The following is a 922,746-nucleotide window of genomic DNA, read 5'->3' on the forward strand; positions in this document are numbered from 1 at the left end:
CAAGACCGTGTACCTGTGGCTGCTGAACACGTCGGGGATGACGGGCTTCATCGCATGGCTCGGCATCGCGGTCAGCCACTACCGGTTCCGCAAGGGCTACGTGAAGCAGGGGTATTCGCTCGACCAGTTGCCGTACCAGTCGAAGTGGTTCCCGTTCGGCCCGCTGTTCGCGTTCGTACTGTGTCTCGTGATCGCGCTCGGCCAGGACTATCAGGCGTTCCTCGCGAACCGGATCGACTGGGCCGGCGTGGTCGCGACCTATGTCGGCATTCCGCTGTTCGTCGTCGTGTGGCTCGGCTTCCGGTTCCTGAAGAAGAGCCGGTTCGTGCGCTACGAAGACATGGAGATCGCGCCGTGGATCGCCGCGAGCCGCGGCGCGCAGCGGCAGCCGGTGGCGAACCGCGAAACCGCGGGCTGACGCCGGCGCGGCAGCGGCCGCGCGACGGTACGACGAAACGGGAAGCCTTGTGCTTCCCGTTTTTTTTGCCCGGCTTTTGCCTGCACGGGGTCAAAGCCGGTTATATTGCCCGACCCTACCGGGCCGTGGTCCGGCCGGCGCGACAGGCGCAGCGCGGATCGGCATCCGGCGCGCGCGGCGCGCGGCGGCCGGCGAGCGGCCCGGCGTTTTCATCGTTCCATCCGGGCCGGCACGGCCCGCGGAGCGCGCAATCCAGAGGAATCCATGAGCGCATCACCCGCCGAGCGGAAGGCCGGACCCGTTTCCATCGTGCGAATCGAAGCCGCGATCAACGCGTGGCGCGAAGTGTACCCGCCGGCGCCGGACGGCGAGGACGGCTACGCGCTCGACGCCGGCAGCAACTGCCTGGCCGAGCTGTACGGCACGATGATCTGCTATCAGTTGCCCGACGTGCCGCTCGACTCGCTGAGCCACGAGCAACGCGACGCGCTGTACGCGACCGAGGTGTGATGCGCGGTCGCGCCGCCGCCGCGAGGCGGCGATGAAACGACGGGAAGCTCGCGGGCTTCCCGTTTTGCTTTGGGCGGCGCCGTGATGGCGTGAAGCGGCGCACGTGGCGGTCGCCCCCGCCTGCGGTATCGTGACGACATCATCCGGCCGGAGTGGGGCGCCGGATCGCTCGCCGGGAGGCATCGAACATGGAGTTGAGACATCTCCGCTACTTCGTCGCGGTAGCCGAAGAGCGGAATTTCACGCGGGCGGCGGAACGGCTGCATATCGCGCAACCGCCGCTGAGCCGGCAGATCCAGCAGCTCGAGGAAGCGCTCGGCGTGCCGCTGTTCGAGCGCAACGCGCGGCCGCTGAAGCTGACCGATGCCGGGCGCTTCTTCTATTCGCACGCGGTGCAGCTGCTCGCGCAGACGACCGAGCTCGAATCGATGACGAAGCGGGTCGGCAAGATCGAGCGCAGCATGTCGGTCGGTTTCGTCGGCTCGACGCTGTACGGCATGCTGCCGAAGATCATCCGGCGCTTTCGCAGCGAATATCCGGCCGTCGAACTGAGCCTGCACGAGATGTCGACGATGGACCAGATCAAGGCGCTGAAGGAAGGGCGCATCGACGTCGGGTTCGGGCGCATCCGCCACGAGGATCCGAGCGTGCGGCGCGTCGTGCTGCGCGAGGAGCGGATGATCGTCGCGCTGCCGCTCGGCCACGTGCTCGAGAACGCGAAACCGGTGCTGTCGCTGCACGATCTCGTCAACGACACGCTGATCATCTTTCCGAAGGCGCCGCGCCCGAGCTACGCGGACCAGGTGCTCGCGGCCTTCCACGATCGCGCGCTGCAACCGCGCAGGATCTACGAGACGCGCGAGTTGCAGATCGCGCTCGGCCTTGTCGCGATGGGCGAGGGCGTGTCGGTCGTGCCGCACAGCGTGTACGGGCTGAAGCGCGACGACATCAGCTACAAGCCGCTCGACGATCCGAACCTCGTCTCGCCGATCATCATGAGCATGCGCGCGCTCGACGAATCCGAGGACATCCGCGCGATGCAGGCGCTGATCTACCGGCTGTACGACGAAGCGCAGATGGAGTATCTGCCGCCGCAGCCCGAATGAGCGCGCGGGCGGTAAGGGCATGCTTGACGCTGCGCGCGCCGGCGGGCCACCATGTCCCGATTCGATGCGGCCGCCGACGCGCGGCCGCTTTCATGCAGACGACCGACACATGACCGATATCGTGACCGAGGAGACAATCATCGAGACGCCGCAAGGGCGTCTCTTTGCGAAACGCTGGCGTGCGGGGCCGGCGCGGCACGCGGCCGCGCCGATCGTGCTGCTCCACGATTCGCTCGGCTGCGTCGACCTGTGGCGCGACTTTCCCGCGCAGCTCGCACGCGCGACGCAACGCGACGTGATCGCCTACGACCGCCTCGGTTTCGGCCGCTCGGACCGTCATCCGGGCACGCTCGGTACGACGTTCGTGCGCGACGAGGCCGACCATGCGTTCGCGGCGGTACTGGAACGGCTCGGCGTCGATGCGTTCGTCGCATTCGGGCACAGCGTCGGCGGCGGGATGGCGGTCGGCTGTGCGGCCGTGCATCCGGCGCGGTGCCGCGCGCTCGTGACGGTCGCCGCGCAGGCGTTCGTCGAGGAGCGCACGCTGGCCGGCATTCGCGACGCGGGGCGGCAGTTCGACGAACCGGGGCAGCTCGACCGGCTCGCGCGCTATCACGGCGACAAGGCCGAATGGGTGCTGCGCGCGTGGGTCGACACGTGGCTGTCGCCGGCGTTTCGCGACTGGAATCTCGACGACGATTTGCCGCGCGTGCAGTGTGCGACGCTCGCGATTCACGGCGAAGACGACGAATACGGGTCGGACGTGCATCCGAAGCGGATCGCCGCGCGCGTCGCCGGGCCGTCGTCGTTCCTGTTGCTCGCCCGCTGCGGACACATGCCGCACCGCGAGCGGACGGACGACGTGCTGGCCGCCGTCGCGAAGTTCCTGCGCGACGCGCTCGCCTGAGCGCGCCACTGCCATTGCCAGCGGGCGCGTGCCCGCCGGCCGTCAGAACGCAAGCTGGATCGCGAGATCGATCGCCAGCAGCGCGATCGAGCAGCCGATGCCGAGAATCACGTTCGGCAAGCGATGCTCGAAATCGCGATGATCCTTGCGCATCGCGGCGCCGAGCAGGAAGATCGCCTCGACGACGATCTGCAGCCCGACGAACAGCAGCATCAGCAGATACTCGTAGCCCATCTGCTTGAACGCGACGAATTGCATCCCGTGATCGCGGATCCACTGGCCGACGCGCAGCAGTTCGTAGACGAACAGCAACGCGGGGAACAGGTAACTGATGATGTAGGTCGGCGCGGTGGCGTGCCGTAGTTCGAGATGGAAGTGCTGATGCGTGGTGGCCATCACAACCCTCCTTGCAACGCATGATTGCGGTCGCGACGGCGGCGCGATCGCGTGCAAACGTCGGGGTTACCCGATGCCCAGTGCGCAGCCGTACGACATCAGCATACTGCTGCGCGGGGAATTTGGCATGCGATGCGTGCGATCGTCGTAAAAATGCCGATGCGGGGCGCGACGGGTTCACCGTGGCGTACTCGCCGGATGCGGTGCGCGATCGGGTTGCGCGATGCCTGATGCGCTCGGCCGCAACCATTCCGGATGCTGCTCCATTTCATCGGCCAACGCGCGCAGCGCGCGCGACGTGCGCGCGAATTGTGTCAGCGTACGGCGGACGTTCGATGTACCCGCACCCTTTTCCCCGAGCATGGCCTGCGCGACCATGAACGCCTGTCGCGCGGTGCCCAGCGCGCCATGGGCCTGCGGCGCGAGTTCGGTATCGAGGCGGGCGAACAGCGCGTCGGTGTTCGCGAGCGCGACGTTCAGGTCCGCGCCCATCCGGTCGAGCGGCAATCGGGAAAATGTGCCGGCGATATCGGCAATCTGATCGCGCAGCACGTCGAGCGTACCGGGCACGGTCGGCAATGCAATCGGCTCGCGAGTCGTATCGACCGACGCGTGCGGCGCGTGCGGAAACATGTCGAGCGCGACATACGAGCGGTTGGCGATCGGATTGCCGATGCGCAACTGGCCGCGCAAGCCGCGCGCGACGAGCGTATGCAACAGCGCCTTGCCGGCAGCGGAATCGCCGTTGCCGAGGACGTCGCGGTAGCGCTGCCCGAGGCGATCGGGGTAGAGAGTCATCGTCACGCGCATCGTGACGTCGCCGCGTGCCGCGTCGTATTCGGTGCCGACGGCCGTCACGTTGCCGAGCTCGATCCCGCGGAAATCCACCGGCGCGCCGACCTCGAGCCCGCGCAGCGAGCGGTCGAAACGCATCACCACCGGCGCGGCCGGTGCATTCGGCGTGCGCATCGCGTCGAGTTCGTCGTCGGCCACGCGAAAGCGCGCGCCATCGGGTGCCGCGGCGATCGACGTGCGTCCCGGCGGCGACGCGAATGCGAGCGCGCCGGCGAGCAGCGCGGCGATCGACGGCGTGCCGAGCTTCATGCCGCCCGCGTCGAGCTGCACGCCGAGGCCGCCGGCCTGCCACCAGCGCGCATCGGCATCGACGTATCGATCGAACGGCGCGGCGACGAACACGTCGATCGATACGCCGTGCCCGTCGGCGTCCAGCGCATAACCGACGACCTGGCCGACGCGCGCGCGCCGGTGATAGACCGGCGAGCCGATCGCGACGGAGCCGAGCGAGGTTGCGCGCAACGTGTAGTGACGACCGCCGCCTTCGGCGACCGGCGGTGCGTCGAGCCCGGCGAACGCGGTGCGCGGATTGTGCGAATGGCCGACGGCCGCCGCGATGTACGCGCCCGACCGCATCGAATCGAGACCGGATACGCCGTCGGGCCCGAGGCGCGGCCGCACGATCCAGAAGCGTGTGTCGGCCACGGCCAATGCGCGTGCGTCGGTGTCCAGCCGCACGTCGATCGTCACGCCCGGTTGCCCGCGCCGTGTACGAACACGCGTGACGCGGCCGATTTCGACATTGCGCAGCCGCAGCGCCGATCGCCCGGCTTCCAGTCCGTCGGCGGTCGCGAACGCAATCGTGAGCGTCGGCCCGCGGCTGCCGAACAACGACACGCCCCACGCGAGACAGCACGCAGCGGCCGCGAGCGGCACGATCCAGACGATCGCCGCACGCGGCCAGCGGGCACGCCACGGTGCAATACGCGCCGACGTGCGCCCGCGGCGTTCAGTCGAATTGCGCGACGAGCGCATCGGCACCCTTGTCGATTCCGGTTTTTGCCGCGCCGAGCGCACCGAAACTCGCGCCGATGTTCATCGCGTTCGGATACTGCTTCGTCACGTACGCGCTGATCAGCCGGTTCGTCGACGCATCGCGGATCTCCACCGCGTAGATGACCGAGCCCGTGAACGCCCCTTCGCGACCGCGGATCGCCTGCACGCCGTTGTAGACGTTCCCCGCGAGATCGAAATGCGCGAACGCACCGGCGAACGTCGTCGTCGTCACGGCGCCCGTCAGCGTCAGTTTCACGCGCAGCGTGTCGGGGCCCGGCGTGCCCGTCAGCTCGAAGCGCTTGCCGAGCTTCTTCGCGAACGTGTCGCCCATGTACGCGGCAAGCGTCGACTTGTCCTGCTCGGTCAGGTCGCCGAACTGATGATCGGCGCCGCGATAGACGGCCACCGGATCGAGGATCAGCTTCCGGTACGTGTGCCAGTCCGCCGGCAGCGCGTAGCGGTAGGGCATGCGCCCGGACTTGTCCTGCGGATCGCTGCGCAGATACGGCGACGATTCGATACCGCTGTAGCGGGCGGGCTGAACGCCGGCGCATCCGGCGAGCGCGACGCACAGCGCGGCGTTGAGCAGGTGGCTGGGCTTGATCGATCGGTTCATCTGATTCTCCGGGGTCGGGATTCGCGCCGGCGGGGCCGACACGAAAGGTGGTGCAACAGGGGCGGCAACGCCGCTCGGATTTGCAAAAAAAACCAACTAGGCGGTTTGTTTTTAGGGCGTAATACGGGCAATGAATCGCGGGAGCGGCAGGCCGTCCGATAAAGGTGAGCGGCCGGAAAGCCGCGCCCTGCGGGCCTCCCGTCGCGTCACGTGATGTGAGACGCGGCCCGTCATTCGGCCAGGGTCGATGCGGGAGCCGATCGTAGCACCGCCATTTTCATATGTAAACCGACCAGGCGGTTTGTTTGTGATAAACTCCGCGCACTGTCTTCATGCGGCTCGGCCGCGTGGCCTCATTCCATACCGGGAAAACTTCATGGACAACCCGACGCGTTCCGAGCGAACGCGCACTGCCGCGATCCAGGCGGCGCTCGCGATCCTCGAGCGCGACGGCCCGGGCAAGCTCACGTTCGATGCGATTTCGCGCGAAAGCGGCATCAGCAAGGGCGGGCTGATGCATCAGTTCCGCACGAAAGGCGATGTGCTGAATGCATTGATGGAACATCAGCAGGACACCTACCAACGTTTCCAGCGCGACTATCTGGCCGCGCGCGACCCGGGCGAAGCGCAGCCGACGCTGGCCGCGCAGATCGCGACGATGCGTGAAGTGATCGACCAGCAGCCGTCGGCGGCGCTGGCGATCATGGCGGCGCTGGTCGAGGATCCCGCGCCGCTGCAGAAGGTGCGCGAGACCGATGCCGAGAACGTGAAGCGGATCACGGCCGAATCCGGCGATCCCGAGCTCGCGCTGCTGCGATGGAAAGCGGCGTGGGGGCTCGCGTTATCGGCGATGTTCGGGCTGTGTCCGCTGTCGGCCGACGAGCGCGCGAGGCTATTCGACCGGCTGCTCGACGAGACGCAATGGCCGTCGGGCGGCGGCGATGCCGCGCCACGCGGTGCGCCGGCGGTGAAAGCGCCGCGGAAAAAATGAAGCGCGCGTTCGTCGTATGCGGCGTGGCGGTCGCCCGTTTCGGGCGCTCGCTGCTCGCGGTCGTGCTCGGGCGCTTGTAAAAGCGTGACGCACACGCACGCTCGCATGCGTGCGTCAGCGTTTGGCTTCCGCGCCTTCGACAAACAGCTTCGCGACCGACTGAAACTCCCGTTTCAGCGACAGCCCCGGCACGGTCAGCCAGCGCAGCATCGCCGCGAGATACAGGTGATGGAACCAGGTTGCGAGCTGATCGGCCCGCAGCGTGCGGTTCAGCTCGCCAGCCTGCTGCCCGGCGGCGATCAGTTGCTGCCACACCCATGCGATATCGCTGCCGTTCTCTCCCGCACGCCCCGGTTCGGCAGCGCCGATGCTCAGGAAGCGGTGCCGCAGGTAGGCGAGCAGGTACGCCGGATGGTGTTCGCACCAGGCGGCCGACGCATCGAGCACGCAGCCGATGCGCGACGCGAAGGTCTTGCGCCGCGCGACGTCGCGCTGCAAATGCGCGAGATCGCGCGCGAGTTCGCCTTCGAGCCAGTGCGCGAGCACGGCTTCCTTCGTCGGAAAGTGGTTGTACAGCGTGCGTTTCGCGACATCGGCCTGCGCGGCGATCTGCTCCATCGTGACGGCATCGTAGCCGTGCGCATCGAACAGGCGCGCGCCGGTCTCGGCGAGATGCGCGAGCATCTGGATGCGCTTGCGCGCGCGGCGGCCCGGATCGTCGGTCGAAATCGTCATGGCAGGGGATTGACTGAAAGTGTACGGATTGCATTAGTATACGACGTGCAATTTTACGAATCCAACCTTTATGCCGTGTACGAGGAGCCCCGCATGAAACTCGTCATCGTCACCTACGGCACCGAAGGCGACACGCGTCCGCTCGCGGCGCTGGGCCGCGCGCTGCTGGATGCCGGTCACGACGTCCGGCTGCTGGCGGATGCGGCGACGCTCGGCTCGGCCGCCGCGCTCGGCGTGCCGTCGGCGCCGCTGTCCGGCGATATCCGTCGCGCGATTGCGCCGGAAGGCGCGTTGGCCGACGCGGTGCGCGGGCGCGGCGGCTTCGGCGATACATCGAAGGCGCTCGCGGCGATCGCGAACGCGAACACGGCCGCATGGATGCGCGAAGTGGCGGACGCATCGGCCGGGTGCGACGCGCTTCTCGTGTCGGGGCTCGCGTCGTTCGTCGGGTTGTCGGTCGCCGAGTATCGCGGTATACCGGCGATCGGCGCGGGCATGATCCCGATCACGCCGACCGCCGAATTCGCGTCGCCGTTCCTGCCGCCGGGAAAGGTGCCGCGCTGGCTGAATCGCGCGAGCCATCGGCTCGTGAATGCGCTGCTATGGCAGGCGTTCAGGAAGTCGACCAATGCCGCGCGCGCCAGCGTATGCGGATTGCCGCCGCGCAAGCACGTGTGGACCGATCATCCGATGCTGTATGGCGTGTCGCCGGCGCTGCTGTCCGGCCCGGCCGACTGGCCGGCGAACGTGCAGGCATGCGGCCAGTGGCGGATCGAGGCGCGTGCCTGGGCGCCGCCGCCGGAACTGTCGGCGTTTCTCGACGCGGGCGAGCCGCCCGTGTACATCGGTTTCGGCAGCATGGCCGGCTTCGATCGTGCGGCGATGGCCATGGCGCTGACGCAGGCGCTGGCCGGCCGGCGCGCGCTGTTCTATCCGGGCTGGAGCGGCATCGATGCATCGCTGCTGCCGGCGCACGTTCACGTAATCGGCGACACGCCGCACGACTGGCTGTTCCCGCGCGTCGCGATGGCGATTCATCACGGCGGCTCGGGCACCACGCATTCGGCTGCGCGGGCCGGCATTGCGTCGGTGGTCGTGCCGTTCGCGGGCGATCAGTTCTTCTGGGCGAACCGGCTGCAACGGCTCGGTGTCGCGGATGCGCCGGTCGCGGGGCGGCGCGTGGACGCTGCCGCGCTGGCGCGGGCGATCGCGTTTGCCGAACGAGGCGAGACGAAGGCGCGTGCGATGCAACTCGGTGCGCGCCTCGCGCAGGAAGACGGGTTGAAGCGGGCCGTCAGTGCGATCGAACGCTGGGGACAACCGCGCGAGAGGTGAGCCCGCGCAGCGGCATCAGAAATGCCCGGTGAACCGGTAACGGCTGCCCGGGTGCCACAGATTCGCGACCGACGCGACCATCCCCTGCGACCACGTGCGCCGATGCAGCAGCAGGCACGGCTCGCGATCCTCCATCGTCAGGTGGCGGCGTGTTTCCGCGTCGGGCATCGCGGCCTCGATCCGGTATTCGACGCGCTGCAGCGGTGCGACGCGCGTCAGGTACTGGTTCGGCGTCGTCGTCGTGAAGTCCTGCAGCGCGTATTCGGGCGCGCAGGCCGGGTTGACCCAGCGTTCCTCGAGTTGCACGGGCGTGTCGTTCTCGAAATGCAGCACGCGCGAATGAAAGATCGGGCTGCCGGTGTCGAGCCGCAGTTCGTCGGCGAGCTTCGCGTCGGCGATGGCCGCGCCGACCTGCAGCACCTGCGCGCGATAGCCGTGGCCGCGCGCGGCGACTTCATCGGAGATGCTGCGGATCGCGACGAGCGTCGATTCGTATTTCGGCGACGCGACATAAGTGCCGGAGCCGCGCGTGCGCGTGAGCACCTGTTCGGCCGTCAGCTCGCGCAGCGCGCGGTTGACGGTCATTCGCGCGACGTTGAATTCGCGCGCGAGCTCGTTCTCCGACGGCACCTGGTCGCCTTCCGCCCATTCGCCGGCATGAATGCGCGCGAGGATGAAGTCCTTGATTTCCTGATAGATCGGTGTGGTCATGGGATCACGATTCGAGAGTCGGCAGCGGCCCGCCGCCGAATGTCGATCCGGCGCGCGCCCGGCGCCGAGTGTACCGGTTTCGCGAGCGCACGGGCCCGGATTCCCGGAATCATCCCTGTTCGGCCGGCGCGCGTCCATGCGGCGTCGCGGCCCGCCATCTGCTGACGGAACGGCAGTCCGGCTGCCGGCTTGTCGGACGCGAAACGGTTGCCGGCTGCCAACGTCACCGCCAAAAGCAGTCTAGACAAATCTGCGGCGTCCACCGTTGGGATGCGTACGCGTCGAGAAAGCCGTATTTCAGCTGGATGTAATCATTAATTAATTGAAAACTAAGGAAATTTCCGGCCCACGATATCAATCCGCCGACAATTAGTGATAAACACGGATTGCTGGCGATGCCCTGGAAAAGGCAAAGTTGTATGTACAACTTGGGGCGCCGTCGCGGGGATGGCGTGCCGGTTGGAAGGGTTCCCGGCGGGAGCCCGTTGCCCAGCTTGCCTCAGACAGGAACGTCATGAAGAAACTCGCGCTCAGTATTGCCCTAGCCTGCATCGCGGTCGGTGCCCATGCGAAGGATTGGTCGACGATCCGGTTCGGCGTCGACGCCAGCTATCCGCCGTTCGAATCGAAGGACGCAAGCGGCAAGGTGGTCGGCTTCGACGTCGATCTCGGCAACGAGATCTGCGCGCGCCTGAAGGCGAAATGCGTGTGGATCGAGAACGACTTCGACGGGATGATTCCGGCGCTGAAGGCGAAGAAGTTCGACGGTGTGCTGTCGTCGATGTCGATGACGCCGGCGCGCGCCGAGCAGATCGCGTTCTCCGACAAGCTGTTCAACACGCCGACGCGCCTCGTCGCGAAGAAGGGCGCGAACCTGCAGCCGACGGCCGAATCGCTGAAGGGCAAGTCGGTCGGCGTCGAGCAGGGCACCATCCAGGAAACCTACGCGAAGGCGTACTGGGCGCCGAAGGGCGTGCAGGTCGTGCCTTACCAGAACCAGGACGGCGTGTACCAGGACCTGATGTCGGGCCGCCTCGACGCGGCGCTGCAGGACGCGGTGCAGGCCGACATCGGCTTCCTGAAGACGCCGCGCGGCGCGAACTTCCAGTTCGCCGGCGGCGACATCGACGATCCGAAGACGCTCGGCAACGGCGCGGGCATCGGCCTGCGCAAGGACGACGCCGACCTGAAGGCGAAGCTCGACCACGCGATCGCCGACATCATCAAGGACGGCACGTACAAGAAGCTCGAGAAGAAGTACTTCGCGTTCGACGTCTACGGCGGCTGACGCTTTTGCGGCGCACGCGGCTCCGGTCGCGCTGCGCCGCTCGTTTTTCCGGATCGGGATACGCTGACATGATTTTCCAGGGATTTGGCCCGCTGCTGTGGGCCGGCACGGTCGAGACCGTGAAGCTCGCGGTGCTGTCGCTCGCCGCGTCGCTCGTGCTGGGGCTCGCTGGCGCGGCCGCAAAACTGTCGACCAACCGCATGCTCAAGGCGGTCGGCACCTTCTATACGACGCTGATCCGCGCGGTGCCGGATCTCGTGCTGATGCTGCTGCTGTTCTACGGGATCCAGATCCTGCTGAACAACGTGACCGACCTGCTCGGCTGGGACCAGATCGACATCGACCCGTTCGTGGCGGGCGTCGTGACGCTCGGCTTCATCTACGGCGCGTATTTCACCGAGACGTTTCGCGGCGCGTTCCTCGCGGTGCCGCGCGGCCAGCTCGAAGCGGGCTTCGCGTACGGGATGGGCGGCTGGCGCGTGTTCCGCCGCATCCTGTTCCCGCAGATGATGCGCTTCGCGCTGCCCGGCATCGGCAACAACTGGCAGGTGCTCGTGAAAGCCACCGCGCTCGTGTCGATCATCGGCCTCGCCGACATCGTCAAGGCGTCGCAGGACGCGGGCAAGAGCACGCTCGATTTCTTCTTCTTCACGCTGGCCGCGGGCGCGATCTACCTCGCGATCACGACGGTGTCCAACCTCGTGCTGCATCGTCTGGAGAAGCGTTATTCCGTCGGCGTCCGGAGGCTCGCACTGTGATCGAACTCGTCAGCCAGTACTGGCAAAGCTATCTGTACACCGACGGCTACCGCTTCAGCGGCCTCGCGATCACGCTGTGGCTGCTGGTCGTGTCGATCGTGCTCGGTTTCGCGCTGGCCGTGCCGCTCGCGATCGCGCGCGCATCGTCGAATCGCTGGATCTCGGGCCCCGTGTGGCTCTATACGTACGTGTTCCGCGGCACGCCGCTCTACGTGCAACTGCTGATGTGCTACACGGGCATCTACAGCCTGCAGGTGGTGCACAACCACGTGCTGCTCGACACGTTCTTCCGCAACGCGATGAACTGCACGCTGCTCGCGTTCGTGCTGAACGAATGCGCGTATGCGACGGAGATCTTCGCGGGCGCGATCAAGGCGACGTCGGCCGGCGAGGTCGAGGCCGGAATGGCCTATGGGATGTCGCGCTTCAAGCTGTATACGCGGATCATCCTGCCGTCCGCGCTGCGCCGCTCGCTGCCGAGCTACAGCAACGAAGTGATCCTGATGCTGCATGCGACCACGCTCGCGTTCACCGCGACCGTGCCCGACATCCTGAAGGTCACGCGCGACGTCAATTCGGCGACGTACATGTCGTTCCAGGCCTACGGCATCGCAGCCGTGCTGTACGCCGCCGTCGTGTTCACGCTCATCTGGGCGTTCCGCAAGCTGGAGACGCGCTGGCTCGCGTACCTCTCGCCGCGCGGCCATTAACGCATTCGCAAGATCAGCAAGGAAGGACCAAGCATGTACAAGCTCACCGTTGACAACCTGCACAAGAAATTCGGCGACAACGAGGTGTTGAAGGGCGTGTCGATGAAGGCGAAGGCCGGCGACGTGATCAGCATCATCGGCTCGAGCGGCTCCGGCAAGAGCACGTTCCTGCGCTGCATCAACTTCCTCGAGCAGCCATGCTCGGGGCAGATCACGATCGGCAGCGAGCCGATCCAGACCACGCGCGACCGCAACGGCTCGCTGCGCGTGGCCGACCAGAAGCAGCTGCAGCGGATGCGCACGAAGCTGTCGATGGTGTTCCAGCACTTCAACCTGTGGGCGCACATGACGGTGCTCGAGAACGTGATCGAGGCGCCGATGGCCGTGCTCGGCGTCGGCAAGGACGAGGCGATCGCGCGGGCGCGCAAGTATCTGGAGAAGGTCGGCCTTGCGCCGCGCGTCGAGGGCATGTATCCGTCGCACCTGTCGGGCGGCCAGCAGCAGCGCGTCGCGATTGCGCGCGCACTCGCGATGGAGCCGGAAGTGATGCTGTTCGACGAACCGACGTCGGCGCTCGATCCGGAACTCGTGGGCGAAGTGCTGAAGGTGATGCAGAAGCTCGCCGAGGAAGGCCGCACGATGGTGGTCGTCACGCACGAGATGGGCTTCGCGCGCAACGTGTCGAATCATGTGATCTTCCTGCATCAGGGGAAGATCGAGGAAGAAGGCGATCCGCAACAGATTCTCGTGAATCCGAAGAGCGAGCGGCTCGGGCAGTTTCTGTCGGGGCGGTTGAAGTAAACCCGCGTGCGGGCGGGGCGATGCATTAGCGCCCGTGACGCAGTTGCGGCTTCACGGGCGTTGATGCAGGTCATGCCTACTGTTGCGCGAGCGCGTCCGTCAACGGCCGCTGCGCGACCCGCACGAGATTGTCGCGGCTCGCACTCGGGCTCGACCATTGCAGGTGCATGCTGGCCGGCCCGCTCGCGTGCACGTACTCGACGCGGATCGGCACGTTCCGCTTCTGCGACAAGTGGATGCGGCCCTTCGCGGTCGCGAGCCCCGGCTGTTCCTTGTCGATCACCTTGCGGCCGTCGATCCACACGCGCGCGACGTTGTCGCTCGTCACGCTGAACGTGTAGTTGTCGGCCTTCGGAACGTCGAGCGCGCCGGTCCAGCGAATCGCATAGTTCGTCGCATTCATTCCCTTCGACGCATCGGGCGAATCGGTGCCGCGCTCGGTGTTCAGGTCGAAATCGACCAGCGGCGTGATCGACGAGAACACCGGCGTGGTGAACGTCGTGTCGTTGTAGTACGTCGCGTTCAGCACGCGCAGCCGTGAGCTGAACGCGCTCGCGAGCGCCTGCACCTCGGCCGTGCTCCACGGGTGGCCGTCGGGGTAGAGCGTTCCCTGGAACGGCGTCGCCGGCTCGACGGTTGCCGGCGCGGATGCCGTTTGCCCCCAGTGGAAGCGGGTGTTCGTGCGGCCGATCATCAGTTCCCACACGAGGAAGCCCGTCTTGCCGCCGTAGGTGGACGCGATGCCGGCCATCGTCTGGCCCGCCTGGCCGCCCGGCCAGCCGCGCTGCAGCGTTTCCGAGTTCAGGCTGTCGAGCAGGCTCGGCGGCAGCGAGTAGTCGGGCGTCGTCGCATTGATCGCGTACGGGTGGAACGCATGGAAGTCGGAGAAGTAATCGCCTTCCGGCTCCTGCACGTTCGGCGAATTGATCGGCTGCGTCGCGCCCGCGTTCAGGATCGCGATGCGCGCGTCGTTCATCATCAACGCGCGCGTCGGTTGCAGCGCGCCGTTGCCGCTGCAGCCGGGCTCGTTCATCGGCTCCCAGTACAGGATGCGCGGGTCGTTGCGGTGCGCGGACACGAAATCGGCGATGTAGTGCTGCAGGTCCTGCTTGTACGTGGTCGACGTGCCCGCCGCGATCGGCTGCAGGTACTGCTGCTCGACCGACTGCCCGGGCGACTGCACCCAGCGGCTGTTGTGCACGCCGAAGATCGGCGCGGGCTGCGGGCCGTACGCGGGATCGACGTGCCAGCAATCGTCGTAGAAGATCGGCGCGACCTTCAGCCCGTGGCGCGCGGCGATCTCGAGCAGGCTGTCGAACTTCGCGAGGAACGCGTCGCGGTCGTTGACCCAGTTCAGGTAGTGCAGGTACACGGTGATCGTGTTCATCCCGTAGGTCTGCGCGTAGTCGAGCTCGCGGTCGACGATCGCCGGATCGTAGTTCTGCCAGAAATCGATCGCGTTGACGGCATTCCACGGGTTGTACACGGCGCCCACCACGCGCGAGAAATCGTACGTTTTCGGCGCGACGTCCGGATAGCGGCTCACGGTCACGTTGCTGAACGCGACGCTCGCGCCGAAGCGGCGCAGCCCGAACGCGCCCGCGCGCAGCGCGGTCGTCAGGCCGCTCGTCGCGTCGTTGATGCTGATCACCTGCGTGCCGTCGACGAACACGTCGATCGCGTTGTTGCGCGTGACGACCTTCAGGTGGTGTGTGCTGACCGGCACGACCGCGGGCGCCGGGTAGTCGACGAAATCGGTCCAGTTGTTCTGCTCGCGGCCGACCTGCACCACGTGGCGCACCGCGTCGAGCCCGATGTAGTAGCCCGTCAGCGCATCGGTGCCGACCGACGGGTTCGTCACGTGGACGATGAAGCCCGCATTCGCGGTCGTCGCGCCCGGCGCCGGGGCGCCGATCGTCACGTCCGCTTCGTACGACGCGTGACCGTACGCCGGATGCTGCGCGTTGGTGACGAGCTTCGCGCCATCCGTGCTCGTGCCGTCGATCCGGATCGTGTTCGTGCCGCCGCTCGTCCAGGCCGGGCCGTACGTATCGAAATCGGCGAGCGTCAGCGTTTGCGTGTCGGTCGCGACGGGCGGCGCCGGCGGCGCATAAGGCGGCACGCCGCGCGACGACACGCGCAGCGCGGGCGTCGGCCCCGGCAGGCCGAGCGTGACGAGCTGGTTCGGGAAATGCGACGGGCCGCCGTGCCCCATGTTCATGAAATCGCCGGACGCGGCGGCGTTGACCGTGGCGGCACTGTCGCTGGATGCAGCATCGACGGACGCACGCGCGGCGAGTGCGGATGCCGACGGGGCGGACGAATCATCGCCGCCGCACGAGGCGAGCAATACGACGACCGCGAGCGCGGCGGGCTTGAGACGAGACGTGATAGTCATTCTGGACTCCGGATGAATGAGGAGAAGCGGACGACTGGTGACTCGATGCGGATGAAGCGGTGCCCCGACGGCAAGCGTCGCGGCACGGTGCGCGTGTGATGTGCGGACGGCACGGAGCGGGCAGCGCGGCGGGTTCGCGCGCAGTCGCTTCCGGTCACCGTCTCGTCGTGTTGCTGTGTGGTGGCACCGGGTTCTGCCCGATGCCGACGCAAGTATAGAAATGCTTTGAAATTATTACTAATAATTTAGTGATGGTGTTTACCCTGAAGCATGGCGCGATGGAGGGTAAGCAGCGGGCGAGCGCCGACCCGCGCGGGCGGCGCATGCGCCGCATCGCGTCGTGTGGGGTTTGGAAGGAGGCTGGGGCGTGCTTACGCGCTCGCCGATTGCGCGGCCGTCTCGACGGTCCGCACCGACCCGCGCTCGACCAGCGGCCCGTCGAGCTTGATCGCGCGGCGGCGCACGGGCATCCCGACCGCGCGGTTCTGTTCTTCCTGCAGCAGGATCTCGACCGCCCAGCGGCCCAGTTCGTAGTTCGGCAATACGATCGTCGACAGCGGCGGGTGCGTGTGTCGCGCGATTTCCTGGTCGTCGTAGCCGAGCACCGAAACGTCGTCGGGCACGCGCATCCCGAGATGCTTGACGGCCTCGATCGCGCCGATCGCCATCAGGTCGTTCGCGCAGAAGATCGCGGTGGGCGGGTGCGGCTCGCGCAGCAACGACAGCGTCTGCTCGAAGCCGGTGTCCGAGCCCCAGTCGCCGTCGCGCACGAGTTCCGGCGCGAACGGGATGTCGGCCGTGGCGAGCGCGGTGCGATAGCCTTTCAGGCGATCCTTCGCGGCGTCCTGCCACGGTTCGCCGTTGACGTAGCCGATGCGCCGGTGGCCCGCGCGCAGCAGGTATTCGGTCGCCGCATGGCCGCCCGCGACTTCGGCCGGCACGATCGACGACAGCCCGCTGTCCGTCGTATAGCAGTTGAGCAGCACGGCCGGCACGCGCAGCAGCTCGGCCGGCAGCGCGACCTTGCGCGTGTAGACGGTCGCATAGACGACGCCGAGCAGGTTCGGCATCGCGAGCACCGACTCGAGCACCTGACGCTCGATGTCGACGTTGCCGTGGGTCGAGTACACGGCGAGCAGCTTGCCGTTCGCGTAGGCCGCGTCGCGCGCGCCGTCGATATTGACGACCGGGTGCGGGCTCGTCGAGATTTCGTCGGCGAGATAGACGATCAGGTCGCGCTCGCCGCTGTGCGTCATCGTCACTTCGCGCGGCAGGAAGCGGTAGCCGAGTTCGTGCGCGATCTTCAGCACTTTTTCGCGCGTGGCGTCCGAGAACTTCGTGCCCGCCGCGTTGTTCAGCACGAGGGAGACGGTGGATTGCGACACGCCGGCAAGCTTGGCGATGTCGGTCATCGTGGGGCGACGTTGAGTAGAGCGTTTCACGGTAGGAGCGCGGTCCGGCCTCGGCAGGATAGGCAAATAAAATCGTTGATGAACAGCGGGTCGGATCAATCTGACCCGACGGTAACATCGGCCATTCGGGCCGGCAATCAAGCTTTACGCGTGCTGCGCCGGATACATGGATGTCGAGATAATAATATCAACAAATATTATTGACCACGCGGGCGGCGCCGTGCCATCCTTGGCCGCACATGCCCGCGGCCGGATGCTGCACGCCGGCCGGCGGGATCGTCAGCTTCATCCCGGGATGATCGATGCCGATGGGAATGCCCCGCCACACCGACCTGATCGAACTCGCCAGCGGGTCGACCCGCGTACGCGTCGCGCCGCGGGCCGGCGGATCGATCGCCGCGTACTACGACGACGCGCCGGACGGCCCGCAGCACTGGTTCCGCCCGACCTCCGACGCGGCGCTCGCGAGCGGCGATCCGCTGCGCTTCGCGAGCTTTCCGCTGTTTCCTTACTGCAACCGCATCCGCGACGCGAAGTTCGAATTCGACGGCCGCACGATCGACCTGTCCGGCCCGGACGATGCGTATCGCCATGCGCTGCACGGGCACGGCTGGCTGCGTCCGTGGCAGGTCGAGCGGCGCGACGACACGCAGGTCGACCTGCGCTTCGAACATCGCCCCGATACGGGCCGCGCTGGCGACTGGCCGTTCCATTACGAGGCGCGCCAGTCGATCCGGCTGGACGGCCCGGTGCTGTCGATCACGCTGTCCGCGCGCAACCTCGGCGCATCGCCGATGCCGTTCGGCATGGGCCATCACCCGTATTACCTGCGCACGCCGCACACCGTCGTGAAGGCGCACGTCGACGCGATGTGGCACGCCGACGCCGATGTGCTGCCCACCCACGTCGGCGATCATCCGGCCGTCGCCGCGCTGCGCGACGGGATGCCGGTCGATGCATTCGAGCTCGACAACAATTTCGTCGGCTGGACCCGCGAAGCCGCGGTGATCTGGCCGGAGCGCGGCCGGCGGATCGTGCTGCAGGCCGAGCAGCCGTTCGATCAGCTCGTCGTGTACGCCCCGTCGGGCGCCGACGCGCTGTGCGTCGAGCCCGTCACCAACACGACCGACAGCTTCAATGCGGCGGAGCCCGCGTCGCTCGTCGGCGGCTGCGTGCTGGCGCCGGGTGAGTCACTGCAGGCGACGTTGCGGTGGACGCCGGGCCCCGCCTGACGGGTTCGGCGGTACGGGATTATCCTGAGTCGGGCAGGCGATAATATCGAGTAATAATATTAATTCGTGACGCCGTCGCCGCGGGTGTGCCATGGGGCGCGGGCCGATCACGACATCACAACACTTGGAGACGATGATGCCGAGCCGTGCAAAGCTGCAACGTATCGTGGTGACGATGGGTGTGACGCTCGGATGCGTCGCGATCGCGCATGCGCAGGACAACGCGCAGAAGGTCGGCGCCAGTTCCGCGCAGACCTGCACGAATCCGAAGCCGGGCAGCGTGAAGCTGACCGATCTCGTGGTCGGTTTCTCGCAATCGGAGAACGAACAGAACCCGTTCCGCGCGACCGAAACCGCGTCGGTGCGCGCCGCGGCGAAGGCGGCGGGCGTCAAGCGGCTGCTGTATACGAATGCGAACGCGAACCAGGCGAAGCAGGTCGCCGATATCGAAAGCATGATCAACCAGGGCGCGCAGGCGCTGATCGTCGCGCCGAACGATTCGACCGGCCTGCAGCCCGCGCTCGCACAGGCGCGCGCGAAGGGCATTCCGGTCGTGACGATCGACCGCCAGACGGCCGGCACGCCGTGCCAGGATTTCATCACGTTCCTCGGTTCAGACTTCTTCCGGCAAGGGCAGCGTGCCGCGCAGGCGCTCGCCGATGCGACGGGCGGCAAGGCCACGATCGCCGAGATCCAGGGCGGCTACGGCAATACCGTCGAAAGTCAGCGCACCGACGGCTTCGCCGACGGCCTGAAGAAATTCCCGAACATGAAGATCGTCGCGTCGCAGACCGCGAACTGGTCGGCCACCGAAGCGCAGAAGGTGATGGAGCAGGTGCTGCTCGCGCATCCGGACGTGAACGCCGTCTATGCGCAGGCCGACACGATGGCGCTCGGTGCGATGACGGCGCTGCGGCAGGCCGGCAAGCAGCGCGGCGTGACGGTCGTGTCGATCGACGGCACCAAGGATTTCGTCACCGCGATCGCGAACGGCTCGGCCGCGGCGAGCGTCGAGACGAACCCGCGCTTCGGCCCGCTCGCGTTCAAGTCGCTCGAAGCGTGGTTCGCCGGCAAGCCGGTCGCGCAGAAGCAGATCATGGAAGACGCGCTGTACGACAAGGCGAACGCGAAGCATTCGCTCGAAGCGAACCTCGTCTACTGATCGGCCGGCACCGGCCGCCAACGGCTCAACCGCTCAACCGCGAACGCGAGGCGCGCGATGGACGCAACGCTTCCCGCCGGACCCGACGCCGACGGCGCCGACGGCAAACCGGTCGTGCTCGAGACGCACGGCGTCGGCAAGACGTTTGGCGTCGTGCGCGCGCTGACCGGCGTGTCGTTGTCGCTGCGTGCGGGCGAGGTACACGGACTGATGGGCGAGAACGGCGCCGGCAAGTCGACGCTGATCAAGATCCTCACCGGCTTTCACCAGCCGGATGCGGGCGAGATCCGCGTCGACGGCGTGCCCGTGTCGTTCGACAGCCCGCGTGCCGCGCAGCGCGCGGGCATCTGCGCGGTCTACCAGGAAATCAACCTGATTCCGGAACGCAGCGTGGCCGAGAACATCTTCCTCGGCCACGAGCCGCGCCGCTTCGGCCCGTGGATCGATCGCCGCGAGATGCGGGCACGCACCCGCGAGATCGTCGAGCGTTACGGGCTCGACGTCGACCCGGCCGACAAGGTCGGCTCGCTCGGGCTCGGCCAGCAGCAGATGGTGTCGATCGCGCGCGGCGTGTCGCTCGGCGCGCGCGTGCTGATTCTCGACGAGCCGACCTCCGCATTGAGCGGGGCGGAAGTCGAGGTGTTGTTCGGCGTCGTCGAGCAGTTGCGCGCGACGGGCATCGCGATCGTGCTCGTGAGCCATCGTCTGTCCGAGTGCTACCGCATGTGCGACCGGCTCACCGTGCTGCGCGACGGCGCGGTCGTACGCAGCGATACGCCCGACCGGCTGCCGCGCATGGCGCTGATTTCGGCGATGCTCGGCCGCGAAGTCGGCGCGCACGGCCCGCGCGAACAGGCGGAGGCGGCCGCCGCCGACACGACGCACGAGCCGGCGCTCGCCGTCGACCGGCTGCGCTGGGGCACGCGCCTGCGCGACGTGTCGTTCCGCGTCGCGCCGAAGGAGATCGTCGGGCTCGCGGGTTTGCTCGGCGCGGGCCGCACCGAGACGTTCAAGGCCGTGTTCGGCGCGCAGCAGCCGGATGGCGGTGCGGTGCGCGTCGGCGGCCACGCGCTCGACGGCGCGGACCCGGCGCGGGCGATTCGCGCGGGGCTCGCGTTCCTGTCCGAGGATCGCCGTTCGGAAGGTATTTTCTCGAAGCTGTCGGTGCGCGAGAACATCGTCGTGTGCGTGCTGCCGCGCATCGCACGCTTCGGCTTCATTTCCGTACGCAAGCAGGAGGCGCTCGTCGAGCGCTATATCCGCGAGCTGGGCATCAAGACGTCGCATGCGGGCGCGCCAATCTCCACGCTGTCCGGCGGCAACCAGCAGAAGGCGCTGATCGCGCGGTGCCTGTCGACCGAGCCGTCGGTGCTGCTGCTCGACGATCCGACGCGCGGCATCGACGTCGGCGCGAAGGCGGAGGTGCACGATCTCGTCAAACGGCTCGCCGACGAAGGGCTGGCGGTCGTCGCGACGTCGTCGGAGATGGAGGAACTGCTCGAGCTGGCCGACCGGCTCGTGATCCTGCATGAAGGCGCGACGAGCGGCGAATTGTCCACGCGCGGCGCGAGCCCCGACGACGTGACCGCCTTGCTCGCGAACCAGACGTGACGCGCCCGACATCGACCCGAGAATGAGGAAAGCGTGAATCTTGCCAACCTGATGAGCGAACCGGACCGAGCCCGCCGCACGTCGCGCCGCTCGCTGTTCGCGCATGCGCGCGACCACAGCGTGTATCTCGCGTTCGTCGCGCTCGCCGTCTTCAACCTGATCGTCACGCCCGGTTTCTCGAATCCGCTCGCCGCGCGCAGTCTGCTGTTCCAGGCCGCGCCGATCGTGCTGATCGCACTCGGGCAGAACCTCGCGATCGCCACGCGCGGGATCGACCTGTCGGTCGGCTCGGTGATGGCGCTGTCGAGCGCGATCATCGCCGTATGCTTGCCGTACGGCACCGGCGCGGCGTTCGCGGCGGCGATTGCAATCGGCCTCGCGGTCGGCCTGTTCAACGGCGGGCTCGTCGCGCGGCTCGGCATCGATCCGCTGATTTCCGGGCTGGCGTTGCTGGTCGCCGCGCGCGGGCTGGCGCAGGCGTTGCTCGGCGGCTCGCGTGTGAGCCTGCCACCGTCCGATGCGTTCGATTTCGTCGGCATCGGCACGTGCTTCGGGCTGCCGGTCGTGATGCTGATCGCGCTCGCGTGCGCGGCCATCGTGTTCTTCGTCGTGCGCAACACGACCTTCGGGCGCTACACGATTCTCGTCGGCGCGAGCCGCGATGCCGCGCATCTCGCCGGCGTGCCCGTGCGACGCACGCTGCTGGCGGTCTATGCGGCGAGCGGTGCATTGGCCGGGCTGGCCGGCCTGTTCGCCACCGCGCGGCTCGGCGCGGGCGATCCGAACTACGTCGGCGTGAACTTCGAACTCGATGCGATCGCCGCATCGGTGATCGGCGGCACGCCGCTGTCCGGCGGGCGCGTGTCGATCGTCGGCACCGTGTTCGGCGTGCTGCTGCTGCAACTGCTCGATGCCAGTTTCATCATGAACAACATCAGCTACACGTATGCGCAGATCCTGAAGGCCGCGTTCATCCTCGGCGCGCTGTACCTGCAACGCTCGGGAGCCTGACATGTCGACCGCGCCGATCTCTCCGCACACCGCGCAAGATGCAGGCCGCGCGCGTCGCGCGCAGTTCGTCCGGCTCGTGCAGGCGCGCGGTGCGATCGCGATCCTCGTGCTCGTGTGCCTGATCGCCGGCCGCGTGTTTCCGCATTTCCTGAGCGCACCGAACCTGCTCGATATCGTCGCGGCCGCCGCATTCGTCGCGCTGATCACGATCGGGCAGAGCTTCGTGATCATCCTCGGCGGGTTCGACCTGTCGGTCGGCTCGCTCGTCGGGCTCGGCACCGTGATCGCCGCGTATGCGGCGCCGTACGGTTGGGGCGCCGCGCTGGCCGCGCCCGTTTGCGTCGGGCTGATCGTCGGGCTCATGAACGGCTGGTTGATCGCATGCGCGCGGATGGCGCCGTTCATCGTCACGCTCGCCGCGCTGCTCGGGTTGAAAGGGCTGTCGCTCGTGCTCGCGAGCCAGGACATGCTGATCGCGAACCCCGGCTTCTTTGCGACGATCGCGAACGGCTCGCTGTTCGGCGTCCCCAATCTCGTATGGATCGTGCTCGTCGCGTATCTCGTCGCCGCGTTCGTGCTGAATCACACGCGCTACGGCGCGGGCGTGTTCGCGATCGGCGGCAACGAGGAGGCGGCGCGCATGCTCGGCGTGAACGTCGAAGGGCTCAAGGTCGTCACGTACGGGTTGAGCGGGGCGCTGGCGGGACTGGCCGGTGCGCTGCTGGCGTCGCGGCTCGATTCGGGGTTGCCGGGCGCCGGCAACAGCTACGAGCTGCAATCGATCGCGGCCGCGGTGATCGGCGGCGTGCTGCTGACGGGCGGCGTCGGCACGCTGTTCGGTCCGCTCGCGGGCGTGCTGCTGCTCGGCGTGATCGAGAACGTGATCAACCAGGTCGGCACGTTGAGCCCGTACTATCAGAATCTCGCGAGCGGGGCGTTCCTGCTGCTCGCGGTGATCGCGCAGACGCTGCTGACCGGCAAGCGGCGCAAGCGGTGACGTGCGCGATGCCGGTGCCGCCGCCGACGCTATGGGGCGGGGCCGGTGCATAGCGTGCCTCGTTAATGTATGTTTTCGACGAACCGCCTTCATTCAGGCGGTTTTTTATTGCTCTGCTGAATTCGCGACCTGCTTTCCGATGCGACGCGTTGCTTCGGATTTCAAGCGGTCGCGAAGCTGAAGAACCGGAAAGAAAAGAAAGACGTTCGTCAGCTTCGACCGTCGATTAACGATGCGATGTCAAAGATCGTCAATTGCGCGTGGGCGCGGTGCACGGTTCGTCGACACCCGGCGTTAAGGAGGTACCAGCCGGATCACCGGCTGACCTATCCGGGAGAGTTTCACCATGAACCGCATCGCGAAGATCCTGACGGCAACCGCACTGGCTTGCGCCGTGCTCGTGCCGGCACTGGCCGAAGCGCATTCGCACCGCGTGTGCCATTTCGATCATCACCACCACCGCGCGTGCCGCTGGGTGCGGTAATCGTGGTTTTCCCCGGGATGTCCCGGACGTTTTCATCATTCAGGCAAATCAGGAGAGGACCATGAAAAAGACGATGTTGATCGCCGCGCTGGTCGCCGGCATGGGTATGTCGATCGGTGCGTTCGCGCAGGTTCCGGCCAGCGCGCCGGCCGGCACGACCGGCCTGTGCAAGGACGGTTCGTTCTACTCGGGCGCATCGAAGAAGGGCGCTTGCGCCGGTCATAAAGGCGTGAAGACGTGGTACGGCGCATCGGCTGCAGCCGCGGCAAGCGCACCGGCCGCGGCGCCGGCAACGGCCGCTTCCGCTGCCCCGGCATCGGGCACCGCCCCCGCGAAGAGCGCGGCGGCGACCACGGCCGCAGCGCCGGGCGGCGGCGCGGGCAAGGTGTGGGCGAACGACACCACGAAGGTCTATCACTGCTCGACCGACAAGTACTACGGCAAGACGAAGCACGGCAGCTACATGTCGGAAGCCGACGCGAAGGCGAAGGGCTACCACGCATCGCACGGCAAGGCCTGCTCGTAAGCGGTTCGCGCGCGGTCGTCTCGCGCGCTGCCCGGGAACGATCGGGTTCACGCCCCGCCATTTCGGCGGGGCGTTTTAGTTTGTGCGGCCAGTGCGCAAGCGCGCGACGCTTTCAATTGCACGACCTGCGCGCGCATCGAAATGAATACCGCGATGTACCCACGCAATCCGCAAACGTTTTACCTTGATTTCGGTTAAGAACGAGGACGAATTCCCTAAAGGATGTTGCGCCCCCTGACGTAAACGAGTCACGGGGACGACTCGCGATCGCACGCTTCAGACAGGCGACGCGCAGTCCGCAATAACCAGCGCAGCAGGGGAACCGACTTGAATCGTCAGCAATCGTGGACGCGTACCGCGGCGCCCGGAGAAGTCATTTACTCGGAGGGCTTCGCGGGCGAGCCCGTCATCTTCCTGATCACCGACGGCAAGGTCGAGCTGTCCACGCGCTGCGACGACAAGCGCGTGATCGTCGCGACGCTCGGCCGCGGCGAGTTCTTCGGCGAATCGGCGCTGCTCGCGGCCGAACCGCGCGCGCATACCGCGAAGGCGCTTTCGTTCTGTCAGCTCACGGTCGTGCCGGCCGGCATGCTCGATGAAGAGATCGAGCGCGTGTCCGCGCTGCTGCGCCATATCGTGCGGACGATGATCCGCCGCGTGAAGCGCAAGGACGACCAGCTTGCGACCTATACCCATGCGGATTTCATGCCGGGCGTGCTGTCGTATGCGCACGTGCTGTCGCTGATGGCCGGCACCGATGCGCGCGAAACGGGCGACACGTGGGCGCGCCGGCCGATGCAGGCGCATGCGGCCGAAACCTCGGTGCCGCTCGCCGAAGTGATCCGCAAATGCCGCGCGATTGCCGGCCATTCGCGGCCGCACGTGCTCGCGATGCTGCGGCGCATGGAGAAGCTCAACCTCGTCACGATCGAAGCCGCGCAGGGCGACGTTGCCGGCGGCGCAACCGACTATGCGGCTTCGTCGGATGCGCGCCAGGTCGTCACGTTCGATGCCGCACGCGTGATCGACCGCGCGCAGCAGGTCGCCGATCACGATCTCGACCTGTCGATCAACAGCGAACTCGAACTCATCGAACTGGCCGATCTCGAATCGCTGATCGGCGTCGACAAGACGCTGCTGCTCAACAAGCTGTCGAACGGCGAGATCGCGGAAGAAGTGTTTGCGTTCCGCAAATCGAAGGTACTCAGCTACGTCGAACAAAAGGGCGTCGCATACTTTTCGCGCCGCAACGCGCGCCGCGGCGGCGACGTGCGCGCGCTCGAGGATCTCGTGTGGATCGACCAGCGCACGCTGTTCGACGTGGTCAGCGCGTTCGATACCTACGATCTCGCGAAGCTGATCGCGAACCTCGACGATCGCGCGGTGGCCGACAAGCTGTTTTCCGTGATGACCGAGGCGCGACGCAACGAGGTGTCGTGGGTGATGCGCCGCGAACTCAAGCTCGATCCGGTCGAGATCGAGGAGATCGAGCAGCGCGTGCTGGAGGCTGTACGTGCGGCGAAGGCGCCTGCGGCCGGTGCGACGTCCGTCGCGTCGACTTCATCGTCGGATGCGTGATACGGGGAGGCGTATGGATCTGTTGACCCTGGTCGGTGTGGTGCTGGGCGGCGCGGCGATCGTGTTCGGCTTCGCGCTGGAAGGCGGGCATTTCTCGATGCTGTTCCAGTTCGAGGCGCTCGTGATCGTGCTCGGCGGCACGCTCGGCGCGGTGATGATCCAGAACACGTGGGCGCGCTTCTTCGACGCGGTGAAGCAGTTGCGCCTCGCGTTCGTGCGGGCGCGCGAGGTCGATCGCAAGAACCTGTCCGATCTGCTCGAATGGGGCGACCGCGCGAAGCTCGACGGGTTGCTCGCGTTCGAATCGATGGACGTGAGCGGCATTCATCCGTTCGCGCGACGCGGGCTCGAACTGCTGGCGAACGGCGTGTCGACCGCGGTGCTCGAGGATGCGTTGCAGCGCGAACTCGATGCGTACGAACGCAGCCGCCTCGCTGCCGTGCGCGTGTGGCAGCAGGCCGGCGGCTATGCGCCGACCTTCGGCATTCTCGGCTCGGTGCTCGGGCTCGTGCAGGTGACGAGCCATATTCTCGAACCGGCGCAGCTCGGGCCGGGCATCGCGGTGGCGTTCGTCGCGACGCTGTACGGGCTCGCGTTTGCGAACCTCGTGTTCCTGCCGCTGTACGGCAAGCTGCGTGCGCAGATCGATAGCGAGATGCGGTTCCGCAAGCTGTATCTCGACGGCTTGCTCGCGATCTCGCGCAAGGAGTCGCCGCATACGATCGAGACGCGGTTGACCGGCGATGTGCGCGGGCGGGCGACGGAATCGCTCGCGTAAGGTCCGTGCGCTCGTATCCGTCGTGCTTCTACTGTATGACGAACCCGGATTCCCGACAGCATGACTGCTCGAACTGACGGCGCATCCGCTGCCGATCGCGACGATGACGAACTCGAAGGCGCGCAGTCCGGACGCTGGCTGATTTCGTACGCGGATCTCATCACGACGCTGATGGTGCTGTTTCTCGCGCTGTATGTGCTTCAGCTCGCGAAATACAACGTGCTCGATGCGCGGTATCAGACGCTTGCGCGGCAGGCCGGGGGTGTTGCGACTAACGCTGGCGATGCCGCCAAGTCCGATCCTGCGCCGCCGTGGCTCGCGTTGCTCGATTCGTTGAAGTCGAATGGACGCATTTCGCTGGTGAAGGCGCCGCACGGCGTCGAGATCGGTATCGACGCGAAGATTCTGTTCAACGTCGGCGATGCGCGTTTGCTGCCCGATTCGTCGCCGGTGCTGAACCAGATTGCGCAGGCGCTGAGCGAGCATGCGATGGGCGACATCCTCGTCGAAGGTCACACGGATAACGTGCCGATCGCGAACGCGAAGTACGAATCGAACTGGGAGCTTTCGTCGGCGCGTGCGGGAAGTGTGGTGCGCTATCTGACCGAGCGCGGTGTCGCGCCGCATCGGCTGGCGGCGATCGGGCGGGCGGATACGCAGCCGCTTGTCGCGGGAGACGATGCGGCTTCAAGGGCGCGCAATCGGCGCGTCACGATCTTCGTTGCTTACTGATCAGCGCTTTGTATTTGCGTTGTTCCTCGTGCATATGGGCGGATGCATATGCCGGCTCTTTAACAACATAACGAATCTCGAATGATCGCTATCTGAAATCAGCGATGCGATTCTGCTCCCGCCTGCCGATAACCCAATCTGGCTCAGACCGAGCGGTTATCGAGGGTTCCCCATGCATTTCTGGCGCAAGCTTTCCATTCAGAACAAGCTGATTCTCAGCATGACGAGTTGCCTGCTCGTGTTCGTCGCGATTTCGAGCGGGCTCAGCGTCCGTCTGATCGGCAACGCGGTGCGGGAGCGCGTCGTCCGCGAAGAGTTGCCGACCGCCGTCAACGGCATTCGCGCCGACGTGCAGCGCCAGATGGCCGGCCCGATCGCCGCGTCGCGCATTCTCGCGCGCGATGCGTTCCTGCTGCAATGGGAAGCCGAGGGCGAGCCCGACGCCGGCACGCGCAACTGGATTCAGCTTGCCAAGAACGTGAAGGACGAGCAGAAGGCCGCGTCCGTGCAGTGGGTGTCGGTGAAGAGCGGCAACTACTACAACGAAGCCGGCCTGCAGCGAAAGGTGACCGACAAGGATCAGTGGCTGACCACCTTCCTGTCGTCGGGCAAGGCGTACGACGTGAACATGGATCGCGAGGTGATCGTCGGCGGCTACATGATGTTCATCAACAGCCGCGTGGAACTCGACGGCGTGCCGATCGGCGCGGCGAGCATGAGCCTGTCCGTCGATGCGCTCGCGAAGGGCATCTCGGCTTACCGGATCGGCGAGACCGGGTTTGCGTACCTCGTGCGTCCCGACGGCGCGATCATGATGCATCGCGATACGTCGCTGATCGACGGCAAGCATTTTCTGAAGGATGAGCCGGGGCTGCCGGGCGATGCGTCGTCGACGTTGCTTGCGGGCAAGCCGTATGCGTACCTCAGTTACGAGGGTGATGGTGGTGCGGGTTTCGTCGCGACGTCGTTTATTCCGGAGCTGAACGCGTATGTGGTCGTTCAGGTGCCGCAGGCCGAACTGCTCGGGCCGGTGACGCGTGCGATTCGGAGCGCGGCATTGGTCGCGGCGGTGGTGGGGCTTGGGGTCGCGTTGCTCGTGATCTGGCTGGTGGGGCGCGCCATTGCCGCGCCGATTCGTCGGGCAGCGACGCTGCTGTCGGAGATCGCGAGCGGTCAGGGTGATTTGACGCGCCGGATGACGGTAGAGAGCGAGGACGAGATCGGGCAGCTGTCGGATGCGTTCAATCGGTTCGTGTCGTCGTTATCGACGCTCGTTCATCGGATTCGTGCGGCTTCGGCTTCCATTGCGACTGGGTCCGCGCAGATTGCTTCGGGGAATGCGGATTTGAGCGAGCGCACCGAAGGGCAGTCGAGCAACCTCGAGCGGACGGCTTCGTCGATGGAAGAAATCACGGCCGTGGTGCGTAACAACACCGAGACGGCGACTACCGCGGCGAAGATGATCAATGGCGCGGCGGATACGGCGGCGCGGGGTGGGCAGGTTGTGGGAGAAGTCGTGACGACGATGGAGCAGATCAGCGACGCATCGCAGCGGATCTCCGAGATCATCGTGATGATCGACAGTATCTCGTTTCAGACGAATATTCTGGCGCTGAATGCTGCGGTGGAGGCGGCGCGGGCGGGAGAGCAGGGGCGGGGGTTTGCTGTTGTCGCTTCGGAAGTGCGGAATCTGGCGCAGCGTAGTGCGCAGGCGGCGAAGGAGATTAAATCGCTGATCGGGCATAGCGCGGGGACGGTTGGTGCCGGGTCGCGGCTCGTTAGCGAGGCGGGGAAGGTGATGAGTGATGTTGTTGCGCAGGTTCAAGGTGTTAGCGCGATGATGAGCGAGATCGCCGAGGCTAGCCTGGAGCAGAGTGCCGGGATCGATCAGATCGGGGATGCGGTGCAGTCGCTCGATCAGATGACGCAGCAGAATGCGGCTTTGGTCGAGGAAAGCGCGGCGGCGGCGGAGAGTTTGAAGCAGCAGGCGGCGGAATTGACCAAGCTGGTTTCGGCTTTTAAGGTGGATGGGTAAAGTCTGATTCGCGATTTATAATAGGGCGTTTCTGAGGGACGGCTGTCGTGGATTCACGGCAGCCGTTTTTGCATGGTTGCGCGGGATTGCATAACGCTTATAAAAACGAAACGCATTTCCAAGTGGAAGATCGAGGGGCCGTGGTGCTCGTCGCGGTGGCGGCGAAGGTGATTGCGTCGCCTACCAATTCTTATCTTGCCGATCGGAAGAAAGCCGTCGATACGATTACAGCGGCGCGGATGGAAGATCAGGCGGATCTGAACAAGAATACGCGGCTGGGGTGAATGCGCGGCTGGTTAAGCTTGTCGGGACGATCAGGGCGAAAGGGTGTTCAGCAAAAGCGGGGAGTGCCGTGGATACCCCGACATCGACAACGGGATGACACCCGGGCCGGATGGAGTCGAAAGACGGGAGGATTGACGACGGTTCCGCTTTTGAAGGCCTGGGTGGCGACACTGCGGAGTTTCGGTTTGCGGAATTGCCGGTGAAGAGAAGGGCGGCTGATGCGGTTGTGAAAGCATTGCTGCTGGGTGACAGCCAGGACGGGATGCCGGATGGGCCGAATACGTTGATGGTGTAGATCAAGCCGGGCGCACGGGCTTATATCCTGTGGAGGGACGCGACGTTGCCGACGATTGTCGCTTGCAGTGCGGAGCACTTGGCGGAGGAGCATCGGCCAGCCTGTTTCGCGCAGCGATTGCCCAAACAGAGGCGCTATTCACAGTTTGTGTCCGAAGCGCAAGCGATGGTCGATACGGTTGTTCAATAAGGTGTAGTCCACAGAGTTCTCGGGTTATACGGAAAATTCAATAAACTGTTGCCGTAAGTATGTTAGTTACGCGATTCTTTTCCTTGCGTGAATGTGAAGCCTCGATGACCGGATTCGTCAATTATCGTCGCTCGTGACTTGTGCTGTCGCGTCATTCGGGTATCAGTCTTGTTCAGATTTCGGTCATCTGCGTTCGGTGCGTGTTAATTGTTTCGCGAGAAATGATGTTCATCTCGTGATGCTCTCTGGTTAAATGAATGAGTTGTATTGATTGCGTATCTCTGCTTGCTATAATGGCGGATTGGTTGTAAAAATTAATGTTTATTGGTGGGGGTATTTGTATTTTGAGTCTGGTTATTGCGGCTTGTATGTTGGCTGATAATTAAAGGAATTTCGATGAAGAAGATGAAGAATATTAAGTCGGTTCTTTGTGTTGTGGCGGCGAGTTCGGAGTTTTCGGCTACAAATAAGTATTTAGCTGAAGAGTTCGGCGTTGGGAAAAAAATAAATATAGATGGATTGGGTGATTTCGCGATCGAGTTCATTGATTCTGAGACGTCTACAAAATGGCAGCTTGCGGGATTTTCGTATCAGGGGCAAGTGGAGTCGGCGGTGGCTTCTTCAAATTTAGTTCGAGCGCTAAAACCTTCCGTTACATTTATGATTGGAATGTGCATGGGGATGCCCTCTAGGAAATATCCGGCGGGCACGGTCATAGTACCTAATGAAGTTGTTAGTTTTGATCATACAAGGGTGACTGAAAAGGGAGTTCAGATTCGCCCCCATGGTAATAGGGTTGTCAATGGAATTTATAGGCTTGCGAGAATTTTGAGTGAAACGAGTGAGCTTGACTACAAGGTGGTTGTTGATAAAGGCTTGGCGAGTGCGAATTCTAAAAATGAAAATCCGACCAGTCAGCTCGTTAAGTTTATCGAAAAGACCTTTCCGGATGCTGCTGCATATGATATGGAAGGTTTCGGATTTTATTCGGCGCTCGATGGTGAGCAGTGTCTTTGGATTAAGGCGGTCGCTGATTCGGGAGAGCCGCAAGCTACAGACGCAAGGGCACAAGAGGTTAAGCACTCCGAGCAGAAGTCTGCTACTCGGAATGCGGTCGCATTCGCAATTCAAGTTGTGCGCGCCTATGTTGAAGTTCAAAACAACGGAGAAAAATCAGGGAAGGATGGTGATTTAAAACCTAAAAAGAAGGTATCTGAAAATAAAAAAATAAGCCTAGATAATTCTAATCAGTTTGTTTTTGAGGTTGGGGAGGAGGTTGTTACATATGATGAGAAAATGCGAAGTTTGACTATGGATGTCGTAAAAGTCAATGCGCATACTCATCGGATTGGTGTTCGGGCTGAGTACGAATGGATTCGGCATAACTACGGTGAATTCACCTTAATTCGTCAATCTCTGACAACTTTGGATCGCTTGAATGGGGCGGAATATGATTCGTCGAAAATTCATTTCGATTGTTTGCTGGTTAAGCTTGACGACGATGGTGGGAGGGAGAAGGAGATATATTTCGATATTAGCGATTTCTTCTTTGGTGGTGGGGCGTCTATGTTTGATAGGGATGGTTTTGTTGCAAAAAAACTGAATGATTTGTACAAGAAATAAAATTAATTATTTAATTTCCTGTTGACTTTGATGATTCCGTTTATCTTGATGTCAATTGCAATCTCCCAATGGTCATCATCACGTCCGACCACAGTGAGCTGGACTGGAGAGGGCGGTTCCACGGTTGGACCAGCATAAACAATGAGGGCCGCGTCGTGCGGCCCTCATTGCTACATTCGCGCGAACGCGACTGCGAAGCGGGTGTCGTTGCGTAACCGGACGAACTCGTAACATCCGTCTTGTGTTCAGAATACCCTATGCCTAACGGCCAATCCCCCTCATTTCATCATTTCTGAGATGCCAGCCCGACTACACTGGTCATGAAGCCTTGCTTCTCGCCATCGGAAGTTGACCGCAGTCCGGGCCTGTCAGGAATTTTGTGTTTAAGGCATAACATGCTCCCAAGGAGAGTGTATGCCTCGCAAACCGAAAGCCCAGCCGGCAGTTCTGCCGGCGATTCCGGCCGAGCTGCTTGAACAGTTCGGCAACGGTCCGATGACGGCTGAAGCCATCAATGCCGCGACGCTGGCGCTCAAGAAGGCGCTGATCGAGCGTGCGTTGGGCGGCGAGATGAACCATCATCTCGGCTACCCTGCCGGAGCTGCCAAGCCGGCCAACGTCACGAATCAGCGCAACGGCAAAGGGGCCAAGACGGTTCTGACCGAAGACGGGCCGATCCGCATCGAGGTGCCGCGTGACCGCGACGGCAGCTTCGAACCCATCCTGATTCCCAAGCACGAACGGCGCTTCACCGGCTTCGACGACAAGATCGTCGCCATGTATGCCCGAGGCATGACCGTACGCGAGATCCAGGGCTTTCTGCTGGAACAGTACGGTACCGAGGTCTCGCCCGACTTCATCAGCTCCGTGACCGACGAGGTCATGGCCGAAGTGACGGCCTGGCAGGCCCGACCGCTCGAGCCGATGTATCCGGTCGTGTTTTTCGACGCACTGCGGGTCAAGATTCGTGAAGACGCCGTCGTACGCAACAAGGCGGTGTACCTGGCGCTGGGCGTGCTGCCCGACGGCACCCGGGAGATCCTGGGCCTGTGGATCGAGAATACCGAGGGTGCCAAATTCTGGATGAAGGTGTTCAACGATCTGAAGACGCGCGGCGTTCACGACATCCTGATCGCGGTCACTGATGGTCTTAAGGGCATGCCCGAAGCGCTGGCGGTAGTGTTTCCGGCCACGACGCTGCAAACCTGCATCGTCCATCTAATCCGCAACAGCCTCGATTACGCCAGTTGGAAAGACCGCCGCGGATTGGCCGCCGCGATCAAACCGATCTACGCCGCTCCCAGCGCGGAAGCCGCTCAGGCCGAACTCGATGCGTTTGCGGATGGTCCGTGGGGTCAGAAATTCCCGACCGTCAGTAGCGCGTGGCGCAACGCCTGGGATCGCGTGATCCCGTTCTTTGCGTTTCCGCCGGGTGTGCGCAAGATCATCTACACGACATCTACACGACAAACGCGATTGAAAATATCAACTCGCAACTGCGCAAGATCATCAAGACCCGTGGTCACTTCCCGACCGACGAGGCCGCCACCAAACTCATCTGGCTGGCCTTGCGCAACATCACCGCGAATTGGGGAAGCGCTGCTCATGACTGGAAGACGGCCATGAACCAATTCGCTATCCTTTACGCAGATCGATTCGTTCGGCCTTCCGTGTAATTACTCCACCCGCCTTGAACACGGAAATCCTGACACCCCCCGCAGTCCCCTCCGCCCGATGGTCGAAAGAAAGCCGTCTTGCCCAACAAGACCCAGCGAAGAGGGGAGAAAGAAGGGGAAACCCGAGGCAACAAAAAAGCGCGGGCCGCATGGGCGGCAACCCATACGACCCGCTGACCACCACCAACTCAGATGAGGAGTCGGAAATGGCTGACACCAATACTAAGCCACGTCGCAGAAAGAACAAACCCGTCAACATGCAGAAGACGTTTGAGCTGGTCCTGCGCAACTACCCGGACCTTCCCAAGCGAGGCTGGCCGTACCTGCCGTGGATGAAGGCGATCGATATCAATTTCAAGATCTTCGGATTCAAGCCGGGCGACCGTGTGTACCTCAATGTCTGCGACGCCAAACGGACGATCACGATCACGCCTGACTACGGCCAGTTGGCGCTGCGAGAGCAGCCGTACCACGATCCTGACGGTGGACCGTCGCCGCTATAACACCTGCAAGGGCCGCTTGATGCGGCTCTAGCGAGTGGAATGCAGGCGTTGTCCGAACACGACCGACTAGCCGGGGCGACACCGCCCCGGCCATTGCTGCAAACGCCGCGACTCGCACCCAAAGCGACTTTCAACAACTGTCACGACCGCAAGGCCCGTGAGGCCGCACCGCGCGTGCAGAAATAGCCGGATGGCGTCAATCAACGCCCGCCAGCACGCCGCTTCACAATCGCTCCCCGCTGCAACACATACTCGACCTTCGCCCCTTCATCGGCCACGACCCCGATATCCTCGAGCGGATTGCCATCCAGCACGACGAGATCGGCGATCGCCCCCACGGCAACCACCCCAAGCTGCCCCGTCATATTGACGATCTCCGCTGCCACCGTCGTTGCCGCTCTGAGCGCTTCCAGATTCCCGAGCACCTCAGCCCGAATCCGAAACTCACCGGACTGAAACGCGTGCATTTCCCCGAGCAGATCCGAACCGAACCCCATCCTTACGCCGGCTCTCGCATAGATCTCCAGCGACTCGCGTCCTTTCTGCTGCACGGAAGCCACCTTCGCGATGGAGTCCGCCGGCATCCCGAATTCCGCGCCATGTTTGGCCAGCGCGTCATACGTCACGAGCGTTGGCACCACGAACGCCCCTCGCTCGTGCATGAGTGTCGCGGCCGCTTCATCCACGAGATTCCCGTGCTCGATCGTCCGCACGCCGCATCGCACGGCCCGCGCAATTGCCCGTCCCGTATACGCATGCGCCATCACATAAGTATTCGCGGCCTCGGCCTCGTCGACGATCGCCCGAATCTCGTCCTCCGAATACTGCGTGTTCGCAATCGGATCGGTCGGCGAAGCCACGCCGCCTGAAGCCATGATCTTGATCTGCGTCGCGCCTTTCTGAATTTCTTCACGCACCGCGAGCCGCACGCCTTCAACCCCGTCAACCACCCGAGCAATCGCCCCCGTTCGAAAGCAGCACGAACAAGGCTCCAGCAAATCCCCCCGAGGCCGAAAATCCCCATGCCCGCCGGTCTGCGACAGCGCTTTCCCCGACGGGAAAATCCGCGGCCCCGAAACCAGCCCCGTCTCGACCGCCTGCATCAGACTCCAATCCGCGCCCCCGGCATCCCGCACGCTGGTAAACCCGCGCGACAACATCGCATCGAGAATCGGCAGCGACCGAATCGCCGCGAGAATATTCGGCTGCGTCGCATTCGCGCCAAGGTTCGCATTCGACGCCAGCACATGCACATGGCAATCGATGAACCCGGGCATCACGGTCTTGCCGCGCACGTCGATCACCTGCGCATTCGGCAAATCCACCGGCCGATCGGTGACTTCGACGATCCGCTCGCCTTCGATCACGACATGATGATGTTCGAGCAACATGCCTCGTTCAAGGTCGAGCACGTTGCCGCCTTGAAGCACGGTAATGGTCATGGGGAAAAATCCTTATCGAGTCGTGGAGGCCGCACGCTTCGCATCCTTCACGAAGCGCGTGCCGACGAAGCTGACGGCCGCCGCGAGCATCACGTAGAACGCCGGCGCCATGTTGCTGCCGGTGCGGGCGATGAGCCACGTGATCAGGAACGGCGCGAACCCGCCGAAGATCGTCACCGCGAAGTTGTACGCAACGGATAACCCGGTCGACAGCACCTTGGTCGGAAACAGCTCCGCGAACGCCGCGAGGATCGGCCCCGTATAGGTCGCGATCAGCACGCCGAACACGGCCTGGAACACGATCATCGACGCGAACCCGGGCGCATGGTTGACCCACGAGAACATCGGCCACGCCAGCACGAGGATCGCGAGCGCCGAGCCGGACAGGAACACGCGCCGTCCCCACACATCGGCGAGTCGCCCGACGATCGGCGAGCAGCACATGATCATCAGCCCGCCGACCATGCCGGCCGCGAAGCCGGTCGATTGCGGCAGATGCAGCGTGCGCACGGAATAGGTCGGCATGTAGAACAGCAACACGTAGGTGCAGACGGTCCACAGGATGACCATCGAGAAACTCGCGAACGTCTCGCGCGGATACGTGTGCAGCACTTCCTTCAGCGGCGAGCTTTCCTTCGCCTGCGATTCGACGGCGCTGAACGCAGGCGTCTCGTCGATATGGCTGCGAATGTAGTAACCGACCGGCCCGACGATGATCCCGAGCAGGAACGGCAGCCGCCAGCCCCAGCTATGCAGCGCCTGCGTGTCGAGCGACGTCGTGACGAACGTACCCGTCGCCGCACCCAGCAGCACCGCGAAGCCGATGCTCGACTGGATCCAGCTCGAGTAATACGCGCGCTTCTCCGGCGGCGCGTATTCGGTGAGGAACGCGGTGGCGCCGCCCATCTCGCCGCCGGCCGAGAAGCCTTGCAGCAGCCGCGCGACGACGATCAACAGCGGCGCGGCGATGCCGGCCTGTTCGTAGGTCGGCGCGATCCCGATCAGCGCGGTGCCGGCCGCCATCAGCAGGATCGTGAGCGACAGCGCGGCTTTGCGACCGACCTTGTCGGCATAGACGCCGAGCACGATGCCGCCCACCGGCCGCATGAAGAAGCCCACGCCGAACGTCGCGACGGTGAGCAGCACGGACGTCAGTTCGTTGCCGGTCGGGAAGAACAGCTTCGCGATGATCACCGCGAAAAAACTGTAGACGGTGAAGTCGAACCATTCGAGGCCGTTGCCGATCACGGTCGCGACGATGGCGCGGCGGCGCTGTTGCACTGCCGCATCGACGGAAGGCGCGGCGCGCGGGGAAAGCGTTCCTTGCATGGTCTCTTCCTTTTGTCAGAAGACGGGACGGCTGCCCCGCGTGAATCCCATGCTAAGGAGCGCTGCATTTTTTTCTGAAACGAAAGATTCGCATGCAGGCATGCGCTGCGCGCATGCGTCGCGCTCGGGGCATTCAGGATTCGGTCTGTTGCTCCGCCTGTTCGAACAGCCAGCGGGTGAACAGGCGGGCGGCCTGGTTCTGCGCGCGGTCGTTCGGCGAGATCACGTAATAGCCGCCGCCGTGGCTCGCCGACGCTTCCGTCACGCGCACGAGCAGGCCGGCTTCGATGCATGCGTCGATCATGTAACGCCAGCCGAGCGACACGCCTTGACCGAGAATCGTCATCTGCACGATCTGCGGATAGGAATTGATCGTGATGTCCTGCGGTTGTGCCTTCTGCCGGTCGACGTCGTTCATGTCGAACCATTCGGACCACGACATCCATTGGCGCTGGCCGTCCTCGAGGCGCAGCAGCGTTTCGTTCGCGAGATCGGCCGCGTCGAGCGTGCGGCCGGCCAGATAGCCGGGCGCGCAGACGGGGAACACTTCTTCGTCGAACAGGCGGCGTGCGGTGTATTCGGCCGGCGCCTGCTGGCGCACGTAGTAGACGCCGACGTCGAATTCCGCGGGCGACATCGATGCAAGGCTGTCGCGCACGATCAGGCGCAGCTTGATGTTGGGATACGTGGCGCGAAAGTCCGGTAGCCGTGGCGTGAGCCACAGCAGCGCGACACCGGACGAGCACGCGATCGTCAGTTCGAGATCGCCGTACGGTTTCATCACGTCGTGCGTGGCTTGCGCGCATTGCGTGAGCAGATGGTGGACTTGTGCCGCGTACTGCTCGCCGGCGATCGTCAGCCGCAGCGAACGGTGTTCGCGAACGAACAGCGAGCGGCCGAGGAATTCCTCGAGCTGCTGGATCTGGCGGCTGATCGCGCTTTGGGTCAGGTGCAGTTCGGCGGCGGCTTTCGTGAAACTCGCGTGCCGCACGGCGGCTTCGAACGCGATGAGGCACTGAAGAGGCGGCAGGGGCGTGATGCGCATGGCGGGGAGGGAGTCGAGGGCGCTGCCTCCATGATACGGGCGCACCCGACGAAAATCGCAGCCTGTGAAGGGCGCTGTGGATTCGCCCTATTCGTGCGAAGATTGAGCGAAACAACACCGACACGTGCCCGAGAACGACGTGACCCTATCAAATTCCGAGAGCAAACTGAAAGCTGCCCACCCACCCTGGATGCCCGTCGCGCTGGCCGAACTCGGCATCCGCCGCCATCCGCCGGGCAGCATCAACCCGCGCATCGTCGAATACAACAACCAGACGAACCTGGTTGGCTACGACGACAAAATTTCCTGGTGCTCATCGTTCGTAAACTGGTGCATGGCGCATGCCGGATTTCGCGGCACCGGTTCCGCGCTGGCGCGCTCGTGGCTCGAATGGGGCAAACCGCTGGAGCGCCCGGTCTACGGTTGCATTGCGATCCTGACGCGTGACGACCCGACGAGCTGGAAAGGGCACGTCGGTTTCTACCTGAGTCACGACGACGAACACGTGCACCTGTTCGGCGGCAATCAATTGGAAGAAGTGCGCGAACTTGCGTACCCGTTGAACGAAGTAATCGGCTACCGCTGGCCGGCCACCGAATGACCACGCGGCAGCGGCGCACACGAAACATCGAACAACACCTGTGCCGCCGCTGCTAATCTGTCGAACACGCCGCATTGATCCACCCGGAGCCTGTCGACGCGCGAACCCGCGGTCGCTGACTTCCGTACCCACAAGGAGCCAGCAGTGCAAACCGGTAATCTCCGTCTCTACGTCGATGCGCAATACACGAGCCCTTACGCGATGTCGGTCTTCGTCGCGCTCGAGGAAAAATCGCTACCGTACGAACTGGTGACCGTCGATCTCGGCAACCGCGCCCATTTCGCGCCGGACTATGCGGCGACGTCGCTGACGCAACGCGTCCCGACGCTCGTGCACGACGATTTCGCGCTGTCGGAATCGTCGGCGATTACCGAGTATCTCGACGAGACATTTCCGGGCACGCGAATCTATCCGGCCGAGCCGCGTCAGCGTGCGCGGGCGCGTCAGGTGCAGGCGTGGCTGCGCAGCGACCTGATGCCGATTCGCACGGAGCGGTCGACCGAAGTGTTGTTCTACGGGCCGTCGAGCGAGCCGCTGTCGAGTCTCGCGCAGGCCGCCGCGCAGAAGCTGTTCGCGGCTGCCGACAAGCTGCTCGCGCCGGGCGCGGCGAACCTGTTCGGCGAGTGGAGCATTGCCGACGTCGATCTGGCGGTGATGCTGAACCGTCTGGTGCTGAATGGGGATCCGGTGCCGCAGCGCCTCGCCGACTATGCGCGTGCGCAGTGGGAGCGGGCGTCGGTGCAGCGCTGGGTGAAGCTGAAGCGGCCGCCGCAGTAATCGGGTCTGGTTGGGGCGTGTCGGCGATTCGATAGAGTGCGCCGCACGCCGGCACATACTGGAAATCGGCATGCTAGAGTAGGCCGGCCTCCCTCTTTCACCTCGAAATCACCCGAACCGCCATGAGCTATCTTCCCCAACTCGCCGCAGTCGGCGGCGTGATGTTGCTGGCGTGCGTCAGCCCCGGCCCCGACCTGATCGCCGTTTCATCCCATGCGCTCGGCAGTCGCCGCGCGGGCCTGCTGGCCGCGTTGGGCATTGCATCGTCGCATGCGGTCTGGGCGGCGATGGCGATTTTCGGGCTCGGGCTGATCGTCGCGAAGCTGGCATGGCTATATGAGGCGATCCGCATTGCCGGTGCCGCGTATCTGATTTACCTCGGTATCAAGACGCTCTCAGGCTTGCGACAGTCCGCGCAGCAAGCGGAATCCCCGAGCCAGTCGGCCGTCCGCGGCGGCGTGTACGCGTATCGGAAAGGGCTGCTCGTCGGATTGACCAATCCGAAGGGCGCGGCATTCTTCGGCAGTCTGTTCGTCACGCTGTTGCCCGCACACGCGCCGGCATGGGTGCATGGCGCGACGCTGGCCGTGGTCGTCGCTGTCTCACTGACGTGGTTCTGCACGGTCGCCGTGCTGTTCTCGACGAACCGTGTGCAGACGGGTTACGCGAAGCTGCGCAAGCCGATCGACGCGGTGATGGGGACGATCCTTTTAGGGCTCGGCGCGAAGCTGGCGCTGGACCGGTAACGCAGCGATGAATCGATCCTCATCGTGCTCCTGCTGGCGGCAGGCGTGTTCGTTGCGACCCGATTCTGGCGCATGCTCATCACGCGGATCATCACCGTTATCGTGGGGCTGGCTATTGCGGTGATCGTGGATTACTCGATTGCGTTGATGACGGTCCAGTGTCTCGGATCGTGCGGCTGAATAGCGGGGCCGGCAAGTATCGAGGCCGGCGCTGCATCGCGACTCTCCTAGTTTTTCGCCACAGCCTGAGTTTCCGGCTGCGTCCCACCCGCCCCATCATTCCTGCTCCACCCACCCCCCAGCGACCGATACAACGCAACCGCCGCCAGCGCATGTTCGCGCTTGACCTGATTGAGCGAATCCGAATCGCGCAAATAAACCTCCTGCGCCGAAAGCACGTCGAGAAAATCCGTCGCGCCGCCCTTATAGAGCTGATTCGCCAACCCAAGCGCCTTATCGGAAGCCGCCAATGCACTACCCAGCCTCCGCGCCGCCTCGTCGGAACTGACGAGATTCGCCCGCGCATCCTCGACTTCCCTCAACGCTTGCAGCATCGTCTGCCGTAGCCCGAGTTCCGACTCGCGCATCCGGCTTTCGCTCTGCGAGATATCGGCGGTAATCCGCCCCGCGTTGAAGATCGGGCTCGTCGCGCTCAGCGCCGCGCTGAACAGATTGTCGGTCAACGTCGGCAACCCGAGATAGGATGCCGCCAGAATCCCGTCCGTCAGGTTCAACGAAAACTTCGGATAGCGCTCGGCCTTCGCCACGCCGACTTGCGCTGCACGCCGCTCGACCTGAGCGTAGGCCGTCAGCACATCCGGCCGCCGCAACAACGCCTGCGACGGCAACGTCCCCGGCGCACCAACCGGCGGCGCCGGAATCTCCCCGGCCTGCGCCAACACGAGCCGATCGACCGATTCCGGCGTCCGCCCCGAATACACGGCGATCAGATTGAGCTGATGCGATATCTGCGCCTGCGTCGGCGGAATCCGCGCTTCGAGCGCATCGAGCTGGTTCTGCGCGCGGGTCACGTCGAGTTCGGTCGACAGCCCGAATGCTTGCCGCTTGCGCGTGAGTTCGAGCGCATGCTGCCGGATCCTCGCGTTGTCCTGCAGGATCTTCAATTCCTGCTGCGCCCAGCGCAGATCGACATACGCGGATGCCGCATCGGCAGCAAGCGCGAGCCGCATCGCATCTTCCGCATGCTTCTGCCCGACCAGCTCGGCCTTTGCGGCCAGCAGATCGAGTCGCTCGCCGCCGAACACGTCGGGCGACCAGCTCAGCGCGAGCCCCGCACCCGCCTGCCGCACATAGCCGAGCGGCGGCGGCGTGTTCTGCCGTGCGTCGGCCGCATGGGCGGTCGCGTCGAGTTCGGGCAGCAGCACCGCGCGTTTCTGTACGGTCAGCGCCTGCGCCTGCTTCACTCGCTCGGCGGCGGCTTGCAGATCGAGGTTGCCGTCGAGCACGGTCGCGATCAGCCGGTCCAGCACCGGGTCGTGGAATTGCGCCCACCATGCGGCGGCGTCGATGTCCGCACGCGGCACGTCCGCATCCCATGCGGTGGGCGCAAGCGTCCGAACGGATTCGTTCAATGCCGGATGCTGCGCAGGCTGCACCGCACACCCTGCGGCGAACACGCTGACGGCCAGCGCGACGAGTAGCTTCTTCATGATGATCCCTTGGCCTCAGTGCGCGTCCGGCGGCGGCGCGTTCAATGTAATGGGTTTGGAAAACACGACGGCAAGCAGCGCGACGACGAAGCACAGCGACAGCGCGTAGTACGCATCCGCATAGGTGAGCGTCAGCGCTTCGCGATAGATCAGCCGATGCAGGTTCGCGAGGCCGGCCTGGGCGGTATTCAACGTATTGCCGGCCACCGATCCCCAGTACGCGGCCTGGCGATCGAGCAGCGAGGCGACCTGCGGTTCGCCGGCGCTCACGTGCTCGTTCAGCCGCAGATAGTGAAAATTCAGCCGGTCGTTGAGCATCGTCGCGCTCACCGCGATACCGATCGCGCCGCCGAGGTTACGCATCAGGTTGAACAACCCGCTCGCCGATTTCAGCCGCGACTGCGGCAGCGAGCCGAGCGCCATCGTCACGATCGGCGGCACGCTGAACTGCTGGCCGATGCCGCGCAGCGCCTGCGGCAGCAGCAGTTCCCGCCAGCCCCAGTCGTGCGTGATCGGCGTGTACAGGTAGCAGCCGAGGCCGAAGCAGATCAACCCGAACACGAGCAGCGCACGCATGCTGACGTAGCGCGCGGCGAACGCATACGCGCACAGCGCGACCAACTGGAACGCGCCGACCGACAGCAGCGCGATGCCGATCTGCAGCGAGCTGAACGCGCGCACCTGCGCGAGGAACAGCGGCGTCAGGAACACGGTCACGAAGATCCCGATGCCGGTCACGAACGACAGCAGGCTGCCGATTCCGAAGTTGCGCACGGCGAGCGCGCGCAGGTCGACGATCGGATCGTCGGCGGTCAATGCGTGCACGATGAACAGGAAGCCGCAGATGCCGGAAATCCATGCGCAGATGACGATCGCGTCGTCGCCGAACCAGTTCTTGCGCGGGCCTTCCTCGAGCACGTATTCGAGGCAGCCGAGGAAGCCCGACATCAGCACGATGCCGAGATAGTCGCCGCGCTTGATGAGGCTGAGATCGGGCGCGTCGATGTGCACGTAGCGCGGCACGAGCGCGGCCACCGCGATGCCCGGCACGAGGTTCAGGTAGAACAGCCAGTGCCACGACCACTGGTCGGTGATCCAGCCGCCGATCACGGGGCCGATCGCCGGCGCGAGCGACGCGAGCGCGCCGATGGTCGTCGACGCGATCAGCCGCTGCTTGCCTGGGAACAGCACGAACGCGGTGGTGAACACGGTCGGGATCATCGCGGCGCCGAGCGCGCCCTGCATCCCGCGGAACAGGATCATCGAGTTGATGTCCCACGCGAGTCCGCACAGCATGCTGGTGATCGTGAAACCGATGGCCGATGCGACGAACAGCCAGCGCGTCGACATCACCTTCGACAGCCAGCCCGACATCGGGATCACGATGATCTCGGCGATCAGGTAGGCGGTCTGCACCCACGACAATTCGTCCTGGCTCGCGGACAGCCCGCCGCCGATGTCGCGCAGCGACGACGCGACGATCTGGATGTCGAGCGTCGCCATGAAGAAGCCGACGCACATCAGCGCGAACGCGAACACGCGCTGCCTGGTCGGTTGCGACGCCGGGTCGCCGGAAAACGCGGTGGTCATCGTCGGCTCCCGCTCAGTGCTTGCGGTCGGTATGCACGGTCACGACCGCGGACAGGCCGGGGCGCAGCACCTGCTCGATGCCGGGCTGCGGATCGAGATGCACGCGTACGGGCACGCGCTGGACGATCTTCGTGAAGTTGCCGGTCGCGTTCTCGGGCGGCAGGACGCTGAAGGTCGCGCCGGTCGCGGGGGCAAGGCTGTCGACGCGGCCATGCAGGCGCGTGCTCGACGCATCGAGCGCGACGTCGACGCGATCGCCCGCGCGCATCTTGCGCAACTGGTCTTCCTTGAAGTTCGCGTCGACCCACAGGCCGGCGGCCGGCACGACCGTCAGCAACGGCACGCCGACGTTCGCGAGCATCCCGACGCGGCCGGTGCGGTTGCCGACGTAACCGTCGACCGGCGAGCGGATCGTCGTGTATTCGACGTTGAGCGCCGCGACGCGCTGCGCGGCGAGCGCGGTGTTCACGCGGGCCCGCGCATCGGCGAGCTGGGCGCCGAGCACGTCGAGCTGCCGCTTCGAGGCGAGCAGCGCGGCGTCGCTGCGTTCGACGGCCGCGCCGGCCTTCGAATAATCGGCGTCCGCGCGCTCGACGATCTGGTTCGATACGGCGTCCGACTTCACGAGCTCGCGGTAGCGCGCGCGGTCCGATGCCGCGCGCGTCAGCTCGGCCGACGACGCGTTCTTGTCCGCCGCGTGCTGGCCGATCACCGCGAATTGCAGTTGCTGCTTCGCCTCGAGTTCGGTCACGGCGGCGCGTGCGCTGTCGACTTCGGCGCCGGCCTGCGCGAGCTTCGCGTCGTAGTCGCGCGCATCGAGCTGCACGAGCACGTCGCCGGCCTTCACGCGCTGGTTGTCGGTCACGAGAATCTTGTCGACGAAGCCGTTGACCTTCGGCGCGAGCACCGTCACGTCGCCGCCGACATACGCATCGTCGGTGCTTTCCTGGAAGCGCAACACGAACAGCCAGTCGATCGCGGCGGCCGCAACCACGACGACGACGGCGCCCACCGCGATGCGCATCCACGGCACGCGGCGTTGCTGTTTCGCGGGCCGCTCGGTCGTGGCTGCTTCACGTGACGAGGCAGCGGCTTGGGTCGTATCCATCGATTCACCTATGTATATGCACTATTCAAACCGATCGACGGCACGGCGTCGATCGGGGAAGGGGCTAGCGTTCCGGCAGGTTGTGCGTGATCCGGAACAATTCGTCTCTCAGTCGGGCCGCCTGCGTCGACCCGAAGCACCGCTCGAACGCCTCCTGCGCGGCGAGCCAGTGCACATGCGCGTCGGCGATCTTCGTTTCGCCGTGCGCGGTCAGCGCGAACGTCTGGCCGCGGCAGGGCGGCTCGATGCGCTCCGTCACCAGTGCCGCGCCGACGAGCGGCTTGAGCGCGCGCAGCAGCGCGGTGCGTTCGAGCACCAGCACGTTCGACAGTGTCGCCATCGTCAGGCCGGGCCGGTCGCGCAGCAGCGCGAGGATGCTGTACTGCGACGGCGTGACGCCCGCCCGCGACAGGTAACGCTCGTAGAACTGCGAGATCCGCCGGGCGGCTTGCCGGACCGCGAAGCAATCGTCGTCGTTGAGCGTGGTCTTGTGCATGTGCACATGTTAGGTGGCGAGACGACGCGAAGCGAGCGGCGCGGTAGGATCAGATTGGTGTCGTGGCTGTACCAATCGGCGTCGGAACGGCGCGTTCGCGCGCGGGATCAAGCCGCCGCCGGAACGCTCCAGCCTTCGCGGTCGCAATACGCGGCCGTGTAGTCGATGAACGCCTTCACCTTCGCGGGCAGCAGCGCGCGGTTTGCGTATGCGAGCTTGATTTCGACGAACGCATCGACGAGATCGGCGCCTTCCAGCAACTGCACGAGCGCGCCTGACGCGAGTTCGGCCTCGACGAGCGTTTTCGGGACGATGCCGATGCCGAAGTCGTGCATCACCATTTCGCGGTTGAACACGGGGCTGTTCGACGAGATGTCGAAGCGGTACGGCACGGTGAGCGTGTCGCCGTCGACCCGGAACGACAGCGCCGGGCGGCGCAGCGACGGCGAGATCGGCACGAACGGATGATCGGCGAGGTCGGCCGGCGTCTCGGGGCGCGCATGCGTGTGCAGATACGCGGGCGTCGCGACGATCACGACCGGAATGCGCTCGACCAGCCGCACGACGGTCGATTCGCTCGTCAGCATGTACGGCACGACGATGCCGATGTCGTAGCCTTCGCCGACCAGGTCGACCGGGCGCTCGGTCAGCGTGACGTCGAGGCGCACGTTCGGATGCGCGCGCTTGAAGCCGGCGATCAGCGGCACGAGCCGGTTCAGCGCGGCCGTCGTGTGCGCGACGAGGCGCAGCAGGCCCTCGGGCTCGCGCGTGTGCGTCTGCGCTTGCACTTCGAGTGCGTCGAGCTCGTCGAGTACGGCCGCGCAACGCTCGTAGATGCGCTCGGCCGTTTCGGTCAGCGACACCTGGCGCGTGGTCCGATGCAGCAGCCGGCTGCCGAAGCGCGCCTCCAGATCCGCGACCGCGCGCGATACGACCGGCCGCGCGAGGCCGTGCATGTCGGCGGCGCGCGTGAAGCTGCGCATCTCCACCACCGACCGGAAGATGCGCAGCTTGTCGATGTAGTCCATGTCCGTCTCCTTGACGCGATGGCCGGCCGCCGGCCCAGTTACGGCGGAGTGTACATTGACTTTATGCATATGCACATATAGATTGCCGAACATGAACGACACCTCGATTGTCCACGCGTGCAACTGTCTCGCGCTGCGTCAGGCGGCGCGCTTCGTCACGCAACTGTACGAACGCCATCTGGCCCCGGTCGGCATCACGCCCGCCCAGTTCTCGATCATGGCGAATCTCACGCGCCAACCCGGCCTCCTGATGAGCGAACTGGCCGATATGCTCGTGATGGATCGCACGACCTTGCTGCGTGCGCTTAAACCGATGCAGCGCGACGGGTTTGTCTCGACGGCCGTGTCCGAGCACGATGCGCGCGCGCATGCGCTGCACCTCACGAAGCTTGGCGAGCGCACGTTCGCGCAGGCGAAAGTCGCGTGGCAGGCCGCACAGGACGAATTCGACACGCAGTTCGGCCGCGATCGCGCGAAGGCGTTGCGCGACGAGCTGTTCAGTTTGACGGCGGAACGCTAGGCGAGGCTGGCGGTTCGGCGCGGCGATCAACTGGTGCGAAATTCAAGCCACCGGGTGTTGTCGAAGCATTTGTTCACGGGAATTGGTTTTGTTAATACCCGGTTTGACTGTAATCTGGACAGTTTTTATTTCCAGTTGTAAAGTCTGCTGACGGATTTCACGGGCCGGCGCCGCCGGCACGCGTCAGAGGAGCAACCGATGCTGCAGTTGAGTGACCGCGACGACGCGATGTTGCGCGGGGATTTCGGCGACGGCGTCGCCCGTGCGATGCGGATCGTCGCGCGCACGGCGCACGTGATGTCCGCGCCGCACCTGATCGACATTACGTCGGCCCATATCGACGGCTGTCTTTACCACGGCCAGACCAGTCTGGATTTCGTCGACTATTTCGTCGAGACGGCCGCGAAGGTCGCGGTGCCGACCACGCTGAACGTCGGGTCGCTCGACCTGATCCATCCCGAGCTGTACCACGGCGACCGCACGATCCAGCGCGATGCGCAGCGCCTGATGGACGCGCATTTGCTGCTCGGCTGCGAATCGAGTTTCACGTGCGCGCCGTATCAACTGAAGAATCGTCCCGCGATGGGCGAGCAGATCGCATGGGCCGAATCGAACGCGATCGTGTTCGCGAACTCGGTGCTCGGCGCGCGCACGAGCCGCTACGGCGATTTTCTCGATCTGGCCGCCGCGATCACCGGGCGTGCGCCATATGCGGGGCTGCATGTCGACGCGAACCGCGCCGCGCGGATCGTGTTCAATGCGCCGGATTTCACCGGCCTGCCGTCGCGCGACATCTATTTCGCCGCGCTCGGTTTGGCGGTTGGCAAGATCGCGGGCGCGGTCGTGCCGGCGATCGTCGGGCTGCCGCCGGATACCACCGAGGACGAACTCAAGGCGCTCGGCGCGGCCGCCGCGTCGAGCGGCGCCGTCGCGCTGTTCCATGCGGTCGGGGTGACGCCCGAGGCGCCGACACTCGACGCCGCATTGCACGGGCACGCGGCGCAACGCACGGTCGATATCACGATGGCCGATCTCGACGAGATTCGCCGCACGCTGAATCACGGCGCGGCCGGCGACGCGCTCGTCGCGGTCGCGCTCGGCACGCCGCATTTTTCGCTGGCCGAATTCCGCACGCTCGACACGTTGCTCGACGCATTCGACGGCAAGCCGGCCTGCGATTTCTACGTGAACACGAGCCGTTTCATTCTGTGGGAGCTGGAGCAAGCCGGCCTCGCGGAAAAATTCGCCGCGCGCGGCATTCAGATCGTCGTCGATACCTGCACGTACATCACGCCGGTGATGAAGCAGTTGTCGGGGCTGGTGATGACCAACTCGGGGAAATGGGCGTCGTATGCGCCCGCGAACATCGGCGTGACGGTCGCCTACGGCAGCATGCGCGAATGCGTGCGGTCCGCGTACGAAGGCAAGGTGCGATTCGATGACTGAAGCGACGGGCAACTTCTTGACGGGCGACACGCTCGTACCGGGCAGCGCGTGCGCGCGCCCGTTCATCCTCGACAAGCCGCTCAGCTTCTGGGGCGGCTACGACTCGGGCGCGGGCCGGATCGTCGATCGCGGGCATCCGCAGGCCGGCGCGAGCCTCGCCGGCACGGTGATGGTGATGCCGCACGCGAAGGGTTCGAGTTCGAGCAGCAGCGTGCTCGCGGAAGCGGTGCGCAACGGCACGGGGCCGGTCGGGATCGTGCTGAAGGAGCGCGACCTGATCATCTCGATCGGCGCGATCGTCGCCGCCGAGCTGTATGCGATCGCGGTGCCTGTGGTGTGCGTGAGCGATGACGTGTACGACGCGATCGTCGCCGCCACGGGCAGCGTGCGGATCGAAGCGGGCGAGGGCGACGGCGGCGCGCGGATTTATCTGGGCGACGATGCGCGTTCCGGCGGTTCCGGTTCGACCTGATCGAGCGGCGCGCGTCGACGGCGAGTCGGGCGATGGCCGCGGCGATGCGATTCCGGGCGTGCGGCGTCGTTCGGCCGCGCAGTGGCCGCGCGCGGCCCGATCAGATGAAGCGCACGTGCCGGGTTTCGTCCTGCGTGAACGAGAGTGCCTGCGTTGCCGCGTTCATTTCGCGTTTGCCGCCCGGCTGCGCCAGTCTTCTGATTTCGGGCCACAGGATCACGCCGAACAGGATGCGCAGGATCGCACTGAGCACGCACAAACCGATCGCACTCGCGCTGATCAGCGCGAACACGTCGAACGTCGACTCCGTGCTGAGCGTCACCGCGGATACGATCCCGCTCATCACGGCGGCGGCGACCACGCAACCGAACATGACGACGAGATCGGTCCGGGCGCTGGCGACCTTGGCGGGGCGCAGCAGATAAGTCGAACCGTCGGTCATGTTGCGGATGCCGTAGACGATCGGGTGATCCTGGCCGTCGGCATAGGCGACGTTCAATCGATCGCCGGCGGCGATGAACAGGCGCGTCGTCCGGTTGGTCCTGAACACGAGCGGGGACGCGAGCGAATCGAGCTGGAGCGTGATTTCCTCGATACTTTGGGTGGTCGCGCCCAGGTTGTTGCTCCAGACCTTCGTCTCGATCGATTGCTGGCTGATTGCCGTCACGCGGCCGGATGCGGTCTGCATCGCGTGGTTCGTCATGGGCTGCTCCGCCTCCCGTCGAAACCGGACGGTTCGCATGACCAGCTATCCTGGGCTTCGCGTCGCTGCGGCTGGAAGATCAGGTCGGACAAGCCGCCGACGGCGAGCAGGCTGCCCGTCAGACTGACGATGGCCGCGACGGTGGACAGTGCCGAGACGAACGCCCAACCGGAATGAAGTGCCGCGGCAGCGATACCCAGGCTCAGCACGAGCAGGCACGACGCCCAGGCAAGAAGCGTCAGGTTCCGCCGTTTTTGCGCGACCACGTCGTACGGCGCGATGGCAAGGTTGCCGCTCCTGATCCAGGCGATCCGGCGACGGCCGCGATGCTCGAACGTGCAGGCACGCACCGACATGCCGGGCCTCAGTTGTCCGATCTGCTTGAACGCTTCCGGGTCGAGGTCGTTGGCCGTGACGAAGTAGCAGACGTTCTGCATCGTCAGACGGTATGACGGGGTTTTCCTGACATCGGCCTTGACTCGGACGAGGTTGGTATCGACGCGGTCGATCGTGGCCTCGATCAGGTTGGTGCGATTGGGCATGGGTCGGGGAGGGCGCCGATTCGTGCGGTGTCGTTTTGATGTGGCGCCCATCATACGCCAACGGCTTCGCCGCCCCTCCGGTATTGCGTGCGACGGGTTGCGCGGCGTCCGACGCTGAAGTCCGCGCGTAGCCGCAGCCGCCCCCTTTCGTCGACGACCCGGCGTTATTCGCGCACCCATGCTCCGGTTGCCGCCGACACGACTACGCCGGCCGCCGCTTCCCGATACGCGCTCGGCGTCTGCCCGGCCCAGCGCCGGAACGCGCGCGTGAAATTCGCCGGGTCGGTGAATTGCAGCCGTTCGGCGATCGTCTTCAGATCGAGATCCGACGCGGCGAGCAACTGCTTTGCATCCCGAAACCGCGCTTCGTCGAGCAAGCGCCGATAGCTCGATCCGGCTTCCTCCAGCCGGCGCCGCAGCGTGCGCGTCGACACGAGCAGTGCGTCGGCGAGCGTGTCCGGCCCCGGATAATCGCCGGCCGCGCGCGCCAGTTCCGCCCGCACGCGCTCGACCAGATCGCCTTCTTCCTGACGCACCTGCGCATATTCGTGCTCGACCTGCACGAGCGCCTGCCGGTGCGCGACTTCGTCGGCGAGCGGCAGCGGCCAGTCGAGCGCGTCGCGTGCGATCCACAGCGCATTCGCCGCGCAGCCGAATGCCACGGGCGGCAACTGGTGGCGATACCGCGCGAAATAAGCCGGCTCCGGCCACGCGAACCGCAGTTCGATCGGCGGCGCGTCGCGGCCGGACCATTGCGAGATGTTCTGCGCGAGCCCCGTCAGCACGAATTCGAACATCACGTGGTGCTGCAGCACGGGGTTCGCCTGCACGCCGTGCAGTTCGAGCGTCGCGCCGCGTTCGTCTTCCGCATAGGTCAGCCGGTATTGGCGATTGCGCATCCGGAAGTAGCGCTGCGTGACCGACAGCGCTGCGCGGATGTCCCGCGCGGTCAGCGTCGCGTAGCCGAGAAAGCCGTGCACGGTCGGCTTCAGCAGCAGCCCGAACGCGAGCCCGATGCCCGGATCGCCGCCGATTTCGATCGCGTTCAGCACGAGCCGCCCCCATTGCGACGGCGCGACGCGTGCGTCCGGTTCGGCCAGCACCGCGTCGCGCAGGCCCGTGCCGGCACGCACGGCGGCCAGATCGACGCCGCGTGCGGCCAGCGCCTGCAGCAGCAGGCGCGTATAGGCGACCGGAATCGTCGGCCGGCGCAGCCCGAGGTGATCCTTGCGAGACGGGGAAGTCATGTCGATTTGGCCGGAAATGACAAGCATTATGGCTGTTTGCCCCCTCACGTTCAAGGCGGCGCGCGCCTACGATGGCAGGCATCGCTTATTGGCCGACATCATGACGACTCCCTTTCCCCACCTGCTCGCACCGCTCGATCTCGGCTTCACGACGCTGAAGAATCGCGTGCTGATGGGCTCGATGCATACGGGCCTCGAGGACAGCCGCAAGACGCTGCCGCGCCTCGCCGAATATTTCGCCGAGCGTGCGCGCGGCGGCGTCGGCCTGATCGTGACGGGCGGCTTCGCGCCGAACGTGGCCGGCTGGACCAAGCCGTTCGGCGGCACGCTGATGACGTCGGCCGCCGCGCGCCGGCATCGCGAGATCACCGGCGCCGTGCATGCGGAGGACGGCAAGATCGCGCTGCAGATCCTGCATACGGGCCGCTACGGTTATCACCCGTTCGCGGTCGCGCCGTCGAAGATCAAATCGCCGATCTCGCCGTTCGCGCCGCACGAACTGAGCGCGCGCGGCGTCGAGCGGCAGATCCGCGCGTTCGTGCGCTGCGCGAAGCTGGCACGCGAAGCCGGTTACGACGGCGTCGAGATCATGGGCTCCGAGGGCTACCTGATCAACCAGTTCATCTCGATGCACACGAACAAGCGCGCCGACCAGTGGGGCGGTTCGTACGAGAACCGCATTCGCTTGCCGATCGAGATCGTCGAGCGCACGCGCGAAGCGGTCGGCCGCGATTTCATCCTGATCTACCGGCTGTCGATGCTCGACCTGATTCCGGACGGCAGCGACTGGCGCGAAACCGTGCAGCTCGCAAAGGCGGTCGAGCGTGCGGGCGCGACCCTCATCAACACGGGGATCGGCTGGCATGAGGCGCGCGTGCCGACGATCGCGACGTCGGTGCCGCGCGGCGCGTTCGCGTGGGTGACGAAGAAGATGAAGGGCGAGGTCGGTATCCCGCTCGTGACGACCAACCGGATCAACCGGCCCGAAGTGGCCGAGCAGATTCTCGCGGACGGCTGCGCGGACATGGTGTCGATGGCGCGTCCGCTGCTCGCGGATGCCGAGTTCGTCGTCAAGGCCGCACAGGGCCGTGCCGACGAGATCAACACCTGCATCGGCTGCAACCAGGCGTGCCTCGATCACGCGTTCAAGAACCGAATCGCGTCGTGCCTGCTGAACCCGCGTGCATGCCACGAGACGGAGCTGAATTACACGCCCGCATCGCAGCCGAAGCGGATCGCGGTGGTCGGCGCGGGGCCGGCCGGGCTTGCATGCTCGACGGTGCTCGCGCAGCGCGGCCATCAGGTCGACTTGTTCGACGGCGCCGCCGAGATCGGCGGCCAGTTCAACATGGCGAAGCGGATTCCGGGCAAGGAGGAGTTTCACGAAGCACTGAGCTACTTCGGCAGGCAGGTCGAGCTGACCGGCGTGAAGCTGCACCTGAACCGCCGCGTCGACGCGAGCGACCTGATCGCGGGCGGCTACGACGAGATCGTGCTCGCGACCGGCGTCGCGCCGCGCGACCCGAAGATTCCGGGGCATGACGGGCCGAACGTGCTCAGCTACATCGACGTGCTCGCGGGCAGGCAGCCGGTGGGCCGGCGCGTCGCGGTGGTAGGTGCGGGCGGGATCGGCTTCGACGTCGCCGAATATCTGGTGCAGGACGGCGAATCGCCGGCGCTCGATCTCGAAGCATGGAAAGCGGAGTGGGGCGTGACCGACCCGGCCGCGACGCGCGGCGGCGTGACGCGTGCCCAGGTGTCGGCGCCGGCGCGTGAAGTGACGCTGCTGCAGCGCAAGGCCGCCCCGCTCGGCAAGGGGCTCGGCAAGACGACCGGCTGGATTCACCGCGCGACGCTGAAGATGAAGCAGGTGAAGATGATCGGCGGCGTGAACTACGAGCTGATCGATGCGCGCGGGCTGCATGTGTCGTACGGCGAGCAGCGCACCGATCACGAACTGATCGAAGCCGACACGATCGTGCTCTGCACGGGGCAGGAGCCGCAACGTGCGTTGCTCGCGCCGTTGCAGGCCGCCGGGCGCTCGGTGCACCTGATCGGCGGCGCGGAACTGGCCGCCGAACTCGATGCGAAGCGCGCGATCGATCAGGGCTCACGGCTCGCCGCGCGGCTCTGACGGAGCGGATGCCCGATGATGCGGCGGCGCGTGGCCGCGATGGCGTGTGCTGCCCCGGGAATCGGCGTTTGCACCGGCGTGGCCCTGACCGGAAGGGAAGGCCGCGCCGGCCGTCGTTACTCCATCTCGACGCGTTGCGTTTCGGTCTCTTCCGCTTCGAGCATTGCCTTGACGATCAGATAGACGGCCGGCAGATCGTCGTCGTCGCGTTTCCAGTCGACGGCTTCCTCGATGTCCGCCGCGACCATCCGGCTGTCGCGCAGCCGGATGAACGCGTCGACGACGGTCGGATCGTTGCGGTTCAGGAAACCGGCGTTCGAGAACGCCAGCTCCTCGACATTCAAGAGCGCCTGCCAGCTCATCGTGCGGACCGCCGCCGGATGGCTGCGCCGCCGCAGGCCGAGCGCCCGCTGTGCGGGCGCGCCGACGACGCGCTGAAGATCGACGACCGCCTGCCGCGCGGCGCGCTCGAAGTGGCTCGGGTTGAAGCCGGGTTGCTCGGGATCGAATGCGGATGACTGAAACATGGTCGCCTCACAAAAGTCCGTCCGTCGATGGGTGACGGAATTCGGGTCAAATGGTTCAAAAGCACTGTAAATATATACAGTGTTCGAGGCGGTTTCAAGTCCCCGATGAAGAATCGCATCGAAGGGCGACGCGGTCGTGACGAAGCCGATCGACGCCGGCAGTCGGGCGCCGTCCGGCATGCCCGTTCCTTGCCGCGCCGGATCCGGCCGCCGGATTCGATCTACACCGCCGCCGCGATGGTTTCGCGCAGCCATCGATGCGCCGGATCGCGATGCACGCGCTCGTGCCACAGCATCGACATTTCGTAGCCGGGCACCTCGACCGGTGCGTCCACCACGCGCAGCGCGGGCACGTCGCGCACCAGCCGCTCGGGCAGCATCGCGACGAGGTCGGTGCTCGCGACGGCCGACATCACGAACAGGAAGTGCGGCACCGACAGCACGACGCGCCGCGCGGCACCGACCTTCGCGAGCGCTTCGTCCGTCACGCCGAGGAAGCCGCCGCCGTCCGGCGACACGATCACGTGCTCGAGCGCGCCGAACTGCGCGAGCGTGGGGCGCCGCTTCAGCTTCGGGTGACCGGCACGGCCGATCAGCACGTAACGCTCGACGAACAGCGGCAGGCGCCGCATGCCGGGCGGCGACGCTTCGGTCATATGGAACGCGAGGTCGATGCCATTTCGTTCGGTGTCCTGCTCGATGCGCGGCGGCACGAGCTCGATGACGGCCAACCGCGTGCCGGGCGCGGTCGAACGCAGCGTGTGCAGCGCGGGCAGGACGATCGTCGATTCGCCGTAGTCGGTCGCGGCCACGCGCCACGTGTTCGTCGCGGTCGCGGGATCGAACGGCGCGGCCGGGAGCACCGTGCGCTCGACCGCTTCGAGCACGTCGCGCAACGGCTCGCGCAGCGCTTCCGCACGTGCGGTCGGCCGCATCCCGCGCGGCCCCGGCAGCAGCAGCGGATCGCCGAACACGTCGCGCAGTTTCTGCAACTGCACGCTGACCGATGGCTGCGACATGTTCAGCTTCTCGGCCGCGCGCGTGACGTTGTGCTCGGCGAGCAGCACGTCGAGCGTGACGAGCAGGTTCAGATCGAGCCTTCTGAGATTATTCATGGCTATACCTGGAATATCGGAAATTCATTTCCAATATACCTGCGGCAACGGCATCCTGCAGTCATTCAATTCAATCCACGGAGTACCGAACATGAATGTGCTGATCGTCTATGCCCATCCGGAGCCGCGTTCGCTGAACGGCGCGCTGCGCGACTTCGCCGTCGGCCATCTCGAAGCGGCCGGCCACGCGGTGCAGGTGACCGACCTGTATGCGATGAACTGGAAGGCGGCATTCGATGCGAACGACGTGACCGATCGTGCGCCCGACACACGCTTCGATCCGGCGCTCGATTCGAAGCGTGCGTTCGCGGCGGGCACGCAGAGCGAAGACATCGCGCGCGAGCAGGACAAGCTGAAGTGGGCCGACGCGGTGATCCTGCAGTTTCCGCTGTGGTGGTTCTCGATGCCGGCGATCATGAAGGGCTGGTTCGAGCGCGTGTACGCGTACGGCTTTGCCTACGGCGTCGGCGAACATTCCGATACGCACTGGGGCGACCGCTACGGCGAAGGCTCGCTGGCCGGCAAGCGGGCGATGGTGGTCGTCACGACGGGCGGGTGGGAGTCGCACTACAGCTCGCGCGGCATCAACGGACCGATCGACGACGTGCTGTTCCCGATCCAGCACGGGATGCTGTACTACCCGGGGTTCGACGTGCTGCCGCCGTTCGTGATCTATCAGACGGGCAAGATGAATGCCGCGCGCTTCGACGAAACGCGCATGGCGCTCGGCCGGCGTCTCGACGATCTGTGGACCACGCCGCCGATTCCGTTCCGCCGGCAGAACGCGGGTGATTACGAGATTCCGGCGTTGACGCTGAAAGAGGAGATCGCGCCGGGGAAGGTGGGGTTCGCGGTGCATTCGGCCGCCTGATGGTGACTGCGCACCGCTGATGCGGGGTGGCGCGGATAACCGCCGCCGAATGCAAAACGCCAAGCGCAAAACGCAAAAGACCCGGGCGGCCTGCGTGACATCGCCGGCCGCCCGGGTCGTGCATCTCATGGCATCGCGCAGCCGTGGGTCGCGGCCGCGATTCGTCGTTGCTTACCGATCGTCTTCCCGCACCGACGAAGGATGCCGGCACAGCGCCCGCACCTCCATCTCCATATACGGAAACAGCGGCAGCTGACTCAGCACGTCATGCAGCTGCTGCACGCTTTCGACGTCGAAGATACTGACGTTGGCATACTGCCCGGCGATCCGCCACAGATGACGCCAGGTCCCGTCGTTCATCAGCCGCTGGCACATCGCCTTTTCTTCCGCCTTCAGCGTGGCGGCCTTGACCGGATCCATGTCCGCCGGCAGGCGAACGGTCATTTCCACATGAAACAGCATCCTGCACTCCTTGCGTTGTCGATTCGTCGAACGGGACGGGCGCTCACGCCTGCGCGCGGGGCCGCTCCACTTCGCTCCCCGGCACGTCCTGCTTTTCCTTGAGCAGCGAGAAATCGAAGTCGATCAGCGCGAACTGGCCGTCGACGCCGTACGGCTTGCCTTCCGCGCCTTCCGCCTGCCTGACCGGCGGGATCAGCCCGTCGCGCGTCGCGAACGCGAAGTCGTCCCACAGATGCGGATCGCCGTCGATGTTGATCTGCGTCGTCAGCTTACGATAACCGTCCGCGGAAACGAAGAAGTGAATGTGCGCCGGACGATGGCCGTGGCGGCCGAGCTGATCGAGCAGTTGCTCGGTCTTGCTGCCCGGCGGCACGCTGTAGCCGACCGGCAGCACGCTGCGGAAGCTGTAGCGGCCTTCGGCATCGGTGCGGATCGAGCGGCGCAGGTTGAACGCGGGCTGCGACGGGTCGAAGTACGAGTAATTGCCCAGGTGGTTCGCATGCCACACCTCGACCAGCGCGTTCGCGAGCGGCGCGCCGTCCTGGCCGAGCACCCGGCCGCGCATGATCAGCGTCTGGCCCGGATCGGTGCCGTCGTCGAGACGCGCGTGGCCCACCGATTCCGGCGCGCCGGCGACGTACAGCGGCCCTTCGATCGTGCGCGGCGTGCCGCCCTGGATGCCGGCCTTTTCCTCGGCTTCGTCCATCCGCACGTCGAGGAAGCGCTCGAGGCCGAGGCCCGCGGCGATCAGCCCGAATTCGCGGCCGGCTTCGTTCAGGTAGTTCAGGGCCGTCCAGAATTCGCTCGGCTGCACGTCGAAGTCCTCGATCGTGTAGCAGAGGTCCTTCACGATCCGGTTGACGATCGCGCGTACGCGCGGGTTGCCGGGCTTCTCGGCGGCGTCGTCGAAGGTCTTCAGCAGTGCGTCGATGGCTTGCTTGTTCATCTGTGTCTCCGGTTTCGGTTGTCGTGTGGGGATCAGCGGGCGTCGCGTCGCATCCGTTCGATGCGGGCCCAGTCGAAGGTGAGGCCGAGGCCGGGCGTCGCCGGCAGATGCAGCTTGAAATCCTGGTAGCGCAGCGGCTCGACGAGGATCTCCTCGGTGAGCAGCAGCGGGCCGAACAGTTCGGTGCCCCATTTCAGCGAGTCGAACGTGCTGAACAGTTGCGCGGACGCCATCGTGCCGGCCGCGCCTTCGAGCATCGTGCCGCCGTACAGTTCGATACCGGCCGCCGCGGCGATCGACGCGACGCTCGCCGCGCCCTGCAGGCCGCCCGATTGCGCGATCTTCACCGCGAACACGTCGGCCGCGCGATCCTGCGCGAGCGCGAACGCGTCGACGGGGCCGTGCAGCGCCTCGTCGGCCATGATCGGCACCTGCGCGAGCTGAGTGAGGCGTCTCAGCCCCGCGCGGTTGGTCGCGGCGATCGGCTGCTCGACGAGGCTCACGCCGGCGTCGGCGAGCCGCGCGCCGGCCCAGATCGCATCGGTTTCGCTCCATGCCTGGTTCACGTCGACCCGCACGTCGCCGCGCTCGCCGAGCGCGCGCTTGATCGCGACCACGTGGACCACGTCGTCGGCGACCGCGTTCGAGCCGATCTTCAACTTGAACGCGCGATGGCGGCGGGCTTCGAGCATCGCTTCGGCTTCCGCGATGTCGCGCTGCGTGTCGCCGCTCGCGAGCGTCCATGCGACGTCGACCGCATCGGTCCGGCGCCCGCCGAACAGTTCGGACAGCGGTACGCCGAGACGCTGCGCCTGCGCGTCGAACAGCGCGGTCTCGATCGCGCACTTCGCGAAGCGGTTGCCCTGGAACAATTTGCGCGCACGCGCCATGGCGGCGCCCGGGCGGGTCGCGTCCATGCCTTGCAGCAGCGGCGCGAAGTAGGTGTCGAGGTTGACCTTGATGCTTTCGGGGCTCTCCTCGCCATAGGCGAGACCGCCGATGGTCGTCGCCTCGCCGACGCCTTCGATACCGTCCGTGCATCGAATTCGGACCAGCACGAGCGTCTGGCAATTCATCGTGGCGACCGACAGTTTGTGGGGCCTGATCGTCGGCACGTCGACCAATAATGTCTCGATGCGTTCGATGGTGGCGGCAGTTGCTATCATGCGATTCCTCCTGTTGGTGCACATGGTAGGAATTCCCGCCCCGCGTCGTCCAACACTCTTTCCGACTACTTCCATACCTTTGAGGCATGAAATGGAATTACGTCAGCTCCGTTACTTCATCGCCGTCGCCGAGGAAATGAACATCACGCGGGCAGCGGAGCGGCTGCACATGACGCAGCCGCCGCTGAGCCGTCAGATCCAGGCGATCGAGGACGAGATCGGGTTGCCGCTGTTCGAGCGCGGCGCGCGGCCGCTGAAACTGACCGATGCCGGGCGCGTGTTCCATGCCCAGGCGAAACGTCTGGTCGACCAGGCCGACGAACTCGGGCCGCTGACGCGGCGGCTTGCGCAACTGTCGGAGCGGATCGTGATCGGTTTCGTGCCGTCGACGCTGTACGGCGCGCTGCCGGACGTGATCCGCGCGTTTCGCGAGGCGCAGCCGGACGTCGAGCTGTCGCTGATCGAAATGTTCACGCTGGAACAGCTGGGCGCGCTGAAGGGCGGGCGGATCGACGTGGGGTTCGGCCGCTTGCGCTTCGACGACGACCAACTGGTGCGCGAGGCGCTGATCGAGGAGAAGCTGATCGCGGCGCTGCCGGTCGGGCATCGGCTCGCCGATCCGGCCCGGCCGCTGACGCTCGCGGATCTCGCGAACGAGACGATGATCGTCTACCCGAGCACGCCGCGGCCGAGCTTCGCCGATCAGCAGTTGTCGGCGCTGCGCGACGGCGCGGTCGTGCCGGCGGCCGTGCACGAGGTGCGCGAACTGCAGACGGCGCTCGGGCTCGTCGCCGCGCAGGTGGGCGTGTCGCTGGTGCCGGAGAGCGTGGAGGGCGTGCGCGTGAAGGGCGTCGTCTATCGGCGGCTGCCGGAGCCGGGCGCGACGTCGCCGATCATCATGAGCCGCCGGCGGCACGGCGAAAGCGCCGCCACCGCGGCGTTCTGCGCGATTGCGCGGGAGATGATCGTGCCGGCGGCATAGCGGGACGTCGCTTCGGCCTTGCGGTGCAACTAACGGTCTAGCTGCGCTACGTCCGCGGATGGAAATTCGGCATGTCGCCGCAGCCTCGTGTCGTCGACCGAATGATGCCAGCTCCATTAATGAGATAGATTATTAGTGAGAAAAAGGCGGTCTCTAATATATAGAGAGATTTGTTAATGAGATATCGATCGCCAAAAAGCGCGGTGGATATTCGAATTCTTGCCATTTTCGATTTTGATTATTTCGGATCGAGATACCTAAATCGGCTCGTTTTCCTTCCGTAAACCCCGGTCATGGAACGGCGCTTGCCATTCCTCATCGACCTGACAAGCCGGAGGAGCGTGAAAATGAGTCGATTTACCAAAAGCATAAAATTCAGGATTTTTATCACCCTTGCGTCGTGCGTCGCATTAATGATCGCGATCGGCGTGTTCGGCGTATTCGGTTTGTCCCGGCTGAATTCGAATCTGCATCGCGCTTATCAGGGCAATACATTGCCGATCTGTGAATTGACCGAAATTCGCGCCATCTCGCTCGGGATTCAGCTTCGGATGCGCCGGATCCAGGCGGAGCGCGACCCGGTACGCACGCGAAGCGGCGTCGACGAGATGCGTGCCGAGCAAAGCCGCCTCGATACGCTCTGGAACCGCTATTACACGGAATCGATCACGAGCGACAAGGAGCGCGCGATCGCCGAGCGCATCCACGCCGTGCTGCCGCGCTTCAGGGCAGGCGTCAATGACGTCGTCGCGGCGATGAGCGGCTCGGCCCCCGATGCGATCAACGCGGCGATCGACCGGCTGCTGCCGGCCGCGGGCGAACTCAGGCAGGTGCTCGAAGACGACATCGCGCTGAACGCCGAGCAGGCGAAGTCGTTCGTCGACGACAGCGAGTCGACGTTCAGGACCATTCTGTGGATCGCGATCGGCTTGATCGGCGCCGGCGTGCTGATCGCGGCGTGGGCGTCCGTGCACCTGCTGCGACACATTTCGACGCCGCTCGGCCAGGCCGTACGCGTGGCCGATGAAATCGCGGGCGGCACGCTGGACAACCGGATCGACATCGATTTGCACGACGAATTCGGCCAATTGCTCGGCGCGCTGGCGACGATGGACCGGCAGCTCGGCACGACGGTGCGCGGCATCAAGCGCAGCGCGGAGTCGGTCGCGATCGCGTCGCACCAGATCGCGAGCGGCAATGCGGATCTGTCGGCTCGCACGGAGGAGCAGGCCGCGTCGCTCGAGGAGACCGCATCGAGCATGACGCAACTGACGGAGACCGTGAAGCAGAACGCCGACAACGCGCAGCAGGCAAATACGCTCGCGACGCGTGCGACGGGCATCGCGGATGCGGGCCACGACGCCGTGCAGCACATGGTCGCGACGATCGAGCAGATCAGCGACCGCTCGAGCCAGGTGTCCGATATCACGGGCGTCATCGAGGGGATCGCGTTCCAGACCAACATTCTCGCGCTCAATGCGGCCGTGGAGGCGGCGCGCGCGGGCGAGCAAGGGCGCGGCTTCGCGGTAGTCGCGAGCGAAGTGCGCAACCTCGCGCAGCGTTCGGCGGCGGCGGCGAAGGAAATCAAGGAGCTGATCGGCGCGTCGGTGTCGATGATCCACGACAGCGCGCAGCAGGCTACGGACGTGGGCGCGACGATGGGCCAGGTGAAGCAGGCGATCAAGCAGGTGTCCGACATCGTCGCCGAAATCGCGGCCGCGTCGCGCGAGCAGAGCCAGGGGATCGAGCAGGTCAACGTGGCGATCGGGCAGATGGAGGGCGTGACGCAGCAGAATGCGGCGCTCGTCGAGCAGGCCGCCGCCGCCGCGCATTCGCTCGAAGAGCAGGCCGGCCATCTGCAGGCGGCGATGTCGGCGTTCAGGCTGGCGGGTGCCTTCCCGGACGCGTCCGCCGCGCCGGCGGTTGCGTGGCCGCCCGCGGCAGTGCGGCCGCCGAGCGTGCCGGCAGCTGTGGCTCCAGTGGGTGGGTCCGCCGAATGGCATGCGCTTTGAACGCGACGCGGTCCGCCCCTGTGGCGACGTGCATGCCGGTGCGCCAGACACGCCGGCGCGCGCGTTCGCCGTTCACGTTCACGATCCGTCCGCCGCGATGCGGGCGGTGGATCTGCCGATGACACCCATGACGAACCTGACTCAGGCAGTACTGACGCTCGACGCGCTCGTCGACATGTGCGCGCGTTTCGATCCGTCGGACGCGGATCAGCGGCTGATCGTGCGTACGATGGTCGTGCCGATGCTGGCGCGGCGGCTGAAATGGCTGGAACTGCTGCTACGCGCGTGCCCGCATAGTCCGGCCACGCGGGCGATGTTCGAACAGGTCGAACGCGCGCTGGCCTGCGCGTCGTCGCGACTGGATGGTCCGGGATTGCCGTCCGCGGGCGCTGCGGAAGCGGCGCAAACGGCGCAAACGGCACAGCCGACGCGAGCGGCACCGGCGTAAGCACAACCGGCGCAAACTGCTCACGCCGCTCACGCTGCTCGGGCCATCGCAACAACCCGTGCCGGGGGCGGCCCCGGCCACAGCAGCGGTCAGCAGCCGTGCTGTACCGCAGTGATCGTCGGCCCCGCCGGTCGTCGTGCGCGCCTGCCACGTAACGGGCAATTGCCTGCGCAGCCGCGGGCGAGTCCGCCCGGAAACGCACGGGCGTGCGCTCAACGCTTCGCGTCGAGCGTCTCCGACGGCGATTCGCCGAACCTTTCCCGATAAGCGATCGCGAACCGCCCGAGATGGGTAAACCCGCAGTCGAGCGCGATATCGGCGATCCGCCGATCGGATGCCGCGCCGCGCAGCAGTTCGCGCGCGTGCGCGAGCCGCGTCGCGCGCAGGTATTGCATCGGGCTCATCCCGCGAAATTGCAGGAACGCGTCGCGCAGCGTCCGTTCGGGCACGTTGGCGGCCTGGACGATATCGGCGAGCTGCAGCGGCTGTGCGTAGTGCGCATCGACGAAATCCTGTGCGCGCCGTACGAAGCCCGGCGCCGGGTCGCGATGCGACGCCTGCAGCACGGACGGCGGATGGCCTTCGATCAGCAGGTCAATCAGCAGATGCTCGAGCTGCGACGCGACCCGCGGGTTCGCGTTCGCGCGTTCGAGCAGCTCGGGCGACCGCGCGACGAGCATCAGTTGCTGGTGCCACGCGGCGAGCGCGGCGTCGCTGATGTGCAGTACGGGGTCGAGCGTCGCGCGCGGATCGCCGGTCAGCGAGCCGACGGTCGCCGCGTCGATGCGCAGCACGAACTGCTCGCAATCGGCCGACAGCACCGCGTCGAAGCGCTCGCCGGGCGCGCATAGCACGCCGGTCTGCCCGTCGACGCCGAGCTGCCGCCCCATCGCGCGCACTTCCGCCTGGCCCGACAGGCAAAACATCAGCAAGTAGTAGCCGTCGACCGCATCGACCTGCACGCGCATCGCGTCGCCGAACGCGATCGTGCCGATCCCGAGGCCGCCCAGCTTGACGAAATCCATGTGCGACGCACCGTGCACGCGGCCGTTCGGCAGCAGCGCGTGCGGCTGCATCACGCGCGAGATTCGCTCGCGCGTCTCGTCGAGATCGCGGGATTCGAACAGCCGGTGCGCGCGTAGCGCGAGCGGCTCGAACGACGTTGGGGACATGGGCCTCAGCCTTGGTATGAACGACGTGCGCTTCGATCGGACGAATGGGTCGCGATCGTGCGCCGGGTCGCGTGTGCCGTCATGCTAGCGCAGAAATCCGCCGAAAGTGGATATTGCGCCGCCGCAATCGCACTTTCCGGATAGACGCCGAATATTAGCTTTTCAAAAATCGGCTCCATGCATTCAACGCAACGGATCGACAAGGAGTCCGACATGGAGCAGACAGAATCGCCCGTCGTTTTCGCCGCACGCGGCGACGCATCCGACGTGACCTTCCCGCACGACGACGGCTCGCGCGTGCCGTACAAGGTGTTCAGCTCGCAGGCGGTCTACGATCGCGAGCAGGAGCGCATCTTCCGCGGGCCGACGTGGAATTTCGTCGCACTCGAAGCGGAAATCCCGAACGCCGGCGACTTCAAGAGTACGTTCGTCGGCGACACGCCGGTGGTCGTCACGCGCACCGAGGACGGCGCGCTGTCCGCATGGGTGAACCGCTGCGCACACCGCGGCGCACAGGTGTGCCGCAAGTCGCGCGGCAACGCGAGCTCGCACACGTGCGTCTATCACCAGTGGAGCTTCGACAACCAGGGCAACCTGCTCGGCGTGCCGTTCCGGCGCGGCCAGAAGGGGATGACCGGGATGCCGGCCGATTTCGATCCGAAACAGCACGGGTTGCGCAAGCTGCGCGTCGACAGCTATCGCGGGCTCGTGTTCGCGACCTTCAGCGACGACGTGATGCCGCTGCCCGACTATCTCGGCGAGCAGATGCGCCCGTGGATCGACCGGATCTTCCACAAGCCGATCGAGTATCTCGGCTGCACGCGCCAGTATTCGAAGTCGAACTGGAAGCTGTACATGGAGAACGTGAAGGACCCGTATCACGCGAGCATGCTGCACCTGTTCCATACGACCTTCAACATCTTCCGCGTCGGGATGAAGGCGCGCTCGATTCCGGACGCGAACCACGGGCTGCACAGCATCATCACGGTGACGAAGACGGGCGACGATACGTCGGCCGCGTACAAGCAGCAGAACATCCGTTCGTTCGACGAGGGTTTTCATCTGGAAGACGAATCGATCCTCGATCTCGTGTCGGAATACGACGAGGACTGCACGAACCATATCCAGCCGATCTTCCCGCAGCTCGTGATCCAGCAGATCCACAACACGCTGGTCGCGCGCCAGATCCTGCCGAAGGGGCCGGACAACTTCGAGCTGATCTTCCACTTCTTCGGTTATGCGGACGACACGCCCGAGCTGCGCGCGCTGCGCATCAAGCAGGCGAACCTCGTCGGGCCGGCCGGCTATATCTCGATGGAGGACACGGAAGCGACCGAGCTCGTGCAGCGCGGCACGGTGCGCGATGCCGACGCGACGTCGGTGATCGAGATGTCGCGCGGCAATCCGGACCAGCAGGACACGGTGATCACCGAGAGCCTGATCCGCAAGTTCTGGGTCGGCTACCAGAAGCTGATGGGCTATTGAGGCAGGAGCAAAAAATGACGGAAGACATGAAGACGTGGTTCGAGATTTACATGCTCCAGAACCGCTACATCGGGCATCTCGACAACGACCGGCTCGAACACTGGCCGGAAATGTTCACCGAGGACTGCACGTACGAAATCGTGCCGAAGGAGAACGCCGATCTCGGGCTGCCGGTCGGGATCGTTCACTGCACGAACCAGCGGATGCTGCGCGATCGCGTGGTGTCGTTGCGGCACGCGAACATCTACGAAGAGCATACGTACCGGCACATGACGTCGGGCCTGACGATCGTCGCCGAACGCGACGGCGAAATCGACACCGAGAGCAACTACGTGGTCGTGCAGACCCGCAGCAACGGCGAATCGAACGTGTACCAGGCCGGGAAGTACTACGACACGGTCGTGCGCACGCCCGACGGGCTGCGCTACAAGACCAAGCGCGTGATCTACGACACGTCGCGCGTGCAGACGCTGCTCGCGACGCCGATCTGACCGATCTGACGAAGCAAGGAATCGACATGACAGAAGCAACGCTGGCCGAGTGGCATCCGCTCGGCGCTTTCGACGAATTCTCCGAGGACGAACCGGCCGCGCGCGTCGCCGGCCAGAAGCCGATCGCCGTGTTCCGGATCGGCGACGAACTGTTCGCGATGCACGACCTCTGCACGCACGGGCATGCGCGGCTGTCAGAAGGCTATGTGGAGGACGGCTGCGTCGAGTGCCCGCTGCACCAGGGGCTGATCGACATTCGCACCGGTGCGCCGAAATGCGCGCCGATCACCGAGCCGGTACGGACCTATCCGATCCGGATCGTCGACGGGCAGGTGGAAGTCAATGTCGGCTGATCCGTTCGTGATCGTCGGCGCCGGCCACGCGGCGCGGCGCACGGCCGAGGCGCTGCGCGAACGCGACGCGGCCGCGCGCATCGTGATGATCGGCGCGGAGCGCGAGTTGCCGTACGACCGGCCGGCGCTGTCGAAGGATGCGCTGCTGAGCGATGGCGGCGAGCAGCGTGCGTTCATCCGCGATGCCGCGTGGTATGACGCGCAGCGCATCGAACTGCGGCTCGGCACGCGTGTCGATGCGATCGAGCGCGATGCACGGCGTGTGCGGCTCGACGGCGGTGCGACGTTGCCGTACGCGAAGCTCGTGCTTGCCACGGGCTCGCGCGTGCGGACGTTCGGCGGTCCGGTCGACGAAGGTATCGTTCCGCATTACGTGCGTACCGTTGCGGATGCGCGTGCGTTGCGTGCACAACTTGTGCCCGGGCGCCGCGTGGCGGTGCTCGGCGGCGGCTTCATCGGCCTCGAGGTCGCGGCGGCCGCACGCCAGCTCGGCTGCGACGTGACGGTGATCGACCCGGCGGCGCGCTTGCTGCAGCGTGCGTTGCCGGAAGTCGTCGGCGCGTATGCGCGGCAATTGCACGACGCGCGCGGTGTGGTTTTTCAGATGGCGACGCTGCCGCGCGCGATCCGTCGTGCGCCGGCCGGTGGAGCGATCGTCGAGACCGACCGTGGCGACGTGCAGGCGGACATCGTCGTGGTCGGTATCGGTGTGATGCCCAACGTCGAGCTGGCGCAGGCGGCCGGGCTCGACGTCGACAACGGGATACGCGTCGATGCAGGTTGCCGCACGGCCGATGCCGCGATCTTCGCGGCGGGCGAGGTGACGATGCATTTCAATCCGCTGCTCGGGCGTCATGTGCGGATCGAATCGTGGCAGGTGGCCGAAAACCAGCCGGCCGTCGCGGCCGCGAACGTGCTCGGCGCCGACGAGACCTATGCCGAGCTGCCCTGGCTGTGGTCGGATCAGTACGACTGCAACCTGCAGATGCTCGGGCTGTTCGGCAGCGAACGCACGATCGTCGTGCGCGGCGATCCGGCGAGCGGGCCGTTCACGGTGTTCGGGCTCGGCGACGACGGCAGGATCGTCGCGGTGGCCGCGGCGAACCTCGGGCGCGACATCGGCGCGTCGCGGCGGTTGATCGCGGCAGGCGCGGTGCCCGATCCGGTGAGGCTGGCCGATCCGGCGGTCAGTCTGAAGACGTTCATGTAGCGGCGGGACGCACGGCGCGTGTGCGCCGCGCGTGCCGACGCCGGCGGCGGGTTTGTCGGTTGCGGCGAAATCGGGGATATTAACGACATCGCCGATCCGCCCGTCCTCCATGACGCCAGACAAAGCCCTCGAACTGAAACGAAGCAAGCGCCGCGCGCTGTGGCTGCTGCTGGCCGCGGTCGCGGTGTTCGTCACGACCATCCTGCTGCCGCGCGGCCCGTGGGTCGACGGCTTCAAGGCGGTGGCCGAAGCCGCGATGGTCGGCGCGCTCGCCGACTGGTTCGCGGTCGTCGCGCTGTTTCGCCGCGTGCCGATCCCGTTCGTGTCGCGCCACACCGAGATCATTCCGAAGAACAAGGACAAGATCGCCGACAACCTCGCGGTGTTCGTGCGCGAGAAATTCCTCGGCCCCGACGCGCTCGCCGCGCAGATCCGCCAGCACGATCTCGCCCGCAAGCTCGGCGCGTGGCTCGGCGAGCCGGCGAACACCGACGCGCTCGGCGGCTACGTGACGAAGCTGATGAGCTTCGCGCTCGACATGACCGACGACGCGCGGATCCAGTCGTTCGTCCACGATGCGTTCCGTGCAGTGATCGACCGGGTCGACCTGTCGCAATCGGCCGGGGCGATCCTCGACACGCTGACGAAGGACGGCCGCCACCAGGCGCTGCTCGACGACGCGATCGACCAGGTGGTCGACGTGCTCGACAAGGAAGAGAACCGCGAGGTGATCGCAGGCTTCATCGTCGAATGGCTGAAGACGCAATACCCGAAGGTCGAGAAGATCATGCCGACGCAGTGGTTCGGCGAGAACGGCGCGCGGATGCTCGCGAGCGCCGTGAGCCGCGTGCTGGAGGGTGTGGCGGCCGACCCCGAGCACGAGCTGCGGCAACGCTTCGACCGCACGGTCGTGCGGCTGACCGAGCGGCTGAAGCACGACCCCGCGTTCATCGCGAAGGGCGAGGAGATCAAGCGCTATATTCGCGACGGCGATGCGTTCAACGAGTATGTGCGCGACTTGTGGGACCAGTTGCGCGCGTGGCTGAAGGCCGATCTCGCGCGCCCCGATTCGGCGCTGCACCGGCAGGCCGCGACGCTCGGCGGCTGGCTCGGCGCCCGGCTCGCCGAGAGCCCGGCGCTGCGTGCGTCGCTGAGCGAGCACGTCGAGAAGGCCGTGCACGAAATGGCGCCCGATTTCGCCGATTTCCTGATGCGTCATATTCGCGACACGGTGCGCAACTGGGACGCGCGCGAGATGTCGCGGCAGATCGAACTGAACATCGGCAAGGATCTGCAGTACATCCGCATCAACGGCACGCTGGTCGGCGGCCTGATCGGGCTTGGGTTGTATCTGGTGTCGCTCGCGCCGCGCTGGGCGGCCGGGTGGCTGCACTGACGCGGCGACGCGAACGAACGGCGGACCGCGTGCCTACGCGTGCGTGCGCTCGCGCGGTTCGACCTTGCGGTCGATCTCGCTGCGCGTCGGCAGCGTCTTGAGGTCGTACGCGGCTTGCAGGTTCAGCCAGAATTCCGGCGACGTATCGAAGTAGCGCGCGAGCCGATAGGCCGTATCGGCCGTGATGCCGCGCCGTTCCTTGACGATTTCGTGCAACCGCGTTGCCGGCACGTTCAACGCGAGCGCCAGCGCATTGACGCTCAGTTCCAGCGGAACGAGGAATTCTTCTCGCAGGATTTCGCCTGGATGAATCGGGCGCATTCCATTCTCGAGCATGCGAAGCTCCAGTCAGTGATAGTCGACGATCTCGACCTGGGCGGGGCCATCGTCGCACCATTCGAAACAAATCCGCCATCGCTCGTTGATGCGGATGCTGTGCCGGGCGGTGGCTGCACTGACGCGGCCGCCGGCATCGCAAAGGGCGCGATGCCGTGCGCCCGCACGTCACGCGTGCGCTTTCGCGCCGTGCAGTTGCAGGCCGAGCGCCTTGATGACCTTCAGGATCGTGCCGAAGCTCGGGTTGCCGTCGTGCGACAGCGCCTTGTACAGCCCTTCGCGCGACAGGCCCGTGTCGCGCGCGACCTGCGACATGCCGTGCGCGCGCGCGATGACGCCGAGCGCGTGCGCGATGAAGGCCGGATCGTCGCCGGCTTCCTGCAGACATGCTTCGAAGTAATCGGCCATGTCGTCCGCGGTTTTCAGGTGTTCGGCCGAATCCCACGGCCGGGTTCTGATCTTGTCCATCGATTACTCCATGTCGAGATGCGCGAGCATCGCATGCGCGGCGCGTATGTCGGCCTGTTGCGTCGATTTATCGCCGCCGCAGAGCAGGATGACCCAGATCGTTCCGCGCCGGACGTAGTAGACGCGATAGCCGGGGCCATGGTCGATACGCATTTCGACGACCGGCGAGCCGGCGGACTTCCAGTCGCCCGGATTGCCCATCGAGAGACGGTCGATGCGTGCCTGGATGCGGCGCTTTGCGACGCGATCCGGCAGGCCGGCAAACCATGCGTCGAAGACGTCGGTGGTTCGGATACTGAATGCTGGAGCACTGTATGTCATCGATAGCGGTTTGTCAACCATGGTTCACAGTCGTCGGGCGGTTTCCATGGCGCTCACCATAAGGCCGCGCGCGTCATTTGTCGGCTCAATGGCCGTCAGGCCGATGCATGTCCGGCGCGCGAGAGTCTCGCGGTCGATGAAAGTCGGTATTTCCCGAATCCGTCTACAATCAAAAACGTCTTTGCCGCCCGTGTGTGCCCCCGCATGCGGGCGGATCCGTTCGTCCTCCCGTATCGGGAGGCGGCACCGTGCATCGCGCGGTGAGCAGTGCCGTGGTCTGTGTCCAGTAGGTAAGGCGTCCGCGTGCCGTAGGCCGGCGCGCGTCCTGAACGCCGCGTGTCCGTAGGCCGGGCAGGCGGCATAACCGAGAGTCCCCATGAAAGCATCGGATCTGTTCGTGAAGGCCCTGGAAGCCGAAGGCGTCGAGTACGTGTTCGGCATTCCAGGCGAAGAAAACCTCGATCTGCTCGAATCGCTGCGGCGCTCGAAGATCAAGCTCGTGCTGACCCGGCACGAGCAGGCGGCCGGGTTCATGGCCGCCACCTACGGCCGCCTCACGGGCCGCACCGGCGTGTGTCTCGCGACGCTCGGGCCCGGCGCGACCAATTTCGTGACGGCCGCCGCGTATGCGCAGCTCGGCGGGATGCCGATGCTGATGATCACCGGGCAGAAGCCGATCAAGTCCAGCAAGCAGGGCCACTTCCAGATCGTCGACGTGGTCGACATGATGCAGCCGCTCACGAAGTTCACGCGGCAAATCGTGTCGATCGGCAACATCCCGTCGGCCGTGCGCGAAGCGTTCCGCCGCGCGGAGGAGGAGCGCCCGGGCGCCGCGCACCTCGAACTGCCCGAAGACATCGCGCACGAGGAGGGCGACGGCAAGCCGATCCCGCGCAGCTACAGCCGGCGGCCGGTCGCGGAGGAGAAGGCGGTCGCGCACGCGGTCGACGCGATCCAGGCCGCGCGCCATCCGCTCCTGATGATCGGCGCGGGCGGCAACCGCAAGACCACCTGCAAGATGCTGCTCGAATTCGTCGACAAGACGGGTATCCCGTTCTTCACGACGCAGATGGGCAAGGGCGTGATCGACGAGACGCACCCGCTGTGGCTCGGCAACGCGACGCTGTCCGACGGCGACTTCGTGCATCGCGCGATCGAGCATGCGGATTGCATCATCAACGTCGGTCACGACGTGATCGAGAAGCCGCCGTTCTTCATGCGCACCGACGACAAGACCGTGATCCACGTGAACTTCCTCGGCGCGCAGGTCGACCCCGTCTATTTCCCGCAGATCGAGGTGGTCGGCGACATCGCGAACGCGGTGTGGCAGATGAAGGAGGCCATGTCGCCGCAGCCGCACTGGGATTTCACGCGCTTCACGATGATCAAGTCGCATTTCGACGCGCATCTGGAAAAGGGCCAGCACGATCCGCGCTTCCCGATGTATCCGGTGCGGATCGTGAACGATCTGTACAACGCGCTGCCCCTCGACGGCATCGTCTGTCTCGACAACGGGATGTACAAGATCTGGTTCGCGCGTTACTGGCGTGCGCACGAGCCGAATTCCCTGCTGCTCGACAACGCGCTCGCGTCGATGGGCGCGGGCCTGCCGTCGGCGATCGCGACGAAGATCGTGCATCCGCAGCGCAAGGTGATCGCCGTGTGCGGCGACGGCGGCTTCATGATGAATTCGCAGGAGCTCGAAACGGCCGTGCGGCTGAAGCTCGACATCGTCGTGATGATCCTGCGCGACGATGCGTTCGGGATGATCCGCTGGAAGCAGGAGAACATGAATTTCCCCGATTTCGCGATGACGCTGCAGAACCCCGATTTCGTGTCGTACGCGCAAAGCTACGGCGCGCACGGGCATCGCGTCGAGTCGGCCGACGATCTCGAGCCGTTGCTGCGCGAGTGCTTCTCGTCGCCGGGCGTGCACGTGATCGACGTGCCGATCGACTACTCGGACAACGAGCGCGTGCTGAACCGCGAGATCAAGCGCCTGTCGGCGCAACTCTGAAATCCCCGTTCACAGGAAGGAGTCGTTCCATGTTGAAGGAAACCTATCCGTACTACCTCGCCAATGAAGCCGTCTACGCGAACACCGATCTGGAGGTGACCGACAAGTTCAGCGGCAAGGTCGCCACGCGCGTCGCGCTGGCCGATGCGAAGGCGATCGATGCGGCGATCGCCGCGGCAGTCGACGCCGCGAAGCCGATGCGCGAGATGCCGGCCTACAAGCGGCAGGCCGTGCTCGATCATTGCGTCGCGCGGTTTCGCGAACGTTTCGACGAGCTGGCCGAGGCGCTGTGCATCGAGGCCGGCAAGCCGATCAACGATTCGAAGGGCGAAGTCACGCGGCTGATCGATACGTTCCGCGTCGCATCCGAGGAATCGGTGCGCATCGACGGCGAGATCGTCAACCTCGAGATCTCCGCGCGTGCGCAGGGCTATACGGGCTACACGAAGCGCGTGCCGGTCGGCCCGTGCTCGTTCATCTCCCCGTTCAACTTTCCGTTGAACCTCGCCGCGCACAAGGTCGCGCCCGCGCTCGCGGCCGGTTGTCCGTTCGTGCTGAAGCCGGCGAGCCGCACGCCGATTGGCGCGCTGATCATCGGCGAGGTGCTCGCGGAAACCGACCTGCCGAAGGGCGCGTTCTCGGTGCTGCCCGCGCATCGCGACGGCGCCGACCTGTTCACGACCGACGAGCGCTTCAAGCTGCTGTCGTTCACCGGTTCGCCCGCCGTCGGCTGGGCGCTGAAGGAGAAGGCCGGCAAGAAGAAAGTCGTGCTGGAGCTCGGCGGCAACGCGGCCGCGATCGTCGATGCCGACCAGCGCGACCGGCTCGATTACGTGGTCGAGCGGCTCGCGTTCGGCGCGTACTACCAGTCGGGCCAGAGCTGCATCGGCGTGCAGCGGATCCTCGTGCATGCCGATCTTTACGACGCGCTGCGCGAGAAGCTGATCGCGAAGACGCGTTCGCTGAAGATGGGCGATCCGAAGGATTCGTCGACGTTCGTCGGCCCGATGATCTCCGAATCCGAGTCGCGCCGGCTGTCGGGCTGGATGGACGCGGCCGTCGCGGCGGGGGCGAAGATCGTCGCGGGCGGCAAGGTCGACGGCGCGATGTTCGAGGCGACGCTGCTGGAAAACGTCGGGCGCGAGCAGGACCTGTACCGGAAGGAGGCGTTCGGCCCGGTCGCGATCCTCGAGAAGTTCGACCGCTTCGACGACGCGCTCGCGCGCGTGAACGACAGCGACTTCGGGCTGCAGGCCGGCGTGTTCACCGATTCGCTCACGCATGCGCAGCGCGCGTGGGACGAGCTGGAGGTCGGCGGCGTCGTGATCAACGACGTGCCGTCGTTCCGCGTCGACAACATGCCGTACGGCGGCGTGAAGGATTCGGGCCTCGGCCGCGAAGGCGTCCGCTACGCGATCGAGGACATGACCGAGCCGCGGCTGATGGTGGTGCGGCGTCGGTAACGCGCGACGGGCGGTGCGGTGCGGTGCCGCGACGGCACGCGGGCGGGCGATCGGGCCGGCCCGCGTGCCGTTTTTTCATGGTGGCGCAGAGCGGCACGGCACCACACCGCACGCGTCCTGCGCAGCCGCCCGGAAACAGGCTCGACTATGGGCCTCGCCTCGTGATGTAATCGCGCGAAACTGCCGACCGGGGTACGACGCCGGAAAGCGCGAATTCATTCTCCACGAGGTCGATTCATGTCCCCCGTCTCGGCATTCAAGCTGGTTCTGTTGTCATTCCTCGCGATCGTCGCGCTCGAATACATCGCCAAGCGGCTGCGGCTGCCGCCCGCGGCCGCGCTGCTGATCGGCGGCATCGGCATCGCGTTCATCCCCGGTCTGCCGCCGGTCAACCTCGATCCCGAGCTGGTGCTGCTGGTATTCCTGCCGCCGCTGTTGATGGACGGTGCGTACTTCTCCGTGTGGGAAGAATTCAAGCGCAACGTCGGCGGCATTCTGATGCTGGCGATCGGCGCGGTCGTGTTCACGACGTTCGCGGTCGGCTTCGCCGTGCACTGGGTCGTGCCGGCGCTGCCGTGGGCCGCGTGCTTCGCGCTCGGCGCGATCGTGTCGCCGCCCGATGCGGTCGCCGCGAAGGCCGTGCTCGAACGCGTCGCGCTGCCGCGCCGGCTGATGGTGCTGCTCGAAGGCGAGAGCCTGCTGAACGACGCGGCCGGCCTCGTGCTGTTCCGCTTCGCGGTCGCGGCCGCGCTCACTGGTGCGTTCAGCCTCGAGCACGCGGTCGTGCGCTTCGCGGAGCTCGGGCTCGGCGGCGTGGTGGTCGGCTTCGTGGTCGGCAAGCTCGTCGTGTGGTTCCTGAAGCTGCTCGACGACGACTACCTCGTGATCACCGTCGCGGTGATTGCCGGATGGATCGCGTACATCGCGGGCGAAATGGTCGAGGTGTCGGGCGTGATCGCGACGGTCACGGCCGGCATGATCGTCGGCTGGCATCAGCACGAGGTATTCTCGGCGGCCGTGCGCACGCGGGGCACCGCGTTCTGGCAGGTCATCGTGTTCCTGCTCGAGGCGATGGTGTTCGTGCTGATCGGGCTGTCGCTGCGCGGCGCGATCCACCGGCTCGGCGGCTTCGAGCAAGTGCTCGGCACGATGGTGCCGCCCGTGCTCGCGGTGCTGGCGGCGGTGATCGTGTCGCGCTTCGTGTGGATCTACGCCGTCGAGGCGCTGAAGTGGCCGGTGCGCGGCCTCGCGCGGCGCGGGCCGGCGCCCGACTGGAAGGCCGCGACGATCATGAGCTGGGCCGGCATGCGCGGCGTGGTGACGCTGGCGATCGCGTTGTCGCTGCCCGAGGCGCTGCCCGGCCGCGACGTGATCCTGGTCGCGTCGTTCGCGGTGATTCTCGTCACCGTGCTGCTGCAGGGTACGACGATCGGGCCGCTGATCCGGCTGCTGCGCCTGCCGCAGCGCGAGGAGCGCGCCGCGCACCACCTGACCGAGCCGCAGACGTGGGCGTACGTCGAGGCCGCGCAGCTCGCCGCGATCCAGCCGCTCGTGCACGACGAGAACGGCGTCGTGATCCATCCGCGCCTGCTCGAGCAATACACGTATCGCGCCCAGTTGACCGAACGGACGAAGAACGAGCCCGCGTATCCGGCGGAAGTGCGCGTCGCGCACTACGACGTGGTGCTGGCCGCGATCCGGGCCGGGCGCGCCGAACTGTTGCGCCTGCACCGGTCCGGGCGCATCCACGACGAGATGCTGCATACGCTCGAACGCGACCTCGACCTGCAGGAAGTATCCGCGCAGCACGCGCGCGGCTAGCAGGCTGTCGAAAAGCGCCTCGTTTCGACAGGCGGGCGGTGTTCGAGAGGATTTCGTCTGCGATTGGCCGCCGAGGGGCAGATGTATCGTGCCGGATGCCCGGATGCCCGGATGCCCGGATGCCCGGATGCCCGGATGCCCGGATGCCCGGATGCCCGGATGCCCGGATGCCCCGCTGGCGCGCTGGCGGGCCGGCGCGTTGCCACGTGACGATTGCGCTCGGCGTCATCGCGCCGCTGCGTGCAGCACTGCTGCCGGTATTCGGCCTTTCGAGTCGGATGGTTCGCAAGCGTCGTCGGCTCGATGTGCGGGTCGACCTGTCGGGCATCCGAATCCGGCCCCAATAAGACACTGGACGCCAGCCTTGCAGCGCATGCAAACCTCATCGCGGCGGTCCCGCAAACGTTATCGTCTTTCGAATCCGGAAATGATCTGATTTATCTGTTTCCGTCTCTTTCCGCATATTCGGCAAAACTAAACCGGAAGGAGATAGATGCTGTGTTCTAATTTCATTTAGAATCAGCCGGTTATGTTTATTGAGAGAAAGAATGCGGAGGTAATGCGGTCGTCGACGGGGAAACAAGCGGCGTCCGAAGCCCTGCAAGGCAGTGCCGACAGGCCAAATCGGCGAAATCAGGCGGGTTTTACAACTGCCAATATAAGATAGTGTCCAAGTCGGATAAACAACTCCTATGAAAGAATCGATTGGAGATTCGGCGTTTGAAACTGTATTTATGAAAGAATCGAGCAGTGATAATGCCTCGGATTGCCTCGAACCGGGGTTATCGGTCCTCCTCGTCGACGACCAGCCGTTCGTCGGCGAGGTGATCCGCCGCGCGTTGCGCAGCGAGCACGACATCGACCTGCACGTGTGCACCGACGCGCATCGGGCGATGGCGGTCGCGCGCGACGTGAAGCCGACGGTCATCCTGCAGGATCTCGTGATGCCGGAGATCGACGGCCTCGATCTCGTGCGCGCGTGGCGCGCCGACGCCGGCACCGCACGCGTGCCGATCATCGTGCTGTCCGCGAAGGAGGAGCCGATCGTCAAGCGCGAGGCGTTCATCGCCGGCGCGAACGACTATCTGGTGAAGCTTCCCGACGCGATGGAGCTGACCGCGCGCATCCGCTATCACTCGAATTCGTACCTGATGTCGCGGCAGCGCGACGAGGCGCTCGATTTCCTGTCGCACGACATGCGCTCGCCGCAGACGTCGATCCTCGCGCTGCTCGACGTCTACCGGACCGAACACGGCGACATGCCGGCGATCATGGAGCGCATCGCCGGCCATGCGCGGCGCGCGCTCGCGCTCGCCGACGGCTTCATCCACCTGACCCGCGCGCAGTCCGAGCGCCGCGCGCACGAGGTCCTGAGTCTCAACGAGATCGTGCTCGACGCCGTCGACCAGCTGTGGGAGAAGGCGGCCGGGCTCGGCTGCCGGGTGATCGCGCACGTGCCCGATACCGAGTGCGTGACGATGGGCGACCGCATGATGCTGACACGCGCGGTCGCGAACCTGATCGACAACGGGCTGAAGTACGGCCCGGCCGGGATGGACGTACATTGCACGCTGAGCGGCGACGACGGCGCCTGGCTGATCGGCGTCGAGGATGCCGGCGCCGGCATCGCGCCGGAACAGCGCGCGGCCGCGACCGAGTCGTTCGTGCAGCTCGAATCCGCGCACGGCGCGGCGCGCGGCGGTTTCGGCCTCGGCCTGGCGTTCGTCCGCGCGACGGCGGCGCGGCATCGCGGCAAGATCCTGATGCGCAATACGGCGCGCGGCTTCATGGTCGCGCTTCGGCTGCCGGCGCAAGCGGAGCAGTGATGTCGCGGCGCGGCCTGCCGGCGCCGCGCCGCCCGCGAGACCCCGATGCGCTCGTGGCGCGCCCCCCGGCGCGCACGCGGGCGCGGATTTTTTCAACGCTGAATCTAGAAAGCCCATAACGAACATGGCCACCGTGACGCCCCGCGCGACCAATGAAAGCCTGCATCCGACGATCGGCGCTGCCCGGCTGACGCTCGGCAATCGCATCCTGCTCAGCTTCGGCGTGCTGTTCGTGCTGATGCTGGTGACAGCCGGCGTGTCGTACGAGCGACTGCGCGCGATCAACGCCGAAGCCGTCAGCATCGAGCGCGACTCGTTGCCCGGCGTCTATCTCGCGTCGTCGCTGCGCGGCTCGGTCAACGAATCGTTCATGCTGCTGCAGCAGGCGACCTTCGTCGACACCGGGCCCGAAGCCGTGCAGCGCGATCTCGCGAAGATCGCCGACGCGCTGAAGGAAACCGAATCGCTGTCGGTGGACTACCAGAACACGACGTTCCGCGACGACGACCGGCAGCGCTTCATGGCGTTCCGCGGCGCCTACGATCACTACGTGCCGTTGCTCAACGACGCGATGCAGAAGAGCCGCGCATCGCACGACGAGGCAGTCGCCGCGTACGCGAAAGCGCTGCCCGCATGGACCGAGGTCGTGCGCAACGCGAACGTGCTGGTGCAGGAGAACCGCAAGTTCGCGGAGCAGTCCGCGAAGCTGATCCGCGAATCCGTGCAGGACACCGAGATCGTGCTGGCGACCGCGCTGGCGTTCATGCTGCTGTCCGCGCTGGGGCTCGGCTACATGCTGTACCGCTCGGTCACCGTGCCGATGGCGCGGCTCGTCGAGGTGCACGACGTGATGCGCACCGGCAACCTGACGCGTCGCCTCGACCTGCGCCGCCGCGACGAATTCGGCACGCTCGAGACGGGCTTCAACCGGATGGCCGACGAACTGACGGAGCTGGTCTCGCGCGCGCAGCAGTCGTCGCTGCAGGTGACGACGTCGGTGGCCGAGATCGCGGCGACGTCGCGCGAGCAGCAGGCCACCGCGAACGAGACCGCGGCGACGACGACCGAGATCGGCGCGACCTCGCGCGAGATCTTCGCCACGTCGCGCGACCTGCTGCGCACGATGAACGAGGTGGCCGGCGTGGCCGAGCAGTCGGCGACGCTCGCGGGCGTGAGCCAGAGCGGGCTCACGCGGATGGGCGAGACGATGCGCAGCGTGATGGACGCGGCCGGCTCGGTGAACGCGAAGCTCGCGATCCTCAACGAGAAGGCGCTGAACATCAACCAGGTGGTGGCGACGATCACGAAGGTGGCCGACCAGACCAACCTGTTGTCGCTGAACGCGGCGATCGAGGCCGAGAAGGCCGGCGAGTACGGCCGCGGCTTCGCGGTCGTCGCGACCGAGATCCGCCGCCTGGCCGACCAGACGGCCGTCGCGACCTACGACATCGAGCAGACGGTGAAGGAAATCCAGTCGGCCGTGTCGGCGGGCGTGATGGGAATGGACAAGTTCTCCGAGGAAGTGCGCCGCGGGATGCTCGACGTGCAGCAGGTCGGCGGGCAGTTGTCGCAGATCATCTCCGAGGTGCAGACGCTCTCGCCGCGCTTCCAGATGGTCAACGAGGGCATGCAGACGCAGGCGAACGGCGCCGAGCAGATCACGCAGGCGTTGTCGCAGCTGTCGGAGGCCGCGCAGCAGACGGCCGAGTCGCTGCGCCAGTCGTCGCAGGCCATCGACGACCTGACGCTCGTCGCGAACCAGTTGCGCACCAGCGTGTCACGCTTCAAGGTCGACGCGTGACGCGCGCCGACACGCAGAACGGCGCTCACGCGCTGTTCCTGATGTTCGAGCTCGACGGCGAGCGTTACGCGCTCGACGCGGCCGGCATCGAAGAGGTGCTGCCGCTCGCCGTCACGAAGGCGGTGCCCGGCGCGCCCGACTGGATCGCCGGGCTGCTGATGCGCGGCGGCGAGCCGGTGCCGGTGATCGACGTGCCGATGCTGGCGCTCGGGCGGCGCGCGCAGGCGCTGCGCTCGACGCGGCTCGTGATGGTCCGCTATCGCTCCGGTCACACCGGGGGCGAGCGCACGCTCGGCCTGATCGTCGAGCGCGCGACGCAGACGATGCGCATCGACCGCGCGGCGTTCCGCGCCAGCGGCGTCTCGACCGCGCGCACGCGCTGGCTCGGGCAGGTCGCGAACACGCCCGACGGTGTCGTGCAGCAGATGTCCGTGTCCGACCTGATCGACGACGTTGCACGCCTGTATCTGTTCGACGGCCTGTCGGGCCACGGGGGGGAATCCGCATGAACGTGTCCGAATCGCGATTTCGCGGCTGGCTGCTGCGCGAGACCGGCATCGACCCCGATTCGCTCGGCAACGATTTCCTGATGCGGGCGCTGACGGATCGCGTGCATGCGTTGCAGGGGGACGGCGAGCGCGTGCCGTCGGCCGCGCGGCTGCCCGTGACGCCGGAAGCGCTCGACGCGTACTGGCAGCAGCTCAACGCGTCGGCCGACGAACGGCGCGCGCTGATCGAGCTGTTCGTCGTCCCGGAGACGTGGTTCTTCCGCGACCGCGAAGCCTTCGCCACGCTCGCGCGGGAGGCCGCCGAACGGCTCGCCGCGATGCCCGGCCGCGTGATTCGCGTGCTGAGCGCGCCGTGCTCGACGGGCGAGGAGCCGTATTCGGCGGCGATGGCGTTGCTGGATGCGGGGCTCGAGCCGGCCAGCTTCGCGATCGACGCGATCGACCTCAGCGCGCGCGCGATCGAGCAGGCGCGGCTCGGCTGTTACGGACGCAATGCGTTCCGCGGGACGGCGACGGAGTTTCGTACGCGGTACTTCACGCCGACCCGCGACGGCTGGCTGCTCGACGAGCGCGTGCGCGCGTGCGTGCAGTTCGGTCACGCGAACCTCGTCGAACCGGTCGCCGATAACGGCATTCGCTACGATTTCGTGTTCTGCCGCAACGTGCTGATCTATTTCGACCGCGATGCGCAGGATCGCGTGATCCGCTCGCTCGACGCGCGTCTCGCCGACGACGGCATGCTGTTCGTCGGGCCGGCGGAGACGGGTGTCGCGATGCGGCAGGGGATGCGCTCGGCGCGCGTGCCGCTGGCGTTCGCGTTTCATCGCGAGTCGGCCGGTGCTGCGGCGGCCGATGCATGCGCGGCCCGGCCGGTCGCGCCGTTGCCCGCGGCGGCCGCGCCCCGGCGCGCGGAGCGCTTCACGGTCGCACCGCTCACCGCGCCGCGCCCGGCGGTGGCCGTCGAGCCGTCGGCCTGGCTCGGCGACGTGCGTCAGCCGTTCGCGGCGGCGCCGGCCGTGCGGACGGCCGCAATCGACGCACGGGCCGCGCTGGCGGTGGCAACCGCCGTGGCGGCCGCGCCGGCCTACGACGGCATCGCGCCGGCGATCGACGATGCCCCGACGCTGGAGGATGCACAGGCTCTGGCGAACGCGGGCGCGTTCGACGAGGCCGAGCGCGTGCTCGCGCAGTTCTCGGCGCGCGTCGGCCCGCATGCCGATGCGTTCTACCTGAACGGACTGATCGCGGATGCGCGCGGGCGCGCCTCGGAAGCGGGCGACTTCTACCGGAAGGCGCTGTACCTGCGCCCAACGCATCATGAGGCGCTGACGCATCTCGCGACGCTGCTCGACGTCGGCGGCGATCGTGCGGGCGCGCAATGGCTGCTCGAACGCGCCCGGCGTTCGGCCGGCTGACACGACGGGAATGGGACCGACACCGCGATGACCAGAGAAACTCATGAACCGCGCCGCCGCTGCCACTGACGACGCGACGCTCGACGTCGACGATTGCTGGAACCGGATCGGCACGCGCGGCGACCGCTCGTGCGAGCGGCTGAACGACTGCCTGCGCTGCCTGAACTGCCCGGTCTACGCCCGTCACGCGGCGAAGCTGCTCGAGCGTCCGCTTGACGTCGCCGAAATGGCGGACGTCACGCGCCGGATGAGCGCGTTCGGCACCGCGCATGCGCGCGACGACGACGGCGATACGCGCCATGCGGCGCTCGCGTTCCGGGTGGCCGACGAATGGCTCGCGCTGCCGATCGGCGTGCTGCGCGAGATCGCCGGCACGCGCCCGATCCATTCCCTACCGCATCGCCGCCATTCGGCCGTGCGCGGGGTGGTCAACATCCGCGGCACGCTGCGCATCGCGATCTCGATCGGCGCGCTGCTCGGCCTCGATGCCGGCACGACCGGCAACACCGGCAGCGGCAGCGGCGACGGCCGTTTCACGCGGCTGCTGGTGGCCGCGCACCAGGGCGAACCGATCGTGTTTCCGGTCGACGAAGTCGAGGGCGTGCTGCGCTTCGGTGCCTCCGACTGGGTGCCGGTGCCTGCCACGGTCGGGCGCGCGAGCGCGGGCCTGTCGCGCGGCGTGCTGTCGTGGCGCGGCAAGTCGGTGGGGCTGCTCGACGACGATCGTCTGTTCGACGCCGTGACACGGAGCATGCGATGAGCGGCGATGACGACCTGAGCCACCTGTCGCTGCTCGAGCTGTATCGCGAGGAGACGCGCACGCAGACCCAGGCGCTGTCGGAGCGGCTGCTCGCGCTCGAGTCGGGCGAGCCCGATTCCGTCGCGCTCGAGGCGTGCATGCGCGCCGCGCATTCGCTGAAGGGCGCCGCGCGCATCGTCGGCGTGCCGCTCGGCGTCGAGATCGCCGGGCGGATGGAGGAATGCTTCGTCGCCGCGCAGGCCGGCACGATCGCGCTGACGGCCACGCACGTCGACGTGCTGCTGGCCGGCGTCGATTTGCTGGTGCGCGTCGGCGATCCGCAGGGGCAGCCCGTGTCGCAGACCGAGATCGACGTGTTCGCCGCGGCGCTGACGGGCGCCGACGGCGCGCGGACGATGCAGGCGCCGGCCGCCGTGCCGCCGCCGGTGCCGCCGTCGTTCGTGCCGTATCGCGAACACGACGGCGCCGCCAACGAGCCGGTCGGCGCGAGTGCCGCGGTGCCGCCGCTCGCCGTATCGGGCACGGTGCCCGATCCGGCCCAGGCCGGCCGCATGGCGGGCGCCGGTGCGATGCGCCGCGTGCGCGCCGACACGCTGAACCGGCTGTTGAGCCTGTCCGGCGAATCGCTGGTCGAATCGCGCTGGCTCAAGCCGTTCGCCGAATCGATGCTGCGCGTGAAGCGCGCGCAGCGCGACGCGGCCCGTTCGCTCGACCTGATGTACGAGCAGTTCGCCGACGATCTCGACGCCGGCATGCTCGCGTCGATGAACGAAGTGCGGCACATGCTCAACGACCTGCAGCGCTCGCTTGCCGAGCGCATGGACGAATTCGACCGCTTCGAGCGGCGCAGCACGCATATCGCCGAGCAACTGTACGACGAGGCGCTGCAATGCCGGATGCGGCCGTTCGGCGACGCGACGCGCGCGTATCCGCGCATCGTCCGCGATCTCGCGCGCTCGCTCGGCAAGCAGGTGCGTTTCTCGATCGTCGGTGAAGGCACGCAGGTCGATCGCGACATCCTCGACCTGCTCGACGCGCCGCTCGGCCATCTGCTGCGCAATGCGATCGACCACGGCGTCGATTCGCCCGACGCGCGCCACGCGCGCGGCAAGCCGGCCGAGGCGAGTGTCACGCTCGAGGCGCGCCACAGCGCCGGCTCGCTGCTCGTCAGCGTGATCGACGACGGGCCGGGCGTCGACATGGATGCGCTGCGCGCGGCCGTCGTGCGCCAGCGCCTGACCGACGACGAGACGGCCGCGCGGTTGTCCGATCCCGAACTGCTCGAATTCCTGCTGCTGCCGGGCTTCTCGATGCGCGATGCGGTGACCGACGTATCGGGGCGCGGCGTCGGCCTCGACGCGGTGCAGGAGATGGTGCGCGGCGTGCGCGGCGCGGTGCGGATCTTCAACGAGCCGGGCGCGGGCATGCGCTTCGTGCTGCAGTTGCCGCTCACGCTGTCGGTGATTCGCAGCCTGCTCGTCGAGGTCGGCGGCGAACCGTATGCGTTCCCGCTCGCGCATGTGCGCCGCACGCTCGAACTCGCGCACGACGACATCGACGTGCTCGAAGGGCAGCCGCATTTTCCGTTCGACGGCCGGCGCGCGGGCCTCGTCGCCGCGCATCAGCTGCTCGACGCGGGCGAGCCCGATGCCGCGCGCGCCACCACCGCGGTCGTGGTCGTCGGCGGCGAACCCGAGCTGTACGGCGTCGCGGTCGACCGCTTCCTCGGCGAACGGATGCTGGTCGTGCAGCCGCTCGACAGCCGTCTGCACAAGATCCAGAACATCGCGGCCGGCGCGTTGCTCGAGAATGGCGACCCGGTGCTGATCGTCGACGTCGAGGATCTGATCCGCTCGGTCGACAAGCTCGTGCGCGGCGGGCAACTCGCGCGGCTCACGCGCGATCCGCAACTCGCGCTCGCCGACCGGCGCCGCCGCGTGCTCGTCGTCGACGATTCGCTGACGGTGCGCGAGCTCGAACGCAAGCTGCTCGAAAAGCGCGGCTACGACGTGACGGTCGCGGTCGACGGGATGGAAGGGTGGAACGCGGTGCGCAGCGATGCGTTCGATCTCGTCGTGACCGACGTCGACATGCCGCGCATGGACGGCATCGAACTCGTCACGCTGATCAAGAGCGACCCGATGCTCAAGCGCGTGCCGGTGATGATCGTGTCGTACAAGGATCGCGACGAGGATCGCCGTCGCGGGCTCGACGCCGGCGCCGATTACTACCTCGCGAAGAGCAGCTTCCACGACGAGGCGCTGCTCGATGCCGTGCACGATCTGATCGGAGACGCGCGCAGATGAACATCGGCATCGTCAACGACCTGCCGCTGGCCGTGGAGGCGCTGCGCCGCGTGATCGCGCTGCGCGCGGACCATCGCGTGCTGTGGGTGGCGACCGATGGCGACGAGGCCGTGGATTTCTGCGTCGCGCATCCGCCCGACGTCGTCCTGATGGATCTCGTGATGCCGAAGGTCGACGGCGTCGCCGCGACGCGCCGGATCATGGCGCGCGCGCCATGCGCGATCCTGATCGTGACGGCGAGCGTCAGCGCGAACACGTCGTCGGTGTACGAAGCGATGGGCGCCGGCGCGCTCGACGCGGTCGACACGCCGACGCTCGCTCTCGGACTGTCGACCGATGCGCCGCCGCAGGCGCTGCTCGCGAAGATCGACCAGATCGGCCGGCTGCTCGAAAGCCGCACCGCGGCGCTCGTGCCGCCGGGGCCGGCGCCCACGCGCGGACAGCCGACGCTCGTCGCGATCGGTGCGTCGGCGGGCGGGCCGACCGCGCTCACCGCACTGCTGCGCGCGCTGCCGGCCGATTTTCCGGCCGCGATCGTGATCGTCCAGCACGTCGACCAGGCATTCGCGTACGGCATGGCCGAATGGCTCGACGGCTATACGCGGCTGCCGGTGCGCGTCGCCCGGCAGGGCAGCGTGCCGGAAGCGGGCGAGGTGCTGCTCGCGGCGACCAACGACCATCTGACGCTGTCGCCGCGCGGCGTGCTCGGCTATACGCGGCATCCGGCCGAAACGCCGTACCGGCCGTCGATCGACGTGTTTTTCAACAGCGTCGCGGACGGCTGGCAGGGCGATGCGCTCGGCGTGCTGCTGACGGGCATGGGACGCGACGGCGCGCTCGGCCTGAAGGCCATGCGTGCGAAGGGCTGCTATACGATCGCGCAGGACGAAGCGACCAGCGCCGTGTACGGGATGCCGAAGGCGGCCGCGGCGGTCGGCGCGGCGTCGGCGATCCTGCCGCTCGAACAGATCGCGCCCCGGTTGATCGCGCGAATCGCGCTCGCGCCGCGCGACTGACGGCGGCGCATCGGGCAGGCGCCGTCGTTTCGTGGCGCGCCGGCGTCCGCATTGCGTGCGTGGCGCGGCGTCGCGTACAATCGCGGCCTGCGGAGATGGCATGCCTCCCTGTGGTCGTTCGCGGCGCATGACGCGCGCGGTGCGGCCCTCAACCGCCGGTTCGCCCGGCTGATGATGCCTGCGTGTTCCTGGGTCGTCAGGAGGTCGCAGGCCGTCCATCCGGTATTCTGCCGCCCAGGTTTTGATGTTCCGTCGAATCTGGAAATCATGTTCTTCACGACTTCTGCCGATCTTTTCGCGACCGTGCGCTACGTGTGCCGCTGGCTCGCGCTTTCAGCGCTGCTCGGCGCGCTGGCCGGTACGGCTTCCGCATTGTTCCTGATCGCGCTCGACTGGGCGACCGGTACGCGCGTCGCGCATCCGTGGCTGCTGTGGGGGCTGCCGGCCGCCGGTTTCGCCACCGGCTGGGTCTACCATCGCTTCGGCCAGTCGGTCGCGCGCGGCAACAACCTGCTGATCGACGAGATTCACGACCCGAAGGCGCTCGTGCCGAAGCGGATGGCGCCGCTCGTGCTCGTCGCGACCGTCGTCACGCACCTGTTCGGCGGGTCGGCCGGCCGCGAGGGCACGGCCGTGCAGATGGGCGGCGCGCTCGCCGATCGCGTCACGCACCTGTTTCGTCTCGATCGCGAGCATCGCCGCGTGCTGCTGATGGGCGGCATCGCGGCCGGCTTCGCGTCGGTGTTCGGCACGCCGCTCGCGGGCGCCGTGTTCGGGCTCGAGGTGCTCGCGATCGGACGGGTGCGATACGACGCGCTGCTGACCTGCGTCGCGTCGGCGATCGTCGCGGACGTCGTGTGCCGCGCGTGGGGCGTCCATCACACGGCCTATGCGATTTCGTTCGTGCCGGCCGTATCGGCGACGGGGCTGGCCGTGACGATCGTCGCGGGCATCGCGTTCGGCGTGGTCGGGCGGCTGTTCGCGTTTGCGACGCATGCGCTGACCGCGTGGTTTCGCCGCGTGATCCGCCATGCGCCGCTGCAGCCGGTGCTCGGCGGCCTGGTGGTCGCCGTGGCCGCGACCGTGCTGAACGTGCCGCAGTATCTCGGCCTCGGCATCCCGACGATCGAGGCCGCGTTTCACGGCCCGCTGCCGCTTTACGATTTCGCGGGCAAGTTCGCGTTCACCGTCGTCACGCTCGCGTCGGGATTCAAGGGCGGCGAAGTGACGCCGCTGTTCTACATCGGCGCGACGCTCGGCAACGCGCTCGGCCAGGTGCTGGCGCTGCCGGTGCCCGTGCTCGCGGGGCTCGGCTTCGTCGCGGTGTTCGCGGGCGCGGCCAACACGCCGATCGCGTCGACGATCATGGCGATCGAACTGTTCGGCGCGGATATCGGCGTGTATGCGATCGTCGCCTGTGTCGTCGCGTATCTGTTCTCCGGACACGCGGGGATTTATCGCGCGCAGCGCGTGGCGGTGGGGAAGGGGGCGCGGGTGGAGGCGGAGTGAGGGTGCGGCCACGCTTGACGTCGTTCGATCGCAGCGGCGCGATACGATACCCGGGACGCTCGAACAGGAGAGGCATCCAATGACACTGGACGACTTTCTGACCGAAGCGAAGCGCCTCGCCAGGCCATGCCGTGCGTACCGCTTCGCGGCCGACGGCGAAGCCGTCACCGGCTACTGGCATGGGATCGACGCCGGCGCGTTGTGCATCTCCGTCGAGCGCGACGGCATCTGGCTGAACGTGTATCTCGACGAAAGCGGTACGGGCGGCCGCGTGGAGACTGCCACGCAACCTGTTCGTTCGGATCGCCCGCTGTGCCGATCCGATGCAACGTCGCTTCCGCCGGTCGACGCGGTGTTCCGCTTCGGCTCCGCCGCGATCGACGCCTACCTCGACGCATGCGGCTGGCAGCGCGACTGGGGGTTCAACGACAACTTCAAGGGCACTGCCGCGCACGACTACGCGCGCGCGTGGATGGCGCAATGCCCGCTCTACACGGGCGGGGTGGTGGCCGTCGCGGGCGGATGGAACATGGCGTGGCCCGACGACGGCGATGAGCCGATCGATCTCGATCTCGTCCTCTGGACGTTCGAGGAATCGGAGCCGTGGATCGAGGTGTTTTCCGACGGCACCCGGTACTCGGTGATCCAGCGGATCACCTAGCACGCGGGTAATTCCCCTTTACTGCTTCGGCAGCCGCGCGACGTTGCGCGCCAGCAATTCCTCGATATCGATGCCTTTTTCCGCCAGCAGCGCGGTGACGACGCCGTTCAACTCGCCGAGCGTTTCCTTGACCGCTTCCCGGATCGTATCCACGACGACCTGCGTGCTGCGCTCGATCTCGATGTTGACCTTGTCGTTGACGCCCTTCGCATCGAACGTGGTCGCGCGGCGCGTTTCGGGAATCAGCCAGACGTCGAACCAGCCTTCGTCGCGATTGACGTCCGAAACCGTGAGGCTGCAGCCGTTGATCGCGATGTAGCCCTTCGCGAACACATAGCGCTTGAACTCGGCAGGCACGCCGATGCGGATCATCCGGTTGTGCTCGGACGACGCGATGTGCAGGATGGTCCCCGGGAAGTCGACATGGCCGGACAGCGGATGCCCGCCGATTTCCGCGCCGTCCTTCGCGGCCCGCTCCACGTTGATCCGAGAGCCGATCGCCAGGTCGGCCAGCGTGGTGATTTTCAGGCTCGGCAACATCACGTCGAAGTCGATCAGCTCCGGCGAATGGATGGTCGTCACCGTCAGGCACACGCCATCGACCGACACGCTCGCGCCGATCTCGATATCGTCGGTGAACCGCTCGGGGAATGCGATGCTGAAGGTCCTCAGCTCGCCGTGATCCTTGATGGCGTCGATGGTGCCGATGCCCTGAACAATGCCTGTAAACATGGTCTGCCTTTCGTCGCGAATTGCCTGGCCGACATGATAAGTGATCCCGGCGGCGGACACGCGGCGGCGCGCGGTTCGGCGCCGCCGAACCCGTGCCGCGCACACGAAAAAGGCCGTGCGCGGGGCACGGTCTCGATCCGGAACCGATTGCCGCCGACATGGCCCAGCGGCGATGACCGCGCCGCCGGGCCATGTCGCGACGCGCCCGCGTCAGACCTCCGCCGGCTCTCCCAGCGGCCCGGCATCGCGATCCGCCATGTGCCGCGGCGAATCGGCGAGCCCCTTCGCCAGCTCCAGCGCCTGCCGCTCGAACAGCCGGCGGTAGATGCCGCCGTCGATGCGGATCAGCGCGTCGTGGTTGCCTTCCTCGATCACCTTGCCGCGATCGAGCACCAGCAGCCGGTCGAGCGCGCGCACGGTCGACAGCCGGTGCGCGACGACGAGCGTCGTGCGGCCGACCATCAGCCGCTCCATCGCCTGCTGGATCAGCAGCTCGCTTTCGCTGTCGAGGCTCGACGTCGCTTCGTCGAGGATCAGGATCGGCGCATCCGCAAGGAACGCGCGCGCGATCGCGACGCGCTGGCGCTCGCCGCCCGACAGCTTGATCCCGCGTTCGCCGACGAGCGTGTCGTAGCCGTCCGGCAGCGCGACGATGAAGTCGTGCGCGCTGGCGAGACGCGCGGCGCGCTCGATGTCGGCGCGGCTCGCGTCGGGGCGTGCATACGCGATGTTCTCCGCGAGCGTGCGGTGGAACAGCACGGGCTCCTGCTGGACGATCGCGATCTGGCTGCGCAGCGACTCCTGCCGCACCTGCGCGATGTCCTGGCCGTCGATCGTGATGCGGCCGCCCGACACGTCGTACAGGCGCTGGATCAGCTTGATGAACGTCGTCTTGCCCGACCCCGAATGGCCGACGAGCCCGACGCGTTCGCCGGGCGCGATCCGCATCGAGAAATCGTCGTACAGCGGCACCGGATGGTTGCCGTAGCGGAACGTCACGTGCTCGAAGCGGATTTCGCCTTGCCCGATCCGGATGGCCGGCGCGCCGGGGCGATCGTCGATGCCGAGCGGCTGGCGTTCGAGCGCGACGAGCTCTTCCATGTCGTTTACCGAGCGCTGCAGGTTGCGGATGTGCATGCCGACGTCGCGCAAGTAGCCCTGCAGCATGAAGAACATCGTCAGCGCGAACGCGATGTCGCCGACGCTCGCTTCGTCGTTCGCCCACAGCCGCAGCGCGACGCCGATCATCGCGGCCTGCATCGCGACGAGCATCGCGCCCTGCAGCCCGCCGTTGAACGTGCCGCGCACCCACGTGCGGCGCGTACGCTGCCGCCATTTGCCGATCACGCGCGCGAGCCGCGCTTCCTCGCGCGTTTCCGCGCCGAACGCCTTGACGACCGCGTTGCAGCTCACGGCATCGGCGAGCGCGCCGCCCAAGCGCGTGTCCCACAGGTTGCCGAGCCGGGCGGCCGGCGCGACGATGCCGAGCGACACCGCGACCGTCACCGCGATGTACAGCAGCGAACCCGCGCCCACGACGAGCCCCATCACGGGCCAGTGCGCGCCGAGCAGCACGGTCGCGCCCACCAGCATCGCGACCGACGGCAGCAGCGCGATCAGCACGGTGTCGTTGAGCAGGTCGAGCGCCCAGATCCCGCGCGTGATCTTGCGCACGGTCGAGCCCGCGAAGCTGTTCGCGTGCCAGTCGGTCGAGAAGCGCTGCACGCGGTGGAACGACGCGGCGGCGATCTCGCTCATCATCTTCAGCGTGAGCGTGATGATGTTCAGGTAGACGCCCTGGCGCAGCACCGTCGCGCCGATGCCGAGCGCGGCGAGCGTGCCGAACGCGACGAGGGCCGAATGCCACGCGGCCGCGCGGTCGGTCAGGCCGGTCGACAGCGCGTCGACGAGGCGGCCGGCGAACAGCGGCGTGAGGACGTCGGCGAGCGCGGCGAGCAGCGCGAGGCTCGCGACGGTTGCGATGCGCGCCGGCTGCTTGCGCCAGTAACGGACGGTGAAGCCGAAGACGGCCCGGAACGCGTGGCCGCCCAGATGGGAGGTTTTTCTGGTCATGTATCGTTGCCCGTCGCATCGCGCGACGGGACTTTCCGGTTCGGAGAACGTCGAAAACGCAACAGCCGGGCCGCGCGAAACACGCGGGCGGAACGAAACGGGCTGTCGGGAAAGCGCGGCTGACGGGTCAGCGGAAAACTCGGGAGCCGGCGCGGACGGCGGGCTGGATCAGCTGGGCCGTGGGACCACGTTCGGGAAGGCTGCTGGCATTCGGAACATCTGCACCTCCCCTGAAGTGAACGGTTGAAAGGACGCCGAAAAGACGTGCAATGATTTTATCAGGAGTGTCGCGCGCGCCGCAATGTCTGACGAATGCGACGTTGCGGCGTCGATACGGTTAGTATTCGAGGTTTTGGCCCCTTTTCGCGTACGTTCCGCGATGGCGGGCACGGGCCGGCGGGCGCATCGATTACACTTCGGCGTCCGCGGCGCGCGACGATGCGCGCCCGCCCGGATTCATTCCGAACCATTCCCGAGGAAACGATGAGCGACGTTCAGCAAGGCATCCTGGCTCCGATCGATACGGCAGCCCGATACCTCACTTTCACGATGTCGAATGACGGCAATATCGCCGCGGCGCTAGCCGCGCTGCGCGAGATCGCCGACGGACGCGACACGGTCGTCGGCTTCGGGCACGCGCTGGCTGCCTATCTCGGGCATCCGGTGCCGGGTCTGACCGACTATCCGGCGTTCGCGGTGAACGACCGCACGCTGCCGGCGACGCCGGCCGACGTGTGGGTCTGGCTTCGCTCGGACGACCGCGGCGAGATCGTGCTGCGCGCGCGGGCGATCGAACGCGCGCTCGCGCCGGCGTTCGCGCTGCAGGAAGCCGTCGACGGCTTTCGCTATTCGAACGATCGCGACCTGTCCGGCTACGAGGACGGCACCGAGAACCCGGAAGGCGACGACGCGGTGGCCGCGGCGATCGTGACGGGGCAGGGCGCGGGGCTCGACGGTTCGAGCTTCGTCGCGGTGCAGCAGTGGGTGCACGACTTCGACCAGATGGAGCGTATTGCGTCGGGCGACATGGACCACATCGTCGGGCGTCGCCGTTCGGACAACGAGGAACTCGACGACGCGCCCGACTTCGCGCACGTGAAGCGCACCGCGCAGGAGAGCTTCGAGCCCGAGGCGTTCATGCTGCGCCGTTCGTCGCCGTGGTCGGACACGCGCCGCGCGGGCCTCTATTTCGTCGCGTTCGGCTGCTCGTTCCGCGCGTTCGACGTGCAGATGCGCCGCATGAGCGGCGCGGACGACGGGATCGTCGACGGCCTGTTCCGCTTCACGCGGCCGCTGACGGGCGCGTACTTCTGGTGCCCGCCGATGAAGGACGGCAAGCTGGACCTGTCCGCGCTCGGACTGTAAGCGCCGAACCCCATCCGCAAACGGGCGGGCCGCGCATCGTGCGCGGCCCGCCCGTTTTGCTTGTTGCGTGCCGATGCGTGCGGACCGGCACGGCCGGCGCGCCAGGCACGCCGGGCACGCGGCGTGTCAGGTCAGCGTCGTTTCGATGCGCGTGCCGCGCTTGATGAACAGCGTCACCGGCGTCTTCTCGCAGATCTCCGCGAGGCGCTGGCGCTGCGCGTCGTCGAGCGGGCCGTCGAGCGTCACGATGCGGCGCACGTATTGCTGGCCGTCGCGATCGGCATGCAGCTCGGTGTGCACGTCGATGCGCACGGCCGGCCACGTCTTGCGCTGCATGTACATGCGCAGCGTCGCGGCCGTGCACTGCGCGAGGCCGGCGAGCACGAGCTCGAACGGCGCCGGCCCGAGGCCCTGGCCGCCTTCGCGCAGCGCTTCGTCGCCGGTCAGCGCGTGCGTGCCGGCCTGCAGCTGGACGACGTAGTTCGGCGCGTCGGCGGCGAGGGTGGCGGCAGCGTGGATGAGCGGCATGGCGAATCTCCGGTAAGCGGGAAAGAGGGGCCGCGTCGACGCGCGGCATGTCGACCGTCAGCATACCGTCTTGCCGGAAAGCGCGGGCGCAGCGCGTTGCGACGACGTTCGACGCGATCAGTCGGCCCTGACGCCGGCACTCCGGCGCACGAGGGCCGCGACGCGTTCGCGCACCCACTGGTGCGCACGGTCGGTTTCGCGCGATTCGTGCCAGTACGCGAGCAGCGGAAACGGCTTCAGCCGCAGCGGCAGCGGCTGCACGGCGATCGGCAGCATCGCGGCCATGCGCAGTGCATACGTGCGCGGCAGCGTCAGCAGCAGATTGCCCGCCGCGGCGATCTGACATGCGGCGAAATAGTGCTGGCAGACGAGCTGGATATGACGCAAGCGTCCGTCGTTGCCGAGCAGCACGTCGAGCGATTGCGGTTCGCCGTGCGACGACACCGCGACGTGCCGGGCGGCGAAATAGTCGCCGCGCCGCAGCGGGCCGCTCGTCAGCGGATGATCGTGCCGCATCGCGACGACCAGCGAATCGTCGAGCAGGTGTTCGGTCGCGATGCGCGGGCCGGTCTGCACGCGGCGATCGACCGCGAGATCGAGGTTGCCCGATGCAAGTTCGCGCTCGATGTCGTGCACCGCGACGCGGCGGCTTACGAAGCGCAGGCCCGGCGCTTCGTCCGCGAACGCGGCGACGATCTGCGGCAGCGCGATCGATTCGAGCACGTCGCGGATGCCGACCGCGATGCTCAGGTCGAGCGTCGCCGGCTCGAACGCCGCCGGGTCGCGCGCGGTGCGTTGCAGGCCGGCGAGGTGGAGCTGCACGTCCGCGATGATCGCGCGCGTGCGCTCGGTCGGCACGATGCGGTTGCCCTGGCGCACGAACAGCGGATCGTCGAAGTGCGCGCGCAACCGATTGAGCGCATGCGTGACGGCCGGCTGCGTCAGGTGCAGCGCGCGGGCGGCCGCACCTATGCCGCCGTGCACGTAGACGGCGTCGAACACGCGGAACAGGTTCAGGTCGAGACGGTGATCGGCGGGCACGGAGCGCGGGCGGCGTGGTGAAGGACGGATCGATTCTAAAGGATGCGCGGGCAACGGATGCGCGGGTTGGCATGCGCGGCGCTCGCTCCTATTCGATGGATGTCGATGCGTGTCGATGCCGTTCGCGCCGATACGCGAGCATCCGCTTGACCGCTGCGCAACGCCATCGAACACGCACGTCATTAAGCATGACGGCCGCAATAATCTACCGCATCGCATACGCGATTCCATGTCGGCATACCGGCGGCGCGCGGCAGCCTGTAGTAATCCGCCATCATGCTGTCCCCGTCGGCCATTTCGCGCCAAAGGCACTACCCGTTCGGCTAAGATGCCGTCGCTTCATATTTCGGGATAGCCGTCCTGTCGCACGCATTCAAACCAAATATAAGCCTGACAGTTCGACGGTATTAGAAGAAGTCGAACAAGTCGGGGGCTTGGCCAGTGAATGCAGCAGATCAGCGGTGGGTCGTTATCTATTTGAGTACGGGGTTTTCGTTGGCCCAGGCCGCGCGTCTTGGCGAGGCCTTCAATCTGGCGAATCGCCTGCATGGATACGGCGTGGATTACCAGCTTAAGTACGTGTCCGAAAGCGGGGGGCTGTTGCAGTCGTCGTCCGGCGTGAGAATCGCGGCCGATCCGCTCGGCGACGAACACAGCCGCCGTGCGCTCGCGTTCTTTCATCTTCATGGCGACCGCGCGGCCGTCAACTGGGACGACGCATTGCAGCGACGCCTGGCCGACATTCGTCAGCATGCGCGCTGGATCGTCGACGCGATGGATCTGCCCGCGCTCGCCGCCACGCGGCGGCCGTCGTCGTCGATCGACGTGCGGCCGGGCAGGGCCGGGCGCGCCGCCGCCACGACGATCGAATCGCGGCCCGGCGAGACCGACGTGTTCGCCGCCGCGCTCGACATGTTCCGCGCCGACCTCGGCGACGGCGCCGCGCAGGAGATCGCCAGCAACATGATGCGGCCGGTCGAGCAGCGCTACGTGCAGTCGATGTGGGCGTTCCGCGAGCTGAGCGCGAGCCCGTCGATCCGGATGTCCGCGCAGCGGCTGCGCGCGCAGAGCGTGAACCGCATCTCGATCGCGAACGCCGCGCACGCGGCCGCGATGAGCGAGCGCAATTTCCTGCGGCGCTTCAAGAAGGAAATCGGCGTGACGCCGACCGAGTTCGTCCAGCACGTGCGGCTCGAACGTGCGTGCCACATGCTGATCCATACGACGCTGCCGGCCGACAAGGTCGCGCGGCGTACCGGGCTCGGCAGCGGCGAGCGGCTCGCGAAGCTGTTTCGCCAGCGCCTGTTGATGTCGCCTACCGAATTTCGCGTCGCCGAACGGGAAAAAATCCTCGCGCACGGCGCGGCGTCGCCCGATTCGGATGACGGGCGCGCCGCCGCGTGTTGCGACGCGTGCGTGACCGGGCGCGGAAAAACGGGCCGGATACCCGTAGAATCGTCGTGTCGCGATCTCGATTCCCGGTTTCCATGCCCTTCCTCCCCACCACCGCCACCGCCCCTTTCTGCCCGTCGGAAGTAAAGGGCAGCATCACGATCGACGCCGCCGCGCCGCGCTGGCTGAAGCTCAGGCGTTTTTTCGGCCCCGGCCTGCTGGTCGCGATCGGCTACATGGATCCCGGCAACTGGGCGACCGATATCCAGGCCGGCTCGCAGTTCGGCTATTCGTTGCTGTGGGTCGTCGCGTTCTCGAGCCTCGCGGCGATCTTCCTGCAGATGCTCGCGGCGCGGCTCGGCCTTGTCGCGGGCAAGGATCTCGCGCAAGCCAGCTACGACCGTTACGGCCGCCTCGGCCGCGTCGTGCAGTGGATCACCGCCGAAGTGTCGATCATCGCGTGCGACATCGCGGAAGTGCTCGGCTGCGCGCTCGCGTTCAAGCTGCTGCTCGGCGTGCCGCTCGCGTGGGGCGTCGTGTTGACCGCGCTCGACACGGTGATCGTGCTCGGCCTGCAGGGCAAGGGGGTCCGGCAGATCGAGGCGATCGTGCTCGGGCTGATCGCGACGATGGCGTTCTGCTTCGTCGCGCAGGTGGCGATCACGCCGCCCGACTGGCATGCGGTGGTGGGCGGGCTCGTGCCGGGCGATCCCGGTCACGACCGCAAGGATGCGATCGTGCTCGCGCTCGGCATCGTCGGCGCGACGATCATGCCGCACAACCTGTACCTGCATTCGTCGGTCGTGCAGACGCGGCACGTGGTCGGCGGCGCGCGCGGCGTGATCCGCGACACGCTCGCAATCGTGCGCATCGATACCATCGTGTCGCTGTTCGTCGCGATGCTCGTCAATGCGGCGATCCTCGTCGTCGCGGGCGCGGCATTCCATGCGACCGGCCAGCACAACGTGACCGACATCGAGCAGGCGTACCGGCTGATCACGCCGATCGCGGGCGGCGCGGCCGCGCTGTTGTTCGGCATCGCGCTGCTCGCGTCGGGGCAGAGCTCGACGCTGACCGGCACGATCGCCGGCCAGGTCATCATGGACGGCTTCCTGCATACGAAGATCCCGTGCTACCAGCGTCGGCTGATCACGCGCGGGCTCGCGCTCGTGCCGGCGCTGATCGGCGTGCTGTGGCTCGGCGACGGCTCGGTCGGGCAACTGCTCGTGTGGAGCCAGGTGCTGCTGAGCCTGCAGTTGCCGTTCGCGATGTGGCCGCTGATCCGCTCGGTCAGCGACCGCGGCACGATGGGCGAACACGCGATCGGGCGCGGGATGCAGGTGGCCGCCTGGGCGCTGTTCGCCGTGATCACCGGCACGAACCTGCTGTTGATTACCGGTGTCGCGGGCTGATACAGCCTGTCACAGGCTGACACAGGTGCGCCGCGCGCATGCGGTAAACTGCGGCCTTTCGATCGTTCCCGAAGTCCGTCATGTGGAGTGAAATCAGCAACATCGGCGATGCCGCGCTGACCTTGCCGATCGCGCTGACCTGCGCGGCATGGCTCGCGCTGACCGACTGGCGCCTCGCCGCCCGCTGGGGCGTGCTGCTGGCCGCCGCCATGGGCATCGTCGGCGCCACGAAGATCCTGTATGCCGGATGCGGCATCGAGCTGCCGCAATTCGATTTCCGCGTGATCAGCGGCCATACGATGCTGTCGACGTCCGTGTGGACGGTCGCGCTGTCGATGCTGTGGCAGGCGTTCCGGCCGGGCAAGGCGCCCGGTATCGCGGCCGGGCTGGCCGTCGGCGCGATCACGGCCGTCGCGCGCGTGTTCGATCATTCGCACACCGTGCCGGAAGTCGTCGTCGGCTGGATGCTCGGCGCGCTGGTCGCGCTGGTGTTCCTGCGCGGCTACGACGGCGCGCGGCAGCGCGCGTTCTCGCCGCGCGTCGCGGCCGTCTGCCTGCTGCTCGTGTCGGGTATCGCGTACGGGCACCGTGCGCCGTTCCAGCAGATGATCGACACGCATTCGCCGCAGCTCTGCGCATTCGTGCGCGCGCCGTCGGGCGACGGATTCTGACGGTCGTCGAGGGCGGGCGCTCCGGCGCCGCCTGCCTGGCGCCTTCTTGCCCCCGGCGTTCGTCCGGCGTTTTCCGGCAGGTTGCACGATTCCACGCCGGATCAGCTTCCCGATTGCGTTCTCCTCCGTGCGCAACGCAACGCACGTTCTCCCGATGATCGACTATTACTCGACGCAGCCCATCCGACCGGCCGCGCCGAGCGGTTTGCGCATGGGCGCCGGTACGTGCAAGTCATGAACGACGCCTATGACCGGGCATAACGAATATTCATTTCATCGATTGGCGGCATTCGCGTACGCTGGCTGTCGTTTCACCGCGGGCAAGCCGCCCGGCCGGTTCGGCGTGCGTCCAGGTTATCTCGATATACTCGCGGGAACCGTGCGTTGCGTCGCCATGTCGGCACACCCGCGACCGGCACATGTCGGCTGGAAGATGCACGGCAACCCCGTCGCGGCAGCGTTCCGCGACGACGATTCACGACAGGAGGAGGTCACATGACAATCGTTTCTCCGCGCCTCGCCGGCAAGTGCGCCTACATCACGGGCGCCGCGGGCGGCCTCGGCCGTGCGATCGCGCGCCGGATGGTCGAGCAGGGCGCGCGCGTGTTCCTGACCGACATCGCGGAAGCGGCGGTGCTCGACGCGTTCGCGCAGGAACTCAACGCGGGCCATGCGACGCCGGTCGCGTTCGCCGCAACCCAGGACGTGCGCGACGAAGCGCGCTGGCAGGCGCTGCTCGCGCAGGCGACCGATGCGATGGGCGGGCTGTCGGTGCTGGTCAACAACGCGGGCGTCGGCTCGGTCGGCTCGCCCGCGCAAATCGAGCTGGACGAGTGGCGGCGCGTGATGGCGGTCAACGTCGAGAGCATCATGCTCGGCTGCAAGCATGCGCTGTCGTATCTGGCCGAGAGCCATCCCGCGTCGATCATCAACATTTCGTCGGTCGCGGCGTTCAAGGTCGAACCGGACTTCACCGCGTACAACACGTCGAAGGCGGCGGTCGCGTCGCTGACGAAGTCGGTCGCGATCGACTGCGCGCGCCGCGAGATCGACGTGCGCTGCAATTCGATTCACCCGGCGTTCATCCGCACGGGGATCGTCGAGCCGCTGTTCCAGTCGCTCGGCGAACGCGACGCGACGCGCAAGCTCGCGCGCGGCATTCCGCTGCGCCGGCTCGGCGAGCCGGACGACGTCGCGCACGCGGCCGTGTATCTGGCGTCCGACGAGAGCCGCTTCGTGACGGCCGCCGAACTCGTGATCGACGGCGGCATGTGCGCGGTCTGACGCGTATCCCGAACCACAACGATTGGAGGAGAACATCATGTCGACACCCGTGAATCGCCAGTTGCTGCTGAAGACGCGCCCGGAAGGGCGGGTCGGCCGCGAACACTTCTCGCTCGTCGAGACGCCGGTGCCGGCGCTCGCCGACGGCGAGGTGCTCGTGCGCGTGCTGTATCTGTCGATGGACCCGACCAACCGCGTATGGATGAGCGACGTGCCGCAGTACCTGCCGCCCGTCGCGATCGGCGAGGTGATGCGCGCGCTCGGTATCGGCCGCGTGGTCGCGTCGCGCCATGCGGGTTTCGCGGAAGGCGATCTCGTGCAGGGGCTCGTCGGCTGGCAGGACTATGCGGTCGTGCCGGCCGAGCAGGCCGCGCAGCTCGTGAAGCTGCCCGCGCAGTCGGGCCTGCCGCTGCCGACGCTGCTCGGCGCATGCGGGATGAGCGGGCTGACCGCGTACTACGGGCTGACCGACATCGCGCCGGTGCAGCCGGGCGAAACGCTCGTCGTGTCGGCGGCGGCCGGCTCGGTCGGCTCGATCGCCGGGCAGATCGGCAAGATCCACGGCGCACGGGTGGTCGGCATCGCGGGCGGCGCGGACAAGTGCCGCTACCTGACCGAGACGCTCGGGTTCGACGCGGCCGTCGACTACAAGGCCGACGATTTCCGCCAGCAACTGAAGGCGGCGACGCCGGACGGCGTGCACGTGAACTTCGAGAACGTCGGCGGCGAGGTGATGCGCGCGGTGCTGTCGCGGATGGTGATCGGCGGGCGCGTCGCGCTGTGCGGCGTGATCTCGAACTACAACAGCGGCCGCGCGGCCGACGACGTCGGCGTGCTGATCTCGAAGCGGCTGACGATGCGCGGCTTCCTGATCCTCGACTACCGCAAGAGCCGCGAAGCCGTGCAGACGCTCGCGGGCTGGCTGCGCGACGGCCGCCTCAAGGCCGAGGAAACCGTGGCCGACGGTCTCGAAAACGCGCCCGACGTGCTGAACCGGCTGTTCGACGGCGACCATCGCGGCAAGCTCGTGCTGCGCGTCGATCCGGACGCGTGACGGGCATGCGACATCGGTCGCATCGGGCCGCGGGCCCGTGTCGACCGCGCTGAGTTCAATCCATCCGGCTGCAGTTTAGGACTTGTCCCATATATTGTCCGGGCCGCTCTCCCTACAGTGATTGCCAGTACACAGGCGGCGTGACCGACGCGTCACGCCGCCTGTTTTTCCGGTAACGCGGCAGAGGAGAGGGAACATGCGCGACAACGCGAAGCGATCGGCAACGGCAGTGGGCGCCGCAGTCGTACGGAGGATGGTGTTCGGGCTCGGTGTCGTACTCGCGATGTCGAATGCAATGCCGAACGCGATGGCGGCTGGACAGCCCACGCCGGATGGCGTCGTGCGGTTCACCGGTTCGCTCGTCGATCTCTACGACGTGACGCTCGATGCGCCGGCGGGCGTGCAGATCGACGCGCGGGAGGCGGCCGATGGCGCGGCAACGGCCACGCTCCGGTTCGATGCGCATGGCCGGCATCTGGCCGGTGTGCAGGTGGCGCTGGTCGGGCCCGACGGCGCGCCGTTCGCGTCGGACGGCGGCGCGGCGGTGCGTGTGACGTGGCGCGATGCGCGCGACGAACGAAGCGTGCGGCTGGCGCCGGGCCACGTTCATCGCGTCGGGCCGTACGGCGGCGTGATGACGGTCGCGGCGGATGAAGCAACGGGCGCCGCGGCGCCCGTCGTGATCCATATCCGTCATCCTTGACCGGCGCTTTCCGCATGCGTGCGGATCGCCGGCGGCCGGCCGCGCGTCATTCGCCCTGTTCGGCGCGCGCGTAGATGTCCCAGCTCGCCATGAACAGCGCGGCGACGAGCGGCCCGATCACGAAGCCGTTGATGCCGAACAAGGCCATCCCGCCGAGCGTCGAGATCAGCACGACCCAGTCGGGCATCTTCGTGTCCTTGCCGACGAGGATCGGGCGCAGCAGGTTGTCGACGAGGCCGATCACGCCGACGCAGAACACGACGAGGATCACGCATTTCCAGACCGCGCCGATCATCAGCAGGTAGAGCGCGGCCGGCACCCACACGAGGCCCGCGCCGATCGCGGGCAGCAGCGACAGGAACGCCATCAACGCCCCCCACAGCACGACGCCCTCGATCCCGAGGATCCAGAAGATCAGGCCGCCGAGCGCACCCTGCACGAGCGCGACCGCGATGTTGCCCTTCACGGTCGCGCGCACGACCGTCGTGAATTTCGCGAGCAGCAGGTTCTTGTGCTCGTCGTCGAGCGGCAGCGCGCGGCGCACGCGGCGGCCGATCTCGCCGCCGTCGCGCAGCAGGAAGAACACCATGTACAGCATCACGCCGAAGCTCACGATGAACTGGAACGTGTTCTGGCCGATGCTGAGCGCCTGGGTGGCCGCGAACTGGCTGATCTGCGCGGCGCCGTCGGTCAGCTTCTTCTGGATGCCCGGGATGTTGGTCAGCCCGTATTTCTGCAGCAGATGCTGGATCGACGACGGCAGTGCGTGAATGATGTCCTGGAAGTACTGCGAATAGTTCGGCTGCGCGGTCTTGATTTCCTGGTACACGTACGCGATTTCCTGCACGAGCGTCCCGGCGACGAACACGAGCGGCAGGATCACGATCAGGATGATCAACGACAACGTGACGAGCGCGGCCAGGTTGCGCCGCTTGCCGAAGCGCGCGGCCAGCCAGCGCTGCACGGGCTGGAACAGGATCGCGAGAATGGTGCCCCAGAACACGGCGCCGAAGAACGGTGCGAGGATCCAGCAGAGTCCGACTGTGACCGCGAACAGCAGGAAATATAAAAATTTTTGGTGGTCTTGTCCGCTATCCATGGGAGACATTCGCGCAGATTGATGCGTGGTTTGATTGAATCGCGTTGCCCTGTGTGCGATCGGTTCGCGAACCTCACGGGTTCGCGGCGAAATGCGCGGCGGGGCGGCCCTTGCGGAGTATGCCCGCAAAGGTGCCGCCATCATAGCCGCTGCGTGAGACACATGCGAAAACGCCGCGGCCGGGGCCGCGGCGCTGCCGGGAAGCGAATGCGGCGCGAGGCCGCGTGCCGCGTCGTCAGATGTGGAGCTTGGTGACCTTCGTGCCGTTCACCGACAGGTCGCCCATCAGGCCCGCGTTGGTCAGGACCAGCACTTCCACCGGTGCGGTGGCCGTGGTGGTGTCGACCGCGCCGTTCGCGCCGACCTTCACGACCGCGACCGACGCGTCGGCGCCGGCCGACCAGCCTTCCGACTTGCGGAACGAGTCGAGCGCATCCTGCGTCATGAACAGGAACACGACCGCCTTCGACTGCGCGCCGGCCTGCAGCCCGACCGACAGCGACGACGTGTTGTAGTAGCCGACGGTACTGCCGCCGACGCGCAGCGCGCCGTTGCCGGACTGGGCGCCGACGATGAAGCCGGCCTGCAGCACGTTCGGGAACACGAGGACGCCGCGTGCCTTCGAGACCAGATCGCGCGAGCCCGGCACCGTCGAATACAGGCGCGACAGCGTTGCATTCACGCTGGCGTCGATCGACTGGCGTTTCGACGCACTGGCCGCGGCGCTATCGGGTTTGTCGGACGTGGTCGTGCAACCGGCGAGGGCGAGGCTGCCGAGCATCACGGCAGCGGCGGCTTTCATGGCGAGGGATTTCTGCATGGCGGTTTCTCCTTCGTTGTCTGATTGAGGACGGACGGTGCGGGCAGCGGGGCGGGCGGCGGTGCCGGTCGCCCCGTTCAACGGCGGGAAAGGAGCAGCCCTGCGACGAACGCGAGGCCAGCGACGACGCCGGCGGTCTGCCACGGATTCTCGTGCACGACCTGCGACATGCGTTCGGCCGAATCGCGCAGCCGGGCGGCCGCGCTGCCCGATGCGTAGTCGAGCGCGCCGCGCGCTTCGTCGATCCGGGATTGGATGCGCTTGCGCAACGCGGCGATATCGCCATCGCCATCGTTTTTCAGCAAATCTTCCAATTCATCGACCAGCCCGCGCAGATCGTCGCTCACGTCGGCTTGCAGATCGCGGGCGGCGGAGCGGGTCGTACGGCCAACGCGTCGGCCGGTGCGGCGGATGTCGGACAAGCCGCGGTCGAGCTTGTGTTCGATCGAGTCGGTAAGCGCCATGGTGTTTATCCTCCTTTGATTCCAGGCTAATTTGAAGATAAGACGAATCCCAGCAACTAGTGTGATTCACTTGATCCGCCCGAGTTTCGAGACAAATTTTCAATTCGTCGGCGGGATCGCCGGAAAGCCCCGTCACGCGGGGCGGGGCGGTGGTTGAAAAAATTTCGCGTCTCGGACGAGGCAGCATGTCGAGCAGCGGATCGCAGTGAAGGCCCGGTAAATATGGCGTTGCCGGCCCATCAGGTAAATAGTGCCGTTGCAGGTCGCGTACTGATGCAATTGCACTAATCCACACCGGATCGAGGCGCACGATTCGTGCCCGGCGCCGATTGCACCCCGCTGCCGTCCAGCGCGACGTCGATGACGACCGGATCGTGGTCCGACGAGCGGTAGGCGTCGGGCGCGTAATAAGCCGACCGTCGCGCGGACGTTTTGTAATCGGGCACGGGTTGCAGGACGAGCGGTTCATCCGCGTTGATGTGCCAGATCTGCACGGCCTTCACGCGCGCGGCGAGCGGCGGCGTGGCAAGCGCATGGTCGAGACTGCCGGCTTCGCCGCGAAATACGTAGCTGTACGCAGCATCGCCGACGAAGCGCGCAACCAGGTTCGCGTAGCCGCGCGCTTCCAGCGTGCGCACGGGGTCTTCCTTCGCATAACTGTTCAGGTCGCCGATCAGCAGCACGCCATCGGCCGCGACGCCCGTCGGCGAGGTGGCGAGCCAGTCGGCGACGCGCGCGGCCGCCTCGGTACGCGCCGCATTCCAGCAGCCCTGGCCGTCGGACTGGTCGAGATCGGCGCCGCTCGCATGCGGGCAGTTCTTCGACTTCAGGTGATTGACCGCGACCGTGAACGCGCGCGTGCCGCCGATGCGCCGGAACGTCCGCGCGAGCGGCGGGCGGTGCCGGCCGCCGAGTGCGACGGTGGCGGCGCGCCCGACCGGCTCGACCGTGCGGCTGTCGTACAGCAGCGCGACCGCGATCGCATCGCGGCCCAGCCGCGCGGTGCCGGGATCGACCGCGCGCCAGCCGTCGCCGAGTTGCGCGGCGAGACGCCTCGCGGCGCTCGCGTCGCCGTGGCCGTTGTTCGCGATTTCCATCAGTCCGATCACGTCGGCGCGCAGCGCGCGCAACGCCGCGACGATCTTCGCTTCCTGCCGCGCGAACGCGGCAGGCGTTTTCGCGCCGCGGTCGGCCGGCGCGCCGAATCCGCCGCCACGGCCGTCGCCGTTGAAATAATTGAAGACATTGAACGATACGACGCGCACGTCGGCATCGGGATGCCGGGCCGGTGCCGCGGTACGCGGGTTCGCGGCGGCGTCGAATACCGGTGGCGTGCCGGCCACCGGTTGCAGCCGCCATGCGCCGTAGCGCAACTCGAGCACGCCTTCGACGCCGCGTACCGTGTAGCCCGCGCGCAGCGTGTTGGCGGCGCTCAGCGCGGGCGGCGGATAGCGGACGGTCGCCGGGTCGCGGCGGCTCGAACCGTCGTCGAGCACGATGCGGTTCAGCGCGTTGGCTGCCGCCTGCGCGGCAGCGTCGGCCGGCAGTGCGACCTGGGTCGGTACGCGCAGCCGGCCGTTGCTCAGCACGATGCTGCCGTAGCGGCCGAGTTCGTGGGTATCGCTGACCGTCAGCGTTTGCGGCAGGCGTACGCGCATGGCTTCGTGCGCGGCCAGGACGGCGGGCGACGCGACCGGCAGCGCGAGCACCGCCGGCGTGACCGTCTGCCCGCGCGCGCAGACGGTCACGCGGCCAGACAGCGTGAACTGCGTGCGGCCGTATTGCTCGTCGACCCTGCCCGTCAGATGCACGAGATCGCCGGGTTCGGCGCGCGCGCTCGGCGCGTGGACGAACAGGCCTTCCGAAACGCCCGGCCGGCGTTGCCGCTGCGCGTCGGCCTGCTGGACGAAGAAGCCGCCCAGGCCGTCGGCGCCGCCGAACGCCGCGGTGACGACCGCTTCGATCGACGTCGTTTGCCCGGCGAGCGGCGACGGCCGGCCGGCGCGGCGGATCTCGGCAATCGCCGTGGCCGCGCCGCCGCAGCCGCTGCTGAGCGGCGGCGCGGCGGCCAGCCGGGCGAAGAGGGGCGCGCAGAGCACGACGGACAACGCCACGAGCAGCGCAGCGGCAAACAGGGGGAGCGGGCGTGACATGAGACGGTCCACGGGATGAGAATCCGACAGTTCGGGACCGCATCTTGAAGGCAAAATGTCAGGCTGCGGCCGAAATGGCCGTCCGGCCAGTGCCGGTTGGCCAACGATGCGGCAAGCCGCCCCGCGGCTGTTACGCTTTCGCATCGAGCGTCGCATGCCGCTCACCCGGCGCATGCCGCAGCACCCCGTCCCCACAGGAGAAATCCATGTCTTACATGCTGTTGATTGTCGAACCGACCGAACAGCGCGCCGAGCGCACGCTCGACGAAGGTCAGGCGCTCTACGCGCGGATGGTCGATTTCGCCGAGTCGCTGAAGGCGCGCGGCGTGCTGCGCGGCGTCGAGTCGCTGGAGCGGTCCGAGCGCGGCACGCGCGTGCAGGTGCGCGACGGCGAGACGCGCCTGCTCGACGGCCCGTTCGCGGAGGCGAAGGAGATGATCGGAGGCTTCTTCCTCGTCGACGTCGACACGCGCGAAGAAGCGATCGAGATCGCGCGCCAGTGCCCGGCCGCGCAATGGTGCACGGTCGAGGTGCGCGCGGTCGGCCCGTGCTTCCTGTGAGCGTCACGACTCGGTATTTACCCTGATTCGTCGTGGCGCGTGTCGATCCGGCCGTCTTCCGCCCGTCGTCCGGGTAAGGCGCCGCGGAACGGGCGCCGCCATCCACCGACGACAAGGAGTGAACGATGCGATTCATGATCATGATCCGGGCGAACGCCGTCAGCGAATCCGACGCGTTGCCGGACAACCGGCTGGTCGAGGCCATGACGGTCTATCACGAGGAACTGGCGAAGGCCGGCGTGCTGCTCGACGCCAACGGCCTGAGGCCGAGCGCCCATGGCTGGCGCGTGCGCTACACGGGCGGCAAGGGCACGGTGATCGACGGCCCGTTCGCCGAAACGAAGGAACTGATCGCCGGCTATACGCTGATCCAGGTGCGTTCGCGCGACGAAGCGCTCGAATGGACGCGCCGGTTCCCCGCGCCGTTCGGCGCCGAGCTCGATTGCGAGATCGAGGTGCGGCCGCTGTTCGAGCTCGACGACCTCACGCCGAGCGAGGCGGTCGAGCGGTTCCGCGATCTCCACGTCGGCCGTAGCCACGCCTGAATCCACCCTCACCGGGAGCACCCGTCATGCACAAGATGGTTTTCATCAATCTGCCGGTAGCCGACTTGCCGCGCGCGAAGACGTTCTATCAGGCGCTCGGCTTCGAGATCGTGCCGGCCTATACCAACGATCAGGCCGCCTGCATCCGGATCAGCGAGACGATTTTCGCGATGCTCCTCGTGCGGCCGTTTTTCCAGACCTTCACCGACAAGACCATCATCGATCCGGCGACGCACATCCAGGTGTTGTCGTGCCTGTCGTGCGACAACCGCGCCGAAGTCGACGCGATCGTCGCGAAGGCGCTGGCGGCCGGCGGGACCGCGCCGCAGGCGCCGCGCGAGTATCCGAACATGTACGGCCACGGGTTCACCGATCCGGACGGCCATACGTGGGAACTGATGGCCATGCCGCTGGATGCGTCCGCCCAGGGGCAGGCGTCGTGACGCATGAGGCGACTCATCGTGCGATCGAAGCGGTCTGGCGAATCGAGGCGCCGAAGATCATCGCGCGCGCCGCGCGCGTGGTGCGCGACGTCGGCGTGGCCGAGGAACTGGCGCAGGACACGCTCGTCGCCGCGCTCGAGCACTGGCCCGTCGACGGCGTGCCCGACAATCCGGCCGCCTGGCTGATGACGGCCGTGAAGCGTCGCGCGCTCGACCGGGTCCGGCAGGAGTCGCTTCATGCGGCGAAGCGCGACCAGCTTGGTCACGAGATGGACGCGCTCGACGCGCATGTCGTCCCCGATATCGCGGACGCACTCGCCGACGCGCGCGACGACGACATCGGCGACGACCTGCTGCGGCTGATCTTCACGTCGTGCCACCCGGTGCTGTCGACCGACGCACGCGTCGCGCTGACGCTGCGGCTGCTCGGCGGGCTGACGACGGGCGAGATCGCCCGGGCGTTCCTGACGCCCGAGCCGACGATCGCGCAGCGGATCGTGCGCGCGAAGCGCACGCTCGCGGCGGCGCACGTGCCGTTCGAGGTGCCGGCCGCCGATGCGCGGCCCGCGCGGCTCGCCTCGGTGCTCGAAGTGATCTACCTCGTGTTCAACGAAGGCCATGCGGCGACGGCGGGCGACGACTGGATGCGTCCGTCGCTATGCGACGAGGCGTTGCGGCTCGGCCGCGTGCTGGCCGGGCTCGCGCCGGACGAAAGCGAGGTGCTCGGGCTCGTCGCGCTGATGGAGCTGCAGGCGTCGCGCATGCATGCACGCATCGACGCGCAGGGCCGGCCCGTGCTGCTGCTCGACCAGGACCGCAGCCGCTGGGATCCGTTGCTGATCAGGCGCGGCCTCGCGGCGCTGGAGCGGGCGACGAAGCTCGGCGGCGTGCGCGGGCCGTATGCGCTGCAGGCCGCGCTCGCCGCGTGCCACGCGCGGGCGCGGCACGCTTCGGACACGGACTGGGCGCAGATCGTCGCACTGTATGACGCGCTCGCCGAAGTCGCGCCGTCGCCGGTCGTCGAGCTGAATCGCGCGGTCGCGGTGGGGATGGCGTTCGGGCCGGCCGCGGCGCTCGAACTCGTCGACGTGCTGCGCGACGATCCGGCGCTTGCGCGCTATCACTGGCTGCCGAGCGTGCGCGGCGATCTGCTCGCGAAGCTCGGCCGCGCCGACGAGGCCAAGCTGGAGTTCCGCCGCGCGGCGGAACTGACGCGCAACGAGCGTGAGCGCGAACTGCTGCTCAGGCGCGCGATGGATGCGTGATGCCTCGCGCATGACGATCGCGGTGCCCGCGGCGCCCGTCTTCCGGCCATTCGCCGCGTTGCGCCCCGACACTATCGTCCGCATTGAAAAAGCCTATTGGGGGATGCGAGCGCGAGCGCCTAGATTGAAGAGCACGATGCGCACCCGGCACACGCATCGTTCCCCACATATCTGATCGGCCCGGCGTCATACGCGGCCGCGCCGACTCGAACGGAGGCGCAAATGGCTCAACTCAAGGGCAGCAAAACCGAAGAGAACCTGAAGGCCGCATTCGCGGGCGAATCGCAGGCGAATCGGCGCTATCTGTATTTCGCTTCGAAGGCCGACGTCGAGGGGCAGAACGACGTCGCCGCGCTGTTCCGCTCGACCGCCGAAGGCGAAACCGGCCATGCGCACGGCCATCTCGAATACCTGGAAGCCGTCGGCGATCCGGCCACGGGTTTGCCGTTCGGTTCGTCGCGGCTGAATCTCGAATCGGCGATCGCCGGTGAAACGCACGAATACACCGACATGTATCCGGGCATGGCGAAGACCGCGCGCGACGAAGGTTTCGACGAAATCGCGAACTGGTTCGAGACGCTCGCGAAGGCCGAACGCAGCCACGCGAACCGCTACACGAAGGCGCTGGACAGTCTCGTCGACTGACGGGGCCGCCGCCGGCCGCACGGCAGCGCCGCGCGACCGGCACGCGGCCGGCTGTTCGTTCATCGCCGCCCGCACCGCGCGGGCGGTGCGCTTGCGCACATGCGCGCCACGCGGGAGCGCCCCATGCCCCACAAGGAAGGCAGTCTCGAAGCCCCGACCCGGCATCCGCTCGACTGGCAGTCCGAAGCGTTCTACGACCAGGGCGCGATCGATGCGGAAATGACGCGCGTCTTCGACATCTGCGCCGGATGCCGGCGCTGCGTGTCGCTGTGCGGCGCGTTTCCGGCGCTGTTCGACCTGGTCGACGACACGCCGACGGGCGACATCGAGGAAGTGCCGAAGGCCGCGTTCGGCAAGGTCGTCGACCAGTGTTATCTGTGCGACCTCTGCTACATGACGAAATGCCCGTACGTGCCGCCGCACGCATGGAACGTCGACTTCCCGCACCTGATGCTGCGCGGCAAGGCCGCGCGTTACAAGCGCGGCGAAGCGACGCTGCGCGACAAGGTGCTGTCCAATACCGATGCGCTCGGCCATTTCGCGGGCATCCCGGTCGTCACGCAGACGGTCAATGCGGTGAACCGCACGCCGCCCGCGCGCCACGCGCTCGAAGCGGCGCTCGGCGTCGATCGCCATGCATGGCTGCCGGAATTCGCGCCGCGCACGTTCCGGCGCGCCGCCCGGCGCTCGGACGATTCGCCCGTGCGCGACGGCGAACGCACGCCCGGCAAGGTCGCGGTCTACGCGACGTGCTACGTGAATTTCAACGAGCCCGGCATCGGCCACGACCTGCTCGCGATTCTCGCGCACAACGAGATCCCGTACGAACTCGTCACGCGCGAAGCGTGCTGCGGGATGCCGCTGCTCGAGCAGGGCAATCTCGAGGGCGTCGCGGCGAAGCAGGCCGTCAACATCCCGGTGCTCGAACGCTACGCGCGTGAAGGCTATGCGCTGATCGGCGCGATCCCGAGCTGCGTGCTGATGTACAAGAGCGAGCTGCCGCTGATGTTCCCCGGCGACGCAGCCGTGCGCGCGGTGGCCGATGCGTTCTGGGATCCGTTCGAATACGTGATCGCGCGGCATCGCGACGGGCTGCTGAAGACCGATTTCAAAACCGGCCTCGGCACCGTGTCGTATCACGTGCCGTGCCATGCGCGCGTGCAGAACATCGGCCGCAAGACGGCCGATGCGCTGTCGCTCGTGCCCGATACGCGCGTGAACGTCGTCGAGCGCTGCTCGGGCCACGCGGGCACGTTCGGCGTAAAGAAGGCATTCCATGCGGACGCGATGCGGATCGGCGCGCCCGTGTTCAAGGCGATGGCCGAGCCGCAGCCGGATGTCGTGTCGTCCGACTGCGCACTCGCCGGCCATCACATCGTGCAGGGCATCGGCGAGAAGGGGCTGCCGCAAGCGCCGCTCGCGCATCCGCTGACGCTGCTGCGCCGCGCGTACGGCATCTGAGCCGCCGCGGCCGACTCACGAGGACATCCCATGACGCTGACCCGCGACTCCCTGCTGACGCTCGAAGCGTACGCGAAGATCCGCAAGGCCGAACACGCGCGGCTCGTCGCGTACAAGCGCCGCCGCGCGGTGGCGCTCGGCAATCACCTGCGTTTCCTGTTCGAGGACGAGACGACGATCCGCTACCAGATCCACGAGATGCTGCACATCGAGAAGATCTTCGACGAAGCCGGCATCGAAGGGGAGCTCGACGCGTATCTGCCGCTGGTGCCCGACGGCACCAACCTGAAGGCGACGATGCAGATCGAGTACGAGCACGAGATCGAACGGCGCGCGGCGCTCGCGCGGCTGATCGGTGTCGAGGATCGCGTGTACCTGCAGGTCGACGGGCACGCGAGCGTCTATGCGATCGCCGACGAGGATCTCGAGCGCGACAACGCCGAGAAAACGTCGGCCGTGCACTTCGTCCGCTTCGAGTTCGATGCGCCGATGCGCGCCGCGCTCAAGGGCGGGGCGGCGCTGTCGATCGGCTGCGATCATCCGGCCTATACGATGCCGCCGCAGCGCGTCGACGCGGACGTCGCCGCGTCGCTGGCCGGCGATCTGAGCTGAGGCGGCGCACGCTTCGCCTGGCGGCTCCGGCTTTTCCGTTCCGACCCGAAACCGGCGCGCCGCACACGCCGCGGCGCGGCCGTACGTCTATTGCACCGAAAATGTAACAAGCGTGACGGATTTGCATGCGGGGACACATTGGGCGCAATGCGTCAGTGTGTTTTCATTACTCGCAGAGAAACAATAAAAAGATTGTGCATGGAGATAATTCGATTCACTGCGAATCGAATGATTTACCGATTCGTGAATATCTTGTTACGAATTTTTCCCTGATTTACCGATTCCGGGAAACCATGCCGGCGATTGTTGCCGGCAGGGGTCGGAGCAAGCCACAACGGCCTGTTTACAGGCATTCTTCAGACGCTGCGGAGCCCCGCCGGACGGGCCTTTGCAGCCGTCGGCATAAAGATCTCGCAAAAAAATTCAAGCGTAAATGGATTGCCCGCCCATGGCAGGTTGTTTCAGTGCGTAACATTAAGTCATTGTCATATTGAGATAAACCCTGAGGATGGTATGCTTCGTGCACAAAAATTCCCACATTGGAGTGAGACCGCGATTTGTGCGCCATTGCCGGGAATCGCGGCACCGTGAAAGTGCGGTGTCGCCCGGTATGCACAACGCCGGATAACCATAATGTGCAACCTGGCCGCCCTGCGACGCGATGTGTCGCGACGGCGCCGCCAATCGCAGCCCCGGCCTGGCTGCGTGGAGAGATCGACTATGTTCTTCGATGAGCTTAACGATGAAGAGTGGTTTCGCCTTTCAGCGCTGATCGCCGATGAACCCATCCGGCTGAACCGTCGTGGGCGTCCACGCGCCGAACCGCGCGTCGTCGCCAACGCGGTGCTGTGGATCCTGACGACCGGGGAAGCCTGGTCAAAGCTGCCCGGTCGCTATCCGTCCGGGCCGACGTGCCGCCGCCGCTACGAGGAGTGGCTCGCGAATGGCACGCTGCTGAAGATGATCGACGTGCTGACGCAGTTCAGCGGGCGCACGTTCGCGTATATTCCGCCGCCGCCGGTGGCGGTCGTGCCGGCCCGTCGCGCGGAGCCCGTGCCCGACAACGACCGTCTGCGCGGCGTGTTCTGGCAGAACCCCGAGTCGTGGCAATTGCCTGTTGCGCAGGCAAACGTTTGGGCGGGCGAGGGTGCGTCGCTGAGCACGATGCCGGACGACCGGATGGACGGCCGCTCCGACGTGTCGTTCACGGTGCCCGGCGCGCCGGGCACGGAGCCGCGCCATGTGCGGGCGTCGTCGGCGAGCTTCGCCGCGGCCGAGCCGCAGGTCGACGAGTATCGCGGCTATACGATCAGCGGCATCGCGCAGCCCGTGCAGAACCTGATGTATCGCGCGTGGGCCGAGATCTCGCAGGACGACCGCCGCGTCGAACGCTCGGGCCTGATCGGCCCGCGCTTCACCGATGCCGAGGAAGCCGAGCAGTACGCGCTCGACTGGGCGCGCCAGTGGATCGATCGCCACGGTGCGAGCGACGCGCCGGCGCGCGAGCCGCAAGGCGAAGTGCTGGCCGGCCTGTCGGCGCTGGCGCGCGCGGAATCGGACATCAAGCGCTTCATCGCCGAGCGTCGCGCGGGCGCGTTGTCGGAAAGCCGCAACGATCCCGTGCAGTCGGAGCGTCGCGAATACGAGTACCGCGTGGGCTGATCGCCGTTCCCGTGCAACGCGCGGGCCGTCGTATGCCACGACGCCCGCGCGCAAGTCCAGTGTCTCCATGTCTGCCTCGCCCGGGCGCCGCTGTCGAAGCGGCGCCCTGTGGTGCATGACGGTATGACGCGTTACTGTCTGCCGTAGGTATCGTCGAAGCGGACGATGTCGTCCTCGCCGAGATACGCGCCCGACTGCACTTCGATCAGCTCGAGCGGCATCTTGCCCGGGTTCTCCAGGCGATGCGACACACCGAGCGGGATGTACGTCGATTCGTTTTCGGACAACAGGAACGTTTCGTCGCCGCGCGTGATGCGCGCGGTGCCGCGCACGACGATCCAGTGCTCGGCGCGGTGGTGGTGCATCTGCAGCGACAGTTGCGCGCCCGGCTTCACGACGATGCGTTTCACCTGGAAGCGCTCGCCCATGTCGACCGAGTCGTAGTGGCCCCACGGACGATGCACCTTGCGGTGGTCGGTCGCTTCGGAGCCTTGCCGCGCCTTGATGCGCCCGACGATTTTCTTCACGTCCTGCACGCGCGATTTATCCGCGACGAGCACGGCGTCGGGCGTTTCGACGACGACCAGGTTCTGCGTGCCGACGCAGGCGACGAGCCGGCTTTCCGAATGCGCGAACGTCGATTCGGCGCCTTCGAACAGCACGTGGCCGCGGCCGACGTTGCCGGTATCGTCCTTCGGCGAGATCTGCCAGATCGCATCCCACGAACCGACGTCCGACCAGCCCGCGTCGAGCGGCACGACGACGCTCTCGCACAGTTCCGGCAGGCTCGCGAGCGGTTCCATCACCGCGTAGTCGATCGAGTTCGACGGCGACGCGGCGAATGCGTCGCGGTCGACGCGGAAGAAATCGCCGTCTTCCTTGCCCTGCGCGACGGCCTGTTCGCAGGCCGCGTAGATCTCGGGTTCGAGTTGCCGGATCGCCTTCAGCCAGACCGACGCGCGCACGATGAAGATCCCGCTGTTCCACCAGTATTCGCCCGACGCGACGTACTGCTGCGCGAGTTCGAGGTGCGGCTTCTCGACGAAACGGTCGAGGCGGCGTACGTCGAGGGAGCCGGTTCCGGCGTCGCCGAGCGGCGCGCCGACGCGGATGTAGCCGTAGCCGGTTTCCGCGTGCTTCGGCACGATGCCCATCGTCGCGATCTTGCCTTGCGCGGCGCAGTGCACGCCGGCCGCGACGGCCGCGTGAAAGCGCGGCACGTCCGCGACCGCATGGTCGGCGGGCATCACGGTCATCACCGCGTCGTTGCCGCCGGCGACGAGCCGCAGCGCGGCGAGCGTCAGCGCGGGCGCGGTGTCGCGACCGAGCGGCTCGAGCATGATCGTCGCGTTCTTGGCCGTCAGGCGCAGTTGTTCGGCGGTCGTGAAGCGGTGATCCTCCCCGCAGACGATCAGCACGTCGTCGTTGAGCGGGTGATCGGCCGTCAGGCCGTCGAGGCGCAGCGCGGTGGACTGCAGCAGCGAGTGATCGCCGAGCAGGCCGATCAGCTGTTTCGGAAAGCGCTCGCGCGACATCGGCCACAGGCGCGTGCCGGAACCGCCGGCGAGAATCACGGGCTGTACGGCGAGACGCATACCGGCGCCGGGCGTGCCGGCGGCGGGTGCGGCGGAAGAAGAATGGCGCGTTTCGGCGGCCACTGCCGGAGCATTCATGATGACACTCTCCACGGTTGAAGTCAGTGCCTGTCGTTGTAGCATGAAGTAAATCGACAATAAAACCGGACCCAATGCCGAATATCCGCCAGGCATTGATCCGGGAGAATTTTCCGCGATAGCACCGGCCGCAAATAAAAAAATAAAAAATAATTCCGGGCGCTGGCCGGACATGGCCGCCCGCAAAGGGCGCCCGGCAAGCGTAACGATTCCGAAAAAATCCCCTTTCATGACTGATTCGGGAAAACCTGCCGATTTAATTAAAAAAGATCGCGGCAAGAATTTCCGATTATTTTTCGAAATACTTGTGCGCTTGAGGAGGAATTTTCTTGTCGCTTCAATAGCGTCATGCAACGTTTGAATCGAACGTGCGGCACGGGCTGCACAAGGCGCTGTTCGCCTGTTCAAAGAAGAGGAAACAGACATGTTGAGCGTGCTGGCGAGAGTCATCGATATCGCGATGGTCGTGACGGGCGCGCTGATCGCGGCCGTATTGCACGACGGCAGCATCGGGCTCGGCGACCTGCAGCGCACGACGGTGCTGTTCGACTGCCTGCTGGTCGTCGTGTTCTTTCCGGCCGTCGGCATCTACCAGTCGTGGCGCGGCAAGCGTCTCGTCGGGCTGGTGGTCCGCGTTGCGTTCGCGTGGCTCGCGGTCGAGCTCGCGGGCATCCTGATGAGTTTCAGCTTTCACCAGTCGGGCGACCTGTCGCGGCTGTGGCTGGGTTACTGGGCGCTCACGACGACGGCGCTGCTCGCCGGCTCGAAAGCCTGCGTGCACGTGGTGCTGCGGCAATTGCGCCGCGGCGGCTACAACCTGAAGGCGGTCGCGATCGTCGGCGGCACGCCGGCGGCGCGGCGGCTGATCGCGCAGATGCGGGCGCGGCCGGAAGCCGGTTTCAACCCGGTGTGCGTGTACGACGAAAGCGAGGCGCCGGGCGAAGTCGCGCTCGACGACGTGCGTATCGAGCGGCAGTTCGAATCGCTGGTGTGGCTGGTGCGCAGCCGCGCGATCAGCGAGCTGTGGCTCACGCTGCCGATCACGGAGGAGCGCCGGATTCACCAGATCGTGACGGTGTTCCGCCACGACTTCGTGAACATCCGCTTCATTCCGGACGTGCGCACGCTGTCGTTCTTCAACCAGGAAGTGGTCGAGGTGCTCGGCGTGCCGGCGATCAACCTCGCGGCGTCGCCGATCACCGACGTGCGGATCCTGCCGAAGTTCGTGTTCGACCGGCTGTTCGCGCTGGCGGCGCTTACGGCGCTCGCGCCGGTGATGGTGCTGATCGCGGCCCTGATCAAGCTGACCTCGCGCGGGCCGGTGTTCTTTCGGCAGAAGCGCAAGGGCATCGACGGGCACGAGTTCGAGATCTACAAGTTTCGCTCGATGAAGGTGCACGAGGAAGTGGCCGGGCAGGTCACGCAGGCAACGAAGAACGACTCGCGCGTGACGCCGGTCGGCCGGTTCCTGCGGCGAACGAGCCTCGACGAGCTGCCGCAGTTCATCAACGTGCTGAAGGGCGAGATGTCGGTGGTGGGCCCGCGCCCGCATGCGCTCGCGCACGACGACATCTACAAGGATCTGGTCAAGGGCTACATGTTCCGCTACCGGATCAAGCCCGGCATCACCGGGTGGGCGCAGATCAACGGCTTTCGCGGCGAGACCGACCAGATCGAGAAGATGATGGGCCGCGTGAAGCTCGACCTGTACTACATGCAGAACTGGTCTTTCTGGCTCGACATCAAGATCGTCGTGCTGACGCTGTGGAAAGGCTTCACCGGCAGCAACGCGTACTGACACCGACGCACCGCGTCACGCAGGCATTCCGGTTTTTCCGAATTTCGAATCATTGGTCAAGGGGTCCGACACATCATGAATCTGACTATCATCGGCAGCGGTTACGTAGGGCTTGTCACCGGCGCCTGTCTCGCCGACATCGGGCACGACGTGTTCTGTCTCGACGTCGACCAGGCGAAGATCGACATCCTGAACAACGGCGGCGTGCCGATCCACGAGCCGGGCCTGAAGGAAGTCATCGCGCGCAACCGCTCGGCCGGCCGCCTGCGCTTCTCGACCGACATCGAGGCCGCGGTCGCGCACGGCGACGTGCAGTTCATCGCGGTCGGCACGCCGCCCGACGAGGACGGCTCGGCCGACCTCCAATACGTGCTCGCGGCGGCGCGCAATATCGGCCGCTACATGACCGGCTTCAAGGTGATCGTCGACAAGTCGACGGTGCCGGTCGGCACGGCCGAGCGCGTGCGCGCGGCGGTCGCCGAGGAGCTCGCGAAGCGCGGCGGCGAGCAGATGTTCTCGGTCGTGTCGAATCCGGAATTCCTGAAGGAAGGCGCGGCCGTCGACGATTTCACGCGGCCGGACCGCATCGTGATCGGCTGCGACGACGACGTGCCGGGCGAGCGCGCCCGCGAGCTGATGAAGAAACTCTACGCGCCGTTCAACCGCAATCACGAGCGCACGCTATACATGGACGTACGTTCGGCCGAGTTCACGAAATACGCGGCGAACGCGATGCTCGCGACGCGCATCTCGTTCATGAACGAACTGGCGAACCTCGCCGACCGCTTCGGCGCGGACATCGAGGCCGTGCGCCGCGGGATCGGCTCCGATCCGCGCATCGGCTACCACTTCCTGTACGCCGGCTGCGGCTACGGCGGCTCGTGCTTCCCGAAGGACGTCGAGGCGCTGATCCGCACGGCCGACGAGCACGGCCAGTCGCTGCAGATCCTGAAGGCGGTGTCGTCGGTCAACGCGACGCAAAAGCGCGTGCTCGCCGACAAGATCGTCGCGCGTTTCGGCGAGGACCTGAGCGGCCGCACGTTCGCGCTGTGGGGCCTCGCGTTCAAGCCGAACACCGACGACATGCGCGAGGCGCCGAGCCGAGAGCTGATCGCCGAGCTGCTGTCGCGCGGCGCGCGCGTCGCGGCCTACGACCCGGTCGCGCAGCAGGAAGCGCGCCGCGTGATCGCGCTCGATCTCGCCGATCACCCGAGCTGGCTCGAACGTCTCACCTTCGTCGACGACGAGGCGCAGGCCGCGCGAGACGCCGACGCGCTCGTGATCGTCACCGAATGGAAGGCGTTCAAGAGCCCGGACTTCGTCGCGCTCGGCCGCCTGTGGAAGACGCCCGTGATCTTCGACGGCCGCAACCTGTACGAGCCGGAGACGATGAGCGAGCAGGGCATCGAGTATCACCCGATCGGCCGGCCGGGCTCGCGCCAGGCCGTCGCCGCCCGCGTGCCGGGCGCCGCGCGCGCCAGCGCGTAACCCGTTTTCCGTCACTCGTTACGAGACGCCATGTTCCGGAACATCCTGATCGTCTGCCATGCGAACGTCTGCCGCAGCCCGGCGGCGGAAATGCTGTTCAAGTCGCATGCCGCGTCGCGCGGCGGCCCGCGCCCGACGTTTCATTCGGCCGGCGTGTACGCGAACGACGGCGACGGCATCGATCCGGTGATGCGGCAACTGCTCGCCGAGCGGGGCGTCGATGCGACGACCCATCGCTCGCGGCGGCTGTCGCGCCGGATCGTGCGCGACGCCGACCTGATTCTCGTGAGCGAGCGCGATCAGATCAAGGCCGTCGAAACGGTCGATCCGTTCGCGCGCGGCAAGGTCCACCTGCTGGGCAAGTGGGAGGACGCCGAGATCACGGATCCGCATGGCGGCCCCGAGGCCGACTATCGCGAGAGCTACTCATTGATCGAACGTCTGGTTCAAGGATGGCTGCAAAAACTATGCTGAAACGTCCCATGCGCCCGCTGGCGCTCGCCGTCGCGCTGACGACATTCCTGTCGGCCTGCGCAACCGCGCCCGGCAACTACCTCGACTCGTCGAACCTGAAGGACGAAGGCCGGCAGGAAGCGGCCGAAACCTATCCGGTTCATTACATCGACGCCAAAGTGGTGATGGATCAGCTGCAGAAAGCGCAGGTCGACCATCCGCTGCCGCCCGGGCGCTATACCGATCCGTCGCAGTACACGTATCGCGTCGGCCCGCAGGACATTCTCGGCGTCACCGTGTGGGATCACCCGGAGCTGACGACGCCGCAGGGCCAGTCGTTCTCGAGCGGCGGCAACACGACGCAATCGGTCGCGGGCGCGCTGCAGCAGCCGTATACGACCGCGCTGCCGGGTCAGGCCGATCCGTACGGCCAGACCGTGTCCTCCGACGGCACGATCTTCTTCCCGTTCGTCGGCCGCATTCGCGTGGCGGGCAAGACGGTCGCGCAGATCCGCGACCAGATGGCGTCGAGCCTGTCGCGCTACGTGAAGAATCCGCAACTCGACGTGCGCGTGCTGTCGTTCCGCAGCCAGAAGGTGCAGGTGACGGGCGAGGTGAAGCAGCCGGGGCCGCTCGCGGTGAGCGACGTGCCGCTCACGCTCGTCGACGCGATCTCGCGTTCGGGCGGCTCGACCGCCGAGGCCGACCTGCAGCGCGTGCGGCTCACGCGCGACGGCAAGCTGTACACGCTCGATGCGAACGGCGTGCTCGATCGCGGCGAGGTGAAGCAGAACGTGATGCTGCAGCCGGGCGACATCGTCAACGTGCCGGACCGCAGCGACAGCCGCGTGTTCATCATGGGCGAGGTCAAGACGCCTGTCACGGTGCCGATGCTCAAGGGCCGGCTGACCATCGCCGATGCGCTGACCGCGGGCGGCGGGATTCTCGACACCGACGCGAACCCGCGCAAGATCTACGTGATGCGCGGGATGCGCGACAACCCGACGAAGCCCGAAGTGTTCCGTCTCGACATGACGCAGCCCGATGCGCTGATGCTGTCGAGCCGCTTCCCGCTTCAACCGCTCGACGTCGTCTACGTCAGCACGGCCGGCTCGGTGCAGTTCAACCGTGTGCTGCAGCAGGTGCTGCCGACGATCCAGACGATCTTCTACATGCGGCAAATCACGCGCTGATAGCCCGCCGGGGCGGCGTCCGCCCCCCGGCACCACTCAAGCGGGAACGAATGGTGAACACGCAAGCGAAACACTCCTACGCGGATCTGACCGCGAAAACCGAGGAAGAGGACGTCGTTCTCGGCCAGTTGCTCCAGGTCATCATGGACGACATCTGGCTGCTGCTCGGCATCGCGGTGACGGTCGTCGCGCTCGCCGGCCTCTATTGCTTCATCGCGAAGCCGGTCTACCAGGCGGACGTGCACGTGCGGGTCGAGGGCAACGACAACACGTCGCAGGCGCTCACGCAGACGCAGACGGGCGCGTCGATCAACAGCGGCCCGCAGCAGGCGCCGACCGATGCGGAAATCGAGATCATCAAGAGCCGCGGCGTCGTCGCGCCGGTCATCGAGCAGTTCAAGCTGAACTTCTCGGTCACGCCGAAGACGCTGCCGGTGATCGGCAGCCTCGCCGCGCGCCTCGCGACGCCCGGCGAGCCGTCGCGGCCGTGGCTCGGTCTGAAGTCGTATGCGTGGGGCGGCGAACTCGCCGACGTCGACTCGATCAGCGTCACGCCGGCGCTCGAAGGCAAGAAGCTGACGCTGACGGCCGGCCCGAACGGCACCTATTCGCTGGTCGACGAGAACGGCACGCGGCTGCTGGCCGGCCGGGTCGGCGAATCGGCGCAGGGCGGCGGCGTGACGCTGCTCGTGCAGAAGCTCGTCGCGCGCCCCGGCACGCAATTCACGGTGGTTCGCTACAACGATCTCGACGCGATCAGCGGCTTCCAGGCCGGCATCCAGGTGACCGAGCAGGGCAAGCAGACGGGCGTCGTGCAGATTTCGCTCGAAGGCAAGGATCCGGACCAGACCGCCGCGATCGCGAACGCGCTCGCGCAGTCGTACCTGAACCAGCACGTGGTCGCGAAGCAGGCGGAAGCGACCAAGATGCTCGACTTCCTGAAGGGCGAGGAGCCGCGCCTGAAGGCCGACCTCGAACGCGCGGAAGCCGCGCTGACGCAGTACCAGCGCACCTCGGGCTCGATCAACGCGAGCGACGAGGCGAAGGTCTACCTCGAAGGCAGCGTGCAGTACGAACAGCAGATCGCCGCGCAGCGCCTGCAGCTCGCGTCGCTCGCGCAGCGCTTCACCGATTCGCACCCGATGGTGATCGCCGCGAAGCAGCAGCTCGGGGAACTGCAGGCCGAGAAGGACAAGTTCAGCAACCGCTTCCGCAGCCTGCCGGCGACCGAAGTGAAGGCGGTCCAGCTCCAGCGCGACGCGAAGGTCGCCGAGGACATCTACGTGCTGCTGCTGAACCGCGTGCAGGAGCTGTCGGTGCAGAAGGCCGGCACGGGCGGCAACATCCACCTGATCGATTCGGCGCTGCGTCCGGGCGCGCCGGTCAAGCCGAAGAAGGTGCTGATCCTGTCGGCCGCCGTGTTCCTCGGCCTGATCCTCGGCACGGGCGTCGTGTTCCTGCGTCGCAACCTGTTCCAGGGCATCGAGGATCCGGACCGCATCGAGCGCACGTTCAACCTGCCGCTGTACGGGCTGGTGCCGCAAAGCGCCGAACAGGTGAAGCTCGACGCGGCGGCGGAGAAGGGCGGCGGCCGCGCGCGGCCGATCCTCGCGAGCCTGCGTCCGAAGGACCTGAGCGTCGAAAGCCTGCGCAGCCTGCGCACCGCGATGCAGTTCGCGATGATGGACGCGAAGAATCGCGTGATCGTGCTGACCGGCCCGACGCCGGGCATCGGCAAGAGCTTCCTGACGGTCAACCTCGCGGTGCTGCTCGCGCATTCGGGCAAGCGCGTGCTGCTGATCGACGCCGACATGCGTCGCGGGATGCTCGACCGCTACTTCGGCCTGACCGTGCAGCCGGGCCTGTCCGAGCTGCTGAGCGATCAATCGCCGCTCGAGGAAGCGATCCGCGAGACGCCGGTGCAGGGTCTGTCGTTCATCGCGGCCGGCACGCGCCCGCCGAACCCGTCGGAGCTGCTGATGTCGACGCGCCTGCCGCAATACCTCGAAGGGCTCGGCAAGCGCTACGATGTCGTGCTGATCGATTCGCCGCCGGTGCTGGCGGTGACCGACGCGACCATCATCGGCCGCATGGCCGGCTCGACGTTCCTCGTGCTGCGCTCGGGCATGCATACCGAAGGCGAGATCGCGGACGCGATCAAGCGCCTGCGCACCGCGGGCGTCGATCTGGACGGCGGGATCTTCAATGGCATGCCGCCGAAGGCGCGCGGCTATGGCCGCGGCTATGCGGCCGTGCACGAATACCTGAGCGCTTGATCGCATTGCACGAAACCGGGCCGGCGCGAGCCGCATCGGCCCGGCCGAATGGAGAACCCTCGATGAAAATTTCCGTGCTCGTTCCGACCTACCGGCGTCCCGCCGACCTCGCGCGCTGCCTGCTGGCGCTGCAGCGCCAGCAGCGGCTGCCCGACGAGGTGATCGTCGTCGCGCGCCCGGAGGACGACGCCACGCACGAACGGCTCGCCGATCCGGCGGTCGGCGGCGCGCTGCCGCTGCGCATCGTGCCGGTCGACGTGGCCGGGCAGGTCGCCGCGCTGAACAAGGGGCTCGACTCGGCGAACGGCGACATCGTCGCGATCACCGACGACGATGCGGCGCCGCACCCCGACTGGCTCGCGCGCATCGAAGCCGCGTTCCTGTCCGACCCGCGCGTGGGCGCGGTCGGCGGCCGCGACTGGGTGCACGAGAAGGGCCGCCTGCTCGACGAATCGCGAGAGCAGGTCGGCCAGCTCACGCTGTCGGGCAAGATCATCGGCAATCATCACCTCGGCGTCGGCGGCGCGCGTGAAGTCGACATGCTGAAAGGCGCGAACATGAGCTACCGCCGTGCGGCGATCGAACGGCTGCGCTTCGACACACGGCTGCGCGGCGCCGGCGCGCAGGTGCACAACGACATGGCGTTCAGCATGGAAGTGCAGCGCGCGGGCTGGACGCTGCTGTACGACCCGGCGATCGCCGTCGATCATTTCCCGGCCGAGCGCTTCGACGACGACCGGCGCGATGCGGCATCGCTGAACGCGATCAGCAACGGCGCGTACAACCTGCAACTGACGCTGCGCGAGCATCTGCCGCCGGTACGGCGCGAGATCGCGTGGTGGTGGTGGGCGCTGATCGGCACGCGCGTCTATCCGGGCCTCGCGCACGTGCTGCTGTCGCTGCCGAGCGCGCGGCGCGCCCGCGTGCTCGCGCACTGGCGCGCGGTGCGCCGCGGCGCGCGCGACGCGCGCCGCACGAACCTCGCCCCCCACCGTGCGGCCATGCCGCCGGTGACGTCTTGAACGGCCTGCGCGCATTGCGCGCGGCCACGCCCGGAGGGCTCGCATGACTGCATCGAAAGCTGCAACCAAAGTCCACGTCCATCTGTTCTACGGCGCCGATCCGCGTACCTACCGGAAAGGCGACGACATCGGCTGCCTGTACGGCTATCACCACGCCGAATCCGACGAATTCCGGCTGACCTATTCGCAGGACGGCGGCGAGAACCGCGTCGTAAGCCTCGCGCGCCGTGCGCTGAAGGCCGCGCTCGGCTTCGACGTCGTGCATGCGTGGCGCAACCGCGCGGCGCTGCTCGCTACCGACGTGATCTGGACACACACCGAGCAGGAGCATCTGGCCGCCGCGCTGATCCTGAAGCTCGCCGGCGAGCAGGGCAAGCGCCAGCTGTTGCTCGCGCAGAGCGTGTGGCTGTTCGACAAATGGGACGGCTTCGGCGGCCCGCGCCGCTGGCTGTACCGCAAGCTGCTCGCGCGCGCCGACGCGCTGACCACGCTGGCTCGCGACAACGCCGAGCTGTGCCGCCGCTACCTCGGGCGCGAAGCCGAGTTCGTCTATTACGGGCTGAACACGCAGGACTTCCCGCCGGTCGAGCCGCAGCAATGGCAACCGAACCGGCCGCTGCGGATCGCGGCGATCGGCAACGACCGCGACCGCGACTGGCGCACGTTCCTCGCCGCGTTCGGCGGCGATGCGCGCTACGACGTGCGGCTCGCGACGCGCCGCCGCGTGCCGCGCGAATTGCACGCGCCGAACGTGAAGATCGGCCCGGCGTCGGGGCTCGCGAAGCAGCACGAGCTGTACGCGTGGGCCGACGTGATCGTCGTGCCGCTGCGGCCGAATTTCCACGCGTCGGGCATCACGGTGATGCTCGAGGCGGCGGCCGTCGGCAAACCGATGATCGTGTCCGACGTGGGCGGCCTGAGCGATTACTTTCCGCACGATACGGCCGCCTATGTGCCGGCGTTCGACGCGCAGGCGATGCGCGAGGCCGCCGATCGCTTCGTCGCCGACCCGGTAGCGGCGCTCGAGTGCGCGCGGGCGGCCGCCGCGTGCCTGCGCGAACGCGACCTGACGACGCAGGCGTTCGCCGAGCAGCACGTGCGCATCACGCGCGACATGCTGCGCCGGCGCCGCACACCCGCGGCGGCCGGCGTGGCGATGCCGCTCGCCGATTCGCGTCCTTCGTCGCAGTGAGCGCGGATCGATGAGTACGATTGCCGCCGAACGCGCGCCGTCGCGCGCCCGCAGCTGGTTCGCCGAGCCGAAGCACTGGGCCGGGCAGGCCGGGCTGTGGACGTTTACCGCCGCGCTGATCGCCATCCACCAGGGCAAGGTGCTGACGCTCGCGTTCCCGGTGCTGGCCATCGGGGTCGGCATCTGGCTGTATTTCAAGAGCCCGGCGCGCTATGTCGGCTTCATGTGGTGGGTGTGGTTCCTGAGCCCGGAAGTGCGGCGCCTGGCCGACTGGTCGAAGGGCGCGTTCACGCCGACGAGCTTGATCCAGGTCGCGCCGCTCGCGGTGACGATGATCGCCGGCTTCGGGCTGCTCAGGCATTACCGCGTGCTCGCGCAACGGCGCGGCATCCCGGTGCTGCTGATCCTGTTCGGGCTCGTGTATGCGTATCTCGTCGGGATCGTGTCGAGCGGCGTGATGGCCGCGACCTACGACCTCGCGAACTGGCTGTACCCGATCCTGATCGGCTTTCACATCATGGTGAACGCGCGCAACTATCCGGAGTACCGCGACGTGCTGCTGTCCACCTTCATGTGGGGCATGCTCGTGATGGGCGTGTACGGCGTCGTGCAGTATTTCGTGATGCCGCAGTGGGACGTGCTATGGATGGTCGGCTCGCAGATGGGCTCGCAGGGCGAGCCGGTGCCGTACGGCGTGCGCGTGTTCAGCACGATGAATTCGTCCGGACCGTTCGCTTTCGCGATGATGGGCGCGCTGGTGTTCGTGCTGGTCGCGCCGCAGAAAATCCGCTGGTTCGCCGGGGCGGCCGGCTTCGTGTCGTTCGCGCTGTGTCTCGTGCGCTCGACCTGGGGCGGCTGGGTGATCGCGCTCGCGATCCAGCTCGTGCAATCGAGCAACCGCGTGCGGATGCGGATCCTGATCAGCGGCGTCGTGCTGGTCGGGCTGTGCGTGCCGCTCCTGACCGTCGGGCCGGTGGCCGACCGGCTCGGCCAGCGTCTGCAATCGATCACGAACCTGAAGGACGATCGCAGCTACGACGACCGCAACAAGTTCTACGCGACCTTCGCGCAGACGGCGTTCACCGACGTCGCCGGCGAAGGGATGGGCGCGACCGGCGCGTCCACGAAGCTGTCGAGCGACAGCGGCGAGCTCGGCAAGTACGGCAGCTTCGACAGCGGCGTGATGAACGTGCCGTTCGTGCTGGGCTGGCCCGGCACGCTGCTGTATCTCGCGGGCGTCGTGATGCTGTTCGGCCGCACGCTGCGCGCGGCGTTCAAGCTGCGCAAGGACAAGTTCGTCGGCGCGTGCCTGAGCCTGTGCCTGTCGACCTTCGCGATGCTCGTGTTCACGAACTCGCTGATCGGCACCGGCGGCCTGCTGATGTTCACAGCCATTTTTTCGATACTTGCCGCGGCGCACTGGCAGAAGGCGCAACGCCTGCTGGCCGCCGCGCGTTCACGGGGAGGCGACCATTGAGAATCGCGATCGTCACGCACGTCGTGCGACATAACGACGGGCAGGGCCGCGTCAATTACGAAATCGCGCGCGCGGCGCTGGCCGAGAACTACGAAGTCACGCTGGTCGCGTCGCACGTCGCGCCCGAGCTGCTGGCCGACCCGCGCGTGCGCTGGGTGCCGGTGAAGGTCGGCGGCTTCTGGCCGTCGAATCTCGTCAAGCAGCAGGTGTTCGCGCTGAAAAGCGCGGCATGGCTGCGCGCGCACCGCGGCGAATACGACGTGCTGCACGTGAACGGCTTCATTTCGTGGATCAAGGCCGACGTGAATACCGCGCACTTCGTGCACGGCGGCTGGTTCAAGAGCCCGTACTATCCGTTCGGGCTCACCAAGGGGCTGTGGTCGGCTTACCAGTACGTCTATACGCGCGTGAATACCGTGCTCGAGCGCTGGGCCTACCGGCGCTCGCGCGCGATCACCGCCGTGTCGCAGAAGGTGGCCGACGAGATCGCCGGGCTCGGCATCGACAGCCGCAAGATCAGCGTGATCTACAACGGCGTCGACGGCAGCGCGTTCGCCGGCGCCCAGGCCGACCGCGCGGCGTTCAAGCTGCCGGACGACGCGTTCCTGCTGCTGTTCGTCGGCGACCTGCGCACGCCGCGCAAGAATCTCGGCACCGTGCTGAAGGCGCTGACGAAGCTGCCCGCGAACGTTCATCTGGCGGTAGCCGGCTACTTGCCTGGCAGCCCGTATCCCGACGAAGCGCGCGCGCTCGGCATCGATTCGCGCGTGCATTTCCTCGGTCTCGTGAAGAACATGCCGACGCTGATGCGCTCGGTCGACGCGTATGTCTTTCCGTCGCGCTACGAAGCGATGAGCCTGTCGCTGCTGGAGGCGATGGCGGCCGGGCTGCCGGTCGTCACCGCGCGCACGGCGGGCGGCGCGGAAATCATCACGCGCGAATGCGGGATCGTGCTGGAGGATCCGGACGATCCGGCCGCGCTCGCGCAGGCGATCGGCTCGCTCGCGGCATCGCGCGACACCTGTCGCGCGATGGGCGACGCGGCCCGCGAACTGATGACCCGTTTCGGCTGGGCGCACATGGGTGCCCAGTACGTCGCGCTTTACCGGCGCATCGGCCAACCCCCGCAGCCGTCCGCCTTCGAGCGGGTCGAGCATGCGGTCACGCAGGAGCAACCGTGATGTCCCAATCTTCCCGGCCGATCAAATCGTTGCAGATCGGCATGCACTGGTTCCCCGAACGCGCGGGCGGCCTCGACCGGATGTACTACTCGCTCGTCGGCGCGCTGCCCGGCGCGGGCGTCGAGGTGCGCGGGCTCGTCGCCGGCTCGCCGAAGGTCGCCGACGACACGGGCGGGGCGATCCAGGGCTTCGGGCCCGCGTCGCAGCCGCTCGCGCGCCGGATGCTCGCCGCGCGGCGCGCGCTGCGCGAGGAGGTCCGCAGCGACCGGCCGGACGTGATTTCGTCGCACTTCGCGCTGTACACGTTCCCGGGCCTCGACGTGACGCGCGGGATTCCGCAGGTGTCGCACTTCCAGGGGCCGTGGGCCGACGAAAGCCAGGTCGAGGGCGCCGCGTCGCTCGGGCAGCGCGCGAAGCGCTATCTCGAACAGGCCGTCTATACGCGCTCGTCGCGGCTGATCGTGCTGTCTCAGGCGTTCGGCCAGATCCTGACGCACCGCTACGGGATCGATCCGTCGCGCGTGCGCGTGATTCCCGGCTGCGTCGATACCGCGCAGTTCGACACGCCGCTCACGCCCTCCGAGGCGCGGCACAAGCTGCAACTGCCGCAGGACCGGCCGATCGTGCTGGCCGTGCGCCGGCTCGTGCGGCGCATGGGGCTGGAGGATCTGATCGACGCGATCGGCCTTGTCAAGCGCCGTCACCCGGACGTCCTGCTGCTGATCGCCGGCAAGGGCAAGATCGGCGAGGAGCTGCAGCAGCGCATCGATGCGGCAGGACTGCAGGACAACGTGAAGCTGCTCGGCTTCGTGCCCGACCATCATCTCGCGGCGCTGTACCGCGCGGCGACGGTCAGCGTCGTGCCGACGGTCGCGCTGGAGGGCTTCGGCCTGATCACCGTCGAATCGCTGGCGTCCGGCACGCCGGTGCTGGTCACGCCGGTCGGCGGGTTGCCGGAGGCGGTTGCCGGGCTGTCGAACGATCTCGTGCTGCCGTCGACGGGCGCGGATGCGATCGCCGAAGGGCTGGGCGGTGCGCTGTCGGGCGCGATCGCGCTGCCCGACGAGGCCGCGTGCAAGCGCTATGCGCGCGATCATTTCGACAACGCGGTGATCGCGCGGCGCGTGGCCGGCGTCTACGAAGAGGCGATCCAGGCGGCAGGCTGAACGCCCGCGGCGCGCACCGCGCGCGCCGCATCGACACCCCGACCGGCGCGCATGCGTGGCCGGTTCGCGTGCCGGCCGCCCGTCGAGGGCGAGCCGGCTTTTCCCGTTCGATCCGCATGGCCGGCGCGCATCACGCACGCCGCAGCGTCGCGGCCCACGCGCCGAGCGCGGCCACGCTCACCCCCGCGCCGAGCACGCAGACGCCCGTCCATCCGGCGCGCGCATACGTCATCGTCGCCGCGATCGCACCGAGCCCGCTGCCGGCCGAATAGAACAGCATGTAGCAGCCGACGAGGCGTGCATGCGCGTCGGGCCGCGCGCCGAGAATCATGCTCTGATTGACGACGTGCACGGCCTGTCCACCGACGTCGAGCAGCACGATGCCGACGATCAGCAACGCAATCGACGTATTGCCGAACGCGAGCGGCAGCCACGAGCAGGCGAGCAGCGCGAGGGCGGCGCCGGTCGTCGCCTCGCCGCGCCCGCGATCCGCGAGCCGGCCCGCACGGGCGGCGGCTGCCGCGCCCAGTGCGCCGACGAGGCCGAATGCGCCGATCTGCGTGTGCGACATCGCATGCGGCGGCGCGCTCAGCGGCAGCACGAGCGCGCTCCAGAAGATGCTGAACGCGGCGAACATCAGCAGCGCGATCGCGCCGCGCACGCGCAGCACGCGTTCTTCGCGCAGCAGCGACACCATCGAGCACAGCAGCGCCGCGTAGCCGATGCGTTCGCGCGGTTCGTGCCCGTCGGGCAGCAGCCGCGACAGCACGACCAGCATCGCGATCGCGAGCACGCCCGACACGAGATAGACCGCCCGCCACCCCGCGATGTCGGTGACGACGCCCGCCAGCGAGCGCGCGGCCAGCAGCCCGACCACGACACCGCCCTGCGCGGCGCCCACGACGCGCCCGCGTTCGCCCGCGCCGGCGAGGGCGGCCGAGCATGCGATCAGCCCTTGCGTCATCGCGGTGCCGAGCAGCCCGACCGCGACCATCCCGGCCAGCAGCGCGACGCGTGTCGACGCCGCGGCCACGCCGATGCAGGCCGCGCTCAGCAGCAGAAGCTGCACGGCGATCAGGCGCTTGCGGTTCAGCAAGTCGCCGAGCGGCACGACGAACAGCAGCGCGAGCGCGCAGCCGAGCTGCGTCGCGGTGATGACGCCGCCGACGGCGGCCTGCGACACGCCGAAATCCCGCGCGATCGAATCGAGCAGCGGCTGCGCGTAGTAGACGTTCGCGACGCTCGCCGCGCAGCAGACGGCCAGCAGCGCGACGCGCGCCGACGACAGGCGGCCGCCGTCGGCCGGTTGGATCGCACCGGTTGGCGCGTTCGATGCAACGGTGTCGGAATGGCAGGACGACTCCATGGTTTCCTCGCGCAATGTAGTTGCAATTTAAAACTAGTTTGAAGTGTAGGGAAACTGGTTTTAAAATGCAACCTGTTATGCGGTGGGCCAGGGGCCCGTGCACGAATGGTCGGCATGCCCGCGAAGGCGGCCGGAACGATTGCGGAGAGGAAGATGGCCAGGCAGAAAAGTCTTGCGAATTCGCCGTGCCCGGTGGCGCGCGCGACCGATATCGTCGGCGATCGGTGGGCGCTGCTGATCGTGCGCGATGCGTTCGACGGCGTGCGCCGTTTCGGAGATTTCCGCGCGAGCCTCGGCGTCGCGAGCAATATCCTGTCCGACCGGCTGAAGATGCTGGTGGACGCGGGCGTGTTCGACGTCGTGCCGGCCTCCGACGGCACCGCGTATCAGGAGTACGTGCTGACCCGAAAGGGCGAGGGGCTGTTTCCGGTCATCGTGATGCTGCGGCAGTGGGGCGAGGCCAACCTGTTCGCGCGCGGCGAACCGCATTCCGTGCTGGTCGACCGCGGCACCGGGCGCGCGATTCGCAAGCTCGCGCTGCGGCACGACGACGGCCGCCCCTTGAAAGCGGCCGAGACTGTCGTGAAGAAGATCGGCGACGAAGCGGGCACGACGCGTCGCTGAGCGTCATGCGCGAGGGTTGTGCCGTCGGATGGCATTCGGCATGGACGCACGAGCGCGGCCCGGCGTGGCCGGCTACGCGAGTCGATTCACGACGACCTTCGTTCGTTGGCGTTGCCTGATCCAGCCTCACCCCCGGCGACGCATGACCGCACGCGCACGATCGGCTGACGGCGTCGCCCGAGTGGCCGGCGCCGTGCCGCGACGCGTATCGGCCCGCACACGGGTCGCGAGCAGCGCGGCCGCGACCAGCAGCACGACCGACACGACGGTTTCGATCCGCAGCCCGCTGACGACCTGCGATGCACCGCCGCCGCCGGCCAGCGCACCGAACGCCGCGACGCCCATCGCGCCGCCGGCCTGCCGCGCGGTATTCAGCACCGCCGACGCGATGCCGGCCCGGTCGGGCGAGACCGATGCGAGCACGGCCGTCGTCATCGCGGGCACCGCGAACCCCATGCCCGACGGAATCAGCAGGAACGGCACCAGCAGCACGCCGAGCGGCGTCGCCGCGTCGACGAAATGCAGCGACCCGTAGCCGAGCGCCGCGACGAGCGCGCCGGCCAGCATCGGCATGCGCGGGCCGTGGCGGGCGACGACCCGTTCGCTCGCGAGATTCGACAGCAGGAACCCGCCCGTGAGCGGCAGGAACGCGAGCCCCGCCTGCAGCGCCGACTCGCCGCGTGTGCGTTGCAGGTACAGCGCGAGCACGAACACGGTGCCGTAGTATGTGAGGTTCACGCAGATCCCGAACAGCACGGCCGCGCTGAACGTGCGGTGGCGGAACAGCGCGAGCGGCAGCATCGGCGTGGCCGTGCGCGATTCGACCGCGACGAACGCGAGCGCGGCCAGCGCCGCCAGCGCGAAGCCGCCGGCCACGACCGGATGCGTGAAGCCGAGCGGCCGCCATTCGATCACGGCGCCGGTCAGCGCGGTCAGCATCGCGATTGCGATGAACTGGCCGCGCAGATCGAGCGAGCGCGTCGGTGCGGCCCGTTCGCGGCGTACAGGCACCCACGCGAATGCAGCCGCGAGCCCCGCCGCGCACAGCGGCAGGTTCACGAGGAAGATGCCGCGCCAGCCCCATGCCGCGATCAGCAGGCCGCCGACGACCGGCCCCGCCGCGATCGAGATCGACCCGGCCGCCGTCCACCCGCCGACCGCGCGGGCACGCAGGCGCGGGTCGTGCCGGCACGCGTCGTTGAGCAGTGCGAGCGAATTGGGCAGCATGGCCGCGGCGCCGACGCCTTGCAGCGCGCGGGCCGCGATCAGCATCGCGGGCGCGACGGCGGCGCCGCACGCAAGCGACGCGAGCGCGAACAGCAGGAGGCCCGCGACGTACAGGCGCCGTGCGCCGAAGCGGTCGCCGAGCGCACCGCCGGACAGCATCAGCACCGCGAACGCGAGCGTGTACGCATCGACGACCCATTGCAGGCCGGCGACCGGCAGGCGCAGGTCGGCGGCGAGATGCGCGAGTGCGATATTGACGATCGTCACGTCGAGCTGCGTGACGACGAAACCGATGCTGACGGTGGCGACGACGCGCGCGAGCGCGGGCGGGAAAGCGGGGGACGGTGTGGTCGTATCCATGCGTCCATCGTAGGCGGCGACGGACATGCGATGTTTCAGCGGGACGTGAAGCGTCGATGCGGATGCGGACTCGTACTGCTGGCTACGTGCGCCGATGCGGATTCGGCGAGGCCAAGGTGCTCAATGCCGTTCACCGCGCCAGCGTCCCGGCGCTACGCCGAAGCGCTTCGTGAACGCATGCGTGAACGTGCTCTGGTCCGCGAAGCCGACGCTGCCCGCGATGTCGACGAGCGAATGCCGGCGCTCGGCGAGCAGCACGATCGCGGCGTCGAGCCGCAGCCGCTGCAGGTAGCGATGCGGCGTTTCGCCGAACGCGTCGACGAACAGTTGATGGAACCGACGCATCCCGTAGCCGCAGTGCGCGGCGAGATCGGCGATGCGCAGCGGCTCGGCGAGCCGCGCGCGCAGCCAGCGGTCGATACGCGCGAAATCGAGGCCCGACGCGGGCGCGGCGATGCCCGCATCGTCGAGCAGCGCGTCGCACAGGCGCGCGGCGGCCTGCCACTGAAAGCGGTGCGCGGCGGCCTGCCGTGCGTCGCCGGCCGGCGCATCGTGTTGCGCGGCGGCCGCCGCGACCTGCGCGACGAGCGACGTGAGCGTCGGGTTTATCGACACGGCGCGGGCATGGTCGAACAGCCGCTGCGGTACCGCGAGCGACGCGGCGGGCAGGTCGATCACGAGCTGGCGATTGTCGCCGAGGCCCGCGTAGTCGTGGCGCGCGCCGGCCGGAATCAGCCAGGCCGCGTGCCGGTCGATGCGCCGGCCGATTCCGTCCACCGCCATCACCATCGCGCCGTCGACGCCGAGCACGACCTGGTGGAAGTCGTGCACGTCCGACGCTTCGCACGGGGCGTAGCGGCGCAGCGCGATGGCGGGGGAGGCGATGCGTTCCATCGGAAGGAAACGGCCGGATGCGGGGTCAGACGTCGAGCAGTTCGACTTCGAACACGAGCGTCGCGTTCGGCGGAATCACGCCGCCTGCGCCGCGCACGCCGTAGCCGAGTTGCGGCGGGATCGTCAGGCGACGCACGCCGCCGACCTTCATGCCCTGCACGCCTTCGTCCCAGCCCTTGATGACCATGCCGCCGCCGAGCACGAACGCGAACGGGTCGTTGCGATCCTTGCTCGAATCGAATTTCTGACCGTCGGTCAGCCAGCCCGTGTAGTGGACGCTGACGGTCTTGCCGGCTTGCGCTTCCGCGCCGGTGCCTTCGGTCAGGTCTTCGTACTTGAGGCCCGATTCGGTCGTGATGACGGACATGATTTCTCCTGAAAGAGAGTTGCGTGAAACCGCTATTGTAGGCGAGCGCGCAGCGGGCCGGCGCGCGTGGAATTCATGCTGTCGTACGCGTGGTAGCCCGCGTGGCGGGGCGCCGCGCGCAGGATCGGCCGACACGCAATTGGAACGCGCGTTTGAATTTTTCGCGAGCGGCGGGGCCGAGGTTGCACCACGGCAGTGCGCCCCGCGTATGAATCGACGCGATCCGCACGCGTTGCCGCCTGCCGGGCGACCGTCGCCGGATGCGGCGAAATGCCCGGCCCACGGGGCTTGCGGGCCGATGGCGGGGCGCCGCGCCGCATCCGACATCCTGCCCATCCACGCGCCCGCGCGTTCGAATCGCAACGTGGCCGGGCGTCGTTCGAGCGCCGTTTTTTCCGTCTTCCCGACCATGCCCTGTTTGGAAGCGCGCATCTACCGCACGGCTTGCGTGCGTCGACGCGCGGGGCCTATCTTTACATCTGTCGATGTCAGGATTTTGGCGGCGCGCGACGCGTCGCCCGGGCTTGCGCCGGCCGCGTCCGACGACGCGCCGGGCCGCTCCGCAACAGGAGAACGATGAACATGAAGTCAGCCGCTTCCGTCACCGCAGCCGGGATCATGCCGGTGCGCCGCGACCTGCGCTTCGATCTGCCGGTCGAACGCGCGAAGGACTGGCATGGCCTCGGGTCGCACGTAACCCATTTCTTCAACGCGCTGTCGCTGCTGTTTCCGGCCGGCGAGCGCTTCTTCATGGATTCGGTGCGCAACTACCGCGACCGGATCGACGATCCCGTACTGAAGCAGCAGGTGCTGGGCTTCATCGGCCAGGAGGCGATGCACACGCGCGAGCACGTCGAATACAACGAACTGATGCAGGCGAACCGGTTGCCCGCGCGCAAGCTCGACCGGCGCGTGTGGGCGGTGCTCGGCTACATCAAGCGCAAGCTGCCGCATTCGGTGCAGCTCGCGCACACGGTGGCGGCCGAACATTACACGGCGATGCTCGCCGACTGGCTGCTGCGCGACCCGACGCGCCTCGGCGGGTCGGTCGAAGGCTACCGGCAGATGTGGATCTGGCACGCGCTGGAGGAAACCGAGCACAAGGCCGTGTCGTTCGACGTGTGGAATGCCGCGATGAAGCCGGGGCTGCGTCGCTACCTGATCCGCGTCGGCGTGTATCTGCTGACGACGCTGACGTTCTGGCCGACCGTGTTCGTCATGCATGCGACGCTGCTGTGGCGCGATCGCGGCGCCGGGCATCACGCGCGCGGCATGCTGCGAATGATCGCGTTCCTGTACGGGCCGCGCCGCGGGCTGTTCCCTCGCATCGCCGGCGAATGGCTGAGCTTTTTCCGGCCGGGCTTCCACCCGTGGGATCACGACAATCACCACCACCTCGCGCGGATCGACGCACTGGCCGCCACCTACGGCGAACACGGCGGCACGCCGGCCGGCCGCGGCCGCGCGCACACGCCGGCGCCGCTCGCGTCCGGACGCTGACCCACTGCTGACCCGCCGCTGACCCGGCCACCCCGCCGCACGGCGGGGTGCCGCGCATGTTGCGTTCGTGCATCGGCCGGCTTGTTCCGACGATTGACGAAAATCAACCGAAACCGGTTGCACGGGCGTCCGCATGCCCGGCAGACCGGTTGCGCGCACATGCACCGGCGCGCCGCTCGGGCGTGCGCCGCCTCCCGCACGATCGCCTCGCGCCAGCACCGGCGTGGCTTTGCGCGCGCGGCGCCGGTTCTTTCCGGTCGCGCGCGGCGTCCGCCCCCGGGATAACACCCATTTAGCCGCAAGCCTGCCGCATCGATATACCGTTCATGACGACGTCGACCTCCGGCGCGATTCATGCACAGGGGGATTTTATTCGGACGGAAATACGCCCAATATGTCGGTTCGATCATGTCCGTCGTACGCGGCGGCAAGCCGGCGCGCGATACCAACGCCAAGCGGGGAACAACGATGGTTGCAAGGTCACCCGACGCAAACGGGCAGGCGGCGCCCGAGATGGCGGACGTGTCCGTCACCGCTCCCGAGGCGGGACGCAAGCTGTTCGTGATCATGCGCACGCCCGACGAGCCGTTGCTGGCGCAACTGCGCGGGCTCGGCTGGGAGATCGCGGTCGCGAAGACGGCCGGCGCCGCGCAGAACATCGCGTCCGGCGTGAGCGTGGCCGCCGGGCTGGTCGATTTCACCGGGTTCACGTCGCGCGACTATCCCGCACTGAAGATGTGCCTGAGCCAGCCGGCGATCGGCTGGATTTCCATCGCGCAGGCCGGCGTCACGATTAGCCCTGCCGTGCGCGAACTGATTCGCAGCTATTGTTTCGATTACGTGACGCTGCCGCTGCCGTACGAATGGATTTCGCACGTGCTCGGCCATGCGCGCGGGATGGCCGCGCTCGATCGCGTCGACGGGGCCGCCTATGCGGCGTCGATTGGCGAACACGGGATGATCGGCAACTGCGAGGCGATGCAGCAGCTGTTCAGCACGATCCGCAAGGTCGCGAAGACCGACGCGAGCGTGTTCATCTCGGGCGAGTCGGGCACCGGCAAGGAGCTGACGGCGCTCGCGATTCACGAGCGCTCCGTTCGCGGCAAGGGGCCGTTCGTCGCGATCAATTGCGGCGCGATTCCGCATCACCTGCTGCAGTCGGAGCTGTTCGGCTATGAACGCGGCGCGTTCACCGGCGCGAACCAGCGGCGCGCGGGCCGGATCGAATCCGCGAACGGCGGCACGCTGTTTCTCGACGAAATCGGCGACATGCCGGTCGAAAGCCAGGCGAGCCTGCTGCGCTTTCTGCAGGAAGGGAAGATCGAGCGGCTCGGCGGGCAGGAATCGATCGCGGTCGACGTGCGGATCATCTCGGCCACGCACGTCGATCTCGACGGCGCGGTCGAGGCCGGGCGCTTCCGCGCGGATCTCTATCACCGGCTGTGCGTGCTGCGCATCCACGAGCCGCCGCTGCGCGCACGCGGCAAGGACATCGACATCCTCGCGCACTACGTGCTGCAGAAATTCAAGGCCGACAGCGGTCGCAAGATCAGCGGCTTCACGTCGGCCGCGCTCGACGCGATGCGGCGCTACGAGTGGCCCGGCAATGTGCGGGAGCTGATCAACCGCGTGCGGCGCGCGATCGTGATGGCCGAGAGCCGGCTGCTGACGCCGCACGATCTCGGGCTCGACACGCCCGGCGAAACCGAACCCGTGACGCTCGAACAGGCGCGGGCGCTGGCCGAACGCACCGCGATCGAGAATGCGCTGCTGCGCAACGACCACCGGATCAACAAGGCCGCCGCCGAACTCGGCATTTCACGCGTGACACTCTACCGGATGATGATCGAGCACGGGCTGAACGATCGCGATCACCACGGCGGCAACGACGGCGGTAACGATGGCGCGCCGTCGGACGACGCGGGGCATCGGCGGGTCGGTTGAGCGGCGCGAGTCCAGGCCCGACACGCCGAAGCGGATCGGCCTGGCGCGCTCGGCGGATCGTCGTGGGCGGTCGCTCGGGTAGCGTGAGGTCGCGGAGGTCGCGTGAAGCGATGTCGCAGTGTCGCGTTGCGATCGGCCGCCGCGTTCAGCATCCAGCCACGACGTGCGGTGCGCGTTGCCGCCGGCGGCATGTAAAGCGCATGAAACATTTCGCGTCGGCCGGCGGGCGAATTTCCGCCGCGAACCGCGCCGATCGGCCGATCCGTCGCCGGTAAGAATTCCGTGCTCCATTGTTCAGCCTTATTCCGCAAGGCCCCGCCGTGACACGGCCGGCCGCGTGTCGCGGCCCCGATGTTTCAGTTTCGTAACTTCCGGCATCCCGCACCCGTTCCGGCCGCGAGCCGGCCCGATCACCGCCTTGTCCGGCCGGGCTCGCGCAGCGCTGGCCCGGTCCTTGCGAAGAAGGGCGAGCGAGAGTCGACGACGCGAGGTCCGTCCGGTCAGGCAGCAAAAGCCGTCAGTACCGGCCAGGACGCAGTCCGCGGGGATGCGGCGGCCGAGCGCGGTGCAGCGGCCGCGTCACGGCGAGCACGGAGCGTCGTCGCCTGATCGCCGGGGCATCGGCATCGTCCGGTTGCCGGAACAAACATCAGACAGCAAACGGGGTAGAAAAATGATCGATCGTCACACGCCGCAGTCCGCAGGCCGCGATCGCCGTGATTCGGGACATCGCCGCTCGACCGTCGCGCTTGCGGCCGGCAGGCATGCCTCGACAGGCCATCTCTCCGCGCCCGGTGCGAGGCGGATCCGGCTGGTTGCCGGTCATCCGCGCCGGGTCGGCACTTTCTTGCACGCGAATCCGGTCCGCATGGGCATGTGTACACGGGCGCCGGTACCGCGACGCCCGATCTTCGCCTATTGACTCGAGCAGAGCAGCACGACGTCCGCTCGCGTTGCCCGACGTTGCCCCGAACGATTGATCGGTAATCCGAACGATCGCCGCAGCGTCGTGCCGCGGGCTGCATACGACGCAACACGACAAGCATTCGATGCAACGGCGAACCGCTCGATGCCGTTGCCGTCCGGTTGAAGGGGAGGGGCGGTCGGACGCGCGCGACGGAAGCAGTCATCCGTACGCGCGCGACGCCGTTTTTCAGCCGCCGTAGATGTCGAAGTCGAAGTACTTCGATGCGAGCCGCTTGTAGGTGCCGTCCTTGACCATGTCGACGATCGCGCGGTCGATCTTCGCCTTCAGGTCGGCGTCCTCCTGGCGCAAGCCGATGCCGGCGCCGATGCCGAGCACCTTTTCGTCGACGAGTTCCGGTCCGACGAACGTATAGTTCGCGCCGCGCGGCGATTTCAGGAACCCGATCGCGGCCTGCACTTCATCCTGCAGCGCCGCGTCGAGGCGACCGGCGATCAGGTCGGCATACACGCCGTCCTGGTTCTGGTACGACACGACGTTCGCACCTTGCTTGCCCCAGTACGTCTTCGCATACGTCTCCTGCGTCGTACCCTGCTCGACGCCGATCGATTTGCCCTTCAGCGATTCGGCGGTCGGCAGCAGCGACGAGTCTTTCTTCACGACGAGCCGCGTCGGCTGGTTGTAGATCTTCGTCGTGAAGCCGATCTGCTGCGCGCGCTGCGGCGTGATCGACATCGACGACAGCACCGCGTCGAACTTCTTCGCCTTCAGCGCCGGAATCATCCCGTCGAAATCGTTCTCGAGCCACACGCATTTCGCCTTCAGGCGCGCGCAGATCTCGTTGCCTAGGTCGATGTCGAAGCCGACGAGCTTGCCGTCGGGCGCCTTCGACTCGAACGGCGCATAGCTGGCGTCGGTGCCGAAGCGGATCGTGGTCCAGTCCTTCGCGACGGCGGGGCCTGCGGATACTGCGAGCAGGGCGATCGAAACAACGGCAATGAGTCTCTTCATGGTGCGTTCCTTGGCGTGGTGCATCCGGTTTCTGTACGACACGGTCTCCACGGACACGACTCGCGCCGTGACGCGGTGTCCGCCCGGCCATTAACGCAGAAAATAAAATTTGAGTCCAGAATGGACAAAAAATATCGATTCGTAGGAGGCCCATGCGCGATCGGTGGGTGCGACCCTTGCAAAAATACGAGAATGGACTAATCTTGTTAGTAAATTCGTTTCGAGACTAACGATCATGTCACAGCCTGCGTACGATTCGCATTCCGCCGTGCCGCACGCTTCGGTCGCGCAGATGTCGGCGGCCGGCCTGCGTGCGTTTTTCAACATCGCGCGCGACTGGGAGCTGACGATCGACGAGCAGATCGTGCTGCTCGGGTCGCCAGGCCGCTCGACGTTCTTCAAGTGGAAGGCCGCGCCGGAATCGGCGCGCCTGCCGCGCGATACGCTCGAGCGGCTATCGCTGCTACTCGGCATCTACAAGGGGCTGCAGATCCTGCTGCCGCAACCCGCCGCGGCCGACGCGTGGGTCAAGCGGCCGAACGATGCGGCGCCGTTCGGCGGCAAGCGCGCACTCGACCGGATGCTGGCCGGCAACGTCGGCGATCTGGTGGCCGTCCGGCAATATCTCGACGCGATGCGGGGTGGCTGGGCGTGACGACACCGATCGAAGTCAGCCGGTGGCCCACGACCACCGTCGACTGGGCGCCAGCCTATCGCGTGATTCCTACCCGTTTTCCGGCCATCAACCTGTTCGACCGCGTCGCGTCGGCGGACGACTTCGACGCGCTCTACGCGCTCGAATCGCTGACCAACGACCGCATCCGCAACGAAGTCGGCACGCTCGACCTCGTGCCGCGCGCCGAGCGCCGCTACGGGCAGGGCTGGGGGCCGATCATGGCCGCGTTCACGCACCTGAATCCGCTGGGCAGCCGCTTTTCGGACGGCAGCTACGGCGTGTTCTACTGCACGCGCGCGCGCGACACGGCGATCGCCGAAACGCGCTATCACAGCGGGCTGTTCCTCGCCGCGACGAAGGAGCCGCCGATGCGCCAGCAGATGCGGCTCTATACCGTGTTCGCGCACGGCGAGGTCGCCGACGTGCGCACGTGGCCGCAGCGCGATCCCGCGTTGCTGGATCCGGTCGACTACGGCGCGGGGCAGGCATTCGGCCGCGCGGTGCGTCATGCGGGCGGCGCGGGGATCGTCTATCCGTCGGTGCGCGATCCGCACGGCGAGTGTCTCGCCGCGTTCCGCACGACGCTGCTGCGCGACTGCCAGCATGCGGCCTATCTCGAATACAACTGGAACGGCTCGGCCGTCGATGCGGTGTTCGAACTGAATCAGGTCGGCTAGCGTTCGCCTGGCCGGCGCGGTGGGCCGGTGCGTTGTGCGGCGCGGGCGCCGGCCGGCGCGTCAGGGCAGCGGCCAGTCGTGCGCATGGCGTTCGCGCGCTTCGGCCTGCGTCATCGACCATGTGCGGCCGGTGCGCGGCTCGGCGAGCGTGAGCCGGCCGGCCGGCGCGAACGCACCCGTATCGATGAACCATTGCGCGCCGATCCGCTGCGGCGCACGCACCGGCGTGTGGCCCGTGCAGGTCAGCGACAGTCCGGCCTGCCGCGTCGGATCCGCCAGCCCCTGGACGAGATCGCGGCCCCACATCAGCCGCTCGCGCACGTCGTGCGGATAGTTGCCCGTATCGAGATCCGCGTCCGAGCCGAAGAATTCCGCATGCAGCACGTTGAAGCGGGCCGGGCCGTCGCCGATCACGCGCACGAGCGGCAGTGCGTCGACCCGCGCCGCATGCGCGCGCAGCCGGTCCGGCGGCAGGTCGGCGCCCCAGTCGCCGCCGATGCCGCGCCACGCGTCGGGCGGCAGCTTGCCGCGCGCGACGAGGCTCAGCACTTCCTCGTGATTGCCGCGCACGACGTGGCACCACGGCCGGTCGAGCAGATCGAGCGCGGTGTCGGAGGCCGGGCCGCGGTCGACGAGATCGCCGACCGAGAACAGCCGGTCGCGGGCCGGATCGAAGCGGACGTCGTGCAGCAGCGCGCGCAGTACGTCGACGCAGCCGTGCAGGTCGCCGACGACGAAGTCGCGGCCGGCCGTGTTCGCGGGGTGGCGGCAGAGCAGGGGGGGGGCAGTCATCCCCTTATCTTAGGCGCTCGCGCCCATCGCCACGCAACGATGGAATGGCGATAATCGGGGCGCGTTACCCGTCGGTGCGGTGCACCGGCCGAACCCTTTCCATTTGCTTTCGGAATCACGCGATGACGTTTTATCCGCAGGTATTACGCAACCGGCCGCGCATGGTCGCGGCTTTCGTCGCCGGCGTGCTGTGCGCGGTGCTGCTGCCGTTTCAGCTGCGCCCCACAGCGCGGGCGCTGATCGGCTGGGATTGCGCGGTCTGGTTGTACCTGGTGCTGATGTGGGTGCGCATGGTCACCGCGCATCATCACAAGGTGCGCGAAGTCGCGATACGCGAGGATGAAAACGCGACGACCGTGCTGACCGTCGTGTGCCTCGCGACCGTCGCGAGCGTGGCGGCAATCGCGATCGAACTCGCGACCGTGAAGAGCGTCGGCTTCAGCGCGGGACTCAGCCACTACGCGATCACGGGCGCGACGCTGTTCGGCGCGTGGTTCCTGATTCCGACGATCTTCACGCTGCACTATGCGCGGCTCTATTACGGCTCGCCGAGCAGCGATCGCGCGCTCCGTTTCCCGGACCGCAACCCGGAGCCCGACTACTGGGATTTCCTGTATTTCGCGTTCACGCTCGCGGTCGCGTCGCAGACGGCCGACGTGTCGCTCGCGAATCGCTCCGCGCGGCGCTCGGTGCTCGCGCAGTCGGTCCTGTCGTTCTACTTCAACATGGCCGTGCTCGGCTTGTCGATCAACGTCGCGGCGGGGTTGCTGAACTGACGCCGGTTACTCGGGAGGGGCGTGCCGGCGGTCGCGTTCCAGCGCCCGCCCGTAGGCCGGCCGGGCATCGATCGCGGCGAGAGCGCGCGCGATCGGCCGCGAGAAGAACGGCATCGGCGCGTGCCTGAATGGCGTTGCGCGCCGCATCGACCCGTCATGCGCGCCGCACCGCGATCCACGCACCCCAGAACAGGCTCGCGAAAAAACGCAGCGGCGCATCGAAGCCCGCCTCGCGCAGCAGCGCGAACACGGCTTCCTCGGACGCGGGCGGATCGGCGCCCTGCAGGATCTTCCCGAGTTGCGCGCGCACGGCGTCGGGCGTGGCGCCTTTCATGCGCCAGCGCTGCTGCCAGGCGTCGAGCAGGCGAGGGTGGTCCGCGTAGCGGCGATGGTTGCCGGCGAGCACGAGCGGCGCGCCGGGCTTCAGGCGTCGTGCGATCGCGTGCAGCAGCGCGGCTTTCGCGTCGTCGCCCGGCACGTGATGCAGCACGCCGATCAGCGTCGCGCCGTCGAACGCGGGCGCGTCGGGCAACGCGTCGACGCCGGCCTCGACGAACGTCGTACGCGCGCCGAACCCCGCGGCTTCGACGTTCGAGCGCGCGAGCGCGAGCATCGGCGCGGATGGGTCGACGGCCGTGAATCGCCAGCCCGGTTCGAGCGCGGCCGCGACGCAGATTTCCTGTCCCGTGCCGCCCGCGCCCGCGACGAGCATCCGTGCATCGGGCACGCCGACTGCCGACGCGAGCATGCATGCGGTGAGTTCGTGACAGGCATCGTAGCCGGCGAGCGCGATGCGCGATTGCTCGGCGTATTCGTGTGCGCGCGACGGATCGAATTTCGCGGCGCTGGCGGGAAGCGACATGGCGGAGTTCCTCGGGTCGGGGAGCGGACGACGTGTCCGCGGGGCATGACGCAGAGCGTAGGGGCACGCGGCCGGCGCAACAAGGCGAGCGGTCATTCCGGTATGCCGACTACCCGACTCGTCGGCGTGCGTCGGCCGGTTTCCAAGGGGGCGCTTTGCCGGGGTCGATTCGCATTTAAAAATGTCTGACCACGATGCATCGCGATGGCGAATCCAGCGCATACTCGTTTCTCTCCCCCAGCCTGGCTTCGCATGCCGGGCCCCGATGCGCTGCGCCATCGGCGCGGCCATGCCGCTCGGTACGCACGAGGAGCGCATGATGTCAGATTGTCCGCACGATCCGTACGCGCAGCACTACATCCATTGTTTGCCGTTTGGCGCGCAGCCCTGCGGCGCGCTCTGCACGACACCGCGCACGCATTTCCGCGTGTGGGCGCCCGGCAGCGCACACGTTCAGCTCGAACTCGATACCGGCTACGGCCCGACGCTCGTCCCGATGTCGAGCGCCGGCCCGAACTGGTTCGAAGTCTTCGTCGACTGCGGCGCGGGCGCGCGTTACCGCTATCGCCTCGACGACACCGTGTCGATTCCCGATCCCGCATCGCGCTCGCAACCCGAGGGGCTCAACGGCCCGAGCGAGGTCGTCGATCCGCGCGCGTTCACGTGGCGCAATACGTTCTGGCACGGGCGCGCGTGGGAAGACATCGCGCTCTATGCGATCCGTCCGCACGCGGTGGGCGGCTTCGACGGCGTGCGCCGCCGCCTGCCGCAGCTCGCGCGGCTCGGCGTGACCGCGCTGGAGTTGCTCGCGTCGCCGCACGACAGCCTGCCGTTCGCGCCGCTCGCGGCCGAAGGCGGCCCCGATGCGCTGAAGGCGCTGATCGACGATGCGCACGGCTACGGTCTCGCGGTGCTGCTGGAGCTCGACTACGCGCGCTTCGGCAGCGGCACCGATGCGCTGCGTCACTACGCGGGGCCGTTCTTCCATACGCGCGACGATCCGCTGCAGGCCGCGCCGCTCGCGCTCGATCATCCGGAAGTCTGCGATTTCTTCTGCGACAACGCGCTGTACTGGATCGACGAATACCGCTGCGACGGGCTGCGCCTGCGCGAAGCCGACCGGATCGGCGTGTCGTGGCTGCGCGAGATCGCGGATCGCGTGCGCGCCGCCGTGCCGGCCGACCGGCTGATCCATCTCGTACTCGGCAGCGAGCGGCATCCGGCCCATCTCGCCGATACCCATTTCGATGCCCAGTGGAACGGCTGCGGCGAACGCGCGCTGCACCGGCTCACGGGGCGCGACACGTCGGCGCATGAAGGCATTTCCACGCACCAGTCGATTCACACGCTCGCCCGCGCGCTGACGGCGGCCGGCGCGGCGTACCAGCCGGCCGCGTCGGCGGACGGGATGGGCGTCGACGGCGGCCTGTCGCTGACGTCGCTCGTATTGTCCGACGGCGCATGGCGCGACAGCGGCCCGGGCGATCACGGGCAGGCGGCCGGTCTGGCCGGGCTTGCGCTGTCGCTGCTCACGCCGCAGATCCCGCTGATCTTCGACGAAACCGCGCGCGACATCGACCGCGCGCATTTCGTGCAGTCGGCGCTCGCGGTGCGCGCGAAGCTGATCGCGCCGAGGCTGTCCGATTGCCGGCCGCAGGACGCCCGTGCGCTGAAAGCGGACGGCGACGGCGATGCCGACGCGCTGTGCGCATCATGGCGGCTCGCCGACGACGAAACGTTGACGATCGCGTTGAACCTGTCGCCCGATGCGGTGCCGTTCGACGCGCCGCGAGGGCGGGTGGTATTCGAGACGCCGGCGCGCGCGCGCGACCGGGTCGATGATGGGGAGTTGCCGCCGTATTCGCTCGTCGCGTGGCTGACGGGCGACGTCAATCGCTACGCGCTGACGCACGATGTGCGTCGCGTCGACGACGGTTCGTGGCGCGGGATGCGTCCGAACCTGAACGCCTGACGCGATGAACGCGTGAAGCACCGAAGCCGGGCGGTCCTGCCCGGCCGCGCTGCCGGAAGGCACCGAATTACCAGAACCCGCGAATGCCCGCGATGCCGTACGCGCCATGACGGCGCGCGTCGTCGAGATGCGCGCGCGTCATGCCGCCGAGCGCGAACACGGGCATCGCGGCCTGTGCGGCCAGCGTGCCGAATTGCGCCCAGCCGAGCGTCGGCGCACCGGGGTGGCTGAGCGTCGGCAGCACCGGCGACAGCGTGACGAAATCCGCGCCCGCGTGCGCGGCCAGCAGCAGGTCGTCGTGCGAGTGGCACGCGGCGGACACCCGGCGCCCGGCCGGCAGCGGCCGTTGCGCGACGGCGCGCAATGCGGTGCCGTCGAGATGCCAGCCGGCGCCGTCGAGCCGCATCACGCCGGCTGCATCGATCGGGCCGTTCAGCATCAGATACGCGCCGGCTGCGTCGCAGCGCGCGAGCGCCGCGGCGGCCAGGGACGCGAACGCGGCCGCGTCGAGCGATTTCACGCGCAGTTGCACGAGCGTTTCGCCGCGCGCGAGCACGGCCGACAGCCGGTCGAGAAACGCGGCCCGATCGGCCGCCGACGCGGACGCCGGTTCCGGCGTGATCACGCAGCAGCGCGGCAGCGGCCCGTTCATCGCGCGACGCGACGCGCGGCCGTCATTCGTCGGCCTCTTTCGCGACCCTCGGGTAGACGCGCACGAGCACGATGCGCGGCCCGTTCATCTTCTTCACGACGACGTCGAAGCGATCGAACGCCACGCGCTGCCCTTCGGTCGGCAGGTCGCTGAGCGCCTGGATCACGAGGCCGCCGACCGATTCCGCACGGCCTTCGTCGATGTCGATGCCGAGCGCCTGTTCGAGCGACACGACGGGCAGGCTGCCCTTGCCCATCAGCGTGCCGTCGTCGAGGCGGCTCCAGTCGGCATCGCCCTGGCGGAACTCGTCGTGGATCTGGCCGACCAGCGCGCCGAGCAGGTTGTCGAGCGTCAGGAAGCCGATCGGCTTCTCGCCCTTGTTGCCGACCAGCGCGAAGTGCGGGGCGCCCTTGCGGAAGCGGCGGAACAGCTCGAGCGCCGGCGTGTCGGGCTTCACGTACTGGACCGGGCGCACGTAGTCGGACAGGTCCTCGAGCGCGGCGCCCGCGTGACGCGCGAGCAACAGGTCCTTCAGGTGGATCAGCCCGCTCACCTGTTCGCGCGACGCATCCTCGAACAGCGGATAGCGGCTGAAGCGGTGCCGCGCGACGATCTCCATGTTGTCGGGCAGCGGCAGGTCGCGCCGCAGGCCGATCATTTCATGGGCCGGCCGCATCAGGTCCGACACGGTCATCGACGAAAAATCGAGCGAGTGCGCGAGCGTGTTCCACTCGTCGTTGGTGTACGTGCCGCGCGCCGGCTGGGCCGCATTGCCGGCCGCGCTGCGGCGGCTGCGCAGGATCAGCTTCAGCTCGTCGGTCGAATAGTGCGCGTCGCCGCCGTGGTCGGCCGACAGCCCCGCGAGCCGCAGGACCGCGTTGGCGCTGGTATTGAGCACCCAGATCGCCGGATACATCGCCCAGTAGAACGCGTAGAGCGGCAGCGCGACCCACAGGCCGACCTTCTCCGGCTGGCGGATCGCCATCGATTTCGGCGCGAGTTCGCCGACGACGATGTGCAGGAACGAGATCAGCGAGAACGCGAACACGAGCGAGATCAGGTGCACGACGCGTTCGGAGTGGACGCCGATCACGTCGAGCAGCGGGCCGATCAGTTGCGCGAACGCCGGTTCGCCGACCCAGCCGAGGCCGAGCGACGCGAGCGTGATGCCGAGCTGGCACGCGGAAAGATACGCGTCGAGCCGGCCATGCACGATGCTGAGGATGCGCCCGCGCAGGCCGTGCTTGCGGGCGAGGGTCTTGACGCGCGTCGCGCGGAGTTTGACGAGGCCGAATTCGGCCGCAACGAAGAACCCGTTCAGGGCCACCAGGAACAACGCGCCGATGAGCGCGAAGATCTGTAACAAAGAATCGCTCCGGTTATGACAGGCCCATCAGTATAGAGCCGGAAAGGAATTTGTAATGTGTTGGCCGCCGCGTGCTTACACCGGCGCCTCGCAGGGAATCGAGAACGTGAGGGTGGTGGCGGCGCCGTCGGCGAACATGTCGTGCGCGAACGTGCCGCCGTGCGCGAGTGCGACGCGCTGGCACAGCGCGAGCGTCCACGCGCTGCGTTTCGCGTCGCGCTCGCGCAGCATTTCACGCCGGGCGAACGATTCGAGCGCGTGCGGCTGCGCGGGATCGACGAGCACGCCGGCGTCCACGGTGCAGGTGGCGCGCGCGGTGAACTGCGCGCCGTCGCGCGTGCATGCGAACGCGACGCGGCTGCCCGCGGCGCTGGCCTCGACGGCCGTCGTCAGCATGGTCCAGAGCGCCTGCGCGACACGTTCGCGATCGACGGTGAGCGACGGCTCGCCGTCCGGCAGCGTCGTGTCGAGCGCGACCTGCCGTGCGTCGGCGAGCGCGAACCGCACGAGCGCGATCGTCTCGTCGAGCAGCGCGCGCAGCGCGAACGGCCGCGGCGCGAGCGCGAGCATGCGCGTTTCCGCGCGCGGTGCGTCGAGCACGTCGTCGATCAGGGCGACCTGCTGGTCGATGCCCGTGCGGATGCCCGCGAGCGCGCGCTGCAGGTTCGGATCGGCATTGGCGAGCTGGCGCTCGAGCACGTAGGCCCAGCTGTGCATCGCATTCAGCGGGCTGCGCAGGTCGTGCGACGCGGTGGAGAGCGCCTGGTCGCGCAGGAACAGCGCCGCCTGGGCGGCGTAGTGCGCTGCGCGTTCGCGCAGCAGGTCGGCGGCGGGATCGACGGAAGTGGACGTCACGGAGCAGGCCTGTCGGAAGCGGTTGGCGTGGAAGTCACGCGAATCGCCATTATAGGGACGGTGGGCGTCACGCCGGCAGCGCGTCCTCGTCCTTTTTCCGTGCGTCGCCGTTCGGCAGCAACTGGCACGCGAGCAAGCCGGCCAGCATCAGCGCGCAGCCGACGAGCGCGCGCAGCGTCAGCGTTTCGCCGAGCGCGGCCCAGCCGGCGATCGCCGCGAACACGCCTTCCATGCTGAAGATCACGGCCGCGTGTGCGGGCGCCGCGTCGCGTTGCGCGACGACCTGCAGCGTATAGCCGACGCCGACCGACAGCAGCCCGCCGTACAGCAGCGTCGGCAGCGCGCCGCGCAGCATCGCGACGCTGACCGGTTCGACCGCCAGGCCGACCGCGAGACATGCCATGCCGCACACGACGAACTGCAGGAACGCGAGCACGAGCGGATCGTGGCGTTTCGCGAGATGGCCGACCGCCATCACGTGCCCGGCGATGATGACGGCGCCCGCGAGCTGGAACCAGTCGCCGTAGAGCACCGAGAAGTGCTCGTCGATGCTGAGGAAATACAGGCCGATCGCGGCCAGCAACGCGCCGAACCACGTGCCCGCGCCGATCCGGTGGCGCGCGAACACGCCCATCAGCGGCACGATCACGACATACAGCGAACTGATGAAGCCGGCGTTGGCGATCCGCGTGTATTGCAGGCCGAACTGCTGCAGGGAGATCGACACGGCGAGCAGCGCGCCGAGCGCGAGACCCGGCAGCAGCAGGGCCGGTTCGCGCCGGATTGCCGCGAGCTGCGCGCGCGACGCCGGATTCACCATCAGCAGCGGCACCAGCGCGAGCGCGCCGAGCAGGAAGCGCAGCCCGGTGAACAGGAACGGCCCGATCACGTCGAGGCTCAGGCGTTGCGCGACGAAAGCGGAGCCCCAGATCGCGGCGGCGGCGAGCATCAGCAGATTGGCGCGGAGGTGCTTGCGGGCGTCGGGCTTCATCAGTTGCTCCGAGAAACCCCGTCCTTCAGGACGGGGAGGAAAGGCGTGCTGTTGACAGACAGCTTCTTCCACGGGTTAGGATCACCTGCATGATTCTTGTCTATCGCTACCGGGTGAAATCGCTCAACGGACTGCTTAACAAGCAGAGCCGCGCGGTGAACTACGTCTGGAACTTCTGCAATGACACGCAGAAGCACGCGCTCAAGTGGGGCAAGAAGTGGCCTACAGGATTCGACCTGAACGTGCTGACGACGGGGAGCAGCAAGGAACTCGACATCCACTCCGGCACGATCAACGCGACGTGCGAGCAATATGCGAAGTCGCGCAGTCAGCACCGTCGGCCCTACCTGCGCTATCGCGGCAGGAAATCGCTCGGCTGGGTGCCGCTGAAGGGACGTGACCTGAAGCGCGAGGGCGACGCGTTCCGTTTCGCCGGCAACACCTTTCGCGTGTTTAACAGCCGACCGCTTCCCGAAGGCAAGATCAAGGACGGGACCAACTTCGCGCGGGATGCGCGCGGCAACTGGTTCCTGAATATCGTGATCGAGATGCCCGATGTGCAGGCCCGCTCGATCCGCTCCGGTGTCGGCATCGATCTCGGCCTGAAAGACTTCGCCACACTTTCGACCGGCGAGAAACTGCCCAATGACCAGTTCGGTCGACGAGCGGCGGAAAAGCTGGCGAAAGCGCAGCGAGCACGAAAGCACAAGCGACATATCGCGAAGCTGCACGCCAAGGTCGCGAATGCGCGTGCCGATTTCCAACACAAGCTCGCGCTCGATCTGGTGCGGCGCTTCGATTACATCGCGGTCGGCAACGTGTCGGCCGCAAAACTCGCCAGAACCAGGATGGCGAAGAGCGTCTACGACGCATCCTGGTCGTCCTTCCGAAACAAGCTCCGCTATAAAGCGATCGCGCACGGGGCCACGTTCGAAGAAGTGGACGAAAGCGGTTCGACCCAGTCCTGTTCGGCGTGCGGATCGAAAGACAGCCCGACGCGGCCGAAAGGTATCGCGGGACTGAGAATGAGAGAGTGGGCCTGCGATGGCTGTGGTGTCGTGCATGATCGTGATATCAACGCTGCGCTGAACATTCTCCGATGCGGACGTGCATCGCCAGGTGTGGGAATCCTTTCCCTTTAGGGAGAGGAGGACGTCAACGGAATTCGTCTGGAGATTGTGGCGGCGCCCGCTAGTTTACGCCGAGATTGCAAGACTGTCGGCAAACCTGCGCAGCGCGGCGGCGGCCCGGGCGTCGCGTACGCGCGAATACAGCACGACCTGCGATGGCGGCAGCGGCGGCAGCCCGAATTTCGCGCCGACGTCGACCAGCGTGCGCGGGGCGACGCGCCGCGCGAGCGGGCAGACGGCAAGCCCCGCCGCGGCGGCCGCCGTGACCGCCGCGACCCCGCCGCCCGTGAAGCGCTCGCGCCATGGCAGCCCCGCGCGGTCGAGCGCGCGCAGCGCGGCGGCCCGCACGCCGCACGGGCCGGCCAGCACCGCGAGCGGCAGCGGCTCGCCGGCGCGCGGCGCCCAGTCGGGCGCGGCGAGCCAGGCCAGCGGCTCGGTGAACAGCGGCGTGCCGTCTTCGCGCGGCGGATCTTCGCCGGGCTCGTGCCGGACGATCACCGCGTCGAGCCGCCGTTCGTCGTATTGCGGGAGCAGGCCCGTCGACGCCCCGAGATGCATTTCCAGCGACAACCCCGGATCCTGCCGGTGCAGGCTCGTGAGCACGGCCGGCAGGTCGGGCACCGCGACGTGCTCGCTGACGCCGAGCGACAGGCGAACCGTGCCGTTCGAGATCGCGCCGAGCGCATGCTCGTGCGCGTCGAGCAGCGCGCGGGCGGCCGGCAGGAAATTCTCGCCGTCGGCGGCCAGCTTGACGACGCGCGGCGTGCGCGCCAGCAGCGGCTTGCCGAGATGGGTTTCCAGCCGTTTCAGCTTCAGGCTGACGGCCGATTGCGTGGTGCCGAGCGCTTCGGCGGCGCGCGTGAAGCTGGCGAGATCGGCGACCAGCACGAACGCGCGGACGGCATCGAGATCGAGGACTTTCATTTCAAATGAAAATAAATGAAATATTGATCAATGACTGTTCATTATAGATCGGCGCGCCTAACCTGACGCTGTGTTTTCGTTCTTCAACGCTACTCACCGACAGGAGCAGGACCATGCCATTCACCCGTATCGCCGTACGCGAAGGCAAGCCGGCCGCCTACCGCAGGGCCCTCGTCGACGGCGTGCACCGCGCGCTGATGCAGACGTTCAACGTCCCCGAGGACGACATCTTCATGGTCGTGACCGAGCACGCGGCCGAGAACTTCGTGTTCGGCCGTCACTACTACGATATCGAGCGCAGCGACGATCTCGTGATGATCCAGATCACCGCGAACAACACGCGCACGCTCGAGCAGAAGCGGGCGCTGTACCGGACGATCGTCGAGAACCTCGCGCAGGAGCCCGGCGTACGGCAGCAGGACGTATTCATCGGTCTCGTCGAGGTGCTGAAGGAGAACTGGTCGTTCGGCAACGGCATCGCGCAATACGCCGTATGACGTGCCGGCTTGACCTGCCGCAGGGCGACGGGGCCGGATCGACACCTGCGCGTTTTGGCGGCGTGTACTATGGAAGCTGCTTCACGAGCGACGCCGGCGCGGTCGATGCGCCGGCGATCCTTCATGTGCAGGAGCCTCCATGTCGCGTGTGCTGGAAATCGTGTTGTCGTTGTCGCTGGAAGGGTGGCCGGTCAAGGGCGCAAGCCGCGCCCGGGGCGCGCAGCGCGACTTCGGCGCCGAACTCGTGCGTGCGTGGCGGATCTGCCCGCAGGTCCGGATGCGGCGCGGCCACGAGCGCGTGACGATCGAGCCATGCCAGATCGAGGAGGCCGAGCGGAGCCCCGGCGCGAACTGGTGGACCTGGGTCGAATCGAACGCGCATGGCACGCGGGTCGTCGCATCGCGCACCGGGACGTTCGCCCCCGGTGTCACACAGCGCGAGCTGTTCGACGCGGAGCACGCGGGTATCGTCGTCGCGACGCCGCGGCCGGTGCTCGCGACCGCTGCAGCGAACGCAGCCGATGCCGACGCGCCGGCTGCCGAAGTGAACGGCGTCGCGCCGAACGCCGCCGCGCACGCCGCCGATGCGCAGCCTGAAGCGTCGGCGCTGCGCCTCGTCAGCGAACGGCGGCGCGGGCGCTGGGCCGACGACAGCGGCGTCGTGGTCGAAATGACGCTCGACGACATCACGCTGCACGGCGGCGGCGGCGAGCCGCCGCGCCGCTACGTCGAGCTGCGCCTGGCCGCGCCCGACTGGGAGACCGTGGCCGCGCGCACGGCCGCGCTGCACGCGTTGTTTGCCGCGGCGCGCGAACTGAGCGGCGCGTGGCCCGCCTTCGTGCAACTGACGAGCGTGATCGACCGCGCCTGTTCGGGCGGGCCGGTGGCTGCCGCGCTGGTCAAGGCGCAGTCCGTCGACCTGACCGGCATCCGTACCCAGCGCGCCGCGCTGTTCGCACTGGCCGGCGACATCACCGCGCAGTGGCTCGGCAACGAATGCGGCGTGCTCGATCGCGACGATCCCGAATTCGTGCACCAGATGCGTGTCGCGCTGCGCCGACTGCGTACGCTGATGCGCTTCTTCCCGCGCTTCACCGACCGTCAATGGAAGGACACGCTCGGCGTCGACCTGCGCTGGCTCGCCGCGCTGCTCGGCACGGTGCGCGACTGGGACGTGTTCGCGACCGAGAGTCTGCCCGCGCTGATCGAGGCCGACGGCGGCGGCGGCGACTGGGACGGCACGCTCGACGCCGCCCGCGCGCAGTCGACGGCCGCGCGCGTCGAGCTGCGGCAGGCGCTGCATTCGGCCCGCTATGCGCGGCTCACGCTCGGCTGGCTCGAATGGCTGAGCGCGCTCGCGCTGCCGGCGGCCGACGGCGACGCCGCGCCGTCGCTGCGGCGTCACGCGACCAAGCGCGTGCGGCGGCTGTTCGGCCATCTCTACGGATCGCCGTCGCTCACGTCGCTCGACACCGCGGCACGCCATCAGGTGCGGATCGACGCGAAGCGGCTGCGCTACGCCCTCGAATTCTTCGCGTCGCTGGCGTCGCGCCGCACGCGCAACGAGACGATCAAGACGCTGGCGCGCGTGCAGAGCGTGCTCGGCGAGGCGAACGACGCGATGGTCGCGCTGCATCATCTCGAGCAACTGGCGGCGCCGCCGTACCAGCTCGGTTTCGTTCGCGGCTACGGCGCCGCGCTCGAACAGCGGGCGGCGCGCGACGCCGAGACGCTACTGGCCAGCCTGCGGGCGCCGAAGCTCGGCGGCAAGCCGGGCTGAGCGCCGCGCGCCGCCCCTATAATGGCCGCCCGTTTCCCGCACGCATGCCGATGATGACCGACGCACCGCATTCTTCCTCGTCTGCCGGACCGCTCGAACTGGGCGGCGAGCTGTGGCTGCGCGCCGGCGAACAGACGCTCGGCGGCGCGACGCGCATCGCACTGCTCGCGGCGATCGGCGACACCGGTTCGATCACGCGCGCGGCGAAGGCCGTCGGCCTCAGCTACAAGGCCGCGTGGGACGCGGTCGACACGATGAACAATCTCGCCGGCGAACCGCTCGTCGCGCGTTCGACCGGCGGCAAGGGCGGCGGCGGCACGACGCTGACGCCGCGCGCGACGTCGCTGATCGCCGCATTCAGCACGATCGAGCGCGAGCATCGCCGCTTCATCGAGGCCGCGAGCGCGGCCGTTGCCGGCTTCGACGTCGACTGGGCGCTGATCGGCCGGATCGGGATGAAGACGAGCGCGCGTAACCAGTTGTTCGGCAAGGTCGCGGCGATCGTGCGCGGCACCGTCAACGACGAGGTGACGCTTGCGTTGCCTGGCGGGCAATCCGTCGTCGCCGTGCTGACGCACGAAAGCGCCGAGGCGCTCGGGCTGCGGGAAGGCGCGAGCGCGTGCGCGCTGGTGAAGGCGTCGTGGGTCGTGCTCGCGGTCGACGATGGCGGGCCCGACCTGAAGGTGTCGGCGCGGAACCAGCTGTGCGGCAGCGTCGAAGCCGTCGCGGCGGGTGCGCTGAACAGCGAGGTGACGCTGGCGCTCGACGGCGGCGGGACATTGACGGCCGTCGTGACCAACGACAGCGTCGACGCGTTGCAGCTCGATGCGGGCCGGCGCGCGATCGCGCTGTTCAAGGCGTCGAGCGTGATTCTGGCGGTGACGGGCTGACCCGGCGGGCAGCGCGGCTCGCCGCGGGGCGGGGCGAAGCCGGTGCCGCACCCGTCTGCATCGCACCGGCTTCGTTTCCGCTTTCAGCATGTGCCGCAACGCGGCGTCTCTCAGGCTTCAACGTGGCGGCCAGCGCCACGGTCACGACCACGGCGTCGCGCGCTCAGGTGACGCGCGTCGGCCACTCGGCGTGCGGCGCGCTCGCCCGCACGCGTCCTTCGCTCAACTGCACGACCTGATCGCCGAAGGCGGCGACGTCGTCGGGATCGTGCGAGATCAGCACCATCGGGATGTCGAGCCGCGCCTGCAGTTCGGCGAGCTCATGACGCATGCGCTGGCGCATCGCGCCGTCGAGCGCTGCGAACGGTTCGTCGAGCAGCAGGATGCGCGGCTGCGCGACCAGCGCGCGCGCCAGCGCCACGCGCTGCTTCTGCCCGCCCGACAACTGCGACGGATATTGCCCCGCGAGCGATTCGAGGTCGAACGCGCGCAGCCAGTACGCGACCTCCGGCGGCGCCGTCTTCGCGCGCGGGTTGCGCAGCCCGGACGTGAGCCCGAACGCGATGTTCTGCCGCACGTTCAGATGCGGAAACAGCGCGTAGTCCTGGAACAGGTACGCGACACGGCGTTCGCGGGTCGGCACGTCGATGCGGCGCGCGGCGTCGAACAGCGGCTCGCCGTTCAGCGCGATCGTGCCTTCGTCGGGCGTCAGCAGTCCGGCGATCGCCTGCAGCGTCATGCTCTTGCCAGCGCCCGACGGTCCGAACAGCACGACGCGCTGCGTCGTCGCCGTGAACGACATGTCGAGCGTGAAGCGGCGCTCGGCGTTCGCATAGGTCTTGCGGATATCGACGACGAGGCTCATTCGACCCTCCGCCGAAGCAAGCCGGCCGCCTGGCGACGCCGGCGATACGGACGGGACGGGCGCTTCATGTCAGCTGGCTTCGCCGGGCGCGTGACGGCACGAGCCAGCCGGTCGCGAGCAGCACGAGCACGCAGGTGATCGACGTCACCAGCACGAGGAAGTTGGCCGTGCCGTCGTCGCCGGCCTGCACGGCCGCGTAGATCGCGACCGACAGCGTCTGCGTGCGGCCGGGCAGATTGCCGGCGATCATGAGCGTCGCGCCGAATTCGCCGAGCGCGCGCGCGAACGCGAGCAGCGCCCCCGCGAGGATCCCACGCGCGGCGAGCGGCAGCGTCACGCGGAAAAACACCGCGACTTCGCCGAGCCCGAGCGTGCGCGCGGCGCGCTCCAGATGCGGATCGACGCCCTCGAACGCCGCGCGCGCCGATTTCAGGATCAGCGGAAACGCGACGACCATCGACGCGATCACCGCACCCTGCCACGTGAACACCAGCTCGATGCCGAGCTTGTCGAGCCATGCGCCGAATACGCCGCGCCGGCCGAGCAGCACGAGCAGGTAATAGCCGAGCACCGTCGGCGGCAGCACGAGCGGCAGCGTCAGCACGGAATCGACGACGTCGCGCAGCGGCGAGCGCCACCGCGCGAGCACGAACGCGGCCGCGACGCCGAGCACGATGTCGAGCGCGGTCGCCCAGCCGGCAACCTTCAGCGACAGCAGCAGCGGGACCCAGGCGTCTTGCATCGCGATACGCTCACTTGGCGGGCTTGAAGCCGAACGTCGACAGCACGGCCTGGCCCTGCGGCGACGCGACGAAATCGATGAACGACTGCGCCTGCGCGGCGTGGCGGCTGTCCTTGACCACGGCGATCGGGTAGGTGATGGCCGTCTGGGTCGGCACCGTCAGCGCGACTTTCACGCGGCCCGGCATGATCGCGGCGTCGGTGCCGAACACGAAGCCCGCGTCGACCTCGCCGCGCGCGACGTAGTCGAGGCTCTGGCGCACGTTGGCGGCCAGCACGCCCTTCGCGCTGACGGCGTCCCACACGCCGGCCGCGCGTAGCGCGCCTTCGGTGTAACGCCCGACCGGCACCGAGGCCGGGTCGCCGTACGCGATGCGCTTCACGCCGGGCGCGGTCAGGTCGTTCAGCGACGTCGGCGCGGCCGCGTGGCTGTCCGCCGGCACGATCAGCACGAGCGAGTTCGCGGCGAAATCGCGGCGCGTGCCGGGCACGATCACCTTCTCGCTCACCGCGCGATCCATCGCCTTCTGGTCGGCCGACGCGAACACGTCGGCCGGCGCGCCCTTGGCGATCTGCTGCATCAGCACGTCCGATGCGCCGAAGTTGAACAGCACCTTGGTGTCGGGATGCTGCTTCTCGTACGCGTCGCCGACCGCCTTGAATGCATTCGTCAGGCTGGCGGCCGCCGACACGACCAGTTCGTCAGCGGCGGAAGCAGGCGCGCTGAACGCGACCCCGGCGGCAAGCGTGGCGATCGGCAGCAGGCGAAGCAGGGCGCGGCGAAGCGGACGGACGGTTGAGCGCATGGCGAATTCGTTTTGAATGGGTGGAAACCGTAATCGTAATATAGGGCGGGTTATAACGCTCGACATACTGCTCATGCGACGGTGCGCATGAAATGGTCAGACGTAAAAAGGGGTAGCCGTCACGCGTGAAGCGTATGCGGTGCCGATTCAGTGCGCTGCAGCGACGACGGTTGCGATGCGGGGTGGTAGTTCGGGTTGGCCTTCCAGCGCGCGCGGACGAACGGGCGCTCGTGGCCCGACAGTTGCAGCGCGACCTGGGTGACCCAACGGTGCGACGGCACCGTGAGGCCGTGCAGCGCCACGGTGACAAGCGCGAGGCTCGCGACGACCGCCGGTACCGACCAGCGGTGCGGCGTCGCGCGCCACGAGCCGGCGATAAACGCGAGCGCGGCGATCGCGCCGACGATGCAGCCGGTGACCGATTCGGACGGCGAATGCGCGTCGAGCGCGACCCGCGACACGCCGACCGCGACGCCGGCCGCGAGCCCGAGCGCGATGCCGGCGATCCGCACCGGCGTGCGCGTGCGGATCAGCGCGAGGAAAATCGCGACCGGATAGACCGACGTCGACAGCATCGCATGCCCGCTGAACCCGGTGAAATCCCATGCGCGGATGCCGATGCCCCAGCCGAGGAACGCGATCTTCGTGAGCGCCACCACGCCGATAGCGGCCGCGAGCACGCCGAGCCACGCGGCCGCGCGCTGCCACGAGTAGCCGAGCGCGAGCCAGACGGCGATCGTGATCGCGAGCGGCAAGGTCAGGCCGGCGCCGCCGAACGCGGTGATCATGATCCACAGGTGAACGGGCAAGTCGAACATCGGGAAGGGGCGAACGAAGGCGGGGAGAATGCTTAAATCAACGCGCGAGCCGGGCAGAACGACTACAACGGATACAAGCGACCAAGCCCTCAGTATAGCGCCGCGTCCGCATGAGGCCCGTTTTTGCATCGCCGGCGGGAACGATCGGCGTGCAGGAAAAATCCTGGAAACAATGTTATGGTGCATTGCACAAAGTCGAACGATGCATCCGTTATAGCGCTCTGATGGCGCCCCTATTTTTCCTGACTGCGAGCCCGATCGATGACCAAAAGTCTGACCAAGGTGTGGCTGGGCGGCGTGAAACGCATGCTGTCTCCGGCCGCCAAGCGAGCGGCGCGCGATGCGCAGCGCATCACCCGCGACGCACTCGAGGCTGCGGCCTCGCCAGCCGTGTCCGATCCGTCCCCGCCACGCGAATCGCGCGTACGGCCGCGCGCGGCGGCATGGGCGGCGGGCGAGTGGACGCGCGGCGAACATCCGATGGCGCCCGCGCTCGGCCGCCTCGTCCAGAATCTCGCGTATGGGCTTTACGTGCCGCCCGGCCGCCGGCGTGGCGCGATGCCGCTCGTCGTGATGCTGCACGGCTGTCAGCAGTCCGTCGATGAATTCGCGCAGGGCACGCGGATGAACCTGCTGGCCGACAAGCACGGCTTCGCGGTGCTGTATCCCGAGCAGTCGCTGCGCGCGCATGCGCATGGTTGCTGGCACTGGTACGAGGACACCGATCGTGCGGGGCGGGGCGAGGCGGACGCGGTGGCGTCACTGGTCGACGCGCTGGTCGATGAGCACGGCTTCGACGCATCGCGCGTCTACGTCGCGGGGCTGTCGGCCGGCGCGGGCCTCGCATCGCTTCTTGCGCTGCACCATCCGGAGCGCTTCGCGGCGGTCGCGTTGCACTCCGGTCCCGCGCTCGGCGAGGCGAATTCCGGCATCGCCGCGATGGACGTGATGCGGCGCGGCCTGCGGGAGAATCCGGCCGCGGCGGTCGATGCACTGGTCGAAGCCGGCGCGTATCCGGGCATGCCCGCGCTGATCGTCCAGGGCGACGGCGATCGGGTCGTCGCGCCGAAGAATGCCGATCAACTGACCGTGCAGTTCATGCGCCTGAACGGCCTCGCCGACAGCCGGGGCGCGTTGCGCGGCGGCGAGCGGGTCGAGACGCGCGAAACCGGCGCCCAGATTACCGACGTGTGCCGCGACGGCGAGCCGGTGGTGCGGCTTTGCCACGTGAAAGGGCTCGATCACGCGTGGGCCGGCGGCGACGAAGCCGTGCCGTTTCACGCGGCAGTCGGCCCCGACGCAAGTGCGATGATCTGGGCCTTTTTTGCCGCCAATCAGCGCACTGTGGCGGCCGAACGACGCATCGTTTGATTGACGCTGGCCAAAGACTAGGGTTTTCCCTATAATTCGGGAAAACCCTAGTCATAGAACCTTTGCGAGATCGAACATGTACCTGCTGAGCCACCTCTTCCTGATGCTGACCAAGAATGCTGAAAAGGCCGCGAAAGAGCGCGCCGACGCGTACCTGGCCGAAGCCACCGATATTTACGACCTCGAATTCCGCATGCGCAAGATCGATCGCGACGCGGCGCTGAACCGCCCGTATTCGATCGGCGCGCGCTAAGCGGCGCACGCGGGCCTGCCGGCCCGCCATTTCGACGATTCGCGCAAAAAAAGGGCGCGTGCGGCACCATGCCGCACGCGCCCTTTTTGCATTTTGCCGAACCTGCGTCGCGTCAGACGACCGTCAGGCGCACCGGTACGTTGTTGCGCGTGGCGTTCGAATACGGGCACACGTGGTGCGCCTTGTCGACCAGCGCCTGCGCGTCGGCCTTGTCGAACCCCGGCAGCGATACGCGCAGCTCGATGTCGAGCCCGAAGCCGCCTGCATCGTTCGGGCCGATGCCCACTTCCGCCGTGACTTGCGTATCGGCCGGCAGCGCCTGCTTGTTCTGGCCCGCGACGAATTTCATCGCACTCAGGAAACAGGCCGAGTAACCTGCGGCAAACAGTTGCTCCGGATTCGTGCCTTCCGCACCCGTGCCGCCGAGTTCGCGGGGCGCGGCCAGCTTCACTTCCAGCTTGTGGTCGGCGGATACCGCGCGGCCGTCGCGGCCGCCCGTGCTCGTGGCGCTGGTCTTGTACAGAATGTTCATCGTGCAGCTCCTGTCGGGAAGAGGGGAAAAAGCGGGCCGGTGAGACGGGGTGTCGCCGGCCACGAGTAAAATATAGAACACAAATTATTAGTGTGCAAATGAAATTTGCAAGAAAAACCCGGCGGCGCCGGGCGAGTCGGTCGGCGCTCGAGTGTCAGCGGTCGTTGGCCACCGACAGCGCGTCGCGCAACTGCTGCAGATCGGCGCGCAGCCTGATCAGGAATTCGGGCGTTTGCTGCATCGCGCAAAAGAGGTCGGCGGGCACCGAGCGCGCGCGATCCTTCAGCGCACGGCCTTCCGGCGTCACGCGCACGTTGACGACGCGCTCGTCAGTCGCGCTGCGCACGCGCTCCACGTAACCGAGCGCTTCCAGCCGCTTGAGCAGCGGCGTAACCGTGGCCGGATCGAGGTCGAGCCGCGCGGCGACGTCCTTCACGGCCATGTCGTCGCGTTCCCACAGCACGAGCATCGCGAGATATTGGGGGTAGGTTAGCGACAGCTTGTCGAGCAGCGGCTTGTACGCCTTCGTCATCGCGTGCGAAGTCGAGTAAAGCGCGAAGCACAGTTGCTCGTCGAGCGTCTGGGGCAGCGGAGGCAGGCGATCCATGATTCGGGGAAGCGCGATGGTTGCGCGAACGATTTGTACGCAAATTATTTTGCGCGCAAAAGATCGCGTTGAACAGGGGCGACCAGAGGCGACCAGGGGCGACCAGGGGCGATCAGGGGCGACCAAGGGCGACCAGAGGCGACCAGAGGCGACCAGAGGCGACCAGAGGCGGCCAGAGGCGGCCAGAGGCGGCCAGAGGCGGCCGATACCGAAAAAGGGGGAAGAGCAAACGCGCGCTGGGCGACGGCCCGACGCGAGAAACGGCATGACGGCCGGCGACGCGCGCCGGCCGGGAGAGGCTCAGCGGCCCGACATCGTCGTGGTCGCGCCCGGTTCCTGCACGCCGAAGCAGCCGCGATAGGTCGCGTAGAACGAGCAGTACAGCATCGTGACGATGATGATCGTCACCGGCATCATGATCGTCAGCGCATACGCACCGGCGCCGAGCGCCTGCAGCAGCAGCGACAGCGCGAGCGACGTGCCGAGCGCGACGCTGAACCACAGCACGCCGTACACCATGAACGCGCCGCGATTGCGCCAGCAACTGACCACGCTGAAGAACAGCGCCTTCGCGGGAGGGACGTCATGCCACGCGACCAGCACCGGCGCGAACCAGAACAGCATGGCGACCGGCAGATAGAGCAGCGTCGCGAAGAACAGCGCGCCGAGCGTGCCTTGGGCAGCCAGCGTCTCGGGCGTCGTGTTTGCCTCGTCGGCCGCGCCCATCATCACGTGGAACAGCGCGCCGCCGTCCACGAACGACGAAGCGGCGAACACCAGCACCATCGACGCGACGTAGATCACGCCGAGCGCGAGCAGCCGCTGGGTCGCGACGGCGCCGTACGAGCGAAAGCCGTCGACGAGGATCGTCGGCATCACCGTCTTGCCGGCCACCGTGTCGCGGCACGCGGCCATGAAACCGACCGCGATGCCGGGAATGAACACCAGCGGCAGCGCCGCGCCGATCACGGGCACCAGCGACACCAGCGTAATGGCGAGCAGGTACGTGAAGAACAGCGTGATGAACGCGAGCGGATTCCGGCGGAACAGCCAGATGCCTTGACGGAACCAGACATAGCCCGTTTTGGCGGGCACTTCGATCAGTTGCATGCGGTTTGGATCTCGGGAAGCGCGGGCGTATGCGCGATACGCTCCCGCAGAATGCGTTCGAAATGACCGGGGTCGTGCGGCTTGAGCATCTCGGCCGCGCGCGGCAGGTAGAAGTCGTACAGGCGCGACACCCAGAAGCGGTACGCACCGGCGCGCAGCATGTCGCTCCAGTGGCGGCGCTCCTCGGCCGTGAACGGCCGGACCGTCTGGTATGCGCGCAGCAGCGCGTCGGCGCGCGCGACGTCGAGCACGCCGGTCGCGAGATCGACGCACCAGTCGTTGACGGTCACCGCCACGTCGAACAGCCACTTGTCGCAGCCCGCGAAGTAGAAGTCGAAGAAGCCGCCGAGCCGTACGTCGTGGCCGGTGCCGGGCGCCGCGTGGGCGAACAGCACGTTGTCGCGGAACAGGTCGCAATGGCACGGCCCGGCCGGCAGCGCCGCATAGTCGTCCGACGCGAAGAAGCCGGCCTGGTGCGCGAGCTCGCCTTCGAGCAGCGTGCGTTGCGCGTCAGTGACGAATGGCACGATGGCCGGCACGTTCTCCTGCCACCACGGCAGGCTGCGCAGATTCGGCTGGCTGCGCGGATAGTCGCGCCCCGCGAGGTGCAGGCGCGCGAGCATCTGCCCGACCTCGATGCAGTGTTCGATCCGGGGCGCGAGTTCGGCTGCGCCGTCGAGCTTCGTGACGATCGCGGCCGGCTTGCCGTGCAGATCGCCGAACAACGCGCCGTCGTCGCGCGCGACCGGGTCCGGCACCGGCACGCCGTGGGCGGCCAGATGGCGCATCAGGTCGAGGTAGAACGGCAGCTGCTGCGCCGTGAGCTTTTCGAAGATCGTGAGGACGTATTCGCCGCGCGTCGTCGTCAGGAAGAAATTGCTGTTTTCGATACCGGACGGAATGCCGCGGAACGCAAGCACGTCGCCCAGTTCATAGTGGCGCATCCATTGCGCGAGATCGGAGTCGGAAACAGCGGTGAAAACGGCCATGCGGGATGCGTGAGGTCAGGGTGTCGGCACGCGGGCGGCGTGCATCGCGACAGCAGGTGAAGGGGCGGCGCGGCGCGATCGGCGCGCGGCGCCACGGGATCAGTAGCGCAGGTTCAGCGACGGCAGGCGCGTGATCGGGACGCCCGCGTCGTGCGGCTTCGGCGACGTGTCGGGCGTCGAGCTCATCTGGTAGCGCGTGCCGAAGTTCGACTTCACGTCGATCTCGACCGGCTTGCCGCGGTCGCGGTACTCGGTGACTTCGGTGCCGTTCTTGCTTTTTTCGTGGAAGCTCGGCGTGCGGCGGATGTCGGCGAAGTCCACTTTCGACGTGACTTCGGCGCCCGGCCGGTTGATCTTGCGGAGATCGGGCAGGCCGGCGGCTTCGTTGGCCTCGGCCCGGGCCTGCGCGTCGGCGTCAGGCGTGCCGCCGGCGGCGTGAGCGACGCTGGCGGCGGCAAACGCGACGGCAGCGGCGACGAAAATGAGCGGCTTCATGATGAGTCTCCAGTGAACCTACCGATTTTAGCAAATACTGCGCGCCGTCCGGCCCCTGCGTGCGCAGGGGCAGCCATAAAGGCGCCCGGGTTCCGTGGTAATGTCGTCAGATCTGACGAGGTGATGAAAATGAAGAACGATTTGAGCCGCCGGCACCATGTGCTGACGCCCGAAAGCCCGTCGGTCGAGGCTTTCGACGATCCGATCGCCGCCGTCGCGCGGCTGTCCGCCATTTACGACACGAATACGGGCTTCCTGCGCGATGCGTTTGCGCGCTATCGCCGCCACGAAGCGATCACCGAGCACGTTCGCGCGTGCTACCCGTTCGTGCGGATCCGCACCGACGTCAACACGCACGTCGATTCGCGCCGCTCATACGGTTTCGTCGCGGGCCCCGGCGTATTCGAGACGACGGTCACGCGCCCCGATCTCTTCGCGAACTACTACCGCGAGCAACTGCGCCTGCTGTCGAAGAACCACCATGTGAAGATCGAGATCGGCGTGTCGTCGCAGCCGATTCCGATCCATTTCGCGTTTCCGGAAGGCATTCATCTCGAGGGCGAACTCGATCGCGACCGCCTGCTCGCGATGCGCGACATCTTCGACACGCCAGACCTGTCGTATCTCGACGACCGCATCGTCAACGGCACGTTCGAGCCGGCGCCGGGCGAGCCGCATCCGCTCGCGCTGTTCACGGCCGCACGCGTCGACTTCTCGCTGCACCGGCTGCGCCACTACACGGCGACGTCGCCCACGCACTTCCAGAACTACGTGCTCTACACGAACTACCAGTTCTACATCGACGAGTTCGTGAAGCTCGGCCGCGCGATGATGACGGAGAGCGACGATCCCGAGGTGCGCGCGTACCGCAGCGAGTACAGCGCGTTCGTCGAGCCGGGCGACGTCGTCACGTACAACGCGAACCTCGGCGGCGAACCGGCCGAGGGCACCGCGCCGCCGCGCCTGCCGCAGATGCCCGCGTATCACCTCAAGCGCGCGGACGGCAGCGGGATCACGATGGTCAACATCGGCGTCGGCCCGTCGAACGCGAAGACGATCACCGATCACATCGCGGTGCTGCGTCCGCACGCGTGGGTGATGCTCGGTCACTGCGCGGGGCTGCGCAACACGCAGCGTCTCGGCGACTACGTGCTCGCGCACGGTTACGTGCGGGAAGATCACGTGCTCGACGCCGACCTGCCGCTGTGGGTGCCGATCCCTGCGCTGGCCGAAGTGCAGCTCGCGCTCGAGCGCGGCGTGGCCGAGGTCACGCGGCTGGAGGGCGCGGAACTGAAGCGCGTGATGCGCACCGGCACGGTCGCGAGCGTCGACAACCGCAACTGGGAACTGCGCGACCATCGCGAGCCCGTGCAGCGGCTGTCGCAGAGCCGCGCGATTGCGCTCGACATGGAAAGCGCGACGATCGCCGCGAACGGCTTCCGCTTCCGGGTGCCGTACGGCACGCTGCTGTGCGTCTCGGACAAGCCGCTGCACGGCGAGCTGAAGCTACCGGGCATGGCCGACACGTTCTATCGCGGGCAGGTCGACCAGCATCTGCAGATCGGCGTGAAAGCGATGGAGGTCCTGCGCACGAACGGGCTCGACAAGCTGCATAGCCGCAAGCTGAGAAGCTTCGCGGAAGTGGCGTTCCAGTAACGACACGGCGCAACGGCGTCCATCACGACAAAGGCCGCACGCGAACTCGCGTTCGCGTGCGGCCTCGTTCTTTTCGTGTCGGTGCGAAGGCCGGATGGCCCCGTGCTTGGGCGCTCAGCACTCGCCCTTTTTCGCGTGCCCCGGCGGGCAGTGATAGCCGCCATGGCCGCGATAACGTTGATGATCTTCCCACTCGCGGCGTTCCCAGTAGCGGCGGCCGTCCCAGTATCGGTCGCCGTGCCAGCCGACGATGACCGCCGGCGCCGGAGCGACCACGACGGGCGCGGGCGCGACGACGACCGGCGCGGGCGTGCCGATGTTGACGTCGACGTTGACGGCATGAGCGAGGCCGGACAGCGAAAGGCCGAGGCCGGCGAAAGCGAGGGCGATCAGCGAGCGTTGCATGTTCTTTTCCGTGGTGTCGTGATGAAGGAGCCGACGCGACGCGATGGAAGCGAGGGGGACCGTTCCACCGGGGGAACGCCGCGCCGACACGATGCAGTGTGCTGCCGTGCGATGGAAAACGCGAGTCGTGATTATTACGGAGGATTGGCGGCGCGCAGACGCGCGACGGGCCATCCATTTGACAGTGGCGGCCGCCGGTATGGCTGATTCCGCCACATCGCGCAGCGCCGACCGCGGGGATTTGACATTCGACCGCGCGCGGCGGCGAACGGGCATTAACGGCGCGTTACAAACTCCCGCCCGGCGGCCCGCCGGATCGCGAGGTCCGTTGCGTGAAAAGCACGACGCCGGCCGTTGGGCCGGCTGTCGTCACTGACCGGTTACAGATAGAACATCCGGTCTTCTTCCGGGCGCGGCGGATGATCTTCCTCGTCCGAACCTTCTTCCTCGCCGCTGTCCTCGTAGAACGCGAGCACCGCGTCGAGCACCTGGTCGGGATCGTCGATCACCTGCATCAGATCCATGTCTTCCGGATTGATCAGGCCCATCGGAATCAGCTGATCGCGGAACCATTGCAGCAGCCCCTGCCAGAAGTCGCTGCCGACGAGGATGATCGGCACGAGGCGCGACTTCTTCGTCTGGATCAGCGTGAGCACTTCGGACAGTTCGTCGAGCGTGCCGAAGCCGCCCGGCATCACGATCACCGCATCCGAGTTCTTCACGAACGTGACCTTGCGCGTGAAGAAGTGGCGGAAGCGCAGCGAGATGTCCTGATAGTGGTTGCCGGCCTGCTCGTGCGGCAGCTCGATATTCAGGCCGACCGACGGCGCCTTGCCGGCGTGCGCACCCTTGTTCGCGGCTTCCATGATGCCGGGGCCGCCGCCGGAGATCACGGCGAAGCCGGCGTCCGACAGCTTGCGCGCGATCTGCGCGGCGAGCTTGTAGTGCGGCGTGTCGGGTTTGAGGCGGGCAGAACCGTAGATGCTGACGGCCGGGCGGATCTCCGACAGGTACTCGGTCGCCTCGATAAACTCTGCCATAATCGTGAACATCTGCCACGATGCGCGCGCCTTCTTGGCCGTCGCGCGTTCTTGATCTGCGAGCGAACGCAGACTCGGAATCACTTTTCTCTTGTTCATAATGCCTGAAGAACGAAATCTGGAAGGTAAGACCCTGCTATTGGTTGACGGTTCGAGCTATCTGTATCGGGCTTACCATGCGATGCCTGATTTGCGTGGCCCTGGCGGGGAGCCGACCGGAGCGCTCTACGGAATCATCAACATGCTGCGCCGTATGCGCAAGGAAGTCAGTGCAGAGTATAGCGCTTGCGTGTTCGATGCAAAGGGCAAGACGTTCCGCGACGACCTTTATGCCGACTATAAGGCAAACCGTCCGTCGATGCCGCCCGATCTCGCGTTGCAGGTCGAGCCGATCCACGGCGCCGTGCGCGCGCTCGGCTGGCCGCTGCTGATGGTCGAAGGCGTCGAGGCCGACGACGTGATCGGCACGCTCGCGCGCGAGGCCGAACGGCACGGGATGAACGTGATCGTGTCGACCGGCGACAAGGATCTCGCGCAGCTCGTGACCGACCGCGTCACGCTCGTCAACACGATGACCAACGAGACGCTCGACCGCGGCGGCGTGATCGCGAAGTTCGGCGTGCCGCCGGAGCGGATCATCGACTACCTCGCGCTGATCGGCGACACCGTCGACAACGTGCCGGGCGTTGAGAAATGCGGGCCGAAGACGGCCGTGAAATGGCTGTCGCAATACGACAGCCTCGACGGCGTGATCGAACACGCGGCGGACATCAAGGGCGTGGTCGGCGACAACCTGCGCCGCGCGCTCGATTTCCTGCCGCTCGGCCGCCAGCTCGTGACGGTCGAGACGGCCTGCGATCTCGCACCGCATCTCGAATCGATCGAAGCATCGCTGAAGAGCGACGGCGAGGCGCGCGACCTGTTGCGCGACATCTTCGCGCGCTACGGCTTCAAGACCTGGCTGCGCGAAGTCGATAGCGCCCCTGCGGAAGGCGGCGGCGCCGATGCGCCGGAAGGCGAGCCGGCCCCGGTGATCCCGGCCGACGTCGTGCGCGAATACGACACGATCCAGACCTGGGAACAGTTCGACGCATGGTTCGCGAAGATCGACGCGGCCGCGCTGACCGCGTTCGACACCGAGACCACCGCGCTCGATCCGATGCTCGCGCGGCTCGTCGGCCTGTCGTTCTCGGTCGAGCCGGGCAAGGCAGCCTACCTGCCGGTCGCGCACCGCGGCCCCGACATGCCCGAGCAGCTTCCGCTCGACGACGTGCTCGCGCGCCTGAAGCCGTGGCTCGAATCGGCCGATCGCAAGAAGGTCGGCCAGCACCTGAAGTACGACGCACAGGTGCTCGCGAACTACGACATCGCGCTGAACGGCATCGAGCACGACACGCTGCTCGAATCGTACGTGGTCGAATCGCACCGCACGCACGACATGGACAGCCTCGCGCTGCGTCATCTGGGCGTCAAGACGATCAAGTACGAGGACGTGGCCGGCAAGGGCGCGAAGCAGATCGGGTTCGACGACGTGGCGCTCGCGCAGGCCGCCGAATACGCGGCCGAAGACGCCGACATCACGCTGCAGCTGCATCACGTGCTGTATCCGCAGGTCGCGCGCGAGCCGGGCCTCGAGCGCGTGTATCGCGAGATCGAGATGCCGGTGTCGCTCGTGCTGCGCAAGATGGAGCGCACGGGCGTGCTGATCGACGATGCGCGCCTGCAGGCGCAGAGCACCGAAATCGCGACGCGTCTGATCGAGCTCGAAGGGCAGGCGTACGAACTGGCGGGCGGCGAATTCAATCTCGGCTCGCCGAAGCAGATCGGGCAGATCTTCTTCGAGAAGCTGCAGTTGCCGGTCGTGAAGAAAACGCCGAGCGGCGCGCCTTCGACCGACGAGGAAGTGCTGCAGAAGCTGGCCGAGGATTACCCGCTGCCGAAGCTGCTGCTCGAGCATCGCGGGCTGTCGAAGCTGAAGTCGACCTATACCGACAAGCTGCCGCGCATGGTGAACCCCACCACCGGCCGCGTGCACACGAACTATGCGCAAGCGGTCGCGGTGACGGGCCGACTTGCGTCGAACGATCCCAATCTTCAGAACATTCCGGTGCGCACGGCCGAAGGCCGGCGCATCCGCGAGGCGTTCATCGCATCGCCGGGCCACCGGATCGTGTCGGCCGACTATTCGCAGATCGAATTGCGGATCATGGCCCATATCTCGGGCGACGCGTCGCTGCTGCGCGCGTTCGCGCAGGGCGAGGACATCCACCGCGCGACGGCCGCCGAAGTGTTCGGCGTGACGCCGCTGGAGGTCAATTCCGACCAGCGCCGGATCGCGAAGGTGATCAACTTCGGGCTCATCTACGGGATGAGCGCGTTCGGGCTCGCGTCGAACCTTGGCATCACGCGCGACGCGGCGAAGCTCTATATCGACCGCTATTTCACCCGCTATCCGGGCGTCGCGCAGTACATGGAAGACACGCGCGCGACGGCGAAGGAGAAGGGCTACGTCGAAACCGTTTTCGGTCGCCGCCTGTGGCTGCCCGAGATCAACGGCGGCAACGGCCCGCGCCGCCAGGCGGCCGAGCGCGCGGCCATCAATGCACCGATGCAGGGCACGGCGGCCGACCTGATCAAGCTGTCGATGATCGCGGTGGACGACTGGCTCACGCGCGACGGGCTTGCATCGCGGATGATCATGCAGGTGCACGATGAACTGGTGCTCGAGGTGCCCGAAAGCGAGCTGTCGCTCGTGCGCGAGAAATTGCCGGAAATGATGTGCGGCGTCGCGAAGCTGAAGGTGCCGCTGGTCGCCGAAGTAGGTGCCGGCGCGAACTGGGAAGAGGCACACTGACGCACCCCCGAGCGGTTCCCGTTTCCCGCGGCATATTGTTGCAGGGATGCTGAATATCGAGATGGTTTGCTTGTGGTCAACGCGCAAGCTCCCGGACAATGCATGTCAGTCATGTCATTGACGCGAGGCGGCGCGCCCCGCGTTCCGGATCGGCCGCATCGAAGTGCTTCGAACTGCACATCGATGATGTCCGAACCGGTTAATCCACCGGGCGGCGCGAGTGCATCGCGTTTGCTTCATCCGGCGGCAGCAGTTTCGAATCGCAAAGGGGGAATCAGATGCATCGGATCATCATCGTAGGCGGCGGCGCGGGCGGCCTGGAACTGGCGACGCGGCTCGGCGATCGTTACGGCGCGCGCGGCAATCGTCCCGCGCGTGCGCTTGTCACGCTCGTCGACCGCAATCCGACGCACATCTGGAAACCGCTGCTGCACGAGGTCGCGGCCGGCAGCATGGACCCGTTCACGCAGGAACTCGAATATGCGGCGCAGGCGCGCTGGCACGGCTTCGAGTTCCAGCAGGGCGAGCTGACCGGGCTCGACCGCGCGGCGAAGCGTCTCACGCTGTCGGCCCTCAACGACAGCGACGGCGCGGAACTGTTGCCGGCACGCGAGCTGGAATACGACACGCTCGTGATCGCGATCGGCAGCACGACCCACTTCTTCGGCGTGCAGGGCGCCCCGGAAAACGCGATCGCACTCGACACGGTCGGGGAGGCGGAGCGCTTCCGCAAGCGGCTGATCGCGGCATGCATGCGCGCCGAGCACCAGGCGCCGGCACCGACCGCGCCGGGCGAGTCGGCCGAGCCGCGCATCCAGGTCGTGATCGTCGGCGGCGGCGCGACGGGCGTCGAGTTGTCCGCGGAACTGCGCAACACCGCGCAGGTGCTGTCGGTGTACGGGCTGCACAAGCTCGATCCGCGCCACGACGTCGGCATCGTGCTGATCGAATCGGGGCCGCGGATTCTGCCGGCACTGCAGGAGCGCGTGTCGGGGGCGACGGCCGAACTGCTGGAGAAGCTCGGCGTGCGGTTGATGCTCGGCGAGCGCGTGACCGAGGTGGCGCCCGGGTTCGTGCATACCGCGAGCGGCAAGGCGGTGCGTGCGGACCTGACGGTCTGGGCCGCCGGCATCAAGGCGCCGTCCGTGCTCTCGCATCTCGACGGCCTCCAGGTCAACAAGCTCGGGCAGCTCGACGTGCGCCGCACGCTGCAGACCTTCACCGACGACAACGTGTTCGCGCTCGGCGATTGTGCGGCCTGCGCATGGCCCGGCAACGAACGCAACGTGCCGCCGCGCGCGCAGGCGGCGCACCAGCAGGCGAGTTTCCTGCTGAAGGCGATCGGCTGCCGGCTCGAAGGGCGTCCGCTGCCCGAATTCACGTATCGCGATTTCGGTTCGCTCGTGTCGCTCGGTCACTTCAGCGCGGTCGGCAACCTGATGGGCGGGCTGATCGGCGGCAACATGCTGATCGAAGGACTGTTCGCGCGCTTCATGTACATGTCGCTGTACCGGCTGCACGTCGCGGCGTTGCACGGTTATCCGCGGATGATCCTCGATACGGTCGCGCACTGGCTGCGGCGCACGACGTTGCCGCGCGTCAAGCTGCACTGATCGCGTACTCGCGTGTGGGGCGGGTGGAGAATGCGCATGTCGTGCGGGTTCGCCGCCCATTTTTTTTTGATTCGCAAGGATTGGGTCGCGCGATGTACGTCGATATGCGCAGCCACGCGGTGATTCGGCAGGCCGCCGGCAGGCTGCCGCGCCATGTCGATCCGATCGCCGCCACGCGTCGTAATCGAGTCTTACACATCTGACAGTTGACGCGACAACGGATTATTGGGCATCTTGTCCGGGTTTTCGTTCGCGGCGGCGTGCCAACCGCCGCGACATCCGCGCCGCGCGCCGGTGCGATGCCCCGTCATGCCGTATCCGCGATCGTGACGGCGGCGCCCAATCGAGGAGTGCATTCATGTTGAAACCCGAAGTCGACAGCCTGGTCCCCCATGTCCCGTTCTCGCGCCGCAAGTTCATGCAGGCCGCGCTGGGCGGCACCTTCGCGGCGGCCGTGCTGCCCGTGTCGGCGCAGACGGTCACGACCGACAGCACCGGGCTGGACGTCGACACCATCGAGATCCGCTCGGGCGATGCGAGCGTGCCGGCTTATCGCGCCCAGCCGGTCGACAAGACGAACCTGCCGGTCGTCATCGTGATTCACGAGATCTTCGGCGTGCACGCGCATATCGCCGACGTGTGCCGGCGCTTCGCGAAGCTCGGCTATCTCGCGATCGCGCCGGACCTGTTCGCCCGGCAGGGCAACGCGGCGAAGTATCCGACGATGAAGGAGCTTTACGACCACATCATCAGCAAGGTGCCGGACCGGCAGGTCACCGAGGATCTCGATGCGACCGTCGCGTGGGCCGGCAAGAACGGCGGCGACCTGACGCGTCTCGGCGTGACCGGCTTCTGCTGGGGCGGCCGCCAGGCGTGGCTCTATGCGGAACACAATCCGCACGTGCGGGCCGCCGTGGCGTGGTACGGGTTCGTCGAAGGCAAGACCGACGAGATGACGCCGTTCAACCCGGTCGACCACGCGTCGTTGCTGAAGGTGCCCGTGCTCGGGCTATACGGCGAGAAGGATCAGAACATCACGCAGGCGTCGCTCGCGGACATGCGCAAGGCGATTCAGACGAGCGATTCGAAGCTCGCGCGCGAATCGGAGATCGTCGTGTATCCGGATGCCGGTCACGCGTTCTTCGCCGATTACCGGCCGAGTTACGTGAAAGGCGATGCCGAGGACGGCTGGAAGCGCGCGATCGAGTGGTTCCACAAGTACGGCGTGATGTAAACGACAAGCGGCGGCAACTGCCGCCGCGGCATCGGCCGCCGCATCGTCATCGTCGCGCCGCGCGGGTGCTCAAGGATTCGGGCCGGTCGCGATCGGCCGCGACGGATCGGCGCTCCATTCGCTCCACGAGCCCGGATACAGCGACGCGCCGTGCAGGCCCGCCACTTCCAGTGCCAGCGCGTTGTGGCATGCGGTGACGCCGGAGCCGCATTGCAGGATCACGCGGTTCGGCTCGGTGCCGGCCAGCACGGCGGCGAATGCCTCGCGCAATTCATGGCCGGTCTTGAAGCGGCCGTCGGCGGCCAGGTTGTCCTTGAAGAAGCGGTTGCGCGCACCGGGAATGTGGCCGCCCACCCGATCGATCGTTTCATTTTCGCCGCGATAGCGATCCGGTGCGCGTGCATCGATCACGACGCGCGCGGGCGACGATACGTTCGCGAGCACGGTCGCGGCGTCGACCGTCGATTCGAGCGGCGTGGCCGAACGGAAGTCGCCGGCGGCCGGTTGCGGCACGTCGGTCGTCAGCGGCTGGCCGGCCGCTTCCCAGGCCTGCAGGCCGCCGTCGAGCACGGCAACCGAATCGTGGCCGAGCCAGCGCAGCAGCCACCACAGGCGCGCCGCATACGCGCCGCCTTGCGCGTCGTACGCGACGACCTGCTGGCCCTGCTTGAGGCCGCGGCTGGCGAGCAGCGTGGCGAGCGCGTCGCGGGTCGGCAGCGGATGGCGGCCGTTGGTGCCCGTCTTGCGGCCCGACAGATCGCGGTCGAGATGAAGATAGTGCGCGCCGGGGAGGTGGCCGGCCGCGTAGGCGGCTTCGCCGGCGCCGGGATCGGCGAGATCGAAGCGGCAGTCGAACAGCGCGACGCTGCCGGGCGCCGCGGCCAGGCGCTCGGCGAGATTGGCGGCGGAAATGAGCGTGGTGTAATGAGTGTGTGGCATGACGGCTCCCTGGAGTGCAAATGGCCTGACACTCCAAGTCTAAACAAAAAAAGACGGGCCGAAGCCCGTCTTTTCGTTTGCCGGCGGCCGCGCGGCGTCAAGGCGCCGCACCCGCTGTCAGAGGTCGCCGAGGTGGCGGCGCAGGAACTCGTGGAAGTGCTGCATGCCGTCTTCCATCGGGCTCTGGTACGGGCCCACTTGCGATTCGCCGCGGGCCATCAGCGCACGGCGGCCTGCGTCCATCCGCATCGCGATCTCGTCGTCCTCGACGGCCGTTTCCATATAGGCGGCACGCTCGGCCTCGACGAATTCGCGTTCGAACAGCGCGATTTCCTCGGGGTAATAGAACTCGACGATGTTGGTCGTCTTCTGCGGCCCGCGCGGAATCAGCCACGACACGACCAGCACGTGCGGATACCACTCGATCATCAGGCCCGGGTAGTAGACCATCCAGATCGCGCCGAACTCCGGCGGTACGCCGTTGCGGAACTTCAGCACCTGCTCGTGCCATTTCTGGTAAGTCGTGCTGCCCGGTTTCGCGAGGGCGTTGTGCACGCCGACCGTCTGCACGCTGTACCAGTCGCCGAACTCCCATTTGAGATCGTCGCACGACACGAAGCTGCCGAGGCCCGGGTGGAACGGGACGACGTGATAATCCTCGAGGTAGACCTCGATGAACGTCTTCCAGTTGTAATCGCACTCGTGCACTTCGACGTGATCGAACTGGTACTCGGCGAAGTCGAAGTGATGCTTCGTGCCGAGATGGGCGAGGTCGCGCGCGACATTGCGGCCCTCGGCCTCGAACAGCAGCCCCTGCCAGTTCTGCAGCGGGCTCTTGCCGAGGTTCAGGCACGGCTTGTCGGGGAAGTGCGGCGCGCCGAGCAGCTGGCCTTCCAGATCGTACGTCCAGCGGTGCAGCGGGCACACGATGTTCTGCGCATGGCCGCGCCCGTTGAGCATGATCGCCTGCCGGTGGCGGCACACGTTCGACAGCAGTTCGATCTGGTTCGTCTGGTTACGGACCAGCACGCGGCCTTCCTTCTCGGACGGCAGCGCAAAATAGTCCCCCGCCTCGGGCACCATCAACTCGTGCCCGACGTAACGAGGTCCTTTCTTGAAGAGGGTTTCGATCTCGCGCTCGAGTAGCGCCTCATCGAAATATGCAGTGACTGGAAGCTGGCTGTGGGCCGACTTCAACTGAAGCGCATCGCTCAGATTGGACATTCCCACTCCCGGTGTTAGCGTGAAAGCAGTGAACAACCCAACCATCGAAAAATCGATTTAGGGAAACGGGGAATTATACCCGGTTCGCCTCGCAAGGCTAGGATTAAGTACCTGATTTGTGTCAATTTTTTGTCGGGCGACCATCGAAAGGCGCACACTGTGCATCGGAGATGGGGCCGGATTTGTGCGCGGGCGCCCACGACGGCAGGTCGGAAAATTCTCTTTTGCCGTAGAATGTCCGACTTGTTTTGAAATTTGACACCCTCGTCCATGGCGAAAACCGCATCCCCAGGCGCCACGCCGCCCGGCAATGGCACCGAACCGTTGCCGGACAATTACGAGATGGCGCTCGCGGAACTCGAGACGCTGGTTGCCCGGATGGAAGGCGGCGCGTTGAGCCTCGAGGATTCGCTGGCGGCGTATCGCCGCGGTGCGACCCTCGTTGCGTTTTGCCAACAGCAGCTTGAGAAAGTGGAGCAGCAGGTTCGCGTGCTCGACGGCGCGACGCTGAAGCCGCTTTCGTCCGGAACGGCCGCCACGGACGGCGAAGACGACGATCTATGACATTCGAACAATGGATGCGGTCCGTGCTTGACCGTGTCGAGGACGCACTCGGCCACTATCTGCCGGCCGAAACCGCGATGCCCGCGAAACTTCACGAGGCGATGCGCTATGCGGTCCTCGGTGGCGGCAAACGCGTTCGCCCGCTGCTGTGCCATGCAGCAGGCGAGCTGACCGGTGCGACGGAGGCGGCACGCAACGCCGCGGCGGCGGCGCTGGAGATGATCCACGTCTACTCGCTCGTGCACGACGACATGCCGTGCATGGACGACGACGCGCTGCGTCGCGGCAAGCCCACCGTGCACGTGCAGTACGACGAGCCGACGGCGCTGCTGGTCGGCGACGCGCTGCAATCGCAGGCGTTCGTGGCGCTGACCGATGCCGATGCGCTGTCGCCGGTGCAGCAGGCGGCGCTCGTGCGCGAGCTGGCGCTCGCGAGCGGCTCGATCGGCATGGCCGGCGGGCAGGCGATCGATCTGGCGAGCGTCGGCCTGAAGCTGACGCGCGAACAGCTCGAGACGATGCACCGGATGAAGACGGGCGCATTGCTGCGCGCGGCCGTGCGGATGGGCGCACTGGCCGGCGAGACGCCTTCGGCGGAAACGATGGCGGCGCTGGATGTTTACGCGGGGGCCGTGGGTCTGGCGTTCCAGGTCGTCGACGACATTCTCGACGTCACGACCGATTCGGCGACGCTCGGCAAGACGGCCGGCAAGGACGCGGCGAACGACAAGCCGACCTATGTATCGATCCTCGGTCTCGAGGCGTCGCGCGAGCTGGCAGCGCAGCTTCGTGCCGAAGCGCACGACGCGCTGAAACCGTTCGGCGCACGCGCACAGCGTCTCGCCGAACTTGCCGACCTGGTAGTGAACCGGGTCAGCTGACGCGAAAGCCCGCCGCCGCGCACCTGTCACGGTGCGCGCAAAAGAATGCGGGCGCGTTTGATTTCCTACAATGGAACGACGATGTACGACTTGCTGAAAACCATCGACGACCCGGCGGATTTGCGCCGCCTCGATCGTCGCCAACTGCAACCGCTCGCGGATGAACTGCGCGCGTTCGTGCTCGACAGCGTGTCGAAGACGGGCGGCCACTTGTCGTCCAACCTCGGGACGGTCGAGCTGACGATCGCGTTGCACTACGTGTTCAACACGCCGAACGATCGCATCGTCTGGGACGTGGGCCACCAGACCTACCCGCACAAGATCCTGACGGGCCGCCGCGACCAGATGCATTCGCTGCGTCAGTACGACGGCATCTCGGGCTTCCCGCGCCGCAGCGAGTCGGAATACGACACGTTCGGCACCGCGCACTCGAGCACGTCGATCTCGGCCGCGCTCGGCATGGCGATCGGCAGCCAGCTGAACGGCGACGATCGCTTCTCGATCGCGGTGATCGGCGACGGCGCGATGACGGCCGGCATGGCGTTCGAGGCGATGAACAACGCGGGCGTGTCGGAAGATGCGAAGCTGCTCGTGATCCTGAACGACAACGACATGTCGATCTCGCCGCCGGTCGGCGCGCTGAATCGCCATCTGGCCCGCCTGATGTCGGGCCGCTTCTACGCGGCCGCGCGTGCGGGCGTCGAGCGCGTGCTGAGCGTGGCGCCCCCGGTGCTCGAACTCGCGCGCAAGCTCGAGGAGCACGCGAAGGGCATGGTCGTGCCGGCCACGCTGTTCGAGGAATTCGGCTTCAACTACATCGGTCCGATCGACGGTCACGATCTCGATTCGCTGATCCCCACGCTGCAGAACATCCGCGAACTGCGCGGCCCGCAGTTCCTGCACGTGGTGACGAAGAAAGGCCAGGGCTACAAGCTCGCCGAAGCCGATCCGGTGCTCTACCACGGCCCCGGCAAGTTCAACCCGGCCGAAGGCATCAAGCCTTCGACGACGCCCGCGAAGAAGACGTACACGCAGGTGTTCGGCGAGTGGCTGTGCGATGAAGCCGAGCGCGATACGCGCGTGGTCGGCATCACGCCCGCGATGCGCGAAGGCTCGGGCATGGTCGAATTCGAGAAGCGCTTCAAGGATCGCTATTACGACGTCGGCATCGCCGAGCAGCACGCGGTGACGTTCGCGGGCGGTCTCGCGACCGAAGGGCTGAAGCCCGTCGTCGCGATTTACTCGACGTTCCTGCAGCGTGCGTACGACCAGTTGATCCACGACGTCGCGCTGCAGAATCTGCCGGTCGTGTTCGCGATCGACCGCGCGGGCCTTGTCGGCGCGGACGGCGCGACGCATGCGGGCGCGTACGATCTCGCGTTCCTGCGCTGCATCCCGAACATGACGGTCATGGCCGCATCCGACGAGAACGAATGCCGCCAGATGCTGCACACGGCGCTGCAGCAACCGAACCCGACCGCGGTGCGCTATGCGCGCGGCGCGGGCACGGGCGTGGCGACGGTGAAGGAATTCACCGAGATCCCGCTCGGCAAGGGTGAAGTGCGTCGCCGGACGTCGCAGCCGGAAGGCAAGCGCGTCGCGATCCTCGCGTTCGGCACGATGGTCGCACCGTCGCTCGCCGCTGCCGAGGAGCTCGATGCAACGGTCGCGAACATGCGCTTCGTGAAACCGGTCGATGCGGCGCTCGTGCGCGAGCTGGCCGAAACGCACGATTACCTCGTCACGGTCGAGGAAGGCTGCGTGATGGGCGGCGCGGGCTCGGCCTGCGTCGAAGCCCTGATGGAGAGTGGGGTTATCCGACCCGTAATACAATTGGGCCTCCCTGACCAGTTCATCGATCACGGCGACCCCGCGAAGCTGCTGTCGCAATGCGGCCTCGACGGCGCGGGCATCGCGAAATCGATTCGCGAACGCTTTCTGAGCCCGGCGGCCGATGTCGCCGATCAGGCGAAGCGCGTCGCGTAAGCCGGCGCCGCCCGCGGGCGGTGGCGGTGCGACTGGCGCAACCGGTCTTCATTGATGCGGAAAACATGGGCCTGCGGGCCCATGTTGCTTTTCCGAGCCGCGTGACGCGGCGTGCGCGTCGTCGGACGCGCGGCTTACAAGGATTGAACAAAGATGAACCAGATGAACCCCGCCTTCGTGATGCCCGACGTGCAGAGCACGGTGGATACCCGTCAGATCCCGATTCAGCGCGTGGGCGTGAAGGCGGTCCGGCATCCGTTGACGGTGCGCACCGAAAGCGGCGACGTGCAACCGACCGTCGGCGTCTGGAACCTCGACGTCCGTCTGCCTGCCGATCAGAAGGGCACGCACATGTCGCGCTTCGTCGCGCTGCTCGAGGAGAATCGCGCACCGCTGACGGTCGAGCGCTTCCGCGAGATGCTCGCGTCGATGCTCGCGAAGCTCGAAGCCGAGGCGGGCCGCATCGAAGTCACGTTTCCGTACTTCGTGAACAAGACCGCGCCGGTGTCGGGCGTGCAGAGCCTGCTCGACTATGAAGTGACGCTCGCGGGCGAAAGCCGCAACGGCGACACACGTCTGTTCCTGAAGGTGCTCGTGCCGGTGACGAGCCTGTGCCCGTGCTCGAAGAAGATCTCGCAATACGGCGCGCACAACCAGCGCTCGCACGTGACGATCGATGCGGAGCTGGCCGCCGATCTGCCGGTCGAGGCGCTGATCCGCATCGCCGAAGAAGAAGCGTCGTGCGAACTGTGGGGGCTGCTGAAGCGTCCGGACGAGAAGTTCGTCACCGAGCGTGCCTACGAGAATCCGAAGTTCGTCGAGGATCTCGTGCGCGATGTCGCGCAGCGTCTCGATGCGGACGAGCGGGTGGCCGCCTACGTGCTCGAAGCCGAGAACTTCGAGTCGATCCACAATCACAGCGCGTATGCGCTGATCGAGCGCGACAAGCGGCACGCTGCATGAACGCCGCGGCGTTTCGCCGCGCCAACGAGAAAGGCAGCTCGGAACCGAACCGAGCTGCCTTTTTGTTTTCCCGCTTGCGGCGGCGCGTGGCGCGATTCAGCGTGCGAGCGACGCGAGATCCCAGCGCGGCTTCACCGTGAACGCGTAGTCGGCATTCGCCTGTTCGGGCCAGCGGCCGAGCCGCAGCGCGCCCGCGAGCGCGATCATCGCGCCGTTGTCGGTGCAGAGCGCGAGATCGGGGTAGTGCACGTCGAAGCCGCGCTTGGCCGCGGCCGCCGACAGTGCCGCGCGCAACTGGCGGTTCGCGCCGACGCCGCCCGCGATCACGAGGCGCTTGAGCTTCGTCTTCTTCAGCGCGGCGAGCGACTTCGCGACGAGCACGTCGACGGCCGCATCGACGAAGCCGCGTGCCAGATCGGCCTTTGCCCGTTCGAGTGCTTCGCCGTCGAGCTTCGCCGCTTCGAATTTCTTCATCTGCGTGAGCACGGCGGTCTTCAAGCCGCTGAAGCTGAAGTCGAGATCGCCCGAATGCAGCATCGGGCGCGGCAGCACGACCGCGCCCGGCGTGCCCGTTTCCGCGAGTTTCGATACTTCGGGGCCACCCGGATAGCCGAGGCCGATCAGTTTCGCCGTCTTGTCGAATGCTTCGCCGGCCGCGTCGTCGAGCGTTTCGCCGAGCGTCTCGTAGACGCCGACGTCGGTCACGCGCATCAGTTGCGTGTGGCCGCCGGAAACCAGCAGCGCGACGAACGGGAACGGCGGCGGCTCGTCGACCAGCAACGGCGACAGCAGGTGGCCTTCGAGGTGGTGGATGCCGACGGTCGGCTTGTTCCAGGCGAGCGCGAGCGCATTCGCGATGCTCGCGCCGACCAGCAGCGCGCCGGCGAGGCCGGGGCCCTGCGTGAACGCGATCGCGTCGATGTCGTCGCGGCGCGTGCCGCTTTGCGCCATCACTTCCTCGAGCAGCGGCAGCGCGCGGCGGATGTGGTCGCGCGACGCGAGCTCGGGCACGACGCCGCCGTATTCGCGGTGCATCGCGATCTGCGAATGGAGCGCGTGCGCGAGCAGGCCGCGCTGCGTGTTGTAGAGCGCGAGGCCGGTTTCGTCGCAGGAGCTTTCGATGCCGAGAACGAGCATGGGTACGGGCAGGGCGCGCCGTTTCGGACGCACCGCAGATAGGTCGACGTAACCGGAAAGTATAGCAGGCGGGGGCAGGCCGGCGCCGGCAGCGGCCCGGCCCCGATGTCGGGCAGGTATAATGCTTCTGGAACCTTCCTAACCAGTTAGGGCTTAGTACATTGTACCGAAGTCCAATTTCGACAGTATCACCGATGAAAACGCTGGGGTCGCCTCTCAACGATGCACAATCCTCTAGACGCGAAAGCGTCCCTTTTTTATTTCAGGTGCGAAGGGCAAGCCTCGCACAATTCCGCTCCAATTTTCCGTTCCACGTCCTAGTCTGGCAGGCTCCGGCTATAAATAGGGGTGAATCGCCTCGTGCGTAGACTGCGTTTCTTCCCCCATGCCGTGACAATCGCTTTCGTTTCACCTCGGTCGTAAAACGATTCTTGTCATACCTGCCTGGCGGAACGCCACTGTTTAAGGCGGGGGCAAGACGAGTGCCGCCACCCGCCCTGTGTCTGCTTCGGACCCGGGGTATCCGAATGATAGCGACACCGTGACGACCATTGCCTGCGCCAACAGCCTGTTGGCGTGCCTCGCGCTCGCGCGCGAGTTCGAGGGTTGGCCGGGATTCATAAAAAATCCGCCACATCTATCGATAACTATATGATTTTATGTGGAAAAATAGTGTTTCCTCAGCTGACGTCTGTATCAATAAGGAACATCCCGTCGACGTCATTGACGCTGCCTGACTGCAACGAAAAACAAATGCAAAGTTTGACGAGCGTTGGCACGAGACGAATATCCATCAAACCATCCCATTCCCTCGGGTGTTGTCCACTAGTTCTGGATCTGCAAATGTCCATGTTCGGATCACGCTCGCCCTCTTCATTTTCCCGCCCTGCCTTGTAGTGCAATTCGGAATGCGAGTAAACAGGCTGCTCGTCGGCAATAGTAAACTTCATAAGCCAACCTGCCGCCTGCGGACACCGAAAAGTCAGATGTCCGCAGGAGCGATTGATTGAACATCTGCCTACATGTGCGAACTCGCGGCGAGAATCTGCTTCGGCACCATTTGCCCTTGATCTAGACTAGGGGCGATGATAGCCGCGGGCGTCCCCACGAATGTCGCCATCGCTTGAACCAACTGTTCCGCCTGCAAACTTGCGAGCGAGTTAGCAGATACCGCCCCGGAGGCATCGCTACTGGATGGAGGCGGTGTGCCGGTGCCCTCGATCAAAACACACACGACGCCCGGCGGACACATGATTTCCGACGGAATAGGCTCCTCCGGATCCCATGGCCCTGTAGATCCTCCAGTACCCTCGCCACCGACTCCGGCTGAGGAGCTTGATCCCGAATTCCCAAGTTTCCCGAGAGGGTTGTCTGGGAGTAGGGGGGCGCCAATCACCGGCATCGTCTGGCCATTTGAACCCAGTGTGGTCCCGACCGGCACATAAACGCCCCCGTTGGGAAATGTGGTCATCGTCGGCGGAGGGGGAGGTGGCGGAATATTCACGATCGGCGGTGCATTGAATCCCTGAATCTGCGCAGGCGTCCACAATTGTCCGGGCGTCGGCTCTACGCCGGTATCGGGATTGTAGTTTTTCCAATCTGTCACATTTCCATTGTCATCGAAATAAACAACTCGATTCGCATATTTGTGGCCATCCTCAAATTGCCACTCCGCCGTCCGCTTCCCAGTGGTAGAATTAATGGCATCGCGAGTCGCCTCTTGCTTGTCAGGAAAAAAAGTCGACTGGGAGTCCGGGAACTGATTTCCAGGTGTATAATTTTCCTGAATTTTTTGGGAGCCGGTTTGGGGGTCAAAATAGTCGCGCTTCACGAGGGCGCCATTCTTGTAATATGCTTCCATGTTTGCATAATGATCCCCGGGATTAAAGTTAGATTTAGTGGTGACGTCCCCCGTCTGCGGATCAAATGTCTCTTGAGTTGCGACATTTCCATTTCTATCATAAAATATTGCTGCCGTTATCTTTGAAGTTCCCGGTATATAAGACGTTTCTTCTATAGTATGACCGCCGGCATCAAAAACGTCATTCGAAATAATCTCGCCGCTGGAATTATAATTGCTCGTAAAAGTTGCCTTTCCAGAGTCTGGGTCAAAGTAATTTCTTGAGCTAGCAAGCGCTGAGCCCAGTGAATAGACATCTCTTTCTGTTTCCTTTCCATTCGAATTCCATATATCTGTAGATATCCGCGCTCCTGTTGCATCGTAGTTGTCCTGAGATTTTTCAAGCCCTGTGGTATCATCGTAATAATTTTTCGCGGTTAGGTTAGAGGTGCCTGGCGTAAAATAATCCTTTTCCGTTACGGCGCCAATTGTATTGTAATATTCCCGAGAAACGAGATTTCCGCTGCTATCCAGTGTCTCAATAGACGCGATGGTATCTGTTGTACCATCACGAAATGTTCTTGAACTCGGGGTTGTCGAGCCAGCCGCAAACTCGTCTGTTTCCACTTGCGTCCGGTCGCCTACGGCGTAGAAAATCTCGGATGTCAATTGCCCGTCAGTGAATAGCTTTTTATCAACTTCCACTCCATTGGAGAAATCCTCCTGCATCACGGGCTTCCCAGACGGGTCCGTGTAAAGCAAGTATGGTTGAGGAGTATCGCCACCCAATGGAGTGTCGCCTATCTCCTTTCCAGACGAATCGAACGAAATCACATCGATTTTCCGCCCCGGCACATATACGCCACTAGTCGGATCGCTGTTATAGTTGGTTATCGACGAGATAACACCGTTTTCATAATGTTGATCTTGTTTGATCCAGCCGGTTAAATTATCGAAAATTAGCTTATCCGATAATAATCCATTTTGATTCGTCGACGCAACTGTAAGCGTGCTATTTGCATCTAGCCCAAAGGTAAACTGTAAGCGACCAGCCAACCCGTCTTGACGAGCGAGTTTAGGCGGCAGTCGAGAGAGGTTGCCAACGATGCGGCAGTAGCGCGTCGATGTCGTTGGCCTTGTGGGTCGGCAAGCGTGTGAGGACGTCCTTCAGATAGGCGAGCGGATCGAGCCCGTTCAGTTGCGCCGATCGAATCAAGCTCATGATGGCGGCCGCGCGCTGACCCGCACGCAGTGATCCGGCGAACAACCAATTGGACCGACCGACTGCCCACGGTCGGATCTGGTTTTCGACCCAGTTGTTGTCGATCGGCACATTGCCGTCATCGAGATAGCGCGTGAGTGCGTCCCATCGTTTCAGGCTGTAGTCCAGCGCCTTCGCAATCGCCGAGCCGTCCGCAACGAGTTTGCGCTGCGCCATCAACCATTGATAGAGGGCGTCGCACACCGGCTTGGCCCGACGCTGTCGAAGCCGCTGCCGTTCGTCGACATCCAGTGCTGCGGCCTCGCGTTCGATGTCGTAGAGCGCGGTAAAGAACGGCAGGGCCTGCCCCGCAACATGGCTGCTGTGGTTGGCATGCAACTCAAAGAACTTGCGTCGAGCATGGGCCGCGCATCCGATCTCGGTGATGCCGTGCTGGAACGAGGCCTTGTACCCGCTGTAGTCGTCGCATACCAGTTTGCCGTGCCAGCCCGTCAGGAACGTGCGAGCGTGCGCACCGGCGCGGCTCTCGGCGAAGTCGTAGACCACCGCGCGCAGTTCGCTGAACTGAGTCGACGTATACGCCCACAGGTATGCCCGGTGCGTTTTGCCCTTGCCGGGACTGAGCATTTGCACCGGCGTCTCGTCGGCGTGCAACACCGCCTGTTGCCGGATGGCCTGGCCGAGTGCGTCGACCAACGGCTGCAACTGCATGCCACACCGGCCCACCCAGGCACCCAGCGTGGATCTCGGGATGGCCAGTCCCGCACGACCAAAGATCTGTTCCTGGCGATACAGAGGCAGGTGGTCGCCGTACTTGGCGACCAGCACCTGCGCGAGCAACCCGGCGGTGGGCATGCCCTTGTCGATCACATGCGGTGGAACCGGCGCTTGGATCAGCGTCTCGCACGCTTTGCACACCCACTTGCCGCGGATGTGCCGTTCCACCGTAAACAGGCCCGGCGTGTAGTCCAGCTTCTCGCTCACGTCCTCGCCGATCCGTATGCGTTCGCAACCGCACTGGCATGTTGTGCTGTCCGGTTCGTGATGGACGTCGGTGCGTGGCAGTTGCGGCGGCAGTGGTGCCCGTTTCGGCTGCTCGCGTTGCCGTTCAGCTGGCGTAGGCTCGAGTTGCTCAAGCTCCATCTCGATGGCAACCAAGTCGCCATCGATCGCCTCGTCGAGCAGGTTCATCTGCTCGCTGTTGAGCTGTTCGCTGCGCCGGCCGAACTGCTGGCGCTTGAGGATCGAGATCTCATGGGTAAGCTGGTCGATGCGGGTCTGCTTGTAGCGGAGTTCCCGATCTCGTTCACTGGCTTCCCGCTCCTTCTCGTGGATCGCCTGGTCCTTCGACTGGACCTCTGCAATCAGTTGCGCAGTCAGGGCGCGCAACTGTTCCGGGGTGAGTGCGTCGAGGTCAGCGGGATTCATGCAGGCCAGTCTGCCAGAACGCTGTAGGCGGTGGAAGCTGAACTGTTTACGCCTCTGTCGTACTCAGACGACACGGATCACGCCACTCTCGCCAATGCGTTGCCACGGCAGGCCCAGCACCAGGCCGGCCAGTTGTTCGTGCGTCAGTTCATGCTGCTTCGATTCGCTGCCGGCGTGCGGCCAGGCAAATTGCCCCTGATTCAGACGTCGTGATGCCAACCAAATGCCGATCCCGTCGTGGATCAGGACCTTCATGCGGTTGGCGCGGCGATTGGCGAACAGATAAGCATGGTGCGGGTGCGCGGCACCGAATACCTTGACCACGCGCGCCAAGGCCGTGTCGAAACCGGCACGCATGTCTAGCGGATCGGTCGCCAGCCAGATCTCGTCGACGCGGATCACCGCATCCACTCGCGCAGCCAGGCGGCACACTGGGCGGCTTCGGACACGGGCCAACTGACCGTGATCGACTGATCGCCCCGGCGCACCTCGATGCGGATCTCTGCCGAGTGCGGACTCGGCGCTCCCAACGGCACCGACACAAAGGCTGGCAGCGACGGTGGCGTGGCCGGTGGACGACCCAGCGGTCTCTTGGGAAGTCGCCCCTCCGCCTGATCGATCCAGCGCCGCAGCAGATTCGCGTTGAGCCGGTGTTCCAGTGCGACCGCAGCAACCGATACGCCGATTCCCTGGCACGCAGCTACCACCTGCGCCTTGAACTCCTCGCTGTACCGTTGCCGGCGACGACGCTCGGGGAGTGCTTCCGATTCGATAGTGTTCACGTGTCCGCTTATTCGTTAGGTGGACACGATACTCCCAAGAGCTTTACCCCAACTCAAGACGGGTTGCCCGGCTGCTTACGGTAAACTGCCTTCCTGAGATTGTCGTTCCGCCACCCAACGCCTGTCCCGAAATTCCATCTCCAGAGATGGAAAATGAGTTTTTGAATCCGTTGATCGATACCTCGTTATTGGCGGTGGCCTTAACCGTTACAGATCCTCCCCACTGAAGAGAGATCTGATTGCCGTCTCCGTCAATCGTTACAAACCCACCATTTTGCACATGAATATCACCATTATCAATCTTGGCGACATCATTATTTCCTGTAAATATGTATGTGCCACTGCTCGAATTAACTGTGAGGCCATCGCCTTCGATATAGTGATATGGATCCGACGGTGATGTGCCGGCGTCGTTGTTTACGACTCCATTTTTACCACTCACGATTACTGTCGAAACCGAACTACGCGCCGTAATCACCGAACCTGGAGTGTCAACATAAACCAGTGCGACGCTCTCATCCGTTTTGTTGCCTGAAAAAGGCCCTTGAGTTGCACTTTGTGATTTGGTCAAATTCTCAAAGTAGCTTCCGTCATCGAATGTGCCGATGGACGCTTGATAATTGTACGTGTTCGTCGAGTCCGAGGTACTACCCGGTGGAATTGTCCAAATATTCTCAGCAGCTGCGCTGGGATCTCTTAGGGGACCATTTTGTGTCGGTACGCCGGACTGGCAAGTAATGCCCGATGTAAAAGTATACAGCGTGCTTCCATCAGACTGCACGGCAGAGGAGGTAGGTGCTTCTATCTGGTAACCATTGATTTGGCCGTTGGAGTTAATCTGAGGCACAACCATTCCGCCAGACAGCAACTGTTGTATACTATTCGAAAGTGAGCTTTGAAAAAACTGCTGATCAGTTGTTGAAAGTTTCTCATAAATCGACTGAATAATACCCTTTAGGCTTCCTAAAGCCGTCGACAAAGTTGTTTGACTCCCTGGCGACGACTCCCATCCGGCAGCAGTTAATGCGGCACTCAATATGGCCAGTGGAATAACAACTTCTGAAGTAGCTCCGAGAGCAACTGCTGCTAGAGCGGCACCTGCAATTTCATCCAATTGGCCAGCTTTTACTTGGCCGATTGCTGTTCCCCAATCTCCGTGTGCAATTTCATTTTTATTATCGAAAAATAATGTCTTCCACACTGAGCCGATATTTGCCCCAAGAACAGTCAATGATGATAACTTTGCGACGCTTCCAGCGACCATCCCTACTTCATTAGATGACGTTGCAAATTGCTGCAACATCTGCCATCCGCTGGCGCCGGTACCAAGAATATCAGCGCCCGCGCCAATTGAAGAAACCAACTTGTCAGCTGAATCGCTCTTGGAATTTTGAATTGTTGCCAAATTTGCGGCAGCGTCAGCTTCATTAGTCGCGCCACCGACCAAAAAGCTAATCAATGAATTTATAGCTTCAGCTTCACTAACATTCGGCATATCATACTCCTGGTAAATAGGTGTTTTGTATCTTCAATGCATGTGAAAGTGAAATTACCCACAAAATTGCAGTTATACAATAGAAGAATCTAAATAAACTTCCAAATGTCCTCCTCTCTTCCGTCAGTACACCCATTGTGATATTTTGATCGAGGAGAATTCGCTCATTCTCATCTTTGACCATTGTTGGCCAAAAATTTCCATGGCCATTCAACAAATAGAAACCATAGAGATAGAATTTCTCGTGACATCCTTCGCTGATACACTTTTTCCCAACTGAAGATCCAGGTCCATCTTCTATTTCGATAATTTCACCGTCGGCCGATTTGAATTCGATATTCATTCTAGATTTCGGGCCGCTTCCGACCAATCTCTCTGAAAATTCTCCGAAATATTTCATAATTGGGACTTTGGGTGGAAGATCGCCTTGATACGGTCGCGACATGTTGTACGTCAGAAACGGAGAAATGAATAGTCCGCCGATTGCGCCAATTAGTATTGTGTTCTTCCAGCGGCAGCCAATTATTCTTTTATCGCTCGACAAAATCATCAAAAATGCCTCGAGCAACCCAATTTCTGTGCGATTCGTCATGTCCATTCACTATAGTAATAGATAAAAATCAGGCTTTGTCACCATCGAGCCGCTCCACGCTCTGTTTTCTAGACACGTCGTGGACTACAGCGGCGATAGCCGTCGGCTCATCCGGTTAGTGGCTCACGGGCCTCCTGCGATTGAGCGGAGGTTGGCCTGGATTCGTGAAAAATTTGCCATGTTTTTACCTCGCGTACGGGTCTACTTAGCGACCGCCGCGATCAAGACTTCCTTCTGATCGACCAACGAGTCGGTGTCAACGAAATCTCAAACCGCGACAGGAATGATTGACCCAATAAACCATCGATCCTTGCACCATAGGGCGACTTGTTTCCTGCATCTACCGATACAGGGACATCCGAGGCCTCTGCGGTACCGACACGAACTGATTGCGCTTGAGCCAACATACCGTCGCGCACGCCATTGGCCGTCTGCAAATGAATCCGCTTTGCCGATTCCGTAGAAATATTGGCGCGTCTGGCAAAGTCCTTGCTTAACGATACATAGCTGGCACCGGTATCCACGATGAATGTTCCTTCGACACCGTTGATCCGCCCCTTGACCTGAATCGTGTTGTTTGATTGTCGCGCAAAGCTTTCTTGTCCCGACGCGTATTGAGATGGGCAACTCGCATGAGATGCGTACTTCGTGATCATGTCTTTGGCCGGTGTGTTATCGGCCCGCTCGGGATCGGCCGACATCCACATTCGGATAGCGCTTACTGCATCGCAATATCGACCGGCTTTGGCATGCAAGTCGGCAATGCGAATGAACAAATTACTGATCACCGAGGCGAGATTCGGCGATAGCGCCAACACCTGCATGTAGTCCGAAAGTGCTGCATCATCGTGCTGCCAAGCTTCGTATGCGCGGCCGCGATCAAAGTAATATTGGGGATCGGACGGACTATTCGTGATCAAGCGATCAAATATCGCCACTGCTCCTTTGAAGTCGCTCACGGACATCAGGTCATTGCCCGCAGCGCTCAAAAATCCGTCAGCCCGTCCGCATCGATCCACGAACTGTATGAGTGCATTCGCGCTCTCGCGTCGATAGCCCAAATCATCGATCTGCGCGGCCATGCGGCCCATGGCGTCTCGATTGCAGGTCTCACTGCTCAACTGTGCAAGCGCTCGACGGATATCAGGTTTCGTTAGGTCGGACGCACTGACTCCCGATAGGTGATACGTTTGAACTGCTGGCTTGATGTCGTCCGGCATCGAAAACTTCACTTCATCACATGATGCAATCAAGCTCACCCCGATACAGAGCGCGAGAAGTTTGGACAGACGTTTAGTTGATTTGCCGATTCGCCTGAACGTCTTCCGACTGCAGTACCAACGATCAAGGATATTCTTCATAGCTGTGCCGCCTCACTTGATAGACTCCACATTCCCAGTCGTCCGAGTTTCGATGCGAGCTGCAGTCGTGCCGAACGCCAATCAGTCAACGCTTGAATGCGCTGCTTCTTCGCATTGGCGAGCGCCGACTGGGTATTGAGCAATTCGAGGATGTTGCCCACACCGATTTGATATCGACGTCGTGCGGCTTCATAGGATTGTTGCGCCAACGCAAGTAGGTTCGCACTGTTGTTCAAATTTTTTGTCGTACTTTGCAGCAATTGATAGCTGTTCCAGACGTCGAGTCTGACCTGCTGTCGTGCTTCGGCCAGTAGATCCATCTGCAGTTCGGTCTGCGCGTCAGCCTGGCGGACTTGATACGTCCGTGCGAACCCTTCGAAGATCGGAATCGTCACCTGGAACCCGAGATACCACTCCCGGTGCGTGGCCGGGAACACCGGGAACCCGAGCTGCAGGCTGGTCGGCTGATTGTTGAAGTTGTACTGCGCCATCAGGTTTAGCCGCGGCAAACCCTCCGCGCGCGTTTGCGCCGCCTTGGCGCGGGCGGCGCCCACCTGTGCCTCGGCTGCCGCGATGCCTGGATAGTGCCGCTGCGCGTCTTCGATCAACCCCGCTACCGAATTGCCGAATTCGTGGTCAGGTTTCACGCCGTCGCCGACCTCCGGCAGTGTGATCGACGTCGTCGGTGCCAGATCCATATCCGACGCGAGCGTGCCCACTGCGCTGGCCCAGTCGCTTTCCGCTTTGGTTCGACTCACGACCGCTTCCGCGTAGGCGGTCTGCGCTTGCATCTGATCGCTGATCGCGGCGACACCGCGATCGACGCGCGCAGTCGCGGCGCCGGCGCTGCCCTGCGCGGTGCGCTCGACCTCTCGTGCCGCTGCCAGTGCACCTTGTGCGGCCTGGGCGGCATAAAAATCCTTCGCGACGGACCCGAACACCGTTTGCAGCGTCGCTAACTGATTGGCCTGCGCCGCCGCCAGCAGTTCCGTCGCGTTACGCAGCGCGGCTGAGCGGCCACCGAAGTCGTATAGCACCCAACTGAGCGACACGCTCGCGTTCTGCTGTTTCGTCCCATAATTCGAATCGTATTGCGGATACCCCGTGACGTGATTGCGTGCGACGTCGCGCGTGCCTTGCCAGTTGCCGTTGATGGTCGGCAGGAACGCGGTGCGCCCGACGCCGACGGCCGCCGCCTGAATTTTGACGTTGGCCCAGGCCTGACGCGTTTTAGGGTGGTTGCACAGCGCCCGCTCGACCGCGTCCTGCAGCTTCAGGGGCGTCGGCAGTTCGACGAACGTACACACGCTCTCGCCGGCCCCCAGGAGATCCACGGTCGGCGCGGTCGACACAGCACTGTTCGTCAGCAACGGATCGAATGCCCACGTCGTCGTTGCGATCAACATGCCGGAGACGAACGCGCCGATGGCCGCCGTTCTTCGTTCAGCGCTCACGCAGGCTCTCCTGGCCGGTCTGGATCACCGGATCGAGGAAGTAATGCGCGACGCTGCGCTTGCCGGTCTTGATCTCGGCCGAGACCGTCATGCCGGGTGTCAGATTGATCCACGTGTCGTTGGCGCGTATCCGGTTCGTCGTCAGGCGAATGCGGACTGGGAACGTCAGTCCGCGCCGGCGATCTGGCACTGCGTCGTTGGAGACAGTCTCGACGGTGCCCTGCAGGAAGCCGTAGCGGGTGTACGGAAACGCTTCAATCTTGACGACTGTCGGTTGACCGACCTTCACGAAACCAATGTCCTTGTTCTCAATATCGGCCTCGACTTCGAGCGTATCGTCCGGCACGATTTCCATAACTGAAGACGCGGCCGTAGCGACACCGCCCAGTGTATGAATCTTAAGCTGCTGGATAGTGCCGGCAACCGGTGCCGTGAGGCTCAACAGTTTCTGTCGTGTGTCGGCTTTTGTCTCATCGTTACGGCTCTGTGCCAGCTGCTGATTGGCCTTATCCAGCGTATCGAGTTGCTGGCGACGATATTCGGACGTCAGAGCCGCGACCTCGGCGCGCTGCTGGGCGATCGCGGCAACGAATTCCTGCGCATGGCTGCGTTGCGCCGCCAACTCGTGCTCCTGATTCAGCGCGGTTTGCTCCTTGTCGAGGTAGTCGGTACGCGCGACATATTTGTCGGCCACCAGCGACGCGTAGTCGTTCGCCTGCCGCCGGGACAAGGGTGCTGTCGCCTCGAGCTTCGCGATCTGCTGGCGCGTAGTGCCTAGTTCGGCCTCGCGTTTCAGTAACTCGGCCTGTGCGCTGTTCAGCTTGTCCCGATACTCGAAGTAAATGCCGTCAGCGAAGAGTTGCGCCTCGAGCTGCTGCTCGTCCCTCGCGTCATCGACTTTCGCCAGCGTGGGCGACGAGCCTTGTGCTTGCGCCTGCAACAGCGCACTACTGCGCTCGGCTGTCAACGCAGCGTCGACGCGGCTCTGACGAGCCTTGTCGGCATCGGCCGCCGCCTGGGTCGTATCGAGCTCCATCAGCAATTGGCCGGCCTGCACGCGCTGCCCATCACGAACGAGAATGCGCCGCACCACACCTGTAAGTGCAGGCTGTATCGTCTTGACCTGCTGTTTTGGAATCAGCTTGCCGGAAGCGACGGCGACGATGTCTAGCTTGCCGATCAACGCAATCAGCACGACAAGTGCCGCAAGTGCAACAACAATCCGCATTGTCCACATCGGCAGCGGATGGACTGGTGTCTCGACCAGTTCGAGGTGTGCAGGCAAAAAGGCCCGCTCGTGAGCAAGACGCGGCTTCGTATCGTTCTCGAGACGGGCTCGCCACGCCTCGCGGAAAACAGCTCTGTATTGACTAAAATGTGTAGCCAGCGCCTGAAGTTTCATAACCATGTCGCGCAGAAGACACATCAAGCGTTTTGAAGGGCAACCAGATGTGCGTAGTAGCCACGCTTATCGAGCAGCGCCTCGTGGGTACCCCGTTCGACGATGCGTCCCTTGTCCATTGCAATGATGCAATTGGCACGGCGCACCGAGCTTAGGCGATGGGCGATGATGATCACCGTTCGGCCCGAGCACATCGCCTTCATGTTGATCTGGATGATGTGTTCAGTCTCGAAATCCAGCGCGCTGGTGGCTTCGTCGAAAATCAGGATGCGCGGATTCGTCACCAGCGCCCGCGCGATCGCAATCCGCTGTCGCTGACCACCCGACAGATTCGCCCCTTGCTCTTCCACGATCGTGTCGTATCCTTCCGGCAACTCGGAGATAAAGTCGTGGGCGCCGGCGAGCTGGGCCGCCCGGATCACGATATCGAGCGACGCGGCCGGATCGGTTACCGCGATGTTTTCGCGAATCGAGCGGTTGAACAGCCGGTTCTCTTGCAGCACGACGCCAATCTGTCGACGTAGCCAGGCGGGCTCGGCCAGCACCAGATCGATGCCGTCGATGCGAACCCGTCCCTGTTCAGGTAAATAGAGCCGCTGCAGTAGCTTCGTGAGCGTACTTTTGCCCGAGCCCGAGCGGCCGACGATGCCGATCACCTCACCGGCCGCGATGTCGAGCGACACGTCATCAAGAATTGCGGGCCCGTCCGGACGATAGCGAAAACGGATCGATTGGAAACTAATGTTGCCGCGCACCGCCGGCAGCGTTTGCCGACTTTGTGCGAGCTCGGTACGGGTATTGAGAATGTCGCCCAGCCGGCTCATCGAGATCCCGACCTGCTGGAAGTCCTGCCAGAGCTGCGCGAGGCGCAGCACGGGAGCGGCCACGTGCTGCGACATCATGTTGAATGCGATGAGCTGGCCGACCGAGAGCTTGCCTTCGATCACGAAACGTGCGCCGAGAAACAGCGTTACTAACGACACCAACTTGCCAACCAATTGGATCAACTGCTGACCGACGTTGCCGAGCGTCGTGACTCGAAAGCCTGCCGCGACGTAGTCTGCAAGCTGGTTATCCCAGCGACGCGTGAACTGCGGTTCGATCGCCATCGACTTGACGGTTTCGACGCCGGACACGGTTTCGACTAGGAACGACTGGTTGTCTGCAGTGCGGGCGAACTTCTCGTCGAGTCGCTTGCGCAAGATTGGCGTGATCAGTATCGAAATCGCCGCATAGATCGGCAGCGAGATGGCCACGACTAGCGTCAGCCAGACGCTGTACAGACACATGACGCCTAGGAAGATGATTGAGAAGAACAGGTCGATGACGGCCGTCAGCGCCTGTCCGGTCAGGAAGGTGCGAATGCTCTCAAGTTCTCGTACCCGCGCGACGGTGTCGCCCACGCGACGCACGCCAAAGTATGCCAACGGCAACTTCAGTAAATGCCGGAACAGCTTCGCGCCGAGCTCGACATCGATCCGGCTCGCGGTATGGGCAAACACATAGTTGCGCACGCCCGACAGCAGAATCTCGAACAGGCCGCTGATCAGCAACGCGGCGCACACGACATTCAGCGTGTCGAACGCGCGGTTGACCAGCACCTTGTCCATCACCACCTGGAACATCAGAGGTGAGACGAGCGCAAACACTTGCAAGGCGGCCGACACGATCAGCACTTCGAGCAGAATGCGCCGGTACTTGACAACAGCCGGCACGAACCAGGAAAAGTCAAAGTGCGCGAGAGTACCAGCCAGTGATGCACGTGAAGCCAAGAGCAATAGCTGACCACTTGTTCGCGCCATCACGTCGGCCGGGGCGACGATCTCCGCTTGGGACGCCCCGGCCTCGACAATCAGAGCTTTCTCGGTGTCGCATGCAGCCAGCACGAAATGTCGACCGGATGCGTCTAGCATAAGGGCGGGTTTAGGCGTCTCTGCCAGTCGGTCAGCGGAAATCCGGGTGCGACGCACCTTCAGCCCCAGAGATCGCGCGGCGAGTTCCAGGTCGTTGATCGATAACTGATCGGTATGGGCCGCAGCCGCGTGCCGAAGCTGTTCTGCGTTCGCGGCAATTCCGTAATACTGGGCGATCAGGATCAGCGCAATCACGCCGGGATCGGTCATCTGCTTATTGCCGGGCATCGCCTCACTCATCTTGACACCATATTGACCGGTCTAAAAAACGATCGCAATAAGCATTGCGATCGGTACATAATTGGCGAGGATCATCTACCAAAAACGATGTTTTTTGGTGAGAAGCATTCAAAGAGATTGATAAATCGCCACAAAAACACGCGGCGCTAAATATTTTTCTAGTTTTATAGATTCACTGAATATCTTACAAAAGCATTTCGCGCAGGATATCCCGGAATCTGGGAAATAAGCCGCGACGCATTGCTCCTATCTCAAGTGGAGGGTGGATGGTTGAATATGTCGAAACGTGACCAACGATCCAAGTTGCTTGATGTTTTTTTTAGAATGTTACCAGCCCGTGAGCTGGCCTTTTGATGTCGATAAGGAAATTGAATTTATCGATTCATTCGTATTGTGACGCAGTCGAGTTGACGTAACTACACATGGGGCCAAACCAAGACGTTTTAGTATGTTTATAAATACTTGCTATACGCTGTAACGATACTATCGATAACTAGTGTTAGCGATACAGATGCATTTCTGAACAAAACTGCCGTTTCGCGAAATGCATCACACCCGATCGGCGCACCGCGCCCATTCTGTTACCTATAATCTCCGGATGCCGAACGTTCCGCCGTCACTACCGTTTCCCGACTCTGCGTCCCTGTCCGCGCTGCGCGCGTGGTACGCGGGGGTTAGCTCACGCGAGGCGGTTGAACGCTACTGCCCGCGGACGCTTGGGGACGGCCAGTCGGCACGTGGCGTGATCGGCCGGATTCGCCGGCAGCTCGCCGATTTCGCCCTCAGCCGGCACCGTGGCGATCTCGCCCAGCCGTTCCAGTGCGTGGCCGGCGAACGTACCCGCTGCCGCCGGGCCGCCAACCGGGCGCTGGACCTCCTTCCCTCGCTGCCGGTTCCGGAGCCGCGGGTGAGCGATCCGGTCGATGCCTGGCTAATCGCTTCGCCGCAAGCCCCGTTTCCCACGGACTACGTCACCTTGCCAGTGTCAGCAAGTCACCGCCGCTTCGACTCACTTCTTCTCGCCGCAGAGGAAGGGCATGCTCCGATACTACAACATCAACTCCTCCGGGTAGTGCATTCCAGACATGCTCAATCAGCTTCACCACATACGGGCGGGTTACGCTGGCTGGGCTACCATACGTAAAATCCGACACCCAGAGCTGATTCGGTCAATCAGCCTTGAACTGCCGGTTGACTCGGTCCAGCGGACGCGGCGCGGTCACATCGAGCAGCGTCGTGCGAACACGCTTACCGCGAACTGTGCCACGCAAGCCCTGCAGTTTCATCAACCGTCCGACCGTGCAGAGCGCCACACTCCGATTGCAAAAGCTCGTCGCGTTTCGCGCGGGCGCAGCGTTTCGACGGATCGCGAAGTTGCGTAGCATGGCGTCGGTAGCCCCACGGGGAGATCCGCAAGACCTTGCAGATCGGCTCGACCCCGAAGGTGTCGCGATGCTGATCGATGAAGGCCTTCAGGACTTGAAACGGCGGTCGAGCTCCGCCTGGGCGAAAAACGCGCTCGCGACCTTGAGAATCTCGTTGGCACGACGCAATTCTTTGACTTCGCGCTCCAGGGCCTTGAGACGCTCGCGCTCGTCTGTGGTCATGCCATCGCGCTCACCGTGGTCGACTTGGTCGCGGTTGACCCACTCGTGCAGTGTCTGCGGCGTGCAGCCGATCATCGGCGCAATCGATTCGACCGCCGCCCACATCGACGGATGTTCGCTACGCTGCTCGCGCACCAGACGCACTGCGCGCTCCCAGACTTCCGGGGAAAATTTGGTTGCTTTCTTGTTCATGGCTCGATTCTCTCAAGAATCCGAGCCTCCACAAAATTCGGTGCGATTCAATTCGTCGGAGTTCGCCGAAGTTCGATGACTTTTGGGTTGTCGAGCTTTGACTTCAGTATTGAATTTTCGAACGTCAACACTTCATTGATAGATGAAAGGCGTGCGATATCGAATCGAAGGGCGGCAATCTCTTTGCGCAGCATAGCGAGCTTATTCCGCTCATCGATAAGTTCCTGGTGCTTTTTCGCGTTGAGCGCGGTTGTCGCGACCTTGAGCATTCCGGATGATCTCTGCGATGCCTGGGTAATGATTGTGGATGAGAGCCGGGCTTACACCCGCTTCTCGGGCAACAGTCGCGATATTCAGCGTTGTCGCTTTCGTATGCGCGCGGCCCCTCTGGATGCGATGGATCGCGAGGCGTAATTCCTTTTCACGTGCCTCACCGCTCTTGCGGGTTTCGGCCATTACGTTACCTCCTGAATGTCGTGGCCGAGCGACGACAACACGTCGCGGCAGCGTTCCATATCTCGGCGAACTATGTTCAAACCTGCTTCGCCGATATCGTTACAGCTCAGGACTTCCTTAAGATGATCGTGGAGACCTTGGTAGAGCTTTTCGTGTCGGCGGCCGATCACCGAATGATTGCAGTTGCTGCAACGAGTACGCTCCATGTCGTTTCCGACGCAGCGATCATCATCGGCTGTACACCATGCGTGTCCGTTACTCCGAATAGATGTGCTACTCGCAAGCGATCGAACCATCTGTTTGTGATTCTTGAAGATGGTCACGGCTTCGTCCCCTCGCCACGCTACGAGATTTTTTCCGTAGCTGCCAGCAAGCGGTTCTCCACGTTGTAACCAAGTATCAACAACGCCGGCTTTAATCTCATCAAGCTCATCTTGGATCTCGACGTAAAGTGCTAACTCTTGTGATTCGTTGAGTGCATAGCCAAGTGTCATGTCCAGCGACCAGTGCTTGAAGTGCTCTCGCAGGTAACGTAGATCTCCGAACTGGCTGCGAGCAGCGTAGTTGGCAAATTTCCGTCGGAATTGATGAGTAGCCAAATCCCAGGTAAGGCCGCATTCCCGAGCGAAGATCTTGAGGGTACTACCCCATGCCCCTCGAGACATTGTGCGAACCCTATTGTTTTTGCGCGGCGCGATGGACAAGAAAACTGCGTTTGCGTGTCGCTTGGTCTCGATAATCTCAGGATCAAAAGGATTGATCGCACGGCGTTCGGAGATTTCTGCTGTAATCATATTCTGATATGGCTGAGCCCAACGCTCCATGATTCGAAGAGCAATAACGGCAGCCTCAGGAACCATCCATTCGGTATGGCCAGCGTCTGTCTTTGTTGACTGCGAGCGCATCCACCAATGAGTAATCGCTCTATCATCCTCGCTTTCATCCTTATTCGCACTCTTTGGCGATTCTAGCGTGCTATAGCAGGATCCTGCTTGGATGAAAGCGAGTTCATGATTTCGGCAGCCCGAGACCGATGCGACCACAATATAGCAAGCGGTACGAAGGTCGCGCAGGGATTTTCTGAAGTCGCCTACGCTAATTGATAAGCCGTTGCGTTTGATAAGTTTGTCAATGACGGAATCTGCCGGAGTCGCGTCGTCGGCTCTAAGTGCTCCCGCGGGACCCATTTGGTCGCGGAGATCGAGTAATGCATTACCTTTCTCGACTATCGACCAGGCCTTTTGAAAGAGCACGATGAATACGTCGTCTGGGATTAGTGGCGTCGCGCCTCCGCGGCTGCCGCTACCTGCGCCGGTAAGGCCTGCGAGGTGTGTGGCAGAGGTGCCTGGCCATGGATGGCTGCGCATTCGGTCGTCGGTATATTGACTGAGTTCGTATATGGCTTCGACTACGCCGAAGCAGTGTCCCAGTGAAGAAGCTTTTAGAGGTTGGCCAAGCCGGCCTGTTCGGCGCTGTTTGCATGCGTCGACATAGGCTGAGCATACTAGCGGCGTGACGTCCGCCAGTTTCGCGATACCGAGGCGTTCCAGGTGCCGTAGGAACGGGAGTGCGTCACTGGCCAATTTCGCTATGCTCCGAGCGGACGGGCGCTTCTGCCCGGGACGACCCCGGCGAATGTAGCGGTAGAGAATTGCCTTCATCGTTGCCCGATAAGATTTGGGTATTTTGCGGAAATCTAGCCTCTGAACGGAGTCCAGTGTGTTCGTCGGTTGACCAAGGAATTGCCACCGATCGTCGCCGTAGTGGGAGAGCACAATCGAGTAACCAGAAACCTCTTGTGTTGAAATAATCAACGCATCACGTTCATGTTCGGGCATGTCACGAACTGTCAGCGGCTGATGCTGATGGATATGTTCCATTGAGGAGGCCGCAGGAGAGTGGTTCATTGCAGTGACTCCAAATCGTCGAGGATTGTCTGACTGGCCCAGAAAGGATGGGGATCATGGCGAGCGCGCTCACGGGCCGCTGTGACATCGCCTTTCCTGAATATCTTCCGCGCAATGCCTGCCGCGATTACGTCTCGTTCAATTAGGCGGGGGATGTGTTTGAACTGCCTATCCCAGCGATGTTGATCCATGCGTGATCGTTCTCTAAGCACGCGCCAGTAAAAAGAGTAGAGTCTCCAGAGATCGTCGCCGGTCACAACATAGTTTCTGCAGCGCAAGCAGTTCAGAAAGCGCTCGCAGGTCGCGTCTGCGCGCTTGGGGGCGTATTCCCCCATTTTGATATCGGAACACTTGCCGAGCGGCGTGCGCTCGGTCGCCCCAAGTGTCCCTGAGAGCAACTCGTCGACAAGACATATCCCCATGAACCGCCAGTCCTGCTTTGCGTCTTCCCCGGGGCGTAGATAGTGGCGCGATGTCACCGGCGCGGTGTTTCCTGCGGTGACGGCTGTGGTGACGATGTCGCCTTCTAGGATTTCATTGACGCGGTTTGTGAACGTCTTGCGTAGACGGCTGATATTGATGCGCAACGGCTTGCTGTCGTTGTCCACGAGATTGTTACCATGTACGAGTTTCTTGATCGCTTCATCGAGCACTCCAATTTTCAGATTTACAATCTGGCGCTGTCCGTCGATCTGTCGAGTCGGGTACAACCAAACCCGATTGCGAATGTCCGGAGGTGCTTCCATCCGAATCTGATCGGTAAGTTCGATGACTCTGCGAATCAGGCGGCTGACGGCTGGCCGTAGTGCTGGATTTGATTCTACAGATCGTTCTGCCGTTGTCTCGGAGCGGATCACGACCTTTGTTGTCGTATGGCCGCGCCGCTTGTATAGCACCAGGAATTCGAGGCCATCTTTCGGATGAGGCCTCAAGCAGTCGATGGGCATTTCCATCAGGGCCGTGGTATTTCTGCCGGTGTGGAGCGCGACGACCAATAGTGCATATGCGAGCAATGTACTAGTCGGCGGGGTGTCGATTGTCATAATCGGTATCACGGCCGTTTTCACGGCTGCAGTAAACGCCTTACGTTCTGCCCGCGTGAGAGGGGTTTCGCCTCTGTCGTGTCGATGGCTACCCGGAAATGGATTGCTAGGGAATGTAGCGTTGTCACCGCTAATCATGAGCTCGAACAGGCCGCGTCGGCCAAGGGCAACTAGGACCGACTTCGTGTAGGCGTAGCAGACCCGCTGGGTGAGTGTCGAAACACCTCTGTCGCGCAAGAAAGCGAGGTAGCTGTCGAGCACGTCGCGATTGATGTCGTGTAGTTGGAGTGCTCGACCGATTGCTGCCGCGTGTATGAGCAGGTAGTCGAGGAAGTGCCTGACTCCGGTACAGTAGCCCGCTACTGTTGAGATCTCGACGTCTAGGTCCTGTTTGTCGAGAAAGCGCTCGATCTGACGCTGGCACGCGTAAGTGATTGGATCAATGCCAACGGTGTACCACGGACCGAAATCGAACTGGCGACGCTTTGATGCGTTTATGCCGAGGCGGACTACGGTATCAGCAGGAGGTATCACGTCGGCCGGGATGGAAATATATCCGTCGTCTCCGGCAGCATGTTCGACCTCTATCGTGGCGAGATCGGACTTCACAAAGGCTTTACGTTTTCCCATCATTCCTCCGCCGCAAACCTGTTCAATTCATCGTCGTAGGCGAGTACAGCGTCGTCGGCCAGTTCGTTGATCAGGTGCAGATACACCATTGTTGTTTGAATCGATGCATGTCCGAGCTGGCGCTGAAGGAACACCACCGGCTCGATCCGGTTGCGGTTGCGTTCACGCTGCAGCGCTACAAGGGTGTGAGTTGCGTACGTGTGTCGCAGCATATGGGGCCACACGTGGAGTCCGATCTTCTGTCCGATCAGACGTACGATCCGGTCGAGACTCTTACCGTCCGAGCTGTATGGTTCGCCAGACTGATTCAGGAAAAGCGGCGAGCGTTCATGCGAGCTCAGCGCGGAGCGAAGACCTCGCTGATGGACTGAATAGTGATGGAGGTCTTGCATCAGTTGCCGGCTGACGTATATGTCGCGGGCCTTGCTACCTTTGGTCCTCATGCCGTGACCATCGCGAGGATCAAGACTCACTCGGACGTTGCGCTCGTGACGGTGGGGGTGTCAGGATTTCCGTGTTCAAGGCGGGTGGAGTAATTACACGGAAGGCCGAACGAATCGATCTGCGTAAAGGATAGCGAATTGGTTCATAGCCGTCTTCCAGTCATGAGCAGCGCTTCCCCAATTCGCGGTGATGTTGCGCAAGGCCAGCCAGATGAGTTTGGTGGCGGCCTCGTCGGTCGGGAAGTGACCACGGGTCTTGATGATCTTGCGCAGTTGCGAGTTGATATTTTCAATCGCGTTTGTCGTGTAGATGTCGTGTAGATGATCTTGCGCACACCCGGCGGAAACGCAAAGAACGGGATCACGCGATCCCAGGCGTTGCGCCACGCGCTACTGACGGTCGGGAATTTCTGACCCCACGGACCATCCGCAAACGCATCGAGTTCGGCCTGAGCGGCTTCCGCGCTGGGAGCGGCGTAGATCGGTTTGATCGCGGCGGCCAATCCGCGGCGGTCTTTCCAACTGGCGTAATCGAGGCTGTTGCGGATTAGATGGACGATGCAGGTTTGCAGCGTCGTGGCCGGAAACACTACCGCCAGCGCTTCGGGCATGCCCTTAAGACCATCAGTGACCGCGATCAGGATGTCGTGAACGCCGCGCGTCTTCAGATCGTTGAACACCTTCATCCAGAATTTGGCACCCTCGGTATTCTCGATCCACAGGCCCAGGATCTCCCGGGTGCCGTCGGGCAGCACGCCCAGCGCCAGGTACACCGCCTTGTTGCGTACGACGGCGTCTTCACGAATCTTGACCCGCAGTGCGTCGAAAAACACGACCGGATACATCGGCTCGAGCGGTCGGGCCTGCCAGGCCGTCACTTCGGCCATGACCTCGTCGGTCACGGAGCTGATGAAGTCGGGCGAGACCTCGGTACCGTACTGTTCCAGCAGAAAGCCCTGGATCTCGCGTACGGTCATGCCTCGGGCATACATGGCGACGATCTTGTCGTCGAAGCCGGTGAAGCGCCGTTCGTGCTTGGGAATCAGGATGGGTTCGAAGCTGCCGTCGCGGTCACGCGGCACCTCGATGCGGATCGGCCCGTCTTCGGTCAGAACCGTCTTGGCCCCTTTGCCGTTGCGCTGATTCGTGACGTTGGCCGGCTTGGCAGCTCCGGCAGGGTAGCCGAGATGATGGTTCATCTCGCCGCCCAACGCACGCTCGATTAGCGCCTTCTTGAGCGCCAGCGTCGCGGCATTGATGGCTTCAGCCGTCATCGGACCGTTGCCGAACTGTTCAAGCAGCTCGGCCGGAATCGCCGGCAGAATTGCCGGCTGGGCTTTCGGTTTGCGAGGCATACACTCTCCTTGGGAGCATGTTATGCCTTAAACACAAAATTCCTGACAGGCCCGTGACGGTAGGGGCGGTCTGGATCGAAGACATATACCAGTGGGAACGTTGCGAGTTCCTCTTTGCGAAGACCAGTTCCCAAAGCGAGGCGAATGATCATCCGATGATGCGGATTCTCAGCAGAATGCAGAAGTTGTTTTACTTGTGCCGGCGAAAGAAATTTCGGCAACCCTTTGTGGGTTCGCGGCATTACGTCGGGTGTTGCCAAGACGCCGCCAGAGGTTTTCACGTGTGCAAGAAATCTCCCACCGACGCTCATTCGACGATTGTCGTACAAGAACGGCAGTGTCGGAATCCATTGCTGGTGCATCGCAAACTCATAAAACTTGCAGATGTAGACCAGACGATTACGCACCGTCGCGCGGGCTAGGTCGTACTCCTCGAGGCAATAGTCACGATAAGCGGCAACAAGTGTTTTTTGCTCCCCACGGCTGACATCGTCCCAGCGGAGATCATGCGTTTGGAGAAAGCTGAAATAGTCGTAGAGCGCTCGTGCAGTGTTGATCCATGACTTTTTTGAGCCGATGGCGCCGCGCAAGAGATAGAACCGGAAAAATTCATTGACTGGACGGCAACCCTCCATGTTGTCCCAAAGCAGAATCGGGAAACAGGGATAGGGCCGGCCGCTGATGAGGAAGTCGCTGGTGGAAGAGATCAGCCGCATTCAGGTTCTCCCGCCGATCAGCAAGGATGAAGACCGTCGATTGGTGGTTGTGTGCGGCCTCACCTGCGAATCGAGGCTGCGCCACCATCTAAGCGTTGCGTTCTCCGCCTTCGCATGTATCATTCGCCCTTCCTCAAGATCGTCATCAGTCGCCCACCTCTAAGTAGCTGATAAATCTACATAATTTTCCTAACCTATGCAAAGTTCCTGAACAATCCGCGCCATGGAAACTTATGACATCGCCGTGATCGGCGCGGGCGCCGCCGGCATGATGAGCGCCGCGGTCGCCGGGCAACTCGGCCGCCGCGTCGTGCTGATCGATCACGCGCCGCGGCTCGCCGAGAAAATCCGCATCTCGGGCGGCGGCCGCTGCAACTTCACGAACCTGTATGCCGGGCCGGACAACTACCTGTCGTCGAATCCGCATTTCGCGCGCTCGGCGCTGGCGCGCTATACGCCGCGCGACTTCCTCGGGCTGCTCAAGCGCCATCACGTGACCTGGCACGAAAAGCACAAGGGTCAGCTCTTTTGCGACCACGGCAGCGATGCGATCATCGACGTGCTGAAGCACGAGTGCGACGCGGGCGGCATCGCGTGGCGCCGGCCCGTCGTCGTCGACGCGGTGCGCCATGCGCCGTCCGACGGCTTCACGCTCGACACGCAGCAGGCCGGCCCGATCGGCGCGCGCGCGCTGATCGTCGCGACCGGCGGTCTGTCGATCCCGAAGATCGGCGCGACCGACTTCGGCTACCGGCTCGCGAAGCAGTTCGGCCACAAGCTCGTCGATACGCGGCCGGCCCTCGTGCCGCTGACGTTCGCGCCGCAGGACTGGGCGCCGTTCGCGCCGCTGTCCGGCGTATCGCTCGAAGTGCGCGTCTCGACCGGCGACAAAAAGCGCGGCGGCGAATTCGTCGAGGACCTGCTGCTGACCCATCGCGGGCTGTCCGGGCCGGGCATTCTGCAAATCTCGAGCTACTGGCAGCCGGGCGATCCGATCCGCGTCGACCTGCTGCCGCAGCGCGACACGGTGGCCGACCTGCTCGACGCGAAACGCACGTCGAAGCGCCAGATCGGTTCGCTGCTCGCCGACTGGGTGCCGTCGCGCCTCGCGCATGCGTGGCTCGACACGCATCGCGTCGCGGCCGACGCGCGGCTCGCGGATTTGCCCGACAAGACGCTGCGCCAGATCGGCGACGCGCTGTCCGGCTGGACGCTGACGCCGAACGGCACCGAAGGCTACAAGAAGGCCGAAGTGACGAAGGGCGGGGTCGATACGCGGGAGCTGTCGTCGGCGACGATGATGAGCGCACGCGTGCCGGGGCTGTTCTTCATCGGCGAGGCGGTGGACGTGACGGGCTGGCTCGGCGGCTACAACTTCCAGTGGGCGTGGGCGTCCGGCACGGCGGCCGGGCAGGCCGCGGCCGAGTACGCGCGAGCCGCGTGACGCCCGGCGCCGCGCCGTTCCGGCGGGGCCCGGCCCCGTGCCTTTGGATAATCGCTCTGCTATACTCAGTAGTCTTTCCCTGCAAACCTTTATTCGTGTCGGATCATGACGATCATTCGCGTTAAAGAGAACGAGCCGTTCGAAGTTGCAATGCGTCGCTTCAAGCGCACGATCGAGAAGAATGGTCTGCTGACCGAGCTTCGTGCGCGCGAGTTTTACGAGAAGCCGACCGCAGAACGCAAGCGCAAGAAGGCCGCTGCGGTGAAGCGTCATTACAAGCGTATTCGCAGCCAGACGCTGCCGAAGAAGCTGTACTGAACGATTGGGCGCCGCGCGGTTCGCTGAGCGGCGCACCGGCGACTCCGTGCGATCGGGTGCGATCGCGCAGCCGATCAGGTGGCGAGTCGCCGATGCCGGATTCGAGCAACCCGCTTGAGACACTGTCCCAAGCGGGTTTTTGTGTTGACGCCCATTCGCGGGCGTCGGATTCACGTTTCCATCCCGGGTGAAAGATGAGTTTGAAAGAGCAGATCAGCGAAGACATGAAGGCCGCGATGCGTGCGAAGGAAAGCGAGCGCCTGGCAACGATTCGCCTGCTGATGGCCGCGATCAAGCAGCGCGAAGTCGATGATCGGGTCACGCTCGACGACGCCGGCATCACGGCCGTGATCGACAAGATGATCAAGCAGCGCAAGGATTCGATCAGCCAGTTCCAGGCGGCCGGCCGCGACGATCTCGTCGCGAAGGAGCAGGCCGAGCTGGTCGTGCTGGGCGGCTACATGCCCGCGCAACTGTCGGACGCCGAAGTGGCGGCCGAAGTCCAGGCGGCGGTCGCGCAAACCGGCGCGGCCGGCCCGCAGGACATGGGCAAGGTGATGGGCGTGCTGAAGGGCAAGCTCGCCGGCCGTGCCGACATGACGGCCGTTTCCGCGCAGGTCAAGGCCGCGCTCACGAAGTAAAACCCGTTCCCGGCGCGCCCAGCGATGTGTGCGCCGGGCGTCGTATTGTCTTTTTTTCGCTCGATCCCACGGTGATTCCGCATTCGTTCCTGCAGGACTTGCTGAACCGCGTCGATATCGTCGACGTGGTGGGTCGGTACGTGCAGCTCAAGAAGGGCGGCGCCAATTTCATGGGGCTGTGCCCCTTCCATAACGAGAAGAGCCCGTCGTTTACCGTCAGCCCGACCAAGCAGTTCTACCACTGCTTCGGTTGCGGCGCGCACGGCACCGCGATCGGCTTCCTGATGGAGCACGCTGGGCTCACGTTCCCGGAAGCCGTGCAGGAGCTCGCGCAATCCGTCGGCCTGACCGTGCCGCACGAGCCGTCGATGCGCGGCGGCGGTGGGGGCGCAGGCGGGGGCGGCGACTATCCGGCGCCCGTGTCGAAATCGGTGGCGACCGCGCTGTCCGACGCGATGACGGCCGCGTGCGACTACTACCGCAAGCAGTTGCGCGGCGCGACCGTCGCGATCCAGTACCTGAAGAACCGGGGCCTGACCGGCGAGATCGCCGCACGTTTCGGTCTCGGCTATGCGCCCGACGGCTGGCAGAACCTCGAAGCCGCATTCCCCGACTATCGCGACGAGTCGCTCGTCGAGGCGGGGCTCGTGATCGTCAGCGAGAAAACCGATGCGCAGGGCGTCGCGCGCCGCTACGACCGGTTCCGCGAGCGGATCATGTTCCCGATCCGCAACGTGAAGGGGCAGGTGATCGGTTTCGGCGGCCGCGTGCTCGGCAGCGGCGAACCGAAGTACCTGAACTCGCCGGAAACGCCGCTGTTCAACAAGGGCAGCGAGCTGTACGGGTTGTTCGAGGCGCGGCTCGCGATTCGCGAGCGCAAGTACGTGCTGGTCGTCGAAGGCTACATGGACGTCGTCGCGCTCGCGCAGCTCGGGTTCCCGAACGCGGTCGCGACCCTCGGCACCGCGTGCACGCCGATTCACGTGCAGAAGCTGCTGCGTCAGACCGACACGGTCATTTTCAGTTTCGACGGCGATTCGGCCGGGCGGCGCGCGGCCCGGCGCGCGCTCGAGGCATGCCTGCCGCATGCGGGCGACAACCGTACGATCCGGTTCCTTTTTCTGCCGACCGAGCACGATCCGGACAGCTACGTGCGCGAGTTCGGCGCGGACGCGTTCTCCGAGCAGGTCGAACGCGCGATGCCGCTGTCCCAGTTTCTGTTGAACGAAGCAATTGCCGGCAAGGCGCTCGATCAGCCGGAAGGCCGCGCGAAGGCGCTGTTCGATGCGAAGCCGCTGTTGCAGGCGCTGCCCGCGAACGCGTTGCGTGCGCAAATCATGCACATGTTCGCCGATCGCCTCGATATCCCGTTCGAAGAGGTCGCGGCGCTGTCGGACGTCGATACGCGTATCGCGGCGCCGCCGCGCCAGGCGCCCGCGCGCAGCGAGCGGCGCCGCGTGACGGACAGCGAAAAGCGCGCGTTGCGCACGCTGGTGATGCATCCGCGCATCGCATCGCAGCTCGACGACGAACAGATTGCGACCCTGCGCGCGCTGCCGCGCATCGGCGAGTTGTTCGCGGAAGTCGTCGATCATGCGCGTGCGCTGGGCGACGGCGCGGAGTTCCGGCTACTGTCGGATGTCCTGAGGACGTCCTCCAACGGGGCGACTTACGAGGAAATCTTCCGCGAAATTCTGGACTATGATGAAAACGTCCGCGATTTGCTGTTACAGAATCCGGAAGACGAGACGGTGCCCGAGCGGCAGCGTGAGCAGGAGCGGATTGCGGGGGAGGAGCTGCAGGCAGCGGTGCTCAAGATGCGCTATGACGCCTGCTGCGACCGGCTGGACAGGCTGGCGCGGCAATCTACCTTTACCCCCGAGGAACTGGCCGAATTGACGGAATTGAACCAGCAGCGAACCGACATGAAGCGTCGGCTCGGGCTGTAGGCGGCCGGGGCGCTTAGAGAGGGCTCCCCAGCGTGCTATAATATAAGGTTTCCAGCGGTTTGTTTTCCAAGCAGAGGCGAGAATCGCGATGGCAAAGACGACAGGCGGAAAGAAAGCAACAGGCAAGGGCTCGACGGAGCCGACCAAGAAGGTCACAGCGGCCAAGTCTGCTTCTTCCTCCAGGACAACGTCTTCGGCCACGTCAGCCCCTGCGGGAAAGAAAACCGCGGCCGGCACTGCTCAGGCTGCGCCGGCACCGGCAGCCAGAACACGGGCTGCCGCCAGACCCGACTCCGGGCCGGCCAAGCCGGCGGCGAAGCGGGCAAGTGCGAAAAGCGCAAGGGACACGACTGCCGACGCGGACGAAACGGCAGTACGTACTACTCATGCACCCACGGTTCAACCGGCTGTCGTCCAGCAGCCGCGAGTCGATATAGCCGGTACGGCGAACTCCATGACCAAAAAGCTGAACGAAGTAACCGTCGAAGACGACGCAAATCAGAGCGACGAGCAGCCCGCAGCCGCAGCTGCGGCTGCCCCGGGCAAATCCAAGGTGCGCGATCGTCGCGCCAAGGAAAAGGCGCTGCTGAAGGAAGCGTTCGCGACGAGCACGCCGGGCACGGCCGAGGAGCTCGAAGAGCGCCGCGTGAAACTGCGCGCGCTGATCAAGCTCGGCAAGGAGCGCGGCTTCCTGACGTACGCCGAAATCAACGACCACCTGCCGGACAACTTCACCGAGACCGAAGCCCTCGAGGGCATCATCGGCACGTTCAACGACATGGGCGTGGCGGTATACGAGCAGGCGCCGGACGCGGAAACGCTGCTCCTGAACGACAACGCGCCCGCCGCGTCGTCGGACGATGAAGTCGAAGAGGAAGCGGAAGTCGCGCTGTCCACCGTCGATTCGGAATTCGGCCGTACGACCGATCCGGTCCGGATGTACATGCGCGAGATGGGCACCGTCGAGCTGCTCACGCGCGAAGGCGAAATCGAGATCGCGAAGCGGATCGAGGACGGCCTGCGCCACATGGTGATGGCCATCTCCGCGTGCCCGACGACGATCGCCGACATCCTCGCGATGGCCGAACGCGTCGCGAACGAAGAGATCCGCGTCGACGAGCTCGTCGACGGCCTGCTCGATCCGAATGCGTCGGACTCCGCCGATACGGACGGCTTCTCCGCGAAGGAAGCGGAAGCCATCGAGAACGAGGACGAGGAAGCCGAAGAGGAAGAGGAAGAAGAGGAAGAGGAGGAAGACGACGGTGCCGCGCAGGCATCGGCCAACGCCGCCCAACTCGAAGCCCTCAAGCGCGCGTCGCTCGAGAAGTTCTCGCAGATCAGCGAGTGGTTCGACAAGATGCGCCGCGCGTTCGAGAAGGAAGGCTACAAGTCGAAGGCTTACCTGAAGGCGCAGGAAACGATCCAGAGCGAGCTGATGACGATCCGCTTCACCGCGCGTACCGTCGAACGCCTGTGCGACACGCTGCGTGCGCAGGTGGACGAAGTGCGCCAGGTCGAGCGTCAGATCCTGCACATCGTCGTCGACAAGTGTGGCATGCCGCGCTCGGAATTCATCGCGCGCTTCCCCGGCAGCGAGACGGATCTCGACTGGGCCGAGAAGATCACCGCGGAAGGCCATTCGTACAGCGCGGTGCTGTCGCGTAACGTCCCGGCGATCCGCGAACAGCAGCAGCGTCTGCTCGACCTGCAGGCGCGCGTCGTGCTGCCGCTGAAGGACCTGAAGGAAACCAACCGCCAGATGGCGGCCGGCGAACTGAAGGCGCGTCAGGCGAAGCGCGAAATGACCGAGGCCAACCTGCGTCTCGTGATCTCGATCGCGAAGAAGTACACGAACCGCGGCCTGCAGTTCCTCGACCTGATCCAGGAAGGCAACATCGGCCTGATGAAGGCGGTGGACAAGTTCGAATACCGTCGCGGCTACAAGTTCTCGACCTATGCGACGTGGTGGATCCGTCAGGCCATCACGCGCTCGATCGCCGACCAGGCGCGCACGATCCGTATTCCGGTTCACATGATCGAGACGATCAACAAGATGAACCGCATCTCGCGGCAGATCCTGCAGGAAACCGGTCTCGAGCCGGATCCGGCCACGCTCGCCGAGAAGATGGAGATGCCGGAAGACAAGATCCGCAAGATCATGAAGATCGCGAAGGAGCCGATCTCGATGGAAACGCCGATCGGTGACGACGACGATTCCCATCTCGGCGACTTCATCGAGGACACCAACACGGTCGCGCCGGCGGATGCCGCGCTGCATGCCAGCATGCGCGACGTCGTGAAGGACGTGCTCGATTCGCTGACGCCGCGCGAGGCGAAGGTGCTGCGGATGCGTTTCGGTATCGAGATGAGCACCGATCACACGCTCGAGGAAGTCGGCAAGCAGTTCGACGTCACGCGCGAGCGGATCCGTCAGATCGAGGCCAAGGCGCTGCGCAAGCTGCGTCACCCGAGCCGTTCCGACAAGCTGAAGTCGTTCCTCGAAGGGAACTGATTTCCAGCGTCTGTGCCACGAACGCCGCCGGTATCCGCATGATGCCGGCGGCGTTCGTTCCCTCCGTCGTCTTTGTTGTTACAATGCCGGCCCGGCCTCGTTGCCGGGGCAGCGTGTAGCACGCTTTGCTTCTCGTCTGGGCCCCTAGCTCATGCTTGGTTAGAGCAGCGAACTCATAATTCGTTGGTGCCGGGTTCGACTCCCGGGGGGCCCACCAGATTCGCTTCCACGGTTGTCCGGGGAAGCGTCGAAACCCGCGATGCCGCACGGCGTCGCGGGTTTTTTCTTGGGTGCGTCGCCTGAATGTGTCGAACGTATTGAACGCGTGCGCGCCGGCGCCGCATGTCGCATCTTCGCCACCGCGGAAACACCGAAAGCGTGCCGCCGCGATATCAATCGAAGTATGCTGTAGCGCGATCCGGTCGCACGCCGGTCCGTAGCGCGCATACCGTGGACCAGCGCCGCGCTCCGTCCGGCAGCCAGCCAGAACAAACACAATCCGACTTCGCCCGACATTGGGCGGCCAACATGATCATGCTGCGTTCGTGGGGTGCGATTCTTTCGTTGCTGATGCTCGTCGCATGCGCGAGCCTGCCGCCGCAGGCCGACCGCGCGCTGACGCATGCATTCACCGATACCGACGATACGCGCCTCGGCATGGCATTTCGTCAGCAGGCTGCCGCCCATCCGGGGCAGGACGCGTTTCATTTGCTGACCGATCCGGTCGACGCGCTGGATGCGCGCGTGCTGCTCGCCGATCGCGCGGACCGCTCGCTCGACCTGCAGTACTACATCTGGCACGACGACCTGACCGGGCACGAACTGGCCGATGCGATCATTCGCGCGGCCGATCGCGGCGTGCGCGTGCGCGCACTGCTCGACGATCTCGGCACCAACGCGGACGACCGCAAGCTGCTCGAAATCAGCTCGCATCCGAACATCGAGATCCGGCTGTTCAATCCGGTGGCCACGCGCCGGTTCAAGAAGATCGGCACCGTGTTCGAGTTCTCGCGCGTCAATCGGCGCATGCACAACAAGGCGATGATCGCGGACAACCAGGCGGCAATCGTCGGCGGCCGCAATATCGGCGACGAATATTTCGGCGCATCGTCGATGCTGGAGTTCGGCGATCTTGACGTCGTCGTTCACGGCCCGGTCGTGAAGGACATCTCGACCGAATTCGATACGTTCTGGAATTCGCCGTACGCGTATCCGGTCGATACGCTGGTCGGGCACGATGCGGCGCCGGGCGGGCTCGACCGCGAGCGCGAACGGTTGCGCGATTACCTGAGGGCCATGGAGGACAATCCGTACGTGCTCGAGGCCCGGCAGCGACTCGACCGGATCGTCCACGGGCAAGGCACGGAGCTGTCGTGGGGGCATGCGACGGTGCTGTACGACGATCCGTCGAAGATCGCGCACGCGCCGAAGGACAGCGACGGGCACCTGATGCCGCAGTTGCGTGCGCTGGCGCTGCAGCCCCGGCACGACCTGCTGATCGTGTCGCCGTATTTCGTGCCGGGCAAGGAGGTGGTCGAGCGGCTGCGCGCGCTCACGGCGCGCGGCGTGCGCGTGACGGTGCTGACCAACTCGCTCGCCTCGACCGACGTGGCGGCCGTGCATGCCGGCTACCGGCGCTATCGAAGCGATCTGGTGAACGCGGGCGTGCGGCTTTACGAGCGCCGGCCATCGGGCGACAAGAGCATTTCGAAGCAGGTCATCGTCGGCTCGTCGCGCGCGTCGCTGCACGCCAAGACCTACGTGTTCGATCACACGAGCATCTTCATCGGGTCGATGAATCTCGATCCGCGCTCGCTGAACCTCAATACGGAGATCGGCGTCTACTGCGAGAGTCCCGCGATCGCGTCGCAGGTCGCCAACGATCTGGAGGCGCGGCTCGACCAGATCGCATGGCGTGTCGAGGCGAGAACCGATCCGGCCGGCAAAGGGCAACTCAAGTGGATTCAGACCGATGCGGACGGGAAGATCACCGAGATCGATCATGAGCCGGAAGTGTCCGCCCCGCGGCGGATGGAAGTGTGGTTTCTCGGGCTGTTTCCGATCGAATCGCAATTGTGAGCGACATTCAGCGCCGCGCGCGGCGGTGCTGGTCGATGACGTTCGCGAACTGTACCGCGGCTGTCTCGATCGTCGCGTCGCTCAGCCCGGAATAGCCGAGCACGAAGCCGTTGTACCGGAGGCCGTCGCCGACGCAGTAGCTGCTCAACGGTTGCAGCAACAATCCCTGGGCGGTTGCCGTGCGCGCGACGTCGGTATCGTGCAGCGGCGCCGCGAGATCCGCGGAAAGATGCATGCCGCCCGGGCTTTCCCGCACGCTCAGCGACGTGCCGAGATGGCGAGCGAGCGCCGCTTCGAGGCTGCTGCGCCGGTCGGCGTAGAGCGCCCGCATCTTCCGCAGATGCCGCGCGAACAGGCCGGTATCGATGAACTCGGCCATCGCCAACTGGTCGGCCGAGTGACCGCGATGGACGAGTTCGCGCAGCGTTCTCGTGAAGCGTTCGACGAGCACCGGCGGCACCACCATGAAACCGAGCCGAAGCGCGGGAAACATCGTCTTGCTGAACGTGCCGAGATAGCACACCGGGGCATCGGCATGCAGGCCCTGGATCGCGGGCAGCGGCTGGCCGCCGTGACGGAATTCGCTGTCGTAATCGTCCTCGATGATCCATGCGCCGCATGCGCGGGCGCGCTCGACGAGCGCCGCGCGCCGCCGGGGGCTCATCAGCGCGCCGAGCGGGTACTGGTGCGACGGTGTCGTATAGATCAGCCGGGGCGGGCGGGTGCGCCACTGCTCGTCGGTCGGCGCCATGCCGTCGCGATCGACCTCGATCGGCACGGGAATCAGGCCGGTCGACCGGAACGCGGTCCGCGCGCCGTTGTAGCAAGGGTTCTCGAGCCAGCCGTATTCGCCGGGATTCGCGAGCATGCGCGCGCAGAGTTCGAGGCTGCTCTGCGTGCCGTCGGTGATGAATACCTGGTCCGCGTCGCAGCGCACGCCGCGCGAGACGCGAATGTACGCGGCCACCGCGCGCCGCAGTTCGGGCAGCCCTTCCACCGGCCCGTACGCCAGCCGGGCGGGCGTGATGGTCTTCCACGCACGCTCGATGCAACGGCGCCACTGGGCGACCGGGAATTCGTCGAGGGACGGGAGGCCGGGGACGAACGGCAGCATGCGTTCGGGCTCGGGATCGGCATTCTCCAGCCCGTGCACGCGCGCCGACAGGTGAACCGGTGCGGGGCCGTCCTCATGGCCGGCGCTCGGCCGGCCGCATCCGTCCCACAACGTGATCGTGCCGTTGCGCGTGGCCGCCACGAAGCCTTCCTCGGCCAGGCGCTCGTACGCATAGACCGCGGAATTGCGCGCGATGCCCAGTTCGGCCGCAAGCACGCGCGTCGACGCGAGCCGCGTGCCGGGCGGAAGGCGGCCGTCCAGCAGCATGTCGCGCAGGCTGCGGTAGAGGGCTTCTTGCCGGCTATGCGTTGTCGCGCTGTCCTGTCTGGAAAGCGAGGAGATGAGCAGCGCGAGATCCATGGGCTGGTTCCAGAAATTTTCCTTGTGCTGGTTCTTTCGACGATGCCGCGCGCATCGTATCGTTCACGTTCTCGCGGGGCAGGCCGGTGCACGCGCATTTTTAGCAATCGGCACGGATTGGGGTACGCGCGTATTTTGCTCGATTCGGCAAGCGACTGTCGATGGGCCGGGCAGCCACGCGTTCACGCACGGATACGGCACGATGCCGATACAATTAACTTCGCAGTACGAATATATGAACGATCGGACCACTCTCTCTTCCACGCCCCGTACGACCATTCGCCGGCTGCCTGAGCTGGCGAGCCACGACCGCACGATGCTCCACCGCATCGTGGACGACGCGTACGTCTGTCACATCGCGTTCGGCGACGGGCAGGACACGCACTGCATCCCGACCGCGCACTGGAGAAGGGGCGACGACCTCTATATCCACGGGTCCAACGGCAGCCGGATGATCAAGGCGCTGGCGGGCGGCACGCAGGCTTGCGTCGCGATGACGCTGCTGGACGGCCTCGTGCTGGCGAGGTCCGCCTTCAATCATTCGATGAATTATCGATCCGCGGTGATCTACGGGCAGTTCGACGTGATCGAGGGCAGCGCGGCAAAACTCGCCGCGCTGGATGCGTTGATGGACAAGATCGCGCCGGGCCGCAAGCACGAAGCGCGGCCGGGAAATTCGAAGGAAATCAATGCGACCAGCGTGCTGCGGATGTCGATGGCGGAAGCGGCCGTGAAAATCAGCGATTCGCTGCCGTCCGACAAGGAAGAGGATCTGGGGCTCGCGGTCTGGGCCGGGATCTTGCCGTTGAAGACGGCACGCGGCGCGCCGGTTCATGCCGACGGTAACGTGCCGGTGCCGGATTATGTCCGGAACTGGGCCGATTGAGCGGCGCGGCAAGGCCGGCATCGGACGCCGCAAGCAGGGAACCCGCGACGGCTTCGCAGCCTTCGCGGGTCGTCGGACGCGGTTGCGTACGATACGTCGCGCTCCCGCATCCGGTTCGGTCAATGGCCCATCAGCGCGCGAAATCCGACGTGCTCTGGATGAACGCGTTCAGCTTCGAGATGTTCACGCTGCCGAAGCCCGTCGTCGCATCCCACCCGGCTTTCGCCTTGTAGCCGTAAGTGCCGCTGCCGTTGTTGCCGGACGTGACGTCGTGCAGCAGCGCCGCGTTGGTCGGGAAATACTTGTAGATACTCGACGCGGGGAACCCGAGCGCATTGTTGTTGGCCGACTGCAGCCGCGCCCAGATGCCCGTGAAGATCGGCGCGGCGAGGCTCGTGCCGCCTTCGTTGTTCAGGTAGCCCGACCCCCACAGCGTGTCGGACGTCTGGCCGTTCACGACGAGAATCGCGCCCGTGCGCAGGTCGGCGTCGAAGCCGACGTCGGGTAGCGCGCGCTTGGTCGAGCCGGTGAGGGTCGACGACTGCCACGTCGGCGCGGCCTCGTACTTGCTGTACCCGCCGCCCGTCGACCATACGGTGCCCGGCTGCCAGCTCGGATCGTTCCAGACGATTTCGCTGTTGTACGCATTGGTCGACGTATTGGTGAACAGCGTCGTGCCGCCCACCGCGATCACGTACGGCGACGTGGCCGGCTCGCTCACCGTGTAGGTCGAGCGCGACGGCGTGCCGCTCGCGCATTCGTACGCGCCGTGGTCGCCGGCGGAAACCGAGAAGGTTTGCCCTTGCGCGACCGCCTGCTTGAAGATGGTGTCGTCGGTGGCCTGCGAACCGGTGCTGTACGCGGACGATTCGCATACGCCGAGCGACACGTTGATCACTTTCGCGACGTTGTCGGTCACGGCCTTGTTGTACGCGGCCGTGATCGCGGTGAGCGTCATCGACGGCGCGGCGTAGAACACGACCTGCTTCACGCTGCCGCCCGCCGTACCGACGATCGACTGGCTGTCGAGGTTCCATTCGACGGTGCCGTCGGTGTCGGTGTACGAACTGCCGGCCGGGCCCGTCTTCACGATGCTGCTGCTGATCGTGCCGAGGCCGTTGTTCGCGGCGAACGTATCGAGGTCGCTCACCGTCTGCGACAGGTCGCCTTCGGAGATGATGCCGACCGTGGTCTGCGAGGCCGTCGGCGTGCCGTCGCCGCCGTAGATCGACGAGAACTCGGTCGGGTTGTGCGGCACCGCCGACGCGCCGGCCGGGATCGTCAGGTTGCTGGTGTTGCCTTGCGGTTTGCCGCCCGCGCCCGTATGCATGAGCTCGACGTTCTGCAGGCCGAGCACCGCGCCGACGATGTTGCCGATCGCGTTCGGCACTTGCGCGGCGTCGGTGTTCGCATACACGTTGCGGCCGTTGCGCGTGAAGCGCTTGAGGGTCGTGCGGAACGCGGACTGGACGGTTCCCGCGGTGCCGGACGCGGAGACCAGCAGCCGGTTCGGCGCGACTACGATATTCACGAAGCCTGCCTTGCGCAGATGGGCGACGACGGACGCGACCTGCTGGTCGGTCGGCGCATATTGCGCGGCGAATTGTGCCGGCGTCAGGAACTGCCGGTAGTGCGGCGAGCCGAGCGTATGCAGGTCGCGCAGGTACTGGTCGAGCTGTGCTTCGTTGCGCAGGTTCAGCCCGAGCACGATGTCCACCGATTCGCCGGCCGCCATGTCGATCGCCGCGGCGGCTGCGGCAGCCGTGCTCGCGGCGGGCGCGCCGGCCGTGCCGGCTTCGTTCTGCTGCACGAGCGGCAGGAACCCCTTGGTGCGCGTTTCCGTCCACCCGGCCGCAGGCGCGGCATGGGCGGTCGCCATGCCGAACGACGCGGCTGCTGCGGCGGCGAATGCGAGTTTGGCGATGCGAATGTGCTTTTGTTTCTTGTCTGCAACCTGATTCATTTGAATTACCCCTCCGGTTGAACAACGAACGGCACGAACAACAACGGTCGACAGCGGTGCGGGTCATGCACCGCAGTTTTCTGTCGCATGCGCGCGGATGGCACGGACGCGACAGGGCCTTTCGCCCGATCCGGAAAGCGTTTTTTGTCCGGGGGCGAAATACGAAAAGCGGTAACGGAAAGGCTGCGCCGCGGGGCGGGGCAGTCGCGCCGGATTCGGCGCGGGCGGGATTGCTAGAGCAACAGCTTCGTTGTCCTTCTCATTTGATTCGATCCTTCGACCCGCTGCCGGATGGCAGCCGTCCAGTGAAATACATCGGGATCCTGCACGCGCCGGCGGGCGAACGAATCATTCGGCGGCGCGTACTTCGGTGCAGCGGAAACGAAAAAGCGTGGAGCGGAATCGATTGCGTGGCGGGCAATCCGTCGGATTGCTTGCATCGGACGGTATCAAGAATGAAAGCGCGATGTCAAACTTTTTTTGATTATATGAAATAAAATTAAATCGAATAAGTCGCAATGATTTTGAAAAGATCGGCGGTATTTTGTAATGTTCGAAACCGACTACGCTGGAATGCCGAACGAGACTCGCCGATCCTTTCCGATGCGTGTTTAAACGGCGGATCGTCATCGAGGCAATGCTCGAATCGCGCGCGCCTGTCGTTCGGTGACCTGAAGGTCGTCGACGAACCGGAACAGTTCGTCGACATGCTGAAGCAGCGCGTCGCGCGAGGAAGCGTCCGCATCGGTGGCGAGCGTCCTGATGGCGTCGAGCCGGTTTTCGAGTTCAGCGAGCTGTGTGCTCGTGACGTGATCGTTGCTGGCGACGGTGGCCGTCGCGTCGGATGGGTTCGTGGGTTTCATTGAATGAGTCATTGCATTGAAATGCTCGATGAAACGCGACAGGTCGGCCGGGCAGCCGTCGCGGCAAACCGTGCGCGCCGACGGATCGCCGGTGACGATCCGGCCGGCGGTGTCCGCGATGGCGTCGAGCGTCGCGAGCATATGTCGGATCAGCCTGAGCAGGTCGAACGCGGCGGCCAGCAGGCAGACGAACAGCACCGTCGCCGGCACCAGGCAAGTGGACGCACCGCGGAGCATCGCCTCGGCCGGCGCGTCGTGCGGCAACGCTGCCGGCGCATGCAGTGCATGGACGAAGAACGCGACGGTGCAGGCGAGCAGCACGACGACGATCGCGGCGAGGCCGATCGCCCGTCCGATTTGCCGGCCGGGTCGTGCCGACGGCGTCACTGCACGCCTCGCAGCCGGTAGCCGACGCCGCGCATCACTTCGGGCATGCCCGGCGCGCCGGCCTGTTCGAGTTTCTTGCGCAGCCTGCAGATGTGGCTGTCGATGGTGCGCTCCAGCGCGCTCGTGTCGGCCATGCACGCATCGAGCAACTCGCCGCGCGTGAACACGCGGCTCGGCGATCTCGCCATGTGCGCGAGCAGCCGGAACTCCGTCAGCGTCAGCGTGATCGGCACCTCGGTGCCCGCCGTGCGCACGCGGGCCAGGTAGCTGTCGGTGTCGATCTCGAGGTCGCCGACGCGCAGCATGCGCAGGGTCGGTGGCGCGGCGGACCGGCGCAGGATCGCGCGCAACCGCGCGACGACTTCGGCCGGGTTGAACGGCTTGACGATGTAGTCGTCCGCGCCGGCGTGCAGTGCCTGCAGCCGGTCGAGGTCGCGATCGAACGCGGTGACGACGACGACGGGCGTATCGTCGCGCCGTCGCAGCTCGGCGAGCACGTCCCAGCCGTTTTTTCGCGGCATCTTCACGTCGAGCAGGATCAGGTCGGGCTTCAGGTGCGGTTGCATGTCGAGCACCGCTTGCCCGTCGGCGACGCGGTAGGTGCGAAAGCCGTCGTGCTTCAGGTACGCATCGAGGATGTCCGAGATGTCGGGCTCGTCTTCTGCAATCAGTATCAGCGAATTCGTCATGGAGTATGCCGTGCGATGTCGAACAGTCGGGGCGGCCCGTTGCCGGGCCGGGGCGCGCCGTTCCGCCACGCTGCCGCGCGGGACGCAACGGCGTCGGTCGTTCAGTTCTGCACCACGCGCTTCGACGGCGCGACGTCCTGGTCCGTCAGGCCGCCGCCGAGCGCCTTGTACAGCGCAACGGCGTTGCCGAGCTCGCTGCGGCGCAGGTCGAGTAGCGCCTGCCGTGCCGCATAGAGTTGCCGCTGCGAATCGAGCAACTCCAGCCGCCCCTCGACACCCGCGCGATAGCGCAGGTTCGACAGGTCGGTGCGGCGTTCGGCCGACCCGACCACGCGCGTCTGCGCTTCGATCTGGCGGCCGAACGTCTCGCGCCCGGCGATGCCGTCGGCCACTTCGCGGAACGCGGCCTGGATCGCGCGTTCGTATTCGGCGATCGCGCTGGACTTGCGCACTTGCGCGAGACGCAGCTCGGAGCGCAGCCGGCCGGCCTGGAAGATCGGCACCGTGACCTGCGGCGCGAAGCTCCACGCACGCTGGCCGCCGTCGAACAGGCTGCCCATCGCGGGGCTGAGGAAACCGATCGACGACGTCAGCGACAGGCGCGGGAAGAACGCGGCGCGCGCGGCGCCGATGTCCGCATTCGCGGCGACGAGATTTTGTTCGGCCTGCTGGATATCAGGGCGCCGAAACAGCAGTTCGGACGGCAGGCCGGCCGGCAGTTGCGTCATCACCGGTTGCTGCTGAAGCGGCAGCGGCTCGGGGAGATCCTTCGGCAACTCGGCGCCGACCAGCAGGCGCAGCGCGTTGCGCGCCTGCTCGACGGCGCGCGTGCGCGCTTCGAGATCGGCCGTCGCACTCGCGACCTGGCCTTCGGCCTGCGCGATGTCGACGCCGCTCGCCTGATGCGCTTCCTTCAGGCGGCGCGCGAGATCGAGCGATTGTCGCCAGTCGGCGAGCGTGCGCTCGGACAACCGGCGTTGCTCGTGCGCGAGGCGTTCGGCGAAGTACGCGTCCGCCACGCCGCCGACGAGCGAGATCTGCACCGCGCGGCGGCCGTGATCGGTGGCCAGATAGCGCGCGAACGCGGCATCCGATTGCGACTTCACGCGGCCGAACAGGTCGATCTCGAACGCGCTGATGCCGACGTTCACGCCGTACTGGTTCTGCGTCGTGCCGAGCAGCGGCGGATTCGACTGCGTGTCGTCCGACGTACGCTGGCGCGTGAAGTTCGCGCCGGCGCCGATCGACGGCAGACGCGCGGCGCGCTGGATGCCGTACTGCGCTTCGGCGGCCTCGACGTTCAGCGCCGCCACGCGCAGGTCGCGGTTGTTGTCGAGCGCGAGCTCGATCAGGCGCTGCAGGCGGCGGTCGCCGAACATCGTGCGCCAGCCGAGATCGGCGGCATTCGCGGCGAGATCGGCGGCAGCGGCGGACGTGTAGGCCGTCGGTACCGGCATCGAGGGTTTGACCAGCGTCGGCGCGAGCGAGCAGGCCGACAGCGCGAGGACGAGGGGAAGAATAAGCAATCGCATGGCATCAACCTTCCTGTCCGTGATTCGGGGCGGCCGGCTGCTTGCGGGAAGCCCGCCATGCGCCGATGCGCTCCTGGATGCTCATCACGAACACAAAGAAAACAGGGACGAAGAAAATGGCCAGCACCGTGGCGGTCACCATGCCGCCGAACACGCCGGTGCCGATCGCGTGCTGCGTCTCGGCGCTGGCGCCGGTCGCGATCATCAGCGGTACGACGCCGAGGCCGAACGCGAGCGAGGTCATCAGGATCGGGCGCAGGCGCAGCTTCGACGCCTGCACGGCTGCCTCGATCAATCCCTTGCCTTCCTCGCGCAACTGCTTCGCGAACTCGACAATCAGGATCGCGTTCTTCGCGGACAGGCCGATCACGGTGATCATCCCGACCTTGAAGAACACGTCGTTCGGCAAGCCGCGCAGCAGCACCGCGCCGATCGCGCCGATCAGGCCGAGCGGCACCACCAGCATCACCGACAGCGGGATCGACCAGCTTTCGTACAGCGCGGCGAGCACCAGGAAAACGACGATCATCGACAGCACCATCAGCATCGGCGCCTGCGACGCCGACTGGCGTTCCTGCAGCGACTGGCCGGTCCACTCGACCGCGAAGCCCGGCGGCAGTTGCGCGGCGAGACGCTCCATCTCGGCCATCGCCGCGCCGCTCGACTGGCCGGGGGCGGCGGTGCCCGAGATCCGCGCGGACGGGTAGCCCTTGAAGCGCACCATCTGCAGCGGCGTTTCGGTCCACACCGGGCGCACCACTTCGGACAGCGGCACCATGCCGCCTGCCGCGTTGCGCACGTACAGCTTCATCACGTTGTCGATCTGCATGCGCGCCGGCGCGTCGGCCTGGATGATCACCTGCTGCATGCGGCCGGCGTTCGGGAAGTCGTTCACGTAGGTGGAGCCCATCGCGGTCGACAGCGAGTCGCTGAGCGTCGTGAACGACACGCCGAGCGCCTGCGCCTTCGCGCGGTCGATCTCGAGGCGGATGCTCGTGCCGGCCGGCAGGCTGTCCGGGTACACGCCGGTCACGATCCTGCTTTGCGCGGCGAGTTCGAGCAGCTTGGCTTCCGCGGCCTTGAGCGCGGCCGTGCCCTGGTTGGCGCGGTCTTCGAGGCGCATCGAGAAGCCCGAGCTGTTACCGAGTTCGTCGATCGCCGGCGGCAGCAGGCTCATCACCGTGCCTTCGGTCACGCCGGCCATCGCTTGCTGCGCGAGCATGCCTTCCTCGAGGGTCGATGCGCCGCCGCGGTTTTTCCAGTCCTTCATCACGGACCAGTTGATCGCCGCGTTCGGACCCTGGCCCGAGAAGCCGTAGCCAATCACGGAAATGCTCGACTGGATGGCCGGACGCGAAGCAAGATGCTTTTCCAGCGTCTTGACCACGTCGTGCGTACGCTCGGCGGTAGCGTCCGAGGGCAGCAGAAAGCTGGTGATGAAGTAGCCCTGGTCCTCGTCCGGCAGGAACGACGACGGCAGGCTGCGAAAGCCGAACACCAGCGCGCCCGCGATCGCGACGAACACCAGCATCATGCGGCCCATGCGACCGACCAGGCGGCCGACGCGCGTCTCGTACCATTTCGTCAGGCGATCGAAGCGGCGGTTGAACCAGCCGAAGAAGCCGCGCTTCTCGTGATGGCCCGGTGCAAGCGGCTTGAGCAGCGTCGCGCACAGGGCCGGCGTGAGCGTCAGCGCCAGCAGCGCGGAGAACAGGATCGACACGGCCATCGACAGCGTGAACTGCTTGTAGATCACGCCGACCGAGCCGCTCGCCATCGCCATCGGCAGGAACACCGCGGTCAGCACCAGCGTGATGCCGACGATCGCGCCCGTGATTTCCTTCATCGCCTTCGACGTCGCGTCCTTCGGCGACAGTCCTTCCTCGGCCATCAGGCGCTCGACGTTCTCGACGACGACGATCGCATCGTCGACGATGATGCCGATCGCGAGCACCATGCCGAACATCGTCAGCACGTTGATCGAGAAGCCGGTCAGCAGCATCACCGCAAAGGTGCCGAGCATCGCGACCGGCGCGACGATGGCCGGGATCAGCGTATAGCGCACGTTCTGCAGGAACAGGTACATCACGAGGAACACGAGCACCATCGCCTCGAACAGCGTGGCGAGCACCTTTTCGATCGAGATTTTCACGAACGGCGACGTGTCGAGCGGGATCGAGTAGGTCATGCCCGACGGCATCGACTTGCTCAGTTCGGCCATGCGCGTGCGGATCGCGTCCGCCGTCTTCACGGCATTGGCGCCCGGTGCGAGCTGCACGCCGGCGAGCGTGGCCGGCCGGTTGTTCTCGCGGCTCACGAACATGTAGTTCTGCGAGCCGAGTTCGACGCGCGCGACGTCGCCGAGCACGACCTTCGAGCCGTCCGCGTTCGCGCGCAGCACGACCTTCGCGAATTCTTCCGGCGTGGTGAGCTGCCCCTGCGCGGTGAGCGGCACGGTCACGCGCTGGCCCGGCAGCGCGGGTAGCGCACCGAGGCTGCCCGGCGCGATCTGCACGTTCTGCTGGCCGATCGCGGTCGTCAGGTCGCCCATCGACAGGCCGAAATTGATCAGCTTCTGCGGATCGACCCAGATGCGCATCGCACGTTCGGAGCCGAACTGGAGCACACGCCCGACGCCGTCGATGCGCCGCAGCTCCTCGGATACGCTGCGCGCCATGTAGTCGGCGAGCGCACCTTCGTCGAAGCGGCCGCTGTCGGAGCGCAGGCCGATCAGTATCAGGAAGCCGGACGACGCGGATTCGACGATCAGCCCGTTCTGGCGCACGGCGGCCGGCAGGCGCGGCTCGATCGACTTGATCTTGTTCTGCACGTCGACCTGCGCCATCGCCGGATCGGTGCCCGGCTTGAACGTCACGGTGATCTGCGCGCTGCCGGAGGTGTCGGCCGACGATTCGAAGTACAGCAGGTTCTTGACGCCGGACAGTTCGCGCTCGATGAGGCTCAGCACGCCGTCGTTCATCGTCTGCGGCGTGGCGCCCGGATAGTTCGCGGTGATCGTGACGGACGGCGGGGCGACCGACGGGTAGCGCGCGACCGGCAGTTGCGGGATCGCGATCAGCCCCATCAGGATGATGAAGAGGGCGATCACCCACGCAAAGACCGGGCGGCGGATAAAGAATTCAGCCATGACGGGAGGCTCCTCGTGACTCAGTGCGCGGACGCGGCGGCGGCCGCGTCAGGCGACTTCCAGTCGGTTGCGGCGGCCGGTGCGCCGTCGGCGAGGCGTTCCATGCCTTCGACGACGATCTTCTGGCCGGCCTGCAGGCCCGACTTGATGCGGTAGCTGCGGTTCATGAGCTCGCCGACTTCGACGGCCTTCAGGTGCGCGTTGCCTTTCGCGTCGAGCACCCACACCTGCGGCTTGCCGCCGGCGCGCACGATGGCCTGTTGCGGCACCATCAGGGCGTTGGCGTAGTGCGCGCGCGGAATGCGGGCGCGTACGTACATGCCCGGCAGCAACTGGCGCTTCGGGTTGTCGACCAGCACGCGCAGCAGCACGTCACCGGTGCCCGGATCGACGTTGACGCCCGAGAACAGCATGCGGCCCTTTACGTCGTAGCGCGTGTCGTCGTCGCGCAGCACGTCCACCGGCAAGCCGTTGCTGTCCGGCGCTTGCGGTTGAGCGGCGAGTGCGTCGCGCAGCGCTTCGAGCGAGGCGGCCGGCTGGCGCACGTCGACGTATACCTGGTCGATCTGCTGGATGCGCGCCATCGGCTGACCGTCGCCGCTCGACACCAGCGCGCCTTCGGTCACGAGCGCCTGGTCGATGCGGCCGGCGATCGGCGCTTCCACGGTGGCGAACTTCAGGTCGAGCTGGCGACGCGCAAGCGTCGCGCGGGCCTGCGCGACGTCGGCCGCGGCCTGGTCGCGTTGCGATACGGCGTCGTCGTATACCTGGCGGCTGATCGCATCGGCCTCGACGAGCGGCTTGAAGCGTGCGGTCTGCACCTTCGCGCGTTCGAGTGCGGCCTGCGCACGCTGCAGCGATGCGGCGGCCGTGTCCATCTCCGCCTTGAACGGCGCCGGATTGATCTGGAACAGCGGCTGGCCCGGACGTACTTCGGTGCCTTGTTCGAACAGCCGGCGTTGCACGATGCCGCTCACCTGCGGCCGGATCTCGGCCACCCGCACGGCCGCGACGCGGCCCGGCAGGTCTTCGGTCACGTCGACGCGCGTGGCGGCCACGGTCATGGACGCCACAGGTGTGGCCGGCGCGGCGGCTTGCCGTTCGGACGGCCCGCAACCCGCCAGCATTGCCGCCACCAGCGCGCATACGGCGCCGGGGCAGCATCGTTTCTGATTCTTCATAGCGACTCCAGGAAGCGCAGGCAGACCACTGCCTGCTTTGACGGACTGGAGTCTGACGCGCGTAGTTGGTGTCTTTTATGCGGAAAGATGGAGATTCGATGGAGGCGGCGAAAAACGATCGCGGCGGGGGGAGTGGTCGGACGAGGCGTGGCGGCGACGCTGGCTGGCGACGACGGGCCTGGCGCGCACGCAGGGGCTCGGCGTCGCGTCGGCGGCGCGGTGTGATTGGATGCTGTCGAGTGCGGCGCGGAGACAACCGCGCCATCGGCCGGTCGCTGTCAGGATCCGGCCCTGGCGTTGCGAGATATCGAAGTGGCCTTGTGCAGCGAATGGGGCGCGTCTTTCTTCAGGGGGGGCGGGTTCGAACATCCCGATCCGGAGCGGATCGCGTTCTAACGTCTTCCCGACGCGTTTTTGAGTCTGAACGTGTGTTCGGATGACGTCCGGGACGATTTGCCTGTTCCGTACGTCACCCTAGTTTCGTAGTACTCCTGCTGTTTCCGTGCGAAATTCCGCATCCGCTACGAAGTCCCTGCGTCAGTCGCGATCTCGCCACGCGTACGAGAAACGAAGGCCGTCGCCGAGCGTGCACTGGAAAACCTGCGCGGGCGCGACAGGCTGGTACGTGGTGGGCGAAAGCGAACGTACCGTCACCGTTGCACTTTCATCCTGCATCACGCGGTACTGGATCAGCTCGAGTACGGTCGCGCCGCTTGGCTGGACGGTGAGGTGCTGGTTGGCGAACGCGAGCGTATTGCCGGCGACTTCCATGAAGTCGCGTATCGCGAAGCCACCCGACACGGTGGGCGCCGCTGCCTGGGTGGCCGCCTGCTGCGCGTGCTGGCACTGGTTCGGCGAAAAGATCGCGGTGACCGTCACGCCGGCAAAGAGCCGCGCGCGCAACTGACGATACGAATTGGCGCCGTCCGGTTGGGGGCTCGCGGCAGTTGCCGCGAGACTGGTTGCCGCGCCGGCGGCAACAAGAACGATGGCGAAGCGATTCAGCATTTTCCTGTCTCCGTGCGATGAAACCAACGGCACGATAGCACGGGGTGTCCGCATTGTTCAGACGGTTGATACGTAGTCGCGCTACGGCTTGGCGCCGGCATGTCGCAGTGCGTCCGCGGCATACGTGTTGTCGTGCGTCAGCGCGAGCTGAAGCAGCGACTGGCCGCGCCGGTCGACATGGTTCGGATTCGCGCCACGCGCGACGAGCAGCGGAATCAGCTCGAAGCGGTTGAACAGCGTCGCGAACCCCAGCGCGGTTTCGCCGGCGCCGTTCGTCTGGTCGATCGGGCAGCGCGTGTCGAGCAGGCGTCGCGCGATGGCGGGCTCGTTTCGGAAGAGGGCGCCCATCAGCGCGGTGTTGCCGTGACGATCGCCGACGCACGCATCGGCGCCGGCCGACAACAGGTAATCGAGCGCCGCGGGCTGGCCGTCGTACGACGCGAGGATCACGGCCGTGTAGCCGTGGCTGTCGACGGCGTCGACCGGGTAGCCTGCGTCGTGCAACGCGCGCAGGATATCGACGCGGCCGACGCGCGCGGCGTCGAACCAGTCGCCGTCATAGCGGCGCAGCGCGGCAGGGTCGGCCTTGCCGTATGCCGGACGGTCGGGCAGGTGCGCACAGCCGGCGAGCGCGGCCAGCGCGAGCGCCGCCGCGGCCGCGCGGATCGCATGGGTGAAGCGTTCTGATCGCATGGGGAGGAAGTCCTGATGAAGGGGGGCGGCCGACGTGCGCGGCGCGCTCGCACACGTCGGCGGCGACCGGCGCCGCGGGATCAGTCGTCGCTCAGCTTCGCCGCGAGCGACTGCACTTGCTGGACGTTCGCGTGAACGGCCTGCGCGAGACGCGTACCGTAATCGGCGTCGGCCTTGTAGAAGTACGACAGCATCGCGTACTGGTTGCGCGCGTTCTTCACCTGGCCGAGATCGCCGGACAGTGCGGTGACGAGATCGTCCTTGTCCTGCTGCGACAGGCTACGGTAGTACTCGCCCGCCTGACGGAACGGCAGTTTCTTGCGGATCGCTTCCTGTTGCGTCGTGCCGCCGAGCGCCATGCGGACCGACTTGTACTGCGGATCCTGCGCGAGTTCGTTCAGCGTCGACGGTTCGTAATTCACCTCGCCCTTGCGGTCGCCGGCATTCATCTTGCCGTCCTGGTTGTTGTTGACGACCGGCACGACCGGGCGGTTGATCGGCAGATCCATGTAGTTCGCGCCGAGCCGGTACATCTGCGTGTCGGCGTACGCGAACAGGCGATCCTGCAGCATCCGGTCTTCGGACGGTTCGATGCCCGGCACGAGCCGCGACGGCGCGAAGGCCGATTCCTCGGTCGACTGGAAGTAGTTGTCGGGCACGCGGTTGAGCGTCATCGTGCCGATCTTGCGTTCAGGCACGCCGGTCCAGACCTTCGTATCGTCGAGCGCGTCGAAGTCGAAGCGGCTCAGGTCCTTCGGCGTGAGCACCTGCACGTACAGGTCCCACTTCGGGAAATCGCCCTGTTTCAGCGCGCCGTACAGGTCGTTCGTCATCATGTTCCAGTCGCGGCCGATCGATGCGGCGATCTCTTGCGGGCGAAGGCCGTGTACGCCTTGCTGGCTCTTCCAGTGGAACTTCACGTAGTGCACGTCGCCCTGCGCATTGACGAACTTGAACGCATGCACCGCGAAGCCGTCCATGCGGCGATACGCATCGGGCATGCCCGCGTTCGTATACAGCATCGTCAGCATGTGAGTCGCTTCAGGCGTGTGCGCGAAGAAGTCGAACGCGAGGTTCGGATCCTGCACGCCGGTCACCGCGCTCGGTTTGTTCGCGTGCACGAAGTCGGGGAACTTGATGCCGTCGCGAATGAAGAACACCGGCCAGTTGATGCCGACCATGTCCCAGTTGCCCTGTTGCGTATAGAACTTCACCGCGAAGCCGCGCGGGTCGCGCGCCTGCTCGGGCGAGCCGCGATAGCCCATCACGGTGGAGAAGCGCACGAACACCGGCGTGCGGGTGCCCGGCGTGAAGACTTTCGCTTTCGTCAGGTCGGAGATGTCGGCGCTCGGCACGAACTCGCCGAATGCGCCGGTGCCGCGTGCGTGCACGACGCGTTCCGGAATGCGCTCGCGATCGAAGCGCTGCAGTTTCTCGATGAGCGCGGAGTCCTGCAGCAGCACGGGGCCGGTCGGGCCGGCCGTCTGCGAATTCTGATTGTCGCCCACGGGCGCGCCGGTGTCGCGCGTGAGTTCGGCGGCGTACGGAGAAGCGGAGAGGGCCACGCAGATCGCGGCGACTGCGTGCCGCAGCACGCGATGGGAAGTTGAGGACATGACGATGGAACTCCTTGAATCCGATCGGTGGTGGGGAAGCCGACTGAATTAGAAGAGATCGTCAGACGATTGGCTAATTGATATTCGATATGTTTTCGATAGCCGTGGCATCGATGTGGCGCGCGCCCGTTCGTTGCGCAAGAAACGAAGCGGTATCGTTGCGCGCGCAATGAGTCGTCGCGGCGCGCATGATGCATCGGGCGTGCATGATTTGCGTCGGCGCCGTCAACCGGCGCTTGCCTGCCAGCCGAGCCCGAGGCTCTTCTGCACGGACACGTAGTCCTTGATCAGTTCGGCTTGCCCGGCGATCACGTTTTGCTGCGCGGACAGCGCTTCGCGTTGCGTATCGAGCAGGTCGATCATCGACGCGACGCCCGCGCGGTAGCGCTGGTCCATCAGCGCGCGCGAATGCACGGCGGACGTCTGCACCTTCGTCAGCGCGACGACGTGCTCGCGCTGATGCCCGTAACGCTGCAGCGCGGTATTGGCATCCTGCAATGCACCGAGCACGGCCTTCTGATAATTCGCTTCCGCTTCGTCGCGCGACGCTTCGGCTGCGCGTACCGCGCCGCGCGTGCGTCCGAAGTCGAGAATGTTCCATTGCAGGTACGGCGCACCGATCCACGTGAAATTCTGCTTGCGGAACAGGTGGCCGGGGTCGGTCGCGCTGAAGCCGAGATCGCCGAGCAACGTCACCTTCGGGAAATAGTCGGCGATATGCTCGCCGATCTGCGCATGGCTCGACGCGAGCCGGCGTTCGGCCGCGCGGATGTCGGGGCGCCGTTTCAGCAGCGTGGCCGGATCGCCGATCGCGACGCTGCCGGGCAGCGTCGGCAATATCGCGTCCGGGGCCGACAGCGCGGCGTCGAGCGCGCCCGGCGCGCGGCCCGTCAGGATCGCGAGCCGGTCGAGCGCTTCGGTTACCTGGGCATCGAGCGGGATCAGCGATGCGCGCGTGTTCTCGACCTGCGTCGTCAGCCGCTCGATGTCCGCATCGGCCGCGACGCCGCGCGCGCGGCGCTGCTGCGTGAGTTCGAGCATCTGCTGCTGCAATTGCGCGGTGCGCCGCGACAACGCAAGTCGTTGCTGCTGGTCGCGCAGGTCGACGTACGCATTCGCGACTTCGGCCGCGATCGACACCTGCGTGTCGGCGAGATCGGCATCGACGGCTTCGGCCTGCGCGGAAGCGGCTTCGACCGCGCGCCGCGTGCCGCCGAACAGGTCGATTTCCCAGGTCGCGTCGAAGCCCGCCGAATAGAGTTGCAGCGGCCCCGAGCCGCCGAGCGACGGCGACGCGCCGCCCGACTGGCCCGCGCCATTCGACGGCAGCAGCGAACCGAGCGCGCCGACATCCGGTTCGCGCATGCGGATGGCCGCGACGGTGGCCGAGGATTTCGGCATCTGCGCCGCGCGCTGTTGCGAGAGTTGCGCGCGTGCCGCGCGCAAGCGTGCCTGCGCGGCGTGCAGATCCGGGTTGTACACGAGCGCGGCGACGATCAGCTCGTCGAGCTGGCGATCGTTCAGCGCGTGCCACCATGCGCTCGGCGCGGGCGCGGCGGTGTCGACGCCGGTGGCCGGCGCACGCACGAAGGTCGGTGCGTCGGGCGCGGCGGGCGCGCCGCGGTAGTCGGGGCCGACCGTGCAGCCGGCGAGCAGGCACGCGGTCGCGCACAGGGTGAGCGCGGGGCGGCGGGGCAGGGAGAAGGGTTTCATCGCGTATGACGGGTCAATGGCCGGACGACATCGGTTGCGGCCCGCGCGGCGTTCTCAGCAGCAGCGCGAGCGGCACGCAGGCGAGTAGCGCCAGGCCCAGCAGATAGAAGGTTTCGGAGTAGGTCATCACGACGGCCTGGATCTGGATCTGCTGCGCCAGCTGGCCGAGCGCGCGCATGTTCGAATACGCGAGATCGCCGGTATGCGCGAACCAGTTGGCCGCATAGGCCGACAGTCGATCCTGTCCGATCGACGCGTTCGCGGTGACCGATTCGCGCAGCGCGGTCGTATGGAAGGTCGTGCGCCGGTCGATCACGGTGCCGATGATCGCGAGCCCGATCGAGCCGCCGAGGTTGCGCGCCATGTTGTAGAGCCCGGCCGCATCGCCCGAGTCTTCGCGCGCGACGGCCGCCATCGACGCCTGGTTGAGCGGCATCATCGCGAGCATCTGCGCGAGGCCGCGGATCAGCTGCGACCACACGAAGTCGTGGCCGACGCTCTGCGCGGTCAGGCTGATGTCGAGCATGCAGCTCAGGCAGAACAGCAGCAGTCCCGTGATCACGAGAATGCGGAAATCGACCTTGCCGAGCAGCCGTGGCAGGATCGGCATCACGAGAAAGGCCGGCAGCCCCGACAGCAGCATGATCGCGCCGGCCTGTTCCGCGTTGTAGCCGGCGACGATCGCGAGGAACTGCGGCAGCAGGTAGGACACGCCATACAGCCCGGCGCCGACCGCGGACACGATCACGATCACGCTCGCGTAGCGCGGGTTGCGCATCAGCGACAACCGCATGATCGGCCGTTTCGCGAAGCGCTGCGACAGCGCGATCAGGATCATCCCGGCGAACGACACGACGCTCAGCGTGACGATCATCTGCGATTCGAACCAGCGTTCGCGCTGGCCTTCCTCGAGCACGACGGTCAGCGAGCTCAGGCCGATCGCGAGGCCCAGGATGCCGAGCCAGTCCGCGTTGAAGAACGCACTCCATTGCGGGCGGTCCGACGGCAGGCCGAACACCAGCAGCGCCATCAGCAGCAGGCAGACGGGCAGGTTCAGGAAGAAGCACCAGCTCCAGTTCACGTTTTCCGCGAGCCAGCCGCCGAGCACCGGGCCGAACAGCGGCCCGAGCAGCACGATCAGGCCGAACAGCGTCATCCCGACCGGCAACTGCGACAGCGGCAGGCGCGTGCGGATGATCGTCTGCGCGGTCGGGATCAGCGCGCCGCCGGTGAAGCCCTGGCCGATCCGGCCGGCGATCATCATCGGCAGCGAATGCGACCAGCCGCACATCATCGAGAAGGCGATGAACAGCGCGGAGTTCGTCAGCAGGAAATTGCGCAGCCCGAACACGCGCGTGAGCCATGCGGCGAGCGGGATCATCACGATTTCCGACATCAGGTAGCCAGTCGAGATCCACGTGCCTTCGGTGCCGGTCGCGCCGATTTCGCCCTGGATCTGCGGCAGCGCGGAATTCGTGATCGAGATGTCGAGCGTCGCCATCAGCGCGCCGAGCGCGCCGGCCGCGACCGCGATCCAGTCGGTCACGCTCGCGCGACCTTCGTGCGGCGGCATGGGTATCGTGGCGGACGTATCAGCCATGACGCTGCTCGTCGCGGGCCGAACGCGTATCGACGTCGACCGTCACCGACAGCCCGGGCAGCAGCATGCGTTGCGCGCGGGCATTCGCGGCGAGACGGATGCGCACGGGCACGCGCTGGACGATCTTCGTGAAGTTGCCGGTCGCGTTTTCGGGCGGCAGCAGCGCGAACTGCGCGCCGGTGCCGGGCGCGAAGCTGTCGACGACGCCGGACAGCGAGCCGTCCGGCAGCGCGTCGACATGCAGCTCGACGGGCTGGCCGATACGCATGTTGCCGATCTGCGTTTCCTTGAAGTTCGCGACGAGATAGATCGAATCGACCGGCACGACGGTCAGCAGCCGCGTGCCGGGCTGCACGTATTGCCCGACGCGCACCGTGCGATCGCCGACGCGGCCCGCGAGCGTGCTGCGCACGATCGTGTTGTCGAGGTCGAGCTGCGCCTGTGCGGCGCTGGCCTGCGCGGCCTCGAGCTGCGCGCGTGCCTGCTGGAGCTGCGCGGTGAACGACGCGATCTGCGTGCGGGCGGCGGCGATCGACGCGGTGTTCGCGGCGAGTGTCGCGAGCGCCTGGTCGCGCGTGCTTTTCAGGTCGGCCACGCGTTCGTGCGTTTCGGCGCCGGTCGCCGCGAGCGGCGCATAGCGCGTGTACTCGTCGCTCGCGTGCTGCGCGTTGATCCTCGACACCTTCGCCTGTGCGTCGGCCTGTTCGAGATTCGCGTGCTGCTGGCTGATGTCGGCTTCGGCGCGTGCGATATCGGCGCGGCGGGCGTCGACGGTTGCCAGCGCTTGCGCGAGCGCCACCTGGTACTGGCGGACGTCGAGCCGCACGAGCGGGTCGCCGGCCTTGACGGGCTGGTTGTCGCGCACGTAGACGTCGGTCACGTAGCCGGCGACCTTCGGCGCGGCAGTCATGCTGTCGGCCTGCAGGTACGCATCGTTGGTGCTTTCGATGAAGCGGCCGACCGTCCACCAGCGGCCGAGCCAGACCGCGCCGCCGACGGCCGCGAGCACGGCGACCACGAGCAGGATGCGCCGCTTCGTTCCGCCGTTGCCGTTGCGCGGCGTTGTTCCGTTTTCCTGACGATCTGCTTTCTGTGGCGGGTCTTGTGGCGTCGACATGCGGGATCCAATTTATTCCAAGTGGAAGAATTATTCCAGTTGATAAAATTGTGTCAAGTAGAATGTCGATCGATCGAATGACGAGGAAGGCATGAACGAAGCGAAGAAGCTGCGCCGCACGTCGGCGGGCGGCTACGCGCGCGGCGACGAAACGCGCCAGCGGATCATCGAGGCGGCGATCGAATTGTTCGGCGAACGCGGGTTCGCGGGCGCGTCGACGCGCGAGATCGCCGCGATGGCGGGCGTGAACGCGCCGGCGCTCCAGTACTACTTCGAGAACAAGGAAGGCGTGTACCGCGCGTGCGTCGAGACGATCGCCGAGAGCGGCTGGCAGGTGTTCGCGCCGGCGGTCGGCCATGCGCGGGCGATGCTCGACGGCCATGCGAGCGTCGACGAGCTGATCGATGCGTTCGTCGGGCTGCTGCGTGCGTTGTCGGACCGGATGTTCACCGCGCCGAAGACGATGAACCAGCGCATGTTCTTCGCGCGCGAGCAGGGTGGCCAGGAACCGGCGAGCGCGAGCGAAATCCTGATGAAGCGCATGCGCAAGCCGTTGAACGACGTGAGCGCCGAGCTGATCGGCCGCATCACGGGGCGGCCGGTCGACGATCCCGTCACGCGGTTGCGCGCGCTGAGCCTGTTCGGGCAGATCACGGTGTTCCACATCGCGCAGCGTTCGGCGCTGCAGTTGCTCGAATGGGAGGCGTTCGACGGCGAGCGCGCGGCCCTGGTGACCGAAACGATCGCCGATCAGACGCGCGTGCTGCTCGAGCAATGGCATGCGCAGCGCGATGCGGGTGCCGCCGATGCGGAATCCGCCCCGAAGCGCGGGCAGGGTGCGGCGGCGAAACGCGCAGCGAAGCCGGGGGCCGTGCCTCCCGCGGCGAAAAGCACGGCGCGCGTGAAGAAGCCTGCCGCGCGTTGAGCGCGGCGAATCGCTTGCTGCCGCCGATCAACCCGGCTTGCGCTGCGCCCCGTCGGGCGACGGCGGCCGGGCTGCCGTATCGGCGGCGTTCCGCGTGTCGGGGCTCCGGTCGTTTTCATCGTCGCCGACAGGCTGCGATCCGTCCGCATAGGCCACGAGGCTGCGCTGCGGATTGGCGATCCGGATTCCGCGTTCGCGGAACGTCTGCGCGATCCGCCGGTTGAATTCGCGCTGCACGCTCCAGCGCGCCGAGTCCGTGCACTGCATCTGTCCGGACAGCGCGAGCGCCGCGCCGTCGACCTGGTCGATGCCCCAGTAGCTGAAGTCCGACAGAATGCCGTCGTGGTACTTCGGATCGTCGCGCAACGCGGCGCCGATTTCCTTCAGCGTCGCGATCGCGCGGTCGATGTCCTCGCCGTACGCGATGCTGACCTTGACCGCCGCGTTGCCGAGCCCGCGATTCGTGTTGTTGACGGTCGTCACCGAGCTGAACGGGATCGTGTACAGCGACCCGTCGCCCGCGCGCAACCGCACGGTGCGGATCGACAGGTATTCGACCGTACCCGACACGCCGGCGAGCGTGACCCAGTCGCCGACCTGCATCGCGTTTTCCATCAGCAGGAAGATCCCGGTGATGAAGTCCTGCACGAGCTTCTGCGAGCCGAAACCGAGCGCGACGCCGAAGATGCTGGCGCCGGCCAGCAGCGGGCCGACGTTCACGCCGAGTTCGCTGAGGCCCGTCAGCACGACGACGAGCGCGATCATCACGAACAGCAGCGAGCGCAGCATCGGCAGCAGCGTGCGCAGCCGCGCGGCCCGCACCAGGTTGCCGTCGCGCGTCCAGCCTTGCAGGCGGCGCTCGATCGCGATGTTGGCCGCTTCCCACACGACGAGCGCGACGATCGCCGCGATCGCGATCGTCACCAGCGCGGACGCGAGCCGGTGGCCGATCGTGCCCGTCTCGAATGCGCGGAAGATCGGCACGCCCCAGATCTGCAACAACAGCAAGACGGTCACGATGCCGATTGCGCCCGACACGATCCGGCGCAACAGCGGGTAGTAGCGGTACGCGTGCAGATGAACGAGCGTGCGGTCGTCCTCGCGACGCTGGAACAGCCGCGCGAGCGCGCCGAACACGACGATCGACACCATCCGCATCGCGATCATCACGGCGATCGAGCGGCCGCCGAGCGTGATCAGCACGCGGTAGCCGTTGTGGACGTCGAGCGCCCACACGAACCACAGTGCCATCACGATGAAGACCGAGACGGGCGCCCACGCGTCCGCGAGCGCGTTGCCGACGACCATGAAGGTCGGACGATCCGCGCCGGCGGCACGGATCCGTGCCGCGACCGGGCGGCGACACTGCAGGATCAGCACCGAAACCATCACGTGCCCGACGAGCGCGACGGCCTTCAGCAGCGCGACATGGCCGGCTTCGGTCAGGCCGAAGTTCGCGGCGACCTCGACGGCCGCCGTGCACGCGCCGACCACGATCACGATTCGCGCGATCGAGCGTTGCGCGAACTCGGCCCATGCGTCGCTGATGTGCAGCAGCCGCAACTGCCGCGCCTCGGGCTGGAAGAACAGCCGGCTGACGATCGTGACGAGCCGGCAAATCACGTAGGTGTCGATCAATGCTTCGAGCGCGGCTTCGATCGGCGTGCCTGCTTCGACGAGCAACGACATCGTCAGGCTCGCGATGCCGACGAACACGAGCAGCGGCACCGCGCGCAGCGCGAGACTGACGAGCGCGCGCGGCATCCGGTGCAGCAGCGTCGTGTGTCGGCGTGCGTGGCCTCGGCTCGGCGACGACGAGGGGGCGGTGTCCGCTGTCTCCGCGGCCGCGGTGGCGGGCGGCGTGGAAGTATCGGGCGGCGGCGCGTGGTCCTCGTCCGATGCGGCGGAATCGGGCGCGGTGTCGCGCGACGTGTCGGCGCGGCGCGCGGCCACCGTAGCCAGCGCGCGTCGCAGCAGCCGCTTCGCGAGCCATTCGACGACGAGCGCAGGCAGGAGCACCGCGAGGAGGATCCCGAGCGTGTGAGTCAGATCCGCACGCTGGTCGGCGCGCACGAGCGTGTCGTGCCACCAGCGTCCCACCGAACCGATATCGAGCAGCGAGCGCAGCGATTCCTGCAGCGCGTTGCCGATCTGGGCAGCCCAGCGCGATCCCTGGCGAACGAGCATCGATGCGAGCCCGTTCGACGCTAGCGCGCCCGGCGCCGCGGCAGCCGATGCGCCGCTGGCCGCCGCCGCCGCGCTTGCCGGCACGGCGGGCGCGCTCAACGCGCCGACGGCCGCGATGGCGCGCAGCGTCGTTTCGACCTGCGCGCGTTCGCGCGGGTTTTCCAGCACGTTCAGGGCCTGCCGCGCTTCTTGTGGCGTCAGTGCGGGCGCGGCGGCGGAGGCGGCCGACGCGGCGGCCGGAGCAGGAGCGGCCGCGTGGGCGGCCGAGACGACTGCGGCGAGTAGCCAGCCGAGGAGGATATGTCGCATGGAGTGGGCATGCGGGTGCGTCTCGTCACGCGGCCCGCGAGGCTGAATGATGGACGGAAGTTAACATGATCGCGATCGGCACCGAATAGTTCCGTCGACCACTATTCGAATCGAGCATGAACGAGGCGGCGCGGGCCTTGGCACGGCATGCGCGCACCCATGTGCCGGATACGGGCTGCCGGACATCCGATATCGCCGCGAACGTGCCGCTCGCCTCGTCGTAAGGTATCTGTAACGCGTGTTCGCCGGTGCCGGTCGGCGATGCGCCGCTGCGTGAGCGTTCGTCCGGCCGCGATCGGCCCTTGCACCGCACCATATGGATTCCTGATGAATCACGCTTGCTCGTCGTGAAATACCGGCAAGACATGCTCGGCGATTTCTTCGATGACGTCGCGCACGGGCCGGTCCGATCCGAGGTTCAGCGTGACATGGTGCGTCCCCGCCGCACGCATCTCATGCAGGATGTCGACCAATGCGCGGCGCCCGGTTGCATAACCGAGCGGCAGCGCGGTGGCGGGCGTATCGGCATGCACGGCAAGGTCGAGCCGCATCGATACGCCGAATGCGCGAAATTCCGGCGACGCAAGCCGGTCGACCGCCGCGCGCCACATCGAATAACGGGCGCGCTGCGTATCCGGATCGCGGTGATACGTCATCCAGCCGATCGAATGCCGTGCGATCCAGTCGACGCTCTGTCCGCCCGAGCCGACCGCAAGCATCGGCACCGCGCCGCCGTCGCGCGGCAGCAGCGTGAATTCGGGCGCATCGGGCGGCGCCTGGTCGGGCAGCACGCGCGACGGCACGCCGAGCGCGGCCGCGACGACGTCCCAGTGCGCGCGATAGCGGTCGCGCCGGGTTTCCGCATCGACGCCGAACGCCGCGTATTCGGGCGGCCGGTCGCCGGAGCCGAGCCCGAGGATGAAGCGCCCGCCCGACAGCGTCGCGACCGACAGCGCGCCTTTCGCGATATGCAGCGGATGACGCAGCGGCAGCACGATCGCGCCGCTGGCGAGCGCGATCCCGCGGGTGCGCGACGCCAGTGCGCCGAGCAGGACCCACGGGTCGAGGTGGCCGACCGGGTCGGGATAGTCGGCGCTGTTCAGCGGCACGTCGCGAATCCACAGCGCGCGAAAGCCGAGCGAATCGGCCAGCGCCGCGAGTTCGAGCTGTTCGTTGAAGTCCGCGACGATGCGGCCGCTGCGAAGCAGCGGAAGCGTGAGGCCGATCGACAGCCGCCCGGCCGAGAAGACACGCTGCGCCACGTCGGGGCGGGCCGGAGTGGGTGGGGTCATGGCGAATCCTTAGGAGCGAGGCAGCGGGAACGTGCGGCGCTTCGTGTCCGAATGCTAGCGTGTTTGTGCGATGCCCGAGCGGGACGGCCAAGCCTCGTGCTACCCGACCCGCGGGAGCGCGCCGCGCGGCACGAGTCCCGGGCGTGACGCCGCGCGCCGCACCGCGCGGTTGTCGCGACCGGTGCGGTAGACCGGCGTGCGGGAGTCGATATCCAGCCGCTGCTTCGTGTCGGGCATGCGGCGAGTGCCGGTTCCGGCTGGTCGGTGGCGAGTCGCGGGAAGCTGCGAGGCCGGCCGCTCGCGTCCGACGGCGGGCAAGCGCTGGATGTGGGGCGCTTGTAACGTGACCGGCATGCACCCTGCAGCAACGACGCGACGATGCCGGCGGTGCGTTTCAGTTTCGAAACGTTCGCGCTTTTTGACGGGGCGCGATGCCTGCCCGCGGGCTGGCCTGGCCCCGCGAGGCCTTGCGGCATGAGACATGGTGCGCTCCTTGCATGGTTGTATGGGCCGTGAGTGCGATCGCGGGTGCAGTCGGCTCGGCAATCGCTTCAGTGGGTCGGACGTATCGAAGACGGGGACAAGAGAATGAAAAAAGACCGAAACGCAACGCGTCGTGTTGCAAACATGAATCGCCGACCTCCCAGGGTATTCGCTTCGCCGTGGATCGCGGCGACGTGAGCGAGCGGCTTTCCGTTCCATCCGAGCAATCGGGTCCGTTCTGAACGACGGCGTGCATGCGTGACGCACGAGTCCGACCGGTGCCGGTCGGCCGTCGGGGATGAACCGCGAACGCAGGCGGATGGCCCGGCCCGAATCCCGGAATCGTCATGCCTTGGCGCAACGCACGTCGTCGCGCGGCGAATGCGTTTGCACGCCGCGCATTGCGCCGGCGTGACGGGCGCGGCGATCAGGATCGGGTCGGGAAGCCGGTAACGCGCCGATGGGCGCGGCAGCGCCGGAACACGCGGAGTCCGGGGAGCGTCCGTCGATCGCGGCATGACGGACGTCGCAATATTGTGCTGTCAGTTGATCCACTACCCCGATGGATCAATTGTTGAAGCGCCCGTCGCCGAGCGGCGACGGGCGTCTTTTTGTGCACCGGCGTGCCGTCCGCGGCGGCGCGCCCGATCGCATGACGTTCTGTATCATGTGCTGGCGTGCCTGGCCGCCCGTGCGGGCGCATGGCTTGCCGGCGCGACCGATCACGTTGCCAACATGAACGATAAAGCCTTGCCCGATTCCCCCATCGCCGACGTTGGTCCTGCCGAGCTCGATGCGCTGCAGACGTTCGTCGAGCGTCATCCTCGCCTGCTCGTGCTGACCGGCGCGGGCATCAGCACCGATTCCGGCATTCCCGGTTACCGCGACCGCAATGGCCAATGGATGCGCTCGCCGCCGATTCAGCTTCAGGAATTCCTCGGCTCCGATGCCGCACGGCGCCGCTACTGGGCGCGCAGCATGATCGGCTGGCCGGTCGTCGGCCGCGCGCGGCCGAACGGGTCGCACGTCGCGCTGGCGCGGCTCGGCGGCGCGGGCCGGATCGAGCGCCTCGTCACGCAGAACGTCGACGGTCTGCATCAGCGCGCGGGCAGCGGCGACGTGATCGAGTTGCACGGCGGCATCAACGGCGTGACCTGCCTCGAATGCGGCGCGCATCACGCGCGGGCCGCGATCCAGACCGTGCTCGAAGCCGACAATCCCGAGCTGCTGGGCGCGCAGGCCGAGCCGGCCGCGGACGGCGACGCGCACCTCGAATGGGCGGCGCTCGATACGTTCCGCATTCCGGCGTGCCCCACGTGCGGCGGCCTGCTGAAGCCGGCGGTCGTGTTCTTCGGCGAGAACGTGCCGCGCGAGCGCGTGGCGCTGGCGTCGCAGGCGCTCGAGGCGGCCGACGCGCTGCTCGTCGTCGGCTCGTCGCTGATGGTGTATTCCGGCTATCGCTTCTGCGTGTGGGCGCAGGCGCAGCACAAGCCGGTTGCCGCACTCAATCTCGGCCATACGCGCGCCGACCCGATGCTGACGCTGAAGGTCGAGGCGCGCTGCGCCCCCGCGCTCGACGCACTCGTGGCGCGGCTGGGGCTCGGCCGCGACAGCGACATGAAGGAGCATGCATCGTGACCGGCGCCGCTCCTTCCCCCGATCTGTCCGCGCGGCTGTCGGCGCCGGCGGCCGAACGCAATCGCGGGCCGATCCTCGACGTGCTGCGTCGCGTGCTGCCGGCGAGCGGCAGCGTGCTCGAAATCGCGAGCGGCACCGGGCAGCACGTCGTTCACTTCGCGCAGGCCTTGCCGGGCCTGCACTGGCAGCCGAGCGATCCCGATGCGCAGGCGCGGCGTTCGATCGCCGCGTGGGTCGCGCATGCGGGCCTCGCGAACGTTGCCGGGCCGCTGGCGTTCGACGTGCGCGACACGCCATGGCCGGTCGCGGCGCTCGACGCGATCGTCTGCATCAACATGATTCATATCTCGCCGTGGGCCTGTACCGACGCGCTGTTCGCGGGCGCGTCGCGCGTGCTGCGGCCGGGCGGCGTGCTGTTCCTGTACGGTCCTTACCGTCGCGAAGGCGGGCATACGGCGCCATCGAACGAAGCCTTCGACCGGCAGTTGCGCAGCCGCGACCCGTCGTGGGGCGTGCGCGATCTCGAGACCGTGGTCGCGCTCGGCCTCGATCGCGGGCTCGACTGCATCGAGGTCGTCGAGATGCCGGCGAACAACCTGAGCGTCGTATTCCGGCGCTTGCCGCACGCGGAGCAATGACACGCAAGCGCGCAACGCCGCCGGGTTTCCACTATCCTTTCGCCTGTGCGCGCGGCCCGGCTCGGGTCGCGCCCCGTTTTTTCCGGAGAATTGACTAATGGGCAAACAAGCAATCGGTGTGATCGGGCTCGCGGTGATGGGCCGCAATCTCGCACTCAATATCGAGAGCCGCGGTTACGCGGTGTCTGTGTTCAACCGCAGCCGCGAGAAAACCGACGAACTGATCGCCGAATTCCCCGGCCGCAATCTGGTGCCGACCTATACGCTCGAAGAATTCGTCGCGTCGCTCGAAACGCCGCGCCGGATCCTGATGATGGTGAAGGCCGGGGAAGCGACCGATGCGACGATCGCATCGCTCAAGCCGCTGCTCGAGAAGGGCGACGTGCTGATCGACGGCGGCAATACGCACTTCACCGACACGATCCGCCGCAACCAGGAACTCGCGCAGTCGGGCCTGCACTTCATCGGCACCGGCGTGTCGGGCGGCGAAGAGGGCGCGCTGCGCGGCCCGTCGATCATGCCCGGCGGCCAGCGCGACGCGTACGACCTCGTCGAGCCGATCCTGAAGCAGATCGCCGCGAAGGCGCCGTCCGACGGCGAGCCGTGCGTCGCGTACATGGGGCCGGACGGCGCGGGCCACTACGTGAAGATGGTTCACAACGGCATCGAATACGGCGACATGCAGCTGATCGCCGAAAGCTACTCGGTGCTGAAGGACGTCGCGGGCCTGACCAACGACGAACTCGGCGCGGTGTACACCGAATGGAACCAGGGCGAGCTCGACAGCTACCTGATCGAGATCACGTCGAAGATCTTCGGCAAGAAGGACGAAGAGACCGGCAAGCATCTCGTCGACGTGATCCTCGATCGCGCCGCGCAGAAGGGCACCGGCAAGTGGACGAGCCAGAATGCGCTGGATCTCGGCGTGCCGCTGCCGCTCATCACCGAGTCGGTGTTCGCGCGCGTGCTGTCGTCGCTGAAGACCGAGCGCGTCGCGGCCAGCAAGATCCTGTCGGGCCCGGCCGCCGCGCCGTTCGACGACGATCGTGCCGCGTTCGTCGAAGCGGTGCGCCGCGCGCTGTACCTGAGCAAGGTGATCTCGTACGCGCAGGGCTTCGCGCAACTGCGCACGGCGTCGGAAGAATATGGCTGGAGCCTCGATCTCGGGACGATCGCGAAGATCTTCCGCGCGGGCTGCATCATCCGCGCGCGCTTCCTGCAGAAGATCACCGACGCGTATGCGAAGGATCCGGCGCTCGCGAACCTGCTGCTCGACCCGTACTTCAAGGACATCGCCGCGAACTACCAGACGTCGCTGCGCGACGTCGTGGTGGCCGCGGTGAAGGCCGGCGTGCCGGTCCCGGCGTTCGCATCGGCGGTCGCGTACTTCGACAGCTACCGTTCCGAGCGGCTGCCGGCGAACCTCGTGCAGGCGCAGCGCGACTTCTTCGGCGCGCATACGTTCGAGCGCACCGACAAGCCGGGCAGCTTCCACGCGAACTGGTCGTAACCGGCTGGCGGTGGCGGCATTGTTGCGAAAATCTATTCTTTGAATAGGGTTTTTCTATCCCGGATGCCGACATTGTTGGCTCCGGGGAAACAGTGTTTTCGTTCTTTCATGGTTTTCCCTAGGTGCTGTCGGGACTAAACTCTGTTCCATCGCTGCAGACATGGTGTGTGCGGCGGAGCAAAAAAATCCCGGAGGTAATCATGAAATCGCTGATCGCAACGTTCGCTGCTGCTGCTGTCCTCGCCGTCCCCGCCGTCTCGTTCGCCCAACAGAACGCGCCCGTCACCCGTGCACAGGTGAAGGCCGAACTGGCCCAGCTGCAACAGGCCGGCTACAAGCTGGGCAGCGACCGGACCAACTATCCGGAAGGCATCCAGGCTGCTGAAGCCCGCGTGAACCCGCAACAGAACGTCGCCGCTGCCGACACGACCGGCTACGGTGCGCAACCGGCCGCAGGCCAGGAATCGGGCGTACCGGCTGCCGCCAAGGCCGGCTGGCAAGTCAAGCGCATCGCGGATGGCGCACCGGTCTACAAGGGTCGTTAATGGTACGGCCGCGCTGGCGACCGCATCCGACCCCCTGTAATACGACAGCCCGTCGCACCGCATAGCGGTACGACGGGCTGTTTTCATTGGCGGCGCGCGATGCGCCGGCGTTCAGTGCAGCGGACGCCTGCCGCGCCCGATATCGCGGAACAGCGCTTCGGCCGGTTCCAGCACCTGCAGCCACGTTTCGTCGTAACCGCTCAGCGTATCGAGTGCGTCGCGCAACCGTTCGATCGCGAGGACCGGCAGCTCCACGCTGTGGCGCGTGGCGCCGGTCAGATGCGTGACGCTCGCCAGCTGGACGAGCGCATCGGCCGCTTCGGCGACGTCGGTCGCGAACACCAGGTGCCGGTTGAGCAATTCGACCAGACCGCTGGAATCGGCGAAATCGTCGGCGTCGAGCTGCACGGAGAGAAACGTCGCGTTATTCATTGTCGTGCTCCTCGTTGTCGTTGGATCGCGTTGCGCATCACCGAGTATAGGCGGCGATCGAAGCGGAGAATATGACGGGGCCGATACGGGCGGCGAGGGCGACGGCGCCCGGGAACCCCCCACGAGCGCCCGCCGGACGGCCCGCCTGGCACGGCTCGCGGCCCACTGGCGCGCGTGCGACGCCGCAAGATTGTTTCCGGATCAGCCAACTGTCGGGGCCTCGAGCGCGACAAATGGTATCTTTGCCGGTCGGGATGACGCGAAAAAGGGGCCGGTGAGCTCGTTCGCGCCGACGTTCCGCTGTGGAAACCGATGGCCGCGAAAGCGGTCGGATACTGGTTGAGCCGGCCGTTCGGCCGGACATCGTGCGTCGCGTGCCGGGGGCGGTGGGCGGCGCAACGACGCAAATCCGGGAGGACCCTTGAGAGAAACTATTCCCATCCACGACGCGCTCACGCGGTGGCTGCCGCAGGCGGCGCTCGTTGCCGCGGCCATCGCGCTCACGGGCTGCACGATGACGCCGTGGACCGACAGCTGGCAACCCACGCGCCAATCGGCGCCCACGTCGGCTGCGACGCCGGGCGTGATTGCCGGCTATTACCGCGTGAACCCGGGCGATACGCTGGCGGGCATCGCGAACGCCTACGGGCAGCGCGTGCAGGACGTGGCCAGCTGGAACCACATGTCGCCCACCGACGCGGTGTCGCCGGGGCAGGTGCTGCGGGTCGCGCCGCCGCCGGCCGCGACCTCGTACGGGCAGCCGCCCGCGGCGGCCGCCCAGCCGGGCTCGCTCGCATGGCCCGCCACGGGTGTCGTCGCGACACCGTTCTCGGCCGGCAAGACGCGCGGCGTCGTGATCGTCGCATCCGGGCCCGACCATTCGGTGCGGGCCGCGGCAAACGGGCGCGTGGTGTACGCCGGCTCCGGCGTCAAGGCGTATGGTCCGCTCGTGATCCTGAAGCACGACAACGGGCTCATCACGGCCTACGGGCACAACGGCAAGCTGCTCGTCAACGAAGGCGACGCGGTGCGCCAGGGGCAGCCGGTCGCCGAAATGGGCACCGACGCGAGCGGTCGCTCGACGTTCGAGTTCGAAGTCCGTCAGAACGGCAAGGTCGTCGATCCGATGAACTTCCTGCCGCGCAACGGCGGCTGATCGCCGGCATCGCCACGTGTGCGCCGGGTGGCGCACACGTTCCCGCCTTTTTCACCTTTTCCGTCTTCATCCTTCCTTGAGCATCGCGCCGCCGGACTGTCTCGCACGATTGCCGAGCCAGCAAATGCCCAATGCGAGCGCCGCCGCGCCGAGCGCGATCAGCGAACACTGGATCGCGACGGGCAGGTAGCCGTGCGGCCGCGGATCGACGAACGGGTAGGGATACCAGTTCTCCACCGCGCCGCGCACGAGCGTATAGCCGAGATAGACGACCGGAAAGCCGAGCCACGCGAACGCGCTGCGGCGCGGAATCGGCGAGCGCGGTTCGACATAGAGCCAGTCGCACAGCATCACGAGCGGCACGATCCGGTGCAGTACCCAGTTGTTGAACGCAGGCGTGACGTGGCGCAGCGCATCGAGCCGCGCGAGCAGGAGCTCGTAGACGATCGCGGTGATCAGCACGTACAGCACCGCCGCGCCGCGCATCGATTCGTAGCGGGCCGAGCCGGGGCGCGCGAGGCGCCACAGCCCCGCGGCCAGCATCGCGGCCGCGTAGAGGCTGCTCAGTTGCGTGAAGTAGCTGAGGTAGTTGCCGAGATGGAAGTTCGGCAGGCGCCAGTAGTCGGCGATGCTGTGCAGCGTGGTGGACACCGCGAGCAACGCGGCGATCAGCCGATAGGCCGCAACGAAGAACGCTTTGCTCATGATGCCCGCGCGCCGTCGCACCAAAGCTTCATCGTGCCACAGCCGCTCGCGCGCGCGATGCGGATTTTCCATAGGGCGGCCTTGCAGGGCGCGCGTTGACGATTCGTCGGATATTTGATCGGGCCGTGCAAAACCGGACGCCCGTGCGGCTACAATCGTCACGGCGTTGACTGGCGCAGGCCGATCGCAACTGGCGCCCTCCCCGAATACAACACGAGACCAAGCATGAGAAACATCCTCGCGAAACAGACGTGCTACAGCTCGCCCGCGATCTTCTTCCACTGGGCCATCTTCCTGCTGGTCGCGCTGGCCTACCTGGCCATCGAGATTCGCGGGCCGAAAGGCAGCGACAGCCGTGCGTTCTGGATGAACGTGCATCTGACGGCCGGGACGTTCGTCCTCGTGCTGTCGGTGCTGCGCGTGCTGTGGCGAGTCGTCAGCCGCGTGCCGGAAGCCATTCCGCAGGCGACGCTGCTGCGCTGGCTGTCGAAGCTCGCGCATGTCGCGCTCTACGTGTTCATCATCGCGCAGCCGCTGCTCGGCATCATGATGATCAACATGGGCGGCAAGCCGGTGTCGCTCGACTGGCTCGGCGTGTCGTTCACGCTGTTCGGCCCCGACAAGGCGTTGCGGCCGACGATCAAGGAAGCGCACGAGCTGATCGGCAACGCGTTCTATTTCGTGATCGGCCTGCATGCGCTGGCCGCGCTCTACCATCACTTCATCCGGCGCGACGACGTGCTGCGGCGCATGGCACCCTGATCGTCCCGTCTCCGGAGCGCGCGGCACACGGGGGCGCATGGTTGTGTTGACAACCATGCGCCCCCGCTTCGTTTACCGTCATGCGCACTGGTCACCACGTCGAACATTCGGTAACATCGCGGCTGCCTTTACATTTCGCTTACTCGTCGCCGTACATGCTGCACCGACATCGTCACCTGACTGCCTGGCTTGGCCTGCTCGTGATCTGGATCGCGATCGCGGCGCCGCTGGTGTCGCAGTGGCGTATCGCGCACGCGGCCACGCCCGATGCGATCGTCTGCAGTACCGAGCATGGTGCGCATCGTTCGTCCGATGCGGGCGGCATGCACGATCGTGCGCTGCATCTCGACGCGTGCGGCTACTGCGGCTTCTTTGCTCATAGCCCGGCCATCGGCGCGCCTGCCGCCGCATCGGTCGGCGCCATGCCCGTCGCTTCCGTTTTCGCCGCCGCGTCGCCTGCCGCCGCGGCGCGCAGCGACCGCTATCCGCGCGCCTATCCGCGCGCACCGCCCGAGCGCGCCTGACGCGTTTCCCGCCGTTCCTACTTCCGCCGATATCCGTGCGGCCCGTCGAGGCCGCGTGGAGGGCGTCACTCGGGCTTTCGATCATGATCAATTTCCAGTTGCGTGCGCCGTGTGCGTCACGCACTACCGGTGTGCGGCCGCTGCCGCGCATGCTGAAACTTACCGTTCCCGCGCTGGCCGTCGGCGCGCTGGCCGCGAGCGCTGCCGCAGCCGAAACCGCGCACGCGGCCGGTGCGACGGCGAACGACGCCGGCGTGCTTCTGCCGCCCGTCGAAGTCGTCGCATCGCCGCTGTCGACGCCGCTCGTCGTCGTCACGGATCCGAAGGCGCCGCGCCAGCCGCTGCCCGCCAGCGACGGCGCCGATTACCTGAAGACGATCCCCGGCTTCACGTCGATCCGCAGCGGCGGCACGAACGGCGACCCCGTGCTGCGCGGGATGTTCGGGTCACGGCTGAACATCCTGGCGAACGGGATGCCGACGCTCGGCGCGTGCCCGAACCGGATGGACGCGCCGACGTCGTATATCGCGCCGGAAAGCTATGACAAGGTCACCGTCGTGAAGGGGCCGCAGACCGTGTTGTATGGCCCGGGCGCGTCGGCCGGCACCGTGCTGTTCGAGCGCGTGACGCCGCGTTTCGAGCGCCCCGGCATGCGCTTCGACGGCAGTCTCGTCGGCGGGTCGTTTGGCCGCAACGACCTGAACATCGACCTGAGCGCCGGCACGCCGGACGTCTATGGCCGCGTGAGCGCGAACCACGCGCATTCGCAGGACTACAAGGACGGCAACGGCAACACGGTGCCGTCGCAGTGGGACAAGTGGAACGCCGACGCGGCGCTCGGCTGGACGCCCGACGACCATACGCGCGTCGAGCTGACCGCCGGCACCGGCGACGGTTATGCGCGCTACGCGGGCCGCGGGATGGACGGCGCGCATTTCCGCCGAGAGACGTTCGGCCTGTCGTTCGACAAGCGGCATCTCGGCGACGTGCTCGACCGGATCGAGGCGCGCGTGTACTACAACGAAGCCGATCACGTGATGGACAACCATACGTTGCGGCAGCCCGACCCGACGAGCAGCATGCCGATGCGGATGGCCGCGGACGTGCGACGCCGCACGCTCGGCGCGCGTGCGGCCGCGACGTTGCGCTTCGGCGACGACTTCAAGTTCGTCACGGGTGTCGACGCGCAATCGAACCGGCTCGATTCGCGCTCCGCGATGGGCTGGCAAAACTACGGCAACCAGCCGTGGGATGCGCAGGCGACGATGTGGAATGCGGGCGTGTTCGGCGAGCTGACGTGGTATGCGAGCGACGTGTCGCGCGTGATCGGCGGCGCGCGCGTCGACCATGCGAGCGCACGCGACAAGCGCGCGACGAAGCGCGGCATGATGACGAGCAAGCCGAACCCGACCTTCGACGACGATCGCGCGCGCGTGCTGCCGAGCGGCTTCGTGCGCTACGAGCGCGATCTCGCGTCGCTGCCCGTCACGTGGTACGCGGGGATCGGCCATGCGGAGCGTTATCCGGACTACTGGGAACTGTTCTCCGCGACGCGCGGGCCGGCCGGTTCGGTCAATGCGTTCTCGGCGGTGCAGCCGGAGAAGACCACGCAGCTCGACGTCGGCGCGCAATACAAGAGCGACCGGCTCGATGCATGGGTGTCGGCGTACGCGGGCTACGTACAGGACTTCATCCTGTTCAACTATGCGGCCGGCATGATGGGGCCGACCACGCAGGCAACCAACGTCAACGCGCAGATCATGGGCGGCGAAGCGGGCGTGTCGTGGCGGCCGGTCGCGCCGCTGCGCGTCGAGACGTCGCTCGCGTATGCGTGGGGGCGCAACGTGGCGAGCGGCGATCCGCTGCCGCAGATGCCGCCGCTCGAGGCGCGCATCGGGCTCGAATACACGCGCGGCGCATGGTCGGCAGGCGGCCTGTGGCGCATCGTTGCGCCGCAGCATCGCTATGCACCGAATGAGGGCAACGTGGTCGGCAAGGACTTCGGCCCGAGCGCCGGATTCGGCGTGCTGTCGCTGCATACGCAGTACAACGTCGGCAAGACCGTGCAGATCTCGGTCGGCGTCGACAACGTGCTCAACAAGGCCTACACCGAGCATCTGAACCTCGCCGGCAACGCGGGCTTCGGCTATCCGGCGAACGCGCCGGTGATGGAGCCGGGGCGTACCGCGTGGGTGCGCGTGAGCGCGAAGCTGTAGCGCGCATCGCGCATGTGCGTCGCAGCATGCGCATGCGTGAACGCCGCACCGCCCGAACGGGCGGTGCGCGTCAACCGATTAGAGAACCGTATCTAGTCGGGGAGCAAACGTTCGCGAGTCGTGCTTCACTCCCGCATTCGACACACGCGGTGCGCGCGATGCGGCGTGCGTGTCGATCCGGTGTCATTCGCACCGGCAGCACAATAATCAGGAGAACATGCATGGCCAGATCGATGCGTTCCAGGGTAATGGCAGGGGCAGTGGCATGCGCGATGAGCGTCGCGCCGTTCGCGGGGACGGCCGCGCTGATGACGTTCGCGACGACGCACACGGCGATGGCGGCAACCGCGCCCGTCGACGACTATGCGACGACGCGCTATCCGATCATTCTCGTGCACGGGCTGACCGGCACCGACAAGTATGCGGGCGTACTCGAGTACTGGTACGGCATCCAGGAAGACCTGGAGCAGCATGGCGCGACCGTCTACGTCGCGAACCTGTCGGGCTTCCAGAGCGACGACGGCCCGAACGGGCGCGGCGAACAGTTGCTGGCTTACGTGAAGACGGTGCTCGCCGCGACCGGCGCGACCAAGGTCAATCTCGTCGGTCACAGCCAGGGCGGGTTGACGTCGCGCTATGTCGCGGCCGTCGCGCCCGATCTCGTCGCGTCGGTGACGACGATCGGCACGCCGCATCGCGGCTCCGAGTTCGCCGATTTCGTGCAGGGTGTGCTCGCGTACGATCCGACCGGGTTGTCGTCGACGGTGATCGCCGCATTCGTCAATGTATTCGGGATCCTGACGAGCAGCAGCCACAACACGAACCAGGACGCCCTCGCGTCGTTGAAGACGCTGACGACCGCGCAGGCCGCCACCTACAACCAGAACTATCCGAGCGCGGGCCTCGGCGCGCCCGGAAGTTGCCAGACCGGCGCGTCGACGGAAACCGTCGGCGGCAACACGCATCTGCTGTATTCGTGGGCCGGCACGGCGATCCAGCCGACGCTTTCCGTGCTCGGCGTGACGGGCGCGACGGACACGAGCACGCTTCCGGTCGTCGATCCGGCGAACGCACTCGACCTGTCGACGCTCGCGCTGTATGGCACGGGCACGGTGATGATCAACCGCGCCTCGGGCCAGAACGACGGGCTCGTGTCGAAGTGCAGCGCGCTGTACGGCAAGGTGCTGAGCACGAGCTACAAGTGGAACCATCTCGACGAGATCAACCAGTTGCTCGGCGTGCGCGGCGCGTATGCGGAAGATCCGGTCGCGGTGATCCGCACGCATGCGAACCGGTTGAAGCTCGCGGGCGTGTGATCGATGGCGGCACGTGAAAGGCGCGCGCCGCTGGCGCGGCGCGTGGCGATCTATGGTGTCGTGGGGCTGGCTGCGATTGCCGGCGTCGCGATGTGGGGCGGTGCGGGATCGCATCGCGGCACGGGCGCCGCGGGCGACGCGCCGGATGCGGCCGCGGTGGGCGGCGTGGCGGCCGCCGCGCCGCAGCCCGCCGTGCCGGCGAGTGCGGGCCTCCCGCCGTCGCTCGCCGGCTCCAGCGCGCCGCGATTGCCGCTCGATGCGGGCGGCCATCTCGCGAAGTCGCGCGCGGTGCGCGACTTCTTCGACTATTGCCTGAGCGCGCGGAGCGACCTGAGCGCGCCCGCGCTCGATGCGTTCGTCGTACGCGAGATCGCGGCGCAACTCGACGGCACGGTCGCGCAGGCCGAGGCGCTCGACGTGTGGCACCGGTATCGCGCGTATCTCGACGCGCTCGCGACATTGCGCGATGCCGGAGCAGTCGACAAGTCGGATCTGGGCGCGTTGCAGGTGGCGCTGGATCAGCGCGCGTCGATCGCGTATCGCACGCTCGGCGACTGGAGCCAGCCGTTCTTCGGTGCGGAGCAGTGGCGGCAGCGCCACGACCTCGCACGATTGAAAATCGTTCAGGATCGCTCACTGACGGATGCGCAGAAGGCCGAGCGGCTCGCGGCGCTCGAACAGCAGATGCCGGCCGACGAGCGCGCGGCGCAGCAGAGGGTGGAGCGGCAGCGTGCCGCGATCGACCAGATCGCGCAATTGCAGAAGAGCGGCGCGACGCCCGACGCGATGCGCGCGCAACTGACGCAGACGCTCGGCCCCGAGGCGGCGGCGCGCGTCGCGCAGATGCAGCAGGACGATGCGTCGTGGCAGGGCCGTTACGCGGATTATGCGGCCCAGCGTGCGCAGATCGAATCGGCCGGTCTATCGCCGCAGGAGCGCGACGCACGGATCGCGGCGCTGCGGCAGCGTGTGTTCACGAAGCCCGGCGAAGCCGTGCGCGCGGCGTCGCTCGATCGTGGCGCCGGCGGCATGCAGTGAACCGGGCGCCGCCGCGTATGACCAACCCTATGCCGCGCGCGTGATGTCCCGCGGCAGATGGTGCTCGATGGTATCGGCGAGCGTGTCGAACGCGGGCCGGATGCCTTCGTGCGCGACGCATGCATAGCCGAGCAGCAGGCCCTGCCGAGCGGTATCGAGGTTGCTGTAGTAGCTGGTGAGCGGGCGCACGATGACACCGGCGTCGAATGCGCTCTGCGTGACCGCGCGATCGTCGCATGCGTCGGGCAGGCCGAGCACCAGATGCAGGCCGGCCTCGTCGCCCATCACCGGCAGCGCGTCGCCGAAGCGCGCGCGGATCGCGTCGATCATCAGTTGCCGGCGCTCGCCGTACAGCGTGCGCATTCGTCTGACGTGCGAAGTGAGGTGGCCGTCCATGATGAATTCGGCGAGCACGGCCTGCTGCATCAGCTGGCCTTCGCGGTACAGCTCCGACAGCCCGGTGCGGAAGGTGTCGACCAGATGCTCGGGCACGACCATGTAGCCCATCCGCAGCCCCGGGAACAGCATCTTGCCGAGACTGCCGACGTAGATCACGCGGCCGCCGTCGTCGAGCCCCTGCAGCGACGCGAGCGGGCGGCTGCCGTAGCGGAATTCGCTGTCGTAGTCGTCCTCGATGATCCAGCAGCGGTGCTGGCGCGCATATTCGAGCAGCATGCGGCGCCGCGCGAGACTCATCACCATCCCGAGCGGGTACTGATGCGACGGCGTGACGAGCACGAGTCGCGGCGGATGCTGCATGTCGCTGGCGCTCGGGTCGAGCCCTTCCTGGTCGACGGGTACCGGCGCGAGCGTGAGGCCGGTCGCCTGCAATACGCTGCGCACGCCCCAGTAGCACGGTTCCTCGACCCACGCGCGATCGCCGATGTCGGACAGCAGCCGCACCGCGAGATCGATCGACTGGTGGATGCCCGTCGTGATGATCACCTGGTCCGGCGAGCATTTGACCGAGCGCGCGACGCGCAGGTAATCGGCGAGCGCCCGCCGCAGGGGCCGGTAGCCGCCGCCCGGCGCATAGGTCAGCAGTTCCGGATTGGCCTCCTTCCACAGCCGCGCCTGCAGGCGGCTCCACGTGCGGCTGGGGAATTCCGACACGTCCGGCACGCCCGGCATGAACGCACCCCACTGGCGCCGCGAGACGCCCGCATGCTCGATCAACTGCCGCCCGCGCATCGACAGGCTGCCCTGCGCGTCGGGCGGCGGTTCGTCCGTGGCGGACGGCGGCGGCGCGGCGCCCGGCACGCGGATCGCGGCGGCGTCCGGCCGCGTGTCGGCCACGTAGGTGCCGCTGCCGGTCGTCGTCAGCACGTAACCTTCGGCCGTCAGCTGGTCGTACACGTGGAGGACCGTATTGCGCGCGATCGACAGGTCGCCCGCGAGCGTGCGCGAACTCGGCAGCTTTGTTCCCGGCCCCAATTCTCCGGTCAGGATGGCCTGCTGCATCAGTTGCAGCAATTGCCGGTACATCGGTTCGGGCGAACTGCGGTCGATGCGGGCGGAGAGCCAGTCGGCGACGATCACGGTATCCAAAGTGGTCCTACTTGGAATATTGAAATGGTTCCCTATTGTAGAACCGTGCGCGCCGTATAGTGGCTCGCATCTCAAAATCAATTGTCGCGAAGCAAGGGGACAGCCACGATGAAGTCCGATGATGTGATCGTCAGCTTTCGCGGCGTGCGGAAGACCTACGACGGCGAGACGCTGGTCGTCAAATCGCTCGACCTCGATATCCACCGCGGGGAATTCCTGACGCTGCTCGGGCCGTCGGGCTCGGGCAAGACGACCTGCCTGATGATGCTCGCCGGTTTCGAATTCCCGACCGGCGGCGAGATCCGCCTCGACGGCGAGCTGCTGAACACCGTGCCGCCGCACAAGCGCAACATCGGCATGGTGTTCCAGAACTACGCGCTGTTTCCGCACCTGACGGTCGAGCAGAACGTCGCGTATCCGCTGACGGTGCGCAAGCTGCCCGCCGCCGAGCGCACGGAGCGCGTCGCGCATGCGCTGAAGATGGTGCAGATGGAGCGCTTCGCGAAACGCTATCCGGCGCAACTGTCGGGCGGCCAGCAGCAGCGCATCGCGCTGGCGCGCGCGCTCGTGTTCGAGCCGAAGCTGGTGCTGATGGACGAGCCGCTCGGCGCGCTCGACAAGCAGCTGCGCGAACACATGCAGTACGAACTGAAGGCGCTGCACGAAAAGCTCGGCGTGACCTTCGTGTACGTGACGCACGACCAGGGCGAGGCGCTGACGATGTCCGATCGCGTCGCCGTGTTCGACAAGGGCATCGTGCAGCAGCTCGACACCGTCGACCGCCTGTACGAATCGCCGTGCAACGAATTCGTCGCGAACTTCATCGGCGACAGCAACCGGCTGCGCGGCACCATCGCGCGCGTCGACGGCGAATTCTGCGAATTCCGGCTCGACGACGGCACGAAGCTCGTCGGCCGCCATATCGGCGAAGCCGCCGAGGGCGCGTCGGCCGTCGCGTGCATCCGCCCCGAACGCATGAGCCTCGCGGCGCACGGCGCGAATGGTGTGAATGGCACCGCCGCCAATTGCGTGAGCGGCGAGGCGCGCAGCCTCATCTATTTCGGCGATCACGTGCGCATGCGCTGCGCGCTGCCTGGCCAGGACGAATGCTTCGTGAAGGTGCCGCTCGGCACCGGCGCGCTCGACGCGTTCTCGCCCGGCGCGCCGGTCTCGCTTGCGTTCTCGCCCGAACACCTGCGCGTATTCGCGTGAGCATGGTTTACCCGGTTTTCCGCAGCACGTCGTCAACAACAAGCCCACTTCCACCACGAGAGGAGAGGAACCATCATGAAACGAGCAAGCTTTACCGCGCGCCGCACGGCGCTCGCGCTGGCACTGGTCGCGTTTGGCGCATCGGCCGCGGCTGCCGAGCTAACGGTCGTCAACTTCGGCGGCGCGAACGGCGACGCGCAGAAGGCCGCGTTCAACCAGCCGTTCGAGAAGGCGACCGGCAACAAGGTCACGGCCGTCGAATACAACGGCGAGCAGGCGAAGGTGAAGGCGATGGTCGAGGCGAAGCACGTCAACTGGGACGTGGTCGAAGTCGAATCGGGCGACCTGAACCGCGGCTGCGACGAAGGGCTGTACGAGAAGCTCGACTGGTCGAAGATCGCGAAGAAATCCGACCTGATTCCGGAATCGCCGCAGGTGTGCGGCGTCGGCTTCTTCGTGTGGTCGACGGCGCTGTCGTACAACGCGGACAAGCTGAAGTCGGCGCCGACCGGCTGGGCCGATTTCTGGAACGTGAAGAAATTCCCCGGCAAGCGCGGGATGCGCAAGGGCGCGCGCTATAACCTCGAATTCGCGCTGATGGCCGACGGCGTCGCGACGAAGGACGTCTACAAGGTGCTCGGCACGAAGGCCGGCCAGGATCGCGCGTTCAAGAAGCTCGACGAGCTGAAGCCGTACATCCAGTGGTGGGAAGCGGGTGCGCAGCCGCCGCAGTTCCTCGTCGCCGGCGACGTCGTGATGTCGACCGCGTACAACGGCCGCATCGACGCCGCGCAGAAGGAAGGCAAGAACCTGAAGGTCGTGTGGAACGGCAGCATCTACGACCTCGACTACTGGGCGATTCCGAAGGGCTCGCCGAACAAGGCGCTCGCCGAGCAGTACATCGCGTACACGCTGACGCCGAAGCCGCAGCAGGCGTATGCGCAGCACATCGCGTACGGCCCGACGAACGTCGCCGCGATCAAGTCGCTCGACGCGAAGACGCTCGCGAACCTGCCGAACTCGCCGGCCAACGGCAAGAACGCGGTACTGGAGGACATCGGCTTCTGGACCGACCACAGCGACGAGCTCGAACAGCGCTTCGCCGCGTGGGCAACGAAGTAACCGGTCAGGCATCCTCACGGGTGTCGTGATGCAACCGGCCGCGCGACGCGTCGATCGTGTCGCGCGGCATTCCGCCGGAACGTGCCCGGCCGGAGAGAACCGTTGAATACCATGACGATCGCGCCTTCCCCGCCGTCGGCCGCCGCGCTCAAGCGCGAGCTGAAGGCCGCCGAGGCCCGCAAGCGCACGATGGCGCTGCTGCTGGTGGCGCCGCTCGCGATTTTCCTGCTGCTGATTTTCGTCGTGCCGATCGGCACGCTGCTCACGCGCGCGGTGCAGAACCCGGAGATCGCGACCGCGTTGCCGAACACGGTCGCCGCGTTGTCGGGCTGGGACCGCAAGACGCCGCCGGCGGACGCCGCGTATGCCGCGCTCGCGGCCGACATGACGAAGGTGGCCGACAGCGAGGCGATGGGTGCGCTCGCACGGCGCCTGAACACCGAGATTCCCGGCTATCGCTCGCTCGTCGCGAAGACGGCGCGCGCGATGCCGCTGAAGGGCGACGGCGACGCGGCGCTGACGCCTGCGCAGACGCGCGCGAAATTCATCGACCTCGATGCGCGCTGGGGCGAGATCACGTACTGGCAGTCGATCGCGAAGAACGGCAGCCAGGTGTCGCCGTTCTACCTGCTCGCGGCGCTCGATCACAAGCAGGACGGCTTCGGCCGCATCGTGCAGGCCGATCCCGACCAGTCGATCTACCTCGCGATCTTCGGGCGCACGTTCGTGATCGGCATCGCCGTCACGCTGTTCGCGCTGCTGCTCGGTTATCCGCTTGCATACTGGATCTCGACGCTGTCGGAACGACGCGCGAACCTCGTGATGATCCTCGTGCTGATCCCGTTCTGGACCTCGGTGCTCGTGCGCGTCGCCGCATGGATCGTGCTGCTGCAGAGCGAAGGGCTCATCAACACGGCGCTGATCGGCAGCGGACTGATCTCGCATCCGCTGACGCTGCTGTTCAATCGCGTCGGAGTGTACATCTCGATGACGCACATCCTGCTGCCGTTCATGATCCTGCCGCTGTACAGCGTGATGAAGTCGATTCCGCCGACCTACCAGCGCGCGGCCGTGTCGCTCGGCAGCCATCCGTTCGCCGCGTTCTGGCGCGTGTACGTACCGCAGACCTATCCGGGCGTCGGCGCGGGCGCGCTGCTCGTGTTCATCCTCGCGATCGGCTACTACATCACGCCCGCGCTGCTCGGCGGGCCGAACGACCAGATGGTCAGCTACTACGTCGCGTACTTCACGAACGTGACGATCAACTGGGGCATGGCATGTGCGCTCGGCGGGCTGCTGCTCGCGGCGACGCTCGTGCTGTACGCGGTGTACGGGCGCTTCACGCGCACCAACGTGAGCCTCGGCTGAGCGCCGGGCACAGGGAAACGGGAAGGGGATGCCGACCATGAAACTCGCCAGGCCGCTGTTCGCGCCGCACATGTCGTTCGTCGAGCGCGCGTGGTACGTCGCGTTGCGCGTGCTCGTCGTGCTGACGCTGCTGTACCTGATCCTGCCGGTGCTCGCGATCGTGCCGCTGTCGTTTTCGTCGAGCACGTTCCTCGTCTATCCGATTCCGGGCTTCTCCACGCGCTGGTACGAGAACCTGATCGCATCGGACGAGTGGCGGATGGCCGCGAAGAACAGCTTCATCGTCGCGCCGTCGGCGACCGTCGTCGCGACCGTGCTCGGCACGCTCGCGGCCATCGGCCTGACGAAGGCCGACTTCCGCGGCAAGGGGCTGCTGATGGCCGTGCTGCTGTCGCCGATGATCGTGCCCGTCGTCGTGGTCGGCGTCGGCATGTACCTGTTCTTCGCGCCGCTCGGGCTCGCGAACACCTACACGGGGCTGATCGCCGCGCACGCGGCGCTCGGCGTGCCGTTCGTCGTGACGACGGTGGCCGCGACGCTGCAGGGCTTCAACCAGAACCTCGTGCGCGCGAGCCTGTCGCTCGGCGCGAATCCGGTCACGACGTTCTTCCGCGTGACGCTGCCGGTGATCGCGCCGGGTGTGATGTCGGGTGCGCTGTTCGCATTCGCGACGTCGTTCGACGAAGTGGTCGTCACGCTGTTCCTCGCGGGCGCGGACCAGACGACGCTGCCGCGCCAGATGTTCACGGGCATCCGCGAGAACATCAGCCCGACGATCGCCGCGCTCGCCACGATCCTGATCGTCTTCTCGACGAGCCTGCTGCTCGCGCTCGAATGGCTGCGCGGCCGCAATGCGCGGCGTGCGGTGTCGTAAATAGCGGCGCCGGCCGCACCGTTCGCCAGGCCGCGAGGCCGCCGATCGTTGCGTCTTCAACGATGCCGTGGACCCGACACGGCATGGCGAAGCTTTCGTTTGGCTGACCGACGGGGCGGCCGCCTGCACGTTCGATGCGGCTCTGCAACAATACGGCTCGCGGTTCCGCGCGTCCCGTTGCCGTTGCACGGAGGATGCGGTGCCGCGCCGCTCAATCCGCGACGCCGCGCGTCGCTCGTCAGCCGAGCCCATCTTGTCAGAACTCGCTTCCTCCGCCGGCGCGCACGAGCCGGCCGTCAACTGGCGCGCGATGTCCGCCGTGCTGCTGGCCGTCGCGCTCGCGACGCTCGACACCGCGATCGCGAACACCGCGCTGCCCGCCATCGCGACCGACCTGCATGCGTCGCCGGCCGCGTCCGTGTGGATCATCAACGCATACCAGCTCGCGATGGTCGCGACGCTGCTGCCGTTCGCGTCGCTCGGCGACATCGTCGGCCACAAGCGCGTGTATGTCGCCGGGCTGGCGGTGTTCACGCTGGCGTCGCTCGGTTGTTCGCTCGCGTCGACGCTGCCGATGCTGACGGCCGCGCGCATCGTGCAGGGCTTCGGCGCGAGCGCGATCATGAGCGTCAACGTCGCGCTGATCCGCGGCCTGTTTCCCGCGCACCGGCTCGGGCGCGGCGTCGGTTTCAACGCGCTCGTCGTCGGCGTGTCGTTCGCGGTGGGGCCGACGATCGCTTCGCTGATCCTGTCGGTGGCCGCGTGGCCATGGCTGTTCGCGGTGAACGTGCCGCTCGGCGTGTTCGCGCTCGCGGTGGCGATTCCGTCGCTGCCGCGGACGGCGCGCGGCAAGCATGCGTTCGATCCGGTTGCCGCGCTGTTCAACGTGATCACGTTCGCGTCGCTGATCTTCGCGCTCGGCGAATTCGCGCAGCGTGGGCCGCTGACCGTCGTGTTCGCGGCGGCCGCGGTCGCATTCGCGTTCGGCTGGCTGCTCATCCGCCGCCAGGCCGGGCATCCGGCGCCGATGCTGCCGGTCGACCTGTTCCGCCGGCCCGTGTTCACGCTATCGGCGCTGACCGCCGTGTGCGCGTTCGCCGCGCAGGGGCTTGCGTTCGTGTCGCTGCCGTTCTATTTCGAAACCGTCCTGCATCGCAGCGCGGTCGAGACGGGATTCCTGATGACGCCGTGGTCGGCGATCGTCGCGCTTGCCGCGCCGATCGCGGGCCGGCTGTCGGATCGTTATCCGCCCGGGCTGCTCGGTGCGATCGGCCTGGCGTTGCTGAGTGCGGGCATGGTGTCGCTTGCCGCGCTGCCGGTGTCGCCGGGCGTCGTCGACATCGGCTGGCGGATGATGCTGTGCGGCGCGGGCTTCGGCTTCTTCCAGTCGCCGAACCTGAAAGCGCTGATGTCGAGCGCGCCGCCCGAGCGCAGCGGCGGCGCGAGCGGGATCATCGCGACCGCGCGGCTGATCGGGCAGGCGACGGGCGCGGCGCTGGTCGCGCTGTCGTTCGGAATCGCTGGGCGCCACGGGCCGACGCTTGCGTTGATGCTCGGGGCGGGCTTCGCGGGCGCGGCGAGCGTCGCGAGCGGGCTGCGGCTGTTCGCGCCGTCGCATCGGGCCGGCGCGCCGGTCGTGTCGGAGCCCGTGAAGGAGCGGGCGACGGAGTAGGGGCGTGCGCGAACGCGGCGCACGTTGACGACGCAACGACGATCACGGGAACGTCACTCACGAACCGGCGCGCGGCAAGCCATCGCCGCGTGCCGGTCCTCATGCATGGCTCAGAACCCGCCCGACTTGATCAGCTGGTTGAGGTTCGCGATGTTCAGGCTGCCGAAGCCGGTCGTCAGATCCCAGCCGGTGCCGGCGGTGTAGCCGTACCCCTGATAGCCGTTGTTGCCCGACACGACGTCATAGCGCACGAGCGACGGATGCGACGGAATGTCCGCATAGAAATTGGCTGCCGGGAAGCCGAGGCCCGTACCGTTCGCCGCGAGCAACCGCGCCCAGAGGCCCGTGAAGATCGGCGCGGCGAGGCTCGTGCCGCCGATCTGCTGCAACTGGCCGTAGTTGTAGATGTACGCGCCCGTGCTCTGCGCGGCGTCGAACGCGACGTCCGGCAACTGGCGATTGCTGCCCGACTGCCACGACGGCGCGGGCAGGATCGTGCTGACGCCGCCGCCCGTCGCCCATAGCTTGCCGTTCGAATCGAGCCCTTCGTTCCACACCGTCTCGTTCGAGAACGCGCCGGCCGACGTCGTGTAGAGCGTCGTGCCGCCGATCGCGAGCACGTGCGGCGACGAAGCCGGCCACGACACCGTGTAGTTCGAGCCGTCCGGATAGCCGCGGTTGTTGCACTCGTACACGCCTTCGTCGCCCGACGATACCGAGAACGTCTGGCCTTGCGCCGCGGCCGTCATGAAGATCTGCTCCTCGGCGTCGATCGTGCCGTCCGCGTTCGCATCGGTTTCGCACCAGCCGAGCGAGACGTTGATCACCTTCGCGGTGTTGTCCGACACCGCACGGTTGAACGCCTGCGTGAGGCCCGTGTTGCCGGCGGCGTTGAGGTCCGCCATGTAGAACACCAGCTTGCCGACCTGACCGCCGGCCGAGCCGACGATCGACTGGCTGTCGAGATCCCATTCGCCCTGGCCGTCCTGGTCGTCGGTGTAGCTGCCGCCCGTGCCGTTGGTCTTGACGGTCTGCGTCGTGACCGTGCCGTAGCCGTTGCTCGACGTGAACTGCTTCAGGTCCTGCAGCGTCTGCGATACGCCGCCGATCGTGATGATGCCGACGGTCACGCCGGCCGCGGTCGGCACGCCGGTTGCGTTGTAGAGGCCCGGAAATTCCTTCGGATAGTGGCCCGTCGCCGTGCCGGCGGCGAGCGCCTGCGGTTTCGCCACGTTGCCGATGCGCAGCATCGGCCGCGCACGCGCGACGCTCTGCAGCCCGAGCACCGAGCCGACGACGTCGCCGAGTGCGCGCGGCACCTGCGCGGTCGACGTGTTGGCGAAGCCCGAACGGCCCGCGTACTGGAAGCGCACGAGCGACGTGTTGAACGCGGTCTTCACCGTGCCGGCCGTGCCGTGCGCGGAGACCAGCAGCCGGTTCGGCGCGACTTCGACGTTCACGAAGCCGCTCTTGTGCAGATAGTCGACGACCGACTTCACCTGCGCTTCGGTCGGCGCGTAGTTCGCGAGGAACTGCTCGCGCGTCAGGTACTGGCGGTAATGCGCGCTGCCGGGCCGGTTCACGTCGCGCGCCAGTTGCTTGAGCTGGGCGGCGTTGCGCAGCTTCAGGCTGACGACGACGTCGGTCGTCTCGCCGGCCGCGAGTTCGAGCGACGGCGCCGCGCTGCGCGCCATCAACTGCGGGCCGGTCAGAAAGGCCTTCGTATGGGTATCGACCCAATCCGTCGCCGCGTGCGCCGCAGCGGCGGCGAACACGAGCGGTGCCACGCACGCAAGGCGGCGGGGCGACGGAAGGGGAAGGGCAAACCAGGCGTTCCTTTTCATCGGGAGTCCTTTTTTAGGAGAGGCGACGTTACTGGAACCCCCGGCCCTTGTGGGGCCGCGAGCGGTGACGAGCGTAGGGCGTCGGTGCCGAACGGGTAGCTGCCAGTTTCCATAGCTGTCAGTTCTGACAACGGGGGCGCACGCGTGCGTGCGCGGCGCGGTACGCGCCGGTCGTGGCGGGGCCGGCGAGCGGAACCGGTTCGCGGTACGACAGCGCGGCAACGCGCGTCGCGCACACGCACGAGTCGTTCGTTGCAGCATCGGAACGTGCGCGGTCGTGGACGGGCGCGCCGCGGGGATGCATGGCGTTTGCGTGTCAATGGCTGCGCGCCGTATCGCACTATGTGGTCATTGGAAGCGACTCGTCAGGAACGGATTCGTGCGGGGACGCGAATGGGGCCGGCCGAACCCGAACGTTTCCCGAACTGTGGAACAGCGCATCGGCCAGCCTTGCAGGCTGCTTTCGGATCGCGTGTCGCAGTCGCGGATTAGAGGAAATGCTCGAATCCGGCGTCGGCGCGAGCCGGTGCGACGCGCGCGCCGGGCGCGCAGGAATGAACGACGGTGTTCGCGAAATTCCGCCTTGACGCGCGCCGATCAACGGATATCCTTCAATCCATAACCTACCGGTTATGGATTTTGGACGACATGCAAACTACTCAAGACACGCTTTTCAGGACGCTTGCCGATCCCACGCGCCGCGCGCTTTTCGAGCGGCTGTGCGCGGAAGGGGAACTGACGGTCGCCGCGCTGACCGCCCATGCGGGTGTCTCGCAGCCGGCCGTGTCGAAGCACCTTGGCGTCCTGAAGCAGGCCGGGCTCGTGAATGACCGTCACGAAGGCCGGCAGACCCACTACAGCGCGCAGCCGCAAGCGCTGGCCCCGTTGATCGACTGGACGAGCCAGATGGCAGCCTTCTGGCAGAGCCGGTTCGATGCCCTCGAAGATCTGCTCAAAAGGATGGATCAGTAATGAACCCAGCCACTACCGAAACGCGCTCCGTCGTCGTCGACCGGGAGCTGCCCCATCCGCCGGAGAAGATCTGGCGCGCGCTCACGCAACCGCACCTGATCGAGGCGTGGCTCATGAAGAGCGACTTCGAGCCCGTCGCGGGCCATGCCTTCAGTTTCCGCGCGGATTGGGGCTCGGTCGATTGCACGGTCCTCACGATCGAGCCGCACCGCGCGCTGTCCTATACGTGGGCGGCCCACGGGCTCGAAAGCATCGTGACGTGGACGCTCACGCCGACGCCGGCCGGCACGCATCTGCGCATGGAGCAGGTCGGCTTCCGCCCCGACCAGGAGCAGGCATACCGCGGCGCGCAGTACGGCTGGGTACGGTTCTTCGAATCGCTCGAACAGGTGCTGTCGCGTCCCGACGAAGGCACGGAGGCCCGCGCATGAGTGCAACGGACCTCACCCCGTCGGCGCGCATCGATGCGCTGATCGCAGGCATCGCCGACTGGCGCGGCAAGACCTTCGCCGACGTGCGCCAGACGATCCTCGCCGCGCAAGCGGGCATCGTCGAGGAATGGAAATGGATGGGCAGCCCCGTCTGGTCATGCGACGGGATGATCGCGGTTGCGAACGCGCACAAGGGCAAGGTGAAAGTGACCTTCATGCACGGCGCGCAGCTTCCTGATCCCGACAAGCTGTTCAACGACGGCCTCGACGGCAATGCGCGACGCGCGATCGATCTGTTCGAGGGCGACAAGCTCGACAAGCGGGCGTTGAAGAACCTCGTGCGCGCGGCGATCGAATACAACCGGACGCACCTGAAGAAGAATGCGCGAGGGGCGGGCGCGAAGGCGCGCGCGGACAAGGCGGCTTAAGGCCGCATGAAGCGCGGGCGAAAAAAAGCCCGACACGAGGTCGGGCATCCAAATCGGCCGCAACCGCCCGCGAGGCGGCTGCGGCACCTGCAAAAGCAGGGCGCTTACGCTGCGAGCAGCGAGCGCAGCACGAACGGCAGGATCCCGCCGTGCTTGTAGTAGTCGACTTCGATCGGCGTATCGATGCGCAGCAGCACCGGCACGCGCTGCGTTTCGCCGTTCTTGCGATGGATCACGAGCGTGACGTCCTGCTGCGGCTTGAAGTCGTCTCCGAGGCCTTCGATGTCGTACGTCTCTTCACCGGTGATGCCGAGCGACTGGACGCTGTCCGCGCCCTTGAACTGCAGCGGCAGCACGCCCATGCCGACCAGGTTCGAGCGGTGGATGCGCTCGAAGCTGCGTGCGATCACGGCCTTCACGCCGAGCAACTGCGTGCCCTTCGCGGCCCAGTCGCGCGACGAACCCGTACCGTATTCCTCGCCCGCGAACACGACGGTCGGCGTGCCGGCGGCAACGTACTGCATGGCCGCGTCGTAGATCGACTGCTGTTCGCCGCTCGGCTGGTGGATCGTCAGGCCGCCTTCGACGCGCGTGCCGTCCGCTTTCACGGGGATCATCAGGTTCTTGATCCGGACGTTCGCGAACGTGCCGCGCATCATCACGTCGTGGTTGCCGCGGCGCGAGCCGTAGCTGTTGAAGTCGGCCTTCTGCACGCCGTTTTCCTTCAGCCACTTGCCTGCCGGCGAATCTTCCTTGATCGAGCCTGCCGGGCTGATGTGGTCGGTCGTGACCGAGTCGCCGAAGATGCCCAGTGCGCGCGCGCCCTTGACCGTCGGGATCGATGCAGCCGGCTCCATCGAGAAGTCGTTGCCGAAGAACGGCGGCTCGGCGATGTAGGTCGACTTCGGCCAGTCGTAGACCTCGCCCGATTCGCCCTCGATCTTGCTCCAGAGGTCGCCCTTCTTGGTCAGCTTCGAGTAGTTGTCCTCGAACTTCTTCGGATCGAGCGCGAACTTGAGCAGCGCGTGGATTTCGTCGCTCGTCGGCCAGATGTCGCCGAGGTAGATGTCGCGGCCGCCCTTGCCCTTGCCGACCGGCTCGGTCATCAGGTCGCGCGTGATGTTGCCGGCGATCGCGTACGCGACGACGAGCGGCGGCGAGGCGAGGAAGTTCGCGCGGATGTTCGGGTGGATACGCGCTTCGAAGTTACGGTTGCCCGACAGCACGGCCGCCGCGACGATGTCGTTCGTCGTGATCGCTTCGTTCAGTTCCGGCGTCAGGTCGCCCGCGTTGCCGATACAGGTCGTGCAGCCATAGGCCGCGACTTCGAAGCCGAGCTTCGACAGGTAGGGCAGCAGGCCCGTCTTCGTCAGGTACTCGGTGACGATGCGCGATCCCGGCGCGAGCGACGTCTTGATCTTCGGATCGACCGTGAGGCCGGCCTCGACCGCCTTCTTCGCGAGCAGGCCCGCGGCCAGCAGCACGCTCGGGTTCGACGTGTTCGTGCACGACGTGATCGCGGCGATCAGGATGTCGCCGTTCTTCACGTCGACGCCGTTGCTCGTCGTGTATTGCGCGTTCAGGTCGTCCGCGTTCTTCGCGAAGCCGTTCTCCGCGACCGGCTTCGAGAACAGATCGGTGAACGTCGACTTGACGTGGCCGATCTCGATGCGGTCCTGCGGGCGCTTCGGGCCGGCCAGCGACGGGGCGACCGTCGCCAGGTCGAGCGTCACCGTCTTCGTGTAGTCGATGTCGCCGGCCTTCGGAATGCCGAACAGCTGCTGCGCCTTGAAGTAGTTTTCGAACGCGGCGATTTCGGCCTTCGTGCGGCCCGTGCCTTCGAAGTAGTCGATCGTCTTTTCGTCGACCGGGAAGAAGCCCATCGTCGCGCCGTATTCCGGCGCCATGTTGCCGATCGTCGCGCGGTCCGGCAGCGACAGCGACTTCGTGCCTTCGCCGAAGAATTCGACGAACTTGCCGACGACCTTCTCCTTGCGCAGCATTTCGGTGATCGTCAGCACCAGGTCGGTGGCCGTCACGCCTTCGCGCAGCTTGCCCTTCAGCTCGACGCCGACGACGTCCGGCGTCAGGAAGTACACCGGCTGGCCGAGCATGCCGGCTTCCGCCTCGATGCCGCCCACGCCCCAGCCGACCACGCCGATGCCGTTGATCATCGTCGTGTGGCTGTCCGTGCCGACGAGGGTGTCCGGGTAGTACACGGTGTCGCCGCCGTCCGCCTTCTTGTGGACGCCGCGCGCGAGATATTCGAGGTTCACCTGGTGAACGATGCCGACGCCCGGCGGCACGACCTTGAACGTGTCGAACGCCTGCATGCCCCACTTCATGAACTGGTAGCGCTCGTTGTTGCGCTGGAATTCCAGCTTCATGTTCAGGTCGAGCGCGTCCTTCTGGCGGAAGTAATCGATCTGGACCGAGTGGTCGACGACGAGATCGACCGGGACCAGCGGTTCGATCTTCTTCGGGTTCTTGCCCGTGCGCTCGGCGACGCCGCGCATGGCCGCGATGTCGGCGAGCAGCGGCACGCCCGTGAAGTCCTGCAGCACGACGCGCGACACGACGAACGGAATCTCGTCGACGCGCTTCGCGGTCGGCTTCCAGTTCGCGAGCTGCTCGATGTGCTCTTCGGTGATCTTCTTGCCGTCGTAGTTGCGCAGCACGGACTCGAGCACGATGCGGATCGACACCGGCAGGCGTTCGATCTTCGTCTTCAGCTCCTTGCCGAGTTGCGGCAGCGAGTAGAACTTGCCTTTGCCGGAACCGCTGTCGAATTCCTTGAGGGTCTTGTGGAGATTGTGGGCCATGGTGATTTTCCTGGGTTTGAGGCTAGGAAACAAAGAGTCCTGTAGGGCTATATCACATACAAGTCGACGTACTCATCGACCGGCATCGCGTCGAGCTTTGCCTGGTCCAGCGACACGTCGAGAATCGCTTGTTGCTGCTTGGCCGGGAAGCGGCGGGCGAGGTTGGTCCGGAATTTATCGACCAGCAGCGGGATGCCGTCCGCACGGCGGCGCCGATGGCCGAGCGGGTACTCGACCGCCACTTCGGCAAGCTTCGATCCGTCCGTGAACTCGATCGTCAGCGCATTCGCGATCGATCGCTTGTCCGGATCGTGATAATCCTTCGTGAACTGCGGATCCTCGACGCACACGGTTTTCGCGCGCAGCGCGTCGATGCGCGGGTCCGCCGCGGCCGAGTCTTCATAGTCGGCCGCGGTCAGCCGGCCGAACAGCAGCGGCACGGCGACCATGTACTGGATGCAGTGGTCGCGGTCGGCCGGATTGGCGAGCGGGCCCTGCTTGTCGATGATGCGGATCGCGGCCGCATGCGTGCGGATCGTGATCCGGCCGATGTCGTCGGTCGTGCGGCCCGCCGCGGCGAGCTGCGCGTGCAGTTGCAGCGCGGCCTCGGCGGCCGTCTGCGCATGGAATTCGGCGGGGAACGCAATCTTGAACAGCACGTTTTCCATCACGTACGTGCCGTACGGGCGCTGGAAGCGGAACGGCTTGCCGTCGAACAGCACGTCGTAGAAGCCCCAGGTCTTGGCGGTGAGCGCCGACGGGTAGCCCATTTCACCCGTTTTCGCGATCAGCGCGAGGCGCACCGCGCGGGACGTGGCGTCTCCGGCCGCCCAGGATTTGCGCGAACCGGTGTTCGGCGCATGGCGGTAGGTACGCAGCGCGTGGCCGTCGACGAACGCATGGGAGACCGCGTTGATCAGCTCGTCGCGCGTGAGCCCGAGGAGGCGCCCGACGACGGCCGTCGATGCGACCTTCACGAGCAGCACGTGGTCGAGCCCGACCGCGTTGAACGAATTCTCGAGGGCGAGGCAGCCCTGGATCTCGTGGGCCTGGATCATCGCGACCAGCACGTCGCGCATGGTAAGCGGCTTCCGGCCGGCCGCGCGGGCCGTGCGGGAGAGCCAGTCGGCCGTCGCCAGGATTCCGCCGAGGTTGTCGGACGGATGACCCCATTCGGCGGCGAGCCAGGTGTCGTTGAAGTCCAGCCAGCGGATCATCGCGCCGATGCCGAACGCGGCCTGGACGGGATCGAGCTGGAAGGACGTGCCCGGCACCTTCGCGCCGTTCGGCACGATCGTGCCGGGCACGACGGGGCCGAGCAGCTTGGTGCAGGCAGGGTAGGACAGCGCCTCGAGTCCGCATCCGAGCGTGTCGATCAGGCAATGACGCGCCGTCTCCAGCGCGAGCGCGCTGTCGATACCGGCATTCAGCACGTAGTCGACGATATCGACGAGTACCGTATCCGGAACAGGGCGGACGTTGGAGACCGGGGCGGACATCGAGGGGCGGGGGAGCGGAAAAACGCGCGCGCTTAGTTCGTTGCCGGCTTCAGCTCGTTCGCCTGCGTCGGTGCTGCCGTGCCTTGCGCCATTTCCGGCGTCACGCATTCGTCCGCGAGACGCTCGCCGCCGTTTGCGTCGGAGAACAGCATCGCCTTGGTCGGGATCACGACCAGCTTGAAGCCTGCTGCCGGATCGTAGAACGTGTCGGCGCCCGTCGTCGTGGCCTGACGCGGCAGCTTGTAGTTCTTCTTCGCCCAGTGAACCGTGACGACCTGGTCGCGCTTCATGTCGCCGGCGAGGTCGAACGACAGACCTTCCTTACAGGACCACTTGACCGCGCCGTCCGGTACCGGATCGACCTTGGCCGCTGCGCGCGCCTGCGCCTTCTTGCTGCGCGGGATGATGCGCTTGGCCGGCGCCGGGCGCTTGGCCGTTGCCTTCTTCGCGGTCGTGGTGGCCGTACCCTGGGCAAACGCGCTCGGAGCCGACACCAGCATCGTGGCGGACAAGGCGCCGATGGCGGTAGCGATCAGGAGTTTCTTCATGGAGTCAGAACCTTTCGATAATCAGTTGACAAGGGCCGGCAATCGAAACTGCCGGCCGGTTTGAAACTGCACGCGCCCCGAAAGCGCGCAGCGGCCGCTATTTTCACCTATTTGGCCGCGCATATATCAGGTTTTCGGGCTCCGTTACGTTTTTTGTCGTTTCGCAAACGTCTGTCCGGTTCGCGCCTCGGCGAATGCATGAAACTCGTGTAGCGGCGGGCGGCGCGCACTCAACGCGCAGCGCCCGCGGTGGCCGGGCCGAACAGCGGCGCGGCCTCGTCCGGCACGGGCTGGCCGGTGGCCCGCGCGCGGCGCAGCACCGACCAGTAATAACGATAACTCGCGCGATCGTGCAGCGTATCACCGTGGCGCGTCGGGCCCCAGTCGGCGGCCTGCGCGGCCAGCAGGATCTCGGCGGCCAGCGTGACTTCGTCGGTGCGCGGTGCGAACGCGTCGACGATCGGGCGGATCTGCGCGGGGTGGATGCTCCACATCCGCGTGAATGCGAATTCGTCGCGCGCGCGGCGCGCGTCGCCGGCGACGACGCCCATGTCGCGCACCTCGGTCGTCACGTTGTGCGACGGCGTCTTGCCGTGCGCGTGACAGGCCGCGGCGATTTCCAGCTTCGCGCGGCGTACGAGCGGGTGGTCGAACTGGCCGGGCGAGCGCATCGCGGAATCGGGAATCGCACCATGGTGCGCGGAGACGAAATCCATCAGCCCGAAGCTCAGCGTGCCGACCGTCGGCAGCGCGGCGAGGGCGGCCGCCTGCGCGAGCGCGCCGTGCGTCTCGACCAGCACGTCGACCGGAATCGGCTGCGCGATGCCGAGCTCGCGGCGCGTGCCTTCGATGAACGCGGTCATTTCGGCCGCGTCGGCGGCGTTCGCGACCTTCGGCAGCGTGATGTAGGCGGGTACGCGCGATGCGCGCAGCACGATGCGCACGTCGTCGCGCCAGTGCGGGCGGGAAAAATCGTGGATGCGGACGCCGACGCGGCCGAAGCGGTTCTCGGCGCTGCCGAGCAGCTCGGCGACGAGCGCCGCGTGCGCGGCTTCCTGGCCGACGGCCGCGCCGTCCTCGCAGTCGAGCGTGAGGTCGAACACCGGACCCAGTTCGGCCTGCAGCGCAAGCGACTTGCGCATCAGCTTCTCGCTGCCCGCGTAGTGATCGCAGCAGGGCAGGATCCCGGGCGGTGACGCCCCGTCGTACAGCACTTGTGCAGGAGTGAGCGCGGCCATCTCTTCTACGTCAGGGAAGCGGGTCAACGTGGAGAAAATCGGATTCGGGCAGGTTCTGGGCCGCAGCGTCGGGCGCGGGGCGGCAAAACGTGCGCGGATCGGATCGATCGGCAGGGCCGGCGGCGTGCCGGCCCGTGCCGAAGCCGGGCGCCCGCAGGCCGCCCGGCGCGATGCGTGATGCTTAGTTCTTCAGCAGGTGGGCGACGCCGTCGCGCTCTTCGAGCAGTTCGGCCAGCGTGCCGTCCATCTTCTCGCGCGAGAACGCGTCGATTTCCAGGCCTTCGACACGCTTGTATTCGCCGTTTTCGCAGGTGACCGGCACGCCGTAGATGATGTCTTCGGGGATGCCGTACGAGCCGTCCGACGGGATACCCATCGTGACCCACTTGCCGTTCGTGCCGAGCACCCAGTCACGGACGTGGTCGATCGCCGCGTTGGCTGCCGACGCGGCCGACGACAGGCCGCGCGCTTCGATGATCGCCGCGCCGCGCTTGCCGACGGTCGGGATGAACGTGTCGCGGTTCCAGACGTCGTCGTTGATCAGCTTCAGCAGCGATTCGCCTTCTGCGGTCGCGAAGCGGAAGTCGGGGTACATCGTCGGCGAGTGGTTGCCCCACACGGCGAGCTTCTCGATCGACGCGACCGGCTTGCCCGACTTGGCGGCGAGCTGCGACAGCGCGCGGTTGTGGTCGAGGCGCAGCATGGCCGTGAAGTTCTTCTTCGGCAGATCCGGCGCCGACTTCATCGCGATGTACGCGTTCGTGTTCGCCGGGTTGCCGACGACCAGCACCTTCACGTCGCGGCTCGCGACTTCGTTCAGCGCGGCGCCCTGAACCGTGAAGATTTCGGCGTTCGCCGACAGCAGGTCCTTGCGCTCCATGCCCTTCGAGCGCGGACGCGCACCGACCAGCAGCGCGACGTCTGCATCCTTGAATGCGACCTTCGGATCGTCGGTGATCACGACGCCCGCGAGCAGCGGGAACGCGCAGTCGTCGAGTTCCATCACGACGCCCTTGACGGCGCCTTGGGCTTGCGGGAGGTCGAGCAGTTGCAGGATGACCGGCTGGTCCTTGCCGAGCAGGTCGCCGTTCGCGATGCGGAACAGCAGGGAGTAAGCGATTTGACCTGCGGCGCCGGTGACGGCAACGCGCTTTGCGGGCTTAGCCATTGAAAATCTCCAGGACGGGTGAAGCGTTGGACGCGAGTGAAAACGCCATTCTATGCGCGTTGTGCGTAGCGTTGCATTGAAGCAGGGCGGAGGACTCGCGATGGCAGACGCGGTGAACCTGGAGACGGCCGTGGCACGTAGCCGGGGACGCGCTGTTGCACCCGCGAACCCTTGCTCGACCGGGAGTGTAGGAGGCGTCACGCGCAAAGTCAAACGGTATCATATGTCTTATATAAGACAGATGTTTTGCGGAAATTGAGTGGACGAAAAAGTGCGGTTTGTGATGAAATGCGCGCCATGACATCGAACCAGGCGAACACCGCGAATCAGACCGGCGCAGGCGGCCCAGGGCAGCCGAGCGCGGGCGACGCCGCGGCCTCGCCCGCGGCGTCCGCATCGCCGACGTTCAGCCCGTTATACCAGCAGATCAAGTCATTGATCACGCAAAGCCTCGAATCCGGCGAATGGAAGCCGGGTGAGATCATCCCCAGCGAAGTGGAGCTCGCGGCCCGTTACAAGGTCAGCCAGGGCACCGTGCGCAAGGCGATCGACGAGCTGGCCGCCGAAAACCTCGTGGTCCGGCGCCAGGGCAAGGGTACTTTTGTTGCAACGCACAACGAGGATCGCGCGCAATTCCGCTTCCTGCGTCTGCTGGCCGACGACGGCGCCGAGCACCCGCACGTGAGCCGTCTGCTCGAATGCCGGCGCTTGCGCGCGCCGGCCGAGATCGCGCGGCAGCTCGACCTGAAGCCGGCCGATCCCGTCGTGCAGGTGCGCCGCCTGCTGGAATTCGACAGCGAAGTGACGGTGCTCGACGAGATCTGGCTGCCGGGCGCGATGTTCCGCGGGCTCACGTTCGAGCGGTTGAGCGAGTACAAGGGGCCGCTCTACGCGATGTTCGAGACGGAGTTCGGTACGCGGATGATCCGCGCGACGGAGAAGATCCGCGCGGTGGCGGCGGATCCGGCGGTGGCCGACCTGCTGCACGTGCCGGCGGGCTTCCCGCTGCTGTCGGTCGAGCGCGTGTCCTATACGTACGGGGACCGGCCGGTGGAAGTGCGTCGCGGCTGGTATGTCACAACCGGGTACTACTATCAGAATGACTTGAGCTGACGACGTTCGGCTCAGCCGTGTGCGTTCGCGTTTCCCACGCTCGCGAAGCACGTTTCGGGCCGCCTTTATTCTAGTTCGCGCAACTATCCAGAGCAGACTTTCGCTGCAGCGCGATATAAAAAGGCGCTAAAATCGCGGATTAGTGTGACAACATAGTAGGGGTCTAGCATGACTGACGCAGTAAGAAAGCCGAGGCCGGAATACCGGAACATCGGAATCGGCGACATCACGTTGAAATATCGCATGCCGCTGGCGGCGACATTGTCGATTCTCCACCGAGTCAGCGGCGCGCTGCTGTTTCTGTTCCTGCCGTTCCTGCTGTTCCTCTTCGACCAGAGCCTCACCTCCGAGCTCAGCTTCGAAGTCTTCAAGGTTTTCCTCTCCAACATCGTCGTCAAGCTGATCGTCCTCGCGTTGTCGTGGGCCTTCTTCCACCATTTCTGCGCCGGCATTCGCCACCTGCTGATGGACGTCAACCACGACGCCGTCACGAAGGAAGGCGGCAAGCGGACGGCCGTCGTCGTCTTTGTCGTCTCGATCGCACTGACGATCGCCATGGCACTCAAACTGTTCGGAGCATTCTAAGAAAATGGCAGCCAATAACCGAATCGGCTCGAAGCGCCTCGTCGTCGGCGCCCACTACGGCCTGCGCGACTGGCTCGCGCAGCGCGTCACCGCCACGATCATGGCGGTCTACACGGTCATTCTGCTCGTCCTGTTCTTCGGCGCGCACGATTTTTCGTACGAAGGCTGGGCCTCGATCTTCGCCGCGCAATGGATGAAGCTCGCAACCTTCGTGATGCTGCTTTCCCTCTTCTACCACGCATGGGTCGGCGTGCGCGACATCTGGATGGACTACGTGAAGCCCGTCGGTGTGCGCCTGCTGCTGCAATCGCTGACCATCGTCTGGCTGCTCGCATGTGCGGGCTACGCCGCGCAGATTCTCTGGAGAGTGTAAAGAATGGCTGCAATCAAAACTTCCCTCCCGCGCCGCAAGTTCGACGTCGTGATCGTCGGTGCGGGCGGCTCCGGCTTGCGCGCGGCGCTGCAACTGTCGCGCGCGGGCCTGTCGGTCGGCGTGCTGTCGAAGGTGTTCCCGACGCGTTCGCACACGGTGGCCGCGCAAGGCGGTATCGGTGCGTCGCTCGGCAACATGAGCGAAGACAACTGGCACTTCCACTTCTACGACACGATCAAGGGCTCCGACTGGCTCGGCGACCAGGACGCGATCGAATTCATGTGCCGTGAAGCGCCGAACGTCGTGTACGAACTCGAACACTTCGGCATGCCGTTCGACCGCAACGCGGACGGCACGATCTACCAGCGCCCGTTCGGCGGCCACACCGCGAACTACGGCGAGAAGCCGGTCCAGCGCGCTTGCGCGGCCGCCGACCGTACCGGTCACGCGCTGCTGCACACGCTGTACCAGCAGAACGTCGAAGCGAAGACGCAGTTCTTCGTCGAATGGATGGCGCTCGACCTGATCCGCGACGCGGACGGCGACGTGCTCGGCGTGACGGCTCTGGAGATGGAGACGGGCGACGTCTACATCATGGAAGGCAAGACGACGCTGTTCGCGACGGGCGGCGCAGGCCGGATCTTCGCGGCATCGACCAACGCGTTCATCAACACCGGCGACGGCCTCGGCATGGCGGCGCGCTCGGGTATCGCGCTGCAGGACATGGAGTTCTGGCAGTTCCACCCGACCGGCGTGGCCGGCGCGGGCGTGCTGATCACCGAAGGCGTGCGCGGCGAAGGCGGCATCCTGCGCAACGCGAACGGCGAGCGCTTCATGGAGCGCTACGCGCCGACGCTGAAGGATCTGGCGCCGCGTGACTTCGTGTCGCGTTCGATGGACCAGGAAATCAAGGAAGGCCGCGGCGTGGGTCCGAACAAGGATCACGTGCTGCTCGACCTGTCGCACATCGGCGCCGAGACGATCATGAAGCGTCTGCCGTCGATCCGCGAAATCGCGCTGAAGTTCGCGAACGTCGATGCGATCAAGGAACCGATCCCGGTCGTCCCGACGATTCACTACCAGATGGGCGGCATCCCGACCAACATCCACGGTCAGGTCGTCGGCACGTCGCGCGATCACAAGGAACCGGTCAACGGCTTCTACGCAGTGGGCGAGTGCTCGTGCGTGTCCGTGCACGGCGCGAACCGCCTCGGCACGAACTCGCTGCTGGACCTCGTGGTGTTCGGCCGCGCGGCCGGCAACCACATCGTCGAGCACGTGAAGAGCCAGAAGGAACACAAGCCGCTGCCGGCCGATGCAGGCGAATTCTCGCTGGCGCGTCTGAACAAGCTCGACAAGTCGACGTCGGGCGAATACACGCAGGACGTCGCGAACGACATCCGCGCGACGATGCAGAAGCACGCAGGCGTGTTCCGCACGTCGGCGCTGCTGAAGGAAGGCGTCGACCAGATGGCCGGCCTGGCGGCGCGCGTGGAAAGCATCCACCTGAAGGACAAGTCGAAGGTGTTCAACACCGCGCGCGTCGAAGCGCTCGAGCTGGAGAACCTGATCGAAGTGGCCCGCGCGACGATGGTGTCGGCGGAAGCGCGCAAGGAAAGCCGCGGCGCGCACGCGCACAGCGACTACGAACACCGCGACGACGAGAACTGGCTGCGCCACACGCTGTGGTACAGCGAAGGCGATCGCCTCGACTACAAGCCGGTTCAAATGAAGCCGCTGACGGTCGAATCCGTGCCGCCGAAGCCGCGCACGTTCTAAGCCGAGTCAAAGGAATCCGAAATGGCAAAACGCATTTTTGAAGTCTACCGCTACGATCCGGACAAGGACGCAGCGCCGCGCATGCAGACGTACGAGCTCGATATCCAGCATGAGCGCATGCTGCTCGACGCGCTGGTCAAGCTGAAGGCACTGGACGAGACGCTGTCGTTCCGCCGTTCGTGCCGCGAAGGCGTGTGCGGTTCGGACGCGATGAACATCAACGGCAAGAACGGTCTCGCGTGCCTGACGAACCTGAACGACCTGCCGCAGAAGATCGTGCTGCGTCCGCTGCCGGGCCTGCCCGTCGTGCGCGACCTGATCGTCGACATGACGCACTTCTTCAACCAGTACCACTCGATCAAGCCGTACCTGATCAACGACGCGCCGCCGCCGGAGAAGGAACGCCTTCAGTCGCCGGAAGAGCGCGACGAACTCGACGGCGTGTACGAGTGCATTCTGTGCGCGAGCTGCTCGACGTCGTGCCCGAGCTTCTGGTGGAACCCGGACAAGTTCGTCGGCCCGGCCGGCCTGCTGCAGGCTTACCGCTTCATCGCGGACAGCCGCGACACCGCCACCGGCGAGCGTCTCGACAATCTGGAAGACCCGTACCGTCTGTTCCGTTGCCACACGATCATGAACTGCGTCGACGTTTGCCCGAAGGGCCTGAACCCGACGAAGGCGATCGGCAAGATCAAGGAACTGATGGTTCGCCGCGCGGTTTAAGGCCGGAGCAATGAGCGACGATTCGCATCAATCCGACCCGCACCGCCGCGCGCGCCTTCGCTGGCGCGCGCGGCGGGGTCTGCTGGAAAACGACATCGTATTCGAGCGTTTCTTCGGCAGATACGAGCATGACCTCACCGATGCAGACGTAGGCGCGTTGTCGCGCCTGCTCGATCTGAGCGACAACGACCTGATGGACTTGCTCCTCGCGCGCAAGGAACCAGAGGGCGACCTAGACAGCCCGGACATCCGCCGGCTGTTGGAGATGCTGCGCAACGTGTAACACGTTACGCCCGTTATCGAATCCCGTTTCTTTATTTCGATTGAGGATGTGCCATGACTCCGTCTGATGTTAAAGCCACGCTATCGTTCAGCGACAACTCGCCGAGCGTCGAACTGCCGATCTACAAGGGCACGATGGGCCCGGACGTGATCGACATCCGCAAGCTGTACGGCCAGACCGGCAAGTTCACATACGACCCGGGCTTCATGTCGACGGCAGCTTGTAATTCGGCGATTACGTACATCGACGGCGACAAGGGCGAACTGCTGTACCGCGGCTACCCGATCGACAACCTCGCGCAGAACGCGGACTTCCTCGAAAGCTGCTACCTGCTGCTGAAGGGCGAACTGCCGAACGCCGCGCAGAAGAAGGAATTCGTCGACACCGTCACGAAGCACACGATGGTGCACGAGCAGATGCACTTCTTCTTCCGCGGCTTCCGCCGCGACGCGCACCCGATGGCGGTGCTGGTGGCGGCCGTCGGCGCGCTGTCGGCGTTCTATCACGACTCGCTCGACATCAACGATCCGCGCCACCGCGAAGTGTCGGCGATCCGCATGATCGCGAAGCTGCCGACGCTCGTCGCGATGGCGTACAAGTTCAGCATCGGCCAGCCGTTCGTCTATCCGAAGAACGAACTGTCGTACAGCGCGAACTTCATGCACATGATGTTCTCGAACCCGTGCGAAGAGTACAAGGTCAATGATGTGCTGGTTCGCGCGCTCGACCGTATCCTGATCCTGCACGCCGATCACGAGCAGAACGCATCGACGTCGACGGTCCGCCTGGCCGGTTCGTCGGGCGCGAACCCGTTCGCGTGTATCGCGGCCGGTATCGCGTGTCTGTGGGGCCCGGCGCACGGTGGTGCGAACGAAGCCGCGCTGAACATGCTCGAGCAGATCGGTTCGCCGGACAACATCCCCGAATTCATCAAGCAGGTGAAGGACAAGAATTCGGGCGTGAAGCTGATGGGCTTCGGTCACCGTGTGTACAAGAACTACGACCCGCGTGCGAAGCTGATGCGCGAAACGTGCTACGAAGTGCTGAACGAACTGGGCCTGCACGACGACCCGCTGTTCAAGCTCGCGATGCAGCTCGAGAAGATCGCGCTGGAAGACGAATACTTCGTGTCGCGCAAGCTGTACCCGAACGTCGACTTCTACTCGGGCATCGTCCAGCGCGCGCTGGGCATCCCGACGTCGATGTTCACGTGTATCTTCGCGATGGCACGTACGGTCGGCTGGATCGCACAGTGGAACGAAATGATCGCCGATCCGGAACAGAAGATCGGCCGTCCGCGTCAGCTGTTCATCGGCGATACGCCGCGCGAAGCAAAGCCGCTCAACGCACGTTGAACCGTGTGCGGCGCGAACGGCCGGCAGGCCGCTCGCGTCGGGCAATCGCAACGCCACGACACCCCGACGGGTCAGCCCGTCGGGGTGTTTTCATTTGCGCGGCCGACGTTGGCCCGATCCGGCGCGGCGCTCCAGCGACGGCGGCCGGGTCCCGAGCGCCGGCGCATCGTCGTCGGGTGCGTGGCCGTGCTGCTTGAAGAACTGCCGGTACGCGCCGGGCGTCGTGCCGCGCGCGGCGAGGAACTGGCGATTGAAGTTCGCGGCATTCGGAATGCCGCAGCGCTCGGCCACCGTCGCGATCGGCCAGTCGGTGCCGACGAGATGGCGGCAGGCGTGCGCGAGCCGCAGCCGTTGCACGTAGCGGCCGACACTTTCGCCGAGATGCCGGACGAACAGCCGTTGCAGCGTGCGTTCGGACAGGTGGGCGGCAGCGGCGAGTGCGTCGATGCGCAGCGGTTCGTGGAAATGCCGGTCGATCGCGTCGAGCACGCGATCGAGGCGTTCGGTTTCGGGCGCGGCCGAGTCGGCGGCCGAGGACGCGCCGTCGGGCCGGTCGTACGCGTGCGCGGTGGCGAGCGGTTCGCCGCCGGCTTGCGCGAGATCGGCAAGCGTGTCGAGCGTGGCCGCGAGCCTCACGCGCGGCGACGGATCGAGCAACAACGCCAGTCGCGCGCGCATCGCGCGGGCCGTCTCCACGTCGAAGCGCAGGCCCGGCGCCGCGCGCCGCAGCAGCGAGCGCAGCGGCGCGTATTCGGGGCAGCAGTCGGCCAGCCGCCGCACCCAGTCTCCGTCGAACCAGATGACGAGCGCGACCTCGGGCGCGTCGCGATCGATGCGCGCGTTCGACGACCACGTATGCGGCAGGTTGGGCGGCACGAGCACGAGATCGTCGTCCGCGTAGCGCGCGACATGATCGCCGATGAAGCGCTGGCCGCGGCTGTTGAGCGTCAGCGTCAGTTCGTACTCGGGGTGGCGATGCCACTCGAACGGAATGCGCGCGAGCTGACGGTGATAGACGCGGATCGAACAGCCGGGCGCGAACGTCACGTGCTCGTATTGCGGTTTCATCGCGGCCTCCGGTAGGGGCAGGCAGCGCGTCGTGGCATGATCGTGAGCGATCCTTACCACGGAGCGATGCCATGTTTTCACATGTTTGCGTGGGCGTCAGCGATACGGCGCGCGCCTACGATTTCTACGCGCCGCTGTTCGCGGAACTCGGGCTGCGTCTGAAATTCCGCGAACCGGACGGCTGGTCGGGCTGGATGCCGGCCGACGCCGAGCGGCCGCTGTTCTTCTTCGGCAAGCCGCTCGATGGCCGGCCGCCCGAACCGGGCAATGGCCACACGATCGCGTTCGATGCGCCGACCCGTGCACACGTCGATCGCTGCCACGCGCTCGCGCTGCGACAGGGCGGCGCCTGCGAAGGGCCGCCGGGCCTGCGGCCGCACTATCACCGCGACTACTACGGCGCCTATTTCCGCGACCCGGACGGCAACAAGCTCTGCGTGGTCTGCCATCGTCGCGAGTGATGCACGATTGTCAGGATTGTATCGATCATTGACCGGATCGTAGTGATATCGGCCATGCGCCGGCCGTACGCTGACAGCACATCACGACACGCTTCAGCGAGGAGACGACGATGCAACTGACGATTGACGATCTGCCGGCCGCGATCCAAGCGGCCAAACGGGCGCTGCGCGCCGACTTGCCCGGTTATGCGGCCACGTTCCGCGAGCTGGAAGGCGACATCGCACGGCAGGTCGACGCGATCCGCCGCGCGCACGCGCAGGGCCGCGACGTGATTCCGGTCGTGCCGTTCGCGGATATCGCGGCCGGCAAGGTCGATCCGCACGCGATTGCCGCGATCCGCACGCATGGCGCGGTCGTGATCCGCGGTGTGTTCGATGCGCGGCAGGCGCGCGACTGGAACGACGAGATCGGCGCGTATCTGGAGGCGAACCGCTTCGCCGACCGGTTGCACGCGCGCGCGGAAGACCGCTATTTCGGCAACCTCGCATCGGGCAAGCCGCAGATCTACGGCGTTTATTGGTCGAAGCCGCAGGTCGCTGCGCGCCAGTCGCCGGCGCTCACGCAGGCGCGGGTGTTCCTGAATCGCCTGTGGCGGCATGCGGACGGCGCACGCGCGCATTTCGATCCCGACCAGGTGCCCGCCTATGCGGACCGGATTCGCCGCCGGCCGCCCGGCTCGACGTCGCTCGGGCTGTCGCCGCATGTCGACGGCGGCTCCGTCGAGCGCTGGCTCGGCGCGAATTTTCGCCGGGTCTATCGCCACGTGCTGGCCGGCCGCTGGCGCGATTACGATCCGTTCGATGCGGCGTTTCGTCCCGACGTCGAGGAGATTCCGTCGCCGGCCGTGTGCTCGATGTTCCGCACCTTCCAGGGCTGGACCGCACTGACGCTGCAGGGGCCCGGCGACGGCACGCTGCAGCTGATCCCGGTCGCGAACGCGATGGCCTATGTCGTGCTGCGTGCGCTGCAGGACGACGTCGCCGACGACGACCTGTGCGGCGCACGTCCCGGCCGCGCGCTTTCCATCCGGCCCGAATGGCATGCGCTGCTGCTCGACGCGCTGGTGCCGATCCCGCACATGGCGCCGGGCGACGCGGTGTTCTGGCACGGCGACGTCGTGCATGCGGTCGAGGATGCGCATCGCGGCAGCGGCGACAGCAACGTGATGTACATCGCGGCCGCGCCCGGCTGCGCGAAGAACGACGCGTACCTGCACCGCCAGCGTTCCGCGTTCCTGCGTGGCGACAGCCCGCCCGATTTCCCGGCCGATCATTTCGAGGTCGAATTCGACGGGCGCGCGGGGGAGGGCGAGCTCACGGCGCTCGGCCGTGCGCAGATGGGATTCGAGCCCGGCGTGTAACGCGCGTGCGGCGGGCGAAACGGCCGTTCGCGAGACGGCGAGCGGCCCGAATCCGCTGCGGGGTGCGCGCAATTCGACGCAAACGGCTGTCGGTGCCGCCGAAATCGACGCGAATTGCGCAATTTGGCTTCCGATAATGGTCCGGACACAACGCCGCCGGCCCGTGCGCCGCACGGAGGCGGCGCAGATCATGGAGGAGTCGATGCAATTCACGCAAGCGATCGTTCGCCGTCCCGCGCCGTCCTGTGGCGCGGGCCTCACCACCGCCGCGCTCGGGGCGCCCGACTACGACAAGACGCTCACGCAGTTCCATGCATACTGCGATGCGCTGCGCGGGCTCGGCGTCAAGTTGACCGAACTACCGCCTCTGGATGCGTTTCCCGATTCGCATTTCGTCGAGGACGTCGCCGTCGTCACGCCGGAATTCGCGGTGATCACGCGCCCCGGCGCGCCCGCCCGGCGCGGCGAGACGGTTCATATCGAAGCGGCGCTGGCCGCCCATCGCGACCTGCTGCCGATGCAGTCCGGCCGCCTCGACGGCGGCGACGTGATGCTGGTCGGCAAGCGCTTCTTCATCGGCCTGACGAGCCGCACCGATGCCGAGGGCATCGCCGCATTCGACGCGCTGGTGTCGCGCCATGGCTATTCGGTCGTCGCGGTGCCGGTCGGCGCAGGCCTGCACCTGAAATCGGTCGTCAACGCGCTCGGCGACGACACGCTGCTCGTGACCGACGCGCTGGCCGCGCATCCGGCGTTCGCCGACTATCGCCGGATCGCGATCGCGGCCGCGGACGAATACGCGGGCAACACGCTGCGCGTGAACGGCACGCTGATCACACCGGCCGGTTATCCGCGCGTGCATGACGCGATCGCGTCGCTCGGTTTGCCGCTGCACGTGATCGACACGAGCGAGTTCCGCAAGATGGACGGCGGCCTGACCTGCCTGTCGCTGCGGTTCTAGCCGATTGGCGCGCGGCCGCTTCGGCCGGATAATGTGGCCCCCCGCGCGGAACGGCAGACGCTCCGCGCATGAGCCAGGACCCGACCGGAGCGAACGCGGATGACCGACAAGAAGATGCAGCTCGACAAGATCGATCTCCGGATCCTCGACATTCTGCGTACCGACGGGCGAATTTCCTACCGGAAGCTGTCGGAACGCGTGAACCTCACGCCGCGGCCGTGCCAGGCGCGCGTGGAGCGGCTCGAGGCGCTCGGCGTGATCGAAGGGTATCGCGCGGTGATCAAGGCGCCGCGCGCGACCAAGCCGATCGTCGTGATCGCGCAGATCGTGCTGGCCGATCATGGGCGCTCGCAGGCACCGTTCGAGGAGGAAATGCGCGCGAATCCGGCCGTGCTCGATTGCTGGCTCGTCAGCGGCACGTTCGATTTTCTCGTGCGGCTCGCGTGCGAGGATCTCGACGAGTACCGGCGGATCGCGAACGCGTGGCTGGAAAGTCCGCGGTTCCGGATCGAGAAGATCGTGACGACGGCCGAACTGCAGGCGATCAAGCGCAGCCTCGTGTGAGGCGACCGGCCCGGCAGGGCCGGTTTCAACGCGAATGACCGGATCAATCGATTTGCATTCCAAATCAAATCGGTTGGCCGGGTCACAATCAGGATGAACACTATGGATGCTATGCAAGCGGCAGCGCAGACGGCCGCGCCGTCCGGGGCGACGCTGAAGCGCCGGCTGCAGGGCCGCCACATCGCGATGATCGCGATCGGCGGTTCGATCGGCACGGGGCTGTTCGTCGCGTCGGGCGCGTCCGTCGCGCAGGCGGGGCCGGGCGGAGCGATCGCCGCGTATCTCGCGATCGGGATCATGGTCTACTTCGTCGTCACGGGGCTCGGCGAGATGGCGGCGCTGATGCCGGTATCGGGCTCGTTCGCGATCTACGGCGAGAAGTACGTCGACGAAGGTTTCGGCGTCGCGCTCGGCTGGACCTACTGGTACAGCTGGGCGGTGACGATCGCGATCGAGCTGGTCGCCGCGCAAATCGTGATGCGCTACTGGTTTCCGTCGGTGCCGGGCGTGTGGTGGGGCGCGAGCTTCCTCGTGCTGATCTTCCTGCTCAATACGCTGTCGGTGCGCGGCTTCGGCGAATCGGAATACTGGTTCTCGCTGATCAAGGTCGTCACCGTGATTGCGTTCATCGCGGCCGGGCTGCTGATCGCGGCCGGCGTGCTCGGCGGCGGGCATACCGGCGGCGGGCATACCGGCACCGGGCATCCGGTCGGCTGGCGCAACTTCACGGCCGGCGACGCGCCGTTCGTCGGCGGCGTGCACGCGATGATGAGCGTCGCGCTGATCGCGGGTTTTTCGTTCCTCGGCACCGAGTTGGTCGGCATCACGGCCGGCGAATCGGAAAACCCGCGCAAGACCATCCCGCGCGCGGTGAAGCAGATCTTCTGGCGGATCATGCTGTTCTACGTGCTCGCGATTTTCGTGATCGGCCTGCTCGTGCCGTACACCGATCCGAACCTGCTGAAGAGCGACGTGACCGACATCGGCGTGAGCCCGTTCACGCTGGTGTTCAGCCACGCGGGGTTCCCGCTCGCCGCCGGCGCGATGAATCTGGTGATCCTGACGGCCGTACTGTCGGCCGGCAATTCCGGCACCTACGCGGCGACGCGGATGCTGTACAACCTCGCATCGGAAGGGCGTGCGCCGGCCATGTTCGCGAGGCTGTCGCCGGGCGGCGTGCCGCGCAACGCGCTGTACGCGACGATGGCCGTCGGCGGGTTGTGTTTCCTCACGTCGTTGACCAACAACCAGCGCATCTATCTATGGCTGCTGAATACGGTCGGCATCACCGGCTTTATCGCGTGGCTCGGCATCGCGGTCTGCCATTACCGGTTCCGCAAGGGATTTTTGAAGCAGGGCTATCGGCTCGATCAACTGCCGTATCGCGCGAAATGGTTTCCGTTCGGGCCGGTGTTCGCGATCGCGGTCTGCATCGTGATTTCGCTCGGCCAGGATTACCAGGCGTTCTTCGCGGCGCGCATCGACTGGATGGAAGTGCTGTCGATCTATGTGTGGATTCCGCTGTTCGTCGCGATCTGGTGGGCGTATCGCCGCGCGCGCAAGAGCCGGCTCGTGTGCTACGAGGAGATGGACATCGGGCCGTGGCTCACGCGCTCGGTCGAGGCCGTCGACGCGGCCGCCGCGCAGCACGGGCAGCCGCACTGACCGCCCGCGCGGGTGCGGACCTTGCCGGCGTTACTTGTCCAGCTCCGGATAGTGCCGGAAGATCCCCATGTCGTTGAACGGGATGCGGCGCTCCGACTCGAGGTAGCGCGCGACGGGCGGGTGCTGCGCGACGCGATCGTGCAGCGCGACGAGCGCCGCGACCTTGCGCTCCGCGCGCTTCATCGCTTTCGGGAACGCATAGCGCAGGCCCTCGATCAACTGGAACATCGACAGGTCCGCATAGCTGAGCGCGCTGCCCGCGATATAACCGCTCTTGTGCGGGTTCTGCTCGAGCACGCGATCGAAGTAGCCGAGGAATTTCGGCAGCCGGTTCTCGAGGAAATCGGCGGCGCGCTCGGCCGCTTCCGCCTTCTGGTCCTCGTAGTACAGGCCGCTGCCGATCGGATGGTGCGTGTCGTGGATCTCGGTGATGAAATCGGCGGCGGTCAGCTGGATCTGGTGCACCCACAGCCGGCCGGCTTCGTCGTCCGGCGCGAGCCCGAGCCGCGCGCCGAGAAACAGCAGGATGTTCGCGGTCTGCCCGACGACCACGTCGCCCGCCTTCAGGAACGGCGGCGCGAACGGCACGCATTCGGCTTTCGTGCTGTCCATCATGCGCATCATCGCCGACACGCCCATCCCGCGCCCCGATTCGCGCGCGACGTCGACGTAATCGGCTTCGGCCGCTTCGAGCGCGAGCCGCACGTATTCGCCGCGACCCTGGATCTCGGGCCAGTAATAGAGTTCATATCGCATGCTGTTCTCCTGTTCGTTGCACCGAATGCTGCCGGCTGCGTGACGGTGGGGCGGCCATGCGCGCCCGCTGCGAATAGACAGTCTAGGAGATCGTCTGAAAAGTGCCGCGCGCGTCGTGCGTCACGCGCCGCGTTCGCCGCCTTCGGGGCCGTAGAAGAACACCCACGTCGAGAAATCGTCCGAGAAGCCGACGAAGCGGTGCTCGGCGTGCGCGGGAACGAACAGCGCGTCGCCGGCCGCGACGTCGCATTCGCGCCCGTCGACGACGAAGCGCGACGTGCCGGCGGCGATCACGTAGATCTCGTCGCGCACATGCGGAGCCTGCCGGTCCTCGATGCGCGGCCGGTACAGCTCGACGTCGAGCGTGCCGTGGCGAAACAGCGTCGTGAACAGTGTGCCCGCCTCGTCGAGGCGCGCAAGCGATTCGTTCAGGCCGAGCTTCATGGGGACTCCGGGTCCGGATCACGGGAACGTGCGTTGCGCCATCGTAGCGCGCATGTCGATATCTCGAAACTCCGCGATGGCCATCGGCGAAACAAAGGCGCGATCAGCTCGCCACATGTGAAACGGATTCGACCATCGGCGGAACGGAGCAGCAGCCGAGCGGATTCGACCGGTATTTTCACCGCAATTTAACCGACGCCGCCTACGATCGCGCTTCGTCAGTCGACCACACGTCGCGATGCCGATTCGTGCGTGATTGCCCGATGGCCTTTCCCTTTGATCCCGCGAAATCCGGCGATCGTGCCTGCAGTCATGCGCGCTCGTTATTCGCATTCTTTCGTCTCGCACTCATGAGTCAGCATTCCCCGGTTTCGTCCCGCAGAACGTTCCTGTCCGCCGCGCCGGCCGTCGCGGCGGCTTCATTGCTCAGCGCGTGTGGCGGCGACGACGTCACGTCGGCGCCGATCGGCGACGCCGCGCTCGCCGCGCAAATGTCCGCGAAACTGAACGCCCAGCTCGGTGATGCGGCGACGGTCGATGCGATCGTGCCGGCGATGACCGATGTCGGCTTCACATGGGCGCTGCCGACGGCGCCGGCCGCGCGGATCGGCGCGATCGTCGCGTACAGCTTCGGCAATCGCCCGAACGCGGCGAGCGGCAATACGTCGAGCACCGGCGGCAACCAGTCGGCGCTGCCCGACCCAGGGCCGGTGAACGAAGCGCTCGCGGACGCCGTGTACCGCATCCGCCAGTTGAAACCCGTCAAGATCTACGCGCAGTGGGAAATCGCGCGTTTTCTCGTGTCGAAATACGGGCTGGGCGCCGACGCGCTGTCGTCGATCGAGCCGGTGATCGCGAGCGACGGCTCGATCGTGTACCTGAGCACCGCGGGTGTCGCGGCCGTGGCCGTATCGCGCGCGGGCGGGGCGGCGGCGATGGGCACCGTCGCGGTGGTCGGCCATCGCGATCATGCGAAGCGCTGCATCCAGACCTCGCAGCAGGCGGGCATGACGGCCGCTGCGGTCGCCGAGGTGCCGCTGCCGACGACGTACGACCCGCAGTCGGGCCAGCCGTGGACGCGCAACCGCAGCCTCTATCTCGTACACGACATGTATGCGCAGATGCTGACGCACGCGATGACCGCGACGATGCAGGCGTTCCCCAAGGGCTGATGCTTTCCATTGTTTTTCATTCGACTCCCGTGACCATGACGAACCGCCGCCATTTCCTGGCTTCCACTTCATTGCTCGCCGCATCGTGCGCCGCCGCCGCCGCACCCGCTTTCGCGGGCGACGTCCCCGTTTCCGATGCGGAACTGCAGCGCCAGATGCTCGGCAAGCTGACCAACGAACTGAACGATCGCGCGACCGCCGCCGACGAAACTGGTTACCTGCTCGACACGTTTTTCTCGTGGACGCCGCCCACCGTCGACCCCGCCGCCATCGACACGATCGTCGCGTTCGGCTTCGGCGGTCGCGCCGGGGCATCGGCCGCCGCGCCGGTGCCGGGCCCCGTGAACGAGGCGATCGCCGATACCGTGTTCCAGCTCCGGCAGAAAGTCGCGGTGCCGATCTTCGCGCAGCAGGAAGTCGCGAGCGTGCTCGCGTCGAAGTACGGACTGGCGGCCGGCGTGACGTCGATCCCGACGCCTGCCGCGGTCGCAGGCAGCCCGATATCGACGCCCGATGGCGTGGCCGCCTCGATCGTCAGGCAGGCCGGGTCGGCCGCGGCGCTCGGCAAGATCGGCGTGGTCACCCATCGCGATCAGGCGTCGATCGCCGTGCGCGTATCGAACGCGGCGGGGATGCAGGCAGCGGTGCCGGGAGGGCTGTCGCTGCCGAACGTCTACGATACATCGGCGCAGCAGGCGGCGATGCGACGGCGCGATCTTTACCTGATGAGCAACGCCGGCATGCAGCTCGCGATGCTGCGGCTCGAATTGATCAATCGCGAATATCCGAACGGCTGAGCGAGGGCACGGATACAGGCCCCGCACGCGCGCTCGCCGCGCGCCGGCTCGTGCGTGCCCCGTTTTGGCTGGTAATGCCGATACAGGTATTGGCACTACCAGCCAAACCACTGTTTTTAATGGGTTTTTTCGCGTCCTGCCTGCGCCGTGGCGGGTTCCGCGTGGCATAATCGACCGCATCCGCAAGGCTTGTAGTCACAACGACCCCGCATACCCATGGCACAGACTCTCTACGACAAACTGTGGAACACCCACGTGGTCCACACCGAGGAAGACGGCACGACCCTGCTCTACATCGACCGTCAGCTGCTGCATGAAGTCACGAGCCCGCAGGCATTCGAAGGGCTGAAGATCGCGCAGCGTCCGGTGTGGCGCATCAGCGCGAACCTGGCCGTGTCGGACCACAACGTGCCGACGACGGACCGCAGCCACGGCATCGCCGATCCCGTCTCGAAGCTGCAGGTCGACACGCTCGACGCGAACTGCGACGCATTCGGCATCACGCAGTTCAAGATGAACGACATGCGCCAGGGCATCGTCCACATCATCGGGCCGGAGCAGGGCGCGACGCTGCCGGGCATGACGATCGTGTGCGGCGATTCGCATACGTCGACGCACGGCGCGTTCGGCGCGCTCGCGCACGGCATCGGCACGTCGGAAGTCGAGCACGTGCTCGCGACGCAAACGCTCCTGCAGAAGAAGAGCAAGAACATGCTCGTGAAGGTCGAGGGCGCACTCCCGCGCGGCTGTACCGCGAAGGACATCGTGCTCGCGATCATCGGCAAGATCGGCACCGCGGGCGGCACGGGCTACGCGATCGAATTCGGCGGCTCGACCATTCGCGCGCTGACGATGGAAGGCCGCATGACCGTCTGCAACATGGCGATCGAGGCCGGCGCGCGCGCGGGCATGGTTGCCGTCGACGATACGACGATCGATTACCTGAAGGGCCGTCCGTTCGTGCCGACCGGCGCGGAATGGGATCAGGCCGTCGAATACTGGCGCCAGTTCAAGTCGGACGACGGCGCGCAGTTCGATCGCGTGGTCGAGCTGAACGCGGCCGAGATCGTCCCGCAGGTCACGTGGGGCACGTCGCCGGAAATGGTCACGTCGATCGACGGGCGCGTGCCCGATCCCGAGCGCGAAAAGGATCCGGTCAAGCGCGACGCGATGGAGCGCGCGCTGGCCTACATGGCGCTCGAGCCGAACACGCCGATCGAAGCGATCAAGGTCGACAAGATCTTCATCGGCTCGTGCACGAACGCGCGGATCGAAGATATTCGCGCGGCCGCGTATGTCGTGAAGAAGCTGAACCGCCGCGTCGCGCCGAACGTGCGGCTCGCGATGGTCGTGCCGGGCTCGGGCCTGGTGAAGGCGCAGGCCGAGCGCGAAGGGCTCGACAAGGTATTCACCGATGCGGGCTTCGAATGGCGCGAGCCGGGCTGCTCGATGTGCCTCGCGATGAACGCCGACCGGCTCGAGCCGGGCGAGCGCTGCGCGTCGACGTCGAACCGCAACTTCGAAGGGCGGCAGGGCGCGGGCGGTCGCACGCATCTCGTGAGCCCCGCGATGGCCGCGGCCGCGGCGATCGAAGGTCACTTCGTCGACATTCGCCAGTTGGGGTAACACGTGACGGCATCGAAAATCATTGCGCGGCTGGTTGCCGTGCTGGCGCTGGCGGGGCTGGGCTTCGGCCTGGCCGGCTGCAATACCGTCCGAGGCTTCGGCGAGGACGTCCATTCCGCCGGCAACGCGCTGCAGCGCGCCGCGGACTGACGCCGCCACCGAGAATTTGTCGATGTGCGCCGGCTGAACGCCGGCCCTTCAACCGGATAGACGGATCATGGAAAAATTCACTGTACATACCGGCGTCGTGGCGCCGCTCGATCGCGAGAACGTCGACACCGACGCGATCATCCCGAAGCAGTTCCTGAAGTCGATCAAGCGCACGGGCTTCGGTCCGAACGCGTTCGACGAATGGCGCTACCTCGATCACGGCGAGCCGGGCCAGGACAACTCGAAGCGTCCGCTGAACCCGGACTTCGTGCTGAACCAGCCGCGCTACCAGGGCGCATCGGTGCTGCTCGCACGCAAGAACTTCGGCTGCGGCAGCTCGCGCGAGCACGCACCGTGGGCGCTGCAGCAGTACGGCTTCCGCGCGATCATCGCGCCGAGCTTCGCGGACATCTTCTTCAACAACTGCTACAAGAACGGTCTGCTGCCGATCGTGCTGACCGAGCAGCAGGTCGATCACCTGTTCAACGAGACGGCCGCGTTCAACGGCTTTCAACTGACGATCGATCTCGACGCGCAGGTCGTGCGTGCGGGCGACGGCCGCGAGTATCCGTTCGAGATCGCCGCGTTCCGCAAGTACTGCCTGCTGAACGGTTTCGACGACATCGGCCTCACGCTGCGCCACGCGGACAAGATCCGCCAGTTCGAAGCGGAACGGCTCGTGAAGCAGCCGTGGCTCAACACCAAGCTGGTCGGCTGATCGCGCGCTGCGGGCGGGCGCGCCGCGCGTGCGCCCGGCCGCCGGTCTCCCCAACACCCTACCCAGTCAGGAATTTCGCATGAAGATTGCAGTGCTGCCCGGCGACGGCATCGGTCCGGAAATCGTCAATGAAGCGGTGAAGGTGCTGAACGCACTCGACGAGAAGTTCGAACTCGAACAGGCGCCGGTCGGCGGCGCGGGCTACGAGGCGAGCGGCCATCCGCTGCCCGACGCGACGCTGGCGCTCGCGAAGCAGGCCGACGCGATCCTGTTCGGCGCGGTCGGCGACTGGAAGTACGACTCGCTGGAGCGCGCGCTGCGCCCCGAGCAGGCGATCCTCGGGCTGCGCAAGCACCTCGAGCTGTTCGCGAACTTCCGCCCGGCGATCTGCTATCCGCAGCTCGTCGATGCGTCGCCGCTGAAGCCTGAGCTCGTCGCGGGCCTCGACATCCTGATCGTGCGCGAACTGAACGGCGACATCTACTTCGGCCAGCCGCGCGGGGTGCGTGCGGCGCCGGACGGCCCGTTCGCCGGCGAGCGCGAAGGCTTCGACACGATGCGCTATTCGGAGCCGGAAGTGCGCCGCATCGCGCACGTCGCGTTCCAGGCCGCGCAGAAGCGCGCGAAGAAGCTGCTGTCGGTCGACAAGTCGAACGTGCTGGAGACGTCGCAGTTCTGGCGCGACGTCATGATCGACGTGTCGAAGGAGTACGCGGACGTCGAGCTGTCGCACATGTACGTCGACAACGCGGCGATGCAGCTCGCGAAGGCGCCGAAGCAGTTCGACGTGATCGTCACCGGCAACATGTTCGGCGACATCCTGTCGGATGAAGCGTCGATGCTGACGGGCTCGATCGGCATGCTGCCGTCGGCGTCGCTCGACAAGCACAACAAGGGCCTGTACGAGCCGTCGCACGGTTCGGCGCCGGACATCGCGGGCAAGGGCATCGCGAACCCGCTCGCGACGATCCTGTCGGCCGCGATGCTGCTGCGCTACTCGCTGAATCGCGCGGAGCAGGCCGATCGCATCGAGCGCGCGGTGAAAACGGTGCTCGAACAGGGCTACCGCACGGGCGACATCGCGACGCCGGGCTGCAAGCAGGTCGGCACGGCCGCGATGGGCGACGCGGTGGTCGCCGCGCTGTAAGCGCGTGGAAATGAAGTGCGGTAATTAATGTGGAAAAGGGCGCGAACGAGCCGTAAAAATCGGCCGGTTCGCGCGCGGTTGGCCGTTGTGCGGGCCACCGGCTTTGTGTAGACTCGAACGATGGCGCTGATTTCCCTGATCTCCCCGGTCCTGAAACTCCACGGCAACACTGCCCGTGCGGGTGCGCGCGCCATCGTCATCACGAAAACCATTACCACGAAAACGATCATTAAACGCTGATCGCCGTCGTGCCCGCCTGTTTCCCCGCGCGGTCACGCGGGGACGGAAATGGCGGGGAAGCTCCATTCAAAGCAAAGGGTTAGTCATGAACGTAGGTCTCGTAGGTTGGCGCGGCATGGTTGGCAGCGTCCTGATGCAGCGTATGCAGGAAGAGGGCGATTTCGACCTGATCGAACCGGTGTTTTTCAGCACCAGCAACACGGGCGGCAAGGCGCCGTCGTTCGCGAAAAACGAGACCACGCTCAAGGACGCGACCAACGTCGACGAGCTGAAGAAGTGCGACGTGATCATCACGTGCCAGGGCGGCGACTACACGAACGACGTGTTCCCGAAGCTGCGCGCGGCCGGCTGGAACGGCTACTGGATCGACGCCGCATCGTCGCTGCGGATGAAGGACGATGCGGTCATCATCCTCGATCCGGTCAACCTCGACGTGATCAAGGATGCGCTCGTCAAGGGCACGAAGAATTTCGTCGGCGGCAACTGCACGGTCAGCCTGATGCTGATGGCGCTCGGCGGCCTGTTCCGCGAGAACCTCGTCGACTGGATGACGGCGATGACGTACCAGGCCGCATCGGGCGCGGGCGCGCAGAACATGCGCGAGCTGCTGTCGCAGATGGGCACGCTGAACGGCGCGGTGCAGGAACAGCTCGCCGATCCGGCTTCCGCGATCCTCGACATCGACCGCCGCGTGCTGGCCGCGATGAACAGCGATGCGATGCCGACGAGCCACTTCGGCGTGCCGCTCGCCGGTTCGCTGATTCCATGGATCGACAAGGATCTCGGCAACGGGATGTCGAAGGAAGAGTGGAAGGGCGGCGCGGAAACCAACAAGATCCTCGGCAAGCCGGCGATGGGCGAGCCGGGTTCGATCCCGGTCGACGGCCTGTGCGTGCGGATCGGCGCGATGCGCTGCCACTCGCAGGCGCTGACGATCAAGCTGAAGAAGGACGTGCCGCTCGACGAGATCAACGGCATCCTCGCGTCGGCGAACGACTGGGTGAAGGTCGTGCCGAACGAGCGTGAAGCGTCGATGCGCGACCTGTCGCCGGCGAAGATCACCGGCACGCTGTCGGTGCCGGTCGGCCGCCTGCGCAAGCTCGCGATGGGCGGCGAATACCTGTCGGCGTTCACGGTCGGCGATCAGCTGCTGTGGGGCGCGGCCGAGCCGCTGCGCCGCATGCTGCGCATCCTGCTCGACAAGTAAGCCCGCTCCGCTGTCCGGCCCGCAGGCCGGGCTGCACCACATGACGCGCCGCGTCGGCCTCGAGATTCAGGGCCGGCGCGGCGCGTTTTTTCATGCGCGGTTCAGCGCAGGTTCAGCAGCGTCTGGTCGACGGCCTGCTGGGTCTTGATCGTCTGCGCATTCGCCTGGTAATTGCGTTGCGCGGTGATCAGGTTCACGAGCTCGGTGGTCAGGTTGACGTTCGAGTTTTCCAGTGCGCTGCCCTGCAGCGTGCCGTGGTTCGTGCTGCCCGGCGCGGAGATCTGCGGCACGCCCGACGCGGCCGTTTCCGCATACTGGTTGCCGCCGATGTTCACGAGCCCGTTCGGGTTGTTGAAGTTCGCGAGCGCGATCATGCCGAGCACCGCGCTCTGGCCGTTCGAGTAGTTGCCGGTCAGCTTGCCGTCGGTGCCGATCGAGAACGTCGTCAGCGTGCCGCTCGCGAAGCCGTCCTGCGCGAGGTTGTTCACGCCGTCCTTGCCGCCGTACTGCGTCGTGCCGTCCAGGTCGAGCGTCAGGTTCTGCGGATTGGCGCCGCCCGTCGTGTTCGGGATCGCGAATGCGAACTGGCCGAGGCTCGGCGTCGGCTGGCCGGTCGCGGCCGACGTCGTCGAGCTGATCCGGCCCGATGCGTCGAACGTGACGGTGCCGAGATTCGTCGGCGTCTGGCCCTGTGCACCCGCGTAGGCCTGCCACGTGCCGGGCGCGCTCTTCGCGAAGTACATCGTGACCTGTTGCGAGCCGCCGAGCGTATCGTAGACCTGGATCGACGAGTTGTAGTTGTACGTCGTGTTGTCGTTCGCGTTGAACGGCGTCTTGGTCGGCACCTTGTCCTGCGCGTTCAGGTTGAACTGGCCGGTGATCTTGCTCGTCGCCCGCGGCGCGATGTTGCTGGTCGGCGCCTGCAGCGGCACGGTCTGCGCGGTGTTGATCACGCCGCCCGCGCCTGCCCCATGGCCCATCAGGTTGCGGCCTTGCGAGTCGACGATCGCGCCGTTCTTGTCGCGATGGAACGTGCCGTCGCGCGAGTACGTGGTCACGCCGTTGCTCGACATCTGGAAGAAGCCGTTGCCGTTGATCGCGACGTCGAGCGACGATTTCGTCGAATCGATCGTCCCCTGGCCGAAATTCTGCTGCACCGACGCGACCCGCGTGCCGATGCCGATCTGCGTGTTGACCGACGTCGCGACCGAATTCGCGTACATGTCGGCGAAATTCGCGCGTCCCTGTTTGAAGCCAACCGTGTTTGCGTTCGCGATGTTGTTGCCGATCACGTCGAGATTGCTCGACGCACCGGCCAACCCGCTCAAACCCTGCTGATAGCCCATGTTCGTCCCCGTAACGAGCTGGTGAGTGGATGCAGTCGTGCGACTGCGCGATGGCCCTCCGGTACTTCACGGCATCAGCCCGGCCAAGCGCGCGCCCGCCTTTCCGGCATGGGCACGCGCATGGTCGAAATGTGCCGATTGCTGTTTGAAGACGATCGTATCGGCGGTGATTATCGGATCTGTGTAATTTTGTGTAATGAAATTGAATTGATGCAGAAATGACCGTTTTTATATGAATAATGGGGCGTGCAGAGTGGGCTGAAAGCCTTATGGGGTGGTGCTTTGGTGGTGTAAATTTTCATTTCTTCGATAAGAGAGGGGAATTGTCTTCTTATCGATGAATTGGAATTGGTTGGAAGGGGATTGATTGCCGGTCGGGATTTGTTTTGATTTTCGGCTGTTGATTCATTAACGGCGGGCAGGGTGGATGGTTGAGGGCGCGCTTGCGATTCCGTCGCCGCGATCCTGCGGCGTACACACGGTGAACACCAGAAAGCCGCATCATTCGAACGGCGGGGCGATGTCGCCGCGAGGGAGTTTTCGACAGCACGCGCAGGTTCGCTTCGATCGATCGGATGCATGGGCTGCGGCAGGCCCGGCGGACTCGCGCGACACGAGCGCCCGCCCGCGGCCGGTAGCACTGGCGAGCGACGAATTCGGCCGGAACCCGATCACGTGAAGTAAACTACGCGGTTACGACGCACAGAGCCGCCAAAAGCGTCGCGTTCCGCGCGACGCTTTTGCATTTCTGCAGCCACTTTTGACGCTTCCAACCGCGAATCCGAGCTGCGCCCGCGCGCGGCGATAGAGCCAACGATGTCCCGAATTTCCTTGTTTCCGCGTCAGTCCCGTCTGTCGCGCGCCGTGCATGGCGCGCTGGCGATCCTGGCGCTCGGCGCGGCCGTATCGGCGTGGGCAGCCGGCACCGGCGAACTGCCGGCGTCCGCCGCCGGCGCCGCCGCCCCGCTTACCGTGACGGTCCAGCCGGGCCAGTCGCTGAACGACATCGCGAAAGCGGCCACGCAGTCGCACGATCCGGGCGTGCTCGCGCGCGCGGGCCGTGCGCTGTTCGACGCCAATCCGCAGGCCTTCATGAAGCGCGACGCGAGCCGCCTGAAAGTCGGCGCGACGCTGACCGTGCCCGCGCTCGATGCCACCGGCGCGGCGCTCGTGCCGGCCGGGGCGTCGGCTGTGTCCGCTGCATCCGGCACGGCGGCCGCTTCCATGCCCGCCGCCGCATCGGGCGGGGCGGCGAGCGCGCAGCATGGCGCATCCGCGCCGCATCCCGGCTCGGCAGTGCAGCCCGCGTCGATGGCGCCGGCCGTACATGCCGCTCCGGTGAACGGGGCGAGTGCGGCGGCGGGGGCATCGGCTTCGAGCGGGGCTTCGGCTTCAATCGGTGCTTCGGCTTCGACCGGCGCGTCGGCCGCATATGGCGCGTCGGCTGTCGACAGCATGCAGCCGGTGGCGCCCATGGCCGGGGCAAGCGGTCCGCATGTATGGAGCGGTGCGATCCAGTCGGCGCCGTCGTCGGCGAGCGAGGCCGCGGGGCCGTCGATGCCGGGCAGCCCGGTTTCCGGCGTGCACGAACCGGCCGGTGCGGCGCCCGCCGTGGGTGCGTCGCAGCCGCGGCCGTCGAGCCTGCAGCAATTGCTGGCATTAAAGAATCGCGTGCTGATGGAGTTGCAGAAGCACGGCTTCGGCAAACCGGCAACGACGACCGGCATTGCGCCTGCGCCCGCGCCCACCGCGCCGCGTCCGGCCGCGAATGACGCCGGTGCGTCGGCCGCTGCCTCGACGGCAGACGAAGCCGCGTCGGGTGTGGCCGCCAGTGCGCCGCAACCGGCATCGGCTTCGGTACAACCGGCCGCACCCGTCGCGACGCCTGCACGTCGTACCGAACAGATGGACTGGCGCCCGGCCGCCGTGGCCGGCGCCGCCGTGATCGTGCTCGCGGCCGGCTTCGCGTGGCGCAAGCGCCGGAAGAGTCGCCGCGCGGACGATGCGGGTACGGCTGCGACCGCGGCAGGCGGTGCCGCGGTTGTAGAAGCGGAAGCCCCGCCGTCCGTCGAACGCGAACTGCCGATCACACCCGAGATGCCGGTTGCACGCGATGCGGCGTCCGACATGAATCTCGCCGCGGCGACTGCCGCTGCGGCGGAGACGGTCGAGCCGCCCGCAGACACATCGTCCGCGCCCGAAATGACGGCGCCGCGCGACGCGTCGCCTGAATTGCCGCCTGCTCACGCCGCGGAGCCGCCTGCGAACGCGGCACCCCCGGCTCCGACCGAGGCTTCGCACGACGCGGAACCGGTCGAAAAAGCCGCTGCCGCCGACAAACCCGCCGAGCCCGCCACCGCATCCGCAGCCCCTTCGACGACCGAAGCGCAGCACGCGACGCTGATGCAGAACGCGATCAGCGCGCTCAACAGTCTCGACATGCCGTTGCCGCCGCGGACGGCAGACGAACCGTCGTCGACGGAAGAGGAACCGTCTGTACGGACAGCGCAGTCCGACGCCGATAAAATCGCAACTAACGGTCAACCCGCCGAGCACCCATCGATGGGTTCGGGTGAGACGACACCGGAACATCCGGCCGACCAGGACGACGAGTTCGACTGGGATCCGGATGCGGCGACGCCTGCCGGCCACGCGGGCAACCTGCCCACGACGTCGTCGCTGCCGCCGCTCGGCGGCGCGCAGTTCGGCGCGCTGAAGCTCGACTTCGATCTCGACCTGCCGTCCACGCCGGGCGCCGCGCTGCCCGCGCTCACCCCGGACGAGCTCGCGCGCATCGCCCGCAACAAGCTAGACCTCGCTGCCGAATACGTCGAACTGGGCGACCTGTCCGGCGCGCGGACGCTGCTGCAGGAAGTGGTCGACGCGAACGACGCCGCGACGCGCGACGACGCACGCGCGCTGCTCGCGAAACTGGCGGACGAGGCGTGATGCGGATCGCGCTGGGCATCCAGTACGACGGCGCGGCGTTCTGCGGCTGGCAGGCGCAGCCGCACGGCAAGACCGTGCAGGATCGGCTCGAACATGCGCTGGCCGAATTCGCGCGGGTGCCGCTGCACACGACGGTCGCGGGGCGGACCGACACCGGCGTGCACGGGCTCGGGCAAGTCGTGCATTTCGACACCGACCTCGAGCGCGAAGTGTTCTCGTGGGTGCGCGGCACCAACGCGTTCCTGCCGCCGACCGTCTCGGTGCAATGGGCGAAGCCGATGCCGGACACGTTCCACGCGCGTTTCTCGGCGTTCGAGCGCACCTACTACTACGCGCTGTACGTGCACCCCGTGCGCTCGCCGATGCTGGCCGGCCGCGCGGGCTGGATCCACACGCCGCTCGACGACGACGCGATGCGCGCCGCTGCCGCGCACCTGATCGGCGAGCACGATTTTTCGTCGTTCCGGTCGTCGGAATGCCAGTCGAAGACGCCGGTCAAACACCTGTATCAGATCGACGTGCGGCGCGCGGGGCATTTCATCCATTTCCGCTTCCGCGCGAACGCGTTCCTGCATCACATGGTGCGCAACCTGATGGGCTGCCTCGTCGCGGTCGGGCGCGGCCGCTACCCGGCCGACTGGCTCGCCGACGTGCTGGCCGGCCGCGACCGCAATCTCGCGGCGCCCACGTTCATGGCCGACGGGCTGTACCTCGCCCACGTCGGCTACCCGGCGGAATTCGCCGTCCCGCCCGCGCAGCTCGGCAGCGTGCCGTGGAGCAGCGTCTGGGCCGATCTGGACCCACTATCATGACGGATCACGAGGTGCCTTCTTCGAATTCCGCCGCGGCGGCCCTGCCGCCGCGCACACGCATCAAGCTGTGCGGGCTGTCGCGCCGCGAGGACGTGCTGCACGCGGCGGCGCTCGGCGCCGATGCGATCGGCCTCGTGTTCTACCCGAAGAGCCCGCGCGCGGTGACGATCGCGCAGGCGGCCGAGCTGGCGAGCCTGGCGCCGCCGTTCGTATCGGTGGTCGGGCTGTTCGTGAATGCGACCGAAGCCGAGATCGAGGCCGTCGTGCGCGACGTGCCGCTCACGGTGCTGCAGTTCCACGGCGACGAGACGCCCGAGCAGTGCGATGCCCTTGGCCGCGCGGCGCGCCTGCCGTGGTTGCGCGCGGTGCGCGTCGGCCCCTCGACGCAGCCGTCCGATTTGGTAGAATCGGCTCTTCATTATTCGAAAGCGCGCGGCCTCCTGTTCGACACCCTGGTGCCGGATTACGGCGGTAGCGGCAAGGTCTTCGATTGGTCTCTTATTCCCGCAGAGCTCGCGCGTCGGGCCGTTTTGAGTGGTGGCTTGAACGCGCAAAACGTCGGTGATGCGATCCGCCAGCTGCGTCCGTTTGCTGTCGATGTCTCGAGTGGCATCGAAGTGGAGGGCGCGAAGGGCGTGAAGGATCACGCCCGGATGGCGGCGTTCGTACGCGCGGTGCGCGAAGCGGACGCCGGGTGATGCAAGCCGGTGCGGCCCCCCAAGCGGGCGCACCGACCGATCGAGAGAGACACCATGTACAACCTTCCTGATGATCGCGGCCATTTCGGCCCGTATGGCGGCGTGTTCGTCGCCGAGACGCTGATTCACGCGCTGGACGAGCTGCGCGCCGCGTATGAAAAGTTCCAGAACGATCCCGACTTCGTCGCCGAATTCGAGCGCGAGCTGAAGTATTTCGTCGGCCGCCCGTCGCCGATTTATCACGCACAGCGCTGGAGCGAGATGCTCGGCGGCGCGCAGATCTACCTGAAGCGCGAAGACCTGAACCATACGGGCGCGCACAAGATCAACAACGTGATCGGCCAGGCGCTGCTCGCGAAGCGCATGGGCAAGAAGCGCGTGATCGCGGAAACCGGCGCCGGCCAGCACGGCGTCGCGACCGCGACGATCTGCGCGCGCTTCGGGATGGAGTGCGTGGTCTACATGGGCTCGGAGGACGTGCGCCGGCAGGCCGCGAACGTCTACCGGATGAAGTTGCTCGGCGCGACGGTCGTGCCGGTCGAATCGGGTTCGCGCACGCTGAAGGACGCGCTGAACGAGGCGATGCGCGACTGGGTCACGAACATCGAAAGCACGTTCTACATCATCGGCACGGTCGCGGGCCCGCACCCGTACCCGATGATGGTGCGCGACTTCCAGCGCGTGATCGGCGACGAGTGCAAGGTGCAGATGCCCGAGCTCGCAGGCCGGCAGCCGGACGCGGTGATCGCCTGCGTCGGCGGCGGGTCGAACGCGATGGGCATCTTCTATCCGTACATCGACGATCGTTCGGTGCAGCTGATCGGCGTCGAAGCGGCCGGCGACGGTCTCGACACGGGCCATCACGCGGCATCGCTGATCGCCGGCAGCCCGGGCGTGCTGCACGGCAACCGTACGTATCTGCTGCAGGACGACAACGGCCAGATCATCGAGACGCATTCGGTGTCGGCGGGCCTCGACTATCCGGGCGTCGGCCCCGAACACGCATGGCTGAAGGACAGCGGCCGCGCGCAGTACGTGCCGATCACCGACGAGGAAGCGCTGAAGGCATTCCACGACTGCTGCCGGATCGAGGGGATCATTCCCGCGCTCGAGTCGAGCCACGCGATCGCGTATGGCGTGAAGCTCGCGCCGACGTTGCCGAAGGACAAGCTCCTGCTCGTCAACCTGTCGGGCCGCGGCGACAAGGACATGCACACGGTCGCCGAGCGATCGGGCATCGAGCTCTGACCCCCACCGATGCGTGACCTGATCGAAGAGCCGGGCGGCGGCGCCGCGAGCGAGGCGGAGGCGGCTCAGCCCGCCGCTGCCGTGCCGCGCGTGCTGCCGCCCGGTATCGAACTGCACAACCGCGATTTCCTGACCGATGCCGCGCACCTGCCGGATGCGTCGATCGACCTGATCGTCGCCGATCCGCCGTACGGGCTCGGCAAGGACTACGGCAACGACTCGGACAAGCGTTCGGGCGACGATTTCCTCGCGTGGACGCGCGAGTGGCTCGAGCTCGCGATTCCGAAGCTGAAGCCGAGCGGGTCGATGTACATCTTCTGCACGTGGCAGTACGCGCCGGAAATCTTCAGTTTCCTGAAGACGCAGCTCACGATGGTCAACGAGATCATCTGGGACCGGCGCGTGCCGAGCATGGGCGGCACGACGCGCCGTTTCACGTCGGTGCACGACAACATCGGCTTTTTCGCGGTTTCCAGGGCGTATTACTTCGATCTCGATCCGGTCCGCATCCCGTACGACGCCGACACGAAGAAGGCCCGCTCGCGCAAGCTGTTCGAAGGCAGCAAGTGGCTGGAGATGGGCTACAACCCGAAGGACGTCTGGTCGGTCTCGCGCCTGCACCGGCAGCACGCGGAGCGCGTCGATCATCCGACCCAGAAGCCGCTGGAAATCATCGAGCGGATGGTGCTCGCGAGCTGCCCGCCGGGCGGCCGCGTGCTCGATCCGTTCATGGGCAGCGGCACGACCGCGGTGGCCTGCGCACGGCAGGGGCGCGACTTCGTCGGCTACGAGATCAACGAAAGTTATTGCGCGATCGCGCACGAGCGCGTGAACGCGCTCGCCGCACCGGCGTGCGCGTGAGTCGCGCCGCCGCGTTGCCGATCGCCTCAAGGAAAATTGCCATGTCCCGTATTCAGCAGACCTTCGCCGCGCTCGCCGAACAAGGCCGTAAGGGCCTGATCCCGTTCATCACGGCCGGCGATCCCGATCCCGCGAAAACCGTCGAATTCATGCACGCGCTCGCAGCAGGCGGCGCGGACGTGATCGAACTCGGCGTGCCGTTCTCGGACCCGATGGCCGACGGCCCCGTGATCCAGCGCTCGTCGGAACGCGCGCTCGCGCGCGGCGTCACGTTGAAGAGCGTGCTCGCCGACGTGAAGCGTTTTCGCGAAACCGACCCCAAAACACCCGTCGTGCTGATGGGCTATGCGAATCCGATCGAACGGATGGGCGTCGACGCGTTCGCGGCCGAAGCGCACGCGGCCGGCGTCGACGGCGTGCTGGTGGTCGACTATCCGCCTGAAGAGGCGGGGGTGTTCGCGGAAAAGATGCGCGCCGCGCAGATCGATCCGATCTTCCTGCTCGCGCCCACGTCGACCGACGAACGCATCGCCGACGTCGGCAAGATCGCGAGCGGCTACGTCTATTACGTGTCGCTCAAGGGTGTGACCGGCGCGGGAAATCTGGATGTTTCGAGCATTGCAGGTAAAATCCCGGCCATCAAGTCGCGCGTGCCGGTTCCGGTGGGTGTCGGCTTCGGTATCCGCGACGCCGAAACGGCGCGCGCGGTGGCCGAGGTGTCGGACGCCGTCGTGATCGGCAGCCGCCTCGTGCAGCTGCTCGAAAGCGCTGCGCCGGAAGGTGCCGCGGCCGCGCTGCAGGCCTTCATTGCCGAGCTGCGCGCCGCGCTGGACGGCGCGGGCAAGACGGCCGCCTAAACAACAGATGAAAGCGGGCCCGGGTGCATGTCGCCCGGCCCGCCACGGAACAGGAAACCATACGATGAGCTGGCTCGACAAACTGTTGCCGCCGAAGATCAAGCAGACCGACCCGAAAAGCCGCAAGGGCATTCCGGAAGGCCTGTGGGTCAAGTGCCCGTCCTGCGAGGCCGTTCTCTATCGCAACGACGTGGACGCGAACCTGCACGTGTGCCCGAAGTGCGATCACCACATGCGCATCGGCGCGCGCGAGCGTCTCGACGGGCTGCTCGATCCGGAAGGCCGCTACGAAATCGGCCAGGAAATCGTGCCGGTCGACTCGCTGAAGTTCAAGGACAGCCGCAAGTACCCCGATCGTCTGAAGGAAGCGATGGACGAAACCGGCGAGACCGACGCGATGGTCGTGATGGGCGGAGCGATCCACACGCTGCCGGTCGTGGCTGCCTGCTTCGAGTTTTCGTTCATGGGCGGCTCGATGGGTTCGGTCGTCGGCGAGCGCTTCGCGCGCGGTGCGCAGAACGCGCTGGAACAGCACGTGCCGTTCATCTGCTTCACCGCATCGGGCGGCGCACGGATGCAGGAAAGCCTGCTGTCGCTGATGCAGATGGCCAAGACCACCGCGATGCTGACCAAGCTGGCCGAAGCGAAGCTGCCGTTCATCTCGGTGCTGACCGACCCGACGATGGGCGGCGTGTCGGCGAGCTTCGCGTTCCTCGGCGACGTCGTGATCGCCGAGCCGAAGGCGCTGATCGGCTTCGCCGGCCCGCGCGTGATTGAGCAGACGGTCCGCGAGAAGCTGCCGGAAGGCTTCCAGCGCGCCGAATTCCTGCTGAAGACGGGCGCGATCGACATGATCATCGACCGCCGCAAGATGCGCGACGAGATCGCGCAATTGCTCGCGCTGCTGCAGCGACAGCCGGCCGACGCGCTGGCTTGACCGGCGCAAGGTTGTGAACTCCGCGCGTCGCCTGGCTTTAGCTAGGGCCTGTTCACGCTAATAACGGGCTTGCGCTGGCCCCCAGAAGGGCCGAGCGCGAGGATTGCGACGAAGCGAATACTCGACGTATTGGCGAGGAGCATGACGCGGCGATCGCCCCTTCTGGGGGCCAGCCCCACGAATGCATTTTTCTAAACAGGGGAACGTGCCTTTGCGCCCGCATGGCGGCGTCGTTCGTCGTTGCAATAGCAACGGCTATTGCGCCTCCTCACTCCTTGCCCTGCGGGCGCAAAGGCACGTTCGCAAGCCCGTTATTAGCGTGAACAGGCCCTAGGCGGCGCGCTTCGTTTTTTTGGGCGTAGTAGCCGTACCGATCCAGATTTGATCCGATGAGCACTTTTCCCACTCTCGACGCGTGGCTTTCGCATCTCGAACGCGCGCACCCGGTCGGCATCGACATGGGCCTGACCCGCATCGGGCAGGTCAAGGCGGCGCTGCAGCTTGAATTCGCGTGCCCCGTGATCACCGTCGGCGGCACGAACGGCAAGGGCTCGACCTGCGCCTTCCTCGAGACGATTCTCGTGCGCGCGGGCTACAAGGTCGGCTGCCACACGTCGCCGCACCTGCTCGAATTCAACGAGCGCGCACGCGTGAACGGGCAGAACGTGACCGACGACGAACTGCTGCCGCACTTCGAGGCCGTCGAAGCCGCGCGCACGTCGCTGGCCGAGCCCGTATCGCTCACGTATTTCGAATTCACGACGCTCGCGATCCTCCACCTGTTCGCGGCGCGCGGGCTTGACGCGGTGATTCTCGAAGTCGGCCTCGGCGGCCGGCTCGATGCGGTCAACATCATCGATACCGATTGCGCGATCGTCACGAGCATCGACATCGACCACACCGAATACCTCGGCGACACGCGCGAGAAGATCGCGTTCGAGAAGGCCGGGATCTTCCGCGCGGGCAAGCCGGCGATCTGCGGCGATCCGGCCGCGCCGCAGACGCTGATCGACCACGCCGAAGCGATCGGCGCCGATCTATGGCTCGTCGGCCGCGATTTCCGCTACGAGGCCCAGGCGGGCGCCGAGCGCCAGCAATGGAGCTACCTCGGCCGCGAGAAGCGCTATCCGGCACTCGCGTATCCGGCGCTGCGCGGCGCGAATCAGCTGATCAACGCGTCGGCCGCGCTCGCCGCGCTCGAAGCGCTACGCCCGCTGCTGCCGGTGTCCGCGCAGGACATCCGGCTCGGGCTGGCGAATGTCGAGCTGCCGGGGCGCTTCCAGGTGCTGCCCGGCAAGCCGGCGATCGTGCTCGACGTCGCGCACAATCCGCATGCGTCGGCCGTGCTCGAGCAGAACCTCGGCAACATGGGCTTCTTCCCGTACACGTACGCGGTGTTCGGCGCGATGCACGACAAGGACATCGACGGCGTGCTGCAGCACCTGAAGGGCGAGATCGACCACTGGTGCGTGACCGACCTGCCGCTGCCGCGCGCGGCTTCCGCGGAGCAGCTCGAAGCCGCGCTGCGCAAGGCCGGCGTGGAGGAGGGGCCCGATTCGAGCGTGACGCGTTACGCGTCGCCCGCGGAAGCGTTTCGCGATGCACTAAAAAGAGCATCCGAGAATGATAGAATCGTGGTTTTCGGCAGTTTCCATACGGTTGCCGGCGTGCTGGCCTACCGTAAATCGCAGCAACACTGACTGACGGGCAGTTTCGGATTCAGCCATTCATGGGAATTTTCTCGTTCGGCAAAAAAGACGACGACGCGCCTCCGCGGCGCGGCGGTCGCACCGGGGCCTCCCGGAACGTGCGCACGGAGCGCACTGAACGCGTCGAGCGACGCTCGCGCCGCACCGAGCGTCCGGAATCGGACGCACTGCTCCTCGATCCGACCCTTCCAGAAAAGCAACGCGCGCGCCGTCGCCTCGTCGGCGCGATCGCGCTCGTCGTGGCCGCGGTGATCGTGCTGCCGATGGTGCTCGATTCGCACCCGAAGCCGGTCACCGACGACATCGCGATCGACATCCCGAACCGGCCCGCCCACCAGGCGGTCGCGCCGCGCGACGACGATGTGTCCGACGTGCAGGCAGGCGTCGCGCACGACGAACCGCCGGCCTCCGACACGGCCGTTGCGGCCGCACCGGCGCCCGCGCCGAAGGATGCCGCCAAGCCGGCCGCGAAACCCGATACGACCGCCACGGCGAGCGTGACGCCGCCGAAGCCCGCGCCGAAGCCGGCTGCTCCCGCGGCAAAACCGGCCGCGCCGAAGCCTGCGCCCGCAACCGTCGCGAATGCCGACGCCGCCAGCCCGGACAGCGGCGACGCGTCGTCGCCGGCATCGCCGGCCGGTGCGCGCTTCGCGGTGCAGCTCGGTTCGTTCAAGGATGACGCGACGGCCCGTTCGTGGGCGACCAAGTTGAAATCGGCGGGTGTGCCCGCATATGTCGAGCATCGCAAGCAGGCAGACGGCAGCACGGCTACACTGTTGCGTGCCGGCCCGTTCGCGGATCGCTCGGCGGCCTCCGCCGCGATCGCGAAGGTGCGCGAAGCCGGTCTGACGCAGTAAGGCCACGATGCTGACGGCTTTCGACTACGCTGTATTGGCGGTGATCGTGTTGTCGGCGCTGCGCGGCGCGTGGCGCGGCTTCGTGTCCGAGATTTTCGGGCTGATCGGCTGGATCGCGGCGATCGTGATCGCGGGCCGCTATGTCGGGCTGGTCGTGCCGTACATCCCGGCGAACTGGCCGGGCGGCGCGCTGACGCAGTGGGTGATCGCCTTCGCGTTGCTCGTGATCGGCGTCGTGCTGGTCGCCGGCGTGGCGAATGCGCTGCTGTCGCGGATCGCGCAGGCGAGTGGCCTGGGCGGCGTCGACCGCTCGCTGGGCATGATGTTCGGGCTGGTGCGCGGCTGCGTGCTGGTGGTGCTGCTGGTCGCGGCGGCCGGGCTGACCGAACTGCCCAAACAGGATTTCTGGCGCAATGCGCTATTGCGTCCTTTTGCCGAACAGGGCGTGCACGAGCTGAAGCAGCTCCTGCCCGACGGCATGGCCCAGTACGTACGTACGCGTGTGACGACGCGGCCGGGCAGGACGGAACCGATTTTGTCATCTTGAAGGACATGCCATGTGCGGCATCGTAGGCGTTATCTCCCAATCCCCGGTCAATCAGCTGATCTATGACAGCCTGCTGCTGCTGCAGCATCGCGGTCAGGACGCGGCGGGCATTGCGACGGCGGACGGCAGCAATTTCCACATGTACAAGGCGAACGGCATGGTGCGCGACGTGTTCCGCACGCGCAACATGCGCAGTCTGCCCGGCACCTACGGCATCGGCCAGGTGCGCTACCCGACGGCCGGCTCGGCGTCGAGCGAGGCCGAGGCGCAGCCGTTCTACGTGAACGCACCGTTCGGGATCATCCTCGCGCACAACGGCAACCTGACGAACTGGCAGCAATTGAAGGACGAGATGTTCCGGATCGACCGCCGGCACATCAACACCAACTCCGACAGCGAAGTGCTGCTCAACGTGTTCGCGCACGAGCTGCAACTGTCGACCACGGGCCTCGAGCTCGATCCGGCGTCCGTGTTCAAGGCGGTTTCGGGCGTGCATCGCCGCCTGCAGGGTTCGTACGCGATCGTGTCGCTGATCGCCGGCTACGGCCTGCTCGCGTTCCGCGACCCGTTCGGCATCCGTCCGCTGTGCATCGGCAAGCTCGAGACCGAAAACGGCACCGAATGGATGGTCGCGTCGGAGTCGGTGGCGGTCGAAGGCATCGGTTTCGAATTCGTGCGTGACCTGGAGCCGGGCGAAGCGATCTTCATCGACAAGGCCGGCAACTTCCACAGCCAGCAGTGCGCGGAGAACCCGACGCTGAATCCGTGCATGTTCGAATACGTGTATCTCGCCCGTCCGGATTCGTGCCTCGACGGCGTGCCGGTCTACAACGTGCGCCTGCGCATGGGCGACTATCTCGCCGAGAAGATCAAGCGCGAACTGCCGAACGTGCCGATCGACGTCGTGATGCCGATTCCCGATTCGTCGCGCCCGGCCGCGATGCAGGTCGCCGCGAAGCTGGGCGTCGAGTATCGCGAAGGCTTCTTCAAGAACCGCTACGTCGGCCGGACGTTCATCATGCCGGGGCAGGCCGTGCGCAAGAAGTCGGTGCGCCAGAAGCTCAACGCGATGAGCATCGAGTTCAAGGACAAGCACGTGCTGATCGTCGACGATTCGATCGTGCGCGGCACGACCTCGCACGAAATCGTGCAGATGGCGCGCGATGCGGGCGCGAAGTCGGTGATCTTCGCGTCGGCGGCGCCGCCCGTGAAGTTCCCGAACGTGTACGGCATCGACATGCCGACGCGCGGCGAGCTCGTCGCGCACGGCCGCACCGACGAGGAAGTCGCGAAGATCATCGGCGCCGACCACCTGATCTACCAGGATGTAGACGATCTGCGCCGCGCGGTGCGCGACATCAACCCGAAGCTCGAGCACTTCGAGGCGTCGTGCTTCGACGGCAACTACATCACCGGCGCCGTGACGCCCGAGTATCTCGATGCGATCGAGCGCGCGCGCCTCACGCCGGCGTCGCAGGCCGATCGCGACACGGCCGGCGAAACCGAGCGTTCGCAGATGAACCTGCAACTGTCGGTGGAGTAACGCCGGCGCACGCTTTTATCGAGGCGTGATAGGATGTGGCCTTGCGTCGATTTGATATCAGCTTGCGGACGCGGGGCAACTTCCCAAAACAGCTAAAGCGAAGGCCGGCGGCAGCCGGCCCGAGTCGATCGCTGTCGTACCGCACCGAAGCCCGCTGATGCAGACGCATAGCGGGCTTTTTGTTTTTTGGCCTGGGTTTTGACCGGGTCCGCGCCTCATGCATGACCGTCGGCGCGGCCATCGAATACGGAAAACGGAACATGGACGACTCCCTCAACTTCGACACGCTTGCCGTGCGCGCGGGCACGCTGCGCAGCGACTTCAACGAGCATTCGGAAGCGCTGTTCCTCACGTCGAGCTTCTGCTTCTCGAGCGCGGCTGAAGCTGCCGAGCGCTTCGCGAATTCGGAAGACTATTTCACCTACTCGCGCTTCACGAATCCGACCGTCACCATGTTCCAGGAGCGTCTCGCCGCGCTCGAGGGCGGCGAGGCGTGCATCGCGACGGCGTCGGGCATGGCCGCGATCATGTCGGTCGTGATGTCCGCGCTGCAGGCGGGCGACCACCTCGTCAGCTCGCGCAGCCTGTTCGGCTCGACGCTCGGGATGTTCTCGCAGATCTTCAGCAAGTTCGGGATCACGACGACCTTCGTCGACCCGACCGACCTGAACGCCTGGCAGGAAGCCGTGCGGCCGGAAACGAAGATGTTCTTCCTCGAGACGCCGTCGAACCCGCTGACCGAGCTCGCCGACATCGAAGCGATCGGCAAGATCGCGAAGGCCGCGAACGCATTGTTCGTCGTCGACAACTGTTTCTGCAGCCCGGTGCTGCAGCAGCCGCTGAAGCTCGGCGCGGACGTCGTGATGCACTCGGCGACGAAATTCCTCGACGGGCAGGGCCGCGTGCTCGGCGGCGCGCTGGTCGGCTCGAAGGAATTCATCATGGGCAAGGTGTTCCCGTTCGTGCGCAGCGCGGGCCCGACGTTGTCGGCCTTCAACGCGTGGGTGCTGCTGAAGGGAATGGAGACGCTGTCGCTGCGCGTCGAGAAGCAATCGGCCAACGCGCTGGAGATCGCGCGCTGGCTCGACTCGCATCCGGCGGTGGCGCGCGTGTTCTATCCCGGGCTCGAATCGCATCCGCAGCATGAACTCGCTAAGCGCCAGCAGAAGGCGGGCGGCGCGATCGTGTCGTTCGAGCTGAAGGGCGACACGCCCGAGCAGCAGCGCGCGAACGCATGGCGCGTGATCGACGGCACCCAACTGGTGTCGATCACCGGCAACCTGGGCGACACGCGCACGACGATCACGCATCCGGCGACCACGACGCACGGCCGCATCACGCCGGAAGCGCGCGCGGCGGCGGGGATCACCGAGGGGCTGATCCGCCTCGCGGTCGGCCTCGAGCACGCAGCCGACATTCGCAACGATCTGGCGCGCGGTCTGGGCGGCTGATCGATACAGCCGATGTTTGCTCGGCATCAATGAAACGGGCCGCTCGAGAGAGCGGCCCGTCGTCGTTTTGGCGCATGCCGTCGCGCGTGTTTGCCGTTCAGCCAGCGGCGTGCCCGTGCGGTTCGGCACGCATCGCGTCCACCATCCATCGCAGCGTTTCGTCGAGCGGCGTGACAGGTAATTCGCCCACCGCGCGCCGCAGCTTGTCGCGCGACCCACTCAGGCTTTTCACTTCATTGTGTCGCACGAAGCGCGGATCGATCGTCACGTCGATCACGTAGCCGGCGATGCGCGACAGCATCGCCAGCACTTCCTTCAGCGAATACGCGCGCTCCGAGCAGACGTTGAACGTCTCGCCGGCCGGCGCGGCTTCGACCAGCTTCAGATAGGCGGCCGTCACGTCGCGCACGTCGGAGAAATCGCGGCTCACGTCGAGGTTGCCGAGCGAGATCCGCGGTGCGTTGGACGCGTAGTGCGCGACGAGCTTCGGCAGCAGATACGCGTCGCTCTGGCCGACGCCCGTGTAGTTGAACGGCCGCGCGATCACGATCGGGAGCCGGTCGGCCCATAGCTTCGCCGCATATTCCATCGCGAGCTTGCTGACCGCGTAGTCGTTCGCCGGGGCAGGCACGACGGCTTCGTCGAGCACGCCGGCCGTCGAGTTGCCGTAGACGTTCGCGCTGCTCGCCAGCAGCACGGCCGACGGGCGGCGGTCGAGGCCGGCGAGCGCCGCCAGCAGGTTGCGCGTGCCGACGATGTTGACCGCGTAGGTTTGCGACGGCTCGTCCTGGGCGACATGCGCGCGCGCGGCGAGATGCACGACCGCGTCGGGTCGTGCGTCGGCCGCGGCTGCGCGCATTGCCTCCGCGTCGAGCAGATCGACGGGCAGCAGCGTGCAGTGTGCGAATGCCGGATCGGCCGGGCGGGGCGTGCCGGGCGCGACCGTGCCCCAGACGTCATAGCCGGCCGCCTGCAGGCGTTCGGCCATGTAGCGACCGGTGAAGCCCGTCAGGCCCGTGACGAATGCACGGCGCGACGGACGCCCGGTTTCAGAACGTGTCATGGTGTTGGTTCCGCGTCAAATCCGCTTCGACCATCATCTGGCAAAGTTGTTCGAGCGTCGTCTTGGGTGCCCAGCCAAGTTTGCTTTTCGCCTTGTCCGCGCAGCCGATCAGCAGGTCGACTTCGGCCGGGCGGTAGAACTTCGGGTTCACTTCGACGAGCACGTTGCCGGTCGATGCGTCGAGGCCGCGCTCCTGCTCGCCCTTGCCGGTCCATTCGATCTGGTAGCCGGCCGCCGCGAACGCCATCCGCACGAAGTCGCGCACGGTTTCGGTCCGGTTGGTTGCCAGCACGTAGGTGTCGGGCTCGTCGGCCTGCAGCATCCGCCACATTCCTTCGACGTATTCGAGCGCGAAGCCCCAGTCGCGTTTCGCGTCGAGATTGCCCAGTTCGAGGCGCGTCGCCTTGCCCAGCTTGATCTTCGCGATCGTGTCGGTGATCTTGCGCGTGACGAATTCGCGGCCGCGCAGCGGCGATTCGTGGTTGAACAGGATCCCGCTGCTGCCGAACAGGCCGTACGACTCGCGATAATTCACGGTCATCCAGTGCGCGTACAGTTTCGCGACGCCGTACGGGCTGCGCGGATAGAACGCCGTGGTTTCCGTTTGCGGAATGGCCTGGACCTTGCCGAACATCTCGGACGTCGACGCCTGGTAGAAGCGCGTCTTCGGGCTCACGACGCGAATCGCCTCGAGCAGGTTCAGCGGGCCGATGCCGGTCACTTCGGCGGTCGTCGCCGGCTGGTCGAACGACACGCCGACGAAGCTTTGCGCGGCGAGGTTGTAGAGCTCGTCCGGCTGCGTGCGTTCGAGCAGGCGCAGGCTCGAACCGGCGTCGGTGAGATCGTGTTCGACGAGCGTCAGGTTCGGATGCGTATCGACGCCCAGTTCGGCGATGCGCCAGAAATTCACCGAGCTGGTGCGGCGGTAGGTGCCGGTGACCTCGTAGCCCTTGTCGAGCAGCAGTTTGGTCAGGTACGCACCGTCTTGCCCCGAAATTCCGGTGATGATGGCCTTTTTACGAGTTTGGCTCATGGCGTTGTCCTGGTAGAAGCGATGGATGATGAAATTCAGGCGGTCGTGCCGGCGGCAGCCGGCACCGCGCGGCGCGCAGGCCCGCGCGTCAGGCGCCGTTCGAAGCCGTACCAGCTCAAGGTCGCGTAAGCGAGCGTGATCGCCAGCGCGAGCGCGGCCGTGACGAAGCGGTTCAGGTGCAGCGGCCACAGCGCGTACAGCACGCTCAGGTGGATCAGGTAGACGGTGTAGCTGACGGTGCCGACGTACACGAGCAGCGGGTTCGTCAGCACGCGCTGCACGAGGCCGCGGCCGCGCAGCGCGATCACGACGATCGACGTGCACAGCAGCAGCGAGATGCTGTAGAGCGCCGCATTCGACGTCGGCGTGTTCGCCGCACGAAAGCGCGGGAACGACAGGTGCAGCCAGCCGAGAATCGCCAGCGACACGAGCGCGCCGACGATCGCGAGCGGATAGAACGGCTCCAGCGCGCGCCGGTCGCGGCGCAGCACGATCGCGAGCAAGGCGCCGGCCGCGAGCAGGTCCATCCGGAACGGCGTCAGGTAGTAGATCGGCCAGAACGAATCGAACCACGGCGTCGCGATCGCGCGCAGCACCGGTGCCGCGACGATCAGCGCGGCGGCGACCCACAGCAGCGCGCGTTCCGAGCACCAGAGCACGACGAACGGCCAGAAGATGTAGAACTGCTCCTCGACCGCGAGCGACCACAGCACGTTCAGGCTGTCATGGCCGATGCTGCCGAGCGACAGCCCGATATTGGTCGAGAAGAACGCGAACCACGGCCAGTGCGGCAGCCAGCTCGCGCCGAACAGCAGCGTCGACACCACCAGCAGCAGTACGTACGGCGGCAGGATGCGGCGCACGCGCCGCGCATAGAAGTGGCTGAAGTACGACTGCCCGCGCGCCTTACGATCGAGCAGGATGCCGGTGATCAGCAGGCCGCTCAGCACGAAGAACAGATCGACGCCCATCCATAGCGGCGCCTTCAGTGCGTGCTGCAGGAACACGGCGCCCACGGCGATCGCGCGCAGCCCGTCGAGCTGGACGATGCGGCCGTGTTGCGGCGGGGCGAGGTCGGCGGGGCGCGACAGGGCCGTCATCGCGCGGCTCCTTCACGACCCGCATCCGATGCGTGTACGTATTGCATGCCTTTAAATGGAATATGGAATCGAAATCGATTCTAGGGAAAATAAATCGGTAAAAAAACGCGCGACATTTATCCGCCGACAAATATCAAAATGCCGTTTATTACGGTCGCGTGATGAAAGGTTGGCACCCGGGCGGCCACGACAGGCGGCGCGGAGCGGAATTTTCTACATGGCAGCGACTGAAAGGCGGTCGTTATTGCCGTTTCCGGACGTCATTTACACGCTGTTCCGGTTCGATATTTCAGGCAGAAACATCCCCAAATATTTCCAAATTTCTTGTGATTATTTTTGCTTGTAACCTGCATCGCGACGTTTGAAACCCATTTAGCGACAGGGCGCGGCCGCGGGCGATCCGTGGCGGCGCCGGCCGCTGTTGCATCGAGTCTGGAGAAGCGCATTGCGACGTCTGATTCTGGTTGGCATGACGGTATGCGCGGCGCTGCTGACGAGCGCCGTGCCGGCCGAAACGGTGTTGCCCGCGACGACGTCGTGGATCGGCAACACGTTCGGCTATGGCGACGGTACATGGACGCAGATCGACATCCGCGCGATCGCGGTGACGCCCGAGGGCAAGGTGTATACGAATGCGCCGTGGGACGAGAGCGGCGCCGAGGCGAGCGTCTACCAGGACGGGAAGATGCTCGGCTTCGCGGGTGGCACGCACGGCTGGGGCAATCTCGGCGGCAACGCGATCGCGGTGAACGGCAAGTACGCGTATGTCGCGATCGGCGTGGGCAACGAGCGCGGCCACCTGCAGTCGCCCGGCATCTGGCCGGACAAGGGCAAGCAATGGTTCGGCATCTCGCGGCGCACGATCGGCGACATGAAGCAGCCCGCGCCGTTTCGCGCGTCGCCGCAGGTCGCGCCGGGCGGCCGCGCCGATGCCGGCCGCGCGCGGATGGCCGCGAGCTTCATGATGATGAACGAGGTGCCGGCGCCCGCACGTTCGGAAGTGGGCGACGCGAAGGCGGAAGTGGGCGGCCTCGCGGCCGACGACAAGACGCTGTTCGCGACCAATCCGTCGCGCGACGTGGTGGATGTGTACGACGCGGAGACGATGCAGCAGAAGGGCACGTGGAGCGCGCACGAGCCGGGTCGCATCGCGCTCGCGGGCGACGGCACGCTGTGGCTGCTGACCGATACGCTGGGCGGTCCCGCGCATCTCGTGCACGTGCGGGCCGACGGCCGCAAGCTCGAGGACGCGCCGGCGCTGCCGGAAGGCACCGACGCGGTGGACGTGGCGGTCGATGCGAAAGGGCGCGTGCTGGTCGCGGACAACGGGCCGCGCCAGCAGATCCTGATCTTCTCGAAAGGCGGCAAGGGCTATGCGCAGTCGGGCACGCTCGGCGAGCGCGGCGGCATCTTCGCGGGCCCGGTGCCGGGCCGGCCGGGGCCGCAGCGCTTCAACGGGCTGACGGGCGTCGGCGTCGATCGTGCCGGCAACATCTATGTGTCGATGAACGGGATCGGGCCGCGCCACGACACGATCGGCGCGGGGCTCGGCGCGGTGCTGGAAAGCTACACGCCGGACGGCAAGCTGCGCTGGCAGGTGCAGGGGCTGCTGTTCGTCGATGGCGCGTGGCTCGACCCGGCGCGGCCGAACAGCGTGTACACGGGCAACAAGCGCTTCGAGCTTGACCTGTCGAAGCCGCCGGGCCAGGACTGGAAATACGTCGGCTTCCTGTCGAACCGCTTCAAGTATCCGGACGATCCGGTGTTCCACACGGACCAGTATCCGGGCATGCCGATCGCGCGGCGCATCGACGGTCGTACGTTCCTGTACCTGACCGACATGTACGCCGATCACCTGAAGATCTACCGCTTCGACGCGAAGCGCGACGGCGAGGTCGCGATTCCGTCCGGCCTGATCGCGGGCCGTGCGCGGCCGGTCGACAAGGTGCCGAACAAGCCGCCGGGCGGCGACTGGCTGTGGCGCGACGCGAACGGCAACGGCCGGATCGATGCCGACGAGTCCGAGATCAACACGACCGGCAAGGCGAAGGCGGGCGGCTGGGGCTGGTGGGTCGACACGAAGGGCGACATCTGGCGCACGAGCGACGTGCGCGGCATCCACCGCTTCCAGTACGGCGGCGTCGACAAGGCCGGCAACCCGATCTACTCGTACGACAAGGTCACGACCTATCCGATGCCGCAGCCGTTCACGCAGTTGCGCCGGGCGATCTACGAGCCGCAGACCGACACGCTGTACGTGACCGGCTACACGGCCGACGCGCCGCCGCAGCCGGGCATCAACAAGGAAGTGGGGCGCGTGCTGATCCGCTTCGACAAGTGGTCGACGGGCTCGCCGGTCGTGCGCTACCAGGTGGCGCTGCCGTGGAAGCTCGATGCGAAGCCGATCTTCGACCTGATCGGGATCACGGTCGAGGGCCGCTACATCTTCACCGTGGAGCCGGTCGGCAAGATCCACGTGTACGACAAGGACACCGGCAAGGAAGTGGGCGTGATGAGCCCGGGCGCCGAGGTCGGCAAGGCCTCCGGCTGGGTCGACGTGCCCTTCGGCATCAGCGCATTCCGGCGCGAGAACGGCGAATACCTCGTGTTCGTCGAGGAAGACGCGCGCGGCAAGGTGCTGATGTATCGCTGGAAACCGTGACGGGCGGCGCGCGGCTCACGACATCGTCGCCGTCACACAAGGCACAAGCATGGACAAAGGCATACTCAAGAACGTTTCGATCAACTTCATCGGGCTGATCCTGCCGACCTTCGTGTCGCTGGTGACGGTGCCCGCCTATATCCATGCGCTCGGCGTCGAACGCTACGGCGTCGTCAGCCTCGTATGGACGCTGATCGGCTATTTCGGCATCCTCGATCTCGGGATGAGCATGGCCGCGCAGAACCACATCTCGAAGGCGCTCGCGAGCGGCAACGCCGACGAAAGCGCGCGCGTGTTCTGGAGCGCGTTCTGGCTGAATCTCGGCACGGGGATCGCGGGCGGGCTGCTGATCTACTTTGGCGCGTTCGTCTACACCGCGTATTTCACGAAGGTGTCGGCCGCGATGCAGCACGAGGTGTATCTGGCGCTGCCGTGGCTCGCGCTCGCGATTCCGCTCGCGAACGTGTCGTGGGTGTTCGCCGGCGCGATCAACGGCGCCGAACGGTTCGGCGTGTTCAACACGAACCAGACGATCGGTACGTTCCTGTTCCAGCTGCTGCCGCTCGGCGCCGCGTGGTGGATCGCGCCGAACCTGCAGACGGTGCTCGCCGCGGCCGTCGTCGCTCGGCTGATCGCCGCGGTGATGCTCGGTCACGCGAGCATCAAGGTGCTCGGGATCCGGCGCATCGACCCGCCGCAGTGGGGCACCGCGAAAGGGCTGTTCAACTTCGGCGGCTGGATGCTGATCGCGAGCATGACGAGCATGATCGCCGACACGCTCGATCGCGTGATGCTCGGCGCCGGCATGGGCGCGAAGTTCGTCACCTACTACACGGTGCCGCAGAACCTCGTCACGCGCCTGAACATGCTGCCGAACGCGCTGGTGCGCACGCTGTTCCCGCGCCTGTCGGCAGTCGGCCGCGACCATGCCGACACGCTCGCGCGCCAGTCGCTCGAATTCCTGAACGGCGTGTTCACGCCGGTCGGCATCGTCGCGATCTTCGCGCTCGCGCCGTTCCTCACGCTGTGGGTGGGCGCCGATCTCGCCGCGCATTCGGCGCCGGTGGGCCGCGTGCTGGTGATCAGCGTGTGGCTCGTCGGCCAGGCGAGCGTCACGCGCATCCTGATCCAGTCGCAGGTCAACCCGGCCCGCGCGGCATTCGCCGGGCTCGTCGAGATGCCGTTCTTCGTCGGCGGCCTGTGGTTCGGCATTCATCACTTCGGGCTGATCGGCGCGGCGGTGGTCGTCGCGGTGCGCGCGCTCGTCGACTACGGCGTGCTGCTGTACCTGTCGGCGATCCGGATGCGCGCGATCGTGCTCGACATGCTCGCCCATCTCGCCTTCCTGCTCGCGAGCCTGTTTCTGGCGCAGGCGTGGTCGGGGCTCGGCGAGTCGATCGGCCTGTGCGCGGTCGTGCTGGTGCTGAACGTCGCGTGGTCGCTCACGATGACGCCGGGGCTGCGCGCGCTCGTGCGCGACCTGTTTGTCCGTCTCAATGCGAGGAAAACCGTATGAATCGCGATCTGGCGGAACACGCCGTATTGAATCTCGCCACGGCCGATGCCGCCGTGGCCCACGCGGGCGATGCCGCCGCGCTGCACCGCGCGGTGCCGGCAGAACGCGCCGGCGCGCGGCAGCCGGCGCGCGCGCTGCGCGTGGCGATCGTCCACGACTGGCTCGTCACCTATGCGGGCGCCGAGCGCGTGCTCGAACAGATCGTCGCGTGCTTTCCCGACGCGGACCTGTTCAGCCTCGTCGATTTCCTCGACGACCGCGCGTTCGTGCGCGGCAAGCGGGTGACGACGTCCTTCATCCAGAAGCTGCCGTTCGCACGTACCAAGTACCGCAGCTACCTGCCGCTGATGCCGCTCGCGATCGAGCAGCTCGACGTGTCCGAGTACGATCTCGTGATCTCGAGCAGCCACGCGGTCGCGAAGGGCGTCCTGACCGGGCCGGACCAGGTGCACATCAGCTACGTGCATTCGCCGATCCGCTATGCGTGGGATTTGCAGCACCAGTATCTGGAACAGTCGAACCTCACGCACGGGCCGAAATCGCTGCTCGCGCGGATGATCCTGCACTACATCCGCAACTGGGATACGCGTACCGCGAACGCGGTGGACGGCTTCGTCGCGAACTCCGCGTTCATCGCGCGGCGCATCAAGAAGGTCTATCACCGCGACGCGGCGGTGATCTTCCCGCCGGTCGACGTCGACGCGTTCTCGCTGAACGCGGTGAAGGAGGACTTCTACCTGACCGCGTCGCGGATGGTGCCGTACAAGAAGATCGACCTGATCGTCGAAGCGTTTTCGCGCACGCCCGAGCGCAAGCTCGTCGTGATCGGCGACGGCCCCGAGATGCAGAAGATCCGCGCGAAGGCCGGCCCGAACGTCGAGATCATGGGCTACCAGCCGTTCGCGGTGCTGCACGACCGGATGCGGCGCGCGAAGGCGTTCGTGTTCGCGGCCGAGGAGGATTTCGGGATCTCGGTCGTCGAGGCGCAGGCATGCGGCACGCCGGTCATCGCGTACGGCAAGGGCGGTGCGCTCGAAACGGTGCTCGACCCGCAATCGAGCCCGAATCCGACCGGTTTCTTCTTCGACGAACAGACGCCGCACGCCGTCGTCGCGGCCGTCGACGACTTCGAGCGCGCACCGCAGCGCTTCACGCCGAACGCCTGCCGCGCGAACGCGGAGCGGTTTTCCGCCGATACGTTCCGGCAGCGCTTCCTCGACTACGTGGAGCAGGCGCTGCCCGGCTCGACCGCGCAGCGCGGCACGGCCGCCCCGATGCCGGCCGCGCGCGGCCCGGCAACGCTCGTGCTCGACCAGAGCGGCGTGCTCGGCGGCGCCGAGCTGTCGCTGCTCGAGATCATGAAGCACATGCGCGCGAACGCCGACGTGCTGCTGTTCGACGACGGCCCGTTCCGCGCGGCGCTCGACGAGATCGGCGCGCGCGTCGACGTGGTCGAGCAGGGCGCGCTCGCGGGCGTGCGCAAGCAGGGCGGCGTGTCGTTCGGCGCGGTGAAGCAGCTCGTGCGGCTGGTGCGCGACGTCGCCCGGCGCGCGCGCCGCGCCGAGGTGATCTATGCGAACACGCAACGCGCGATGGTGGTCGCCGCGCTCGCCGGGCGGCTCGCGCGCAAGCCGGTGGTCTGGCACCTGCGCGACATCGTCAGCACCGACCATTTCGGCGGCAAGCAGCTACGGGCGATCAAGTACTGCGCGCGGTTCGGCATCACGCGCGTGATCGCGAACTCCGACGCCTCCGCGCAGGCGTTCCGCGCGCTGACGGGTTTCACGCCGCAGCACGTCGACGTCGTGTTCAACGGCATTTCGGCCGAACCGTTCGATGCGCTGGAAGGCGTGAGCCAGGCCGCGCTGCGCGCGCGCCTCGGGTTGCCCACGGACGCCTGGCTGGTCGGTTCGTTCAGCCGTCTCGCGCGCTGGAAGGGGCAGCACGTGCTGCTGGAGGCCGCCGAGCGGCATCCCGACATGCACGTGGTGCTGGTCGGCGCGCCGCTGTTCGGCGAGGACGAGTATGCGGCGCAACTGCACGAATACGTCGCGCAGCACGGGATGGACGAACGCGTGCATTTCCTCGGGTTCCAGCGCGACGTGGCCGCATGCATGACGGCGGTCGACGTCGTCGCGCATACGTCGATCACACCGGAGCCGTTCGGGCGCGTGATCGTCGAGGGGATGCTCGCGCGCCGGCCGGTCGTCGCGGCCCGCGCGGGCGGCGTCGTCGAGATCATCGAGGACGGTGACAACGGGCTGCTCTGCGAGCCGGGCAACGCGGCCGCGCTGGCCGATGCGCTGGCGGCGCTCAAGCGCGACGGCGCGCTGCGCGAGCGGCTCGTCGCGAGCGGGCGTGCGACCGCGGTGCGCCGGTTCGGGACCGAAACCTACGTGGAGCGGGTCGAGAAGATCCTCTCGGATACCGCCAAGGCCGCCAAGGCTGCGAAGGCGAAGAAGTAGCGGCAGCGGTCGGCGCGAGCCGGCGGGAAACGGGCCCCCATGCGGCGTTGCGCTGCGTGGGGGCTTTGCTTTTCAGCGGGTGGAGCGTCGGTCGTGACGGACGGGCGGGTTGCGCGCCCGGGTCGGAGTTGGGCGCGAGCGTGGCCGGTCGTCATCTGGAACGGGATCGGGCCGTCGGGAACGTGATGCGATCCGGCGCCGTGGATATCGCCAGGGGTCGCCACACGGGCCGTGGCGCGGTCGGACAGCAGCAGTCTGCCGGGTCCCTCTCGACCCGGCCGGCAACCGCGTGCCGGCCATGAAAAAGCCCCCGCGCGGCGAGACACCGCGCGGGGGCTTCGACCCGGACGGGCCGACCGACCCGGCCGGCCCGCGTCAGACGGCCTGTTCGGGCGCCGACGCGACGACGCGGGCGGTGCGGGTCGGCTTGAAGCTGGCCGACCACATCATCGCCGGCCGTTCGAACATCCGGTAGAACAGGTACGCCACCGGAATCGCGACGGCCATGAACGCGAACGACGGCCAGATCGACAGTTGCAGTTCGGAGTGGAACAGCACCGAGCCGAGGCAGACGAACAGCGGCAGGTGGACCAGGTACAGCGAGTAGCTGAAGTCGCCGAACCAGCTCAGCACGCGCAGCGGCGGCGTCGGTCGCGGCGGGCGGGCGAGCGCGCGGTACAGGAAGCACGCGAAGCCGGCCGACCACAGCTGGAACGCGCCGTACTGGCCGAAATGGAATGCGCCGCAGCCGGCGGCCAGCAGCACGGCGGCCGCGACGTACCACGCGCGCGACGGCACGACGGCCGTGCCGCGAGACTGCTGCGCGCGCACGTCCGCGATCCATGCGCCGATCGTCCAGGACAGCCAGTACGACGTGAAGAACTGCAGGTCGTGCCGTTCGAGCAGCCACGCCGACGCGACGTTGACGAGCGCGACCGCGGCCACGACGGCCGGCATGCCGATGCGCCGGCGCAGCGCGAACAGCAGCGGGTAGATCGCGTAGAACTGCACTTCGAGCGACAGCGTCCACAGGGCGCCGTTCGACCCGTACGTGTAGCCGGCGACGCCCTGCAGCGAGAACAGGTTCACGAGGAACGCGACGAGGCCGACGTCGCGGATCTTGTGGCTGACGGGCTCGATCTGCAGGCTGACCGCATCGAGCGCGAGCGTGAACAGCAGCGCGGCGAGCAGCACCGGATAGATGCGCGCGAAGCGGCGCACCCAGAAGTTCGGCGCGTCGAGCCGGTACGCGGGGTTGGCCGCGAGCTTGAGCGCCGCGTTGCGGTGGATGCAGTAGCCGCTGATCACGAAGAAGATCGGGACGCCGGCGGAGCCCCACGCGAACGGGAAGGTCAGGTAGCCGGCGATCACGCCCGGGCTCAGTGCATGACCGTAAGCATGATGGAAGCTCTGCATGCCGACCCAGACGACCTGGCGGCAGTGGAAATAGGCGACGAGCAGCGCCGCGAAGCCGCGCATCGCGTCGATCACGTGTTCCTTGTGATCGGCGACGGGCGGCGCGGCCAGAGACGATCCGCTGAAAGCTTGCATGCGATTCGATTCCTTGCGACGGATGGACGGGAAGTTTCATCCAATCGTAATGCGCAAGAATTCGGTCAATGAATAAAAAAATCTCGCCCCGGAAATCCCGGTATTCCACATCATGGATTTATCCCGGTCTGAAAGCAGGCTCTCGACGAGCTCAAATTATTTGCCGATTTTTTTCTGATAATTTGAAGCTCCAGTTGATTGATGCAAGGAGCGGCAAGATGGACATGCATTGGATCGCGAGCGCTGCAGTACTGCTGGTCATGGTCGTGCTGTCGGCGTACCGCGAGGCGCTGAAGAACGAACCGATCCGCCCGGGCTTCGAGCGGGGCGGCGTGCCCTATATCGAGGAATTCGAATCGTAAGAATTTGTATCTGAAAAATCGGTAATTTGTTTCTGCTTCGGCAATCGGTTCGGCAATATCGACCGGCTTGAAACGATTATATTTTTTCAGAAATAATTGGGCAACCAGTTCATATCGAAAATGAGCGGAGTGGAATTGGCGGTGCCGTCGATTCTCGATATGCCGTTCGGAACACAATCGCGCCGGGTCGTGGGTCGACGCGGCGCAGTCAACGCTATCAGGATGCGAACATGTTGAAAGTCACCAGGGCCGTGTTTCCCGTTGCCGGTCTCGGCACGCGGTTCCTCCCGGCAACGAAGGCGAGCCCGAAGGAAATGTTGCCCGTCGTCGACAAGCCGCTGATCCAGTACGCGGTCGAGGAAGCGATCAACGCCGGTATCACCGAGATGATCTTCGTGACCGGGCGCAGCAAGCGCGCGATCGAAGATCATTTCGACAAGTCGTACGAAATCGAGGCCGAGCTCGAGGCGCGCGGCAAGGAAAAGCTGCTCGAGCTCGTGCGCGGCATCAAGCCGAGCCACGTCAACTGCTTCTACGTGCGCCAGCCGGAAGCGCTCGGCCTCGGCCACGCGGTGCTGTGCGCGGAGAAGCTCGTGCACGGCGAGCCGTTCGCGGTGATCCTCGCCGACGACCTGCTGCACGGCGAACAGCCGGTGCTCAAGCAGCTCGTCGACGTGTTCGACCACTATCACAGCTCGGTGATCGGGGTCGAGACGATCCCGCGCGAGGACAGCCGCTCGTACGGCGTCGTCGAAGGCCGGGAGTGGGAAGAGGACATCATCAAGCTGTCGGGCATCATCGAGAAGCCGGCGCCCGAGGATGCACCGTCGAACCTCGGCGTGGTCGGCCGCTACGTGTTCATGCCGACGATCTTCGATCACCTGCGCAAGCTCAAGCCGGGCGCGGGCGGCGAACTGCAGCTCACCGACGCCGTCCAGTCGCTGCTCGCGAACGAGCAGGTGCTCGCGTATCGCTACTACGGCACGCGTTTCGACTGCGGCAGCAAGATCGGCTATCTGAAGGCAACCGTCGAGCTCGCGCTCCAGCATCCGGAAGTGAGCCGCGAATTCGAGGCGTACCTGCGTACCTGTTTGCCCGCGCTGGCTGCCGTCGCTTAAGCGGCCGCGCGCTCCGTCGTTTCAGGTGGTGGTTGTTCCGTTGGCCCCGGCCGCTCGCGCGCCGGGGCTTTTTTGTTTTTGCGGGCGCACGAGCATGGTGCGCGACGTCTGCATGTGGTGCGGGGAATGTCCGGAAGGTGGCGGCACGCGGCACGCGAAGCGTGCCGATGACGGGGGACGTCGCGCGTGAAACCGGTGCGGAAGCATTCGCCGGGCGAGTGGATCGGTGGATGGGGGGGCGGTCTGCACGACGCTTGCGCCGGTGTTGCCCGATGACGCGGCATCGGCTGTCATGCCATCGGCCGCCGGCGTCGTCACCGGTATCGCGGCGTTGCGATCTGACCTCGGCCGCACACCGCGCCCGTGTGCCGCTCAGCGCGGCGACGCGCTCGGCTGTGCGGCGAAGTACCGGGCCAGCATCGCGGCGATCGGCTTCTTGAAGTCGAGCAGGCGCTTCTCGAGATAGCGCCAGGACAGGTGCGCGAGCAGCACGGCGAGCGCGAATTGCAGCATTTCCGGCAGCGCGTCGCGGACGATGTCCGGCATCGGCACGTGCGCGAACGACGCGGGCAGCACGCCGAAGCGCGCCGGAATCAGGTTGTGGAACAGATAGAAGCCGTAGCTGATCGTGCCGAGATAGGCGAGCGGCGCCCAATCGAGCAGCGCGACGACGGGATGCTCCGGTTCGCTGACGATCCACAGCATCAGTGCGCCGAGCGACACGGACAGGCCGAGATCCGCGAGCCCCGCGACCGCATCGGGCAACGCCGTGCAGGCGGGCAGCACCAGGAAGAAGGCGACGCCGGCCGCGCCGAGCCAGCCGGGCGGCACGCGGCGCGCGGCGGCCGCGCCGCGATCGGCGAGCGCCATCGCGCCGACGCCGCCGAGCGCGATCAACGCGAAATTCCACGGGGAAAACGCGTAGATGAGCACCGGCGACGCGTCCGACAGGTAGAGCGCGAGATGCGCGAGCGCACACAGCGCGACGGCCGCGACGCCGAGCGCGACGTGTCGCGCGGCGGGCACCGCGAGCAGCGCGAGCGGGGCGATCAGATAGAACTGCTGTTCAACGGCGAGGCTCCAGAAGTGCGACGTGGAGCCCGGCCAGCCGTCCTTGACGACGCCGATCCAGTAATTCGACAGGAACGCCGCGTGCCATGCGAGCCCGAGGTTGACGCCGCGCTGGTAGAACAGCGCGTGCGCGATCGCGAGCGCCGCGAGCAGCAGGTAATACACGGGAAAGATCCGCAGTGCGCGCTTCGCGAGGAACAGCGCCAGCGCGTGGCGGCGCGTCATGGTGCCGCGCTCGATCGCCTGGCGGTTGCGATGCAGCTCGCCGACGATCAGGAATCCGCTGATGAGGAAAAACGTCCACACGCCAAGCTTGCCGACGTCGACGGCAAGGACATGGCCCTTGTGGGACAGGAAAACGAGGATGACGGCGAGGGCTCGCAGGCCGTCGAGTCCTTTGACGTATCTGACTTCGCGCATGGAGGCATCCGGGCATTGAGCGAGCCCAGTATAGGTGCGCAAATATCGAACGTAATTCGCGTTCGGACGTATACGTGAAGGTGTTTTTTTACGCTCGAGCGTCGATGAAGTCGGTCGCGCGCAACAAAACCTGCGGGAAACCCCGTGAAAACGCATAAAAGTACTGCACGAAGCGTCAAGGCGCTTGTAGAATCCGGCGTTGAAGCGCGCGCGTTGCACGCTTCGTGTATCCAACGACCACACCTGGTAGGAGAAACATGGCGACTTCCGCAAAAAAGGTGGCCAAGAAGGCTGCCGCACCGGCCACCAAGAAAGTGGCTGCCAAAAAGGCTGCGCCCGCGAAGAAAGTAGTGGCCAAGAAGGCTGCCGCGAAGGCAGCACCGGCTGCTCCGACGCCGCTGAAGGACAAGTTCACGAAGGCATCGCTCGCAACGCACATCGCTGAGCGCGCAGCTGTCGAAGTGAAGGCGGTCAAGGCAGTGCTCGTCGCACTCGAGAACGTCGTGCTGGGCTCGGTTCACAAGAAGGGCGCAGGCGAGTTCACGCTGCCGGGTCTGCTGAAGATCACGGCACAAGTCGTGCCGGCGAAGAAGAAGCGCTTCGGCAAGGATCCGTTCACGGGCGAAGAGCGTTGGTTCCCGGCGAAGCCGGCCAGCGTGCGCGTGAAGGCACGTGCGCTGAAGAAGCTGAAGGACGCGGCAGCGTAATGCCGCGCAACGACTGCCGAATGCAAGTCGGCAGCCGTTGCGATGTCCCGAGATCCCCGTACGCGACAGCGTGCGGGGATTTTTATTGCGCTGCGCAAATCGCGCGGCGGCGAATAGCCGGCCCGGCGATGACGGGTTGCCCGACGCAGGATGGGCAGCGGCTCGCATGCCGCGCATTCGCATTCGCATCCGCATCGCCGAGCGGCAACCTGCATTCGCGCGACGCGTTGTTTCGTCGCGTTCCGTTGCGAGCGCATCGCCATGTTCGCCATCATGACTGACCTCATCCCGCACGACATCGCCGGACAGGTCGCCGCCGCCCGCGCCACGATCGAACGGCAGCTCGGTGCGACGCTGCAAGCGATCCACCTGTTCGGATCGGCGCTCGACGGCGGCCTGAAACCGCGCAGCGACATCGATTTGCTGGTGACGGTAGCGGTGCGCCCGGACGAAGCGGTGCGGCGCGCGCTGATGTCGGACCTGCTCGGCGCGTCGGCACCGCCCGGTTGCGGCGGCGACATGCGTGCGCTGGAGGTCACCGTCATCGCACACGGCGACGTGGTGCCGTGGCGCCATCCGGCGCGACGCGAGCTGCAATTCGGCGAATGGCTGCGCAGCGATCTGGAAGCCGGCATCGTCGAGCCGCCGCTGGTCGATCACGATCTGGCCATTCTGTTGACGAAGGTGCGACAGCACGGTGTCGCGCTGGTCGGGCCGCCCGCGAACGTGCTGTTCGAGCCGGTGCCCGCGCGCGACTTCGTCGCCGCGCTGCTTGCGACCGTTGCACAGTGGAAGGCCGAGCCGGCCTGGCGCGGCGACGAATGCAACGTCGTGCTCGCGCTCGCACGCATCTGGTACAGCGCCGCGACCGGCAGGATCGCGCCGAAGGACGTCGCCGCGACATGGGTGCTGGAGCGCTTGCCGGACGTGCACCGGCCGGTTGTAGCGGCTGCACGTGCTGCCTATCTCGATGGCGAAGCGGGCGCGGCGATCCTGTCGGGCGAGCCGCTGGCCGAATTCATCGGCTACGCGCGGCGGACGGTCGAGTCGATGCTGTCGGCGGAGCAACGGGCGCCCACGATGCACGCTACCGGTTCAGCGGCCGGCCACGGATAGCGAACGCCTGCGAGCCGGCTCCATGCGCAAACCGTCGAGCCGCGTGCATGCGGGCGGCCCGGCCCGGCGCGGCGTCACATAAGCGTTGCTCGCCGCCGGTCGTCAGCCCGCCGTGCCCGCAAAGGCGGCCTTCAGCGCGGCGTCGTCGAACTTGGTCATCTGCATCATCGCGGCGGCCACGCGCCCCGCCTTGACCGCGTCGCGGTCGGCCATCATCGGGATGAGCGCTTCCGGAACGATCTGCCACGACACGCCATAACGATCCCTCAGCCAGCCGCAGCCGTCGGCCGTGCCGCCGTTGTCGAGCAGGGCGCTCCAGTAGCGGTCGAGTTCCGCCTGGTCCGCGCAACTGACGAGCAGCGAGATCGAATGGTTGAACGCCTCCGTGCGCGGGTGGCTCATCGCAAGGAACGGCTGCCCGAACAGCTCGAATTCGACCATCCGCGTGCCGTCGGTGCCAGTCACCGCCGTGACGCGCACGATGCGCGAATCCGGAAAGATGCCCGCATAGAAGGCCGCTGCTTCTTCGGCTTCAGTCGAATACCAGAGAAAAGGCGTGATCTTCTGAATCGTCATGACGAATCTCCTGTCTGTATGGGTTCGGGGGCAAACCGTATGCCGCCATCGATACGACGGACGACGCCTGCCGGAATCGACACGCGGCGCAAACAAATCCCGCATCGATCGAGCCGGGCGACGCCGGCTGTGCGGATGGTAGTCGTCCTACGGAGAAACGGCGACCTCTTTGGACATGGAAAACGGTGTTGCGGGTGCATTGCAGCCGCCATGTGCCGCTGCCGGTTCGCCGACCCATGTCGGGGCGTCGGCTTTCGCGCGAAGGCCCTGTAGGCGATGTCGGCCCTCCGCCGGCTGGAGTTGGACGAAAAAAAGCCAGCCGCAGTCGAAACCGGGGCTGGCTTTCCAGGTCGGTGCGCAAGGCGTCGGAGACGCCGTGCACGCCGGATACTTCGTTTTTAGAACTTGTGGCGCAGGCCGAGTGCGACGATTTCCTGCGAGCTCTTGCCGGCGATGCCGTACGAGCCGACCGACGCTTGCGCATCGCTGCCATCGGCGTTGTGGCCGCTTGCGTGCTGGTACGCGCCAACCAGGTAGATGTCCGTACGCTTCGACAGCGAGTAGTCCGCGCCGAGCGAAACCTGGTGGTACTTGGCGTCCGTCTGGCCGCTACCCTTCGTGTAGATGTAGCCGACGCCCAGCAGCAGCGGTGCCGATGCCTGGTACGTGACGAATGCGCGGCCCGTGTTGTACTTCTGGTTCGTACCGAAGCCAGAGTTCGCATCAGCCTTGTACTGCGCGTTGCTGTAGCCGAGGCCGAACGTCACCGGGCCGAATGCATACTGGCCAGCGACTTGTGCGATGCCGATCGACGATGCCGACGAGTACGCGTTGTTGATGAAGGTGCCCGAGCCGTCGAAGATCGCGTCCGACGTGCCGGCCCAGCCGGTGCGCTGGCCCGTTGCGCTCAGCGGAGCCGAGTTGTTCGCGTGGAAGTAGCCGGCAGCCAGGCCGAGCGGGCCGTTGTTGTACGCTGCCGCTGCCGCCCACGTCTGACCCTTGCCGGTTGCGCCCGCGACGCCGCCGAGTGCGTACATCGCTTCGACTTGCAGGCCTGCCCAGACCGGCGACGTGTACTTGATCGCGTTGCTGACGCGCAGGCTGTTGTCGTTGTTGTCGACGTCACCCGGCGTGGCGAACACGCTGCCGAAGTAGTTGTCAGCCGTGACTGCCTGAACCAGGTCGACGAGCGGATCGTACTGGCGACCCAGCGTCAGCGTACCGTACTGGTCGCTTTGCAGGCCGACGAAAGCCTGGCGGCCGAACATGCGCTGGCCTTGGCCCAGTGCGCCCGATGCCGAGTTGAAGCCGTTTTCCAACTGGAAGATCGCCTTCAGGCCGCCACCGAGGTCTTCCGAACCCTTCAGGCCGAAGCGGCTGCCTTGCAGGTTGCCGCTACCCATCGACCACGAATTGTTACCTTGACCATCGTTACCGTGAACGTAGGTGATCGACGTGTCGATCACGCCGTAGAGCGTCACGCTCGACTGAGCCTGAGCAGCGCCGGCAGCGCCCAGCAGGGCGAGCGAGAGGGTCGAGAGAGCAAGTTTCTTCATCGTTGAGTTTCTCCACGCAAGTGATTCATCGTTATTTGTTGCGGATTGGAGAATAGCTCAGTGCCATACACGCAAGAAAGCTTAAAAAATAAAGTGTCTCGAAAAGGTAACAGCGGGAAAAAGTCTATATATATCAAGCACATCAGCAACTGTTCCTATTTATGAAATAGTTGACAATTGCTGCGCCGCGATTGTTTCAATAGTTGACGCGCATGTCGGCAGACCCCCTGTTTCGGCCCGTGGCAGCAGGAAAACGAGGGTGTGCAAACGTTTGCGGTTGCAGGTACGTGCGCGTCGACGTGGCAAGAAGCGCCGACGCCGCGTGAATGCGCGGCGGACGTCGGGGTTGTGAAGGCGCGAGCGAGTGTGCCGGGGGCGCGAGAGAGATCGATGTGCGGCCGTTTTCAGCGGACGGGTGAATCAGTCGTCGCGCGGGCGATTTTCCGCTTGACCGGCTTGATGGCCTTGATCGGCAGCTTGAGCGGGCGCTCCCGGTGCCGAATTCTCTGCCGCCCGATGCGCGTTGCCGCGGGCCGCCGCGAACTCCGCGCCGAGCAGCAGCACGACCGCGGAGAAGTACAGCCACATCAGCAGGACCGCGAACGATCCGGCCGCGCCGAACGCGCTCGCCGTGCCCGCACGTGCGAGGTACAGCGCGAACAGCTTCTTGCCGCCGGAGAACAGGATCGCCGACACGATGCCGCCGATCGCGGCGTCGCGCCACGCCACGCGCGCATCGGGCAGGAACTTCATCAACGACGCGAACGCGGCCGCGAGCACCGCGATGCCGACGAAGAACTGCACGAGGTTCGTGACGACCACGTACGGCGAATTGCCCAGCAGCCAGGTGCCAATGAAGGTGATCGCGGTGTCGAGCACGAGCGACACGATCAGCAGGAACGCGACGCCGAGCACGAGGCCGAACGAGATCAGCCTCACCCGCACCAGCCCGAGCATGCTCGACCAGCGGCTTTCGGTGGCCGGCCAGATCACGCTGAGCGCCGCGCTGAGCGACGCGAACGTGGCCGATGCGCCGACCGCGAGCGCGGCGAACGAGATCAGCGTGGCGAGGCCGCCGCGCTCGCCCGCGCGGTGTGCGTTCTGCACGATCGTCTGGATACTGGCCGCCGCGTCGTCGCCGATCAACTGGTGCGCCTGTTCGAACACCTGGCCGCGCGCGGCGTCGTCGCCGTAGAACCAGCCGGCCACCGCGATGACCATCACGAGGGTCGGCGCGAGCGAGAACGCGGAGAAAAACGCGATGCCCGCGGCCATCGCGGAGCAGCGATCGGACGAGAAGCGCTTGAACGCGGTGAGGGCCCAGTTGGCCTGCTGCTGGGCGAGACGGGTGGCTTCGGAAGTGATCTGTCGTTTCATGACGGTTCGGTTGCGCGCGGAACGCGGATCATCGGAGTTTGATCGCAGGTTAATCGGACAAATCGGTATTGATCCGAGGATTCGATCATAGTTGCCTGAACTGTCTATAATTCCTTTCAGTTTCCCCCCACCCCACAATAACGCCGAGACCGCCATGCTACAAATGTCCCGGCGCCAGTTTCTGAAGGTGACGGCCACGTCGCTTGCCGGATCGAGTCTTGCCCTGATGGGCTTTTCTCCGTCCGAAGCGCTGGCCGAGGTCCGACAGTACAAACTGGCGCGCACAGTCGAAACGCGCAACACCTGTCCTTACTGTTCAGTGGGTTGCGGCATCCTGATGTACAGCCTCGGCGACGGCGCGAAGAATGCGCAACCGAGCATCATCCACATCGAAGGCGATCCCGACCACCCCGTCAATCGCGGCACGCTGTGCCCGAAGGGCGCGAGCCTGATCGACTTCATCCACAGCCCGAACCGCCTGACGCATCCCGAGTATCGTGCGCCCGGCTCGGACAAGTGGGAACCCATCTCGTGGAACGACGCGCTCGACCGCATCGCGAAGCTGATGAAGGCCGACCGTGACGAGAACTTCGTCGAGACGGCCGAGGACGGCGCAAAGGTCAACCGCTGGCTCACGACCGGCATGCTCGCCGCATCCGCGGGCAGCAACGAGGTCGGCTACCTGACGCACAAGACCATCCGCAGTCTCGGGATGCTCGCATTCGACAATCAGGCGCGTGTCTGACATGGCCCGACGGTGGCAGGTCTTGCCCCGACGTTTGGCCGTGGAGCGATGACGAACCATTGGGTCGACATCAAGAACGCGGACGTGATTCTCGTGATGGGCGGCAATGCAGCCGAGGCCCATCCGTGCGGTTTCAAGTGGGTGACGGAGGCGAAGGCGCACCGCAAGGCGCGGCTGATCGTCGTCGACCCGCGCTTCACGCGTACGGCCTCGGTGGCCGATTACTACGCGCCGATCCGCACCGGCACCGACATCGTCTTCCTGGGCGGCGTCATCAATTATCTGCTGACGAACGACAAGATCCAGCATGAGTACGTGAAGAACTACACGGACTTCTCGTTCATCGTGCGCGAGGATTACGCGTTCAACGACGGCATCTATTCCGGCTACGACGCCGACAAGCACGCGTACCCGGACAAGTCGAGCTGGGACTACGAGCGCGGCGACGACGGTTTCGTGAAGGTCGACCCGACGCTGCAGCATCCGCGCTGCGTCTACAACCTGCTGAAGCAGCACTACGCGCGCTATACGGCGGACATGGTCCAGCAGGTCTGCGGCACGCCGAAGGACAAGTTCCTGAAGGTGTGCGAGATGCTCGCGACCACGGCCGTTCCGGGCCGTGCCGGCACGGTGCTGTACGCGCTCGGCTGGACCCACCACTCGATCGGCGCGCAGATCATCCGCACCGGCGCGATGGTGCAGTTGCTGCTCGGCAACATCGGCATCGCCGGCGGCGGGATGAACGCGCTGCGCGGTCACTCGAACATCCAGGGGCTGACCGACCTCGGGCTGATGTCGAACCTGCTGCCGGGCTACATGACGCTGCCGATGCAGGCCGAGCAGGACTTCGACGCGTACATCAAGAAGCGCGTGCAGCTGCCGCTGCGGCCGAACCAGTTGAGTTACTGGAAGAACTACAAGGCGTTCCACGTCAGCTTCATGAAGTCGTGGTGGGGCGACGCGGCCACCGCCGAGAACAACTGGGCCTACGACTACCTGCCGAAGCTGGACAAGCAGTACGATCTGCTGCAGGCGATCGAGCTGATGAATGCCGGCAAGATGAACGGCTACATCTGTCAGGGCTTCAATCCGCTCGCGGCGGCGCCGTCGAAGGTGAAGACGGCGGCAGGTCTCGCGAAGTTGAAGTGGCTCGTGATCATGGATCCGCTCGCGACCGAGACGTCCGAGTTCTGGAAGCATCACGGCGACTACAACGACGTGGATGCGTCGAAGATCCAGACCGAGGTGTTCCGCCTGCCGACCACCTGCTTCGCGGAGGAAAACGGCTCGCTCGTGAGTTCGAGCCGCGTGCTGCAGTGGCACTGGAAGGGCGCCGAGCCGCCGGGCGAAGCGAAGAGCGACCTCGAGATCATGTCGGGGCTGTTCCTGCGCATGCGCAAGCTGTACCAGAAGGACGGCGGCAAGTACCCGGACCCGATCGTGAACCTGACCTGGCCGTACGCGAACCCGGAAAGCCCGACGCCCGAAGAACTGGCGATGGAGTTCAACGGGAAAGCGCTCGCCGATCTGCCCGATCCGAAGGATCCGGCGAAGCCGCTCGTGAAGAAGGGCGAGCAGCTCGCCGCGTTCGCGCAACTGAAGGACGACGGCACGACCGCGAGCGGCTGCTGGATCTTCTGCGGTGCATGGACGCAGGCCGGCAACCAGATGGGGCGGCGCGACAACTCCGACCCGACCGGCATCGGCCAGACGCTGAACTGGGCGTGGGCGTGGCCGGCGAACCGGCGGATCCTGTACAACCGCGCCTCGTGCGACGTCGCCGGCAAGCCGTTCGACCCGACCCGCAAGCTGGTCGGCTGGAACGGCAGCGCGTGGAAGGGCGTGGACGTGCCGGACTTCAAGGTGGACGAACCGCCCGAAAACGGGATGGGGCCGTTCATCATGAACCCGGAGGGCGTCGCGCGCTTCTTCGCCCGCGCGGCGATGAACGAAGGTCCGTTCCCCGAGCACTACGAGCCGTTCGAGACGCCGCTCGCCGCGAATCCGCTGCACCCGAACAACCCCCTGGCGCTGAACAACCCGGCCGCCCGCGTGTTCCCGGACGATCGTGCGTCGTTCGGCAAGGTGTCCGAGTTCCCGCATGTCGCGACGACGTACCGGCTGACCGAGCATTTCCACTACTGGACCAAGCATGCACGGCTGAACTCGATCATCCAGCCCGAGCAATTCGTCGAGATCGGCGAAGACCTCGCGAAGGAAGTCGGCGTCGCGCATGGCGAACACGTGAAGGTGTCGTCCAAGCGCGGCTACATCATCGCGGTCGCCCTCGTCACGAAGCGGATCAAGCCGCTGACGGTCGACGGCAAGAAGGTCCAGACGGTCGGCGTCCCGTTGCACTGGGGCTTCAAGGGCCTGACGAAGCCCGGCTATCTCGCCAATACCCTGACTCCGTCCGTGGGCGACGGCAACTCCTATACACCGGAATTCAAGTCGTTCCTGGTGAAGGTCGAAAAGGCGTAAGGGGGAAGAGATGGCATTGCAATCGCTGGATATCAAGCGGGTCTCGGCCACCACGACGCCACCGCCCACGGTGCGCGAACCGGTGACCGGGAGCGTCGCGAAGCTGATCGACGTATCGAAGTGCATCGGCTGCAAGGCATGCCAGACGGCATGCATGGAGTGGAACGATCTGCGCGACGAGGTCGGCACCAACGTCGGCGTGTACGACAACCCGGCCGACCTGACCGAGCATTCTTGGACGGTCATGCGGTTCTCCGAATACGAGAACCCGGCGGGCGACCTCGAGTGGCTGATCCGCAAGGACGGCTGCATGCACTGCGAGGATCCGGGCTGTCTGAAGGCGTGTCCGTCGCCGGGCGCGATCGTGCAGTACAACAACGGGATCGTCGATTTCCACGAGGAGAACTGCATCGGTTGCGGCTACTGCGTGACCGGTTGCCCGTTCAACGTGCCGCGGATCTCGAAGAAGGATCATCGCGCGTACAAGTGCACGCTCTGTTCCGACCGCGTCGCGGTCGGCCAGGAACCGGCCTGCGTGAAGACCTGCCCGACGGGCGCGATCGTGTTCGGCACCAAGGAGGACATGAAGCAGCACGCGGCCGAGCGAATCGAGGACCTGAAGGAGCGCGGCTTCGAGCATGCGGGGCTGTACGACCCGCAGGGCGTCGGCGGCACGCACGTGATGTACGTGCTGCATCACGCGGACAAACCGTCGCTGTACCACGGGCTGCCCGACAATCCGTCGATCAGCCCGATGGTGAAGCTGTGGAAGGGCATCGCGAAACCGCTCGCGGTCGCGGGCCTCGCGCTGACCGCGCTGGCCGGATTCTTCCACTACGTCCGCGTCGGTCCGAACGAGGTGAGCGACGAAGAGGAATCGGCCGCGCGCGACGAAGCGCGACGCATCAAGGAGGACGCGAAATGAACCACGACGACCCCAACCTGATCGTCCGCTACACGCCGAACGAGCGCACGAACCACTGGATCACCGCGATCACGTTCGTGCTGCTCGCATTGTCCGGGCTCGCGCTGTTTCATCCGTCGATGTTCTGGCTCACCGCGCTGTTCGGCGGCGGCCAGTGGACGCGGATCCTGCACCCGTTCGTCGGTCTCGTGATGTTCGTGTCGTTCGCGATCCTCGTCGTGCGCTTCTGGCACCACAATGTGCTCGACGCGGACGACCGGCAGTGGCTGAGGCAGATCGACGACGTGCTGACCAACCAGGAAGACAAGCTGCCGCCGGTCGGGCGCTATAACGCCGGGCAGAAGCTGCTATTCTTCACGCTGGTGGCGTGCCTGCTGCTGCTCCTGCTGTCGGGAATCGTGATCTGGCGGCGCTACTTCTCGTTCTACTTCCCGATCGGGGTGATCCGCGCGGCCGCTGTCGTGCATGCCGTGGCGGCCTTCGTGCTGATCGCGAGCATCATCGTGCACATTTACGCGGCGTTGTGGGTGAAGGGTTCGATCGGCGCGATGGTGCGCGGCACCGTCACGCTGGGCTGGGCCCGCAAGCATCACCCGAAGTGGTTCCGTGAAAGCGTGAAGTAACGCAGCGGAGCGGGGCGGTAAGCCGATTGCGGCGTATCGTTCCGCCCACCGCCGGAATCGCCCGAAAGCGCCGATTCGTCGGCGCTTAGTTTTTTGGAAGACATTTTCGTGACACAACGCATTCTGGAGCCGACCGAGATCTCGGCACTCGATCATTCGGCCATTCCGCGCTTTCGCCTGCCGGAGCGTGCGACCGCGTTCGCCGCGCGCGCCGCGCGGCTGCGCAAGCTTGCCGACCTGAACCCGATCAGCGGCTACCTGCGGCTGATGGCCACCGTCGCCGACGCGCAGCATGCGACGCTGCAGACGCTGGAGCTGCCGCTGCCGTCGAAGGAATCGATCGCACGCGCGCAGGAACATTCGATGCCGCTCGTGCCGGCGCTCGACGGCGAGCGCGATTCGCGCTGGCGCGCCGTGCTGTATGAACTGCTCGATCGCGTCGAAAGCGCCGGGCTCGTCAATCCGCCGCTCGCGAAGCTGCTCGACCGGCTGCGCCTGATGGCGCCCGCCGAACTCGACGCGCAGGCCGATGCGGTCCTCGCGCTGCGCTTCGCCGAGGTCGACCCGGCCACCGCGCCATTCCTGATGGCCGCGCTGCAGGTCGCGTGGACGGGTCTCGCGAGCCGCGTGACGCCGGCCGATGTCCCGTATCTCGACCAGCCGGGGCTGTGCCCGGTGTGCGGCACACATCCGGTCGCGAGCGTGGTGCGGGTCGGCGGCCAGTATCAGGGCTACCGTTTCCTGCAGTGCGGGCTGTGCACGACCGAGTGGCACATGGTGCGCACCAAGTGCTCGCACTGCGATTCGACGAAGGGCATCGCGTATCACGGGATCGAAGGCGGCAGCGAAGCCGTCAAGGCCGAATCGTGCGACGAGTGCAAGACCTATCGCAAGATCGGCTATCAGGAGAAGGACTACGAGTTCGAGCCGCTCGCGGACGATCTCGCGAGCCTCACGCTCGACCTGCTGATGAACGAGGCCGGCTACCAGCGCAGTTCACCGAACCCGCTGTTGTGGCCCGACGTGTCGCGCGAAGCGGACTGACGGCACGGGGCCGGGGCGGGGCGCGAGCGCCGGCCCCGGCCGACTGCGAAGCATGAGACTGGAGCCACCACGACGTGACCGAACCGGGAGTGAATGAATTGAACGCCGTGCTGGCGCGCGTGCCGTCGGTCGAACGCGTGCTGTCGTCGGCGCCGCTGCAGCCGCTCGTCGCGGACTATGGCCGCACGCGCGTGCTCAATGCCGTACGCGCCGAACTGGAACGCTGGCGCACGGCGGCGCAGCACGATCCCGCGGCGGCCGAGCCGCTCGACGAGCCGCGCATCGCCGCGGCCGTCGCGCACACGTTGGCCGCACAGAGCGCGAGCGCCGTGCGCACCGTGTTCAACCTCACCGGCACCGTGCTGCACACGAACCTCGGGCGCGCGCTGCTGCCCGACGACGCGGTGCGCGCCGTGGTCGACGCGCTCACGCGGCCCGTCAACCTCGAGTTCGATCTCGCCACCGGCCGCCGCGGCGACCGCGACCACCTGATCGACGATCTGCTGTGCGAACTGACGGGCGCGGAAGCCGCGACCGTCGTCAACAACAATGCGGCGGCCGTACTGCTGACGCTGTCGGCGCTTGCGACGAAGCGGGAAGTGGTCGTGTCGCGCGGCGAGCTGGTCGAGATCGGTGGGGCGTTCCGCATTCCCGACATCATGAGCCGTGCCGGCGCGAAGCTGCACGAGATCGGCACGACCAATCGCACGCATCTGCGCGACTACGCGGACGCGATCGGCCCGCGCACGGCGCTGCTGATGAAGGTGCACTGCAGCAACTACGCGATCAGCGGCTTCACGAAGGAGACGACGCTCGCCGAACTCGCGCCGCTCGCGCGCGAGCACGGGGTGCCGATCGCCGTCGATCTCGGCAGCGGCACGCTGGCCGACCTGTCGCAATGGGGCTTGCCGCACGAGACGACCGTGCAGGAAACCGTCGCGGCCGGCGCAAACGTCGTCACGTTCAGCGGCGACAAGCTGCTCGGCGGCCCGCAGGCCGGCCTGATCGTCGGCGATCGCGCGCTCATCGCGAAGATCAAGAAGCATCCGCTCAAGCGTGCGCTGCGCGTCGGCAAGCTGACGCTCGCGGCGCTCGAACCCGTGCTGCGCCTCTATCAGTCACCCGAATTCCTGCGCGACCGGCTCACGACGCTGCGCCTGCTGACGCGCCCGCAGCGCGAGATCGCCGAAACCGCCGAACGCATGCGCCCGGTGCTGCAGGCCGCGCTCGGCAGCGATTTCGACGTGACGGTCGAGCCGATGTTCAGCCAGATCGGCAGCGGTGCGCTGCCGGTCGACCAGTTGCCGAGCGCCGGGCTCGTCGTGCGCTCCGCGGACGGCAAGCGCAGCGGCCGCGCGCTCATGCAGCTGGAAAAACGCCTGCGCGAATGGCCGCGTCCGGTGCTCGGCCGCGTGGCCGACAACGCGCTGCGGTTCGACCTGCGCTGCCTCGAAGCGGCCGACGAAGCGGCGTTCGTCGCGCAATGCGTGCCGCTCGCGGGGCCCGCTGCATGATCGTCGGGACCGCGGGACACATCGACCACGGCAAGACCACGCTCGTGCGTGCGCTGACGGGCGTCGACACCGATCGGCTGAAGGAAGAGAAGGCGCGCGGCATCTCGATCGAACTGGGCTATGCGTATACGCCGCTCGACAACGGCGACGTGCTCGGCCTGATCGACGTGCCGGGCCATGAGAAGCTGATTCATACGATGGCGGCCGGTGCGTGCGGCATCGACTTCGCGCTCGTCGTGATTGCCGCGGATGACGGCGTGATGCCGCAGACGCGCGAGCATCTCGCGATCCTGCAACTGCTCGGCGTCACGCATGGCGCCGTCGCGCTGACGAAATGCGATCGCGTCGATGCCGCACGCGTTGCCGAGGTGCGCGACGAGATCGCCGCGTGGCTGCACGACTCGACGCTGGCCGGCGTGCCGATCTTCGAAACGCGTGCGACGGTGGCCGACGATCCGGGCGTCACCACGTTGAAGCAGCATCTGGCGGACGCGGCGATCGCATGGCGCGCGCGTCGCGACGACGGGCTGTTCCGGCTCGCGGTCGATCGCGTGTTTACGCTCGCCGGGCAAGGCACCGTCGTGACGGGTACCGCGTTCGCGGGCCGCGTCGCGACGGGCGACACGCTCGCGATCGTGCGCACGGGCGGCGCGGCCCGCGTGCGCAGCATCCATGCGCAGAACCGGCCGGTCGAGGCCGGCCATGCGGGCGAGCGTTGCGCGCTGAACCTGGCCGGCGTCGACAAGGCCGACGTCGAGCGCGGCGACACCGTCGCCGATGCGCGGCTCGTCGCGACGTCGCCGCGTCTGGACGTCGAGCTGACGCTGCTCGCGGACGCGGGGTTGACGCTGACCCACTGGGCGCCGCTGCACGTGCATCTCGGCACGCTGCATCGCATGGCCCATGTCGCGCTGCTCGACGGCGACACGCTCGCGGCCGGCCAGCGGATGCGTGTGCAACTGATCTTCGACGAGCCGGTGTTCGCACTGCCGGGCGACCGCTTCATCGTCCGCAATCCGCAGGCGACGCGCACCGTCGGCGGGGGCCGGGTGCTCGATCCGTTCGGGCCGGCGCGCAAGCGCCGCACGCCTGCGCGCCGCGCATGGCTCGATGCGCTCGCGACGTGGCTCGACGAAGGGCGCCTCGATGCGCTGCTCGTGCAGGCGCCGCTCGGCATTGCGCGCGCGACGCTCACGCATCTGACGGGATTCGCACCCGATGCGCTGGCGTTGCCTGGCGATGCGCTGGCGATCGGGCAACGCGATGCCGCGTCGAACGAAGGCGCGGTGATTGCGCATGCGCACTGGCGTGCGTTGCAGACGCGGGCGGTCGATACGCTGCGCGTGTATCACGAGCGCATGCCCGACGAGCAGGGACTCGACGCCTCACGCTTGCGGCGGATGGCCGCGCCGCTCGTCGGCGATGCGCTGTGGCGCGCGCTCGTCGATGCGCTGGTGGCGGGCGGCGAAGTCGCGCGCAGCGGGCCGTGGCTGCATCTGCCGTCGCATTCGGTGAGCCTCGAGCCGCGCGAGGAAGCGCTGACGCGGCAACTGCTGCCGTTGATCCACGCGGGGCGCTTCGATCCGCCGTGGGTGCGCGACCTGGCCCGCGATACGGGCACGGCCGAGGACGCGGTGCGCGCGCTGCTGCGCAAGCTCGCACGGCGCGGCGACGTGCAGCAGGTCGTGCGCGACCTGTTTTATCATGCGGACGTCGCACGCGAACTGGCGGAACTGATCGCGCATCTCGCGCCGTCGCGCGGCGGCGGGCTCGATGCCGCGACGTTCCGCGATGCGACGGGCCTCGGTCGCAAGCGCGCGATCCAGATTCTCGAGTTCTTCGATCGGGTTGGGTATACTCGCTTCCGCCGCGATCTTCACTACCTGCGGCCTGACAGCGGTTGGGTGGGTATTCAGGCGTAGGCGCTCGTCGTTCTTGTGTTTTTTCTCCGCGGAAGGCATTCGTATCCGGTGGTACGGCCGGGCTTCAAACCCGGTTGGGGGTGTCAGACACTCCCGGGTCAGTTCGACTCTGGCTGCCTTCCGCCAATCATGGCTTCGTGCGCATTTCGGTGGCTTCGGCGGCTCCTCCAACCGATATGGACGAAGCCAGCGACCGCACGTCGCGTACGCGGCCGTATCAAGGCAATATTCGACGCTGAAACAGTCATGGGCCATCGTACTGGCGGTGAGCGCTCGATGCACACCGTCTGTTCATGAGCGTGCGACACGGGCAATCTGATTCCGACCAGATGTGCAATGGGCTTGACGTCCTCCCTGCCTTCAGACAGGGAGGACGTCAAGGTCATGCCTTACGCTCCCAACGTTCCTTGCCGATCGGCTAAAGGCGTTCTTACCATCCGCGCTGAATACCGGTCTTCACGATGTGCGCGTCATAGTCTTCCTCGGAACTGAGCTGGGCTCTAAGGGCATTGTAATAGTCAGGAGCTTGAACACCATGGATCTGATGTTCGCTACCATTCGGCGCCTGATAATACGGGTTCATTCCGGACCGATCTGGCACGACGACGGCCTGCGGATATACCGACTGACGCGCGGCTAATTCCCGATCAACTTGACGAGCGGTGTGCGCATGCGATTGCGGGACGTAAACGCCACGAAACTCTGACGGCGGAATACCGTGACGGGTGTCTTCGTACGGGGATGCATATGCCGCTGGGGCACTTGCGTGCGCTGTCACCATAAAAGTATTCTGCATCCGATGGTAGGCCTGCGATTGCCCGTGAGGTGACAAACCTGTTGTTTGTTGATTCCTCGCCATCATCGCGAGAAGCTGCTCAGGCTCCATACCGCCATTCACCAATTCTTCAAAATCCTTACGTTGTTCGGGACTCAACGAGTGAAGCACCTCTTCCGTTGATGGCGCGTGTGTTTCAGTATGCAGCCGGCCGTATCCATGGCGCTCGAGCGCGACGGACAGCGCCCCATGCGCAGGATTTTCCAGAGCCATGCGCGCGGCGCGCGCCCGCTGTTGAGGATCCGAGCTACCCCGTATCCGGGTAACATCAATATCGTCCCGCTCCACTCGGCCGTCGTGTGATTGATTAAATGCAATGTTCCGATCTCGCATCTGGTTTTGAGAAAGGACACCGTGTCGCCTTACGCTGCTATAGGAGGCGGCAAACGCGGGATCAGTCGTCGTTGGCGCAGAAGATGGACGCCCGTGGAATGCCGGCGGCATCCCATGGATAGGAGGCTGCGTGTGAGAGGCGGGCCAAGTCCCCGACCCTGCCCCCGAGCCGGGCGCTGGGTACGGTTCATGAAAATCAGTCGTGTAAGCCTGGTTGCCGTACGTCACTCGAGGAAAGCTGTTGTTGCCCGTCATGTGGGTTTCTCCGGTTAACCACAAGGTGTACTACCGATATTAATGATGTAGGCCGACCCGGAAGCCTCACTCACGCGCAATAAAAGCATGAAACGCGAACCAGAGAACGCTTCAATCTGAAAGCGGCAATTGACTGGAAGTAGTGCAACTAAAGATTGCACCGGCGTACTACCGGCGCGAATCCGGCCCGGTACGTCGATCACCGACAACTTGTGTTGCCACGCTCGAAGAAGCGTTCGCACGTCGAGCATCATTCCATGGACAGCGCCTCGTGTCCGTGGTGACCGCTCCATTTTATGAGCCGGTTGCGTGCGGACGCTGCATCGGTCGCCGGGGGCGATTCGACGGGCACAGCGTGGCCGATGGCCGGCGCGCATCGACCGATGGCGGGGCGTCTTCGACGCCGGGCATCGAGCAAGTCCCCGCCTTTCGATACACGGCGAGCGATCCGGCCTATCGCACCGATCGATCCCGTCGCGGTCGGTTTTCTTCTCCGTGCTCTCTTCGCATCCCGATCGTTCCGTTCGCATCGCGTCGGCGAAAGCCGACCCGATACAAGAGACTAACCGCCAGGGGACGCCCACACGCACGAGCCGACAGCAAGCGCGGCACGGCTGTGCGCAGCGCCGCCGTGCGCTTTTTGATTGCAGCACTCCAGCAGACGAGGACATCGTGACTTACACAGGATGCAGGGATGAGATTGCCGGCGGCCTAACCAAGGTGCTGTGGACGGCTTCGCAACTCGACGACGAAGCCGACTTCGAGGATCTCCTCGAAGCGATCCGCGTGCTTTGGCCCAGGTGGCCCGGGGCGGGGACGGTCGCCGCGTGGCGCTACGTCCGGCGCCAGGCATGGGGCGATGCGCGCCGCGTGCTCGAAGACGACGACACCGAAGCGAAGCGCTCGGGGCTTCATGCCGCACTGATGGCGGTGTGTCTTTTCGGCCTCGAAGACCCGCTGTGGCATAGCTATGCGCTCAGCGCGGCCGAGCAGCGCGAAAGCATCGAGGGCGCGAAGATCGGCGCGCGTCTGCTCGAGCGCGCCGCAAAGCTCGACGCCAGCGTTCGAGCGCCTGCGTCCACCGACGCACCGGCGAGCACGCACGGCGTGCCGGCCGACAACAGCGGATTCTCCGCGTCGATGACGTGGGTCCGCGCATGAGCAGCCGTTTTCACCTTTTCCGCGCGCCGGGCGATTCGCATTTCAATTGCGGCCTTCGCATCGGTGCGCTTGTAGCAGCGGCAGCAACCTAGACTGACTTTGCCTCGTAGTACCGACGGTCACGCAAACACTTACCCGACAGGAAGAAGACATCATGAATCTGAACGTTCCGAGTATGACCACCTACCCCACCGATCCGGCGAGCTACCTGCAACGGCTGACCAGCGGTGCCTCGGCGAGCTCGACGCAGGACGTGCTCAAGGATCTCATCGGCCTCATCAGCCAGTTGCTCCAGCAGATGCAGACCGGGCAGAACGGGCAGGCCGGCGGCATGCCCGGTGGCGGCGCGGGCGCAATGCCCGGCGGTATGGGAGCAACGCCCGGCGGTATGGGGGCGACGCCCGGCGGCATGGGGGGCGCGGGCGCCATGCCGGGCGGCACCGGGGGGATGACGGTGCAAAACGCGGCGGGCGTGCTGGCCTCGTACATGGGGCAGCATGGCATCAGTGCGTCGGACCCGAACGCGATGTACAAACTCGCGTCGAACGCCGACGGCGGCACGCCGCCCACGGTGCAGCAAGCGGCGCAGACGATGCTCGCGAACCCGGGTGCCTACCAGCAGATCGAGACGCACGACGTGGCGGGCACCGACGGCAAGTCCGGGGTCGGCAATTTCCAATGGGCGGCTCAAGGCGGACTCGGTGCGGCGGGCAACGCAACGGGCGGCGCGGGCGGCGTGGCGGGGCAGCCGGGGACGACCGGCGGCTTGCCTGGCACGGGCGGTTTTCCGGCGAACACCAGTACGCTGCCGACGACGGGCGGCTTGCCGGCAACGGGCGCGACGGCAGGCTTCACACCCGGTACGGGCGACCTGTTGAAGGACGGCAAGCCGCTGCAGATGGCCGACGAAGGCAAGGCGCTGGCCAACTTCAACGCGCAGGATGGTGCCGACTTCCAGGCCATGGAAAGCGCGTTGTCGCACGGCGACGGCAATGCCGCGGCGAAGACGCTCGCCAACGCGGTGAAGTCGGGCAAGTTGAGCCAGTCGGATGCGGCGGCGATCGGCGCACAACTGCAGCAGACGGCGAACGCGCATGGCGGTGGCAAGATCAGCCACGACGCGAGCAAGGCGCTTTCGGATGCGCTGGGCGGCGCGAACGTGCTGACGCCGGGCAAGACGCGCGCCGCGGTCGCCTTCGAGAACATCACCGGCATTCACACGGGTACGATCGCCGGCGTCAGCACGAAGTAACGTCGCCGGCAGTTCCGGCGATCATCCCGATCGGCGGCCCGAGCGGCCGCCGATCGGGGGCTGCAGGAAGCGATGATCGGCGACAATCGGCGGCCGCGCTGCGAAACACCGCAGCGCGGCCGCTTCGTTGTTTACCGGCGCAACCGACGTCCCGATTCAGCCCGCCATCTGCTGACGAAGGGACGCGTTCAGCGGGCTCCATTCGAGCAAGGCGACGAAGCCGTCCTGCGCGGCGACCACGACCCAGCGCCGGTACTGATGCACGATCTGCCCGGACTCGTACGTGTGTGCTTCCTGCCAGGCGGTGGCGCGCCGCACGTGGACGGTCGTGCCGAAGAGCGGCGCGATCGATTCGACGTTCCCGCAGGCCCGCACGACGCGCATCACCTCGGCCACGGGCTGCGCGAAATCGATCGTGCGCTCGGCATCGGCAACGCGCGGCCAGTAGCTGCCCGCACCTTGCGGACGCCGTTCGTTCCAAAGCCGATCGAAGTCGCGGGCCACGCGCGTGGCCAGCCGAAGGGCAGCCATCTGCAGCTTCAGCTGCAGCGTCTCGTGCCATTCGTCGGCATCGAGTGGAAAGCATTCGGAATCGACGATCTCACCGGTATCGAAATCGGCATCGATTCGATGGCAACTGACGCCCCACTCGCGCCGCCCCTCGAGGATGGCGCGCATGGCCGGGTACGGGCCGCGCCCGTCGGGCAGCGGTGACGGATGAAAGTTCGCCGCATGGCGCAGATAGGGCTGCCACGCCGGAATCTTCCAGTTGTAGCCGGCCACGATCAGTGCCTCGCATTGCCGTTCGGCGAGCCAGCGCAGATCGTCTTCGTCGATGCGCGACAGCTGCACCGGAATGCGCAGCTTGTCCGCGCGCTCGACGAGTTCGCTATTGAAGTCGAGCCGGTTGTCGACCGGAATCGAGTAGAGCGCCACAGGCTCCCAGCCGGCGGCCACGAACGCGTCGAAGACGACACGCCAGCGATCGAAGCCGGCGAACGCGAATCGCATGGGTCGGTTCTCCCTTTCACAATGAAGGTCATGGCGGCATGGACGGCGATGACGGCCGACGGCCACACCCCGCTTCACGGTAAGCGCGCACGGTGGAGGACAGCCTGTGCATTCCGAAGTTTCGTCGAGTGCCGCGAACCGGCAAATGAATCGCCGATTGCGCGCCGCGGCGAGGACGTCGCTATTGCGCCTTACGCCGCGCCGCGCGTCAAGATCTCAGCCCGAGGTTCTTCTTGATGGCGTCCTCGGCCGTCTTGGCGGCGGTTGCCGTGAGGCCGGGCTGCCCGATGATGTTGGCGATCTGCTTGAGCCGCTCGCTGTCGGTCAGCGGTGCGGCGCTCCGGCTGGAAGCCGACGTATCGCGCGGCGCCGTCGCCGCTTGCGGTTTTTCGCGCCGCGCGCGTGCCAGCTGCGAAAGCAGCAGTGCCGCTTCGCCCTTCGGAATGCCGCTGTCTGTCAGCAGCGTGTGCGCGGCGATCAGATCCTGATTGCGGCTCGCGCGCGGATGGTTGCCCACGATCGCGAGCGCCTGCCTCGCGCGCTGTGCGCCTGATGCATCGACTGCCATGTCGGCACCCGCGAGCGCCGCAAGCGAGGCTGGATCGAGGCGCCCGATGCTCTTGGTGACCATCGACAGAATATGCTTGACCACGATGTCGCGCTCGGCATCCTTGTGTACCTTCGCCTTGTCTTCAGCATGCATGCCCGAGATCAGGCGCTTGCTGAACGACGTCGCGCTGTTGGCGTAGCGGCGTGCATCGTCATAGAGCGACGCATAGATACCCGCCTGCGCCTGCGGGCTACGCAAGTCCGCAGGCAGGCCTTCGTCCTCCGGCCGAGCCTCCATCGCGCGCAGATCGTCGATCTTCGCGCGGCTCGTTTGCAGCGCCGCGCGCAGGCGCTCGTCCTGCGTCTGGCCCGTGTAGTCGTGCGGGGCCAATACCGTGTCGACGTAGCGTTGAATCGTGGCGGCCTTCGCATTGCGCAGGTTTTGCCGTCCTTCGACAAACGGCTTCTTCAAATCGAGCGCTTCCTTGACCGCGTTGGTCAGGTGCCCGGATGCCGCGAGCGGTGCCAGCGCGCCGTGCGAGCCGCCAATGAGCAGCCCGCTTGCCGTCAGACCGATGGCGGACGTGACCGACTGGTAGAGCGCGCCGTTACGTTGTTTGCCCTTGTTCTCCGCGATGCTCATGGCGGTCAATACGTCGCGGGCATGCTGCGTGAGCGGATGCGCGTCGTCTCGCGCAATGCGCGAGAGCTTGCCTTTGTCGTATTGCCATTCTCCCTTGCTGTTTTTCGTCAGCAGCAGGTTGTCGACCTGGTTCGGCATTGGCGCGCCCGGCGGGCGTTTTTCGGGGTGCTCGAAGCGTTCGACGTCGGCGGCGAGCATCGCCTTGACCTTGGTTTCGTAACGGCTATGGATCGAATGCGCGGCGGCGGCGTTCGAGCCCGAGGCCAGCGCGTTCACGAGGTCGGTGGCGGGCGCCGCGTCGTAGCCGAACTGTCCGTGCGCCGCCGTCGATGCACCGTTCAGGCCATCTTTCGCGGGCCGCTTGGCGGCGAAGGCCGTCAACGTCATGCCTTTGCGGTTGACGCCCATCGCGTGCGCGAAATCGGCGAAGAGCCGGCCCTTGCCGCCGGCGCCCGGCACGAATGCGCCGATGTCGTCCACGCCGGGCTTTTGCGGCGCGATAGCCGCTGCGGGCTTCGGAGCAGCGGGCGCGGCGGGCGGACCTTCCGCGCACGGGCGCTTGCCGATGCTGCCGAGTTCCTCGATGAGCGCGCCGGCACTCGCGCGCCGCGTCGGCATCGGCGCGGGTTTCGCTCCGGTGGAGGGGCCGGGGTCGCTCGGCGTGCGGGTGAGGGACGCGGATTCGATTGCATGCGACGGGAACGCGATCTTGGGTGGGGGCGCCATGATGTTTTCGGACCAGGAGACAAGATGGACTGCACTGTGCGAGCCGGTCATGACACTCCCGTGAACCGCGCGAAGCATCGTTCGGATTGGCGAAGCAGGTTCGCGGCGGCATACCGCCGAGCCGTCTCGCGGGTGTTGCTCATTCGGTTTTCGCGGTGCGGCTTCGCGCGCGCGAACGCTTTCGCATCCGCATTCATTAGATTGGAACGAGGGCCGCCTTCATGCGGTTCGGTGTCGCGCGTTTCATCGAACGCGCGTTTCGTTCACGATCAAGGAGAAAACGAATGAGCTTCATCGGCAATATTGTGAAGAGCGTAGTCGGGGATGTCACCAAGGCTGCAGGGGATGTTCTCCATGGTGTCGGCAACGCGCTGCACGGCGCGGCGACGTTCGGCAAGGGGCTGCTGAGCGGCAACCCGAAGGAAGCCCTTGCGGGGGCAGGGGCCATTGCGAAGGGTGGGCTCGAGGCGCTCGAGGGCGGCACGGCGCTCGCGGAAAACCTGACGCCGGAGGGCGCCGCTACCGCGCTCGCATTGGCGGGCGGCAAGGAGGCGGTGCGAACGCTGACCTCAGGCACGGGCGCCGCCTGATGCACGGACGGTGACGAGCATGATGGAGCTTCTTACCGAACGGCCGGCCGATGCGCCGGCCATGGCGCAGGCGATCATCGAGCATATCGAGGCCAACGAGCTGGACGAGGCCGAGGCGCTGCTGGCGCGCATGGACGATGTCTACCCCGAAACGCGCGAGGTGCACGTGTTTGCCGTGACGATCGCATTGGTGCGCGGGCGTCCGCACGAAGCGTGGCAGATCGTGAACGGATTGCCCGACGATCGCGCGCCCGAACTGAAGGCGATCTGCCTGAAACTCCTCGACGATCCGTCGTGGCATGGCTATGCGACGGCACACGAGGACAGTACCGATCCCTACGTGCGCCTTGCCATGCGGCGCCTGCTCGAAAGAGACTGATGACCGCTCCCGGGGCCTTCGGCCCCGCTCGGCGAACCCCATCGAGTCGTTTCCGTCGAATCCGGGTAGTCGATGTATTGACGACGAGCGGCGTTTCGCGCGGCGGAAAATGCCGTGCAAAGAAATCCCGCCCGGACATCGGGCGGGATCGTGCGAGCTTCAAACGCCCCAGGGGCGGACGCGTTCGCGTTCAGAGACCTTGCGCGAGGAATTGCTCGGCGTACTTGTTGCGGTTTTCCATTTGCGGATCGGTGGCCTGTTCGTAGTCCTTGTCCCAGACCAGTGCCGCTTGTTCCGCCGTCGTCGTCTGCTTGATGTCCGTGATCGTCTTGCTGTACGTCGTGTCGAGTTCCTGATTCATGAAGCCGATGTTGGCTTCGAGGCTGCCCGGGTCGAGCCCGTGCTGCTTCGCATAGTTGATTTCGCCTTGTTTGCGCGTGCCGCCCCATTGTGCAAGACCCCAACCGTTGGCGTTGTCGTCCGCGAAGTTGCCGGAGGGCGCGCCTGTCGCTCCGCCTTGATTGACGTTGCCTTGCAGCCCGCTTTCCTGCTGCAGGTTGCCGAGCACGCCAGCGACCTGCGCGTCGGTCAGGCCGTAGCGCGATTTGAGATCCTGTGCGATGGCGTGCGCGGCGTCGCCGCCCGATACATTGGGCAGCGTGTTGCCGTTGCCGCCGCCACCGCTTCCACCGCCGCCTATTCCCGGCGACGCGCCGCCACCGCCCTGGCCGCCACCGCCGCCACTCATGCCCGCGGGGGCGCCTCCGCCACCGCCGGCATAGGCGGGCGGCGCGGAGTACGAAGGCGTACCGCCGCCGATGCCGCCCACACCACCCGCATCGCCTGAATTCTGGCTGGAGGGGTCGAGAATCTGCTTGATTTCTTCGATGAGCAACTCGAGCAGTTGTGCGAGCTGCGATTCGTTCGTGCCGCCGATGCCGCCGACATCGTCGATGCCGTTCAGATAGCCGGCGTTATAGCCTTGCACTGCCGTGGTGGACATGATTTTCTCCGCGTGAGAATGACGTTATTCATCAGCTGCCGATGGAGGGCCGATAGCGGCCGCCTGCGAAACCTAATTTATTGCCCGGCGCTTACGGCGCCTTGACGGATGCGAAGCCGTCGCCGGATTGCCGAACCGCCGAACCGCCGAACCGGGTGGCGGCCGCGATGCCGATGCAAGCGGCTTGCGGCAGGCGAGCCGCCGCGCCACGGATGCGGCCACCCGCACGAACCTTTCGTTTCGCTAGCTCGGCACGGCCCGTGTGATCAGGCGGTCGTGCGATGCATCACGCCGAGTTCCACCGCGTTGTCGGCGTCGACCGTTCGCCGCTCGTTCGACCGGTTCGACGGGCTCGACGTGCTCGCGGCAAACGGCAGGCATCCCGCGATGATGAGCAGTGCGCCCAACGCGTTCTCCGTGAAGTTCTTATCGCCGGCGGACCAATCGCTTCTACCCCCCACCGCGTGATTGACCACGGCGGTGGCCGCATAAAGGGAGAGGAACAGGCTGAGACGCGCGATTCCCGCGCCGGCCGCCTTGTCCCCGAGCTGCCTGGCCGTGCTGGTTTCGGATGTGTCGATCTTGCCCCAGCTCAGGCGCAGCGACTTCAGTTCATCGAGCGCCTTGCCCGTGAAGCCGTGCGTCGAGATTTCCGAGGCCACGCGTCCCCCGATCGCATCCAGCCCCTCGCCGGCGGCATTCGCTGCCGAATAGCCGAACAGGCCTTTGATCGATGCGTTGGTCTTCGTGTGGTGAATGAGGCTGTCGACGTAGGACGTGGCCGACCATTGCGAGCTGGCCTGCGCGGTGTTCACGGCGAGCTGGTTCACGAAATACGGAGCGCCGTTGAGCGCCTGGCCTCTGACGGGGCGCTCGTAGCCTGCGTCGTGATTGCCTTCGAGCGGGCGGAACACGTTGATCACGTCGCGCGCCAGATATGCGTACGATTTGATCGCGCTAGGCAGCATGCCGGCGAGCTGCCCAAGATGCCCGTTGCCCTCGTCGTTCTTGCCGGCATGGGCGGCGAGCCCCACCGTCATTACCAGTGCGATGAGCTGCGCACCGTGGCCCGCGTAGGTCTTCTTGTCCGCGGTGCCGGTGTGATACTTGTGCAACATCGCGACCAGGTTGCCCATCGCCGCCGCAGTGAACAGCGAGGCCGTGATGACGCCGCGTGTTTCGGGCCCGGCGCCGGTCTTGTCGAGGACGGCTTCGGTCGCCATCGAGCACAGCTCCCGGAAGAGCGTGGCGCCGCCGGTCGCGACGAATTCATGACTGAACGCGTTGACGAGATTGGCCGTCCACCCTTTGAGCGGTTGCGCGGCGCCGTAGGGGTTCCGAGTCAGCATGTCGCCGACGTTCGAGATGAACGACCGGATTTGCCCCGGCCGGGACAGCGCGGCCGACAGGTGGTCGCTGATCGCGGCGGCCGATGCCGGACGTATGTCTTCGGGTTCCGCGACCGCCGATGTCCCGGCGGGGGCCAGCGTGCGGGTTTCCAGGGCTATCCGGGACGACGAACTCGGAACGGTTGTCTCGGGCCAGATTTCGGAATCCTGAATGTCGGTATCGTGCGCGACGAGGTGAGGCGCCGAGAAGTTGGCCGGATTCGGGGAGAGCGGGCTCCGGGACGTCGTGTCGTGCTCCTCGGGCAACGAAGGTGTCTCGGGTAGGCGCGACGATGACGCCTCCGCGTGGGAAGGCATCGTGAAAGTATTTTTTGCCGGCACGGGTTTGTCTTCGGGGGGCTCGGAAACAGCTTTTCCCAGCGCAGGTTTATGTTGATCGAAGACGGGGCTGGACGGAGCGGATGACGAGGCGTCCGATGCGGCGCGGTGGAGCAAGGCCGGGTTCGCCCCCTTGTCGAGCGACAGCGTGCCGGCCGCGCGGGACGTTTCGGGTTTCGATTCGGCCTCGCTCGTCGTCGCGGTTGTCAGCCCCGTGGCGTCCTTCTCGTGCGGCAGCGGGCTGGCCGAACGCGACGTGGCCGGTTGCTTGCCGGCAGTTTTCGTTTCCACCGGCTCCTGAGGTCGAACGGGCGCCGCACTGTCGTGCCGCGATGCCGGCGTGTGTGGCTGCAGTTCCTCGTGTACGGGCAATGCTTCGCTCGACTGCCCGCCCCCCGACAAGTCGAGCACCGACACCGTCTCGTCTCCCAGGGCTGCACGTTGAGCGTCCAGCTTGCCCGAACCGGGCAGCGACCGTGAGCCTCCACCGTGGCGGCCGATCGCGGAGCCTGACGACGATGATGCGCGCGGAGGCAGCGAGTTGCGCCTGACGGGCAACGATGCCGGCAGCGCCGGCGATGGGGGCTGCGCCGTCCCAGCCGGTTGCGATGTTGTCGAAAGCGGGCCCGCCTGCGCCGGTGCATGGGTGCCGGTATGCGCCGGAAAGGCGGGTGCATTGCTCAGCGCACCGAGCAATGCGCCGCCGGAGGGGCGCGGGCCGGGCATCGATGCGCTTCGTTGGCGCGGGGCCGGCGCGGGCTGCGTGTCGTTGCGCGGGAGGTCGAGCGATGAAGACCGTACTTGCGTGTTATTGCTGATCGGCATGACGTTTCCTTTCGGTTGATTTCGATCGTTCGACGTCGCCTCGCGACAAAGGCCTCGATGGACTTGCGCGCTGCCTCATCGCGTCCAGGCGGTCGCGACGTGCCTTCGCCCGTCGATTCCGTCTTCGCGCTTTGCGAACGTGGGTTCTCGTGGTGGAAAGGTAAAACGACATCACGGTGACAGCCTGCCGATTCCGAAGTGGCGTGCAAAAAAACGCACGTCGATGCCAGCGCCGGTGCTACGACCGCGGATCTCTTTGCGCACTTCATCGCATTTGCCGCATGCGCGCTTCGCAATTTCGCTCGCCGCGTCGCGTCGCTTGCGTTGCGCAATGCCGTGGCGCATAAGCTTGCGCTTGCATTCCTCGATATCGCTCCGCGTGAGTGGGATGCGGGGACCGTGCCGCACCGACATCGAGCGATGTTGCTGGCGACGGAAATCGTCATGTCACTCAAGGAGTTCGCCATGAACAACTTAGGAATTCGGCCGGGGCTCGTCCAGTCCCGTGTCGCGGAGTTCGAGAAAGGGACGAAGAACGGTGCGGCCGACGGCGCACAAAAGCAATCGCCCGCGCGCAGCAAAGGCCAACTGGACGGGCTATCCAGCTTCAAGGGGGCCGATGGCGCGCCGCCACCTCCGCCTCCGCCGCCCCGCAACTTTGCCAGCCTGCCGGGGCGCGCGGGGAACGTCGGCGCACAGGTGCTGAGTTCGGCGCTTCATGCCGGAAGTCACTTTCTGCCGCCCGGCGTCGCGTCCACCGCCATGCATGCGGCGGGTGACATCGTGCGTCCATCGGCCCTTGGCGCAGGGGACCCCGTGACGCAAATGGCTGCGATGCAACACGACTTCATGAAGCAGCAAAACGAGATGACGCGGCTCAACAACGCGAACACGATGGCGGCCGCGGTCAACCAGCAGTCGCAGGAGCTCACGTCGGCGCTGGCGTCGGTGGGCAACAAGGGCGCCAGCAACATTTCGAACGCCGCCAAGGGGCAGTAACGGCTGCAGCGGGCCGCGGCGTTTTCGCGCGCGGCTCGCGAACGCCCCGGTCCGATCGTCCACGCTTTGTTCCTGCTTCGTCCCCGCTTGGCGCTTGCCTTGGCGCTCGCGATACGGGACGACTTCCTCATGCAACGTCGCTTTCTCTCTCGATGACGTTCGCGGGCAGCCGGGTCTCCCCGGCTGCCCCTGCTCGGTCTACTGCCCGTCATCCGCCAGCTTCATGCGCTCGACGATGCGTTCCACCGAACGCGCGTAGCGGTCGCGCTCGGCAGGTGTCTCCGAATGGTAGGCGCCGATCGCCGCCCAGGTATTCCCGTACTTGACCATCATCTTGTGCAGGTGCCACGCAGCCACGTAGACGCTCGAGCATGGGTTCATGAGGTCGTCCGCCGAGACGCCGTAGCGCGACAGCAGCGGAAGGTGAATCGAGTTGATCTGCATCATGCCGTAATCGGTCGAACCGTTCCGGTTGCGATGGAGCGCGTTCGCATTGGCATGCGATTCCTGCCACGCGATCGCGCGCAGCACGACGGGGCTCACATGTTGATAGGCCGCGGCCGCCGCAAAGCAGTCGGGGGTCTGCGCGCGCACGTCGGCGGGCCGCGCGGACAGAACGGCAAGCGCCAGCGCGAGCGCCGGCTTGGGTGTGAATAGTCGCATCATGGATCATCCGGTAAGAGCAGCGGTGCGGGAATCGCTTCGCACCGACGTGCGAATGAAAACGCCGTCCGACCCACGCGTTTGCGTTTCGTCGGACGGCGTGGGCGGAAAAATGCCGCGGGCCGGCCGTGTTACCGATCGGTGGTGCAGGCGCTTTGGCGCCGCACACCGCTGCCCTCAGCGGCCCATCGTCTCCGAGGGCGCTTCCTGGAACACGCGCCGGTAGCCGTTGACCAGCGTCGAACGATGGCGCACGCCCCACTTGTTCGCGACGTCGAGCACGCGCGTGGCCGGTGCGCCGTCGTCGAGCAGATCGTCGCGAATGCGCTCCATCCGCTGGCGCCGGATCAGCTCGCTCGGCGACAGCCCGAGGTGGTTCTTGAACGCTGCCTGCATCGCGCGCTCGGTCACGCCCACATGCGATGCCACTTCGCGCACCGAAAGGTCCTTCTGGTCGAGGTTGTCCATCAGGTAGCGATAGGCGCGGCGGTATTTCGCCGGCAGGCGGGCGCTCACGTCGTCGGAGCGCTGCGCCGTGCGCGATGCCTGCATGTGATCGGCCGCGGCGGCGGGCATCGACATGCTGTCCGAGCGCACATGCTGAATCGAGGCGAGCGCGTAGCGGCCGTAGAACTGTGCGAATTCCTGCGTGCGCATCTGCTGCTGCATGATCTTCGCGCGGCAGTAGAGGTAGTCGAGGTACCAGCGCGCATGCTGGCTGCCTTGCGAATTCGCCGCGCCGGACGCATCGAGCATCGCTTCGGCCAACGGCGTCGCGTGGCCGGCGATCGCGGCCAGCGTGATTTCGAGGCACAGGCTGCGGTGATAATCGTTGAGGCCTGCCTGGCGGCTCCAGCTCACGTATTGCTTGAGCGTTTCGCCCGCGCTCGTCCGGCCGTCGGCCAGCGAAACGAGCCGGTTCAGGTGCGAGAGTCGTTCGGCCAGCAGCGGCAGCGCGGTCCCGGCGGGCTGCGAGCCGGGTACCGGTGCCTCGCTCGGCTCGAACTCCGCGATAGCCGAGCGCCAGTAGATGTGGTCGGCGAGTCGCTCGGCACCGTGCAGTTCGTGCTGCGCGAAGAGGTCCCGCCGCAGCGCCTCCACGAGGTAGCTCCAGCGGCGATCGTCATGCGTTGCCGCCAGCGCGGCCAGCTCACCGAGGCGATGGCACGCCGCCTGGATCAAGCCCAGATGAAACGAAACGAGTGTCGCACCGACGAGGCTGTCGAGACGCTGGCGCGGCGTGGCTGCCTTTTCCTCGCCGACACGTTTGAAGCAACTGAGCGCGACGTTGAACTGGTTGCGGAACAAGGCTTGCCAGCCGGTATTGCGGCACGACGCGATCCGCAGATCGTCGCGATGGGCGCGAATGGCTTTTTGCGCGCGGCGATACGTTTCCTCCGCTTCTTCATGGCGGCCGAGCATCAGCTCGAGGTCGGCGCAGACTTGCAGCAGTGCGTAGCCGGGCTGAGCTTGCGCCGTGTCGGTATCGGCATGGCGTGCGGCGTGGCGGACAGCGTCGAGAAACTGGCCTTGGAGCATTTTCGAGGCGACGTCCGCAGGGGTGTCGTCGAAAGCGAGGGCCGAGGCGGCGGCGAAGTAGATCGTTGAGAACATGTCGTGCTCCTGACTCAATGAGCGATGCGTTACGCGGCGTGAAACGATTCGTGAAGCAGTGAGAGCATGTTTTCATCGCGGGCCGATTCAGTCGCGTGTTTGTGATGGTTTGTTACCTTCGGCTCGGCATCGGCATTTGTCGGAGAGGGCGGTGCCGCGGTGGACTTTCACGCACGAGCGGGAGGCGTGCGTCGCGGTTGTTTGATGATTTGTTACGTTTGCCGCGCCGTGCGCTGTTTGGCGCGGTGCACGGCGAGCCTGTCTGCGCGACGAAGGCGTCGTGCGCTCCCGTCACGATTGGAAGAGCGCCATGAATCGGTTCGCGCTTGTTTATCAAGAACGATTAAACATTGGAGTCTTAATCTCAATCCGACTCACACACGGAAATTCGGATATCTCCTGCGCGGCACCCAATTGGCGACTCGCCCGCGAACGGTGCCGTAGCACATTATTGTATCTGGCATATTTCCACGGGCCGCGATTCCACGATTCGCGTCGAAACGTTCCAAAAAGCGTGTCGGATGCCGCAGCGCCTTGCTGGGCGGGGATTGTGTCGCGAGGACGACGCGCTCGCGTCAGTGCCTGTATCATCCATGCCGGCCGAGAATGAATGATTTTCCGCGAGTATTTTTTTACTTAAAGGTGCGGTTTACTTTGTCGTAAACATTCATTGAGCTGTAGTGCTATCCTTACGCGTCGTTACTGTTTTCTTACAGAATTTCTTTCGAATTCCTGACGCCTTTCGGTACTGCTTTCAGGGCAGCTATTGACATGGTTCAAGCAGATTGAAAAGAACGTGGCAACAAAAAAAATAGAGCTTCCGGTGCGTCCGAGGTGCGTGAGCGACAAGAGGTGGAACCGGGCGAGGGCGAATGTCTGGAGAGCGGTGATGCCGTTGGCAATTCGGGCGCTGCCGTGCGGCGTCTGGTTCGCCTGCACGGTCGCGCACGCTTCCGATCAGCAAGTCATCGTCGACGGCGGGCAGCGCCTGGGCGGCGTCGTGCGCTCGGGCGGCCACGACGTTCCGCTGCTGCGCGCGCTCGAGCAGATCATGCCGACGAGCTACAGCATCAATGTGCCGAACGCGGGCGCATGGGCCGACGCGCCCGTGAGCTGGCGCGCCGGCTCGTCGGTCGTGCACGCGCTCGGCGAGGTGCTGTCGGGCGATCCTGCGCTGCAGGCGCGCATCGATACGGATATGCGTTTGCTCACGGTGACGGCGCATGCGCGGCGTGCAAACGTTGACGCGTCGCAGCCTTCCTCGCCTGCGCCCGGCGCGGCCTCGCGCATGAACGGTGCTGCGACGAATGCGTCTTCCACCTTGCCCACGGGCGCGGCGCCGATGGCTCCCGCGGCGGGACTTGCCATTGCACAGGCGCAGACCGTGGCGCAGGCGCGCGTTTCGACGTCGACGCCTGCAACACCGGCATCGGCTCGCACACCGGCGGTCCCGCCCGTGCCGGCACCGGCGCCCGCTCCGGTGATGTCGCCCGCACCGGCAGCCGGGCCGGCCATGCCGGCATCGGTACCCGCACTTGTTTCAGCACCGCCGCGAGCGCAGGTACCCGCGCCCGCCAAGCGTGACGCCATGGCGCCCCCGCTGCTCGCCGCCACGCAACCGGCGTCCGGCCCGGACTCGCCGGCGCCGTCGTCGGCGGCCGCCGCGACGCCGGCGTTCGTACCCGCCGCGCCGCCCGAGCGCACGGAGTGGCAGATGCGCCTGTCGGACGGCTCCGTGCGCAATGCGCTCGCGCGCTGGGCGAGCGAAGCCGGCTGGCAATTCATTTGGGACGTGCCGACCGATTTTCAGGTCGACGCGACGGCCACGATACACGGCACGCTCGCCGAAGCGCTGCGTCAGGTGACCAATGCGCTCGCCGGCTCGCAGGTGCCGATTCAGGTGGTCTTGTACCAGCGCAACCGCGTCATGCGCGTCGTTCCCAAAGGAGCAAGTTGATGAGCGTCCTCCGTCGTCCTTTCGTCATCCTTGCCGCATGCCTCTCGCTGCTCGCGGGGTGCACCGGTCTGCTGGACAAGATCGAGCGCAACTCGCAGGCCGATACCGCGCGTGCGGGGCAATTGCTCGGCAAGCTCTCGAACGGCGACAACCGCGCGGTGCCGGGCAGTGACGGCGTCATCGTCAAAGACGAACTCTGGCTTTCGGGCAAGACGATCAAGATCGCGACGAAATCGACGCTGCCGAAGCTCTTCGACGAGCCGGCGAGCTTCGACGGCACGGTCGATTCGCTGCGCATGTTTGCCGATCGCATTTCGCGCCTCGCGCACCTGCCGGCCAAGGTTGCGCCGGGCACGAGCGAAGCGGCCGCGCGCGCCACGCAGACCGCGGTCGATACGGGAGGCGCCGGCGCGTATCCCGGCGTGCCGCCGCTGCCCGCCGGCCTGCTGCAGGGGCCCGCGCCGAGCACGAGCGCCGCGACGGTGGCCGCACGCGTGCCGAGCGTATCCTCGCCCGTGCGTATCGCGTATTCGGGCGGCACGCTGCGCGGGCTGCTCGACACGGCGTCGGCGCGCTTCGGCGTCTACTGGAAGTACGAGGACGGCGCGATCGTCTTCTTCTACACGGCCACGCGCGTCTATCAGGTCGTCGCCATTCCGGGCGACTCGAAGCTGGATACGAACGTCGTGAGCGGTGCGAGCAACAGCGGCGGCGCGTCGAGCAACAGCGCGGGGGGCGCGGGCGGATCGGGCGCCGGTGGCGCGGGCATCGGCGGCGGAGGCGGCGGGACGTCCGGTTCGCCGTCCGTGTCGTCGGACAACACCGCGAACATCACGATGAACGCGCAGCTCTCGGTGTACAACGGCTTGCAGACGGCGATCAAGGCGATGCTCTCTCCGGTAGGCTCGGTCATCACCTCGCCGGCCACGGGCTCGATCTCGGTCACCGATACGCCCGATGTGCTCGAGCGCGTGGGCGAGTTCATGGAGCAGCAAAACCGCGTGCTCGCGCGGCAGGTGCTCGTGAACGTGACGGTGCTCTCGGTCACGCTTTCCGCACAGGACAGCTACGGCATCAACTGGCACGCGGTCTATCAGGCGCTCGGCACGCAGTTCGGCATCACCACCGCGTTCACGAGCATGATCCAGAACCCGAGCGAGCTCTCGGCCACGGTGATCACGCCGTCGAGCCGCGCGTCGAGCACGACGGCCATCATCGATGCGCTTTCGACGCAGGGCACGGTGCACCGCAAGACCTCGGCCTCGATCACGACGCTCAACGATCAGCCCGTTCCCGTGCAGGTGGCCGAGCAGCAAGGCTATCTCGCGCAGATCTCGACGACCAACACCGTCAACGTCGGCAGCCAGACGTCGCTCACGCCGGGCACGATCACGACCGGCTTCAACCTCACGGTGCTGCCGCACATCCTCGACGACGGCACGATCATGATGCAGTTCTACAGCAACATTTCGTCGCTCGTGAACCTTGTGCCGTTCGGCCCGACGAACCAGCAGATCCAGCTGCCGACCGTCGATACGCGCAACTTCCTGCAGCGCATCGCCGTGAAGTCGGGGCAGACGCTCGTCATCAGCGGCTACGAGGGCATCACCGATCTGGATAACCGGCAAGGCGTCGGCCATCCGTCGAACTATGCGATGGGCGGGTTCAACGCCTCCGGCACGCGCGAGGTGATCGTCATCCTGCTTTCGCCGATCGCGATCAACGGCGCTTGACGCGCGCTCGGGCACAGGATCCATATGGCGACGCAAATCATCGAGATCGGCCGCCAGCGTTTCATATGCGGCCTTTTCTGGCAATCGCTGTCGCGCCGGCACGCGCTGCGCGCGGAGGCGGTGGAACTTGCCGCGCGCCTGAATTTCGATGCGATGGTGCTGCGTATCGACCGCACCTTCGCGGGCGCGGGTTTCGCGAGCACGCGCGAGGGCGCGCAACCGGGCTTGCCGTCGCTGGGCGCGCTCGTGTCGAAGACGATCGCGGCCGAAGGCGCGTTCTACGACGGGCGCCAGCAGCCGGCGCCGAACTGGCTCGGCGCGTTTCATCTGCCCGACGGGCGCTGGGCCTACTTCGCCGTGCGCGACGGCGCGTTCCTGCCGAACGGCGATTGGATCGGTTCCAGCGAAGAAGTGTTCGAGCGGCTGCACAGCGATTACAGCCTCGGCGGCTGGAACGTCGTCATCGGCGATCCGCAGCTGGAAGTGCAGGGGTTCCACAACTTCTACGCGCGGCGTATCGAGGACATGATCCCGCGCCGGGGCGGCAAGCCGAATTTGCCGCGCTGGCTCAACCTGTCGCGTGTCTCGCGGCGCGCACCGCGGCGCGAGGTGCTGCTGGTCGCCGTTGCGATCGTGGTGGTGGCCGCGGTCGTGGCCGGCATCGTCGCGTACCGGCGCCATCGTATGGAACTCGAGCGGCAGCAGGCGTTCGAGCGGATGCGCGCGGAGCTCGCGCTGCATCCGCCCAAGCCCGCGGCACCGCCCGAAGCCGCGCACCCCTGGGCCGGCGAGCCGCGGCCCGATGCGTTCGTTCGCGCGTGCCTCGATCACTTCACGCACATCGCGCCGGGCGGCTGGGAACTCGACGACTACGTTTGCCGCGCCTCGAACGTCAGCTACAGCTGGTCGCGGGGCGGATCGAACGTGGCGATGTTGATGGCGACGGAGCCGCGCGCGACGATCGACGGCAACGGCGAGCATGCGAGCTACGTGGAGCCGCTGGCATTGCCCGTGGGGGGAGACGAAGTGCTCGATGGCGTGCACGGCGTGCGCTTGCGCATGCTTTCCGCCTTCCAGTTGCTTGGCATCGGTCTGACGTTCACGCTGCAGCCGGCAAGCGCGCCGCAGCGCAGCCTCGCTTCGCAAACGCTGGACCGGCTGCATCCGGGCGGCGGCCCGCCCCCGGCGCCGAGCTGGCAGACCTGGCGCATGTCCGCGCAACTGGGCGACGTGCGGCCCGACAGCCTCATCAGGTACCTCGACGAGCCGGGCGTGCGCGTCGAGACGCTTTCATACAAATCCGGGCAGTGGACGCTCGACGGAGTGCTTTATGAGAAATGACGAAGCATGGACTGTGCTGGTGCTCGCCTGCTGCTGCGCGTGGCCGTTGGCCGCGTTCGGCGAGGCCAGCGCCGCAGCTGCCGCGGCCGCCGCGCCCGCTGAAGCGGCGCCGCGCATGAACGTCGTTCCGACACCGGCCGCCGTGCAGGCCGCCAACGAACTGATGCGGCTACAGGAGGAAACGATGATCCTCAAGGCACAGCTGAAAAAGCTCGATGCGCAGGCGCAGGTGGCGGAGCGGCAAGAAGCGCTGCACCGGATGGGCAGTACCGTCTCCTCGTATTCGGACGTGTCGCTCGTGGCGACACAAGGGCTCGGCAAGAAGCTCGGCGCAACGGTGGCGACGAGCGACGGAGCGGAGTTCGACGTCGGGCCCGGCGATACGCTGCCCAACGGCATGCGCGTGGCGGCCATTCGCCCGGGTGCGATCGTCCTCGCATCGCAAGACGGACGGCGCACGACGCTGACCGTCTCCGCGAGCGCGCGGCAGCAGCCCGCCCGCAACCTGGCGTCGACAGGCTCGCCCGGCGTGCCGCCGCTGCCTGCTTTGCCGATGCCTGCGAGGTGATGCGATGAGTTCGTCTCCGACACCGCCGGGCAAGACGCCTGCAAGCGTGACGCCGCTGATTCTCTCGCGTGCCGTGAAGCCGATCGAAACCGATCCGTCTCTTGCGGAGGTTCAGCCCGCGGCTCCCGCCGCGCCGGCGCTCGCGCCCGTTGCGCGGCCACGCGAGCCGGCGCTGAGCGCCGTGGCCGCTGCTGCCGCCGCTTCGGTGCTGCCCGCGCAAACGGCGTCGCAAAACCCGCCGCCGGGGCAGGCGCTGCCGCTCGCCGCGGTGGCGCGCCCGCTTTCCGACAGCGGCGAATTCGCCGCGAGCGACGAGGAGCGCAAGTTTCTCTGTCTGCTCGACGACGGCACGCTGCTCGTTGCGGAAGGGCACGAAATGAATCCGTTCGTGCTGTCGTACTGCGCGAGACTCGAACGGCTCAATTGCCGCTATACGACGCGGCTCGCGACACTCGATGCGATCAGGCGCAGCTATCAGGGCCCGCGCCGCGACGGCAGTGCCGAGCGCATCGATCACACGCAGATGCAGGTCGTCGCGAAGAACCTGATCACGCGGGCGTGCGACGCGCGTGCCTCGGATATCCATATCCGCGTGAACCGCTTCAGCACGGAGATTCTTTTTCGCATCCACAACGAACTCGTGCGCATGTCGGAGCAGACGCGCGAGTACGGCGAGCGGCTGCTCGCCACGCTTTATGCGGCGATGTCGAGCGTATCGGACAACACCTACAAGCCGAACGAACGCCAGGACGCGGCCATCGGCGATCGCGACAAGCTGCCGGACCGGCTTTTCGGCGTGCGGATCGCGACGGCGCCCACGAGCGTCGGCAGCGTCATGGTGCTGCGGCTGCTCTACAACGATGCGGGCGAGGCGACTGCCCTGACCGAGCTCGGCTTCACGGCGGCGCAGGCGAACGCGTTCGAGCTGCTCGCGCAGCAGCCGCACGGCATGAACATCATCAGCGGCCCGACCGGCTCGGGCAAATCCACGACGTTGCAGCGCGTGCTGACGAAGCAACTGCGCGAGATGGCCGGCTCGATTCACGTCATCACCGTGGAAGATCCGGTGGAGTACCCGATCGAGGGCGCCGTGCAGACGCCCGTCGTCAACGCGCCGACGGAAGAGGCGCGCTCGCTCGCGTTCGCCGCCGCGATCGCGAATGCGATGCGGCTCGATCCCGATACGATCATGATCGGCGAGGTGCGCGACCGCGCATCGGCGCAAAGCGCGTTGCGCGCCGCGATGACGGGCCATCAGGTCTGGACGACGGTGCACGCGAACGGCGCGCTCGCGATCGTGGACCGTCTCGTCGATCTCGGCTTGCCGATCGCGATGGTGACGGACGAATCGCTCGTCACGGGGCTCATCAGCCAGCGGCTCGTCAAGCTGCTGTGTCCGCACTGCTCGCGCCCGTTGGCCGAGGCGATGGCGCAGCTCGACATGGGGCTCGTCGCGCGCGTGAAGCGGGCCGTCGGCGCGCGGTTCGACGCGGTGCGCGTGGCCGGGCCCGGTTGCCCGCATTGCAAGAACGGCACGGTCGGCCGGACCGTGGTGGCCGAGGTCGTGCGCACCGACGCGACGTTTTGCGAATTGCTGCGCGCCGGGCGCAAGCCCGATGCGCAGGCGTACTGGCTCGGCGAGCTCGCGGGGCAGACGGTCGCGCAGCACGCGCTCGAAAAAGTGGCGGCGGGTCTCGTCGATCCGCGCATGGCGGAGCGGGTGGTCGGCCCGTTCATGCCGGGCAGCGGGGGGCGGCCGCAGCCGCTCGGAAGCGGCTATGGCACTTGAGCTCAACCGGCGCTGGGCGCGCCTGCAACTCACGACGCAGGCGCGCCTGCGGCTCTATCGCAAGATCGCGAAAATGCTCGCGAACGGCTTGCCGTTGCTCAAGATTCTCGAGGAGCTCGAGTTGCGTGCGTCGCACGAGGGCCGCAAGCCGAACGAGCCGCTGGCATTGACGCTCGCGGACTGGCGCAGCGTCGTGCAAAACGGCGGCATGCTGGCCGAGGCAATGGCGTGGTGGGTGCCGCATACCGAGCAGATGATCGTCATGGCCGGCGAGCAGTCGGGGCGCCTCGAGGCCGCGCTGCTGAACGTGTGCAACGTCGTGCAGTACAGCCGCCGGATCCGCACGGCCATCGTGGGCGGGTTGACCTACCCGTGCGTGATCGTGGCGATGACGATCGGGTACGTGTACCTCTTCGGCAAGCTCGTGATTCCGCGCTTCGCGTCGATCGTGAGCCCGGAGCGCTGGCACGGCGTGGCGAAGTCGCTCTACGAGCTGTCCCGGTTCGTGCAGGGCGGCATGATCTACTGCCTCGTGGTGCTCGCGATCCTCGTCGCGGCGCTCTTTTACTCGATGCCGCGCTGGTCCGGCAACGTGCGGGTCTGGCTCGACCGCTACCCGCCTTACTCGATCTATCGGCTCATTACGGGCTGCGGTTTTCTCGTCGCGTTTTCGTCGCTGCAGGCGGCGGGCTTCACGGTCGAGCGCTCTCTCGCGCGGCTGGCCACCGATGCGAAGCCGTGGCTCAGGCAGCGAATCGACGACATGCTGTTCGGCGTGAAGTCGGGGCTCAACGTCGGCGAGGCGATGAAGAATGCCGGCTACCGGTTTCCTTCGGAGGAGATCGTCGACGATCTGTGCGTGTATGCCGAATACAAAGGCTTCGCCGAGGCGCTGCACGCGATCGCCAACGAATGGATGACCGACGGCGTGGAGACGATCGAGGCGCAGATGCGCGTGATCAACGGCGCGGCGATCGTCGTGCTCGCGCTCGTGCTGTCGTGGCTCATCAGCGGCTTCTTCGGAATTCAGCAGGAAATTGCGGCTTTGGCTCGGAGTCTGCATTGAGCCTGCCGTGTAATGACGTGCAGGCGCAGCGCAAACGAACGGGTGTTGAAAGGAGAGGGCACGTCTTTCTCGAGTGCCGATTGAGGAAACCAAGGAGAGCAACATGAAGGTCAAGACCGTCGCATCGATTCGCGCCAGGGTGGGCAGCCGGGGGGCGCGGCGCACGCAGCGTGGCGCCACCCTGCTCGAGGCGATCGCCTATCTCGGGATCGCCGCAATCGTCGTCATCGGCGCCATTGCGCTGCTGCGCGGCGCATTCGGCAGTGCTTCGTCGAATCAGACGGCCGAGCAGGTGACGGCCATCCAGACCGGCGTCAAGAAGCTGTATATGGGGCAGACCAACGGCTACACCGGGCTGGCGACGACCGTCGCCATTTCGGCCGGCATCATCCCGACGACGCTCGTCATCGACACCGCGGCAAATACCGTCACCGATGCCTGGGGTGGCGCGGTAACCGTTACGGGCACCGGCACCGGTACATTCACGATCGAATTCGATTCCGTGCCGACGGACGTATGCATCAACGCGGCATCTGCGGGCGGAACGTGGACGGCCGTCTCTATCGGCGGTACGGCGCAAACCGTGCCGGTAACGCCCGCCGCCGCTCAGGCGGCTTGTACCGGTGGTGCGAAGAACATCATCTGGACCTCCGCCTGATCGCGGCCCGAGTCTCGGCCTTCGCTCCGATTGACGCCACGCGCCGCCCGCCATGTTCCTGATCTGGATCGTCGCCGCCTTCGCGATGCTTACCGGTGCCTACGCGCTGCTCGGCGCCGAGGCGGCGCCGGCACCGCTCGCGCCGTCGGCGATGGCGCTCGCGGCGAACATGAGCGCCTACCGGCAGGCCGTGGCGGCCTTCGCGCGCGCCAACCCGTCGTTCGCGGGCAGCGTGCCGGCGGCGAGCCTCGCGGCTTACCTCGGGGCGACCGTTCCCGATCCGATGTGGCGGAACTACGTCCAACCCAATACCGGTTATGCGGGCAGCCTGGTCGTGGTCTATGCGGCATCCGCGGCGGCCGCGGCGGCGGTCGACGGCATCGAGCAGATTGCGCAGGGCTCGGCGCTGGCCGGCGTGGCGCTCGGCGCCAACCTCGTGTCCCCCGGCAATCCGGCGGTGCCGCTGCCGGCCGCCCTGGCGAACGCGATCCCGAACGGCATGCCGGTATGGATGGCGCAAGCGTATGACTGAGCGCACCCATACCGTTGCCCGCACCGGCATGCGTCGTCCCGGCCCCCGCGCGTGGCCGGCTCGCCGTATGGCCGGCTTCACGATGGTGGAGATGCTGGCCGTGCTTGCGCTCGCCGCATTGATGATGGCGGGCCTCGTCGCGCTCACGAACTCGTCGCTCGACGATACGCGCGCGCAGCAGGCCGCGCTTTATCAGTCGCAGCTGACGGCGGCTGCCACGCGGCTCGTTCGGCAAAACTACACGGCGCTCGCGGCCCAGGCCACGACTACCTCGCCGGTGATCGCGAAAATGACCGGCTCGACGTATCAGCTGTCGACCTACCTTCCGAATGCGTTGAGCGGCACCAACCCCTATGGTCAGGCGCCGTGCCTGCTCGTCTACGCGGCCCCGGGCGGCGCCAATCCGGTGGCGTTGCAGGCGCTGCTCGTCACGGAGGGCGGCCGGACCATTCCCGATCCCGAACTCGGCTACATCGCGGCGAATGCCGGCCCGGGCGGCGGTTCGATCCAGGCGACGAACAATGCGACCGGCGCGGCCACCGGCGCCTTCGGCACCTGGAAGGTCGATACGCCGAACCCGGCGAATACATCCTGCACAAACAAGAAAACGGGCACGGGACATCTGGCGAGCCTCATTTTCTACGACGGCACGCAGGCGCAGAACGTCGACTATCTGTACCGCGTGGCCGTGCCGGGCAATCCGCAGGCGAACACGATGCAAGTGCCGATCGTGCTCGCGCGTCAGATCGACTATGCCGCCTGCACGCAGCCCGGCGCCATCGCGGCCGACGCTTCGGGCAACGTCCTGAATTGCGATGGAACGCAGAACCTCTGGGTGCCGCAGGCGGCCTATCACTGGCGCGAACCGGTGGCCAACGAAGCGGCGCTCGGGGGCGTTGTCGCGCATCAGGGCGACGTGCGGCTCACCGCCGCGACGAATCGGGCCTATGCGTACGACGGCGCCACATGGCAGGCGCTGGCGGTGGACGAAGCGGGCAATCTCGCGCTCGGCAACGCGCACAACGTCGGCGACCCATGCCCGCCCGCGCCGCAGAATTCGGCCATCGCACCGGCGTCGGCGAGCACGACGCTCGTCTCCACCGATGCGAACGGGCGCGTGCTGTCGTGCCGCGGCGGCCGGTGGCAAACGCAAAGCGAAATCGAGCCGGCGTCGTCGCTCACCGGCTGTCAGCTCGTGATGGCCAACCCGAACGGCGCGGGCGATTACTCGGCCTGCACGGGCCAGCCGGCGACGAACTTCCAATCGGGCGCCTATTCGTACAACGGCAGCAACGGTACGTACTCGTATACGTTCAGGACGACCGTCAACCTCACCAAGCCGGGGATCATCGTCGCGTCCACCTGGGCGCACCTGAACGACGGCATGTGCAACGGCCCCTCCGGCAACCGGGGGCAGCTCTCGCAGAGCATCGACATCACCGACGGCGGCAACCACAACCTCGGGCATACGGAGAGCCAGACGCCGACGCTTCAGGACGATTCGGGCGGGATCAACAACGCGCTGTCCCAGGCCGGCACGCCTGGCACCTACACGATCATCGTGACGACGAACTGGGCGACGTACGCCGGCATCACGACGCCGTGGGTCAGCAGCTTTTGCGGGGAGTCCGGCCAGACGGTCTGGAACACGCCCGTCGCGGCGGGCTGGACGATCAACTCCTACTACTGAGCGCCCAACCGTGAACCGATCGACACCGCACACCTTCGCAGCACCGCCACGCACGGCGCGACCGGCGAAAGCGACGCCATTGCGCCGGCACCGCCTTCGCGCGGGCTCAGTGCGGCGCGAGCGTCTGCAGCATTTCGTGCAGCTCGAGCCGGTTGTAGGTCGCGCGCAGCACGTCGCGCGGCAGGCATTGCTGCTTCGATACGAGGCTGAAGAGGTGATCGTTGAGCATGCGGGACATGTTGTCTTCCTTGCGCTTCATGAACTCGGCAAGGTACGGCAGCTTGCCCGGATCGGTCAGCAGGCCGCTGATCTGCTGATTATTGTTGAAGAGCAGTTCGCTCGCGAGTACGAAGTTCTCGCCATCCTCCGTCGGCACGAGGCATTGGCAGATCACGCCGATGAGGCAGTTCGCGAGCGCGGCCGCATAGCGCTCGCGCTGCTCGGCCGGAAAAAACGACAACAGCCGCGTGAGCGTGCCGATCGCGCTGCCCGTGTGCATCGTCGCGAGCACGAGGTGGCCCGATTCGCCGGCCTGCAGCGCCGTCTCCGCCGTCTCGGGGTCGCGCACCTCGCCCACCATGATGACGTCGGGTTTTTGCCGCAGCGCCTCGCGCAGGCCGGCCGAGAAGCTCGGCGTGTCGGTGGGCACTTGCCGCTGCGAGACGATCGACGTGCGGCCCTCGAGTTCGTATTCGATCGGCTCTTCGATCGTGACGATGTGGCTGTTGCGCGTGCGGTTGATGTGCTCGAGCAGCGAGGCGATCGTCGTCGTCTTTCCCGAGCCGGTCGGGCCCGTCACGAGGATCAGCCCCTTGGCGCTGTCGATCATCGAGCGCACGTAGGCGGGCAGGCCGAGCTTGTCGAGCGCGAGCGGCTGCAGCGGCAGGCGCCGGATCGAGATGACGAGCTTGCGGCCGCCATTGGTGCGGTAGATGTTGCAGCGAAGGCGGCAGCGCGTGAGCACGAACGGGCGATCGATCGCGCCGTGCTGAAGCTGCGCCTCCCAGTCCGGTTCGATCGAGGCCAGTGTGGGCAGCATTTCATCGTGGAGCACGGGCTCCTCGCCGACGGCGAGCCAGCCGCGCGGCGCCTTGATCATGATCGGCCGGTCCTGCTCGATATGGATGTCGGTGAAAGTCTGCCGCAGGTCGATCAATTCGAGAATCTCGCGCGTCAGGTCGCGACGTTCGTGACTCGGAGCGTTCATCGTCAGTGCCCTTCCTATGAAAGATAGTCGGAACTTACATGAAAATTTTGTCGATGTGTCGAAGAAGCACCGGGCGGCGGTGCGTACGTTTCATCGCGGGCGGCGCGTCATGAACTGGGCTCGCCGACTGGGCACCGTGGCCCTCGCCGCCGCGCTCGCATTCGGGGCGACCGCCCCCGTTGCCGAGGCGGCGGCCGTGCGCTGGAAGTCGTCGATCGTCGATTACGAAGCGCAGGGCAAGGACATCAAGGATGTGCTGCGCGACTTCGGCGCGAGCCAGGGCGTCCCCACGCGCATCGCGGCCGATGTGAGCGGCACCGTGAGCGGCAAGTTCCATCTGCCGCCGCGGCGCTTTCTCGATACGCTCGCGGCGTCGTTCGGCTTCGTGTGGTACTACGACGGCGAAGTGCTCGACGTCACGACGGCTGCCGAACTGCAGAGCACGCTCGTGAAGCTCGATTCGGCCGATACGGGCGCGCTGCGCGATGCGCTCGACCGCCTGCGCATCGCCGACGAGCGTTTTCCGATCGTCTACGACAGCGCGCAGGGCACGGCGCTCGTGAGCGGGCCGCCTCGCTACGTGCAGATGGTGACGAACGTGGCCTCGCGGCTCGACAACAACGCCGCGCATCGAAGCGGCACGCAGGTACGCGTCTTTCCGCTCTATCACGCGTGGGCGCACGACCGCACGGTGCCCATCGACGGCCAGCAGGTCACGCTGCAGGGCGTGGTGGCCGTGCTCAACGGCATCTACCACCCGGGCACGGCCAAGACCGCCGACAAACGCGGCGAGGGCGGTCGCGCGGCGAGCGGCGTGAAGCGCAACACGCCGATCAACGACGTGAACGGCAATGCCTACAACGGCCCGTACGTTCCGCCGCCGGTGCCGTCGGGCGCGGCCGGCAAGGGCATGTTCGCCGGGCTCACCGGACAGCCATCGCCGGCCGTGGCGGCGGCGGTGGGCGAGCCGCCGCCGCCGCAGAACACGAGCACGGCGCCGGCGAGCGACGATCAACTGCCCGTCATCGTCGCGGACCAGCGCACCAACTCCGTCGTGATTCGCGATACGGCCGACCGGATGGATCAGTACGGCAAGCTGATCGATCGCCTCGACGTCAAACCGCAACTGATCGAGATCGAGGCGCACATCATCGAGATCGACGACGACGCGCTGCATCAGCTCGGCGTCGACTGGACCGCGCACAACAGCCACGTCGACGTGCAGACCGGTACCGGCACGCTCGCACAGAGCACCTACAACGGCACGCTCTCGCAGACCTTCGGCCAGACGGCGCTGCCGGGCAACCTGCTCGCGGCGGCGACGCCCGTGGGCGCATCGGTGGCCGCCGTGCTCGGCGACGCCGGCCGCTATCTGATGGCACGCATCTCGGCGCTGCAGCAGACGAAGGCCGCCAAGATCGACGCGAGTCCGAAGGTCGTCACGCTCAACAACATCGAGGCCGTGATGGACAACCAGACGCAGTTTTTCGTGCCGGTGTCGGGATACACCTCGGGCGATCTCTACAGCGTGTCGACCGGCATCTCGCTGCGTGTGCTGCCGATGGTCGTGGAGGAGGACGGGCGCACGCGCATCAAGCTCGACGTGGCGATTCAGGACGGCCAGCTCACCGATCAGACGGTCAGCAACCTGCCGGTGATCCAGAACAGCACGATCAACACGCAGGCGTTCATCGAGGAGGGGCAGGCGCTGCTCATCGCCGGCTATCGCGCGGACAGCGCGACGATGGGCGTGACCGGGGTGCCCGGGCTCTCGAAGATTCCGTTGATCGGCGCGCTCTTCAGGACCGACAACCGCCAGAAGAGCCACATGGAGCGGCTCTTCCTGTTGTCGCCGCGCGTCATCTCGCCGTGATTCACCGCAACCGCCCGCACCGGAGAATGCAGGAGGCCATGTGAACGAATCCCATACTCAGCCGCATTCGCGGCCCGACGTGCAGCCTGGGCAGCAGTCCGAGCCGCGGCCCACCCAACCGGGCTTGCCCGCCGACGCATGCGGCGGGGGCGCTGCCGATCGCGGCCTGTCCGACGACGAGGCGCGCCGCCTGCGCGGCACGCTGCGCGGGCTGCCGTGCGGGGTGATCGTGCTCGATCGCGCGGGTGCGGTCGTGCACGCGAACGCGCGCTCGCTCGAGATACTGGCGATGACGCTGCCCGCGGGCGTCGATTTCAGCGTGGCGCTGAGCGAGCGCTTCGAGATGACGGACGTGCCGCGGCTGCGCGATCTCGAAGCGGGCCGCGAGGTACGCGTGGACGATTCGACCTTCTGGATTCAGGCGGGTCCCGCCGGTGCGTGCGCCGGTGCGGGGGTGGGCGAATCCGTCATCGCCGTGACGGACGTGACGCCGTTCGCACGCTCGCTCGACGAGCGAGCCATGTCGCTGCGCTTTTTGCTGCACGATCTGCGCTCGCCGCTCAATTCGATCAGCGCGCTCACGCAGCTCGATGCGAGCGACCCCGAGGCGTTCGAGCGTTGCGGCGGCATGCAGCAGATCACCGCGCTCGCGCAGTACGTGCTCTCGCTCGGCGAGCAGTTCATCTTCTCGTCGGTGACCGAGCATTTGCAGGCGCGCGACTTCAAACGGTTCGATCTGCGCGCGACGCTGCGCCAGATCATCTCGCAACTGGAGGTCACCGCCGTCTATTGCGGCGTCGCGCTACACTTGTGGCTGCCCGACAGCGCGCCGCTGTGGGTGAGCGGCATGCGCAACTTCGTGGCGCGCGCCGTCCAGAACGTCATCGACAATGCCGTTCGTGCGTCGCCGCGCGGCGAGGCGGTGACGGTGTCGATCCGGCAGGCCGACGGTTTCGCCGAGGTGGTCGTCGACGATCGCGCGGGCGGGCTGCCGGGGCTCGTCGACGGCGATCGGCTGACCGACTTCGAGAAGCTCGGCAAGCGGACGGCAACGGGCTTCGGTCTCGGGCTCAAGCTCGCCGTGCAGATCGTCGGCATGCACGGCGGCGCACTTTACGCCGAGCTCAACGGACAAGGCGGTACCATGTTCGTGCTGCGTCTGCCGTGCCTGAATCCTGTCGCCGCGAAGCCGCACGCGACATCGCTTGTCGATGCCGACCGCGCGTTGCGCGCGGCGCGCGGCGAGTGAGGCGCCAGCGCGCGGCCCGTATTCGTTTGACACGCGTTGCGCGGACCGGGCACCGGCTCCCGCGCGGCCGTCGGAACCAAGGGTTCACATGAAATCGCTTGCAGGCAAACCCGTACGCATTCTGTTCGTCGAGGACGACGTCGCGCACCACGCGCTCATCCATTCCTGGCTCAAGAGCGAGGGCTACCACGTCGACGCTTTTCACAGCGGGCTCGACGCGCAGCAATTTCTCTCGGAGCAGTGGGCCGATCTCGCGATTCTCGACTGGGACCTGCCGGGCGTTTCCGGCGACAAGCTGCTGCAAAAGATCCGCAGTCGTTCGCAATCGATCATGCCCGTGATTTTTCAGACCGTGCACTCGGCGGAGTCCGACATCGTGCGCATACTCGATGCGGGTGCCGACGACTATCTCGTGAAGCCCTACGACAGGCAGGTGCTGCTCGCGCGCATGCGCGCGCTGCTGCGGCGCTTCGCGCCGATGAACGTGCACGGCCGCAAGATGTTCGTCGACGGCGAATGCGCGCTCGATCAGCAGGCGCGCTCGCTCGTGGTGGCGGGGGTGGCGCACAAGCTCGGCACCAAGGAGTTCGACATTCTCTGGCATCTCGCTCGGCACACGGGCGCCGTCGTGCTGAGGCAGGATCTGATGAGCGTGGTCTGGGGCTGGGATGCGGCCGTGCAAAGCCGCTCCGTCGACATGTACGTGAGCCGGCTGCGTGCGAGCCTGAAGGCCGCTGGCGTCGGCTGGACCGTGCAATCGGTCTATGCGACGGGTTACCGCCTGACCCTCAAGCCGGATATGGATCAGACGGGCGCCGATGCGTCGGGCGCCGATGCGTCGCCGGAAGGCGCCGCATGAGCGCGGCACGAATGCGAGCGCTCGCGCGCGGCGCCGTCGCTGCCTTCGTCTGCACGGTCACCGTGCATGCGCAGGCGGCGAGCATGGTGTGGGCCGGGGGCGCCGGCGCCCGCTTCGTCTACGTGACGAACGGTGCGAGTCTCGCGGAGGTCCTGAATGCCTTCGCCGCGGGGCAGCACGTTGCCCTGCGCATCGACGGTCAAGTGGAGGGCGCCGTGAGCGGCCGTTTCGCGATGCCGCCGCAGCGCTTTCTCGATGTCATGAGCCGGTCGTACGGATTCGTCTGGTACTACGACGGTGCGGTCTTGCATGTGTCGCCCGCGAACGAGCAGGCGCATGTCGCCATCCGGCCTCACTTCCTTTTGGCGAATGCGCTGCGTGCGTCGCTCGAGCAGGCAGGTCTTGCCGATACCCACTTCCCGTTGACGGTAGATGCCGCCGCGCAAACGGTGAACGTGCGCGGGCCGGCGACCTACGTGGAACGTATTCGTGCCGCGGCCGAGCGCTTCGAGCGCGACGCGCGAAAGCGCGTGCGTTTGTCCGTGCGGGTGTTTCGCCTGAGTGCCGCGAATGCCGCCGACGAAACGCGCGTGGTCGATGGCCGCACGCTCGTCGTACCCGGTGTGGCCACGCTCTTGCGGCGCCGTTTCGAGCGCCCGGCCGTTGCGAGCGGGGCCGCCGTTTCCGATGCACCGCGGATCGTCGAGTTCGATGCAGCGTTGCCGGCGATCGAAGCGGATGCGACCACGAACTCCATCCTGGTCCGCGATCGGGCCGAGCGCATCGACGCCGACGGCGCGCTCGTCGCCAGCCTGGACGTGCGTGCACAGCTCGTATCGGTCCAGACGTGGGTGGTGGATGTCGATGGCGACGCGCTCGACACGTTGCGATCCGCGCTGCCGCCGGCCATGGCCGACGGGGCAGGCGCGGAGCAGGCAACGGCGGCCGCGCGCGAGCACCGTGCAGGTATCGCGCCCGACGGCGGCCGCGCGCTGCTCGCGCAGCTCAAGGCATTGGCCAGGAGCGGCCGCGCCGAAATCGAGGTGTCGCAAACGGCGCTCACGCACGACCGCTCGCCGGCCGTCATCGACCGCCACGAGGCACGTCTCGCCCGCCGCGATGAGGATGACCTGCCCGATGACGATGCCCGCGATCTGTGGCTCTCAATTGCACCGACGGTCGAAGGCGCCGCGTCGATGCCGCGTATCGGCTTGCGCGTGGAACTGGGGCGCCGCCGCGATGCGCGCCGCTATCGGGCCGTCGACGAGAGCCTGGCGCCGGGCGAGTGCCTCGTCATCGAGGGACCGGCGCGGCACGGGAGCGATGTCGAGCGCCGCGCGGACGATCCCGATTCGGGCAGAGCGGGAGAGGAGGGTACGCGTCGCCGTCTCGTCTTGCTGATGCCACGCGTGGCAGCCTAGGGCCAGCGCAAGCCCGTTATTAGCGTGAACAGGCTCTAGCGCCGATCGGGCGAGCGCCCGCGATGGCGTGAGTGTGAAGCGACGTGCCGGATACGAACGGATGCGATGGCTGGCCAGGCGTCGATGCGCGCGCGGATGCGCCCCTTGGCTGAGGCACGCTTGCGCTCACCGGGCTTACGCCCGCAGCCACATGAAATTGCCCGAGGCGATGCCCTCGAACATTTCGTCGGGCGATTCGAGGATGTTGTTTTGCCAGTAGCGGCCGTGTTCGGCGTAGTGCGAGAACAGATCGGCGAGATAATCGCCGGTGATCGTCGGGCCTATCGGCAGATGGACGAGCAGCACGACGTTGCCCGTATCGGATTCGAGGCACAGTTGCGCCTGATCCTGCGCGTAGACCAGCAAGTTGGCCTCGAGCATGAGCCGGAAAACGACGAGCGAGCGGCCGGGCGTGACGGCGCCGTAATGAAAGCTGACATAGACCGAATCGGGGTCGGTCTCGTGGTGGTCGAGATGGACGTCGAACCCTTCGATCTCGAGCGTTTGCGTCTCGACGACATACTCGGCGTCGGGCAGCCCGACCACCGCGCAAACCTCGTGAATCAACTCGACGAAACGTTCCCTGCCCATGGGCGGCAATCTCCGGCGAAAATAGGGCGGCCCGCTTGCAAAAAAGCGGGGGCACGTAGCCGGAAAGCCAGGCTTTCCGCTTTCGTGCCCCTCGCGCGAACGGACCGCGGCAACGCGAGTGGCTTACTGGCCCTTCGCGGCGTCGGCGATGTTCTTCGCGCCGTTGTTGCCGACGGACGCGAGCGCCGACGTTTCCTGCTGCTGCATGTTGATCTGCATGGCGGCCATCGTCATGGCGTTGTTCTGGTTGGCCATGGCTTGCATCTGGCCGACCATGTCGGCGTTTTGCGAACCGGCTTGCGAGACGCCCGAGCTTCCGATCGATGAAGACATGATGTATTCCCCTTATCAAGAAAGTGATGGAAAAAGCACTGCTGTGGATTGACGCCTGATGCTTCGGTAAAAGGCCCTTGGCCGTGATGGCCGCCGGTCCGGACCGGCTGACGCGCAGCCGGATGCTGCAACTGCAAACTGTTCAACCGTCTTCCATATCGCCGCGGATGCCGTCAAAGCGCCGCGCCACGGGCGCTGTGGCGCTCCTGCAGCGTGAGCACGATGCGGCGCGCCGCGATCATCCCGCGATAGAGCTTTTGCAGATCGAGCCGCTCGCGCTCGTCGGCCGCGGACTGCGTGGCCGTACTGATCCGGCGCGCGGTTTCATCGAAGGCCGCCGCGATGCGCGCGACCCGTTGCGCGCCGTCGGGCGCCGAGAGCGTGGCATCGAGCGCGTTCAGATCCTGCGCGATGGGAAGCAATGCGTCGTACATGTCGGTTCCTTTGGTGGTCGAGGTCAATTGTTTGCTTCGTCCCTGCTGCTCGCGAACAGATGCTTCGTGCCGTCGGGCGTCTCGATGTAACGCAGCCCGCCCGTGGCGATCACTGCCGTGTACTCGACATCGGGCGTGAGCGCCTGCGCCTCCTTGACATCGACGTCGACGCGCTTGACGTTGTCGCCGAGGTCGGCCCTGATACCTGCTATCAGCGTGCGGAAGGTCGTCATCGACTGCACGCTGCCGCTCACGCGGAAGATGCCGTGGCCTTGGTAACTTACTGCCGCGCCCGTGCTGGCGAGCGACTGCTGGATGTTGTCCACGTCTTGCTGCGCGACGTCGTATTCGCGCCGCACCTTGCCGCGCGCGAGGCTGTCCATGATCCGCTGCGCCTTCGCGCTTTCGTCGGTGCTCGTCACGATGCCGCGCACCGCCACACTGTTCGTGCGTGCCATTGCCTGCAGATCGCCGAGGCCTTCGCGGTGCAGGGCCTCCTGCAACTGCCGTGCGAGCGCGTCGGCGTCGAACCTCACGCTCGCCGCTTCGCTCGACTGCGTGCCCGCGAACATCACACCGGCCACGGCGATGCCGCCGATCGCAGCGGTGCAGGCGAGCGCCAGCACGGCCGTGCGCCAGCGCACCTTGGGCGAAGCGGCCGGCGCATGGTCGGCGCCGGCTTCGTCCGCATGGGCCGGGCCCCGATCCGGCGCGCCTCTTTCCGCGTCAGCCCCCGTCGCGGTGTCGGCGTCAGGCGGCTCGGCCGTCTTCCAGAGGCCCGCCAGCAAATCGAGATCGCGCGGCCAGACTTCGCCATCGGGGCCCACGCACAACACGACATCGCCGAACGGCACGGCCACGAAGTCCGCCACGAGCACCTCGTCGCCGTTCGCCGAGCGGATCCGCGCCACACCGTCCTCGCCCACGCAAAGCTCGATGTCCTCGACCGTCCAGTCGCTGATGCAGACATCCGCGTGCTCGGTGGCGCCGATCCGGTAGGCGCCGCTCGTGAGCCGGACCTGGGCTCCGGCGTGGGTGCCGGTCAGTACTCGAAGCGCTTTCATGATCGTGGTATCCGTGTATCCGACGTGTGTCATGCGGTTGCGGTTGCTCTTGCTGGTCGTCGCTCCGGCGTTTCGCTGCTTCGCGCATCGGGCCGCCAGGCCTTGACCGTCGAAATCAGTTTAGGGTTTTGCCGTTGGCGCAGCCGGCGCCATGCGAACTTCGAACGTCTTATCCGAAGCGCCGGCCGTGGGCTTGGCCGCCTCTTGCCGCGCGGCGCCGGTTTGACCACCGATCGCGCCGCCCGTCGCGCCGCCCGTGACGGCGGCACCGGCTGGTGCCCCGCTGGCCGGCAGCGCGGCTTGCGTCTCGAGAATGCGTTGCTTCACTGCCGCGATCGATTGATCGTCGTACGAGTATTCGATGCCCGCGCTCTGGCGCGCGAGCGTGTTGTCGAGCGATACGCCGAGAAGCCCCGCCACCGCGGCGGCCTTGCCCGGGGTCGCGGCGCTTTGCATCAGTGCCGCATGGCGGTGCGCGTGAAGCCGGGCGGCATTGCGCCGGAGCGCCATCGGCGAGCGCATGGCGAGCAGCATCGGCACCGCCAGCAAGGGCCCCAGCTCGATCTGCGCGGCAAGCCGCAGCACCTCCTTCGCGCACGTCGCCGCGAGCTCGGCCGGCAAGTCCGGCGCACCGAGCCTTTGCCTCGCGAGCAGTTGCATCGTGGCCGCGAGCGGCTGGCTGCGCGCGGCGGCCTTGGCCCGGCCCGCCTTGCCGATCGCGAACTTGCGCGGTTTGTCGCGGCCTTCGCCGGACTGACGGCCGTCGCGCTCAGGCTGCCCGTCGCGCGGCGCACGCTGCTGCGGCTGCCCCTGCTCTTCGCCTTGCTGATTCGAGCCGCGATCGTGCCCATGGCCGTTGCGATGCTGTTGCTGCCCGTCGCCGTGTTGCCGATCGCGCTCGCGCTTTTGCTGCTGCCCCTGCTCGTGCTTGCGTTCGCGCTCGTGCGGGTGTTCGTGCTCGTGCTCGTGCCTGGGCTCGAGCGCGTGCGGGTCGTCCGGCCGTTCGTGAGCCGATGGGTCTTTGCCTTGCGCCTTCGCCGACCCCCCCGGCCGCGGCCGTTGGCCGAGCTGGCGCATCAGCTTTTGCGCGGAAGGGGCCGGCGGCTTGTGCATGCCTTCGGCAAAACGCTTGCCGCGGTAGAAAGCGGCGGCGAGCATCTTGTTGTGCTGCATGCGCACGCGCTGCATTTTCGTGTGCTGCACCTTCACGCCCGTGAAGCCGCGCGCCTGGGTCATCTGCCCCGTGTGCTCGGCGTCGGCCTGCGCCTGCTGCGCGAGATCGGCGGCGTGGTGGCCGTGGTTGTTGCGGATCGGCGAATTCACGACGGCACCGCGAGCGTGATGATCTGATTGGCGAAGCGCAGGATCGCGGCGGCGCCCCAGGCGCCGATCATGAGCACGGTGGCCACGACGGCCACGAGCTTCACCGCGTACGAGATGCTTTGGTCCTGCATCGACGTGATGGCCTGCACGAACGAAATCGCGAGGCCGGAGAGCGCGGCGACGGCCACCACCGGCATCGAGACGGACAGGCAGAGCAGCAGGCCCTGCGAGGTGATGCGAACGAGCGTATCGGTTTCCATGGTGCGCCTCAGCGATAGGTCATGACAAGACCGTGAATCAATGTGGACCAGCCGCTCATGACGACGAACAAGAGCAGCTTGAACGGAATCGCGACGTTCGTCGGCTGGACCTGATTCAGGCCCATCGCCATCAGCACGTTGGCGATGACGAGATCGACGACGATGAATGCGATGTACAGCAGAAAGCCGATCTTGAAGGCGTCGGCCATTTCGGTCAGCGTGAAGGCCGGGGCGAGGACGATGAGGTCGTCCTCACGGATCTTCGCCGCCATGTCCTTCGGCCATACCACGGTTGCCGAGCGCACGAAGAACCGCTTTTCGCGCTCGTGCGCGTGCTTCTTCAGAAAGGCGCGAAACGGCTCCTTTGCCGCATCGAAGGCATCGAGCACGACGAGCGACGTGTCGCCGCCGGGGGTACGGTGCATCGTCTGCATGGTTTGCATGGCCTGCATGCCGATCGGCGCCATCACGTAAGCGGAGACGAGGACCGCGATGCCGTTGAGCACCATGTTCGGCGGCACCTGTTGCACGCCCAGCGCGTTGCGCAACAGCCCGAGCACGACCACGATCTTCGCGTACGAGGTCGCGACCATGGCGACGAACGGGATCAGGCTGATCGCGACGACGGTGATCAGCAGCCCGGTGAGATCGCTAAACTGAACCATGGCCGCGCGACAGCTGAACGAGACGCACGCCGAGATGATCGCCGACGCTCACGAGTTCGCCGAAGCCGATCGTCTGCCCATAGGTGACGAGCCGCACGCGCGCATCGGGCAGCGCGGTGGGAAGCTCGAGCACATAGCCCGCGCGCAGCGCCGAGAGCTGCGCGACCGGCATCGAAACCGTGTCGATCTCCAGCTTCAGCGGCAGGTCCAGCTGGCTGATTTCGACGGGCGTGTCGATCGAATCGGTAAGCGGCGCGTTGAACTGCGTCTCGTGGCTCATGGTGGGGTCCTCGCTCAAGGTCATCAGGTGGTGGGTGACGTCTGCCACGGCGCGCAGCTGCCGCGTCCCGTAGCGGCCCCAGACGACTTGAATCGGGGCGGACGACCGCTCGCTCGCGAAGAGCGCGCGGGTGGCTTCGGGTACGGCACGCAAGATGACGTCGCCCGCGCGCAGCGAATCGAGCGTCGTCACGTTCATCGTTTTCTCGCCGATCTGCAGCCGGCCCGGTACGGCGATCTCGCTGACGTGGGTGGCGAACGGCGTGCATTGCCGGGCCACGAGCGTTTCGAGCGCGTCGAGCCAGCCGCTGTCGATGTGCTCGATAACCGCATCGAAGCGGGTATCGCCGACGCGCAGCGAGAGCGCGCAGCAAGGCGCGCTCAGCGGCTGACGCGCGGCACGTTCGAGCGAGACGACTTCCACGCCGTCGAAGCCGAGCGCTTGCAGCGCGCGCCGCAGCGGATCGAGCAGGATGGCGCACACGGCATGGCGCAAGCGCTCGTTGACGGGCTCGTCCGACGCGACGACGCTCGCGAGCCCCGTGTGCTGTCCGACGTCGATGCGTACCGAGGCCGTCTCCATGCCCCAGCGCACGCGCACGACGGCGGCGCGCTCCGGCTCGACGAAATCGTGCGCACCGACGCTGAAGGCGGAGACGCCGAGTGCGTGAGCGAGCAGTGCGCTCAGGCGCGCGTCGACGGCGAGCCGATGCTGGCGCGCGGTGGCGGCCGCAAGCGCGGGCAGCCGCGCGGGATCGAGCAAGACGGCCGCCGCCGGCGCTTGGGCGCCCGCCGCAACGTGGTCCGTCAGTAGCGTTCGTGTGGTGTCCATATTGGTTTTACGTGACGATGATCTCGACGCTGCGCGCGCCGTCGAAGCGGTTTTGCATCACTTCTTCGAGGCTGGCGCGCAACGTCGCTGCATGTTGTGAGATTAGTTCGCGCGAGCGTGCGTCCGTGGTGTCGAAGCGAAGCGTCAATTGGAAATGCGAAAGCGCGAGGCTCAACGTGCAGCCTGGCAGCAGCGCGGGATCGACGGGAATCGTGATCTGCCAGTCGCCGCTTTCGAACACGATCGGATTGGCGCAGAAGTCCGACACCTCGGCGACGATCGAATCGACGAACCGGTTCATGTCCTGGCCCGTGCGCGCCGGTGCCCGCACGGCGACCACGGCGTGCGGGCCGCCTGCTCCGGGGCGCTGCGGCCCGCGCGCGGCTTGTACGCGCGGCGTGTCCGGCGCAGCCGTCGATGGCCGGGCGTTGGGCGGCCTCGGCGGTGAAAGCGGCGCCGCGCCGCGCGCCGGCATCGGCGCCGGCATCGGCGTCGGCGCGGGCATCGTCGAATAGGCCGGCACATGCATGAGCGCATGCATGGCCGAATGCACCGGTACGCGCATCGTCGAATGCATGGGCGGATGAATCGTCGCAGGTACCGGAGCCGGCACCTGCGCTGCCGATGGAGCGTGCGCGGCAGCGTCATCGCGTTCGTCGCCGGAGCCGGCCTGTGCGTCGTCGTCGCGCTCGCCGCTGCCGGCATCGTCGCGATGTTCGTCCGCGGCGAACCCGGCGACCGGGTAGAGCGGGGCGGCTTGCTCGGCGAAGGGAGGCGCGGCCGGTGCGGCGCATGTCTGCTCGTCGCCGGGCGTTTCCGAGGCGCCGGCGCGCACGCCTTCGCGCAGGCGCTGAAAAAGGGCGGCCTGGCGGCTCAACTGCGCGGCCGGCATCTCGGGTGCGGGGTCGGTGTGCGTGGCCGGCGCCGCGATGACGCGGGCGCGATGAGGGGCGGAGGAGTGCATGGCGCGGCTCGCTCGATCACATCGCCAGGCGGCCGACGGGCTGGAGATCGACATACGCGCCGAGCTCCTGGTACGAATACACGGGCAGCCAGGGCAGCGGTGCCTCGATCATGCGCTTGATGTAGCGCCGGATATCCATCGAGGCGACGAGCGCCAGCGGCTGGCGCGGCGTATCGCCGACGATGTCGGCGATCTTGCCGACGAGCTGGGCGATTTCGTCGGGCGGCAGCGCGAGGAAGTTGCCCGTGGGGGTCTGTTTGATCGACTGCCGGATGTGCTGCTCGACCTGAACGTCGACGAGTACGACGGGCAAATCCCGCACGCCGCCCGTCGCGCGATAGGCGATGAGCCGGCCGAGCTCCATGCGGATGTATTCGGTCAACATCAGCATGTCCTTCTCCTTCGGTCCCCAGACGATCAGGCTTTCGGTGATGCTGCGGATATTGCGCACGGGCACGCCTTCCTCCAGCAGCCGGCGCAGCACGTCCGCCATCTTCTGCAGCGGCAGTGCCTTTTGTACCTCCGCGACGAGTCCAGGGTAGTCCTCGTTGAGCTGATCGAGCATCCACTGTGCTTCCTGAATGCCGAGAAAGAGATGAGCATTGCGCCGCAGCAGGTCGATCGTGTGGCGTGCAATCAATGCTTCCGGTGTCGCGGCGGCGGCAGGCGCGTCCGCGGCGCCGCAGTCGGCCGCCGCGTGTACCGCGCGCGTTTCGGCGAGCGTGGTGCGTCCTTGCGGCACGTCGAAGATGAGCACTTCGTAACTGTCTTCGGGCAGTGTGCCGTCGGACCACATCATGATGCCGGGGAACGGCAGGCCGACTTCCGATTGCAGCGCATGGCGCTGTGCGTCGAACGCACGGTCAAGGGCATCGGCCGCGAGACGCGCGCTGACATCGGCTGCGAGGCGCACGCCGAGCGGGCAGGTGAACTGCGGCGGGCGTGGCAGGATCGAGGGCGCGTCGCCCTTGGCACCGGCGCGCTGCAGTGCCCCGACGGGCTTGCCGGCGCCTTTGGCCGGACCGTCCTGCTTTTTCTGCAGACGGTAGCCGACGAAGCCGAGCAGCCCGGCGAGCAGCGCGAAGAGCGCCGCCGGAAAACCGGGCACGGCGGCGAAGCCGAGGAGCAGCAGCGCGGCGAAGTACAGCGCGCGCGAGCTGCTCGTGAACTGGCGCCTGATGTCTTCGCCGAGGGAGGAATTGCCATGGTCGCCGCCTTCGTCCACGCGCGTAATCATGACGCCCGCGGCCACCGAGATCAGCAGCGAGGGAATCTGCGAGACCATGGCGTCGCCGATCGAGAGGACCGAGAAGCGGTTGGCCGCCTCGCCGGCCGACATGCCGTGATAGGCGACGCCCACGGCGATGCCCGCGACGATGTTGATCATCGTGATCATGAGGCCGGCGATCGCATCGCCTTTCACGAACTTCATCGCGCCGTCCATGCCGCCATGCAATTGGCTTTCGATGGCGAGCCTCGCGCGTTTCCTGCGGGCCTCGTCCGGCGTCAGGATGTTCGCGCGCAAGTCGGCGTCGATGCTCATCTGTTTGCCGGGCAGCGCATCGAGCGTGAAACGGGCCCCCACTTCGGCGACGCGCTCCGAGCCCTTGGCGATCACGATGAACTGCACGACGGAGATGATGACGAACACGACGAGGCCGACGACGAGATTGCCGCCCACGACGAGCTGGCCGAAGCTTTCGATGATTTCGCCGGCATCGGCATGCAGCAGGATCGACTTCGTCGACGCGATATTCAGCGAGAGCCGGAAAAGCGTCGTGAAGAGCAGCACGGACGGGAACGCCGAGAGCGTGGCGATATGGCCCACGTACATCGTCACCATGAGTAGCGTGATGCTGATCATGATGTTGATCGCGAGCAGCCCGTCGATGATGGCGGGGGGCAGCGGCAGGATCATCAGCGAGACGATCGCGATCAGCAGGACGGCGATGCCGGCCTCGCCGATGCCGGGCAGTTTCATGGTCTTGAACATGTCCACTACTCCGTGGTGGCGGTTTGAGGCGCGAGGCCGTCCACCCAGCGAAGAATCGCGGCGACGACTTCGAACAGTTCTTCGGGAATCGGCTGATTGAGCGGCACCTTGTGCAGCATGCGCGCGACGGGCGGGTTCGCGACGATGGGCACGCGCGCGTGCATCGCCTGCTGGCGCAGCCGCAGCGCCTGTTCGTCGAGGCCCTTGGCGAGGACGACGGGCAGCGGAAACTCCGCCGGGTCGTAGCGCAGCGCGACCGCGTAGTGAACCGGGTTGACCACGACGACGTTCGCGCGCGCGACACCGCCTTTCGGGCCTTCCTGCGACATCTCCCTGGCCATGCGCTTGCGCTCGCCCTTGAGTTCGGGGTTGCCTTCGCTCTCCTTGTGCTCGCGCTTCACCTCGTCTTTCGACATCCGGTTCTTGCGGATGAAGAGCCACTTCTGCAGCTTGTAGTCGAACGCGCCAATGACGACGAACACGCCGAGCGCGACCGCGACCACATGCATGAGCACGGACCACAGCACGCCAATCAACTGCGGTACCGACTGATCGAGCGCGCTCGCCACCACGGGCATCGCGCTTTTGATCGTCTGCCACATGACGGCGGCGAGAACCGCGGCCTTGCCGACCATCTTCGCGAGATCGATGGCCGAGTTCATCGAGAAGATGCGCTGAAAGCCGGACCCGGGGCTGACTGACGCAAGCTTCGGCATGACGGCTTTCAGCGAAAACTTGAGCCCCGTCTGGGGGGCGAGCGCGATGATGGCGGCGACGAGCGCAACGGCCGCGATCCCGCACAGCAGGCCGAGCGCCTGCAGGCCGATATGAACGAGGACGGTCCAGAGGTCCTGCAACTCGCGCTCGCCGTGGGTGAAATCGACCGCCTCCTTGACGATCGCGCGCAGCGTATCGGCCAGGTAATGCTGGCCCGCCGTCAGCACGAGCACGATCGAGCCGAGCGACGCGACTTCGACGAGGTCCGAGCTCTTCGCGACCTGGCCTTCCTCGCGGACTTTGTCCAGCTTCTTGTCTGTGGGCTCTTCGGTTTTCTCGTCGCTCATGACCGCTGTCCTTCGCTTGTCTCAGGCGCGCACCCGGGATGGGGCGGCCCGATGCAACGTTAGCGGCGCCGCGGTATCCGGCGCGATGGCGATGCGAAGCAAGGACGAGGGCTGCGAAGCGAGGCGGCGCGACGGCGCGTCGCTCGGGCGCAGGCCGCATGAGCAAGGCAACCCGCGTGGCGGCGGGCACGAGCGCAGACGTTCGCGGCAGCGGCACCGACCGGCGCCCATCGCATGCGGCGCTTCGCAATTCGTTGTGCGACTTCGTGCCCGGCAGGTGGCGCGCCCATCGCGTTGCGTAACTTAGCGTCAACGGAAGGCCACGCCTCATCGGGTGTGGCCCATCGGATCGAATCTGATTTCCTTGGGGGAAAGGATGGACGTTCTGAAGGATCGGCCGCAGTGCCCATCGGGAGTCGTCGGCGCGATCGTCGACCTGGTCAGGGTGGCAATGGCCCGCGCGGGCACGCCGGAGCAAGTCGATATCGACGATCTCGAGCACCTCGTCGAAGTACTGCATCTGCTGCGCCCGGATTCCGCCGAATTCGCGTTTTTCGACGGCTGGCTGCATATGGTGCGCGAGGAATGGAGCGAGGCCGAACGGCTCTTTCGCGATCTGGTCGAGCGCTCGGTCTGCCTGCCGGCCAGCAAGGGAATGTTGCTGCAGTGCCTGAAGGCCCGCCAGGAGTTCGGTTGGCAGGAGGAGGCCCGACACCTGCTGGAGGAAGGCGGCAACGAAGAGGTCGAACGGCTCGCGAAGGTTCTGCTCGCGAGCGAGGAGCTGAAGCAGGCGGTCGCGACCGCGAAGCGCACGGGCCGCTTCGTTGCGCCGGATTCCGCGCTCGCGTTCGAGAACGGAGCGCATGCCGAAGACGGCGAAGCGGTCGCGACGCCGTCGTCCTCATCCAGCGACATGCTGCTGACGATGCAGTACATGCGCGTCTGAGCCTGTTGCCCCTACCAGGAGAAACGAAATGAGCATCACGACTGCATCGCAACTCCAGTACGAACTGGCGCGCGTCACCGGCACGACGCCCGCGGCGCCGAATGCGGACGCGGTATCGCAGCCGCTCGTCGACAAATTCCAGGCGATGATGGCTTCGGAGCGCCAGCATGCGGCAGCCGTCCACCCGACCGAGCGCGCGGACCTCGTGGCGAAAGCAGTCGAGGAGCAGGCGGACTACTACCGGCAAGTGCCGAACGACGTGCTCTATATGACTCAGCACATGAGCGCGCTGTCGATGGAGCGCCTTGCCGCCGCCGACATGACCATCCAGCTCGAGATCGCAAGCCTGAATGCCGATCTGCAGGTGAAGATGGCAACCGTGCAGTCGTCGAAGGACGCCGTGCAGACGCTCATGAAGAACCAGTGACTTGACGTCCTCGTCTCCCTAAAGGGAGAGGATTCCCACACCTGGCGATGCACGTCCGCATCGGAGAATGTTCAACGCAGCGTTGGTATCTCGATCATGCTCGACACCGCAGTCACTACAGGCCCATTCTCTTACTCGCAGTCCCGCGATACCTTTCGGCCGCGTCGTGCTGTCTTTCGACCCGCACGACGAACAGGACTGGGTAGAACCGCTTTCGTCGACTTCCTCGAACGTGACTCCGTGCGCGATCGCTTTGTAGCGGAGCTTGTTTCGGAAGGACGACCAGGATGCGTCGTAGACGCTCTTCGCCATCCTGGTTCTGGCGAGCTTTGCGGCCGACACGTTGCCGACCGCGATGTAATCGAAACGCCGCACCAGATCGAGCGCGAGCTTATGCTGGAAATCGGCACGCGCATTCGCGACCTTGGCGTGCAGCTTCGCGATATGCCGCTTGTGCTTTCGCGCCCGTTGCGCGACTTCACGCGGTAGCGGTAGACAAGGATCATGTCGGTGATCCTAACCCGTGGAAGAAGCTGTCTGTCAACAGCAATCCTTTCCTCCCCGTTCTGAAGGACGGGGTTTCTCGGAGCAACTGATGAAACCGAACCTCATGCCTTCGAAGCTGCCCTCCGCATGGCGGCTCGTCGCGGTGGCGGCGCTCGTGCTGTCGCTTGCAGCCTGCAAGCAAGAGCTCTACGGGCAATTGACCGAAAGCGACTGCAACGAAATGGCGGCCGCGCTGCTGATGTCCGGCGTCGACGCGCAAAAGAGCACGCCCGATGGCGGCAAGACCTGGTCGGTCAGCGTCGACGAAAAGCAGATCGTGCATGCCGTGGAAGTGCTGCGCGCACGCGGCCTGCCGCGCAAGAAATTCGACGACCTCGGCTCGCTGTTCAAGAAGGACGGGCTCGTTTCCACGCCGACCGAGGAGCGCGTGCGCTTCATTTACGGTTTGTCGCAGGAACTCGACGACACGTTGTCGAAGATCGACGGCGTGGTCGTGGCGCGCGTGCAGATCGTGCTGCCGAACAACGACCCGCTCGCACAGTCGGTCAAGCCGTCGTCCGCATCGGTCTTCATCAAGTACCGGCCCGACGCGAATCTCGAGCGGATGACGCCGGCGATCAAGAACCTGGTCGTGCACAGCATAGAGGGGCTGACCTACGATCAGGTCAGCGTGACGAGCGTGCCGGCCGATGCGCTCGATCCACCTGCCCACCCGCACCGCCAGGATGGCTGGGTGGTCTATGCGGGCGGCGCGCTCGGCGTGCTGCTGTTGATGATCGCCGGCGGCTTCGCGCTCTTGCGCGGCAACCTGCTCAAGGGCGGCGGCGGACTTGCGGGCCTGCTCGCGCGCCGGGCGGGGCGTGCGGCGAAGGCGCCGGCATGACCTTCGATCCGAACGGGCGCATGGCCGGCATGGCAAGCACGGTGAGCAGATGATGAGCGCATACGACGCAGCCGATGCATACGACGCAGCCGCCGACAGCGTTGCCGCCCCGAACGGCGAGACGCCGGCGGCCGTGGCGGCGAGACTGGCCGCCTACCATCGGCGCCGGCGTACGCTGTTCGACTGGATGCATCCGACGTGCCTCGCACGCGTGCCCTGTGCGGACCGGCTCGGCGCATGCAGCCCCGCGCAGGCCGAGGCGCTTGCCGATGCGCTGCTCGACGAATGGGGCATGCCCGCGCCGCCGCTTGCCGCGTTCAACGCGCCGGAAACGGCGCTTGCCTTGCTGCCGGCGCACGATTGTCTGACCGTGTTCCGCTTGCGCGCGCTCGTGGAGCAGGCGGAGCCATTGCGCGCCTGGATCGACCGGCCGCGTCGCGAGAAGTTGACGGGCTGGATCGGGGCGCGCGGCGTCAATCTGCTCTTCGCGCGCGGACGCGAGCTTGCTGGCGATGCGCGCTCGCTCGCCGCGCGCGCACGCCACGCGGCATCGGTCATGCAAGCGCCGCTCGACGCGGCCGATGGCGATGCCCTCGCGTGGCTGGGTTTTCGGCTGTTCGAGCGCGACTGCCGATGGGCGCCGGGTAGTCCGCTCGCGATCCTGCGGTTGGCCATGCCGGCGCGCGACGACGGGGGTGCGTTGTCGTCCCCTTCGTTGCCGCTGTCACGACCGTCTTCGGAAGGCGCGAGCCCGAGCCTTTCGATCGTCTCGCAACTGCCCGACTTGTTTCCGGAGGGGTCATGGTGATCTGGTTACGCAATCCGCAGGCCGAAGGCACGGACCTCGGCGTGGGCGTCGAAGGCGACATCCTGCGTCATGAACGCGTCGCGGCGATCGTCGAGATCGATGCGGCGTACGCCGAGATGCGCCGGCAATGCGACGAGGCGCTGGACGCGGCACGCGCCCAGGCCCGCATGCTGCTCGACGAAGCCCGCGCCCGCGCGGACGAGCTCGTCGAGCGTGCCCTGCGCGAGTTCGCGCAAGCGGCCGAGCGGGGCTACGACGACGGTTTGCGGCGGGGGCTGACCGATTGGCACGAACGCGCGGCGGCCGCGCACGCCGAAGCCTGCCGGCTCGCGCCCGGGCAGCAGGACCGGCTGGCCGGGCTGGTGACGCTGGCGGTCGAGCAGATCGTCGCGTCGGTGGATCCCAAGGCGCTTTTCGCGCGCGCGGCCGCGACGGTCGAGCGGATCGTCGCCGACGGCAGCCCCGTTCATCTGCGTGTTCATCCGTCGGATCTGGCCGCGGCGAGGGCGGCCTTCGACGAAGCGGCCGCGGCGTGGCGCGAGGCCGGGCTCTCCGTGCGGCTGTGCGTGGCGGCCGACGCGACGCTTGCGCCCGGCGCATGCGTCGCCGAAACCGACCTGGGCGCGATCGACGCGAGCTTGTCGCTGCACTTGGCGGCGATGCGCGGCGCCCTGGCGCGCGCGGTGCGAAGCGTGGAGGAGGACTGCTGGCGCGAGGCGCCGAATGCGCGGCCTGGCGACGACGCACCAGCCGTCGACGCGCAGGCTTGTGTCGCGGGCAACGCCGAGGCGCCGATCGGCGAGTACGCCGTCGCAGCCGGCGAGGGCTTGGCGGACCCGGATGCGCACGCGGACGACGGCGGCGATGGCGACGACGACATCGGCGACGAAGCAGGTTGGCAAGACGATGCCGCGGCCCTGCAAACGGCGGGCGACCCGCGCGACGAGCGTTGGGCCGATGCCGCGTATGCCGACGCCGGCGCGATGTCCATTTGAACCGGCCTTCGAGCGGCACATGGAAGAAGACATGACAAGGAAGGGAGCGCCATGATCGACAGCGCGGACGATTTCGGAACCGACGAAGCGAGCGGGGTGCGCATCGCGCAGCCACGGGCCGGACGCGGCTTTTCGGCGCTGATGGATGCGATGGAGCGCGAACTGCGCGCCCGCGCACAACCCGCGGCATGCGGCAAGGTGCAGGAAGTGATCGGCACGCTCGTACGCGTATCGGGGCTCGACGCGACGCTCGGCGAGCTGTGCGAGCTGCGCTCGCCCGACGGCGCGTTGCTGCAGCGTGCCGAGGTGGTCGGCTTCTCGCGCGACGTCGCGCTGCTCTCGCCGTTCGGCAGGCTCGGCAGCGTGTCGCGCGCGACACGCGTGGTGGGACTCCGGCGTCCGCTTTCGCTGCGCATCGGCCCCCGCCTGCTCGGCCGCGTGATCGACAGCCTGGGCGAGCCGATCGACGGCAAGGGGCCGCTCGAATGCGACGAGTGGCAGCCCGTCATCGCCGATCCGCCCGATCCGATGTCGCGGCCCGTCGTCGATACCCCGATGCCGACGGGCGTGCGCGTCGTCGACGGCATGATGACGCTGGCCGAGGGCCAGCGCATGGGCATCTTCGCGCCGGCTGGCGTCGGCAAGAGTACGTTGATGGGCATGTTCGCGCGCGGGGCGCGCTGCGACGTCAACGTCATCGCGCTGATCGGGGAACGCGGCCGCGAAGTGCGCGAATTCTGCGAGCACATTCTCGGGCCCGACGGAATGGCCCGCTCGGTCGTCGTCTGCGCGACGTCGGATCGCTCGTCGATCGAGCGCGCGAAGGCCGCTTACGCGGCAACGGCGGTGGCCGAATACTTCCGCGACCGCGGCATGCGTGTGCTGCTGATGATGGATTCGCTGACGCGCTTTGCGCGCGCGCAGCGCGAAATCGGCCTGGCGATGGGCGAGCCGCCGACGCGGCGCGGCTTTCCACCGTCGATCTTCGCGGAGCTGCCGCGGCTGCTGGAGCGCGCGGGCCGCTCGGAGCACGGCTCGATCACCGCCCTTTATACCGTGCTGGCCGAGGACGAATCGGGCGGCGACCCGATCGCCGAGGAAGTACGGGGCATTCTCGACGGCCACATGATTCTTTCGCGCGAGATTGCGGCACAGAACCGCTATCCGGCGATCGACGTGCTCGGCAGTCTGTCGCGCGTGATGACGCAGGTGGTGCCGCGCGAGCACGTGGCGGCGGCGGGGCACGTGCGGCGGCTGATGGCCAAGCACAAGGAGGTCGAACTGCTGCTGCAGGTGGGCGAGTATCAGAGCGGCACCGATGCGCTGGCCGACGAAGCCATTGCGAAGATCGACGCGATTCGGGCTTTCCTCGGCCAACCGACCGATCTGCTCGTCGACCCGGGCGACACGCTCGCGGCCCTCGACGAGATCGTGCAGTCCTGACGCCGGAGGCAAGCGATGAAAGACCGCCGCGTTGCCGCGTTCGAGCGCGTGCTCGCGCGTCGCCGTCAGCTCGATCGCAAGCTCAATGCGGCGCTGGGCGGTTTGCGCGGCGAGCTGCAGGGGCTCATGGACGCGTTGGAGGAAAGCCGCGCGGCGGTGCGCGCGCATGCGGCCGGGCTCGCCGCGCACGATGGCAAGATCGACGCGATGCTCGGCGGCGTTTCCTTCCGGGCCGACGAGTATCTGAAGCTGCGCGAATTCCGGGCGCACGCGGCCGAGCAGCACGCGATGCTCGAGGCCCGGGCGGCGCAGGCCGGGCAGGCGCTGGCGGCGAAGGAGGCGCAGATCGGGGCGCTGCGCACGGAGATCCTGCGCAACCGTGCCCGCATCGACATCTACGGCAAGCGGCGCGACACGCTCGTCAAGGCCATCGAGCTCGCGATCGAGGACGCGCAGGACGAGGAAACATCGGAGAGCCGGCGGCCCAACCCGGCGTTTTGAAGCGGCGAGCGCGCTCGCCAGCCGGCATCCATTGAACGACAGGCGACTGAAATGAGCGAGATTACATTCGCATCGATCGAATCGAGCCACCAACTGGTCAGGTTTCTGATCGTGCTGGGCCTTTGCAGCGAACGATTGATGGTCCTGATGATGATTTTTCCACCGACGTCCGACAACGTCGTGCAAGGCCGCGTGCGCACCGCGCTGGCGCTGCTGTGGGGCAGCTTCATCGCCTACGGGCAACGCGGCCTGCTCGAGCAGGGGGAGGCGATGATCCTCGTGGGCATCGGGTTGAAGGAGGCGCTGATCGGCGTCGGCCTTGGCTTCGCGGCGTCGACGGTGTTCTGGGCCGCCGAAAGCGTCGGCACGTACGTCGACGATCTGACCGGTTTCAATCAACTGCAGATGCAGAACCCGAGCCAGGGGCAGCAGACGTCGCTGACTTCCACGCTCCTGAGCCAGTTCGCGATCGCGGCGTTCTGGTGTCTGGGCGGCATGACGTTCCTGCTCGGCGCGATCTACGAATCGTATACCTGGTGGCCGCTTGCGAACCTCACGCCGGCCGGGGGGGCGGTACTCGAATCGTTCGTGCTGGTGAAGACCGACTCGCTGATGGAAATGGTGGCGAAGCTCGCCACGCCGATGATGCTGATGCTGCTGCTGATCGATATCGGCTTCGGCTTTACCGGAAAGGTGTCGCAAAAGCTCGATCTGCCGTCGCTGGCGCAGCCCGTGAAAGGCGCGCTCACGATCCTGATGCTCGCCCTGATGGCGGCGATTTTCATCGATCAGGTACGCGATCAGCTGTCGCTCGTGGGCATCGCGGCCGAGGCGAAGGCGCTCGCGAGCGGCAAGTGAAACGCGCTGAATGCGCGAGCGGGCGCAAATATGCGTTCGTCGGTGGCGATTGGCTGAAAAAGCCTGGAGAAGAACATGATCGAGACGTTGAGCGACAACGTGATCGTTACGGGGATGATGGACGTGCTCTGGGCTGGCGCGGCGCTGGATACGTTTTCGGACGTTCAGGACCTGCTCGATGCGATGGCGGTGCTGCGTCCCGGGAACGGCGAAATGCGCGAGGTGCTGGCTTGGTGGCATGTGCGTGCACGCGCCTGGGGCGAGGCGCTGAGCGAATTGCGCCGGGTGGAGCGCGATGGCACGCTGTCGTCGCGCGGCATGGCGCTCGCGGCTGTCTGTCGTTACGCGCTTGGCGATGCATCGTGGCGTACCTATGCCTACGCGGCGGCGTACAAATCCGACGACCCGATGGCGACGCGCACCGCCCAGGCGCTGCTCGCAGCGCCCGCGATCGGGCGCGGATAGGTGCCACTGAACCCTGAAACGTGCGTCGACACGCTGATGCCGCGCCCGGCGCGATGGGGCGCGGGCGAACTAGCCACGGCCTGCTTCGCCATGCACCGGCAGGTAGGCGGTGCGGGTGCTATCGCCGGCTGGCATCACGCAGCAGCCCGAGGCGCACGAGGCTTTCGGCCGTGGCGACAATGGCGTCCTCGCGCGGACGGGGCGACCAGTCGAGCAAGCTGATGGCCTTCTGGCTGGTAGCGTTCGGATTGCGGCCGAGCAGCGGCAGCGATCCTCGCAGCGCGGGATCCCTGAGCGCACCGATGCGCACCAGCCAGTCGGGCAGCACGCGGGTCGACACATGGCGCGCAGCGTCCCCCATGCGCGCTTTGAGCACTTGCGCGACTTCGGCGAGCCACATGCTTTCGCCGGCAATGGCAATGAAGCGCTCGCCGTTCGCGGCTTCGTGGGTCATGGCGCGCACGTGCAGGTCGGCGGCATCGCGCACGTCGACGAAACCGGAATTGATTCGCGGATTGCCAGGCTGGCCGTCCAGCATGCCCCGGATCAGGCGGATGGATGCGAATAGTCGTCGCCGAGCACGGGCCCGAGAACCGTCACCGGATTGATCGCGGACAGTTGCATGCCGCGTCCTTCCGGTGACGTCGCGTGATGACCGTCAATCGAGGCCGACGACGCGGCCGCAGTCGAGGAAATTCGCCGGGTCATCGGCGATTCTCCCGGCTACGGGCATCGCCGGGCGTGGGACTGTTGTGCAATATCGTCCCGCTCGGCCTCGACCCCGACGTCGCCACGGTGGCAAGGTGGCCGTCGTGCGTAGCAGTCAGCGATGGTGTTCGGACGGCTTCGAGTTCCGCGTTGCGACAACCGGATCGCTTTCAATCGTCGGATTCGATGTCGCCATTTTGTAACGATTGCGCGAAAATTTCTATTTTGTTTTTAATAGAGTAAATAATAAACAAAAATATAAATTCACTAATGAAATGGAAATTGAATGCATGCGACGTCGGTCGATTCAATCAGTGATATCAATCATCATGAGAAATCGAGTGGTGAGCGTATGATGCAGGCTCACGATCGCCCGGAATTCAAATGGTCGGCACACGGCGGGTCTCACGATCCTGCGACCGAAAATAATCAAAAAATCGGTTTGTAATGGGCGACCCGAAAATAACAAAGCATTTCCAAGCGCATCCACCTTGGTATGTCGCGTGCATCAGGAGAGATGTCCGGTCGCCCGTGAGGTTGTCGTGAATATTCAAAGGAGACCGCCGCTCCCGTGACAAAGAAGGGGATGCCCTTTCAATTGTCGACGGGGATCCATATTGAAACTCACCGCACGTGAGACAGTCGTGTTGAGCCTGATTTCGCGAGGCCTCACCGACCATGAAATCGCGGCCGAACTGTCCATTTCCGTCTATACCGCGCGCAAGCATCGCGAAAATCTCCTCAATAAATTCGGCGTCAGGAAATCGGCGGAGCTGACCATGCGTTATTTCACGCTTTTTCCTGATGTGCTCAAAAAAACGGTCCTCAGCCTCATCCTGACCCGTTCTCGTCGCGCGAGCGCGAGATCCTGAACCTGCTCGCCGCCGGCATGAGCGACAAGCAGGTCGCTCGCGCGCTCGGCATCAGCGACCAGACCGCCCGCAAGCATCGCGCACATCTTCTCGGCAAGACCGGCTCGCCCAACATCTGCGCGCTCCTCCATACGGCCGTGCTGTCCGGCTGGCTCACCGCTCCTTCTCCCGTCACCGAGCCCGGCTCGCCGTAGCGAGACGCATACCGCATTTGCCGTATGGAACCGACAGGATCCGACTCGCAGAATCGATCTGCCGATTCGTCCGATGTTTCCGCCGACCCAAACGTAGCGGAGCGATGGATGCGTCGACGGCCGGCATGTCGACGGCGCACACGACGCAGGGCCTGCGAGTCGTGCTCCGACTGATTCCTCTTCATTAAGGATTCGAAAATGACTCATGTACACCATGCATTGCCGGGGGTTCCGCACGCGGTCTCGGGATATGTTCCGGCTTACGCGACGACGGTTGCGCAAGGGGAGTTCGCGCCGCAGGGCATCGGCGGCGCGGTCATCGGCACGGCCGCGCCGGTGCTCGGCGAGCTGCTCGGCCGGCTCGGCGGCCTGCTGCCGTTCGCCGCGCAGCCGCAGGCGGCGTTCGCGCCGCAAGGCGTGTTCGGCGACATCCTGAAATCGGTCGCGCCGACGGTCGGTACGGTCGCCGGGCAACTGGGCGGGCTGCTGCCGTTCTCGGTCCATCCGCAGGCAGCATTCGCGCCGCAGGGTATCGGCGGCGCGGTGATCGGCACGGCCGCGCCGGTACTCGGCGAACTGCTCGGCCGGCTCGGTGGGCTGCTGCCGTTCTCGGCTCAACCGCAAGCGGCGTTCGCACCGCAAGGCGTGTTCGGCGACATCCTGAAGTCGGTCGCGCCGACGGTCGGTACGGTCGCCGGGCAACTGGGCGGGCTGCTGCCGTTCTCGGTCCAGCCGCAGGCGGCGTTTGCACCGCAAGGTATCGGCGGCGCGGTGATCGGCACGGCCGCGCCGATGCTCGGCGAATTGCTCGGCCGGCTCGGTGGGCTGCTGCCGTTCTCGGCTCAACCGCAAGCGGCGTTCGCACCGCAAGGCGTGTTCGGCGACATCCTGAAGTCGGTCGCGCCGACGGTGGGTACGGTCGCCGGGCAACTGGGCGGGCTCCTTCCGTTCTCGGCCCAGCCGCAGGCGGCGTTTGCACCGCAAGGCATCGGCGGCGCGGTGATCGGCACGGCCGCGCCGGTGCTCGGCGAACTGCTCGGCCGGCTCGGTGGGCTGCTGCCGTTCGCCGCGCAGCCGCAAGCGGCGTTCGCACCGCAAGGTGTGTTCGGCGACATCCTGAAATCGGTCGCGCCGACGGTGGGTACGGTCGCCGGGCAACTGGGCGGGCTCCTTCCGTTCTCGGCCCAGCCGCAGGCGGCGTTTGCACCGCAAGGCATCGGCGGCGCGGTGATCGGCACGGCAGCCCCGGTACTCGGCGAGCTGCTCGGCCGGCTCGGCGGCCTGCTGCCGTTCGCCGCGATCCCCGCCCAGCCGGCATACCACTGACCTGTCGCGACGGTAGACCTGCGCCACCCGCGGCCTCCGCGGTGGCGTACCCGACGGACGCGCGTCGCGCACCGACCCGATCGTTTCGGGATGCGCGTCCGTCGCTTGCGACCGACTGACCCACGGCGTGGCTCGAGTGTCGCGCCACGAAGGAGATTGCGATGGATAAGGACAAGAAGCCCGCCGCCGCGAAGGCGGCTGCCGTGCCGACGGATGATGCCGCCGCACCGGCTGTCGTGCCGCCCGATTCGGCCGACGAAGCGGTTCATGTGACGAGCGGCAAGCGCCAGTACCTGATTGCGCCCCGGCGCGGCGTGCTCGCTCGCCAGGCCGCGGTGACGCCGATGTCGGCACACGACCTCGACAATGCGGTCGGCCGACTGCCCGGCGTCGAAGTCGTTCGCGTGATCAACAGCCACAAGAACGCGCAGATGATGTCCGCGCGGCCCGACGAGGCGACCGACACGTACGTCGTCAAGATGGACCCCGCACACGCGCAGCTGCTGCAGGCGACGGCGCCGCCGGAAATGATCGTCGAGGAGGACCATCCGCTCGGCTACGGGAAAAAGCCGCAACCGGAGTCCGGCGCCGAGCTTCGTCCGCAGGCGGCGATTGCGTCGACCATCCTGCGCCCGGTGACGGTCCGCGTGCTGGGTGCGGACGATCAACCCCAACCCGGCGTTCCGGTGACGATCACGGGCGACGGCTTCCCGGTGAGCGGCACGACCGACGCGCGCGGCGAAACGACGCTGGTCGTCGCGCAGATGGCGCCCGGTCCGCTCCAGTCGCTGGCGGTGCGGCCGTCGCACACGTACTGGAATGTCCACCTGTCGGCGCCGCTGCTGTCGAGCGATCAGGCGAATGTGGTGCGCCTTACGCCGTTGTCGCAGCCGAACCCGAACGTGCCGCCGCATGCTCCCTTCGGGTGGGGGCAGCGCCTGATGGGCCTCGACGAGCTTCCCGCCACGGCGACGGGGCGCGGTGTCCGCGTCGCGATCGTCGATTCGGGGGCGGACGCGTCCCATCCGCTGCTGAACCATATCGTGCGCGGCGTCGATCTGACCAACGATCAGAACCCGGATACGTGGAAGGACGACGCGATCGGCCACGGATCGCATTGCGCGGGCGTGATCGCCGCGCGCATCAGCCCGCAGGCTGCCGACGCGCAGATGGCGATGCGCGGCTTCGCGCCCGACGCGGAGATTCATGTGCTGAAGATCTTTCCCGGCGGCCAGTTCAGCACGCTGATCCAGGCGCTCGACTATTGCATCGATCACGACATCGACGTCGTGAACCTGAGCCTGGGCGCACCGCAGGCGTCGCTCGCGGTCGAGCAGAAGCTGATGGAGGCCGTGCAGTCCGGCGTCGCATGTATCGTCGCGGCCGGCAATTCGGGCGGACCTGTCCAGTACCCGGCGTCGTCGCCGTACGTGCTCGCGGTGTCGGCGCTGGGACTGCATCGCGAGTTGCCCGTCAATACGTGGGAGCAAACGCAGATCGTCGCGCAGGCTGCGACGGCCGAAGGCCTCTTCTCGCCGACGTTCTCGTGCCACGGCCCGCAGATCGGCGTGTGCGGACCGGGCGTGGGTGTCGTATCGACGGTGCCGGGCGCGGCGTTCAACGCCGAATCCGGCACGTCGATGGCGGCGCCGCACATCACGGGGCTCGCGGCGCTGCTGGTGAGCGATCCGCAGATCGCCGGCCATCTCGGGCCGCGCAGGCCGGAGCGCGTCGCCGCGCTGTTTCAGCTGATCCGGATGATCTGCACGCCGATCGTTCAGTACGACGTCACGAACCGCTTCGGCGCTGGCCTGCCGCGCTTCCAGAACCTTCGGCAGCTGTTGCAGCAGGCAGGCCGCTGACGGCGAGCGAGCCGCGCCGGCCGATTCGTCGACCGGCGCAAATCGTCACACACGAGGAGAACCACATCATGTCGACCCTGTTGCGCATGACCCGGGCTGCCTGCGTCGCCAGCCTGATTCTGACCGGAGCCGGCGCGCACGCGCAGGACTGGACACTGGCGCTGTCCTGGAAGCTCGGTACGTGCGTCGGCGGCGATGGCGCCCAGACGTGCACGGCAGGCCAGCCGCCGTCGGTGCGCCAGGCCGCCGACGGCGCGCCGATCCGGATCACGGCGATCGGCCTGTATACGCCGCGGCGCGATTGCGACGCGGCGCCGGTGCCGGCCGGCACGCTGTCCGACGATGCCGCGCCGTATATCGCGCCCGCGAGCGCCGACGACTTCCAGCAGCACTGGAATCGCTACGGAAGCTGCACCGGGTACGCGCCCGCCGGTTATGCCGCCGAGCTCGCCGCCATGGCGCGTGCGGTCGGCCTCACGAATCTCGGCCGCTACCTCGGGGAGCATGACAACAAGGTGGTGCCGCTCGACGAGTTGAAGAACGCGCAACTGCATGATTTCTTCCTCGGCGCGGACAAATCCGTGCAGTTCCTGTGCACGCCCGACGGACGGCTCGCGGAAGTGCGCTACCGGCTGCGCGACTGGTCCGACGTGTTCGTGTATCGCGACAAGGGCGGGATGCTCGTCGCGGCGCAGGGCGGCAATTGCGGCGCCGAAGTGCGGCTGTAGCGCACGTTGCGAGCCGACACGCTGGGGAGTCGACATGGAAACGCATCGTTCGTGGTTCAGGACAGCAATGGACGCACCGCCCGAAGCGGACGGTGCGAACGCGGCCTCGCCGAGGCCCGATCTGGTCGGGCAGTTGCTGATCGAATGCAACGCGATGGCGCGCTACGCGCTGCAGCACGGGATTGCGGTTGCGCCGGATCTGATCGCGCAATTGTCGATGCTGATGGCCGCGGTATCGCATGGCGCGGCCGATACCGCGGCGACTGAGGCGTCGTCCGTGCACAGCGCATCGTATGCGCTTGCCGCAATTCATCGCCGGCTGGCGGTTGCAATCGCGCCGGCGACGCCGCAGGCCATCACGCTGCTCGACCGCGAACTGCGCGTCCGCTCGCGCTTCGCTTGGCTCGGCCCCGTTCCGCTGATTCGCGCGCTGACGCTTGCCGCCGCGACGTTCCTCGTCGCCGTGATCGCGACGTCGCTGTCGCCGGAAGTGTCCGTCGCTAACATCGACCAGGGGTTTCTCGATTCGCACGGCACCCAACTGCTGTGGAATGCGCTGTTCCTGTTGTTCTGCGCGGGGCTCGGCGCGTCGTTTGCGACGCTGTTCCAGGCTCACCGCTACGTCGCGAATTCGACCTACGACCCGAAGTACGACGCGTCGTACGGTGCGCGGCTGATTCTCGGCGTGATCGCCGGCTTGATCCTGGTCGAGCTGCTGCCGCCGCACCTGTACGACAGCGGCAGCATGCGCAGTTTCGGCAAGCCTGCGCTGGCGATGCTCGGCGGGTTTTCGGCGACGGCCGTGCATCGGCTGCTGCACCGGCTCGTGGAGACGCTCGAGACGCTCGTGCGCGGCGATACCGCAGCCGCCGCGCAGGCGACGTTCGAAGCGCATCGCGCCCATGCGGCGACCGAGCGCGTGCAATGGCAAAGCGAACTGGCGGCGGACCTGCTGCGGCTTCAGCAATCGCTTGAAGCGGGGATGCCGCCCGATGCGATCAAGCAGCGGCTCGCCGAATTCACGCGCGCGATGCTGTCGGCGGACGTGCCGCAGGCGGCACGTCGCGACGGCGCAAGCGCAATCGGGGAATGACCATGCTCTTTCTTTACAACTGGCCGTCGTGGCTAATGGGGCTGCTCATCGTGATCGCAACCGCGTCGGCCGCACTGGGCGGCTATGCGCTGTTCCGGCGCATCCTGCCCGTCGACCTGGTGCCCGAGCAGCGGGCGATGGCGATCACGATGGTGTCGGTCATCACGACGATCAACTCGTTGCTCATCGCGTTTTCGGCAATCAGCGTGTGGGACGCCTACAACGGCGCGGAGCACACCGTCGAGGCGGAGGCGACCGCGGCCGGCGAACTGTCGCGCGATCTCGCCGCGTTCGGCGACCCGGTCGCGGATGCGGCACGGGGGGCGCTGCGCGTCTATCTCGACGGCGTCGTCCGTGACGAGTGGCCGAAGATGCAGCAGCAGGCGAGTGCCGATGCCCAGACGGCGGCCCGTTTCGATCGCCTGTTTGACCTGGCGAACCGGATCGAGCCGCGCAGCGAGCGGCAGCGCGTGCTGCTCGGCGAGGTGCTCGCGCGTGCGAACGAAATGGCGAAGCATCGCGAACAGCGCCTGCTGACGCTCGACGCCGCGATGCCGGGCACGCTGTGGGGCGTGGTGGTGCTCACGAGCGTCCTGTCGTTTCTGCTGCTCTACATCCTGCCGGGCACGCGTTTCAACATCGCGCTCGTGACAAGCTGGGCGCTCACGCTCGGCCTCGCGTTCTTCTTCGTGCTGGCCGTCGACCGTCCGTTCGCGGGCGAAGTCAGCGTCAGGCCCGAGCCGCTGCGCGCGATCGTCGCTGCGATGGACGGGCAATCGCGGCGTAGCGGGGCGGCCGCGCCGCGCGACGTGCCGGCGTTGCCGCGCAGTCGGCGGCGAACTCGCGCGGACGACGCAGCCGTGGCGTCCGCCTCGACCATTTCCCCACCGCCGGGCGAGCGCACCGCGAGCCTGCCTGATCAGATGCCGCAAGGAGACCACGATGACATTCGATGAATTCCGGGCCGCCGCCGCCGTATCCGCCGCGCTCGCGCAACGCTGGCATCCGGCGCTTGCCGCCGCGATGGCCGAGTTCGGTATTTCGACGCCTGCGCGCATGGCGGCGTTCGTCGCGCAAACCGGTCACGAGACGCTCGGCTTCACGCTCACGCGCGAACTGTGGGGGCCGACAGCCGCGCAGCGCGCGTATGAGCCGCCCGCGCGCAAGGCTGCCGAGCTTGGCAACGTTCAGCCGGGTGACGGCAGGCGCTTCCTTGGACGCGGGCTCATCCAGATCACCGGGCGTACGAACTATCGCGAATGCGGCAACGCGCTGGGTGTCGATCTCGAACGCGAGCCGGAATGGCTCGAGCACGAACCGCTGGCCGCGCGTTCGGCGGCCTGGTGGTGGGCGCGGCACGGCTGCAACGCGATCGCCGACTCGGGCGATTTCGTGTCGCTGACGAGACGCATCAACGGCGGCGTCAACGGACTCGAGGACCGGATGCGCCGATGGGCGGTCGCGAAGCAGGCGATGTGTCTGTGAGCGTGCGGTATGCGGTGAAGCATGACCAACCAACGGAGGGCAAGATCATGACAACGTGAATCTGAACGGAGTGCCCCTACGCTTTTTATACTGCATATGCGCAGTGCAGGCATGAGCTGCTTTCCGCCAGCAGGGCGTCGCGCTGATGCGATGCCTCGCCTGCAGCTCGACACCTTGCCTCTGCAAACCCAATAATTTGTTAGGATCACATATCATGACATTCACTCCACAAACACGTAAACATCTTGGCTATGACGATCAGGCGCAAAACTGGCTTGACGAGACGATCGGTAATGTCGTCATCGACCGCCCGGTGAGCAACCCTCGTTACAGCAAGACGGATGGGGACAACAACGGCTCGCTGAAGCACTACGTTCCGTACAACTGGATCATGAAGAATATTGCGGACAACCATGTCATTGGCCACACGAGAAGGACCGTCGTCGCCAATGTTTCCGCGCTGTTGGGTCGGATAGGGCTGCCGGCGCTCGGTCAGCCGACCAATCCGGTCGATTTTGATACATCGATTCGCGACAGCGTCTATGCGATCTGTGACTGGGAGGAAAACCTGTTCAGGTCGGCATCGTCGGGCGACGCGCGCGGGACAAGGCTCGATGTCCCCAATGATCCCGGCGTGCTTGCGCGGGTCCAACAGGCGCGAACCGCGCTGGGCGGTCTGGCAAATCCGCCGCTTCAATGAGACGAGGTTGCCGGCGTCGTCACCGCGCCATTGGCGCGCCGGCAACTCACGACGCGGCGGCTCGACTGCGCGGGAAGGACGATGACTGCCACCGCTCCCCATCGGCAGCACCGGGTTGAACGCGAAGCAGTTGCGCGATCCAAACCGTGCTCACGGTCGAGATTGGAAAAACTTGATCGGTAAAAGCACTGAAACGCAGTGATTTTTTTCCCGGCTATAGTGGAATGGCTGGTCAGGGGTGCGGTACCGATGCTGGCCAGGTCATGACCGTAGAAGGGTGCTGTATGCAAAACAAAATCGACAAGACCGTCGGACCGATCTGGGGTGTAGCAGCAGGATTGCTTCTTGCTGGTGCAGGATTGAGTCTGGGTATTTTCCCGGCGGCGTTGCGCAGCTCGGGCAGCGCAAACGACTTCATGGCGTCAGGCGCCGCGATGCTGGGCATCTTCCTCGTCGTCTATTCCACACGCGAACTGCGAAGAAAGCGCGCGCATTGAGCGTTCGCGCGCCGCTGATTCACGACAATCGACTCGAGCCAGGCGACGGCTCGGGGGCGCTACGCGTTGCGGATTTCGTGGTTGTAGACGAGTTCGACGATTCGCTTCGTCGGAATACTCGCGCGCAGACGGTCGACACTATCGATCGGAAACCACTTGCATTTCTCGATCTCGTTGCTCGCTTGCGGCGTCTGGTCCGGCCCGACTTCCGCGAAGAACACGTGATGAATCTTCGCGAGCCCGGTGAACTGCATCGAGTACACCAGATCCTGGCCGGTCATGCCGGTTTCTTCGCACAATTCGCGATGCGCGGCTTCGAGCGGTGTTTCCCCGCGCTTGATCGTGCCGCCGGGAAGGGCCCAGCGCGACGCGGCACGCGTGACGAGCAACACGCGCGCGTCTCGATAGCAGACGACGGTCGCGCGTTCCTTGATCGGAACGGCAGTCGTTTGGGGGGCTTGGTCGGGCGCGAGGGTTTGGGGCATGCCGCGATTCTAACCAGCACAAATCGATCGGCCAAGGCGGCCTGACGCGGTTTGACGATTGATTGCCGCCGATGCGTGGTCGGTACGCTACGTGCACGTCCAATGCACAAGGCCGGCGGCGGGGCCGTGCGCCGGACTGCCGATGCCGTTTGGCACGACGACCGGCCCGGCCCGTCCCGCGCGCCACGTCGTCATGCGGTTCGCGCCGCGATTGCCTTTACTTCTTTTCCGGCAGGAACCAGTTCATCACGAGCGCGCAGATACCGCCCGTCGCCACGCCCGATTCCAGCACGTTCTTCAGTGCATGCGGCAGGCTGTTCAGAATGTCCGGCACCTGCGACACGCCGAGGCCGAGCGCGAGCGACACCGCGATGATGAGCAGCGCGCGACGATCGAGGTGGACGCCCGCGAGGATATTGATGCCCGACGCGGCCACCGCCCCGAACATCACCATCGCCGCGCCGCCGAGCACGGGCTCGGGCACGGCCTGCAGCACGCCGGCGACGACCGGGAACAGGCCGAGCACCACCAGCATGCCCGCGATCCAGATACCGACGTGGCGGCTCGCGACGCCGGTGATCTGGATCACGCCGTTGTTCTGCGCGAATACCGAGCTCGGGAACGTATTGAACACGCCGGCCAGCAGCGAATTTGCCCCGTTGACGAGCACGCCGCCCTTGATGCGCTGCATCCACACCGGCCCTTCGACCGGCTCGTTCGAGATCTTGCTGGTGGCCGTCACGTCGCCGATCGCTTCGAGCGACGTGACGAGATAGATGATCAGCATCGGTACGAACAGCGCCCACGAGAAGCCGATGCCGAAGTGCAGCGGCGTCGGCACCTGGAACAGCGCGGCCTGGTGCATGCCGGTGAAGTCGAGGCGACCGAGGAACGCGGCCGCGCAGTAGCCGATCGCGAGCGCGATGACGAGCGCGGTGCTGCGCACCCAGACGACCGGCACGCGGTTCAGCAGGATGATCGTGCCGAGCACGAGGCCCGACAGCGTGAGGTTCTCCGCGCTCGCGAACGTGCCCTTGGCCATCGCGCCGTAGCCGCCGCCCATGCTGATGAGGCCGACCTTGATCAGCGTGAGGCCGATCAGCAGCACGACGATGCCGGTGACGAGCGGGGTGATCAGGCGCTTCACGAACGGCAGGATGCGCGACACGCCCATCTCGACGAACGACCCCGCGATCACGACGCCGAAGATCGCGGCCATCACGGTCTCGACCGGCGTGCCCTGCTTGACCATCAGGCTACCGCCGGCGATCAGCGGGCCGACGAAGTTGAAGCTGGTGCCCTGGACGATCAGCAAGCCGGCGCCGAGCGGGCCGAAGCGCTTGCACTGGACGAAGGTGGCGATGCCGGAAATCACCAGCGACATCGACACGATCAGGGTCGTATCGCGGCTGGACACGCCGAGCGCCTGACAGATCAGCAGGCCCGGCGTGACGATCGGCACGATGATCGCCAGCAGGTGCTGCAGCGCGGCAACGAAGGCGATCATCGGCGCCGGCCGGTCGTTCGGGCCGTAGACGAGGTCGCGGGCCGATTCTGCGGCGTCGGCGCCGTGGGAGGCGGATGGGGCGGAGGAGGCGGGTTGCATGGCGAGCGGGCCGGACAAGGTGGAAAGTGCGGCATTTTAGCCGAAGGGCCTGCCGGCGCCGTCGCGCCGGCCCGCAATGGTGGAGATTCGGCGGCGCGCAGAAAGGAAGCCGGATTGGCGCCCGGCGATCAGCGCATGGGCTGCGTGGCGATCGCGGTTGGCGTCGCGATGGCGCGGAACCCGGGCAGTTCCGGAATGCGCTGCGCCATGAACTGAAGGAACGTGCGGGTCCGTAGCGGCAGATGCCGGCGCGACGCGTACACGAGATGCAGCGTGTGCGACGGCATGTGCCACTTCGGCAGCAGCCGGACGAGTCGCCCGGCGTCCACCAGATCCTGGACCAGCCACGCCGGTGCGCTGCCGACCGCGTGGCCGGCCAGGAAGCATTCGCGCAGCGCGATCGAACTGTTCACGCGATACCGGCCGCGTACCGCGACGCCCACCTTCTCGTCGCCCCGCGCGAAGGTCAGATCGCTGCCGATGATGTCCGCGCGGGCGTAGCCGACATACTCGTGCTTCGCGAGATCTTCCGGACGGCGGATCCCCGGTGCCTGCGCCACATACGCGGGCGCCGCCGCGGCGTTGCCGGGCGGCCGCGTCGGCTGTGCCGACGAAGTCGGGGAAGCGATCGCGTTCCTGCTGGGCAACCGCTTCATGAATGGCGAAATCCTGCACATCGATGGCGGCGGTCGGCTGGTCTGAGCCGCGTGACGTCAGCCGGCGGCGCGTGCGCCCGTGCCGCGCGCCGTGGCGCGTGGCGGGCGGGCATCCGGATACGCGCGCTGGCAGACGGCGATGACCGTGTCGCGCAGGCGGCGATGCACGGGGTCGCCGTGCATGCGCGGATGCCACAGCGCGGACACCAGGATCGATGGCAGGCGGACCGGGATCTCGAAACTGCGTAGCCCGAGGGCTTCGGTGAGCCCGGGCGAGCATGCGTTGCCGAGGCTCGAGCGCGGCACCAGCGCGATCAGGTCGGTGCTGGCCGCGACACGCATCACGTCCGGATAGCCCGGCACGACGACGTGCACGGCGAGGCCCGGGTCGGTCTCGCCGGTCGAGCCGTCGGCCGGCCCGCCGAAATCGCCGAACTGGGCCGCAATGACGTGACGGCAGGCTGCATAGCGCGCGCGCGTGATACGGGCCGACGCGAACAGCGGATGCCCGGCGCGCGCCACCGCGACGTGCCAGTCGTGAAAGAGCATGCGCGTGTGCAGTTCGGGTGCGTCGTCGCCGCGCTTGCCGATTTCCAGGTCGACCGTGCCGTCGCGCAGCGCTTGCGGATCGCGGCCGAGCTTCGGGACGAAGCGAATCCGCACGTGCGGCGCGACGTCGGCCAAGGCGGCGACGACCGGGCCGGCCAGCATTTCCATGAACGATGCGGCCGCCCGGATGGTGAACGTGGCCGTGAGCGTCGCGAGGTCGACGTCGGCGGCCGCCGGCCGAAGCACGGCGCGCGCGTCGCTCGCGACGGCATGCACGCGATCGCGCAATGAGGCTGCGTGCGGCGTCGGCACGAGCTTGCGCCCGGCGCGCACGAGTAGTAGGTCGCCGGTCGCGATGCGCAGCCGCGTGAGCGTGCGGCTCATCGCCGATGTGCTCAGGCCCAGCCGGCGCGCGGCGCCGGTCACGCTGCCTTCCGACAACAGCACGTCGAGGGCGGTGACGAGGTTCAGGTCGATGTCTTCCATGGGGACAGGATACGCCATCATGCGGTTTGACATGGCGTCTGGTGCAATGATGGATTGCATTCGGTGCGTCTGGCGCATGTCGTGGTGCACGCCTATAGTGAGCGCATGACGAAACACGGCAAAGGCGAAAAACCCATGCAATCTACGGAATCGAATCGACGAAACGTTCCCACGATCCTGCTCGTTGCGGCGTCGCGCGGCCTCGGGCTGGCGATGGCGGAGGCATTCGTGAACAAGGGCTGGAACGTGACGGGTACCGTGCGCGAAGGATCGGGGCGCACGAAGCTGCACGACCTGGCCGACCGCTTCGACGGCCGCATCGAGATCGGCACGCTCGACATCTGCGAGCCCGCGCAACTGGCTGCGCTGCGCGAGCGTCTGTCGGGCCGGCGCTTCGACATGCTGTTCGTGAATGCGGGCACGACCAACGATCCGAATGAAACGATCGGCGAAGTGACAACCGACGAATTCGTGCGCGTGATGATCACGAATGCGCTCGCGCCGATGCGTGCGATCGAGACGCTGCAGGATCTGGTGACCGACGACGGGCTGATCGGCGCGATGTCGTCGGGGCAGGGCAGCGTCGCGAACAACGTCAGCGGGATGCGCGAGGTGTATCGCGGCAGCAAGGCCGCGCTGAACCAGTTCATGCGCAGCTTCGCGGCGCGTCAGGCCGATACGCGCCGCGCGATGGCGCTGATGGCGCCCGGCTGGGTCCGCACCGAACTCGGCGGCCCAGATGCGCGCCTGACCATCGACGAGAGCGTGCCGAGCCTCGTCGACGTGCTGCTGGCGAAGCGGGCGCGGCCCGGGCTCGAATACCTCGACTATCTGGGGCGGACGGTGCCGTGGTAGCCGGGGTGGCGGCGCAAGCGCGCGGCGGCCGGCCAGGTTCCGGCTCGCCGTGAACGTGCTGCGCGATTCGGCCTGCTGTTCGCGGCCCGGTCGCGGCACTGCGAAGGCCGTGCCGATTCAATACAATGCGACGACGCGTCACTGATACGGTGCCACCTCATCGCGTTTGAATCCATCCGGTTCATGGCGGATGGGGTGCGCTCCCGTCGCGACGGGCTTGTGTCGAACATGGAGCGCAGCATGAACGAACCCTATCTGCAGGTCATCGCGCATTTCTTCGCGAAACCCGGCAACGGCGACCGCGTGGTCGAACTGCTTGCCGAACTCGCGCCGGCCACGCGCACCGAGCCGAAAAACCTCGACTACGCGTACTTCCGTTCGCCGGAAAACCCCGACCACATCGTGATCCTCGAGCGTTACAGCGATGCCGACGGCCTCGACGTGCATCGGGAAACGCCGCATTTCCAGCGGATCGGTGTCGGCGCGATCATGCCGTTGCTCGATCGTCGCGACGTGATCCGCTACATGGTGCAGCCGGACACCGGCACGGCGACGCCACCGGGAGGCACCCGATGAACCCGTTTCAATTCCGTACCGTTCCGACGCAGATCGTCGAATTCCGCGCCGCGCGCCGGCTCGGCGCGCTGTTGCGCGAACGCTTTCCGGCGCTCGTGCGGTTGTGCGTCGTCACCGACGCGTTCCTGCATCGCAGCGGCGTGCTCGTGCCCGCGCTGGAGAGCCTCGCCGCGCACGGCTGGCAGGTTACCGTGATCGACGACGTGATCGCCGATCCGCCCGAACACGTGGTGCTCGAAGCGACCGAGCGGGCCGTCGCGGCCGATGCCGAGATCGTGCTCGGCCTGGGCGGCGGCTCGTCGATGGACGTCGCGAAGCTGATCGCGGTGCTCGCGCCGGGGCGGCAGGCGCTGGCCGACATGTACGGCGTGGACAAGGTCGCCGGCGCTCGGCTGCCGCTCGTGCAGATGCCGACCACGGCCGGCACCGGCTCCGAGGTTACGGCCGTGTCGATCGTCACGGTCGGCGAGGCGCGCAAGATGGGCGTCGTGTCGCCGCACCTGTTCGCGGACGTCGCGATCCTCGACGCGGAACTCACGCTCGGCCTGCCGCGCGCGGCCACGGCCGCCACCGGCATCGACGCGATGGTGCATGCGATCGAGGCGTACACGTCCGCCCGGCTGAAGAATCCGGTATCCGACATGCTGGCCACGCACGCGCTGACGCTGCTGTCGCGCAACCTGCTGGCCGCATGCGACGACGGGCAGAATCGGCATGCGCGCGAAGCGATGCTGGTGGGCGCGATGTTCGCGGGGCAGGCGTTCGCGAATGCGCCGGTCGCGGCCGTACATGCGCTGGCCTATCCGGTCGGCGGGATCTTCCACGTGCCGCACGGGTTGTCGAATGCGCTCGTGCTGCCGCACGTGCTGCGCTTCAACGCGCCGGCCGCCGCGCCGCTGTATGCGGAACTGGCGACCATCGTCGCGCCGTCGACCACGGGCAGCGACGAAGCGAAAACGCATGCGCTGATCGCCGAGATCGACCGTCTGATCGTTGCGACGGGGATCCCGCGCACGCTGCGCGAGGTCGGCGTCGGCGAGGACGACCTGCCGAGGATGGCGTCGGACGCGATGCTGCAGACGCGCCTGCTCGTGAACAATCCGCGCGAGGTGACCGAGGCCGACGCGCTGGAGATTTACCGGCAGGCCTGGTGAGGGGGCGGCAGCACGGTGTCGGCCGTCACGGCTCACGATGCGCACGCGGCTCGCTGCGCGAACCGTGCTGCAACGCACGCGCATGCCGGCGCGACGGCCACGAGCCCGCGGCCGCGCACCGGCCTTACATGTGCGACGCGTCGGTGCCGGCCGCGACCACGTAGGCCGATGCCTGCTTCGTGCCATCCGGCTTCGTCTGCAGGTACACGCCCTGGATCTCCGGCTCGAAGCCCGGCAGCGCGTTGATCCCGGCTTCGAGTGCACGGAAGTAGTCGAGCGCAGGGCCGCCCCACGCTTCGCCGGGCACCACGCAGAAGATACCGGGCGGATAGGGCAGCGCGCCTTCGGTCGCGATCCGGCCTTCGATGCGATCGAGTGTGACGAGCTCGACGTTGTTGCGGATCAGCTCGGCATTCGCGGCCTGCGGCAGCATCGCCTGCTTCGGGAACTGCGCGCGCCGGAACATCTGTTTCTGCAGATGCTTCATGTCGTGGCTGCAGTAGAAATCGTGCATGCGCTGGCACAGCTGCCGCAGGCGCATTGTGCCGTACAGCTCCGGATACGCTTCGCACAGCGACGGAATCGCTTCGCGCAGCGGCGTGTCCTGATCGAGATGGCGCTCGAACTGCGCGAGGTGCGCGACCAGATGCTGCAGCTTGCCGAGGCTTTCCGACGGCGTGAGCAGGAACAGGATCGTATACAGGTCGGCCTTCTCGGGCACGACGCCGTGCTCCCGCAGATAGCGCGCAAGGATCGGCGCCGGCGCGCCGAACGGCGCGTACTCGTGCGTGTCGCGATCGATGCCGGGCGTCGTCAGCAGCAGCTTGCACGGATCGACGAAGTACTGATCGTTCGCATAGCCTTCGAAACCGTGCCACGCGTCGGCCGGATGGAAGCGGAAGAAGCGCAGGTCGTCGACGATCTGCTCGGTCGGATAGTCGGCCCACGGGCGGCCGTCGACATGCTGCGGAACGAACGGGCGGATCTGGCGGCAGGTCTTCAGCAGCAGCTTGCGCGCATCGACGCCGTGCGCGACGCAGTCGCGCCACAGGCGCTTGCCGGCCGGGCCTGCGTGCATCTGCGCGTTGACGTCGAGCGCCGCGAACATCGGGTAGAACGGGCTCGTCGACGCGTGGATCATGTACGCGTTGTTGAAGCGTCGGTGATCGCAGAAGCGCTTCTGCCCTTCGATGTGGCTGTCCTTCTTGTGGATCTGCGACGTCTGCGAGAAGCCGGCCTGCTGCTTGTGCACCGACTGCGTGACGAAGATGCCAGGATCGTCGGGGCCGAGTGTCAGCATCAGCGGCGAGCAGTCCTGCATCATCGGGATGAACTGCTCGTAGCCGACCCACGCCGAATCGAACAGGATGTAGTCGCACAGATGCCCGATCCGGTCGACGATTTCGCGCGCGTTGTAGATCGTGCCGTCGTAGGTGCCGAGCTGGATCACCGCGAGCCGGAACGGGCGCGGCAGGTCGGCGCGCTCGGGTGCGACGTCGCGGATCGCGTCGCGAATGCGCGCTTCGCCGAGCGCCGCGCTGTCGACGCCGCCGATGAGGCCCCACGCGTTGCGCGCGGTCTCGAGGTAGACCGGCCGCGCGCCGGACAGCACGAGCGCGCCGAGGTGCACCGATTTGTGGTTGTTGCGGTCGAACAGCACGAGATCGTCGGGCGCGAGCAGCGCGCTCGTGACGACCTTGTTCGACGTCGACGTGCCGTTCAGCACGAACCAGGTCTTGTCCGCGTTGTAGATCCTTGCGGCGTTGCGCTGCGCTTCCAGTGCGGGGCCTTCGTGAATCAGCAGGTCGCCGAGCCGAACGTCCGCGTTGCAGAGATCCGCGCGAAAGAGCGTCTCGCCGAAGAAATCGAAGAACATCCGGCCGAGCGGATGATTCGAGAAGAACTGGCCGCCCTGATGGCCCGGGCAGTCGAATTCGACGTAGCCGCGCTGCACGTATTCGCGCATGACCTTGAAGAACGGCGGCAGCAGATTCTCGCTGTAGATGTCGGCGGCGGCGGAAATCTGCCGGCCGTAGTAATGGCGGCCGCCGTGCCGGAGCTGGATCACGCCGCTCGCGCTGGGCAGGACCGACGGCGGCACTTCCTGGTCGGGCTCGACCGCGACGAAGAACGGAATCGCGAAACCGGTTCTTTCGACGGTTTTCAGCACCTTTTCCGCGGAATCGATTCCGACGACGATTGCCGCGATATTCGTGAAATCGCTTTGAAATACGTCGACCTGTTCATGCGTGGTGAGGAAGGCGCCGATCAGCGCGGGTTCGACTGCGATTTTCAACAGGCTCACGCGAACTCTCCGGTAAATGACCTGAAACGGGAGCCGCATTCGCGCCGGCGCGAAATCCCGAACCGACACGCATTGCAGCCGATTGAAACGATCCCGCGAATGCGCACTGCATGAAGAACCCTTGCGCGGCGCGGCACCGCCACGATCGGGCGGTGCCCGGCGCAGCCGATCGTAGCAACAAAGGCACGCGAATTCAATCGAGTCGAATCGACAATGCCATGGCGGCATGAGCGCGATCAAATAATCGGCAATTGGTGTGCTGCGGTGCACATAAAAATGATCCAATGATGAAAACTGATTTGAAAGGTGCCGATGGTTTTACCGGATCGTCAGCTTTTCAGAGAAAGGCATCTATGGCATAGTCGGCTCCGAATTGGATGGCGAATCAAGCCGGAATTGCGAGCGTCTCATGCCGCTGCCCGTGACCTGCTGTCCGCGTGCTCGTGAGACGAACAATACCAATCGAAGCAACGCAACAGCGAGGGCAACACCATGAATACTTCTGTCGGCGGCATTCGTCGTCTCGGCATGCGTGCGCTACTGGTCGACGACGAAATCGCGCAGGAAACCGCGACCGGGCGTGCGGTCCGCACGCTGAGCGCGGAGCTCGCGCAACGCGGTGTCGACGTGCTGACGGCGACATCCGCCGACGATGCCATCGTGCTGGTTCGCTCCGATCCGTCGATCCAGTGCGTCCTGCTCGACTGGGATCTCGGCGTGGACGGCCACGGGCCGTCCGAGGCGGTGGTCGATGCAATCCGGCATCGCAACGGCAGCGTGCCGATCTTCCTGCTGGCCGACCGCAGCGTCGCGTCGTCGGTACCGGCGGCGGTGATGGGCAAGGTCGACGATTTCGTGTGGCTGCTCGAGGATACGGCCGATTTCATCGGCGGGCGCATCCACGCGGCGATCGAACGCTATCGCTCGACCGTCCTGCCGCCGATGTTCGGCGCACTCGCGAAGTTCTCGCGCGTCTACGAATACTCGTGGCATACGCCCGGCCACACGGGCGGCACCGGCTTCCTGAAATCGCCGGTCGGCCGGGCGTTCTTCGAATACTTCGGCGAATCGCTGTTCCGCTCGGACCTGTCGATCTCGGTGGGCGAACTCGGCTCGCTGCTGGACCACTCCGGCCCGATCGGCGAAAGCGAGTGCTACGCGGCGCGCGTGTTCGGCGCGCATCGCACGTATCACGTGACGAACGGCTCGTCGACGTCGAACCGCATCATCCTGATGGCGAGCGTGAGCCGCGACCAGATCGCGCTATGCGACCGCAACTGCCACAAGTCGGCCGAGCACGCGATGACGATGTCGGGCGCGATTCCGACTTACCTCGTGCCGACGCGCAACCGCTACGGGATCATCGGGCCGATCGCGTCGGAGCGCCTCACGCAGGCGGCGATCCGCGAAGCGATCGCATCGAATCCGCTCGCGGCGGGGCTGGCGGACCGCCAGCCGAAGCATGCGATCGTCACGAACTCGACGTACGACGGCCTCTGCTACAACGTGACGCGTGTCGAGGAACTGCTCGGCGCAAGCGTCGATCGGCTGCACTTCGACGAAGCGTGGTACGGCTACGCGCGTTTCAATCCGATCTACCGCGACCGCCATGCGATGCACGGCGACCCGCGTGACCACCACAAGGATCGGCCCACGGTATTCGCGACGCAGTCGACGCACAAGCTGCTGACCGCACTGTCGCAGGCGTCGTACATCCACGTGCGCGACGGCCGCAGCCCGATTCCGCATGGCCAGTTCAACGAGACGTTCATGATGCACGCGTCGACGTCGCCGAACTACGCCATCATTGCGTCGAACGACGTCGCGGCCGCGATGATGGACGGCCCCGGCGGCGCAGCGCTGACGCACGAGTCGATCGAGGAGGCCGTCGCGTTCCGGCAGATGATCGCGCGGATGAACGGCGAATTCGGCGCGAAGGGCGACTGGTTCTTCGATTGCTGGCAGCCCGATACCGTGCTCGAGGCGCGCACGGGTCGCACGCTGCCGTTCCATGACGCGCCACCCGAACTGCTCGCGAGCGACCCGGCATGCTGGGTGCTGCGCCCCGGCGCGCAATGGCACGGCTTCGGCAATATCGAGGACGGCTACTGCATGCTCGACCCGATCAAGGTGTCGATCGTCACGCCCGGTGTGGCGGCGGCCGGCGGACTGATGCCGGTCGGTATCCCGGCGAGTGTCGTGACCGCGTATCTCGATGCGCGCGGCATCGTCGTCGAGAAGACGACCGATTTCACGATCCTGTTCCTGTTCTCGATCGGCATCACGAAGGGCAAGTGGGGCTCGCTCGTCAGCGCGCTGTGCGATTTCAAGCGCGACTACGACGCGAACCTGCCGCTCGACATGGCGATTCCGTCGCTCGCGAAGGAGCATGGCTCGCGCTATGCGGGCATGGGGCTGAAGGATCTGGCCGACACGATGTTCGCGGCGATGGAGCAGCTCGGCACGACGCGCCTGATGTCGGAGGCGTTCTCGATCCTGCCGAAGCCTGAGATGAGCCCGGTGCGCGCGTACGAGCATCTCGTGCAGGGCCGCATCGAGCAGGTGACGCTCGACGAGCTCGCCGGTCGCACGGTCGCCACCGGCGTCGTGCCGTATCCCCCGGGCATTCCGCTGTTGATGCCGGGCGAGAACGCGGGGCCGTCCGGCGGTCCGGTGCTCGGCTATTTGAAGGCGCTCGAAGCGTACGACCGGCGTTTCCCGGGGTTCGCGCACGACACGCACGGCGTGGAGGTCGAGGACGGCACGTACCGCGTGTACTGCCTGACGGCCTGAAGCCCCGCCGGACGAACGAACGAGCGACCGGCCGCGCGGCGGCCTCACATCGAAGGATCGACACCATGGAAAACGCAGCGCGCATGTCCGACGCGGTCACGGCGGCCGCGCCGAAGAACCGGATGAACGTCTGGCAGCTCACCATTCTCACGGCGGTCAACATGATGGGCTCCGGCATCATCCTGCTGCCGTCGAAGCTCGCGCAGGTCGGCACGATCTCGCTGCTGTCGTGGATCGTCACGGCCGGCGGCTCGCTCGCGCTGGCCTATGCGTTCGCGCGCTGCGGGATGCTGAGCCGCAAGCCGGGCGGGATGGGCGGCTACGCGGAGTACGCGTTCGGCAAGGCCGGCAACTACATGGCGAACTACACGTACGGGCTGTCGCTCGTGATCGCCAACGTCGCGATCGGTGTCACGGCGGTCGGTTACGGCACCGTGCTGTTCGACGCGACGCTGTCGCCGCTGCAGACGGGCCTGTGGACGATCTTCCTGCTCGTGCTGACGACGGTCGCGAACTTCGGCGGCTCGCGCATTACCGGCCGGATCGGCGCGGTGACGGTGTGGGGCGTGATCATTCCGGTCGTCGTCGTGTCGCTGATCGGCTGGTTCTGGTTCAGCGGCGCGACCTGGGGCGCGGCGTGGAATCCGCACCACATGCCGTTCGGGCCGGCCGTCGGCGGCTCGATCGCGGTGACGTTGTGGGCGTTTCTCGGGCTCGAATCGGCGTGCGCGAACTCGGACGCCGTGGAGAATCCGGAGCGCAACGTGCCGATCGCCGTGCTCGGCGGCACGATCGCGTCGGCGATCTTCTACATCGTGTCGACCAACGTGATCGCCGGGATCGTGCCGAACGCGATCCTCGCGAAATCGAATGCGCCGTTCGGCATCGCGTTCGCGACGATGTTCACGCCGACCGTCGGCACGATCGTCACCGCGCTGATGGTGATCGCGTGCATCGGCTCGCTGCTCGGCTGGCAGTTCACGGTGGCGCAGGTGTTCAAGAGCTCGGCGGACGTCGGCTACTTCCTGCCGGTGTTCGCACGCGCGACGCGCACGGGTACGCCGATCGTCGGCATGGTGATCCTGCTGGTCGCGCAGGTCGCGCTGGCGCTGATGACGATCAGCCCGGAGCTGAGCAGCCAGTTCCAGAAGATCGTCGATCTCGCGGTCGTCACGAACCTCGTGCCGTACGTGATGTCGATGGCCGCGCTGATCACGATCCAGAAGGTCGCGAAGGTGCCGCCGGGCAAGGCGCTCGTGACGAACGTGATCGCGATGGTCGCGACCGCGTACAGCTTCTACGCGCTGTTCAGTTCGGGCGAGCAGGCGTTGATGCTCGGCGGCCTGTGCGTGTTCCTCGGCTGGACGCTGTTCGGCTTCGTCAGCGCGCGCTTCTACCAGATGGAAGTCGACGCGCACGTGAAGGAACCGGGGAAGTCGTTGCAGGCGTGACGGCTACCTGTCGTGCTTCGTCAGCAGCGGCGGGAGCGCCGTTTTCAACAGATCGACGACGGTGCGCACGCGCGGCGGCAGCGGCCGCTGCGCATGCACCAGCACGTTGAGCGCGAAGTCAGGGACGTCGTATTGCGGCAGGACGCGGACGAGCCGGCCGTGCGCGAGCGCATCGGCGCAAGCCGGATGCTGGACCACGCCGATGCCGCCGCCCGCCGCGATCGTGTCGAACATCGGGCGCCAGTGGCTGGTGGTCATGACCGTCCGGATGCGCGCGTATTCGACTGCGTTGCCGTCACGCTGCAGCGGCATCTGTTCGTTCGCGAACACGCCTTTCACGCGAATGAACGGATGGTTCGCGAGATCGGCCTTCGTATCGAGCCGGCCGTGCCGGTCGAGATACGAAGGCGCGGCGACGAGCACGCGGCCGACCGCGCCGAGCGCATATGCGACGAATCCGCCATTGCCGAGCTGGCCGACCCGGATCGAAATGTCGACGCCCTCGGTGACCGGATCGACGATATCGTCGTTCAGCACCAGGTCGATGTGCAGTTTCGGATACGCGGTGCGGATCCGCATCAGCACGGCCGGCATCGCGACCTCGCCGAAACATTGCGGCGCCGCGAGCCGGATCGTGCCGTCGAGCGCATTCTCCGTCCTCGAGACCGATGCAACGGCCAGTTCGGCCGCTTCGAGCAGCGCCTTGCTGCGTTCGTAGAAGATGCGGCCTTCCTCCGTGCACGCGAGGGTCCGCGCACTGCGCATCAGCAGCCGCGTGCCGAGATGCTTTTCGAGTTTCTCGATGCGCTCGCTGACGGCCGGTTGGCCCATGTCGAGATCCCGCGCCGCGCCGGACATCGTGCCGCGCTCCACGACCCTGACGTAGATACGCATCGTCGCCAACAAATCCATGAAATCGCGCCTTTTGTCTTCCGGTTCGATTTTTATCGATCGACGGATGGTACCAAAGCGGCGCACGGGCGACGGTGTGTGCCGGGCCGATACTGACTATCGGCCGGAACGCGACCGGCGCCGTCGAAGCCGCGTGCGTTCATCCACGCCGTGAGCGAAAATCGGCTTCCTTCCGCGCGACCGACAGGAGACCCGACATGACGCAACGGAATGAAGCCGGACGGACGCACTGCGTTGCATGGCAGATCGTGCAGACGTGGCAGGCGGCCGAATGGTGCCGGCTCGACGAGTCAAAAACGGGCATCGCGCTGTCGGGGGCGGTGGCGGGTGCGATCGACGGCACGCCGTTTCGCATCGAGTACGCGATCGCATGCGGGACCGATTGGCTCACGCGCTCGGCGCGCGTGACGCGGTGGACCGGTACGGAGCCGCCCCGGCAATGGGACATCGCCTGTGACGCAGGGCGGTGGACTATCGACGGCGTCGATGTGCCGATGCTTGCGGGCGCAACCGACATCGATCTCGGCTTCAGTCCGTCGACCAATACGCTGCCGATCCGGCGGCTGGCGCTCGCCGTCGGCGAATCGGTCGCGATTCTCACCGCATGGCTGCGTTTTCCGGATTTCGACATCGTGCGCGGCGAGCAGCGCTATACGCGCACGGCGCCGCACGTGTATCGATACGAGAGCGGTACCTATGCGGCCGATATCGCGATCGACGACGCGGGCCTCGTCACCGACTATGACGAATGGCGGCGCATCGGCGCGGCGCCTGCGTCGTGACGCGTCCCATCGCGAATCGCGTGCCTGCGCCGTAACACATCAGCGCGCGCTGGCCACCGACAGCTTGCCCGGAATCAGCTTCAGCGTGCTGAACGCGTCGGCGATGTTCTGCTGATACGCGACCGTCGCATCGGTGATCGGCTGCACGCCGTAGCCGGCGCGCTTGAGCGCGACTTCGAGCGTCGGCGCGTCGAGGCCGACGAGCGGCGACAGTTGCGCGGCCACCTCGGGCACGTGATCGCGCGCCCAGCGATCGACCGCGTCGACTTCGTCGAGCAGCGCGCGCAGCACCTGCGGGTGCGCGGCCGCGTACTTGCGCGCCGCGAGGTAGTACTGCGTGTTGCGCACGAGCCCATCGCCGTTCGCGATCACGCGCGCGCCGAGCTGCCGTTCGGCGGCGGCCAGATACGGATCCCAGATCACCCACGCATCGACGCTGCGCTGCACGAACGCGGCGCGCGCGTCGGCCGGCGTCAGGTAGATCGGCTGGATGTCGGCATACGTGAGGCCCGCATGCTCGAGCGCCTTCACCAGCAGATAGTGGACGTTCGAGCCCTTGTTGAACGCGACCTTCTTGCCGCGCAGTTGCGCGACGGTGCGGATCGGCGAATCGGGCAGCACGACGATCGCCTCGCCCTGCGGAGCGGGCGGCTCGTTGCCGATGTAGACGAAATCGACGCCGGCGGCCTGCGCGAAGATCGGCGGGGTTTCGCCGACCGTGCCGACGTCGATCGCGCCGGCGTTCAGCCCTTCGAGCAGTTGCGGGCCGGCCGGGAATTCGAGCCATTGCACGGTGACGCCCTGGCCCGCGAGACGCTTCTCGAGCGTGCCGCGCGCCTTGAGCACGACGAAGTTGCCGTATTTCTGGAAGCCGATGCGCAACCGCGTGCCGCTGGCGTCGGCGCGCGCGGGCACGGCCGCGAGCGGCCCGAGCGCGAGCCCCGCCAGCCCGGCGGCCGCGCCGTGCAGCCACCGGCGGCGGCGCGGGTTCGCCGGGGTCGTTTCAAGGTCTGCGTGCGGTGTGTCGTTCATCGAGGCGTCCTGCTGGCGGGTTCACGGGTCGCGCGGGCATGGCGCGACCGGCACGGGACGCGGCCGGTCGCGGGCGATGCGCGCGGCCGGCCCGCGCCGGACTCAAGACGATACGGCCATGCGGGACGGCGGCCAACCAATGAATCCACATATGCAAATCAGCGGCCGGACGATACGTGAACGATGACGCGGCAGGGCGCCGCCGCGCTCACTCGGTGACGAGCAGGCTTTCCTCGATCGAATCGACGCGGTCCGGATAGAACGCGAGGTGTCCGCGAATCGATTCGACCGCCGGATTCGGATGCTCGTACGTCCACACCGCATTGGTCGCGCGTTCGCCGCCGGCCGGAATCGAGTAGTACGCGCAATCGCCCTTGTACGGGCAGTAGGTCGCGTGATCGGTGCGTTCGAGCAGCGACATGTCGGCATCCTCGCGCGGAATGTACAGCACCGCCGGATAACTGGCCTCGCGCAGCACCAGTGCATGGCGCGTATCGGCGACGACCTTGCCGGCGACCTTCACGACCACGCGCGACGAGTGCGGCTCGATCAGGATCGGATGATCGGGGCCCGGCGACTTCACGGGACGAGAGGGCGTATCGGGGTTGATCGACATCGTGGGTCCTCCAGGAAAGGGCGGCGCACCCGCGGGCGCGCCGTGCCGACACGCGTGCGCCGGCGGATTCCCGCGCACCGGTGCCGGCGTTGGCCAACCGATACGATGCGCCAATTTCGCGGAACCTGCAGAGGGCCGGAAGGACGCCCGCCGCCGTCAGCGAATGGCGCTGCGTCATGACGCAGCGCCGGGCGCGTCGCGGCGGTGTTCGCGAGCATGTCCGCGGCGCTCGCATGGACATTCTCATGCAGGGGCAGCGGGATGCATCCGTGACGATAAGCAACGCGGAATTAATTGGTAAGCGATCGGCGGGATGCGCGCGAAGATCGACGGTCGTCATTCGCATGACACCCTTTCTTCCCCTCCGCCACCATGAAGAATCCTTTCGTTTCGTCAGCCGCGCGCCGTACGCGCGGCGTATCGCATGCCGGCGCCGCGCTGTGCTGGATCGTCGCGTCGCTGTTGCTGGCCGGCGCCGCGACGCACGCGCTCGCGGCACCCGCGGGCAAGACGCTCGTGTACTGCTCCGAAGGCAGCCCGGCCGGCTTCGATCCCGGCCAGCACACGACGAGCACCGATTTCGACGCGAGCACGTACACGATCTACAACGGGCTCGTGCAGTTCAAGCGCGGCACGCTCGATCTCGTACCGTCGCTGGCGACGAGCTGGGACGTGTCGCCCGACCAGCGCACGATCACGTTCCACCTGCGGCGCGGCGTGAAATTCCAGACGACCGCGTGGTTCAAGCCGACCCGGCCATTCCAGGCCGACGACGTCGTGTTCACGTTCCGCCGGATGCTCGACGCGGACGATCCGTTTCGCAAGGCCTATCCGGTCAGCTTCCCGTATTTCAGCGATCTCGGCTTCGACCGCAACATCGAGCGCATCGAGAAGGTCGACGACTATACGGTGCGCTTCTCGCTGAAGTCGCCCGACGTGGTATTCGTGCGCAATCTCGCGATGGCGTTCGCGTCGGTGCTGTCGGCCGAATATGCGTCGCAGCTCGCCGCACGCCATCGCGAGTCGGACATCAACCAGTTCCCGGTCGGCACGGGGCCATTCCTGCTGCGCACGTACCAGAAGGACGCGCTGATCCGCTACGACGCGAATCCCGACTACTGGAAACCGGACGACGTGAAGCTCGCGCGTCTCGTGTTCGCGATCACGCCCGATCCGGCCGCGCGGTTGCAGAAGCTCGTGGCCGGCGAGTGCCAGGTGTCGGTGTTTCCGCGGCCGGCCGATCTCGAGACAGTGCGGCGCGACTCGAAGCTGACGCTGTTTTCGGGGACGGGCTTCAACGTCGGTTTCGTCGCGTACAACACGCAGCACCCGCCGCTCGATCGCGTCGACGTGCGGCGCGCGCTCGACATCGCGATCGACAAGACGGCGATCGTCAAGACCGTGTTCAACGGCGATGCGACGATCGCGACGAACCCGATGCCGCCCGCGCAATGGTCGTACAACCCGCGCCTGAAGGACGCGCCGCGCGATCCGGCCGCCGCGAAGGCCCTGCTCGCGCAGGCCGGCTTTCCGAACGGCTTCGATCTGACGCTGTGGGCGATGCCCGTGCAGCGCCCGTACAACCCGAATGCACAGCTGATGGCGCAACTGATTCAACAGGACTGGGCGAAGATCGGCGTGCGCGCGAAGATCGTCAGCTACGAATGGGGCGAATACAACCGCCGCGCGAAGCACGACGGGCAGCACGACGCGATCCTGTACGGCTGGTCGGGCGATAACGGCGACCCCGACAACTGGCTCGGCACGCTGCTCGGCTGCGACGCGGTGCACGGCAGCAATCTCGCGAAGTGGTGCAACAAGGACTTCGAGCAACTGGTGACGGCGGCGCGTGCGAATGCGGATGTCGCGAAGCGCACGGCGCTGTACGAGCAGGCGCAGGTGGTGTTCAAGGACCAGGTGCCGTTCACGCCGATCGCGACGTCGATCGTGTCGCTGCCGATTTCCAAACGCGTACACGGGCTGACGTTCTCGCCGCTCGGCGGACACCGGTTCGACGGCGTGTGGCTCGATTGACGGGAAAAACCGGCGTGCCCTTGCGCGCCGGCGTTCGCCGCGTCAGCAGAGCGCGACGGCCGCGGCCGTGTCGATCGGCGTGCCTTCGCACGTGACCGACGGCCGGCCGTCGGGGCCGATCGGCACGTTGCCGGTGTCCGTCGTGCGATAGCGCTGGCGGTCTCAGTCGAGATCGAAGAGGTCGACGGGGTGCGAGATGCGCGGCCGCAAGGTTGCCCCGGAACGCGATGCGGCGGGGTTGAATTATGCTTATCGCAGTGCGACGGGGGACGAAACCACGTCGCGCACGGGACGCAGTCCTCGCCGTAGCGCACGCGACAGCCAGGATGTCGTTCAAGAGAACGGTCATACGGAGACAGCCATGCAAGTCCAGGACCTGACAGGCGCGACGCTCGACTACTGGGTGGCGATGGCGCAAGACCTCGTCGACCCGCGCATCGACACGTCGGCATGCACGGTGATTCGCGAACCGGGCGGTGTGCCGACGCCGTTCGCGCCATCGTCGTCGTGGGCGGACGGCGGCCCGATCGTCGAGCGGCTGCCGTTCGCCGCGTTCGAGCGCGACGGCGGGCGGGGCGCGTGGCGCGCGGTGTTGCACCGGGCCGTGCCGGCCGCGGGCGAGCGCTGCACGTTCAATCAGTCGGGGCCGACGTTGCTGATCGCCGCAATGCGCACGCTCGTCGCGTCGACGTTCGGCGACGACGTGCCGGATCTCGATATGGCGCGGCCGCGCTGAACGCGTGCGCCGCCCCGCGTGGTACCACTCAGGCCGTCACGTTCCGGATGGCGATCGACGCGACGTCGACGCGGCGCGGCAGGATCGCGTCCGCCGCCGCGCGATCGGCGACGCGCTGCAGCACGTCGATGTCGGCACCGCTGAGGCTGCGCTGCGCGAGCGCGGCCCGGCGCGCGATATCGGTGGCCGCGTCGGGCGGCAGGCGCGTGAGCGAGGCATAGACGCTCGCGTAGTCGGCCGGGTGCGCGAGCGCCCATTGGCCCGCACGGGCGAGCCGCGCGAGGACGTCCGCGAGCGCCGCGCGCTTGCCGCGATCGTCGAGGGTTTCGACCGGCGACGTGAGGAACGCGAGCCCCGAATTGATGCCGCTGCCGTCGCGGACGATGCGCGCGCCGCGTCGCACCGCATGCCCGTAGTACGGATCGAACGTGGCCCAGATGCCGATCCGCTTCGCCTCGAACGCGGCGAACGCGTCGACCGGCAGCACGAAGCGCACGTCGACGTCGCGCGGCGCGAGCCCGTGTTCGCGCAGCGCGCCGTACAACTGGTATTGCGAGATGCTGCCGCGCGCCGAAGACACGATGACGGTTTGCCCTTTCAGATCGGCCACCGTGCGAACCGGCGAGTCGGGCTGCACGACGATGCCGAGCGACGTCGGCGAGCCGACGCGCGTCGCGACGATCCGCAACGACGGATCGCCGAGCGCGGCCGTCAGGACGGGCAGGTCGCCGGCCGGCGCGAGATCGATCGCGCCCGCGCGCTGCGCTTCGAACAGCGGCGCGGCGCCCTGGAAGTTGGCCCAGCGAAACCGGTACGGGGTGCCGTCGAGCACGCGCGCCGCTTCGGCCAGCGCCCGCAGGCCGCCGGCCTGGTCGCCGAGCACGAGCGTGACGCCCGACAGGTCGGCGCCGGCCGCGCGGGCGGGCAGTGCGAGGCCGCCCGCGAGCGGCGCGGCGGCGAGGGCGGCAAGGCGCTGCAGCGCGCGGCGGCGTGTCGTGGCGAAAGAGTGATTCATCGGCGGCGTGTCCTCGGTGATCCGCGCGCGGGCGGCGCGGCTGCCGGGCAGGTTACGGAATCGGTTTCCGGCCGACAAACATCGAATCGTGAAATGCATATTCGCACGGGGCGGGCGGTGCGGCCCGGTGGCGCGCCGACGCCCGGGCGCTTGCGCGGCCGCCTTACGCGGCCGGCGCAATCGTGCGCAGGAAGGCCCGTACGGCTGGCGCCTTTTCGAACCGCCGGTGCGCGAGCGCGAGTTCCGACTTGATCGGCTTGCCGGCGATCGGCCGGTACACGACGCCCGGCAGCGACACGCAACCGGCGAGCGCATCGGGAATCACCGCGACCCAGCCGTTCACCGATACGCACGCGAGGACCGCGAGCAGGCCGCCCGGCCGCGCGGCGACGACCGGCGCGAAGCGGCCGCGGCGCGCGACTTCGAGCGTGCCGAGCTCCTGTTCGGGCACCGCGAAGCGCGCGTCGGCGAGGTCAGCCGCGCGCACGGCCGCCATCGCCGCATAGCGCGAATCGGCCGGCACGGCCGCGACGAACACGTCGCGCTGTAGCGTGACGATCCGCAGCCCGCCCGGTAGCGGCAGCGGCGGGCGCACGTACGCGAGGTCGAGCCGGCCCACGTCGAGCTGGTTCGCGACGTCGTCCATCGGCACTTCGCGCAGGTTCAGCTCGATGCGCGGATGCGCGGCGCGGAACGCGCCGACGGTGCGCTGCAGCGTGCCCGAATAGACGGCCGACGACACGTAGCCGATCTCGATCCGGCCGAGTTCGCCGCGTTCTGCCAACGTGGCGAGTTCGCGGCCGCGCTGCAGATGGTCGAGCGCGGCGCGCGCTTGCGCGAGATAGGCCTCGCCGGCCGCGCTCAGCGTGACCGCGCGGCGCGACCTGTGAAAGAGCCGCACGCCGAGCACGCGCTCGGCTTCCTGGATCTGCCGCGTGAGCGCGGGCGGCGCCATGTCGAGCACTTCGGCCGCGCGCGCGAAATGCAGGTGTTGCGCGACGCTCAGGAACGCGCGTACGTGACGGAATTCGAGCTGGCCCATGGTTGCAATTTTCGTCAATAAAACAGCATTGAAGCATCAATGACAGGCAATACCGGACAAGCCTAGCATACGGCTCGTTCGTCCTGTTCCGGAGTGGCCGATGTCCCAGTCTTCACCGGCGTCGCGCGCGAGCGCGGCTGTCGCCCCGCACGCGCGCACCCGCCTGCCTGCGGCCGCGACCCTTGCCGTCGCATCCGCAACCTGCTCGCTGATCGTGCTCGATACGAACGTGGTGGCCGTGTCGCTGCCGAGCATCGCGCGCGGCTTTCACGCGAGCTTCGCCGACATCGAATGGGTCGTGAGCGCGTACATGACCGCGTTCGCCGCGTGCCTGCTGCCGGCCGGCGGGCTCGCCGACCGCTTCGGGCGCAAGCGGATGCTCTTCGCGGGGCTCGCGCTCTTCTTCGTCGCGTCGCTCGGCTGCGGCATCGCGACGTCGGCCGGCTGGCTGATCGCCGCACGTGCGGTGAAGGGCGGCGGCGCCGCGCTGCTGCTGACCGCGGCGCTCGCGGTAATCGCGAACCGTTTCCCGGACGGACGCGAACGGGCGCGCGCGTGGGCGATCTGGGGCATGTGCATGGGGATCGCGACGGCCATAGCGCCGCTCGTCGGCGGCGCGATCACGCAATGGATCGGGTGGCGCTGGGTGTTCCTGCTGAACCTGCCCGTCTGCGTGCTGCTGGCGGCCGGCGCACGCGTCGCGATCGACGAATCGAACGATCCGCATGCGAAACGCGTGGACGCGGCCGGCAGTCTGCTGTTCGGCGCGGCGCTCGCCTGTGCGATCGCGGCGCTGATCGGCGCGCCGTCGCACGGCTGGCTGTCGGCCGCGACGCTTGGTCGGCTCGCGCTCGCGGCCGCGCTGCTGGCGGCATTCATCGGCGCGGAGCGCTGGCAGGCGCGGCCGATGATCGATCTCGCGCTGTTCCGCCAGCCACGCTTCGTCGGCGCCGTGCTCGCGATGTTCGGTTACGCGGCGTGCGCGCAGGTGATGATGACGTTCCTGCCGCTGTACCTGCAAAACGCGTTCGGGATGTCGGCGATCGACGCGGGGCTCGGGATGCTGCCGTTCGCGGTCGCGATGATCGCCGGCCCGTCGCTCGCCGCGCGCGTGTCGTCCGGCGGCGTGCTGGCGGGCGGGCTCGCGCTGATCGGCGCGGGCAACCTCGCGACCGCGGCGCTGGCCGCCAGCGGCGACTATCGGCTCGTCGCGCTCGGCATGTTCGTGACGGGGTGCGGCGCCGGCATCATGAACGGCGACACGCAGAAGGCGATCATGGCGTGCGTGCCGCCGAATCGCACGGGCATGGCGTCGGGCATCAGCACGACGACGCGCTTCTCGGCGATCGTCACGGCCGTCGGCGTGCTCGGCGCGGTGCTGGCCGCGAGTACGCATGCCCGGCTCGTGAGCCTGTTGTCCGCGACCCCCGGCCTGCGCGCGTTCGCCGATGCCTCTTTCATGTCGAGCCTGCTGGCTGGCGACCTCGCGCGGGCGCTCGACTGCGTGCCGCCGTCGGCTGCCGGTGCGCTCGCGCAGGCGGCGCCGGTCGCGTTCGCAAGCGGGTTCGCCGCTGCGCTGACGGTGAGCGGCGTGCTGGCGCTCGGTGCGGCCGTCGTCGCGTACAAGTTGCTTGCGCAACCGGTGCGCGGAGGGGCGTGACGTCGCGCACGCTCTGCTGTCGACGTTCGGGTTGAGCGTGTCGCTATCGGTGCTGCCCGTACTCGCGCGGCACGTCGTTTCGATCCGTCAGCCTTTCAGCGCGTCGCGATCGATCCGCGCGTCGTGCAGGTCGCGCGTGGCGTTACGCAGTTTCGCCTGCTTGTCGGCGAGCTTGCGTTGCGCGTTGTTCAGCTTCTTTGCGTCGCCGAGTGCTTCGGCTTGGTGGACGCGCGCCTCCGCGTTGCGTACTTCGTCTTCCGCGTTGCGCAGGTCACGCGCCTTGTCGGTCAGCTTGCGTTCGGCGCGTGCGAGCTGGCCGGCGTCCGTGCAGTTGGCCTTGATTCGTTCGAGCGCGGCCTGCTGGTGCATCGCCTGCTGCGTGTTGCCGAAGCGCTTCGCGTTGTCGATCTGCGTGTGTAGCGCGCGGATGCGCGTCGCGCAGTCCTGAGTGCCGGCGAATGCGCCGGTGCTCGCGAATAGCGCGACCGGGACGGCCAGCGCGATGAGTGCGTTCTTCATGCGGATTTCCTCGATTCGATACGGCGGCTACGGGCGTTCGCGAGGCGACGTCCGTCGGTACGTGTTCAAGGCGCCATTCTGACGAGTCGACGCGGCGCGGGTAAATAGGACCGGTCTGACATGCAGCGGTCGAGCGCACGCTTTCGGCCCAGGTGCGGCGCCAGTCAGTGCGACTTCGTCGCGATGCGATGGATGCGTGCCGCCTGCGCGACGCGCGCCGTGTGTGATGCGTGACAATGCGCGGCCGGTTCGCGGCGCGTGCGCCGGGTGGGCTCGGGCGGATCGACCACGGCCGGCGCGGTCGTCGGGGTGTCCGCATCGGCCCGGGAAGCGACGTCCGCGGCGAACGCTGCGACCGCCGGCAGCATCGCCTCGGCGTCGAGCCATGCGCGCGTCGCTTCGGCAATCAGTGCGCGCAGCCACCGACCGCCTTCCGCGCACGATCCCGATTCATTCCACGTCATCCGGTACACGATGTCCGGCGGCTCGGCCGGCAGCGCGACCGCGGCGAGCGGCAGCAGCTTCGCGTAGTGCCGCGCGAGCCGGTACGTGGTGGTGAGGATCAGGTCGCTGCGCACGAGCGCATGCGCGGCGAGCTCGAAGTGCGGCAGCGTGACGACGATGCGCCGCTGCAGGCCCACGCGTTCGAGCTGCCGGTCGATCGCGCCGGACGCTTCGAGCCACGACGGCGTCGGGCACAGCTGCGGGGCCGCCGCGAACCCGGCCGCCGTCATCGCGCCGCGCCGCGCGAGCGGATGCGTCGCGCGCATCAGGCACACGACGCGATCGTCGAACAGGTCGTCCTGCCGGAAGCGCGACCGGCGTGCGGGCCGGTTGTCGATCACGACGTCGAGTTCGCCGTCGGCCAGCGCGCGCTCGTCGTCGAAGCCGTCGCCGAGCGGATGAAACACCAGCTGCGCGTTCGGCGCCCGCTCGCGAAACAGTGCGACGAGCTTCGGCACGAACAGCACGTTCAGGTAGTCGGGGCAGCCGACCCGGTAGGTGCGCACCGACGTGCGGGCGTCGAACATCGGCTGCTGGATGCGGATGAAGTCGATCACGCGCAGCGCGTTACGCAGCGGCTCGATCAACCGCGCGCCGAACTCGGTCGGCACCATCCCGTAGCGGCTGCGTACCAGCAGCGGATCGCCGAGCAGCGTGCGCAGGCGTTTGAGCGCGGCGCTCGTCGCCGGCTGCGACATGTTCAGGCGCACGGCCGCACGCGACACGGTACGCTCGGTCAGCAGCATGAGCAGGACGCGCATCAGCCGTGCATCGAGCACGTCGAGCGCGCCCGCGGCGTCGGACGCGTCGCGGGGCAGGGCCGGCGGGTCTAGCGGGTTCCGCATGCCGATACGCTTCCCGGCGAGACGGGGCGTGCGCGCCACGCGGCAACCGGCCGGCGGGCCATCATTTTGCGAAGGTTCCCGGCCAGCCGACGATCCGCTTCGGGCGCGGCGGCGCGTACGTGCGGACCTTCGACGTCTTCAGCTTCAGGCGCACCAGCGACTCGGCGAGCGCGACCGCCGCCGACACGCCGTCGACCACCGGTACACCCGTGCATTCCTCGATCTGCCGGTCGAGGCCGGCCATCCCGCCGCAGCCGAGGCAGATCACTTCCGCGTGATCGTCCTTCACCGCGCGCTGCGCCTGACCGACGATCGACTCGATCGCGCGGGCCGGGTTCTCTTCGAGTTCGAGCACCGCGAGGCCGCTCGCGCGCACCGACGCGCAGCGCGCGTCGAGCCCGGCGAGCTTCAGGCGATCCTCGATCAGCGGCACCGTGCGGTCGAGCGTCGTGACGACGGAGTAGCGATGGCCGAGCAGCATCGCGATGCTCGCGGCCGCTTCGGTGATGTCGACGACGGGCACCGTCAGCAGTTCCTGCAGCCCTTCGCGGCCGTGTTCGCCATAGCCGGCCTGGATCACCGCATCGTACGGTTCGTCGTAGCTCAACACGCGATCCATCACGGCGATCGCCGCGAGGTAGCTCTCGAAGTTGCCTTCGATCGACTCAGCGCCGAAGCGCGGCGTCAGCCCGACGATCTCCGTGCCGGGCGACGCGGCGGCCTGCGCCTGCGCGGCGATCGCGTCGGTGATCGACTCGGTCGTGTTGACGTTGACTACCAGGATCCTCATCGGTGACTCCGTATGCGTGTGTCAGTGTTGCGCGCAGGCGACCGCGATGGGTTCGCCCGAGCGCGCTTCGTAGTGCCGTTTGCGATCGGCCAGCAGCCAGTACACGCTGCCCGCGATCGCGGCGCCGAGCAGCCACGAGAACGGCGTCATCGCGCTGAAGGCCGGCACGACGGCGAGCGTGATCGAGATCAGCGCGGACGGCATGAGCGCCGCGAGCGCCTTGCGGTTCACGCCGCGCGTGTAGAAGTAGGCGCCGGACGGCGCTTCGGTGTAGAGATCGGGCACGTTCACGCGCTGCTTGCGCACGAGCCAGTAGTCGACCGTGATGATCCCGTACAGCGGGCCGAGCAGCGCACCGAGGCCGGACAGGAAGTAGACGATCACGATCGGGCTGTTGTACAGGTTCCACGGCAGGATCAGCACGGCGATCGTCGCGCTGATCAGGCCCGCGCGGCGGAACGACAGGCGGTGCGGCGCGAGGCTCGTCAGCACGAAGGCCGGCGCGACGAAGTTCGCCATGATGTTCACGGCCACCGTCACGATCAGGAATGCCAGGCAGCCGAGCACGAGGAACAGCTTGTTCGGCACCGTCGCGATGATTTCCGTCGGGCTGTGGATGATGTGGCCGTTCAGCTTGAACTGCGCGCCCGCGAGCACGAAGCTGATCGTCGCGAACACGAGGATGTTGACCGGCAGGCCCCAGAAGTTGCCGACGCGCACGGTCTTCGCGCTCGGCGACGAACGGGAGAAGTCGCAGAAGTTGAGCACCAGCGTGCCGTAGATCGCGAGCCACAGCGAGCCGCCCGCGAGGATTTGCGTCCACATCTTCAGGCCGGTCATCGGCTTGCCGATCGACATCGCGAGATGGCCGCCGGTGCGGCTGAGCATCCATGCGGCCAGCGACAGCGTCGTGACGAGGATCACCGGGCCGGCGAGCCCTTCGTACTTGCGGACCGTCTCCATTCCGTACGTGAGGATGCCGATCTGCACCAGCCAGATCGCGACGAACGTGATCCAGCCGAGCGTCGACAGCCCGAAGATCGCATTCTGGTCGAAGGCGGCGAGGCCCGGCCAGATCGCGGTGAGCAGCACGCGCAGCACGACCGACGCGAGATAGGTCTGGATGCCGAACCATGCGATTGCGATCACCGCGCGGATCATCGCGGGCAGCAGCGCGCCGTAAATGCCGAAGCTCATCCGGCTGATCACCGGGAACGGCACGCCGGTCTTCTGGCCCATGTAGCCGGTGAGATTCATGAAGCAGTACACGAGCACCGCGCCGATCGCGAGCGACGCGAGCATCTGCCAGCCCGACAGGCCCAGCGCGAACAGCCCGATCGCGAACGAGTAGTTCGCGATGTTGTGCACGTCGTTGGTCCATAGCGCGAAGATGCTGTAGCGGCCCCATGTGCGGCCTTCGGCCTTGGTCGGCGCGAGATCGGGGTTGTGCAGCCGCGGGCTCAGCGCGGGATCGCGCGCGGCCGTGTCGGTTCGATGCGATGTGTCGTCCGCGCCGAGCCCGAGGCCCGCGCGGTGGATGGCTTCCAGTTGCACGCCGTTGTCTCCTTCCATGTGCGGGGCGCGAAACCGCGCCGCGTGTGTACGCAGCGCGGCCCCGGCCGCCGTGGACGTTATGTCTCGGATTTGTTCCCGAGTATGGGCGGCGGGCCTGACGATGGGAAATTAAATATTCGGCTGGGCGTCATTCGAAAAATGAATGCGACGCACGCGGCCGCGGCGGCCGGGGACGGCACGCAAATTGCGAATTAGCGGGTTCCATCCACATCGACATCAGCGGAGGTGTCATGCAGCGATATTCATTTCGTCACGTATCGCGAGCCGTCTTCGCCGGCATCCTGATCGCGGGCCTGGCGGCAGGCGCGGGTTGCCAGAAGAAGGGCGACAACGGCGCAGCCAGTTCCGACTCGAGCGCGGCGAGCGGCATGTCGGCCGCGCCTTCGACCGCGCCATCGGGCATGCCGAGCAGCGGGGCGGCCGGCAGCAGCGGCGATACCGGTGCAAGCATGCCGGGCGCTGCTTCCGCGCCGGCCGGCGCGAGCGGCGGCTGACGCACGGTTGGCGGTCGGGCGGGCGGCGCGCGAGCGTGCCGTCCGCCGGCGGTGCCGTGCCGGTGCCACGCGCGCCGGATGGCGCGCGTGTGCGGCCGTGCGCATGAAAGATTTGCAAGGACCGTTGTAGCGATTTCCGGCCCGGCGGCGTTGGCGTGACGCCGGCGTCCGCGGGCCGGCCAAGGAGGTGCGATGCAGAACGCGGAATCGAACCCTACCCCCGAAAAGCAGCGGGAACAGATCGAGAAGAGCCCGGTGAAGACGCCGGCGGCCGGCGACATGCCCGACGCGGCGACCCAGGCCGCGCAGACGGCGCGGCGTCCGCTGACGCCGGAGGCGGTCGCCGGGAAAATGCCGACCGGCCTGCCGGCGATCGACGTAAGCGCGCATGCGGTCGACAGCGGCGATCCGGTGCGCCGGGCGGCCGGCCGGATCGTCACGCTCGACAACGCGAACATGGCGATGACCGACAACACGGTCGACGTCGACGGCAAGGGCATGGAGGCCCGCACCGGCGCGTCCGAGCTGCAGGACAACGTGATCTATTCGAACGCGTCGCTCGACGAAGCGGTCGATACGCCCGACGAAGGGCTCGGCGGCATCGAGAGCCGGCCGTCCGGCAACATGCCGCAGATCGCGACGCGGCCGGGCTGGCGCGTACGCCATGTCGGCGATGTCGACATCGAGCACGGCGACGGGACGCGCGCGGAGCATGTGATCTGCCTCGAACGGTCCGACGACTGATACCGGATTGATACCGGTATTCGACACGCGGCGGCCGATGCATGTTGCATCGGCCGCCGCAACCGTTTTCGGCCCTTACTGCGGCCCCAGTTCTTGCGCGGACGTATCGGCGTTGTTGCCCTGCGCGACGAGTACGTGAATATCGTTCGGCGTCACGTCGCCCACCCCGCCGGACGGAATCGTCAGGAGCAGCCAGTCGGCGTTGTTGCCGATGCTGACCGGCGCGGTCTTCAGGATCGGCGACTTGCTGCCGGCCGTCGTGACGATCACCTGGTAGGTGCCGCCGTTCAGGTAGACCGAATCCTGCGTCGTCGCCGGCACGGCATTCTGGTAGGCCGCGCCCGCCATCGTCGGGCTTTGCGTGGTGATGTCGGTGCCCGGCGGCACGACGTACACGTCCACGTTCTGCGCGTTCGGCGATGCGTTGAAGCTGCGCACGCGCGCCTTGTCCGACAGCAGGCCCTTGGCGTACGGATCGTCGATGACGGAGATCAGCGACGTCGTGCTCGGCAGCGCGATCGTCGTGTAATGGTGACCGTTCGCCGCGCTGAACGATTGAGACGCAATGGTCGAGGTCGTGCCCGACACGTCGTAGCTCGCGTTCTGCGTGCCCGAATCGACGTCGTGATAGCGCGTCACGCCCTTGTACGCGACGCCCGACTGGTCGATCTTCGCATTCAGGTAGTAGTCGAGGTTCGGGCCGGCCGGCACCGCGTTGATGAAGCGCGCCTGCGGCTTCGAGATGCCGAGTTCGGTCCCGGCGTCGTCGCCGCCGCCGCATGCTGTGAGCACGGAGATGACCGAGCACAGGGCCACTATCGTTCGTATTGATTTCATGTCGTCCTCTCGTTCAGGAAACCTGCATTGCGATGCCGGACCGCCGCGCAAGGAATCGCGCGGGGCGCAGCGCCGGTTGGAAGGAAGATGGCTGTCCACCGGATGGCGGGCGCGGGGATGGCGCAATCGACGTGCCTGTGCGGAGAAAAAAGCGGCGAGCGACGGCGGCGCGGAGGCGAAAAGCGCTATGCACAGGGATGGCGGCGTGCGTGGGACGACGCGGAGAACGTGAGGCAGGCCGCGCGATCGGCGAGATTGTAAAAAGGCAGCGGAAGCCATCGCGACGCTCGGCCTCGACAGCGGCGCGCGTGCGACGCGGCGTGCGCGGTCTGTCCTGCGGAAATCGGGCGGCGTCGGGCATCGCGGCGTGGGTCCGCTGATGGGACTCAACACGAGCGCGTCAGCCAGGCGACGCCGGACAACTTGCTGCGCGTGCTGCACCACCGGGTTGACCAGCCGGCCACCGATCGGCGTGGCTACATGCCGGGCTTCGGCGATGCGTTCGACGATCGCCAGATGGCCGAGCCTGCCGCATACATTCGCGCTCGCTACGCGCCGCGGCAGCCGGCGTGGCGAAACGTCGCGCAAGCGTCCGCGGGAATCCGGCAGGCGGGTGCGCATTGACCGTCGCGCCGGCGTGAGCGCCCGGGCCGGCGGGCGTGCCGGGCGAAATGACCTGCCGGACGAAAACGATGGCCGGCGACGGCTGTAAATCTTGCCTGATTCGGCCATCGTTTAACCATTCGAAACAATGTGTTCACTGAAAGGGGCATGATCTCCGGCGATCCAGCAGGCATACTGTCGCCTATGTTGCTCAATGCACGTCGACCGGCGTGCGCTTGCCTTCCATGTCCATTCCAGTCTCTTTCCGAACCCTGCGATGGTTGACCATTGCGGCTGCTGCATGCTTGCTCGCCGCGTGTTCGACTGCTTCCGACGTGACCGCGACGTCGAACCCGAACGTATATACCGTGACGACGCGCACGGTCGGCGTGTCGACGACGTGGGCCGACGCCCACGAGAAGGCCGTCAGCGAAGCCACCAACTACTGCACGCAGCGCGGGATGCGCGCGAGCGTGAAGCAGGAATCGCTGACCGCCGGCCGCCGCATCGACGCACGTTCCGAACTCGCGTTCGAGTGCCATCCGACCTTCGAGACGGCGTCGAACCCGCGCGGTTGACCGAGCGGCGGCATGATTACGCCGCCCGCGTTTTTCTTCCCCCCGCATGCAAACCGACCCGCGATGCCGTTCAGGGCACATCGCGGGTCGGCGCACGTCCGGCGACGGCCGGGCGGGTCAGGCGGGCTGCGCCTCGTACAGCTTCACGCACGCGGAGAAGTCGAGCGTGCCGAGCCCCTGCTGGCTCATCGACTGATACAGCTGCTGCGCGAGCGCGCCCATCCAGACCGGCTGATGCGCGCTGCGCGCGGCTTCGGTCGCGAGCCCGAGATCCTTCAGCATCAGGTTCGCCGCGAAGCCGCCCGCATAGCCGCGCGCGGCCGGCGCCGTGTCGCTCACGCCCGGATACGGGTTGTACGTGTCCGCGCTCCAGCAGCGGCCGGTCGACGTGTTGATGATGCCGGCCAGCACGGCCGGCTCGATGCCGAGCGCGGCGCCCAGCGCCATCGCTTCCGCCACGCCCATCATCGAGATCCCGAGCAGCAGGTTGTTGCAGATCTTCGCGATCTGCCCGGTGCCGGTGCCGCCGCAGTGCACGACGTTCTTGCCCATGTCCAGCAGCACCGGGCGGATGCGCTCGAACAGCGCGCCGTCCGCGCCGACCATGAAGGTCAGCGTGCCGGCCTGCGCGCCGCCGGTGCCGCCCGACACGGGCGCGTCGGCGAGCGGGAAGTCGCGCTGCGCGGCGGCTTCGGCCACCGCGCGCACGGTGCCGGGATCGATCGTGCTGCAGTCGATCAGCGTCGCGCCGGCGCGCGCGCCGGCCAGCACGCCGTCGTCGCCGAGGTAGACGGCGCGCACTTGCTGCGCGGCCGGCAGCATCGTGATCACGACCGCACCGCGCGCCGCGGCGTCGCGCGGCGAGGCGGCCGCCGTCGCGCCGGCGCGCACCGCGGCGTCGACCGCGTGCGCGTCGAGGTCGAATACCGTCAGCGCATGGCCGGCCTTGAGCAGGTTGGCGGCCATGGGGCCGCCCATGTTGCCGAGTCCGATGAATGCAATTTCCATGTCGTGGCTCCCCATGCCTTGCATCAGCGCAGCGCGATCGTCGTGTTCACGCCGCCGGCCGTCGCGTCGTCGTCGAACCAGCGCGCGGTGACCGTCTTGGTCTGCGTGTAGAACTGCACGACCTGCTTGCCGTACGGGCCGAGATCGCCGAGCTTCGAGCCGCGCGAACCGGTGAAGCTGAAGTAGGGCACCGGCACCGGAATCGGGATGTTGATGCCGACCTGGCCGACGTCGATCTCGCTCTGGAACTTGCGCGCCGCCGCGCCGCTCTGCGTGAACAGGCCCACGCCGTTGCCCATCGGGTTGCGGTTGACGAGTGCGATCGCGTCGTCGAGCGTGTCGGCCTCGAGTACGACCACCACCGGCCCGAAGATTTCTTCCGTGTAGATCGACATGTCCGTCGTCACGCCCGAGAAGATCGTCGGGCCGACGAAGTTGCCGTGCTCGTAGCCGGGCACCTTCACGTCGCGGCCGTCGAGCAGCAGCGTCGCGCCTTCCTTCACGCCGGCGTCGATCAGCGACAGGATGCGTTCCTTCGCCGCCTTCGACACGACCGGGCCGACGTCGGTGCCGGCTTCGGCGCCCGCGTTGACCTTCAGCGCCTTCGCCTTCTCGACGAGATCGGGCAGCCAGTCGCGCGCCTTGCCGACCAGCACGACGACCGATGTCGCCATGCAGCGCTGGCCGGCCGCGCCGAAGCCCGCGCCGACGAGCGCGTTGATCGACTGCTCGCGGTGCGCATCGGGCAGCACGACCGCGTGGTTCTTCGCGCCCATCATCGACTGCACGCGCTTGCCGTGCTGGCTGCCGAGGTTGTACACGTGCGTGCCGACGCGCGTCGAGCCGACGAACGAGATCGCCTTGATGTCCGGATGCGTGCACAGGCGGTCGACCACCGTCTTGCCACCATGCACGACGTTCAGCACGCCTTTCGGTACGCCGGCTTCGATCGCGAGTTCGACGAGCTGCATCGTCGACAGCGGATCCTGCTCCGACGGCTTCAGCACGAACGTGTTGCCGCACACGATCGCCATCGGGAACATCCACAGCGGAATCATCCCGGGGAAATTGAACGGCGTGATGCCCGCGCAGACGCCGATCGGCTGGCGCAGCGTGTAGGTATCGACGCCGCCCGCGACGTTCTCCGCGAATTCGCCTTGCTGCAGCGTGCCGATCGAGCACGCGTGCTCGACCACTTCGAGACCGCGGAAGATGTCGCCCTGCGCATCGGGCAGCGTCTTGCCTTGTTCGGCCGTCAGCGTGTGCGCGATCCGTTCGAGATTGCGGCGCACCAGATCCTGGAACTTCAGCATGATGCGCAGCCGGGCGCCGATCGGCGTCGTCTTCCAGGTCTGGAACGCGCGCTGCGCGGATGCGATCGCGGCATCGACCTCGTCGAGCGTCGCATACGGCACGCGGCCGATGACTTCCTGCGTCGCGGGGTTGACGATGTTGCCCCATTCGGCGCTTTGCGAATCGACGAACGCGCCGTCGATCAGCAGCTTGGCGGTGGGCAGGGCGAGGGTGGTCTGGGGAACTGCGGCGTTCATGGAACTCTCCGGGAAACGGTGGTGCGAAGAAAAACGGTGGCCTGCGTCCGCCGGGCGTGCGGCCACGGCGGACGGCAGGTCGAACTGAAATACTGAAATCGAATGAAGGCGGCCGGTGTGCTAGGCGCGCGCCGGGCGCATCAACGCGGTACACACGAGCGCGAACACGCCGAAGCCGACGAGGTACGCGATCACGTAGTGCGGCTGGCCGCCGCCGGCCTTGAGCAGCGACGTAGCGATCATCGGCGCGAAGCCGCCGCCGATCACGCCGGCCAGCTGCACCGACAGCGAGATGCCGCTGTAGCGGATTTCCGCGGGGAACTGCTGCGCGAACAGCAGCGATTCCGGTGCATAGAGAATCGGGAACACGACGCCGAGGCCGAGCACGATCGCCCACCACGCGTACGACGTCTGCTGCGTGCCGAGCATCATGAAGAACGGCGCGGCGAACGCGCACATCAGCACGAGGCCGATCGCGAACATCCGGCGCTGGCCGATGCGGTCGCTCAGATGCCCGCACAGCGGCATCGTGACGAGCGACAGCACCGCGCCGGCCGTGATTGCGTGCAGCATCTCGGCCTTCGGCAGATGCAGTTGCTGCGTCGCGTAAGCGAGCGCGAACGTGACGACCATGTAGAACCAGGTGTTCTCGGCGGCGCGCGCGCCGACGATCGTCAGCACTTCGCGCGGATGGCGGCGCAGCGCGGCCATCACCGGCGATTTCTCGGCCTTGCCCTGGCGCTGCATCTTCTCGAAGTCGGGCGATTCCGGCACCTTCGCGCGGATGAACCAGCCGAGGCCGACGAGCGCGATGCTCGCGAGGAACGGCACGCGCCAGCCCCACGACAGCATGTCGGCTTCCGGCAGCGCGGCCACCGCGGCCATCGCCACCGACGACAGGATCAGGCCGAGCCCGACACCCGTCTGCGGCAGGCTGCCGAACAGCCCCTTGCGGCCCTGCGGCGCGTGCTCGACGGCCATCAGCACCGCGCCGCCCCATTCGCCGCCGACGGCCATGCCCTGCAGGAAGCGCATCGCGATCAGCAGCGCGGCGGCCCAGTAGCCGATGCTGTCGTACGACGGGATCAGCCCGATGATCATGCTCGGCACGCCCATCAGCAGCAGCGTGATCATCAGCATCGATTTGCGGCCGATGCGGTCGCCGAAGTGGCCGAACAGGATGCCGCCCATCGGCCGACCGATGAAGCCGACCGCGAACGTGCCGAATGCGGCGAGCGTGCCGACGACGGGGTCCAGAGACGGGAAGAAGATGCGGTTGAACACGAGCGCCGCGGCCGTGCCGTAGAGGAAGAAGTCGTACCACTCGATCGTCGTGCCGGCCATGCTGGCCCAGCCGGCCAGCAGGTAGTGCTTCGCGGTGCGCTCGGGGGCCGGCGTCGCGACTGTCGCATGCTCATCGAGGGTGGATCGGGTCTGCATGGTGTCTCCGTGGTAGTTGCCGCGGCTCGTGGTCCGCAGGTCACGGTCGAGTATAGTTATGCGCAGATTCATGATGTACCGATAAAGAAACCGGTTGGATGTGCATTTATGCATATCGATAGCCGGCCCGGAGACGCCCGCCCTTTTTTCCCTCGCCGATGCGACATGCCACCGAGCCGGTTTCCGGCAACCTGAACTGGGACGACCTGCGCTTTTTCCTCGAAGTCGCGCGCACGCAGCGCGCGAGCGGCGCCGCGAAGCGGCTCGGCGTCGACTACACGACCGTCGCGCGGCGCATCCGCGCGCTCGAGGCCGCGATGGGCACGCTGCTGTTCGACAAGTCGCGCTCCGGCGGCTTCACGCTGACGGCCGAAGGGCAGCGGCTTGTCGCGTATGCGGATGCGATGGAGACGACCGTGCAGTCCGCGTGCGACCAGGTCGCGAACACGGGCGCGGCGCTGTCGGGCCACGTGCGGATCGGATCGACCGAGGGGTTCGGCTGCTTTTTCCTGGCGCCGCAGCTCGCGCGGTTTCGCGCCGCGCATCCGCACGTGACGGTCGACCTGCTGCCGGTGCCGCATTTCGTCAACCTGCCCAAGCGCGAGGCCGATCTCGCGATCACGCTCGAGCGGCCCGAACGCGGGCCTTACGTGGTCACGAAGCTGTGCGACTACCAGTTGCGGCTCTATGCGACGCGCGACTATCTGGCGAACCACGCGCCGATCGCGTGCACGGACGATCTCGCGCGGCACGCGTTCATCAGCTACGTCGACGATCTCGCGTTCAGCAACGAGCTGCTGTACCTGGACCGCGCGGTGCCCGGCGCGACGGCCGGGCTGCGCACGACGAGCGTGATCGCGCAGTTGTTCGCGGCGCTGCAGGGCGGCGGGCTTGCGATCCTGCCGTGTTTCATGGCGGCCACGCAGCCGGCGCTGGTGCCGGTGCTGCCGAACGACGTGGTCGTCACGCGGTGTTTCTGGCTGACGTGCCGCGAGGATCTGCGCAAGCTGCGGCGCGTGACCGCGTTGTGGGATTACCTGCGTGCGGCGGCGGACGCGAATCGGGCGTTGTTGTCGGGAGAATCGGGGATGCTGCGATTCCTCGGCGAGCCGGAATAGCGGTGGACGGGCATGTCGCGACGGCGGCGTGATGATCGAACTGGATGCGATAGCCGCGGAGGAGCAGGCGGTCGCGATGGAGTCGGCGCGTTAGGCCTTGCCCGCGGGCGCGTAGTAGATTCGCCCGATATCCGTGTCGCGCGCCTGGCCGTTGCGTTCGGCCTCGGTGCACGTAGCCAGGAAATCGACCGTGCACAGATCCGCGCGTCCCAGCGCCTTCAGGATGCTCGACGTGCGCCACGCCGGCAGCCAGTCGGACCACGACAGCCGCACGCCCAGGAGCAGCGCGAGCAGGATGCCCACCGTGAGCGGTCCGCCCAGCAGCATGGCCAGATCGAGGCCCAGGTCGGAAAAGCCGCCGTCGCTGGTCCATAGCACCAGGGCCATGATCGGTACGAGAAAGCAGTTCATGCCGATGAACGACCATTTCCACGCCAGCCAGAGGTCGCGCGTCAGGCCGGCCAGCCCCGTGTCGCTGCACGCGTGATCCATGACCATGCGGTGCCGGTCGGGGGACGACAGCGCGAGCAGGCGACCGCGACGATCGACCACCGCAACCACGTCGTCGCCAACGTCGAAGCACTGGCCGCCAAGGAACCCGCGGTACGTTTTGCCGCCCGTTTCGATTTCGACCGGAAGCTTCGCGAACAGGATCTTGCCGTTCTTCCCCACGGTCACGTATGCGTTCGCCGACACGAAGGTCCTGGTCTCGCGCATGTTCGCGTACGACCACGTCGCCGGATGCTCGATCTTGTCGGCTGCGGCATTCAACCGGGCCAGGACGAGGTCTTCATCGGTTTGCTGAAACACCAGCGCATTGGCTGCGGCACCGTTGCCGGTGAGTGCGGCCATGATCGGCACGGCGCTGTGCGTGAACCAGTAACCCAGCGATTTCTTTCGGGCTTCGCGGTCGAAGGGCGGTACCTGACGGCTCCCGGCACTGTCCTGGTCGGGGCGCTCGAGAAAGCGCAACGCGGTCAGTTTGCCTTCGACGAGACGCAGGGAGGATGACATGGGGCAGGTGGCCGCAAAGGGACAGGGTTTGCGGAGTCTACCAGCCGTCTGCGTTTGTGCACGACGCGCCGTTCCGCCGGTGCTGCTTCGCGGCCGACAGCGCTCCGCGATCGCGCACCTGACCCGGCATTCAACCCGGGCAACCCAGCCGATCCGCGAGTTCGTTCAGATCCCTGACGTCGAAATCCCACGCATCGTCGGCTTGCAGGTCGGTCGTCTGGCCGGGCCCGTGCTCGGTCGGTCGCAGCACGAACGCGGTCGACAGCCCGAGCCGGCGCGCGGCGGCAAGATCGCCGTTGTGCGCGGCCACCAGGCACAGCTCGGCCGGCGCGAGGCCGAGAATCTCGACCGCTTCGGTATAGACGGCCGGCGACGGCTTGTACGCGCGGGCAACCTCGGCGCCGAGAATCGCGTCCCACGGCAGCCCGCCGTGTTTCGCGACGTCGACCATCAGCCGGATATTGCCGTTCGACAGCGGCGCGATGATGTAGCGCTGCTTCAGCCGCTGCAGCCCGGCGACGGAATCGGGCCACGGATCGAGCCGATGCCACGCGAGATTGAGCGCGTCGATGTCGGCATCGGGCACGTCGTCGATCCCGAAACGGTCGAGCGTGCGCACGAGGTTCTCGCGATGCAGCACGTCGAGCCGCACGTAGCGGCGACGTCCGCTGCGGATTTCTTCCATCGACGGCGAATACTCGGCGCGCCACGCATCGGCGAACGCGAACGGGTCGAGCGTCGGCGCGTGGCGCTCCAGGAATGCGGCGGCGCCGCGTGCGACACCGCTTCTCCAGTCGACGATCGTTCCGAAGACATCGAAAACGAGCGCCTTGATTTCGGCAGGGTTCGTCATGGTGATCCAGTGAAGGTCGTTCGACGGGGTTCACATCGCCGTGCCGCCGGATGGCGCGACGTCGGTTCGACGGACATTGAATCACGGATACGAAAACGCGGCCCGGGAGGCCGCGATGCGCGGCTTGGTATTCCCGTCGCGGCGCGGGTTGCTGCCGCGCGTGCGCTTGCCGATCGATTTCCCGGCCGAGCCCATCCGGAAGGACTGACGCGCGGCGCCCGCGCCTTCGTGCAGCGCAGCAACCTGGCGCCGCACCAGCCGCCGCCTGCGAGCTTCGCGGCGACCGAGCGTATCCCCTGATGGAAGCAGGTATGCCGATCGTCACGGATTGGTGTTAAATACATTTCGGCGCGTCCTGGCACGGCGCGCAAACGGGGCGCACCGGGCATCGGCGTAAACCCGGGGCGGGACAGGGGCACGAAATCGATAACGAATCGGGCGCATCAGACCCGATCGGACAGACGGCAGGATTCATCTTGAATACCGAACCGCAAAGTTCTCGCTACAGCCTCGGGCTCGCCGCGGAAGTCCTCGCATCCGAGCAGAGCGTACTGAGGCTGATCACACGCAACACGCCGCTGCCGGAACTGTTGTCCGAAGTTTGCCGGCGTGCCGAGGCTTTGCTCGGCGACGGCGCGTCGTGCACGATCCTGCTGCTCGATACGGACGGCGTGCACATGCGCGTCGGCGCGGCGCCGTCGCTGCCCGCACAGTACAGCGCGGCGATCGACGGCGCGGCGATCGGGCCCGCGGCCGGCTCGTGCGGCACCGCGATGTACGAGCGCCGCATGGTCGCCGTCGAGAACATCGAAACCGATCCGCTGTGGGCCGACTACCGCGCCATTGCATTGCCGGTGGGCTTGCGCGCGTGCTGGTCGGTGCCGTTCATCGACGATGCCGGCGTCGTGCTCGGCGCGTTCGCCATCTATCACCACTGGCCGTGCTGCCCGAGCGACGAGGAAACCGCACTGTTGCGCGATATCGGCAACAGCGTCGGCCTCGCGGTGCACCAGGACCGGATCGCGCGGCAGCTCGCGCGCAGCGAGGAACATCACCGGCTCGTCGTCAACAGCCTCAACGAAGGGATCCTCGTCGTGTCGCGCGACGGCGTCGTGGTCGCGAGCAATCCGAGCGCGAACCGGATGATGCGCGTGAAGCGCGACCCCGTCGGCCGCCGGCTGTCGACGGTGATCCTGCGCAAGCTGCACGAAGACGGCACGCTGCTCGCGCCGGACGACTGGCCGAGCCGGATCGCGCTCCTGACGGGCACGCCGCAGCTCGGCTACACGGTCGGCTTCGGCCTCGCGGACGGCGACGTCATCTGGGTGCGCGGCAACGCGGTGCCGATCGTGAAGCCGGGCGAGACGCAGGCCGACTCGGTGCTGGTGTCGTTCAACGACATCGGCCCCGTGCGCGAGGCGCAGCAGCAGTTGCGGTATCTCGCGACCCGCGACGCGCTGACGGGCCTCTACAACCGCCGCTGGCTCGGCGACCGCATGCGCGAGCTGTTCGGCGAGCACGATGCGGCGGCCGGCCCCGCGCGCGTCGCGATCCTGTTCATCGATCTGGTCGGCTTCAAGAAGGTCAACGACACGGCCGGCCACGACGCGGGCGACGCACTGCTGCGCAGCGTCGCGGCGCGGCTCGCGGCCTGCGCGGACGGCCGCTACGCGCTCACGCGCGTCGGCGGCGACGAGTTCGTGATGCTCGTCGACGACTGCGACGATCCGGAGCGTCTCGCGGTGCTCGCGCGCGAGGTCATCGAGGCGATCGCGAAGCCGTTCGCGGTCGCGAACAACGAATACTGGCTCGGCGTATCGATCGGGATCAGCGTCGCGCCGCGCGACGGCGACGACGCCGTGACGCTGATGCGCAACGCCGATTCGGCGATGTACGACGCGAAGCAGCGCGGGCGCAACCACTTCACGTTCTTCACCGCCCAGCTCAACCTGCGGCTGCAGCGCCGCTTCGCGATCGAGCAGTCGCTGCGGCGCGCGCTCACGTCGGACATGCTGCGGCTCGCCTATCAGCCCGTCGTCGATGCGCGCAGCGGCCGCACGGTCGGCGCCGAGGCGCTGCTGCGCTGGACGAGCCCCGAGCTCGGGCCGATGTCGCCGGCGGAATTCATTCCGGTCGCGGAAGACACGGGGCTGATCGTCGCGATCGGCCAGTGGGTGCTCGAAACCGCGTGCCGGCAGGCGGCCGAGTGGCGCCGCACGATCGCGCCGGACCTGATGCTGGCCGTCAACCTGTCGCCGCGGCAGTTTCACGAAGGGCTCGTCGAATCGGTCGCCCGCTGTCTCGCGCAAACGCGGCTCGATCCCTCCGCGCTCGAACTCGAGATCACCGAAGGCGTGCTGATGAACGACACGGATACCGTGCTGCCGATGCTCGAAGCGCTCGCGGACATGAACGTGCGGATCTCGGTCGACGATTTCGGCACCGGCTATTCGTCGCTCGCGTACCTGAAGCGCTTTCCGCTGCACAACCTGAAGGTCGACCGCTCGTTCGTGTCGGGCGTGCCCGATCATCACGACTCGGTGGCGATCACGCAGGCGGTCGTCGCGATGGCCCATTCGCTCGGGATGAAGGTCACGGCCGAGGGCGTCGAGACGCAGGCGCAGTCGTGGTTCCTGCAGCAGATCGGCTGCGACATGCAGCAAGGCTATCTGTTCAGCCGCCCGCTGGACGCGAACGACTACGCGCGCCGGCTAGGCGCCGCATAAGCGCGCGCTCGCCAGGTGTCCCGCTAGCGCGCGCCGAACCCGCCGGCGCCCGGCGGCGGATCGATCTCGACCCGGTTCTTGCCTTCATGCTTCGCGCGATAGAGCGCGCGGTCGGCCGCCTCGATCAGGAGTGTCGTCGGCAGGCCGGGCGCGGGCACGATGCTCGCGCCGCCGATGCTGATCGTCACGGTGTGGTTGCCCGTCGACGAATGCGCATGCCGCAGCCGCAGCGCCTCGACCGCGAGCCGGATCTTCTCGCCGAGCAGCCGTGCGGCGCCCGGCGACGTGGCCGGCATCACGACCGCGAATTCCTCGCCGCCGAAGCGCGCGGCGAGATCGCCCGACTGCCCGAGGCAGCGCTCGATCGTCGACGCGATCTGCTTGAGCACGCTGTCGCCCGACACGTGCCCGTACGTGTCGTTGTACAGCTTGAAGTTGTCGACGTCGATCATCAGCAGCGACAGCTCGCTGCGCTCGCGCGTGCCGCGCCGCCACTCGGCGGCCAGGTATTCGTCGAGATAGCGCCGGTTCGCCAGCCCGGTCAGGCCGTCGGAGTGCGTGAGGCGCCGCAGTTCGAGATTGGCCTCGAGCAGTTGCTGTTGCGACTGTCGCAGCGCACGGTAGGCTTCGTCGCGTTGCAGCAGGTTCATGTACGAGCGCGAGTGGTAGCGGATGCGCGCGACGAGCTCGATGCGATCGGGCAGCTTGACCAGATAGTCGTTCGCACCGGACGCGAACGCGGCGCTCTTGATCACCGGTTCTTCCTGCGTCGACAGCACGATGATCGGCACGTCGCGCGTCGCCGGATTCGCGCGGTACGCCCGCACGAGGCTCAACCCGTCGATGCCCGGCATCACGAGATCCTGGAGGATCACGGTCGGGCGCGTCTCGATCGCGGTGGCCATCGCGTCGTCCGAGCGCGGGCAGTAGTGGAAGTCGATGCCTTCCTCGTCGACGAGCGCGCGCCGCACGGCTTCCGCGACGATCGTCTGGTCGTCGACCAGCAACACCATCGCCGGCGTGTCGGCGGGCGACGCGGTCGGGCCGCCCGGCGGGCGAGTCAGGTCAATCGTCATGGGCGATGCGGGTCGTTGCGGTCGTTGCGGTCGTTGCAGGGGCAGGCATGGGCGTTGCGCGCGGTCATCGTCGGGCTCAGATCCGCGCGAGCGCCGCCAGCTCGCCCGCGATGCGCCCGAGCGGCAGGATCGCACGCGCCGCGCCGAGCGTCGCGGCCGCCTTCGGCATTCCGTACACCGCGCTCGTCGCCTCGTCCTGGGCGATCGTATGGTAGCCCTTCATCCGCAGCGCCTTCAGGCCGATCGCGCCGTCGCGTCCCATCCCCGTGAGCAGTACGCCGATCACGCGGCCGGACCAGTGCTCGGTCAGGCTGTTGAAGAACACGTCGACCGACGGTCGATACGGCGTGGCGGCTGGTTCCCGCGTGTATTCGAGCGTGCCGGCGCGCGTGATGCGCAGATGATCGTCGGTCGCGGCGAGCAGCGCGACGCCCGGCTGCGGGCGGTCGCCTTCGCGCGCGACGCGCACGGCGAGCCGGGTCTGACCGTCGAGCCATTGCGCCATGCCTTCGGCGAACGCGCGATCGACGTGCTGCACGATCACGATCGGCGCATTGAAATCGGCCGGCAGGCTGCCGAGGATCGACGCGAGCGCGCCGGGGCCGCCGGCCGAGGCGCCGATCGCGACCAGCGGGCCGCCGCCGCGCGCGGCCGCGCCGGCGACGCGCGTGCCGCCCGGCACGTCGAGCAGGCGGCCGATCTGGTCGATCTTCGCGAGCAGCAGTTTCGTCGTGTCGCCGGCGGCGCCGTCGCCGAGTTGCGGCGTGTCGACCGCGTCGAGCGCACCGGCGCCCATCGCCTCGAACACGCGCCACGCGTTCGCGCCGATGCAGCTCGTCACGATCAGGATCGCGCACGGTCGTTCGGAGCGCATGATCCGCCGCGTCGCTTCGATCCCGTCGAACTTCGGCATGATCAGATCCATCAGCACGATGTCGGGCGGCTGCGCGGCGCACAGTTCGACGGCCTGCGCGCCGTCGGTCGCGACCCACAGCACGCGGTGCTCGGGCCGTCGCGCGATCGCGCGGCGCATCGCCTCGACGGCAAGCGGGAGGTCGTTGACGATGCCGATGTTCACAAGCGGAATTCTCCGGTCGGTTCGTAGTGTTGGAGGTGGGCCGGGTTCATGGAGGGGGCTGCCTGTTCGGCGCGGCCGGGCGGCATCGGCGGCCGGACGGCGCGGCATTCTTTTGGTTGACGACGCCCGAATGCTGTCATGCAGCGCGGGCGGCGGCAATCGAAAAATGTGCGCATGATGCCGTTTCAGTGCGTTTCCTCTATGACTGTGCCGCATTGCCTGCAAGCGGGCCAGTCGATCCTGTCCGGACAGGCCGCAAAAGTCCGCATGTTACCGTGCCGGCATCGACAAAAAGAAAGGGGAGAACCGGATGAGCGCGCCTGAAACCCTGCTCGTCGTGCGCCGCGCCCCGTTCGCACCGATCGTGATCGGGCGCGTTGGCTGTTTGCTGTAGAGGATCGACGGCGAAAGCGGGCACGCGTCGTTTTATCGCGATCGTCCGGTCGAACGCGATGCGGAGCGCAAGCGTTATTTCAGCGCGATGTTTGCCGGCCGCGACGAGGTCGAAGCCTTCATGACGGAACGCGATCGCGCCAGCCACGGCGCGGTGGCGAACTTGCCGAGGCGCTTCACGCAGGCCGGCTACCGACAACCGCGCGAGGGCCGGGGGTTTTCGGTACGGGCGCGGGCACGGGCGCGCCGGCCGCGTAGAGGCCGTATCGGGCCGTAGAAGGCAGCGGACGCGCCGCACCGTCAATGGCTGCGCGCGTAGCCCTGGATCAGTGCGCGCATCATCCCTTCGACCGTCGCGTCGCGCAGGTCGCCTTCCTGCTCGGCTTCCTCGACGAGCGCGGCATAAGCGGTCGCGAGCGTCACGCGGTCGACTTCATGGCGTTGCTCCATCAGCGTCACCATCCCGTCCTTCGCCAGATGAGCGGAGAACGCGCGGCTGCCGATGGTCTGGAATACGTCAATCATGGCGGCTCTCCCGTACGTTGCCGATGCTTTTCAGTGTAGTCGGCGGCGCGGGGCTGCGCCACGCGGGCCGGCCCGATTCGTCCGACGAAATGCGGCCGGCACACGGCGCGTGCACGGTTTCCGCCGGCTTCAACGTTTACCCGAACCGGCAAATCGTCGACTTTTTATCGATAAAGTCTCGTGTTAGATTTTCGCCGACCGAGCCCGATGCAAACCGGGCCGACAGCGCGTTGCCGGCGTGCCGCGCGTCCAACACAAGGAGGGGAAATGCTGGTGCTGATTGGGGTGCCGATCGTCGTGATCGGCTTCGCGCTGCGCTTCAATGCGCTGCTGGTGGTCACGATCGCGGGGCTCGCGACGGGGCTGGCGGGCGGGTTGAATCTCGTCGACATCGTCAGCGCGTTCGGCAAGGCGTTCGCCGAGAACCGCTACATGGGGCTGATCTGGCTCACGCTGCCGGTGATCGCGCTGCTCGAGCGCAACGGGCTCAAGGAGCAGGCGAAGCGGATGATCTCGCGCGTGCATGCGGCCACCACGGGCCGCGTGCTGATGCTGTACTTCGTGCTGCGCCAGGCGACGGCCGCACTCGGCCTCACGTCGCTCGGCGGCCACGCGCAAATGGTGCGGCCGTTGATCGCGCCGATGGCCGAGGCCGGCGCGGTCAGCCGGCACGGCGAGCTGCCCGAGTCGGTGCGCCAGCAGATCCGCGCGCATGCGTCGGGCGCCGACAACGTCGCCGTGTTCTTCGGCGAGGACATCTTCATCGCGATCCAGTCGATCCTGCTGATCAAGGGCTTTCTCGAACAGAACGGCATCTCCATCGAGCCGCTGCACCTGTCGGTGTGGGCGATTCCGACCGCGATCGCCGCGCTGCTGATTCACTGCACGCGCCTCGCGCTGCTCGACCGCCGGCTCGCGCGCGGCTTCGGCCTGGTGAAGCAGGAGGGCGCGCGATGATCGGCCTCGAATCGCTGTACACGCTCGCGGGACTGATGTTCGCCGCGTTCGCCTACTTCAACCTGACGGATCGCACGAACCCGCGGCGCGTCGTCAATTTCGCGTTCTGGGCCGTCTATGCGGTCACGTTCCTGTTCGGCGCGCTGCTGCCGCATTTCGTCATGGGCTGCCTCGCGATCGCACTCGCACTGATCGCCGGTTCGGGCAAGCTCGGCCGCGGCCAGTCGGACGAGGCCGGCGAAGCGGCGGCCGTGCGGCGCGAGACGCTCGCGCAACGCTTCGGCAACCGGTTGTTCCTGCCCGCGCTGCTGATTCCGGTCGTCACGCTGATCGGCACGTTCGCGCTGAAACTCGTGCCGTTCGTCGACCCGAAGAGCGTGACGCTGATCTCGCTCGTGCTCGGCACGATCGTCGCGTTCGTCGTCGCGCTCGCGATGCTGCGCGATTCGCCCGTGCATGCGCTGAAGGAAGCGCGTCATACGATGGATGCGGTCGGCTGGGCCGCGATCCTGCCGCAAATGCTCGCGGCGCTCGGCGCGTTGTTCGCCGTCGCGGGCGTCGGCGGGGTGGTGTCGGGGCTCGTCAAGGAGTGGGTGCCGATCGATTCGCCGTTCGCGGTGGTCGCGGCCTACACGGTCGGCATGGCGCTGTTCACGATGATCATGGGCAACGGTTTCGCCGCGTTCCCGGTGATGACGGCCGGCATCGGCCTGCCGCTGATCGTCCACCAGTTCCACGGCAACCCGGCGATCATGGGCGCGATCGGGATGCTGAGCGGCTTCTGCGGTACGCTGATGACGCCGATGGCCGCGAACTTCAACATCGTGCCGGCGGCGCTGCTCGAACTGAAGGACAAGAACGGCGTGATCAAGGTGCAGTGGCCGACGGCCGTGCTGCTGCTGGCCGTGAACACGCTGCTGATGTATGCGTTCGTATTCCGCTTCTGACTCGATGGACGAGATTCTCATGACCGACCGACTCACCCCCGAACTCGCGTCGAAATTCGCGTCGCTCGCGCTTGCACACCTGACCCGCGAATATCCGAACAAGCTCACGCATGCGCTCGAAGGTCCGCACGACGTGCAGGGGCCGCGCGCATTGCACCCGATCTTCTACGGCAGCTACGACTGGCACTCGTGCGTGCACGGCTACTGGCTCGTGCTGCGCGTGCTCGAACGCTACCCGGCATTGCCGGAAGCCGAACGCATCGTCGCGATCGTCGACGCGCATTTCACCGACGCGAACGTCGCCGGCGAGCGCGCGTATCTCGCGCTGCCGCACAACGCCGGCTTCGAGCGGCCGTACGGCTGGGCGTGGCTGCTCGCGCTCGCCGCGCAGCTCGAGCGGCTCGCGCTGAAGGGCGTGCTGCCGCAGGCCGCGCGCTGGGCGAAGACGATGGCGCCGCTGGCCGACCTGTTCGTGTCGCGCTTCGAGACTTTCCTGCCGAAAGCGACCTATCCGCTGCGTGTCGGCACGCACTTCAACACCGCGTTCGCGCTGGCGCTCGCGCTCGATTTCGCCCGCGACACGCAGCGCGACGGGCTTGCCGCGCTGATCGTCGATGCCGCGAAGCGCTGGCACCTGAATGACGTCGCATGCCAGGCGTGGGAGCCGTCGGGCGACGAATTCCTGTCGCCCGCGCTGATGGAAGCCGAACTGATGCGGCGCGTGCTGCCGGCCGCCGAATTCGAGGGCTGGTTCGCGCGCTTCCTGCCCGATCTCGCGCTCGGTGAGCCCGCGACGCTGTTCGAGCCGGCGACCGTCAGCGACCGCAGCGACGGCAAGATCGCGCACCTCGACGGGCTGAACCTGAGCCGCGCGTGGTGTCAGCGCTCGCTGGCCGGCGCGCTGCCGGCAGGCGATGCACGGCGCGCGAAGCTGCTCGACGCGGCCGACCGGCATCTCGCGAGCGCACTCGCGCACGTGGCCGGCGATTACATGGGCGAACACTGGCTCGCGACGTTCGCGTTGCTCGCGCTGGACGCGTAGCGCGCGACGCCACGCCGGCGGCAAGGCCCTCGGCGCGCGGCTATACGCGCCGCTCGGGCCGCTCGGGTCGCTTCGCGTAGCGCGTCACGCCCGCCCGTCGCCGGCGGCGTTACTGATAGAAGTTGAGCGTGACCATCGCCGAACGGCCCGGCGCCCACGTCGCGTAGATCGGGTACGCGCTCGCGTAATACTGCTTGTCGAACAGGTTCTGCACGTTCAGTTGAACGTCCATCGTCTTGTTCACGCGCCACGTCGCGGCCGCATCGAAACGTGCATAGCCGGGCGTCCACTTCTTCGTCGTCGCCGACACCGACGCATAGGTCTGGCTCATCACCGTCGCGCCCGCGCCGAGCGTCAGCTTCGGCATCACGTCGTAGCTCGTCCACAGCGTGAAGTTGTGCTTTGGCACCATCACCATCGGCAGGCCCGATGCGCCCGGGCTGCCGGGCCCCGCGTCGGTCGTGATCGCGTTCAGGTACGAGTAGCCGCCGAACACGTGCCACTTCGGCGTCAGGTTGCCCGCGAAGCCGAATTCGACACCGCGCACGCGTTGCTTGCCCGCGTTGACCGTGTGGCCGAGGCCGTCGCTGACGCGCGCATTGGTTTTTTCGGTCTGGAACAGCGCCGACGTCAGCGACAGCTGATCCTGCAGCACGTCCCACTTCGCGCCGATCTCGATGTTGCGCGCGCGCTCGGGCGCGAGGTCCTGGTTGGTCGCGGTGATCTGGTCGGTGCCGCCGCCGAGGCCGCCGTTCGAGCCCGGCGGGTTCGACGACGTGCCGTACGACGCGTACAGGCTCACGTTGGTCACCGGCTTGAACACGAGACCGAACTGGTAGCTGAACAGGTTCGACGTGTTCGACAGGTCGGCGACGCCGGCCTGCTTGCCGGTCGTGTCGTAGCGGTCGAAACGCAGCCCCGTGTTGAACTGCCAGCGCTCGGACAGCTTCACCGTGTCGAAGAGGTACGCGGACACGGTGTCGGTGCGCGTGTTCGTCGTCGGGCCGGGGAAGCCCTTGTCGCCGTTCAGCACGATGCTGCCGGTCCACGGCCTGTTCGGGTTCCAGCCGCCGGCGAGCGGCGTGCAGTTGCCGGCCACCGCGCATGGGCTGTTCGAGCGGATGTTGTTGCCGGCCGAATCCGACACGAGATAACCCTCGTAGCGCGCCTGCTCGTGGCTGAACTCGACGCCGGCCGTCATCGTGTGCTTCATCCCGAACAGGCTCGCGCTGCCGGTCGCTTCCGTCTGGTTCGAGAAGCCGTTGAGCGCGTACTTGCCGCTCTTCGCCTGCAGCCCGAGCATGGCCGGGTTCGACGCGAGGATCTGCGGGTTCGTCGCGACATAATCGAGCGTCGAGCGGCCGAACATCGTCGTGTTCCTCAGCTTCCACGCATCGTTGATCTTGTGCTCGACGCGGATTTCGCCGGTGTCGGTCTGTCCGTAGCGATAGTCGCGCGTGTTCAGCCCGAAGAACTGCCCGCGATCGGTCGGCACCGGCGTGCCGCCCGATGCGCGAAACGGCACGCTGAAGTCCGGCATGTCGTACGAATTCATGTGGTAATAGCTGACCGTGACCGTGGTCGGCGTGTTCAGCCCGAACACGATCGACGGCGCGACGCCCCAGCGCTTGTTGTACACGTCGTTGCGGCCGGCCTGGTTCGCGTCGTGCCCCATCACGTTCAGGCGCACGGCCGTCGTGTCGTTGATCTTGCGGTTCGCGTCGACCGTCGCACGCTTGTAGCCGTCGGTGCCGAAGCCGATGCTGCTGTTGATGAAGTTGTCGTTCTGCGGCGTCTTCGTGACGATGTCGATGCTGCCGCCCACCGAGCCGCGGCCCGCGTAGACCGAATCGGGGCCCTTGATCACGCTGATCTGCTCGACCGCGAACGTCTCGCGATTCTGCAAGCCGGAGTCGCGCATCCCGTCGACGAAGATCGAGTTGCGCGATTCGAAGCCGCGGATCACCGGACGGTCGGCCGACGGGTTCGCGGCCGCGTCGCCGCCGAGGAAGGTAATGCCCGGCACCGAACGCAGCGCGTCCGCGAACGACGTGACGTTCTTTTCCTTGATCAGTTGCTCGGGGATCACCGTGACCGAGCGCGGCGTATCGAGCAGCGGCGCGGTGAACTTGTACGAGGGCGAGCGCTTCACCTGCATGTCCGACAGCGCGGACGACTGCACGGCGATGGTCGGCAGCGGCGCCGGTACGTCGGCGGCGGAAACGGAGGCGGGAGCGGTTTCGGCGGAGGCGAGCAGCGGCGTCAGGAAAACGGAGCAGGTCAGTGCCGATACGAGGGTGCGAGGCCTCGTCTTGAACTGGGCAGGCATATCGGGAAGCAGCGGAAGGTTCGGTGATCGGGTGCGTTTTCTCGATGGCGGCGGGGCACGCCCGGCACATCGGAAAACGTCAATGTAAATGCGTATGATTCGCGTTTGCGTCCGCAATTCTACGGATTGGTATCAAATATGTAAACGATTGAATGGTTCTTGTACTGAATCGGTCAGGCTTTCGTGAGGGCGACCGGCTTTGCGCCGTGTGCAACACCGCTTTCCATGCCAGGGCCGACGCGCGGCGGCGACGACTCGCTACACTGCCGTACCGGTTGGACGGGCCCCGGCATCAGGCCCCGGAGCAAGGAGACAGAAGAGGATGGACACCCCACGCGCAGCGGTCGTCACGTACCGCGGCAATGCGATCGAGAACACGCACGTCGCCCATGTGGCGGTAGTCGACGCACGCGGCCGGCTGCTGGCCCGGTTCGGCGATCCGTTCCGGATGACGCTCGCGCGGTCGGCGGCCAAGCCGGCCCAGGCGCTGTCGGTGATCGAGACGGGCGCGCCGGAACGCTTCGGCTTCGACGACGCGGACATCGCGCTGATGTGCGCGTCGCACAGCAGCGAGGATCGTCACATCGAACGCACGCGCGCGATGCTGGAGAAGGTCGCCGCGCACGAATCGGATTTGCGCTGCGGCGGCCATCCGCCGTTGTCCGACGCGGTGTACCGGTCGTGGATCAAGCGCGACTACACGCCGACCGGCGTATGCAGCAACTGTTCGGGCAAGCATGTCGGGATGCTGGCGGGCGCGCAGGCGATCGGCGCCGCGATCGCCGATTACCATCTGCCCGACCATCCGATGCAGGTGCGCGTGAAGCAGGTGGTGGCCGACGCGTGCGGCCTGCGCGACGACGAAGTCGAATGGGGCATCGACGGCTGCAACCTGCCGACGCCGGCGTTCTCGCTGGATCGGCTGGCGCGCCTGTACGCGTCGCTGGCCGACGGCGCGGACGCGGCGGAAGCTGGCGGCGCGCTCACCGATCGCGTGCGCGCACTGGCGCGCATTCACCGCGCGATGACCGCCTATCCGGAACTGGTCGCGGGCGACGGGCGCTATTGCACGGTACTGATGAACGCGTTCGGCGGGCAGGTGGTCGGCAAGCTCGGCGCGGATGCTTGCTACGGGATCGGCGTGCGCGCGTCGGAACGCACGCGGCAACTCGGCGCGGACGGTGCGCTCGGCATCTCGGTGAAGATAGAGGACGGCAATCTCGACGTGCTCTACATGGTCGTCAGCGAAATCCTCGAGCGGCTGCGGATCGGCACGGCCGAGCAGCGCGCGCAACTGGCCGGTTTCCATCGGCCGCCGATGCTCAACACGCAGGGCGTCGAGTTCGGGCACGCCACGTTCCCGTTCGAATTGCAGGCGGCCTGAGCGCGCCCGCCGCGCCGATGCCGCCGGCCCGCGATCCGGGCCTCGCATCGGCGCGTGCTATGCGCGAGTGTCGCGAATCTTCGCCAGTTCCCGATCCGAAAGCTCGCCGATCTGCGCGAGGTGTTCCGCGAGAAAATCCTTCAGCACGCGCAGCTTCGCCGAGCTGCGCCGGTTCGCCAGATACGCGATGTAGATGAATTCGCCGGTCAGCCGGTTCTGCAGCCGGTAGCGCGGCAGCACGGCTTCGAGCTGGCCGCTCGCGAGCAGGTCGCGCACCAGCCAGATCTCGAATTCCGCGATGCCGAGCCCCGAGCAGGTCGCTTCCAGCAGCAGCTCCGAATGGTCGGTGACGAGATTGCCTGCCGGCAGCACGCTGTGCTGCGTGTCGCCGTTCACGAGAGCCCAGCGCGGATCGCCTTCCGGGTGCACGTAGCGCAGGCAGTTGTGGCGCGTCAGGTCGTCCGGCGTCGCCGGGCGACCGCAGCGGTCGAGGTAGCCGGGCGTCGCGCACAGGATGCTGTCGTTGCGCGACAGCCGGTGAACGACCAGGTTGTCCAGATAGTTCTCGCCTTCGTGGATGTCGAGGTCGAAGCCGCCGGCCACGAGATCGTTGTGGTTGTCGGTGAGCCGCACGTCGAGCTGGATCGTCGGATAGCGCGCCAGAAACGGCGCGATCAACGGCGCGAGATGACGGCGGCCGAACGCGACCGGCGCGGTGAGCTTCAGCGGGCCGCTCGGCTGCGCATTCAGCTCGGCGACGACACGCAACGTGTCGTCGAGATCGGCGATCAGCGTGACCGCGCGCTCCAGATAGATATGACCGGCTTCGGTGAGCGTCACGCTGTGCGTCGAGCGGTGCAGCAGCGCGACCCCGAGCGCCTCCTCGATCGCCGTCACCTTGCGCGCGACGGTCGACGTCGACACATGCATCTCCTTCGCGACCGCCGAAAAACTCCCCGTTTCGACCACGCGCACGAACGCGCGCATCGCGCCCAGATGATCGATGCCGGTTTCTCTCGCGCCTTTTTTCATTCGATTCTCGCTGTTGCGTCCCACGCAAAACCGCTTTCGATAATACAGAAGGGAGCTTGTTTTTGCAAAGGCATAGAATGCGAACCCGTCGCGTCGGCAAGCGGCGAACGACGAGCGGCACGAGACACCCAGGAGGGCACGATGACCGAAAACGGCTTCCGCGTCGAAGCGGATCTTTTAGGCAAACGAAGTATTCCGGATGCCGCCTATTACGGCGTCCACACGCTGCGCGCGAAAGAGAATTTCGACATTTCCGGCCGCACCATTGCGTCGCTGCCGTACCTCGTGATGGCGCTCGCATCCGTGAAGGAAGCGGCGGCCGACGCCAATTGCGAACTCGGGCTGCTGCCGCGGCCGTACCGCGATGCGATCACCGCCGCATGCGTCGAGATCCGCGAAGGGCGGCTGCACGACCAGTTCGTCGTCGACGTCATCCAGGGCGGCGCCGGTACGTCGACCAACATGAACGCGAACGAAGTGATCTGCAACCGCGCGCTTGAAATCATGGGGCACGCGCGCGGACAGTACGAATACCTGCACCCGAACGAGCACGTCAATCTCGCGCAGAGCACCAACGACGTCTATCCGACCGCGATCCGGATCGCGACGTGCTTCGCGGTCGAACATCTGCTCGAAGCGATGGCGCGGCTGCGCGATGCATTCGCGGAGCGGGCCGACGCGTTCGCCGGCTTGCTGAAGCTCGGCCGCACGCAATTGCAGGACGCGGTGCCGATGACGCTCGGCCAGGAATTCTCGACCTACGCGGTCATGCTGACGGAAGACATCGCGCGGCTGCAGGAGGCCGGCTGGCTGATTCGCGAGATCAACCTCGGCGCGACCGCGATCGGCACGGGCATCACCGCACATCCGCAGTACGCGGAGAAGGCGCTGGCCGCGCTGCGCCGTATCACCGGGCTCGACCTGAGCACCGCGCCGAACCTGATCGAGGCGACGCAGGATTGCGGCGCATTCGTCCAGGTGTCGGGCGTGCTCAAGCGGATCGCCGTCAAGCTGTCGAAGATCTGCAACGACCTGCGGCTGCTGTCGAGCGGCCCGCGCGCGGGCTTCGGCGAGATCAACCTGCCGCCGGTGCAGGCCGGCTCGTCGATCATGCCGGGCAAGGTGAATCCGGTGATCCCGGAAGTCGTCAACCAGGTCGCGTTCGAGGTGTTCGGCAACGACCTGACCATCACCTTCGCGGCCGAGGCCGGCCAGCTTCAGCTCAACGCGTTCGAACCGGTGATCGCGAGCGCGCTGTTCCGCAGCTTCAGCCACCTGACGGCCGCCTGCACGACGCTCGCGCAGCGATGCGTGAGCGGCATCACCGCGAATCCGGAGCGGCTGCGCGAGACGATGGAGCGCTCGGTCGCGCTCGCCACCGCGCTGAATCCGTACATCGGCTACAAGCGCGCGACCGCCGTGGCCGCCGAAGCGCACGAGAGCGGCAAGTCGATCCGCGAAGTCGTGCTGGATCACCAGTTGATGACCGACGCGCAACTGGACGAGGCGCTGCACCCCGAAGCGCTGATCCGGCCGCGCGCGTACTGATTCCGGCCGCGCGGCGCCGGCCCATGCCGCCGGCGGCCCGCGCGCGGGCCGCTCCCCGCAGGTTCCCCGCAGCGCTCGTCGACGGGCGCGATACATCAAGAAACGGAGACACACCATGAAGCACGCCAGCGAGCGCCCGGCCGAGACGGCCGGCGGCGCGGATCCCCGTCATGCCGACCGCGATGCGATGTTCGCGTCGCACGAGGCCGGCTATGAGCAGAAGTTGAAGCCGCGCCACGTGCAGATGATCGCGATGGGCGGCGCGATCGGCACCGGCCTGTTCCTCGGCGCGGGCGGCCGCCTGCAGAGTGCGGGGCCCGCGCTGGCGCTCGTGTATCTCGTGTGCGGCGTGTTCGCGTTCCTGATCATGCGCGCGCTCGGCGAACTCGTGATGCACCGGCCGACCAGCGGCAGCTTCGTGTCGTACGCACGGGAGTTCATGGGCGAACGCGCGTCGTTCGTCGCCGGGTGGATGTACTACCTGAACTGGGCGACGACCGGTATCGTCGACATCACCGCGGTCGCGATCTACATGAAGTACTGGGCCGTGTTCACCGACGTGCCGCAATGGGTGTTCGCGCTCGGCGCGCTGGGGATCGTGTCGGTAATGAACATGATCGGCGTGAAGGTGTTCGGCGAGATGGAGTTCTGGTTCTCGATCGTCAAGGTGGGGACGCTCGCGCTGTTCCTCGCGGTCGGCGCCGTCTTTCTCGCGAGCGGGCACCCGGTCGCCGGCCAGATGCCGGGGCTGCATCTCGTCGCGGATCACGGCGGGATCTTCCCGCACGGGGTCCTGCCGGCCGTGCTGATCGTGCAGGGCGTCGTGTTCGCCTACGCGAGCATCGAGCTCGTCGGCGTCGCCGCGGGCGAGACCGCCGATGCGCGCAAGGTGTTGCCGAAGGCGATCAACAGCGTGATGTGGCGTATCGCGCTGTTCTACGTCGGCTCGGTCGTGCTGCTGACGATGCTGCTGCCGTGGACCGCGTACAGCGCGCACGAAAGCCCGTTCGTGACGTTCTTCAGCAAGCTCGGTGTGCCGTACGTCGGCACGGTGATGAACGTCGTGGTGCTGACCGCCGCGCTGTCGAGCCTGAATTCCGGCCTCTATTCGACCGGGCGCGTGCTGCGCTCACTCGCGATGGGCGGCTCGGCGCCGCGCTTCGTGTCGCGGATGAACGCGCGCGGCGTGCCTTACGGCGGAATCCTCGTCACGGTCGCGGTCAATGCGATCGGCGTGCCGCTGAACTACATCGTGCCGGCGCAGGCGTTCGAGATCGTGCTGAACATGGCGTCGCTCGGGATCATCACGACCTGGGGCTTCATCGTGATGTGCCAGATCCTGTTCCGCCGCGCGGTCAATCGCGGCGAACTGAGCCCGGTGTCGTTCCGGATGCCCGGCGCGCCTTTCACGTCGTGGCTCACGCTCGGGTTTCTGGTCACTGTGCTGGTGCTGATGGCGTTCGATTATCCGGGCGGCACGTGGACCGTCTCGATGATTCCGGTTGTCGTGCTCGCGCTGGTGATCGGCTGGAAGCTGGCGAAGCGCGGGGCCGTGCGCGAGCAGGCGGCGGCGATGTCCGCATCCGCGCGTGCCGTTGCCGAGCCTGCGCGGAACGCGTGATGCCATGCACCCGGGGCGCTGGTCAGTTTGCGGGCCGGCGCCTGCGGTGCGTTCGGTTCAATTTCAGTTCAAGCCGGCGCGCTCGCCGACCCATCGGCCGAAATCGCCGGCCATCTCCGCGGTGAGCTCGTGTCCGGCCGCATACCGCCGCGTGTCGTGCGCGACGCCGAGCGCAGCGAGTTTCGCATCGGCCTTGTCCGCCCACGCGACGGGCAGCTTGTCGTCGAAGCGACCATGCACGATCAGCGCGTGAAGCGGCCGTAGCGCATCGCGCGGCGCGATCAGCGGATCGATTTCCGGCAGGATGCGGCCGCACAGCACGGCGAACGCGCTCACGTCGCCCGGCGACGTGAGGCCGACGCTCGCGCTCATGATGCCGCCCTGGCTGAAGCCGGCGACCACGGTCGCCAACGCGGGGGCTGCGCCATCGCGGGCGCGGAGTGCGTGCAGCAGCGTGATCAGTTGCACGCGGCTCTCATCGGCACGCGCCGCATCGATTTCAGGGCCGTTCGGGCCGAAACGCACCGGAAACCATGCATGCTGATTGGGCCCGAACGTGAGCGGGCCGCGCAGGAACGCGATTTCGATGCGCGGATCGATGGCGTCGGTCACGTTCAGCAGGTTGGTTTCGTTGCCGCCGACGCCGTGCAGCAGCAACAGGCGGCCGGCCGGGCGGCCGGTGGCCGGACGCAGCAGATATCGAAGGCCGGAATCGGGATCGGTGGTCAGCGGCTGGGCGTCGGTCATTGCGTGGGTCAGAAAGGGAACGATGCGACAGTCTAGAGCGGGCGGATCGGGAGGGGAATCGCCGCGAAGGGATTGATTATTTCCTTGCGGGAACGAATCGGGGCTGCGGTTCGTTGCGGGAACGGATCGCGACATCACGCGGCCAGGTATGGGCCGACACCCCGACAATTCCTCGACAGCAGGCCGATCGGACGACTCGTCATTCTCGCGTGCAGTTGATAAAATAGATACGTTTTGTAGATACGTAAGGGCGCGACGATGGATACGGCAAAGATCTTCAAGCATGGCGGCTCGCAGGCGGTCCGGCTGCCGAAGGATTTCCGCTTCGATACGGCCGAGGTGCGCATTCGCCGCCATGGGGCGTCCGTCATTCTGGAACCGGTGCCGCAGGACTGGGCATGGCTGACGCCGCTGATCGGCCCGGTCGATGCCGACTTCGAGGCTGCCGCGACCACGCAGCCGTCCGCTCAGGAGCGCTCGGGCCTGGATGTGTTCGAATGAAGTTCCTGCTGGACACCAACGCGGTGATCGCCATGCTCAAGGGCGAGCCGGCAATGCTGGCCCGTCTGCATGCCTGGCAGCCGGCCGATTTCGGGATCCCGGCGATCGTCGCGCATGAGCTTTATTACGGCGCGTACAAGAGCCAGCGAGCGGCAGCGAACGTTGCGCGTGTCGACGCGCTTCAATTCGAGGTCGTGCCGTTCGACACCGAGGATGCGCAGCATGCGGGCGAAATTCGTGCGCATCTGATCGCGGCCGGCACACCGATCGACCCTTACGACGCGTTGATCGCGGGGCAGGCACGCGCCCGGCACCTGGTGCTCGTCACGCACAACGCCCGCGAATTCGCGCGTGTTCCGCGGCTGCAATTCGAAGACTGGCTCGCCGAACCGAGCGAAGGCTGAACGGCGGATCATGCAGCGGCGACATCCACGAACCTGCCGGGCGAACGCCGCATCGACTATTAAAAAAATACCAAAACGAACCGGCGCGCCGATAATGCGCAAACGTTTTACCTGCATTCAATAAAACGGATTTTGCGGAGCACGAATAAAACGATGAATATCCGCTATTCCGGCAATGCGTCGAGCGCTGCGGCCATGCCGGGTATGGCGGCCCAAAGTTAACGGCAAGTCCGCGAAAAACTTTAGGTTTTTCCCCTCGCAATTATTCATTTCAATTTCCTCAATGAACGATTGATTTTCGGTCATCGGACAGTCATACACCATCCCCGATAATTCGCCGCTCATATTCTTTCATTAGACCAAAGGGCGATCGAAGCCGGATCGCTGCGGGGAGCTGTACTCATGACCATCCGTCATCGCATTACGCTGCTAGTCGTCCTCACGTTCTTCGCGCTGTCCGCGATCGGCATCTATGCCGTGTACCAGACGCGCAAGAGCGCATCCGAGGTGCGTCAGGTCACCCAGGGAATCGTGCCGAGCGCGCTCGCGTCGGCGGATCTCGTCGCCGACGTGAAGAACATCCAGATCGCGACGATGACGCTCGTCTACGCGCCCGACGCGAACACCGCCGCGCAGGCGCGCGACGAGTTGAAGGCGAAGCAGGCCGCATTGCGCGCCGCACTCGACGCGCAGGCGAAATCGGCGGTCGGCCGCGCGCAGGAAGGGCTCGTCACGCAGGCGAAGGACAGCGCCGCCAATTACTTCGCGGCGATCGACGACACCGTGAAGATGAAGGCGGACGGCAAGGCCGAGATGGCGCAGGCCTACCTGTTCGCGAACGTCGCGCAGTATCGCGACGAACTCGAAAGCATCGTCGACACGCTGCGCGTCGAAAAGAACCGTCAGAAGGACGACGCGATCGGTGCGTTGAACGGGATGCTCGCGACCACGGCGACCGCGATCGCGGCCGTCGCCGGCACGGTGATCGTGCTGCTGACCGCGCTCGGCTTCGTGCTGTATCGCCAGATCACGCGTCCGCTGATCGGGATGCAGACGGCGATGAGCGAGATCGCGACGAGCCAGGATTTCACGCGCCGCGTGCCGGTGGGCCGGATGGACGAGATCGGCCATTCGATCGTCGCGTTCAACGGGATGATCGAGAAGATCCAGGAGAACGCCGCGCAACTGAAGCAGAAGACGGCCGACATCCAGGCGATGCTGCAGAACATGCAGCAGGGCATCCTGACCGTCGTCGAAGGCGGCGTCGTGCATGCGGAGTATTCGGCGTACCTCGAAACCATCTTCGAGACGAACGACATCGCCGGCCGCGAGCTGATGGCCCTCGTCTTCGACGATTCGGCGATCGGCGCCGACGCGCGTTCGCAGGTCGATGCGGCCGTGCACGCTTGCCTGGGCGAAGACAGCATGAACTTCGCGTTCAACGAGCACCTGCTCGTCAACGAAGTCGCGAAGCGGATGCCGGACGGCCGCGAGAAATGGCTCGACCTGAGCTGGTCGGCGATCACCGACGAGACCGACACGGTGGTGCGCCTGATGCTGTGCGTGCGCGACGTGACCGAGATCCGCGAGCTGACCGCGCAGGCCGGCGAGCAGCAGCGGCGCCTCGAGATGATCGGCGAGATCCTGTCGATCAGCCAGGACAAGTTCCACGACTTCGTGCACAGCGCGAAGGGCTTCCTCAGCGAGAACGAGCGGATGATCCGCCAGCACGAGCGCGTCGATCACTCGATCGTCGCGGCGCTGTTCCGCAACATGCACACGATCAAGGGCAATGCGCGCACCTACAGCCTCCAGCACCTGACGAACATCGTCCACGAAGCGGAGCAGGCGTACGAATCGCTGCGGCGCGCGGACAGCGGCCCCGAATGGAACCGCGACGCGCTGATGGACGATCTGGCGCGCGTGCGCGAAGCCGTCGACCACTACGCGACGATCAACGCGGTCACGCTCGGCCGCGGCAGCGAGCCGGCGCAAAATGGCGCCGATTTCCTGATGGTCGAGCGCGCGCACATCAGCGAGAGCTTGCGCGTGCTCGACGGCGCCGATCCGGCGAATGCGCCCGACTGGCACGCGGCGCGCGATGCGGTGCGGCGCATGCTGAGCCAGCTCGGCACCCAGGGCATCGGCGAGGCGCTCGGCGGCGTGATCGAGTCGCTGCCGTCGCTCGCGGCCGAGCTCGGCAAGCCGGCGCCCGTCGTGCATATCGACAGCCACGGCCAGCGTGTGCGCACCGAGATCGTCGCGACGCTGAAGAACGTATTCATGCACCTGCTGCGCAATTCGATCGACCACGGGATCGAATCGTCCGACGCGCGGCGGGCAGCCGGAAAACCGGCGTCCGGCACGATCGACATCGCGGTCGGCGTGGGCGGCGGCGAGCTGTGGTTCGTGCTCGGCGACGACGGCCGCGGCCTCGCGCTCGACCGGATTCGCGGCATCGCGCGCGAGCGCGGCTGGATCGATGTCGACAACGAAGCGGCGCTGTCCGACGAGGATGTCGCGGAGCTGATCTTCCGGCCGGGCTTCTCGACCGCGCAGGCGGTGACCGAGGTATCCGGGCGCGGCGTCGGCATGGACGCGGTGCGCAATTTCCTGAAGCGCGACGGCGGCGATATCGCGCTGCGCTTCACCGACGATCGCGTCGGCGCGCCGTATCGCGCGTTCGAGACGATCGTGTCGCTGCCGGCGCGCTTCGCGGCGGACGGTGCCGCGCATGGCGCCGGGCACGCGCAGCGGGCGCGCAGCGCGGATATCGGCGCAGCGGAGTGACGGCGTGATCGTGCAGGCGTGGGTGATTCAGATGGCCGCCGCGCTGGCGGGCGGCGCGGTCGTCGCGGTGGCGGCCGCGGTCGTGTTGCGCGTGACGCGCAGGCGGCTCGTCGCGGCGCTGGCGCGCGAGGCCGACGCGTTGCGCGATGCGCTCGACGCCGCCCGCGCACGCGCCGAGGAAACGGCGTCGGCGCATGCGGAAGCGGCCGACGCATGGGCGCAACGCGAGGCGCAGCTCGAGGAGGCGCTGACGCGCGAGGCATCCGCGAACGGCGCGCAGCGCGACGCGTTGCAGACGCTGTCGGCCGACCGCGCGGCGCTCGCACAGCACGCGATGAAGATCGCCGACGAAGCCGCGCGCCTGCGTGGGCTCGCCGGCACGTTCGAGCGCTGGCACGAGCAGATGATCTCGCTGACCACGCAGAACCAGGACATGCGCTCGAAGAACCAGGAGCTGTCGGCGATCGTCGCGCACGTGTCGATCGTGTCGCTGAACGCGTCGATCGAGGCCGCGCGCGCGGGCACGGCCGGGCGCGGCTTCTCGATCGTCGCGAGCGAGGTGCGCGGGCTGGCCGCGCGCTCGCAGCAATTGTCGAACAGCTATCGCGACAGCCTGAACCGCAACGATCTCGTGACGGCCGCGACGTTCCAGGACATCCAGGCCGGCGGCAAGATGATCACGGCCGCGCTCGCGACCGTCGAGACGCTGGCCGGGCAACTGCACGCGCGAATCGAAGGAGAGGCCGCGTGATCAGCGCGCAGGCGAGGGCCGGTTTCGAGCGGATCTTTTTCGATGCCGCGCGCACGCGGCTCGCAGCCGGCGGCGCGTGCGACATCCGGCCGGCCGCCGAACACGAACACGACGCGCCCGATCGCGCGCATACGAAGTCGCGATCGAAACCGACAGTACCCGAGCATGTCGTTGTGCTGACGATTTCGGCGCTGCATTTTCGTCTGCTGCTCGCGCTGCGCTTCAGCGACGACGACGCGACACGTCGCCATTTCGCAGGCACGACGGCGGCCACGAGCAGCCAGCGGCCGCTGACCGAGGCGTTCATGGAAGTCGCGAACTTGTGTTGCGGCGCGATCAACCAGGCACTGACCGTGCCGTTTCCCGATCTCGGGATGTCGACGCCTTATCTGCTGAGCGGCGCGAGCATCGACTACATGCGCGTGCTCGCGCCTGATTACGTGGCCGCGTACGACCTGACGCTCGACGGCGACGTGCGGGTCGGCGCGACGCTGTGCGTGTGCGCGAACGCGCCGGTCGATTTCCATGTGCCGGAAGGGGCCACGGCGGAAACCGGCGGCGAGCTCGAACTGTTCTGACCGACCATCAGGAATCCATCAGATGACCGAAGACCAACCCGTCAGCAAGGTGCTCGTGCTCGACGACAGCCGCGTGCATGCCGACGCGATCAAGCGTTTCTGCGACGAGCACAACCTGGTCGGCCTGACCGTGCGACGCAGCCGGCTGCTGAAGGTGCTGCGCTCGAACATCGATCTCGGCGCGATCCTGCTGGCCGAGGATTACGGCGGTTCGCCGGCCGAGAGCGAGATCATCGCGACGCAGATCGACGCGCTGCGGCCCGAGCTGCCGATCATCCTGCGCCGCGAGTCGCTCGCGTCGCGCGAGGGGCTGCCCCATGCGCTCGCCCGTGTCGCGTGCGCGGCCTACGTCGCCGACGACATGACGCCGCTCGAGCGCGCGATCGACGAATACCTGTTCGGCCGCGACTACCCGAACGCGTTCGTGCGCGGCATCTCGGAGATCACCGAGGCGCGCATCGACAGCCTGTTCCCGGGCATGGCGATCGAGCACGACACGCCGTGCATCGTCCGCGACCAGATCATCTTCGGCGAGGTGTTCAGCCTGATCGCGCTCGAAAGCGCGTGGTGCCGCGGCTACATGCTCTTGCAGACGAGCGAGCAGCCGCTGCTCGACATGCTCGGCCGCACGCGCGACGACGGCCGCGCGCCGGATTTCCGCGACGTGAACAGCGTGCTCGGCGAGCTGACCAATCTCGTGTGGGGCGCGTTCAAGAACCGCTATCTCGGCGACGCCGAGGCGCTGGCGCGCCATCCGGTGCAGGTGCCGCTCGTCGTCAATCACAAGCAGAAGTTCATCTCGTTCGGCGGCGATTGCCCGCAGCTCTGTTTCAAGTACCGGATGACCGATCCGGCATCGGGACGCTCGGTCTGTCTCGATCAGCGTTTCGTGTTCAGCCTGAGCTGGTCGCCGGAGGACTTCCGCGAATCGGTGCAGGACGTCGGGCCGATGGTCGAATCGGGCGAACTCGAACTGTTTTGAATGTTGAAGTCAGCAACGAAGAAAGGGGAATACGACATGGCAAAGATTCTGGTGGTCGACGATTCGGGCACGGTGCGCGACGAAGTGGCCGGCTTTCTGCGCAATCACGGGCTCGACGTCGCGACGGCCGTCGACGGCAAGGACGGGCTCGCGAAGCTCAAGGCGACACCCGGCGTGCGCCTCGTGATCAGCGACGTGAACATGCCGAACATGGACGGCCTGACGATGGTCGAGAAGATTCGCGGCGAGCTGGCGAACACGGCGGTCAACGTCGTGATGCTGACGACCGAAAGCAGCCCGGCGATGAAGGAGCGCGGCAAGGCCGCCGGCGTGAAGGGCTGGATCGTGAAGCCGTTCAAGGGCGATGCGGTGCTTGATGCGCTGAAGAAGCTGGCGGGGTGACGCGCGGCGGGCCCGGCTCGCGGTTGCGTGCGCAATTTACAGCGCGCCGGGATGTTCGTATCCTGCCGGATGCCGAGGGCGGCGTGGCTGTGCATCATGCACCGCACGCCCGGCATTGACGAACATCAGAAACGGAACGAAACCGATGACATCCGAATCCGGGCGAGCCGCTGCGCAGCACACCGGAATGCTGGTCGCGAAGGGCGTCGTTTTTACCCTCGTGGGCACGTGCATGCTGATCGGCGTCGCGCTGAACGCGCAGTCGACGCTTGCGTTCCTGCGAACGTCGGTCGTCGTGCCGGGGAAGGTCGTCAAGCTGAATGCAGGCCCGCATCATCCGGAGATCGCGTTTACGACGCTCGCGGGCGAGCAGGTCGAATATCCGCAAGGCGGCGACGTCAGCGTGCAGGACGGCGCGACGGTCGAGGTGCGCTATGCGCCGGACGCGCCGAGGATGACCGCGCGGATCGATACGTTCGGTGCGATCTGGGGCGGCGTGCTGACTTTCGGCGCGATGGGGGCGGCGTTTCTCCTCGTCGGCGTCGGTCAATTGCGGCGGGGCGTGCGTACATCGCGGAGGGGGCGGAACGCGGCCGGGCGCTGACGTAGAGGCCCGGAAGCCGGCTACCGGCCCGCCGCCGCAGTTGCGAATTCGTCGACGACGGCCTCGATCACCGCCTGCACGCGCGCGGTCTTGTAGAGATCGGCGTGGGCGACGAGCCACACGTCGAAATGATTGCACCGCCGCGCCATGAGGCGCACCAGTTCCGGCTCGGTGTCGGCGCGAAAGCACGGCAGCTCCGCAATGCCGAGCCCCGCCAGCGTGGCCTCCACCAGCATCATCGTTGACGACGTCTGGAACATCACGCGGCCGCGCGAAGTCGGTTCGCCGCACAGCGCGTCCCACATTGTCGGCACCACCGGTTGCTGGTACATCACCAGATCGTGCCCGTCGAACGCGCTACCGGCGACCGGTTCGCCCCGTTCGGCCAGGTAACGGCGCGATGCGTAGATGCCCGTTTCGAGATGCCCGAGCCGCCTGACGATCAGGTCCGGCGATTCCGGCCGCAACGTGCGAATCGCGAGATCCGCTTCGCGACGCGTGAGGTTGGCGATTTCCGCCGACGTCACGCACACGACGTCGATGCCGGCATGCCTGCGCCGCAAGCGGCCGATGGCGGGGACGACGAAACGCTTGCCGAGCGAGTCGGTTGTGGCGATGCGCACGGATCCGGCCAGTTGCTCGTCGAGCCCCATCACGCGGCGTTCGATCGTCAGCGACGCCCGCTCCATCGTTTCGGCCGGCTCGAGCAGCGCTTCGCCAGCGGTCGTCAGCACGTAGAGGGACGGTGTGCGGAGAAACAGCCGGGCCGACAGTTCGTCCTCGAGCGCGGCGATCCGGCGCCCGACCGTCGCCTGATCGACGTTCAGTTGCGCCGCGGCGCCGCGCAGCGTGCCGGTGCGCGCCAACGCGAGGAAGAAGCGGGCGTTGTCCCAGTTCATGCGGAGCGATTGTGTCATCGGGCAGGCGGCGACGGGCGGGGAATGGATGATGCAAATCTGCATCAGACCGATGCGAAGTTATCACTTTTCCGCATCGCGCGCCCGGTCCTAGACTTCCGGCATCTGTCTGGAGGTGTCATGTCCGATTGCCGTTCCGTTCCCGTCCCCGTCGCCGCGGCGGCACCGAGCCGCCCGACGGCGCGCGAGCAGCGCTGGACGCTGGCACTCGTCGCGGTCGGCATGTTCATGGCGGTACTCGATTCGACGATCGTCAACGTGGCGCTGCCGGCGATGCGCACGAGCCTTGGCGCGACGGTCGCGGAACTCGCGTGGATCGTCGACGCGTATACGCTCAGCTTCGCCGCGCTGATCCTCGCGGGCGGCGCGCTGTCCGACCGGTTCGGTGCGAAGCACGTGTATCTCGCCGGGCTGGCGCTGTTCGTCGCTGCATCGGCGGCCTGCGGCGTCGCGTCGTCGGTGGCGATCCTCGTGGTCGCGCGCTTCGTGCAGGGCATGGGCGCCGCGCTTTTCTTGCCTGCGTCGCTCGCGATCGTGCGCAGCACCTTCGACGTGCCGGCCGAGCGTGCGCGGGCGATCGCGGTGTGGGCCGGCATCGCGTCGGTCGCGGTCTCAGTGGGGCCGGTGCTGGGCGGTATCCTGGTTGACGATTTCGGCTGGCGCAGCGCGTTCCTGATCAACGTGCCGACCGGCGCGCTGGCCTTTGCCGGCGCGGCGGCGCTCGTTCGGGCATCGGTCGTGCGCGATGTGCGCCACTTCGACTGGGCCGGACAGTGCGTCGGTGCGGCGGCGCTCGGTGCGCTGTGTTTCGCGGTGATCGAACTGCCGACGCGCGGCGCCGGGCGCCACGGAGGTCCGGTGCGCGTTGCTGGTCGCCGCGCTCGCCGCCGCCGTGCTGGTCGTCGTCGAGCGGCGTGCCCGCCATCCGATGGTGCCGCTCGCGTGGTTTCGCAACCGCATCTTCGTCGCGATGAACCTGATGGGCAGTCTCGTCTATGTCGGCTACTTCGGGCTGCTGTTCGTGCTGAGCCTGTACCTGCACGGGCGCTTCGGCATGAGTGCGCGGCAGACGGGGCTGACGCTGTTGCCGTTCGCGCTGAGTCTGTCGTTCGGCAATCTGTTGTCGGGAAAACTGCATGACCGTGTTCGACCGGTCAGGCTGATGGCAAGCGGCCTCGCGATGGCGGCGCTGGCCGTTCCGGCGATCGCGATGGCGCTCGCGCTGCGCGCGCCGTGGCCGGTGGTCTGGACGGCCATGGTCGCATTCGGCACCGGGACCGCGCTGTCGGTCGCGCCGATGATCGCGACGGTGCTCGAACAGGTGCCTGCCGACGCAGCGGGCGTGGCATCCGGGTTCCTCAACGCGGCACGGCAGGCCGGCAGCCTGCTCGGCGTGGCCGTCGCAGGCGCCGCGACGATACTGCTGCCGGATCTGACCGATGCGCTGTGGGCCGTCGCGGCGCTCGGGTGCGTCGCCTATGCGATTGCCGCGCTGGCGGCGAGGACGGCAGGTCGCGCGCAAGCCGCGCAACGACGCCACTGACCTGCGAGCGGCATGGTCGCGGCGCAGCGGCCGGCAGGCGTGCCGCGCAGGCGCGTGCGGCGACGCGGCTGGACGCCGTGCGGAATGTGGAGGACCATTTCGTCACGATGCCGCGAACGGACGGATGCGATTTCCGTCCGGCCGCGCCGCATCGAATCCTGTCGAACCCCGTCGAGCGGAACACCATGGAACCCATTCACGAGACAGCCGAGCCGATCCTGCTGCGCGACACCCACGACGGCGTCGTCACGCTGCGCCTGAACCGCCCGCAGCAGTTCAACGCGTTGTCCGAAGCGATGCTCTCGGCCCTGCACGATGCGTTCGATACGCTTGCCGCCGATCCGCACGTGCGCTGCGTCGTGCTGGCCGCCAAAGGCAAGGCGTTCTGCGCCGGCCACGACTTGCGGCAGATGCGCGGCAAGCCCGAACTCGACTACTACCGCACGCTGTTCGCGCAGTGCAGCCGCGTGATGCTCGCGATGCGCGCGTTGCCGGTGCCGGTGATCGCGCGTGTGCACGGCATCGCGACGGCGGCGGGCTGCCAGCTCGTCGCCGCGTGCGACCTCGCGGTCGCGGCCGATACCGCGCGCTTCGCGGTGTCGGGCATCAACGTCGGGCTGTTCTGCTCGACGCCGGCCGTCGCGCTGAGCCGCAACGTCACGGCCAAGCGCGCATTCGACATGCTGATGACCGGGCGCTTCGTCGATGCGGCGACGGCCGCCGCATGGGGGCTCGTCAACGAAGCCGTGCCCGAGGACGCGCTCGATGCGGCCGTCGCGCGCAAGGTCGCGGATATCGTCGCGAAGAGCCCGGCCGCGGTGCGGGTCGGCAAGCAGATGTTCTACCGCCAGCGCGAGTTGCCGCTCGACGAAGCCTACGCGTATGCGGGCGACGTGATGGCGCGCAACATGATGGAAGAGGATGCGGGCGAGGGCATCGACGCGTTCCTCGAGAAGCGCAAGCCGACGTGGCGTTCGTGATGCGTCGGCGGAAGCAGGCGGGGAACGAGCCGGAAGGGCCATGACGCGTTTTTGCCGGCGCGCGTTTCCCGTCCGCCGGAATGCGAACGGGCCGCCCGAGGCGGCCCGCAAGTGACGCGGCATGCATGGCGACGCGGCAGCGCCGCCGCATCAACGTCGATCAGCGTCCGTAGCTGCCCGTCCGCAGCGCCGGCTGCACGGTCGACGCGCCGGGCGGCACGATCACGACCGGCACGCGGCGCGCGAGCGCGCACATCAGCTCGTAGCCGATCGTACCGCTGGCTTCCGCGACATCGTCCACCTTCACCTGGTCGCCCCACAGCTCGACGCTCGCGCCGATGCCTGCGTTCGGACACGGCGTCAGGTCGACGGTCAGCATGTCCATCGACACGCGGCCGATGACGCGCGTCATCACGCCGTCCACCGCGATCGGCGTGCCGGTCGGCGCGTGGCGCGGATAGCCGTCCGCGTAGCCGCACGCGACGACGCCGATCCGCATCGGCCGGTCGGCGGTGAAGCGGCGGCCGTAGCCGACCGTTTCTTCGGGCGCGAGCGTCTGGACGCCGATGATCTTGCTGGTCAGCGTCATCGCGGCCGTCAGCGGCGTGTCGGCGATATGGCGCGACGCGCCCGTCGGCGACGCGCCGTACAGGATCGTGCCGGGCCGCACCCAGTCGCGGTGCGCGCGCGGATGCCACAGCACGGCCGCCGAATTCGATACCGAGCGCTCGCCCGGAATCCCGGCCGTGGTCGCGTCGAATTGTTCGAGCTGCCAGTCGACCTCGCCTTCGTCGGCGTTCGCGAAATGCATCATCAGCGTGATCTTGCCGATCGACGGCGCGCCCGCCGCGCGTTCCCATGCGTCGCTGAACGCGGCCGGCCGGTAGCCGAGCCGGTTCATGCCGGAATTCATCTTGAGCTGGATGTCGATCGGCTGCTGCGGCTTCGCGGCGATCAGCAGGTCGAGCTGTTCGTCGCAGTGCACGGCGACCGTCAGCCGATGGCGATCGGCCAGCTCGACGTCGGCCGGCTCGAAGATCCCTTTGAGCAGCAGCACGGGCTTGTCCCAGCCGAGCTCGCGCACGCGCACGGCCTCGTCGAGATCGAGCAGCGCGATGCCGTCGGCGGTCGCGAGGCCCGGGAAGATCCGTTCGATGCCGTGGCCGTACGCGTTGGCCTTGATCACGGCCCACACGCGCGATTGCGCGGCGGTGCGGCGGATGAAGTCGAGGTTGTGGCGGACGGCGTCAGGGCGGATATGGGCGACGATGGGACGGGGCATGGCAAGGGCTCGGGTCGGATGTCGTTCGGCGCACGGCGGCGCGCGGGGAAACGGCAGGCTTGGCGCGATCGCGCATCAAGCCAGTGTCGATCGCTATCTTATTGGTGTTCGACCAGTTTTAATTAACGTATTTGTCGACGATTTGGTGGAAATTTTGGCGTCGTTGCGAGCCGGGCGACGTCCTCCGCAGCCTGCGCGGCCGAGTCTCCCGTCTAGAAAACCGGTGCGCGAACGGCACGGCACGATGCTAAGCTCTCGGCGATCTTGTCATTGATCAATGTAATCATAACGGAGGAGACTTTTGATGACGACGTCCCAGCTGTGCCTGTTCATCGTGGCGCTGTTGCCGTTCCCGATGACGTTTCTCGCCAAGGCTCGCAAGGGTTACGACAACCGCACGCCGCGCGCGTACCTGGCGAAGCTCGAAGGCTGGCGCGCACGCGCCCAGGCCGCGCATCAGAATGCGTGGGAAGCGCTCGCGCTGTTCACGGCCGCACTGGTGGTGGCGTGGCACAACGGCGCGAACGTGCATCGCGTCGACCAGCTCGCGATCGCGTTCGTCGCGATCCGCATCGTCTATGCGCTGATGTACCTGCTGAACTGGGCGTCGCTGCGTTCGCTCGTGTGGTTCGGCGGGATGGCGTGCGTCGTCGCGCTGTTCTTCGCGACGCCGTAAGCGGCCGACCGGTGACGCGAGGCCGGCCGTGCAAGCCGGCCCGTCAGGCGCCGCCCGTGTCCCGTGCCCGACTGTCGTTGGATGCGGGCGCAACCTCTTCTCTCCCTGTGCCGCCCTCCATCGGCGCGGCGCGATCCGACGGGGCGTTCTGCGCCGCCGTCCTCCCGTTTTCTTCCGATCTATCCGCGCCGCGGGGGCGGGTTTGTCTCGATCCATTTATCTGTTGCGGACTTTTTTGTTGTCGTAGTATCGCCATTGACAACACTTGTTGCACTAAGGTCTAATTCAACATCGCATGTTGCGGTGCGGCTTGATGTCGTCGTTCCGCCGGCCCGTCGGCCGGTTACATCGCTCAATCATGCGGAGAGAAACCATGAGTCGCCGTTCCTTCCTGAAAGCCGTCGCGGTCGTCGCCGCGCTCGGCGCCAGCCTCGCGCACGCGGACACCAGGACGCTCGTCGTCGGGACCGATACGTCGTTCATGCCGTTCGAGTTCAAGCAGGGCGACAAGTACGTCGGCTTCGATCTCGACCTGTGGGCCGAGATCGCGAAGGACCAGGGCTGGAAATACACGATCCAGCCGATGGATTTCGCGGGCCTGATCCCGGCGCTGCAGACGCAGAACATCGACGTCGCGCTGTCGGGGATGACGATCAAGGAAGAGCGCAAGAAGGCGATCGACTTCTCCGCGCCGTATTACGACAGCGGGCTCGCCGCGATGGTGCAAACGGGCAATACGTCGATCAAGTCGATCGACGACCTGAACGGCAAGGTGATCGCCGCGAAGACGGGCACCGCGACGATCGACTGGATCAAGGCGCACCTGAAGCCGAAGGAGGTCCGCCAGTTCCCGAACATCGACCAGGCGTATCTCGCGCTCGAGGCGGGCCGCGTCGACGCGGCGATGCACGACACGCCGAACGTGCTGTTCTTCGTGAACAACGAAGGCAAGGGCAAGGTGAAGGTCGCGGGCCAGCCGGTCAGCGGCGACAAGTACGGGATCGGCTTCCCGAAGGGCAGCGCGCTCGTGCCGAAGGTCAACGCGTCGCTCGTGAAGATCAAGGCCGACGGCCGCTACGCGCAGATCTACAAGAAGTGGTTCGGCGCCGAGCCGCCGAAGATGTGAGCGTGACGGCGCAACAGCGCGCGGCCTCGGGGCCGCGCGGGTCTTGAATCGAACGGGGAGCGACAAGTGAATTTCGATTGGTCGGCGATCTGGGCGGCGCTGCCGGACCTGATGGACGGGGTCCGGTTGACGGTGTTCATCGCACTTTTCGGGCTGGTGGGCGGCTTCGTCGTCGGGATGATCGCGGGCATGTTCCGCGCGTACGGACCGAAGGCGATGAACGTGCTCGCACAGGTCTATATTGAACTGATCCGCGGCACGCCGATCGTCGTGCAGGTGATGTTCCTGTATTTCGCATTGCCGCTGCTCGCGCATATCCGCATCGACGGCCTGACGGCCGCGATCATCGCGATCACGGTGAATTCCGGCGCGTATCTCGCGGAGGTGGTGCGCGGCGCGCTGCTGTCGATCCCGAAGGGACTGACGGAAGCGGGGCTCGCGATGGGGCTGTCGATGCCGCGCGTGCTGTTGAAGATCGTCGGGCCGCTGGCGTTCCGGCGGCTGATTCCGCCGCTCGGCAACCAGTGCATCGTGAGCCTGAAGGACACGTCGCTGTTCATCGTGATCGGCGTGGGCGAGCTGACGCGCAAGGGGCAGGAGATCATCGCCGGCAATTTCCAGGCGGTCGAGATCTGGAGTGCGGTGGCCGTCATTTACCTGCTGCTGACCGGCGCGATGACGTTGACGCTTCGGCTCGTCGAAAAGCGGATGAAAATCTTATGAGCATGATCGAATTCCAGAACGTGTCGAAGAGCTTCGGCCATGTACCGGTGCTGAAGAACATCGACCTGAAGATCGACGCGGGTGAGGTGGTCGTCGTGGTCGGCCCGTCGGGCTCGGGCAAATCGACGATGCTGCGCTGTATCAACGCGCTCGAGAAAATCACCGGGGGCGAGCTGCTGGTCGACGGCCAGAGCGTGCGCGGCAATGCGACGACGATCCGCAACATCCGGCTCGAAGCCGGCATGGTGTTCCAGCAGTTCAACCTGTTTCCGCAAATGACCGCGCTCGAGAACGTGATGTTCGGGCCGATGCAGGTGCGTGGCGCGTCGCGCGCCGAGGCGCGCGATCAGGCGATGGCGCTGCTCGACAAGGTCGGCCTCGAATCGCGCGCGAATCATTACCCGCCGGAGCTGTCGGGCGGCCAGCAGCAGCGCGTCGCGATCGCGCGTGCGCTGGCGATCCGGCCGCGGCTGATGCTGTTCGACGAGCCTACCTCCGCGCTAGATCCGGAATTGCGCCACGAAGTGCTGAAAGTGATGCAGGATCTCGCGACCGAAGGGATGACGATGATCGTCGTCACGCACGAGATCGGCTTTGCGAAGCGGGTCGGCACGCGGCTGCTGTTCATGGACCAGGGCGGCATCGCCGAGGACGGCCATCCGGTCGACCTGATCGACCGGCCGCCGACACCGCGCCTGAAGGAATTCCTGAAACACGTGTCCTGAACGAAACCGAAACATCCGACATGCCGCTTTCCCTTTCTCCCGTCATCGCCGGCACGCCGTTCGACATCGGCGTGCGCCTCGGCGAGCTTGCCCGTCCCGTGTTCGATACGTACATGCAGCAGAGCAGTGCATGGCAGGCCGTGCGCCGCTGGCGCGGCCATCCGTTCGTCGATGCGCTGCGGCAGGCCGCGCTGGCCGCGTACCCCGACCTCGTCGCGGAACTCGACGGGATCGCGGCGGGTGTCGGCTGGCCGGCCGAGGACATTTTTCTGTGGAATTGCCGCGGCGAGCTGATTCACAACGCACCGGACGGCTGCACGACGCTCGCCGCGCGCGGCGCGGACGGCACGCGCTGGATCGCGCACAACGAGGACGGCGATCCGTACCTGCGCGAACGTTGCCTGCTCGTCGACGTGCAACCGGCGGGCAAGCCCGGGTTCATCAGTTTCTATTACCCCGGTTCGCTGCCGGGGCATACGTTCGCCGCGAACCGCGCGGGCGTCGCGCAGGCGATCAACAACCTGCGCATCCGCACGCCGGCGCCGGGCGTGCCGCGCATGATTCTTGCGCGGGCGGTGCTCGACGCGACGTCGCTCGACGCGGCCGCCGACGTGCTGCGCACGCATGCGCGCGCGAGCGGCTTTCATCACACGCTCGGCGCGACCGGCGACACGCGCGTGCTGAGTATCGAAGCGAGCGTCGCACGCTGTTCGGTCGTCGACGTCGCATGGCTTGCGGGCCATGCGAATCACCTGGTGCATCCCGGTTGCGACGAGGAAGCGCAGATCGTCACGCAATCGTCGGCCGACCGCCAGCGACGCGTCGACGCGCTCACGCCCGGCATCGACGCGATCGACGAAGCCGCGCTGCTGCGCGTGCTCGGCGATCGTGCGCCGGAAGGACTGCCGATCTATCGCGACGATCCGGCCGACCCCGACGACGAAAACACGCTGGCGACCGCGGTGTTCGCGATTCACGACACCGCGATCGACTTCACCGTCCATCAACACGGCACGCAGCGCTTCGCGACGCGCATCGTGCCGTCCGGACGCGCACATCGCGCATCCTGATCCATGAGGCCACGCATGACGACCGTTTTTCATCGCGCTCCGCGCGCCACCTTGCCCGTCGCCGTCGCTGGCGACGGCATCGAGATCATCGATTCGACCGGCAAACGCTATATCGACGCGTGCGGCGGTGCGGCCGTATCGTGTCTCGGCCACAGCAACCAGCGCGTGATCGACGCGATCAAGCGGCAGGCGCAGCAATTGCCGTACGCGCATACGTCGTTCTTCACGACCGACGTGGCCGAGGAGCTGGCCGACCGGCTCGTCGATGCAGCGCCGGCCGGGCTCGAGCATGTGTACTTCGTGTCGGGCGGGTCCGAGGCGATCGAGGCCGCGCTGAAGCTCGCGCGCCAGTATTTTGTCGAGAAGGGCGAGCCGCAGCGGCATCATTTCATCGCCCGTCGCCAGAGCTATCACGGCAACACGCTCGGCGCGCTCGCGATCGGCGGCAACGCGTGGCGGCGCGAGCCGTTCCTGCCGCTGCTGATCGAAGCGCATCACGTGAGCCCGTGCTATGCATACCGCGACCAGTTGGCGGGTGAAACCGACGAAGCGTATGCGCAGCGGCTCGCGGACGAGCTCGAACACAAGATCGTCGAACTCGGCGCGGAAAACGTCGCGGCGTTCGTCGCGGAAACGGTGGTGGGCGCCACGGCCGGCGCGGTGCCGCCGGTGCGTACCTACCTGAAGAAGATTCGCGCGGTGTGCGACAAGTACGGCGTGCTGCTGATTCTCGACGAGATCATGTCGGGGATGGGGCGCACGGGCTACCTGTATGCGTGCGACGAAGACGGCGTCGCGCCCGATCTGCTGACGATCGCGAAAGGGCTCGGTGCGGGCTATCAACCGATCGGTGCGACGCTGGTGAGCGACCGTATCTACCGGACGATCGTCGACGGCTCGGGCTTCTTCCAGCACGGTCACACCTACCTCGGCCACGCGACCGCGTGCGCGGCCGCGCTCGAAGTGCAGCGCGTGATCGCGGACGAGAAGCTGCTCGACAACGTGAAGGCGCGCGGCGAGCAACTGCGCGCGTCGTTGCGCGAGCACTACGGCGCGCATCCGCATGTCGGCGACGTGCGCGGCCGCGGACTGTTCGTCGGCGTCGAACTCGTGCGCGATCGCGACACCAAGGCGACCTTCGATCCCGCGCTGAAGCTGCATGCGGCGGTCAAGCGCGAAGCGATGCAGCGCGGGTTGATGGTGTATCCGATGGGTGGGACGATCGACGGCGTGCACGGCGATCACATCCTGATCGCGCCGCCGTTCGTTTGCACCGCGCAGCAGATCGATGCGATCGTCGAGCGGTTGTCCGGCGCGATCGACGCGGCGCTCGCGTCGGTGCGTGCGTGACGGCATCGTTGTACTGAACCTCATCCGATCATCACCATGACAGACAGACTGCCTCCTTTTGATCCCGCATCGGCCACCGACGCACAGAAGGCCGTGCTTGCGGACATCCTCAGCGGCCCGCGCGGCAACCTGAACGGGCCGTTCCTCGGCTGGATCGCGAGCCCCGAGCTGGCCCAGCACGCGCAGAAGCTCGGCGCGTTCTGCCGCTATCGCACGGGCCTGCCGTTGCGGCTGTCGGAACTCGCGATTCTCGTGACGGCCGCGCGCTGGCGCTCGCAGGCCGAGTGGCACATCCACCATCCGATCGCGCTCGACGCGGGTGTACCGGCCGCGACGGCCGACGCGATCCGGCGCGGCGTCGAACCCGCATTCGAATCGGACGACGATGCGCTGATCCATGCGTTCGCGAGCGAGCTGTACGACACGCGGCGGGTGAGCGACGCGACGTTCGCGCGTGCGGAAGCCCGCTTCGGCCATGAAACCGTCGTGAATCTCGTCGCGCTGCTCGGCTACTACGCGCTCGTCGCGATGACACTGAACACGTTCGGCATGCGTGCGGACGGGCAAACCGATTTGCCGTTTCCGGAGTAACGGCCGTGGGTTGATCGTGCCGGAACAGCGGTGGCGATACGTCTGACGAACGCGTTGCCGACGCGTGCCGACGTCAATGCAACCAAATGTATTCCTGCGGGATCAACGGCCGATGGCCGCGTATGATGGCTTGTTCACGTCGATATGATCGGTGAGCAAGCATGACGAGTACCCGTAAAACCATGATGATCGCCGGCGGGCTCCTGGTAGCCGCGGCCGGCACTGCGTACGTGATGCTCCTGCGCGCGGACCATCGCGCGATCGAAGACGCCGGCATCGGCGATACAGCCGCGCCCGTTGCCGCGGCGCCCGCGGGCAACGATCACGCGGTGCAGGGCGCCATTGCGCCGCCGGCACCGGCCGCCGCGACGGCCCCGAAACAGGCGGCTGCAGCGCCGCCTCCCTCCGCACCCACGCCAGCGCCGGCAGCAACCGCGCGCGTCGGCGCCGCGCCTGCTCCAGCGGTTCCGATGGTTAGCGACAAGCCGCAACCGGTAGCGAAGCCGGCCGCACCGCCGCCGAAGGTTACCGTCGTGACGGTTGATGCGCAGGATTCGACCCCATCGGCGCCGCCGCCAGCCCCGGCCCCGGCCGCCAAGCCTGCTCAGTCGGTTGCGCCCGCGCAGGTCACGCAACGTGCGCCGCGCAAGCGCGACGGCCTCGAACGCCACGCAGCCGCCGCCCCGGCCGCGCAGACCGCGCAGACCGCGACAAAATCCGAAACGCCGGAGACGGCCGCGCTCGTCAGGGAATCGGCGAAGCTCGACCCGTCGTTGCCGCCGCCGCCGATCTCATCCATGCCGTCGACGTCGGCGAGCGTCGGTTCGTACCGGCAGGGAAGTGCGTCGTCCGGCGCGAATCCGGTAGCCGCCGCGATGACCGAGCAGCTGGTCAGGGAGTCGAGCCATATCAAGACGACGACCCCCGTGCCGGCGACCGGCGGCCCGACCGCGACCAAGTAATCGCAATCGGCCTCGGCATAAAAAGGACCCCGCACGCCGACCAAGGCATGCGGGGCCAAGAGAGACAAACTTTGATGTCGTCGGGCTGACGTGCGTTACGCGGCGACCGCTTCTTCGGCCTGCGGCTGCGCGGTTGCCACCGGCGTCACGTCCTGCCGGATCAGATGGTCGAACGCGCCGAGCGACGCCTTCGCACCTTCGCCGACCGCGATCACGATCTGCTTGAACGGCACCGTCGTCACGTCGCCGGCCGCGAACACGCCCGGCACCGACGTCGCACCGCGCGCATCGACGACGATCTCGCCGTGCTTCGACAGTTCGACCGTACCCTTCAGCCATTCCGTGTTCGGCACGAGGCCGATCTGCACGAACACGCCTTCGAGCTCGATGCGCTGCGTTTCGCCCGAGCGCAGATCCTTGTAGACGAGCCCGTTCAGCTTGCTGCCGTCGCCGGTCAGCTCGGTCGTCTGCGCCTGCGTGACGATCGTCACGTTCGGCAGGCTGCGCAGCTTGCGTTGCAGCACTTCGTCCGCGCGCAGTTGCGCGCCGAATTCGATCAGCGTGACTTCCTTCACGATGCCCGCGAGGTCGATCGCGGCCTCGACGCCCGAGTTGCCGCCGCCGACCACCGCGACGCGCTTGCCCTTGAACAGAGGGCCGTCGCAGTGCGGGCAGTACGCGACACCGCGATTGCGGTATTCGCGCTCGCCCGGCACGTTGATTTCGCGCCAGCGCGCGCCGGTCGCCAGGATGATCGTCTTCGCCTTCAGCACCGCGCCGTTCGCGAGGCGGATCTGGTGCACGTCGCCCGGAATCAGCGCGTCGGCGCGCTGCACGTCCATGATGTCGACGTCGTACTGCTTCACGTGCTGCTCGAGCGCGGTCGCGAACTTCGGCCCTTCGGTTTCCTGTACCGACACGAAGTTTTCGATCGCCATCGTATCGAGTACCTGGCCGCCGAAACGCTCGGCGACCACACCCGTCGCGATACCCTTGCGCGCCGAGTAGATTGCCGCGGCTGCGCCTGCAGGGCCGCCGCCGACGATCAGCGTGTCGAACACCGGCTTGTTTTCGAGCGACTTCGCGGCGCGCTCGCCGGCGCCCGTATCGAGCTTCGCGAGGATTTCCTTCACGCTGCTGCGGCCCTGGCCGAACGATGCGCCGTTCAGGAACATCGTCGGCACGGCCATGATCTGGCGCGACTCGACTTCATCCTGGAACAGCGCGCCGTCGATCGCGACGTGGCGGATGCGCGGGTTGATCAGCGACATCACGTTCAGCGCCTGCACGACTTCCGGGCAGTTCTGGCACGACAGCGAGAAATACGTCTCGAATGCGTAGTCGCCGTCGAGCGCGCGAATCTGTTCGATCACGTCGTCGTCGAGCTTGATCGGGTGGCCGCCCGTCTGCAGCAGCGCGAGCACGAGCGACGTGAATTCATGGCCCATCGGGATGCCGGCGAAACGGATGCCGGCCGGCTTGCCGGGCTCGCCGATCGAGAACGACGGCTTGCGCTCGGCGTCGTCGCGGCGTTCGGTTACGGTCACGCGATCCGTCAGCGACGCAATCTCGTTCAGCAGCGCATGCAGTTCCTGCGATTTCGCGCTGTCGTCGAGCGAGGCGACGAGTTCGATCGGGCGCGTGATCTTTTCGAGGTACGCTTTCAGTTGAGTCTTGAGATTGGCGTCGAGCATGGCGTTTCGGATTCCGTATTGATAATTATGGTCGGGCACGTCGTGCCGGAGGAGGGCGCGGGCCGCGCGATGCGGCGGCCCGCCGTCGCGCGCCTCGTGCGAGGCGCGCAGCGATCGTCAGATCTTGCCGATCAGGTCCAGCGACGGGGTCAGCGTTTCCGCGCCCGGCGTCCACTTGGCCGGGCACACTTCACCCGGGTGCGCCGCGATGTATTGCGCCGCCTGCACCTTGCGCAGCAGTTCGCCCGCGTCGCGGCCGATGCCGTTGTCGTGGATTTCGCACAGCTTGATCTCGCCTTCCGGGTTGATCACGAACGTGCCGCGCAGCGCCATCCCTTCTTCCTCGATCAGCACGTCGAAGTTGCGCGACAGCGTGAGCGTCGGATCGCCGATCATCGGATACTTGATCTTGCCGATCGTGTCCGACGTGTCGTGCCATGCCTTGTGCGTGAAGTGCGTGTCGGTCGACACGCCGTAGATTTCGACACCCAGCTTCTGGAATTCCGCGTAACGGTCGGCGAGGTCGCCCAGTTCGGTCGGGCAGACGAACGTGAAGTCGGCCGGGTAGAACACGACGACGGACCACTTGCCCTTGAAGTTCTCGTCGGACACGGTCACGAAATCGCCGTTGTGGTAAGCGGTTGCCTTGAACGGCTTGATTTGGGTGTTGATGATCGGCATCTGGTGATTTCCTTTGCTTCAGTGGTGAGTGGAGTGTTGCCAGTATCCGGGTTCACCCTGAAGTTGTGAAATTGCTTGTTTCAATCCGCGGCATCGGAAATTCCTATCTGCTTCCGGCCCTTGATTGGGTGGGCTTTTCACCATTCCGAGCGCAGTCTGTCCAGATCGACGACCGCGCGGCCCTTCCATAGACCGAACACATCGTCAGCGAGTGTCACCGCGTGCTGGGCGATATACGCATCGATTGCATCGCGGATGAGCTCGGCCGGGGAACTGCCATTGATCGCCGCGATGCTGGTCAGCACCGCGTGCTGGTCATCCGACAGATCGATGGGAACTCTGGTCATTGCAACCTCCGTTAGGTGACACGCCCATCCTGGCTATCCGGCAGAGGAAGGGCAAGGTCGCGGCATTTCCTGATAAGCAGGCCGACAGCGTAGCGGCGGCCCGGCCTGCTCAAATCCCCGCCATCTTCCGCAACCACGCCGCGAGCCGCCGCGCGCCGTCCGGCATGTCCGCTTCCTCGCGCGTGCACAGGTAGTAGTCGCGCCCGTCGTCAAGCACATGATCGAACAGCTTCACGAGCTCGCCGTTCGCCAGCTCGCGCTCGACCAGCGGCGCGCGCAACAGCGCGGCGCCCAGATCCGCGCGCGTGGCGCTCAGCGTGAGCTGGCCATCCTCGAACATCGGCCCCACCGCGTGCGACACGTGCCGCACGCCGGCGCCCTGCAGCCAGTTGACCCACGTGCTGCGATCCTCGTCGTGCACGAGCGGCGCGCGCGCGAGATCGACCGGCGTGCGGAACGGCCCGTGACGCTTCAGGAATGATGGACTGCACATCGGCACCATCGCGCCCGGCAGCAGTCGCTCGCAGCGGTAGCCGGGCCAGTCGCCGGTGCCGAAGCGGATCGACAGGTCCGACGCATCGCTTCGGTAGTTGCGGTGATGCGCGTACAGCACGGTCACGTCGACGTCCGTGTTGTCGGCCAGGAACGCGTGGAGCCGCGGAATGAACCAGCCGATGCCGAGCAGCGGAATCAGGCTGACGGTGATCTGCCGCAGCGACGAACGGTCGCGCACGAAGCGCGTCGCGCTGCGCAGCACCGAGAACGCGGCGCTGATGGAGCGGTAGTAGTCGCGTCCTTCGTCGGTGAGTGCGAGCAGCCGGCCCTCGCGCACCGTCAGCGGCGTCTGGATGAACGCTTCGAGCAGTTGCAGCTGGTGGCTGACCGCCGACGGCGTGATGTCGAGTTCGCCCGCCGCCGCGGTGACCGAGCCGAGGCGCGCGAATGCTTCGAACGCACGCACCGCGCGCAGCGGCGGATCGTGCGGCAATTGTTCTATATTTTTCATGTATCGAATTTTATCGAAAAGTCAGGGTAAGCGACAACATGAAAATATCCTGCATTTACAGTGATGTACGCTAATCTGTCAGGAACGGTATAAGCATCCAACGATTGGGTATTTGGGGTTTGGGTGTTGAATATTTAATATTTTTCATGTTTTGATTCGACTCCCGATCCCCCGCATATGAAAATCGCTTTTCTTCCCGCCAGTCTCGCTTTCTCGGCGGCCGCCCTGGTCGCCTCCGTTCCCGCGTTCGCACAGTCCGCGCCGCAGACGGTCCTGATCGGTCTCGCCGCGCCGCTTACCGGCCCGTCCGCGCGGATCGGCAAGGATCTGCAGAACGGCGCGCAACTCGCGATCGACGACGCGAATGCGAAGCATCCGACCATCGGCGGCAAGCCGGTCGTCTACAAGCTCGTCGCGGCCGACGACCAGTCCGACCCGCGCACGGCCGTCGCGGTCGCGCAGCAGCTCGTCGACCAGCACGTGATCGGCGTCGTCGGGCACTGGAACACGGGCTGCAGCGTGCCGGCGTCGCGCGTGTACCGCGATGCGGGCATCCCGCAGATCGCCCCGGCTTCCACCGGCCATCAATACACGCAGCAGGGCTATCCGACGGCGTTCCGCATCATGGGGCACGACGATGCGGGCGGTAACTTCACCGGTGCGTACGCGGTGAAGAAGCTGAACGCGAAGCGCATCGCGGTGATCGACGATCGCACGTCGTTCGGCGCGGGGCTGGCCGACCAGTTCATCAAGGGCGTGCAGGCGAACGGCGGCACGATCGTCGATCGCCAGTACGTGAACGACAAGACGACCGACTTCAGCGGCGTGCTGACCGCGATCAAGGGCAAGCGCGCGGATCTCGTGTTCTTCGGCGGCCTCGATGCGCAGGCCGCACCGATCGCGCGCCGGATGCGCCAGCTCGGCGTGAACGCGCCGCTGCTCGGCGCGGGCGGCTTCGTGAGCCAGACCTTCCTGTCGCTCGCCGGCAAGGACGGCGACGGCGTGACGGCGCTCGAGCCGGGCCTGCCGCTCGACCGGATGCCGGGCGGCAAGGCGTTCGACACGCAATACCGGGCACGCTTTCACGCGCCGATCGAGCTGCATGCGCCCTTCGCGTACGACGCCGCCGCCACGCTGATCGCGGCCGCGCAGAAGGCCGGCACGACCCAGCCGGCGAAGCTGGTCGCGGCCGTGCGCGCAATCGAGCGGCCCGGCGTGACGGGACGCATCGCGTTCGACGGCGAAGGCAACCTGAAGGATCCGGCCTTCACGATCTACCAGGTGCGCGGCGGCAAGTGGGCCGTCGTCGACGTGCTCGGCGGCTCGCGTACCGCAACCAAGTAAACGATAAAGACGATCCCCATGACCGAAGCGAACCCGACATCCGCCGCCACACCCGAGGACCCGCGCCTCGGCATCCTCGCGCGGCGCCGCATCGAAGCGGAAATCATCAAGCCGATCTACGAGATCATGAAGCGCGAGTTCGGCGCCGAGCGCGCGCAGGCCGTGATCGCCGAAGCCGTGCGCGGCGCGGCCGTCGACGCGGGCCGCACGTTCGCCGCGCAGGAGCCGGGCGGCACGAGCGTGAAGTCGTTCATCGCGCTGCAGGTGCTGTGGGAGAAGGACGATGCGCTCGACGTCGAGGTGCGGCGCGCGGACGACGCGCACTACGATTACGACGTGCATCGCTGCAGCTACGCGGAGATGTATCACGCGATGGGGCTCGGCGAGATCGGGCACCTGCTGAGCTGCGCGCGCGACAGCTATTTCATCCAGGGCTATGCGCCGGACATCGCGCTCACGCGCACGAGCACGATCATGCAGGGCGGCAAGCGCTGCGACTTCCGCTATGCGCTGCAAGGTGCGCCGGAGAACGGCGATGCATGACACCACCGTGACCATGCCGCGCGTCGACGGCGACCGCCTGTGGGCGTCGCTCGAACGGATGGCGCGGATCGGCGCGACGCCAAAGGGCGGCGTCTGCCGTCTCGCGCTGACCGATCTCGACCGCGAGTCGCGCGACCTGTTCGTGCAGTGGGCGCGCGACGCTGGCTGCACAGTGCGCGTCGATCGGATGGGCAACGTGTTCGCGCGCCGCGCGGGCCGCAATCCCGACGCCGCACCGGTGATGACTGGCTCGCACGCCGATTCGCAGCCGACCGGCGGCCGCTACGACGGCATCTACGGCGTGCTCGGCGGGCTCGAAGTCGTGCGCGCGCTGAACGACGCGGGGATCGAGACCGAGCGCCCGATCGACGTCGTGATCTGGACCAACGAGGAAGGATCGCGCTTCGCGCCGGCGATGGTGTCGGCCGGCGTGTTCTCGGGCGTCTACACGCTCGAATATGGCCTGTCGCGCACCGACGGCGCAGGCCGCACGATCGGCGAGGAGCTCGAACGGATCGGCTACGCGGGCGCGGAGCCGGTCGGCGGCTATCCAGTGCACGCGGCGTACGAACTGCATATCGAGCAGGGCGCGATTCTCGAGCGGGCCGGCAAGACGATCGGCGTCGTGACGGCCGGGCAGGGGCAGCGCTGGTACGAGGTGACGCTCACCGGTGTCGACGCGCACGCGGGCACGACGCCGATGGCGTTCCGTCGCGACGCGCTGGTCGGCGCGGCGCGGATGATCTCGTTCGTCGAAGTGCTCGGCCGCCGTTACGCACCGGATGCGCGCGCAACGGTCGGGATGATCGACGCGCGGCCGAATTCGCGCAACACGGTGCCGGGCGGCTGCTTTTTCACGGTCGAATTCCGTCACCCCGACGATGCGGTACTCGATGAACTGGACGCGGCGCTGCGCGCGGAACTCGCGCGCATGGCCGACGAAACCGGCCTCGGCGCGCAGATCGAGCAGATATTCACGTATGCGCCGATACCGTTCGCGCCGCGCTGCATCGACACGGTGCGAGACGCGGCCCGCGCGCTCGGGCTGCCGCACATGGACATCGTGTCCGGCGCGGGCCATGACGCGTGCTATGTCGCGCGTGTCGCGCCGACCGGCATGATCTTCGTGCCGTGCGTCGACGGGCTGAGCCACAACGAGGCCGAAGCGATTACGCCGGAATGGGCGACGGCCGGCGCCGACGTGCTGTTGCGCGCGGTGCTGCAGAGTGCGCAGGAAGCGTAAGCGCGACGGGCGGGTAACCGGCGCGCGGCTTACTTGCCGGCCTTGCGGCGCGCCATGTACGCGAGATACGCGACGATCTCGTCAAGCTCCCGGTCGCTCAACTGATCGGGCGGAAACGCCGGCATGCGGCGGCCCGGCCAGTCGCGCACCGACGCAGGGTTGCGGATGTAGCGGCGCAACGCGGCGGGCTGAAAGTAGTCGACCGGGTTCATCGGCGCGTTCAGATCCGGGCCGGCCTGGCTGCTGCCCGCGCCGTCGATGCGGTGACACGCGAGACATTGCGTGACGAACAGGTGCTGGCCCGCGCGCGCCGGGTCGTTCGCGGGCAACGCGGCATCGACGGCGAGCGACGGCCAGCGCGCGAGCGGCGACGATTCGATCGTGATGCGCACGATCTGGTAGGGCCACTGCTCGCCACGCACCGACGACGCGTCCGGCCCGAGCCAGACGAGATAGAACGGCCCCGCGCTGACCTGCTTGCCGGGCAGCTTCGGCCACGGATGGGCCGGATCCTCGATCGCGAGCCACGGGATCGCGCCGGCCGGCGCGCGGCGGCGCACGAGATCGAGCGGCAGTTGCGCGGCGAAACCGTCGGCCGCGCGCGTTTCGAGCACGCCGTCGGCCGGCAGCGGCGTGTCGCCGAGCAGCGCGGCGAACGGCACCGCGCGGAACGTCATCGGCCGGCCGTACGCGATGTCGCGCGGCACGTGGATGTCGGTCGCGTCCGTCCGGGCGAGCAGCGTCTGTCGGGTGAGGGCGCGGGCCGTGCCGTCGGTGTCGAGTTCGAGCGTGGACTGGGCCGACGCGCGTTGCCCGAGCAGGCAAACCGTCAGCAGCACGAGCGAAAACCACTGGCGCTTCAGCATTCGTTCTCCGGGAAGGGGCGTTCCGGCGGCGGCAGGAGGCGGGACGCCGCGGCCGATGGAAGGAATCGGGCGACAGTCTATCCGGTACGGGCGGCGCTGGCGAATTCGGCGCGCAAAGGCGCGGCGGTCATGCTCGAACAGGCCCGCAACACCGCGCCCGGCCACCTGGCGGCTGAATGAGCGCGGTGTTGGCGTAACGCGTTTCGGACCAGGGAAGGCGGGGGGCCGATGGCGACACGCGGTCTGCGCACGTTCGCGACGTTGCGTTACCGGACTGCCGTCAGTGACTCGAACACGACACTTCGTTCTTCGATATCGGCGTGCGTTGCTCCGGTTCGAAATCGGCTTCTCGTACCCCCGACGGCGTCAGCGATACGAAATGCATCGCCGTGCCTCGCGCCGGGAAACCGGCGATGCCGGTCGAGCCCCACGGAATCGGCGAGCGCTGCACGCCGCTCACCGCAATGTCCGCCGGCGCAAGCGCGAGCGTCAGCAGCCGCCCGTCGCGGGTCGGCACATACGCGTGCGTGCCGGCGACGCCGATGCCCGATTCGCGCACCGAAGCGGGCAGGCAATCGAGCGTCGCCGTGCGGCGGCCGTCCGGGGCGATCAGCATCGCGACGCCGCGATCGTCCGCTGTCGTCGTGACGACGATGAAACGGTCGATCTCCGGCACATAGGCGGCTGAATACACGTAATACTGGACTGCGTCGTTCAGCGATCCGAGTTTTTCCAGCTTCGCGGTGACCGGATCGAACATCGCGTATTCGAGCGTTGCGTTCGTGCTGCCTTCGATGAACTTCTGCCACACGAGCAGCGCGTTGCGCGGCGAGCCCGCGATCACGGGCCACCACTCGCGGCGGTGCGGCGCGACCGCGACATGGTTCAGCACGCGCCCGGCCGCGTCGTAGGTTTTCAGGTAGACGCCGTTGCCGCTGCCGAGGTTGTCGACGCCGCCGCCGTCGACCCAGTCGGCCGAATAAAACACGACGAAACGGTCGCCGACCGTCGCGACATGCCCCGAATGGCCGCCCGATTCGACGTCGTTCGGGTAGGGCTTGATCGGCTTCAGGTCGCGGCGGTAGACGCCGTAGCGCTGGCTGACTTCCTGCGGCGTGTCCCAGCCGTCCTCGAACGTGACGAAGATGTCGCCGTGCGCGTTCTGCGCGATCGATACGGGTTCCTGCGCCTCGGGGCGGCTGATGAACGTGCGGACGTGCAGCACGCGCGGCTTGTCGGGCTGCCATTCGCCGACGTACACGTCGTGCGGCCAGTTGCCGCTGCGCAGCGCACCACGCGGCGCGACGCCCGAGCTGCTGAAGAACACCCAGCGTTTGCCGTCGCCGGCGTCGGCCACGCCGATGCCGTGCATGAAGCGCCGCGGGTCGCCGGTGTCCTGCGACGACGACGGGGCGCTCGACACGGTGACCGTATGCACGGCCGGCGCGCCGGCGAGGGCCGGCGGCGCCGCGCCGAGGCCGCCCGCGCCGCAGAGCACGGCCGCGGCCAGCCGCATGACCGCCCGTACCGGGCGCGTTCGCCGCCTCATTCGACGGTCACCGATTTCGCGAGGTTGCGCGGCTTGTCGACGTCGGCGCCGCGCGCGCAGCCGACGTGATACGCGAGCAGTTGCAGCGGAATCACGTTGACGATCGGCGACAGCAGGTCGCCCGATTCGCGCACGCGGATCAGGTGCGTGTCGCGGTCGGCGTCGATTTCGAGCTGATTGCCGGCCAGCACGTAGAGCCGGCCGCCGCGCGCACGCACCTCGGCCATGTTGGATTTCAGCTTCTGGAACAGGCGATCGTCCGGCGCGATCGTGACCACCGGCATCGCGCTCGTGACGAGTGCGAGCGGCCCGTGCTTCAGCTCGCCGGCCGCATAGCCTTCCGCATGGATGTACGACACTTCCTTGAGCTTCAGCGCGCCTTCCATTGCGATCGGGAAATGGATGCCGCGCCCGAGGAACAGCGCGTTCTCGGTGCGGGCGAACTTCGCGGCCCAGCCCATGATCTGCGTTTCCAGCGCGAGCGCGTGGCCGATGCGGTCGGGCAGCGCGTGCAACTGCTTCAGGTGCGTCGCGACTTGCGCGGCATCGAGCCGGCCGCGCAGTTGCGCGAGCGTCAGCGTCAGCACGAACAGCGCGACGAGCTGCGTAGTGAACGCCTTGGTCGACGCGACGCCGAGCTCGGTGCCGGCCCGCGTCAGGAACCGCAGCGGCGCGTTGCGCGCGATCGTGCTGGTCGCGACGTTGCAGATCGCCATCGACAGGTCCTGCCCCATCGCGCGCGCCTGCTCGATCGCGCCGATGGTATCGGCCGTTTCGCCAGACTGCGAGATGCCGACGACGAGCGTGCGCGGATCGGCCACCGTGTCGCGGTAACGGAATTCGCTGGCGATCTCGACCTGGGCGGGCACGCCCGCGATGCTTTCGAGCCAGTACTTCGCGGTCAGGCCCGCATAGTAACTGGTGCCGCAGCCGAGCAGCAGCACGCTTCTCACCCGCGACAGTTGCGCGTGCGTGCCTTCCGTCGCGTCGAACAGCGCCGGCGAGATCGTGTCGATGCCGTCGAGCGTGCTGGCGATCGCCTTCGGCTGCTCGAAGATTTCCTTCTGCATGAAGTGCTGGTACGGGCCGAGCGCGGCGTCGTCCGCGCGCGCCTTCACTTCGCACAACGGGCGCCGCGCTTCCTGTCCGCCCGCATCGACCACGGCGATGCGCTCCGGCGTGATCAGCGCGACGTCGCCGTCCTCCAGGTACACGAAGCGGTCGGTCAGGTCGCCGAGCGCCGCGCAGTCGGACGCGAGGTAGTTCTGCTTGGCGCCGATGCCGATCACGAGCGGCGAGCCGGCGCGCGCGGCGACGAGGCGCTGCGGCTCGCGCGCGCCGAGCACCGCGATCGCGTACGCGCCGTGCAGCCGTTTGACGGCGCGCACCACCGCGTCGAACAGGTCGTCTCGATAGAGACTGTGGATCAGGTGCGCGATGACCTCGGTGTCGGTCTGCCCGCGAAACGTATAGCCGCGTTCGCGCAGTTCGGCGCGCAACGTATCGTGGTTCTCGATGATCCCGTTGTGCACGACGGCGATCGTGTCGCCCGACATGATCGGGTGCGCGTTCATTTCCGACGGCGCGCCGTGCGTCGCCCAGCGCGTATGCGCGATGCAGGTCTGCGCTTCGAGACCGAGCGTCAGCACGCGATCCTGCAGGTCCGTCACGCGCCGCAGCGTGCGTTCGCTGCGCAGGCGGCCATCACCCTGCACGGCGATGCCGCACGAATCGTAGCCGCGATATTCGAGCCGGCTCAACGCATTGACCAGTTGCGGCACCTGATTGTTCAGGCCGCTTGCTCCGACGATTCCGCACATGATTCACCTCGTCTCCAGGAAGTTGCCGGCTGGCGCGCGACGCGCGGCAGCCCGATGTCAGAAGCGGTGCCACGCCGCGCGGCCAAGCGTCGCGCGCGGCGCGGCACGTCTTCGGCGATTCATTCGCGGGGCTGCGGCCCGGCGTGCGCGACCCATTCGATGCCCGAAATCGACCCGTTCGCATCGTGCGATGCGACGAGAATGCGCGTCGTGCGCCGCGCGCCGCGCCGGCGTGCGCTCGCGACGGCGTTCGGCGGCACCGAGCGCACCTTCACGCTGGCCGAGCGCCGCAGCATCTTCGACACGCGCAACCGGTACGCGAATGGATGCACGACGCGTCCCGCGATCAGCCACATGACGATCGTGCCGGCGATCAGCGCGATGCTCGTCACGTAGAACACGATCTGCTCGATCGGCATCTCGGCCTCGTTGAACGGCAACAGATAGCGGTACGTGTAGATGCAGATCGATGCCCATACACCCCCGACCAGCGCGGGCCGCACGAGGCGGAACCACGCGACGAGCACGGGCCCGACGATACCGCCGCGTTCGGCGATCATGTCGCGCGGTGCGCGCAGGGAAAGGTCAATAATCGGCGCGTTCTTCATGTTGAATGCCTCGGTCGGGACTGACCCAAACGGCGCGTTTGCCGCGGCCCCGCAGTACGACGGCGGGCAGGGCGACGACGGTGGTGATCATGCTGATCAGCCAGAACGCGACGGGGTACCAGATGGTGTCAAGGAAGTACATCAGGAGTTTCTCGTCGTATTGACGATCGATCATGCTGCCGATGATCAGTTGCAGGATGCAGGTCGCGACCAGCAGCATCCCGTGCCAGTGCGGCACCACGGACACATGCCAGTTCGGCGGAAGCGGGTAGACGACGTCGATCAGCGCGAGCAGCAGGATGAACGACATCGAGTACGCCCACGCGATGCCGATCAGGTATTCGGCGAACAGCGGCCACATCATCATCTGCGTGGGCCGCATCAACGTGCCCGCGTACTTGAGCAGCACCTGGATGCCGCCCTTGGACCAGCGCAGCCGCTGCCGGTAGAGCCCCTTGATCGTCTCGGGCATCAGGATCCAGCTGAGCGCGTGCGGCTCGTACACGACGCGCCAGTCGCGGCACTGCAGCTTCCAGCTGATGTCGATGTCCTCGGTCAGCATGTCCGAGCTCCAGTAGCCGACGTCGGCGAGCGCGGTCTTGCGGAACATCGTGATCACGCCCGACACCGTGAAGATGCGGCCGTACACCTGCTGCGTGCGCTTGATCAGCCCCACGATCGACGAGAATTCGCCGACCTGCATGCGGCCGAGCAGCGACGTGCGCGTGCGGATGCGCGGATTGCCGGTCACCGCGCCGACGCCCGGATCGGTCAGGAAGTGCTCGAGCATCCAGCCGATCGCGTCGTGCGCGAGCAGCGCGTCGCCGTCGATGCACAGCAGGTATTCCGCGTTGGATACCGCGGCCGCGGTCGTGAGTCCGACCGCCTTGCCCTCGTTGCGCGCATGATGGATCACGAGCAGCCGCGGGATCTCGACGGCCAGCTCGTTGAGGATGTCGCCGGTGCGATCCTTGCTGCCGTCGTTGACCGCGATGATGTCGTAGTTCGGATACTGCATCCCGTTCAGATGGGTGATCACGCTGCGCGCGTTCGCGGCTTCGTTGAAGCAGGGCACGACGATCGAGACCTTCGGGATGCCGCTCGACGCGATCGTGCGCATCGACAGCTCGCGGCCCTCCTCGAGCAGGAAGTAGTGCACGACACCGCCGATCATCCACAGATACGACATGAAGAACGGATAGTAGAAGACGAAATCCTGCAGGCGCTGGATGAGGCTGTGGGTGTTCATGGCGTCTTGGTTCCCGGCGATTGCTGCATCTGCATCAGCGCGTTGATCGAGGTGGGGTCGAGGCGCGACTTCAGCGACATCACGTCACGCATCGCGTCGAGCTCCGGCTGGCCGTTCAGGAAGTTGTCGGGGTAGTAGCCGAAATTCACGGCGCCCTCGCTGCGCAGCCGCCGCATCTGCGCAAGCAGCGTGCTGGCCGGCACGTCCTTGTGCGCGTGCCAGTCGTACGACTGCAGTTCGAACACGGTGCGCTGCAGCCCGCGCTGCTTCGTGCGCACCGCTTTCACGAGCTGGTCCAGCCAGCCTTCCGGATCCTTCGCCTGCTCCATGTACGGCATCGCCATCAGCGCGACGTAGTCGTAGGCCGCGAGGAAATCGTCGTAGTTCTGTGCATACCACGCTTCCGATTCGGGCTTGAGCACCGGCATCGCGAAGATGTTGCGCGCGGTCAGCACGTCACCGACGTTCTGGTGGGCCAGCACGATCTGGGCGAGCTGCCGGGTCATGTCGATCAGGTAGCGCGTCTTCTGCCGCGTCCAGCGCTTCATCAGGTCGGGACTCTCGCGGATCTTGCCGACGTCGGCCGGCAGCCCCCATTGCGAATAGGTGCGCAGCGCATGCCGGCCCGCATCCTCGTAATCGTCGAGCACGGCGTCGTCGCTGAACAGGATGCCGCTGAACGACGCGTGCTTGCTGAGATCCTCGTAGATCTGCTGGATCATCAGCCGCGCATCGGGATCGAAGGGGCTCAGCCGGAACACCCGCGTGCCGTTCTCGCGGGCCGGCGCGCCGCCGTATGCGCTGACGGCCTCGAGCGCGCGCTGCTTGTCGGCCGGCGGCCGGAACGCGAGCACCGGCATCCATGCGTACACCTGCACGTTGGAGCGCGTATTGAGCTGCCACGCGGCACGCGAGAACAGGTCGGAGCGCATCGGCAGGTGCCGGTTCGGGAAGTACACCGCTTCGGCCACGCCCGTCCCCTTCGGGTCCGCATACGCCTGCAGGTACACCGATTTCGGCTGCATCCGGTAGATGCGCTCGATCAGCTTGCCGAGATTCGCTTCCTGCCGCGCGGGATCGGGGTCGTAGACCTGGTCGAGATCCACCTGCACGGTGCGCTCGGGCACGTCGACGTCGCCGCGATTGGACGCCGGCTCGCGCATCGAGCGCTCGAACCCGCCGATATCGACGTCGTACATCATCAGGATCCGTCTCAGCCGGTCGAGCGGCACGTCCGGCGTATTCGGGCCGGCATCGAGGCTGAACTGGATGTCCATGCCGAGCGATGTCGATATCTGGCGCACGGGCTGGTTTTCCGCGCCGTATGGCCACACCATCGAGCGTGCGACGAGACCGGTGCGTTCGCGGATCTGCCGCACGCAAGTCTGCAGGTCGTCGTGCACGCGTGCGTGGAATTCGGCGTCGGTTTCATAGCGTTTCTGGTCTTGCAGGTAGAGATGCGACGTGGTTGCCGGCAATTCGTTGCCTTGCGGATTCGCGATCGCGCCATGATGGAGGTTGTGGGTGTGGCAGCCGAGTTCGACGAATTCCGACTGGCCGAGCTTCTTCACCTCGTCCCATGACAGGAAGTAGTCGCGCGGCACCTGAACCTTGTCGCTGATGCGGATCGGCGTATCCGCCGGTGTGTCGATCCACGCGGTGACGAGGCCCATCACGGCCGGATACTTGAAGCGCTCGAGCAGCGGCAGCACTTTCGTGTAGTGGCTGCGGAAGCCGTCGTCGAACGTGAGCAGCACCGAGCGCGGCGGCAGCGGCTTGCCGCCGTGGCGCGACTCCTCGATCTGCTTGACCGTGATGGTGTGGTAGTTGTTGGTCTGCAGCCACGAGAAGATCGCGGTCAGCGTGCCGGTATCGACCGCGAACGGATCGATTATCGCCGTCGGCGACGAAAACGACGCCATCAGGTTGTCGCGCACGTCGTGCATGCAGATCACGCGAAACGTCTTGCCGTCGGCCGGATCGGACGGCGGCAGCAGGTCGATCATCCGGGCATTGGTCACGCCCGGGAATAGCGAACAGGCGGCAAACGTGCCGAGGCATCCGCACATGAAGGTCCGTCTGGTTTGCATTCAGAGCTCCTTGCTAAAACGGCAGGTTGAGCGACAGGAAGCCGGTTTCGGAGCGCTCGCGCTGGCCGTCGTACGCGTGGCTGCTGATCTCGACGCCGTAGCTCAGCGTGATGTCGTGCTTGAACGTCCACGCGTGCTCGAGGCGCGCGCTCCACAGCGGGCTGGTGCCGAAGCCGCGCTCGTTGTACACGCCGCCGGACACCGACACGCGCTGTTGCAGCCCCATGTCGCCCTTCTTCCACAGCGTCAACTGATGCATGACGGTCGCGGCGGCCGCGTAATCGCGACCGGGGCTGAAGTAGGGCGCGTCGTGGCGCGTGTTGCTGTCGGTACCGAGATTCAGCGACACGTTCACGAGCTGGTTCGCGGACGTGTACACGCGCTGCGTGGCGGTCGCCGCGATCTCCTGGTGCAGGTTCGAATCGCTGTAGCGGCTCACGCCGTAGCTCAGCTTGACCTCGCGTCGGTCGTTCTGGCGATACACGACCTCGACGTTCGCGGAGCGGCCCCAGATGTGCGCGGCATACGCCTTCCACGGCAGCGAGTTGTCGTTGGTGTCGAGCCCGGCGCTGACCGTCCAGTAGTCGTTCAGCGCGTACGCGATCGTCCCGCGGCCGCCGGTTCGGCCGTCCGAGCCCATCGAGCGCGTGACTTCGCCCAGCACGGTGAGCGGCCCGTGCCGGTAGTCGCCGCCGATGCCCGTGCGCGTGCGGCTGAGGTGGCCGCCGTCGGTCTGCGCGAAACCGTAGAACGTGTGCGAAAACACGCGCCAGTTGTCGCCGAACGGTTGCGAATACACATAGCTGTCCGACGTGAAGCTGTTGTCGGCCAGTGCGCTGTTGCCGTGCTCGAAGCTCAGGTCGGTCGTGAACACCGGGCTGCGGTATGCGTTGTAGTCGCGTTTGAAGCCGCGCACGGCGCCGCTATCGGGGAACGTGTTGCCCAGCGTCTGGTCGACGGTCTTCGCGGTCGCGTAATCGTCCGAGGTGAGCGACGCGCGACCGAGGCCGGCGAGCATCTCGACGCTGTCCGGGTGATCGGTCAGCGACGCGCGATACATCGAGATCGCCTGGCGCGGATGTGACTGGCCCGACACCGCGTCGGCGTGCGCGGCGCGGATCTCCGCGTTGAACGGTACCTGTTTCTCGAGCTGTTCGAGCGCGGTGATCCCTTCGTTGACGTGACCCGTGAAGATCAGGTACTGCGCACGCAGCCGGTAGTAGCGCAGGTAATCGCTTTCTCCCGGACCGACGTTGGTCACTTGCTTGGCCGGCGGCAGCGACTTCTCCATCTCGTCGAGCACCTGCTTCGCTTGCGCCGCGCGGCCCTGGTCGACGTACGACCAGAACAGTCCTTCCTGCAGTTCGATCGGACGCGTGCGGGAGCCGTACTGGAAGCCGCGGGTCGCGCGATCGGTCGGCGACGCGGTGGCTTGCTGCAGCGCGCGGGCGTACACGGCGTTCGCCTTGGCCGGTTCGCTCAGATACAGGTATGCGTCGCCGACGGCCGCCAGCGCGTCGATCGAGATTTCCGCGTTGGACGGAATCGTCTCGAACGTCGCGACCGCCGTTTTCATGTCGCCGCGTGCCGCGAGGGCGACTACCCGGTCGCCCGCGAGTGCGGTGCGGACCGGCGTGTACTCCGGCGTGGCCGGCATCCGCTTGTCGAGGTCGTCGGCCGCATGCAGCGCGCTGTCGATTCCGTCGAAGCGGTCCGCACTCGTCATCGAACGCGACTTGTCGCGTCCGCCGCGCACCTGCTGGCGAATCGACAGTTCTTCCAGTTGCGCGATGTCGACGGCGCAGAAGGCGTCGGGCCGGGCCTTCGCTTCGTCGAGCGCCTTGACCGCGCCGCCGCTCGCCGCGAGGCCGAACACGTCGTTGCGCACCGTCGGGACATCGGCCGTGCGGAGATTCGGCGCCTGCGCGTTCGGTACTTCGACGTCGGGTCCCTGCGATCGTTGGGTCGGCTCACCGGGAAGTTGCGCACCGGGTGACTGTGAAGTCGGTTGCTGGGACGACGGCGGTTGCGAGCCGGGCGTCCCGGTCGCGGGTGTGGGCGAATTCGGCATCGGCGTGCCGGATGCCTGCGCGGTGAGCGTCGGCGTCGTGGGCGTAGCCGGCGGTGCAGTGATCGCGGTCTGGGCGAGCTGCTGCGGTGCATCGGACCTTCGCGCGCGCGGCGCAGACGTATCGGGCGGCGAGGTGTCGAATGCCTGGGCAAGCAGCATCGGTTGATTCGACGCATGCGTGACCGCTGCAGGTGCATTCGACGACGTTGCCCCCGGCGCCGCGGCACTCGGCTGCGGAGCATCGGGATCCACGACGACCGTGGTCGGCATCGCCGGGTTCGATCCTTGTGCGATCTGCATCGACGCATCCGAGGCCCGAGCGATCGGCGTCGGCGCATGAGGGGGCTGCCCGGCCGAACCCTGGGCGGCCTGCATCGCCGCGCCCATCGGCGGCAGGTCGGGTGGCAGCGCATCCGGCGCGCCGCGGGATCCGGCGATTTCGCTCGTGCCGCGCGGGTCCGCGTCGCCTTCGCCGGCAAGGCAGGAGCCGGACGCGACGAGCAGGCACAGCAGCGGTGCATGCAGGAGGATCCGCCGATTCGACGGAGTGACGGTGGTGCATTGTTGTTGACGATTGTTGGCCACGGTGTGTCCTCACTTTGAAACGATCACATCGGTTGCACGCCCGACGACGCTCGTCGCCGGCCGTCGTACCACCGGGCAGCGATGCCCGGTGCCCTCCGACCGGTTCACAGGCGGTTGCGGATCGCTTGTCCGAGCAGCGCGCGCGATTCGCTGTTCTTCGGGTCGATGGCGAGTGCGCGGCTCGCGTTTTGTTCTACACAGCTCCATTCGTCGATCTGTGCGCACCAGCGCGCCTTGGCCAGAGCGCGGGCGCCTTCCAGTTCATCGTGCGTGACGCTGGCAGCCTCCATGTGCGACGTGCCGGCGAGATACGATTGCGGTTGCTGTCTCGGCACGGGGTCGGGGTGTTTTCTCGTGCGCGCCAGCGCCTGCGAACGTGACGTCCGATGCGCATCGCCGGGGCGCGCCGTACGACTGCCGGCCGACGCGGCGTGCGGGTCGGCCGCGAGCTTCGTCGCGGGCACATGCGCGCGGCGCGTGTGTTTCGTGTCGGAATGGGCCGTCGCAAGCGGCGGCGCGGCCGGTTCGGCGGCGGCCGACATCGCGGGCGCAGCCGATGCAGATGGCGGAACCGGCGCGGCCTGCGCGACCGTCGACGTCGAACCGGCCGGCGCCGCTGCGCGGGACGCGCCGCCCGTCGCCGCGACGATGAACTCGCGGTACTTGCCGACGGCGTTGCCGATCACGCCGGCGACATCGTGCGTCACGCTCGCATGGCCGACCCTCGCGTCTCGCTCGACATACGCGAAAGCACCGAAGATCGCGGCAAACGCGGCGATGCTGAGCGCCGCATTCTTTCCCGGACCCCACGAGGGTTTCGGTTGGCGGGCGGGCGAGTCGTCCGGTCGTTCTGCACGGGGCATTCAAGACTCCTTGATTCGATGCGTTCCACGAATGACGTGATCGATGCGGGGCGGCGCGACGTTCACCATCGCAACTGCGTCGTGAGCGTCCCGGTCTCGACGATCGCGAACTGGGTGGCGCCCTGGTAGATTCCTTCGACCCGATAGCTCGCATCCGGCACGCTGAACAGGCAGCGCGATCCCGATGCATTGAATTCGACGAGCACGCGCCCGTGCCGGCGCAGGCGCACCTGTACGTTGGAGAGCGGCTGCCCGGTGCTCCCGGACAAGAAAGACACGCCGAGGTTGTACGGGCGTCCGTCCGGGGGAAGCGGCGCGGTACCGTCGATCCGCGCATCGCCGCAGATATACGAAATCATGTACCGGTTTGCCCCCGGCCCGGACGCCGGCGACGAGGCCGCCGGTGTCTGGGCCATGGCGTTCATGCAGAGCACGGAGAGCGCGACGCTCAGGAAAGGGCGAGCATGCTGTCGAAGCGAGGGTGACATTTCCATCTCCCGTTCGGAGTCGATGACGCGCATCGATTCCGAGTCGAATTTGCCAACGTTCTTTTGCGACACGCTATTGATACACGATGGTTTTTGAACCAACAACCGCGTGTGGCCCGAATGGGACGAGGGTGAAAGATCCTATTTAAATAGGATAAGGAGGGATTGGTGAGGATCGCTTAATGCAGAATAAAGTCGATATTGCCGAACATGAAAATTGCTCATCGGTAGCGATGATCGAGCACGCTTTGAATCACATCGGAGGTATCGACGTTCGTGCCGAAAAATAACGACTGAGAAAAGAAACTATTGCGCCTGTATTCGACGCGAAGCAATCAAAATCGGGATACAGATCGCACATCATGAAATGAGGGTGCGACGTTTTTAGGCATTCCGACAGTTACAGGTAAATCGAAACTTGTGTAACAAGGTATTTCTGCCCGGAAAAGCGGGCTGAATGTTCTTACCTGATACGGAAAACAGTAAAAAATACGACATGAATACGCAAACGTTTGCGTTTTATCGAGATCGATTACAGACGGGGAGCGGTTTCACGGAGTGGGACGGGATGTTCGATTGCAGTTTGAAAGACCGCCCATGCGCGCCGTGGACGTCCACGGCGCGAACGCTCGGTCAGCGGCTGCCGCCCGCGCTTCGCCGCGCGCTGCGCATGGCGGGCGCGGCCGCCTCTTCATGGCCGATCGCACCGTCGATCGCCGTGCGCGGCCGGTTCATGATGTAGACCCACAGCTGCTCGGCCGCGAGCCCGCGCTTGCGCGCCGATCGGTACAGGCGGATTTCGAGTTCGGTGATCCAGTCGCCCGTGCCCGCGCACACGAGCGTGCCGTCCGCGAGCTCCTTCGCGACGCAGCTTTCCGGCAGCCAGCCGATGCCGTGCCCTGCCACGACCATGCCCTTCAGCGCTTCGGACATGTGCGTCTCGAAACACCGGTGCAGGACATACGGTTCGGTCGCATTCAGCAGCAGCATCTCGACGATGTTGCCGAGAAAGGCGCCCGACGAATACGCGAGCAGCGGCAACGGCGCGTCGGGCGTGCCGGGCAGCTGGAATACCGGCTTGCCGCGCGCGTCGGGCGACGACACGGGCAGGATCCGCTCGACGCCGAGGCTGACGAACGGGAAGTGGTTCGGGTCGAGCACGATCGGCAACTGCGGATGGTGATAGCCGAGCAGCAGGTCGCATTCGCCTTCGACCAGTTGCTGCACGCCTTCCGGCACGTTCACCGCATTGACGCGCGCGGTGACGTGGCCGACCTCGTCGTTGAGCTGCTTGAGCCATTCGGGAAACAGCGTGAACACGAGCGTATGCGCGACGGCGAAGCGCACGACCTGGTCGCTCGCCGCGAACTGGTCATAACCGTTCACGAGATTGCGCGCCGCATACATGCTGCGCAGGATGTCCGCGGCGAGCCCGCGGAACATCTGGCCGGCGGGCGTCAGCGCGATCGGATTGATGCTCCGGTCCACCAGCTTCGCGTCCATCCAGGTTTCGAGGGCGGCGATTCGCCTGCTGAACGCCGACTGCGTCAGGTGCCGGTGACGCGCGGCCCGGGAAAAGCTCTTGGTATCCGCAAGGCTCAGGAAATCTTCCAGCCACTTTGCTTCCATTTCGATCTTCGCTTTTTATAGTCGGGCGCCGGAAAGGCGGCGCCGTCCGCTGCACCAACGTTCTAGCGTACCGCGCCTCGCGCCGCTCGGGCCGATGTTTTTTTTCGATCGGTGTCAGTCGAAATATGCATGGGCATTGTCGGCGGGATTACGGCTACATAGCGTTGAGGGGCCGTACTGGTTAACCGGACAGTTCATCGCGTCGGACTGTTCCGACCGGCCGGGACGGCACTTCCCCCAGGGCCGGCTGCGCCGTGTGTGTGCCGGCCCGCCCGTTCATGGCCATTCCGGGAGCTCGGGCTCGCCGCTTTTGGTGCAGTGCAGATTGCACATACGTGACACGCGGGAGAACTATGTTCGCTGGACGCGGCGCAGCATCGGCCGTGCGCGTTCGCGGCGCACCGCAAGCGCCCGTTGCGGCGCGCGTTGCACCGTTGTGGTGCGCAATGCCGCGCGGGCATGCCTGGGCGGCGCAAAACAGGGGGGATATCGAGGGGATCGAGCAAGGCACGTTCCTTGCAAAGCATTCAGTACGCCGGTCCGGCATGCGCAATGCCGGGAAAACGATCGATGGAGAAAAGATCGATGAAGCCATTCGATGAAATGCTGCAATCCGGCGACATGGTAAGGGCGCCTTACGCGCGCCTGAAGCAATGGCTCGACACGCAGAACCCTGCGAGCCTCGCCCAGAAGGCCCACGACGCGGAAGGCGTGTTCCGCAAGACGGGCATCACGTTCGCCGTCTATGGCGACGCGGAGGCCGCCGAGCGGCTGATTCCGTTCGACATCGTCCCGCGCATCATCTCGGGGGCGGAATGGAGCCGGCTGTCGCTCGGCATCGAGCAGCGCGTGATGGCGCTGAACGCGTTCCTCGACGACATCTACCACCGCCAGGAAATCGTGCGCGCGGGCATCGTGCCGAAGCACCTGATCGCGCACAACGAGGCGTTCATCCCCGAGATGATCGACTTCCGGCCGCCCGGCAACGTTTACACGCACATCATCGGCGTCGACATCGTGCGCACCGGCGAGAATGCGTTCTACGTGCTGGAAGACAACGCGCGCACGCCGTCCGGCGTGTCGTACATGCTGGAAAACCGCGAGACGATGATGCAGCTCTTCCCCGAGCTGTTCCAGCAGGTGAAGGTGCGCCCGGTCGAAACCTATCCGCAGATGCTGCGCCAGTCGCTCGCGGCCGTGTGCCCGCCGGGCGGCAACGCCGACAATCCGACCATCGCGGTGCTCACGCCCGGCATCCACAATTCGGCGTACTACGAACATTCGTTCCTCGCCGACCAGATGGGCGTACACCTCGTCGAGGGCAGCGACCTGCAGGTGATCGACGGCCGCGTCGCGATGCGCACGACCGAAGGCTTCCGGCCGATCGACGTGCTGTACCGCCGCGTCGACGACGCGTTCCTCGATCCGCTCACGTTTCGCCCGGATTCGGTGCTCGGCGTGGCGGGCATCATGGACGTGTACCGCGCGGGCAACATCACGATCGCGAATGCGCCCGGCACCGGCATCGCCGACGACAAGGCGATCTACTCGTACATGCCGGAGATCGTCGAGTTCTACACGGGCCGCAAGGCGCTGCTGGAGAACGTGCCGACCTGGCGCTGCGGCGAGGCCGACAGCCTGAAGTACGTGCTCGAGCATCTCGACGAACTGGTCGTGAAGGAGGTGCACGGCTCGGGCGGCTACGGGATGCTGGTCGGGCCGTGCGCGTCGAAGGCCGAACTCGAGGCGTTTTCCGCGAAGCTGCGCGCACGTCCCGCGAACTACATCGCGCAACCGACGCTCGCGCTGTCCACCACGCCGATCCTGACCGACGCCGGCCTCGCGCCGCGCCACGTCGACCTGCGTCCGTTCGTGCTGGTGTCGGACCGCATCCGCATCACGCCGGGCGGGCTCACGCGCGTCGCGCTGAAGGAAGGATCGCTCGTCGTCAACTCGAGCCAGGGCGGCGGCACCAAGGACACCTGGGTGCTGGCCGACTGAGCCGGGCACGACCGCGCGCGCCGGAGCCGGCGCGCGAACCGAACGAAGACGGAGTGGACACGAGATGCTTCTGGGACGTACTGCAAGCGGTCTCTTCTGGATGTACCGCTATATCGAGCGCGCGGAGAACATCGCGCGCATCGTCGATGCCGGGCTGCGGATGGCGCTCACGCGCACGGCCGACGCGCCGGCCGAATGGTCGTCGGTGCTCGTCAGCTCGGGCGCGGACGACGGCTACCGGCAGAAATACGACGCGTATGCGGCCGATACCGTAACCGACTATCTGCTGCGCGACCGCGACAATCCGTCGAGCGTGCTGTCGTGCATCGAGGCGGCGCGCTCGAACGCACGGATGGTGCGCACGGCGCTCACGCGCGAGGCGTGGGAAAGCGTGAACGGCGCGTGGCTCGCGCTGCGCCGCGCGCTGGCGCAGCCGGTGCCGGAAAGCGAGCTGCCGGCCGTGCTCGACGAAGTGAAGCGCGAAACCGCGCTGATTCTCGGCAGCTTCTACAGCACGATGCTGCGCAACGAGATCTTCGATTTCGCGCAGATCGGCGCGTTCATCGAACGCGCGGACAACACCGCGCGGATCATCGACGTGAAATACCACCTGCTGCTGCCGTCGGTATCGCACGTCGGCACGATCCTCGACAACTACCAATGGGAGACGATCCTGCGCTGCGTGGCCGCGCACCGTTCGTACCGCTGGGTGTACGACGTGCAGTACAAGCCGATGAACATTGCCGACTACCTGATCCTGAACGGCCGCATGCCGCGTTCGCTGCGCTATTGCTACGGGCGCGTCGTGTCGAGCCTGAACCTGCTCGCGAAGGATTACGGCGTGACACACCCGTGTCACGACACGGCCACGAAGATCCTGCAAATGCTGTCCGATACCTCGGTCGAGCGGATCTTCAAGAGCGGCCTGCACGAGTTCCTGACCGACTTCATCGGCCGCAACAACAGCCTCGGGCTCGAAATCGCCCAGGCTTACAACTTCGACTGAGGCTTGCCATGCGACTCGCCATCCGACACATTTCGCGTTACCAGTTCGACGATCAGGCCACCCATGCACTGCAACGGTTGCGGCTGCGCCCGCAGTCGGGCCCCGGGCAGACGGTGCGCGCGTGGCAGGTCACGATCGACGGCGTCGAGCCGACGCTGTCTTACGCCGACGGGCTCGGCAACCGGATCGACCTCGTGCGCCACGATCGCGGCGCGAAGGCGGAGATCGTCGTCGTGGCGGCCGGCGTCGTCGAGACGCAGGACCGCGCGGGCATTCTCGGGCATTCCGAAGGCTATGCGCCGCCGTGGGTCTTCGAGCGCGAGACCGCGCTCACGAAGGCGGGCGACACCGTGCGCGCGCTGACCGACGCACTGCCCATCGAGCCGCTCGGACTGGACGCATTGCACTGGCTGATGACGGAAGTGCACGGCCGCATCGCGTACGCGCCGAACCTGGCCGCCGACCCCGCCGTCGATGCGGAAACCGCGCTGCAAAGCGGCGAGGGCACGAGCCGCGACCATGCACACGCGTTCATCGCGGCCGCGCGCGTGCTGAAGATCCCCGCGCGCTACATCTCGGGCTACGTGCTGGCCGACAGCGCGATGCAGCGCATCGCCGATGCGAAACAGCATGCGGGCGACGTCGAGGACGAGGAAGCGCTCGCGCTGCAGAGCGGCGACGGCATGCAGCAGGCGCTCGGCGCGTCGCATGCCATGCAGTCGCAGTTGCAATCGCAATCGCAATCGCAGGGGCAGTCGCAGGCGGCGCTCGGCGCGCAGCCGCAAGCCGCCACGCTGACGCAGCAGCCGGCCGGCCATGCATGGGCCGAGGCCTACGTCGAAGGGCTCGGCTGGGTCGGCTTCGACCCGTTCATGAACCGTTGTCCGGACGAACGCTACGTGCGCATCGCGGTCGGCCTCGACCATCGCGACGCGCAGCCGGTAACGGGGCTCGGCGCGACGGCCGTCGGTGTCGAGATCAGCGTCGTGCAGACGCCGGAATTCGTCTGACCTGGCGCGCGTTTTCGCCGAATCCGCCATGCCGGGCCGCCGCGTCCAAAGCGACGCGGCGTGCGCGGCCGGCCCAACCCGACTCGAGCTCCCATGTCCATCCACGTCGCGCTGCATCACACCACCCGCTATCGCTACGACCGGCTCGTCAACCTCGGCCCGCAGGTCGTGCGGCTGCGGCCCGCGCCGCATTGCCGGACGCCGATCCTCGCGTATTCGATGACGGTCGAGCCCGCGCAGCACTTCGTCAACTGGCAGCAGGACCCGTTCTCGAACTATCTCGGGCGGCTCGTGTTTCCGGAGCGCACCGACCACTTCGAGATCACGATCGACCTCGTCGCAGAGATGTCGGTGTACAACCCGTTCGACTTCTTCCTCGAGGCGAGCGCGGACCAATATCCGTTCAGCTATGACGACGCGCTGAAGACCGAGCTCGCGCCGTATCTCGCGTGCGATCCGCAGACGAGCGCCGCGCCGCTGTTTCGCGCGTATCTCGACGGCGTGGACCGCACGCCGGCCGGCACCGTGGACTTCCTCGTCGCGCTGAACCAGCAGCTTCAGCACGACATCGGCTATCTCGTGCGGATGGAGCCGGGCGTGCAGACGCCCGCGCAGACACTCGAACTCGCGTCCGGCTCGTGCCGCGACAGCGCGTGGCTGCTCGTGCAGCTGTGCCGCCATCTCGGCATCGCCGCGCGCTTCGTGTCGGGCTACCTGATTCAGCTCACCCCCGACGTGAAATCGCTCGACGGCCCGAGCGGCACGTCGGTCGATTTCACCGACCTGCACGCGTGGTGTGAGGTCTACCTGCCGGGCGCCGGCTGGATCGGCTTCGATCCGACCTCGGGCCTGCTCGCCGGCGAAGGGCATATTCCGCTCGCGTGTACGCCGCAGCCGACGAGCGCCGCGCCGGTGGAAGGGCTGATCGACGAGTGCGAGGTGTCGTTCGAGCACGAGATGAGCGTGACGCGCGTGTACGAGTCGCCGCGCGTGACGAAGCCGTATACGGAATCGCAGTGGGATGCCGTGCTGGCGCTCGGCACGCAGGTCGACGGCGCGCTGGCCGCCGGCGACGTGCGGCTCACGCAGGGCGGCGAGCCGACCTTCGTGTCGATCGACGATCGCGACGGCGCCGAGTGGAACACCGATGCGCTCGGCCCGACCAAGCGCGGCTATGCGACCGAACTCGTGCAGCGGCTGCGCGCCGAATACGGCGACGGCGGCTTCCTGCATTTCGGGCAGGGCAAGTGGTACCCGGGCGAGCAATTGCCGCGCTGGGCGCTGTCGATCTTCTGGCGCGCGGACGGCCAACCCGTGTGGCACGATCCGTCGCTGTTCGCCGACGAACGCGAGCCGTCGTCGTACACCACCGACGACGCGAAGCGTTTCATCGATGCGCTTGCCGCGCGGCTGAACCTGAGCGGCGAATTCATCCAGCCCGGCTACGAGGACGTCTGGTACTACCTGTGGCGCGAGCGTCGGCTGCCCGTCAACGTCGATCCGTTCGACGCGCGCCTCGACGACGAGCTCGAACGCGCGCGGCTGCGCAAGGTGTTCGAGCAGCAGCTCGACAGCGTGGTCGGCTACGTGCTGCCGGTCAAGTGCACGGATGACGAGTCGGACCGCGATCGGTCGGGCCGCGATCGGTCGCGCCTCGACGGGCCGCGCTGGCAGACGGGCCCGTGGTTCTTCCGCGACGAGCGGATGTACCTCGTGCCGGGCGATTCGCCGATGGGCTATCGGCTGCCGCTCGATTCGCTGCCGTGGGCGGCCCGCGCCGACCATCCGTACCTCGTCGATCGCGATCCGTTCGCGCCGCGCGACGCGCTGCCGGAAGCCGCGGCCATCCGCGCGCGCTATACCGGCCCGGCCGACGCGCCGCGCTACCTGTCCGGCGTGCATCGCGAAGCGTCCGCGCAGACCGTGATGCAGTGGCGTGCCGATGACGCGGCCGCGAGCGGCCGATCAGGCGCCGCGGACCCGCATCGCCAGCCCGAGCGCTTCGAATCGGCCGCGTGGATCACGCGCACCGCGCTGTGCGTCGAGGTGCGAAACGGCATCCTGTACCTGTTCATGCCGCCGCTCGCCGCGCTCGAGGATTATCTCGATCTGCTCGGCGCGATCGAGCTGACCGCGCACGCACTCGGCGTGAAGCTCGTGCTCGAAGGCTACCCGCCGCCGCGCGACGCACGACTGAAGCTGCTGCAGGTGACGCCCGATCCCGGCGTGATCGAGGTGAACATCCATCCGGCCGCGAGCTTCGACGAACTCGTCGACCACACCGAATTCCTGTACGACGCCGCATGGCAAACGCGGCTGTGCAGCGAGAAGTTCATGGTCGACGGGCGGCACGTCGGCACCGGCGGCGGCAACCACTTCGTGCTCGGCGGCGCGACGCCGGCCGACAGCCCGTTCCTGCGTCGCCCGGATCTGCTCGCGAGCCTGATCGCGTACTGGCACAACCATCCGTCGCTGTCGTACCTGTTCTCGGGGCTGTTCATCGGGCCGACGAGCCAGGCGCCGCGTGTCGACGAGGCGCGCAACGACCAGCTCTACGAGCTCGACATCGCGTTCGCGGAGATCCAGCGCAACAAGCTGCTCTACGGGCAGGACATGCCGCCATGGCTCGTCGACCGCGTGCTGCGCAACCTGCTGATCGACGTGACGGGCAACACGCACCGCAGCGAGTTCTGCATCGACAAGCTGTATTCGCCCGATTCGTCCACCGGCCGGCTCGGCCTGCTCGAACTGCGCGCGTTCGAGATGCCGCCGCATGCGCGGATGAGCATCGTGCAGCAACTGCTGCTGCGCGCGCTGGTCGCGCGCTTCTGGGCCGCGCCGTACACGACGCCGCTCACGCGCTGGGGCACGGCGCTGCACGACCGGTTCATGCTGCCGGAATTTCTTCAGATGGATTTCGACGACGTGCTGGCCGAGCTGCGCGACGCCGGTTTCGCGTTCGATCCGGCGTGGTTCGCGCCGCACTTCGAATTCCGCTTCCCGCTGTTCGGGCAGATCGCGGTGAACGGGATGCAGCTGTCGCTGCGCGGCGCATTGGAGCCGTGGCACGTGATGGGCGAGGAGGGCGCGCCGGGCGGCACGGTGCGCTACGTCGATTCGTCGGTCGAACGGCTCGAAGTGCGCGTGACGGGGCTGAACGACAACCGGCACGTCGTGACCGTCAACGGCCGCGCGCTGCCGCTACAGCCGACCGGCACCGTCGGCGAGTACGTCGCGGGCGTGCGCTACAAGGCGTGGGCGCCGCCGTCTGCGCTGCACCCGACCATCGGCGTGCATGCGCCGCTCACGTTCGACGTCGTCGATACGTGGCTGCAACGCTCGCTCGGCGGCTGCCGGTATCACGTCGCGCATCCGGGCGGGCGCAACTACGCGACGTTCCCGGTCAATGCGTACGAAGCCGAGAGCCGCCGGCTCGCGCGCTTCGTCGAGATCGGGCACACGCCGGGGCGGATGGATGTCGCGGCTGCCGCGCCGAGCCGCGAATTCCCGTTCACGCTCGACTTGCGGCGGCCGTGATCCATCGATGACAGGGCGGACGACGATGCGGGGTTTCCGACCTCCCGGCGGCCGCGCCGGAATGCTAGGATGCGGGCAGATCGCGGCCGCGCGCCGCGGTAGCTTGCCGCCGGTGCGGCGGCGCGCTTGCGCGGCTGCATCCTGACGACGGAACGACATCGTGCCGCCCATTGACATCGATCATCTCGCCGCCCTCGACGCGATGCCCACGCTCTTCGATTCCGGCGCCCAGCCGGACGCCGCCGAACTGGCCGCCGCGCTCGCGGCACCGGCGGCCGCCGGCCGTTACGACGAACTGCGCGGCAGCGCGGCCGGCCTGAACGCGCCTGCGCTCGCGCCCGCGTGGCGCAGCTTCTTCACGTCGATCGGCAGCGACGGCGTGGCCGACCTCGACCGCCGTGCCGACGCGCTGCATCGGCGCATGCGCGAGAACGGCCTGTTCTACCAGTTGCACGAGCAGCGCGCCGGCGACGGCGCGGTCGGCCCGTGGTCGCTCGACCTGCTGCCGCTGATCGTCACGCCCGAGGACTGGGTCGCGATCGAGCGCGGCGTGCTGCAACGCGTGCGACTGCTCAACGCGACGCTGGCCGACCTGTACGGGCCGCAGACGATCCTGCAGCGCGGGTTGCTGCCGCCAGCGCTCGTCACCGGCCACTCCGGCTACCTGCGCGCGATGCGCGGCGCGCGCGTGCCGGGCGATACGTGGCTGCACGTCGTCGCGTTCGACCTCGCGCGCGGCCCGGACGGCCAGTGGCGGATCGTCGCGCAACACACGCAGGGTGCGGCCGGGCTCGGCTACCTGCTCGAGAACCGGCTGATCGTGTCGCGGCTCTTTCCGCGCGGGTTTCGCGGGCTGCGCGTGCAGCGGCTCGCGTCCGCTTACCGTGCACTGCTGCAGAGCATGCAATCGCTCAGTCCCGCCGCGAAGAATTCGCGGATCGTGCTGCTGACGCCGGGGCCGCACAGCGCGACCTATTTCGAGCACGCGTATCTCGCGCGCTATCTCGGCCTCACGCTCGTCGAAGGCGGCGACCTGACCGCGCGCGACAACCGCGTGTTCCTGAAGACGCTGAGCGGGCTCGAGCCGGTGCACGGCATCCTGCGGCGCGTCGACGATGCGTGGCTCGATCCGCTCGAACTGCGGCCCGATTCGATGCTCGGCGTGCCGGGGCTGTTGCAGGCCGTGCGCGCGGGCAACGTGCTGCTCGCGAACGCGCCGGGCTCGGGCTTCCTCGAATCGCCGGCGATGCTCGGCTTCATGCCGCGTCTCGCGGAAGGCTTGCTCGGCGAAACGCTGACGCTGCCGGCCGTGCATTCGTGGTGGTGCGGCGAGGCGGCCGCGTGCGACGACGCGCTGCCGCAGCTCGCGCGCGGCATCGTCAAGGCCTCCTATCCACCCGACGTGCAGGATGGCGGGGCATTCGAACCGGTGATCGGCGCGCGGCTCACGCAGGCGCAACTGGCGGAATGGCGCGCGCGGATTCTCGCGCGGCCCGAACATTACACGGTGCAGGCGGATCTGCCGCTGTCGCAGGCGCCGACCTGGCCGCGAGCCGATGCGCCCGACGGCAACGGCAGCGCGCGCATCGTGCCGAAGCCGCTGCTGCTGCGCGTCTTCGCGCTCGCCGACGGCGCGCAGCGCTGGCGGCTGTTGCCGGGCGGGCTGTCGCGAGTCGGCACGCGCGACACGCTGTTCAACGCGCCGATGCCGCGCGGCGGCAGCACCGTCGATACGTGGGTAATGACCGAGGGCATCGTCGATTCGACGACGCTGCTGCAGACGCATCTCGGCCCCGACGACCTCGTCGAGCGGCCGCGCGCGATCGCGAGCCGCGCGGCCGAGAACCTGTTCTGGCTCGGCCGCTACACCGAGCGCGCGACCAATCTGATGCGCCTGGCGCGTGCCGCGCTCGAACGGCTGCGCGGCGAAGACGACGTCGACAGCCCCGCGCATCTGGAACTGCTCGACACGCTGTGCCGCGACACCGGGCTGATCGCGGCCGACGCGCCGCACGCCGTCGATGCGCCGCGCGCGTTCCAGCATGAGCTGGCGACGTCGCTGACGCGCGGCGCCGATCGCACGTCGGGGATCGCGTCGTGCCTGTTCGGCATGCGCGGCGCGGCTGCCGCGATCCGTGAACGGCTGTCGAGCGATCAGTGGCGGCTGATTGACGACGCGACGCAACTGTTCGCGGACAGCGCGGGGCAACCGGAGGCGGAGGAGCAGATCGGCAACGAGGCGCTGCAACTGCTGGAACGCGTCGGCCTGCTGCTCGGCGCGATCACCGGCGCGCAGACCGACAACATGACGCGCGACGACGGCTGGCGATTGCTGTCGATCGGCCGGCAGATCGACCGGCTCGACTTCCTGTGCAGCGTGCTGAAGTTCGCGTTCGACGAAGGCGCCGTGCATCGGCAGGACGGCTTCGAACTCGTGCTGGAACTGTTCGACAGCACGATCACGTTCCGCTCGCGGTTCCAGCGCGGCTTCGACGTCGCGCCGCTGCTGTCGCTCGTCGTGCTCGATACCGACAACCCGCGCTCGCTCGGCTGGGTCGTGCAGGCGCTGCGCGGACGGCTGACGAAGGTCGAGCGCGGCGAAGGCTATGCGCTGTCCGAGCTGGCCGAGACGGTTCCGGACATCCCCGCGTGGTCGTTGCACGAGCTGTGCGAGACCGCCGAAGGCGGTCGGCACGACAAGCTGCTTGCCGCGCTCGACACGACGGTGAAGGCGGTCTGGGAGCTGTCGAACCGGATCGGCGAGCGCTATTTCAGCCACGTGCGCGAGGCGGGCAGGACGCTATGGTGACGAAAGGCGTGTCGAAAACACCGGCCGGTTCCGGAAACGCACGGCAGGCGCCGCCGTCGGCTCCGGCCGCAACGGATGCGCCGGCCGCCGTCGCGCCGGGCCGGTTGCTGCGCGTCACGCACGACACCGAATACCGTTACGCGGCGCGCGTCGAATCCGCGCAGCATCAGGCACGCCTGCAACCGCTCGCGACGCCGCGCCAGCAGGTGCTGTCGTTCTCGCTCGACATCGAGCCCGCGCCGGAATCGGTCGGCACCGAACTCGATGCATTCGGCAATGCGCGCGCATCGTTCGCGCTGAACCTGCCGCACGACACGCTGCTGGTGCGCAGCCGCAGCACCGTGCGCGTGACGCCGCCCGTGTGGTCGCTCGGCGCGCGCGGCGAGCCGCCGGCCGCGATCGCGAACCCGGACGCCGCGCATGCCACCGCATGGGAGGCCGTGCGCGACCGCCTGCGGTTCCGCGCGGGACAGCCTTACGACCCGGCGAGCGAGTTCGTGTTCGCGTCGCCGCATGTGGCATGCGACTCCGAACTCGCCGCGTACGCGGCCGCGAGCTTCACGCCGCAACGCCCGCTCGTGCAGGCTGCGTGGGACCTGATGCGGCGCGTGCATGCCGATTTCGCGTACACGCCGAACAGCACCGACATCACGACGTCGGCCCTCGACGCGTTGCGGTTGCGCAAGGGCGTCTGCCAGGATTTCGCGCACGTGATGATCGGCGCGCTGCGCTCGCTCGGGCTGGCCGCGCGGTACGTCAGCGGCTACTTGCTCACGCAGCCGCCACCCGGCCAGCCGCGGCTGATCGGCGCCGACGCGTCGCATGCGTGGGTCGAGGTGTACGACCCGGCGTGGCCCGAGGACGGCGGCTGGCTGCAGCTCGATCCCACCAACGATCGTGCGCCGGGCGACGACTACGTGATGCTGTCCGTCGGCCGCGACTACGCGGACGTGACGCCGCTGCGCGGCGTGATCCGCGGCGGCGGCGCGGATCAGGAGCTGAAGGTCGGCGTGACGGTCGAGCCGCTCGATGCGGTTTGAGCGGACGCCGGGCGGCCCTCGTGCGCTTTAAGTCTTCGTTAATTCTGCACGCCTAGCATGGTGATGCCGGCGAACGTTCGGACCCCGGTCCGGCACGCCGGCGGCACGCGCGGGTGCGTCGACGTCACGGCGCCGCGCCGTCGCGCGTCGCCATTTCCACGCAACGGCGGCAGACCATGATCAAGCACTTCGACTACACGCTCGGCAACGAGACGATCGAGCTTTGTGCGAGCTTCGGCGCGGGCCCGGCGTTCCGCCGCGTGCTCGTGAGCCGCGCGGATTCGATGGAGACGCTGGTGGTGCTCGACGCGCGCGGGCTGTCGGGCCTCCTGAAGGTGGCGACCGAAGAGCCGGAAGGGTTGCTCGACGATGCGATCCGCAAGGTCGGTGACGAACAGCTCGTCGAGCAGGCGATCAGCGGCCGGACGATCGTCGAAGCCGCGCTGTGACCGGCGGCGCGTGCGTATGCCGGTAGGCCCGGCAGCACGTGCCGCGTCGCGTTGTTGCGCCGCTCAGGCCGCGAACCGGTCCGTCGCGGCGACCAGCGCCTCCAGAATCCCCGGCTCGTTGTACGCGTGCCCGGCGCCGGGCACGATTTCGAACGTCGCCCCTGGCCACGCCTTCGACAACTCCCATGCGGTACGTGCAGGCGTCGCGACGTCGTAGCGGCCCTGCACGATCACGCCCGGAATGCCGGCGAGACGATGCGCGTCGCGCAGCAACTGGCCTTCCTCGACGAAGCCCTCGTTCACGAAGTAGTGATTTTCGATCCGCGCGAACGCGAGCGCGTAGTGGCCGTCCGCGAAGTGCGCGGCGAGTGCGGGATCGGGCAGCAGCGTGATCGTGCGGCCTTCCCAGATGCTCCACGCGCGTGCGGCTTCGAGTTTCGCGGCTTCGTCGTCACCGGTCAGCCGGCGATGGTAGGCGGCCATCAGGTCGCCGCGCTCGGCCTCCGGAATCGGAGCGAGGAAGTCTTCCCAGTGATCGGGGAACAGCCACGACGCGCCTTCCTGGTAGTACCACAGCAGTTCCGCGCGACGCATCGTGAAGATGCCGCGCACAATCAGCGCGCTCACGCGTTCGGGGTGGGTTTCCGCGTACGCGAGCGCCAGCGCGCTGCCCCACGAGCCGCCGAACACCAGCCACTGCTCGGCGCCGACCATCTCGCGCAGGCGCTCGATATCGGCGACCAGATGCCACGTCGTATTGTTCTCGAGGCTCGCATGCGGCGTCGAGCGCCCGCACCCGCGCTGATCGAACAGCAGGATGTCGTAGCGCTCGGGATCGAACAGGCGGCGATGGTCGGGGCCGCAGCCGGCACCGGGGCCGCCGTGCAGGAACACGGCGGGCTTGCCGGCCGGGTTGCCGCAGCGCTCCCAGTAGATGCGATGGCCGTCGCCGGTGTCGAGGTGGCCGTGGGCGTAGGGTTCGATCGGTGGATACACAGGCAGGCTCCGGGTAAGGGGCGACAGGAGGCGGACGAAGCGCGGGCCGGAGGGCGGGCGAGGTACGGTGCCGCGGATGCTGCTGCGCCGCAAAATTTGTTGCGTGGGCATCGGACCGGCCGCCGCCGGGCAAGGCTTGTCATTATGCCCATTCGTCGCGCTGGACGTTGGCACGCTGGGGTGCAGCGTCGCGGGCGGTATTGGTCACACGGATTTTTGAAGCAATTTCATTCCGATATTTTTCATACAAAATCCCGGCGGCAGGTCGGCGGGCCAATCGGGCGCCGGCCGACTCCCGTTTCTTTACCGTGCCAACGGAAACCAGCCGATGAACCATCGCGTCACGCAGTTGACCGGGTTGCGCGCCGTCGCGGTCGCGATGGTCGTCGTCGGTCATGCCGAGCATGTGCTGCCCGGCGGCTATACGGGCTGGTACGCGCCGTTGCGGCTGATCGCCGATGGCCGGCTCGGCGTGCTGATCTTCTTCGTGCTGAGCGGTTTCCTGATCACCAACGTGCTGCGCGCCGAGTTCGCGCGCACGGGCGGCATCGCGCTGACGTCGTTCTACGTGCGCCGCGCGTTGCGGATCTGGCCGGCCTGCTACGTCTATCTCGCGGCCGTCGCGATCGTGGCGTTCGCCGGCTGGTTCGACGTCGATCGCCGGCAATGGCTCTATGCGGCGCTGCACCTGTGGAATTACTCGGCATGGTTCGGGCTGACCGGCGACAACGCGCTGCATCCGGACGGCGCGTGGTACCTCGGCCATTTCTGGTCGCTTGCGCTCGAGGAGCAGTTCTACTGGTTCTGGCCGCTGCTGTTCGTGTTCGGCATGCGCCGCGCCGGCACGCGCTGGCTGGCTGCGCTGATCCTGATCGTGCCGCTGGTGCGCGCCGTCACGTATTTCGCTGCGCCCGCGCTGCGCGGGCAGCTCGGGATGATGCTCCATACCGGTGTCGACCCGATCCTGATCGGCTGCTATGCGTCGCTCAACCGCGAACGGCTCGAGGCGTGGATCGGCTCGTGGCGCGGCGAGGCGCGCATCGTGACGGCGCTCGTCTTCGTCGTGCTGCTCGGCATGCCGCTCGCCGAACATCGGCTGGGCGGCTTCTGGAATGCGACGTACGGCGTGACGCTCGAAGCCGCGCTGATCGCGATCGTGATCGTCGTGCTGAATTTCCGCAGCGAGTTCTGGTGTGCGCGGTGGTTGCGCGCGCGGCCCGTCGTGTTCATCGGCACGATCTCGTTCAGCCTTTATCTGTGGCAGCAGCCGTTCGCGAACCCGGATTTGCCGGTCGCGCACGCATTTCCGCTCGGCATCGTGTGGGCGCTGATTGCCGCGACTGTCAGTTATTTCCTCGTCGAGAAGCCGTTCCTGAGGTTGAAGGATCGCTATTCGGCGCGCGAGGTGCGACGCGTGCGGGACGACGCGTTGCGGATGCCGGCGCCGACCGATGCGATCGGGCCGAAGGTGGTGGAGTAGGCGAGGGGGGTGGCGGTCTTACTTGAAGCGCTTCTTCGAAGCGGGTGAATACCAGAAGTCGCGGAACATATCGATGCCGTATGACTTGCCGTCGTAGTGGACGACCGTGCGCGCCGTGCGCTTGCCCGTATCCGAGTAATCCCCGTTCTTGCGCTGCGTCTCAACGATGTGTGCCGTGATCGACAGGTCGGCGAAGCCGTGGCTCGACGTTTTCTCGACGGCGATCGTCATGCGGGCCTCTTCGCTGCGCGCATCGCCGACACCGGGGCTGCAGGCGTCGCCTTCGACGCTGACCCAACCGTAGAGGTTGGTGCCGAACACCGGGCGGATACGGCCGCCTTCGCGCACCCACAGTGTCAACTCTTCACTGGTGTTGGCATCAGGGCAACTCGGCCCGCGCGCGCTGCTGGTAAATACGACGCCGAATGCGCGCACATCGGGCGACAGCCGGTAGGGCGCCGTGTCGATGCGGTAGCTGTTCTCGCCGATCTCCGTCGCCGCATCCTCTTCGACCACCGACCGATCGGCCGCCACGACCTTGCTGCCCTCGACGAGCGCAATGACCTGCAGCTTTTTGCTTTCGTCGGGGTCCTTGCTCTTCGGCAGCGAATCGAACGCGACGGCCGCGATCGTCGTTTCCGGTGCATTCGGCATGGCTTTGCACGACGACGCGACGACGAGCCGGTCCGCATCGCGCGTGGCGATGCGTGCGCTCGCGATGCCGGCCCAGCGGGCGATGGCCGTGACGGTTGCGTCGCTACAGGACTGGCTGTCGGCGGCGTGAGCGATGGGCGTGGCAACGAATGCCAGCAACGAGGCGCAGCGAAGGATCTTTATTGTCATCATGGAAGAAGAGGTGCTTCGCAGATTTTCCGGGAATGGTTGAATCCGCAGCCATTTACGACCATTGAAACGTGCTTTCATGCGGACGCTCTACTGTCTACACCGCCCTGCAGATTCAACCCGTCGATGCAACCGGGCAAGCGACCACCTGGGTCTATACTGGGCACCTGGAGGAACCAATGGCTACTCACGACAGGCTGCATCCGTTACGACCGTTCCTCAAGAACTGGGTTTGGGAGCATGGTCGAATCGGTACTCGCTATCTGGATCGCACCGATGGCGAAATCAAGTTCGACGAAGGCAAGAAGTCGCACTTCGCCAACGAAGAATACTTTTACGTGCCGCTCGACAAGGATGCGGATATCGACGCCTCTGCCGACGGCCCGGTGATCCACGAGGCGGGACTTGCCCGCTTTTTGAGGGCAGCGCAGTTGGGCAAGCCGGAAGAAGCCGGCTCCATGGTGGAGGTCCAGCGCGCAGTGCAGGACTGCGTGGAACTCGGTCTGTTCAGTGCCTATCAGATCGAAGCGCAGCAGGCTTTTGCACGCTACTCGCAGGAGCCCATGTTCGACGATGAAATTCGCGCCGCGGTTGTCGACGATATCCGGCGTAGCTACGTGGGCGCGCGCGAGAAACTGTTGCTGTACGATTTCAGCGTGCTTTACGGTTTGCCCATGCCGCTGCTCATCAGCGAGGCGCCGTTCGTCGACTGGCGCTTGCGGGCGAGTCCGGCCCTTCCGGTCGTGTCGCTTCCTCTCGGACCTTACTGCCTGCTGGTGGGGGCGCCGTCGGGCCGGAGCAGCCGGATTGGCCCCGTGACCTGGAAGTCCGCTGCCACATTGGGACCGTTGAAGGACCACAACCGCCAGATCGCAGAGCACTCGCGTTTGTGGCTGGTGGCGACGACGGACGACCAGCTCGTCGCCGTACAAAGCCATCTGGCTGGATCCGGTAGTTCCAAGTCCGGGGATGTCAAGCTCTGATCGAAGTCGGCGGGAAGCACGCGGCCGGGGAGCGGCCGCGAAAGACACCAATCTTCGATACACCCGCTGAGCGATTTCATCCATTCGCTGCATCCACCGGTTGAATTCTCAGTCGATAAGCGAAACCCGCAGAAATCAGAAAATAACAAAAAAGGCCCTCGCGGGCCTTTCGTCGAAGAACGTGCGGACAACGCCTACCGCGTCAGCGCCGTAAACCCTTCCAGCAACCGGTCGACATCGGCCGCCTGAATCGCGCCCATCGTCGAAATCCGGAACAGCTCCTTCGACAGCCCGCCTTGCCCCGCATAAATCACGAAGCCACGTGCCTTCAGCCCGTCGTGCAGCGCTTCGTACGTGACGCCCTGCGGCAGCCGATACGCACGCAGAACAACCGACGACGCGCCTTCCGGCAGCACCAGCGGCATCCCGCGCGCCGCCAGCCCCGCCTGCGCCTGATCGGCAAGCGCCTTGTAATGCGCATGCCGCGCCCGCCAGCCGCCAGCCTCATCGAACTCGCGCAGCGCCTCGACGAGCGCGTAATACGCATGCACGGACGGCGTAAACGGCGTATTCCGCTGATCCTGCAGCTTCGCGAGCCGACCGAGATCGAGGTAGTAAGTCCGGCTCGCGGCCTTCGCGAGCGCGCTGCGGCGCACGATCACGAACGCCGCGCCCGGCACGCCGTGCAGGCACTTGTTCGCGGTCGCGGCAACCGCGTCGATCACGCCGCCCGCAAAATCGATCGCTTCAGCGCCGAAGCTGCTGACGCCATCGACGAGCATCTTCACGCCGCGCGCGCGACACACTTCCGCGATCGCGCCGAGGTCGTTCAGCCGGCCCGTCGTCGTTTCATGATGAATCACGGCGACATGCGAGTACCCACCCGCATCGAGCGTCGCACCGATCTGCGCGAGATCAGGCGCCTGCATCCACTCGTGCTTGAGTACGTCGTGCGCGATCCCGTACTGCGTGGCGATCTGCGTGATCCGCTCGCCGTACACGCCGTTCTCGATCACGAGCAGCTTGCCGTCCTGCGGCACGAGTGCCGCGATCATGCTCTCGACGGCGGCCGTGCCCGAACCCGTCATCAGCACGGCGGCCCATTCGGCCGGATCGAGTTCGTACGCGGCGACGAGGCGCGCACGCGCTTCATCCTGCAGATCGAAGAATTCGCTTTCGCGATGGCACAGGTCGGGTTGCAGCAGGCTGCGGCGCACGCGTTCGGTGAGCGTGACCGGGCCGGGGTTCAGCAACAGCATCAATGAGCTCCTTCAACGTGGGCTTCGGTCTGCGCGGCGCCGATGTGCCGCATCAGACGGGTCTTGACCTCGACCGGCGTGACGGTCGGGCGGGGCAGGCCGTCGGGCACGCCCGTGCGGATCGCCACGCGAACGAATTGCGCACCGTTCCCCGTTGCGGTCAGCGTCGCATCTAGCACGTCGAGCGTATCGCCTTCGACGGCCGACGCGTAACCGCACGCGGCCGCGACACCCGCGAACGACACATGCTGCGACACCGTCGCCTGGCCGCCCGTCGATTCGTGTGCGCCGTTGTCGAGCAGCACGTGCGTGAGGTTGGCCGGGCCGTAGGCGCCGAGCGTCGCGAACACGCCCATCCGCATCAGCGCGGCGCCGTCGCCGTCGACGGCCACCACGCGCAGGTCGGGGCGCGCGAGCGCGAGGCCGAGTGCGAGCGGCGTCACGCAGCCCATCGAACCGACCATGTACAGCTGGTTCGGACGATCGTCGAGCGCGTAGAGTTCGCGGCCGCAGAAACCGGTCGACGCGAGCACGACGGTCGAATCGACCGGCGTATGCGCGATCACGCGCTGCAGCGCCTCGTGACGGGTCGGCCACGCGTCGGCCGCTGCATTGGCCGATTCAACGCGCGACGCCGATTGCGCGGCGACGTGCGCGCGCGGCTTCGCGGCCGGGTTCGCCTTCAGTTCATACGGCGCGACGCTGCCTTTCTGCATCACGAGCGCGTACGGGCGGCCCGTCGCGTCCATGTGCGCGATTGCACGGTCGAGCGCCGGGCCGACCTGTTCCGGGTCGGTCGGGAACGTCTCCCACGGGATCTCCATCGTGTCGAGCATCGCGGGCGTGATCGGGCCCATCAGCGCGTGCTGCGGCTCGTCGGCGACGCCCGGCTGGCCGCGCCACGTGACGATCAGCAACTGCGGCAGGCGGAACGTCCAGGTCAGCGACGTGAGCGGGCTCACCGCGTTGCCGAGCCCCGAGTTCTGCATCATCGCGATCCCGCGCTTGCCGCCGAGCGTGGCGCCCGCGATCAGCGCGACCGCGTCGCCTTCGTTCGCGGCCGACACGTAGTGCAGCGTCGGGTCCTGCAGCACGTAATTGATGAACGGCGTCAGGTACGAGCAGGGCACGCCCGCGTACCAGTCGAAGCCGCGTTCGCGCGCGGCCTCGACGAACTGGGCCGCTTCGATCATTGCGCGCCCCCGTTGCCGGTGCCCGGTTCGGACAGCGGTGTCTGGCCGTGCGCGAAATCGCCCGCGCGACGGAAGTCTTCCAGGTCGTTGACGCCGCGCCAGTGGCCATGCACGTACTGCACCTCGATTTTTTCGCCGGCGGCGATCAGTTCGTTCAGCAGCGACGGGATGTCGAGCGTGTCGAAATCGGGACGCGCCTGCAGCGTCGCGAGCATCGCCTTCAGGCGGTCGACACCGGCGCCGCGCACGTTCAGCAGGCCGATCCAGCGGCCGTGCGGCGTGCCCGCGGCGACGTCGCTCGACACGCGTTGCAGGTAGGTCTTCTGGCCGAACAGGCCGCGATCGTCGGCCGCCGAGCAGAGGGCGAAGTCGCGCACGCTCTGGTTCGACGGCTCGGTCAGCGACGAATCGACCACCACGCTGAACTCGGCCTCGCTCTCCGCGAGGTCGCGCAGGATGTAGCTGCGGAACAGCAGGTCGCCGTACGAGATCACGGTGTCGCCGGTCAGGCGTTCGGCCGCGCATGCGAGCGACGCGAGCTCACCCGTCTGCGCGTGGCGCTCGTTGACGACGAGCTTGATGCCCGACGTGTCGATCGCATCGGCGCGGTAGCCGCCGACCACGGTGATGTCGTTCACGCCTTGCTTCTTGAAGCCGTCGACGAGCCAGCGCAGGAGCGGCTTGCCGGCGACCGGCAGCATGACCTTGGGTTTGTCTTCGGTGACGGCCTCAAGGCCCTTGCCGCGGCTCGCGGCGAGCACGACCGCCGCGTTCGACGCGCGCGACGACGAGGACAGGTAGATACGCTCGGCCGCCGAGTACTCGTCGGCGTCCTGCAGGCGGAAGATCTCGTTGACCGACGCGACGCGGTCTTCGACGTTGATCAGCGTTTCGTTCTCGTGGATCTCGCGCGCGACGGCCTGCATCGCCGACGCGGATGCGCGGATCAGGTGGTTCGCCCAGATGACGGTGCTGATGCCGGCCTGGCGGAACACGTCGGTCGGCGTGCTGTAGTACTTGGTCGGCACGATCACGAGCGGCGCCTTGCCGCTCCATTCGCGCGCGAACTGCAGGATTTCGTCCGGGCGCGACAGCTTGCTGTGGATCAGGATCGCATCGGCGCCGGCTTCCGCATACGCGTTCGCGCGGCGCAGCGCCTCGTCCATCCCCCAGCCCGCGATCAGCGCCTCGACGCGCGCGACGATCGAGAAGTCGGGATCGGTCTGCGAATCCTTGCCGGCCTTGATCTTGCCGCAGAACTCGTCGATCTCGGCGAGCGGCTGGCGTTCGCCGTCGATGAAGCTGTTCGTCTTCGGGAACTGCTTGTCCTCGATGCAGACGCCCGCGATGCCGCGCTGTTCGAGTTTCCGCACGAGACGCCGCACGTTGTTGAAGTTGCCGTAGCCGGTGTCGCCGTCGAGCAGGATCGGCAGGTCGCTCGCGTCGGCCATGAATTCGAGCACGTCGACCACCTGGGTCCAGCTCGCTTCGTTGTTGTCGCGCACGCCGAACTGCGCGGAGATCGCGAGGCCCGACGCCCAGATCCCCTTGAAGCCGGCCTCGCGGACGATCCGCGCGGACAGGCCGTTGTGCGCTTCCATCAGGAATTCGAGGTCGCTGCTGACGAGCATGCGGCGCAGGCGCGCGCTGCGCGATTCGGTGAAGTTGGGTTCGCGTGCGTTCATCGTGCGGCTCCGGCGGTAGTGCGTTGAATCAGGGGAAGAATGTCTTGCGTCGCGCGTGCGACGTCGTTCGGGAAGTCGATCTCGATCCACGGCGAGCCGGTGACGTCGGCGACGTCGAACGAATGGCCGCCTTCGAGCAGCAGGTCGCGCACGGCTTCCTCGTGCGGCATGTTCGCGCGGCCGCCGTCGACGTAGCCCGCGACGATCGTCGCGAGGCGGCGCGCGGTGCCTTCGGTGAAGCGGAAGAAGCCGACCGATTCGCCGATCGTGTCGTAGTCGAGGTCGACCGCGAGCTGCTTGCGCAGCTCGACCGGCACGCCGTCCTTCAGGCACAGCTTGACGGGTTCGTCGCCGGCCTCGAAGTCGCGGTCGATCAGCAGGCGGTCGACCGCGCGGTCGGAATCGGCCACCAGCGCGTGCAGGATGTTCTCGTCGTACAGCACGTCCGCGTCCATCAGCAGCACGTCGCCGCCGCGCGTCATCGCGTCGGCGACGGTATGCACGGTCAGCACGCTGCCGAGGTCGTAGCGGTCGTTGATCACGATCTCGGCCTGGCGGCCGAGGCGCTTCAGTTCCTGCTCGACCTTCTCGTGCTGAAAGCCGAGCCCGAGCACGATCTCGTCGACGCCCGCGGCGTCAAGCACGCGCAGATGGCGCTCGAGCAGCGAAACGTCGTCGAAGCGCAGCAGGCACTTCGGGAACTGCGCTTCGGGCGGTTGTTGCAGGCGCAAGCCGAGGCCTGCCGCAAGAATGATGGCTCGCATGGGTTCTCCAACCAAAAAGCCGGCGATCTGAACGATCAGTCGGCGAGCGGCTGCGGCGCATGGCGCCGCTGCCAGTTTCTTTCACTGAAATGCAGATAGAGCAGGCCGGGCAGGCCGAGCGCGAGTTCGCGCGCGCGCTTCGCGAGCGACAGCGCGAGCGCCGCGTCGGGCGGCAGGCCGACCAGCGGCGCGAGCAGCAGGTAGCCGCCTTCCTGCGCACCGAGCGAGCCCGGGATCGCGAAAGCCGCCCCGCGAATCGCCTGGCCGACGCTTTCGAGCAGCAACGCGTCGAGCCAGCTCACCGGATGCCCGAGGAAGTGCAGCGCGAGCCACACTTCCGCGGTGCCGACGATCCAGCCGGCGAGACTCAATGCGAAGGTCTTCGCGACTTTCGCGCGATCGCGGTACAGCGCGCCGACCGCGTCGTCGATCGCGTCGGCGCGCGTGGCGAGCGACGACCAGTCGCGCGGGCCGAATAGCTTCGACGCGAGGCGCAGGCCGCGGCCGAACAGCCCGCGCCGCTGCGCCAGATAGAACATCACCGCGAGCGCGCCGAGCACGCCGGTGGCGATCAGCGCGGGCGTACGCAGGTACGCGACCGACTCGTGCGTGGCATACAGGCTGAATGCGGCGATGCCGATCAGCGCGAAGGCCATTTGCGCGAGCGCCTGCATCGTCGTGCTGACGGTCACGGCGGCGGCCGCATCGGCCATCCGTGTGCCGCGCTGCGCGAGGTGGCGCACCATCAGCACCGGGCCGCCGATCTGCCCGGCGGGCAGCAGGCTGTTCACCGATTCGCCGACCCAGCGCGCGCGCAGCGCGTTGCCGAGGTCGGCGCCCGGCTGCCCGCGGCGGAACATCACGGAAATCGCGACGGCGTCGATCGCGAGCGGCACGACGTGGAACACGGCGACGAGCGCGAGACCCCAGCCGGCCGCGAGGAACGTGGACGCGACCGCGCCGACGCCTTGCCAGGCCAGAAGTGCGATGAAGAGTGCGGTCCCGAGGGACAGCAGGATGAGGCCCGCGCGTGTCATGACCCGCTCGTGCGTCGCGTCGCCAGTTGCTTGAACACCTGGCGGAAACCGAAATACGCGATCGCGTCCTTCATGTTCGAGATGAAGCGCTTCCACGGTCGCATGCCGGGGTTCGTCACGTATTCGAACGTGAGCGACACGCGCATCTCGTTCTGGCCGAGCGGCGTGATGCGGTGGCGCAGCTTGTCGCCGTCGAACAGCACGATGCCGCCGTCGGCGATCTGCACGGAGCCCGGTTCGTCGGCGACGTCCGGGTTGCGCGTATGCAGCTCGTAGTCGAGCCGGCACGACGATTCGTCGATCACGCCGATCAGCAGCGTGTAGCGGCGGCCATCGTAGTACGACGTGTCGTAGTGCCAGCCGATGTGGTCGCCGGGCTTCGTGTAGTAATACAGCGCGTACGCGTGCGGATCGTCGTCCGGCGACGGCATCAGCTTGTCGCCGGTGATTTTCTCGAGGAAACCGATCAGCGCCTTCGAGCGATACAGCTCGGCGATGTACGGCGCTTGCGCGTCGATCGTATGGCGGCTCACGCTGCCGCCCTGCTTGTGGCCGGGCAGGTAATTGCGGTTCAGGCCGGCCTGCATCGCGCGGGCGGCGTTCGCCAGCTTCGCGTGCGCGTCGGTCGGCAGGAACGTGTCGAGGTAGAGGAACGAGCCCTGGCGCGTGTAGTCGCCGCGCAGGCGGTCGAGGTCGAGCTGGCCGACACGGTCGGCCACGGTGCGATCGGGATCGGCCGCGGCCGCGCGCACGGGCGCGGGGCGTGCCGGGCTCAGCACGGAATCGTCGCGCGTGCTAGGAGTCATTTGGAAGCCTGGATTTCGGTTGGGTTCTGCGCGGCCGGGTTCTGCGGAAGGTTGCCGCGCCGCACGATGCGCCACCAGTCGATCACGACCCAGGCGGCGAACAGCGGGGCGCCGATCGACGCCGCGAGCAGGAACGGCTCGACGCCGTCGACGAGCGTCACGATCGGCAGCAGGTACAGCACGTCTTCCGTCTCGAAGCCGCCGGCGAACGCCTGCTTGGTGCCGGCCTTGCCGGCGATCGATTCGATCCGCATGCGCAGGAAGAAGATCAGCGCGACGGCCGCGCCGGCCGCCGCGCCGAGCAGCACCGGCGACGCGGCCATCTGGCCGCCCTGGGCGACGATGCCGACGCCCATGCTGACGAACAGCGCGACCGTGACGAGCGCATCGGCCGCCAGGTCGTAAAAATGACCGATCTTGCTGGACTTGCCGCTGATGCGCGCGAGTTCGCCGTCGGTGTGGTCGACGAAGTTCGACAGCACGATCAGGAACGCGCCTGCATTGCTCCAGCCGAAGCCGCCGTGCGCGAGGCACCAGGCGCCGGCGAGGCCGATCAGCAGACGAAGGGTGGTGAGGTGATTCGGGGTGACCGGCGTATCGACGAGCGGTCGGACAAGCGAGCGCGCGAGCCGCGCATCCCAGGTGCGTGGCAGCGGTGGCTCGGGGCGTGTGGCGGTTTTTCTTTGGTCCATCGGCGAAATATATACGGAATTGTAATTTGTTGCTTTTTCTTCGATCAATGTCCTGACATGCGGGAGTGTTACCGCGTCTTGCGGGTATCGGCCGGTTCAAAAACGCAGGTGCGAACGGGACGGCCAACCGGGCGGCCGGACCCGTCTTCCAGTGTGGTTCGCATCGCGCGGCTGTCAAGGCCGGACGGGCCTCGCAGGCCGATACGGCAGGATTTTTCGGGCCGGTCGGCCGGCGTAGCGCAGCGCATGCGACCTTGATCTCCGTCAGGTCCGGAAAAGCCGCATCGGGCGACAATCGGCCGCGCCGGCCGGGTACCGGCGATTACCGAACCAAATGCCGTCAATGCCGATGAAATTTCATCGATTGATGCGCGACGGTCGGCGATCGCGAACCGGTGATTCGCCCCGATGCTTTCGCATGCCTTTCGCGTGCCTTCGGCGGGGGCGGATCGCCTGTCACGGAACGCTCGTTCGATACCCGGCAAATCCGGCAAGGATCTTTTGCATCCGGCGGACATTTCGCGGCGATGGCCTCTGCGATACTCCGGCCGTGCCCGTGGTGCCGGGCCGCCCCTCGCGGCCCCAAAGGGCTTCGCGTCGCTCAGGAGACACCCCCCGCGACGTCAACGACAGACCAAAGCGTCAAGAAACCAGCCATGTCTTCATCACGCATCCTCGCTCCCGCCCTGCGTTCGCTCGTCCGCACCGCCGACGAAGCCGCCGCGCTGATCCGCCCCGGCATGACCGTCGCCATGAGCGGCTTCACCGGGTCGGGCTATCCGAAGGCCGTGCCGGCCGCGCTTGCCGCCCACATCGACGCGGCGCACGCGCGCGGCGAGGACTTCCGGATCAACGTGCTGACGGGCGCGTCGACCGCACCGGAACTCGACGGCGCGCTCGCCCGCACCAATGGCATCTCGATGCGGCTGCCCTATCAGTCCGACCCGACGTTGCGCGACAAGATCAACGCCGGCGAAGTCGATTACCAGGACGTCCACCTGAGCCACGTCGCGCAATACGCGTGGTTCGGGCTGTACGGCGATCTCGACGTCGCGATCGTCGAAGTCGCGGGCATCCGCGAGGACGGCCTGCTGATCCCGTCCGCGTCGATCGGCAACAACAAGACCTGGCTCGAGCGCGCGAAGCACGTGATCCTCGAAGTGAATGCGCGCCAGCCGCTCGGCCTCGACGGGATGCACGACATCTACTATGGCACCGCGCTGCCGCCGCACCGCAAGCCGATTCCGCTGACGAAGAGCGACGACCGGATCGGCGAGCCGTATCTGCGCTGCCCGGCCGACAAGATCGTCGCGATCGTCGAGACCGACGCGCCCGATCGCAGCAATGCGTTCACCGCGCCGGACGAGACGTCGAAGCAGATCGCGCTGCAACTGATCGACTTCCTGCGCCACGAAGTGAAGCGCGGCCGCCTGCCGGAAAACCTGCTGCCGCTGCAGTCGGGCGTCGGCAACATCACGAACGCGGTGCTCGCGGAGCTCAGCTCGGCCGGCTTCTCGAACCTGACCGCGTACACGGAAGTGATCCAGGACGGCATGCTCGACCTGCTCGACGACGGCACGCTGAGCTTCGCATCGGCCACCGCGCTGTCGCTGAGCCCGGCCGCCGTGCAGCGTTTCGCCGATGAAATCGCGACGTTCCGCGAGAAGATCGTGCTGCGCCCGCAGGAGATCAGCAACCATCCGGAACTCGTGCGCCGGCTCGGCTGCATCGCGATGAACGGGATGATCGAGGCCGACATCTACGGCAACGTGAACTCGACGCACGTGATGGGCACGAAGATCCAGAACGGCATCGGCGGCTCGGGCGACTTCGCGCGCAACGGCTACCTGTCGTGCTTCATGTCGGCAAGTACCGCGAAGGGCGGGGCGATCTCGCGGATCGTGCCGATGGCGAGCCACGTCGACCATACCGAGCACGACGTCGCCGTCGTCGTCACCGAGCAGGGGCTGGCCGACCTGCGCGGCCTGTCGCCGAAGCAGCGCGCGCGCAAGATCATCGCGACCTGCGCGCACCCGGACTATCGGCCGATGCTCGAGGACTACTTCGAGCGCGCGTCGCGCGAAAGCTTCGGCAAGCACACGCCGCATCTGCTCGCCGAGGCGCTGTCGTGGCACGAGCGCTACGTGCGGACCGGGACGATGAAGGCCTGACGGGGCCTCGGACGGGCACATGCGTGCCCGTCAGTCCATCGCCGCATGCGCGACGTCGACGCTCGCCGTTTTCTGCGGCGGGCGGATCAGCAGCAACAACGGGATCATCAGCAGCGTCGCGACGAACATCAGCTTGAAATCGTTCAGGTACGCGATCATCGTCGCCTGCTGGTTGATCGTGCGGTCGAGCAGCGCAATGTCGACGCGGCTGCCGATCATCGCCTGCACGGCCGGGTCGAACGGCGTGACGTGGGTCGCGAGGTCGGCATGCGCGACCTGCGTATTGCGCGTCATCAGCGTCTGCACGATCGAGATGCCGATACTGCTGCCGATGTTGCGCATCAGGCTGTAGGTGGCCGTGCCGTCCGCGCGCAGGTCGGGCGGCAGCGTCGAGAACGACAGCGCGCTCAGCGGCACGAACACCAGCCCGAGGCCGAAGCCCTGGATCACGCCGGGCCACACGATGTCCGCTTCGGACAGCACGATCGTGTACTGCATCATCTGCCACAGCGCGAGCGCGGAAATCGCAAGTCCCGCGAGCAGCAGCAGCCGCGCATCCACGTATTTCAGCAGCCGCCCGACGAACAGCATCGCGATCATCGTGCCGGCGCCGCTCGGCGCGGTGACGAGGCCCGTCGTCGCGACCGGATAGCCCATCAGGTTCTGCAGCATCGGCGGCAGCAGCGCGCGCGTCGCATACAGCACCGCGCCGACCACGAAGATGAACAGCGTGCCCGTTGCGAAATTCGGGTCGCGCAGCAGTTCCGACTTGAAGAACGACGCCTTGCCGACGGTCGCCGTATGCGCGAGGAAGAACGCGAAGCCGAGCGCCGCGACGAGCGCCTCGATGCGGATCTCGTACGAACCGAACCAGTCGAGCTGCTCGCCTCGGTCGAGCATCGCCTGGAACGCGCCGATCGCGAGCGCGAGCGTCGCGAAGCCGAACGCGTCGAATTTCACGTGCGGGCGCGGCGCGCGCGCCGGCAGGAAGGTCATCACGCCGGCGAGCGCGAATGCGCCGATCGGCACGTTGATGAAGAACACCCAGCGCCAGTTGTAGCTGTCGGTGAGCCAGCCGCCGAGCGTCGGGCCGAGGATCGGGCCGACCATCACGCCCATTCCCCAGATCGCCATCGCCTGGCCCTGTTTCTCGCGCGGATTGATGTCGAGCAGGATCGATTGCGACAGCGGCACCAGCGCGGCGCCGAATACACCCTGCAGCAGCCGCGCGCCGACGATCTGCACGAGCGTCTCCGACAGCCCGCACAGCGCCGACGCAACCGTGAAACCGGCGATCGACACGATCAGCAGCCGCTTTACGCTCAGCCGGTCGGACAGCCAGCCGGTGAGCGGCGTCGCGATCGCCGCGGCGACGATGTAGGAGGTCAGCACCCACGTGATCTCGTCCTGCGACGCGGACAGCGTGCCCTGCATATGGGGCAGCGCGACGTTCGCGATCGTGCTGTCGAGGGTCTGGATCAGCGTGGCGAGCATGATCGACAGGGTCAGCATCGGCCGGTTCAGCGCGGGCGAGGCGGGGGCGTCGGCGGCGGGGTTCAAGCGGGAGTCTCCGTGGGGCGGCCGCCGTGGGCGGCGATCGGTATGGCGCAAATTATAAGCGTGCTTATTATATAGCCGCTTATCGCCGCGTCGCGAGCCTCGGGCCGGTTCCGGCTTGACCCTATAATCGCCGCATGGACAAGACCTACGAGAACCGGATCGGTTACCTGATCGCCGACGTGGCCCGCCTGAACGGGCGCCTGTTCGACCGGCGCGCGAAGCGCATCGGGCTGACGCGGGCGCAAAGCCGCGTGCTCGCGTACCTGACGTGGAAGGGCGAGATGAATCAGGCGCGGCTCGCCGAATGGCTCGAGATCACGCCGATCTCGCTCACGCGGCTGCTCGACCGGATGGAAAGTTATGGCTGGATCGAGCGCGTCGCGAACGACGACGACCGCCGGGCGTTCGTGATCCGGCTGACCGACAAGTCGCGCGAGATCTTTCCGCAGATGCTGGAGGTGGGCGATACCGTCGCCGACGACGGGCTGCGCGGCTTCACGCCCGACGAGCGCGATACGCTGGTGCGGCTGCTCGGCCGCGTGCGCCGCAACCTGATCGACTGCGGCGGCGAGTGACGCGGGCGCCCGGTCGGGCGTACCGCTTGCAACCACAAAAAAAGAGAACGTCGAGAGATGACCGAGGCACGACGAATCGGCCGGAAGACCGTATTGCGATCCTCATCGCGCTCGCGCTGGTACTGATCCTCGGGATCGGCACCGCTTGGCTCGGGCACGGCGATGCGCCCGCGGCGTTCGACGCGGCGATGGCGATGGCGATGGCGATGGCGAAGCGCGGCGCTCTGGACGGCGAATTCAGCGTTGCGCTGATGTACGAGCACGGCGACGGCATCGAGCGGAATCACGCCGAAGCCGCCCACCTCCGCGGCGGACGGCAATGGCGATGCGGCACGGCGGAATACGACGCGGGTTCAACGGTTTCATGGCGGTCCGGGCTTGTCTTCACGGAGTCGAGCAACTATCTTGCGACTTCAAGTTAACGTGAGATCAAGCATGAGCCGACTGGACATCGCGGACGTGGCGCGGCGCACGGGATTGCCCGCATCGACACTGCGCTACTACGAGGAAAAGGGGCTGATCGTGCCGATCGGCCGGCACGGACTGCGGCGGCAGTACGACGCGTCGGTGCTCGAGCGCCTGGCGTTGATCGCGCTCGGCCGGGAGGCCGGTTTCTCGCTCGACGACATCTTCGCGATGGTCGGCGCGGACGGCCGGCCCGCGATCGATCGCGCGAAGCTCGATGGCAAGGCCGACGAGCTCGACCGCACGATCCGCCGCCTCGGCGCGGTGCGCGATGCGCTGCGGCATGCGGCCGTGTGCCCGGCGGCGAACCATCTCGAATGCCCCTCGTTCCAGAAGCTGCTGCGCATTGCCGCGCATCGTCATCCGGCGCGCCGCGCGAAGGCGGACAGTGCGTAGGCGGCGAGCCTGCGCGACGGTGGGCGTGGCGGTAGCGGTTCGACAGGAGGGCGGCTACGGGGCGACGTAACGGGGTCGACGTGCCGGATCGTCAAAAGGGGATGCCGTCCGCACCGCCTTCGACGTCGGCAAACCGTTGATGCATGACTCACCCCGCGTAATACACGCGGCATTCCATCTCGCGCCCGCGCACGATCCGCTTGCCGACGAGCGCGCCGACCGTTTCGGTGAAGACGGTGCGCTGGTGCTCGCACTGCACGGCGTCGTAGAAGTAGAGCGAGACCGAGTCGGTCGGGCGCCCGGCTTCCGGCGTGCGCATGGCGGCATGCTGGCTCAGCACCGTGAAATGCCAGCCGCCCTTGGTCATGTGCATCACGGGCGGCGGTACGTATCCGTCCGCGTTCAGGCGCCGGTGCCTGAGCCTCGGCAGCACGCCGGCGGCCGCCTTGTTGCGGTACTGGCGATCGATGTAAAGCAGCAGTTCGATGGGCGGTTCCGTGCCGGGGCCGGCGTTCTGCATGTGACCTTGCCAGCGCCGCCGGCGGCTCAGCACGTCGTCGAGTGCGGCGCGGATGCCGACCGCGCGTCGCGGGCCGACACCCGCGATCGTTTCGAGCTGGCCGTTGCGGGCCGCGCGCTCGAGTTCCTCCAGCGTGTCGATGTGCAGTGCGTCATGAATGCGCAGCGCGAGCGCGTGGCCGATACCCGGCACCGCCTCGAAGGCCGATGCGCGTTCCGCGTCGCCGCGCAGGCGGTCGAGTTGGCGCCAGCGCCCCGTCACCAGCAGCTCGGCGATCGCCTGCGCGACGCCCGCGCCGATGTCGGGCAGCGCGCCGAGCGCCTCGACGCCGCCGGTTTCGAACACGCCGCGGATGTCGCGGTCGAGCGCGTCGACCGTATCGGCCGCCGCGCGGTATGCGGCGGCCCGGTACGGGTTCGCGCCCTGGGCGACAAGCCATTGCGCTGCCTCGCGCAGGCGGGCCGCGATAGGCTGGTTTTCCTCGTACGTCTGGCTGACGGTCGACTGCATGGCGAGGGACCCGGAAAGCACAAACGGAATGGACGCGGCGAGCGGTGCGCCGGTCGGCTGTCAACCATTGTCGCGACGCGCGATGAAGAAAATTTGATGCGCGTCAATGGCAAACGTAGCACAGGCGCGAAGCGCACGGTCGTGCCGGAATAGGGCACGACCGTGCGCCGCCCGCGATGCGGTCAAGCGTCGAGAAACGACTGCGCGTTTTCGGCCTCGGCGGCCGTACGGAGCGCGGCGAGCGCCCGTTTCTCGATCTGCCGCACGCGCTCGCGCGACATCCCCGCGTCCTGCGCGATCGCGTCGTAGGTGTCCGGCTCGGCGCCGCCGAGGCCGAACCGCCGGCGCAGCACGTCGGCCTCGGTCGGCGTGACCGACCGCAGCAGCGACCGCACGCATTCGCGCATGCGCGTGTCGGCCAGTTGCTCGAACGGGCTGGCCGATGCCTGATCCTCGATCAGTTCCACGAGGCCGGTGTCCGCGTCGGGCAGCGGCGTGTCGAGCGAGACCGGCTCTGCGGGCAGCGCGAGCACCGCGCGGAGCTTGTCTTCGTCGAGACCGGTTTCGGCCGCGAGCTCGGCGGGCGTGGCCCGCCGGCCCGTGCGCTGGCGAAAGCGCAGCGCATGCCGCTGCACGCGCTGGTACTGGTCGCCGACGTGCACCGGCACGCGGATCGTGCGCGAGCGATCCGCGACCGAGCGCGCGATCGCCTGACGAATCCACCAGGTCGCATAGGTCGAGAACTTGAACCCGCGCCGATATTCGAATTTCTCGATCGCGCGCATCAGGCCGAGACAGCCGTCCTGCACGAGGTCGGACAGGTCGACGCCGCGGTTCAGGTACTTGCGCGCGATCGACAGCACGAGCCGCAGGTTCGCCTCGAGCATCGCACGCGTCGCGTCGCGCACCTTCTGCTGGCCGTCGCTCAGCGCCGCCGCGAGCGCGCGCCGTGCGACCGCGTCGAAGCACGCTGCGTCGACCGCCGACGGATCGTGGGGGGCGGCCGCGAGTGCGCGCACCGTACGGCTCGCGTCGTCGGCGGCCGGCGCGACCCAGGCGAGCGAACCGAGCAGCGCGGCCACGCGGTTGCGTGCGTCGCGGTATTCGGCCGAACGGCTGCCATGCGCATGCAGTGCGCCGCGCAGCGCCGACACCGCTGCGTGCAGCGCATCGTAGCGGGCGGGCGCGTGCGCGCCGGCGTCGTCGTCATCGGGCGAGCCGGTTGTTCCGGTTGCGGCGGTGCCGCCCGTCGCGCGATGACGCGCTAGCAGCGCGTCGACCGCGGGCGGATAACCGGCAATCGCGTGCAGTACCTGATGGCGGCCCGTCTCGATCTCGCGGGCGAGCACGATTTCGCCTTCGCGCGTGAGCAACGGCACCGCGTGCATGCGCCGCATATAGAGCGCGAGCGGATCGGTCGACGCGCTCGTGCCGCGCGCGAGGTCGCCGAGCATGGCCCGGCCTTCGTCGAGCGCCTCGCGATCGACCTCGACCGGCGCCGCGCCGGCGAACGGTGCAGGCACGGCCGGCTCGTCGAGTACCGCGATGCCGATATCGGCAAGCGCGGCGCGCACGACGTCGAGCGCGTCGGGGCTGTCGCTTTCAGGCGGCAGCGCGTCGACGAGGTCGGCGTGCGTCAGATAACCCTGCTCGCCGGCGAGCGCCAGCAGCTGGATGATCGGATCGAGCGGTGTGTCCGCCCGGGAAGTGGGGCGTGGCGTAGTCATGTCGATGGCGGCGCGAGCCGCGTTCCTGTCTGGGCGGGCCGAAGCTCGCCGGTTTGCGGTTGCCGGTGGTCGCGGACGCCCGTCCGCGCCGGTCAGCCCGACATCGTTCAAGTTGAGGGCATTTGCGCCAACTTCAACGCCGGCGCCGCGGACGGGCCAGCACGCGGCGTGCCTGCTTCGGCGTCCGGGGCAGGAAACAAAAAGTAACCGATCATACGCGCGGAAATCTGCAGGGGACGTAAGCTAGAGTCAGGCGCGCGCCGGCGGCGACGCGCGGATTCTGCCGGAGTACGAGATGAACCCGATTTCCGCCGCGAGGCCCGCCGCAGCCATGCTGGCCGCACTGGCGCTTGGCGGCTGCTACTACACGAGCCCGTACGGTTATGCACCTTATTACGCGCCGGTGCCCGCCACGGTGACGCAGCGCGAGATTCCAGTCGCACCGGCCGCACCGGGGCCGGCCCCGTCGACCGTGCCCCAGGCGCAGGTCGATGCCGGCGCGGCGGTGCCGGTGTACGTCGCCCCGGCCTACGTGCCGCCGCCGTATCCGTATTACTACCCGGCGTACTACTCCGGCTGGTACGGGCCGCCCGTGACGATCGGCTTCTGGGGCCGCTGGGGCGGCGGATACTGGGGCGGGCGCGGCGGGTATTGGCATCGTCCGTGGGGCGGCGGGCATTGGGGTGGCGGTCACTGGGGCGGCGGCCATCGGCACTGAGCGGCGCACGGCGGCACGGCGCGGGAGAGCATCATGAGAAACACGATTGTCCGAAGTCTGTGTGTCGTCCTGGCCGGCCTCGCGGCCGCACCGGGCGTCGCCGATGCGCAGAGCAGCGCTTACACGAATTCGCCGGCCGAGCTGTATGCCGGGCCTGCGCCCGATTATCCGGTGGTCGCGGAGATTCCGCCCGGCACCGCGCTGGACGTATTCGGCTGCCTGAGCAACTACGCGTGGTGCGACGTCGCGTTGCCGGGCGTGCGCGGCTGGATCGATGCGCAGTTGCTCGACTATCCCTACCAGGGCAGCTACGTGCCGTTGCTCGAGTATGGCGCGATCATCGGCGTGCCGGTGACCGGCTTCGCGATCGGCGCGTACTGGGATCGCTATTACCGGCACCGCCCGTGGTATCCCGACCGCGATCGCTGGGCGCGTCGTCCGGAGCCGAGGCTCGGCCCCGGAGGCATGCCGCCGGGGCAAGGGCGTCCGCAACCGGGCGCGCCGATGCAGGTCGCGCCGGGCGGCCCGCCGCCCGGGCATGACACGCGGCCGTCGGCGACGCGCGGCGGCTGGAATGGCGCGAACCGCGTGCCGGCGCCGGCTGCGCCGACGCCGATGCCGGGTGGAGCGGGCAACGCGCGTCCGGCCGGCCCGCCGCCGGCCGTGCTGCGTCCACCGCCCGCGCCGGGCGGCGAGGTCCATACGATGCCGCCGCCGGTGCGGCAGGGAGGCGGGGGCGGCGGTTATGCACGACCTCAAGGCGGTGGAAACGGCGGCGGTAACCACGGCGGCGGTGGAGGCGGCGGCCCCGACGAGCTCCGGCACTGATGGCCTGGGGTGCCGCGGGTTCTCCGGGCACCGGACGAAAAAAAGCCGCTCCGAAGAGCGGCTTTGGGATCGGGCAAGCGGGGCCGAGGCAACGCGCCACCGGCCGCCCGCAACCCGCTGCGTCAGTCGTCGAGCAGCGACAGGTCGCGTACGGCGCCCTTGTCGGCCGACATGACCAGCTTCGCGTATGCCTTCAGCGCCGCGGACACCTTGCGCGGACGCGGCTGCGCGGGCTTCCAGCCTTTCGCGTTCTGTTCTTCGCGGCGGCGCGCCAGTTCCTCGTCCGACACCAGCACGTCGATCGTGCGATTCGGAATGTCGATGCGGATCCGGTCGCCGTCGCGCACGAGGCCGATCGCGCCGCCCGCCGCCGCTTCCGGCGAGCAGTGGCCGATCGACAGACCCGACGTGCCGCCCGAGAAACGGCCGTCCGTCAGCAGCGCGCACGCCTTGCCGAGCCCCTTCGACTTGATGTAGCTGGTCGGGTAGAGCATTTCCTGCATGCCCGGGCCGCCCTTCGGGCCTTCGTAGCGCACGATCACCACGTCGCCGGCCTTGACCTTGTCGTTCAGGATGTTCTCCACCGCTTCGTCCTGCGACTCGGTCACGTGCGCCGAGCCTTCGAACACGAGGATGCTTTCATCGACGCCGGCCGTCTTCACCACGCAGCCGTCGAGCGCGATGTTGCCGGTCAGCACGGCCAGGCCGCCTTCCTTCGAGAACGCGTGCTCGTACGAGCGGATGCAGCCTTCGGCGCGGTCGAGGTCGAGGCTCGGCCAGCGCGTGTTCTGGCTGAATGCCACCTGCGTCGGGACGCCTGCCGGGCCGGCCATGTAGAACGTGCGGACCGCTTCGTCTTCCGTGCGGACGATGTCCCACTGGTCGAGTGCATCTTTCAGCGTCGGCGCGTGCACGGTCGGCACGTCGGTGTGCAGCTTGCCGGCGCGGTCGAGTTCGCCGAGGATCGCCATGATGCCGCCTGCGCGGTGCACGTCCTCGATGTGGTACTTGTTCGTGTTCGGCGCGACCTTGCACAGCTGCGGCACGATGCGCGACAGGCGATCGATGTCCTTCATCGTGAAGTCGATGCCGGCTTCACGCGCGATCGCCAGCAGGTGCAGGATCGTGTTGGTCGAACCGCCCATCGCGATGTCGAGCGTCATCGCGTTCTCGAACGCCTTGAAGCCGACCGAGCGCGGCAGCACGCGTTCGTCGTCCTGCTCGTAGTGCTGGCGCGTCAGTTCGACGATGCGGCGGCCGGCGCGCTTGAACAACTGCTCGCGATCGGCGTGCGTCGCGACGACCGTGCCGTTGCCGGGCAGCGACAGGCCGAGCGCTTCGGTCAGGCAGTTCATCGAGTTCGCGGTGAACATGCCCGAGCACGAACCGCAGGTCGGGCACGCCGAGCGTTCGACTTCGGCGACGTCGGCATCCGAATACGACTGGTCGGCCGCGATCACCATCGCGTCGACGAGGTCGAGCTTCTTCAGTTCGACGGTCTTGGTGACCGGGTTCGCGAGGCGCGTCTTGCCGGCTTCCATCGGGCCGCCCGACACGAAGATCACCGGAATGTTCAGGCGCATCGCGGCCATCAGCATCCCCGGCGTGATCTTGTCGCAGTTCGAGATGCACACCATCGCGTCCGCGCAGTGCGCGTTCACCATGTATTCGACCGAGTCGGCGATGATGTCGCGGCTCGGCAGCGAATACAGCATGCCGTCATGGCCCATCGCGATGCCGTCGTCGACCGCGATCGTGTTGAATTCCTTCGCGACGCCGCCGGCAGCCTCGATCTCGCGCGCGACGAGCTGGCCGAGATCCTTCAGGTGCACGTGCCCGGGCACGAACTGGGTGAACGAGTTGACGACCGCGATGATCGGCTTCGAGAAATCGTCGTCTTTCATGCCGGTGGCGCGCCACAGCGAGCGCGCACCTGCCATGTTGCGGCCGGCGGTGGAGGTTTTGGAACGGTAAGTGGGCATTGTGGTTGCTGAAGAAATATCGCGGGAAAAGGGTGGAGGCTCGGGAATAAAGGCCTCTCTCGCGCCCGTGCGAACAACCTCTTGAGCTGCGCCCTGGGCAAACCCCACGATTATCCCACAGCCGCCGGGCCTGCGGCGCCGGCGGGAACGGGCGAGCGGCGCGGGTGGTGCCGGGCAGCGGCCAAGGGCGCCGAGTGCATCAAGCTCACGCAGTTCACCCGGCACGAAGCCCGACGCAGGCCGTTGCCGGCGCAACCGGGCGGCTTCATCGTCGCTCGTTCCGCCGACGATGAAGCCGCGCCGTGCCGCTCGGTCGCGCGTCAGTCGAGCAGCGTCAGGATCTCGTCGTACAGCGCCTTCGGAATCCGCACGCCGTTCGCGATGCTGCGCGCACGGGCGTCGAAGCGCCGTTGCGACGGCAGCCGCGCGCCCTGTGCGACGATCGATTCGAACATCCGCTCGCCGCGCACGAGCCCCGCATCGAGATCGTCGCCGAGAAATACCTTCGGATCGAACGCGATCACGAGTTCGCCATGGCACGGCGTCGCGCCGACGCCTTCGTCGAAGTCCATCGATTCCCGGCTCGTCATGTCGCCGATCAGCGCACCGCCGAGCAGCTCGACCATCGCCGCGAGCGCCGAGCCCTTGTGGCCGCCGAACGTGCGCATCGCGCCTTGCAGCGCGGCCTTCGGGTCGGTGGTCGGCTGGCCGTCCGCGTCGATCGCCCAGTGCGGCGGAATCGCCTTGCCCTGTTTCGCGTGCAGCTCGATGTCGCCGCGCGCGATCGCGCTCGTCGCGAAATCGAACACGAACGGCTCGCCGAACGGACGCGGCCACGCGAACGCGATCGGGTTGGTGCCGAACACCGGTTCGCGGCCGCCTTCCGGCGCGACCCAGCTGTGGCTCGGGTTCATCGCGATGCCGACCAGCCCTTCGGCGGCGATCGCCTCGACCTCGGGCCACAGCGCGGAGAAGTGATAGCAGTGGTTGATCGCCATCGCGGCGATGCCGTGCTGCTTCGCCATCTCGACGAGCACCGGCAGCCCCGTCTCGAAGCTCAGCAGCGAGAAGCCGCGATGCGCGTCGACCGCGACGATCGACGACGACAGCCGGCGCAGCGTCGGCACGGCTTGCGGATCGACCTTGCCCTTCTTCAGCGACCGCACGCAGACGAGCAGCCGATACACGCTATGCGAATGGCATTCATCGCGCTGGCCCTGCGTGATCACGTTGGCGATCGCGCGCGCATGCGCGTCGGACATCCCGTGGTGCGTCAGCACGCGCAGCGCGAGCGCATGGACTTCATCGAGCGACAGGACGACTTTGGCGGTTTGCTCAGACATGGTTCACCTCCCGCGGGGCAGGCACGCCGTCGATGCGTTGCGGCACGTGCAGCGGATTGCTGCTGCGGATCGCTTCCGGCAACAGCGCGTCCGGCAGGTCCTGATACGACACGGGGCGCAGGAAGCGCTCGATCGCGCGCGCGCCGACCGACGTCGTGCGCGTGTCGGACGTCGCCGGGAACGGGCCGCCGTGCACCATCGCGTGACCGACCTCGACGCCCGTGCCGAAGCCGTTGACGAGAATGCGGCCTGCCTTGCGTTCGAGCGTCGGGCGCAGCGCGGCGAACAGCGCCGCGTCGCCGTCGGCGAGATGCGCGGCGATCGTCAACTGGCCTTCGAGCGATTTCAGCACGCGGTGCAGCGTGTCGGCGTCCGGGCAACGCACGATCAGCGACGCGGGGCCGAATACTTCGTCGCGCAATTCGGGGTGCGCGATGAATGCGTCGGCGGATGTCGCGAACAGCGCCGCGCGGGCCTGGTGACGGCCGCCTTCCGCGCCTTCGGCCAGCAGCTCGACCGCATCGTGATCGCGCAGCGCCGCGACGCCTTGCGCATAGCTTGCGTGGATGGGCGGCGTCAGCATCGTCTGTGCGGCTACGGCGCGCACGGCGTCGGCCGCCGCGGTTTCGAATGCGCGCAGCGCGGGGCCGTCGACCGCGAGCACGAGGCCCGGATTCGTGCAGAACTGGCCGGCGCCGAGCGCGAGCGATGCGACGAACTGCGGGGCGATGGTGTCGTGACGCGCCTCAAGCGCGGCGGGACACAGCAGCACGGGGTTGATCGAGCTCATTTCCGCATAGACGGGGATCGGCTCGGCTCGCGCGGCCGCGATATGCATCAGCGCCACGCCGCCGCGGCGCGAGCCGGTGAAGCCGACCGCCTTGATGCGCGGATCGGCGACCAGCGCCTGGCCGATCTCGCGCGATGCGTCGAACAGCAGCGAGAACACGCCGGCCGGCATCCCGCATTCGCGCGCGGCCTGCTGGATCGCGCGGCCGACGAGTTCCGACGTGCCCGGATGCGCGGAATGCGCCTTGACGATCACCGGGCAGCCGGCCGCCAGCGCCGACGCCGTGTCGCCGCCGGCCACCGAGAACGCGAGCGGGAAGTTCGACGCGCCGAACACGGCCACGGGCCCGACCGCGACGTTCCGCAGGCGCAGGTCGACGCGCGGCAGCGGCTTGCGCTCGGGGCGCGCCGGGTCGATGCGTGCGTCGAGAAAACCGCCGTCCCGTACGAGCGACGCGAACAGCGCGAGCTGGCCGACCGTACGGCCGCGCTCGCCTTCGATGCGCGCGCGCGGCAGCCCCGTTTCGACGACGCAGCGCTCGATCAGATCGTCGCCGAGCGCCATGATGTGGCGGCCGATCGCGTCGAGGAACGCGGCGCGCGCGTCGAGCGACGTTTCGCGATACGTGTCGAACGCGTCGTCGGCGAGCGCGCACGCCGTTTCCAGGTCGTGCAGGCTCGCGCCGCCGAACGCCGGTTCGAGCGGTTCGCCGGTCGCGGCGGCGATCGCGTGGAGGGTGCCGTTCTGTCCGGCGACGGCCGATTGGCCGAGCAGGAACTGACCTGTGAGTTGCATGGTTTTCCTCGGAAAAAAGCAGGGCCGGGCGTGCTGCGCCCGGCCGATGGAAGGGGAAAAGGGCGCGGACGCGTCAGTCCTCGTCGTCGTCGAGCTGCAGCTTGTCGGAACGGACGCCCGTGTTGGCACCCCAGTAGTAGATGACGAGCGCGACGGCCGCGACGACGACCGTGTCGTACGGATGCGCGAGCCGGCCCGTGCCGCCGAAGCCGCCGAGATACGACAGCACGATCATCGCCGCATAGAACGCGATCAGCCACGCGGACGAACGCACTTGCTCGGCGAGGCTCAGGTGCGCGGTCGGCACCCAGCGGCGGCACGCGAGATAGATCGCGAACATCACGATCTGCAGGCCGAGCAGCCAGGACACCGTGCTCCAGCCCGACCAGTAGACGATCAGCGCGGCGATCACGAACGACGCGGGGCCGGTGATGCCGAACGCGCTCGCGCGGAACGGCCGCGGCAGGTCGGGCGCGGTGCGGCGCAGCGCGGCGACCGACACGGGCGCGACCGCATAGCTGAGCACCAGCGCGGCGGACACGATGTTGATCAGCGCTTCCCACGACGGGAACGGCAGCGTCCAGAAGATCGCGAGGCCGAACGTGAGCCACAGGCCCGCGCGCGGGATGCCCGACGCTTCGTCGACGCGCGTGAACACCTTGAAGAACGTGCCCGTCTTCGCCCAGCCGTAGACGACGCGCGGCGTCGCGTTCATGTAGATGTTGCCGCAGCCGCTCGGCGAGATCATCGCGTCGGCGACGACCATCACCGCGAGCCAGCCGACGCCGAGCGCGAGGGCGATATCGCGGTACGGCAGCGAGAATGCCTTGCTCACGTCGTGCCAGCCGGCGGCGAGCATCGCCGTCGGGATGCTGCCGATGAAGGCGAGTTGCAGCAGCACGTAGATCAGCGTCGACAGCAGGATCGACAGGATCAGCGCGATCGGGATCGTGCGCTGCGGATTGCGCACCTCGCTCGCGACCGACACGATCGGCGTGAGCCCGAGGTACGCGAAGATGATGCCGCCCGCCGACACGGCCATCTCGATGCCGGGCATGCCGAACGGCGCAAAGCCGTGCACGGTCAGGTTCGCCGGCTTGAAGAACGTGAACAGCACGCCGATCACGGCGAGCGGCACGATGAACTTGAAGATGCTGATGATGTTGTTCGCCTTCGCGAACGTCTTCACGCTCGAGTAGTTCAGGTAAAAGAAGAAGCAGAGCAGCGCGGCCTGCACGAGCCAGCCGAGTGTGGTCGGGTCGCTCGACCCGGCGACCGTCAGGCCCGGAAACCACGCGGCCGCGTACTGGCGCGCGGCGACGACTTCGATCGCGATCAGGCTCGAGAACGCGATCAGCGTGATGAAGCCCATCAGGTAGCCGAGCAGCGGGCCGTGCGAAAACACCGGGTAGCGCACCACGCCGCCGGCGCGCGGCAGCGCGGCGCCGAGTTCGCAGTAGACGATGCCGAGCAGCAGCACCGCGAAGCCGCCGAGCAGCCACGAGAAGATGCCGGCCGGGCCCGCGATCGTCGACACGTGACTCGCGGCGAACAGCCACCCCGAACCGAAAATGGCGCCCAGACCGATGAACGTGAGATCGGTCAGCGACAGCTGTTTCTTGAACTTGCCGTGACCCGCGTCGGGGTGCGCGGAACGGGAAAGCGGGACAGACGGGTGAGCATTGCCTTGGCCTGGCATGGGCGTGTCTCCTGGAGAATGTCGGTGCAGGCGCGCGTGGCGCGCGCTCCGACGGAGCAGCGCGCACGCCTGCCGGCCGGCGTCGCCCGGTTCGAACGACCGGGGCGGGCCATGGCCCGTTCACGCGCGGCGCGGGCTGGCGCCGGGGCGAGCGGGACCGCAGGCCATGCCGGACCGCGGATGGCGACGCACCGGGCAAGCCCGCGCGCCGCCGCAGGGGCGTCGATCAGAGACCGACGTCGGGCAGCGCCGGGCGCGTTTCGAGCGCCTTCGCGACGATGGCCTTCACTTCCGCGAGCGTGTCGCCTTGCAGCGCGAGGCGCGGCGGACGCGTGACCGCGCTGCCGCGGCCGACCAGCTCTTCGCACAGCTTGATGCACTGTACGAGGTCCGGGCGTGCGTCGAGGTGCAGCAGCGGCATGAACCAGCGATACAGCGCGAGCGCTTCGTCGAAGCGCTTTTGCTTCGCGAGGCGGAACAGCGTTTCGCCTTCCTTCGGGAACGCGTTCGACATGCCCGACACCCAGCCTTCGGCGCCGACCGCGATGCTCTCGACCACGACATCGTCGAGGCCCGCGAACAGCACGAAGCGATCGCCGACCGCATTGCGCAGGTCGATGAAGCGGCGCGTATCGCCCGACGAATCCTTGAAGCAGACGATGTTCTCGCAATCCTGCAGCGCGATCAGCACGTCGGGCGTCACGTCGTTCTTGTAGATCGGCGGGTTGTTGTAGACCATCACCGGCAGGTCGGTGCTCGTCGCGACCGCGCGGAAGTGCGCGGCGGTTTCGTGCGGCTTCGCCGAGTACACGAGCGCGGGCATCACCATCACGCCGTCGACGCCGACGCGCTGCGCTTCGCGCACCGTGTTGCGCGCGAAGTCGGTCGTGAATTCGGCGATGCCGGCGATCACCGGAATCTTGCCGGCGGCCGCGTCGCGTGCGGCTTCGATGACCTGGAGCTTCTCGCTCGTCGACAGCGACGTGTTTTCGCCGACCGTGCCGCAGACCACGAGGCCCGACACGCCGTCGTTCACCAGGTTCTTGACCACGCGGTGCGTGGCGTCGATGTCGAGGGAGAAGTCCGGCTTGAACTGGGTGCTGACGGCCGGGAAAACCCCGGTCCACTGAATGGCTTTGCGGCTCACTGAAATCTCCTACGTTCGTATCGGTCGGCCGACGGGTGTGTCGGTGTGGCAACCAGTATCGCCGCGCAAACGCCCATCACGCTTGAGTCGTATCGCGGAGCAAAATGACGAAATCGGCACAGCGACCGGCGGGGGCGCGAAGGGCGCATCGCACTATGCCGATTTCGTCGTCGTCCTCATCGAAAAGCCACAAGCGGACGGACGCGCGACGGAGGAAGCTATGCTCCTTTCCCCACTTCGGACAGCTCATGATGAAGCGTATCCAGATCATCGATTCGCACACGGGCGGCGAACCCACTCGGCTCGTCGTGTCCGGTTTTCCGGCGCTCGGCAACGGCACGATGGCCGAGCGCCGCGACGTGCTCGCGCGCGAACACGACCGTTATCGGACCGCGTGCATCCTCGAGCCGCGCGGCAGCGACGTGCTGGTCGGCGCGCTGCTGTGCGACCCGGTCGCGGCCGACGCGGCGGCCGGCGTGATCTTCTTCAACAATAGCGGCTATCTCGGGATGTGCGGGCACGGCACGATCGGCGTCGTGCGTACGCTGCATCACATGGGGCGCATCGCGCCCGGCGTGCACCGGATCGAGACACCGGTCGGCACCGTCGAGGCGACGCTGCACGACGACCTGTCGGTCAGCGTGCGCAACGTGCCCGCGTATCGCCACGCGCAGGGCGTCGCGCTCGACGTGCCGGGATACGGCCCCGTGAAGGGCGACGTTGCGTGGGGCGGCAACTGGTTCTTCCTGATCAGCGACCACGGGCAGCGCGTCGCCGGCGACAACGTCGCGGCGCTCACCGCGTATGCGTCGGCCGTGCGCGAAGGGCTCGAACGCGCGGGCATCACCGGCGCGAACGGCGGCGAGATCGATCACATCGAACTGTTCGCCGACGATCCCCAGCACGACAGTCGCAGCTTCGTGCTGTGCCCGGGCCTCGCCTACGACCGTTCGCCGTGCGGCACTGGCACGAGCGCGAAGCTCGCGTGCCTCGCGGCCGACGGCAAGCTCGCGCCGGGCGCCGTGTGGCGGCAGGCGAGCGTGATCGGCAGCGTGTTCCAGGCGAGCTACGAGCTGGCCGACGGCGGCATCGTGCCGACGATTCGCGGCAGCGCCCACCTGAGCGCGGAAGCGACGCTGCTGATCGACGAAGACGATCCGTTCGGCTGGGGCATCGGGTCGTGAGCGAAACGAAGACCGACGTCGTCGTGATCGGCGCCGGCATCGTCGGCGCGGCGTGCGCGCACGAACTCGCCCAGCGCGGGTTGCGTGTGCTCGTCGTCGACGACGCGAGCGGCGGCGCGACCGGCGCGGGCATGGGGCACCTCGTCGCGATGGACGACAACGCGGCCGAGCTCGCGCTGAGCCATTACTCGATCGAACTGTGGCGCGCGTTGAGCGGCGAGATGCCCGACGGCTGCGCATACCGCAACTGCGGCACGCTATGGCTCGCGGCCGATGCGCACGAGATGGATCTCGCCCGCGCGAAGCAGGCGACGCTCGCCGCGCACGGCGTGGCCGGCGAGCTGATCGACGCGGCAGCGCTCGCGCAACTGGAGCCGATGCTGCGCGCGGGCCTCGGCGGCGCGCTGAAGATTCCGGGCGACGCGATCCTCTATGCGCCCGTCACGGCGAACTGGCTGCTGCAGCGCGCGCCGCGCGTCACGTTGCGCCGCGAGCGGGCCGTCGCGGTCGATGGCCCGAACGTGACGCTCGCGAGCGGCGACGTGCTGCGCGCGGAGCGCGTGGTCGTCGCGAACGGCGTGGCGGCGCGCACGCTGCTGCCCGAATTGCCGCTGCGCCCGAAAAAGGGCCATCTGCTGATTACCGACCGCTATCCGGGCCATGTGTCGCACCAGCTCGTCGAGCTCGGCTATGCGGCGAGCGCGCATGCGAGCGACGGCACGTCGGTCGCGTTCAACGTGCAGCCGCGGCCGACCGGCCAGTTGCTGATCGGCTCGTCGCGCCAGTTCGACACCGAGGATGCACAGGTCGAGCCGCCCGTGCTCGCGCGCATGCTGCGCCGCGCGGTCGGCTACCTGCCGGATCTGGCCGACCTGAACGGGATCCGTGCATGGACGGGTTTTCGCTCCGCGAGCCCCGACGGCCTGCCGCTGCTCGGCGAGCACCCGGCGCGGCCGGGCGTATGGCTCGCGCTCGGGCACGAAGGGCTCGGCGTGACGACCGCGCCGGGCAGCGCGCGGCTCGTCGCCGCGCTGATGGCCGGCGAACGGCCGCCCATCGATATCGAACCGTATTTGCCGGGACGCTTCCTGACCGCGTCCCTTGTAGCCGGAGCGCTGACATGAAACGACCCCCACGCTCACTTCGCTCGCTGTCGACCGGAGTTGGCGCTTCAGCGCTTACTCCGGTCCCGTGCAAGGCGTCCCCGACGGGGGCGGTTAGCCTCCTTGGCGCGGCCCGGCGGAGGTTGACATGAAACGACCTCCACGTTCAGTTCGTTCGCTGCCGACCGAAGTTGGCGCTTCAGCGCTTACTCCGGTCCCATGCAAGGCGTCCCCGACGGGGGCGGTCAGCCACCTTGGGATGGCCCGGCGGAGGCTGACATGATCATTCATCTGGACGGCCGTGCATTGACGGTGGCCGACGGCGCGACCGTCGCGGCCGCCGTCGCGGCGAGCGGCGACGACACGACGCGCGTGTCGTGCACGGGCTCGGCGCGTGCGCCTTTTTGCGGAATGGGCATCTGCCAGGAGTGCAGGATGACGATCGACGGCCGCCGCCGGCTGGCTTGCCAGACGCTGTGCCGCGACGGGATGCGGGTGGAGCGCACGCGATGAAACAGGAACGACTGAGCGTCGACGTCGCGATCGTCGGCGCGGGGCCGGCCGGGTTGTCGGCGGCACGGGCCGCCGCGCGCAGCGGCGCGACCGTTGCGATCGTCGACGACAATCCGCGCGCGGGCGGGCAGATCTGGCGGCAGCCGGCAGCGGCGGCACCGACGCCGGCCGCCGCCGAACGCCTCGCCGTGCTGCGGCAGCCGAACGTCACGCATCTCGCGGCGACGCGCATCGTCGCCGAAACGCAGCCGGGCACGCTGCTGCTCGAAGACGACGAACGCGGGCTGCTGCTCGATTTCCGGACGCTGATTCTCTGTTGCGGCGCCCGTGAACTGCTGCTGCCGTTTCCGGGCTGGACGCTGCCGGGCGTGACCGGTGCGGGCGGCTTGCAGGCGCTGATCAAGTACGGGCTCGAGGTGCGCGGGCAGCGCACGGTGATCGCGGGCAGCGGGCCGCTGCTGCTGGCGAGCGCGGCGACGGCCCGGCAGGCCGGCGCACATGTATCGCACGTGCTCGAACAGGCGGCATGGGGCGACGTGGCCCGCTTCGGCGCGGGGCTGTGGCGCTGGCCGTCGAAGCTCGCGCAGGCCGCGAAGCTCGTCACGTCGGCGTATCGACCCGCTGCGCACGTCGTCGAGGCATTCGGCGACCAGCGGCTCGAACGCGTGCGGATCCGGCACGGCGACCGCGAATTCGACGTCGACTGCGACCGGCTCGCGTGCGGCTTCGGCCTCGTGCCGAACACCGTGCTGCCGCGCCATCTCGGCTGCCGGGTCGAGAACGGCGCGGTGGCGGTCGACGCGCACCAGCGCACCAGCCGCGACGGGTATTTCGCGGCGGGCGAATGCACGGGTGTCGGCGGCAGCGAACTGGCAATGGCCGAAGGCGAAATCGCCGGCTACGCGGCGACCGGCCAGACCGCACGGCTGGCAGAACTCGTCGCACGGCGCGCGCACTGGCAGGCTTTCGCGGATGCCGTCCGTGAGCGCTTCGCGATCCGGGAGCCGATCCGCCGGCTCGCACGGCCCGACACGCTGCTGTGTCGTTGCGAGGACGTGCGGTTCGATGCGGTCGCACGGGAACCGGGCTGGACGGCCGCCAAACTGCAGTCGCGTTGCGGGATGGGCGCGTGCCAGGGCCGCGTGTGCGGCGCGGCCGCGCAGGCACTGTTCGGCTGGACGCCGCCGGCGCCGCGCACGCCGCTCGTGCCCGCGCGGGTCGGCACGCTGATGCTCGACGGCACGGGGTCTTGCGACGGCGCATGACGCGTGCAGCGTCGCAGTGAAGCGGGCCGGTTCGCGGCGGGCCGTGCCCGTTACTCGATCTTCACTTTTTCCCATTCGCAGACCTGCGGCGCCGCATTGGCGCGCAGGCACTCGATCGTCGCGGCCACGGCGGCGCGGTTCACGCTGTCGGGGCGCCAGTACATCGACACCGCGCCCTGGCCCTTTAGCTCCATCGGCAGAATCCGGATCGCGTTCAGTTGCGCGAAGCGCCGTGCGGCGCGAGCGCGTTCACCGTCGTTACCGCGCCATGCGTGATCGCGGCAATCGCGGCGCCGGCGCTCGGCGTGGTGCGCCCCGATGCTGTACGTGCGGCGGCCGCCGACGGAATGGCGGGCAGGCAGTGCTGATCGAAAGGGGGCAGCGAATTGGCGATCCGGCAAGCAGCGGGATACGACAATATACAAAATAATATAATATTGATTCTTTAACCGTATTCCCCGCTCCGATGAACGACGATCTCCCCGCCGGGCCGCCCGGGCCCGATCAAATGCGCGCCGCCGCCGAGTCGGCCTGCGCGCTCCTCAAGGTGATGTCAAATCCCGACCGGCTGCTGCTGCTCTGCGAACTGTCGCAGGGCGAGCGCTGCGTGAGCGATCTCGAGGCGCGACTGGACATCCATCAACCGACGTTATCGCAGCAGCTCGGTGTGTTGCGGGACAACGCGCTGGTTCGTACGCGCCGCGAAGGCAAGAACATCCACTATTCGCTGGACAGCTCGGCCGCGATCGCGGTGATGGGCGTGCTCTACGAACAGTTTTGCGGGACGGCCGCGAAGGAGGCGCGCGATGCAGGTTGATGCGCTTCATTTCACGCCATGGCTGTCGCTGGCCGGCGGCGTGCTGATCGGGCTCGCGGCGGCATGGCTCGTCGCGTTCAACGGCCGGATCGCCGGCATCAGCGGGATCGTCGGCGGCTTGCTGACGGCGGGCGGCGCAGAGCGCGGCTGGCGCGTCGCGTTCATCGCCGGGCTGATCGTCGCCCCCTTCGTGATGCGCGTTGCCGGAGCAGGCCTGACGCCGCAGGTCGATGCAGGCTGGTTCGAACTGCTGGCGGCCGGGCTGCTGGTCGGGATCGGCACGCGGTACGCGGGCGGATGCACGAGCGGCCACGGCGTATGCGGGATGTCGCGTGGCGCGCTGCGTTCGGTGGTCGCGACGGCGACCTTCATGGTCGCGGGCTTCGTGACCGTATTCGTGCGGCGGCACGTGCTGGGGGGCTGACATGCAGGCAGGATTCGCGTTTCTGGCCGGCCTCTTGTTCGGCGTCGGCCTCATCGTGTCGGGCATGGCCAATCCGCAGAAGGTGCTCGGTTTCCTCGACCTGGCGGGCCGCTGGGATCCGTCGCTCGCGTTCGTGATGGCGGGCGCGACCGGTGTTGCGGTGTTCGCGTTCGCGTGGGCGAAGCGCCGGACACGGTCATGGCTCGGCTTGCCGATGCAGTTGCCGGCGTTGCGGGCGATTACCGTGCGCCTGGTCGCTGGAAGTGCGGTGTTCGGCATCGGCTGGGGGCTCGCCGGGTTTTGCCCGGGACCTGCGATCGTGTCGATCGGCTTCGGGTCGGCCAAGGGGCTCGGGTTCGTCGTCGCGATGCTGGCCGGGATGGCGCTGTTCGAGTGGATCGAGCGCCGGCGGAACGGGCGGTGAGGCAGGGGCACGCTCGCTGGGTGTGTTCGATCAGCACCTGCACCGGGGTTCCGCGAACGGTTGCGCGCACAGCGCGACGTGACGATTGGATTGACGCGATTGCACGGCATTTCCCGGCAGGCAACGTGGATGACCCCGCCGCCGGGCGGGATGCTGCCGTGGATCGCGTTGCCGGAAGGCATGCGCCCCGATGCGCCGTTCGATGCCGCACTGGCGTACGGAATCAAGATCGCGCCCGATTCGATCTTCTCGCATTCGGACCGTTTCGACGGCTATATCCGGCTCGCCTGCATGTGCGTGTTCGATGCGGCGCACGAGGCAGCGTTCGACACACTCGGCCGCCTCGTACGGGAAGCCATGGCGGCCGCCTAAGTGCGACGGTGGCGGCCGGCCGGACTTGCGAATACGCGAGTGCGCCGGCCGGATGCGGTACCGAAGCGGCAAGCCGCCGCCATTTCATCGGCCGACCGAGTGCGTGGCGAGGTGCTGGCGGATCAGCGACAGGTAGCGATCGCCGACCGAGAAATCGCGGGCCGCGCGCGGCCGGGCGGGCGCCGGCCGCAGCGTGGCCGGCGCGCTCATGCCCAGATACCGGCACACGGCGGACGGAAAGGGCTTGCGCGTATGCCCGAGCTGACGCGCCGCCCGCTCGACGCGGGCATCGCCGACCTGGGCACGAAGCCACGCCAGCACTTGGCGATCGGTGTCGTTGACGATACGGACCAGATGTTCCATCGTGCGCCTCACTGTTCATAAATACAGTACTGTAAATATAACCAGTGTTTGCGGTAACTGCAAGCGGGGACACGTCGACTGGCCGTTCGGCCAAGGTCAGCGCGCCGGCGCGGCGGTGCGCGTGATCCGCGCGTCGGGAGCGGCCGAGGCGGCGCGGCCGGTATAGCGCGCGTCGGTCAGCGTGCCGAGGAACGCGACGATGTCGTCGACTTCCGCGTCGGTCAACGCGGGCGGCGTGCCGGGCCGGCGGTTCATCGGCGTCGAGTTGACGTTGATGTTGCCGCGATAGGCGGCCGGCACGTCGTCGAACGTCCTGGCGCCGTGATACCAGAAGCCGGGATCGGTCGAGCGCGTGTTGTAGAACGCGACCGCGTCGCGCAGCGTCGTGAACACGCCGTTGTGCATGAACGTCTGCTTGACCGCGACGTTGCGCAGCCCGGGCGTGCGCAGGTAGCCGCACCATTGCGTCGGTTCGGGCCAGCGCAGCCGACGCGCGGTGTCGCACAGCCCGTTGTCGAAATGGCGCGGATCGCGATTCGCCGGCAGCGCACGGTTGCGCGGCACCGCGATCGCGTCGTAGCCGAAATCGGTGAACAGCGAACGCTCCGGGCGGCTCGACGTGTCCGACAGCGTATGGCAGGTCATGCAATTGCCCTTGTCCGGATTGCGGAACAGCGCAAGGCCGCGCATCTCGGCCGGCGCGAGCGGCGTGCGCGTGCGCAGGAACGCGTCGAAGCGCGACGTGAACGGCGCCATCTCGTCGCTCTGCAGATAGGCTTCGACGGCCGAGCCCAGCGCGCGCACCAGTTGCTCGGGATCGCGCCGCACCGGCGCGCCGAAGCGCGCGGCGAGATCGGGCGCGAGTTCGGTCGCATCGACCTTGCGCAGCAGCGCGGCCGGCGACCGGTTGTTCATCTCGTTCGGATCGAACAGCGGCCCGCGGATCTGCTCGGCGAGCGTATCCGCGCGACCGTCGCTGAACAGGCCGCCGAACGGCGCCGGGGCCGGTGCGTCGTCGTCCTGGTAGAAGTGGCGGCGCGGCACGTAGCGGACATACAGCAGCGACGGCGCATTGCGTTGGCTGAAGCGCCCGGGCCGGCTGCCTTCCGGCACGCCGGGCCCCGCGAGCGACGCGGCCGACAGTGTTGGCGCGAACGCGCGGCCGGGATCGTGGCAGCCCGCGCACGACATGCCGCGCGGCTCGGACAGCCGCGGGTCGAAGAAGATCCGGCGGCCGAGCGCGACGAGCGTCGGGTCGGGCGCGAAGCGCGCGGTGGCCGCGTCGATCTTGCCCGTCACCTGCGGCGTGCCGTTGCCGATCGTGTCGACGACGCGCGACGGCGGCGCGCCGGGAAGCAGGACCGTTTCGGCCGGCGCGGCGTGGGCCGCGAGCGCCAGGCCGGCGAGCGTCGCGGCCGAAAGCGTGCGAACCGTTCGCCGGCCGCGCGCGGCAGCGGAACCCGCCGCCGGAACCGAGCCGGTGCACGGCCGTGTTTTCACCGTCAGCGCACGCCAACCGACCGCACGCATCAAATCGCCATTCCGTCGAACCTCGTCACTCACGGCGCGATGAACCCCGTCTTGTCGCAGGCGAGCGTCGTGCCCGACTGGTTGCACGACGCGAGCAGCTTGCCTGCCGCCGAATACGCATGGAAAACCCAGCCCGTCGCCGGCGCGGCGCTCCATGATGAGGAAGCCGAAGCTGTTGTTGTGCGACAGCCGTTCGATCACGGCGCCCGGCGCGGGCGTCAGGCCGGCCGGAAACGGGTCGGGCAGCGCGACGTCGAGGTTGTCGCCGCCGTTGCCGGACACGATCGTCGCCGGGTGCCCGGACGAGAAGTTGATCGCCTGGAAATCGTGCACGTGGCCGTGCAGCGCGACGTGCACGCTCGGCGGGTAGTAAGCCTGCGCGTTGAGGCTCGACATCACCGACTGCAGCGCGAGATTGCCCGGCGCCGGCGTGCTGCCGGCGATCGGCGCGAACGCGAGGATCGGATGATGGTTCGTGAAGATTGTCGTCGTCATGCCGGCTTTCGACGCGAGCGATGCGACCGTCTGGAACTGCTTCTGGTAGATGCCGAACTGCGCGTCGGTCGTCTTCAGCGGCGCGCGGCCGACCTTCGCGGTGTCGAACACGATCACCTGTGATCCACCGCCGAGCGACACCGCATAGGGCTCCGAATAGTTCGCGTTGTTGTCGTTGGCCGGATCGTCGCATGAACGTGCGGCCGAATACGGGCGCGGGTCGAGGAAGCGGAACCAGCCCTGGCCGGCACGCGCGCATTCCTCGTGATTGCCGCGCACGACGACCCACGGCGCCTTCGCGAGCAACGGCGCGGCCGGGCGGAACAGGTCGGCTTGCCACGTATCCCAGCCATAGCCCCACGGGCTGTCCTTGCAGCCGGCGATGTCCGGCGGGCACGCGTTCTCGCGATAGTGGTAGTCGCCGACGTGCAGCACCAGATCGGGCGACAGCTTCGCGACGTTGGCCGCGATCGTGTCGAGCGGCCAGACCGCGGCGTCGTTGCACGCCTGCCATGCGTTGTCGGCCTTCTTCATCCGGCAGCCCGTGTCGGCGATGATCGCGATGCGCTGCGGCTGCGCTTTCGGCAGCGGCAGCATACGGCCCGCGACGCTGGCCGCCTGCGCGCCGGCGGGCAACGTCGCCTCGCAGACGGACACCGGGAAGCTCGACGGTTTCGAATCGGCCGGGTCGCTGGCGGTCGGCCGCTGGGCGACGGTCGCGGCGCCCGCGCGCAGCGCCATGCGCGACAGCTTGCCGTCGACGGCCAGTTGCGGGCACGGCGGATCGCCGGCCGACGCGGGCGTGTAGTTGGTGATGACGCGCGCGATCGCCTGGTTCGCATCGCCGATCTCGACCCATGCGGCCTGGACGTTGGTCGACGCGCTGGCCGGATCGTCCGGCGTATCGATGTGATTCGAGCACGCGGACAATGCAGCGAGGGCAACAAGAGGGGCGCAGCGCACGAGCAGCGCGCGCGTGAGGAATCGTCGCATGGGAGGCGGAGGCACCGTAGGAAAGTCGTCAACGATACGCAGCGCGAATGTAAGAAATGTGAAAAACGGGGCTGACGGGGCGCGCACTGGCCGGCCTTGACTTCAAGCCGGCTTGAAGCAGCACAGTCCGGTTCGTCATCAATGAATCGGAAGGGGATCGACGATGGAAGCCAACCGGCCCAACGAAGCGCAATCGGCGCTATGGAACGGTCCGTCGGGGCGCGCATGGGTCGATGCGCAGGCGCCGCTGGACCGGATGTTCGAGCCATTCGAAACGCTGCTGGCGGATGCCGCGGCAGCGTCGTCCGCCAGCAGCGTGCTCGATGTCGGCTGCGGCACGGGCGCGGTCACGCTCGCGATCGCGCGGCGGCTCGGTGCGAACGCGCAGTGCACGGGCATCGATATTTCGGCGCGAATGATCGACGCCGCTCGGGCGCGTGCCGAACGCAGCGGCCTGCGCGCCCGGTTCGTGTGCGCGGACGGGCAGACGCATGCGTTCGAACCGGCGAGCGTCGACCTGATCGTGTCGCGCCTCGGCGTGATGTTCTTCGACGATCCGGTGCGGGCGTTCGCGAACCTGCGGCGGGCGGCGCGCCCGGGCTCGCCGATGCGGTTCGTCGCATGGCGTGGCGCGGCCGACAACCCGTTCATGACGACGGCCGAGCGGGCGGCCGCGCCGCTGCTGCCGAACCTGCCCGCGCGGCAGCCCGGCGCACCGGGGCAGTTTGCGTTCGGTGACCGGCGGCGGATCGCATCGGTGCTGTCGGACAGTGGCTGGGCCGACGTTGCGATCGAGCCGGTCGACCGGGCGTGCGTGCTGCCGGCGTCCTCGCTGGATGACTACATTGCCCGGCTGGGCCCGGTCGGCCTTGCATTGCCGGCGACGGACGAAGCGACGCGGCGGCGCGTGATCGACACGATGCGCGCGGCGTTCGAGCCGTACGTGCATGGCGCCGAGGTGCGTTTCGATGCGGCGTGCTGGCTCGTGACGGCGCGTGCGCCGATCGCATGATGTGTAGCGTGAAGGCCGCGGATCAGGGAAGGATCGGCCGCCCGTTCGCCCCGCGCGCGACCGTGCCCGCGTGACGAAGCGGGGCCGCGCGACGCGCGGGCGTCAGCGCTTGCGCGCGCGCAGCATCAGCCACGCGCAGCCACCGGCGACCAATGCGAGTCCGAGCAGGACGGCCTCGACACCGAGCGCGAAACCGGGCGGCATTTCGCCGCTGTTCGGTACCGGCGACAGGTTGCCGCCCATCGCGACGGCGCCGCCGGCGAGCAGCGCCGCGCAGACGATCCAGTAGGCCTTGCCGAGCGGCGCCGCGGCGCGGATCCGCCACAGCGCGATGCCGGCGCCGCCGAGGTACAGCACGGCGAGCGTGCCGAGTGCGATGACGTCGACGGCGCGGCTTTGCAGCAGCCCGCTCATTCGGCCTCCGTCGCGTGCCCCGGCGCACGGCTCAGCAGGTGCGTGCGTTTGTCCGCGGCGAGCGACACGTAGCGTTCGTACTGGCGCAGCACGTCGGCGATCACTTCGTCGCCACGCAGGTATTCGACGTCGTAGCCGAGCCGGCCGTCCTCGAAGAACGTGACGATGCCATGGACGTGCGCACGCGACTCGTCCGGCTCGGCCGCCTCGCGCACCAGGAACGCCGCCGCGGATTTCGCGGTGACGCGCACGCCGTACACGAAATCGCGGTGTTCGGCGGTCGGCACGGTGAGCCGCACCGCATCGTCGCCGTCGCGCTGCACGTGCGCATCGACGCCGCTCGCGCGCAGCTCGTCGGCGACCTTGCGCAGTGCGGGCTCGACCGTCTCGGCGACGAACTGGCGCGCCTCGACCTCGGTCGTCTGCCGCAGGATGTGCGTCAGGCGATGGCGCCAGTGCTGGCCGGTCCAGAAGCTCGCCGCGGGCGCGATGTCCTGCGAATAGTGCGCGCGGTCGGCCGCGAGCCCGCGCCACAGCCCGTAGCAAAGCGCGAGCATGATGAGGGCGACCGGCAGCGCGGCGATCAGCGTCATCGCCTGCAGCGCGCCGAGCCCGCCCGCGACGAGCAGCACCGCGGCCGTCACGCCGAGCAGCGCGGCCCAGAACAGCCGCTGCCAGACCGGCGAATGCGCGTTGCCGCGCGTCGCGATCTGGTCGATCACGAACGCGCCCGAATCGGCGGACGTGACGAAGAACACCGCGATCAGCACGATCGCGGCGATCGACAGCAGTTGCGACAGCGGCAGGAAATCGAAGAAGCGGAACAGCAGCGCATCGACGTTGGTGGCCGTCTGCGCGAGCGCGCCGGCCGCGCCGTGCGTGTCGAGCCAGATCGCGCTGTTGCCGAACACGGTCATCCAGACGAGGTTGAACGCGGTCGGCACGAGCAGCACGCCGATCACGAACTGGCGGATCGTGCGGCCGCGCGAGATGCGCGCGATGAACATGCCGACGAACGGCGACCACGAGATCCACCACGCCCAGTAGAGGATCGTCCAGCCGCCGAACCAGCCTTCCTCGCGCGGCGGCGCGTATGCGTACGTGCGGAACGACAGGTCGACGAGGCTCGACAGGTACTGGCCGATGTTGTCGCCGAGCGCGCGGAACAGGAATGCCGTCGGGCCCGCGACCACCACGAATGCGAGCAGCAGGAACGCAAGCAGCAGGTTCAGCTCCGACAGCCGGCGCACGCCCTTGTCGAGGCCGCTGGCGGCCGACAGGCCCGCGAGCAGCACCACGATCACGACGAGCCCGATGCGAAACACGTTGCTGCCCGTGTCCCACCCGGCAACCGTATGCAGCCCCGCGCTCAGTTGCATCACGCCGTAGCCGAGAGTCGTCGCGATCCCGGCGACCGTGCCGACGAGCGCGAACGCATCGACCGTGTGACCGATCCAGCCGTCGATGCGCTCGCGCAGCACCGGATACAACCCCGAGCGCAGCGTGAGCGGCAGGTTGTAGCGGAAGCCGAAGTACGCGAGCACGAGCCCCATCAGCCCGTAGATCGCCCACGCATGGAAGCCCCAGTGGAAGAAGGTCATCAGCATCGCCTCGCGTGCAGCGGCGGACGTGCCGGGATCGACGGTCGGCGGCTTCAGGAAATGCTGCATCGGCTCGCCGACACCGAAGTACATCAGGCCGATGCCCATGCCGGCCGCGAACAGCATCGCCGTCCACGACACGAAGCTGAATTCGGGTTCGGCATCGTCGGGGCCGAGCCGGATATTGCCGAAGTCGCTGGCGGCGATCAGCACGAGAAATACGAGGAAGCCGGTGACGGCGAGCACGTAGAACCAGTCGAACCGGGCGATGACCCATTGCTGGCCGGCGGAGAACAGCGTGCCGGCTTCGCTCGGGAGCAGTGCACAGACGGCCAGCAGTGCACCGATGACCGCGAGCGAGGGCAGGACGACCTGCGGCTTGAATGTCGTGCGGGGCGATGGACGGGAATCCGGCATGGCGGGCATCCAGTTGTGGGCGCAACGAAGCGCGACGCCGTCCGGCGCGCACGTCGCGTGTCGGACCCTGATACGGCGTGCGTCGAGTGTACCGCGGTGTCAGGACTGCAAGAAGGGGCATGCAGAAAGGAAAAACCTGACGGATTGTAAGGTATCGGGGCGATCGAGAAAACCCGCGCGGTGCGCGCGGCGGGCCGGCGAGGCGGGGAAAACACGCGGCGAATGCGTAGCCGGCGGCCGGACGACGCGCGCGGCAAGCGCATCGTCCGTGCCGGAGACGGCGCGCGGAAGGCGCCGTCGGACGGGTTCAGAACGTGACGGCGATCCCGGCCATGCCGACGAACTGGCCGTGCGTCGTCGACGGCGTGAGCTGCTGCGAATCGCCGACGATCGGCGCCGCATCGATGACGTGGCCGGCGCCCTGCGCGCCGAGCGTCTGTCCGCTCGAATGCGTGTACGCCTGCAGCGCATAGAGCGTCGTGCGTTTCGACAGGCTGTACGACTCCTTCAGCGAATACTGCTGATAGCGGGCCGCGCTTGCGACGCCGTTCGCCTTCGACGCGAGCGTGTACGCGAATGCGCCGGCCACCGAGAACGTCGGCGTGAAGCGGTACGCGGCAAGCGCGCCGTAGGTGTTGAACACGGCCGTGTCGGTGAAGGTCGAGCCGTTGCCGGGCAGGTACTTCACGTTCGAATAGTTGAGCCCCATCGTCAGGTCGCCGAGCGTATAGTTGCCGGCCGCCGCGACCTGCTCGACGGCCTTCGCGGTCAGGTAGCCCTGATTCAGCACGGATACCGCGAAGCTGCCCGACGATGCGGTGGCCGGATTCAGGAAGCCCGTGGACGAGCCCGAGCTGTTGATCCGCAGGTAGCCGGCCGCGATCCCGATCGGCCCGTTCGCGTAGCGCAGCGCGGCGCTGAACGTGTTGCCCTTGCCGGTCGCGCCGGCAATGCCGCCGAATGCGTACATCGCGCTCGCGCTCAGCCCGGCGAAGGTCGGCGACGTATAGGTGACCGAGTTGTTCACGCGGATCGTCGTGTCGAGGCCGTCGATGTCGCCCGGATGCGCGCCGGTCGCGCCGGTCAGCCAGCTGCTCGATGCGTATGGGCCGACGAACAGGAAGTAGGGCGTGTACTGGCGGCCGGCCGTCACCGTGCCGTAGCGAACGTTGCGCAGGCCGACGAAGGCCTGGCGGTTGAAGATCGTGCCGGCGGCGGCCTGCGCGCCGTTGTTCAGGTTGAAGCCGGACTGCAGGTCGAAGATCGCGTGCGTGCCGCCGCCGAGATCCTCGTCGCCGCGCAGCCCGAACTTCGACGCATACAGGTTGCCGTCGCGCATGTACACGTTGGAGTGGCCCTGCTGATTGTTCACGTACGCGAGCGAATCGTCGACGACGCCGTACAGCGTGACGCTGCTTTGCGCGTGGGCGGTGGCCGTGCCGAGCGACGCGGCCGATAAAATCAGGATTGCGTAACGGTTGACGGGTGCTTTCATTGTCGATCTCCGGGTCTCTTCATCTTTTCAAGGGGGCGGGAGGTTGAATGCCTCCTCTGTGGCAGGCGGCAGGCCGGGCGAACGGCCCGCCTGATCGGGTTTGCTCAGTGGTCGAACGCGACGACGAGGCGGCGCCACGCACCGTCCCGCGCATCCTGCTCGACACGCGCACCGCGCACGGCAACCTGGCCGTGCAGCGACGCGGGCAGCAGGATCTCGACGCGATCGGCCGGGCGCGCCGCGCGGCCTTCCCAGCGGACCGACACGCCGAGCACGCCCGACGCCTCGCGGCCGGTCTCGATGCGCCACAGTCCGTATTCGCCATCGCGCCATGCTTCCGTCTCGCCGTCGTCCTCGACGCATTCGCCGGACGCGACGCCGTCCTCGATCCGCGGTGCGACGAGGAAGCCGCGCATATCGGCGCGCGCACCGAAATGCTGTTCCGCGACGTTCAGCGGCAGCACGCGGCCTTCGCGCAGCAGCATCACCGGCGTGTCGAGCGGCGCGGGCAGCGTCACGCTCCCGCCGCCGTCGAACGACTGCGCGCTCGCGCAGCACGTCCAGCGTGCGCCCGACGGCAGGTACACCGTGCGTTCGGTCTGGCCGGGATCGACGACCGGCGCGACCAGCAGCGCGTCGCCGAGCATCATGTCGTCGCATGCGTCGTAGCAGCGCGCATCGCCGGGGAAATCGGCGAAGGTCGGCCGCAGCACGGGCTCGTAGCGCGTCGTCGACAGCCACAACAGGTGATAGAGGTACGGCAGCAGCCGGTAGCGCTGCTTGATCAACGACGCGACCTGCGCGGTGATCTCCGGGTACATCCACGGTTCGTTGACGGTGCCGTCGTCGTTCCACGAATGGATGCTGAAGCGCGGCATGAAGATGCCGAACTGCACCCAGCGCAGCAGCAGCTCGGGCGACGGCGCGGGGCCGGAGAAGCCGCCGATGTCGTGGCCGATGTTCGACACGCCCGACAGCGCGAGCCCGAGGCCCATCTTCAGGTTGTAGCGCAGCGTTTCCCAGGAGGTGAAGTTGTCGCCGGACCACGTCTGCACGTAGCGCTGCATGCCCGCGCCGCCGGAGCGCGACACGAGGAACGGCCGGCGCGTCGGCGCATGCGTGCGCTGCGCGTCGCGCGACGCGCGCATCATCAGCATCGTCTGGAGCACCTTCGCCTCGCGTGCCGGAAACGGCTGGCCGAAGCCGTGCGCGATCGCGTCGGGCGACCAGATCTCGTATTCGTTGTTGTCGTTCCAGGTCGACTCGATCCCGTATTCCAGCAGCGCCGACGTGACCTGCTCGCGCCACCAGCGGTAGGTGTCCGGCTGCGTGAAGTCGAGATACGCGCCGACTTCGTCCCAGAACTGCACCCATGCGGGTTCGCCGGATGCCGAGCGGATCAGCAGGCCGCGCCGCGCGGCTTCGTCGAAGGCGGGATGGTCGCGCAGCAGGCACGGCTTGATGTTCGCGCACAGGCGGATGCCGTGGTCGCGATAGTGCTGCACGAAACCCTTCGCATCGGGAAACTTGTCGCGGTTCCAGTTGAACACGTAGCGCTTCGCGCCGATCGACGTATAGCCCGACGACAGGTGGAACGAATCGCACAGGATGTCGTGCGCGTCGCAGTGCTCGACGAACTGGTTCATCTGCTGCTGGGCGTCCGGCGCGTCGGTGTAGCTCATCGTCGAGCCCGAATAGCCGAGCCCCCATTTCGGCGTGCGCGCGGGGCGCCCGGTGAGCCACGTGAAGCGCCGCGCGGCCGCGAGCGGCGTATCGGGCGACGCGATGAAGTAGTAGTCGAGATCGCCGTGCTCGGCGACGAAATAGCGGTAGAGCCCGTGATAGTTGTCGAGCTCGCGGCCCATGTCGAACGAGCAGTCGGACAGCGTGTCGTAGAACAGCCCGAAACCCTGGCACGCCTCGGACGACCACGTGATGTAGAACGGGATGTGCTTGTACAGCGGGTCGGTGTGCTTCGCGCTGTAGCCCATCGCGTCGATGTTGCGCATCTCGAAGCGTGCGCCCGTGCGGTCGAGTTCGCCTGCGCGTTCGCCGAGGCCGAATACCTGGTCGCCGCGCTCGCGGGCGACGTAGTGATACGCGCGATCGTCCCACCAGCCGAAGTTGTACGCCTGCGTCGCGCGGTCGGCGAGTGCGACGCGCCATGCGCCGTCCGCGCCGCGCATCGACCACGTGCAATGGCCGCCTTGCCGGCGCACCGCGAGCCGGATCTGCGCGGTTTCGATGTGCACGGCGGCGTCGTCTTCGGCCAGCTCGTACGCGGGCAGCGTGAAGTCGCTCAGGTCGAGGCGGTCGCGCCCGTCGAGCGGCACGTCGTCGAGGCCGGGCGCGATCGTCCACGTGCGCGGGGTGCGCGCCGTCGCGTCGGGCAGCACGCGCACGCGCACGATGTCGTCCTCGAGCACGAAGATTTCGAGGGTGGCGCCCGTTTCGGATGCGAGCAGCACGCGGTTCGCGTGGTGGCCGGCGACGCGGAACACGGGCGGATGAAGGAGCGAAGTCATGAATGCGATTCCTGGTGAAAACGGACGTCAGGCGTGCTGCGCGAGCAGGCGTTCCTGCTTCGACTGCCCGCGGATCAGCACCGCGAGCAGCGTGACGCCGATGATGTCGAACAGGCCGAGGCACGCGAACAGCGGCGCATAGCCGATCTTGTCGGCGAGCGCGCCGACCAGCAGCGAGAAGCCGAGGCCGCCGATCCACGCGGCCATCCCGGCGAAGCCGCTCGCGGTGCCGACTTCCTCGGGATCGAAGACGTCGGCCGACAGCGTGTTGACGAGCGCGGAGATCATCTGATGCGCGAAGCCGCCGACGCAGAACAACGCAATCGCCGTGTACGGCGACGACACGAGGCCGATTAGCGCGGGGCCGAGCATCAGCACCGCGCCGAGCGCGACGCCGGCGACGCGCGACCACACGAGCGGCAGCTTGAAGCGCGTCGCGAGATACGGCGACAGGTAGCCGCCGGCGATGCCGCCGAGGTCCGCCGCGAGAAACGGCATCCACGCGAACACCGCGATCTGCGTGAGCGGCATGTGGCGCTCGGTCGCGAGGTACAGCGGAATCCAGAAGCTGAAGGTCTGCCAGGCGGGTTCCGCGAAGAAGCGCGGCAGCGCGATCGCCCAGAAGCGGCGCGCGGTGACGACGTCGCGGATGCGGCGCTTCGACACGGGCGGCATCGTGGCCTGGCCTTCGCGGATCAGCGTGCGTTCCTGCGGCGTGAGGCGCGGATGGTCGGCCGGCGACCGGTACTGCGTGTACCAGAGCGCCGCCCACACGAACCCGAGCGCGCCGGTGACCATGAACGCGGCCTGCCAGCCGAACCGCATCGACAGGAACACGACGAGCGGCGGCGCGATCGCGGCGCCGAGCGACGTGCCCGCGTTGAAGTAGCCGACCGCGACGGATTTCTCGCGATCGGGAAACCATTCGGCGACGGCCTTCATCCCCGACGGAATCGCGGCCGCCTCGAACAGGCCCAGAAAGCCGCGCAGGACGCCGAGCGACAGCCAGCCCGACGCGAAGCCGTGCGCGACGCCGACTACCGACCACAGCATCGCGAACAGCGCGAACCCGAGCCGCAGCCCGATCAGGTCGACGATGAACCCGCATACCGGCTGCATGATCGTGTAGCCGATCTGGAAGGCGCCGACGATGTACGAGTACTGCTGCGTCGAGATCGCGAACACCTGCTTGAGCTCGGGCGCGAGCACCGCGAGGGAATTCCGTGCGAGGTAGTTGAGGATCGTGCCGAGACACACGAGCACGATGATCCACCAGCGCAACGCCTTGACTGTCTTCACTGCTGTCTCCTGTCAGGGAGGGCGGCGCGCGGCGCCTGCCCGGTCCATGAGGGCCATCCGTCCAGGATGGCTTGTTTCGTTTTGTTCGTACGATGTCCGATCTTGATGCGTGCCGGTTTTTACCGGTTCATATCGAAATTACGGTGTTCGAGCGAACATTTCATCGTCATCGAACTGCAATGTTATCTGACGACTGATCATTTTCGAACATCCTATGTTCGAATACGAATCCGGTCAACGTGAATCTGCATTCGAACGAACGTACTCGGGGTTTTCCCGGGGAGCGGTGGCGGCCGCACGAGCGGCGGCGCAGGCAGTCGCCCGTCAAAGGCCCGTGCGGCGGGCCGGAGGATCGTCCGGACGGTCGGCGCATGCCGGACGGGGCGTGACAACCCTGATGAAAATTTATTTCTTTTCATGGAGCAGATTGTGTAAATTGATTTTCATCGAACCTTGCAACGACCCTTCGCATGACGCCTCTCGTTCCGCCCGATGTCAGTCACGACGAACCCGCGATCGCCGAGCGGATCGCGTCGGCGATGCCGTTGCTGACGCCGATTCACCGGCGCATGGGCGAATTCGTGCTGGCGAACCCGTTTCGCGCGGCGACGATGCGGATCGACGAGCTCGCGCAGGCCGTGAATGCGTCGATCGCGACCGCGAACCGCTTCGCGAAGGCGCTCGGTTTCGACGGCTATCCGGCAATGCGCGCGGCGCTCGTGCGCGGCTTCGAGGCCACGCTCGGGCCGGTCGAACGGCTGCGTTCCGCGCAGGAGCAGGAGTCCGGCGTACGCGGCGCCGCATGGATCGACGCGGTGTTCGACCAGGCTGCCGCCAACATCGAGAACACGCGCGCGCAGCTGGACGCGGCCGATGTCGAGGCGGCGGTCGAGGCGATCGTCGGCGCGCGGCGCGTGCTGATTCTCGGCGCCGGATCGAGCGCGTTCCTGACCGGATTGATGGAGCACGGGCTGTCCGTCTGCCATGACAGCGTGCAATCGCTCGCGCTGCTCGGCGGCCCGTCGCATGCGGCGCGACGTCTGTACACGGCCGATTCGCGCGATCTCGTGATCGCGCTCGCGTTTCCGCGCTACGTGAAGGACACGATCGAGCTGGCCCGTCGTGCGGCGGCGCGCGGCGCGCGCGTGCTCGGCATCTCCGACGGCCCGCAATCGCCGCTCGCGCCGATCGCGTCGCTGAACCTGTACGTCAAGGCCGAGCGGCGTTTCGCGGCCACGTCGGAAGCCGCCGTGCTGACGATGATCGAGGCGCTGATCGATGCGGTCGCGCTGCGCACTCACCGGTCCGCGAAATCCGCCGCCGAAATGACCGAATTCCTGCTGCCGTGGCTCGTGCAGCCGCAAGCGGCCTTGCCGGCCGCCAACCCTTCTTTCCCACGTCCGAAAAAATCATGACTTCACCCGCGATCGTCGCGATTCACGGCGGCGCAGGCACGATCCTGCGCGAAGCGATGGATACCGACACCGAACGTCGGTACCGCGCCGAACTCACCGCGATCCTGCAGGCCGCGCAACAGGTGCTGGCCGAGGGCGGCAGCGCGATCGACGCCGTCACCGTCGCGGTGCGGATGCTCGAGGATTGTCCGCTGTTCAACGCCGGGCGCGGCGCCGTCTATACGGCGGAAGGCAAGCACGAACTCGACGCGGCGGTCATGGACGGCGCGACGCTCGGCGCCGGCGCGATCTGCTGCGCGACCCGCGTGCGCAATCCGGTGCTCGCCGCGCGGCGCGTGATGGAGGCGAGCGAGCACGTGCTGTTCGCCGGCGCGGGCGCGGATGCGTTCGCGGCCGCGCAGGGGCTCGAACTGGCGGAACCCGGCTACTTCGACACCGAATCGCGGCATGCGCAGTGGGTGAAGGCGCGCGCGGCGGCCGGCGCGATGCTCGATCACGATGCGGCGACCTTCGTGTTCGGCCAGTCGCAGCAACAGCCGCAGCCGGCCGAGCCGCTCGATCCGGACCGCAAGCACGGCACGGTCGGCGCGGTCGCGTGCGACCTGAACGGCCACATCGCGGCGGCGACGTCGACGGGCGGCATCACGAACAAGCAGCCGGGGCGAGTCGGCGATTCGCCGATCATCGGCGCCGGCTGCTATGCGGACGACGCGACCTGCGCGGTATCGTCGACGGGCACCGGCGAGATGTTCATGCGGCTCGCGACGGCCTACGACGTCGCCGCGCAGATCGCATATCGCGGCGCGTCGCTCGCCGATGCCGCGCACGACGTCGTGATGAACAAGCTGCCGCGCCTGGCGGGCCGCGGCGGGATCATCGCGGTCGACGCACACGGCAACGTCGCGATGCCGTTCAACACCGAAGGGATGTACCGCGGCTATGCGCGCGTCGGTGAAGCGCCGGTCGTCGGCATCTACCGCGACGACGCGGCCTGATCCCGGATCGCACGAGGAGATACGCATGACTTCGAGCCGTAACCTGTCGGTCCTGACGCTGCCGGAGCAGCGCGTGGTGGCCGTCGACGATCTGTCGGTCACGTTCCGCCGCGAAGGCGCGACGTTCGACGCGGTGCGCAACGTGTCGTTTCACGTCGATCGCGGCGAGACGCTCGCGATCGTCGGCGAATCGGGCTCGGGCAAGTCGGTCACGTCGCTCGCGCTGATGCGGCTCGTCGAGCACGGCGGCGGCGAAATCACGAGCGGCCGGATCGCGTTCCGGCGCCGTGGCGGCGCGCTGGTCGATCTCGCGCGCGCGAGTGGCGCGACGATGCGCGGCATCCGCGGCGCGGACATCGCGATGATCTTCCAGGAGCCGATGACGTCGCTGAACCCGGTGTTTACGGTCGGCGACCAGATCAGCGAGGCGATCGCGCTGCACCAGTCGAAGGGCGCCGCCGAAGCGCGCGCGGAAGCACTGCGGCTGCTCGATCTGGTGCGCATCCCGGAAGCGCGCCGCGTGTTCGCACGCTATCCGCACCAGTTGTCGGGCGGGATGCGGCAACGCGTGATGATCGCGATGGCGCTGTCGTGCCGGCCCGCGCTGCTGATCGCCGACGAGCCGACGACCGCGCTCGACGTGACGATCCAGGCGCAGATCCTGCAACTGATCCGCGGGCTGCAGGACGAAATGAACATGGGCGTGATCTTCATTACGCACGACATGGGCGTGGTGGCCGAGGTCGCCGACCGCGTGCTCGTGATGTACCGCGGCGAGAAGGTCGAGGAGGGCGAGTCGGACCGCATCTTCGCGACGCCCGCGCATCGCTACACGCGGGCGCTGCTCGCGGCCGTACCGCGGCTCGGCTCGATGCAGGGCACCGACGTACCCGAGAAATTCCCGCTGCTCAAGGTGGACGGCACGAACGCGACGGCCTCGACCACGGCGTCCGCCGCGAACGACGCGCAGCCGCTCGTCGATCCTGCCGCGCCGCCGATCCTGCGCGTGCGCGATCTCGTCACGCGCTTTCCGGTGAAGAGCGGCGTGTTCGGCCGCGTGTCGCAATACGTGCATGCGGTCGAGCGCGTGAGCTTCGAGCTGCGCGCGGGCGAGACGCTCGCGCTCGTCGGCGAATCGGGCTGCGGCAAGTCGACCACCGGCCGTTCGCTGTTGCGCCTCGTCGAATCGCAAAGCGGCTCGATCGAATTCGACGGCCGCGACATCAGCGCGCTGAAGGGCCCGGACCTGCAGGCGCTGCGCCGCAACATCCAGTTCATCTTCCAGGACCCGTTCGCGTCGCTGAACCCGCGCCTGACCGTCGGCTTCTCGATCATGGAGCCGCTGCTCGTGCACGGCGTCGCGAGCGGCAGCGAAGCGCAGGCGCGGGTCGACTGGCTGCTCGACAAGGTCGGCCTGCCGCGGGAAGCCGCACGCCGCTATCCGCACGAATTCTCCGGCGGCCAGCGCCAGCGGATCGCGATCGCGCGCGCGCTCGCGCTGAACCCGAAGGTCGTGATCGCCGACGAGTCGGTGTCGGCGCTCGACGTGTCGGTGCAGGCGCAGATCGTCAACCTGATGCTCGACCTGCAGCGCGAGCTGGGCGTCGCGTACCTGTTCATCTCGCACGACATGGCGGTGGTCGAGCGCGTCAGCCATCGCGTCGCGGTGATGTATCTCGGCCAGATCGTCGAGATCGGCCCGCGCCGCGCGGTGTTCGAGACGCCGCAGCATCCGTACACGAGGAAGCTGATGAGTGCGGTGCCGGTGGCCGACCCCGCGCGCCGGCATGCGCCGCGCCAGCTCGCGGCGGACGAGATTCCGAGCCCGATCCGCGCGGTCGGCGACGAGCCGGTCGTCGCGCCGCTCGTCGCGGTCGGCCCCGATCATTACGTCGCGACGCATCGCGTCGGCGGCGCGTATTGAGTGGTGGAATCGTGCGCCGCGACGACGGCGCACGAACCCGCAGGCAGTCGAAACCGAAACGCCCGTGAGGCGTCACCGATTCACCGATAGGAGCCCAGCAAAATGACCCAGCAGCATCCGTTTCCGATGTTTCGTCCGCGCGCATGCTTCGTCGCGCTCGCCGGCGCGTTTGCGCTGTCGGCCGCGCTGCCCGCGTACGCGCAGCAGACCGCGGTGATGGCGGTGGATTCGACCTTCACGACGATGGACCCGTACGACGCGAACGACACGGTGTCGCAGGCCGTCGTCAAGTCGTTCTACCAGGGGCTGTTCGGCTTCGATAAGGACATGAAGCTCGTCAACGTGCTCGCGACGAGCTATGAAGCCAGCCCCGACGCGAAGACGTACACGATCAAGCTGCGCTCGGGCGTGAAGTTCCACGACGGCACCGATTTCAACGCGGCGGCCGTGAAGGCGAACTTCGACCGCGTGACCGATCCCGCGAACCACCTGAAGCGCTACAACATGTTCCGCGTGATCGAGAAGACCGAGGTCGTCGATCCGACCACGGTGAAGGTCACGCTGCGCGAGCCGTTCTCGGCGTTCATCAACACGCTCGCGCACCCGTCGGCCGTGATGATCTCGCCGGCCGCGCTGAAGAAGTGGGGCCGCGACATCGCGCTGCATCCGGTCGGCACCGGGCCGTTCGAGTTCGTCGAGTGGAAACAGACCGACGACCTGAAGGTGAAGAAGTTCGCGGGCTACTGGAAGAAGGGCTATCCGAAGATCGACGCGATCGACTGGAAGCCGGTGGTCGACAACAACACGCGCGCGGCGCTGATGAAGACGGGCGAAGCCGATTTCGCGTTCCGCATTCCGTTCGAGCAGGCGGCCGACCTGAAGGGCAACCCGAAGGTCGACGTCGTCGAGCGGCCGTCGATCGTGCAGCGCTACGTGTCGCTGAACATGCTGCAGAAGCCGTTCGACAACCCGAAGGTGCGCCAGGCGCTGAACTACGCGGTGAACAAGGAAGCGCTCGCGAAGGTCGCGTTCTCCGGTTTCGCGACGCCGTCGACCGGCGTGGTGCCGCAGGGCGTCGATTACGCGACGAAGCTCGGCCCGTGGCCGTACGACCCGGCGAAGGCGCGTGCGCTGCTGAAGGAAGCCGGCTATCCGAACGGCTTCGAGACGACGCTGTGGTCGGCCTATAACAACTCGACGTCGCAGAAGGCGATTCAATTCGTGCAGCAGCAGCTCGCGCAGGTCGGCGTGAAGGTGCAGGTGCAGGCGCTGGAAGCCGGCGAGCGCGTCGCGAAGGTCGAGAGCGCGCCGGATCCGGCGAAGGCGCCGGTGCGGATGTACTACATCGGCTGGTCGTCGTCGACGGGCGAAGCGAACTGGGCGATCACGCCGCTGCTGGCCGGCGCGTCCGCGCCGCCGAAGCTCGTCAACACCGCGTACTACAAGAACGACGCGGTCGACGGCGATCTGACGAAGGCGCTCGAGACGACCGATCGCGCGAAGAAGGCCGAGTTCTACGCCGATGCGCAGAAGCAGATCTGGGCCGACGCGCCGTGGATCTTCCTCGTGCAGGAGAAGATCGTGTATGCGCGCAGCAAGCGGCTGCAGGGCGCATACGTGATGCCGGACGGCTCGTTCAACTTCGACGAGATCTCGCTGAAATGACGGCGGTTCGTCCGCCACGCAGTGCCGGCGGCGCGAGCCGCCGGTGCGCTGATTCGATCGGTGTCCCATGCTGAATTTCCTCGTCAAACGCCTGTTCGGCCTGCTGCCCACGCTCGCGATCGTCGCGGTGCTGGTGTTCCTGTTCGTGCACCTGCTGCCGGGCGATCCCGCGCGGCTCGCGGCCGGCCCCGAAGCCGACGAAGCGACGATCGCGCTCGTGCGGGCCGATCTCGGGCTCGACCGGCCGCTGCCCGCGCAGTTCGCGAACTTCTTCACGAAGATCGCGCACGGCGATTTCGGCATGTCGACGCGCAGCAAGCGGCCGGTCTCGACCGAGATTGGCGAACGCTTCATGCCGACGCTGATGCTGACGCTCGTCAGCATGGTGTGGTCGACGCTGTTCGGCATGGCGATCGGGATTGCGTCGGCGGTCTGGCGCAATCGCTGGCCCGACCGTCTCGGGATGACGCTCGCGGTGTCGGGCATCTCGTTCCCCGCGTTCGCGCTCGGCATGCTGCTGATGGAAATCTTCTCGGTGAAGCTCGGCTGGCTGCCGGTCGTGCCGGACGGCTCGTGGAAGAGTTACGTGCTGCCGTCGCTGACGCTGGGCGCCGCGGTCGCGGCCGTGATGGCGCGCTTCACGCGCGCGTCGTTCGTCGAGGTGCTGAACGAGGACTTCGTGCGCACCGCGCGTGCGAAGGGCGTGCACGAGCCGATGGTCGTGCTCAAGCACTGCCTGCGCAACGCGATGATCCCGGTCGTCACGATGATGGGGCTGCAGTTCGGCTTTCTGCTCGGCGGATCGATCGTCGTCGAGGTCGTGTTCAACTGGCCGGGGCTCGGGCGCCTGCTCGTCGACGCGGTGACGATGCGCGACTACCCGGTGATCCAGGCGATCGTGCTGCTGTTCTCGCTGGAATTCATCCTGATCAACCTGACCGTCGACGTGCTGTACGCGGTCATCAACCCGACCATCCGGTTCAAGTGAGGGGCGCATGAACGCGACTGTCCAGCCCGCGGCGCCGGCCGCACCGACCGCGATCCGCACGCCGTGGCGCGAATTCTGGCGCAAGTTCCGCAAGCAGACCGTCGCGCTCGTCGCGGGCGGCTTCGTGCTGGCGCTCGTGGTGCTCGCCTTCGTCGGCCCGCACATCGTGCCGTTCGATCCGGAGAACTATTTCGACTACGACGCGCTGAACGCCGGGCCGTCGGCCGTGCACTGGTTCGGCGTCGATTCGCTCGGCCGCGACATCTTCAGCCGGATCATCGCGGGCACGCGCATTTCGCTCGCGGCCGGCTTCTTCTCGGTCGCGCTCGGCGCGGTGATCGGCACGTTCTTCGGGCTGCTCGCCGGCTATTACGAAGGCTGGTGGGACCGCATCACGATGCGCATCGCCGACGTGCTGTTCGCGTTCCCGGGCATCCTGCTCGCGATCGGCGTGGTCGCGATCCTCGGCAACGGGATGATCAACGTGATCTGCGCGGTCGCGATCTTCAGCATTCCGGCGTTCGCGCGGCTCGTGCGCGGCAACACGCTGATGCTCAAGCACATGACCTACGTCGAGGCCGCGCGCAGCATCGGCGCGTCCGACTGGACGATCATCATGCGGCACATCCTGCCGGGCACCGTGTCGTCCGTCGTCGTCTACTTCACGATGCGGATCGGCACGTCGATCATCACCGCCGCGAGCCTGTCGTTCCTCGGGCTCGGCGCGCAGCCGCCGACGCCGGAGTGGGGCGCGATGCTCAACGAGGCGCGCGCGGACATGGTGACGGCGCCGCACATCGCGGTGTTCCCGAGCCTCGCGATCTTCCTGACCGTCCTCGCGTTCAACCTGCTCGGCGACGGGCTGCGCGACGCGCTCGACCCGAAGCTGGAGCGCCGTTGATGCGGGCTGCACCGATGTGGACGGCGACGCTACCGGCCGGGCCGCGCGGCACGATCGCCGACGTGCCGGGCGTGACGGTCGGCCATTGCACGCTCGATGCCGGCAACGTGCAGACGGGCGTGACCGTCGTGAAGCCGCATCCGGGCGACGTGTACCGCAGCAAGGTGCCGGCGGGGGCGGCCGTGATCAACGGCTTCGGCAAGAGCATAGGGCTCGTGCAGGTCGACGAGCTCGGCACGCTCGATACGCCGATCGCGCTGACCAATACGTTCGGCGTCGGCGCGGTCGCCCACGCGCAGATCCGTGCGGCGATCGCGGCGAATCCGCGGATCGGCCGAGACTGGTCGACCGTCAATCCGCTCGTGTTCGAGTGCAACGACGGTTACCTGAACGATATCCAGGCATTCGCGGTCACCGGCGCGCATTACGACGACGCATGCCGCGCGGCGTCGCGGGACGTCGCACGCGGCGCGGTGGGCGCCGGACGCGGGATGTCGTGCTTCGACCTGAAAGGCGGGATCGGTTCCGCATCGCGCGTGGCCGTCGCGGCCGGCCGGCCCTATACGGTCGGCGCGCTCGTGCTCGCGAATTTCGGCCGGCTGCCGATGCTGACGCTCGGCGGCGTGCCGCTCGGGCGCATCGTCGCGCAACGGCGCGCGGCCGAAGCCGCTCAACCGGCGCCGCCCGAGCAGGGCTCGATCATCCTGTTGCTGGCCACCGATGCGCCGCTCGACGCGCGACAACTGTCGCGGCTCGCGCGCCGCGCGGCGGCGGGGCTGGCCCGCACGGGCTCCGTGTACGGGCATGGCAGCGGCGACATCGCGCTCGCCTTCTCGACCGCCTACACGATCGCGCACGACGCATCGACGATCGCGCTGCCGGCCCTCGTGGCCGATGCGGCGCTCGATCCGCTGTTCATGGCCGCGGCCGAAAGCGTCGAGCATGCGATCGCCGACGCGTTGCTGCAGGCGGTAACGGTCGCCGGGCGCGACGGCCACGCGCGGCAATCGCTGCGCGACGCGGTGCCCGATCTCGACCGGTGGTTCAACGAAGACAACGAAGGACGTTCGACTCTGTCATGAAGATCCTGATTTCAACCGACATCGAGGGTGTCGCCGGCGTATTCGCCACCGAGCAGACGCGCGCCGGCAATCCGGAATACGAGCGGGCGCGCCGCTGGATGACCGCCGAGGCGAACGCGGCGATCGAAGGCGCGTTTGCCGGCGGCGCGCAGGCCGTCTGGGTCAACGATTCGCATGGCGGCTATCGCAACCTGCTGCCCGACGGGCTCGATGCGCGGGCGCGCGTCGTCCTCGGCAAGCCGCGTACGCTCGGAATGATGGCGGGCCTCGAACAGCAGCCCGATCTCGTATTCATGATCGGCTATCACGCGAAATCGCAGACGCGCGGCGTGCTCGCGCACACGATCAACAGCTTTGCGTTCACGCAGGTGTGGCTGAACGGCGTCGAGCTCGGCGAAGCCGGGCTGTACGGTGCGCTGGCGCGCGAATACGGCGCGCATGTCGCGCTGGCGACGGGCGACGACGTATTCGCCGAGGAAACGCAGCCGCTGTTTCCGGACGCGCGTTTCGAGACGGTCAAGACGGCCGGCGGCGCGTCGAGCGGCGAGACGCTCACGCCGTCCGCGTCGTGCGCGCGCATCGCGACCGCCGCACGGGAGACGGTTACGCATGCGCTGTCGTCCGGCCGGCGCGCGGGCGCTCATCGTCCCGCGCCGGCCGCGTGCACGCTGCGCGTGCAGACGGCCGCGCTCGCCGACCTGTTCTGCGTGCTGCCGTCGCTCGAGCGCGTCGACGCGGTGACGCTGCGTTTCGACGGGCCGTCGGTCGAGCATGCGGTGCGCACGCTGAACAGCCTGTCGGCGATGTCGTTCATGTTGCGGTGACGCGCGCCGCGCGATGCCGCCGGCGCGTGGCCGGCCCACCGATCACGGCGGGGCGGGCCGCCTTCGATAGCGGGTCATTGATGATGGAATTCGGGCCTTGAGAAATACGCTGCTGGATCCCTACGAACACATTCCCCGGAGCGTGGTCGTGCTCGCCAACGACTTCGCGGCGGGCACGACGTTTCCGGATCACGCGCACGTACGCGGGCAATTCGCCTTCGCGTCGCGCGGCACGATCAGCGTGTCCACGCCGCACGGGCGCTGGCTGGTGCCGCCGCAGCGCGCGTGCTGGGTGCCGGCCGGCGTGCGGCACGAACTGACGACGACCGGGCCGGTCACGATGCTCAACGCGTTCGTGTCCATCGACGCCGCGCAGGCGGCCGGGCTGCCGACCCAGTGCGGCGTGTATGGCGTGTCGCCGCTGCTGCGGCAACTGCTCGACGATGCGGTCGACCTGCCGGCCATGTACGACGTCGACGGCCGTGCGGGCAAGCTGATGGATCTGCTGGTCGCGGAAATCGCGACGATGCCGCGTCTGTCGCTGCATGCGCCGCTGCCGGCCGACGCACGGCTGGCGAAGGTGTGTCGGCACCTGTTCGCCGCGCCGTCGATCGACGCCGATCTCGATCGGGTCGCGGCCGACGCGGGCGTGAGCCGGCGCACGTTCACGCGACAGTTTCGCGCGCAGACGGGCGTGAGTTTCGCCGCATGGCGCCAGCAGGTGTGCATGCTCGCCGCGATTTCCCGCCTGACCGACGGGCAGCCGGTGACGCGCGTGGCGCTCGATCTCGGTTACGCGAGCGCGAGTGCGTTCACGTCGGCGTTTCGCCGCATTCTGGGCGACACGCCGAGCCGGTATCTGGAAATGCGCCGCTAGGCGCCAAGGCCCGGCGCAGGCCGCGCCCGTACGCGCGCCGTCGCGCAAAAAAATACGCGCCCGCCACCTTCGGCCGGACGCGTTTAAAGGCACTCCGTCTGAAAAAATGCGCGGGCCGCCTGTCGGGCAGCGTCGCGCATGATTCATGTCATTGTTGCCTCGTCCGATTCAATCCTGTCGGCTCGTTGTGGATAACGAAGCATACGCCGCATAACGCGCAAGCGATATCGTGTCGGCACCCCGATTGATGTGCTTTCGCAGCACGCGTTTCGATGACGCGTTCGATATCGGGGCGGGAAGCCGATGCGGACGAGCATCCGCAGCCTCGGTGATCACGATGCGGCGCACCATCGAATGATGGCGACGGCGCCTCCAAAACGCCGTGTGGCGCGATGCCCGTCGGTATCGCGCCACACGGCGTTGCGGTTGCACCCGGCGCCGGCCAGCGCCGGCGCATGCGTCAAACGTCGAAGAACACGGTTTCTTCCGGCCCCTGCATGCGGATGTCGAAGCGGTACACGACCGGGCGGCCCGGTTGCGCGTCGCGTTTCGCGACGAGCGTCGCGCGGCGCTCGGCCGGCACCGCGTTCAGCACGGGGTCGACCGCGTTCGCGGCGGCTTCGTCGTCGAAGTACACGCGGGTGAATGCATGGGTGAGGATGCCGCGCATCATCACGGTCACGTTGATGTGCGGGGCCTCGTCGGCGGCGAGGCGGCCCGGCTTCACCGTCTCGACGACGAAGCGCTGCTGCGGGTCGGTGCCCGTGCCGACCCGCGCGAAGCCCGTGAAGCCGGATTTCGCGATGTCGTCGCGCGACGCGGGGTAGCGGCCCGCGCCGTCCGCCTGCGTGAATTCGAGCACCGCGTCGCCAACGACGTTGCCGTCGCCGTCGAATACCTGCCCGACCAGCAGCACATGCTCGCCTTCGGCGTGCGCCGCGGCGATCGTCGGCGTGAACAGGCTTTTCAGGTCGTAATCGTATTGCTGCGGGCACAGGCCGTACGCGAAGTACGGGCCGACCGTCTGCGAAGGGGTTTGCTTCAGTGTCGTCATGGTTCAGCGCTCCATCGGGGTGGCGTCGCGGCCGCGCAGCACGATGTCGAATTCGTAGCCGAGCGCATAGCCTTCTTCGGTGATGTCCATCGAGAAGCGCGAGATCAGGCGATCGCGCGCGGCTTCCGGCGTGCCCTGGAAGATCGGGTCGTACGCGAGCAGCGGATCGCCGGGGAAGTACATCTGCGTGACGAGACGGGAGCCGAAGTAATCGCCGAACAGCGAGAAGTGGATGTGATTCGGGCGCCACGCGTTCGGGTGGTTGCCCCACGGATACGCGCCGGGCTTGATCGTCAGGAAGCGGTAGCGGCCTTCGTCGTCCGTCAGGCAGCGGCCGGCGCCAAGGAAGTTCGGGTCGAGCGGCGCGTCGTGCTGGTCGACCTTGTGCACGTAGCGGCCGGCCGCGTTGGCCTGCCACACCTCGACGAGCGTGTTGCGCACGGGCTTGCCGCCTTCGTCGAGCACGCGGCCGGTGACGACCATTCGCTCGCCCAGCGGCTCGCCGTTCTTCACGGCGTTCTTCGTCAGATCGTGGTCGAGCGCGCCGAGATCTTCCGCGCCGTAGACGGGCGCGTACTGGTCGCGCAGCTTCTCCTTCAGCGGGATCAGCGGACGGGTCGGGCCGCGCTTCACCGACGAACGGTACTCGGGGTGGACATAGGCCGGATGCGACGGCCAGTCGCGCGGCGTGAGGATCGTGGGGGAATCCATCGGGCGTCTCCTGATAGGTATTTCGCGAAGGGGATGGTCACGACTTTAACCAATCCGGAAAGTTATGCAAAATGACCTTTTTTCGCGAATCGCATAACTGTTCGTTATGTTCGCCCCGATAATGAAAATTCCGCCGGACAGGCAGCCTGTCCGGCGGAAAAAGCGATCGGGCTTCGCGTCGTCGGTGACGACCCCGTGCACGGCCCTCCAGCCAGCCCGTCGCTGTTTTTTGTCTTTCGTTCTCGTTGTTATCCGGTCTCCCTGAGCCTGCCCGTCGTCATGGGTGGCGGGGATCGAACACGATCCCGTCGAATTCGAGCGTCAGCGTGCCGCCGCGCAGCAGGGCCGACGGTGCCGTCGCGTGGCCGGCGCCGAGCACCTCGGTCACGTACTGCGCGCAGAAGCCGCGCCGCGCGCGCAGGTTGAAGCGACTGCCGAGCAGCGCATCGATTCGCCGTTCGGCCAGCGCATGGACGTGGCGTTGCGCATCGGCCGACGCCGCCGCGACGCGGCGCCCCAGTGCGATGCGTCCGCCGTCGGTACGGGCGACGAAGCGCGACAGCAGCGTGAGCTTCGTCCATGCGAACACGGCGGATTCGGCGATCACCGGTTCGTCGCCCGACGTATCGACGACGATGCCGAAACGGTTGGCCCACGTGCCGGGCGCGCCCGTCGCGACATCCGATGCGCCGGCCGGCACGCGGATGAACACGAGATCGCCGACATGTGCGCAAGCGGCGAGCGAGCGCACGGTGGCGAGCGGCATCGTGCGATCGGTGTCGCGGGCATCGCGCGGTGCGGCGTGGTGCGGTTCGCAGGCGGCTGTGTCGATTCGGGTGGTCATTTCGGCTCCGTCGTTGCATGACAGGACGGAGCGGATTATGCAGACAAGTATCCAAAAGTGCTGATGTAGATGCATGAGTAGCCTAATATCCGACCGTGAGCATCATTTTCCGATACCAATATGACCGAAACCGCCCAACTCATCGAAACGCTGAAGCGCCAGCTGAAGGCGCAGGGAATGACTTATCGGGACGTCGCGCGGGCGCTCGACGTCTCCGAGACGAGCGTGAAGCGGTTGTTCGCGAGCGGCCGCTTCACGCTGGAGCGCGTCGCGGAGATCGCGCAACTGCTCGGCTATACGCTCGCCGAGCTCGTGCAGGAAGCATCGGCGTCCGCGCCGCGCCTGCGCGTGCTGACCGAGCCGCAGGAGGCGTTGCTCGTGTCGGACGAGAAGCTGCTGCTGGTCGCCGTCTGCGCGATCAACTACTGGACCGTGCAGGACATCGTGTCGGCTTATCGCCTCACGCAGGCCGAATGCGTGAAATATCTGCTGATGCTCGACCGGATGAACGTGATCGCGCTGCTGCCCGGCGACCGGATTCGCGTGCGCGTGGCGCGCGATTTCGACTGGCTGCCGGGCGGCCCGATTCGCCGCTACTTCCATGCGCACGTGCTCGACGATTTTCTCGGCAGCCGCTTCGACGGCCCGGGCGAAACGATGACGTTCCTGCAGGGGATGCTGACGGATGCGGCCGCCGCGGAGCTCGAACAGGAACTGCGGCGGCTGAGCAGCAAGGCCGCGGCGCTGCATGCGGAGTCGTCGTCCGCGCCGCTCGGGCAGAAGCACGGCACGGCCCTGCTGATCGCGAAACGGATCTGGGAGCCGACGGGATTCCACGCGCTGCGGCGCCATGGATGACGCCGTCCCGAACGCTTGGGCCTTTCCTGAAAGTTATGCAAAATGGCGATTCATCGTCATTCGCATAACCACTCGTTATGAATAACCGTATCGCCGACGGCCGTGTCAAATTCCGGCACCTGCAGTGCTTTCTCGCGGTCGCGCAGCTGGGCGGCGTGCAGAAGGCGGCCGAAAGCCTGTCGATCACGCAACCGGCCGTGTCGAAGACGATCGCCGAGCTGGAGGCGATCCTCGGCGTGAAGCTGTTCGAGCGCGGCCGGCACGGCGCGCAGCCCACCCGCGAAGCGCAACTGTTCATGCCGCACGCGAATGCGTGCGTGCTGGCGCTGCGGCAGGGCGTCGGGCTGCTGGCGCGCGAGGGCGGGGCCGCCGCCGCGACGCTGGAAATCGGCATGCTGCCGACCGTCGCGGCCTCGCTCGCGCCGGCCGTGATGAAGGCGCTGAGCGCACGCTGGCCGCGCATCGTCGTGCGGATCGCGACGGCCGCGAACGCCGAGTTGCTCGAGCGTCTGAAAGCCGGGGCGATCGAATGCGCGGTCGGCCGGCTGTCGGAGCCGGAACGGATGATCGGGCTCGCGTTCGAGCAGTTGTACAACGAGCCGCTCGTCGCGGTCGTGCGCGCCGGGCATCCGCTGCTCGCGAGCGCGGCGCCGGCCGCCGAGCTGGCACGCTATCCGGTCGTGCTGCCGCCGTTCGGCACGTTGATTCGCCAGTCGGCCGAGCAGTTGCTCGGCGCATGCGGCGCGCCGCCGCTCGATTCGTTCATCGAGGTGCTGTCGGTATCGGTCGCGCGCGCGCTCGCACTCGAGAACGACGCGGTCTGGTTCGTGCCGCTCTACGCAGCCGAATACGATCTGTCGGCCGGTGCGCTGGCGCGCCTGCCGCTGCCGTCGGCGGGCACCGACGAGCCGGTCGGGCTCGTGTTGCGTACCGATGCGCAGCCGTCGCCGGTCGCGCGGACGCTGATCGACGCGGTGCGCGACATCGCGCGATCGCGGTTCGGCGATGCGCGCCCGCACCGGGCGCCCCGCGCGGCACGCAATCCCGCTCGCGGCAAGCGCTGATCCACCGGGCCACCGGCTCGGCAATGCACCGGGCTCGATCTCCTTCCTTGCTGCAGGATTGGCCATCCGGTCAGTAGCCGCCGTCAGGGTGCTTGGCATATCGTACCGTTTTTGATACGATGGACGACAAGACGATGGCGAGACAGCAGATTCAGGTCACGCTCGGCGTGCGGTTCTTCCGCACGGCGCGCGGCCACGAGCCGGTGCGCGAATGGCTCAACGCGCTCGGGCAAGTGGAGCGAAGGGCGATCGGCGAAGAGATCAAGACAGTTCAACTCGGCTGGCCGCTCGGCATGCCGCTGGTCCGGAAGATGGCGAGGGATCTGTGGGAGATCCGCGTGATGGTGCCGGGGCGAAGCGCGCGCGTGCTGTTCACGGTCGTCGGCGACACGATGGTGCTGCTGCACGGCTTCTTCAAACAGTCGCGGGCCACGCCGTCGGACGATCTCGACGTCACCGTCGCGCGCCTGAAAGCGCTGACGCACGCCATCTGAATTCCCCGGTTGCGCCGGAATGCACCGTCTCCGACGGTCGGGCAGCCGGCAACGCCATGCACCTGGAGTACGACATGACGACCACGAACAATCCGCATATCGGCAGCGATTTCGACGCCTTCCTCGAAGCGGACGGCAATCTCGAAGCGGCCACCGCCACCGCGATCAAGCGCGTGATCGCGTGGCAGATCGGGCAGGAAATGAAGGCGCAGCACATCACGAAAACGGCGATGGCCGCGCGGATGAAAACCAGCCGCGCCGCACTCAACCGTCTGCTGGACGAAACCGACACGAGCCTCACGCTGGCGACGCTCGCGAGCGCGGCCGCCGCGCTCGGCAAACGGCTCAGCTTCGAGCTGGTGCCGGCCTGACCGACGCGAACGAACGGCGCACGGCCCGACCGACGTGATTGTTCGCGCGATGGGCGCGGCGAGCAGGCGGGCGTTGGGCAGCCGGCGCATGCCGGTCATTGACGCGGGCCGGTCACCTGCAGATAAACCAGTGCGCCGCCCGCGAGCAGCAGCGGGCACAGGAAATACCATCCGGTCGTCACGAACAGCCCGGCGACCGCAATCAGCGAAATCCACGCGCAGCGATATGCGATGCCGCCACGCGGCAGCAGCTTCAGCGCAGCCGCCGCGCCGAGCCCGTACACCATCACGAAACATCCGGACGTCACGAGCACGAGCGGCTTCGGTCCGACGTCCGACAGCGCCGTGGCGGCCAACGCGATGGCCGCGAGCACCGCGATCACGCCGAGGCTGCGGCGCGGCACGCCGCCGACCTGGCTGCCTTGCGCGAGCCAGGCGGGCAGTGCGCCGTCGCGCCCCAGCGCCGCGCCGAGTTTTGCCGCGCCGGCGAAATACGCGTTCATCGTGCCGAGCGTGAGCAGCAGCGCGGCGGCGGCGGCCAGCACCTGCGCATGGCCGCCGATGCCGCCCGCGATCAGTTCGGCGAGCGGCGCGCCCGATGCCCCCGCGGAAGGCCCGAGCACCATCACGCTCGCGGCGGCGACCGACAGATACAGGAACCCGACGACCACGACCGCGATGCCGGCCGAGCGCGGCATGTCGTGCGCGGGCCGGCGGAACTCGGCCGCGAGATGCGTGATCGCTTCCCAGCCGGCGAAGCTCCACACGAGCAGCGCGGCGGCCTCGCCGACCGCGAGCCAGCCGTGCGGGGCAAACGGATGCAGGTTCGCGGTGCGGGCATGCGGCGCGGACGCAAGCACCGCGGCAAGCAGCAGCGCGACGAGCAGCGCCGACAACACCAGTTGCATGCGGCCCGACACGGTGACGCCGAACGCGTTCGCGGCCGACACGGTCGCGATCAGCGCGGCGGCCGTGACGATGACCGTCGTGTGTCCGCCGCCCGTGACGGCCGCGACGTATGCGCCGCCGAACATCGCGGCGGCCGGCGCGCCGGCCGGCACCGCGAAATAGAAGCACCAGCCGACGATGGCCGCGGCCTTCGGGCCGAATGCGCGCCGCGCGTAGGTCGACACGCCGCCCGCATCGGGATAGCGGGCGCCGAGTGCGGCGAAGGTGGCCGCGAGCGGCCCGGACAGCACGACGAGCGCGGCCCATGCGAGTAGCGAGGCCGGCCCGGCGACTTCGGCGGCGAGCGCGGGCAGCGCGATCACGCCGGTGCCGAGCACCGCGCCGATGTAGAGCGCGGCGCCCTGGAAAATGGTCAGCGAACCCGCGTGATCGGCAGCGGGCGAATCGGCATGCGAAGGCATGAGCGGTAGTCTCCGGAAGTCTTGTTTTGTGTAGACGAGGCGCGTGAGCCCGCGCGGTCGATCGTTCGATGCTACCCGAACGATGGCGTCCGCGCGGCCCGGCGATCAGTAGTCGTGTGCCGTGTGCGTGTCAGCCGATGTCAGCAGGAACGTGCGAGCCGCAGGCGCGCGTCCTCGCGCGCGGCAGGCGACAGTTCGGGTGCGTAATGGAACGACCCCGCCACGAGCGATGCGACGGGCACGCCGTCGCGGAACAGCACGCGATTGCCGGCCAGCGCCGGCACCTTGTCGCCGAGCAGCAGCGTGCCGGCGAGATTCAGCGGGTCGGCGCCCGTCACGCATACATATTGCCCATCGCCCGGTTGCCGCCGCAGTTCGCGCAGGATCGGGATGGCCTCGGGCAGCGCGAACTGCTCGCCCGCGAGCCCGGCGACGAAGCGACCGCCGCGAATCTCGCCGCGTGCTTCGAGGCGCTGCAGCACGCGCACGAGTTCGCGCCAACTCGGCAGCCAGTCGGCTTCGCGTTCGAGCAGCCGCCAGAACACGACGCCGTAGCGGCGCAGCAGCGTCCACGCGATGTGTTCGAGCGCGTCGGGATCGGTCGTGGCGGGGCCGCGTTTCGGTGCGGGCGTGTCGTCGTCCGGCGCTGCCTGACGCTGCACGAGCGCCCAGCGGCCGGCGTCGTCCATCCCGCCGATCAGCGCACCGCCGCGTCGCGTACGCGGTGCATAGGTCGCACTGCGCTTGACGGCCGGCTTGAGCAGCGCGCGCAGGCCCGCGTAACTGTCCGCATTCACGAGGCCGGCCGACACGAGTTCGCCGAGCGCCTGTTCGAGCTCGACGGGCAGCATGTGCAGGTCGTCGAGCAATGCGTCGAAGAACATCGCGCCGTGGGCGGCGAGCGCGTCGCGCACCTGTGCGGCGCGTGCGGACAGCGCCGGCTGCGCATCGGGATCGCGTAGCGCCTGCCACGCGGAAAGATGGCGGCGCGGCAACAGCACGATCGGCGTCGTCTTCACGGGCGTGCCGGCCGCGCGCGCCGGCACGCCGATACGGGTCCACACCAGCTTGCCCGAGCGGCACAGCTCGTCGAGGCCGCCCGCCGTGTAGTCGGTGAGCCGCGCGGGCAGCAGCGCGTCCTCCCAGGCGCTCGCCGCGGCCTCGTAGCCTTCGAGCTGTTCGACCACGGCGGCCAGCGCGTCGCGGCCGGTGCCGCGCGTGTCGGGCGTCAGATGCTGCCAGTGGAACAGGAAGCGCATGAAATCGGCGCGTTCGACCGGCTCGATCTCGCGCCGCAGCCGCTTCACCGTATAGCGATGAATGCGCGCGAGCAGGTGACGTTCGCACCATTCGTCGGTCGTCGCGCCCGGCGTGAAGCGGCCGCGCATCACGTAGCCTTCGCGCTCCAGCGCCGCGAGCGCCGTCGCGATCGACGCGATCGACGCGGGCGGCAGGCCGAGCGGCGCGGCGATCGCATCGAGCGTCAACGGCCCGAAGCCGGTGAGCCGCGCGCGGATCACGTCGACGAGCGCCGCATCCGCTTCCCACGGCTGCGCGCATGCGGGCGGTACCTTGAGCGCCGGTGTCACGCGGGCGTCGGGATGCAACGCGCGCAGGCACACGAGCCGTTCGACCGGCACCCACAGCGCGGCGCCGCCCGGCGTCGCGAGTTTCGTCGCGCGGCGGCGTTCCGCGAGTTCCGCGAGTCGCTCGGGCCAGCCGGCGTGGGCGTGCGCTTCGCTGTCGGCGACGCAGGCGAGCGTGAGCAGCGCATCGTGCATTTCGTCGGCGTCGCGCACGAGCGGCCACGCTTCGTCGCGCACCGCGGCGATCGCGTCGGCGTCGAGCGCGCCGAGATCGTCGGCCGATTCGGGGTCGCTCCAGCGGCGCGACTGCACGGCCTGCGTGCGGCGCTCCTCGAGCGGCGCATCGTCGAGGAACGCGTAGGGCTTCGCGTTCAGGATCTCGGCCGCGAGCGGCGACGGCGCGGGCAAGTCGCGCGCGACGAGCTCGATCGCGCCGCTTTCGATCCGGCGCAGCAGCGCAAGCCAGCCGTCGGTGTCCATCGCGTCGTGCAGGCAATCGTCGAGCGTCTGGTCGACGAGCGGATGATGCGGAATCTCGCGTTCGCCGACGACGTTCTCGAGGCACGCGACCTGATCGGGGAACACCGTCGCCAGCAGATCGTCGCTCTTCATCCGTTGCAATTGCGGCGCGGTGCGCTTGCCGCCGGTGAAACGCGGCAGCGCGAGCGCGGTGGTCGCGTTCCAGCGCCAGCGCACGCCGAACATCGGCGCGTCAAGCAGCGCCTGGATCAGCACATGCTCGGCGCTGGCCGAACGCAGGTAGCGCCACACTTCGTCGAGCGCGAAGCTGTGCGCGAGCGACAGCGACAGGATGATCGCGTCGTCGGTGGCGGCTGCCTGGAGTTCGAAGTTGAAGTTGCGGCAGAAGCGCTTGCGCAGCGCGAGCCCCCATGCACGGTTGATCCGGCTGCCGAACGGCGAATGGATCACGAGCTGCATGCCGCCCGATTCGTCGAAGAAACGCTCCATCACGAGCGTGTCCTGCGTCGGCAATGCGCCGAGCGCCGCGCGGGTGCGCGCGAGGTAGTCGGCGATCTGGCGCGCGGCGTCGGGCGACAAGTGGAGATCGTCGACGAGCCAGCGCAACGCGGGCGCAAGGCGGCTTTCGGCGGGGGCGAGCGCGGTGGCGGTTGCGGCTGTTGCCTCGGCTTCCGTTTCCGCATTGCTCGCCGCGTGGTCGGCGCGCTTGCGCCCGGCGGTGCCGGCCTGGCGGTCGCCGTCCGCGAACAGCCCGTCGAGCCGCGCGCGCAGCCGGCCGACCGCCGCCGACAGCTCGTCGCTGCGCCCGAGCCCCTCGCCGAGCCAGAACGGAATGCTCGGCGATTGACCTTGCGCATCCTCGACGCGCACGCGGCCCGTTTCCACGCGAATGATCCGGTACGACTGGTTGCCGAGCTGGAACACGTCGCCGGCCAGGCTCTCGATCGCGAAATCCTCGTTGACGGTGCCGACCTGGATGCCCTGCGGTTCGAGCAGCACCGCGTAGTCGGCCATGTCGGGGATCGTGCCGCCGGAGGTGGTCGCGGTCATCATCGCATTGCGGCGGCCGCGCACGGTGCCGCCGACCACGTCGCGGTGCAGGTACGCGCCGCGCACGCCGCGGCGGCTCGTGAAGCCCTCGGCGAGCATCGTCATCACTTCGTCGAAGCGTTCGCGCGTCAGCCGCGCGTACGGCGCGGCGCGCGTGAAGCTCGCGTACAGCGCGTCTTCCTGCCATTCGGCGCACGCGACTTCGGCGACGATCTGCTGCGCGAGCACGTCGAGCGGCGCTTCGGGAATTCGCAGCGCATCGAGTTCGCCGCGTTGCACGCAGTCGAGCAGCGCCGCGCATTCGACCAGCTCGTCGCGCGACAGCGGAAACAGGCGCCCCTTCGGCACGCCGCCGACATGGTGTCCCGAGCGGCCGACGCGCTGCAGGAACGGCGCGATGCCGCGCGGCGAGCCGACCTGGCAGACGAGATCGACGTCGCCGATGTCGATGCCGAGTTCGAGCGACGCGGTCGCGACGAGCAGTTTCAGTTCGCCACGTTTCAGGCGCTGCTCGGCGTCGAAGCGGTGCTCCTTCGCCAGACTGCCGTGGTGCGCGGCGATCGCGTCCTTGCCGAGCCGGTCGGCGAGATGGCGCGCCATGCGCTCGGCGGTGCGCCGCGTGTTGACGAACACCAGCGTCGTACGATGCGCGGCCGCGAGGCCGGCGATGCGGTCGTATACCTGTTCCCACACGTCGGTCGCCATCACCGGTTCGAGCGGCACGTTCGGCAGTTCGAGCGCGAGATCGCGCTCGCGGGTGTGGCCGGTGTCGACGATCGTGCAGTCGCGCGGCGCGTCGGCCGGGCCGCCGACGAGGAAGCGCGCGACCGCGTCGATCGGCTTTTGCGTGGCCGACAGCCCTATGCGCGGCAGCGCGCGCCCGGTCAGCGCGTCGAGGCGTTCGAGCGACAGCGCGAGATGGCTGCCGCGCTTGGACGAGGCGAGCGCATGAATTTCGTCGACGATGACCGAGCGCACGTTCGACAGCATCTGCCGCCCCGATGTGGACGACAGCAGCACGTACAGCGATTCGGGCGTCGTGACGAGGATATGCGGCGCGCGCTTGCGCAGCGCGGCGCGCTCGGCCTGCGTCGTGTCGCCGGTGCGCACCGCGGTGCGGATCGCCGGCACCGGCAGGCCGAGTTGCCCGAGCGATTCGGCGATGCCGGCGAGCGGCGCATCGAGGTTCACGTGGATGTCGTTCGACAGCGCCTTCAGCGGCGAGACATAGACGACCAGCGTCGCGTCGGGCAGCGTACCGTCGTGCGCGAGCGCATCGCGCACCAGATCGTCGAGCGCGCACAGGAATGCGGTGAGCGTCTTGCCGGAACCCGTCGGCGCGGCGACGAGCGTGGAGCGGCCAGCCTTGATGTGCGGCCACGCGAGCGCCTGCGCGCCGGTCGGCGCGGCGAACGTGCGCCGGAACCACGCGGCGACGGCCGGGTGGAATACGTCGATCGCGCGGGTAGCTGGGCGGGTAGCGGTGACGTCCATCGGAGCGTTGAAATGGGGTGCGAGCGTGCGGATGTATCGCACGCGAATCGAATCGTCAGTGTGCCAGACGTCGCGCATGCGTGCCGGGCGTGCGTGCCGGCGATTCACACTCAGATGGGGGCCTGCCCCGCGCTTTCAATGGACGGAAAGTTGCATGCCCGTCGGCATGCCGATCGCGTGCGGAATTGTGTCGAATTGCAACTAGACGCGATGCAGCCAGCCGAGCCAGTGTTCGATCAGCGGCGCACGCGACCACAGCGACTGCGCGAGCCACAGCGTGCCGCCCCAGGCGGCGGCCACCACGATCAGGTCGCAATGCCCGCTGTTCCACAGGTTGAGCGAGTGGCGCCGCCAGATCCACGGTACGCCGAGCGGATTGGGCCAGTCGGCGAGCAGATGCATCACGCCGCCGCAGGCGAAGCCGAACAGCGGCGCGGCCCAAAGCGGATGCGGATGATGGATGAGCCCGTGCCATCCGAGCGCGAGCAGCGCGAGCCAGCCGATGCCCCAGTGCGTGATGGTGCGATGCGTGATCCACAGGCGGCGCTTGCGGCTCCACCATGCGACTTCGAGCCAGTCGGGCGCGGTGCCGCCCGCGACGCCCGCCGCGAACGCGGCGAGCATGCCCGAATGCCAGGGGCCGGTTGCGCCGGTTTGGGCGACGAGGACGGCGGCGGCGACGCCGGCCGCGAAGCCGGACGCGTGATGCGCATTGTGTGATGCCATAGGGAGCGAGACGAGGAAACATGAAGCGGCGCGTGCACGAAACGATGATGCGGCGCGCAAACGGGGCGCTATCTTCGCAGATCGGCCTGTGCCGCGGGTGGCTCGTTCGCGGATTTTTTTGCTCGCGCTGCGGGGGCTGCCCCACGGTTCGCAACTTTCGGTTTTGTGCGTTGCGCGACGGCGCCCACCGCTCGCGATGTCGAGCGATCCCCGTGCGCGTCGCGGCGCCGCAACGTGACCGCGCGTACACGATCGGCACGCTTTCGCCTCCGCCGCGTGTTCGACCCTTTTTGTCCCCCTATACTACGAAGCCGGCATATGGCCGCCGGCGCGCCAGCGGCCATCCACGGATCAGGTGCTCGTCGTGCCTGAACGAGATCCACATGGGGGACATGCAATGACTACGCTGAATCGCTTCAAATCATCCGCCGCCGTGCTCGCGACGGTGGCCGGCATCGGCTTCCTGCCGAACGCGCCCGCCTACGCGAAAGGGCCGCAGCCCGCGGTCCTGACGAGCTCCGCGGTGGCGGTGGCCGACAAGTACAGCGCGGATGCGGCGGAGCGGATCTTCAAGGAAGGCGGCAACGCGATCGACGCGGCCGTCGCGATCGCGTTCACGCTCGCCGTCACGTACCCGGAAGCCGGCAACATCGGCGGCGGCGGCTTCATGACGATCTACAAGGATGGCAAGCCGTACTTCATCGATTATCGCGAGCGCGCGCCGCTCGCCGCGACGAAGGACATGTACCTCGACAAGGACGGCAACGTCGTCAAGGGCATGAGCCTGTACGGCCCGCGCGCGGTCGGCGTGCCGGGTACGGTGGCGGGCATGTGGGAAGCGCAGAAGCGCTTCGGCAAGCTGAAGTGGAAGCAGGTGCTCGCGCCGGCGATCCACTATGCGCGCGACGGCTTTGTCGTCGATGAGCAACTGGCGCAACGCGGCGTCGACGCATCGAAGGAGTTCGGCGGCAAGACCAACTTCGACAAGTACTTCTCCGGGCTGAAGGCCGGCGTGAACTTCAAGCAACCCGATCTCGCCGACGTGCTGACGCGCATCGCGGACGGTGGAGCGGAAGGCTTCTACAAGGGCAAGACGGCCGAGCTGATCGCCGCGTCGATGAAGACCGGCGACGGCAACGGGCTGATCACGACCGAGGATCTCGCGCAGTACCGCGCGGTGTGGCGCCAGCCGGTGCAGGCGAAGTGGAACGGCTATGACGTGATCACCGCGCCGCCCCCGAGTTCGGGCGGCATCGGTCTCGTGCAACTGCTGAAGATGAAGGCCGACCTGAAGCAGGATTTCGAGGGCGTGAAGCTCAACTCGCCGCAGTACGTCCACCTCGTCGCGGAAATCGAGAAGCGCGTGTTCGCCGATCGGGCGCAGTATCTCGGCGATCCCGACTTCTACAAGGTGCCCATCGCGCAGCTGACCGACGATGCCTACATCGCGAAGCGCGCGGCCGAGGTCAACCCGAAGGAGCCGTCGGATACGAAGAGCGTGCAGCCGGGCCTCGGCACGACGATGCCGGAGAAGGCCGAAACGACGCACTTCTCGGTGGTCGACAAGTGGGGCAACGCGGTGTCGAACACGTACACGATCAACGGCTATTTTGGCTCGGGCGTGATCGCCGACGGCACGGGCATCGTGCTGAACGACGAGATGGACGACTTCTCCGCGAAACCGGGCGTTGCCAACATGTTCGGCGTGGTCGGCAGCGACGCGAACGCGATCGAACCGAAGAAGCGCCCGCTGTCCTCGATGTCGCCGACGATCATGACCAAGGACGGCAAGGTGTCGCTCGTGATCGGCACGCCGGGCGGCTCGCGCATCTTCACGTCGATTTTCCAGGTGATCAACAACATCTACGACTTCAAGATGCCGTTGAAGGAGGCCGTTGGCGCGATGCGTTTCCATCACCAGCTGCTGCCGCCGAATACGATCTTCTGGGAGCCGTACCATCCGATCGAAGGCGAACTCGCGAAGCAGATCGAGGCGCGCGGCTATACGCTGAAGGGTCAGGATTTCAGCGGCGACATCCAGGTCATCAAGATCGACGGCAAGACGCCGGAAGCAATGGCCGATCCGCGCGGGCGGGGCGTGACGCGGGTCATTCGTTGACGTTGACGTTGACGTTGACGTTGACGTTGACGTTGACGTTGACGTTGACGTTGACGTGAAGCGATGCGTGCGCGTCGGCGACAGCGGCCGCGCGCGCCGTTCGGCAGCCGGTGGTTCGATCCGGCTGTCGAATTTTTTTAGCCGGTCGTTCGGAGGAATTCCGCGATCCGCGCGGCAATGGCATCGGGCGCATCCTCGAAGCAGTAGTGCCCGACGCCTGCCAGCCGCTCGATCGGCGCGGACGGAAACAGTGCGGTAAAGAGCGGCAGGAAGTGTTCGGCGCCGAGCGTTCGGTCGGCGTCTCCCCAGATCGCGAGCGCGGGCTTGCCGCGTATCGCGCGCAGTGCCGCCGCGTCGGGTTCCTCGAACCGATGCGCGCCGGCCGCGTACCCCCGCGCCCATCCGATCGCGCCGAGACAGTCGGCCGGTTGCGCGAACGGCGCGCCGTATGCGGCGATCCACGTATCGGTGATGATCGCGTGGTTCTCGAAGCCGTTCAGTTTCAGCGTGCTCAGGATGTTGAAGCCGAGCTGTCCGAGCACCGTTTCGAGCGTGTCGTCGGCCGCCGCGCGCATGATCCACCGGAACCAAGGTGCATCGCGGCCGTTCGCACTCGCGCGCTCGCCGAGATCGGGTTGACCGAACGGCGTCGGGCCGTTGGCCGACACGATGCGCCGGATCCGGTCCGGATGCCGCGCGGCGAGCCCCATGCCGACTGGGCCGCCAAAGTCGTGCATCACGAGCGTGATGCGATCGAGGTCGCGCGCAAGCACGAAATGCTCGAGATTGTCGATGTGATCCTGCAGCCAGTAGCTGCGGTCCTGCGGCGTCGCGCTTTTGCCGAAGCCCATGTGGTCGGGCACGACGACGCGGTATGTCGGGCTCAACGCGGTCACCAGGTGACGAAACAGATAGCCCCATGTGGGCTCGCCATGCAGGCACAGGACGATTTCGCCGTCGCGCGGGCCTTCGTCCGCGTAGTGCATCCGGAAGCCGGACGCGTCGTCGAAATGCGGGGCGAATGGAAAGGTGCCGTCGAACGTGGCATCGGACCAGATCATCGAACGCTCCTTCGGTAGTCGGACGAGTGGTTTCAAGTTGAAACTGAATCGAAGCGTAGGCCATACGGTTTCAAGTTGCAACCAAATAATCGAGAGGGCAGTAGTCAGGTGCGGAGCCGGTCGAGTGGAACCACGCGATGGAAAGCTGCGATGCTTGACTCCTTACGTGGAACGGTATGAATAGTTGTGCCAAACCGGGTAGAGCGATCGTTCCGTTCGTCGATCCCAAGCAGTCGGGCCCCTCGAATTGATCTTTTCATGATATGGTTTTATATTGAAACTGTTCAATTCAACGAAACCGACCGCCGTTCAGCCCATATCCCGGCCACGGCATCGCCGCATGCACCGATGAACAGACGAACCACGCACGAAGATTCCCTTTGCGGCGTCGCCCGCCCGCTGGACGCGATCGGCGACTGGTGGTCGCTGCTAATCGTCCGCGATGCGTTCGACGGGCTGCGTCGCTTCGGCGAATTCCAGAAAAATCTCGGCCTCGCGAAGAACATCCTCGCCGCGCGTCTGCGCAACCTGGTCGCGCACGGGATCATGGACGTCGTGCCAGCCGCGGACGGCGGCGCGCATCACGAATACGTGCTGACCGAGAAGGGGCGCGGGCTGTTTCCGCTGCTCGTCGCGCTGCGGCAGTGGGGCGAGGATTTCTTCTTCGAACCGGATGAGGCACACGTGTTGCTCGTCGACCGGAAAACCGGGCTGCCGGTCAGGAAGCTGGAGTTGCGTTCGCAGGACGGGCGGGTGCTCGGGCCGGAAGATACGGTCGTGCTGCCGCCGCCCGACTGACACGCGGCGAACCGGCGGGACCGCGGGCGGGCCGGCGGGCTGCCCGCATGCCGCTTCCGACGGGCGCGGCCGCCTATTTTCATGAATTTGACGCGCGACACTGGGATAATGGCCGAGTTTGGCTGCGTCAATGATGGAAGGAGGCCCCATGGGCGACAACGATACCCGCACCGAGACCGACGACCGTACCGATACGAACTCGATGGAAACACGCCAGCGCCGTTTCGAGGAGGATCTCGTCGACGCATACGACGAAGAGCTCGAGATGGAGCTCGACGACCGCCGCTTCGACGAGGGCGACGACCTGCTGTTCTCGCGCGAGCGTCGCGAGGCGCGCAAGGAATATTTCCGCGAGTTGTTCCGCCTGCAGGGCGAACTCGTGAAGCTGCAGGACTGGGTGGTGAACACCGGGCACCGGCTCGTCGTCATTTTCGAGGGGCGCGACGCGGCCGGCAAGGGCGGGGCGATCAAGCGCATCACGCAGCGGCTGAACCCGCGCGTGTGCCGCGTCGCCGCGCTACCCGCGCCGAACAACCGCGAGCGCACGCAATGGTACTTCCAGCGCTACGTCGCGCATCTGCCGGCAGGCGGCGAGATCGTGCTGTTCGATCGCAGTTGGTACAACCGCGCGGGCGTCGAACGCGTGATGAATTTCTGTACCGACGACGAGTACGAGGAATTTTTCCGGTCGGTGCCCGAGTTCGAGAAGATGCTCGTGCGCAGCGGGATCCAGATCGTCAAATACTGGTTCTCGATCACCGATCACGAGCAGGAGATGCGCTTTCAGAGCCGGATCGCGGATCCGCTGAAGCAGTGGAAGCTGAGCCCGATGGACCTCGAAAGCCGCCGTCGCTGGGAGGCTTATACGGCCGCGAAGGAAGAGATGCTGCAGCGCACGCACATTCCCGAGGCGCCGTGGTGGGTCGTGCAGGCCGTCGACAAGAAGCGCGCGCGGCTGAATTGCATTCATCATCTGCTCGGCCAGGTGCCGTATCACGAGGTGCCGCGCCCGAGCATCGATCTGCCGCGGCGCGAGCATCACGAGGATTACATTCGCCGGCCGGTGCCCGACAACATGATCGTGCCGGACGTTTATTGACCGGTTCGCGCCGGTCGATCGCGATGGGATGAAGCGCGCCGCGTGATGCGGCGCGTTTTTTTGTTTCCGGTTGAGGGCGGACGAGTCGGCCCGACAGGGTTTACAGCCTTTCAAGATGTCGGACTGACGGTCTCGACAGCGTGCCCCAATGCGCGCGTTGATGTGCGTGGATGCCGTTGAAACGGTGCGATTCCGACGCACCGGGAAAAACAATAGCGGCGAGCGCTCCAAGCGTGCGCCGCTCGGGTCTGTCGCTGCAACGGCTCAAATCTCCGGAAACCCCGAGCGCCCCTGCGTCAGATCGAACAGTTCGATTCTTGCCGACGCTTCGGCGGTTTCGGGCAGCTTGATCACGAGCTTCACCGTCATCCCGTACGCGCTGTCCACCAGCGCGTAGCCGGCCTGTTCGATCCAGCGGCGCACGCGCGCTTCTTCCGGGTAGCCGATCTCGATCGCGAGCCGCGTGTGCCGAATGCGCTCGACGCGCTCGGCATCGAGCAGCGCCGACGCGATCGCATCCGTGTACGCACGCACCAGCCCGCCCGCGCCGAGCTTCACGCCGCCGTAGTAACGCACGACCGCGCCGAGCACGCCGTCGAGGTCGTGATGGCGCAGCACTTCGAGGATCGGCCGGCCCGCGGTGCCCGACGGCTCGCCGTCATCCGACATACCCGACTGGCCGCCCGCCAGCAACGCCCAGCACACATGGGTGGCCGCCGGATGCTCGTCGCGCAGACGCTGCAGTACCTGCATCGCGGCATCGCGATCCTCGACGGGAACGGCATACGCGATGAAACGGCTCTTGCGGATTTCGAGTTCGCGGGTGTACGAGGTGGCGAGCGAGTAACTCATGCGTCGCGACGCGGAAAGCGTAGGGAAATCAAGGTGATGATGGCGGGTGGATGCTTTTGACGTTGGCCCGGGGACGGATGGATATCGTCTGCATAAGCGCGGGGCGAAGACGCGATTTTACCGTGGCGCGCGTCGAGGCATTTCGATGCCGTCACCCCATGGTTCGAGCGGCGTGCCGGATACGAATCGACGAAGCGCGCCGCGGGCCGATGTGGTTGGCTCGACCTGTCGCAGAGTATGGTCAAGCGCGAGGTAATCGAGTTTCACGACAGCGAGCGGTTCTGGCTCGTCAACCGGTCATTCGTCAGTCGGATACATATCCGAAACGGGACGGCCTCGGATGCGTATTCCGGAGGGCACGAAGAGGACCAATTGACCTGCAATATCTCGCAACGATGACTCGCTGCCGTCGTCCGCTCGATCAAGGACGGAAGCGCGGAGTCCTGTTCGTTTATCAGTTCGTCCAGCGCACGCAGTTTGCTTTCCCGCGATGGGCTCAAGTCAATTCATCGATGCCGCGCGCGGCATCAGCGCACGCCAACCGACGACCGTAGCGCCGCGCCCAGCGTGCGCAGCGCCTGTCTGGCTCGCGCGTCAGTCAAGCTCGAGTAGAGCACCACGTCGCGCGTCGGCAGCGGCGGCAGTCCGTACCGCGTACCCACGTCGACGGTGCCGGCGGGCGCCACGCGATGCCCGAGCGCCGCGACGGCCAGCCCCGCGGACACCGCCGCGCCGATCGTCGCCACGCCGCCGCCGACAAAGACTTCCGTCCACGCGACACCGGCTTCGTTCAGCGCGTCGACCGCCATGCGGCGCACGCTGCATGGTTCGGCCTGCGTGGCGAGCCGCAGCGGTTGCGGCGGGTGGTACTCGAAATCGGCCGCCGCCATCCAGCCGAACGACTCCGACAGGATGGTTTCGCCGTCGAGCCGCCGGCTGTCGTGCTGCAGCGCGACGGCCGCATCGAGCTGGCCGCGATCGAACGCATCGAGCACGTCGCGCGACGCGGCGACGCGGATCTCCAGCACGAGCGCCGGCTCCGCTTCGCTCATCCGCCGCAGCAGCATCGGGAGATCGGCGCCGACGACATGGTGGCTGACACCGATGACCAACCGTCGCTGGCTCGTGCCGAACGCGCTGATCGCGCCATGGTGAGCGGCCACCAGTTCGCGCGCCGGTTCCAGGAACGCGGTGCCGTCGGCCGACAGGCGAACCTGCCGCGGCGTACGTTCCAGCAGGCGGCGGCCGAGCCCGTCTTCCAGCCGCTTGATCTTCAGGCTCACCGCGGACTGCGTCGTGTCCAGCGCTTCCGCGGCCCGCGTGAAGCTCTTGAGATCGGCGGTCAGCACGAATGCCTGCACGGCTTCGACGTCGAGCGTTTTCATCGCACCCTCGTTCATTTCAAAATCGAATCATTGAAATATTCTGCCATCGCCTTTTTAAATAATTCAAGGTCTTCTACGCTGCCTTCATTCCGTTCGTTTCTTTCGCCAGGAGTCGATCATGCTGACCGCGTACTACGTGCACCGCCTGCCGGCGGGCTACGACCTCGACATCATCCGCCGTCGCGTGCGCGAGCGCGGCCGGCTCTGGGACGACACGCCAGACCTGCTGTTCAAGGGCTTCCTGTTGCGCGAGGCCGGCCGCCACGGCGCGACGGAAAACGGCTACGCGTCGTTTTACCTGTGGCGCAACGAACAGGCGTTCGCGCGGTTCGTGACGGACGGCCGCTATCGGATCGTGACGGACAGCTTCGGCCGCGCGCCGATCGACACGCAGGTTGCGCTCGACGCGCGCAAGGGCAGCGCGTCGACGGGACGTTTCGCGCGTCTGGAGACGATCGAGATTCCGGCGGACGCCGATCTCGACGCGGCACTGGCGCGGGAGATCGCACGCAATCGCGACGCGGCGGCTCGGCAGGGCGTGGTCGCGGCGGCCGTCAGTCTCGATCCGCTGCGCTGGCGGTTGACGCGTGCGCTCGTGACGGAACATGAACCGGACGACGGCGGCGCCGGCACGGTGTACCAGGTCCTGCATCTGGCGAGGCCGTTGCTCGACACACTGGAAGCGGGCGGCGCGTGATGGCCGGCATCGCGTCGCGATTGCCGGCCGGTGTGGTGATTGCCGCGCATCTGGCGGGTGTGGTGGTGGGTATCGCCGCGATTGCGGCGCTTGCGACGGTGCTGGCGCTGTTGCTCCGGTGAGCGCTTCAGCGCAGGGATGATTGACGCGGGAGCGCCGAGCATGCGATGCATGGCGCCCCCGGGTGCTTCATCGCCGCTCGCTCAGTGGCCCTGCAAGCGGATATCGCGTGACGACGCGCCGACATACACGGTCCCGCCCGAGACGACCCGCCAGCCGTTGCGCGACGTATCCCAGACGCTCTGCATGCGCGGCGACACGGTCACATGCACACGCCGCGCCTCGCCCGGATTCAGCCGGATCTTGTCCCAGCCGACCAGCCGCTTCGGCGGCTCGTCCTTGTACGGCACGCCGAGATAGACCTGCGGCGTTTCCGCGCCGGCAACGCGCCCGTCGTTGCGCACGGTAAACGCGACGTTCAACGAGCCGTCCCATTGCTTCGACACCGACAGCCCCGAGTACGCGAAGTGCGTGTACGACAGGCCGTAGCCGAACTCGAACATCGGCTTGATGTTGCGCGCGTCATACCAGCGGTAGCCCATGTTCAGCTTTTCCGCGTACACCGGGTCGGTGTCGAACGTGCCGTTTTGCCCCCACGTCGGCGAGTCCTGATCGCGCGCCGGGAAAGTGACGGGCAGCTTGCCGGACGGATTGACCGCACCGAACAGCACGTTCGCGATCGCCTTGCCGCCGGCTTCGCCCGGATACCACGCCTCGACGATGGCCGACACGTTGTCCTTCCACGGCATCAGCACCGGGTTGCCGCTCTGGACGACGACGATCGTATGCGGATTCGCGCGCGCGACGGCTTCGACGAGCGCATCCTGGTTCGACGGGTTCGCGAGGCTCAGGCTCTGCAGATCGCCGAAATCCTCGCCGGCCGGCTGCGTGACCACGACGATCGCGACATCGGAGCGGCCCGCGAGCGCCACGGCCTGGTCGATCTCCTGCTGCGTGTACGCGCGGAACGGCGACTGCTGGTCGCTGTTGCCGGCGAACGTGACCTGCGCGGCCGGCGCCAACGCGCGGATCGCCGCGACGATCGGCACGTCGACCTTGAGCCACGGATTGCGCCACCAGCTGCACCCGGTCGACGAGCCGAACGTCAGGCCGCCGCAACCGGCGAACGAACCCGATACGGGATCGCGCGTATTGCCCGAGCCGCCGCCGGACAGCACGGCCGCATCCGCATGGCCACCGATCACGGCGATGCGCGACAGCGCCGACGCGACGAGCGGCAACTGATTGCCGTCGTTCTTCAGCAGAACGATCGACTGCTCGGAGGCCGCCTGCGCGAACCGGTTACCGGCCGCGAAATCGATCGTGCCGCCGCCTTTGGCGGGATCGTCCATCACGCCGACGCGGATCATCACGGCGAGCTTGCGGCGCACCATGTCGTCGAGGCGCGCGGTTGACACCGAGCCGTTCGCGATCGCCTGCTTGACGGCCGCCGGCGTCAGATACACGCTCGGTCCGACGTCTTCTTCCTCGTCGAGCCCGGCGTTGATCGCGGCGGCGGTGCTGTGCGTGGCGCCCCAGTCGGACTGCACCTGGCCCTGAAAGCCCCATTCGTTCTTCAGCACGTCGTTCAGCAGGTGAGGGTTCTCGCACGCATAGGTGCCGTTCAGGCGGTTGTAGCTGCACATCACGCTGCCGGGCCGGCCGCGCTTCGCGGCGATCTCGAACGGCAACAGATACAGCTCGCGCAGCGTGCGCTCGTCGATCTGCGTATTGCCGCCCATCCGGCCGTGCTCCTGCTCGTTGCCCGCGTAGTGCTTGATCGTGGCGATGACTTTCTGCCGCTGCGTGGCGATCGTGCGTTCGGCGAGCAGGTCGCCGGCAAGCAGCGGATCCTCGCCGAGATACTCGAACAGGCGCCCGCCGCGCGGCTCGCGCGCGAGGTTGGTGCCGCCGCCGAGGCCCATGCTGAATCCTTGCGCGCGCAACTGGATCGCGACCTGCTTGCCGAAGTCGTACGACAGCCGACGATCCCAGCTCGCGGCGACCGCGATCGTTGCCGGGAACGTCGTGCTGGCCTGCGACGTGCTGCCGGAGCCGGTCGCCGAATCGACCATGTTCAGATCGGGAATGCCGAGCCGCGGCACGCCCTGGATGTAGCCGGCGCCGCCGCCCGGCACCTTGGACATTTCGTATTGCGAATGAATGAATTGAAGTTTCTCGTCGAGCGTCATCTTGCGCACGAGCAGGTCGGCGCGCCGTTGCGCGGCGGACGATGCGAACGCATCGGTCGCGTCGCCCTGCGCATTGAAATCGGCGTCGCCGGCGTAGGCGGTGGTGCAGAGGGTCGCTGCCAGCACGACGGCCGGCCAGAGGGTGTCCCGCATGTTGCTCTCCATGATCGTATTGCCGGTTGTTCGGATGATGTCTGGAGCTGCGCGCGCCAGGTGGATTCGCACCGGACGCATTCGGCTGGCGATGCAGGGTGGTTGCGCGTCGGCATGCCAGGCCAGGCGGGGAATCGTTACGGCCGGTTGGGCTCGACCGGTCAATGCGGGCGGCGACGCGCTGGCCGCCCGACACTGTCGAATCGGATGTAGCGATTCTCTGCTGCGACTAATGGTATGAATGTAGTTTGACTACAGCATCGGTGTTTCTACCGATACGTGTGATCTTTATTTCGTAGGGGCGCGCGGCGGGATGAAAAGGCGGTCATCGTTCCCGATTGCGGGAGGTAAGGCGGGTAAGAAGTACTTGGGAGCAGGCGGTCTTGCGGGGTAATTCGTCAGGATGGGGATCGACTCGTTGCGTGCGCATCGAACGCGGGGAGGGAGCGTCCTGCGCCTCCGCTCCCCGCGTGCGGCCGGCCTGGCTACTTCGTGACGAGTGCGCCGGTCAACCCCGCGCTGATCGCCGGCAGCAGCAGGTTCAGCACGCGGCTTGCGCGGACCAGCCCGGTGTTGTCGACATACACGACATCCTTCGACGCGAGCGGGAACTGGTTCGCGAGCAGCATCGACACCGGCGACTGCATGTCGAGGTGATAGATGACGGGCGCGCTGTCGGCGGCCTTGCGCAGCACGAACACCTGCTTGGCGTTCGACGTTTGCTGGTTGAGCTGACCGGCCTGCGTGAGCGCTTCGCTCAGCGTGAGCGAGCCGTCGCGCAGCGGCGCGACGGCTTGCGGCCTGACCACTTCGCCCATCACGTACACGGGATTGTCGTCGCGCGCGCTCACGTGCAGCATGTCGCCGGGCCTCAGCATGATGTCCGCCGGGTTTTTGCCCGTCTTCATCATCTGCGCGACGTTCAGCGGATAGATCGTGCCGTTGCGGGTGAGCGTGACGCGGCTCTGATCCGCAGTCGGCGCAAAGCCGCCCGCGCGGCTGACGGCTTCGATCAGCGTCATCGGAATGTCGTTGATCGGTTGTGCACCCGGATTACGCACCTCGCCGTCGACGTAGACCTGCGTGGCGCGGAACGACGCGACGCGAACCGTGACCTGCGGCTTGACGAATACCTTGGCGAGTTCGGTCCTGACCTCGTGCTGGAGCTGCGCGACGGTTTTCCCGACCGCGTGGATCGGCCGCGGGACATACGGAAACTGCACGTTGCCGTTGCCGTCGACGACGAAGCCGGGCGCGGCGTCCGCGGCCTTCGTGTTCTGCACCGGTTGCCCGGCGGCCGTCGCGAACTCGGGGTGATCCCATACCGTGATCTGCAGCACGTCGCCGGCGCCGATCCTGTACATGTCCGACTTCGCGAACAGGCTCGGCGCAATGGTCGCACCGGGCGCACGTTTCTGTGCGGCGCGGATCTGCTCGATCTGCGTCAAGTCGATCTGCTTGACCGGCACTTGCATGTCGCTGGTGACGTCGCCGTTGTCGGCGGTCGTGACCGGCAACGCGGTCGAACTCATGTGCTGCCCGGGCACCGTGCAGGCGGACAGCGTCGCGATGGTCGCGAACGAGAACGCCATGCACATGCGGTGCATGGTGGTGCGAGGGTGGCCCGGCGCCACGGAGTCCAGCGGTTGAGCGATTTTCATTTTTGTGTCCAGCATCGTTTAATCGATTGATACGTTATCCGGATCGAATCGAAGGTGCGTGTCGCGCCTTTCGCTTCGTTCTGCACATCGTGACGACACGCGCGGGCAGCATTCGGGCGCACGGCGATCCGCGCGTCGTTCACGGCGAGGCGGCTCCCGGCATCGATTGTCAAACATTGCCAATGACGGAAGGAAGTCGTCATGCGCGGCGGGGACGTGACGGCGATTTCGACGCCGGTTCGCACGTCGCCGTGCCGATCGCGAACAAAGCGTAACGCAGGTTGAACGCCTGGATCGAGCGGTGGCGGCTTAATGTAAGCCATCGCACGCAGCGTGCCGGACATCTATCGCATAGTGGCGCCAACGAACATGGTCGTGCATTCGCGACCGAATGTGCGGAGGCGCGAACGGCATCGTGCCGGCGTCCGACTCACTGTCTGCGAGAGATTTCATGACACGCTTCATTGCCCGTTCCAGGGCGCCTTTGCGGTTGGGTCTGGGCGGCGGCGGAACCGACGTGCCGCCTTATTCGGACCGGTTCGGCGGTCTGGCGCTCAATGTCACGATCGAGAAGTTCGCGTATGCGTCGATCGCGCCGCGCGACGACGCGAAGGTCGAACTGGTAGCGGCGGATACGGATACGCGCTGGATCGGTGCGGTGTCGCCGGTGCTCGAGGTGCAGAACGGGCTCGGGCTGCATGTCGGCGTCTACAACCGGATCGTGCGGGATTTTCATGGCGGTCATCCGTTGGCCGTCACGATCACGACATGCTCCGAAGCGCCGCCGGGATCCGGGCTCGGCTCGTCGTCGACGATCGTCGTCGCGCTGGTCAGGGCGTTTTGCGAACTGCTGTCGCTGCCGCTCGGCGAATACGACATCGCGCACCTCGCGCACAACATCGAGCGAGAGGATCTCGGGCTCGCCGGCGGCAAGCAGGATCAATACGCGGCGACGTTCGGCGGACTGAACTTCATGGAGTTCTACGGCGATCGCGTGATCGTCAATCCGCTGCGGATCAAGCAGGAAATCAAGGCCGAGATGGAGGCGTCGCTCGTGCTGTATTACACCGGCGTATCGCGCGAGTCGGCCAATATCATCAAGGAACAGAGCAGCAACGTGACGGAGGGCGTCGTCGATTCGCTGGCCGCGTTGCACGAGGTCAAGGACGAAGCCGTACGCATGAAGGAAGCCGTGCTGCGCGCCGATTTCGATGCGTTTGCCGCGTCGATGCGCGACGCGTGGGAATCGAAGAAGCGGATGGCGAAGAACATCTCGAACTCGATGATTGACGATCTGTACCGGGTCGCGGTCCGGGCCGGCGCGAGGGCCGGCAAGGTGTCCGGCGCGGGCGGCGGCGGCTTCATGATGTTCTTCGTCGATCCGGTCGAACGGTCGGCCGTGATGCGCGCGCTGGACGCGTACAAGGGGATCAATGGCCAGGTGCTCAACTGTACGTTCACCGACATCGGTGCGCAGTCGTGGAGAAAGAATCAATGACGATCGGAGTGGAGAGCGAAATTCGCCAGACGCTGTCGGTGCTGACGGCGCTCGTATCCGACCGTGAGCAACTGGCGCGGATCGAACAGGTGGCCGAACGCGTGACGGAAGCGCTGCGAACCGGCAACAAGATTCTGCTCGCGGGCAACGGCGGCAGCGCCGCGGACGCCCAGCACATCGCCGGCGAATTCGTCAGCCGTTTCAACTTCGACCGGCCTGGGCTTGCGGCGTTTGCGCTGACCGTGGACAGCTCGGTCATGACCGCGATCGGCAACGACTACGGTTACGAGAAGCTGTTCGAGCGCCAGCTTCAGGCGACCGGACGCCCCGGCGACATCTTCTGGGCGTATTCGACGTCGGGGCGTTCGCCGAACATTCTCCGCGCACTGGAAGTCGCCAGGACGGCCGGCATGTTTTCCGTCGGCTTCACGGGAAACGGCCCGGGCGCCGCCGAGATGCGCAGGCGTGCCGACATCTGCATCGAGATTCCGTCCGCGTCGACGCCGAAGATCCAGGAAGGGCATCTCGTGTGCGGCCACATCGTTTGCGGCATCGTCGAAGAGCGGATCTTTGCATGAACGCGATGCTGCCCTGCCTGATCCTTGCCGGCGGCCTCGGTACGCGGCTGCGCCCGGTGTTGGGCGACGCGCTGCCGAAGGCGCTCGCGTCGATCGACGGCGAGCCGTTTCTGGGCTGGATGCTGCGAGGGCTGCAGCAGCAGGGCGTGACGGAAGTCGTGCTGTCGCTCGGCTACGGCAGCGGGCCGATCAAGTCGTTCGTGACGTCGCGCCGCTTCGGCATCGCGATTTCCGTGATCGAGGAAGACGAGCCGCTCGGTACCGGCGGCGCGATCGTTCACGCGCTGAAGGCTCACGGCGCGCGCGACATGATCGTGATGAACGGCGATACGTTGTCGAACCTGGATCTGCGCGCGTTGTCAGCGTTTCATCACGCGACGCGTCCCGATCTCGTCGTGGCGGCGACGTGCGTCGACGATGCGTCGCGCTACGGCACGCTCGAATTCGATGCGACGTCGCACCGGCTGTCGGCATTCCGCGAGAAACGCCCGGCGCGGGGCTACATCAATGCGGGCACGTATGTGGTCAACGCGAGCAAGTTGCTCGGCTTCACGCTGCCGACGAAGTTTTCGTTCGAGCAGGATTTCCTCGCCGAACGGGTCGACACGCTCGACATCCGCGTATTCCCCGCAGTCACGTCGTTCATCGACATCGGCGTGCCGGCGGACTACCGGCGCGCGCAGACCGTGATTCCGCCGATGCTGGAGACCGGAACCAGTGAAGCGTAAAGCCCTGTTCCTGGATCGCGACGGCGTGATCAACATCGACTACGGCTACGTCCACCGGCAGCAGGACTGCGTGTTCGTCGACGGCATCTTCGATCTCGTGCGGCTGGCCAATGCGAGCGGTTACCAGGTGGTCGTCGTGACGAATCAGGCCGGCATCGGCCGCGGATATTTTTCGGAGTTGCAGTTCACCGTATTCATGGACTGGATGTGCCGCAGATTCGACGAGCGTGGCGCAAGAATCGACCGCGTCTATTTTTGCCCGCATCACCCGGTGGCCGGGATGGGCCGCTACCGGCAGGCATGTGCATGCCGGAAGCCGCAGCCCGGGATGCTGCACGACGCGCGGCGCGATCTCGACCTCGAACTGGCCGCGTCGATCCTGGTCGGCGACAAGCCGTCCGATCTCGATGCCGGTGCGCGCGCCGGCGTCGGGCGTCGTTTCCTGTTCGTGGGCGACCGGGCGGGCCATGCGCCGGCCGATCCGGCGGCCGACGTCGTCGCGCGGCTGTCCGACATCGGTGCGGCGCTGCAACGCACGGGAATCGTCGCGGCGGGTGTGTAGCGGGCAGCGGCCTCGACGACTGCACGCCGAGATGAAACGAACGAGGACTCGACAACGGCTTGCCGGCCGTTGCGCCGGTCGGGCACGCGCGGGGCATCCAGGCTCCCGACGCAGCGCGCGCCGGGGCGGCACCGAAGGGTTTCCAGCCGGATTTTCAAAGACATGAACGTGAATCACAACGCGCGTAAAGCGGCGAAGCCAGCCGGATCTTCCATTCTGGAGTTCAGCATGAAGATGGACCGACCTGCATTGACCGGGCATCAGAACGAACCGAAACAGGCCGCCGGACATGCGACGCGGTTGTCGCCGATCGATTTGCTGGAGAACGTGCTCGACAACGGGCGCCTGTTCGCGGCCGTGCTCGCCGCCTGCCTGTTGCTGGCGATCGTCTATGCGATCGCGGCAACGCCCGTGTATTCGGCCGACACGCTGATCCAGATCGAGGAGAACAAGGCCAGCGCACTGGGGTCGCTGTCGTCGATCTCCAAGGCGCTCGATATCCAGAATTCGGCGGTGGTCGGCGAAATCGACATCGTCCGTTCGCGCTCGGTCGTTCTGGAAGCGATGAATGCGACGGCCGCACAGGCCGAGGTGTCGGTCGAGAACCGGTTTCCGATCGTCGGCGGGCTGATCGGTTCGTTCCTGCCGAAAGACGCGAACGGCCTCGTCGACGCGCCGCTCGGGATGTCGTCGTGGGCATGGGGCGGCGAGCGTCTGGAGTTCAGGACGTTCGAGGTGCCGGACGCGCAGATCGGCAAGGCGCTGACGTTCGATTATCTCGACGGCAACCGATTCCGGTTGACGGACCGCGGCGGCCAGGTGGTGCTGAGCGGGGTGGTCGGCGTGCCGAGCGCGAGCGACGGCTATCGCGTGGACGTGGCACGGATCGTCGCGCGCCCCGGCGCTCAATTCCGCGTGCGGCGCGTCGCCACCGACGTGCGTCTCGAAGCGATTCTGAAGAAACTCGGCGTGACCGAGACGAAGCGCCAGTCGGGCATCATGCAACTGAGTTTCGAGGATGCCGATCCCGTCTTTGCCGCGCGCATGCTCAATGCGATCGCCGCGGGCTACCTGAACTTCAACGCGAGACGCCGCGCCGACGATGCCGAGCGCAGCCTCACGTTCCTCAACGCGCAGATGCCGCTCGTCAAGGCCCGGCTGCAACAGGCCGAGCAGGCGCTGAACACGTTCCGCAATCAGCAGGGTTCGATCGACGCACAGGGCGATATCCGACTGCTGGTCGAGCAACTGGCGCTCGTCGACAAGTCGCGGCTCGAAACCCGGCTCGAGTATCAGGATCTGCTGTCGAAATACGTACCGGGGCAGCCGCAGGTCGTTGCGGCAGCCAACAAGCTGAAGGAACTCGACAAGCAGGCCGCCGTGTTGAAGGACAAGGCCGCGCGCCTGCCGTCGCAGCAGCAGACGTACTTGCGTCTCGCGCGCGACGTCGAGGTCAACAACCAGCTCTATGTCGGATTGCTGAACAATACGCAGCAGTTGCAGATCGCGGAAGCCGGAACGGTCGGCAACGCGTCGATCGTCGACAAGGCGATCGTGAGCGACAAGCCGATCCGGCCGAAGCGCCTGATCGCGATCCTGGCCGGCGCGGTGATCGGGCTGATGCTCGGGTTTCTCGCGGCGCAGGGTCGTGCATTGCTGTCCGGCCGCATTCGCGATCCGCATGAGCTGGAAGCGGCGTTCGGCATCCCGATGCTCGGCATTCTGCCGAATTCGCGCCGCCAGGCCGATGCGGATGCGAACCGCACGCCGGCCTTCATCGCGACGCAGGAGCCGGCCGACGAGCCGCTGGCCGATGCGATGGACAGCCTGGCGCTGACGTTGCGACACCGGCTGGCGGCCTATGGCGGCGACGCGAAGGTCGTGCTCGTGTCGTCCGCGGCGCCCGCCCAGGGCAAGTCGATGATCGCCGCCAACCTCGCGTACCTGTTCGCCGAGAAGGGGCTCAAGACGGTGATCGTCGATGCGAACGTGCGCGCGCCGGCACTGCATCGCTATCTGCCGGTCGCCGCGACGCCGGGCCTGTCCGACGTGCTGAAGGGCGCGCTGCCGGCCGACGAGGCGATCACGCGCGTGGCCGGGAAGCTCGATGCGCTGTCCGCCGGCACCCAGCGCGCGTCCGCGCGCAACCTCTTCGACGTCGCGCGTCTCGACAAGCTGGTCGTGTCGTTGCGCAGCGGCTACGACATGGTCATCGTGGATGCGCCGTCCGCGCTGCCGGTGGCCGACATCGCGGCCTTGTCGCGCGTGGCCGACATGACGCTGTTGGTGGTGCGCCAGGGTTCGGCGAACTCGGCCGGCATGGCGGACGCGCTCGACGGCCTGCGCAAGATCGGTGTGCGCATCGACGGGCTGGTGTTCAACGGCTTCGAGCCGTCGCCGTTGCACGGCGTTCGCCGGATCGGCGCGGGTTTCGCCGCGGCGCGCGCCTGACCGCTCGGGGAAGTCGATGCAATCGGGCGAGGAGTGCGACGCATGAGTGATTCGATGGCGGGCAATGACGGACTGCGGCGCGAGTCGCCCGCGGTGCGGGTCGTGTGGTTTCTCGGCCCGCGTCCGGTGAGCTGGAACGGCGTCATGCGATACAGCCTCAAATGTATCGATTTCATCCCGGCAATGGCGGGATTCGACGTGAAGGCGGTCGACATTCCGGCCGAGCCGCGTTCGTTCCTGCGCTACTGGACGCAGTTCGTGCTGTATCCGCTGCGTGCGATCGCGGCGGCGCGCGCCGGACACTTCGTGATGCTGTACCAGGAAGACCTGGCCTTCATGATTCCGCCGATCCGGTGGGCGGGCGGCCGCGTCGGCATCGTGCTGCATCACGTGCAGCGTCCGGGGCAGGTGCGCGGCGTCGTCGAGCAGTTGAAGAATGCGTACATGCGATTGACGCAGTCGCTGATCGCGACCGCGGACGCGGTGCTCGCGCCGTCGGACGTGACCGCGCAGGAGGCGCTGGCGGAGCTGCGCATCCGCGCCGACCGGATCCAGGTCGTTCCCAATGCGTTCGACGACCGCTATGCGCCGATCGACGCCGCGGTGCGAGAACGGGCGCGCGCGATGCTGCTTGCGCGCTTCGGTATCGACGTCGGCGACGCGCTGGTGGTGCTGAACGTCGGCTCGGACGAAACGCGCAAGAACAATGCGACGCTGTTTCGCGCGCTGGCGTCGCTTGGACGCAAGGACGTGATGGTGCTGCGGGTAGGCAGCGCACACACCCAGGCGAACCGCGACGAATGCCGCGGCATTGCCGCGCAGTCGGGCTTCGCCGCCCATTTCGTCGAGAACGTCGGTGACGAGGATCTCGGCTACTTTTTCCAGGCATCGGATCTGTATGTCTCGCCGACGTTGCACGAAGGCTTCGGTCGCACGGTGATCGAGGCGCAGTTCGTCGGCGTGCCGGTCGTCGCGTCCGATTTGCCGGTGTACCGCTACACGATGGGCGAGTCGTTCGTGGCCGTCGCCGATGCGATGGATGCCGCCGAATGGGGCCGGCAGATCGAACGGGTCGCCGGCGACCCGTCGCTGCGCGCCGCTCTGGTGAGCGCAGGGCGGGCGAACGCACGGCGCTTTTCGTCCGGCGCCGTCAGCGCGCAACTGCACGATGCGCTGGAGCGAGCCGTGCATGACCGGCCGCGCGCCGGCCGGGCGGACGTGTGAAAGAGGCGACGATGCGAACGATTCACGCCGGCGGCCGAGCCGCGGCGCTTACGGGCGTGACCGTGCCGACGCTGCTCGTGCTCGCGTTGAGCGTCAATGCGATGCTGCCGGCGCTCGGTGCGATGGAGCCGAGCGCGACCTGCACGTTGCTGGCGGCGGTCGCGGGCGTGATCGCGCTGATCGTCGCGCGCCCGGTGTTCGCCGTGTCGGTGCTGTACACACTGGTGATCGGACTGACCGCGTTCGTTGCCGGCGTGGGGATCGAGTCCGGCGGATTCCTGCGGGAAACGGACATCTTCGGCGTCGCGAACGGCGCGTTCAGCCGGCTGCTGTCGTTCTACGTCATTTTCGTCGCGTGCGCGTTGTTCACGTTCGACCGACTGCTGAACGTGCGCGCCGGCCATCCGCCTATCCGCGCGCGGATGACGCTTCTGCCGGTCAGCGTGGCGCTCGGGCTGGGGCTGGTCGGCGCGATCCTCGCGACGGGCGTGCTGGCCGGCCTGACGGGCGGCTTCGCGGTGCTGAACGGCGTGAACCGCTACGCGCTGCGCAACGACGCGTCGAACAGCACGCTGTTCAACCTGTTCCTGAACAACCAGACGTTCGTCGCGGTGCTGCTCGGCACCTTCTGCACGAGTTCGAAGCGGGCCGTGCGCTGCACATCCGTGTGCCTGATCGTGGTCGATCTGGTGCTCGAGGCGTTGCACGGCGAGCAGTTCATGGCCGTGCTGCACGTATGCCTGACCGTCCTGATCCCGTTCATCGCGATCCATGCAATGAACGGCAAGCCGGTGATGCGCTACCTGGGAATCGGCTCGGCCATCGCGCTCGTGATCGGCAGCGTGTCGGTGTTCTATGCGTACCGCGGGCAGGGGCTCGACGTCGCGGAAACGGTGGTATCGCGGTTTCTCGAACAGGGGCAGGCGTGGTACGTGGTGGACGCGGACGCACACCTGTTCAGCGCACCGACGTTCGGGGGCATGGCGGCGTTTGCGCGCTTCATTGGTTCGCTGGGCTCGTTCACCGAGCCGACGTTCTTCAGCGATGCGCCGGTGAGCGGGCTGCGCGACCTGATGCTGTCGTACGGCACGCCGGAGATCCTGAAGGCCTACGTGTTCGACGACGTGACGTTCACGATGGGCAACATGGCGGTGCCGGTCTACTGGTTCGGCTACGCGGGCGGCGCGCTCTTCATTGCGCTGACGGGCGCGATCTACGGCGGCGCGAGCGCGGTGCTGATCCTGGTCGCGATGCGCGGCGGGGTCGTGATGCTGTGGCTGACCACGAAGATCTTTGCCTACGCGACCTATGCGATGCAGCAGGGCGATTACTGGACATTGTTCGGCGCGCGCACGCTGTTCTACCTGGCGATCGCGCTGATCTGGTGGCATTGCATCGACGCGCGGCGCGTGCATGCCGATGCGACGCGGACGGGGACATCTTGAACGCGTTCGTCAGGCTTCTGTTTTCGTCGTTCGCGGGCGTGGTGTGCGAAAAGATCATCGGGGCGCTCGCGGCGATCGCGAGCAATCACCTGTTTGCGAACATCTACGGCGCGCGGCTGTTCGGCGAGCTGCAGTTCGCGTTGTCGCTGGCCTACGTGATCGGCAGCGTCGCGCTGATTTTCGGCGCACAGGTGATCCAGCCGATCCTCGGCAAGCACCCGCGCCTGCGGCACATGGTCGTCTACCGCGCGTTCCGCCTGCGGCTCACGTTGACGCTGGCCGTCATGCTGCTGTTCATGGGGATCGTGGTGATCGTGATGCGGCCGTCGAGTGTCTCCGAGCTCACGTTGATCGCGGCCTTTGCGTTGATCGTCGAGCCGATCGCCCTCGGTTCGCTGATGGCCTACGCCGAATCGAAGCCGTGGGTGATCACGCGGGCGCGGGCGTACGCCAGCTGCGTGCGCGTGCTGTGGCTGTACGTCGCGGCACACGCGTCGCTGGGCGTGGTCGTCGCCGCGTTCGCATGGCCGCTCGAGGCTTGCGTGGCGGCCGCGGCGCCGTTCAGCCGCTATCGCGAGCTGGCGTTGAAGTCGCCGAAATCGTTTCGCGGCAGCGCGGCCGTCACGAAAGCGCTGGTCGTGCGCGGGCTGCGGATCTGGCCGGCCATTGCGGCCAGCGTGCTGGTCCTGCGCATGGACCGGCTGCTGCTCGGCGTGCTGGTGTCCAAGGCCGATCTCGGCATCTATGCGTCGGCGGCGTCGCTGGTCGAACAGTGGAACTCGGTCGGCACGACGCTGGCGCTGGCGTTGGCGCCGAGCATGGTCTTTTCCGCGCGGACCGAGCCGCTCGTGCGCGCCAAGGCATTGAAGCTCGGCCTGTATCTCGGCCTCGTCGGCTGTGTCGCGTGGGTCGGCAGCTACGTTGTCGGCCGCAAGGTGTTCCTGATGATCTACGGGCCCGCGTTCGTGCAGGGCGTGCCGGTCATGATCTACGCGACCGGCTGCGCGATCGCCACGTTCGTCGATGCGGGGCTGAGCACGTGGCTCCTGGCCGTGCGGCGCTACCGGCTCATCATGATCAAGCAGGTGCTGATCGTCGCGGCGATCGTCGCCGCGCCGTTCGTCATGCCGCGCACGCTGGTGATGTACGCGCCTTCGACGGGCATTGCGGTATCGCTCGTCGTGTTCTGGTGCGTGGTGCTCGGGAATCTCGCGTTCGCCCGGGAGCGGCCATGAGCCGGTGTGCGGGCGGTTGTTCGCCGCGCCGGCATGAGCCGGCGGAACATGGAATCGGGAAGGTTTCGGATCGTTGGGGAGGTCGCTCGTGAAAAACCGGGTGCTGATGGTGATGACGCGGGACATTCCGCAAGACGTATCGAACGGACGGGAGCGCACGCTGAGCTTCATCCGGAAGGCAATCGGCGACCAGATGGACGTTTCCGAATTCAAGATCCGCTCGGTGTTCGAGGACGGCGGCTGGCGCGCGAAGATCGGCGCGGCGGTGCGGGTCGGATGGAGCGTGCTGCGCGGCGCGCCGTGCGCGCTTCAGGTGGCGATGTTTTCGCATCCGCGCAAGCGCACGGCGCTGCTGCGCGCCGTCGAGGCGATCAAGCCGGACGTGATCTATTTCGACGGCATCCGGCTCGTCGATTACGCGATCCTGGTGCGGCGCAGCGTGCCCGGCTGCCGGATCGTCGTGGATTTCGACGATCTCATGTCGCGCCGCGCGAACATCCTGCGCGAGCAGGATTTTCCGTTGTCGGCCGGGTATCTGGAGAAGTCGATTCCGGGGCCGTTCGTCCGGCTCGTCAATGCGAGGCTGGTCCGCAACGCATTCCTCGGCTATGAAGCATTCGCGCTGAAACGGCAGGAGCGCGCGGCGATCGACTCGTCGCATGCCGTTACGCTCGTCTCGACGGAGGACGCGCAGTCGCTGCGGCGCTCCCTCACGAACGACGAGGCCGTGAAGACGCACGTGATCGCGCCGCCGATGCATGCGCTGGTGCCGATGCGGCGTCCGGCGGCGCCGTTCCGGTTCGTCTTCATCGGTTCGGACCGGCAGTTGCAGAACCGGCTCGCGATCGAATTCCTGGTCGCGTTGTGGGCGCGTATTCGGCCGGCCACGCCGCTGGTGATCTACGGGCGCATGGCCGGCCGGTACGCGCCCGTTCCGAACGTCGAGTTCGCCGGGTTCGCGCCGACGCAGGCGGATGTCTACACCGGGTGCTCGATCGCGTTGTGTCCTGCATTTCTGCGCGGCGGCATCAAATCGAAGGTGCTGGAGGCGGTTTCGTACGGTTGCGTGCCGGTCGGCAACGAAGTGGCCTTCGAGGGGCTTGGATTCCACGACGACGCGCTTGCGATGAGCGACTCGAGACTGGAGCGGTTCGTCGCCGATCCGGCCGCGGATATGGATCGCGTCGTGGCGGCGGCCACGCGCTTCGCCGCGTACTGCGAGCGGCATTTCAGCACGCCGGTATTCGATCGTCGGTGGCGCGAGCTCATCGCGCCGCCGGCAGGCAGCCCGTCGTGACGGGCGCCGCAACGAAGAGGAGAGCCTCGATGGTGTGATCCGAACGGCTCGCGGCCGGCCGGCTGCAGGACCTTGCATGTGCGGCATGGATACCTGAAAGGGGAAGGCTGGCGCGGGCGACTTGCCGTCCTGCGGCCGATCGATTCAGCAGTCGGGCCGAAGGGCGTCGTACCCATTTTTCACCGATACCTAATAGAAAATGAGACCGATCATATTTGGCGGACGGTTCGGATGGCTGCATCCGGGCGACGAGACGCGGGGCGTCGTCCTGTGCAACGCTTACGGACACGAATCCGTCTGGAGTCACGGCGGCATGCGGAATCTGGCGGATCGCCTGTCCGCGCGCGGGATGCCGGTGCTGCGTTTCGATTACCGCGGCACCGGCGACTCCGCCGGTGCCGATGGCGCGAACGACCAGTTCGAAACGGCGGTCGACGACGTGTGCGCGGCCATCGCGCGATTGCGCGAGGAAACCGGCGTGACCCGCGTGACGCTGTGCGGCCTGCGGCTGGGCGCGGCTTTCGCGTTGCTTGCGGCGAACCGCGGCGACGTCGATCAGCTCGTGTTGCTGGCGCCGGTGGCAAGCGGGCGCAGCTACGTGCGCGAGCTGTCGATCATGCGCAATATCTGGCTCGACCAGTTGCCGGCGCCGCTGCGCGCGGCCCAGCCGAAAGACGCGCCGCTCAACGTGCTCGGGCAGGTCTACAGTGCTGCGTTCCGTACGCGGCTCAATGCATTCGACGCGATCGACGCGTTGACCGACCGCACAGGTGCGCCGGCATCGCGAACGCTGATCGTCGACATGAGCGTCGGCGGCACCGAACCGCTGCGCACGCGGCTCGAAGCGCTAGGCAGCAAAGTCGAACAACGGCCGTTCGAAGGCTATGCGGCATTCATGCAGGAAACGGCGTTCTCCAGCTTGCCGACGCGCGTGTTCGACGCCGTCGCCGACTGGATCGCGGCCACCGATGGCCGACAGCAACCGTCGTCGCGCACCGTGCAGAAAATGGACTGGGATCCCGACCTGATGCTGCGCACACCGGAAGCATGCGAGCAGCCGGTTCGATTCGGGGCGTCCGGCCGTCTGTTCGGCATCCTGTGCACGCCGGGCGAGAGACACGACCGGGGGCCGGTGCTGCTGATCACGAACACATCGGCCAGTCCGCACGTCGGCGACAGCCGGCTGTCGGTGCGGATCGCCCGCGAGCTCGCGCGCCGCGGCATCGCATCGCTGCGATTCGACGGACGGGGAATCGGCGACAGTTCGCCGGTGCAGGGCTGCAGCGCGCCGCACGATGCGCGCCAGCCGGTCTATTCAAGCGCCCTCGTCGAGGACGTCGCGACGGCAGCCCACTGGTTGAAGGAGCAGGGGTATCGGCAGGTCGTGTCGTTCGGCATCTGCTCGGGCGCGTACAGCGCATTGCGTGCGGCGCTCGCGGGACGCGCACTGTCGGGCGTCATATCGGTGAACCTGCAGTGCTTCCATATGCCCGACGACATCTCGACCGACGCGCTGCGCGAGCATCGCCCCAATTCGATGGCGGGCTACCGGTCGTCGTTCTTCGAGCTGAAGAAATGGAAGCAGGTACTGAGCGGCGATCGAAAGATCATGCCGTTCGTCCACCTCGTGCTGACGCGTTCGACGACGGCGCTGGCCGTGCGCATCGGCGCATGGCGACGCCGGATCACACGCTGGTCCTGCGCGGAGACGGCGCTGGCCGATCCGCATGAAATCCTGCGTACGCTGCAACGCAATGAGGTGAGCACGTTGTTCGTCTGCGGCGCATACGACAGCAGCCTCGATCTGGTGACGATGTATTTCGGCCCGCGCGGAAAACGCATGTCGCGATTCGCGGGGGCGCGCGCCGTCGTACTCGACGATCTCGATCACAGCGTGTTCGGTTCGCATGCCGTCGACGAGGTGGTCGGGCTGTGCAGCGAGTTCGTCAAGGGACTCGAATCGCGTCGCGCGACGGCGGCGACGATCATCAACACGGAGTCGAGGGCGTGATTCGGTCCGGGCCGGGCTGTGTCACGTGTCGCACAGTCGGCGCACCGGCGCGATGATACGGTAACTTGTCTGTTCTCTGACGACACCGCCGACCACCACGCGACCCTGACGATGCCTTCCGAACACGCCGGACGTCTGGACCATATCGATGCGATGCGCGCCGTCGGGGTCCTGCTCGTCATCTGGACGCACTATGCCGAGCGGTTCGTCGCGCTGGCGGGCGCTCAGCAATGGCTCGACACGCTGCAGCGCTCCGTCAATTTCGGACGGATCGGCGTGGTGGTTTTTTTTTGCATCAGCGGCCTGCTGATTCCGGTCAGTTTGCGCGGCCCGACCCGAGCGGGTACGCGGCGCTTCCTGATCCGTCGTTTCCTGCGGTTGTATCCGGCGTTCTGGCTGTCCATTCCGATCGGCTGCGTCGTCTTCTCGACGTTGTTCGGCAAACCGGTGAGCGCGGCGCTGCTGATCGCCAATGCGACGATGATTCCGACGGCGTTCGGGCAGGAGCCCGTCATGGGGCATTACTGGACGCTCGAAACGGAACTGTATTTCTACGGGCTTTGCCTCGTGCTGTTCTGGTGGGGCGGGCTGCACCGGCTGCGTGACCTGTCGCTCGCCTGCATCGGGTTGTGCGCGGTGTTCGTGATTACCGTCGCGCTGCACGTCTTTCCCGACGACACGTTGGGCCAGTACAAGGCCATGCCGTACCACCTCGCGATCATGTTCTGGGGCGCATGTTTTCGTCAGGCCTACGACCGGCCGCTCGATACGCTGCGGGTGAGATGGCGGCGCGGCGAACACGGCGGCATCACGCTGACGTACCGGTCCGTGGCGGGTCTGCTGACGGCGATGATCGTCGGCGTGGCGCTCGTTGGCGCGGCCAACGACTGGCGGCATCACAACGTCGATCATCTGCCATCGTCGCTGGCCTATGTAGCCGGCATTGCGATCTTCGTGGCGATGGCGACGGTATTGAAAGTCCGTGCGCGCGCGATGGCGAAGCTGGGCGAGGTCAGCTACTCGATTTACCTGTTTCACGCGATCCCGCTGTTCGGGTTCTACTGGCTGTGCGAACACTACCGATGGACCGGGTGGCCGCTGGGCGTCTACATGATCGTTCCGGTCGTGCCTTTGATTGCGTTGTCGTACCTGAGCTACCGGTATTGCGAGGCGCCCTGTGTGCGGCTCGCGCATCGCCTGACCGCATCGCGGCAGCGCGGTGATCTGCCGGCCGGCAATCGGTCGGTCGATGCGACGCCGGACCCGGTACGCAATGGATGGCGCGCGGACGGATGAAACGGCCTGGAACGGCTTGGAAACGGCGATCCCGTGTTGCCGATACGAATGGAATGGACGATACGGAGCGCAGGCGATGCTGACGAGTACGGTGGTGCATGACGATGGCGGCGGCATGCCGCGATGCCGGATGGTTCGACACACGTTCGGGATACCGAATTGAACGGGGTATCGCGAATCGGCTCCCGCGCGGAAGCGACGCGCGTCGTCGTCGTGAACGACTACGCGCGCAAGGCTGGCGCGGAGGAGGTCTACCAGACATCCATCGAGGTGCTGCGCAATATCCCGGACGTGGACGTGTACTCGTTCGACGAGACGAACTTCCCGGCGGGCAAGGGCGCGTTCACGCGCGGCTGGAACCGCGCCGCGGCGGGCGCACTGGCGACGTTGCTCGACGACGTGCGTCCGCATCGCGTGCTCGTGCACAACTATCACAATCTGCTGACGCAATCGATTCTGCCGGTACTCGCGCGGCGCCGCCGCGAGCAGGGATTCCGCACGTATCTCACGTGCCACGACTACCATTTGGTGTTCTACAACCCGAACCTGCTCGCCTATCGCAACGGGCATCCGGTGCCGGTTCCGGTCGATGCGCTGTCGAATCCCGCGCGCTTGTTCGCACTGGCGAGCCCGCGCGGGCGGCTGTACGACACCGTGAAGAAACTGCATTGGCACGCGGTGTACGCGTATTGCAATCCGCGCGACGTATTCGACCTGTTCCTGTGCCCGAGCCCGTACATGCGCACGGCGCTGGCGCAGCGAGGCATCACGCGCACCGCACTGCTGCCGAATCCGGTGAGCACGCTGGCGGAACCGTTCCCGCCGCGCGTATGCGATCGCGAGCAGTTCGATCTCGCATACGTGGGGCGGCTCGATGCGGAGAAGGGCATTCACGAGTTCGTCGAGCTGGCGCGCCAGACGGCGTTCCGCCGTATCGGCAGCCTGACGCTGTACGGCGACGGCACACTGCGCGCGGAGCTCGAAACGCGCCACCGGGATCTGGTTCAGGCCGGCCGGTTGCGTTTCGCCGGGCGACTCGGCCACGGCGAGCTGTTTCATGCACTGCGCGCGCACGATGCGCTGGTGCTGCCGTCCGTGTGGGCCGAAAACGCGCCGCTCGTGCTGGTCGAGGCGGCCACGCTGGGGCTGCCGGTGCTCGCGCACGAGATCGGCAGCCTGTCGACGTTCGGCAGCGAGATCGGCAACAAGATCCTGTACCGGAATTCGGTGGCCGGCCTGACGAGCGCGCTCGACGAATTGGGGCGTCACCTGCACATCGCCGATCGGCACTACGATTGTTCGGCCTACACGTTGTCGCGCTATGCGGCGCAGCTTGCGTCGTGGATGGGAATCGGCGGACAGCGGGGCGATTAGTGGCGCGCGGCGGATTCGCCGACCTGGGCGAGTTCGGCTAGTCTCCATACCGGCCGTGCGTTCATCCCGCGGCCGCGATACTTGAGCAAGAGGAGCGTTATGCGGGCATTGCGACGCATCGTGGCGGTCGCGCTTGGCGCACTGGCGTTGTCGGCCGTCGACGGGTATTGCCAGGGCGGCGAGCGGGTGGCGACGCTCGCGCCGGCCAATACGTCCTGCAGCCGCGATTTCAAGGGATCGTCGAACGGGCTGCTCGCCGGCACGTCGTCGATATCGAAAATCGACGTGCATACGTTGCTGTACCCGGGCAGCACGACGCAGGTGCTGGCGCACTACCTTCCGTGGTGGGGCCCCGACCTGCGCGGCGTGAACGTCGGCTATCGATCCGACGATCCCCGCCAGGCGTTTCGCACCTTCGCCGACATGCGGTCGCGAGGGATCGACGGCGTGATCGTCGACTGGTACGGCGCGGGCCATTTCGTCGACACCGCGTGGCGGGCATCGCTGCCCGAACTGGCGAAGTTTCCCGGGATGACGTTCTCGATCATGATCGACAGCGGCTCCTTCAAGTTCAATGCGTGCCGTGGCTGCGACCTGACCGGAACGATCCTGCACAACCTCGCGTACATCAGCCGCGAATACTTCACGTCGAGCCAGTATCTGCGCTACGAAGGTCATCCGGTCGTGTCCGAGTTCGGTATGGATGCGGTCGGTAAGGCCGACTGGGCACGGATTCACGCGGCGTACCCCGACATCTACTGGATTCATACGTTGACGCAGGGCTTCGATCTTCCGTACAGCAAGGGCGCGTACGTGTGGGCGCAGCCGTCGTCGTGGGTCACCCCGCGAGCGGTCGGCATACGGCGCGACCTGCAGTATCGCGAGCGCTTTTACGACATCGCACGGAATCAGCCGCCCGGGACGATCGTGGTCGGCGGCGTGTGGAGCGGCTTCGACGATACGAAGGCGTCGTGGGGCGCCGCGGCGCCGCGCTTTCTTGCGCCGTCGTGCGGTCGGACCTGGCTGGACACGTTCAGGAGCATCAACGAGCGCTACAGCGTGCGGCAACAATTGCCGTTCGTTCAACTGATCACCTGGAACGACTACGAAGAAGGCAGTGCGCTCGAAACCGGCATCGCAAGTTGCACCGCAATCGATGCGCAGCCCGTGGGCGCGAGCGTGACCGTCAGGATCACCCATCCGGAGACCGTCGACCATCTCGAGCTGTACGAGCGGCTCGCCGACGGATCGTTCACGCTGGCCGGCCGCTATCCGACGGATACGACGAGCATTCCGCTGCCGGGCGCCCGGGCCGGCACCTACTTCATCAAGGCGGTCGGCAAACCGTTCATCCAGAACGTCGTGTCGACAGCGATCGTCGTGCGCTGACGTGCGGGCGCAATGCCCGTGCGGTCAGCACGCGTCGCCCGTCGACGGTGCGGCAAGCACGACCGCCTTCTGTGTAGCCGGTTCGGGCGGTGCGCACGTCGGCCGCCCATACTGATCGTCGAAGCGGACGATATCGTCCTCGCCGAGATAGTCGCCCGATTGCACCTCGATGATTTCGAGTGGAATCCGGCCGGGATTCTCGAGGCGATGTACTTCGCCGACGGCGATATACGTCGATTCGTTCTCGCACAGCAGGAACGTCTCGGCGCCGCGCGTCACCTTCGCGGTGCCGCGCACGACGATCCAGTGTTCGGCGCGGTGGTAGTGCATCTGCAGCGACAGCCGCTTGCCGGGTTCGACGACGATCCGCTTCACCTGGAAGCGTGCGCCGAGATCGATCGAATCGTAATGGCCCCACGGCCGCTGCACCTTGCGGTGCTCGCTCGCCTGCGGGCGCCGGTCGGTCTTCAGGCGCTCGACGATGTTCTTCACGCGCTGCACGTCGTGCTTGTTCGCCACCAGCACCGCATCGGCCGTCTCGATCACGACGACGTCCTTCATCCCGACGCATGCGATGAGGCGGCCTTCCGAGCGCACGAGGCTGTCCTGCGTATCCTCGAACACAATCGGGCCGCGCGCGACGTTGCCGTGATCGTCCTTCGGCATGATTTCCCAGATCGCATCCCACGTACCGACGTCCGACCAGCCGGCGGCGAGCGGCACCACGATGCCTTCGATGCCGAGCTCGCCGTGTTCCGCCAGGCGCTCCATCACCGCATAGTCGATCGAATCCGACGGGCACGCGTCGAAGGCCGCCGCATCGATCCGGAAGAACGGATCGTCGGCGACGCCCGCGCGCCACGCGCTTTCGCAGGTTGCGTGGATGTCCGGCGCGAGCGTGCCGATCGCCTTCAGCCAGACCGATGCGCGCGTGACGAAGATCCCGCTGTTCCACCAGTAATCGCCCGATTGCAGATAGCGTTCGGCGAGCGTCGCATCGGGTTTCTCGACGAAACGCCCGATCGCATAGCCGCCCTGGCTGCCGTGGCGGCCCGAACGCGGCTCGCCGACCTGGATGTAGCCGTAGCCCGTCTCCGCGCGGCGCGGCAGCACGCCGAGCGTGACGATCGCGCCTTCCTGCGCATAGCGCGCCGCGCGTGCGATCGCGTCCTGGAACGCGCCGACGTCGACGATCACGTGATCGGCCGGCATCACCGCGAGCACGGGATCGTCCGCGAGCGCGCTCGCGTCGAGCGCGGCAAGCGTCAGCGCGGGCGCTGTGTTGCGCGCGGCCGGCTCCAGCAGGATGCGGGCGGGCGCCGAGCGGCCGTGCACCTGCTCGGCGCTCATGAAGCGATGCTGTTCGCCGCATACGAGCAGCAGCGTGTCGCCGAGCGACGCGTTCGCGATACCGTTCAGGCGGCGCGCCGTCGCCGACAGCGGCGATTCGTTCGATACCAGTTCGATCAGTTGCTTCGGATACTGCTCGCGCGACAGCGGCCACAGCCGCGTGCCGGAGCCGCCGGCGAGAATCACCGGCAGGATGCTCGGCAGATCGGGTTCGGGAACCGGACGAAGGGTGCGGGTCATCGGTTCGCTCCGGTATCGGCGGGTAGCAGGGGGCGAGCGCGGCCGTCGGCGCGCGCGTCGTCGTTGCGCGAGACCGAAACGGCACGCGACAGCAGATGCCGCAGCGCGCCGGCCGCACGGTCGGCCGACCGTATCAGGCCGACGTACGGCGCGCCCTGTTCGAGATACGGTCCGTAGGCCTTGCGGAATCCGAACTGTTTGTAGAACGCCTGACGTGGCGCAGGCACGTGCGTGCGCACGGCGGTGTCCGGCCATGCGGCCTGCGCGGCGGTGAGCGCGCGCCCGATCAAGCGTTCGAGCGTGTCGTCGTCGCGGCAGCTTTCGCTCGTCAGCACCTTGTCGATCACCACGTCGGGATCGATGTCGTCGCCGGGCAGGATGCGCGCGTAGGCCGCGACTTCCGTGGTGTCGCCGTCGCGCACGCTCGCATAGACGTGCAGCGCGCCGGCGTCCTTGCCGTCGATGTCGAGATGCGTGTGTGCGTCCTCGACCACCAGCACGGCGTTGCGGGCGCGCAGGATTGCATAGAGATCGACGGCGCTCAGATGTTCGAATTCACAACAATGCCATTCCATGATGCTGTCCTCGCGTGATGCCTTCGGCATGCCGCATCGCACGGATGCGATCGATCCGTGCGGCGCGGCGATCTTCATCATCCGGATGCGTGGTGCAGCGGTCTGTTCGAAAGCGTACTCACACTCCGGATTCGCATGCGCGACGCGGGATACCAGGCGATGCGCGCGCCGCGGGAGCGCCGCAATGTGCGGTAGCACACACCGTCGGGGCCGGTGCTTTTTCATAATGGATTCATCGTGGCGGCTGCAATGAAGCGGGCCGGCAGACATCGCACGCAAACGCGGCGCCGGGAGACGGGACCGGGCAGTGCGATCGCCTACGACGACGGCCGGCCGCGCACGACAGTGCCGGGCACAGGTTCGCCGTCGATCGCGTGGTGCGGGCCGGACGACGTGATCTCTCGGCATCCCGTCGATCCTGCCCGCCCGCACGGCGTGCTCACCCGCATCGGTACGCTGACGCTCGCGCGCTTGCACCGCCGTGGTGATCGGCCGGTGCGTCCGCTTGGCGGATCGTGCAAGGACGGCCATCATGCTGCACCGCACGACTCGTGCGGCCGGCGCCCGGAATCCGAGCCGGTTCGGCGGGAATTCGCCGAAAAAGGGGCCGCGCGGCGTGAAGCCGGTGATTACGACGTGTAACGGCCGGGCGGCCCGCGCGCCGGCGCGATGCGATGCGGCGACCCGGCGGCGCACGCGATTATGTGGTCCGTGGCGCACGGTACTTGGCTTTTTTGGGGATTTCGATGGAAACCGCGGGCAATCGACAGGATCAATCTTGCGGAAAAGTAGTATTTGCCACTGATTGACGGGAATGGTCAGAGATAATCAAATCTCAGTGGTCAAAAGCGCGCAGCGCCGGGCCACGGGCAGCGTAACCGACTGATTCACGTTTATCTTTTGGTAACAAGGCCAACTCGAAACGGGGTGTAAATTCAGGTGCGGATGAAATGGGGTCGCCAATCCCGGCGCGGTTTGGCGGCCTTCCGGTTCAGCATCGGGCGCGACTGTCGTGTACGACGCGACGCACATGCGGACGGCGTTTTCGTTTGCCGGCGTGCCCCGCCTGACGGCGGGTCGCATCAAAGCCGGAATGTCACGGCTCCTGCAGTCGCGCATTCCGTTCGAGTTCGATGACAACGAGGCCGGATGACATCCGGCTCGACCTCCGGGGGTTCTCGCCGTGTGCAGTTTCGATCTTCGCCAAGGCTGCGGAAACGCAGCGCGGAAAGGCGGCCATGCGCCGCCGGCCGCAGCGCACGCGAACGGTTCGCGGAGTGCAGAGAGTGATGGTTCGTTATGAATATGCCAATAACGCGCGATAAGAGCGCCGGCGCGGGGAGCGGTAACGGGCAGCGTCCGCTGATTTACTGGACGCAGTCGCCGTCCGTGATGCTGCGAAAGGAATTGTCGCGCCGCGACTGGAAAGTGTCGGTCGTCGCGCATGCGAACGAGCTGCGCGACACGTCCGGCGAAATTACCTGCGGCATTCTCGATTTGAGCGGCGGCCACGCCGATGCGATCGGCAGCATCGCGTCGACCTGTGCGTCGATGCGCGACGTCGTCTGGGTGGCGCTCGTGGACGCCGGCCAGACCGCGTCACCGAACGTGCGCGCGCTGTTGCGCGACTACTGCTTCGACTACGTCACGCTGCCGGCGTCGCACCAGCGGATCGCCGATACGGTCGGCCATGCCTACGGCATGGAGTGCCTGTTCGCCCGCGATCGCGAACAGCTCGAATCGGAGGAAAAAGGCATCGTCGGCACCTGCAGCGCGATGCTGCGGCTGTTCGATACGGTGCGGCGTTTCGCGCGCACCGACGCACCGGTGTTCGTGTTCGGCGAAACGGGAACCGGTAAGGAACTCACGGCCGTCGCGATCCATCGTCATTCGGAGCGGCGCAACGGCCCGTTCGTCGCGGTCAACTGCGGCGCGATTCCGCCACATCTGCTGCAATCCGAACTGTTCGGCTACGAGCGCGGCGCGTTTACCGGCGCGAATGCGCGCAAGATCGGCTACGTCGAGGCCGCGAACGGCGGCACGCTGCTGCTCGACGAAATCGGCGATCTGCCACACGAAAGCCAGGCGAGCCTGCTGCGGTTTCTGCAGGAACGCTCGATTCATCGTCTTGGCGGCAGCGATCCGGTTCCGGTCGATGTCCGGATCGTGTCGGCGACGCACGTCGATCTGCGCGATGCGATGGAGGAAGGGCGTTTTCGCGCCGACCTGTTTCACCGTCTGTGCGTGATGCGCATCGACCAGCCGCCGTTGCGCGCGCGCGGCAAGGACATCGAACTACTCGCGCACCACATGCTCGAACGCTTCCGCGGCGATGCGCGCCATCGCGTGCGCGGGTTCTCGACGGATGCGATCACGGCGCTCTACAAGCACGACTGGCCGGGCAATGTCCGCGAATTGATCAATCGCGTGCGCCGTGCGGTCGTGATGACGGAAGGACGCCTGATCACCGCGCGGGATCTGGAGCTCGAATACTGCCTCGACGCGGCGTCGCCGTCGGTGGCCGACATCCGCAAGTCGATCGAGCGCGAGGCGATCGAAACCGCGTTGCTGCGCACGCGCGGGCGCGTCGCCGCTTCCGCGCGCGAACTCGGCGTGTCGCGCGCGACGCTGTATCGCTGGATGGAGGCGTACGGTATCGAGCGGCCGCGCGGAACGGGCTCGTCCGACTGATACGCGGCAACCCGACGCTCGCGGCCGCCGCGAGCGTCGCGTCAGCCGGCCTGGGTGGCCCGCACCGCGCGCGCGGCGTTCACGGCCCGGATTTCCACAGCGGGCGGCGCATCGTCGTCAGCCGGCTTCCCGTCGATTCGCAATGGAATGAGCGCGACGCGCGCCGGCGTGCCGGGCGCGAGATGGAACCAGTCGTCACTCGGCATGAAACCCGGTGCGTCGATCTGCACGTGGCGTGCGACATGCCGCGTGTCGATGTCGACGTGCCAGGTCGCGCCGGTGCGCGATACGCACGCCTCGATTCCCGGTTCGCGACGCGCCAGCACGGCCGGATGCGTACGGGACGGGAAATGGAACGCCTGCGACAGCAGCGTGCCGTCGTCGGCGCGCAGCGTCGCGACGACGGTATCGTGTTCGCAGGGGCCGAAGCGGTACGCGTAGGTCCAGTCGAAGAAGCGGCCGAGCAACTCGGCCGAGCCGAGTCGCACCGTGTCGTGCGCGGCGATCCGCACCGGGCAGCCGGCCCGTGCGACCGGCGTGCGGCCGTCGCGCAGCGCGACCAGCTCGATCGCGGCCGACAGCGGCGCCGGGCGCTCGTTGACCACGTGCACGTCGAGCCCGTTCAGGCCTTCGTCCACGAGCAGCACCTGGATCGGCTGCAGTACCTGGCGCAGCGCATACCATGCCGATTTCGGGCGGTGCGCGGCGTCGATCACGCCCCATCCGGCGCCCGGCATCACGTCCTGGAACTGCCACACGAGCGCGCCGGCGCAACGCGAACCGGTGCGTCGCCATTCGGAAAACGTCTCGCGCATCACGTCCGCGATCACCGCACGTGACAGCTCGAAGTAGCGCGCCGGATCCTCGCGTCGCAGCCGGTCGGACGCGACGTCGTACAGCGTTTGCAGATAGTGGTCGCGGATATCGTCGAAATCCCACGACGTGCCGGGGTCGCGCGGGACGGCCGCCTTCCAGCGCGGTTCGTGCACGCCGGGCGAGCCGAGCTCCGCGAGCGTCGCATCGCACGGCACGTTCGCGAACGCGAGGCATTCGCTCGCGAAGCGCACGTCCGCGCGGCGCGCGTCGTCGAGCGGACGCAGGTACGCGCCGACACCGTAGTAGTGCGACACGCGTTCGCGCGGCGTGAACGGCAGCACGCCGCCGTCGGGCGAATCGGGCACGTACGGGACATCGGGACGGTGCGCGGTTGCGTGGCCGGCCAGCCGGTCGGCCGTCAGCTCGAGGAAGCGCTGTTTCGGCCCGAGTCCCGACATCGCGGCCTGCTGCGCGATCTCGCTGCCGCCGCACAGCACCGCAAGCGACGGCGACGCGCCGTGACGCGAGAGAAACTGGCTCGCTTCGCGATCGACGTTGGCCGCGAACGCGGGATCGTCGAGCGCGTAGTCGAAGTTCGCGAAACCGAAGTCCTGCCAGACCAGCAGCCCGAGCCGGTCGCACCATGCGTGGAATGCGTCGGCCTCGTAAGTCATCGTGCCGCCGACGCGGATCATGTTGAAGCCGGCGTCGCGCGCGAGCCCGAGCAGGCGGCCGTAGGTCGCGTCGTCCGCGTGCAGTGCGAGCGGTGCGGCGCTGCTCCAGCATGCGCCGCGCGCGAACACCGGCACGCCGTTGATGCGCAGCCCGAACCCTTTGCCGTCGGCGCCGGCATCGATCTCGATCGTGCGGAAACCCGTCGAGCCGAGCGGCCGGCGCGCTGCGCCGATATGCAGCGCGATCTCGTAGAGCGCCGGTTCGCCGTGCGTATGCGGCCACCAGCGACGCACGTTCGGTATCGCAACGCTTGCGCGCAGTTGGTCGGCGCCGGCACGTTCGAGCGTCGCGTGATGCTCGCCGCACGACAGCCGAGCCGCGAGCGCATCGGGCAGCGGCGCGGCGAACGTCAGTTCCGCGTCGAGCCAGCCGGTGTCGCCTTCGATACGTGCCTGCAGTTTGCAATCGGCCAGAACGGGGCCGTCGGCCGGATCGAGCACGTCGACGGGCCGCCACGGGCCGGTGGGCACATACGGCGGAAACCAGCCCGGCATGTGGCCGAACAGCGACGTGCGGATCGTGCGCAGCGCGGCCGGTTCGGCGAGCCGCGTGCGCCAGCGCGCACGGCGCGGCGCGTGCGCGTCGCGCAGGTGCGGCGCGAGCGCGCGGAAACAGACGGTCAGCCGGTGCGTGCCGTCGAGCGACACGGGCACGTCGTGCGCGACGAACATGCTGTCCGAGCGGTGGATCGGCGTGTCGTCGAGCCATGCGTGGGCGAGCGTCGCGAGGCCGTGAAAGCGCAGGATGCGCGGCCCGCGCCCGCGCAGCTCGAGCCGGTACCAGTGGTCGCGCTCGTCGAGCGACGCGGCTTCGTCGAGCCGGCCGGCCAGTGCGAGCGCCTGCGCGACCGTGCCGGGCACCGGCGCCGCGATCCAGCCGTCGTGGTCGGCCGGGAGCTCGCGCGGATCGCGCACGGCGCCCGCGGCCGTCGCCAGCATCGACCACGCGGGCAGGGCGCGCGCGCGCGTCACCGCATGGCCGACACGGGCACCGTGCCGGCGCGCACGGGCGTCACGTGCCGCAGCGGCGCCCCGATCTGCCGCGCGCACGCGACGAGGTCGGCGTACGCGGCCTCGATCGCGTCGAGCGTCGAATCGCCGCGTTCTTCCCTGCCGCGTGCGCACGCGCGCGCGAGCCGGAATTCGAGCACCATCGCTTCGGACGCGATGCGATCGCACGCGGCGCGGATTTCGGCGAACGGCCCGATGCACCCGCTCGCCTGCAGCCAGCGTGCATAGTGGCCGAACAGTTCGAAATTCGCGCCGAGCTGCCGCACCGAATTGAACGAGTACGCACGGAAGCGTTCGAGCGGCGCCTCCGCGAGAATGGGTGCGTCGGTCTGCAACTGCCGGCGGAACGCCGCGATCGGATCGACGACCGGGAGGCGCCGCAGGTGGCGCTGCAACGCGGCGAGCGAGGCTTCGCACAGCGCGCGTTCGGCGAGCGGCGCAAAGCGTCGCTTCGCGCATTCGACGTAGGGCGGCAGCGTCATCGGCGAACTGGCGCCGACGAGCCCGTTGTAGTCGAAATCCTCGGCGACGTAATAGCCGCTGTTGTGGAAGTAGCCGATCTGGTGTTTCGCGCGGTCGATCGCATCGATGCCGATGGCCGTCTTCGTGTGCTGCGTGCGGTAGCTGTCGCCGCGCGTATCGGGCAGGAACCACGCGTCGACCTCGACGATCATCAGGTGGCCGCGTGCGACCTGCGTCTCGATGTGCTGGTCGAGCGGCTCGTAGATCGAATGTTCCTGCACGACGATCCCGTAGAGCCGCTCGAGCTCGTCGTGCGGAAACTTGAAGAACGTGAACTGGTCGCCCTCGAAATCGAGCGCGATCGTAAACGGCAGCGCCGCATACGGATTGAGGCCCCACCACCGGAGCACCTCGAGCCACATGTCGACATAGCAGTTGGTCTGTTTCCAGACCATCTCCTGACTGTGCAGCGGGTGCGGCCGGTAGTGGCGCGCGCGGTGGCGCACGCCCTCGAACGACGCGTCTTCGCCGTCGCGCGAAACGAACCTCATGGCGTGCCCCACAGCACGTCGCGGACCGCTTGCGGCCATGCGTCGATGTCGAAGCCGTGATGGCGGAACAGCGCGAGCGTGAGCCGCTCGAGGCCGAAGCCGACGCAGCCCGTGTGCGCGACGTCGCCCGTCGCGGTGCGGATGTCCCACAGCAGCCCGAAATGGTCCATGTGGTAGTTGAAGCTCAGGCAGGCCGTCTGTCGGCCGTCGTGTTCGATCGGAATCAGCAGCTCGAACTTCAGGTTCTGCTCGCGCTGGCTGTTCGCGACGATCTTGCCGCCGCGCCCGAAGAACGGGTCGTTCGCGAGATCGATCGCATTCGGCAGGCGCAGCGCCTCGATCATCCGCGTGCCGCGTTCGATCCACGTCTCGCGGAACGAGACGATCTGCTCGGGCGTGCCGATTCGCACGTACTCGCGCATCCGGAACAACTGCATGCGGGTCGGATCGAGCGACGGCTCGTGACGAAAGCAGTACGAGAACACGTCGACGATCCGGCCGTCGGCGGGCAGCGCGCCCGCGCGTGCGACGACGGGATAAACCGGGTAGCACGCGGCCGGCGTCATCACGACGTAGGTCGGCTTCTGGTTTTCGGTCCAGTCTTCGCCCTGATCGAGGCATTGCAGCACGCGCTGGTGCTGGCCTTCGTCGCCGCAGAAGGCGTGCACGCTGCCCGCCAGTTGCGGGAAGCTCTTCATGTATTCGCTGCGCTCGAACTCGGTGCGGCTCATCGCCGGCGGGAAGCGCAGCACTTCGGCCTGCTGGTCGGCGCCGATGCGCGTGATGAGCGCGTCGAGCGCTTCCACCACGCGCTCGAATCGTTCGCTGCGGCCGAACAGGCCCTGGATGCCGGTCGAAACGAGCAGGCCCGCATCGATCAGCGCGTCGCGCAGCGGATTGACGCCCGCACGGTCGAGCGGTGCATCGGCGGGAACGGTGGCGGTGGAGGGCACGGCGAGGCGATCGTTCACGTATGTTTCTCCAGCGTCGCGGGACGCAGCGCGAGCAACAGGCTCGCAGTATTGGCGGCAATGCGGTCGTTGCTGATCATCAGCGGCGCCGCGTGCAGATCGCGAATGTGGCGGCCGATGCTGAACGGCGTGCCTTGCTTGTAGCCGGCCATCCCGCAGATCATCATCGCCTGGTGCGCGACTTCGAGCGCGGTCGCCGACACGTAGGTCTTCAGCGTATTGATCTCGGCGGCCCAGACCATACCGGCCGACCACGAGCGGGCCGACGCGTTCGCGTGGAGGCGCAGCACGTTGTCGACGCGGGCCTGCATCGCCTGCATCAGCGCGAGCGATTCGGCGATGCGTCGCGCGGCGGGCGACGGTGCGCCGTCGGTCTGGCGCGCCTGCGCGCGGAAGAACTGGTGCGCGCGATGGAACGCGTCGCCGGCCACGCCGATCCACACCGCGGCCCACAGGATGTGCGAGACCGGCACCATCGTTTCCTCGGCGATCTTCGCGAACGGCACCGGCAGGCATTGCACGGCGGCGCCTTGCGCGTCGAGCACGAAGCCGTTGCTGCACGTGCCGCGCATGCCGAGCGTGTCCCATTCGCCGCGGCGCGTGAGCGTATAGCCGTCGCGCAGCAGCGTGACGAGCACCTGCTCGGAGGCCGGCGCGTCCGCATCGCGTCGCGCGGTGGCGAGAATGCCGTCCGCGTAGTCGCCGTACGAGATCGTCGGCGCGGATTTGTGCAACCGGAACCCGCTGGCGTCGATTTCGAGCGCGCACTGGCTCGCGCGCAGGTTGCCGCCGACGCCGTCTTCCGACGTGGCCGACGCGAGCAGCCACTGGTGACGCACGAGCTGCTGCAGGAACAGCTTGTGCCAGCCCTGGTCGGCGGCGTGGTCGACGATACAGGCGACCTGGATCTGGTGCATCGCGAACACCATTGCCGACGATGCGCACGCCTGGCCGAGGATCGAGCAGGCCGACGCGATGTCTTCCAGCGACGCGCCCGCGCCGCCGAGATGGGTCGGCACCATCGCGCCGAGCAGCCGGCGCGCGCGCATCGCCTCGATCGCCTCGACGGGGCAGCGCGCGTCGCGATCGACCGCATCGGCATGCTGGGCGGCGATCTGTGCGACGGCATGCGCGGCCTCGTCGAGCCGATGCGAATCGGCGTCGGACGCGAGTTCGGGAAGCAGCGTGCTCATGCGGAGTGCTCGGTGCGTTGCAGCGTGGCGATGGTGCCCGCGAGTGCGTCGATGCTGCGGAACAGGTTGCGGTTCAGCATCTCGTCGGGAATCTCGATATTGAACTGCTTTTCGATCGCGAGCATCAACTGGATCGTATCGAGCGAGGAGAGGCCCGCTTCGTAGAGGTCGTCCCCATCGCCGATCAAATCGATCGCGGCTTCGAGGTGGGCGACGTGCTTCAGGATGGTTCTGATTTCGTTTTTCACGTGCTGCTCCGGCGTGCGTGGTGTCGTCCGCTCGGGCAGACGCGCGATAAGCGCTGACATTCCCCCCGGCAGTCCGGCATCAGTAGACCATTGGCAGACACGGCGTTCTGTTCGCCACCCTACAAACAGCTGACCCGGCACGCGGACGGCGTCGAAGCGCCGTCCCGGTCCGGTGCGCCGGTCACGCGCGCGACGCGGCCGGCACGCCCGAGTCGGCCGACAGGATGCGCTTCATCTCGTCGCGCACGATCGCGCGGCAGCCGCACGACATTTTTTCGAGGCCGTCGAGGTCCGCGAGCTCGATCGAACTACGGTATTGCCGGATCAGGCCGAGTTTCTGGATTTCGCCGGCGGCGTCCGTGACCGTTTCGCGCCGCACGCCGAGCATTTGCGCGAGCATGCTGTGCGTCACCTGGATCTCGATGCTGCGCGTACGGTCGAACGCGAGCAGGAACCATCTGCATAACTGATGTTTGAGCACGTGATGACGGCTGCAGAACGTGATCTGCGAGACCTGGGCCATCAGCAGCCGCACGCAGACGAACACGAGGTGGCGGATCACCGGCGACGCATCGAACGCGGCCGCGAAGATGCGCCGGTCGAGCCGGTAGACGAAACCGTCGCGGCACGCGACCGCCCGGCAGGGCATCCGGCCGCTGCCGCCGATCACGTCGTCGCAGACCACGCTTTCGCTGCCGATCTCCGCGACTTCCAGCGTCATGCCCCCCGACGACACGTACTGCAGCGAAATCGCGGTCGTGACCGGCAGGTAGACCGCGGCGAGCATTTCGCCGGGTTCGCAGAGCACCTGCCCGGATTTCAGGTGAACGAGTTGCAGATGGGGTGTCAGCGTGGCGAGTTCATCGCGGTCGATGGCCGCGAGAAACCGGTTGGCGTCGAAGCTGTGGGAAAGCTCGATCACGCCGTTCGCATACGCGACGGCGTCGGCGGCCTGGTGAGTCACGGCGCATCCTCGCAGGTTGGCGGTCGCGCGTCGTCTCCGCGAATCCCGGAACGGGATTTCGCACGATCGTGCGGACTTTCGTTGATCAAAAACGGAATGACGATACTCGCGAAAAAGGCTAGCACGCAATTGAATTCGAACCATTCCGCATTCTGTCATTTCACAAAATTTGACGGTTGAGATTGAATGCAAACGTCATGTCGATTTAATGATTCATTTTCCTGGAATTAATCATCCGGAAATAGAATCGTGAGGTTGCTCGTCATTCTATGTCGACCGGGAATCAATCGATCAACGTGGCGAATCGTACAGAGAAAGTGGCGAGAAGGCATTGAACATTATTTGACAAATAAAGAGGGTGCGCCTGATTTTCTATTCGGATCAATGGTTTGCAGGTGATATGTGCGATGCCTGACAGAACCTCGAATTAGTGTACCGATTCAAATTTGAGACAGTTTGAAACGAGCGTGTGAGGTGCGGCGACGGCGGGAAATGCTGCGCTGCACATCACGGAAACAATTGAAAATCGGCTGTAAGTAATTGAACGATAAGCGTCGCGGCCGCAATGCAGTCGTCGCGCCCCGATGCACGGGAATTGATCAGTCGAATGCTCGCTGTGTCCGCCGCGCGGAGGAGTGTCCGGAAATGAGACATTTTTTGGGATTTGGGGACGGTTATTCGGGGGCTCTAAATCGGATGTGATTCATATATTAAGGACGGACGGGTATTGGCACGTAAATCGCTTATTCGGGCTGGCGTGTCGAAACGGGGCAGTCGACTCAATTCGGCGATGACAAGCCGATGATCAGTCGGATTCAGGGTTGTGGGCCGCAACCGCTGTCAATGTCCGGACGCGCACCGAGATAACGAGTTCCATGCCGGCTGCCGCAGCCGGCGCGGACGATAAAAGGGATACAGACATGCTTCATCTTCACTCGAGCTATTCGGCGAACGCCATCCTTGCTGCCCTCCCGGAGGACAGCGTCCGCGCCATCGCACCGCATCTCGAACTGGTCAGGATCAAGGCCGGGATGCTCGACCGGGTCGGCGAGCCGATGCGCCATCTGCATTTTCCGACGACGGCGATGATGTCGGTGCAGCACCTGATGGAGGACGGTGCGATGGTCGAGGTGGCGATGGTCGGCCGCGAGGGGGTGGTCGGGCTGGGGACGCTGGTCGGCGGTCTCGCCGCGTCGAGCCGGGTCGAGGTGCGTATCGGCGGAATGGCCTATCGCGTGCCGAGTTGCGTGATGCGCGCCGAATTCGAGCGGTCGGCGCAGACCTACCGGCTGCTGCTCAACACGTGCCAGGCGACGATGGCGCAGATCTCGCGCAGCGCGCTGTGCAACCGGCATCACTCGGTCAGCGAGCAGCTCAGTCGCTGGCTGCTGCTCGCGCACGACCGGATCGACGGCGACGAGCTGGCCGTCACGCAGCAGACGATCGCGAACATGCTCGGCGTGCGGCGCGAGGGTGTGACGGAAGCAGCCGGGAACCTGCAGGAAGCCGGGCTGATCCGGCAACGCCGCGGCCGCATCACGGTGCTCGACCGGCACGGCCTCGAACATCAGGCGTGCGAATGCCACGACCTGATTTGCGCCGACTATCGCCGGTTGCTCGGCACGCGCGGGAATGCGAGGCCGGCGGCGGTTCGCCCGCGCATGCTGGAGGCGCACCGCAGATTCTCCGCACCCGGTGCGTGACGATGCAGTCGATGCCGGGTGGAACGAATGCAATGCGGCGTGCCGCGATCGCGGCGGCCGATGTGCTGCTCGTGCTGGCCGGGACGCTCGTCGCTCAGGCGGCGTCGGGTCTCGGATGGCATGAGCTGTCCGATGCGCAGCGCGGTTCGATCGCGCTGCTGGGCGTGCTGACGGTGGCGTTGCTGCCGCGCTGCCTGCGCACCGTGCGCGGCGGCGTGGCGGTGCAGGGCGGCGCGCACGTGCTGGCGCACACGCTGGTGGCGGTGGTGTGCGCGAGCGTGCTGACGGTGGCCGGCGCGATGTGGATCATGAATCGCGGCGGCACGGTGACGACCCGCTGGATCGTGCGCACGGTGCTGGCCGGCGACGCGGCGGTGCTGCTCGGCCGTGCGGCGCTGCTGGCGCTCGCGCTGACGCGCGGCGACCCGCGTGCGCGGCAGCGCCGCGTCGCCGTCGTCGGCGCAACGGCTTACGGGCGCGTGGCGATCGAGCGGATGCAGCTCGCGCCGAACGGCCCGTTCGTGGCCGCGTGCGTATTCGACGACGATGCACAGGCCGCCGCGGGTGGCATCGGCGGCGTACCGATGATCGACGACTGGAACGTGTTGCGCGACCTGATTCGCGGCGGCGACATCGACGAGGTCTGGCTCACGCTGCCGATGTCGCACGAGTGGCGGATCCAGCGCATCGTGCGCGAGTTGCGCGACGAGTTCGTCGAGTTGCGGCTGTTGCCCGACGTGCGGCAGATGGCGATCGTCGATCGCTCCGCGACCGACGTGCTCGGCATGCCGGCGATCAATCTCGCGACCACGCCGCGCTCCGCGCCGGAGCTGTGGGCAAAATTCGCGTTCGACCGGCTGTTCGCGTTCGGCGTGCTGATTCCGTTGCTGCCGCTGCTGACGATGCTGGCGATCGCGGTCAAGCTGTCGTCGCCGGGGCCCGTGTTGTTCAGGCAGCGCCGCAAGGGCGTCGACGGCCGCGAGTTCGATATCCTGAAGTTTCGGACGATGCGCGTGCATCGTGCACAGCCGGGCGTCGTCCGGCAGGCGTCGCGCAACGATTCGCGCATCACGCGCGTCGGCGCGTTCCTGCGGCGCACGTCGCTCGACGAGCTGCCGCAGTTCTTCAACGTGCTGTTCGGGCAGATGTCGGTGGTCGGCCCGCGTCCGCACGCGATCGAACACGACGACCTGTATCGGCAACTGATCGACTGCTACATGTACCGCTACCGCGTGCGGCCCGGCATCACCGGATGGGCCCAGGTGAACGGCTATCGCGGCGAGACGCGCAAGGTCGAGGCGATGGAGGCCCGCGTGAAGTTCGATCTGTTCTACATGCAGAACTGGAGCTTCTGGTTCGACATCAAGATCATCCTGATGACGGTGGTGCGCGGCTTCATCGGGCGCAATGCATTCTGAGGATCGCGAATTATCCAGGCAGCGATCGTGCGATCGATCTTGGCGATGGCGCGATGCCGGTTCGCGAGCACGGAAAGAAGCGCTGCGGCCGCCTGGAAAATTGCTGCGCTGCGGTTGCGCCGGCGGGCTTCGCGGCGCGCGACGCAGGTCGGCATTGCGCGTCCGTCCCCAGTTTCCGCACCGCTGCCGCCGCATGACGGGCACGCTGATTCCGGTCAACACACGCGTGTTCAATGGGTTTATCCTGCGTCGAATGCGTCCGGTGTTTCGCACGTCCGGCCGCCCATCCGGATGCGGCGGCGCAGTCATGCCTGCGTGCCGCGCACCGGCGCGATACCGCGCGCCGCTCTTTTTTCGCGCGGAACCCGGAACAGGAGAGACGGCCATGTCGCTCGACCCACAACAACGACAGACGCTGAAGCAGCGGCTGAACGAGAGCGCGCAGGCGCTGCGTGCGGAGATCCGTACGAGCGAAGACCAGCGCGCGTCGGAATCCTATGCGGACCTTGCCGGCGCGGCGCCGGACGAGGGCGACGAGGCGAACGCGGATCTGTTCGTCGACGTCGATCATGCATTGATCGGCATGAAGCTGACCGAGCTGCGCGCGGTCGGCCGCGCCCAGCAGCGGATGCGCGACGGCAGTTACGGCGAATGCATCGACTGCGATGGCTCGGTCGGCTACGAGCGCCTGCTGGCGCGCCCGACCGCCGAACGTTGCACGCATTGCCAGTCGCTCTACGAGCGACGCTATGCGACGACGCCGCGCGCGTCGCTCTGACGTCGCGGCTTCAACCGCGCTGCACGCGACGCGCGGCCGGCGTAGGATGACCAACGGGCGCCCGGCGGCGTCGACATGCGGCGCCGGGCGGGCAGACGCCGTCGCGCACGCGTGCGGCGCCATCCATGTGGAAGGGAGCCACGCCGATCATGCCGATCCACAATGCCGAGTGCGCGGCCGTGTTCGCCGAGATCGCCGACATGCTCGAGATCCAGGGCGCCAACCCGTTTCGCGTGCGTGCGTACCGCAACGCCGCGCGGACGGTCGCCGACTACGGCCGCGATATCCCGACGATGATCGCGAACGGCGACGATCTCGGGAAGATTCCGTCGATCGGGGCCGATCTCGCGGCGAAGCTGCGCGAGATCGCCGCGACCGGCACCTGCGAGCTGCAGCAGACCTTGCGTCATGCGCTGCCGGGCGCGATCGTCGAACTGCTCGATGTGCCAGGGCTCGGTGCGAAACGCGTGAAGGCGCTGCATGACGCGCTGCACGTCGATTCGCTCGAACAGTTGCGCGCCGAAGCGAAGAGCGGGCATGTGCGCGAGCTGCCGGGCTTCGGCGCGAAAACCGAAGCGCATCTGCTCGAAGCGATCGACGATCGCCTGCAGCGCGAGCCGCTACGCTTTCTGCTGCCCGACGCCGCGCATGCGCTGATGCCGTTGCTCGAACGCCTGCGTGCGGTGGCCGGCGTCGGCAAGGCCGTGTCGGCCGGCAGCTTCCGCCGCCGCCGCGAGACGGTTAGCGATCTCGACATCCTCGTTACCGCACGCGACCCGGCCGCCGTCGCCGAAGCGTTCGTCGGCTACGGCGACGTCGCGCGCGTGCTCGCGCACGGCAAGACCCGCTCGAGCGTGACGTTTGCCAGCGGGTTGCAGGTCGACCTGCGCGTCGTCGATGCCGATGCGTTCGGCGCGGCGCTCGTCTACTTCACGGGATCGAAGGCGCACAACATCGCGCTGCGCAGGATCGCGCAGGCCGGCGGCCTGAAGATTAACGAATACGGCGTGTTTCGCGGCGACGAGCGGATTGCCGGCGCGACGGAGGCATCGGTCTATGCGGCCATCGGGCTGCACGAGGTACCGCCCGAGTTGCGCGAGGCTCGCGGCGAGATCGATGCGTCGCGTGCCGGCACGCTGCCGGCGCTGGTCGAGCGCAAGCATCTGCATGGCGACCTGCACGCGCATACCGATGCATCCGCCGGCCGCGATGGCCTGCGCGCGATGGCCGACGCCGCGCGTGCACGCGGGCTCGCGTACCTGGCCGTCACCGACCGTGCGCCGCCCGATGGCGATCGCGACGGCTTCGACTGGCTCGCGCGCCAGCTCGACGAGATCGATCGCGTCAACGCGACGTTCGACGATTTCGTGTTGCTCAAGGGCGTGGAAGCCGGCATTCGCGAGGATGGCAGCCTCGATGTGCCCGACGCGATGCTCGGCCGGCTCGATCTCGTGGTGGGCGCGGTACGCGACGGTTTCGGCCTGCCGCGCGGCGCGCAGACCGATCGCATGCTGCGCGCGATGGACCATCCGCATTTCACGATTCTCGCGCACCCGACGGGCCGCGTGCTCGGCGAGCGCGACGCGTGCGAACTCGATGTGCCGCGCGTGCTGGCGGGGGCCGCCGCGCGCGGCTGCTTCGTCGAACTCGATGCGCAGCCGCGGCGATTCGACCTGCCGGACGTCTGGTGCCGCGAGGCCGCGAAGGCCGGCGTGCCGGTCGCGATCGGTTCGGATGCATGCAGTGCGGACGAACTCGACAACCTCTCGTTCGGCATCGATCAGGCGCGGCGCGGCTGGCTGACGCGGCAGGACGTGCTGAACACGCGCACGCTCGCGCAACTGCGGCCGCTGCTGGCGCGCACGATGGGCGGTGCGGGCAGCGCGGTTGGCGGCGCGAAGCGGAGCCGGTCGAAGGGCACGTGAACGCAACGCGGGCGGCCGCGATGCGTTCGACTCATGCTGCCGGCATGGTCATGCGAGCATGCCGGTCGCCGGGACGTAGGGCAGGCCGAGCGCCAGCGCGACGGCTTCGTACGTGATGTGGCCGTCGCACACGTTCAAGCCCGCGCGCAGATGCGGATCGTCGAGCATCGCCTGCTTCCAGCCCTTGTCGGCGAGCGCGAGCGCATGGCCGAGCGTTGCATTGTTCAGCGCAAAGGTCGACGTGCGCGCGACCGCGCCGGGCATGTTCGCGACGCAGTAGTGGACCACGCCGTCGACGACGAAGGTCGGCGCCGCGTGCGTGGTCGCATGCGAGGTCTCGAAGCATCCGCCCTGGTCGATCGCGACGTCGACGACGACTGCCCCCTTGCGCATCGTCGCGATCATGTCGCGCGTGACGAGCCGCGGCGCCGACGCGCCCGGCACGAGCACGGCGCCGATCACCACGTCGGCATCGCGCACGGCTTCGTCGACCGTATGCGCATTCGAGCAGACGGTCGCGATCCGGTTGGCGAACACGAGATCGAGCTGGCGCAACCGGTTCACGTTGGTATCGAGCACGGTGACGCGCGCGCCCAGACCCACCGCCATCTGCAGTGCGCCGGTGCCCACGACGCCCGCGCCGAGCACGACGACGTGCGCGGCCGGCACGCCGGGCACGCCGGCCATCAGCAGGCCGCGGCCGCCGCGCGGGCTTTCGAGGTGGGTCGCCGCGACCTGGATCGACATGCGGCCGGCGACTTCGCTCATCGGGGCGAGCAACGGCAGGCCGCCGCCGGGGCCCGTCACGGTTTCGTACGCGATGCAGACGGCGCCGGATTTCACGAGCGCCGCGGCCTGATCGGGATCGGGCGCGAGATGCAGGTACGTGTAGAGGATCTGGCCGCGCCGCAGCATCGCGCATTCGGCCGGCTGGGGCTCCTTGACCTTGATGATCATGTCGGCGCGCGCGAAGATTTCGTCGGCGCCGTCGCTGAGCGACGCGCCCGCGGCCGTGTAGTCGTCGTCGAGCAGGCCGATCGCCGTGCCCGCGCCGCGCTGCACGAGCACGCGATGGCCGTGCCGCGTGAGTTCGCGCGCGCCGGCCGGCGTGAGGCCGACGCGGTATTCGTGGTTCTTGATCTCTTTCGGCACACCGATCAGCATGAGTCGCCTCCATGGCCTTCGTTATCGTCGTCGTGCGGGCAGCCGCTTGCGCAACGGCGTGCCGACCGCAGTACTGGAATAACAGGGTAGTAGCGCACGGAGGGAAGTCAAGCGGCCGGGCTGCGCGACGACGCATGCGCACTGCAACGCAGCATGCGCAGCTACTGGTTGCGACCGGACGTCGCAATGCGCACGCGGCCGGGTTTCGGTATCGTCATGCGTGCCGCGTGCCGCGTGCCGCGTGCCGGGGCCGGGGCCGCGCGCCGAGATGCTTTCGGCAAAACAACGACACGACGAGACGAGGACATTGATCGACATGACCGGTGCGTATTTCAGCGTGCCGACGCTTGGCGCCATCGCGCTGGTGCACGTCTACTGGGCGTTCGGCGGGCGGCTGGGCAAGCGCGCGGCCATTCCGGAGCATGACGGCGTATCGCTGTTGCGGCCCACTGCCGTCGGCACGCTCGCCGTCGCGGCGGCATTGCTGGGCGGCGCAGGCGTGGTCGCCGCGCGTGCCGGCTGGCTGGGGCGCAACGCGTATCCCGGCACGATCGCGTTCGCGGTCGTTGCGCTCGCATTGATCTTCGCGGTGCGGGCCGTCGGCGATTTCCGCTACGTCGGCTTCTTCAAGCGGATTCGCGGGTCGCGTTTCGCGCGGATGGATACGCTGTATTACTCGCCGCTGTGCGCGGCGCTTGCGTTGTCGATCGGATCGATGCTCTGGCCGTGGTGACGGTTGAGCGGCGCGCGATTCAACTCGCGTGCGGTTCGATCGGCGTAAGGTATTCGGCCGGCACGGCAGCGGTCAGCCAGATGCCGTTTTCGGCGACGAAGAACGTGTGGCCCTCCCGGTGCATGCGCTGCGCATCGACTTCGACGATCGCGGGCATGCCGTAGCGCGCGCCGACGGCTCGATCGTCCGCCAGACCGGCGCAGGCATCCGCCCCCTCGCCATCCTTGCACATTCCGCCTTGCGGATTTCCCATTGTTGCTAATTTCGATGCACTGAATTGCATTGAACCCCCTGGCACTGGAACCGGTTCCATATATAATTCGCCGCATTCGTCGCCGGGCCCGAAAAGAGGGTCGTGCACGTTGCGCTTGCCGTCGGCATACGCGCCGTCTAAGTTGAACGAGGGCCATGGGCGATGGCGGGCAGATGCAGGCCGATGCCGGTATTTGTCCGACGATAGGGCCCGCGAAGAGGTCGATCCTCGCGGCGCCGCCGGTACCGGGGCGACGTGCGGCTGCAATGACGGGCCACCGCGGATCGCCGCCGGACGCCTGCATCGAGGTTGTGCGCAACACACGAAAGAACAGGGCGACCGGCCGACTGCGGCACGGCTGCCCGCCGGACACGCGGCATGCGGAATGCGCGCGTCCGAACCCGATCCCCAACGATCAACATCCGACCATGTCCACGCCACCTGACAAACCCAATTCGCGTCGCCGTTTCCTGCGCACCTCGGTCGCGCTCGTGCCGATCGCGTCGGTCGCCGGCTGCGACCTGCGCTCGTCGTCGTCCGCGACGACGGCCGGCAACGCGTCCACTGCGTCGGCCAGCGCCGAACGCGCGCCGTACAAGCCGACCTTTTTCGATGCGAAGGAATGGGCATTCGTCCAGGCCGCCGTCGACCGGCTGATTCCGGCCGACGCCGAAGGCCCCGGCGCACTCGAAGCGGGCGTGCCCGAATTCATCGATCGCCAGATGGAGACGCCGTATGCGCACGGTGCGACGTGGTATATGCAGGGGCCGTTCCAGCAGGGCGTGCCCGAGCTCGGCTACCAGTTGAAGCTGGTGCCGCGCGACATCTACCGGCTCGGCATCGCGGCCGTCAACCGCTATTGCGAAAAGGCGCACGGCAAGGCGTTCGCGGATCTCGACGCGCCGACGCGCGACACGGTGCTCGGCGCGCTGGAGAAGGGCGGCGCGCAGATCGACGACGTCCCGCCCGGCGTGTTCCTCGGCCAGTTGCTGCAGAACACGCGCGAAGGCTACTTCTGCGATCCGGTGCATGGCGGCAATCGCGACATGGCCGCGTGGAAGATGATCGGTTTCCCGGGCGCGCGCGCGGACTTCATGGATTTCGTCAACCAGAGCGGCAAGCCCTATCCGTACGGCCCCGTCTCGATCAACGGGGAGCGCAGCTAATGGCCACGGATAAGAAGCCGCATGTCGATGCGGTGATCGTCGGCTTCGGCTGGACCGGCGCGATTCTCGCGAAGGAACTGACCGAAGCGGGCCTGAACGTCGTCGCGCTCGAGCGCGGCGAATATCGTGACACCTATCCGGACGGCGCGTACCCGAACACGATCGACGAGCTGACCTACAACATCCGCAAGAAGCTGTTCCTCGACCTGTCGAAGACGACCGTGTCGATCCGCCACGGCCTGCAGGACACCGCGCTGCCGTACCGGCAGCTCGCCGCGTTCCTGCCGGGCGAAGGCGTCGGCGGCGCGGGGCTGCACTGGTCGGGCGTGCACTTCCGGATCACGCCGGAAGAACTGCGCCTGCGCAGCCACTATGAAGAGCGCTACGGCAAGAAGTTCATCCCCGAGGGGATGACGATCCAGGATACGGGCGTCACGTACGACGAGCTCGAGCCGCATTTCGATTTCGCCGAGAAGGTGTTCGGCACGTCGGGGCAGGCGTACAAGGTCGGCGGCAAGGTGGTCGGCGACGGCAACGTGTTCGAGGCGAACCGCAGCGACAACTTCCCGCTGCCCGCGCAGCTCAATACCTATTCGGCGCAGCGCTTCTTCGATGCGGCGCACTCGCTCGGCCTGCATCCGTACCGGCTGCCGTCGGCGAACACGTCGGGGCCGTACACGAACCCGTACGGCGTGCAGATGGGCCCGTGCAACTTCTGCGGCTACTGCAGCGGCTACGCGTGCTACATGTACTCGAAGGCGTCGCCGAACCTGAACATCCTGCCGGCACTGAAGCAGGCGCCGAACTTCGAGTTGCGCTCGAAGTGCCACGTGCTGCGCGTCGACCTCGACGACACGAAGAAGCGCGCGACCGGCGTGACCTACGTCGATCCGGCCGGGCGTGAAGTGCACCAGCCGGCCGATCTCGTGATCGTGGCCGCGTTCCAGTATCACAACGTGCATCTGCTGCTGCTGTCGGGCATCGGCAAGCCGTACGACCCGGTGTCGGGCGAAGGCGTCGTGGGCCGCAATTTCGCGTACCAGAACCTGTCGACGATCAAGGCGTTCTTCGACAAGGACACCTATACGAATCCGTTCATCGGCGCGGGCGGCAACGGCGTCGCGGTGGACGACTTCAACGCGGACAACTTCGATCACGGCCCGCTCGGTTTCGTCGGCGGCTCGCCGCTGTGGGTGAACCAGGCCGGCGTGAAGCCGATCAGCGGCATCGCGACGCCGCCCGGCACGCCGCAGTGGGGCTCGGCGTGGAAGAAGGCGGTCAAGGACAACTACGCGCACACGATCTCGATGGATGCGCACGGCACCAACATGTCGTACCGCGACGTGTATCTCGATCTCGATCCGACCTATCGCGATTCGTACGGCCAGCCGCTGTTGCGGATGACGTTTGACTGGAAGGACAACGACATCAAGATGGCGCGGTACGTGACCGGGCAGATGAAGAAGATCGCGGAGGCGATGGGGCCGAAGGCGATCGGCGTGTCGACGCGCGAGTTCGGCAAGCACTTCGACTCGCGCCAGTACCAGACGACCCACCTCGTCGGCGGCGCGATCATGGGCACCGACCCGAAGACGAGCGTGCTGAACCGCTATCTGCAGTGCTGGGACGTGCACAACGTGTTCGTGATGGGCGCGTCCGCGCTGCCGCAGGGCATCGGCTACAACCCCACCGGGATCATCGCGGCGCTGGCCTACTGGTCGGCACGCGCGATCCGCGAGCAGTATCTGAAGAATCCCGCCCCGCTGGTGACCGCATGAAGAGGACGATGAACCACCACAACGCCGCGCGCCGCGCGTCCCCGCTGCGGCGCGCGCTGGCGATCGGCACGGCATGGGCGGCATTCGGTCTCGCGGGCGGCGCCGCGTTCGCGCAGCCGGCGTCCGCGCCGGCCGCGGCTTCGGGCCCGGCGGCCGCACCGGCCGCCCAGTCCGCCGACGCGGCCCTCGTCAAGCGCGGCGAATACCTTGCCCGCGCAGGCGACTGCATCGCCTGCCACACCGCGAGCGGCGGCAAGCCGTTCGCGGGCGGGCTGAAGTTCGACACGCCGATCGGCGGCATCTACTCGACGAACATCACGCCGGACCCGAAGACGGGCCTCGGCGGCTGGACCTACGAGGACTTCACCCGCGCGGTACGCGAAGGCGTGCGCAAGAACGGCGACACGATGTATCCGGCGATGCCGTTCCCGTCGTATGCGCGGCTGACCGACGACGACATGAAGGCGCTGTACGCGTACTTCATGCACGGCGTCGCGCCCGTCGAGCACGAGAACCGCGCGGTCGACATCGTGTGGCCGCTGTCGATGCGCTGGCCGCTCGGCATCTGGCGCAAGATGTTCGCGCCGTCGCCGAAGCCGTTCGACGCGGCACCGTACACGGACCCGGTGGTCGCGCGCGGCGCGTATCTGGTGCAGGGGCTCGGCCACTGCGGCGCGTGTCATACGCCGCGCGCGCCGACGATGCAGGAGCGCGGGCTGACCGATGCGGACGGCCCCGACTTCCTGGCCGGCGGCGCGGCGATCGACGGCTGGGTGCCGACGAGCCTGCGCGGCGAGCCGCGCACGGGCCTCGGCACGTGGAACGAAACCGAGATCGTGCAGTTCCTGAAGACCGGCCGCACGCTGCGCACGGCCGCGTTCGGGGGGATGACGGACGTGGTCGGCCACAGCATGCAGCACATGACCGACGACGACCTGAACGCGATCGCGCGCTATCTGAAGACGTTGCCGCCGCGCGTGCAGGGCGAGCAGCCGCACGTGTACGACGCGGCCGCCGCGAAGGCGCTGCAGAGCGGCGACGCGGGCAAGCCGGGCGCGGCCGTCTATCGCGACAACTGCATGGCCTGCCATCGCAGCGACGGTCACGGCTACACGCGCGTGTTCCCGGCGCTCGCCGGCAACCCGGTCGTGCAGGGCGACGATCCGACCTCGCTGATCCACGTCGTGCTGGAAGGCAGCGCGCTGCAAGGGACGCGTACCGCGCCGTCGACCTTCACGATGCCGCCGTTCGGCTGGCGCCTGTCGGACCAGGAAGTCGCGGACGTGTCGAACTTCGTGCGCACGAGCTGGGGCAACACGGGCGCGCCGGTGACCGCCGCGCAGGTCGCGAAGGTGCGCAAGAGCGTGCCGTCGACGCGGCCCGAGCCGCCGCCGGGCGCGCGGTTCCCGCAAGCGTCGCGCTGACGGGGCATCGACCCACTTGCCGCCCGGTCAGCGCCGACGGGCGGCGATGTCTTTCCCCTTCGCCGGGGTTGCACCCCGCCAATACGCGCCGCCGCGTGAAATTTTCTCGGCGGCGCGACATTTTTCCGCCTCATCCCGTATCCTTTCACTCTTGAACCTTACTAAATAGTTACAAGAACTTGGGAGGGGGGATGCCTCATGACGTCAGCCTGATTGCGTTGCTCGCGGCCGGTTTCGGTCTCGCGATGATCTTCGGTTACCTCGCGTCGCTGCTGAAAATGCCGCCGCTCGTCGGCTATCTGCTCGCCGGGATCGTGATCGGCCCCGGTACGCCCGGCTTCGTCGGCGACCTGTCGCTCGCGCAGCAGCTCGCCGAAGTCGGCGTGATGCTGCTGATGTTCGGCGTCGGTCTGCACTTTTCGCTCGGCGATCTCCTCGCGGTGCGCAAGATCGCGCTGCCGGGCGCCATCGTGCAGATCACCGTCGCGACGCTGCTCGGCGGCGGGCTCGCGCTCACGTGGGGCTGGAGTCTCGGTGCGGCGCTCGTGTTCGGGCTCGCGCTGTCGGTCGCGAGCACCGTCGTGTTGCTGCGGGCACTCGAAGGACGCGGGCTCGTCGAGACGGTCAACGGGCGCATCGCGGTGGGCTGGCTGGTCGTCGAGGATCTCGTGATGGTGCTCGTGCTGGTCCTGCTGCCGCCGGTGGCGGGGCTGCTCGGCGGCACGCCGCCCGGCGACGCGCATGCGGCCGGCGGCAGCGTGTGGGGCACGCTCGGCGTCACGATGCTGAAGGTCGCGGCATTCATCGCGCTGATGCTGGTGGTCGGCAAGCGCGTGTTCCCGCGCATTCTGTGGCTCGTCGCGCGCACCGGTTCGCGCGAATTGTTCACTCTCTGCATGATTGCCGCGGCGGTCGGCATCGCGTTCGGCGCGGCGAAGCTGTTCGACGTGTCGTTCGCGCTCGGCGCGTTCTTCGCCGGGATGATGATGCGCGAGTCGGAATTCAGCCGGCGCGCGGCCGACGAGACGCTGCCGCTGCGCGACGCGTTCTCGGTGCTGTTCTTCATTTCGGTCGGCATGCTGTTCGATCCGAAGATATTGCTCGACCAGCCGCTGCACGTGATCGAGGTCGCGGCCATCGTGCTGATCGGCAAGACGGTCGCGGCCGTGGCGCTCGTGATTGCATTCCGCTATCCGCTGAACACGGCGCTGACCGTGGGCGCCGGCCTGGCGCAGATCGGCGAATTCTCGTTCATCCTCGCGGGGCTCGGCCGGGCGCTCGGGCTGCTGTCGGCCGAGGGGCAGAGCCTGATTCTCGCAGTCGCGCTGATCTCGATCGCGATGAACACGCTGCTGTTCGCGACGATCGATCCGGCGCTCGCATGGATCCGCAAGCATTCGGCGTTCGCGCGCAAGCTCGAGGCGCGCGACGATCCGCTCGCCGCGCTGCCGATGTCGACGCCGCAGACGCATCTGACCGGGCAGGTCGTGATCGTCGGCTATGGCAAGGTCGGCACGCGGATCGCGCATGCACTGGACGAGCGCGGGATCGCGTATGTCGTCGTCGAGCAGAATCGCGAGCTCGTCGAGAAACTGCGCGCGGACGGCATCGCGGCCGTGTCGGGCGACGCGATCGAGCCGATCGTGCTCGTGCAGGCACATATCGCCCGCGCCGGGATGCTGGTCGTGACGCTGCCCGACGTGTTCGACGTGCGGCAGATCGTCGAGATCTCGCGCACGCTCAACCCGACGCTCGAGGTCGTGCTGTGCACGAACAGCGGCGACGAGGCCGCGCTGCTGTCGAGCGAGGGCATCGGCACCGTGTTCATGGGCGAGACCGAACTCGCGCGCGGGATGACCGAGCACGTACTCGGCCGGATGGCGAAACCGGTCGCGGCCGCGCATTGACGGCGTACGGCGGCGGCCGGCCCTGCGTGCTTCAGTCTCTGTGGTGTGTTGCTGCAGAGCGGGCTGGGGCGGACGGCATCGCCGCCGGCGTCGTCAGCCTGCGGTAGCCGCCTTCGCGGGCGCGGGCGTGCCGGATTGCGCGGCCGTCTTGAGCGATGCCGGCGGTTTCTGCGTGACGGTCGTGGTTGCCGCCGCCGTTTTCGGCGCGGCGACCGTCTTCTGCGGCGCGGCGGCCTTCGCCGGCGCGTTCTTCTCCGGTTCGACCGGTGCATCGGGCGGCACGCCGAGCAGCTGCAGCGAGCCGCTCGTGACCGACGCGAACACCGGGCCGGCCACGGTGCCGCCGTAGTAGCCCTTGCCGCGCGGCTCGTCGATCATCACCGCGACGATCAGGCGCGGGTCGCTCATCGGCGCCATCCCGGCGAACAGCGCGCGGTACTTGCCTTTCGCATAGGTCGCGCCGACCTGCTTGCGCGCGGTACCCGTCTTGCCGCCGATCCGGTAGCCGTCCACGCGCGCGCGGCGCCCGGTGCCGCCTTCACCCACCGCCATCTCCAGCATCGAGCGGATCGCGGCGGCCGTTTGCGGCGACGTCACGCGGTGGCCGCGGTGCGCGTCGATCGTCTGCTGGTCGGTGCCGTTCTTCAGCAGCGACACCGGGTGCAGCGTGCCGTCGCCCGCATAGGCGGTGTAGGTCTGCGCGATCTGCAGCAGCGACATCGACAGCCCGTAGCCGTACGCCATCGTCGCCTGCTCGATCGGCCGCCAGCGCTTGTAGCCGCGCAGCCGGCCCGACGCGACGCCCGGGAACGTCAGTTCCGGTGCGCGGCCGATCCCGTACTCCTGGTATTTGTTCCAGATCGTTTCGGCGGGCAGGTTCAGCGCCAGTTTCGCGAGCGCGACGTTGCTCGACTTCTGCAGCGCCTGCGATACCGTCAGCGACCCATGATTCGACGTGTCGTGGATCACCGCCGGGCCGATCTTGTAGGTGCCCGGCGACGTGTTGATGATCGTGTTCGGCGTGACCTTGCGCTCGTCGATCGACAGCGCGACGACGAGCGGCTTGATCGTCGAGCCCGGTTCGAACGTGTCGATCACCGCGCGGTTGCGCAATTGCTGGCCGGTGAGGCGGGCGCGGTCGTTCGGGTCGAAGGTCGGATAGTTCGCGAGCGCGAGGATCTCGCCGTTCTGCGCGTCGAGCACGACGACGCTGCCGGCCTGCGCGTTGTTTTCGATCACGGCGGCCTTGAGCTGGCTGAACGCGAGCTGCTGGATGCGGCGGTCGATCGTCAGTTCGATCGTCGCGCCGTGCTGCGCGGGCACGAGCGGGCGCGTGTCCGACACGATGCGGCCGAGCCGGTCGCGGATCACCTCCCGCTGGCCCGACGTGCCCTGCAGGCGCGCGTTCGCCGCGAGCTCGACCCCTTCCTGGCCCCTGTCCTCGACGTTCGTGAAGCCGACCACGTGCGCGGCCGATTCGCCTTCCGGGTAGAAGCGCTTCGAATCGGCGATCTGCGTGATGCCGTCGATCGCGAGCTTGTCGAGCCGGCCGGCGGTGTCCGCGTCGACCTGTCGCTTGAGCAGCACGAACGTCTTGTCGTTGCCGAGACGTCGCTTCACCTCGACGAGCGGCATGTCGAGCAGCTTCGCGATCTGCGGGTAATCGGTGTCGGCGACCTGTTTCGGGTTCGCCCAGATTTCATAGGTCGACAGGCTGACCGCGAGCATCGCGCCGTTGCGGTCGACGATGCGCCCGCGCATCGCGTCGAGCTCGATCGTGCGCTGATAGCGCTTCTGGCCCTGGCCGACGTAGAAATCCTGGTTCGCGACCTGCACCCAGAAAGCGCGCGCGATCAGCGCCGCGAACGCGAGGAACACGACGACCACGATCAGCCGCGAGCGCCACATCGGCAGGCGCGCCGCGAGCATCGGATTCTTGGTCGCCGCCGCGTACGGAGCGGCGGGGCGGGTCTTCTTTTTCAAGCTCATGCAATGGCCGGGTGGGGCCGCCGGATGGCGGCTGGTCAGTCTGAATAATGCGATTGTAATAAATGAGTAAACATCGTGTGGGGAAAGTATGTTCCGGCCCCGCAAAAAGGCGAATGGCAGGCCGTCTGAAAAGGGGGAGGAAGGAGCAAGAAAGGCGGGGGCCGGCGCGAGATTCCGCGCCACGTGCGGATGATGAAACACGGATGATCCATCGCATGCCGATGCGGGCGGATGGTCTGCGGCATGGTTCGATCGCGATCGTCCCGGCGCGCGATCAATTGCCCGCACTTCGGTTATTTCTTTAATCTCGAAAATGAAAAGCGCCTCCCACCGAGGCGCCATTCATACTGAATATCGAAATGAATATCACTGATACCGGAATAAACCCGAAAACCGCAGACGATAGATGTCAATAATACCTATCGGGCAACGGAAATAAATTCCTGGTATTCCGGCTGGGTCGTGCAGGTATCGACCGCCTGCAGGCGCCACGCGCCGTCGGGATGCTCGCCGGCGAGCACCGCGCGGCCCTGTTCACGCCGCGTCGCATCGAACGACAGTCCCTTCAACTGACAGACGGCATTGCCGCTGTCGGCCGCGCAGAGCGCCATCGCGCCCTCCACGTCGCGGACCTTGCCCCAGGTCGGGAGGTCGATGCCCTGATGTGCCTCGCGCGACCACAGCCCCTCGTCGGTATCGACCCACAATACCGCGAACGAATGCCGGGTTGCCGATTCGCTGCCATTAATCCGAATGGTGAGGCGCATTGCATCGTCTCCTGAAAAAAATGACGCATCCGACCGTTTTGACTTGAACAGTCTAGATAGACTGGTGTGAAACGCAAGTGATAATCCGCAATAAATCCATATTGAGTCCATTTCGATTTCAGATGAAACGACGTCTGACGATTCATGGTCGTTCCGGAGGCGTCAGCACACGCGGGCGATACCGGCGACAGCGGTGTCCGGGCCGGCACGCGCGACGGTCCGGACATGGGACGACAGGGCCGCTCGCCGCGTCGATCTGTCGCGCGCCGGCCGCCGTCGAAACCGGGCGAGCGACGCGCATCCGACGCCGGTCGAATGCAGTCGGGCGAGGCATTTCTGCGTTTTGACGCAGCGGCCGGCACGACACACTCCGACAATCGCGTACAAATCGGCACACTTTCACGAAACTTTCGGGACAGACTTGCATGCGGTCCGGCCCCACACTGGGACCTTCCCGATCCTGTGCCGCGGATGCCCATCCGCGCCGGCTGCCGCTGCCTCGTGCCAGAGCGCGATCGACGCGATCGCAGGGCGCACGCCCGATCGGGAGCCGCCGGGGCGCGCGTCAGCCCCGGCCCGGCCAGTGAGCCGTGCGCCGCCCGCAACCGCGGGTGCCGCGCCGCCTGGCCGACTCTTCGAAGGAGACTATCGTGCTGATCTGGAAAACCGCGTTGTCGCTGAACTGGCGGACGAGCCTCGTGTCGCCGGCCAGCGCACCGGTCGCGGCGGCGAACGTCGGACGGCTGGTGCTGACCGGCGCGACCGGCTTCATCGGCAGTACCGTGCTGACCGCGCTCGTCAATGCAGGGTTGCTCGAACGCATCGTCTGCGTCGTGCGCGCGCAGGATCGCGGCCACGCGGTCGCGCGGCTGCGTGAAGCCGCGCTGCGCGCGGGGCTCGCGCCGTACTGGGCGTCGCGCCTGACCGACGCGAACGTGATCGTCGGCGCGCTCGGCGACGTGTGGCACGGCGCCGATGCGCCGCGCCTGACCGGCGCGACCCACGTGATTCACTGCGCGGGCCATGCGTCGCCGGCCGACGGCGCGCACCTGCAGGCCGACATCGCCGATGCGGTGCGCTTCGCCGAACGCTTCGCGCGCGCGTCGCGCCTGCAGCGCTTCGTCTACGTCGGCACGGCCTACGCGCATGCCGGCCGTGGCGGAATCGTGCGGGAAGAGGCGGAACGCGACGCCGGGAACGATGCCGCGCCGGGCGACGAAGGCCTGCCGGGCGCGGTGCTCGCGGCCGATTACCTGCACGCGAAGGCGGAGACGGAACAGCGCCTGCGCGCGCTCGGGCTGCCGCTCGTCGTCGTGCGGCCGTCGCACGTGGTCGGCCACACGGTGCTCGGTACGCGGCCCGCGCCGAATTCGTTCTGGATGTTCCGGCTTGCGCATGCGGCGCGCCGCTTCACCGCGCGGCCGATGACGCGCATCGACATCGTGTCGGTGGACGACGTGGCGCGCGCGACGATGCTGCTGGCCGTCAAGCCGACGCTCGCGCACGACGTCTATCACGTGTCGGCCGGCGACGAGGCGCCGCAGGTCGCGCAGATCGTGCGCGCGATGGACGAGGCGGCGGGGATGACCGGGGCGCCGCGCTACGCGGCATGCGCGCCGGCCGAACTGCCGCTCGTCGTGCGCGACGTGCTCGGGCGCCCCGACCCGGCACTCGAGCGCGTGATCGGCCGGGCGTTGCAGCGCTGCGGGGAATTCGCGACGGTCGATCGCGTGTTCGACAACCGCCGCGTGCGCGACGAAATCGATTTCGAGCCGTTGCCGTTCATCGATTACGTCGAGGAGTGCATGCGCACGTCGCGCGGGGTGGCCGTGACCGAACTGATGCGCGGCGCGATCCACTGACCGCCACTGACGCCCGCGTCGCACCGGCGCCCGTTCCCGCACGTGGCGGGCGTCGTCCTTACGCGTGGCTGCCGAGCTCGATGAGCCGGTCGAGCGCGCGGTAGATGTCCTCGAGGCCGTCCTGGCCGAATCGCGATTCGAGCTGACGATATTGCTCGTCGATGCGCGGACCGATTTCCGTCACCAGTTTCCTGCTTTGCGGCGTCAGGCTGACCAGCAGCCGGCGCTGATCCTCCTGCGCGCGCATGCGCGTGATCAGGCCGTCGCGCTCCATCCGTTCCAGCACGCCGGTCAGGCTCGGGCTCAGGATGCAGCAGCGTTTCGCGATCTGCCCGGCTTCGAGCGCCTGCGCCGGTTCGCCGTCGAGCACGCGGATGATCCGCCATTGCTGTTCGGTCAGCGAGAATTCCTTGAGAATGGGGCGAAACAGGCCCATCAGCGTTTCGCGGGCCTCGAGCAGCAGCATGGCCAGGTTGCGATGGTCGAGCGTACGGTTCATCAGGGTGAGCAGAGGACGGGGACGCATCAATCTTAACAGCCGGAGCTGATGAATTTCGTGTATCAGGGTAATCGAGGTTGCCAGCGCCCGATTGTTTACTTAAGATGTTAAGTATTGACGATGCGCCGCGACGCGCGGCAGGGGAATGACGCATGGAGCTGTCTTGCACGACCGCCGCGGCGCCGCCGTTGCCGGTCGCCATCGGTACCGTCTACGGCGCGCTGCTCAACGAGCGCGCGGCCCTCGCCGCGCTCGGCGATGCCGTGAACGCGCCGCCTTACGGCCGCCCGCCGCAGGCGCCGATCCTCTACATCAAATCCGCCAACACGCATGTGGCCGACGGCGCCGCCGTCGCCGTGCCGGCCGGCGTCGACGCGCTGGAGATCGGCGCGTCGGTGGCCGTCGTGTTCGCCCGGCGCGCGACGCGCGTGGCGTCCGCGCAGGCGCTCGACTACGTGCACGGCTTCACGCTCGCGAGCGACGTGTCGGTGCCGCATCCCGATTACTACCGTCCGGCCGTGCGTTTCAAGTGCCGTGACGGCTTTTGCCCGCTCGGCCCGGTGATCGTGCCGGCCGCCGCACTCGCCGATGTCGACGCGATCGGCCTGACGGTGCGGATCGACGGCGAGGTGGCCGCGTCCGCATCGACCGCGACGCTGATTCGCCCGGTGCGCGAGCTGATCGCCGACGTGACAGCCTTCATGTCGTTCGACGCGGGCGACGTGCTGCTGCTCGGCGTCGCGGGCGGCGCACCGCGCGCGCGCGCGGGCAGCACGATCGAGATCGCCGCGGCCGGCATCGGCACGTTGCGGCATACGCTGATCGCGGAGGAAGCACGATGAAGACGGCGCGCGTGATCTACAACGGGGCACTGCATGCAGCCGAACCGGCCGGCGACGGTGCGATCCGCCTCGATACGGGGCGCGTGGTGGCCGAGGACGCGGTGGCGTGGCTGCCGCCCGTCGCGCCGCGCACGACGTTCGCGCTCGGCCTGAACTACGCCGACCATGCGAAGGAACTCGCGTTCAACGCGCCGAGCGAACCGCTGATCTTCCTGAAGGGGCCGAACACGTTCGTCGGCCACCGGTCGCGCACGGTGCGCCCGGCGGACGCCACGCACATGCACTACGAGTGTGAGCTGGCCGTCGTGATCGGCCGGCCCGCGCGCCATGTGAGCCGCGCGCAGGCCATCGACCACGTGGCCGGCTATACGGTCGCGAACGACTACGCGATTCGCGACTATCTCGAGAACTACTACCGCCCGAACCTGCGCGTGAAGAACCGCGACACCTGCACGCCGCTCGGGCCGTGGTTCGTCAGCCGCGACGAGATCGGCGACGCGGGCGACCTGACGCTGCGCACGACGGTGAACGGCCGGGAGACGCAGCGCGGCAGCACGCGCGACATGGTCTTCGACGTGCCCGCGCTGATCGAGCACATCAGCAGCTTCATGACGCTCTCGCCGGGCGACCTGATCCTGACCGGCACGCCCGAGGGGCTCGCGGACACGAAGCCGGGCGACGAGGTCGTGACCGAAATCGAAGGGATCGGCCGGCTCGTGAACACGATCGTCGGCGAAGCAGACTACTATCGCGCCGGCTGAGGCCGTCGCCCAAGGAGAGCACATGACCATCAAGCACTGGATCGACGGCCGCGAAGTGGAGAGCCGCGAAACCTTCACGACGCTGAACCCGGCGACGGGCGACGTCATCACCGAGGTCGCGTCGGGCGGCGAGGCCGAGGTCGACGCGGCCGTGCGCGCGGCGAAGGAAGCGTTCCCGAAATGGGCGAACACGCCGGCGAAGGAGCGCGCGAAGCTGATGCGCAAGCTCGGCGAGCTGATCGAGCGGAACGTGCCGATGCTCGCGGCGCTGGAGACGCAGGATACCGGCCTGCCGATCGCGCAGACGAGCAAGCAGCTGATTCCGCGCGCGTCCGAGAACTTCAACTTCTTCGCGGAAGTATGCGTGCAGATGAACGGCCGCACTTATCCGGTCGACGACCAGATGCTGAACTACACGCTGTACCAGCCGGTCGGCGTGTGCGCGCTGGTGTCGCCGTGGAACGTGCCGTTCATGACGGCCACGTGGAAGACGGCGCCGTGTCTCGCGCTCGGCAACACGGCCGTGCTGAAGATGTCGGAGCTGTCGCCGCTCACGGCCGACCAGCTCGGCCGGCTCGCGCTCGAGGCCGGCATCCCGCCCGGCGTGCTGAACGTCGTGCAGGGTTACGGCGCGACGGCCGGCGATGCGCTCGTGCGGCATCCGGACGTGCGCGCGGTGTCGTTCACGGGCGGCACGGTCACGGGCAAGCGGATCATGGAACGCGCGGGCCTGAAGAAGTACTCGATGGAGCTCGGCGGCAAGTCGCCGGTGCTGATCTTCGACGACGCGGATTTCGACCGCGCGCTCGACGCGTCGTTGTTCACGATTTTCTCGATCAACGGCGAACGCTGCACCGCGGGCTCGCGGATCTTCGTGCAGCGCGCGATCTACGACCGCTTCGTGCAGGAATTCGCGCGCCGCGCGAACAACCTGGTGGTCGGCGATCCGGCCGATCCGGGCACGAATCTCGGCGCGATGATCACGCGCCAGCACTGGGAGAAGGTGACGGGCTATATCCGCATCGGCGAGCAGGAAGGCGCGCGCGTGGTCGCGGGCGGTGCGGACAAGCCGGCAGGGTTGCCCGATCATCTGCGCAACGGCAACTTCGTGCGGCCGACCGTATTCGCCGACGTCGACAACCGGATGCGTATCGCGCAGGAAGAGATCTTCGGGCCGGTCGCGTGCATCATCCCGTTCGAGGACGAGGAAGAAGGGTTGCGGCTCGCGAACGACACGGCGTACGGCCTCGCGTCGTACATCTGGACGCAGGACGTCGGCAAGGTGCATCGGCTCGCGCGCGGCATCGAGGCCGGGATGGTGTTCGTGAACAGCCAGAACGTGCGCGACCTGCGCCAGCCGTTCGGCGGCGTGAAGGAATCGGGCACCGGGCGCGAGGGCGGCGAGTACAGTTTCGAGGTGTTCGCGGAGATCAAGAACGTGTGCATCTCGATGGGTTCGCATCACGTTCCTCGCTGGGGCGTGTAACGGGAGCGGGTCGTGTCGCCGCAAGAACGAACGATTGGGAGACTTAACGATGGGCAAACTGTCCCTCGCCGCGAAGATCACGCACGTGCCGTCGATGTACCTGTCGGAACTGCCCGGCCGGCATCACGGCTGCCGTGAGGCGGCGATCCGCGGCCACCGGCTGATCGGCGAGCGCTGCCGCGCGCTCGGCGTCGACACGATCGTCGTGTCGGACGTGCACTGGCTCGTCAACGCGGGCTATCACGTGAACTGCAATGCGCGGTTCGCCGGCACCTATACGAGCAACGAGCTGCCGCATTTCATCCGCGACATGGAGTACGCGTATCCGGGCAACCCGGCGCTCGGCCGGCTGATCGCGGAAACGGCCACCGAGCGCGGCGTCGCGACGCGTGCGCACGAGATCGACAGCCTCGAACTCGAATACGGCACGCTCGTGCCGATGCGCTACATGAACGGCGACCAGCACTTCAAGGTCGTGTCGATCGCCGGCTGGTGCATGTGGCATACGCTCGACGAAAGCCGGCGCTTCGGCGAGGCGCTGCTCGAAGCGATCGAGAAGAGCGATTCGAACGTCGCGTTCCTCGCGAGCGGCTCGCTGTCGCACCGCTTCAACGACAACGGCAGCCCCGAGGAATCGATCCACGAGATCAGCCGCGAATTCTTCCGGCAGGTCGACCTGCGCGTGGTCGAACTGTGGAAACAGGGCGATTTCAAGACCTTCTGCGCGATGCTGCCGGAGTACAACGTGCATTGCCACGGCGAAGGCGGCATGCACGACACGGCGATGCTGCTCGGGCTGCTCGGCTGGGATCGTTACGACCGGCCCGTCGAGATCGTCACCGACTATTTCGCGAGTTCGGGCACCGGGCAGATCAACGCGATCTTCCCGCTGCCCTGAGCGCGGCCGCCCGCCACGCATTCGAATCCGACCGGAGACTTGCCATGCCCCACATCGTCGTCGAATACACCGCGAACATCCGCGACGACGCCCGCATTCCCGTGCTGCTGCGCACGATCAACGCGACGCTGATTGCGCAGGGCGGCGTGTTCCCGACCGGCGGCATCCGTTCGCGCGCGCTCGAGCTGCACGACTACTGCGTCGCCGACGGTACGGAGGACGACGCGTTCGTCCACGTGACACTGAAGATCGGCTCGGGCCGCACCGACGCGCAGAAAAAAGCCGCGTGCGACGCGCTGTTCGATGCGATCAAGGTGCATTTCGCCGAGCTGTACGCGAAACGCTACCTTGCATTGTCGATGGAACTGACCGAGTTCAGCGAAAGCGGCTCGTACAAGCACAACAACATTCACGCCCGCTACAAGCGGGCCGGCTGAACTCCATTCCCGATCCGACCATGCTCGAACCCGCCATCATCGACCAGCTCGCGCACCGTCTGCACGACGCCGAACGCGCGCGCACGCAGATCCGCCAGATCTCGCTCGACCATCCCGACATCACGATCGACGACGCGTATGCGATCCAGCGCGCGTGGGTGACCCTCAAGCTCGCGGAAGGCCGCACGCTGAAGGGGCACAAGATCGGCCTCACGTCGAAGGCGATGCAGAACACGTCGCAGATCGACGAGCCCGACTACGGCGCGCTGCTCGACGACATGTTCTTCGAGGACGGCGGCACGATCCCGACCGGCCGCTTCATCGTGCCGCGCGTCGAGGTCGAGCTCGCGTTCGTGCTCGGCAAGCGGCTCACCGGCCCGAACTGCACGATCTTCGACGTGTACGACGCGGTCGATTACGTCGTGCCGGCGCTCGAGATCATCGACGCGCGCAGCCAGTCGATCGACCCCGAGACGAAACGGCCGCGCAAGGTGTTCGACACGATCGCCGACAACGCGGCGAACGCGGGCGTCGTGATCGGCGGCCGGCCGGTGCGCCCGCGGGACGTCGATTTGCGCTGGGTGGCGGCGATCATGTCGCGCAACGGCGTGGTCGAGGAAACCGGTGTCGCGGCCGGCGTGCTGAACCATCCGGCGAACGGCGTCGCATGGCTCGCGAACCGGCTGTCGCGCTTCGACGTCGCGCTGGAACCGGGGCAGGTCGTGCTGGGCGGGTCGTTTACGCGGCCCTGCGCGGCGCGTTCGGGCGATACGTTCAGCGTCGATTACGGCCCGCTCGGGACGATCCAGTGCTACTTCGAGTGAGGTGAGGAACGATGCGGATTTCGTCGAATGTCTTCAAGGCCGCGCTCGCACGCGGTGACGCGCAGGTCGGCCTGTGGCTCGGCCTCGCGAATCCGTACAGCGCCGAAGTGGTCGCGGGCGCCGGTTTCGACTGGCTGCTGATCGACGGCGAGCATGCGCCGAACACGGTGCCGACGATCCTCGCGCAACTGCAGGCGATCGCGCCGTATCCGTCGCATCCGGTCGTGCGCGTGCCGTGGAACGATCCGGTGATCGTCAAGCAGGTGCTCGATCTCGGCGCGCAGACGCTGCTGGTGCCGATGGTGCAGAGCGCGGACGAAGCGCGTGCGGCGGTGGCCGCGACGCGTTACCCGCCGCATGGAATGCGCGGCGTCGGCAGCGCGCTGGCGCGCGCATCGCGGTGGAATCGCGTCGGCGAGTACCTGCATCGCGCGAACGACGAGATGGCCGTGCTCGTGCAGGTCGAGACGCGCGCGGGGCTCGACGCGATCGATGCGATCGCGCGGGTCGACGGCGTGGACGGGGTATTCATCGGGCCGGCCGATCTGGCCGCCGATCTCGGTCATCTCGGCCATCCCGGGCACCCGGAGGTGCAGGGCGCGATCGACGGTGCGATCCGCGCGATCAAGGCGGCCGGCAAGGCGCCGGGCATCCTGAGCGCGGATGAAGCGGCCGCGCGGCGCTATCTGGATGCGGGGGCGTTGTTCGTCGCGGTCGGCGTCGATACGACGCTGCTGGCACGGAGCGCGGAGCGGCTCGCCGCGCAGTTCAAGGGCCGCGGCGGCGACGCCGCGAAGCAGGGCGACGGCACGTATTGACGCAGCGGTTGCGCACGGCGGTTTTGGTCTGCCGAACCCCGGCCTGCCGTCCTGCAACTTCATGTGCGTGCAGAGCTGCCCATTCTGCGTGTCGTTCTGCGTCCATATATTTCCCGGGCGTTGTCCCCAGCGCTCGCGCCAGTCTGGCCTGCTGGCGCTACTGCGCGAACGTCTGCCCCGTCTCGGCGGCGAAGCGGCGGCACGTCGTCCGCTCACCGATGCCGGCCCATTCGACCCGTTCCTCCGGTCGCCGGTTGTCCGCGAGGTTCGTAGCCAGTACATCGGTGATCTTCCTGAACCGCAGACCCTGTGGCCGCGCGAGCCGTTGTGCCTCGATACGCCAAGTTTTTGTAAACCTGATGCAATACTGATCTGAGTGCAGTTAGAATCGCGCAAGAGAGCCCATGTCATATTAATGACAATAAGTAAGCAAAAAGTAATAAAGGGATGGGAATGGACGCGCAAGATATTGTGAGGGCCCTTCACGGCGGATTGCTTCAGCAAGACCGTCTGCTGAAACTCGATACCCCGCTCGGCACCAACGTGCTGCTACCGCATCGTGTAGCGGGCTGGTCTCGGATCGGACGACAGTACGACTTCACGCTCGATGTGTTGTCGACGCGCAACGATCTCAAACTGAAGAAACTGATCGGGCAACCCATCACCCTGTGGATCCAGCAGGCTAACAAGTCGTATCTGCCTCGGCATGGCTATGTTTACTCGATAAGACGGCTGGGAGCGGAAGGTGGGCTGACCAGCTACCAGATCGGATTCGCATCGTGGATGAATTTCCTCAAGTTTCGCCGAGATCAACGTATCTGGCAGGACAGGCCTGTCGATGAAATCCTCAGCGACGTGTTCAACGCCCATCCGCAAGCGAAAGGACAGTTCAAGTTCGCACTTTCAAAGCCGCTGCCGCCAAGATCGTATTGCACTCAGTACGAGGACGACTGGAACTTCGTTCACCGGCTCATGGAGGCAGAAGGACTGTTCGGCATCTGGACGCAGGCTGGCGATGGCAAATCGCACATGCTGACAGTTACTGATCGCCTAGACACTTGTGAGCAATCTACGCCGAAAGCGGTTCAATTTTCGCGAGACGGTGCAAATAGCGAGGTCGACGCACTGGTTCACTGGTCAGGAGTGCGAGTCCTACATAGCGCCGTGCTGACGACGCGCACGTTCGACTACAAGAATCCATCTTCCCTGGGAAATCCCAAGGGCACTAATGTACCGACAGTGTTGCCCGAATTGCCCGAACAGTTGGAGATGTACGAGTACACCGGCCCCTACACCTACCTGAAGCAAGAGCGAGGAGATTACCTTGCCAAGGTGCAAATGGAGGAGTGGGAGTCGAGCGCCAAGCGGTTCTACGGTACTGGCAGCCTGCGTGCGGCCGATGCGGGCAGGTGGTTCGAATTCACCGGGCATCCGGAGCACGATCGGGATTCTGCCGAGCGGCGTGAATTCGCGATTATCGAAACCGTATGGCTGATTGAGAACAACCTCCCAGGCTCAAGTCATCACGCTAACTTCCCTCATGGACTGCAGGAGCGTCTGTCCGACGCAATGGCGAGCCGGGGCATCGGAAACACATCGATCATTGTGCACGATGATGGAGCCAAAGGCTTCTTTCTCGTCGAGATAGAGGCGCAAAGAAAGGCCGTTCCGTATCGCAGCCCGTTCGAACACCGCAAGCCGGTCATGCAGATGCAGACGGCTACTGTGGTGGGTCCGCAAGGTCAGGAAGTCTATACGGATGAACTGGGGCGCGTGAAGGTGCAGTTCCACTGGGATCGTATTGGAAAACGTGACGAGCGCAGTTCGTGCTGGGTGCGGGTTGCACAGCCGTGGTCCAGCGCTCAGTTTGGCGGTATCCAGTTACCGAGAGTCGGTGACGAGGTGGTCGTGCCATTTTTCGATGGTGACCCTGACAGGCCGGTGATCACGGCCCGTGTGGGGAACGGCACGCATCGGCCGCAGTGGAATCTTCCCGATCAACATGCCCTGTCAGGCTTCGTCAGCAAGGAGATTGGTGGAGAGCAGAACAACGTCTGGCTGAAAGACGACACGGCGGGGCAAGTGCAGACCCAGATTCGGAGCGATCATCTTGAGTCAGGACTGCATTTGGGCTACCTCACGCGAGTCAGCGAACCCACTGGGCGCGGCGAGAAGCGTGGTGAGGGCGCGGAGTTGCGCACGGATGGTCACGTTGCGGTACGCGGCGCACGCGGGATGCTCCTGTCGACGCATGCCCGCCCCGGAGCGACTGGGGATACTTTCAGTGTCGACGAGGTGAATCTCCAACTTGTGAACGCGCAGGATATAGCCGCCGGCGTCGCGCAGTCGGCCCAGGCAGCAGGCGCGCAAGATGGCGAGCAAAAGGCTATTGCCAATTCGCTGAAGAGCCAGGCGAACTCGATAAAAGGTGGCGGTACGCTCAAACAGTTCGAGCGGCCGTATTTGGTGTTGGCCAGCCCTGCAGGCGTCGCGGCCACGACTGACGAACAGATTCACCTGAGCAGTGGCAAAACCACTGCAGTTACCACTGGCGAACATATGTCCGTCAGTACGGGCGGTGGATTTTTCGCCAGTGCACGTCGAGCGTTGCGCCTGTTCGCCTATGAGGCCGGTATGAGGCTCGTTGCGGCGGCCGGCGACATCGACGTGAAGGCACTAAAGGACAGCATCAATCTGCTGGCGAAGCTGAACGTTACGGTGACGGCCACGAAAATCACTATTAGTGCGCAGCAGGAGGTCGAGATCAACGGGGGCGGGAGCTATACCCGGTGGACAAGCGGGCAAATCAAGAGCGGCACATCGGGCGGCTTTGAAGTGCATTCGGCAAGCCAGACGTTCGTTGGTCCTGATAGCGTAAGCGCGCCGATTATTCCTGCTTTGCCGCCAGAGAAGGAGCAACTGCACTTCGCTTTGCAGGCGTTACCGGGTGAAGGGCATTTGATTTCCGGCGAGCCCTATGAGCTATACAAGGGGAGCGCAAAGATCGGCGCAGGCGTCACTGACGAATTCGGTCGGATCGTTGTGGACGATCACCAGGCAGGTACTCAAGCCTACACTGCTAAACTCAGCAACGGCGCAGAATACAATTTAAACGTCAAGGATGCGCTCAACGAAGAATCTGATCACCCGGATCAACGCACGAATCAAGGTGAGCGGTATGTCTGAGAGCAATGCCAATCGCATCCACTACTGAGAACAGCAGACATGGCAGATTTCCCACTTAAAACTCACAAACACGCAACAGTCGCGATCGATGAACAATCAAGGTCGGCGAAGAATGCGATGCAATTTCTGGTTGAGCACCGCGACGTGAAAGAAAAGAATGGGGACGGCACCTGCCCGATTACAAAGGGAAACAAGCTCAGCTTCATCATTTGCGGCGAAGAGGGATTCAAGCGGATAGCCAAAGACTTGCGCGATGCGAAGAAATCGGCAGATATCGTCTGCTGGGGTTTTGATCCAGGTATGGAGCTCGAGAGAGACGGTGAAACGTGGCCGCGTGGACAAACCTACGGACAGTTATTGGACGAGATCACTACCCGCAAGGAAAATCCTGTCACAGTGCGATTGCTGATCTGGTCTACCCCACGTGGCTCAGCTGTCCAAAACAATATGCCCGGTTTTTCAGATGTGCAGGAAAATTGGACTAGTGGTCCTATTGTTTACCATCTTCGACAGGGGCCTGCGTATGGCGATGAGAAGAGCGAGCGTCACAAGGCCTGTGTTGCATGGTGGGCCGAGAACCTACCCGGAGGAAGAAGCAATAGCGGAAAGAATCCTCGCCTTCGTGTTGTACTGCGTGAAGTTTCGCCTGCCGATGCGAAAGCCTTGATGACTACTGCGCCTGCGGAAGAGGACAAGCCTGTAACCAGTACATTCAGTGTTGTTGATGAGCGGAGCGGGATGGAGGACTATGGGACACATCACCAGAAACCAATTCTGATCGATTACGACTACGACAACGGAAGTAAGGCGGTTGGTTACGTCATGGGGCTAAATTCGGTTACCGACTACTGGGATCGGATCGTTCACGAAATCGACGATCGAAAGCGTGAGATCTTGTCTTCGCCACTTATTGAAGACGAGCTGAAACGAGAAATTTCAACGCAGACTGCGCCAGCAAAAACTAGTTTGTACCAGGGCCTGAAAAACAGGTTTTCGAAAAACGACGTGCAGCGCGGAATAGGCCACGAAAACTATGTGCATGGACGTCCCTTTCAGGACTACGCGTGCCGAGTTGTAGGGCCGGCGCTTGCGCAGCTGCATTTCAATTTTGAAAACGCATGGGCTGCGGCACTCAATGTTGGAGAATTGCCATACCAGATTCCTCCAGCACCACCAGCGAAGATTCCGCGGGTAGCCGGAAATCCGGCACATCTTGTGCAAATTGTGCGCACGCAACCTCGTGAACGAGAAAAATCAATCAAGGAGGTGTATTTTCAGGCTACCAGTAGTGCACGCAACTACATTTACATGGAAAATCAGTATTTCTTTTACCCGGAATTCGCTCGTCACCTGATCAAAACACGGAAAAAATATTGCGATGACTGGATGAAGAAGGCAAATAAGCCAGTTACTGAAATGCCGAAACTGCATCTTTTTATCGTGATTCCACATCCGGAGCGGGAGGAAATGGTGCCTCGAACATACGATACTCTGACCCTGCTTGGGGCTGGTGATTCGATGTCTGAGCAAAAGGGGCTTGTCGATAAAGGAAAACTTGATTTTGTCTATGGAAAGGGCAGCAGAGGTCGTGGTGAAGTGCTTGATCGACCTAGTGTGGAAAATCTTGAGAAAACGCTGGGTGTCGTTGTCAGTGTCGCGAGACTGCGAACGAGTGGTCCCGATGCTGATCAAAACATGTCTTATCGGGAAATCTATATTCACTCGAAGTTGATGATCATTGATGATGTGTTTATTACGGTGGGTAGTGCAAACCTGAATCAGCGAAGCATGGCTATTGATAGTGAAATTAATATAGCTGCAACCGGTAGTATTTATGCGGCTGATCTTCGCGAGCGTGTATTCGGATTGCTCTATGGTGGCGATGTTAAATATAGCGGTCACCCAAAAGATATGCCGGATACATTCAGGAATTGGAATCGACGGATGAGCAAGAATCAAGACATCCAGCAAGCGGGTACGCAGCCGATGACTGGTTTTTTGTTGCCATTCATCGAGCATCGTTCGACCACGACGCTGTACGGGGCGATCTCCGTGCCAAATGGCGGTGGCGTCGGTGGCTCTCCTGAAAATGTGTACGCATGAATATTTTTATCTACGTGTTGCGTTTTGCCCTCGCCGCTTTGTTGTTAACAACTACGGCGCATGCGGGCATCCTGACTTCTATCGGCAATAAGTTGACCACTGCTATGTCTGATCTGCCACGAAACGAAAAACTACCGCTCTTTGATCCACACCGAAAAGACTTTACCTGTGTATATGAGGCGCAACGGGTGCCGTCCGTTGATCCACAGGCAGAAATGTGGTTCCAGCAAGCGTTGAGGCTAGATGCCCCGGGGGTACCTTCTGACAACGTCGACTATACAAAGGTATATCAGCTCTATCTACAAGCAGCTGAAAAAAATCATTGGAAAGCGATGCTGAATCTGGCGTCGTTGATCTTGAGTGATCATTCCGGCGTACCAGACCACAATCCGGAAGTCGCCATTCAATGGGTCGAGAAGGCGATGAGGCTCGATATCCCCGACGCGTACGACAGGATGGGTGTATATCATCTCAACGGCGTGGTAAAGGAGGGGGACGCTACGAGCGCTTACGCTTTTTTCCAGCGAGCAGCGGATATGGGTAGTCCGGCTGCAATGGCGTTTCTGGGATACAAGCTGGCTGCGTCTTACGATAACCCCAGTGAGGGTTTTTGGGCCAACCAAGCAGTGGGAACCAAGATGCTCGAATGCGCTTTTGCACAGGGATATGGAGATGCCGCAGAGAAGCTGGGTCTGATCTATGCGCGTCCCAATACACTTGAGGCGAAGCTCCGCGCGCTGAAGGTCTTGCATGAAGGTGTGAAGCTCGGGAGCACCAAATGTGCAGATAGCCTTGTATCGGAATTTGACGGGATGGATCTCGAAAATGGAACCAATCTAGTAGGCCATATCGACAAAGCGCGCGCTCAACGGTACGGAAAAATTGCTGATATCTTGAAACTTTACGACGGACGATTGAAACTTCCCAACCTAGACAAGATACTGCCGTTACCGCCGGCGCCGCTACCCAAATGGAACGGTGATGGACAAACGCTGATCAATGCCGCGAAGGCGGTTACTCCACCAGTCAGTCGGCAAAAGAGTAGTGCGCTTCAGGGACGTTCTTTTATACCCGATGGTTATGCGGTCGCCGCATTGGAGGCGAGCACGCTTGCAGTCAGTGGGGATCAAAGCGTACCCCAAACGGGATACTGGCTGGCACTGTATGGTTCATCGAATGAGCCCGATGGGCGGTTGATCGCTCGCTCTGGCTCGCCAGAGCGCTTTGAAACGGGAGAGCGGTTCGAGTTGCCGTTGCACGAATGGCTATCGCCGGATCGAGTGCAATGGCATTTCCTCGGCGAAGCGTACCGTCTGCCGCCACAGCGCGCAGATTTTTTGGCGAATATGGTTGAAGCAGGATTATTGCGCGAGGTAGCGGCGCAGCCGGTGACAGTGAAGTGCTCGGGTGATCGTCGCTGCACGGAAACAGGCGTGTGGGAAGGCCGCGTTGCAGATGACCACTCAATGGCCGCTTTGTTTAACCAATGGAATCAGCAAACGTTTGTCGAAAAGGGGCGGGCGTTTCCATCACCTATCGAACAATTCATCGACGTTGCGAACGATGATGTTGAATGGACCTATTTGGGGAGCCCGAATGCAGAAACGGGCTCCCCCGGCATTTACACCATTACTCTTTAAAAGTGGTGTAGTGCTGCATTCGACGTAGGTTGGGGCGGTCATCGTTGACTCCCAGCCCATCGCTCGCAAGAGGGACACCGTCGAGGGCAGTGCGGTGAGATGTCTTGAAACAGGTCGGCGGGAGTGTTCTTTCACTGAGGACCCGGCAGACGCGAATGATCGATATCGAATCGCGGCGCAGCGTGATAACCGTGTGGGCCGTTTAGTTCGAATATCCGATATATCAGTAAGTGAGCCGCGACCATTCATGCCTGCTGACGGCCGCACCTATCCTTCCGTTCGCCGGCCCGCCTCCATATACTTCCCCGGCGTCGTCCCCAGCGCGCGCCGGAACATGTCGATGAACGCGCTCACGTTGTCGTACCCGAGATCGAGCGCGATCGTCGTCACCGGCACGCCGTCGGCAACGCGCTCCAGCGCCCGCAGCAGCCTGGCCTGCTGACGCCACTGCGCGAACGTCAGCCCCGTCTCGGCGACGAAGCGGCGGCTCATCGTCCGTGCGCCGATGCCGGCCCATTCGGCCCATTCCTCCAGCCGCCGGTCGTTCGCGAGATCCGCGGCCAGCGCATCGGTGATCCTTACGAGCCGCGGGTCCCGCGGCCGGACCAGCCCCAGCGCCTCGGCTTCCGATGCCGCGATTTCATCGAGGATCACGTTGGCGATCCTCGTCTGCGCGGCATTCAGTTCGGAATCGCCCCAGCTCGCCGCACGCTGCACGGCTTCGCGCAGCAGCGGCGTCGTGCGGATCGCGCGCGGCGTCGCCGGCAGCGCCGCGCAGCGGGCTTCGGCGATGAACGCCGACCAGCCGGAAATCGGCCCGAACGAGCGCAGCGAATGCCGGCAATGCGGCGGAATCCAGATCGCATGAATCGCCGGCACGACCCACTCCTGATCGTCGAGGCCGATCGTCACGAGCCCGCTCAGCGCGCCCACGAGCTGGCCGCGCGCATGCGAATGCGGCGCGGTGATGCGCGGGTCGCGTTGCGACAGGACGGCGGCGGCCACGAACGGGCCGTCGTCGGACGTGACGAAGCGGGCGGGCAGAAGCGGATCGGACATGGCCGGATATCGGTATCGAATGGCCGTTATACCGGAGATCGGCCGAATTGGCGCGCCTACACTGCATTCATCGATGACAACCGGAGCAAGACGCGATGCGAGCCGAACAGATGCTTCCCGACCATGCCGACCAGGTCGATGCCGGCGGAACGACGATTCGCAAGGGGACCGTTGGCGCGTTTCTGGTCAACGCGCGGGTGTTGACCGATCCGGACGCCGCGCCGGCCGAGAGGGCGCGTGCGGAGGCCGACGCGCTCGACGCCCTGCCTGCCCTGCGTGCGCTCGGCCTGTTCGACGTGCTGGAAGTACGCGATCCCGCTCTGCGCGCGTGGCTCGATGCCCGGTAAAGACCCATTCTCCAGGATTGAAGGAACCACCATGAAAGCAGCAGTCGTGACGGGCGTCGGCGAGCGTCCCGTTCATATGGAATTCGACGCGCCGCACGCGATGCCGGGCCACCGCCTGATCGACGTGACGGCGTCGGCGCTGAGCCGCCTCGCGCAGGGGCGCGCGGCCGGCACGCATTATTCGTCGGTCCGACGCTATCCGTTCGTCGTCGGTGTCGACGGCGTGGGGCGTCTCGACGACGGTCGGCGCGTCTACTTCCTCGGTGCGCCGGTTCCTTTCGGCGCGATGGCCGAACGCACGATCGTGCCCGATACGCAGTGCGTGCCGCTGCCGGACGCGCTCGACGATGTCACGGCGGCGGCGATCGCGATTCCGGGGATGTCGTCGTGGGCGGCGCTGACCGAACGCGCGCGGTTCGTCGCGGGCGAGACGGTGCTCGTCAATGGCGCAACGGGCACGTCGGGGCGGCTCGCGGTGCGGATCGCGAAGCATCTCGGCGCGGCGAAGGTCGTCGCGACCGGCCGCAACGCGGCCGCGTTGCAGGCGTTGCTGAATGCCGGCGCGGACGCCGTGGTGTCGCTGCAGCAGGACGACGCGCATCTGGCGCGGGCGCTCGAACCGCATTTCCGCGCGGGCGTGGATGTCGTGCTCGATTATCTGTGGGGAGCCACCGCGCAGGCGCTGCTGGGCGCGGCCGCGAAGGCGATACCCGATGGCCGTCGGCTGCGTTTCGTGCAGATCGGCTCGATCGGCGGCGCGGACGTGCTGCTGCCGGGCGCCGTGCTGCGGGCGACCGCGATCGAACTGATGGGCAGCGGGATCGGCAGCGTGTCGCTGCAGCGCTTGCTGGCGTCGGTGCGCGGCGTATTCGAAGCGGCGGGGCCGGCGGGTCTCACGATCGACACGCGCACGGTGCCGCTGGCGGACGTCGGCGAACACTGGGGCGATACGAGCAGCCTCGTGCGTCCGGTGTTCACGATGCGCGCTGACTGAACGGCGAGGGCGTGCGGCGGTCGTCGCTCTCCACGCAGAAGGACCAGAAGCCGGGTGACGGCGCGCATTGACTGATATCGAGGTTCGGTGGTCTTATAAGGGAGCTATCAATTTTCGTTTATTGCGAATTTCGTTTATTTCGAATAAGATGGCGCATTTGAGAACCTGCTTGGGAGTGCGCGATGCCCCATACCTCGATGTCCGATACGATCTTGCCGGTGGAGCGCGAGGTGCAGGCGGCGGTCGAAGGACAGCGTGCGCTGGCGGCTTATCTGGCCACGCGAACGGAAATACAGCGCATCCAGATTTTCGATGACGAAAATCGTGCGCATCAGGTCGAGCTTCCGACTTCTGCACTGCGTCTGCTGGTCGACATCCTCGCGGAGCTTGCCGATGGCAATGCGGTCAAGGTTGTGCCCGTTCACGCGGAACTGACCACGCAGGAAGCAGCCGACCTGCTCAATGTGTCGCGTCCACACCTGATCAAGCTGCTCGAATCGAAGGCGCTGCCGTATCACAAGACCGGCAAGCATCGTCGTGTGCGCTTTTCCGATCTGATGCGTTACAAGACCGAACGCGATCAGGCGAGCGCCGATGCGATGGAAGAGTTGGGTCGGCAAGCGCAGGCGTTCGGGATGGGCTACGAATGACGAGTTCGCCATTCACGGCGGTCTATGATGCCTGCGTGCTGTACCCGGCACCGCTGCGCGATTTCCTGATGTGGCTCGCATTGAGCGGATGTTTCAGGGCTCGCTGGAGTGCCGATATCCACAACGAATGGAAACGGAATCTGCTGCGCAAGCGCGCGGACCTCAGTGCCGCGCAACTCGACCGTACCGCGAGTCTGATGGATCGGGCGATACCTGATGCGCTGGTGACCGGGTACGAAGCGTTGATCGAGGGCCTGAGGCTGCCGGATGCCGATGATCGGCATGTACTGGCCGCCGCGATCCGCTGCAACGCCAGTGTGATCGTGACGTTCAACCAGAAGGACTTTCCCTGCGAAGTGCTGTCGGCGTACGGGGTGGAGGCGCAGCATCCCGACGTGTTTGTCGACAATCTCTTCGATCTCGAGCCGGCTGCGGTTGTCGGCGCAGCACGGCGACAACGCGAAATGCTCAAGCATCCTCCGATGATGGTGGATCGTTACCTCGACATCCTGCAGCGGCAGGGGATGGTTCAGACCTGCAAGGCGCTCGAAGCTTACCGGGCGATTCTCTGAACGGGCCGCCATGGCGTCCGCGTGCTCAGCGAATCGCCGGCACGTCGTTCGCCCGTGCCGCGCCCCGACATGCGACGAAGCAGAGGACGACGCGCCCGGAAACGCTCGCACGGTCCTCCGCCCGTCGTCACGTCGCAACGATCAGAACCGCTGCTGAATCCCCGCCGTGACCCCGACCTGAGTGGTGCCGTACCCGTTGAAATCGCGCGACACGCCCACTTTCTGATCGTGCTTCGCGATCGCGAACGCCCCGGCCGCATACAGCACCGTGCGCTTCGACAGCGCGTACTGCGCGCGCACCGACACCAGTGTCGGATCGGTATCCGTGCCGCCCTTGATGTTCTGGTGATAGACGGCCGCGATCAGCGAGAACGTCGGCGTGAACTGGTACGACCCACCGAGCCAATACATGTCGCTCAACTGGTTCGCGGCCGTGGTGTGATACGTGCGCCGATAATTGCGATAGCCGGCCATCGTTTTCAGGTTGCCGAAGTCGTAGCTCAGGCCCGCATGGATACCCTGAACGTAGTTGACGGTATCGGCTGGCGTGACGCTGTCGGCCGCGCCGTTCTGCCGGTCGAACGTGACGACCGCCGCGAACGGGCCGGTCTCGTAACCGATCGCGAAATCGTATTTGGAGCTGGTCTTCATGCTGCCCGGCACGTTGCCGAAGCCGTACAGCGCGCCGAACTTGAAGCCGCTGAATTCGCCGTCGTAGCGCACCGCGTTCGACGAGCGCGTGAACAGGCCGTCCTTGCGGCCGCCGGTCGCCATCGACGAGGTCGCCCACGAGTAGTTCTGCGCGTAACCCATCGGGTCGAACGGCAGCATGTAGTCGTACGTGACGGTGAAGTTGCGGCCGAGCGACAGTTCGCCCCATTTGCCTTTCAGGCCGACCGTCGCGCGGCGCGCGAAGATCGAGTCCGGGCCGTCGTCGGACGCGCCGTTCGCAAGGTCGATGCCGCTTTCGAGGCGGAACACAGCCTTCAGTCCGCCGCCAAGATCCTCGACGCCGCGCAAGCCCCAGCGCGACGTGTTCTTGTTGCCCGACTTCAGCTTGAACGAATTGCCGCCATCCGGCGCCGCATGGTTCGCGTATTCGATGCCGGCGTCCATGATCCCGTATATCGTGACCGAGGACTGCGCGTGCGCGGCCGGCGCGACGATGCAGGCTGCCGCGGCCGAACCGGTGAGGACTACTGTTCGAATCGAACGTTCTGCGCGTGACTTCATTTGACGGTGTCTCCTTGGTTTGTTGTGGGGTGGGTGAAACGGAAAACGGGTACTCGGCGCGCCATCGGCGCACGCCGTGAAGCGTGCGCCGATGCGAGGCGCGAAACGGATGCGCGCTTGACTGCATGCGCGGCGGCACGCGGGCCGCCGCGATCGGGTCAGCCCGCTTTCGCGAACGCCCAGCAGTCGTTGGTCGGGAATTCGATCCAGTGCTTGCCGGCTGCTCGCGGTACATGGCCGAACGCACGCAGGCGCATGTCGCCGCAATGGAACAGGTATTCCCAGCGGTCGCCGAGATACATCGACGTGACGAGGTCGGCCTGCAGCCGGTTCGCGCCCGGGCCGTCGGCGACCTGGACGCGTTCGAGGCGGATCACGGCCTGTGCGTCCTGACCCGGCGCGAGCGTGTCGCGGGCGACGGCGCGCAGCTCCCAGCCGTCGCCGGCGAGCGTCACGCATTCGCCGTCGATCGCGGCGACGCGCGCGTCGATCCGGTTGTTGCTGCCCATGAATTCGGCGGTGTACAGCGAGCGCGGTGCACCGTACAGCTCGGCCGGCGTACCTTCCTGCTCGATGCGGCCGTTGCGCAGCAGCAGGATGCGGTCGGACATCGCCATCGCTTCGGTCTGGTCGTGCGTCACGCACAGGGCCGACAGCCCGAGCGACACGATCAGCTCGCGCAGCCACGCACGCGCTTCCTCGCGCAGCTTCGCGTCGAGGTTCGACAGCGGCTCGTCGAGCAGGATCACCGGCGGGTTGTAGACGAGCGCGCGGGCGATCGCGACACGCTGCTGCTGGCCGCCCGACAGCTGATGCGGAAAGCGTTCCGCGAGATGGCCGAGGCCGAGCTGGTCGAGCGCGCTCTGTACGCGGCGCTTCTGTTCGGCAGGCGCCACACGCCGCAGCTTGAGGCCGTACCCGACGTTGTCGGCGACGGTGCGGTGCGGCCACAGCGCGTACGACTGGAACACGAGGCCGAGCGAGCGTTGTTCGACCGGCAGGTCGACGCGTTGCGCGCCGTCGAAGAACACGCGGTCGTCGAGCTGGATGCGGCCGTCGGACGGCTGTTCGAGGCCGGCCACCGCGCGCAGCAGCGTGGTCTTGCCGCTGCCCGACGCACCGAGCAGGCACACGACTTCGCCGGCCTTCAGTTCGAACGACACGCCCTTGAGGATCGGGTTGGCGCCGTAGCTGAGGTGCAGATCGTCGACGATGAGCTTATCCATGAAGTTTCACTCCGAAGCGCAGGGCCACGCCGAGACCGGCGCCGACCATCGCGATGTTGATGACAGAGAGCGCGGCGACCTGGTCGACGGCGCCGGTCGCCCACAGCGACACGAGCAGCGCGCCGATCACTTCGGTGCCGGGTGACAGCAGGTAGACGGCGGTCGAGTATTCGCGCTCGAAGATCATGAAGATCAGCAGCCAGGCGGCGAGCAGGCCGAAGCGCACGAGCGGCAGCGTCACGTCGAGCGACACGCGGCTGCGCGTCGCGCCGACGCTGCGGCCGGCTTCCTCGAGCTCGGGGCCGACCTGGAGCAGCGCGCTCTGGATGAGCCGCATCCCGTACGCGAGCCACACGACCGTGTACGCGATCCAGATGCTCCACATCGAGTTCTTCAGCTCGCGCAGGCCCGGCACGAACAGGAAGATCCACAGGAACGCGAGGCCGGCGAGCAGGCCGGGCACCGCGCGCGGCAGCAGCACGAGATAGTCGAGCAGTCGGGTCGCCCAGTCGGGGCGGCGGTGGCCGGCGAACGCGACGAGCGAGTAGAAGCCGATCGCGAGCGCGCCGCCGATCACGCCGATGCCGAGCGTGTTGACGATGGCGCGCACCAGGTTGTCCTGCTCGAACAGCTCGATGAAATTCGACAGCGTCAGCACTTCGGCGAGCGACACGCCTTCGCCCCAGTTGGTCACGAACGCCCGCAGCACGATGCCCGAGATCGGCACGATCACGGTCAGCATCAGCCACAGCGCGACGATCGCGAGCGCGATCCAGCGCCACACGCCGAGCGGCAGCACCGTCGCGCGGCCGGCCTTGCCCTTCACGGTGACGAAGCGGCTCGCGGTCTTCAGCAGGCGGCGCTGCAGCAGCACGAGCGGGAACGTGATCGCGACGATGCACACGGCGACCGCGGCCATCAGGTGATACGACGGCACGCCGAGCTTGTTGGTCAGCTTGTACAGGTAGGTCGCGAGCACGAGGTGGCCTTCCGGATCGCCGAGCACGAGCGGCAGCCCGAACACCTCGAAGCCGAGGAAGAACACCAGCACGCCGGCGAACAGCAGCGCGGGCATCGTCATCGGCAGGCTCACGTCGAGCGCGACGCGGAACGGCCGGGCGCCCGTCACGCGCGCGGCTTCCTCGACGTCCGAGCCGAGGTTGCGCAGCGCGGCCGACGAATACAGGTACACGTGCGGCACGTGCGTGAGGCCGACGATCACCGTGATCGCGAAGATCGAATACACGTTCCAGGGCACGTTCTGCACCCCGAACAGTTCCTTGAACCACACCGAGTAGAAGCCGACCGGGCCGGCCGCGACCACGTAGCCGAAGGCGAGCACCATCGGCGACACGAACACCGGCGTAAGCAGCAGCGGTTCGAGCCAGCGGCGGCCGGGCAGGTCGGTGCGCACCATCAGGAACGCGAGGATGCCGCCGAGCGGGATCGAGATGAACAGCATCCCGCCGGCGATGATGAACGAGTTCTTCACGGCCGACCAGAAGTCGGGATCGCTGAATACGAAACGGAAGCCCTCGATGCCGAGCGTTTTGTTCGCATCGAAGAACGGCGCGGACAGCAGGCTCTGGAACAGGATGAAGCCGAGCGGCAGCGCGACCGCGATGGTCAGTACCGCGACGACGATCCAGCGCAGCATGCCGGCGAGCGGCTGCAGGCCGCTGACCGGCAGCGCGGGAATCGCGTCGCGCGGGCCGGTGGGGGGCGCAACGGCCGGTGCCGTGTCCCGTGTGCTGGTTGAAAGCATGAGTTCACCCCTGCGGCCATCCGGATGGCCGCCTCAAGGAAGTCGGTAAGGGGAAGGGGCCGCCCGCGCGACGTGCGGCGGACGGCCCGAGGTCAGCAGCTCAGCGGCTCAGCGCTTGATCGCCTGCTGCCATTGCTTCAGGAACGCGAGGCGCTTCGACTGGTCGAGATAGACGAGCAGGCCGGTGCCGATCTGGATCGGCTTCAGCGAATCGCCGAGTTCCTTCGTGAGGCTCGCGGCCGACGTTTCGCCGGTCACGTCCGCGCGGATCGCGTACAGGTTCGCCTGGTTCGCGATCAGCGTCTGGCCGCGCTTCGACAGCAGGTAGTCGACCCACAGCTTCGCGGCGTTCGGGTTCTTCGCCTTCTTCGACACGGTGGCGAGGCGGCTCACGACCTGCGTGTAGTCCTTAGGAAACACATAGCCGATCGACTTGTCTTTCTTCGCCTTGGCATACGCGTACGACCCGATGATGTTGTAGCCGATCAGGTTCTCGCCCGACGAGATGCGCTCCATCATCGCGCCCGTGCTCGACTGCAGCTTCGGGCCGGTCGCGCCGATCGCCTTCACGAGTTCCCACGTGACCTTCTCGTTCACGTGTGCGTCCTGGGTCAGGTAGTTGAAGCCGACGCCCGATTTCTCGATGTCGTAGGTCGTGACCTTGCCCTTGAACTTGTCGGCTTGCGTGGTGAGGAGCTTGATCAGGTCGGCGCGCGTCGTCGGCACTTCGTTCTCGGGGATCAGGCGCTTGTTGTAGACGATCGCGAGTGGCTCGAAGGTCGTGCCGTACGCCTGCTTCTGGTATTGCGCCCATTGCGGCACGTTCGGGCTTTCCGGCGAATCGTAGGACGCCATCAGGCCGTCGTTGACGAGCTTGACCTGGAGGTCCATCGCCGAGCTCCACAGCACGTCGGCGCTGGTGCTGCTCGCCGCGTTCTCGCTGATGTAGCGGTTGTACAGCTCGGTGCTGTTCATGTCGTTGTACTCGACCTTCACGCCGTACAGGCTTTCGAAGTCCTTGATCAGCGGACGCACGAGGCCCGTGTCGGTCGTCGAATAGACGATCAGCTTGCCTTCCTTCTTCGCGGCGTCGATCACGCCCTGGTAGTTCCCCGGGTAGCCGGCCGGAACCTGCGCGACGGCGCTGCCGGCGGCAGTGCCCAGAACGATCGCCAGCGCGGCGGCGAGGTGCTTCGGTGCAAACGGCATGTCTTCCTCCAGTGATGCGTCGATGTTGTTCGAGTGACGCGGATGTTAATTGCGGGGCACTTTCAGCCCGCTTTCATTTCCGTTCGCAATCGCGCCGTTCATGTCATGGATTTCCCGAGGTCGAAGCGGCGGCGCACGCGGGTTCGCGGCGCGCGGCAACGCTTGAAAGGGGGCGTGAGGGCTACGCGGGCGTGGCCAGCAGTTGTCCGAGGAGGCGGCCGCCGTGCCGCGCATGCGCGGCCGTCAGTGCGGCATACCCGACGACGACGCCCGCCTCGCATCGGGCGCTTCGACAGAAGGCGCGGATCGGCTGCAACTCGACGCCGGCCGCGCGGGCTTGCGCGACACAGGCTGCCTCGTCCATGCCGGGCGGCAGCCACAGCACGAAATGAAAGCCTGCGTGCTCGCCGGACACCGTGTACCGGCCGCCAGCATGCTTCGCCAACTGGTCGAGCACGATGTCGCGCCGCTGGCGGTACGCGTGGCGCGCGGCGCGCAGGTGCTTCGCGAAATCGCCGTGGCCGATGAAACGGGCCAGCGCGAGTTGCGGCGCGACGCCGACCGAGCGCGCGGTCGCATGCCACACGGCGGACAGCGCCGGCCGCAGTTCCGCCGGCACGACCATGAAGCCGATGCGCAACCCGGAAAACAGCGTCTTGTTGAACGACCCGCAGTAGATCACGCGGTCGCACGCGTCGAGCGCTTTCAGCGCGGGGAGCGGGGCGGTCTGGTAGCTGAATTCGCCGTCGTAGTCGTCCTCGACGATCCACGTGCGGTTGCGCTGCGCCCAGTCGAGCAGTTCGAGCCGGCGCGATACCGACATCGTGACGCCGAGCGGCGCCTGATGGGCCGGCGTCACGTACGCGGCGCGCGCATCGGGATAGCGATCCAGCGATGCGGTGTCGATGCCTTCCCGATCGACCGGCACGTCGATCACGGTCGCGCCCGCGATCGTGAAAATCTGCCAGGCCGACGCATAGCCGGGATCCTCCATCAGCACCGTCGCGCCGGGCGCGAGCAGCGTGCGTGCGACGAGGTCGATCGCGTTGCGGATGCCGGTCGTGATGACGATGTCGCCGGCCTCGCACGGGATGCCGCGGTATTCCCGCAGGTACGCGGCGATTTCGACGCGCAGGCTTTCGACGCCCTGTGCCGGCGTCGCGCCGAGATCGTCCGTGGTCGCGGCAAGCAGGCTGGCGCCGAGCGCCTTCTTCCATTGCTGCATCGGCAGGAGGCCGGGATCGGCGAGCCGCGCGACGAACGGGACGCCCGGACGCACGCCGTACTCGGGCTCGGCTGGGGCGGCCGGCGTGGCGAGCGAGACGGCACGACGCGGGCTGCCGTCGCGCGACCGCGCGGCCGCGCGCAGATAGCTGTCCGGCACGACCGCGCACACGCGCGTCCCGGAGCCTTGCGTGCGGGCGATGTAGCCCTCGGCGCACAGAATGTCGTACGCCGCTTCGACGGTGCCGCGCGCGACATCCCAGCGCGCGGCCAGCGTCCGGCTCGATGGCAGCGGGCTGTCGCCGGGCAGCAGGCGCTGGAGGATCGCGTCGCGAATCGTGTCGGCGATGCATTCCTGCTTCGACTGCGGGCTGCCGCTCGACAGCCCCGCAGGGCATGGCAGATCCAGCGGAATCGCGGCTTTGCCTCGCGGCATAGTGGTCCAGTCAATAGTCGATTTAATGGCCCTTCAGCTTATATCACTTTCGCCTTAGATTGCTGTCGACCCACCCATCCGACCGAAACGGAATTACCGCATGAAGACGCGTTCATTGCCCCGATGGGGCTGGCTGTTCCTGTTGATGCTCGTCGTGTGCCTGCCGCGCGTCACGATCGATGCGTACCTGCCGTCGCTGCCGGCGATGGCGGACACACTGCATGGCACCGACGCGCAGTTGCAGCTCACGCTGACGCTCTACATGGTCGGCTATGCGTTGTCGATGCTGGTGTCGGGGCCGCTGTCCGACCGCTACGGCCGGCGCCCGGTGCTGCTCGGCGGCCTGTGCCTGTACGTCGTCGCGAGCGTCGCCTGCGCATGGTCGACCAGCACCCCGGCGCTGATTGCCGCACGCGTATTCCAGGCGCTGGGCGGCTGCAGCGGCACCGTGATCGGCCGCGTGATCGTGCGCGAGCGCTTTCCGGCCGCGACGCAGGCCACGATGCTCGGCCATATTTCGGCCGGCATGGCGCTGTCGCCGGTGGTCGCGCCGCTGGCCGGCAGCGCGATTGCCGAGTGGCTCGGCTGGCGCGGCGTGTTCGGCTGGCTGGCGGCAGGCGGGCTGGTCGCGACCGCGATGGTGCTGCGCTATCTGCCCGAGACCCGCGAGCGCGAGGCGCGGCCGCCAGCCGCTGCGGGGCTGCTGCGGACCTACGCCGGCCTGCTGCGCGAGCGGCGGTTCCTGCGCTATTCGCTCGCCATCAGCTTTGCTTACTGCACGTACTACCCGTTCATCGCGGAATCGTCGACGCTGTTCCAGCGGCAAATCGGCGTGTCGGGGCCGGTCTACGCGGCGATCTTCGGCGTGACCGTGCTCGGCTACCTGATCGGGTCGAGTGCGTTTGCGCGGACCAGCGCGCGCTGGACGGCCGATTCGGTCATCGCGGCGGCGGCGGCCGTCAATCTGGTCGCCGCCGCCGGGCTGTGGATCGGCGGCGCGATCGCCCCGACTTCGGTGACGGCGCTCGTCGCGCCGATGTTCGTCGTGATGATCGCCGTCGGGATCGCGATTCCGGCCTGCCAGTTCGCGGTGATGCAGCCGTACACGAAGATCGCCGGCACGGCGTCGGGGCTGTTCTTCTTTATCCAGATGGCGATCACGGCCGTGTGCGGCGGCGTGCTGGCGTGGCTGTCGGACGGCACCGCGCACCCGATGATCGTCGTCACGGTCGGCGCGAGCGTCGCGTTCGTCGCGGTGGTGGCCGGTTTTCGCGAGCGAGGCGTGAGCGGCCAGGCGCGCATCGTGGCGCGCAACCGGCCCGCCGCCGAGCGCTGAGTGCTGAGTGCTGACCGGGGGCACCGGCGCCGCGCGGCGGCTTCGCGGCGCCCGCGCAACCCCGTGTTTGCGCGAGGCGTGGAGGCGGAAAGGATCATGTAATGTAGCGGGCTGTCGCTGACCTTACCGGAATCCCCATGCGCGTGCTGCTCGTCGAAGACAACCCGAACCTGGCCCAGTCGCTGAACGACGCGCTGAGCGCCGCGCGCTTCGCGGTCGATCACATGGCCGACGGCGAGGCGGCGGACCACGTGCTGCGCACGCAGGATTACGCGCTGGTGATCCTCGATCTCGGGCTGCCGAAGCTCGACGGGCTGGAGGTGCTGCGGCGGCTGCGTGCGCGCCGCAATCCGGTGCCGGTGCTGATCCTCACCGCGCACGGGTCGGTCGAGGATCGCGTGAAGGGGCTCGATCTCGGCGCCGACGACTATCTCGCGAAGCCGTTCGAGTTGACCGAACTGGAGGCGCGCGCCCGTGCGCTGATCCGGCGCAGCCTCGGTCATGAGCATTCGCGCGTCGAATGCGGGCCGCTTTCGTACGACAGTATCGACCGCGGCTTTCATCTCGCGGGCGAGCCGCTGTCGCTCACGCCGCGCGAGCGCTCGGTGCTCGAGGTGCTGATCCTGCGCAACGGCCGCGCGATCAACAAGGACACGCTGTCGGAGAAGATCTTCGGGCTCGACGAATCGGTCAACGCGGACGCGATCGAGATCTACGTGTACCGGCTGCGCAAGAAGCTGGAGAACACGGGCGTCGCGATCGTCACGCTGCGCGGGCTCGGCTATCTGCTCGAAGCGAAGGCGGAGAGAACCGAATGAAGTGCCCCCATGCTCACGTGCTCTGCATGGGATCGCGCGCAGCGATGATCCGCGAATGCCCCGTCACGCCCCTCGGGGCGGCCCGGCGGGAGGCACGATGACCCGCCCGAACCTGCGCGCGCAGGTCGCGCTGTGGCTGCTGCTGCCGCTGCTCGGCCTGCTCGCGCTCGATTCGTGGCTCACGTACCAGCGCGCGATGAGCGCCGCGCACGTCGCGTTCGACCGCACGCTGTCGTCGTCGCTGAAGTCGATCCGCGAAGGCGTGCGGCTCAACGACGGCGAGATCGAGGTCGACCTGCCGTATCTCGCGCTCGAGATGCTCGAATCGAGCGACGGCGGCAAGATCTACTACCTGATCCGGGAGGACAACGGCCGCACGGTCACCGGCTACCCGGATCTGCCGCTGCCGCAGGGGCGCGACGCGGGCGACGGCGCGCTGTTCGTCACGCGCTACTACGACGTCGTGTATCGCGGCGAACAGTTGCGGATGGCCGCGCTGCGCATCCCGGTGCACGACGTGCCGACCGCGCAGTCGCGCATCGTATGGGTGATGGTCGGCGAGACGATCGAGGCGCGTCAGGCGCTCGCGCGCGAGATCCTGGTTGGGTCGCTGCTGCAGGAGGGGCTCCTCGTCGTGCTGGCGCTCGGGATCGTATGGCTCGGCGTCGGGCGCGGGCTGCGGCCGCTGAACCGGCTGTCGGCCACGGTTGCCGCGCGCAGCGAGGACGACACGACGCCGCTCGACACGGGCGCGATGCCGAGCGAACTCGCGCCGCTCGTCGATTCGATCAACCAGTACATCGGCCGCACGCAGCGGATGCAGGTGGCGCGGCGCCGCTTCTTCGCCGATGCGGCCCATCAACTGAAGACGCCGCTCGCGGCCGTGCAGGCCGGCGTCGAGCTCGCGTTGCGGCCCGACGAACAACCGCGCGCGAACGGGCACCTGCGCCGCGCGAACGGCGCGGTGCGGCAGGCCGCGAAAATCGTCCAGCAGCTGCTGTCGCTGTCGCGGCTCGATTCGGACAGCGGTCATGCGGTCGCGCACAAGCCGGTCCCGCTGCACCGGCTCGCACGCAGCGTGACGCTCGACTGGTCGCCGGTCGCACGCGCGCGCGACATCGATCTCGGCTTCGAGCACGAGGCCGACGTCGACGTGCTCGGGCAATCCGACTTGCTCGGCGAGATGATCGGCAACCTGATCGACAACGCGATCCGTTATGCGGGCGACCGTGCGGTGATCACGGTGCGCGTCTCGCGCGACGGTGATGGCGGCGCGGCGCGGCTCGACGTGATCGACAACGGGCCGGGCATTCCGGCCGACGAACGCGACGCGGTGTTCGAGCGCTTCCATCGCGGCAGCAAGACGCAGACGGTCGAAGGGACGGGGCTCGGGCTGTCGATCGTGCGGGAAATCGCGCGCGTGCATCAGGGCAGCGTGACGCTTGCCGATGCGGGCGGCGGCGGGCTGGTCGTGACGATCCGGCTGCCGGCGGCGATGCGCGATGCGATGCCGTGCGCCGCGTGACGATACGGCGCGCGAAGGGAACGGGCCAGCGCAAGCCCGTTATCAGCGTGAACGGGCTCCTTGGCTCTCCGGCTCAGTCGCCGAAGCCGATCTCCGCTTCGACCGGCTGGCCGACTTCGAGCCACGCGCCCGCGCCTTCGACGACGATCGCATTGATGCCGAACGTCAGCGCACCGTCGTAGTTCGGGTTCGCGCGATAGGTCTGCATCGTGTCGGTCGGCTCGTGCGGCCACGCCGGATCGGGCGTGCCGGTGGCCTGGTCGATCGTCGGCATCGGGCAGCGCGTGCACAGCTTCACGAGCCGCAGCCGCACCGGCGTGTCGCCGTCGGTGTCGAGGTGCTCGACGAAATCTTCTTCGTACGCATCGAGATCCGACACGACGAGGTTCGGCCGGAAGCGGTTCATCGGGATCGCCGGCGCGCCTTTGGCGGCAAGCCGCGCGTTCAGGTCGTCGAGCGACGACTGGCCGATCACCAGCAGCGGATAGGCGTCCGAGAATTGCGTATGCGTATCGATCTCGCCGGTCCACTTGCGGTCGCAGTCGCGTCGGGCGTCGCGGGCGAAGCGCGCGAGTTTGGTCGGCACGCCGAGGAATTCGGTGAGCCATGCGGCCGTTTCGGCGCCCGTGTCGATCGCATCGACGGTGTCGCGCCACACGGTCGCGGCCATCTTCGGCGTGGCGGGCGTCGCGTCGCCATCGAGCGGCGTACGGAGTGCCGGCATGCCCGGCGCATTCAGCACGAGCGCATCGTCGTCGAGCGTCGGGCGGATCAGCGCGAGGCGCGGGTGCGTGCGCTGCGTGAGCATCTGCCCGTGCGGATCGGTGATCAGCCAGTGTCGGTCGTAAGCGAGGCCCGTTTCGAGCAATTGCGCGCGCGTCAGCGCGATGCCGGCGCAGGATTTGATCGGATAGACGAAGAGTTCGGTGATGGCTGGCATGACGCTGGCTGAAGGCGGGATGGTCGAATCGCGATTGTGCCAGATCGTGCCGAAGCCGTTTGACGGCCGCGCGCCGCCACGCGCCCGTCAGGCGAGCGGGAAGCCCGCGTCGAAGGTCGTGCGCACGTCGAGCGGCCGGCGCAGCAGTCCGGCCTTCAGGTAGAAGTCGGCCGTGCGCTGCTGCTCGGCGATCACGGCCGCGTCGATCGGCAACCAGCGCGTGCCGCGGCGTTCGAACTGCAGCTTCGCGGCGGCCGGCGGAATGCCGATGATGCGCGCGAGCGCCGCCGAATACGCGTCGACGTGCCGGTACGACCAGGCCTGCGCGCGCACGACGCGCCGCAGGAAATCGTGCAGCACATCGCGCTTCGACGCGATCGCCGCGTCGGTCGCCGCGAGATAGCTGAGGCCCGACCACAGCCCGCGGCCGTTGACCAGCACGCGCGCGCGGCCGCTCGTTTCGGCGAGCGCGGTATAGGGCTCCCAGGTCGCCCACGCGTCGATCGAACCGGTTGCGAGCGCAAGCATCGTGTCGGCCGGCGGCAGGAAGCGGAACGATACGGCATCGGGCGGCAGGCCGGCCGCGTCGAGTGCCTTCAGCGTGACGAAATGGCCGATCGAGCCGCGCGTGGTGCCGATGCGCTTGCCCTTCAGGTCGGCCGCGCCTTTCAGCGCGGCGTCGGGTTGCACGAGCACGGCCGTGCCGTACGGATCGGAACGGTTCGCGCCGATCACCTTGATGCGGGCACCGGATGCCAGCGCGAAGATCGCCGGCGCGTCGCCGATCGGCCCGCAGTCGACGGCGGCCGCATTCAGCGCTTCGGCGAGCGGCGCGGCCGCCGGGAATTCGGTCCACGCGATGTCGTACGCGAGGCCGTTCAATTCGCCGGCCGCTTCGAGCAGCGCGCGCAGGCCGCCTTTCTGGTCGCCGGCGCGCAGCAGCGGGCGGCCGCCCGATTGCGCGCGCAGGGCGGCCGGCGCGGCGGCGATCGTGGCAAGGGCGCTCGCCTGGGCGAGGAAGTGGCGTCGGGTCGGATTCATCGTGAAGTTCCGTCGAAGGAAGGATTGGTGGGTTCAATGCGGGAGCCCGGCCTGTACGTCGCGCACGGGTTCGTTGTCGACGCGCAGCAGCAGCGCGGTCAGTGCGTCGCCGCTCGCCGCGCGCGTGGCCGGTCGGGGCGCGGCATCCGAGCGGCACAGCAGGTCGGCGTCCGACCAGCCGGCGCTGCCGGGCAACGCACGCGCCCGCAGCCAGCCGCGTCGATCGGCAAGCAGTTGCGTGCCGCCGAGCGCATCGGGCGCGATGCCGGCAATCGTCGCGAACGCGAGCCATGCATCGGCGGTCGTCGCGACGCAGTTCGCACGCGAGTCACCCGACGCCGGCACGGGCGCGCCGCGTTCGGTGACGAGCAAGGTCTGCCAGCGCGCGTCCTCCGGCGGGGGCGTCGCGCCCGGCGCGAGCGCGACGACGCGCACGCGCTGGCCTTCGCGCCAGCGTTCGAGTGCCTGAGGCGCGGCGTCGCCGCACCGCACGTCGAGTGCCGGCAGCGGGACGGGCACCGGCCACGCGCCTTCGGCCTTCGCGCCGCTACCGGCTGCCAGCGCTTTCAGGTAGTCGAGCACGGCCCACGTGTCCCGCGGGCCGAGCGTGGCCGCGAAGCCCGGCATCGTCGCCGCGCCGTGCGCGTCCTGGGTGCCGTGGCGCACGCGCCAGAACAGTTCGCCGTCGAGCCTGCGCGCGAGCAGCGTGCCGGCGAAGGTCGGCGGCCAGTGCGCGAGCGTGGCCGCGAGCGGCCCTTCGCCACGGCCGTCCGCGCCGTGGCAGGCCGCGCAATGTCGCGTATACAGGTGTGCGCCACGCATCACGTTCGCGACGGAAAACGGCGCGGGATCGCGCTGGAAACTCGTCGGCACGGCAGGCGCGAGCCACAGCGAAGCGGGCGGCCACGGCGCGCACCACGCGAGGGCCAGCGCGGCGACGGCCGATCCAACACGCCACTTGCGCGCGGCCAGCGCGATGCAGGCGAGCACGACGGCCAGCGCCGTCACGCCGCAGGCGCACGCGAGCTGCCGCGTGAGCCCCGCGTCGATGCGCAGCGTTTCGAGCGCGATGCGGTGTGCCCAGGGCCACGCCGCCTGGCCATCGACATCGCCGGTCAGGCCGATCGCGTGCAGCACACGCGCCAACGCGATTTGCGCGCGATACAGCAGTTGCAGGAAGGCGATGGCCCAGTCGGCGAACGGCGGCGCGTTCATCGCGCGCGTTTGCGGCGTACCGCACCCGAACGTCGAACGGCACCCGGCATCTACCAGCTCGCATCGAGCCCGAGATGCCGCAGCGCGTCGTGGCGCAATTCGGCGAGACGCGGGTCGCCGCGATGGCGCGGATAGGGCAGGTCGACGCGCAGTTCGGCGACGATCCGTGCGGGGCGCGGCCCGAACACGATCACGCGCTGCGCGAGGAACAGCGCTTCTTCCACGTCGTGCGTGACGAGCAGCGCGGAGAAGCCGTCGCGCCGCCACAGGGCGGTCAGCTCGGCCTGCATCGTTAGCCGCGTCAGCGAATCGAGCTTGCCGAGCGGTTCGTCGAGGATCAACAGGCGCGGATCGTTGACGAGCGCGCGGGCGAGTGCGACGCGCTGCGCCATTCCGCCGGACAACTGATGCGGAAACACGTTCGCGAAGTCTTGCAGCCCGACCCGCGCGAGCGCATCGTCGACGCGATGCTGCGCGGTGCGCGCCACGCCGCGCGCTTCGAGGCCGAGCGCGACGTTCGCGCGCACGCGCCGCCACGGGTACAGCGTCGGGTCCTGGAACACGACGATGCGCGACGGATCGGGGCGCTCGATCGGCACGCCATCCTGCGCGATCGTGCCTTGCCGGGCGGCGTCGAGTCCGGCGACGAGGCGCAGCAGCGTCGATTTCCCGCAGCCGCTCGGGCCGAGCAGCGCGACGAATTCTCCGGCCGCGACCGACAGCGAGACGTCGTCGAGCACCGGCAGCGCGCCGCCGGGGCCGTCGAACGCATGGCTCACGCGGCGGATGTCGATGCGCGCGCCGCGCGGCGGCGTGACGGCGGGCGCGGCGGCCGCGACGCCCGCGGACGATTCGAGTACGGCGGCGCTTACCATTTGACGGTTCCTTTCTGCCATGCGAGCACGCGGTCGCGCGCGGCGAACAGCAGCGCGATCAATCCGGAAAACAGCAGCGCCATCACGATCAGCGCCGCATACATGTTCACGTACGACGCCCAGCCCTGCGCCCAGCTCAGGTACCAGCCGAGCCCCGACTTGACGCCCATCATCTCGGCGACGACCAGCACCGTGAACGACGCGCTCAGCCCCATGAAAATGCCGACGAACACGTGCGGCAGCGCGGCCGGAATCGCGACGTGGAGCACGAGGAAGCGCGCGTTCGCGCCGAGCGTGCGCGCGACGTCGTAGTACTGCCGGTTGACGCTCGCGACGCCCGACCACGTCAGCACGGCGACCGGGAAGCCGGTCGACAGCGCGATCAGGAACGCGGCGGCCGAATAGCTCGACGGGAAGAAGTAGAACGTGAGCGGCAGCAGTGCGGTGGCCGGCACCGGGCCGAGCACGCGCAGCACCGGATGCACCCAGTAGCCGATCCGGCGCGACCAGCCGATCGACACGCCCACCGCGAAGCCCACCGTGACGCCATACGCGAACCCGAGCGCGAGCAGTTTCAGCGTGTTGCCGGCGCTGCCGGCGAGGCGGGGCCAGTCGTCGACGTAGACCTCGATCAGCGCCTGCGGCGGCGCGAAGAACGGCGTCGGCAGCCAGCCGATTTTCGCGGTGACGATTTCCCACGCGGCGAGCACGAGCGGCAGCGCGACGAGCCACGGGCCGGCCGGCCGCACCCGCGCGAGCCGCGTGCGGGTCGCGGCAACGAGATGGCCGAGCGTCGCGGCGACGAGCAGCAGCGCGGCGATCGTCCACGCGGCGGAGCCGAACGTGTCGGTGTACGCCCAGTCGCTGAAGCCGACGATCCGGTTCGGCCACAGTTGCGTGAGCGCGCCGAGCGCGGCCCACGCGAGCGCGGCGGCGATCCCGGTCGGCCAGGTGCGCGCGCGCCGGGCGTCGGCGGCCGGCGTGGCGTCGCAGGTCGTGCAGGCCGCGCGCGGGGTCGCGTCGGCGTTGGCCGCGCCGCCGGCCGGGGCCGATGCTGCGCGTGCGGCGGAAGCGTGTTCGATCGTCGACATCGCGTTACCCCAGTACGTTGGCATAGACCTGCTGCGCGAAGCGCTGCGGATCCGTGCTCTTCTTCAACACGCTGATGCGGCGGAAATCGTCCGCATAGAATGCGATTTCCTGCTGCAGGTCGACATTGGTCGGGTGATGCGTGTAGGTGAGCGTCGCGTACAGCTTGCGCAGATCCTCGGGGCTGATCTTCGGCGAATACTTGGCGAATACCTTCGCGGCTTCGTTCGGGTTGTCGTGCGTGTACTCGGTGGCCTGCACGATCGATCGCGCGAGCGCGGCGGCCGACGGCCGGTCGTTGCGCACGAGGTCGCCGCGCGCGCCGATCACGCAGCACACCTTGCGCGCGTATTCGCCGGACAGGTTGGTCGCGAGTTCGGTGTAGGCGCCGTTGCTGCGCTTTTCGAGCAGGTAGAGATTCGGGTCGCCGTCGGCGATCGCATGGATTTCACCCTTGTCGACCGCGACGCCGAGCAGGTCGGCCGGATACTGCCGCCACGTGATGTCGCGCTCGGGATCGATGCCGTTCTTCGCGAGCAGGATCGAGAAGAAGTGCTTGCCGGGCGCGGCCAGATCGCTTACGCCGACCGTCTTGCCCTTCAGCGCCTGCAGCGTCGTGACGCCGGCCGCCTTCGCGCCGAGCAGCCGCACGCAGCCGCCGTGCGAACTGCCGATGATCTTCACGTCGAAGCCGGCTTCGAGCGGCTTCAGCCAGCGGTGGATCATCCCGACCGCCGCATCGGCCTTGCCGGTCGCGATCGATTCGAGCAACTGGTCGGTCGAGCCGCTGTAGTTGATCAGCTCGACTTTCAGCCCGTTTTTCTCGAAGAAGCCGCGCTCCTGCGCGACGACGATCGGCGTCAGGCAGAACGCGTTCTGGTTCCACGCGAACGTGAGTTTCTTCAGCGGCGGCGCGGACCAGGCCTTGCGGCCGAGCGTGATCGCCGGCACGGCGAGCGCGGCGGCGCCGGCCGCGCGCAGCAGTCGGCGGCGCTGGTCGTCGTGCGCGTCGGCGGGCGTGGGTGCGGTGGTGTGGGTCATGGTCTGGTCTCCGGTGTGGCGCAAGGGCGGCTCAGTCGAGCAGGTCGGGTTCGTCGGCGACGACGCGCGCGAACAGGCTGTCGAACGCATGCAGCGCACCGTCGGGGCCGCCGATCTGGCCGTGCGTATGGCGCGCGGTCGCGTGATCGATCGGCCGCGGCGTGCCGGCCGCTTCGGCCAGCAACTGCGTGTGCGCGGCGTTGTCGAGCGCGATGTACCACCACGCGGCGGCCTCGACCGTCGGGCCGGCCGTCAGGATGCCGTGGTTCTTCAGGATCACGCCCTTGTGCGTGGTGCCGTCCGGCTTCGCGAGCGCATCGGCGATCCGCGCGCCTTCGCTGGTGTCGACGACCATCCCCGTGAAGTCGTCGAACAGCGCGTGATCCTCGTAGAACACGCACGCGTCCTGCGTGAGCGGATCGAGCGGGCGGCCGAGCGTCGACCACGCCTTGCCGTAGGTCGAATGCGTGTGCGCGGCGGCGACGACGTGCGGATGGGCTTCGTGGATCGCCGCATGGATCGCGAACGCGGCCTTGTTCAGCGGCCGCTTGCCGATCGCGGTTTCGCCGCGCGCGTTGACGAGCAGCAGGTCGGAGACCTTGATCTGCGAGAAATGCACGCCGAGCGGGTTCACCCAGAAATGATCGGGGAGCTCCGGATCGCGCGCGGTGATGTGGCCGGCAAGGCCCGACGCGAAGCCGAAGCGCGCGAACAGGCGGAACGCGGCCGCGAGCCGCTCCTGCCGGTGGCGGCGCTCGGCGGCCACGTCGACGCGCGGCGCGGGCGGATCGAACCAGAAGTGCTGGCGCGGGGTGTCGGCGAGCACGAGGCCCGATGCGGTTCGGGCGGGCGGGGCGAGGACGGCGGACATGGCGTGCGGCTCCCCTGGCGTCATGCGGCACGGCGCGCCGCGTCGCGGGCGGCGACGGCGCCGCGCACGCGCGGAATCAGTTCGCGGCCGTAGTCGATCGCATCTTCGAGCGGATCGAAGCCGCGGATCAGGAAGGTCGTCACGCCGAGGTCGTAGTAGTCGAGCAGCGCGTCGGCAACCTGTTCGGGCGTGCCGACGAGCGCCGTCGAATTCGAGCGCGCGCCGGTGAGCTTCGCGATCTCGGTCCACAGCCGCTTGTCGACGCGCGAGCCGCGGTCGGCCGCGGCGAGCAGGCGGCGCGCGCCTTCACTCTGCTGCGGGCCGCCGGCGCCGAGTCCGGCCGCTTCGCGCAGCCGGCGCGTTTCGTCGAGGATGCGGTGCGCACGCGCCCACGCTTCGTCCTCGGTCGCCGCGAGAATCGGCCGGAACGATACGGAGAATCGCACCTGGCGGCCGTGCTTGGCGGCTTCGGCGCGCACGCGCGTCGTCAGATCGCGCACCTGGTCGAGCGATTCGCCCCACAGCGCGTAGACGTCCGCGTGCTTGCCGGCCACCGCGAGCGCGGCTTCCGACGCGCCGCCGAAGTAGATCGGCACGTGCGGCTGCTGGAACGGTTTCACTTCCGAAAAACCCTGCTTGAAGCGGTAATGCGCGCCGTCGTGATCGAACGGCTGCGCGTCGGTCCAGATCCGCCGCAGGATGCCGAGGTATTCGTCGGTACGTGCATAGCGCGCGTCGTGATCGAGGAAATCGCCGTCGCGCTGCTGCTCGCTGTCCGAGCCGCCCGAGATGAAGTGCACCGCGAGCCGGCCGCGGCTGAACTGGTCGAGCGTCGCGATCTGCCGTGCGGCGAGCGTCGGCGCGGTGAAGCCCGGGCGATGCGCGAGCATGAAATGGATGCGCTCGGTCGCGGCGGCCGCGAACGCGATCGTCAGCGTCGCCGACGGGCCGGTCGAGTGGTGCGGCACGAGGATCCGGTCGAAGCCGGCCGTTTCGTGGGCGCGGGCAAAGTCGCGCACGTAGTCGGGATCGACCACGGGGCCGGACGCCGGGTGGATTTCCGATTGCTTCTGGCTCTGGATCATGCCGATGAATTCGACGCTCATCTGGGTCTCCGGTGCAGGGACGTTCCCGGCGCACGGCCGGGCAGGAATGGAGCGCAGGTTAACGCCGCGATCATGCGGAATGGAAATAATCAATCCCGATTTGAATATCAGATTTGCATGGTTTGGGGCCGCATGCGTTGCGCATACGCTGTGGGCTCGTGAATGATCGGGCGCGCGTCGGCGCCGTGTTCGTCACCGTGTTCGAACTACCCAGGGAATCCGTTTCGATGTCCGCCAGCCTTGCCGCTTCCTCGTCGTCACAGCAGCCTGCGCTGCGTCTCCTGTCTGCCGAAGCTGCCGAAGCTGCCGAAGCTGCCGAAGCTGCCGAAGCTGCCGAAGCTGCCGAAGCTGCCGAAGTCGCCGACGAGACGAACGACGCGCGCCTCGCCGCGCTGCTCGAGCGCCTCGTCCCCGAACTTGCCGCCGATGCGGCTCGCAACGACGTCGATGGCCGCTTTCCGCACGAGAATTTCGCGCGGCTGCATCGTGCCGGACTGATCGCGCAGGTCGTGCCGCGCGAGCATGGCGGCGCCGGGGCGACGCTTGCGCGGGCGAGCCGGATCGTCGCCGCGGTCGCGCGGGCCGATCCGGCGACCGCGCTGGTGCTGACGATGACGTATCTGCAGCATCGCGCGCTCGGCCGCGCCGACAATCGCTGGCCGGCCCAGGTGCGGCGCGCGGTGTTCGACAGCGCGGTGGCGCACGGCGCGCTGATCAATGCGTTGCGCGTCGAGCCCGCGCTCGGTTCGCCGTCGCGCGGCGGCCTGCCGGCCACCATCGCGCGCCGCGACGGCGACGGCTGGCGGCTGTCGGGCCACAAGCTCTACAGCACCGGGATTCCGGCGCTGCGCTGGCTGGCCGTGTGGGCGCGCACCGACGAACCGGCGCCGCGCGTCGGCGTGTTTCTCGTGCCGCGCGACCGCGATACCGACGGCGATCGCATCCGCGTGATCGAAAGCTGGAATCACCTCGGCCTGCGCGCATCCGGAAGCCATGAAGTCGTGTTCGACGAGGTGCCGCTGCCGGCCGATCATGCGGTCGACGTGCGCGCGCCGGACGCATGGGCCGTGTCGGCCGCCACGCAGGCGGATGCCGACGCGCAGGCGGACCAGCAGGCGTGGATGGTCGCGCTGCTCGGCAGCCTGTACGACGCGGTGGCGCGCGCGTCGCGGGACTGGCTGCTCGAATTCGCGGCGACGCGCGCCCCGAGCGGGCTTGGCGCGCCGCTCGCGACGCTGTCCCGCGTGCAGGAGGCGGTCGGCGAAATCGAAGGCTGGCTGCACACGAATCGTGTGCTCCTCGACGATCACATCGCGCGCACCGATGCCGGCAACGCGCCGTCGGTGACGACCAGCGGCCTCGTCAAGCGCACCGTGACCGAGCAGGCGATCCGGACGGTCGAGCAGGCGCTGAAGCTGTCGGGCAATCACGGGCTGAGCCGCGGCAATCCGCTCGAACGCCACTATCGCGACGTGCTGTGCAGCCGCGTGCATACGCCGCAGGACGATGCGATCGCGGTGGCGGCGGGGCGGGTGGTGCTTGATGCGGCGATGCGCGGAGTAACGAGCGCGGAGGCGCACGCAACGTCCCGCAACGGTGGCGAACGCGGTCGACACGATGCGTGAGCCGGACCGGGTTGCCGCGCACGGCAACGGCGCGGAGCGATGCCGGCGCCGGCGCCGCGCGGTCGCGTTATGCGGCCTTGTCGTGCGATTGCTCGGGCAGCGCGAACGCCGCGCGCGCATGCGCGGCGACGGCCGCGAGCGGCGCGTCGAAGCGGGCCGCATCGTGCCGGCGCAGCAGCCACAGGTCGATCTGCGGCTTGAAATCGGCGAGCGGCACGATATCGAGCACATCGCGCAATGGGCTGCCTTCGACGAGCGGCAGCGGCATCAATCCGAGGCCGAAGCCGTTTGCAACGCTTTGCAGTTGCAGGTCGCGGCCGTACGCATCGAGCGTGACCGGCATCGGCAGGCCCTGCGCGTCGAGCGCACGCCGCAGGCCGGCACGAAAGCCGCAGCCATCCGGATTGAGCACCCAGCCGCGCGCGTGGCAATCGGCGAGCCGGTAGCTGCGGCGCGGCCAGTCGCCCTTGCGGCCGACCGCGACGAGCCGCGTGGCCAGCAACCGTTCGCCTTCCACCTGCGCCGGCAGTACCATTTCGTGCGCGAGGAAGACGAGCGCCGCATCGAGTTCGCGGCGGGCGATGCGTTCGACGAGCAGGCCGCCCCATGCGGTCGTGACGTGCGTCGCGAGCGCGGGCCACTGCGCGGCGAGGTCCGCGATGAGCGCCGGCAGCATCAACTCGCCGAGCCCTTGCGTGAGCCCGATCCGGAATTCGCCGGCGAGCGGCTGCTGGCCGGCCGTCAGTTCGCGCAGCGCGTCGACCTCGCGCAGGATCGCGCGACACTGCTCGAACACCTGCCGGCCGATGTCGGTCGGGCGCGGCGGCTTCGTGTTGCGGTCGAGCAGCGTCACGCCGAGCGCTTCCTCGAGATTCTGGACGCGCCGCGTGATCGCGGGCTGCGTCATCCCGAGCTCGGTCGCGGCCTGGCTCAGGGTCTGGCAGCGGACGACCGCTGCAAAAGCGTCGATATCGCTAATTTTCATGTTTGTTTTGCATGGTCTTTCGGGTGCATCATGACGATCCATCATATTCGGCATCATATTCGAGGAGACGGCCGATGAGTACGCTTTCGTTGCACCATGCGCCGCTGCGTCAGTTCGTCGAGGGTCTGGATGCGCTGCTCGCGTCCGGCGCGAACGAGGCGCGCATTCTCGACGAGGGCGGCGCGCTGCTCGCCGCGCTCGTCGAGCGCGACGACTGGTTGCCCGCCGCGTTTGCGCAACCCGATCCCGAGCGTTACCGGCAATACCTGCTGCATCTCGATCCCGACGAGCGCTTCTCGGTCGTCAGCTTCGTGTGGGGGCCCGGGCAGACGACGCCGATCCACGACCACACGGTGTGGGGGCTGATCGGGATGCTGCGCGGCGGCGAGTTTTCGCAGCCGTACCGGTTCGACGCGACCGGCAAGCCGGTGCCTGCAGGCGACGCCGTGCGGCTGCAGCCGGGCGAGGTCGAGGCCGTGTCGCCGCGCGTCGGCGACGTGCATCGCGTGACCAACGCGTTCGCCGACCGCGTATCGATCAGCATCCACGTGTACGGCGCGAACATCGGCAAGGTCGAGCGCGCGGTGTACCTGGACGACGGTACCGTGAAGCCGTTCGTGTCGGGCTATTCGAATGCCTGACGCAAAGCCCGCTCGCTCGGCCCGGTGCGATTGCGCGCCGGCAGGGCCAAGCTCGATCCGTTCCGCTTTCTTCACCGACTTCAACGTATTCAACACAGAGACATCGTGACGCAATCCGCCGATTCCACCTCCCGCTTTCCCGTCGCGTCGTACCAGGACGTACGCGCGCGCCTGCTGGCCCGCGACGAGATCGCGCTGATCGACGTACGCGAGGAAGATCCGTACGCACAGGGCCACCCGCTGTGGGCCGCCAACTTTCCGTTGTCGAAGCTCGAACTCGATGCGTGGACGCGGATTCCGCGCCGCGACACGCCGATCGTCGTGTTCGGCGAAGCGGGCGGCGAGGATCTCGCGCCGCGCGCGGCCGCGACGCTCGCGCGGCTCGGCTACACCGACGTGCGGCTGCTCGACGGCGGCCTCGCGGGCTGGCTGGCCGCGGGCGGCGAACTGTTCATCGACGTGAACGTGCCGAGCAAGTCGTTCGGCGAATGGGTCGAGGCCGAGCGCCATACGCCGTCGCTGTCCGCGCAGGAGGTGCAGGCGCTGATCGATGCGAAAGCCGATGTCGTGATCGTCGACGCGCGCCGCTTCGACGAGTACCAGACGATGAACATCCCGACGTCGACGAGCGTGCCGGGCGCGGAGCTCGTGCTGCGCGTGCGCGCGCTCGCGCCGGATCCGCGGACGCAGGTGATCGTCAACTGCGCGGGCCGCACGCGCAGCATCGTCGGCACGCAGTCGCTCGTCAACGCGGGGCTGCCGAATCCGGTCGCCGCGCTGCGCAACGGCACGATCGGCTGGACGCTCGCCGGCCAGACGCTCGAGCGCGGCGCGGCGCGCCGTTTTCCGGACGAGATCGACGCGACGCAGCGCGCCGAAGCGCGTCGGGCCGCGCGCGCGGTGGCCGAACGCGCCGGCGTGCCGCGCATCGCGCTGGCTGACGTCGCGGCGCTCGGCGAACCGGGCCGCACGCTGTACCGCTTCGACGTGCGTACGCCGGAGGAATACGAAGCCGGCCATCTGCCGGGCTTCCTGAGTACGCCGGGTGGCCAGCTCGTGCAGGAGACCGACCATCACGCGGCCGTGCGCGGCGCGCGGATCGTGCTGGCCGACGACGACGGCGTGCGCGCGGACATGACCGCATCGTGGCTCGCGCAGATGGGCTGGGACGTGCGCGTCGTCGAACCGGCCGGTACCGCGGCATTCGTCGAGCGCGGCCAGCCGCCGCGCGACGCGCCGGCGACGCCGCCCGCGACCGACGTGTCGCCCGCGACGCTCGCCGGCTGGCTGAAGGAGGCCGCGCCCGGCGAACTCGCGATCGTCGACGTGACGGCCAGCGCGAACTACGTGAAGCGGCATATCCCGGGCGCGTGGTTTGCCGTGCGCGCGCAGTTGCGCGACGCGCTGGCGGTGATTCCGCCCGCGAAGCGCTACGTGTTCACGTGCGGATCGAGCCTGCTGGCGCGGTTCGCGGCCGATGATGCACGCGCGTTGCTGCCGGCTTCGGCCGAGGTTGCGGTGCTGACCGGCGGCACGGCCGCATGGATCGACGCCGGGCTGCCGCTCGAAAGCGGCGAGACGCACCTCGCGTCGCCGCGCGTCGATCGTTACCGGCGCCCGTACGAAGGCACCGACAACGCGGCGGCGGCGATGCAGGCATATCTCGACTGGGAATACGGGCTGGTCGATCAGTTGAAGCGGGACGGCACGCACCACTTCAACGTGATCTGAACGATGCGGCGCAACCGGGCGCGGCACGCCGTGCGCCGTACCCGGTTGCCGCACGGTTCGGCACGTTCAGCGTGATCAGCGCTTGAACGTATCGACGGCCGTGCGGCCGACGGCCGGATCGTCGGTGAAGAAGCCGTCGATGCCCGCGCGCAGGTACGCCTGGATCTCGCGCACCGAGCCGGCCGTGTTGCGCGTGGCCGGCGTGCCGCCGTCCTTCAGCGACGCGGGCAGGAAGTTGTTCTCCGGGCGGAACGTGTACGGGTGCACGACGAGGCCGGCCTCGTGCGCGTAGCGCACGTACGGCGTCGGCGGCTGCAGCGTGCCGTCGGCGGCGACCGCGATGATCGACGTCTTGTACGGGCCGACGCCGTTCGCATAGGCCGCGATTTCGCGCATGCCGTCGCGCGTCGACAGGTCGCCGTAGGTGCGCTTGTCGTTCGCCTTCACGAAGTCGTACGGGCGCTGACCGGCTTCGTCCATCAACTGCACGAGCTTCCAGTTCGGCTGGCTCGACTTGATCCGGTTGCGGATCGTCTTCAGGTTCGCGACTTCGAACGACTGGATGTAGACGGTCGCCGTGCGCGACGTGTACGAATCCTTCAGCAGCGCGTCGACGAGGCGGTCCTCGAGCGGCAGGCCGATCGACTGGAAGTAGGTTGGATGCTTGGTTTCCGGATACAGGTGGATCGTGCGACCGGTCTGCGCGGACATCTGTTTCGCGAGCGCGACGATCTCGTCGAACGTCGGAATCTCGAACTGGTCGTTGTACGCGGTGTTGGCGGGGCGCACCTGCGGAATGCGCTCGCGCGCCCGCAGCGTCTTCAGTTCGGCGAGCGTGAAATCCTCGGTGAACCAGCCGGTCAACTGCGCGCCGTCGATCATCTTGGTCGCCTTGCGGCTCGCGAACTGCGGCAGTGTCGACACGTTCGTCGTGCCCGAGATCTCGTTCTCGTGGCGGGCGACGAGCACGCCGTCGCGGGTCGACACGAGGTCGGGCTCGATCACGTCCGCGCCGTCCTCGATCGCCTTGCGGTACGACGCGAGCGTATGTTCGGGGCGCAGCGCGCTCGCGCCGCGATGGCCGACCACCTGGACCTTCGCGGAAATCGGCTGCGTGGGATCGCGCGTCAGATCGTCGTCGCCGCCGCACGCGGCGAGCAGGAACGCGGCGGCACAGGCGAACGGGACGTAGCGCAGGGAGGTCGGGCGCTTGAGGAGCATGTCAATGGACCTTCGAAACGGAGTCGGAAAAGGGCGCTCGCGCCGGTGGCCTGGCAGGGCGCCGGGCTACGCGGAATCGAACGGTGCGCGATCGTCGCACCGAATAATTACATATGTATTACTTCGACCTTTCTGTTCGTTTTTGGGGAGCGGAGCATGCGGCGGGGCGGTCGAGTCCAGGCTTGCCCGCGCCGCATTCCGGCCGCCGCGGGGCTGCCCGCGCGCCGGATGCACTAAACTTGCGGGAATTTTGCATCGCCGCACCGGGACCGACGCCCGCCTGGCGCGACGATGCGGCGACTCGCGGGCCGGCGCGGGCGCCCGGCGCCCGTGTGCGTCCGGGGTCCGCGCCGGCCGATTTTTCCCGACCCATGACGACCCATACCGATCCCGCCTATCTGCTCGGCGAGCTGCTGAAGAACGTTTCCCGCTCCTTCTACCTGACGCTGCGCGTGCTGCCCGACGGCATGCGCGACCCGGTCGGCCTCGCGTATCTGCTTGCGCGCGCGGCCGACACGATCGCCGACACGGCGCTCGTCGCGCCCGACCGCCGCGCGGCGCTGCTGACCGACCTGCGCGACGACGTCGAGCGGCTCGGCGACGGCGCGGCGCTGTCGCGTTCGCTCGAGGACGTGACGCGGATGCAGACCGATTCGCACGAACACCTGCTGCTCGGCTCGATGGAGCCGATGCTCGCGCTGCTGCGCGCGCAGCCGGAGGCCGATCGCGCGTCGATCCGCAAGGTCGTCGCGACGCTCACCGCGGGGATGGAATTCGACCTGCGCACGTTTCCGGACGAGCAGTCGGGCCAGGTCGCATCGCTGCCGACGCGCGACATGCTCGACCGCTACACGTACCTCGTCGCGGGCTGCGTCGGCGAGTTCTGGACCGACATGACGGGCGCGCACACGCGCGCCGCGCGCGGCTGGGATCTGCCGGACATGCGCGAGAAGGGCATCCGTTTCGGCAAGGCGCTGCAGATGACCAACATCCTGCGCGACTGCGCGAAGGATCTGCGCATCGGCCGCTGCTACCTGCCCGACGACGTGCTGGGCGCGCACGGGCTCGTCGTGGCCGACCTGATGCAGCCGGAGGCTTCGGCGCGCGCGCGCGGCGTGCTGGTCGACCTGCTGCGCGTCGCGCTCGACCAGTATCGCGACGCAGGTCTGTATACGCTCGCGATCCCGCGCCGTTTCGTTCGGCTGCGGCTCGCCTGCCTGTGGCCGATCATGATCGGCCTCGAAACGCTCGAACTGCTGGCCGGCCACGCTGCGTGGCTCGATCCGGCGAAGCCGGCCAAGGTGCCGAGAAAGCGCATCTACCGGATCATGGCGGCGTCGCTCGCGCTGGTCGGTTCGAACACGGCGATCCGCGCGCGCCTGAGCGCGCTCGCCGAGGCGGTGAGCGCGCGGCTCGCGACGCAGCACTGAAGATCGCCGGCGCGATAAGCACCGGCATCGCCTCCGGGCCCGCGTTCGCCGGGCCGTTTCCGTCCGCTCTCCGGCACGCCGACTAAAACGTTTTCATGATTTCGTGTCTCGAAATGCGGATGTCACGAACGTCGGCGATCCTGCGCGGCGGCGTGAATCGCGGCGTCAGCTTCGATCGCGCTTTTGTAAGACGTTTGGTTGCCGAAGGCGTCTGACGACATCGGACGGTCGCGTTGCACCCGTAAAAATGTAAAGCTAGGGTTTTCACCGGCAAATGCCGGAAACGCCCACCGCACAAGCGTTTCGGGCCGTTATGTAACCGTTTGGTGAACCGCCGCGTTGCGTCGATCATACGATGACCGACCGCACATGTTGGGAAACAATTGGTAATCCGTCAGAATCGCGTCGGCATGTACTCGCACATGTGTCGGTCATAAAACCACACCAGAAAAGAAACATTCTTTGAGGACGGAGAATCAATGAAAAAGCGCGTCGCTTTCGCCATGACGGCAGTGGGTCTCGCCGCCGCTACCGCCGCCCACGCCCAGAGCAGCGTGACCCTGTACGGTATCGTCGACAACGCCATCGCTTGGCAGAACAACTCGTCGGCTACCGGTGCGACCACCGGCGGTCACTCGAAAGTACAGATGGCCACCGGCATTTGGGCGGGCAGCCGCTTCGGCCTGAAGGGCAGCGAAGATCTTGGCGGCGGCACGAAGGCGATTTTCCAGTTGGAAGCCGGCTTCAACGCGAACAACGGTTCGTCGCAGTGGACCAACGGCATCTTCACGCGTCAGGCATGGGTCGGTATGACCAACGCGACGTACGGTACGCTGACGGCCGGCCGTCAGTACACGGCGTACTACACGCTGCTGTCGCCGTATAGCCCGACGACCTGGCTGACCGGTTACTACGGCGCGCACCCGGGCGATATCGACTCGCTGGATACCAGCTACCGCGCGAACAACTCGCTCGTCTACATGTCGCCGAAGTTCTACGGCTTCACGGTCGGCGGTTCGTACTCGTTCGGCGGCGTGGCAGGCGCGACGAACCGCGGCTCGACGTGGAGCGCGGCGATCCAGTACCTGAACGGCCCGGCAGGCATCGCGGTCGGCTACCAGAAGGTCAACAACTCGACGCTCGGCGGCGGCGTGTGGGGCGCGAACTCGACGGTTCAGAACGGCCTGACGACAACGGGCGACGGCAACCAGCCGGCAGTTTCGTCGATCAACAACGGCTACGCGACCGCGCAATCGCAGCAGCGTCTCGCCGTGACGGCGGGCTATCAGTTCACGCCGGCATGGGATATTTCGGCGTCGTACTCGAACGTCCAGTACACGCCGGGCACGGGTTCGTTCTTCCGGAACAAGGCCATCTTCAACACGGCTGGCGCAGTGCTGCACTGGAAGGCAGCTGCTCAGTGGGACTTCGCGGTAGGCTACTCGTACACGGCGGCAACGCAGTCGAACGGTGTCTCGAGCGCGGCGAAGTACCACCAGGTCACGCTGTCGCAGTACTACAGCCTGTCGAAGCGCACGGGCCTGTATGCGGTTGAGGCTTATCAGCACGCAAGCGGCAACACGCTGAACGGCAAGGGCAACGGCATCATCGCGGCCACCACGTCGATCGGTGACGGCGTGGGCGCAGGTTCGAAGCAGAACCAGATCGCCGCTGGCGTCGGCCTGATCCACCGCTTCTGATGTCGCGCGGCGCGCGAGCGCCGCTCACGGCATGCGGTATGAAAAAACCGGCTTTCGAGCCGGTTTTTTCGTTTACGTCGCGAGCGTTCGCCCGATCCTCGGGATCACTGATCGATCGGCGACTTCAGCGGCTGATGCTCGCCCGTCAGTCCGAACACGACGAGCTGCGCGGGCTCGGTTGCGCTCGCGTTGCGTGACACCTGATGGCGCGAGCCCGGCGGCTCGTACCAGCCTTCGCCGGCGCGATAGCGGCGCAGCGGGCCGCCGTTCACCTGCGACAGCACTTCGCCTTTCGACACGACGGCGAACACCGAGCCGAGATGCCGGTGCGCTTCGGACGCCTGACCGGGCGCATAGTCGACCGTCGCGACGACGACGTGCTTGCCGGGCGCTTCGGGCACGGCCTGCTGCATGATCGCGTGCACGGCGTCGCCGGCGTCGTGCGCGTGGGCGGCGGCCGGCAGTGCCGCCGCGAGCACGAGCACGAACCCGGCGTACGGCGCGACGCGATGGAGCGGAGAACGGATCATCGTCGGCTCCTTACTCGGGCATCTTGCGGAACGCGATCGCGAAGCGGTTCCACGAGTTGATCGTCGCGATCAGCATCGACAGGTCGAACAGTTCCTCGTCGGTGAAGTGCGGCTTCACGGCTTCCCAGACGGCGTCGGGCACATGGTTGCTTGCCACCAGCGTCAGCGCCTCGGTCCATTCCAGCGCCGCGCGTTCGCGCTCGGTGAAGAACGGCGTTTCGCGCCACGTGACGACGGTCGCGAGACGGCGGTCGGTTTCGCCGCCCTTGCGCGCGTCGGTCGTATGCATGTCGACGCAGAACGCGCAGCCGTTGATCTGCGACGCGCGCAGGCGGACGAGTTCGGCGAGCGGCTTCTCGATCGAGCTCTTCGCGAGGAATTCCTCGGTGTTGCGCATCACCTTGATGGCATTCGGGCTGGCGGCATAGAAGTTCAGGCGCGGTTGCATGACAGGTCCTTTTCGGTTGGGTAGCGCCACGGTGGCGCGACAGGACCTACTTTAGGACGCGTACTGGCCTGCTTGAATAACCAATTTTATGGAAATTCAGGTAACCAGTGATGATCCGCCTGCGAGGCCGGCACCCAGCAAACCGGCCAGCTTCGCGAGCGCCGTGTCGATGCGCAGCGCGTCGATTCCGCCATAGCCGAACAGCAGCCCCGGGCGCACCGGCACGCCCGCGTGGAACGCCGAGATCCCGTACAGGCCGATGTCCTGCGCGCGCGCCGCGCGGACCAGCGCCGCTTCGTCGAGCCCCGGCTTCAGGTACGCGGCGAGATGGATGCCGGCGGTCGGCACGATCGCGTCGAACCACGGCGCGAGTTCGCCGCGCAGGTGCGCGATCAGCATCTTGCGGCGCGCGTCGTAGTGCTTCTGCACGCGTTTCAGGTGCCGCGCGAAATCGCCTTCGTGCATGAAGCGCGCGAGCGCCGCCTGCGTCAGCGTGCACGTGTGCCAGTCGACGATCTGCTTCGCCTTGGCCAGCGCGCCGCGCAACGCGCGCGGCGGAATCGCGTAGCCGATCCGCAGCTCGGGAAAGATCGTCTTCGAGAACGTGCCGACGTACGCGACGAGGCCCGTGCGGTCGAGGCTCTTCAGCGATTCGACCGGCCGCCCCTCGAAGCGGAATTCGCCGTCGTAGTCGTCCTCGATGATCACCGCCCGGCGGCGCTGCGCCCATTCGAGCAGCGCGACGCGGCGATCGAGCGTCATCGGCATGCCGAGCGGGAACTGGTGCGACGGCGTCACGTAGACGAGCCGCGCGTCGTCCGGCAGCCGTTCCGTGACGAGGCCGTGCGCGTCGACCGGCACGCCGATCACCGTCGCGCCGAGCGACGCGAACGCGGCGCGCGCGGGCGGATAGCCGGGATCCTCGACCGCGACGACGTCGCCCGGCCGCACGACCACGCGCGCGAGCAGGTCGAGCGCCTGTTGCGCGCCTTGCGTGACGAGCACGTCGTCCCAACCGCATGCGACCGCCCGGCTGAATGCGACGTAGCGCGCGATCGCGCCGCGCAACTGCGGGTCGCCGGCCGGGTCGTGGTATTGGCCCGGGCCGCGCGCCTGCTGGCGCAGCGCGTGATGCAGGCAGCGCCGCCATGCGTCGAACGGGAACAGCGTCTTGTCGGTCACGCCGCCGCGAAAGTCGAAGCCGGGCGAGTCGTGCGGCGCGGGCATCGCGAGCGCATCGGGCAGGTCGTTCCACAGCGCACGCGCATCGACCGCGTCGATGCGCGGCGTCTCGTCGACGATCGACGGCGCCGACGTCGCCGCGGCGTGCGGCACGCGCGCCAGGCCGTCGGCGACGAACGTGCCGTCGCCGGCGCGTGTATTCAGGTAGCCCTCGGCGACGAGGCGCTCGAATGCGTCGAGCGTCGTCTTGCGCGACACGCCGAGCTGTTTCGCGAGGTCGCGCGTCGATGGCAGCCGCGCGCCGCCTGCGAGACGCCCGTCGACGATCGCGGTGCGCAGTTGCCGGAAGATTTGCCCCGTCAGGTCGTGACGGCCTTCGATGCGGATCGCGATGTCCATCGCAGTGGTTACCTCGATCGGGGTGATTTTGCTCCAACCAGCATACCGGAAGTGGCCGACGCCGACGCCGACGCCGACGCCGGCGGCGGTTCGCGGCGGGCGGCTGTCGCCGCCGTCGCCCGATTGGACCGCGGCCCGTTAGTGCCTTACGATCCACGACACCCTTACCGTGGAGCGACCTCATGCTGTCCGAAGACGAACTGGCGCTGCTCGACGCGATCCGCGCCACCGGCAGCCTGTCGCGTGCCGCCGCGCGGCTCGGCAAGGCGCCGTCGACGGTGTCGCACGCGGCACGCCAGCTCGAAACGCGGTTCGACGCGCTGCTGTTCGACCGGCGCGGCTACCGGCTGCAACTCACGCCGGCCGGACAATTGTTGGCCGACGAGGCCGCGCGCCTGGCGCTCGACGTCGCACGGCTGACGCAGCGCGTGCGGCAGGTCGCGAGCGGCTGGGAGGACCGGCTGTGGATCGTCACCGACGAAGTGCTGGAGTTCGATACGCTGCTGCCGGTCGTCCGTGCATTCGATGCGCTCGATTCCGGCGTGTCGCTGCGCTTCACGCACGAGGTGCTCGGCGGGACCTGGGAAGCGTTGCGCGACGGCCGCGCGGATCTGGTCGTCGGTGCGACCAACGAGCCGCCGGCGATTCCGGGCCTCAAGTGGTTCGAACTCGGTGCGATGGAATGGGTGTTCGCGGTGTCGCCGCGCCATCCGCTGGCGTCCGCGAGCGGCGTGCTGACGCGCGATGCGATCGGTGCACATCGCGCGGTCGTCGTCGCCGATTCGTCGCGACGCGCGGCCGGCCGCGCGTATGGCCTGCTCGGCGGGCAGGCGGTGCTCGCGGCGCCGTCGATGCGCGCGAAGATCCTCGCGCAGCGCGATGCGCTCGGCGTCGGCTGGGTGCCGCGCCGGCGCGTGACGTCGTTGCTCGCGCGCGGCGAACTGGTCGAGAAGCAGACGGCGGACCCGCGCGAGCCGAATCTGCTGTACGTCGCGTGGCACGGCGATCGCGACGGTCGCGCGCTGCAATGGTGGCTGGAGCAACTGCGCGAGCCGAGACTCGTGCAGCGGCTGCTCGACGGGATCGACGTGGTCGGTTGAGCGCGCCCACGCCAACATGTTCGACGTTTTCGAACATGTTCGTCGTGCCGGCCGCACGGCAATGCCGTGCGCCGCGCGCATCCTGTGTTCACGGTCAACTCACCGGTTCACAGGAGAACATCATGCAACGCTTCGAAGGAAAGACGGTCCTCGTCACGGGCGGTAACAGCGGCATCGGCCTGGCGGCCGCCAAGGCATTCGCGGCCGAAGGCGCGCGGGTCCTCATCACCGGGCGCGACGCCGACACGCTGGAAGCGGCCCGTCGAACGCTCGGCGAAGGGGCGCTGGCGATTCGCAACGAAGCCGGCAGCGTCGCATCGGCCCGCGCGCTGGCCGACGCGATCGCCGCCGCCGGCGTACGGCTCGACGCGGTATTCGTCAACGCGGGCGTCGCGAAACTCGCGCCGTTCGCCGACAGCGACGAAGCGATGTGGGATCTCGTCTTCAACACCAACGTGAAGGGCGCGTATTTCCAGATCCAGTCGCTCGTGCCGCTGCTGAACCGCGGCACATCGATCGTGATCAACGGCTCGATCAACGCGCATATCGGGATGCCGGGCTCGTCGGTGTACGCGGCGAGCAAGGCGGCCGTCAATTCGTTCGCGAGGACGCTGTCGGCGGAACTGCTGCCGCAGGGCGTACGCGTGAACGTGGTCAGCCCGGGGCCCGTGCAGACGCCGCTGTACGGCAAGCTCGGCCTCGATGCGGCGGCGCTCGACGAGACCGCCGACAAGATCAGGGGGCTCGTACCGGTCGGCCGGTTCGGCACGCCGGATGAAATCGCGTCGACGGTGCTGCACCTGAGCGCGCCGGAATCCGCGTTCATCGTCGGCGCGGAAATCATCGCGTCGGGCGGGATGGGGCTGCTCTGAGGGGCGAGGCGGGGCGGGGACCGTCACCGGCCGATATGGCGCCGGGCGAGCGGCCCCGTCACATGCCCTATCGGGATGCACAGGCACCACGCGTGGCGCCGCCGGCTTCCAGTTGCGTCACCGTCAACCCCGCGAACGTCGCGCGGCCTTGCTCGGCGAACACGGCCACGCGATCCGCATCGAGCGGCGGGAAGATCAGGTCCGTCAGCACCGCGCGGCCGCCGTTCGCGAATACCTCGACCGACCCGCGATCGACGACGATTTCGAGCCGCAGTTGCCCGTGTTCGAGCGGCAGATCGACGATGTGCTCGCGGCTGAACGTGCCGGCGAAATTCGCTTCGCCGGATTGCGAGCGGTCGAGCGTCAGCGTGCGCTTCGCCGTGTCGTACACGATCCGGGTGCCGATCGAGCCGTCGCTCGAGCGCCGGACGATCAGCCCCGCGCGCGCGGCACGCTGCGGCGAGATCGTCACCGTGATGCGCTGGACCACGCCGCGCGTGGCGGCCGACAGCACCCGGGTAGCGGAGTCGACCGTGACGTCGCCTTCATGCACGGCGGGCCGGCCGTCGGCCCATGCGTCGAAGGCGGCGGCGGGCGCGACGACGAGGCGCGGTTCGCCGTCGATCGTCTTCAGCGACAGTTCGCGCGGCAGCGTGGTCGCGCCGCGCCATGGCGTGGTCGGCACTTTTGCCGCGTAATCCCAGTTGCTCATCCATGCGATCGCGACCGGCCGGGCGCCCGGTGCGCCGGAGAACGTGCCGGCTGCATAAAAATCGGCGCCGTGATCGACCCAGCGGAATTGCGCGGGATCCGAGCCGGCCGGCGCGACGCGGTCGGGCACGAACGTGCGGCCGTCGAAGTTGCCGACGAAATACATCGCGCCGGAACCGCCGGCGATCGACCACGGATTCACGTTGACGATCATCACCCACTTGATGCGGCGGGGATCGCCGTCGAGCGGCAGCGGGACGAGATCGGGCATTTCCCACAGCGCGCCCGCATGCGGCACGTCCGGCAGCGTGAAGTCGCTCAGGAACGACCAGTGGATCAGGTCGTCGGAACGATAGAGCTTCACGACGTGCGCATCGGCGACGACCGTCGTCATCAACCAGTAGCCGCCCGGCGCATACCACGACACTTTCGGGTCGCGAAATTGCTTCGATTCCGGATCGAGCGTCAGCACCGGATTGTGCGCATACGGCTGCCAGGTCGTGCCCTGGTCGAGGCTGTACGCGAGCGACTGGGCCTGTATGCCGGGTGCGTGACCCGAGCCGGGCTTGTAGACGCTCGTATAGAGCGCGACGAGCGGCGTGTGGCCCGGTTTGCCGAGACCGGACGTGTTCAGGGTATCGGCGACGATCGAGCCGGAGAAGATTTCCTCGGTGGCGTTCGCGCGCATCGCGACCGGCTGCTCGCGCCAGTGGACGAGATCGGTGCTGGTCGCGTGGCCCCACGACATGTTGCCCCAGTCGTTGCCGAGCGGGTTGTACTGATAGAACAGGTGATAGCGGCCGTTCTCGTAGACGAGCCCGTTCGGGTCGTTCATCCAGTTGCGCTGCGGCGTGTAGTGGAGGGCGGGCCGCCATTGCGGCGTGCCGTTGTCGGCCTGCGTGTCGCACGCAGCGGCGGCGGCCTGCGTGCAGGCGATGCAAACGAGCAGCAGCCGGACTAGGCGGACGGAAAAGCGGAAAGACGTCGATTTCATGCGGGGCCGGGCGCTTCGGCGGGCGAAGCGGGAAAGGAGGGCGCACGCCGGCTGCAACGGCGGCATGCGCAAGGGTTCGAAAGAAAAGTCGAAAAAAGAGGAGGCGCACACGCGACACGCGCGATACGCGCCTCCTGAACCTCGTGCCTTCAGCGACGATCGTTATCGTTGGCTATCCTGATTGCCGCCGCCGTTACGGGCGGGTGCCCGGGCCGTCGTTGTGGCCGGCCCCCGTCGCCGGCAGGTTCGTCGGGATGTCGCCGTAGCCGCCGAGGCCGCCGCGTCCATACGTGCGGTCGACCGCCGTCGACGTGCCGTTGATGTTGACCTTCACCGTCGGCGCGAGCGTGCCGCCGCGGCGCGGGCCGATCGCATCGATGAACGACTCGACGAGCCCGCCCGGCATCACGTAGTGCGAATACGACTGGAATTCGCGCGGGTTCTGGTTCGGGTCCTGCGAATACGGTGCGCCGGCCGGCGCGGAGAAGTCGGTCGGGTTGCCGAGCACGAGGCCGCTGCCGCCGTTCAGCGGCAGGAAGTCGCTGCGGATGCCGTTGCCGACGAAGCCGTACACGCCGTCCGGGCCGTCGACGCCGGCCGCCATCGTCGTGCGGTGGCTGATCGTGAACAGGTAGTACTTGCCGTCCTTGAGGTAGATCTGCGGGCGCTCGGTCTGGTCGTCGACGCAGTTCGCCGACAGGATCGGCGGCAGGAACTTCCACTCGGTCAGTTGCGGGTTCGTCGCGACCGCGAGGCCTACGTTGGCCTTTTGATACACTGCGCCCGAATTCATCACCGCGTTGAGATCTTCGCGGTTCGGATCGTTCGGCGCGTAGCCGAGATCGGCCTCGGTGCAGGTGCGTGCGCCGCGCTGGCCACCGGTGTTGCCTTCGAACACCATGTAGGTCTTGCCCGGATGGGCGGGGTCGGTGAACACGAACGGATCGCGGAACGAGAAGTAGGTGTTCTGCTGGCCGCTCTGGTAGTACTTGCCGTCCGGTTCCAGCAGCGCCTTGTGATCGTCGAAGCCGCTGAACCACACGTGCTTGTCGTCGGCGTGAATGTGGCCGTCGGTGCGCGTGATGATCGCCTGCGGCGGCGTGATGTCGGCACCGCCGGGCGCCGAGCGGTTGAACGACGTCGCGGTGTAGTAGAGGCTGACGTTGTCGCCGTGCGTGAGGCGTGCGGAGCCCGACCATTCGGCGTTGTTGGTCATCGGCGCGGTGCCGAACACCCGGGCGCTCGCGCCGTCCGGGAACAGGTGGCCGCCCCAGGTCCAGCCGCCGTTCGCGGGACGTTGCGACGCGGGGATGCCGGCGCGGCGATAGAAGAAGCCGATGCGGGCGTGGACGTGACGGTCGTCGAACGTGTAGCCGGCGTGCGGATCGGCGGTGAGCGAGAAGATCACCTCCCAGCCCTTGTAGCTGAGCTGGTTCGCGCGCAGGTCTGCCAGCGGCCACGTGTCCCACACCCACACGTTCGAGTTGATCAGCGGGAAATCCTGCGGGATGTCCGGCATCGTCAGCGCCTGCGGCAGCGAATTCTTGTCGGCGCCGGCGGTATGCGATTGCGCGACGATCTGGCGGATGTCCGCCCGCGTCCAGCGCATCGTGAAATTGCCTTCGGGATCGTAGGCTTGCTGCGTATGGGGTGTGGGCACGGGCGCGCCCGTGCCGCCGGACTGCGCGTGCGCGACGGACGCGAAGGCGGCGAGTGCGCCGCCAGCGAGCAGCAAACGTTTGGCCGCGATCGGGCGGAAAAGGGGAAAGTATGTCATCTCGTCGTTGTTTCCTTGGAAGGTGAAAGTGAACGGCTGAGCGGGCATCGATGTCCAAACCGGTTTGGATGCTATTTCAAACCGGTTTGGAACGCAAAAGATATTTATTTGACGGTAATGATTACCCAATGGAAATAATTACCCGGTCGGCGTGTCCCGGTCGTCGGGCCGCCGGGCGGATCGGCGAATGCGAGGAATGACGATGAAGGTGAATCTGAAGGTGCTGTCGGACGCGCTCGGCTTGTCGCGGACCACGGTCAGTCGCGCGTTGAACGGTTATGACGACGTCAGCGAGGCGACGCGCGAGCGCGTGGCGAAGGCCGCGCGGGAAATGGGCTACGTGGCCGACCCGACCGCACGGCGGCTCGCGACCGGGCGGGCCGACGTGATCGGAATCGTCTATCCGTTCGGCGCCGGCGATCTCGGCGATCCGCGTTTCGGCGAAGTCGTCGCGGGCATCACCGAGCGGCTCGCCGAGCGCAATCTCGATTTCATCATCGCGTCCGCGCGACCGAACGCGGAACTGGACACGTATCGGCGGATCGTCGACGGCAAACTCGTCGACGGGCTGATCGTCGCGCGCACGCTGGTGGACGATCCGCGTATCGCGTACCTGCGAGCGAACGCGTTTCCGTATGTCGCGTACGGCCGCACGCAGGCGGCCGGCCCGTATGCGTGGTTCGACTTCGACAACGAGGCGGGCGCGCGCGACGCGGTGCGCCGGCTGATCGGCTTCGGGCATCGGCGCATCGCGATGATCAGCGCGCCGCTGACGCTGAATTTCGCCGCGCAGCGGCGTGCCGGTTATCTATCGGCATTGCGCGAAGCCGGTATCGAGGAGGATCCGGGGCTGCTCGTCGAGTGCCCGTTTACGCACGACGGCGGGCTGCAGGCGGCGCGGACGTTGCTCGCGCACGCCGAGCCGCCGACCGCGCTGCTGGTCGACAACAACATCGCGGGCGCCGGCGCGTTTCGCACGCTGGCCGACAGCGGGCTGCGCCTGGGCGCGAACATGTCGCTGATCGTCTATGACGGCGTGCCGCCCGATATCGCGCATCCGTATCGCGTCACGGCGGTCGTGCAGCCGACCGGGCATGCATCGGGGCGCGCGCTGGCGGAACTGATGCTGCGGCTGCTGGACGACGGCGTGCGCGATCACCGGCTCGAAGCGCCGGCAATCGAAGCGGGCGATACGGATGGTCCGCTGCGCGGGTAGCGGCGTTGCGCGACGTGCAGCCCCCGACGCGACGGCGATGCCGAGCCGATGCCGAGCCGAGCCCACCCGAGCCGAGCCGAGCCCAGCCGAGCCGAGCCCAGCCGAGCCGAGCCCAGCCGAGCCGAGCCCAGCCCAGCCCAGCCCAGCCCAGCCCAGCCCCGTCGGAAAGGCCATGACGATGGCAGGGCCGAATACGCATTCTTCTAGACGACCGGTCTAATTCAGGAATATCATCCGTTCTCCTTGAATGCGGCGACGTTTCCGCCAGGCTCAAGTAGCGGGACGCCGTCGTTTTATTTCGGCCGCTTCTAGACGACTGGTCTAATAGACGTTTATCGCATGCGGATGAATGAATCGCACGTTGCCGCGCGCCGACGGACTAACCGACAGGCGTGCCGCACCGACGTGCGGCCCCGTTCCCCGTCCATTTTCGAAGGAGTGTCCGATCATGAAGATTCTGGTTGTCCTGACCTCGCACGACACGCTTGGCGACACCGGCAAGAAAACCGGCTTCTGGCTCGAGGAACTGGCCGCGCCGTACTACACGTTCAAGGATGCGGGCATCGAGCTGACGCTCGCGTCGCCGAAGGGCGGCCAGCCGCCGCTCGATCCGAAGAGCAGCGACCCGACCGCCCAGACCGACGCGACGCGCCGCTTCGACGCCGATGCGGCGGCCAAGGCCGAACTCGCGTCGACGCGCAAGCTGGCCGATGTGTCGGCGGACGACTACGACGCCGTGTTCTACCCGGGCGGCCACGGCCCGCTGTGGGATCTCGCCGAGGATCTGCATTCGATCGGCCTGATCGAGCGCACGCTCGCGGCAGGCAAGCCGGTCGCGGCGGTCTGCCATGCGCCGGGCGTACTGCGCCACGTGAAGAACCCGCAAACCGGCGAGTCGGTCGTGCGCGGCAAGCGCGCGACGGGTTTCACCAACAGCGAGGAAGCAGCCGTCGAGCTGACCGAGGTCGTGCCGTTCCTCGTCGAGGACATGCTGAAGACCAACGGCGCGGAATTCGAGCGCAGCGCCGACTGGGCGCCGCATGTCGTCACCGACGGGCTGTTGATCACCGGGCAGAACCCCGCGTCGTCGGCGCCCGCGGCCGAGGCGCTGCTCGCGAAGCTCGGCCACCGCTGAAAGCACGGCGCCGGCCGGGCCGGCGCCGCTTCCTTGCCGTCGTCGGGCGCAGCCGGTCCGCCGGCGGCCCGCATCGTTGCGCCGTGCGCACCACACCGCACGGCGCATTCCCAGCCGTTTTGCAGAACCCAGCAAAGGAGTCGTGGATGTCTGCCCTGTTCGAACCGTTCAAACTCAAGGATGTCACGCTGCGCAACCGCATCGCGGTGCCGCCGATGTGCCAGTACGTCGCCGAGGACGGCGTCGTCAACGACTGGCATCACGTGCATCTGGCCGGCATCGCGCGCGGCGGCGCGGGCCTCGTGATCGCGGAGGCGACGGCCGTGTCGCCGGAAGGGCGCATCACGCCGGGCTGCGCGGGGTTGTGGAACGACGCGCAGGCCGACGCGTTCGCGCCGTCGGTCGCGGCGATCAAGGCGGCCGGCGCGGTGCCCGGCATCCAGATCGCGCACGCGGGCCGCAAGGCGAGCGCGAACCGCCCGTGGGAAGGCGACGACCATATCGCCGATGGCGATCCGCGCGGCTGGCAGACCATCGCGCCGTCGGCGGTGCCGTTCGGTGCGCACCTGCCGAAGGTACCGCGTGAAATGACGCACGACGACATCGCTCGCGTGCAGGCCGACTTCGTCGCCGCCGCGCAGCGTGCGCGGGACCTCGGTTTCGAATGGCTGGAACTGCACTTCGCGCACGGCTATCTCGGCCAGAGCTTCTTCTCGGTGCATTCGAACCAGCGCACCGACGAATACGGCGGTTCGGCCGACAACCGCGGCCGCTTTCTCGTCGACACGCTCGCGGCCGTTCGCAAGGTCTGGCCCGAACATCTGCCGCTGACCGCGCGCCTCGGCGTGATCGAATACGACGGCCGCGACGAAGAGACGCTCGCCGAGTCGATCGCGCTCACGCAGCGGATGAAGCGGGAAGGGCTCGACATGCTGAGCGTGTCGGTCGGCTTCTCGACGCCCACTGCCCGGATTCCGTGGAGCCCGGCGTTCCTCGCGCCGATCGCCGAGCGCGTGCGCCGCGAGGCCGGGCTGCCGGTGTCGTCCGCGTGGGGGATCGACACGCCGCAACTGGCGAACCGCGTGGTCGAGCAAGCGCAGCTCGATCTCGTGATGGTCGGCCGCGCGCACCTGGCCGATCCGCACTGGCCGTATCACGCGGCCAGGCAGCTCGGCGTCGAGCGTCCGTCGTGGACGCTGCCCGCGCCGTACGCGCACTGGCTCGAGCGCTACCGGATCGCCGACGAGGCAGCCTGAGCGGGGCGTCGACGTCGCGCCGGCTGGCCCCGCGCATCGCGCGTGCCGCCGATCCGGCGCCGATGGATAGAATGGCGGTTCGTTCAGGCCGGTTGCCTCGACGAACCGCCATTTTTTCATTTCGACAGAGGTGCCATGGCTGCACATGTCCCGTCGTCTCCCGATTCCGCCGCGCGGCCGCGCGCCCAGCAGATCGCCCGCGTCGCGCTGTATGCGGCGCTGCTGGTGCTCGCGCTGTGGGTGATCCGCGACTTCATTCCCGCCATCGCATGGGCCTGCGTGATCGCCATCGCGATGTGGCCGCTGCTGAAACGCTTCGAATCGCACCGGCTGTTCCGCGATCGGCCGACGTTGATCGCGACCGTCATCACGGCGGGGATTTCGCTGCTCGTCGTGCTGCCGGTGGCCGTCGCGACGACCCAGGCGATCGCGCAGGCGCACGACCTGCGCGAGTGGCTGCACACGATCCAGGACAACGGCATTCCGCTGCCGGAGGTGGTCGGCCGCCTGCCGTACGGCGCCGCGCAGATCACCGAATGGTGGCAGGCCAATCTCGGCCATCCGCTGCATGCGGCTACCGCGATGCACGGCGTCAACGGCGAGAGATTCATCGCGTTCGGCCGGCAATTCGGCACGAAGCTCGCGCATGTGCTGCTCGAATTCGGTTTCATGCTCGTCACGCTGTTCGTGATCCTGCGCGCCGGCCACAAGCTGTCGGGCGCATTGCTGCAGGGCGCGCGGCGCGCGTTCGGGCGCAACGGCGCGGAACTGATCGAGCGCATGGTTGCGGCCGTGTACGGCACGGTGACCGGGCTCGTCGTCGTCGGGCTCGGCGAGGGCGCGTTGCTCGGCGTCGCCTATGCGCTCGCCGGCGTTCCGCACGCGGCGCTGCTCGGGCTCGTCACGGCGGTCGCCGCGATGCTGCCGTTCTGCGCGCCGATCGTGTTCTGCGGCGCGGCGCTCTGGCTGTTCGTGCAGGGGGCCACCATGTGGGCCGTCGGGGTGGCGGCGCTCGGGTTCATCGTCGTGTTCATCGCCGAGCATTTCGTGCGGCCGGTACTGATCGGCGGTTCGACACGGCTGCCGTTCCTGCTCGTGCTGTTCGGTATCCTCGGCGGCGCCGAGACGTTCGGCCTGATCGGGCTGTTCGTGGGGCCTGCGCTGATGACGGTGCTGACGATGCTGTGGGCCGAATGGATCGCTTGATCATCGCGCATGCCGTTGCACTGAGCTGATGCACCGGTGCAGCGGTGCAGCGGTGCGGATGCGCGTGCACGCTTGCACCGGTTTGTCACGATTGGTGACGATTCGGCGGTCGCGGAAGCCAGCAACCGCAGGGATTCGGATAAAGATCTCTACATTTCTTTTCGATCCGGACCCAAAGGTCGAGTAGCATGGGGCTTTCGATCACGCCGGTATGGCGCAGCAGATTTCCCGAGCATGCGATTGATTTCGATGTCCCGTCCCGCAGCGACGCTGTCCCTGGCGGCCAGCTGCCTGATGTTGCATGGCTGTGCGTGGTTCGACTCGTGGCTGCCGTTCTCGTATTCGCGCACGCCGCTTGCACGGGCCGCGTCGCGGCACGGCGCGACGCGCGCCGACGTCGTCCGCGCCGCCGGCAACCCGCGCAGCGTCTGGATGGTCCGTAACGGCAGCGGCGTCTGCTACAACTACTTCATCGAGCACGGCAACGATCACCGGTCGTACTTCGTCGTGTTCGACAAGGCCGGCGTCGTCACGCAGTCCGGCTTCGATACCTGCATGGACGCCGATCGCAAAGGCGCGCTTCAGTCGGGCAAGAGCGCGTCGCGATAGCGCGGCGGCCACGCGCCGCGCGAGCCCGTCATACTGCCGTCACGCTATCGTGTCGACCACGCCGCCGTCGACGCGCAACGCCGCGCCGGTCGTCGCCGAGGCCTGCGGCGAGCAGACGTACACGACCAGGTTCGCGACTTCCTCCGTCGTCGCCGGCCGCTGGATGATCGAACTCGCGCGCTCGCTGCGCACGAACTCCACGGCAACGTCGTCGATGCTGCGGCCCGTTTCGTCGGCCTGTGTCTTCAGCAGCGCGCGCACGCCTTCCGACATCGTTGGCCCCGGCAGCACCGAATTGACCGTCACGCGGGTGCCGGCCGCGAGCTTCGCGAGGCCGCGAGCGATCGACAGCTGCGCGGTTTTCGTGAATCCGTAATGAATCATGTCGACGGGGATGTTCAGGCCCGATTCCGACGAAATGAACACGACGCGCCCGGCATTGCGTTCGATCATTCCTTTCAGGTAATGCCGCGCGAGCCGCACGCCGGACATCACGTTGATCTGGAAATAATGTTCCCATTCGGCGTCGTCGATGTCGAAGAACGCCTTCAGGCCGTAGATGCCCGCATTGTTGACGAGAATGTCGGCATCCGGCGTGTGCTGCGTGAGGCGCGCGACGCCGGCCGCGTCGGACAGGTCGGCGGCGACGCCGTCGAAGCTTGCGCCGGGCACGGCGTCGCGCAGTTTCTCGAGCGCGGATTGCACCGACGAGTCGCTGCGGCCGTTGACGACGACGTGTGCGCCGGCGCGCGCGAGCCCTTCGGCGATCGCGAGCCCGATGCCGGCGGTGGAAGCGGTGACGACCGCGGTCTTGCCTTTCAGATCGATCTGCATGAGCGTGGCGGGGGAAGAGTGAACGGGAACCGCCGCGCGAGCCGCGGCGGACGGAATTCAAAGCTTAGGCAAATTCCGGTCAATAGGCTAACTCGCGAGCGTGTCGGCGGCGTCGATGCGAAGACCGATTCCCCCGACTCGAACGCCGAGCACGCGGAATGCCTGCAAGTGGGTGCAGGGCGGGAGCTGTTCCAGCCTAAGCGCGACATGTTCCGCATCTTGTGTCGAAAAATCGGCGGGGCAGGATTGCGCCCACGCTCATTTTCGTGGGCGCAATCGCGCTGAACGTCGAAGCCGGGCGGTATGGTTGCGCTACGCTGCACGGTCTTGTACGGTGAGCGTTCGTCGTCCGACCCGGGAGCCCGCCGCGTGAGCCGTATCGCCAACCGATCCGCCGTACCGTCGCCGTTCTGGCGCGATACCGCGCTGCCGTTCATCGAGGCGCGCACCGTCGACGACGGGCGCGCGATCTGCTACGCGAAGCACACGCACGACACGTTTTCGGTGGGCGCGATCGTCGGCGGCACGAGCACGTACGTGAACGGCGCGACGAACGCACACGTCGGGCGCGGCGTGCTCGTGATCATCGATCCGGAGCAGGTACACGCATGCAACCCGTACGGCCCCGACGCGTGGGCGTACCGGATGGTCTATGTCGACGTGCCGTGGCTCGCGCGGCTGCAACACGCGCTGGGCCGCGATCCGAATCGCGATTTTCACGGATTTTCGCCGAAGTTGACCGAGCGCGGCGACCTGTTCTCGCAATTTGGCGGCTTCTACCGCACGCTCGTGTCGCCCGGCATCGATGCGCTCGGCAAGGAGAGCGCGGCGGTCGAATTCTTCACGGCGCTGCACGGCGCGCTCGATCGCGAACTGCCTGCTTCGCGGCCGGGCGATGACAACGCGAAGCTCGCGCGCGCGGCCGACTACATCGCCGGCCATTGCCGCGAGGCCGTCACGCTCGATGCGATCTGTGCGGCGGCCGACCTGTCGCCGTCGTACCTGATCCGCGCGTTCAATGCGCGTTACGGGATGACGCCGCATGCGTTCCTGATCGATCGGCGCGTGCAGTACGGCCGCGCCGAATTGCGCCGCGGCCGGCCGATCGCCGAAGTCGCGCTCGACGCCGGCTTCGCGGACCAGGCGCATTTCCAGCGCGCATTCCGGCGGATCGCGGCCGCGACGCCCGGGCAGTACCGCAGCGCGATGCGCTGAATGCCGCCGCGGCTACACGTCGAGCAGAAACAGCGCACTGCCCGCGAGCAGCAGCGCCATCAGCCGGTTGAACACGCGCATGCGTCGCGCGTTCGCGAGCCGGTGCCGCAGCGACGCGCCCGCATAGCCCCAGCATGCGATCGATGCGAAGCAGATCACCAGATACAGCGCGGCGAACTGCCAGATTTGCGCGCGGTCGCCGTCGGCCGCATACGCACCCATCGCGGCCACGCACGCGAGCCATGCCTTCGGATTGAGCCACTGCATCGCAGCACCTGCCGCGGCCGACGGGCCGGCCACGTCCGGATCGGCCGACAATTGGCCGTCGTCGAGCGCGAGCCGCAGCGCCATGAACAGCAGGAACGCGATCCCCGACCACTGCGTGGCCGTCGTCAGCATGGGCCAGCGCGCGAGCGCCGCGTGCAGGCCGAGGCCGATCAGCAGGAACAGCGCGACGAAGCCGAGCGTCGCGCCGGCCGCGTAGCGCAGGCTCGCGCCGAGACCGTGGCGCGCGCCCGCGCTGAGCGCGACGATGTTGACGGGGCCGGGGGTGATCGACGAGGCGAGCGCGAACGCGGCCATCGAAACCAGAATGCTCATCAGGTGTCTCCATGCGAAATGTCGAAAGTCGCATCGAGACTACGGGCGCCGCGTCGGCCCGTATTGAAGAAAACTGCCCTCGGCGGCGCGGGGCCGCGGTCAGTGCATCGCGCGCGGCGCGTGCGCCGGCCGCGCGTGCGGATCGGCGGGACTGGTGGAACCGGTGGAACCGGGCGGGCCGACAGCGTCGGCCGGACGCAGCGGCCCGCCCGAGTACGGTTGCGTCGACACCGAGAAGCCGAACGTGTTGACGCCGCCCGAGCATGCGACGAACACGCCGCCGCCGTGCATCTCGGCCACGGCCTTAACGATCGACAGCCCGAGCCCGTGGTTTTCCTTGCTGTTCGCGCGCGCTTCCTCGAGCCGGTAGAAGCGCTCGAACACGTGCGAGCGCTGCACCGGATCGATCGGCTCGCCGGGGTTGGACACGGCCATGTCGACGAGCGTGTCGCGGCGCGTGATCGTCACGTTCAGCGTCGCGCCGGGCGCCGAATGCTGGATCGCGTTGATCAGCAGGTTCGTCATCGCGCGGCGGAACAGCGACGGATCGACGGCCGCGCGCGCATCGCCGTGCAGTTCGGCGCGCAATTGCGCCTCGTCGAGCGGGATTTCGAGGAAGTCGAGCATGCGCCGCACCTCGTCGGCGAGCGACACGTCCTTCAGGTCGGTCGCGCGTTCGCCGCGGTCGCTGCGCGACAGGAACAGCATGTCGTTGATGATCACGCGCAGCCGTTCGAATTCCTCGAGGTTCGACTGCAGCGTCTGGCGCATCCGGTCGACCGAGCGGTCGCGGCTCGTCAGCGCGACCTGGGTCTGGCCGATCAGGATGCTGATCGGCGTGCGCAGCTCGTGCGCGACGTCCGCGTTGAACGCTTCGAGCCGCGCGTAGGTTTGCTGGATGCGTTCGAGCGCGCCGTTGAACGACGTCGCGAGATCGCGCAGCTCGGTCGGCAGCGCGTCGGTGTGCAGCCGCTGGCGGCGGTTCGTCGCGCTCACGCTTGCGGCGTCCTGCGACAGCCGGTCGAGCGGCGCGAGCCCGAAGCGCGCGACCGCGCGGCTCAACAGCAGCGTGATGACGGTAGCCGTCGCGATCAGCGCGGCCAGCGTCCAGCCGAAGCGGCGCAGCATCCGCTGGGTACGCTCGCACGACGTCGCGACGACCAGTTGCAGCGTCGGCCGCTCGTCGGCGCCGGCCAGCGTGATGGTTTTCGTCATCACCGCGTAGCTGCTGTCGTTGAGCTGGTAGCGCTGGTACGCGCCGACCGGCGGATCGAGCGGTACGCCGTTGACCGGTCTGCCGAAGCGGAACGCGGGGTCGTCGCTGATCACCTGATAGTGCGTCGAGCCGTCGGGCGGTTCGAGATCCGCGAGTTTTTCCTGCATCATGCGGCCGCGCGCGGCCGTGGTCGCGTGCGACACGATCATCTGGGCGACCTTGGCGCGCGTGTCGATCGTCGCGCGCAATTCGGCGAACAGCTGGCGCTCCATCATCACGAACAGCCCGCAGCCGACCAGCGTGAACACGAGCAGCGACACGATGCCGAACATCGCCGAGAGCCGCAGGATGATCGAGCGTTTCATGCGCGCCGCTCCGTGTCGCCGTCCTCGCGCGCCTCGAGCACGTAGCCCATGCCGCGGATCGTATGCAGCAGCTTGTCCGCGAACGGGCCGTCGAGTTTCGCGCGCAGGCGCTTGATCGCCGTCTCGACGACGTTCGCGTTGCTGTCGAAGTTCACGTCCCACACGAGCTCGGCGATGGTCGTTTTCGACAGCACCTCGCCGCTGCGCCGCGCGAGCACGCCGAGCAGCTGGAATTCCTGTGCGGTCAGGTCGAGCCGCGCGCCGTCGCGGGTCGCGCGGCGGCCGATCAGGTCGACGCGCAGGTCGCCGATCGAGATCAGCGTCGATTCCTGCACGCGCGCGCGGCGCGTCAGCGCACGCAGCCGTTCGATCAGTTCGAGGAACGAGAAGGGTTTGGTCAGGTAGTCGTCGGCGCCGCCGCGCAAGCCGCGCACGCGATCGTCGACGCGATCGCGCGCGGTCAGCATGATCACGGGCGTCTGCTTCTGCGCGCGCAACGCACGCAGCACGCCGAAGCCGTCGAGCTTCGGCAGCATCACGTCGAGCACGACCACGTCGTAGTCGAATTCGACGGCTTTCCACGCGCCGTCCTCGCCGTCGAGTGCGGTGTCGACGACCCAGCCTTCCTCGGTCAGGCCGCTCTTCAGGTATTCGACGACTTTCGGTTCGTCCTCGACGATCAGTACTTTCATGTTCGATCCGTTGTCCGGGTAATCCGGTTAAGGGCTCGTGTTCGCCGGGCCGGCCGCCGCGACGTCCGACGGCGCGGGGCCGTTCGCCGCACCGCCGTCCCAGCCGCCGCCGAGCGCCTTCGCGAGAAACACGACGAGCGCCGCGCGCTGGCCCTGGATCTGCACGGCCTGGCGCTCGCTCGTCAGCAATTGCTGCTGGGCCGTCAGCACGTCGATGAACGGCGTCAGGCCGCCCGCGTAACGGTCCTGCGCGAGCGAGACGAGCTTGCGCGCGTCGTCGACCGCCGCGGATGCCTGCTGCGCCGCCTGCGCCAGCACCGACAGGCCGGTCACCGCATTTTGCACCTCCTGGAACGCGGTGAGCACGGTCTGGCGGTAGCCGGCCTGCGCGGCCACGTAGCCGGCCTGCGCGAAATCGACGCCGGCCTTCAGCTTGCCGCCCTCGAACAGCGGCTGGCTGAGCGACCCGCCGACCGACCACAGCAGCGCAGGCACGGTGAACAGGCCCGCGAAGCGCGTCGCGTCCCAGCCGATGTCCGGCGACAGCGTGATGCGCGGGAAATACGCGGCGCGCGCGACGCCGATCTGCGCGTTCGCGGCGGCCATCGCGCGCTCCGCCGACGCGACGTCGGGGCGCCGCTGCAGCAGGTCGCTCGGCATGCCGGTCGGCAGCGCGGGCGCGTTGATCGGCACCACGCGCGGCGGCAGCGAGAATGCGGGGGCCGGCGTGCCGACCAGCGTCGCGATCGCGGTTTCGACCTGCGCGCGCTGCTGGATCAGCAACTGGGCCTGCGTACGCGTGGCGTCGAGCTGCGCGCGTTGCTGCAGCAGGTCGAGGCCCGACACCGCGCCGAGGTCGTGGCGCGCGCTCACGTAATCGAGCGCCTTCTGCTGCAACTCGATCGAGCGCTTGACGACGTCGATCTCGGTGTCGAGTTCGCGCAGCGCGAAATAGCTCGATGCGAGATCGGCGCTCAGCACGAGGCGCGCGTTCGCGAAATCGTCGCGCGCCTGCTCGGAGCCGGCCTGCGCGGATTCGACGCTGCGCCGCACGCGACCGAACAGGTCGAGTTCGTAGCTGACCGCCGCGCCGACCTGGATCTCGTTCTGCACGGTCGACATGCTCTTCGTCGCGTAGTTGGTCTGCGGCCGGTCGGCGGAGATCTTGAAGCGCTGGCCGCTCGCGTTCAGGCCGACGGCCGGATATTGCGCCGACCCAACCGACGCAAGCGTCGCCTTCGCCTGGTCGTAGCGCGCGGCCACCGCCTTCAGGTTCTGGTTGTTGCGCAGCGCGTCGGTTTCCAGCGCGTCGAGCTGCGCGTCGCCGAACGCGGTCCACCAGGCCGGATCGAGCGGCGCGCGGGCCGGTGCGGCCGGGTGCCAGTACCCGTCGGCCGGGTCGAGCCGCCACGCGGCCGGCGTGTCGACGGCCGGACGCCGGTAATCCGGGCCGACCGTGCAGCCGGCGACGGCGAGGGCGGCGGCCGCGACGACGGCGGCGAGCGCCGCCGGCCGCACGCGGGTGCGCATCGCGATCACGACTTCGCTCCGGCGACCGCCGAGGCCGGCTGCGCCGCCGCCGGCGCCTGCACGACGACGTGGTCGCCGTTCGCGAGCGCGTCGCTCGGGTTCGCGACGAGGCGGTCGTTCGGCGTGACGGGCCCGTCGATTTCGAGCGTCTGGCCGATCGTGCGTACGACCGTCACCTGCTTCAGACGCACCTCGCCGTTCGCATCGACGGTCGCGACCGTCGGGCCTTCGGCGCGGAACAGCAGCGTACTGGCCGGCACCTGCAGGCGGCCGACCGGCGTCATCGGCAGCGTCGCCTGCACGTAGGCGCCGGGCAGTAGCTGCCCGTCCGGGTTCGGCAGCGTGATCTCGATCTGCAGCGAACGCGTCGCGACATCGATCGACTCGGACGTGCGCGTGATCGTGCCGTCGAACGTCCGCCCGGGCAGCTCGGCCTGCGCGACGCTCACATGCTGGCCGACCTTCACCTGCTGCGCATACGCCTGCGGCACCTGCACGTACAGACGCAGCCGGTCGGCCTGCACGACCGAGAACAGCGCGCGGCCCGCGTTGCCGGAACTGACGAGATCGCCGACGTCGACGTTGCGCTGCGTGACGATTCCGTCGATCGGCGCGACGATCCGCTGGAAGCCCTTCAGCTCGGTGAGGCGGCGCATGTTCGCATCGGCCGCGGCGAGGTTCGCGGTGCCCTGGCTGAATGCGCCTTGCCGGTCGTCGAGTTCCTGCTGCGATACGGCATCGCGCTGGCGCAACTGCTGCGCGCGGTCGAACGACGTCTTCGCGAGGGCGAGCGCGGCTTGCGCCTGCTGGCGTTGCGCGGTGGCCTGCGCCAGTTCCTGGTTCAGTTCCGGCGTATCGAGTTCGGCGAGCGTTTGCCCCTGCTTCACGTGCGCGCCGATGTCGGCCTGCCAGCGCAGCACGTAGCCGCTGGCGCGCGCATAGATCGGCGCCTCGACGAAGCCGCGCAGCGTGCCGGGCAGCGTCAGCTTGCCGCCGGTGGCCGCGTCGACCGGATGCACGACGCTCACGTACTGGCGCGTGTTCTGCTCGGCGACCGCGTCGAGCCGGTTGCGGTTGAGCCCGTTGACGATGAGCGTGCGCGCGGCGCCGGCGGCCAGCAGCACGCCGATCACGATCACGACGATGCGCGCGCGTCGCGATACCGACGCGCGCGCCGGCAGGTTCATGCCGCGTTCGTCCACGTGGATGCCGACGGTGCTGTGATGTTTCTCTTCCATGAATTCAACCAGTTCAACCGGGTAGTGGGGCGAAAGTCAGTGTCCGGCCTGGCGCGCGCGCCGCCGGGCCAGCCGCGCATGCACGCCGCCGAACACGAGCGGCACGAACAGCAAGGTCGAAACGGTCGCGAACAGCAGCCCGCCGATCACCGCGCGGCCGAGCGGCGCGTTCTGCTCGGCGCCTTCGCCGAGACCGAGCGCCATCGGCACCATCCCGATGATCATCGCGAGCGCCGTCATCAGCACCGGCCGGATCCGGGTCGCGCCGGCCTCCAGCGCGGCCGTGAGCGGCGGCGCGCCGTCCGCGAGGCGTTGCCGCGCGAACGACACGACGAGAATGCTGTTCGCGGTCGCGACCCCGACCGTCATGATCGCGCCCGTCAACGCGGGCACGCTCAGGTGCGTGCCGGTGACGAACAGCATCCACGCGATGCCGGCGAGCGCGGCCGGCATCGCGCTGACGATGATCAGCGGGTCGAGCCACGACTGGAAATTGACGACGATCAGCAGGTAGACGAGCACGATCGCCATCGCGACGCCCGCGCCGAGGCCGAGATACGACGTACGCATCGTCTCGATCTGGCCGCGCATCGCGAGGCCGGTGCCGCGCGGCAGCGTCGCGCGCGCATCGGTCACGATGCGATCGATCTCGCCCGCGACCGCGCCGAGATCGCGGCCCTCGACGCTCACGTACACGTCGATCGCCGGGCGGATGTTGAAGTGCGTGATCACCGCAGGATCCGCGGTACTGCGCACCCGCACCAGATTGCCGAGCAGTTGCAGCGGCATGCCCGTGCGGCCGCTGGCCGAGATCGGCGTGCCGAGCAGGTCGTCGACCGACGAGATGTTGTATTGCGGGGTCTGGATCTGCAGCGGGTACTGGACGCCGGTGCGCGGGTTGATCCAGAACGACGGCGTCGTCTGCGAACTCCCCGACAGCGAGATCAGCATGTTCTGCGCGACGTTCTGCGCGGAGAGATTGAGCTGCTGCATGCGCGTACGGTCCATGTCGGCCAGCAGGGTCGGCTCGTCGTTGCGTTGCAGCACGTGCACGTCGACGGCGCCGGGGATTTGCCTGATCTTTTTCATCAGGCTGCTCGCAATGGTCATGTTACTCGCGAGATCGTTGCCGAGCACCTGCACGTCGATCGCCGCCGGCTGCCCGAAGTTGAGGATCTGCGTGATGATGTCCGACGGCTGGAAGAAGAACTCGACGCCCGGGAAGCGTTGCGGCAGCAGCGTGCGCAGCGTCTGCACGTAGTGACCGGTCGCGCGGTGGCCGGGTTTCAGCGCGATCAGCAGCTCGCCGTCGAGCGTGCCGATCGTGCCGGCGTTGCTGTACGACAGGTTGATGCCGCTCACCGGCAGCCCGAGGTTGTCGACGATCGCGCCGAGCTCGTCGGGTGGCACGGTTTCGCGGATCACGCGCTCGACCTGGTCGGCGAGGCGTGCGGTTTCCTCGATCCGGTAGCCGGTCGGCGCGCGCATGTGCAGACGGATGTTGCCGGAATCGGCGTTCGGGAAGAAGTCGCGGCCGAGCACGAACACGAGGCCCGTCGACAGCACGCAGAAGCCGAGGAAGCACAGCGCGTAGAAGCGGCGGCGCACGAGCAGGATGCTGAGCAGCACGATGTACCACGCGCGCAGCCGTTCGAACGCATCGTTGAACGCGTGATGAATGCGTGCGAAGCGCGACGTCGAATGGTCGGGGCCGGTGCCCGCCTGCTGCGGGCGGAACAACAGCATCGCGAGCGTTGGCACCAGCGTGCGCGACAGCACGTACGACGCGAGCATCGCGAACACCACGGCTTCGGCGAGCGGCACGAACAGGAAACGCGCGACGCCGGTCAGGAAGAACATCGGCACGAACACGATGCAGATGCACAGCGTCGACACGAGCGCGGGCACCGCGATCTCGCCGGCGCCTTCGAGAATCGCTTCGTGCAGGTCCGTACTGAACGACGACCCCCACGCTCCCTCCGGTCGCTGCCCCCCGAGGGGGCTGCTCGGCACGCTTGGGGCGGCCCGGCGCGTGCCGAGATGAAGATGCCGCTCGATGTTCTCGATCGTGACGGTCGCGTCGTCGACGAGAATGCCGACCGCGAGCGCGAGCCCGCCGAGCGTCATGATGTTGATGGTCTCGCCGAGCGCGGACAGCGCGATCAGCGACGTGAAGATCGACAGCGGGATCGAGATCGCGATGATCAGCGTGCTGCGCCAGTTGCCGAGGAACAGCAGGATCATCATCGCGGTCAGCACGGCGGCGATCAGTGCCTCGTGGATCACGCCCTGGACGGCCGCGTTGACGAACACCGACTGGTCGAACAGCGGCGTGATCGTGAGTCCCTCGGGCAGCGTCGGGATCACCTTCGGCAGCAGCGCCTTCAGGTCCGACACGACCTTGAGCGTCGACGCGTCGCCGCTTTTCAGGATCGAGATGAGCACGCCGCGCTGGCCGTTCTGGCGCACGACGTTGGTCTGCGGCGCGAAGCCGTCGCGTACCGACGCCACCTCGCGCAGGTAGGTCGTCGCGCCGTTGACGGTCTGGACCGGAAGGTCGTTGATGTCGGCGATCGTATCGGCCGACGCGTTCGTGTCGATCCGGTACTCGGTCTGACCCATCTTCGCGGTGCCGGTCGGCAGCACGAGGTTCTGCGCGTTGACCGCGTTGACGATGTCGGCCGGCGTGAGGCCCTTCGCGAGCAGCGCCTGCGGATCGAGGTCGATCGCGACCACGCGCGTGCGCCCGCCGTACGGGAACGGAATCTGCACGCCCGGCACCGTGATCAGCTGCGGGCGCAGGAAGTTGAGCGCGATGTCGGCGAGCGACTGTTCGCTGAGCGTCTTGCTCGACAGCCCGAGCTGGATCACCGGAATGCTCGACGCGGAATAGGTGATCACGAGCGGCGGCGTCGCGCCCTGCGGCATCTGCCGCACGATCGCCTGCGCGGACGAGACCGTCTGCGCGATGGCCGTCTGCACGTTCGCACCCGGTTGCAGGAACACCTTCACCACCGCGATGCCGGGCAGCGACGTCGATTCGACGTGCTGGATGTTGTTGACGGTCGTCGTCAGGATCCGTTCATGCACGGCCGTGATGCGGTTCGTCATCTCCGTCGCGGAGAAGCCGCTGTAATTCCAGATCACGCTGATCACCGGGATGTTGATCGCGGGCAGCACGTCGACCGGTGTGCGCATCAGCGCGAGCGGGGTGGCCAGCACGATCATGATCGCCATGACGATGAACGTGTAGGGGCGCCTGAGCGCGAGATTGACGATCCACATGGAGGCGGCGGGACAGGCGGTGATCGGGCGTCGGTGAAGGGAACCCGAATGATAGGCGTCGGCCCGGCACGGGTTACTGTCGCGAAACTGGCTGAATTGTCAGGTTGGGGCGCGCTGGCCGCCGACCGATTCCGCGGACGGAATGCGCCGTCGCGACGGCGGCGGTTTCGCGCATCGGGCGGCGCTCACAGCTGCTCCATGCCGAAGCGGGCGAGCGCATCGAGATCGACGACCTCGATCTGGTTGTACGCGAGCCGCAATGCGCCGACCTTCTCGAGCTGCTGCAGCGCCTGGTTGATCCGCTGGCGCGACACGCCGACGAGCATCCCCAGTTCCTCCTGCGAGATCGACAGCGAGGGGCCGGTATCCGGGTACAGCGCGGGATTGAAGAGCTGCGCGAGCGCCTGCGCGACCCGCGCGTCGACGTCGAGCAGCCGGCTGTTCTGGATCGACGCGATGAATTCGCCCATCCGGTTGTTCAACTGATGAATCACGAAGCGCGTGAACGGCAGGCTCGCATCGAGCAGCGCATGGAACGTGTCGACCGGCACGAACAGCACGGTCGAGCGCTGGATCGCGACGACCTCGTACTTGCGCAGCTCGCGCTTGATCACGCTGCCTTCGCCGAACCAGCCGCCCGACGGCACGCCGGAAAACGTGCAGCCGCGTCCCGACACGTTGAAGATCGCGAGCTTCAGCAGCCCCTGATGGACGCCGATCCAGTATTCGGACGGCGCGAGCCGCTGCGCGATCACGTCGCCGGCTTCGCACTGCTCGACGTGCGACTGGGCCAGCACGAGCGCCTGGTGTTCGGGCGCCAGCGTGCGGAACCACGCGCACTGGCCGAACAGCGTCGCCAGCGGCGGCAGCGGGCCCGGTTCGGGAAGCGTGTCGGCCGGGGCGGCGGCCGCGTCGGGGTGGTCGTGCATGGGTGCGGGTTTGCGAGGATAGGGATAACGCGCAGCGCTCGAGCGGCACTCTGTCGTTTCGATGACAGACGGCTCACAATAGCGCCCGTTAGGCTGTCGGCAATTGAACCACATCAAAACGATCCGGGGTGCATGCGCCCCGGTCGACAGAACACGGGAGACAGGATCATGACGCAGATGTTCGAGGCCGGGCTCGGCCGCCACGATGCCAATTACGTGCCGCTCACGCCGATCGATTTTCTGGTCCGCGCGGCCGAAGTCTACGGCGAGCGCACGGCGATCGTGCACGGCGACGTGCGACGCACGTGGGGCGAAACCCATACGCGTGCCAGGCAACTGGCGAGCGCGCTCGCGCAGGCCGGCGTCGCCCGCGGCGACACGGTCGCGGCGCTGCTGCCGAACATCCCGGCGATGGTCGAGGCGCACTTCGGCGTGCCGATGGCCGGCGCCGTGCTGAACACGATCAACACGCGGCTCGACGCGTCGTCGGTGCTGTTCATGCTGCGTCACGGCGAGGCGAAGGTGCTGATCGTCGACACCGAATACGCGGAGGTCGCACATCGCGCGGCGCTCGAGGTGCCGGGCCTGAAGATCGTCAGCGTGGCCGACGCGATGCCGGCGGATCCCGCCCGTTTCGCCGGCGCGACCGACTACGAGACGTTCGTGGCCGGCGGCGACCCCGGCTACGCATGGACGCCGCCCGCCGACGAATGGGAGGCGATCGCGCTGAACTACACGTCGGGCACGACGGGCGACCCGAAGGGCGTCGTCTACCACCATCGCGGCGCGTATCTCGCGGCGATCAGCAACATCCTCGAATGGGACATGCCGAAGCACGCGGTGTATCTGTGGACGCTGCCGATGTTCCACTGCAACGGCTGGTGTTTTCCGTGGGCCGTCGCGGCGCGCGGGGGTGTGAACGTGTGCCTGCGCAAGTTCGACGCGAAGACCGTGTTCGACCTGATCCGTCGCGAGCGCATCACGCATTACTGCGGCGCGCCGATCGTGCAGAGCGCGATCGCGAACGCACCGGCCGAGCTCCGCGAAGGGATCGAGCATACGGTGCACGCGATGGTCGCGGGCGCGGCGCCCGCGCCGGCCGTGATCGCGAAGATGAAGGAGATCGGCTTCGACCTGTTGCACGTGTACGGGCTGACCGAGGTCTACGGCCCGGCGACCGTCTGCGCCAAGCAGGCGCACTGGGAAGCGGCGTCCGACGAGGAACGCGCGCGGCTCAATGCGCGCCAGGGCGTGCGCTATCACCTCGAAGCGGGCGCGACGGTGCTGGATCCCGACACGATGACGCCGGTGCCGGCCGACGGCGAGACGCTCGGCGAGATCATGTTCCGCGGCAACATCTGCATGAAGGGCTATCTGAAGAACCCGAAGGCGACCGATGACGCATTTCGCGGCGGCTGGTTCCATACCGGCGATCTCGCGGTGCTGATGCCGGATGGCTATATCCGGATCAAGGATCGCAAGAAGGACATCATCATCTCGGGCGGCGAGAACATCTCGAGCATCGAGGTCGAGGACGCGCTGTACCGCCATCCGGCCGTCGCCGTGGCGGCCGTCGTCGCGATGCCCGACCCGAAATGGGGCGAGGTGCCGTGCGCGTTCGTCGAGCTGCGCGAAGGCGCGAGCGCGACCGAGGAGGAGATCGTCGCGCACTGCCGGCAACTGCTCGCGGGCTTCAAGGTGCCGAAGGCCGTGCGCTTCGGCGAGCTGCCGAAGACGTCGACCGGCAAGATCCAGAAGTTCCAGTTGCGCCATGCGGTCGGCTCGGACAAGGCGATCGACCTGGCCGGCGAGAAGAAGTAGGCGGCCGGCTTTCCGCCACCGCGCACCGACGATCACGAGGTCACGCGCCGCGCTCCAGCCGGAACACGCTCACCGCGTCCGACAGTTGCGCGGCCTGGTCGCGCAACGCGACGGCCGCGCGCTCGGCATCCGAGATCAGCGTCGCATTCTGCTGCGTCGCGGCGCCGATCTGCGTGACGGCGAGATTCACCTGCTCGATGCCGGTCGATTGTTCGCGCGACGCGGCGCTGATCTCGCCGATCAGCGTGCGGACCTGGTCGACCCGCGCGACGATGTCGCGCATCGTGCCGCGCGCGGCGTCCGCGATCCGGTAACCCTGTTCGACGGTCGTCGACGATTCGGCGCTCAGCGTATCGATCTCCTTGACCGCGGCCGCGCTGCGCTGCGCGAGCGCGCGCACCTCGGCCGCGACCACCGCGAAGCCCTTGCCGTGTTCGCCCGCGCGGGCGGCCTCGACGGCCGCGTTCAGCGCGAGGATGTTGGTCTGGAACGCGATGCCTTCGATCGCGCCGGTGATCTCGGCGATCCGGCGCGTCGCGCGGCCGATGTCGTCCATCGTCGCGACCACGCGCTGCACCGCGGCGTCGCCGTTCGTCGCGGCGGCCGATGCGTCCGCGACCAGCGCGTTGGCTTGCGCCGCATGCTCGGCGCTCTGCTGCACGGCGGCGGTGATCTGCTCCATGCTCGCGGCCGTCTGTTCGACGCTGCTCGCCTGCGTCGCGATTCGCGCGGCGATGTCGCCGCTGCCGGCTGCGATGCCGACCGTGCCGTGCGCGATGTCGGCCGCGCTGTTGCGCACCTGCGCGACGATTCGCGCGAGGCCGTCGCCGATCCCGTCGACGGCCTGCACGAGCCGGCCGATCTCGTCGTTGCCCGCGCTGCCGTGCGCGTTCGCGCCGTCGCGGATACGCATGCTGAGGTCGCCTGCCGCATAGCGCTCGGACGCGCGGGCGGCGTCTTCCAGCGGCCGGCTCACGACGCGCCGCACGACGATGACGAACAGCATCGCGAACGCCGCGACGAGCACGGCGCCGATCATCAGGAAGCGGTTGCGGGTGGCGCGCATGGTGGCGAGCAGTTCGTCGTCGAGCGCGATGCCGCCGACGAGCCATTGCCACTGCGGAATCGTCGTGAAGGACACGACTTTCGCGGTCGGCCCGCGGTCGTGCGCGGCCGGGTCGGTCGACGTGTACGCGAGCCGGCCCTGGCCGGCCGCGAGCATCTGCGCGTAGGGTGCGCGGGTGCCGTCGGCAGGTTGGCCCGCCGCATCGGGATGCACGACGAAGGCGCCGCGCGACGGGCCCTGCGATGCATCGAGCACGAAGTAGTAGCCGTTGTCGCCGATTTTCAGCGAGCGGATGCCGTCTTCGACGAGCTTGAGCTCGGCGCCGATGTCGAGGCCGACGAACAGCGCGCCGATCACGCGGCCGGTCGCGTCGGTCACCGGCTTGTACTGCGTGATGTACGGCCGGCCGAACAGCTTGGCGAGGCCGGTGTAGCTGCGCCCGGCGACCAGCGGCGCGTACGCGGGGCCGGCGCGGTCGAGCTTCGTGCCGACCGCGCGCGCGCCGTCCTGCTTCTTCAGCGACGTCGTGATGCGCACGAAGTCGTCGCCGTCGCGCGCGAAGATCGTCGCGATCGCGCCGCTTTTCTTCAGAAACTGGTCGGGAATCGAGTAGTCGAGGTCGAGCGGCTGGCCGCCGGCGGACAGCGTCGGCGCGGCGACGCCGCCGATGTCGACGGTGCGTGCCGGATCGAGCGCGAAGTCGGCCGGCAGGAAGCTCGCGAACAGCGTCATCGCGCGTGTCGCTTCGGCCGACAGCGCCTTGTCGAACAGCTCGACCATCGCGCCGATCGACTGCTCCTTGTCGGCGATCCGCGCGTGCGCCTCGTCGGCGAGTTGCTGGCCGGCAAAATGGGCGAGCGCCCACGCGAAAACGGTGAACAGCAGTGCAACGAGCACGCACGCCAGCGCGGCAAGACGCGTACCGACGCTCACCCGGCCCAATTGGGTCAATCTCATACGGGATCCTGAGTGGGGAGAGAGGGGCGGAACGCACGCGTCACCGCTTGTCGTAAGGTAATCGGCAGTTTCGGCGAATTCTTTAGCGGCGCGCGCACGGCGGCGGCATGCGTCGGCTCGACACGCGGAACCGGATGACGGACGGCTTCAGTGCGCCACGAGCCACGCGACAGCCAGATAGCGGCCGACTTTTGCGATCGTCACGATCGCGAGAAACGTGGGCAGCGGCTCGCGCAGCACGCCGGCGATCATCGTCAGCGGATCGCCGATCACCGGCGCCCAGCTCAGCAGCAGCGACCAGCGGCCGTAGCGTGCATACCAGCGCTCGGCGCGCGCGAGCGCGGACGGCTTGACCGGAAACCAGCGGCGCTCGCGGAAATGCTCGATTCCTCGGCCGAGCGCCCAGTTGATCGCCGAGCCGGCGACATTGCCGACGCTCGCGACGAGCACCAGCGCCCACACGGGCTCGCGCCCGGCCAGCAGCAGGCCGGCGAGCACGGCTTCGGATTGCAGCGGGAACAGGGTCGCGGCGACCATCGACACGGCGAACAGGCCGCCGTAGGTGAGCAATTCGGACATCGCGGGATTGTACCGGCCGGGCGGGGGCGGGCCGGTCCGGGTCCGGCCACGGGATCACCGGATCATCGGGTCGCCGCATCACGCGGCATCGGTCGTGCCGAACGGCAAAGGCGAGATCATCGACGCGTCGACCGGTTCGTCGTCGAGCGTGCCGGCGAACCGTTGCGGCGAAAACACCGGATTTCAACGGCCGCAGCCGTTCGGGCGCGCTGCCACGCTCACGCTCACGCGCTCGACCGTACGCGCGGCCGTTCAGTTGCAGCCGACCATGATCGCGCCCATCCCGACGAGCAGCCCGCCCGTCACGCGGTTCATCGCACGCATCCGCGCCGGCCGTTGCAACGCACGGCTCAGCCGGTGCGAGAACAACGCCATCGACGCGACGCCGCCCGCGAACAGCAGCGCGAACGTCGCGGCGAGCAGCAGGTATTGAAGGTTCAGGCTCCAGTCGGCATTCGGGCTGATGAACTGCGGAAAGAACGACGGAAAGAACAGCAGCGTCTTCGGATTCAGCCCGGAAGTCGCGACGCCGCGCCAGAACAGCGCGCGCCCGGTGTCGGTGTCCGGCGCGGCGCTTGCCGTTCCCGCGCCGGCATCGGCCGGTGCCGCGGCTGCGCCGGCCGGCGCGCGGCTCAGCCATTGCTTGCCGCCGAGCCATACGAGATACGCGGCGCCGGCCCAGCGCAGCACGGTCAGCGCGTGTTCATCGAGGTGGACCAGCGAATTCAGGCACAGCGCGGTCAGCGCGAGTTGCAGCAGCACGGCGAGCGTGCCGCCCCAGACGCATGGCAGCGCGCGGCGCCAGCCGGTGCGCAACGCCTGATTCATCGTGAGCAGGTTGACGGGGCCGGGCGCGTAGATGAGAACGGCGGACGCGGCGAGGAACGACAGATAAAGCTTGAACGACATGTGACGGGCGGGCAGGAACGGGAAGGCAGGCACCAGCTCCGCACGCGGTCGGATAGGCGTGCGGGCGGCGGGGAATCGCATGCCTGCCGGCCGGCACCGCAACTCGTGATTGCGGCCGTGCGTCCCGTTGCGAGGGGTATCGCGGGGAGCGTGCCGGGCAGCAGGCATGGAGAAAATATATCAAGCGGCCCGGTTAAAAGGCTTCCTGTTTTCCAGCAAAACGGACCTATAACCGGAATCCTGTTCAGATAGAATGCAGATTTTCAGTAGAAGATTCTTCTTGCCATGGCTACCCGCGAACGCACACCGAAAACGCTCGACAATCAGGATCGCAAGATTCTCGGTGCATTGCAGAAAAATGCGCGTCTGTCGAACGCCGAACTGGCCGAACAGATCGGCATGTCGACCACCGCATGCTGGAACCGCACGCGGCAACTCGAACTCGACGGCTACATCGACGGCTATGTCGCGCTGGTCAACCAGCGCAAGCTCGGCTACGCGGACATCGTGATTCTCGAGGTCACGCTCGATCGCCACGAGGACGACGCGCTGGCGCGCTTCGGCGCCGAACTGGCGGCGCTGCCGGAGGTGCTCGAGGCGTATCTGGTGTCGGGAGAGTACGACTACTGGATCAAGGTGGCGGTGGACGGCACGGCCGGCTACGAACGCTTCCTGCGCGAAAAGCTGTACCGGATTTCGAGCATCCGCCACAGCCGTTCCATGTTCGCGCTGCGGTGCATGAAGGATGTGCCGTCGATTCAGGTGTGACGGAGCGGAGACGGCAGCGCGGCCGTCGTTGCAACGGCGGGCGCATGCGGCGAGACGCGGGTGCGGATGAAACCGGCGAACGGCCGACAGGGAAACCTCACCGGGGAGATGGCCGGCGGACACACGAAGACGGATGAATCTTCCGTCCGCGATGGCGGGGCACGACCGCGCGCCCACGCGCATGGCTTCTGGCCTGGGTACGCGACTGACGGCAATCCGCGTCGATCCGTATGAATCGACGCCGATATCGGGCTAAGACGCGGCCTGAAGCACGGCCTCGAGACGATCTTTGAAACACTCGCCGCGCGGTGAGCGTATTCGGCCGGGACGAGCCCGGCCTGTTGCTATTCGACCGACGCACCCGGCGCGACCGTCGGGCGCCCCGCGCAACAGCCGCTATCGGCGTGCGTCAGCGCAAGCGAATCGAGCGGCCGGCGTTCGCTCAGCGCGGCAGGCGCGCGTGTGCTTCAGCGATGACTTCGCAGTTTTCGAGGTGCAGTGCCCAGGCTTCTGCCAGCAGCTCGCCAACGCGTGCGAGCCAGCCAGCGGATTGGGTGGAACGATCGGAGACATTAGACGTTTGCATGACGAAGCCCCATGTAGGTGGCGAGTTAGGGATAACCCTAATCATAGCGAAACGCCTCCGTCTTGTGAAATGCGATTTCGTTATATGAGAATTACTGACAATTTATGTTGCTGCTGCGCAACATGGATATCGGTTGCGCGGGCGTGCCCGGACAGGCGTGCCGAGGCCGTGCCGGCACGGCTGCGCGTGGAGATGAAAGGGATTCGAGCGTAGTGGAACGGGTGCGCTTACCGGCCGATCCATCCGAAGCGCCACGACAACCGCCGCGTCGCGGCCCGCAGCGTCTGCGCCAGCTCGCTGTCCGGCCCGCGCGGGAAGCCGCGCGACGAGCCGATGATCGCGATCACGAGCCGGATGCTGCCGGTGTGATCGAACACGGGCGCGGCAATCGTCCCGATGCCGGGCACCGGCGCGTCGAACGCGAAATCGAGTTCGTCCGCGCGGATCGCCGCGAGCCGGGCGCGGAAGGCCGCGTCGTCCGGTGCGGCCGGCGCGCCGGCGAGGCGCACGGGCTCGTTGGCGAGCAGGTCGGCCAGCACGTCGTCTGACATGCCGGACGCGAAAATCCGGCCGATCGCCGTATTGACGAGCGACATCACGGTACCGACCTGCAGGCTCACGTGCTGCGGCCGCGCCGATTCCTCGAGCCGGATCACGGTCGGCCCGAGCGGCCCGAGCGTCGCGGCGGCCACGCTCATGTCGGTCGCGCCGGCGAGCGCGACGATCTCGGCTTCCGCGTCGCGCGTCGGCGACACGCGCTGCATCGCGATCAGGCCGAGCGCCTGGGCGAGCGAGCCGCCGTCGAAGCAGCCGGCGTCGTCGCGGCTCAGCAGCCCGATCTTCTGCAGGCTGACGAGATGCGGAAACGCCTTCGCGGCCGGCATGCCGGCCGCCGTCGCGAGATCGCGCAGCGGCAGCGCGCGACCCGCCGACACCAGCGCGAGCAGCAGCTCCCCGGTGCTGTCGAGCGCATTGATCCCGCGCTGCGCTTTTGCGTCGTCGGCCAGCGCGGGCGGTACCCGCGCGGCGCCCGGCGCCGGCGCGGGCGCCGGTTCCGCACGCGCCGCGCCGAGCGACGCGGTGGCCTGCCGCGCCGCATCGCGCAAGGCCGCCGCGATCGGGCCGTCCCAGTCGACATCGATCGATCCCGTCGAACCGATCACCGTCAACGCGAGCTGCAGGCGCCCGCGCGCATCGAAAACGGGCACGCACATTCCGCTGACGCCCGGGCTCGGCCGGTCGATGCTGCGTTCGATGCCGCGCGTACGAATCGCGTCGAGTTCGACCGGTTGCGCATCGCCGTCCGGCGCGCCTGACGCGCCTTCGGCGCCGGCGAGCGTATCGCCCGCGCCGCCCTGGCTGGCCGCCATCGCGTCGAGTTGCGCGGCGTCGCCGAACGCGCGGAACACCCGGCCGGTCGCCGTCGTGTCGAGCGACATCACCGAACCGACGTGCAGGTTCATGTGCAACGGATAGCCGCCGTGCTCGATGCGCACGATCGTCGGGCCGAGCACGCCCGGCACCGACAGCGCGACGCTCAGGCCGACCGTTTCCGCCAGCCGCGCCGCGTGCGGCAGCGTCGCGCGGTAGGCCGGCTGGCGCTCGATCGACATCAGCCCGAGCCGCAGCGACAGCGGGCCCGGCTCGTAGTTACCGGTGATCGCATCGCGCTTGACGAGCGCGAGCCGCGTAAGGCTCACGAGATAGGTGTGCGCCTGCGCGGTGGAAAGATCGGCCGCCGCGGCCAGTTCCGACAGCCCGAGCGGCTTGCGCCGACGCGCGAGCGCGTCGAGCAGCCGGCCGCCGACCTCGACACTCTGGATGCCGCGCTGCGCCTTGGGCGGCGCATCGTCCGCGCTGACTTCGTGGTTCTGCACGCGATGATTCTTCCGTTGACGAAACCCCGCATGGTATCCGACGCCATTTCGCGCGCCAGACTTCAGGTTTACCAGAGTTATACAATAACAAGCGTGTTTGCCATTGACAAATATTCGACGCGGGCAGATGATCCGTTCACTCCCCTCAACACATGGCTCGCAGCCACGGAACGCACTATGGCCAAAGCATTCGCCTCCCAAGCCGATCTGGAAGAGAAGAAAGTCACCTGGACGCAGTTGTCCGAGAACGCGTACGCGTACACGGCCGAAGGCGACCCGAATTCCGGTGTGATCGTCGGCGACGACAGCGTGCTGATCGTCGACACGACCGCGACGCCTGCGATGGCGCAGGACCTGATCGCGAAGATCCGCAGCGTGACCGACAAGCCGATCAAGCACGTGGTGCTGTCGCACTACCATGCGGTGCGCGTGCTCGGCGCGTCCGCGTACTTCGACGAAGGCGCGCAGCACGTGATCGCGAGCCGCGGCACGTACGAGATGATCGTCGAGCGCGGCGAGGCCGACATGAAGTCGGAGATCGAGCGTTTCCCGCGCCTGTTCGCCGGCGTCGAGACGGTGCCGGGCCTGACCTGGCCGACGCTCGTGTTCGAGCGCGAGATCACGCTGTTCCTCGGCAAGCTCGAAGTGAAGATCATGCACGTCGGCTCGGGCCATACGAAGGGCGACACGATCGTGTGGCTGCCGTCGCAGAAGGTGCTGTTCTCGGGCGACCTCGTCGAATACGACGCCGCGTGCTATTGCGGCGACGCGCAGCTCGAACAGTGGCCGGCCACGCTCGAGGCGCTGCGTGCGCTCGGCGCCGAGAAGCTCGTGCCGGGCCGCGGCCCCGCGTTGCTGAATCCGGCCGAGGTCGACAAGGGCCTCGACTACACGAAGGATTTCGTCACGACGCTGCTCGCGCAGGGCCGCAAGGCCGTCGAGCGCAATCTCGACCTGAAGGCGGCGATGGCGCTCACGCGCGAAGCGATGGACCCGAAGTTCGGCCACGTGTTCATCTACGAGCACTGCTTGCCGTTCGACGTGTCGCGCGCGTTCGACGAAGCGAGCGGCATCACGCATCCGCGCATCTGGACCGCGCAGCGCGACAAGGACATGTGGGCCGCGCTGCAGGACTGAGCGGTGCACGGCGGCGGGGCGGCATTCACATGATCGCCTCGCCGTTTCCCTGAAGGCGCCGGCATCGGCGGCGTTGCGCCGCGGTTCCGGCAGCCGTATCCGGTCTCACGAGAAAGCAGGGCGCATGCACGCCCTCGGAGACTGCTGCGCGCTCGACATCGCGCGGCCCGTTTGGAGAGAGACATGCCTCAATCGCTTCCCGCCGAAGCGACGCTCGCGCACGCGAGCGCTTCGGTGTCCTCATCGACGTCCGAATCCACCGACGCGCTGCTGTTCCGCAAGATCGCGTGGCGGATCGTCCCGTTCCTGTTCCTCTGCTACGTCGTGTCGTTTCTCGACCGCATCAACATCGGCTTCGCGCAGTTGCAGATGAAGCACGATCTCGGCTTCAGCGACGCGATGTACGGCCTCGGCGCCGCGGTGTTCTACGTCGGCTACGTGTTCTGCGAAGTGCCGAGCAACATCCTGCTCGCGCGGTTCGGCGCGCGCCGCACGTTCACGCGGATCATGCTGCTGTGGGGCATCGCGTCGACCGGGATGATGTTCGTGTCGCAGCCGTCGCATTTCTACGGGCTGCGCTTCCTGCTCGGCGTGTTCGAGGCCGGCTTCTTCCCCGGCATCGTGCTGTACCTGACCTACTGGTTTCCCGCGAACCGGCGTGCGGCGGCGATCTCGGTGTTCTTCGCGGGCGTCGCGGTGGCCGGCGTGCTCGGCGGCCTCATGTCCGGCTGGATCATGCGCGACATGAGCGGCGTGCTCGGGCTGCACGGCTGGCAGTGGATGTTCGCGATCGAGGGCGCGCCGGCGATCGTGCTCGCGTTCGCCGCGTTCACGTTCCTCGTCGACCGGCCGCAGGACGCCACGTGGCTCACGTCCGACGAAAAGGCGCGCGTCGCCGCGCTGTGCGGCGAAGGCCGCGCACACGGCAGCGCGCACGACGGGCGCAGCGTGATGGCCGCGCTCGCGAACCCGCGCGTGTACCTGTTCGCGTTCATCTATTTCTCGCTGACCTGCGCGTCGCTGACGCTCAACTTCTGGATGCCGCTGATGATCCGCGACTTCGGCGTGACCGACGTCGTCGCCGTGAGCCTCTACACGGTCGTGCCGAATGCGGTGGGCGCGGTTGGGCTGGTCCTGATCGCGCGCCGCTCGGATCGCACCGGCGAGCGCCGCAAGCACTTCGCGTGCTGCACGGTCGGCGGCGGGCTCGCGCTCGCGGCGTTGACGCTGCACCTGCACAGCTTCGCGGCGATGCTCGCGTGCCTGTCGATCGCGGCGACGCTGATCTTCGCCGCGCTGCCGGTCTTCTGGGCCGTGCCGACCCGCTACCTGTCCGGCAACGCGGCCGCGGCCGGGATCGCGTTGATCAGCAGCATCGGGATCACGAGCGGCATCGTCAGCCCGTGGGTGATCGGGATGATCCGCACGCGCACGGGCAGCATGGATCTGGCCGTGTATCTGCTTGCCGCGCTGCTGGTCGCGAGCGGCGTGGCGCTGATGGTCGGCGTGAAAGGCGAAGGCCCACGGCGCGGCTGAACGGGCGATGGCCGGCCGTCGGCCGCGGGCGGCGGCGACCGGCGCTCACCTTCGTCCGCACCGAAATCCGACCGAATCCAGAACGCGCTCAACTATGCGCAGCAGAATCTCGGCCGCGCGCTGAGCGTCGAGGATCTGGCCGAGGCCGTCCACCTGAGCCCGCGCCAGTTCAGCCGCGTGTTTACGCTCGAAACCGGGCAGTCGCCCGCGAAGGCGATCGAGCGGCTGCGGCTCGAATCGGCGCGGCTGATGATCGAACAGAGCCGTCATCCGCTCGACGTGATCGCGAAGGAAAACGGTTTTCGCGACCGCCGGCATATGCGCGACGCGTTCGTGCGCGGGTTCGGCGTGCCGCCGCAGGCGTTGCGGCGCGATGCGCGGGCGGACGACGAGCCAGGAGCAGGCTGACGCGCTGTCGGGCCGGTGGGCCCCGTTCAGCACGTGCCGGCAAAATCGCGCAGAATCCTGTGGACATTCGTCGCGAGGAGACACCATGCACGCTGAACCGTTCGACATTGCGATCCCCGAGCACGCGCTTGACGATTTGCGTCGGCGCGTGCGCGACTACCGCCCGCCGACCCTGACGCCCGCCGAGCCGTGGCAGCAGGGCACCGACGGCGCGTGGCTGCACGAATTGGCGGCGTACTGGGCCGACGGCTTCGATTGGCGCGCGGTGGAACGCGAGCTCAACCGGCTGCCGCAGTTCGTCGCGGACGTCGGCGGGCAGCGTGTGCATTTCGTGCATCGGCGCGGTACGGGGCCGAAACGCTATCCGCTCGTCGTCACGCACGGCTGGCCGGGTTCCGCATTCGAATTCCATGCATTGATCGATCGCTTGTGCGACCCGGCCGCGTTCGGCGGCGATCCGGACGACGCGTTCGACATCGTCGCGCCGTCGCTGCCCGGCTTCCTGTTCTCTCCCGCACCGGCGGCACCCGGCACGTCGGCGTTTCAGGTTGCCGACTGCTGGGCGGAATTGATGGCAGGCCTTGGATACCAACGGTTCGGCGCGCAGGGCGGCGATCTGGGCGCGGCCGTGTCGGTCGCGCTCGGCGCGCGGCATGAGCGCGTGGTCGACGGTATCCATCTGAACTACCTGCCCGGCAGCTACGAACCGGCGATCGACGCGGCGCTGCCGCTGACCGACGACGAGCAGACGTTCCTGAAGCAGCGCGCAGATTGGGTGGCGCTGGAAGGGGGATACGCGCACGTCCACATGACGAAGCCGCAGACGCTGGCCGTCGCGCTCAACGATTCGCCGCTCGGGCTGGCCGCGTGGATCGCCGAGAAATTCCGTACGTGGAGCGATTGCGACGGCGACGTCGCGCGCCGTTTTTCGCACGACACGCTGCTGACCGGCATCTCGCTCTACTGGTTCACCGGCTGCATCGGTTCGTCGATGCAGATGTATTGGGAGAACCGGCTGCAGTCCATGCGCTTCGCGGCCGGGCAGCGCGTGGCGGTGCCCGTGGCATTCGCGCGCTTTCCGAAGGAGATCAGCCGCCCACCGCGCACTTGGCTCGAACGCGTATTCGACGTGGTGCAGTGGACCGACATGCCGAGCGGCGGCCATTTCGCGGCGATGGAGGAGCCGGACCTGCTGGCCGACGATATTCGGCGGTTTTTCAGGCGCTTCCGGTAACGGGCGGGCAAGCCGGCGGGCGCAAACCTGTACCGGAAACCGCTCGCGCCGGAAGGGAGCGGCCCGGCGCGGATCGCGTCGCCCGTCTTACCGCGTCACGAACGCCGTGGCGGCATCCGGCGCCGTACGCGCATGCTTGCGCTGGCGCAGCAGCGCGACGCGGCAGTTCTCGCGCGCCGTTTCGCGGCCGTCGTCGTCGAGCAGCACGAGGTCGCCGCGCATCACGTTCAGCGTGATCACATCCTCGCCCGGCGCGCCGAGCGTTTCCGGCGTGTGTACCGAGCCGGCCGGTTCGAGCACCGTCGAACCGGCGTGGGCGACCCAGTCGTATTCGCGGTAGCGCCACGCACCCTGCAGCGTATGGACGAACACCTCGCCGTCGTGACGGTGGCGCGGCAGCGTGCCGCCGGCCGGCATCTTCAGCAGCGCGGTCAGCGTGTCCTCGGCCGCATTGATGTGCAGGTACTTGATCGCGAGCCCCGGGAGGTCGGCGCTCATCGGCAGCCACGGCAGCGCATCGCCGGGCAGGCACGAGATCGGCGGCAGGTCGGTGGAGAGCGGGGCGGACGGCTGCGTCATGGCGGGAGGCGGAGCGAAAACGGGAAGCCCGCATTATCGCAGAGCCGGATCGCGCGGCCGACCGGGTGCGGCGCCGCGCCGAAAACGTGCGCGACGGGCCGATCCTTACGGATTGAAATATACAGTCAAACTGTACAGTTTGACTGTCGACGTGCTATCTTGAATTCATGAACCTGCCATCGTCTCCCCCCGACACGCTCCCGCTGGCCGGTCTCGCCGGCGAACTCCGCATCTCGGTCGGCAAGCTGATGCGGCGGATGCGGGAGCAGACCCATCCGAACGACCTCACGTCCTCGCAGAAATCGGTGTTGCTGCGGCTCGATCGCGACGGCCCGGCGACCGTATCGGCGCTCGCGCGTGCCGAAAGCGTGCGCCCGCAGTCGATGCGCGTGACGGTCGCGACGCTCGAGGCGCTCGGCGCGGTCGCCGGTGCGCCCGATCCCACCGACGGCCGGCAGACGCTGATCGCGCTCACGCCCGGTTTCCGCAAGGTGCTGCAAGCCAACCGCGCGGCCAAGGACGACTGGCTGTTTCGCGCGCTGCACGCGCAACTGTCGGCGGCGGAACAGGCCGAGCTGGCGGCGGCCGTGAAGCTGCTGCAGCGGCTCGCCGAATTCCAGGACCCCGCGCGTCCGTGAACCGCACCGGCCCGCTCGCCGAAAGGACAACCCGCACATGAATCTCCTGCATCTCGTGTCGTACTTCTTCGGCGGCGCCTTCCTCGCGAATGTCGTGCCGCATCTCGTCAGCGGACTGCGCGGCGAGCCGTTCCAGACGCCGTTCGCGAATCCGCCCGGCCGCGGGCTGTCGTCGTCCACCGTGAACGTGGCGTGGGGCGTCGCGAATCTCGCGATTGCTTATGTGCTGGTGTGCCGGGTCGGCGATTTCGACCTGAAGCGCACGTCCGACGCGGCGGCGCTCGGTCTCGGCATCCTGGTGCTCGGCCTGTTCCTCGCGCGGCACTTCGGCGAACTGCACGGCGGCAACGAGCCGGACCGGGAGCGGCGATGAGCGTGCCGGCCGCGGGCGTGTTCCGCTCGCTTCGCAGCTTCAACTATCGCGTGTGGGCGATCGGCTCGCTGGTGTCGAACATCGGCACGTGGATCCAGCGTACCGCGCAGGACTGGCTCGTCCTCACGCAGCTCACGCATCACGACGCATCGGCGGTCGGCACGGTGATGGCGCTGCAGTTCGGGCCGCAATTGCTGCTGCTGCCGTGGACCGGTTACGCGGCCGACCGCTACGATCAGCGCAAGCTGCTGATGGCGACGCAGGCGCTGATGGGCGCGCTGGCGCTCGTGCTCGGCGTGCTGACGGTCACCGGCGCGGTGCGGCTCGAGCACGTGTACGTGTTCGCGTTCCTGTTCGGCTGCGCGTCGGCGTTCGACGCGCCGGTGCGGCAGACCTTCGTCGCCGAACTGGTCGGCGACCGCGAGCTCGCGAACGCGGTCGCGCTCAATTCGACGTCGTTCAACGCCGCGCGGATGGTCGGCCCGGCGGCGGCGGGTTTCCTGATCGCATCGGTCGGCACCGGCTGGGCGTTTCTCGCGAACGGGCTCAGTTTCTTCGCGGTACTGGCGTCGCTGTCGCGGCTTCGGGAAGACGAACTGCGTGCGAACGTGCGGGCGAATCGCTCGCGCGGCAGCCTGCTCGACGGGTTCCGCTATGTATGGCGTCGGCCGGACCTGACGGCGATCCTCGCGATGCTGTTCCTGATCGGCACGTTCGGGCTCAATTTCCAGCTGTTCATTTCGACGATGGCCGCCAGCGTGTTTCACGTCGATGCGCGCGGGTTCGGCTTCCTGTCGTCGATGATGGCGGTCGGCACGATCTCGGGCGCGCTGCTCGCCGCGCGCCGCGAGCAGCCGCGGTTCCGCCATCTGTGGATCGGCGCGACGCTGTTCGGGCTCGGCTGCACGTTCGCCGCGCTGGCGCCCGGCTACTGGTCGTTCGCCGCCGCGCTGGTGCTGACCGGGATCGCTGCGATCACCTTCATGAATTCGACCAACAGCCTGATGCAGTTGTCCACCGAGCCGGCGATGCGCGGCCGCGTGATGGCGCTGCGCCTCGCGGTCGCGCTCGGCGGCACGCCGATCGGCGCGCCGGTGGCCGGCTGGGTCGCGAACCATCTCGGCCCGCGCTGGGCGCTGGGCGTCGGCGCGGCGTCCGGTTTCGCGGCGGCGCTCGTCGCGACCCATTTCGTCGCGCGCAAGCGGGCGCCGCCGCGTACGGGCGACGACGGAGCCTGACCGCACCGGAGGACACCGCCGCTATGCCGCCGGCCGCGCCGCCGCATGCGCGGCGTCGAGGCACGCCTGGAACAGCAGCGCGGCGCGCGACGGCTGCGGCGAGCGCCGCAGCAGGCTCACGAACCGGCACCGGTAATTGAACCGGTGCGGCGCGATCGGCTGCATCAGCCCCTTGTTTTCGAAACTCTCCGCGTAGTGATCGGGCAGGAAGCCGAGATAGCGCCCCGAGAGGATCAGCGTCGCGATCGATTCCTGGTCCGACGCGGTCGCGCTGCGCGTGAGCTTCGCGCGATGGCTCAGCTCCATGTTCGGCGAATGGAAACCGAGCCCGGCGAATGCGTGGTTGCGGATCGTCGTCCACGTGAGCTTGCCGTGCGGCGCCTCGAAGAGCGGATGCTGGCGGCCGCAGTAGAGCAGCATCCGTTCGTCGAACAGCGCCGAATACACGAGGCTGCCCGAATTGCGGTGCACGGGGATGATCCCGACCTGGTAGCTGCCGTCGATGACCCCGCGCTCGACCTCGTTGATCGACGCGACGTGCAGGTTCAGCGCCACGTCGGGCGCTTCGTCGGCGAACTGGCGGATCGCGTCGCCGAGCCGGGCATTCGGGTTGGTGGCCGTCTTGTCGAATACGGCGATGTGGAGTTCTCCGCCCATCTTGTCGTGAATGCCGTCGATTCTGCTGCGAAACGCTTCCATCGACGCGAGGAGCCGCAGCGTCTCCTCGTACACCGTCTGTCCCTCGGGCGTCAGCGTGAAGCCCGCGCGGCCGCGCCGGCACAGCACGAGGCCGAGCCGCGTTTCCAGATCCTTCACGTGCCGGCTGATCGTCGAGGTGCCGATATTCAGTTCCAGTTCGGCGGCGGCCATCCCGCCGCACTGCACGACGCCCTTGAAGACCCGCAGCAGGCGGAGATCCATGTCGCTGAGCTGCCCGAGCAGCGCGCGGCTCTTCGGTTTCTTTGCTTGCATAGTCGAGCAAGTGAACATTGATATTGCGATATTCAAAAGACTAATTGGCGTCCCGACAATGTGCAACATCATCACCAGGAGGAGGGGCGCGCCGCGCCGACCGACATGACCGACATCACCACCGCCCAGCACGACGACACGAACCTGCGCACCGACGCCGCGTGGCTCGATGCGCACTGGATGCCGTTCACGGCCAACCGCCAGTTCAAGGCCGATCCGCGCATGATCGTGTCCGGCAAGGGCGCGTATTACACCGATGGCGAAGGCCGCAAGATCTTCGACGGCCTGTCGGGCCTCTGGTGCACGGGCCTCGGTCACGGCCGCACCGAAATCGTCGAAGCCGTGACCCGCCAGGTCGCGCAGCTCGATTACGCGCCGGCCTTCCAGTTCGGCCATCCGAAATCGTTCGAGCTCGCCAACAAGATCAAGGAACTGACGCCGGCCGGCCTCGACTACGTGTTCTTCACGGGCTCGGGCTCGGAAGCGGCCGATACGTCGCTGAAGCTGGCCCGCGCATACTGGCGCGCGAAGGGCAAGGGCACGAAAACGCGCCTGATCGGCCGCGAGAAGGGTTACCACGGCGTGAATTTCGGCGGTATCTCCGTCGGCGGGATCGGGCCGAACCGCAAGCTGTTCGGTCAGGGCCTCGACGCCGATTTCCTGCCGCATACGCAACTGGCCGAGAACAAGTTCTCGCGCGGCATGCCGGAACACGGCGCCGAGCTGGCCGACCGCCTGCTCGAGCTGATCGCGCTGCACGACGCATCGAACATCGCGGCCGTGATCGTCGAGCCGTTCTCCGGTTCGGCGGGCGTGGTCGTGCCGCCGAAGGGCTATCTGAAGCGCCTGCGCGACATCTGTACCGCGCACGACATCCTGCTGATCTTCGACGAGGTCATCACGGGCTTCGGCCGCGCCGGCGCGATGACGGGCGCGGACGCATTCGGCGTGGTGCCGGACATCATGAACTTCGCGAAGCAGGTGACGAACGGCGTGCAGCCGCTCGGCGGCGTGATCGCGACGAAGGAGATCTACGACACGTTCATGGCCGCGGGCGGCCCCGAGTACATGCTCGAGTTCCCGCACGGCTACACGTATTCGGCGCATCCGGTCGCATGCGCGGCCGGCGTCGCGGCGCTCGACCTGCTGGTGAAGGAAGACGCGGTGGCGCGCGTGCGCGATCTCGCGCCGCATTTCGAGGCGGCCGTGCACGGGCTGAAGGGCCAGCGCCACGTCGCGGACATCCGCAACTACGGGCTGGCGGCCGGCCTGACGATCGCCGCGTTGCCGGGCGAGCCGGCACGGCGCCCGTACGAGATCGCGATGCGCTGCTGGGCGAAGGGTTTCTACGTGCGCTACGGCGGCGACACGATCCAGCTCGCGCCGCCGTTCATCGCCGAGAAGCGCGAGATCGACAACCTGGTCAACGCGCTGTCCGACGCACTGAACGAAGTGGACTGAGCCGCGGCTCGCCCGCAGCGACAACCGAATTCACGAAAGAGCCAGAAACATGAAACACGACAGCAATGTGACCTCCACCGTCGGCCACCTGATCGACGGCAAGCGCGTCGACGGCGGCAGCCGCGTCCAGCCGGTGTTCGACCCGGCGACCGGCGAATCGCACAAGAGCGTCGCGCTCGCCGACAAGCTGACCGTCGAAGCCGCGATCGCGTCCGCGCAGGCCGCGTTCCCGGCATGGCGCAACACGCCGCCGCTGAAGCGCGCCCGCGTGATGAGCCGCTTCAAGACGCTGCTCGAGGAGCACGCGGAAGAACTCTGCGCGCTGATCACGGCCGAGCACGGCAAGGTGCTCGCCGATGCGATGGGCGAACTGCAGCGCGGGATCGAGAACGTCGAATACGCGACCTACGTGCCCGAGCTGCTGAAGGGCGAGCACAGCAAGAACGTCGGCCCCGCGATCGATTCGTGGAGCGAGTTCCAGGCGCTCGGCGTCGCGGCCGGCATCACGCCGTTCAACTTCCCGGTGATGGTGCCGCTGTGGATGTGGCCGATGGCCGTCGCGTGCGGCAACACGTTCGTGCTGAAGCCGTCGGAGCGCACGCCATCGTCGACGCTGCGCATGGCCGAGCTCGCGCTCGAGGCCGGCCTGCCGCCGGGCGTGCTGAACGTCGTGAACGGCGACAAGGAAGCGGTCGACACGCTCCTGACCGATCCGCGCGTGAAGGCCGTGAGCTTCGTCGGCTCGACGCCGATCGCCGAATACATCTACTCGACCGGCTGCGCGCACGGCAAGCGCGTGCAGGCGCTCGGCGGCGCGAAGAACTTCGCGGTCGTGATGCCGGATGCGGACATCGGCAACGCGGTGAACGCGCTGATGGGCGCCGCGTACGGCTCGTGCGGCGAGCGCTGCATGTCGATTCCGCTGGTCGTCGCGATCGGCGACGAAACGGGCGACAAGGTCGTCGCGGGGCTGAAGGCCGAGATCGAGAAGATGAAGGTCGGGCCGGGCAATGGCGCGGGCGTCGACATGGGCCCGCTCGTCACGCAGCAGCATTTCGAGAAGGTGACGGGCTTCGTCGAAGCGGGCGTGGCAGCGGGCGCGACGCTCGTCGTCGACGGTCGCGGCGTGAAGGTCGACGGCCATGACGGCGGCTACTACCTCGGCCCGTGCCTGTTCGACCACGTAAAGCCCGGCATGCCGATCTACCAGCACGAGATCTTCGGGCCCGTGCTCGGCGTGATCCGACTGAAATCGCTCGACGAGGCAATGGCGCTGATCGACGCGCACGAATACGGCAACGGCACGTGCCTGTTCACGCGCGACGGCGAGGCCGCACGGTACTTCGGCGACAACATCCAGATCGGCATGGTCGGCATCAACGTGCCACTGCCGGTGCCGGTCGCGTACCACTCGTTCGGCGGCTGGAAGCGTTCGCTGTTCGGCGACCTGCATGCATACGGCCCGGATGCCGTGCGCTTCTACACGAAGCGCAAGACGATCACGCAGCGTTGGCCTTCGGCCGGCGTGCGCGAAGGAACGGTGTTCAGCTTCCCGTCGAACCGCTGACGCGACGCGCGTGCACCGGCTGCATGCAGACGGTGCGGCGCGCGAAGCTGTCGCGGCCCGCCCCGATCGACGATGGGGCGGGCTTTTTTTACGTCCGTGCGACAGGCGCGGAACGCGGCGAAAGAAGGCTTACGGCGCGACGACGTGCCACACGCTCTTGAAATTGTCGCCGTTGCGCTCGCCCTGTTTCATGTCCTTCGAGAAGAAGTACAGCGGCTTGCCCTTGTACGCCCATTGCGGGCTGCCGTCGTCGCGTTTGACGATCGTGTAGGGCCCGACCGGCACGTCGGTCGCGCTGGCCTTGTACGGCGGCCAGAGGGTTTCGCATGGGCCCGTACAGGCGCTGGTGCCGGCGTTGGGCTTGTCTTTGTCGAACGTATAGACGGTCATGCCGTTCGCGGCGACGAGCGCGCCGTTTTCTTCCTTCGTGATGGATCCCTGGGCCGTGGCCGAAGCTGACGCAATGGCGAGCAGGGCGGAGCTGACGAGCAGCGCGGCTTTCATGAATGCCTCCTGTAATCCGGTGGGCGGCGGTGATCGTGCGCACGGGCGAGCGGGCGCGACGATCGCGATGAGTGGTGCCGGAGCGCCGTGCCGTTGCCGCCGGTGCGAGCGACTCGGGGGCGGATGGCAGCGAACGGGGCGCTTCATTCACGATAGGCGGTTTTTGGCAGGGCTGCGAGAAAGTCGGGACGCGTATCGGCGGCGCGTAGGCGTCGCGCAACGGTGCTGCAAGTGCCGCGCGATCCGCTATTTTGATCCGTCCCCGAGCCTGCGCGGCGTGCGTGTCGGGCCGAGCTCGCGGATGTCGGGCGCGCCCAGCGCGAAGGTCGTCCCGATCTGGCGGCCGCTCGGTTTCGGCAGACCGCCTTCGAATCTCCACGTCAGCGCGACCGGCAGGTTCGGCGCCGTGCCGTCAGCGAAATACCGGTGCCGACGCGAGCGCCGTCAGCACGACCGGCATCGCCAGCGCCGCGGCGACGGTCTGGAACGCGGTGATGCCGGCCATCAGCGGCGTCGCCGCCGAGCTGACGGGCCATGATGTACGACGCCGACGACGTCGGCAGCGCCTGGAACAGCAGCGCGACCGTCAGCGCGGCATCGCCGAGCCCGCACAGGCGGCCGGCCGCGAGCGTGATCAGCGGCATCGCCATGAACTTGAACGCCGACGCGACGCACACCGGCTGCAGCCATGCACGGGCCGCATCGAATTTCAGCGCCGCGCCCACGCACAGCAGGCCGAGCGGCATCGATGCGGCGCCGAGCGCGCGTACGGCCGGCTCGACGGCAGCCGGGAACGCGACACCGCCGGCCTGCATCGCGATGCCGAGCGCGCACGCGACGACGAGCGGATTCGACAGGATCTGCCGCATGAGCGCGCCCGCACCGAGCCGCGTGTCGCCATACCGCGCGAAGACGAGCACGCACATCAGGTTGACGGTCGGGACGATCGCCGCGACGCATACGGCCGCGAGCGCGATGCCTTTTGCGCCGAACAGCCCGGCGGCGAGGGCGGTGCCGACATAGTTGTTGAAGCGCACCGCGCCCTGGAACACGGACGTGAAGCCGGCGCCGTCGACCCGGACGAACCGACGGACCAACAGGAGCAGCATTGCGGCGACGGCGGTCGATCCGACCAGCGCTGCCGCGAGCGGTAGAACGGGCAGCGATTGCAGTCGAGCGCTCGCGAGGCCGTTCGCGAACAGCGCCGGCAGCAGCACGTAGTAGCAAAGCCGCTCGGCCTGCGGCCAGAACGCGTCGGCGATGAAACCCGTGCGACGGAGGCCGTGGCCGAACGCGACCAGCAGCGCGACCGGCGCCAGCGCGAGCAGGATCGGGCCGATCATCGGCGCGCCTTCATGCCGGTAGCGGGCAGCGGCTGGCAGGCGGAGCGGCGGGGAATCCATCCGGCGGGCAACATGGCGACTCGCAATCGAAAGAGTGACGATGCCGCCAAGTTAACACGCGAAAGCAACAGGAATAATTGTGAATTATCGGGTGTTCAATGAGAAATTCTCATCGATGATGCGGCGACTTCGGTGGCCAGCGCACGCGCGAAACGCTCGGCCGGACGCGACTGGTGCTCGAGCAGCACGACCGCGCGCCCCATCTGCGGCTGGCCGAACGGCAAGCGCGTGACGGGCGGCAGGCGCGCGAGCGTCGCATCGGGGAGCGCGACGATCGCGGCGCCGAGCCCGCGCGCCACCATGCGCGCGATCGTTTCCGCGCTGTCCAGCACCATCTCTTCACGCACGCGCACGCCGATGCGGCGCAGCTCGGCGGCGATCATGCGGCCGGCCCAGGCCTGCGCGTCGAAGCGGATGAACGGCAGCGCTTCCAGCAGCGTACCCGCGTCGCGTTCGGCATGATCGGGCGGCGCGAGCAGCCAGAAGCGATCTTCGTACAGCGTGGTCCATGTCAGTTCCGCCGGATGCGGGCGCACGGGGCGTGTCGTGATCGCCGCATCGAGTTCGCCGGCCGCGACGCGGTTCGCCAGCTCGGCCGACATGCCGGCCGACACGTGCACGCGCAGCGACGGATGCGAGTTGCGCAGCGCGAGCAGCGCGTCGGGCAGCGGGCCGGACAGCGCGGTCTGGATCGCGCCGAGCCGCAGGCGGCCGACGAGTTTCTTCTCGTCGCTGAGCGCGTCGGGAATCCGGTCGACCATCGCGAGCACCTGCTCGGCCTGCGCGAGCAGGATGTTGCCGGCTTCGGTGAGCACCGGCTGCCGGCGCGAACGGTCGAACAACTGCACGTCGTATTCGCTTTCCAGTGCCTTGATCTGCAGGCTCACCGCCGATTGCGTGAGCCCGATGGCTTCGCCGGCGCGTGCGAAGGTCCGGTATCGGGCGATGGCGACCAGCGTTCTGAATGCGCGTAGTGACATGGACGAAGTGACGTTGGCAACGGGGGCGGCATGCGGATTGCGCGCAAGACGGCGGCAGCGTTCGCGTGACACGCCGCACCGGTGCGGCGGGCTCGGCGAGAACCAGCGGATAAAGCGGCCGGCGAATTCGCGGACATCATGCCCGTGCCCGTCGAATCGGGCAACCGCGGCATGGCAGGCTTACGATGGAAAGCGCGGGCTGCCCGCCGATGCGGGTTCGCGTGGACGGCAACGGACGCGTTCCGCCGAAACATCCGCACCGGTGCGCGCGGGGCTCGCGCCGATTCTTCGAGGAGGACACGACGATGCTTCAGAACCCGGGCGACGTTGCGCGCGCAAGCTACCGCGCGTATGCCGACAAGGACCGCGACGCGATCGAAGCGCTGATCGCGCCGGATTTCCATTTCACGAGCCCGCTCGACAACCGGCTCGACCGCGACACGTATTTCCGGCGCTGCTGGCCGAACAGCGTGGCGCTGGCGCGCTTCGATTTCGTCGACGTTGCCGTTCACGGCGAGCACGTATTCGTCGTGTACGAGGCGGAAACGGCCGACGGCAGACGGTTCCGGAATGCGGAGCGGGTGCGCGTGCAGGGCGGGCAGATCGTCGAGGCCGAGGTGTATTTCGGCTGGAACGTGCCGCACGACGCGCCCGACGGCGACTCCGTCGAACCGCGCGGTTGAGCGGCGGGTGCGAGCAGGCGGTTCGTCCGGTGCTGCGCGTCCCGCTCGATGCGCTCATCCAGCCGCATCGTCCCCCAACGCCTGGATGAACCGCGAAAACAACTCGGGTTGCGACGAAATCCCGAGCTTTGCGTACAAATGCCGCCGATGCACCTTCACCGTTTCGGGAGAAATCGCGAGCCGCTCGGCAATTGCCTTCGACGAATTGCCGCGCAGCACCATGCGTGCGATCGACATCTCGCGATCGGTCAGCACGCCCGCCCCGAAGCGTGCGAGCGCCTGCTCGACGCGCGCGCCGAGATCGGCATCGGGCGTCGCGCGTGCGGCATCGCCCACCAGCCGCCAATGCTGCCGGATCGTCGCGAGCACCCACGGCATCGCGGCCGTCAGCTTGCCGAGCGGCTCGACGTCGAAGCGCGTCGAGGCACCGAGCGACAGCGACAGCAGCGTGTCGGCATTCGGCCGCACGAGAATCTGGATCTCGTCGTCGCCGACCGCGTCGCGGAAATAGCTCAGGAAATACTCGCTCTGCCGGAACAGGTCGGGTGCGACTTCCTCGAGCCGGTAGCAGCCGTCGGCGAGCCCGTCGTGCGCGGCCTGCAGGAATGGATCGAGCAGATATAACCCGTTCAGGTAAAGCGGCACCGGCGACGCGGTGTCGGTGCCGCCCGTGTCGTATTCGTCGAGCACGAGCGGCACGCCGTCGCGGCCGATCGCGGTCGCGAGCGCGTTGTCGAACGGCGTCATTTCGTTGAGCAGCAGCACGAGGAACCGCCAGAAGCGGGGCTGGCCGAGATGATCGATCGTGCGGCCAAGCGCCTGGTGCATCGCGATTTCGGAAAAGAGACGATCCATACCACCACCGGAAGGGCGTAACACGAAGGGGGAATAGCGGTCCTGAAATTGGCTTCCTAGACTGCCACGCAATCAATCGGGCCCGAGTATGGGCGTTCAAAAAACGGCAGGATAGGAGCGACAGGAGAACGAAATGGCGATGATGTCGGAATCGATGGGCAGCCTGCAAGCGGCGCCTGCAACGGAAGACGCGCCGCGCGCGCTGTCGCAGACGCTCAGCGTGCGCGATGCAGTGATGATCACCGTATCGGGCGTGACGCCGGCCAGCTCGATCTTCGTGATCGCGCCGTTCGCGATCCAGCAGGCCGGCAGCGGCGCCGTGCTGTCGTTCTTGCTCGGCGGCGTGCTCGCGCTCGCGTTCGCGCTCTGCTACGCGGAACTCAGCGCCGCGCACCGCAGCGCGGGCGGCGAATACGTGATGGCCAAGCGCGTGTTCGGCACGCTGCCCGGCTACCTGACCTTCATCACGGTGCTGTCCGTCAGCGTATTCATCCCGGCCGTGCTTGCGAGCGGCGCCGCGCCGTACCTGAACAACGCGCTCGGCACGCACTTCAGCAACCAGTCGGTCGCGCTGACGATCGTGCTGCTCAGCTATCTGCTCGGCATGCTGAACATCAAGACGAACGCATGGATCACCGGCGCGTTCCTGGTCGTCGAAATCGGCGTGCTGATGCTGATCGCGGGGCTCGGTTTCGGGTCGCCGCATCGCGGCGCCGACGTGCTGATCGCGCCGGTCGTCGCGAGCGGCAATGCGCTGGTGCCGGCGACGCTCGCGGCCATCGTGCCCGCGATCGGCACCGCGATCTTCTGCTACAACGGCTTCGGCTCGGCAGCCTATCTCGCGGAAGACCTGCGCGGCGGCAACCGCAACGTCGCGAAGGCGGTGATCTATTCGTTGCTCGTGATCCTCGTCGTCGAACTGGTTCCGCTCACCGCGATCGTGCTGGGGGCGCCGTCGCTGACCGAACTGACGAAGAGCGCGGATCCGATCGGCTATGTCGTGCGCTCCCTGAGCAACCCGGTCGTGTCGCGCGTGATCAGCGGCGGCATCTTCCTGTCGGTGTTCAACGCGATCATCGCGATCGTGATCACGATGGGCCGCCTGCTGTACAGCAGCGGCCGGCATGCGCTCTGGTCGCGCACCTGCAACCGCGCATTCTCGACGATTCATCCGCGCCTCGAATCGCCGTGGCTTGCGACGATCACGCTCGCGATACCGTCGGCCGGGCTCGTGTTCGTGTCGAGCCTCGACGAGTTGACCGCGTTCACGGTCGACCTGCTGCTGCTGATCTATCTCGTCGTCGGGCTGGCCGCGCTCGCGAGCCGATTCGTGCGCCGCGACGTCGAGCATCACTACCGGATGCCGCTGTGGCCCGTGACGCCGCTCGTCGCGGTGGCGGGCGCCGCGTATACGCTGGTCACGACCCTGGCGACGGCGACGAAGCCGACCGATCTGATCATCATCGCGGGGCTGCTGGTCGCGGCACTCGTGATGTACGTGGCGTGGGCGCGTCACAGCGAAGCGTTCCGCGCGCTCTGAGCACCTGATCGACACCTTGTACCACCGACACATCGAACCATTGAAAGACGGGAGGAATTGCATCATGCGCACGAGGGATCTCGGCATCCGCATCGGACTCGGCACGCCGGGCCGCTTCAACGCGATCACGGACGTACCGGGCGTGCGGGTCGGACATTGCACGCTGAACGTCGAGAACGGCGACGCGTCGATCCGCACCGGCGTCACCGTCATCGAGCCGCGCGCGGGCGCCGCGCACGATTCGCCGTGCTTCGCGGGCGTGCACGTGCTGAACGGCAACGGCGACGCGGCCGGGCTCGAATGGATTCGCGAAGCCGGTCTGCTGACGACGCCGATCGCCTATACGAACACGCACAGCGTCGGTGCGGTGCGCGACGCACTCGTCGCGAACGAACGCGAAGCGGCGGCCGGCCGCGTGTACTGGTGCATGCCGGTCGTGATGGAAACCTACGACGGACTGCTGAACGACATCTGGGGGCAGCACGTGAACGCCGCACACGTCCAGCGCGCGCTGGCTGCCGCCCAGTCGGGGCCGGTTGCCGAAGGCGGCGTGGGCGGCGGCACGGGCATGATTTGTCACGAGTTCAAGGGCGGCATCGGCACCGCGTCGCGCGTGCTGGCGAGCGATGCGGGCGGCTGGACCGTCGGCGCGCTCGTGCAGGCGAATTACGGCGTGCGCGAGATGCTGCGCGTGGCCGGCTACCCGGTCGGCGAAGTGCTGCGGCACGTGCATTCGCCGTTCCGCGAAGCAGAAGCGAAAGGCGAAGCCGGCATGGGCTCGATCGTCATCACGCTTGCGACCGACGCACCGTTGCTGCCGCATCAATGCACGCGTCTCGCGCAGCGTGCGAGCGTCGGACTCGCCCGCGTGGGCGGCGGTACAGAGGATTCGAGCGGCGACATCTTCCTTGCGTTCGCAACCGGCAACGACGGCCTGCCTGCCGCGAACTACGGCAGCAAGGGTACGCCAACCACCGATGTGCGGATGGTCAACAACGACCATATTTCCGCGCTGTTCGTCGCGGCGGCGGAAGCGGTGGAGGAGGCGATCGTGAATGCGCTGGTCGCGGGCGGCGACGTCGCATCGCGCGGGACGCGGGTCGAAGGGCTCGGGCAGGCGCGCTTGCTGGATGCGCTGCGCGAAGTGGGCTGGCGGCCGGGGCGCGGCGCCTGAAACGGCAAACGCCGCTTCAAGCGAAGTGGCGTGCAGTACGGTGGCGATGCGGCGATCGGCCGGACCGCCGTCCGCCCGCGCATGTCGTGCATGCGGTGCGGGCGATGTGGACGATGCGGGCCTGAGCGCGACGACGCGGCGCCATGCTCAACTGCCGAAGTAGATGTTGCAGAAGCTGACCGGGCCGACGCAGGCGTTCGGGTCTTCCTGCTTCGATTGCGCACGATCGACGCGGCCGGCGGCCTTGATCGCCTCGGCGCGGTTCGCCTGTTGCGGTGCGACGTCTGCCGGCGCCGGCTGTGCGTGGGCGAGCGCAGCGGTGAGCGACAGGGCAACGAGGGCGAGGTGCAGCGGCTTCATTTGGGTTCTCCTGGGTGAGTGCCAGTCTCGCTGGCAGTGAGGAAACTATAGGCTCGCACTGCTTAAAGATTAATCACCGCGGCTGCAGAGCTTATTTCCATCCGGAACAACGATCCCGTTGCGCGCGCACCGGTCTTCAACGGCGATGCCGATTGAACGGCGCGTCCTTGTCGAGCAGCGCGCTTCGCATGAAGTGCAGGCAGCCGACGATTCGCTGCATGTTGCGACGCGCGTCGGGCACCGCATACCACGCCTGCAGCGCGTGCTGCGCCGCGCGGATCGCGAGATTCACGGCTTTCAGCGTGCGCGCATGGTGGCCGGGCGTCGGATCGTCGAAGAAGCGCGGCAGTTCGAGCAGCACCGCATCGATCGAACCGGTCCAGCGCAGCGTCTGCGGCGGTTTCGATGCACGGAACGCGTGCAGTTCGTCGCGCAGGTCGATGACCGCGTGGCCGACCTCGAGCGTCGACAGCATCCAGCGCAGTGCATCGCGATGCTGCCGCGTGCGGCGTACCAGCAGCGTACGCAGTTGCGCCATCAGGTCGTGCGTGCTCGACTGGAAGCGCTGCGCGAGGCCGTCCGGCGCGCCTTCGCATGCAAGCGTCACCTGGCGGCGCAAGTCGTGCGCGATCCGGCCGGTGAGCCAGGGTGTGTGCGTCGGGAACACGACGGCGAACACGAGTGAGCACGCAAGCATCGCGACGACGATCGCGAGCCCGTTGTTGATCAGCACTTCGGGCGTATACGCGATCGCGTTGTCGGGGCCCGCGAGCAGGCAGAAGAACACCGCGAAGCCGATCCCGTAGCCGGACAGGCCTGGCCGCATCGCGAGAAACGCACCGAGGCCGAGCACCGGCGCGAGCGCCGCGCACAGCAGCGGAAAGCCGTCGATGTTCGGATAGACGTAGCACAGGAACAGGTAGCCGACCGCGGTCGCGAATGCCGCACCGACGCCCATCTGCGCGACGAACCTGGGCGCGCGCGGCGAGATCGAGCTGAGCGCGCATGCGATCGCGGTGGCGATCACCGCGAGCGAGCCGCTCGGCCATTCGGACGCGATCCAGAACGCGCTCATCGCACCGACGGCAACCACCGTGCGCAGGAACGCGAAACCGACGAAGAACGCGTTGGTCTTCACCGCGTAATGGGTGACCGAGCGCTCGAACGCGTGATCGTCCTGATCGAGCGACGCATAAGTGTCGACGTAGCCCAGATATTCGCCGATGAACCGGTACAGCAGCTCGATCGCGGTATCGAAGTCGAGCAGGCCGCCGGCCGCATGGTCCTCGATTACCCGCCGCGACGCGCGCGCGGCCTTCGGCAACGCACCGTGAAAGCGGCGCAGTTCGAGCAACGCACCGGTGGCCGGTGCGAGGCCGCGCCGGCGTTCGTCGCGCAATGCGGCGAAGCGCGATGCGAGCGCGTCGACGTGCGGCGCCAGTGCGTCGAGCACCGCATCCGAGCGATTCGCGCGCAGCCGTTTGACGAGCTGGTGCAGCGCATGCAGCCGCGTGCATGCGTTCATGAACTCGCTGTTGAGGCGCGCAAGCCGGCGGCTGCGCGCGCGAATGTGCGGATCCTCGAACGACGCGAACGCACGGTTGGCTTCGAAGCCGACGATGTCGTCGACGAAATCGGCGAAGCGTCGCTCGAAATCGCCGCGCGCGACGTCGCCCGACAGCGCGCCGGCGGTGAACGCGGCAAACGTCGCGTGGCGCGCGCTCAACGAACGCATCAGCGCCTTCGCGGAACTCAACGGCAGGATCAGCGCGCTGACCGCGCCCGAGCACGCGATGCCCAGCGCGACTTCCGCGGCGCGCGTGAGCGCGGACTGGAACAGCGTCTGCGGCGTCATCGCGGCCGGCAGGCCGATCAGCGCGGCCGTGTAGCCGGCGAGCACGAAGCCGTACCAGCGGAAGTGGCGGTTGCGCACCGCCAGCGCGATGCAGCCGCCGATCCACAGCGTGATGCCGGCCATGTACAACTCGGGCTGCTGCGCGAACAGCCCGCCGAGCGCGAGCGCGCCGACGAGGCCGGCCGCCGTGCCGAGCACGCGGTAGAAACTCTTCGCGAACACCATGCCCGACAGCGGCTGCATCAGCACGAATACGGTCGTCATCGCGGTGCGCGGCTGCGACATCTCCAGACGCATCGCGATGCCCATCGCCAGCAGCGCCGCGAGTACGGTTTTCGCGAGGTGCAGCCAGATCAGCCCGTCGGTCGCGGCCCAGTCGCGCGCCGCGTTGCCGAGCGGATCGAGCCATTTGCTCCATCGTGCCGGTTCGATGGACGGTCGCTCGATCGCAGGTTGTGGCTTCATGAGTGGGGCCCAAGAGGGGCCGGGCGGGGTGCCGCGGCGCGTCCGGACGGGTCCGTTCGACTGGTGAGGCGCCGATTGTAGGAGCGCGGCGCCCGCGCATTAACGCAGTTGCCGGGAAACGATAGTTGCAGCCGGGGTAACAATCTGTCGCATCCGCTGGAGGAAAATGGCGGCTCCGCTACAGGTCGCTCACAGGAATGGATACCCTACAAAACATGCGGGTGTTTTCGCGCGTCGTCGAGACGGGCAGCTTCACCGCCGCCGCGCAATCGCTGAATTCGACGACGGGCGCGATGTCGCGCGCGGTGTCTGAGCTCGAGGCGCGCCTGCGCACCCGTCTGATGAATCGGTCGACGCGCCGTCTCGCGCTCACGTCGGCCGGGGAAAGCTATCTGCGGCGCTGCCGCCAGATCCTCGCCGACGTCGACCGCGCGGAAGAAGAGGCGAGCTGCGCGCACGAGCGCCCGGCCGGCGTGCTGCGCATGCACAGCTTCGCGAGCGTCGGTCACCACTACGTGATGCCCGCGCTGACGCGCTATCACGCACAGTACCCGGACGTATCGATCGAGCTGTCGCTGTCGCAGCGCATGCCCGATCTGTTCGACGGCACGAGCGACATGGCCGTCGTCACCGCATCGTCGCTGCCCGATTCGGAACTCGTGTCGCACCTGCTCGGCTCGACGTTCAGCATTCTGTGCGCATCACTCGATTACGTGAAACGGCACGGCGTGCCGGCCCGCCCACAGGATCTCGCCGCGCACGCGTGCCTGACGCTGTGTACGCCGGCGTTCCCGACGCACGAATGGGTGCTCGAAGGGCCCGAAGGCGTCGAGCAGATCCACGTCGCCGGGCCGGTGCAGACCAATACCGCCGAATCGCTCGCACTCGCGATCCGCGACGGCATCGGAATCGGCATGCTGCCGCTGTATTCGGCGATCGACGCACTGCGCGACGGCACGCTCGTCCGTGTGCTGCCCGCGCATATCCTGCAGAAGATGAACGTGTATGCGCTGTACCCGTCGCGCCGCTTCGTCGATGCGAAGGTGCGGACCTGGGTCGAGATGCTGCGTGCCCAGGTGCCGGCGATGATCGCGCGCGACGTCGAGATGCTGAACGCGATCGACCGCGAACCGCGGGCCGCCTGAACGCCGCGCGCGCATCGGTGCGTTCGTTGTTTCATGCAGATGCCGAATACGCGTCGCTCGCAATGCGCGCTCAATGCGAGCGACGCACGCCGTCACCGCGCGGGCTTCGCCGCCGTGCCTGATTCGGTTGCCGGCTCGCCGGTCGGGCCATAGGCGGCCTGCGCCGCTTTCCGTTCGGCGAGACGCTTCGCCTGCAGTCGTTCCTGCGCCGCCAGGATGTCGTCCGGATAGTTGCCGACTTCGCCGCGCGCCGGGTTGTAGCCGACCGATTCGAGATCGATCAGCTCCTGCAGCACCTGCGCACGCGTGACGGGCGACTTCGCCTGCTGGGCGAACGACAGGGCCGGTGCGGCAAGCAGGACGGCAGCGGCGGCGGTAACGACGAGCGATTTCACGAGATTCTCCTGGTACGGGGTAGGCGGCCGGAGCGGCGCGCGTCACGCGGCTTCGACCTTCGACGTCAGTCTACGCAGCGCCTGCGCGCGCAAACACCCCGATTCCAGGAGGGCTGCGTTCCAGAAGGAACAACATTGGCGGCGCCCGTCCGCGGCGACCGAACCCGTGTGCGGACACGGGCGCCGTGCATACGGGCGCCGTGCATACGGGCCCGGCGCGGGCGGGCGCCGTCGCGCGATGCCGGTCAGAACCGCGTTCGCATGCCGATCGTGCCGACCACCTGGTTCGCCGTGCTCGATGCGCCACCCGACGTGTTGATGAATGCCTGATAGCCGCGGCCCGACGCATGCTGGAACATCGCTTCCGCGTACAGGTCGGTGCGGCGCGACAGCTTGTACACGGCCTGCAGATCGACCTGATGCCATTTCGGATCGGTCCCGTGCTTGCTGTCGGGATTCGACACGCTGGCGTCCGTATAGACATAGGCCGCGCCGACGCTGACGACCGGCGTGACCGCATAGCGCACGTTCACGTCGTAGTTGTTGAACGCGATCTGGCCGCCGGAGCCGAACGAGCCCGTATTGTCGTACTGCGCGCGCGTGTAGACGAAGCCGACGGTCGCCGGGCCGAACACGTAGCTGACGCCGCCGCCATAGGTGCGCATGCGGTCCGAGCCGATCGACCAGCCGCCCTGGTTCAGGCTCTTCGCTTCGGCCGAATCCGTCGCGCCGGGGCTCGCGCTCGTCGAGCCTTTCGTGCCGTTCATCTGCAGGTAGGCGCCGGCCAGCTTCAGCGGGCCGTTCGTGTAGCTCGCGGCCACGCTGTATGCGCGGTTCGCGCTGAAGTTCGCCGAGTTGGAGAACGCGTACAGCGCGCCGACCTTGAAGCCCGCGATCGTGTCGCTCGTGTACTTGACCGCGTTGTTGACGCGCAGCGAGTGGTTCAGGTTGTCGTTGTCGAACGGATGCGCGAAGCCCGTATCGCCGAAATCGCCGGCCGTCGCCGACAACGGCGCGACGAAGTCGACCATCGTGTCGTACTGGCGGCCGAGCGTCAGCGTGCCGTAGCCGGCGCGGCTCAGGCCGACGTACGCGTGCCGGCCGAACAGCTTGCCGTCCTGGCCGAGCCCGCCGTTGTTCGCGTTGAAGCCGTTTTCGAGCACGAACAACGCCTTCAGGCCGCCGCCGAGATCCTCGGTGCCGCGCAGGCCGAAGCGGCTGCCGTTGATCGTGCCGGTCGCCATGCGCCACTGCGACGCGCCGTTTACGTTGTTGGTATAGGCGATGCCGGCGTCGATCAGGCCGTACAGCGTGACCGAGCTTTGCGCGTGGGCGAGCGGCGCGAACAGGGCGGCGGCGCACGCGCCGGCGATCAGGGTTTTTTTCATCGTGAAGCTCCTGCGTGTGGGACTGGAAACCAAAGTTCGGCGCAAGTATAGAAATGCGCGGCACGCGCAGGGCCGCGGCGGCGGCGAGCGCACTGTTCCGGATTCGGCAAGAGTCGTTCATAAAACCGACACGACGAGGTGCGCGCGCGCCGGGCAGGCGGTTCTTGCTCGGCGGCCGGCACGCGGCTTCCGTCCGGCGCGGCCCGGCTGTCGTGTCGATGCAACATGCGCGGCCCGTGCGCGTGTCGCTGCTTTTCCTCCATACTGGTCGCCCGGACCGCACGGCCGCCGACGCAGATCGCGCGGCCGTGTTCACGCATACGACAAGGGCTTCCCCATGAACCTGTTCAACGTACGCCTGCGCGGCCGCGACGGCCTGTTCACGATCGGCATCGATGCCGACAGGATCGCGCGGATCGACGCGCAAACCGCACCGGTCGCATCGACGAACCCCGACCATATCGATGGCGGCGGCCGTCTCGCGATTCCGCCGCTCGTCGAACCGCATATCCATCTCGATGCCGTGCTGACGGCCGGCGAACCCGCGTGGAACATGAGCGGCACGCTGTTCGAGGGCATCGAGCGCTGGGCCGAGCGCAAGGCGACGATCACGCACGAGGACACGAAGGCACGCGCGCATGCGGCGATCGGCATGCTGCGCGACCACGGGATCCAGCACGTGCGCACGCACGTCGACGTGACCGATCCGACGCTCGCCGCGTTGAAGGCGATGCGGGAAGTGAAGGACGAGGCGAGCGGTCTGATCGACCTGCAGATCGTCGCGTTCCCGCAGGAGGGCATCGAATCGTTCGACGGCGGCCGCGTGCTGATGGAGCAGGCGATCGATCTCGGCGCGGACGTCGTCGGCGGGATTCCGCATTTCGAGAACACGCGGGAGCAGGGTGTCAGCTCGATCCGCTTCCTGATGGATCTCGCGGAACGCACGGGCTGCCTCGTCGACGTGCACTGCGACGAGACCGACGATCCGCATTCGCGCTTTCTGGAAGTGCTCGCGGAGGAAGCGCGCGTGCGCGGCATGGGCGCACGCGTCACCGCGAGCCACACCACCGCGATGGGTTCGTACGACAACGCGTACTGTTCGAAGCTGTTCCGGTTGCTGAAGCGGGCGGGACTGAATTTCATCTCGTGCCCGACCGAGAGCATCCATCTGCAGGGGCGCTTCGACACGTTTCCGAAGCGGCGCGGCGTCACGCGCGTCGCGGAGCTCGACCGTGCCGGGCTCAACGTGTGCTTCGGGCAGGACTCGATCAAGGATCCGTGGTACCCGCTCGGCAACGGCAACATCCTGCGCGTGCTCGACGCGGGCCTCCATATCTGCCACATGATGGGTTACCAGGATCTGCAGCGCTGTCTCGACTTCGTGACCGACCACAGCGCGACGACGATGCACCTCGGCGACGGGTACGGCATCGCGGTCGGGCGTCCGGCGAATCTCGTCGTGCTCGACGCGGACAGCGACTACGAAGCCGTGCGCCGGCAGGCGAAGGCCACGCTGTCGGTGCGCCACGGGAAGGTCATCATGCGGCGCGAACCGGAGCGCATCACCTATTCGGATTGACACGAAGACGGACCCTCACGGCCCGCCGGCCTCGTGCATTCATAAAATGCATGAGTCGATTAGAAAAATACGTTTGTCTCATGATGGGCGCAGGCCTACGATGCGGTCCTGACGGCGGCGTGCGCGGTGCGCGCCGTCTTTTCAATTCCCGCTCTCCGACCCCATGCGCCTCGATCTTCCGTCCGCTCCCGCTTCTTCTTCGTCGACCGCCAGCCCGTTCGCGCGCATGGCCGTCGTCACGATCCTGACCGGCATCGGCGCGGGTCTCGGCGGCATGCTGCTCGCGCTGCTGCTGCATGCGATCCAGCACATCGCGTACGGTTACAGCGTCGCGCACGTGATCGGAGCCGAGAGTTTCCTCGGTGGCGTGACCGGGGCCGAGCCGTTGCGCCGGCTCGCGGTGCTGGTGGTCTGCGGGATCGTCGCCGGCGGCGGCTGGTGGGCGCTTTACCGGTATGGCCGGCCGCTCGTCGGCATCCGACGCGCGGTGCGCGCAGCCGATCCGCGGATGCCGTTCGTCAGCACGACGGTCCACGCGCTGCTGCAGATCGTCACCGTCGCGCTCGGCTCGCCGCTCGGCCGCGAAGTCGCGCCGCGCGAGATCGGTTCGCTTCTCGCGGGGCGCTTTGCCCATGCGGCACGGCTCACGCCCGACGACTGCCGGCTGATGGTCGCGTGCGGCGCCGGCGCGGGGCTTGCGGCCGTCTACAACGTGCCGCTCGGCGGCGCGATCTTCGTGCTCGAGGTGCTGCTCGGCACGTTCGAATTGCGGGCGCTGATCGTGGCGATCGCGACGTCGGCGATCGCGGCGGTCGTCGCGTGGATCGGCCTCGGCAACGAGCACCAGTACACGGTGCCGGCGTTCGTGCTGAGCACGCCGCTCGTCATATGGTCCGTCGTCTGCGGGCCGCTGTTCGGCTTCGCCGCGTACGGTTTCGTGCGGCTCACGACCCGCGCGCGCGCGAACGCGCCGAAGGACTGGCGGCTGCCGGTGTTCGCGCTGCTCAACTTCGCGGTGATCGGCGTGCTGGCGATGTGGTTTCCGCAACTGCTCGGCAATGGCAAAGGGCCGGCGTCGCTGGGGTTCGACGGTACGCTGACGATCGGCCTCGCGGCGGCGCTGCTCGTGCTGAAGGTGCTGATCGAGGCAGGCAGCTTGCGGGCCGGCGCGGAAGGCGGGCTGCTGACGCCGGGTCTCGCGAACGGCGCGCTGCTCGGTGTCGTGCTCGGCGGCCTGTGGGGCGCCGTGTGGCCCGGCGCATCGCTCGGCGGATGCGCGCTGATCGGAGCGACCGCGTTTCTCGCCGCGTCGATGCAGATGCCGATCACGGCGGTCGTGCTGCTGCTCGAATTCACGCGTGCGAATCACGACAGCCTCGTGCCGATGCTGCTGGCCATGGCGGGGTCGCTTGTGGCGTATAGGCATGCGCAGAAGCTGGCGGAGCGGCGAGCGACAGCGATCGCAGCCGTCGGCACGCCGGAGGCGGTTTGCTCGCTAGCGGGCTCACGCCCGGGCTCGTATACGCATCGATGAGCGCGGCGATCCATCCACGACATGGCGTATCTGGAGGGGCGACTGGTGGGTACGGGAAGAGCATGCGTCGCTGACGCATCAATTCCGTTTTGGAGTGGGTTATCCGGGAAATCCCTCAAATAAGACACAACATTCGGGAATTATATTTCCGAAGTGCATCCCTCCTGTAACTCTATGATATTGTGAGTTACGAAAGATATCACGCGGGAAGACACACTATGTTGGAATTAAGTTTTCGCAAGCCCGATGAAATCGTCACACTGCTTTGCGCGAGGCTTCGCACGGAGCGGCTGGCGTTGCAACTGACGCAGAGCGACGTAGCCGCGCGTGCCGGCGTCGGTTCCAATACCGTGTCCAACCTGGAGGCCGGACGCAATGTGAGCTTCGAGACGGTAGTTCGTGTAGCCATGGTCCTGGGACGAAGCAAGGAACTCGAAGGACTGTTCCTGCCGAAGCTCGATAGTCTGGAAGACGTTCACCGGTATGAAAAAAGTGCCAAACGTCAGCGCGTCAAGAGGGGCAACCAAAAATGATCGAACGGATCGATGTCTACTATGACGGCTGGGGGGAGCACTGGCTGTGGGGATCGATGGTTTCTACGACGGCGATCACGGGGCGCCCGTTGATCGTATTCGAATATAGCGATGACGCGCGCAAGAGGGGGCTGGAACTGTCGTCTTATGCGCTCCCATTGCATGGGGCGAGGCTGCGCAAGGACTTTCCGTCCCACCAGCTGGGATTGCCCGGCCCAGTCTATGACGCGCTGCCCGACGGATGGGGCATGTTGCTCATGGACCGCTTGTTCAAACGCCGCGGTCTCAACGCGGCACGCATCGGGCCGCTGGAGCGGTTGGCTTACATTGGCAACCACGCAATGGGCGCCATGTCGTTCGAGCCGGTCGCGCTCGAGATTCAGGCACCGCAGCCGGATATTCCTCTCGACCGGCTCGCGACCGAGGTACAGGAAGTCCTCAATGGTGAGGGCGGCGAATTCCTTCATCAATTGCTACAGGTGGGCGGCTCTCCGCAGGGTGCCAGGCCGAAGGCCCTGGTCTATCGTGATCCGCAGTCCGGCGTTTTTACCACGGCCGCGGTGGCGGGTTTTGAAGCATGGTTGGTCAAGTTCCCGGCTCGGCAAGAGCATCCCGAGGTGTGCGCGATCGAAATGGTCTACGCCGAGTGCTTGCGCATGTGCGGCATCGAGACCCCGGACACGCTGCATTTCGATTTGCCTGACGGGATGGCGGCATTTGCGTCCAGGCGTTTCGATCGACGGGACGGTCTGCGCGTGCCCATGCAAAGCGTTGCCGCGTTTACCGGTGCCGATTACAAAACGCCGGGTGCGCTGGACTACGTGAACTTCTTGCGCGCGACTCACATGTGCACCAACGACGTACGCGAGAAGGCGCGGGCGTTGGAACGGGCTGTCTTCAATGTCGCGTTCAACAATCGCGACGATCATCCGAAAAACTTCGCATACGTCATGTCGCGATCCGGCCAGTGGAAACTCGCGCCGGCCTACGACGTGACATTCTGCGAGGGGCCGGGCGGTTACCACCAAATGGACGTCATGGGCGAGGCGCTGCGGGTCGACCGGGCGGCATTGGTCGGACTGGCAAAGGAAGCGGAGCTTTCCGCAGCCGCTGCCGGCGACATGATCGACGCAATGTGCGGAGTGGCCAGCCAGTTCTCGGCCATTGCGAAGCGCCGCTACGAGGGGATCATCACAGAAGACACGTTGACGGACATTCAGTGTCGAATCGACGAGAACGTTGCGCTGCTGCGCTAGGGCGTGAACACGCCCTCGGGGGCAGGGGCTGCCGAAAGAGAATCGGCGAGACGGGCGTTCGTCGGCTCACGGTCTCGCACACGCATGATGGGATCGGCTATTGACGGCGGGGCGCCATCGCGGGGCTCGCCGCGCGCGACATCATGGGATATTGCATGACGACGCTGCTGTTCTCGGGCGTAGTGTTCGTCGCGGGGATGTATCTGTTCTGACGATGCGAGGCGAGGCGAGGCGAGGCGAGATGCGGGCGGCGGTGAGCCCGCATCCTGCCGGCTGGCGTCTCGCCCGACTTCAGTCGCGCGGCCGCACGTCGGCGCGCTCGTGCCCGTGACGCAACGCGAGGCTCGCGAACGCCGCGACGACGAGTGCGGCCGCCAGCAGCGTCAGCCCGTTCTTCGCATCGCCGGTCGCCTGTTCGATCGCGCCGACGACGGTCGGCCCGACGAAACCGCCGAGCAACCCGCACGTATTCACGAGCCCGAGCCCGCCGGCCAGCGCGCTGCCGGCGAGCCGCGAAGCCGGAAACGTGAACACGATCGACTGTACGACGAAGAACATCGACGCGGCCACGCACACGCAGAGCAGCCCCGCCAACGGCGACGCATGCGCGGCGCCGATCATCCCGGCCGCCATGACCACCAGCCCCGCACACAGCATGCGGCGCGAATGACGCGACTCGCGCGCGAAGCGCGGCAGCGTCCCGGCCCCGAGCGCGGCGGCGAGCCAGGGCAGCGACGTCAGCAACCCGACCGCGAACGGCGAAAGACGCCCCGACGCCCCGATGATGCCGGGCAGGAAGAAGATCACCGTGTAGATGGTCAACTGGTGGCAGAAGTACACGAAGATCGCGAGCCAGATCTGCGGATCGCGCAGTGCGGCGCCGAACGCGTGGCCGCCGTGCGCGGCGACGCTCGCGTCCTGTTCGGCCGCCAGCTTGCGTTCGAGTGCGCGGCCGGTTTCCGGGGCGAGCCACGGCGCGGCGCTCGGCCGGTCCGGCAACCGGGTCCATACGACGAACGCGAGCAGGATCGCCGGAATGCCTTCGACGACGAACAGCCATTGCCAGCCGTGGAAGCCGAGCGTGCCGTCGAGCTCGATCAGCGCGCCGGCCAGCGGGCCGCCGACGATGTTGGCGATGCACACGCCGAGCAGGAAATAGCCGGTGGCGCGCGCACGCTCCTCGCGGCCGAACCAGTACGTCAGATACAACATCACGCCGGGAAACAGGCCGGCTTCGGCCACGCCGAGCAGCAGGCGCATCACGTAGAACGACGTCTCGCCGCTGACGAACGCCATCGCGACCGACAGCGCGCCCCACGTGATCATGATCCGCGTGATCCAGAAGCGCGCACCGACGCGATGCATGATCAGGTTGCTCGGGATTTCGAAGAGTGCGTAGGTGAGAAAGAACAGCCCCGCGCCGAGCCCGTACGCGGCCGATGAAATGCCGAGATCGACGCCCATCGAATGTTTGGCGAACGCGATGTTGGTGCGGTCGAGAAAGCTGATCACATACGCGGCGATCAGCAGCGGCATGAGCTTGCGGAACAGCAGCCGGTTCAGCGACGCGTTCGCGTCGCCGGCGGCGGACGACAGGGCCTGAGCGTGATGAGTAGACATGCGGACGACTCCGGTAAGGGCGAACCGGCGCGCACGGCAAGCACGGCGCGCCGCGTTCGGCGGATGCCGCTGCGGTGCGGGCAGCGGATGGGCAGACGACGGAGCCGCGCCGGCGGCGCTCGAACGGAGCGGGGCGATGAAGGGCGTCCTGGCGCCGGCCGGCTCGGGCCGGCGCCTTGTCACTGCGCTTGCGGATGCAGGTGTTGGGGGCGCGACCCGGCGATCAGAAATTCACCGCGTCGCCGCCCTTGAGTGCGAGCATCGCGCGCGCCTCGGCCGGCGTCGCGATCTCGAGCGACAGGCCTTCGAGCACCTGACGCATCTTCAGGACTTGCGCGGCGCTCGATTCCGCGAGCTTGCCCGGCGCGATCCACAGCGAATCCTCGAGCCCGACGCGTACGTTCGCACCCTGCGCCGCGCCGATCGTCGCGAGCGGAATCTGGTTGCGCCCGGCGCCGAGGATCGACCACACGTAATCGCTGCCGAACAGGCGGTCGGCCGTCCGGCGCATGTGCATCAGGTCCTCCGGATGCGCGCCGATCCCGCCGAGCAGGCCGAACACGCTTTGCACGAAGAACGGCGGTTTCGCCAGCCCGCGATCGACGAAGTGCGCGAGGTTGTACAAATGCGAGATGTCGTAGCACTCGAATTCGAAACGCGTGCCGTTCGCGCCGCAGCGCGTAAGGATCGTCTCGATGTCGGCGAACGTGTTCTTGAACACGAGATCGCGGCTTTTTTCGAGATGTTCGCGCTCCCACGGATGCTTCAGCGCGCGGAAGCGCTCGAGCATCGGGTACAGGCCGAAGTTCATCGAACCCATGTTCAACGACGCGACCTCGGGCTGGAAATGCAGCGCGGGCTGCAGCCGTTCGTCGACCGTCATGTGCGGGCTGCCGCCCGACGTGAGGTTGATCACCGCGTCGGTCTGCGCCTTGATGCGCGGCAGGAATTCGGCGAACACGGCAGGATCCTGCGTCGGTTTGCCGTCGGACGGGTTGCGTGCGTGCAAGTGGAGGATCGCCGCGCCGGCCTGCGCGGCCGCGACCGCGGCCGTTTCGATTTCGTGCGGCGTCACGGGCAGGTACGGCGACATCGACGGCGTGTGGATCGCGCCGGTCGGCGCGCAGGTGATGATGACTTTGCGAGCGTTTGCCATGGATGAATTCCTTTCGATGAGCGATGCAGATGGCGTCAGAGCACTTCGACGTTGCCGCAGACGGAGATCGCCTGCCCGGTGATCCCGTGTCCGCCCGGCGAGCACAGGAACAGCGCGGTCGCGGCGATCTCGGCCGGATCGGTCATGCGCCGCAGCGAGATCTTCTCGAGATAGCGCTTCTCCATCTCGTCGTAGCCGATGCCGAGCTGCTGCGCGCGTGCCTCGATCACGCGGCGCATCCGCGGGCCGCGCACGATGCCGGGCTGGATCGCGTTCACGCGGATGCCCTGCGGCCCGAGTTCGATCGCGAGGCTCTTCACGAGGCCGACCACCGCCCATTTGGTGGCCGCATACGGCGTGCGGAACGCGTAGCCGAGCCGGCCGGCGACCGACGACAGCGCAATGATCGCGCCGCCGTGTTTCGACTCGCGCAGCAGCGGCACCGCGCGGCGCGCGAACTGGAATTGCGCGGTCAGATTGATCGCGACCGTTTGTTCCCATTGAACGGGATCGATTTCGTCGATACCGCCGGTCGGCCCGGCGATGCCCGCGTTGTTGACCAGCACGTCGAGGCCGCCGAGCCGGGTCGATACGTCGGCGAACACGCGCTCGACGGCGGCCGGGTCCGATACGTCGGCCAGCGTCGCGCCGATCGCGCCGGCCCCGGCACGCGGCGGCCGGTCGGCGAGCGCCGCGATCGCGGCTTGCGACGCGTCGCACACGTGCACGCGCGCGCCGCATTCGGCGAACGCGTCGGCGATTTCGAGACCGATGCCCGATGCGCCGCCCGTCACGAGGACGCGCAGGCCGTCATAGGGTTTCAGCAGGTCGGAAGCTGTCATGCGGGTTGTCTCCATTGTTGATCTAGTGGGATTGCGGCCGCTCATGAAAGGGGCGGCCGTGGCAAGCGGCCGCTACGGTTTCGCGTTCACGGTTCGCGGCGTCTGTTCGGCCCGCAGCGTCTCGGCGAGATCGTGCGCGGCGCCGCCGATGTCGAGCGCGATGCCGGCCCGCACGCCCGTGCCGTCGCGCCGTTCGAGCGCATCGACGATCGCGCGGTGTGCATCCATCGAGCGCCGCATGTGCGGGATGTCGAGCGCAACCATGTTGAGGAATGGGCCGACGCGCATCCACAGGTTCTCGACGATCGCGAGCGTGTTCTCGCTGGCGCCGTGCGCGTAGATCGCGCTGTGGAACGCGAAATTGCTTTGCAGGTAGGCGCGCGAGCGGCCGGCCTCGACGTGTGCCTGCATCGTCTCGCAGGTCTTTCGCACGGCCGCGATCTGCGCATCGGTCATCCGTGCGCACGCGCGCTCGGCGATGCAGCCTTCGAGCGCGATCCGCACGTCGCGCAGTTCGTCGAGCATGTCGAGCGTCATCGGCGGGACGACGAGCGCCCGATTCGGGCCATCGACCAGTGCGCGTTCGGCGCGCAGCCGCGTGAGCGCGGCACGCACGGGCATCGTCGACGAGCCGACGGCCTCGGCGACGCTGCGCAGGCTCAGCGCCTGGCCAGGCGCGAAGCGCCCGCTCATCAGCGCTTCGCGCAGTTGCTGGTAGACCTTGTCGGCCATCGTTTCCTGTTCGATGACTTTCAGTGCGGGCGGGACGATACGAGGCGGCAAGGCGGGGGTTCTCCTGGGTTTGATCTGCGATCTGTGATCACACTGACGATGTGCGAAGTTTTGACGATCGGCGCAGCGCAGTCAAGTCGGACGGGGTTGGGGAAAACCAGGGGGCGAAATAGAAGGAGGATCGGCGTCCGGAAGTCCCTATCATTACAAAATACTTTCGGATCGCGCATCATGACGCACTGATTCGATGGATTCGAAGGTAGTCGGAGCACATGAGCCGTTGCCAGTCTTCGATGCGGTTCCTCGAGTCGAATTCATTCCAACAACAAGGAGTCAAGGTGAAACGACCGTCATTTGCCGTTGCGTGGGCGGCATCTCAGCGAATCTACGACCCGGCACATTCCGGTGAGCGCGTGGCGAAAGTGATAGGTGGATACGTCGAGAAGAACGTCAACAATCCGAGTCCGACGGAGCGATGGAGCAATACCTGCGCGGTGAGGATGAGTTATATCCTCGGCGAAGCCGGCATGGTGATGCCTCGAATTCCCGGGCAAACGGTGTCGGGCAGAGACAATCGGCAATACTTCTTTCGTGTCAGGGACTTGATTCGTTTTCTCGAGCAACGATGGGGAAAGGCAGAGAGTGTCGAATTCCCGCCGTCGAACGGAGGGCCACTTGCAGATCGACAGGGTGTCATCCTGTTCGAGGTGTCGGGGTGGAGCGATGCGCAGGGCCACGCCACGCTGTTCAACGGGCGGACGTGTTACGACCATTGCTACTTCAACGAACCGGGCGCGCGGTATCGTACCGATCGCGCAAATTTCTGGAGCCTGTCATGAGGGGAGCCCGGATCGCTGCCGTGTTGGCGTGCATCGCGCTTCAACCGGCGATGGTTATGGCGAAGGACGCCGCACAAACGTCGCCGCAGGCCGGCTCACGCACGTACCTCCAGAACTTCAAGGACATGGTGCTGGCCGAGTGTCTGGCGACCGCTTACACCCCGGCGTCGGGCGTGAGCAAGGACATCGGCAGCAGTACCAGTGCGTTGCGCGACTGGACCTACTACGACATGGAACATGCGCCGGACGTCATTCGCGCGCTGGTCGCGAAGTATCTCGCTCGCGACTATCGCAATCCGGTTGTCGATGCGGAAGTGAGGGACGTGAAGTTCGACTTCCTGAAGTGCATCGATCTATATCACGGCAAGGAACTGGACGCCGCGGCGAAGCGCCTCGTATTGCACCCGAACAGTACCTATCGGACCGAGCATTCGCCAAAGCCGCGGTAGCGATCAAACGCCGTTGCGCGATGCAGCGGCGCGCCGTGTGCCATTTCATCGACGCTATTCAAGCGTTCTGATCGAATTGCTGATGCCGCGCGCGCAGTCGATTACCGCCGGCGCGAGCTTGCGGCGCGCATCGTCGAACGTCCAGCGGCTCGTCGGCGCGACCACGTGCACGGCCGCGACGGGCTGCCCCTGACTGCCGAGCACGGGCGCCGCAATCGACATGTCGCCGATGAACAGTTCTTCCTGGTTGGTCGCGTAGCCTTCGCGTCGTGCACTGTCGAGCAGCGCGACGAGATCGTCGAGCGCCGTGACCGTGCGCGGCGTATGCGGCGTGCGCACCATGCCGTCGAGCCGCGCGCGCGCGTCGCCGGGCGGCAACGCGCTCAGGAACGCGCGGCCGGAGCCGGTGCAGTACATCGGGATACGGCTACCGATCGGCATGTGGATCGGCACGAACTTCGTCGACACGAAACGCGCGACGTACACCATTTCGTCCTCGTCCGGCTCGGTGAGGTTGGTGGTTTCGCCGGTCAGGTTCGTGAGCTCGGACAGGAACGGATTCGCGACGTCGATCAACGTATCCGCCGCGAGATAGTTGAAGCCGATCCGCATCACGTGCGGCGTGAGCTGGTACCGCCGCGTGACCGGATGCTTGCGGAGGTAGCCGAGCTTCTCGAGCGTATAGACCATCCGCTGCGCGGAGCTTTTCGTCATCCCCGCCGCGTCGGCCACTTCCGCCAGCGTCATCGTGCGCCGCTTCGCGCTGAATGCACGCAGCACGTTGAGCCCTTTTTCCAGCGACTGGTTGAAGAGCAGATCGGTTGATTGATCGGGTGACGTTTCCATGGCGAGGCGCGGGATCGATTCGATATCGCATCATATCGTATCGAATAGCGATACGCAAAAATCTATTTGCGATATTTTTGATTCGTTTTAAGATCGAGTCATCGTCGCGGTGTCGATCAGCGACCGGCCGGCGCACCGGGTTATTCGAGAAGGAGACAACATGGTTTCGTTCATCAAGCGGTTCGGCGCACTGGCCGCCGGTTTCGCCGCCTGTATTGCACTCTCCACGGCTTCGGCGAGCGCCGTTGCGGCCGAGCCGACGCTGAAGGTCGGGGCGACGGCCACCGGCGTGCCGTTCACGTTTCTCGACGTCAAGAGCAATTCGATCCAGGGGATGATGGTCGATGCGATCACCGCGGCCGGGAAGTCGGCCGGGTTTCGCGTCGACGTGCAGCAGACCGTGTTCTCGGCGCTGATCCCGTCACTCACCACGCAGAAGATCGACATCATTTCGGCCGCGATGCTGAAGACGGCGGCGCGTCAGCAGGTCGTCGATTTCTCCGACACCGTCTACACGTTCGGCGAAGGCCTGATCGTGAAGGCCGACGACCCGGGCCGCTATACGTCGATGGACGATTTCAAGGGGCAGGTGGTCGGCGCGCAGGTCGGCACGGCGTTCGTCGACGCGCTCAACAAGAAGGGCATCTTCAAGGAAGTCCGGACCTACGATTCGATCGCCGACATCATGCGCGACGTCGCGCTCGGGCGTATCAAGGCCGGCTTCGCCGACCAGCCGATCGTCGCGTACCAGATCGAGCACGGCGTCAATCGCCAGGTGCGGCTCGTGCCCGAATACCAGAGCGTCGTGAAGGGGCAGGTTTGCTTCATCGTGCGCAAGGGCGACACCGTGACGCTCGAACAGCTCAACGGCGCGATCCGCAAGATGAAGGGCGACGGCACGCTGCAGCAGATCCTGCAGAAGTGGCATATGAGCTGAGCGCCGTCGCGCGATTCCCGGCCGACATCGCCCGTGCGTCGCGGGCATCCATCGCGGCGAGCCGTCAGGACGTCGCATAGGAGAATTGAAATGAACGCGTCCCACCCGGAGCCGAGAGAGCAGAAGAAGGGGTGGATCCTCACGGGCCGACGGCATCAAAGTGCCCAGGTGGAAAATGCACGCATTTCCCGGCAACCGGAGGATCCACGATGAACAGTATGACCGTGGGCGTAGATATCGCCAAGCAGGTTTTCCAGGTGCATTACGTCGATCAGGCAACTGGAGAAATCGTGAACAAACCGATCAAACGGGCGAAGTTTCTCGAGTACTTCGCGAACCGTGTGCGATGCCTGATCGGGATGGAAGCGTGCGGCGGTGCGCACCACTGGGCTCGACAACTGCGGCAGATGGGTCACGAGGTCAGACTGATGCCAGCGGAGTTCGTGAAGGCATTCAACATCCGCAATAAGAACGATGCGGCGGATGCGCGGGCGATCTGGCTGGCGGTGCAGCAACCGGGCAGGCCAGTGGCGGTGAAAACGGAAATGCAGCAGGCGATGCTGGCACTGCACCGGATGCGCGAGCAGTTGGTGAAGTTCCGCACGATGCAGAGCAACGGATTGCGCGGGCTGATGACGGAGTACGGCGAGGTGATGAGCCGTGGCCGAGCGAAGCTGGACCAGGAAATACCCATCGCGCTTGACCGGCTCGAGCAGCGCCTGCCGGCAGCGCTGATCGATACGTTGCGTGAACAGTGGAACGGGTTGGCGAGGCTCGACGAGCAGATTGCCGAGATCGAACGTCGGATGCGCGAATGGAAGAAGGAAGACAAGGCCGTTGCGGCGATCAGCGAGATACCCGGCGTGGGCTTGCTGACGTCGACGGCGGCAGTGGCGATGATGGGCGACGCGAAGGCGTTTCGCTCAGGACGCGAATTCGCCGCGTGGGCAGGTTTGGTACCGAAGCAGACGGGCTCGGGCGGCAAGGTGAACTTGCACGGCATCAGCAAGAGGGGCGACACCTATCTGCGCACGCTGTTGATTCACGGCGCGCGAAGCGTGTTGAACCATGCGAAAGAGCCGGGCCCATGGGTCGAGCAGATGAAGAAGCGGCGGCCAGCAAATGTAGTGATCGTGGCACTGGCCAACAAGATGGCACGGACGATCTGGGCGGTACTGGCCCATGAGCGGCCGTACCGGAAGGACTACGTGAGCGTGAAGCCAGCCTGAAATCGGCCACGCGAGGTAGAAAATCAACGTTTAACACAGGGTGAACGTCGAAAGGTTGCGCAGGAATCGAGTGTGATGACAAGCCAGGTAGGACCGGGACTCGCTAAACCTGTATGAGGTGACGGGCTTCGAGCTCGCCAGGAGAATGAGGCGCGAGTCAGCGAATTTCATAGGGGCCCGCAGCGGCTGCACCAGCTGCATCAAGGCCGGATATAGAGCTGCAGCCCATCCTGTCCGTCGAAACACGAGAAAACTGTTGCAAACGGGACGCGTTCATATAGACCTCATGTTTTTTCAGAACGCGATCGATTTCCTGCCGATCCTGCTGAAGGGCGCGGTGGTCACGATCGAGATCACGGCATGCGCGTTCGTGCTCAGCTCCGTGCTCGGGCTGATCCTCGCGTTGCTGAAGGTGTCGCGCAATCGTGCGATATCGACGGCCGGCAGCACGATCGTCAACGTGATCCGCGGGCTGCCGATCATCGTGCAACTGTTCTACATGTACTTCGTGCTGCCCGATCTCGGCGTGCAACTGTCGGCGTTCCAGGCCGGCGTGCTCGGCCTCGGCATCGCGTATTCGGCGTATCAAGCCGAGAACTTCCGCGCGGGCATCGAGGCGATCGACCGCGGCCAGATCGAGGCCGCGCACGCGATCGGCATGCGCGGTCCGATGATCATGCGGCGCGTGGTGCTGCCGCAGGCGTTCCGCATCGCGCTGCCGCCGTACGGCAACACGCTGGTGATGCTGCTGAAGGATTCGTCGGTCGCGTCGACGATCACCGTCGCGGAAATCACGCGCGCCGGCCAGCTGATTGCGTCGTCGACGTTCCAGAACATGAGCGTCTACACGCTCGTCGCGCTGCTGTATCTCGCGCTCGGCCTGCCGCTGATGTTCGGCGTGAACCGGCTCGGCAAGCGGCTCGCCCTGAGGAGAGGCGCATGATCCTGATCGATTCGATACACAAACGATTCCAGCAACACGCGGTACTGAAGGGCGTGAGCCTCGACGTGCAGCCGGGTGAGGTCGTATGCCTGATCGGGCCGTCCGGGTCCGGCAAGTCGACCGTGCTGCGCTGTATCAACGGCTTCGAGACCTACGACGAAGGGTCGATCACGATCGACGGCGTGAAGGTCGATGCGCATTCGAAGCGGATCCACGAGCTGCGAATGCGGGTCGGCATGGTGTTCCAGCGCTTCAACCTGTTCGCGCACCGCACGGCGCTCGAGAACGTGATGGAAGGGCCCGTGCACGTGCGGCGCATGCCGGCCGCGCAGGCGCGCGAGCAGGCCCGCGCGCTGCTCGACAAGGTCGGACTCGCGCACCGGATGAATGCGTATCCGTCCGAGCTGTCTGGCGGGCAGCAGCAGCGCGTCGCGATCGCACGCGCGCTCGCGATGGAGCCGCAGGCGATCCTGTTCGACGAGCCGACGTCGGCGCTCGACCCCGAGCTCGTCGGCGAAGTGCTCGGCGTGATGCGCGGGCTCGCCCGCGACGGAATGACCATGGTGGTCGTCACGCACGAAATGGCATTCGCGCGCGAGGTGGCCGACCGCGTGTGCTTCCTGCACGACGGCACCATCTGCGAAAGCGGACCGGCGCGCATCGTGCTCACGCAGCCGACCCATCCCCGCACGCAGGAATTCCTGCGCCGCCTGCTGGTGTCGGACGGTGCCGACAACCCGGATCGAACATGAGCGCAACGAACGCGGCACCCGCATGGCCCGACTCGCCGTGGCCGGATTCGCTGTGGGCGGCGACCGCCGCGCCGGCGCCCGATACGCCCGCGCTCGATGCGTCCGTGTCGTGCGACGTGGCGATCGTCGGCGCCGGCTTCACGGGCCTGTCGACCGCGCTTCACCTGGCCGAACGCGGCGTAAACGTCCGCGTGATCGACGGCGCGCAGCCGGGCTGGGGCGCATCGGGCCGCAACGGCGGGCAAGTGATCCCCGGGCTGAAATACGACCCGGACGAACTCGTCCGCCGGTTCGGCGACGAGGCCGGCGAGCAGCTTGCCGGCATCGTCGGCGGCGCGGCCGACACGGTGTTCGACCTGATCGAGCGGCACGCGATCGACTGCGATGCGCGTCGCCAGGGCTGGATCCAGCCGGCGCCGACCGCCGCGATGCTCGACACGGTTGCCCGCCGTGCGCAGCAGTGGGCCGCGCGCGGCGCGCCGGTCGACGTGCTCGACCGCGACGACGTCGCGCGGCGGCTCGGCACGCCAGCGTATGCGGGCGGCTGGATCGATCGCCGCGCGGGCAGCGTGCAGCCGCTCAGCTATACGCGCGGCCTCGTGCGCGCCGCACAGGCGAGCGGGGCGGTCGTGCACGGGTTGACCCGCGCCGTCGGGCTGACGCGCGCCGACGGCCGCTGGCGGATCGCGACGTCCGGCGGCGCGACGCTGTCGGCGGAGCGTGTCGTGATCGCGACCAACGGCTACACGGACGGGCTGTGGCCCGGTTTGCGTCAGTCGGTGATCGCCGCGAACAGTTTCATCGTCGCGACGCAACCGCTCGCGCCGGATCTCGGTCGCGACATCCTCGCCGGCGGCGAGGTCGCATCGGATGCGCGGCGTCTATTGCTGTACTTCCGCCGTGACGCGACCGGGCGCCTGCTGATGGGCGGCCGCGGCCCGTTCGCCGAACCGCGCGCGCCGGGCGACTGGCGCCATCTCGAACGCGCGACGACGCTGTTGTATCCGCAACTGAAGGGTGTCCGGTTCGAATACCGCTGGGCAGGCCGCGTCGCGATCACCGCGGATTTCCTGCCGCACGTACACGAGCCCGCGCCGGGCGTGACGATCGCACTCGGCTACAACGGTCGCGGCATCGCGATGGCGACGACGCTCGGCAAGCATCTGGCCGCGCATCTGTCGGGCGATGCGCAACTGCCGCTGCCGTTCCGCGTCACGCCGATCCGGCCGATTCCGTTGCACGGGCTGCAACGCTTCTATATCGCGGCCGGGGTCGCCTGGTATCGGTTGCTCGACAGCCTGTCCTGACGCAGCCGCGACGGCAGTCGCCATCCGCATTCCGATCGGGCAGAATCGGCCTGCCCAGTTTCGACCGACGGATGCCGCATGACCGAACCGAACGAACCGAACGAACCGAACGAACCGAACGAACCGAACGAACCATCCGGCCGCCGCGCTTACGCGAGCTTCGCGCAACGCTATGCGGACATCGCGCCGACGAAGGCGCACAACGCGCTCTACGAGCGTCCGGCGACCCTGGCACTGCTCGGCGACGTCGACGGCCTGACGGTGCTCGACGCCGGCTGCGGGCCCGGCATCTGCAGCGCGCATCTCGCTGGCCACGGTGCGATCGTGCATGCGTTCGACGTGACGCCGGAGATGATCGCGCTCGCGCGAACGCGCTGCGCCGGGCTGGCGGTCGACGTCAGGGAAGGCGACCTGGAGGCGCCGCTCGCGTGGCTGCCCGACGCGTCGGTCGACAAGGTCCTGTGCTCGCTCGCGCTCGACTACGTGCGCGATCTCGCGCCGACGCTGCGCGAATTCAGACGCGTCGCGCGTCCGGGGGGAACGCTCGTGTTCTCGATGGCGCATCCGATGCGCGACTGGATGGACGAACGCACGCGCGGGGAGGGCACGTACTTCGACACGTCCCGTTTCGGTTTCCACTGGTCGGGGTTCGGTGAGCCGAGGCCGTACGTCGAAGCGTGGCGGCGGCCGCTTGCCGACATCCTGAATGCGCTCGCCGACGGCGGCTGGCGGCTAGACCGCTTCGTCGAACCGACGCCGCTGCCGGAGATGAAAGCCGTGTCGGAACGGCTCCATGCGGAGCTGTCGCTGGCGCCGGCCTTTCTGTGCATTCGCGCGCGTCGCTGACGCGGCACGACGCCTTGCAGGTACTCAGTGTTGCGCCGGCGCGTCCGTCAGCGTGCCGAGAAACGCTTCGATATCCTTGATGTCCTGCGCCGTCATCGCGGGCTTGTCGCCGGGCTTGCGATCGAAAGGCGCATCGGTCACGTCGACGTTCGCGCGATATTTCGGCGGAATGTCGTCGTATTCGTCCACCTTGCCGTCCGCACCGCGCGAATAAAACTTCTGCGGCGAGATGCTGCGCTCGTTGTAGAACGCCATCACCTGGTCGAGCGTATGGAACACGCCGTTGTGGAAGAACACGTGGCGCGTCGCCGCATTGCGCAGCGTCGGCGTCAGGAACATTCCGCAGTACTGCGTCTGGTCCTTCAGGTCGTCGCGGAACGGCCCGCACACGCCGAGATCGTAGAACGCGGGGTTGCGGTTCTGCGCGAGCGCGCGGTTGCGCGGCGCGCCGAGCGCCTCGTACTGGTAATCGGTAAACATCGGCGGCAGCCCGTCCTTGCCGGGTTTCGACAGGTGGCAACCCGCGCAATTCGCCTTGTCCGGATCGTTGAACAGGCGCAGCCCGCGCAGTTCGGCCTGCGTGAGACGCGCACGGCCTTCGAGCCAGCGGTCGTACTTGCTGTCGTACGGATGGAACGACGGATCCTCGACCTGATAGCGCGCGATGGCGAACATCGCTTCCGACACCGCGAGCTGCGAGCTGTCGAACACGCGCGCGCCGAACAATTGTTCCAGTTGCGCGCGATGCGACGATCGCGCGAGCTTGTGCGCGACGTCGTCGACGCTCGCGTTGGCCATCTCGACCGGATTCAGCAGGGGGCCGAACGCCTGTTGCTGCAGCGTATCGGCGCGACCGTCCCAGAACATCCCACCCTGCGGCACGAGCTGCGGCGCGGCCGACGTGCCGGCCACCTTCTGCGCCTTGACGACGCCGGCCGCCGCCGTGGCCTGCTGCGCGACGCTCGGCGCGGCGTCGTTTTCACCGGCATCGGGGCCGATGCTGAAATTCGGCTGGCGGTACAGATACATCAGCGACGGCGGCGGACGATAGCCCTGCTGCGCCATCGCGAGGCCGCCCGGCTGCACGTCGAGCGCATTCGGCGGGCCGTACGCATGATCGGGGCTGTGGCACGACGCGCACGACTGCTTGCCCGACGCCGACAGCGACGGATCGTGGAACAGCGCGCGCCCGAGCTGCGCGACCGCCGACAGCGGCTGCGCGGCGGGCCGTTGCAGCACGACCGGATGCGGGTTCGCGCCGGTCCAGTCGGCGACCACGGTGCCGATCGCCGCCGGTACCTGCGCGGGAAACGCGATAGCGAACGCGCCATAGCCGATCACGGCCGCACCGAGCACGAATGCCGCGCGGCGCAGCAGGCGGGAAGGGGCGTGCGGCGCGGGCGTGCCGGAGGCATCGGGAGACGGAAACGCGGGGCGAGCTGTCATGCTGTCGATCGAAAAACGGGCGTCGCACGAAGCGGCGCGCAGAAATGGAAACGGCCGGCGCATCATGCGCCGGCCATGCGGTCAGGCCGTGACGGTCAGATCGACGGTGCGGCGCTCAACGCGGTGCCGAGCGTCGGGTCGAGATACAGCGGCGTCGTGTTCGGCTTCGACGAGAAGTCGAACAGGTTGCGCAGGTCGCCCGCCGTCGCATCGAACGAGCCGCCACCGATACGCTGGCCGCCGAGCCAGTTGTCCTCGATGAAGCGCACGACGGACGACTGGTCGAGCATCGTGTGATCGACGTAGTTCTGCTTCGCATACGGCGAGATCACGACCAACGGAATGCGCACGCCCGGGCCGCAGCGGCCGTTCACGGTCGCGCCGTTCACGCCGGTGGAGCCGCCCGTGCCGCACTTGCCGGCGCCGTTGAGCTGGTCGACCGGGTCCGACGATGCGTGCGTCGGCGGCATGTACACGTGGTCGTACCAGCCGTCCGAGTCGTCATAGGTGACGATCACGGCCGTGTTCTGCCAGTCCGGCTGCTGCTGCAGGAAGTTGACGACCTTCGTCACGAACGCCTGCTCGTCGAGCGGATCCGAATAGCCCGCATGCCCGTCCTGCGCGGCCGGCGCCTTCAGGTAGCTGACCGACGGGAAGTTGCCGGCCTTCACGGCGGCGAAGAAGTCGTCCGTGTCGTACTGGTGGTTTGCCGGTTCGGCCGTCTTGCCGTCGGTCTCCACGCTCGAACCGATCGCCGCGAGCGAGCTCGGGCGCGTGTGTTGCGGGTTCGCGGTCGACGCGTAGTACTGGAACCAGTTGTGGTGCGGGATGTAGTCGGACGTCGCGGCGTTCACGGCGGTGGCGACCGTGCTGCGCGCGCAGCCCGTCGTGCCGTTGCCGTTCGTCGTCGCCAGGTTGAAGCCGCCCATGAAGCCGCCCCACGTGATCTTCGCGGCGTTCAGCAGGTCGCCGATGTTCTTGCCGGTCATCATCGCCTGGTCGGTCGTGCTCGAACACACGTCGAAGCCCGGGTCGACGTCGTTGATCATCGTGAAGCCGCCCTGGCCGTCGTTGATGTAGTACGAGGTGGCGGCGAGCGTCGATGGCTGCTTCGACGTCTTGACGATCTGCATCCCGTTGGTCTGCCCGGCCACGACGTTCAGCGCGCCCGGCGTCGACGGGCCGTAGACCGTCGTGAACGTGTTGTCGCTCATGGCAAAGCGCTGCGCGTAGTTCCACAGCGCGGTCACCGTGTTGCCGTCGAAGTAGCCCATCACCTGACCCTTCGTGCCGAACGCGCCGGCGCCGCCGGACGAGCCCTTGCCGGTGTACTTCGGGAACAGGTCCGCGAGGCCGTTGTCCTCGGCCTGCTGTTCGGCGGTGTACGCGTGGTTCTGGTCGGCGGTCGCGGCCTGCGTGCGGTCGAGGCGGAACGGGTTCGCCGCGTCGGTGCCGTTGGCGGTGTTCGTGAAGTTCGGGTTCGCGGTGAGCAGCGTGCCCGTCAGGCCGTTCGGCGTCGGCGTGCCGGATTTCGCGGTGAAGGCCGGTTCGCCCGACGGGTTCGTCGCGTTCGGGTAGGTGCCGAAGTAGTGGTCGAACGAGATGTTTTCGCCGTAGATCACGACGACGTGCTTGATCGGCGTGGCGGTCTGCAGCGCATCCTGCGACGACACGGCGGGCGTCGGCGTGGAATCGTCGCTGCCGCCGCAGGCGAACAGCGCCAGCGCTGCGGCTGCGCAGGCAGTGACGAGCAAGGCTTGACGGAACATCGGGAAACTCCAGGGTAAGGCCTTCGATGGTGGAGAACGGCCCCGTCGCCGTGTCGGTTCGGCGCAGAGCTCGTGAGGGGGCACGCGCATTGGAACAGCCGCGTATGAAGATATGGGGACGGAGTGTTTTCGCGATGGTTGCGCTGCGGTATCGATTTCATTACGACGTGGTGCGATACGAAAGAGAACGGTAAGGGGCGGACCGCCGGCAACCTCCGCGTCACATGTCGCGGGGTGCGGGCCGCTTGCGGCGAACGCAGCGCAGGGCGGGCGACTGGGAACAGGCGGCCGACTCCTTTACGGCGGACCGCAAGTCGCTTTTTTGACAATCCGGTGACGCATTCATACGATGAACGCCTGCCGCGCATCGCGCAGCTTGACCGTCAGGGAGGTTTCAGCGTGCCGATTCCCGTTCTGTTCGCCGTGCTGTGCGCGGCGTTCCTGCACGCGTCATGGAATGCGCTGGTGCGCAGCAGCGGCGACCGGCTGCGCGCGGCCACGGTGCTGCAGATCGCGATCGGGCTGTTCGCGCTGCTGTTCCTGCCGGCTGCCGCGCCGATCGCGGCGGCGAGCTGGCTCTGCGTCGTCGCGTCGGCCGTGATCCACGTCGTCTATACGCTGCTGCTCGTTCGTGCGTACGAGCACGGCGACCTGAGCGTCGCGTATCCGGTCGCACGCGGCACGGCGCCGCTGCTCGTCACGCTCGGCGCGGGGGCGTTCGCGGGCGAGCGTCTGAACATCGGCGCGCAATGCGGGCTCGTATTGATCTGCGCGGGCATCATGGCGATCGGGCTGGAGCGCGGACGCGGCGCGAAACACCGGATGATGCAGGTGCTGCCGACCGCGGTCGCGACCGGCGTGTCGATCGCGGCGTACAGCGTGGTCGACGGGATCGGTGTGCGCGAAAGCGGCAGCACGGTCGGCTATACCGCGTGGATGTTCGTGCTGACGGGTGCGATGATGGCCGCGTACTACCGGCTGCGGGCGGGGCCGCTGCGGTTGACGCAGGATGTCGGCGAGACGGCGAAGGCCGCCTGCGGCGGCGTGTTCGCGGCGCTCGCATACGGCATCGTGATCTGGGCGATGGATCGCGCGCCGATGGGGCCGGTGTCGGCGCTGCGGGAGACGAGCGTGGTGTTCGCGGCGCTGATCGCGCGCGTCTATCTCGGCGAGCGGCTGACGCCGCGCCGGGCGGTCGGTTGCGCGGTGATCGCGGCGGGGGCGTTGTTGATCGGTGCGTTCGAGGCGGTGAGCTGAACGCATTGGCCCAGCGCGCCGGGCGTGTCAGCCTTCCAACGGCATCGCACTCGTACACTTGATTTCGTCGAGGCACACGCTCGAATGCACGCCGCTCACGCCGGGAATGCGCATCAGCGTCTCGAGCAGGAATCGCGACAACCCTTTCAGATCGTGCGCGACGACTTTCAGCACATAGTCGATGTCGCCCGTCACCGAGAAACACTCCTGAATCTGCGCGAGATCCGACACGAGTTTCTGGAACTTCGACAAGTCGCGGATATGCCCGCGCTCCATCGTCACGTGCACGAACGCGGTGACGCCGAACCCGAGCGTATCGGGGCACAGCCGCGTTTCGTAGCGGCGGATCGCGCCGATCTCCTCCAGCCGCCGGTGGCGTCGCAACGTCTGCGCGGGCGACAGGCCGACCGCTTTCGCCAGGTCGAGATTCGACGCGCGGCCGTTCTCCTGCAACACCGACAGCAAGTGGCGATCGATGCGATCGAGAACCGGTTCAGGCATTTTTGTTTCCTCATTTGGCTCCTGGATGCAATCTTATCTCATAATGTAGGGTTTGCATGAGCGGGTTACGCAACCCGATTTCGCCGTCGCGACGCTAAACTGACGCCGGATTTTCGTGTGCGGCCGCGGCAATGCGGCGTGGGCGACGAGTCGGCGGTCGATCTGGCCGCACGCCGACGCGGATCGGATGCCGCCACGCGAGGATTGCAGTCCCCAACCCGGCGGCTCCACGAACGGCCGCCGGCACAGCAAAACAGCGCCCGGCACACCGAGGCGCGCCGCACCGCTTCCGGCGGAGGCGGACAGAGTGGAGAAGACATGGTTTCTGGAAACGAGAGCGACGGCCTGAAGCGCGGGCTGAAGAACCGGCACATCCAGCTGATCGCGCTCGGCGGCGCGCTCGGCACGGGGCTGTTCCTCGGCATCGCGCAGACGATCAAGATGGCCGGCCCGTCCGTGCTGCTCGGCTATGCGGTGGCCGGCATCGTTGCGTTCTTCATCATGCGCCAGCTCGGCGAGATGGTCGTCGACGAGCCCGTCGCGGGGTCGTTCAGCTATTTCGCGAACAAGTACTTCGGCCACTTCACCGGCTTCCTGTCCGGCTGGAACTACTGGGTGCTGTACATCCTCGTCAGCATGGCCGAACTATCGGCCGTCGGGATCTACGTGCAGTACTGGTGGCCGGGCGTGCCGACCTGGGTGTCGGCGCTCGTGTTCTTCGTCGTCATCAACCTGATCAACCTCACCAGCGTGAAGTCGTACGGCGAGACGGAATTCTGGTTCTCGATCATCAAGGTTGCCGCGATCGTCGGGATGATCGGCTTCGGCGGCTGGCTGCTCGCGAGCGGTCACGCAGGGCCGGAAGCGACCGTCCGGAACCTGTGGCAGCACGGCGGCTTCTTCCCGAACGGCGTGTCGGGCCTCGTGATGTCGATGGCCGCGATCATGTTCTCGTTCGGCGGGCTCGAGCTCGTCGGCATCACCGCGGCCGAGGCCGACGATCCGAAGCGCAGCATCCCGCGCGCGACCAACCAGGTCATCTACCGTATCCTGATTTTCTACATCGGCGCACTGGCCGTGCTGCTGTCGCTGTACCCGTGGGAGAAGGTCGTCAGCGGCGGCAGCCCGTTCGTGCTGATTTTCCACGCGCTGAGCAGCAATCTGGTCGCGAACGTGCTGAACGTCGTCGTGCTGACGGCCGCGCTGTCGGTCTACAACAGCGGCGTGTACTGCAACAGCCGGATGCTGTTCGGCCTCGCGCGGCAGGGCAACGCGCCGAAGGTGCTGTGCTCGGTGAACAAGCGCGGCATCCCGCTCGCGGCGCTCGGCGCGTCGGCGCTCGCGACCGGCGTGTGCGTGCTGGTCAACTACTTCATGCCGGGCAAGGCGTTCGAGGTGCTGATGGGCCTCGTCGTGTCGGCGCTGATCATCAACTGGGCGATGATCAGCCTGATCCACCTGAAGTTCCGCCAGGCCAAGCGTGCTGCCGGGGAGGAGACTTCCTTCCGCAGTCTGGGCTATCCTTTCACGAATTACCTGTGCCTGGCATTCATGGCCGGCATTCTCGTCGTGATGTACCTGACGCCGGATCTCCGCCTGTCGGTGTACCTGATCCCGGTATGGCTCGCGGTGCTCGCGATCGGGTATCGCTTCCGTCAGAAGAATGCGGGCTTTGCGGTGCACGACGGCGCCTCCGCACGCTGACGCAGGCCACCACGACCCTTCTTCCAAACGAGACCGACTCAAGCCATGTTCGAACACATCGACGCGTACCCGGGCGATCCGATCCTGACGCTCAACGAGAACTTCCAGAAAGATCCGCGCGATCAGAAGGTCAACCTGAGCATCGGGATCTATTTCGACGCCGAAGGCCGGATTCCGGTGATGGGCGCCGTGCGCGAAGCCGAAACCGCGCTGCAGCGCGACAGCGGCCCGAAGCCGTACCTGCCGATGGTCGGTCTGGCCGCGTACCGCGACGCCGTGCAATCGCTGGTGTTCGGCGCCGATCACCCGGCCCGCGCGGCCGGCCGCATCGCGACGCTGCAGACGCTCGGCGGCTCGGGCGCGCTGAAGGTCGGCGCCGATTTCCTGAAGCGCTATTTCCCGGATTCGCAGGTGTGGCTCAGCGATCCGAGCTGGGAAAACCACCGCTTCATCTTCGAGCGCGCCGGCTTCACGGTGAACACGTACCCGTACTACGACGAGGCGACGGGCGGCCTGAAGTTCGACGCGATGCTCGCGGCGATCGACGCGCTGCCGGCGCGCAGCATCGTGCTGCTGCACGCGTGCTGCCATAACCCGACCGGCGTCGATCTCGACGAAGGCCAGTGGGAGAAGCTGATCGACGCGATCGAGGCGCGCGGGCTGCTGCCGTTCGTCGACATGGCGTACCAGGGCTTCGGCGCGGGCCTCGACGCGGACGCGTTCGCGGTGCGCGAACTGGCCCGCCGCGGCGTGCCGACGCTCGTCGCGAACTCGTTCTCGAAGAACTTCTCGCTGTACGGCGAGCGCGTGGGCGGCCTGAGCGTCGTCTGCGAAGACGCGGCCGCGGCCGAGCGCGTGCTCGGCCAGCTGGCGGGCGCCGTGCGCTCGAACTACAGCAACCCGCAGACCTACGGCGCGAAGGTCGTCGCGGCCGTGCTCGGCACGCCGGCGCTGCGCAAGCAGTGGGAAGAGGAACTGTCGGCGATGTGCCGTCGCATCGCACGGATGCGCCAGTCGATCCACGACGGCCTGCGCGACCACGTGAGCGGCGAAGCCCTCACGCGTTACGTGAAGCAGCGCGGGATGTTCACGTACACGGGCCTGACCGAATCGCAGGTCGACGCGCTGCGCGAGGTGCACGGCGTGTACATCCTGCGCTCGGGCCGCATGTGCGTCGCGGGTCTGAACGATTCGAACGTCGGCATCGTCGCGGATGCGATCGGCAAGGTGCTGAAGAGCGGCGTCTGAACGCGGCGCGGCGACGCGCCACGATGCGGAACCGGCTGTGCCCCGTCGCGGGAACAGCCGGTTTTTTGTTGCGCGGCCGTCATGTGCGATGCCCGGCTGACGCACGGGCAGGCGCGGCGGTACGATCACGGGATCGTACGCAATACAGAGGACAGAGGAGCGACATGGGCATCCGGATCATCCAGCTCGGCACGCCGCGCGCGGCCGGCGAAGGCCTGCGGATCGGCACGGTGCGGCGGCCGCCGCGCGGCGTGCCGAAGGCGGAATTCGCGACGCGCAACTACTATGATGTATGGTTGCCGACGCTTTCGCCGAGCCCCGAACTCGTCGCGCAGGCGCAGGCCGCCGAAACCGACGCCGAATGGAAGGCGTTCAAGCGCCACTTCCGCGCGGAGATGGCGCACGGTGATCCGGCGAAGGTGCTGGATTTGCTGGCCGCGCTGTCGGCGACCACCGCGTTCTCGATCGGCTGCTACTGCGACGACGAGCGCCATTGCCACCGCAGTGTGCTGCGCGAGCTGCTCGCGGAGCGCGGCGCGGCGATCGAGACTGAAGCGGGCTGAAGCGGCGGCGCTGCCGCGCCGTGATCGTGCAGTGCAGCGAACCCGTTGACGTGGGTCAAGCGCGCGGTCGCGCGCGCCACTATGCTCTCGTCATGGAGCCATCACGACGATGACAGGCCGACAGATGCACATTACTTTCCCGCCCGAACCGCCGGAATACTGCGCGCGCGATCTGGTCGTCGCGTTTTCGGCGCTGGTCGACGGGCGTTGCGTCCAGTGCGCGGTCACCGCCGAGGCGCTGGAAGACCATTTCGGCGCGCGGTCGCTGCTCGAACGCGATCTGCTGAGCGCATTCGATGCGCACCGGCCGGCCATCGAGGCGATGGCGCGACGCATGCTGGAGGAAATCGGCGGCCGGCCGGTGCTGCTGCACAGCGGGCACTTCCGGCTCGAAGGCTGATACCGCAGGAGGGCGCATGACACTGCAGGGCAACATTCACGAACGCGACTGGTCGGTCGAAGTGGAGACGCGCCCGTGCGAATCGGGCGAGTTCCGCTGCCGCGTGTCGGTCGAGCACGGCGCCGGCGCCGCGCGGTTTCATCATACGTTCGAGCACAGCCACGCGTATCCGACCGAGCGCGAGGCGATGATCGAAGGGTTGCGGGCCGGCATGACGTGGATCGAGATGAAGGCGTCGCAGGTCTTCAAGGTATGAACGGTCCCGCGCCGGCTAGGCGCGGGCAGACTATCGGCCGGCCGCGATCGAAAAATGCGCGCCGCGCCACGGGAAACACGTGCCGCCCGATCGTGAGGCGGCCGGCACATGCAAGGCGGTCGACGAGCGGGCGGCCCCGTCAGGAGAGACGACATGGGCGTGGGCATGCAGATCGCCTGCCTCGGATTCACGGGTTCGGCAGCGGTCGAAGCCGAAGCCGGCGCGCAACTGGTGCGGCTGGAACGGTTTCGCGCGTTGATCGACGGCTGCCATCTCGCGATCGAATCGCGCATGGCGGCCGATGGGGCGCGCCTGTACGACGTGCGGCTCGACCTGGTGATGCACGACGCGGCGCTCACGTCGCTGCCGCCGTGCGTCGGCGCCGACGTGGACGATGCGCTGCGCCGCACGTTCGCCCAGGCCGAACAGGCGCTGATCGCGCGGCAGGCGGGCGCAGCAACGGCGGCGCTGCGCGACGCGGCGACCGGCGACGCAATGCGGTGAGGCCGCGCGCCGGCGATCCGGCGCCGTGTGTCAGACCCGCGCGAGCGCTTGCGTGTCGATGATGCGCACGCGCTTGCCGCGCGTTTCGACGAGCGCTTCGCGATGGAACCGCGAGAACATCCGGCTGACGGTTTCGAGCTTCATCCCGAGATAGCAGCCGATTTCCTCGCGCGTCATCCGCAGATTGAATTCGGTTGCCGAATAGCCGCGCGCCTCGAACCGCGACGACAGGTTCAGCAGGAAATGCGCGACGCGCTGCTCGGCCGACATCGTGCCGAGCAGCAGCATCTGGCTCGATTCGCGGACGATCTCGCTGCTCAGCATCTGGTAGAGGAAGTGCTGCATCGGCTTCATCTCGCGGCACGCGGCTTCGAGCGCGCCGAACGGGATGATGCACACCACGCTGTCTTCCAGCGCGATCGCATCGCAGCAGTGCTGCCCGCCGCCGATGCCGTCCATCCCGAGCGTTTCGCCGGCGATCTGGAAGCCCGTCACGTGCTCGCGGCCGTCGCGGTGCATCATCACCGTCTTGAACGACCCCGCGCGCACCGCATAGATGCTCTGGAACGGATCGTCGGTGCGAAACAGCGCGTCGCCCTGGCGAACCTGTCGCGTCGTGCAGATGATCGCGTCGAGGCGGCCGTATTCGGCGGCCGTCAGGTGCGGCGGCAGGCACATCGAGCGCATCGCGCAGGCCGAGCAGCGGGCGGCCGGATGCTTGGCGGCGTCGGCGCGCGCGGTCGGGCGCAGGGCAATCGTGGGCCGGGATACGACGGACACGTCGGCGGCGCAGGCGGTGGCGGTGGACATGAGTCGCTCCGGCTCGTCAGGGGCGGTGCACGCGAGCGTGCACCAGGGATTCGATGACACGGCACGCGGCGTCGAATTCGACGGTCTTGTCGAAGAAGTAGTCGGCTCCCGCCGTCGCGCATGCCTCTCTGAATGCCGGCGCCGAGTGGTTCGTCAGCACGATCGTGACGATGCGCGGCGCGGCCTTCGACAGCATCCCGATCAGGTCGAGACCGCTGCCGTCCGCGAGCCGCACGTCGACGATCACCACGTCCGCGCGACTGCTGCGGATCTGCGGCCACGCGTCCTGGCCGTCTTCCGCTTCGCCCACGACGACCACGCCGCGGATCGCGCCGACGAGCAGCGCGATCCGCTGGCGGACGGCGACAGCGTGATCGACGAGGAACACCCTGAGCGCGGCGGGTGACAGGCTGGCATTCATGCCGGCAGTATCGTGTTGCGCCGCCGAAATTGAAATCGGCCGAATTGGAACTTCGTGTAGGCCGCTTCGACGCGGTGTAGGGCGTTTCCTACACCGCGTACGGGAAATCGCCGGCGTGGCCGCGGGCGATGCGATGCCGCGCGAGCGGCGCCAGTGGTTGCGCGGCCGGGTCAGCCGGCGCCGCGCGCGGCCAGCGCGTCGCGCGCGGTGCGGCACGCGGCCAGATCCCACGCGGCGCAGCCGACGCTCTTGAACAGCAGCGGGCCGCCGCGGGCGAATGTGCCGTTCAGCACGTCGGCGAGCGACGCGACGTGCTGCCAGTCGACCTGCGCGACGATCAGGTCGCCGGCTTCGTGGCGCGCGCCGGCCGGATCGTCGACGACGAGCCGGCTGCCATGCACCGTGCTCGCGTCGATCTCGGCGGCATCCGCGGTGAACGCGCCGACGCCGACCACGAGCCGGCCTTCGCGCGCGGCGTCGCGGTAGACGGGCGTGCGGCTCGTCGTCAGCGTGACGACCACGTCGATCGCATCGGGAACCGCGTCGCCGTCGAGCGGCGCGAGTCGCGGCGCATGCGTGCGATGGGCGGCGCAGAAGGCGGCCGCGCCGACCGCGCTCGTGCCGCGCACGTGAAGGCGCGCCTCCGGAAAGATCGCCGCGAGCGCTTCCGCGTGATTGGCCGCCTGCTTGCCGGTGCCGATCAGCAGGATGTCGCGGGGCGCGGCGCCATGCAGGGCCTGGATGCCGAGCGCGGTGATCGCCGCCGTGCGGCGGCCGGTGACGGTCGGCCCATCGAGCGCGAAGCGCATGGCTCCGGTGGTGGCGTCGTACGCGGTGACCTGGCCGAGGATCGTCGGCAGCCCGCGCGCGCCGTTGCCGGGGCACACGTTCACGAGCTTGTGGCTCGCCAGGTCGTGCGCGCTCGACGGCATCGACAGCATCACGCCGCCGCCTTGCAGCGGCACGACCAGGCGCTCGGGGCTGACGATGTCACCCGCCGCATACTCGGCGACCGCTTGCCTGAGCGTGGCGAGCAGCGCCGGGTAGTCGAGCAGCGCGGCCGTATCGGCCGCGTCGAAAACGGGAATGGGGGAAATGGCGGTCATCGTGTCCGTCGTGGGCGTCGGTGAGCGTGAACGGCGGACGCATGCCGCGCCCGCCGCAGGTCTGCCGGATACCGTGACACAGGGCAGTGTGGATCGAATCTATACCACTTACTGGCACGCCCGCAACCCAGAAAATAAAGCACTTCGTGGATTTTGGTTCTAATATCTGGCCAGAAGGCTCGCCACTGCCGCGCTGCCCGCGCCGCTCCGGTATAGTGCGAACCCATTCCAGATCCACGCCCGCGAACGGGCAGGAGCCACACGATGATGTCCGCGCGTCCCGACTCACTCGAAGGCGGTTTCAGGCCGCTGCAGATCTACGAGCAGGTAGCCGAAAAGATCCGCGACGAGATCCGCGCGGGGCGCTACGCGGCCGAATCGCGGCTGCCGTCCGAACGCGAGCTCGCGGCGCTGTTCCAGGTCGGCCGGCCGGCCGTGCGCGAAGCGCTCGGCGCATTGCAGAACGAAGGGCTCGTGTTCACGAAGCGCAATTCGGGCACCTACGTCGTCGCGGCGCCGCTCGACGTGCTCGCGCAGCGCGGCGATGCGCACACGGCGTCCGAGGCCGACTTCAGCCCGACCTCGACGCTCGACGTGCGGCTGATCCTGGAGCCTGCGATTGCGCGCCTCGCGGCGGCCCATGGCCGCGCCGACCCCGGCGCCGAGCGCTATCTCGCGCAGATGGAAACCATCACCGACGTCGACGATCCGCATCAGCGCGCGCTGTGGAACGAGAGCGACCGGCTGTTTCACCGACAGCTCGCGCTGATGACCGGCGATGCGCTGATCGTGAAGATCGCGGACGAAGTCGCGAAGACGATGGACCAGCCGCTGTGGAAGCGGCTGAAGGACGACGGCATCTACGACGCGGGCCGGATCCGGCTCTACGTGTCCGAGCACCGGCTGATCTACGAGGCTATCGTGTCCGGGGATGCCGATGCGGCCGCGTTCTATGTCGAACAGCACATTCGCCGCGTGCGGCGCGACATCGCGCCGAAGTAGTACGCCTGCACGCGCGTTCGTTCTGGTCTTTAACGTGACCAAAACATCCGGAATTATTTTGAAATTGCTTGCACCGTGACCATGCGTGTCCTACATTGGTTTCACAAAAAACCAATCAGGAGACATCATGCGACACCTCATGACCGCGCTTTCGGTGGCTATTGCCGCCGGCGCGCTGACTTCCGCGCACGCGCAGGAAGTCGTGACGATCGGCCATTCGGCGCCGCTGACGGGCCCGCAGGCCGCCAACGGCAAGGACAACGAAAACGGCGCGCGGCTCGCGGTCGACGAGCTCAACAAGGCCGGCGTGAAGATCGGCGGCAAGACCGTGACCTTCAAACTGGTTTCCGATGACGACCAGGCCGATCCGAAGGCCGGCGTGCAGGTCGCGCAGAACCTCGTCGACAAGGGCGTCGTCGCGGTGCTCGGGCCGTACAACTCGGGCGTCGCGATTCCGGCCTCGCGCGTGTATGCGAACGCCGGCGTGCCGATCCTGCCGGTTGCGTCGAACCCGGCGCTGACGAAGCAGGGCTTCAAGAACATCTTCCGGATCGGCGCGAGCGACGAGCAGCTCGGCGGCACGATGGCCACGTTCGCCGCGAAGACGCTGAACGCGAAAACCGCCGCCGTGATCGACGATCGCACCGCATACGGGCAGGGCGTCGCCGAGCAGTTCATGAACGTCGCGAAGGCGAACGGCATCCGGATCGTCGACCAGGAATACACGAATTCGTCGGCCACCGATTTCCTCGGCATTCTGACCAAGATCAAGGCGAGCAACCCCGACGTGATCTTCCTCGGCGGCTATGCGGCGCAGGGCGCGCCGATGGCCAAGCAGATGAAGCAGCGGGGCTTGCGCGCGAAGCTGCTCGGCGGCGACGGCATCTGCTCGGCCGACATGGGCAAGGTCGCGGGCGAGGCGGCGTCGATCGTCTATTGCGCGCAGGGCGGCGTCGCGCTCGAGAAGACGCCGGCCGGCCGCGAATTCCTGAAGAAGTACCACGACGCGTATCACACCGATACGCAGGTCTACGGCGTCAATTACTACGACGGCGTGAAGCTGCTCGCCGACGCGATGATCAAGGCCGGCACGACCACCGACAAGCCGAAGCTGATCGCGCAGCTCGCGAAGTCGAACTACGCGGGCGTCGCGGGCACCTATTCGTTCGACGCGAACGGCGACCTGAAAGGCGCGCCGACGACCGTCTACGTGATCCGCAACGGGCTGCCGCAACCGTACGCCAAGTAACTGCCGCACTGCCCGTCACCGGGACGGCGGCCAGCCGCCGTCCTTCGTTTCAACGCATTCCCATCGACCATGAAAATTTCCCGCTCCCTTTCCACCGTCGAGGTGCACACCGGCGGCGAGGCGTTCCGCATCGTCACGAGCGGGCTGCCGCGGCTGCCCGGCGACACCATCGTCCAGCGCCGCGCGTGGCTCAAGGAGCACGCCGACGAGATCCGCCGCGCGCTGATGTTCGAACCGCGCGGCCACGCCGACATGTACGGCGGCTACCTGACCGAGCCCGTGTCGCCGAACGCCGATTTCGGCGTGATCTTCGTGCACAACGAAGGCTACAGCGACCATTGCGGACACGGCGTGATCGCGCTGTCGACGGCGGCCGTCGAGCTCGGCTGGGTGCAGCGCACGGTGCCGGAGACGCGAGTCGGCATCGACGCGCCGTGCGGCTTCATCGAGGCCTTCGTCAAGTGGGACGGCGAACATGCGGGGCCCGTGCGCTTCGTCAACGTGCCGTCGTTCATCTGGCGGCGCGAGGTGTCGGTCGAGACGCCGTCGTTTGGCACCGTGACCGGCGACATCGCGTATGGCGGCGCGTTTTATTTCTACGTCGACGGCGCGCCGTTCGACCTGCCGGTGCGCGAATCGGCGGTCGAAAAACTGATCCGCTTCGGCGCGGAAGTGAAGGCGGCCGCGAACGCGAAGTATCCGGTCGTGCATCCGGAGATCCCGGAAATCAACCACATTTACGGCACGATCATCGCGAACGCGCCGCGCCACGCGGGTTCGACGCAGGCGAACTGCTGCGTGTTCGCGGATCGCGAGGTCGACCGCTCGCCGACCGGTTCCGGCACCGGCGGGCGCGTCGCGCAGCTCTACCAGCGCGGGCTGCTCGCGGCGGGCGACACGCTCGTCAACGAATCGATCGTCGGCACGGTCTTCAAGGGACGCGTGCTGCGCGAAACGACGGTCGGCGACATCCCGGCCGTGATCCCGGAAGTGGAAGGCAGCGCGCATATCTGTGGGTTCGCGAACTGGATCGTCGACGAGCGCGATCCGCTCACGTACGGATTTCTCGTGCGCTGAGCCGCGGCGCCGGTCGCGCTGCCGTCGCGTCCCCGTCGCGCGGCGTTCAGGTTGTCGTACCAGGTTTGGCGCGTCGTTCCGGTTGCGGAGCACGCGCCTTTTTTGCGTCGGCGCGCCGCGAAACCGCACCACGCGTGCCGGCCCAACGCCGCCGCGGGTCGGCCGGCCGCGCGAGTTTGGTACGATGCAGCCTTTTCAGCCGAGCTCCACCCGCGTGAATCGCCGAAACATGTCGTCAGTGCGTGCCTTGTGTGCCAGATGGATCGCGCGCGCCCAACCTGTCGCGGCGGCCGCCGTCGCGCGGGTCAAGCCTCTCGCCGCCACCGCGTGGCACCATGTCCGCCACCCGACGCGCCGGGGCGTGCTGCTCACGGCCGCCGCCGTGCCGGCGCTGTTCGCGGTGTACGTGGTCGCGCTCATCCCGTTCACGCCGGGCATCGGCGACATCCGCAAGGCGCGCGTCGACCAGCCCGCGCAGGTACTGTCCGCCGACGGCAAGCTGCTGACCGAATTCAAGCCGTCGAACCGCGAATGGGTGTCGCTCAAGCAGATTTCGCCGCACATGGTCGACGCGCTGATCGCGACCGAGGATCACCGCTTTTACGCGCACCACGGCCTCGACTGGAAGCGCACGGCGTCGGCCGCGCTGCATACGTTCTCGGGCAGCCGCCAGGGCGGCTCGACGATCACGCAGCAGCTCGCACGCAACCTGTATCCGGACGAGATCGGCCGCGCGCCGACGCTCACGCGCAAGGTGAAGGAGGCGATCACCGCGCTGAAGATCGAGGCCGTCTACAGCAAGGACCAGATCCTCGAGACCTACCTGAACACGGTGCCTTTCCTGTACAACGCGTACGGGGTCGAGATGGCCGCGCGCACCTATTTCGACAAGTCGGCCGACGAACTCGACGTGCTCGACAGCGCGACGCTCGTCGGGATGCTGAAGGGCAACAGCTACTACAACCCGGTGCTGAACCCCGAGCGCGCGCTGCAGCGGCGCAACACGGTGCTCGGCCAGATGGTGAAGTACGGCAAGCTGTCGCCGGCGCAGTTCGCGCAGTTGCAGCGCCGGCCGCTGCGCATCGACTTCGAGCGCCAGAAGGAGCCGCCCGGGCCGGCGCCGCATTTCGCGCAGCAGTTGCGCAAATGGCTGATCGCATGGGCCGACCGCAACGACTACAACATCTACTCGGACGGGCTGATCGTGCGCACGACGATCGACTCGCGCCTCCAGCAGATGGCGACGCAGGCGCTCACGCTGCAGGGCAATCAGCTGCAGGGCATCGCGAACAACGCATGGAGCGGCCGCGACGGCTGCGGCACCGACAACGAGGTGTTCCGCACCTTCATGCGCGAATCGCCCGAGTACAAGGCCGCGCAGGACGCCGGCAAGGACGACGCGGCGGCGATGAAGCTGCTCGCGGCCGACCGCGGCTTCCTGCACGCGCTATGCAAGGCGAAGACCGACGTGCAGGCCGGTTTCCTCGCGATCGATCCGCGTGACGGGCAGATCCGTGCGTGGGTCGGCAGCCGCGACTTCACCCGCGAGCCGTTCGACCACGTCGCGCAGGCGCGGCGCCAGCCGGGCTCGACGTTCAAGCCGTTCGTCTATGGCGCCGCGTTCGCGGGTGGGATGAAGCCGGACGACACGTTTATCGACCAGCCGGTCGAGATCCCTTTGAAAGGCGGCGAGATCTGGCGGCCGAACGACGACGTGCCGCCTACGGGCAAGCCGATGACGCTGCGCGATGCCGTCGCGCTGTCGCGCAACCGAATCACCGCGCAGGTGATGGAGAAGGTCGGACCCGCGGCCGTCGCGCGGCTCGCGCACGACATGGGCGTGCGCGAAAGCCCGCTCGAACGCGTGCCGTCGCTCGCGCTCGGCACGAGCCCGGTCACGCTGAAGGAAATGGTCGCGTCGTACGCGACGATCGCGAACGGCGGGCTGTACGTCGAGCCGCAGATGGTGACGCGCATCGAGAATCGCCAGGGCGACGTGCTCGCCGAATACGCACCGGCGCCGCCCGAACGCGCGCTCGATGCCGAAACCGACAAGACCCTGCTCGACGTGATGCGCGATGTCGTGACGCGCGGCACGGGCGGCAGCATCCGCACGCGTTTCGGCATCCGCGGCGACGTGGCCGGCAAGACCGGCACGACGCAGGACAACGCGGACGGCTGGTTCATCCTGATGCAGCCGGGCCTCGTCGCCGGCGCGTGGGTCGGATTCGACGACGGCCGCGTGACGCTGCGCAGCGATTACTGGGGGCAGGGTGCGCACAGTGCGCTGCCGATCGTCGGCGATTTCTTCCAGCGCGCGCAGCGCGCCCGGATCGTCGATACCAAGGCGAAATTCGATACCGAGCCGTCGCCGGGCTGGTTCGCGTCGCTGCGCGAGCGCGCGACCGACCTGTTCGACACGTGGTTCCCGCCCGAGCCGAAGAAGGCGCCCGCGCCGGTCAGGACGCAGCGTATCGAGCGTCCGGCCGAGGTCGACGAGGGCGCGGCGTCGGCGGCTTCGGCTGCCTCGGCGCCGGATGCCGCCTCCGGCGGCATCGTCGAGGAATGGGTGCCGGCGTCCGAAGTGGCCGCATCGGCCGCGGCGTTGTCGTCGGGCGCATCGCAGCCGCAGCCGCAGCCCGCGCAGCCGCCGGCGGGCGCCAGTGCGACGAGCGGAAGCAGCGCCGGTATCGGCGTCGCGCCTTCGGCCGTGCCGGCTCCGCCGTCGCCGGTGCCGGCCGCGCCCGATGCGACCGGCGCTTCGCAGTAACGAAGCCGTTCAGATTCCGCGCGATGCTGCCGTAATCAAGTTGTCACGACAGCTCGCGCGGCCGCTCCGCGCTTCTCCGATGAGGCTTTCCACCGACTACGTCGCGCTCGTGCGCGACGACCTTTCAGCCGACGTCCCGCTCGGCTTCGATCTCTATGACGCCGACGGCGCCGCACTGCTGCCGGCCGGCACGACGCTGCGCGACCCGACGCAGCACGCTTTCCTGTTCGACCATTTCCGCCCCGTGCGCCGACGCGATGACGCCGACGCCGATCCGCGCGTGCCCGCTGCGGCGGCCGCGCCCGCCACACGCATGGGTTTGTCAGAGGGGACCGCGATCGGCATTCGCCGTCGGGTCGGTACGACGCGCGCGCTGCAGCGCTGTCGGCTGATCGGCGTCGGTACGTCCGGTGCGCTGTTCGTCGAGCCGCAGCATGCCGCCGTGCTCGACTTCGCACGCGGCGACGACATCGAAGCGGTGGCGATCGGTCGTGCCGCGGTGTCCCGTTTCGGCGCAACGGTCGACTCGGTGCAGGCGTCGGGCGCCACGCCGTTCATGATTCTGTCGCCGCCCGGTTTCGTCGACCGGCTGCGCACGCGCGCGGAGCCGCGCGTGCCGGTGCGCATCGCGGCCTGCTGCAGCGGCGCGGCGGAGGGGGCGGAAGGCCTCGGGGTCGTGCACGACATCAGCCTGAGCGGGCTGTCGATCGCCGTGGACCGGCCGATCGCGGCGACCGGCGAGCCATTACGCGTGCTGCTTCCATACGAAACCGGCGGCCGTATCGAGCGGCTGGCGCTCGACGGCACCGTACGGGCCGTGCATACCGACCCGGCGATGCCCGCGTTGACGCTGCATCACGCGGCGTTCGGCGACATCGATGCCGACGACTTCATTCGCCTCAAGGCGCTGCTGTTCGACAGGCACATGGCGTCGGCGGAGAGCGACCGCGCGCGTTGAACGTGCGACCGGAGCGTGCCGGCTCACCGTATCGCAGCATTCGGTGCGGGAACGCCGATAATCGTCTGATGAAACGACTTATTCCCGCTCGATTGTATGGTTTCGGTCAACAGTGAATTTGCGATTTAAGTATTTACCCTGATAGCCGGCCCTCCTAGACTTCTACTCATACGCAACGACCTCGAGTCCGAAGCGCCTGACAAAACAATCCTGGAGGTAACGCATCATGAAATCGCTGATCAAGGCAGTTGCACTGGCCGCCCTGGTGGCCGCACCGGTCGTCTCGTTTGCCCAATCGAACCAGCAGCCGCTGACCCGCGCGCAAGTGCGCGCCGAGTTGGTCCAGCTCGAAAAGGCCGGCTACAACCCGAACGACTGGATCAACTATCCGGAAAACATCCAGGCCGCCCAGGCCAAGATCGCCGCCGCGCAGAACGCCGGCGCGCAAGCCGACGCAACCGGCTACGGTTCGAACCCGGTCGCGACGTCGCAGTCGGGCCAGCGCGCGGTCGTGCCGGCCGTGAGCGACCGCTCGTCGGTGTACTTCGGCCACTAAGCCAGCCGTTGTCTCGCGGCCGTGAAGGCCGCGGCCGAAGCCGTATCGAGAAAGCCCGCACGCGTGTCGCGTGCGGGCTTTTTCAATGGTGCGTAACGATGCGATGCTTTCGCCATCAGGAAATACGGCAACCGGCGAAATCACGCGCCGCGGGCGTCGGCCCGCCCCCCGCTGACAATCCGCCGCGCGTGCGCTAGCATCGCGGTCGATGTCGCCGCGGGTAGCGCGGCCAATCCACACGGGGCGCAGCAAGGCACCGGGTTCCACACTTCAACGAACAACAAGGAGCATCCATGCGTGTCATGACCGGTCTGCTGGGCTTGCTGGCGCTGGTGACGAGCGTCGCCCATGCGCAGGCGAATTGTGCGGACGCGACGGATCAGGCGACGATGACGGCGTGTGCCGATCGCGCGTACAAGAAATCCGACTCAGAGCTGAACCGGACCTACCAGGCCGTCACCGCGCGCCTGCGCGACGTGCAGCCCCTTGCCGACAAGCTCGTGAACGCGCAGCGCGCGTGGCTCGCGTATCGCGATGCCGAATGCCACTTCTCGAGCGCCAATGCCGAGGGCGGCAGTGCGTACCCGATGGTCGTATCGACCTGCCTCGACGATCTGACGAAAGTGCGCACCGAAACGCTGAAGGGCTATCTGTCCTGCGAGGAGGGCGACCTCGCGTGCCCGGTGCCCGCGAAGTAACGGTCAGGCGCGGGCCCGGCCGGGCCCGCACGACGCCGGCTAGACGTCGTACGTTACACGTCGTCCGTTACACGTCGTCCGTTTCGTCGAGCAGCTTGTGCCGCATCGCGTAACGCACGAGCGCCGCTTCATGCGGCATCTGCATCTTTTCCAGGATCCGGGTCTTGTAGGTACTGACCGTCTTCGCACTCACGCACAGCGCATTCGCGATCTCGGTCAGCGTCTGGCCGGCGGCGATCCGTCGGAACACGTCGAATTCGCGGTCGGACAGCCGCTGGTGCGGCAGCGTTTCGGCCGGCTCGTTCAGGCTCTGCGCGAACTGCTCGGCCATCGAGAGGCTCACGTAGACGCCGCCCGACGCCACTTTCGTGACCGCGCCGACCAGCTCCGCGCTCGCGCTTTCCTTCGTCAGATAGCCGGATGCGCCCGCGCGGAACGCGCGCACCGCGTATTGCTGCTCCGCGTGCATCGTCAGCACCAGCACGCGCAGCGCGGGTTTCTCGTCCTTGATCTGCTTGATCAGCTCGACGCCGTTGCGGCCCGGCATCGACAGATCGAGCACGAGCACCTGCGCGGGCGTCGCACGCACCAGCGCGATCGTCGACGGGCCGTCGCAGGCTTCGCCGGCCACCTCGAATCCGGTGGCGTTCTGGAGGATGTGCCGCAGACCGTCGCGTACGAGCGTATGGTCGTCGGCAATGAGCACCTTGATCATGTGATGAGCGTGTCCTGTTGAACGGTGGCGAGCGGAAACGCGACGGTAATCGAGAAGCCGCGCGCGAGTGCGGTATCGATCGTCACGGTGCCGCCCAGCATGTGTGCGCGTTCGCGAATGCCGATCAGGCCGAACGACTTGTCCTCGTGGGCCGGACCGCCGGGCGCCGCGCCGCGGCCGTTGTCCGCGACGCGCAGCACGCAAGAGCCTTCCTCGATGTCGAGCCGCAACGCCACGCGCGTCGCATCCGCATGGCGCGCGACGTTCGTCAGCGCCTCCTGGACGATGCGGAACAGCGTGGTCGCGCCCGCGCTGGTGAACGTGAGGCCGCCCGTTTCGATGTGGCGCTCGACATCGATCCCGTAGCGGTTCGTGAAATCGTTCGCGAGCCATTCGATCGCGGGCACGAGGCCGAGATCGTCGAGCATCACCGGCCGCAGGTCGGCCGCGATGCGCCGCACCGACGCGACCGTCGCGTCGATCAGCCGCCGCATGCCTTGCAGATGCGACTGCACGCCTTCGTCGGGTTGCGCGAGGTGGGGAATACGCAGTTGCTGCTCGACCACCGACAGGTCCATCTTCAACGCGGTGAGCTGTTGCCCGAGGTCGTCGTGCAGCTCGCGCGCGATGCGGGTTTTTTCCTCTTCGCGCACGTTCTGCAGGTTCGCGGACAATTCGCGCAATTCCTCGCGCGATTGCTTCAGCGCGTTCTCGGCCCGCTGCCGCTCGGTGATGTCGCGCAGCATCACCGTATAAAGCTTGCCCGACGCGTCGCGGATCTGCGAGATCGACGCCTCGATCGGGAATTCCTCGCCGTTGGCCCGCAGCCCGAACAGCACGCGCTGGCGGCCCATCTGCCGCTCCGACACGCCCGTCACGCCGAACTGATCGACGTGCTTCGCGTGCGCGGCGCGGAACCGCTCGGGAATGAAGCGCGACAGCGGCGCGCCGATCGCCTCCATCGCGGACACGCCGAACACCTGCTCGGCCATCGGATTGAAGATCACGACCGTCTGCTTCTCGTCGATCGTGATGATCGCTTCCATCGACGAGCGGATGATGCCCATCATCCGCGCCTCGTTGAGGATGCCGCGGCTGCTTGCGCCGGCATCGGCGCGCCCGCGCAGCAATGCATGGACGAGCGCCGCGAACGCGAACGACGCGATCAGCCCCGCGGCGAGCACGATGCCGGCCGCACGCTGCGCGCCGGTCGCGCTCGGCCGGCCGTCCGCGGAATAGGCGAGCGTCAGCGCGGTGCCGCCGAAATTCAGCACATCGGTGCGCCGCATCAGGTCGGGCGACGCCGACGCTTCGTCGGTCGTCGTCTCGATGCTGACGATCGCGCGCGAATCGCCGCCGGCGGTCATCCACAAGTCGATCCCGCGTTCCGCGTCGAGCGCGCGCTCGACCAGGCGCCGCGGGCTCAGCGCCGCGAACAGCATCCCGTCGGCGCCGGCTTCGCGCGTGCCGGACGGCTTGATGGCGGCGCCCGGGGAGGTCGTCACGGGCAGGAACAGCGTCAGGGTACGGGCGTCGCGGGAGGTCTCGTCGTCGGCAGGGTGGACGCCGAGCGCGATATCGCCGGTCCGCAGTGCGCGCGCGAGCGGCGCCGCATCGGACGCGCCGAAGCGCACCACCGGTGAGCTCGAGGCGGGGGCGCTGAGCGTCGCTGCCGCGAGCGGATCGGCCGGCAGCGGCTTCGTGCCGGCCAGCGCGCCGCGCGCCGCGGGCGTCAGCGGCGCATAGCCGATCTGCCGGACCGGCGAGCGGCCGCTGTCGAGATCGAGCGTCTCCGCATACCGGCGCCATTGGGCAGGCGTCATGTCGGGGACAAGGCCGAACGCGCCGCGCGCGCTTTCGAGCACGGCGCCGCTGGCCTGCAGCTCGTGGCGCAGCATCGCGGTCACGTGCGTCGTGCGGCGTTCGAAACGCGTATGAACGGCGCCTTGCCACTGCTCGCGCACCAGCAGCGCGACGCCGAGCGACAGCACCGCGCCCGCGCACAGCGCAACGACGCCGGCCGCGAACGGCTGGCGTAACATGGTCTGGAGGCGCGTGGGCCCTCGGGCGTCACGCGTCGGGGTTCCACTGGCGGTCATTCGATGGCCATTCTGTTATTCGGGCTACCCGGGGCACTCGGGCAGCGCGGCAAAAACCAGGAAAACTCGCACCGGCTGCGTGCAACGACTATTTTCAAGATGAAATTGTGCGCGTTTTACACATTTTTTGTAATGGGGTCGGTTGAAATTGCGGCAAACGGGGTGAAGCAGCGGACGCGCCGGCCGCGCTTGACGCGCGTCAACGCGCGCGTCGGCCCGTGGGGCAGACTGTTCGGCAGGCAAGCCGGCACTGGGCCGGCTTGCGGTAACGGGTCGTGGTGGCGCAGTGCGCGACGCCCGCCCGGTCGGAGGGACGGACCATGTACAAGCGGATTTTCGTCGGGCTCGACGGCGGCCCGAGCGCGCGTCTCGCGCTGAACGAGGCGATCCGGATCGCGACGGCATCCGGCGGTGAAGTGACCTGTGCGTACGTCGTCGAGCATCGTCCGCAGCTCGTCGACGTCGATGCCGGCTTCGCTGCCGAGCGCGACGGCGATGTTGCCGCGACCGATGCCGCGACGCCGGTGCTCGACGCTGCGAAAGCGGTGCTCGCGCAGCAGCATGTGCGGGGCACGGTGCGCGCGCTCGATGCGTACGGCGAGGACATCGCGACGGTGCTGATGCGCACGGCGGCCGAAGCCGACGCCGATCTGATCGTGATGGGCACGAGCGGGCGGCACGGCCTGCGCAGGCTGCTGCTCGGCAGCGTGGCGGAATCGCTGCTGCGCGCGGCGGACCGGCCCGTGCTGCTGGTGAGGCACGACGAGGCGGGGGCGTCGGCGGCCGCGTAATCGACGCGGTACGGCGCGCCGATACCGCACGAGCGCTCGCAGTCGGCAGGCTGCCGCGCGGCATTCCGGATGTCTTGCGCGAGCGGGCGTGCTGCGTCGTCGCGTCGCCCAGCACGGCGCGGCGGACGCCGCCGATACGCTCGCCGGTGCGTGAATGCGCGTCGACGGTTGCATCCCGGCACGCAGTTCTGGCAGCATCGACCGGTGTCCGCTCGTTCGCCGCGCGCATGGCCGCGGTGATCGACGCAGGGACATCCGGCGGCGCCCGATCGCGTGAATCGAGATCGGGCAGTTCGCCGGATGCCGGTTTCCTACCTTACCGACGTCATCTGCCATGCCGATTTCCGCGACCGACCTGATTCGCCAGTTCGACCTGCAGCCGCATCCCGAAGGCGGCTATTTCCGTGAAACCTACCGCGCGACCGATTCGGTCGTGCGTCCGGCCGACGGCGCGCCACGTGCCGCGTCGACCGCGATCTACTACCTGCTGTGCGACGGTGCGTATTCGTCGTGGCACCGCATCCGTTCCGACGAGGTCTGGCATTTCTACGCGGGCGATCCGATCGAAGTGTGGGTGCTCGATGCGCGCGACGGGCTGACGATCCACCGGCTCGGCAACCCGCTCACGCATCCCGGCACCGTGTTCCAGACGGTCGTGCCGGCCGGAAGCTGGTTCGGTGCGCGCTGCGCGTCGCCGGAGCACGTCGCGCTCGTCGGCTGCACGGTCGCGCCCGGATTCGAGTTCGCGGAATTCGAGCTGGCGGATGCGGCCGCGCTGGCGGCCGAGTTTCCCGACTACGCGGAACACGTCGCGCAACTCGCGCAGCGCTCCGACGTGTGACGGTCACGGTCGCGTCACGCCGGCCGGAAAGCCCGTGCCGATGGCCGGTGTTCAGCGCGATCGCGGCCAAACCCGTTTAGAATGCCCGTGATGCACCGATCGGTCGCGGACGTTCCGCGGCGGCCGTTGCACCGCCGTACCGACGGCCCCGTCGCGCGGCCCGCATGTCTTCCAGGAGCGCCGCCGTGTGGCACTTTCCCATTGCTATTCCATCGTCGCTCGGCCCGTGGGCCGTGTTCGCGAGCGTGTTGATCACGCAGCTCGGCGTGCCGGTGCCGGCCGTGCCGATGCTGATTCTCGGCGGCACGATGGCGGCGATGGGGCAGGCGTCCTGGGTCAGCATGTTCGCGGCGGCGATCGGCGCGACGATGCTGGCCGATTCGCTGTGGTTCTTCATGGGCCGCACGCGCGGCCGGCGCCTGCTGAACGGCCTCGTGCGCTTCTCGCTGTCGCTCGACACGACGCTGCGCTTCGCGCGTAACGTATTCGAAAGATACGGCGCACCGCTGCTCGTGCTGTCGAAGTTCCTGCCGGGCCTCGGCCTCGTATCGGCGCCGCTGCTCGGCACGACCGCGATCGGCATCGGTGTGTTCCTGTTCTGGGATCTGGCCGGCGCGTCGCTGTGGGCGGCGTTCTGGCTGATCGGCGGCGCGGCCATTCACGACCAGATCGTCCAGTTCGTGCTGTGGGTGCGCGCGAGCGGCGGTACGATTCTCGACGCGTTCCTCGCGATCTTCATCACGTTCCTGTTGTACCGCTGGGTGCGCCGCGTGCAGTTCCGCCGCTATCTCGCGCAGGTGCGCATCTCGCCGCCGCAGCTCGTCGAGATGATGACGTCCGACGAACCGCCGCTGATCTTCGACGCGCGGCCCAAAGCGATTCGCGAACGCGAGCCGTACCGGATTGCCGGCGCGGTGCCGGTCGATCTCGATTCGCCGGACCTGCTCGACCCGGAAGTGCTGAAGCGGCCGATCGTCGTCTATTGCGTGTGCCCGAACGAGGCGACCGCGAAGCGGCTGATCGCGAAGATGCAGCGCAAGAAGATGATCCACAACATCCGGGCGCTGAAGGGCGGGCTCGATGCGTGGGAAAAGCACGGCTATCCGGTCGAGCCGCTGCCGGCGGATCTGGATGCATCGCGTTATTTCGTGCGGCCCGAGCAGGGTGCGCTTGAAGGCGAATATACGGTGCGGGCGACGTTGTCGAAGTGACTACACCACGAAATCACCACGCCTGAAGCTGGTGAAAGCGCACTCGCTTCGACTGCGTCTGCGCGATGTTCGCGGGCTGGAGAGATAGGGCGGCCTTCCTCATGGCAGCAGCTGAGCTCGTGGTCGAGAAGGTTGCCGAACTCGAGCGTCGGCGTGTCGAGGACAAACTCGTTTGACTCGCGGTCGCATCCGGGCTGGCCACCGACGACCCAATCCTGATGTTCTTGCTTGCCTGCATGAGCAGACACATCGCGACCTGATACGACACGCCCCCAGTCACGCCACGTGCCGGAGACCAAAACTACATCTCGCCGATCGTTGTCGGGCAACGATGCGAAATCCTCGGGAATTCGCGAGCTTGCAGGCAGCGAATCAGCTCAATGGACGTGTCCGCCGAACAACCCGAGCAGTCCGATGACGATCAGATAGATAGCAACGATGTAATTCAGCAGGCGGGGTACTGCGAGGATGAGAATGCCGGCGATCAGCGAAACCAGCGGGCCGGCGCTAGTGAGAATGTGCATGCTCCCTCCGCAAGATTGACAATGAGTGGACACTTGCCCGTGCCTCCGGCACCCGTTACAGCGATCTGAGCCTGGCGAGCTTCAGGCGTTCGGCCACGCTGGCCGTCGGCCCGCTGCCCGCGAGCGCGAACGCTTCAACCGGCGCAAGCGCCGTGCCTGCACCGACATTCCATCGCGATTCGGCGCAGCGTGCCGGACAGCATCCCCAGTTCGGGCGTCCGTCAATTTGAAGGAGGAATGTCATGAACAAAGATCAGGTAAAAGGCCGCATCAAGGAAACAAAGGGCAAGCTGAAGGAAGTGGTCGGCCAGATCATGGGAAACCGAACGAGCAGACTGAAGGGCAAGACCGAACAGGTCGTCGGCAAGACACAAGCGTCATTCGGCGATGTGAAGGAGCGATTCAAGAAGCGGCCGTAGAGCCTGACGCAGACATCGAACTGGCCACCGACTCGGGTAACTCACGTCGGTGTCGACGTTCGGCGCAATCTGGACGTGGCGCGTGATCTCGATCGCGCAGATGCGTTTTCGCCGCACGCTGTCGGCCGACAAGATCGCGCGCTTGCCGATCCGCGTGCCGTTCTATCCGCCCGGTTCGTTCGTTGCACTCGGCTTTCTCGTGCCGGTCGTCGTGCTGATGGTGTTCACGCCCGATACGCGCATCGCACTCGTGATCGGGCCGGTGTGGATCGTGCTGCTCGGCATCGCATACGCGCTGTTCCATGCGAACCGTCCGGCCGCATCGATGCCGACGAAGTCGTAAGCCGAGCGGTCAGGGTGCCGCGCGATCGTTGATCGCGATCATGCACGCGCGGGCCGAACGGCCTATGCTGAACGAACGCATTGCTTGTCCGCGCTTCGCGTGACATCCCGCCGATGCTGCGGCCACGGCGGCTGACCGGCCACCGCAGCGCCGCCGCCGCGCGAAGCCCCCGTCGTCGTTCAGCGACGACGTGCACGCCCGGAGACCTTCGCCATGCAGCCTGCCCAGCCCATCCCGACGCTCGCGCGGATCGCGCTGGCCGTCGATCCGACGCCCGAATCGCCGACCGCCGCACGTTACGTGCGCACGCTGCTGCGTCCCGGCATGCGATTGCGCATCGTGTGCGCGATCGACAATCCGCGCCTCGTGTTGCCCGACATTCCGCGCATCGACGCGCTGCTGACGTCCGCGCGCGAGGACATGATGCGCGAAGCGCAAGCCATCTGCGCGCGGATCGCGGCGCTGTTCGCCGACAGCGGCATCGACGTCGAACAAACGGTCGTCGATACGTCGATCACGGGCGGCTCGGTGGCGGACGCACTGGTGAACGACACGTCGACGTGGCACGCGGACGTGCTGGTGATCGGCGCGAATCCGCATCACGGCTTGTTGCGACTCGTCGAAGGCGCGATGTCGGACACGTTGACGAAACGCGCGCGCTGCGCGCTGCTGATCGTGCCCGGTGCCTATGCACGGCCGTCGGACGGTGCGCTGCAGCGGCTGATGTTCGCGGTCGACGGCAGCGAGCCGTCGCTGCACGCGCTGCGCGTCGGCCTCGGCTTCGCGGCGCCGACGACGTTGCTGTATGCAGCGTACGTGATCGATCGCGCGGTGCGTCTGACCGATGTCGTGCCGGTGCGCGCGCTCGAGGACGCGTACCGCGCGGAGGGCGAGGATGCGCTCGCGAAGATCGGCCCGCTGTTCCACGCGACGGGCAATCCGACCAAGCGCGGCATCGTCGAAACGCGTCCGACCAGCGACGACGTGGCTCATGCGCTGATGCGCGAGGCCGTGCACTGGCGGGCGGAGCTGCTGGTGGTCGGCACGCATGGCCGTCGCGGCATCGCCGCCTGGCTGATCGGCAGCGTCGCGCGGCGGGTCGCGCATCTCGCGCAGGTGCCCGTGCTGCTGGTGCGTGGTGCGGAATGAATCCCGCGTTATCGCGGTCGAAGCGGGTTTGGATTGACCTGCATCAGAAACGCTGCGCACGTCGCGTGAGACAGTGAAGAAACGTCGGGCGACGCGGCAGGCCTGTCGTGCATGCGCGATCCCGGCCGCGCCTGCATGCAACAAGCGATCACTGCCGCACTCGCCGCCGTCACATCATTTTAAGGAGCTGCGCCGCGCGTTCGTCCGGCGCGTCATCCGACCGGGAACTCTCTGGCACGAGGGTAGGCAACCGACGGTTGCCTTGGAGGACGGGCGGGGTGCAAGTCACCCCGTCCGCTTTCCGCGTGGCCCCGTCGAATTCACTTCCCCGCAGGAATGATGTTGACTGCGGCTGCGTCGAGCAGCGCGTCATCGCGCGCGCAACCATTGCACGGCCGCATGCCGTGCGTTGGTTACGTACACCGGTTACGCCGGTTACGTGCGCCGATCAGAGTGCGCGAAGAATCGATCGCAGGTCGTGCCGGCGGCCCGCGCCGCGTCGTACCCGCGAATGCGGACGCACGGCATGGAGCGGCGCGCAGGCACTGTACGTGCGGCTGCGCAAACGATTCGCATGCGGCCAGCCCGGGCGCGCCTTGCGACGCGGCTCCGGCCCGGCCGGTACGTCGGCCGTGTTTCGCGCGTCGAGTGCCGCGGCGAACCGCTGCAAAGCGAGAACCGACCCCACGACGCTCTGATACTTTTCGCGGCCGATCTGCCCGTCGAGCGTGACGAGCAACCCGGCCTCGCGTGCGAGCGCGAGCAAGGTGTCGAGGTCGTCGGACGGACGGTTGTCGGCCGACGCGGCTCGGGCGGGCAGGGCGCGCGCGTTGCCCGACGCGCGCCGCTGGCCGTCCTGGCCCGGTAAGTTGCGATGTGCCATGGTTGGTCTCCTGCGCCGAACCCCGCGTGCCGGCTCGATGGCCGGCTGAGCGATGTTCGGGTATGAACGCCTGGTTCATGTGATCAGTATCGTGTGGCGATGGCGTACTGCCAAGCGGCGCGCGCTGAAGTCGCTGTCAGGAAATTGCGCGACGCGTATCGGAATCCGCTGACACGCGCGGCGGCCGACCGGCCGATCCGGCGCGTTCGTCGGACGAATGGCGGGGCGCTTGACGCATGATTTCGGCCGGTCTAAGTTTCCCCACTGCATCGGCATCGCATGGCGTTCCACGCGCCGCCCGTCGCCGGTGCCGCGCCCGGGGTGGCGTGGCAGGATCTCCAATTTCGTTCGCGGGCCATGTGCACCGCGAACCTTGCGCGGCCGGGTCGGAAACGGATCGGCGTGGCGGCACGCAACGTGCCGTTGATCGCGCGCAAACACGCGTCGGCGCATCGTACGCCGCGCGTCCGTCCAGTCCTAAACTTCCAGTAACGTCATCTTTTTCGTTCCTCGACCGTCAGGAGTCCGTCGATGTCCAAGGACAATATGCTCGATTCACTCAAGGAAGCCGCCGAACAGCGCGCGATCGGCGCGGATCAGTTGCGTGCGATGCTCGACGACGAAGTGCGCGCGCTGTCGTCCGATGCGCGCGTGCACGACTACATCCACGTATTCGCGATCCGGCACCTGCGCGAACGGATGCGCCAGAAGGACGATTTCGATCGCGACACTCAGGACGATGCGGCGCCGGCGGACACCGATCCGCGCCCGGGTCGTCGGCTGTAGCGGGTGGTGGCCGGGCGCCGTGGCAGGCGCGCGGCACACCGGCCGAACCCGGCCATCCTGACGATCCGCCGACAGTCGTCGGCGCCTTTCGTCATACGTTTCATTGAATTGTCACGACGACCTCAAGTAAGCGATGCGATTTGCCGTTTACCCGGTGAATTCTTCCACCGGGCGTTCCCGCTCCCTTACAGAGTCGTTGCCATGTTCTCGTCCATTCGCGCCCGCATTCTCGCCGCGTGCGTCGCCATCGTCGTATTCGCGCTCGTCGCCACGACGCTGATCAACTATTTCATCGCACACTCATACAACGACGACGCGATCGACCGCAATCTGACCTCCGTCGCCAGCGGTCACGTGGTCGGGATCGCCGACTGGGTCGCGACCCGCAGCCGGATGATCGCGTCGCTGCAGGACGCCGCGCTGACGCCCGATCCGCTGCCGGTGTTCAAGCAGATGGCCGCGGCCGGCGGCTTCACGAACGTCTATGCCGGCTACGCCGACAAGGCGTTCCACTTCTCCGACCCGACCGGCATCCCGCCCGACTACGACCCGACCGGCCGTCCGTGGTACAAGCAGGCCGCACAGGCCGGCAAGCCGGTCGTCACGCCGCCGTACGTCGATGCCGGCACGGGCAACCTCGTCGTCACGTTCGCGGTGCCGATCCTGCGCGACGGCGCGCTGAAGGGCGTCGTCGCCGCGGACGTGTCGATGGACAGCGTGATCGCCAACGTCAAGTCGATCCGCCCGACGCCGGCGAGCTTCGGGATGTTGATCGACAGCAACGGCCATGTCGTCGCGCACCCGGACGCGAAGCTCACGCTGAAGCCGGTCGCCGACGTATCGCCCGAACTCGGCTCGCTGGGCGTGGCATCGATCGCGGCGGCGAACGCGCCGGTCGAGGTCGCCGTCGGCGGCGACGCGAAGCTGGTGCGCGCGAAACCGGTGCCGGGCACCGACTGGTACGCGCTGGTGCTGCTCGACACGACCGAAGCGACGGCCGGGATGCGCTCGCTGCTGACCGCGTCGCTGATCACGCTGATCGTGATCGTCGGCGTGGCGTCGCTGATCATCGGCGCAATCACCGCGACCGCATTCCGCCGCCTGTCGCAGGTGCGCCAGGCGATGGCCGCGATCGGCTCGGGCGCCGGCGACCTGACGCAGCGCCTGCCGGCCGAAAGCCGCGACGAAGTCGCTGACATCGCGCGCTCGTTCAACAGCTTCGTCGACAAGCTGAACGACGTGATGCGCCAGATCCGTGATGCCAGCGAATCGGTGCGCACGGCCGCGAACGAGATCGCGGCGGGCAATCAGGACTTGTCGTCGCGTACCGAATCGGCGGCGGCGAGCCTCGAGGAAACCGCCGCGTCGATGGAAGAGATCACCGCGACCGTCGGCCAGTCGGCGGCCGCCGCAGGCCAGGCCGATGAACGCGCGGCGGCCGCGTCGCGGATCGCGTCGCATGGCGGCGTGGTCGTGTCGGATGTGGTCGCGACGATGGGGAAGATCGAGGAAGCGTCGGGCCGGATCGGCGACATCATCGGCGTGATCGACGGGATCGCGTTCCAGACCAACATCCTCGCGCTGAACGCGGCCGTCGAAGCGGCCCGCGCGGGCGAACAGGGCCGCGGCTTCGCGGTCGTCGCGCAGGAGGTGCGCAGCCTCGCGCAACGCAGCGCGCAGGCCGCGCGCGAAGTGAAGGTGCTGGTCGAGTCGACGGTCGCGAGCGTATCGGCCGGGTCCGGGCAGGTGCGCCAGGCCGGCGACACGATGCGCGAGATCGTGTCCAACGTGTCGAACGTGACGACCATCATCTCCGAGATCACGCACGCGGCGAATGAACAGACGCGCGGCATCCAGGAAGTGAACCGCGCGGTCACGCAACTCGACGAAATGGTGCAGCAGAATGCGGCGCTCGTCGAACAGTCGACCGCGGCGGCCACCGCGCTGCAGTCGCAGGCGAACGCGCTGGCGACGACGGTCGGTCAGTTCAAGGTCGCCTGACGCAGCTGCGGCTGGCGGGCCGCGCCGTTCATGAACCGCCCTGGTCGCGTATCAGCGCGAGCCGGTTGTAGAGCGTCTTCAGGCTGATGCCGAGGGCCTTGGCCGCGCGCGGCTTGTTGCCGTCGAAGTGACGCAGCGTCGCCACGATGAAGCGCTGCTGCGCATGGTGCAGCGTCGCGCCGAGCGGCAGCGCCATCGCGCCGTCCGACGTGCTGTCGACCGGCGGCATCGGCTGCTTCGGCAACGCGACGTCGATGCCTTCGTCCGACAGGATGTACGCGCGCTCGATGGTGTTATGCAGCTCGCGCACGTTGCCGGGCCACGAATACGCGCGCAACGCGGCGATCGCCGCGTCGGTCAGCCGCTTGTGCGAGCGATGCCGCGCGTTCAGCGTGTCGACGAATTCCTGCGCGATCGTCTCGACGTCGCCGTCGCGCTGGCGCAGCGGCGGCACGTAGATCGCGAACGCGGCGAGCCGGTAGAACAGATCCTCGCGCAACCGGCCGTCGCGCACGGCGTCGGCCGGATTGTGGCGGGTGGCCGACACGAACCGCACGTCGAGCGGAATCGATTCGGTGCCGCCCACGCGCACGATCGTGTTCGACTCGATCGCCCGCAGCAGCTTCACCTGCAGCGCCGCGGGCATTTCCGCGATCTCGTCGAGCAGCAGCGTGCCGCCGCGCGCGGCTTCGAAGAAACCTTCGCGCTGCGTGGTCGCCCCGGTAAAGCTTCCTTTCTCGTGCCCGAACAATTGCGCCTCGGCAAGCTCGGCCGGAATCGCGCCGCAATTGACGGGCACGAACGGGCCATCATGCCGCGCGCTCAGATCGTGCAGCCGGCGTGCGACGATATCCTTGCCGACCCCGCTTTCGCCGGCAATCATCACGCTCGCGCGGGTCGGCGCGATTTTCTCGATACGGCCGAGCAGCGTACGCATCGCGGCGGACCTGCCGGATAGCCGGCGACCGTCTGCGCGATGCTTCGTCCGGTTTGCAGATTCACCCATAGGCGTTCACGGGCCGTTTTGAAAAACGGCATCGCGCGCTCCGTTGATTGCAATATTTATCATCGACAGCGAAACGACCACGAAGGTGCCGCTATATAGAAAATTCCAATGTGTGCGGCATGAGCGAGAGGAACAGGCGATGGACCTTTCGCACGTCCTCGGCGTGACGCCGCGACCAGGTCGGACCGGCGTTTTTTACAGAAACCTGATGAAAAAAGCGGGTGGCGATCTCCATTGCGGCGGTGCGCGCGGCGAAGCCGATAGCCATCCGCCCGGCTCGCGGCCGACGCGGACTAAGCCGCGGCCATTCGTGACCGCGCACGCGATCGCAGCCGGCGCCGGGTACGTTGTTTGCTGATGCCTTCACGCTCGCCCGGCGGGATGCAGGATGCCGCGAAACGGCATCCCCCCGCCCATGACGGGAGCCGGCGCGATGCAAGGATGCAATGAGGACTCTGACCCGTGAGCTGTTTCGGCAGGGTGCATGGGTCGTGCTGGCCGTCGGGCTGGCGTCCGCGCTGCAGGCGTGGGCGATTCAGGCCGTCGGCGAGCACGCGCCGTTTGCGCCGCTGCCTTTTTATGCCGGCGTGGCGGCTGCCGCATGGCTGACGTCGTTCGGCGGTGGCCTCGTCGCGACCGCGGCGAGCGTCGGCGTGATCGCCGCACTGTGGTGGCGTGACGCGCCGCTGGCGACGCTGCTGGCGCAAGCCGGCGCATTCGTCGCGATCGGTTTCGTCGAATGCGTGCTGGTGACGACGGTGAAGCCGCTGCTCGCGAACGATCGTTTGCGCGAGATCGATGACGACGACGGCGAGCCGTACCCGCCGCACCGTGAGCCGTCGTCCGTCGCGGGCGGGGCCGACGACGGGCTGCTGCGCCGCGTGGTCGACGCGTCGTCCGATGCGATCGTCGGGACCGACGCCGAGCGCAGGATCACCAGCTGGAATCCGGCCGCGGCAAGAATCTTCGGCCTCGATGCGGCCCAGGCGAAAGGACGCGACGTCGTCACGATGATCGCACCGCGCTGGTTGCGCCGGCATGCGGTGCCCGCGTCGTTCGCGGACCTGCGCGCGCCGGTCGGGCCGCTCGACGTACTGGGCGTGCGCCGCGACGGCGCTCGTTTTCGCGCCACCTTCGTCGCCTCGCCGATCCTCGACGCGCAGGGCAACTGCGCGGGCCTGTCGCTGACGCTGCGCGAAGCGGGCGAACGCCGCCGCAACGAACGCTACCACCTTCGCTCGCTGCGCGGTGCGCGCGACGCGCGCGTGCAGGCCGACGCGTCGAACCGGCTGAAGGACGAGCTGCTCGCGACGGTATCGCACGAACTGCGCACCCCGCTGAACGTGATCTACGGCTGGGTCGAGGTACTGCGCAACGCCGACGGGCAGGGCTTCGCGCAGCAGGCCGTCGACGCGATCGATCGCAGCGCGCGGTCGCTGTCGCACATGGTCGCCGATCTGCTCGACGCATCGTCGCTCGCGACCGGCCGGCTGCGCCTCGAACGCGTGCCGGTCGATCTCGTGCGGATCGTGCGCGACGCCACGCGCGAACTCGACGCGACGGCGCAGGCGAACGGGCTCGTGCTGTCCACGGCGTATGCGATGCCGGCCTGCGTGATCCCGGCGGACGGCGAGCGCCTGCGCCAGGTCCTGTCGAACCTGCTGTCGAATGCGATCAAGTTCACGCCGCCGGGTGGGCGGGTCAACGTGTCGCTGACCCGCGCGGGCGAGCGCGTGCGGCTGTCCGTCTCCGACACCGGGCAAGGGATCGCGCCGGAATACCTGCCGCACCTGTTCGACACGTTCAGCCGGCCGGAAGGCGCGTTCACGTCCCCGAAGCGCGGCCTCGGGCTCGGCCTGTCGATCGTGCGCAACATCGCGCAGCTGCACGGCGGCGAAGTCGTCGCGACGAGCGCGGGCGCCGGGCGCGGAACGACCATCACGGTGACGCTGCCGGCCGGCTGGGACGACGATCCGGTGGCGCAGCCGTCGAGCGCGAAGGGCAAGCCCGCTACGGCCGCGCTCGACGGCCAGCGCGTACTGGTGGTCGACGACGACGCGACGTCGCGGACCAGCCTCGCGGCGGCGCTCGAGACGATGGGCGCGCGGGTATCGACCGCGCGGTCGGGGCACGATGCGCTCGACGCGGTGGAGCGGCAGCAGCCGAGCGTCGTGCTGTCGGATCTCGCGATGCCGGACGGCGACGGCTACTGGCTGCTCGACCGAATCCGGCATTTGCCGAACGGCGGCGGACATCTGCCGGTCGTCGCGGTGACCGCGCATGCCGGCAAGACCGACCGGCACCGCGTGATGGCCGCAGGGTTCGATGCGTATCTGTGCAAGCCGGTCGACATGCCGACGCTCGCGAGCGTGATCATCGACGTCGTACCGAACGACGTGGGCGACGACGGAAAACCGCGCGAGCGGTAGCGGCGCACGCACGGCGCGGCAGTCCGGCCGCCTGGCCGCGTACGGGAAAGGAGACACGATGGAGCAACGGAAAGCACGCGGCGCGACGGTACCGGCGCCAAGCGGGCACGCACCAGACGCAGAACGCCGGTCGTGCCGATCGCGAGCATACTGATGCTGTCGTGTGCATGGATCGCGACACCCCGCTACGCATCGGCCGAGGAGGGCACGCGTGCGAAGCTGGCGAGCCAGGCGTCGGCCGTCGGGGGCCAGATCCGCGATGCGACGCTCGCGTGCCGAGTCAGGGCCGCGCTCGTCGCCGAACGCGGGCTGGCCTCCGGCGACATCGACGTGCAGGTTCGCGATCGCGTGGTCGAACTGACGGGCAACGTGCCCGACGAGCGACAACGCGCGAGCGCGATCCGCGTCGCGCACGACGTGAGCGGCGTGAGCGGCGTGCGCGACAAGCTGCAGATCCGCCGGAAGTAACGTGATGCGCGGGCCAGCGCCGGGCCGATCGGGCGTCGCGCGCCCGCGGCCCTGCGTGTCACCGGGCAGGAGGTTCGACATGGACACCATCATCGCGGGCCGTTTCTCGCGGCTCGAGCAGGCGGAACGCTGCGCCGAGCAGTTGCGCGGCCACGCCATCCACCGGGACGACGTGAAGGTCTTCTTTCTCAATCCGCCCGGACAGCACGCCCTGTTCTGGCTCGGCGGCGACGTCTATGCGGACTCCGCCGCGCGGCCGGGCGGCCTCGGCGCGCTGGAAGGCGTGGCCATCGGCGCGATCGTCGGACTCGCCGGGGCCGCGCTGCTCTACCTGGGCGGCCTTCATTCCCCGCTCGCGTGGATCGGCGTGCCGCTCGTCGGCGGCTACGTCGGCGCGTTGTGCGGCGCGCTCGGCCGGATGCGCGGCGATGCGCCTGAGGGGCATGGCGCGCTGAAGCAATGCGAAAACGGCGTCGTGCTGGCCGCGCATGTGACGCGGCGCACGATCACGTTCGCGGAGCGGACGATGCTCGCCGCCGGCGCGCTGTCGGTGGAGCGCACCGAGGGCGCATGGCACAACGGCGCATGGACCGATTTCTTCACGTCGGCCCATCGTCCCGCGTGACGGCCCGCTCCGTCGCCCGACACGGAGGCCCCGATGACGAAAACGAACTGGATGAAGCAATGCGGGCGCCGAACGGTGGCAATCGTACTGACCGCCACCGCCGGCGCGCTGGCGTTCGCGCTCTCGCACGCGCAGGCGCCGCCCGCTTCGTCCGCGCAGGTCGCGCCGGGCGTCGTGCGCCCCGGCCCGACCGCCGACGAGGCCGGCATGACGCAACGGCCGATCGGTATCGATGCCGAGTTCGTCGACAAGGCCGGCATGATCGGCAAGGTGGAGCGGCAGGCCGGCCAGCTCGCGCTCGACCGCTCGTCGAACGCGGACGTGAAGGCCTTCGCTCGCCGGATGGTCGACGATCACGCGCATATCGCGGAAGAATTGCGGCACATCGGTGCGCAAAAGGGCGTGCCGGTCCAGACGCGGATGCTCGTCGATCCGGCGGTGACGGCATTGCGTTCGAAGGACGGGCGCGCGTTCGATACGGCATATGTGGCGCTGGCGGGGCCGCGCGCGCACGAAGCGGCGGTGCGGCTTTACGAAACGGAGGCGAAAGAAGGCCGCGACCCGCAGCTTCGCGCATTCGCCGCTCGCACGCTGCCGACGTTGAATGCGCATCTGAGCGCCGCGCGGCAACTCGCGAAGACGGTGGCCGCCGCGCAGTGACCCGCCTTTCGGCCGACAGGCTTCAGTGTTGTCGCGTGCCGTCTTCGGGACCGCCCGGCGACGCCTCGTATGGCGGCGAATCGAGCGCCGTTTCGCCTTCCTCGATCAGCCAGTACGGCGAACGGCCGTAGTACGCGTGCAGGGCTTCCGCCCATTCCGGGTCCGCCATCGTCGGCCACCGACCCTTGTCGAAGCCGGGCGCCTCGCGCACCCGCGCGGTGTCGACGGGCAGCACGAAGCATTCGCGCTCGGCATCGAGGACGAGCGCGTTCCACGGCACCGCGAGCAGCTTGTCGCCGATTCCGAGCAGGCCGCCCGACGACACGACCGCGTACGCCACGCGTCCGGCGCGCACGTCGAGCATGATGTGGGTGACCTTGCCGATGTCGTCGCCGTCCATCGTCAGCACGCGATCGCCTTCGAACGTGCGGGCGGCCATCACGTCGGGGCCCGGGCCGCCGACGGCCGTACGCGGATTCGTGCCGACGATACGCGCGGCGTCGCGCGACGGTTTGTCCGTTGTCATCGAAAACCTCCTGATCGAAGCGGCAACCCGGTCCGTACGCGAATGCATGGCGCCGGTATTGCGCCGGGGGAAGCAGGCCGCGAAGGGATGAGCACGCCGGTCAGCGGCGGCGCGGCAGCGATACGTCCTCGAGTGTATTGGCCAGTTCGTCGCGCGCCGGGCCGCCGGCGCGGGTCGCGATGTCGCCGAGCGACACCATGCCGACCAGCTTCAGGTGGCGGTCGAGCACCGGCAGCCGGTGCAACTGCACGTCGGCCATCCGTTGCTGGACGTCGCCGACGCCGTCGTCCTCGACGCACCACTGCACGGGTCGGGACGCGACCGCCTGCACGGGCGTATCGGGCGAATGACCGTGCGACAGCGCTCGCACCGCGAGGTCGCGGTCGGTCACGATCGCGACGAGTTCGGTACCCTCGCAAACGGGCAGCACGCCGATGTCGAAGCGCTGCATCAATTCGGCCGCATGGCGAATCGTGTCGGTCGGCGCGACGCACACTACGTCGCGCGACATGATCTCGTTGACGCGATACATGAACGCCTCCTTCGTGAGCGGAACGATACGGGAGCAGGCCGCGTGCCGCGCACGACGCGCGCACGCCGGGCCTGGGCGGCCGGGCGACGGACAAATTTGCCACCCTGCTTGTACATCTTCCACGGCGGCAGCCGCGGCTGGTCGGTGCGGGACGTCAGTGACCGATACCCGTCATCGTGACGATTGCCAATACCACCGCGCTTTCGATCGCGGCCAGCGCCGCGACGCCGGCCGCGCCGCTGATTTCATGCCATCTGCGTTCGAGGACTTTCATCGGATCGCTCCTGATTTCGCCGGCGCGCCGGTGCACTGCCACGCACCGCGCGCCGGGTGCCGCCGTCAGCCGTGATCGCGGGGCGGGGAAGGGGCGTGCGGCGCGCGACGTTCGTGCTCGCCGGACGGCTTGGCGGGTTCGATACGGCTCGCACCGCCGACGGCGGGCGGGTCGCTGGCCGGGAACGTCTCCTCGAGCCCTTCGTCGATGCGCTCCTCCGTCTTGTCTTCGGACGGCGGACGCGACGTGGCGAGCCGGAGCAGTCCGGCAGCCGGTGACACGGCGTCGCGGCGGCCGGGGGCGTGAACGGTCATGGTCGAACCTCCTTGTCGATGAAGGCGCAAGCGACATACCCGCGCCAGCCGCGGCATGGCGCTTGCAAGCCGGCGAGAACCGGCCGGGCATGCGGGTACGACGCGCGTGCGTCCGGTATGGACGAGAGGACATCGTGATGAATGCAGCCAGGGAAAGAATACGTTACGACGCGAACGTATGCGGCGGCGATTTCGGTCAGGTGCGCGAGCGTTTCGACACGTGGAAGCGCGAATCGCGGGTCTATCGGCCGGAACGGCGCATGTTCGACGGCAAGGACGAGGTACGCGCACTGAACGACACCGTGTACGACGGCCCGGAGCGCGCGCAGCAGGTGCTCCTCGCGCGATGCGAACCGTCCGACCCGTTCGCGCTGGCCGTGCAGCTGAGCGCCGAGGGGCGCAGGATGTGGCTCGTCATGGCGGCTTACGACGACTGAACCCGGCGGCCGCGGGGCATGGCGTGATAGCGGGTACGGCGCTTGCGGGCGGTCGCTTCGCCATCGAGATGCGCGCGCCGTCGCGCAGGAGTGACATGAAGACGCCATCCATGCTGCACCGCCCCGAACCGACGACACCCGACGTCGATCCGGATCCGCCGCCGCCCGGGCACGACGACCCGGTCGATCCGCCCGTGCCCGACGGGCTGCCGCAGGGCGATCCGCCGTCGAACCCGCCGCCGATGCGGATGCCGGGCGGGGGCAGTGCGCCGCAACCGGCCGCGCGAAACTAGAAAAGGAGGACCGTCATGGACATTCACGTGCAATCGCCAGACAAGCGCGCGATCGCTCAGGTACTGGGCCGCTATTTCGAATCGCGTTCGCTGCACTATCACATCGAGGAATTGCCGGGCGGCGTGCTGCAGATCGGCTTTCGCGCCAGCGGCCGCCCGGTCGCCGTCACCGTTTCGTTCGACGATGCCGCGTACGACACCTATACGCACTGGGACGCGAGCCAGAAACAGCTCGCGCTCGGCCGGCTCGCCGACGGCTTCTCGCGAATGATGTCGACGCGCAGTCCGGCCGCGCTCGCCGGCGATTACCACGTCGAGCGTTTCTGATTCCGCAATCATCCCCCGGCTCGTGCCGGATTCCGGCAAAGTGCCCGTGCACAACGGGCGCTTTGCGTCTGCGCGCGTGTCGCGTAGGATGTCCGTTAATTCAGCGCACACTACGTTCGCGCAGCAGGCTGCGGGCTGTTGCAGCCGATGAAGCGCGACGCGCTTTCCTTCAGGTTCGTTTCGTGCAGCCGACGGAGACCGCCTTGACCACAGTTGCTCGCCTGTTGCTGTCACCCGGCGCCCGCCGGTTCGTATCCGGCCTGTCCGCAGTCGCGGCGCTCGCCGCCGGCGCGCGCGACGCGTCGGCCCAGACGCCTTCGCCGCTCGGCGAATGGCAATACACGGCGGGCGTACCGCTCCAGAAACTCTTCGATCCGAATGTTCCCACCTGGCAGGTGAGCGTCGGCGCCGCGATGACGCTGCAGCCGCGCTACGCGGGCTCCGACCGCTATCGCGTGATGGGCGGGCCGAATTTCGACATCCGCTATCGCGACCTGTTCTTCCTGTCGACGGGCGAGGGCCTTGGCGCGAACGTGCTGCGCGGGCCGAACTGGCGCGTGAGCCTGTCGGTCGGCTATGACCTCGGGCGCCGCTCGGCCGACGATCTCGGCCACTTGAACGGCCTCGACAACATCAACGCGGCGCCCGTGATGAAGCTCGCGGCCGACTACGTCGTCTCGAAGGATTTCCCGCTCGTGCTGCGGGCGGACGTCCGGCGCAGCATCGGCGGGTCGAACGGCTGGACCGGCGATTTTTCCGCGTACATGCCGATGCCGGGCAGCAACGAACACTTCTTCTGGTTCGCGGGGCCGACCGTGTCGTTCGCCGACTCCCGCTACATGAACAGCTGGTTCGGCGTGAATCAGGGCGCGGCCGCGCGCTCTGGCCTGCCGGCCTATTCGTCGGGGGCCGGGATCAAGTCGGCCGGCGTCGGCGTGACGATGGTGTGGTTCGTGAACAAGCACTGGTTCGTCACGATGGACGGCGCGATCGAGCAGCTCGTCGGCCGCGCGGCGCGCAGCCCGATCACGCAGCAGTCGACCAACGGCGTGTTCGACATGTCGGTGAATTACCAGTTCTGACCGGGGCCGGGCAGGAGAAGGGCGATGCCGCGTGCGGCATCGCCCTTCATATTTGATATGATTTCGACCTGTACAAATGTACAGTGATCGATCCCCGTGACGCCTGCCTCGCCGACGCCTCCGGCGTTTTACTACCTGACCAATTTCGAACGCGCGCTGGCCTGGCTCGGCGAGCGTTACGACGACCTGTTCGACGCGCACGAGCACGCGTTCGTGCGGCAGTTCGCGACGCTGCCGCAGGCGTCGCGCGCGCTGCTCGTGCGGATGCTGATGCGCAACGGGTCCGATTTCCGTGCGAGCAAGCTCGTGTACGACGAGATCGGCTGCACGCTCGACGCCGTCGCGCCGCTCGTCGCCGTCGGCTGGGTCGATCCGGCCCCGGCGCTCACGCTCGACGAGCTGTTCGCGTTGTCCACCAAGGCCGAGCTGCTGCGCATCTTTCCGTCGCTCGCCGCGCATGCGGGCGAACGCAAGGCAGACTGGCTCGACCGGCTGCGGCCCGCGCACGACGTCGCGCAACCGCTCGACGCGTGGTGCGCGCAGTCCGACGACCGGGTGCTGCGCGTGACGGTCGGCGCGCTGTGCGACCGGCTGCGGCTGATGTTCTTCGGTAATCTGCATCAGGACTGGAGCGAATTCGTGCTCGCCGATCTCGGCGTGTTCCAGTACGAAAGCGTGCCGATCGCGCCGTCGTCGCGCGCGTTCCAGCAGCGTGGCGACGTCGACGCGTATCTCGCGCTGCAGATGTGCCGCGACGCGCTCGAGGCATGGCCCGACGATCTGCCGCTCGACGACCTGATCCGCGCGCTGGACGCAGTCGGCTGTGCGCAGCCGTGGCTCGCGACGCGCCGCGCGAAGCTGCTGTTCGCGCTCGGCCAGGCGTGCGAGCGCCGTGCCGACTGGAGCACCGCCCTCGACGCGTACACGCGCAGTGCATGGCCCGGCAGCCGCCACCGGCGCATCCGCGTGCTCGAGCGCTGCGGACGCGACGACGACGCGCTCGCGCTGGCGCTCGACGCACGCGGCGGCTTCGAGAGCGACGAGGAGCGTCAGCGCGTCGAGCGCATGCTGCCGCGCCTGCAGCGCCGCGCCGGCCAGCGGGTCGAACGCGCGGCCGCCGCCGCGCACGTACCGCGCGAGACGCTCGTGCTTGCGCGTCCCGACGCGTCCGTCAGCGTCGAATTCGCGGTGCGCGACCATCTCGCGCAGCCGGCTTCGCCGGTCCACTACGTCGAAAACACGCTGATCAACTCACTGTTCGGGCTGCTGTGCTGGGAGCCCGTGTTCGCGGCGGTGCCCGGTGCGTTCTTTCATCCGTTCCAGCGCGGCCCGGCCGACCTGCACGCACCCGATTTCGCCCTGCGCCGCGCGGCGGCCTTCGACGCATGCTTCGCGCAGCTCGATTCGGGCGCGTACCGCGACACGATCCGCCGGCATTTCGCGACGAAGGCCGGGCTGCAATCGCCGTTCGTGTTCTGGGGCGTGCTGACCGACGCGCTGCTCGACGAAGCGCTCGCCTGCCTGCCGCCCGAGCACCTGCGGCTGTGGTTCACGCGTCTGCTCGCGGATATCCGCAGCAACCGGTCCGGCCTGCCCGATCTCGTCCGCTTCTGGCCCGACGAACGCCGCTACGAGCTGATCGAGGTGAAGGGCCCCGGCGATCGGCTGCAGGACAACCAGACGCGCTGGCTCGCCTACTGCCTCGCGCACCGCATGCCGGTGCGCGTCGTCGACGTGGAGTGGGCCGGCGAGGGCGTCGCGCACGCCGAAGCGGCGGGGTTGTCCGCATGAGCTACGTCGTCGCGGTGCGGGCCATGTGCGAGTTCACCGCGCGGCGCGGCGATCTCGACCTGCGCTTCACGCCCGCGCCGACCGCGCTCGAAGGCATCGCCGGCCACGGCGCGGTCACGTCGAAGCGCGGCGCGCGCTACGAAACCGAGATCGCGCTGACGGGCACGTGGGGCACGCTCACCGTGCGCGGCCGCGCGGACGGCTACGATCCCGTGGCGAACCGGCTCGAGGAAATCAAGACCTATCGCGGCAGCCTCGACGCGATGCCGGCCAACCACCGCGCGCTGCACTGGGCGCAGGCGAAGATCTATGCACACCTGATGTGCGACGCGCGCGATCTTAAGGAAATCGACGTCGCGCTCGTGTATTTCGACATCGTGTCCGAGCGCGAGACCATGCTGACGGAAACACTGGATGCCGCCACGCTCGCGACGTTCTTCGCCGAGCAGTGCGCGTGCTTCGTCGGCTGGGCCGAACGCGAGACGGCCCATCGCGCCGCGCGCGACGCGGCGCTGCGCGCGCTCGCGTTTCCGCACGGGCAGTTCCGCAGCGGCCAGCGCGAGCTGGCGGTGGCCGTCTATCGCGCGGCGCGCGACGAACGCTGCCTGATGGCGCAGGCGCCGACCGGCATCGGCAAGACGGTCGGCACCGTGTTCCCGCTGCTGAAGGCGTGCGGCGAGGGCGAGCTCGACCACGTGTTTTTCCTGACCGCGAAAACCCCTGGCCGCGCGCTCGCGCTCGAAGCGGCGACGACGCTCGGCGCCGGCACGCCCGCGCTGCCGCTGCGCGTGCTGGAACTCGTCGCGCGCGACAAGGCGTGCGAGCATCCGGACAACGCGTGTCACGGCGAATCGTGCCCGCTCGCGAAAGGCTTCTACGACCGGTTGCCGGCCGCGCGCGATGCGGCGATCGAGGCCGGGCTGCTCGATCGCGATACCGTGCGCGCCGCCGCGCTCGCGCACGACGTCTGTCCGTACTACCTCGCGCAGGAGCTCGCGCGCTGGTCGGACATGGTGATCGGCGACTACAACTACTACTACGACGGCAGCGCGATGCTGCACACGCTCGCGCAGCAGAACCAGTGGCGCGTCGGCGTGCTCGTCGACGAAGCGCACAACCTGCTCGACCGCGCCCGCAAGATGTACAGCGCGTCGCTCGATCCGTTCGCGTTCGCGGCCGCGCGCGAAGCCGCGCCCGCGGCGCTGCGCAAGGCATTCGATCGGCTCGCGCGCGCATGGGGCACGCTCAACCGCGCGCAGGCCGAGCGCTACGTGGCCTATCCCGACGTGCCGGGCCCGATCGTGTCGGCCGTGCAAAACCTCGTCGCGGCGATTGGCGAACACCTGACCGACGCGCCGCGCGCGAACGGCGACGCGCTCCTGCGCTTTCACTTCGAGGCGATCCAGTTCGGCGTGCTGGCCGAAGCGTTTGACAGCGCGTCGATCTTCGACGCGACGCTGCATGGCGAGCCGATGCCGCGGCAGCCCGCGCTCGACGGCGTCGCGACGGCCGGCCGCCGGCGCCGCGTCCAGTCCACGCTGTGCGTGCGCAACGTGATCCCGGCCGGTTTCCTGGCGCCGCGCTACGACGCCGCGCGCGCGACCGTGCTGTTCTCGGGCACGCTGAGCCCGTTCCATTTCTATCGCGACACGCTGGGGCTGCCCGGCGATACGGGCTGGCTCGACGTCGACGGGCCGTTTCGCGCCGAGCAACTGACGGTGCGCGTGGCGAGCCACGTGTCGACACGCTGGCGCGACCGCGACCGGTCGCTCGAACCGATCGCCGACCTGATCGCCGCGCAATACGCGGCGCGGCCCGGCAACTATCTCGGCTTCCTGAGCAGCTTCGACTACCTCGGGCGCGTGGTCGCGCTGATGCAGACCCGCCATCCGGACGTCCCCGTGTGGGCGCAGGCGCCCGGCATGGCCGAAAGCGAGCGCGACGCGTTTCTCGCGCGCTTCGACGCGGGCGGGCGCGGCGTGGGCTTCGCGGTGCTGGGCGGGGCGTTCTCGGAAGGCGTCGACCTGGTCGGCGAGCGGTTGATCGGCGCGTTCATCGCGACGCTCGGACTGCCGCAGGTCAACGACATCAACGAGCAGATGCGACGCGCGATGGACGCGCGCTTCGGCAACGGTTACGACTACATGTACCTGTACCCGGGGCTGCAGAAGGTCGTGCAGGCGGCCGGGCGCGTAATCCGGACCGAGCACGACGAGGGCGTCGTGCATCTGATCGACGACCGCTACCGGCGGCGCGAAGTGCGCAATCTGCTGCCGCGGTGGTGGCGGATCGGGTGAAGGGCAAAAACCGGCCGACGGACTGCCGGTTGCGGCGCAGGGCGTTATTCGTCCCGTAGCGGGGTTGCGGGCTTCGCGCCGGGGCCGTTCGTGGCGAGCAGCGTGCGCTACAGCACGTTGAGCATCGCGAGCGCCGCTTCCTGCAGATGCGGCAGCACGCGCCGCACGGCCGCGTCGGTCGTCTCCGCGCCGATCGGCATGTTCGTGCTCAGCGCGGCGACGACTTCGCCGTGACGGTTCTTCAGCGGCACCGCGATCCCGCGCACGCCGACCTGCAATTGCTGCTCGATCGCCGCGAAGCCGGCGTCGCGCGCCTGGTCGACCTGTTCGAGCAGCCGCGCCTTGTTGGTGATCGTGTTCGGCGTGAACGGCGGCAGTTCGGTCTCGTCGAGCCACGCACGCACGGCTTCGCGATCGGGATGATGGGCGAGCAGCACGACACCGGGCGACGTCAGCGGCGCCGGCACGCGCGCGCCTAGCACGAAGCCCGTCGTCATCACGCGCGACACGCCGTTGCGCGCGATGAACACGAGCTCCCAGCCGTCGAGCACGCTGACGTACGCCGATTCGTTCAGCGACGCGCTCAGTTGCTGCAGATAAGGCTGGACCGTGCGCGGCAGCCGCGCCGAATCGAAGTACGACCAGCCGACGCGCAGCACGCGCGGCGTGAGGCCGTACAGCTTGCCGTCGGTGTACACGTAGCCGAGCGACTCGAGTGTCAACAGATAGCGCCGCGCGGCCGTGCGCGTGAGGCCGGTGCGCGCGGCCGCCTGCGTGGGCGTCATGCGCGCGTGCTGGCTATCGAATGCCTCCAGGATCATCAGGCCTTTTTCGAGGCCGGCAATCCAGTCGCGTCGGTCGAGATCGGGCTTTTTCATCGTCACAGGTGGGCGGTGGATGCGCGGTGTTCGCGCGGGAGTGAGCGATTATCGCGCGAGTCATGAGGTAACGGGACGCGGCTGACGGCCATTGTCCATTCAGTCGAATTGCGATTCGCGCCGAAGATATACAGTCTGTGACGTATATGCATATGCAGGTCGCAAAATGGGGCAATAGCCTGGCGGTTCGTCTTCCGGCCAGTGTGGTCGACGCACTGGAACTTCGCGAAGGCGACGATATAGAGATCGTGGTCGACAGTCCCCGCGTTTTCGCGGTAAGCCGCAAGCCGAGGCCCGACGAGCTTCTGGAGCGGCTGCGGCGTTTCAGGGGCAAGTTGCCCGCGGATTTCAAGTTCAGCCGGGACGATGCGAATGAGCAGGATTGAGACGGAGAAATCGTTCGTCGACAGCAATGTCGTGCTCTATCTGCTGTCCGAGGACGAAACCAAGGCAAATCGTGCGGAGGCGCTGTTCCTTCGGCGGCCAACCATCAGCGTCCAGGTGTTGAATGAGGTCGCCAGTATCTGCAACCGCAAATTGAGGATGCCGTGGCGGGAGGTAGGGAAGTTTCTGGAGCCGATCAGGAGTTTGTGCCATGTCGTGCCGCTCACCGTCGATGCGCACGACCTCGCGCGGCGGCTGGCGGAGCGGTATCGCCTGTCCTTCGACGACGCATGCATCGTGGCAACTGCGTCGATCGAGGGGTGCGAATATCTGTACACCGAAGACATGCACGACGGCTTGCAAGTGGACGGCGGTCCGGTATTGCGCAATCCGTTTGCTTGAGGACGGGCGAACCGGAAAAGCGGAGGAACCGGATGCGACGCGACCGTTACGCGCGCCGCATCCGTCATGACCTTACTCGCTGCTCGTCCACTCGACGTTCGCGCCGACCGAACGCAGGTTCTCGACGAAATGCGGATGCGCGCGGCGGATCGGCAGCGCGTTCATGATTTCCGAGCGGCCTTCGATGCTCGCGGCCACCATCAGCAGCGCGATCGCGACGCGAATGATGTACGGGCTCTCGACGCGCGCCGGCGTCAGTTGCAGTCCGCCGAACGTGATCAACCGGTGCGGGTCGGACAACAGCACGTGCGCGCCGAACTTCGACAGTTCGCCGGACCAGCCGAGCGCGCCGTCGTAGACCTTGTTCCAGAACATCGCGCTGCCTTCCGCGCGCACGCCGAGCGCGATGAAGATCGGCAGCAGGTCGACCGGCAGGTACGGCCATGGCGCGGCCTCGACCTTGGTCAGGATGTTCTGCGTGAACGGCCGGCGCACGCGCAGCGGGCCGTCGCGTTCCGCGCGCGACCAGCCGTCGCGGTGCGTGACGGTGACGCCGAATTTCGCGAACGTGCGGTCGATCAGCGGGAAATGCTCGGGCGACGAATTGCGCACCGTGATGTCGCCGCCCGTGATCGCGCCGAGCGCGAGGAACGTCGCGATTTCATGGAAATCCTCGGCGAAGCGGAACTCGCCGCCGCCGAGCTTGCGGCCGCCCGTCACGCAAAGCCGCGACGTGCCGATGCCCTCGATCGCGACGCCGATCATCGCGAGGAACTGGCAGAACTCCTGCACGTGCGGCTCGGAGGCCGCGTTCATCAGCGTCGACGTGCCGTTCGCGGTCGTCGCGCACAGCGCGAAGTTCTCGGTGGTCGTGACCGACGCGTAGTCGAGCCAGTGATCGTTGGCCGTCAGCGGCCCGTCGGTACGGACGATCAGCGAATCGGGCGTGCGTTCGATGTGCGCGCCGAAACGTTCGAACACCTCGACGTGCGGATCGATCTCGCGCACGCCGAGCGTGCAGCCTTTCACGTCGTTCTCGAGGCGCGCGACGCCGAAGCGCGCGAGCAGCGGCGGAATCAGCATGATCGAGGAACGCATCGCCTCGGGCAGCCGATGGACGGCCGGATCGAACTTCGTGTCGCGATGGTGCAGCTCGAGCAGACCCGTCGTGAAATCGACCGACACGTCGCTGCCGAGCGTGCGGAAGATGTCGAGGATCTTGCGCACGTCGGTAATGTCCGGCACGCCGACGAGGCGCAGCGGCTGATCGGTCAACAGGGTGGCGCACAGAATCGGCAGGACGGCGTTCTTGTTCGCGGACGGCTTGATGTCCCCGCGCAGCGGAGTGCCGCCGTGGACGATGAGATTCGACATGATATGGGGGCGTATCGGTGACTGACGTAGGCCCATATGATGCCATTGGTCGGGGCTGCAGCGGAAAAGGATGATCGGCGCGCAAGGATATCTCGGCCGTCATGCCGCCGCCCGATGCGGATTCCGGCGCCGCCGCCGATGCGATTTGCTTATCCGAATCCGTTGGTTTCGGCGAGCGTCCGGTCATTGATATAGTCTCGCGACCCTTGCCGGCATCGCGTCAATCGCCGGCCGTCTTCCGGGATTCGTATCCATCGCACCCAAATACCCATGAGCCTGCTTTCCCGCGCGGCGCTTACCGCGTTGCATCGCGTTGTCTGTTTGTCGGCCGTCACGCTCGTCGCTGCCGGATGCGGATCCGACTCGGTCACCTCGAATGCGCGTCCGAACATCGTCTTCATCGCCGCGGAGGACATCACGACGCTCGTTGGCGCGTACGGCGACAACACCGTTCCGACGCCGAACATCGATCAACTGGCTCGCGAGGGCGTCCGTTATACGCATGCGTATCAGGTGGCCGGCGTATGCGCGCCCGCCCGCGCCGGCGTGATCACCGGCATGTATCCGGTTTCGGTCGGTGCGCATAACATGCGCACGCTGAGCGGCAACGGGGCCGAAGGCATCGCGGGAGAGAGCGCGTTCCCACCGGGGATGCGGACCTATTCGGTCGTGCTGCCCCCGGACGTCAGGGCATTCCCGGAGCATCTGCGCGCGGCCGGCTATTACACGACAAACAACACGAAAACCGATTACCAGTTCATCGCGCCGGTGACGACGTGGGATGAAAACGGTCCGGCGGCCTCCTATCGCTACCGGCCGCCGGGTACGCCGTTCTTCGCGATGTACACGCTGTTCACCACGCACGAATCGATGCTGACCGCGCGCAACGATCCGCTGGCCGTCGATCCCGCGGCGCTGAAGGTGCCGGACATCTTTCCCGACACGCCGGCCGTGCGGGGCGATCTCGCTCGCCAGTACACGAACATTGCGATCATGGACCGCCATCTCGGCGAACTGATCCGGCAACTCAAGGCCGACGGCGTCTACGACAACAGTGTGATCGTGTTCTACGCGGATAACGGCGGCACGCTGCCGTGGTACAAGCGCGAGGTGCTCGAGCGCGGCACTCACGTGCCGCTCATCATCCGCTTTCCGAACGGGCAGAACGGCGGCGCGGTCGACGATCGCCTCGTGAGCGGCGTCGATTTCGCACCGACCGCGCTGTCGCTCGCCGGCGTGCCCATTCCGTCGTACCTGCAGGGCCACGCGTTCGCGGGTGCCGCGCAGGCGGCGGCACGGCGGTATGTGTACGCCGCGCGCGACCGGATGGACACCGAATACGACCGGGTGCGGATGGTGCGCGACGCACGCTACCAGTACCTGTACAACTACGAGCCGGGCCTGCCGTGGTATCAGAACATTCAGTACCGGCTGCAATTGCCGATGATGCGTGAAATCCTGAAGCTGCACGCTGCCGGCACGCTGCCGGAGGCGACCGCGCGCTGGTTCAGGACCAAGCCGGTCGAAGAGTTGTACGACCTCGAGCGCGATCCGTGGGAACTGAACAATCTGGCCTCCGATCCCGGCTACCGCGACAAGCTCGTCGAGTTGCGTACCGCGTTCCATCAATGGACCCAGGATGTCGGCGACGTCGGCGGCATTTCCGAGCCCGAGCTGGTCAGGCGGATGTGGGGGGGCGCCGACCAACCGCCCGCAACGGCCACGCCGGCAGTCGTCGGTGTAGCCGGCGGCGTGCGCATCCAGTGCCCGACTCCGGGCGCGTCGATCGGTTACTGGGTCGAGCGCAGCGGCGTGCCGTTCGCGCCGGACCGTCACACGGTGCAGAGCTGGGACGCGCAAGTGCTGTTCAGCGACCTGGGTTACGCCGCGCAGTTGGGCAGCGCACCGTTGCACAACGGCGCGGTGCAGTCCGCGCCGCCTCGCTGGACGATCTACGACGGCAGCACGATCGCGCTTGGCAAAGGTGACACGCTGCACGTGAACGCGCAACGGATCGGCTACGCCGCGGCGCTGGTCGACTACAAGGATGGGGCGACGACACGTCGTGCATCCGGCCGGGGAGCGGCGGCGAACGCAGCCGTGCCGCTGCTGATCGACGGCTCACGGAGCGATTCGTGAGCGTGCGCGCCGGTTCATCGGCCATTACCCGGCTGCGCGATCGGGTGTCGACGAAGCTGCGCACGGGCCCTGTCCGATGGTGTGTGCTGGCCGCGCTCGTCGGTGCCGGCGCGGCCGCAGGGTTCGCGTGGCGCGCATCGGCGACTACGGCGATCGTCGTCGGCGACGGGCGCAACGGCCCCCGCGACATGGTGCTGATTCCCGGCGCGGAGTTCCTGATGGGTAACGACAGCCGGCTCGCCCTGCCGAACGAGCGGCCTGCCCATCGGGTTCGTCTGCATCGTTACTGGATCGATCGTCACGACGTGACGAATGCCGAATTTCGCCTGTTCGTCGATGCGACCGGCTACGTGACGACGGCCGAGCGCAAGCCGCGCTGGGAGGACCTGGCGGCGCAATTGCCGCCCGGAACGCCGCGCCCCGCCGACGATCGGCTCGTGCCCGAGGCCATGGTCTTCATCGGCAGCGACACGCCCGTTGCGCTCAACGACTATGCGCGCTGGTGGCGCTTTGTGCCCGGTGCGAACTGGCGGCATCCGTCAGGCCCCGGCAGCGACATCGTCGGCAAGGACGACCATCCGGTCGTACAGGTGTCGTACGACGATGCGCTCGCATATGCGAAATGGATCGGCAAACGGCTGCCGACCGAGGCCGAATGGGAGTACGCGGCCCGCGGCGGGCTGGAGCAGAAGGACTATGCGTGGGGCGACGTGCGCGAGCCGGGCGGACGCAGGATGGCGAACATCTGGGACAACGGGCCGCAGCCGTTTCCGGTCGTGACCGACGCGAAGATCCGGGTGGGCACCAGCCCGGTCTGCCAGTATCCGCCGAACGGCTATGCGCTGTGCGACATGGCCGGCAATGCATGGCAATGGACGGCCGACCTGTACCGCGAAGATTACTTCGTGCAGCAGGCGGCGCGGAGCGGTATCGCGATCGATCCGGTCGGTCCGCCTGACAGCTTCGATACCAGCGAACCGGGCGTTCCGGTTGCCGCGCCGCGGCGCGTGACGCGCGGCGGGTCGTTTCTGTGCAGCGAAGTCTATTGCACGAGCTATCGAACCAGCGCCAGACGCGGCGTCGATCCATCGAACAGCATGCCGCACGTCGGATTCAGGCTTGCAATGACCGCGGTGCGCTGAACCGGCATCCCGGCTCGGGCGGTCGTATCGGACGGCCCGGGAGAAACGGTCCGCCGCGGCGTGCGACCGGACGCATCGTCGCTCAATTCGCCGCTCGCATCCGCGCGGCGACCACCAGCGAGATCAGGCAGCCGACCGCCAGATAGCCGGCGACGAGGTGCCACGAACCGCCTGCCACGCTGACGAGGCCGACCGCGATGAACGGCGTGAACCCGCCGCCGACGACGCTCGCGAACTGGTAGCCGACGCCCGCGCCGCTGTAGCGGTATTCGGCACCGAACAGCTCGGTGAACAGCGGCTGCTGGACGCTCACGACCATGTCGTGTGCGGCATTCGCCAGCAGGATCGAGAAGATCACGATCCACGCGATCGATCGTGCTTCCAGCGCGACGAAGAACGGCACCGCGGACGCGAGGCCGATCAGCGCGCCGATCAGGTAGATGCGGCGCAGGCCGTAGCGGTCGGCCAGCCACGCGAAGCAGGGGATCGTCACGCAGCTCACCGCGCCCACCAGCAGGCCGATGTTCAGGAACAGGTCGCGCGACATGCCGAGGTTCGTCGTCGAATAGCTGAGCGCGAACGCGGTGACGATATACATCGTGAACAGTTCGGCGAGCCGCAGCGCGACGATCAGCAGGAATGCCTTCGGGTGGCGCGTCAGCGCTTCCAGCACCGGCAGGCGCAGCTTGCGGTTGCCGTGCTCGACCTTCTCGACGAACTCCTGCGATTCGTCCATGTTCTTGCGCACCCACAGCCCGATCAGCACCAGCACGATGCTGAACACGAACGGCAGGCGCCAGCCCCACGACTTGAACGCGGCCTCGCCGAGCGTATGGCTCAGGATCGATACGATGCCGGTGGCCAGCACGAGTCCGACGCCGTAGCCGACCTGCACGCCGCTGCTGTAGAACGCTTTCTTCTGTTTCGGCGCGCTCTCGACGGCCATCAGCGCCGCGCCGCCCCATTCGCCGCCGACCGCGAAACCCTGGATCGCGCGCATCAGCACCAGCAGCACGGGCGCCCACCAGCCGATCGTCGAGAATGCCGGCAACAGGCCGATCGCGACCGTCGACAGCCCCATCAGCATCACGGTCAGCACGAGCATCCGCTTGCGGCCGAGCCGGTCGCCGTAGTGGCCGAACACGATGCCGCCCAGCGGCCGGAACAGGAAGCCGACGCCGAAGGTGGCGAACGCCGCCAGCGTGCCCATCGTCGGGCTGACTTTCGGGAAAAACTCGGAATTGAACACCAGCGCGGCGACGATCCCGTACAGCAGGAAGTCGTACCAGTCGACGACGGCGCCGACGAAGCTGCCGACCGCGGCCTTGCGGGCCTGGCTGCGTGCTCGGGCGCTGGCGGCGGCGTCGAGGGTGTCGAAGGTGGGGGTCATGGCGATGTCTCCTGGCACGGCGCATCGTGGAATCGTGGCGGCGCCGCGTCCGATGCTGCATTGAAGTCGATGGGTGAACGGAGAATAGGGCGCGGGCCGCACGGCGGCAATTGGCCAATCGGATAATGTGCGCGATTATCGTTCAATTCCGTGCGATTACCGAACGCTTTTCGGGTTTGCACTAGGCGGCGCGGCGATATCCCGTTCGGCCGGGGTGTGCCGCCGTGAACGATCTGGTTAAAATCTGCAGCATCGACAACGCGCCCGTTCGGGGCGGAGGCGAGGCCGCCGCATCGGCCGCGCATGCCGCACGCGACAGGCGCAATCGCCCCATCGACCGCATGCCCCCCGGAGACTGGAATGCCCGGCAATTCTCACCCCTTGTCCAGCGATACGCCGCCCGTCGCCGATCCGGCCGCCAATCCGCTCGGGATGGCCGGCCTCGAATTCGTCGAATTCGCGGCGCCCGTGCCGGAAGCGCTCGCGCAGCGCTTCGAGCAGTTCGGGTTCAAGGCGATCGCGCGGCACGTCAGCAAGAACGTCACGCTGTACCGGCAGGGGCAGATGCATTTCCTGATCAACGCCGAGCCCGATTCGTTCGCCGCGCGCTATGCGGAGGAATACGGGATGGGCGTCTGCGCGATCGGGTTGCGGGTGGCGAACGCCCGGCGCGCGTTCGAGCGCGCGATCCAGCTCGGGGCGTGGGCGTTCGAAGGCGAAAAGGTCGGCGTCGGCGAGCTGAAGATCCCGGCGATCCAGGGCATCGGCGATTCGCACCTGTATTTCGTCGACCGCTGGCGCGGGCGGGACGGCCAGCGCGGCGGCGTCGGCGACATCTCGATCTTCGACATCGATTTCCGGCCGATCGACATCGCGACCGCGCATACCGATCTCGACTGCGCGGGCGTCGGCCTGCAGCAGGTCGACCACTTCACGCAAACCGTCGGCGCGGGCCGCATGCGGGAGTGGCTGGATTTCTACCACGACCTGCTGCATTTTCGCGAGATCCACCAGATCGACGCGCACTGGCATGTGTCGGAGGAGTCGCGCGTGATGGTGTCGCCGTGCGGCGCGGTGCGGATTCCGGTCTACGAGGAAGGCACGCGGCGCACCGAGCTGATGCATGCGTACCTGCCCGACCATCCGGGCGAGGGCGTGCAGCACGTCGCGCTGGCCACCGACGACATCCTGTCGTGCGTCGATGCACTGCGTGCGAACGGCGTCGAATTCATCGAGCCACCCGCACGCTATTACGACGACGTCGACGCGCGGCTGCCCGCGCATGGTGTCGATCTCGACGCGCTGCGCCGCCGCGCGGTGCTGGTCGACGGCGAGATCGGCAGCGACGGTGTGCCGAGACTGTTCTTCCAGACCTTCGTCAAACGTCGCCCCGGCGAGATCTTTTTCGAGATCGTGCAGCGCAAGGGCCACCACGGGTTCGGCGAGGGCAACCTCGCGGCCCTCGCCCGCGCGCGCGACGCGGGCTGAACGATCCGGCGGCGGCGGTCGGCACGCGGTTCGGCGCGGGGCGTTCGAAGTCCGTGTCTGCGGCGGCGTAACTGCTTCGGTCCCGTCAGGACCGCCGGTCGACCGAGGGTCGAAGTATTGCGGCGAAGACCGACAGCCCGTCGCGGCCGGTCGGTTTGTCACGCCGGATCGCCCGCCGCGAGTTTGCGGCTTTGCCGACGCATGCCCGCGAATATCGCGTCTGCCACGTCCGCCGGAAAATCCGCCGGGATCTGCGCGGCGGCTTCGGCAATCGCGGGCTCCGTTCGTGCTGCGACGGCCGTCATCGCGGCCCGCACGTCGTCTTCGCTCAGGCCCACGCGCCGGCCCTGTGCGATCCAGTGGCGCGGCTGGATTTCCCCGATCACGTAGTGCCGGTTCTTCCCGCAGACGGCCATCGCCAGGCGCGCGCGGCTCGGCGGGATTTGATTGCGGCGCGTACCGATGATCGGATGCGCGGACAGCACGTCGTACAGCGGCGTGCTGCGATACGCATTACCGGGCAGGTGCGCGATGCTGAAATTCTTCGCGTGGCCGTCGATCGCCGCCAACACCCAGAACACGAGTTGTGCGACAAAGAAATTCATCCGGTCACGGGAAGCGTCGGCCGAATTCGCGAGGATGCCCATGATCGTCTCGATGCCGGGGCCGCCGTCCGTTTCGTATTTCGCCCCCGACGGCGTGCCGGTCGCCTGACACATGTCCTCCTGCGGCAGCCGCACGATCCACGAGCCGTCGCGCGACGGGCGCCGGTCGAAGCGCTCGACGATCAGCGCCTTCTGATCGTCGAACCGGCCGATATCGCACGGTGCGACCGGCAAGCCGTACGCGGCGACGATCTTCGAGCACAACCATTCGTTTTCGACGGACGTGCGCATGTCGGCCTGCATGTTGCCGACGCGCCCGAGCGGCAGCTTGAAGATGTGGGTCGTCGGCGTGCTGCCCGACGGCCGCAGCCAGCGGTTGCGCTGACGCAGCAGCGCGGTCTTTTCCTGCGCGCCGGCAATCGACAGGCGCAGGTCGCCGTCCGGTTCCCCGCGGCCGGGCAGCGGCGTCGCGGTCGCGTGGCGCAGCACATCGGCAACGGCTGCGTCGTCGAGCGGCGCGCCTTCGATTCCCTCGAGATTGACCGGTATCTCGTCGGGCGGCAGCATTTGGATCGCGCCGACGCAATCGCGGCCGATCGACGCGAGCAATTCGAACGGCGCTGTCGATCGGAGCCGGTAACGCTGCGCGATGCGGCGGCGGATCGGCTCGCTGTCCGGCAGCAGATTGTCGAAGTAGTCGGCCACGATCGCGCCCTGGTGCGGCTGGTTGCCGGGCGTGAAGGGCAGCGACAATGACAGTGGCCGGCCCTGGGGATCGTCAAGCCACTCCGGCAGGTAGACGAGACGCTCGACCCCGCGCCGGATTTCCCAGTAGCCGACAGGAATGCCGTTCATCCACAGGTCGAGCCGGTTGCTGCGGGCGCGTGCGACCATCGTCACCAGTCCTCCCGCTCCGAGACGCGTGGCGTGGCCCGAGTCGTCGCTGTCGGGCGCATCCGCGCAGTTCCGACGGCGGCCCCGATCGGGGTTGTCGCGGCCGGGGTGCCGCGCTTGCTCGCGCCCGGCTGGCGGCGCGCCACCGGTTCGGCAGCGGAAGCCGAATCGGCCGCTTCCGCCGGTGCATCCCGCTCGTCGAGGCTGAGCATCATGCGAACGCCGAGCGCGTTCATCACCTTGAAAAGCCGTTCGATGCTGACCGCGGACGGGTTGGCTTCGAGCTGAGCATAAGATTGCTGGGTGATGCCGAGGCGGGCGGCCAGTTGTGCCTGCGTGAGCCCCGCGGATTTGCGGAAGCCGACGAGGATTGGGCGTAACTGGGTCAAGGTCTGGACAGGAAAGGCCATCGGGCGCTCCGCGAGATGACAGGCGATCGTTTGTAATCGGAAAATACAGTCTATGGCATGTATCGTCAAAATACAAACTGCAGACTGTATTAACAAAAAACAAGCAATAGCCTGTTACACGCAGCCTAATCGGTCAATTCGCCTGTGGTCGTCGCGCACGACACCCGCGCATCGCCCCGTCACGCCGCCGGCGGAGCATACGTGTGCGTCGCGGGATGCCGTGCAAGACGTCCCGATACTCCATTGGGCGAAACCGTCCCATGCTGTATGCCGCGGCTGTTGTTCGGCGGCGCTCGTGCGGATTTTGCCCGGGAGTGTCGTGCCGCCCGGGTGGGCGGTAGCATCGGTACGCCAAGAACTCCATGCCGATGGCGACATCACGCAAAGGAGGCTCGCGGGGGCGAGCCTCTTCTTCATCCCGTGCAGTCGATCACGCGTATCGAAGCATCAACGCGCGGCGCGACTACCCGCGTTCACGACCCGCGCGTCGAGCGATTCGCCCAATCGGCCAATGCCGGCCACTGCGCACAGCCGCGCCGGATGAACCCCGCGCCCGTGCGGATCACGAGCGCGCCGATCGCGAGCGCGGCCAGATCGTCGAGACGGCCGAGGCCGAGCAGCGCCGCGCTCATCGCGAGCGCCGCGAGCAATGACGACAGCGCATCGGTGCGCACGTGCCAGCCGCTCGCTTCGAGCAGCGCGGAGCCGGTCTCGCGCGCCTTGCGCAGCATCCAGTACGACAGCACGGCCTTGCCGGCGAGCGTGACGGCAACCAGCGCGAGCGCGGTCGCCCCCGGCTGCACGACGGGGGGCGTATCGAACCGCGTCAACGCATGCCAGATCATCTGCGCGCCGGTCGCGGCCAGTAACGCGCCGAGGCCCGCGAGTGCGAGCGGCTCGTAGGTCGGGCGTCGCTCCGGCGGCAGGCGCGCGTCGAACCGGCAGGCGACGAGGATCAGCGCATCGGCCGCGAGATCGATCGCGGCGTGCGCGACGTCCGCGAGCAACCCCGACGAATGCGCGGACCATGCCGCCGCCGTCTCGACGGCGAGCAGCAGCAGATTGACCGCGAGGCTGACGGCGAGGGCGCGGGACGTGGCCGCGTAAACGTGGGGCGCGTGGGGCGTGGCGCGCGACGGGCGCTGCATGTCGGATCGCTTGTCGGAATCGGGGCGGATTCGAATGTTACCGGCCTACGGTGGCACGCGAATGACAGATGAAACGCAGGCGCTGGGGGAGGATTTGGCGCACGGCAATCCACTTCCCGATAACCCCGTAGCGCTCCACGCTTTCTATCCTGCTGAAAAAATTACAGCACGCGTTCATTTGGTAGCGAATTCGACGGCATCGCTTGATGCTGCCGCGCCATCGGCGCAGGCCGTTCGAGCGAGCGTCGAAGCGCGACAAGCGACGCTGCCCGCTTGCGGCAGGACCGTGATTTGCTTGCGCGGCAGCCCGGCATGTTCGCCCAAACGGCGTATGGGGCGGGTTCTCGCACGCCATCGGGCACCGCCGAGTACCGAAATGGACTGCCCACTCGCTCCAGCAACCAGATGCACGACAGCCAACGCCTTTCCCCGCCCGACACGATGCGCGAATCAAGCACGATCGTCGTCAGCCGCGTCGTTCATCCGGGGCGGGAGCGGCAATTCGATCGATGGGCGCGCGAGATCGACGCGGCTGCGCGGCGTTACCCGGGGCACCTCGGCAACGTTCGCCTGAGCGATTCAAGCGGCATCAACTACCTGATTTATCGTTTCGACTCGCCGGAGCACCTGCATGCGTGGGAGGCCTCCGGGGAACGCCGAAAGCTGGTTGCGAAGGGCGACCAGATATCGGACGAACATCGCGACGCCGCGATCGGCATGGATGCGTGGTTCGCGATCGCCGGCAAGCCCGCTACACCGAAGTGGAAGACGTTTCTCGTGACGTGGCTGGCCGTTTATCCGGTCCTGCTGTCGATCACCTACCTTTTGAATGCGCTCCTTCCCGCCCTGGAGCGTCCTGTCCAACTCGCGCTCAGCTCCGCACTCCTGACTTCGTCGCTGACCTGGATCATCATGCCGTTCCTCACGAGGCAACTTCGGCCATGGCTGCTCCGGGGCGTGAAGCAGGTCGACAGGTTGAGCGACCGACAAAGTAACGGATGACGACCCATGCAGAATGAACAATCGATGTCAGGGATGCCGGCGGCCGGCCTGCCGGCCGGTTTCGATCGACGATTCAGCCGGCACTACGCGCAGGTCGACGACGTGCGCCTCCATTACGTGACCGGCGGCCCGGACGACGGCGAGATGGTGATCCTGCTGCATGGCTGGCCGCAAACCTGGTACACGTGGCGTCACGTGATGCCGGTGCTGGCCGAAGAGGGGTATCGCGTCGTCGCGGTCGATTACCGCGGCGCGGGCGAATCCGACAAACCGCTCGGCGGCTACGACAAAGCCTCGATGGCAGGCGACATCCGCGCGCTTGTTCGCCAGTTGGGCGCGACGCGCATTCACCTCGTCGGCCGCGACATCGGCGTGATGGTGGCCTACGCGTACGCCGCGCAATGGCCCGCCGAGATCGTGAAGCTTGCGATGCTCGACGTTCCGGTGCCGGGCACGCGCGTCTGGGACGAAGCGAAGGCCCGTGCCGATCCGCAGCTCTGGCACTTCGGATTGCATCAGCAGCGCGATATCGCGGAAATGCTGATTGCGGGCAAGGAGCGCGCGTACATTCTCGATTTCTACAAGAAGAGAACCCACGTCCCACTGTCGGACGACGATATCGCCGTCTATGCCGCCGCTTATGCAGCCCCAGGCGCGCTGCGCGCCGGATTCGAACTCTATCGCGCGTTTGCGCAGGACGAGACGCAGTTCAAGGCGTTCATGAAGCACAAGCTCCCGATGCCGGTGCTGGCGCTCGCCGGCGACAAGAGCAATGGCACCAAAGAGATCGACATGGCTAGGGAACTGGCGCTGGACGTGCGCGGAGCCGTTGCGCCGAACACCGGACATTGGCTGCCGGACGAGAATCCTGCCTTTCTGACACGACAGTTGATCGACTTCTTCAGGGAAGCGGCGCCCGGCCGCTGAAAGCCGGCGCGCTTCGCGCCGCCGTCGCACGCACGCTCGTGTTTCGTTGCCGCGCGTGTGGCGCGTGGCGCGATCGTATTTGTCCGGCTGCTGCCGTGCAAAGGGCGGCTGTCCCGATCCCGTGATTTACCCGTGCCGGCCGGCTGCGAATTCGGTTGGATGCCGGCCGCCTGCAGGCGGCGCACTCGGCGACTCAGTGGGCCATGACCCGGTAGGGGATTCCAGCATTTCGACGCCGCACCGCGCCACGCCGTAATCAGCGGGGCCGGGCGTGCACGTCTTCCGCCAGCCAATTCTCGACATTATAGAAATAATGTCAAATCATCGCCGGTCGATGATTGGATATTTAACGGTTTACGTTATATTATTTACGAAATTCCAGACAACAACCGACCATGTCCGACCTCGCTGCCGACGAACCCCGCCTGACCGCCGAAATCGAGCGCCTCAAGGCCGACTTCCCCAAAACGCGCGAGCTGTACCGCGAAGCCTGCGCGCTGCTGTTCTTCCGTTTCGGCATCACGCCGACGGCGAACCGTCTGTACCAGCTCGTTCGCAAGGGCAGCATGAGCACGCCGACGGCCGTTCTCGGCGAGTTCTGGGCCGAGCTGCGGGAAAAAAGCCGTGTGCGCATCGAGCATCCGGACCTGCCGGCCGATCTGCAGGCAGCGGCGGGCGAACTCGTCGCGGCGCTGTGGAACCGGTCGAGCACCGACGCGGCAGCGGCGCTCGACGCGCTGCGCACGGAAGTCGAAGCCCAGCGGGCCGCGGCGCAAACGGAAGTCGCGACGTTGCAGGCCGAACTGGCCCGCACCGAAACCGCGCTGGAGCAACGCACGGCCGCGCTGCTGGCTGCGCAGGTCCGCATTCAGGAACTGGAGCAGGCGAGGGCGGCGGACGATACATCGCGGCAAGCGCTGCAAGCGGATGTCGAACGCCTGAAGGCCGACAACGCGGAGGGCGATCGTGCACTCGCCGAGGCGCGTGCGGATTTCACCGCCCAGCTCGACCGGTTGCGCGACGACGCCGGCCGCGCCGAGGAGCGGCTACGCGCATCGGAGAAGCGGGCGCTTCAGGAAATCGATCGCGAGCGGCTCGCCGCCGCGCGATTGCAAAAGGAACTCGACGCGGCGACATCACGCGCGGAACAACGCGATGCGCAGCAGCGGAAAGACACAGCCGCACTACAGGCTCAACTTGGCGACGCGCTGCATCGCTGCGGCGTGCTTCAGGGGCAGCTCGACGGCGCACTGGCGGCCGAGGCAGCGCGCGGCAACGAACTCGATGCATTGAGGCGCGAGATGGCGGCGCTGGTGCGCCGGCCGCCGTTGCGCGGCGTCAAGATCGCGCCGGCCGCCGAACGAAGCGAGCGACGGGCGCGCACGAGAAAGCGCGCCGGCGAGGCGCCGCGCTGACAGCGCGACCGAGTGGCCGCCATGACGCACCACGCGCATACGACCCGGGCAGACGAGAAGCGCGCCAGCCAGACATTGGGCCTGCGACGGGGATCGGGTAAAGTGCCGCTCAACATGCCGGCTCGACGTTACTAGACGACCGGTCTAATCGTTGCTACCATACGCCATCATGAATGCATCGTCAGGCGCCGAAGTCCGCCAGCACATCCTGAATATCGCGAAGCCGATCATGCTCCACAAGGGGTTTTCGGCGGTCGGTCTGAACGAGATTCTCGCCGCGGCGGGCATCCCGAAGGGCTCGTTCTACCATTACTTCGGCTCGAAAGAAGCATTCGGCGAAGCGCTGCTCGAATCGTATTTCGAAGGCTATCTCGCGCATCTCGACAACCTGCTCGAGCAGCAGGCCGGCACCGGCGCCGAGCGGCTGATGACGTACTGGGGCAACTGGCTGCACACGCAATGCGCGGACGATCCGGAAGGCAAGTGCCTCGCGGTGAAGCTCGGCGCGGAAGTGTCGGATCTGTCGGAAGCGATGCGCACGGTACTGCGGCGCGGCACCAGCCAGATCATCGAGCGGCTCGCGGGCGGCATCGAGGCCGGCCTCGCCGACGGTTCGCTGAATGGCGTCGACGATCCGTCGTACACGGCCGCGATCCTGTACGAGCTGTGGCTGGGCGCGATGCTGCTGGAAAAGATTCACCGCAACCGCAAACCGCTCGAAAGGGCGATGGTCGAAACGCGGCGCATGCTGAACCTGCCGCCGGCCGCGCACGACGGAGCGCAGTCGTAATCCGGGCGCGCATCGGCGCGCCTTGTTTTTGCCCTGATTCTAGACGACTGGTCTACTCAATCATTCATGACGAATGCCTCACGCCGCGTTACGCTGTTCCCATCGCTCCACCCGCCTGCCTGCGACCGCACCGGCTCGATCGCCGATGCCGCCGCGGGCGCGCACTTTCCGCTGGTCCATCCCTGATCCGAGCGTGCCCACGCAGCACGTTCATTCCTGTTGACGGAGGCTCACATGTCGCAAAGCAAGACTGCAAACCGCCAGATCGTCCTGAATTCGCGCCCGGTCGGCGCACCGACGCCGGACAACTTCCGCGCCGAAACCGGTGACGTGCCGGTGCCTGGCGCAGGCCAGGTGCTGCTGCGCACCGTCTGGCTATCGCTCGACCCGTACATGCGCGGCCGGATGAGCGATGCGCCGTCCTATGCGCCGCCGGCCGAACTGGGGCAGCCGATGGTCGGCGGCACGGTCAGTCGCGTGGTGGCGTCGAACCTGCCGGCGTTTCGCGAAGGCGATCTCGTCGTGGCCGGAGCCGGCTGGCAGGACTATGCGCTGTCCGACGGGCGCGACCTGATCCCGCTCGGCCGCGACTTCGCGCACCCGTCGTACGCGCTCGGCGTGCTCGGCATGCCGGGCTTCACCGCGTACACGGGGCTGCTGAAAATCGGCGAACCGAAGGCCGGCGAAACCGTGGTCGTCGCGGCGGCGAGCGGCGCAGTCGGCGCGGTGGTCGGCCAGATCGCGAAGCTGAAGGGTTGCCGCGTGGTCGGTGTCGCGGGCGGCGCCGACAAGTGCGCGTACGCGACCGGCACGCTCGGCTTCGACGCGTGCGTCGACCATCGCGAGCCGGCGTTTGCCGCCAAGCTGAAGGACGCGTGCCCGAACGGCATCGACGTTTATTTCGAGAACGTCGGCGGCGCCGTGTTCGACGCGGTGTGGCCGCTGCTGAACGACCATGCGCGCGTGCCCGTCTGCGGAATCATTGCGCACTACAACGATGCGGCATACGACGACAAGGCTGTGTCGACCGGCCGTGACCGCGTGCCGGCGCTGATGGGCGCGATCCTGCGCAAGCGCATCCGCGTGCAGGGTTTCATCATCCTCGATCACTATGCGACCGGCTATGCGCCGTTCCTGAAGGACATGAGCGAGTGGGTCGCGCAAGGCAAGGTGAAGACGCTCGAGGACGTCGTTCCCGATCTCGCCGACGCGCCGCAAGCGCTGATCGGCTTGCTCGCCGGCAAGAATTTCGGCAAGGTCGTCGTGCGGGTCGGCCCGGACGAATTGGCCTGATCCCTCCGCTCGGCGACATACGACCACTGCACGCTGGCGTCGCGAGACGCCGGCTTGTGGCATGCTCGTTTCCGTTTTCAAAGGAGTGGAAAAAATGGCGCTTCACGTGATTGCTTCGCTGTTCCCGAAACCCGAACATGCGCAGGCCGCCGAGGCCGAACTGCGCAGCCTGGTCGCCAAGACGCGCACCGAACCGGGCAACCGGCGCTATGACCTGTTCCGCGAGCAGGACGGTTCGCCGAACCTGCATCTGTATGAAATCTACGACGACCAGGCGGCGTTCGACGCACACCTCGCGAGTCCGCATTTTGGCGAATTCCGCAGGAAGTCGGCCGACTGGTTCACCGCACCGTCGGTCATCAAGGTGCTGTCCGGCATCGACGTGGCCGAGTAACGACGCAAGCATGCAACACCACCGCCGCGGCTCGCCCGCACCCGGGCCGCGCGGCACCCGTTGCGCACGACGCAACGGCGATGACGACCACACGGCGCAGCGTGCCCCGTTCGCGCCGCTTCCCCAATACAACGGCCCCGGAGGCTGAATGATCACCCTCAACATCAACGGCGAAACCCGCTCGGTCGACGCCCCAGACGACATGCCCTTGCTCTGGGTGCTGCGCGACGTCGTCGGCCTCACCGGCACCAAGTTCGGCTGCGGGATCGCGCAATGCGGCGCGTGCACCGTGCATCTCGACGGCGTTGCCGCGCGTTCGTGCGTGCTGCCGGTCGCGGCCGTCGCGGGCCGCAAGATCACGACGATCGAAGCCGTCGGCGCGACGCCGGCCGGCCACAAGGTCCAGCAGGCCTGGCGCGAGCTCGACGTCGTCCAGTGCGGCTACTGTCAGTCGGGGCAGGTGATGGCCGCCACCGCGCTGATCGCATCGAACCCGAACCCGAGCGATGCCGACATCGACGCGGCCATGGCCGGCAACATCTGCCGCTGCGGTACGTACCACCGGATTCGCGCGGCCGTCAAACAAGCCGCGAAGGAGGCCTGACATGTCGCGAGGACTGATCGAAGCAGGTCGGGCCGGCACGGGCGTGTCGCGCCGGTCGTTCCTTAAACTTGGGATGTCGCTCGGCGCGGCGGCCGGCGGCGGCTTGCTGCTCGGCTTCAGCCTGCCGGCGGCGGGCGACGATGCGCGCCGCTCGGTGATCGGCGGCGACGCAGCCGAACCCGCTGCGCCCGGCGTGTTCGCGCCGAACGCATTCGTGCAGATCGACCGCGCCGGCAAGATCACGCTCGTGATGCCGAAGGTCGAGATGGGTCAGGGCGTCTACACGGCGCTGCCGATGCTGATCGCGGAAGAACTCGAAGTGCCGCTGTCGAGCGTGACGCTCGACCATGCGCCGCCGAACGAGAAACTGTTCCTCGATCCACTGCTCGGCGGCCAGCTCACCGGCGGCTCGACGTCGGTGCGCTACGCGTGGGAACCGCTGCGCCGCGCGGGCGCCACGGCGCGCACGCTGCTGGTCGCGGCAGCCGCGAAGCAATGGAACGTCGATCCGGCCAGTTGCCGCGCGGCGAACGGCGAAGTGCAGCATCCGCCGAGCGGCCGGCGCGCATCGTACGGCCAGTTGGCCGACGCCGCGGCGAAGCTGCCGGTGCCGAAGGACGTCGTGCTGAAGAAGCCGGCGGATTTCAAGCTGATCGGCACGCCCGCGAAGCGCCTCGATTCGCCGGAGAAGGTCGACGGCACCGCGCAGTTCGGGCTCGACGTGCGCCTGCCCGGCATGCTGTATGCGGTGATCGTGAACAGCCCGGTGTTCGGCGGCACGGTCGCGAGCGTCGACGACACGGCCGCGAGGAAGATCCCCGGCGTGCGCCAGGTCGTGCGCGTCGACAACGCGGTGGCGGTGGTCGGCGATCACACGTGGGCCGCGAAGCGCGGCGCATCGGCGCTCGTCGTGAAGTGGAACGAAGGCGCGGACGCGAAGGTGTCGACGAAGGATCTTTTCGCGGATCTCGCGCACGCGGCGGCGAACGGCAAGGGCGCGGTCGCGCGCAAGGAAGGCGACGTCGGCAAGGCGTTCGCGAACGCGAAGACGCGCGTCGACGCCGTCTACGAACAGCCGTTGCTCGCCCACGCGACGATGGAGCCGGTGAACTGCACGGTGCACGTGCGCGGCGACGGCTGCGAGATCTGGGTCGGCACGCAGGTGCCGACCCGCGTACGCGACACGGCGCAGCAACTGACCGGGCTGTCGCCGGACAAGATCGTCGTGCACAACCATCTGCTCGGCGGCGGGTTCGGCCGGCGGCTCGAAACCGACATGGTCGGCCAGGCCGTGAAAGTCGCCAAACAGGTCGATGCACCGGTGAAGGTGATCTGGACGCGCGAGGAAGACGTCCAGCACGACATGTACCGCCCGTGCTACTACGACGCGATCTCGGCCGGCCTCGATGCGAACGGCAAGCCGGTCGCGTGGCAGCACCGGATCGTCGGCTCGTCGATTCTCGCGCGCTTCGCGCCGCCCGCGGTCAAGGACGGCGTCGATCCCGATGCGGTCGAGGTCGCGGCCGAACTGCCGTACGACCTGCCGAACCAGCTCGTCGACTACGTGCGCCAGGAGCCGCGCCATGTGCCGACCGCGTTCTGGCGCGGCGTCGGGCCCACGCGCAGCACGTTCGTCGTCGAGAGCTTCATCGACGAACTGGCCGCTCAGACCAAGACCGACCCGGTGCAGTACCGCCGCGCACTGCTCGACAAGACGCCGCGCGCACGCAACGTGCTCGACGTCGCGACAAAGGCGGCCGGCTGGGGCGCGTCGCTGCCGAAGGGGCAAGGGCGCGGCGTGTCGGTCATGCATGCGTTCGGCAGCTTCTTCTCGATCGTCATCGACGTCGCGGTGGACGGCGGCGAGGTGCAGGTCAAGCGCGTCGTGTGCGCGGTCGACTGCGGCATGTATGTGAATCCGAACACGATCGAGGCGCAGGTGCAGGGCGGCATCATCTTCGGGATCACGGGCGCGCTGTACGGCGAGATCACGATCGAGGACGGCCGTGTCGTGCAGACCAACTTTACCGACTACCGAATGATGCGAATCAACGAGGTGCCCCCGATCGAAGTCCATCTGGTGAAGAACGGGGAGGCGCCGGGCGGGATCGGCGAGCCGGGCACCGCCGCGACCGCGGCGGCGCTGTCGAACGCGATCTTCGCGGCCACCGGCACGCGGCTGCGCAAGCTGCCGGTCGGCAACCAGCTGAAAACGGCCTGAGGGGAGGGAACGACCATGCGACTTCTCACCCCGAACCTGAACCTGAATGCGCTCCGCGCATCGTTGCTCGCGCTGTCCGCCCTGGTGGTCGGCACGGGCGCGCATGCCGCGCAGACGGCGCCCGCCGACAGCGCGCTCGTCGCGCGCGGTGCGTATCTCGCGAAAGCCGGCGACTGCGTCGCGTGCCACACCGCGCCACGCGGCACGCCGTTCGCGGGCGGCCTGAAGATGGTCACGCCGATGGGCGCGATCTACACGACCAACATCACGCCCGATCCGGACACGGGCATCGGCGGCTATACCGAAGCCGAGTTCGCCGGCGCGTTGCGCAAGGGCGTCGCGAAGGACGGTCACAACCTGTATCCGGCGATGCCGTATCCGTCGTACGCGAAGCTGAAGGACGACGACGTGAAGGCGCTGTATGCGTACTTCATGCACGGCGTCGAACCGGTGAAGCAGGCGAACCGTCAGTCCGACATCCCGTGGCCGCTCAACATGCGCTGGCCGCTCGCATTGTGGAACATGGTGTTCCTCGACACGACGCCCTACGCGGACAAGCCGGCGAAGGATGCGACGTGGAACCGCGGCGCGTATCTCGTGCAGGGGCTCGGGCACTGCGGGTCGTGCCACACGCCGCGCGGCGTCGGCTTCCAGGAGAAGGCGCTCGACGAAAGCGGCGCGGCGTTCCTGTCGGGCGCATCGATCGACAACTGGTTCGCGTCGAACCTAACCGGCGAGCACAACACCGGGCTCGGCCGCTGGAACGAGGCCGACGTCGCGCAGTTCCTGAAGACCGGCGCGAATCAGCACGCGACCGCGTTCGGCTCGATGGTGAGCGTGATCAACCACAGCACGCAGGAACTGACCGACGACGATCTGGCCGCGATCTCGCGCTACCTGAAATCGCTGCCGGCGGCAGGCGGCACGGGCGCGCCGCCGTACCGCTACGATCCGAAGGCGACGCAGGCCGCGCTGGGCCGACCGGCAACCGATCCGGGCGCGAAGGTGTATAACGCTTACTGCCTGCATTGCCACGGTGTGGACGGGCGCGGCTATGCGCCGCTGCTCGCGCCGCTCGCCGGCAATCCGAACGTGCTCGAGGCCGATGCCTCGTCGCTGATCAACGTGACGCTGAACGGCAGCGACACGCTCGTGATCGGCGGCGTGCCGTCCGCCTATCCGATGCCGGCATTCTCGAACCAGTTGAACGACCGGCAGATCGCCGACGTGCTGACGTTCATGCGCGCCGGCTGGAACAACGGCGCGCCGGCCGTGCAGGCGGCGGACGTCGCGAAACTCCGCAAGGCGACGGCGGCCGCGCACTGAGCGCGGTCCCATGCGGAACGACGGCAGGCCGACGTGCCTGCCGTCTGCGCCGCCGGGCGGTTGTCAGCCCCGGCGGCGTTGCTCTTTCTGTCAACCGGCGCGCGGCCGCTCGCGGCAGCGCGCGTTTTATCGACGCAATGTAGGGGTGTCTGGATGGCTAACGTGACTTATACGGATACGCAACTGCTGATCGACGGCGAGTGGGTCGACGCCGCGAGCGGCAAGACGATCGACGTCGTGAACCCGGCGACCGGCAAGCCGATCGGCAAGGTGGCCCACGCGGGCATCGCCGATCTCGACCGTGCGCTCGCCGCCGCGCAGCGCGGCTTCGAGGCATGGCGCAAGGTGCCCGCGCACGAGCGCGCGGCGACGATGCGCAAGGCGGCCGCGCTGGTGCGCGAACGCGCGGACACGATCGCGCAGTTGATGACGCAGGAGCAGGGCAAGCCGCTCACCGAAGCGCGCGTCGAAGTGCTGTCGGCGGCCGACATCATCGAATGGTTCGCGGACGAAGGCCGCCGCGTGTACGGCCGGATCGTGCCGCCGCGCAACCTCGGTGCGCAGCAGACGGTCGTGAAGGAGCCGGTCGGCCCGGTCGCGGCGTTCACGCCGTGGAATTTCCCGGTCAACCAGGTCGTGCGCAAGCTGAGCGCGGCGCTCGCGACCGGCTGCTCGTTCCTCGTGAAGGCGCCGGAAGAAACCCCGGCATCGCCGGCCGCGCTGCTGCGCGCGTTCGTCGATGCCGGCGTGCCGGCCGGCGTGATCGGCCTCGTGTACGGCGATCCGGCTGAAATCTCGTCGTACCTGATCCCGCACCCGGTGATCCGCAAGGTCACGTTCACGGGTTCGACGCCGGTCGGCAAGCAGCTGGCCGCGCTCGCGGGCCAGCACATGAAGCGCGCGACGATGGAACTGGGCGGCCACGCGCCGGTGATCGTCGCCGAGGATGCCGACGTCGCGCTCGCGGTGAAGGCCGCCGGCGGTGCGAAGTTCCGCAACGCGGGGCAGGTCTGCATTTCGCCGACGCGCTTCCTCGTGCACAACAGCATCCGCGACGAGTTCACGCGCGCGCTGGTCAAGCATGCGGAAGGGCTGAAGATCGGCAACGGTCTCGACGAAGGCACGACGCTCGGCGCGCTCGCGAACCCGCGGCGTCTGACCGCGATGGCATCGGTGGTCGACAACGCGCGCAAGGTCGGCGCGAGCATCGAGACCGGCGGCGAGCGGATCGGCGCCGAAGGCAACTTCTTCGCACCGACCGTGATCGCGAACGTGCCGCTCGAGGCAGACGTGTTCAACAACGAGCCGTTCGGCCCGGTCGCGGCGATTCGCGGCTTCGACAAGCTCGAGGATGCGATCGCCGAGGCGAACCGTCTGCCGTTCGGTCTGGCCGGCTACGCGTTCACGCGTTCGTTCGCGAACGTGCACCTGCTCACGCAGCGCCTCGAAGTCGGGATGCTGTGGATCAACCAGCCGGCGACGCCGTGGCCGGAAATGCCGTTCGGCGGCGTGAAGGATTCGGGCTACGGGTCGGAAGGCGGGCCGGAAGCGCTGGAGCCGTATCTCGTCACGAAGTCGGTAACGGTGATGGCGGTTTGACGACAGGTCGAGCGTAGTGAGGCCGCCGCTTCCGCATATGGGGGCGGCGGCGTTTTTTTTGGCGCGTCGACCGACGGCGAACTTCAGCGGGTCCGCAGAATGCTCTCGAAGACGCCTCGCACTGCGCTCTGCTGGGCGGGAGTCAGATTTCCGTAGGCTGGCGGCACCGTGCCGCATTGGTCGACCTTCGCGCTTTTGACCTTTTCTTTCGCGACTGCCCACTCGCCCGACAGATTGCCTTCGAATGTCATGCCGAAGGGGCTATTGGCGCCTGCCCTCTGGCCCCAGCCGTTCACCATCATGGTTTCCTGGGCCCCGCCCCACGCGAGCGGGTGCTTGCCGTTCTGCGACTCGCTGTGGTTCTGGCAGGACGAGGCATTCGGCACGCAGTGGCCCCCGATGATTTGCTCCGGCGTGGCCTGCTTCACGTCGGCCAGGTCCATCAGCATGTAGTTCTCGAGATTGACGAGATAGTCGCGATTGCTTTCGGCGATCAGGATCGCCGCCATCGCGTTGCCGAGCGCCTGATCGTTCGCGGCGGTTCCGCTCAGGCCGCCCGAGTAAACCATCTTCATCGCCTTGAGCAGGTCCGCCGGCTTCCTCTTTTCGGTGGCCTTGGCAAACATCGTCGGGTAGTCGCTGGCGAAACACGTGCTCGAGTTCCCGTTCGCTCGTCCCCAGAAGTGAATGTAGTTCGAGTATTGCCCGCCTCCACACTGGCGATAGTAAATGGCCTGGTTCATCGAGAAGAACTGACTGCGGCCTCCCGCTCCCGCGCATTGATAGGCCGCGAGACGCAGGAATTTCAACGGGCTCACGACATTGCCGAAGTAGTTGTCGCGTTCGGGACCCGCCGCAGGAAGGTGATCGTTCGCCCCGTCGCAACGTTTCGGGTCGGGCGGGGGCGCTTCCGTCCTCAACGGCGGATTGCCGGCAGTGGTGACTCGCGCGTTCGCGACGTTGAGCGCGGCTTCGCGCAACACATCCGCCGTTACGTAGAGCGGCCCTCCGCGCATGGCGACGGCATAGCAGGCGGTCGCCCCCTCCGCCTGCGCGGCGAAAGAAAGTGCGGCGGCAAACGAACATGCGGCGATCCCCAGGGTGCCGCCGATACGGTGACAATCGATATCCATGAACGGGCTCCAGTGATTTCGTGGATGGGAGAGGGCCCACGAGCGGGCATGCGCCACCGACAAGCAGGCACGGCCGATGGGCCGAAAGCGCTGCACGACGTCATGGGATGAAGAACACAGGAGGAAGGGACGCTCGGGGCGAGCTGTTGTGAGCGGCCCGGAGGACGGAGGCGCGCTGTGCGTTTAGTCGCGCATCGTTTGGAGTGCGGCCTGCGACGCGAGCGATATTGCAGGCCGCAGGTCCATCGCCTATGCTCTGATCAATACGAATATCGGGATTTCACGGAAGGCAAAGGCGCCTGCAACAAAAAAATGACTATCGCTGCGTTGCCGCACCGCCTCTCCGAAACGGGGATCACGCCAACATAACTTGCAACAATCGTCGCGAGGCGCCGCCTGATTGAAACAGTCGGCCCGTGGTTGGCTGCGCCTGCGATTTTTCGATCCGTTTGAAGGGGGCGATCGGCACGCGATCGACATGACTTTCCGGCATCCAGATCAGAACCCGGCAGTTTCAACAAACAACACAAAAGAGGGGCGCGTTTCGCACATTGACCACCAATACGGAGATCTCGTCATGACCAACTCGGTAGCTAATCAATTTGTCGATTGGGGTTCGGAGTTTCACAATCCGCCGTGGCAAGCGAACGACGGCATCGCGATTGCCCCCGGCGTTACAACCGTATTCGATCTTCTTACGGCCGACGGCGTATCGCCCGCCCTAAGCCCGCAATCGCAGGGTTCAGGCGCGAGCCTGTTCGTGACGGCCTTGGGTGGGGTAGAGGCGAACCAGGGCGGCAACGGATACTGGTGGGTGTATTTCGTCAACGGCCAGATGCCCGACGTCTCATGCGCGGTCTACACACTGCAACCCGGCGATAGCGTAGCCTGGGACTACAAGCACTATTCGAGCGGATTGAAACAGGCCGTTCATCCGCCGCTGGTCTGACGTCCGTCGCACAGACCCATGCGATGCGGCCGGCATCCGCCCCTTCAATGCCGGCCGCTCCCCCGATAACTCTCGACTTCCGCATCGTAAGCCGCCAGGAACGCCTTGCCGAACACCGACGCGAAATCGTCTTCGATCGCGAACACCGTATCGCGATGGGTCGCCGCGTAGCGATCCCACATCCTCGCCTTGTACAGCGCGGGCACGCGCTTCTCGTACCAGCGCATCGCATCGTCGCGCTCGCGCAGCCGTTGCGGCGAAAAACGCGTCAGCAGATCCATCAACGCGGCGCGCATCCCGGCGACCATGCCGATCTGGTGCGCGTGCAGATCCTGGAACGCATCGCTGACCGCGCTTTGCGGCGACATGAAGCCCGGCAGCGGCAGGCCGAACATCTGCCGCAGCACGGCGCCGCCGTCCGGCAGCAGCTTCAGCGGGTTGTTCTCGCGATCGAGCAGCATCGTCATGTGCGCCTTCACCTCGCGCTTCAGGATGCTGCGCGACGACAGCAGCTCGACCGTGCCGTTCGCGAACAGCGCAAGCAACTGGCCCGCGATGTACAGCTGTTCGGCCGACCACTGATGCGATTCGGCGGCCGTATCGAGCCCCGCGCCTTCGAAGAACGCGTTCAGCAGTTCATCGGGCGTCGGCGGCACCGGCGCGTGCGCGGCATGCTGCGCCGGTTCGTCGGCCGGCCGCGCTTCGGCACGCGCGGCCGCCGGCTGCACGCGCACGTGCTGCGTCCATTCGGGCGCGTGGTCGGCCTGCGCCGAGGACGGCACGTCGCGATCCGCATTGCCGCGATCGACCGACGGCGCCGCGCCCGACACGCCGAGATCGCCCGACGACTGCGCGAACAGGTCGAGCGGATCGGTCGACAGCTGATTCAGGTCGCGTTGCGACGGCACGGGTGGTTCGGCCTGCACGGTGCGGTTCGTCGGCTGCGCCGGGGCCGCGCGTGCCGGGCCGCCCGGCCGTGTGCCGGCGTCCGATGTCTTGCCGCGCGGGGCGAGGCGATCCTGGAGCAGCCCCCATAGCCGATTGCCGGCGCCTTTCGCGTCGTCGCGCAAAGGCGGGGGCGAGGGGGGCGGAATGGCGGCCGTCGACGCACCCCGCATGTCGACGCGCACACCGGGATCGGGCGCCATGTCGATGACCGAGGCGTCGCCGCCATCGTCGCGTTCCGCCCGCAGCACGTACGGCCCGATGCGGATGATGTCGCCGGTATTGAGCTGCCGCTCCTGCGCATAGCCGACCGCCTCGCGGTTCACCTCGATCGTCGAGACGCTGCTCAGGTTCTTCAGCAGGCACGCGTCGTCGCCGACTTGCAGCAGCGCCTGCAGCCGCGAAATCTGCCGCGTGTCGTCGCGCAGCACCAGATGGTTGTCGCTGGCCCGGCCGATGGTGCCGCCGGGCGGATGAAACACGACGGCGTCGTAAGAGTCGTTTTCGACCGGCTCGCCGGCATGTTCGATCACGATCAGTTGCATGTCATACGTCGCTCGGTGGATGAAGCGCTCGCGTGGAAACCGGTTCGTTCAGGATGACGACGCATGTCTGCGGCGCGCGAATTCGAACGCAGGCCCCCAGATCGGATGCCCCTTCTCGGCGGGGGACAAGTCGAAGCGCGGGTTGAGGTCGAGAATCTTCGAGAACTCGGCGCGGCACGGCGCGACGCGGTTGGTCACGCAATAGCTGAACGCGAGGAGCTTGTGCGCGGTGATCTGCGTGTCGGTGTCGGCGCCGTCGATCTCCTTCGCGCGGCTCAGCAGCGCGATCGTGCGCCCGTAGTCGCCGGTGTCGTATGCGGCGCGCGCGCTGTCGACCGTCGCGCGCGCGGCCGACTGCGTCGGGGACGTGCTGCACCCGCCGGCTCCCAGCAACAACGCGCCGAGGAAAAGAACGATCGACGAACGGCCTTTCATTATTGAAATAAATAATTTGCGTAATTGGAAGGGGCACACACGCGCTGTTGGATTCTAGTGCCAATCATCGGGGTCGATGTTGCTGTTACGTTTTGTTTCAATTGGTCGATTCGATTTCACTTGAATGCTAAATCGACTACGAACTTAAGCCCTTGTGAATCCAAAAAAACGAACCTATAGTTCGCTGTGTTTTTCGGATTCGTCTGTTGTTTGGCCAACGCGCGTCAATGCATGAAAAAACGGGCCATCCGTTCGGGCTGCGCGAATAGCCTGGGACATCATCAGCGTCGCCGAGCATTCCTTGCCCGGCGGGCGGTCGGCTTGTGCCCCGAGCCTATCCGACAGGTATCCACGCAATAGAACCGGGCCGCCATGGCGAACCGGTCGGGTTAAATTTTTCAGTTTAGTGATCAATCCCAATTCAATTACCTGTCATTTCGCCAAATCAACTTCACAAACCCTGGGTGATCCGACCCGGCTTTTTACGGGAATAATTTGCCGCACGAATTTTAATGTAAGGACAAGCAAGGTACGCAATTACGGTCGATTAATTGTCCCTTTTTAATCCGATCATCCGGTTCAGTTCTCGAAAACCGGCGAATGGCTATTGGGTCGCGAGGGTGGAATATGCAATGGCGGTCGAGCAGTTTCATCGTATGGGGATGCGTGCTGCTGTTTCCGGGGTGTGGGGCGACGGAGCACGCCGCGGCGGTGCCGTATGCGATCACGGTGGACGTCGCGCCCGACGTCAACCCTGACATGAATCGCAAGCCATCGCCGATCGTGCTGAAGGTATTCCAGCTCCGTGCCGCGTCGGCGTTCGACAGCGCGGATTTCTTCTCGCTGCAGGACAAGCCCGAGAACGTGCTCGGCGCCGACCTGCTCGGCACCGACCGCGTGATCCTGCGGCCGGGCGACTCGCGCACGCTGCACTATCGCGGCAATGTCGAGGCCGGCGCGATCGGCGTGATCGCCGAATACCGCGTGCTCGAGAAGAACCGCTGGCGGTTGACGGTGCCGCTGCCGCGCGCGAAGCAGCTTAATCTCTACAAGTTCTGGCAGACGTCTCCGGGCGAGTTGAAGCTGTCGATCTCGGTCAGGAACGGCGGCATCGCACTGAACGACGCGCGGGGGCGCTCATGACCGAACCGACGATGTCCGCGACGCCGGTCGCGGCACTGCGCCAGCGCGTGGTGTGGACCGAGGGCATGTTTCTGCGGCCGCAGCATTTCCAGCAGCTCGAACGGCACTGGGAGCGCTACGTCGCGCTGCGCTGCCTGCCGCTGCAAGGCTTCTACTGGGGCTTCGACACGCTGGAAATCGATCGCGAGCAACTGGCGTTCGGCAAGGTCGCGCTGCGCACCGCGTCGGGCGTGATGCGCGACGGCACGCCGTTCGACCTGTCGCATCCCGACGATCTCCCTGCACCGCTCGACCTGCCGGCCGACGCGAAGGACCAGCTCGTCGTGCTCGCGCTGCCGCTGTGGCGCGGTGGCGGCGAGGAGGTGTCGTTCGGCGCAGGCGCCGGCGCCGCGAACGGCACAATCGTCGGAAATGCCGGAAACGGCAACGCGGACGTCGCACGCTACGTCGTGCGCGAATACGAAGTGGCCGACGCGAACGCGGTCGCGCTCGGCCCCGCGCTGCTGCAGACGGGGCGCCTGAACGTGCGGCTGATGCTCGAAGCCGAATTGACCGGCGACTGGCATGCGCTCGGCGTCGCGCGGATCGTCGAGCGGCGCACCGACGCGCGGCTGCTCGTCGACGACGGCTACATTCCGCCGCGGCTCGTCGCGCAGCGCGATGCCGTGTTGCTGGCCTATGCGCGCGAGCTGCACGGGTTGCTCACGCAGCGCAGCGAGGCGCTCGCGGAACGGCTGTCGGAGCCGGGGCGCGGCGGCGTGTCGGAAGTCGCGGATTTCCTGCTGCTGCAGTTGGTGAATCGCTATCTCGCGCTGACCTGGCATACGCAGCAGCATGTTTCGACGCACCCGGAAACGCTATTCTGCGACTGGCTGAAGCTCGCGTGCGACCTCAGCACGTTCACGGCGGCCGGCCGGCGTCCGCAGTCGCTGGCGGTTTACGTCCACGACGACCTGCGCACGAGCTTCGCGGAACTGATGACGGAACTGCGGCGGTCGTTGTCGACCGTGCTCGAACAGAATGCGATCCAGATCGAGCTGCGCGATGCGGGCAACGGCATCCGCGTCGCGACGCTCGCCGATCCAGTACTGCGCGACACGGCCGGCTTCGTGCTCGCGGTGCGCGCGGACGTGCCGGCCGACAGCCTGCGCACCCGCTTTCCCGCGCAGGCGAAGCTCGGGCCGGTCGAGCGGATCCGCGATCTCGTGCAGTTGCAGCTGCCGGGCATCACGATGCGCCAGTTGCCGGTCGCACCGCGGCAGATCCCGTATCACGCGGGTCATACGTACTTCGAGATCGACAAGGGCAGCGACCTGTGGAAGCAGCTGGCGCGCTCCGGCGGTCTCGCATTTCATTTCGCAGGCGAATTCCCGGGGCTCTCGATGGAGTTCTGGGCGATACGCGGGTGAGGGCGGGCATCGCGATGAATTCTTCCTCCGATTCGATCTCCGCCGGCGCCGGCGGATTCGTGCCGCCGAATCCGGGCGGCATGCATCCGGCCGCATCCGGCGCGCCCGGCATGGGACCGACGACCATGCAGCCGCAGCCGGGCCGCTGGGCCGCGAGCGGCACGAACCCGCTCGTCGCGGCCGCGAACCCGCTGCTCAATCTGGTGCCGCAGATCCGCTCGACCGTCCATCATCCGAATCCGGCATGGCTGCGCGAGCATCTCGTCGTCGAGATCCGGCAGTTCGAGGCGCGCGCGCAGGAGGCCGGCGTGCCGTCCGAAGCGATCATCGGTGCGCGCTACTGCCTGTGCACGGCGCTCGACGAGGCGGCCGCGCTGACGCCGTGGGGCGGCAGCGTGTGGTCGTCGCACAGCCTGCTCGTGTCGTTCCACAACGAGACGTGGGGCGGCGAGAAGTTCTTCCACCTGCTCGAACGCCTGTCGCAGCAGCCGCGCCAGCATCTCGACCTGCTCGAGCTGCTGTATTTCTGTCTCGCGCTGGGCTTCGAGGGCCGCTATCGCGTGCTCGACAACGGCCACGCGCAGCTCGATGCGTTGCGCCGGCAGCTCGCACAGACGATCCGCTCGGTGCGCGGCGAATTCGAACCCGCGCTGTCGCCGCACTGGCGCGACGTCGTCACGCGCGACGTCGCGCGCCGTTTCGTCGTGCCGCTGTGGGTGTGCGTCGCGCTCGCGCTGCTGATCGGCTTCGGCGTGTTCGTCGGGCTGCGCATCGCGCTCGCCGGGCATTCGGATCGACTGTTCGCGTCGATCGACGCGCTGCACGTGCCGAAGCTGCAGCCCGCGCAGGCGCCGCCGCGCCCGGCGCCCGCGCCGCGCATCGCGAAATTCCTGGCACCCGAAATCGCGGCCGGCCTCGTGTCGGTGCGCGACGCCGCCGATCGCAGCGTGATCGTGCTGCGCGGCGACGGGCTGTTCAAGTCCGGCTCGACGTCGGTGATAGACCGCTACGCGCCGGTGCTCGCGCGGGTCGCCGATGCGCTGAACAAGGTGCCGGGCAACGTGCGCGTGACCGGCTATACCGACGACACGCCGGTGCATACGGCGCGCTTCGCGTCGAACTGGGATTTGTCGCGCGAACGCGCGGAAGCCGTGCGCAGCATGATCGCCGCGCGGCTCGACCGTCCGGAGCGGCTCGCGGCGGAAGGGCGCGGCACGCTCGACCCGGTCGCGCCGAACGATTCGCCCGCGAACCGCGCGCTGAACCGGCGCGTCGAGATCACGCTGCTGCCAGCGCCCGGCAGCGCCGCCGTCGGCGCGACGCAAGGGGCCAACTGACATGAACCAGGCTGTCGCGCGTTTCGTCCGGCCGTTGCCGTCTCGGGAGATCTGGACCTTCGCCGGTCTCGTCGTGCTCGCGTGCTTCGTGTGGCTCGCGGGCCCGCTGTTCGCGTTCGCCGAGGTCCGGCCGCTCGAAAGCGGCTGGGCGCGCGGGCTGACGATCGCGGTGCTGTTCGTCGCGTGGGGCGCGCGGGTCGCGTGGCGAAGCTGGCGCGCCAGCCGCCTCAACGCACAACTGCTGAACCAGCTTCGCGAAGCCGCGCCGGGGCCGGCCACCGCCGGCGATCCGGCGAAGGCGCAGCTCGACGAGTTGCGCAGCCGCTTCGACGAAGCCGCGACGTTGCTGAAGAAAGTTCGCTTCGGGCAGGCCGACACCGTGCGCAAGGGCCTGCCGCGCTGGTTCGACCGGATGTCGCGCCAGTATCTGTATCAGTTGCCGTGGTACGTGTTCATCGGGGCGCCGGGGTCGGGCAAGACGACCGCGCTCATGAATTCCGGGCTCAGCTTTCCGCTCGCCGAGCAGTTCGGCCGCGCGGCGATTCGCGGCGTGGGCGGCACGCGCCATTGCGACTGGTGGTTCACGAACGACGCGGTGTTGATCGACACGGCCGGCCGCTATACGACCCACGAGGGCAACCGCGCGCTCGACGAGGCCGAGTGGAAGGGCTTCGTCGACCTGCTGAAGAAATACCGCACACGCCAGCCGCTGAACGGCGCGATGCTGACGATCAGCGTCGCCGACCTGCTCGGCGCGTCGGAAGCCGAACGCACGCAGCACGCGATGGTGCTGCGCAAGCGGCTGCTCGAACTGCGCGCGCAGCTCGGCATCCGTTTTCCCGTGTATCTGCTCGTGACGAAAGCCGACCTGCTCGCGGGCTTCGCCGAGTATTTCGGCGCCTACGGCCGCGCGGAATGCGCGCAGGTGTGGGGCTTCACGTTCCCGCTCGCGCAGAGCGAGGCGCCGGGCTTCGACCTGCGTGCAGCATTCGACCGCGAATACCGGCTGCTGCATCAGCGGCTGAACGACGGGCTGCCCGAGCTGCTCGCCGCGCAGACCGACGCGCGCCAGCGCGAAATGACGTACCTGCTGCCGCAGCAGATCGCCGACCTGCAGGACATGCTCGGCCAGTTCGTCGCCGAAGTGTTTTCCGTATCGAGCTTCGAGCCGATGCCGATGCTGCGCGGCATCTACCTGACGAGCGGCACGCAGGAAGGCACCGCGTTCGATCGCGTAATGAGCGGCATCAAGCGCTTCCTGAAGATCGAGGGCGTGCCTCCGGTCGCGCAGGTCGGCTCGACCGGGCGCAGCTTCTTCCTGAAGGCGCTGCTGCAGGAGCACATCTTCCGCGAATCGGCGCTCGCCGGCAGCGACCTGCGCTGGCATCAGAAGCGGCGCGTACTGCAGATCGCCGGCTACGTGCTGCTCGCGCTGGTGTGCGTGGCCGTGCTGGTCGCGTGGCTGCGCAGTTATTCGAACAACCGCGCGTATCTCGACCAGATCGCCGCGCGCGTGCCGGCTGTCGATGCGCAGATCGCCGGCGCGAAGTTCTCCGACGCGTCCGACATCGCCCGGCTGCTGCCCGTGCTCGACGCGCTCGGCAGCCTCGCGAATGCGGGCGGCGTCGACCTGTCGCATCCGCCGCTCGCGTATCGGTGGGGGCTGTTCCAGGGCGAGAAGATCGACGAGGCCGTCGACGCCGTGTACCGGCGCGCGCTCGACGACGTGCTGCTGCCGATCGCCGCGAGCCGGATGGAGGCCGCGCTGCGCGACGCGCGGCCCGACGAAACCGAATACGCGTATGCGGCGCTGAAGGCGTACCTGATGCTGTACGACAGCGCGCACTACGATCCGGCGTTCGTGCAGGCCGTCGTCGATCTGGAAATGGAGCGCTCGCTGCCGCCCGATTTCTCGCCGGCCGAACGATCCGCGCTGCGCGCGCATCTCGCCGCGCTGTTCGGCAACCGCGTCGCGGTGTCGCCGTATCCGATGAACGAGCGGCTCGTGGCCGACGTGCGCGACCGGCTGCGGCAGGTGCCGTTCTCGCAGCGGCTGTACCGGCAGCTCACGCGTACGCTGCGGCCGGCGACGTCGGCGTTCGACTTCAGCGTCGCGCGCGCGGTCGGCCCCGATGCGTCGCTGGTGTTCCGCCGCCAGAGCGGCAAGCCGCTGGCGGAAGGCGTGCCGGGCCTCTATACGCGCAACGGCTATCGCAACGTGTTCGCGCCGCGCCTGGGCGGCGAGGTCGAGGCGTACGGGCGCGAGGAAGTGTGGGTGCTGAATCTCGGGCTGTCCGAGATCCCCGGGCCGAACGACGCGGCCGCGTGGGCGCGCGACATCCGCCAGCTCTACCTGAACGACTACCTGAAGATCTGGGACGACTATCTCGCGGACATCAAGCTGCAGCGCACGGCGACGCTCGCGCAGAGCATCCAGGTCGCGCGCGCGCTGTCGTCGGCCGATTCGCCGCTCACCCGGCTGATGGTCGCGCTCGCGCGCGACACGGCGCTCGGCGATGCGCCCGGCGGGGCGCGCAATCTCGCGTCGCGCGCGCAGGACAAGGTCGACGAGGCGCGCAGTTCGCTGTCGCAGATCTTCGCGGGCCAGGCCAGCGAAGCGAACCCGTCCGCGGCGGCGCCCGCGAGCCCCGAGCAGGTGGTCGACAGCCACTTCGCCGGGTTGCGCGTGTTCGCGCCGGGCAGCGGCGACCAGGCCCAGGCGTTCGACGCGGTGCTGAAGTCGATCGACGCGCTGTATACCTACCTGACGGCCACCGACGACGCGCTGCGCAGCGGCGCGCAACCGCCGCCGTCCGACGCGCCCGCGCGGCTGCGCGCGCAGGCCGGCCGCCTGCCGACGCCGTTCCGCGAAGTGCTCGACGACCTGTCGAACGTCGCGAACGGCAGCGTCGCGACCGTCGAGCAGCGTAGCGTCGCGCTGCGGGCCGGTGCGAACGTCGGCGACTTCTGCCGGCAGGCGATCGCGGGCCGCTATCCGTTCGCGCGAGGCTCGTCGCGCGACGTCGCGCCGGCGGACTTCGCGCAGATGTTCGCCCCGGGCGGGCTGATGGACGATTTCTTCCAGAAGAACCTGCAGTCGATCGTCGATACGACGTCGCACCCGTGGCGTTTCGCGAACCGCAATGCGGACGCCGATGCGTCGGCGGCCGCGATGCTCGCGTCGTTCGAGAAGGCCGCGGTGATCCGCGACGCCTATTTCAGCGGCGGGGCGCGCACCGCGCAGCTGAAGGTGCAGATCCAGCCGCTCGAAATGGACCCGTCGATCACCGAGATGGTGCTGGACGTCGACGGGCAGATCGTCCGCTACGCGCATGGCCCGCTCGTGCAGAGCGCGGTGGACTGGCCGGGCCCGCGCGGCAGCAACCAGGTGCGGCTGCAGGTGTCGGCGCAGGCCGGCGCGACCGACGGTTTCTCGACCGACGGGCCGTGGGCGCTGCACCGGCTGTTCGACCGCGCGGCCGTGTCGGCCGGGCGCGGCTCCGACCAGATGATTGCGCGCTTCACGGTCGACGGCAAACCGATCGTGCTGCAGGTGAATGCGGGCAGTGTCCGCAACCCATTCCGGCTGCCCCAGATGGAGTCCTTTACATGCCCTCCGAAGCCATGAGCCCGACATCGCCGCTCGCGCGCGCCGACGGCGACGCGCCGGCCTGGTACGGGAAGATTCCCGGCGCCGGCGACTTCGTGAACAGCCGGCTGCCGCATGCGCTCGCGCTCTGGTGGGAACGCTGGCTCCAGCAAGGGATGGCCGCGATGCGCCAGCGCGGCGCGAACGAGATCGAGCGCCACTACACGGTCGCGCCGGTCTGGAATTTCCTGATCCCGGCGGGCGCCGGCGCGTCGTGCGTGCAGCCGGGCTGCCTCGCGCCGAGCTGCGACCGCGTGGGGCGCTACTACCCGGTGATCGTCACGCTGCCGATGCGCGCGGCCGATTACTGGAACGGGCTGCCGGACGCCGCCGATGCGTTCTACTGGCAGGTCGGCCATGCGCTGCTCGACGCGATCCGCCATGCGCGCGCGCCGGGCGATCTCGAGCGGACGCTCGAACGCGTGCGGCTCGCGCCCGGCAACGGCAGGCGCGCTGAAATCATCGATGCGGCGCCTGGGACGCTGCCGGAGCGGCCGGCGCTCGCCGCGTGGCCGGGGCTGTCCGGCTATTTCGATCCGCACGGCGGCACCAGCTTCTGGTGGACCAACCGCGCCGACGGATCACCGCTGCGCACGCATGCCCATACGGGCACGCCCGACAACGCGCTGTTCCTGACGCTGTTCGGCGGCGGCTAGCCACCGGCTGACGGTCGGCGGGCGCGGCGGGCAGACGGGATGCGGTTTCGAGAGGTGGACATGAAGGACCCTGGATCGAGAGACAACGAGTACGACACGGCGACCCGCGGCGACGCATCCGAATTCGCGGTGCGGCCGCTGCCGCTCGGCCACCGCCTGGGCGAACTGCAGCTCGACGAGGTGCTGGGAATCGGCGGTTTCGGGATCGTCTATCGCGCGTTCGACCGCACGTTGCGGCGCGCCGTCGCGATCAAAGAGTACATGCCGTCGATGCTCGCGACGCGCGGCGGCGACTACACCGTATCGCTGCGGTCCGAGCGGTTCGCGCAGGCGTTCGACGCGGGACGCGGCGCGTTCCTCAACGAGGCGCGCCTGCTCGCGCAATTCGATCATCCGGGGCTCGTCAAGGTCCTGCACTTCTGGGAAAGCCACGGCACCGCGTACATGGTGATGCCGTTCTACGAAGGGCGCACGCTCAAGCAACTGCTCGACGGCGGCATGCGGATCAGCGAGACGCAGTTGCGCAACATCGTCGCCGCGCTGCTGGGTGCGCTCGACACGCTGCATCGCGCGCAATGCTTCCATCGCGACGTCGCGCTCGACAACGTGCTGATCCGCCCGAACGGCAGCGCGATCCTGCTCGATTTCGGCGCGGCGCGCAAACGGATCGGCGATCTCGTCGACGACGGCGCGATGATGATCAAGCCCGGCTACGCGCCGATCGAGCAGTACACCGACGATCCCGCGTTCAGCCAGGGGCCGTGGACGGATCTCTATGCGCTCGGTGCGGTGATGCACGCGATGATCACCGGCGAATTGCCGCCCGCGGCCGTGGTGCGCAGCATCAAGGACACGTACCGGCCGCTCGTATCGCGCGAATTGCCGGCCGGCGAGGTGTACAGCCCGGCATTCCTCGCGGCGGTCGATCATGCGCTGCAGTTGCGGATTCCGGATCGGCCGGAGTCGGTCGTGACGTTCGCGGCGGAGCTCGGGTTGCGGGACTTCGACCGGGCGGGCGCAGGGTATGGCGCGGCGGTCGTGCCGCCGGCCGTCGATGCGGACAGGGGCGGGGAAGAGAAGGGCGCGGCTTCTGCTGCGTCCGGTACCGCGTCGGCTGCTGCCGCGGCCTCGATCAGCGCGCCGCCGCCCGCGCGCGCGGGCGAGGTGTCGGCACCGCCGGATTCGCCGGCTGCTTCGTCGCAGGCGACCGACAGCAAGCCGGAGCCCGGCGCATCGTCCGCATCGGCATCGGCATCGTCTTCAGGCGGCGCATTCGCGCCGACCGGCCCCCAACGCGGCCCGGCACCCGCCGCATCACGCAACCGCCGCATCCCCGTCTACGCCGGAGCCGCGCTCGTCGCGCTGATCGCCGTCGGCCTCGCCGCGACCTATCTGTCGCGTCCCGCTCGCGTCGCCGACGAGGCCCCGCCCGCCGCGAGCCAGCCACAGGCCGGCACATCATCACCAGCCAGCACGCCGGACGCCATGCTGGCCCAGCACGGACCGATGCCGACCGTCGTGCCGCCGTCGAGCCTGCCGGCCGGATCGTCGGCGCAGGTTCCGCCGCCGCCCGTCGCCGCCGCGCCGGCCAGCGCGCCTGCCGTCGAGGCCGCCACCGCACCGCAGGTCGCGACCGCCGTCACGAACCCGGCCCCGTCGCAAGCCGGTTCCAGCGCCACCATCGCGCCCGCCGGCAGCCTCGACGCGTCGGAACGCGTCGTCAACGTGCCGCCGTCGGACGCTGCCGCGCCACCGATGACGCCGGCCCCTGCACCGAAGCCGCCGACGGAGGCCGAGACCGCCGTCGCCGCCGTCAACGTGCCGGCTGCCGAGCAACGTCCGCCGAAAACACAGGAAACCGTCCAGGTGCGTTTCAACGTGCGGCCATGGGGCGACGTCTACGTGAACGGCGCGCGGCGCGGCGCGAGCCCGCCGTTGCGCTCGGTGTCGTTGACGCCGGGTGTCTATCAGATCGAGATCCGCAACGGCTCGCTGCCGCCGTTGCGTCGCACCCTGGCGGTCGACTTCGGCAGCAAACCGATCAATATCGACTATGCATTCGAATGACGTCAGCCAGGCGGCCCTGGCCGCCGCCGCGCTTTCCGCGTCGCCGCCCGGCGTGCCGGCGGCGACGCCGCGTGCCGACTTGATCGGCCTGCTGCTCGCGGATCTCGCGCCCGATGCGTCGTGCGGCCCGAACCTCGAATACGACGCCGAGTTCCTGCAGTTGCAGGAGCGCGCGACGCCGCGCGCCGAGCAGCAGTACGGCGACACCGTGATCCCGGCCGAGGCGCCCGACTGGCGCGCGGTCGAGCGGCTCGCGCTGGCGCTGTCCGCGCGCACGAAGGACCTGCGCGTCGTCGCGACGCTCGCGCGCAGCTGGACCGAGCAGCACGGCATTCCCGGCTATGCAGACGCGCTCGTGGTCGTCGCGAACCTACTCGATCGCCGATGGGACGACCTGCATCCGCGGCTCGACGCGGACGGCGAACCGGACCCGACGCCGCGGATGAACGCGCTCGCCGACGTGGCCGGCGCACACGACTGCGCACGCGCGGCACGCCGCCAGCCGCTGTTCGACGGCGGCCCGAGCGTGCGCGATGCCGAACGGCTGCTCGATGGCCGCGGCGAAACCGGCGACCCCGTGACGGGCAGCCGCGAAAGCCTGATCGCCGCGCTGTCGGCCACGCGAGACGACGGCACGACGCCGCTCGACGCAGCGCGCGCCGCGTTGCACGCGCTGGACGCGATCCGTGCGTGCGTGACGGACCGGCTCGGCCGCGAATGGGCGCCCGATGCCGGCGATGCGGAGAAGGCGTTGCAGCGGATCGTGCGCGACGTGCCGCTGCCCGAGCCGCAACCGGGCGCACCGGGCGGCACGGTGCCCGCGCAACAGGCGTCGTCCGGCGACGCGTCGCAGGCCGGCGCCGCACCCGCCGCGCCGGCGGCCATGCCGAACGTCCATGCATGGCGCGACGCCGAGGTCACGAGCCGCGACGACGTGCGAATTGGCCTCGACAAGATGTGCCGCTATTTCGAGCTGCACGAGCCGAGCCATCCGGCGCCGCTGCTGCTGCGGCGCGCGCAGCGGCTGCTCGCGCTCGACTTCTACGAAATCATCCGAGATCTCGCTCCGGAGAGCCTGCCGAAGCTGGACCTGTTGAGCGGCGAGCGGAGCGAATGAAGCGAACGAAGCGAACGAAAGGGGCCGCCACGCGGGCGGCGACGACGTACAGCGCAATCTGATCGATGTGAAGGAGTGGACGATGACGGACAGAACCAAGGCGGCTGGCAGCGGACAGAAGTTCATCGCGCGCAATCGGGCGCCGCGCGTGCAGATCGAGTACGACGTCGAGACCTACGGCGCCGAGCGCAAGGTGCAGTTGCCGTTCGTGATGGGCGTGATCTCGGACCTGGCGGGCAAGCGGGCCGAGCCGCTGCCGGACCTGCCCGAGCGCAAGTTTCTCGAGATCGACGTCGACAACTTCGACGAGCGGATGAAGTCGGTCGCGCCGCGCGTCGCGTTCCAGGTGCCGAATACGCTGACCGGCGAAGGGATGCTCAACGTCGACATGACGTTCGAGCAGATCGACGATTTCTCGCCGGCCGCGATCGCGCGCAACGTCGACGCGCTGCGTCGGCTGCTGGAGGCGCGCACCGAGCTGTCGAACCTGCTGTCGTACATGGACGGCAAACACGGCGCCGAACAGCTGATCGAGCGCGCGATCAACGATCCCGACCTGCTGAAGACGCTCGTGCGCGAACCGCGCGAGCCCGCGCAGGGCGGCAACGCGACCCAACCGGAGGCCCGCGATGAATGACCCTGCCCAATCCCGCGCCGATGCGCGCGCCGCCGCGCAGCCCGAGATCGCACACGACGCGTTCGCCGCGCTGCTGCAGAAGGAATTCAAGCCGAAGACCGCCGAGGCGCGCGAGTCGGTCGAGCGGGCAGTGCGCACGCTCGCGCAGCAGGCGCTCGAGCATACGGTCGGGATGACGACCGACGCGTACGGCAGCGTCAAGCAGATCATCGCGGAGATCGACCGGAAGCTGTCCGAGCAAATCAACCAGATCCTGCATCACGACGAATTCCAGACGCTCGAAGGCGCGTGGCGCGGCCTGCATTACCTGGTCACGCACACCGAGACCGACGAGTTGCTGAAGATCAAGGCGCTGCCGGCGTCGCGCAACGAGGTCGCACGGATGCTGAAGCGCTACAAGGGCGTCGCGTGGGACCAGAGCCCGCTGTTCCGCAAGATCTACGAGGAGGAATACGGGCAGTTCGGCGGCGAGCCGTTCGGCTGCCTCGTCGGCGATTTTCACTTCAACCACAGCCCGCCCGACGTCGAGATGCTCGGCGAACTGTCGAAGATCGCGGCGGCCGCGCACGCGCCGTTCATCGCCGGCGCGTCGCCGGAGCTGATGCAGATGGATTCGTGGCAGGAGCTGTCGAACCCGCGCGACCTGACGAAGATCTTCCAGAACACCGAATACGCCGCGTGGCGCAGCCTGCGGCAGTCGGAGGATTCGCGCTACGTCGGCCTTGCGATGCCGCGCTTTCTGGCCCGGCTGCCGTACGGCGCGCGCACCAACCCGGTCGACGAATTCGACTTCGAGGAGGACACCGACGCCGCGAACCACGACCGCTATACGTGGGCGAATTCGGCCTATGCGATGGCTGCGAACATCAACCGTTCGTTCAAGCAGTACGGCTGGTGTTCGTCGATCCGCGGCGTCGAATCGGGCGGGGCGGTCGAAGGGCTGCCGAGCCACACGTTCCCGACCGACGACGGCGGCGTCGACCAGAAATGCCCGACCGAGATCGCGATCAGCGACCGCCGCGAGGCCGAGCTCGCGAAGAACGGCTTCATGCCGTTCGTGCACCGGAAGAACTCGGATTTCGCGGCATTCATCGGCGCGCAGTCGCTGTACCAGCCGGCCGAGTATCACGACCCCGACGCGACCGCGAACGCGCGGTTGTCCGGCCGCCTGCCGTACCTGTTCGCATGCTGCCGCTTCGCGCACTACCTGAAGTGCATCGTGCGCGACAAGATCGGCTCGTTCCGCGAACGCGACGACATGGAGCGCTGGCTGAACGACTGGATCATGAACTACGTCGACGGCGACCCCGTGAACTCGTCGCAGGAAACCAAGGCGCGCAAGCCGCTCGCGGCCGCGCAGGTGGTCGTCGAGGAGGTGGAGGACAACCCCGGCTACTACACGTCGAAATTCTTCCTGAGACCGCACTACCAGCTCGAAGGGCTCACCGTGTCGCTGCGGCTCATCTCGCGGCTGCCGACCGCGAAGGCGGCGAACGAGTGAGCGGCAACCGGCATTCAACCTGACATCGCACCGAAACGGAGACGGCAATGGGCGTGGCAATGTTTATGAAGGTGGACGGCGTGACCGGCGAATCGGCCGACGCGCAGCACAAGGGCTGGACCGATATCCAGTCGTTCACGTGGGGCGCAAGCCAGCCGGGCGCGATGGCGAGCGGCAGCGGCGGCAACGCGGGCAAGGCGAGCTTCAACGACCTCGTCGTCGCCGCGTACATGGACAAGGGCGCGCCCGCGATCATCAAGAACTGCGCGAACGGCAAGCACCTGTCGTCGGTCGAGATCTCGGCGTGCAAGACGGGCGGCACGCAGGTCGAGTTCATGCGCGTGACGCTGCAGGAAGTGCTCGTCACGGCCGCGCAGGTCGCGGGCGTCGATCCGGGCGACGCGGCCGACCGGCTGATGATGCACTACGGCTTCCAGGCCGCGAAGGTGAAGAAGCAGTACTGGCAGCAGAACGACAACGGCGGCAAGGGCGCCGAGGTGACGGTCGGCTGGAACATCAAGGAAAACAGCGAGATGTGACGGCGCGGAGACGACCATGGACGACCCGCAAACCCGCGACGGCCGGGAGGGCAACCTGCGCGACCGGCTGCAGCCCGCGCTGCTCGACCGGCTCACCGACGACGCGCCGCAGCGCGCGACCGAAGCGCACGGCGCGCAGTGGATCGGCACCGAGCGCCTGCGCGCGGCCGTGCTGCGCGATCTCGCTTGGCTGCTCAACACGCGCAACGCCGAGGACGGCTTCGTCGACTGGTCGGCGTTCGCGCACGCGCAGGCATCGGTGCTCAACTACGGCATGCGGCCGCTGGTCGGCAAGCCGATGTCAGGCGTCGAGCGGATGTCGGTCGAGGCGTCGATCCGCGATGCGATCGTCCGCTTCGAGCCGCGCATCGTGGCCGACAGCGTCGAAGTGCGCAGCGTGATCGACGCGCCCGGCGGCCGGGCCGGCGAACGGCGCCACAACGTGCTGCTGTTCGAGATCCGCGGCACGCTGTGGTCGATCCCGCATCCGCTCGAATTCGTGCTGCGCTCCGACCTCGATCTCGAGACGGGCGCGATGTCGCTTCAAGCCGCGACGGGGGCCTGACGCGATGGATACGCGCCTGCTCGACTACTACAACCGCGAACTCGCGTACCTGCGTGAACTCGGCGGCGAATTCGCGCAGCAGTTCCCGAAGGTCGCCGCGCGACTGCGGCTCACCGAATCGGGGCCACCCGACCCGTACGTCGAACGGTTGCTCGAGGGCTTCAGCTTCCTCACCGCGCGCGTGCAGCTGAAGATGGACGCCGAATTTCCGCGCTTCACGCAGGCACTGCTCGATGCCGTGTATCCCGGCTATGTCGCGCCGCTGCCGTCGATGGCGATCGTGCGGTTCGCGCCGATGATGAACGAAGGCAGCCTGGCGCAAGGCTGGCGGCTGCCGGCCGGCACCGCGTTGCGCGCGCGACCGGCCGCGTCCGAGCAGACCGCGTGCGAGTTCCGTACCGCGCACGACCTGACGCTGTGGCCGCTCGAACTGACCGATGCGGCCGTTACCGGCGCACCGTCGTGGCTGCCGCGTGGCTCCGTCGCGGCGCGGCAGGACGTGCGCGGCGCGCTGCGGATCCGGCTGAAGGCGCGCGGCGGCACCAAACTCTCGCAATTGCCGCTCGACCGGCTGACGTTCCATCTCGCCGGCCCCGAACGCGACGCGCTGCATCTGCTCGAACTGCTCGCCGCGCATACGCTCGGCGTCGTGTGTCACGACCCGGGGCAGCCGCCGCGCTGGCTGCATACGCTCGACGCCGACGCGATCGTCCACGAGGGCTTCGATCCGGCCCAGGCGATCCTGCCCGACGACGGCCGCAGCTTCCACGGCTACCGGCTGCTGCGCGAGTATTTCGCGTTTCCGGCGCGCTTCCTGTTCTTCAGCATCGGCGGGCTGCGCGCGGCGCTGGCACGCGCGACCGGCGACGAGTGCGAGCTGACCGTGCTGTTCGACCGCCACGATGCGGCGCTCGAAGCGGCCGTCGACGCGCGCCACCTCGCGCTGAACTGCACGCCGGCCGTGAACCTGTTCGCGCGCCGCGCCGACCGCATTCCGCTGCAGCCCGGCGCGCGCGAGCATCATGTCGTCGTCGACCGCAGCCGGCCGCTCGACTTCGAGGTCTATGCGGTGCAGCGGCTCGCGAGCGAGCAGCGCGACGACGGCCAGTCGCGCGAATTCCGGCCGTTTCACGCATCGTTCGCCGGCGACGACGGCAACTACGGCGCGTACTACACGGTGCGGCGCGAGCCGCGGCTGGTGTCCGCGCAGGCGCGCGCGAACGGCACGCGCACCGGCTACGTCGGCAGCGAGACCTACGTGTCGCTCGTCGACAGCCAGTGCGCGCCGTACGACGAGACGATGCGCTACCTGTCCGCCGATACGCTGTGCACGAACCGCGATCTCGTGCTGCTGCAGCCGCCCGGCGACGCGAATACGTTCACGCTGCGCGTATCGGCTCCGGTCGAGCGCATCGTCGCGATCCGCGGCCCGTCGCGGCCGCGCCCGCCGATCGCCGACGCGCAGACCGCGTGGCGGCTGATCCGCCACCTCGGGCTCGCTCGGCACACGCTGACCGATCTCGACGACGACGAGGGCGCGCATGCGCTGCGCGAACTGCTCGGCCTGCATGCCGACCCGGCCGACGCGGCGATGCGCCGGCAGATCGACGGCGTGCAGCGCGTCGCGTTCTCGCCCGTGTTCCGACGCCTGCCGGCGCTCGGGCCGCTGATGTTCGGGCGCGGCGTGCAGGTCGACGTGACCGTCGACGATCACGCGTTCTCCGGCGACAGCCCGTTCCTGCTCGGCGCGGTACTCGAACAGTTCTTCGCGCGTCATGTATCGATCAACGCATTCGCCGAATGCGTGCTGACCAGCGCGCAGCGCGGCACGCTCGCGCACTGGCCGGCGCGCATCGGCAGGCGGCCCGCGATATGAAACGCGACACGTCACCCGGCACTCGGCCGGCCGCCGAAACCGCGCGCCACGACGCGTGGTGGGCGCGGCTGCGTGCCGCGCCGCACGGCTACGACCTGTTCCAGGCGCTGCGCTGGCTCGATGCGCTGTCGCCCGGCCGCGCGCCGCTCGGCCATGCCGCGCGGCCGCGCGACGAGCCCGTGCGGCTCGGGCAGCAGCCGTCGCTCGCATTCGCGGCGTCGATGCTGGCCGACATTCATGACGACGGCGCCGCGCGGCCGCGCATCGCGATCCACGGTTTCGGGCTGTTCGGCCCGAACGGGCCGTTGCCGACGCACCTGACCGAATACGCGCACGAGCGCGCGGCCCAGCACGACGACCCGACGTTTGCCGCGTTCGCCGACCTGTTCCATCACCGGCTGATCCTGCTGTTCTACCGCGCATGGGCCGACGCGCAGCCGACGGTGAGCCTCGATCGCCCCGAGCGCGCACGGTTCGACGGCTATATCGCGAGCCTGGTCGGGCGGGCGGCGCATGGCGACAGGCCGGCCGCGCAGGCCGATGCGGAACGCACGTCCGCCGACATGCTCGCGCCGCATGCGCTTTATTGCCACGCGGGCCATCTCGTGCGGCACACGCGCAACCCGGAAGGACTCGTGCAGATCGTGCGCCGGTATTTCGGCATCGATGCGCGCATCGTCGAGCACGTGCCGCAATGGGTCGCGATCGAGCGCTCGCAGCGCTGCACGATCCGCGCGACGCGGCCGACCTTGCGCGTCGGCGCCGTCGCGCTCGGCGTGGCGGTGCGCGACGCGCAGTCGCGCTTCCGGATCGTGCTCGGCCCGCTGTCGCTCGACGCGTACCGCCGCTTCCTGCCGGGCGGGCCGCACGCGCGCCAGCTCGCGCAGTGGGTGCGCGAATACGTCGGCATCGAATTCGACTGGGACGTGCAGCTCGAACTGGCGGCCGATGCCGTGCCGGCGATCGCGCTCGGCGCGCCGCAGGGCATCGGCCGCACCGCCTGGCTTGGGCAGCGGCTCGAACCGGGGCCCGCGCGCGACCTCGTCGTCCGCTATGACGTGCGGCGCGGCGGCACGCCCCTTCATCGCGAAACCGCCTAAACGGGAGCCGTCATGTCCGATATCGGCCGCGTCAACCTGTTCGGAAAACTGAATCCGTTCCTCTACGAGACGCTCGAGCAGGCGACTGGATTCTGCCGGCTGCGCGGCAATCCGTACGTCGAGCTCGCGCACTGGTTCAAGCAGATCCTGCAGCGGCCCGACGGCGACCTGCAGCGCGTGCTGCGCCGCTTCGACATCGATGCGGCGGCCATCGAGCGCGGGCTCGTCGCGGCGCTCGACCGGCTGCCGCGCGGCGCCGGATCAGTGTCCGACCTGTCCGTGCACATCGACGACGCGGTCGAACGCGCATGGGTCTATGCGACGCTGAAATACGACGCGACACGCATTCGCGGCGCCGTGCTGCTGCTCGCGATCCTGAAGACGCCGCAGTTGCGCAACGTGCTGGTGGCGATCACGCGCGAATTCGAGCGCATCGTGCCCGACGTGCTCGCCGACGAACTCGAATCGATCGTCGATGGCTCGCCCGAGACGCAATCGGCGGCACAGGGTTCGCAGGCAGGCATCGGCGGCGACGCAGCCGCGCGAGGTACGCCCGCCGCCGACGGTTCGGCGCTCGCGCGCTTCGCCGTCGACCTGACCGCCCGCGCGCGGGCCGGCGAGATCGACGCCGTCGTCGGGCGCGATGCCGAGATCCGTCAGATCGTCGACATCCTGCTGCGGCGCCGTCAGAACAATCCGCTGCTGGTCGGCGAGGCCGGCGTTGGCAAGACCGCCGTCGCGGAAGGCTTCGCGCTACGGATCGCCGCCGGCGACGTGCCGCCTTCGCTGCGCGACGTCGCGCTGTACCTGCTCGACATCGGGTTGCTGCAGGCCGGTGCGAGCGTGAAGGGCGAGTTCGAGAGCCGGCTGCGCGGCGTGATCGACGAAGCGATGTCGTCCGAACGGCCGGCGATCCTGTTCATCGACGAAGTGCATACGCTCGTCGGCGCCGGCGGGGCGGCCGGCACCGGCGACGCCGCGAACCTGCTGAAGCCCGCGCTCGCGCGCGGCTTGCTGCGCACGATCGGCGCGACCACGTGGTCCGAGTACAAGCAGTACATCGAGAAGGATCCGGCGCTGACGCGGCGCTTTCAGCTCGTCCACGTGCACGAGCCGGAGGAAGCCGCCGCGCTGACCATGCTGCGCGGCCTCGCCGCGAAGCTCGAGGCTCACCACCGCGTGCTCGTGCTCGACGACGCGCTGCAGGCCGCCGTCACGCTATCGCACCGGTACATCCCCGCACGTCAGTTGCCGGACAAGGCGATCAGCCTGCTCGATACGGCCTGCGCGCGCGTCGCCGTCAGCCAGCACGCGGTGCCCGCGCCGATCGAGGACGCGCGCCGCCGCATCGACAGCCTGCGCGTCGAACAGGAGCGAATCGGGCGCGAGTGTGCGCTCGGCACCGGCGATGCCGAGCGGCGCGACGCGATCGATACCGACATTGCCGCCGCACAGACTGAACTCGACCGGCTCGATGCGCGCTGGCAAACCGAACGCGACGCGTTGACGACGATCGTCGACGCGCGTGCTTTATTGCTCGACGACGATCCGTCGCATGAGCTCGATGCGGACGCGCGCGCCGCCGCGCAGGCCCGTCTCGCTGCCGCGCAACAGGCGCTGGCCGATCTGCAGGGCGACGCGCCGCTCGTGCTGCCCGCCGTCGATACGCACGCGGTGGCGGCCGTCGTCGCCGACTGGACCGGCATTCCGCTCGGCCGGATGGTGCGCGATGAAACGCAGGCCGTGCTGAAGCTCGCCGATACGCTCGGCGAACGCGTCGTCGGCCAGCGGCATGCGGTCGAACTGATCGCCGAGCGGATCCAGACTGCACGCGCGAAGCTCGACGATCCGACCAAGCCGCACGGCGTGTTCCTGCTGTGCGGGCCGTCCGGCGTCGGCAAGACCGAGACCGCGCTCGCGCTCGCCGACACGCTGTACGGCGGCGAGCACAACGCGATCACGATCAACATGAGCGAGTTCCAGGAAGCGCATACCGTGTCGACGCTGAAGGGTGCGCCACCGGGCTATGTCGGCTACGGGCAGGGCGGTGTACTCACGGAGGCCGTGCGCCGCCGGCCGTACAGCGTCGTGCTGCTCGACGAGATCGAGAAGGCACATCGGGACGTGCACGAGATTTTCTTCCAGGTGTTCGACAAGGGCTGGATGGAGGACGGCGAGGGGCGCGACATCGATTTCCGGCATACCGTGATCCTGCTGACGTCGAACGTCGGCGCGGATCGCGTGATGCAGCTTTGCCGCGACCCCGAGCATCTGCCGGGCGTGCAGACGCTCGCCGATGCGTTGCGCGCGCCGCTGCTCGACGTGTTTCCGGCCGCGCTGCTCGGCCGGCTGACCGTCGTGCCGTATTACCCGCTCACCGACGCGACGCTCGCGCGGATCGTCGCGCTGCAACTGCGGCGGATCGAGAAGCGGATCGACGCGCATCACGGGATCCGGTTGCGCTGCACCGATGCGGCAACCGCGTTGATCGTCGAGCGCTGCCGGACGATCGAATCCGGCGGCCGCATGGTCGACGCGATCCTCACGCATACCGTGATGCCGCGCATCAGCCGCGCGATCCTCGAGGCCACGCTCGAAGGACGCACGCTGGCATCGATCAAGGTGAGCGCGGCCGATGGCGAATTCGTTTACCGGTTCGACGAGGAGGCCACGGCGTGAATCGCGTCTTCACACTCGACAGCCCGCACGGCGACGATTTGAAATTCCATACGCTCGACGGCAGCGAGGAACTCGGCCGGCTGTTCGAATTCCGGATCGAGGCGCTGGCCGACAGCCATAGCCTGTCGTTGAAGGACATGCTCGGCAAACCCGTGACAGTCCGGATCGAACAGCAGGACCTGTCGACGCGCTACCTGAACGGCATCGTCGCGCGCGCGTCGCTCGCCGGCCGGCGCGCCGAGCGGCATTACGGCTATGAGTTGATCGTACGCCCATGGCTGTGGCTCGCAACGCGCCGCTCCGACTGCCGGATCTTCCAGAACAAGACCGTGCCGGAGATCGTGCAGGAAGTGCTGTCGACGTATGGATTTCCGATCGAGAACAAGTTGACCGAATCGTATGTGCCGCGTCAGTACTGCGTGCAGTACAACGAAACCGATGCCGCGTTCGTATCGCGGCTGATGGAATTCGAGGGGATCTATTTTTATTTTCGGCACGCGACAGACAATCACACGCTCGTGCTGTGCGATGCGATGTCGTCGCATGTCGCGCTGCCCGGCTACGAGACGATTCCGTATATCCCGCGCGACCGCACCGCGATCGCCGACGAGGAACATATCGACGGCTGGCTGCCCGCGCAGGAGGTGAGCGTCGGCAAGCATCAGACCACCGACTACGACTATACGAAGCCGCGTGCCGATCTTTCGTCGCAGAAGGTCGATCCGCGCGGTCACGATCACGATAGCTTCGCGTCGTTCGAATGGCCGGGCGGCTATCGCGACGATGCGCCGGGTGCGCATTACAGCCGCGTGAGGCTCGAGGAACAGCAGGCCGAACATGAGCGGGCGAATGCCGATACCGATGTGCGTGGCGTGGCGCCCGGGTATCTGTTCACGCTGGAGCATTGCCCGCGCGCCGACCAGAACCGCGAGTACCTGATCGTGCGGTGTCAGTACCGGTTTCAGGAGAACGCTTATGCGAGCGATCAGGGCGCGGAGGCCGTCGTGCATCAGACGATGATGCTCGTGCAGCCGTCGAGTTTGCCTTATCGGTCACCGCGCGACACGCCGCGGCCGCGTACCAATGGGCCGCAGACGGCGACCGTCGTCGGGCCGCCGGGTGAGGAAATCTGGACCGATCAGTACGGACGCGTGAAGCTGCAGTTTCGGTGGGACCGGTACGGGCAGAGCAATCAGGATTCGTCGTGCTGGGTGCGGGTGTCGAGTCCTTGGGCCGGGGGTGGGTTCGGGGGCGTGCAGATTCCGCGCGTGGGCGACGAGGTGGTGGTCGATTTTCTGAATGGCGATCCAGACGAGCCGATCGTGACGGGGCGCGTTTATAACGGCGAGAAGATGCCGCCGTGGGGGCTGCCGGGGAGTGCGACGCAGAGCGGGATGCTGTCGCGGTCGTCACCGGGCGGGACGACCGAGCATGCGAATGCGTTCCGGTTCGAGGACAAGAAGGGCGCGGAACAGCTGTGGATGCATGCGGAACGGAATTTCGATGCGGAGACGGAGGCCGATCATTCGCTTTCTGTCGGGAACAACCATACGCATACGGTCGGGAACGATGAAACGATGCAGGTGAAGAACAACCGGCAACGGATTGTGGGGCAGAACGAGACGGTGAATATCGGGAAGAATCGGGTCGCGCAGATCGGGGCGGATGAGACGCATGGGGTGGGGGGGAATCGAACGCGAACGGTCGGAAAGAACGAAACCGTGACGGTCGCCGCGAATCGCGACGCGACCATTGGTGGAATACATACCGAGACGGTTGCGAAAGCCAAGACCGAAACGATCGGGGAAGGCAAGACGCTGAACGTCGGACAGATGTATCAGACGACGTCGCAAGACATGAAGACGCTGGTTGCGTCGGCGCATACCGAAGAGATCGGCACGCGTACGTCGACGATCGCGAACGCGCATACGCACACGGTCGGCGGCGAACACACCGTCAACGTCGGCGCGAACCACGCGATGAGCGTACAGCATCAGATGCTCGTCAATGCCGGCGATCAGCTTTCGCTCGTCTGCGGGATGTCGAGCATCGTGATGAAGAGCGACGGCACGATCACGATACAGGGCGTCAACGTCGCATCGACCGGCACGAACACCCACAGCGTGAACGGCAAGACGGTGACGTCGTCGGCGACCGCCGAGCATACGGTCGAAGGCGCCGTCCTGAAACTGAATCCGTGACGGAGGTCCGCACGAATGCAGAACTGGCAGCCGACCAATCCGGTGGAGCGCAGGTTCATGGATGCGCATACGGACTGGATGAGTTTCGCGCAGGAACGCGACGCACGATTGATGATCTGGCAGACCGACGAAACGGATGCGGAGCTCGTGCGTATGTATTTCCAGGTGCAGGATGAGACGTCGTGTGCGGTTCGGACGATGCGGGCATCGTTCGTCAATGAAGCGGGTTATGCGACGTCGCTGACCGACGAGCTTGTTGCGTTCTACGAGAGCCGGCGTGAGGGGTCCGAAGCTCAGGGTGTGCGGGCGGATTGGCAAGCGCCGTACGACGATGGCAAGAATCCCTTGCTGTATCTGTTCGCGGTTGCCGACAGCCTGATGCAACATCATCCGGACGTTTTCCCTGCGATGGTGTTCGTGCTCGAACCGGCAAAAGTGCGGGATGACGCGGCATGGGTGCAGTGGATGGATGGCTTGCTGTCGATCATTGCGGTCGCGCCGCAGCTCGCCGAGCGCGTGCGCTTTGTCGTGCCGCGTACTGATATCGCGCCGTTCGCAACGCTGATGCAACGGCATCGGGCTGCGGTGCGCGTCGTGCACGGCGAGTATTCGATGGCGAGCGTGCCGCGTGAACTTCTGGCGGAATCAGGCGAGCGCGGGCCGAGCGGGGAGTTTCGACGGCATTTCGTTATGCTGACCGAGATGATCGAAGGCAACAATCCTGCTCGGCTGGAGGAACTGCGTGCGGCGGCACTGAAGGTCGCGGAGCGCGAACAGTGGTTCGATCAATGCGTGGTGGTGCATCTGATCGCGGGGGCCGCGTATCTGAAATGGCGAGATCGGGAGAAGGCGATCGCGGCTTACCGGAGCGCCGCCAGCAGCGGTATGCGCGCGGTCGAGGCGGGGCATCCGGCGGGGCACAAGCTCGTTGCGAACGGGTTGTTCGGCGAGGCGAGCGTGCATTTGACGCACAAGGATTATGCGCATTCGGCGTATTGCTATGAGCGTGCAGCGGCATCGACCACGGCTGCGAAGGATGGGCTGATGACAGTCGAGGCCTGGCGCATGAGCGCCGTGTGCTGGGAACGGGCAGGGGAGCGAGAGCATGCGCTGGAGGCGGGGTTCAATGCGCTCGATGCAGGGTTGATGATCGACGAGTCAATACGGGCGAACAGTAATCTGCCGATGGTTGTCGAGTGGATGGTGTCGCAATTGGGTGTGCAGGACCGGCGGCGTAACGCGCTCAGCGAGAAGGTCGCTGCGTTGCGTAGTGGGCGTTGAGCGCGAGCGAGGGCGGAAATCGTGGCACTACCAGCCGTCAAGCATCTCGATCCTGTTGTCGGCGTCGACGTTCACTCGGTACTGGTCACGCCAGGTACACCACCGGTGTTCCTGCCGCATCCTCACGTCGGGTTCATGCTCGATCTGCGCGAATACGTTCAAGCCGCGAAGGCCGTGGTCGGCTGCATCGCGATGATGATCGCGCAGGAGAAGGTGACCGAATACTTCGAAGATCATCCGGAGGATGTGAAGAAGCTGGAACACCTGGCCGACGAAGCAAACCAGCAGGTCAATGAACTGATGGGTGGCGGCAAGCTGTTCAAGGATGACCCCACTGTCGCGGAGGGGATGAAGCTCGCGAAAGAGGCCAACAAGATCAAGAACCGCATCAGTGACGATCTTGGCTCGAACGTCGGATCAGGGGGCAGCAGCGGCAGGCCGATTTTCGTGAACGGGATGATGCGCGCCACGGCCGGGACGCATGCGTACCACGTTCCGGGGTTGCATTTTCCGCTTGGCGAATCGTTTGCTCCACCGCCGGCGGACTTCGAGCCGTCGAACGACGGGGAGTCGTTCATGGGCAGCAAGACGGTGCTCGCCAATAACGATCCGATGTCGTATATGGCGTTGGAGGCGTTGAGTTGCTGGTCGATTGGGATGGAGCCGCCTCCGCACAATAGCGCGCATACAGATCGGACTTATCCGTCGATGCCGAGTTCGGTGATGCTGCCGATTCCAGGAGGACGGCCGGTGTTGGTGGGCGGGCCGCCGATCATGAATATGGCTGCGGCGGCGAAGGGGTTGTTCAAGGCGTTTCGGGGATCGAAGTGGGCAAAGGCGCTGGCGGACAAGCTGCATTTGAAGTCGGGGTTCTTGCGGTGCAATGTACTGAAGGCGGAACCCGTTGACGCAATTACAGGTGAAGTGATTGTGCAGCAGCACGATTTCACGGTCGTCGGTCGCCTGCCGTTGGCATGGAACCGCCATTATGCAAGCCAGCGTACATGGCACGGCACAATTGGCGTGGGCTGGCAAACGCCAGCCGACATCCGGCTCGACCTAATGCAACATGCCGGTAAATTGAGAGTGGTCGCATATTTTCCGGATCATGCTACGGTATTCGACGCGATGCCGGGTACAACCGGGTGGCTTGCCCGCGTGTACGACTGGCAGTATGGACATGCGCTATATCAGCATGATGACCACCTTATCCTGCGTACGCGCGCCGGCATCGAATACGAGTTTGAATTGCCGGCACGTTGGCAACACGCGGTAGACGCGATCACTGAAGACGCCACATTGACGTTGCTCATCGCGCGAATAATTGACCTTCATGGCAATGCATGGGCGTTCGAATGGCGTGAGGATCGCAGCGTTGCGCGGATTGTCGAATGGAAGGGCGAGACGGCAACCGGACGCAGAGTCGAATACGAAACCGCGAAAAAGACAGTAAATGAGATTCGCAGAGATTGCAATGGCAACTATCAATATAATCTTCTGATATCACTGACGCTAATCGATACAGACGGTTACCGATATCGACTCGTTGACTACGAACGCGATCGTAATGGAGATTTGATCGCCGCACTGGATGCCATGAGTCAGTCGCACCATTTTTATTACACAAATAACCATCTAATGGTTCGTCATATGAGTGCGCGTGGAGTTTCGTTCTACTACACTCACCGAATATATGGCGACGGTATTTGGCGGGTCGAACGTGCGTGGGGTGACGAGGATCTCTTCAATTACCGCTTCACCTATGATATCGAACATCACGAGACGCGAGTCACTGACTCGCTTGGTTATACATCGATTTTACAAGCGAACGAACGCGGGATGCCAGTCGCGATGACCGACCCATTGGGCGGCATCTCAAGCTATTGCTACGACGCGAAAGGTCGAACGTGCTCGGAGACTGATCCAGCAAGCAGAGTATCCGGATGGGAATACGACGAATATGGCAATCTGCTTACTCAGACACTGCCAGACAAGAGCATCGTGTATGCCGAGTATGACATGAATCATCGCCGCATCCGTCTAATCGCACCAGGTGGCAGAGAGTGGCAATATCAATGGAACGAACAAGGTGGCTTGATCACCCAGACGGCGCCGACCCATGCTTGCACTCGTTACGAATACAATCAATACGGTCAGATCGTGACGTGGACCGCACCGAGCGGCTCGACGACCCGTTTCTCCTATGATCGTGACGGCAATGTCGAAGAAGTAATCGATGCACGAGGTCGATGCATTCGGTATATGCACGATGCACGGGCTCATATAACATCGATTATCGACTTCCGAGATCGTGCAAGTCACTTTGAATACGATCGCAATGGCAATCTAACACGCGCCATCAAACCAGATGGCCAAGAAATTCACTACACGTATGATGCAGATGGAAATCTTCTGCGCTATCGCGACGCGAATGACCAGATTGTAAAATTTGAATATTCGCTACTCGGGCAGATAACCAAACGACTGATGCCTGATGGCACAGTCGTTCAGTACCAGTACGACTCCGAAGGGCAATTGGTCTGCGTGACAAATGAACTCAAAGAGTGCTATCGGTTCGGACGCGACGCGCTGGGACGAATCATCGAGGAAACTGACTATTGGGGACAATCACGTCGTTACGAGTACGGCGCATCAGGAGAGTTGCGGCGTAGCATCGATCCAATGGGGCAGGCAATCGTTTACGAAACCGACGTGCTTGGACGCGTTGTACAAAAGTACGTACCGGATCCACGTCAAGCTGACGGAATTCGCCGGGAGACATTTTCTTACGATTGTTGCGGCAACTTAGTCGTTGCGTCGAATCCGGATGCCAGGGTCGAATTGACATATGATGCGGCAGGACGTGTGGTTCGGGAAAGGCAAGGAGACGACTGCATCATAACCCATGCATACGACATGTCGGGAAATCACATCGAACGCAGGCTCCGAATTCAATCAAGCGGGCAGTCGATTGAGCATGTGGTGCGCTATGAGTACGATGCCCTTGACGAACTCCAGTCAATTCAAATCGATCAAGAGTGCCCAATAACATTTGATCGTGATGCACATGGTCAGGTTGAGGTAGAGTATCTCGACGATGGTTTGCGGCGCGAACTGTCTTACACGTCAGATGGCATGCTTGCCAAGCAAATCGTAAGACTAGAGTCAAAAATTTTATTCGACAGCGAATATCTATACAATACTCGCGGCGAGATGGTAGAAAAACACGATTCGCGACTCGGTCATGATCGCTTTGAATATGATTTAAGCGGAAAAGTTACGGCACACATTGATTCAACTGGCGAGCATCATCGTTTTTCCTATGATCTGGCCGGCAATCGGTTAAAAACGCGTGCCGTTCAGAATTATCGATACACACCATATCATCGGGGCACCCATTTTGATGCATGGAATATTCAAGACCATGTAAACAATCGCCAGTTTACATTCGATCGCATCGGGAATCTGATACACAGGAGTGGTCCGGAACTGGAAGTCACACTGCGCTGGGATGGTGATGGATTGCTAATCGAAACGTCGTCAGTGCGTCTCGAGGCTAGCAGCATCGGTGACCGATCGAACGTCGGGCGAGAAGTCCACACATGCTATGCATATGACGCATTTCATCGCCGAGTGCGAAAGGTATCGGAGGTTCGAGACTCTGGCGATACATCGACGAGTGCAGAAAGCGTGGCGGGACCGATGTCGCATGCTAGTCGCTTCTTCTGGGATGGTGACATCATGGTGGGCGAAGCGACCATCCGCGAGGCAGACGATCCAATACAGGAGACAGATGGTGTTTCTAACATGTGTGGTGTATTACCGGATAAGTGCAAGTGGGAAAGTACAGCTATTCAAGGTTCGCATTGCAGAAATAGGGAAGGCATTGGTTTGTTTCGTGCGTGGTTTCATTATCCTGAGAGTTTTTTGCCATTGGCTGTCGCTGAACATAGCATCCCGGCATACGGAAGCGGATCAATAGCTAGCACCACAAACGCTCAAGTAAGTGGCGACGGCAAGACGATGACAATGGCTCGTTATTGGGTGCACGTCGCTCCCAATGGAGCGCCGATACGTCTAAGCGATGTTGGAGGAAATGTCGTATGGGAAGCAGCCTACGGAGCTTGGGCCGAAATTCGGCAATACGGATCAAAATATAGGATCGATCAGCCATTGCGTGCTGAAGGTCAATATTGCGATCCTGAAACAGGACTTTATTATAATCGCCACCGATACTATGACCCTCATAGCGGGAGTTTCATTAGCCAGGATCCTCTCGGCCTTGCGGGTGGGATAAATTTGTTTGCGTATGGACCCAACTCGCTGACATGGACGGACCCTCTGGGGCTTGCCAGTAAGGAATCTCCACACCTTCTTTTTGCTGGCATCCTGCGTGGCAACAACCTCATTTATACAGATATTTTGGAAAGCGGTGGACTTACAGCAGAAGAGTCGAATGACCCTCAAATACGCCTAACATCTCATACGGAACCAAAATTCCTTGAACCAATTCTCTCAAAGCTCCGAACCCGCGACGAAATATGGATGCGTGGCGTGGCGAACCCGTGTCGTTCGTGCAAGCGGATTCTTCAACATGTCGCATTTTCTGGGCATCAAGTCTGCTATGCAGCATCGAAAAGCAAAGAAGCTTGGATTTTCCGTGAGGCCAGAGAGGGAGAGAAAGGAGATATTACAATTGAGCGACGTCGTTTCGACAATAAAAGTGGTGTCATTGGAGATTTGATTAAGGTGGAAAATTATCAAGTCACACTCAACAAAGAAACCAATAAACTCAAAATCTGCAAGATGAAATGATGAAGACAAGGTGTGGTGATTCCAGCTGGGTTTTTGTATTTAATTTTACATAACGTGAATTATCGATGGTTTTGGTGTAGTAGCTTTATAGAAATGTCGTGTTCTAGCCATTTAGAAATGTCGTGTTTGGACCTCGGTATGCTGATCGGCTCCCCGTGGGACTACGGAGCTGGCTATGCACCGAGCTGCCTTGGTTACGTTGAACATGCGAGAACTCGACCGTCTGAAGGTGATCCAGGCCGTGGTGGACATGGGACTGAAGCCTGGGCGTGCGGCTGAACGGCTGGGTTTGACGGTGCGGCAGATCGAACGGCTGGTGATCCGATATCGGGAATGCGGTGCAGCCGGACTGACCTCGCGCAAGCGTGGTCGACAAGGTAACCGGCGTCTGGACGAGAATCTGGCCCAGCGGGCTGTTGCGATCATTCGCGAGCGCTACGCCGATTTTGGCCCGACCTTGGCCTGCGAGAAGCTCTACGAATGCCACGACATTCGGCTCGCCAAGGAAACGGTGCGCCGTCTGATGACCGAGGCCGGGCTATGGGTGCCGCGCCGGCAGCGACCACCGAAGGTTTATCAGCCACGCGCGCGCCGTGCGTGCTTGGGCGAGTTGATTCAGATCGACGGTAGTGACCATCACTGGTTCGAGGACCGGGCTTCGCCTTGCACGCTGCTGGTGTACGTGGACGACGCGACGAGTCGGCTGATGGCGCTGCACTTCACGGCAAGCGAGTCGACCTTCAGCTACTTCGAGGCGACGCGCGCGTACCTCGAGCGTCACGGCAAGCCGGGCGCGTTTTACAGCGACAAGGCGAGCGTGTTTCGTAGTACGAAGGCGCAGGAAACCGGCAGCAGCATGACGCACTTTGGCCGGGCGATGTACGAATTGAACATCGACACGTTCTGCGCCAACAGCAGCTCAGCCAAGGGGCGCGTGGAGCGTGCGCACCTAACCTTGCAGGACCGGCTCGTGAAGGAATTGAGGCTGCGCGGGATCAATACGGTGGAGGCGGCCAATGCGTATGCGCCCTCCTTCATGGCCGCCTACAACGCGCGCTTTGCCAAGCCGCCCAAGAGCGAATTTGATGCGCATCGACCACTGAGGAGCGGTGAGAATCTGGATTTGCTGATGACGTGGCGCGAGACGCGCCGTGTCACGAAATCGTTGACGGTACAGTACGACCGCGTGATGTATTTGCTGGATGACACGTTGGAGAACCGCAAGCTGATACACCGCTACATCGACGTATGGGAGTACCCGGACGGGCGCATCGAGATCCGGGCTGATGGGCGGTTGCTGCCCTGCAGGCAGTACGACCGGCTAGCTGAACTGGACCAGGGCGCGGTGGTTGAGCACAAGCGGTTGAGCCACGTATTGCAGGTGGCGCAGGCCATTCAGGCACAGCGCGACGACCGGCGCATCTCTGGTTCGCCTTCCCGCACAAACCAGGGCGAGCCGGTTCGCGCCAAGGAACGCGTGGCGGGCACGAAGAAGCAACGCGAATTCACGCAGGCCGACGTCGAACAGGTCGTGGTGGAGCTATCACAACGCGGAAAGGCGCAATCGCCCCAGAAACCTGGCCGTCGGTCTGCAAAGGCCATCGCAGCAGACGTCAGCGCCCTGCCCGTTCAGGCTCCGTCCTTCGACACTGCATGAGCTGTAACCCGTTAAAGACAAACCTTTTAACCCCTAAAAACACGACATTTCTAAATAGCTGCCGCCACGACATCTTGAAATGGCTATGACATTTGGTGTAGGTCCCAAGTTCAGATGTCGTGTTTCCGCTAAATAAAAATGTCGTGTTTGGGCCTGTAGGTTGATCGCCTGCACCCTTGGGAGCGCCGGCGATGAACGCGACTGGGACGATCACCATGACGATGCGCGAACTGGACCGGTTCCGGTTCAAGGTCATTCAGGACGTGGCGGATGGCAGGCTCAAGCCCGGACGCGCGGCAGAACGACTGGGTTTGACGGTGCGACAGATCGAGCGTCTGGTGATCCGCTACCGGGAATCTGGTGCGGCTGGCCTGACCTCGCGCAAGCGTGGCCAACAAGGTAACCGGCGGCTGGACGATCACCATGACGACGCGGGAGCTGGCTCGTCTGAAGGTTCGTGGAAGCCGTGATCGAGCAGCGTCTGACGCCTTGGCGAGCCGCCGAGCAGCTCGGGATTAGTGGACGGCAGATTGAACGGCTGGTCGCCCGATATCGTGCTGCTGGTCCGGCCGGACTGGTTTCGCCGCGTCGTGGCCGCGCAAGCAATCATCAATTCTGCTCGTCTCAATCTGGAGCGGCGCTCTCACACACTCAAGCGCTCTCCCCAGGCCAAGCGCTTCGAATCTGAGCGATCGCGCCGCCATGGGCCGCTCCCCCGGGTGCGCAACACGCGCGGGTGGAGCTGAACCTCCCCTTTTTCTCAACGAAAATGACCGATCCGCTCACATTAGGGTTTTCATTGACTGATCCGCTCACTGTTTCGACTAAAATGCACAAATCGATCAATTCAAATGATCGAAATGAGCATTTCTACTGAAGGACATCGGACGGCGCGGTCGCCTGCGCAAGTAGCACGGAATGACGCGTTCAGCGGCGCGATCTTGATCGCCGGCACGCGGCCTCCGCTGATGTCGACATAACCCTTGGGAGACGGTAATTCCGCCCGCCGTTCCTTCCGCGATGGAGCAAGCATGTCAATTTCGTTCAAGGGAATCGTTCCCGCGCTGATCACGCCGATGACGGCGGACGAGAATATCGATGAAGACGGTCTGCGCGCGCTCGTCGAACGGCTGATCGAATCGGGCGTGCACGGGCTCTTCGTGCTCGGCACCAATGGCGAATTCATCGCACTGAATGAAGGTGAGAAACTTCGCATCGCGCGCATCGCGGTCAGCCAGGCCCGCTCGCGCGTACCGGTGATCGCGGGCACCGGCGCCTATGCGACGCGCGACGTGATCGACCTGAACCGGAAGATGGCCGAGGTGGGCGTGGACGCCGTGTCGGTGATCACGCCGTATTTCAACGGCGCGACCCAGCCCGAGCTCTACGCGCACTACAAGAAGATCGCCGACGCCACGCCGCTACCGGTCATGCTCTACACGATTCCCGCGAAGGCGGGCATCACGCTGACGGTCGATACCGTGCGCCGACTGTCGGAAATTCCGAACATTCGCGGCATCAAGGACAGCGGCGGCGACTTCGACCGCCTGCTGCAACTGATCGACCTGCGGCGCGACGACTTCTCGGTCTTCACCGGCACCGACTCGATGATTCTATGGACGCTGATCGCGGGTGGCGACGGCGCGGTCGCCGCAACGACCAATGCCGTCCCGCATGTCGTCATGTCGATTTGGAACAGGTTCCAGGCGGGTGATATCGCCGGCGCCCGCGAGGCTCAGGAATCGTTGCGTGCGCTGCGCGATGCGTTCGCGCTGGGGACGATGCCCGTCGTGCTGAAAACCGCCGCGCAGATGCTCGGAATGCCTGCCGGCCCCGCACGGTCCCCCGCCCTGCCGCTCGACGCCGGCGCCCGCGAGCGTCTCTCGCAGGCGCTGTCCATTTATCGCGACGCCGCGCGCAGCCACTGAAACGGATCATCAGCATGACCACCTATCACTTCCAGACCGTCAAGCACATCGTCCACGGCGCCGGCAGCCTCGCCACGCTTCCCGACAAGCTGGCGCTGCTCGACACGCCGGTCGAACGCATCGCGCTGATCACCCAACCGTCGATGGAAGCGCTCGGCATCGCCGATCGCGTGATCGCATCGCTCAACGCGAAGGGCATCGACGTGCGCATCATTCGCGGCGTCGAGCCGGAGCCGACCATCGGCAACGTCGAAACGGTCTACAACGAGCAGATCGCGCCGTTTGCGCCGCAAGCGATTTTGTCGATCGGCGGCGGCAGCGTGCTCGATGCGGCGAAGCTGTTCGCGGTGCGGCTGACCAACGACGAACCGCTGCAGAACTGGCTGGGCATCGATCTGATCAAGCAACCCGGCGTGCCGATGATTCTCGTGCCGACCACCGCCGGAACCGGCTCGGAAGTCACGCCCAACGCGATCGTGACGCTGCCGGACGAATCGTTGAAGGTAGGCATCGTCAGCCGTCACCTGCTGCCGCAAATCGTCATTCTCGATGCGGAGCTGACGCTCGGGTTGCCGCAGCCGATCACGGCCGCGACCGGCATGGACGCGTTCGTTCACGCGCTCGAATCGTACATCTCGACGAAGGCGAACCCGATCAGCGACATGTATGCGATGGAGTCGATGCGCCTGATCGGCGCGAACATCGTCGAAGCGTACGACAACGGCCAGTCGCTGAAAGCGCGCGAAGCGATGATGCTCGGCTCGATGTACGGCGGCCTCGCACTCACCGCCGCCGGCACGGCAGCGGTGCATGCGCTCGCCTACCCGCTCGGCGGCATGTTCAACGTCACCCACGGCGTCGCGAACGCGATGCTGCTGCCGCACGTAATGGCCTTCAATCTCGATGCGATCGAGGGCCGCCTGTCGAACGTTGCGCGCGCACTCGATCTGGCCTCGAAGGCCGATTCGGACGCGGCCGCGGCACGCAAGCTGCTCGTCAGGATCGAGGAATGGACGGCCGCCGTCGAGATTCCGCAGGACCTGCGCAAGTTCGGCGTGTCGGAAGAACATCTCGACGCGCTCGCGGTCGCGGCATCGAAAGTCAAGCGCCTGCTCGGCAACAATCCCAAAGCGCTGACGCTCGACGACATGAAAACCATCTATCGCCGCCTGCTGCCGTGAACGCGCTCGCACGGCACACAGCCCGGCTCCTGATCATCGCCGACGATCTGTCGGGCGCGGCCGATTGCGCGGTGGCCGGGTTGCGTCACGGCCTGACGACGATGGTCCTGCTCGACGCCGGGCATGCATCGACATCGACGGACGGTGTCGACATCCTGTCGATCGACGTCGATTCGCGCCGCGCATCGAAGGACGTGGCGGCCCAGCGCAATGTCGCCGCGGTCGAATCGTTGTCGGCTGCAGGCACGCGCCTCTACAAGAAGGTGGACTCCACGCTGCGCGGCAACGTCGCGGCGGAAGTCGCCGCGCTCGCATTGCACCTCGGCATGGCAATCGTGTGCCCGGCCTATCCGGCCGCCGGCCGCACCACCCGCGACGGACGGCAATGGGTGCGCGGCGTGCCGGTCGAAGCAAGCGAATACTGGCGCAACGAGCACATCGTGGGCAAAGCCGACCTGGTTGCGCTGCTGTCCGCCGAGCATCTGCGCGTCGCGCATGCGGGATTCAGCGAGGTGCGCAGCAGTGAGCCCGGCGCGCTCGCTGCTTACATTCGGCAACTGCAATCCGACGGCATGCAGGCCGTCGTATGCGACGCGGAGTCCGACGACGACCTGCAACGCATTGCCCGCGCGTCCGCGACGCTCGACGGCGTGTTCTGGGTCGGTTCGGCCGGCCTGGCTCCCCCCATCATCGAAGCGCTGGCGCTACCGCGCAGCGTGAGCGGTCCGGCGACCGACGATCAGCATCCGCACGGCCCCGTGCTGACGGTCGTCGGCAGCATGTCGAGCATCTCACATGCGCAACTGGACTGCCTCAAGGCGAACGCCGGCCCTCATCTCGTTGCACTCGAAGTCGCCGTCTCCGCGCTGGACGATCCGCAAAGCGACCTGACGACGGTCGTATGCGACGCGCTGCGCCGTGGCGAGCACGTGGTGGTGTCGTTGAGCCAGACGCACCGCGGGGACGTAAAGGACGGCCTGCTGTTCTGCAACCGTCTTGCATTGCTGCTGGCGCCCGCCATGCCCTACGCCGGCGCGCTCATCGCAACCGGCGGCGAAACGGCGCGCGCACTGCTCGCCGCGGCCGGCGCGAGCGCGTTGCGCGTCGTCGACGAAATCGAGGACGGCATGCCGCTGCTTGAATGCCGGCTGCAAGGAAAGACATTTCCCGTCGTGACCAAGGCGGGCGGCTTCGGCCAGCCCGAGTCGATCCATCACGCCTGGCGTCGGCTTGCGCAGGAACGCAAGACAGCCGACACCACTCAATCCAATCAGTGAAGGAAGCTGCCATGGACAATCGTCCCATCATCGGCATCACCATGGGCGACGCGGCCGGCGTCGGACCGGAAATCATCATGAAGAGCCTTGCCCATGCGGCGGTGTACGACCAGTGCCGCCCCGTGGTCATCGGCGACGCCGCGCGGCTGCGGGATGCCGGTCGCCGCGCGGGCGTCGATCTCGACGTTCGCACGGTCAGTCGACCCGCCGAAGGCGCGTTCCGCGTCGGAGTCGTCGATTGCATCGACCTCGCGCTCATTCCGGCGGACCTGCCGTACGGAAAGCTGTCGCCCGTCGCGGGAGATGCCGCGTATCAATACATCGCGCGCACCGTGGAGCTGACGTCCAAGGGCGAACTCGACGCGATCTGCACCGCGCCGCTCAACAAGGAAGCGCTGCATGCGGGCGGCCATATTTTCCCCGGCCACACGGAAATGCTCGCGCATCTGACGGGCATCGACGAGGTGTCGATGATGCTGGTCGCGCCCAATCTGCGCGTGATTCACGTGACGACGCACATCGGGCTGCTCGACGCAATTCGCAAGATCGAGCCGGGGCTCGTGCAGCGCACGATCGAACGCGCGCACGACACGCTGGTGCGTGCCGGCATCGCGAATCCGCGCATCGGCGTGTGCGGGATCAATCCGCATGCCGGCGAAAACGGCCTGTTCGGCTACGGCGAAGAGGAACAGAAGATCGTTCCGGCGATCGAGGTTCTTCGGGCGCGCGGCTGGGACGTCGAAGGCCCGCTGCCGGCCGATACGCTGTTTTTCCGTGCGGGGCGCGGCGATTTCGACGTGGTCGTCGCGATGTATCACGACCAGGGACACGGGCCGGTGAAAGTGATGGGCCTCGAAGCCGGCGTGAACGTGACGGTCGGCCTGCCCGTCATCCGCACATCGGTCGACCACGGCACCGCCTTCGACATCGCCGGCAAGGGCATCGCCGACGAACGCAGCCTGCTGGAAGCATTCCGTCAGGCCGTGGACCTCGCGACGCGGCGCAACGAGTCGTCGCCCGTCGCCACCGCCGCGTAAGCGGAGGACGCAACGACACGCACTATCCGCGAGCGACATCGGCAGGCACATGCCGGATCGCTTGAGGCACCGAACGCACATCAACCGAAGGTAACGTGGAGACAAGCGATGGCCACCTTCAGTTATTGGGACACAGCCACCATCATCGGGATGGTGGTCGCCTACATCGTCATTACCAGCCTCATCAGCATTCGCCTGCGCAGCCGCAATTCCGAGCAGTTCATGGTGGCCGGGCGCTCGATGCCGGCGCTGGTGGTCGCGATCCTGCTGATGTCGGAATTCATCGGCGCGAAATCGACGGTGGGCACCTCGCAGGAAGCTTTCTCTGCCGGCATCGCCGCGTCGTGGTCGGTGCTGGCGGCCGCCATCGGCTTCCTTTTCTTCGGTCTGTTCATGGCCAAGCGGCTCTATGCGTCCGGTGAGTTCACGATCTCCGGATTCATCGCGCAACGCTACGGCCATGGCGCGAAGCTCGCGGTCTCGGCGATCATGATCTACGCGCTGTTCGTCGTGAACGTCGGCAACTACGTGAGTGGTGCGGCGGCGATCTCGACGGTCATGCATATCAACCTGCCGACGGCCGCCATCATCACCGCGACCGTCAGCACGATCTATTTCGTCTGGGGCGGCCTCAAGAGCGTCGCGTATCTCACGGTCGTTCACAGCGCGGTGAAGCTGCTCGGCATCGCGATTCTGGTCGGCGTCGCATGGAAGCTGTCCGGTGGCATTGCGCCGATGGCGCAGCACATGCCCGCGCACTACTTCACGTGGACGGGCGCGCTGTCCGGCGGAACGATCGGCGCGTGGATCATCGGCACGGCCGGCGCGATCTTCTCGACGCAGTTCATCATCCAGGCCATCTCGGCCACCCGCAGCCCCGAGGGTGCCCGTGCATCGTCGCTAATGGCCGCGCTGCTGTGCGTGCCGATCGGGCTCGCGCTCGGCTTCATCGGCGTGACGGCGAAGTACCTGTATCCCGAGATCAAGAGCCTGTACGCCCTGCCGGTGTTCCTGCAGCACATGAACCCGATCCTGGCCGGCATCGTCACGACGTCGCTCGTGGCCTCGATCTTCGTGAGCGTCTGCACTGTCGCACTGGCCATCGCATCGCTGATCGTGAAGGACTTCTATGTGCCCCGCTTCAATCCGACGCCCGACGTCGAGCTGAGAATGACGCGCTGGATTTCGCTGATCGTCGGCTTCCTGCCGCTGATCTTCGTGCTGTTCGTCCCGCAAATCCTCGCGTTGTCGTTCTTCAGCCGTGCGCTTCGCCTGTCCGTATCGGTCGTCGCGCTGATCGGCATCTACCTGCCGTTCTTCAGCGGCAAGCGCGGCGCCGTGTCGGCACTCATCGTCGCGACGATCGCCACGACGCTCTGGTATCTGCTGGGCAATCCGTTCGGCATCGACAACATGTACGTCGCGCTCGTGACCCCGGCCATCGTGCTGATCGTCGGCAAGCTGTTGTTCCATGGCGAGAGATCGGATCTTCGGGACAAGCGGCTCACGCATCGCGAATCGCACTAACGTCGCCACTCGAGAGACATTTCATGAGCACGAATTTCGTTGAAGCGGCGAGCGCCGCGTCGGATCATCGCGTTCGCGCCGCGTATGCCGACGCGGAACGCCAGGAAGCGTTCCTGCCCACCGCGTGCGTGCAGAATCACGCGGCCAACCTGCACTGCCTCGACAACGGCGACCTGCTGTGCGTATGGTTCGGCGGCACCCAGGAAGGCATTCCGGATGTATCCATCTACCTGTCGCGTCTCGCGGCCGGGACGAACGAATGGTCGCCGCCGCGAAAGCTGTCGGACGACCCGACCCGCTCCGAACAGAATCCCGTGCTGTTCACCGCGCCGGACGGCCGCCTGTGGCTGCTCTACACCGCGCAGCTGTCCGGCCACCAGAACACCGCGATCGTGCGCCGTCGCGTGTCGACGGACAACGGCATCACCTGGGGCCCCGTCGAAACGTTGTTCGATCGCCCGGGGACCTTCGTGCGCCAGCCGATCGTCGCTCTCGACGGCGGCACGTGGATTTGTCCGATATTCCTGTGTCGCACGGAGCCCGGCGAGCGATGGGTCGGCAACGACGACGTCAGCGCGGTGATGGTGTCCGACGACCAGGGCGTGTCGTGGACGCTGCATGAAGTGCCGAACAGCGTCGGGTGCGTGCACATGAACGTGCACGTACTGCACGATGGTTCGCTGCTCGCGCTCTACCGCAGCCGTTGGGCGGACTTCGTCTACGCGAGCCGCTCGACGGATGGCCGCACGTGGAGCGCGCCCGCACCGACCGACGTGCCGAACAACAACTCGTCGATTCAGTTTGCAGTACTTCAGAACGGGCACCTCGCGCTCGTATTCAACGAAAGCGATGCATCGCACGGCAACGCGCGCCGCGCTTCCCTGTACGACGACATCGAAGATTCGGAGGACAGCGGCGGGCTGCGCGACCAGAAGGCGTCCTCCCGCGGCACGGCCTTTTGGGGCGCACCGCGCGCGCCGATGTCGCTGGCGATCTCCGAGGACGGCGGCAGGACCTGGCGGCGGCGCCGCAACCTGGAAATCGGCGACGGCTACTGCATGACGAACAACTCCGCGGACCAGCGCAACCGGGAATATTCGTATCCGTCCATCGTGCAGTCGCGGGACGGCACGTTGCACATCGCGTTCACGTGGTTCCGCCAGAAGATCAAGTACGTGCGCGTCGACGAGGCGTGGGTTCGCGGTCGATGAGCGCCGTCGCGGCAAATGGCGGGTCACTGCCGCAATTCGATAAACTTGTCGGTCGCGAGGCGCGAACTAGCGCGCCCATTCGATCAGACCAGGACATCACGCACATGAAAGTGACCAGGCGCCGGGAGGCGATGCTGCAGGCCGTGCTCGGGGGCATGACGGACGTTGCGACGTTGTGCGAGCACTTCGGAATGTCGGAAGCGACGGTTCGACGGGATCTGCGTGCGCTGGCGAGCGACCGGCGCATTCTTCGCACGTACGGTGGTGCCGCCGCGGTCGGCGGCCACGAGCCGGAACTCTCGCTCGAGGAGCGGCGCGTCAGTTCGCAGGAACAAAAGGAGGCGATTGCGCACGCGGCGAGCGCGTTCGTCGAGGACGGCGACACCGTGTTCCTGGACGGTGGCACCACGACGGCGGCGCTGGCACGGGTACTTGCCGGCCGGACCGAGGTTCACGTCGTCACCAACAACCTGTTGATCGTGAGTGCCCTCGCGTCGTCCGGCGTTCCCGTGACGGTGATCGGCGGCGACGTCCGGTCGTCCAGTATGAGCACGCTCGGGCCGCTCGCGCAGATCGCGCTGAGCCGCCTGAGCGTCGACAAGGCGTTCCTCGGTGCCGATGGCGTGGTCGCCGAACTCGGCTTGTGCGAGGCAAGCAGCGAGCAGTCGTATCTGAAGGAGTGCGTGATGCGACAGGCCGCCGAGGTTTTCGTGCTCGTGACCGCGGACAAGCTCGGGCGCGCTAGCCAGCAGCACTGGTCGCCACTGGAGCGCGACTGGACGCTCGTGACGGACGATGCGGCTCTCCACGAGCAGCTCGAACCGTTCCATGCGCAAACGCGGGCTACGGTTCATGTCGTCGGTACGAAGGCCACGTCGGCATCCGGTGGTTCATCGCAGGATCCAACCTAGTAGGAGCGAGCGTGGGTCGATTGGAGCACTCGGGTTCGGGTTTGCGCCATGCCGTCGTCACGGGCGCGTCGTCGGGAATCGGCCGCGCCATCGTCGATCGGCTGCTCGCCGACGGCTGGCGCGTCACGGGACTGTGCCGGTCGCACGTCGCCGCGACTCGCGATGCGCTGAAAATCGTGTCGGTCGACGTCACCGATTTCGCTGCGCTCGGGCCCGTATGCGATGAACTGGGCGCGGTCGACGCACTCGTGCATGCGGCCGGCTTCATGCGCACCGCACCGCTCGGCCAGCTATCGCACGAGGACGGCACGGCGATGTGGCGCCTGCACGTCGAGTCCGCCATCTTCCTCGCCGATCGTCTGGCGCCGCGGATGGCGGCCGGCGGCCGCATCGTGTTGCTGGGCAGCCGTACCGCCAACGGCGCGGCCACGCGCAGCCAGTATGCGGCGACCAAGTCCGCGCTGGTGGGTCTCGCGCGGTCGTGGGCCGCGGAACTCGCACCCGACGGCATCACCGTCAACGTCGTCGCGCCCGGCGCGACGGACACGCCGTTCCTGCGCGATCCGGCGCGCGCGGCAACACCCCCGAAGCGTCCACCGATCGGGCGATTCATCACGGCCGAGGAAGTCGCCGCGTTGACGGGCTTTTTGCTGAGCCCTGCCGCAGGCGCGATCACCGGGCAACAGATCGTCATGTGCGGCGGTGCATCGCTTTGACGCGGCGAGATCAGCGCCTCCGCCAATCGCTCCGGTTCAACACGGAACCCGACCGCCCACGCCGTTGCAACCGCATCGAACTCAACGAAATGCTTCAGCAAACCGGTATGCGTTGAGGTCATTCTCGCCAGCACGCTGATGATCTCGGACGAGTTCCCGGAATACGATCTCTTCGCCCTTGACCCGGACGGCAACGCGCCGATGGCGCTCCATCTTCATGTCGACGGCGCCGATGCGACGATCGCCGCCGCCGTCGCGGCCGGCGCGCGCGTGACGCGTGCGCTCCAGGACCAGTTCTACGGCGAGCGTTCGGGCCGGATCCGCGATCCGTTCGGTTACGATTGGCTGATCGGGCATACGATCGAAGCGGTCGAACCCGACGAAATGCAACGGCGTTACACGGCGCTGCTGTCCGGCGATCAGTAAGCAATTCGGACGGCATACCCCGAGCGATCACTCCGACATCCGCGATGCACTACCACCCCGACGACATCAGCCGGCTTTTCCTCGGTATTCCGACGCTGCAGTTGAACCGCCCCGCGCCGGCCGAACGGTTTCTCGCCGTCGCCGTCGATACCGGCGTCGAACTCCGGCAGGTGCTGCGCGACTACCCGCATGTCCGCTACCAGCCCCTCGACTTCCACTATCTATGCCAGCAAAGCCTGTCCGCGCTGGACGACGCGCTGCTGGCCGACCTGACACGTGACATGCGGCATGGCTGGCGCGGCGCGCACTGGGCCGCGCTGCTGATCGCGTTGTCGGGCAACGCGCGTTATCTGCCGCACCTCGACGAGGCTAGGCGCCACCGCGGCGTCGAATGGACCGCCGAGCTTGCCGAAGCTGCATCGGCAGCCAATGCGCAATCGTCGGCCTGCCGTTGCTGCCGGTCGATCGTGCAGTTGCGCAAACAACTGGCCGAGTTGCCGCGCGTCGTCGTGCGGTTGAGGCCCTGGTTTTCACCCGAAGCGCTCGAAGCGAGGGCAAACGCCGTTCGCATTGCCTATCGAAGCGGCGGCGCCGATGCGGCGCTGCCGATCGCCCGTCGCTAGGCGCTCGGCCCACCCTCGCGCGCTGACGCGCCGAATCCCACGCACCGCCACGCACGCCTCCCTCCCCGACCGCTTCCCCGCAGTCGCCGCATCTCGATTCCGAGCGATTCCGCAGAGGACCTTTCCTGCGCAGCGCCTTAATCGACCGCCGCCCGATCTCCAATAATGGCCGCTCGATCCATCGGCCGCCAGGCCGGTCCAACAACAACAAACACCTATGCATTCCTGCCAATCGAACCAGCATGCCGGCGCACGCGTCGCGGGGACCGTCATTGCCGCCTGTCTGACCGGCTTCGTGCCGGACGTCGCGCTTGCTCAGAGCAGCGTGACGCTGTACGGCCTGATCGACACGTCGATCACCTACTCGACCAACCAGCGCACGCGCGGTGCCGGCTCGCCCGGCAGCGGCGGCGTCGCGATGACGAGCGGCGCGCTGAACGCATCGCGCTGGGGGCTGCGTGGCCGCGAGGATCTGGGCGGCGGAACGGCCGCGGTCTTCGCGCTCGAAAACGGTTTCTCGGGCACCACCGGCAAGCTGTCGCAGAAAGGCGTCGACCTGTTCGGCCGCCAGGCGTGGATCGGCGTGAGTTCTCAGACGGCCGGCACGCTGTCGTTCGGCCGCCAGTACGACCTGATCCTCGATTTCGTAACGCCGCTTGGCGCGTCCGGCCCCGGCTGGGGCGGCAACCTCGCGGTTCACCCGTACGACAACGACGATTCGAACCGCAATCTGCGCATCAACCACGCGGTGAAGTACACGAGCCCGATGGTTCGCGGGCTGAGGTTCGGCGCGATGGTCGGGTTCTCGAACACGGCCGGCCAGTTCTCCAACAACGCGGTGTGGAGCACGGGCGTGTCGTATGCGAACGGGCCGTTGAAGCTCGGCGCCGGCTACCTGAAAATCAGCCGCGACCGCAACGCGCCGAACCCGGACGGCGCGCTCAGCACGGTCGACGGTTCGGCGACGATCACGGGCGGCAACCAGCAGATCTGGGCGATGGCCGGGCGTTATGCATTCGGGCCGCACTCGGTCGGCGCCGCGTGGTCGCATTCGACCACCGACGGCGTGACGGGCGTGCTTCAGGGCGGCAACATCGTGCCGCTGAAGGGCGAATCGCTGGTTTTCGACAACTTCACGATCGACGGACACTACTTCGTCACGCGTGCGCTGAGCGTCGCCGCCGCGTACACGTACACGATGGGCCGCTTCGACACCCGCACGGGCCAGACGCGCCCGAAATGGAACCAGGTCGTCGCGCAGGTCGACTATGCGCTGTCGAAGCGCACGGATGCCTATCTCGAAGGCACGTACCAGAGCGTGAGCGGCGGCAACGGCAATCCGGCATTCAACGCGACCGTCTGGACCTTGACGCCTTCCGCGAACGGCAACCAGGCCGTCGTCGCGCTGGGGCTGCGGCACAAGTTCTGACGAGCCGCGTGCGCCGCGGCCTCACGCGGCCGTGCCCCATGCGCGGCCTTGTCCGCTGTGGCGTGCGGCACATACCGCACCCCGCTGGCGATAGCAAGAATGCCTCCCGACTGTCGCGTTTGCGCAAAAAATGCGGAGAAACTGGGCACGTTGTGACATTTTTCCTAATCTATTTGCAGCGACGCCGCGATCCGGCGTTCCGGTCGCAACATTCTTTCATCTGGCGCACCATCGGCTTACGAGCCCGCATCACGGCAACGGAGCCGGACCTTTCGCGCCATGGCGGCCGGACAGCTGCGTGCGGATGGCACGCGCCACGCTTTCAATGCAGTCAACCGCTGGAGACGAACGATGAGCAAAATGAACCGAATTGCGGTCCTGGCAACTTTCGTACTGCTTGCCGGTTGTCACAACGCGGCGAAAACGCCCGAGAATGCCGGCGCGGCGCCGCAGCCCTCGAGCGAAACCGTCGCGACGGTGACGGCCGACGATCTGAACAACCCGAACAGCCCGCTCGCCAAGCGCAGCATCTACTTCGATTTCGACCAGTACTCGGTGAAGCCCGAATTCCAGTCGCTGCTACAGGCGCACGCCGACTACCTGCGCAGCCATCCGGCGCGGCACGTGCTGATCCAGGGCAACACCGACGAGCGCGGCACGTCCGAATACAACGTCGCGCTCGGCCAGCGCCGCTCGCAGGCCGTGATGAGTGCGCTCGAAACGCTTGGCGTGCAGGCCACGCAACTGGAGGCGGTCAGCCTCGGCAAGGAGAAGCCGGTCGCGCTCGGCCACGACGAGGAAGCGTGGGCGCAGAACCGCCGCGCCGATCTCGTCTATCGTTGATCCAGGCGCCGCCGCCGCGGCGATACGTAAAAAGCATGGAATAACTGCGCCGCCGAAACGTCTTTTCATCGCGCAGACGCGCGGTTCACGCGAACCGCCTTTCCTGTCGCCTGCGCGCTGCAAGGAGATTGCAATGAAATCGGCAACGTTGGCTGCGGCACTGATCGCGGCGCTGGTGCTCGTGCTGTCGGCGGGCTGTACGTCGTCGGGCAGCGGCGTGTCGCAAGGCCCGGGCATGAGCCGGTATGGCGGCTCGGGCGGCAGCGGAGGCGGTGGCGGAGGGGGCGGAGGCTACTGACCTGGCGCGCCGCTGCACGAAAAACCGGGCGACGCATCGCGCGCGAGCGCCGGAAACCGGCTGCCTCGCCCGCGACGCCCTGCCCCCGGGCACGACTCAGCGCATCGCCTTCACGTCGGCCGGCGTGACGCTCGCGGGCTGGCCGCCCCACGTCGCGCGCAGGTAGTTCGCGAGCTGCGCGAGTTCGTCGTCGCTAAGCGTGCGCGCGAAGCCCGGCATCGGCTGCAGGTTTTCGAAGCCGGCGAACTTCTGTTCGTCGATGCCGTCGAGCATCGCGACCAGCAGGTTGCGCGGATCGCCCTGGCGCACCGTCGAGTTGCCGTTCATCGGCACCGCCACGTGCGGCTTGCCTTCGCCGTTGAAACCGTGACAGCCGGCACAGACCGCGAGATACACCGAGCGGCCGGCGGCCAGCTGAGCGGCGTCGGCCGACACCGGCTTCACCGGTTGCGGCGCGGGCGGCGTATCGCCGAGCAGGTACACCGACAGCGCGCGCAGGTCCTCCTTCGTCAGGTACTGCGTGCTCAGGTGCACGACCGGATACATCTCGCCGAACGCCGAGCCTTGCGGTGCGATGCCGACGCCGAAGAACGTCTGCAGGTCGGTACCCGTCCAGCCGCGCGCGGCCAGACCGGCCGGCGTGATGTCGGGCGCGGCCACACGGCCGAGCGCCGCCCCCGCGAACGGCTTCGCACCGTCGAGTTGCCCGGTGAACGCGCGCGGCGTGTGACATTCCGCGCAGTGGCCGAGCGCACCAGCGAGATAGCGGCCGCGCTGCCAGTCGGCGGATTGCCCGGCCGACGCATCCGGCAGGCTGTCCTTCAGGAACACCATGTCCCAAAAGACCATGCCGAAGCGCAGGTTGTACGGGAACTTGAGTTCATGCGCACGGTTTTCCTGCGCGACCGGCTTGACCGTCATCAGGTACGCGTACATCGCGTCGGTGTCGGCACGCGTGAGCTGCCGGTACGACGTGTACGGCATCGACGGGTACAGGCGCTTGCCCGGCGCCTTGCCGTCGTGCAGCGCGGCGTAGAAGTCGTCAGCGCTCCAGTTGCCGATCCCGTGATCCTTGTCGGGCGTGATGTTCGAGCCGTAGAACGTGCCGAACGGCGATTCGAGCGCCGCGCCGCCGGCGAACGGCGCGCCGTCCTTCGCGGTGTGGCACGCCGCGCAGTCGGCGGCCTTGACGAGATAGCGCCCGCGCGCGATCTGGTCGGCGCCGGGTGCGCCGGACGCCGCGCTCGACGCCGGCGCGTCGTGGCCGCCGCAGGCGGCGAGCAGCAGCGCGCAGGCCGCCGCGAGCGCGGGCAGGCTCGCGGCCCGTGCGACACGATGAGCGAATGTGCGTTTCATGCGGCGTCCTTCACGAGTCCCGGCGTCGTCAGCACCACGTCCTTGACGGCTTCGTAGTAGCGGACATAGCCCGTGCAGCGACAAAGATGCGCGTCGAGCGCATCGGTGATTGTGCGCTCCACGTCGGCCTTCGCGATCGGCTCGCGCTTCAGGCGTTCGATCAGCACGGTCGCCGCGTTGACGAAACCCGGCGTGCAGTAGCCGCACTGGAAGCTGAAGTGCTCGAGGAACTTCTGCTGGATCGGCGACAGCTCGACCACTTCCCCGGCTTCGTTGCGCTTCGCATGGCCTTCGATCGTGCGGATCGAACGGCCGTGGAAGAAGTGCGCGCCGGTAATGCAGGTGCGCATCTCCTCGCTCGTGCCGTCCGGCTTGTCGACGATCACGACGCACGCGTGGCAGATGCCCTGCCCGCAGCCGAGCCGCGAACCGGTGAGGCCGGCGTACTCGTGCAGGAACTCGATCATCATCAGCTCTTCGGGCACCTGCATCGGGCCGACGGACTTGCCGTTGATCCTGACCGACAGCGGCTTCTGCTGGAACCGGACGAGCGGACGCTCCACGGCAGCCGATGCCGATGCCGGCGCGGCAGGCGCGGACGCCGGTGCGACGGAAGCCGCGGTCGGTGCGGCGGCGCCGGTCGCAGCCGCGCCGGCGCTCGCGGCCGAAGCCGCGGTTTGGGCGGTCGTCATGCGAGCACCTCCTGAATCTTTTGCGGGGTCACCGGCAAGTCGGTGAAACGATGGCCGATCGCGTGCGCGATGCCGTTCACGATCGCGCCGACGACAGGGATCATCACCACTTCGGCGACACCCTTCGGCGGATCGGTTTCGGACAGCGGTGGCAGCACGTCGTCCGTCTGCGTCCAGACGGCGACGTCGGACGCGCGCGGCAACTGATAACAGTTGAAGTTCCACGTGCCGTTGCCGGGGCCGTCCTCGTAGAGCGGCAGGTATTCATGCAGCGCATGGCCGATGCCCATCGCGAGACCGCCCTGCAACTGGCCCGACACGAGCTGCGGCGAAATCTGGTTGCCGCATTCCATGATCGAGTGGTGCGTGAGCAGTTCGACCTTGCCGGTCGCTTCGTGCACGGCCAGCTCGACGAGCGTGCCGACCGCCGTGTAGTACGTGACGGCCGCGTTGTTGCGGCTCGTCGGCGGGATGAACACGCGCTTGCGATCGAGCACGCGATAGCCGTTCGCGGTCGGCGGCAGCGTGCCGCGCAGCGCGGTCGCGCCCGACGGTGCGGCGGTGCCCGGCACCGGGCCGTCGTCGGCCCCGGTCTTCGGCGCGCCGACACGCAGCGACAGCCCGTCGATCGGCAGACGCTCGACCGTGCCGCCCACGTCGAACTCGGCGTCGGTCCACTGCCAGCGGTTGAACACGTGCACGACGGCGCCGGTCGGCAGGCCGAGCGCATGCGCCTGCTTCGCGAGCTGCTCGAACGTCAGCGGCTCTAGGCCGTCGGCGGTCAGCTTGCCGTCGACCCAGCGCGCATCTTCGATACGAATCGTGTACGGCGCGGCCTGGCCGCCGCCCAAGCCACGCGTCCAGATCGACATCGCGGCCGGCCACAGCCCGTAGCGGAACACCGCGCGCGCGGCCTCGCGCGTGCTGTGCGTGAAGTAGTACGCCGAATTCGTCGCGCTCGACGGCGACGCATAGCCCGGCGACCAGCGCGGGTTCGCGCTCAGGCGGTCCTGCTCGGCCTGCGACATCAGGTACGGATCGCCGCTCGTCTCGACCGGCAGGTCCGGCCATTCGGTCAGGGCCACGCGGACGTCGGTCGCCGGGCGGCCGAGCCATTTCGCGACCGCGACGGCCTGCGACGTCGACATCCCCGTGCCGATCTCCGCGGCCGTGTGTTGCAGCGACACCTTGCCGTGCACGTCGAATTCGACCTTCGCGAACGATGCTTCCGCGCCCGTGCCGAAATCCTTCTGCACGCACGCGAAGCCGACGCCGTAGCGCTTGCCCGGATGCGCGGCCTCGAATTCGGCCTTGCGCGCGGCGCGGCGCGTCCACAGCGGATGCTGCTTCGCACGCTCCAGCACTTCGTCGACGCGCAGCGCGCCGGCGGGAATCGCGCCCTGCGTGTTCTTCATCCCCGAACGCAGCGCGTTGCGCAGACGGAAGTCGATCGGATCGATGTTCAGTTGCGCGGCGATCTCGTCGATCGCCATCTCGGTCGCAGCCATGCTCTGCAGCGTGCCGTAGCCGCGTGCGGAGCCGGCGTCGATCGCGCGCGACGCGATCGCGACCGCCGCGAGGTCGCTCTTCGGGAAGTAGTAGATCGATTGCGCGGCGGTGGCGCCGACCATCGCGACCGACGGCGAGAAGTTCGAGCGCCCGCCACCGTTCGCCTCGAAGTCGCCCTTGAACGACTGCAGCAGGCCCGTATTGCGGTCGACCGCAATGCGGTAATGCATCTTGAACGCGTGACGCTTCAGCGACGTCTGGAACTGTTCGTAGCGGTCGTTCGCGAAACGCACCGGGCGGCCGTCCGCGTACAGCGCGCAGACGAGACCGTAGAACGGCACGTTGCAGTGATCCTTCGAGCCGTAGCCGACCGTGTAGCACGGATGCACGAACAGCTTCTTCACCGGGAAGCGGCATTTCGCGACCATCGCGGCGGCGTTCTCCGACACTTCGAGCGGCGACTGGGTCGGCACGACGAGGTGCAGCGCTTGCGTCGCGGCGTCGTACCAGCAGTTCGCGTTGTCGGGTTCGAGCGCGGCCGTATCGACCGACTGCGTGTTGTATTCGCGGTCGAACACGAGCCAGTCGGCCGACGGATGATCGAGCTCGCCGGCGATCTGCCCGGCGAGGAACATGCCCTGCTCGTCGAGCTTGCCGTGCTCCTTGCCGTCCGGCCAGACCGGCAGGTGCTTGCGCATCATGCTCGGGAAGATCGGCGCGTCCTTCAGGCTCGAATAGACGTCGTCGTCATAGGCGGTCTTGCCGCCCACACGCACGTAACGGAAGGTGCCCCACGGATCGCGCTCGAGCGGGCCCGTGACCGTGCCGTAGCGGATCACGTCGTCGCGGAACTTCAGCGCATTCTTCGCGAAGCGGAAGCGCGCGAAGTCGTGATAGATCAGGATCGCGACCGCATGGCCGAGATACGCGGGCGTCTTGCCGGCCGGCAACAGCATGTCGTCGCCGTAGAACGCCGGGAACGCGACGCCGTCGCGCGCGAGATCGTCGGCCGTGACCACGCGGTCCGGCTTCAGCTCGTCGCCGAGCAGCGACAGGTCGAAGCCTTCGTATGTACGATCGGCCTGCGTGACGCGCAGGATCATCGCGTGCGACTGCTGCTGCGGCCAGTGCGGCATGTCGGCGGCGCGCACGTCGCGGGCGAATACTTTCGAGCCCGTGACCTTCGCGATACCGTCGATGCGGAATTGAGGGATGCCGGTGACGCTATCCCATTTGACGGGAGTGAGGAGTTTTTCTTCGAAGAGCGCCGCGAACGCGCGGCTGCCGATGGGCGCGACATACACCGCGACGCCCGCCAGCACGCTGGCTTTCAGAAAACCCCGCCGTGACAGGCCGTGGTTTTTCATTGGGGGAACCTCCTGAGGCGGCTCGGACGGCGATCGGGTGTCGCGGCGTTCGGAGCGGCGCGCATTCTGGCATTGTTTTTGATATATCGCCTATAGTATTTCCCGCATGAAATACTTATCGAAATTCTTATAACGGGACTCAGCCGGGCTGCGGCGGGTGGTCGCGGGGGCGATTCGTTGTTCGTTTGCGTGCGGCTGGCGGCCGCCGCGCCGGCTTCGCGGTCTGCGATCGGCCGCCGCACATCGTTCCGTTCGCAACGATGCTGCCTTCGCGCCGACGAATCCGCAAGCCTCCCGCAGCCGTGGTTTACGACTACCGCGCGAGGCGGTGCGCGGTGCTGCCGGGCGGCCCGCGACGCCGGTTTTTCATGGTAATGTCGTGCGCATCCGGCTCGGCCGGGCGCCCGCCACGTGCCGTGCGGATGCCGCCAGCCATCGCGACATCGTGTCGAGGTCAACGACCATGGCAGTCAGGACATCTCTCCTGAACTCCGTTCTCGCCACTCCCCCCTCCGGCAATCACCGCGTGACGGCCGCGCTGCGTCCGTCGATGCTCGTGACGCTGTTCGAGGACGTGCGCCCGATGGCGATGTCCGGGCTCGCGAGCGGCTTCGTCGCGGCCGTCGCGCTGATGCGGCTGCAGCAGCTCTGGTGCCTCGTATGGCTGATCGTCGACATCGCCCTGCTCGCCACGCGGCTCTCGATCGCGCGGGCCTACGCGGTTCGACGCGACGCCGGCGACGACCGTACCGAATATTGGGCGAGGCGCTATGCGCCCGTGTCGCTCGTCGCGTGCTTCGTGCTCGGCCTCGGCGTGATGGGCTGCGTGCAAGCCGCCGACGTCGAGCTCGGCACGCTGTCGGTAATGGTCGCGGGCGGCGTGTTCGGCGGGATCGCGTCGCGCAATTCGGCGCTGCCGCGGCTCGCGATGACGCAGGTCGCGCTCGGCGTGCTGCCGATCGGCGTCGGCGCGCTGCTGGCCCATCGGCCGGGCGCGTGGCTGCTGTTGCCGCCGCTGGCGATCTATCTCGCGGCGATGCGCACGGTCGTGCAGCGCCACTACCGCGTGCTCGTCGCGCTGATCGCCACGCGCCAGCGCAACGCCGAACTCGTCGCCCGCTTCGACGCCGCCCTCACCTACATGCCGCACGGCCTGTGCATGATCGACGACGAGAGCCGCGTGATCGTCGCGAACCGGCGCACCGCGCAACTGTTCGGCTCGCCGCGCGAGATCATGCTCGACACGCCGCTGCCGGCCGTCGTCGCCGCGCTCGGCGCCAATGCCGTGATCGATCCCGGCGGCGCCGGCCTCGCCGTGCAGTGCGACAACTGGCTGAACCGAGACGAACCCGGGTCGCTCGACATCACGCTCGCCGACGGCCGCCAGCTCGAACTGACGCGTCACCGCGTACCGGACGGCAACGCGGTGATCATCGTCGAGGATGTCACCGCGCGCCGCCAGACCGAACAACACATCCGGCACCTCGCGCGGCACGACGCGCTGACGGACTTGCCGAATCGCCACGAACTGCATGCGCAGCTCAAGCGGATGCTCGCGCGCCGGCCGCGGCTGCCGAGCCCCGCGTTCGCGGTCATGTATCTCGACCTCGACGGCTTCAAGTCGATCAACGACCGCTTCGGCCACCAGGCCGGCGACGAAGTGCTCACGCAGGTCGCCAGGCGGCTCGGCAAGACGCTGCCGCCGGGCGAACTCGCCGCACGCATCGGTGGCGACGAATTCATCGTCGCGATCGACGACACGACGATGCATGCGTGCTCGATTCTCGCCGCGCGCATCATCCGGCAGATTTCGGCGCCGTACACGCTGTCGATCGGCCAGACCGTCTGCATCGGCATCAGCATCGGCATCGCACTCGACGACGGGCACGGCTCGCCCGACGAGTTGATCCGGCAGGCAGACAGCGCGCTGTACGACGCGAAGTCGGCCGGCAAGGGCATCTACTGTTTCTATTCGAGCGGCAGCCGCCGCGTGGCGCCGGTTACCGCAAACTGAGGCGGCGACGCGCGCACCGCAGCGCGTATCCCGTTACCGGCCCGTCACCGCGTCCGCCGCATCCTCCCGACGATTCAATTCCGAAACGTTTTGCCGGTTCGCACGTGGCGCCGCGCGTTCGCGTGTCACGTGACGTGTTCCGTAACATCGCCGTCCGGCACGCCCAAAGATGGCTGCAGAAGCCCGCACGATCGCGGCAGAGGGCGGTATTTCGCGGCTGGCACTCTTATTGCTCCTTGATGGGGAAAGAACGTTTCAGGGAGCCCCAACATGAATACCGTCGACGTCATCGCACGAACCGAAATCATCGACGAACAGGCTGTGATCGACGGCGCGTCGCTGATTCGCCGGCTCGTGTCCGACCGTCGGATGCCGGCCGCGTACGAAGCCGCATGCGTCGACAATCCGCCGCTCACGCTGTACGGCGCGTATCGCCAGGGCGTCGCCGATCACGCCGCGCGGCGAGCAAATCCCTATCGCGCCGGCAGCCGTTTCTGGGCCCTGTGGGAAGAAGGACGTCTCGAAGCTGAAACATCCGGCCGGTAAGCCGGTTGTACGCGTCGCCCCTGTCGCGACAAGGGATCGACGCGATATTCCACGCGTGGATGCTGCCGGCCGATGCGCCGGCATGCGTTCATCGCTGCAACATCCGCCTCGGTCTGGCGAGGCATCCTCGTCGATCAACAAGAACGCGGGCAGTAGCGATCGGGGTTGGCGACACTACACCGATCGCCAGCGAATCACGATGCGATCGCCAAAGCGCGCACGGCATGTCGATGCCCGACGCCGCCCCCACATCAAGCAGCCACGCGCGCGCCCCTTCAGCCGAACAACTTCATCGCCGTCGTCAACGTATTCACGACGCCCCAAGCCAGCGGCACCAGCACATACAGCCAGAACACGGCCAGCACCGCCTTGTTGGTCGGACGAACGGCAGTCACGGTTTGATTCATTTCCAGCGTCTCCTGAATTTATTTGCCGGCTTCGAGTTGCGCATCGGTCATGTGATGGCGCTCGTTCACGTGCTTGACGAACAGGTTGCAGACGAAACCGATCACGAGCAGCGCCGCCATGATGTGAACCGTCATCGTGTACGCGTCGGCCTTCACGACGCCGTGCGCGACTTCATACGCACGGATGTAGTTCACGAGAACCGGCCCCGCGATACCCGCCGCGGCCCACGCCGTCAGCAGCCGCCCATGAATTCCGCCGACATACGCGGTGCCGAACATGTCCGCGAGATACGCCGGCACTGTCGAGAACCCGCCGCCGTACATCGACAGAATCAGGCAGAACGTCAGCACGAACAACGCGATCTGCCCCGACGCCGCAAACAGCGGCACGCAGAAATACAGCACCGCACCGAACGCGAAGAAAATGAAATACGTGTTCTTGCGTCCCACCCAGTCCGACGCCGATGCCCACACGAAGCGCCCGCCCATGTTGAACAACGACAGCAGCCCGACGAAGCCGGCCGCGGCCGCCGCGCTCACCGCCCCCTTGAAACTTTCCTGAATCATCACCGATGCCTGCCCGATGATGCCGATCCCGGCGGTCACGTTGAGGAACAGCACGAGCCAGATCAGATAGAACTGCGGCGTCTTCAGCGCTTCGTCGATGTGCACGTGATTCGACGTGATCATCTTGTTCTTCGTCACCGCGGGCGGCGTCCAGCCGGCCGGCTTCCACCCGGCAGGCGGCACCCGGATCGCGAGCGAGCCGATCGACATCGAGATGAAGTATGCGATGCCGAGCACGATGAACGTCTCGGCGACGCCGACACTCGTCGCGCTCTTGAAGTGATTCATCAGCGCGACGGACAGCGGCGCGGCGATCATCGCGCCGCCGCCGAAGCCCATGATCGCCATCCCGGTCGCCATCCCGCGGCGATCGGGGAACCAGCGGATCAGCGTCGACACCGGCGACACGTAGCCGAGCCCCAATCCGATGCCGCCGACCACGCCGTAACCGATGTACAGCAGCACGATCTGGTGCGTCTTCACGCCGAGTGCGGAAATCAGGAAGCCGCCGCCGAAGCAGCATGCCGCCGTGAACATGGTGCGACGCGGGCCGACCCGTTCGAGCCACTTGCCGGCAAAGGCCGCCGACAAGCCGAGGAAGAAGATCGCGAGCGAGAAGATCCAGCCAAGCGTCGTCAGCGACCAGTCACCGGGCGCGGATTCGGTGACGCCGATCACTTTCGTGAGCGGGCCGTTGAATACCGAGAACGCGTAGGCCTGGCCGATACACAAATGTACGGCCAGTGCCGCGGGCGGCACCATCCAGCGCGAAAACCCCGGTTGCGCGATGGTGGCTTCCTTGGAAAAGAAAGGCGCGGCGCCCGCGGGGGCGCCTGGCTCGATAACGCTGCTCATCAGTGGTGTCTCCGTTGGGGGATCGTGTGCGATCCGTTTTGTATGTCGGCGTTTCGACCGGGCGCTGTCGTCGCTCGTCTGGCGGGAGCGCCGCCTTATATGCAACGCGCGATCATATTGAAAGGCGCGTCGGGTCGATCCGCTGGCCGTTTTTGGCATCGGCCTTGGAGAACTTAGTTGATCAAAACTGCATGTTCAATATGCAATTTTTTATCCTATTCGGGATGACCCGGGCGGCGAAGCGAGTCGGGACCGGCTTGAATGCCCTGCCCGGTCGGCTCCCGACGGGCCCTGGCCGCGGCGCCGGGCGAGCGGCTCGCGGAATGTCGCTTGTCGCGTGATCGCGACCGATGCGCGCCTCCAAATCATGCGACGGGTCGGCGCCACGAACCATCGAATGCGGCGCCCCGCATCGCTCGTCGTGGCCCATCCGCGCAATCGCTCGCCGCGCGTCCGTGCATGCGTGAATGGGATCGAACGGGGATGGGAACCGTATTTCGATCGACGCGTGCAAGCGTTCGGCACGGAACGCGCCCGGCGCGGCGCGCAGCGCTCGTTTCCTCTATAAGATGGCAGATTCCGTTCATCGAACGATGCTGCCATGACTTCCTCCTCACCCCGAAATCCCATTCACTGCGAAATCGATCTCGACGCGCAAGGCAAGCACGCGGGTTACCTGCGGCTGCCGCACTCCGTGCACCGCTCCGCATACGGCTGGCTGCCGATCCCGATCGCGTCGATCCGCAACGGCGACGGCCCGGTCGCGCTCGTCATGGCCGGCAACCACGGCGACGAGTACGAAGGCCAGATCATCGTGTCGCAACTGATGCGCGAGATCGAGCCCGACATGATCAGCGGGCAGTTGATCCTGCTGCCGATGGCGAATTTCCCGGCGGCGGACGCGGGCCAGCGCGTGTCGCCGCTCGACGAAGGCAACCTGAACCGCAGCTTTCCCGGCGACCCGACCGGCACGCCGACGCAGATGATCGCCCACTACATCGAGCACGCGCTGCTGTCGCGCGCACAGTACCTGGTCGACCTGCATTCGGGCGGCAGTTCGCTGCTGTACCAGGGCGGCAACATGCTCGCGATCGATCCGCTCGACGCCGACGAAGCCGCGAAGCTCAACGGGCTGCTGGTCGCGTTCGGGTTGCAGAATGCGCTGCTGCACGCGCCGAATCCCGTGCATTCGGCGTCGGCCGCGCGCCGGCAAGGCGCGATCTCGATCGTCACCGAACTCGGCGGCGCCGGCATGGCCGACCCGTCGCTGATCCGGCTCGGCCGGCACGGGCTGCTGCATTACCTCGGCTACATCGGGCTGCTGCATGGCGCGCTCGTGCCCGACGCGCCGCCGACCGTCACGCGCTTCATGCGCGTCGACGGCGATCGCCATTTCGTCTATGCGTACGAGCGGGGGCTGTATGAACCGCTCGTCGAACTCGGCGACCAGGTGAAGGCCGGGCAGCCGGCCGCGTGGGTGCATTTTCCCGATACGCCATTGCGCGAACCGGTGCTGCACCGGTTCAACGGCGATGGCGAGGTGGTGTGCAAGCGTGTGCCCGCGCAGGTGCGGCGGGGAGATTGCCTGTTTCAGTTGGCGGAATTGTCGACCCCGCCGCGTGTCATCGAGTGACGAATCCGACTGGCGCGTTCGCGACCGTCGTACGCCGACGCCGGTGCGTACGCGCTGACCGTCAGTCGGACGACACCGGCGACTCGTTTCCCTGCGCGACGCCGCATTGATGGCAATGCGGGAAGAAGAAGAAATTCCGGCCGCCGCATTCGCATACGTTGAAAAGCTTCAATCCACAATGCACGCAGAAAGTGGAATCGTCGCCGCCGAGATTCCATTGTTTGTCGCATGACGGGCAGCGCTTTTTCTCGAGTGACCGGACGGCTTTTTCGTATCCGATCGTGCGCGCGCGTTCGCCCTGATCCTGCTGCAATTCGAGCCGTTTGCGTTCGGCATAGCGCTGAAACGCCTTCATCATGTAAAGACCGGCGAACACCGTGAGCACGATGCCGACCAGGACCCGGACATAGCCGCCGAAATTCGGCAAGTACGGGACCAGTTCAATGAAAAACGCACTCAGCGCAAACAGGCCGAAACCGTACACGAAAGGCCAGTAGCGCGCCTTGCGGTAGCGGATGAACAGCCAGATCGCAACCAGCAGGATCGGTAGCGTCAGTGCCAGCCGCAGCCCGAACACCTGCATCTCGTAGTGCCGTGTGGCTTCGTCGAAGCGCCGTTCGGCTGCTGCGTTCGCTTCGGCGATTTGCGTGTCGACTTGGGTTTGCTGCGATGCCAATGCCCGTTGCTGGTCGCCGATCGCATCGATCTGATGCTGCCAGTTGACCACCACGGCCTGGAGCGTATCGAGCTTGCGCGTTCTCGCCAGAATGTCCGGGTCCCTCGCACCGCCTCCCGTCACCGCGCGGGTGGCCAGCCAGTTGCGGAAACTTTCCTTCTCGGCCGCGTATTCCTTCGCGGCGCGGCCGCGCGCCACTTCCATCGTGTCGACTTTCTCGGCAAGCGCGTCGCGCTGCGCCAGCAACTGGCGCCGCGCCGCATCCAGCCGCGCTTTTGTCGGCGCATCGGCGAATTGCTCGACGACCGGCGGACCGCCGCTCGGAGCGAACGCCATGTCGCGAATCACGAGACTGCCGAGCATGTTCAGAAAGACGGCGAAGATGATCGCGATCACCCATGAAGCGAGTCGCAGGAGCCGCGCAGGGCTGGTCAGGCCATCGCCGGAAGTCATCATTGTTTTTTTCCCTCTTGTTGGAATGGTTTCCATTGTCGTCAATCTTGAAGCAACCGTCGATTGTCTTTCTCGCCGGTGACAGCCCGGAACCGCTCTGATGCCGAATGCCGATCGGTTAGGGGCCTTCGGCGCCGTCAAGCTTTTGGTATCCTTGATCCGCAAAGCGAACGGTCGCGTGGGGGCCGGGAATTCCCGGTCAGAAAGATGCCCCCTCGCCCGAGCGAGTCTTTGGCCTGATGCAGCGATTCATAGAGCGTGCACCCTAACTCCACGGAATATGCTCGATATCGTCCGATTCATCATCGTCGCGATCGTTTTCTATGGTTCCGGGATCGAGGCTATGCGCTGGCTGTCCGGCTGGAAGGAGCTTGAGCCGTACGTGGCAAGCCGGAATGCCCCGGACGGAAGGCAAGTCTCCAACGGCTCCTATCGTTGGGTTTCGTGCCGATCAAAATGGACAAGATTTGCCGTGGCCGTTGAACTCTATCCTCAACACTTATGGCTACGACCCGGCTTTCCCCTGAACTTGCGACTTCCCGCGATCTGCATACCTTGGGACGCCATAAACGCGTCACAAAAAGAAGTATTCCTTTCACGCACGGTCACGTTACGTATTCAAGGTTGCTCGACCTCTCTGCGCTTTTGCGGCGCGGTAGGCCAGCGAATTCTGGCGGAGGTTGAAACGCAAAGAGCGAGACGCGTAGCCCCTGACTCTGTTGATCACGCCGACGGGCGCACCGGCCTTTGAGCTTGCTGGTATCCCGTCCAATGACCGCGTCCGAGTACGAGCCGGGCGCTGTCATCGGCTAACCCGGTGGCCGCTTCCGGCCACCGACCCTCCCCGTCATATAGAATGACGCGCTTTGCCCGTACGCCTATGTGGTTCAAGAACCTTCAGCTTCATCGTCTTCCGGCACCCTGGGCCGTTACCCCCGACCAGATGGAAAAATGGCTGGCGCCTCACGCGTTCCAGCCGGGCAGCAGCGTCGAAATGCAGCGCGTCGGATGGGCGTCGCCGCGTGACGACGGCGCGCTCGTGTATTCGATCAACCGGCAGATGCTGCTGGTGTTTCGCTCCGAAAAGAAGCTGCTCCCGGCATCGGTCGTCAATCAGGTGACCAAGGCGCGCGCGCTCGAAGTCGAAGAGCAGCAGGGCTTCAAGGTGGGCCGGAAACAACTGCGCGAACTCAAGGAACAGGTGACCGACGAACTGCTGCCGCGCGCGTTCAGCATTCGCCGCGATACCCGCGTGTGGATCGACACGGCGAACGGCTGGCTCGTCATCGATGCCGCAGCACAGGCGCTCGCCGACGACGTTCGCAGCCTGCTCGTCAAATCGATCGACGGGTTGCCGCTCGCGGGCGTTCAGGTGGCGCGTTCGCCGGTCGCCGCGATGACGGACTGGCTGTTGTCCGGCGAGGCGCCGGGCGGATTCACCGTGGACCAGGACGCAGAGTTGCGCTCGAGCGGCGAAGGCGGCGCCACGGTGCGGTACGTCGGCCACGCGCTGGAAGCGAACGACATGCGCCGGCACATCGAAGCCGGCAAGCAATGCATGCGTCTCGCGATGACCTGGGATGACCGGATCTCGTTCGTGCTGACACCGTCGCTGACGATCAAGCGTGTCACGCCGCTCGACGTGATCAAGGAGGCGGCGGATCCAACCGCGCAGAACGACGATGAGCGCTTCGACTCGGATGTCACGCTGATGACGGGTGAACTGGCGCGGATGCTGACGAGCCTCGTCGATATCCTGGGTGGCGATCAGCAGGACTCGATTCCTCAGCCGGCTGCAGCCTGAACGCCGTCGTCGTCGAGTATCGTCGCCCCGCGACGGCGGGGCTTCGCGCCGACGCGACGAATGAGAGGCGGACCGTCGCCACCGTGGCGGCGGGTCGCGCCGGGCGCTCGCCCCTCTACCGATCCGCGGCGGTCATCTACGTCGCCCGCTCCGCAGACGGACGTGGCTCCCCACCACGCCCGTTCGCCCCCACCCCACTCCCGCTGCAAGCCTTCTTCCACCTCCCGCGAAATCCTTATCGAAATTGCTTCGTTCGCCTTTGCCGGCCGCGCCGCTAACGTGTTCAAAACGGCGGCGGCGCGCCGGATGCCTCGCACGACAGCCGCCGCCATCACGACAACTGCGTCGCGATAACGGAACGAACCGGACGGGCCGCGTGCCCGCCCCCTGCCAGGAACGTCCGCATCGCACGCCATTCGCGATGCCCATGGCCACGAACGACCGCATCATCGACACGACGCCGCTCGACGTCCGCGCGCAGCCGCTGATCGACGCGCTGATCGACGAGTATTCGACCCGTTACGACGCGTACCGCCCCGACAGCCGCGCGTCGGCCCGCGACGAGCTCGCGCGCTACCCGGCCGAACTGTTCGCGCCGCCCGACGGCGCATTCGTGCTGTTGCTGCGCGACGGCGAAACGATCGGCGGCGGCGCATTCAAGCGCTACGACGCGCAGACCGCCGAACTGAAACGCATCTGGACACGCACCGACCTGCGCCGCCAGGGTCTCGCGCGGCGCATCGTCGAAGCGCTCGAACTGCGCGCCGTGCAGCAGGGCTATCGCCGCCTCTACCTGACGACCGGCTTTCGCCAGCCCGAAGCATGGGCGCTGTACGACCGCACCGGCTATACGCGGCTATTCGATTCGTCGATCGATCCCGAAGCGTATTTCCACCTGCGCTTCGGCAAGGACCTTCTCGATCCGTCGCGCACGTCGACGCTGGCCGACCTGTGGGCGCCCGTGCCCGAACCGGTGCTGCCGCGCTGAGTGCACGGCGTCCCGCGTTTCACGTCGCCCATTCTGATTTCCACGCTCTCCACGCTTCCACGACAGGACGTTTTCATGCATCGAGCCGTACCGCTTTCATCCCGTGCCGTGCGCACGCTGGCCACCGCGCTGATCGGCCTGAGCGCCTTCGCCGCCGTAACGGCCGCGTCCGCCGCGACGTTCGACCTGAGCCCCGAGCAGCGCGGCCGCCCGCGTGGCGCCGCCGATGCGGCAGTCGAGCGCGCGGTGCCTGCGTCGTTCAAGTTCGCCGACCCCGGCACGCTGACGATCGGCATCGCGCCGAGCCTGCCGCCGATCAGCTCGTATGCGACCGACGCTCGCACGGTGATCGGCTTCGACGCCGACGTCGGCCAGCTCGTGGCCGACAGCCTCGGCCGCAAGCTGAAGATCGTCGCGCTCGCGTGGGCCGACTGGCCGCTGGCGCTCGAATCGGGGAAAGTCGACGCGGTGATCTCGAACGTGACCGTCACCGAGGAGCGCAAGCAGAAGTTCGATTTCTCGACCTATCGCAAGGATCAGGTCGGCTTCTACGTGCGCAACGACAGCAAGATCCAGGCGATTCGCGAGCCGAAAGACGTCGCCGGGCTGCGCATCGTGACCGATGCCGGCACCAACCAGGAAAAGATCCTGCTCGCCTGGGACCGCGAGAACGTCGCGCACGGGCTGAAACCCGTGCAGATCCAGTACTACGACGACCAGGCGATGCGCATCGTCGCCGTGCAGTCGGGCCGGGCGGACGCGGTGTTCAGCGTGAACTCGGTGCTCGCGTATCAAAGCGCGCAGCAAGGCAAGACGCGGCTCGTCGGCGCGATCAGCGGCGGGTGGCCGCGCACGGCCGACATCGCGATCGCCACGCGCCGCGGCAGCGGGCTCGCCGAGCCGCTGACCGTCGTGCTGAACGGGCTGATCAAGAACGGCCGCTACCGGCAGGTGCTCGACCGCTGGAACCTCGCGTCCGAAGCGATCGACCAGTCGCGCACGAATCCACCGGGGCTGCCGAAGAGCTGAGCGCCGCGCGCCCGCAACCGTCCATCCACGCTCACGCAGGAACGCCGCTCACCATGTCTTATTCGCTTTCGTTGCTGGACAAGAGTCCGATCGCCGACGGCGCGAGCGCCGCCGATGCGCTGCGCTTCACCACGACGCTCGCGCAACGCGCCGAACAGCTCGGCTACAAACGCTTCTGGGTCGCCGAACATCACGGCACGCCGGGCTTCGCGAGCTCGGCGCCGGAGATCGTCGTCGCGCACCTGCTCGCGCACACGTCGCGCATCCGCATCGGCTCGGGCGGCGTCATGCTGCAACACTACAGCCCGTTCAAGGTCGCCGAGTCGTTCAAGCTGCTGGCCGCGCTCGCGCCGGGCCGCGTCGATCTCGGCATCGGCAAGGCGCCCGGCGGGCTGCCGCTGACCACGCGCGCGCTGCAGTGGTTCCACGACAAGGCGCGCAAGCCCGATTTCGCGGGCCAGCTCGCGGAACTCGATGCGTTTCTCGGCTGGGGCGTGGCCGAAGATCATCCGCTCGCCGGCGCGGTCGCGATGCCGGTGCCGCCGCAACCACCCGAACGCATCCTGCTCGGCGGCTCGCCGGGCAGCGGCGCGCTCGCTGCGCGCAACGGCTGGCGCTTCTGCTACGCGGGCCATTTCAACGGCGACGACGCGAATCTCGAACGCTCGCTCGACGCATACCGCAGCGCGGGCGGCAAGAAGCCGCTCGTCGCGCTGTACGCGGTCGCCGCCCCCACGCGCGACGAAGCCGAGCAACTGATCGGGCCGCTGAAGATCTTCAAGCTGCAGTTCGCGGGCGGCCAGAGCTTCAACCTGGCCAGCGCGCAGGCGGCTGCGGAATTCGCGCGGCAAAGCGGCGCGTCCGACTACCGGATCGACGAGCTGCGCCCCACGGTGCTGGCCGATACGCCCGAACGCGTGCACCGCGCGCTCGATGCTCTGAGCCGGCGGCTCGACGTCGACGCGTTCGTGATCGATTCGCCGGTGACCGATTACGCAGCGCGGCTCGCGTCGGCCGAATGGCTCGGCGGCGCGCTGTCCGTCACACCGCTGCAGGCGGCCCTCGTGGCCGACCGCTCCCTTTCCCCCGACCAGAACGCGTGACGCTTCCATCATGACGACCCGACGATCGATACCCTTCGGCCTGATGCTGCAAGGCGCAGGCAGCCACATGAACGCGTGGCGGCATCCGAGCAACCCGCCCGACGCGAGCATCAACCTCGACTTCGCGATCGGCGTCGCGCGCAAGGCGGAAGCCGCCGGCATCGCGTTCGCGTTCGTCGCGGACGGCCTCTACATCAACGAGAAGTCGATCCCGCACTTCCTGAATCGCTTCGAGCCGCTGACCGTGCTGTCGGCGCTTGCGGTCGCGACGAAGAAGATCGGGCTCGCGGGCACGATCTCGACGTCGTACAGCGAGCCGTTCACGGTCGCGCGCCAACTCGCGTCGCTCGACGCGATCAGCGGCGGGCGCGCAGGCTGGAACGTCGTGACGACGCCGCTCGAAGGCACCGCGAAGAATTTCGGCAAGGCGCACCCGGATCACGAACTGCGCTACGAGATCGCCGACGAATACCTCGAGGTCGTGCAGGGCCTGTGGGACAGCTGGGACGACGATGCATTCGTGCGCGACCGCGCGACCGGCCGCTTCTTCGATCGCGACAAGCTGCATACGCTCGATCACCACGGCCGCTTCTTCCAGGTCGCCGGCCCGCTGAACATCCAGCGCTCGCCGCAGGGGCAACCCGTGATCTTCCAGGCCGGCTCGTCCGACACCGGGATCGGCCTCGCGGGCAAATACGCGGATGCCGTGTTCACGCATTCGCCGTCGATCGAGGAAACGGCCGCGTTCACGCGGCGGGTGAAACAGAGCGCGATCGAGCACGGGCGGCAGGCCGGCGACGTGAAGATCTTCCCCGGCGTGGGGCCGATCGTCGGCCGCACGACCGCCGAAGCGGAGGACAAATACCAGGCGATCCGCGACCTGCTGACGATCGACGAGGCGCTCGCGTACCTCGGCCGCTATTTCGATCACCACGATTTCACGCAGTACGCGCTCGACGCGCCGTTCCCGGAACTCGGCGAGCTCGGCCGCAACAGCTTCCGCTCGACCACCGACCGGATCAAGGCCGATGCGAAACAAAAAGGCCTGTCGCTGCGCGAGACCGCGCTCGCGGTCGCGACGCCGCGCCCGAACTTCATCGGCACGGCCGAGCACGTCGCCGACGAGTTGATCCGCTGGCACGACGCCGGCGCCGGCGACGGCTTCATCCTCGGTTTTCCGGTACAGGCGCAGGGTATCGACGATTTCATCGAACTCGTGATTCCGGTGCTCGAGGCGCGCGGCCGCTACAGCCGCGACCTGCCCGGCGCCACGCTGCGCGACCACCTCGGTCTGCCGCGCAAGGCGAGCCGCTACGCGACGCCCGGCGCCGCACAGGAAACGGCCGCCGAAGCGCACGCCTGACGCCGGGCGCCGCCCATGCGCGGCGCGCCCGCCGATCGATCCATTCGAGGATTCCACGACATGAGCGACACGACCCACCTCGGCGGCGCGCTGCCGCCGCTCTCTTCCTCCGGCGCACGCGAGCCCGGCACGCGTTTGCGGATCGTGCCCGCGCGCCACCGGTCGCGCACGGCCGGCACCGTGCTCGCGCTCGTGCTGATCGCGATCACGCTGCATTCGGTCCTCGGCAACCCGCAATGGGGCTGGCCGGTGTTCGCCGAATGGTTCCTGTCGCCGCCGGTGCTGTCGGGGCTCGCGCGCACGCTGGTGCTGACGCTGCTCGGCGCGGTGTTCGGCTTCGTGCTCGGCGCGTTCGTCGCGCTGGCCCGGCTGTCGCGCTCGCGCCTGCTGTCCGCCAGCGCGTGGACCTTCGTGTGGCTGTTCCGCTCGATTCCGCTGATCGTGCTGCTGCTGATCCTGAACAATCTCGGCTACCTGTACGAGCATGTGCGGCTCGGCGTGCCGTTCACCGACATCGTGTGGTTCGACACGCCGACGACCGACCTCATCAGCCCGTTCCTCGCGGCCGTGCTCGGCCTCACGCTGAACCATGCGGCGTTTTCCGCGGAAGTGATCCGCGGCGGCATTCTCGCGGTCGACCAGGGGCAGCTCGAGGCCGCCGCCGCGCTCGGGCTGCCGCGCGGCCGGCAGACGTCGCGGATCGTGCTGCCGCAGGCGATGCGCGCGATCCTGCCGACCGCGTTCAACGACCTGATCTCGCTCGCGAAAGGCACGTCGATGGTGTACGTGCTCGCGATGCCGGAGTTGTTCTATACGGTGCAGGTGATCTATCGCCGCAACCTCGAAGTGATTCCGCTGCTGATGGTCGCGACCGTCTGGTACCTGATCATCCTGACCGTGCTGTCCGCGATTCAGGTGCAGGTCGAGCGGCACTATGCGCGCGGTGCGCTGCGCAATCCGCCGCCGTCCGTGCTCACGTTCGCGCTTGCGCGCATCGGCGGGCTATCGCGGCGTGTCGCGTCGCGCCGCGCGGCATCGGGCACGCAGGCCGCGGGCGACACCCGCACCGATACCGCGGCCGCCGTGTCGCGCACCGGCGGCGAAGTGGCCGTGCATGGCGTGTCGAAGCAGTTCGGCATGCAGCGCGTGCTCGACAACGTGTCGCTCGTCGCACCGCGCGGCAGCGTGACCGTGATCGTCGGTCCGTCGGGCTCCGGCAAGTCGACGCTGCTGCGTACGATCAACCATCTCGAACGCGTCGACGACGGCTTCATCGACATCGACGGCGAACTGGTCGGGTATCGCCGCGACGGCGACGTGCTGCACGAATTGAGCGAACGCGACGTGTTGAAGCGGCGCACGGCCGTCGGCATGGTGTTCCAGAACTTCAACCTGTTCCCGCACCTGACGGTGCTCGAGAACCTGGTCGAAGCGCCGGTCGCCGCCGCCGGCCTGACGCGCGACGCGGCCGAGCACGCCGCGCGCACGCTGCTCGCGCGGGTCGGCCTCGCGGACAAAGCCGATGCGTATCCGCGCCAGTTGTCCGGCGGCCAGCAGCAACGCGTCGCGATCGCGCGGGCGCTCGCACTGCGGCCGAAGGTGCTGCTGTTCGACGAGCCGACGTCGGCGCTCGACCCGGAACTCGTCAACGAAGTGCTCGACGTGATCAAGGAACTCGCGCGCTCGGGCACGACGCTCGTGATCGTCACGCACGAGATCGGCTTCGCACGCGAAGTGGCGGACAACGTGCTCTTCATGGAACGCGGGCGCATCGTCGAGGCCGGGCCGCCGGCCGTCGTGCTCGACGCACCGTCGCATCCGCGCACCCGCGCGTTCCTGTCGCGGGTGCTGTGATGCGCGCCGCTTCCGACTCGCGAGGTGCCGCGCGATGACCGATCGGCGCCAGTTCATCACGGCCGCGCTGGTCGCGGCAACGGGCCTGCCGTGGCATGCGGCGCGCGCGGCTGCGGCCACCGCCGACCTCGATCCGCGCCAGGCCGGGCGCGTGCGCGCCGGCCCCGACGACGCGGCCATCCGCGCGGCAAGCGGCTACCGCTGGGTGCACGACGGCGCGTTCACGGTCGCGATTTCGCCGCACGCGCCGCCCGTATCGACCTATGCGACCGACGCGCGCACCGTGGTCGGCGCCGATCCCGACTATGCGCAGCTCGTTGCCGACGCGCTCGGCCGTACGCTCGTGCTGGTGCCGATCGCATGGGCCGACTGGCCGCTCGGGCTGACGTCCGGCAAGTACGACGCGGTGATCTCGAACGTCGGCGTGACCGAGAAGCGCAAGGAGAAATACGATTTCACGACCTACCGGCTCGGGCTGCACGGCTTCTACGTGCGCACCGGCAGCGCGATCCAGAAAATCGCCGAGCCGAAGGACATCGCGGGTTTGCGGATCATCACCGGCGCCGGCACGAGCCAGGAGCGCATTCTGCTCGAATGGAGCAAGCGCAACGTCGCGCAGGGGCTCAAGCCGGCCGAGCTGCTCTATTTCGACGACGATGCAACGGCGCGCGTCGCGCTGCTGTCGGGCCGCGCGGACGCGGAGCTGAACCCGAACGCGTCGCTCGCGTACGAGGCCGCGCGCAGCGGCAAGATCCGCCGTGTCGGTGTCGTCAATGCCGGCTGGCCGGCGAATGCGGATGTCGCGATCGCGACACGTCGCGGCAGCGGGCTCGCGCCCGCGCTGACGCTTGCGACCAATGCATTGATCGGCAACGGCCGCTATGGCCAGGCGCTGGCGCGTTGGGGATTGCAGAGTGAAGCGGTCGCGCGGGCGGAGACCAATCCGCCGGGGTTGCCGTCGTTCTGACGAGCGGCGACGTGGGTCGCCGTTCAGGTCGCGCTGCGCGCGAGGGCCGTCATGGGCAGTGCAGCGCTGTCCCGGACGTGCCCGGCCGGCCCGCCGGCCGACAGCCGGCCTCTTGCCCAAGCCGGTACCGCCGAGCCCTGCCGGTCAAGCTCTGCAACCCGCGCACGGATCGCCGGAATCAGTGCGCGCCCGTAGTCGAGCATGAGTTTTCCGTCCTCAATCTCGCATCACGCGTCGGGCTGCGTCCTGCCAGGCCATCTCGTCAGCCCAATCGCCCTCATTCGCCGTGCCGAGCAGGTCGCCAGTAGCTTCGTCGTAGACGATTGCGTCATGCTCATCGTAAGTAGAAGTCGCCATTGGAGAGGTATCGCGCACGACTCGACGCACATTCGCTTCCGCATCGTGGCCTGGTCGATAACGTTCACTCATGACGTTTTCCGCTACAGGTCGTATTTGGCGCGCAAGTCTACATCCGCGCCAGGCGCGCGTGATGCGCCAAGCGAGCGTCAGCCGGAACGTCCACGAGATTCGCTTTTCCACAGTCGACCGACGTCTCCCATTCGGTCGTCCGGCGAACAAGGTCGACCAGCTCGCTCAATTCGCGCTTCATCGTGTCGAACACCATCTTGCACCGCTGTTTTTCTTACTCGATGATCGTCTGAAGCCTAGCGAGTGCATCTTCTACAACCTCAACAGGTGCGCGTTCGACCTTGCGAGCGCCCCGCGCTTCCAGATCAAGCATGCGAACCATGTTCACGAGCGCTACGCCTTGCGTCTCGGTCCCCGCACCGGACAGCGGTACCGCGAACCCTGCGAAGCGGGCAAATTCGCCACCCTGGGTGATCGGTGCGACCTGTGCAACGCCCAAAGCGTTGAACGCTGCGGGCGAGAGCACAAGCGCCGGACGAAAGTCGCCTTGCTGCTCACGGCCAACAGTCGGATTCAGGTTCACGCGCACGATATCGCCTCGCTCGAACTTGACTCGCCTCACCATGCCTCACGCCCCACCGGCTTGACTTCGCCCCACGCAGCCATGTCGGCCGGGAAAGGGGCTTTCGCGTCGCATTGGGCGACAAGATCATTCAGCGAATACTTACGGCGGGCCGGGGTCAGCAACACGCCATCCGGACGCACGTCCGCGCTCAGCGAACTGCCGACCGTTGCGTGGATCTGTTCGAGCAAAACGCTCGGCAGACGAACTGCCGCACTATTGCCCCATTTTTGAATCTTGAGTTCCATGACACACCTCCATGTGTCGATCCATTGTAGATACATGCAGGACGAATTGCAAGCGTCGAGTATCTACAATGAAGATACGGAGATCGGCATGTCCAAAGGGGAGCCACCCGCTCGTTATCGGCAGGGATCCCCCCCACCCCTTTATGCATATATGTCCTTCACTCTCAAAGCTCGATCCCGGCGGTCGCTTCGCGAAGTTCACGTGGTGACGTGTCGAGATAGGGCGAAACGTGGTCGAGATGAGAATGCCTCCCGCGCGTAGCCTTCGAACGATTCCTCGACATATATTTCGCACACGAAATAAACTTCGCACTATATTTTGCATGCGAAATAAATTCCCGGAGCGACGACGACCATGACTGCCCAACCCATCGAGTTCTCCGCCATCGACGGCTATCCGCTGCGCGGCACGCTGTGGACACCCGACGCCGAACCGCGCGCACTGGTGCTGATCCATCCGGCGACGGCCGTCCCTGAACGGCTGTATGCGGGCTTCGCGCGCTTTCTGACCGAACGTGGTTTCGCGGCGCTGACCTACGACTACCGCGGCATCGGCGCATCGCGGCCCGCGCGTCCGGGCGCGCTGCAGGCCCGCATGCGCGACTGGATGGAGCTCGACGTGGCCGCCGCGACCGCGTGGGCCCGGCACACGTATGAAGGGCTGCCGCTGCTGGCGGTCGGCCACAGCGTCGGCGGACACGCGATCGGGCTGTCCGGCGCGACGCCGCATCTACGCGCCGCCGTGCTCGTCGCCGCGCATGCGGGCAGCACGCGGCTGATCGAACGGGCGGCCGAGCGCCTGAAGGTGCGTTTGATCCTGCGCGTGCTCGGCCCGCTGATGTCCGCGCTGCTCGGCTACGTGCCCGGCAAGCGGCTCGGGCTCGGCGAGGATCTGCCGGCGGGCGTGTTCCGCGAATGGAGCCGCTGGACGACGCTGCCGCACTATTTCTTCGACGATCCGACACTCGGCGCGGCCGAGCGCTTCTCGAAGCAGCAGTTGCCGATCCTTGCGCTCGGCTTCGACGACGATCCGTGGGCGAACCCGGCCGCGATCGGCCTGCTGGTAAGCTATCTGACCCGCGCGAAGGTCGAACGCCGCCAGATCGATCCGCGCGCGGCGGGCAGCGGCCCGGTCGGGCACATGGGCTTCTTTCGCAGCCGGCCCGGCGCCGTGCTGTGGCCCGACGTCGCCGATTGGCTCGCACAGGCACTCGACACGCCGCGCACCGCGAGCCGCCCCTCCCTTTCCATTGCAGCCGGGAACCCAGCTTGAGCGAAGACCGACGACTGTTTTTCATGTTGAACATCGGCCAGCGGCGCGTGCAGCGCTGGATCGACCGCAAGGCCGAAACCGAGACGCGCGCGAGCGCCGCGCAGGCCGGCGCGCTGTTCTGTCTCGCGAAGCAGGACGGCGCGCTGATCGGCGAAGTCGGCGCCGCATTGCAGCTCGCGCCGTCCGCGATGACGGGGCTCGCCGACCGCATGGCGAAAGCCGGCCTCATTACGCGTCATGCCGATTCGGACGACGGCCGCGCGACGCGGCTGTACCTGACCGACGAAGGCCTCGCGGCACTCAAGCGCGCACGCGTGCTGCTGCGCGAACTCAACGGCAAGCTGTGCGACGGGTTTTCCGACGACGAACTCGATGTCGTCGCGCGCTGGCTGCACGCGTTGCAGGAGCGTTTTCCAGCGGAGCGCTGAGCAGCGCGTCACGCACTCACGAGCGGCTCGCGCCGACATCAATCGCGAGCGATTGCGATTCGCGTTTTCGATTCGATTTTCATGCCGCCGCAGCGGCAAATCTTGCGTGCCCGCGCCTGCTTCCGGCAACGCTTTCCGGCTACGTACTGTTACAAAAAACCGTCTGTCGCGCGGCATTCGAATCGCCTACATTGCAATCCACTTCGACGCATTCGTCGCATGCCCGGACCGGCTTTCCCGTCGGGTCGACATCGCAGGCACACCCGACAAGCAATGAAAATGAAGAGGAGTCTTAACCGAAGCGCTGGCGGCATCCAGCGCACGCGGATGGCGATGACCGAAGCGGCATGCTGAACGGCACGTAACGACGCGCGCGGCTCGATTGGCCGCGCCCCGGCTCGCGTCGTCTCGTCGTGCCCCGCCATCGCATCCGCACCTCACCGAGGAGTCGTCCATGCGACGCATGATCGTGTCCCATCCGCTTGTCACCCGCCTGTCCGCCGCGATGGCGCTGGCCGCCGCTGCCGCGGCGCACGCCGAACCCGTCGTCGTGTCGGGCCCCAGCCCGTTCGCCGCGTGCACCATCGGCGGCCCGGGCACCAACTACGTGAATGCAGAAGTCGAACCGTGGCTCGCGGTCAACCCGGCGAATCCGAACAACATGATCGGCGTGTGGCAGCAGGACCGCTGGTCGAACGGCGGCGCCCACGGGCTCGTCGCCGGCTACTCGTTCGATGCCGGCGCAACCTGGGCGCGCACGCCGCAGCCGTTCAGCGCATGCGCGCCGGGCGGACTGAAGTACGAGCGCGCATCCGATCCATGGGTGTCGTTCGGTCCGGACGGCACCGCGTACTCGGTGTCGATCTCGTTCAATCAGTCGAACAACGGCAACGCGGTCGCCGCGTCCGTCTCGACCGACGGCGGACAGACGTGGAGCAGCCCGGCCGTGCTGATCGCGAATGACGAACCGACGACGCAATTCTTCAACGACAAGGAATCGGTGACCGCCAACCCGGTGAAGGCCGGTACCGCATACGCGGTATGGGACCGCCTCGAACTGCCGAACGGCAACCCGTACGCGAACCTGCACACGCAGGCATTCCGCGGGCCGACGCTGTTCTCGAAGACGACCGACGGCGGCAAGACGTGGAGCGCCGCGAAGGTCATCGTCAATGTCCCGTCGCGTCAGCAGACGATCGGCAACCAGATCGTCGTCGATCCGAAGAGCGGCACGCTCTACGATTTCTTCGACCTGATCCAGCCGCCGTTCAGCAAGGCGGCCGGCAAGGTCGCGTTCATCAAGTCGACCGACGACGGCGCGACGTGGACCAAGCCGCAGGTGATCGCGGGACTGCAGACGGTCGGCGTCACGGATCCGAACACCGGCGAACCCGTGCGCACCGGCGACATCATTCCGGAGCCGGCGATCGACCCGGCATCGGGGCAGCTCTACGTCGTGTGGCAGGACAGCCGCTTCAACGGCGGCACGTACGACGAGATCGCGATATCGACGTCGAAGAACGGCGGCGCGACATGGAGCACGCCGCAACAGGTAAACACGCCGACCGGGCGCCCCGCGTTCAATCCATCGGTGCGCGTCGACAACACGGGTGCGGTGATGGTCACGTACTACGACTTCCGCGACCTGCAGGCCGGCAACACGACGACGCTGCCGACCGGCTTCTGGCGCAAGATCTCGCACGACGGCGGCACCACGTTCGCCGACGAGCGGCGCGTCGGCGGCCCGTTCGACATGAAGCTCGCGCCCAATGCCGAAGGGTTCTTCATCGGCGACTACCAGGGGCTCGACGTCCTCCCGTCGTCGTCGTTCCATCCGTTCTTCGTCCAGACCAACGCGGGCAACCTGACGAACCGCACCGACGTGTTCTTCGCGCCGTGATGCGAGGATGACGTCACGCCGCCGCGCGACGCCATGCGCCGCGCGGCGGCGTGCGCAGGTTCGGCGCATCAATGCATGTCGGTCAGCACGATGCGCCCGTCGACCTTCCCTTGCCTCAGCTTCGCGAATATGTCGTTGATGTTGGCGAGCCGGTCGCGGTGGATGTGGGCGCGCACCAGGCCGTCCGCCGCGAAATCGAGCGACTCCTGCAGATCGCGCCGCGTGCCGACGATCGACCCGCGCACGGTGATCCCGTTCAGCACGGTCGAGAAGATCGGCAACGGGAAATCGCCCGGCGGCAGGCCGTTGAGCGCCACCGTACCGCCGCGCCGGACCATCCCGAGCGCCTGCGCGAACGCGCCGCGCGACACGGCCGTGACGAGCACGCCGTGCGCCCCGCCGATTTCCTTCTGGATCACTTTCGCGGGATCGTCGACCGATGCATCGATCGTCAGGTGTGCACCCAGTTGCCGCGCCAGCGCGAGCTTGTCGGGCGAGATGTCGACGGCCGCGACGTGCAGGCCCATCGCACGCGCATACTGCACGGCCACGTGCCCGAGGCCGCCAATGCCGGAAATCGCCAGCCACTGGCCCGGACGCGTGTCGGTGACGCGAATGCCCTTGTAGACCGTGACGCCCGCGCACAGGATCGGCGCGATCTCGTCGAACTCGACCTGCGCGGGCAACTGGCCGACGTAATCGGGATCGGCCAGCACGTATTCCGCGTAGCTGCCGTTCACCGAATAACCGGTGTTCTGCTGGCCATGGCACAGCGTTTCCCAGCCCGTGCAGCAGTACTCGCAATGACCGCAGGCCGTGTAGAGCCACGGCACACCGACACGGTCGCCCTCACGCACATGCGTGACGCCCGCGCCGACCGCCGCGACGATCCCCACGCCTTCATGGCCCGGGATGAACGGCAGCGACGGCTTGACGGGCCAGTCGCCGTCGGCCGCGTGCAGATCGGTATGGCACACGCCCGACGCCTTGATGTTGACGAGAATCCGGCCGGGCCCCGGTGCGGGGATCGGGACTTCCTCGATGCGCAACGGCTCGCCGAACGCGTGTACCACGGCCGCTTTCATGGTCTGGGTCATGCGTTGCTCCTGTCTGGTCGATGAGCAACCCAGTATCCGGTTTCGGAATCGGAGCACGTTGATACGCGTCAACGCATCGGGGCGCATGCCACGGTCAACGCGGCTTCGCCACGATCGGCGTCGTTTGACGCGAAAGCTCGAGCCGGCGGTTGCACGCCGCGTCGCCGCCCCGCCGCTCCCACGACCATCGCCGATCCAACGGAAACCCGACGGGATCCTGCCATTCGGCTTGGAATTTGAAATGATATAACATATCATTTCGCGTGCTCGTCCGCCTGACGCGATTCCAACCGAGGTGGCCGAGCCTCGCCGAGCCATGTTTCAACGGGTCATTGCGCGTCATTGACGCAACAATATATCGTATCTAGCGGTGACCCGCATCGCTCGTTATCCGATCCGATTCCAACCGATTCACCGACCATGCGCGACCACCCTCGCTTACCGCTTCGCCCGCTCTCATCCTTGTCGCTGATGCTGTTCGCCGCCGTCGCCCACGCGCAGACCGATGCGCCCGCCGCGTCCGGTACGCCGGCCGCCGCACCGCTCGCACCGATCTTCGTGACCGCGAACCCGCTGGGCGACACCGAACTGATCGCACCGACCGTCCAGCTTTCCGGCGATGCGCTGACGCGCCGCCAGGCCGATTCGCTCGGCGAAACGCTCAACGGGCTGCCCGGCGTGTCGACCACCACCTACGGGCCGATGGTCGGGCGTCCGATCATCCGCGGAATGGACGGCGACCGGATCCGGCTGCTGCAGAACGGCGTCGCGGCCTATGACGCGTCGTCGCTGTCGTACGACCATGCGGTGCCGCAGGATCCGCTGTCGATCGAGCGCGTCGAGATCGTGCGCGGCCCGGCCGCGCTGCTGTACGGCGGCAATGCGGTGGGCGGCGTCGTCAACACGATCGACAACCGGATTCCGCGTGAAGCGATCGAGGGCGTGACCGGCGCGCTCGACGCGCGCTACGGCGGCGCGAATTCCGTGCGCGCGGGCGCCGCGCAGGTCGAAGGCGGCAACGGCCGCTTCGCGTTCCACGTCGATGCATTCGATCGCGAGACGAGCAAGCTGCGGATTCCCGGCTACGCGCGCAGCAGCCAGCAACGCGCGCTCGACGGCCCCGATACGCCGCAACCGGAAGGCAACGTGCCGAACAGCGACGGCCGCGTGCACGGCGGCGCGGTCGGCGCGTCGTACACGTGGGCGGACGGTTTCGCGGGCCTGTCGTACAGCGGCTACGAGTCGAACTACGGCTCCGTCGCGGAAAGCGACGTGCGGCTGCGGATGCGCCAGGAACGCCTCGCGCTCGCCTCCGAGGTACGCAACCTGAGCGGACCGTTCACGAAGCTGAAATTCGACTTCGCGTACACCGACTACCGCCACAAGGAAGTCGACAACGGCGAGACGGCGACCACCTTCCGCAACCGCGGCTACGAGGCGCGCATCGAGGCGCGCCATCGCAAGATCGGCCCGTTCGAAGGCGCGATCGGCGTGCAGTTCGGCCAGAACACGTTCTCCGCTCTCGGCGACGAATTGCTCGTGCCGTCCACGCGCACGAACAGCGTCGCGCTGTTCGGCCTCGAGGAATGGCAGGTCGTCCCGGCGCTGAAGCTGAGCCTCGGCGGCCGCTTCGAGCACGTGAAGGTCGATCCCGATCCGGCCGGCGTCGAAAAATTCGCGCTCGCGCAGCCGCGCGACTTCAACGCCGGCAGCCTGTCGGCCGGCGCGCTGTTCTCGCTGACGCCGGTATGGTCGATCGCGGCGAACGTCGCCTACACCGAACGCGCGCCGACCTTCTACGAGCTGTATTCGAACGGCCCGCACGATGCGACCGGCCAGTTCCTGATCGGCAACCCGAACGCGTCGAAGGAAAAAGCCGTGTCGACCGACCTGTCGCTGCGCTATGCGAGCGGGCCGAACCGCGGCAGCGTCGGCGTGTTCTACAACCGCTTCTCCAACTACCTGACCGAGTACAACACCGGCCGCGTGGTGGACGGCGACGGCGAGCCCGTCGCGCCCGGCACCGACGGCTCGCTCAACGAGGCGATCTATCGCGGCGTGCGCGCCGAGTTCTACGGCATCGAGCTGGACGGCAAGTGGCGTGCATTCGCGCGGCGCGGCCATACGGTCGATCTCGAACTGACGGCCGACTATACGCACGCGCGCAACGTCGACACGGGGCAGCCGCTGCCGCGCATCGCGCCGCTGCGCGCGACGCTTGCGGCCGACTACGGTTACGGCCCGTTCGGCGCGCGTGCGCAGGTCACGCACGCGTGGTCGCAGCATCGGGTACCCGACAACGACTTCTCGACGGACGGCTACACGTCGCTCGGCGTGATGCTGACCTACAAGTTCCGCGTCGGCTCGACGCACTGGCTCGCGTACCTGCGCGGCGACAACCTGACGAACCAGGAGATTCGCTACTCGACTTCGGTCGTGCGCGGCTTCGCACCGGAAGGCGGCCGCAGCGTGATGGCCGGATTGCGCACCACGTTCTGACCCTCGTACGGCCCGCGGCGCCCGCCGCGGGCCTGTTACCGGCGCGAATGCGAACCGCCCGCGCCGTTCCGTTTTATTCGTCAATCCATCGCGCCATTACGTCGATTACACCGTTCACGTCGAACCCGCGCATCGTAACGAAATTCCTTTATTCGCCAGTAAATCAGAACGAAATCATCTGACGATTATTATAAAAAAGATGTTTTTTGTTTTGCCAGTAAAGCTGGCTTCAAATCCTGCGCATAACAAATTGAATAAACCGCGCCCCGCGAGATTTTTGATCCAGATCAAGGAAGCCCACCCGATAAGGCCGTCAGCATCAAGAAAACGAATGTAAGGGTTTTCGAAGGCTAAAGAATCATCCCGAATACCCGTTAAATCCGGCACGAGCCCGTATCTGGTCGCACGATAAATTCAATTTACCAAACCACACGCGCAGGGGCACCACGTGAAAATCGCCAGAATGAGCATCAAAACAAAACTCCTTGGCGGCTTCGGCCTGCTCGCCGCGGTCGTCGTAACCGTATCGGGCATGGCCCTCAAGGCACTGTCCGACACCAACACCGAGTTTTCACGCTACATGAACGGCATCAACGCGCGGGCGAACCTGTCCGCGCAAATCCGCACCGCGGTCGACCGGCGCGCGATCGCCGCGCGCAATCTCGTGCTCGTCACCCGGCCCTCCGACATCGAGGCCGAGCTGGCCGAGGTGAACCGCGCGCACAAGGACGTGCAGGACCATCTCGCGAAGCTCAAGGAACTCATGGCGGACGCGACCGATACCTCCGCTCGCGCACGCGAACTGGTGGCCGAGATCGTACGCATCGAAACCCGCTACGGGCCGGTCGCGCTGCGCATCGTCGGGCTCGCGCAAGCCGGCAAGAAGGACGAGGCAATCGCCGACATCGACGACAATTGCCGCCCGCTGCTCGCGCAACTGGTGCGTGCGACCGACGCCTACGCGACCTATACGCATGAACGCGAAATCGAGATCGCGCAGGCATTCGCGGATCGCTACGCGGTGGAGCGCAACCTTCTGGCCGGCATCAGCCTGCTCGCCATCGCGATCGCGACCGGCGGCGGCCTGTGGCTGACGCGCAAGATCACGGTGCCGATCGGCTCGGCCGTGGACGTCGCACGCACGGTGGCGAACGGCGATCTCGGCAGCCGCATCGAGGTGCGCGGCAACGACGAAACGCGCGACCTGCTCGACGCGCTGCGGACGATGAACGAGCGGTTGATCGGCATCGTCGGCCGCGTGCGCGACTCGTCGAACAGCATCGCGCACGCGGTCAGCGAGATCGCATCGGGCAACCTCGACCTGAGCCAGCGCACCGAGGAACAGGCCGCATCGCTGCAGGAAACCGCGGCGACGATGGAGCAATTCACGTCCACCGTGCGCCTGAACGCGGAAAACGCGCAGCAGGCGAGCACGCTCGCCGCGAATGCGTCGGACGTCGCGCATCGCGGCAGTTCGGTGGTCGGTCGCGTGGTCGATACGATGACGGAGATCGGCCAAAGCTCGTCGAAGATCGCCGACATCACCGGCATCATCGAAGGCATCGCGTTCCAGACCAACATCCTCGCGCTCAACGCGGCGGTCGAAGCCGCCCGCGCGGGCGAACAGGGTCGCGGCTTCGCGGTCGTCGCGAGCGAGGTGCGCAGTCTCGCGCAACGCTCGTCGACGGCGGCGAAGGAAATCAAGGAGCTGATCTCTGCGTCGGTGCAGACGATCCGCGACGGCTCGGCGCTCGCGGGCGAAGCCGGCAAGACGATGTCCGACGTCACGCAGGCCGTGGCGCGCGTGACGGACATCATGGGCGAGATCGCGGCCGCGTCGGCCGAGCAGAGTCGCGGCATCGATCAGGTGAATCTGACGATCACGCAGATGGACGAGACGACGCAACAGAACGCGGCGCTCGTCGAGCAGGCGGCGGCCGCATCGAAGTCGCTCGAGGCGCAGGGCCGCGAGTTGTCCGAAACGGTCGCCGTATTCCGGATGCCGGCTGGCGCCCATGCGGCATTGCCCGGCACGCATGCGCGGGAAGCCGACCTGCGTCGCTGGCAACCGGCTGCCGCGTAACGGCATACGCGAAGGAGACGACGATGCGCACGCTGTTCCGCTTGTCCGCCTGTGTCGCGCTGGCGCGCCCCGCACGATGCGCGGCCGCGCGCGGCACGCGATGCGCCGGCGCATCGTCGTCGTCCGATGCGCCGGGAAGCGCACGCCCACGGCGGCGCGCGGTGCCGCTGCGCGTCGCACGTTCGCGGCATGCGTGCATATAGGCCCGCGAGACCCGCGCCCGGCGTGTAACCGCCGCATCCGCATCGAAAATCATTCCAGTCGATACGCATGCCGTCATGCACGCATACGCATCGTCGGCACCGTCACACGCGATTCGCCCCACTCGCCGCACGGCCTTGCACACACGGCTTCTAAGTGCGGCGCAAGTTTCGGTCCCGCTCCCGCATCGCCCGTTGCCGCAGCGCCGCCGTCGATCCCGCGCGGCATGCTCGCCCGCGCCGTTCGTCGACACGGACTTTTAAAACGCACGAATGACGAGTATCCTAAAAAAGCACTTTTCGACCGGACGGCGAATCGCGTGCCCTGACTCCCGTCCGATCGCCATGCGGCCCCGTCGTATCGCGCAGCGCGCGCCGATGGCGGCGTCTGCCTCTCGCGCCCTGGCCGCACGAACCTTCCCCAACAATCTTCAGGAGAGCTGGTGAGCCGACTCGTCGTCGTATCCAATCGCATCGCAGATCCCCGTAAAGCCGCGGCCGGCGGCCTCGCCGTAGCCGTGAAGGACAGCCTGCAGGAAACCGGCGGCGTCTGGTTCGGCTGGAGCGGCAGGCTACGGGGCGGCGACGATCAGCCCGCGCATGGCGACGACGTGCAGATCCAGAACGTCGGCGGCATCCAGCTCGCGACGGTCGATCTCGATCCGCAGGATTACGACGCTTACTACCTCGGTTACTCGAACAACGTCCTATGGCCGGTGTTTCACTACCGGCTCGATCTCGCGCAGTTCGACCGGCGCTTCGCCGACGGCTACCGACGCGTGAACCAGCTGTTCGCGCGCAAGCTGCGCACGCTGCTGCGGCCCGACGACACCATCTGGGTCCACGACTATCAGCTGATTCCGCTCGCGGCCGAGCTGCGCGCGATGGGCTGCACGAATCCGATCGGCTTCTTCCTGCACATCCCGATGCCGCCGCCGCCGATCATGGCCGCGATCCCGGAACACGAATGGCTGATGCGCTCGCTGTTCGCGTACGACCTCGTCGGCTTCCAGACCGAATCGGATCTGCTCCACTTCGAGCATTACGTCGAAGCGGAAGCCGGCGCGGCGCGGCTGCCGGACGGCCGACTGCGCGCGTTCGGCCGTACGCTGTCGGCCGGCGCATTCCCGATCGGCATCAACGTCGACGAATTCGAGTCGCTCGCGCGCGATCGCGACGGCCTCGCCATGTTCGAACGAATGCGCGACGAATATTCGCGCCGCCAGTTGCTGGTCGGCGTCGACCGGCTCGATTACACGAAAGGCCTGCCGCAGCGCGTGCATGCGTTCCGCGAATTGCTCGAACAGTATCCGGAGAACCGCGACCGTGCGACGCTGATCCAGATCGCCGCACCGAGCCGCGAGGATCTCGGCGCCTACGACGACCTGCGGCGCGAGATGGACAGCCTGTGCGGCGCGATCAACGGCGACTACGGCGAGCTCGAATGGATGCCGATGCGCTACATTCACCGTACCGTCGCGCGCAAGCGCCTGCCGGGCCTCTACCGCGCGAGCCGGGTCGCACTCGTCACGCCGCTGCGCGACGGGATGAACCTCGTCGCGAAAGAGTTCCTCGCCGCGCAGGACGCGGCCGACCCGGGCGTGCTCGTGCTGTCGCGTTTCGCGGGCGCGGCCGAGCAATTGAAGTCGGCGCTGCTCGTCAATCCGTACGACACGCAAGGAACCGCGCAGGCGATCCAGCGCGCGCTCACGATGCCGCTCGAAGAGCGCCGCCAGCGTCACGCCGGGCTGATGGCGATCGTGCGCAAGAGCGACGTGCACTGGTGGCGCACGCGCTTTCTCGAAGCGCTCGCCGAAGCGGCCGAAGTCGCGGCCGCGACCGAATCCTGAATCCTGACGCGCCGACGCGCGCTCACGCACTCGTCATCGTGCATTGGAGCGCGACGACGTTCGATCGAGACGTGCGCGTCGCTCACGGCGACTCCGTGACGGGAAAGATAGAAAAAAAAGTGCACGGCATCGGAATATCGACGCGCGCCGGTCGCCGGTCCGCGCAGCGGCATCAGCGATCGGGTTCGTGCGGCCGGCGGTAAGCGATGAAATCGCGCTCGACGGTGGAGGCCTGCTCCGTTTCGATCGCGCCGCCGCGCGCGTTCGTTTCGTCGCCGGGTGACACCGACGTCGCCGACGACGATTCGATCCGCCCGTCGATCAGCGCCTGCAGCGCGTCGCGTTCGAGCACCTCGCATTGCAGCAGCCGTCGCGCGATGCGTTCGAGCGCGTCGCGGCGCTCGCCGAGCGTCGCCGCCACGCGCGCATGCGCATCGGTCAACAGCGTCCGCACCTCTTCGTCGATCATTCGCGCGGTGTGCTCGCTACAGCGACCGCCGTCCGCATGCCACGCGCCGGGCATGCCCTGGCGCACGTCGCCGTCGTCGAACGTCGCGAGCCCGATCTTCTCGCTCATCCCGTACTGCATGACCATGTGGCGCGCCATCGCGGTCGCGCGTTCCAGGTCGTTCTGCGCACCGGTCGAGACGTCGCCGAACACGAGTTCTTCCGCCACGCGCCCGCCGAGCAGCGCATCGATCCGGTCGAGCAGCTCGCTGCGGCGCAGGACGTAGCGATCCTCGGTCGGCACCTGCTGCGTGTAGCCGAGCGCGGCGACGCCGCGCGGAATGATCGACACCTTCTTCACCGGGTCGCAATGCGCGCGGCTTTCCGCGACGAGCGCATGGCCGGCTTCGTGATATGCAATCGTCAGCTTCTCCTGCTCGTTCATCACGCGGCTCTTGCGCTCCAGGCCCGTCAGCGCGCGGTCGATCGCCTCGTCGAAGTCGGCCATGCCGATCGCCGGCTTGCCGAGTTCGGCCGCATGCAGCGCGGCCTCGTTGACGACGTTCGCGAGATCGGCGCCGACGAAGCCCGGCGTGCGCGACGCAAGCTCGCCGAGATCGACGTCGGCCGCGAGCTTCACGTGCTTCACGTGCACGCCGAGGATCTGGCGGCGACCGTTCACGTCGGGCCGGTCGATCGCGATGTGCCGGTCGAAACGGCCCGGCCGCAGCAGCGCGGGATCGAGGATCTCGGGCCGGTTCGTCGCGGCCATGATGATCACGCCGGAGCCGGCCTGGAAGCCGTCCATCTCGACCAGCAACTGGTTGAGCGTCTGTTCGCGCTCGTCGTTGCCCGACATCGGGCCGACGCCGCGCACCTTGCCGAGCGCATCGAGCTCGTCGACGAACACGATGCACGGTGCCTTCTGCTGCGCCTGCTCGAACAGGTCGCGCACGCGCGCGGCGCCCACGCCGACGAACATCTCGACGAACGCGGAGCCGCTGATCGAAAAGAACGGCACGGCCGCCTCGCCGGCCACCGCGCGCGCGAGCAGCGTCTTGCCCGTACCCGGCGCGCCGACGACGAGCACGCCTTTCGGGATCTTGCCGCCGAGCCGCTGGTAGCGATCGGGATTGCGCAGGAATGCGACGAGTTGCTGCAGTTCGGCCTTCGCTTCGTCGATGCCCGCGATGTCGTCGAACGTGATGCCGGTTTCCTGCTGCACGTACACGCGCGCGCGGCTCTTGCCCATCCCGGTAAAGTCCTGCAGCCCGCCGCGCTTGCGCAGCATCATGTTCCATACGAACACCAGCAGCATGAGCGGCAGCAGCCACGACGCGAGCGACGCGATCCAGCCCGTGTCGGGCGTACCGTGATAGCGGATGCCGGCGGCGGTCAGCGTGTCGATCAGGTGTTCGTCGGTCACGCGGCTGGTCGTGAAGCGCCACGGCGCGCCGGCCTGCTGCACGACCGCCGCGTCGGACGCCGGCAGCATCGTGCCGGCCTGCGGCATCTTCAGCGCGCCCGAGATCGACGCAGGGCCGACCTCGAGATCGTCGACGAGCCGCGCGGCGACGAGCCGGTGGAAATCGCTGTACGCGATCGGTGTCGACGTCGGGTGCAGCATCAGCAACTGCGCGGCGAACAGCACGAAGAAGCCCGCCGCGATCAGCAATCCCGGGTAGTCGAATTTCCTGTCCATGGCATTGGGCCGGCCGTATCTGCTGCGCCGCGTGCACTCACACCGGCACGCGCGCGGAACCGGTACGCGGCCGCCATGCGGAAACGGCATGCATCCACGCCATCGTCGCCTCGCTGTCTCGCGTCGTTCGTCGCATCGATGCCGCCTCGGCAACACCGTCGCCGGCGTCGCGGGGCGATCCTCGCCCGGGCGGCGCGCCGCGGCGCGCCGCCCCTGGTTTCAGTCTAGTTCGCGCGCGGGCGTCGCGCACCGCTCGCCGCGCGAGCATCGAATCGTCCGACAAGCAGCTTTCATCTGCCCCCTTGGCGCGTTATAGTCGCGTTCATGACATTTTCGTGACAGTCGCGTCGCGCCGCCGCGCGCGATGCCGGCCGTAGCATTCCGCCCTGCGTCGCGGCAGCCCGCGGCGCCGGCACGCACCGAACGACAACACCCACCCGCCCATCCGAGGAGCCACGACGTGAACGACACCCCCGATCGCCCCGACGACCTGCCCGCCGATCCCGACCGCCGCCGTGTACTCGGCGGCATCGCCGCCCTTGGCGCCGGTGTCGCGCTCGCCGGCTGCGAGACCACCGCGGGCAACGCGCCACGTTCGGCCGCCGACCTGCGCATCGACGAAGCGTTACGCCAGCGCGTGCGCCACATCGTCGTGATCTATGCGGAAAACCGCAGCTTCGCGAATCTGTACGGCGATTTCCCGGGCGTGCGTTATCCGCTCAGCGAAGTGCGGCCCGAACACGCGCAGCAGTTCGATCGCGATGGGAAGACGCCGCTGCCGGTGCTGCCGAAGATCTGGGGCGGGCTCGTGCCGCAGGCGCAGGAAGTGGACGGCAAGCGCTACGCGATCGCCGAGCGCGACATCGACAAGCTGCCGAACGCGCCGTTCCGGATTTCCGACGCGCAGGGCAAGCCGCTGCCGAACGGGGTGATCACGCGTGACCTGTGGCATCGCTTCTACCAGAACCAGATGCAGATCGCGGGCGGCCGCAACAACCAGTTCGCCGCGTGGGCCGATTCGGGCGGCCTCGTGATGGGCCATTACCGCAATTCGGCCGACACGCTGCGGCTGTGGAATCTCGCGCGGCAATACACGCTGTGCGACAACTTCTTCATGGCGGCCTTCGGCGGTTCGTGGATGAACCACATGTTCCTGATCTCCGCGCAACCGCCGCTGTATCCGGACGCGCACAAGCATCCGCATGCGGCGAAACTGCTGTCGAAGGTCGAAGGCGACGATCCGGCCGGCACGCGCCTGAAGCTCGCCGACGATTCGCCCGCGTCCGCGCTCGACGGCCCGCCGAAGTTCGCTGGCGACGGCCCGCTGACGCCGGACGGCTACGGCGTGAACACGATGGCGCCGCCGTACCAGCCGAGCTACGTGCCCCCGCCCGATCCGGGCAACGCCGCGTATGCGGATCCGGCCGACCATCGCGTGATGCCGCCGCAGGGCTACGCGACGATCGGCGACCGCCTGTCGGAAAAGAACATCGACTGGGCGTGGTACAGCGGTGCGTGGCAGTACGCGCTCGAGCATCGCGACACGGGCACCGTGCCCGATTTTCAGTACCATCACCAGCCGTTCAACTACTTCGTGAACTACGCGCCCGGCACCGAGGCCCGCCGGCGGCACCTGCGCGATGCGGGGCTCGGCGACGAGCCGTCGACCAACCACTTCATCGCCGACATCGACGCGGGTCGCCTGCCGGCCGTCACGTTCTACAAGCCGCAGGGCAACCTGAACATGCATGCGGGCTATGCGGACATCGAATCGGGCGACCGTCACATCGCGACCGTGATCGACCATATCCGGCGTGGCCCGCAATGGGAAAACACCGTGATCGTGATGACGCACGACGAGAATGGCGGCTGGTGGGATCACGTCGCCCCGCCGGTCGGCGATCGCTGGGGCCCGGGCTCGCGGATCCCGGCGCTCGTGATCTCGCCGTTCGCGAAAAAGGGCTTCGTCGATCACACGCTGTACGACACGAACTCGATCCTGCGCTTCATCAGCCGCGTGCACGGCCTCGCGCCGCTCGACGGCGTGGTCCTGCGCAACAACGCGTTCGCCGCACGCGGCGCGACACCGCCGGGCGATTTGACGAACGCGCTCGACCTCGGCTGATCGCCGGGTTGATCACTGGAAACGACGACGCCCCGGGCCACACGATGGATGGCCCGGGGCGTCGTTCGTTGCCGGCCCGGCGAGGCTAGGCGGCGCCGCGCAATGCGCCGCGCACGACGTGCGCGACGGACGGCCCGCATCTGCGTACCGCATTCGACTTCCTCGGACGTTTCGCCGGCCGCCGCGACGCCGATCCTTGCGACATCGATGTCGAAACGACAACGTCCCGCCGCCGCAGAGGCTTGCCGGCGACGGGACCTTTATACCTCGTTCGACTTGTGACGTCGATTCCGCGCGTCAGCCGCCGATACGCTGCTCGATCTTGTTCATCGTGTCGGTCATTTCAGCCGGCAAGCGCAGCTTCAACGTATCGAACAGCGCCGCATGCAGCTTCAGCTCCTCACGCCATTCGTCCGCGTTCATCGACGTCACCGCATCGAACTGATCGCGCGTGAAATCGAGGCCGTCCCAGTGCAGGTCTTCATACGCAGGCGACACGCCGAACGCATGCTCGCCGCCGCCGCCGGTGCCTTCGAGACGATCGAGCATCCACTTCAGCACACGCATGTTCTCGCCGAAGCCCGGCCACACGAACTTGCCGTTCGCATCCTTGCGGAACCAGTTCACGCAATAGATCTTCGGCGGCTTCGCGCCGGCGGCTTCGAGCTGCTTGCCGAGCTTGAGCCAGTGCGCGAAATAATCGCTGACGTTGTAGCCGCAGAACGGCAGCATCGCGAACGGATCGCGGCGCACGACGCCCTGCTTGCCGACGGCTGCCGCGGTCGTCTCGGAGCCCATCGTCGCGGCCATGTACACGCCTTCGACCCAGTCGCGCGCCTCGGTCACGAGCGGCACCGTCGTCGAGCGGCGGCCGCCGAAGATGAACGCGTCGATCGGCACGCCGGCCGGGTTTTCCCAGTCGTCGTCGATCGACGGGCACTGCGAGGCCGGCGCGGTGAAGCGCGAGTTCGGATGCGCGGCCTTGCGTCCGGTTTCCTTTCCGATCTCCGGCGTCCACGGATTGCCCTGCCAGTCGGTCAGCTTCGCGGGCGGCGTGTCGGTCAGCCCTTCCCACCACACGTCGCCGTCTTCCGTCAGCGCGACGTTCGTGAAGATCACGTTTTCCTTCAGCGTGGCGATCGCGTTCGGGTTGGTCTTCACGCCCGTGCCCGGCGCCACGCCGAAGAAACCGGCTTCCGGATTGATCGCATACAGGCGGCCGTCGCGGCCGGGCTTCAACCACGCGATGTCGTCGCCGATCGTCGTGACCTTCCAGCCGTCGAAGCCCTGCGGCGGGATCAGCATCGCGAAGTTGGTCTTGCCGCACGCGGACGGGAACGCGGCCGCGACGTGATACTTCTTGCCGGCCGGCGACGTCACGCCGAGAATCAGCATGTGTTCCGCGAGCCAGCCCTGATCGCGGCCCATCGTCGTCGCGATGCGCAGTGCGAAGCATTTCTTGCCGAGTAGCGCGTTGCCACCGTAGCCCGAGCCGAAGCTCCAGATCTCGCGCGTTTCCGGGAAGTGCACGATGTACTTGACCGGATTGCACGGCCACGGCACGTCCTGCTGGCCGGCCTCGAGCGGATGGCCGACGCTGTGCACGCACGGCACGAAATCGCCGTCCTCGCCGAGCACGTCGTACACGTCGCGCCCCATGCGCGTCATGATCCGCATGTTCACGGCGACGTACGGGCTGTCGGACAACTCGACGCCGACGTGCGCGATCGGCGAGCCGAGCGGCCCCATCGAGAACGGCACGACGTACAGCGTGCGGCCGCGCATCGAACCGCGGAACAGCCCGTTGAGCGTCTCGCGCATTTCTGCCGGATCGATCCAGTTGTTGGTCGGGCCGACGTCGTCGCGCGACGCCGCGCAGATGAACGTGCGATCCTCGACGCGCGCGACGTCCGACGGATCGGATTGCGCGAGATACGAGTTCGGGCGCTTCGCCGGGTTCAGGTGCGTGAGCGTGCCCTGGTCGACCATCGCCTGGCACAGCGCATCGTATTCTTCCTGCGAACCGTCACACCACACGACGCGCTCGGGCTCCGTGAGCGCCGCGATGCGCGATACCCAGTCGATCAGCTTGCGATGTTTGACGAAAGCCGGCGGAGCGATCAGCGAGCCGTGTGTCGCTTCGGCCAAAGTATTTTGCGACATGGGGATGTCTCCAGATTATTGGACGGGGATGGGGATGCGGGGCGAGCCCGCGAGATGGGGAATGCGTGCGGAGCGCAGGACGATGCGGCACGCAGGACGGGACGCGCGAGCGGAGCGCGCGTCGATGCCGCGATGCGTACGAGAGAAGGTGAAGTCTCGTTAGAGGGTGCGAACGCGAGTTTCGCCATGCAAGCAACCTGCCATACAACTCCATGCCGGCCAGCATACCATCGCCGTTATTGGGCCGGCGTTGCGTTGCAACAAGAAACAACTGTGACGGCGCACCGGCACGCGCGTTGCAGGCGGGTGTTTTTTACGGCGTCGTCGCAGGCGGCTGGGGGACAAAACGGCCGCAACAGCCGCCCGGCAAGGGTTTCGCGCGAGCGGCAATTTCAACCTGCGACGCGTCCGTGCCGACGATACGAACACGCGCGGCGCCCATTCGCGTTTTCGCTACTCAGGCAAACCCTGAATTAGGTTGCGTACACAAACATCCCGATCGAATGCCCGATGCAGCCACTGCTCATAACGGTGCGCGCGGCAATCCGGGGTAATACGCGTCCGGCTACGACGCGAATCGTCGAGGAGTACTTCCGTTCGCCGCAATGACCGCCCCGCCTGCATTTCTTCGACGCGGTTGGCGACACGCAAAATCCCGGCCCGATGTGTGTCGGGATGATGGATGGACAGTTGCAGGCGCTTCATCGATTTCGACAAGATCGATGGGATGCCGACGAGCCAGTAAGTCGTGAAGGCCATGCGCCGGTAACGCGCCAGCCTGGGCAGACAAAAAAACGCCAGCCTCAAGGGGCTGGCGTCGTGCTTCGAGTCGGACGACGATCAGAACTGGTTCATCGTGTTGTCCTTGCCCGCTGCCTTCAGCGCCGCTTCGCCGCTGAAGTATTCCTTGTGATCGTCACCGATGTCCGAACCGGACATGTTCTGGTGCTTCACGCAGGCGATGCCCTGACGGATTTCCTTGCGCTGCACGCCCGCCACGTAGCCGAGCATGCCCTGGTCGCCGAAGTATTCCTTGGCCAGGTTGTCGGTCGACAGCGCAGCCGTGTGGTACGTCGGCAGCGTGATCAGGTGGTGGAAGATGCCTGCTTCACGCGATGCATCGGCCTGGAACGTACGGATCTTCTCGTCGGCCAGCTTGGCCAGTTCGGTTTCGTCGTATTCGACGCTCATCAGTTGCGCACGGTCGTAAGCCGACACGTCCTTGCCTGCAGCCTTCATCGCGTCGTAGGCCTGTTGACGGAAGTTCAGCGTCCAGTTGAACGACGGGCTGTTGTTGTACACCAGCTTCGCGTTCGGGATCACCTTGCGGATCTCGTTGACCATGCCGCCGATCTGCGCGATATGCGGTTTTTCGGTTTCGATCCACAGCAGGTCGGCGCCGTTCTGCAGCGACGTGATGCAGTCGAGCACGCAACGCGCTTCGCCTGTGCCGGCGCGGAACTGGAACAGGTTGCTCGGCAGGCGCTTCGGACGCAGCAGCTTGCCGTCGCGCTTGATGACGACGTCACCGTTGCCCAGCTGGTCGGCCGACAGTTCCTCGCAATCGAGGAACGCGTTGTACTGGTCGCCCAGGTCGCCCGGCGTGCTGGTCACGGCGATCTGCTTGGTCAGGCCCGCGCCCAGCGAATCGGTACGCGCTACGATGATGCCGTCGTCCACGCCCAGTTCCAGGAACGCATAGCGGATCGCGCGGATCTTCGCGAGAAAGTCCTCGTGCGGGACCGTGACCTTGCCGTCCTGGTGGCCGCACTGCTTCTCGTCCGACACCTGGTTTTCGATCTGGATGCAGCACGCGCCCGCTTCGATGAACTGCTTGGCCAGCAGGTAGGTCGCTTCCGCGTTGCCGAAGCCGGCGTCGATGTCGGCGATGATCGGCACGACGTGCGTGACGTGGTTGTCGATTTTTTGCTGGATCGCGGCCTTGGCGGTCGCGTCCTTCGCGGCATCCAGCTCGCGGAACAGGCCGCCCAGTTCACGGGCGTCGGCCTGGCGCAGGAACGTGTACAGCTCGCGGATCAGCGCGCTGACCGAGGTCTTTTCGTGCATCGACTGGTCCGGCAACGGGCCGAACTCCGAGCGCAGCGCGGCGACCATCCAGCCCGACAGGTACAGGTAGCGGCGTTCGGTGCTGTTGAAGTGCTTCTTGATGGAGATCATCTTCTGCTGGCCGATGAAGCCGTGCCAGCAGCCCAGCGACTGCGTGTACTTGGACGGATCGGCATCGTAGGCGGCCATGTCGGCGCGCATGATCTTCGCGGTGTACTTCGCGATGTCCAGGCCGGTCTTGAACTTGTTCTGGGCACGCATGCGGGCGGCATATTCGGGGCTGATGGCATTCCACGCGCTGCCGTGGTTTTCCTTCAATCCAGCCACTGCCTTGATGTCGTCTTGATATTGGGACATGTCTATCTCCTGGGAACGAAGCGCATTTGAGTAAAGGATTCAGCGTGCCCGCCGCGTGTGACGAAGCGAACTGCATGGACTCAATGGTAATCCTGTCCGGCGTGAATTCGGCCAAGTCTTATATAAGACATAAGATATAAATTTCTGTTGTTTTTCAATGAGATAGCCGGTCGTTTTTGCGATGCAAAACACGGTTTCAAGCGGCGGTAAAACGCGGCGGCAGGAAGTTGGCACTAATTCCGCAATATGAAATGCCCTTTCGGCTGCTGAAGGAGGCGCACGCTTTGCCCAAGCCGCGGCAACGACTGCCGTCGCACTTCGTCACAGCCATGACAAAACGTCTATACTTGGACGATTATTTGATCCGCGCGCGTCAGCGCATCGGCCAGCTTTCCGGAAGCGACATGAACGACTCTCCCGTTTTCGACACCCTTTGCGAACTGCTGAATTCAGCCGGCGCGCGTTTCCGCGTGCTCGAGCATCCGGCGGAAGGCAAGTCCGACGCGATCGCCGCGCTGCGCGGCACACGCCCCGAACAGGGCGCGAAGGCGATGCTCTGCACGTTCAAGGACGGCGGCGACGCCGCCGCGCTCGCGGTGATTCCCGGCCACCTGAAGATCGACTTCCGCAAGGTCGCCGATGCGGTGGGCCGGCGCAAGGCGACGCTCGCATCGCCCGACGTCGCGGCCGCCGTCACGCGCTGCGTGATGGGCGCGGTGCCGCCATTCGTGTTCGATTCGAACGTGACGCTCGTCGTCGATCCGGCGCTGGTCGAGCGCAACGCCGAGATCGCGTTCAACGCGGGGCGCCTCGACCGCTCGGTCGTGCTCGACACGGCCGACTACGTCCGGATCGCGCGCCCGCTGCTGGCCGACATCACGCGACCGGAAACGACGGACACGCCCGCCCCCCAGGACCACGCATGAGCACGAACCGCAAACCGCTGCCATCGGAGCAGGCATCGCTGATCGAGCAGGTGCAGCGCATCGCCGAAGGGCTCGGCGAGATGTTCGCGCCGTTCACCGAGGTCGTCGTGCACGACCTGCGCACGCCGGAGCACGCGATCCTCGCGATCCACAACAACCTGTCCGGACGCGCGGTCGGCGATCCCGCGACCGAACTCGGCCTCGCCCGCATCGCCGACGACGAGTTCCCGCAGGTGCTCGCGAATTACCCGAACCGCTTCGCCGACGGCCGCACCGCGAAAAGCACGTCGATCGGCATCAAGGATTCGACCGGGCGCTACGTGGCCGCGCTGTGCCTGAATGCCGACGTCACGCTGTTCCGCGGCTTCCAGGGCATGCTGAACCAGTTCTGCCGCACGGACGGCGAAGCCGTCGTCGAAACGCTCGACCCGGCCAGCGCCGACGCGATCCGGCAGCGCATCGACGCATTCGCGACGCGCCTCGCGACGACGCCGCGCGAGCTGAAGACCGACCAGCGCCGCGAGCTGATGCAGACGCTGAAGGCCGACGGCTTCCTCGAGGTGCGCCGCGCGATGGAGATCGTGTCGCAGCATCTCGGCGTCTCGCGCGCCACCGTCTACAACGATGCGAAGTGACGCGCCGCGCCCGGCGTTCCCGTTTTGAGTTTCCCGTTGACTGATCTTTTCGACCCTCGAGCGACCATGAATTCTCCGACTCTCCCCACATACGACGACGTCGCCGCCGCCGCGGCCCGGCTCGAAGGCCACGCGCACCGCACGCCGGTGATGACGTCGCGGACGATCGACGACGCGCTCGGCGCGCAAGTATTCTTCAAGTGCGAGAACCTGCAGCGCATGGGCGCCTTCAAGTTCCGCGGCGCGTTCAACGCGCTGTCGCGCTTCAACGCGGAACAGCGGCGCCACGGCGTCGTCGCGTTCTCGTCGGGCAACCATGCGCAGGCGATCGCGCTGTCGGCGCGCATCCTCGGCATTCCCGCGACGATCGTGATGCCGCAGGACGCCCCGGCCGCGAAAATGGCCGCGACGCGCGGCTACGGCGGCAATGTCGTGACCTACGACCGCTACACCGAGGATCGCGAGCAGATCGGGCGCGAGCTCGCGGAAAAGCACGGGCTCACGCTGGTTCCGCCCTACGATCACCCGGACGTGATCGCCGGCCAGGGCACCGCGGCCAAGGAACTGTTCGACGAAGTCGGCCCGCTCGACGCGGTGTTCACGCCGCTCGGCGGCGGCGGGCTGCTGTCGGGCACCGCGCTCGCCACGCGCGCGCTGTCGCCGCATGCGAAGCTGTACGGCGTCGAGCCCGAAGCCGGCAACGATGCCCAGCAATCGTTCCGGTCCGGCACGATCGTGCACATCGACACGCCGCGTACGATCGCCGACGGCGCGCAGACGCAGCATCTCGGCAACCTGACGTTCCCGATCCTGCGCCGCGACGTCGACGACATCCTGACCGCGACGGACGCGGAACTCGTCGACTGCATGCGCCTCTTCGCCACGCGCATGAAGATCGTCGTCGAGCCGACCGGCTGCCTGTCGTTCGCCGCCGCGCGGCGGATGAAGGATGCGCTTCAGGGCAAGCGCGTCGGCGTGGTGATCAGCGGCGGCAACGTCGATCTCGAGAACTTCTGCGCACTGGTGTCGGCACCGGCCTGACCGTCGCGGCGCGCATGAAGATCCTGTCATGCGCGCGCCGCCCAGCCTTCACGTCGCGTTAAGTTTCGCGCCCTAGACTGATTGCGTCGTCCCCGAAGTCAGTCGTATAGGAGTCGCCATGAATACGCACGCGATCGTCGCCGCCGCCTTGGCGGCCGCTTCCCTGTCGGCGTTCGCTCAACCGGGCGTGACGTCATCCGGTTTTCCCGCCGCCTCGCCTCATCCTGCAGTCGGGCAAGCGATGCACCGTTCGCCCGCCATGTTGCCGCCCGCCGGCTTCGTGCTCGCGAAGATCGATCAGAACAATACGCCGCCCGATCGAGGAGACGACCCGGGCGGCCGCACGCACGGCGGCACGCACATGTAACGACACGCGCCGGCCGTCGGCATCCGGAACGACGGTAACCGGTTCCGGCGCGGCGGCATGCATTCGAACCCGGCCGTTTCTTCAGACCTGAAACACTGTCCGCGCACATCGAACGAAAGGATTTGGAAAGCCGACGCCAGACAATGACGTTTTTTCGCATCCGCGCGCAGCCGGACGATTGACGCGCCCGAGCGCACGCCATTACCCTTGCGCGCTGATGGTTCCCAGGGATGGGATCAAAAGGGAACGCAGGCGGGGCAATGCCTCGAATCTGCGGCTGCCCCCGCAACTGTGAGCGGCGAATCCGTGCCACCGCGTGCCACTGGGAAACCGGGAAGGCCTGCACGGATGGCGACCCGCGAGCCAGGAGACCTGCCATCGACCCGAGGTCCAGCAGCCGCACCGGGCGGGGTGTCCCGATGTGCAAGCACCGCCGTTGGCGGTCGCCCGTTGCATGGACGACCCGACCTCAGGATCCGTCAGATGTCCATCGTTCCCGAACCCGCTTCCCGGCCGGAAGCGTCGCACCGACACGCCGTCGGCTTGCGCCCCCTGTCCGCGCTCCGCTCGCGATCGCCGTACCCGCCACACGCTTTGTCCCGCCGCCTCATGAACATTCGTCACCTGCTTGCCACGTCCGCCGCCACCGCGCTGTTGTCCCCGCTCGCCCATGCGGCCGGCGACACGGCGCTTGCGCAGCCCGCCGCGCCCGCGCCGGGCGCGGACCTGCCGACGATCAGCGTGACCGACACGCGGCACCTGCCCGAATCGTTCGACCGGCGCTACGCGTCGACGCAGGTGCTCACACGCGAGGATCTCGACCGGCTGTCGCCGACCGACCCGAGCATCACACAGGCGCTCGCGACGCTGCCGGGCGTGACCGTCGCGCAGAACGGCGGGCCCGGCTCGTCCGCGTCGGTCAGCATCCGCGGCTCGTCGGCGAGCCAGGTCGCCGTGTTCATCGACGGCATCCGGATCGGCTCGCCGACCACCGGCATCGCGCCGTGGGCCGACCTGCCGACCGAAGCGTTCGAGCGCGTCGAAGTGATCTCCGGCCCTGCCGCCGCGTCGTTCGGCAACAACGCGATGGGCGGCGTCGTGCAGTTGTTCACGCGCCGCGCCGCCAACCAGCCGAACCGGACCACCGTGTCGTTCGGCGGAGGCTCGAACAAGACGTTCGACACGCAGTTCCGCACGTCGGGCACGGTGCCGTCGACGGGGCCGCTGGCCGCGCTCGGCGGGCTCACCTATTCGCTCGGACTGCACGACTACAACACGGCCGGCATCGATGCGACGCGGCCGTTCTTCTACGGCCACGAAGACGGCCGCAATCCGTATCATGCGCAGGATCTCGATGCGCGGCTCGGCTATGCGCGCGACAACTGGTCGATCTCGACGTTCGCGCTGTACCACCGCTCCGATCTGTCCTACGACAACAGCGGCTACGCCAATCGCGAGCTCGATCACCAACTGACGACCGGCGTTGCGTTCCATCTCGACATCACGCCCGATACGCAGTTCGACCAGTCGTTCGGCTATGCGAACGACCGCCAGTTCATCCACGCGGACAACCCGGCCCTCGCGACGGATCAGATCAATTCGCAGCGGATCAGCACGTCGATGTCGCTGACCCATCAGGAGCACGGCTTTCACCTGTTCGGCCTGCCGCTGTCGGGCGAATCGAAGCTCGCCTACGACTTCACGCGCGAACAGGCGTTCCTGCCGGTCGACGTTCCCGGCGGCGTGCCGACGCGCAACGATTCCGCGTTCTCGCTGCATCAGTCGGCGACGCTCGGCAGCGTGACGATGTTCGTCGCCGGCCGTCACGAGGTCGTCGCCGGGCAAGCGGTGAACACCGGCAACGCCGCGCTGTCGTGGGCGATCACGCCGGTCTACACGGCGCGCGTGTCGTACGGCAATGCGTTCCATCTGCCGACGTTCAACGACCTGTACTACCCCGGCTACGGCAACCCGGCCCTCAGCCCGGAACGCAGCACGTCGATCGAGGCCGCGCTCGACGCGAACACGGCGTACGGCACGTTCACCGCGGCGATCTACGATACGCGCGTCAACAACCTGATCGCGTACAACCCCGCGACATTCTCGCCGATGAACATCGGCCGTTCGCACATTCGCGGCATCGACCTGTCGTACAAGGGGACGATCGGCCGCTCGACACCGGTGAGCGTTGCCGTCGGCATCCTGAATCCGCAGGACGAGACCAACCAGACCTGGCTCAACCGCCGGCCGCGCCAGACGGTCAGCCTGAACGTCGACCACACGTGGGACGAACTGAAGCTGCACGCGCTGAGCACGGGCGCGTCGCTGCTGTACGGCGGCTCGACGTTCGACGATCCGGCCAACCGGCAGTATCTGGCGTCGTACCTGACGGTGAGCCTGCGCGCGTCGTACCGGATCAATTCGCACCTGACGGTGTCGGCGTCGCTGTCGAACCTGTTCGACCGGCAGTACATGACCGCGTACGGCTACAACACGCTCGGGCGCACCGCGTTCGGCAAGGTCAGCTATACGTTCTGACAGCCCGGCGCATCGGCGCAATGCGCCACACCGGCACGCGCGGGAAATTGACATCGCGGCAAAAACTAATAGAATTAGTTTCTTGACTAACCCGCATAGCATTCGTCATGGCGCGTGCCGGCATTACCGTGGACAAGCTCGTCGAAGCCGGCGCGCAGCTCGCCGATGAAACCGGCTTCGAGCAGCTCACCGGCGCGGCGCTCGCGCGACATTTCGACGTCAAGCTGGCGAGCCTGTATTCCCATATCCCGAGCTTCGACGATCTCAAGAGCCGGATCGCGCTGTTCGCGCTGCAGGAGCTGGCCGATCGCGCCACCGACGCGCTGGCCGGCCGCACCGGCAAGGACGCGCTGGCCGCGCTCGCGAACGTCTATCGCGACTACGCGCGTGCGCATCCGGGCCGCTTCGCGGCCGCGCGCCATCCGGTGAGCGCCGAGCGCGCGGCCGCGAGCGCGGGCGGGCAGCTCGTCAGGATGACGTCGGCGGTGCTGCGCGGCTACGGCCTGCCGGATACCGAACTGGTGCATGCGATCCGCCTGCTCGGCGGCTTCTTCATGGGCTATGTGACGCTCGAAAACGCCGGCGGCTTCTCGCACAGCGCGCCGGACGCCGACGCGTCATGGTCGCGCAGCCTCGATGCGCTCGACGTGATGTTGCGCCACTGGCCTTCGGCTGCATGACACACCGAACGGAATCCAAGCCATGAAAGACAAACCAGACGGCGTCGTGTTGCCGAGCCGTGTCGTTCCCTTCCCGACCTCGATCAGCGACGAAGCGCGAGCGGCGCTGCGACGCCTGACCCGCGATGACGGCGTGCCGCTGAATGCGTTGCACGTGATGCCGGCGCCCGACGATATCGATGCGTGGATGCGCGTGAAGGCCAGCGCCGACGCCCATTACGCGGCTGCGGTCGAGCAACTCGCCGGCTATTTGCGTTCGAGCGTCGAGACGATTCGCGTCGGCGATGCGGACGTGCATGTCGCGACACCCGAAGCGGCGGCTTCCGGCGCCTACGCGACCATCGACCTGCACGGCGGCGCGCTGGTCGCCGGCGGCGGCGCCGCGTGCCGCGCCAGCGCGCAGATGCAGGCCGACCGGCTCGGCATTCGCTGCTACGGCGTCGACTACCGGATGCCGCCGCAACACCCGTATCCGGCCGCGCTCGACGACTGCATCGCGGCCTATGCCTACGTGCTGGAGCATCACGCACCGGAAAACGTCGTCATCGGCGGCCGTTCGGCCGGCGGCAATCTCGCTGCCGCGATGGTGCTGCGCGCCCGCGACGAGGGCCTGCCGCTGCCGGCCGCGCTCGTGCTGTTGTCGCCGGAAGCCGACCTGACCGAATCCGGCGACAGTTTCGAGACCAACCGGCTCGTCGATGTCGTGTTGCCGGGGCCATTGATGGCGAACAACCTGCTCTACGCGAACGGTGCCGATCTCGCGCATCCGTACCTGTCGCCGCTGTTCGGCGATTTCGCCGCCGGCTTCCCGCCGACCTTCATCCAGAGCGGCACCCGCGATCTGTTTCTGTCGAACGCCGTTCGCCTGCATCGCGCATTGCGGCGCGCACAGGTACCGACCGAGCTGCACGTGTTCGAGGGGATGCCGCACGGCGGGTTCATGGGCGCGCCGGAGGATATCGAGCTGAGCCAGGAAATCGCGCGCTTCGTGCATGCGCACTTGCGTTCGCATGGATCGAATTGAGCCGGCGATGAACGGGAAAGCCCGCAAGGACGACATCGGCATCGGCCCGGATCGCTGGATCGAATGCGGCGATCTCGCGGGCGGCCACGGACATGCGGTCGACGTCGATCCGCATCTGGCGGCCGTCATGCCGTTGATCGACGCGCTGGAGATCCACTGTCTCGCCGGATGCTGCGGCATCGACGCGTTCGGCTTCTGGCCAGACGAAATCGCCGCTGCGCTCGACACGGCCCCGCGCGCCTAGAGCAACCCGCGCACGCCCGCGACCAGCTGGATCGCGCCGAATACCGCGACGACGGCCGCCGACACGCGCGACAGCCCGTGCATGAACGCGAACGACAGCTTCGCGCGCAGCGCGGCGGTCGCGCTGCTCAGGCACAGCCACCACGTGGCCGAGCCGACGAACACGCCGGCGACCATCCATGCGACGGTCGCCCGCATCGCGCCTTCCCGCGCACCCGGCAGCGGGCCGAGCGCCGCGAAGATTCCGACGAACGACACGATCGTCATCGGGTTCGACAGCGTGAGACCGAACGTCGTCAGGAAATCGCGCAGGACGGTCGTACGCGGCAATTCGCGCTGCCCCGCCGGTGCGGCCGGCGCCTGGCGCGCGATGGCCCACGCGAGCCACACGAGAAACGCGCCGCCGCCGATCTTCAGGCCGACGGTCAGCATCGGGAACGCGGTGACGATGCCCGCGACGCCCAGCGCCCCGAGCAGGCCGTAAATCGCATCGGCGCACGCCGCGCCGATGCCCGTCGCGAATCCCGCCCGGAAGCCGCGGCTCAGGCTGCGCTGAATGCACAGCATGCCGATCGGGCCGACCGGCACCGCGATCGACAGCCCCATCACGACGGATTTGATGAACAGCATCGCCTGCCCCTTGCAACCTCCAGTGGATCGAATAGGCATCGTAGGGAAAGTCCGGCCCCCGCTGAATGCGGTTTTTAAGGAAAAATGGCGGCTCTACCTTAAAAATTCCACTGCGATGGACGATCTGGACTGGAAGGTACTGGCGCTGCTGCAGGACAACGGGCGCATCAGCTATACGGAGCTCGCGCACCAGGTTCACCTTTCGGTGCCGGCGGTGACGGAGCGCGTGAAGCGTCTCGAAGCAGCCGGTGTGGTCGAAGGCTACACCGCCCGGATCAATCCTTCCGCGGCCGGCTATCCGGTGAGCGCGCTGATCGGCATCACGGTGCCGCAACCGGCGAAAGCGAAGTTCCTCAAGCTGCTGGAGACGATTCCCGAAGTCGTCGAATGCCATCACGTGACGGGTGCGGATTCGTATGTGATGCGGTTCGTCGCCGTCAGCATGGCCCATCTCGAACACCTGATCGAACGCATCAACCTGTACGGCGAAACGCGCACGTCGATCGTGATGTCGACGCCGCTGCCGGCGCGCGGGTTGGCGCGGCCGGCGTCGAAGTCCGGCGACACGCGCAGGTAGCGGGCCGCGGTTTCACGATCGTCGGCCGGTCTCGGCCGGGACCGGCGACGACCGGCCATCGCCGGTCATGCGGCCCGGTTCCCGCGTGACGATCGGTACGCGCCGGCTATTTGCCGACCGCGCCGCCGAGCAGGCCGCCCAGCAGCGACGTCACCGGCGCGAGCGGATTGGCGAGGCCGCCCAGCGGCGTGCTGCCCCCCGTACCGGTCGCGGCGCCGTCGTGCACGGTGGCCGGGATGCCGCCGACCACGCTCGTCACCAACCCGGAGATCGGCACGGCGCCGTTCGCACCGGCCGGGTTCACGAGGCCGCCCACATTGGTTACCGTGTTGCCGACCGCACGGACGAGATCGCCGACGCCACCGACGATCGGCTGCGGCGACGCGGCGGTCACCTTCCATCCGGTCAACGTGATTGCGCTGCCGACCTGTCCGAGCAGGCCCGCGACCGGCTGCCCGAGGCCGGTTGCGGTGCCGACCTGCTGCGTGAGGTGGCCCGCCGTCGTCACGAGCGGCGTGATCGCGGTGCTGATCACCTGCGTCGCCTGCTGGACCGGGGCCGACGACAGCGATGCGTCGAGCGTCGCGCCGCCCGTGCGCAGACCGCTCGCCACCGTGTCGAGCAGCCCGCCGACCGGCGTCGTGATCGGCGCCAGCGGCGACAGCGGGCCAGACCCGAGCGCCTTGACGGTTTCGCTGATGCCGCCGACCGGGTTACCGGTCGTGGCTACGACCGTACCGAGGCCGCCGACCGTCGTGCCGACCGGGTTCGGAACGATGCCGATCTGGCCGAGACCGCCGCTCACGGCGTCCGACGTATCGCGGATGATCGTGCCGACGCCGATCACCGTATCGGCCGGCCCGACGGTCACGCCCTTGCTGACGCCGGGCACGCTCGCGCTGCCGAGCGTGGCGCCCGCGTCCATCACGATCCCGCCGATGGAGGTGACGATGCCGTTCGTACCCGGCGCGCCGCTCGTGCCCCAGCCGCTGGTGTTGCCACTGCTCGTGCCGCTGCTGCTTGTGCCGCTGCTGCTCGTGCCACCGCTGCTCGTGCCGCTGCTGCCGCTTGAGCCATTACTACCGCTAGTCCCACTCGTCCCGCTCGTGCTCGTCCCAATGTTGTTACCAGCAAGCGTCGGCGCCGTAATGTCACTTCCGCCGCACGCCGCGAGCGTACACGCCACGGCAATAGCGGCGAGCGTAACGTTCGTCTTGATGAAATGATTTTGCATGGAAGCCCCAGTCCGCTAATCAGCGCGAACATTTCATCAAGCATCTACCATGCCATCTCCTTTGGTTTCCTTAACAGTTTCACAAACGCCTTGCAATGACCATCCAGACCGCACTGCTCGGCACGGCGCATCGCATGCGGATGGTGCCTCACGGTTCGGCCCGTCCCGACATGTCGATAGCACTGACGTAACACCGGCCCTGCGTTACGTAGCACGAACCCGGAAAGCCGACGGCGTCTACCCGCGCACGCGCCACATCCTCGTCACGGCCGCTTCACCAGCTTCATGATCGTCAGGGTGCCGTTGACGTTTTCCACCCGAACCCGAACCTTGTCGCCCACATGCAGCGACGAGATCATCGCCGCGTCGCCGGCCTTGAACGCCATCGTCATCGGCGGCATCCCGATGTTGTCGAGGGCGCCGTGCTTCAGCGTCACGAGTCCGCGCCCGGCAGCGATTTCCTTGACCTCGGCATCGGTCAGCTTCGCATCCGGCGCCGGCACGTTCGTATCGCCCGACTTCATGCCCGGCATGTCGCCACCCGCAATCACCGGCGTGGCAACGACCGCCATCGCGCACGACATGGCGACAGCGTGAAAGCAGGTTTTCATCGAGCGTCTCCCCCCGGCCCCGGCGCATTTCTGCTGCCAGCCGATGCCACACATCACACGATCAACGTCACGCCGGCCCAGGCAATCAGCACGACACCCAGCACGCGGCCGACACGATCGCCGCCGGGCAGGACCTTTTCCACGAACACGAACAGCGACAACGCGACGATCCACACGACATTCATCACGCCGCCGACGAACAGCAGCGCCATCAACAACCAGCAGCAGCCCACGCAAACCATGCCGTGCCGCACGCCCAGCAGGAAGCTGCCGGCAACGCCAGGACGCCAGTGCGCGACGAGAAACGCCGCCGGCGCGCGGCATTGCCGCAGACACGCGCGTTTCAGCGGCGAGAATTGATAGAGCCCGGCCAGCGCCAGCACGATGGCGGAAAGGCGCGCGCTCTTCGACCACAACATCATCGCGGAGATCAGCCCGGCCGGCTGCAGCAGCGCCTGAAGCAATGCCGCGCCGATCGAGAACGCGAGCCATGTCGTCAGATAGCCGGCCAGCAGCGCCGCCGGCGTGAACGCCGATCCCGCCGCCCCGCGGCCGTGCTGCCGCAGCACGCGCCGGTACAGCATCACGAGCGGCGCCGCGCCGGGCGTCATCATCGCGATCATCATCACCCACCACATCGCGATCACGGTCGGCAGAGACGGATCCATGCTGCCCATGCCGTCCGTCAGCCGATGCGGAAACAACGCGACGGCCGTCATCTCCCACGCCGACATGCCGGTTCCCGCGCCGGTCCACAGGTAGAACCAGCACAGGCCGACGAGCGCGGCCATGCCGGTCAGCATGACGGCGCGCTCGCGCGCGAGCCAGGTGTCGAACGGCGTCATGCCGCGGCGCGATGCCGGATCAGCCCGTGGTTGTTCAGATGCAGCCGCGCGAATTGCGCATACGTTCCGTCGAGATTCAGCGCGATGTTGCCCTGCGAACGCCCCGTGCCTGAACCGATCTCGGCCAACTCGTATTCGAAACCGTGCGGCAGGTCGATCCGCGCGCGATGCTCGGCACCGGTCACCGGATTGTGGATCGGTTCGCCGATGACGTCGAACACCCCGTCCACGTGAATCCGGCCGCGCCGCGCATCGACATCGACGTCGAAATCGATCTTCGTGAAAATCGGATCGAACGCGTGCTCGAGCGTCGACGCATACACCGAGAACATCGTCGCGAATGGATCGGTATCCTGACCGGTCATGATCTTCAGCACGGCGTCGCGTTGCGCCGGACTGGCGCGCTCGTCGACGATCGGCTGGCACTTGCCCTTGCCTTCGTGAACGGCGCCCGGCCACTGGAACACCACCGCGATCCTGACGCCGTCGAGCACCACGTCGCCGTAGTGGCCGCTGTCGATCGAAATCGCACCCATCGCTTCGCAGTCGCCGTTGGTCGGCAACGCATTGAACTGGCAAGGGCAACCGTATGAGCAATTGCAACTGATCATTTCGGTACCCTGAATTTCCCACGGCGTCATGGCTCCACCTCGCGCGCTGAAACGGACGAACGCTTCGAATCTAGTGCACGCGATCGGGGAAAGCAAAGCAGCAATGGCGGCGTGAAAACCGTGGGCGCCTGCCTCACGTAAGACGTTTCGGGATGTGTTCGCCGCGCTGTTCCGGAAACCGTCCCGTCGCCCGTTCTCACACGAACAACGACGCGACGATCGCACACCACACCGCGCCGGCACCGCACAGAAACGCGCGCCGCGCGACGAACATTCGCGACTCGTCGTCGGGCGTTTTCATTGGCGAGGTCGCGAGAAACGGCACGCTGACGAGGCACGCGAAACCCGCCAGCGCGGGCACGATCACGACGCAGTCGCCGACTCGCCAGGGCAGCGCTTCGTGCAATCCCCAGTAGCCGAGAAACAGCATGCCCATCGAGGACATCGTCGCCGAGGCCGAGCTGAGCGCGACCACCGATCCTGTCGGAAATTGCACGGGAACCTCCCCTCGCACGGCAGGCGCGCTGCCGCTCATCTAGCCGGGGATCGCGATGATCGCGTCCGCCGGCGCGGACTCACGCGTTCATTTCCGGCTCGAACGCATGGCGTGCGCCGTCCCGGCCGAACAGCGAATGCGCGTTGTCACCGATTGACGGATTGGGCCCGATAGAGCGGTTGGGTCGTACGCGTTTGACAAGGACGCGCGTCGCGCCGCTAACCCGGCTTCTTCGTGCCCTGCGCAACGGAAATCCACCCGACCACGGCCGCGGCGACCCAGCAACAGGTGATCATCAGGTCAAGATCCATCCAGCCCTGGAAATTCGTACTGTTTTCGAAACTGCAGCGCTGATAGCCCCTGATCCACATGCAGCCGCTGACCAACTGCTGGATATGCATGTAGATGCTGTACACGGCAACGGCCGAAGCGATGACGGCGACCCGCAGGCTTATGCTCTTTTTCATTGACGCTGAAGGCGTGGAATGATCTCCCGCCGATCTTAAGCCAATGGCGATGCGTGACGCAATCGATCCGGTATCGCCCGAGGGTGTACGCGGCATCGTGCGTGCAACCGGTCGCGCACGGCGAAATCGTCGCAACGGAGTCGTCGCGCCCCGTCGCCCGGTCACGCTCGAGAACATCGAGGAATGCGCTGAAGAACCGCCGCGTGCTCGAAGGCAGCCGCGCAGACATGATCGCGAATGCGCTGCCGACAATGGTGCGGGCGCGGGGAGACGCGGCGGCCTGGGTGCATGCGCGCGTGCAGGCATGACGCTTGCGTGGGCTGATGCCCTCGCCTGCTGACAGCACGCTGGCAGCAGGCGGCGCTTAAGGTTGCCAGATCGCTGCCCAGGAACGTCGCCATGGCCCATACCGCGGAACTCGCCGACCACGCCCTCAAACGCCGCGGCGTGACCCTGCTCACGCTGTGCATCGCCGTCCTCGTGGCCCAGGTCGATACGGCCGTCGTCAACCTCGCCACGCGCGCGATCGGCGCCTATTTCCATGCCGGCGTCGGCGCATTGCAATGGGTCGTCGACAGCTACAACCTCACGTACGCGGTGCTGCTGCTGACCGGCGGCCTGCTCGCCGATCTGTACGGTCGCCGCCGCGTCTTCATGGCCGGCACGGCCGTCTTCACGATCGCGTCGCTGCTGTGCGCGCTGGCGCCGTCGGTGTCGGTGCTGATCGCCGCCCGCGCGCTGGCCGGCGTCGGCGCGGCGCTGCTGCTGCCGGCGTCGCTCGCGATCGTGCGGGTCGTGTGGCGCGACCCGGTCGAGCGGGGCCGCGCGCTCGGCATCTGGGCCGCGTGCAACGGCGTCGCGATGGCGATCGGCCCCACACTCGGCGGCGTGCTGATCCGGCACTTCGGCTGGCGCAGCATCTTTTTCGTCGTCGTGCCGCTGAGCGTCGCCGCGATGCTGCTCGCGATCCCGGCCGTGCCCGAATCGTCCGATCCGCACGGCCGGCATTTCGACGGCGCGGCGCAAGTCACGGGCGCACTCGCGCTCGGCGGGCTCGCGTATGCGGCGATCGTGTTCCGCGAGGCGCCGGTCGCATGCGCGATCGCCGGCTGCATCGCGGTCGCGTCGTTCGTCGCGTTCGTCGCGATCGAGCGCCGCCACGGCGAATCAGCGCTGGTGCCGCTCGATATTTTCCGGATCGGCGCGTTTCGCGGCGCGATCGCCGCGACCACCGGCATGACGTTCGGGATGTATGGCGTGCTGTTCCTGCTGCCGCTCACGTGGCAGAGCACCGGCCGCCTCGATTCGACCGGCGCGGGCCTCGCATTGCTGCCGATGGCGCTCGTGTTCGTCGCCGTGTCGCCGTGCTCAGGGCGGTTGTCGGAACGCATCGGCACACGGGTGACGACGGCCGGCGGCGTCGCGGTGATCGCGAGCGGGCTCGCCGCGATCGGTGCATCCGCCGGTTCGTCGAGCCTGCTCGGTGCCGAGATCGGGCTCGCAATGACGGGGCTCGGGATGGGGATCGCGACAGGCCCGCTGATGACCGTCGCGGTCGGCGCCGTCGAGGCCGCGCGCTCGGGCACCGCGAGCGCGCTCGTCAACGTCGCGCGGATGACCGGCGCGACGCTCGGGATCGCGGTGCTCGGCACGCTGTTCGCGGCCGCGCACGGCGGTACCGCGGGGTTGCGCGCGGCGATGTTCGTCGGTGCGGCGGTGCAGTTGGCGGGCGCTGTCGGCGCAGCGATCGGTGTGCGGCGCGCACGCCAATCGGCGTGACGCTGCGCGACCGGCTGCACCAGCGGCGGCGCGCGTCGCATGCGCCAGTCGCAGACGACGGCCGCAGCCGATATCTGCCGCCGAATCAACGATGCTTTCCGCCGTGCTTGCGCGCCCGATGTTCGGCACGCTTCTGCAACAGTGCCGGCATCAGTTCCTCGATGTATTGCCGCGCCTGCCCGCGCGTGACGATCTCGCTGAACCGCCGGTGAGCCTTGTCCTGGCCGACCAGCGCCGCATGCGCTTTCCTCAGGATGTGCAGATAGGCGATCAGGCTCGTGCCGTCGCGCACGGGCAGCGCATCGCGCGGATCCGGAGTCGGGGCGGTACTCATGTTCCGATCCTTTGCGGACAATCGGTCCGGCACGTCGTCGTGACGAGCGCGAGCAGGTCATGGGCGAGACGATCGCGGTCGGTCAGCGGCGCGAGGCCGAACAGCCGCTCGAGCGTCGCGGCCACCGACGCGTGGTCATACTGCGTGTGATCGACGTGCCCGGCCGCGACCCACGGCGAAATCACGATCGCCGGCACGCGCACGCCGTACACGTCGAAGCCGAAGCCGCTCGCGTTCAGCGTCGCGGGCGCGCCATCGTTCGGGGGCGGCGCGGCGCCCGGCCGGACCGAATCGTAGAAGCCGCCATGCTCGTCGTAGACGATCACGAACAGGCTGCTGTTCCATACCGGCGAGTTGCGGATCGCGTTGTACATGCGTGCGGCGAGCTGGTCGCCCCCGGCCAGCCCGTCCATCGGGTGCTGCGAGCTGCCGTTCCGGTAGGTGCCGTGCACGATGTCGCCATAACCGGGCTCGATGAACGTGTAGCGCGCGGTGTAGCCGGCCGCGAGATCGGCTTCGAAATGCGCGAGATCGTCGATATCGAAGAAGCTGATGCCCTTCAGCGACGCGACCTGCGGCACGTGGCCGAGCGGGTCGCCCGTCTGGTCCTGGTAGATGCGCCAGTTGTCGTCGCCGAGTGCGGCGAAGATCGAACCCTTCGGGTAGGGAAAGCCGTCCAGTGCATCCCAGCCGCACATTTCTTCCTTGGTCGGCGAATGGTCGAGCCCGGCCGACGACGCGCCGTGCAGAAAGAACCGGTTCGGCCAGGTCGGCCCCGGCATCGATGCATGCCATGCGTCGCACAGCACGAACGCATTCGCGAGCGCGTACAGCGACGGTGCCTGCGTCGCGGCGTCGACGCCCTGCATGATCTTGCCCGCGTCGGCCGGCTGCGGCGGCGTGCCCTCGGAATGCGACGTCGCGTAGTTCGACACGAATCCCGAATTGGCGACCGGCGGATACGCGTGCCCTTGCACGAACGGCACGCCCGCGCCGCAGAGCTGTTCGAGCACGTCGGTGAATTCGTGACACGGATCGGTCGGCATCCGGTCGGGCGCGCCGCCGCCGAACGGATAGACCGCGCCGCCGTACGCGTTGCTGTTGCCCGGCGACGCGGCGACGATGTCGGCGATGCCCGACAGCGCGAACAGGTGATCGAAGGAACGGTTCTCGAGCATCAGCACGAACACGTGCTGGATGCGATCCTGAATCGACGGGGATGCGGGGGCTGCGTCTGCACTCATGGCGCCTCCTGGCGTCGCGCGACGAATGTCCGGCCGGCACGGCCGTTGGCCCGTTGAAAGCACTGAAGGGATTGAAAGCCGTGCGCGGGCCGCGCATTGCCAACGAGTGTACGACCGCGCCGGCCCGCGCGTAAAGCTGCGGGCGAACGGCGTCGCAGCGCGTGCGGTCAGTCGTCGACGGTGTGGACCACGATGCGTTTCGCCGGCTCGAGCGGTGCGTGACGGAGAGATTTACTGCGGGACGCGGCTGCCTGAGCGTCGTATACGCGCGGCGCCGGTAAAGGCGAGAGGCAGAAGAAGTCGCTGCGGCGCCGCCGGCGATCGACGAACGGCACATCGTGCGCCGTTCATCCGGCTCGTCCAGCCAAGGGGCCGAACAAGTGTCGAACGGTGCGCACTGTTGCGCACCGTTCGTGGCCGCTTAGCGGCGCGGCTGCCCGCTTCGCGGCGGACGCGGAGAATTCGCGTCCTTGTGCCGGAAGTTGATGCGGCCCTTGGTGAGGTCGTACATCGACAGTTCCAGCGTCACGCGATCACCCGCGAGAATGCGGATGTGGTTCTTGCGCATGCGGCCCGATGCGTACGCGCCGACCACGACGCCGTTTTCCAGCGTGACACGGTATTTGCTGTCCGGCAGCACTTCGTCGACGATTCCGTCCAGTTCCAGCAGTTCTTCTTTTGCCAAACCAATTCCTCCAGAGGTGATTGACCGCGGCCGCGGCGACTGCCCGGCGCCGGCTCCCGCAACGGGACGGCGGCCGGCAGGCGGCCGGGATCGGTTCGTTCAGACGGGCCATGGGCCTGTCTTGCGATCGGAGCCCGGCGCATTGCGGCGGTCGGGCGGTCAGTGGCGGCGGCGCAATGAGCGCGCCGCGCAAGTCGGGACCGCGCCGGCTACGGGGCATGGCGGCGGCCTGCTCGGGTTGATGCGTTGAAGCGGTGATGCGCTGGCGAAGCGACGAGCGCTTCGCGAGGGCGTTGCGTCGCACGCGGGTCACGCATGCGATGAGGGAGGCGTCACGACCGATGCATCGTGAATGTCGCGATGCATCGGTCGTGCGCATCGGAACGCACGGGCCGCCGTCATGCGGCGCCCCGCGCGATACTCCATCCGGCCTCGGCCGCCGCATGGCGACCGCTGCCGATGCGGCTTACTGCGGCGTGATGTTCGACGCTTGCAGACCCTTCGGGCCGCGCTTCACTTCGAAGCTGACCTTCTGGCCTTCGGCCAGGGTCTTGAAGCCCGTGCCGCGAATTTCCGAGAAATGGGCGAACAGATCGTCGCCGCCGTTGTCCGGGGAAATGAAACCAAAGCCCTTGGTTTCGTTGAACCACTTGACGGTACCGGTATCCACAAATACTTCCTTAATACAAATAATTGAACATGCGCCCTCGACGGGCACAGAAAGAATCAAAGAGGGAGAGACCAACGACTGCCGCACGGTGTGCGGCCAATGATGAGCAATCGAACTTCTTGACGACTTCGGTCTCGGACACTACGCGGTAACGGCCGCTTCGTCAAGTTATTTTGATGCGACGCACAAGCGCCGACCTCCGGGCGCCGTCAAGGACGCCAACCGGTCGAGGGCATTACATCGCCTGTCCGAGCGCGAGGACGGGCAGTAAAAGGCGGGGATTGCGGCGTGAAAACGCGCGGCAGCAGATTCGGTGCCAGGAGCGTGAAACGTGGCGACAGTGTCGAACCGGCCACGGGCGCCAGACGTCGTGCGCCAGCCTGCCAGCGGGCCGCCTCGCCGGCTTCGCGCGACGGCGGCGGCCGCCGCGACGCTAGTCGAACGGATTCAGCAACCGGACGCCTGTACGAGCGAAATCGTCGACGTTGCGCGTGACAACCGTCAGATCGTTGATCAGCGCGGTAGCCGCGATCAGCTTGTCGAGTTCGTGCGTCGGATCGGGCACGCGCAAATGCCCCCACATCTGGCCGATGTCGACATCGACCGGCAGGATGTTCGGCGCATAGCCGGACAGGATCATCCCGATCCAGGCCTCGAGCGCCGACGCGTGGCTGTGATCGCCGCGATGACGGATCAGGTCGACACCGCGCCGCAACTCGGCCACCGTCACGACGGACAGATAAAGCGGGCTCGCATCGGCTTCGGCCTGCGCGAAGAACGCCCGCACGCCGCGGTTGGTTCGCTTGCCCTTCCTGATTTCGCTGATGACGTTCGTATCAATCAAAAACACGCCTGACCTCGCCTGAATCCTGAACACGTTGGAAATCCGCGTCTTCGCCAACCTCCGGCATGCTCATCAGCGCTTGCGCAAAGGTCCGCCGCTTCGGCCGGCCGAGCGCTTCGGCCAGAATGGCTCGATGTTCGGCCTCGGCGCTCCTGCCATTGGCCGCAGCCTGCTCGCGCAGGCTTTGAACGAGAGTGTCATCCACGTTACGCACCAGAAGATTTGCCATGAGTACCTCCATCCAGATTTGCTATCAATGATAGCATTGCGAAGGTGAGTTGCAAGCATTGCTATCACCTTCGTGACCGGACAGAACACTGAGTCGGCGTGGACCAGCGGCAGCTGACGATGAGAATTTCGTCCGTCATTCGCCGCTGCTCCGACGCACCGAACTGCTGTCGCTCAAGGTAAGCCGGAGCGGGACGATGTGGAAGCCGGCCGGATGGCCAGTCGAGTGCATCGCATCGATAACGGCGAATGTCGGGCCGGCGAGGAACGGGATTTGCGACGCGGGCGTCGTTGTGCGACATGCGCTCCGAGTACGGGGTGTCGCATCGATTCGCGCTGAAACATCGTGTTGCACAACGCGCCGCGATCATCGCCGTCGTTTGATACCATCGGATCACTAGACCGGCGATCGAACGCCGTGCGAAGCGCGCAGAAGACCTTGCATCGACGCGGACCATCCGTGCCTGAAATCCCGATCCAAGACACGAGACGCTCTTCAGTGGACTTTGTTACGCCCTCTCTGGAAACCCTGTTCTCCCCGACACCCGACAAACTCTACTTCCCGGCATGCGTTGCGGCCGTGGCGATCATCGCGTGGCTCGTCGCCCGACACGTGCCGTTCTACCGATCGGCCGTCGACAAGTCGCTGTCGATGCGCTATCGCAATCTCGACGGGTTCCGCGGCATCCTGGCCACCTCCGTGGTCTTCCATCACTTCGCGTGCAACCAGGCGTTGCTGTCGACCGGCGTCTGGGGTGCCGGCACCGACTTCCTGCGCAATCTCGGGACGATTCCCGTCGCGATGTTCTTCATGGTCACCGGGCTGCTGTTCTGGGAACGCGCATGCAGAGGCGCACTCGACATGCGGACCTTCTTCGTCGGACGCGTGCGACGCATCGCGCCGCTCTATCTGTTTTACGCAGCCGTCATCGTCATCTGCACGCTTTACTGGTTTCCTCGCAACGCCGTCGGTGCACCGACGCAGTTGCTGGCCGACCTGCTCAAGGCCGTTTCGCTCGGCTGGTTCGGCGCGTTCCCGATCAACGGAGCGGAGCGAACCCCGTATCTGAGCGGCGTCTGGTGGACCCTCGCCTACGAATGGCGGTTCTACGTCGCCGTTCCGTTTCTCGCGTGGTTCGTCGCCACGCGTGCGTGGCGCAAGCTGCTCGCCCTCGCGATCGTCACGGCCTGCGCGGCGCTGTTCGGGCCGCCCGGCGGCATGGCGCTGCTGTTCGCGTTCGGCGCGGTGGCCTACGAGGTGTCGCGGCATTCCGCGATCCGCGCGCGGCTCGCGACGAAACCGGCGGCGACCGTCGCGCTGCTGATCCTCGCGATATCTCCGTCTCCGGCCGAACGCTATTCGCTCGCCGGCGCGCTGCCGCTGCTTCCGGTGTTTCTCTGCATCGCCAGCGGGAACACGTTCTACGGCGTGCTCAAGTCCCGGCCGCTCGCGCTGCTCGGCACCGCCAGTTTCAGCATCTACATGATCCACATGGTGATCGTGTACATGATCGTTCACGCGTTCGACAAGTTCGTTTTCCCGATCAATTCAGCCGACGACTCAGGCATCTGGGCGCTCGCGCT

At 66.9% G+C, this 922,746-nt stretch carries 809 protein-coding genes, 2 tRNA genes, 19 pseudogenes, 2 riboswitches and 1 other annotated feature (2 of these 833 cut by a window edge); of the genes and pseudogenes, 492 read left to right on the plus strand and 338 right to left on the minus strand.

Going from position 1 to position 922,746, the window contains the following annotated elements:
- The 4 genes from CFB46_RS22470 to CFB46_RS22485 all read left to right on the plus strand — a co-directional run.
- Window positions 1-418, plus strand: the end of a protein-coding gene (locus CFB46_RS22470) for an amino acid permease (protein WP_027782409.1). The gene continues 1,118 nt to the left of window position 1, outside the view; the window shows 418 of its 1,536 coding nt (coding positions 1,119-1,536); the start codon falls outside the window, past its left edge; the stop codon is at window positions 416-418.
- A gap of 264 nt (window positions 419-682) precedes the next feature.
- Entirely contained in the window at window positions 683-928 is a 246-nt protein-coding gene (locus tag CFB46_RS22475; protein ID WP_012338561.1) for a DUF3717 domain-containing protein, read from the plus strand.
- A gap of 188 nt (window positions 929-1,116) precedes the next feature.
- The gene (locus tag CFB46_RS22480; RefSeq protein WP_027782410.1) at window positions 1,117-2,034 is read left to right on the plus strand and encodes a LysR family transcriptional regulator; all 918 of its coding nucleotides are present in this window, start codon (window positions 1,117-1,119) and stop codon (window positions 2,032-2,034) included.
- Window positions 2,035-2,143: 109 nt separating this feature from the next.
- Window positions 2,144-2,941, plus strand: a complete 798-nt coding sequence (locus CFB46_RS22485) for an alpha/beta fold hydrolase (protein WP_089501334.1) — start codon at window positions 2,144-2,146, stop codon at window positions 2,939-2,941.
- A 42-nt stretch (window positions 2,942-2,983) separates the two neighbouring features.
- Here CFB46_RS22485 and CFB46_RS22490 read toward each other — a convergent pair whose 3' ends face one another.
- From CFB46_RS22490 to CFB46_RS22500, 3 genes are all read right to left on the minus strand, one after another.
- A complete protein-coding gene (locus CFB46_RS22490) occupies window positions 2,984-3,337 on the minus strand; it encodes a hypothetical protein (protein ID WP_027782412.1) in 354 nt (117 codons plus the stop codon).
- Between the two features lie 177 nt (window positions 3,338-3,514).
- On the minus strand, window positions 3,515-5,167 hold the full coding sequence (locus CFB46_RS22495; RefSeq protein ID WP_089501335.1) for a PqiB family protein: 1,653 nt from the start codon (window positions 5,165-5,167) through the stop codon (window positions 3,515-3,517).
- Window positions 5,142-5,804 carry a DUF3313 domain-containing protein gene (locus CFB46_RS22500; protein ID WP_027782413.1) on the minus strand — a complete coding sequence of 221 codons (663 nt, stop codon included), beginning with the start codon at window positions 5,802-5,804 and terminating at the stop codon, window positions 5,142-5,144. The genes CFB46_RS22495 and CFB46_RS22500 overlap by 26 nt, the downstream gene beginning before the upstream one ends.
- A 376-nt stretch (window positions 5,805-6,180) precedes the next feature.
- Between CFB46_RS22500 and CFB46_RS22505 the strand changes: the two genes are divergently transcribed.
- The gene (locus CFB46_RS22505; RefSeq protein ID WP_089501336.1) at window positions 6,181-6,795 is read left to right on the plus strand and encodes a TetR family transcriptional regulator; all 615 of its coding nucleotides are present in this window, start codon (window positions 6,181-6,183) and stop codon (window positions 6,793-6,795) included.
- Window positions 6,796-6,909: 114 nt separating this feature from the next.
- On the opposite strand, the gene CFB46_RS22510 is transcribed toward CFB46_RS22505, so the two are convergent.
- Window positions 6,910-7,530 carry a TetR/AcrR family transcriptional regulator gene (locus CFB46_RS22510; RefSeq protein WP_089501337.1) on the minus strand — a complete coding sequence of 207 codons (621 nt, stop codon included), beginning with the start codon at window positions 7,528-7,530 and terminating at the stop codon, window positions 6,910-6,912.
- 93 nt (window positions 7,531-7,623) lie between these two features.
- Here CFB46_RS22510 and CFB46_RS22515 point away from each other — a divergent pair, with 93 nt between their 5' ends.
- Window positions 7,624-8,865 (plus strand): glycosyltransferase, encoded by a 1,242-nt coding sequence (locus CFB46_RS22515; protein ID WP_089501338.1) that lies wholly within the window; start codon window positions 7,624-7,626, stop codon window positions 8,863-8,865.
- Window positions 8,866-8,880: 15 nt separating this feature from the next.
- Here the strand turns inward: CFB46_RS22515 and hutC are convergent, their stop codons facing one another.
- Window positions 8,881-9,576 (minus strand): histidine utilization repressor, encoded by a 696-nt coding sequence (gene hutC / locus CFB46_RS22520; RefSeq protein ID WP_089501339.1) that lies wholly within the window; start codon window positions 9,574-9,576, stop codon window positions 8,881-8,883.
- 514 nt (window positions 9,577-10,090) lie between these two features.
- Between hutC and CFB46_RS22525 the strand changes: the two genes are divergently transcribed.
- From CFB46_RS22525 to CFB46_RS22540, 4 genes are all read left to right on the plus strand, one after another.
- Window positions 10,091-10,864, plus strand: coding sequence for an ABC transporter substrate-binding protein (locus CFB46_RS22525; protein WP_027782417.1), 774 nt, complete (start codon window positions 10,091-10,093; stop codon window positions 10,862-10,864).
- 68 nt (window positions 10,865-10,932) lie between these two features.
- On the plus strand, window positions 10,933-11,622 hold the full coding sequence (locus CFB46_RS22530; RefSeq protein WP_089501340.1) for an ABC transporter permease: 690 nt from the start codon (window positions 10,933-10,935) through the stop codon (window positions 11,620-11,622).
- Complete coding sequence (locus CFB46_RS22535; RefSeq protein WP_089501341.1) at window positions 11,619-12,332, plus strand: ABC transporter permease; 714 nt, start codon at window positions 11,619-11,621, stop codon at window positions 12,330-12,332. The genes CFB46_RS22530 and CFB46_RS22535 overlap by 4 nt, the downstream gene beginning before the upstream one ends.
- A 33-nt stretch (window positions 12,333-12,365) precedes the next feature.
- Window positions 12,366-13,133, plus strand: a complete 768-nt coding sequence (locus tag CFB46_RS22540; protein ID WP_006482526.1) for an ABC transporter ATP-binding protein — start codon at window positions 12,366-12,368, stop codon at window positions 13,131-13,133.
- Between the two features lie 76 nt (window positions 13,134-13,209).
- Here CFB46_RS22540 and CFB46_RS22545 read toward each other — a convergent pair whose 3' ends face one another.
- Together CFB46_RS22545 and CFB46_RS22550 are read right to left on the minus strand one after the other, a co-directional pair.
- A complete protein-coding gene (locus CFB46_RS22545) occupies window positions 13,210-15,531 on the minus strand; it encodes a PA14 domain-containing protein (protein WP_089501342.1) in 2,322 nt (773 codons plus the stop codon).
- Between the two features lie 371 nt (window positions 15,532-15,902).
- A complete protein-coding gene (locus tag CFB46_RS22550; protein ID WP_027782422.1) occupies window positions 15,903-16,943 on the minus strand; it encodes a LacI family DNA-binding transcriptional regulator in 1,041 nt (346 codons plus the stop codon).
- Window positions 16,944-17,257: 314 nt separating this feature from the next.
- Between CFB46_RS22550 and CFB46_RS22555 the strand changes: the two genes are divergently transcribed.
- From CFB46_RS22555 to CFB46_RS22620, 16 genes and pseudogenes are all read left to right on the plus strand, one after another.
- Complete coding sequence (locus tag CFB46_RS22555; protein ID WP_089501343.1) at window positions 17,258-18,175, plus strand: aldose 1-epimerase; 918 nt, start codon at window positions 17,258-17,260, stop codon at window positions 18,173-18,175.
- A gap of 133 nt (window positions 18,176-18,308) precedes the next feature.
- Entirely contained in the window at window positions 18,309-19,337 is a 1,029-nt protein-coding gene (locus tag CFB46_RS22560) for an ABC transporter substrate-binding protein (protein WP_080681277.1), read from the plus strand.
- Window positions 19,338-19,394: 57 nt separating this feature from the next.
- A complete protein-coding gene (locus CFB46_RS22565) occupies window positions 19,395-20,948 on the plus strand; it encodes a sugar ABC transporter ATP-binding protein (RefSeq protein ID WP_089501344.1) in 1,554 nt (517 codons plus the stop codon).
- A gap of 33 nt (window positions 20,949-20,981) precedes the next feature.
- Window positions 20,982-21,959 carry an ABC transporter permease gene (locus tag CFB46_RS22570; RefSeq protein ID WP_089501345.1) on the plus strand — a complete coding sequence of 326 codons (978 nt, stop codon included), beginning with the start codon at window positions 20,982-20,984 and terminating at the stop codon, window positions 21,957-21,959.
- A 1-nt stretch (window position 21,960) separates the two neighbouring features.
- A complete protein-coding gene (locus CFB46_RS22575) occupies window positions 21,961-22,956 on the plus strand; it encodes an ABC transporter permease (RefSeq protein ID WP_089501346.1) in 996 nt (331 codons plus the stop codon).
- Window positions 22,957-23,302: 346 nt separating this feature from the next.
- A complete protein-coding gene (locus CFB46_RS36025) occupies window positions 23,303-23,440 on the plus strand; it encodes an HHHH-motif protein (RefSeq protein ID WP_174385987.1) in 138 nt (45 codons plus the stop codon).
- A gap of 61 nt (window positions 23,441-23,501) precedes the next feature.
- Window positions 23,502-23,966, plus strand: a complete 465-nt coding sequence (locus CFB46_RS22580; protein WP_027782428.1) for a DUF3761 domain-containing protein — start codon at window positions 23,502-23,504, stop codon at window positions 23,964-23,966.
- A gap of 327 nt (window positions 23,967-24,293) precedes the next feature.
- Window positions 24,294-25,544, plus strand: coding sequence for a Crp/Fnr family transcriptional regulator (locus tag CFB46_RS22585; protein ID WP_089501347.1), 1,251 nt, complete (start codon window positions 24,294-24,296; stop codon window positions 25,542-25,544).
- A gap of 13 nt (window positions 25,545-25,557) precedes the next feature.
- A complete protein-coding gene (locus CFB46_RS22590) occupies window positions 25,558-26,322 on the plus strand; it encodes a flagellar motor protein (protein WP_089501348.1) in 765 nt (254 codons plus the stop codon).
- A gap of 60 nt (window positions 26,323-26,382) precedes the next feature.
- Entirely contained in the window at window positions 26,383-27,054 is a 672-nt protein-coding gene (locus CFB46_RS22595; protein WP_089501349.1) for an OmpA/MotB family protein, read from the plus strand.
- A gap of 172 nt (window positions 27,055-27,226) precedes the next feature.
- Window positions 27,227-29,089 carry a methyl-accepting chemotaxis protein gene (locus tag CFB46_RS22600; RefSeq protein ID WP_089501350.1) on the plus strand — a complete coding sequence of 621 codons (1,863 nt, stop codon included), beginning with the start codon at window positions 27,227-27,229 and terminating at the stop codon, window positions 29,087-29,089.
- Between the two features lie 47 nt (window positions 29,090-29,136).
- Window positions 29,137-29,373 (plus strand): hypothetical protein, encoded by a 237-nt coding sequence (locus tag CFB46_RS36565; RefSeq protein WP_227789716.1) that lies wholly within the window; start codon window positions 29,137-29,139, stop codon window positions 29,371-29,373.
- 110 nt (window positions 29,374-29,483) lie between these two features.
- Window positions 29,484-29,669, plus strand: coding sequence for a hypothetical protein (locus CFB46_RS36570; protein ID WP_227789715.1), 186 nt, complete (start codon window positions 29,484-29,486; stop codon window positions 29,667-29,669).
- Between the two features lie 585 nt (window positions 29,670-30,254).
- Window positions 30,255-31,481 carry a hypothetical protein gene (locus tag CFB46_RS35430; protein ID WP_143751649.1) on the plus strand — a complete coding sequence of 409 codons (1,227 nt, stop codon included), beginning with the start codon at window positions 30,255-30,257 and terminating at the stop codon, window positions 31,479-31,481.
- Window positions 31,482-31,895: 414 nt separating this feature from the next.
- Window positions 31,896-33,157, plus strand: a pseudogene (locus tag CFB46_RS22615) (IS256 family transposase).
- Window positions 33,158-33,363: 206 nt separating this feature from the next.
- The gene (locus tag CFB46_RS22620; protein WP_089502304.1) at window positions 33,364-33,660 is read left to right on the plus strand and encodes a hypothetical protein; all 297 of its coding nucleotides are present in this window, start codon (window positions 33,364-33,366) and stop codon (window positions 33,658-33,660) included.
- A 200-nt stretch (window positions 33,661-33,860) separates the two neighbouring features.
- Here CFB46_RS22620 and CFB46_RS22625 read toward each other — a convergent pair whose 3' ends face one another.
- From CFB46_RS22625 to CFB46_RS22635, 3 genes are all read right to left on the minus strand, one after another.
- Window positions 33,861-35,102: a metal-dependent hydrolase family protein gene (locus CFB46_RS22625; RefSeq protein WP_089501352.1), complete on the minus strand. Its 1,242-nt coding sequence runs from the start codon at window positions 35,100-35,102 to the stop codon at window positions 33,861-33,863.
- Between the two features lie 12 nt (window positions 35,103-35,114).
- Entirely contained in the window at window positions 35,115-36,431 is a 1,317-nt protein-coding gene (locus tag CFB46_RS22630) for an MFS transporter (RefSeq protein WP_089501353.1), read from the minus strand.
- Window positions 36,432-36,564: 133 nt separating this feature from the next.
- Window positions 36,565-37,476 (minus strand): LysR substrate-binding domain-containing protein, encoded by a 912-nt coding sequence (locus CFB46_RS22635; RefSeq protein WP_089501354.1) that lies wholly within the window; start codon window positions 37,474-37,476, stop codon window positions 36,565-36,567.
- 190 nt (window positions 37,477-37,666) lie between these two features.
- Here CFB46_RS22635 and CFB46_RS22640 point away from each other — a divergent pair, with 190 nt between their 5' ends.
- From CFB46_RS22640 to CFB46_RS36030, 4 genes are all read left to right on the plus strand, one after another.
- Window positions 37,667-38,077, plus strand: a complete 411-nt coding sequence (locus CFB46_RS22640; RefSeq protein ID WP_089501355.1) for a TIGR02594 family protein — start codon at window positions 37,667-37,669, stop codon at window positions 38,075-38,077.
- Window positions 38,078-38,221: 144 nt separating this feature from the next.
- Complete coding sequence (gene yfcF / locus CFB46_RS22645; RefSeq protein ID WP_089501356.1) at window positions 38,222-38,854, plus strand: glutathione transferase; 633 nt, start codon at window positions 38,222-38,224, stop codon at window positions 38,852-38,854.
- 122 nt (window positions 38,855-38,976) lie between these two features.
- Window positions 38,977-39,600, plus strand: coding sequence for a LysE family transporter (locus CFB46_RS22650; protein WP_027782442.1), 624 nt, complete (start codon window positions 38,977-38,979; stop codon window positions 39,598-39,600).
- A gap of 24 nt (window positions 39,601-39,624) precedes the next feature.
- The gene (locus tag CFB46_RS36030) at window positions 39,625-39,780 is read left to right on the plus strand and encodes a hypothetical protein (RefSeq protein ID WP_155257309.1); all 156 of its coding nucleotides are present in this window, start codon (window positions 39,625-39,627) and stop codon (window positions 39,778-39,780) included.
- A gap of 47 nt (window positions 39,781-39,827) precedes the next feature.
- On the opposite strand, the gene CFB46_RS22655 is transcribed toward CFB46_RS36030, so the two are convergent.
- From CFB46_RS22655 to CFB46_RS22675, 5 genes are all read right to left on the minus strand, one after another.
- Window positions 39,828-41,270 carry an efflux transporter outer membrane subunit gene (locus CFB46_RS22655; protein WP_089501357.1) on the minus strand — a complete coding sequence of 481 codons (1,443 nt, stop codon included), beginning with the start codon at window positions 41,268-41,270 and terminating at the stop codon, window positions 39,828-39,830.
- 15 nt (window positions 41,271-41,285) lie between these two features.
- The gene (locus tag CFB46_RS22660) at window positions 41,286-42,860 is read right to left on the minus strand and encodes a DHA2 family efflux MFS transporter permease subunit (protein ID WP_089501358.1); all 1,575 of its coding nucleotides are present in this window, start codon (window positions 42,858-42,860) and stop codon (window positions 41,286-41,288) included.
- 13 nt (window positions 42,861-42,873) lie between these two features.
- On the minus strand, window positions 42,874-43,968 hold the full coding sequence (locus CFB46_RS22665; RefSeq protein ID WP_089501359.1) for an HlyD family secretion protein: 1,095 nt from the start codon (window positions 43,966-43,968) through the stop codon (window positions 42,874-42,876).
- 64 nt (window positions 43,969-44,032) lie between these two features.
- The gene (locus CFB46_RS22670; protein WP_089501360.1) at window positions 44,033-44,464 is read right to left on the minus strand and encodes a MarR family winged helix-turn-helix transcriptional regulator; all 432 of its coding nucleotides are present in this window, start codon (window positions 44,462-44,464) and stop codon (window positions 44,033-44,035) included.
- 107 nt (window positions 44,465-44,571) lie between these two features.
- Window positions 44,572-45,492, minus strand: a complete 921-nt coding sequence (locus tag CFB46_RS22675) for a LysR family transcriptional regulator (protein WP_089501361.1) — start codon at window positions 45,490-45,492, stop codon at window positions 44,572-44,574.
- A 91-nt stretch (window positions 45,493-45,583) separates the two neighbouring features.
- On the opposite strand from CFB46_RS22675, the gene CFB46_RS22680 reads away from it, so the two are divergent.
- The 3 genes from CFB46_RS22680 to CFB46_RS22690 all read left to right on the plus strand — a co-directional run bounded on the left by CFB46_RS22680 (window position 45,584) and on the right by CFB46_RS22690 (window position 47,930).
- Window positions 45,584-46,012, plus strand: coding sequence for a MarR family winged helix-turn-helix transcriptional regulator (locus CFB46_RS22680; RefSeq protein WP_027782447.1), 429 nt, complete (start codon window positions 45,584-45,586; stop codon window positions 46,010-46,012).
- A gap of 198 nt (window positions 46,013-46,210) precedes the next feature.
- Entirely contained in the window at window positions 46,211-47,458 is a 1,248-nt protein-coding gene (locus CFB46_RS22685) for an aconitase X (protein ID WP_089501362.1), read from the plus strand.
- Window positions 47,451-47,930 carry an aconitase X swivel domain-containing protein gene (locus tag CFB46_RS22690; RefSeq protein ID WP_089501363.1) on the plus strand — a complete coding sequence of 160 codons (480 nt, stop codon included), beginning with the start codon at window positions 47,451-47,453 and terminating at the stop codon, window positions 47,928-47,930. The genes CFB46_RS22685 and CFB46_RS22690 overlap by 8 nt, the downstream gene beginning before the upstream one ends.
- A 100-nt stretch (window positions 47,931-48,030) precedes the next feature.
- Here CFB46_RS22690 and CFB46_RS22695 read toward each other — a convergent pair whose 3' ends face one another.
- The 3 genes from CFB46_RS22695 to CFB46_RS22705 form a co-directional block, all read right to left on the minus strand.
- A complete protein-coding gene (locus tag CFB46_RS22695; protein WP_089501364.1) occupies window positions 48,031-48,633 on the minus strand; it encodes a hypothetical protein in 603 nt (200 codons plus the stop codon).
- The gene (locus CFB46_RS22700; RefSeq protein WP_227789646.1) at window positions 48,630-49,175 is read right to left on the minus strand and encodes a hypothetical protein; all 546 of its coding nucleotides are present in this window, start codon (window positions 49,173-49,175) and stop codon (window positions 48,630-48,632) included. Before CFB46_RS22700 ends, CFB46_RS22695 begins: the two co-directional genes overlap by 4 nt.
- Before the next feature lie 164 nt (window positions 49,176-49,339).
- Window positions 49,340-50,449 carry an AraC family transcriptional regulator gene (locus CFB46_RS22705; protein WP_089501366.1) on the minus strand — a complete coding sequence of 370 codons (1,110 nt, stop codon included), beginning with the start codon at window positions 50,447-50,449 and terminating at the stop codon, window positions 49,340-49,342.
- Between the two features lie 73 nt (window positions 50,450-50,522).
- Between CFB46_RS22705 and CFB46_RS22710 the strand changes: the two genes are divergently transcribed.
- Window positions 50,523-52,556, plus strand: a complete 2,034-nt coding sequence (locus CFB46_RS22710; protein ID WP_089502305.1) for an NADPH-dependent 2,4-dienoyl-CoA reductase — start codon at window positions 50,523-50,525, stop codon at window positions 52,554-52,556.
- A 116-nt stretch (window positions 52,557-52,672) separates the two neighbouring features.
- Here CFB46_RS22710 and CFB46_RS22715 read toward each other — a convergent pair whose 3' ends face one another.
- Window positions 52,673-53,083, minus strand: coding sequence for a DUF2471 family protein (locus tag CFB46_RS22715; RefSeq protein ID WP_027782453.1), 411 nt, complete (start codon window positions 53,081-53,083; stop codon window positions 52,673-52,675).
- 221 nt (window positions 53,084-53,304) lie between these two features.
- Window positions 53,305-54,198: a LysR family transcriptional regulator gene (locus tag CFB46_RS22720; RefSeq protein WP_089501367.1), complete on the minus strand. Its 894-nt coding sequence runs from the start codon at window positions 54,196-54,198 to the stop codon at window positions 53,305-53,307.
- Window positions 54,199-54,289: 91 nt separating this feature from the next.
- Between CFB46_RS22720 and CFB46_RS22725 the strand changes: the two genes are divergently transcribed.
- On the plus strand, window positions 54,290-55,069 hold the full coding sequence (locus tag CFB46_RS22725) for an NAD(P)H-dependent oxidoreductase (protein ID WP_089501368.1): 780 nt from the start codon (window positions 54,290-54,292) through the stop codon (window positions 55,067-55,069).
- A 171-nt stretch (window positions 55,070-55,240) separates the two neighbouring features.
- On the opposite strand, the gene catC is transcribed toward CFB46_RS22725, so the two are convergent.
- Genes catC through CFB46_RS22740 form a run of 3 tightly spaced genes read right to left on the minus strand, consistent with a single transcriptional unit; the run spans window position 55,241 to window position 57,643 of the window.
- Window positions 55,241-55,531, minus strand: a complete 291-nt coding sequence (gene catC / locus CFB46_RS22730) for a muconolactone Delta-isomerase (protein ID WP_027782456.1) — start codon at window positions 55,529-55,531, stop codon at window positions 55,241-55,243.
- A 43-nt stretch (window positions 55,532-55,574) separates the two neighbouring features.
- Window positions 55,575-56,477 carry a catechol 1,2-dioxygenase gene (gene catA, locus CFB46_RS22735; protein ID WP_027782457.1) on the minus strand — a complete coding sequence of 301 codons (903 nt, stop codon included), beginning with the start codon at window positions 56,475-56,477 and terminating at the stop codon, window positions 55,575-55,577.
- A gap of 32 nt (window positions 56,478-56,509) precedes the next feature.
- Window positions 56,510-57,643: a muconate/chloromuconate family cycloisomerase gene (locus CFB46_RS22740; protein WP_089501369.1), complete on the minus strand. Its 1,134-nt coding sequence runs from the start codon at window positions 57,641-57,643 to the stop codon at window positions 56,510-56,512.
- Window positions 57,644-57,734: 91 nt separating this feature from the next.
- Between CFB46_RS22740 and CFB46_RS22745 the strand changes: the two genes are divergently transcribed.
- The 3 genes from CFB46_RS22745 to CFB46_RS22755 all read left to right on the plus strand — a co-directional run bounded on the left by CFB46_RS22745 (window position 57,735) and on the right by CFB46_RS22755 (window position 61,085).
- The gene (locus CFB46_RS22745) at window positions 57,735-58,625 is read left to right on the plus strand and encodes a LysR family transcriptional regulator (RefSeq protein ID WP_089501370.1); all 891 of its coding nucleotides are present in this window, start codon (window positions 57,735-57,737) and stop codon (window positions 58,623-58,625) included.
- A gap of 347 nt (window positions 58,626-58,972) precedes the next feature.
- Complete coding sequence (locus CFB46_RS22750; protein WP_089501371.1) at window positions 58,973-60,637, plus strand: methyl-accepting chemotaxis protein; 1,665 nt, start codon at window positions 58,973-58,975, stop codon at window positions 60,635-60,637.
- 127 nt (window positions 60,638-60,764) lie between these two features.
- Window positions 60,765-61,085: a hypothetical protein gene (locus tag CFB46_RS22755; RefSeq protein WP_227789645.1), complete on the plus strand. Its 321-nt coding sequence runs from the start codon at window positions 60,765-60,767 to the stop codon at window positions 61,083-61,085.
- 212 nt (window positions 61,086-61,297) lie between these two features.
- Here CFB46_RS22755 and andR read toward each other — a convergent pair whose 3' ends face one another.
- A complete protein-coding gene (gene andR, locus CFB46_RS22760) occupies window positions 61,298-62,257 on the minus strand; it encodes an anthranilate 1,2-dioxygenase regulatory protein AndR (RefSeq protein ID WP_089501372.1) in 960 nt (319 codons plus the stop codon).
- A gap of 213 nt (window positions 62,258-62,470) precedes the next feature.
- Here andR and andAc point away from each other — a divergent pair, with 213 nt between their 5' ends.
- The 5 genes from andAc to CFB46_RS22785 all read left to right on the plus strand — a co-directional run bounded on the left by andAc (window position 62,471) and on the right by CFB46_RS22785 (window position 67,192).
- Complete coding sequence (andAc, locus tag CFB46_RS22765) at window positions 62,471-63,742, plus strand: anthranilate 1,2-dioxygenase large subunit AndAc (protein WP_089502306.1); 1,272 nt, start codon at window positions 62,471-62,473, stop codon at window positions 63,740-63,742.
- Window positions 63,743-63,756: 14 nt separating this feature from the next.
- Window positions 63,757-64,233, plus strand: a complete 477-nt coding sequence (gene andAd / locus CFB46_RS22770) for an anthranilate 1,2-dioxygenase small subunit AndAd (protein ID WP_006490977.1) — start codon at window positions 63,757-63,759, stop codon at window positions 64,231-64,233.
- Window positions 64,234-64,259: 26 nt separating this feature from the next.
- Window positions 64,260-64,586: an anthranilate 1,2-dioxygenase ferredoxin subunit AndAb gene (gene andAb / locus CFB46_RS22775; RefSeq protein ID WP_006479527.1), complete on the plus strand. Its 327-nt coding sequence runs from the start codon at window positions 64,260-64,262 to the stop codon at window positions 64,584-64,586.
- Window positions 64,576-65,796: an anthranilate 1,2-dioxygenase system ferredoxin--NAD(+) reductase gene (gene andAa, locus CFB46_RS22780; RefSeq protein WP_089501373.1), complete on the plus strand. Its 1,221-nt coding sequence runs from the start codon at window positions 64,576-64,578 to the stop codon at window positions 65,794-65,796. The genes andAb and andAa overlap by 11 nt, the downstream gene beginning before the upstream one ends.
- A 109-nt stretch (window positions 65,797-65,905) precedes the next feature.
- Window positions 65,906-67,192, plus strand: coding sequence for a DUF445 domain-containing protein (locus CFB46_RS22785; RefSeq protein WP_089501374.1), 1,287 nt, complete (start codon window positions 65,906-65,908; stop codon window positions 67,190-67,192).
- Window positions 67,193-67,225: 33 nt separating this feature from the next.
- Here CFB46_RS22785 and CFB46_RS22790 read toward each other — a convergent pair whose 3' ends face one another.
- The 4 genes and pseudogenes from CFB46_RS22790 to CFB46_RS22800 form a co-directional block, all read right to left on the minus strand.
- Window positions 67,226-67,528 carry a HigA family addiction module antitoxin gene (locus CFB46_RS22790; protein WP_027782466.1) on the minus strand — a complete coding sequence of 101 codons (303 nt, stop codon included), beginning with the start codon at window positions 67,526-67,528 and terminating at the stop codon, window positions 67,226-67,228.
- 12 nt (window positions 67,529-67,540) lie between these two features.
- Window positions 67,541-67,633: pseudogene (locus CFB46_RS36925) on the minus strand (type II toxin-antitoxin system RelE/ParE family toxin); the annotation flags it as partial.
- A 63-nt stretch (window positions 67,634-67,696) separates the two neighbouring features.
- A complete protein-coding gene (locus CFB46_RS22795) occupies window positions 67,697-67,996 on the minus strand; it encodes an addiction module antidote protein (RefSeq protein WP_027782467.1) in 300 nt (99 codons plus the stop codon).
- A 3-nt stretch (window positions 67,997-67,999) separates the two neighbouring features.
- Window positions 68,000-68,317 carry a type II toxin-antitoxin system RelE/ParE family toxin gene (locus tag CFB46_RS22800; protein WP_051421365.1) on the minus strand — a complete coding sequence of 106 codons (318 nt, stop codon included), beginning with the start codon at window positions 68,315-68,317 and terminating at the stop codon, window positions 68,000-68,002.
- A 376-nt stretch (window positions 68,318-68,693) separates the two neighbouring features.
- Between CFB46_RS22800 and CFB46_RS22805 the strand changes: the two genes are divergently transcribed.
- The 13 genes from CFB46_RS22805 to CFB46_RS22865 all read left to right on the plus strand — a co-directional run bounded on the left by CFB46_RS22805 (window position 68,694) and on the right by CFB46_RS22865 (window position 85,421).
- A complete protein-coding gene (locus tag CFB46_RS22805; protein WP_027782469.1) occupies window positions 68,694-70,334 on the plus strand; it encodes an acetolactate synthase large subunit in 1,641 nt (546 codons plus the stop codon).
- Window positions 70,335-70,363: 29 nt separating this feature from the next.
- Window positions 70,364-71,797, plus strand: coding sequence for an aldehyde dehydrogenase family protein (locus CFB46_RS22810; RefSeq protein ID WP_089501375.1), 1,434 nt, complete (start codon window positions 70,364-70,366; stop codon window positions 71,795-71,797).
- Window positions 71,798-72,034: 237 nt separating this feature from the next.
- A complete protein-coding gene (locus tag CFB46_RS22815; protein ID WP_089501376.1) occupies window positions 72,035-73,618 on the plus strand; it encodes a Na+/H+ antiporter in 1,584 nt (527 codons plus the stop codon).
- Window positions 73,619-73,824: 206 nt separating this feature from the next.
- Window positions 73,825-73,965, plus strand: coding sequence for a hypothetical protein (locus CFB46_RS36035; protein ID WP_179235104.1), 141 nt, complete (start codon window positions 73,825-73,827; stop codon window positions 73,963-73,965).
- Between the two features lie 345 nt (window positions 73,966-74,310).
- A complete protein-coding gene (locus CFB46_RS22820; RefSeq protein ID WP_089501377.1) occupies window positions 74,311-75,444 on the plus strand; it encodes a hybrid sensor histidine kinase/response regulator in 1,134 nt (377 codons plus the stop codon).
- Window positions 75,445-75,568: 124 nt separating this feature from the next.
- Window positions 75,569-77,245, plus strand: a complete 1,677-nt coding sequence (locus CFB46_RS22830) for a methyl-accepting chemotaxis protein (RefSeq protein WP_027782473.1) — start codon at window positions 75,569-75,571, stop codon at window positions 77,243-77,245.
- On the plus strand, window positions 77,242-77,754 hold the full coding sequence (locus CFB46_RS22835) for a chemotaxis protein CheW (protein WP_089501378.1): 513 nt from the start codon (window positions 77,242-77,244) through the stop codon (window positions 77,752-77,754). Before CFB46_RS22830 ends, CFB46_RS22835 begins: the two co-directional genes overlap by 4 nt.
- A complete protein-coding gene (locus CFB46_RS22840; RefSeq protein WP_089501379.1) occupies window positions 77,751-79,169 on the plus strand; it encodes a CheR family methyltransferase in 1,419 nt (472 codons plus the stop codon). The genes CFB46_RS22835 and CFB46_RS22840 overlap by 4 nt, the downstream gene beginning before the upstream one ends.
- A 43-nt stretch (window positions 79,170-79,212) precedes the next feature.
- Complete coding sequence (locus CFB46_RS22845; RefSeq protein WP_089501380.1) at window positions 79,213-79,929, plus strand: chemotaxis protein CheW; 717 nt, start codon at window positions 79,213-79,215, stop codon at window positions 79,927-79,929.
- The gene (locus CFB46_RS22850; RefSeq protein WP_089501381.1) at window positions 79,926-82,235 is read left to right on the plus strand and encodes a hybrid sensor histidine kinase/response regulator; all 2,310 of its coding nucleotides are present in this window, start codon (window positions 79,926-79,928) and stop codon (window positions 82,233-82,235) included. Before CFB46_RS22845 ends, CFB46_RS22850 begins: the two co-directional genes overlap by 4 nt.
- Complete coding sequence (locus CFB46_RS22855) at window positions 82,232-83,251, plus strand: chemotaxis response regulator protein-glutamate methylesterase (RefSeq protein ID WP_027782478.1); 1,020 nt, start codon at window positions 82,232-82,234, stop codon at window positions 83,249-83,251. Before CFB46_RS22850 ends, CFB46_RS22855 begins: the two co-directional genes overlap by 4 nt.
- An 82-nt stretch (window positions 83,252-83,333) precedes the next feature.
- Window positions 83,334-83,439, plus strand: a riboswitch (Fluoride riboswitch).
- A 79-nt stretch (window positions 83,440-83,518) separates the two neighbouring features.
- Window positions 83,519-84,760 (plus strand): voltage-gated chloride channel family protein, encoded by a 1,242-nt coding sequence (locus CFB46_RS22860; protein ID WP_089501382.1) that lies wholly within the window; start codon window positions 83,519-83,521, stop codon window positions 84,758-84,760.
- A 79-nt stretch (window positions 84,761-84,839) separates the two neighbouring features.
- Entirely contained in the window at window positions 84,840-85,421 is a 582-nt protein-coding gene (locus CFB46_RS22865) for a hypothetical protein (protein ID WP_089501383.1), read from the plus strand.
- 18 nt (window positions 85,422-85,439) lie between these two features.
- Here CFB46_RS22865 and CFB46_RS22870 read toward each other — a convergent pair whose 3' ends face one another.
- Window positions 85,440-86,153 (minus strand): riboflavin synthase subunit alpha, encoded by a 714-nt coding sequence (locus tag CFB46_RS22870; RefSeq protein WP_089501384.1) that lies wholly within the window; start codon window positions 86,151-86,153, stop codon window positions 85,440-85,442.
- Between the two features lie 210 nt (window positions 86,154-86,363).
- Window positions 86,364-88,226, minus strand: a complete 1,863-nt coding sequence (locus CFB46_RS22875) for an ABC transporter ATP-binding protein (protein ID WP_089501385.1) — start codon at window positions 88,224-88,226, stop codon at window positions 86,364-86,366.
- Between the two features lie 483 nt (window positions 88,227-88,709).
- On the opposite strand from CFB46_RS22875, the gene CFB46_RS22885 reads away from it, so the two are divergent.
- A complete protein-coding gene (locus CFB46_RS22885; RefSeq protein ID WP_089501386.1) occupies window positions 88,710-89,591 on the plus strand; it encodes a Dyp-type peroxidase in 882 nt (293 codons plus the stop codon).
- 126 nt (window positions 89,592-89,717) lie between these two features.
- Here the strand turns inward: CFB46_RS22885 and CFB46_RS22890 are convergent, their stop codons facing one another.
- Together CFB46_RS22890 and CFB46_RS22895 are read right to left on the minus strand one after the other, a co-directional pair.
- The gene (locus CFB46_RS22890; protein WP_027782484.1) at window positions 89,718-90,119 is read right to left on the minus strand and encodes an OsmC family protein; all 402 of its coding nucleotides are present in this window, start codon (window positions 90,117-90,119) and stop codon (window positions 89,718-89,720) included.
- 117 nt (window positions 90,120-90,236) lie between these two features.
- Complete coding sequence (locus tag CFB46_RS22895) at window positions 90,237-91,160, minus strand: LysR family transcriptional regulator (RefSeq protein WP_089501387.1); 924 nt, start codon at window positions 91,158-91,160, stop codon at window positions 90,237-90,239.
- Between the two features lie 495 nt (window positions 91,161-91,655).
- Between CFB46_RS22895 and CFB46_RS22900 the strand changes: the two genes are divergently transcribed.
- From CFB46_RS22900 to CFB46_RS22935, 6 genes are all read left to right on the plus strand, one after another.
- A complete protein-coding gene (locus tag CFB46_RS22900) occupies window positions 91,656-92,699 on the plus strand; it encodes a helix-turn-helix domain-containing protein (RefSeq protein WP_089501388.1) in 1,044 nt (347 codons plus the stop codon).
- Window positions 92,648-93,964 (plus strand): Nramp family divalent metal transporter, encoded by a 1,317-nt coding sequence (locus tag CFB46_RS22905; protein ID WP_089501389.1) that lies wholly within the window; start codon window positions 92,648-92,650, stop codon window positions 93,962-93,964. The genes CFB46_RS22900 and CFB46_RS22905 overlap by 52 nt, the downstream gene beginning before the upstream one ends.
- 80 nt (window positions 93,965-94,044) lie before the next feature.
- Entirely contained in the window at window positions 94,045-94,635 is a 591-nt protein-coding gene (locus CFB46_RS22910) for a phosphatase PAP2 family protein (protein WP_089501390.1), read from the plus strand.
- Between the two features lie 495 nt (window positions 94,636-95,130).
- Complete coding sequence (locus CFB46_RS22925) at window positions 95,131-95,919, plus strand: SDR family oxidoreductase (protein ID WP_089501392.1); 789 nt, start codon at window positions 95,131-95,133, stop codon at window positions 95,917-95,919.
- A 37-nt stretch (window positions 95,920-95,956) separates the two neighbouring features.
- Window positions 95,957-96,973: an NADP-dependent oxidoreductase gene (locus tag CFB46_RS22930; protein ID WP_043177915.1), complete on the plus strand. Its 1,017-nt coding sequence runs from the start codon at window positions 95,957-95,959 to the stop codon at window positions 96,971-96,973.
- A gap of 196 nt (window positions 96,974-97,169) precedes the next feature.
- Window positions 97,170-97,676, plus strand: a complete 507-nt coding sequence (locus CFB46_RS22935) for a thioesterase (RefSeq protein WP_089501393.1) — start codon at window positions 97,170-97,172, stop codon at window positions 97,674-97,676.
- A gap of 46 nt (window positions 97,677-97,722) precedes the next feature.
- Here the strand turns inward: CFB46_RS22935 and CFB46_RS22940 are convergent, their stop codons facing one another.
- The 4 genes from CFB46_RS22940 to CFB46_RS22955 form a co-directional block, all read right to left on the minus strand.
- Window positions 97,723-98,775: an AI-2E family transporter gene (locus CFB46_RS22940; RefSeq protein WP_027782492.1), complete on the minus strand. Its 1,053-nt coding sequence runs from the start codon at window positions 98,773-98,775 to the stop codon at window positions 97,723-97,725.
- Window positions 98,776-99,010: 235 nt separating this feature from the next.
- The gene (locus CFB46_RS22945) at window positions 99,011-99,595 is read right to left on the minus strand and encodes a BPSL1445 family SYLF domain-containing lipoprotein (protein WP_027782493.1); all 585 of its coding nucleotides are present in this window, start codon (window positions 99,593-99,595) and stop codon (window positions 99,011-99,013) included.
- 77 nt (window positions 99,596-99,672) lie between these two features.
- Window positions 99,673-100,059, minus strand: a complete 387-nt coding sequence (locus CFB46_RS22950; RefSeq protein WP_034205288.1) for a DUF883 family protein — start codon at window positions 100,057-100,059, stop codon at window positions 99,673-99,675.
- Window positions 100,060-100,343: 284 nt separating this feature from the next.
- Window positions 100,344-102,212 (minus strand): ExeM/NucH family extracellular endonuclease, encoded by a 1,869-nt coding sequence (locus CFB46_RS22955; RefSeq protein WP_089502308.1) that lies wholly within the window; start codon window positions 102,210-102,212, stop codon window positions 100,344-100,346.
- A 206-nt stretch (window positions 102,213-102,418) separates the two neighbouring features.
- Here CFB46_RS22955 and CFB46_RS22960 point away from each other — a divergent pair, with 206 nt between their 5' ends.
- The 8 genes from CFB46_RS22960 (at window position 102,419) to CFB46_RS23005 (ending at window position 109,405) form a co-directional block, all read left to right on the plus strand.
- Window positions 102,419-102,772, plus strand: coding sequence for a YciI family protein (locus CFB46_RS22960; RefSeq protein WP_027782496.1), 354 nt, complete (start codon window positions 102,419-102,421; stop codon window positions 102,770-102,772).
- A gap of 125 nt (window positions 102,773-102,897) precedes the next feature.
- Window positions 102,898-103,317, plus strand: a complete 420-nt coding sequence (locus CFB46_RS22965) for a YciI family protein (RefSeq protein ID WP_027782497.1) — start codon at window positions 102,898-102,900, stop codon at window positions 103,315-103,317.
- Window positions 103,318-103,343: 26 nt separating this feature from the next.
- Window positions 103,344-103,760: a VOC family protein gene (locus CFB46_RS22970; RefSeq protein WP_089501394.1), complete on the plus strand. Its 417-nt coding sequence runs from the start codon at window positions 103,344-103,346 to the stop codon at window positions 103,758-103,760.
- Window positions 103,757-105,025: an RNA polymerase sigma factor gene (locus CFB46_RS22975; RefSeq protein WP_089501395.1), complete on the plus strand. Its 1,269-nt coding sequence runs from the start codon at window positions 103,757-103,759 to the stop codon at window positions 105,023-105,025. Before CFB46_RS22970 ends, CFB46_RS22975 begins: the two co-directional genes overlap by 4 nt.
- Window positions 105,026-105,247: 222 nt before the next feature.
- A complete protein-coding gene (locus CFB46_RS22980; RefSeq protein WP_006497294.1) occupies window positions 105,248-105,670 on the plus strand; it encodes a rubrerythrin family protein in 423 nt (140 codons plus the stop codon).
- Between the two features lie 123 nt (window positions 105,671-105,793).
- Window positions 105,794-107,131: a heterodisulfide reductase-related iron-sulfur binding cluster gene (locus CFB46_RS22985; protein WP_089502309.1), complete on the plus strand. Its 1,338-nt coding sequence runs from the start codon at window positions 105,794-105,796 to the stop codon at window positions 107,129-107,131.
- Window positions 107,132-107,161: 30 nt separating this feature from the next.
- On the plus strand, window positions 107,162-107,743 hold the full coding sequence (locus CFB46_RS22990) for a DUF3501 family protein (protein ID WP_089501396.1): 582 nt from the start codon (window positions 107,162-107,164) through the stop codon (window positions 107,741-107,743).
- A 720-nt stretch (window positions 107,744-108,463) separates the two neighbouring features.
- Window positions 108,464-109,405 (plus strand): transposase, encoded by a 942-nt coding sequence (locus tag CFB46_RS23005; protein WP_089501398.1) that lies wholly within the window; start codon window positions 108,464-108,466, stop codon window positions 109,403-109,405.
- 131 nt (window positions 109,406-109,536) lie between these two features.
- Here the strand turns inward: CFB46_RS23005 and CFB46_RS23010 are convergent, their stop codons facing one another.
- A complete protein-coding gene (locus CFB46_RS23010) occupies window positions 109,537-111,078 on the minus strand; it encodes a mannose-1-phosphate guanylyltransferase/mannose-6-phosphate isomerase (protein WP_089501399.1) in 1,542 nt (513 codons plus the stop codon).
- A 424-nt stretch (window positions 111,079-111,502) separates the two neighbouring features.
- Between CFB46_RS23010 and CFB46_RS23015 the strand changes: the two genes are divergently transcribed.
- From CFB46_RS23015 to CFB46_RS23060, 10 genes are all read left to right on the plus strand, one after another.
- A complete protein-coding gene (locus tag CFB46_RS23015) occupies window positions 111,503-112,876 on the plus strand; it encodes an undecaprenyl-phosphate glucose phosphotransferase (RefSeq protein WP_027782504.1) in 1,374 nt (457 codons plus the stop codon).
- A 75-nt stretch (window positions 112,877-112,951) separates the two neighbouring features.
- The gene (locus tag CFB46_RS23020; protein ID WP_027782505.1) at window positions 112,952-114,364 is read left to right on the plus strand and encodes a UDP-glucose dehydrogenase family protein; all 1,413 of its coding nucleotides are present in this window, start codon (window positions 112,952-112,954) and stop codon (window positions 114,362-114,364) included.
- Window positions 114,365-114,394: 30 nt separating this feature from the next.
- Complete coding sequence (locus CFB46_RS23025) at window positions 114,395-114,838, plus strand: low molecular weight protein-tyrosine-phosphatase (protein ID WP_027782506.1); 444 nt, start codon at window positions 114,395-114,397, stop codon at window positions 114,836-114,838.
- Window positions 114,832-116,010, plus strand: a complete 1,179-nt coding sequence (locus tag CFB46_RS23030; RefSeq protein WP_027782507.1) for a polysaccharide biosynthesis/export family protein — start codon at window positions 114,832-114,834, stop codon at window positions 116,008-116,010. The genes CFB46_RS23025 and CFB46_RS23030 overlap by 7 nt, the downstream gene beginning before the upstream one ends.
- A 50-nt stretch (window positions 116,011-116,060) precedes the next feature.
- A complete protein-coding gene (locus CFB46_RS23035) occupies window positions 116,061-118,286 on the plus strand; it encodes a polysaccharide biosynthesis tyrosine autokinase (RefSeq protein WP_089501400.1) in 2,226 nt (741 codons plus the stop codon).
- Window positions 118,287-118,348: 62 nt separating this feature from the next.
- Window positions 118,349-119,308 carry a glycosyltransferase family 2 protein gene (locus tag CFB46_RS23040; protein WP_089501401.1) on the plus strand — a complete coding sequence of 320 codons (960 nt, stop codon included), beginning with the start codon at window positions 118,349-118,351 and terminating at the stop codon, window positions 119,306-119,308.
- A 43-nt stretch (window positions 119,309-119,351) separates the two neighbouring features.
- On the plus strand, window positions 119,352-120,500 hold the full coding sequence (locus CFB46_RS23045) for a glycosyltransferase family 4 protein (protein ID WP_089501402.1): 1,149 nt from the start codon (window positions 119,352-119,354) through the stop codon (window positions 120,498-120,500).
- Between the two features lie 10 nt (window positions 120,501-120,510).
- Window positions 120,511-121,977 (plus strand): O-antigen ligase family protein, encoded by a 1,467-nt coding sequence (locus CFB46_RS23050; RefSeq protein ID WP_027782511.1) that lies wholly within the window; start codon window positions 120,511-120,513, stop codon window positions 121,975-121,977.
- The gene (locus tag CFB46_RS23055; protein ID WP_089501403.1) at window positions 121,974-123,158 is read left to right on the plus strand and encodes a glycosyltransferase family 4 protein; all 1,185 of its coding nucleotides are present in this window, start codon (window positions 121,974-121,976) and stop codon (window positions 123,156-123,158) included. Before CFB46_RS23050 ends, CFB46_RS23055 begins: the two co-directional genes overlap by 4 nt.
- Window positions 123,158-124,324, plus strand: a complete 1,167-nt coding sequence (locus CFB46_RS23060; protein WP_027782513.1) for a glycosyltransferase family 4 protein — start codon at window positions 123,158-123,160, stop codon at window positions 124,322-124,324. The genes CFB46_RS23055 and CFB46_RS23060 overlap by 1 nt, the downstream gene beginning before the upstream one ends.
- A 130-nt stretch (window positions 124,325-124,454) precedes the next feature.
- Here CFB46_RS23060 and CFB46_RS23065 read toward each other — a convergent pair whose 3' ends face one another.
- Entirely contained in the window at window positions 124,455-125,690 is a 1,236-nt protein-coding gene (locus CFB46_RS23065; RefSeq protein ID WP_089501404.1) for an MFS transporter, read from the minus strand.
- A 153-nt stretch (window positions 125,691-125,843) separates the two neighbouring features.
- Here CFB46_RS23065 and CFB46_RS23070 point away from each other — a divergent pair, with 153 nt between their 5' ends.
- Window positions 125,844-126,314: a winged helix-turn-helix transcriptional regulator gene (locus CFB46_RS23070; RefSeq protein WP_179235105.1), complete on the plus strand. Its 471-nt coding sequence runs from the start codon at window positions 125,844-125,846 to the stop codon at window positions 126,312-126,314.
- A gap of 126 nt (window positions 126,315-126,440) precedes the next feature.
- Here the strand turns inward: CFB46_RS23070 and CFB46_RS23075 are convergent, their stop codons facing one another.
- From CFB46_RS23075 to CFB46_RS23085, 3 genes are all read right to left on the minus strand, one after another.
- A complete protein-coding gene (locus CFB46_RS23075) occupies window positions 126,441-127,901 on the minus strand; it encodes an MFS transporter (RefSeq protein ID WP_089502310.1) in 1,461 nt (486 codons plus the stop codon).
- A gap of 120 nt (window positions 127,902-128,021) precedes the next feature.
- The gene (locus tag CFB46_RS23080) at window positions 128,022-128,795 is read right to left on the minus strand and encodes an AraC family transcriptional regulator (RefSeq protein ID WP_089501406.1); all 774 of its coding nucleotides are present in this window, start codon (window positions 128,793-128,795) and stop codon (window positions 128,022-128,024) included.
- 25 nt (window positions 128,796-128,820) lie between these two features.
- Complete coding sequence (locus tag CFB46_RS23085) at window positions 128,821-129,162, minus strand: FKBP-type peptidyl-prolyl cis-trans isomerase (RefSeq protein WP_069259438.1); 342 nt, start codon at window positions 129,160-129,162, stop codon at window positions 128,821-128,823.
- A 582-nt stretch (window positions 129,163-129,744) separates the two neighbouring features.
- Between CFB46_RS23085 and CFB46_RS23090 the strand changes: the two genes are divergently transcribed.
- Together CFB46_RS23090 and CFB46_RS23095 are read left to right on the plus strand one after the other, a co-directional pair.
- The gene (locus CFB46_RS23090) at window positions 129,745-130,662 is read left to right on the plus strand and encodes a metal-dependent hydrolase (RefSeq protein ID WP_089502311.1); all 918 of its coding nucleotides are present in this window, start codon (window positions 129,745-129,747) and stop codon (window positions 130,660-130,662) included.
- Between the two features lie 468 nt (window positions 130,663-131,130).
- A complete protein-coding gene (locus CFB46_RS23095; protein WP_027782520.1) occupies window positions 131,131-132,606 on the plus strand; it encodes a sigma-54 dependent transcriptional regulator in 1,476 nt (491 codons plus the stop codon).
- Window positions 132,607-133,759: 1,153 nt separating this feature from the next.
- Here CFB46_RS23095 and CFB46_RS23105 read toward each other — a convergent pair.
- Window positions 133,760-134,542 (minus strand): ABC transporter substrate-binding protein, encoded by a 783-nt coding sequence (locus tag CFB46_RS23105; RefSeq protein ID WP_089502312.1) that lies wholly within the window; start codon window positions 134,540-134,542, stop codon window positions 133,760-133,762.
- Window positions 134,543-134,777: 235 nt separating this feature from the next.
- Here CFB46_RS23105 and CFB46_RS23110 point away from each other — a divergent pair, with 235 nt between their 5' ends.
- Entirely contained in the window at window positions 134,778-135,197 is a 420-nt protein-coding gene (locus tag CFB46_RS23110) for an MbcA/ParS/Xre antitoxin family protein (protein ID WP_027782522.1), read from the plus strand.
- The gene (locus CFB46_RS23115) at window positions 135,194-135,895 is read left to right on the plus strand and encodes an RES family NAD+ phosphorylase (protein ID WP_034185272.1); all 702 of its coding nucleotides are present in this window, start codon (window positions 135,194-135,196) and stop codon (window positions 135,893-135,895) included. The genes CFB46_RS23110 and CFB46_RS23115 overlap by 4 nt, the downstream gene beginning before the upstream one ends.
- A 60-nt stretch (window positions 135,896-135,955) precedes the next feature.
- On the opposite strand, the gene CFB46_RS23120 is transcribed toward CFB46_RS23115, so the two are convergent.
- On the minus strand, window positions 135,956-136,687 hold the full coding sequence (locus CFB46_RS23120) for a metallophosphoesterase (protein WP_089501408.1): 732 nt from the start codon (window positions 136,685-136,687) through the stop codon (window positions 135,956-135,958).
- Between the two features lie 122 nt (window positions 136,688-136,809).
- Here CFB46_RS23120 and CFB46_RS23125 point away from each other — a divergent pair, with 122 nt between their 5' ends.
- Window positions 136,810-137,463 (plus strand): DUF1345 domain-containing protein, encoded by a 654-nt coding sequence (locus CFB46_RS23125; RefSeq protein ID WP_027782525.1) that lies wholly within the window; start codon window positions 136,810-136,812, stop codon window positions 137,461-137,463.
- A gap of 154 nt (window positions 137,464-137,617) precedes the next feature.
- On the opposite strand, the gene CFB46_RS23130 is transcribed toward CFB46_RS23125, so the two are convergent.
- Window positions 137,618-138,325, minus strand: a complete 708-nt coding sequence (locus tag CFB46_RS23130) for a class I SAM-dependent methyltransferase (protein WP_089501409.1) — start codon at window positions 138,323-138,325, stop codon at window positions 137,618-137,620.
- 319 nt (window positions 138,326-138,644) lie between these two features.
- Here CFB46_RS23130 and CFB46_RS23135 point away from each other — a divergent pair, with 319 nt between their 5' ends.
- Window positions 138,645-140,297, plus strand: coding sequence for a DUF3459 domain-containing protein (locus CFB46_RS23135; RefSeq protein ID WP_089502313.1), 1,653 nt, complete (start codon window positions 138,645-138,647; stop codon window positions 140,295-140,297).
- A gap of 67 nt (window positions 140,298-140,364) precedes the next feature.
- On the opposite strand, the gene CFB46_RS23140 is transcribed toward CFB46_RS23135, so the two are convergent.
- From CFB46_RS23140 to CFB46_RS23155, 4 genes are all read right to left on the minus strand, one after another.
- On the minus strand, window positions 140,365-140,949 hold the full coding sequence (locus CFB46_RS23140; RefSeq protein WP_089501410.1) for a thiamine phosphate synthase: 585 nt from the start codon (window positions 140,947-140,949) through the stop codon (window positions 140,365-140,367).
- A 22-nt stretch (window positions 140,950-140,971) separates the two neighbouring features.
- On the minus strand, window positions 140,972-142,315 hold the full coding sequence (locus CFB46_RS23145) for a hemolysin family protein (protein WP_089501411.1): 1,344 nt from the start codon (window positions 142,313-142,315) through the stop codon (window positions 140,972-140,974).
- Between the two features lie 75 nt (window positions 142,316-142,390).
- Entirely contained in the window at window positions 142,391-143,170 is a 780-nt protein-coding gene (locus CFB46_RS23150; protein ID WP_089501412.1) for a sensor histidine kinase, read from the minus strand.
- Window positions 143,171-143,237: 67 nt separating this feature from the next.
- Entirely contained in the window at window positions 143,238-144,161 is a 924-nt protein-coding gene (locus CFB46_RS23155) for a DMT family transporter (protein ID WP_089501413.1), read from the minus strand.
- Window positions 144,162-144,250: 89 nt separating this feature from the next.
- Between CFB46_RS23155 and CFB46_RS23160 the strand changes: the two genes are divergently transcribed.
- On the plus strand, window positions 144,251-145,303 hold the full coding sequence (locus CFB46_RS23160) for an RNA-guided endonuclease InsQ/TnpB family protein (RefSeq protein ID WP_089501414.1): 1,053 nt from the start codon (window positions 144,251-144,253) through the stop codon (window positions 145,301-145,303).
- A gap of 54 nt (window positions 145,304-145,357) precedes the next feature.
- Here CFB46_RS23160 and CFB46_RS23165 read toward each other — a convergent pair whose 3' ends face one another.
- Window positions 145,358-146,215, minus strand: coding sequence for a LysR family transcriptional regulator (locus CFB46_RS23165; protein ID WP_027782533.1), 858 nt, complete (start codon window positions 146,213-146,215; stop codon window positions 145,358-145,360).
- 113 nt (window positions 146,216-146,328) lie between these two features.
- On the opposite strand from CFB46_RS23165, the gene CFB46_RS23170 reads away from it, so the two are divergent.
- The 3 genes from CFB46_RS23170 to CFB46_RS23180 all read left to right on the plus strand — a co-directional run bounded on the left by CFB46_RS23170 (window position 146,329) and on the right by CFB46_RS23180 (window position 149,382).
- Window positions 146,329-146,712 carry a tautomerase family protein gene (locus CFB46_RS23170; RefSeq protein WP_027782534.1) on the plus strand — a complete coding sequence of 128 codons (384 nt, stop codon included), beginning with the start codon at window positions 146,329-146,331 and terminating at the stop codon, window positions 146,710-146,712.
- A gap of 139 nt (window positions 146,713-146,851) precedes the next feature.
- Window positions 146,852-148,492, plus strand: coding sequence for a CHAD domain-containing protein (locus CFB46_RS23175; protein WP_089501415.1), 1,641 nt, complete (start codon window positions 146,852-146,854; stop codon window positions 148,490-148,492).
- 53 nt (window positions 148,493-148,545) lie between these two features.
- Window positions 148,546-149,382, plus strand: a complete 837-nt coding sequence (locus CFB46_RS23180; protein ID WP_089502314.1) for a TOBE domain-containing protein — start codon at window positions 148,546-148,548, stop codon at window positions 149,380-149,382.
- A gap of 163 nt (window positions 149,383-149,545) precedes the next feature.
- On the opposite strand, the gene CFB46_RS23185 is transcribed toward CFB46_RS23180, so the two are convergent.
- The 4 genes from CFB46_RS23185 to CFB46_RS23200 form a co-directional block, all read right to left on the minus strand.
- Window positions 149,546-150,247: a sulfate/molybdate ABC transporter ATP-binding protein gene (locus CFB46_RS23185; protein ID WP_027782537.1), complete on the minus strand. Its 702-nt coding sequence runs from the start codon at window positions 150,245-150,247 to the stop codon at window positions 149,546-149,548.
- Window positions 150,248-150,311: 64 nt separating this feature from the next.
- Window positions 150,312-150,989: a molybdate ABC transporter permease subunit gene (gene modB, locus CFB46_RS23190; protein ID WP_027782538.1), complete on the minus strand. Its 678-nt coding sequence runs from the start codon at window positions 150,987-150,989 to the stop codon at window positions 150,312-150,314.
- 10 nt (window positions 150,990-150,999) lie between these two features.
- Window positions 151,000-151,794 (minus strand): molybdate ABC transporter substrate-binding protein, encoded by a 795-nt coding sequence (modA, locus tag CFB46_RS23195; protein ID WP_089501416.1) that lies wholly within the window; start codon window positions 151,792-151,794, stop codon window positions 151,000-151,002.
- Between the two features lie 119 nt (window positions 151,795-151,913).
- Window positions 151,914-152,612: a phosphatase PAP2 family protein gene (locus CFB46_RS23200; protein ID WP_089501417.1), complete on the minus strand. Its 699-nt coding sequence runs from the start codon at window positions 152,610-152,612 to the stop codon at window positions 151,914-151,916.
- A gap of 261 nt (window positions 152,613-152,873) precedes the next feature.
- On the opposite strand from CFB46_RS23200, the gene CFB46_RS23205 reads away from it, so the two are divergent.
- Both CFB46_RS23205 and CFB46_RS23210 read left to right on the plus strand, forming a co-directional pair.
- Window positions 152,874-153,983, plus strand: a complete 1,110-nt coding sequence (locus CFB46_RS23205) for an extracellular catalytic domain type 1 short-chain-length polyhydroxyalkanoate depolymerase (protein WP_089501418.1) — start codon at window positions 152,874-152,876, stop codon at window positions 153,981-153,983.
- 76 nt (window positions 153,984-154,059) lie between these two features.
- The gene (locus tag CFB46_RS23210; protein WP_080681241.1) at window positions 154,060-154,236 is read left to right on the plus strand and encodes a DUF3563 family protein; all 177 of its coding nucleotides are present in this window, start codon (window positions 154,060-154,062) and stop codon (window positions 154,234-154,236) included.
- A 112-nt stretch (window positions 154,237-154,348) separates the two neighbouring features.
- Here CFB46_RS23210 and CFB46_RS23215 read toward each other — a convergent pair whose 3' ends face one another.
- From CFB46_RS23215 to CFB46_RS23235, 5 genes are all read right to left on the minus strand, one after another.
- Entirely contained in the window at window positions 154,349-154,768 is a 420-nt protein-coding gene (locus CFB46_RS23215) for an organic hydroperoxide resistance protein (RefSeq protein ID WP_089501419.1), read from the minus strand.
- Window positions 154,769-154,922: 154 nt separating this feature from the next.
- Window positions 154,923-155,375, minus strand: a complete 453-nt coding sequence (locus tag CFB46_RS23220) for a MarR family winged helix-turn-helix transcriptional regulator (RefSeq protein ID WP_027782543.1) — start codon at window positions 155,373-155,375, stop codon at window positions 154,923-154,925.
- 300 nt (window positions 155,376-155,675) lie between these two features.
- Window positions 155,676-156,485, minus strand: a complete 810-nt coding sequence (locus tag CFB46_RS23225; RefSeq protein ID WP_089501420.1) for a BPSS1780 family membrane protein — start codon at window positions 156,483-156,485, stop codon at window positions 155,676-155,678.
- Window positions 156,476-157,474 carry a homoserine kinase gene (locus CFB46_RS23230; RefSeq protein ID WP_089501421.1) on the minus strand — a complete coding sequence of 333 codons (999 nt, stop codon included), beginning with the start codon at window positions 157,472-157,474 and terminating at the stop codon, window positions 156,476-156,478. Before CFB46_RS23230 ends, CFB46_RS23225 begins: the two co-directional genes overlap by 10 nt.
- A 99-nt stretch (window positions 157,475-157,573) precedes the next feature.
- Entirely contained in the window at window positions 157,574-157,969 is a 396-nt protein-coding gene (locus CFB46_RS23235; protein WP_027782546.1) for a hypothetical protein, read from the minus strand.
- 129 nt (window positions 157,970-158,098) lie between these two features.
- Between CFB46_RS23235 and CFB46_RS23240 the strand changes: the two genes are divergently transcribed.
- Window positions 158,099-159,625: an AMP nucleosidase gene (locus tag CFB46_RS23240; protein ID WP_027782547.1), complete on the plus strand. Its 1,527-nt coding sequence runs from the start codon at window positions 158,099-158,101 to the stop codon at window positions 159,623-159,625.
- Between the two features lie 114 nt (window positions 159,626-159,739).
- Here the strand turns inward: CFB46_RS23240 and CFB46_RS23245 are convergent, their stop codons facing one another.
- Together CFB46_RS23245 and CFB46_RS23250 are read right to left on the minus strand one after the other, a co-directional pair.
- Window positions 159,740-160,030: a hypothetical protein gene (locus tag CFB46_RS23245; RefSeq protein WP_027782548.1), complete on the minus strand. Its 291-nt coding sequence runs from the start codon at window positions 160,028-160,030 to the stop codon at window positions 159,740-159,742.
- Between the two features lie 380 nt (window positions 160,031-160,410).
- A complete protein-coding gene (locus tag CFB46_RS23250) occupies window positions 160,411-161,169 on the minus strand; it encodes a TIGR00730 family Rossman fold protein (RefSeq protein WP_027782549.1) in 759 nt (252 codons plus the stop codon).
- 1 nt (window position 161,170) lies between these two features.
- On the opposite strand from CFB46_RS23250, the gene polA reads away from it, so the two are divergent.
- From polA to CFB46_RS23265, 3 genes are all read left to right on the plus strand, one after another.
- Window positions 161,171-163,924 (plus strand): DNA polymerase I, encoded by a 2,754-nt coding sequence (polA, locus tag CFB46_RS23255; protein ID WP_089501422.1) that lies wholly within the window; start codon window positions 161,171-161,173, stop codon window positions 163,922-163,924.
- A gap of 278 nt (window positions 163,925-164,202) precedes the next feature.
- Window positions 164,203-165,537, plus strand: coding sequence for an NAD(P)/FAD-dependent oxidoreductase (locus tag CFB46_RS23260; protein ID WP_027782551.1), 1,335 nt, complete (start codon window positions 164,203-164,205; stop codon window positions 165,535-165,537).
- Window positions 165,538-165,895: 358 nt separating this feature from the next.
- Window positions 165,896-166,771 (plus strand): dienelactone hydrolase family protein, encoded by an 876-nt coding sequence (locus CFB46_RS23265; protein ID WP_027782552.1) that lies wholly within the window; start codon window positions 165,896-165,898, stop codon window positions 166,769-166,771.
- Between the two features lie 69 nt (window positions 166,772-166,840).
- Here CFB46_RS23265 and CFB46_RS23270 read toward each other — a convergent pair whose 3' ends face one another.
- Window positions 166,841-167,710: a sulfurtransferase gene (locus CFB46_RS23270; RefSeq protein WP_089501423.1), complete on the minus strand. Its 870-nt coding sequence runs from the start codon at window positions 167,708-167,710 to the stop codon at window positions 166,841-166,843.
- Window positions 167,711-167,827: 117 nt separating this feature from the next.
- On the minus strand, window positions 167,828-168,934 hold the full coding sequence (locus tag CFB46_RS23275; RefSeq protein ID WP_027782554.1) for an aromatic ring-hydroxylating oxygenase subunit alpha: 1,107 nt from the start codon (window positions 168,932-168,934) through the stop codon (window positions 167,828-167,830).
- Window positions 168,935-169,204: 270 nt separating this feature from the next.
- Between CFB46_RS23275 and CFB46_RS23280 the strand changes: the two genes are divergently transcribed.
- The 4 genes from CFB46_RS23280 to folE2 all read left to right on the plus strand — a co-directional run bounded on the left by CFB46_RS23280 (window position 169,205) and on the right by folE2 (window position 173,328).
- On the plus strand, window positions 169,205-169,498 hold the full coding sequence (locus CFB46_RS23280) for an exodeoxyribonuclease VII small subunit (RefSeq protein ID WP_006479428.1): 294 nt from the start codon (window positions 169,205-169,207) through the stop codon (window positions 169,496-169,498).
- The gene (locus CFB46_RS23285; protein WP_006479426.1) at window positions 169,495-170,379 is read left to right on the plus strand and encodes a polyprenyl synthetase family protein; all 885 of its coding nucleotides are present in this window, start codon (window positions 169,495-169,497) and stop codon (window positions 170,377-170,379) included. Before CFB46_RS23280 ends, CFB46_RS23285 begins: the two co-directional genes overlap by 4 nt.
- A gap of 81 nt (window positions 170,380-170,460) precedes the next feature.
- Window positions 170,461-172,365: a 1-deoxy-D-xylulose-5-phosphate synthase gene (gene dxs, locus CFB46_RS23290; RefSeq protein WP_089501424.1), complete on the plus strand. Its 1,905-nt coding sequence runs from the start codon at window positions 170,461-170,463 to the stop codon at window positions 172,363-172,365.
- A 153-nt stretch (window positions 172,366-172,518) separates the two neighbouring features.
- Entirely contained in the window at window positions 172,519-173,328 is an 810-nt protein-coding gene (gene folE2 / locus CFB46_RS23295; protein WP_027782556.1) for a GTP cyclohydrolase FolE2, read from the plus strand.
- A 96-nt stretch (window positions 173,329-173,424) separates the two neighbouring features.
- On the opposite strand, the gene tsaD is transcribed toward folE2, so the two are convergent.
- The 19 genes and pseudogenes from tsaD to CFB46_RS35470 all read right to left on the minus strand — a co-directional run bounded on the left by tsaD (window position 173,425) and on the right by CFB46_RS35470 (window position 196,543).
- Window positions 173,425-174,465, minus strand: a complete 1,041-nt coding sequence (tsaD, locus tag CFB46_RS23300; protein WP_089501425.1) for a tRNA (adenosine(37)-N6)-threonylcarbamoyltransferase complex transferase subunit TsaD — start codon at window positions 174,463-174,465, stop codon at window positions 173,425-173,427.
- Between the two features lie 680 nt (window positions 174,466-175,145).
- Entirely contained in the window at window positions 175,146-175,415 is a 270-nt protein-coding gene (locus CFB46_RS35450) for a hypothetical protein (RefSeq protein ID WP_143751650.1), read from the minus strand.
- A gap of 68 nt (window positions 175,416-175,483) precedes the next feature.
- Entirely contained in the window at window positions 175,484-177,361 is a 1,878-nt protein-coding gene (locus tag CFB46_RS35455; protein WP_143751651.1) for a hypothetical protein, read from the minus strand.
- Window positions 177,362-177,380: 19 nt separating this feature from the next.
- Window positions 177,381-178,955, minus strand: coding sequence for an IS66 family transposase (tnpC, locus tag CFB46_RS23305; protein WP_089501047.1), 1,575 nt, complete (start codon window positions 178,953-178,955; stop codon window positions 177,381-177,383).
- A 63-nt stretch (window positions 178,956-179,018) separates the two neighbouring features.
- Window positions 179,019-179,366, minus strand: a complete 348-nt coding sequence (gene tnpB / locus CFB46_RS23310) for an IS66 family insertion sequence element accessory protein TnpB (RefSeq protein WP_143751641.1) — start codon at window positions 179,364-179,366, stop codon at window positions 179,019-179,021.
- Window positions 179,354-179,737, minus strand: coding sequence for an IS66-like element accessory protein TnpA (gene tnpA / locus CFB46_RS23315; protein ID WP_152778060.1), 384 nt, complete (start codon window positions 179,735-179,737; stop codon window positions 179,354-179,356). Before tnpA ends, tnpB begins: the two co-directional genes overlap by 13 nt.
- Window positions 179,738-179,780: 43 nt before the next feature.
- Window positions 179,781-181,232, minus strand: coding sequence for a hypothetical protein (locus CFB46_RS35460; protein WP_143751652.1), 1,452 nt, complete (start codon window positions 181,230-181,232; stop codon window positions 179,781-179,783).
- Window position 181,233: 1 nt separating this feature from the next.
- Complete coding sequence (locus tag CFB46_RS35465) at window positions 181,234-181,830, minus strand: hypothetical protein (protein WP_143751653.1); 597 nt, start codon at window positions 181,828-181,830, stop codon at window positions 181,234-181,236.
- A gap of 215 nt (window positions 181,831-182,045) precedes the next feature.
- Window positions 182,046-183,185, minus strand: coding sequence for a retroviral-like aspartic protease family protein (locus tag CFB46_RS23320; RefSeq protein WP_089501426.1), 1,140 nt, complete (start codon window positions 183,183-183,185; stop codon window positions 182,046-182,048).
- Window positions 183,182-184,639, minus strand: coding sequence for a TolC family protein (locus CFB46_RS23325; RefSeq protein WP_256980668.1), 1,458 nt, complete (start codon window positions 184,637-184,639; stop codon window positions 183,182-183,184). Before CFB46_RS23325 ends, CFB46_RS23320 begins: the two co-directional genes overlap by 4 nt.
- On the minus strand, window positions 184,629-186,047 hold the full coding sequence (locus CFB46_RS23330; RefSeq protein WP_089502315.1) for an HlyD family type I secretion periplasmic adaptor subunit: 1,419 nt from the start codon (window positions 186,045-186,047) through the stop codon (window positions 184,629-184,631). The genes CFB46_RS23325 and CFB46_RS23330 overlap by 11 nt, the downstream gene beginning before the upstream one ends.
- Window positions 186,048-186,064: 17 nt before the next feature.
- The gene (locus tag CFB46_RS23335) at window positions 186,065-188,194 is read right to left on the minus strand and encodes a type I secretion system permease/ATPase (protein WP_306427319.1); all 2,130 of its coding nucleotides are present in this window, start codon (window positions 188,192-188,194) and stop codon (window positions 186,065-186,067) included.
- Between the two features lie 1,172 nt (window positions 188,195-189,366).
- A pseudogene (locus CFB46_RS23345) lies at window positions 189,367-189,993 on the minus strand (transposase); the annotation flags it as partial.
- Window positions 189,596-189,712 (minus strand) — a sequence feature (AL1L pseudoknot). (Overlaps the previous pseudogene by 117 nt.)
- A 210-nt stretch (window positions 189,994-190,203) precedes the next feature.
- On the minus strand, window positions 190,204-190,449 hold the full coding sequence (locus tag CFB46_RS36255) for a hypothetical protein (RefSeq protein WP_218827933.1): 246 nt from the start codon (window positions 190,447-190,449) through the stop codon (window positions 190,204-190,206).
- A complete protein-coding gene (locus CFB46_RS23355; RefSeq protein WP_089501428.1) occupies window positions 190,449-192,356 on the minus strand; it encodes a hypothetical protein in 1,908 nt (635 codons plus the stop codon). Before CFB46_RS23355 ends, CFB46_RS36255 begins: the two co-directional genes overlap by 1 nt.
- Complete coding sequence (locus CFB46_RS23360) at window positions 192,353-194,029, minus strand: hypothetical protein (RefSeq protein ID WP_089502317.1); 1,677 nt, start codon at window positions 194,027-194,029, stop codon at window positions 192,353-192,355. Before CFB46_RS23360 ends, CFB46_RS23355 begins: the two co-directional genes overlap by 4 nt.
- Complete coding sequence (locus CFB46_RS23365) at window positions 194,029-194,472, minus strand: tyrosine-type recombinase/integrase (protein ID WP_089501429.1); 444 nt, start codon at window positions 194,470-194,472, stop codon at window positions 194,029-194,031. Before CFB46_RS23365 ends, CFB46_RS23360 begins: the two co-directional genes overlap by 1 nt.
- A gap of 93 nt (window positions 194,473-194,565) precedes the next feature.
- Window positions 194,566-195,827: pseudogene (locus tag CFB46_RS23370) on the minus strand (IS256 family transposase).
- 20 nt (window positions 195,828-195,847) lie between these two features.
- Window positions 195,848-196,543, minus strand: coding sequence for a hypothetical protein (locus CFB46_RS35470; RefSeq protein WP_143751654.1), 696 nt, complete (start codon window positions 196,541-196,543; stop codon window positions 195,848-195,850).
- A gap of 223 nt (window positions 196,544-196,766) precedes the next feature.
- Between CFB46_RS35470 and CFB46_RS23375 the strand changes: the two genes are divergently transcribed.
- From CFB46_RS23375 to CFB46_RS23405, 7 genes are all read left to right on the plus strand, one after another.
- Window positions 196,767-197,987, plus strand: a complete 1,221-nt coding sequence (locus tag CFB46_RS23375; RefSeq protein WP_027782558.1) for an NAD(P)/FAD-dependent oxidoreductase — start codon at window positions 196,767-196,769, stop codon at window positions 197,985-197,987.
- 105 nt (window positions 197,988-198,092) lie between these two features.
- Entirely contained in the window at window positions 198,093-198,305 is a 213-nt protein-coding gene (rpsU, locus tag CFB46_RS23380; RefSeq protein ID WP_006479415.1) for a 30S ribosomal protein S21, read from the plus strand.
- A gap of 194 nt (window positions 198,306-198,499) precedes the next feature.
- Window positions 198,500-198,946, plus strand: a complete 447-nt coding sequence (locus tag CFB46_RS23385; RefSeq protein ID WP_027782559.1) for a GatB/YqeY domain-containing protein — start codon at window positions 198,500-198,502, stop codon at window positions 198,944-198,946.
- A 71-nt stretch (window positions 198,947-199,017) separates the two neighbouring features.
- A complete protein-coding gene (gene dnaG / locus CFB46_RS23390; RefSeq protein ID WP_027782560.1) occupies window positions 199,018-200,895 on the plus strand; it encodes a DNA primase in 1,878 nt (625 codons plus the stop codon).
- An 88-nt stretch (window positions 200,896-200,983) separates the two neighbouring features.
- Window positions 200,984-203,407: an RNA polymerase sigma factor RpoD gene (gene rpoD, locus CFB46_RS23395; RefSeq protein WP_089501430.1), complete on the plus strand. Its 2,424-nt coding sequence runs from the start codon at window positions 200,984-200,986 to the stop codon at window positions 203,405-203,407.
- Window positions 203,408-203,545: 138 nt separating this feature from the next.
- A tRNA-Ile gene (locus tag CFB46_RS23400) sits at window positions 203,546-203,624 on the plus strand.
- Between the two features lie 311 nt (window positions 203,625-203,935).
- Complete coding sequence (locus CFB46_RS23405; protein WP_089501431.1) at window positions 203,936-205,486, plus strand: phospholipase D family protein; 1,551 nt, start codon at window positions 203,936-203,938, stop codon at window positions 205,484-205,486.
- Window positions 205,487-205,493: 7 nt separating this feature from the next.
- Here the strand turns inward: CFB46_RS23405 and pdxR (CFB46_RS23410) are convergent, their stop codons facing one another.
- Window positions 205,494-206,960 (minus strand): MocR-like pyridoxine biosynthesis transcription factor PdxR, encoded by a 1,467-nt coding sequence (pdxR, locus tag CFB46_RS23410; protein ID WP_089501432.1) that lies wholly within the window; start codon window positions 206,958-206,960, stop codon window positions 205,494-205,496.
- 235 nt (window positions 206,961-207,195) lie between these two features.
- Here pdxR (CFB46_RS23410) and CFB46_RS23415 point away from each other — a divergent pair, with 235 nt between their 5' ends.
- The gene (locus CFB46_RS23415; RefSeq protein WP_089501433.1) at window positions 207,196-207,846 is read left to right on the plus strand and encodes a pyridoxamine 5'-phosphate oxidase family protein; all 651 of its coding nucleotides are present in this window, start codon (window positions 207,196-207,198) and stop codon (window positions 207,844-207,846) included.
- A 130-nt stretch (window positions 207,847-207,976) separates the two neighbouring features.
- Here the strand turns inward: CFB46_RS23415 and CFB46_RS23420 are convergent, their stop codons facing one another.
- The 12 genes from CFB46_RS23420 to CFB46_RS23480 all read right to left on the minus strand — a co-directional run bounded on the left by CFB46_RS23420 (window position 207,977) and on the right by CFB46_RS23480 (window position 225,356).
- A complete protein-coding gene (locus tag CFB46_RS23420; protein WP_089501434.1) occupies window positions 207,977-209,809 on the minus strand; it encodes a S53 family peptidase in 1,833 nt (610 codons plus the stop codon).
- Window positions 209,810-210,435: 626 nt separating this feature from the next.
- A complete protein-coding gene (locus CFB46_RS23430) occupies window positions 210,436-210,936 on the minus strand; it encodes a histidine kinase (RefSeq protein WP_227789662.1) in 501 nt (166 codons plus the stop codon).
- Between the two features lie 119 nt (window positions 210,937-211,055).
- Window positions 211,056-211,748 carry a response regulator gene (locus CFB46_RS23435; RefSeq protein ID WP_089501436.1) on the minus strand — a complete coding sequence of 231 codons (693 nt, stop codon included), beginning with the start codon at window positions 211,746-211,748 and terminating at the stop codon, window positions 211,056-211,058.
- A gap of 101 nt (window positions 211,749-211,849) precedes the next feature.
- Window positions 211,850-213,280 (minus strand): efflux transporter outer membrane subunit, encoded by a 1,431-nt coding sequence (locus CFB46_RS23440; RefSeq protein ID WP_089501437.1) that lies wholly within the window; start codon window positions 213,278-213,280, stop codon window positions 211,850-211,852.
- Between the two features lie 4 nt (window positions 213,281-213,284).
- Window positions 213,285-216,428 carry a multidrug efflux RND transporter permease subunit gene (locus tag CFB46_RS23445; protein ID WP_089501438.1) on the minus strand — a complete coding sequence of 1,048 codons (3,144 nt, stop codon included), beginning with the start codon at window positions 216,426-216,428 and terminating at the stop codon, window positions 213,285-213,287.
- A gap of 20 nt (window positions 216,429-216,448) precedes the next feature.
- Window positions 216,449-217,609, minus strand: coding sequence for an efflux RND transporter periplasmic adaptor subunit (locus tag CFB46_RS23450; RefSeq protein WP_089501439.1), 1,161 nt, complete (start codon window positions 217,607-217,609; stop codon window positions 216,449-216,451).
- A gap of 537 nt (window positions 217,610-218,146) precedes the next feature.
- Window positions 218,147-218,617 carry a VirK family protein gene (locus CFB46_RS23455; protein WP_089501440.1) on the minus strand — a complete coding sequence of 157 codons (471 nt, stop codon included), beginning with the start codon at window positions 218,615-218,617 and terminating at the stop codon, window positions 218,147-218,149.
- Window positions 218,618-218,698: 81 nt separating this feature from the next.
- Window positions 218,699-219,310 carry an ankyrin repeat domain-containing protein gene (locus tag CFB46_RS23460; RefSeq protein WP_089501441.1) on the minus strand — a complete coding sequence of 204 codons (612 nt, stop codon included), beginning with the start codon at window positions 219,308-219,310 and terminating at the stop codon, window positions 218,699-218,701.
- Between the two features lie 80 nt (window positions 219,311-219,390).
- Entirely contained in the window at window positions 219,391-220,926 is a 1,536-nt protein-coding gene (locus CFB46_RS23465) for a catalase (RefSeq protein WP_089501442.1), read from the minus strand.
- A 225-nt stretch (window positions 220,927-221,151) separates the two neighbouring features.
- Window positions 221,152-222,639, minus strand: a complete 1,488-nt coding sequence (locus CFB46_RS23470; protein ID WP_089501443.1) for an efflux transporter outer membrane subunit — start codon at window positions 222,637-222,639, stop codon at window positions 221,152-221,154.
- Between the two features lie 13 nt (window positions 222,640-222,652).
- Complete coding sequence (locus tag CFB46_RS23475) at window positions 222,653-224,239, minus strand: MDR family MFS transporter (RefSeq protein WP_089501444.1); 1,587 nt, start codon at window positions 224,237-224,239, stop codon at window positions 222,653-222,655.
- A complete protein-coding gene (locus tag CFB46_RS23480) occupies window positions 224,232-225,356 on the minus strand; it encodes an HlyD family secretion protein (RefSeq protein WP_027782571.1) in 1,125 nt (374 codons plus the stop codon). Before CFB46_RS23480 ends, CFB46_RS23475 begins: the two co-directional genes overlap by 8 nt.
- A gap of 91 nt (window positions 225,357-225,447) precedes the next feature.
- Between CFB46_RS23480 and CFB46_RS23485 the strand changes: the two genes are divergently transcribed.
- Window positions 225,448-226,281: a CerR family C-terminal domain-containing protein gene (locus CFB46_RS23485; RefSeq protein WP_089501445.1), complete on the plus strand. Its 834-nt coding sequence runs from the start codon at window positions 225,448-225,450 to the stop codon at window positions 226,279-226,281.
- A 27-nt stretch (window positions 226,282-226,308) separates the two neighbouring features.
- Here the strand turns inward: CFB46_RS23485 and CFB46_RS23490 are convergent, their stop codons facing one another.
- Window positions 226,309-228,777 (minus strand): mechanosensitive ion channel family protein, encoded by a 2,469-nt coding sequence (locus tag CFB46_RS23490; protein WP_089501446.1) that lies wholly within the window; start codon window positions 228,775-228,777, stop codon window positions 226,309-226,311.
- A gap of 332 nt (window positions 228,778-229,109) precedes the next feature.
- Complete coding sequence (locus CFB46_RS23495) at window positions 229,110-230,069, minus strand: LLM class oxidoreductase (RefSeq protein WP_089501447.1); 960 nt, start codon at window positions 230,067-230,069, stop codon at window positions 229,110-229,112.
- A gap of 1,218 nt (window positions 230,070-231,287) precedes the next feature.
- Here CFB46_RS23495 and CFB46_RS23505 point away from each other — a divergent pair.
- From CFB46_RS23505 to CFB46_RS23520, 4 genes are all read left to right on the plus strand, one after another.
- The gene (locus tag CFB46_RS23505) at window positions 231,288-232,190 is read left to right on the plus strand and encodes an NAD-dependent protein deacetylase (protein WP_089502318.1); all 903 of its coding nucleotides are present in this window, start codon (window positions 231,288-231,290) and stop codon (window positions 232,188-232,190) included.
- Complete coding sequence (locus CFB46_RS23510; RefSeq protein ID WP_089501448.1) at window positions 232,187-232,828, plus strand: DUF938 domain-containing protein; 642 nt, start codon at window positions 232,187-232,189, stop codon at window positions 232,826-232,828. The genes CFB46_RS23505 and CFB46_RS23510 overlap by 4 nt, the downstream gene beginning before the upstream one ends.
- 97 nt (window positions 232,829-232,925) lie before the next feature.
- Window positions 232,926-234,338 carry an NADP-dependent phosphogluconate dehydrogenase gene (gene gndA / locus CFB46_RS23515; protein ID WP_089501449.1) on the plus strand — a complete coding sequence of 471 codons (1,413 nt, stop codon included), beginning with the start codon at window positions 232,926-232,928 and terminating at the stop codon, window positions 234,336-234,338.
- A gap of 200 nt (window positions 234,339-234,538) precedes the next feature.
- Window positions 234,539-234,883: a DUF4148 domain-containing protein gene (locus tag CFB46_RS23520; RefSeq protein WP_089501450.1), complete on the plus strand. Its 345-nt coding sequence runs from the start codon at window positions 234,539-234,541 to the stop codon at window positions 234,881-234,883.
- Between the two features lie 111 nt (window positions 234,884-234,994).
- On the opposite strand, the gene CFB46_RS23525 is transcribed toward CFB46_RS23520, so the two are convergent.
- Window positions 234,995-235,315, minus strand: coding sequence for a hypothetical protein (locus CFB46_RS23525; protein ID WP_027782579.1), 321 nt, complete (start codon window positions 235,313-235,315; stop codon window positions 234,995-234,997).
- Window positions 235,316-235,736: 421 nt separating this feature from the next.
- Here CFB46_RS23525 and CFB46_RS23530 point away from each other — a divergent pair, with 421 nt between their 5' ends.
- Window positions 235,737-236,471, plus strand: coding sequence for a peptidoglycan DD-metalloendopeptidase family protein (locus CFB46_RS23530; protein ID WP_089501451.1), 735 nt, complete (start codon window positions 235,737-235,739; stop codon window positions 236,469-236,471).
- Between the two features lie 66 nt (window positions 236,472-236,537).
- On the opposite strand, the gene CFB46_RS23535 is transcribed toward CFB46_RS23530, so the two are convergent.
- On the minus strand, window positions 236,538-237,176 hold the full coding sequence (locus tag CFB46_RS23535; RefSeq protein WP_027782581.1) for a Pr6Pr family membrane protein: 639 nt from the start codon (window positions 237,174-237,176) through the stop codon (window positions 236,538-236,540).
- A gap of 225 nt (window positions 237,177-237,401) precedes the next feature.
- On the opposite strand from CFB46_RS23535, the gene CFB46_RS23540 reads away from it, so the two are divergent.
- The 5 genes from CFB46_RS23540 to CFB46_RS23560 all read left to right on the plus strand — a co-directional run bounded on the left by CFB46_RS23540 (window position 237,402) and on the right by CFB46_RS23560 (window position 243,032).
- Window positions 237,402-237,938, plus strand: a complete 537-nt coding sequence (locus CFB46_RS23540; protein WP_089501452.1) for a cytochrome b — start codon at window positions 237,402-237,404, stop codon at window positions 237,936-237,938.
- A gap of 155 nt (window positions 237,939-238,093) precedes the next feature.
- Entirely contained in the window at window positions 238,094-238,462 is a 369-nt protein-coding gene (locus CFB46_RS23545) for a DUF2946 domain-containing protein (RefSeq protein ID WP_089501453.1), read from the plus strand.
- An 83-nt stretch (window positions 238,463-238,545) separates the two neighbouring features.
- Window positions 238,546-240,678 carry a TonB-dependent copper receptor gene (locus CFB46_RS23550; RefSeq protein ID WP_089501454.1) on the plus strand — a complete coding sequence of 711 codons (2,133 nt, stop codon included), beginning with the start codon at window positions 238,546-238,548 and terminating at the stop codon, window positions 240,676-240,678.
- 221 nt (window positions 240,679-240,899) lie between these two features.
- On the plus strand, window positions 240,900-241,994 hold the full coding sequence (locus CFB46_RS23555) for a triacylglycerol lipase (RefSeq protein WP_089501455.1): 1,095 nt from the start codon (window positions 240,900-240,902) through the stop codon (window positions 241,992-241,994).
- Window positions 241,995-241,997: 3 nt separating this feature from the next.
- The gene (locus CFB46_RS23560; RefSeq protein WP_089501456.1) at window positions 241,998-243,032 is read left to right on the plus strand and encodes a lipase secretion chaperone; all 1,035 of its coding nucleotides are present in this window, start codon (window positions 241,998-242,000) and stop codon (window positions 243,030-243,032) included.
- A 27-nt stretch (window positions 243,033-243,059) separates the two neighbouring features.
- On the opposite strand, the gene pdxR (CFB46_RS23565) is transcribed toward CFB46_RS23560, so the two are convergent.
- A complete protein-coding gene (gene pdxR / locus CFB46_RS23565; RefSeq protein ID WP_089501457.1) occupies window positions 243,060-244,580 on the minus strand; it encodes a MocR-like pyridoxine biosynthesis transcription factor PdxR in 1,521 nt (506 codons plus the stop codon).
- 108 nt (window positions 244,581-244,688) lie between these two features.
- Here pdxR (CFB46_RS23565) and CFB46_RS23570 point away from each other — a divergent pair, with 108 nt between their 5' ends.
- From CFB46_RS23570 to CFB46_RS23590, 5 genes are all read left to right on the plus strand, one after another.
- Complete coding sequence (locus CFB46_RS23570) at window positions 244,689-245,792, plus strand: ABC transporter ATP-binding protein (RefSeq protein WP_089501458.1); 1,104 nt, start codon at window positions 244,689-244,691, stop codon at window positions 245,790-245,792.
- 75 nt (window positions 245,793-245,867) lie between these two features.
- Window positions 245,868-246,914: an ABC transporter substrate-binding protein gene (locus tag CFB46_RS23575; protein WP_027782589.1), complete on the plus strand. Its 1,047-nt coding sequence runs from the start codon at window positions 245,868-245,870 to the stop codon at window positions 246,912-246,914.
- 111 nt (window positions 246,915-247,025) lie between these two features.
- The gene (locus CFB46_RS23580; RefSeq protein WP_179235138.1) at window positions 247,026-248,282 is read left to right on the plus strand and encodes an ABC transporter permease; all 1,257 of its coding nucleotides are present in this window, start codon (window positions 247,026-247,028) and stop codon (window positions 248,280-248,282) included.
- Window positions 248,283-248,319: 37 nt separating this feature from the next.
- The gene (locus tag CFB46_RS23585; protein WP_027782591.1) at window positions 248,320-249,156 is read left to right on the plus strand and encodes an ABC transporter permease; all 837 of its coding nucleotides are present in this window, start codon (window positions 248,320-248,322) and stop codon (window positions 249,154-249,156) included.
- A gap of 253 nt (window positions 249,157-249,409) precedes the next feature.
- Window positions 249,410-250,828: an MFS transporter gene (locus tag CFB46_RS23590; protein WP_089501460.1), complete on the plus strand. Its 1,419-nt coding sequence runs from the start codon at window positions 249,410-249,412 to the stop codon at window positions 250,826-250,828.
- A gap of 110 nt (window positions 250,829-250,938) precedes the next feature.
- On the opposite strand, the gene CFB46_RS23595 is transcribed toward CFB46_RS23590, so the two are convergent.
- Window positions 250,939-252,672, minus strand: a complete 1,734-nt coding sequence (locus CFB46_RS23595) for a S53 family peptidase (RefSeq protein ID WP_089501461.1) — start codon at window positions 252,670-252,672, stop codon at window positions 250,939-250,941.
- A gap of 648 nt (window positions 252,673-253,320) precedes the next feature.
- Here CFB46_RS23595 and CFB46_RS23610 point away from each other — a divergent pair.
- From CFB46_RS23610 to CFB46_RS23620, 3 genes are read left to right on the plus strand one after another with little or no spacing between them, the layout of a single operon-like run.
- Window positions 253,321-253,644: an ArsR/SmtB family transcription factor gene (locus tag CFB46_RS23610; RefSeq protein WP_089501463.1), complete on the plus strand. Its 324-nt coding sequence runs from the start codon at window positions 253,321-253,323 to the stop codon at window positions 253,642-253,644.
- Complete coding sequence (locus tag CFB46_RS23615) at window positions 253,644-254,075, plus strand: SRPBCC family protein (RefSeq protein WP_089501464.1); 432 nt, start codon at window positions 253,644-253,646, stop codon at window positions 254,073-254,075. Before CFB46_RS23610 ends, CFB46_RS23615 begins: the two co-directional genes overlap by 1 nt.
- The gene (locus CFB46_RS23620) at window positions 254,072-254,503 is read left to right on the plus strand and encodes a DUF1801 domain-containing protein (RefSeq protein ID WP_027782597.1); all 432 of its coding nucleotides are present in this window, start codon (window positions 254,072-254,074) and stop codon (window positions 254,501-254,503) included. Before CFB46_RS23615 ends, CFB46_RS23620 begins: the two co-directional genes overlap by 4 nt.
- 104 nt (window positions 254,504-254,607) lie before the next feature.
- On the opposite strand, the gene acnA is transcribed toward CFB46_RS23620, so the two are convergent.
- From acnA to CFB46_RS23645, 5 genes are all read right to left on the minus strand, one after another.
- Window positions 254,608-257,325, minus strand: coding sequence for an aconitate hydratase AcnA (gene acnA, locus CFB46_RS23625; RefSeq protein ID WP_089501465.1), 2,718 nt, complete (start codon window positions 257,323-257,325; stop codon window positions 254,608-254,610).
- Between the two features lie 47 nt (window positions 257,326-257,372).
- The gene (locus CFB46_RS23630; RefSeq protein WP_089501466.1) at window positions 257,373-258,824 is read right to left on the minus strand and encodes a bifunctional 2-methylcitrate dehydratase/aconitate hydratase; all 1,452 of its coding nucleotides are present in this window, start codon (window positions 258,822-258,824) and stop codon (window positions 257,373-257,375) included.
- 32 nt (window positions 258,825-258,856) lie between these two features.
- Complete coding sequence (locus tag CFB46_RS23635) at window positions 258,857-259,372, minus strand: hypothetical protein (RefSeq protein ID WP_027782600.1); 516 nt, start codon at window positions 259,370-259,372, stop codon at window positions 258,857-258,859.
- Window positions 259,373-259,602: 230 nt separating this feature from the next.
- Window positions 259,603-260,610, minus strand: a complete 1,008-nt coding sequence (locus CFB46_RS23640; RefSeq protein ID WP_089501467.1) for an HpcH/HpaI aldolase/citrate lyase family protein — start codon at window positions 260,608-260,610, stop codon at window positions 259,603-259,605.
- A 181-nt stretch (window positions 260,611-260,791) separates the two neighbouring features.
- On the minus strand, window positions 260,792-261,778 hold the full coding sequence (locus CFB46_RS23645) for a malate dehydrogenase (protein WP_006479357.1): 987 nt from the start codon (window positions 261,776-261,778) through the stop codon (window positions 260,792-260,794).
- 288 nt (window positions 261,779-262,066) lie between these two features.
- Here CFB46_RS23645 and CFB46_RS23650 point away from each other — a divergent pair, with 288 nt between their 5' ends.
- The 7 genes from CFB46_RS23650 (at window position 262,067) to gltA (ending at window position 267,989) form a co-directional block, all read left to right on the plus strand.
- On the plus strand, window positions 262,067-262,891 hold the full coding sequence (locus CFB46_RS23650; RefSeq protein WP_089501468.1) for a GntR family transcriptional regulator: 825 nt from the start codon (window positions 262,067-262,069) through the stop codon (window positions 262,889-262,891).
- Between the two features lie 168 nt (window positions 262,892-263,059).
- Window positions 263,060-263,476 carry a succinate dehydrogenase, cytochrome b556 subunit gene (gene sdhC, locus CFB46_RS23655; RefSeq protein WP_027782604.1) on the plus strand — a complete coding sequence of 139 codons (417 nt, stop codon included), beginning with the start codon at window positions 263,060-263,062 and terminating at the stop codon, window positions 263,474-263,476.
- A 4-nt stretch (window positions 263,477-263,480) separates the two neighbouring features.
- Complete coding sequence (sdhD, locus tag CFB46_RS23660; RefSeq protein WP_006487767.1) at window positions 263,481-263,849, plus strand: succinate dehydrogenase, hydrophobic membrane anchor protein; 369 nt, start codon at window positions 263,481-263,483, stop codon at window positions 263,847-263,849.
- 3 nt (window positions 263,850-263,852) lie between these two features.
- On the plus strand, window positions 263,853-265,628 hold the full coding sequence (sdhA, locus tag CFB46_RS23665) for a succinate dehydrogenase flavoprotein subunit (RefSeq protein ID WP_027782605.1): 1,776 nt from the start codon (window positions 263,853-263,855) through the stop codon (window positions 265,626-265,628).
- A 21-nt stretch (window positions 265,629-265,649) separates the two neighbouring features.
- Window positions 265,650-266,351, plus strand: a complete 702-nt coding sequence (locus CFB46_RS23670) for a succinate dehydrogenase iron-sulfur subunit (RefSeq protein WP_059237255.1) — start codon at window positions 265,650-265,652, stop codon at window positions 266,349-266,351.
- A 10-nt stretch (window positions 266,352-266,361) separates the two neighbouring features.
- A complete protein-coding gene (locus CFB46_RS23675; protein WP_027782606.1) occupies window positions 266,362-266,634 on the plus strand; it encodes an FAD assembly factor SdhE in 273 nt (90 codons plus the stop codon).
- Window positions 266,635-266,687: 53 nt separating this feature from the next.
- The gene (gltA, locus tag CFB46_RS23680) at window positions 266,688-267,989 is read left to right on the plus strand and encodes a citrate synthase (RefSeq protein WP_027782607.1); all 1,302 of its coding nucleotides are present in this window, start codon (window positions 266,688-266,690) and stop codon (window positions 267,987-267,989) included.
- A 90-nt stretch (window positions 267,990-268,079) separates the two neighbouring features.
- Here gltA and CFB46_RS23685 read toward each other — a convergent pair whose 3' ends face one another.
- Window positions 268,080-269,057 (minus strand): helix-turn-helix domain-containing protein, encoded by a 978-nt coding sequence (locus CFB46_RS23685; RefSeq protein ID WP_089501469.1) that lies wholly within the window; start codon window positions 269,055-269,057, stop codon window positions 268,080-268,082.
- Between the two features lie 71 nt (window positions 269,058-269,128).
- On the opposite strand from CFB46_RS23685, the gene CFB46_RS23690 reads away from it, so the two are divergent.
- The 5 genes from CFB46_RS23690 to CFB46_RS23710 all read left to right on the plus strand — a co-directional run bounded on the left by CFB46_RS23690 (window position 269,129) and on the right by CFB46_RS23710 (window position 274,069).
- Window positions 269,129-269,518, plus strand: coding sequence for a VOC family protein (locus tag CFB46_RS23690; RefSeq protein WP_089501470.1), 390 nt, complete (start codon window positions 269,129-269,131; stop codon window positions 269,516-269,518).
- Window positions 269,519-269,628: 110 nt separating this feature from the next.
- A complete protein-coding gene (locus CFB46_RS23695; protein ID WP_089501471.1) occupies window positions 269,629-270,879 on the plus strand; it encodes a DUF1479 domain-containing protein in 1,251 nt (416 codons plus the stop codon).
- Window positions 270,880-271,081: 202 nt separating this feature from the next.
- Window positions 271,082-271,840 carry a dimethylarginine dimethylaminohydrolase family protein gene (locus tag CFB46_RS23700; RefSeq protein WP_089502320.1) on the plus strand — a complete coding sequence of 253 codons (759 nt, stop codon included), beginning with the start codon at window positions 271,082-271,084 and terminating at the stop codon, window positions 271,838-271,840.
- A 99-nt stretch (window positions 271,841-271,939) separates the two neighbouring features.
- Entirely contained in the window at window positions 271,940-272,404 is a 465-nt protein-coding gene (locus tag CFB46_RS23705; protein ID WP_089501472.1) for an Lrp/AsnC family transcriptional regulator, read from the plus strand.
- A gap of 102 nt (window positions 272,405-272,506) precedes the next feature.
- Window positions 272,507-274,069 carry an amino acid permease gene (locus CFB46_RS23710; protein WP_089501473.1) on the plus strand — a complete coding sequence of 521 codons (1,563 nt, stop codon included), beginning with the start codon at window positions 272,507-272,509 and terminating at the stop codon, window positions 274,067-274,069.
- 30 nt (window positions 274,070-274,099) lie between these two features.
- On the opposite strand, the gene CFB46_RS23715 is transcribed toward CFB46_RS23710, so the two are convergent.
- Together CFB46_RS23715 and CFB46_RS23720 are read right to left on the minus strand one after the other, a co-directional pair.
- Window positions 274,100-274,825, minus strand: coding sequence for a glutathione S-transferase (locus tag CFB46_RS23715; protein WP_027782614.1), 726 nt, complete (start codon window positions 274,823-274,825; stop codon window positions 274,100-274,102).
- A 120-nt stretch (window positions 274,826-274,945) separates the two neighbouring features.
- Window positions 274,946-275,269: a cupin domain-containing protein gene (locus CFB46_RS23720; protein ID WP_027782615.1), complete on the minus strand. Its 324-nt coding sequence runs from the start codon at window positions 275,267-275,269 to the stop codon at window positions 274,946-274,948.
- A gap of 350 nt (window positions 275,270-275,619) precedes the next feature.
- Here CFB46_RS23720 and CFB46_RS23725 point away from each other — a divergent pair, with 350 nt between their 5' ends.
- The 8 genes from CFB46_RS23725 (at window position 275,620) to asd (ending at window position 282,326) form a co-directional block, all read left to right on the plus strand.
- A complete protein-coding gene (locus CFB46_RS23725) occupies window positions 275,620-276,441 on the plus strand; it encodes a hypothetical protein (protein ID WP_027782616.1) in 822 nt (273 codons plus the stop codon).
- Window positions 276,442-276,476: 35 nt separating this feature from the next.
- Window positions 276,477-277,238: a Tat pathway signal protein gene (locus CFB46_RS23730; RefSeq protein ID WP_089501474.1), complete on the plus strand. Its 762-nt coding sequence runs from the start codon at window positions 276,477-276,479 to the stop codon at window positions 277,236-277,238.
- 216 nt (window positions 277,239-277,454) lie between these two features.
- Window positions 277,455-278,864: a 3-isopropylmalate dehydratase large subunit gene (leuC, locus tag CFB46_RS23735; protein WP_089501475.1), complete on the plus strand. Its 1,410-nt coding sequence runs from the start codon at window positions 277,455-277,457 to the stop codon at window positions 278,862-278,864.
- A 3-nt stretch (window positions 278,865-278,867) separates the two neighbouring features.
- Complete coding sequence (locus CFB46_RS23740; RefSeq protein WP_027782619.1) at window positions 278,868-279,014, plus strand: entericidin A/B family lipoprotein; 147 nt, start codon at window positions 278,868-278,870, stop codon at window positions 279,012-279,014.
- Window positions 279,015-279,081: 67 nt separating this feature from the next.
- Window positions 279,082-279,732, plus strand: coding sequence for a 3-isopropylmalate dehydratase small subunit (gene leuD, locus CFB46_RS23745; protein WP_027782620.1), 651 nt, complete (start codon window positions 279,082-279,084; stop codon window positions 279,730-279,732).
- 79 nt (window positions 279,733-279,811) lie between these two features.
- Entirely contained in the window at window positions 279,812-280,879 is a 1,068-nt protein-coding gene (gene leuB / locus CFB46_RS23750) for a 3-isopropylmalate dehydrogenase (protein WP_089501476.1), read from the plus strand.
- 120 nt (window positions 280,880-280,999) lie between these two features.
- Window positions 281,000-281,119, plus strand: coding sequence for a hypothetical protein (locus CFB46_RS23755; RefSeq protein WP_006756675.1), 120 nt, complete (start codon window positions 281,000-281,002; stop codon window positions 281,117-281,119).
- 85 nt (window positions 281,120-281,204) lie between these two features.
- The gene (gene asd / locus CFB46_RS23760; protein ID WP_027782622.1) at window positions 281,205-282,326 is read left to right on the plus strand and encodes an aspartate-semialdehyde dehydrogenase; all 1,122 of its coding nucleotides are present in this window, start codon (window positions 281,205-281,207) and stop codon (window positions 282,324-282,326) included.
- A gap of 101 nt (window positions 282,327-282,427) precedes the next feature.
- Here the strand turns inward: asd and flgE are convergent, their stop codons facing one another.
- Window positions 282,428-283,672 carry a flagellar hook protein FlgE gene (gene flgE, locus CFB46_RS23765; RefSeq protein ID WP_089501477.1) on the minus strand — a complete coding sequence of 415 codons (1,245 nt, stop codon included), beginning with the start codon at window positions 283,670-283,672 and terminating at the stop codon, window positions 282,428-282,430.
- Window positions 283,673-284,488: 816 nt separating this feature from the next.
- Here flgE and CFB46_RS23770 point away from each other — a divergent pair.
- The 12 genes from CFB46_RS23770 (at window position 284,489) to CFB46_RS23825 (ending at window position 298,141) form a co-directional block, all read left to right on the plus strand.
- Window positions 284,489-286,621, plus strand: coding sequence for a FimV/HubP family polar landmark protein (locus tag CFB46_RS23770; protein WP_089501478.1), 2,133 nt, complete (start codon window positions 284,489-284,491; stop codon window positions 286,619-286,621).
- Window positions 286,621-287,433: a tRNA pseudouridine(38-40) synthase TruA gene (truA, locus tag CFB46_RS23775; RefSeq protein ID WP_059837484.1), complete on the plus strand. Its 813-nt coding sequence runs from the start codon at window positions 286,621-286,623 to the stop codon at window positions 287,431-287,433. The genes CFB46_RS23770 and truA overlap by 1 nt, the downstream gene beginning before the upstream one ends.
- Window positions 287,430-288,131 carry a phosphoribosylanthranilate isomerase gene (locus CFB46_RS23780; RefSeq protein WP_089501480.1) on the plus strand — a complete coding sequence of 234 codons (702 nt, stop codon included), beginning with the start codon at window positions 287,430-287,432 and terminating at the stop codon, window positions 288,129-288,131. The genes truA and CFB46_RS23780 overlap by 4 nt, the downstream gene beginning before the upstream one ends.
- 54 nt (window positions 288,132-288,185) lie before the next feature.
- Window positions 288,186-289,379, plus strand: a complete 1,194-nt coding sequence (gene trpB, locus CFB46_RS23785; protein ID WP_027782627.1) for a tryptophan synthase subunit beta — start codon at window positions 288,186-288,188, stop codon at window positions 289,377-289,379.
- Window positions 289,380-289,388: 9 nt separating this feature from the next.
- Window positions 289,389-290,240 carry a DNA-methyltransferase gene (locus CFB46_RS23790; RefSeq protein WP_089501481.1) on the plus strand — a complete coding sequence of 284 codons (852 nt, stop codon included), beginning with the start codon at window positions 289,389-289,391 and terminating at the stop codon, window positions 290,238-290,240.
- A gap of 41 nt (window positions 290,241-290,281) precedes the next feature.
- On the plus strand, window positions 290,282-291,097 hold the full coding sequence (gene trpA, locus CFB46_RS23795) for a tryptophan synthase subunit alpha (RefSeq protein WP_027782629.1): 816 nt from the start codon (window positions 290,282-290,284) through the stop codon (window positions 291,095-291,097).
- A 64-nt stretch (window positions 291,098-291,161) separates the two neighbouring features.
- Window positions 291,162-292,034, plus strand: a complete 873-nt coding sequence (gene accD / locus CFB46_RS23800; RefSeq protein ID WP_027782630.1) for an acetyl-CoA carboxylase, carboxyltransferase subunit beta — start codon at window positions 291,162-291,164, stop codon at window positions 292,032-292,034.
- Between the two features lie 389 nt (window positions 292,035-292,423).
- Window positions 292,424-293,734 carry a bifunctional tetrahydrofolate synthase/dihydrofolate synthase gene (folC, locus tag CFB46_RS23805; RefSeq protein WP_089501482.1) on the plus strand — a complete coding sequence of 437 codons (1,311 nt, stop codon included), beginning with the start codon at window positions 292,424-292,426 and terminating at the stop codon, window positions 293,732-293,734.
- Window positions 293,735-293,763: 29 nt separating this feature from the next.
- On the plus strand, window positions 293,764-294,600 hold the full coding sequence (locus tag CFB46_RS23810; RefSeq protein ID WP_027782632.1) for an SPOR domain-containing protein: 837 nt from the start codon (window positions 293,764-293,766) through the stop codon (window positions 294,598-294,600).
- 7 nt (window positions 294,601-294,607) lie between these two features.
- A complete protein-coding gene (locus CFB46_RS23815) occupies window positions 294,608-295,147 on the plus strand; it encodes a CvpA family protein (protein WP_089501483.1) in 540 nt (179 codons plus the stop codon).
- 10 nt (window positions 295,148-295,157) lie between these two features.
- Window positions 295,158-296,690: an amidophosphoribosyltransferase gene (gene purF / locus CFB46_RS23820; protein WP_089501484.1), complete on the plus strand. Its 1,533-nt coding sequence runs from the start codon at window positions 295,158-295,160 to the stop codon at window positions 296,688-296,690.
- Between the two features lie 260 nt (window positions 296,691-296,950).
- Window positions 296,951-298,141 carry an O-succinylhomoserine sulfhydrylase gene (locus tag CFB46_RS23825; RefSeq protein WP_089502321.1) on the plus strand — a complete coding sequence of 397 codons (1,191 nt, stop codon included), beginning with the start codon at window positions 296,951-296,953 and terminating at the stop codon, window positions 298,139-298,141.
- A 97-nt stretch (window positions 298,142-298,238) separates the two neighbouring features.
- Here CFB46_RS23825 and CFB46_RS23830 read toward each other — a convergent pair whose 3' ends face one another.
- The 3 genes from CFB46_RS23830 to CFB46_RS23840 are packed head-to-tail and all read right to left on the minus strand — an operon-like array spanning window position 298,239 to window position 301,337.
- Window positions 298,239-299,204 (minus strand): NAD-dependent epimerase/dehydratase family protein, encoded by a 966-nt coding sequence (locus CFB46_RS23830; protein ID WP_089501485.1) that lies wholly within the window; start codon window positions 299,202-299,204, stop codon window positions 298,239-298,241.
- Window positions 299,191-300,237: a GDP-mannose 4,6-dehydratase gene (gmd, locus tag CFB46_RS23835; protein WP_027782637.1), complete on the minus strand. Its 1,047-nt coding sequence runs from the start codon at window positions 300,235-300,237 to the stop codon at window positions 299,191-299,193. Before gmd ends, CFB46_RS23830 begins: the two co-directional genes overlap by 14 nt.
- Window positions 300,238-300,272: 35 nt before the next feature.
- A complete protein-coding gene (locus CFB46_RS23840) occupies window positions 300,273-301,337 on the minus strand; it encodes an acyltransferase family protein (RefSeq protein ID WP_089501486.1) in 1,065 nt (354 codons plus the stop codon).
- Between the two features lie 469 nt (window positions 301,338-301,806).
- Between CFB46_RS23840 and CFB46_RS23845 the strand changes: the two genes are divergently transcribed.
- The 3 genes from CFB46_RS23845 to CFB46_RS23855 are packed head-to-tail and all read left to right on the plus strand — an operon-like array spanning window position 301,807 to window position 307,980.
- Complete coding sequence (locus tag CFB46_RS23845) at window positions 301,807-303,999, plus strand: hypothetical protein (RefSeq protein ID WP_179235139.1); 2,193 nt, start codon at window positions 301,807-301,809, stop codon at window positions 303,997-303,999.
- Between the two features lie 49 nt (window positions 304,000-304,048).
- The gene (locus CFB46_RS23850; RefSeq protein WP_089501488.1) at window positions 304,049-305,515 is read left to right on the plus strand and encodes a flippase; all 1,467 of its coding nucleotides are present in this window, start codon (window positions 304,049-304,051) and stop codon (window positions 305,513-305,515) included.
- Complete coding sequence (locus tag CFB46_RS23855; protein ID WP_152777864.1) at window positions 305,512-307,980, plus strand: glycosyltransferase family 4 protein; 2,469 nt, start codon at window positions 305,512-305,514, stop codon at window positions 307,978-307,980. Before CFB46_RS23850 ends, CFB46_RS23855 begins: the two co-directional genes overlap by 4 nt.
- A gap of 375 nt (window positions 307,981-308,355) precedes the next feature.
- Here the strand turns inward: CFB46_RS23855 and CFB46_RS23860 are convergent, their stop codons facing one another.
- The gene (locus CFB46_RS23860; RefSeq protein ID WP_089501490.1) at window positions 308,356-309,531 is read right to left on the minus strand and encodes an acyltransferase family protein; all 1,176 of its coding nucleotides are present in this window, start codon (window positions 309,529-309,531) and stop codon (window positions 308,356-308,358) included.
- A gap of 218 nt (window positions 309,532-309,749) precedes the next feature.
- Here CFB46_RS23860 and CFB46_RS36040 point away from each other — a divergent pair, with 218 nt between their 5' ends.
- Window positions 309,750-309,893 (plus strand): hypothetical protein, encoded by a 144-nt coding sequence (locus CFB46_RS36040; RefSeq protein ID WP_162836110.1) that lies wholly within the window; start codon window positions 309,750-309,752, stop codon window positions 309,891-309,893.
- A 230-nt stretch (window positions 309,894-310,123) separates the two neighbouring features.
- Window positions 310,124-311,011: a UTP--glucose-1-phosphate uridylyltransferase GalU gene (galU, locus tag CFB46_RS23865; protein ID WP_027782643.1), complete on the plus strand. Its 888-nt coding sequence runs from the start codon at window positions 310,124-310,126 to the stop codon at window positions 311,009-311,011.
- Between the two features lie 372 nt (window positions 311,012-311,383).
- On the opposite strand, the gene CFB46_RS23870 is transcribed toward galU, so the two are convergent.
- Window positions 311,384-312,502: an acyltransferase family protein gene (locus CFB46_RS23870; protein WP_089501491.1), complete on the minus strand. Its 1,119-nt coding sequence runs from the start codon at window positions 312,500-312,502 to the stop codon at window positions 311,384-311,386.
- Between the two features lie 257 nt (window positions 312,503-312,759).
- Between CFB46_RS23870 and CFB46_RS23880 the strand changes: the two genes are divergently transcribed.
- Together CFB46_RS23880 and CFB46_RS23885 are read left to right on the plus strand one after the other, a co-directional pair.
- A complete protein-coding gene (locus tag CFB46_RS23880; protein ID WP_027782645.1) occupies window positions 312,760-313,209 on the plus strand; it encodes an HU family DNA-binding protein in 450 nt (149 codons plus the stop codon).
- A gap of 273 nt (window positions 313,210-313,482) precedes the next feature.
- Complete coding sequence (locus CFB46_RS23885) at window positions 313,483-314,325, plus strand: AadA family aminoglycoside 3''-O-nucleotidyltransferase (protein ID WP_089502322.1); 843 nt, start codon at window positions 313,483-313,485, stop codon at window positions 314,323-314,325.
- Between the two features lie 102 nt (window positions 314,326-314,427).
- Here the strand turns inward: CFB46_RS23885 and CFB46_RS23890 are convergent, their stop codons facing one another.
- The 3 genes from CFB46_RS23890 to CFB46_RS23900 form a co-directional block, all read right to left on the minus strand.
- Window positions 314,428-314,901: a VOC family protein gene (locus CFB46_RS23890; protein ID WP_089501492.1), complete on the minus strand. Its 474-nt coding sequence runs from the start codon at window positions 314,899-314,901 to the stop codon at window positions 314,428-314,430.
- 398 nt (window positions 314,902-315,299) lie between these two features.
- Window positions 315,300-316,457 (minus strand): porin, encoded by a 1,158-nt coding sequence (locus CFB46_RS23895; RefSeq protein ID WP_027782647.1) that lies wholly within the window; start codon window positions 316,455-316,457, stop codon window positions 315,300-315,302.
- A 420-nt stretch (window positions 316,458-316,877) separates the two neighbouring features.
- Window positions 316,878-317,834 carry a YihY/virulence factor BrkB family protein gene (locus tag CFB46_RS23900; RefSeq protein WP_027782648.1) on the minus strand — a complete coding sequence of 319 codons (957 nt, stop codon included), beginning with the start codon at window positions 317,832-317,834 and terminating at the stop codon, window positions 316,878-316,880.
- Between the two features lie 154 nt (window positions 317,835-317,988).
- On the opposite strand from CFB46_RS23900, the gene fdnG reads away from it, so the two are divergent.
- From fdnG to CFB46_RS23940, 7 genes are all read left to right on the plus strand, one after another.
- A complete protein-coding gene (fdnG, locus tag CFB46_RS23910; protein ID WP_143751655.1) occupies window positions 317,989-321,060 on the plus strand; it encodes a formate dehydrogenase-N subunit alpha in 3,072 nt (1,023 codons plus the stop codon).
- A gap of 10 nt (window positions 321,061-321,070) precedes the next feature.
- Window positions 321,071-321,985, plus strand: coding sequence for a formate dehydrogenase subunit beta (gene fdxH, locus CFB46_RS23915; RefSeq protein ID WP_027782651.1), 915 nt, complete (start codon window positions 321,071-321,073; stop codon window positions 321,983-321,985).
- Entirely contained in the window at window positions 321,982-322,608 is a 627-nt protein-coding gene (locus CFB46_RS23920) for a formate dehydrogenase subunit gamma (protein WP_027782652.1), read from the plus strand. The genes fdxH and CFB46_RS23920 overlap by 4 nt, the downstream gene beginning before the upstream one ends.
- Before the next feature lie 108 nt (window positions 322,609-322,716).
- Window positions 322,717-323,652, plus strand: coding sequence for a formate dehydrogenase accessory protein FdhE (gene fdhE, locus CFB46_RS23925; protein ID WP_179235106.1), 936 nt, complete (start codon window positions 322,717-322,719; stop codon window positions 323,650-323,652).
- A 74-nt stretch (window positions 323,653-323,726) separates the two neighbouring features.
- Window positions 323,727-325,166, plus strand: a complete 1,440-nt coding sequence (selA, locus tag CFB46_RS23930; RefSeq protein WP_089501494.1) for an L-seryl-tRNA(Sec) selenium transferase — start codon at window positions 323,727-323,729, stop codon at window positions 325,164-325,166.
- Window positions 325,163-327,088 carry a selenocysteine-specific translation elongation factor gene (gene selB / locus CFB46_RS23935; RefSeq protein WP_089501495.1) on the plus strand — a complete coding sequence of 642 codons (1,926 nt, stop codon included), beginning with the start codon at window positions 325,163-325,165 and terminating at the stop codon, window positions 327,086-327,088. Before selA ends, selB begins: the two co-directional genes overlap by 4 nt.
- A gap of 30 nt (window positions 327,089-327,118) precedes the next feature.
- Window positions 327,119-327,214: transfer RNA gene (locus CFB46_RS23940), tRNA-Sec, on the plus strand.
- Between the two features lie 304 nt (window positions 327,215-327,518).
- Here CFB46_RS23940 and CFB46_RS35480 read toward each other — a convergent pair.
- Window positions 327,519-328,136: a hypothetical protein gene (locus tag CFB46_RS35480; RefSeq protein ID WP_143751656.1), complete on the minus strand. Its 618-nt coding sequence runs from the start codon at window positions 328,134-328,136 to the stop codon at window positions 327,519-327,521.
- A gap of 1,047 nt (window positions 328,137-329,183) precedes the next feature.
- On the opposite strand from CFB46_RS35480, the gene CFB46_RS23945 reads away from it, so the two are divergent.
- Window positions 329,184-329,672, plus strand: a complete 489-nt coding sequence (locus CFB46_RS23945; protein ID WP_027782656.1) for an HrpB1 family type III secretion system apparatus protein — start codon at window positions 329,184-329,186, stop codon at window positions 329,670-329,672.
- Window positions 329,673-329,826: 154 nt separating this feature from the next.
- The gene (locus CFB46_RS23950) at window positions 329,827-330,924 is read left to right on the plus strand and encodes a hypothetical protein (RefSeq protein ID WP_089501496.1); all 1,098 of its coding nucleotides are present in this window, start codon (window positions 329,827-329,829) and stop codon (window positions 330,922-330,924) included.
- A 156-nt stretch (window positions 330,925-331,080) separates the two neighbouring features.
- Here CFB46_RS23950 and CFB46_RS23955 read toward each other — a convergent pair whose 3' ends face one another.
- A complete protein-coding gene (locus tag CFB46_RS23955; protein WP_089501497.1) occupies window positions 331,081-331,935 on the minus strand; it encodes a methionyl-tRNA formyltransferase in 855 nt (284 codons plus the stop codon).
- Between the two features lie 208 nt (window positions 331,936-332,143).
- Window positions 332,144-333,904, minus strand: coding sequence for a hypothetical protein (locus tag CFB46_RS23960; RefSeq protein WP_089501498.1), 1,761 nt, complete (start codon window positions 333,902-333,904; stop codon window positions 332,144-332,146).
- A gap of 233 nt (window positions 333,905-334,137) precedes the next feature.
- Between CFB46_RS23960 and CFB46_RS23965 the strand changes: the two genes are divergently transcribed.
- Together CFB46_RS23965 and CFB46_RS23970 are read left to right on the plus strand one after the other, a co-directional pair.
- A complete protein-coding gene (locus CFB46_RS23965; protein WP_027782660.1) occupies window positions 334,138-334,443 on the plus strand; it encodes a hypothetical protein in 306 nt (101 codons plus the stop codon).
- 19 nt (window positions 334,444-334,462) lie between these two features.
- Entirely contained in the window at window positions 334,463-334,822 is a 360-nt protein-coding gene (locus CFB46_RS23970) for an HrpB1 family type III secretion system apparatus protein (protein ID WP_089501499.1), read from the plus strand.
- A 190-nt stretch (window positions 334,823-335,012) separates the two neighbouring features.
- On the opposite strand, the gene CFB46_RS36045 is transcribed toward CFB46_RS23970, so the two are convergent.
- A complete protein-coding gene (locus tag CFB46_RS36045) occupies window positions 335,013-335,825 on the minus strand; it encodes a phage tail tip lysozyme (RefSeq protein WP_089501500.1) in 813 nt (270 codons plus the stop codon).
- A 266-nt stretch (window positions 335,826-336,091) separates the two neighbouring features.
- Entirely contained in the window at window positions 336,092-338,377 is a 2,286-nt protein-coding gene (locus tag CFB46_RS23980) for a hypothetical protein (protein ID WP_227789612.1), read from the minus strand.
- A gap of 198 nt (window positions 338,378-338,575) precedes the next feature.
- Here CFB46_RS23980 and CFB46_RS23985 point away from each other — a divergent pair, with 198 nt between their 5' ends.
- A complete protein-coding gene (locus CFB46_RS23985) occupies window positions 338,576-339,376 on the plus strand; it encodes a hypothetical protein (protein ID WP_227789611.1) in 801 nt (266 codons plus the stop codon).
- Window positions 339,377-339,574: 198 nt separating this feature from the next.
- Here the strand turns inward: CFB46_RS23985 and CFB46_RS23990 are convergent, their stop codons facing one another.
- Window positions 339,575-340,042 carry a lytic transglycosylase domain-containing protein gene (locus CFB46_RS23990; RefSeq protein WP_089501501.1) on the minus strand — a complete coding sequence of 156 codons (468 nt, stop codon included), beginning with the start codon at window positions 340,040-340,042 and terminating at the stop codon, window positions 339,575-339,577.
- A 174-nt stretch (window positions 340,043-340,216) separates the two neighbouring features.
- Window positions 340,217-341,653, minus strand: a complete 1,437-nt coding sequence (locus tag CFB46_RS23995) for a helix-turn-helix transcriptional regulator (protein ID WP_089501502.1) — start codon at window positions 341,651-341,653, stop codon at window positions 340,217-340,219.
- Between the two features lie 766 nt (window positions 341,654-342,419).
- Here CFB46_RS23995 and CFB46_RS24005 point away from each other — a divergent pair.
- From CFB46_RS24005 to pilV, 9 genes are all read left to right on the plus strand, one after another.
- Window positions 342,420-343,610 (plus strand): toxin co-regulated pilus biosynthesis Q family protein, encoded by a 1,191-nt coding sequence (locus tag CFB46_RS24005; protein WP_227789610.1) that lies wholly within the window; start codon window positions 342,420-342,422, stop codon window positions 343,608-343,610.
- On the plus strand, window positions 343,610-345,343 hold the full coding sequence (pilN, locus tag CFB46_RS24010) for a PilN family type IVB pilus formation outer membrane protein (protein WP_089501505.1): 1,734 nt from the start codon (window positions 343,610-343,612) through the stop codon (window positions 345,341-345,343). Before CFB46_RS24005 ends, pilN begins: the two co-directional genes overlap by 1 nt.
- A gap of 24 nt (window positions 345,344-345,367) precedes the next feature.
- Window positions 345,368-346,684, plus strand: a complete 1,317-nt coding sequence (pilO2, locus tag CFB46_RS24015) for a type 4b pilus protein PilO2 (RefSeq protein WP_089501506.1) — start codon at window positions 345,368-345,370, stop codon at window positions 346,682-346,684.
- Window positions 346,674-347,252 carry a type IV pilus biogenesis protein PilP gene (gene pilP / locus CFB46_RS24020; RefSeq protein ID WP_027782670.1) on the plus strand — a complete coding sequence of 193 codons (579 nt, stop codon included), beginning with the start codon at window positions 346,674-346,676 and terminating at the stop codon, window positions 347,250-347,252. The genes pilO2 and pilP overlap by 11 nt, the downstream gene beginning before the upstream one ends.
- 4 nt (window positions 347,253-347,256) lie before the next feature.
- Window positions 347,257-349,041: a GspE/PulE family protein gene (locus CFB46_RS24025; RefSeq protein WP_089501507.1), complete on the plus strand. Its 1,785-nt coding sequence runs from the start codon at window positions 347,257-347,259 to the stop codon at window positions 349,039-349,041.
- Entirely contained in the window at window positions 349,031-350,107 is a 1,077-nt protein-coding gene (locus CFB46_RS24030; RefSeq protein WP_089501508.1) for a type II secretion system F family protein, read from the plus strand. Before CFB46_RS24025 ends, CFB46_RS24030 begins: the two co-directional genes overlap by 11 nt.
- A gap of 103 nt (window positions 350,108-350,210) precedes the next feature.
- A complete protein-coding gene (locus CFB46_RS24035) occupies window positions 350,211-350,765 on the plus strand; it encodes a type 4 pilus major pilin (RefSeq protein ID WP_089501509.1) in 555 nt (184 codons plus the stop codon).
- Between the two features lie 52 nt (window positions 350,766-350,817).
- A complete protein-coding gene (pilM, locus tag CFB46_RS24040) occupies window positions 350,818-351,297 on the plus strand; it encodes a type IV pilus biogenesis protein PilM (RefSeq protein ID WP_089501510.1) in 480 nt (159 codons plus the stop codon).
- On the plus strand, window positions 351,290-352,987 hold the full coding sequence (pilV, locus tag CFB46_RS24045; RefSeq protein WP_089501511.1) for a shufflon system plasmid conjugative transfer pilus tip adhesin PilV: 1,698 nt from the start codon (window positions 351,290-351,292) through the stop codon (window positions 352,985-352,987). Before pilM ends, pilV begins: the two co-directional genes overlap by 8 nt.
- A gap of 106 nt (window positions 352,988-353,093) precedes the next feature.
- Here the strand turns inward: pilV and CFB46_RS24050 are convergent, their stop codons facing one another.
- The gene (locus tag CFB46_RS24050) at window positions 353,094-354,200 is read right to left on the minus strand and encodes a type IV pilus twitching motility protein PilT (RefSeq protein WP_371090891.1); all 1,107 of its coding nucleotides are present in this window, start codon (window positions 354,198-354,200) and stop codon (window positions 353,094-353,096) included.
- 103 nt (window positions 354,201-354,303) lie between these two features.
- Here CFB46_RS24050 and sctC point away from each other — a divergent pair, with 103 nt between their 5' ends.
- The 4 genes from sctC to CFB46_RS24070 all read left to right on the plus strand — a co-directional run bounded on the left by sctC (window position 354,304) and on the right by CFB46_RS24070 (window position 359,596).
- A complete protein-coding gene (gene sctC / locus CFB46_RS24055; protein WP_089502324.1) occupies window positions 354,304-356,067 on the plus strand; it encodes a type III secretion system outer membrane ring subunit SctC in 1,764 nt (587 codons plus the stop codon).
- Between the two features lie 40 nt (window positions 356,068-356,107).
- Window positions 356,108-357,316: a sensor histidine kinase gene (locus CFB46_RS24060; protein ID WP_089501512.1), complete on the plus strand. Its 1,209-nt coding sequence runs from the start codon at window positions 356,108-356,110 to the stop codon at window positions 357,314-357,316.
- Between the two features lie 88 nt (window positions 357,317-357,404).
- On the plus strand, window positions 357,405-358,175 hold the full coding sequence (locus CFB46_RS24065) for a response regulator transcription factor (protein ID WP_089501513.1): 771 nt from the start codon (window positions 357,405-357,407) through the stop codon (window positions 358,173-358,175).
- Window positions 358,172-359,596: a secretin N-terminal domain-containing protein gene (locus tag CFB46_RS24070; protein ID WP_089501514.1), complete on the plus strand. Its 1,425-nt coding sequence runs from the start codon at window positions 358,172-358,174 to the stop codon at window positions 359,594-359,596. The genes CFB46_RS24065 and CFB46_RS24070 overlap by 4 nt, the downstream gene beginning before the upstream one ends.
- Before the next feature lie 174 nt (window positions 359,597-359,770).
- Here the strand turns inward: CFB46_RS24070 and CFB46_RS24075 are convergent, their stop codons facing one another.
- The 5 genes from CFB46_RS24075 to CFB46_RS24095 form a co-directional block, all read right to left on the minus strand.
- Complete coding sequence (locus tag CFB46_RS24075) at window positions 359,771-360,226, minus strand: molecular chaperone Tir (protein WP_089501515.1); 456 nt, start codon at window positions 360,224-360,226, stop codon at window positions 359,771-359,773.
- A 123-nt stretch (window positions 360,227-360,349) separates the two neighbouring features.
- The gene (locus CFB46_RS24080) at window positions 360,350-360,559 is read right to left on the minus strand and encodes a hypothetical protein (protein ID WP_006765597.1); all 210 of its coding nucleotides are present in this window, start codon (window positions 360,557-360,559) and stop codon (window positions 360,350-360,352) included.
- 173 nt (window positions 360,560-360,732) lie between these two features.
- Window positions 360,733-360,993, minus strand: coding sequence for a hypothetical protein (locus CFB46_RS24085; RefSeq protein ID WP_011660757.1), 261 nt, complete (start codon window positions 360,991-360,993; stop codon window positions 360,733-360,735).
- A gap of 23 nt (window positions 360,994-361,016) precedes the next feature.
- Complete coding sequence (gene hrpD5 / locus CFB46_RS24090; protein ID WP_230469077.1) at window positions 361,017-362,057, minus strand: HrpD5 family protein; 1,041 nt, start codon at window positions 362,055-362,057, stop codon at window positions 361,017-361,019.
- A 120-nt stretch (window positions 362,058-362,177) separates the two neighbouring features.
- Complete coding sequence (locus CFB46_RS24095; protein ID WP_227789608.1) at window positions 362,178-363,230, minus strand: helicase; 1,053 nt, start codon at window positions 363,228-363,230, stop codon at window positions 362,178-362,180.
- Between CFB46_RS24095 and CFB46_RS36575 the strand changes: the two genes are divergently transcribed.
- A complete protein-coding gene (locus tag CFB46_RS36575) occupies window positions 363,222-363,407 on the plus strand; it encodes a hypothetical protein (RefSeq protein ID WP_227789607.1) in 186 nt (61 codons plus the stop codon). The two genes, CFB46_RS24095 and CFB46_RS36575, sit on opposite strands and share 9 nt — an antisense overlap.
- Here the strand turns inward: CFB46_RS36575 and sctS are convergent.
- The 6 genes from sctS to sctU are packed head-to-tail and all read right to left on the minus strand — an operon-like array spanning window position 363,377 to window position 369,437.
- On the minus strand, window positions 363,377-363,640 hold the full coding sequence (gene sctS / locus CFB46_RS24100) for a type III secretion system export apparatus subunit SctS (protein WP_027782683.1): 264 nt from the start codon (window positions 363,638-363,640) through the stop codon (window positions 363,377-363,379). The two genes, CFB46_RS36575 and sctS, sit on opposite strands and share 31 nt — an antisense overlap.
- 8 nt (window positions 363,641-363,648) lie before the next feature.
- A complete protein-coding gene (gene sctR, locus CFB46_RS24105) occupies window positions 363,649-364,305 on the minus strand; it encodes a type III secretion system export apparatus subunit SctR (protein ID WP_089501517.1) in 657 nt (218 codons plus the stop codon).
- On the minus strand, window positions 364,292-365,416 hold the full coding sequence (gene sctQ / locus CFB46_RS24110) for a type III secretion system cytoplasmic ring protein SctQ (RefSeq protein ID WP_089501518.1): 1,125 nt from the start codon (window positions 365,414-365,416) through the stop codon (window positions 364,292-364,294). The genes sctR and sctQ overlap by 14 nt, the downstream gene beginning before the upstream one ends.
- Window positions 365,417-365,423: 7 nt before the next feature.
- Window positions 365,424-366,434, minus strand: a complete 1,011-nt coding sequence (sctP, locus tag CFB46_RS24115; protein ID WP_227789606.1) for a type III secretion system protein SctP — start codon at window positions 366,432-366,434, stop codon at window positions 365,424-365,426.
- The gene (locus CFB46_RS24120; RefSeq protein ID WP_089502325.1) at window positions 366,397-368,373 is read right to left on the minus strand and encodes an FHIPEP family type III secretion protein; all 1,977 of its coding nucleotides are present in this window, start codon (window positions 368,371-368,373) and stop codon (window positions 366,397-366,399) included. Before CFB46_RS24120 ends, sctP begins: the two co-directional genes overlap by 38 nt.
- 5 nt (window positions 368,374-368,378) lie before the next feature.
- Window positions 368,379-369,437: a type III secretion system export apparatus subunit SctU gene (gene sctU / locus CFB46_RS24125; protein WP_027782688.1), complete on the minus strand. Its 1,059-nt coding sequence runs from the start codon at window positions 369,435-369,437 to the stop codon at window positions 368,379-368,381.
- A 376-nt stretch (window positions 369,438-369,813) separates the two neighbouring features.
- Here sctU and CFB46_RS24130 point away from each other — a divergent pair, with 376 nt between their 5' ends.
- Window positions 369,814-370,383 (plus strand): HrpB1 family type III secretion system apparatus protein, encoded by a 570-nt coding sequence (locus CFB46_RS24130; protein WP_089501520.1) that lies wholly within the window; start codon window positions 369,814-369,816, stop codon window positions 370,381-370,383.
- Between the two features lie 28 nt (window positions 370,384-370,411).
- Window positions 370,412-370,810, plus strand: a complete 399-nt coding sequence (locus tag CFB46_RS24135) for a serine kinase (RefSeq protein ID WP_089501521.1) — start codon at window positions 370,412-370,414, stop codon at window positions 370,808-370,810.
- Window positions 370,811-370,828: 18 nt separating this feature from the next.
- On the opposite strand, the pseudogene CFB46_RS24140 reads toward CFB46_RS24135, so the two are convergent.
- Window positions 370,829-371,284, minus strand: a pseudogene (locus CFB46_RS24140) (RNA-guided endonuclease InsQ/TnpB family protein); the annotation flags it as partial.
- A 121-nt stretch (window positions 371,285-371,405) separates the two neighbouring features.
- Between CFB46_RS24140 and sctJ the strand changes: the two are divergent.
- The 7 genes from sctJ to CFB46_RS24175 all read left to right on the plus strand — a co-directional run bounded on the left by sctJ (window position 371,406) and on the right by CFB46_RS24175 (window position 377,270).
- Window positions 371,406-372,200, plus strand: a complete 795-nt coding sequence (gene sctJ / locus CFB46_RS24145) for a type III secretion system inner membrane ring lipoprotein SctJ (RefSeq protein WP_089501522.1) — start codon at window positions 371,406-371,408, stop codon at window positions 372,198-372,200.
- Between the two features lie 49 nt (window positions 372,201-372,249).
- The gene (locus CFB46_RS24150) at window positions 372,250-373,008 is read left to right on the plus strand and encodes a type III secretion protein HrpB4 (RefSeq protein ID WP_256980669.1); all 759 of its coding nucleotides are present in this window, start codon (window positions 372,250-372,252) and stop codon (window positions 373,006-373,008) included.
- Window positions 373,002-374,003: a type III secretion system stator protein SctL gene (sctL, locus tag CFB46_RS24155; RefSeq protein ID WP_089501523.1), complete on the plus strand. Its 1,002-nt coding sequence runs from the start codon at window positions 373,002-373,004 to the stop codon at window positions 374,001-374,003. Before CFB46_RS24150 ends, sctL begins: the two co-directional genes overlap by 7 nt.
- 51 nt (window positions 374,004-374,054) lie before the next feature.
- The gene (gene sctN, locus CFB46_RS24160; protein WP_089501524.1) at window positions 374,055-375,446 is read left to right on the plus strand and encodes a type III secretion system ATPase SctN; all 1,392 of its coding nucleotides are present in this window, start codon (window positions 374,055-374,057) and stop codon (window positions 375,444-375,446) included.
- Between the two features lie 48 nt (window positions 375,447-375,494).
- A complete protein-coding gene (locus CFB46_RS24165) occupies window positions 375,495-375,947 on the plus strand; it encodes a type III secretion system protein (RefSeq protein ID WP_373558203.1) in 453 nt (150 codons plus the stop codon).
- Between the two features lie 51 nt (window positions 375,948-375,998).
- The gene (sctT, locus tag CFB46_RS24170; protein ID WP_089501526.1) at window positions 375,999-376,805 is read left to right on the plus strand and encodes a type III secretion system export apparatus subunit SctT; all 807 of its coding nucleotides are present in this window, start codon (window positions 375,999-376,001) and stop codon (window positions 376,803-376,805) included.
- 75 nt (window positions 376,806-376,880) lie between these two features.
- The gene (locus CFB46_RS24175) at window positions 376,881-377,270 is read left to right on the plus strand and encodes an HrpB1 family type III secretion system apparatus protein (protein WP_027782698.1); all 390 of its coding nucleotides are present in this window, start codon (window positions 376,881-376,883) and stop codon (window positions 377,268-377,270) included.
- Between the two features lie 118 nt (window positions 377,271-377,388).
- Here CFB46_RS24175 and CFB46_RS24180 read toward each other — a convergent pair.
- Window positions 377,389-377,906, minus strand: a pseudogene (locus tag CFB46_RS24180) (aldehyde reductase); the annotation flags it as partial.
- Window positions 377,907-377,943: 37 nt separating this feature from the next.
- Between CFB46_RS24180 and CFB46_RS24185 the strand changes: the two are divergent.
- The 12 genes and pseudogenes from CFB46_RS24185 to CFB46_RS24235 form a co-directional block, all read left to right on the plus strand.
- Window positions 377,944-378,127: pseudogene (locus CFB46_RS24185) on the plus strand (IS3 family transposase); the annotation flags it as partial.
- A 137-nt stretch (window positions 378,128-378,264) separates the two neighbouring features.
- Complete coding sequence (locus CFB46_RS36050; protein ID WP_179235107.1) at window positions 378,265-378,426, plus strand: hypothetical protein; 162 nt, start codon at window positions 378,265-378,267, stop codon at window positions 378,424-378,426.
- 169 nt (window positions 378,427-378,595) lie between these two features.
- Window positions 378,596-378,850 (plus strand): response regulator transcription factor, encoded by a 255-nt coding sequence (locus CFB46_RS24190; protein ID WP_152777648.1) that lies wholly within the window; start codon window positions 378,596-378,598, stop codon window positions 378,848-378,850.
- A gap of 17 nt (window positions 378,851-378,867) precedes the next feature.
- Window positions 378,868-379,044, plus strand: coding sequence for a hypothetical protein (locus CFB46_RS24195; protein WP_241241134.1), 177 nt, complete (start codon window positions 378,868-378,870; stop codon window positions 379,042-379,044).
- A gap of 198 nt (window positions 379,045-379,242) precedes the next feature.
- The gene (locus CFB46_RS24200) at window positions 379,243-380,370 is read left to right on the plus strand and encodes a hypothetical protein (RefSeq protein WP_218827935.1); all 1,128 of its coding nucleotides are present in this window, start codon (window positions 379,243-379,245) and stop codon (window positions 380,368-380,370) included.
- 161 nt (window positions 380,371-380,531) lie between these two features.
- Entirely contained in the window at window positions 380,532-382,232 is a 1,701-nt protein-coding gene (locus CFB46_RS24205; protein ID WP_089501530.1) for a S8 family serine peptidase, read from the plus strand.
- Window positions 382,233-382,300: 68 nt separating this feature from the next.
- On the plus strand, window positions 382,301-382,960 hold the full coding sequence (locus CFB46_RS24210) for a hypothetical protein (RefSeq protein WP_089501531.1): 660 nt from the start codon (window positions 382,301-382,303) through the stop codon (window positions 382,958-382,960).
- A 34-nt stretch (window positions 382,961-382,994) separates the two neighbouring features.
- Window positions 382,995-384,053: a hypothetical protein gene (locus tag CFB46_RS24215; RefSeq protein WP_227789604.1), complete on the plus strand. Its 1,059-nt coding sequence runs from the start codon at window positions 382,995-382,997 to the stop codon at window positions 384,051-384,053.
- Window positions 384,050-385,009, plus strand: coding sequence for a bestrophin-like domain (locus tag CFB46_RS24220; RefSeq protein WP_227789603.1), 960 nt, complete (start codon window positions 384,050-384,052; stop codon window positions 385,007-385,009). Before CFB46_RS24215 ends, CFB46_RS24220 begins: the two co-directional genes overlap by 4 nt.
- Window positions 384,996-385,538 (plus strand): glycoside hydrolase family 19 protein, encoded by a 543-nt coding sequence (locus tag CFB46_RS24225; RefSeq protein WP_089501533.1) that lies wholly within the window; start codon window positions 384,996-384,998, stop codon window positions 385,536-385,538. Before CFB46_RS24220 ends, CFB46_RS24225 begins: the two co-directional genes overlap by 14 nt.
- 214 nt (window positions 385,539-385,752) lie before the next feature.
- On the plus strand, window positions 385,753-386,238 hold the full coding sequence (locus CFB46_RS24230; RefSeq protein WP_089501534.1) for a hypothetical protein: 486 nt from the start codon (window positions 385,753-385,755) through the stop codon (window positions 386,236-386,238).
- Between the two features lie 284 nt (window positions 386,239-386,522).
- Window positions 386,523-386,735, plus strand: coding sequence for a hypothetical protein (locus CFB46_RS24235; protein ID WP_080681281.1), 213 nt, complete (start codon window positions 386,523-386,525; stop codon window positions 386,733-386,735).
- Window positions 386,736-386,794: 59 nt separating this feature from the next.
- Here CFB46_RS24235 and CFB46_RS24240 read toward each other — a convergent pair whose 3' ends face one another.
- The 3 genes from CFB46_RS24240 to CFB46_RS24255 form a co-directional block, all read right to left on the minus strand.
- Entirely contained in the window at window positions 386,795-387,220 is a 426-nt protein-coding gene (locus CFB46_RS24240; RefSeq protein WP_089501535.1) for an NUDIX hydrolase, read from the minus strand.
- A 217-nt stretch (window positions 387,221-387,437) separates the two neighbouring features.
- Window positions 387,438-388,826, minus strand: coding sequence for a nucleobase:cation symporter-2 family protein (locus tag CFB46_RS24245; protein WP_089501536.1), 1,389 nt, complete (start codon window positions 388,824-388,826; stop codon window positions 387,438-387,440).
- 128 nt (window positions 388,827-388,954) lie between these two features.
- Window positions 388,955-389,386, minus strand: a complete 432-nt coding sequence (locus tag CFB46_RS24255; RefSeq protein ID WP_256980670.1) for a LysR substrate-binding domain-containing protein — start codon at window positions 389,384-389,386, stop codon at window positions 388,955-388,957.
- Between the two features lie 22 nt (window positions 389,387-389,408).
- Here CFB46_RS24255 and CFB46_RS24260 point away from each other — a divergent pair, with 22 nt between their 5' ends.
- Complete coding sequence (locus CFB46_RS24260) at window positions 389,409-389,528, plus strand: hypothetical protein (RefSeq protein ID WP_227789602.1); 120 nt, start codon at window positions 389,409-389,411, stop codon at window positions 389,526-389,528.
- Window positions 389,529-389,539: 11 nt separating this feature from the next.
- On the opposite strand, the gene CFB46_RS24265 is transcribed toward CFB46_RS24260, so the two are convergent.
- Entirely contained in the window at window positions 389,540-390,517 is a 978-nt protein-coding gene (locus tag CFB46_RS24265; RefSeq protein ID WP_089501538.1) for a LysR family transcriptional regulator, read from the minus strand.
- A 135-nt stretch (window positions 390,518-390,652) separates the two neighbouring features.
- Here CFB46_RS24265 and CFB46_RS24270 point away from each other — a divergent pair, with 135 nt between their 5' ends.
- The 3 genes from CFB46_RS24270 (at window position 390,653) to CFB46_RS24280 (ending at window position 393,102) form a co-directional block, all read left to right on the plus strand.
- Window positions 390,653-391,372 carry an SDR family oxidoreductase gene (locus CFB46_RS24270; RefSeq protein WP_089502327.1) on the plus strand — a complete coding sequence of 240 codons (720 nt, stop codon included), beginning with the start codon at window positions 390,653-390,655 and terminating at the stop codon, window positions 391,370-391,372.
- A 240-nt stretch (window positions 391,373-391,612) separates the two neighbouring features.
- Entirely contained in the window at window positions 391,613-391,948 is a 336-nt protein-coding gene (locus tag CFB46_RS24275; RefSeq protein ID WP_027782706.1) for a putative quinol monooxygenase, read from the plus strand.
- The gene (locus CFB46_RS24280) at window positions 391,945-393,102 is read left to right on the plus strand and encodes an iron-containing alcohol dehydrogenase (protein ID WP_089501539.1); all 1,158 of its coding nucleotides are present in this window, start codon (window positions 391,945-391,947) and stop codon (window positions 393,100-393,102) included. The genes CFB46_RS24275 and CFB46_RS24280 overlap by 4 nt, the downstream gene beginning before the upstream one ends.
- Before the next feature lie 124 nt (window positions 393,103-393,226).
- Here the strand turns inward: CFB46_RS24280 and CFB46_RS24285 are convergent, their stop codons facing one another.
- On the minus strand, window positions 393,227-395,407 hold the full coding sequence (locus CFB46_RS24285) for an ornithine decarboxylase (protein ID WP_179235108.1): 2,181 nt from the start codon (window positions 395,405-395,407) through the stop codon (window positions 393,227-393,229).
- Between the two features lie 492 nt (window positions 395,408-395,899).
- Between CFB46_RS24285 and CFB46_RS24295 the strand changes: the two genes are divergently transcribed.
- Entirely contained in the window at window positions 395,900-398,200 is a 2,301-nt protein-coding gene (locus CFB46_RS24295; RefSeq protein WP_089501541.1) for an Orn/Lys/Arg decarboxylase N-terminal domain-containing protein, read from the plus strand.
- Window positions 398,201-398,265: 65 nt separating this feature from the next.
- A complete protein-coding gene (gene potE, locus CFB46_RS24300; protein ID WP_089501542.1) occupies window positions 398,266-399,651 on the plus strand; it encodes a putrescine-ornithine antiporter in 1,386 nt (461 codons plus the stop codon).
- A 3-nt stretch (window positions 399,652-399,654) separates the two neighbouring features.
- On the opposite strand, the gene CFB46_RS24305 is transcribed toward potE, so the two are convergent.
- A complete protein-coding gene (locus CFB46_RS24305) occupies window positions 399,655-400,563 on the minus strand; it encodes a LysR family transcriptional regulator (RefSeq protein ID WP_089501543.1) in 909 nt (302 codons plus the stop codon).
- Between the two features lie 197 nt (window positions 400,564-400,760).
- On the opposite strand from CFB46_RS24305, the gene CFB46_RS24310 reads away from it, so the two are divergent.
- Window positions 400,761-401,345, plus strand: coding sequence for a putative glycolipid-binding domain-containing protein (locus tag CFB46_RS24310; protein WP_089501544.1), 585 nt, complete (start codon window positions 400,761-400,763; stop codon window positions 401,343-401,345).
- Between the two features lie 39 nt (window positions 401,346-401,384).
- Here CFB46_RS24310 and CFB46_RS24315 read toward each other — a convergent pair whose 3' ends face one another.
- Window positions 401,385-402,377 carry a sulfonate ABC transporter substrate-binding protein gene (locus CFB46_RS24315; RefSeq protein ID WP_089501545.1) on the minus strand — a complete coding sequence of 331 codons (993 nt, stop codon included), beginning with the start codon at window positions 402,375-402,377 and terminating at the stop codon, window positions 401,385-401,387.
- 208 nt (window positions 402,378-402,585) lie between these two features.
- Window positions 402,586-402,993, minus strand: a complete 408-nt coding sequence (locus CFB46_RS24320; protein ID WP_027782710.1) for a DUF427 domain-containing protein — start codon at window positions 402,991-402,993, stop codon at window positions 402,586-402,588.
- Window positions 402,994-403,365: 372 nt separating this feature from the next.
- Here CFB46_RS24320 and CFB46_RS24325 point away from each other — a divergent pair, with 372 nt between their 5' ends.
- A complete protein-coding gene (locus CFB46_RS24325) occupies window positions 403,366-405,027 on the plus strand; it encodes an ABC transporter substrate-binding protein (RefSeq protein WP_089501546.1) in 1,662 nt (553 codons plus the stop codon).
- Window positions 405,028-405,069: 42 nt separating this feature from the next.
- Here CFB46_RS24325 and CFB46_RS36580 read toward each other — a convergent pair.
- Window positions 405,070-405,268: pseudogene (locus CFB46_RS36580) on the minus strand (TauD/TfdA family dioxygenase); the annotation flags it as partial.
- Between the two features lie 120 nt (window positions 405,269-405,388).
- Here CFB46_RS36580 and CFB46_RS24330 point away from each other — a divergent pair.
- Entirely contained in the window at window positions 405,389-405,763 is a 375-nt protein-coding gene (locus CFB46_RS24330; RefSeq protein WP_089501547.1) for a phage protein NinX family protein, read from the plus strand.
- Window positions 405,764-405,791: 28 nt separating this feature from the next.
- On the opposite strand, the gene CFB46_RS24335 is transcribed toward CFB46_RS24330, so the two are convergent.
- Both CFB46_RS24335 and CFB46_RS24340 read right to left on the minus strand, forming a co-directional pair.
- Entirely contained in the window at window positions 405,792-406,778 is a 987-nt protein-coding gene (locus tag CFB46_RS24335; protein ID WP_089502328.1) for an ABC transporter substrate-binding protein, read from the minus strand.
- Window positions 406,779-406,941: 163 nt separating this feature from the next.
- On the minus strand, window positions 406,942-407,820 hold the full coding sequence (locus tag CFB46_RS24340; RefSeq protein WP_089501548.1) for a LysR family transcriptional regulator: 879 nt from the start codon (window positions 407,818-407,820) through the stop codon (window positions 406,942-406,944).
- A gap of 100 nt (window positions 407,821-407,920) precedes the next feature.
- Here CFB46_RS24340 and CFB46_RS24345 point away from each other — a divergent pair, with 100 nt between their 5' ends.
- A complete protein-coding gene (locus tag CFB46_RS24345; protein ID WP_089501549.1) occupies window positions 407,921-409,480 on the plus strand; it encodes an MFS transporter in 1,560 nt (519 codons plus the stop codon).
- Window positions 409,481-409,567: 87 nt separating this feature from the next.
- Here the strand turns inward: CFB46_RS24345 and CFB46_RS24350 are convergent, their stop codons facing one another.
- The 5 genes from CFB46_RS24350 to CFB46_RS24375 form a co-directional block, all read right to left on the minus strand.
- Window positions 409,568-409,999 carry a DUF1090 family protein gene (locus CFB46_RS24350; protein WP_089501550.1) on the minus strand — a complete coding sequence of 144 codons (432 nt, stop codon included), beginning with the start codon at window positions 409,997-409,999 and terminating at the stop codon, window positions 409,568-409,570.
- A gap of 164 nt (window positions 410,000-410,163) precedes the next feature.
- Window positions 410,164-411,348, minus strand: coding sequence for a LysR family transcriptional regulator (locus CFB46_RS24355; protein WP_089502329.1), 1,185 nt, complete (start codon window positions 411,346-411,348; stop codon window positions 410,164-410,166).
- Window positions 411,349-411,409: 61 nt separating this feature from the next.
- Window positions 411,410-412,138, minus strand: a complete 729-nt coding sequence (locus CFB46_RS24360; protein WP_089501551.1) for an aspartate/glutamate racemase family protein — start codon at window positions 412,136-412,138, stop codon at window positions 411,410-411,412.
- 21 nt (window positions 412,139-412,159) lie between these two features.
- Window positions 412,160-413,710, minus strand: coding sequence for an NCS1 family nucleobase:cation symporter-1 (locus CFB46_RS24365; protein WP_089501552.1), 1,551 nt, complete (start codon window positions 413,708-413,710; stop codon window positions 412,160-412,162).
- Window positions 413,711-413,963: 253 nt separating this feature from the next.
- On the minus strand, window positions 413,964-414,212 hold the full coding sequence (locus CFB46_RS24375) for a hypothetical protein (protein ID WP_230469084.1): 249 nt from the start codon (window positions 414,210-414,212) through the stop codon (window positions 413,964-413,966).
- 187 nt (window positions 414,213-414,399) lie between these two features.
- Here CFB46_RS24375 and CFB46_RS24380 point away from each other — a divergent pair, with 187 nt between their 5' ends.
- Window positions 414,400-414,951: a DUF3005 domain-containing protein gene (locus CFB46_RS24380; protein WP_089501553.1), complete on the plus strand. Its 552-nt coding sequence runs from the start codon at window positions 414,400-414,402 to the stop codon at window positions 414,949-414,951.
- 75 nt (window positions 414,952-415,026) lie between these two features.
- Here CFB46_RS24380 and CFB46_RS24385 read toward each other — a convergent pair whose 3' ends face one another.
- Complete coding sequence (locus CFB46_RS24385) at window positions 415,027-415,788, minus strand: DUF4397 domain-containing protein (protein WP_027782722.1); 762 nt, start codon at window positions 415,786-415,788, stop codon at window positions 415,027-415,029.
- A gap of 262 nt (window positions 415,789-416,050) precedes the next feature.
- Between CFB46_RS24385 and CFB46_RS24395 the strand changes: the two are divergent.
- Both CFB46_RS24395 and CFB46_RS24400 read left to right on the plus strand, forming a co-directional pair.
- Window positions 416,051-416,412: pseudogene (locus CFB46_RS24395) on the plus strand (cytochrome C); the annotation flags it as partial.
- Between the two features lie 224 nt (window positions 416,413-416,636).
- Window positions 416,637-416,969, plus strand: coding sequence for a hypothetical protein (locus tag CFB46_RS24400; protein ID WP_027782724.1), 333 nt, complete (start codon window positions 416,637-416,639; stop codon window positions 416,967-416,969).
- A gap of 117 nt (window positions 416,970-417,086) precedes the next feature.
- Here CFB46_RS24400 and mmsB read toward each other — a convergent pair whose 3' ends face one another.
- The 3 genes from mmsB to CFB46_RS24415 form a co-directional block, all read right to left on the minus strand.
- Entirely contained in the window at window positions 417,087-417,977 is an 891-nt protein-coding gene (mmsB, locus tag CFB46_RS24405; RefSeq protein WP_089501554.1) for a 3-hydroxyisobutyrate dehydrogenase, read from the minus strand.
- 23 nt (window positions 417,978-418,000) lie between these two features.
- The gene (locus tag CFB46_RS24410; RefSeq protein WP_089501555.1) at window positions 418,001-419,527 is read right to left on the minus strand and encodes a CoA-acylating methylmalonate-semialdehyde dehydrogenase; all 1,527 of its coding nucleotides are present in this window, start codon (window positions 419,525-419,527) and stop codon (window positions 418,001-418,003) included.
- Window positions 419,528-419,647: 120 nt separating this feature from the next.
- Window positions 419,648-420,967 carry an MFS transporter gene (locus tag CFB46_RS24415; RefSeq protein ID WP_089501556.1) on the minus strand — a complete coding sequence of 440 codons (1,320 nt, stop codon included), beginning with the start codon at window positions 420,965-420,967 and terminating at the stop codon, window positions 419,648-419,650.
- 158 nt (window positions 420,968-421,125) lie between these two features.
- Here CFB46_RS24415 and CFB46_RS24420 point away from each other — a divergent pair, with 158 nt between their 5' ends.
- The gene (locus CFB46_RS24420) at window positions 421,126-422,085 is read left to right on the plus strand and encodes a LysR family transcriptional regulator (RefSeq protein ID WP_027782728.1); all 960 of its coding nucleotides are present in this window, start codon (window positions 421,126-421,128) and stop codon (window positions 422,083-422,085) included.
- A gap of 90 nt (window positions 422,086-422,175) precedes the next feature.
- On the opposite strand, the gene CFB46_RS24425 is transcribed toward CFB46_RS24420, so the two are convergent.
- The 3 genes from CFB46_RS24425 to CFB46_RS36055 form a co-directional block, all read right to left on the minus strand.
- Complete coding sequence (locus CFB46_RS24425; protein WP_089501557.1) at window positions 422,176-423,099, minus strand: hypothetical protein; 924 nt, start codon at window positions 423,097-423,099, stop codon at window positions 422,176-422,178.
- A 130-nt stretch (window positions 423,100-423,229) separates the two neighbouring features.
- Window positions 423,230-423,952 (minus strand): haloacid dehalogenase type II, encoded by a 723-nt coding sequence (locus tag CFB46_RS24430; RefSeq protein ID WP_089501558.1) that lies wholly within the window; start codon window positions 423,950-423,952, stop codon window positions 423,230-423,232.
- A gap of 81 nt (window positions 423,953-424,033) precedes the next feature.
- Window positions 424,034-424,207, minus strand: a complete 174-nt coding sequence (locus CFB46_RS36055; protein WP_179235109.1) for a hypothetical protein — start codon at window positions 424,205-424,207, stop codon at window positions 424,034-424,036.
- 221 nt (window positions 424,208-424,428) lie between these two features.
- Between CFB46_RS36055 and CFB46_RS24435 the strand changes: the two genes are divergently transcribed.
- Window positions 424,429-426,678 (plus strand): putative bifunctional diguanylate cyclase/phosphodiesterase, encoded by a 2,250-nt coding sequence (locus CFB46_RS24435; protein ID WP_089501559.1) that lies wholly within the window; start codon window positions 424,429-424,431, stop codon window positions 426,676-426,678.
- 23 nt (window positions 426,679-426,701) lie between these two features.
- Here the strand turns inward: CFB46_RS24435 and CFB46_RS24440 are convergent, their stop codons facing one another.
- The 3 genes from CFB46_RS24440 to CFB46_RS24455 form a co-directional block, all read right to left on the minus strand.
- Entirely contained in the window at window positions 426,702-427,754 is a 1,053-nt protein-coding gene (locus CFB46_RS24440) for a response regulator (protein WP_027782732.1), read from the minus strand.
- Window positions 427,755-427,830: 76 nt separating this feature from the next.
- A complete protein-coding gene (locus tag CFB46_RS24445) occupies window positions 427,831-428,832 on the minus strand; it encodes a chemotaxis response regulator protein-glutamate methylesterase (protein ID WP_089501560.1) in 1,002 nt (333 codons plus the stop codon).
- 693 nt (window positions 428,833-429,525) lie between these two features.
- Window positions 429,526-429,750 (minus strand): hypothetical protein, encoded by a 225-nt coding sequence (locus tag CFB46_RS24455; RefSeq protein ID WP_027782734.1) that lies wholly within the window; start codon window positions 429,748-429,750, stop codon window positions 429,526-429,528.
- A gap of 267 nt (window positions 429,751-430,017) precedes the next feature.
- Between CFB46_RS24455 and CFB46_RS24460 the strand changes: the two genes are divergently transcribed.
- From CFB46_RS24460 to CFB46_RS24470, 3 genes are read left to right on the plus strand one after another with little or no spacing between them, the layout of a single operon-like run.
- Window positions 430,018-430,707, plus strand: a complete 690-nt coding sequence (locus tag CFB46_RS24460) for a DUF969 domain-containing protein (RefSeq protein WP_089501561.1) — start codon at window positions 430,018-430,020, stop codon at window positions 430,705-430,707.
- Window positions 430,704-431,654 (plus strand): DUF979 domain-containing protein, encoded by a 951-nt coding sequence (locus CFB46_RS24465; protein WP_027782736.1) that lies wholly within the window; start codon window positions 430,704-430,706, stop codon window positions 431,652-431,654. The genes CFB46_RS24460 and CFB46_RS24465 overlap by 4 nt, the downstream gene beginning before the upstream one ends.
- A 19-nt stretch (window positions 431,655-431,673) precedes the next feature.
- Window positions 431,674-432,696, plus strand: a complete 1,023-nt coding sequence (locus CFB46_RS24470; protein WP_089502330.1) for a DUF2891 domain-containing protein — start codon at window positions 431,674-431,676, stop codon at window positions 432,694-432,696.
- Between the two features lie 109 nt (window positions 432,697-432,805).
- Here the strand turns inward: CFB46_RS24470 and CFB46_RS24475 are convergent, their stop codons facing one another.
- Entirely contained in the window at window positions 432,806-435,025 is a 2,220-nt protein-coding gene (locus CFB46_RS24475; RefSeq protein ID WP_089501562.1) for a TonB-dependent receptor, read from the minus strand.
- 322 nt (window positions 435,026-435,347) lie between these two features.
- On the opposite strand from CFB46_RS24475, the gene CFB46_RS24480 reads away from it, so the two are divergent.
- Window positions 435,348-436,409, plus strand: a complete 1,062-nt coding sequence (locus tag CFB46_RS24480; protein ID WP_089501563.1) for an asparaginase — start codon at window positions 435,348-435,350, stop codon at window positions 436,407-436,409.
- Window positions 436,410-436,466: 57 nt separating this feature from the next.
- Here the strand turns inward: CFB46_RS24480 and CFB46_RS24485 are convergent, their stop codons facing one another.
- A complete protein-coding gene (locus CFB46_RS24485; protein ID WP_027782740.1) occupies window positions 436,467-437,441 on the minus strand; it encodes a LysR family transcriptional regulator in 975 nt (324 codons plus the stop codon).
- A gap of 141 nt (window positions 437,442-437,582) precedes the next feature.
- Here CFB46_RS24485 and aspA point away from each other — a divergent pair, with 141 nt between their 5' ends.
- Window positions 437,583-438,989: an aspartate ammonia-lyase gene (aspA, locus tag CFB46_RS24490; RefSeq protein WP_089501564.1), complete on the plus strand. Its 1,407-nt coding sequence runs from the start codon at window positions 437,583-437,585 to the stop codon at window positions 438,987-438,989.
- A 115-nt stretch (window positions 438,990-439,104) separates the two neighbouring features.
- Window positions 439,105-440,610, plus strand: a complete 1,506-nt coding sequence (locus CFB46_RS24495) for an amino acid permease (protein ID WP_089501565.1) — start codon at window positions 439,105-439,107, stop codon at window positions 440,608-440,610.
- Between the two features lie 63 nt (window positions 440,611-440,673).
- Here CFB46_RS24495 and CFB46_RS24500 read toward each other — a convergent pair whose 3' ends face one another.
- Window positions 440,674-441,357, minus strand: a complete 684-nt coding sequence (locus CFB46_RS24500; RefSeq protein WP_089501566.1) for an alpha/beta hydrolase — start codon at window positions 441,355-441,357, stop codon at window positions 440,674-440,676.
- Between the two features lie 258 nt (window positions 441,358-441,615).
- Between CFB46_RS24500 and CFB46_RS24505 the strand changes: the two genes are divergently transcribed.
- A complete protein-coding gene (locus CFB46_RS24505) occupies window positions 441,616-441,858 on the plus strand; it encodes an antitoxin (protein ID WP_027782744.1) in 243 nt (80 codons plus the stop codon).
- Window positions 441,855-442,262: a type II toxin-antitoxin system VapC family toxin gene (locus tag CFB46_RS24510; RefSeq protein ID WP_089501567.1), complete on the plus strand. Its 408-nt coding sequence runs from the start codon at window positions 441,855-441,857 to the stop codon at window positions 442,260-442,262. Before CFB46_RS24505 ends, CFB46_RS24510 begins: the two co-directional genes overlap by 4 nt.
- A gap of 117 nt (window positions 442,263-442,379) precedes the next feature.
- Here the strand turns inward: CFB46_RS24510 and CFB46_RS24515 are convergent, their stop codons facing one another.
- Window positions 442,380-442,607, minus strand: coding sequence for a hypothetical protein (locus tag CFB46_RS24515; protein WP_089501568.1), 228 nt, complete (start codon window positions 442,605-442,607; stop codon window positions 442,380-442,382).
- A gap of 57 nt (window positions 442,608-442,664) precedes the next feature.
- Here CFB46_RS24515 and CFB46_RS24520 point away from each other — a divergent pair, with 57 nt between their 5' ends.
- The 6 genes from CFB46_RS24520 (at window position 442,665) to CFB46_RS24545 (ending at window position 448,369) form a co-directional block, all read left to right on the plus strand.
- The gene (locus tag CFB46_RS24520) at window positions 442,665-445,052 is read left to right on the plus strand and encodes an MCP four helix bundle domain-containing protein (protein ID WP_089501569.1); all 2,388 of its coding nucleotides are present in this window, start codon (window positions 442,665-442,667) and stop codon (window positions 445,050-445,052) included.
- A gap of 31 nt (window positions 445,053-445,083) precedes the next feature.
- Window positions 445,084-445,803, plus strand: a complete 720-nt coding sequence (locus tag CFB46_RS24525; protein WP_089502331.1) for a methyl-accepting chemotaxis protein — start codon at window positions 445,084-445,086, stop codon at window positions 445,801-445,803.
- Window positions 445,800-446,381, plus strand: a complete 582-nt coding sequence (locus CFB46_RS24530; RefSeq protein ID WP_089501570.1) for a hypothetical protein — start codon at window positions 445,800-445,802, stop codon at window positions 446,379-446,381. The genes CFB46_RS24525 and CFB46_RS24530 overlap by 4 nt, the downstream gene beginning before the upstream one ends.
- A 22-nt stretch (window positions 446,382-446,403) precedes the next feature.
- A complete protein-coding gene (locus CFB46_RS24535) occupies window positions 446,404-447,363 on the plus strand; it encodes a chemotaxis protein CheX (RefSeq protein ID WP_089501571.1) in 960 nt (319 codons plus the stop codon).
- Between the two features lie 36 nt (window positions 447,364-447,399).
- On the plus strand, window positions 447,400-447,765 hold the full coding sequence (locus tag CFB46_RS24540) for a response regulator (RefSeq protein ID WP_006486240.1): 366 nt from the start codon (window positions 447,400-447,402) through the stop codon (window positions 447,763-447,765).
- A gap of 145 nt (window positions 447,766-447,910) precedes the next feature.
- Window positions 447,911-448,369, plus strand: coding sequence for a DUF3592 domain-containing protein (locus CFB46_RS24545; RefSeq protein WP_089501572.1), 459 nt, complete (start codon window positions 447,911-447,913; stop codon window positions 448,367-448,369).
- A gap of 20 nt (window positions 448,370-448,389) precedes the next feature.
- On the opposite strand, the gene CFB46_RS24550 is transcribed toward CFB46_RS24545, so the two are convergent.
- Complete coding sequence (locus tag CFB46_RS24550; protein WP_179235110.1) at window positions 448,390-449,268, minus strand: LysR family transcriptional regulator; 879 nt, start codon at window positions 449,266-449,268, stop codon at window positions 448,390-448,392.
- 138 nt (window positions 449,269-449,406) lie between these two features.
- Between CFB46_RS24550 and CFB46_RS36775 the strand changes: the two are divergent.
- Together CFB46_RS36775 and CFB46_RS24560 are read left to right on the plus strand one after the other, a co-directional pair.
- A pseudogene (locus tag CFB46_RS36775) lies at window positions 449,407-450,829 on the plus strand (MFS transporter).
- A 185-nt stretch (window positions 450,830-451,014) separates the two neighbouring features.
- Window positions 451,015-451,809 (plus strand): enoyl-CoA hydratase, encoded by a 795-nt coding sequence (locus tag CFB46_RS24560; RefSeq protein ID WP_089502332.1) that lies wholly within the window; start codon window positions 451,015-451,017, stop codon window positions 451,807-451,809.
- A 160-nt stretch (window positions 451,810-451,969) separates the two neighbouring features.
- Here the strand turns inward: CFB46_RS24560 and alr are convergent, their stop codons facing one another.
- Complete coding sequence (gene alr / locus CFB46_RS24565) at window positions 451,970-453,091, minus strand: alanine racemase (RefSeq protein WP_089501574.1); 1,122 nt, start codon at window positions 453,089-453,091, stop codon at window positions 451,970-451,972.
- Between the two features lie 304 nt (window positions 453,092-453,395).
- Between alr and CFB46_RS24575 the strand changes: the two genes are divergently transcribed.
- The 8 genes from CFB46_RS24575 to CFB46_RS24610 all read left to right on the plus strand — a co-directional run bounded on the left by CFB46_RS24575 (window position 453,396) and on the right by CFB46_RS24610 (window position 460,314).
- A complete protein-coding gene (locus CFB46_RS24575; RefSeq protein WP_027782754.1) occupies window positions 453,396-453,767 on the plus strand; it encodes an MAPEG family protein in 372 nt (123 codons plus the stop codon).
- 373 nt (window positions 453,768-454,140) lie between these two features.
- On the plus strand, window positions 454,141-454,893 hold the full coding sequence (gene glnH, locus CFB46_RS24580) for a glutamine ABC transporter substrate-binding protein GlnH (protein WP_027782755.1): 753 nt from the start codon (window positions 454,141-454,143) through the stop codon (window positions 454,891-454,893).
- Window positions 454,894-454,959: 66 nt separating this feature from the next.
- Window positions 454,960-455,616 carry a glutamine ABC transporter permease GlnP gene (gene glnP / locus CFB46_RS24585; protein ID WP_027782756.1) on the plus strand — a complete coding sequence of 219 codons (657 nt, stop codon included), beginning with the start codon at window positions 454,960-454,962 and terminating at the stop codon, window positions 455,614-455,616.
- The gene (gene glnQ, locus CFB46_RS24590) at window positions 455,613-456,341 is read left to right on the plus strand and encodes a glutamine ABC transporter ATP-binding protein GlnQ (RefSeq protein WP_179235111.1); all 729 of its coding nucleotides are present in this window, start codon (window positions 455,613-455,615) and stop codon (window positions 456,339-456,341) included. The genes glnP and glnQ overlap by 4 nt, the downstream gene beginning before the upstream one ends.
- 20 nt (window positions 456,342-456,361) lie before the next feature.
- Window positions 456,362-457,411: a C45 family autoproteolytic acyltransferase/hydolase gene (locus CFB46_RS24595; protein WP_089501577.1), complete on the plus strand. Its 1,050-nt coding sequence runs from the start codon at window positions 456,362-456,364 to the stop codon at window positions 457,409-457,411.
- Between the two features lie 15 nt (window positions 457,412-457,426).
- Window positions 457,427-458,761, plus strand: coding sequence for an aspartate aminotransferase family protein (locus CFB46_RS24600; RefSeq protein ID WP_089501578.1), 1,335 nt, complete (start codon window positions 457,427-457,429; stop codon window positions 458,759-458,761).
- 36 nt (window positions 458,762-458,797) lie between these two features.
- Window positions 458,798-459,352 carry a carboxymuconolactone decarboxylase family protein gene (locus CFB46_RS24605; protein WP_072436524.1) on the plus strand — a complete coding sequence of 185 codons (555 nt, stop codon included), beginning with the start codon at window positions 458,798-458,800 and terminating at the stop codon, window positions 459,350-459,352.
- Between the two features lie 161 nt (window positions 459,353-459,513).
- Entirely contained in the window at window positions 459,514-460,314 is an 801-nt protein-coding gene (locus CFB46_RS24610) for an extensin (protein ID WP_089501579.1), read from the plus strand.
- Window positions 460,315-460,409: 95 nt separating this feature from the next.
- On the opposite strand, the gene ahpF is transcribed toward CFB46_RS24610, so the two are convergent.
- The 4 genes from ahpF to CFB46_RS24630 form a co-directional block, all read right to left on the minus strand.
- Entirely contained in the window at window positions 460,410-462,008 is a 1,599-nt protein-coding gene (gene ahpF / locus CFB46_RS24615; protein ID WP_089501580.1) for an alkyl hydroperoxide reductase subunit F, read from the minus strand.
- 117 nt (window positions 462,009-462,125) lie between these two features.
- Window positions 462,126-462,689, minus strand: coding sequence for an alkyl hydroperoxide reductase subunit C (gene ahpC, locus CFB46_RS24620; protein ID WP_027782763.1), 564 nt, complete (start codon window positions 462,687-462,689; stop codon window positions 462,126-462,128).
- Between the two features lie 137 nt (window positions 462,690-462,826).
- The gene (locus CFB46_RS24625; protein WP_089501581.1) at window positions 462,827-463,036 is read right to left on the minus strand and encodes a CopG family transcriptional regulator; all 210 of its coding nucleotides are present in this window, start codon (window positions 463,034-463,036) and stop codon (window positions 462,827-462,829) included.
- A 109-nt stretch (window positions 463,037-463,145) separates the two neighbouring features.
- Window positions 463,146-464,042, minus strand: coding sequence for a LysR substrate-binding domain-containing protein (locus CFB46_RS24630; RefSeq protein ID WP_089501582.1), 897 nt, complete (start codon window positions 464,040-464,042; stop codon window positions 463,146-463,148).
- A 177-nt stretch (window positions 464,043-464,219) separates the two neighbouring features.
- Between CFB46_RS24630 and CFB46_RS24635 the strand changes: the two genes are divergently transcribed.
- The 3 genes from CFB46_RS24635 to CFB46_RS24645 are packed head-to-tail and all read left to right on the plus strand — an operon-like array spanning window position 464,220 to window position 467,172.
- Window positions 464,220-465,386, plus strand: a complete 1,167-nt coding sequence (locus CFB46_RS24635; protein WP_089501583.1) for a branched-chain amino acid ABC transporter substrate-binding protein — start codon at window positions 464,220-464,222, stop codon at window positions 465,384-465,386.
- A gap of 18 nt (window positions 465,387-465,404) precedes the next feature.
- Window positions 465,405-465,929, plus strand: a complete 525-nt coding sequence (locus tag CFB46_RS24640; protein ID WP_089501584.1) for an L-2-amino-thiazoline-4-carboxylic acid hydrolase — start codon at window positions 465,405-465,407, stop codon at window positions 465,927-465,929.
- A complete protein-coding gene (locus CFB46_RS24645) occupies window positions 465,922-467,172 on the plus strand; it encodes a Zn-dependent hydrolase (RefSeq protein WP_227789600.1) in 1,251 nt (416 codons plus the stop codon). The genes CFB46_RS24640 and CFB46_RS24645 overlap by 8 nt, the downstream gene beginning before the upstream one ends.
- 29 nt (window positions 467,173-467,201) lie before the next feature.
- Here CFB46_RS24645 and CFB46_RS24650 read toward each other — a convergent pair whose 3' ends face one another.
- The 10 genes from CFB46_RS24650 to CFB46_RS24695 form a co-directional block, all read right to left on the minus strand.
- Complete coding sequence (locus tag CFB46_RS24650) at window positions 467,202-468,038, minus strand: c-type cytochrome (RefSeq protein WP_027782769.1); 837 nt, start codon at window positions 468,036-468,038, stop codon at window positions 467,202-467,204.
- 280 nt (window positions 468,039-468,318) lie between these two features.
- Complete coding sequence (locus CFB46_RS24655; RefSeq protein ID WP_089501585.1) at window positions 468,319-469,587, minus strand: hypothetical protein; 1,269 nt, start codon at window positions 469,585-469,587, stop codon at window positions 468,319-468,321.
- On the minus strand, window positions 469,584-471,407 hold the full coding sequence (glmS, locus tag CFB46_RS24660) for a glutamine--fructose-6-phosphate transaminase (isomerizing) (protein ID WP_089501586.1): 1,824 nt from the start codon (window positions 471,405-471,407) through the stop codon (window positions 469,584-469,586). Before glmS ends, CFB46_RS24655 begins: the two co-directional genes overlap by 4 nt.
- A gap of 119 nt (window positions 471,408-471,526) precedes the next feature.
- Entirely contained in the window at window positions 471,527-472,015 is a 489-nt protein-coding gene (locus tag CFB46_RS24665) for a biofilm PGA synthesis auxiliary protein PgaD (protein WP_027782772.1), read from the minus strand.
- Entirely contained in the window at window positions 471,993-473,264 is a 1,272-nt protein-coding gene (gene pgaC / locus CFB46_RS24670) for a poly-beta-1,6-N-acetyl-D-glucosamine synthase (RefSeq protein WP_027782773.1), read from the minus strand. Before pgaC ends, CFB46_RS24665 begins: the two co-directional genes overlap by 23 nt.
- Window positions 473,261-475,354 (minus strand): poly-beta-1,6-N-acetyl-D-glucosamine N-deacetylase PgaB, encoded by a 2,094-nt coding sequence (gene pgaB, locus CFB46_RS24675; RefSeq protein WP_089501587.1) that lies wholly within the window; start codon window positions 475,352-475,354, stop codon window positions 473,261-473,263. Before pgaB ends, pgaC begins: the two co-directional genes overlap by 4 nt.
- 13 nt (window positions 475,355-475,367) lie before the next feature.
- On the minus strand, window positions 475,368-478,010 hold the full coding sequence (gene pgaA / locus CFB46_RS24680; RefSeq protein ID WP_089501588.1) for a poly-beta-1,6 N-acetyl-D-glucosamine export porin PgaA: 2,643 nt from the start codon (window positions 478,008-478,010) through the stop codon (window positions 475,368-475,370).
- A 104-nt stretch (window positions 478,011-478,114) separates the two neighbouring features.
- Entirely contained in the window at window positions 478,115-478,873 is a 759-nt protein-coding gene (locus CFB46_RS24685; protein WP_089501589.1) for a hypothetical protein, read from the minus strand.
- 62 nt (window positions 478,874-478,935) lie between these two features.
- Window positions 478,936-479,361 (minus strand): hypothetical protein, encoded by a 426-nt coding sequence (locus tag CFB46_RS24690; RefSeq protein ID WP_089502334.1) that lies wholly within the window; start codon window positions 479,359-479,361, stop codon window positions 478,936-478,938.
- Between the two features lie 633 nt (window positions 479,362-479,994).
- Complete coding sequence (locus CFB46_RS24695; RefSeq protein WP_089501590.1) at window positions 479,995-480,990, minus strand: LysR substrate-binding domain-containing protein; 996 nt, start codon at window positions 480,988-480,990, stop codon at window positions 479,995-479,997.
- A gap of 353 nt (window positions 480,991-481,343) precedes the next feature.
- Here CFB46_RS24695 and CFB46_RS36060 point away from each other — a divergent pair, with 353 nt between their 5' ends.
- From CFB46_RS36060 to CFB46_RS24735, 8 genes are all read left to right on the plus strand, one after another.
- On the plus strand, window positions 481,344-481,592 hold the full coding sequence (locus CFB46_RS36060) for a hypothetical protein (protein ID WP_179235112.1): 249 nt from the start codon (window positions 481,344-481,346) through the stop codon (window positions 481,590-481,592).
- A complete protein-coding gene (locus tag CFB46_RS24705; protein WP_027782779.1) occupies window positions 481,576-482,991 on the plus strand; it encodes a circularly permuted type 2 ATP-grasp protein in 1,416 nt (471 codons plus the stop codon). The genes CFB46_RS36060 and CFB46_RS24705 overlap by 17 nt, the downstream gene beginning before the upstream one ends.
- Window positions 482,992-483,055: 64 nt before the next feature.
- Entirely contained in the window at window positions 483,056-483,997 is a 942-nt protein-coding gene (locus CFB46_RS24710; RefSeq protein WP_027782780.1) for an alpha-E domain-containing protein, read from the plus strand.
- An 8-nt stretch (window positions 483,998-484,005) separates the two neighbouring features.
- Window positions 484,006-485,007, plus strand: coding sequence for a transglutaminase family protein (locus CFB46_RS24715; protein ID WP_089501592.1), 1,002 nt, complete (start codon window positions 484,006-484,008; stop codon window positions 485,005-485,007).
- Between the two features lie 93 nt (window positions 485,008-485,100).
- The gene (locus CFB46_RS24720) at window positions 485,101-488,544 is read left to right on the plus strand and encodes a transglutaminase family protein (RefSeq protein WP_089501593.1); all 3,444 of its coding nucleotides are present in this window, start codon (window positions 485,101-485,103) and stop codon (window positions 488,542-488,544) included.
- Window positions 488,545-488,746: 202 nt separating this feature from the next.
- Window positions 488,747-491,353: a circularly permuted type 2 ATP-grasp protein gene (locus tag CFB46_RS24725; protein ID WP_034185366.1), complete on the plus strand. Its 2,607-nt coding sequence runs from the start codon at window positions 488,747-488,749 to the stop codon at window positions 491,351-491,353.
- Entirely contained in the window at window positions 491,347-492,393 is a 1,047-nt protein-coding gene (locus tag CFB46_RS24730) for a transglutaminase family protein (protein WP_089501594.1), read from the plus strand. Before CFB46_RS24725 ends, CFB46_RS24730 begins: the two co-directional genes overlap by 7 nt.
- 176 nt (window positions 492,394-492,569) lie before the next feature.
- Window positions 492,570-492,842: a hypothetical protein gene (locus CFB46_RS24735; RefSeq protein ID WP_089501595.1), complete on the plus strand. Its 273-nt coding sequence runs from the start codon at window positions 492,570-492,572 to the stop codon at window positions 492,840-492,842.
- Window positions 492,843-492,905: 63 nt separating this feature from the next.
- On the opposite strand, the gene pip is transcribed toward CFB46_RS24735, so the two are convergent.
- The gene (pip, locus tag CFB46_RS24740; RefSeq protein WP_089501596.1) at window positions 492,906-493,838 is read right to left on the minus strand and encodes a prolyl aminopeptidase; all 933 of its coding nucleotides are present in this window, start codon (window positions 493,836-493,838) and stop codon (window positions 492,906-492,908) included.
- 328 nt (window positions 493,839-494,166) lie between these two features.
- On the opposite strand from pip, the gene CFB46_RS24745 reads away from it, so the two are divergent.
- Entirely contained in the window at window positions 494,167-495,318 is a 1,152-nt protein-coding gene (locus CFB46_RS24745; protein WP_089501597.1) for an acyltransferase family protein, read from the plus strand.
- Between the two features lie 18 nt (window positions 495,319-495,336).
- On the opposite strand, the gene CFB46_RS24750 is transcribed toward CFB46_RS24745, so the two are convergent.
- Window positions 495,337-496,161, minus strand: a complete 825-nt coding sequence (locus CFB46_RS24750) for a multidrug ABC transporter ATPase (RefSeq protein ID WP_152777652.1) — start codon at window positions 496,159-496,161, stop codon at window positions 495,337-495,339.
- Between the two features lie 179 nt (window positions 496,162-496,340).
- Here CFB46_RS24750 and CFB46_RS24755 point away from each other — a divergent pair, with 179 nt between their 5' ends.
- Entirely contained in the window at window positions 496,341-497,144 is an 804-nt protein-coding gene (locus CFB46_RS24755; protein WP_089502336.1) for a hypothetical protein, read from the plus strand.
- 194 nt (window positions 497,145-497,338) lie between these two features.
- Here CFB46_RS24755 and CFB46_RS24760 read toward each other — a convergent pair whose 3' ends face one another.
- From CFB46_RS24760 to CFB46_RS24790, 7 genes are read right to left on the minus strand one after another with little or no spacing between them, the layout of a single operon-like run.
- The gene (locus tag CFB46_RS24760) at window positions 497,339-498,403 is read right to left on the minus strand and encodes a 2-aminoethylphosphonate aminotransferase (RefSeq protein ID WP_089501598.1); all 1,065 of its coding nucleotides are present in this window, start codon (window positions 498,401-498,403) and stop codon (window positions 497,339-497,341) included.
- On the minus strand, window positions 498,403-499,596 hold the full coding sequence (gene aepY, locus CFB46_RS24765) for a phosphonopyruvate decarboxylase (protein ID WP_089501599.1): 1,194 nt from the start codon (window positions 499,594-499,596) through the stop codon (window positions 498,403-498,405). The genes CFB46_RS24760 and aepY overlap by 1 nt, the downstream gene beginning before the upstream one ends.
- A complete protein-coding gene (gene aepX / locus CFB46_RS24770) occupies window positions 499,593-501,281 on the minus strand; it encodes a phosphoenolpyruvate mutase (protein WP_089501600.1) in 1,689 nt (562 codons plus the stop codon). Before aepX ends, aepY begins: the two co-directional genes overlap by 4 nt.
- On the minus strand, window positions 501,278-502,045 hold the full coding sequence (locus tag CFB46_RS24775) for a phosphocholine cytidylyltransferase family protein (protein WP_089501601.1): 768 nt from the start codon (window positions 502,043-502,045) through the stop codon (window positions 501,278-501,280). The genes aepX and CFB46_RS24775 overlap by 4 nt, the downstream gene beginning before the upstream one ends.
- 35 nt (window positions 502,046-502,080) lie before the next feature.
- Window positions 502,081-503,082, minus strand: a complete 1,002-nt coding sequence (locus CFB46_RS24780) for an HpnL family protein (RefSeq protein ID WP_089501602.1) — start codon at window positions 503,080-503,082, stop codon at window positions 502,081-502,083.
- Window positions 503,079-503,888 carry a HalD/BesD family halogenase gene (locus tag CFB46_RS24785; protein ID WP_089501603.1) on the minus strand — a complete coding sequence of 270 codons (810 nt, stop codon included), beginning with the start codon at window positions 503,886-503,888 and terminating at the stop codon, window positions 503,079-503,081. Before CFB46_RS24785 ends, CFB46_RS24780 begins: the two co-directional genes overlap by 4 nt.
- On the minus strand, window positions 503,885-504,580 hold the full coding sequence (locus tag CFB46_RS24790) for a CDP-alcohol phosphatidyltransferase family protein (protein WP_027782796.1): 696 nt from the start codon (window positions 504,578-504,580) through the stop codon (window positions 503,885-503,887). Before CFB46_RS24790 ends, CFB46_RS24785 begins: the two co-directional genes overlap by 4 nt.
- A gap of 656 nt (window positions 504,581-505,236) precedes the next feature.
- On the opposite strand from CFB46_RS24790, the gene CFB46_RS24800 reads away from it, so the two are divergent.
- Entirely contained in the window at window positions 505,237-506,751 is a 1,515-nt protein-coding gene (locus tag CFB46_RS24800) for an acetyl-CoA hydrolase/transferase family protein (RefSeq protein WP_027782797.1), read from the plus strand.
- A 30-nt stretch (window positions 506,752-506,781) separates the two neighbouring features.
- On the opposite strand, the gene CFB46_RS24805 is transcribed toward CFB46_RS24800, so the two are convergent.
- Window positions 506,782-508,311 (minus strand): DHA2 family efflux MFS transporter permease subunit, encoded by a 1,530-nt coding sequence (locus tag CFB46_RS24805; protein ID WP_027782798.1) that lies wholly within the window; start codon window positions 508,309-508,311, stop codon window positions 506,782-506,784.
- Between the two features lie 134 nt (window positions 508,312-508,445).
- On the opposite strand from CFB46_RS24805, the gene CFB46_RS24810 reads away from it, so the two are divergent.
- Genes CFB46_RS24810 through CFB46_RS24820 form a run of 3 tightly spaced genes read left to right on the plus strand, consistent with a single transcriptional unit; the run spans window position 508,446 to window position 509,747 of the window.
- Window positions 508,446-508,886, plus strand: a complete 441-nt coding sequence (locus CFB46_RS24810; RefSeq protein WP_027782799.1) for a MarR family winged helix-turn-helix transcriptional regulator — start codon at window positions 508,446-508,448, stop codon at window positions 508,884-508,886.
- A 26-nt stretch (window positions 508,887-508,912) separates the two neighbouring features.
- Window positions 508,913-509,308, plus strand: a complete 396-nt coding sequence (locus CFB46_RS36595) for a hypothetical protein (protein ID WP_227789598.1) — start codon at window positions 508,913-508,915, stop codon at window positions 509,306-509,308.
- 13 nt (window positions 509,309-509,321) lie between these two features.
- Window positions 509,322-509,747 carry a helix-turn-helix domain-containing protein gene (locus CFB46_RS24820; RefSeq protein ID WP_089501604.1) on the plus strand — a complete coding sequence of 142 codons (426 nt, stop codon included), beginning with the start codon at window positions 509,322-509,324 and terminating at the stop codon, window positions 509,745-509,747.
- Window positions 509,748-509,895: 148 nt separating this feature from the next.
- Here CFB46_RS24820 and CFB46_RS24825 read toward each other — a convergent pair whose 3' ends face one another.
- Together CFB46_RS24825 and CFB46_RS24830 are read right to left on the minus strand one after the other, a co-directional pair.
- Window positions 509,896-510,777, minus strand: a complete 882-nt coding sequence (locus tag CFB46_RS24825; protein ID WP_089501605.1) for a helix-hairpin-helix domain-containing protein — start codon at window positions 510,775-510,777, stop codon at window positions 509,896-509,898.
- Between the two features lie 182 nt (window positions 510,778-510,959).
- Window positions 510,960-512,504, minus strand: coding sequence for a sigma-70 family RNA polymerase sigma factor (locus tag CFB46_RS24830; protein ID WP_089501606.1), 1,545 nt, complete (start codon window positions 512,502-512,504; stop codon window positions 510,960-510,962).
- 295 nt (window positions 512,505-512,799) lie between these two features.
- Here CFB46_RS24830 and CFB46_RS24835 point away from each other — a divergent pair, with 295 nt between their 5' ends.
- Window positions 512,800-513,222: a hypothetical protein gene (locus CFB46_RS24835; protein WP_089501607.1), complete on the plus strand. Its 423-nt coding sequence runs from the start codon at window positions 512,800-512,802 to the stop codon at window positions 513,220-513,222.
- A 33-nt stretch (window positions 513,223-513,255) separates the two neighbouring features.
- A complete protein-coding gene (locus CFB46_RS24840; RefSeq protein ID WP_089501608.1) occupies window positions 513,256-514,050 on the plus strand; it encodes an SH3 domain-containing protein in 795 nt (264 codons plus the stop codon).
- Between the two features lie 122 nt (window positions 514,051-514,172).
- On the opposite strand, the gene ilvD is transcribed toward CFB46_RS24840, so the two are convergent.
- From ilvD to CFB46_RS24865, 5 genes are all read right to left on the minus strand, one after another.
- Complete coding sequence (gene ilvD, locus CFB46_RS24845; RefSeq protein ID WP_027782806.1) at window positions 514,173-516,032, minus strand: dihydroxy-acid dehydratase; 1,860 nt, start codon at window positions 516,030-516,032, stop codon at window positions 514,173-514,175.
- Window positions 516,033-516,352: 320 nt separating this feature from the next.
- A complete protein-coding gene (locus tag CFB46_RS24850) occupies window positions 516,353-517,375 on the minus strand; it encodes an Ldh family oxidoreductase (protein WP_089501609.1) in 1,023 nt (340 codons plus the stop codon).
- Window positions 517,368-518,960, minus strand: a complete 1,593-nt coding sequence (locus CFB46_RS24855; RefSeq protein WP_089501610.1) for an aldehyde dehydrogenase (NADP(+)) — start codon at window positions 518,958-518,960, stop codon at window positions 517,368-517,370. The genes CFB46_RS24850 and CFB46_RS24855 overlap by 8 nt, the downstream gene beginning before the upstream one ends.
- A gap of 73 nt (window positions 518,961-519,033) precedes the next feature.
- Window positions 519,034-520,659, minus strand: coding sequence for an APC family permease (locus tag CFB46_RS24860; RefSeq protein ID WP_089501611.1), 1,626 nt, complete (start codon window positions 520,657-520,659; stop codon window positions 519,034-519,036).
- A 226-nt stretch (window positions 520,660-520,885) separates the two neighbouring features.
- Window positions 520,886-521,806 carry a dihydrodipicolinate synthase family protein gene (locus CFB46_RS24865; RefSeq protein ID WP_089501612.1) on the minus strand — a complete coding sequence of 307 codons (921 nt, stop codon included), beginning with the start codon at window positions 521,804-521,806 and terminating at the stop codon, window positions 520,886-520,888.
- A 251-nt stretch (window positions 521,807-522,057) separates the two neighbouring features.
- Between CFB46_RS24865 and CFB46_RS24875 the strand changes: the two genes are divergently transcribed.
- The 4 genes from CFB46_RS24875 to CFB46_RS24890 all read left to right on the plus strand — a co-directional run bounded on the left by CFB46_RS24875 (window position 522,058) and on the right by CFB46_RS24890 (window position 525,871).
- A complete protein-coding gene (locus CFB46_RS24875) occupies window positions 522,058-522,990 on the plus strand; it encodes a 4-hydroxyproline epimerase (RefSeq protein WP_089502338.1) in 933 nt (310 codons plus the stop codon).
- Window positions 522,987-524,114 (plus strand): NAD(P)/FAD-dependent oxidoreductase, encoded by a 1,128-nt coding sequence (locus CFB46_RS24880; protein ID WP_089501613.1) that lies wholly within the window; start codon window positions 522,987-522,989, stop codon window positions 524,112-524,114. Before CFB46_RS24875 ends, CFB46_RS24880 begins: the two co-directional genes overlap by 4 nt.
- A gap of 258 nt (window positions 524,115-524,372) precedes the next feature.
- Window positions 524,373-524,606: a 2Fe-2S iron-sulfur cluster-binding protein gene (locus CFB46_RS24885; RefSeq protein ID WP_027782813.1), complete on the plus strand. Its 234-nt coding sequence runs from the start codon at window positions 524,373-524,375 to the stop codon at window positions 524,604-524,606.
- On the plus strand, window positions 524,603-525,871 hold the full coding sequence (locus CFB46_RS24890) for an NAD(P)/FAD-dependent oxidoreductase (protein WP_089501614.1): 1,269 nt from the start codon (window positions 524,603-524,605) through the stop codon (window positions 525,869-525,871). The genes CFB46_RS24885 and CFB46_RS24890 overlap by 4 nt, the downstream gene beginning before the upstream one ends.
- Window positions 525,872-525,921: 50 nt before the next feature.
- Here CFB46_RS24890 and CFB46_RS24895 read toward each other — a convergent pair.
- A pseudogene (locus tag CFB46_RS24895) lies at window positions 525,922-526,113 on the minus strand (LysR family transcriptional regulator); the annotation flags it as partial.
- A 224-nt stretch (window positions 526,114-526,337) separates the two neighbouring features.
- On the opposite strand from CFB46_RS24895, the gene CFB46_RS24900 reads away from it, so the two are divergent.
- The 4 genes and pseudogenes from CFB46_RS24900 to CFB46_RS24915 form a co-directional block, all read left to right on the plus strand.
- The gene (locus CFB46_RS24900; RefSeq protein ID WP_089501615.1) at window positions 526,338-526,688 is read left to right on the plus strand and encodes an ArsR/SmtB family transcription factor; all 351 of its coding nucleotides are present in this window, start codon (window positions 526,338-526,340) and stop codon (window positions 526,686-526,688) included.
- Window positions 526,678-527,112 (plus strand): YeeE/YedE family protein, encoded by a 435-nt coding sequence (locus CFB46_RS24905; protein WP_089501616.1) that lies wholly within the window; start codon window positions 526,678-526,680, stop codon window positions 527,110-527,112. Before CFB46_RS24900 ends, CFB46_RS24905 begins: the two co-directional genes overlap by 11 nt.
- A gap of 1 nt (window position 527,113) precedes the next feature.
- A complete protein-coding gene (locus CFB46_RS24910) occupies window positions 527,114-527,536 on the plus strand; it encodes a DUF6691 family protein (protein WP_089501617.1) in 423 nt (140 codons plus the stop codon).
- A gap of 19 nt (window positions 527,537-527,555) precedes the next feature.
- Window positions 527,556-527,908, plus strand: a pseudogene (locus CFB46_RS24915) (PLP-dependent aminotransferase family protein); the annotation flags it as partial.
- An 84-nt stretch (window positions 527,909-527,992) separates the two neighbouring features.
- Here CFB46_RS24915 and CFB46_RS24920 read toward each other — a convergent pair.
- The 3 genes and pseudogenes from CFB46_RS24920 to CFB46_RS24930 all read right to left on the minus strand — a co-directional run bounded on the left by CFB46_RS24920 (window position 527,993) and on the right by CFB46_RS24930 (window position 531,289).
- Window positions 527,993-528,271, minus strand: a complete 279-nt coding sequence (locus CFB46_RS24920) for a hypothetical protein (RefSeq protein ID WP_027782819.1) — start codon at window positions 528,269-528,271, stop codon at window positions 527,993-527,995.
- Window positions 528,272-528,367: 96 nt separating this feature from the next.
- Window positions 528,368-529,801 (minus strand): cytochrome-c peroxidase, encoded by a 1,434-nt coding sequence (locus tag CFB46_RS24925; protein ID WP_373558204.1) that lies wholly within the window; start codon window positions 529,799-529,801, stop codon window positions 528,368-528,370.
- Between the two features lie 29 nt (window positions 529,802-529,830).
- A pseudogene (locus tag CFB46_RS24930) lies at window positions 529,831-531,289 on the minus strand (metallophosphoesterase family protein).
- A gap of 163 nt (window positions 531,290-531,452) precedes the next feature.
- On the opposite strand from CFB46_RS24930, the gene CFB46_RS24935 reads away from it, so the two are divergent.
- Complete coding sequence (locus CFB46_RS24935) at window positions 531,453-532,301, plus strand: class I SAM-dependent methyltransferase (protein ID WP_089501618.1); 849 nt, start codon at window positions 531,453-531,455, stop codon at window positions 532,299-532,301.
- 102 nt (window positions 532,302-532,403) lie between these two features.
- On the opposite strand, the gene CFB46_RS24940 is transcribed toward CFB46_RS24935, so the two are convergent.
- From CFB46_RS24940 to CFB46_RS24960, 5 genes are all read right to left on the minus strand, one after another.
- Complete coding sequence (locus CFB46_RS24940; RefSeq protein WP_027782823.1) at window positions 532,404-532,715, minus strand: hypothetical protein; 312 nt, start codon at window positions 532,713-532,715, stop codon at window positions 532,404-532,406.
- Complete coding sequence (locus CFB46_RS24945) at window positions 532,712-534,733, minus strand: BCCT family transporter (protein ID WP_089501619.1); 2,022 nt, start codon at window positions 534,731-534,733, stop codon at window positions 532,712-532,714. The genes CFB46_RS24940 and CFB46_RS24945 overlap by 4 nt, the downstream gene beginning before the upstream one ends.
- Before the next feature lie 307 nt (window positions 534,734-535,040).
- Window positions 535,041-536,228, minus strand: coding sequence for a porin (locus tag CFB46_RS24950; protein WP_089501620.1), 1,188 nt, complete (start codon window positions 536,226-536,228; stop codon window positions 535,041-535,043).
- Between the two features lie 104 nt (window positions 536,229-536,332).
- Entirely contained in the window at window positions 536,333-538,753 is a 2,421-nt protein-coding gene (locus CFB46_RS24955; RefSeq protein ID WP_089501621.1) for a glycoside hydrolase family 31 protein, read from the minus strand.
- 27 nt (window positions 538,754-538,780) lie between these two features.
- Window positions 538,781-540,052, minus strand: a complete 1,272-nt coding sequence (locus CFB46_RS24960) for an MFS transporter (RefSeq protein WP_027782827.1) — start codon at window positions 540,050-540,052, stop codon at window positions 538,781-538,783.
- 470 nt (window positions 540,053-540,522) lie between these two features.
- On the opposite strand from CFB46_RS24960, the gene CFB46_RS24965 reads away from it, so the two are divergent.
- The 9 genes from CFB46_RS24965 to CFB46_RS25005 all read left to right on the plus strand — a co-directional run bounded on the left by CFB46_RS24965 (window position 540,523) and on the right by CFB46_RS25005 (window position 550,723).
- On the plus strand, window positions 540,523-541,467 hold the full coding sequence (locus CFB46_RS24965) for a MurR/RpiR family transcriptional regulator (RefSeq protein ID WP_027782828.1): 945 nt from the start codon (window positions 540,523-540,525) through the stop codon (window positions 541,465-541,467).
- Window positions 541,464-542,462, plus strand: a complete 999-nt coding sequence (locus CFB46_RS24970) for an isoaspartyl peptidase/L-asparaginase family protein (protein ID WP_027782829.1) — start codon at window positions 541,464-541,466, stop codon at window positions 542,460-542,462. Before CFB46_RS24965 ends, CFB46_RS24970 begins: the two co-directional genes overlap by 4 nt.
- 25 nt (window positions 542,463-542,487) lie before the next feature.
- Window positions 542,488-544,386: a dipeptide ABC transporter ATP-binding protein gene (locus CFB46_RS24975; RefSeq protein WP_089501622.1), complete on the plus strand. Its 1,899-nt coding sequence runs from the start codon at window positions 542,488-542,490 to the stop codon at window positions 544,384-544,386.
- A 102-nt stretch (window positions 544,387-544,488) separates the two neighbouring features.
- Window positions 544,489-546,051, plus strand: a complete 1,563-nt coding sequence (gene gsiB, locus CFB46_RS24980) for a glutathione ABC transporter substrate-binding protein GsiB (protein ID WP_089501623.1) — start codon at window positions 544,489-544,491, stop codon at window positions 546,049-546,051.
- Window positions 546,052-546,118: 67 nt separating this feature from the next.
- On the plus strand, window positions 546,119-547,039 hold the full coding sequence (gene gsiC / locus CFB46_RS24985) for a glutathione ABC transporter permease GsiC (RefSeq protein WP_027782832.1): 921 nt from the start codon (window positions 546,119-546,121) through the stop codon (window positions 547,037-547,039).
- Window positions 547,040-547,046: 7 nt separating this feature from the next.
- The gene (gsiD, locus tag CFB46_RS24990; protein ID WP_027782833.1) at window positions 547,047-547,940 is read left to right on the plus strand and encodes a glutathione ABC transporter permease GsiD; all 894 of its coding nucleotides are present in this window, start codon (window positions 547,047-547,049) and stop codon (window positions 547,938-547,940) included.
- Window positions 547,940-549,022: a DmpA family aminopeptidase gene (locus tag CFB46_RS24995; protein WP_089501624.1), complete on the plus strand. Its 1,083-nt coding sequence runs from the start codon at window positions 547,940-547,942 to the stop codon at window positions 549,020-549,022. The genes gsiD and CFB46_RS24995 overlap by 1 nt, the downstream gene beginning before the upstream one ends.
- Window positions 549,019-549,846, plus strand: coding sequence for a M55 family metallopeptidase (locus tag CFB46_RS25000; RefSeq protein WP_089501625.1), 828 nt, complete (start codon window positions 549,019-549,021; stop codon window positions 549,844-549,846). The genes CFB46_RS24995 and CFB46_RS25000 overlap by 4 nt, the downstream gene beginning before the upstream one ends.
- Window positions 549,847-549,943: 97 nt before the next feature.
- The gene (locus CFB46_RS25005) at window positions 549,944-550,723 is read left to right on the plus strand and encodes an AraC family transcriptional regulator (protein ID WP_027782836.1); all 780 of its coding nucleotides are present in this window, start codon (window positions 549,944-549,946) and stop codon (window positions 550,721-550,723) included.
- A 460-nt stretch (window positions 550,724-551,183) separates the two neighbouring features.
- Here the strand turns inward: CFB46_RS25005 and pcaG are convergent, their stop codons facing one another.
- From pcaG to CFB46_RS25020, 3 genes are all read right to left on the minus strand, one after another.
- Entirely contained in the window at window positions 551,184-551,777 is a 594-nt protein-coding gene (gene pcaG, locus CFB46_RS25010) for a protocatechuate 3,4-dioxygenase subunit alpha (protein ID WP_089501626.1), read from the minus strand.
- 3 nt (window positions 551,778-551,780) lie between these two features.
- Entirely contained in the window at window positions 551,781-552,488 is a 708-nt protein-coding gene (gene pcaH / locus CFB46_RS25015; RefSeq protein ID WP_006489685.1) for a protocatechuate 3,4-dioxygenase subunit beta, read from the minus strand.
- A gap of 277 nt (window positions 552,489-552,765) precedes the next feature.
- Window positions 552,766-553,332 (minus strand): YiiX/YebB-like N1pC/P60 family cysteine hydrolase, encoded by a 567-nt coding sequence (locus CFB46_RS25020; protein ID WP_089501627.1) that lies wholly within the window; start codon window positions 553,330-553,332, stop codon window positions 552,766-552,768.
- A 120-nt stretch (window positions 553,333-553,452) separates the two neighbouring features.
- On the opposite strand from CFB46_RS25020, the gene CFB46_RS25025 reads away from it, so the two are divergent.
- From CFB46_RS25025 to CFB46_RS25040, 4 genes are all read left to right on the plus strand, one after another.
- Entirely contained in the window at window positions 553,453-554,190 is a 738-nt protein-coding gene (locus CFB46_RS25025) for a helix-turn-helix domain-containing protein (RefSeq protein ID WP_027782839.1), read from the plus strand.
- Window positions 554,191-554,267: 77 nt separating this feature from the next.
- A complete protein-coding gene (pcaQ, locus tag CFB46_RS25030) occupies window positions 554,268-555,254 on the plus strand; it encodes a pca operon transcription factor PcaQ (protein WP_089501628.1) in 987 nt (328 codons plus the stop codon).
- A gap of 134 nt (window positions 555,255-555,388) precedes the next feature.
- A complete protein-coding gene (locus tag CFB46_RS25035) occupies window positions 555,389-555,748 on the plus strand; it encodes a type II toxin-antitoxin system RelE/ParE family toxin (protein ID WP_089502340.1) in 360 nt (119 codons plus the stop codon).
- 74 nt (window positions 555,749-555,822) lie between these two features.
- The gene (locus tag CFB46_RS25040; RefSeq protein WP_012338300.1) at window positions 555,823-556,119 is read left to right on the plus strand and encodes an XRE family transcriptional regulator; all 297 of its coding nucleotides are present in this window, start codon (window positions 555,823-555,825) and stop codon (window positions 556,117-556,119) included.
- A 95-nt stretch (window positions 556,120-556,214) separates the two neighbouring features.
- Here the strand turns inward: CFB46_RS25040 and CFB46_RS25045 are convergent, their stop codons facing one another.
- The 3 genes from CFB46_RS25045 to CFB46_RS25055 all read right to left on the minus strand — a co-directional run bounded on the left by CFB46_RS25045 (window position 556,215) and on the right by CFB46_RS25055 (window position 562,825).
- Window positions 556,215-557,489: an APC family permease gene (locus CFB46_RS25045; protein ID WP_089501629.1), complete on the minus strand. Its 1,275-nt coding sequence runs from the start codon at window positions 557,487-557,489 to the stop codon at window positions 556,215-556,217.
- A gap of 140 nt (window positions 557,490-557,629) precedes the next feature.
- The gene (locus CFB46_RS25050; RefSeq protein WP_089502341.1) at window positions 557,630-562,099 is read right to left on the minus strand and encodes a DEAD/DEAH box helicase; all 4,470 of its coding nucleotides are present in this window, start codon (window positions 562,097-562,099) and stop codon (window positions 557,630-557,632) included.
- A gap of 201 nt (window positions 562,100-562,300) precedes the next feature.
- Window positions 562,301-562,825 (minus strand): metal-dependent hydrolase, encoded by a 525-nt coding sequence (locus CFB46_RS25055; protein WP_027782844.1) that lies wholly within the window; start codon window positions 562,823-562,825, stop codon window positions 562,301-562,303.
- A 397-nt stretch (window positions 562,826-563,222) separates the two neighbouring features.
- On the opposite strand from CFB46_RS25055, the gene ggt reads away from it, so the two are divergent.
- The gene (gene ggt / locus CFB46_RS25060) at window positions 563,223-564,944 is read left to right on the plus strand and encodes a gamma-glutamyltransferase (protein WP_027782845.1); all 1,722 of its coding nucleotides are present in this window, start codon (window positions 563,223-563,225) and stop codon (window positions 564,942-564,944) included.
- Here the strand turns inward: ggt and CFB46_RS35510 are convergent.
- Window positions 564,934-565,128 carry a hypothetical protein gene (locus tag CFB46_RS35510; protein ID WP_143751659.1) on the minus strand — a complete coding sequence of 65 codons (195 nt, stop codon included), beginning with the start codon at window positions 565,126-565,128 and terminating at the stop codon, window positions 564,934-564,936. The two genes, ggt and CFB46_RS35510, sit on opposite strands and share 11 nt — an antisense overlap.
- On the minus strand, window positions 565,082-566,005 hold the full coding sequence (locus CFB46_RS25065) for an alpha/beta fold hydrolase (protein ID WP_089501630.1): 924 nt from the start codon (window positions 566,003-566,005) through the stop codon (window positions 565,082-565,084). Before CFB46_RS25065 ends, CFB46_RS35510 begins: the two co-directional genes overlap by 47 nt.
- A gap of 348 nt (window positions 566,006-566,353) precedes the next feature.
- Here CFB46_RS25065 and CFB46_RS25070 point away from each other — a divergent pair, with 348 nt between their 5' ends.
- Entirely contained in the window at window positions 566,354-566,803 is a 450-nt protein-coding gene (locus CFB46_RS25070; RefSeq protein ID WP_006479218.1) for a winged helix-turn-helix transcriptional regulator, read from the plus strand.
- Between the two features lie 148 nt (window positions 566,804-566,951).
- A complete protein-coding gene (gene ppk2, locus CFB46_RS25075) occupies window positions 566,952-567,902 on the plus strand; it encodes a polyphosphate kinase 2 (RefSeq protein ID WP_089501631.1) in 951 nt (316 codons plus the stop codon).
- Between the two features lie 264 nt (window positions 567,903-568,166).
- Here the strand turns inward: ppk2 and CFB46_RS25080 are convergent, their stop codons facing one another.
- Window positions 568,167-568,754, minus strand: coding sequence for an IMPACT family protein (locus tag CFB46_RS25080; RefSeq protein ID WP_089501632.1), 588 nt, complete (start codon window positions 568,752-568,754; stop codon window positions 568,167-568,169).
- 527 nt (window positions 568,755-569,281) lie between these two features.
- A complete protein-coding gene (locus CFB46_RS25085; protein WP_089502342.1) occupies window positions 569,282-570,139 on the minus strand; it encodes a LysR family transcriptional regulator in 858 nt (285 codons plus the stop codon).
- Window positions 570,140-570,257: 118 nt separating this feature from the next.
- Between CFB46_RS25085 and CFB46_RS25090 the strand changes: the two genes are divergently transcribed.
- Together CFB46_RS25090 and CFB46_RS36600 are read left to right on the plus strand one after the other, a co-directional pair.
- Window positions 570,258-570,836 (plus strand): DUF4865 family protein, encoded by a 579-nt coding sequence (locus CFB46_RS25090; protein WP_089501633.1) that lies wholly within the window; start codon window positions 570,258-570,260, stop codon window positions 570,834-570,836.
- Window positions 570,833-570,958 (plus strand): hypothetical protein, encoded by a 126-nt coding sequence (locus CFB46_RS36600; RefSeq protein WP_256980673.1) that lies wholly within the window; start codon window positions 570,833-570,835, stop codon window positions 570,956-570,958. The genes CFB46_RS25090 and CFB46_RS36600 overlap by 4 nt, the downstream gene beginning before the upstream one ends.
- 81 nt (window positions 570,959-571,039) lie before the next feature.
- On the opposite strand, the gene CFB46_RS25095 is transcribed toward CFB46_RS36600, so the two are convergent.
- The 3 genes from CFB46_RS25095 to CFB46_RS35520 all read right to left on the minus strand — a co-directional run bounded on the left by CFB46_RS25095 (window position 571,040) and on the right by CFB46_RS35520 (window position 575,246).
- Window positions 571,040-573,241: a glycoside hydrolase family 3 C-terminal domain-containing protein gene (locus CFB46_RS25095; RefSeq protein WP_089502343.1), complete on the minus strand. Its 2,202-nt coding sequence runs from the start codon at window positions 573,239-573,241 to the stop codon at window positions 571,040-571,042.
- 485 nt (window positions 573,242-573,726) lie between these two features.
- Window positions 573,727-574,848 (minus strand): polysaccharide biosynthesis/export family protein, encoded by a 1,122-nt coding sequence (locus CFB46_RS25100; RefSeq protein ID WP_227789641.1) that lies wholly within the window; start codon window positions 574,846-574,848, stop codon window positions 573,727-573,729.
- A gap of 50 nt (window positions 574,849-574,898) precedes the next feature.
- Window positions 574,899-575,246 (minus strand): hypothetical protein, encoded by a 348-nt coding sequence (locus CFB46_RS35520; RefSeq protein ID WP_143751661.1) that lies wholly within the window; start codon window positions 575,244-575,246, stop codon window positions 574,899-574,901.
- A 107-nt stretch (window positions 575,247-575,353) separates the two neighbouring features.
- Between CFB46_RS35520 and CFB46_RS25105 the strand changes: the two genes are divergently transcribed.
- The 13 genes from CFB46_RS25105 (at window position 575,354) to CFB46_RS25165 (ending at window position 591,990) form a co-directional block, all read left to right on the plus strand.
- The gene (locus CFB46_RS25105) at window positions 575,354-576,400 is read left to right on the plus strand and encodes a GHMP family kinase ATP-binding protein (protein WP_027782853.1); all 1,047 of its coding nucleotides are present in this window, start codon (window positions 575,354-575,356) and stop codon (window positions 576,398-576,400) included.
- The gene (locus CFB46_RS25110; RefSeq protein ID WP_089501635.1) at window positions 576,397-576,978 is read left to right on the plus strand and encodes a D-sedoheptulose-7-phosphate isomerase; all 582 of its coding nucleotides are present in this window, start codon (window positions 576,397-576,399) and stop codon (window positions 576,976-576,978) included. The genes CFB46_RS25105 and CFB46_RS25110 overlap by 4 nt, the downstream gene beginning before the upstream one ends.
- Window positions 576,975-577,706: a nucleotidyltransferase family protein gene (locus tag CFB46_RS25115; protein WP_152777778.1), complete on the plus strand. Its 732-nt coding sequence runs from the start codon at window positions 576,975-576,977 to the stop codon at window positions 577,704-577,706. Before CFB46_RS25110 ends, CFB46_RS25115 begins: the two co-directional genes overlap by 4 nt.
- Window positions 577,696-578,268, plus strand: coding sequence for a D-glycero-beta-D-manno-heptose 1,7-bisphosphate 7-phosphatase (gene gmhB, locus CFB46_RS25120; RefSeq protein ID WP_089501637.1), 573 nt, complete (start codon window positions 577,696-577,698; stop codon window positions 578,266-578,268). Before CFB46_RS25115 ends, gmhB begins: the two co-directional genes overlap by 11 nt.
- Window positions 578,269-578,496: 228 nt before the next feature.
- A complete protein-coding gene (locus CFB46_RS25125) occupies window positions 578,497-580,719 on the plus strand; it encodes a GNVR domain-containing protein (RefSeq protein ID WP_227789638.1) in 2,223 nt (740 codons plus the stop codon).
- 42 nt (window positions 580,720-580,761) lie between these two features.
- Window positions 580,762-581,943: a glycosyltransferase gene (locus CFB46_RS25130; protein ID WP_089501639.1), complete on the plus strand. Its 1,182-nt coding sequence runs from the start codon at window positions 580,762-580,764 to the stop codon at window positions 581,941-581,943.
- A gap of 11 nt (window positions 581,944-581,954) precedes the next feature.
- The gene (locus CFB46_RS25135; RefSeq protein ID WP_152777780.1) at window positions 581,955-583,388 is read left to right on the plus strand and encodes a DUF6418 domain-containing protein; all 1,434 of its coding nucleotides are present in this window, start codon (window positions 581,955-581,957) and stop codon (window positions 583,386-583,388) included.
- Window positions 583,385-584,623 carry a hypothetical protein gene (locus tag CFB46_RS25140; protein WP_089501640.1) on the plus strand — a complete coding sequence of 413 codons (1,239 nt, stop codon included), beginning with the start codon at window positions 583,385-583,387 and terminating at the stop codon, window positions 584,621-584,623. The genes CFB46_RS25135 and CFB46_RS25140 overlap by 4 nt, the downstream gene beginning before the upstream one ends.
- Window positions 584,624-584,711: 88 nt before the next feature.
- Window positions 584,712-585,920: a glycosyltransferase gene (locus CFB46_RS25145; RefSeq protein ID WP_143751662.1), complete on the plus strand. Its 1,209-nt coding sequence runs from the start codon at window positions 584,712-584,714 to the stop codon at window positions 585,918-585,920.
- 199 nt (window positions 585,921-586,119) lie between these two features.
- Window positions 586,120-587,931 (plus strand): alpha/beta hydrolase, encoded by a 1,812-nt coding sequence (locus CFB46_RS25150; protein WP_089501642.1) that lies wholly within the window; start codon window positions 586,120-586,122, stop codon window positions 587,929-587,931.
- A gap of 111 nt (window positions 587,932-588,042) precedes the next feature.
- On the plus strand, window positions 588,043-589,227 hold the full coding sequence (locus tag CFB46_RS25155; protein ID WP_089501643.1) for an acyltransferase family protein: 1,185 nt from the start codon (window positions 588,043-588,045) through the stop codon (window positions 589,225-589,227).
- 159 nt (window positions 589,228-589,386) lie between these two features.
- A complete protein-coding gene (locus CFB46_RS25160; protein WP_089501644.1) occupies window positions 589,387-590,601 on the plus strand; it encodes a glycosyltransferase in 1,215 nt (404 codons plus the stop codon).
- A 99-nt stretch (window positions 590,602-590,700) separates the two neighbouring features.
- Window positions 590,701-591,990 (plus strand): hypothetical protein, encoded by a 1,290-nt coding sequence (locus tag CFB46_RS25165; protein WP_152777782.1) that lies wholly within the window; start codon window positions 590,701-590,703, stop codon window positions 591,988-591,990.
- Between the two features lie 24 nt (window positions 591,991-592,014).
- Here CFB46_RS25165 and CFB46_RS25170 read toward each other — a convergent pair whose 3' ends face one another.
- Window positions 592,015-593,580, minus strand: coding sequence for a mannose-1-phosphate guanylyltransferase/mannose-6-phosphate isomerase (locus tag CFB46_RS25170; RefSeq protein WP_089501646.1), 1,566 nt, complete (start codon window positions 593,578-593,580; stop codon window positions 592,015-592,017).
- Entirely contained in the window at window positions 593,577-594,155 is a 579-nt protein-coding gene (locus tag CFB46_RS25175; RefSeq protein ID WP_027782865.1) for a drug:proton antiporter, read from the minus strand. Before CFB46_RS25175 ends, CFB46_RS25170 begins: the two co-directional genes overlap by 4 nt.
- 249 nt (window positions 594,156-594,404) lie before the next feature.
- Between CFB46_RS25175 and CFB46_RS25180 the strand changes: the two genes are divergently transcribed.
- Both CFB46_RS25180 and CFB46_RS25190 read left to right on the plus strand, forming a co-directional pair.
- Window positions 594,405-594,797, plus strand: coding sequence for a hypothetical protein (locus CFB46_RS25180; protein ID WP_089501647.1), 393 nt, complete (start codon window positions 594,405-594,407; stop codon window positions 594,795-594,797).
- Between the two features lie 657 nt (window positions 594,798-595,454).
- Complete coding sequence (locus CFB46_RS25190; protein WP_034185283.1) at window positions 595,455-596,846, plus strand: sigma-54 dependent transcriptional regulator; 1,392 nt, start codon at window positions 595,455-595,457, stop codon at window positions 596,844-596,846.
- A 41-nt stretch (window positions 596,847-596,887) separates the two neighbouring features.
- Here the strand turns inward: CFB46_RS25190 and CFB46_RS25195 are convergent, their stop codons facing one another.
- The 6 genes from CFB46_RS25195 to CFB46_RS25220 form a co-directional block, all read right to left on the minus strand.
- Window positions 596,888-599,335, minus strand: a complete 2,448-nt coding sequence (locus CFB46_RS25195) for a glycoside hydrolase family 2 protein (RefSeq protein ID WP_152777784.1) — start codon at window positions 599,333-599,335, stop codon at window positions 596,888-596,890.
- A gap of 29 nt (window positions 599,336-599,364) precedes the next feature.
- Window positions 599,365-600,420 carry a DUF1839 family protein gene (locus tag CFB46_RS25200; protein WP_089502346.1) on the minus strand — a complete coding sequence of 352 codons (1,056 nt, stop codon included), beginning with the start codon at window positions 600,418-600,420 and terminating at the stop codon, window positions 599,365-599,367.
- Window positions 600,417-601,391, minus strand: a complete 975-nt coding sequence (locus tag CFB46_RS25205; protein ID WP_089501648.1) for an amino acid--[acyl-carrier-protein] ligase — start codon at window positions 601,389-601,391, stop codon at window positions 600,417-600,419. Before CFB46_RS25205 ends, CFB46_RS25200 begins: the two co-directional genes overlap by 4 nt.
- Entirely contained in the window at window positions 601,388-602,584 is a 1,197-nt protein-coding gene (locus CFB46_RS25210; RefSeq protein ID WP_089501649.1) for an acyl-CoA dehydrogenase family protein, read from the minus strand. Before CFB46_RS25210 ends, CFB46_RS25205 begins: the two co-directional genes overlap by 4 nt.
- Entirely contained in the window at window positions 602,581-602,832 is a 252-nt protein-coding gene (locus CFB46_RS25215; protein WP_179235113.1) for an acyl carrier protein, read from the minus strand. The genes CFB46_RS25210 and CFB46_RS25215 overlap by 4 nt, the downstream gene beginning before the upstream one ends.
- Window positions 602,833-603,013: 181 nt before the next feature.
- Window positions 603,014-603,796 carry a Crp/Fnr family transcriptional regulator gene (locus tag CFB46_RS25220; protein WP_089501651.1) on the minus strand — a complete coding sequence of 261 codons (783 nt, stop codon included), beginning with the start codon at window positions 603,794-603,796 and terminating at the stop codon, window positions 603,014-603,016.
- A 920-nt stretch (window positions 603,797-604,716) separates the two neighbouring features.
- Here CFB46_RS25220 and CFB46_RS25225 point away from each other — a divergent pair.
- The 4 genes from CFB46_RS25225 (at window position 604,717) to polX (ending at window position 609,620) form a co-directional block, all read left to right on the plus strand.
- Complete coding sequence (locus tag CFB46_RS25225) at window positions 604,717-605,499, plus strand: Crp/Fnr family transcriptional regulator (protein ID WP_027782874.1); 783 nt, start codon at window positions 604,717-604,719, stop codon at window positions 605,497-605,499.
- Between the two features lie 32 nt (window positions 605,500-605,531).
- Complete coding sequence (locus tag CFB46_RS25230) at window positions 605,532-606,917, plus strand: undecaprenyl-phosphate glucose phosphotransferase (RefSeq protein ID WP_227789639.1); 1,386 nt, start codon at window positions 605,532-605,534, stop codon at window positions 606,915-606,917.
- 385 nt (window positions 606,918-607,302) lie between these two features.
- Entirely contained in the window at window positions 607,303-607,695 is a 393-nt protein-coding gene (locus CFB46_RS25235) for a TraR/DksA family transcriptional regulator (protein WP_089501652.1), read from the plus strand.
- A gap of 149 nt (window positions 607,696-607,844) precedes the next feature.
- Entirely contained in the window at window positions 607,845-609,620 is a 1,776-nt protein-coding gene (polX, locus tag CFB46_RS25240) for a DNA polymerase/3'-5' exonuclease PolX (protein ID WP_089501653.1), read from the plus strand.
- 48 nt (window positions 609,621-609,668) lie between these two features.
- On the opposite strand, the gene ald is transcribed toward polX, so the two are convergent.
- A complete protein-coding gene (gene ald / locus CFB46_RS25245; RefSeq protein ID WP_027782878.1) occupies window positions 609,669-610,784 on the minus strand; it encodes an alanine dehydrogenase in 1,116 nt (371 codons plus the stop codon).
- 316 nt (window positions 610,785-611,100) lie between these two features.
- Between ald and CFB46_RS25250 the strand changes: the two genes are divergently transcribed.
- A complete protein-coding gene (locus CFB46_RS25250) occupies window positions 611,101-611,517 on the plus strand; it encodes a DUF3995 domain-containing protein (protein WP_089502349.1) in 417 nt (138 codons plus the stop codon).
- Window positions 611,518-611,536: 19 nt separating this feature from the next.
- Here CFB46_RS25250 and CFB46_RS25255 read toward each other — a convergent pair whose 3' ends face one another.
- Window positions 611,537-611,800: an RNA 2'-phosphotransferase gene (locus tag CFB46_RS25255; protein ID WP_089501654.1), complete on the minus strand. Its 264-nt coding sequence runs from the start codon at window positions 611,798-611,800 to the stop codon at window positions 611,537-611,539.
- A gap of 398 nt (window positions 611,801-612,198) precedes the next feature.
- Here CFB46_RS25255 and CFB46_RS25265 point away from each other — a divergent pair, with 398 nt between their 5' ends.
- From CFB46_RS25265 to CFB46_RS25280, 4 genes are all read left to right on the plus strand, one after another.
- Window positions 612,199-612,936 carry a gluconate 2-dehydrogenase subunit 3 family protein gene (locus tag CFB46_RS25265; RefSeq protein WP_089501655.1) on the plus strand — a complete coding sequence of 246 codons (738 nt, stop codon included), beginning with the start codon at window positions 612,199-612,201 and terminating at the stop codon, window positions 612,934-612,936.
- Window positions 612,936-614,714: a GMC family oxidoreductase gene (locus tag CFB46_RS25270; protein ID WP_027782882.1), complete on the plus strand. Its 1,779-nt coding sequence runs from the start codon at window positions 612,936-612,938 to the stop codon at window positions 614,712-614,714. The genes CFB46_RS25265 and CFB46_RS25270 overlap by 1 nt, the downstream gene beginning before the upstream one ends.
- Window positions 614,711-616,138, plus strand: a complete 1,428-nt coding sequence (locus CFB46_RS25275) for a c-type cytochrome (RefSeq protein ID WP_089501656.1) — start codon at window positions 614,711-614,713, stop codon at window positions 616,136-616,138. Before CFB46_RS25270 ends, CFB46_RS25275 begins: the two co-directional genes overlap by 4 nt.
- A 191-nt stretch (window positions 616,139-616,329) precedes the next feature.
- Window positions 616,330-618,045: a cation:proton antiporter domain-containing protein gene (locus CFB46_RS25280; protein ID WP_027782884.1), complete on the plus strand. Its 1,716-nt coding sequence runs from the start codon at window positions 616,330-616,332 to the stop codon at window positions 618,043-618,045.
- 93 nt (window positions 618,046-618,138) lie between these two features.
- Here CFB46_RS25280 and CFB46_RS25285 read toward each other — a convergent pair whose 3' ends face one another.
- A complete protein-coding gene (locus CFB46_RS25285; protein ID WP_089501657.1) occupies window positions 618,139-620,034 on the minus strand; it encodes a peptidoglycan D,D-transpeptidase FtsI family protein in 1,896 nt (631 codons plus the stop codon).
- A gap of 419 nt (window positions 620,035-620,453) precedes the next feature.
- Window positions 620,454-620,801: a DUF3564 family protein gene (locus CFB46_RS25290; RefSeq protein WP_027782886.1), complete on the minus strand. Its 348-nt coding sequence runs from the start codon at window positions 620,799-620,801 to the stop codon at window positions 620,454-620,456.
- Between the two features lie 650 nt (window positions 620,802-621,451).
- On the opposite strand from CFB46_RS25290, the gene CFB46_RS25295 reads away from it, so the two are divergent.
- Window positions 621,452-622,663, plus strand: coding sequence for an SDR family oxidoreductase (locus CFB46_RS25295; RefSeq protein ID WP_089501658.1), 1,212 nt, complete (start codon window positions 621,452-621,454; stop codon window positions 622,661-622,663).
- A 58-nt stretch (window positions 622,664-622,721) separates the two neighbouring features.
- Here CFB46_RS25295 and hpaR read toward each other — a convergent pair whose 3' ends face one another.
- The gene (gene hpaR, locus CFB46_RS25300; RefSeq protein WP_027782888.1) at window positions 622,722-623,162 is read right to left on the minus strand and encodes a homoprotocatechuate degradation operon regulator HpaR; all 441 of its coding nucleotides are present in this window, start codon (window positions 623,160-623,162) and stop codon (window positions 622,722-622,724) included.
- Window positions 623,163-623,314: 152 nt separating this feature from the next.
- Here hpaR and CFB46_RS25305 point away from each other — a divergent pair, with 152 nt between their 5' ends.
- The 7 genes from CFB46_RS25305 to hpaI are packed head-to-tail and all read left to right on the plus strand — an operon-like array spanning window position 623,315 to window position 629,228.
- The gene (locus CFB46_RS25305) at window positions 623,315-624,004 is read left to right on the plus strand and encodes a fumarylacetoacetate hydrolase family protein (protein ID WP_089501659.1); all 690 of its coding nucleotides are present in this window, start codon (window positions 623,315-623,317) and stop codon (window positions 624,002-624,004) included.
- Window positions 624,001-624,765 (plus strand): fumarylacetoacetate hydrolase family protein, encoded by a 765-nt coding sequence (locus CFB46_RS25310; RefSeq protein ID WP_089501660.1) that lies wholly within the window; start codon window positions 624,001-624,003, stop codon window positions 624,763-624,765. The genes CFB46_RS25305 and CFB46_RS25310 overlap by 4 nt, the downstream gene beginning before the upstream one ends.
- Before the next feature lie 22 nt (window positions 624,766-624,787).
- A complete protein-coding gene (hpaE, locus tag CFB46_RS25315; protein WP_089501661.1) occupies window positions 624,788-626,251 on the plus strand; it encodes a 5-carboxymethyl-2-hydroxymuconate semialdehyde dehydrogenase in 1,464 nt (487 codons plus the stop codon).
- A 49-nt stretch (window positions 626,252-626,300) separates the two neighbouring features.
- The gene (gene hpaD, locus CFB46_RS25320; RefSeq protein ID WP_089501662.1) at window positions 626,301-627,149 is read left to right on the plus strand and encodes a 3,4-dihydroxyphenylacetate 2,3-dioxygenase; all 849 of its coding nucleotides are present in this window, start codon (window positions 626,301-626,303) and stop codon (window positions 627,147-627,149) included.
- Window positions 627,150-627,193: 44 nt separating this feature from the next.
- Window positions 627,194-627,586 (plus strand): 5-carboxymethyl-2-hydroxymuconate Delta-isomerase, encoded by a 393-nt coding sequence (locus tag CFB46_RS25325; protein WP_027782893.1) that lies wholly within the window; start codon window positions 627,194-627,196, stop codon window positions 627,584-627,586.
- A gap of 20 nt (window positions 627,587-627,606) precedes the next feature.
- On the plus strand, window positions 627,607-628,410 hold the full coding sequence (hpaH, locus tag CFB46_RS25330) for a 2-oxo-hept-4-ene-1,7-dioate hydratase (protein WP_027782894.1): 804 nt from the start codon (window positions 627,607-627,609) through the stop codon (window positions 628,408-628,410).
- An 11-nt stretch (window positions 628,411-628,421) separates the two neighbouring features.
- Window positions 628,422-629,228 carry a 4-hydroxy-2-oxoheptanedioate aldolase gene (hpaI, locus tag CFB46_RS25335; protein WP_089501663.1) on the plus strand — a complete coding sequence of 269 codons (807 nt, stop codon included), beginning with the start codon at window positions 628,422-628,424 and terminating at the stop codon, window positions 629,226-629,228.
- Here the strand turns inward: hpaI and CFB46_RS36780 are convergent.
- Window positions 629,179-629,562: pseudogene (locus CFB46_RS36780) on the minus strand (hypothetical protein); the annotation flags it as partial. The gene hpaI and the pseudogene CFB46_RS36780 sit on opposite strands and share 50 nt — an antisense overlap.
- A gap of 119 nt (window positions 629,563-629,681) precedes the next feature.
- Here CFB46_RS36780 and CFB46_RS25340 point away from each other — a divergent pair.
- From CFB46_RS25340 to CFB46_RS25350, 3 genes are read left to right on the plus strand one after another with little or no spacing between them, the layout of a single operon-like run.
- Window positions 629,682-632,414, plus strand: coding sequence for a type VI secretion system Vgr family protein (locus CFB46_RS25340; protein ID WP_089502350.1), 2,733 nt, complete (start codon window positions 629,682-629,684; stop codon window positions 632,412-632,414).
- Window positions 632,415-632,453: 39 nt separating this feature from the next.
- Window positions 632,454-634,517: a phospholipase D-like domain-containing protein gene (locus tag CFB46_RS25345; protein ID WP_089501664.1), complete on the plus strand. Its 2,064-nt coding sequence runs from the start codon at window positions 632,454-632,456 to the stop codon at window positions 634,515-634,517.
- On the plus strand, window positions 634,514-636,157 hold the full coding sequence (locus tag CFB46_RS25350) for an SEL1-like repeat protein (protein ID WP_227789640.1): 1,644 nt from the start codon (window positions 634,514-634,516) through the stop codon (window positions 636,155-636,157). Before CFB46_RS25345 ends, CFB46_RS25350 begins: the two co-directional genes overlap by 4 nt.
- A gap of 267 nt (window positions 636,158-636,424) precedes the next feature.
- Here CFB46_RS25350 and CFB46_RS25355 read toward each other — a convergent pair whose 3' ends face one another.
- Window positions 636,425-637,216 (minus strand): AraC family transcriptional regulator, encoded by a 792-nt coding sequence (locus CFB46_RS25355; protein WP_089501665.1) that lies wholly within the window; start codon window positions 637,214-637,216, stop codon window positions 636,425-636,427.
- 95 nt (window positions 637,217-637,311) lie between these two features.
- Between CFB46_RS25355 and CFB46_RS25360 the strand changes: the two genes are divergently transcribed.
- From CFB46_RS25360 to CFB46_RS25375, 4 genes are all read left to right on the plus strand, one after another.
- Window positions 637,312-637,563, plus strand: coding sequence for a hypothetical protein (locus CFB46_RS25360; protein WP_089501666.1), 252 nt, complete (start codon window positions 637,312-637,314; stop codon window positions 637,561-637,563).
- A gap of 31 nt (window positions 637,564-637,594) precedes the next feature.
- The gene (locus CFB46_RS25365; RefSeq protein ID WP_089501667.1) at window positions 637,595-638,557 is read left to right on the plus strand and encodes a quinone oxidoreductase family protein; all 963 of its coding nucleotides are present in this window, start codon (window positions 637,595-637,597) and stop codon (window positions 638,555-638,557) included.
- 182 nt (window positions 638,558-638,739) lie between these two features.
- Window positions 638,740-639,207, plus strand: coding sequence for a helix-turn-helix domain-containing protein (locus tag CFB46_RS25370; protein ID WP_089501668.1), 468 nt, complete (start codon window positions 638,740-638,742; stop codon window positions 639,205-639,207).
- On the plus strand, window positions 639,204-639,779 hold the full coding sequence (locus CFB46_RS25375) for a PIN domain-containing protein (RefSeq protein WP_089501669.1): 576 nt from the start codon (window positions 639,204-639,206) through the stop codon (window positions 639,777-639,779). The genes CFB46_RS25370 and CFB46_RS25375 overlap by 4 nt, the downstream gene beginning before the upstream one ends.
- A 141-nt stretch (window positions 639,780-639,920) precedes the next feature.
- On the opposite strand, the gene CFB46_RS25380 is transcribed toward CFB46_RS25375, so the two are convergent.
- From CFB46_RS25380 to pdxR (CFB46_RS25400), 5 genes are all read right to left on the minus strand, one after another.
- Window positions 639,921-641,012 carry a porin gene (locus tag CFB46_RS25380; RefSeq protein ID WP_089501670.1) on the minus strand — a complete coding sequence of 364 codons (1,092 nt, stop codon included), beginning with the start codon at window positions 641,010-641,012 and terminating at the stop codon, window positions 639,921-639,923.
- Window positions 641,013-641,170: 158 nt separating this feature from the next.
- The gene (locus CFB46_RS25385; protein ID WP_027782900.1) at window positions 641,171-642,238 is read right to left on the minus strand and encodes an ABC transporter ATP-binding protein; all 1,068 of its coding nucleotides are present in this window, start codon (window positions 642,236-642,238) and stop codon (window positions 641,171-641,173) included.
- On the minus strand, window positions 642,231-644,003 hold the full coding sequence (locus CFB46_RS25390) for an ABC transporter permease (RefSeq protein ID WP_089501671.1): 1,773 nt from the start codon (window positions 644,001-644,003) through the stop codon (window positions 642,231-642,233). The genes CFB46_RS25385 and CFB46_RS25390 overlap by 8 nt, the downstream gene beginning before the upstream one ends.
- Window positions 644,004-644,111: 108 nt before the next feature.
- Window positions 644,112-645,212, minus strand: coding sequence for an ABC transporter substrate-binding protein (locus tag CFB46_RS25395; RefSeq protein WP_027782902.1), 1,101 nt, complete (start codon window positions 645,210-645,212; stop codon window positions 644,112-644,114).
- Window positions 645,213-645,393: 181 nt separating this feature from the next.
- On the minus strand, window positions 645,394-646,872 hold the full coding sequence (pdxR, locus tag CFB46_RS25400; protein ID WP_089501672.1) for a MocR-like pyridoxine biosynthesis transcription factor PdxR: 1,479 nt from the start codon (window positions 646,870-646,872) through the stop codon (window positions 645,394-645,396).
- Between the two features lie 100 nt (window positions 646,873-646,972).
- Here pdxR (CFB46_RS25400) and CFB46_RS25405 point away from each other — a divergent pair, with 100 nt between their 5' ends.
- The 3 genes from CFB46_RS25405 (at window position 646,973) to CFB46_RS25415 (ending at window position 650,551) form a co-directional block, all read left to right on the plus strand.
- On the plus strand, window positions 646,973-648,208 hold the full coding sequence (locus CFB46_RS25405; protein ID WP_089501673.1) for a multidrug effflux MFS transporter: 1,236 nt from the start codon (window positions 646,973-646,975) through the stop codon (window positions 648,206-648,208).
- Between the two features lie 137 nt (window positions 648,209-648,345).
- A complete protein-coding gene (locus CFB46_RS25410) occupies window positions 648,346-649,026 on the plus strand; it encodes a response regulator (RefSeq protein ID WP_027782905.1) in 681 nt (226 codons plus the stop codon).
- Between the two features lie 97 nt (window positions 649,027-649,123).
- Window positions 649,124-650,551, plus strand: coding sequence for a sensor histidine kinase (locus CFB46_RS25415; RefSeq protein ID WP_089501674.1), 1,428 nt, complete (start codon window positions 649,124-649,126; stop codon window positions 650,549-650,551).
- A 73-nt stretch (window positions 650,552-650,624) separates the two neighbouring features.
- Here the strand turns inward: CFB46_RS25415 and CFB46_RS25420 are convergent, their stop codons facing one another.
- The 8 genes from CFB46_RS25420 to CFB46_RS25455 form a co-directional block, all read right to left on the minus strand.
- Entirely contained in the window at window positions 650,625-651,491 is an 867-nt protein-coding gene (locus tag CFB46_RS25420) for an MOSC domain-containing protein (protein ID WP_089501675.1), read from the minus strand.
- Between the two features lie 87 nt (window positions 651,492-651,578).
- Window positions 651,579-652,532 (minus strand): ABC transporter substrate-binding protein, encoded by a 954-nt coding sequence (locus CFB46_RS25425; protein ID WP_027782908.1) that lies wholly within the window; start codon window positions 652,530-652,532, stop codon window positions 651,579-651,581.
- 33 nt (window positions 652,533-652,565) lie between these two features.
- Window positions 652,566-653,747 carry a c-type cytochrome gene (locus CFB46_RS25430; RefSeq protein ID WP_089501676.1) on the minus strand — a complete coding sequence of 394 codons (1,182 nt, stop codon included), beginning with the start codon at window positions 653,745-653,747 and terminating at the stop codon, window positions 652,566-652,568.
- Between the two features lie 50 nt (window positions 653,748-653,797).
- Window positions 653,798-654,622 carry an ABC transporter ATP-binding protein gene (locus CFB46_RS25435; protein WP_089501677.1) on the minus strand — a complete coding sequence of 275 codons (825 nt, stop codon included), beginning with the start codon at window positions 654,620-654,622 and terminating at the stop codon, window positions 653,798-653,800.
- Window positions 654,616-655,713 carry an ABC transporter permease gene (locus CFB46_RS25440; protein ID WP_089501678.1) on the minus strand — a complete coding sequence of 366 codons (1,098 nt, stop codon included), beginning with the start codon at window positions 655,711-655,713 and terminating at the stop codon, window positions 654,616-654,618. Before CFB46_RS25440 ends, CFB46_RS25435 begins: the two co-directional genes overlap by 7 nt.
- A 4-nt stretch (window positions 655,714-655,717) precedes the next feature.
- A complete protein-coding gene (locus tag CFB46_RS25445; RefSeq protein WP_027782912.1) occupies window positions 655,718-656,752 on the minus strand; it encodes an ABC transporter substrate-binding protein in 1,035 nt (344 codons plus the stop codon).
- A 31-nt stretch (window positions 656,753-656,783) separates the two neighbouring features.
- Complete coding sequence (locus CFB46_RS25450) at window positions 656,784-657,623, minus strand: class II aldolase/adducin family protein (RefSeq protein WP_089501679.1); 840 nt, start codon at window positions 657,621-657,623, stop codon at window positions 656,784-656,786.
- 20 nt (window positions 657,624-657,643) lie between these two features.
- The gene (locus CFB46_RS25455; protein ID WP_089501680.1) at window positions 657,644-658,729 is read right to left on the minus strand and encodes an LLM class flavin-dependent oxidoreductase; all 1,086 of its coding nucleotides are present in this window, start codon (window positions 658,727-658,729) and stop codon (window positions 657,644-657,646) included.
- 227 nt (window positions 658,730-658,956) lie between these two features.
- Here CFB46_RS25455 and CFB46_RS25460 point away from each other — a divergent pair, with 227 nt between their 5' ends.
- The gene (locus tag CFB46_RS25460) at window positions 658,957-660,354 is read left to right on the plus strand and encodes an acyl-CoA dehydrogenase family protein (protein WP_089502352.1); all 1,398 of its coding nucleotides are present in this window, start codon (window positions 658,957-658,959) and stop codon (window positions 660,352-660,354) included.
- 67 nt (window positions 660,355-660,421) lie between these two features.
- Here the strand turns inward: CFB46_RS25460 and CFB46_RS25465 are convergent, their stop codons facing one another.
- Complete coding sequence (locus tag CFB46_RS25465; protein WP_179235114.1) at window positions 660,422-661,396, minus strand: LysR family transcriptional regulator; 975 nt, start codon at window positions 661,394-661,396, stop codon at window positions 660,422-660,424.
- Window positions 661,397-661,413: 17 nt separating this feature from the next.
- Here CFB46_RS25465 and CFB46_RS25470 point away from each other — a divergent pair, with 17 nt between their 5' ends.
- Both CFB46_RS25470 and CFB46_RS25475 read left to right on the plus strand, forming a co-directional pair.
- On the plus strand, window positions 661,414-661,980 hold the full coding sequence (locus CFB46_RS25470) for a cysteine dioxygenase (RefSeq protein WP_089501681.1): 567 nt from the start codon (window positions 661,414-661,416) through the stop codon (window positions 661,978-661,980).
- Window positions 661,981-662,085: 105 nt separating this feature from the next.
- Window positions 662,086-663,711 (plus strand): rhodanese-related sulfurtransferase, encoded by a 1,626-nt coding sequence (locus CFB46_RS25475; RefSeq protein ID WP_089501682.1) that lies wholly within the window; start codon window positions 662,086-662,088, stop codon window positions 663,709-663,711.
- Between the two features lie 75 nt (window positions 663,712-663,786).
- On the opposite strand, the gene CFB46_RS25480 is transcribed toward CFB46_RS25475, so the two are convergent.
- Complete coding sequence (locus CFB46_RS25480; protein ID WP_089501683.1) at window positions 663,787-664,932, minus strand: glycerophosphodiester phosphodiesterase; 1,146 nt, start codon at window positions 664,930-664,932, stop codon at window positions 663,787-663,789.
- 371 nt (window positions 664,933-665,303) lie between these two features.
- On the opposite strand from CFB46_RS25480, the gene CFB46_RS25485 reads away from it, so the two are divergent.
- On the plus strand, window positions 665,304-666,362 hold the full coding sequence (locus CFB46_RS25485) for a squalene/phytoene synthase family protein (protein WP_089501684.1): 1,059 nt from the start codon (window positions 665,304-665,306) through the stop codon (window positions 666,360-666,362).
- Window positions 666,363-666,841: 479 nt separating this feature from the next.
- Window positions 666,842-668,062, plus strand: a complete 1,221-nt coding sequence (locus CFB46_RS25490) for a porin (RefSeq protein ID WP_027782921.1) — start codon at window positions 666,842-666,844, stop codon at window positions 668,060-668,062.
- A gap of 104 nt (window positions 668,063-668,166) precedes the next feature.
- Here CFB46_RS25490 and CFB46_RS25500 read toward each other — a convergent pair whose 3' ends face one another.
- The 3 genes from CFB46_RS25500 to pdxR (CFB46_RS25510) form a co-directional block, all read right to left on the minus strand.
- The gene (locus CFB46_RS25500) at window positions 668,167-668,592 is read right to left on the minus strand and encodes a cupin domain-containing protein (protein WP_089501686.1); all 426 of its coding nucleotides are present in this window, start codon (window positions 668,590-668,592) and stop codon (window positions 668,167-668,169) included.
- Window positions 668,593-668,602: 10 nt separating this feature from the next.
- Window positions 668,603-669,040 (minus strand): carboxymuconolactone decarboxylase family protein, encoded by a 438-nt coding sequence (locus CFB46_RS25505; RefSeq protein WP_089501687.1) that lies wholly within the window; start codon window positions 669,038-669,040, stop codon window positions 668,603-668,605.
- A 96-nt stretch (window positions 669,041-669,136) separates the two neighbouring features.
- Window positions 669,137-670,621, minus strand: a complete 1,485-nt coding sequence (pdxR, locus tag CFB46_RS25510; RefSeq protein WP_089501688.1) for a MocR-like pyridoxine biosynthesis transcription factor PdxR — start codon at window positions 670,619-670,621, stop codon at window positions 669,137-669,139.
- A gap of 182 nt (window positions 670,622-670,803) precedes the next feature.
- Here pdxR (CFB46_RS25510) and CFB46_RS25515 point away from each other — a divergent pair, with 182 nt between their 5' ends.
- Together CFB46_RS25515 and CFB46_RS25520 are read left to right on the plus strand one after the other, a co-directional pair.
- The gene (locus CFB46_RS25515; protein ID WP_089501689.1) at window positions 670,804-671,721 is read left to right on the plus strand and encodes a LysR family transcriptional regulator; all 918 of its coding nucleotides are present in this window, start codon (window positions 670,804-670,806) and stop codon (window positions 671,719-671,721) included.
- 122 nt (window positions 671,722-671,843) lie between these two features.
- Window positions 671,844-672,593, plus strand: a complete 750-nt coding sequence (locus CFB46_RS25520) for an SDR family oxidoreductase (RefSeq protein ID WP_089502354.1) — start codon at window positions 671,844-671,846, stop codon at window positions 672,591-672,593.
- Window positions 672,594-672,660: 67 nt separating this feature from the next.
- On the opposite strand, the gene CFB46_RS25525 is transcribed toward CFB46_RS25520, so the two are convergent.
- Both CFB46_RS25525 and CFB46_RS25530 read right to left on the minus strand, forming a co-directional pair.
- Complete coding sequence (locus CFB46_RS25525) at window positions 672,661-674,298, minus strand: glycoside hydrolase family 32 protein (RefSeq protein ID WP_089501690.1); 1,638 nt, start codon at window positions 674,296-674,298, stop codon at window positions 672,661-672,663.
- Between the two features lie 193 nt (window positions 674,299-674,491).
- Window positions 674,492-676,075: a glycoside hydrolase family 68 protein gene (locus tag CFB46_RS25530; protein WP_089501691.1), complete on the minus strand. Its 1,584-nt coding sequence runs from the start codon at window positions 676,073-676,075 to the stop codon at window positions 674,492-674,494.
- A 187-nt stretch (window positions 676,076-676,262) separates the two neighbouring features.
- On the opposite strand from CFB46_RS25530, the gene CFB46_RS25535 reads away from it, so the two are divergent.
- The 5 genes from CFB46_RS25535 (at window position 676,263) to CFB46_RS25560 (ending at window position 681,497) form a co-directional block, all read left to right on the plus strand.
- Complete coding sequence (locus tag CFB46_RS25535; RefSeq protein WP_089501692.1) at window positions 676,263-677,291, plus strand: substrate-binding domain-containing protein; 1,029 nt, start codon at window positions 676,263-676,265, stop codon at window positions 677,289-677,291.
- A gap of 448 nt (window positions 677,292-677,739) precedes the next feature.
- Window positions 677,740-678,426, plus strand: a complete 687-nt coding sequence (locus CFB46_RS25545; protein WP_027782929.1) for a type 1 glutamine amidotransferase domain-containing protein — start codon at window positions 677,740-677,742, stop codon at window positions 678,424-678,426.
- A 146-nt stretch (window positions 678,427-678,572) separates the two neighbouring features.
- On the plus strand, window positions 678,573-679,682 hold the full coding sequence (locus CFB46_RS25550; protein ID WP_089501694.1) for an NADH:flavin oxidoreductase/NADH oxidase: 1,110 nt from the start codon (window positions 678,573-678,575) through the stop codon (window positions 679,680-679,682).
- 135 nt (window positions 679,683-679,817) lie between these two features.
- Window positions 679,818-680,888, plus strand: coding sequence for an AI-2E family transporter (locus CFB46_RS25555; RefSeq protein WP_089501695.1), 1,071 nt, complete (start codon window positions 679,818-679,820; stop codon window positions 680,886-680,888).
- A 234-nt stretch (window positions 680,889-681,122) separates the two neighbouring features.
- Entirely contained in the window at window positions 681,123-681,497 is a 375-nt protein-coding gene (locus tag CFB46_RS25560) for a hypothetical protein (RefSeq protein WP_089501696.1), read from the plus strand.
- A 39-nt stretch (window positions 681,498-681,536) separates the two neighbouring features.
- Here CFB46_RS25560 and CFB46_RS25565 read toward each other — a convergent pair whose 3' ends face one another.
- Window positions 681,537-682,331: an SDR family NAD(P)-dependent oxidoreductase gene (locus tag CFB46_RS25565; RefSeq protein WP_027782933.1), complete on the minus strand. Its 795-nt coding sequence runs from the start codon at window positions 682,329-682,331 to the stop codon at window positions 681,537-681,539.
- A 369-nt stretch (window positions 682,332-682,700) separates the two neighbouring features.
- On the opposite strand from CFB46_RS25565, the gene CFB46_RS25570 reads away from it, so the two are divergent.
- On the plus strand, window positions 682,701-683,546 hold the full coding sequence (locus CFB46_RS25570) for an AraC family transcriptional regulator (RefSeq protein WP_089501697.1): 846 nt from the start codon (window positions 682,701-682,703) through the stop codon (window positions 683,544-683,546).
- A gap of 12 nt (window positions 683,547-683,558) precedes the next feature.
- Here CFB46_RS25570 and CFB46_RS25575 read toward each other — a convergent pair whose 3' ends face one another.
- The 7 genes from CFB46_RS25575 to CFB46_RS25605 form a co-directional block, all read right to left on the minus strand.
- Window positions 683,559-684,146, minus strand: a complete 588-nt coding sequence (locus CFB46_RS25575; protein WP_027782935.1) for a LysE family translocator — start codon at window positions 684,144-684,146, stop codon at window positions 683,559-683,561.
- A gap of 99 nt (window positions 684,147-684,245) precedes the next feature.
- Window positions 684,246-685,727: a heavy metal sensor histidine kinase gene (locus tag CFB46_RS25580; RefSeq protein WP_089501698.1), complete on the minus strand. Its 1,482-nt coding sequence runs from the start codon at window positions 685,725-685,727 to the stop codon at window positions 684,246-684,248.
- A complete protein-coding gene (locus CFB46_RS25585; RefSeq protein ID WP_027782937.1) occupies window positions 685,724-686,419 on the minus strand; it encodes a heavy metal response regulator transcription factor in 696 nt (231 codons plus the stop codon). The genes CFB46_RS25580 and CFB46_RS25585 overlap by 4 nt, the downstream gene beginning before the upstream one ends.
- Window positions 686,420-686,446: 27 nt before the next feature.
- On the minus strand, window positions 686,447-687,949 hold the full coding sequence (locus CFB46_RS25590) for an efflux transporter outer membrane subunit (protein ID WP_089502355.1): 1,503 nt from the start codon (window positions 687,947-687,949) through the stop codon (window positions 686,447-686,449).
- A gap of 5 nt (window positions 687,950-687,954) precedes the next feature.
- Window positions 687,955-689,187, minus strand: a complete 1,233-nt coding sequence (locus CFB46_RS25595) for an efflux RND transporter periplasmic adaptor subunit (protein WP_089501699.1) — start codon at window positions 689,185-689,187, stop codon at window positions 687,955-687,957.
- Between the two features lie 36 nt (window positions 689,188-689,223).
- Window positions 689,224-692,472: an efflux RND transporter permease subunit gene (locus CFB46_RS25600; RefSeq protein WP_089501700.1), complete on the minus strand. Its 3,249-nt coding sequence runs from the start codon at window positions 692,470-692,472 to the stop codon at window positions 689,224-689,226.
- Window positions 692,473-692,657: 185 nt separating this feature from the next.
- A complete protein-coding gene (locus CFB46_RS25605) occupies window positions 692,658-693,401 on the minus strand; it encodes a Crp/Fnr family transcriptional regulator (RefSeq protein WP_089501701.1) in 744 nt (247 codons plus the stop codon).
- 168 nt (window positions 693,402-693,569) lie between these two features.
- Between CFB46_RS25605 and CFB46_RS25610 the strand changes: the two genes are divergently transcribed.
- Window positions 693,570-695,222 (plus strand): acyl-CoA synthetase, encoded by a 1,653-nt coding sequence (locus tag CFB46_RS25610; RefSeq protein WP_089501702.1) that lies wholly within the window; start codon window positions 693,570-693,572, stop codon window positions 695,220-695,222.
- 40 nt (window positions 695,223-695,262) lie between these two features.
- On the opposite strand, the gene CFB46_RS25615 is transcribed toward CFB46_RS25610, so the two are convergent.
- The 3 genes from CFB46_RS25615 to CFB46_RS25625 all read right to left on the minus strand — a co-directional run bounded on the left by CFB46_RS25615 (window position 695,263) and on the right by CFB46_RS25625 (window position 698,733).
- Window positions 695,263-697,245, minus strand: a complete 1,983-nt coding sequence (locus CFB46_RS25615) for a methyl-accepting chemotaxis protein (protein WP_089501703.1) — start codon at window positions 697,243-697,245, stop codon at window positions 695,263-695,265.
- Window positions 697,246-697,392: 147 nt separating this feature from the next.
- On the minus strand, window positions 697,393-697,824 hold the full coding sequence (locus tag CFB46_RS25620; RefSeq protein WP_089501704.1) for a YqaA family protein: 432 nt from the start codon (window positions 697,822-697,824) through the stop codon (window positions 697,393-697,395).
- 252 nt (window positions 697,825-698,076) lie between these two features.
- Window positions 698,077-698,733: a LysE family translocator gene (locus CFB46_RS25625; RefSeq protein WP_089501705.1), complete on the minus strand. Its 657-nt coding sequence runs from the start codon at window positions 698,731-698,733 to the stop codon at window positions 698,077-698,079.
- Window positions 698,734-699,018: 285 nt separating this feature from the next.
- Here CFB46_RS25625 and CFB46_RS25630 point away from each other — a divergent pair, with 285 nt between their 5' ends.
- A complete protein-coding gene (locus tag CFB46_RS25630) occupies window positions 699,019-699,501 on the plus strand; it encodes an Lrp/AsnC family transcriptional regulator (protein WP_006479115.1) in 483 nt (160 codons plus the stop codon).
- 813 nt (window positions 699,502-700,314) lie between these two features.
- On the opposite strand, the gene CFB46_RS25640 is transcribed toward CFB46_RS25630, so the two are convergent.
- Window positions 700,315-701,964: an IclR family transcriptional regulator gene (locus CFB46_RS25640; protein WP_027782946.1), complete on the minus strand. Its 1,650-nt coding sequence runs from the start codon at window positions 701,962-701,964 to the stop codon at window positions 700,315-700,317.
- A gap of 177 nt (window positions 701,965-702,141) precedes the next feature.
- Here CFB46_RS25640 and CFB46_RS25645 point away from each other — a divergent pair, with 177 nt between their 5' ends.
- The 4 genes and pseudogenes from CFB46_RS25645 to CFB46_RS25660 all read left to right on the plus strand — a co-directional run bounded on the left by CFB46_RS25645 (window position 702,142) and on the right by CFB46_RS25660 (window position 706,279).
- Window positions 702,142-703,101 (plus strand): MBL fold metallo-hydrolase, encoded by a 960-nt coding sequence (locus tag CFB46_RS25645; RefSeq protein WP_027782947.1) that lies wholly within the window; start codon window positions 702,142-702,144, stop codon window positions 703,099-703,101.
- Between the two features lie 183 nt (window positions 703,102-703,284).
- Window positions 703,285-704,637, plus strand: a complete 1,353-nt coding sequence (locus CFB46_RS25650; RefSeq protein WP_089501706.1) for an MFS transporter — start codon at window positions 703,285-703,287, stop codon at window positions 704,635-704,637.
- Window positions 704,638-704,691: 54 nt separating this feature from the next.
- A pseudogene (locus CFB46_RS25655) lies at window positions 704,692-705,045 on the plus strand (helix-turn-helix domain-containing protein); the annotation flags it as partial.
- Window positions 705,046-705,130: 85 nt separating this feature from the next.
- On the plus strand, window positions 705,131-706,279 hold the full coding sequence (locus tag CFB46_RS25660; RefSeq protein ID WP_089501707.1) for an epoxide hydrolase family protein: 1,149 nt from the start codon (window positions 705,131-705,133) through the stop codon (window positions 706,277-706,279).
- Window positions 706,280-706,366: 87 nt separating this feature from the next.
- Here the strand turns inward: CFB46_RS25660 and CFB46_RS25665 are convergent, their stop codons facing one another.
- On the minus strand, window positions 706,367-706,858 hold the full coding sequence (locus CFB46_RS25665; RefSeq protein ID WP_050010988.1) for a 2,4'-dihydroxyacetophenone dioxygenase family protein: 492 nt from the start codon (window positions 706,856-706,858) through the stop codon (window positions 706,367-706,369).
- A 167-nt stretch (window positions 706,859-707,025) separates the two neighbouring features.
- Here CFB46_RS25665 and CFB46_RS25670 point away from each other — a divergent pair, with 167 nt between their 5' ends.
- From CFB46_RS25670 to CFB46_RS25680, 3 genes are read left to right on the plus strand one after another with little or no spacing between them, the layout of a single operon-like run.
- Window positions 707,026-707,496 carry a MarR family winged helix-turn-helix transcriptional regulator gene (locus CFB46_RS25670; RefSeq protein WP_027782951.1) on the plus strand — a complete coding sequence of 157 codons (471 nt, stop codon included), beginning with the start codon at window positions 707,026-707,028 and terminating at the stop codon, window positions 707,494-707,496.
- Window positions 707,497-707,533: 37 nt separating this feature from the next.
- Window positions 707,534-707,869: a hypothetical protein gene (locus tag CFB46_RS25675; RefSeq protein WP_027782952.1), complete on the plus strand. Its 336-nt coding sequence runs from the start codon at window positions 707,534-707,536 to the stop codon at window positions 707,867-707,869.
- Window positions 707,866-709,107 (plus strand): MFS transporter, encoded by a 1,242-nt coding sequence (locus CFB46_RS25680; protein ID WP_089501708.1) that lies wholly within the window; start codon window positions 707,866-707,868, stop codon window positions 709,105-709,107. The genes CFB46_RS25675 and CFB46_RS25680 overlap by 4 nt, the downstream gene beginning before the upstream one ends.
- 21 nt (window positions 709,108-709,128) lie before the next feature.
- Here the strand turns inward: CFB46_RS25680 and CFB46_RS25685 are convergent, their stop codons facing one another.
- Window positions 709,129-710,079, minus strand: coding sequence for a LysR family transcriptional regulator (locus CFB46_RS25685; RefSeq protein WP_089501709.1), 951 nt, complete (start codon window positions 710,077-710,079; stop codon window positions 709,129-709,131).
- Between the two features lie 105 nt (window positions 710,080-710,184).
- Here CFB46_RS25685 and CFB46_RS25690 point away from each other — a divergent pair, with 105 nt between their 5' ends.
- Together CFB46_RS25690 and CFB46_RS25695 are read left to right on the plus strand one after the other, a co-directional pair.
- Window positions 710,185-711,540 (plus strand): aspartate aminotransferase family protein, encoded by a 1,356-nt coding sequence (locus CFB46_RS25690; RefSeq protein ID WP_089502356.1) that lies wholly within the window; start codon window positions 710,185-710,187, stop codon window positions 711,538-711,540.
- Between the two features lie 49 nt (window positions 711,541-711,589).
- The gene (locus CFB46_RS25695) at window positions 711,590-713,107 is read left to right on the plus strand and encodes a CoA-acylating methylmalonate-semialdehyde dehydrogenase (protein WP_089501710.1); all 1,518 of its coding nucleotides are present in this window, start codon (window positions 711,590-711,592) and stop codon (window positions 713,105-713,107) included.
- A 129-nt stretch (window positions 713,108-713,236) separates the two neighbouring features.
- On the opposite strand, the gene CFB46_RS25700 is transcribed toward CFB46_RS25695, so the two are convergent.
- From CFB46_RS25700 to CFB46_RS25710, 3 genes and pseudogenes are all read right to left on the minus strand, one after another.
- Window positions 713,237-713,611 (minus strand): COG4315 family predicted lipoprotein, encoded by a 375-nt coding sequence (locus CFB46_RS25700; protein WP_089501711.1) that lies wholly within the window; start codon window positions 713,609-713,611, stop codon window positions 713,237-713,239.
- A 412-nt stretch (window positions 713,612-714,023) separates the two neighbouring features.
- Window positions 714,024-714,954: pseudogene (locus CFB46_RS25705) on the minus strand (AEC family transporter).
- Between the two features lie 155 nt (window positions 714,955-715,109).
- A complete protein-coding gene (locus tag CFB46_RS25710; protein ID WP_089501712.1) occupies window positions 715,110-715,994 on the minus strand; it encodes a LysR family transcriptional regulator in 885 nt (294 codons plus the stop codon).
- A gap of 305 nt (window positions 715,995-716,299) precedes the next feature.
- Between CFB46_RS25710 and CFB46_RS25715 the strand changes: the two genes are divergently transcribed.
- Window positions 716,300-716,677 (plus strand): nuclear transport factor 2 family protein, encoded by a 378-nt coding sequence (locus tag CFB46_RS25715; protein WP_089502357.1) that lies wholly within the window; start codon window positions 716,300-716,302, stop codon window positions 716,675-716,677.
- A 54-nt stretch (window positions 716,678-716,731) separates the two neighbouring features.
- Here the strand turns inward: CFB46_RS25715 and CFB46_RS25720 are convergent, their stop codons facing one another.
- On the minus strand, window positions 716,732-717,532 hold the full coding sequence (locus CFB46_RS25720) for a helix-turn-helix transcriptional regulator (protein WP_089501713.1): 801 nt from the start codon (window positions 717,530-717,532) through the stop codon (window positions 716,732-716,734).
- A 133-nt stretch (window positions 717,533-717,665) separates the two neighbouring features.
- On the opposite strand from CFB46_RS25720, the gene CFB46_RS25725 reads away from it, so the two are divergent.
- Complete coding sequence (locus CFB46_RS25725; protein WP_089501714.1) at window positions 717,666-719,072, plus strand: APC family permease; 1,407 nt, start codon at window positions 717,666-717,668, stop codon at window positions 719,070-719,072.
- A 64-nt stretch (window positions 719,073-719,136) separates the two neighbouring features.
- Window positions 719,137-720,246: a P1 family peptidase gene (locus CFB46_RS25730; protein WP_089501715.1), complete on the plus strand. Its 1,110-nt coding sequence runs from the start codon at window positions 719,137-719,139 to the stop codon at window positions 720,244-720,246.
- A gap of 147 nt (window positions 720,247-720,393) precedes the next feature.
- Here the strand turns inward: CFB46_RS25730 and CFB46_RS25735 are convergent, their stop codons facing one another.
- Both CFB46_RS25735 and CFB46_RS25740 read right to left on the minus strand, forming a co-directional pair.
- Window positions 720,394-720,606: a hypothetical protein gene (locus CFB46_RS25735; RefSeq protein ID WP_027782964.1), complete on the minus strand. Its 213-nt coding sequence runs from the start codon at window positions 720,604-720,606 to the stop codon at window positions 720,394-720,396.
- A 136-nt stretch (window positions 720,607-720,742) separates the two neighbouring features.
- Window positions 720,743-722,926, minus strand: coding sequence for an FUSC family protein (locus tag CFB46_RS25740; RefSeq protein ID WP_089501716.1), 2,184 nt, complete (start codon window positions 722,924-722,926; stop codon window positions 720,743-720,745).
- A 197-nt stretch (window positions 722,927-723,123) separates the two neighbouring features.
- Here CFB46_RS25740 and CFB46_RS25745 point away from each other — a divergent pair, with 197 nt between their 5' ends.
- Complete coding sequence (locus CFB46_RS25745; protein WP_089501717.1) at window positions 723,124-724,071, plus strand: LysR family transcriptional regulator; 948 nt, start codon at window positions 723,124-723,126, stop codon at window positions 724,069-724,071.
- A 92-nt stretch (window positions 724,072-724,163) separates the two neighbouring features.
- On the opposite strand, the gene CFB46_RS25750 is transcribed toward CFB46_RS25745, so the two are convergent.
- Both CFB46_RS25750 and CFB46_RS25755 read right to left on the minus strand, forming a co-directional pair.
- Window positions 724,164-724,466, minus strand: a complete 303-nt coding sequence (locus CFB46_RS25750; protein ID WP_089501718.1) for a DUF4148 domain-containing protein — start codon at window positions 724,464-724,466, stop codon at window positions 724,164-724,166.
- A 245-nt stretch (window positions 724,467-724,711) separates the two neighbouring features.
- Window positions 724,712-725,854, minus strand: a complete 1,143-nt coding sequence (locus CFB46_RS25755; RefSeq protein WP_027782968.1) for a porin — start codon at window positions 725,852-725,854, stop codon at window positions 724,712-724,714.
- A gap of 337 nt (window positions 725,855-726,191) precedes the next feature.
- Here CFB46_RS25755 and codA point away from each other — a divergent pair, with 337 nt between their 5' ends.
- The 5 genes and pseudogenes from codA to CFB46_RS35540 all read left to right on the plus strand — a co-directional run.
- Entirely contained in the window at window positions 726,192-727,433 is a 1,242-nt protein-coding gene (gene codA, locus CFB46_RS25765) for a cytosine deaminase (protein ID WP_089501720.1), read from the plus strand.
- A gap of 163 nt (window positions 727,434-727,596) precedes the next feature.
- On the plus strand, window positions 727,597-728,967 hold the full coding sequence (locus CFB46_RS25770) for a chloride channel protein (protein ID WP_089501721.1): 1,371 nt from the start codon (window positions 727,597-727,599) through the stop codon (window positions 728,965-728,967).
- Between the two features lie 218 nt (window positions 728,968-729,185).
- Window positions 729,186-729,500: a helix-turn-helix domain-containing protein gene (locus CFB46_RS25775; RefSeq protein ID WP_089501722.1), complete on the plus strand. Its 315-nt coding sequence runs from the start codon at window positions 729,186-729,188 to the stop codon at window positions 729,498-729,500.
- Complete coding sequence (locus tag CFB46_RS25780; RefSeq protein WP_089501723.1) at window positions 729,497-730,756, plus strand: type II toxin-antitoxin system HipA family toxin; 1,260 nt, start codon at window positions 729,497-729,499, stop codon at window positions 730,754-730,756. Before CFB46_RS25775 ends, CFB46_RS25780 begins: the two co-directional genes overlap by 4 nt.
- A 113-nt stretch (window positions 730,757-730,869) precedes the next feature.
- Window positions 730,870-730,968 (plus strand): annotated as a pseudogene (locus tag CFB46_RS35540) (TIGR00366 family protein); the annotation flags it as partial.
- Window positions 730,969-731,047: 79 nt separating this feature from the next.
- On the opposite strand, the gene CFB46_RS25785 reads toward CFB46_RS35540, so the two are convergent.
- The 4 genes from CFB46_RS25785 to CFB46_RS25800 form a co-directional block, all read right to left on the minus strand.
- Window positions 731,048-732,376, minus strand: a complete 1,329-nt coding sequence (locus tag CFB46_RS25785; protein WP_089501724.1) for an MFS transporter — start codon at window positions 732,374-732,376, stop codon at window positions 731,048-731,050.
- Window positions 732,377-732,599: 223 nt separating this feature from the next.
- Complete coding sequence (locus CFB46_RS25790) at window positions 732,600-733,532, minus strand: 3-keto-5-aminohexanoate cleavage protein (RefSeq protein ID WP_089501725.1); 933 nt, start codon at window positions 733,530-733,532, stop codon at window positions 732,600-732,602.
- A gap of 35 nt (window positions 733,533-733,567) precedes the next feature.
- Entirely contained in the window at window positions 733,568-734,374 is an 807-nt protein-coding gene (locus CFB46_RS25795; RefSeq protein WP_089501726.1) for an SDR family oxidoreductase, read from the minus strand.
- Between the two features lie 72 nt (window positions 734,375-734,446).
- Window positions 734,447-735,157, minus strand: coding sequence for a GntR family transcriptional regulator (locus CFB46_RS25800; RefSeq protein ID WP_027782974.1), 711 nt, complete (start codon window positions 735,155-735,157; stop codon window positions 734,447-734,449).
- A 287-nt stretch (window positions 735,158-735,444) separates the two neighbouring features.
- Here CFB46_RS25800 and CFB46_RS25805 point away from each other — a divergent pair, with 287 nt between their 5' ends.
- Together CFB46_RS25805 and CFB46_RS25810 are read left to right on the plus strand one after the other, a co-directional pair.
- Complete coding sequence (locus CFB46_RS25805) at window positions 735,445-735,945, plus strand: type VI secretion system amidase effector protein Tae4 (protein WP_089502358.1); 501 nt, start codon at window positions 735,445-735,447, stop codon at window positions 735,943-735,945.
- A complete protein-coding gene (locus tag CFB46_RS25810) occupies window positions 735,942-736,394 on the plus strand; it encodes a type VI secretion system amidase immunity protein Tai4 (protein ID WP_027782975.1) in 453 nt (150 codons plus the stop codon). Before CFB46_RS25805 ends, CFB46_RS25810 begins: the two co-directional genes overlap by 4 nt.
- A 54-nt stretch (window positions 736,395-736,448) precedes the next feature.
- Here the strand turns inward: CFB46_RS25810 and CFB46_RS25815 are convergent, their stop codons facing one another.
- Window positions 736,449-737,240 (minus strand): IclR family transcriptional regulator, encoded by a 792-nt coding sequence (locus CFB46_RS25815; protein ID WP_027782976.1) that lies wholly within the window; start codon window positions 737,238-737,240, stop codon window positions 736,449-736,451.
- Between the two features lie 160 nt (window positions 737,241-737,400).
- Between CFB46_RS25815 and CFB46_RS25820 the strand changes: the two genes are divergently transcribed.
- From CFB46_RS25820 to CFB46_RS25845, 6 genes are all read left to right on the plus strand, one after another.
- Window positions 737,401-738,177, plus strand: a complete 777-nt coding sequence (locus CFB46_RS25820) for an ABC transporter substrate-binding protein (protein ID WP_089501727.1) — start codon at window positions 737,401-737,403, stop codon at window positions 738,175-738,177.
- Window positions 738,178-738,386: 209 nt separating this feature from the next.
- Complete coding sequence (locus tag CFB46_RS25825) at window positions 738,387-739,406, plus strand: IS110 family transposase (RefSeq protein WP_027781481.1); 1,020 nt, start codon at window positions 738,387-738,389, stop codon at window positions 739,404-739,406.
- Between the two features lie 286 nt (window positions 739,407-739,692).
- Window positions 739,693-740,349 (plus strand): amino acid ABC transporter permease, encoded by a 657-nt coding sequence (locus tag CFB46_RS25830; protein ID WP_027782978.1) that lies wholly within the window; start codon window positions 739,693-739,695, stop codon window positions 740,347-740,349.
- A complete protein-coding gene (locus CFB46_RS25835) occupies window positions 740,346-741,101 on the plus strand; it encodes an amino acid ABC transporter ATP-binding protein (RefSeq protein WP_027782979.1) in 756 nt (251 codons plus the stop codon). Before CFB46_RS25830 ends, CFB46_RS25835 begins: the two co-directional genes overlap by 4 nt.
- A complete protein-coding gene (locus tag CFB46_RS25840; RefSeq protein WP_089501728.1) occupies window positions 741,098-742,408 on the plus strand; it encodes an NAD(P)/FAD-dependent oxidoreductase in 1,311 nt (436 codons plus the stop codon). Before CFB46_RS25835 ends, CFB46_RS25840 begins: the two co-directional genes overlap by 4 nt.
- 78 nt (window positions 742,409-742,486) lie before the next feature.
- Window positions 742,487-743,254, plus strand: coding sequence for a class I SAM-dependent methyltransferase (locus CFB46_RS25845; RefSeq protein ID WP_089501729.1), 768 nt, complete (start codon window positions 742,487-742,489; stop codon window positions 743,252-743,254).
- Between the two features lie 24 nt (window positions 743,255-743,278).
- Here the strand turns inward: CFB46_RS25845 and CFB46_RS25850 are convergent, their stop codons facing one another.
- Together CFB46_RS25850 and CFB46_RS25855 are read right to left on the minus strand one after the other, a co-directional pair.
- Window positions 743,279-744,700, minus strand: coding sequence for a cytochrome-c peroxidase (locus CFB46_RS25850; protein WP_089502359.1), 1,422 nt, complete (start codon window positions 744,698-744,700; stop codon window positions 743,279-743,281).
- 95 nt (window positions 744,701-744,795) lie between these two features.
- Window positions 744,796-746,469 carry a phospholipase C gene (locus CFB46_RS25855; protein ID WP_089501730.1) on the minus strand — a complete coding sequence of 558 codons (1,674 nt, stop codon included), beginning with the start codon at window positions 746,467-746,469 and terminating at the stop codon, window positions 744,796-744,798.
- Between the two features lie 399 nt (window positions 746,470-746,868).
- Here CFB46_RS25855 and CFB46_RS25860 point away from each other — a divergent pair, with 399 nt between their 5' ends.
- Entirely contained in the window at window positions 746,869-747,726 is an 858-nt protein-coding gene (locus CFB46_RS25860; protein WP_089502360.1) for an EamA family transporter, read from the plus strand.
- A 27-nt stretch (window positions 747,727-747,753) separates the two neighbouring features.
- On the opposite strand, the gene CFB46_RS25865 is transcribed toward CFB46_RS25860, so the two are convergent.
- Window positions 747,754-748,227 (minus strand): Lrp/AsnC family transcriptional regulator, encoded by a 474-nt coding sequence (locus tag CFB46_RS25865; protein WP_089501731.1) that lies wholly within the window; start codon window positions 748,225-748,227, stop codon window positions 747,754-747,756.
- 318 nt (window positions 748,228-748,545) lie between these two features.
- On the opposite strand from CFB46_RS25865, the gene CFB46_RS25870 reads away from it, so the two are divergent.
- From CFB46_RS25870 to CFB46_RS25895, 6 genes are all read left to right on the plus strand, one after another.
- Window positions 748,546-749,931 carry an amino acid permease gene (locus tag CFB46_RS25870; protein WP_027782986.1) on the plus strand — a complete coding sequence of 462 codons (1,386 nt, stop codon included), beginning with the start codon at window positions 748,546-748,548 and terminating at the stop codon, window positions 749,929-749,931.
- Window positions 749,932-749,976: 45 nt separating this feature from the next.
- Window positions 749,977-751,179, plus strand: a complete 1,203-nt coding sequence (locus tag CFB46_RS25875; protein ID WP_027782987.1) for an amino acid aminotransferase — start codon at window positions 749,977-749,979, stop codon at window positions 751,177-751,179.
- 164 nt (window positions 751,180-751,343) lie between these two features.
- The gene (locus CFB46_RS25880) at window positions 751,344-751,742 is read left to right on the plus strand and encodes a DUF488 domain-containing protein (protein ID WP_027782988.1); all 399 of its coding nucleotides are present in this window, start codon (window positions 751,344-751,346) and stop codon (window positions 751,740-751,742) included.
- A gap of 109 nt (window positions 751,743-751,851) precedes the next feature.
- The gene (locus CFB46_RS25885; RefSeq protein WP_034204866.1) at window positions 751,852-752,142 is read left to right on the plus strand and encodes a DUF1488 domain-containing protein; all 291 of its coding nucleotides are present in this window, start codon (window positions 751,852-751,854) and stop codon (window positions 752,140-752,142) included.
- A 16-nt stretch (window positions 752,143-752,158) separates the two neighbouring features.
- Window positions 752,159-752,398 (plus strand): hypothetical protein, encoded by a 240-nt coding sequence (locus tag CFB46_RS25890; protein WP_027782990.1) that lies wholly within the window; start codon window positions 752,159-752,161, stop codon window positions 752,396-752,398.
- A gap of 153 nt (window positions 752,399-752,551) precedes the next feature.
- Window positions 752,552-752,902, plus strand: a complete 351-nt coding sequence (locus tag CFB46_RS25895; protein ID WP_089501732.1) for a metal ABC transporter ATPase — start codon at window positions 752,552-752,554, stop codon at window positions 752,900-752,902.
- 30 nt (window positions 752,903-752,932) lie between these two features.
- Here the strand turns inward: CFB46_RS25895 and CFB46_RS25900 are convergent, their stop codons facing one another.
- From CFB46_RS25900 to lhpI, 3 genes are all read right to left on the minus strand, one after another.
- Window positions 752,933-753,712: a helix-turn-helix domain-containing protein gene (locus CFB46_RS25900; protein WP_027782992.1), complete on the minus strand. Its 780-nt coding sequence runs from the start codon at window positions 753,710-753,712 to the stop codon at window positions 752,933-752,935.
- Between the two features lie 16 nt (window positions 753,713-753,728).
- Window positions 753,729-754,133, minus strand: a complete 405-nt coding sequence (locus tag CFB46_RS25905; RefSeq protein WP_027782993.1) for a response regulator transcription factor — start codon at window positions 754,131-754,133, stop codon at window positions 753,729-753,731.
- 170 nt (window positions 754,134-754,303) lie between these two features.
- Window positions 754,304-755,239, minus strand: coding sequence for a bifunctional Delta(1)-pyrroline-2-carboxylate/Delta(1)-piperideine-2-carboxylate reductase (lhpI, locus tag CFB46_RS25910; RefSeq protein ID WP_089501733.1), 936 nt, complete (start codon window positions 755,237-755,239; stop codon window positions 754,304-754,306).
- Between the two features lie 264 nt (window positions 755,240-755,503).
- Between lhpI and CFB46_RS25915 the strand changes: the two genes are divergently transcribed.
- The 7 genes from CFB46_RS25915 (at window position 755,504) to CFB46_RS25945 (ending at window position 763,549) form a co-directional block, all read left to right on the plus strand.
- Window positions 755,504-756,241, plus strand: coding sequence for a FadR/GntR family transcriptional regulator (locus tag CFB46_RS25915; RefSeq protein WP_059822442.1), 738 nt, complete (start codon window positions 755,504-755,506; stop codon window positions 756,239-756,241).
- 127 nt (window positions 756,242-756,368) lie between these two features.
- Window positions 756,369-757,490, plus strand: a complete 1,122-nt coding sequence (locus CFB46_RS25920; RefSeq protein WP_089501734.1) for a branched-chain amino acid ABC transporter substrate-binding protein — start codon at window positions 756,369-756,371, stop codon at window positions 757,488-757,490.
- A gap of 69 nt (window positions 757,491-757,559) precedes the next feature.
- On the plus strand, window positions 757,560-758,567 hold the full coding sequence (gene lhpH, locus CFB46_RS25925; RefSeq protein WP_089501735.1) for a trans-3-hydroxy-L-proline dehydratase: 1,008 nt from the start codon (window positions 757,560-757,562) through the stop codon (window positions 758,565-758,567).
- A gap of 184 nt (window positions 758,568-758,751) precedes the next feature.
- Window positions 758,752-761,337 (plus strand): penicillin-binding protein 1A, encoded by a 2,586-nt coding sequence (locus CFB46_RS25930; protein ID WP_089501736.1) that lies wholly within the window; start codon window positions 758,752-758,754, stop codon window positions 761,335-761,337.
- 79 nt (window positions 761,338-761,416) lie between these two features.
- Window positions 761,417-762,295: a PilZ domain-containing protein gene (locus CFB46_RS25935; RefSeq protein WP_089501737.1), complete on the plus strand. Its 879-nt coding sequence runs from the start codon at window positions 761,417-761,419 to the stop codon at window positions 762,293-762,295.
- Window positions 762,296-762,521: 226 nt separating this feature from the next.
- Window positions 762,522-762,851, plus strand: a complete 330-nt coding sequence (locus CFB46_RS25940) for a DUF4148 domain-containing protein (protein ID WP_027783001.1) — start codon at window positions 762,522-762,524, stop codon at window positions 762,849-762,851.
- A 293-nt stretch (window positions 762,852-763,144) separates the two neighbouring features.
- Window positions 763,145-763,549, plus strand: a complete 405-nt coding sequence (locus tag CFB46_RS25945; RefSeq protein ID WP_089501738.1) for a lysozyme inhibitor LprI family protein — start codon at window positions 763,145-763,147, stop codon at window positions 763,547-763,549.
- Between the two features lie 67 nt (window positions 763,550-763,616).
- Here CFB46_RS25945 and CFB46_RS25950 read toward each other — a convergent pair whose 3' ends face one another.
- Window positions 763,617-764,264, minus strand: coding sequence for a response regulator (locus CFB46_RS25950; protein WP_027783003.1), 648 nt, complete (start codon window positions 764,262-764,264; stop codon window positions 763,617-763,619).
- Window positions 764,261-766,363, minus strand: a complete 2,103-nt coding sequence (locus CFB46_RS25955) for a PAS domain S-box protein (protein ID WP_089501739.1) — start codon at window positions 766,361-766,363, stop codon at window positions 764,261-764,263. Before CFB46_RS25955 ends, CFB46_RS25950 begins: the two co-directional genes overlap by 4 nt.
- A gap of 320 nt (window positions 766,364-766,683) precedes the next feature.
- Here CFB46_RS25955 and CFB46_RS25960 point away from each other — a divergent pair, with 320 nt between their 5' ends.
- The 3 genes from CFB46_RS25960 (at window position 766,684) to CFB46_RS25970 (ending at window position 769,206) form a co-directional block, all read left to right on the plus strand.
- Entirely contained in the window at window positions 766,684-767,154 is a 471-nt protein-coding gene (locus CFB46_RS25960) for a universal stress protein (protein WP_027783005.1), read from the plus strand.
- Window positions 767,155-767,488: 334 nt separating this feature from the next.
- Window positions 767,489-767,995: a cupin domain-containing protein gene (locus CFB46_RS25965; RefSeq protein WP_027783006.1), complete on the plus strand. Its 507-nt coding sequence runs from the start codon at window positions 767,489-767,491 to the stop codon at window positions 767,993-767,995.
- Between the two features lie 185 nt (window positions 767,996-768,180).
- Complete coding sequence (locus CFB46_RS25970; RefSeq protein WP_089501740.1) at window positions 768,181-769,206, plus strand: DedA family protein/thiosulfate sulfurtransferase GlpE; 1,026 nt, start codon at window positions 768,181-768,183, stop codon at window positions 769,204-769,206.
- Between the two features lie 377 nt (window positions 769,207-769,583).
- Here the strand turns inward: CFB46_RS25970 and CFB46_RS25975 are convergent, their stop codons facing one another.
- Together CFB46_RS25975 and CFB46_RS35550 are read right to left on the minus strand one after the other, a co-directional pair.
- On the minus strand, window positions 769,584-769,730 hold the full coding sequence (locus CFB46_RS25975) for a DUF3096 domain-containing protein (protein WP_080681255.1): 147 nt from the start codon (window positions 769,728-769,730) through the stop codon (window positions 769,584-769,586).
- A gap of 55 nt (window positions 769,731-769,785) precedes the next feature.
- Complete coding sequence (locus CFB46_RS35550; RefSeq protein ID WP_143751664.1) at window positions 769,786-769,974, minus strand: hypothetical protein; 189 nt, start codon at window positions 769,972-769,974, stop codon at window positions 769,786-769,788.
- Here CFB46_RS35550 and CFB46_RS25980 point away from each other — a divergent pair.
- The 3 genes and pseudogenes from CFB46_RS25980 to CFB46_RS25990 all read left to right on the plus strand — a co-directional run bounded on the left by CFB46_RS25980 (window position 769,973) and on the right by CFB46_RS25990 (window position 771,641).
- On the plus strand, window positions 769,973-770,149 hold the full coding sequence (locus tag CFB46_RS25980; protein ID WP_027783008.1) for a CsbD family protein: 177 nt from the start codon (window positions 769,973-769,975) through the stop codon (window positions 770,147-770,149). The genes CFB46_RS35550 and CFB46_RS25980 overlap by 2 nt on opposite strands.
- Window positions 770,150-770,189: 40 nt before the next feature.
- Window positions 770,190-770,492: pseudogene (locus CFB46_RS25985) on the plus strand (amino acid permease); the annotation flags it as partial.
- A 213-nt stretch (window positions 770,493-770,705) separates the two neighbouring features.
- Window positions 770,706-771,641 (plus strand): universal stress protein, encoded by a 936-nt coding sequence (locus tag CFB46_RS25990; RefSeq protein ID WP_089501741.1) that lies wholly within the window; start codon window positions 770,706-770,708, stop codon window positions 771,639-771,641.
- 448 nt (window positions 771,642-772,089) lie between these two features.
- Here CFB46_RS25990 and CFB46_RS25995 read toward each other — a convergent pair whose 3' ends face one another.
- Window positions 772,090-772,524, minus strand: a complete 435-nt coding sequence (locus tag CFB46_RS25995; RefSeq protein WP_027783011.1) for a hypothetical protein — start codon at window positions 772,522-772,524, stop codon at window positions 772,090-772,092.
- Between the two features lie 531 nt (window positions 772,525-773,055).
- Between CFB46_RS25995 and CFB46_RS26005 the strand changes: the two genes are divergently transcribed.
- Together CFB46_RS26005 and CFB46_RS26010 are read left to right on the plus strand one after the other, a co-directional pair.
- A complete protein-coding gene (locus tag CFB46_RS26005) occupies window positions 773,056-773,310 on the plus strand; it encodes a DUF3562 domain-containing protein (RefSeq protein ID WP_027783013.1) in 255 nt (84 codons plus the stop codon).
- A gap of 201 nt (window positions 773,311-773,511) precedes the next feature.
- The gene (locus CFB46_RS26010; protein ID WP_089501742.1) at window positions 773,512-775,311 is read left to right on the plus strand and encodes a methyl-accepting chemotaxis protein; all 1,800 of its coding nucleotides are present in this window, start codon (window positions 773,512-773,514) and stop codon (window positions 775,309-775,311) included.
- A gap of 28 nt (window positions 775,312-775,339) precedes the next feature.
- Here the strand turns inward: CFB46_RS26010 and CFB46_RS26015 are convergent, their stop codons facing one another.
- A complete protein-coding gene (locus tag CFB46_RS26015) occupies window positions 775,340-776,248 on the minus strand; it encodes a sigma-54 interaction domain-containing protein (RefSeq protein WP_230469093.1) in 909 nt (302 codons plus the stop codon).
- Between the two features lie 160 nt (window positions 776,249-776,408).
- A complete protein-coding gene (locus CFB46_RS36065; protein ID WP_179235115.1) occupies window positions 776,409-776,585 on the minus strand; it encodes a hypothetical protein in 177 nt (58 codons plus the stop codon).
- Window positions 776,586-776,763: 178 nt separating this feature from the next.
- Between CFB46_RS36065 and CFB46_RS26020 the strand changes: the two genes are divergently transcribed.
- From CFB46_RS26020 to CFB46_RS26035, 4 genes are all read left to right on the plus strand, one after another.
- Window positions 776,764-778,746, plus strand: coding sequence for a hybrid sensor histidine kinase/response regulator (locus CFB46_RS26020; protein ID WP_089501743.1), 1,983 nt, complete (start codon window positions 776,764-776,766; stop codon window positions 778,744-778,746).
- A 153-nt stretch (window positions 778,747-778,899) separates the two neighbouring features.
- Window positions 778,900-779,214: a BON domain-containing protein gene (locus CFB46_RS26025; protein ID WP_080681256.1), complete on the plus strand. Its 315-nt coding sequence runs from the start codon at window positions 778,900-778,902 to the stop codon at window positions 779,212-779,214.
- 79 nt (window positions 779,215-779,293) lie between these two features.
- Entirely contained in the window at window positions 779,294-779,839 is a 546-nt protein-coding gene (locus CFB46_RS26030) for a hypothetical protein (RefSeq protein WP_027783018.1), read from the plus strand.
- Window positions 779,840-779,872: 33 nt separating this feature from the next.
- A complete protein-coding gene (locus CFB46_RS26035; protein WP_027783019.1) occupies window positions 779,873-780,499 on the plus strand; it encodes a DUF4142 domain-containing protein in 627 nt (208 codons plus the stop codon).
- A gap of 22 nt (window positions 780,500-780,521) precedes the next feature.
- Here CFB46_RS26035 and CFB46_RS26040 read toward each other — a convergent pair whose 3' ends face one another.
- The 3 genes from CFB46_RS26040 to CFB46_RS26050 all read right to left on the minus strand — a co-directional run bounded on the left by CFB46_RS26040 (window position 780,522) and on the right by CFB46_RS26050 (window position 782,145).
- The gene (locus tag CFB46_RS26040) at window positions 780,522-781,025 is read right to left on the minus strand and encodes a PRC-barrel domain-containing protein (protein WP_027783020.1); all 504 of its coding nucleotides are present in this window, start codon (window positions 781,023-781,025) and stop codon (window positions 780,522-780,524) included.
- A 100-nt stretch (window positions 781,026-781,125) separates the two neighbouring features.
- A complete protein-coding gene (locus tag CFB46_RS26045; RefSeq protein ID WP_027783021.1) occupies window positions 781,126-781,557 on the minus strand; it encodes a CBS domain-containing protein in 432 nt (143 codons plus the stop codon).
- Window positions 781,558-781,896: 339 nt separating this feature from the next.
- The gene (locus CFB46_RS26050) at window positions 781,897-782,145 is read right to left on the minus strand and encodes a hypothetical protein (RefSeq protein WP_027783022.1); all 249 of its coding nucleotides are present in this window, start codon (window positions 782,143-782,145) and stop codon (window positions 781,897-781,899) included.
- Window positions 782,146-782,282: 137 nt separating this feature from the next.
- On the opposite strand from CFB46_RS26050, the gene CFB46_RS26055 reads away from it, so the two are divergent.
- From CFB46_RS26055 to CFB46_RS26080, 6 genes are all read left to right on the plus strand, one after another.
- Window positions 782,283-782,582, plus strand: coding sequence for a hypothetical protein (locus tag CFB46_RS26055; RefSeq protein ID WP_027783023.1), 300 nt, complete (start codon window positions 782,283-782,285; stop codon window positions 782,580-782,582).
- Window positions 782,583-782,677: 95 nt separating this feature from the next.
- Window positions 782,678-782,875 (plus strand): hypothetical protein, encoded by a 198-nt coding sequence (locus CFB46_RS26060; protein WP_034185289.1) that lies wholly within the window; start codon window positions 782,678-782,680, stop codon window positions 782,873-782,875.
- Window positions 782,876-782,890: 15 nt separating this feature from the next.
- A complete protein-coding gene (locus CFB46_RS26065) occupies window positions 782,891-783,202 on the plus strand; it encodes a hypothetical protein (protein WP_006479035.1) in 312 nt (103 codons plus the stop codon).
- Between the two features lie 203 nt (window positions 783,203-783,405).
- On the plus strand, window positions 783,406-784,284 hold the full coding sequence (locus CFB46_RS26070; RefSeq protein ID WP_089501744.1) for a MipA/OmpV family protein: 879 nt from the start codon (window positions 783,406-783,408) through the stop codon (window positions 784,282-784,284).
- A 96-nt stretch (window positions 784,285-784,380) separates the two neighbouring features.
- Window positions 784,381-786,075 (plus strand): VRR-NUC domain-containing protein, encoded by a 1,695-nt coding sequence (locus tag CFB46_RS26075; protein WP_027783025.1) that lies wholly within the window; start codon window positions 784,381-784,383, stop codon window positions 786,073-786,075.
- Window positions 786,072-788,372: an ATP-dependent DNA helicase gene (locus CFB46_RS26080; RefSeq protein ID WP_027783026.1), complete on the plus strand. Its 2,301-nt coding sequence runs from the start codon at window positions 786,072-786,074 to the stop codon at window positions 788,370-788,372. Before CFB46_RS26075 ends, CFB46_RS26080 begins: the two co-directional genes overlap by 4 nt.
- Window positions 788,373-788,479: 107 nt before the next feature.
- On the opposite strand, the gene CFB46_RS26085 is transcribed toward CFB46_RS26080, so the two are convergent.
- Window positions 788,480-789,250, minus strand: coding sequence for an IclR family transcriptional regulator domain-containing protein (locus CFB46_RS26085; protein ID WP_027783027.1), 771 nt, complete (start codon window positions 789,248-789,250; stop codon window positions 788,480-788,482).
- A gap of 152 nt (window positions 789,251-789,402) precedes the next feature.
- On the opposite strand from CFB46_RS26085, the gene CFB46_RS26090 reads away from it, so the two are divergent.
- Window positions 789,403-789,636, plus strand: coding sequence for an AbrB/MazE/SpoVT family DNA-binding domain-containing protein (locus CFB46_RS26090; RefSeq protein ID WP_027808267.1), 234 nt, complete (start codon window positions 789,403-789,405; stop codon window positions 789,634-789,636).
- Window positions 789,623-790,036 (plus strand): PIN domain-containing protein, encoded by a 414-nt coding sequence (locus CFB46_RS26095; RefSeq protein ID WP_089501745.1) that lies wholly within the window; start codon window positions 789,623-789,625, stop codon window positions 790,034-790,036. The genes CFB46_RS26090 and CFB46_RS26095 overlap by 14 nt, the downstream gene beginning before the upstream one ends.
- A gap of 72 nt (window positions 790,037-790,108) precedes the next feature.
- Here CFB46_RS26095 and CFB46_RS26100 read toward each other — a convergent pair whose 3' ends face one another.
- The gene (locus CFB46_RS26100; protein WP_027783030.1) at window positions 790,109-791,410 is read right to left on the minus strand and encodes a UDP-N-acetylglucosamine 1-carboxyvinyltransferase; all 1,302 of its coding nucleotides are present in this window, start codon (window positions 791,408-791,410) and stop codon (window positions 790,109-790,111) included.
- A gap of 270 nt (window positions 791,411-791,680) precedes the next feature.
- Between CFB46_RS26100 and CFB46_RS26105 the strand changes: the two genes are divergently transcribed.
- Both CFB46_RS26105 and CFB46_RS26110 read left to right on the plus strand, forming a co-directional pair.
- Window positions 791,681-793,549 carry a sulfatase family protein gene (locus tag CFB46_RS26105; RefSeq protein ID WP_089501746.1) on the plus strand — a complete coding sequence of 623 codons (1,869 nt, stop codon included), beginning with the start codon at window positions 791,681-791,683 and terminating at the stop codon, window positions 793,547-793,549.
- A gap of 44 nt (window positions 793,550-793,593) precedes the next feature.
- The gene (locus tag CFB46_RS26110) at window positions 793,594-794,691 is read left to right on the plus strand and encodes a formylglycine-generating enzyme family protein (protein WP_373558210.1); all 1,098 of its coding nucleotides are present in this window, start codon (window positions 793,594-793,596) and stop codon (window positions 794,689-794,691) included.
- An 82-nt stretch (window positions 794,692-794,773) separates the two neighbouring features.
- Here the strand turns inward: CFB46_RS26110 and shiA are convergent, their stop codons facing one another.
- A complete protein-coding gene (gene shiA, locus CFB46_RS26115; protein WP_089501747.1) occupies window positions 794,774-796,081 on the minus strand; it encodes a shikimate transporter in 1,308 nt (435 codons plus the stop codon).
- A gap of 360 nt (window positions 796,082-796,441) precedes the next feature.
- On the opposite strand from shiA, the gene CFB46_RS26125 reads away from it, so the two are divergent.
- Window positions 796,442-797,569: a 4-hydroxyphenylpyruvate dioxygenase family protein gene (locus tag CFB46_RS26125; protein WP_027783033.1), complete on the plus strand. Its 1,128-nt coding sequence runs from the start codon at window positions 796,442-796,444 to the stop codon at window positions 797,567-797,569.
- A gap of 158 nt (window positions 797,570-797,727) precedes the next feature.
- Here CFB46_RS26125 and CFB46_RS26130 read toward each other — a convergent pair whose 3' ends face one another.
- The 3 genes from CFB46_RS26130 to CFB46_RS26140 all read right to left on the minus strand — a co-directional run bounded on the left by CFB46_RS26130 (window position 797,728) and on the right by CFB46_RS26140 (window position 800,626).
- Window positions 797,728-799,068 (minus strand): type II toxin-antitoxin system HipA family toxin, encoded by a 1,341-nt coding sequence (locus CFB46_RS26130; RefSeq protein ID WP_089501748.1) that lies wholly within the window; start codon window positions 799,066-799,068, stop codon window positions 797,728-797,730.
- A 2-nt stretch (window positions 799,069-799,070) separates the two neighbouring features.
- Window positions 799,071-799,478, minus strand: a complete 408-nt coding sequence (locus CFB46_RS26135) for a helix-turn-helix domain-containing protein (RefSeq protein WP_089501749.1) — start codon at window positions 799,476-799,478, stop codon at window positions 799,071-799,073.
- Between the two features lie 473 nt (window positions 799,479-799,951).
- Window positions 799,952-800,626 (minus strand): cation diffusion facilitator family transporter, encoded by a 675-nt coding sequence (locus CFB46_RS26140; RefSeq protein WP_089501750.1) that lies wholly within the window; start codon window positions 800,624-800,626, stop codon window positions 799,952-799,954.
- 405 nt (window positions 800,627-801,031) lie between these two features.
- On the opposite strand from CFB46_RS26140, the gene CFB46_RS26145 reads away from it, so the two are divergent.
- The 10 genes from CFB46_RS26145 (at window position 801,032) to CFB46_RS26190 (ending at window position 812,197) form a co-directional block, all read left to right on the plus strand.
- A complete protein-coding gene (locus CFB46_RS26145) occupies window positions 801,032-801,628 on the plus strand; it encodes a membrane protein (protein WP_027783037.1) in 597 nt (198 codons plus the stop codon).
- A gap of 33 nt (window positions 801,629-801,661) precedes the next feature.
- The gene (locus CFB46_RS26150; protein ID WP_227789659.1) at window positions 801,662-802,555 is read left to right on the plus strand and encodes an alpha/beta fold hydrolase; all 894 of its coding nucleotides are present in this window, start codon (window positions 801,662-801,664) and stop codon (window positions 802,553-802,555) included.
- A 395-nt stretch (window positions 802,556-802,950) separates the two neighbouring features.
- On the plus strand, window positions 802,951-803,970 hold the full coding sequence (locus tag CFB46_RS26155; RefSeq protein ID WP_089501752.1) for a DNA-binding protein: 1,020 nt from the start codon (window positions 802,951-802,953) through the stop codon (window positions 803,968-803,970).
- A 169-nt stretch (window positions 803,971-804,139) separates the two neighbouring features.
- Window positions 804,140-804,760, plus strand: coding sequence for a TetR/AcrR family transcriptional regulator (locus CFB46_RS26160; RefSeq protein WP_089501753.1), 621 nt, complete (start codon window positions 804,140-804,142; stop codon window positions 804,758-804,760).
- Between the two features lie 234 nt (window positions 804,761-804,994).
- On the plus strand, window positions 804,995-806,053 hold the full coding sequence (locus CFB46_RS26165; RefSeq protein ID WP_089501754.1) for an NADP-dependent oxidoreductase: 1,059 nt from the start codon (window positions 804,995-804,997) through the stop codon (window positions 806,051-806,053).
- Window positions 806,054-806,147: 94 nt separating this feature from the next.
- Entirely contained in the window at window positions 806,148-806,447 is a 300-nt protein-coding gene (locus CFB46_RS26170) for a putative quinol monooxygenase (RefSeq protein WP_027783042.1), read from the plus strand.
- Between the two features lie 148 nt (window positions 806,448-806,595).
- Window positions 806,596-807,051, plus strand: a complete 456-nt coding sequence (locus CFB46_RS26175; protein ID WP_006479019.1) for a (2Fe-2S)-binding protein — start codon at window positions 806,596-806,598, stop codon at window positions 807,049-807,051.
- 1 nt (window position 807,052) lies between these two features.
- Complete coding sequence (locus CFB46_RS26180; protein WP_089501755.1) at window positions 807,053-809,272, plus strand: xanthine dehydrogenase family protein molybdopterin-binding subunit; 2,220 nt, start codon at window positions 807,053-807,055, stop codon at window positions 809,270-809,272.
- A 15-nt stretch (window positions 809,273-809,287) separates the two neighbouring features.
- Window positions 809,288-810,598 (plus strand): cytochrome c, encoded by a 1,311-nt coding sequence (locus tag CFB46_RS26185; RefSeq protein ID WP_027783044.1) that lies wholly within the window; start codon window positions 809,288-809,290, stop codon window positions 810,596-810,598.
- A gap of 153 nt (window positions 810,599-810,751) precedes the next feature.
- The gene (locus CFB46_RS26190) at window positions 810,752-812,197 is read left to right on the plus strand and encodes an NAD-dependent succinate-semialdehyde dehydrogenase (RefSeq protein ID WP_027783045.1); all 1,446 of its coding nucleotides are present in this window, start codon (window positions 810,752-810,754) and stop codon (window positions 812,195-812,197) included.
- Between the two features lie 83 nt (window positions 812,198-812,280).
- Here the strand turns inward: CFB46_RS26190 and CFB46_RS26195 are convergent, their stop codons facing one another.
- On the minus strand, window positions 812,281-813,330 hold the full coding sequence (locus CFB46_RS26195; RefSeq protein WP_089501756.1) for a hypothetical protein: 1,050 nt from the start codon (window positions 813,328-813,330) through the stop codon (window positions 812,281-812,283).
- A 400-nt stretch (window positions 813,331-813,730) separates the two neighbouring features.
- Between CFB46_RS26195 and CFB46_RS26200 the strand changes: the two genes are divergently transcribed.
- The gene (locus CFB46_RS26200) at window positions 813,731-814,279 is read left to right on the plus strand and encodes a DUF4430 domain-containing protein (RefSeq protein ID WP_143751665.1); all 549 of its coding nucleotides are present in this window, start codon (window positions 813,731-813,733) and stop codon (window positions 814,277-814,279) included.
- Between the two features lie 44 nt (window positions 814,280-814,323).
- Here the strand turns inward: CFB46_RS26200 and tagH are convergent, their stop codons facing one another.
- Together tagH and CFB46_RS26210 are read right to left on the minus strand one after the other, a co-directional pair.
- A complete protein-coding gene (gene tagH / locus CFB46_RS26205) occupies window positions 814,324-815,769 on the minus strand; it encodes a type VI secretion system-associated FHA domain protein TagH (RefSeq protein ID WP_089501758.1) in 1,446 nt (481 codons plus the stop codon).
- A 48-nt stretch (window positions 815,770-815,817) separates the two neighbouring features.
- Entirely contained in the window at window positions 815,818-816,204 is a 387-nt protein-coding gene (locus CFB46_RS26210) for a TssQ family T6SS-associated lipoprotein (protein WP_089501759.1), read from the minus strand.
- Window positions 816,205-816,831: 627 nt separating this feature from the next.
- Here CFB46_RS26210 and tssJ point away from each other — a divergent pair.
- From tssJ to CFB46_RS36075, 33 genes and pseudogenes are all read left to right on the plus strand, one after another.
- Window positions 816,832-817,347, plus strand: a complete 516-nt coding sequence (tssJ, locus tag CFB46_RS26215; RefSeq protein ID WP_027783050.1) for a type VI secretion system lipoprotein TssJ — start codon at window positions 816,832-816,834, stop codon at window positions 817,345-817,347.
- On the plus strand, window positions 817,344-818,756 hold the full coding sequence (gene tssK, locus CFB46_RS26220; protein ID WP_089501760.1) for a type VI secretion system baseplate subunit TssK: 1,413 nt from the start codon (window positions 817,344-817,346) through the stop codon (window positions 818,754-818,756). The genes tssJ and tssK overlap by 4 nt, the downstream gene beginning before the upstream one ends.
- A gap of 14 nt (window positions 818,757-818,770) precedes the next feature.
- Window positions 818,771-820,093 carry a DotU family type VI secretion system protein gene (locus tag CFB46_RS26225; protein ID WP_089501761.1) on the plus strand — a complete coding sequence of 441 codons (1,323 nt, stop codon included), beginning with the start codon at window positions 818,771-818,773 and terminating at the stop codon, window positions 820,091-820,093.
- Between the two features lies 1 nt (window position 820,094).
- A complete protein-coding gene (gene tssM / locus CFB46_RS26230; protein WP_089501762.1) occupies window positions 820,095-823,721 on the plus strand; it encodes a type VI secretion system membrane subunit TssM in 3,627 nt (1,208 codons plus the stop codon).
- A complete protein-coding gene (gene tagF, locus CFB46_RS26235) occupies window positions 823,703-824,398 on the plus strand; it encodes a type VI secretion system-associated protein TagF (RefSeq protein WP_089501763.1) in 696 nt (231 codons plus the stop codon). Before tssM ends, tagF begins: the two co-directional genes overlap by 19 nt.
- A gap of 60 nt (window positions 824,399-824,458) precedes the next feature.
- On the plus strand, window positions 824,459-826,465 hold the full coding sequence (locus CFB46_RS26240) for a serine/threonine protein kinase (RefSeq protein ID WP_089501764.1): 2,007 nt from the start codon (window positions 824,459-824,461) through the stop codon (window positions 826,463-826,465).
- Entirely contained in the window at window positions 826,452-827,582 is a 1,131-nt protein-coding gene (gene tssA / locus CFB46_RS26245; RefSeq protein WP_089501765.1) for a type VI secretion system protein TssA, read from the plus strand. Before CFB46_RS26240 ends, tssA begins: the two co-directional genes overlap by 14 nt.
- Window positions 827,583-827,664: 82 nt before the next feature.
- Window positions 827,665-828,219, plus strand: coding sequence for a type VI secretion system contractile sheath small subunit (tssB, locus tag CFB46_RS26250; RefSeq protein ID WP_089502362.1), 555 nt, complete (start codon window positions 827,665-827,667; stop codon window positions 828,217-828,219).
- Window positions 828,212-829,720 carry a type VI secretion system contractile sheath large subunit gene (gene tssC / locus CFB46_RS26255; RefSeq protein ID WP_027783057.1) on the plus strand — a complete coding sequence of 503 codons (1,509 nt, stop codon included), beginning with the start codon at window positions 828,212-828,214 and terminating at the stop codon, window positions 829,718-829,720. The genes tssB and tssC overlap by 8 nt, the downstream gene beginning before the upstream one ends.
- Before the next feature lie 47 nt (window positions 829,721-829,767).
- Window positions 829,768-830,259: an Hcp family type VI secretion system effector gene (locus CFB46_RS26260; RefSeq protein ID WP_027783058.1), complete on the plus strand. Its 492-nt coding sequence runs from the start codon at window positions 829,768-829,770 to the stop codon at window positions 830,257-830,259.
- A gap of 16 nt (window positions 830,260-830,275) precedes the next feature.
- Window positions 830,276-830,824, plus strand: a complete 549-nt coding sequence (tssE, locus tag CFB46_RS26265) for a type VI secretion system baseplate subunit TssE (RefSeq protein ID WP_089501766.1) — start codon at window positions 830,276-830,278, stop codon at window positions 830,822-830,824.
- Window positions 830,825-830,828: 4 nt separating this feature from the next.
- Entirely contained in the window at window positions 830,829-832,700 is a 1,872-nt protein-coding gene (tssF, locus tag CFB46_RS26270; RefSeq protein ID WP_089501767.1) for a type VI secretion system baseplate subunit TssF, read from the plus strand.
- On the plus strand, window positions 832,697-833,800 hold the full coding sequence (gene tssG / locus CFB46_RS26275) for a type VI secretion system baseplate subunit TssG (RefSeq protein ID WP_143751666.1): 1,104 nt from the start codon (window positions 832,697-832,699) through the stop codon (window positions 833,798-833,800). Before tssF ends, tssG begins: the two co-directional genes overlap by 4 nt.
- Window positions 833,801-833,812: 12 nt before the next feature.
- On the plus strand, window positions 833,813-836,479 hold the full coding sequence (tssH, locus tag CFB46_RS26280; RefSeq protein ID WP_089501769.1) for a type VI secretion system ATPase TssH: 2,667 nt from the start codon (window positions 833,813-833,815) through the stop codon (window positions 836,477-836,479).
- A complete protein-coding gene (gene tssI, locus CFB46_RS26285; RefSeq protein ID WP_089501770.1) occupies window positions 836,476-838,680 on the plus strand; it encodes a type VI secretion system tip protein TssI/VgrG in 2,205 nt (734 codons plus the stop codon). Before tssH ends, tssI begins: the two co-directional genes overlap by 4 nt.
- Window positions 838,681-838,695: 15 nt before the next feature.
- Window positions 838,696-839,961: a hypothetical protein gene (locus CFB46_RS26290; protein ID WP_089501771.1), complete on the plus strand. Its 1,266-nt coding sequence runs from the start codon at window positions 838,696-838,698 to the stop codon at window positions 839,959-839,961.
- 21 nt (window positions 839,962-839,982) lie between these two features.
- Window positions 839,983-844,776 (plus strand): RHS repeat-associated core domain-containing protein, encoded by a 4,794-nt coding sequence (locus tag CFB46_RS26295; protein ID WP_179235116.1) that lies wholly within the window; start codon window positions 839,983-839,985, stop codon window positions 844,774-844,776.
- 175 nt (window positions 844,777-844,951) lie between these two features.
- Complete coding sequence (locus CFB46_RS26300) at window positions 844,952-846,433, plus strand: ISNCY family transposase (protein WP_089501773.1); 1,482 nt, start codon at window positions 844,952-844,954, stop codon at window positions 846,431-846,433.
- 191 nt (window positions 846,434-846,624) lie between these two features.
- Window positions 846,625-846,849 (plus strand): annotated as a pseudogene (locus tag CFB46_RS26305) (helix-turn-helix domain-containing protein); the annotation flags it as partial.
- A 50-nt stretch (window positions 846,850-846,899) separates the two neighbouring features.
- Complete coding sequence (locus CFB46_RS36070) at window positions 846,900-847,121, plus strand: helix-turn-helix domain-containing protein (RefSeq protein WP_373558211.1); 222 nt, start codon at window positions 846,900-846,902, stop codon at window positions 847,119-847,121.
- A 343-nt stretch (window positions 847,122-847,464) separates the two neighbouring features.
- A complete protein-coding gene (dapA, locus tag CFB46_RS26315; RefSeq protein ID WP_089501774.1) occupies window positions 847,465-848,361 on the plus strand; it encodes a 4-hydroxy-tetrahydrodipicolinate synthase in 897 nt (298 codons plus the stop codon).
- 14 nt (window positions 848,362-848,375) lie between these two features.
- Window positions 848,376-849,542, plus strand: a complete 1,167-nt coding sequence (locus CFB46_RS26320; RefSeq protein WP_089501775.1) for an iron-containing alcohol dehydrogenase — start codon at window positions 848,376-848,378, stop codon at window positions 849,540-849,542.
- Entirely contained in the window at window positions 849,539-850,819 is a 1,281-nt protein-coding gene (locus CFB46_RS26325) for a four-carbon acid sugar kinase family protein (RefSeq protein ID WP_089501776.1), read from the plus strand. Before CFB46_RS26320 ends, CFB46_RS26325 begins: the two co-directional genes overlap by 4 nt.
- Window positions 850,820-850,830: 11 nt before the next feature.
- Window positions 850,831-851,856: a 4-hydroxythreonine-4-phosphate dehydrogenase PdxA gene (pdxA, locus tag CFB46_RS26330; protein WP_089501777.1), complete on the plus strand. Its 1,026-nt coding sequence runs from the start codon at window positions 850,831-850,833 to the stop codon at window positions 851,854-851,856.
- A 108-nt stretch (window positions 851,857-851,964) separates the two neighbouring features.
- Window positions 851,965-853,383 (plus strand): sodium:solute symporter family protein, encoded by a 1,419-nt coding sequence (locus CFB46_RS26335; protein ID WP_089501778.1) that lies wholly within the window; start codon window positions 851,965-851,967, stop codon window positions 853,381-853,383.
- A 23-nt stretch (window positions 853,384-853,406) separates the two neighbouring features.
- Window positions 853,407-854,594, plus strand: coding sequence for a sialidase family protein (locus CFB46_RS26340; protein WP_089501779.1), 1,188 nt, complete (start codon window positions 853,407-853,409; stop codon window positions 854,592-854,594).
- 104 nt (window positions 854,595-854,698) lie between these two features.
- Window positions 854,699-855,505 (plus strand): DeoR/GlpR family DNA-binding transcription regulator, encoded by an 807-nt coding sequence (locus CFB46_RS26345; protein ID WP_089501780.1) that lies wholly within the window; start codon window positions 854,699-854,701, stop codon window positions 855,503-855,505.
- Window positions 855,506-855,516: 11 nt separating this feature from the next.
- Entirely contained in the window at window positions 855,517-856,221 is a 705-nt protein-coding gene (locus tag CFB46_RS26350) for an SDR family NAD(P)-dependent oxidoreductase (protein WP_089501781.1), read from the plus strand.
- Between the two features lie 138 nt (window positions 856,222-856,359).
- A complete protein-coding gene (locus CFB46_RS26355; protein WP_227789658.1) occupies window positions 856,360-856,647 on the plus strand; it encodes a VOC family protein in 288 nt (95 codons plus the stop codon).
- Window positions 856,648-856,691: 44 nt separating this feature from the next.
- Window positions 856,692-857,270 (plus strand): hypothetical protein, encoded by a 579-nt coding sequence (locus tag CFB46_RS26360; protein ID WP_089501782.1) that lies wholly within the window; start codon window positions 856,692-856,694, stop codon window positions 857,268-857,270.
- Window positions 857,271-857,487: 217 nt separating this feature from the next.
- The gene (locus CFB46_RS26365) at window positions 857,488-858,699 is read left to right on the plus strand and encodes a porin (protein ID WP_089501783.1); all 1,212 of its coding nucleotides are present in this window, start codon (window positions 857,488-857,490) and stop codon (window positions 858,697-858,699) included.
- A gap of 351 nt (window positions 858,700-859,050) precedes the next feature.
- On the plus strand, window positions 859,051-859,542 hold the full coding sequence (gene pal / locus CFB46_RS26375; RefSeq protein WP_089501784.1) for a peptidoglycan-associated lipoprotein Pal: 492 nt from the start codon (window positions 859,051-859,053) through the stop codon (window positions 859,540-859,542).
- A gap of 133 nt (window positions 859,543-859,675) precedes the next feature.
- Entirely contained in the window at window positions 859,676-859,840 is a 165-nt protein-coding gene (locus CFB46_RS36075; protein ID WP_174386611.1) for a hypothetical protein, read from the plus strand.
- Window positions 859,841-859,936: 96 nt separating this feature from the next.
- Here the strand turns inward: CFB46_RS36075 and CFB46_RS26380 are convergent, their stop codons facing one another.
- Genes CFB46_RS26380 through CFB46_RS26390 form a run of 3 tightly spaced genes read right to left on the minus strand, consistent with a single transcriptional unit; the run spans window position 859,937 to window position 864,764 of the window.
- A complete protein-coding gene (locus CFB46_RS26380) occupies window positions 859,937-861,196 on the minus strand; it encodes a cytochrome c (protein WP_089501785.1) in 1,260 nt (419 codons plus the stop codon).
- Entirely contained in the window at window positions 861,193-861,888 is a 696-nt protein-coding gene (locus CFB46_RS26385) for a (2Fe-2S)-binding protein (RefSeq protein WP_089501786.1), read from the minus strand. Before CFB46_RS26385 ends, CFB46_RS26380 begins: the two co-directional genes overlap by 4 nt.
- Window positions 861,885-864,764, minus strand: a complete 2,880-nt coding sequence (locus CFB46_RS26390; protein ID WP_089501787.1) for a xanthine dehydrogenase family protein molybdopterin-binding subunit — start codon at window positions 864,762-864,764, stop codon at window positions 861,885-861,887. Before CFB46_RS26390 ends, CFB46_RS26385 begins: the two co-directional genes overlap by 4 nt.
- 463 nt (window positions 864,765-865,227) lie before the next feature.
- Here CFB46_RS26390 and CFB46_RS26400 point away from each other — a divergent pair, with 463 nt between their 5' ends.
- The gene (locus tag CFB46_RS26400; protein WP_089501788.1) at window positions 865,228-866,778 is read left to right on the plus strand and encodes a sensor domain-containing diguanylate cyclase; all 1,551 of its coding nucleotides are present in this window, start codon (window positions 865,228-865,230) and stop codon (window positions 866,776-866,778) included.
- A 270-nt stretch (window positions 866,779-867,048) separates the two neighbouring features.
- Window positions 867,049-867,324 carry a hypothetical protein gene (locus CFB46_RS26405; protein ID WP_027780711.1) on the plus strand — a complete coding sequence of 92 codons (276 nt, stop codon included), beginning with the start codon at window positions 867,049-867,051 and terminating at the stop codon, window positions 867,322-867,324.
- A 275-nt stretch (window positions 867,325-867,599) separates the two neighbouring features.
- Here the strand turns inward: CFB46_RS26405 and CFB46_RS26410 are convergent, their stop codons facing one another.
- Together CFB46_RS26410 and CFB46_RS26415 are read right to left on the minus strand one after the other, a co-directional pair.
- Window positions 867,600-867,731, minus strand: coding sequence for an MFS transporter small subunit (locus CFB46_RS26410; protein WP_027780712.1), 132 nt, complete (start codon window positions 867,729-867,731; stop codon window positions 867,600-867,602).
- A gap of 18 nt (window positions 867,732-867,749) precedes the next feature.
- Window positions 867,750-869,153, minus strand: coding sequence for an L-lactate MFS transporter (locus CFB46_RS26415; RefSeq protein ID WP_027780713.1), 1,404 nt, complete (start codon window positions 869,151-869,153; stop codon window positions 867,750-867,752).
- Window positions 869,154-869,754: 601 nt separating this feature from the next.
- Here CFB46_RS26415 and CFB46_RS26425 point away from each other — a divergent pair.
- The gene (locus CFB46_RS26425) at window positions 869,755-870,786 is read left to right on the plus strand and encodes a succinylglutamate desuccinylase/aspartoacylase family protein (RefSeq protein WP_027780714.1); all 1,032 of its coding nucleotides are present in this window, start codon (window positions 869,755-869,757) and stop codon (window positions 870,784-870,786) included.
- A gap of 61 nt (window positions 870,787-870,847) precedes the next feature.
- Here CFB46_RS26425 and CFB46_RS26430 read toward each other — a convergent pair whose 3' ends face one another.
- On the minus strand, window positions 870,848-871,915 hold the full coding sequence (locus CFB46_RS26430) for a hypothetical protein (protein ID WP_373558212.1): 1,068 nt from the start codon (window positions 871,913-871,915) through the stop codon (window positions 870,848-870,850).
- Between the two features lie 880 nt (window positions 871,916-872,795).
- Between CFB46_RS26430 and CFB46_RS26435 the strand changes: the two genes are divergently transcribed.
- The 7 genes from CFB46_RS26435 (at window position 872,796) to CFB46_RS26465 (ending at window position 881,023) form a co-directional block, all read left to right on the plus strand.
- Window positions 872,796-873,719, plus strand: a complete 924-nt coding sequence (locus CFB46_RS26435; RefSeq protein ID WP_089501789.1) for a recombination-associated protein RdgC — start codon at window positions 872,796-872,798, stop codon at window positions 873,717-873,719.
- Window positions 873,720-874,146: 427 nt separating this feature from the next.
- Window positions 874,147-874,707, plus strand: a complete 561-nt coding sequence (locus tag CFB46_RS26440; protein ID WP_089501790.1) for a GNAT family N-acetyltransferase — start codon at window positions 874,147-874,149, stop codon at window positions 874,705-874,707.
- 75 nt (window positions 874,708-874,782) lie between these two features.
- Complete coding sequence (locus tag CFB46_RS26445; RefSeq protein WP_089501791.1) at window positions 874,783-875,736, plus strand: ABC transporter substrate-binding protein; 954 nt, start codon at window positions 874,783-874,785, stop codon at window positions 875,734-875,736.
- Window positions 875,737-875,789: 53 nt separating this feature from the next.
- A complete protein-coding gene (locus CFB46_RS26450; RefSeq protein ID WP_089501792.1) occupies window positions 875,790-876,839 on the plus strand; it encodes an LLM class flavin-dependent oxidoreductase in 1,050 nt (349 codons plus the stop codon).
- A 10-nt stretch (window positions 876,840-876,849) separates the two neighbouring features.
- The gene (locus CFB46_RS26455) at window positions 876,850-878,202 is read left to right on the plus strand and encodes an LLM class flavin-dependent oxidoreductase (RefSeq protein ID WP_089501793.1); all 1,353 of its coding nucleotides are present in this window, start codon (window positions 876,850-876,852) and stop codon (window positions 878,200-878,202) included.
- 60 nt (window positions 878,203-878,262) lie between these two features.
- Window positions 878,263-880,056, plus strand: a complete 1,794-nt coding sequence (locus tag CFB46_RS36785) for an amino acid ABC transporter permease/ATP-binding protein (RefSeq protein WP_089501794.1) — start codon at window positions 878,263-878,265, stop codon at window positions 880,054-880,056.
- Between the two features lie 34 nt (window positions 880,057-880,090).
- Window positions 880,091-881,023: an ABC transporter substrate-binding protein gene (locus CFB46_RS26465; protein ID WP_089501795.1), complete on the plus strand. Its 933-nt coding sequence runs from the start codon at window positions 880,091-880,093 to the stop codon at window positions 881,021-881,023.
- Window positions 881,024-881,239: 216 nt separating this feature from the next.
- On the opposite strand, the gene CFB46_RS35565 is transcribed toward CFB46_RS26465, so the two are convergent.
- The 3 genes from CFB46_RS35565 to CFB46_RS26480 all read right to left on the minus strand — a co-directional run bounded on the left by CFB46_RS35565 (window position 881,240) and on the right by CFB46_RS26480 (window position 882,262).
- Complete coding sequence (locus tag CFB46_RS35565; RefSeq protein ID WP_143751668.1) at window positions 881,240-881,452, minus strand: hypothetical protein; 213 nt, start codon at window positions 881,450-881,452, stop codon at window positions 881,240-881,242.
- A 214-nt stretch (window positions 881,453-881,666) separates the two neighbouring features.
- Window positions 881,667-882,017, minus strand: coding sequence for a type II toxin-antitoxin system ChpB family toxin (locus CFB46_RS26475; RefSeq protein WP_089501796.1), 351 nt, complete (start codon window positions 882,015-882,017; stop codon window positions 881,667-881,669).
- Window positions 882,011-882,262: an AbrB/MazE/SpoVT family DNA-binding domain-containing protein gene (locus tag CFB46_RS26480; protein ID WP_027780723.1), complete on the minus strand. Its 252-nt coding sequence runs from the start codon at window positions 882,260-882,262 to the stop codon at window positions 882,011-882,013. Before CFB46_RS26480 ends, CFB46_RS26475 begins: the two co-directional genes overlap by 7 nt.
- Before the next feature lie 355 nt (window positions 882,263-882,617).
- Between CFB46_RS26480 and CFB46_RS26485 the strand changes: the two genes are divergently transcribed.
- From CFB46_RS26485 to CFB46_RS26495, 3 genes are all read left to right on the plus strand, one after another.
- Window positions 882,618-883,535: an alpha/beta hydrolase family protein gene (locus CFB46_RS26485; RefSeq protein ID WP_089501797.1), complete on the plus strand. Its 918-nt coding sequence runs from the start codon at window positions 882,618-882,620 to the stop codon at window positions 883,533-883,535.
- On the plus strand, window positions 883,532-883,963 hold the full coding sequence (locus CFB46_RS26490; RefSeq protein WP_027780725.1) for a MarR family winged helix-turn-helix transcriptional regulator: 432 nt from the start codon (window positions 883,532-883,534) through the stop codon (window positions 883,961-883,963). Before CFB46_RS26485 ends, CFB46_RS26490 begins: the two co-directional genes overlap by 4 nt.
- Before the next feature lie 454 nt (window positions 883,964-884,417).
- Window positions 884,418-885,863, plus strand: coding sequence for a sialidase family protein (locus CFB46_RS26495; RefSeq protein WP_089501798.1), 1,446 nt, complete (start codon window positions 884,418-884,420; stop codon window positions 885,861-885,863).
- A 68-nt stretch (window positions 885,864-885,931) separates the two neighbouring features.
- Here CFB46_RS26495 and adhP read toward each other — a convergent pair whose 3' ends face one another.
- A complete protein-coding gene (gene adhP, locus CFB46_RS26500) occupies window positions 885,932-886,960 on the minus strand; it encodes an alcohol dehydrogenase AdhP (protein ID WP_089501799.1) in 1,029 nt (342 codons plus the stop codon).
- Window positions 886,961-887,431: 471 nt separating this feature from the next.
- Here adhP and CFB46_RS26505 point away from each other — a divergent pair, with 471 nt between their 5' ends.
- The 3 genes from CFB46_RS26505 to otsA all read left to right on the plus strand — a co-directional run bounded on the left by CFB46_RS26505 (window position 887,432) and on the right by otsA (window position 893,592).
- Window positions 887,432-889,459, plus strand: a complete 2,028-nt coding sequence (locus CFB46_RS26505; RefSeq protein ID WP_089502363.1) for a TonB-dependent receptor — start codon at window positions 887,432-887,434, stop codon at window positions 889,457-889,459.
- 463 nt (window positions 889,460-889,922) lie between these two features.
- The gene (locus CFB46_RS26510) at window positions 889,923-891,542 is read left to right on the plus strand and encodes a methyl-accepting chemotaxis protein (RefSeq protein WP_089501800.1); all 1,620 of its coding nucleotides are present in this window, start codon (window positions 889,923-889,925) and stop codon (window positions 891,540-891,542) included.
- Between the two features lie 643 nt (window positions 891,543-892,185).
- On the plus strand, window positions 892,186-893,592 hold the full coding sequence (otsA, locus tag CFB46_RS26520) for an alpha,alpha-trehalose-phosphate synthase (UDP-forming) (RefSeq protein ID WP_027780730.1): 1,407 nt from the start codon (window positions 892,186-892,188) through the stop codon (window positions 893,590-893,592).
- Window positions 893,593-893,764: 172 nt separating this feature from the next.
- Here otsA and ftsH read toward each other — a convergent pair whose 3' ends face one another.
- Both ftsH and CFB46_RS36080 read right to left on the minus strand, forming a co-directional pair.
- On the minus strand, window positions 893,765-895,741 hold the full coding sequence (gene ftsH, locus CFB46_RS26525; RefSeq protein WP_089502364.1) for an ATP-dependent zinc metalloprotease FtsH: 1,977 nt from the start codon (window positions 895,739-895,741) through the stop codon (window positions 893,765-893,767).
- 37 nt (window positions 895,742-895,778) lie between these two features.
- Entirely contained in the window at window positions 895,779-896,024 is a 246-nt protein-coding gene (locus tag CFB46_RS36080) for a hypothetical protein (RefSeq protein ID WP_179235117.1), read from the minus strand.
- 177 nt (window positions 896,025-896,201) lie between these two features.
- On the opposite strand from CFB46_RS36080, the gene CFB46_RS26535 reads away from it, so the two are divergent.
- The gene (locus CFB46_RS26535; RefSeq protein ID WP_089501801.1) at window positions 896,202-897,866 is read left to right on the plus strand and encodes an acid phosphatase; all 1,665 of its coding nucleotides are present in this window, start codon (window positions 896,202-896,204) and stop codon (window positions 897,864-897,866) included.
- Between the two features lie 297 nt (window positions 897,867-898,163).
- Here CFB46_RS26535 and CFB46_RS26540 read toward each other — a convergent pair whose 3' ends face one another.
- The 3 genes from CFB46_RS26540 to CFB46_RS26550 form a co-directional block, all read right to left on the minus strand.
- Window positions 898,164-900,029, minus strand: coding sequence for a phosphoenolpyruvate carboxykinase (GTP) (locus CFB46_RS26540; RefSeq protein ID WP_089501802.1), 1,866 nt, complete (start codon window positions 900,027-900,029; stop codon window positions 898,164-898,166).
- Between the two features lie 453 nt (window positions 900,030-900,482).
- Window positions 900,483-900,788: a hypothetical protein gene (locus tag CFB46_RS35575; protein ID WP_143751670.1), complete on the minus strand. Its 306-nt coding sequence runs from the start codon at window positions 900,786-900,788 to the stop codon at window positions 900,483-900,485.
- Window positions 900,789-900,869: 81 nt separating this feature from the next.
- Entirely contained in the window at window positions 900,870-902,453 is a 1,584-nt protein-coding gene (locus CFB46_RS26550; protein WP_089501803.1) for an isocitrate lyase, read from the minus strand.
- A 404-nt stretch (window positions 902,454-902,857) separates the two neighbouring features.
- On the opposite strand from CFB46_RS26550, the gene CFB46_RS26555 reads away from it, so the two are divergent.
- The 8 genes from CFB46_RS26555 (at window position 902,858) to CFB46_RS26590 (ending at window position 909,908) form a co-directional block, all read left to right on the plus strand.
- Window positions 902,858-903,379, plus strand: a complete 522-nt coding sequence (locus tag CFB46_RS26555; RefSeq protein WP_089502365.1) for a YbaK/prolyl-tRNA synthetase associated domain-containing protein — start codon at window positions 902,858-902,860, stop codon at window positions 903,377-903,379.
- On the plus strand, window positions 903,376-904,014 hold the full coding sequence (locus CFB46_RS26560; protein ID WP_089501804.1) for a helix-turn-helix transcriptional regulator: 639 nt from the start codon (window positions 903,376-903,378) through the stop codon (window positions 904,012-904,014). The genes CFB46_RS26555 and CFB46_RS26560 overlap by 4 nt, the downstream gene beginning before the upstream one ends.
- Before the next feature lie 66 nt (window positions 904,015-904,080).
- Window positions 904,081-905,055, plus strand: a complete 975-nt coding sequence (locus CFB46_RS26565) for a threo-3-hydroxy-L-aspartate ammonia-lyase (RefSeq protein ID WP_089501805.1) — start codon at window positions 904,081-904,083, stop codon at window positions 905,053-905,055.
- Between the two features lie 118 nt (window positions 905,056-905,173).
- Window positions 905,174-905,422, plus strand: a complete 249-nt coding sequence (locus CFB46_RS26570; protein ID WP_089501806.1) for a hypothetical protein — start codon at window positions 905,174-905,176, stop codon at window positions 905,420-905,422.
- 201 nt (window positions 905,423-905,623) lie between these two features.
- Window positions 905,624-905,816: riboswitch (cobalamin riboswitch) on the plus strand.
- A gap of 215 nt (window positions 905,817-906,031) precedes the next feature.
- Window positions 906,032-907,960, plus strand: a complete 1,929-nt coding sequence (locus tag CFB46_RS26575) for a TonB-dependent receptor domain-containing protein (RefSeq protein ID WP_089501807.1) — start codon at window positions 906,032-906,034, stop codon at window positions 907,958-907,960.
- A gap of 107 nt (window positions 907,961-908,067) precedes the next feature.
- Window positions 908,068-908,640 carry a TetR/AcrR family transcriptional regulator gene (locus tag CFB46_RS26580; protein WP_089501808.1) on the plus strand — a complete coding sequence of 191 codons (573 nt, stop codon included), beginning with the start codon at window positions 908,068-908,070 and terminating at the stop codon, window positions 908,638-908,640.
- A gap of 22 nt (window positions 908,641-908,662) precedes the next feature.
- Window positions 908,663-909,664, plus strand: coding sequence for an alpha/beta hydrolase (locus CFB46_RS26585; protein ID WP_089501809.1), 1,002 nt, complete (start codon window positions 908,663-908,665; stop codon window positions 909,662-909,664).
- A gap of 7 nt (window positions 909,665-909,671) precedes the next feature.
- Entirely contained in the window at window positions 909,672-909,908 is a 237-nt protein-coding gene (locus tag CFB46_RS26590; protein ID WP_179235118.1) for a DUF6331 family protein, read from the plus strand.
- Here the strand turns inward: CFB46_RS26590 and CFB46_RS26595 are convergent.
- The gene (locus CFB46_RS26595) at window positions 909,905-910,537 is read right to left on the minus strand and encodes a LysE family translocator (RefSeq protein ID WP_089501810.1); all 633 of its coding nucleotides are present in this window, start codon (window positions 910,535-910,537) and stop codon (window positions 909,905-909,907) included. The genes CFB46_RS26590 and CFB46_RS26595 overlap by 4 nt on opposite strands.
- A 115-nt stretch (window positions 910,538-910,652) precedes the next feature.
- On the opposite strand from CFB46_RS26595, the gene CFB46_RS26600 reads away from it, so the two are divergent.
- A complete protein-coding gene (locus tag CFB46_RS26600) occupies window positions 910,653-911,114 on the plus strand; it encodes an Lrp/AsnC family transcriptional regulator (RefSeq protein ID WP_089501811.1) in 462 nt (153 codons plus the stop codon).
- A gap of 106 nt (window positions 911,115-911,220) precedes the next feature.
- Here CFB46_RS26600 and CFB46_RS26605 read toward each other — a convergent pair whose 3' ends face one another.
- From CFB46_RS26605 to CFB46_RS26630, 6 genes are all read right to left on the minus strand, one after another.
- Window positions 911,221-912,348: a collagen-like triple helix repeat-containing protein gene (locus CFB46_RS26605; protein ID WP_089501812.1), complete on the minus strand. Its 1,128-nt coding sequence runs from the start codon at window positions 912,346-912,348 to the stop codon at window positions 911,221-911,223.
- A 263-nt stretch (window positions 912,349-912,611) separates the two neighbouring features.
- Entirely contained in the window at window positions 912,612-912,959 is a 348-nt protein-coding gene (locus CFB46_RS26610) for a copper-binding protein (RefSeq protein WP_089501813.1), read from the minus strand.
- 53 nt (window positions 912,960-913,012) lie between these two features.
- Window positions 913,013-913,804 carry a DUF2182 domain-containing protein gene (locus CFB46_RS26615; protein ID WP_089501814.1) on the minus strand — a complete coding sequence of 264 codons (792 nt, stop codon included), beginning with the start codon at window positions 913,802-913,804 and terminating at the stop codon, window positions 913,013-913,015.
- Window positions 913,801-914,445 carry a DUF1326 domain-containing protein gene (locus CFB46_RS26620; protein ID WP_089501815.1) on the minus strand — a complete coding sequence of 215 codons (645 nt, stop codon included), beginning with the start codon at window positions 914,443-914,445 and terminating at the stop codon, window positions 913,801-913,803. Before CFB46_RS26620 ends, CFB46_RS26615 begins: the two co-directional genes overlap by 4 nt.
- A 166-nt stretch (window positions 914,446-914,611) precedes the next feature.
- Complete coding sequence (locus CFB46_RS26625; protein WP_027780748.1) at window positions 914,612-914,911, minus strand: hypothetical protein; 300 nt, start codon at window positions 914,909-914,911, stop codon at window positions 914,612-914,614.
- 218 nt (window positions 914,912-915,129) lie between these two features.
- Entirely contained in the window at window positions 915,130-915,378 is a 249-nt protein-coding gene (locus CFB46_RS26630; protein ID WP_027780749.1) for a hypothetical protein, read from the minus strand.
- A gap of 399 nt (window positions 915,379-915,777) precedes the next feature.
- On the opposite strand from CFB46_RS26630, the gene CFB46_RS26640 reads away from it, so the two are divergent.
- Window positions 915,778-917,157 (plus strand): MFS transporter, encoded by a 1,380-nt coding sequence (locus CFB46_RS26640; protein ID WP_089501817.1) that lies wholly within the window; start codon window positions 915,778-915,780, stop codon window positions 917,155-917,157.
- A gap of 85 nt (window positions 917,158-917,242) precedes the next feature.
- On the opposite strand, the gene CFB46_RS26645 is transcribed toward CFB46_RS26640, so the two are convergent.
- From CFB46_RS26645 to CFB46_RS26675, 6 genes are all read right to left on the minus strand, one after another.
- Complete coding sequence (locus CFB46_RS26645) at window positions 917,243-917,491, minus strand: hypothetical protein (protein WP_089501818.1); 249 nt, start codon at window positions 917,489-917,491, stop codon at window positions 917,243-917,245.
- Window positions 917,488-918,735, minus strand: coding sequence for an alkaline phosphatase family protein (locus CFB46_RS26650; RefSeq protein WP_089501819.1), 1,248 nt, complete (start codon window positions 918,733-918,735; stop codon window positions 917,488-917,490). The genes CFB46_RS26645 and CFB46_RS26650 overlap by 4 nt, the downstream gene beginning before the upstream one ends.
- Before the next feature lie 421 nt (window positions 918,736-919,156).
- Window positions 919,157-919,420, minus strand: a complete 264-nt coding sequence (infA, locus tag CFB46_RS26660) for a translation initiation factor IF-1 (protein ID WP_027780754.1) — start codon at window positions 919,418-919,420, stop codon at window positions 919,157-919,159.
- A gap of 466 nt (window positions 919,421-919,886) precedes the next feature.
- Window positions 919,887-920,090 carry a cold-shock protein gene (locus CFB46_RS26665; RefSeq protein WP_006483056.1) on the minus strand — a complete coding sequence of 68 codons (204 nt, stop codon included), beginning with the start codon at window positions 920,088-920,090 and terminating at the stop codon, window positions 919,887-919,889.
- 433 nt (window positions 920,091-920,523) lie between these two features.
- Complete coding sequence (locus CFB46_RS26670; protein ID WP_179235119.1) at window positions 920,524-920,940, minus strand: type II toxin-antitoxin system VapC family toxin; 417 nt, start codon at window positions 920,938-920,940, stop codon at window positions 920,524-920,526.
- The gene (locus CFB46_RS26675; protein WP_027780756.1) at window positions 920,927-921,163 is read right to left on the minus strand and encodes a FitA-like ribbon-helix-helix domain-containing protein; all 237 of its coding nucleotides are present in this window, start codon (window positions 921,161-921,163) and stop codon (window positions 920,927-920,929) included. Before CFB46_RS26675 ends, CFB46_RS26670 begins: the two co-directional genes overlap by 14 nt.
- A gap of 498 nt (window positions 921,164-921,661) precedes the next feature.
- On the opposite strand from CFB46_RS26675, the gene CFB46_RS26680 reads away from it, so the two are divergent.
- A protein-coding gene (locus tag CFB46_RS26680; RefSeq protein WP_089501821.1) for an acyltransferase family protein crosses the window boundary here: on the plus strand, window positions 921,662-922,746 show its 5' portion. The gene runs 142 nt beyond the window's last position; only the first 1,085 of its 1,227 coding nucleotides appear in the window; it begins with the start codon at window positions 921,662-921,664; the stop codon falls past the right edge of the window.

Origin of the sequence: Burkholderia sp. HI2761, assembly GCF_002223355.1 — a bacterium.
Classification (GTDB): Bacteria; Pseudomonadota; Gammaproteobacteria; order Burkholderiales; family Burkholderiaceae; genus Burkholderia.

Coding starts and splice junctions, on each gene's coding strand:
- CFB46_RS22475 (WP_012338561.1), top strand. CDS start 683: ATGAGCGCATCACCCGCCGAGCGGAAGGCCGGACCCGTTTCCATCGTG.
- CFB46_RS22480 (WP_027782410.1), top strand. CDS start 1,117: ATGGAGTTGAGACATCTCCGCTACTTCGTCGCGGTAGCCGAAGAGCGG.
- CFB46_RS22485 (WP_089501334.1), top strand. CDS start 2,144: ATGACCGATATCGTGACCGAGGAGACAATCATCGAGACGCCGCAAGGG.
- CFB46_RS22490 (WP_027782412.1), bottom strand. CDS start 3,337: ATGGCCACCACGCATCAGCACTTCCATCTCGAACTACGGCACGCCACC.
- CFB46_RS22495 (WP_089501335.1), bottom strand. CDS start 5,167: ATGCGCTCGTCGCGCAATTCGACTGAACGCCGCGGGCGCACGTCGGCG.
- CFB46_RS22500 (WP_027782413.1), bottom strand. CDS start 5,804: ATGAACCGATCGATCAAGCCCAGCCACCTGCTCAACGCCGCGCTGTGC.
- CFB46_RS22505 (WP_089501336.1), top strand. CDS start 6,181: ATGGACAACCCGACGCGTTCCGAGCGAACGCGCACTGCCGCGATCCAG.
- CFB46_RS22510 (WP_089501337.1), bottom strand. CDS start 7,530: ATGACGATTTCGACCGACGATCCGGGCCGCCGCGCGCGCAAGCGCATC.
- CFB46_RS22515 (WP_089501338.1), top strand. CDS start 7,624: ATGAAACTCGTCATCGTCACCTACGGCACCGAAGGCGACACGCGTCCG.
- hutC (WP_089501339.1), bottom strand. CDS start 9,576: ATGACCACACCGATCTATCAGGAAATCAAGGACTTCATCCTCGCGCGC.
- CFB46_RS22525 (WP_027782417.1), top strand. CDS start 10,091: ATGAAGAAACTCGCGCTCAGTATTGCCCTAGCCTGCATCGCGGTCGGT.
- CFB46_RS22530 (WP_089501340.1), top strand. CDS start 10,933: ATGATTTTCCAGGGATTTGGCCCGCTGCTGTGGGCCGGCACGGTCGAG.
- CFB46_RS22540 (WP_006482526.1), top strand. CDS start 12,366: ATGTACAAGCTCACCGTTGACAACCTGCACAAGAAATTCGGCGACAAC.
- CFB46_RS22545 (WP_089501342.1), bottom strand. CDS start 15,531: ATGACTATCACGTCTCGTCTCAAGCCCGCCGCGCTCGCGGTCGTCGTA.
- CFB46_RS22550 (WP_027782422.1), bottom strand. CDS start 16,943: ATGACCGACATCGCCAAGCTTGCCGGCGTGTCGCAATCCACCGTCTCC.
- CFB46_RS22555 (WP_089501343.1), top strand. CDS start 17,258: ATGCCCCGCCACACCGACCTGATCGAACTCGCCAGCGGGTCGACCCGC.
- CFB46_RS22560 (WP_080681277.1), top strand. CDS start 18,309: ATGATGCCGAGCCGTGCAAAGCTGCAACGTATCGTGGTGACGATGGGT.
- CFB46_RS22565 (WP_089501344.1), top strand. CDS start 19,395: ATGGACGCAACGCTTCCCGCCGGACCCGACGCCGACGGCGCCGACGGC.
- CFB46_RS22575 (WP_089501346.1), top strand. CDS start 21,961: ATGTCGACCGCGCCGATCTCTCCGCACACCGCGCAAGATGCAGGCCGC.
- CFB46_RS36025 (WP_174385987.1), top strand. CDS start 23,303: ATGAACCGCATCGCGAAGATCCTGACGGCAACCGCACTGGCTTGCGCC.
- CFB46_RS22580 (WP_027782428.1), top strand. CDS start 23,502: ATGAAAAAGACGATGTTGATCGCCGCGCTGGTCGCCGGCATGGGTATG.
- CFB46_RS22590 (WP_089501348.1), top strand. CDS start 25,558: ATGGATCTGTTGACCCTGGTCGGTGTGGTGCTGGGCGGCGCGGCGATC.
- CFB46_RS22595 (WP_089501349.1), top strand. CDS start 26,383: ATGACTGCTCGAACTGACGGCGCATCCGCTGCCGATCGCGACGATGAC.
- CFB46_RS22600 (WP_089501350.1), top strand. CDS start 27,227: ATGCATTTCTGGCGCAAGCTTTCCATTCAGAACAAGCTGATTCTCAGC.
- CFB46_RS36570 (WP_227789715.1), top strand. CDS start 29,484: ATGGAGTCGAAAGACGGGAGGATTGACGACGGTTCCGCTTTTGAAGGC.
- CFB46_RS35430 (WP_143751649.1), top strand. CDS start 30,255: ATGAAGAAGATGAAGAATATTAAGTCGGTTCTTTGTGTTGTGGCGGCG.
- CFB46_RS22620 (WP_089502304.1), top strand. CDS start 33,364: ATGGCTGACACCAATACTAAGCCACGTCGCAGAAAGAACAAACCCGTC.
- CFB46_RS22625 (WP_089501352.1), bottom strand. CDS start 35,102: ATGACCATTACCGTGCTTCAAGGCGGCAACGTGCTCGACCTTGAACGA.
- CFB46_RS22630 (WP_089501353.1), bottom strand. CDS start 36,431: ATGCAAGGAACGCTTTCCCCGCGCGCCGCGCCTTCCGTCGATGCGGCA.
- CFB46_RS22635 (WP_089501354.1), bottom strand. CDS start 37,476: ATGCGCATCACGCCCCTGCCGCCTCTTCAGTGCCTCATCGCGTTCGAA.
- CFB46_RS22640 (WP_089501355.1), top strand. CDS start 37,667: ATGCCCGTCGCGCTGGCCGAACTCGGCATCCGCCGCCATCCGCCGGGC.
- CFB46_RS22650 (WP_027782442.1), top strand. CDS start 38,977: ATGAGCTATCTTCCCCAACTCGCCGCAGTCGGCGGCGTGATGTTGCTG.
- CFB46_RS22655 (WP_089501357.1), bottom strand. CDS start 41,270: ATGAAGAAGCTACTCGTCGCGCTGGCCGTCAGCGTGTTCGCCGCAGGG.
- CFB46_RS22660 (WP_089501358.1), bottom strand. CDS start 42,860: ATGACCACCGCGTTTTCCGGCGACCCGGCGTCGCAACCGACCAGGCAG.
- CFB46_RS22665 (WP_089501359.1), bottom strand. CDS start 43,968: ATGGATACGACCCAAGCCGCTGCCTCGTCACGTGAAGCAGCCACGACC.
- CFB46_RS22670 (WP_089501360.1), bottom strand. CDS start 44,464: ATGCACAAGACCACGCTCAACGACGACGATTGCTTCGCGGTCCGGCAA.
- CFB46_RS22675 (WP_089501361.1), bottom strand. CDS start 45,492: ATGGACTACATCGACAAGCTGCGCATCTTCCGGTCGGTGGTGGAGATG.
- CFB46_RS22680 (WP_027782447.1), top strand. CDS start 45,584: ATGAACGACACCTCGATTGTCCACGCGTGCAACTGTCTCGCGCTGCGT.
- CFB46_RS22685 (WP_089501362.1), top strand. CDS start 46,211: ATGCTGCAGTTGAGTGACCGCGACGACGCGATGTTGCGCGGGGATTTC.
- CFB46_RS22690 (WP_089501363.1), top strand. CDS start 47,451: ATGACTGAAGCGACGGGCAACTTCTTGACGGGCGACACGCTCGTACCG.
- CFB46_RS22695 (WP_089501364.1), bottom strand. CDS start 48,633: ATGACGAACCACGCGATGCAGACCGCATCCGGCCGCGTGACGGCAATC.
- CFB46_RS22700 (WP_227789646.1), bottom strand. CDS start 49,175: ATGCCCAATCGCACCAACCTGATCGAGGCCACGATCGACCGCGTCGAT.
- CFB46_RS22705 (WP_089501366.1), bottom strand. CDS start 50,449: ATGCTTGTCATTTCCGGCCAAATCGACATGACTTCCCCGTCTCGCAAG.
- CFB46_RS22710 (WP_089502305.1), top strand. CDS start 50,523: ATGACGACTCCCTTTCCCCACCTGCTCGCACCGCTCGATCTCGGCTTC.
- CFB46_RS22715 (WP_027782453.1), bottom strand. CDS start 53,083: ATGTTTCAGTCATCCGCATTCGATCCCGAGCAACCCGGCTTCAACCCG.
- CFB46_RS22720 (WP_089501367.1), bottom strand. CDS start 54,198: ATGAATAATCTCAGAAGGCTCGATCTGAACCTGCTCGTCACGCTCGAC.
- CFB46_RS22725 (WP_089501368.1), top strand. CDS start 54,290: ATGAATGTGCTGATCGTCTATGCCCATCCGGAGCCGCGTTCGCTGAAC.
- catC (WP_027782456.1), bottom strand. CDS start 55,531: ATGCTGTTTCATGTGGAAATGACCGTTCGCCTGCCGGCGGACATGGAT.
- catA (WP_027782457.1), bottom strand. CDS start 56,477: ATGAACAAGCAAGCCATCGACGCACTGCTGAAGACCTTCGACGACGCC.
- CFB46_RS22740 (WP_089501369.1), bottom strand. CDS start 57,643: ATGATAGCAACTGCCGCCACCATCGAACGCATCGAGACATTATTGGTC.
- CFB46_RS22745 (WP_089501370.1), top strand. CDS start 57,735: ATGGAATTACGTCAGCTCCGTTACTTCATCGCCGTCGCCGAGGAAATG.
- CFB46_RS22750 (WP_089501371.1), top strand. CDS start 58,973: ATGAGTCGATTTACCAAAAGCATAAAATTCAGGATTTTTATCACCCTT.
- CFB46_RS22755 (WP_227789645.1), top strand. CDS start 60,765: ATGACGAACCTGACTCAGGCAGTACTGACGCTCGACGCGCTCGTCGAC.
- andR (WP_089501372.1), bottom strand. CDS start 62,257: ATGTCCCCAACGTCGTTCGAGCCGCTCGCGCTACGCGCGCACCGGCTG.
- andAc (WP_089502306.1), top strand. CDS start 62,471: ATGGAGCAGACAGAATCGCCCGTCGTTTTCGCCGCACGCGGCGACGCA.
- andAd (WP_006490977.1), top strand. CDS start 63,757: ATGACGGAAGACATGAAGACGTGGTTCGAGATTTACATGCTCCAGAAC.
- andAb (WP_006479527.1), top strand. CDS start 64,260: ATGACAGAAGCAACGCTGGCCGAGTGGCATCCGCTCGGCGCTTTCGAC.
- andAa (WP_089501373.1), top strand. CDS start 64,576: ATGTCGGCTGATCCGTTCGTGATCGTCGGCGCCGGCCACGCGGCGCGG.
- CFB46_RS22785 (WP_089501374.1), top strand. CDS start 65,906: ATGACGCCAGACAAAGCCCTCGAACTGAAACGAAGCAAGCGCCGCGCG.
- CFB46_RS22790 (WP_027782466.1), bottom strand. CDS start 67,528: ATGCTCGAGAATGGAATGCGCCCGATTCATCCAGGCGAAATCCTGCGA.
- CFB46_RS22795 (WP_027782467.1), bottom strand. CDS start 67,996: ATGGACAAGATCAGAACCCGGCCGTGGGATTCGGCCGAACACCTGAAA.
- CFB46_RS22800 (WP_051421365.1), bottom strand. CDS start 68,317: ATGACATACAGTGCTCCAGCATTCAGTATCCGAACCACCGACGTCTTC.
- CFB46_RS22805 (WP_027782469.1), top strand. CDS start 68,694: ATGAAAGCATCGGATCTGTTCGTGAAGGCCCTGGAAGCCGAAGGCGTC.
- CFB46_RS22810 (WP_089501375.1), top strand. CDS start 70,364: ATGTTGAAGGAAACCTATCCGTACTACCTCGCCAATGAAGCCGTCTAC.
- CFB46_RS22815 (WP_089501376.1), top strand. CDS start 72,035: ATGTCCCCCGTCTCGGCATTCAAGCTGGTTCTGTTGTCATTCCTCGCG.
- CFB46_RS22820 (WP_089501377.1), top strand. CDS start 74,311: ATGAAAGAATCGATTGGAGATTCGGCGTTTGAAACTGTATTTATGAAA.
- CFB46_RS22830 (WP_027782473.1), top strand. CDS start 75,569: ATGGCCACCGTGACGCCCCGCGCGACCAATGAAAGCCTGCATCCGACG.
- CFB46_RS22840 (WP_089501379.1), top strand. CDS start 77,751: ATGAACGTGTCCGAATCGCGATTTCGCGGCTGGCTGCTGCGCGAGACC.
- CFB46_RS22845 (WP_089501380.1), top strand. CDS start 79,213: ATGAACCGCGCCGCCGCTGCCACTGACGACGCGACGCTCGACGTCGAC.
- CFB46_RS22850 (WP_089501381.1), top strand. CDS start 79,926: ATGAGCGGCGATGACGACCTGAGCCACCTGTCGCTGCTCGAGCTGTAT.
- CFB46_RS22855 (WP_027782478.1), top strand. CDS start 82,232: ATGAACATCGGCATCGTCAACGACCTGCCGCTGGCCGTGGAGGCGCTG.
- CFB46_RS22860 (WP_089501382.1), top strand. CDS start 83,519: ATGTTCTTCACGACTTCTGCCGATCTTTTCGCGACCGTGCGCTACGTG.
- CFB46_RS22865 (WP_089501383.1), top strand. CDS start 84,840: ATGACACTGGACGACTTTCTGACCGAAGCGAAGCGCCTCGCCAGGCCA.
- CFB46_RS22870 (WP_089501384.1), bottom strand. CDS start 86,153: ATGTTTACAGGCATTGTTCAGGGCATCGGCACCATCGACGCCATCAAG.
- CFB46_RS22875 (WP_089501385.1), bottom strand. CDS start 88,226: ATGACCAGAAAAACCTCCCATCTGGGCGGCCACGCGTTCCGGGCCGTC.
- CFB46_RS22885 (WP_089501386.1), top strand. CDS start 88,710: ATGAGCGACGTTCAGCAAGGCATCCTGGCTCCGATCGATACGGCAGCC.
- CFB46_RS22890 (WP_027782484.1), bottom strand. CDS start 90,119: ATGCCGCTCATCCACGCTGCCGCCACCCTCGCCGCCGACGCGCCGAAC.
- CFB46_RS22905 (WP_089501389.1), top strand. CDS start 92,648: ATGCCCTTCCTCCCCACCACCGCCACCGCCCCTTTCTGCCCGTCGGAA.
- CFB46_RS22910 (WP_089501390.1), top strand. CDS start 94,045: ATGTGGAGTGAAATCAGCAACATCGGCGATGCCGCGCTGACCTTGCCG.
- CFB46_RS22925 (WP_089501392.1), top strand. CDS start 95,131: ATGACAATCGTTTCTCCGCGCCTCGCCGGCAAGTGCGCCTACATCACG.
- CFB46_RS22930 (WP_043177915.1), top strand. CDS start 95,957: ATGTCGACACCCGTGAATCGCCAGTTGCTGCTGAAGACGCGCCCGGAA.
- CFB46_RS22935 (WP_089501393.1), top strand. CDS start 97,170: ATGCGCGACAACGCGAAGCGATCGGCAACGGCAGTGGGCGCCGCAGTC.
- CFB46_RS22940 (WP_027782492.1), bottom strand. CDS start 98,775: ATGGATAGCGGACAAGACCACCAAAAATTTTTATATTTCCTGCTGTTC.
- CFB46_RS22945 (WP_027782493.1), bottom strand. CDS start 99,595: ATGCAGAAATCCCTCGCCATGAAAGCCGCCGCTGCCGTGATGCTCGGC.
- CFB46_RS22950 (WP_034205288.1), bottom strand. CDS start 100,059: ATGGCGCTTACCGACTCGATCGAACACAAGCTCGACCGCGGCTTGTCC.
- CFB46_RS22955 (WP_089502308.1), bottom strand. CDS start 102,212: ATGTCACGCCCGCTCCCCCTGTTTGCCGCTGCGCTGCTCGTGGCGTTG.
- CFB46_RS22960 (WP_027782496.1), top strand. CDS start 102,419: ATGTCTTACATGCTGTTGATTGTCGAACCGACCGAACAGCGCGCCGAG.
- CFB46_RS22965 (WP_027782497.1), top strand. CDS start 102,898: ATGCGATTCATGATCATGATCCGGGCGAACGCCGTCAGCGAATCCGAC.
- CFB46_RS22970 (WP_089501394.1), top strand. CDS start 103,344: ATGCACAAGATGGTTTTCATCAATCTGCCGGTAGCCGACTTGCCGCGC.
- CFB46_RS22980 (WP_006497294.1), top strand. CDS start 105,248: ATGGCTCAACTCAAGGGCAGCAAAACCGAAGAGAACCTGAAGGCCGCA.
- CFB46_RS22985 (WP_089502309.1), top strand. CDS start 105,794: ATGCCCCACAAGGAAGGCAGTCTCGAAGCCCCGACCCGGCATCCGCTC.
- CFB46_RS22990 (WP_089501396.1), top strand. CDS start 107,162: ATGACGCTGACCCGCGACTCCCTGCTGACGCTCGAAGCGTACGCGAAG.
- CFB46_RS23005 (WP_089501398.1), top strand. CDS start 108,464: ATGTTCTTCGATGAGCTTAACGATGAAGAGTGGTTTCGCCTTTCAGCG.
- CFB46_RS23010 (WP_089501399.1), bottom strand. CDS start 111,078: ATGAATGCTCCGGCAGTGGCCGCCGAAACGCGCCATTCTTCTTCCGCC.
- CFB46_RS23015 (WP_027782504.1), top strand. CDS start 111,503: ATGTTGAGCGTGCTGGCGAGAGTCATCGATATCGCGATGGTCGTGACG.
- CFB46_RS23020 (WP_027782505.1), top strand. CDS start 112,952: ATGAATCTGACTATCATCGGCAGCGGTTACGTAGGGCTTGTCACCGGC.
- CFB46_RS23025 (WP_027782506.1), top strand. CDS start 114,395: ATGTTCCGGAACATCCTGATCGTCTGCCATGCGAACGTCTGCCGCAGC.
- CFB46_RS23030 (WP_027782507.1), top strand. CDS start 114,832: ATGCTGAAACGTCCCATGCGCCCGCTGGCGCTCGCCGTCGCGCTGACG.
- CFB46_RS23035 (WP_089501400.1), top strand. CDS start 116,061: ATGGTGAACACGCAAGCGAAACACTCCTACGCGGATCTGACCGCGAAA.
- CFB46_RS23040 (WP_089501401.1), top strand. CDS start 118,349: ATGAAAATTTCCGTGCTCGTTCCGACCTACCGGCGTCCCGCCGACCTC.
- CFB46_RS23045 (WP_089501402.1), top strand. CDS start 119,352: ATGACTGCATCGAAAGCTGCAACCAAAGTCCACGTCCATCTGTTCTAC.
- CFB46_RS23050 (WP_027782511.1), top strand. CDS start 120,511: ATGAGTACGATTGCCGCCGAACGCGCGCCGTCGCGCGCCCGCAGCTGG.
- CFB46_RS23060 (WP_027782513.1), top strand. CDS start 123,158: ATGTCCCAATCTTCCCGGCCGATCAAATCGTTGCAGATCGGCATGCAC.
- CFB46_RS23065 (WP_089501404.1), bottom strand. CDS start 125,690: ATGGAGTCGTCCTGCCATTCCGACACCGTTGCATCGAACGCGCCAACC.
- CFB46_RS23070 (WP_179235105.1), top strand. CDS start 125,844: ATGGCCAGGCAGAAAAGTCTTGCGAATTCGCCGTGCCCGGTGGCGCGC.
- CFB46_RS23075 (WP_089502310.1), bottom strand. CDS start 127,901: ATGGATACGACCACACCGTCCCCCGCTTTCCCGCCCGCGCTCGCGCGC.
- CFB46_RS23080 (WP_089501406.1), bottom strand. CDS start 128,795: ATGGAACGCATCGCCTCCCCCGCCATCGCGCTGCGCCGCTACGCCCCG.
- CFB46_RS23085 (WP_069259438.1), bottom strand. CDS start 129,162: ATGTCCGTCATCACGACCGAATCGGGCCTCAAGTACGAAGACCTGACC.
- CFB46_RS23090 (WP_089502311.1), top strand. CDS start 129,745: ATGAAGTCAGCCGCTTCCGTCACCGCAGCCGGGATCATGCCGGTGCGC.
- CFB46_RS23095 (WP_027782520.1), top strand. CDS start 131,131: ATGGTTGCAAGGTCACCCGACGCAAACGGGCAGGCGGCGCCCGAGATG.
- CFB46_RS23105 (WP_089502312.1), bottom strand. CDS start 134,542: ATGAAGAGACTCATTGCCGTTGTTTCGATCGCCCTGCTCGCAGTATCC.
- CFB46_RS23110 (WP_027782522.1), top strand. CDS start 134,778: ATGTCACAGCCTGCGTACGATTCGCATTCCGCCGTGCCGCACGCTTCG.
- CFB46_RS23120 (WP_089501408.1), bottom strand. CDS start 136,687: ATGACTGCCCCCCCCCTGCTCTGCCGCCACCCCGCGAACACGGCCGGC.
- CFB46_RS23125 (WP_027782525.1), top strand. CDS start 136,810: ATGACGTTTTATCCGCAGGTATTACGCAACCGGCCGCGCATGGTCGCG.
- CFB46_RS23130 (WP_089501409.1), bottom strand. CDS start 138,325: ATGTCGCTTCCCGCCAGCGCCGCGAAATTCGATCCGTCGCGCGCACAC.
- CFB46_RS23135 (WP_089502313.1), top strand. CDS start 138,645: ATGTCAGATTGTCCGCACGATCCGTACGCGCAGCACTACATCCATTGT.
- CFB46_RS23140 (WP_089501410.1), bottom strand. CDS start 140,949: ATGAACGGGCCGCTGCCGCGCTGCTGCGTGATCACGCCGGAACCGGCG.
- CFB46_RS23155 (WP_089501413.1), bottom strand. CDS start 144,161: ATGAAGCCCGACGCCCGCAAGCACCTCCGCGCCAATCTGCTGATGCTC.
- CFB46_RS23160 (WP_089501414.1), top strand. CDS start 144,251: ATGATTCTTGTCTATCGCTACCGGGTGAAATCGCTCAACGGACTGCTT.
- CFB46_RS23165 (WP_027782533.1), bottom strand. CDS start 146,215: ATGAAAGTCCTCGATCTCGATGCCGTCCGCGCGTTCGTGCTGGTCGCC.
- CFB46_RS23170 (WP_027782534.1), top strand. CDS start 146,329: ATGCCATTCACCCGTATCGCCGTACGCGAAGGCAAGCCGGCCGCCTAC.
- CFB46_RS23175 (WP_089501415.1), top strand. CDS start 146,852: ATGTCGCGTGTGCTGGAAATCGTGTTGTCGTTGTCGCTGGAAGGGTGG.
- CFB46_RS23180 (WP_089502314.1), top strand. CDS start 148,546: ATGACCGACGCACCGCATTCTTCCTCGTCTGCCGGACCGCTCGAACTG.
- CFB46_RS23185 (WP_027782537.1), bottom strand. CDS start 150,247: ATGAGCCTCGTCGTCGATATCCGCAAGACCTATGCGAACGCCGAGCGC.
- modB (WP_027782538.1), bottom strand. CDS start 150,989: ATGCAAGACGCCTGGGTCCCGCTGCTGCTGTCGCTGAAGGTTGCCGGC.
- modA (WP_089501416.1), bottom strand. CDS start 151,794: ATGCGCTCAACCGTCCGTCCGCTTCGCCGCGCCCTGCTTCGCCTGCTG.
- CFB46_RS23200 (WP_089501417.1), bottom strand. CDS start 152,612: ATGTTCGACTTGCCCGTTCACCTGTGGATCATGATCACCGCGTTCGGC.
- CFB46_RS23205 (WP_089501418.1), top strand. CDS start 152,874: ATGACCAAAAGTCTGACCAAGGTGTGGCTGGGCGGCGTGAAACGCATG.
- CFB46_RS23210 (WP_080681241.1), top strand. CDS start 154,060: ATGTACCTGCTGAGCCACCTCTTCCTGATGCTGACCAAGAATGCTGAA.
- CFB46_RS23215 (WP_089501419.1), bottom strand. CDS start 154,768: ATGAACATTCTGTACAAGACCAGCGCCACGAGCACGGGCGGCCGCGAC.
- CFB46_RS23220 (WP_027782543.1), bottom strand. CDS start 155,375: ATGGATCGCCTGCCTCCGCTGCCCCAGACGCTCGACGAGCAACTGTGC.
- CFB46_RS23225 (WP_089501420.1), bottom strand. CDS start 156,485: ATGCAACTGATCGAAGTGCCCGCCAAAACGGGCTATGTCTGGTTCCGT.
- CFB46_RS23230 (WP_089501421.1), bottom strand. CDS start 157,474: ATGGCCGTTTTCACCGCTGTTTCCGACTCCGATCTCGCGCAATGGATG.
- CFB46_RS23235 (WP_027782546.1), bottom strand. CDS start 157,969: ATGAAGCCGCTCATTTTCGTCGCCGCTGCCGTCGCGTTTGCCGCCGCC.
- CFB46_RS23240 (WP_027782547.1), top strand. CDS start 158,099: ATGAAGAACGATTTGAGCCGCCGGCACCATGTGCTGACGCCCGAAAGC.
- CFB46_RS23245 (WP_027782548.1), bottom strand. CDS start 160,030: ATGCAACGCTCGCTGATCGCCCTCGCTTTCGCCGGCCTCGGCCTTTCG.
- CFB46_RS23250 (WP_027782549.1), bottom strand. CDS start 161,169: ATGAACAAGAGAAAAGTGATTCCGAGTCTGCGTTCGCTCGCAGATCAA.
- polA (WP_089501422.1), top strand. CDS start 161,171: ATGCCTGAAGAACGAAATCTGGAAGGTAAGACCCTGCTATTGGTTGAC.
- CFB46_RS23260 (WP_027782551.1), top strand. CDS start 164,203: ATGCATCGGATCATCATCGTAGGCGGCGGCGCGGGCGGCCTGGAACTG.
- CFB46_RS23265 (WP_027782552.1), top strand. CDS start 165,896: ATGTTGAAACCCGAAGTCGACAGCCTGGTCCCCCATGTCCCGTTCTCG.
- CFB46_RS23270 (WP_089501423.1), bottom strand. CDS start 167,710: ATGCCACACACTCATTACACCACGCTCATTTCCGCCGCCAATCTCGCC.
- CFB46_RS23275 (WP_027782554.1), bottom strand. CDS start 168,934: ATGTCCAATCTGAGCGATGCGCTTCAGTTGAAGTCGGCCCACAGCCAG.
- CFB46_RS23280 (WP_006479428.1), top strand. CDS start 169,205: ATGGCGAAAACCGCATCCCCAGGCGCCACGCCGCCCGGCAATGGCACC.
- CFB46_RS23285 (WP_006479426.1), top strand. CDS start 169,495: ATGACATTCGAACAATGGATGCGGTCCGTGCTTGACCGTGTCGAGGAC.
- dxs (WP_089501424.1), top strand. CDS start 170,461: ATGTACGACTTGCTGAAAACCATCGACGACCCGGCGGATTTGCGCCGC.
- folE2 (WP_027782556.1), top strand. CDS start 172,519: ATGAACCAGATGAACCCCGCCTTCGTGATGCCCGACGTGCAGAGCACG.
- tsaD (WP_089501425.1), bottom strand. CDS start 174,465: ATGCTCGTTCTCGGCATCGAAAGCTCCTGCGACGAAACCGGCCTCGCG.
- CFB46_RS35450 (WP_143751650.1), bottom strand. CDS start 175,415: ATGAAGTTTACTATTGCCGACGAGCAGCCTGTTTACTCGCATTCCGAA.
- tnpC (WP_089501047.1), bottom strand. CDS start 178,955: ATGAATCCCGCTGACCTCGACGCACTCACCCCGGAACAGTTGCGCGCC.
- CFB46_RS35460 (WP_143751652.1), bottom strand. CDS start 181,232: ATGCCGAATGTTAGTGAAGCTGAAGCTATAAATTCATTGATTAGCTTT.
- CFB46_RS35465 (WP_143751653.1), bottom strand. CDS start 181,830: ATGGACATGACGAATCGCACAGAAATTGGGTTGCTCGAGGCATTTTTG.
- CFB46_RS23320 (WP_089501426.1), bottom strand. CDS start 183,185: ATGAAGAATATCCTTGATCGTTGGTACTGCAGTCGGAAGACGTTCAGG.
- CFB46_RS23330 (WP_089502315.1), bottom strand. CDS start 186,047: ATGGTTATGAAACTTCAGGCGCTGGCTACACATTTTAGTCAATACAGA.
- CFB46_RS23335 (WP_306427319.1), bottom strand. CDS start 188,194: ATGAGTGAGGCGATGCCCGGCAATAAGCAGATGACCGATCCCGGCGTG.
- CFB46_RS36255 (WP_218827933.1), bottom strand. CDS start 190,449: ATGGCCGAAACCCGCAAGAGCGGTGAGGCACGTGAAAAGGAATTACGC.
- CFB46_RS23355 (WP_089501428.1), bottom strand. CDS start 192,356: ATGAACCACTCTCCTGCGGCCTCCTCAATGGAACATATCCATCAGCAT.
- CFB46_RS23360 (WP_089502317.1), bottom strand. CDS start 194,029: ATGGGAAAACGTAAAGCCTTTGTGAAGTCCGATCTCGCCACGATAGAG.
- CFB46_RS23365 (WP_089501429.1), bottom strand. CDS start 194,472: ATGAGGACCAAAGGTAGCAAGGCCCGCGACATATACGTCAGCCGGCAA.
- CFB46_RS35470 (WP_143751654.1), bottom strand. CDS start 196,543: ATGCGGCTGATCTCTTCCACCAGCGACTTCCTCATCAGCGGCCGGCCC.
- CFB46_RS23375 (WP_027782558.1), top strand. CDS start 196,767: ATGGAAACTTATGACATCGCCGTGATCGGCGCGGGCGCCGCCGGCATG.
- rpsU (WP_006479415.1), top strand. CDS start 198,093: ATGACGATCATTCGCGTTAAAGAGAACGAGCCGTTCGAAGTTGCAATG.
- CFB46_RS23385 (WP_027782559.1), top strand. CDS start 198,500: ATGAGTTTGAAAGAGCAGATCAGCGAAGACATGAAGGCCGCGATGCGT.
- rpoD (WP_089501430.1), top strand. CDS start 200,984: ATGGCAAAGACGACAGGCGGAAAGAAAGCAACAGGCAAGGGCTCGACG.
- CFB46_RS23405 (WP_089501431.1), top strand. CDS start 203,936: ATGATCATGCTGCGTTCGTGGGGTGCGATTCTTTCGTTGCTGATGCTC.
- pdxR (WP_089501432.1), bottom strand. CDS start 206,960: ATGGATCTCGCGCTGCTCATCTCCTCGCTTTCCAGACAGGACAGCGCG.
- CFB46_RS23415 (WP_089501433.1), top strand. CDS start 207,196: ATGAACGATCGGACCACTCTCTCTTCCACGCCCCGTACGACCATTCGC.
- CFB46_RS23420 (WP_089501434.1), bottom strand. CDS start 209,809: ATGAATCAGGTTGCAGACAAGAAACAAAAGCACATTCGCATCGCCAAA.
- CFB46_RS23435 (WP_089501436.1), bottom strand. CDS start 211,748: ATGACGAATTCGCTGATACTGATTGCAGAAGACGAGCCCGACATCTCG.
- CFB46_RS23440 (WP_089501437.1), bottom strand. CDS start 213,280: ATGCGATTGCTTATTCTTCCCCTCGTCCTCGCGCTGTCGGCCTGCTCG.
- CFB46_RS23445 (WP_089501438.1), bottom strand. CDS start 216,428: ATGGCTGAATTCTTTATCCGCCGCCCGGTCTTTGCGTGGGTGATCGCC.
- CFB46_RS23450 (WP_089501439.1), bottom strand. CDS start 217,609: ATGAAGAATCAGAAACGATGCTGCCCCGGCGCCGTATGCGCGCTGGTG.
- CFB46_RS23455 (WP_089501440.1), bottom strand. CDS start 218,617: ATGCTGAATCGCTTCGCCATCGTTCTTGTTGCCGCCGGCGCGGCAACC.
- CFB46_RS23460 (WP_089501441.1), bottom strand. CDS start 219,310: ATGCGATCAGAACGCTTCACCCATGCGATCCGCGCGGCCGCGGCGGCG.
- CFB46_RS23465 (WP_089501442.1), bottom strand. CDS start 220,926: ATGTCCTCAACTTCCCATCGCGTGCTGCGGCACGCAGTCGCCGCGATC.
- CFB46_RS23470 (WP_089501443.1), bottom strand. CDS start 222,639: ATGAAACCCTTCTCCCTGCCCCGCCGCCCCGCGCTCACCCTGTGCGCG.
- CFB46_RS23475 (WP_089501444.1), bottom strand. CDS start 224,239: ATGGCTGATACGTCCGCCACGATACCCATGCCGCCGCACGAAGGTCGC.
- CFB46_RS23480 (WP_027782571.1), bottom strand. CDS start 225,356: ATGTCGACGCCACAAGACCCGCCACAGAAAGCAGATCGTCAGGAAAAC.
- CFB46_RS23485 (WP_089501445.1), top strand. CDS start 225,448: ATGAACGAAGCGAAGAAGCTGCGCCGCACGTCGGCGGGCGGCTACGCG.
- CFB46_RS23490 (WP_089501446.1), bottom strand. CDS start 228,777: ATGCGACATATCCTCCTCGGCTGGCTACTCGCCGCAGTCGTCTCGGCC.
- CFB46_RS23495 (WP_089501447.1), bottom strand. CDS start 230,069: ATGACCCCACCCACTCCGGCCCGCCCCGACGTGGCGCAGCGTGTCTTC.
- CFB46_RS23505 (WP_089502318.1), top strand. CDS start 231,288: ATGAACGATAAAGCCTTGCCCGATTCCCCCATCGCCGACGTTGGTCCT.
- gndA (WP_089501449.1), top strand. CDS start 232,926: ATGGGCAAACAAGCAATCGGTGTGATCGGGCTCGCGGTGATGGGCCGC.
- CFB46_RS23520 (WP_089501450.1), top strand. CDS start 234,539: ATGAAATCGCTGATCGCAACGTTCGCTGCTGCTGCTGTCCTCGCCGTC.
- CFB46_RS23525 (WP_027782579.1), bottom strand. CDS start 235,315: ATGAATAACGCGACGTTTCTCTCCGTGCAGCTCGACGCCGACGATTTC.
- CFB46_RS23535 (WP_027782581.1), bottom strand. CDS start 237,176: ATGAGCAAAGCGTTCTTCGTTGCGGCCTATCGGCTGATCGCCGCGTTG.
- CFB46_RS23540 (WP_089501452.1), top strand. CDS start 237,402: ATGAGAAACATCCTCGCGAAACAGACGTGCTACAGCTCGCCCGCGATC.
- CFB46_RS23545 (WP_089501453.1), top strand. CDS start 238,094: ATGCTGCACCGACATCGTCACCTGACTGCCTGGCTTGGCCTGCTCGTG.
- CFB46_RS23550 (WP_089501454.1), top strand. CDS start 238,546: ATGATCAATTTCCAGTTGCGTGCGCCGTGTGCGTCACGCACTACCGGT.
- CFB46_RS23555 (WP_089501455.1), top strand. CDS start 240,900: ATGGCCAGATCGATGCGTTCCAGGGTAATGGCAGGGGCAGTGGCATGC.
- CFB46_RS23560 (WP_089501456.1), top strand. CDS start 241,998: ATGGCGGCACGTGAAAGGCGCGCGCCGCTGGCGCGGCGCGTGGCGATC.
- CFB46_RS23570 (WP_089501458.1), top strand. CDS start 244,689: ATGAAGTCCGATGATGTGATCGTCAGCTTTCGCGGCGTGCGGAAGACC.
- CFB46_RS23575 (WP_027782589.1), top strand. CDS start 245,868: ATGAAACGAGCAAGCTTTACCGCGCGCCGCACGGCGCTCGCGCTGGCA.
- CFB46_RS23580 (WP_179235138.1), top strand. CDS start 247,026: ATGACGATCGCGCCTTCCCCGCCGTCGGCCGCCGCGCTCAAGCGCGAG.
- CFB46_RS23585 (WP_027782591.1), top strand. CDS start 248,320: ATGAAACTCGCCAGGCCGCTGTTCGCGCCGCACATGTCGTTCGTCGAG.
- CFB46_RS23595 (WP_089501461.1), bottom strand. CDS start 252,672: ATGAAAAGGAACGCCTGGTTTGCCCTTCCCCTTCCGTCGCCCCGCCGC.
- CFB46_RS23610 (WP_089501463.1), top strand. CDS start 253,321: ATGCAAACTACTCAAGACACGCTTTTCAGGACGCTTGCCGATCCCACG.
- CFB46_RS23615 (WP_089501464.1), top strand. CDS start 253,644: ATGAACCCAGCCACTACCGAAACGCGCTCCGTCGTCGTCGACCGGGAG.
- CFB46_RS23620 (WP_027782597.1), top strand. CDS start 254,072: ATGAGTGCAACGGACCTCACCCCGTCGGCGCGCATCGATGCGCTGATC.
- acnA (WP_089501465.1), bottom strand. CDS start 257,325: ATGGCCCACAATCTCCACAAGACCCTCAAGGAATTCGACAGCGGTTCC.
- CFB46_RS23630 (WP_089501466.1), bottom strand. CDS start 258,824: ATGTCCGCCCCGGTCTCCAACGTCCGCCCTGTTCCGGATACGGTACTC.
- CFB46_RS23635 (WP_027782600.1), bottom strand. CDS start 259,372: ATGAAGAAACTCCTGATCGCTACCGCCATCGGCGCCTTGTCCGCCACG.
- CFB46_RS23640 (WP_089501467.1), bottom strand. CDS start 260,610: ATGGCCGCGCTCACTCCTGCACAAGTGCTGTACGACGGGGCGTCACCG.
- CFB46_RS23645 (WP_006479357.1), bottom strand. CDS start 261,778: ATGGCTAAGCCCGCAAAGCGCGTTGCCGTCACCGGCGCCGCAGGTCAA.
- CFB46_RS23650 (WP_089501468.1), top strand. CDS start 262,067: ATGCGCGCCATGACATCGAACCAGGCGAACACCGCGAATCAGACCGGC.
- sdhC (WP_027782604.1), top strand. CDS start 263,060: ATGACTGACGCAGTAAGAAAGCCGAGGCCGGAATACCGGAACATCGGA.
- sdhD (WP_006487767.1), top strand. CDS start 263,481: ATGGCAGCCAATAACCGAATCGGCTCGAAGCGCCTCGTCGTCGGCGCC.
- sdhA (WP_027782605.1), top strand. CDS start 263,853: ATGGCTGCAATCAAAACTTCCCTCCCGCGCCGCAAGTTCGACGTCGTG.
- CFB46_RS23670 (WP_059237255.1), top strand. CDS start 265,650: ATGGCAAAACGCATTTTTGAAGTCTACCGCTACGATCCGGACAAGGAC.
- CFB46_RS23675 (WP_027782606.1), top strand. CDS start 266,362: ATGAGCGACGATTCGCATCAATCCGACCCGCACCGCCGCGCGCGCCTT.
- gltA (WP_027782607.1), top strand. CDS start 266,688: ATGACTCCGTCTGATGTTAAAGCCACGCTATCGTTCAGCGACAACTCG.
- CFB46_RS23685 (WP_089501469.1), bottom strand. CDS start 269,057: ATGAAACCGCAATACGAGCACGTGACGTTCGCGCCCGGCTGTTCGATC.
- CFB46_RS23690 (WP_089501470.1), top strand. CDS start 269,129: ATGTTTTCACATGTTTGCGTGGGCGTCAGCGATACGGCGCGCGCCTAC.
- CFB46_RS23695 (WP_089501471.1), top strand. CDS start 269,629: ATGCAACTGACGATTGACGATCTGCCGGCCGCGATCCAAGCGGCCAAA.
- CFB46_RS23700 (WP_089502320.1), top strand. CDS start 271,082: ATGCAATTCACGCAAGCGATCGTTCGCCGTCCCGCGCCGTCCTGTGGC.
- CFB46_RS23705 (WP_089501472.1), top strand. CDS start 271,940: ATGACCGACAAGAAGATGCAGCTCGACAAGATCGATCTCCGGATCCTC.
- CFB46_RS23710 (WP_089501473.1), top strand. CDS start 272,507: ATGGATGCTATGCAAGCGGCAGCGCAGACGGCCGCGCCGTCCGGGGCG.
- CFB46_RS23715 (WP_027782614.1), bottom strand. CDS start 274,825: ATGCGATATGAACTCTATTACTGGCCCGAGATCCAGGGTCGCGGCGAA.
- CFB46_RS23720 (WP_027782615.1), bottom strand. CDS start 275,269: ATGAAGCTCGGCCTGAACGAATCGCTTGCGCGCCTCGACGAGGCGGGC.
- CFB46_RS23725 (WP_027782616.1), top strand. CDS start 275,620: ATGAGTCAGCATTCCCCGGTTTCGTCCCGCAGAACGTTCCTGTCCGCC.
- CFB46_RS23730 (WP_089501474.1), top strand. CDS start 276,477: ATGACGAACCGCCGCCATTTCCTGGCTTCCACTTCATTGCTCGCCGCA.
- leuC (WP_089501475.1), top strand. CDS start 277,455: ATGGCACAGACTCTCTACGACAAACTGTGGAACACCCACGTGGTCCAC.
- leuD (WP_027782620.1), top strand. CDS start 279,082: ATGGAAAAATTCACTGTACATACCGGCGTCGTGGCGCCGCTCGATCGC.
- leuB (WP_089501476.1), top strand. CDS start 279,812: ATGAAGATTGCAGTGCTGCCCGGCGACGGCATCGGTCCGGAAATCGTC.
- CFB46_RS23755 (WP_006756675.1), top strand. CDS start 281,000: ATGGCGCTGATTTCCCTGATCTCCCCGGTCCTGAAACTCCACGGCAAC.
- asd (WP_027782622.1), top strand. CDS start 281,205: ATGAACGTAGGTCTCGTAGGTTGGCGCGGCATGGTTGGCAGCGTCCTG.
- flgE (WP_089501477.1), bottom strand. CDS start 283,672: ATGGGCTATCAGCAGGGTTTGAGCGGGTTGGCCGGTGCGTCGAGCAAT.
- CFB46_RS23770 (WP_089501478.1), top strand. CDS start 284,489: ATGTCCCGAATTTCCTTGTTTCCGCGTCAGTCCCGTCTGTCGCGCGCC.
- truA (WP_059837484.1), top strand. CDS start 286,621: ATGCGGATCGCGCTGGGCATCCAGTACGACGGCGCGGCGTTCTGCGGC.
- CFB46_RS23780 (WP_089501480.1), top strand. CDS start 287,430: ATGACGGATCACGAGGTGCCTTCTTCGAATTCCGCCGCGGCGGCCCTG.
- trpB (WP_027782627.1), top strand. CDS start 288,186: ATGTACAACCTTCCTGATGATCGCGGCCATTTCGGCCCGTATGGCGGC.
- CFB46_RS23790 (WP_089501481.1), top strand. CDS start 289,389: ATGCGTGACCTGATCGAAGAGCCGGGCGGCGGCGCCGCGAGCGAGGCG.
- trpA (WP_027782629.1), top strand. CDS start 290,282: ATGTCCCGTATTCAGCAGACCTTCGCCGCGCTCGCCGAACAAGGCCGT.
- accD (WP_027782630.1), top strand. CDS start 291,162: ATGAGCTGGCTCGACAAACTGTTGCCGCCGAAGATCAAGCAGACCGAC.
- folC (WP_089501482.1), top strand. CDS start 292,424: ATGAGCACTTTTCCCACTCTCGACGCGTGGCTTTCGCATCTCGAACGC.
- CFB46_RS23810 (WP_027782632.1), top strand. CDS start 293,764: ATGGGAATTTTCTCGTTCGGCAAAAAAGACGACGACGCGCCTCCGCGG.
- CFB46_RS23815 (WP_089501483.1), top strand. CDS start 294,608: ATGCTGACGGCTTTCGACTACGCTGTATTGGCGGTGATCGTGTTGTCG.
- purF (WP_089501484.1), top strand. CDS start 295,158: ATGTGCGGCATCGTAGGCGTTATCTCCCAATCCCCGGTCAATCAGCTG.
- CFB46_RS23825 (WP_089502321.1), top strand. CDS start 296,951: ATGGACGACTCCCTCAACTTCGACACGCTTGCCGTGCGCGCGGGCACG.
- CFB46_RS23830 (WP_089501485.1), bottom strand. CDS start 299,204: ATGACACGTTCTGAAACCGGGCGTCCGTCGCGCCGTGCATTCGTCACG.
- gmd (WP_027782637.1), bottom strand. CDS start 300,237: ATGAGCCAAACTCGTAAAAAGGCCATCATCACCGGAATTTCGGGGCAA.
- CFB46_RS23840 (WP_089501486.1), bottom strand. CDS start 301,337: ATGACGGCCCTGTCGCGCCCCGCCGACCTCGCCCCGCCGCAACACGGC.
- CFB46_RS23845 (WP_179235139.1), top strand. CDS start 301,807: ATGACGGTATGCGCGGCGCTGCTGACGAGCGCCGTGCCGGCCGAAACG.
- CFB46_RS23850 (WP_089501488.1), top strand. CDS start 304,049: ATGGACAAAGGCATACTCAAGAACGTTTCGATCAACTTCATCGGGCTG.
- CFB46_RS23855 (WP_152777864.1), top strand. CDS start 305,512: ATGAATCGCGATCTGGCGGAACACGCCGTATTGAATCTCGCCACGGCC.
- CFB46_RS23860 (WP_089501490.1), bottom strand. CDS start 309,531: ATGCAAGCTTTCAGCGGATCGTCTCTGGCCGCGCCGCCCGTCGCCGAT.
- CFB46_RS36040 (WP_162836110.1), top strand. CDS start 309,750: ATGGACATGCATTGGATCGCGAGCGCTGCAGTACTGCTGGTCATGGTC.
- galU (WP_027782643.1), top strand. CDS start 310,124: ATGTTGAAAGTCACCAGGGCCGTGTTTCCCGTTGCCGGTCTCGGCACG.
- CFB46_RS23870 (WP_089501491.1), bottom strand. CDS start 312,502: ATGCGCGAAGTCAGATACGTCAAAGGACTCGACGGCCTGCGAGCCCTC.
- CFB46_RS23880 (WP_027782645.1), top strand. CDS start 312,760: ATGGCGACTTCCGCAAAAAAGGTGGCCAAGAAGGCTGCCGCACCGGCC.
- CFB46_RS23885 (WP_089502322.1), top strand. CDS start 313,483: ATGACTGACCTCATCCCGCACGACATCGCCGGACAGGTCGCCGCCGCC.
- CFB46_RS23890 (WP_089501492.1), bottom strand. CDS start 314,901: ATGACGATTCAGAAGATCACGCCTTTTCTCTGGTATTCGACTGAAGCC.
- CFB46_RS23895 (WP_027782647.1), bottom strand. CDS start 316,457: ATGAAGAAACTTGCTCTCTCGACCCTCTCGCTCGCCCTGCTGGGCGCT.
- CFB46_RS23900 (WP_027782648.1), bottom strand. CDS start 317,834: ATGAAACGACAGATCACTTCCGAAGCCACCCGTCTCGCCCAGCAGCAG.
- fdxH (WP_027782651.1), top strand. CDS start 321,071: ATGGCATTGCAATCGCTGGATATCAAGCGGGTCTCGGCCACCACGACG.
- CFB46_RS23920 (WP_027782652.1), top strand. CDS start 321,982: ATGAACCACGACGACCCCAACCTGATCGTCCGCTACACGCCGAACGAG.
- selB (WP_089501495.1), top strand. CDS start 325,163: ATGATCGTCGGGACCGCGGGACACATCGACCACGGCAAGACCACGCTC.
- CFB46_RS35480 (WP_143751656.1), bottom strand. CDS start 328,136: ATGGCTCTGGAAAATCCTGCGCATGGGGCGCTGTCCGTCGCGCTCGAG.
- CFB46_RS23950 (WP_089501496.1), top strand. CDS start 329,827: ATGAATCTGAACGTTCCGAGTATGACCACCTACCCCACCGATCCGGCG.
- CFB46_RS23955 (WP_089501497.1), bottom strand. CDS start 331,935: ATGCGATTCGCGTTCGCCGGCTTCGATCGCTGGCGTGTCGTCTTCGAC.
- CFB46_RS23960 (WP_089501498.1), bottom strand. CDS start 333,904: ATGACCGGCTCGCACAGTGCAGTCCATCTTGTCTCCTGGTCCGAAAAC.
- CFB46_RS23965 (WP_027782660.1), top strand. CDS start 334,138: ATGAGCTTCATCGGCAATATTGTGAAGAGCGTAGTCGGGGATGTCACC.
- CFB46_RS23970 (WP_089501499.1), top strand. CDS start 334,463: ATGATGGAGCTTCTTACCGAACGGCCGGCCGATGCGCCGGCCATGGCG.
- CFB46_RS36045 (WP_089501500.1), bottom strand. CDS start 335,825: ATGTCCACCACGGCAGTGCAAGGCTATAACGCCGGCTATCTGAACGGC.
- CFB46_RS23980 (WP_227789612.1), bottom strand. CDS start 338,377: ATGCCGATCAGCAATAACACGCAAGTACGGTCTTCATCGCTCGACCTC.
- CFB46_RS23990 (WP_089501501.1), bottom strand. CDS start 340,042: ATGATGCGACTATTCACACCCAAGCCGGCGCTCGCGCTGGCGCTTGCC.
- CFB46_RS23995 (WP_089501502.1), bottom strand. CDS start 341,653: ATGTTCTCAACGATCTACTTCGCCGCCGCCTCGGCCCTCGCTTTCGAC.
- pilN (WP_089501505.1), top strand. CDS start 343,610: ATGAGCGTCCTCCGTCGTCCTTTCGTCATCCTTGCCGCATGCCTCTCG.
- pilO2 (WP_089501506.1), top strand. CDS start 345,368: ATGGCGACGCAAATCATCGAGATCGGCCGCCAGCGTTTCATATGCGGC.
- pilP (WP_027782670.1), top strand. CDS start 346,674: ATGAGAAATGACGAAGCATGGACTGTGCTGGTGCTCGCCTGCTGCTGC.
- CFB46_RS24025 (WP_089501507.1), top strand. CDS start 347,257: ATGAGTTCGTCTCCGACACCGCCGGGCAAGACGCCTGCAAGCGTGACG.
- CFB46_RS24030 (WP_089501508.1), top strand. CDS start 349,031: ATGGCACTTGAGCTCAACCGGCGCTGGGCGCGCCTGCAACTCACGACG.
- CFB46_RS24035 (WP_089501509.1), top strand. CDS start 350,211: ATGAAGGTCAAGACCGTCGCATCGATTCGCGCCAGGGTGGGCAGCCGG.
- pilM (WP_089501510.1), top strand. CDS start 350,818: ATGTTCCTGATCTGGATCGTCGCCGCCTTCGCGATGCTTACCGGTGCC.
- pilV (WP_089501511.1), top strand. CDS start 351,290: ATGACTGAGCGCACCCATACCGTTGCCCGCACCGGCATGCGTCGTCCC.
- sctC (WP_089502324.1), top strand. CDS start 354,304: ATGAACTGGGCTCGCCGACTGGGCACCGTGGCCCTCGCCGCCGCGCTC.
- CFB46_RS24065 (WP_089501513.1), top strand. CDS start 357,405: ATGAAATCGCTTGCAGGCAAACCCGTACGCATTCTGTTCGTCGAGGAC.
- CFB46_RS24070 (WP_089501514.1), top strand. CDS start 358,172: ATGAGCGCGGCACGAATGCGAGCGCTCGCGCGCGGCGCCGTCGCTGCC.
- CFB46_RS24075 (WP_089501515.1), bottom strand. CDS start 360,226: ATGGGCAGGGAACGTTTCGTCGAGTTGATTCACGAGGTTTGCGCGGTG.
- CFB46_RS24080 (WP_006765597.1), bottom strand. CDS start 360,559: ATGTCTTCATCGATCGGAAGCTCGGGCGTCTCGCAAGCCGGTTCGCAA.
- CFB46_RS24085 (WP_011660757.1), bottom strand. CDS start 360,993: ATGTACGACGCATTGCTTCCCATCGCGCAGGATCTGAACGCGCTCGAT.
- hrpD5 (WP_230469077.1), bottom strand. CDS start 362,057: ATGAAAGCGCTTCGAGTACTGACCGGCACCCACGCCGGAGCCCAGGTC.
- CFB46_RS24095 (WP_227789608.1), bottom strand. CDS start 363,230: ATGCAGCACAACAAGATGCTCGCCGCCGCTTTCTACCGCGGCAAGCGT.
- sctS (WP_027782683.1), bottom strand. CDS start 363,640: ATGGAAACCGATACGCTCGTTCGCATCACCTCGCAGGGCCTGCTGCTC.
- sctR (WP_089501517.1), bottom strand. CDS start 364,305: ATGGTTCAGTTTAGCGATCTCACCGGGCTGCTGATCACCGTCGTCGCG.
- sctQ (WP_089501518.1), bottom strand. CDS start 365,416: ATGGACACCACACGAACGCTACTGACGGACCACGTTGCGGCGGGCGCC.
- sctP (WP_227789606.1), bottom strand. CDS start 366,434: ATGTCGATCTCCAGCCCGTCGGCCGCCTGGCGATGTGATCGAGCGAGC.
- CFB46_RS24120 (WP_089502325.1), bottom strand. CDS start 368,373: ATGTTCAAGACCATGAAACTGCCCGGCATCGGCGAGGCCGGCATCGCC.
- sctU (WP_027782688.1), bottom strand. CDS start 369,437: ATGAGCGACGAGAAAACCGAAGAGCCCACAGACAAGAAGCTGGACAAA.
- CFB46_RS24130 (WP_089501520.1), top strand. CDS start 369,814: ATGGACGTTCTGAAGGATCGGCCGCAGTGCCCATCGGGAGTCGTCGGC.
- CFB46_RS24135 (WP_089501521.1), top strand. CDS start 370,412: ATGAGCATCACGACTGCATCGCAACTCCAGTACGAACTGGCGCGCGTC.
- sctJ (WP_089501522.1), top strand. CDS start 371,406: ATGAAACCGAACCTCATGCCTTCGAAGCTGCCCTCCGCATGGCGGCTC.
- CFB46_RS24150 (WP_256980669.1), top strand. CDS start 372,250: ATGATGAGCGCATACGACGCAGCCGATGCATACGACGCAGCCGCCGAC.
- sctL (WP_089501523.1), top strand. CDS start 373,002: ATGGTGATCTGGTTACGCAATCCGCAGGCCGAAGGCACGGACCTCGGC.
- sctN (WP_089501524.1), top strand. CDS start 374,055: ATGATCGACAGCGCGGACGATTTCGGAACCGACGAAGCGAGCGGGGTG.
- sctT (WP_089501526.1), top strand. CDS start 375,999: ATGAGCGAGATTACATTCGCATCGATCGAATCGAGCCACCAACTGGTC.
- CFB46_RS24175 (WP_027782698.1), top strand. CDS start 376,881: ATGATCGAGACGTTGAGCGACAACGTGATCGTTACGGGGATGATGGAC.
- CFB46_RS36050 (WP_179235107.1), top strand. CDS start 378,265: ATGCATGCGACGTCGGTCGATTCAATCAGTGATATCAATCATCATGAG.
- CFB46_RS24195 (WP_241241134.1), top strand. CDS start 378,868: ATGAGCGACAAGCAGGTCGCTCGCGCGCTCGGCATCAGCGACCAGACC.
- CFB46_RS24200 (WP_218827935.1), top strand. CDS start 379,243: ATGACTCATGTACACCATGCATTGCCGGGGGTTCCGCACGCGGTCTCG.
- CFB46_RS24205 (WP_089501530.1), top strand. CDS start 380,532: ATGGATAAGGACAAGAAGCCCGCCGCCGCGAAGGCGGCTGCCGTGCCG.
- CFB46_RS24210 (WP_089501531.1), top strand. CDS start 382,301: ATGTCGACCCTGTTGCGCATGACCCGGGCTGCCTGCGTCGCCAGCCTG.
- CFB46_RS24215 (WP_227789604.1), top strand. CDS start 382,995: ATGGAAACGCATCGTTCGTGGTTCAGGACAGCAATGGACGCACCGCCC.
- CFB46_RS24220 (WP_227789603.1), top strand. CDS start 384,050: ATGACCATGCTCTTTCTTTACAACTGGCCGTCGTGGCTAATGGGGCTG.
- CFB46_RS24225 (WP_089501533.1), top strand. CDS start 384,996: ATGACATTCGATGAATTCCGGGCCGCCGCCGCCGTATCCGCCGCGCTC.
- CFB46_RS24230 (WP_089501534.1), top strand. CDS start 385,753: ATGACATTCACTCCACAAACACGTAAACATCTTGGCTATGACGATCAG.
- CFB46_RS24235 (WP_080681281.1), top strand. CDS start 386,523: ATGCAAAACAAAATCGACAAGACCGTCGGACCGATCTGGGGTGTAGCA.
- CFB46_RS24240 (WP_089501535.1), bottom strand. CDS start 387,220: ATGCCCCAAACCCTCGCGCCCGACCAAGCCCCCCAAACGACTGCCGTT.
- CFB46_RS24245 (WP_089501536.1), bottom strand. CDS start 388,826: ATGCAACCCGCCTCCTCCGCCCCATCCGCCTCCCACGGCGCCGACGCC.
- CFB46_RS24265 (WP_089501538.1), bottom strand. CDS start 390,517: ATGGAAGACATCGACCTGAACCTCGTCACCGCCCTCGACGTGCTGTTG.
- CFB46_RS24270 (WP_089502327.1), top strand. CDS start 390,653: ATGCAATCTACGGAATCGAATCGACGAAACGTTCCCACGATCCTGCTC.
- CFB46_RS24275 (WP_027782706.1), top strand. CDS start 391,613: ATGAACGAACCCTATCTGCAGGTCATCGCGCATTTCTTCGCGAAACCC.
- CFB46_RS24280 (WP_089501539.1), top strand. CDS start 391,945: ATGAACCCGTTTCAATTCCGTACCGTTCCGACGCAGATCGTCGAATTC.
- CFB46_RS24295 (WP_089501541.1), top strand. CDS start 395,900: ATGAATACTTCTGTCGGCGGCATTCGTCGTCTCGGCATGCGTGCGCTA.
- potE (WP_089501542.1), top strand. CDS start 398,266: ATGGAAAACGCAGCGCGCATGTCCGACGCGGTCACGGCGGCCGCGCCG.
- CFB46_RS24305 (WP_089501543.1), bottom strand. CDS start 400,563: ATGGATTTGTTGGCGACGATGCGTATCTACGTCAGGGTCGTGGAGCGC.
- CFB46_RS24310 (WP_089501544.1), top strand. CDS start 400,761: ATGACGCAACGGAATGAAGCCGGACGGACGCACTGCGTTGCATGGCAG.
- CFB46_RS24315 (WP_089501545.1), bottom strand. CDS start 402,377: ATGAACGACACACCGCACGCAGACCTTGAAACGACCCCGGCGAACCCG.
- CFB46_RS24320 (WP_027782710.1), bottom strand. CDS start 402,993: ATGTCGATCAACCCCGATACGCCCTCTCGTCCCGTGAAGTCGCCGGGC.
- CFB46_RS24325 (WP_089501546.1), top strand. CDS start 403,366: ATGAAGAATCCTTTCGTTTCGTCAGCCGCGCGCCGTACGCGCGGCGTA.
- CFB46_RS24330 (WP_089501547.1), top strand. CDS start 405,389: ATGCAAGTCCAGGACCTGACAGGCGCGACGCTCGACTACTGGGTGGCG.
- CFB46_RS24335 (WP_089502328.1), bottom strand. CDS start 406,778: ATGAATCACTCTTTCGCCACGACACGCCGCCGCGCGCTGCAGCGCCTT.
- CFB46_RS24340 (WP_089501548.1), bottom strand. CDS start 407,820: ATGGGCCAGCTCGAATTCCGTCACGTACGCGCGTTCCTGAGCGTCGCG.
- CFB46_RS24345 (WP_089501549.1), top strand. CDS start 407,921: ATGTCCCAGTCTTCACCGGCGTCGCGCGCGAGCGCGGCTGTCGCCCCG.
- CFB46_RS24350 (WP_089501550.1), bottom strand. CDS start 409,999: ATGAAGAACGCACTCATCGCGCTGGCCGTCCCGGTCGCGCTATTCGCG.
- CFB46_RS24355 (WP_089502329.1), bottom strand. CDS start 411,348: ATGCGGAACCCGCTAGACCCGCCGGCCCTGCCCCGCGACGCGTCCGAC.
- CFB46_RS24360 (WP_089501551.1), bottom strand. CDS start 412,138: ATGAGGATCCTGGTAGTCAACGTCAACACGACCGAGTCGATCACCGAC.
- CFB46_RS24365 (WP_089501552.1), bottom strand. CDS start 413,710: ATGGAAGGAGACAACGGCGTGCAACTGGAAGCCATCCACCGCGCGGGC.
- CFB46_RS24380 (WP_089501553.1), top strand. CDS start 414,400: ATGCAGAACGCGGAATCGAACCCTACCCCCGAAAAGCAGCGGGAACAG.
- CFB46_RS24385 (WP_027782722.1), bottom strand. CDS start 415,788: ATGAAATCAATACGAACGATAGTGGCCCTGTGCTCGGTCATCTCCGTG.
- CFB46_RS24400 (WP_027782724.1), top strand. CDS start 416,637: ATGTCCATTCCAGTCTCTTTCCGAACCCTGCGATGGTTGACCATTGCG.
- mmsB (WP_089501554.1), bottom strand. CDS start 417,977: ATGGAAATTGCATTCATCGGACTCGGCAACATGGGCGGCCCCATGGCC.
- CFB46_RS24410 (WP_089501555.1), bottom strand. CDS start 419,527: ATGAACGCCGCAGTTCCCCAGACCACCCTCGCCCTGCCCACCGCCAAG.
- CFB46_RS24415 (WP_089501556.1), bottom strand. CDS start 420,967: ATGCAGACCCGATCCACCCTCGATGAGCATGCGACAGTCGCGACGCCG.
- CFB46_RS24420 (WP_027782728.1), top strand. CDS start 421,126: ATGCGACATGCCACCGAGCCGGTTTCCGGCAACCTGAACTGGGACGAC.
- CFB46_RS24425 (WP_089501557.1), bottom strand. CDS start 423,099: ATGTCATCCTCCCTGCGTCTCGTCGAAGGCAAACTGACCGCGTTGCGC.
- CFB46_RS24430 (WP_089501558.1), bottom strand. CDS start 423,952: ATGACGAACCCTGCCGAAATCAAGGCGCTCGTTTTCGATGTCTTCGGA.
- CFB46_RS24440 (WP_027782732.1), bottom strand. CDS start 427,754: ATGACGATTGACCTGACTCGCCCGCCGGGCGGCCCGACCGCGTCGCCC.
- CFB46_RS24455 (WP_027782734.1), bottom strand. CDS start 429,750: ATGATTGACGTATTCCAGACCATCGGCAGCCGCGCGTTCTCCGCTCAT.
- CFB46_RS24460 (WP_089501561.1), top strand. CDS start 430,018: ATGCTGGTGCTGATTGGGGTGCCGATCGTCGTGATCGGCTTCGCGCTG.
- CFB46_RS24465 (WP_027782736.1), top strand. CDS start 430,704: ATGATCGGCCTCGAATCGCTGTACACGCTCGCGGGACTGATGTTCGCC.
- CFB46_RS24470 (WP_089502330.1), top strand. CDS start 431,674: ATGACCGACCGACTCACCCCCGAACTCGCGTCGAAATTCGCGTCGCTC.
- CFB46_RS24475 (WP_089501562.1), bottom strand. CDS start 435,025: ATGCCTGCCCAGTTCAAGACGAGGCCTCGCACCCTCGTATCGGCACTG.
- CFB46_RS24480 (WP_089501563.1), top strand. CDS start 435,348: ATGGACACCCCACGCGCAGCGGTCGTCACGTACCGCGGCAATGCGATC.
- CFB46_RS24485 (WP_027782740.1), bottom strand. CDS start 437,441: ATGAAAAAAGGCGCGAGAGAAACCGGCATCGATCATCTGGGCGCGATG.
- aspA (WP_089501564.1), top strand. CDS start 437,583: ATGACCGAAAACGGCTTCCGCGTCGAAGCGGATCTTTTAGGCAAACGA.
- CFB46_RS24495 (WP_089501565.1), top strand. CDS start 439,105: ATGAAGCACGCCAGCGAGCGCCCGGCCGAGACGGCCGGCGGCGCGGAT.
- CFB46_RS24500 (WP_089501566.1), bottom strand. CDS start 441,357: ATGACCGACGCCCAGCCGCTGACCACCGATCCCGATTCCGGCCTTCGA.
- CFB46_RS24505 (WP_027782744.1), top strand. CDS start 441,616: ATGGATACGGCAAAGATCTTCAAGCATGGCGGCTCGCAGGCGGTCCGG.
- CFB46_RS24510 (WP_089501567.1), top strand. CDS start 441,855: ATGAAGTTCCTGCTGGACACCAACGCGGTGATCGCCATGCTCAAGGGC.
- CFB46_RS24515 (WP_089501568.1), bottom strand. CDS start 442,607: ATGAGCGGCGAATTATCGGGGATGGTGTATGACTGTCCGATGACCGAA.
- CFB46_RS24520 (WP_089501569.1), top strand. CDS start 442,665: ATGACCATCCGTCATCGCATTACGCTGCTAGTCGTCCTCACGTTCTTC.
- CFB46_RS24525 (WP_089502331.1), top strand. CDS start 445,084: ATGGCCGCCGCGCTGGCGGGCGGCGCGGTCGTCGCGGTGGCGGCCGCG.
- CFB46_RS24535 (WP_089501571.1), top strand. CDS start 446,404: ATGACCGAAGACCAACCCGTCAGCAAGGTGCTCGTGCTCGACGACAGC.
- CFB46_RS24540 (WP_006486240.1), top strand. CDS start 447,400: ATGGCAAAGATTCTGGTGGTCGACGATTCGGGCACGGTGCGCGACGAA.
- CFB46_RS24545 (WP_089501572.1), top strand. CDS start 447,911: ATGACATCCGAATCCGGGCGAGCCGCTGCGCAGCACACCGGAATGCTG.
- CFB46_RS24550 (WP_179235110.1), bottom strand. CDS start 449,268: ATGAACTGGGACAACGCCCGCTTCTTCCTCGCGTTGGCGCGCACCGGC.
- CFB46_RS24560 (WP_089502332.1), top strand. CDS start 451,015: ATGGAACCCATTCACGAGACAGCCGAGCCGATCCTGCTGCGCGACACC.
- alr (WP_089501574.1), bottom strand. CDS start 453,091: ATGCCCCGTCCCATCGTCGCCCATATCCGCCCTGACGCCGTCCGCCAC.
- CFB46_RS24575 (WP_027782754.1), top strand. CDS start 453,396: ATGACGACGTCCCAGCTGTGCCTGTTCATCGTGGCGCTGTTGCCGTTC.
- glnH (WP_027782755.1), top strand. CDS start 454,141: ATGAGTCGCCGTTCCTTCCTGAAAGCCGTCGCGGTCGTCGCCGCGCTC.
- glnQ (WP_179235111.1), top strand. CDS start 455,613: ATGAGCATGATCGAATTCCAGAACGTGTCGAAGAGCTTCGGCCATGTA.
- CFB46_RS24595 (WP_089501577.1), top strand. CDS start 456,362: ATGCCGCTTTCCCTTTCTCCCGTCATCGCCGGCACGCCGTTCGACATC.
- CFB46_RS24600 (WP_089501578.1), top strand. CDS start 457,427: ATGACGACCGTTTTTCATCGCGCTCCGCGCGCCACCTTGCCCGTCGCC.
- CFB46_RS24605 (WP_072436524.1), top strand. CDS start 458,798: ATGACAGACAGACTGCCTCCTTTTGATCCCGCATCGGCCACCGACGCA.
- CFB46_RS24610 (WP_089501579.1), top strand. CDS start 459,514: ATGACGAGTACCCGTAAAACCATGATGATCGCCGGCGGGCTCCTGGTA.
- ahpF (WP_089501580.1), bottom strand. CDS start 462,008: ATGCTCGACGCCAATCTCAAGACTCAACTGAAAGCGTACCTCGAAAAG.
- ahpC (WP_027782763.1), bottom strand. CDS start 462,689: ATGCCGATCATCAACACCCAAATCAAGCCGTTCAAGGCAACCGCTTAC.
- CFB46_RS24625 (WP_089501581.1), bottom strand. CDS start 463,036: ATGACCAGAGTTCCCATCGATCTGTCGGATGACCAGCACGCGGTGCTG.
- CFB46_RS24630 (WP_089501582.1), bottom strand. CDS start 464,042: ATGAAAAATATAGAACAATTGCCGCACGATCCGCCGCTGCGCGCGGTG.
- CFB46_RS24635 (WP_089501583.1), top strand. CDS start 464,220: ATGAAAATCGCTTTTCTTCCCGCCAGTCTCGCTTTCTCGGCGGCCGCC.
- CFB46_RS24640 (WP_089501584.1), top strand. CDS start 465,405: ATGACCGAAGCGAACCCGACATCCGCCGCCACACCCGAGGACCCGCGC.
- CFB46_RS24645 (WP_227789600.1), top strand. CDS start 465,922: ATGCATGACACCACCGTGACCATGCCGCGCGTCGACGGCGACCGCCTG.
- CFB46_RS24650 (WP_027782769.1), bottom strand. CDS start 468,038: ATGCTGAAGCGCCAGTGGTTTTCGCTCGTGCTGCTGACGGTTTGCCTG.
- CFB46_RS24655 (WP_089501585.1), bottom strand. CDS start 469,587: ATGAGGCGGCGAACGCGCCCGGTACGGGCGGTCATGCGGCTGGCCGCG.
- glmS (WP_089501586.1), bottom strand. CDS start 471,407: ATGTGCGGAATCGTCGGAGCAAGCGGCCTGAACAATCAGGTGCCGCAA.
- CFB46_RS24665 (WP_027782772.1), bottom strand. CDS start 472,015: ATGAAGAACGCGCCGATTATTGACCTTTCCCTGCGCGCACCGCGCGAC.
- pgaC (WP_027782773.1), bottom strand. CDS start 473,264: ATGAACACCCACAGCCTCATCCAGCGCCTGCAGGATTTCGTCTTCTAC.
- pgaB (WP_089501587.1), bottom strand. CDS start 475,354: ATGCAAACCAGACGGACCTTCATGTGCGGATGCCTCGGCACGTTTGCC.
- CFB46_RS24685 (WP_089501589.1), bottom strand. CDS start 478,873: ATGCCCCGTGCAGAACGACCGGACGACTCGCCCGCCCGCCAACCGAAA.
- CFB46_RS24690 (WP_089502334.1), bottom strand. CDS start 479,361: ATGTCACCCTCGCTTCGACAGCATGCTCGCCCTTTCCTGAGCGTCGCG.
- CFB46_RS24695 (WP_089501590.1), bottom strand. CDS start 480,990: ATGGAAGCAAAGTGGCTGGAAGATTTCCTGAGCCTTGCGGATACCAAG.
- CFB46_RS36060 (WP_179235112.1), top strand. CDS start 481,344: ATGTTCGCTGGACGCGGCGCAGCATCGGCCGTGCGCGTTCGCGGCGCA.
- CFB46_RS24705 (WP_027782779.1), top strand. CDS start 481,576: ATGAAGCCATTCGATGAAATGCTGCAATCCGGCGACATGGTAAGGGCG.
- CFB46_RS24710 (WP_027782780.1), top strand. CDS start 483,056: ATGCTTCTGGGACGTACTGCAAGCGGTCTCTTCTGGATGTACCGCTAT.
- CFB46_RS24715 (WP_089501592.1), top strand. CDS start 484,006: ATGCGACTCGCCATCCGACACATTTCGCGTTACCAGTTCGACGATCAG.
- CFB46_RS24720 (WP_089501593.1), top strand. CDS start 485,101: ATGTCCATCCACGTCGCGCTGCATCACACCACCCGCTATCGCTACGAC.
- CFB46_RS24725 (WP_034185366.1), top strand. CDS start 488,747: ATGCCCACGCTCTTCGATTCCGGCGCCCAGCCGGACGCCGCCGAACTG.
- CFB46_RS24730 (WP_089501594.1), top strand. CDS start 491,347: ATGGTGACGAAAGGCGTGTCGAAAACACCGGCCGGTTCCGGAAACGCA.
- CFB46_RS24735 (WP_089501595.1), top strand. CDS start 492,570: ATGATCAAGCACTTCGACTACACGCTCGGCAACGAGACGATCGAGCTT.
- CFB46_RS24745 (WP_089501597.1), top strand. CDS start 494,167: ATGAACCATCGCGTCACGCAGTTGACCGGGTTGCGCGCCGTCGCGGTC.
- CFB46_RS24750 (WP_152777652.1), bottom strand. CDS start 496,161: ATGACAATAAAGATCCTTCGCTGCGCCTCGTTGCTGGCATTCGTTGCC.
- CFB46_RS24755 (WP_089502336.1), top strand. CDS start 496,341: ATGGCTACTCACGACAGGCTGCATCCGTTACGACCGTTCCTCAAGAAC.
- CFB46_RS24760 (WP_089501598.1), bottom strand. CDS start 498,403: ATGCTGTTGCTGAACCCCGGCCCGGTCACGCTCACCGAACGCGTGCGC.
- aepY (WP_089501599.1), bottom strand. CDS start 499,596: ATGATCGAAGCGGCCCAGTTCGTCGAGGCCGCGCGCGAACGCGGCTTC.
- aepX (WP_089501600.1), bottom strand. CDS start 501,281: ATGAACGCACGCGAACCCAACTTCACCGAATCGCGCAGCGCGCGCCTG.
- CFB46_RS24775 (WP_089501601.1), bottom strand. CDS start 502,045: ATGCGAGCCATCATTCTTGCGGCAGGCCTCGGCTTGCGCCTGCAACAA.
- CFB46_RS24780 (WP_089501602.1), bottom strand. CDS start 503,082: ATGACACGCGCGGGCCTCATCCTGCTGTCCCTCGGGACCGCACTCTTC.
- CFB46_RS24785 (WP_089501603.1), bottom strand. CDS start 503,888: ATGACTCCTAGCACGCGCGACGATTCCGTGCTGAGCCCGGCACGCCCC.
- CFB46_RS24790 (WP_027782796.1), bottom strand. CDS start 504,580: ATGGACCAAAGAAAAACCGCCACACGCCCCGAGCCACCGCTGCCACGC.
- CFB46_RS24800 (WP_027782797.1), top strand. CDS start 505,237: ATGTCTTCATCACGCATCCTCGCTCCCGCCCTGCGTTCGCTCGTCCGC.
- CFB46_RS24810 (WP_027782799.1), top strand. CDS start 508,446: ATGGACAAGACCTACGAGAACCGGATCGGTTACCTGATCGCCGACGTG.
- CFB46_RS24820 (WP_089501604.1), top strand. CDS start 509,322: ATGAGCCGACTGGACATCGCGGACGTGGCGCGGCGCACGGGATTGCCC.
- CFB46_RS24825 (WP_089501605.1), bottom strand. CDS start 510,777: ATGCAGTCGACCGTCAGCCAGACGTACGAGGAAAACCAGCCTATCGCG.
- CFB46_RS24830 (WP_089501606.1), bottom strand. CDS start 512,504: ATGACTACGCCACGCCCCACTTCCCGGGCGGACACACCGCTCGATCCG.
- CFB46_RS24835 (WP_089501607.1), top strand. CDS start 512,800: ATGAACCCGATTTCCGCCGCGAGGCCCGCCGCAGCCATGCTGGCCGCA.
- CFB46_RS24840 (WP_089501608.1), top strand. CDS start 513,256: ATGAGAAACACGATTGTCCGAAGTCTGTGTGTCGTCCTGGCCGGCCTC.
- ilvD (WP_027782806.1), bottom strand. CDS start 516,032: ATGCCCACTTACCGTTCCAAAACCTCCACCGCCGGCCGCAACATGGCA.
- CFB46_RS24850 (WP_089501609.1), bottom strand. CDS start 517,375: ATGTCTGAGCAAACCGCCAAAGTCGTCCTGTCGCTCGATGAAGTCCAT.
- CFB46_RS24855 (WP_089501610.1), bottom strand. CDS start 518,960: ATGCAACTCACAGGTCAGTTCCTGCTCGGCCAATCGGCCGTCGCCGGA.
- CFB46_RS24860 (WP_089501611.1), bottom strand. CDS start 520,659: ATGCCAGGCCAAGGCAATGCTCACCCGTCTGTCCCGCTTTCCCGTTCC.
- CFB46_RS24875 (WP_089502338.1), top strand. CDS start 522,058: ATGAAGCGTATCCAGATCATCGATTCGCACACGGGCGGCGAACCCACT.
- CFB46_RS24885 (WP_027782813.1), top strand. CDS start 524,373: ATGATCATTCATCTGGACGGCCGTGCATTGACGGTGGCCGACGGCGCG.
- CFB46_RS24890 (WP_089501614.1), top strand. CDS start 524,603: ATGAAACAGGAACGACTGAGCGTCGACGTCGCGATCGTCGGCGCGGGG.
- CFB46_RS24900 (WP_089501615.1), top strand. CDS start 526,338: ATGAACGACGATCTCCCCGCCGGGCCGCCCGGGCCCGATCAAATGCGC.
- CFB46_RS24905 (WP_089501616.1), top strand. CDS start 526,678: ATGCAGGTTGATGCGCTTCATTTCACGCCATGGCTGTCGCTGGCCGGC.
- CFB46_RS24910 (WP_089501617.1), top strand. CDS start 527,114: ATGCAGGCAGGATTCGCGTTTCTGGCCGGCCTCTTGTTCGGCGTCGGC.
- CFB46_RS24920 (WP_027782819.1), bottom strand. CDS start 528,271: ATGGAACATCTGGTCCGTATCGTCAACGACACCGATCGCCAAGTGCTG.
- CFB46_RS24925 (WP_373558204.1), bottom strand. CDS start 529,801: ATGCGTGCGGTCGGTTGGCGTGCGCTGACGGTGAAAACACGGCCGTGC.
- CFB46_RS24935 (WP_089501618.1), top strand. CDS start 531,453: ATGGAAGCCAACCGGCCCAACGAAGCGCAATCGGCGCTATGGAACGGT.
- CFB46_RS24940 (WP_027782823.1), bottom strand. CDS start 532,715: ATGAGCGGGCTGCTGCAAAGCCGCGCCGTCGACGTCATCGCACTCGGC.
- CFB46_RS24945 (WP_089501619.1), bottom strand. CDS start 534,733: ATGCCGGATTCCCGTCCATCGCCCCGCACGACATTCAAGCCGCAGGTC.
- CFB46_RS24950 (WP_089501620.1), bottom strand. CDS start 536,228: ATGAAAGCACCCGTCAACCGTTACGCAATCCTGATTTTATCGGCCGCG.
- CFB46_RS24955 (WP_089501621.1), bottom strand. CDS start 538,753: ATGACTTCGCTCCTTCATCCGCCCGTGTTCCGCGTCGCCGGCCACCAC.
- CFB46_RS24965 (WP_027782828.1), top strand. CDS start 540,523: ATGACGCCTCTCGTTCCGCCCGATGTCAGTCACGACGAACCCGCGATC.
- CFB46_RS24970 (WP_027782829.1), top strand. CDS start 541,464: ATGACTTCACCCGCGATCGTCGCGATTCACGGCGGCGCAGGCACGATC.
- CFB46_RS24975 (WP_089501622.1), top strand. CDS start 542,488: ATGACTTCGAGCCGTAACCTGTCGGTCCTGACGCTGCCGGAGCAGCGC.
- gsiB (WP_089501623.1), top strand. CDS start 544,489: ATGACCCAGCAGCATCCGTTTCCGATGTTTCGTCCGCGCGCATGCTTC.
- gsiC (WP_027782832.1), top strand. CDS start 546,119: ATGCTGAATTTCCTCGTCAAACGCCTGTTCGGCCTGCTGCCCACGCTC.
- gsiD (WP_027782833.1), top strand. CDS start 547,047: ATGAACGCGACTGTCCAGCCCGCGGCGCCGGCCGCACCGACCGCGATC.
- CFB46_RS24995 (WP_089501624.1), top strand. CDS start 547,940: ATGCGGGCTGCACCGATGTGGACGGCGACGCTACCGGCCGGGCCGCGC.
- CFB46_RS25000 (WP_089501625.1), top strand. CDS start 549,019: ATGAAGATCCTGATTTCAACCGACATCGAGGGTGTCGCCGGCGTATTC.
- pcaG (WP_089501626.1), bottom strand. CDS start 551,777: ATGACGACACTGAAGCAAACCCCTTCGCAGACGGTCGGCCCGTACTTC.
- pcaH (WP_006489685.1), bottom strand. CDS start 552,488: ATGGATTCCCCCACGATCCTCACGCCGCGCGACTGGCCGTCGCATCCG.
- CFB46_RS25020 (WP_089501627.1), bottom strand. CDS start 553,332: ATGACCACCCGAATCGACACAGCCGCCTGCGAACCGCACCACGCCGCA.
- CFB46_RS25025 (WP_027782839.1), top strand. CDS start 553,453: ATGACCGAAACCGCCCAACTCATCGAAACGCTGAAGCGCCAGCTGAAG.
- pcaQ (WP_089501628.1), top strand. CDS start 554,268: ATGAATAACCGTATCGCCGACGGCCGTGTCAAATTCCGGCACCTGCAG.
- CFB46_RS25035 (WP_089502340.1), top strand. CDS start 555,389: ATGGCGAGACAGCAGATTCAGGTCACGCTCGGCGTGCGGTTCTTCCGC.
- CFB46_RS25040 (WP_012338300.1), top strand. CDS start 555,823: ATGACGACCACGAACAATCCGCATATCGGCAGCGATTTCGACGCCTTC.
- CFB46_RS25045 (WP_089501629.1), bottom strand. CDS start 557,489: ATGCCTTCGCATGCCGATTCGCCCGCTGCCGATCACGCGGGTTCGCTG.
- CFB46_RS25050 (WP_089502341.1), bottom strand. CDS start 562,099: ATGGACGTCACCGCTACCCGCCCAGCTACCCGCGCGATCGACGTATTC.
- CFB46_RS25055 (WP_027782844.1), bottom strand. CDS start 562,825: ATGGCATCACACAATGCGCATCACGCGTCCGGCTTCGCGGCCGGCGTC.
- ggt (WP_027782845.1), top strand. CDS start 563,223: ATGACTACGCTGAATCGCTTCAAATCATCCGCCGCCGTGCTCGCGACG.
- CFB46_RS35510 (WP_143751659.1), bottom strand. CDS start 565,128: ATGCCATTGCCGCGCGGATCGCGGAATTCCTCCGAACGACCGGCTAAA.
- CFB46_RS25065 (WP_089501630.1), bottom strand. CDS start 566,005: ATGATCTGGTCCGATGCCACGTTCGACGGCACCTTTCCATTCGCCCCG.
- CFB46_RS25070 (WP_006479218.1), top strand. CDS start 566,354: ATGAACAGACGAACCACGCACGAAGATTCCCTTTGCGGCGTCGCCCGC.
- ppk2 (WP_089501631.1), top strand. CDS start 566,952: ATGGGCGACAACGATACCCGCACCGAGACCGACGACCGTACCGATACG.
- CFB46_RS25080 (WP_089501632.1), bottom strand. CDS start 568,754: ATGAGTTACTCGCTCGCCACCTCGTACACCCGCGAACTCGAAATCCGC.
- CFB46_RS25085 (WP_089502342.1), bottom strand. CDS start 570,139: ATGAAAACGCTCGACGTCGAAGCCGTGCAGGCATTCGTGCTGACCGCC.
- CFB46_RS25090 (WP_089501633.1), top strand. CDS start 570,258: ATGCTGACCGCGTACTACGTGCACCGCCTGCCGGCGGGCTACGACCTC.
- CFB46_RS25095 (WP_089502343.1), bottom strand. CDS start 573,241: ATGCGGGACACCCTCTGGCCGGCCGTCGTGCTGGCAGCGACCCTCTGC.
- CFB46_RS25100 (WP_227789641.1), bottom strand. CDS start 574,848: ATGCACCGCATGTGCATGGCGTTCTCGTTCGCGACCATCGCGACGCTG.
- CFB46_RS35520 (WP_143751661.1), bottom strand. CDS start 575,246: ATGTCCGGCACGCTGCGTGCGATGGCTTACATTAAGCCGCCACCGCTC.
- CFB46_RS25105 (WP_027782853.1), top strand. CDS start 575,354: ATGACACGCTTCATTGCCCGTTCCAGGGCGCCTTTGCGGTTGGGTCTG.
- CFB46_RS25110 (WP_089501635.1), top strand. CDS start 576,397: ATGACGATCGGAGTGGAGAGCGAAATTCGCCAGACGCTGTCGGTGCTG.
- CFB46_RS25115 (WP_152777778.1), top strand. CDS start 576,975: ATGAACGCGATGCTGCCCTGCCTGATCCTTGCCGGCGGCCTCGGTACG.
- CFB46_RS25125 (WP_227789638.1), top strand. CDS start 578,497: ATGAAGATGGACCGACCTGCATTGACCGGGCATCAGAACGAACCGAAA.
- CFB46_RS25130 (WP_089501639.1), top strand. CDS start 580,762: ATGAGTGATTCGATGGCGGGCAATGACGGACTGCGGCGCGAGTCGCCC.
- CFB46_RS25135 (WP_152777780.1), top strand. CDS start 581,955: ATGCGAACGATTCACGCCGGCGGCCGAGCCGCGGCGCTTACGGGCGTG.
- CFB46_RS25150 (WP_089501642.1), top strand. CDS start 586,120: ATGAGACCGATCATATTTGGCGGACGGTTCGGATGGCTGCATCCGGGC.
- CFB46_RS25155 (WP_089501643.1), top strand. CDS start 588,043: ATGCCTTCCGAACACGCCGGACGTCTGGACCATATCGATGCGATGCGC.
- CFB46_RS25165 (WP_152777782.1), top strand. CDS start 590,701: ATGCGGGCATTGCGACGCATCGTGGCGGTCGCGCTTGGCGCACTGGCG.
- CFB46_RS25170 (WP_089501646.1), bottom strand. CDS start 593,580: ATGACCCGCACCCTTCGTCCGGTTCCCGAACCCGATCTGCCGAGCATC.
- CFB46_RS25175 (WP_027782865.1), bottom strand. CDS start 594,155: ATGGAATGGCATTGTTGTGAATTCGAACATCTGAGCGCCGTCGATCTC.
- CFB46_RS25180 (WP_089501647.1), top strand. CDS start 594,405: ATGAAGCGGGCCGGCAGACATCGCACGCAAACGCGGCGCCGGGAGACG.
- CFB46_RS25190 (WP_034185283.1), top strand. CDS start 595,455: ATGAATATGCCAATAACGCGCGATAAGAGCGCCGGCGCGGGGAGCGGT.
- CFB46_RS25195 (WP_152777784.1), bottom strand. CDS start 599,335: ATGCTGGCGACGGCCGCGGGCGCCGTGCGCGATCCGCGCGAGCTCCCG.
- CFB46_RS25200 (WP_089502346.1), bottom strand. CDS start 600,420: ATGAGGTTCGTTTCGCGCGACGGCGAAGACGCGTCGTTCGAGGGCGTG.
- CFB46_RS25210 (WP_089501649.1), bottom strand. CDS start 602,584: ATGAGCACGCTGCTTCCCGAACTCGCGTCCGACGCCGATTCGCATCGG.
- CFB46_RS25225 (WP_027782874.1), top strand. CDS start 604,717: ATGCTTCATCTTCACTCGAGCTATTCGGCGAACGCCATCCTTGCTGCC.
- CFB46_RS25230 (WP_227789639.1), top strand. CDS start 605,532: ATGCGGCGTGCCGCGATCGCGGCGGCCGATGTGCTGCTCGTGCTGGCC.
- CFB46_RS25235 (WP_089501652.1), top strand. CDS start 607,303: ATGTCGCTCGACCCACAACAACGACAGACGCTGAAGCAGCGGCTGAAC.
- polX (WP_089501653.1), top strand. CDS start 607,845: ATGCCGATCCACAATGCCGAGTGCGCGGCCGTGTTCGCCGAGATCGCC.
- ald (WP_027782878.1), bottom strand. CDS start 610,784: ATGCTGATCGGTGTGCCGAAAGAGATCAAGAACCACGAATACCGCGTC.
- CFB46_RS25250 (WP_089502349.1), top strand. CDS start 611,101: ATGACCGGTGCGTATTTCAGCGTGCCGACGCTTGGCGCCATCGCGCTG.
- CFB46_RS25255 (WP_089501654.1), bottom strand. CDS start 611,800: ATGCAATTCAGTGCATCGAAATTAGCAACAATGGGAAATCCGCAAGGC.
- CFB46_RS25265 (WP_089501655.1), top strand. CDS start 612,199: ATGTCCACGCCACCTGACAAACCCAATTCGCGTCGCCGTTTCCTGCGC.
- CFB46_RS25270 (WP_027782882.1), top strand. CDS start 612,936: ATGGCCACGGATAAGAAGCCGCATGTCGATGCGGTGATCGTCGGCTTC.
- CFB46_RS25275 (WP_089501656.1), top strand. CDS start 614,711: ATGAAGAGGACGATGAACCACCACAACGCCGCGCGCCGCGCGTCCCCG.
- CFB46_RS25280 (WP_027782884.1), top strand. CDS start 616,330: ATGCCTCATGACGTCAGCCTGATTGCGTTGCTCGCGGCCGGTTTCGGT.
- CFB46_RS25285 (WP_089501657.1), bottom strand. CDS start 620,034: ATGAGCTTGAAAAAGAAGACCCGCCCCGCCGCTCCGTACGCGGCGGCG.
- CFB46_RS25290 (WP_027782886.1), bottom strand. CDS start 620,801: ATGCGCCTCACCATTCGGATTAATGGCAGCGAATCGGCAACCCGGCAT.
- hpaR (WP_027782888.1), bottom strand. CDS start 623,162: ATGAACCGTACGCTCGACCATCGCAACCTGGCCATGCTGCTGCTCGAG.
- CFB46_RS25305 (WP_089501659.1), top strand. CDS start 623,315: ATGGAGCTGTCTTGCACGACCGCCGCGGCGCCGCCGTTGCCGGTCGCC.
- CFB46_RS25310 (WP_089501660.1), top strand. CDS start 624,001: ATGAAGACGGCGCGCGTGATCTACAACGGGGCACTGCATGCAGCCGAA.
- hpaE (WP_089501661.1), top strand. CDS start 624,788: ATGACCATCAAGCACTGGATCGACGGCCGCGAAGTGGAGAGCCGCGAA.
- hpaD (WP_089501662.1), top strand. CDS start 626,301: ATGGGCAAACTGTCCCTCGCCGCGAAGATCACGCACGTGCCGTCGATG.
- CFB46_RS25325 (WP_027782893.1), top strand. CDS start 627,194: ATGCCCCACATCGTCGTCGAATACACCGCGAACATCCGCGACGACGCC.
- hpaH (WP_027782894.1), top strand. CDS start 627,607: ATGCTCGAACCCGCCATCATCGACCAGCTCGCGCACCGTCTGCACGAC.
- hpaI (WP_089501663.1), top strand. CDS start 628,422: ATGCGGATTTCGTCGAATGTCTTCAAGGCCGCGCTCGCACGCGGTGAC.
- CFB46_RS25340 (WP_089502350.1), top strand. CDS start 629,682: ATGGACGCGCAAGATATTGTGAGGGCCCTTCACGGCGGATTGCTTCAG.
- CFB46_RS25345 (WP_089501664.1), top strand. CDS start 632,454: ATGGCAGATTTCCCACTTAAAACTCACAAACACGCAACAGTCGCGATC.
- CFB46_RS25350 (WP_227789640.1), top strand. CDS start 634,514: ATGAATATTTTTATCTACGTGTTGCGTTTTGCCCTCGCCGCTTTGTTG.
- CFB46_RS25355 (WP_089501665.1), bottom strand. CDS start 637,216: ATGTCCGATCCGCTTCTGCCCGCCCGCTTCGTCACGTCCGACGACGGC.
- CFB46_RS25360 (WP_089501666.1), top strand. CDS start 637,312: ATGCGAGCCGAACAGATGCTTCCCGACCATGCCGACCAGGTCGATGCC.
- CFB46_RS25365 (WP_089501667.1), top strand. CDS start 637,595: ATGAAAGCAGCAGTCGTGACGGGCGTCGGCGAGCGTCCCGTTCATATG.
- CFB46_RS25370 (WP_089501668.1), top strand. CDS start 638,740: ATGCCCCATACCTCGATGTCCGATACGATCTTGCCGGTGGAGCGCGAG.
- CFB46_RS25375 (WP_089501669.1), top strand. CDS start 639,204: ATGACGAGTTCGCCATTCACGGCGGTCTATGATGCCTGCGTGCTGTAC.
- CFB46_RS25380 (WP_089501670.1), bottom strand. CDS start 641,012: ATGAAGTCACGCGCAGAACGTTCGATTCGAACAGTAGTCCTCACCGGT.
- CFB46_RS25385 (WP_027782900.1), bottom strand. CDS start 642,238: ATGGATAAGCTCATCGTCGACGATCTGCACCTCAGCTACGGCGCCAAC.
- CFB46_RS25390 (WP_089501671.1), bottom strand. CDS start 644,003: ATGCTTTCAACCAGCACACGGGACACGGCACCGGCCGTTGCGCCCCCC.
- CFB46_RS25395 (WP_027782902.1), bottom strand. CDS start 645,212: ATGCCGTTTGCACCGAAGCACCTCGCCGCCGCGCTGGCGATCGTTCTG.
- pdxR (WP_089501672.1), bottom strand. CDS start 646,872: ATGCCGCGAGGCAAAGCCGCGATTCCGCTGGATCTGCCATGCCCTGCG.
- CFB46_RS25405 (WP_089501673.1), top strand. CDS start 646,973: ATGAAGACGCGTTCATTGCCCCGATGGGGCTGGCTGTTCCTGTTGATG.
- CFB46_RS25410 (WP_027782905.1), top strand. CDS start 648,346: ATGCGCGTGCTGCTCGTCGAAGACAACCCGAACCTGGCCCAGTCGCTG.
- CFB46_RS25415 (WP_089501674.1), top strand. CDS start 649,124: ATGACCCGCCCGAACCTGCGCGCGCAGGTCGCGCTGTGGCTGCTGCTG.
- CFB46_RS25420 (WP_089501675.1), bottom strand. CDS start 651,491: ATGCCAGCCATCACCGAACTCTTCGTCTATCCGATCAAATCCTGCGCC.
- CFB46_RS25425 (WP_027782908.1), bottom strand. CDS start 652,532: ATGAATCCGACCCGACGCCACTTCCTCGCCCAGGCGAGCGCCCTTGCC.
- CFB46_RS25430 (WP_089501676.1), bottom strand. CDS start 653,747: ATGAACGCGCCGCCGTTCGCCGACTGGGCCATCGCCTTCCTGCAACTG.
- CFB46_RS25435 (WP_089501677.1), bottom strand. CDS start 654,622: ATGGTAAGCGCCGCCGTACTCGAATCGTCCGCGGGCGTCGCGGCCGCC.
- CFB46_RS25440 (WP_089501678.1), bottom strand. CDS start 655,713: ATGTCGACGATCGAACACGCTTCCGCCGCACGCGCAGCATCGGCCCCG.
- CFB46_RS25445 (WP_027782912.1), bottom strand. CDS start 656,752: ATGACCCACACCACCGCACCCACGCCCGCCGACGCGCACGACGACCAG.
- CFB46_RS25450 (WP_089501679.1), bottom strand. CDS start 657,623: ATGTCCGCCGTCCTCGCCCCGCCCGCCCGAACCGCATCGGGCCTCGTG.
- CFB46_RS25455 (WP_089501680.1), bottom strand. CDS start 658,729: ATGAGCGTCGAATTCATCGGCATGATCCAGAGCCAGAAGCAATCGGAA.
- CFB46_RS25460 (WP_089502352.1), top strand. CDS start 658,957: ATGTCCGCCAGCCTTGCCGCTTCCTCGTCGTCACAGCAGCCTGCGCTG.
- CFB46_RS25465 (WP_179235114.1), bottom strand. CDS start 661,396: ATGATGCCGAATATGATGGATCGTCATGATGCACCCGAAAGACCATGC.
- CFB46_RS25470 (WP_089501681.1), top strand. CDS start 661,414: ATGAGTACGCTTTCGTTGCACCATGCGCCGCTGCGTCAGTTCGTCGAG.
- CFB46_RS25480 (WP_089501683.1), bottom strand. CDS start 664,932: ATGCTCCTCAAGCGCCCGACCTCCCTGCGCTACGTCCCGTTCGCCTGT.
- CFB46_RS25485 (WP_089501684.1), top strand. CDS start 665,304: ATGACGACCCATACCGATCCCGCCTATCTGCTCGGCGAGCTGCTGAAG.
- CFB46_RS25490 (WP_027782921.1), top strand. CDS start 666,842: ATGAAAAAGCGCGTCGCTTTCGCCATGACGGCAGTGGGTCTCGCCGCC.
- CFB46_RS25500 (WP_089501686.1), bottom strand. CDS start 668,592: ATGATCCGTTCTCCGCTCCATCGCGTCGCGCCGTACGCCGGGTTCGTG.
- CFB46_RS25505 (WP_089501687.1), bottom strand. CDS start 669,040: ATGCAACCGCGCCTGAACTTCTATGCCGCCAGCCCGAATGCCATCAAG.
- pdxR (WP_089501688.1), bottom strand. CDS start 670,621: ATGGACATCGCGATCCGCATCGAAGGCCGTCACGACCTGACGGGGCAA.
- CFB46_RS25515 (WP_089501689.1), top strand. CDS start 670,804: ATGCTGTCCGAAGACGAACTGGCGCTGCTCGACGCGATCCGCGCCACC.
- CFB46_RS25520 (WP_089502354.1), top strand. CDS start 671,844: ATGCAACGCTTCGAAGGAAAGACGGTCCTCGTCACGGGCGGTAACAGC.
- CFB46_RS25525 (WP_089501690.1), bottom strand. CDS start 674,298: ATGAAATCGACGTCTTTCCGCTTTTCCGTCCGCCTAGTCCGGCTGCTG.
- CFB46_RS25530 (WP_089501691.1), bottom strand. CDS start 676,075: ATGACATACTTTCCCCTTTTCCGCCCGATCGCGGCCAAACGTTTGCTG.
- CFB46_RS25535 (WP_089501692.1), top strand. CDS start 676,263: ATGCGAGGAATGACGATGAAGGTGAATCTGAAGGTGCTGTCGGACGCG.
- CFB46_RS25545 (WP_027782929.1), top strand. CDS start 677,740: ATGAAGATTCTGGTTGTCCTGACCTCGCACGACACGCTTGGCGACACC.
- CFB46_RS25550 (WP_089501694.1), top strand. CDS start 678,573: ATGTCTGCCCTGTTCGAACCGTTCAAACTCAAGGATGTCACGCTGCGC.
- CFB46_RS25555 (WP_089501695.1), top strand. CDS start 679,818: ATGGCTGCACATGTCCCGTCGTCTCCCGATTCCGCCGCGCGGCCGCGC.
- CFB46_RS25560 (WP_089501696.1), top strand. CDS start 681,123: ATGCGATTGATTTCGATGTCCCGTCCCGCAGCGACGCTGTCCCTGGCG.
- CFB46_RS25565 (WP_027782933.1), bottom strand. CDS start 682,331: ATGCAGATCGATCTGAAAGGCAAGACCGCGGTCGTCACCGCTTCCACC.
- CFB46_RS25575 (WP_027782935.1), bottom strand. CDS start 684,146: ATGAGCATTCTGGTTTCGATGGCCGCGTTCGCGCTCGCCTCGTCGATC.
- CFB46_RS25580 (WP_089501698.1), bottom strand. CDS start 685,727: ATGAAACGCTCGATCATCCTGCGGCTCTCGGCGATGTTCGGCATCGTG.
- CFB46_RS25585 (WP_027782937.1), bottom strand. CDS start 686,419: ATGAAAGTACTGATCGTCGAGGACGAACCGAAAGTCGTCGAATACCTG.
- CFB46_RS25590 (WP_089502355.1), bottom strand. CDS start 687,949: ATGCGCACCCGCGTGCGGCCGGCGGCGCTCGCCGCCGTCGTCGCGGCC.
- CFB46_RS25595 (WP_089501699.1), bottom strand. CDS start 689,187: ATGGAAGAGAAACATCACAGCACCGTCGGCATCCACGTGGACGAACGC.
- CFB46_RS25600 (WP_089501700.1), bottom strand. CDS start 692,472: ATGTGGATCGTCAATCTCGCGCTCAGGCGCCCCTACACGTTCATCGTC.
- CFB46_RS25605 (WP_089501701.1), bottom strand. CDS start 693,401: ATGCACGACCACCCCGACGCGGCCGCCGCCCCGGCCGACACGCTTCCC.
- CFB46_RS25610 (WP_089501702.1), top strand. CDS start 693,570: ATGACGCAGATGTTCGAGGCCGGGCTCGGCCGCCACGATGCCAATTAC.
- CFB46_RS25615 (WP_089501703.1), bottom strand. CDS start 697,245: ATGAGATTGACCCAATTGGGCCGGGTGAGCGTCGGTACGCGTCTTGCC.
- CFB46_RS25620 (WP_089501704.1), bottom strand. CDS start 697,824: ATGTCCGAATTGCTCACCTACGGCGGCCTGTTCGCCGTGTCGATGGTC.
- CFB46_RS25625 (WP_089501705.1), bottom strand. CDS start 698,733: ATGTCGTTCAAGCTTTATCTGTCGTTCCTCGCCGCGTCCGCCGTTCTC.
- CFB46_RS25630 (WP_006479115.1), top strand. CDS start 699,019: ATGGCTACCCGCGAACGCACACCGAAAACGCTCGACAATCAGGATCGC.
- CFB46_RS25645 (WP_027782947.1), top strand. CDS start 702,142: ATGGCCAAAGCATTCGCCTCCCAAGCCGATCTGGAAGAGAAGAAAGTC.
- CFB46_RS25650 (WP_089501706.1), top strand. CDS start 703,285: ATGCCTCAATCGCTTCCCGCCGAAGCGACGCTCGCGCACGCGAGCGCT.
- CFB46_RS25660 (WP_089501707.1), top strand. CDS start 705,131: ATGCACGCTGAACCGTTCGACATTGCGATCCCCGAGCACGCGCTTGAC.
- CFB46_RS25665 (WP_050010988.1), bottom strand. CDS start 706,858: ATGACGCAGCCGTCCGCCCCGCTCTCCACCGACCTGCCGCCGATCTCG.
- CFB46_RS25670 (WP_027782951.1), top strand. CDS start 707,026: ATGAACCTGCCATCGTCTCCCCCCGACACGCTCCCGCTGGCCGGTCTC.
- CFB46_RS25675 (WP_027782952.1), top strand. CDS start 707,534: ATGAATCTCCTGCATCTCGTGTCGTACTTCTTCGGCGGCGCCTTCCTC.
- CFB46_RS25680 (WP_089501708.1), top strand. CDS start 707,866: ATGAGCGTGCCGGCCGCGGGCGTGTTCCGCTCGCTTCGCAGCTTCAAC.
- CFB46_RS25685 (WP_089501709.1), bottom strand. CDS start 710,079: ATGCAAGCAAAGAAACCGAAGAGCCGCGCGCTGCTCGGGCAGCTCAGC.
- CFB46_RS25690 (WP_089502356.1), top strand. CDS start 710,185: ATGACCGACATCACCACCGCCCAGCACGACGACACGAACCTGCGCACC.
- CFB46_RS25695 (WP_089501710.1), top strand. CDS start 711,590: ATGAAACACGACAGCAATGTGACCTCCACCGTCGGCCACCTGATCGAC.
- CFB46_RS25700 (WP_089501711.1), bottom strand. CDS start 713,611: ATGAAAGCCGCGCTGCTCGTCAGCTCCGCCCTGCTCGCCATTGCGTCA.
- CFB46_RS25710 (WP_089501712.1), bottom strand. CDS start 715,994: ATGTCACTACGCGCATTCAGAACGCTGGTCGCCATCGCCCGATACCGG.
- CFB46_RS25715 (WP_089502357.1), top strand. CDS start 716,300: ATGCTTCAGAACCCGGGCGACGTTGCGCGCGCAAGCTACCGCGCGTAT.
- CFB46_RS25720 (WP_089501713.1), bottom strand. CDS start 717,532: ATGGATCGTCTCTTTTCCGAAATCGCGATGCACCAGGCGCTTGGCCGC.
- CFB46_RS25725 (WP_089501714.1), top strand. CDS start 717,666: ATGGCGATGATGTCGGAATCGATGGGCAGCCTGCAAGCGGCGCCTGCA.
- CFB46_RS25730 (WP_089501715.1), top strand. CDS start 719,137: ATGCGCACGAGGGATCTCGGCATCCGCATCGGACTCGGCACGCCGGGC.
- CFB46_RS25735 (WP_027782964.1), bottom strand. CDS start 720,606: ATGAAGCCGCTGCACCTCGCCCTCGTTGCCCTGTCGCTCACCGCTGCG.
- CFB46_RS25740 (WP_089501716.1), bottom strand. CDS start 722,926: ATGAAGCCACAACCTGCGATCGAGCGACCGTCCATCGAACCGGCACGA.
- CFB46_RS25745 (WP_089501717.1), top strand. CDS start 723,124: ATGGATACCCTACAAAACATGCGGGTGTTTTCGCGCGTCGTCGAGACG.
- CFB46_RS25755 (WP_027782968.1), bottom strand. CDS start 725,854: ATGAAAAAAACCCTGATCGCCGGCGCGTGCGCCGCCGCCCTGTTCGCG.
- codA (WP_089501720.1), top strand. CDS start 726,192: ATGAACCTGTTCAACGTACGCCTGCGCGGCCGCGACGGCCTGTTCACG.
- CFB46_RS25770 (WP_089501721.1), top strand. CDS start 727,597: ATGCGCCTCGATCTTCCGTCCGCTCCCGCTTCTTCTTCGTCGACCGCC.
- CFB46_RS25775 (WP_089501722.1), top strand. CDS start 729,186: ATGTTGGAATTAAGTTTTCGCAAGCCCGATGAAATCGTCACACTGCTT.
- CFB46_RS25780 (WP_089501723.1), top strand. CDS start 729,497: ATGATCGAACGGATCGATGTCTACTATGACGGCTGGGGGGAGCACTGG.
- CFB46_RS25785 (WP_089501724.1), bottom strand. CDS start 732,376: ATGTCTACTCATCACGCTCAGGCCCTGTCGTCCGCCGCCGGCGACGCG.
- CFB46_RS25790 (WP_089501725.1), bottom strand. CDS start 733,532: ATGGCAAACGCTCGCAAAGTCATCATCACCTGCGCGCCGACCGGCGCG.
- CFB46_RS25795 (WP_089501726.1), bottom strand. CDS start 734,374: ATGACAGCTTCCGACCTGCTGAAACCCTATGACGGCCTGCGCGTCCTC.
- CFB46_RS25810 (WP_027782975.1), top strand. CDS start 735,942: ATGAGGGGAGCCCGGATCGCTGCCGTGTTGGCGTGCATCGCGCTTCAA.
- CFB46_RS25815 (WP_027782976.1), bottom strand. CDS start 737,240: ATGGAAACGTCACCCGATCAATCAACCGATCTGCTCTTCAACCAGTCG.
- CFB46_RS25820 (WP_089501727.1), top strand. CDS start 737,401: ATGGTTTCGTTCATCAAGCGGTTCGGCGCACTGGCCGCCGGTTTCGCC.
- CFB46_RS25825 (WP_027781481.1), top strand. CDS start 738,387: ATGAACAGTATGACCGTGGGCGTAGATATCGCCAAGCAGGTTTTCCAG.
- CFB46_RS25830 (WP_027782978.1), top strand. CDS start 739,693: ATGTTTTTTCAGAACGCGATCGATTTCCTGCCGATCCTGCTGAAGGGC.
- CFB46_RS25835 (WP_027782979.1), top strand. CDS start 740,346: ATGATCCTGATCGATTCGATACACAAACGATTCCAGCAACACGCGGTA.
- CFB46_RS25840 (WP_089501728.1), top strand. CDS start 741,098: ATGAGCGCAACGAACGCGGCACCCGCATGGCCCGACTCGCCGTGGCCG.
- CFB46_RS25845 (WP_089501729.1), top strand. CDS start 742,487: ATGACCGAACCGAACGAACCGAACGAACCGAACGAACCGAACGAACCG.
- CFB46_RS25850 (WP_089502359.1), bottom strand. CDS start 744,700: ATGACAGCTCGCCCCGCGTTTCCGTCTCCCGATGCCTCCGGCACGCCC.
- CFB46_RS25855 (WP_089501730.1), bottom strand. CDS start 746,469: ATGTTCCGTCAAGCCTTGCTCGTCACTGCCTGCGCAGCCGCAGCGCTG.
- CFB46_RS25865 (WP_089501731.1), bottom strand. CDS start 748,227: ATGCCTGAACCGGTTCTCGATCGCATCGATCGCCACTTGCTGTCGGTG.
- CFB46_RS25870 (WP_027782986.1), top strand. CDS start 748,546: ATGGTTTCTGGAAACGAGAGCGACGGCCTGAAGCGCGGGCTGAAGAAC.
- CFB46_RS25875 (WP_027782987.1), top strand. CDS start 749,977: ATGTTCGAACACATCGACGCGTACCCGGGCGATCCGATCCTGACGCTC.
- CFB46_RS25880 (WP_027782988.1), top strand. CDS start 751,344: ATGGGCATCCGGATCATCCAGCTCGGCACGCCGCGCGCGGCCGGCGAA.
- CFB46_RS25885 (WP_034204866.1), top strand. CDS start 751,852: ATGACAGGCCGACAGATGCACATTACTTTCCCGCCCGAACCGCCGGAA.
- CFB46_RS25890 (WP_027782990.1), top strand. CDS start 752,159: ATGACACTGCAGGGCAACATTCACGAACGCGACTGGTCGGTCGAAGTG.
- CFB46_RS25895 (WP_089501732.1), top strand. CDS start 752,552: ATGGGCGTGGGCATGCAGATCGCCTGCCTCGGATTCACGGGTTCGGCA.
- CFB46_RS25900 (WP_027782992.1), bottom strand. CDS start 753,712: ATGTCCACCGCCACCGCCTGCGCCGCCGACGTGTCCGTCGTATCCCGG.
- CFB46_RS25905 (WP_027782993.1), bottom strand. CDS start 754,133: ATGAATGCCAGCCTGTCACCCGCCGCGCTCAGGGTGTTCCTCGTCGAT.
- lhpI (WP_089501733.1), bottom strand. CDS start 755,239: ATGACCGCCATTTCCCCCATTCCCGTTTTCGACGCGGCCGATACGGCC.
- CFB46_RS25915 (WP_059822442.1), top strand. CDS start 755,504: ATGATGTCCGCGCGTCCCGACTCACTCGAAGGCGGTTTCAGGCCGCTG.
- CFB46_RS25920 (WP_089501734.1), top strand. CDS start 756,369: ATGCGACACCTCATGACCGCGCTTTCGGTGGCTATTGCCGCCGGCGCG.
- lhpH (WP_089501735.1), top strand. CDS start 757,560: ATGAAAATTTCCCGCTCCCTTTCCACCGTCGAGGTGCACACCGGCGGC.
- CFB46_RS25930 (WP_089501736.1), top strand. CDS start 758,752: ATGCAGCCTTTTCAGCCGAGCTCCACCCGCGTGAATCGCCGAAACATG.
- CFB46_RS25935 (WP_089501737.1), top strand. CDS start 761,417: ATGAGGCTTTCCACCGACTACGTCGCGCTCGTGCGCGACGACCTTTCA.
- CFB46_RS25940 (WP_027783001.1), top strand. CDS start 762,522: ATGAAATCGCTGATCAAGGCAGTTGCACTGGCCGCCCTGGTGGCCGCA.
- CFB46_RS25945 (WP_089501738.1), top strand. CDS start 763,145: ATGCGTGTCATGACCGGTCTGCTGGGCTTGCTGGCGCTGGTGACGAGC.
- CFB46_RS25950 (WP_027783003.1), bottom strand. CDS start 764,264: ATGATCAAGGTGCTCATTGCCGACGACCATACGCTCGTACGCGACGGT.
- CFB46_RS25955 (WP_089501739.1), bottom strand. CDS start 766,363: ATGACCGCCAGTGGAACCCCGACGCGTGACGCCCGAGGGCCCACGCGC.
- CFB46_RS25960 (WP_027783005.1), top strand. CDS start 766,684: ATGTACAAGCGGATTTTCGTCGGGCTCGACGGCGGCCCGAGCGCGCGT.
- CFB46_RS25965 (WP_027783006.1), top strand. CDS start 767,489: ATGCCGATTTCCGCGACCGACCTGATTCGCCAGTTCGACCTGCAGCCG.
- CFB46_RS25975 (WP_080681255.1), bottom strand. CDS start 769,730: ATGCACATTCTCACTAGCGCCGGCCCGCTGGTTTCGCTGATCGCCGGC.
- CFB46_RS25980 (WP_027783008.1), top strand. CDS start 769,973: ATGAACAAAGATCAGGTAAAAGGCCGCATCAAGGAAACAAAGGGCAAG.
- CFB46_RS35550 (WP_143751664.1), bottom strand. CDS start 769,974: ATGACATTCCTCCTTCAAATTGACGGACGCCCGAACTGGGGATGCTGT.
- CFB46_RS25990 (WP_089501741.1), top strand. CDS start 770,706: ATGCAGCCTGCCCAGCCCATCCCGACGCTCGCGCGGATCGCGCTGGCC.
- CFB46_RS25995 (WP_027783011.1), bottom strand. CDS start 772,524: ATGGCACATCGCAACTTACCGGGCCAGGACGGCCAGCGGCGCGCGTCG.
- CFB46_RS26005 (WP_027783013.1), top strand. CDS start 773,056: ATGTCCAAGGACAATATGCTCGATTCACTCAAGGAAGCCGCCGAACAG.
- CFB46_RS26010 (WP_089501742.1), top strand. CDS start 773,512: ATGTTCTCGTCCATTCGCGCCCGCATTCTCGCCGCGTGCGTCGCCATC.
- CFB46_RS26015 (WP_230469093.1), bottom strand. CDS start 776,248: ATGCGTACGCTGCTCGGCCGTATCGAGAAAATCGCGCCGACCCGCGCG.
- CFB46_RS36065 (WP_179235115.1), bottom strand. CDS start 776,585: ATGGCTATCGGCTTCGCCGCGCGCACCGCCGCAATGGAGATCGCCACC.
- CFB46_RS26020 (WP_089501743.1), top strand. CDS start 776,764: ATGAGGACTCTGACCCGTGAGCTGTTTCGGCAGGGTGCATGGGTCGTG.
- CFB46_RS26025 (WP_080681256.1), top strand. CDS start 778,900: ATGCTGTCGTGTGCATGGATCGCGACACCCCGCTACGCATCGGCCGAG.
- CFB46_RS26030 (WP_027783018.1), top strand. CDS start 779,294: ATGGACACCATCATCGCGGGCCGTTTCTCGCGGCTCGAGCAGGCGGAA.
- CFB46_RS26035 (WP_027783019.1), top strand. CDS start 779,873: ATGACGAAAACGAACTGGATGAAGCAATGCGGGCGCCGAACGGTGGCA.
- CFB46_RS26040 (WP_027783020.1), bottom strand. CDS start 781,025: ATGACAACGGACAAACCGTCGCGCGACGCCGCGCGTATCGTCGGCACG.
- CFB46_RS26045 (WP_027783021.1), bottom strand. CDS start 781,557: ATGTATCGCGTCAACGAGATCATGTCGCGCGACGTAGTGTGCGTCGCG.
- CFB46_RS26050 (WP_027783022.1), bottom strand. CDS start 782,145: ATGACCGTTCACGCCCCCGGCCGCCGCGACGCCGTGTCACCGGCTGCC.
- CFB46_RS26055 (WP_027783023.1), top strand. CDS start 782,283: ATGAATGCAGCCAGGGAAAGAATACGTTACGACGCGAACGTATGCGGC.
- CFB46_RS26060 (WP_034185289.1), top strand. CDS start 782,678: ATGAAGACGCCATCCATGCTGCACCGCCCCGAACCGACGACACCCGAC.
- CFB46_RS26065 (WP_006479035.1), top strand. CDS start 782,891: ATGGACATTCACGTGCAATCGCCAGACAAGCGCGCGATCGCTCAGGTA.
- CFB46_RS26080 (WP_027783026.1), top strand. CDS start 786,072: ATGAGCTACGTCGTCGCGGTGCGGGCCATGTGCGAGTTCACCGCGCGG.
- CFB46_RS26085 (WP_027783027.1), bottom strand. CDS start 789,250: ATGAAAAAGCCCGATCTCGACCGACGCGACTGGATTGCCGGCCTCGAA.
- CFB46_RS26090 (WP_027808267.1), top strand. CDS start 789,403: ATGCAGGTCGCAAAATGGGGCAATAGCCTGGCGGTTCGTCTTCCGGCC.
- CFB46_RS26095 (WP_089501745.1), top strand. CDS start 789,623: ATGAGCAGGATTGAGACGGAGAAATCGTTCGTCGACAGCAATGTCGTG.
- CFB46_RS26100 (WP_027783030.1), bottom strand. CDS start 791,410: ATGTCGAATCTCATCGTCCACGGCGGCACTCCGCTGCGCGGGGACATC.
- CFB46_RS26105 (WP_089501746.1), top strand. CDS start 791,681: ATGAGCCTGCTTTCCCGCGCGGCGCTTACCGCGTTGCATCGCGTTGTC.
- shiA (WP_089501747.1), bottom strand. CDS start 796,081: ATGACCCCCACCTTCGACACCCTCGACGCCGCCGCCAGCGCCCGAGCA.
- CFB46_RS26125 (WP_027783033.1), top strand. CDS start 796,442: ATGCCCGGCAATTCTCACCCCTTGTCCAGCGATACGCCGCCCGTCGCC.
- CFB46_RS26130 (WP_089501748.1), bottom strand. CDS start 799,068: ATGGTCGCACGCGCCCGCAGCAACCGGCTCGACCTGTGGATGAACGGC.
- CFB46_RS26135 (WP_089501749.1), bottom strand. CDS start 799,478: ATGGCCTTTCCTGTCCAGACCTTGACCCAGTTACGCCCAATCCTCGTC.
- CFB46_RS26140 (WP_089501750.1), bottom strand. CDS start 800,626: ATGCAGCGCCCGTCGCGCGCCACGCCCCACGCGCCCCACGTTTACGCG.
- CFB46_RS26145 (WP_027783037.1), top strand. CDS start 801,032: ATGCACGACAGCCAACGCCTTTCCCCGCCCGACACGATGCGCGAATCA.
- CFB46_RS26150 (WP_227789659.1), top strand. CDS start 801,662: ATGCCGGCGGCCGGCCTGCCGGCCGGTTTCGATCGACGATTCAGCCGG.
- CFB46_RS26155 (WP_089501752.1), top strand. CDS start 802,951: ATGTCCGACCTCGCTGCCGACGAACCCCGCCTGACCGCCGAAATCGAG.
- CFB46_RS26160 (WP_089501753.1), top strand. CDS start 804,140: ATGAATGCATCGTCAGGCGCCGAAGTCCGCCAGCACATCCTGAATATC.
- CFB46_RS26165 (WP_089501754.1), top strand. CDS start 804,995: ATGTCGCAAAGCAAGACTGCAAACCGCCAGATCGTCCTGAATTCGCGC.
- CFB46_RS26170 (WP_027783042.1), top strand. CDS start 806,148: ATGGCGCTTCACGTGATTGCTTCGCTGTTCCCGAAACCCGAACATGCG.
- CFB46_RS26175 (WP_006479019.1), top strand. CDS start 806,596: ATGATCACCCTCAACATCAACGGCGAAACCCGCTCGGTCGACGCCCCA.
- CFB46_RS26180 (WP_089501755.1), top strand. CDS start 807,053: ATGTCGCGAGGACTGATCGAAGCAGGTCGGGCCGGCACGGGCGTGTCG.
- CFB46_RS26185 (WP_027783044.1), top strand. CDS start 809,288: ATGCGACTTCTCACCCCGAACCTGAACCTGAATGCGCTCCGCGCATCG.
- CFB46_RS26190 (WP_027783045.1), top strand. CDS start 810,752: ATGGCTAACGTGACTTATACGGATACGCAACTGCTGATCGACGGCGAG.
- CFB46_RS26195 (WP_089501756.1), bottom strand. CDS start 813,330: ATGGATATCGATTGTCACCGTATCGGCGGCACCCTGGGGATCGCCGCA.
- tagH (WP_089501758.1), bottom strand. CDS start 815,769: ATGCAACTGATCGTGATCGAACATGCCGGCGAGCCGGTCGAAAACGAC.
- CFB46_RS26210 (WP_089501759.1), bottom strand. CDS start 816,204: ATGAAAGGCCGTTCGTCGATCGTTCTTTTCCTCGGCGCGTTGTTGCTG.
- tssJ (WP_027783050.1), top strand. CDS start 816,832: ATGCAATGGCGGTCGAGCAGTTTCATCGTATGGGGATGCGTGCTGCTG.
- tssK (WP_089501760.1), top strand. CDS start 817,344: ATGACCGAACCGACGATGTCCGCGACGCCGGTCGCGGCACTGCGCCAG.
- CFB46_RS26225 (WP_089501761.1), top strand. CDS start 818,771: ATGAATTCTTCCTCCGATTCGATCTCCGCCGGCGCCGGCGGATTCGTG.
- tssM (WP_089501762.1), top strand. CDS start 820,095: ATGAACCAGGCTGTCGCGCGTTTCGTCCGGCCGTTGCCGTCTCGGGAG.
- tagF (WP_089501763.1), top strand. CDS start 823,703: ATGCCCTCCGAAGCCATGAGCCCGACATCGCCGCTCGCGCGCGCCGAC.
- CFB46_RS26240 (WP_089501764.1), top strand. CDS start 824,459: ATGAAGGACCCTGGATCGAGAGACAACGAGTACGACACGGCGACCCGC.
- tssA (WP_089501765.1), top strand. CDS start 826,452: ATGCATTCGAATGACGTCAGCCAGGCGGCCCTGGCCGCCGCCGCGCTT.
- tssB (WP_089502362.1), top strand. CDS start 827,665: ATGACGGACAGAACCAAGGCGGCTGGCAGCGGACAGAAGTTCATCGCG.
- tssC (WP_027783057.1), top strand. CDS start 828,212: ATGAATGACCCTGCCCAATCCCGCGCCGATGCGCGCGCCGCCGCGCAG.
- CFB46_RS26260 (WP_027783058.1), top strand. CDS start 829,768: ATGGGCGTGGCAATGTTTATGAAGGTGGACGGCGTGACCGGCGAATCG.
- tssE (WP_089501766.1), top strand. CDS start 830,276: ATGGACGACCCGCAAACCCGCGACGGCCGGGAGGGCAACCTGCGCGAC.
- tssF (WP_089501767.1), top strand. CDS start 830,829: ATGGATACGCGCCTGCTCGACTACTACAACCGCGAACTCGCGTACCTG.
- tssG (WP_143751666.1), top strand. CDS start 832,697: ATGAAACGCGACACGTCACCCGGCACTCGGCCGGCCGCCGAAACCGCG.
- tssH (WP_089501769.1), top strand. CDS start 833,813: ATGTCCGATATCGGCCGCGTCAACCTGTTCGGAAAACTGAATCCGTTC.
- CFB46_RS26290 (WP_089501771.1), top strand. CDS start 838,696: ATGCAGAACTGGCAGCCGACCAATCCGGTGGAGCGCAGGTTCATGGAT.
- CFB46_RS26300 (WP_089501773.1), top strand. CDS start 844,952: ATGCACCGAGCTGCCTTGGTTACGTTGAACATGCGAGAACTCGACCGT.
- dapA (WP_089501774.1), top strand. CDS start 847,465: ATGTCAATTTCGTTCAAGGGAATCGTTCCCGCGCTGATCACGCCGATG.
- CFB46_RS26320 (WP_089501775.1), top strand. CDS start 848,376: ATGACCACCTATCACTTCCAGACCGTCAAGCACATCGTCCACGGCGCC.
- pdxA (WP_089501777.1), top strand. CDS start 850,831: ATGGACAATCGTCCCATCATCGGCATCACCATGGGCGACGCGGCCGGC.
- CFB46_RS26335 (WP_089501778.1), top strand. CDS start 851,965: ATGGCCACCTTCAGTTATTGGGACACAGCCACCATCATCGGGATGGTG.
- CFB46_RS26340 (WP_089501779.1), top strand. CDS start 853,407: ATGAGCACGAATTTCGTTGAAGCGGCGAGCGCCGCGTCGGATCATCGC.
- CFB46_RS26345 (WP_089501780.1), top strand. CDS start 854,699: ATGAAAGTGACCAGGCGCCGGGAGGCGATGCTGCAGGCCGTGCTCGGG.
- CFB46_RS26355 (WP_227789658.1), top strand. CDS start 856,360: ATGATCTCGGACGAGTTCCCGGAATACGATCTCTTCGCCCTTGACCCG.
- CFB46_RS26360 (WP_089501782.1), top strand. CDS start 856,692: ATGCACTACCACCCCGACGACATCAGCCGGCTTTTCCTCGGTATTCCG.
- CFB46_RS26365 (WP_089501783.1), top strand. CDS start 857,488: ATGCATTCCTGCCAATCGAACCAGCATGCCGGCGCACGCGTCGCGGGG.
- pal (WP_089501784.1), top strand. CDS start 859,051: ATGAGCAAAATGAACCGAATTGCGGTCCTGGCAACTTTCGTACTGCTT.
- CFB46_RS36075 (WP_174386611.1), top strand. CDS start 859,676: ATGAAATCGGCAACGTTGGCTGCGGCACTGATCGCGGCGCTGGTGCTC.
- CFB46_RS26380 (WP_089501785.1), bottom strand. CDS start 861,196: ATGAAACGCACATTCGCTCATCGTGTCGCACGGGCCGCGAGCCTGCCC.
- CFB46_RS26385 (WP_089501786.1), bottom strand. CDS start 861,888: ATGACGACCGCCCAAACCGCGGCTTCGGCCGCGAGCGCCGGCGCGGCT.
- CFB46_RS26390 (WP_089501787.1), bottom strand. CDS start 864,764: ATGAAAAACCACGGCCTGTCACGGCGGGGTTTTCTGAAAGCCAGCGTG.
- CFB46_RS26400 (WP_089501788.1), top strand. CDS start 865,228: ATGGCAGTCAGGACATCTCTCCTGAACTCCGTTCTCGCCACTCCCCCC.
- CFB46_RS26405 (WP_027780711.1), top strand. CDS start 867,049: ATGAATACCGTCGACGTCATCGCACGAACCGAAATCATCGACGAACAG.
- CFB46_RS26410 (WP_027780712.1), bottom strand. CDS start 867,731: ATGAATCAAACCGTGACTGCCGTTCGTCCGACCAACAAGGCGGTGCTG.
- CFB46_RS26415 (WP_027780713.1), bottom strand. CDS start 869,153: ATGAGCAGCGTTATCGAGCCAGGCGCCCCCGCGGGCGCCGCGCCTTTC.
- CFB46_RS26425 (WP_027780714.1), top strand. CDS start 869,755: ATGACTTCCTCCTCACCCCGAAATCCCATTCACTGCGAAATCGATCTC.
- CFB46_RS26430 (WP_373558212.1), bottom strand. CDS start 871,915: ATGACTTCCGGCGATGGCCTGACCAGCCCTGCGCGGCTCCTGCGACTC.
- CFB46_RS26435 (WP_089501789.1), top strand. CDS start 872,796: ATGTGGTTCAAGAACCTTCAGCTTCATCGTCTTCCGGCACCCTGGGCC.
- CFB46_RS26440 (WP_089501790.1), top strand. CDS start 874,147: ATGGCCACGAACGACCGCATCATCGACACGACGCCGCTCGACGTCCGC.
- CFB46_RS26445 (WP_089501791.1), top strand. CDS start 874,783: ATGCATCGAGCCGTACCGCTTTCATCCCGTGCCGTGCGCACGCTGGCC.
- CFB46_RS26450 (WP_089501792.1), top strand. CDS start 875,790: ATGTCTTATTCGCTTTCGTTGCTGGACAAGAGTCCGATCGCCGACGGC.
- CFB46_RS26455 (WP_089501793.1), top strand. CDS start 876,850: ATGACGACCCGACGATCGATACCCTTCGGCCTGATGCTGCAAGGCGCA.
- CFB46_RS36785 (WP_089501794.1), top strand. CDS start 878,263: ATGAGCGACACGACCCACCTCGGCGGCGCGCTGCCGCCGCTCTCTTCC.
- CFB46_RS26465 (WP_089501795.1), top strand. CDS start 880,091: ATGACCGATCGGCGCCAGTTCATCACGGCCGCGCTGGTCGCGGCAACG.
- CFB46_RS35565 (WP_143751668.1), bottom strand. CDS start 881,452: ATGAGTGAACGTTATCGACCAGGCCACGATGCGGAAGCGAATGTGCGT.
- CFB46_RS26475 (WP_089501796.1), bottom strand. CDS start 882,017: ATGGTGAGGCGAGTCAAGTTCGAGCGAGGCGATATCGTGCGCGTGAAC.
- CFB46_RS26480 (WP_027780723.1), bottom strand. CDS start 882,262: ATGGAACTCAAGATTCAAAAATGGGGCAATAGTGCGGCAGTTCGTCTG.
- CFB46_RS26485 (WP_089501797.1), top strand. CDS start 882,618: ATGACTGCCCAACCCATCGAGTTCTCCGCCATCGACGGCTATCCGCTG.
- CFB46_RS26495 (WP_089501798.1), top strand. CDS start 884,418: ATGCGACGCATGATCGTGTCCCATCCGCTTGTCACCCGCCTGTCCGCC.
- adhP (WP_089501799.1), bottom strand. CDS start 886,960: ATGACCCAGACCATGAAAGCGGCCGTGGTACACGCGTTCGGCGAGCCG.
- CFB46_RS26505 (WP_089502363.1), top strand. CDS start 887,432: ATGCTGTTCGCCGCCGTCGCCCACGCGCAGACCGATGCGCCCGCCGCG.
- CFB46_RS26510 (WP_089501800.1), top strand. CDS start 889,923: ATGAGCATCAAAACAAAACTCCTTGGCGGCTTCGGCCTGCTCGCCGCG.
- ftsH (WP_089502364.1), bottom strand. CDS start 895,741: ATGGACAGGAAATTCGACTACCCGGGATTGCTGATCGCGGCGGGCTTC.
- CFB46_RS26540 (WP_089501802.1), bottom strand. CDS start 900,029: ATGTCGCAAAATACTTTGGCCGAAGCGACACACGGCTCGCTGATCGCT.
- CFB46_RS35575 (WP_143751670.1), bottom strand. CDS start 900,788: ATGGCCTTCACGACTTACTGGCTCGTCGGCATCCCATCGATCTTGTCG.
- CFB46_RS26550 (WP_089501803.1), bottom strand. CDS start 902,453: ATGTCCCAATATCAAGACGACATCAAGGCAGTGGCTGGATTGAAGGAA.
- CFB46_RS26555 (WP_089502365.1), top strand. CDS start 902,858: ATGAACGACTCTCCCGTTTTCGACACCCTTTGCGAACTGCTGAATTCA.
- CFB46_RS26560 (WP_089501804.1), top strand. CDS start 903,376: ATGAGCACGAACCGCAAACCGCTGCCATCGGAGCAGGCATCGCTGATC.
- CFB46_RS26565 (WP_089501805.1), top strand. CDS start 904,081: ATGAATTCTCCGACTCTCCCCACATACGACGACGTCGCCGCCGCCGCG.
- CFB46_RS26570 (WP_089501806.1), top strand. CDS start 905,174: ATGAATACGCACGCGATCGTCGCCGCCGCCTTGGCGGCCGCTTCCCTG.
- CFB46_RS26575 (WP_089501807.1), top strand. CDS start 906,032: ATGAACATTCGTCACCTGCTTGCCACGTCCGCCGCCACCGCGCTGTTG.
- CFB46_RS26580 (WP_089501808.1), top strand. CDS start 908,068: ATGGCGCGTGCCGGCATTACCGTGGACAAGCTCGTCGAAGCCGGCGCG.
- CFB46_RS26585 (WP_089501809.1), top strand. CDS start 908,663: ATGAAAGACAAACCAGACGGCGTCGTGTTGCCGAGCCGTGTCGTTCCC.
- CFB46_RS26590 (WP_179235118.1), top strand. CDS start 909,672: ATGAACGGGAAAGCCCGCAAGGACGACATCGGCATCGGCCCGGATCGC.
- CFB46_RS26595 (WP_089501810.1), bottom strand. CDS start 910,537: ATGCTGTTCATCAAATCCGTCGTGATGGGGCTGTCGATCGCGGTGCCG.
- CFB46_RS26600 (WP_089501811.1), top strand. CDS start 910,653: ATGGACGATCTGGACTGGAAGGTACTGGCGCTGCTGCAGGACAACGGG.
- CFB46_RS26605 (WP_089501812.1), bottom strand. CDS start 912,348: ATGCAAAATCATTTCATCAAGACGAACGTTACGCTCGCCGCTATTGCC.
- CFB46_RS26610 (WP_089501813.1), bottom strand. CDS start 912,959: ATGAAAACCTGCTTTCACGCTGTCGCCATGTCGTGCGCGATGGCGGTC.
- CFB46_RS26615 (WP_089501814.1), bottom strand. CDS start 913,804: ATGACGCCGTTCGACACCTGGCTCGCGCGCGAGCGCGCCGTCATGCTG.
- CFB46_RS26620 (WP_089501815.1), bottom strand. CDS start 914,445: ATGACGCCGTGGGAAATTCAGGGTACCGAAATGATCAGTTGCAATTGC.
- CFB46_RS26630 (WP_027780749.1), bottom strand. CDS start 915,378: ATGAAAAAGAGCATAAGCCTGCGGGTCGCCGTCATCGCTTCGGCCGTT.
- CFB46_RS26640 (WP_089501817.1), top strand. CDS start 915,778: ATGGCCCATACCGCGGAACTCGCCGACCACGCCCTCAAACGCCGCGGC.
- CFB46_RS26645 (WP_089501818.1), bottom strand. CDS start 917,491: ATGAGTACCGCCCCGACTCCGGATCCGCGCGATGCGCTGCCCGTGCGC.
- CFB46_RS26650 (WP_089501819.1), bottom strand. CDS start 918,735: ATGAGTGCAGACGCAGCCCCCGCATCCCCGTCGATTCAGGATCGCATC.
- CFB46_RS26675 (WP_027780756.1), bottom strand. CDS start 921,163: ATGGCAAATCTTCTGGTGCGTAACGTGGATGACACTCTCGTTCAAAGC.